This is a genomic window from Arthrobacter sp. FX8 (assembly GCF_026723805.1).
Taxonomy (GTDB): Bacteria; Actinomycetota; Actinomycetes; order Actinomycetales; family Micrococcaceae; genus Arthrobacter.
This window is the reverse complement of the sequence record NZ_CP113505.1, coordinates 3,899,878-4,546,882: the sequence shown is the minus strand read 5'-3', so window position 1 is coordinate 4,546,882 and position 647,005 is coordinate 3,899,878. Positions and strand designations below refer to the sequence as shown.

Below are 647,005 nucleotides of genomic sequence, written 5' to 3'. Positions count from 1 at the left end.
AATCCGCGGGCGACGTTCTCGTTGGCGACAGGGCGGACCTGGTTGGCGCCGGCCACGACGGGGGTGGGAGCGGTCACCGGCGCGGAGTCTGCGGGATGTACGGCGCGGAGCTGCCCGTATGAGTTGGGGTTGTATCCCTGCGGGGCGAAACCCTGGCCGGGGAAGCTGCTTCCGGGAGTGGAGGGAGCGAGTGCCGGGCGCGGGCCGAAACCGGGACGAAGGCCGGAGGGCTGGCCTGCCTTGGCGGCGTTACGGACTGAGATGTGGACGTATCCGGATGCAACTGACATGAAATGCTTACCTCAATGTGAAATGGCCGTTTTCGCGGCTCGAATGCTGGCTTCCCCGTCACAGGAACCGGGGATGGGCGCCCGACGCTGGGCTTGGGGGCGAATGCCTAAGAACTTCGTTGGGTGGGAAGGTCAGGCGTGCATTCGACAACAGCGCATGTCGGCAGCAGCGGATGTGCTGGGCCAATATTCTGCGGCTGCAGGTGCTGTTGAGTTCTTGTTCACATTGGAAGTGTGCAGCGTAACAATGCCAACTTGCAAGTAACAATGGACCAAATCGTCCGCATTGTGAGACGAAACGCAGAATTGTGCGGTAGATCACTATTTCGGAAGAGGGATTTATTTTTGATGCTTATCCGATGAAGGGCCTTCTATCTAGCCGTTTTGAGAACATTATTCGCTCGAATCAGATTTGACCGAATCTCTCTGAAATTCAACCGTTTGACATAGAATCGGCTGGACAGGCCCCTCTCCTGTCCAGCCGACATTCCCTCTCTTCCCGAATTTTTTTGCCGCGGGACCGTCGGGTGCCCGGCCCCACATGGTTTGCCCCGTTCGTCTTTGCGTGTCAGTTACTGCTTGCTCCGGAGCCCGGAGTGGTTGCCATGCCGGATGTTGCCAGCTGGATGGTCTGGGCGGTGTAGGTGTCCGAATCCTTCACGGCCGTCACCCGGACGCCCGCTCCCGTGGTCACGTTGGACATGCTGAGCGTGCTGCTGGTGGATGCACTGCCCCGCTGCCGCATTCCCTGCGTGACCTGCACGCCGGAACCGACCGCATAGGTGCGGGAGAAGCCGTCCCCGCTCTTGACGGTCAGGGAGGTCGCGGAAACCTCCGTGACCGTGCCTGTCTGGCCCGCCATGGTCACGTAGTTCGAATCCTGGAGGACCACGTATTCGGAGTGGACGGCAGCGTTCAGGCCGGCCGCTCCCATCCCCAGGCCACTGGGGCCGCCGTCCATGCCCATTCCGCCGTCCATGCCCATGCCGCCGTCCATGCCGCTTTGGCCGCCGGGGCCCATCATGCCGCCCTGTCCGGTCATGCCGCTTTGTCCTCCCGGGCCCAACTGGCCCGCGGCACCTGTGCCCTGGCCGTTGTTCGACGCCGCAGTGGCACCGTTTCCGGCAGCGTAGGCGCCGGCACCGGCCGCGGCGCCCACAACCACCGCCACGCCGCCTACCAACAGGCCTTTCTTCGCGGTCCAGTTTCCTTTCCCGGAACGGGAAGACGTGCCGGAGGCGTACGGCTGCGGCGCGCCCCACCCACCGCCGGCGTTTGGCACCTGGCCAGGTGCCGCCGTCGTACCCCAGCCTGCGGAAGGCGCAGCGGAAGCGGATGAACCCCAACCCTGCACAGGCTGCCCCTGGGGTGACCGGGCTGGCTCCCCGCGGCCGCTGGTACTGCCTGCGGGGACACCCCATCCTGTGGCTGCCCCGTCCCGGTCGGTGCCGTCGGCTGCCCCGCCCCAGACTGGAGCCGGCTGGGGCGTGCGTCCTGAGGAGCCGGGTTGCCCCGATGCCCCGGGGACGGCGCGGTCGTCTTGCTGATCCATGGCTTTCTCCAAGAAGTTGAAACTGATGGTGGTGATGCTGTTGTTCCAACAGGGTCTGCCGCCATGCTGTGCGGCGGCTGTGCGGCAGGCCAAGCCTGCCTGTGACCTTCGGGGCCGCATCCCCAGGGCAGAGCTTGCGTTGGGTTCAGGTGGCTAGGCTGGACCTCACAGCTGGAGCACAGCAACGGCAAAGCGTCGGCAAACCGACAGATCGGAGAGTTGTCCCATGGCATCCCCGCACTCCATGACCAACAACCTTCCCCAGCTCACCCACCCGGACGGGTCGCCGATCCGTGCCCTGGTGGTGGATGACGAGCCGAGCCTGTCCGAGCTCATGAGCATGGGCCTGCGCATGGCGGGCTGGTCTGTGGCCGTGGCAGCCGACGGTCCCACTGCCGTCAAGCTCGCCAAGGACTTCCACCCGGATGTCCTGGTGCTGGACGTCATGCTGCCGGGGTTCGACGGCGTGGAGCTGCTGGGCAGGATCCGCGCCTTTGCGCCGGAGGTGCCTGCGCTCTTCCTGACGGCCAAAGACGACGTCCAGGACCGCATTGTGGGACTGGCCGCCGGCGGGGACGACTACGTCACCAAGCCCTTCAGCATGGAGGAAGTCCTGCTGCGCCTGCACCGGCTGGTGCAGCGTTCCGGCGTGGCCGCCATGGACACTGCCGAACTGGTGGTCGGCGACCTGGTGCTCAATGTGGACACCCGTGAAGTCACCCGTGCCGGGGAAGGGATCCAGCTGACGGCAACACAGTTCGAGCTCCTCCGGTACCTGATGGAAAACCCCAAGCGCGTGGTCAGCAAGGCCCAGATCCTGGACCACGTCTGGGATTACGACTTCGGCGGCCAGGCGAACATCGTGGAACTGTACATTTCCTACCTGCGCAAGAAGATCGAAGCCAACCATCCGCCGATGATCCACACCGTGCGCGGAGCAGGCTACGTCATCAAGCCCGCAGACTAGCCAAAGGAAACGCGTGTCCCTTTCCGGTGTCCCCCGGCCCACCGGCCGGTCCTGGTTCAACCCGTCCACCTGGCACCTCCGCACCCGCCTGATCCTGCTCTCCATGGCGCTCCTGGTGGCCATCTCCAGCGCCATCGGCGTGGTCAGCTACGCCTCCATGGATGTGGTCCTGACCAACCAGCTGGACTCGCAGCTGATGCTGGCCTCCCGCGGACGGCCGCCGGAGGGCAACCCGTCCGGCCGACCGGACCCCTCGATGCCCGGGGCCAGAGTGTGGGGACGCTCAACGCACGGGTGGTGGGCGGCCAGGTCAGCCGGGAGGCGGGCTTCCTGTCTTCCGATGCCACCCGCACGGCGCTGACTTCCGCCGATGTGGCCACCCTGCAGGCGTTGCCCCGCAATGGCCTTCCCGTGGACCGCAAGCTGTCCAACGGCGATTACCGGCTGATGGCCACGGCCACCCCTTACGGCGACGTGGTGATCACCGGCCTGCCGCTGGCAACGAAACAAAGCACCGAGGCCTCGCTGGTGCTCACGATGGTGCTGGTGTCACTGGGCGGCCTGGTCGTGATCGGGCTTGCGGGCACTGCCTTGATCCGCCGGACCATGCGTCCGCTGGAACAGCTGTCCGACGTCGCCACCAAGGTCTCCAAACTGCCCCTCGACGCCGGCGAGGTGGCGCTTGCCGTGCGCGTACCGCCGTCCGCAGCGCATCCCACCACCGAGGTGGGCAGCGTGGGCCATGCCCTGAACCTGATGCTGGACAACGTCTCCAGCGCCCTGGAAGCCCGGCAGCGCAGCGAGATGAAGGTGCGCCAGTTCGTTGCGGACGCTTCCCATGAGCTCAGGACGCCCCTGACCGCCATCCGCGGGTACACCGAGCTGATGCGCATGACCGAGACCTTTACCGAGGACGGCCGGAAGTCACTGGGCCGCGTCCAAAGCCAGTCCGAGCGCATGACCGCGCTGGTGGAGGACCTGCTCCTGCTGGCCAGGCTTGATGAGGGCAAGGCAACCGAAACCACCGATGTGGACCTTACCCAGCTGGTGGTGGAAACCGTCAGCGATGAAAAGGTCATGGCCCCGGACCACACGTGGCAGCTGACGCTGCCCGACGAGCCCGTCACGGTCCGCGGGGATGCCACCCAGCTGCACCAGGTGCTGGCCAACCTGCTGTCCAACGCCCGGAAGCACACACCGGCCGGCACCACCGTAACCACCGGGTTGATGCGCTCGGCCGATGGGAGCGTGGTGGTGACGGTTACCGACGACGGGCCCGGCATCCCCGCCGAATTCCAGGGCAACATCTTTTCGCGCTTCACCCGGGCCGACGCCGCCCGCTCAGGCTCAGAAGGCTCGTCGGGCCTGGGCCTGTCCATCGTCGAATCCATCGTCATGGCCCACGGAGGCACGGTGGAACTGGTGTCCCGGCCAGGCAGGACCGAGTTTGCGGTCCGCCTTCCCGTGCCCGGACCCGCCGCCGCCTGACCGCCACACACGCACAGGGCGGTGGCCACTGAAGGCCAAGCCCGCGCCAACTGCACTGCGCCAACTGCACTGCGCCAGTTGCACAGCGCCGGTTGCACAGCGCCAGTTACACAGGCACATCACAGGTTGCGCCTAAAGCCCTCAAATCCGGCGGCGCCACTGTTGATCCATGACGCTCACCGACTCCACTTCAGGAACCCTGCCGGACGCCGCGGTGGCCCCGGCGGGCCTTCCTTCCCGCGGACATGCCGCGCGGCGCGCACCCGTGGACACCCGTACCACCGTCCCCGTCCTTGACGTGACCATTCCCGTTTTCAACGAGGAACGTGACCTTGAGGAATGCCTTCGCCGGCTCCACGGGCACCTGCTGGATACCTTTCCACACAGCTTCCGGATCACCGTGGCGGACAACGCCAGCACGGATGGAACCCTGAAGATCGCCGAGCGGCTGGCCCGGGAGTTCCCTGAGCTCGTGGCGGTCCACCTGGATGAGAAGGGCCGCGGCAACGCCCTGCGCAAAGTGTGGCTGGCCTCCCCGTCACCGGTGCTGGCCTACATGGACGTGGACCTTTCCACCGACCTCGCCGCCCTGCCGCCGCTGCTGGCGCCCCTGATTTCCGGGCATTCGGACCTCGCCATCGGCACCCGGCTGACCCGCAACTCCCGCGTCGTCCGCGGGCCCAAGCGGGAGTTCATCTCACGCAGCTACAACATGATGCTGCACTCGTTCATGGGCGCGCGGTTCAGCGACGCGCAGTGCGGGTTCAAAGCCATCCGCGCCGACGTCGCCCAGCAGATCCTGCCCTACACCGTGGACAACTCCTGGTTCTTCGACACCGAGCTTTTGGTCCTCGCCGAACGCTGCGGCCTGCGTGTCCATGAGGTCCCCGTTGACTGGATCGACGATCCCGATTCCAGCGTGGACGTGGTACGCACAGCACTGGCCGACGTGAGGGGAATGGCCCGGCTCACCCGCGACTTGGTCTACGGTCGCATCCCGGTCCCGGAACTGCGCGCAGCCCTGGCACGGGGTCCGATCCCGGCGTCCTCGCGGTCCGGTGAGCAGACACGCGGCAGCAGCCTTTTCGGCCAGCTGGTCCGGTTCGCCGCGATTGGCGCCGCCTCAACCCTGGCGTACCTCCTGATCTTCGTGTTCTGCCGGGGATTCATGGACCCGCAGTTGGCCAACTTCCTTGCACTGCTGATCACCGCCGTGGCCAACACTGGCGCCAACAGGCGCTTCACGTTCGGCATCCAGGGCGGCAACCCGGTCCGGCACCACTTCGAAGGGCTGATCGTGTTCGGCATCGGCCTGCTGCTCACCTCCGGAGCACTCGCCTTTGTACACCGGACGACGACGCCTGACCGGTGGGTGGAAGTCCTCACCGTTGTGGCGGCGAACCTGGCAGCCACGGCGGTCCGGTTCCTGCTGTTCCGGCTCTGGGTGTTCCGCGGCAACCACGGCAACCGGACCACCAAAGACGCCCCCACTTCGACAGAAACGGCAGCATCATGACCTCCACCATTTCGCCGGCGGACGCCGGCTCACCCGCCGGCCGGCAGCCGTCGCCATCCGGCCACGCTGCCTCCTCCCCCGGGGCGGCCGATACCGCACCCCGCTGGACCCGCTACGCCTTCGGTGCGCAGCCCCGCTGGGTGAGGCCTTCCGCCGTGGGGCTCCTGGCAGCCACGGCGGTCCTGTATCTGTGGAACCTGGCAGCAACCGGCTACGGAAACTCCTTCTATGCAGCCGCCATCCAGGCCGGCACCAAGGACTGGACGGCGTTCCTTTTCGGCTCGCTGGACGCAGGCAACGCCATCACGGTGGACAAGCCGCCGGCAGCACTCTGGATCCCCGCCCTCGCAGGGCGCATCTTCGGTTTTTCACCACTGAGCATGCTGGTGCCGGAAGCACTCATGGGGGTGGCCGCCGTCGGGTTCCTCTACTTGGCCGTCAAACGCGTCTCGGGACCTGCCGCAGGCCTGCTGGCCGGCGCTGCCCTGGCGCTGACGCCGGTGGCTGCGCTCATGTTCAAGTTCAACAACCCGGACGCCATGCTCACCCTGTGCCTGGTGCTTGCTGCCTACTTCACCACCCGCGCCATTGAGAGGGCGGGTTGGAAGTGGCTGGTGGCCGCCGGCGCCGTGGTTGGCCTGGCATTCCTGACCAAGATGCTGCAGGGCTTCCTGATTGTTCCCGCGCTGGGACTGGCCTATCTGTGGGCCGCACCCACGCCGGTGAGGCGCCGGCTGGTGCACCTGCTTGGCGCGCTGGGCGGAATCGTCGTGGTTGCCGGCAGCTACATCGCCCTGTTCCAGCTGACACCGGCCTCCGAGCGGCCGTACATGGCAGGGTCCAGCACCAACAGCTTCCTTGAACTGACGTTCGGCTACAACGGACTGGCCCGTCTCACCGGTTCCGGCGAGGGCATGCCCGGCGGGGCCGGGGGTGCTGCTGCCGGCGGTCCCGGAGGCGGCTTCGGCGGCGGCAACGCCGGATTCGGCGGGGCGGCCGGGCTGCTGCGGATGTTCGGGACCAGCTTTGGCGGTGAGGTCTCGTGGCTTCTGCCCGCCGCCCTGGTCCTGCTGGTGGCAGGCCTCTGGTTCACGCGCCGGGAAGTACGCACCTCCCCGGGCCGCGCGGCCCTGATCCTGTGGGGCGGCTGGCTCGTGGTCACCGGAGGTGTCTTCAGCTTCATGAGCGGCATTGTCCACCCCTACTACTCCGTGGCACTGGCGCCGGCGATCGCAGCGCTGGTGGGCATAGGCGCAGTGGAGCTCTGGCGTGGCCGCAGCTACTGGCCGGCCCGGATCGTCCTCGCCGTGACCGTCCTCGGCACCTCTGTGTGGTCGGCAGTCCTGCTGGGCCGCGACACGTCGTGGCTCCCCTGGCTGCGGGTCGCCATCATCGTGCTCGGCGTCCTCGCCGCCGCCGCAATCCTCCTCCGCCTCGACGCACTGGGCACCTCAAAACCGGGCACCTCGAAACTGGGCGCCTCCGGACGGTTCCGCCGGGCCGGTGCGGCCGCCGTCGTCGTCGTATCCCTCCTGGCCGGCGGTCTTGGGACAGCGGGGTGGACCCTCGCCACCGCTGCTTCCGCCCACTCCGGTTCCATTCCGACGTCGGGCCCGGCGGGTTCGTCCGCGGGTGGCTTCGGCAACCGTGCCGCTGGATTCGGCGGCGCACGGGCTGACGGCAGGGAGGCCGCCACTGACGCTGCCAACGGCGCGGGTGGACTCGATCCCTTCGGCGGCCTCGACGGCGCAGCCGGCCCCGGCGGTACCGGGGGCGCCGGCGGCGCCGGGGGCCCGGGCGAAGGATCCGCAGATGCGGCGGTGGCGGCACTCCTGAAGGCCACCACCACGAAGTGGTCCGCGATCGTCTCCGGCGCCAGCCAGGCAGCCAGCCTGGAACTCGCCACGAACACCAACGTCATTGCCCTGGGCGGTTGGAACGGCGGGGACCCCTACCCCACGCTCGCCCAGTTCCAGGACATGGTGGCCAAGGGCGAGATCGGCTACTTCATCCAAGGCGGTGGCATGGGAGGCGGCGGCATGGGTGGCCGCGGCAATTCAGAGGTGGCCGCCTGGGTCCAGGCCAACTTCCAGGCCCAGACCGTAGGCAACTCCACCGTGTACCAACTCACCAAGGACTCCATGGCCAGCCACTACCCAGCGTCCGTCCACACTGCGTCGGTCCACACCGGACACCCTGCCGGCGCTCCTGCCGCCGCGCATCATCCTGTCCCGGCCTGCTACCGGCCGGACCCGCGGGCGCTCCGGCGGCGGCTGGAACTGGCAGCGGTGCTGGCCGGGGCCGCCGTGCTGTACTTGTGGAACCTTGGAGCATCCGGCTGGGCCAACGCGTTCTATTCCGGCGCGGCCCAGGCCGGATCGCAGGACTGGGCGGCCTGGTTTTTCGGCTCCTCCGACGCCGCCAACGCCATCACGGTGGACAAGCCGCCGGCGTCGTTGTGGGTCATGGGGTTGTCCGTCCGGATCTTCGGCCTCAGTTCCTGGAGCATCCTGGTCCCCCAGGCGCTGATGGGCGTCGGCACCGCCTGGCTGCTCTACCTGGCCGTACGGCGGGCCGCGGCGCCTGCCACGGCCGATCCACGGCTGGCGCACCGCGCAGGACTGATCGCCGCAGCCGTCCTGGCCCTCACCCCCGTTGCCACGCTGATGTTCCGCTTCAACAACCCGGACGCCCTGCTGGTGCTGCTCATGACGGCAGCCGCCTACGCGGTCCTCCGTGCAGTCCAGGAGGACCGGTTGCGCTGGCTCCTGCTGGCCGGAGTGTTCCTGGGCTTCGGCTTCCTGGCCAAGCAGCTGCAGGTCCTGCTGGTGGTTCCGGGATTCGCCATCGCCTACGCGCTGGCAGGCCCGCACAGGCTCCCGCGGCGCCTGCTCCGGCTGGCCGCGGCGGGAGCGGCCATGGTGGCCTCCGCCGGGTGGTGGCTCCTGGCGGTGGAGCTGACACCGGCCGGCCTGCGTCCCTACATCGGCGGATCGCAAACCAACTCCATCCTGGAGCTCACGCTGGGTTACAACGGGCTGGGCCGGCTGACGGGCGACGAGACCGGCAGTGTGGGCGGCGGCAACGGCTGGGGAGATCCCGGGCTGCTCCGGATGTTCAACAGCGAGTTCGGCGGCCAGATCGCGTGGCTGCTGCCGTCCGCCCTGATCCTTGCGGCGGGCCTGCTGTGGTTGGGCCGGCGGGCCCCGCGGACGGATGCGGTCCGCGCCGCCGTCATCATCTGGGGCTCGTGGGTGCTGGTGACGGGCCTGGTCTTCAGCTTCATGGCCGGCATCATCCACCCTTACTACGCCGTGGCGCTGGCGCCGGGGATCGCCGGGCTTGCGGGGCTGGGCACGGTCCTCCTGTGGCAGCACCGGCAGCAGCCACCCGCCGCACTCCTGCTGGCCGCAGCGGTGGCCGCGGCCGCCCTGATGGCCTTCCAGCTGCTGGGCACCACCTCCGCCTACGGCGCGTGGCTGCGTTGGCTGGTCCTTTCCGGAGGCTTGGCGGCCGCAGCGGGCGTGGCGTTCGGCAGGTTCCTGCACTGGCGTGCCGTGCAGCGGACGACGGCGGCGCTCGCCATTGCGGCGTCGCTCACCGGGCCGCTGGCGTACTCCCTTTCCACGGCGTCGACAACGCACAGCGGGGCGATCGTCAGCGCCGGGCCGTCGTCGGGCTTCGGCCCTGGCGGGACGGGCCCTGGCCGGACCGGCCTTGGCGGGACCGGGACAGGCAGCACCAGGCAGCCAGCAACCCAGGGAAACACGGCCCGCCAGCAGGGCGCGCCCGGAGGAACACTTCCCGGCGGAACCGCTGCTGCCGGTGGTCGCGGAGGCGGGGCCTTGGGAGGCCTCTTGGGCGCCCCCACGCCGTCCGCGGAACTCGTGGCAGCACTCAGGAATGGCGCCTCGGGCTACACCTGGGCAGCGGCAGTGGTGGGTTCGAACAACGCTGCCGGTTACCAGTTGGCAACGGAACTGCCGGTCATGGCGGTGGGTGGGTTCAACGGCACAGATCCCGCCCCTACCCTGGCGGAGTTCCAGGATCTGGTGTCCCAGGGAAAGATCCACTACTTCATCACAAGCGGAACCATGCGGGCCAGTACCGGTTCGGACGCTGCCGCCCAGATCGCCCAGTGGGTGGCGAACAACTTCACGGCGCAGAGCATTGGCGGCACCACCGTCTACCTGTTGGCTGGGTAACGGAAACTGTAACGGTCTGCGCGCTGCGCTCATGAAATGGAGCGGCCATACCCCAGTGGGACCGAGGTAACGAACGGGGAATCCGGCAAATCAACGCGCTGAGGATCGTGACTTCCGTTACCTAAATGTGACTTTCGCGTGCACTTCCTGTAGCGTCGATTGGGTGCGGCCCCCGTTCGGGCCGCATATCCCGGGTCGACGCCAAGCTCTGCCGCTTCCCCGGATTCCGATTGAGCTACGGCAGAGGCGGGGGACCCACCGTCCCGGGCATTGAATGCCCTTGGGGTTAAGCCAGTACGTGATCTTTCCGTATGGCCGGATGCCCTCATCCGAACCCGACAGCTAACTCCGCAGGTGTGAGAGGCGATCAATCATGTCCAAAAACACGGCAGAAGCACGCCTGCTGCAGGCCAAGGCTAAACACAGGGCCGCGCAGCAGGCCAAGAAGACCACCCTGGGCCAGCGCGCCGCCGTCCTTGCAGCATCGTGCGCGGTGCTGGTGGGGGTAGGCGCGGCAGGACAGACCACCAGCAGCATGACTCCGGTGTCATCCACCGCGTCCAACCCTTCCACGTCGGCGTCCGACGCTCAAATGAGCATCGAGAAGAGCGAGATCCGCTCCAACCCGGCAGCAAGCCCCGCGCCCGCTGCCATCAGCGTGGCACCGCAGGCAGCGGAACCGGCCCCCGCAGCGGCACCGGCAGCACCCGCAGCGCCTGCCCCGGCGCCTGAGCCCGCCCCCGCACCTGAGCCGGCTCGCGCCGTCGCGGTTAACGATCCTGCAGGCGCCCAGGCGTACGCCGCCAGCCAGCTGGGGGCGTTTGGCTGGGGACCGGACCAGATGCAGTGCCTGCAGACGCTGTGGACCAAGGAGTCCGACTGGACCACCACGGCCACCAATTCCAGCAGCGGGGCATACGGCATCGTCCAGTCCCTGCCCGCTGAGAAGATGGCAAGCGCCGGCGCGGACTACCTCACCAACTACCGCACGCAGATCAACTGGGGCCTGGACTACATCAAGAAGAGCTACCAGTCGCCCTGTGGTGCCCTGAACTTCCACCTGGCCCACAACTGGTACTAGGCACTCCTCCCCCGGCGGCAGCGATGCCGGGGGAACTGCACCAAAGCGGCGGGCTGCATCATCATGATGCGGCCCGCCGCTTTGGTTAACCAGCGCCCGGTCCGGCGTCCTGTCCGGTGTTCCCGCCAGCGCCCTGCCCGGCGTTCCGCCACGGGATGTACTGGACAGCCCACTTGTTTCCGTCCGGATCGGCGAAGTACACAAAGTGGCCCCAGTCCTGGACATCCACATCGCTGACATCCACGCCGTTGCACTTGAGCTGGTCATGCGCCGCATTGATGTCGTCGACCACCATCTGCAGGTTGGAGCCCGTGCCGGGCGGGGCGTCAACGAGTCCTTCGCCGATGCAGATGGAGCAGGCCGAGCCCGGCGGCGTCAACTGCACAAAGCGGATGGAGTCCGACGGCCGCTCGTCGTAGTCGGCGTTAAAGCCCACTTTGTTGACGTAGAAGTCCTTGGCACGGTCAACGTCGGATACGGGGACAAAGACAAGCTCGAGTTTCCAGTCCATCCGCACAGGCTAGCGGCGGGACACCCGTTGGGAAAGAGCCCGTTCAAACAGGGCCGAAGTGCTACCCGGCGATGCCGTAGAGGCGGTCGCCGGCGTCGCCCAGCCCGGGGACAATGTAGGACTTCTCGTTGAGCTTCTCGTCGATGGAGGCCAGGACGATGTGCACGTTGGCCCCTGACAGTTCCTCCTCCAGCCGCGCCAGGCCCTCGGGGGCGGCCAGCAGGCAGATGCAGGTGACGTCGGAAGCGCCGCGCTTGAACAGGAACTTGATGGCTTCGCGCAGGGTTCCGCCCGTGGCCAGCATGGGGTCCAGGACGAAAACCTGGCGGCCGGTGAGGTCCTCCGGCAGGCGCTCCGCGTAGGTGATGATGTCCAGTGTCTCCTCGTCCCGGGCCATGCCCAGGAAACCCACTTCAGCGGTGGGAACCAGCTTGGTCATGCCTTCCAGCATTCCCAGGCCGGCGCGCAGGATGGGAACCACCAGCGGGGTGGGCTTGGTGAAGGCGGTGCCGACGGTGGTGCTGACGGGCGTCTCGATGGTGACGGGCTCGGTGCGGACCTCCCGAGTGGCTTCGTAGGCCAGCAGGGTCACCAGCTCTTCCGTCAGCTGGCGGAAGACCGGCGACGGCGTGTTCTTGTCCCTCAGGACAGTGAGCTTGTGGGCGACCAGGGGTGGTCAACAACGAGAGTGCGCATCCCCCAAAACTATCACTCGGCGCTGCCCTTACCGCGTCCGGAGTGTTCGCCGTCGTGCAGTTCGTCGGCCACCACGTCCCGGACGATGGGACGGTCGAACGACGGCGCTGCCCCTGCGTGCTCGCGCCTTCGGACCAGGTGGAACAGCCGGTGGGCCAGGATAACGATTGCCACCCAGGCCAGGCCCAGGATCCAGCCGGCCATAACGTCCGTGAGCCAGTGGTGGCCCAGGAAGACCCGGCTCAGGCCCATGGCGATGATGAAGATCGAGCCGGCGGTGATGGCGGTAACCCGGACCCGCATGGTGTGGAACTGAAGGCAGATGAGGTAGATCACCAGACTGATCACCACGGTGGTGTTCAGGGTGTGTCCGCTGGGGAAGGATGGCGAATCCTCGTAAGGGGGACGGCGTCCGCATGGTCGGGCCGGGTACGGCCCACCAGCTTCTTGCCGAACGTGGTGGCGGTGACGGACGCTGCCGCTGCACCGCCGATCAGGACCAGCGGACGCCAGTTCCGGCTCAGGAAGGTCAACCACGCGGTGAGGATGCTGGCCAGGATAGGCATCCCGATGCCGCCGCCGATGTTGGTGAAACCGGTGACAAAGGAGTCAAGGCCGGGGCTGCGGAGGCCTTCGGCAAAGGCAAGGGCAGGCTTGTCCAGGTTGGCCAGGCCAGCGGAGTCCACCACATCGTCGTAGACCTCTGCCCCAAGCAGCGCCAGGGACACGATGACCACACCGCCCACAAGGATGGTGAGGATCAACGCCGCATACGGTTTGAACCAAATACCCAATCGGTCCCGAAGAGTGTCCATGGTGCCTCCCGGCATCGGCAAGTAACCTGACTAACCCCGAAACTATCATTGAGCCATGCCCTTGCCCGAAAAGAAACACGAGGCCTGGATGGGCCTTGCCCTGGCGGAGGCCCGCCGTGCGCTCGACACGGAGGACGTGCCCATCGGCGCCGTAGTGATAGGGCCCGACGGCGACGTTCTGGGTTCGGGACGCAACCAGCGGGAGGAGCTGGGCGACCCCACAGCCCACGCCGAGGTGGTGGCCATCAGGGAGGCGGCCGGACGGCTGCAGGAACGGGCACGGCTCGGCGGCGGCCAGGGCGACGGGTGGCGCTTGTCCGACTGCACACTGGTGGTCACCCTGGAACCCTGCGCCATGTGTGCGGGCGCAATCGTCCTGGCGAGGATTCCCCGGGTTGTGTTCGGGGCCTGGGATGAGAAGGCCGGCGCTGCGGGATCGGTATTCGATATCCTCCGCGAGCGCCGGCTGAACCACTGGGTTGAGGTGTATCCCGGGGTCCGCGGGGAAGAGTGCGCTTTACTGCTGCGCGAATTTTTCGCCGCCCACCGGAGCAGCCTCTAGCCCTGCCGCTCCCCGTGTCCGCCGGGTCCCTCCAGGAGGGCCAGCACGTCCTGCGCTGTTTCGCTCCATCCCGGCAGCCTGGTCCGCGCATCAAGCGCAGCTGAACGCCATTTTTCCCGGGTCTTTCCATCCACCAGCCAACCCCGCAGGGCATTGGCCAGGCGGCCGGGACTCTCCTGTCCGCCGTCTGGAAGGGTAAGCACTGCCCCCGGAAGGCGGGGTTCGCCGTCGGCCGTTCCCAGCCCGCCCATGCCAAGCGCCTCCACCGCCCCGGTCCCGGCACGGACCAGAACAGGAATGCCGTGGGCCAGGGATTCGGTGACGGCCATGCCGAAAGCCTCCAGCCGCGACACCAGCAGGGTCAGGTCCGTCCGCGCCCATTCGGCCTCCAGGGCTTCGCCAATGAGCTCGCCGGTGAGCTGCACCCGCCGCTGGAGCCCGTGGGCAGTAATGGCAGCCCGGACCTCCCGTGCGTAGTCCGGGTCCGCCTGCTCGGAGCCCACGAACGACGCAGTCCACTCAAGGTCCTGGATCCGGGCCAGGGCATGCACGGACAGCAGCTGGTCCTTGTTGGGCAGCAGCGCGGCGATGACCGCCACGTGTGGCGGCCTGGATCCCTGGGCCAGGGGTGCGGGGTTGACGCCGGGAAGGACAACGGTGACCCGGGAAAGCCCCCTTTCCAGGAGGAGGGATGCAGACGACGTGCTGGTGCAGATCACGCCGGTTGCCGCACGGAGGGCTCTCGCTTCGCGTTCCAGGGCTGCAGCCCCGGAGCTTTCCTCAACGGGCATATGCACCAGGACCCATGTTTCCCCGCCCGCCTTCGCGGCGTATTCGAGTTCATCCGGGGCACCTACCGCCACCAGGCCGTCCACGATGGCCACTGCGTCCCCGTGGTGTGCCTCAGGTTCCCATGCTCCGAGGAGGGTGCCCAGCCGGCGTCGTTCCTTGGCGCCGGCGTCCGGCCAGTTGCCCTCCACGGCAACCACCTCCACCTCCGCGCCCCGTTCCTGCAGGCCCGCAACCAGGCGCGCGTTGTAGACGTTGCCGCCTGAGCTGTGGCGGATATTGCCGGGAACCAGCAGCCGGATGGGACGCATTGCTACGCGGTGAGGTCCAGGGAAAAGGTGGCCCAGGCGTCAGGATTCTCGCGCAGGGTGACCTCCAGTCCTGCGAGTTCACGGCCGTCGTCGTTGTCCTTGATCTCTGCGGCCACCTTCCGGGCGATGTACTCGGCGAGGGCTTCCGTGGTGCTGAGCTTGCCCTCGAAGTCCGGGTGCTCGTCCAGGTTGCGGTAGTTCAGGCCGGCGAGCACCTCCTCGATGATGGTCCCGGCGGCGCCGATGTCCAGGACGATCGCGTCGGCATTGAGGGCGCGACGGCGGAAGGCCACCTCGGCGACGAAGGTTGCACCGTGCAGGCCCTGGGCGGGGCCGAAAGCCTCACGGGGAAGGCTGTGGGCAATCATAAAGTGGCGGCGGATGGTCAGGCTGAACATTGTTACCTCAAGTCTTTGGGGGTGTGGGTGGCTGGGCTGGGCGCGGGACTGCCGGCAGGGTATTCGACGACGTGGCACAGGGCTTCCAGGCTGCCGTCCGCCAGGCTCTGGACCACGCCAGGAAGGTCCTCGAACCGGGACGATCCCGTCAGGAACGCGTCGAAGACGGGGTCCTTGAGCAGCGATACGGCCAGGTCCAGGCGGTCCGCATTGGTGCGCCTGTGGCGCCGGGAACGCGCCACCATGCCCACCTGGCTCGCCCTGATGGACAGCCGCCGGGCGTGGAAGTCCTCCCCCAGCGGCACAGTGACCTCACGGTTGGCATACCAGGACATTTCGATGATTTCGCCTTCATCGCCGGCGAGCTGCAGGCTGCGCTCCAGGCCTTCCTGCGAGGCCGAGCAGTGGAACACGATGTCGCAGTCCGCCAGGGCGTCATCGGGGTGTGCGAAGTCCACGCCCAGGGTGTCCGCGAGCTTTTTCCTGCCCGGATCGAGGTCCACCAACTGCAGGCGCTGCAACGGGAAGGTGCGCAGCAGCGTAGCCACCATGCCGCCCACCAGGCCGGCTCCGACAACGGCAATCCGGTCGCCCAGCCGAGGCCCGGCTTCCCACAGGGCGTTGACTGCGGTTTCCACCGTGCCGGTGAGGACCGCCCGGCGGGATGGAACGCTGTCGGGAACCCTGGTTAGAGAGGTCACCGGCACCACATAGAGGTCCTGATGCGGATTCAGGCAAAAGACGCGCCGGCCCTTCCACTCCTCAGGACCTTCCTCCACGACTCCCACCGAGAGGTAGCCGAATTTCACCGGCCCTGGAAACGTTCCCTCCTGGCGTGGGGCACGCATCTCTTCCGCGACACGTGGCGGCACGGCCCCGGCGTGGACCACCATTTCGGTGCCCTTGCTGATGCCGGAGTACAGGGCACGCACCAAAGCTTCGCCCGGCCCCGGCGCGGGCACTTCTTCGGCCCTGAGCTCGCCGTGTTCCTTGGCGGTGGTCCAGTAAGCGGTTGCGTGGATCGGAGTCTGTGAATTTGTCATCTTGCTGATGAATCTAACCGGACGCGCGGTGGCGGGGAAAGTCCGACGGCGGATGGCGGGGTTTGGTGCCGCGCGGCGGCGTCCGTGCCGGCATCAAGGCGGGGCGGGTGCGGAGGGTGGCGCCGGGACGTGGACCTGCCGCAACTTGTGCGGGCGGACCGGACTGAAGACGCGGCAGTGCAGCAGCTTCGGCTTAGACGCCGAGGTGTTTAAGCAGTGCCTCTTCGAGGAGGCTTCGTTCGCCGGGCAGGAACCCGGGTGGCCACTTTGGTGGTTCCCAGTCCTGGTGTTCGCTTGTGTAGTGGCGGCCTGTGGGTGAGGTCCAGCCGGGTGGTTCGTTCGTGCTGGCCGGGGTGGGTTTCCAGCCGGTGGTGTGCCGGAGCCTGTGGTGTTTCGGGCAGGGCTGTCCCAGGTTGCTGATTCCGGTGGTGCCGCCGTGGTGCCAGGCGAGGAGATGGTCGGCCTCCGTGTCCAGGGAGGTGTTGCTGCAGCCCGGGAACGGGCATTTCCCGTCCCGCATCCGCAGCCAGGCCCGCATGGCCCTGGGAACCCGGTAACTCTTCCGGCCGATCTCCAACGGCGCCCCGTCCCGGGGATCCACCAACACCCGGTAGAACGAGGCCGCCCCGTCCGCGACCAGTCGCCGCGCCATCGACGCCGGCACCGGACCATACCCGTCCAGCATCGCCGGTTCATCGGTCAGGCCCATCAGCGCGAACACCGGAACCGTAACCAGGACCTCGGCGCGGACCGATGGCGGCTGGTGGCCAGTTCCCGATGCGGCGCTGGTCCCGCTGCCGCTGGTGCTGCCGCCCCGGGTGTCGCCGCTGCCGAGGATCGCTGCGGTGAAATTGTCGGCCCGCAACTGGGGCATGGTCCTGTCCTCGGCCGGGCCCTGCAGGCCCCGTGCGGCAGCGGTGAGCCGGTTCCACCCAGCCTGGGCCTGATCCGCGGGCAGGTACGCGCCCAGCCACGCCATCCCGTCCCGGTCCGGCCGGAACTCCACCCGCCGCTCCGCCACACCCCTGGCATGCCGCTTCTCGATCGATTCGGCGTGGTGGCGTTCCCGCCAGGTCCGGGCCTTGACCCGGAACCGGTGCGCCGGCAGTTCCCCAACCGGGCACCCCCTGGCCGGGGGAAGGGCGTCCGGGTCCGGCGTATCGGGTGGCAGGAAATGCGCCTCCAACGCCGCCGCCCCCGCCGCATCAAGGGACGCCGTTTCGTCGGCCATCACCAGCGCGTGCTGCCACGACAGGGTCCCGGACTGCAGCGCCTCCAAAGTCCGCGGCAATGAAACAGTCAGGGCGTGGGAGGTGGCCAGGAACGACGCCGCCGCCCGCGGACCCAGGGCCAGCACGCACCCGATCTCCGCCGCGACCGCCATTTCCTGCGCCACCATTGGCACGTCCGGCCCCGCCACAGCATGCGCAGCCTCCGCATACGCCACCGCAGCCTTCGCCTTCACCCCCGCAACCCGCGCCTCGACCTCCCGGGCCCCGGCGAGGATGTCCAGGCACCCATCCGCCAAACCGCGCAACGGATCAGAAAACGAATCAGCATCCGAGAACGCCTCCAGACCCGCCCCATCCACCTCAGCCTGAAGCACAGCAAGGGCAGCGCGGATCTCCTCGAACGCCCTCACCACCGCCGCCTTCCCCATAAACCCATCATGGCAAGGGGGTCCGACAATTATGATCCTGCTCCAACGCCCATCCCCCAGGCAGCGCTGGGTTGGATGAAACCCGCAATAGGCACCCACTGTGCGTCCGTTTTGGGGATGCAGGCCATGCTCCGGTACCCTATTGAGGTTGGTGACGTGTCCGAGCGGCCGAAGGTGCAACACTCGAAATGTTGTTTGGTGTAAAAGCCAACGTGGGTTCAAATCCCACCGTCACCGCCATATAGGAAAAGGCCCTGGGCTCCCTTGTACATCAAGGAAACCAGGGCCTTTTGCTTTCCCCGGGCCATATGTCCTCAGCGGCCAAAGCGTCAGCGCGCGGGATCGATCATCGTCATGCCCGCGACCTTAACAGTGTCGAACTGCGGGAGCATGTCAGCGGCCTCGGTCAGCCCGATAACGCGTTCGATGAGCTTCTGCGGTTCCAGTGACCCCGACTCGATGAGGGCGAGCATCTGCGGGTAGTCGGCCGCAGCCATCCCGTGGCTTCCGAACACATCCAGTTCCCAGGCAATAACGCGCGCCATAGGCACGCGGGGGTGACCCTCTATGGGCGGGAGGAGGCCGATCTGGACGTGCCGTCCACGGCGACGAAGGCTCAGGAGCGCGTCGGCGCACGTCTGCTCACTACCGACAGCATCAATGGAGACCTGGGATCCTCCCGTGATCGCATGCACCTGTGCGGGGATGTCCGAGCCGTCCGCGACCAATACGTGGTCTGCGCCGAGGGAAGCGGCCACCTCCAGGGCGGCGGGGTTCCGGTCGACAGCCACAACCTTTCCGCCGAGCGCCTTCGCAACCATGACGGCGCTGAGCCCCACACCGCCTGCCCCGACGATGGTCACCCATTCATCGGCCGCAAGCCGGGCCCGGCCCGTGAGCGCCCGGTAGGCAGTGGCGAAGCGGCATCCCAGGCTGGCCGCTGCTTCGAAGCTGACCCCTTCGGGAATTGCCACGAGGTTGGTGTCGGCCGCATGGATCACAACTTGCTCGGCAAAGGAACCCCAATGGGTGAAGCCTGGCTGCTGCTGCTCCGGGCAGACCTGCGCGTTGCCGCCGAGGCACCATTCGCAGGCGCCGCAGCCTTCCACAAAGGGTGCGGTCACGCGGTCGCCAACCGTCCATCTGGTCACACCCGAACCAACCACGGCCACAACGCCGGCGAACTCATGGCCTGGAACGTGCGGCAGAGCGATGTCGTCGTGGCCTACCCATGCGTGCCAGTCACTGCGGCATAATCCGGTGGCCACGACGGTGATCACCACACCGCCGGCAGGCGCCTCCGGGGCGTCGACCTCGTGAACCGCCAGCGGCCCGGCAATGCTGTTCATGACAATCGCGCGCATAGTGTCCTCCAGGCATCGAATTCGTCCCGTCCTGTTCAGCCGGGAGTCCGGCGACATCTTCGCACGCGGCGATGGTGCATCGAAAACCCTCCCCTGTGTCCTGCCGCGAAGCCGCACATGCTGGCCAGCCACGGATGCTGCCGGGAGCATTGGCGTCACTGCCGGTCTCCGCAGGATTAGAGAATCCGCTGATACATCCGGTGGTCCTGCCACCTGCCGGCTATCCGGAGGTAGTCGGGGGCCGTGCCGTAGGCCACGAAGCCATTCTTTTCCAGCACTCTTTGCGACGCCGTGTTGTGCACCAGGGTTGCTGCCTCGAGTCGGTGAAGTCCCAATGCAGCCTGTGAAATATTGACGGCCGCCGCTACTGCCGCCGTCATAAGCCCTTTCCCTTGGGCTGTGCGGGAAATCCAGTAACCAACGTGCGCGTTCTGGAATGCGCCACGCACGATTGAGCTGAGGGTCAGCAGCCCGACGATACCGTCATGTTGTGCCAGCACCATGGGAAGTGCCGTGCCCGAATCGAGTTCAACAAGCCGCCGCTCAACCACGTCCCGCTGGCCCTGGACGGTGTAGAACTCCTCGGGCCGGACAGGCTCCCACGGGGCGAGATATGACCGGTTCTCCTGAAACGCCGCTGCCAGCGCCTCTGCGTCCGACGCCCGGACGGGACGGAGCACAACACCTTCGGCAATCACACAGGAAAAGTCCACTGCTTCACACTACGCCGAGCCCATATAGTCGCCCGCGTCCAGGACGGCGTCACTGCGGGGTCGGCAACGGCGGACGCCCCTGCGCTTCCGTCTCGACGCGCTTTTTGATGCCCAGGAGCATGGCGCGGTCCATGACCAGGTAGCCGGGCCGAAGAAGGAAGTCCGTCACACGAAGCCCGGCAGGGCGTCCCGGGCCCGTGCGCGTCCTAAGCAGCAGCCTGGTACCGGCAGCCCCGGCATCGTGGAGGACGAACTGCCAGGTTCCTGTCACCTTTTCGGGCGGGGCGCCAGGGCTTGAGTCCAGAACAAGGTGGCGGCCCTCCTCCAGCTCCACCACGCGCGGCCCGCGCCGGCCGCCCGGGTAACCTTCCGGCGTGAAGGCGATGATGTCCCCCACCTGCAGGTCCTGCCACTCCGGATGAATGCGGTCCGCGTTCGTGACACCCAGGTGCAGCAATCCGTTCTCCACCGCCGTGTAGGAATACAGCCCCGCCCGGTCCACACCCATTTGCACTATCCAGGGCCACACCTGGTCGGGACGGGCGGAGACAGTGACCGCCATGGTCTGGATGTCCTCGGGATCGGGAATCAATTCGTCCCCGGGAAGGGGCATTGTTCTTTCGGGCTCCGTGGTTCCCCATGTCCCCAGGGCACGCGGCACGAGGGCGTGCGTGAGAAACCCGGCAGCGGCCGCAGCACCAAGGAATCCGGAAAGCCGGCGACGGGAAGGGGTGGATGAATGATTCGTGCCTGTCTTCGGCCAAATGAAGGCCAGGACATTCGACGCCGTGCTGCTCATGGCACGCCTCCCTTTGGTTGAGGTGGTTCCGCGATGCCTTGCAGCCTACAAACCATCATCTGGGCGCCACAGAGTCCAAGGCCCCCTTGCGGCCGCCCTGCAACGACTGACGTCCCATTCAGGCAACTGCCTGGCAACCACCCATCACGAAGTCATCAGGCAGTGCGCCGAAGAACGTGGCGGTGTCCCGGAACCCAGGCCTGACCTTCCGGGCATGAAGGAGGCGCCACCGCTGTTGCGGCGCCTCCTTCTTCAGTACCTGCTCAAAGCCGGGTGTCGAACGACCCGCAAAATACGTTCTCGTTGAACGTTCCCTGGAACGCGGACTTGCCCTGGATCTTCTCTACCGCGGCACGGATGGCTTCCCGAGTCCCGGCATGCGCGTGGATTGCCGTCTTCACCATGGGCACGTCAATCAGGTGGTTCGGCTGGTTGAGGGACACGAACACCGTGGGCACCTCCGTGACGTACCACGGGATCTCGGCTGCCATCGGCGAGGACCACTTGATCCGGATGGCGGCCTCCTGGGCGAAGCCCTTGACGTTGGCAAAGACAAATGCGGCGTCGTACTTTTCCGCGTAGTCCCCGGTGGCTTCCTCGGAGATGACGGACATGAAGTTCACCCCGGTCTCCCCCGCCGCCTCGCGCTGTTCAGCCGTCCGGTACAAGAACACTTCGAAGCCGGCGGCCTCCAGTTCCTCCTTCACCACGTCCAGGTAGGCCAGCGGATCTGCCCGCGTGAAGTCGGCGCCGCCGGAAATGCCGTACAACCGGATCCGCGGATGAGTCCCGGGGGTGATGGGCAGGTTCCCTGCCGTGTCCTTGACCAGTGTGACGGTCTTGTCGGCGATCTCGGCCGCAATCGCCCGGTGCGGCTGACTGCCGATCACGGCCAGCGCCTCGGCCGGCGGCACCAACTGGTCAGCGGATTTCAGGTGCAGCCCCAAGGATGCCTTCAGTCCGAGGATCCGCCGCAGGGCGTCGTGCAGCCGCTGCTCGGTGATGACCCCGGACTTGTATCCGTCCAGCATGTACTGGAAGTCCTCGGCGGGGTTTCGGAAGAACAGGAACATGTCGCAGCCGGCCGCAATCGTTGCCGGAACCAGGTCCTTCCGCTTCATTGCCTGCGTCAGGCCCACCATCTGCGAGGCGTCGGTGAGGACCAGGCCATTGAAGCCCAGTTCGCCGCGCAGCAGGTCCTGCAGCAGTTCCGGGGACAACGTGGCCGGCAGGATCCCGGCATCAGGAAGACCCGGCCGGAAATGCCGCGAGACCTCCGGCGCCCCAATATGGCCCACCATGATGGACTGCACGCCGTGCGCAATCATCTCCCGGTACACGTGCCCGTAGGTCCGGTTCCATTCCTCGTACCCGAGGGTGTTGTAGGACGTGACCACATGCTGGTCCCGCTCGTCGATGCCGTCGCCCGGGAAGTGCTTCATGGCGCAGGCAGTGGGTGATTCGCTGATGCCGTCGAAGTACTCCTTGGCGCGCTCCACCACCACCTCCGGGGTATTGCCGAAGGACCGTGTGGAAATGACGGTGTTCCGCCAGTTGTAGTGGATGTCCACGATCGGCGCGAAGGCCCAATTGCAGCCCAGGGCAGCCGTCTCCACGCCTGCCACCTGCCCCATCTGCCGGGCGATGTTCCTGTCCGGGTGCGAGCCTGCCTGCAGGTGCGTGGATACGAACGTGCCGTCGTCGCAGCTGCCGGCCCCGCCCATCTCCGGGTTGGAGGCAATCAGCAAGGGAATCCGGGACTTGGACTGCGCGTAGCGGATATGTTCCTGGACGGCGGCGGACGGGCCGGGCCGGTACCGCATGCCGCCCACGTGGTAGTTTTCCAGCACCCCGTCGAGGTATCCGGGCGAGTAGTCGTTGTTGTGGTTGATGAACAGCTGCCCGATCTTTTCCTCGAGCGTCATGGCACCAATGGTGCCTTCCACCCAGGCGATCGCGCCGGCGTCGAGCATGAATGGCGCTGCCGCAAGGTCGACGTCGAACTGGCGCGGCCTGGTGCCCGCGGCCCCCTTGGCAGGAGGTACGACGGCGGCAATCCCCTTGAGTGCCTCCGCCACCACGTCCTGAACGGGTGCGGCGATGTCAACCACCACGCCGCGCTCGTCTTCCTGCAGAGGTTCCAGTGTGGCGAGTTGGGATTCCAGCAGCGCGGGAGGCATGAAGTGCCCGGTCCGTCCCTCGGTCCGCGCCTTCAGAACCTCCTTACTGCCGTCCAGGTGCAGGAAGACGGTGTCCGGGGCCTGTTCCCGGATGGCGTCCCGGTAGCTTCGGCGCAGGGCAGAACACGCCAGGACCAGCCCACCGTCGCCCGCAGCCGCCAGCTTGCTGCCCACCGTTGCGAGCCATGGCCAGCGGTCCTCGTCCGTCAGCGGTGTGCCCGCAGCCATTTTCGCGACGTTCTCCACGGGGTGGAGGGAATCGCCGTCAACGAACGGGACGCCCAGTTCGCGGGCGACGAGGTCACCGATGGTGGTCTTGCCGCAGCCGGAGACGCCCATGACGATAATGCGATGTTTGATCATTGTTTGGTCCTTGCCAGTCGTGGCGGTCTCACCAGTCGTGGACGGTGCCGTCGACGAGGCGGTTGTAGGGCAGGTAGGCCTGCTGGTAGGGGTAGGCCGCGGCGGCTTCTTCGTTGAATTCGACGCCGATGCCCGGTTTGTCGCCCGGGTGCAGGTACCCGTCCACGAACGTCATGGACTGCTCGAAGACCTCGTTGGTCTTGGCCGAGTGCTGCATGTACTCCTGGATCCCGTAGTTATGGATCGCCAACCCCACGTGCAGCTGCGCCGCGAAGCCCACCGGGGAAATATCGGTCGGACCGTGGAAACCGGACTTGATCTGGTACTGCGCCGCGAAATCCATCACCTTCTTCAACGGACTGATCCCACCGAAATGCGTGGACGCCGCCCGCACATAATCAATCAACTGCTCCTTGATCAGCGTCTGGAAGTCAAACACCGTATTGAAGATCTCCCCGATCGCCAACGGCGTGGTGGTGTGCTGCCGCACCAGGCGCAGCCCCTCCTGGTTCTCCGCCGGCGTGCAGTCCTCCAGCCAGAACAAGTCATACGGCTCCAGCGCCTTGCCCAGCTTCGCCGCCTGGATCGGCGTCATCCGGTGATGCCCGTCATGCAGCAACGGGATCTCCGGGCCGAACTCGTTCCGGACCGCCTCAAACACCGTGGGCAGGTGCCGCAGGTACGCCCGGGTATCCCAGTCCTCCTCCTGCGGGAACGCACCCCGCCCGGCCGGCTCATAGTCATACCGCTCCCCCGAAGCCTGCGCCTGCGCCGCAACGCCATACACGGCCTTGATCCCCGGGATCGCCGTCTGGATCCGGATCGACCTGTACCCCAACTCCAGATGCTCCCGCACCGAATCAAACAACGACTCAATATCCGCACCCGAAGCATGCCCATACGCCCGCAACCCGTTCCGCGACGCACCACCGAGCAACTGGTACACCGGCAACCCGGCCACCTTGCCCTTGATATCCCACAACGCCATATCCACCGCAGCGATCGCCGCCATCGTCACCGGACCCCGCCGCCAATACGCACTCCGGTACAGGAACTGCCACGTATCCTCAATCCGGTGCGGATCCTTGCCAATGAGCAACTGCGCCACATGTTCCTTCAGGTAGGCGGCCACAGCCAGCTCGCGGCCGTTCAGGGTGGCATCACCAATGCCCGTCACGCCCTCGTCCGTGGTGATCCGGAGGGTCACGAAGTTTCGGGTGGGGCTGGTAACGAACACTTCCGCGGCAATGATTTTCACAGCTGGTCCTTTCGGAGACGGTCGGTCGGAGGGGGCGTTGTGGCGGGAAGGAGTGTTTTCGGTGGTCAGTGGAGTTCCGCGTGGGTGGCGGCCTGCCGGCTTGTACCGGCGGCGGCTACAGCCTGGCGGGCTTTGATCTCGGCGACGATTTCCGCGTGGGCAGTGTCAGTGAGCCTGTAGAACTTCATGATGGCCATGCCCAGCCCACAGAGGACCAGGGGCACCAGTCCTGCGGCAAGCTGCAGCCCTTGGATGGTGGCCTCGCTTTGGCCGCTGTCCGACCGGACGTAGCCGGCGCTGGCAATGGCGTAGGCCATGACGGCTCCGCCCAGCGCCTGGCCCATCTTCCGGGTGAAGGAGAAGAGGGAGTACATGATGCCTTCGGTTCGGACACCCGTACGTGCTTCGCCGTACTCCACAGTGTCCGCCTCCAGTGCCCACACCACGATGTTCATCATCTGCACGCCCAGGAGGCTGATGACGAGCCCGGTGAAGGCCAGGTAGGTCAACGAGTGCGGGGCCAGCATGACCAACAGCGAACCGAGCACCACCAGGCCTCCGGCTGCCAGGTACAGGGCCTTCTTCCCCCAGCGCCGGACCATGGCCGGCGTGAGCACGATGACCACCACGGCCAGGACCACGTTGATGACGGCCATGGGCTGGGCAAGGCTGACATTCTGCAGCACGTCCCGCAGGTAGTAGACCTGGATGGTGGACAGCCCCGTGCTGGCGGTAAGCATCAGCAGGGATGAAATGCAGAGCATGAGCAGTGGACGGTTGCCCTTCAGGGTGGCCAGGGACTGCTTGAAGGTCACCTTGGGAACCTCGCGGTGGACCACTTCCCGGGTAGTGAAGACGGTCAGCAGGTAGAGCGCCAAGCCCACCACCACGAAGGCAATGGTCAGCGTGGTGAAGAGTGGCTGCAGCTGCGCGGCACCCTGTTTGGTGAGCGGCGTGATGAAGAACAGCAGGCCGGAACCCACAACGAGTGAACCGCAGGAGCGGGCAGCGCCCAGTTTGGCACGCTCCGCCGGCTGCTGCGTCATGGCGCCGGCCAGCGAGCCGTACGGGATATTGACCATGGAGTATGCCAGGCCCAGGCCGGCGTAGGTCAGGTAGGCATACGCAAGCTTGCCGTCATGGCTCCAGTCCGCCGGGACGGAGAAGGTCAGGGCACTCATGATCAGCAGGGGAAGGCCACCGAAGAGGATGAAGGGGCGGAACTTGCCCAGCTTCCTGTGGAAGGTGCGGTCAACGATCCGGCCCGCGAAGATGTCCGCAAAAGCATCAAAGACGCGCACCAGGAGGAAGAGGGTGCCTGCTGCCGCCGCTGAGATACCGGCGACGTCCGTGTAGTACAGCAGGAGGTAGGTGGTGGAGAGGGTGAATGCAAGATTGTTGGCAAGATCCCCCGCGCCATAGCCGAGGATGCTGAGCTTGGTCAGCCTGTTCATTCTGAGAGTCCTAACGCGTCATTGCGGTGGTGGCCAAGAGAAGAAGTGCGGGCCGCATGGGCGCGCCGGGTGTTGCTCCGGCAGTAATACTAACGAAACGGCAAACCCAGTGGCAACCGGTTGCCAAAAATTGCCATAATTTCGTTTCACACAAAAACTGCCCGGCACGCGCACGTGCCGGGCAGATCTGACTCATGATTATTCGGAAGCGGAACGCCCGGCAGCGGTGCCGCACAGGCTTTCCACCAGTCCCACCACACCGGCATCCCCTGCCAAGGCAGGGTCGACAACTGCCAGCAGCGCCTTGATTCGCTCAGTGCCTGGCAGCCGGTTGGCGGCTGTCACGGCCTGCTCCAGAGGGTCGTGGAACGGGGACGCGCTGGCACTGTAGTCCATCCATGCGGCAATCATCAGCGCCGCCGCGGCACCGGACCGTCCGGCGGCGCGTTCAGCCTGCAGCACCGGGACAGCGCGCATCCGAAGTTTGGTACTGCCGTCCATGGCAATCTGGGCCAGGTTATGGGCGATCCTCGCGTTGCTGAAACGGGCCAGGAGAGCCTGCCGGTACTCGGGTATCCGCAGGTCGGCGGGGCCGGCAAGGTTCGTTTCTGCTTCGTCCCAGAAAGCCTCCACTGCCCGCCTGCACCAGGGGTCGGCCAATGCCTCCGCGACGGTCGCATGGCCCCGCAACTGGCCCGCATAAGCCAGCAGTGAGTGTGCGCCGTTCAGCAGCCACAGTTTCCGGTTCTCGTAGGGTTCGATGTCCTGGACGAACAGGGCACCTGCGTCCTCCCATCGCGGGCGGCCCGCGGGGAAGTCCCCGCTGAGCACCCAGCTTGAAAAGGGTTCAGCCACCACCGGGGAATTGTCCACGTAACCGCAGGCTTCCCGGACGACGGCGAGGTCCCCTTCCGTGGTCCTGGGCGTGATCCGGTCCACGGATGTGCTCACGAAGCTGACATTGCCCGTGACCCACGCGGCGAATTCGGAATCCCAGGCCCCGGCAAACCCCGCCACTGCCTGCCGTGCCACCGTGCCGTTGTTGGACAGGTTGTCGCAGCAGACAATCGCGATCGGCCCGGAACCGGCTTCCCGGCGGGCGGCGAGCGCAAGCACCAGCCGTCCCAACGGCGTGGTGGGCCGTCCGCTGCCGGAACCCAGCAGCGCAAGGTCGGCGGCGACGTCGGGCGCCTTGGTGTCCAGCTTGCCGTCCGCACCCAACCCGTAGGCGGCCTCGGTGATGGTCAGCGTTACCAGGGCGGTCTCCGGTGCAGCCACGAGGGCGGCAAGCCGCTCGATGTCCGCACCGTCCAGGGCCTCCACGATGCTGCCCATGACAGTAAAGGAGTCGCCCTCGTCTGCGCGTTCCACCAGCGTGTAGAGACCATCCTGTTCAGCCAGGGCAAGGGCCGCATCCGGCCGGCGGCCAGTGAAGGCGGCGATCCCCCAGCCGGCGGAATCTGATGCCTGTTGGGTGTACCAGGCCTGGTGCGAGCGGTGGAAGGCGCCCAGCCCCAGGTGGACAATGCGGACCGGCGCCTTGGGCACCTGACGGAGCGTCCGGTTCAGCCGCGGAAGCTCCGCAGTGGGCGGCGTGGCCGACGGAGGGGACGTAAAGGGGGCACTCACAGCTTGAACACCCGGCGGGGTGAGGCGTCCACGATGTCCACGATCAGTTCGTGCGCCCGCTCTTCGGTGACCCGGTGCTCGGCCACGAGCCGCGCCAGGAAGGAGGCTTCGATCCGCCGGGCCGTGTCATGGCGGGCCGGGATGGAGCAAAAGGCCCGGGTGTCATCGATGAAGCCGGAGGACCGGGAGAAGCCCGCCGTCTCCGTCACGGCAGACCGGAAACGGAGCATGGCGTCCGGCGCATCCAGGAACCACCACGGCGCTCCCAGGTACACCGACGGGTAGAACCCGGCCAACGGGGCAAGTTCCCGGGAGAACACCGTCTCGTCGAGCGTGAAGAGGACCAGGTGGAAGTCCTTGGCGGTCCCGAAATCCTGCAGCAGGGGCCGGATGGCCTCGGTGTAGTTGACCGCCACAGGAATATCGTGGCCGGTATCCGCCCCGAACGCCTCGAACGTGGGGGCATGGTGGTTGCGGAAGGATCCGGGGTGGACGGTCATCACCAGGCCGTCCTCCACGGACATCCGCGCCATCTGGTAGATCATGTGCGCTTCGAAGGCTTCCCTGTCAGCTGCATCCGCCTGGCCGTTGCGCCCGCGCTCAAAAGCCGCTCCGCCTCGGCGTCGTCCAGCTTCAGGGTGGCAGGAGTGAAAACGCCGTGGTCGGCCGAGACGGCGCCCCGCTCCACGAAATGCCTGCGCCGGGCCTCAAGCGCCTTGATGTACCCGGCGTAACCCGAAGCGCCATCCCCCGCCGAAGCGATCAGGCGGTCCACGCTGTCCCGCCAGGCCGGGTGCGCCATGTTCAGGTACTGGTCGGGGCGGAAGGTGGGCAGGACACGCCCGGCAAAGGATGGGTCCGCGTGCAGCGCGGCGTGGCTGTCCAGTGAGTCCAGGGGATCATCCGTGGTGGCCAGCACCTCGATGTTGAATTCCTTGAACAGCTCGCGCGGCCGGAAGCCCGGCTCAGAGAGCTTGGCCTGCAGGGCGTCGTAAAGCCGGTCCGCGTTCTCCCGGGACGGTTCCTCCGCCAGGCCGAACACGTGGGCGAACTCCTGCCGGATCCAGTAACCGGATGCCGTTCCCTCAAAGGTGGGCCAGGCGGCACAGAAGTGGCGCCAGACCTCCCGTGACGCGGCGGGTTGGCTGCCCAGCCCCAGCTGGTCCATGGGCACCCCGCCGGCGTGGATCAGCCGGGTGACGTAGTGGTCCGGGGTGACCAGCAGGGCAGCCGGGTCCGGGAAAGGGGTATTCTGCTCGATGACCGCAGCGTCCACGTGCCCGTGCGGGGAGATGATGGGCAGCCCTTCCACAGTTGTGAACAGTGACCGTGCGATGCTCCGGACACCGGGATCAGCCGGCAGCAGCCGGTCGGGGTGTTCCGCAATCGGCGCTCCCACGGGTCATCGCCTCCCTGCGGGGACGGAAAGTCCCGCCAGCGCGGCCGCGGAGCGGAGGTAGTCAAGGTTATCTGCCGTCCGTTCAGCCAGCGGGAGTTCGGTGGAGAAGTCCTCCACCGTCACCCAGCCGTCATAGCCATGGGCCGCTAGTGCCTTGAAGTACTCCAGCACGCTGCCCTGGCCGGAACGCAGCGGGGCCCACTCGTTCCGGAAGATGGCGGCACCGGAGTCGTCGGTATTGCCGCTGTTGACCCAGACGGCGTTTTTGACGTGCACGTGGGCCAGGTAGTCGCCCAGGAGCTGGAACGCGGGGAGGTAGTCCTCCTGGCCTTCGATCAGCAGGTTGCCGAGGTCATGGATGACTCCCACGTGCCGCGGATCGAGTCCGTCCAGCAGCCGCAGCGCGGACGAGGCCGAAGCGGTGATGGTGCGGTGGTGCAGTTCCACGAGTGCCTTCACGCCGTGGTGGGCAGCCCGTTCGGCGATCCACTCGAAGTCACGGCGGGCACCGGCAAACAGCTCAGGGTACGGGGTACCGCTGGCCGGTTCGTTCCCCCAGACGGCCGTTCCCAACGGAGGGGTGGTCACCCGGACCTGCCCGGCGCCGAGCCTGGCAGTGGCGGCCAGCATCCGGTCAACGTCCGCATGGTTGTCGCACCGTGCATATCCCCCGATGCCGGAGAATTCCAGGCCCGCGCCGGATGTGAGGGCGGCAATCCGGTCCAGCTGGTCCTCCATGCCGGTGAGCGGGACGGTGGCCTTGTTGCCGGCCCAGAAGCCCGGCTCGGCAGCGTCGGCCTGGTCGGTGATCCGCCACTCAATGCCATCCCAGCCCTGCCGGGCCAGGTGCTGCACTGCTTCGTCGGGGGTCCATTCGGGGGTTGATGCGGTAAATACTGAAAACTTCATGGCTCAGGCGCTTTCTGCCGAAGTGCCGCCGGTGCGGACTTCGAGGTCGTTGTACTTGCCGGCCAGGACATCGTCGAAGAGGACGGGCTGGCCAAGCGTGGCCGAAACGTAGACGGAACGCACCGCGGCGAGTGCGTTGACGGCGTCGCTGACGGTGACGCCGGCCTGCCGCCCACCGGCGATGGCGCCCAGGATGTCCCGGTACTGCCGGACGTGGCCGGCCGGATACACGGTGGGGTCCGCGGCCTTGTAGTCCTCCTCGGGGTATTTGGCCAGTTCCTGTTCCGCCTGGTTGCCCCCGCCCTGAAGGCCCATGTCCGCGGACTCGCCGCCCGCGTCCTTGCTGTGGAAGTACTGCAGCCGGTCGTTGTCCACCACCGCCGAGCCCTCGGACCCCATGAGCTGGACGCGTACGGTCAGCCCCGGGTAGGCAGCGGTGGTGGCGTGCAGGACGGCCAGGCCGCCGTTTTCGAAGGTGATGGTGGCAACGGCGGTGTCTTCCACCTCGATGCGTTCGTGCGCAAGCCTGGCGGTGTGCGCATGGATCTCAACGGGGCGTCCCATGAACCACAGCAGCAGGTCCACCGTGTGGACGCCCTGGTTCATCAGCGCACCGCCGCCGTCCATGGCCCAGGTGCCGCGCCAGTCGCCGGAGTCGTAGTACCCCTGGCTGCGCCACCAAGCCACGGAAGCGATGGCGGACGTCAGCCGCCCGAAACGTCCTTTGGCCACAGCGTCGGCAACGGCGACGCTTGACTGGTCAAACCGGTGCTGGCTGATCACCGAGGCAACAATCCCCTTGCTGGCCGCTTCCTTGGCTGCGGCTTCGATTTCCTGGGCCCGGGTGAGGTCAACGTCGAGTGGCTTTTCGATCACCACGTGCTTACCGGCGGCCAGGACTTCCAGGCCCTGCTGGATGTGGAGGCCGCTGGGGGTGGCCAGGGACACAAGATCGATGTCCTCAGCCGCAAAGGCCTCCGCCTGCGTGCTGTACAGCGCCGGCCTCTGGCCGCCGCGCTGTTCGATAAAGTCCGCCAGGGCCTCGGCGGCGGCCGGGATGGCATCCACCAGTGCCACGATCCGTGCTTCCGGAAACGCCTCGAGGGCTACGGCGTGGGTGCGCCCGATGACGCCGCATCCGGTGATGGCTACGTTAAGGGTGCTCATGCGGTCTGGACTCCTGCTTCTGCGGTGACTTTTGCAAAGGCGCGTGCTGCGATGCCGAACGCGGTGGGGCCGGAGAAACCGCCCAGTCCGTGGGCACCGGCGAGGTGCGGCTCCAGGGAGGCGAAGCCCTGGTACCCGTCTGCCTTCAGGGCCTCCACGGTGCGGAGCACATCCCCGTCGCCTTCACCTGCCGGCACCACGTGGCCGTTTTCGAACAGTGCGTCCTTGACCTGCAGGTACTCAAGGTGCGGACGCAGTTTGGCGTATCCCTCATCGAAGGGCTTGACCCCCACCTGGACGAAGTTCGCGGCATCCCATGCCACCTTCAGCGCGGGCGAGTTGACCGTTTCGATGATGTCCAGGACGCGGTCTGGTACGTCGCCGAAAATGTCTTTCTCGTTCTCGTGCAGCAGGATCACGCCCGCTTCCTCAGCCAAATCGGCGAGCGCCCGCATGCGTTCGATGACGGCATCGCGGATGGACTCCACCTGTACGGACTCGCCGTAGTAGAAGGAGAAGATGCGGATGTACCTGGCGTCCAGGACCTTGGCGGCGTTGACCGCCCGGCGCAGCCGTTCCACTTCGTGCTCCACCGGCAGGCTGACGTCCACCTTGCCAATGGGGGAAGCGACGGCGGAGACCTTCATGCCCTTCTCCGCCAGCAGGGATGCCAGGGACTGGAGCTGTTCATTGCTCAGGTCCACGATGTTGGTGCCCCAGGCGCTGCGGACTTCAATGTGGTTGGCGCCGAGGGCCTGCAGCACTGCTATCTGGACCGCTGGGTCGTCGTCGATCTCGTCGCCGAAGCCTGACAGCTGCCACGTGACCTGGGTGGTCGAAACCATGGTTATTTAACTCCTCCGGCGGTGAGCCCGCCTACTAGGTAACGCTGGAAAATCAGGTAAAGAATGACCACAGGAGCGGCGCAAACCAATGCCGCCGCCATCATCTGGCCGTAGAACGGAATGGCGCCGCCTTCCTGCGAAGCACCAAAGATTTGGAGTGCGACGGCGGCCGTCTGGCTTTCCGGGCGGGTCATCACCGAGGCGAACAACACGTCATTCCAGCCCAGCAGGAAGGCGAAGATGCCCGAAACCACGATGCCGGGCCAGCTCAGCGGAAGGATGATCCGGAACAGGACGCCAAGGTGGGACGCGCCGTCGATCCGTGCTGCTTCTTCAAGTTCCTTGGGAAGCCCGCGAAGGTAGGTGACCATCACCCAGGTGGAGAACGGCATGGCGAAGGTGAGGTAGGTCACGAACAGGCCCCACTGGGTTCCGATCACCTGTATGCCGAGGTAGGTTGCCGCCGAGGAAAACAGGACGAAGACCGGCAGCACCATGAGGGTTCCGGGCACCGACTGCAGTGCCAGCAGCCCGCGGAGGATGGTCAGCCTGCCGCGGAAGCTGTAGCGGACCAGGACGAACGCAGTGGAGATGGACATCGCTGCGGAGACCACCGCGGTTGCTCCCGCCACCAGGACGCTGTTGGTGAGGCCGGTGGCCAGGCCAACGCTGGTCCAAATCTTCGAGTAGTTATCGAATGTGACTGAGGACGGCCAGAACTCGCCATTGGCCACCCCGATGTCCGAGTTCACCGAAGCCAGGAAGATGTACAGCACAGGGATCAGGACAAGTGCGCCGAGGAATACCAGGATGATGACCAGCAGGGGGCCCGGAAGGAGCCGGAGCACCTCATGTTGGCGGTGCGAGCCCGGACGGTCAACATCAACGGTTGACGCACTCCGCCGGGTGGCTGTCGTGGTGCTCATTTCTTCGCTCCTGGTGTTTCGGCGTCGTCAAGCTTGACGGCACGGAGGTAGACGAACAGCGGAATGGCGATCAGCACCAGGGAAATGAAGGCCATTGCGGCGCTGAGTCCAAAGCGGAAGCTCTGGAAGCTGGTGACGTAGGTCAGGATGGGGAGGACTTCGACGTCGGCCGGCGCAGGGACGCCGAACAGCACGAACGGGAGGGTGAAGTTGTTGATGTGGTGCAGCATCCCGATCAGGAAGGCCAGAGCCAGCGGGCCCTTCAAGTACGGGAACACCACGTACCGGAGCTTGTTCCACCACAGCGCACCGTCGAGTGCCGACGCTTCGTGCACCTCATGGTCCACCGACTGCAGGCCGGACAGGGCCAGCAGGTAGATGAACGGCCACGATGCCCAGATCTGGACCAGTACCAGCGTCCAAAAGGTCTGCGGGCCGTTGAGCCACAGCCCCACGTGGATCCCCACGGTGGCCAAGGCCTCGTCCACGATCCCGCCGGGCTGGAGCATGGTGCGCCAGACGGTGGCCACCACGAAGGATGGGAGGACGTACGGGATGAGGAAGACCGAGCGGATCACTGCCCGGCCCTTGAACGCGTTCTGCGTGGCCACCGCGGCGGCGATGCCCAGCGGCAGCGTCACCACCATGGCCAGCAGCGAGTAGCTGACACTGAGCCAGACGGCGTGCAGCAAGGGCGATGCCGTCACCGCTTCAACGAAGTTTTCGGCTCCGATGAGCGGCGCACTGATCCATTTCCGCAGGGTGTACTGGTCCAGGTTGAGGACGGACATGTAGATGCCCAGCAGCAGCGGGACCACGATGATGATGATCATCAGGACCCCACCCGGGATCAGCATCCAGAGCGGCCGGTTGCGTTCGCTCATTCCCTTGCGGCGCAGGCCGCCCTGGTGGCCGGGCTGTTGCCCGGCGTCGTGTGAATCGCGGGGCGCCCGGCCCGCGGCGGAATCCACCGCAGGCCGGACTTCATGAGAGGCGTCGGTTGACATCAGAACCTATCCTTTGGAGGCCCGGTCCAGGGAAGCCTGGCCCTTGTTCTGGGCGTCCTTGATCCTTTGTTCGAGTGCTGACTCGTCCACCTTGCCCGCGGCCAGGTCCGGGATCGACTGCACGGTGACGTTGAGGAGGCCGAGCTGGATATCGCCCCAGGCGCCAGTGAACGGTGTGGCCTTGGACTTGGCGGCGGCGTCAGCCACCGGCTTGAGCTTGGGGTCTGTCAGAGCGGCCAGGGCTTCGGCGTTTGCAGGCAGGTCGCCGAAGGTCTTCTGGTAGTTCAACTGCTCGTCCTTGGAAGTGATCAGTTTAATGTAGGAGAAGGCAAGGTCCTTCTGCTTGGAGTAATCAGCCACCACCAGGTTGTCGCCCGAGAGGATGCTGGCGGCCTCGCCATCGGACTTGGACTGCGTCTCGCCCGGTGCGACCGTGGGCATCAGGGCGTACTCGTACTTCCCGGCAACTGCGGACTTGTCCAGGGTGGGGATGGAGCTGGAAGTGGTCATCATCAGGTAGCCGGCCTTGCCGCTGGCGAAGGCCGCCACGGCGTTGCTGTTGCTCCAGCCGACGGAAGCAGGGTCAACGACCTTGTCCTGGGTCAACCAGCCGAAGTAGGTCTGGTAGGCCTTCTTGACGGTGGGGTCGTCCATCTTGAGCTTGTTACCATCGACCAAGGGGTTTCCGGCCTGGACGGACATGGCCCAGATGAACTTCCAGGGGTCATAGTTGTCCTTGTAGCCCGTGGCGATGCCATAGGTATCAGCCTTGGTCATCTTCTTGGCCTGGGCTGCGAGCTCGTCCCAGCTGGTTGCGGGCTTGTCAATGCCGGCCGCGGCGAGCAGGTCCTTGTTGTACGCCATCACGAACGGGCGGCTGACGAAGGGGATACCGGCCTGGTGGTCCTTGTCCGGGCCGGAAATACCGAGGGCAGCCTGGTTGAAGCGGTCCTTGCCGCCAACCTTCTTCCAGTCGTCATCCGAGAGGGTGACGAAGGCCTTGGTGGCATAGGCCGTGGGGGTGAAGGTCGTGCCGAGTCCGTAGACATCCGGCCCCTGGCCGGAGACCACGGAAGTCTGGATGCGGGTGAGCTCGTCGTTGGCCGAGGCGAAGGTTTCAAACTTCACGTCGGCCCCGGTTTCAGCCTTGAACTTGGCGGCAATATCGCTCTGCCACTGTTTCTGCTGCTCGGGGTATTGGCTGAGAACGCCAGTCAGGACGTTCAGCGTCTTGCCCGTCCCGTCCACTTTGCCGTCCGCATTCGTGGACCCTCCCCCGCCAGTCCCGGAACCCGAACCGCAACCGGTCAGGGCCAGTGCTGCAGCCGTAACAATCGCCGCAAGCCCAGTAGTCGATTTAAACCTCATTGTTTTTCTCCTCTAGGACACCCACATGGCCACATCCGTCCTGTGGCGGAAATCACTGCAGGCGACTCGAATGCCAGTCTAGGAAGGATGCAACAACTCCGGCAAGCGGTTGCCAAAAGTTGCCAAAAATGGTGGGATTAAGGCTACAGAGTCAGGGGCCTCGCCGGCGTTAATTGTCGACGGCGGTTCGTCCAGCCAGCGAGGAAAGGTCCAGCGTCATGGCTGATCTACCCGTCGAAGGCACCACACGTGGTGCGCTAGACCTTAACGCCAGTTCAAACCGGCCGCCCACCATCCGCGACGTGGCGGAACTGGCCGGAGTGGCCACCTCCACGGTGTCACGTGCCCTGTCGCGGCCGAACCGGGTCAATGCGAGGACCCGGCAGCGGATCGAAGAGGCAGCCGCGGAGCTGAACTACGTGCCGAGCTCCCAGGCGCGGGGACTCAGTTCGGGGCGCACCAACGCCGTGGCGGTGCTCGTGCCCGATATCACCAACCCGTTCTATTTCGACATCATCCGGGGCACGCAGCACCAGCTCAAGGCAGCCGGTTACACACAGCTGCTGGTGGACACTGAAGAATCCAACGAGGTGGAACTCGATGCATTGCACAAGATGCGCAAATCCGCCGACGGTTTCATTCTCGCTGCCTCCCGCCTGACGGACGCCCAGCTGGCGGAGGTCTCGCGGACGCAGCCCCTGGTCACCTTCAACCGCGCCTCCACCAGCGCTCCCACGGTCATGATCGATACGCCGTCGGCCATCATCCAGGCCCTGGAACACCTGGCCTCCCTGGGCCACCACAAGGTCTGCTACGTCGCCGGACCACCCACGTCGTGGTCAAACCAGATGCGGTGGAAGGTCTTCGAGGAGGACGCGAAACGGCGCGGTATGGAGGTCCACCGGATCGGGCCCTACACCCCGAAGACGACGTCGGGGGCTGCCGCGGCGGACGCGGCGGTCAGGACGGGTGCCACTGCCTGCATCGTCTTCAACGACCTGTTGGCCATCGGCATGCTCCAGCGCCTCCAGGCCCGCGGCATCCGCGTCCCGGAGGACATGAGCATCATCGGGTCCGATGACATCTTCGGCGCGGACTTCTGCAACCCGCCCCTGACCACCATTTCAAGTCCCATCGAGCAGGCCGGCCGGGTGGCGGTGTCCATGCTGCTGGCCCAGCTCAACCCGCTGGCGGGAAGAGCCGCCCGGCAGCTGGCGGTCATGCCCACCCACTTGACCATCCGGGAGTCCACAGGCCCTGCACGACTATAGGAAGGCGAGGCTCATTTCCCCCCGGACGTCCGCGGCGGGCGATGGCGTCAACGACTTCCTGCCTGGAATGGCCCCGCTGGCGCGGGTCCAGGTGGGGGCCGCTCCGGCGGGGGTACGACGGCGGCAGCCACCCGCCGTCGTACGCCCGCCCTGGAAAATCAGTGCTTAGGCTTCCACCAGCCTGGCCCCGGCCGGAACCCCGGCCGGAACCTCCGCGGGAACGCCCGGCTCACCGCGCCCGTACAGCCAGTCGTTGTACTGGAAGTTGTTGTCGCCGCGGCTCTTGAACAGCATGTTCCGCAGGATGCGTGCCACGCCGCCCACGTGCCAGGACTCGCCCCAGATCCGGGCGGTGCGCTGCACTCGGGCCGTCCGCGCGGCGCGGGCTTCGTTGAACTCGCGGAAGGCAGCTTCCCAGGCGTCGGCGTCGATGCCCTCGGGCGTGAAGACCTTTTCGCGGGCCACGTCCTGCAGGACTGCCGCGTCCTCCAGCGCCTGGCAGGCACCCTGGGCCAGGTACTGCAGCATCGGGTGGGCGGCGTCGCCGATGAGTGCCATGCGGCCGGAAACCCAGTTCTCGATGGGGTCGCGGTCGTACATGGGCCAGCGGATGCCGGTGGCCAGGTTCTTCAGGGCTTCCTGCACGGCGGGGACGCAGTCCTTATAGGCTGCCTCGAGCTCGTCCACGCCGCCGTACTGCTCTTCGCCGCGCTCGAAGGACGGGGACTTGAACACCGCCACGGTGTTGAGCAGCTGGCCCTTGCGCAGCGGGTACTGGACCAGGTGGCAGTCCGGTCCCAGGTAGACGATGACGTCCTCCAGGTCCGCGGCCGGGGTCTCCTCGGTGATGGGCACGGTTCCGCGGTACGCCACGTAGGCCGAATTCACCGGACCGTCATTGGCAACGGTGCCGCGCAAGGTGGACTTGAGCCCGTCCGCAGCCAGGATGGCGTCGGCTTCAAAGACCTCGCCCTTGGCGGCGTAAGCGCGGGCCCGGTCGCCGTCGGTTTCCACCTTCTGCACCAGGACGTCGTTCACCAGGGTGACGCCGGCTTCCTGGCAGGCTTCGAGCAGGATCCGGTGCAGGTCGCTGCGGTGGATGACGACGTAGGGGGCGCCGTAGCGCTCCTCGAACTCACCGCCCAGGGTCTGGCGGGTCAGCTCCTCGCCGGTGATGGCGTCGCGGAACACCAGGTGCTTGGGCTGGACGCCAATTTCCAGCGCCTTCTCCAGCAGGCCCCAGCGCTTCAGGACGCGGGATGCGTTGGGGGCCATCTGCAGGCCCGCACCCACTTCACCGAAGGCCGGTGCCACTTCAACCAGGGTGACGTCGGCGCCGTTTTCGCGAAGCGCCAGCGCTCCGGCAAGCCCGGCCATGCCGCCGCCCACCACGAGGACGTCGGTGGACGCTTTGACGTTAGACATTGGAAACTCCTACTGCTGTTGATTTCTTGATTTTGATGCCGACTGCTGCGAGCAGGACTGCTGCTGCGGCGGCTGCTCCGGCAAACGCCAGGAAGTTTGAGTTGACGCCCAGGCCCGCTGCGAGCAGGAGCCCGCCGGCCTGCGGTGCGGCCACTGCCCCGATGCGGCCCACGCCGAGTGCCCAGCCAAGGGCAGTACCGCGGAGGTGTGCCGGATAGTGGCTGGCCACGGCCGCGATAATCAGGCACTGGGTGCCGTGCGTTCCCACGCCGGCAAGCACCAGCATGAAATAGACGACGGCGACGGGCGGCCCGGACACCAGGACCACCAGGGCGACGGCGGCCACCGCCGCTGCCGCAATCGCAGTGGGAATGGGCCCGAACCTTGTGCCGGCCCAGGCGGTCAGTACCGAGCCAGCCACGGCGCCCAGGTTGAGCGCCAGCGCGAACGTCAGGGCGGAGCCAAGGTTGTACCCGGCCAGCTGCATCAGGTTGGGCAGCCAGGTGCCCAGCCCGTACCAGGCGAACAGGGTCACCAGGGTGCCGATGGCAAACAGCAGGCTGGTGCCGAGGTAAGGCGCCCGGAGCAGGGAGCCGAATCCCACGGACTCCTTCGCGGTGCTGCCGCCGGTTGTCTTGGGTGCCAGTGTTTCCGGCAGGTAGCGGAACCCCAGCGGGATCACTACCACCAGGGCGACGACGGCCACGAGGAACATGATGGGCCAGCCGAAGGCCGGAATCAGCGGAATGCCCACCAGCGCGGCGAGGGAGCCGCCGATGGGAACGCCGGACATCATCAGGGTGGCGATGGTTGACCGCCATTTTTCCGGCACGAGTTCGGCCACCAAAGCGTTGGCTGAGGGCACCAGGCCCCCAGTCCGATGCCGGCCAGCAGGCGGAGGCCGCCGAAGACCGGCGCATTGGGGGCAAAGGCGCAAAGGATGGTGAACGCGGAAAACACGATGGCGCAGCCGATGATGGTGCGCCGCCGGCCCCAGGTATCGGACATACGGCCGGCAAAGACCGCTCCAATCATCATGCCGACAAAGGCCATGGACCCGATGGTCCCGGCCGTGGCCTTGGTCAGGCCCCAGCCGGTGTCGCTGATGAGTGAGCCCTGGACGGTGCCGTAGACGATCAGGTCGTAGCCGTCGAAAACGACCAGCAGCCAGCACACCAGGACGGCAAGTACGGAACGCCGGGGGAACCCGGAGAGGCCTGCGCCCGAGGTGGGGGCGGCCGTGCGCTGCGGCGCTGCAGCGGAAGTTGTGTGATTCATCCCACCACTGTGCTGGTAGTCATACCAGCGCGCCCATATTATTCTGTCATGCAGAATCTTCCTGCCCGGCGGAAGCCCACCTACTCCATCGAAGCGGTGGATAACGCCCTGCAGCTCCTCCAGCTCCTGCGGGACGTCGGCAGCCTGCAGCTCAAGGACGCTGCGGCGGAGCTCGGCGTGGCGCCGTCCACGGCACACCGGCTCCTGGCCATGCTGGTGTACCGGGGCTTCGCGGTCCAGGATGAAACGCGCCGGTATGTGCCGGGCCCCGCGATGGGCGCGGGCCCGGCGGGCTTGAGCTGGACACGCCAGCTGCGGGACATCTCCCGGCCACACATGGAACTGCTGTGCGCACGCACCAACGAGACCGTCAACCTCATGATCCGGGTGGGCACCAAAGTCCGCTTTTTGGACACGGTGGAAAGCACCAACATCCTGCGCGTCGGGGACCGGCAGGGGACCCTGCTCCCCGCGCATAAAGCCTCGGGCGGGAAAGCCATCCTGGCGGAGCTCGATCCCGCCGTGCTGGAGCAGCTGTTCCGCAGCCCCAACGCGGAACTGGGCGGCGACTACATCCCGGACGCCGACTACCCCGCGTTCCTGCGCGAGCTTGAGTCCGTCCGCGCCAACGGATTTGCCGCCAACTTCGAGGGTACCGAGGAGGGCATCAGCGCCTTTGGGATGGCCCTGCACAACGGCAAGGGCATGGTGGTGGGCGCCCTGAGCGTGGCCACTCCCGTGGCACGGTTCCGGCCCCTGTTCGACGCCGGGCTGGTGGGCGTCATGATGGAGACCCGGCGCCAGCTGGAAATAGACATCGCGGCCAATCCGGCGGACGGGGCAGCCGGAAGCTGACCGGCAGGGCCGAAGGAATTCTGCATGCCAGAATATGCTGGGGATCACAGCAGATCTTCCCTAGGGTCGAATCCACGTCGCAGTCAGTCCGCACGCAAGGAGAAGGCCAGTGTCGATCAGCGCTGAAAACCAAACGCACGAATCCGTGGCGCAGGAACACCACGTTCCCGAGCCCACCCCGGAGGAGGCTGCGCAGCTTGAGCAGCTGTACCGGGATTTCGATAAGGAAAACCTGATTCCGTTGTGGACGGAGATCGCGGACCTGATGCCCATGGTCCCGTCCCCGAAAGCAGTGCCGCACGTCTGGCGCTGGAATGACCTGTACCCCCTGGCCGCCCGCGCCGGGGACCTGGTGCCCGTGGGCCGCGGCGGGGAACGGCGCGCCATTGCGCTGGCCAACCCGGGCCTGGCCGGCACGCCTTACGCCACCCCGACGTTGTGGGCGGCCATCCAGTACCTGGGCGGCCGTGAAACGGCCCCGGAGCACCGCCACTCGCAGAATGCGTTCCGGTTCGTCGTCGAGGGCGAGGGCGTGTGGACCGTGGTGAACGGGGACCCTGTCCGGATGTCCCGCGGCGACTTCCTGCTCACCCCGGGCTGGAACTTCCACGGCCACCACAACGACACCGACCAGCCCATGGCGTGGATCGACGGCCTGGACATCCCGTTCGTGCACTACGCAGACGCCGGCTTCTTCGAGTTCGGCACCGAGCGCGTCACCGACGAAGCCACCCCGGACGTCTCCCGCTCCGAGCGGCTCTGGGCCCACCCCGGACTGCGCCCGCTCTCGGGCCTCGATGACACCACCAACTCCCCCATCGCGGCCTACCGGTGGAAGTACACCGACGCCGCCCTGCGCGAACAGCTGCTCCTCGAGGACGAGGGCCACCCCGCCACCGTCTCCCAGGGCCACGCCGCCATCCGGTACACCAACCCGACCACGGGCGGGGACGTCATGCCCACCATCCGCGCCGAGTTCCACCGGCTGCGCGCCGGCGCCTGGACCGAGACCGTCCGCGAGGTGGGCTCCAGCGTCTGGCAGGTCTTCGAAGGCACCGGATCCGTGACCCTGAACGGCGAAACCAAGGTCCTGGCCAAGGGCGACCTGTTCGTCGTCCCGTCCTGGCAGCAATGGTCCCTGGAAGCCGGGACTGAGTTTGATCTGTTCCGGTTCAGCGACGCCCCCATCTTCGAGCGCCTGAACTTCAACCGCACCTACATCGAAGGACGCACCAAGTAATGAAACTCCTCACCCTCCGCACTCCCGACGGAACAAAGGCCGCTCGCCAGGACGGCGAGACCCTCACCGAAGTCCCGGGCTTTTCCGATGTCGGGGCACTCCTGCAGGACCCCAACTGGGAAACCATCGCCAAGGATGCCAACGGCGCAACACACGCGTTCGACGGCGCCGACCTCGCCGCCGTCGTGCCTTCCCCGGGCAAGATCATCTGCGTGGGCCACAACTACCGCAACCACATCAAGGAGATGGGCCGCGAGGTCCCCGAGTACCCCACCCTGTTCGCCAAGTACGCCGAGTCGCTGATCGGGCCCAACGATGACCTCGCGCTGCCGCAGGAATCGGACACCGTGGACTGGGAAGCCGAGCTCGCCGTCGTCATCGGCAAGGCCGGCCGGCGCATCCCGGAGGCAGAGGCTGCCGGGCACATCGCAGGGTACTCCGTGCTGAACGACATCAGCATGCGCGACTACCAGTTCCGCACCATCCAGTGGCTGCAGGGCAAGACCTGGGAGAAGTCCACCCCGTTCGGCCCGGCCCTGGTCACCAAGGACGAATTCACCCCCGGGCCGCTGATGACCTCGGCCGTGGATGGCGACGTCCAGCAGTCCACCCCCACCAGCGACCTGGTCTTCACCCCGGAATACCTGGTCTCCTACATCTCCACCATCATCACCCTGAACCCGGGCGACGTCATCGCCACCGGCACCCCCGGCGGCGTGGGCCACGCGCAGGACCCCAAGCGCTACCTGCAGGAGGGCCAGGTCCTGGTCACCACCATCGAGGGCCTGGGCCAGCTGACCAACCGCGTGGTCAAGGAAGCCTGATGGTTGCCCGGCACGACCAGGCCAGCGACCCCGTGCTGCTCGAGGGGCTGCTGCAGGCCCGGCGCGGCACCGCGTTCTTCGCCCGCAAGCTCAACGAGCTTCCCGACGCGGAACTGGACGGGGGCTCGCTGCTGCCCGGCTGGACCCGCCGCCACGTTGTAGCCCACGTGGGCTACAACGCCAGGGCCATCGCCCGTCTGGTCGAGTGGGCGGCCACCGGGGTGGAAACACCCATGTACCCTTCCGTTGAGGTCCGCAACCACGAGATCGACTTCGGGTCCACCCTCAGTCCCATCGCCCTGCGGAACCTGTTCGACCACTCCGCCGTGCACCTGAACGTCGAATGGCGCGACCTGCCCGCCGCCAACTGGCACCACAAGGTCAAAACCGTCCAGGGCAGGACCGTCCCGGCCGAAGAGACCGTGTGGATGCGCACCCGCGAAGTCTGGGTCCACGCCGTGGACCTGGACAACGGGGCCACCTTCAAGGACATCCCTGCACCCGTCCTGGAACGCCTGCTCAAGGACATCACCGGCGCCTGGCATGCGCGCGGCACCGACGCCGGGCTCCTCATCACAGTGGACGGCACCGGCTTGTCGTTTGGGGACACCGCCGCCCTGTCGCCCACCGTGGTGTCCGGTTCACTGGCCGCCATCGCCCAGTGGGCCGCGGGCCGCGGCACGGACGGAACCACGGCGAAGCGCGACGGCGAAGCAGCTACCCCGGCGCCGCCGGCACCGGCCTGGATCTGACAGGCCGCCGTGGCACCCGCCACAGCACCGCACCAGAGGCGGGCCAGCACCGGCTGGCCCGCCTTTCGGCGTTCCTGCCCGCATGTCCCGTCACGTGCGGTGCGTCGCCTCAGGCTGGAGCCTAAAAAGGATCCCCTGGACTTGGAGGAGGTTCCATAAAATCAGCCCAGGACGCTGGATAGCATGAGGTGACCGGACAGAGCCGTCCGGTGGGATCGACGCAAAAGGACAACCCATGGCCGCGGTTACGGTGGATGACATCCTCTCGGATCTTCCCCTCGGCTTCGCCAGCCTCATCCTTCGCCCGGCCCCCTCGGCGCCGGACATCGAACGGTTCCTGATCGTCGACGCCGACGATGAAGCAGCCCAGGCCGGCAAAGCCTTTGTCCTGCTCATCGGGGTCCGTGGCCGTTCGGCGCTGCCTGCCCTCCGGCGCCTCCTGAAGGACCCGCCCCCGGTGGTCGCCGTCAAGGGCCAGCGCGAAGACCTGGCGGAAGCGGAAGAACTCCTCCGCGCAGCCGGATCGGGACTGCTGCTGGTGGATCCGGCAGCAGACTGGGACCGCCTGCTCTCCATTGCCAAGGACCGGATCCAGCCGCGCAGCTACCAGAGCGAAGTGCTGACCCTGCTCGAGGAAGACCTGTTCGCGATCGCCCAGACCACAGCGCGGCTCACGTCCAGCCACGTGCTCATCGAGGATGCGGCCAACAAGGTCCTGGCCTACTCCACCGTCACCAATGACATCGACGAACTCCGCAAGGCTTCCATCCTGGCCCGGCGCGGCCCCCGCAAATACGAACTGCTGCTCAAGGATCTTGGCGCCTACCGCGAACTGCACCGCACCCGGCAGCCGGTCCGGGTACCCGCACGGCCCCAGGACGGGCTGCGGGAACGGGTGGCCATCGCGCTCTTTGCCGGCGAACGGATCATGGGCTACATCTGGCTCCAGGAAACCGGAGCCGGCTTCGGCCCGGACGTTGAGTATGTCCTCACGGGATCCGCGGCACGCGTCTCGGCCGAACTGATCCGGTACCGCAACCAGCAGTCCGTCCATATGCGGGAGGACCGGATTGTTCGGATCCTGTCAGGTCCCGCGGAGGCCGCCGCCAGCGCGCACAGCGGAAAAATCCCTTCGGAACGTCCCGCCGCCCTCATCCTCATCGGCATGTCCGACGCCGACTCGCGCGCCGACGACGCCGCACTCAAGCACGGGGAACTTGCCAATCTCGCCTCCATCCACGCGGCCGCGTACAAGCCCACCGCCGTCGTGGGCCAGTTCAAGGGTGACACCGCCATCATCGTGCCTGACCTGCAGTCCAGCACCGCGGAATCGGGGCTGCGTTCCCTTGCCGAGGCAATCGTCCGGGATGCCCGCAAGCACCTCGGCATCAGTCCATTCGCGGCCGTGGGCCCCTTGGTGCCGGACCTGTTGTCCCTCCATACGGTGACCGGGGTGACGGAGGCGCTGCTGGCCTGCGTGGGCACGGCAGAACCCGGCACGGTTGCCGCGGTGGGCGATTTCGAAGCGGAAATCCTCTACCGCGAGGCGGTGCGGAACTTCCACACCTCACCGTTCCGCCACCGCGGCCTGGCAGCGCTCCTCCAGGAGGACGCCGAACTCGCCGACACCCTCCGCACGTATTTCGATGCGTCCTTCGACGTCGCCGAATGCGCCAGGCGGATGAACCTGCACAAGAACACTGTCTACTACCGGGTGGCCAAAGCCACCCGGGTGACCGGCCTCGACTTCGGCAGCCCCAGGGATTCCCTGGTGGCGCTGCTCCACCTCCAGGAGTGGGCCTCCACTTCCTACGACACTTCAGGCAGGAAATGACCACAACACTCGGCGCACCACCCCTGGACATCCTCCTCGAGGACATCGTCCGGCGTCACCGTCCGCGGAAGGAAACGGGTGCAGTACCCCGCAACATCCCCTTCCTGGCCAAGGTCCCCTTCGACCGGTTTGGCATTGCCGTCGCCACCACGTCCGGTGACGTTTTTTGCTCCGGTGACGCCGATGTCCCCTTCTCCATCCAAAGCATCTCCAAGGTCTTCACCCTGGCCATGGCGCTGCAGGGCGGCCGGTCCGCCCGGCTGTGGTCTCGGGTGCTGCGCGAACCGTCCGGAACAGCCTTCAACTCCCTGGTTCAGCTCGAGGCCGAACATGGCATCCCGCGCAACCCCTTCATCAATGCCGGGGCGCTGGTGGTCACCGACCACCTGATGCAGGAGACGCCCGACGCCGCCGCGCACCTCCTGCGGTTCCTGACCGGACAAGCGGGTCACCAGGGACAGGCGGACAGCCGGGGACAGGGGCCGTTCATTGACGAGGCAGCTGCCGCCGGTGAACTGGCCGGCAGCAGCCGCAACCTTGCCCTGGCGCATTTCCTGAAGGACTTCGGGAACCTCACGCAGCCTGCGGAATCAGTGGTGGAGAATTACGTCCGCCAGTGTTCGATCATGATGACCTGCGCGGAGTTGGCCAAGGCCGGCCTGTTCCTTGCCAATGACGGACAGGGAGCCGCCGGCACCGTGTTGTCCCGGAGCGAGGCCAAGCGGATCGGCTCCATCATGCTGACGTGCGGCATGTATGACGCCGCCGGCGAATTCGCCTACCGCGTGGGCCTGCCCGGAAAGAGCGGGGTGGGCGGCGGAATACTGGTCATCGTGCCGGGCCAGTGCGCCATCTGCGTCTGGAGCCCGCGCCTGGATGCCAAGGGCAATTCCCTCGCCGGCACGGCAGCCCTTGCCGACCTCTCCGACCGCACCGGCTGGTCAGTTTTCTAGTTTTTCCCATCCAAGACAGATCTTCCCCGGATCGAAAGGAAATACCCATGCCCAACAACCCCAATGACGAGGTTGGCTTCGACCACATAATTGATGGTGGTCACGCGCATGCGTCCGAGACCTCCCTGCACGCGGAGGACAAGGGTTACCACAAGAACCTCAAGCCCCGGCAGATCCAGATGATCGCGATCGGCGGCGCGATCGGCACCGGCCTGTTCCTGGGCGCCGGCGGCCGGCTCAACGCCGCGGGCCCGTCCCTGGTCATCGCCTACGCGGTCTGCGGGTTCTTCGCGTTCCTGATCCTGCGCGCCCTGGGCGAACTGGTCCTGCACCGGCCCTCCTCGGGCTCGTTCGTCTCCTACGCCCGCGAATTCTTCGGCGAAAAAGCCGCGTTCGTCTCCGGCTGGTTCTACTGGATCAACTGGGCCACCACCACCATCGTGGACATCACCGCCGCCGCCCTCTACATGCACTTCTTCGGCAACTACATCCCCTGGATGGCCGACGTCCCCCAGTGGGCCTGGGCACTGACCGCCCTCATCGTCGTCCTGGCCCTGAACCTGGTCTCGGTCAAGGTCTTCGGCGAAATGGAATTCTGGTTCGCCCTGATCAAGGTCGCCGCCCTGGTCGCGTTCCTCATCATCGGCACCTACTTCGTCATCTTCGGCACCCCCGTGGACGGCCAACAGGTCGGCATCAGCCTCCTGTCCGACAACGGCGGGATCTTCCCCAACGGCCTGCTGCCCATGATCATCCTCATGCAAGGCGTCCTGTTCGCCTACGCCTCCATCGAACTCGTCGGCACCGCCGCCGGCGAAACCGAAAACCCCGAAAAAATCATGCCCAAGGCCATCAACTCCGTGGTCTTCCGCATCGCCGTGTTCTACGTCGGCTCCGTGATCCTCCTGGCCCTGCTGCTGCCCTTCACCTCCTACCAAAAAGGCGTCAGCCCCTTCGTGACCTTCTTCGGCTCCATCGGCGTCCAGGGCGTAGACGTCATCATGAACCTCGTCGTCCTCACCGCCGCCCTGTCCTCCCTGAACGCCGGACTCTACTCCACCGGCCGGATCCTGCGCTCCATGTCCGTCAACGGCTCCGCACCCCGCTTCGCCTCCCGCATGAACAAAGCAGGCGTCCCCTACGGCGGCATCGCCATCACCGCCACCGTCTCCCTCCTCGGCGTCCCCCTGAACTACCTCGTCCCCGCCGAAGCCTTCGAAATCGTCCTGAACATCGCCTCCGTCGGCATCATCATGACCTGGGCCACCATCGTCCTGTGCCAAATCCAACTCAAACGCTGGGCCGACAAAGGCTGGGTCACCCGCCCCTCCTTCCGCATGTTCGGCGCCCCCTACACCGGCTACCTCTCCCTGCTCTTCCTCATCGGCGTCCTCATCATGGTCTTCATCGACTCACCCCTGACCATGCTCGTCACCGCCATCGCCTCCATCCTCATGGTCGCCGGCTGGTACGCCTGCCGCACCCGCATCCGCCAAATCGCCGAAACCCGCGACGGCTACACCGGAAAGTCCCCCGTCATCGCCAACCGCACCCCCATCTCCTGACCCCATCCCTTCCGCCAACCTTCCGAGCCAAAGAAAGAACATGACACCAGAGCCGCAGCCCACCCTGACCTCCTCCCCCACCCGGCCCGCCGCCGTCGTCCATCACCAGGACACCGTGGCGCCCGCCCTGAAATCCGCGGGGCACGTGATCGTTGACTCGCTGGTGGCGCATGGCGTGGAACGCACCTATGTGGTTCCCGGCGAGAGCTTCCTGGATGTGCTGGACGGCCTGCACAACTCGAAGATCGAAACCATCGTCTGCCGCCATGAAGGCGGTGCCGCGTACATGGCGGAAGCCGACGGAAAGCTGAACCAGCGCCCGGGCGTGGCGATGGTGACCCGGGGGCCCGGCGCGGCCAACGCCCACGTAGGGCTGCACACCGCCTGGCAGGACTCCACGCCGATGCTGCTCTTCGTGGGCCTGATCCCGTTTGCCCACCGGGACCGCGAGGCGTTCCAGGAATTCGACATCAAGTCCTGGTTCGACACCGGCGCCAAGCGGGTGATGGTCCTTGACCACCCGGAACGGGCCTCCGAGATAGTGGCGGAGGCCATGTTTGCGGCAATGAGCGGCCGGCCCGGGCCCGTGGTGGTGGGCCTGCCCGAGGACGTCATCCGGCGGGAGGTCAGCCCTGCGCTGCATCCTGCGATTCCCGTGGCCGCAGGCGGGATGGGCAGCGCTGATGCGTCAGCCCTGGAAGCGGCGCTGGCGGAATCGTCCAAGCCGCTGTTCGTGACCGGCGGCAACGACTGGACGCAGGAGGCCGCGGACCAGCTCACCGCCTGGCTGGAACGGCACCACATCCCGGCGGCGGCGGAATGGCGGACGCAGGGAACAGTGCCCTTCGATTCGCCGTCCTACGTGGGACCGATCGGCTATGGCCGGCCGCGCCCCACTTACGACCTGCTGGAGGAGACCGACCTCCTGGTCTTCGTGGGAACGGTGCCGGGCGACGTCATTACGGACGGTTTCGTCTGCCGGCAGGACTGGAACAAGGAAAATTTCCTGGTCACCGTGGACCCGTCGCTGCGGGGAAGGTCCGGCCCGGTATCGCGGCAGATCCTGGCCAAACCGGAAGCGTTCGTGCGCGGCCTGGAGGGCATCAGCCTGCCCGTGAAGGAAGAGTGGAAGGCCTGGACGGCCAGGATGCGCGCCGAGCAGGAGCGCTTTGCCACGCTGCCTCCTGCTGCCCCGGCGGCCGGGCAGGCCCGGATGGACACCCTGATGGCCAACCTCGTCCCCCGGCTGCCCGACGATGCGGTGGTGACGTTCGGTGCAGGTGAACACACCAACTGGGCGCACCGGTATTTCCCCACCCGCCGCTACGCGTCCATGATCAGCGCGCGGAACGGGTCCATGGGCTACTCCGTCCCCTCGGCCATCGCAGCGTCCCTGGCCGAACCGAAGCGGCGCGTGGTCACCATCGCCGGGGACGGCGAATTCCTCATGAACGGGCAGGAGCTGGCCACGGCTGCCCAGTACGGGGCCACGCCGCTGGTGGTTGTCATGGACAACCAGGAGTACGGCACCATCCGCACGCACCAGGAGCGGCACTATCCCCGGCGCGTCTCCGGTACCCAGCTGAGGAACCCCGACTTTGCGCTGATGGCCAGGGCTTTCGGCGGATTCGGGGTCACGGTGACCGAGGACCGAGATGTCCCGGCAGCGCTGGATGCAGCCCTGGCAGCGATTGACCGGGACGGCGTATTCGCCCTCATCCATCTCGTGGTGGAGCAGCGGGTCAAGGCGTACTAGGCCAAGGGGAAGGCCGGCACGAAAGTGCCGGCCTTCTTCCTTGCTCTTGCTGCGGGCGGTTAGAGCCGGTCCGTCCGGTCCTCGCCACCCTTGTGGCCGGCCCCGCGGAGGTTTTCCTGGACTTTGCCGAACAGGTCCTTGATGGTGGATTCCGCGTTGGTGATGACGTCCACCGGCACAAAGACCTCATGGGTCAGCGGCAGGTCATATTCGTCCTTCAGGTGGGTGCCGTTTCCAACCCCCGTCAGCGACAGGTAGACCATGGCCTCAGTCCGGGCGATGCCCGCGAGCTTGCCGAACACAACCGTGAACTCGTTCGGCTTGAAGCTGATGGTCTGCCCGATGTGGCTGCGGCCCAGTTCCCCGGCGGTTACGGCCTTCTCCGACTGGCTTCCGGTGTAGTCCATGAACTTCTCCTTCGATCGCCAACACGTATGCAGGCAGTCTAACCCTGCCGCTCCATGCCGGCACAGGGTCCCTGCTGGAGGGATGCACAACAAGGGACCGGAACCCGTAGCCATTCCTCCATTGAGCCGCGCCGTGGCGCAGCGGTTTGATGGCATCACCGGGGCCGCAGCAGCCGCCCCGGCCAAGCCTCTTCAAAGGAATATCCGTGACTTCAATGACGAGCCGCGTAAAGAGCCCTGTCCGCTGGGACGCCGTCCAGGTCGGCGACAGCGTCGAACTCAGGAGGGATGGGCACACCGCCTTCAGCGGCCTGGTGGATGCCCGGACCGATGACGGCGACGTGGTGTGGGTGGCAGCCCCCGCGGGAGGCCGGCGCTTGTTCCATATCGCCGACGGCTACGACCTGGCAGGGGTGCCGGCATGACGGACTGCCCGGACGATTGCCCCTACTGCACCGGGCCGGAGACTGACTAAGGGGCCGGTAGAATCTTGAGGGTCCGGGCACCGGCTCCGGACCCGTAGGCGGAACCGGCCCTGCACCCTGCAGTGCCGGCGGACAGCAGGAGGAGCAGCCGTGCGTGGTTCCCTCCCGCAGGTCCCTTTCCACCTCCTCCGTGCCTCGACCCTGGCCGCCGGCACCCTGGCCCTCGCCGGCGGCGCCCACGTGGTTGGCGGAGGCCGCCTTCCGGCCCCGGGCATCCTCCTGGCCGTGCTGGCCCTGACAGCACTGGCCAGCACGGCCGCAACCCGCCTTCGGCTGGCGTTTCCGGCCATGGCCGCGCTCCTGGGCGGCGGCCAGCTGGCCCTGCACGAGCTTCTCACCGCCTTTTCCGCTCCCCTTGAGAGCGCAGCAGGTGCGCCGGCGGCGGCCCACCTGCACCAGGTCCCCCTGGCCGGGTTCGCAGCGTTCGCTCCCCTGGCGGAGCACCTGAGTCCCGCAAATCCCGCGCTGGCACCACTGATGCTCGCAGCGCACGCGGCGGCCACGCTGGGCTGCGCCCTCCTCCTCGCCAAAGGCGAAGCTGCCCTGTGGGCACTGGCCGACTGGCTGCGGCCCTTTGCCGGCCTTCCCGGGCCGGTGGCACCTGTCCCTGCCGTCCGCCTCAACGGACTGTTCGGGCACGTTCCCTTGCACCGCTCCCCCTGGCGCAACGTCCGCCAGGACAGCCGGCGCGGCCCGCCTTCCGCCGTCGTGCTTCCCTGCTAAAGCCCCGCACCGGCCTTCCGCACGGCGTCGGGGTACACATTTTGCACGCCCTGTATCAGTGGTGTGCGCCAGAAAGGCAACCCATGACAACCCCGTTTTTTCGCCGTGCCCTGACCGCATCCGCAGCCGCCGCAGGCTCAGCCGTTCTCCTGCTCGCCGTGGCGGGCGGCGCCTCAGCGCATGTTGGCGTGACCCCGGACAAGACCGGCGCCGGTTCCTATGCCCTGCTGACGTTCGGCATTCCGCACGGCTGCGGCACGTCCCCCACCACGAAGGTGGCCATCACGCTGCCCCCGGAATTGAATGACGCCCAACCCACGGTCAACCCCAACTGGACAGCGGAAAAGGTGACCGAACAGTTCGCCGAACCCCGGAAGCTCCCGGACGGAACCGCCATCACGCAGCGGACCAGCCAGATCGTCTATACGGCCAAGACGCCGCTGAGCCCCGAACTGCGCGACGCCCTGGTCCTTTCCGTGCACCTGCCGGACATGGCCGGGACAACCCTGAACTTCCCCACGCTGCAGACCTGCGAAAGCGGCCAGACCGACTGGTCCCAGGTCGCCGCTGACGGCCAGGACCCCCACGGGCTGAAAGCCCCCGCCCCCTCGCTCACCATCACGGCGGCGGACAGCGCGGACGCCCACGGCGCGGCAGGAGCTGCCCACGGCACCGGACAGGCGGCGGGGACGGACGGCGGCGCGGAGGCGCGCAGCTGGACCGGGCTTGCTGCCGGCGTGGGCGGACTGGTCCTGGGCGGGGCGGCACTGCTGCGGAGCAAGGGCAGGCTCCGCGCGCCGGGCAGCAACACTGCCGCCGGCACTGCCGGCCGGGAGCCGGCCGGCAAGCCCTAGGGTCGTAATTGGTGCCCGGATCATCACGATCCGGGCATCAAATTGCCCCTACTGCAGGTGGCATCGTTGACGCGGGCAACGGCTACCGCGAAGGTGGTCCCATGAGGTCTCAGAAAATTTCCCAGGGGTTTGCCATGACGACGGCGGCCGCAGCGGCAGCGCTGCTGCTCACCGCGTGCGGCCCAAGCCAGCCGCAGTCCCAGACTACGACGGCGCCCGCCACCGGGCAGGCCAGCCAGTCCCCCTCGCCGACCGCGTCAACGGCGCCTCCGGCGTCCTCGGCGCCGGCCACGTCGACGCCGGCTTCCCCGTCCCCCGTCAGCCCTGCCGGCACTCCGGGCCTGTGCAAGGCGGCCGGGCTCACGGCGGCCACGGATCCGTCCGGTGGCGGCGCTGCCGGCAGTGTCTACATGAAGCTCAACCTCACCAACAGCGGCTCCGAGCCGTGCATCCTCAGGGGCTTCCCGGGCGTCTCCCTGGTGGCAGACGCCGCCGGCGCCCCCATTGGCGCCCCCGCCACGCGGGATGAGTCCGCAGGTGTCGTGGACGTTCTGCTGGCCCCCGGCCAGACGGGCACTGCGGTGCTGCGCTACACGCAGGCAGGCAACTACATGGACTGCTCCCCCGTGGATGCTGCCGGCTACCGGATCTATCCGCCCGAGGACACCGATTCCCTGTTCCTCCCGCAACCTACCCGGGCCTGCGGCAACGCAAACATCACACTGCTCAGCATTGGAGCGTTCCAGCCCGCCTGACCCCGGGACCTGACCCAGGAGGGAACCGGGAATGGAGGGATGCACAAACTGGCCTGCGAGGGCCGTGGACCGTAGGCAGGTTGGACTGGCATGACGTCGATTTGGCTGGACCGCAGGGATCCCTTCATTTCTGATCCGTTTGAACCGGACACCAGGTATGACACGGTGGTGGCGGGGGCCGGCCTCACCGGCCTGGTCGCCGCACTGCTGCTGGCCCGCTCCGGGCAAAGCGTACTGGTACTGGAGGCCCGCCGGCCGGGGGCCGTGACCACCGGCAACACCACTGCAAAAGTAACGCTGCTGCAGGGCACGTTCCTGTCCCAGCTGGCCCGCCAGTATTCGCAGAAACAGGTGCAGGCGTACGTGGACGGAAACCGGGAGGGCCAGGCCTGGCTGCTGCGCTACCTGGAGGAGCACAACGTGCCCTTCCAGCGCCGCACCGCTTACACCTATGCTGCGTCAGCACAGGGAACGGAAAAGCTGCGGGAGGAGGTCAGCGCCGCCACCACTGCCGGGCTGGACGTGGATTACGTCCGCGACGCGGGTTTGCCGTTTCCCGTCCACGGGGCCGCCCGGCTGCGGGACCAGGCCCAGATCAACCCGATGGAGGTCCTCGACGCACTGGTGGCGGACATCCGCCGCCGTGGCGGCCGGATCGTCAGCGGCGTGCGCCTCCAGGACGTCACCGGCGATGCGCCCTCCGCCGTCAGGACCGACCGTGGCAGTGTCAGGGCGGACACGGTCGTCCTTGCCACCGGAATCCCCGTCCTGGACCGCGGCCTCTATTTCGCCAAGCTGAAGCCAAGCCGCTCCTACGCGGCGGCCCTTGCCCTGCAGGAGGACCAGGCACCTCCGCCGGGCATGTATATCTCCGTTGAGCAGCCCACGCACTCCCTTCGCGACTATGAGGTGGACGGCCGGAACCTGCTGCTTGTGGGCGGTCACGGCCATCACGTGGGGCGGACGGACTCAGAGAAAGCGCACCTCACCGGGCTGCTCGACTGGGCGGGCCGGCATTACCCCGGTGCGGTCACCACGCACACGTGGTCGGCACAGGACTACATGCCCACCAACCTCATGCCCTTCTTCGGAAAGCTCCCGCGCGGCAAGGGCCGGATCTACTTCGGCACCGGCTACAACAAGTGGGGAATGACCAACGCCGTCGCCGCCGCGCTGGGCATCTCGGCGGACATCCTGGGCGGCCAGGTGCCCTGGGCGGACACCATCCACCACCGCATTACATCGCCGGCAGGTGCGTTGTCCGCCGTGGCGCTCAACGCCGGCGTTGCCGCGAGGATGGCCTCCGACTGGGGGAAAGTGACCACTGAGGGCCGCAGGATTGACGGCCTCAAACGGGGAACCCGCGGACCCACCGTTCCCGCAGCGCCTGCCCCCGCAACACCTGATACCGCAGGCCCGGCCGCCGTCCCGGCCGAAGGCCAGGGCAAGGTCTACCGCGAGGGCAACCGGCCGGTGGCTGTATCCACCGTGGAAGGAACCACCTGCAGGCTCTCGGCGGTCTGCACGCACCTGGGCGGCATCCTGCACTGGAATGACAACGAACAGACGTGGGATTGCCCCCTGCACGGCTCCCGCTTCACGAACCAGGGAAGGTTGCTTGAAGGCCCGGCCACCAAGGACCTGCCGGAGTCCGAAACTGTTTGAACAGGAATTGATCAGCTATTGAACAGGGATTTGCCGGCCGAGGCCCTGCAGGGCTGCCGTCTGCCTTGGCCGAAATCCCGGGGTTGGACGGGGTGATGTTCGGCTTCGGGCGGAACCCCGGCCGCCCGGGAGTCGGGTGTCAGTGCCTTGCGGCATGATGGAGGCATGAACCAGGAACAGCGTCCTGCCGGCAGCAGTGTTTCCGGTGCGGCCGCCCCCATGGGCCAGTTCAGCCGGCCCACCAGGGACTGGTTCCTTGGCGCGTTTTCCGAGCCGACTCCTGCGCAGGCCGGGGCCTGGAACGCCATCTCCTCAGGATCGCATGCGCTGGTGGTGGCCCCCACCGGCTCCGGAAAGACCCTCGCGGCCTTCCTCTGGGCGCTGGACAGGCTGCTCGCCTCGGCGTCCCAGGCCCCTGATCCCGCCGCTGCCCAAGCGCCCGCAAAAGGCAAGCGGGCCCGGGCGCCAAAGCGCAAGACCCGTGTCCTCTACATTTCGCCCCTTAAGGCTTTGGGCGTTGACGTGGAACGGAACCTGCGGTCCCCGCTGATCGGCATCACCCAGACGGCAAAGCGGCTGGGACTTCCCGCCCCGCTGATCACGGTAGGGGTCCGGTCCGGGGACACTCCCGCTGCGGACCGCCGGACGCTGTTGACCAACCCGCCGGACATCCTCATCACCACCCCGGAGTCGTTGTTCCTCATGCTCACCTCCAAGGCCCGCGAAACCCTTGCCGAGGTGGACACCATCATCATTGACGAGGTCCACGCCGTGGCCGGGACCAAGCGCGGGGCCCACCTTGCCGTGTCCCTGGAGCGGCTGGACGCGCTGCTGCCCAAGCCTGCGCAGCGTATCGGGCTTTCCGCCACGGTGGAGCCGCGGGAGCTGGTGGCCCAGTTCCTGGCCGGTTCAGCCCCCGTGGAGATCGTCGCCCCGCCGGCCAGGAAGAACTGGGACCTCACCGTATCGGTGCCCGTGGAGGACATGTCGGACCTGCAGGGCGCGGCAGGGGCGTTCGACTCCGGCCCAGCTTCCGGCCTGCAGCCGCAGGCTTCCATCTCGCCGCATGTGGAGGAAAAGATCGTGGACCTGGTGCTGGCCAACCAGTCCACCATCGTCTTCGCCAACTCCCGGCGGCTTGCCGAACGCCTCACGGCGCGGCTCAACGAGATCTACGCCGAACGCCAGCTGATTGCCGTCGGCGGGGGCTGGGACGATCCCGGCCCGGAAGGGCAGGCCGGCGGGCCCGGCACGCCGGGGGGACCGCCGTCGGGCATTCCCGCTTCAACCGCCACCCCTGCGCACATGATGGCCCAGGCCGGCAGCTCCGCGGGCGCTGATCCGGTCCTGGCCCGCGCCCACCACGGTTCCGTGTCCAAGGACCAGCGCGCGCTCATCGAGGACGACCTCAAGTCCGGGCGGCTGCGCTGCGTTGTGGCTACGTCGTCCCTGGAACTGGGCATCGACATGGGTGCCGTGGACCTGGTGGTGCAGGTGGAGTCGCCACCGTCCGTGGCCAGCGGCCTGCAGCGGGTGGGACGCGCCGGGCACCAGGTGGGCGAGATTTCCCAGGGCGTCCTTTTCCCCAAGCACCGGGCAGACCTGGTCCACACAGCCATCACCGTGGAGCGGATGCTGGGTGGCAAGATCGAGCGGCTCAGCATCCCTGCCAATCCGCTGGACATCCTGGCCCAGCAGACCGTTGCCGCAACCGCCCTGGGCAGCATCGACGTGGAGGAGTGGTTCAGCACCGTCCGGCGCTCGGCGCCTTTTGCTTCCCTCCCCGGTCAGCGTTCGAGGCGACCCTCGACCTCCTGGCGGGGCGCTACCCGTCCGACGAATTCGCCGAGCTGCGGCCACGGATCATCTGGGACCGCAACGCCGGCACCATCGAGGGGCGGCCCGGAGCCCAACGCCTGGCCGTTACGTCCGGCGGCACCATCCCGGACCGCGGCCTGTTCGGCGTCTACATCATCGGCACCGAACAGGAAGGCTCTGCCTCCCCCTCCGGGGACGGCAAACCGGCGCGCGCACCAAAGGGCGGCCGGCGCGTGGGCGAGCTGGACGAGGAAATGGTCTACGAGTCCCGGGTGGGCGACGTCTTTGCCCTGGGCGCCACCAGCTGGAAGATCGAGGACATCACCCACGACCGCGTCCTGGTCTCCCCCGCGTTCGGGCAGCCCGGAAAGCTGCCGTTCTGGAAGGGCGATTCGCTGGGCCGGCCCGTGGACCTGGGCCGCGCACTTGGCGCCTTCGTCCGCGAACTGTCCGCGTCCGACGCCGGCCCTGCCACCGAGCGCTGCAAGGCCAGCGGCCTGGACGACTTCGCCGCCAACAACCTCATCCAGTACCTCAACGAGCAAAAGCAGGCCACCGAGGTGGTCCCCAGCGACACCACCCTGGTGGTGGAGCGGTTCCACGACGAACTGGGCGACTGGCGCGTGATCCTGCACAGCCCGTTCGGCATGCCGGTGCACGCGCCCTGGGCATTGGCTGTGGGGCAACGGCTGCACCAGCGCTACGGACTGGACGGCTCCGCCATGGCCGCCGACGACGGCATCGTGCTGCGGGTGCCCATGATGGAGGACGAGCCGCCCGGCGCCGAGCTGTTCCTCTTCGATCCCGAGGAACTCGAGCAGATCGTCACGGCAGAGGTGGGCGGCAGCGCCCTGTTTGCCTCGAGGTTCCGGGAGTGCGCTGCCCGTGCGCTGCTGCTGCCGCGCCAGACCCCGGGCAAGCGCCAGCCGCTCTGGCAGCAGCGCCAGCGGTCGGCCCAGCTGCTGGACGTGGCCAGGAAGTACCCCACGTTCCCCATCGTGCTGGAAACAGTCCGCGAATGCCTGCAGGACGTCTACGATCTGCCGGCGTTGAAGGACATCGCCGCGTCCGTGGAACGGCGTGAGCTGCGGATCCTGCAGACCACCACCCAACAGCCCTCGCCGTTCGCCAAGTCCCTCCTCTTCGGTTACGTGGCCCAGTTCCTCTATGAGGGCGATTCCCCGCTCGCCGAACGGCGGGCCGCCGCCCTGGCCCTGGACTCCACCCTCCTGAACGAGCTGCTGGGCCGGGTGGAACTGCGCGAACTCCTGGACGCCAAAGTCATCGAGGGCACCGAACGCGAGCTGCAGCGGCTGGCCCCTGACCGGCGTGCACGGGGCATGGAGGGCGTCGCGGACCTCCTGCGGTTGCTGGGCCCGCTGACGGCCGGGGAAACGGCGGCACGGCTCCAGGGTTCACAGCCGGCAGGGGACGCAGTCCAGGTCCTCGAGCCCGGTGACGCTCCGCCGGTCGACGCTGCCGCAACTGTGGAAGAGGCGGCAGCGCACCTGGCCGCGCTCCAGCGCGCCAACCGCGCCATCAAGGTCAACATCGGCGGGGTTGAACGCTTCGCCGCCGTGGAGGATGCAGCCCGACTCCGCGACGCCATTGGCGTTCCGCTGCCCATGGGCGTTCCGCTGGCCTTCATCGAGCCGGTGGCCGATCCCCTGGGCGACCTTGTCTCCCGGTATGCCCGGACCCATGGGCCCTTCACCGCTGCCGAAGCCGCTGCCCGGCTGGGCCTCGGTGTGGCTGTGGTGGGTACGGCCCTGAAACGCCTGGCAGCGGATGGACGCGTGGTGGAGGGGGAATTCCGGCCCCACGTCACCCCGTCCGAAACCGCGCCGCCGGAGGCCGGCGAACCTGCCGGACCACCGCCAGCCGATGAAGCCGCCAGCGCTCCCGTCCCCGACGTTGCGCACACTATCGCCAGCGAATGGTGCGACGCCGAGGTGTTGCGCAAGCTCCGCCGTCGTTCCCTGGCCGCGCTGCGTGCCGAAGTGGAGCCGGTGGACGCTGCCGCCTACGGACGCTTCCTGCCCGCGTGGCAGCATGTCAGGACTCCCGGCGGCGGCCGTGGCCAGCCCTCGCTGCGCGGCCTGGACGGCATCATCACCGCCATCGACCAGCTCTCAGGGGTGCCCGTCCCCGCGTCAGCCTGGGAGCCCCTGGTGCTGGCCACACGGGTATCCAATTACCAGCCCGCGATGCTGGATGAACTGATGGCTGCAGGTGAAGTCCTGTGGTCGGGGGCCGGGGCGCTCCCGGGAAACGATGGCTGGATCAGCCTTCACCTGGCGGACTCGGTGGAACTGACCCTCAACCCATCGCCCGAGTTTGAACCGGGGGACGCCGGCCAGCGGCTCCTGGACCACCTGCGGAACAACGGCGGCGGGTACTTCTTCCGCCAGCTGACCGAAGTGGCGGGCGGTATGGACGCCGTGCTGAGCGACCAGGAGGTGGTGGCTGCGCTGTGGGACCTCGCATGGGCCGGCAGGATCACCGGTGACACGTTCGCCCCGGTCCGGGCTATGATCGCGGGAGGCCACACGGCCCACCGCCAGGTGGCAAGGGCACCACGTGCCAGGGCGCCGCGGCTCAGCCGGCTGGGCCGCTCCCACGGCACCGGCCTGATGGGCTCCCCCGGGCTGGCCGGCGGCCGGTATGGAACGCAGGGTGCCGCCACTCCGCCCACCGCCGCCGGGCGGTGGTCGGCGCTTCCCGAGCCTGAACTCGATCCCACCATCCATGCCCGCGCCACGGCGGAACTCCTGCTGGACCGCTATGGCGTGGTCACCCGGGGCTCGGTCATGGCCGAACAGATCGTGGGTGGCTTCGGCCTGATGTACAAGGTCCTGGCCCGGCTGGAGGAGGCGGGCCGCTGCCGCCGGGGGTACTTCATCGAACATCTTGGTGCCGCCCAGTTCGCTGTTCCGGCCACCGTGGACCGGCTCCGCTCCTACTCGGAAGACACGCAGCTGGCGAAGGCCGAACCGGTGGCCCTGGCCCTCGCCGCCACCGATCCCGCCAACCCCTACGGTGCGGCCCTCCCCTGGCCCGCGCTGCAGGACGACGCCGGAACCGGCCACCGTCCCGGCCGGAAGGCCGGCGCGCTGGTGGTCCTGGTGGACGGTGCGCTGGTCCTGTACGTCGAGCGTGGCGGGAAGACCCTGCTGGCCTTCAGCGATGACGAGGCCGTCCTGGCGGCGGCGGGTGCCGCGCTGGTGGGGGTGGTCACCCGCGGTGCGGTGGACAAGCTGATCATGGAGAAAGTGAACGGGCACGGCATCCTGGACACCCCGGTGGCCGCTGCCCTCAGCTCCGCCGGGGCCTACTCCACCCCAAAGGGATTGAGGATCCGTGCCTGAGGGCGATTCGGTTTGGCGGGCCGCCCGCCAGCTGCACCAGGCTTTAGCCGGACAGACGCTGCTCGCCTCGGACTTCCGCGTGCCCCGGTTCGCCACCCTCAACCTGGCCGGCTGGACCGTTGCCGAGGTGGTTCCCAGGGGCAAGCACCTGCTGATGCGGGTGGTCAGCCCGGAGGACAAACGGCTGACCATTCACTCGCACCTGAAGATGGAAGGCGCCTGGCAGGTGTATCCGCCTGGCGGAAGGTGGCGGAAGCCGGGATTCACCGCCCGGTGCGTGCTCCGCACCGCCGTGGCAGACGCCGTCGGCTTTTCCCTTGGCATTGTGGAAGTGGTGGCCACAGCCAATGAGGACTCCATCGTGGGATTCCTCGGCCCGGACCTCCTGGGCCCGGACTGGGACCCGGACGAGGCGGAACGGCGCATCCGTTCGCGCCCTGAGGTGCCGGTGGGGGTTGCCCTGCTGGACCAGCGGAACCTCGCAGGCATCGGGAACATTTACCGCTGCGAAACGTGCTTCCTGTCCGGGGTGCATCCCGCCACGCCGGTTTCCGGGGTCACGGACGTGCGGACCCTGATGACCGATGCCAAACAGCTTCTGGAAGTGAACCTCGGGCCCGGCCGCCGCGTCACCATCCTGAATGCCCGCGGCATGCCGGTGGGCAGGATGGCAGGCAGGCCCGGCTACTGGGTGTACGGCCGGGAACGCCAGCCCTGCCTGAAATGCGGCACGCCCATCCAGCGCGGACTCCTGGGCAAGCCAAACGGTGAGGAGGAGCGGGACATCTACTTCTGCCCGAAATGCCAGCCCGTACCCAGTTGATCTTTAGGCGCGGGTGGTCCTGTCAGGCGCAGCCCTCCGGAGCCATAGCGGTCCGTGCCTTGCCGTCGGTCTTCGGAACGGCGGCAGGAACCATGAAGCGCGGCAGCAGCACGTGGACCAGCGGACCAATGGCCAGGGCGTAGACCACCGTGCCCACGCCCACCGAGCCTCCCAGCAGCCAGCCGATGGCCAGCACGGACACCTCAATCAGCGTGCGCGACAGCCGGACTGACCACCCGGTCCGGCGCGCCAGTCCCGTCATCAGCCCGTCGCGGGCACCCGGCCCGAACCCGGCCCCGATGTAGCAGGCTGAGGCGACGCCGTTCACCAGGACAGCCCCTGCAAGAAGCCCGGCCTGGCCGGCCACGTGGGGTACGGCAGGAATCAGGGCCAGGCCGACGTCCGCAAATACGCCCACCAGGACCGCATTGCAGAGAGTGCCGAAGCCGGGCATTTGCCGGAGCGGTATCCAGAGCAGCAGCACCAGGAAACTCACAGCGATGACCACCACACCGATGCTCAGACCCGTCCGGTTCGCCAGCCCCTGGTGGAACACGTCCCAGGGGTCCAGCCCCAGCCCGGCGCGGATGAACATGGCCAGGGAGATGCCGTACATGGCGAGGCCGGTGAAGAGCTGGAGGAGTCTGCGGGTCATCATGCAAACAACCATTCCATGCAACTGGCATTGGAATACATAGCCAGTTTGAGATACTGGCTACATGTCCACCACCTTGAGCGCCACCGCCCTGTCCCGCCTGCTTGGCACCTGGAACAACGGCACCGGCCCGGCCTACCGGGAACTGGCCGATGTGGTTCGGCTCCTGATCCTGGATGGCCGTGTGGCCCTGGACAGCGCGCTGCCCAGCGAACGGTCCCTTTCGGCAGCCCTCGGCATCAGCCGGACAACCGTTACCGCCGCCTACTCCAGCCTCCGGGAACAGGGCTTCCTCAGCAGCGGCCAGGGCAGCCGCGGCAAGACGCGCATCCCCGAACTCACGCCGTTCGGCCGGGCGCTTTACGGTCCGCAGCCGCGGCCGGCCGAACCGTTTACCGCACCTGGCCTCACCGCACCGGAAGGGTTGATCGACCTTGCCTATTCGGCCTTGCCTGCAAGCGGCGAGGTGGTGCACCGGGCCTTCGCCGCGGCATTGACGGAGCTTCCCGCCCTGCTGCCGGGATTCGGCTACGACGCCCTGGGATTAATGCCCCTGCGCCAGGCGATTGCGGACAGGTATTCGGCAGCCGGGGCGCCCACCCAGGCAGGCCAGATCATGGTGACGTCCGGCGCGCAGCATGCCCTGACCATCATCATCCGCACGTTGGCAGGCCGGCAGGACCGGGTCATGGTGGAACACCCCAGCTACCCGCACGCGCTGGATGCCATCCGGGCGGCCGGCTGCCGTGCCGTCCCGGCGGCTTTCACGAAGTCCGGTTGGGACCTGCCCGCCATGGAGTCGGCCATGGCCCAGCAAAAGCCAAAGCTCGCCTACCTTGTCCCCGACTTCCACAACCCCACGGGCATGATCATGCCGGACGCCCAGCGCCGGCGGCTGGTCCGCGCCGCCGCCGCTGCCGGAACCGTGCTGGTAGCGGACGAGACACTCCGTGAACTGAACCTGGACGGCGTCGCCACCACTCCACTGGCCGCCTTCGGCAGCACGGTGGTGTCCATCGGATCCCTCAGCAAGTCGCATTGGGGCGGCCTGCGCACCGGCTGGATCCGGGCCTCGGAAACGATGATCCAGCGGTTTGCCGCGGCACGCACCACCCTGGATCTGGGCGGACCCGTCATGGAACAGCTCGCCGCCGCCCACCTGGTGCGGGCCCTGGACGAACCGCTGCCCGCGCTGCTGGAGACCCTCCGCGGCAACCGGGCAGCACTTCTCGGCCTCCTGGCCGAACATCTGCCCACCTGGCGCACCACGCGTGCAGCCGGCGGCCTGTCCATCTGGTGCCGGCTTCCCACGCCCATCAGCACGGCATTGACAGTGCTCGCGCCGGACTTCGGGGTCAGGCTGGCGGCGGGACCCCGGTTCGGCATCGGCGGCGCGTTCGAACGCAACCTGCGGGTGCCGTTCGCCCTTCCACCGGACAAGCTCGAAACGGCGGTGCTGGCGCTGCGCGCCGCCCAGGACAAGCTGGACTCCGCTCCCCAGCTGCGGCGCTCGCTCACCCATGCCCCCGCCGTCGCCATCGCCTGACCCGGGCCCGGACTGACCGCCGTCGGAATCGCCGGAACGGTGCCAAATCGCCGGACCGGTGCCAAATCGCCGGAGAGGTACGGCGATCCCGCACCGTTCCGGCGATTTGGAGCGCCACACAGAACGTTAGGGGCAGTTACGCGTACACGCGCTCCAGGAAACCGCCCCAGGCCTTGGCCGTGGTCGCGGAATCGGCGGTGCCGCTGAAGTCGTGCACGGTCATGCCAACGGGGGCACCGAAAGCGTTGCGGCCGAAGAACCGGTAGAGGGCGTCCGGGGTGCGCACGCCCAGGAAGTGCTCATTGGAGAAGTCCACCTCGCCTGTCAGCCAGCCCACGCCGTCGAGCTCCACATCCACCGCAGCGCCCTGCCCGGCCGCGCCGGCACGCAGCGCTTCGCGAAGCCGGATGAAACCATCGGGGGCCTGGGATGCCGCCGGTGCCTGGACGTCCGTAAACACCACAGGCCTGCCGTCGAAGTACTGCAGATACTGGCCCAGCGTGTGCAGGTAGAACTCGGTGTGGCGGCTGGCGCCGTCGTACTGCTGGTCCCAGTTGTCCGCGAAGATGCCGCTGTGGACGTAGTGGAGCCGGGCCCGGCCGCCGTCCAGCGGTTCCAGCACATGTTCCAGCTGGTTGAACCAGCCGTCGGGCCCGTCCATCCGGGAGACCAGGTGGTGGGGGTACTCCTCCACCACCCTGACGTCCGGCCACTGGTCCGTGGGGAACATCCATGCGGGCGTTCCATTGGTCACCGCTTCCCACACCCGCTCGGGCGTGCCGGGGAGCTCCGTGTCGTGGACGATTTCGAAGTTGCGGTTGTCGGTCATTTGTCCTGCTCCTTGCCTGGATGGGATTCGTTGGTTGCCGTGGGGGCACCGGTTTCTTTAAGTGCCGGGTGCAGCGCCACGACGAGCCGGTGCCGCCGCCCCCGTGGTGACTGGGCGTCGTCGTGATACTTGTCCACCAGCCGGGTGACCTCGGTGCCGAGCTCCTCGGCGAAGGCTGCACGGTCCGCCGCGGTGCGGAACGTGATCTCGCCATCAATGGCGAACGTAGCCAGCTTTTGCCGGGCAACGGCGGCGCCGGCAATCAGCTTCCCCACCTCCTGGACCATCCGGCCCGCGAGCGCCAGCAGCCAAAAGGCGGAGAAGCGGTCTGCAAACCGTCGCGGGTCCGGGGACACTTCGTTCAGCGCCATGGGTGAGATGAGGTAGGACGCCGCCGTGGCCTGCAGGACCCGCTCGGTCACATTGCCCTTGCGGCGTTCCTCCACCAGTTCCACCAGCCCGTGCCGCTCCAGCGCCTTGAGGTGGTAGTTCACCTTCTGCCGGGGCAGGCCGACACGGACGGCCAGCTGCGTGGCGGAAGCCGGCTGGACCAGCTCGCGCAGGATCCGGGTGCGGATGGGGTCCAGGGATACCTCGGCCGTGGCCGGGTCCTCGATGACTGCGATGTCCTGCATGCCTAAACTATTGCAACCGACAACTTTTATTGTCAATAACTTTTATATCGTCGGTGGCGGCTGGACCCGGCCCCGGAGGGCCACGGCCGCCCCGGTAGAATGGGCAGGTGATGCAATCCCCCTTCCCGTGCGCGACGGCGTTAACGCCACCCGCCTGCGCCTTCCGGAAGAGGGTCCGTGGCACACCGCAATGGACTACATGATGCACCGCTGGGGACATATCGATCCGCAGGGCATCGAGGAGAGGTTCGACGCCGGCGAGATCGTTGGCGAGGGCGGCGTCCCCCTGGACCGCGCCACTCCGCTGCAGGACCATACCTTCATCTGGTACTACCGCACGCTGCCGCCGGAGACGCGGCTGCCCGTGGAAATCAGCATCCTCCACCAGGACAACCACCTACTGGTGGTGGACAAACCGCACTTCCTGCCCACCACCCCGGGCGGCACGTACATCCAGGAGTCGGCCCTGGTGCGCCTGCGCAACCAGTTGGACCTGCCGGACCTGATCCCCATGCACCGGCTGGACCGGATGACCGCCGGCGTCCTGCTCTTCTCCACCAACCCGCAGACCCGCGGCAGGTACCAGGTGCTTTTTGAGAAGCGGCAGGTGCAGAAGGAATACGAGTGCGTCTCGGCCGCTGAGCCCGCGCCGGGACATCCCGCCGTCGACTTCCCCGTGGTGGTCCGCAACCGGATGACCAAGTCGCGCAGCTACCTGCTGGCGGAGGTCATCGACGGCGAGCCGAACGCGGAAACCAGGATTGAGCGGCTGGAAACGTTCGACGGCGGCCCGGCGGCGGTTGCCGCGGGCACCGGTGCCGGCGGCAGGCCGCGCCTGGCCAGGTACCGGCTGGAACCGCACACCGGAAAGACCCACCAGCTGCGGGTGCACATGGCCTCACTGGGGCTGGGGATCGTGAACGACGCCTTCTACCCGGACCTGCTGGACAAAGCCCCGGACGACTACGCCAGACCGCTGCAGCTGCTGGCACGCGGCATACGGTTCGTGGATCCGATCTCCGGCCGGCCGGTGGAGTACCGCAGCAGCCTGGAACTCAGCGAAGCGGCCCCAACACGTCCCTGAACACCGCCTCCACGTCCGCGGTGTGCAGCACGAACTCCACCAGTTCCAGGCCGCTTGCCGGATGCGAGGCCCGGAAACCATCAACGGCCTCCAGCGCCGCCTGCGCCACCGCCGCAGCCGGCCACCCATAGGCTCCGGCCCCCACGGCCGGGAAGGCAAGCTCCCCGGCTTCCAACCTGTCGGCCAGCCGCAGGCTTTCGCTGAAGCAGGACACCAGGAGCGCACGGTTGGTCTGTCCGGCGCGGCGGTTGGGTCCCACCGTATGGATCACCCAGCGGGCCGGCAGCCGGAACGCCGGCGTGGCCACGGCGGCCCCGGTCTGCAGGCCGTGCGGCAGCGCCGTGACACGCAGCTCCCGGCACGATGCCAGCAATTCCGGCCCGGCGGCCCGGTGCAGCGCACCGTCCACTCCCCCGCCGCCCAGCAGCGAAGGGTCGGCGGCGTTCACCACCACGTCCACCCGCCGCTGCGTAATGTCGCCCTGCAGAACCGAGATCCGCATGCCGCCAGTTTCCCAAGTGCGGTACCTTGTGGCAATGGACTTCGGCGGCATTGACAGCTGGGGGGCGGCCCTTTATTTCTGGGTCATCCCGGTGGTGATCGGCGACGCCATTTTTCCGCCCATCCCGTCGGAGATGGTGGTGATTACCGGAGGCGCGCTGTCCGCCGACGGCCGGGCCAACGTGTTCCTGGTGCTTGTCCTGGCCGCCCTGGCCTCCTGGATGGGAGACATGGTGGTGTTCCAGCTCTTCCGGCGGCGGCTGAGCCATGTGCTGGACCGCTGGAAATGGGGCCGCCGCGTCCACGCCGGCATCCATGCCGGACTGGCCAAGGCGGGCCGTTCATCCACCTACGGCACCATCATCGGGGCCCGGTTCATCCCCGGCGGCAGGCTGGCCACATCGGCCGCCTCCGGGATCGCGAACGTCTCCGTGCGGGGCTTCAGCCTCTGCGCCGGGCTGGGGGCGGTCCTGTGGGCATGCTGGCTGGTGGGGCTGGGCTACTTCACCGGTTCGGCCACCAAGCTGCCGTTCTGGGCCAGCTCACTCATCGGCGTGGCCGTTGGCCTGGTGATCGGCGCCGTCGTGGGGATCATCGTCACCCGGCGGCGCGGTGACCGGTCGCCGGTGGAGGACGAGCCAATCCCCGACGCAGGCTAGACGGGCAGCCACTTGCCGCGGCTGCGCCGCAGCACGCTGAGCGAGCCTGTCAGCGCAACGCGTTCGACGGCGTCGCGCATCATGGCTGCCGACTCCACCGCCTGCCGGTTCTCGCCGCTGTACTCGCTGGCTTCGACGAGGAAGCGCAGGTTCAGCTGCGGCACGCCGCCGGCGAGCTGGAGCTGGTGCGCCTCCACGTGGTGGCGGGTGCCCAGCGCCTCCACGGCCGCGTCCATGACAGCCTCCGGCGGATTGCCCGGCCGCAGCCCGGTGATCTTGAGGCGGGTCTGGAAGGAAGGCATGCCTCCAACCCTATCCAAACCCCCGCTCACATCCTGCTCCTGGACCCGAAACGCCCGCCCACCTTCCGGGCGGGAGGTGGGCGGGCGTTCCATGGAAAGCCGCCAAACGTGAGCGGGCGTGTGCCTAGCCGGTGTTGCGGAGGCCCGCCGCCACGCCGTTGACGGTGATCAGCATGGCCCGCTGGAGGCGTTCGTCGATTTCCGCTCCGCTGATCCCGGCGTCGGTACGGATGCGGCGCAGGAGTTCCACCTGCAGGTAGCTGATGGGGTCCAGGTACTGGTCGCGGATTTCCAGCGAGCGCTTCAGCGTGGGCTGCGCGTCCAGGAGCAGGTTCTCGCCGGTCAGCTTCCGGACCTCGGCAACGGTGAGCTCATACTCGTCCCGGATGCTCCGGAACAGGTGGTGCAGCTCCTCCGGGACCAGGGTGGCCACGTAGTAGCCGGCGATGTCCATGTCCGTTTTGGCGAGCGTCATTTCCACGTTGGACAGCACCGAGCGGAAGAAGTGCCAGTGGTCCATCATCTCCACCAGCTGGGCGGAATGTCCGGCCTCGCGGGCGGCCTTGAGCCCGGAACCGACGCCGAACCAGCCGGGCACGATCTGGCGCGACTGGGTCCAGCCGAACACCCAGGGGATGGCGCGCAGGCCGCCCAGCCCGGCGCCGGAGTCAGGGCGCTTGGAGGGGCGGGAGCCGATGTTGAGGGAGCCCAGCTGTTCCACCGGAGTGGAGGCCATGAAGTAGGCGGGCAGGTCCGGGTGGTCGATCAGCTTGCGGTAGCGGTCGAAGGCGGCGTCGGAAATAGTCTCCATGACGTGCCCGTAACGCTCCCGCTGATCCGCCGAGGTCCGCGGATCGCGGTGCAGGGCCGAACCCTGCAGCACCGCGGCCAGGGACAGCTCCAGGTTTTCCCGGGCGAGTTCCGGCAGGGAGTACTTGTCGGAGATGACTTCGCCCTGTTCGGTGAACTTGATCTCACCTTCCAGGACGCCGTTCGGCTGGGCAAGGATGGCGTCGTAGGTGGGCCCGCCGCCGCGGCCCACGGAGCCGCCGCGGCCGTGGAACAGGCGGACGCGCACCCCGTGCTTGGCGGCCACGTCGCGCAGCTTGCGCTGGGTCTTGTGGATCTCCCACTGACTGGTCATCACGCCGGATTCCTTGTTGGAGTCCGAGTAGCCCAGCATCACTTCCTGGATGTCCCCGCGCAGCCGCACCAGTTCGCGGTAGGAGGGGTCGGACAGCAGCTGGTCCACGATCTCGGCCGAGGCGCGCAGCTCCTCGACGGTCTCCAGCAGCGGCGCGAAGCCGAGCTTGGCGTAGGGCTTGTCGCCAAAAGGTTCACCAGGCCGGCTTCGCGGGCCAGCACGGCGGCGGCCAGGACGTCGTCGGCGCCGCGGGTCATGGAGATGATGTAGGTCTCGATGACGTCCGGGCCGTACATGCGCAGGGCCCGGCGGATCTCGCGGAAGACGTCATAGGTTCCGTCCGCGGCGCCGTCGAGCTTGATCGGGTGGCCGGACAGCGGGCGGCGGGAGGCCAGCTCGGAGCCCAGCACCTCGAAGCGTTCCTCGCGGCTAAGTTCGGCGTAGCGGAGCCCCGGGCCGCCGATCCGGTCCATCAGCTGCCCCACGGCGTCGTGGTGGTGGTCTGCGTGTTCGCGGATGTCCAGGGTTGCCAGGTGCAGGCCGAAGGAGGCGATGGCCCGGCGGACGCGGGCCAGGGACCCGTCCGCGGCCAGGGCGGCGGAATGGTTGCGCAGCGACAGTTCCAGCAGCTGCAGGTCTGCCATGAGTTCATCGGTTGCGTTGTAGTCGCGGCCGTGCTCGTGGTTGGAGTTTGCGGCCACCCGCTTGCCGGTGTTGATGAGCTTGGCCTTGATGCAGGTGAGCTTCAGCCGGTACGGCTCCTGGGCGTTCAGCTCCAGGACCCGCTTGTCCAGGCCGGGCAGCCTCTTCAGGTCCTCATCGATGGACTTCAGCAATACCTCGTCCGCGCCTGCCAGTGCCGTGGAGTTGGACAGGATGGAAATCAGCTCATCGATCATGCCGATGCTGATCCGGATGGCGCTCTGGTTCTGGATCTGCAGGATTTCGCGGGTCACGGCGGCGGTGACATTCGGGTTGCCGTCGCGGTCGCCGCCGATCCAGGAGCCGAACCGGATGGGGGCGTCCTTGGACGCCAGGGTGACGCCGTGTTCGCCCAGGAGCTCGGAGAGCTCGGACAGCATCTCCGGCATGGCATCGGTGAGGATGCCGCCCAGGTAGTAGATGGCGTTCCGGGCCTCATCCACAGGGGTGGGCCGAACCTGGCGCAGCTCGTCGGTCTGCCACATCTGGTCAATGATCTCGGCCAGCTTCCGGTCCTGCCGGCGGCGTGCGGTGGACCCTTCGGCGGTGGGCTGGGCCAGGACGTCGGAGAGCTTGCGGATCTTGTCCAGGACGGAGCGGCGGGAGGCCTCGGTGGGGTGCGCCGTGAAAATGGGGCGCACGTCCAGCCCGTTGACCACTTCCTGCAGCACCCCGGGGCCGGCCTGGGTGGCGATCTCCGCCACGGTCTTGGCCAGCCAGCCGTCCTTCTCGGCCCGGGTCCGCAGGCCGCGAACGCGGTGGACCTGCTCGGCGGCGTTGGCCAGGTGGAAGTAGAACGCGAAGGCGCGCACCAGGTCGGTTGCCTGCTCGATGGGCAGGGAACCGAGCAGTTCACGGACCTGGGCAACGACGTCGTGCGCGCTCCAGGGGCCGGTGGCATGTGCACCGCCGCGGGCTGCTTCCTTGGATTCCTTGGTCAGGAGCCGGACCTGCTCCACCAGGTCCAGGAGTTCGGGTCCGTGCTGGCGGACCAGCGATTCCCCCAGAAGGGTGGAAACGCGGCGGACGTCCGCGCGCAGTTCGGAGGCGAGATCTGTTTCGGGCGCTGTTGCAGTGTGTGCCATTGAAGCAATCTTTCGAGGGTTATGGACTTGGCTCGTACACTGCGCTGGATACTGTGAGCCACGTTACTAGCTAAAGATGCTACCCCCGGTGCGGTGCAGCAGTGGAATCCGTCTCAAAAGATGTCGCGGTACCCCACATGGCGCTTCACGGCGTCCAGTTCCACGCGGAGCTGCTCCACCTCGCTGCGCCAGGCGGCATCGTCAGCCTTACGACGGCGGGCCCTCCCCGCCTGAACGGCGGCGGCCGCCAGCCCCACCGGCACCGAAACGGCCAGGGCCCAGCCGGCGGCTGCGAAGAAGTCCAGGGCCACAGGCAGCGCAGCGCGGAAGTCGATGAAGTCGTTGACCCCGCCGGCCATGCCCGCCAGGGCCCCGTCAAGCGGCTCCAGGAACCGGCCCACCACCGGGGTCCCGGAAAGCGGCGGCGGAACGAGCTTGGCTTGCGCGTCCCCGCCCCAGCGCCCGTCCGCCAGGTGGTTCAGGACGTAGATGCCGGCGCCAACATTGGCTGCCATGAAGACGACGACGGCGGCGAGCGCGGCGAGGTCGGCCCGCCTGCGTCGCCATGCCAGCACCATGGCGCCGGCAACCAGCGCCGCCAGCCACGTAAGCGCCGCCAGCCACTCCCGATTCACTCCGGCAAGGATGTCCACCCCTCCATTCAACCCCGGCGGACCACCGTGCAGCTGGAATCCGGGATGCCCAGCGGGTTGCCGGCGTCCGTCCGGCGGAATGAACCGTCCATGCCTGCGGTTGTAGCGCGGGCAACGCAACCGGAAGGAACCATGGCCACCACCCCCGCTAACGCCCCCGCCGCCATTCCCGCCGCCAAGGTCGAGCGCTGGCAGCGCTTCCGCACCAACCGGGACAAAGCCCTGGCAGCGCCGCACGGCTGGCTCACCCTCACCTCGTTCCAGTGGCTCGAAGACGCCCCCGCCGCCGTCGACCTGGCCCCGGGCCTGTGGTCCACGGACCCCGGAGGCACCGCGGCGTTCCTCACCGCTGCTCCGCCGGACGGGCTCACGCTGGTGGAGACGGGGGAAAAGGTGGACGGCACGGTGTCCGCCGTCCTGGCGGACGAGGAGTCGCTGATGTGGGTGCAGTTCGGCGGCCCCAATGGGGACCAGGTGGTGGTGGAACTGGCCATGCGCGGCGGGCGGTACGCCATCCGCACCCGGGACTCTGCATCTCCGGCCTTCACCGGGTTTGACGGCGTCCCCACCTACCCGTACAACCCGGACTGGGAGGTGGCGGGCCGGTTTGAGCCCTACCCGGCCCCGGTGGACGTGCCGATCAGCACCGCGAACCCCCTGGTGGACGGCGTGCACCGCAGCGTGGGGGAAGTGGTGTTCAAGCTGCCCGGCAGCAACCATGAGTTCCGGCTCCAGGCGGAGGAAGAGAAGCTCGGCGCCCTGACCGTCACGTTCCATGACGAGACCAACGGCGAAACCACCGACGAATGGCGGAAACTCTCCATGCCCAGGCCCCGGCACGATGCCTCGGGCAGGGCGACCGTGGTGCTGGACTTCAACCGGGCCATCAACTACCCCAGCGCCTTCACGCCCTACGGCACCTGCCCCATGCCGGTGAGGAACAACAGCCTGGACATCCGGGTGGAGGCAGGCGAGAAGCAGCCGTACCCTGCCTAGGAGATGGCGGAGATCCCGGTGATGGCCCGGCCCACGATCAGGGTGTTCACCTCGAACGATCCCTCGTAGGTGTAGATGGCCTCGGCGTCGGCGAAGATCTTGGCCATCCGGTAATCGGTGACGATGCCGTTTCCGCCCAGGATGGAACGGCCCAGCGCCACGGTTTCCCGCATCCTGGCACTCAGGTAGGACTTGGCCAGCGCCACCTGCGGCATGTCTGCAGCACCCTGGTCCTGCAGCCTGGCGATCCCGGCCATCATGGCCATGCTGGCCACGGCGTTGCCCAGCATGGTCACCAGCTGCTGCTGGATCAGCTGGAAGTGTGCCAGCGGGCGGCCGAACTGCTCGCGTTCCACGGCGTACTGCCGGGCGACGTCGAACGCCGCCAGCTGCTGGCCCACCGTCTGCCAGGCCACCATGATCCGCGAGCTGCGCAGCAGTTCCTTGGTGTCCTCGAAGCTGTTGATCCCGCTGAAGCGGTCCGCCTCCGGTACCCGGACGTCCCGGAACACGATGTCCGCATTCTGGACAGTGCGCAGCGCGATCTTGTTCTCGATCCTGCTCCGGCTTACCCCCGGCAGGGTGGCGTCCACGACGAAGCCCCGCACGGAACCGTCCCCCTCGTCCCGTGCCCACACCAGCATGTAGTCGCAGAATGTCCCGTTGCCGATCCACCGCTTGGCGCCGTTGAGCACCCAGGTGTCGCCGCCGTCGTCCGGCTCCCCGGTGCTGGACGATATCCGCCGTGCCCGCGTCTCCATGCCGCCCGCCACGTCGGACCCGTGCAGGGGTTCGGTGAGGGCGAAGGCGCCCGTGGTGCGCAGCTCCGAGGCGTCAGCCAGCAGCCGCTGCTTCTGGTCCTCGCTGCCGAAGGTGTGCAGGGACTCAACGAAGAGATCGTGGTGGACCAGGAAGAAGGTGGCGATGGAGGTGTCCACCCGGGTCATCTCCGCAATGACCAGCCCGGCGAACAGGTGGCTGTAGCCGCGGTGGGCGGGCGTGCTCAGTTCCAGCGCAGCCAGCTTGGGCAAAATGTGGGCGGGGAACTCGGCCTTGTTCCACCAGTCCCCGGCGTACGGCGCCACTTCGGCGGCCAAAAAGTCCCGCAGCTCGGCCAGCTTGTTCCTCTCGGCCTGGCCCAGCAGGGATTCGACGGCGAAGAAGTCCGCCGCGGGCAGCTGTGACACGTCAGGCGCGCTCATTTCGGCCCCATCCGGATGGCACCGTCAAGGCGGATGGTTTCGCCGTTCAGCATGGCGTTGTCCACGATGTGCGCCACCAGGCTGGCGTACTCCGCCGGCTTGCCCAGCCGGGACGGGTGCGGAACCTGGGCGCCCAGCGAGTCCTGGGCCTCCCGGGGCAGGCCGGCCATCATGGGGGTCTCGAAGATTCCCGGCGCAATGGTGACCACGCGGACCAGCGAGCGCGCCAGCTCCCGCGCGATGGGCAGCGTCATGGCGGCCACCGCCCCCTTGGACGCGGAATATGCAGGCTGGCCGATCTGCCCTTCAAAGGCCGCCACGGAGGCGGTGTTGATGATGACGCCGCGCTCCGGGCCGCCCAGCGCGGTGACGGCGGGCTCGGTGGCCACCATCGCCTCGGCCGCCAGCCGCAGGACGTTGAAGGTGCCGATCAGGTTCACCTGGATGACACGGCTGAACGTTTCCAGCGGCAGCACGCCGTCGCGTCCCAGGACCTTGCCGGGGGTGGCGATCCCGGCGCAGTTCACCACGATCCGGAGCGGGCCCATCCCTGCGGCGGTCCCGACGGCGGCCCGCACGTCCGCCTCGCTGGTCACGTCAGCGGGGGCGAAGACGGCGGACTGGCCGGCTTCGGCCCGGCCGTTGAGTTCGTCCGCGGCTGCCTGCCCGTTGGAGGACGGGAGGTCAACGAGCACTACGGAGGCCCCGCCGTCGAACAACCTCCGCGCCGTGGCAGCTCCCAGCCCGGAGGCACCGCCTGTCACCAGTGCGACGCAGCCCTTGATGTCCATACATCCTCCTTGATGCGTGTCCCCATGCCGCGGCGCGGCCTCGAGCAACAGTTAATGAATGTTAACTGAAATGCGCCACCGCCGCACGCGCCCGGGCTGCGTGTGCCCCGTTAGGGTGGACGGCATGACCTCCAGCAGCACCTCCTTGACCGCCTGGCAGGACAGGGCGAACCACGCGGCCCGGTCGGTGACCGCGCTGTTCGGCCGGAAACTGCTGTTGCTGCCCGGAACCCACCTGGGCGCCGTGCTGTGGCAGGGCAAGCACCCGGCGGGGCAGGACCAGCCTGCGGCGGAGCAGGGACAGGAGCCCGGCGTCCGGCGGCTGGGACGGTGGCTCGCGGCGCTCCGGCGCGTCCGGCCGGCCGCGGGCCTGGTCCTCCCGTGGCACTACTGGTGGCAGGCCCATTACGTGGACTGCCTGGTGGATACCGGCCGGCGGGAGCTGGGCGGCGGAGCCACCCCCGCGGCCCGGTTCAACGGCCCGGACCGGCCCAGCGCCGGACGCCTGGCCTCGCGCCTGGTCACCGGCATCAGGCTGCGCAACGCCCTGACCTTCGTGAACAGCTACTACGACGACATGGCGTGGCTGGCGCTGGCAACGCTGAGGCTGGACGGGCTGGCTGAGGAGACACGGCGTCCCGGCCGCCGCCGCAACGCCACGGTCCGCGCATCGCTGACGCTGCAGTTCGACGCCGCATGCACCGATGACCTGGGCGGCGGCACGTTCTGGAGCAAGAAGCGGGACTTCAAGAACACCCCTGCCACGGCCCCCGTGGCGTTGTTCTACGCCCGCACCGGGCAGCGCGGCAAGGCGCAGTCGCTGCTGGACTGGCTGGACGCCACCCTCTTCGACCTGGACCAGGGCCTGTACCTGGACGGTGTGCGCCCGGACCCCGCCGGCGGCGTGGTGGTGGAACGCGCCGTGTACACCTACAACCAGGGTCCCGTGCTGGGGGCCCTCCTGGAACTGGGCGGCGACGCCAACCTCGCCCGGGCGGCAGCCCTGGTGGACGCGGTAAACATGAAGCTCACGGCCGTGGACAGCCCAGTGCTCCGGTGCGAAGGAATGGGCGACGGCGGCCTCTTCACCGGGATCCTCTGCCGCTACCTGGCGCTCGCGGCAGGCGACACCCGGCTGCCCGCAGCCACCCGTGCCACGGCTGCCCGGCTGGTGACGGACACCGCGGAGGCGTTCTGGTCCGGCCGGCGCTCCGTCGGCGCCGGGGAGGCCAGGGCACGGCTTGAAGGCACCAGCATCTTCTCCATCCATGCCGCCCACCCGGCCGCTGAGGCGTATCCCCCGGGCGCCGCCGTCGAGCTTTCCACGCAGCTGCAGGCGTGGATGACGCTGGAGGCTGCCGCGGCAGTCACCGCGGCAAGTCCCGACGGCAGCGCGCCAACCGCTGGCTAACGGATGCCGGCCAGGGGCGTGACGGTGCCGGCCCCAAGCAGCACCCCGCCGTCGGCCGCCAGGCGGGCCTCCCTGGGGCCCGCGGGCGGAAACACCAGGGAGGTCAGGGACTGCCCGCCGACGAAGACCTCGATCGATGAGCGGTCCACGTATGCCGTGAGGTACACCGTGTCCCCCGTGGGCCGGACCTGGACGGAACGCGGCTGCCGGTACTCGGTGTCGGCTGCCGGGTCGGCGGCCTTCCGCTGGCCGCCTGCCACCGTGTCACCGTCGCGGGCCACATAGGCCCGCCCGGCAGTGAAGTCGTAGCCAATGGTGGCGTAGGTGCTCCCGCCGCTTTGCAGGAGCAGCCGGGCTTCACCGGTCCCGTTCCCGGGTTTCTCCAGTTCGACGTCGACCTTGAAGGCGCCGCCCTCGGGAACCGGCAGCGGCTGCCCGTCCCCGATGCTGCCGGCCTGCAGGTGCGCCGGGTCCCCCTCCAGCGACCGGAGCCCGGCGGTGGGCGATGACGCCAGCACCGGGCGGCCGCCCTCGGAGGTGAGGCTGATGTCCCGCACCACCGAGGCGGCCCCCTGCCAGTCCTTTGTGGGCAGCTGCCGGGCGTAGGCCCAGTTGTTCATCCAGCCGATGGCGTGCCGGGAGGCCTTCCGCCGGCCGTCGTCCAGGCGCGGATCCTCCCAGGTGACGGCCGCGTAGAAGTCCGGGCCGCCGTCGAGCCACTGATGGCTGCCCTCGGGGGTGAAGGCCTTGCCGTCAAAGCCGCCGGTCCAGTAGGCCAGCCCCGTGCTGCGGCCCTCGGCGGAGCCGTTGGCGCTCGCCGCCAGGACCCAGGTGCGCTTGGCGGGGTCGCCGTCGACATCCATCTGGAAGAAGTCCGGGCACTCCAGGATGCCCAGCCCGTCCTTCTGGAAACCCGACACATAGGTCCATTGCAACAGGTCCTTCGAGGTGTAAAAGCCGATCTTGGAACCCTCGGCAAGCAGCATCAGCCACTGGTTGTTGGCGTCGTCCCGGACGATGCGCGGATCCCGCCAGTGCTCGGCGCCGGGGTTCTCCATCACGGGGTTTTGCCCGTAGCTTTGAAAGCTGTAGCCCTTGTCCGTGGAGTAGAACAGGGACTGGCGCTGGACGCCGTCGTGCTGCTGGGTGAGGACGGCGACCACCGCCCCCTTGCCGAACCCGGCCGTCCCCTCGGTGTCCACCACCGCGGATCCGGTCTCGATGTCGCCCAGGCCATTGCGGAACTTCTGGATGGCCACGCCCTCGTTCTTCCAGTGCACCAAGTCCGTGCTGGTGGCGTGGAACCACTCGGTGCCGTTTCCGTCCGGGTAGTCAGCGTTGTAGAGGTAGTAATAGTGCCAGACGCCGTCCAGCAGGAAGGGCCGCTGGGGATCGTTCATCCAGCGCTGGTCCGGGCTGAGGTGGTAGGCGGGGCGGTAGCCGGGATCCTGAGCCGGAGAAGATTCCGTGGGTGCGGCCGTGGGCTGCCCGGCCGGCCGGCCGTCGTCACGCTGGGCATTTCCCACGAGTACCAGCGAACCGGCCAGGGCCAGGGCTGCAACCGCGGCCACCACGGACCACAGGAGAGGCCGCCGCCGAAGGGCTGCAAACGCGGTTCTGAAAAAGGTGGATGGCATGTTGTGTCGATCCGTCGCTGAACGCACAAGTGCCGTCCCCCGGGTTCGGGGAACGGCACCAGCGCAAGTGAACCGTCAATTTTACCGGCCCGGCGCCCGGGAACCGAATCCCGGAGCGTCATGAACTATTGCCGGTCCTGGCCGGCAGGGCGCTTCTTCTGCGGAAACGGGGTTTCGCCCCGGGCCAGCATCTCCACGAACCCCGCGATCCGGCGTTCCCGGGTGGCTGCCTGCTTGGCCGAATTGGTCCGGTACACCAGGGCGAACAGGTTGGTTTTAGTGAGGACGTCGAACATCGCCTGGGCCTCGGGGTTCGCGGCAATCGCGGCAGCCAGGTCTGCCGGAACCTTCACGTCGGCCTGCCCGCCGTACGCTGCGTCCCAGCGGCCGTCCGCCTTGGCCGCCTCCACCGCCGCCCTGCCGGCGTCGGTCATTTTCCCCTCCTCTTCCAGGCGCGCAACGTGCCCCACGTTCCGGGCGGACCAGACGCTCCGCGGACGCCGCGGCGTCATCCGCTGGAAGGAGCTTTCATCATCCCGGCGCCGCAGCTGCCCGTCGATCCAGCCAAAGCAGAGTGCCTCGTCCAGCGCCGCCGGGTAGTCCAGGCCGGTTACCGTGCCGCCCTTCTTGTGCAGGACCAGCCACACTCCCGGGCTGGTCCTGTGGTTTTCTTCCAGCCATGCACGCCAGGCGGCAGCGTCAGGTACCAGCAGTTCCTCGAGGTCATCGGCCATGGCCCCATTCTGCCCGGAGAATCCCAGGCCACAAGCCCTGTGTGCGCCGGCGCTTCCGGTGGCATCATGGCCATACCGCAGCCGTCACCCACGGCCGCCCGTCAACCAGCATCAAGGACAATGCCATGCTCCGAGTCCGTCCCGTCCACTTCACGTCCCGCATCGAGCCCTGGAAGCAGCTCCTCACCGCCCTGGGAATGGTCCAGACAGAGGACGACGGCGGGTGGCAGGTCTTCGACTCCGCGTCAGGCCGCCTGGCTTTGCACGGCGCCGAGGCAGGGTCCGGCCAGGACGGCCGCACCGTGTTTGGGGTGGAAGTGGGCGACGTGGCGGAGTTCGCCCGCCGCACCAACCTGTCCGCCCAGGAGGGCGGACCGCAGGCGGACGGAACGCAAGAGGAACCAACGCAGCCGGCCGAACTCGTCGCAACGGACCACGGTGAGGCCTGCCGGGTCACCGCGCCGGACGGATTCAGCTTCCTGGCAGACAAGGCCGTCCACGGCGCCCAGTGCGCCGATGCCGATCCCGCACTGGCCGTCGCCGGCGTCTGGTACACCCCGGACCCGGAGGCAGCCATCCGCACCCTGCTGCACGCCGGCGCGCGTCCCCGGCCGGTGCCGGACAACGACGAAACCGCCGATTTCACGGCCAAGAACGGCGGCGTCCTCCTGGTGCGCCCGGCGTCGGGGCCCCCGCGCTCAGGCCTGGGCTTCGAATACGACGGCGGGCTGGAACCATTGCGGGAGCGCCTCGCCGGTGCCGGTTTCTCGGCCAGCCTGACCGAGGAAGCCTTTGGGAGCACTCTCCACGTGGCCAATCCGGACGTGGGCAGCCCCAACGCGCCCGCCACGCTCTGGATCTCCCAGCACCGCCCCATGGGGTAGAACTTAACCATGAACGTGCGCACACCTGACCCGAATCCCGGCTGGCTCTCTGAAGAAGACCTCTTTGAGGCCCGCGGGCGGCTGCCCATGGTGTACGTGGAGGCCGTGCCGGTCAGGCTGGATCCGCTGGGGTACGTCAACGAGGTGGGCACGCTGCTGCAGGCCGATGCCGACGGGACAATGGTGCGGTCCCTGGTCTCCGGCCGGGTCATCTACCGCGAAACCATCCGCGCCGCCCTGCTGCGGCACATGGAGAAGGACCTGGGCCCCCTGGCGTTTCCGCAGCTGCCGCTCAGCCCCGTGCCGTTCACGGTGGCCGAATACTTCCCGGCACCGTCCCAGACGGGGTTCACCGACGAGCGGCAACACGCCGTGTCCCTGGCCTACATCATCCCGGTCACGGGCGAGTGCGAACCCCGCCAGGACGCCCTGGAACTGACATGGATGACCCCCGAGGAAGTCCTCAGCCCGGGCGTCCAGATGGAGTTCGCAGGAGGCCGCGGCGGCCTCATCCGGCAGGCCCTGGCGTTCGCAGGTGTGGGCTTCTGACATCCGCGCCGGGACCTGGGGGTCCCCGGTTTTAGGCGCCCGCCTTTGTAGACTGTAGGGCGGACCGCAAGAGAACTTAAGGACTCCCATGACCGAATCACCAGCCGCCAGGCACCACCGTGAACAGCAGGCTGGATCTCTGACCACCGGCACCCACATCCTCCTTCCGGACGGCCACCGCACCGCCGAAATCGACCAGGTGGAGCTTGAGCGGGACGATTTCGGCTCCCCGGCACTGGTGCTGGCAAGCCTCTCCGGCGGCGGGACGCTGCGGGTCGCCATAGGTGCCACCGTCACCGTTGTGGACGGAACGCACGACGACGTCACCCAGCTGCCGCTGCCGGCTGACCTCCCGGAAGCCACACCGCCGGTGGAAACCGCCGGGACCGGGCCCATCACCGTGGCGCCCGCCGTCGTCGTACCTCCCCTGCCGCCGGTACCGCCCGCGGCAACCGGACCCAGCGAGGAGGAACTCGCGCTCATCCCGGCGCCGGCCGGCACCCCTGAGTCCGTGGTGGAAGCCGCCGCCGAGGCCCACCCGGATGCCGAGGGCGTCCTGCTCCTGGCCGACCGGCTCTCCAAGGGCGTCAACTTCAAGTCCGGAAGCTGCCTGAAGGACCTTACCGACCTGGCGCACGAATTGTTCATCACGCTCAAGGATGCCGACGGGGCTCTGGCCGTGGCTGACCTCCTCACCGTGCTGCCCTACGACGGGAACCCCGGCCGGTGGACCTCGGTGGAGGCCTCCCTCGCCCTGGCCAGCTACATCTGCCGGCAGGACGGCCAGGACGAACGCGCCGAGGTCTACGAGAAGCTGATCCGCACCCCGGAAAACCAGGAAACGGATGCGTTCAAGGCACGCATGGCCGCCAAGGTGCGGCAGCGCTCACTCAACGAACCCAACCTGTACGACAAGGAAATCTTCCGCTCCATCGACAACTCCAACCACGATGCCGAGCGTGAATGGCGGTTGCTGCGGCTGGAAAGCCTGCTGTTCCTGCGGGCCCACGGCGGCTCGGAAACCATCGGGATGCCCGAGCTGGAACGCCGGATCAGCAATGAGCTGGAGGCTGTCCGGTCCTGACCGCAGGACCGGCTTCGGGGCGGGGGAAATTACCCCTACCCGGGGCGTAGCCGGAGTTGTACATTCGGGGCTATGACCAACAATCTCAGCGTAGTGATCAACGCCGACGCGCCGCAGGTCTGGACCATGCTGCGTGAACCGTCCAAGGTAGCCCAGTGGCACGGCTGGCAGGCCGAGGACCTGGAGTCCGAGATCAAGGAGATCTACTTTTCCAGCGACGTGGAGGAATCCGCGGACCATACCAGCCTCACCGTCCACGGCGGGGACACGTTCGAGCTTCACCCGGTGGCCGGCGGAACCCGGGTCAGCGTCACCCGCGGGGCCATGGATCACGACTCCGAGTGGGCTGCCTGGGACGAGGACATCACCCAGGGCTGGCTGACCTTCCTGCAGCAGCTCCGCTTTGCCCTGGAACGCCACCCGCACGGCAAGCGGCACACCCTGTTCCTGCACCTGACAGAGGGGAAGGGCTCCGCGATCGAGAAACTGGGGCTGGCCGACCTCCCTGCCCCGGGCGAGCCGTACCAAATCACCTTGGATACCGGAGAGAAAATCAGCGGCAAGGTCTGGTACCGGACCAGCCACCAGGTGGGACTCACCGTGCACGGCTACGCAGAGCATGGCGAGGGGCTGCTGGTGGTGGCCGACCATCCCGCCATCAAGGACGTCCGGGCAGAGGGTGAAGGGTCGCTGGTCATCGCCTCCACCTACGACCTGGGCGCCGGCAAGGTTGACGCCATCCGGTCCGCCTGGGATACGTGGCGCTCCAGGAACTACCCGGACTCGGAACCGGTCAGCTGACGGCGCCGGCTGGTTTATTGAGGCAGCGCCAATTGCTGGCACACTGGTACCGTGCCTGCCGATCCCGCCTTTGCCCTGCCTGATACCCGGTCACAGTTTTCCTTCACAGTGGGCACCCGCCTGGCGGAGACCTGTCCGCCCGCTGCCGCCCGGACGGCTGAAAACGGCGGGGAGTTCCTGGGCCGCACCGGCACCATCACCACGCCGCACGGTGAAATCCAGACGCCGGCGTTCATCGCCGTCGGGACCAAAGCTACGGTGAAGTCCGTACTGCCGGAATCCATGGCAGACCTGGGCGCCCAGGCACTGCTGGCCAACGCCTACCACCTGTACCTGCAGCCGGGGCCGGACATCCTGGACGAGGCCGGCGGCCTGGGTGCCTTCATGAACTGGCCGGGCCCCACCTTCACGGACTCCGGCGGATTCCAGGTGATGAGCCTGGGCTCCGGGTTCAAGAAGGTCATCGACATGAAGACTGTGGCCGCTGCGGGCGCGCCCGGACCGGACGATGCCGTGGCCCCCGGCAAGGAACGCCTGGCCCACATCGACGACGATGGCGTCTGGTTCAAGAGCCACCTCAACGGGGACCGCCACCGGTTCTCCCCCGAGATCTCCATGCAGGTCCAGCACCAGATCGGGGCGGACATCATGTTCGCGTTCGACGAGCTCACCACCCTGCAGAACTCACGCGGTTACCAGGAGGAGTCGCTGGAGCGCACGCGCCTGTGGGCGGAGCGGTGCCTCGAGGAGCACTTCCGCCTCACGGAGGCACGGGCCGGCAAGCCCTACCAGGCCCTGTTCGGCGTGATCCAGGGCGCCCAGTACGAGGACCTTCGCCGGAAGGCCTGCCGGGACCTGGGTGCCATGCCGTTCGACGGGTTCGGCATCGGCGGGGCGTTGGAGAAGGAGAACCTGGGCACCATCGTGCGGTGGTGCAACGAGGAACTGCCGGAGGACAAGCCACGCCACCTGCTGGGGATCTCCGAGCCGGATGACATTTTCACGGCCATCGAAAACGGTGCCGACACCTTCGACTGCGTCTCCCCCACCCGGGTGGCCCGGAATTCCGCGTTCTACACCCCGGACGGCCGGTTCAATCTCTCGGGCGCCAAGTACAAGCGCGATTTCGGGCCGCTGCAGGAAGGCTGCGACTGCTACGCCTGCGTCAACTACTCGCGGGCGTACATCCACCACCTGTTCAAGGCCAAGGAGATGCTGTCCGCCACCCTGATCTCCATCCACAACGAGCGGTTCGTGGTGAAGATGGTGGATGACGCCCGGCTGGCCATCGAGTCCGGCACCTTCTTCGATTTCAAGGCGGAAACCCTGGGCCGGTATTACTCCTAGGCACGTCCGCTAGGCTGGCCGGATGCTCATTCATATCCCTGCCGCGGAAGGTACTGCAGAGGCCTTGGTGGCCCGCCCGTCCACCGGAACCGGTCCTTTTCCCGGCGTCATCCTTTACATGGACGCCTTCGGCCTGCGCCCCCGCATCCAGGAGATGGCCCAGCGCATCGCCGACTGGGGCTATGTGGTGCTGGCCCCCAACGTTTTCTACCGGGACGGAACGGCCGCCGAACTCGCCCCCGCCACGGACATGACCACCCAGCAAGGCCGGGAAGCGGCGGGCAGGGCCGCCTTCCCGCGGATTGGCCGCCTGACTCCTGACAAGGCGCTGCCGGACATCGACGCGTGGATTTCGGCGCTGGCGGCACTGGACGGCGTCGCCCCCGGCCCCATCGGCACCGTGGGCTACTGCATGGGCGCCCGGCTGGCTGTGCGCACCGCCACCTCCCACCCTGAAGTGGTGGCTGCCTGCGGCGGCTTCCACGCCGGCGGACTGGCCACTGACGAGCCGGACAGCCCGCACCTTGGGCTCGGGAAGGCGCGGGCCCGGTTCGTGTTCGGCCACGCGGACCATGACCGGAGCATGGCTCCCGACGCCGTCGCCCGGCTGGGCAAGGCGCTCCAGACTGCGGGGCTCGAGGCGTCCAACGTCATCTATGAAGGGGCGCCCCACGGGTACACGATGGCGGACACGTCGGCCTTCCACCCTGATGCCACCGAACGCCATTTCCGTGAGCTGCGTGCCCTCCTGGACGGGACACTGAAGGGCTGACCCGGCCGGCCGCCGTCGAACTCGCCGGAAAGCTGCCGGATCGCCGGAACGTTGCGGCGAGCCGGACGGGTTCCGGCGATCCCGGGAGGCAGGACGGTCCCGGCAGGTTTTCCACATGACGACGGCGGCGCCTTCCTGAGCTGTCGCAGCGGCAGGATCCTGTCGGGATGACACCCCAGCCGCCAGTCCGCCTCCCCTCCCTTCCGAGCACCGGCAACCTGTGGCGGACGGGGCAGTTGCACGAGAGAGGCCTCAATTCCCGGGCCATCAAGGCATTGGTCCTCCACGGGAAGCTGGTACGTCTTCGCCACGGCTGCTACATCCGCGCTGAGCTGTGGGAGAAGCAGACAAGTCCCGTCCGCAGCAAGCAGTTGATTCGCGCCCACGCGCACGGGACGCTGACCAGGTCGGCGGGCGGCTATGTGTACAGCCATACCTCTGCCGCCCGGCTGCACGGTCTGCACTTGTGGGCAGTCGATGACACGATCCACCTTCTGCTGCCGGGGAACCCTTCCAGCGAGCGGCTCGGCAAGGATGTCCGGGGCCATACCCGGCCGTGGACAGCGTCGGAGGTGGTAACCCTCGGCGGCCTCAGGGCGACCTCGCTGGAGCGGACGGTAGTGGATTGCGCCATGATGCTGGGTTACCGGCAGGCCCTGGTGCTCACCGATCACGCCCTCCGGCTTGGGGCCGACAAAGCCCTCCTGGAAAGCATGGCCGAGGGCCTGGAGGGACGCCGCGGGGTCCGGACTCTCCGGCGCGCCCTTACCCACGCTGATCCACGTTCGGAGTCAGCTGGTGAAACACTAACCCGCGAACTCCTGACGCGGCTGAAACTTCCCCTGCCGGAGCCTCAAGTGTTGGTAGCAACACGTGCTGGCCGGTACCGGCTGGATTTCGCCTGGAAGGATAAGAAGGTGGCACTCGAATTCGACGGGAAAACGAAGTACTTCGACTACGGGCCAACGGCTGAGGTGCTGTTTCAGGAGCGGCAGCGCGAGAAGGCCCTCACCGAGAATGGCTGGACTTTCCTTCGCCTGACATGGGCCGACCTTTTCCGTGAACATGAGTTCAAAGCCCGTGTCCTTGCTGCGCTTGGGCGGTAGCCACGCCGCCGGCCGGAGCGCCAAATCGCCGGAACGGGACCAGGCCGCCGGTAATTTCCGGCGATCCGGCAGCTTTCCGGCGATCCCACGCGATCAGCAGTTGGAACGTACGACGCCGGGCGGCAGCTATGCGGCGTTTGTCACCGCTTCCGCGGCGTGGCCCGCGACGCCGTAACTGGGCTCGCGACGCTTGACCCAGTTGATGACCAGCGAGGTCACGGGGACGAAGAGGAACTCCACCACGGTCTTGTAGACGAAACCCACCAGCACGTAGTTCACGAAGCTGCCGGGGTCGGCGATGCCGATGACGGGTGCGGCGATGCTGCAGAAGATCAGCGTGTCCACAAACTCCCCGGCGCCCGAGGATCCCATGAGCCGCGCCCATAGGGACTTCTCCCCGGTGCGGGCCTTCATCCGGACCAGGATCCAGGAATTGATGGTCTGCCCCGCCAGGAATGCCAGCAGGGAGGCCAGGACGATTTGTGGCACGGGGCCAAGCGCCCCTTCCAGGGCGGACTGCTTGGCGGCACCGTACTCGTCGTCGAACCCGGGCAGCGCAATGACAACCCAGTAGCAGAGGGAAGCGAAGACGGACAGCGCAAATGTGGTGAAAATGGCTTTGCGGGCCACCTTGAAGCCGTAGACCTCACTGATCACGTCGCCGAGGATGTAAGCCAGCGGGAAGAGGAAGAAGCCGCCGTCGGTGACGATGGGGCCGAATGCCACCCCCTTGGACGCTCCGATGTTTGACAGGATCAGCACCACTGCCATGGCTGCCAGCATGATCCCGAAGTAGGGCGAACCAATGTCCGCGAATTTGGCGGCGGGACCTGCGGCAGTGGGTTGGACGGTTTGGGGCAGGGCACTGTGGCCGGGGGCGGAGGTCATCGAGGGATCCGTTCAGGAGTGGTTGGCCGGCCTGCCGTACTGGGCGGCCGGTTGTATTAGCACTCGTGCAATTCTCGCACCGGGCCGCGTGGCAAAGCTCCCCAAGGAGAAGGTTTGATTAGCACGGACAGTTTTTGAACCTGTTCAACTATTGTTGCACACTGCTTTTGAACATGTTCAAAGAATGGGGATGCCGATGGCAGCGAAGAGCGAACAGACCAGGCAGCGGGTGGCGGACACGGCGCTGCGCATGTTCCGAGATATCGGGTTCGAGAAGACCACCATGCGCGCCATCGCCGCCGGGGCAGGCGTCTCCGTCGGCAACGCCTATTACTACTTCGCGTCCAAGGATGACCTGGTCCACGAGCTGTACATCCAGGTGCAGGCAGAGCACGCGGCGCGGGCCTCGGAAGCGTTGGACGGGACCGCTTCCCTGACTGAGCGCCTGAAGGCCACGCTGCATGCCGGCCTTGACGTCATGGCCCCTTACCACCGGTTCGGTGCGGACTTCGTTGCCACCGCAATCCGGCCAACATCACCGGTGAACCCCTTCTCAGCACGGTCCACGCCTGCGCGCGAGGCCTCCCTGGACATCTTCAGGCGCACTGTGGATGGGGCCCGGCCCGGCGTACCGAAGAAACTGCGGACCGACCTGCCGGAGCTGCTGTGGCTCTGCTACATGGGCATCACCCTCTTCTGGGTCTATGACGCCTCGGAGAGCCAGAGGCGGACCAGGAGGCTGGTGGACGGCGCGGCCCCACTCATTGCCCGCGGTCTCGCTCTGGCCCGCATCCCGGGAGTCAGCAAGGTGTTGGACGACGTCCTGGACCTGGGCCGCAGCATCCGCGATTAGAGAAGAAACATTGGGGGAAAAGATGGGCTGCACAAAGACCGTTGTGGTGGCGGGGGCTTCCGGCTTCATCGGCACGTACCTGCGCCGTCGTTTCCAGGAAGACGGATGGACCGTGCGCACCATTGGACGCAAGGGAACCGGCAGTTCCGCGGCAGTATGGGCCGACGACGCCGGCATGGCCCGGGTGCTCAACGGCGCCGGGCTGGTGGTGAACCTCGCCGGACGGTCCGTCTCCTGCCGCTACAACCGGCGGAACAAGACGATCATCATGGACTCGCGCGTGGCCACCACCCAGGCGCTCGGGCGTGCCATCGCACAATGCCCGGAGCCGCCGTCGACCTGGTTGAATGCCAGCACCGGCACCATCTACCGCGATGCCAGGGACCGCCCCCAGCCTGAAACCGACGGCGAGCTTGGCTCCGGGTTCTCCGTGGACGTGGCCAAAGCGTGGGAGGCCGCCCTCGCGGCGGCCACCACGCCGGCCACCCGGAAGATCCCGCTGCGGATTGCCATCGTGCTGGGCCGCGGCGGCGGTGCGCTGGCGCCGTTCGCCAACCTGGCGCGGCTGGGCCTGGGCGGCCACATGGGCGACGGCAGGCAGAAGTTCAGCTGGATCCACGTGGAGGACCTGTACCGCAGCATCCGCTTCCTGCATATGCGGACCGACGTCACCGGACCTGTTAATGTGGCGTCGCCGGACGTGGTGAGCAACCGGGAAATGATGCGCCTGGTGCGGCGCGCCTACTGCGCCCGCTTCGGGCTCCCCACCCCTGCGTGGTTCCTCCGTGCAGGGGCCGTCCTGATCCGCACCGAAACCGAGCTTGTGCTCAAAAGCAGGTGGGTCCAGCCGCAGAAACTCCTCGACGCGGGCTTCGTCTACAGCCAGCCGGAGCTGGGCCGGGCACTGCTCCAGATCGCCAAGGGCCGGGAATGAGCCGCCCGCTCCGCGTCACCTTCGGTCCTGGCGCGTTCCTTCCCGGCGCGGGCCTTACGGTCCTGGTCTTCGGGTTCCCACTGGGGGTCCCCGGCTATCTCTACGGAACGCTCGCCGCACTGCTTCTGGGAATGCCCCTGGCGCTGGCTGCCGGGATTTGCATGCGGACCGTCCGCAACCAGCTGCTGCACGTCCTGGCCGTCGGCGTGGCAGGGCTGGCAACCGGGATGCTTACGCTCATGTTCATCACAGGCAGCCACTGGTCCGCGATGTGGGGCATGGTCCTATGGACGGGGTGCTGCGCGGCGCTGGGGCGGGCAGCTGTGTCCGGCCTCGTCACAATCCATGACGCGCCCGCGCGGGAACCCGTGGCTGCGCAGAAGCCCGGCCCACCGCTGGAACCCTGACCATATGACGTCCCGGCGCCCTGTACGGCACCACAGGGAAAGCGTCCGACGGCGGGTGGCAGGATGGGTGCATGACTTCCGCTACCCCTGACGCAACGCTGTCCGCCGCCGGCCCCGCCGTCGTCCTCACTATCGCCGGCTCCGAAGCCACCGGCGGCGCCGGCGCGCAGGCGGACCTGAAGACCTTCCAGGAACTGGGCGTCTTCGGCATCGCCAACCTGACCTGCATCGTGTCCTTCGACCCCAAGGACAGCTGGAACCACCGCTTCGTGCCGGTGGACCAACAGGTGATTGCCGACCAACTGGAGGCGACGACGGCGGCGTACGGTCCGGCGTCGGGCGCCCCTTCCGCCCTGGACACCGTGAAGATCGGCATGCTGGGCAGCCCCGCGACCATCAGCACGGTGGCGTCTGCCCTGCAGGAGAACAGCTTCGCCAACGTGGTCCTGGATCCGGTGCTGATCTGCAAGGGCCAGGAGCCCGGGCACGCGCTGGACACGGACCAGGCCCTGAAGGCGCAGATCCTGCCGCTGGCAACGTTCGTCACGCCCAACCACTTCGAGGCGGAGTCCCTGTCCGGCCTGGAAATCACCGACATCGAGTCGTTGAAGGCCGCCGCCGTCCGCATCCACGAACTCAGCGGCGCGGCAGTTCTTGCCAAGGGCGGGGTTCGGCTGGAAGGCCCGGACGCCGTCGACGTCTTCTACGACGGCGAAACCCTGGAAGTCCTCACCGCCCCGAAGGTGGGCGAAGTTGCCGTCTCCGGTGCCGGCTGCTCACTCGCCGCGGCCGTGACCGCGGAGCTGGCCAAGGGCGCCAGCCCGCTGGAGGCTGCACGGACCGCAAAGGACTTCGTCACCGCCGGCATCCGCAACCGCGTAGCCTCCGGCGCCCCGTTCGACGCCCTCTGGCAGGGCGGCGTCCGGTAGAACCGATCTCCCCGCGTCGGGTTCGCCGGAAACCCTCGAGATCGCCGGGAATTTGCGGCGAACCCGGCAGTTTCCGGCGAGCTCGACGTGTGGCTAGCGCCGGGGGATGTTGCGCAGGTTGCTGCGGGCCATGCTCACGGCCTCGCCCGCCCCGCGGTTCAGGACCACCTTGGACATGGCGGTGGCGAATCCGATCACCTGCGAGCCGGAAATCTTGGGCGGGATGGACAGCGCCTTGGGATCGGTGATCAGCTCCACCAGTGACGGGCCCGGGTGGGCGAAGGCCTCCCGGTACGCCGACTCGATCTGCGCAGGATCGGTCACCCGCACGGCATGGAAGCCCAGGGCTTTGGCCACGGCCGCATAGTTGGCGTCCGGCACGTCCACGCCGAAGTCGGGCAGCCCGTCCACCAGCATCTCCAGCTTGACCATGCCCAGGGTGGAGTTATTGAACAGCACCACGTTGACCGGCAGCTTGTACGCGGCCGCGGTGATCAGCTCGCCTAGCAGCATGGACAGCCCGCCGTCACCCGAAACCGAGATGACCTGGCGGCCCGGGTTGGCCAACTGGGCCCCGATGGCATGCGGGAGGGCGTTGGCCATGGAGCCATGCAGGAAGGACCCGATCAGCCGGCGGGTGCCCAGCGGGTTGATGTAGCGCGCGGTCCAGACGTTGCACATGCCGGTATCGGCCGTGAAAATGGCGTCCTCCGCCGCCACCTGGTCCAGCAGCGAGGCCGCGTACTCCGGGTGGATGGGCTGCTTCTTCTCCACTTTGCGGGTGTAGGCGCCCACCGCCTTGTTCATCAGCCGGTCGTGCTTCTTGAGCATCTGGTCCAGGAACCGGCGGCTCTTCTTCGCCTTCACCAGCGGCAGCAGTGCGCGCAGGGTGGGGAGCACCTCGCCGTGGACGGCGATGTCCACGTCCGTCCGGCGGCCCAGCCGGTGCGCCGCCCGGTCCACCTGCGCGGTCCTGGTGTCGGGCAGGAACTGGTCATACGGGAAATCCGTGCCGAGGAGGACCAGCAGGTCCGCGTCCTCGATCCCCTCCGCCGCGGCACCGTAGCCCAGCAGCCCGGTCATGCCGATATCGAACGGGTTGTTGTACTGGACAAAGTCCTTGCCGCGGAGCGAGTGCCCCACCGGCGCCTTCGCCAGCTCCGCGAGCGCCATCAGCTCGCTGTGGGCGCCTTCCACGCCGGCACCGGCGAAAATGGCCACCTTCCCGGCGTCGTTGATGGCGTCCGCCAGCGACTGGACGCTTGCCGGGTCCGGGACCAGGCTGGCCGGCCGGAACGTGGCGGGAAGCGGCGTGGGTGCCGTGGCTTCCAGGCCGGCGATGTCACCTGGAAGGGTCACGACGGCGACTCCGCCGAGTCCCAGCGCGTGCTGGATGGCGCTGTGCATCACGCGGGGCGCCTGCTCCGCGGTGCTGACCAGCTCCGAATACACCGAGCACTCGTTGAACAGCCGGTCCGGGTGGGTCTCCTGGAAGAAGCTGCTGCCGATCTGCTTGCTGGGAATGTGCGAGGCGATGGCCAGCACCGGCGCGCCGGACCGGTTGGCGTCGTAGAGGCCGTTGATCAGGTGCAGGTTCCCGGGGCCGCAGGATCCGGCACAGACCGCGAGCTTGCCGGTGAGTTGCGCCTCTGCAGCCGCGGCAAAGGCGGCCGCTTCCTCATGGCGGACGTGGATCCAGTCGATGCCGCCCTTCGCGGCGCCACCCGTCTGGCGGACGGCGTCCACGATCGGGTTGAGGCTGTCACCCACAATCCCGTAGATCCGCTGCACGCCGGCAGCCTGGAGTTGTTCGATGAGCTGGGTGGCAAGTTCCTTGGCCATGGGTGCAGACTCCCGCGTTTGTGGTGGTGGCTGACATGGCCCAATATAGTCCGCCCACCTGGGCTGGCACCTGACGGGCATGCAGAGGAGGCGTACGACGGCGGCCTGGCAGCCGCCGTCGTACGCCTCCTTGGGGAGCTGGCCCCCGGGTGCCGCTAAAGGCTACCGTCCGGCACCCACGCGCTCTTCGCCGTCGGCCGCGTTGGATGCCCATGCGTGGCCCTGTTCGGCGTCAAGGTGCGTGGCCTTCTTGTTCTTCAGGGCGAAGATGTAGACCACCAGCGAGATGGCGATCGCCACCGTGACGTACGTGAAGAAGAGGTCCTCCCGTCCGGACTTCTGGAAGGCGGCGCCGATCAACGGCACGGTTCCGCCGAAGAGGGAGTTGGCGATCGCGTAGCCCAGGCCCACCCCCAGGGCGCGGATGGAGGCCGGGAAAAGCTCGGCCTTCACCAGGGCGTTGATGGAGGTGTAACCGCCCACGATCAACAGGCCGCCCATCATCAGCAGGAACGCGGTGAACGGATCCTTGGTGCCGGCGAGCGTGGACAGCAGCGGCCAGGTGAACAGCACACCGGTGATGCCGAACCAGAGCAGCAGGGGCTTGCGGCCCACCTTGTCCGAGATGATGCCGTAGACGGGCTGCAGCAGCATGAAGATGAACAGGGCCCAGAAGTTGATCACGGAGGTGTCGGTCTTGGCGATGCCGGACGTATCGTTCATGAACTTCAGGATGAAGTTGGTGTAGGTGTAGAAGGCCACGGTGCCGCCAAGGGTGATGCCAATGCAGACCAGCAGCGGCTTCCAGTAGCCGGTGAACAGCAGCTTCATGGTGCCCGGCTGGGCCTGGCCGGCCACGGCGGGAGTCTTTGCGGCGTTGATCTGTTCGGCGGAGACGGTCTCCTCCATGGAGCGGCGCAGCCACAGGACGATAAGGGCCGCCACGCCGCCGATGGCAAGGGGATCCGCCAGCCCCACTCGTTCAGGTCGCCCTTGGGCATGGCGTTCTGCAGGATCACCAGGACCAGCAGGGCCAGCATCTGGCCACCGATCAGGGTGACGTACTGGAAGCTGGAGAAGAATCCGCGCCGCTTAGTGGTGGCCGCCTCTGACATGTAGGTGGCGCTGGTGCCGTATTCACCGCCCACCGAGAAGCCCTGGATCACCCTGATGAGCACCAGCAGGATCATGGCCCACAGGCCGATCACGTCCTGCGTCGGCAGCACCGCGATCGCGAATGAACCGGCGGACATCATGGTGACGCTGAGCGTGAGCGCCGCCTTGCGGCCCTTGCGGTCCGCGTACCGGCCGAAGAACCAGGCGCCGATGGGGCGCATGAGGAACGACGTCGAGAACACGGCCATCGCTTCGAGGCCGGCCTGGAGCTCGTCCTTGGAGTTGAAGAAGTGGGCCTGGAAGTAGGCGGCGAAGACGGTGTAGACGTAGAGGTCGTACCATTCCACAAGGTTGCCGGCGGAGCCCTTCAGGATATTGCCCACGGCCCGTCGGGTCTGGGCTGCCTCCGATGGGGGTGCGGTCTGTTGGGTGCTCATCGGCGAGTTCCTCCTTGTAGTGACGGCGGCCTCCGGCAGCGGAGGGCCTCATCCACGGTATGGGTGATCCACCGCACAACCAACATCGTGGGGCATTTCCTAACACTTCCTTAGGATTCGGCGCCCGGCTCCGCTGTTCTCCCCGCTGCAGCCGGGCAAATCGGGCCGGCACGCGGTAATCTCACCAAGCGGGGGTGAACCGGACCCCGCACTACAGCAAGGAAGATGGCCATGGACGTGCTGATCGTCGAGGACGACGACGCCATGGCCGGTGCCCTGACCGCCGCCGTCGAAAGCGCCGGCCATCACCCGCAGCGGCTGTCCCGGGGTGCGGACGCGCTGCTCTCGCACCGGAACTTCCAGGTGATCCTCCTGGACCTGGGGCTTCCGGACATGGACGGGCTGGAGGTGCTGCGCAAGCTGCGGCAGGTCACCGACGTGCCCATCCTGATCCTGACCGCCCGCGACGACGAACGCAGCGTGGTGCTCGGGCTCCGCTCCGGCGCCGACGACTACCTGGTCAAGCCCGTGAAGCTGGTGGAGCTGCTGGCCCGGATTGAAGCCGTGACGCGGCGGGCGGGACGGAGCCGCGGGACACCACAGGAGGACGTTATTGTCCTGGACGACCTTGCCATCGACCTCAACCGGCGCACCGCATCCAAGGGAGGTGACCCGCTCCCCCTCACTGCCACGGAATTCGAACTCCTCGCATTGCTGGCACGGCATGCCGGCTCTGTGGTCACGCGTGAGCAGATCCTGGACGCCCTGTGGGGCGATGCGTTCCTGGCCTCTTCCCGGTCCCTGGACGTGCACCTCACCGGGCTGCGGGCAAAACTGCAGAAACCCGGTTTCATCATCAATGTCCGCGGGGTGGGCTACCGGGTGGAGGCGGCCGGCGCATGAGGCTCCGGGTGCTGGGCGTCCTCAGCGTGCTCTGCCTGGTGGTGGTCTTCCTGATTTCGGGGACCATCCTGGGGTCTGCCTCCCGCGAGCTGACGCAGGAACTCCAGATCAACCGGGCGGCGTCCCTGAACCGGCTGGCGCAGGTCGCTTTTGATGCCGCAGGCGACGGCGACACCGTGCGGCTGCAGCGGGAGATGGACACCTATTCCGGGCTTTACGGGGAAGGAATCGTAGTACGGGTCCAGCAGGACATCCTGGCGTCCGGCGGCCTGGATGCAGGGCGGTCCGACGTGCAGGATGCCCTGTCCCTTGCCCGGCTGAACGTGAGCAACACATCCCTGGAACCGCTGGAGCCCTTCGGTTCCAGTTCCCGCGTCATCTTCAGGCCCTTCGGCAGTGCCAGCCAGGTCCTGGGCGCCGTGGTCCTTGACGTCCGCGCCGGCACGGCGCAGCAAAAGCTCCGGGAGCGGTGGCTCGCGGTGGGTATCGCTGCGCTTGCCTTGGCCGCCGTGCTGTTGGTGGGCGCCGCGCGGGTCACCGGCTGGGTGCTGCGGCCCGTCCTGCGGCTGGACTCAGCGGTACACGAGCTGGAGCGGACCGGGCGGGCCGGGCGCCTCCCGGACGACGGACCGCCCGAACTGCGGGAACTGAGCCGGTCCTTCACGGCGATGGCACGGACCGTGAGCGCCAGCATGGCGGCCCAGCGGCAGCTGATTGCGGACGCGTCGCACCAGCTGCGGAACCCAGTGGGGGCACTCCGGCTGCGGCTGGACCTGCTCCAGCTCGAGCTGAAGACCGCCCGCGAGCACGACGCCGCCGAGCGCGCCCTGACGGAGCTTGAGCGGGTGGAGGAGATCCTGGACGGGGTCCTGAAGCTCGCCGCCGCGGAGCACAGGGCATCCGAAGGGTACCTGCGGGCGTCCGGCACTCCCGCAGACCATGCGGCCGCCCAGCCCGTGGACCCGTTTCCCATCCTCCAGGGGAGCTGGAGCGGGCAGCACCGCTGGCGGAGCAGGCCGGTTGCCGGCTGGTCCTTGCCGCGGCGCCGCAGCCGGCGGCACTGGTTGCCTGCCACCCGGCAGAACTGGCGCAGATGGCTGGCGAACTGCTCAACAACGCCATCAAGTACGCCCCGGGTGCCACCGTCACCGCTGCCGTGCGGACGGAAAAGGACGCGGTGGTGGTGGAGATTTCCGACGACGGGCCGGGGCTTTCGGAGTCCGAGCGCGCCTCGGCTGCCACCAGGTTTTGGCGGTCTCCGAGGCACTCTTCGGTTCCGGGGACCGGACTGGGCATGACCATTGTGGGCGAGCTTGCCGCCGCGAACGGGGCCCGGCTGGTGCTGGCCGAAGCGGCCCCCACGGTCTCGCGGCCCGGATCCGGTTCCCCACCCCATCGGCGGCCCAGCTGGCAGTTGGGTCCGGCAGGGATGGTGCCCGTGCGTGAACCTGGCGCCCCGGGCGGTGCTGCCGCCCACCCGCGGCGGCGTTCCGTGCTCAAGTCAGCCCTCGCCGTCGGACTCTCCGCATGCCTGCCGCCTGCGCTCAGTGCCTGCACCGGCGGGGACCGGCCGGAGAGCCTCATTGTGGCGGGCGGCGAACCGGGCGGTTTCTACCTTGAGTTCGCAACCCTGCTGGCCGCTGCCCTGGAACGCCACGGATTGGCGCAGCACGCCAGGGCCGTGACCACCGGGGAAGCCTGGACAACATCGCGGAACTGCGGGCGGGACGGGCAGCGTTTGCTGTGGCCCTGGCGGATGCTGCGAACCAGGAGCCGGGCGCTGACGCCGCCGGGATCGCCGCGGTCGGCAAAGTGTATGAAAACTATGTCCACTGCGTGGTGCGGAAGGACAGCGGCATCCGGGAAATTTCCGGGTTGGCAGGACGCCGGGTCGCCGTGGGCCAGCCCGGCTCCGGCACGTCGCTGACCACGCCCCGGTTGTTCGAAGCGGCGGGGCTGGGTACCTCGGCAGGTGCCGCTGCGCCGCCAGCCGGAAGCGCCGCCGTCGAAAACCTTGGCCTGAATGACGGCATCGCCGCCCTCAAGGCAGGGGCCGTCGACGCCCTGTTCTGGTCCGGTGGCGTTCCCACTGCCGCCATCGCCGCGGCACAGCAGGAGGTGGCCCTGGGCCTTCTGGACCTGTCCGGCCTGCTGCCGGAACTACGGCGGCGGTACGGCGGCATCTACGACCGCGTGCTCATCCCGGAGGGCAGCTATCCCGGCGTGCCGGCGGTGTGGACGGTGGGCGCTCCCAACCTGCTCCTGTGCCGCCGGGACCTGGACAATGCCACCGTGGAGCGGACGGTTCAGCTGCTGGTGCATTCGGCCGCCGAGCTGATCCCGCAGTCCAGCCTGGGCGTGCAGTTCCTCAGCGCCGAGAGCCTCATCAACACCGCCGGGGTCCCCCTGCACCCGGCCGCGGCGGACGCGTACCGGGCGCTGCACGGCTAACCAAACGCCCGCTCACATTTGGCAGCACTTACGGCGACGCCCGCTCACGTTTGGCAGCACTTACGCCGACGCCCGCTCACTTTGGCCAAGAAAGTGAGCGGGCGTTCAGCGACAAGCTGCCAGAAGTGATGGGGCGTTGTTCAGCTCCCCGAGTGGGCCTGCAGGAAGCTGTACACCTCGGTTTCGTCCACGCCCGGGAAGGCTCCCGGAGGCATGGCGGCGAGCAGGTGCGAGTGCGCCCGCGCTGAGGGCCACGCGTTGCCGGCCCACTGCGTGGCCAGTTCGGCTGGTGGCCGCTTGCAGCAGGTGGGATCCGGGCAGTTGGATGTGGCCCGCGCAGTGGTCTCCCGGCCGCGGAACCACTTCACGTGCTGGTACGGGACCCCGATGCTCAGGGAGAACTCCCCGGCGGCCGAGCGCTCGGTACGGGCGGTGCACCAGTAGGTCCCGGACGGCGTATCAGTGTACTGGCTGTACGCGCTGAACTTGTCCGGCACGTCGAACACCGCACGTGACGTCCAGGCCTTGCACGACGGCTGGCCCTCAATGGCGCCGGTATGGTCCTGAGGGAAGTTCACGCCGTCGTTCTCATACGCCTTGTAGATGATGCCGCTCTGGTGTGTCTTCTGGAAATGCGTGGTGATGCCCAGGTGCTTGGTGGCCAGGTTGGTGAACCGGTGCGCGGCGGTCTCGTAGGATACAGCGAACGCGTCCCGGATGTCCTCGACGGCGATTTCCTTGGCCGCCTTGGCTTTTTGCAGAAATTCCACGGTGGCCTGCTCGGGCAGGAGCAGGGCGGCGGCGAAATAGTTGGTGGCCACCCGCTGGGCCAGGAAGTCGCCGTAGTTCCGGGGCGTTTCGTGGCCCAGGACGTAGTGGCCAAGAGCCTGGAGCAGCACGGAGCGGGGGTCGTGGTCCTGCCGCTGGCTCTGGGTCAGGTAAATTCTGCGGTTCTTCAAATCCGTCACTGAGCGGGTGGAATGCGGCAAATCACCCACGTGGTGCAGGGTGAAACCGAGGTGCGCGGCGATATCTGCGATGACGTGCTGGCTCAGCGGACCGGTGGTGTAGCCCACCTCCTTGAGGACCTTCTGGGCCTCGGCTTCGTACTCCGGAAAGTAGTTCCCACGTTCCCGCATCATGGCCCGCAGTTCCCCGTTGGCGCGGCGGGCTTCCTCGGGGGTGGCCACCTGCTCGTTCATCTTCCGTTCGAGCTCATGCAGCAGCCCCACCTGGGCCTCCAGCACATCCAGCGGCAGCCTTGAGCTGATGCGGATTTTCGGCAGGTCCAGGGATTCGTAGAGCGGACCGCGCTGGTACCGTTCCAGCTCGATTTCCAGGGCGGCGCGGCGGCTGGGCGGCTCGGCCCCCAGCAGCTGGTCGATGGTGACATTGAGCGCCCCCGCGAGGTGCTGGAGCAGGGTCAGCTTGGGTTCACGCTTGCCGTTTTCGATCAAACTGAGCTGGCTGGGAGCGGTGCCGACGGCGGCGCTCAGGTCATCGAGCGTGAGCCGGGCTTGTTTGCGCAGATGGCGGACGCGGCGACCCAGGGCAATGACGTCCAGTTCCGGGGCGGCGGTGGACGACGGCTGGGAAACGTCCCTGTTCCAGCTTGAAGGTGACATTTCTGAAGAATACGTGAAGAACTGCATTTCTTTCCACCCTTTTTCTCTAGAAAGGGGGCTGGAAGTGCTGAAAAGTAGTGGCTACGGAAAGAAACACCGCACCGGAAAAGCCGGTGGGAACCTCAACGGCGCGGTTCCCACCTACCCCATCCGGAGCTCAATCAAGGAGATCAACGATGACCGCAGCATTTGAGCCCACCCAGCAGACGCCCGAACAGCAGGCCGCCGCCCTGGAGCTCGAGTGGGCCGCCAACCCCCGCTGGGAAGGTGTGACCCGGGACTACTCAGCCTCCGACGTCGTCCGTCTCCGCGGCCGCGTCTCCGAAGAGCACACCCTGGCCCGCCGCGGTTCGGAGAAGCTGTGGAAGCAGCTCACCGAGGAGCACAAGACCGGCGGATACACCAACGCCCTCGGTGCCCTGACGGGCAACCAGGCCGTGCAGCAGGTCAAGGCAGGCCTGCGTGCCATCTACCTCTCCGGTTGGCAGGTGGCGGCCGACGCCAACAACTCCGGCCACACCTACCCGGACCAGTCGCTCTACCCGGCCAACTCCGTTCCCACGGTGGTCCGCCGCATCAACAACGCCCTGCTCCGGGCGGACCAGATCGAGTTCTCCGAGGGCATCCAGACGGTCGAGGACTGGATGGTGCCGATCGTCGCGGACGCCGAGGCCGGCTTCGGCGGTCCGCTGAACGCCTACGAACTCATGAAATCCATGATCCAGGCCGGCGCGGCCGGCGTTCACTGGGAGGACCAGCTCGCCTCGGAGAAGAAGTGCGGCCACCTCGGCGGCAAGGTGCTGATCCCCACCCAGCAGCACGTCCGCACCCTGAACGCCGCCCGCCTGGCAGCCGACGTCGCCGGCACCCCCACGGTCGTCATTGCCCGCACTGACGCCGAGGCGGCCACCCTGATCACCTCCGACGTCGACGAACGCGACCAGGAATTCATCACCGGCGAGCGCACCGCCGAGGGCTTCTACAAGGTCCGCAACGGGATCGAACCCTGCATTGCCCGCGCCAAGGCCTACGCCCCGTACTCCGACCTCATCTGGATGGAGACCGGCACGCCGGACCTGGAGCTGGCCCGCAAGTTCGCCGAATCCGTCAAGGCCGAGTTCCCGGACCAGATGCTCTCCTACAACTGCTCGCCGTCCTTCAACTGGCGCAAGCACTTGGACGATGCCACCATCGCCAAGTTCCAGCGCGAACTCGGCGCCATGGGCTTCACCTTCCAGTTCATCACCCTGGCCGGCTTCCACGCCCTGAACTACTCGATGTTCGACCTCGCCCACGGCTACGCCCGTGAAGGCATGAGCGCCTACGTCGAGCTCCAGGAAAAGGAATTCGCCTCCGAATCCCGCGGCTACACCGCCACCAAGCACCAGCGCGAAGTCGGCACCGGCTACTTCGACACCATCTCCACGGCGCTCAACCCCAACGCCTCCACCCTCGCCCTGGTCGGATCGACCGAAGAGGGCCAGTTCCACTAACGCTTACGACGGCGGCGCTTCCGTCCGGCCTTCGGACCGGCATCGCTCTGCCTGCTATTCCCCACGTCCGGCCTTGGGCTCGTAGAACTCGCCGAGGCCGGACGCAGGGCCCCTTTTACGCAGGCTGCCGCGACACCGGCTCCTCGGCCTCGTGCCTCAGTCGCCACCCTGCTGCTACCCGCCGTCGAACTTCCCTTTCGTCTTTAAGGAGACTGAAATGAACAGCTTTACTGACAGCTTCACGATCAATGGCATTACCTTGACCGCCCAGCCCATTTGCCGGCAGGACGAGGTGCTGACTCCGGACGCCCTCTCCTTCATTGCCAAGCTGCACCGGGCCACCGCTGAGCGGCGGCAGGAGCTGCTGCAGGCACGGCGGGCACGGCGGGCCGACATTGCCGCCGGGGCGGACCCCCGCTTCCTGCGGGAGACCGAGGAGATCCGGAATGATCCGTCCTGGCGGGTGGCTCCCCCGGCACCCGGGCTGGAGGACCGCCGTGTGGAGATCACCGGCCCGGTGGACAAGAAGATGACCATCAACGCCCTGAACTCGGGCGCGAAGGTGTGGCTCGCGGACATGGAGGACGCCTCCACCCCCACCTGGCGGAACGTCATCAAGGGCCAGCTGAACCTCACCGACGCCCTGGAACGCCGGATCGACTTCACCAGCGAAGAAGGCAAGGAATACAAGCTCCGCCCCGCCGGTGACCTGCCCACCATCGTGGTCCGCCCCCGCGGCTGGCACCTGCCGGAAAAGCACATGCTCATCGACGGCCAGCCCATCGCCGGCGGCATCGTGGACTTCGGCCTGTTCTTCTTCCACAACGCCCGCCGCCTCCTGGCGCTGGGCAAGGGCCCGTACTTCTACCTGCCCAAGATCGAGAACCACCTCGAAGCCCGGCTCTGGAACGACATCTTCATCCTGGCCCAGGACCTGCTCGGCATCCCGCAGGGCACCATCCGCGCCACGGTGCTCATCGAAACCATCACCGCGGCCTTCGAAATGGAGGAAATCCTCTACGAACTGCGCGACCACGCCTCGGGCCTGAACGCCGGCCGCTGGGACTACATCTTCTCCCTGATCAAGAACTTCCGCACCCGCGGCCCCCGCTTCGTCCTCCCGGACCGCGGCCAGGTCACCATGACGCAGCCGTTCATGCGCGCCTACACCGAACAGCTGGTCAGGGCCTGCCACAAGCGCGGCGCCATGGCCATTGGCGGCATGGCCGCGGCCGTTCCCAACCGCAAGGACCCGGAAGCCAACGCCAACGCCCTCGAAAAGGTCCGTGCGGACAAGACCCGCGAGGCCAACGACGGCTTCGACGGTTCCTGGGTAGCCCACCCGGACCTGGTGCCCGTCTGCCGCGAAGTGTTCGACGGCGTCCTCGGCAGCAAGCCCAACCAGCTGGACCGGCTCCGCGAGGACGTCACCCCCGATGACCGCGCCCTGATTAATGTGGCCGCCACCACCGGCACCATCACCGAGCAGGGCATCCGGAACAACATCGAAGTGGGCATCCGCTACATCGAGTCCTGGCTGCGCGGCAACGGCGCGGTGGCCATCCACAACCTGATGGAGGACGCCGCCACCGCCGAGATCTCCCGGTCCCAGCTCTGGCAGTGGATCTACGCCCGGGCCATCACGGACCACGGCGAGATCATCAGCCACGAATGGGTGGAGGAACTCCTGGACGAGGAATTCGCCCGGCTGGAGCGCTTCGACGGCGACCGCTTCGAGGACGCCCGGGACATCTTCGAAGAAGTAACGCTGGCCCGTGAGTTCCCGTCCTTCCTCACCCTCCCCGCCTACGCCCGCTACCTCACCGAGGCCCGCGAAAAGGCCACCGTCGAGGAACTGGCCGCAGCCTAGCCAGGGACCAGCACCACACACTTCCGTCCGCCGGGCCGGCACGCCCTCCGCAACAGGCCCCCCGAAATCCGGGGCGCCGGCCCGGCGACGGAGCAACCGCCACACCCCCGCTCACTTGGTGCGGGAAAACCAAGACGCCCGCTCACTTTCCCAAAGAAAGTGGGCGGGCGTTTGAGTGGCGGAACGTTCGACGGCGGACGCCCGCCTCAGCGCCCTTTCGGCACCTTCCGCACAGACAGGGTAGTGCTGACGAAGAAGGCCAGTACCGACACCAGGATGACCAGCAGTGCGGGAGTCCATGATCCCGAGCTGTCGTGGACGAAGCCCACCAGCGGCGGGGCCACTGCGGCGAGGCAGTAGCCCAGGCCCTGGACGGTGGCGGACATCCGGCCGGCGGAAGCCTGGTCGCGTGCCAGCTTGATGATGGCGATGAAGATCAGGGTAATGCCGCCGCCCTGCGCAATGCCGCCGGACGTGGACCACAGCCACCAGAGCTCAGGCAGCAAAAGCAGCCCGAGGGGAACCGCCAGCCACAACGTACCCAGGGTGACCGCCACCGCCGTCGTACTCATGTATTTGGCCGCGAAGGGCACGCCGAGGCCGCCCACGATGGCCAGGATCTGGAAGATCGAGGACGCGGCGCCCGCCTCGGACGTGGACATGGCGAGCTCGTCGTGGAGGTAGCTGGGCAACCATGCCGTGACGCCGTAGTAGGAGAACGCCTGGCCGCCGAAGCCGGCCGTGAGGCCGAAGGTGGTCCAGCCCGAACCGGCCGCCCGGGGCAGCGGCGCGTCCCCGGCGTCGTCCCCCGATACCAGGAACGCCGTCCGCGGTCCCACGGCCAGGACCCACACCACCACCGCGGCGACTGCCAGGACGGCGACGGCGGCCAGGGCCAGCCTCCACCCCGTCACGGCCGCCAGCGGGGCCATGGCCACCGAGGTCAGGAAGGACCCGATATTCAGGGCGGCGGTGTAGATTCCCATCGCTGTCCCCTGCCGGCGCGGCGCAAAATCACGGCGGATGATCAGCGGCACCGCGATGTTCCCCACGGTAATGGCCAACCCGATGACCACCGTGCCGGCCACCACCAGCACCGGGCCCCCGGCGGAGCGCACCAGCACGCCCGACAGTACGCCCAGGATGGTCAGCGTGACCGCGAACTCGGCCCCGAATTTCCGGGCGGCCAGGGACGCCAGCGGAGCCGCGAGCGAGAAGCAGAGCACCGGAATGCTGGTGAGCAGTCCCAGCAGGACCGGCGAAAAGTGCAGTTCCGCCTGCATGGGGTCCACCAGGGGCGCGACGGCGACGAAGGGGCCGCGGAGGTTCAGCGCCAGCAGGCCGATGCAGGCCAGCAGGACCCAGCTCTTCGGGACGCGGGAGAGGACGTGGCCGCTCACAGGGGCAAAATCGGGAATGGGCGTGGATTCATCACTCCCATTGCTATCATGCCCGGCGTGACGGGAGTTTTAGGCACCCTGCCATACGATGAACGTGACCCAAGGACGTAGGACACCGCGAAGGACAGCCATGACGCACCGCCTTGCCATCCTCGACGACTACCAGGACGTGGCCCACGGCTTCGCCGACTTCGCGGCCCTGGAGGCGAAGGGTGTCACCGTGACGTCCTACCGGGAGCCCTTCACATCCCCGGATGCGCTGGTGTCGGCGCTGGCAGACACCACCATGGTCATCGCGATGCGCGAACGGACGGCCTTCCCCCGTGAGGTGTTCGAAAAACTGCCGGCGCTTGAGCTGCTGGTCACCACCGGGATGGCGAACGCCTCCATCGACCTGGCGGCAGCTGCTGACCACGGGGTGACGGTGTGCGGTACGCCGGGTTCGCCCTCCGCTGCGCCGGAACTGACCTGGGCCCTGCTGCTGGCTATCGCCCGGCACCTGCCGGCGGAGGAAAACTCGCTCCGGGCGGGTACCTGGCAGTCGACGGTGGGGGTGGAGCTCGCCGGCAAAACCCTGGGCATCGTGGGTCTGGGGAAGATCGGCCGGCGGGTGGCCGCCTACGGGCAGGCGTTCGGCATGGACGTGGTGGCCTGGAGCCAGAACCTCACGGCTGAGGACGCCGCACAGGCCGGCGCCCGGCTGGTGTCCAAGGAGGAGCTCTTCACGGCAGCCGACGTCGCCACCCTCCACCTGCGGCTCTCCCCGCGGTCCGAGAACACCGTGGGCGAGGCCGAGCTGCGGCTGCTGGGCCCGGACGGCATCCTGGTGAACACCGCCCGCGGCCCGCTGGTTGACCAGGACGCGCTGGTCACGGCGCTGAACCAGGGGTGGATCCGCGGCGCCGCCCTGGACGTCTTCGACCAGGAGCCCCTTCAGGCCGGCCATCCGCTCCTGGCCGCGCCGAACACCGTGCTCTCCCCCACCTGGGCTACGTCACCCAGGAAAGCTACCGGCTGTTTTACGGCGGCGCCCTTGAGGACATCACCGCCTGGCTCGCCGGCGCCCCCATCCGGACCCTCACCGCCTGACCTGGAAGAAACGCATGACCCACACCATCCGCAGGGCAACAACGGACGACGCCGGCCCGCTCGCCGCCCTGGCTTCCGTCACCTTTCCGCTGGCCTGCCCGCCGTCGTCGTCACCTGCCGACATCGCCGCGCACCTGGCCAACACGCTCAGCGAGGAACACTTCAAGGGATACCTCGCGGACCCGGACACCACCATCCTGGTCATCGACGCGGACGGCCGGCTCAACGGCTACAGCCTGCTGGTGGACCGGCCAGCCGCGGATCCGGATGTGGCGTCCGTCCTGACCCTGCTGCCGTCCGTGGAAATCAGCAAATGCTACGTCCACCCGGACTACCACGGACTGGGCGCCGCCGCCGAACTCATGCATGCCAGCTTGGCGGCTGCCGCAGGGACCGGCGGCGCCGGGGCATGGCTGGGTGTCAACAGCCAGAATGCCCGCGCCATCCGCTTCTATGAAAAGTCCGGCTTCCGGAGGGTGGGTACCAAATCCTTCCGGCTGGGCAGCACAGTGGAGCATGATTTCGTGCTGGAGCGCGCACTGCCGTAGCGGTCCAGGTCCTTGATTAGCAGCGCCGCTGTCAGTGCAGCCTGCTGGCGTTCGCGCCGGCGCCCACCCTTTCCACCGGGTAGGCCAGCGGCGGACGCGGTTCGTCCAGGAGTTTCAGCCCCGGCGGGAGACCGTCGATGGTGCCGGTGGATCCGGCGGCGCTGATGGTCACCCGACTGCTGTCCAGCAGGACGTTTTCCGCCCGGAACGAGCCCACGGACTCCGGCAGGATCGGTGCCAGGTGCACCACCCCGCGGGTGAAGACGGGGTCGAACCGGAGCAGGATCCGGGCGAGCTGCACCGGCGCGGCCGCAGCCCAGGCTTGCGGTGAGCAAGCGGTGGGATACGGAACGGGGCCGGGAAATTCGCCGCGGTCAAAGCCGCAGAACAGTTCCGGCAGCCGGCCGTCAAAGTGCTCGGCAGCGTCGAGGATGCCCAAGGCCACCCGCCTGGCTTCGTCCACGAATCCGTAGCGCATCAGCCCGGTGGCCACCAGCGCGGTATCGTGTGGCCACACCGAGCCGTTGTGGTAGCTGACGGGGTTGTAGGCGCCCATGTCCGACGCCAGCGTGCGGATGCCCCAGCCCGTGAACATCTGCGGGGACATCAGGTTCTCCATGACGGACGTGGCTTTGTCCTCGTCCACCACCCCCGTCCATAGGCAATGGCCAATGTTGGAGGTCAGCGCATCAACATGCCGCTTGTCCTTGTCCAGTGCCACCGCGAAGTACCCCTTGTCCGGCAGCCAGAACTTCTTGTTGAACTCCTCCTTGAAAGCTGCCGCCTTTCCGGCCCAATGCTGTTCCAGCCCCGAATCGCCGCTCCAGTGGGCCAGCAAGGACCTGCCCAGGTAGGCGGAGTACACATAAGCCTGGACCTCGCAGAGGGCGATCGGCGCCTCCGCGATGGTCCCATCCGCGAAGTTGATCCCGTCCCAGGAGTCCTTCCAGCCCTGGTTCACCAGGCCATGGTCGTTGGGACGAAGGTATTCCACAAAGCCGTCGCCGTCGCGGTCGCCGTACTTTTCGATCCATTCCAGGGCCCGGTCCGCGTGCGCCAGCAAGGGCTGGATCGCATCCCGGGAGAGCCCCCACCGGCTCAACTCGCCCAGGGTGGAGACGAACAGGGGGGTTGCGTCGACGGTGCCGTAATACGCGGTGCCGCCCAACGACAGGCCGGCGGTGACACCAAGCCTGACCTCGTGCGGTATGCGGCCGGGTTCCTCCTCTGAGTCCGGGTCAACCTTCTTCCCCTGGATCCCGGCCAGGGTCTGCAGCGTGCCCAGCGCAAGGTTCGGGTTGACCATCAGGCTCATGTAGGAAGTCAGCAGCGAATCCCGTCCGAACAACGCCATGAACCAGGGCGCACCTGCGGCTACGGCCGCGCGGTCGGGGTGATGGGCGTCGAAGATCCGCAGGGCACCAAGATCGCTCTGGCTCCGGTTGAGCACGTTCTGGAAGCTTGCGTCCTCGACGCTGATCCGCGGGACGTTCTCTTCCCAGGCCAGATGCCGCCGCACACCTTCCCGGTGATGCGGAAGCTGCCCTTCCTTGAAGGGCTTTTCCGGCGCCTCCCCGTTCACCAGCGGCACCACAATCACGCTGGTGGCCCATTTGCCCCGGGCAGGGACGGTGATGTGAAAACGCAACCCGTCCGTGTCCACCTCTGCACCCCGTGCCCCGATGGCGGAGCCCCGCTGCTGGCCATGCCGTGATGCCTCGATGATGAGCTTTCCATCCACCACGGTGCGCGTTGTATCGTCCGGGCCGGTGGTCCGCCCGCCCTTAACGTCGAAGAGATCGGCCTGATCCGCATCCACGAGGAGTTCGATGTCGCACTCAACAGGCTCCGCCGCGTAATTCTCCAGGCTGATGTCATCCTGCAGGCCGGGCCCGATGTGGCGGACCTGACGGACCACCAACGGGCTGTCGAACCTGCCCCCGGGCCACGCGGCACGGCCAACGAACGTGGCCTCGAACGGATGCGGCCGCTGGGCAGACAGCGGCTCCCGCATCGAGCCGTTGATGCGCAGCACCCAGCGGGAGATGATCCGGGTGTCCTGGAAGAACGCGCCGTTCGTGCCGGCGTCTGGGCTGATGTCACCGGTTCCGGCCGATATGCAAAACGAAGAACCCTCCAGGACGGTGACGGCGCCGACGTCCGACCCGGAGGCCTCGTTGTCTTCGTTCCAGGCGGTCATGAAGGACTCCCTTCTCAGGCGATTTGCTGCCGGGGAGCCGGAAGGCCGCCCGCCCCCTTAACGATTTTGGTGCACGGGCGCGGCATCCGGAACCCCTCCGGGCAATCTGCCCGCCAGCAGTTCATCAAAGAGCCTCAGGTGCTGCGCCACCATCCGTTGGGCATTGAACCTCTCCTCCACTGATGCCCGGCACCGTTCCCTGCTCAAGCCGGCTGCTGCCTCAACGAAGCCGGGCAAATCCTCTGTCTGCCCCAGGAAGCCCGTCCGGCCATGCTCCACGATCTCGGGCGCTGAACCGATGCGCGTCCCGACGACGGGAGTGCCCGTGGCCAGCGCCTCGATCATCACCAGGCCGAACGGTTCGGACCACTGGATGGGGTTGAGGAAGGCCGTGGCCTCGCCCATCAGGCGGTACTTGGCGGCATCGTCCACTTCCCCCACGAAATCCTCGTTTGGGCCCAGCATGGGCTCGATGACCTCCCGGAAGTAGCGGACCTCGTCCTTCTCCCGCATCTTGACCGCTATCTTCAGGTGCATGCCCACCCTGCGGGCGATCGTGATGGCCTCAAGCAGCCCCTTGTCATGGCATGCGCGCCCCACGAAGCACAGGTAACCGCCGCGGCCGCTTCCCACCGGGACAGTGGAAACGTCCATGCCGTGATGGATCACCTGGGTGACGGGAACCTCGGGAGCGTGTGAAGCCTGGTCGCGGGAGATCGCCACGATTGCCACATCCGGCGCCATGGCCCGGTACAGGTCCTCTGCCTGCTTGTGGAGCGGGCCGTGGATGGTGGTGACCACCGGAACCTTGGCCGGACGGTGGGCGTAGAGCGGGCCGGCGAGCGTATGGTCGTGGATGATATCCACGTCCTGCAGCCCCTTGTAGGCCCGGATCACGTGGCTGAGTTCGGACATGGTTGAGCCAAGCTCGTCCCGGGACGCCGGCCGCATGCCCGGCACCAGCGGCACGGGGCATGTGCTTTCGGAAGGGGCGGCGAGCAGGACCTGGTGTCCGGCGGCCGCGAAGCCACGCGCCAGGGTGTCCACCACCCTTTCGATGCCGCCGTAAGTCAACGGAGGGATGGGAATCCAGGGTCCCGCAATCAGTCCAATTCGCATGTCTGGCCTCCAGGGAAGGGGCCCGAGCTCCCCAGCCGCCAGGCGCATCAACCCGCGGGACCGTTGGGGTCCCGTGGTGTTCTCATTTTGTTTGGCGTCTGCTTCACCTAACTCCGACTATTGCCCAGGATTGCCCCGGCCACAAGAGCGGATGTGTGCCATCTCATAAGGCGCCGGCGGAATGGCCGCAGGCGCGGCCCGGTTGTGCAAGGCATGAAGATTGAGATCTGGTCTGACGTTGCCTGCCCGTGGTGTTTCATCGGGAAGCGCCGGTTCGAGGCGGCCCTGGCAGCATTCCCCCACCGTGACGCCGTTGAGGTGGTGTGGCGGAGCTACCAGCTGGATCCCACCCTGCCGGAACACTACGACGGGACCGAGCTGGAGTACCTGAGCAGCCGCAAGGGCATGCCGTCACGGCAGGTCGCGCAGATGTTTGAGCACGTGGCGGAGCAGGCAAAAGGCGAAGGCCTGGACTACCGCTTCGACAAAGTGGTGGTGGCCAACAGCTTCACCGCGCACCGCCTGATCCACCTTGCAGCGGCGCACGGCCGGCAGGATGCGGCCAAGGAGCGCCTCCTGAGCGACCACTTCGAGCACGGCAAGGACATCGGCAGCCGGGACTACCTGTCCTCCCTCGGCAACGATCTTGGCCTGCCGTCCGATGAGGTGGAGGAGCTCTTCACCACGGACAAGTACACGGACGAGGTCCGGTTCGACGTCCAGGAGGCACAGGGCCTGGGCATCAGCGGCGTGCCGTTCTTCGTGATCGACCGCAAGTTCGGGCTGTCCGGAGCCCAGCCGGCGGAGACGTTCACCGCCGCCCTCACCCAGGCCTGGCAGGCTGCCAACCCGCTGGTCCTGGTCAACTCCTCCGACGGCGGCGCCTGCGGCCCCGACGGCTGCGCGGTGTAGCGCCTTTTACTGACACATCGCGGTAAAGTGTCTACATGCCCAGGATTTCAGCGGCCAGCAATGCCGAACAACGCGCGGACACCCAGCGGCGCATCCTCACCGCTTTTGGCGAACTCCTCTTCACCCATGGCCTCCCGGGGTTGACCATGACAGACGTGGCCAGGCATGCCGGGGTGGGCCGCACGGCCGTCTACAACTACTACGCAGACATCGAAGAACTCCTGATCTCCTACGCCCTGGATGAGACCGAGAAGTTCCTTTCCGACCTGCGTGAATCGCTGGCCCGGCTGGAGAACCCCGTGGAACGGCTGGCCCTGTACGTCCGCGCCCAGGTGGTTGACCTCAGCCGCCGCCACCTCCCGCCCGGACCTGCCATGGGGGCGGTGCTGTCGCCGTCGTCCTTTGCCAAGCTCTCGGACCATGTAGGCGAGCTAAGCGTCCTGTTGCAGGACATCCTGCGTGACGGCATGGAGCAGGGGTACCTGCCGGTGGCGGACGTGGGCCAGCAGTCCCAGCTGATCCTGGGCACCCTGTCCTCCAGTGCGGCCAGGGGCAGCGACGAGCCGGCCGAGCTGGAAGCCCGCGTGGCCAGGACGGTGCGCTTCATCCAGTTGGGTGCGGGTGCGCGGTTCGACGACGACGGGCGGCCCATCCGGGTGGCGCAGCTTCCGCCAGCGGCGCAGCTTCCGCCAGCGGCGCAGCTTTCCGCAGTGGCCGGCTAAGGACCGGCTGGCTGGAGGTCAGGCCGCGGGGGTAACAGGCAGTCTGTTGGTGTCCGCTATGCGCCGGCTTTCCCGGGGGCAGCTGAGCTTTCCCGGCGTCTGGTCCACCAGATCCGGCGGGACCAGTGCCTTGTAGTCCTGCGCCAGGATCACGTCCACGCTGGCGTCGGTCCTGCCGTCCTGGAAGTAGTCCGACCCCGGCACGTTGCGCTGCACGGTGAATGCCGCCGACTGTCCGCCCGCACCTGACACCACGGCCGCCACACCCCGGTAGCCGGCGTTGGTATTCGAGACGTTCCCCACCACGAACTTCCGCGCCAGGAACTCGTCCGCCACCGAGCGCGCCAGCCCGGCCCTGGTGGTGGAGTTGTAGACGTTGAGGTTGATCTTGTCGTTGGGTACGTAGTCGAACATGGAGGCCGGGCAGGAGGAAACCGGCGCCGGGGCGGGCTCAGCGGCGGGGATCTTCAACCGGCCGTTGATGATGGCCATGGCAACGATGATGCCTGCGGCGATCAGGCCTGCCAGGAGGACCAGCACCACCCCGTGCAGCACGCGGCGGCGGACCCGGGCGGTCTCATCGGCATCCGCGGCCGCTTCCATGGCGGCGCGCAGCTCAGGGCCGGAAACAACATGGTGGCCATGAAGGACACTCGGGTCCTTCGGCCGCCCCCTAGCCATCGAGCACCAGGACCCGGGCGTGGATCGCGGTGCGCTGGTGCAGGGCGGTCCGGACCGCGCGGTGCAGGCCGTCCTCGAGGTAGAGGGTCCCCTTGTACTGCACTACGTGCGGGAACAGGTCGCCGAAAAATGTGGAATCCTCCGCCAGCAGCGCTTCCAGGTCAAGGGTGCGCTTGGTGGTGACCAGTTCGTCCAGCCGGACCGGTCGCGGCGGCAGCGACGCCCACTGCTTGGGGGTGCTGTAACCATGGTCGGGGTAAGGGCGGCCCTCGCCCACAGCTTTGAATATCACCATGCCACAGTAGGCACCGCGCTGCCCCAGCGAAAGTGGCAGGGCGGACCGGCGCCAGGTTGTAGCCAAACAGTGACCATATGCCCTGCGCCCCGGCCGTAGGGCGGACACACAGCGGCAGCGCCTGCCGTGCTGACAGAATGGAACCATGACAGTATCCGAGTCCCCTGCCGCGCCCGTGCCCGGAATCCGCCAGCCGTCCGCGCCGCCGCTGGCGCTCCTGCTTGACGTGGACGGCCCCGTGGCCAGCCCGCTGACGCGGGACGTCAAACCGGACATCATCCTGGACCTGGTGGCGCTGGCCGCAGCCGGCATCCCCGTCATTTTCAACACCGGCCGTTCCGACGCCTTCATCCGCGAGCAGGTCATGGAACCGATGATCGCCGCCGGCATTCCAGCCGGAACTGTCATCCATGCCGTCTGCGAAAAGGGTGCGGTCTGGTTCAGCTACACCTCTGCCGGCCCCGGCCCCATCCACGTGGACCGGGAGCTTGCCGTTCCGGCGGCGTACGGCGACGACATCCGCCGGCTGGTGGCGGAGGACTATGCAGCCCACATGTTCTTCGACGAAACCAAGCGCGCCATGGTGTCCGTGGAGCAGCACATCGATGTGCCCAGCGCGGACTACCTGGCCGAGCAGAAGCTCTTCGACGCCGAGGCCATGGCGCTCATGGGGCGCCACGGGCTGGGCGTTGTCCGCCTGGACCACCACGCACCGAACTCCGACGACGAGGTGGACTACCGCGTGGACCCCACCATCATTTCCACGGACATCGAGTCGGTGCGGCTGGGGAAGGATCTTGGCGCCAGCCGGGCGGTGGAGCTGCTGGCGGCCCAGGGCATCACGCCGCAGGCGTGGCGGACGGTGGGCGATTCCCGCACCGACTACGCCATGGCGGACTGGCTGCACCATAACGACCACCCGGTGAAGCACGTGGATGTGCGGCCGGCGGACGGTGTGCCGGCCAAGCCCTATCCGGTGCTGACCGCAGCGGACCTCGGGCTGGAGGAAACAGTGATCCACGACGACGCCGGCGGGGCCTTCCTGCGCAGCTGGCGTGAGGCGCTGGACGCCTGAGCCCCCTGCCGGGCCGCCGTCGAAACGTCGCCAAGGGGCTTCAACCGGGCCCCGAAACCTTCCGTTACTCCAGCAGGACTATCATGCAGTTAAGAATGCCCACTTCCACCAGCTCGGAGACAACCATTACAGAAGCACCGGTCCAGGACGAGGTCTACTACGGCGGCCAGGCGTCCGTGGAGGAACAATTTCACGCCGAGATCACGTCTCCGGCGGCAGAGCAGCGGCTCAGGCACCGCCCCGATGTCATCCGGCACAAGGGCCGTTTTGCCCTGATCAATGACACCAGGACTCCGTACCAGGCCATGGTGGAGGACCTGCTGTTCCTCCGCAATGTCCTGGCGAACGCGGGCCTCAACTATCTGCTGGTCCGTGGCAACAACGACCGCCCTGTCCTGGCCCTGGACTGGAAGGACCGGAAGAAGCTCCGGGCCGCCCTGGTGGAGGCGTGCCGGGACGAGCCCTTCTATTCCATGACCGTGGACGCCAAGAAGAAGACGTCTGTCCTGGTGGCCGACGGGGAGCTCTCGCCCAACCGGCAGGGCCGCATCTTCCGCCTGTACCGGCCCCGGGTGGAGCCGGTGGGCGGCTTCGAGTTCGGCGCCTCTGCCGGGGTGCAGATCGAACTCTGGTCCTTCGAGGGCGAGGAACTCATCCTTCCCATCGAAAACTCGCTGACCCGCAGGACCCTGCTGCGCCAGGACGCCGTCCGCGGCACCGTGGAACGCTACGGCCACACCTGGCCCACCATCGAGAACATGTTCGCCGACCACGCAAGCGACATCAGCTTCGACATCGACCTCGTCTTCTCCTGGGTGGACGGAAGCTCCCCGGAATACATTGCTGCCCGCCGCGCGCAGCAGCAGGGCGTCGTCCTGGGCGAAGGTGACGACCACGAGGCCCGGTTCCGGCAGATCAATGAACTCAAGTACGCGCTGCGGTCCGTGTACATGTTCGCGCCGTGGATCCGCCGCATCTTCATCGCCACCGACTCCCCCGCGCCTGCCTGGCTGGCAGAGCACCCGTCGGTCACCATAGTCCGCAGCGAGGAGTTCTTCGCGGACCCCTCCGTGCTGCCCACCCACAACTCCCAGGCCGTGGAGTGCCAGCTGCACCACATCGAGGGGTTGTCCGAGCACTTCCTCTACTCCAATGACGACATGTTCTTTGGCCGCCCCGTGGGCCCTGACATGTTCTTCACGCCCGGCGGCATCACCAAGTTCATCGAGGCGGAAACCAGGATCGGCCTGGGTGAGAACGCCGCTGAGCGCAGCGGGTTTGAGAATGCCGCCAGGGTGAACCGCAAGCTCCTGTGGAACCGGTTCGGCCGGATTACCACCCGCCACCTGGAGCACACCGCCGCGCCGCTGCGGCGCAGCGTGGTGGCCCAGATGGAGGAGGAGTTCCCCGCGGAGTTCAGCAAGACGGCAGCCAGCCGCTTCCGCGCTGCGGACAACATCTCCGTGACCAACTCGTTCTACCACTACTACGCACTGCTCACCGGCCGGGCCGTTACACAGACAGCCGCCAAGGTCCGCTACGTTGACACCACCATGCGCTCAGGGCTGAAATACCTGCCCAAGCTGCTGGCCAAGCGGAACATGGACTTCTTCTGCCTGAACGACGGGAGCTTCCCGGAGATCAGCGCGGACGAGCGCGCCGAAGTGGTCACGGACTTCCTGGAAAGGTACTTCCCCATCAAGGCGCCCTGGGAGAAGTAGCCCGGTCCAGGCTGTAGTCACCGCCTGGTGGACGCTCCGAGCTTGGCGTTGCCGCGCTGCTTGGTGGTCTCCGGGATCCGGATCCCCGCAGCCTCCAGCCGCCGGGCCGTTTCCTCGGGTGACACGTACTCGCCCACCGTTGGTGAAGCGCCCAGCGGGACCACGGAGTGCACGATGGTGTGCTCGTAGACGTGCACCAGGTTGAAGGCCTGGCCGCCGTCCTGCCCGCGCGTGCCTCCTACCGGGACGTTCAGGTCCTGGGTGTAGCAGGAGGCGGAAGCGACCGAGACGGGGACGCCGGCGAAGCTGGCCGTAGTGGAGTAGTGCAGGTGGCCGGCCAGGATGGTGCGGACGTCCGAGTTGCGGACCACTGCCTCCAGCGAGGCCTGGTCGCGCAGTTCCACCAGCACGGAAAGGTCAAGCACGGACGGGACCGGAGGGTGGTGGAGGGCCAGGATGGTGCCGTCCGGGGCAGGGGTTTCCAGCTGCCGGGCCAGCCAGTCCAGCTGGGCGCCGCTCAGTTCGCCGTGGTGGAAGCCCGGCACAGTGGTGTCCAGCGTGATGACGCGCAGCCCATTGATGAAGTAGCTGTGGTCCACCGGCTCGTCGCTGCCGGGCTGGTCGAGCAGGCCCTTGCGGAAGTTGGCCCGGTCATCGTGGTTTCCCATGGCCCAGATGACCTGGGCGCCGAGCTCCTTGCAGGCAGGGTCCACAATGGCCCGCAGTTTCACGTAGGCCCGCGGATCGCCTTTGTCAGCGAGGTCGCCGGTGAAGATGACGGCTTCCGGCCTTGCGCCGGATGCTTTGACTTCGTCGAAGAGCTGGATGAGCCTGGCTTCGCTGTCGACAGTTCCGTAGAGGGGGTCTGGACCTCCCAACAGGTGGGGATCGCTCAGGTGGAGTAGGAAGTGGCGTGGCCGGGGGTGTTCGGCCTCGATGTGCTCCATTGCTACCTCTATGGTCGGTGGGAAGCCGTTCTTCCCTTGTACCCTTCAGTAATATTTATCCAATCAGACATTTGGCAAACTTGGGGTAAATCGCCGGAGCTGATGTGGAAAAAGTTGGAAGAACTGCGCTTTTGCAGACCCGGTTCGGCCAGACCGCGTTTATCCGAGCTCCTGCTCGACCGCGTCGATGACCTCGGCCGAGTCCGGTTCAACGGTGGGGGCAAAGCGGGCCACCACCTCGCCGTCGCGGTTAACCAGGAACTTCTCGAAATTCCACTTCACCAGCCCCGGCAGCAGCCCCGTTTTGAACTTGGTGAGCTCGGTGTAGAGCGGGTGCTGATTCCTGCCCCGGACATCGGCCTTGGCGGTGAGCGGGAACGTGACCCCGAAATTGCGTTCGCAGAACTCCGCGATGTCGCGGTCGGTTCCGGGCTCCTGCCCTGCGAACTGGTTGCACGGAACGCCCAGGACCTCGAATCCGCGGTCCCGGAACTTCTCGTAAAGGGCTTCCAGTCCGGCGTACTGGGGGGTGAAGCCGCAGTTGGAGGCCACGTTGACCACCAACACCACTTTTCCCTTGAACTGGCTGAAGTCCGTCCGGGTGCCGTCGTTGAGGACCAGCGGGATGGGATACAGCGGCGCATGCCGTCGGGTCTGCGGAAGGTTGCTCATATGGACAGTTCGTTGCCGACGTCCCACCGTACGGGTCCAAAGTGAAGATTTCCTAGGCCGGCAGGGTGGTGGCCGTCGCGCTTGGCGTCATGGTTGACGAGGTGGTTGCCGTGGGCTCGGGTTCTGCCGGCGGAGGCGCCAGGGTTGGGGTTGGCGTGGGGCTCGGGGTCGGGGTCGGGGTCGGGGTTGGGGTCGGTTCGAGGGTTGTCTGCGCCGGGCTCGGGGTTGGGGTCGGTTCGAGGGTTGTCTGCGCCGGGCTCGGGGTTGGGGTTGGCGTGGGGCTCGGGGTCGGAGTGGGGCTCGGGGTTGGGGTCAGGGCCGGGGCTGGCGTAGCGGCCGCTGGAGCGGTGGGCAATGGTTCAGTCGGCGTCGGAGTCGGACCAGGGTCACTGGGCGACGGCGACGGCGACGGCGTCGGGCTGGGTGAGGCCGTCGAAGTCGCCGTCGGAGTTGCCGGGTCGGTCGGCGACGGCGACGGGCCGGGCGCGGGGTCCGTGGGCGACGGCGACGCAGCACTCCCCGAAGGTTCAGCGGGTGGCGGGGCCGTCGTCGTCAATTGCGCGTCAGGGGGCGCAAGCACTACACCCGTCGCCTCCGAGGGCGCAGGTGCCGGTGCAAGCGGCAGGAGTGGCGGGAAGGGTGAAACCTGCAGCCCGGCAGCGGGGATTTCTCCGCCCGGATCCACCCGGAGGGGGATGGTCCAGCTGATCCTGCCGGCAGACAGCCCCTGGCCGGGCGCATAGGAGACCATGTCGGCAGGAAGGGCCCAGTTCAAAGTGCGGAGCTGCAGGAAGCTCCATCTGAGGGGGTTTGTATACCGCCCGTTCAGGATGGCCTCGAAATGCAGGTGGCAGCCCGTGGACCATCCGGTGGTACCAACGCGCGCGATGACTTGGCCTGCCTGCACTGTATCGCCCGTATGGACGCCGATGGACTCAAGGTGGTTGTAGGTGGTGATGAGGCCGTCGCCATGATCGATCTCCACACGGTTGCCGCCGCCCCAGGGATGCCATCCGGCCGCGCGTACAACACCGGCGTCGGCTGCGTGGACGGGCATGCCGCAGGCCGCTGCATAATCCTGCCCCAGATGGAAATCACCAGCAGTCCCGCTGATCGGGCTGACCCGGAAGCCGAACGGCGAACTCGGCTCGAGGAGCTGAAGCGGGGCCATCAAAAAGCCGGCTCCGGGCCTGCCCGTGCCCGCCGGCCCTACTGTCAGGGCCGCCGGGGCATCTGCGCCCGTACTTCCTATCGCCGTATGTGGGAAGGCCAGGGTGACCATAGGACTGGACAGGATGGCCGGCGGAAGGGCGCCGGCGCCGACCTGGTCCGACGCCGGCGGACCGGGTTCCCTTTGCGCTTCCTCGATGCTGTTCCCGCCGGATGTTCCGCCGGGGACTGCAGCACCCTCGGTCCCGGTGCCCGCAACTGATCCCGTCCACTGCACGGGCCCTGCCGGGCCGGCAGAAAGGTTGACGGCATAAACGGACGCCGCCAGCACCCCCGCCGCGGCGACGGCGCGTGCAACGGGGAAAGCTACGCTGGGCCGGCTTTCTGGTGCCGGGCGCTGGATTCTTGCCCAAGTGACTGACTCCACGTCGTGGCCTGCCGCCCGTTGTCTCGACGGTATGTCCCATGGGACCACAGCACCGCAGGGGTGGAAACCCCATGGGTGCACATTGCGGGTTTTTTGCGGGCGTTAGGGGTTGGGAGTTTCCGCTGCTCAGGAGGTTGGTCGCGGTGCCCCTGCAGAAATGGGCAACAATATCTCATGCGCAATGTCCTTCGTACATGGCAGGACGAAATCAAGAAGACCTTTTCAGGGAAGGCTGATGCACCACCGGACTGGTCGCTGCGGCTGGCGGAAGGCGACGACGCCGGCTACCACCTGCCCGGCTCGGCCGTCTGGGCAGTCCATGGCTCCATGACGCCGATCGTTGGCGGGATCCGGACACTGCTCATGCAGTCGCTGCACCCCGGTGCCCTGGCGGGAGTGCACGAACACTCCAACTTCCGGGAAGACCCCTTGCGCCGGCTGGCCAACACCATCCGGTGGATCTTCACGGTGACATACGGCTCAACGGCGGCCGCGGAGGAGGCAACACGGCGTGTCCGCCGGCTCCATGAGCCGGTCCAGGGCACCTACAAAGACAACGACGGCGGCACACGCACCTACAGTGCCAACGACTCCGGGCTGGCCGGCTGGATCCATATCGCCTTCACGGATGGCTTCCTGGCAGCCCATAAGATCTGGGGCGGACCCATTCCTGGCGGCCCGGACGCCTACGTCCGGGAGTGGGCCCAGGCCGGGCGGCTGGTGGGAGTGGACAACCCGCCGCTGACCGAGGCGGAGATGCGCGGCCAGCTGGACCAGTGGTACACGCAGGGCGTCCTGCGCGCGGACGACAGGGTGAAGGAAACGGTTCAGTTCATCCGCAACGCTCCGCTGCATCCCCTGCTGAAGCCCGGTTACCGGATCCTGTTTGCGGCCGCCGTCTACAGCTTGGAACCCCGGTACCGCCAGATGCTCGGGCTTTCCGTTCCACGGCTGGGCCCCTTCCCCCTGCCCGTGAGGCTGGGCACAAAGGTGGTGCTCGGCGTCGTCCATCTTGCCCTGGGCGGGCTTCGCCGGCGGATGGGTCCCAGCGAACTGGCTGCGAGGCAGCGCCTGAGGCGGCTGGGCGAGCCTTTGGCGGACATGGCCTAGGGGGTCCACGACCAGGAGCCCATGACGGCGGAAACGCAAGAACCCGGCCCCGGAATCACCGGGGCCGGGTTCTTAACCGGCGGAGAATGGGGGATTTGAACCCCCGAGGGCGTTAACCCAACACGCGTTCCAGGCGTGCGCCATAGGCCGCTAGGCGAATTCTCCAACTGCTTCTGAATCAAAAGCAGGTATTAGATTACCTGAACTTTTCCGCATCGCCCAATTGGGCTGTTCGGAGCAGGATTTCCGCGCTCCCCTGCCCGTGCCCGGAGACGCCTGCGCATCGCCCTTAAGCTGGAAATGGACGCCCCCAACGCGCCCATTCCCCGATGCACCGTTGAGCTGCCGGGTCCGTCCCGTTCAGCCAGGCCACGCAGCTCACAACCTTGAGATTGCCCCAATCGGTGTACATACCAATGATCGCGGCTGCCGGCGGGATAAGCAATGAAGACCGCCGTCTGAATAGCTTCCGGCACTGTGTTGTTCCCCAGAAGCGGGCTCCGGGCAGCAGGCGACGGCCGATTCGAGTCGAGCCGGATGTTCGGGTAAAGTAGCTCGCGGCCCCTCATGTGGCGTCATCCTGTTGAACTCCCCCAGGACCGGAAGGTAGCAAGGGTAGACGGGCTCTGGCGGGTGCATGGGGGGTCTTTACTATTCCCCCACAGGGCGGCATGATGTCGGCCCGGATTGGTAGGGTTTTCTCTGTGACAGTTACTACCGCCCTGTACCGCAGATACCGTCCCGACTCGTTCGCTGACGTTATCGGGCAGGAGCATGTCACCGAGCCGTTGATGACGGCTTTGCGGAAAAACCGGGTCAACCACGCCTACCTCTTTTCCGGCCCCAGAGGCTGCGGCAAGACCACGTCCGCCCGCATCCTGGCACGCTGCCTCAACTGCGCCCAGGGCCCTACGGACACCCCCTGCGGAACCTGCCCCAGCTGCGTTGAGCTGGCCCGCGGCGGTTCCGGTTCCCTTGACGTCATCGAGATTGACGCGGCGAGCCACGGCGGTGTTGACGACGCGCGGGACCTCCGCGAGCGCGCCACCTACGCCCCGGTGCGGGACCGCTACAAGATCTTCATCATCGACGAAGCCCACATGGTTACCTCCGCCGGGTTCAACGCCCTGCTGAAGATCGTCGAAGAGCCGCCGGAACACATCAAGTTCATCTTTGCCACCACAGAGCCGGACAAGGTCATCGGAACCATCCGCTCCCGGACCCACCACTACCCCTTCCGGTTGGTGCCGCCCGAGCCGCTGATGGCTTACCTTGAGCTCCTGTGCCGCCAGGAAAACGTTCCCGTCGCCCCCGGCGTCCTGTCACTGGTCATCCGCGCCGGCGGCGGCTCCGTCCGTGATTCGCTCTCCGTCCTGGACCAGCTCATGGCAGGCGCCGGACCCCATGGACTGGACTATGAGCTCGCCGTTGCACTGCTGGGCTACACCCATGCCTCGCTGCTGGACGACGTCGTGGAGGCCGTGGCCGCCTCCGACGCCGCCACAGTCTTCCGCGCCGTGGACCGGGTCATCCAGACCGGGCACGATCCCCGCCGGTTCGTGGAGGACCTGCTGGAGCGCTTCCGGGACCTGATCATTGTCCAGGCCATGCCCGAAAGTGCGCACGCCATCCTTAGGGGAATGCCCGCGGACCAGATCGCCCGCCTGCAGAACCAGGCCCACAACCTTGGCGCCGCCGAACTCTCGCGGGCCGCGGATGTCACCAACACGGCCCTGACCGAAATGACCGGAGCCACGTCCCCGCGGCTGCACCTTGAACTGCTGTGTGCCCGGATCCTGCTGCCCAGCTCGGAACAGAATGAGCGCGGCATGGCGGCCCGCATTGACCGGGTGGAGCGGCGGCTCAACTACACAGGGAACGACGTCACCGCTCCGGCGGCCCAGGCTGCTCCCGCAACGGCAGTGCCGGCAGCCGCACCTGCCGCCGCCACCCCGGGCACCTCCTCGCCCGAGCCCCTGCACCCAGCGGTGGCGGCCGGCCCTTCCGTTCAGGCGGCACCACAGCCACAGGCCCAAGCCGTCCCCACGCCATCCGAACCCACCCGGCCCGGCGCTGCCGAGTCCATTCCGGCCCAGGCCGCGCCCGCCCGGCCTGGCACTGACGCACCCCGGAGCCCGCTGACACCGCCGCGGGTAAGCACCAATGACTGGCCTGTCGAGGACCCGGCGCGCCTCGGGACACCGGAGCGCCCCGCCGCCGCACGCACCGGCCAGGCAGCGCCCCAAAGTAACGCAGCGCCCCAAAGCAATGCCGCGCCCCAAAGCAATGCCGTGCCGTCCAGCAGCGCAGCACCGCAAGCCAATGCCGCGCCGCCAAGCAACGCAGCAACGCCAGCCATTGCCGCATCCCGGTCTCCGGAGGACCGGCAGGCTTCCGCCCAGGCAGCGGTGCCGCCGCCGCACCAGGAGGCGCCCGCCAGGCCCGCCCCTGCGGCTCCCGCGGCCATGGGTGACGTGGAGGTCCTCCGCAGGGCGTGGCCGGATGTCCTGCAGGTACTGTCCAAAATCAAGCGCAGCACCTGGGCCCTCGTTGAGCCCAACGCGCAGGTCAGCGCCTTCGACGGCAGTGTTGTGACCTTGTCCTTCACCACGCCGGGACTCGCGGGCGCCTTTGGGAGGGCGGACCACTCGGACAACCTGCGCCAGGCCATCCACAAGACCGTCGGCATCGACTGCCAGATCAACGCGGTTTCCGGCGGCACCAGCCAAACGAGCTCTGAGCCAAACCCAAAAGTGCCGTCCAGCCCGGTGGTTCCGGCCACTTCAGCTGACGTTGCCTGGGGGCTTGCTCCTGCCCCCGCGCAGCCTGTCCCGCCGGCGCAGGCTCCCACAGCCGCCCCACCCGCGGCTCCGGCGGGCGGAAGCCCTGAGAGCCCCGCCGCGGCCCGGAACCCGGTGCCTGCCCAGGGTCCCGCTGTTGGCAGAAGCTCCGGGAGCACAGCTGTTGCCGCAAGCCCGGAAGCCGTACCGGAGGGGACTCCCGCTGTGGCCGGCTCTCCAGGCGCAGGTCCGGTGACCGACGCCGGCGTGCGCGGCCACGGGGACGCACAGCCCTCCCGTCCCGGCGCCCAGGGCCCGGGAACAGCCGCCGGCGCCTCTGGCCCGGACGCCGGCCAATCCCCCTACCCGTCGGCGGGTGGCGACTACTCCTACTCCGACGACGACTGGGGCCCGCCGCGGGATGAGGACGCTCCCCCGCTGGATGAGGAACCCCCGATGGACTGGGTGCCCGCCACGCCGTCCGGCAACCGGGCAACGCCACCACCCCCGAAGTGGGCGGCAGCCAGGAACCGTCAGGCTCCCGCGGTGATGCCGCTGCGCGCCCCGGGGGGCAGCAACCAATGGTTCCACCCCGGACACCGTTGCCCAGCCCGGCAGCACAGATGCGGGTCCGGCCCACGATCCCTGGACACGGGCTGTGGAACAGGCCCCCGGCGTCTGGGTTGTCGGAGACAAGAGCAACGTGGGTGCCAACCCCGCACCCGGCTCTGTACCCGATAACATCGGAACACAGGCCGACGTTCCGCATTACGCCCCTGCAACAGCCCAGGTACCGCCCTCCATCCCCGTTTCACCCGCGGCCGCGGCCCCTGCCCCTGCCCCTGTCGCAGCAGCGGGATGGGGTTCGGGCACGAGTACGGGTTCCACCGCAGGTTCCGCCCCGGGGGCAGTCTCCGGCCCCGGTCGCGGCGCGCCCGCCGCGGGATCCTACCCGGCGCAGTCCCCCGCCTCCGCTCCCGCGCCGGAATTCGCCATGGCCTCGGCGGCAGCCGCCCCGGTGGCCAAGGCAGCAGTTGCGCCCTCCCGTCCCCAGCCGGCGGCGGCTGCACCCGTGGCCGGACGGACTGAAACGCGGCAAAGCCTCTACCAGCGGCTGTCCAACAGCCCAGAGGCTGAGGCAGGACGGGCGAAGGCACCGGCCAGGGCCGCGTCCGCACCCAGCGCCTATGTCCAGGACGTGCCCAGCGCCGACGATGAAACCATCGAGGAGTCCGGCGTCTTCGGCCGGGCTGCCGTGGAACGCATCCTGGGCGGAAAATTGATCGAGGAGCGGTCGCTGGACGGAAGCCCGGTCACGCCACGCTATTGACGGCCGGCAAGGTCGACCGCCGGCGGGCAGCCCCGCAGCCATGACCAACTGAGTGTTCCACCCGCCATCCACACCAAACTAAAGAGGGAAACGTGTACGAAGGTGCTGTCCAGGAGCTGATCGACGAGCTCGGACGCCTTCCGGGGGTGGGCCCCAAGTCCGCACAGCGGCTGGCGTTCCACATCCTTGAAGCCGACCCCCAGGATATGAAGCGGCTGGTGGAAGCAATCACCACGGTCAAGGAGCGGGTCAAGTTTTGTACGGTCTGTGGCAATGTCACGGAGCAGGAACTGTGCAACATCTGCCGCGACCCGCGCCGTGATCCCGCGATCATCTGCGTGGTGGAGGAATCCAAGGATGTTCTGGCCGTGGAGCGCACCCGTTCGTTCCGTGGCAGGTACCACGTGCTGGGCGGTGCCATCAATCCCATCGCCGGCGTGGGACCGGAACAGCTGCGGATCCGCGAGCTGCTCACACGGTTGAACGACGGCGAAATCCAGGAAGTGATTATCGCCACCGATCCCAACCTTGAGGGCGAGGCAACGGCTACTTACCTGGCCCGCATGCTCAAGACGATCGGCATAGCCGTCACCCGTCTTGCCTCCGGCCTGCCCGTGGGCGGTGACTTGGAGTATGCGGACGAAGTCACCCTGGGCCGGGCCTTCGAGGGCCGGCGCAACGCCCTGGGCTGAGCGCAGGCGCCCGGTTTTTCCGAAGCACGCCCTTCAGGCCGGATCACCCCGTGCCCCGTCGCGGCGCCGCGCTGCGCGGTAACCTCCCGCCACGACGGCGCCGGCAATCGCCGCCTGGCCAAGGAGCCCCATCCCGGGCATGGGCGCCCGGGGCTCGTCCCGGCTGCGCGGTTGCCCCTGCACGCATGGCACTTGCATCCCGTCCGCAGCTTCCTGAATCGCTGCGGGCACCCATCCCAGGACCCGGCCGGCGCGGTCTGCCTCCGCCCCAGCCATCAGGAACAGGACGGGCGGGCTCAGCGCCGGGAGCCACATCAGACGCTCGGTGTGGTAAACCTCGCTGATGCCGGCCTCGATCTCGGAGCATCGGAAGGCCACGTGGGTTCCGTCGCGCGCCCGTTCGACATTCAGCGCCACCGTGACACGTTCCTCCGCCCGGACCAGGGGCAACAATCCGATGGCTGCGGCCGGGGCCCCTGCCACAAAGGCCAAGGCCAGCAACCCGCCGGCGGCATTCGCCAGGCGCGGACGTCCAGCCCATGCGGAGAGCCCAGCGCCCATGGCACCGAACACCACGCACTCCACCAGGACGACGCCCGCAGAAACGGCCGACACTGCCCCCGAAGCGCCCGCGATCCAGGCCTGCACCAGCAGTACACCGAGAACAACAGCTGCCAACACCAGTCCCCGCAAAGCCGTGGCCAGCAGTACCGCCAACAGGGCAAAACCTCCGGTACGCCCCCTCATGCCGCGGAACCTGCCCTCCGCTCGCACGCCCCAGGCAACAGCGGGCAAAGTGGCGGTCGCCGGCATCAGGGCTGACGCCAGCGAGTAGACCAGCAGGGGAAAGACTTCCGGACCGGCCCCGCCGCCCAGGGGCGCCAGCAGGACCACGGAGCCGGCAGCAGCCCACGTGCACAGGACCGCGGCCGCCACCGTAAACCAGAACCGGATGGTTGTCAGGCTGACCAGCCAGTCGGCCAGTCCCTTGACCAGGCTTGTCCTTGCGAAGCCCGGGCGTAGAGACCCGGAACGGCCGGTATCCAGGCCCTCGTTGGCGCTTTCCCCGCCGCGCTTATCCGCGTCCGGGCCGATCGGCTCAAAAAACGGCTCCTGGGGCATTCCTGCAGTTGGCTGCGGGTCGTCGGCCACTACGGATCCTCCATATCTCCAAAGGACCCCCGGCCCTGTGCCTGCCAAGGTCCGGGCTACGGCCCGTGAAGCCGGGTAACTGGTCCCATCGTGGTCCACCACCCCGGGCCTGTCCATAGGAACCGTCGTGGCCGGTATGTGGTCACAATTCAACGCCGCTCCGGGCGCGGCGATAAACTGTCGGAGGAAAGTCGCGCCGTCCCGGCGTCAGGCTGCCTGGTTTCCCAGAACTCCAATTGATCCAATGAAGGTACGCGCATGAGTACGCCCACTGCCGAAGTGCACAACGCAACCCAGCCCCAGGTGGCCCCGCCGCCGGCGCGGTGACGAAACAGCTCATCGTGCAGAAATTCGGCGGGTCCTCCGTTGCGGACGCCGACGGGATCAAGCGCGTGGCAAAGCGCGTCGTGGATGCCCAGGAAGCCGGCAACGAGGTAGTCGTAGTCGTCTCAGCCATGGGTGACACCACTGATGAACTCCTGGACCTCGCTGCCCAGGTGACCGACTCCGCCCCCGCCCGCGAAATGGACATGCTCCTCTCGGCCGGTGAACGCATCTCCATGGCCCTGCTGGCCATGGCCATCAACAAGCTCGGCGCCTCCGCCCAGTCCTTTACCGGATCGCAGGCAGGCATGATCACCGACGGAATCCACGGCAAGGCCCGGATTATCGACGTCGACCCGCACCGCATCCGCACCGCCCTGGACAAGGGCCACATCGCCATCGTGGCAGGCTTCCAGGGCATGAGCCGGGCCACGAACGAAATCACCACGTTGGGCCGCGGCGGCTCCGACACGACGGCGGTGGCTCTGGCGGCTGCCCTCGAAGCGGATGTCTGCGAGATCTACACCGACGTGGACGGAATCTTCACCGCCGATCCGCGCGTGGTCCCGTCGGCACAGAAGATCGACACCATTTCCAGCGAGGAGATGCTGGAGCTCGCCGCCTCGGGTGCCAAGATCCTCCACCTGCGCTGCGTGGAATACGCCCGCCGGTTCGGCGTCCCCCTGCACGTCCGTTCCTCATTCAGCCAGCATGAAGGCACCTGGGTCATCCCCAGCGCCGACGACAAGATCACCACTCAAGAGGGAGTTGCCTTGGAGCAGCCAATCATCTCCGGCGTTGCGCATGACCGTTCCGAAGCGAAGGTCACCGTGGTCGGCGTCCCCGACATCCCCGGCAAGGCCGCCGCAATCTTCCAGGTCATCGCCGACGCACACTCCAACATCGACATGATCGTCCAGAACGTGTCCACCCATGGCACGGGCAAGACCGACATCTCCTTCACCCTGCCCATCGTTGAAGGCGCGGACGCCCTGGCCGCACTTCACGCTGCCCAGGACCAGATCGGTTTTGAGGCCATTGAATACAACGAGCAGATCGGCAAGCTCTCCCTGATCGGTGCCGGCATGCGCTCCCACCCGGGCGTCTCCGCCACCTTCTTCAAGGCGCTTTCCGACGCCGGCATCAACATCAACATGATCTCCACCTCGGAAATCCGCATTTCCGTGGTGACCCACGCCGACCTGCTGGATGAGGCTGTCCGCGTGATCCACAAGGCGTTTGGGCTGGACACTGAAAGCGAAGCGACGGTTTACGGCGGCACCGGCCGCTAAGGACTCAACGAAAAAGCCGGGCTGCCTCTCCTCCCACGGGAAAGGCAGCCCGGCTTTTTGGTCTTACCGTGCGCCTGGACAGGTTTAGCTTTCGCGTTCCAGGTCTTCGCGGCGCACCGCGTAGTGGTGGCCGGTTGAATCGGTCTCGACCACGAAGTGCGAGAGTTCCTCTTCGGAGGCCTGTTCGAACTCATCATGCTTGTGCACTACAGGCGCATCGGCATCCAGCCGGGTGGCGGGACCAAAGACAAAGCGCAGCCTGTCAGTCAGGCTCATGAAACCGCTGAGGACATGTGCCACTGTTTTCCACCCCCTTCCCGGACCTCGGGCGAAAGTGCAGCAGGCTCCGGCAGGAGCCAGTGCCCTTATTTTAGACCCGGGGCAGGAAAAAGGCGCCTGTTCGCGGCGGAACGGGCTGCTAGCGCAGGGACCGGTCTTCGGGGTTCCGTGGCACCACGTAAGTGCTGCCGTCCGGCCTGGTGATGGTTTCCCACTGCTGGGTTTCCGCCTGGCGCTGGACCAGCAGCCGGCGGTTTTCTTCGGTCATGTCGTGCGCCAGCGCGGTGCGGCTGGCGGGACCGAAAACCGCCCGCAGCTTGCCTGTGGCGCGCATGAAGCGCTGGGAAGTATTGCCCTTGCCTGCGGACTTGTCCCTGCCCATGAAGAGGCTTCCTTCCACTCACTGTTCACCTCCAACAAATGTACACTAATGATTAGTGCACTAACAATGGAGGACGTATGACCGCCGCAGCAGAAGCGCAAACGGAAGAACACTCTGCAGAAGGGCCATCCGGGGTGCCGGAGGACGACCTGCTGCTGGAGCACCAGCTCTGCTTCGCCCTCACGGTGGCTGCCCGCAGTGTGGTGGGGGCCTATAAACCCGTGCTCGAGAAGCTCAACCTCACCCATCCGCAATACCTGGTGATGCTCTGCCTGTGGGAAGACAGCCCGCGGACAGTAAGGAACATCAGCGAGGCCCTTGCCCAGGAGCCGGCCACCATTTCCCCGCTCCTCCGGCGGCTGGAGGCAGCGGACCTGCTCACGCGGCACCGGGCGGACGGAAACGAGCGCGCCCTTGCCGTCGAACTCACGGCCAAGGGTGCCGCCCTGCGGCAGCAGGCGCTCAAGGTACCGGGGACCATGATGGAGCGGCTCGGGCTGACCCGGGAGCAGGTGACGGAACTGCACGCGTCCATGATGGGCCTGATCGCTGCGACGTCCCGTTAAGTGCCGGCAGGACCCGTCCCGGGCACGTCGGCAGGGCGTCAAGCGACTAGAATAACCAGACCAAGGAGAGGAAGCCTGATGCGTAGTTTCCGCATACTCGCAACGGTCCTGGCAGTTGGCGCCGGGCTGATCACCGGTTGCAGCGGCACTCCTGACAATGGCACGTCCGCCTCACCTGCGCCCTCCACCTCCGCAGCCGGAAGCTCATCCGCCGGCTCCCCTACTCCTTCCCCGGACACCGAAACGTCGGTACCGGCTCCCGCCCCCACCACGTCGCGGCCAAGTGCCGGCCCGGGGCAGGGAAACGCTGAACTCGCCATCACGGTGGTGCCGTCCCAGGGCGCGGATGAACTCGACTACACCCTGGTTTGTTCCGCCGGCACCCCTGCCGCGGAAAGCAGCCACCCCAACGCTGCCGCGGCCTGCGCAGCGCTGAAAGCCAACCCGGCCATCCTGTCCCCGGCGGCCCCGGGAACTTCCCAACCCTGTACCCAGCAGTACGGCGGCCCCCAGAAGGCAACCGTGACGGGCATGGTTGACGGTGTTGCCGTGGACTCCTCCTTTGCCCGGACCAACGGATGCGAAATCAGTGCGTGGGACGCTGCCAAGGACGTGCTGGGTGCCGCCGGTGGAGCCTCTTAAGCTCCTGGCGGCAGACAACGCCCAGGCGAGGGAAGAAGCCCACCTGCAGCGCGTGAGCCGCTACGCCGATCCCTACCTGGCCCGACGGTCCGCTGGCCAAAAACACCCGGTGGAGGACTTTCTCTTCACCTATTACACGCAGAAGCCGGGCCAGCTGAAGCGCTGGCACCCCGGCGCCGGAGCGGTCCTTACGGGCGCACAGGCAGCCACGCGGCTGGGGTGGAAGCATTACAGGATGCTCGACGACGGCGAGCTCGCCTCCCTGGGGCTGGCCGCGGGAAGCACCGCGGCCACCTTCGATCGGCGCGCCTTCCTGGCCGACCGCAAGGATGCCGTGGCCTTTGCCGGCATCATCCTCCGGGGGACGGCGGCCAGGCCGGCACAGTTCGGCTGTTTCGGCCTCCACGAGTGGGCCATGGTGTACCGCCAGGACAAATTCGACCTCCGGCATGAGTATCTGCAGCTGCGGCTGGGAGCGGCCGGTACCGACCGGGTGGTGGAGGAGAACAGGATCCGCTGCACCCATTTCGATGCGTTCCGCTTCTACACCCCCGACGCCATCCCGCTCAACGAACACTCCCCCAGCCGGGACACGCAGCGCCACATGGAACAGCCGGGCTGCCTGCACGCCAACATGGACCTTTACAAGTGGGCGTACAAGCTGCTGCCTGCGCTGTCCAGTGAACTGGTCATGGACTGCTTTGAACTGTCCTGGCGGATCCGGGCCATGGATATGCAGGCTTCCCCGTACGATCTGGCTGGCTGGGGCTATCCGGCCATCCCCATCGAGACGCCGCAGGGCAAGGCCGCCTATGTCGAGCACCAGCGTGCCTTCGCCACGGAAGCGGGGGCCCTGCGGGAACGGCTCGCCGCGGAAATCGGGGCCGTGTCGGACGGAGCGCCGCATTGATCGACCTGACCATCCAAATCCGCGAGGCCCCCGATGCGCCGGAGCATGTGTTCCGGCTGGTAGCCACGGATGGCGCCCCCGCAGCCGGGACCACGCTGCCCCGACCTGGAGCAGCCCTCGCCGCCGTGGAGCGGTTCGGTGAAGGCATCTTCTTCCCCAAACCTGGTCCTCCCAAGCTGTGCACCCAGCAGTACGGCGGCCCGCAGGTTGCCACGGTCACCGGAACTTTCCATGGGCGCCACGTCAACTCGACCTTTACCCGCACCGACGGCTGCGAGATCGCCCGCTGGAAGGCCATGGCACCTTTACTGGGCGGCACAGCCACTTAGCCTTCCGCTGCCTGGCCTTCCCGCCGGCAGGAACGTAAAGGTCCCGGGCGGCCTGATAGCCGCCCGGGACCTCCCCCATGCCTTCCGGATCACGTTGCGGGTACCGCCTGGGCCAGGTCAAGCCGGGGAGCGCCGGCCGGGGCGGGGGCAGCGCCCTGTCCCACCTGCACGTTCACCCAGGTTTTGATGCCGTTGCTGCCAAGGCTCAGCCGGGAGAGGTAGGAGCCCTCCTGGAGTCCGGTCCAGCTCAGGGTCGCCGAGGTGGCGGTTCCGTTCGGCGCCACGATGGGGTTCGGGTTCACCGTGAGGTTGCCCGCGTCACCGGCGAAGGTCACAGCCTGGACGGACGCGGTGGCCGGCCCATTGTCCGGCGTGGCGTAAAGGTTGGCCACCACATAGTAGGTGCCCGCCCGCGGCGACTCCAGGTCCAGGAATTCACTGGCCGAGGCAGTGGCCACCTGGGTGGCCGTCAACCCGCCCGACGCGCTCGGTGCGTAGACCACCATGTCCCAGTCGACGTCGTTCGACTGTGCCTGGATGCCCAGCCGCGCAAACGAGGCACCGGCCGGCACCTTCACCTGGAGCAGGGCGTTGTGCGCGTCATTCGTGGCCGCGTACTCGCCCGGGGTCTTGGTGATGGCGGTCTGGCTCAGTGGTGCCAGGCCCTCCACGCCGACGGCGATGGGGTTGTCGGAGCCGGATACGAGCTCCATCGTGCCGCTGCCGGTGCCCGTGGCCGAGCTGAAGGAGAACGACGGGGCAATCTGGGCATCAACAGGACGGATGGCAATAGGGGACGTAACCGTCCGCGGGCCCTTCCAGGTGAGGCTTCCAGTGCTGAACTTGCCAACCGGTCCGCTGACGTTCCGGATGGTGACGGTGACTTCACGGGTCTGGCCGGCCCTGGCGAAGTTCAGCGCCTTGGGTTCGACGTTGACGTTGAAGCCCGGCATGTTCACCTCGGGGTGGTACATGCCCGGGACCAGGGCGGTCAGCTTGCGCTTCACCTGGACTTCGCCCACCAGGCTGCCCAGCGCGATGGAGGGCAGGTTGAGGTCGCGGGCGGCAATGCTGCCGGCCTGCGGCGCTCCGGTGTCAACGCCCTGCCCGTTCAGGAAGCCGAGCCAGTCCTGGATCCCGGAGTCGTAGACCAGCCCGGGATCAAGGACGCGGGTGGAATCGATGTGGCCGGCGCCGCCCTGGAAGGGGTCGGTGTTGGGCGAACCGTCGGCATTGACCAGAGGGTAGGCGGTGGTCATCATGGCGGACTTAACCATTGCCGGGGTCCACTTCGGCTGCTTGCCCAGGACCAGGGCACCGAAACCGGCGATGTGCGGTGCGGCCATGGAGGTGCCGGACATGAACCCGAACTGGTCGCCGTCGTTACCGATCGTGGAGACACCGGCCAGGACGTTGACGCCCGGGGCGGAGATGTCCGGCTTGAGCAGGTCGCCGCCGGATGCCAGGGTGGGCCCGCGGGACGAGAAGCCCGCGATTTGGGGTGCCGCGGCTGGTGGCAGACCGGTCAGGTCGCCCTTGACCAGGCTGACGGTCAGCGCCGGATTGGCTTCCAGCTTGGACTTCAGCTCCAGGCTCTTGGGGGCATTGACGTGGACAGTTGGAACAACGTGGTTGTCTGCGTCCTCCGAGCTGCTGGTGAGGTTCACCAGGATCATGCCCACGCCGCCCTTGTCCAGGACCTCCTGGCTCTTGGCGGTGCGGTCCACCACGCCGCGGTCGCAGACCACAACCTTGCCGGCCACCTTGGAGCCGTCAAGGGTCCCCGGGCCGCAGAGGTTCGGGTTTGCCGCACCCGCGGCCGCGGCGGCCGCGGCAAGGACAACGGGCTTGTCCGCCACTTCCGACTTCATAATGGACGCTCCGCGGTACAGGGAGCCGTCGGACACCTTGACCGTTCCCAGCAGGTCGCTGGGGAAGGTGGAAGCAGCCACGGTGGTCAGCCACGGTGAGGCATGGTTCACGGTGGAGGCCGCAGGGCCGGAGTTGCCGGCCGAAGCCGAAACGAAGACACCTGCGGAAGCCGCATTCAGGAACGCCAGCGCCACGGGATCGGTGGTGCTGTTGTTATTGCCCGATATGGAGTAGTTCAGGACATCGACGCCGTCCTTGATGGCTGCGTCCACGGCCTCGACCGACGCCGAGGAGTAGCAGCCGCCCGTGTCCGGGTTGGTGTCCTCCCAGCAGACTTTGTACACCGAGACTTTGGCTGCGGGGGCCACTCCCGAGCTCTTGCCGAAGCTGGTTCCATCGATCACCTGCTCGACATTGGCATTGCCCGCCGCCGTGGTGGCGGTGTGGGTGCCGTGGCTGCCAACGTCCACCGGGGAAATCTGCTCTTCCGGGGCACGGTTTCCCGGCGCCACGTACTGCAGGAAGGAATCGGCGAAGTATCGGGCGCCGATGACCTTGGTATTGCAGAGCGAGCCGTCAAACCCGGCCCCGGTGCCCTCGCCTTTTTGGCATTCCCCTTCGAAGGTGGTGCCGTCCGCTTTGAGCATGGCAATCCTGCCATCGCCGGTGCGGTACGGGACGCCCACCTGCGGGTCACCCTGCAGTGGCTTCACGGGTTCGCCCTGCAGGAAGGGGTTGTCCGGTGCGTACCCCGAGTCGATGACACCCACCACAACGCCCTTGCCGGCGTTTGCCTGGCCGCCGAACTGTTGGGCCCATGCGCCGTCCGGGCCGGTGAGCTTGAGGAAGTCGGTGGTGGTGTAGTCAGGCTTGTTTTCGACATCGGGTGAAACCACCAGGACGCGGTTGTCCTTGGACAAGGCTGCCGCCTGCGTTGCGGTCAGCTCGGCAGTGAACCCGTTCAGTGCTGCGGTGTACTGCTTTGCGGGGCTGACACCCTGCGCCGCTGCGACTTCACGCTGCTGGTTGCGAAGGTGGGCGTCGTAGGCCTTGTAGTTGGGGCTGCCGGCGTCGAGCTTCCTGCCCTGCTGGGGCTTGGTGGCTCCCAGTCCGGCAACTCCCCCTTCGTACGCCGCGGCAGCCGGGCCGGCCAGCACCACGATGTACCGGCCGTCCTTGAATTGGCTGTCCTTCGCAGTGGAGGAGGCATTTTCCGTACCTTGGCCGCCGGGTGCCGCCGACGCGGGACCCACGGCCATGGAGCTAAGGAGAAGGGGCAACCCGACGGCCAGTGCGGCCGCTTTCCGGAGGCCCCCAGCCCGCGAGGGGCTCTTTCCAGTTGATTTCACGTGCAACCCTTTCACGATGTACCGCCCAGCCTTGGTGGGCAGCCCGAACGACTGGAACTGCAGAGGGAATTACAGGTTTTGTAATTTGCTGAGACCAGACTGTTCACAGAGTACAGACTGAGAGCACGATATGACATAGGGCACATTCGAGAATTTTCCGCTTGTCATACGGGGTGGGGCGTTGGCCCGCAGGACCCGGAAACAGGCATGGAAAAGGGCGCCCCGAAGGACGCCCTGGCAAACGAGAGACCGCAGGCGAAACTACTGGCGGGGAGTGCGCACCACGTCACTGATCCATTGCCTGGTTTTTTCATCCACAGGACCGGCTACCCGCGTCTCCCGGGCCAGGCGGTCCGCCTTCACTTTTGAAACACCATCCTGCCCAGGCCGGCGAACACGGCCGCGGCGACCATCGGCAACAGCACGGACTTCGAATTTTCTCCCATTCAGCAACTCTAGTGAACGCCCTCCGGCAACTCCATAACCCCGCCCAGGGGCGCCCCCGTCCCCGGTTCATTCCCCGCCGCCCGGCTGCCCAGGAGGCCGGATGCAAAGGGGTGCGCCCGGCCCGGTAGAATGGTAAGGCAAGCTCGCGGAGCGCCCGACCTCATGGTGAACCAACGCAGGTGACCAACAGTCCCCCCAACCCCGGTACGGCGTGAGACGGCACCACTCCGCTGCGCCCTTACCCAAGCTCACGCACAGGAGTTGCCGGATGCCCCGGATCGTTGTTGACGTCATGCCCAAGCCCGAGATTCTGGACCCGCAGGGGAAGGCGATCGTCGGCGCTCTCCCCCGGCTGGGCTTCACCAGCTTCAGCTCTGTCCGCCAGGGCAAGCGTTTCGAACTGACGGTCGACGGCGAGGTGACCGAAGAAATCCTGGCCCAGGCCCGCGACGCCGCCGAGACCCTCCTGTCCAACCCCGTGATCGAAGATGTCGTCAACGTCGAGGTCGTCGAGGCCTGACATGACTGAACTCCCCTGATCGGCGAAGCCGTCGCAGTCGCGGCGGAGCCGCGCCTCGCCGGCGCCCGCATCGGCGTCGTTACCTTCCCCGGCACCCTTGATGACCGCGACGCCGCCCGCGCCGTGCGCCTTGCGGGCGGCACCGCCGTCGAACTTTGGCATGGCGACAGCCAGCTCGGCGACGTGGATGCCGTGGTCATCCCCGGCGGCTTCTCTTACGGCGACTACCTCCGCGCCGGCGCCATTGCCCGCTTCGCGCCGTTGATGTCCAAAATCATCGACGCCGCCAACTCCGATGCCAAGCTGCCGGTCCTCGGCATCTGCAACGGCTTCCAGATCCTCACCGAGTCGCACCTGCTGCCCGGATCGATGATCAAGAACGACCACCTGAAGTTCCTCTGCCGCGACCAGGTGCTGCGTGTCGAGAACAGCAACACTGCGTGGACCCTGGACTACCAGGCGGGCCAGGAGATCACCATCCCGCTGAAGAACCAGGATGGCCAGTACATCGCGGACGAGAAGACCCTGGACGCCCTTGAGGCTGAGGGCCGCGTTGTCTTCCGCTATGTGGGCTTCAACCCGAACGGCTCCCGCCGCGACATCGCCGGCATCTCCAATGCCGCCGGCAACGTGGTGGGCCTCATGCCGCACCCCGAACACGCCGTGGAGCCGGGCTTCGGGCCCGAATCGCTGGACGGCATCGGCGGTTCCGACACCGACGGCCTGGGCTTCTTCACCTCCGTCCTGAACAAGATTGTGGGAGGCGACAAGTGACCACGGAAACCACCAAGAAGTTCAATATCGACACCGTCGAGCACGCCGCGAAGACTCCGGACACGGAACTGCCCTGGGCCGAACTCGGCCTTAAGCAGAACGAGTTCGACGAGATCGTCAAGGTCCTGGGCCGCCGCCCCACCGGCGCGGAACTGGCCATGTACTCCGTCATGTGGAGCGAGCACTGCTCCTACAAGTCCTCCAAGAACCACCTGCGCCAGTTCGGCCAGAAGGTCACCGAGGAAATGAAGAAGGACATGCTGGTGGGCATCGGCGAAAACGCCGGCGTGACCAACCTGGGGGACGGCTGGGCCGTGACCTTCAAGATTGAATCGCACAACTCGCCGTCGTTTGTTGAGCCCTACCAGGGCGCGGCCACCGGCATCGGCGGCATTGTCCGCGACATCATCTCCATGGGCGCCCGCCCCGTGGCCGTCATGGACCCGCTGCGCTTCGGCGCCATCGACCACCCGGACACCGCCCGCGTCATGCACGGTGCCGTTGCGGGCATCGGCGGGTACGGCAACTCCCTCGGCCTGCCGAACATCGGCGGCGAAATGGTGTTCGACTCCGTGTACCAGGGCAACCCGCTGGTCAACGCCCTGGCAGTCGGCGTCATGCGGCACGAGGACATCCGCCTGGCCAACGCCTCCGGCAAGGGCAACAAGGTGGTCCTGTTCGGTGCCCGCACCGGCGGCGACGGCATCGGCGGCGCCTCGGTGCTGGCCTCCGAGTCCTTCGACGACACCAAGCCCTCCAAGCGCCCCGCCGTCCAGGTGGGCGACCCGTTCGCCGAGAAGGTCCTCATCGAGTGCTGCCTGGAGCTCTTCAAGGGCTCGCTGGTGGAAGGCATCCAGGACCTTGGCGCCGCAGGCATCTCCTGCGCCACGTCCGAGCTGGCCTCCAACGGCGACGGCGGCATGCAGGTTGAGCTGACCTCCGTCCTGCTGCGCGACCCCACGCTGACCCCGGGCGAGATCCTGATGTCCGAGTCCCAGGAACGCATGATGGCCGTTGTCACCCCGGAGAACGTGGAAGCGTTCGAGGCCGTGATGGACAAATGGGCCGTGGAGTACTCCTGGCTGGGCGAGGTGACCGATACCGGCCGCCTGATCATCACCTGGGAAGGCGAGGTGATTGTCGACGTCGATCCCCGCACCGTGGCGCACGACGGCCCGGTCTACGACCGCCCGTTCGCCCGCCCCGAGTGGCAGGATGCCGTGCAGGCGGACACCTTCACCGGTTCCGTGCAGGACGCCGGCCGCCCGGCCGCCCCCGCTGAGCTGGCAAAGGCCGTCACCGAACTGGTGGCGTCACCGAACATGTGCTCCAAGTCCTGGATCACCAACCAGTACGACCGCTACGTGGGCGGCAACACCTCCATGGCGTTCCCCGACGACGCCGGCGTGGTGCGCGTGGACGAGGAAACCGGCCTGGGCGTTGCCCTGGCCACCGACGCCAACGGCCGCTACACCTACCTGGACCCGTACCACGGCGCGCAGCTGGCACTGGCCGAGGCCTACCGCAACGTAGCCACCGCAGGCGCCATCCCCATGGCCGTCAGCGACTGCCTGAACTTCGGCTCCCCCGAGGACCCGGACGTCATGTGGCAGCTCGCCGAAGCCATCCGCGGCCTGTCCGACGCCTGCATGGTGCTGGGCATCCCTGTCACCGGCGGCAACGTCTCGCTCTACAACCAGACCGGCACCACGCCCATCCACCCTTCCCCGGTGGTGGCAGTCCTGGGCAAGCTCGACGACGTTGCGCGCCGCACGCCGTCGGGCTGGCGTGAGGATGGCCAGGCGATCTACCTGCTGGGCACCACGGGCGCCGAGCTGGACGGTTCCGAATGGGCCAACATGCGCGGACACCTGGGCGGACAGCCGCCGAAGGTGGACCTCGAGGCCGAGCGCGCGCTGGGCGAGATCCTGATCAACGCGTCCCGCGACGGCATGATCGACTCCGCCCACGACCTCTCCGAAGGCGGCCTCGCGGCTGCCCTGGTGGAGTCCTCGCTGCGCTACGGCGTGGGTGCCCGGATCGCGCTGCAGGACGTCATGGACCGGGACGGCGTGGACCTGTTCACGGCCCTGTTCTCCGAGTCCCAGGGCCGTGCCGTTGTGGGCGTCCCCCGCTCCGAGGAAGTCCGCTTCACGGACATGTGCACCGCCCGCGGCTTCACCCACACCCGCATCGGCGTGGTGGACGCGGCCAGCGGCAAGCTGGAGATCAACGGCGTGGAGGGCCTGTCCCTGGACGCGCTCCGCGAAGCCCACGAAGGGACCCTGCCGAAGTACTTCGGCTAGGCCCCACAGAACGCGGACGGACACTCAAGCCCATAGAGAGGGCTTTGGGTGTCCGTCCGCATTTAAGGACCGGTTCAGTCCTCGCTGTGCAGCTCCCGCTGCCGTGCACTGAGCAGCTCGAACTCCGGCCGGGCTGCCACAAAACGTTCGACGGCGGCCAGCACCTCCACGAGATGGGCCCGGTCAGCTGCCACCAGGCCAACGCCGACCTGCGAGCGCCGGTACTGGGCATGGTCCCCGACTTCGGCGACTGACACCTCGAAGCGGCGTTTGAGCTCGGCAAGGAGCGGCCTGACGACGGAGCGCTTTTCCTTCAGGCTCTGCACGTCCCCAAGGAGGATGTCGAACTCGATCCAGCCGATCCACATGGCCGCCCCTGTCTTTACTCGATGGTGAGCTCACCCATCAGGTCCCAGCCTTCGCCGTCCAGCTGGCGGCTGATGATCCTGGGTGTTTCGGCGAGTGCCTGGGGCATGTCGGCCATGGCCTTCTTGAAGTGCCCGCTGTTGACATGGTCTCCCGCGGCGTCGTCCTTGAACGCTTCCACCAGGACGAACTCGTTGGGATCGTCCACACTTCGGGACCAGTCGAACCACAGGTTGCCCGGCTCCTCCCGGGTAGCCCGGGTGAAGTCTGCCACCAGATCGAGCCAGCGCCCGGACCAGTCGGGCTTGACCTTGAACTTGACGACGATAAAGATCACTGGGATGTTCCTTCCGCGGCGAGGGTGCGTGCCCCTTCAATGTACCGGGAAGTAACGTAGCGCTGTGCCGCGCGGGTGACCAGGCCGCCGGCGGCGTAGAACCAGTTGGCAGGCCTGCTGAAAGCACGGATCCGCAGCCACACCTCTCCGTGGCTGTTGATCTCCACCTCGAAGGATTCCTCGCCACGGGCGGGGTGGCCGGGCAGCGTCCCGTAGCCAAACCCGGCGGATTGGGGAACACCGTCCGGTGCCGGCTCCCGCGCCCACACCACCTGGCAGGGCGCGGGCAGGCGGAAGGGCCCGACGCCGAAACCGCTCACCACGTGTGCCCCGGGCACCGCCCTTGGCGAGTCTGCCCGCACCGTGAGGCCAGCCCTCCGCTGCAGTTCCCAGCCCAGGATGCCGTCCGCCACGCGCCGGTAGACGCCAAGGCCGGTACCCAGGCGGGCTTCCTCAAGGACGCGGTCGTACCCCACTGGCGCGACGCCGTGCTCCGTGCCGCCAATTCCCGGATAGCCAAGTCTTCCCGCGTCAATCATCGCCGCCTGCCCTTTCGAGGCGTGCCCACCCCAGTTGCTCCTGCTGCTTCCGGCTCAAGCCTGACACCACAAGGTCGTAGGAGTCCTCCACCATGTCCCGGATCATCCCGTCCGGCAGCGACCCGTCGATGCGCACACCATTCCAGTGGGTCTTGTTCATGTGCCACGCCCCGGTGATTGCCGGGTGTACCGCGCGCAGCTGCACGGCCAGGGCCGGCTCGCACTTCAAGTTCACGTAGAAATCGCGTTCGTCCATGGACGACAGGGCAAACAGTTTAGCCTCGTGCCGCGCTCCCCCGGCAGTCCCGGCACGGACCTTGAAGACCGAAGTCTCCGGTCCGAACGGATAATCCTCATAGGCTCCGGGAAACGAAAGGCAGATCTTCCGCAGCGCACTTGGGTCCATAAGGGAAGCCTATAAAGCAGACCTGCGTGGTGCTAGTCTGCGAACATGTCACGCGACCAGGGAGCCATACCTGTTCTGGACCTGCGTGCCGCCCGGCGGGCCGACGGCACATTCAGCCCGGAGTTCATCGACCAGCTGCGGCACGCCACCCACGACATCGGGTTCTTCCAGGTCACCGGTTATGGTGGCCGCCCGGGACAGGCCGAAGAGCTCCTGGACACTATTCAGCGCTTCTTCGACCTGCCCCTTGAGGAGCGGATGAAGCTGGACAACCGCCTCTCCCCCACTTCCGTGGTTACACGCGCATGGGCACCGAGGTGACCCAGGGCCGGGCCGACGCTCGGGAGCAGATCGACTATTCACCGGAGCGCGAGCCGGTGCGGGACTACCCGGACAGCCAGCCTTACTGGCTGCTGCAGGGTCCCAATCTCTGGCCCGATGAAACATTCCCCGAGCTGAAGCCTGCTGCCATGGAGTGGGCGGAGCTGATGTCCGGCGTGGGCATGGAACTGTTGAGGGCGATCGCCGTTTCGCTCCAGCTGCCGGAGGACTACTTCGACGGGCCCTTCCGGGATTCACCGGCATGGATGGGCAAGCTGGTCCACTACGTGGGCGGCGTGGTGGAAGCGGCCGGGGACCAGGGCGTTGGCTCGCACGCGGACTACGGCTTCGTAACCCTCCTGCTGCAGGACAACGTGGGCGGTCTGGAAGTGCTGCCGCCCGGAACCACCCAGTGGCTGCCTGTGGAGCCCCTGCCGGGGGCACTGGTGGTGAACCTTGGCGAGATGCTCGAAGTAGCCACGGAGGGATACCTGGCGGCGACCATCCACCGCGTCCAGGCACCGCCACCGGGCGTCGACCGGTACTCGGTGCCGTTCTTCTGGTCGCCGCGGCTCGACGCGGTCATCGAGCCCGTCCCCCTGGCACCCGAGCTAAAGGCGGCTGCCCGGGGTATCACGGACAATCCGGACAACCCGCTCCTGGCATCGTTCGGCCTCAACATGCTCAAGGGCCGGATGCGGGCACACCCGGACGTGACCGAACGGCACTATCCGGAGTTGATGAAGCGCTAAAGGTTGTACTTCCAGGCAAGCTGCGCCGGACACAGATTCATCACCACGTCCAGCCCCGCCGCCTTGGCACGTTCCGCCGCTGCCTCGTCGATGACCCCCAGCTGCAGCCACACGGCTTTCGCCCCGGCGGCAATGGCCTGGTCCACCACGCTGCCCACCTTCTGCGAGTTCACAAAGCAGTCCACGACGTCGATGGGCTGCTTATCCGCCGGGATGTCGCCGAGGGTGCGATAGCCGGGTTCGCCGTGGACAGTGTCGCCGTTCAGGTTGACGGGGATGATCTCCATGCCGAGCCGGTCGCGGATCATCAGCGAGACGTCGTAGGCGGAGCGCCACTCATTGGTGGTGAGTCCGACGATGGCCCACCGGCCCTTGGTTCGCAGAAGGCGTTCGATGACTGCGGGATCGTTCGTGTGGCCCATGGGATCAGCCTACGCTGCCCGTCCTGTCATGCTTCAGCTACTTCAGCGGGGTGGCGGCCTTGGGGCCTGTGCCCTGCGACTCTGAACCCTCTGCGCCCTGTGTCCCTGGTTCCTGCGTCCCTGGGTTTTGTGGCTGGCCTTGGCCCGGCACCCGGCCGGTGGTGGCAGCGGAACCGGCCGCCTTCTGCGCCGTCCCGGCCGGGTCCACGCCGCCTGCCACAGTAGCCGGTGCCGGCGCCCCGGCCTTGCCCGGTCCGGCCGCAGCCGGATCCGCCGGGGTTCCCGCCGGCACAGCCCGTCCGCTGCCATCCATGCCGCCGACGGCTCCACCCACTGCAGCAGCCCCGGGTTCGGCCCCGCAGTTCCCTGGACCTGTGCCGGCGTCGTGCTTGACGGGGCCGGCACACGCCGGCGTGCGGGTGCCGCCGAACAGGCCGGCAGGATCGCGCAGGAAACGGGACGCACGGTGTGACGCGTCCGCAGCCCCAGCCGGTGCGGCAGTTGCGCCGGACTGGGTGACTTCCCCTTCCGCGCCCACGTCTGGCCCGCCGTCGGTGGAGGAGACGGCCGACGCGGCGTCGGTCGTATGGTTCCACGGCATCCATTCCGTCAGCACGTGCTCAATGGGGCTGCCTCCGGGAGCGGTGGAGCTGGCGGCTACTCCGCCAACGCCCAGCCCCATTCCCGCCGCGAGGACCAGGCCCAGCGCGGTGGGGCGGTGCCGACGGCGGCGGCGCGCCAGTTCATCGCCCGGCGGGTCGTCAACCCATTGCTCACCATCCGGCTGCTCAACCCGCTGCTCACCCTCGAGTTTCCCGGAAGTGGCGTCTTCTGCCGGACCTCCCGCTGCCAGCATCGCGGCAAGCTCGCCGGTGGGCGCGGGTACGGGCAGTGAGGCCAGGGCGCCCAGTGCGACCAGGGTGTCACGGAGTTCCGCATCCTGGGCTGCACCGGCGTCCTGGAGCATGTCGTCGACGAGGGCGATGAGATTATCCGAAGCGGACGTCATGGCGTGAAATACTCCTTCACTGCCGCAAGTTCCCGAAGTTTCAGCAGCGCGCGCCGCTGGAGCTGTTTCACGGCACCGGCGCTCTTATCGATGGTTTCCGCGGTCTGTTCCACTGTCAGGCCACCCACCAGGCGAAGCGACAGCACGTCCCGCTGGTCCTGCGGCAGCCCGTCCAGCAGCCCGAGGACTTCCCGGGGTGAGATGCGCTCCAGCGCCAGCTTTTCCGCTGAGCTGTCCTGGCGCTGGTCAAGCTCTGGCTCGAACGGCAGTTTGAGCGGGCTTCGGCTTTGGCGGCGGTGGTCGTCCACCATCCGCGCATGGGCAACGGAGAAAATGAAGGTACGCAGCCCCGCATCCCCTCCGCGGACACTGTCGAGCCTGGGCAGGACGGAAAGAAACACTTCCTGCATGGCGGCCTCCGGATCCTCGACTCCCCGGGCGGTGAGATAGCCCAGCACCTGCGACGCGTACGTCTTGTAGACGAGGCTGAAGGCAGCGGTCCCGGGAGTTGGCTGGTCCGGAGCCTCGTCTGTCTGTGCATCGGTCACTGACGTAGTGCTTTCCGTCAAAGAGGGAGTTGGCAAGGTGAACGCTCAGTACATCCGGAACGCCGCCCCTACTTTACCCTTCAGTAACAACCGCTGCCGGAAGCGCCACGGCGCCGGGTAAGCGGGCCGTTGCGGGCTCCCGGCACGTGAAGCCGGCTGGGCGGAAAACAAAAGAGCCGGTCTGGAACGTGATGGGGGACAGGTTCCAGACCGGCACTTCATAGGGGTAATCGCTGCGCACCCCCAAAGGGTTACGCGATTTCAAAAACTTTTTGGCAGCCGTTCCGCGGCTGTCAGCGGGCAGCTGCCCTGGTCCACCGGGGCGGCGTCGCCTGCCTGCGCGATGCCTTGGCCAGCGCGAAAAAGTGCAGCCTGGCGGGCAGGCGCTCGTCGCTACAGACAGGTACGACGGCGGAGGGCAGCTCCGCGGGAACGGCGGCGGCTGCCGCTACGGGCACGGTTGCGGGACGGGATACGGCCCCGGCGGGACAGAGGTCGGTGACCAGGCCGGTGCCGGCGCACTCACGCACGGCAGCGATCCCTGCCGCCAGGGCCTGCTTGTCCTGGTACGGCCCGGAGACAGCCACCACTGCGCCATCCGGGGCCAGGAGCCGGAACCGGAACAACGAATCAGCGTCAATGAATGCTTCAAATTTTCCGGCCATGACGATCCTTCCTTGGGCACCAGGGGGTACTACCGAGTCTTGCCGGTACGCGTGCAACCTCACAAGACCGTGCGCGTTAAGCCTGTGTAAATTGCTTTTCCACCCGGGGCCGAACGTCCCGGGACGCACAAGCGGCAGGCCACCCGCAAAGGTGGCCTGCCGCCGTCGTCATGCTGCCCTGGGGAGTGTCAGTCGTTGATGAGGTCGTTCACCACGATGGTCTGGTCCCGGTCCGGGCCCACGCCGATGGCGGAGAACCGGGTTCCGGAGAGCTTCTCAAGGGCCAGCACGTAATTCCGGGCGTTCTCCGGCAGGTCCGCCAGGGTGCGTGCCCCGGTGATGTCCTCGGTCCAGCCGTCGAAGTACTCGAAGATGGGCTTGGCGTGGTGGAACTCGGTCTGCGTCATGGGCATTTCATCGTGCCGGACGCCGTCCACGTCGTAGGCCACGCACACGGGAATCTGTTCGATGCCGGTGAGCACGTCCAGCTTGGTGACGAAGTAGTCCGTGAAGCCGTTGACGCGGGAGGCATGCCGGGCCAGGACGGCGTCGTACCAGCCGCAGCGGCGCGGGCGTCCGGTGTTGACGCCGAATTCGCCGCCGGTCTTCTGCAGGTACATGCCCATCTCGTCGAAGAGTTCCGTGGGGAACGGGCCGGCGCCAACGCGGGTGGTGTAGGCCTTGATGATGCCGATGGAGCGCGAGATGCGGGTGGGCCCGATGCCGGAGCCAACCGACGCGCCGCCGGCGGTGGGGTTGGAGGAGGTCACGAACGGGTAGGTGCCGTGGTCCACGTCCAGGAACGTAGCCTGGCCGCCTTCCATCAGGACCACCTTGCCCTCGTCCAGCGCGGTGTTCAGGACCAGGGTGCTGTCGATGACCAGCGGACGGAGCCGCTCGGCGAAGGACAGGAAGTAGTCCACGATCTCGTCCACCACAACGCTGCGGCGGTTGTAGACCTTGACCAGGAGTTCGTTCTTCTGGCGCAGCGAGCCTTCCACCTTCTGGCGGAGGATGGATTCGTCAAAGACGTCCTGGACGCGGATGCCCAGCCGGGCCACCTTGTCCATGTAGGCGGGGCCGATGCCGCGGCCGGTGGTGCCGATGGCGCGGCTGCCCAGGAAGCGTTCGGTCACTTTGTCCAGGACCTGGTGGTACGGGGCCACCAGGTGGGCGTTGGCGGAAACCCGCAGCTTCGAAGTGTCCGCACCGCGGGCCTGGAGCCCGTCGATTTCCTGGAAGAGGGCTTCGAGGTTCACCACGCAGCCGTTGCCGATGATGGGAACAGCGTTGGGGCTGAGAATGCCTGCCGGCAGCAGCTTGAGTTCGTACTTTTCACCGCCTACGACGACGGTGTGCCCGGCATTGTTGCCGCCATTGGGCTTGACGACGTAGTCAACACGGCCGCCCAAAAGGTCGGTGGCCTTGCCTTTTCCTTCGTCGCCCCACTGGGCTCCTACGATAACAATTGCTGGCATGGGATCCTCCCCCATTCGTTCGGGCTGCCCGGGTCCAGCCACCTGGTGGCGGGCCCATGCAGCGCCGTTCATGAGAATGCCCCGAACATACCGGCCTTCGCACAGCCGCAGCACGGCACGGCGAAGCAAGAGTTCCGGGGCTCTTACCACCCAAGTTTAGCCGATGGGGCACTTTGTCCACTGTTGTGGCCCGCCGCGGCCCTTTCGCAAATATGGGCCGCGGCGGGCGCCGGGCCTCCTACTCGTCCTCGGCCTCCCCGCGGGCCGGGACGTCTGCTCGGCGAGCGTGTCCCAGAAGGAGGTGTCGGCGTCGGCAATGGATCCATCCGCGATGGCCGCGGCGGTGGACGCCAGCGTGGTGACCGTCTGCTTGATCAGGTAGCCATTGCTCCGCTGCCCCAGCGCGTAACCATCCAGGTAGTGGTCGGACATGCCGCGCATCTCGAAAAGCAGGGTGGCAATGCCGTATTCCACGGAGATGCCGTTGCGGCTGATGGTCTCGGCGCTGCCGCCCTGGTACCTGCCCAGGTGGCCCCAGCCGGTGGAGTCAACGTTGTTGAAGACAACGGCGCCGAGCCGCTTTGATTTCTCGACGACGGAGGGGTCGGCGTTCGGGGTGGTGGGGTACAGGATGGAGCCGGAAACCAGCTTGCCGTCGCGCTCGGCGCGGGTGCCCTGGTGGTGCAGGTCGATCATGTAGTCAATGCGGTACTTGCGCATCACGTTGTTGTGCAGCGCCTGGGTCTCCGGCTGGACCTTGGCCACATGGTCCCGGTTCAGGTCCACGCCCTCCGCGTTGTAGCGGGTGAGGTGGCGGTCCCCTTTGGCAAGGTAGTCGTCCAGGGAGAAGTTGACATCCCCCATGGCACCGTCCGCGTTGAGCATGGGCACGATGAGGATGTTCACGCCGTCCAGGATGCCTGCCGACTTGCCCGTGCCCAGGTGCTTGACGAACTCGAGGGCACCCTCGGTGGTGAGCTGTTCATTGCCGTGCTGCTGGGTCAAATACAGGATGGTGGGCTTGGCCGGGTCCGATATGTACTTGACCAGGTGGATGTCGCGGCCTTTGACGGTCTGGCCGATGACCTCCAGCTCCATGGCGGGCTGGCGCGCATCCTGGTCCTTCAGGAACGAGACCATCTGGTCGTAGGTGGCCAGCTTCGACGTGGTGATCTGGCCGTTGCCGTCGTAGGAAGGCCCTTCGCCTACGGCGCCGGCCAGGGGCGCCGGACCTGCTGCGACGACAGCGAGCGACAGGGCGCCTGCGGCGGCGAGGGCCTTGAAAGAAGACAGGGATATTTTCACGTGCGGTACCTCTTTCGAGTGCATTGAGTGGGTCCAGCCGCCATGTCCCCCATCGCGGACTGTGACAAAATCCAAGCAATAATGCGAAATTCTGTCAATTAATTTGACAGTCGTATTTAATATCGGAAGCACTTCAAAACAATGCCAGTAACGATTGATATGCCGAAAAAGTTCCCGCGCGGACAGCAAAATCACGAAGGCCGGTAATTTACCGGCCCAGCGGAAGAAGTGCCAAGCGAGAGACTCAGTGGTTCCGGATCATTAATCACGCCAATCCTTACAGCCGACACTTTGTATTCCCCTGCTTTGGCTGATACGTCAGCGGGTTTTACCCCGGCCCAGGGTTTGTCAGGTTGGACGTTTACGTGGACGGAGACGAGGGAGCTGATCGACGACAGCAGGTTGCCGACGACTGTTCCCGCATCAACGACCAGCGCATCGATGCCCGCCCCCACCTGCGGCACCAGGCCTGCTGTGAAGATCGTCGCTCGAAGGGCGTCCTGAATCACGCCATTGGCACCGTTGGTCAGAGTGCTGTGGATGATGTTCAGAAGGGTTCCGCCGATTCCGAGCCCCAGCAGCTTGGAGGTGACGAGGGGTGGAGGGGCCGTACCGGCCAGGAAGTCATTCAGCTTCAACGGGCCGGTAGCAACGACAATCTCGGCCACCGGCACGCCCAGGGTGCCCACCACAGTCACAACAGAGCGGGACTCGATTGTGGCCTCACGTATGGCCGCAGTCAAGGCATCCGCAACTCGAATCTCCCACTGGTTCAGGAGCTGGGTGACTTTGGCAGTGGCCTTCCCCGTCACGGTGCTGTCCAGGACCGTGTGGTTTGCCACTTGGCGGTTAAGTCCCAGCGTCCCATCGGTGAGCGCTGCAATGTCTATCCGGACGGTACCGGCCGCGAGGTCGACAGCGACCGTATTCTCATTGTCGACCAGCGTCTCTTCCATGAGGGCGCGCACTGCGCCAAGGCTGGGAGCTGACAAAGTGGCCGTTGTGGAGGCCGAACTGTCCAGCAGTCCCAGAACAGGATCAAGCAAGGAGTTCAGGCCGCTGGAGATTGCGGTGGTCAAGGCACCGGGGGCAACCAAAGCCGTCAATTGGTTCGACACATCGTCGAGCTGGGATTCTCCGCTCCTGCTGAGAGCCCCAATCGCAGGCACGCTGGTCCTTAGGTTGAGGCTGGCGATACCGTACTCCCGCGCAACGGCGGGAGTTGCAGCCAGCGTAGGCCAGCCGTTGATCAGGTCGCACGCTTGGACCGATGCGGAGGACGCCACGGCCCCGACGTCGAGGGTGACGCCGGCAAGCGACCCGGGCACGACGTTGCCCAGCGAGATCGTGGCAGCCTGCGGCGCAGTGTTGGCTCCGGTGGCCGTCCCGCCCACGTCCACAGCCCCGGACTGGTCAGTGACGAGCCCGGCGGCAGCGCGGGTTTGTCCGCTGTCCTGCGCCTGCGCCCACTGCGTATAGGTGCCCAGGCCACCAACCGGGAGCCCCAGCCCCAGGCCCGCCGTCACCGGATTAGCGCCAAGGGCCGTGACAGGCAGCTTGCTGATGAAGGCGTCCGGAACGCCTGTCACCGGAGTAGCCGTGAGAGGCAGCGGTGACACCGCACCGTCGACGTTGGTGACTGTGAGACCCTCAACTCCGGCTACGGAATTCAGGTCTGTGCCCAGCACGCTCCCCGTGAGCTGGGTGGCCGATGCCTCGCCGCTGAAGAGCGTGTTGGTGGCGCAGTCCCCCGGAGAGCCGACGCCTACGCTGCCGGCGGCCCATTCGTTGTCCACCCACGCCGCCGTGGTGACCGTAGTGGTTGCCGCCAGGCATACCGCAGCCGCCGCTGCTATCGCCAGGGAGGTGCGCGGGTTCCTGGCCGCGCGGTGGAGGAGGTTCCTGCGCGGAGATGTCATGATGTTCTCCCGGTCCGGGCCCTGGTTCGGCGGCCGGCAGCTACGGCCGCCGCGCCCAGCAGCAGGAGGCCGCAGCCCGCGAGCAGTCCCTGGAGCACCGCCGTCCCTGTGTTCGCCAGCGGTGCTGGCGGCCGCTGCCCCGGCGGGGTCACGGCGTCGTCAATGCCTGCAGCGGTGACCCCAATGCCCAAGGTCAGCGACGTGTCCGGTGGATCCTGCGAACCCGCGGGCCGGGAAAGGATGAAGCGGAGGTAAGGTGAGGGGCCGCCGCGCAGATCCCGCAAGGGAACCAGCACGTCCTGACGGTGTTCGGCCAGCGTCACCGGCGCTATGCGCGGCGTGGAACCGATGGGACAGCGCAAATCCCCGCCCAGGCCGCTGCTTCCCTGCCAGGCGACGTCGCATTCGTCCACGGAAACCAGGTAGGTCCCTGTGCCGGCAAGCCCACCGTCCGCAGTCACCTGCAGCGTCGACTCACCGCTGGGCTGGTCCACCGAAATGCCAATCTGCCAACTGAAGGACTCCCCTGCTTGAAGCGCAGGAAGGGCCAATGGATACATCGACGAAGAAAGGGACAGGAAGCCTGCCGCTCCTGTCTCCGGAACCGGAACCAATGGTTCGTCAGCCACCGCTGCGCCGGGCGCAGCGGTGGCCAGCAAAACTGCGATAACCCCCGCGGCTCTTGCGACGCGCCTGAAGCTGGCTCCCGCCATGTCATTTACGACCTTACTGTTGTGGTTTCGCCGGGGGTTCGTCGTCAACCTCCGCCTGGCCAGTTGCACCGTGTCTCGGCCAGTAGGCCCATGTCACCAGCACGGTCACAGCGAGCGTTGCTGCACCCAGGAACTCCGGCCCCCGTGAAGCCATGACCCAAGCTCCTAAGCCGGGAACGGTGACCAGCACCTTCTGCGCCGTGGCCACCTCGTAGGGCAACGGGTCATCCGAAGTGTTAGCGTCGCCGCGAAGCCTTAGCGACGCTGTGGCCCCCTTCACACTGGGCGGGTCAACTGCCACCACGCGGTGGGTCACCAGGGCGGTCGCCGCTTCCCGGCGGACCGACACGACGTCGCCCGGGACGAGATCCTTGGCGGTGACCTGCACGGTCAGGGACAGCGCACCGACTGGATAGAGCGGCTCCATCGATCCCGTACGGAAAACGACGAAGGACGCTTTGAAGAAAAGGCCGAGGACCAGGGAGAGGATGCATGCCAGTCCCAGCAGGGCAACGACGGAAAGCAATACCTCCCTGAACCCCCGGGCCACGCTTCCCACACCCGGCGGGAGCCGGGTTCCGGACGGCACGGCCGCCGCCCGGAACCCGGACTCACGCCTGGCGGACATCCGAAGCACGGGTGGCGGCTACGACTGGCCTATGGTGCTGCTGAAGGTCCACAAGGGGGTGGTCCGCAATCCCTGAAGATCAACGCTTGCATTCGAAGGGAGCGTCATTGCGAAGCAAAGACTCACAGGTGTGCCCGCAGCTGCGTCCGTAGCTCCGGCCGGAAGGTTGATCGGAGTGTCCGAACGGGTGTTCAGGGTCGAGCCAACAGGAACAAGATCAGTTCCATTGGAGGAGAAGTTGGTGGCGTTGCAAAGGTCCTTGTCCACATCCTTCTTCAGCTGGTACCGAAGAGCACCGTACAGCGCTGCAGAGTTGGTGGCTGAATCAGTTCCGTCGAGCCGGGCAGCCCCCGTCAGCGTGGCCACCAATGATTGGGACTTGTCGGAAGCCCGCAACTGCATCGGGGCGTAGACCGTCGACCCCGGCACGAGATCGTCAGCATTGACGCTGAATGTCAGGGCTCCACCGGGAGCAGTCGGCTCGTCAGCCCAAACCGCCTCGCTTGAAGTACCGGACCACGTGTTCTGCTGCATGTGGTAGACCTTGGTACCCGGGCCGCCGCCGTTCCCGCTCTGGCCGAAGACCCACTCGTTGTCCGTCCACGCAGCGAGAGTGAAGGCTGCGCCGATCCCCAAGACAAGGCCGCCGGCAAGAATAGCGCGGACTTTATTAGCCTTTTGCGAGCGCGGCTTAGCGCTGGTTGATTCAACCATGATTTCCCCCAAATTAGAATTAAACCCCGAACGGTAGGAACCGGGACACTGGTATGGGGGATTATCGGTATTTCCCCCAAAAGACCGATGTTTCTACATCATCATTACTTACTAATTAAAGTCAAGTCGGTGTATTAAATGTTATCAACTGTCGCTTTCTCCGGCGGAATCGTGCGGACGCGCTCCGACGGACGCTGCCGCGCCACATTATGAAACCGAGTTGCCCCGCCGCCACGCTGTCGCTTTAGGTGGGAGTGAACCATCCGGAGCGGCCGAGAGACCTGGCTCAATGACGCCGCAGCAACCACGTCCCGGCAGACTCCTGCCGGCCGAAGGTGCTACTGCCAGGACCGATGGAAAGGAAGATTCCAGCATGTCCCAGAACACCGACCATATCCGCGTGACCCACGCCGGTTCATTGCCCCGCACCCCTGAACTCATTGCGGCCAACGCCGCCAAGGAAGCCGACGGCATCACGCCGGAATTCCTGGAACTCCTCGAAGCCTCCGTAGTGGACGTGGTGCAGCGCCAGAAGGACCTTGGCATCGACATCCCCAACGACGGCGAGTACGGGCACACCATGTCCAGCTCGGTGGATTACGGGGCGTGGTGGAATTACTCCTTCGCCCGGCTCGGGGGCCTTGAGCCAACCACCGTGGACCGCTGGGCCGAGTCCGGCGTCCGCCGCTCGTCCCCCGGCAACGTTGTCCTGACCTCGTTCCCGGACCGGCGCGACCGGCAGGCCTTCAACGAGGCCTACAGCGATCCCGCATCCGGCATCCTCACCCACCGCAGGAGCGTTGCCCAGCCCAAGATCGCCGGACCGCTGACCTACACGGGCCAGGACCTGGTGGCCTCGGACATCCGGAACCTGAAGACCGGGCTCGCCGCCGCAGGCCTCACGGATGGCTTCGTGGCCTCCCTCTCCCCCGGCTCATGCGCGCGGGTAGCCAACGAGTACTACAAGAGCGACGAGGAACTCGTCTACGCCTGCGCTGATGCCATGCGGGAGGAATACAAGGCCATCATCGAGGCCGGCCTTACGGTGCAGCTCGATGATCCGTCCCTGGCCGAAAGCTGGGACCAGATCAATCCCGAGCCGTCCCTGGACGATTACCTGAAGTTCATCCAGCTGCGCGTCGAAGCGACCAACTGGGCGCTGCGCGGCCTGCCGCAGGAACAGATCCGGCTGCACGTGTGCTGGGGATCCTGGCACGGCCCACACACCACGGACATCCCGTTCGCCGACATCATCGGCTCTGTGCTTCAGGTCAACGCCGGCGGCTATTCCTTTGAAGCGGCAAACGTCCGCCACGAACACGAATGGCGGGTGTGGGAGGACACAAAGCTCCCCGAGGGCAAGGTGATCATCCCGGGCGTTGTTTCGCATGCCACCAATGTGGTGGAGCACCCGGACCTGGTGGCGGACCGGATCGTCCGCTTTGCGGACCTCGTGGGCCGCGGGAACGTCATTGCCTCCACCGACTGTGGCCTGGGCGGCAGGGTGCACCCGCAGATCGCCTTCGCCAAGCTGGAGGCACTGGGTGAGGGTGCCCGCCGCGCCTCGAAGCGCCTCTTCTAGCCGCTCCCGCACCGACGCGCCGGCTGTGCCTTCCATCACCGGAAGGAGCGGCCGGCGTTTCGCTTGCCTGGGCTTGCTAAACTGGAGTAGGCCGACCAGGAGTTGGTCCACCCCAATCAACCGCCACTGATGTGCCGTGCCGCCGTGCGCCCATGTCCGTGGCGGCAGCAACGCCAATCCCCGCAGGAGATCCAGCACTTCATGACAGCCCTGGCACCCGAAACATTCCACGAACAGCTCATGAGCCGCCGCTACGAACCCAGCGTTGCCGCCGTCAACGAACTGTGTGATTCCCTGCAGGAGGCCAAGCCCGGAACCGTGGTGCCCTACGTGGACCCCATGCACGACGTGGAGGAATGCCGCATTATCAGCCTGTTCTCCAACATCGGCGAGGTGGATCCGTCCGGGTTCATCACCCCCGGCGACCAGGACGCTGTTACCCGCATGCTGGGGATCCAGTGGAAGCTTGGCCTGCGCCCGGAGTTCGTCATGCCGTGGAACGTCCACCCTTGGCACGTCCCGGGCGAACCCAACGGCAAGTTCACTCCGGACCAGATCCAGTCAGGCCTGAAGCCCCTGCTGAAGTTCCTGGCCCTGGTCCCCCGCGCCTCGGTGATCGTGGCGCATGGCACCGAAGCCAACCGCCTGGCCAACCTGCTGTTGAAGACCGAGGTGCCCCTCCTCTGGCGCCGCGGCCTGAAGACCTACAAGGTCCGCTCGCTGAGCGGCCGCGCCTTCGCCGGTTCCCCGGCCCGCCAGGAGGAGTACCTGGAGGACATGCGCACTGCCTATGCAGACGCCATGGCCCGCACGGGTATTGCCAAACCTTAAGACCTGCGCCGCTCAGCCTGTGGCATCGGACTCGGTAAACGAAATTCCCGGTGCCGATTCGTCTTCGGCTTCAACCCAGGTGGTGAAGTCGGCGTACGACATCCACGAGTAGTAGTCACAGAACCTGAGACGCGATTTCTCCTGCTTTCCCACGCTTCGCGCAGCTCCTCCTTTCCTCCCCTGGCCCTTCGATTCTTTTAACCGAAATGAGGGACGGCGCATTCCAGGCCGGATACGACGGCGGGCGGTCACCTTCTCATTGAAAGGTGACCGCCCGCCGTCGTTCCCAGCCCGAACCCCTCCCTGGCAATCTGCACCAGGAAACAGTGCGGGCGTGGGCCCAGGGAGTTATTCGCCCTCGATGGCTGCCTTTGCCGTGGGGTCGGAATCGTTCAGGAACTTCTCGATCCGCTCCGGCTCTTCAGCCTCGCCGATGGCCGACGAGGCCCGGCCCAGGGAGTAGAGGGCCCGCAGGAACCCGCGGTTTGGCTCATGCTCCCAGGGGATGGGCCCCACGCCGCGCCAGCCGTTGCGGCGCAGCGCATCCAGTCCGCGGTGGTAACCCACCCGGGCATAGGCGTAGGAGTCGATGGTGCGGCCTTCCGTCCACGCCTCCTCAGCCAGGACGGCCCACAGGAGCGAGGACGTTGGGTGCTTCGCCACCAGGTCCAGGGCCTCCTGGCCGGCCTCAAGCTGCGCGTTCACCTCGGTTTCGGCAGGCAGGAGAGTGGGCTCCGGCCCCATCAGGTTCCGGCGGAACTCGTCCGACATCTAGAAGGTCTTTCCGGCCGAACCGAGCTGCTTGGTGGCTTCCACCACGCGGGCCGCCAGGCCGGCTTCGGCGGAGGCGCCCCAGACGCGGGGGTCGTAGGTCTTCTTGTTGCCCACTTCGCCGTCCACCTTCAGGACGCCGTCGTAGTTCTTGAACATGTGGTCAGCAACCGGACGCGTGTAGGCGTACTGGGTGTCGGTGTCGATGTTCATCTTGATCACGCCGTAGGAGACGGCGTCGGCGATTTCCTGGTCGGAGGAGCCGGAGCCGCCGTGGAACACGAGGTCGAACGGGTTGTCCTTGCCGATCTTCGCGCCCACCTGGGCCTGGATGTCCTTGAGGATCTCCGGGCGGAGCTTGACGCCGCCGGGCTTGTAGACGCCGTGGACGTTGCCGAAGGTCAGGGCCGTGATGTAGCGGCCGTTTTCACCGGAGCCCAGGGCATCGATGGTGGCCAGGGCGTCCTCAACGGTGGTGTACAGCTTGTCGTTGATGGCGTTTTCCACGCCGTCCTCCTCGCCGCCAACGGTGCCGATCTCCACTTCGAGGATCATCTTGGCGGCAGCAGTGCGGCCGAGCAGTTCGCGGGCGATGCGCAGGTTTTCCTGGAGGGTCTCGGCGGAGCCGTCCCACATGTGGGAGTTGAACAGCGGGTTCCGGCCGGCCTTGACCTCAGCCTCGGAAGCAGCCAGCAGGGGCAGGACGAAACCGTCCAGCTTGTCCTTGGGGCAGTGGTCCGTGTGCAGGGCGACGTTGACGCCGTAGTTCTTGGCTACTTCGCGGGCGAAGGCTGCGAAGCCCAGGGAACCGGCAACCATGTCCTTGGTGGATGCGCCGGACCAGTAGGCCGCACCGCCGGTGGAAACCTGGACGATGCCGTCGGACTCCGCCTCGGCGAAGCCGCGGAGCGCTGCGTTGAGCGTCTGCGAGGACGTGACGTTCACGGCCGGGTATGCGAAGCCGCCCGCCTTCGCGCGGTCGATCATTTCGGAGTAGATCTCTGGGGTTGCAATGGGCATGCTGGCTCCTCTGCTGAGTTTCGTCTGTGGGTGGAAGACCCTCAAGTAGACCGCTTACGGCTAGGCACCATCCTAGCCATTCCCGGACCACGAGGGTGTTTCGGGTCACCGCTCAGTAACACTCAGACGTGCTGGTTGAACACGTGCCGCCGGATCCAGGCGTGCATGGCGATGGCGGCTGCCGAGGCGGCGTTGATGGACCGGGTGGAGCCGAACTGCTCGATGGACAGGGTGGCGGCGGCGGCCTGGTGGACTTCGGGGTCAGGCCCGGGCCCTCCTGTCCGAAGACCAGCACGCAGTCGCGCGGCAGCTCGTAAGTCTCCAGGGGAACCGAGTCCGGGAAGATATCGATGCCGATGATCGCCAGCCCCTCCCCCTGCGCCCACTGGACGAAGTCCTCGACCGTGGGGTGGTGGCGGACGTGCTGGTAGCGGTCGGTGACCATGGCGCCGCGGCGGTTCCATCGCCGCCGGCCGATGATGTGCACCTCTTTGGCGAGGAAGGCGTTGGCGGTGCGCACCACCGTGCCGATGTTCAGGTCGTGCTGCCAGTTCTCGATGGCCACGTGGAAGTTGTGCCGCCGGGAATCGAGCTCCGCCACGATCGCTTCGTGCTTCCAGTAGCGGTACTTGTCCAGGACGTTGCGGCGGTCCCCGTCGGCAAGGAGGTCAGGGTCCCAGTGGTCGCCTTCGGGCAGTTCGCCTTCCCAGGGCCCGACGCCGACCTCCGCCTTTGCGGGCTCGGCCTCCCCGGGCTCGTGGCGGGGTTCGTCTGGCAGGCCGGGCGTTTGGTTCACCCCTCAACACTAGACTGGAGCACTGGAGCATTCATCACCGGTGGAGGTAAACGTGGCAGAAGAAGACCAGGTAGCAGCAAACCCCGCGGTTTACCGCAGCGGCCAGGAGATCGAGTGCTGGCTGACGGACATGGACGGCGTCCTGGTCCACGAGAACCAGCCGATCCCCGGCGCCGCGGAACTGATCCAGCGGTGGGTGGATACGTCCAAGCGCTTCCTGGTGCTGACCAACAACTCCATCTTCACCCCGCGCGACCTTGCCGCCCGCCTGCGTTCCTCCGGCCTGGAAATTCCGGAGGAAAACATCTGGACTTCGGCGCTGGCCACGGCGCAGTTCCTCAAGGACCAGGTGCGGGGCTCAGAGTCCGGCAACCGCGCCTACACGATCGGTGAGGCGGGGCTCACGACGGCGCTGCATGAGGCCGGCTTCATCCTCACCGACCAGAACCCGGACTTTGTGGTGCTTGGCGAGACGCGCACGTACTCTTTCGAAGCCATCACCATGGCCATCCGGCTGATCCTTGCAGGTGCCCGGTTCATCGCCACCAACCCGGATGCCACCGGCCCCTCCAAGGACGGCCCCATGCCCGCCACCGGTGCCATCGCGGCCCTGATCACCAAGGCCACCGGCCGCGAGCCGTACATTGTGGGCAAGCCGAATCCCATGATGTTCCGCTCCGCGATGAACCAGATCGATGCACACTCCGAGACCACCGCCATGATCGGTGACCGGATGGATACGGACATCATCGCCGGCATGGAAGCGGGCCTGCACACCGTCCTGGTCCTCAGCGGCATCACGCACAAGGATGACATTGCCGCGTATCCGTTCCGCCCCAACCAGGTGCTGAACTCCGTGGCGGACCTGAAGAACCAGATCTAGGACTAGAAGATGCTCACCCGGGAGCCGCCCCGGGGCAGCGGGAAGAACCCGTCCAGCAGTTCCGTCACCAGGGGCCGGTAGACCTGCGGATTCCAGCCGGGGCTGGCGTGGGCGGGTGCCGCCCCGGTGGTCTGCAGGTTGCTTGAGACCATGTTGTCCTTGAAGACCACGGCCCAGGTTTCCGCCGCGGTTTCGTAGTCGACCGTCCTGTCCTTGGGGTTCCCGATATAGGCCATCTTGGCCGTGCCCAGCTTCCCGGCGAACTGGCTTCCCTCGAAGTGGTAGATATACGCGGACTCGGTCTGGATCAGGACGCTGGAAGGTGCGATCGGGGACAGCTGCTCCAGGGTCTGGTCCAGGACCTGCCGCCAGCTCCGTTCGTCCTTGTGGATGATCCGTTCACCCAGCTCATACCCACCGCGCAGCGTGGACGGGAACCTGACGCCGCGCTCGTAAAGGAACACCACGCCGTCGAACCAGCTTTGGTCCAGCACGTCGTGCGCACTGTAGGGACTGGAGTCCAGGAGGATGAACTGCACCTGGACTCCCTGCAGGGCAAGGAGTCGGGCAGCCACCTGGGTGGCCAGCATCCCGCCGAAGCTGTGCCCGTAGAAGAAGAGCTTGGTGATCTTCTCTTCGGCAATGTAGTCGGTGATCGCGTTGACCACCTCCGTGATGTTCAGCCCCAGGTTGGAATATCCGACGGCGGCGAGCCGGGCGCGCTTGTTCAGCGCCCCGCGCAGGGTGTTGAGGATCCACTGTGCCTCTTCCCAGCTGGTCTTGTACCCCGGGAACAGGAACCAGCTGGCATCCGGGTAATAGGCGTCCGCGAAGTCGTCCGCAACGCTGAGGATCCTGGTGGTCCGGCGCTGCGACTGGACCTCGCGGGTCACCAGCATGTCGGCAGCCAGCAGCCCGGACGCCCCTGCACCCGCCAGGAACGTGCGCCGCGAAAAGCGTTTCAGCGCAGCCGCCTCCGCCAGCAGCCGGGCGTGGGAAACCCCGCGCCCGCCCTGCGGACTTACCTCCCCCTCATACGGCACACTCCTACCGTAAACCCACCCAAACGTACCGCCGCAACGGGCGGGGGTAACCGTTCGGTGACGCTGGGGTCAGCAGGCGGCCTGGCCCTCCGCGGCGGGGATTGGGGACGTGGGTTCCTGCCGGCGGCGATGGATCTCCAGGCCGATGTCGTTGTAGCGGCCCAGCAGGTCGGCACTGTCCTGGGTGTTTGGATTGTCGAGCAGCGCGAAGAGCGCGTCACTGGCCGCAAGGAGCTCCTCGTTGGAGTATTCCGTAAGGGGCGGCCCGTACAACTCCTCGATCCACATGACAGGAAGGTGTGGATACTCCCCGGCGAAGCGGCCTCCGGGGAACAGCTCACGGACGTCGCCGTCCAGGGGAAGTGGCTGCTCGCCGGATGGCCGGTTCAAGGAAGCATTGTGGGCAGCGGGTACCAGCTGCAGGGAAACGCCTGCACCACAGGCTCCCGGCAGCGCGTTGGCATCCAGCGCATTCAGGTCGCTGCGCAGGCCGGCCAGCGCGGTTGACTCCACCAGGTCCGCCATTGAGAGGTCAACGCAAATATGGCAGCGGATGCCCATTCGCCGGACACGGCGGATGATGTGGACCAGGTGGGGGCGGGAACCGCTGTCAAGGCTCCCCGGACTTCAATCCGGACGATGTCTGCAGGGACATCAAAATTAACAACTGCGTCTAATGCTCGGTCCATAGGTACTCCAAAAGAGGTCTATGGCCGACGGCTCAACCTCCGCAAGCCTAACCTCCGCGGGAGCCCCTGCACAACCCAACCCTTAGGAACGGGCCGCGCGGATTACCTTTCCCGGCTCCTCATAGTGCGTCCGGGCACCGGCTCCGCCCACTGAGTCCACCAGGGACTTGGCGATGTCCCGCAGCTTGGTGTTGCTGTTGCTGGATGCCTCGGTGAGGATTTCGACGGCAGCCGCCTGGCTGCAGCGGTTCTGGGCCATGACAATGCCCACGGCGATGTCGATGATGGTGCGGGACTCCAGCGTGGCCCGGAGGTTCGACGCGCTGTCCGCATGCAGGGAGAACCGGACGGCAAGGCGCAGGGCCTGCGAAATTTCACGGGTGAAGTCCCGGGCCCTTGCCGTGGCCCGTCCTTCGAACTTCCGGGGAACATCGGAATAGAGGTTCAGGGCCGCCTTGGCCTCGCCCTGCAGGGTGAACGGGAGGGAAAGCACCGAACGCAGGCCATGGGCGGCAACGGCCGTTGCGTAATCGGGACCCCACCGGTTCTCCTCCAGCAGATCGGGAACGTGGACTTCGCGTTCCTCCTCCGCAGCAGTCAGGCAGGGGCCCTGAGACAAGGAGTACTGGATTTCGTCCACTTCCCGCGCCGAATCGCTGCTCCACCCGATGGTGGCCGCCTTGCGGTCACGGAGCAGGGTGATGCCACACAGGGCGTCGTCACCGTCGCCTGCCATCTGGTGGGCGGAGAAACGGGCCAGTTCGTTGAGGAAGTCCTCAAAATCAGCGCTTTCCAGGATGAGGTTCTGGACCTGGTCGGTTGCGCTCAAAGGCTGTTCTGGGGGGAGCAAATGCATGATCTCCAAGCAACTGAAAAGTGTTAAAGGACATCATAAAGCAGCGCCAACAGCCCGGCCAACGGCCAGCATACTTGTTCCCAGGCGATTTCCCGGGTCCGCAGCAGGACCTAGGACAGCCCCAGCTCGTCCTTGCTGAACGCAAACAGGTATGGAACGCCGGTCTCGGCTTCGATTTTTTCCTTGGCACCGGTGTCACGGTCCACGATCACTGCCACCGCAACCACGTTGCCGCCGGCCTTCCGGACGCCTTCCACTGCCGTCAGCGCGGAACCGCCCGTGGTGGAGGTGTCCTCCAGGACCAGCACCTTGCGGCCTTCAACGGAGGGGCCCTCCACCTGGCGGCCCATGCCGTAGGACTTCTGGGCCTTGCGGACCACGAAAGCATCCACGGCACGGCCGGCATCAGCGGCAGCGTGCATCACTGCAGTGCCCACCGGGTCAGCACCCATGGTGAGGCCGCCGGCGCACTCAAAGTCGATCCCGGCGTCGTCCGCCAGGGCGAGCATGACCTGGCCCACCAGCTTGGAGGCCTCGTGGTGCAGGGTGATGCGGCGGAGGTCGATGTAGTAGTCAGCCTCGGCCCCACTCGAGAGGATCACCTTGCCGCGGACCACGGCGAGTTCCTTGATGAGTTCGAGCAGGCGGGCGCGGGCAGCTGCGGTGTCTACCGCAGTGTCAGAGGGCGAAGTCATGGGCTCAAGTTTAGTGGGTGGGCGGACGGTGAGTGGGCGGGCAAAGCCTGGCGCGTGCTCGGGGCGGGGCCCGAAGGCGATGACGCGCGGCAGGACACGCCTGACCACGGGGTTGTGGCGCAGGATGAAGAAGACCATCCGCGTGATGGAGAGCGTAGTCCGGGCACCATCGCCGGCCAGGGTCGCCCCGGACAATCTCCCGGCGAAGAGCGGAACAAAAACCACCCTGTGCAGGATGCGCTGCACGGTTTGGACCACCACTGTAGGCATGCGCCGGCGGCGCTGGATTGCCGCGAGGGTCCTGGCCCGCACGTGGCCCCGCCGCAGGTCCGGGGCCAACCGTTCGGCGGCCGCCACTGCATCCTGGATGGCCAGGTTGATGCCTACGCCGCCGGCCGGTGACATCGCGTGGGCTGCATCCCCGATGCACAGGAATCCGTCGGTGTACCAGCGCTGCAGGCGGTTCAGCTTAACGTCCAGCCAGTGAAGGTCGTCCAGGCTGCGAATGGAGTCGACGCGGTCGGCGAGATCCGGACGAAGTGCCGCCACGCGCTGCCGGAACCGTTCCACGCCGCCGGCCCTGATCCCGGCATCCGAGCCCTTGGGGGCGAGGTACCCCAGCTGGTAGTAGTCGGTGCGGTTCAGGGCAATCATGGCGTCCCCGTCACCCAGCGACGGCACCACACCCGCCACTTCGCCCTGCTCGGAAGCGTGGCGCGGGAGCCTGAACCACCAGGTGTCGAACGGCACCGGGTACTCCCTGGTGCGCATTCCCGCCGCCTCCCGCAGCACTGAATGGCGCCCGTCCGCGGCCACCACCACATCTGCATGCAGCACGTGTTCCGCCCCCGGCCCGGCCCCGCCCGTGGCCCTGTAGCGCACTCCGGTGACGCGGCCGCCGTCGAACTCCAGGCCGGTGGCCTCGCTCTCCATAAGCAGGCTGAACGTCGGTTCCGCAGCGGCCGCCGAGGCGAGGAAATCCAGGAAGTCCCACTGCGGCATCATGGCCACGTAGTTGTACGGGGGCTTCAAAGAGTCGAAGGCCGCCAGGGTGACCAGGCCGGCGCCGGGGACCGGAACAGCCACGTTGTTGAGCCTGCTTTGGGGCAGGCTGCGGAATCCCGCGCCCAGGCCAAGTTCGTCGATCAGGCGGATGGTGGAGGCATGCACCGTGTCGCCGCGGAAGTCGCGCAGGAAGTCGCGGTGCTTCTCCAGGACGGTCACCTGCACTCCGGCCCGGGCCAGCAGCAGTCCCAGCATCATTCCCGCGGGGCCTCCGCCCACCACGGCACACCCTGTCCGCTCCATGCAGTTACGCTACGCCGCGCAGAGGCCGCCCGGAACAGTTGAGGGTTGTTGACAGTGCTGGCTAGGCTGGACAACATGCGCGAACTCCAGGCCAAAATCATTGAAGAAATGGGCGTTCAGCCCCGGATCGATCCCGCGGGGGAGGTACGCAAACGCGTCACGTTCCTCAAGGAATACCTGAAGGCAACCCACACCAAGGGCTTTGTCCTGGGCATTTCCGGTGGCCTGGATTCATCCCTTGCGGGCAAGCTTGCGCAACTGGCGGTGGATGAGCTTGAGGCCGAAGGCGTGGAAGCCAATTTCGTGGCCGTCCGCCTTCCCTACGGAGTGCAGCACGACGAGGAAGATGCCCAGGCAGCCCTGGACTTCATCAAGGCCAAGACGGAATGGACGTTCAACATCTCCGCCGCCGTGGACGGTTTTGAAGACGAGTTCGAAAAGACCGTGGGCTCGGAGATCTCCGATTTCCACAAGGGCAACACCAAGGCCCGCACCCGGATGATCGCCCAGTATGCGCTGGCGGGCGAGCACAACTACCTGGTGGTTGGCACCGACCACGGCGCCGAGTCCGTCACCGGCTTCTTCACCAAGTACGGCGACGGCGGCGCGGACATCCTGCCCCTGTTCGGCCTCAACAAGCGGCAGAACCGCGCCCTGCTGGCTGAACTTGGAGCGCCGGCGCGCGTCTGGGAGAAGGTACCCACCGCCGACCTGCTCGATGACCGGCCAGGCCGAACCGATGAGGACGAACTGGGCCTCAGCTACGACCAGATCGACGACTACCTCGAAGGCCGCGAGGTTCCGGACGCCGTTGCCGATTCCATCGAACAGAAGTACCTCCGGACCCGCCACAAGCGCACCGTGCCGGTCACCATCTTTGACACGTGGTGGAAGGACCAGGGCCCCGAGGAGCCCCGCGTGGGCCTCTAGGCAGCCTCGGCGGACTTCCCCACCTTTGGGGAGCACGTCTTCGGGGAGAACGACGGCGGGCGGCACCGGAAGGTGCTGCCCGCCGTCGTCGTTCGCGGCCAGAGCCGGGGAGGCTCAGCGGGGCCGCCGCCCGGCGTCGCCGCCCACGCCAAGCTGCTGCGTAATCCGGTGCGCCTCCGCCATCAGGAGGCCGCCGAGTTCCTCCTGCCGTTCCGGCTTGAAGCGTGGTTCGATGCCCGTCAACGACAATGCCCAAGCCGGTTTCCCGGAGCGGTCAAACACCGCCGCACCCATCCCCCAGCTTCCCTCCAGGACCAGGCCGGGGTTCACCGAATAGCCGGCCAGCCGGGTGCGGGCCAGGTTCTTCCGCACCAGTTCGGGAGTATGGTTCCCGGCGAACTCGCCCGCGTGTTCGCTCCAGCGCCCCAGCATTTCCTCCTGCTCGCTTTCCGGCAGGAAGGCCATGATGGCCGTCCCGGCCGACGCGACGCCAAGGGGGAACCGGACACCCTCGTGCAGGACGAAGGAGCGGACCGGGAAGCTGCCTTCCTCACGCAGCAGGCAGACCGTCCCGGCGCCGCGGCGGATGGAGAAGAAGGCGCTCTCGCCCGTGGCCTGCGCCAGCCGGCGGAGGCTGGGCCGGGCGATGTCCTCCAGGGGAAACCGCGCCGAAGCCACCGAGCCCATCAGGAGGATCTCGGGGCCCAGCACCCAGTTCCCCGTCACGGGATCATGGTCCAGCAGGCCTTCCGCGGCCAGGGACGTCAGGAGCCTGTGGACCGTGGGACGGGTAAGGCCGGATTCCCGCACGAGGTCCACCAGGGGCATTCCCTCCGAGCTCCTGCCCACCAGCCGCAGCAGGCCGGCGATCCGCGTTACCACCTGCGCGCCCTGCACCTGCATGGCCATGAACCCTCCTTATGTCCACAATATGGATACACGCCATCGTACTGTCCACACTGTAAATAGGCCACGCCGTGGTCCTTGACAGGCGCAATAATGCGCCCGTAGTCTCCAGACTCAGATCCCCGGCATCCACTTAGTGGACACCACCGTGCTCAACGAGGAGACGACATGAAGAAACTCCAAGCTTCCGCCGCCAGCGCCCTGGAAGGGGCCCTGCAGGACGGCATCACCCTCGCCGTAGGAGGATTTGGCCTGAGCGGCATTCCGGCCGACCTGATCGAAGCTGTGCGTGATTCCGGCGTCCGGGACCTCACCGTGGTGTCCAACAACATGGGCGTGGACGGCAAGGGGCTGGGCATCCTGATCGAGGCGGGCCAGGTCCGCAAGGTCATCGCGTCCTACGTCGGCGAGAACAAGCTGTTTGCCGAGCAGTACCTTGCCGGCAGGCTGGAGGTGGAATTCACTCCGCAGGGCACCCTGGCCGAGCGGCTTCGCGCCGGCGGCGCCGGCATCCCTGCCTTCTACACCAAAACCGGCGTGGGCACCCTGGTTGCCGAAGGCAAACCGCACGAGGTGTTCGACGGCGAAACGTACGTCCAGGAGCGGGCCATCCGGGCCGATGTCGCGCTTGTCCATGCCCACACCGCTGACACGGACGGCAACCTCATCTACCGCTACACGGCCCGGAACTTCAACCCCGTAGTGGCCACAGCCGGCACACTGACCATCGCCGAGGCGGAAGTGATCGTGGAGCCCGGCCGGCTGGACCCGAACCACGTTGCGACCCCCGGCGTCTTCGTCCAGCGGCTGGTGCAGGCGTCGGACCGGGTCAAGGACATCGAGCAGCGGACCGTCCGGCAGCGCGCCGGCCTCGTCTCCGCCTGACCGGCCTCCGACGCCGGCCACCCCAACAACGGAAGAACATCACTCAATGGAGAGAAACACCGCCATGGCCACCAGCCAGCTCGACCAACCGGACGTCCGCCAGAAGGGCTTGGCCCTGATGGCTGAAAAGCTGGCCGGATGGACGCAGAAGTGGTTCCCGGACGCTTACATCTTCGCCCTGGCAGGCGTGCTGCTGGTGGCCATCGCAGCACTCGCCATCGGCGCCTCTCCCAAGGCAGTGGTGGACTCCTTCGGAAACGGCTTCTGGGACCTCACCGCCTTCACTTTGCAGATGGCCATGGTGGTGCTGACCGGCTACGTGGTGGCCACCTCGCCGCCCGTGGCCCGGTTGATTGACCGACTGGCGCAGGTGCCAAACTCCGCGCGCGCCGCCGTCAGCTTCGTTGCCGTGATGTCCATGTCGGTGTCGTTCGTGAACTGGGGTTTGAGCCTGATCTTCGGCGGCCTCCTGGCGCGTGCCGTGGCCCGCCGGGCGGATCTGCACGTCGACTACCGGGCGCTCGGGGCAGCGGCCTTCATGGGGCTGGGCGCCGTCTGGGCGTTGGGCATGTCCTCCTCCGCGGCCCAGCTCCAGGCCACAAAGGCCTCCATTCCCCCGGCGCTGCTGAAGATCACCGGCGTCCTGGACTTCGGCACCACCATCTTCACCTGGCAGTCCCTGCTGACCCTGGTCATCCTGATGCTGCTGACCACCGTCATTGCCCACTTCTCCGCCCCCGCGGGCGGCGCCGTCAAAACCGCGGCCGACCTCGGCGTCGACCTTGATGACCAGCCCGAACCGCCGGCCGAAAAGTCGCGCCCCGGCGAGTGGCTCGAATACAGCAGGGTCCTGCCTATCCTGGCGGGGGTGCTCACCCTCGGCTGGCTGGTGTCCCAGCTCCTGACCCTGCCCATCCTGAGCGTGGTCAGTTCACTGAACGGCTACCTGCTGGTCTTCCTGATGCTGGGGCTTGTGCTGCACGGAACCCCGCGCAAATTCCTCCAGTCCGTGACCAAGGCCGTGCCCGCAACCGCAGGCATTTTGGTCCAGTTCCCGCTCTATGCGGCGATGGCGGCCATCCTCACCAAGGCGACGGGCGCGGGCGGCCTCTCGGTGTCCGAGCATCTGGCCCATTTCTTCACCAGCATCGGCGGCAACGGGGCGTTCGCGGTCATCATCGCCCTTTACACGGCCTTCCTGGGGATGTTCGTCCCTTCCGGCGGAGGCAAGTGGCTGGTCGAGGCACCCTACGTCATGCAATCCGCGACGGACGTAAACATGAACCTTGGCTGGACCGTGCAGATCTACAACATGGCCGAGGCCCTGCCCAACCTCATCAACCCGTTCTTCATGCTGCCGCTGCTGGCCGTCTTGGGCCTGCGCGCCCGGGACCTGGTGGGCTTCACGTTCCAGCAGTTCCTGTTCCACCTGCCGGTTGTGCTGCTGTTGGCCTGGCTGCTGGGAATGACATTCGAATTCGTGCCGCCGGTAATACCCAACTGAATTACAGCCAAGACGACCAAAGGAGAAAACCCATGGGATGGACCAGGGATGAAATGGCTGCGATTGCGGCCGAGGAACTGAACGACGGCGACTACGTAAACCTGGGGATCGGCATCCCCACGCTGGTGGCGAACAACCTGCCCGAGGGCGTGCGGGTGGTGCTGCAGAGCGAGAACGGGCTGCTGGGCATGGGCCCGTTCCCGTACGAGGGCGAGGAGGACGCCGACCTCATCAACGCCGGCAAGCAGACCGTCACGGTCCTGCCGGGCGGCAGCATCTTCGACTCCGCCACCTCGTTCGGCATGATCCGGGGCGGGCACGTCAAGGTGGCCATCCTGGGCGCCATGCAGGTCTCCGGCAACGGCGACCTGGCCAACTGGACCATCCCCGGGAAGATGGTCAAAGGCATGGGCGGTGCCATGGATCTGGTGGCAGGAACACCGCGCGTGGTGGTCCTCACCGAACACAACGCCAAGGACGGCACCGCCAAAATCGTCCGCGAATGCACGCTGCCGCTGACCGGGCTCAGCTGCGTGGACCGGATCATCAGCGACCTCGCCGTCTTCGACCTTCACAAAAAGGACGACGGCGGGCGGCAGCTCACGCTGACCAGGCTGGCACCGGGGGTCACCGTGGAGGACATCCGGGAGAAGACCGAAGCCGGCTTTGAGGTCGCCCCCTCCCTCGATCCAGCCACCACCTTGGAAGGAGCCTCGGCATGAGCCTCAAAAAGCAGTTCGGCAAGGATGTCCTGATCACCGGCTGGGGTCACAGCAGGTTCGGGAAGCTCACCGACGACACCCTGGAATCCCTCATCGTCCAGGTGGCCACGGACGCCATCAGCAGCGCAGGGATTGAGCCGGCCCGGATCGATGAAATCTACGTGGGACAGTTCAACTCCGGAATGATGCCGCTGGCGTTTCCATCCTCCCTGGCGCTGCAGGTGTCACCGGACCTGGCCAACGTCCCGTCCACCCGCGTGGAGAACGCGTGCGCCTCGGGCTCGGCGGCCTTCCAGCAGGGCACCAAGGCACTGCTCGCCGGAACCGCCAAAACGGTCCTGGTGATCGGCGCCGAAAAGATGACCCACGCGGGAGCTGATGTGGTGGGCGCCGGGCTGCTGGGCGCCGACTACGACATGGCCGGCAGGCCCTCCACCACCGGGTTCACCGGACTCTTCGCGGAAGTGGCCAGGCACTACGCCAAACGCTACGACGCTGACGGGAAGCTGGGCGATGTCCTGGGTACCATCGCGGCCAAGAACCACCGCAACGGCGTGGACAACCCGTACGCCCAGCTCCGCAAGGACCTCGGCGAGGAGTTCTGCCAAACCGTCTCGGACAAGAACCCCATGGTGGCCGATCCCCTGCGCCGGACCGACTGTTCCCCCGTGTCCGACGGTGCCGCCGCAGTCGTGCTGTCCACTTCGCCAACCGGAGGCCTCACGGCACCGGTACGGCTCGCCGGATTTGGCCAGGCCAACGACTTCTTCCCCGCGGCGCGCAGGGACCCGACGGCGTTCGAAGCCACGCGGGTGTCCTGGCAGCGTGCCCTGGCGATGGCCGGCGTCGGGATTGAGGACCTGGACCTGGCCGAAGTCCATGACTGCTTCACCATCGCTGAGCTGCTCATGTACGAGGCCATGGGCCTGACCGAACCCGGCCAGGGCGCCCGGGCGCTCCAGGAAGGCTTGGTCTACAAGGACGGGAAACTTCCCATCAACCTCTCAGGAGGCCTCAAGTCCAAAGGCCACCCTGTGGGTGCCACCGGCGTGTCCCAGCACGTCCTGGCGGCCATGCAGCTCACGGGCACCGCGGGCGACATGCAGCTCCCGGCTCCGCGCCGGGCAGCCGTGCAGAACATGGGCGGCGTGGGCATCGCCAATTACGTCAGCATCCTGGAGGCCGTGTAGCTGTCCGGGGCCGGTCCGCCGTCGTGGGCTGCTTTCACGACGGCGGACCGCAGCCTATTTCGCAGTGCCTGCGATGGACTCGGCGCCGGCAGTGGCGCACGCTTCGTCAAGGGCGCCATCGGGCGCCCCGCCCACACCGATACCGGCCACGGAAACGCCGTTGACCTTCAGCGGGACTCCGCCTGCCAGGAACAGGGTGCCCGGCAAGTCTGCGATCGAGGGGCCATTGCCATTGATGCGCTTGGCCAGCTCGCTGGTGGGGGTGCCGAAAGCTGCTGCGGTGTAGGCCTTTTCCTTGGCGGCCTCAATGGTGTGCGCCGCGGCATTGTCTCCCCGCAGCAGTGCCTGGACGGTGCCGAAGCGGTCAACGAGCGCCACCGTGACGAACGGCAGTTTGTCCGCCTGGCACTTGGCGAGTGCCGCGGCGACGGCCTGGGCGGAGGCTGTGGCGGAGATGCGGTTCTGCTGCACGACAGTCTCCGGCGCCGGCTGCACGTCAACGGCGGGCACGACGGCGGGCGCTTCAGTGCCGCTGACGCGGCCGGTGCCGGCGTTGGCGGCTGCCGTGGCTCCGGCCGTGACCAGGATTGCTGCGGCTGCGGCGGCTGTGAGTGCCTTGTGGGATTTCTTCATGGTGCGTTCCTTGGGTTGGTAGGTGTGCTGTTGCCGGTTTCCATCCTTCTCGGCAGCGGTTGGCGTGGCATCGGGCCTTCGGCTGCCCCTTGCTGGCCCGAAAGGCCAGCCGTATCAGCCAAAAGGCTGAGGAACCCGGGAGGCGTGGAGCCCTAGCATGGAAGGCAGTGCTTCCCACCACGAGATCCGGATCCCGCATGCCTGCCAAAGATTCCACCCCGGCCACCGGCCCGGCGGCCGCCGTTGCCGCCGGGGGCGCCGGGGGCGCGTCCCGTCCGGTGCCGCCCACCCCCAAGGGCCGCCTGGGCAGCATTGAGGCCGCCGTCCATCTGGGCTTCGCGGTGCTCCTGGTGGCATCGGTGGTGCGCTATGTCATGCGGCATTCCCCTTCCGACAACGTCCTGGTCCTGGGACTCGCCGCCGCCGCCTGCCTGCTGTACGCCGTCGTGGCCCTGCTCTCGCTGCGGGACCGGCACAGCGCGCCGTGGATGGTCGCGTTGGTGGCTGTCTGGGCGGTCCTGGTGGTGGCAGCACCGAGCTTCGCCTGGTGTTCCTTCGCCCTCTTCTTCCTGTGCAGGAGTGCCCTGCGCGGTGCTGCGTCCTACGTCCTGGCGGGCGGCATCACCCTGGCAACCGCGGCCGGCCTGTTCCGGCTGGGCAACGGTACGGACCTTGCCATGCTGTTGGGGCCTGTGGCCGTAGGCGTCATGCTGACGCTCATCTATGACCGGATACAGCACGACGCCGAGGAGCAGCGCCGCCTGCATGCGGAGGTTACCCAGGCCCAAGGCCAGCTGGCGGCCAGTGAACGCCGTGCCGGCACCATCGCCGAACGGGAGCGGGTGTCCCGGGAAATCCACGACACCGTCACCCAGGGGCTCGCCAGCAGCCTGCTCCTGCTCGAAGCCGCGGGGCGTGGTTGGCCAAGTGGCGCCGCGCAGCAGGATCTCCACCAGGCCACCAGCCTGCTCCGCACCAACCTGGCGGAAACCCGGAGCCTGGTCCACGAGCTTGCTTCCCCCGGGCTGGAATCAACGCCGCTGCCGGAAGCGCTGCTGCTGGCCGCCCGGCAATACCTGCCGGAAGCCACCCTTGTGGTGACAGGAGCCCCCAGGCAAGTCTCACCGGACATCCGGCACGCACTGCTGCGGGTGGTGCAGAGTGCGGCCTCCAACACCGCGCTGCACGCTGCGGCTTCAGTCGCTGCCCTGACGGTGGGCTTCCTGCCGGACGCCGTCACCCTGGACATCTACGACGACGGCGCCGGTTTTGATCCGGCGGCGGCAGCTCCGCCGTCGACGGCCGGAGGTTACGGCCTGCGGGCCATGCGGCAGCGGGTGGAGCAGCTGGGTGGCATATTCTCGATCCAAAGTGCCCCCGGCGAGGGGACCATCGTGGCGGCCCAATTACCATTGGAGGGCGCATGAGCAGCATCACGGTCCTGCTGGTGGACGACCACCTTGTGGTCAGGAGCGGGCTGCGCGCGTTGCTGGGAACCCAGCCTGACCTGGAGGTTGTGGCGGAGGCATCCTCGGGAGAGGAAGCGTTGCAGCTGGTGCATGCGCACCTCCCGGCTGTGGTGGTGATGGACCTTGCCATGGGCCCTGGCATGGATGGAATCGAGGCCATCAGGCGGATCCGGGATCTCAACAGCGGGCAGGCAATCCTGGTTTTCACCACCTACGACTCGGATGCCGATATTGTCCGCGCAGTCGATTCCGGTGCCATGGGCTACCTGTTGAAGGACGCCGCACCGGAGGAAATCTTTGCCGCCATCCGCGGCGCGGTTCAGGGCAGGAGCGTGATGAGCCCGCCGGTGGCCTCGCGGTTGTTCCAGCAGCTGCGCAACCCCGAAGAAGTCCTCACCCCCGGGAGGCAGAATTGCTCAGTTTGCTCACTGAAGGCCTCAGTAACAGGGAACTCGGGCGGCGGCTTTTCATCTCCGAGGCCACCGTCAAAACCCACCTGGCGCACATCTACGCAAAGCTCGGAGTGGATACGCGGGCGGCCGCTATTGCCACCGCGATACGCCGTGAGGGCATGCGGTAACCGCGGTTTATGGCCCTTACCCTTGCACCCGGGCCCTGTGCCCCGTACGTTTGGGACTGCGGGGACTAACTCCCGCGCACTCCGGGACGATTCCCCGGGGAGAGAATCAGAGTCACATGAAGGAATGCAGCCATGGCAACAGGCACAGTTAAATGGTTCAACGCCGAAAAGGGTTTTGGCTTCATTGCCCCCGATGACGGGTCCGCTGACGTTTTCGCCCACTACTCGGCAATCGCCACCAGCGGCTACCGCTCACTGGACGAGAACCAGAAGGTCGAATTCGATGTGACCCAGGGCCCCAAGGGCCCGCAGGCAGAGAACATCCGCCCGCTCTAAGTCTTCGGCGGCCTCCGGCACCTGCCGGGACCCCATCCAGCGGCCTCTCCAGCTCAGGTTGGAGGGGCCGCTGCTTTTATGTGGGGGTTTTGTGGGGCACGTGTTCCCGGGGCCAGTCCTCCGGTTTCCCCTTTTGGGATAATTGATCCATGACCGGACAGGACCAGGACAGGGACAAGGATCCGTGGGAGGAGTTTGACGCTCTGGGGCCCGCTGCACCGGACCGCGTGCCGGGCCAGCCCGGCGGGGAGCCCTACGGTTTCGGCTTCCGCACCGGGGTACGCAGCGCCCGGGTGGCGGTCGGCTTTGCCGTTTACGCCCTGGCGCTGGGAACCATCCTGGCCCTGACCGGGTGCATTGTGTTCATCAGCCGGCAGCAGTGGCTGCTGGCGGGCCTCATGCTGGTGATCGAGGCAGTGTTTGTTTTCGCTTTCACGCGGCTGGTGGCCCAGGCCAGGCGCCGCCGGCAGGCGCGGTGACAATTTCAAACCTTGACCTTGACCTTGACGCAGCGTCAAACCCTAGGCTCGGAGCATGGAAGACATCCCCGACACCGGCACGGACTGGTCCATCCAGGACGTAGCCAGGATGACCGGCACCACCAGCCGCACGCTGCGCCACTACGATGACATCGGCCTGCTGAAGCCCAGCAGGGTGGGCAGCAACGGTTACCGCTATTACGACGGCGCCGCCCTCCTCCAACTGCAGCGCATTCTCCTGCTGCGGGAGCTGGGCCTGGGCCTGCCGGCCATCGCGGAGGTCTTCCACCAGCAGGCTGACCCGGTCACCGCGCTCACCCGTCATCTTGAGTGGCTCGGACAGGAGCAGCAGCGGCTGGCACGGCAAATGCAATCCGTGCGGCAAACCATTGAAACAGTAAAAGCAGGAGGCCAACTGATGGCAGAAGACATGTTCGACGGCTTCGACCACACCCAGTACAAGGATGAGGTGGAGGAACGGTGGGGCAAGGAGGCCTACGCAAAATCCGACGCGTGGTGGCGCGGCATAGCTTCGGACGAAAAGCAGGAGTGGATGTCCAAGGTGGAAACCCTTGGCAACGACTGGAAGGCTGCCGCCCGCTCCGGCGTTGCTGCGGACGGTCCCGAGGCCCGGGAACTGGCAACGCGGCACGTCGACTGGCTGAGGTCCATCCCCGGGACTCCGGCCGCCGGAAACAGCGGGAATATCAAGGGATACGTCCTGGGGCTGGCGGACATGTACGTGGAAGACCTGCGCTTCGCCGCCAATTACGGCGGAGTGGAGGGGGCGGGCTTCGTTCGGGCGGCCCTTCGCAGTTTTGCGGAGAAGTATCTGTAGGGCAGAGGCGGAAGGCAGCCTAGCGGCCGGTATTGGCGCGGCCGGCGCCCGCCCGATCAGCCTTGGCGCGCCGGGCCCGCCGGACCACCAGCAGCACCACGGCAATGGCCAATCCGGCGTAGACGGCATAGTTCAGGAAGCGTGAGTACTCCTCGATCAGCCTGTATTGGGTGCCAAGCAGGTAGCCCAGGCCGATGAGGGCGCCGTTCCACAGCCCGCTGCCGGCCAGGGTGAACAGGGTAAAGGTGGCAAAGGGCATGGCCGCCGCCCCCGCCGGAAGGGAGATGAGGCTGCGGACGCCGGGCAACAGGCGGCCGAAGAAGATGGATGACCTGCCGTGGCGGCGGAACCATCCTGCCGCGTGTTCGAAGTCTTCGCGGTCCACCAAGGGCAGTTTGGACAACCACCGGATGGACCGCTCCAGCCCCAGCTTGGCGCCGAGCCAGTAGAGAAACAGCGCCCCCAGATAAGCGCCAAGGGTGCTGGTGGCAAAAACGAGGAAAAGGTTCAGGGAGCCCTGCTTGGCCAGATATCCCGCCAGGGGGAGGATCACCTCACTGGGGATGGGAGGCACCACGGTTTCGGCGAGCGTAAAGCCCCCCACGCCCCACTCCCCCAAAGTGTCGATGGCCCTCGCCGCAAACCCGACGATTCCGGTGAGTCCCTCAGTGGGGCTGGCTGCACCGGTCAAGATTGTCCACATACGCCCGTCCCGTCCCCTGCGCCCGGGTTACCGGTGCTTGAATTCCGGCTGGCGCTTCTCGGCGAACGCCGCCATGCCTTCCTTTTGGTCCTCCGTGGCGAACAGGGAGTGGAAGAGCCGCCGTTCGAACAACACCCCCTGGGCCAGCCCGGTTTCAAAGGCGGCATTGACAGCTTCCTTGGCAGCCATCGCCGCGGGCTTGGACTTGGCGGCAATCACCGCTGCCACCTTGAGTGCCTCGGACACGACGTCCGCCGCCGGAACCACACGGGACACCAGCCCGCACCGGTCGGCTTCCTCCGCCTCGATGAACCTGCCGGTGAGGATCATGTCCATGGCCTTCGCCTTGCCCACGGCCCGGGTGAGCCGCTGCGAGCCGCCCATGCCGGGGAGTACGGCGAGGTTGATTTCCGGTTGGCCGAATCTGGCGTTGTCCCCGGCGAGGATGAGGTCGCACATCATGGCCAGTTCGCAGCCGCCGCCCAGGGCAAACCCGGACACCGCAGCGATGGTGGGAATCCGCAGCCGGGCAAAGTCCTCCCAGCCCCGGAACCAGTCGGCGGCATACATGTCCATGTAGCCCTGGTCCGCCATTTCCTTGATGTCGGCTCCGGCCGCGAACGCTTTGCCCGAGCCGGTGATCACCACGGCACCCACGCCGGGATCGGAATCCATGGCGGTAACGGCGGCCACCAACTCCTCCATGGTGGCCTTGTTCAGCGCATTCAACGCCGACGGCCTGTTGAGGATTACCAGCCCTACCCTGCCCTGCTGCTCCACCAGGATGTTGGCGTACTCCGTCATTCGGGGCTCCCGTCGTCGTGTGCTGTTGTGGTCCCTGGCCGGCCCGGCATTTCCGTGCCGGTGTTCTCCCCGCCGCCGGCTCTTGCTGCCTCGCTGCATGCTGCCCGGAGGCGTCGCGGATGTCGGTGATGATGGCCGAGAAGTCGCGGCCCGCGCCGCCTTCCGCGGCAAACCTATCGTAGATCCGGGCGGCGAGCGCTCCCATCTGTCCCGCCACCCCTGTGCTGTCCAGGGCGTTGACGGCGAGGTTGAGGTCCTTGGCCATGAGCGCTGCGGCAAAGCCCGGCTGGTAGTCCCTGTTGGCGGGGCTGGTGGGAACCGGTCCGGGCACCGGACAATTGGTGGTCAGCGCCCAGCACTGGCCGGACGCGGCGGAAGCGACGTCGAACAAGGCCTGGTGGGTCAGGCCCAGCTTTTCGCCGAGCACGAAGGCCTCGCTGACCGCAATCATCGAGACGCCCAGGATGAGGTTGTTGCAGATCTTGGCCGCCTGGCCGGCTCCGTGTCCGCCGCAGTGCACCACCCGCTTGCCCATGACCTCCAGGAGCGGCCGCACCGCCTCAAAGTCAGCCCCGTCGCCGCCGGCCATGAAGGTCAGGGTGCCTGCTTCGGCCCCCACCACGCCACCGGAAACAGGGGCGTCAACGGAGCGGTGGCCTGCTTCGATGGCCAGGCGGGCGGCGTCCCTGGCCTCGTCGACGTTGATGGTGGAGCAGTCCAGGAACATCGTCCCGGCCGGCGCCGCTGCCAGCAGCCCGGGTCCGTCTGCACCGCCCACGTAGGCGTCCAGGACGTGGCGGCCGCTGGGGAACATGGTGAGGACAACGTCGGCACCGGTCAGCGCCTCCACGGCGCTCCCTGCCACCGGTATGCCCTGTGCACGGGCCCACTGCCGGGCTGCAGGGACCACGTCGAAACCAGCAACCCGATAACCGGCGCGGACCAGGTTCAGGGCCATGGGACGCCCCATGTGTCCAAGGCCCAGGAAGGCCACACTGCTCTTGTCAGGCATGGTCCGTCTCCTTCATCTGCAGGTCGGGGTTGGAGTGCGGTTCAAGCCGGGGGTGCAGCTCAGGCGGGACATGGAGGTCCAGTTCCCCGCCGTCCAGGGGCTGGAAGAACCCCTCCACCTGGGCGGGAAGCACCTCGGCCAGCGTGGCAGGTTTCCACTGCGGGTTCCTGTCCTTGTCCACTACCTGGGCGCGGATTCCTTCGCGGAAGTCCGGTGCGGCCAGGAAGCGGATCCCGGCCCGGTACTCCTGGGCCAGGGCCTCATCCAGGGTCAGGCCGGCCGCGCGGCGCAGCGACGCCAAGGTGACCGTGACCGAGGTGGGTGACTTGGCTTCGATCGTGGCGGCGGCTTCCGCGGCATCGTCGCGTCCGGGCCCGGTCCACGCCCGGAGGCGCCGGACAATCTCTCCAGCATCGTCCGGGGCGTAGCAGGAGTCGATCCATTCCCGCTGCCCGGCCAGCATGGAGGCAGGGGGCTGCCCGGCATAACGGGCGACGGCGTCTTCCGGGCTTTCTTTCTCCAGCGCAGCCACGAGGCGCGGCAGCGCGTTCGACGGAACGTAGTGGTCGGCAAGGCCCAGGAACAGGGCATCCCCGGCTGCCAGGTGTGCTCCCGTAAGCGCCGCGTGGGTTCCCGCCTCGCCTGGTGCGTGTGAAAGCAGGAAGGTCCCGCCGACGTCGGGCGCGAAGCCAATGGTGGTCTCCGGCATCCCCATCCTGGTCCGCTCGGTGACCACCCGGACGTCCCCGTGCGCGGAGATGCCCACCCCGCCGCCCAGGACCAGGCCGTCCATGAGGGCGACGTACGGCTTGGGGTACCGGGCAATCAGCGAGTTCAGGCGGTACTCGGTCTGCCAGAAGTGGGCCGTCCTGTTCCCGCCGTGCAGCATGTCCCGGTATATGGCCACGATGTCCCCGCCCGCGCACAGGCCCCGCTCCCCGGCGCCCTGGACCAGGACGGTGGCCACGCCGTCGTCCCCTGCCCATGCGGTGAGCTGCCGCAGGAGCAGCTCCACCATTCCCGCGGTAAGTGCGTTGACGGCCCGGGGCCGGTTGAGGGTGATCACGCCCAGCCGGCCGCGGCGTTCAAAGAGTACGTCCGCGCTTCCGTCCCCTGCCGCGTTGTCCGTTGTGCTGTCCTTGGCTGCGGTCATCGGCTGGGTGCTCCTTCGCATGGTGGCCGGATGAGTGATCCAGGTCATTCTGTTGCGAATATACCCGCCCCTTCACGCCCGGAACCAACCACGGCCGATCGCGGACGCGGGGACGGCCAAGGCTTTACCCGCCCTGCGGCTGCCAAGGTAAGTTAGGAACCGTGAAGATAGCTACCTGGAATGTGAATTCGCTCCGTGCCCGCGCCGACCGTGTTGAAGCCTGGCTCCAGCGCAGCGACTGCGACGTCCTGGCCATCCAGGAGACCAAGTGCAAGGACGATAACTTCCCCTGGGAGCTCTTTGAACGGATGGGCTACGAGGTGGCCCACTTCGGGGTGAACCAGTGGAACGGCGTAGCCATCGCCTCCCGGGTGGGGCTTGAAGACGTGGAGCGGACGTTCCTGGACCAGCCCTCGTTCGGCAAGGCGGGCAAGGATCCCGTGCAGGAAGCCCGCGCCATGGCTGCCACCTGCGGCGGCATCCGGGTCTGGAGCCTTTACGTCCCCAACGGCCGTTCGCTGGACGACGAGCACATGCCGTACAAGCTCAAGTGGCTGGAAAGCCTCAAGACGCACGCCCAGGCCCTGGTCACGGACAACCCCCAGGCGCAGGTGGCCCTGATGGGTGACTGGAACATCGCGCCCTTTGATGACGACGTCTGGGACATCGACCTGTTCATCCGGAACCGCGCAACTCACGTCAGCCCGCCAGAACGGGAGGCGTTCCACGCGTTCGAAGCTGCCGGCTACACCGATGTGGTGCGCCCCTACACGCCGGGCCCCGGCGTCTACACCTACTGGGACTACACCCAGCTGCGGTTCCCCAAGAAGGAGGGCATGCGGATCGACTTCATCCTGGCCTCCCCCGCCCTGGCCGCGCGCGTCACCGGGGCTTCGATCGACCGCGAGGAACGCAAGGGCAAGGGCGCTTCGGACCACGCTCCCGTGCTGGTGGAACTGGCGGACTGATGACTGCATCCTGGACCCATTCAAGGAGACCGTAATGACGGGAAACCTCTATCGGGGCCAGGCCGGCCTGCCATTTTCCTCAACCCTGCGCGTCTACGAACCCCTGGAAGCCTTTCCGGAGGACCAGCGTCCGGCCATCAAGGCCGCGGGGGCCCGGGCGGTCCCGCGTGCCGCCGTCGAAAACGCTGAGCTGCTGGCCTCGCTGGGCCGCATCACCCGCTCCGGCGGGGACCCCTTCCCCACGGGGCGCACGGACCTGGTGCGCGTCACCACCGTGCCGGCCCCGGAGGGTGGAGCGCCCGACGACGGTGCTGACGCCGACGCCGAGCCCGTCCTCCTGTACTGCCCCAGCCAGCTTGTCCTGCGCGCCGGACTGGCGGCCAACGCCTTGATGGAGGGAATCCATGGCCCCCTGGCCGAGCTGCTGATCCCGGAGGAGCAGCGTGACCGGCACCAGGAACGGATCGACCAGGTGAAGGCCCGGGACGGATCCATCCGGGTACATACGCGGGCGTCAACCTGGGGAATCCCGTTCAGCTGGTTCTCGCTGTTCATGGAGTCGGACCGCAAGGATGTGGTGGAGGCCGCTGGGCGCATCCTCACCGTTCGGGTCTGGGCGCCCATCACCGATGCCCTGGAACGGGCCCGCTACGCGGTGGCCAACCTGGCCCTCGCCGCCCCGGACCTGGACATGCTTGACGACCTGGCGCAGCTGACGGAGTGGCTTGAACTGTTCCACGTCAACTCCATGGTGGAACTGGACTACGGCGCCGTGGCAGACAAGGTCTACCCGGACGAATCCCCCATGGATATCAGGCTGGGCATCGAGTGCCTGGCGGAGGGTGACATGACCGGGGCTGCGGCCGCCTACCGCAGGCTCGCGTCCCGCTGGATCCCCATCCGGCAGCTGGCCCGCGCGTCCTGACGCGTCAGTTCCTGGGGGGCGCTGTGGTGCGCCGGATGATGAGTTCATGGGGCGCGACGGCTGAGTGGACGGATCCGATCTCGCCGTCCAGTTCGTCCAGGAGCATCTTGGTGGCCAGCTCGGCCTGCTCGTCGGGGCGCTGCCCAACCGTGGTCAGGCCCATGGCATCGGCGAAATCATGGTTGTCGATGCCCACCACCGACAGTTCGCCGGGGACGTTGACGCCCAGGCGGTTGGCCTCGAAGATGACTCCCATGGCCATCTCGTCCGAGGCGCAGAAAATTGCCGTGGGCTTCTGTCCGGGACGGGACCACAGGCGGCGGAAGGCTTCCTGTCCGCTGCGGACCGTGAAGTCCCCCCATTCGTCCCATTCCGGCCGGGTGGGCAGGCCGGCCGCGGCCATCACGTCCTTGAAGGCCAGGATACGCACCCGGGGGACGTCGAAGTTCAGGTCGGTTTCGTCGTCGCCATGCAGCAGGGCAATATCCCGGTGGCCCAGGTCGATCAGGTGCCGGACCGCTGTTGAGGCGGCGGCGTAGTCGTCGATGCCGATGTAGGGGCATTCCTCCACGTGGCCACCCACCACTACCAGCGGAATGTCGATCTTCTGCAGGTGCTCGATCTCTTCGTGGCTGAGCGCCATACATAGAACCAGCAGGGCGTCGATCTGCTTGTAGACCATGGTCTTGCTGAAGAGCCGCTCACGGTTGCTGCCGTGGCCGCCGAGGTTGAACAGGGAGAGGTTGTAGTGCCGGGCATGCAGCTCGCGGTCCGCGCCCTCAATTGCTTTGGAGAAGAACCAGCGGCTGACGAACGGGGCCAGGACACCGATGGTCTTGGTCCGGCCCGTGGCCAGGCCGGAGGCGGAGGACGATGCAACGTAGCCCAGGTTTCCGGCCACCTCCAGGATTTTTTCCCGGGTGGCCGGCGAGACCCGGGGCAGGCCGCGTACAGCCCGGGAGACAGTTGCTGTTGAGACTCCGGCGGCTGCCGCCACGTCCTCGATGCTGACGCCGTTATGGCCGCCCCGCTGGGACCTTTCCGTTGTCCGTGCCACCGTGTCCCCTCTTTAACTCCTTTTCGGCGTAGGGCCGAAAGGCCCTGCGTTACGCCCGCCCTGTATTTTCGCATTCCACGGCGAGGCATTGATAACTATGGCGGGGAACCGACGCATGGGCTCCCTTACCTGCGGGCCGGCAGCTTTCGGCGCAGGCGAACCATTCCATACAGCGCCAGCAGTGTTGCCAGCAGGCCCAGGGCCCAGCCGAGGGCCGGTTGGGCTGTGACTTCCATCCACACGGTTACCACCAGGAGGACAAGGGCCCAAAATGCGAGGAAGCCGATAATGATGTCGAAGTCTTCGCCCGAACGGACCATACGGCTGCGGTTTCCCGCCCCCGGAGTGCGGGGGCGGGAACCGTTGGGCGTCACTTGACCGCACCAGCCGTAAGGCCGGCGACGATCTTGCGCTGGAACACCAGCACCAGGATCACCAGCGGGATGGTGACGATGGTGCCCGCGGCCATGATGGCCGTGTACGGGATCTGGTTGGGCTGTGCACCGGCGAAGTTGGCAATGGCCACCGTCACCGGCTGGGTTGCGTCGCTGGACAGCTGGCTGGCGATCAGGAACTCATTCCACGAGGAAATGAAGGCCAGGATCGCCGTGGTGAAGATTGCCGGCGCCGCCAGGGGCATGATGACCTTGCGGAAGGCCTGTCCCTGGGTACAGCCGTCAACGCGCGCCGATTCTTCCAACTCCCAGGGCATTTCCCGGAAGAACGAGGTCATGGTGTAGACCGTCAGCGGGAGCACGAAGGAGATGTTCGGGATGATCAGCGCCTGGTACGTGCCCATCCAGCCAATGTTGGTGAACAGCTGGAAGAGCGGGGTGATCAGGGCAACACCGGGGAACATGGAAGCTCCCAGGATGAAGCCGAGCACCAGGAACTTGCCCCGGAAGTTCAACCGGGCCAGCGCGTAGGCGGCGAACACGCCGATGAGCAGGGACACGAGCGTCACCACGCCACCAATGAACACACTGTTGAGCAGCGCCTGGCCGAACCTGTTGCCGAATGACGTATCAAAGGCGGTCCTGAAGTTGTCCAGGGTCACGTGCGTGGGAAGGATCGACGTGTCGTAGGTAAACCCGACCTCGCGGAAGGCGGTCACCACCATCCAGTAGGCCGGCGCCAGGCACCAGAGCAGCACGATGGCCGCGCTGATGTAAGTCCTGCCCTGCGCCCACTTTTCCCGGTTTTGCGCAGCCTTGCGGCCCTTGTCCTGCCTTGCCCGCAGCGCCGAGGCGTCTGCCGTTGCCGTGGTCATTTCTTCCCCTTTCCTGTGGCGCCGCTCTGTTCAACGACGTTTGCCCCGAGGAAGCGGACAAAGATGAAGGCCACAAGGAAGATGATGATGAAGGTGATGGTGGACAGTGCGGCTGCCGAGTTGAAGCCTTGCCTGATCTGGTTAATGACCAGGATGGACAAGGTGGTGGTGTTGTTGGCGCCGCCGGTGAGGATGTAGGGCAGGTCAAACATGCGCAGTGCATCCAGGGTACGGAACAGGATCGCCACCATGAGCGCCGGCTTAACCAGCGGCAGGGTGATCAGCCGGAACCGCTGCCATGCAGTGGTTCCATCCACCTTGGCGGCCTCATACACTTCAGCCGGGATCATCTGCAGGCCTGCCAGGATCAGCAAAGCCATGAACGGCGTGGTCTTCCAGACGTCAGCGATGACCACAGCCCACTTGGCCGGCCACTCGCTGCCCGTCCACAGGATGGTGGTGTTGAACAGCTTGTTGGCGATGCCCTCGAACGCGAAGATGAAGAACCAGAGCTTGGCCGTCACGGCGGTGGGGATGGCCCACGGCACCAGGACAGCTGCGCGGACCAGGCTGCGGCCGCGGAATTCGCGGGCCATGATCATGGCCATCCAGAAACCAAGCACCGTTTCGAACGCGACCGTGACGACGGTGAAGAAAAATGTTGTGGCGGTGGCGGACCAGAACTGGCCGCCCAGGGTGCCAGGCGGGCAGGCGACTGTTCCGCCTGTCGGCGCCGAACACTGCTGCGCGAGCCAGTTCACATAGTTCTGGATGCCTGCCGGGCCACCCGCGGTGAACAGGCCGGTGGCTGGGTCAAGGCCGGCGTCCTTCTGGAAGGACATGACGATGGCGCTGATGATGGGGTAAACAATGACAATGCCCAAGGCAATGATGGTGGGAGCGAGCAGCCAGGATGCCCAGCGTCCTTGGCTGGCGATCCTGTTGTCCTCCCCACACCCTTGGGCGCGTGATGGACGGGGGTACCGCCCGACGCCGGTGCTTTGACCGGCGTCGGGCCTAGTTCGGTTGCCATGGCAGAACTACGATCCCGCACCGGCGGATTCGATGGACTTCTGCATGTCAGAAAGTGCGGTTTCCACGGGCTTTTCTCCCTTAATTGCGGAGTATGCGTTGTCTTGGATTGCCTTTGTCACGGCCGGGTAGAACGGCGTCACGGGACGCGGCACGGCGTTCTCGATGGACGTCTTCAGGACCGGCAGGTAGGGCAGCTTGGCTACAAGTTCCTGGTCGGTGTACAGCGATCCAAGGACCGGAGCCAGCGAGCCCTGCGTAGCGTAGAACTTCTCGCTCTCGGCCGAGGTCAGGAACTTCACGAAGTCCAGTGCAGTGGCCTTGTGCTTGGAGTACACGCTGATTGCGGTGTTGTGGCCACCCAGTGATGATGCACCGGGGCCGCTCTTGCCCGGAAGGGCAGCCATGCCGAACTTGTCCTTCACAGCCGACGAGCCTTCAGTGCTCATGAGGCTGTAAACGTAGGGCCAGTTGCGCAGGAACAGGAGCTTGCCGCTCTGGAACGCCTGGCGGCTGTCCTCTTCCTTATAGGTGATTGCTTCCTTGGGGATGTTGCCGTCCGCGTAGGCCTTGGCGAGGTTCCCCAGGCCGGCCTTGGCTTCAGCGGTGTTCAGGCTGGGCTTGCCGTCCTTGTCCAGGACTGAGCCGCCGGCGGAGTTGATGGCTTCGGCCGCGTTGACCGTGAGGCCTTCATACTTGCTGAACTGTCCCGCGTAGCAGCCGATGTTGTTCTGCTTGGCGATGGAGCACATGCCCATCATCTCGTCCCAGGTCTTGGGCGGATTGGGTACCAGGTCCTTGCGGTAGAAGAGGATGCCGCCGTCGGAAGTGCGCGGTGCAGCGTAAAGAGTGCCCTTGTACGTGGCACTGTTCACGGTGGCCGGAAGCATGGCACTCGTGTCAACCGCCATCTTGTCCTTCAGCGGCTGCAGCCAGCCCTTGGCGGCAAACTCTGCCGTCCAGACGACGTCCACGTCGGTGACGTCGTAGTCGGACTGCTTGGCCTGGAAGTGCTGGACGAGGTCGTCGTGCTGCTGGTCTGCCTGGTCGGTCTGTTCCTTGAAGGTGACCTGCTCATCCTTGTGGGCCGCATTCCACTTATCGATGAGGGGACGGATCACATTGTTGTTGTCCTTGCCCTGGACGAAGGTGATCGGGCCGCGGGCATCGAGGTTGGCGTCAGCGTCACTGCCTCCACCGCCGCCCGTGGTACCCCCTCCACCTCCGCCGCCGCAGGCGGACAACGTAAGGGCCAGGATGCCGGCAGTGGCCGCCGGAAGCAGGAATCTCGGGGTTTTCATTAGCTTGAAGCTCCTCGCTGAGTGACAAGTAAGTCGACAGTGCGCTTGCTAGGTGAGGTTGATGTGGTGACCATCACACTAGTAAGGTGACTGTCGGGAATGCAAGCGTTTACATCAAAAAGTTATCAGAGGGGAACCAAATGCCCGACCCAACCGTTCCGGCGCCCCGCCAAATGCCCTCCTGGTGGACAGACGCCGTTGTCTACCAGATCTATCCCCGGTCGTTTGCCGACGGCAACGGCGACGGGATGGGCGACCTTCGCGGTGTCCTGGACCGGCTCCCTTATCTTGAAGGGCTGGGAGTGGACGCCATCTGGCTGTCCCCGTTCTACAAGTCGCCGCAGGCCGACGGCGGTTATGACGTAGCGGACTACCGGCAAGTGGACCGCTTTTCGGGTCGCTGGCCGACTTCGACGCCATGTTGCAGGAAGCTCACCGCCGCGGACTGAAGGTGATCGTGGACCTGGTTCCCAACCACACCTCCGATGAGCATGCGTGGTTTCGGGAAGCGCTGGCGGCGGAGCCGGGAAGCCCGGAAAGGGACCGGTACATCTTTCGGGACGGCAAGGATGAGGTGCCGGGGTCCGGGGATGGCGGACGGGCGCCCAACAACTGGAAGTCCGTCTTCGGCGGCCCGGCCTGGAGCCGCGTGGCCGAAGCCGACGGGTCACCCGGACAGTGGTACCTGCACCTCTTCGACGCCAAGCAGCCGGACCTGAACTGGGAGAACCCGGAAGTGCAGGAGGAAATGCGTTCGGTGCTGCGTTTCTGGCTGGACCGCGGCGCGGACGGCTTCCGGGTGGATGTTGCACACGGCCTGGTAAAGGAAGCGGGTCTTCCGGACTGGGATGGGGTGGCGGCGATGGTGGAAGGAACCTCCGCTCCGCGCCTGGAAAGCCACCTGCCGGGCGACGCCCCGCATGCCCACACCGATGCCGAGGAACCGCACCGGGCCGTCTCCCCGATGTACCCGCCGTCGCCGTTCTTCGACCAGGACGGGGTCCATGCCATCTACCGGGACTGGAACCGGGTCCTGGCCGAATACGGCGGTGACCGGATGATGGTGGCCGAGGCCTGGGTGGAACCTGCCGAGCGCCTGGCACGGTATGTCCGGCCCGATGAGATGCAGCAGGCCTTCAACTTCGATTTCCTGTTGGCCGGCTGGGACGCCGAACGCATGGCCGACGCCATCGACGCATCCCTGGCAGCGGCAGCATCCGTGGGTGCTCCGTGCACGTGGGTCCTCAGCAACCACGACACCGTGCGGCACAGCACCCGGTTTGGGCTCAAAGATCCCACTACTTTCCCCAAGGGCATCGGCGCCGCGGACGAACAGCCCGACGCAGCCCTGGGACTTGCCCGGGCCCGGGCCGCCTCACTGGTCGCGCTGGCGCTTCCGGGCTCGGCATACCTCTACCAGGGCGAGGAGCTGGGCCTCCCGGAGCACACTGCCCTTCCCGACTCGGCCAGGCAGGACCCTACCTTCTTCCGGACCGACGGTGCCGAGATCGGCCGGGACGGCTGCCGCGTCCCGCTGCCGTGGGCAGGGGATCAACCCGGCTTCGGTTTCTCCGGAGCACTGTCAGGGAAGCTCCCGAGCCCTGGCTCCCCCAGCCGGAAAGCTTCGGCCCCCTGGCCGCCGATCAGCAGGACGGCGAGGAGGGCTCAACGCTGGAGCTTTACCGTGCCGCCCTTGCATTCAGGTCAGCCCGGCACCTGGGCAGCGGCAGCGTGGAGTGGACGGACGAACACGCACCGGACAGTGGACTGTTGGCGTTCCGGAACGGGGAGGTGGTGGTCCTGTCCAACATGGGCTTCGCCTCGGCCCCCGTGCCCGAAGGCTATGCCGTAGTGCTCTCCAGCGGTCCCGAACCGGCCGACGACTGGACCGGGATGACAGAGGTTCCTGTGGACTGCACCGTGTACCTGCAACGGATATAGCTGCAAAGGATGAAGCGGGGCAGGTGCCGCTGCGCAACTGGCGCAGCGGCACCGCGGGCGCGGCAGCCTACGGTTGGCAATGGGTTCAGCGGACCCGCTCGGCCCGGCTGAAGCGGGTCCGCGCGCCCGCCCCGATGTGGATAAGGACAGGAATTTCCTTGCCCACCACAGCTTCCATCGCGTCAAGCAGCCCGGCGACCTCCACTGCCAGCAGGTGCGGTGCCACGCCCTGGCGCGGCAGGAGACGCACCTTCAACGCGGGAGAGCCCTTGACGTCGTAGGTGGTGACGGTGGCACCGGCCAGGTCCGGCCGTCCCTCGAGGGCGTGCCTCAGCGCTTGTTCCGCCACCCCGCCGCCGATCCGGACGTCGCCGGGCGTGTCGCCGGGATCGTATTCGGCGGCCAGAAGGTTTGACCGGCCCTTTCCTTGCTGGGCAATCCAGGCAACCATGAGGCCCATCAATGCCAGCAGCGCCAGTGCCACCACAATCCACAGCCAGCTTTCCGGCCGGCCGGGGAACCGGGTGGCGTCAAAGAGCCGGTTGATGCCGCTCCACACCCCGGCGGACCAGGAGTGCCACCAGGAGGCAACCGGAGGAACGGCCGCCAGCAGCAACAGCAGGACGCCCGCCCCCAGGAGGATCAGGCCCAGCAGGGTGAGCAGGATGCGGTTGAGCAGCGCCGGTGTGCTGTTCACGCTCCGATCACCCCCGAAGGAGTGACATTGACGCGGGGAACAGGCGCCGGTTCCAGCAGCATCTGGTCCAGCTCGTCGCGGACGGCTTCAAGCACCCTGTCCTGGTCCACAGGTACACCGGAGGTGGGCCGCACGTTCACCAGAACCTGCCGCTGGGAGACAATCACCATGACCTGTTCAGGCGTGACGTTGGCGGCCAGCCGTGCCCGGCGGGCGAGGGAGGAGGCGATGACTTCGTCGTCCACCACCACCGCCGGAAGCCCTTCCTCCCGTCCGCCGGCCAGCAGATGGCGGGCGCGCTTTCCCGGGAGGATGCCGCTGAGGAGGAAGATCAGCCCCGCCATGGCGAGCACGCCGCCGATCGCGGCAAGCAGCAGCGGCGAGGTTCCGGCGGGAAGATCCACGATCCGCTGCGCCGCCACCTGGGGCTCAATCAGCCACGCGGGCTGGCCCACGGCGTGCACTCCCGATTCGAGGACGCCGTAAGCGGCCAGCACAAGCACAAGGGCGGCGGCAACAACCGACACCACTGCCCGCGGGGAATGGGTCTCGCGGTACACCACCCTGCGCATGTCCGGTCCGTTGTTTCTGCGCGGTCCGCTGTTCACCGGGCGGTTTTCCACACTGCTGCTCACCGTACCCGCCCTTCTGTACTGATCCTTGCCCCGCTGATCCGGATGTCCACGCGGCTCAGCCGGGAACCGCTCAATTCCGAGACCGTTGCCAGGATGCTTTCCTTGGCCCTGACGGCGCGGTCCCAGATGGACCCGCCGAGTGCGTCCACCCGTGCAGGGTTGGACACCACGGACTGCAACGGCGGGACGCCGATAGGGGTGACGAGGGACAAAGCCAGCAGGCCGTCGTCGTCCGTCCAGTCCGCCCGCACGTCCTGGGCGTCGACGCCCAACGCCTGGGCCGCAGCAGCCTTGGCGAGGCTGGTCAAGGCCTGGGTGCTGATCCGGTTATGGCCGCTGAGCGCCTGCCCACGCACAACGGGCGCGGGCGAGCTCATGAGGACGAGCGCCGGCCGGTGATGGCATCGAACACCCCGCGCAGGTCCAGCTTCCCTTCGGCGGCACGGCCCAGGAGCGCTCCGATTGCCATGAAGAGCAGGGAGACGAGGAAACCCCACAGTCCGAACTGCAGGGACATGAACGCCACGAAGGCGCCGATGGCGGTGCCTGCAATCGTGAGGCTCACAGCAGCGCCTCCCGTTCGGGAGCAGACGGCGCGGTTGTTTTGACCGGCGGCGGAACGTAGACATCCGCGATCTCGACGTTCACCTCGATGACCTGCAGCCCCACCAGTTCCTCAACTGCGCGGTACACGGCGGCGCGGACATTATTGGCCAATGCATGCAGCGGTGTGCCGTAGCTTGCCACCAGGGTGATATCAACAGCTACCTGCGTTTCGCCCACTTCCGCGTGGACGCCCGCAGCGTGGTCAGAACTTCCGACGGCGTCGCGGATCGCGCCCAAGGCACGGGACGGGCCCGAACCCAGGGAGTAGACCCCGGGAACCGCCCGCGCGGCAATTCCCGCCACCTTTGCCACGGCAGTCTCGGAAATTATCGTCCGGCCCGGCCCCGGAGCCGGGCTTCCGGAAGGACGGTTTGGCACCACGGGTTGTGGGTTCTGGTATTCCATCAGGCACTCCCCCTTCTGTTGTTTCCACCCTATCCCCAGGGTGCGGCACATGCGCTGGAAACTCTGCGGCCCGCCGACCGGCCTGGACTTAAAGGACCCAGGCGGGAACGCCCCCAAGGACATTCCCGCCTGAGCGGTGCCGCCTGTGTCAGCGGCGGTGCGGCAGAAGCCGCGGTCTATTCAGGTGTGCAGGCTGTCCTACTTGTAGAGGCCTTCGCCGCCAACCCTGACGTTGGTGGGCAGGTAGCCGAACGGGCCGAGGCCGTTCTGGCCGAAGCTGCGGTCCACCTGGGTCACGCCGTTCCTGAAGTTGATCTTGACAGTGGGTGACAGCGATCCGCCACGCACGCCGTTGACGTTGTCGATGAACGACTGCACGAGTCCGCCAGGCTGCACGTAGTGCGAGTATGCCTGGAACTGGCGACCGTTCTGCTGCCCGGAGATGGTACCGCTTGGGTTGTTGGCCGGCAGGTTGAGGTCGGTGGGTGAACCGAGGGCCAGGCCGCTGTTGTTCACCGGCTGGTAGTCCGAGCGCACGCCGTCACCAACAAAGCCGTAGACGCCGTCGGGGCCGCGCATGCCGGCCGCGTAGGTGAACTGGTGGCTGATCGTGTACAGGTAGTACTTGTTCTTGCCGTTTTCATTCTGGATGAAGATCTGCGGACGTTCCGTCTGGTCGTTGACGCAGTTGGCCGAAAGGATCGGCGGCAGGAAGGACCACTTGGTGAGGTCCTTGTTGTCGGCTACAGCCAGGCCCACATTGGCGGTCTGGTAGTTTGCGCCGCTGTTCTGGACGTCGCCAACGCTTTCTGCCTGGGGGTCGCCCGGCTGGTAGCCGAGGTCCTCACCCTTGCACTGGTAATCGCCACGGGTGCCGGCGGTGTTGCCTTCGAAGACCATGAAGGTCTTTCCCGGGTGGGCGGGGTCGGCGAACGTGTACGGGTCCCGGAACGCGAAGCCCGGGTTCTGCGCCTTGGTCTGGTACATCTTTCCGTCCGGTTCCAGCAGCTTGGTGTGCTCGAAGCCGTCGAAGCTGACGCCGTTCTTGTCAGCGTGGATGTTGCCCAGGGCCTTGGCGATGGCAGCGTCAGGAGCGATCCCGCCGCCACCCGCGTTCCGCTCGGCCACGTCGTGGAAGGTGGTGGCGGTGTAGAAGACGTTGACGTGGTCGCCCTGCATGAGGCGGGTGGAGCCGGACCATTCGGTGTTGCCGATGGAGGTGTTGTCCAGGAAGAGGTGGCCACCGTAGTTCCACTTGTCCTTGGCGGGGTCGGCGTTGGTCTTGCGGAAGAAGTAGCCGATCCGGGCGTTCCAGTGGCGCTGGTCGAAGCCGTAGCCGGCGTGGCGGTCGGCAACAAGGGAGAAGATGACGTCCCAGCCCTTGTAGCTGATCTGGTTGGCGTTTTCATCCGTCAGGGACCAGGTGTCCCAGACCCAGACGTCGTCATTCATGGCGGGGAAATCCTGGGGGATCTCCGGCATGGTGACGTCGGGACTCATGGAGTTCTGGCCGGGAGCCACCGTGGGATCGCTCTGCGCCATGATCTGCTTGGCGTCTGCGCGGGTCCACTTGGAGGTGAAGTCCGACGCCGGGTCGAAGGCCTCCTGCGTGTGCTCGGTGGGGAGGGCGAAACCGGGAGTGGGGGCCGGCAGCTGCCCGACCGTCGGCGGGTCCGACGGCTCGTTGGCTTGGGCAGAGGGGACGGCCAGGAAGGCCGAGGCAGCAACGGCTGCGGCCAGTGCTGCGGCGGCAGGGCGCCACCGCAGCAGCCGGTGTTGGGGGTGCTTGTGCATTTCTTGCTCTTCTCGCGGAGTTGTAACTGTTCGTGGAAGACGGGCATGTGCCCATGACCCCGAAAACAACCGCGGCCCGGTAACACCTCAGGCGTCGCCGGGGACGCCGTTGTGCTGGGGGGATCAGGACCTGGGTGGGGCCCTGCGGCCGATGGAAAGCATGCTTTCCCTCCGCCGCGCTCCACGCTAGAACGGGCGCCGGATGCAGTTCAAACCCTGTTTCACAGCCCAAAAACGGCTACCGCCGAGTAGGGTGCAAGCGCTTACGCAAGCCAACGCGCGCGCGTGCCACATCGGTTTGGCAATAATCAAATGTTGCAGGGGGCTCGATTTTTTCCTGGCAAGACAAGCGATTTGTTGCGCAGGCCACGCCGCCGCAGGCCGCTCGTCCTGGTGGCGCCGGGCACGCACGATCCCTAAAGGCCGGCCCACCTGAGCATGACGCGCACATTCGCCGGCGCCGCCCATATTCCGTATCGATACGCAAATATGGGTTGCGCAGGCGACCAAGGGTGTCGGTTTCGATTTTGCGTGTCGATGCCGCGGTTGGTGCGCCGGAGGTGAGGCGGGCGCCGGACAGTTGCTCCGGGGCCATCCACCTGGACAAGGGCACGGAACGCACTTGAAGAGCGGCTGGCCAATGGCGGTAAATGAAGAAAAGCACCAGTTCCGAAGAACTGATGCTTCCCAGTGGTGGCTCCGACCGGCGTCGATCCGGTGACCTTTCGATTTTCAGTCGAACGCTCTACCAACTGAGCTACAGAGCCTAGGTGACTAGTCACCATGACAGCCGGAATTTCTTCCAACAATCAGAGCGACCCTGACGGGACTTGAACCCGCGACCTCCGCCGTGACAGGGCGGCGCGCTAACCAACTGCGCTACAGGGCCTTGCGTTTCTTGCTTTCGCAGTATCTCTACCGCTTTTTTCAAGGCTTCCAGCCTACCAGACTTTTTGCCTGTTTGACCAGTTCCTTGCGTACCCCCAACGGGATTCGAACCCGTGCCGCCGCCGTGAAAGGGCGGTGTCCTAGGCCGCTAGACGATGGGGGCCAGAACCCGTTCGGAACAAAATAAAAGGCGTCAAGCGAGGCTTTCCGTCTTTGTCCTTTGCGTTTCTCCGAACTGGACTCTAAAACTATAGGGCCTCCGCAGGAATTATCCAAAATCGGCGAAAAACCGCGCCGTTGGGCCGCCGCACGGGTCAAGATGGACGGATGGATGCCGTCGCAGCGCTCAATGAGATTGCTTTCTGGCTGGAGCGCGGACGCGCCGCCACCTTCAAGGTCCAGGCCTTCCGCAAAGCGGCGGCGGCCATCAGCCCCCTTGGCCCTGAGGAAGTAGCCACCCGGGCCCGGACCGGCCGGCTCAAGTCCATGAAGGGCATCGGCGACCGGACCTACGCGGTGATCCGGCAGGCGGTGGACGGCGAGGTTCCCGACTACCTGGCCGACCTCCGGGAGAAGGGCGCCCAGCCGCTGGCCTCCGGTGGGACGGAAATCCGTGGGGCATTGAGGGGCGACCTGCACAGCCACAGCGAATGGTCCGACGGCGGCTCCCCCATTGAGCTGATGGTGGCGGCAGCGGAGGTGCTGGGCCGGGAGTACCTGGCATTGACCGACCACTCCCCCAACCTCACCATCGCCAACGGGCTGTCGGCCGGGCGCCTGCTGGACCAGCTGGACGTGGTGGCAGCGATCAACAGCAACGGCGGGAACACCCGGCTGCTGACCGGGATCGAAGTGGACATCCTGGAGTCCGGCCAGCTGGACCAGGAGCCTGGGCTGCTGGACCGCCTGGACATTGTGGTGGCGAGCGTTCATTCGAAGCTGCGCGCGGACAGGAAGACCATGACCGCCCGGATGCTCGGCGGCATCCAGGACCCGCACACCAACGTCCTGGGCCACTGCACCGGGCGGCTGGTGGAGGGCACCCGCGGAACCCGGCCGCCGTCGGAATTCGACGCCGCGGAAGTGTTCGCCGCGTGCGCGGAGCACAACGTGGCCGTCGAGATCAATTCCCGCCCGGAACGGCAGGACCCGCCCGATGCGCTGATCCAGTTGGCGCTGGATGCAGGCTGCCTGTTCTCGATCGACAGCGACGCGCACGCACCAGGGCAGCTGGATTTCCTGCAGTACGGTGCCGAGCGGGCCGCCCGCAACAACGTGCCTGCCGAGCGGATCATCACCACCTGGCCGGCGGACAAACTGCTGGCCTGGGCCGGTTCGAAGTAGGCCCTGGAAGGCGCAGGCACGGTTACCACCGCTGCCGACATGGCCGATTTCCGCCAGCCCGGCGTCCGATCCGGCCGTAGATTTGTCCCATGCCGCCAACCAGCCCCGCCCATGAACCCCTGACGTCCGCCACTGCAGCAGGAAAGCCCGTGAAGGCCCTCGGCGTGGCGGCCATGGTGGTCACGGTGGTCCTGTGGGCCTCAGCGTTCGTGGGCATCCGGGCCATCGGCCCCCACTTCTCCCCGGCCCGCTGACCCTGGGCAGGCTGGCGATTGCCGCCGTCGTGCTGGCTTTCCTGGTGGTGCCGCAACTGCTCAGGAGCCGGATGCTGCCGCGGGGACGGGAATGGCTGCCCATCCTCGCCTATGGCGTGATGTGGTTTGGTGGCTATAACGTGGCGCTGAACGCCGCCGAGCACATCCTTGATGCCGGCACCAGCGCACTGCTGATCAACGTCAACCCCATCCTGGTGGCCATCATGGCCGGCATCTTCCTCAAGGAAGGCTTCCCGCGCTGGCTGCTCATCGGCAGCACCGTGGCTTTCGCCGGCGTCGCAATGATCGCCCTCGGCTCCGGACAGCCACGGACGGGGGAAAGTTCGACGGCGGACCTGGCCGGAGTGGCGCTTTGCCTCCTTGCCGCGGTGCTCGCCGCAGTCAGCGTCATCATCCAGAAGCCGGTGGTGCGGAAGTTCCCGGCGGCGCAGGCAACCTGGTTTGGCATCGTGGTGGGGGCAGTGTGCTGCCTGCCGTTCGCCGGGCAGTTGGTGTCCGAGGTGCAGGCGGCTCCGCCGCAGGCCACGCTGGGGCTGGTGTATCTGGGGGTGTTCCCCACCGCCATCGCCTTCACCACCTGGGCGTACGCATTGTCACTGGTGGACGCCGGGAAGCTGGCCGCCACCACATACCTGGTCCCCGGCACCACGGTCTTCATCTCCTGGCTGCTGCTTGGTGAAATCCCCTCGGCGTTGGGACTGGTGGGTGGGCTGGTATGCCTGGTGGGGGTGGGGCTCACCCGGGGGCGGAGCCGGGTCCACGGCGGCCCGCGGCCGCTTCGGCGCTAGAGTCGGGGTATGCCAGCCAGCCTTCCGCCGGGACTGCCCATCATTCCCGACGGCCCGCACGAACCGCCGGAATTCACCATGTCCCCTGACGAGTTCGAGGCAGCCGTCCAGGATGCCCTGGACAGCATTCCGGACAGGCTGGCCCGGGCCATGGACAACGTGGCCGTCTTCATCGACGACGACTACGTGCCGGGGCCGGGGGAAGATCCGGACACCGTGCTGCTGGGACTGTACGAAGGGGTTCCGCTGACGGAACGCGATTCCTGGTGGGACGCCAGTTCGCTGCCGGACCGGATCACGATTTTCCGCGAACCCATCCTGGAGATCTGCGGTTCCAGGGACGATGTGATCCACGAGGTGGCCGTAACGGTGGTGCATGAGATCGCCCACCACTTCGGGATTTCCGATGACCGGCTGCATGAGCTGGGCTGGGGCTAGCCTTGTAAGCATGGGACACGACCACAGCCACAGCCATGGGATTACCGCCACGGGGCGGCACCGGAAACGCCTTGTGGCCGTCCTGGGAATCACGCTTGGCGTGGTGGTCATCCAGATCATCGGGGCTGTGCTGTCCGGATCGCTGTCCCTGCTCGCCGATGCGGGACATATGCTCTCGGACGCGGCAGGTGTCACCATCGCGCTCCTGGCCTCCTGGATTGCGGGCCGCCCGGCGAGCAACCAGCGGACGTACGGCTACCAGCGCGCTGAGGTCCTGGCCGCCCTCGCCAATGCGCTGATCCTGATCGTGATCTCCGTGGTCATCTTCACGGAGGCGGTCCGCCGGTTCGGTGCCCCGCCGGAAGTGCAGACGGACATCATGCTTTTTGCGGCCGTCCTCGGTGCGGTGGCCAACCTGGTGTCGCTCGTGATCCTGCGCACGGCACAGGATGAGAGCCTGAACATCCGCGGCGCCTACCTGGAAGTCCTTGGCGACCTCCTTGGTTCCGTGGCCGTCATCATCGCGGCCGCAGTGATCATGCTGACCGGCTTCCAGGCGGCGGACACCATTGCCTCCGTCCTGATCGCGCTGATGATCCTGCCGCGGGCGTGGAGCCTGCTGCGCGATGTGGTGGACGTCCTCCTGGAAGCCAGTCCCAAAGGGGTGGAGGTGCAGATGATCCGCGAGCACATCCTTTCGGTGGCCGGTGTGACGGATGTGCATGACATCCACATTTGGACCATCACGTCCGGCGTCCCCGTCTTCTCGGCCCACGTTGTGGTGGAGGACGGAGTGCTCAATGCCCGCGGCGCCGACCAGTTGCTGGACAAGCTCATCACCTGCCTGGGCTCCCACTTCGATACCGACCACTGCACCTTCCAGCTGGAACCTGCCAGCCACTCCGAGCATGAGGCGCACCAGCACGCCTGACCCCGGCCGACCACGACACACCGGACAAAAACCGCCCCTAATGACACTGTTGTGGTTTATGTTATTGATGTGACTGCTGTTGCTAATGTGCAGGGGGTCACGTAACCTCGGACTGCTGGGGGCAGCTGAGGGGCATCGTCGTGCCACATCCAGAACCTCACTCCCGGCCTTAACGTTGCGAGGTCTCTGCAGATGGCTTTATCCGGATCCGGCCGCAGGACGGCCGTGCTGTGCGCCGCCGTCGTCCTTTTTGCATCCGCGGCAACGCCGGCAGCCGCTGTACCGGCGCCGTCCGCTCCACTGGCCGTTCCGGCGTCGCCTGACATCCCTTCGCCGGAGGACATTGCCGCGGCTAAGGCCAGTGAGGCCGCCACGGCGGACCAGGTCGGCGCCATCGAGCGCATCCTTGCCGACGCGTCCGCAGCCCAGCAGGCAGCCTTTGCCGTGGCCATGCAGGCCAACAACTCGTACAGCGAGGCACTGGTGGAGCTGCAGCAAAGGACCGAAGCGGCATCCGTTGCATCAGCCAAAGCCTCGTCCGCCCGTGAACAGCAGGACAAGACCCGGAAGCAGGTTGGGCAGCTTGCCGGGGACCTGTACCGCAACGGCGGCCTGAACCCGACCCTCGGAACCATTGCCAGCGGCAGCGAGAGCCTGCAGCAGGCAGCCACGCTCGAGGCCCTCTCGGCCAGCCGCAGCCGGGCCTTCGAAGCGGCGGACACCGCGGCCACCGCCTACCGGTCCCTGACGGCAGCTGCCGACGACGCCACCAAAGCCGCAGACGACGCAGCGAAGACCGCTGAACAACGGAAGTCCCAGGCGGAACAGGCCAATGCCGCGCAGGCCAAGGCCGTGGCCGACGCGAAAGCGCAGCGGACCATCCTGGTGGACCAGTTGGCGCAGCTCCGCAACACCACTGTGGCCCTTGAATCGGCCCGCGTGGATGCCCTGGAACGGCAGCGTGAAGAGGCGCGGCTTGCCGCCCTGTCCGCCGCCGCAGACAAGGCCGCCCAGGAAAAAGCTGCGCAGGACAACGCCGCCCAAAACCAGGCAGCACAGAATCAGGCAGCGAACCAGAACAGCCGCGGGCAGGAACTGGCCCCGGCGGCACCGGCAGCGCCTGCCCCGGCTGCTGCCGCCCCCGCCGCTCCTGCGCCTGCCCCGGCTGCACCCGCCCCCGTTCCTGCCCCGGCTGCACCCGCCCCCGTTCCTGCTCCGGTTGCCCCCGCACCCGCTGCACCGGCACCCGCACCCGCTGCGCCGGCACCTGCACCGGCGCCTGCCCCTGCCACCGGCTCGGGCACCTACGAGGCAGCCATCACCGTCGCTTTGGGAAAGGTGGGCGCGCCGTACTTCTACCAGTGGGGCGGTACCGGTCCCTACGGCTTTGACTGCTCCGGGCTGGTGCAGAACGCCTTCGCCGCAGCCGGCAAGTACCTCCCCCGCACAGCTTCACAGCAATATGCCGCCGCGCCGGTCCACGTCCCCATTTCGCAGGCCCGCCGCGGCGACCTGCTGGTCTGGGGTTCGGCACCGAACTTCTACCACGTGGCCATCTACCTCGGGAACGGCCAGGTGGTGCAGGCACTCAACCCGCAGGAAGGCATCACCGTGTCCACCATCAGCTCCATGGTGGGCATGGACCTCTACCCCTACGCGGCCCGCTACTAGGCGGCACGGATGAATTGTGCGGTTGAACGGTGCGGTTGACTTCCACGGATAGATTGCTTGACTGCCTCAGCTCAGGATGTCCTTGGTGACGAACCGGCCATAGGCGAGCGCCCCGAACACTGCCATATACCCGGCCTGCAGGAGCGCATTGCTGGCAAAGGAATCCCACACCAACGGCTGACGCAACATGTCACCGAAACCAAGCCAGTAGTGGCTAAAGAGCCAGGGGTGCAGCCACTCCAGCTGCGGAAGCTGGTCAAGGACCTGCGAGACCACCGAGACCACCACGGTGGCGGCCATCGCTCCCACCGGCACCACGGTCAGCGTGGACAGGAAAAGCCCGATCGCCGAAAGGCCGGCGAGTGACACCGCCAGGTAGGCAGCGATCAGCACGATGCGCAGGGCAGCTTCGGACGGCTGGACCACCCCGCCGGACAACAGTGTCACGGGACCCACCGGGAAAAGTGCCGCGCCAATGGCAGCGCCGGCAAGACCGACGGTCAACGGGGCCACGATACAGAAGGCCAGCGCGCCCGCGTACTTGACCAGGAGGAGCCTGACCCGCCCGGCCGGTGCCACCAACAGGTACCGGAGGGTGCCCAGGTTCGCCTCCCCGGCGATCGTATCCCCCGCCACCACACCTACCGCGAGCGGCATGAACAGCGGCACGGAAACCAGCATGGCGGTGAAGGCCACAAACAGGCCGTTCTGGGTGATCCGGTCAAGGAAGGCGGGTCCCCGCCCGGGCGGGACCGCGGAAGAGACCTTCACGGCAACGGCAATCAGGACCGGAATGGCAGCGAGCGCCAGGAGCAGCGCCCAGGTCCGCCGGCGCCCGAACAGGACCTTGAGCTCCGACCCCAACAGGGACAGCCCGGAACTGCGCGGCACTGCGGCCGGCCGGGCTGTTCCGGCAGCCTCCGGAAGATCCGCGGGAACACTACTGGGCAACGTCGAATCCTTCCCCCGTGAGGGCAACAAAGCGGTCCTCAAGGCTTTCACGCTCGACGGCGAATCCCCGGACCCGGACGCCGGCCTGGACCAGGTGCGCCACGACGTCCTCGGGAAGCACCGCGGGCGGCTGGGCACCGTCCACCATGGCCGCAACGATCGTCTCGCCGTCCGGCCGCGCCCGCGCGGGTTGAGCGGGTCGGGGTTCAGTGGGTCCGGGTTCAGTGGGTCCGGGTTCAGTGGGTCCGGGTTCAGCTTGTCGGGGTTCAGCGGGTCGGGGTTCAGCTTGTCCAGGTTCCGGTACCAGCCCCAGCCGCGCCAGGACCTGCCGGGCCGCACCGCCGTCGGGCGTTACCAGCCGGAGCCGGGTGCTGCCGGCCTGCCGCAACTCAGCCAGGGGCCCCTGTGCCACGAGCTTTCCTGCGCTCATGACGGCAGCGTGGGTGCACATCTGGTCCACCTCGGCCAGCAGGTGGCTGGACACGAAAACGGTGGTGCCCTCATGCGCCAGCGACCGCACCAGGTTCCGGACTTCCCGGGTGCCCTGCGGGTCCAGCCCGTTGGTGGGTTCGTCCAGTACCAGCAGGTCCCGTGGCGACAGCAAGGCGTTGGCGATGCCCAGCCGCTGCTTCATGCCCAGGGAGTACGCGTGCACCCGTTTGCCGGCGGCGTACTCCAGGCCCACGCGCTCCAGCGCCCGCTGCACCCTCGCTTTGCGTGTGGCGGGCACGGTGTGCGGGCCCGCGGCGTCGAGCCGGTGCAGGTTGGCGGCGCCGGACAGAAAAGGGTAGAAGGCGGGGCCTTCCACCAGGGCGCCCACGCGCGGCAACACATCATGGAGCTTGCCGGGCATCTCCTGGCCTAGCAGGTGAACCGTCCCCGCGGATGCGGCCGCCAGGCCGAGCAGCATCCGGATGGTGGTGGTCTTGCCGGAGCCGTTGGGCCCCAGGAAGCCGAAGACACTCCCGTGCGGGACGGCCAGGTCCACGCTGTCGACGGCGGCCTGCCGGCCAAAGTGCTTGCTGAGTCCCCGGGTCTCGATCACCAACCCCGCGCTCACCGGGCCGGCCCCCGTCCGGCCAACACTCCCCCGTCCACCCAACACTTATTGGGCCGCTGCTGCTGCGGCCTGCAGCCGCTCCGGCGGCACCATTCCTGCGAAGATCCGGCCGTCGTCCGTGACCAGGACGTTGAGCAGGGCGGTGGAGAGCAGCCGGCCGCCGGGGACGGCAACGGCGGCCTGGGACAGCAGCGGGTCCTGCAGCAGCGACTCGGCAGCGGCAGCAGACCCACGCGCCGTGACCACCACGGTCTCCCATCCGGCGCCGGTTACGGAAACGTCTTTGGTGGCACCGGGATGCATGGCGTCGGGGCTGTGCATGTCTGCGGGCTCATGGGGCTTGTCCGGAACGGGAAGTTCCTTGACCGTGCTGCCCGGAGGCGGGGTAAAGGTGAAGACGGACTGGTCAGGAGCCTCCAGCGAAAGGCTGGTGAACCCGGAACGGAACGCCGGGGTGTCCGCTCCGCGTGCGGTCACCTGCACGGACAGGGGCATGCCGTTTTCACCGTCGACGGCGATGGCCACCTTACCCACCAGGGTCGCGTCGGTGCGCGGCTCAATCAGCAGGTTGTAGGCAGCCCGTCCTGCAACGGAAACGTCCGGCCCCACCGAAACGGCCGTGGTCGGTTCAACCTTGGACAGGAAGCGTTGTGCCAGGTCGCCTGGCGTCGGCATCGCACCTGCCCACTGATGGTCCTTCGCCCGGGATGGATCCTGGGCATGCTCCGGCAGGGTCAAGTGTGCGGCTGTGTTGTCCTTCGACGAATAGAACCAGACGTCGCTGCCGTGGCGGACCACGTCACGTTCAGCCAGTTGGTCCATCACCTGCACGCGGGCGTTGTCCTTGCCGTCCAGGTAGACGCGCGCGGTGTGCTTGCCTGACAGCAACTCAATCACGGATGCGGCACTCCCCGCGGCCGCGGGACCGGATGGCTTCCCGGTGGCGGGCAGCTCCGGAAGCCCCAGGTCGGCGGACTGTTCCACTGTCCCTGAGAACGTGTGCACCTGGTGGCTTGCCGCCAACTCCAGGACCTGCGCCGGCGTCTTGGCCGGAAGTGGGTTGCTGGCACCGGCTGGAAGGGAGCCGGCCAAGGCGCCCGCAGCGATCGCCAGCGGAGCCGCGACGGCGGGCAGCCACCGCAGCCATGCCCGGCGGTTCATTGTGCTGTTTCGTTGCGACGGTCCGCTGGAATCCAGCGTGTTGGAGCCCATAGGTAAAGACTACGCCGGTGCAGGTGGATCGGTGTCACCCGCAGCGCCCCCATCCTGCTGCCGGCCGGGCCGTTCCGGCACTACGGTGCCCGCACCGCCGTCGACCGTTATTTGTTGGCCGGTCCTGATCAGCCCGGTAGCGTCCGCGACTCCGACCACCGCAGGTATCCCGTACTCCCGTGCCACAACTGCGCCGTGGGAATTGGCTCCGCCCATTTCCATCACCAGCCCGCCCGCAGTGAGGAACAGCGGCGTCCAGCCGGGGTCCGTGGAAGGGGCAACCAGGATTTCGCCCGGCTCAAGCCGGGCTCCCACGGGATCCAGGATGACGCGCGCGGCAGCGGTCACTGTTCCTGCCGAGGCTGCGCTGCCTGTCAGCATTCCTTCCATGGTGACGCCGACGGCGGTGCGCACCGCTTCGGGTTCGGTTCCATCCGAGAGCAGAACCCGGGGAATATGCCGGCGCCTGAGCTCCTGGGCGTAATCCTCGCGGCGGCCGGCCACGATTGCGCGAAAGTCCTGGACGGGCGCTCCGCCGTCGGCGTCCACGGACAAGGCCTGCCTGGTTTCAACCAAGTCCAGGAAGAACACGTCGTCCTGCTGTTCGATGACGCCCGCCCGGGCCAGCTCCCCGCCCACCAGCAGCAGTTGCCGGCGGACTTCCCCGAGGCCGGTCACCAGCTGGTACTTTGGCAGCTCGCGCAGGCCGGCGAACAGCCGTGCCCTGTGCAGCGCGGCACGCACCAGCCTTCCCCGGATCCTGCCGCGTGCGGCGGCGCGGGCAACGAGCCGGTCCACCTGCGTTTCCGCGTCCTCCACGGCCTTGCTGAACTGTGCGTCAGGCGCCAGGGCCGGGTCCTCTAGCCTGAGGTAATTGGCGAGGATGCCCAGGATGTGTGCCGGCTCTTCGGACCATCGCGGCAGGCCAACGTCGATTTCGCCCACTGCCCGGTGGCCGTACTCGTCCAGGAACCGGGTGAGGCCCGCATCGAGGCGTGCGGGCAGCTGTCCGGCCTGGAACGCGGCTGCCAGGACGGTGGGATCGCCGGCCATGAGTTCGGTTCGTGATTGAACGTCTTCCCGGATTTCCTTGGCAAGGTGCCATAGCTCCAGGTCCATTTCGGTGGTGATGTTGTTGGGCAGGCCACGGATCACGGGCTGCAGCTCAGCCCAGGCATTGCCACCCAGCAGTCTTCCCGCAACGCCGAGCATGGCGAACCCCAAGGCGGGAAGGGGAAGAATTGCCGGAACAATCGGGAACAGGCGCTGCCCAAGGAGGGATTCGGCGTGGTCAAGGCGTGCCGGCGCGCCGGCACCGTCTTCGGAGCCCAGGGATGCCTCGAAGTCGCGCGTGAAGCGGTCCAGCCGCCGGAGCGCTGCCCGGGGCCGGACCAGCGCCCGGAGAAGCGTGGCGGGAACCTTGGCGCGGGCTGCGACGGGAACGATGTGATGCAGCAGCCCGAAAGGCGTCCTCGTGGTCACCGAAAAGGCGGGATCGTCGAACAGTTGCCGCATGACCGTTGCTGTCCGGGCCTCCATGATGTCGAAGACGCGGGGTACAAGGCGCCGGCCCACGGTGCTGCGGATGGGAGTGGTGAAGTCGACGTAGATCCGCTGCCCGGCCTCGGCATAGGGCGACGGTCCGCCACGGGGGTCCGGAACAGGGAAGCCTGCAGCCTGGGCGATGGAGGAGGCGACGAGCCGCAGCGCCGCAAGGCCCATGGGCGTCAGCGGGCGGGTAAGCCCCTGGGCCAGGCTGAAACAGAGATACGCCCTGGTACCGCTTGCGGCGGGGCTGCCCTGGGGGACCCTGCCCGCGGCACCGTTGCTCTCCGGGACGGGGTAGAGGGTGGTGATCGGCCTGGACTGGGTGAGCCACAGGGCCCCGGTACGGTCGATGGCCCACTCGGTGTCCTGCGGGGCGCCGAAATGATCCTCGGCCTCCAGGCCAAGGCGCGCCAGTCCAGCCAGTTGGCTGTCCGTCAGGCAGGCTGCATTGCTGGTTGCGGGAACCTTCAGGGTCTGCGTCCCGCCACCGGGAAGGGGGCGTACCGCCACGCCCTTATCTCCCAGTTTCCGTTCCAGGACCCTTCCGGTCAGGGCGTCCACCACGAAGTGGTCCGGATTGACGGCGCCTGAGACGACGGCCTCGCCCAGGCCGGGACTGGCATCGATAACGATCTGCCGCCTGCGGCCGGTCAGGGGTTCGCCGTGAACATGACGCCGGCGGCGTCCGCGTCCACCATCCGCTGGACCACCACCGCGAGCGCAACGCCGGCCGGATCGATCCCCAGGCTTGCCCGGTATGCGGTTGCCCGGTCCGTCCACAGCGACGCCCAGCAGTTGCGGACGGCCTCAAGCAGGGCAGGCACTCCGACGACGTTGAGGTAGGTGTCCTGCTGCCCGGCGAAGCTGGCGAATGGCAGGTCTTCTGCGGTGGCCGAGGACCTGACCGCTACCGGAACATCGGGTCCCAGGGCCGCGTACGCCTGTTCCACCTCGCGGGAAACCGCCGCCGGAAGCGGAAGTGCCAGGATCGCGGCACGGGCTGTTTCAGCCAGCCCTGCCACGTCATGCGGTTCCGTAACGCCGGACCGGGCGGCGTCCCCCAGGGTGGCATAAACCCCGGCCAGCGCGGGAGGCAGGGAGTCGGGGGCGCCGGTTGCCTGCCGGTATGCAGCGGTAGTGAGGCAGAAACCCTCCGGGACCGGCAACCCTGCGGACAACAGCTCTCCAAGGTTGGCTGCCTTGCCACCCGCCAAGCCCAGCATTCCGGCGTCGAGCCGGCGCAGGTCCAGCACCAGCCCGGCGTCCGTGCTGGTGCCGACTTTTGACAGCCCTGGCTGCTCCATGTCCCAGATTCCTTATCCGAGCGGCGGTATTCCGGGGATGCCTTGCTGTTGGTCCGGTGCCGGCTAGGCGGCGTCGCCGAGGATCGGACCGAACCGCGCACGGTCCGCCAGGCGGGGGTCTTCCCGGTCCGGGACCACCATGACCGGGCCCTTTGCATGGTGCAGGACGCCATCGGACGTTGAGCCCAGAAGCATTCCGGTGAAGCCCCCGCGGCCGCGGGTACCCACCACCACCAGTTCCACGTGCCGGCTTTCCTCCACGAGCACGTCCACCGGCGAACCGTCCTTCAGCTCGTAGTCAGCCCGCAGGTGCGGGTAGTGGCTGCGGAGCCACGCCATGCCGGCCTCCAGGGTGACCCGGATATCGTCAAACAATGCCTTCCGGTCCATGGGTGCGGGAACCCAGGCCAGGGAACCGCTGTACTGGGGGACGGCACAGATCACGCGGAGCGAGGCACCCAGCCGTTCGGCCTGGTCGGCTGCTTCGAGGACGGCAACGCGTGCCTGCTCGGAGCCATCGACACCGACCACCACCACGTTCTCCACCAGCCGGTGGCCGGACTTGGCCTGCTCCGCCTTGACGCGGCGGTCCTCGGTGGTTTCACCGAGCCGGTCCGAACAGAACAAGGGGACCGTCACGGTGGGGCATTTTGCATGGGCAGGCAGGGCACTGCTGACCGATCCCAGGAGGCGGCCCACGAAGCCGCCGCGGCCGCGGGTGCCCACCACCAGGAGTTCCGCGGTTTCGGAGATTTCCAGCAGGACTCCTGCTGCGTCGCCGTTCTCTACGGAGGAACTGACATCAATGTCGTAAGCGGAAACCTTTTCAACAGCCTGCTTGGCGATGGCCTCGGCACCTTCACGGATGACGGAATCGTCCACCGTGGCATAGCCTCCGTCCAGTCCGGACGCGGCGAAGATCGGCACGGAATAGGCGGTGACGATATGGAGCGGACGACGGCGGCGCTGGGCTTCCCGCGCGGCCCACACCAAGGCGCACTGGCCATGGTCCGAACCGTCCACGCCCACCACGATGCCGTGGGGAGCGGGTGACGCACCACCACCGTCCCGGGCCTGGTCCGGGTGCAACTCTCGTGAGCCCATGGGGGCCGCCTCCTCGCGATACGCCTGATGTTGCGGCTATTCTGCCAGAAAACGGACCACTCCCCGTGCATCCCGGCCCCCAGCGGCACCGGCAGGAAAAGGGCCGTTCCCGATTCCCACTATTCTCCGTCCCCCAAGGCTTAGCAAGCCTGTTCAGGGGCGGGTAGGCCGGGTTATCCACAGGCCCTCCGGAGCGGCTGGGAAAGCGCCTTCATGTCATCAGAAACGTTTTCCTCATTGGGCTATCCACGGCCGCATTTGTTCTGTAGTCTTCAGGACATTGTTGGTCCGGGACGCCAACCGCAACTTCCTGCGCGCACTGTCCCGGGCCATGCGCTGCGGCCGTACTTGGGGGTAACGGGACGCGGGCCGGCGAGGACGCCGGCACCTGCCGAAAGCTTCGAAGGAGGGAAACTGTAGTGTCAAGCATGCCTGGGGATGCCCAGACCGAACAGACCACCACTGTCATCATTGGCACGGGCCTGTCCGGGCTTGCCGTGGCCGCAGAACTGCGCCGCCACCGCGTGGCCTCCATTGTGGTGGACGGGCTGGACATCCTCGGCGCCGGGCAACCCGCAAACACGTCATCGCTGCAGCGCTGCGACGCGGCGGACAGCGACACCCTCCGGGAGCGCAACGAGATCCTGCGCCATCTGCGCAATTACGCCACAAGCCACAGCGTGGACGTCCGGAACACAACCCGCGCGGTCCAGCTGACCATGCTCCAGGGACCCGGGCACGGCGCCGCTCCGCAATGGCAGGTGCACACCCCCACCGGCATCCTGGTGGCCGACCACATCGTCCTGACCAGGTGCGCCCACAGCCAGCTGCGGCGCATGCTCAACGACTTCGGGATCGCCGTAGGCCGGAACGTGGCAGCGGCCATGCGGGCCATTGGCATCTACCTGGTGGGAGTGGGTGAGCTGATCACGCCGTCGCCCAAGGAAGTACTGCGCCAGGCCAAGACGGTGGGCCAGGCCATCTCCGCCAAGGTCAATCCAGGCAGTGGCCACCCGTCCGGCGGCGCCTTCCCGGCAACGGGCAGCTTTGCGGTGCTGACCTGCTGACAGCCCTGCCCGCCGCCAGGCCGGAGCCGGCCGGCACCCCCGGGCCGGGCTACCCCCGGCCGTCCTCCCCGGCATCCATGCCGTCCCCGTCGCCTGTGAGCCGGCGCCGGGCCAGGACGCCGAGGGCCACCAGCAGCCCCACGGCAACGGCCGCAAAAATCACGATGCTCCACTGGAAGGGCTCGCCGGCATTGGCAGGCACGGACGGCTCCTCCGTAACCCCGGGCTGCGCTGTACCCATTCCCGGAACTGCACCCGCCGCCGTCGGACTGGCCGGGCCCGCCGTTGCGGACGGGTCGCCTGTGGCCGCGGTGAAAGTGAATGTGCCCTCAATGGGGTGCGAGTCCGAACTGACCACGCGCCATGCCACGGTGTACTTCCCCGCGGGGCCGCCTGGCCGAAGCTTTTGGGTGGCCACGTTGTCCACGATCTGCACGGACCCGTCAGCCCATTCGGTACCGCCGGCGTCCTTGACCGAGAACGACGAGCCGATGCCCAGCGGCTTGTTGCTGAAGGTCACCGAAACCTCGCCGGGCGGCGCCGGCAGCGCCGCACCCTGGGCCGGGCTGGTGGACTCTGCGGCATCGTGGGCGCTGGCCGGGGCCGCCAGGCCCAGCATCGCGGCGGCGAGGACAACGGAGAGGACGAAGAAACCGGGCACAAAGCCCAGCAGTCGGCGGCGGACGTGGCGCATGTTTGGGCTGCTCCTTGTGTTGGCTTCCTTACAGACTAGGCGCATTTGCCGGCCCATTCCCTGCCGCCCCCTTAGGATGCAGGTATCCCCACACACTTCCCCGGAGGACTAATGCTTAAGCAAGGCTCTGCCCTGGACCGGTATTTCAGGGTCACCGAGCGCGGTTCCAACCTTTCCCGCGAGATCCGCGGCGGGTTCGCCACCTTCTTCGCCATGAGCTACATCGTGGTGCTGAACCCGCTGATCCTGTCCGGTCCGGACTCGAACGGCACCACACTGGGCTTCACCGCCGTGGCCGCCGTGACCGCGTTCGTGGCAGGCATCCTGACCATCCTGATGGGCGCCTGGGGCCGGCACCCCTTCGCGCTGGCCACCGGCCTCGGCGTGAATGCCTTCGTGGCCGTCACCGTGGCCACAAACCCGGAACTCAGCTGGCCGGACATGATGGGCCTGGTGGTCCTCTCCGGCGTCACCATGCTGATCCTGGTCCTCACCGGCTTCCGGACCGCCGTCTTCAAGGCCGTGCCGGACGGCCTCAAGACGGCAATCGTGGTGGGCATCGGCCTGTTCATCGCCCTGATCGGGCTGGTCAACGCCGGATTCGTGCGGCGCATTCCGGACGTTGCAGGCACCACGGTGCCCGTTGGCCTTGGCTTCGAAGGCAAGCTGCTGGGCTGGCCCACGGCCGTGTTCGTTTTCGGCCTGATCCTGACCATCGCCCTTGTGGTGCGCAAGATCAAGGGCGCCATCCTGATCGGCATCATCACCTCCACCGTGCTGTCCGTGATCCTTGAGACAACCCTGCACATCGGACCCAGCTTCGACGGCAAGAACTTCAACCCCCAGGGCTGGTCCCTGGTGGCGCCGGCGTTCTCCGGCTGGGCCGCCCCTGACCTGTCCCTGATCGGCAAGGCCAATCCCTTCGGCGCCTTCGAACACCTCGGCTTCGTGGCCGCCACCCTGCTGGCCTTCGTCATCCTGCTCAGCATCTTCTTCGACGCCATGGGCACCATGGTGGGCCTGGCCAACGAGGCCGGAACGGTGGACGAGCACGGCAACATTCCCGACGTCGACCGCGTGCTCCAGGTGGACGCACTCGGCGCCATCATCGGCGGCGGCGCTTCCGTCTCCTCCAACCAGATCTATGTCGAGGCCGGCGCCGGCATCGGCGAAGGCGCCCGCACCGGTATCGCCTCGGTGGTCACCGGCCTGCTGTTCCTGGTGGCCATGTTCTTCACCCCGCTGATCAACCTGGTGCCGTTCGAGGCAGTGGCCCCGGCGCTGGTAGTGGTGGGCTTCATGATGGTGTCCCAGGTGGGCAAGATCGACTGGCAGGACTGGGGCATCGCCATCCCGGCGTTCCTGACGTTCACCCTGATGCCGTTCACCTACTCCATCGCCAACGGCCTGGGCGCAGGCTTCATCGCGTACGTCCTGATCCGCACCGTCCAGGGACGGGTCAAGGACATCCACCCGCTGATGTGGGCCGTGGCCGCGGCGTTCGCACTGTTCTTCGCCATCGGGCCCATCGAGGCCGCACTGGGCATGTAGCTACACCCTGTATAGCTGCACAGGCATGCAGCTATACAGGGGTGTTCGGCGCGAGTCCCTCGTCGCCGGACACCGCCAGCGCCTTCCTTTCGCGCAGCCGGTCCAGCCGGTTCATGAGGGGCGAGGTGGTGGCGCCATGGATCACGATGGACAGCGCCACCACCAGCCCGATGAAGGACCAGAGCCAGTGTGCCTGGTCCGTGAAGTGGCCTTCGCCCAGCGCAAAGGCCAGGTAGTACACCGACCCGATGCCGCGGATGCCAAAGAAGGAGAGCGCCACGCGTTCCCGCGGCCCGGTCTTGCCGCCCAGCAGGCCCAGCCAGCCGGCAAGCGGCCGGACCACCAGCAGGAATGCCAACGCCACCAGCACTTCCCCCAAGCCAATCCCTTCAAGCAGCCCACGGGCGATTGCACCGCCGAGCAGGACCAGGATCACCACCGTCAGGAGCCGTTCCAGCTGCTCCACGTAGGAGTGCAGCACCCGGTGGTAGCCGTGGGTGCGTTCAGCTGCGCGGATGGTCACGGCGCAGACGAAGACCGCGATGAATCCGTAGCCCGCCACCATTTGCGTCAGCCCATAGGCCAGGAACGTCGCCGCCAGGGCCACGAACCCCTCGGAGTGGTTGGACAGCCTGAAGCTCTCCGCATGGGCGGAGAAGAAGACCCTTGCCAGCAGCTTGCCGGTGAGGAAGCCCACCAGCAGCCCGATGGCCAGCCGCCACAGCACGTCCAGCCCGAACCATTCGCCAAACCAGGCAGTTGGGCTTGCCCCGGCGACGCTGATGGCAATGGCCAGGTACACGAACGGGAAAGCCAGCCCGTCGTTCAGCCCGGCTTCCGAGGTGAGTCCGAACCGGACCTCATCCTCCTTGTCGGTATGGCCATCCTGGTCCGCGGGCTCGCCCACCTGGACTTCGGACGCGAGGACCGGGTCCGTGGGGGCGAGGCTGGCGGCCACCAGCAGGGCCGCGCCCAGCCCCAGGCCCAGGAACCACATGCCCAGCAGCGTCAACCCCAGGATGCACAACGGCATGGCGATGCCCAGGAGCCGCCACGTGGTGGACCAGCGCTTGCGTCCCACCGGCCGGTCCAGGGCCAGTCCGGCGCCCATCAGCGAAATGATCACGCAGACCTCCGCAAGGTGCATGACAAAATCGCCGTGCTCCACCGGGTTGGGGTCCGGCAGCGATGGAATCAGCGCGAACGCCCCCATCCCGGCACCAAGGAAAACCATGGGCATGGACAGCGGCATGTCGCGCAGCAGCTTGGGCAGGACCGCGGCGATGAAGACGGCGATGCCTGCCGCGGCAAAGAGGATGTCTGGGGCTTCGAACATGGGGAAGGCTCTCCAGCCTGGAATGGTTGCGTGGATCCGGAAGCGGACACGCCACGCTTCGATGGGGCGGACTGCTCTCACCATAACCCCTGCACCCGGCATATCCCCGGCGCAGTAAGAAGTCCGGGTACCTGGAAGCCGGGTCCTGGCGTTAGGGGGTTCTTGGATCCCGGACAGGACGACGGCGGCGTTGCTGGTTTTCGTGCCCCGCATGCGGTGAGCTTGAGTCATGTCCCTCCAGCTCCCCGCCGTCGATGTCCCGCCCCAGCCCTGGACCGGGAGGTTCGACGGCGACGGTCCCGGCCACCGCCGATGGTGGCAGGCAGTTGACGCGCTGGACAGCACCACGGCGGGTGCGGGGGACCGGATGGGTGCGCCGGGTACGGGGGTACGGCGACCGGCAGGCCCGTGGCCCTGCTGGGCTTCGCCAGCGACGAGGGCGTGCGCCGGAACAAGGGGCGCACGGGAGCGTCCGCCGCCCCCGCAGCCTTGCGGAAGGCGCTGGGCCCGCTCGCTTTCCACCTCGACCGGACGGTGGCTGACCTCGGCGACGTGGCGGTGCCGGGGGAAGACCTGGAAGCCGGGCAGGAACGGCTTGGCCGCGCAGTGGCGGCCCTGCTGGACGCCGGCCACCAGACCGTTGTCCTGGGCGGCGGCCACGAAACCGCCTACGCGAGCTACCTCGGCGTCAGCGCCTCGTCGGCGGTCCGCAACGGGCAGCGGCTTGGTGTCCTGAACCTTGACGCCCACTTCGACCTCCGCGACGAGCCGGTGCCCAGTTCCGGGACCCCGTTCCTGCAGATGGCCCATGCGGAAGCGGACGCCGGGCGGGAATTCCGCTACGCCGTCGTGGGCATCTCGGAGCCGAACAACACCCGGGTCCTGTTCGACACCGCCCGGACGCTGGGCGTTCGGTACCTGCTGGACGAGGACTGCGACGCAGAGAGGGTGCGGGACTTTGTGGACGCCTTCCTGGCGGACATCGACGTGCTGTACCTGACCATCGACCTGGATGTGCTGCCCGCGGCCGTGGCGCCCGGGGTGAGCGCGCCCGCGGCCTACGGCGTGCCGCTGCCTGTTATTGCCGCCGTGTGCCGGCAGGTGGCGCGGAGCGGGAAGCTCCTGCACCTGGACGTTGCGGAGCTGAACCCGGCCTTCGATATCGACGGCCGGACCGCCAAAACCGCAGCGCGGCTGGTGGACACGCTGCTGCGCTGAAAGACGCCGCAGCCCGGAATCAGGCTCCCTTCAGGACGTACCGGCGCTCCGGCCGTCCCACGCCGTACTTGAGCCGCACCTCAAGGGTGCCTTCGTCGTGCAGGTATTCCAGGTAGCGGCGGGCGCTGACGCGGGAAGTGCCCAGTTCCTGGGCCACTTCTGCGGCTGACACGTCACCGGCGGCAGCGTTCAATGCCGCCTCCACCAGCTTCAGGGTCTCGATGCTGCAGCCCTTGGGGAGCGGACGTTCGGCGCGGTCCAGGCCGAACACCCGGTTGACGTCCGACTGCTCGGCCACGTCCTTGGACGCGTCAAGGCCTTGGTAGGCATTGCGGTAGTGCTCCAGCCGCTCCTGCAGGTCCGTCTGCGAAAAAGGCTTGATCAGGTAATGGACAATGCCGCCCCGGAGCGCCTTCCGCACGGTCTCCACCTCCCGTGCGGCACTGATGACCAGCACGTCCAGCTCCGGTGCCACCGCTCGCAGGCGCTGCATCAGGTCAAGGCCGTTGATGTCCGGAAGGTGGATGTCCAGCAGCACCAGGTCCGGCTGGAGCCGTTCGGTTTCCGCCACGGCCTGGGCCCCGGTGTGTGCCGCACCCACCACGGCGAAGCCCGGCGTGCGCTGGATGAAGCCGGCATGCACCTTGGCCACCATGAAGTCGTCATCGACGATCAGGACCTTGATCATGGCTGGGTACTCCCTCGTTTCAGCACGGCGGTAAAGACAGCCCCATTATCGTTGGCCACCGCCAGGTTCCCGCCACTGCGGCGGCACACCACCCGGGACAGCGCCAGCCCGAAACCGCGGCTGCCGGCCGGGCCCGGTTCCTTGGTAGTGAAGCCCTGGCGGAAGATGTGGTCCGTGGAGCTGCCGGGAACGCCGGGACCATTGTCCCGCACCGTCACCACGACGTCTTTCCCTGCCTTGCCCTCCACCCGCACCGTGACGGCTCCCTGCGGAAGCCCGGTGACGGCGTCGAACGCGTTGTCCACCAGGTTCCCCACCACGGTGGTGAGGTCCCGGGACAACTCGTCATCAACGGGGTCCAGCACGGAGTCGGGGTGCAGCTGCAGGGCCACGCCCCGTTCGGTGGCGAGGCTGGACTTGGCGATCAGCAGGGCAGCGAGCGCGGGATCCTTGATCCGGCCGGTCACTTCGTCATTGAGCCGGGTCCGGTCCACGGTGGCACCGTTGACGAACTGGACCACGGAGTCGTACTCGCCGATCTGGATCAGGCCGGAAATGACGTGCAGCTGGTTGGCGAACTCGTGCGCCTGGGCCCGCAGGGTGTCCGTGGCAGTGCGGGTGGTGCCGAGTTCCTGCTCCAGTTCGGAGAGTTCCGTGCGGTCGCGAAGGGTTGTCACCGAGCCGATGACCCGGCCGCGGGACTGGATGGGCACCCGGTTCATCACCACCAGCCGGTCCCCCACCAGCACCAGCTGGTCCGGCCCGGGCTGGTCCCGGGTGAGGACTTCCTTGAGGGCGGGTTCGACGGCGAGGCCCGCCACGCGTTTGCCCACGCAGTCGGGCGGGAGTCCGAGCAGGGCGCGGGCGCTGTGGTTGGCCACCGTGATCCGATCGTGCAGGTCCAGCGCAACCACACCCTCCTTGAGGCCGTGCAGCATGGCTTCGCGGTTCTCCACCAGGCTGGTGATTTCGCTGGGTTCCATGCCGAGAGTCTGCCGTTTGACCCGCCGCGAGAGCAGCAAGGAGCCGGCAATGCCCAGGACGCTGGCGACGCCCAGGTACGTGAGGAGGTTGGGGACGGCGTCGCCCAGCCGCTCGAGCACGGTGGGATAGTTGCGGCTGATGGAGGCGATCCCGATCATGCGGCCGGTATCGTCCAGGACCGGGACGTGGGCGGAGAGGAGCGGGGCCGGCGTGCCGCCCACCACTCCGGTCCAGGCCCTGCCTTCCATCACCCGGCTGGCGCCGAGCTCCAGCGGCTCGCCCAGCAGGCTGGGGTCCGAGGACGCCACCACGGTGCGGTCCAGTTTCGCGAGCGCGACCCGGGAGGAGCCCGAGACGATCCGGACGGATTCCGCCACCGACGGCAGGACGGCCCCGCCGCGCGGTTCGGCGTCCGGGAGGAGTTCGCGCACCACGGGGTTGCCGCCCAGGGCTTCCGCGGCCGACAGGGCACGCCTGCCTTCGATCCGTTCGAAGGCGGCCGCGGACTGGGCCAGGGAGATGGCCACCACGCCCACCAGGACGGCCAGGACAATGAGCAACTGCAGCAGAAGGTACTGCCCCGCGAGGGACATTCCTCGTCGTCGAGTCACAATGGTCTTCCTGGAGTTGCTGGTTGGGCCGGGAGTTGTCCGGCGGGTTTGGCTGGCCCCTTATGCGCGCAGCAGCGCGGGCCCAGGGCCGGGGTTGGTACCGGGAACTATATCCCAAAGCCCGCGGCCGGGCCGTTGTGGGGGTTTGGAAACGTGAACGCAATGAACACAACTTTCTCTGCGTACACAAGAGTGATCGGCGTCACGGCCGCCCCTAGCATCGGAACCACAAGGCATCGGAACCGCAAGGCAGCCGATGCCGGTCAGATTTGTTCGAGAGAAGAGGAACACATGCGCCAGATCCGCGCATTGCGAATTGCCGCCGTTGCCGCCGGCATCGCCCTGATGGCCACCGGTTGCGGTGCCACCAGCAAGAGCTCCACCGGTTCGGAAAGCTCCGGCGCCGCCGCCGGACCCATCACCGGCCTGCAGATCATGGTCCCCAACACCCCCGGCGGCGGTTACGACACCACCGCCCGCGCCGCCGCGAAGGTTCTCGACGACGAGAAGATCTCCACCAACACCGAGGTCTTCAACCTCGCAGGGGCCGGCGGCACGGTGGGCCTGGCCCGCGTGGTCAACGAGAAGGGCAACGGCGATCTTGCCATGCTCATGGGCCTGGGCGTTGTCGGCGCCAGCTACACCAACAAGTCCGAGTCCAAGCTGACCGACACCACCCCGCTGGCCCGGCTGATCGAAGAGCCCGGCGCCATCATGGTCAGCAAGGACTCCCCGTACAAGACCATCGATGACCTGGTGAAGGCCTGGAAAGCCGATCCCGGTTCCATCGCCGTGGGCGGCGGCTCCTCCCCGGCGGCCCGGACCACCTGCTGCCCATGCAGCTGGCCGGGGCCGTGGGCATCGACGCCACCAAGGTCAACTACGTTGCCTACGACGGCGGCGGCGACCTCCTGCCCGCAATCCTGGGCAACAAGCTGGGCTTCGCCGCTTCCGGCGCCGGCGAGTACCTGAAGCAGATCGAATCCGGCGAGGTCCGGGTCCTGGCCACCAGCGGCGAGAAGCGCCTGGACGGCGTGGACGCACCCACGCTCAAGGAATCCAACATCGACCTGGTGTTCACCAACTGGCGCGGCGTCGTGGCCCCTCCGGGAATCAGCGACAAGGACAAGGCATCCCTGATCGCAGCCCTGGAAAAGATGCACGGCACGGCCGGCTGGAAGGAAGCGCTGAAGACCCACAGCTGGACCGATGCCTTCATCACCGGTGACCAGTTCAAGACCTTCCTCACCGAGCAGGACAAGCGGGTGGCGGACGTCCTCACCAAGCTTGGGTTGGCGTGACCTCCCTGACCACAGGCCTCAAAGGCCGCTCCGAGCTGGGAGTTGCACTCCTGCTCGGGGCGGCCGGCGTCCTGGTCTTCCTGGATGCCAACGGCCTGGTAACCCCGTATTCGAAGTCCGACCCGGTGGGTCCCAAAACCGTTCCGTTCATCGTGGCCGGAATGCTGGTGGTCTGCGCCGTGCTGCTGGCCGTCAACGTCCTGCGCGGCGGCAAGGGCGAGGCTGAGGGCGGCGAGGACGTCGACCTCACGCACCCCGCCGACTGGAAGACCGTCCTGCCGCTGGCCGGCGCCTTCATCCTGAACATCCTGCTGATCGACTGGGCCGGCTGGGTGATCTCCGGAACCGTCCTGTTCTGGGGCAGCGTCCTGGCCCTCGGCAGCCGCCGCTACGTCCGGGACGGCGCGATCTCCGTGGCCCTGTCCCTGTTGACCTTCTACGGCTTCTACCTCGGCCTGGGCATCGCGCTGCCGGCCGGCCTCCTGGAAGGAATCCTCTAAATGGACGTCTGGTCCTCCCTGATGGACGGCTTCGCCACCGCCCTGACCCCCATGAATTTCCTGTACGCCGTCATCGGCGTCGTCCTGGGCACCGCCGTCGGTGTCCTCCCCGGCCTGGGCCCGGCCATGACCGTTGCCCTGCTGCTCCCCGTCACCTATGCCCTGGAACCCACCAGCGCCTTCATCATGTTCGCCGGCATCTACTACGGCGGCATGTACGGCGGTTCCACCACCTCGATCCTCCTCAACACTCCCGGCGAATCGTCCTCCGTGGTCACCGCCATCGAGGGCAACAAGATGGCCAAGGCGGGCAGGGCGGCGCAGGCGCTTGCGACGGCGGCCATCGGCTCGTTCGTCGCCGGCACCATCGGCACGGCGCTGCTGGCCGTCTGCGCGCCGATCGTGGTGAAGTTCGCAGTGAGCCTTGGTGCACCCAGCTACTTCGCCATCATGGTCTTGGCGCTGTTGGCGGTCACGGCCGTACTCGGTTCGTCGCGCTTGCGCGGCTTTGCTTCCCTGGGCCTGGGCCTGGCCATTGGTCTTGTGGGCATGGACTCCGTGACCGGCCAGCGCCGCCTCACCTTCGGCCAGCCGCTCCTGGCGGACGGCCTGGACATCGTGGTGGTGGCCGTGGCCATCTTCGCCGTGGGAGAGGCCCTCTGGGTGGCCGCGCACCTGCGCCGTACCCCCTGCATGCCATTCCCGTGGGCCAGCCCTGGATGGGCAAGTCCGACTGGAAGCGCTCCTGGAAGCCCTGGCTGCGCGGGACCGCCTTTGGCTTCCCGTTCGGCGCACTGCCGGCAGGCGGCGCCGAGATCCCAACCTTCCTCTCCTATGTCACGGAAAAGCGCCTCAGCAAACACCCCGAAGAGTTCGGCAAGGGTGCCATCGAGGGCGTTGCCGGTCCGGAAGCAGCCAACAACGCGGCGGCCGCCGGCACCCTGACCCCCATGCTGGCACTGGGCCTGCCCACCAACGCCACCGCCGCCGTCATGCTCGCCGCCTTCACCAGCTACGGCATCCAGCCGGGCCCGCAGCTTTTCGAAAGCCAAGGGCCCCTTGTGTGGGCGCTGATCGCCAGCCTCTTCATTGGCAACCTGCTGCTCCTGCTGATTAACCTCCCGCTGGCACCGATGTGGGCGAAACTCCTGCAGCTGCCCCGCCCCTACCTGTATGCCGGCATCCTGTTCTTCGCCACGCTGGGCGCCTACTCGGTGAACCTGCAGGCGTTCGACCTGGTGATCCTGCTGGTCCTGGGCGCACTGGGCTTCATGATGCGGCGCTTCGGGCTTCCCGTCCTGCCGCTGATCCTTGGCGTGATCCTGGGTCCGCGGATCGAAGGGCAGCTCCGCAAGACCCTGCAGCTGAGCGCGGGTGACCCGGCAGGGCTCTTCAGCGAGCCGATCGCCGTCGGGATCTATGTCATCATTGGCCTCATCCTGCTCTGGCCCTTTGCCTACAAGCTGTACCGGCGCAGCCGTCCGGACCGCAGGCCGCTGGTTCCCGCCAATTCGGGCGCAGCTGACTACAGCGACTGAGCAGGCCCGCCCCGTCGCCAGATCCCACTACCCGCATCGAGCAGAAAAGGAGACTCCATGACCGTCGTTGTGGGATACGTCCCCACCCCCGAGGGCGAAGCCGCCCTCACCCAGGCCATCACCGAGGCCAGGAAGAGCAACAGCACCCTGGTGCTGATCAACTCCTCAAAGGGCGAAGCACCGGTGGACAACCGCTTTGCGCAGGACGGCGACATCCAGGACATCGAGAAGCGGCTGGCCGGCCAGGGCATCGAGTACCTGATCAAGCGGCCCGTCCGCGGCCATGATGCCGCGGCCGAGGTGCTGGACGCCGCGGAGGAGCACAACGCCGAACTGATCGTGATCGGCCTGCGCCGCCGCACCCCGGTGGGCAAGCTGATCATGGGCAGCACATCCCAGCGCATCCTGCTGGAGGCGGACTGCCCGGTCCTGGCGGTAAAAGCGGGCCAGTAACCCTAGGCTCTGACGGCCGCCCGTGCCCGGAACAACTCCTGGCGCTGGCGGCCCAGGCCGTCCACCTCTACCTCCACCACGTCGCCCGGCTGGAGGTAGGGGAAACGGCCGCTGAGGGCCACACCCTGCGGCGTCCCGGTCAGGATCACGTCACCCGGTTCAAGCCGCATGTACTGGCTGCAGTGGTGGACCAGTGTGGGCGCATCAAAGATGAGCTCCGACGACGACGAATCCTGGCGCGGCTCACCATTCACCCAGCTGCGCAGCCGCAGGTTGCCGCCGTCGATCTCCCCCGCCGGAACCAGCCAGGGGCCCAGGGGCGTGGACCCGGGAAGGGATTTCCCCTTGGTCCATTGCCCCGCCGCTCCCGGCAACTGGTATTCCCGCTCGGAGAAGTCGTTGGCGGTCACATAGCCGGCAATGCACTTGGACGCCTCTTCGACGGACCCGAGGTAGCTGGCTTCGCTGCCGATCACGATGCCCAGTTCCACTTCCCAGTCATATTGGGTGGAGTGCGGCGGAAGCGGGGCGGGGTCGCAGGGTCCGGTGACGGTGTTGCTGGGCTTGAGGAAGACGACGGGAACCGTTGGCGGTTCGGCACCCGATTCGGCGGCATGGGCGGCGTAGTTCATCCCGACGCCCACCACCGAACCGGGCCGGGCCACGGGGGAACCAACCCGAAGCGCAGCGGCGCCCGCCAAAACCGGCAGTTCCCCGGCCTCCAGTGCATCCCGCACCCTGTCCAGTCCGCCCCCGGCAAGGAACTCCCCGTCCACGTCGGCGGTAAGGGGCAACAGGCTGAAATACCGGTCGATGCCGTCCGCCGGGGAAACCAGGACCGCAGGCTGCTCGCTGCCGCTTTCGCCCAGGCGCATGATCTTCATACCGAATTCTCCTCAAGCCGTATCGATCGGGTGCTTCCAGGGCCCCCGGGCCCCGAGATCCATGGTCGTTGATTCGCTGCGATCCCGCGAACAAAAGCCTTTGTGACTGCACATCCAGCGCCCGAAAGGACAGTCATCTGACATCTAGCCGGAGCAGTCGGTAGAATGGTTGAGCCATCTTGGCACGAAACACAGAAAGTGCAGTACATGACTACAGCCACATTGGAGCGGATCCCCACCGCCGCCAAGCCCACCGAAGGACCTGCTTTGCGGTCCATCAGCCTGGAGTTCTCCAGCGCCAGCGAGGTCCACGCAGGACTGGAAGAGGCGGTGGCCGAACTGATTGGGGTGGCAGCGAAGGATGCCGAGTGCGGCATCCGCGTCACCAGGCTGCACCCGGGAAGCTACACGGTAGCCCTGGACGCATCAGTACCTTTCGGCGAAACGTACGAGTCCTTCGCGGTCTGACCACGCCTACAAAAATCCCCGCACGCCATACGGCAGTGCGGGGATTTTTTATTGCTGCTTGCGGGACTGCTAGCCGCGGCGGACCTCCACGCCGTCGGACTTCAGGAAAAGCTGCTTCTCCGCGGGGCCTGACGGACCGGCCGGAACCAGCCAAAGGACGTTGCCGCTTTGGGACACCTCTTCCACCTCCCCGGCTGCCACCACATGCGCATGCTTGATGATCTCGACGCGGTCCCCGGCCTTGAGGGCCTTCCAGTTGGATACCGCGGCGGAATGGGCATTGCGCCTGGACAGGACTGCCCCACGTGCTTTCATTTGAACTTCTACCCCTTTGTATCGTTCTGCTGCCACAGCTTCTTTGATGTGACTTTCACTACATCTTCAGTTCTACTACACTCCCGGCGCCACGGTGGGCCGTGGCGCCGGAAATTCCACCTTTCGGACGGACGGTCAGTAGGCGCTGAAGATTCTTCGGTATCAGGCGAGCGGCCCGACGGCGGATTCGGCTGCCCGGAGCACGTCACCTGAGGCGACCAGGCGGTCAGCCGCTTCCAGTTCCGGCGACAGGAACCGGTCCGTCCCCGGCCCCTCCACCACCCCGCGGAGCGCGGCCACGACAGCGGTACCCGCGGGCCCCGGCGTCAGGACCCCGCCCGAGAGCTGCGAGCGGATGTCCAGCGCCCGCGCCGAGGTCACCAGTTCGATGGCCAGGACGCGGCGGAGGTTTTCCACCGCCTTGCGCAGCTTGCGTGCCGCATGCCAGCCCATGGAGACATGGTCCTCCTGCATGGCGGAGCTCGGAATCGAGTCCACGGAGGCCGGAACGGCAAGCCGCTTGTTGTCCGAAACCAGGCCGGCCTGGGTGTACTGGGCGATCATCAGCCCGGAGTCCACGCCGGGGTCAGCGGCGAGGAAGGCGGGCAGGCCATGCGACCGGGCAGGATCCAGCATGCGGTCGGTCCGGCGTTCAGCGATGGAGCTGAGGTCGGCGACGGCGATGGCCAGGTAGTCCAGGACGTATGCCACAGGCGCGCCGTGGAAGTTGCCGTTGGAGCTCACACGCCCGTCGGGAAGGACCACGGGGTTGTCGATGGCTGCCGCCAGCTCCCGGGTGGCCACCAATTCGGCGTGGTCAACGGTGTCCCGGACGGCACCGGCAACCTGGGGGGCGCAGCGCAGCGAGTAGGCGTCCTGCACCCGGGAGTCCCCCACCCGGTGCGACGCCACGATGGGAGAGTCCGACAGCACGCGGAGCATGTTGTCCGCGCTTGCCGCCTGGCCCGGGTGGGGCCGCAGCGCGGCGTGCAGTTCGGGCAGGAATACCTGGTCGGTGCCCAGCAGCGCCTCGACGCTGAGGGCGGCGGTGATGTCCGCCGTCGACAGCAATTGGCGAAGATCGGCGATGGCCATCAGGAGCATGCCCAGCATGCCCTCGGTGCCGTTGACCAGGGCCAGGCCCTCCTTTTCGGCGAGGGTGACGGGCTCGATGCCGTGTTCTGCCAGCAGCTCAGCGACAGGCCGCTCTCCCCGCCCGCCGTAAGTCACGCCGTCGGGCCCTTCCGCTTCCCCTTCGCCCATCAGGACCAGGGCGCAGTGGGACAGTGGCGCCAGGTCACCGGAGCAGCCCAGCGAGCCGAACTCGCGGACCACGGGGGTGATGCCGGCGTTGAGGACGTCCACCATGGTCTGCAGGACCACGGGGCGGACGCCGGTGCGGCCGGAGGCGAGGGTCTTGGCGCGCAGGAACATGATGCCGCGGACCACTTCCCGCTCCACGGCCGGCCCCATGCCCGCAGCGTGGCTCCGGATGAGGGACTTCTGCAGCTGGGTGCGCAGTTCATTCGGGATGTGGCGGTTGGCCAGGGCACCGAACCCGGTGGAGATGCCGTAGGCGGGGACGTCGCTGGCGGCGAGGTCATCGATGTGGGCGCGCACCTTGGCGACGGTTTCCAGGGCGTCCGGCGCGATGGTCACCTTCGCGCCGTGGCGTGCGACGGCGAGCAGATCCCCGGGCGTGACGCCGACGGACCCGAGGGTGACGGTCAGCGGTTCGTGTGTCGTAACAGTCATTTTCTACTTGCCTTCATTCATGGGGATGCGGACGCCGCGTTCCCTGGCGACGTCGAGGGCGCGTTCGTAGCCGGCGTCGGCGTGGCGGATGACGCCCATGCCGGGGTCGTTGGTGAGGAGGCGCTCGAGTTTCTGCGCGGCGAGGTCGGTGCCGTCGGCGACGGAAACCTGCCCGGCGTGGATGGAGCGACCGATGCCCACACCGCCGCCGTGGTGCAGGGACACCCAGGTGGCGCCGGAGGCAGTGTTGAGCAGGGCGTTCAGCATTGGCCAGTCGGCGATGGCATCGGAGCCGTCCGCCATGGCCTCCGTTTCGCGGTACGGGGAGGCGACGGAGCCCGAATCCAGGTGGTCGCGCCCGATCACGATGGGAGCCTTGACCTTGCCGTCCTTGACGAGCTGGTTGAAGAGCAGGCCGGCCTTGGCGCGTTCACCGTAGCCGAGCCAGCAGATGCGCGCCGGCAGGCCCTCGAACTCGACCCGTTCCTGGGCGGCGTCAATCCAGCGGTGCAGGTGCTTGTTCTCCGGGAAGAGCTCCTTGATGGCTTCGTCCGTCACCCGGATGTCTTCCGGGTCACCGGACAGGGCGACCCAGCGGAACGGGCCAAGCCCTTCGCAGAACAGGGGCCGGATGTAGGCGGGGACGAAGCCGGGGAACTCGAAGGCCCGGGCGTAACCACCCTTGCGGGCTTCGTCGCGGATGGAGTTGCCGTAGTCGAACACCTCGGCGCCGGCGTCCTGGAATTCCACCATGGCCTGGACGTGCCGGGCCATGGATGCCTGGGCCTTCTTGGTGAACCCTTCAGGATCAGCCTCTGCCTCGCGGTGCCACTCGTCCACGGAAATGCCTTCGGGCAGGTAGGACAGGGGATCGTGCGCGGAGGTCTGGTCGGTGACGATGTCCACGGTGAGTTCGCCGGCCTTGTGGCGGCGCAGGATCTCGGGGAAGACTTCGGCGGCGTTGCCCACGTAGCCCACGGACCAGCCGCGGCGTTCCTCCTTGGCCTTGAGCACCTTGGCGATGGCGGCGTCGAGGTCGGTTTCCACCTCGTCCAGGTAGCGTTTGCCGGCCCGCCTGCGCAGGCGGGTTTCGTCGACGTCGACAATCAGGCAGGCGCCCTCGTTCAGGGTGACGGCGAGCGGCTGGGCGCCGCCCATGCCGCCGCAGCCGCCGGTGAGGGTCAGCGTGCCGGCGAGCGTGCCGTTTTCGTCCCCTGTGAGTTTGCGGGCGATCGCGGCAAAGGTCTCGAAGGTGCCCTGCAGGATGCCCTGGGTGCCGATGTAGATCCATGAACCGGCCGTCATCTGGCCGTACATCATGAGGCCCTCGGCCTCGAGCCGGCGGAATTCGGGCCAGGTTGCCCAGTCGCCGACGAGGTTGGAGTTGGCCAGCAGCACGCGCGGGGCCCACTCGTTGGTACGGAAGACGCCCACCGGCTTTCCGGACTGGACCAGCAGGGTCTCGTCCTTTTCCATGGTCTCCAGGGTGCGGGTGATGGCATCGAACGCTGCCCAGGAGCGGACGGCGCGGCCAGTGCCGCCGTAGACCACCAGGTCGTCCGGGCGCTCGGCGACCTCGGGATCCAGGTTGTTCATCAGCATGCGCAGCGGCGCTTCGGTCTGCCAGGACTTGGCGGTGAGCTCGGTGCCGCGGGCTGCTTTGACCGGGCGGGCCCCGGTGGTGAAATCGGCGGGTGCCATGATGGGCTCCTTTTCTTGGTGTCTGAGGTTTCGAAGAAGTTCTGTATCAACTAAAGCCCTTTGAGGACGGGCTTCACAGCGGTTTTAGCGGGGTGCTGTCCGGTATTTCAGACCAGCCGTCAGTTGTTTGGCTGCGCTCATTTGACCGGGCGGCCGTGGATGCGGACCGAGAGTTCGTCGGCTACTTTCTGCACCCGGGCCGCCAGCACCGGCCACTCGTCAGCAGGCAGTTTGTCCTCCAGGAAGGTGACCGCGACGGCCGCGGTAGGCCACCCCAAATGGTCGGTGACCGCGGCGGCAATGGAGCCGAAGCCAGGGGTCACCTCGCCGTGTTCGGTGGCGTAGCCCCGCTGGCGGACCTGGTCCAGGTGCGAGGACAGGGCGGAGTACTTCATGATGGCCCCCTCCACCTCGTGCCGCGCAGTGAAGGCAGCAGCGTTGGGGTACAGGGCGCGCACCTGGGATTTGGGCAGGGCGGCAAGGATGGCCCGGCCGCTGGCAGTGAGGTGGCTGGGAAGCCTGACACCGACGTCGGTGACCAGGGACGGGCGGTTCTTGGCCCGCTCCTCCACGATGTACAGGACGTCGCGGCCGTGCAGGACGGCGAGGTGGGCGCTCTCGCCAATCGCGTCCACCAGCGAGGCAAGCAGTGGGCGGCCCAACCGGGACAGCGGCTCCTGGCGCGAGTACGCGGAGCTGAGCTCGAAAGCGCTGATGCCCAGCCCGTAGCGCTGTTCCTCGTGCAAATGGAGGACGAAGCCATTGGCCTCCATCACCCCCAGCAGGTGGTAGACGCTGGAGCGGGGCAGGTCCAGGCTGGACGCGATCTGCGACGCCGCCATGGGGCCACGCCGCGAAGCCAACAGCTTGAGGATGCGCAGGGTGTTTTCTGCGGCAGGAACTTTTGACGTTGCCTTGACGGATGCCCGGGGCGCCTGGTTCCCGGCGCCCCCCGTTTCGGCGCTTAGTGCAGTGCTCATCGGCTGGAAGGGTCTTTCTGGCTAGCTCTGTCCGGTATCCCGTACTTAAGCTTGCGCCCCTTGAGGTGGCACTGGAACCCCGTTCGGACTCACCGTGTCTGGAATACCGGACATTCGCTCCGTCGTACGCCTTATCGACACGCATATCCCTTTTCGCGCCCTAAATATCCGGCGCGAAAAGTAAGATGCGCAGCGCCAAATGATATCCGCAGCGAAAGGGCGCCGCGAACAGTCTGAAATGAAAGACAGCAACCCGCCGTGAGCCTCATCACGGTGCCTGCGAAAATGGTCTGCTGGTTAGCGGCTCCCCTCCCAATGACGAGAAGGTATTTGCATGCAACCAGCTCCAACCCCAACCCGGACCGAAACCGCGGCGGAAACGCACAAGCCAACTGCCGGCGTGGGGCATGTCCTCAACCGCGGGCTGAACGTCCGGCACATCCGCTTCATGGCGCTGGGCTCGGCGATCGGCACCGGCCTCTTCTATGGCTCAGCCTCCGCCATCCAGAAAGCCGGGCCGGCAGTTCTGCTGGCCTACATCATCGGCGGCGCAGCCGTGTTCATGGTGATGCGCGCCTTGGGCGAAATGGCCGTGCGGCACCCGGTATCGGGTTCCTTCAGCCAGTACGCGAGCCGGTACCTCGGCCCCCTCGCCGGCTTCGTGACCGGCTGGACGTACGTTTTCGAGATGGCCATCGTGGCGATCGCCGACGTCACGGCCTTCAGCATCTATATGGGCTTCTGGTTCCCGCAGGTGGACCGCTGGATCTGGATCCTGGCCGTCATCTGCTTCCTCGCCGCGCTGAACCTGCTCAGCGTCAAGGTCTTCGGAGAACTTGAGTTCTGGTTCTCGCTGATCAAGGTGGCGGCCATCATCGCCATGATCGCGGGCGGCGCTGCACTGATCGTGTTCGGCTTCCAGGGCGACGGCACTGCCGTGGCTCCGGGACTGGGCAACCTCGTTGACCATGGCGGATTGTTCCCCAACGGCTTCGAAGGCCTCCTGGCATCGTTCGCCGTGGTGATGTTCGCGTTCGGCGGCATCGAGACCCTGGGCATCACGGCCGGCGAGGCGGCTGACCCCAAAAAGGTCATCCCAAAGGCCGTGAACACTGTGCCCGTGCGCGTGCTGCTGTTCTACGTCCTCACGCTCGGAGTCCTGATGAGCCTCTTCCCGTGGGACCAGGTGGGCACCAGTGGCAGCCCGTTCGTGCAGATCTTCAGCGGCCTGGGCATCCCGGCGGCACCGCACATCCTGAACGCCGTGGTGATCACGGCCGCGCTTTCAGCCATCAACAGCGATATCTTCGGCGCCGGACGCATCCTTTTCGGGCTTTCCAGCCAGGGCCATGCACCGGCCGCCTTCGGCAAGGTCTCCCGGCACGGCGTCCCGTGGATGACCGTGGTCATGATGGCGGGAATCCTCCTGGTGGGAGTGGTCCTCAATGCCGTTATTCCGGAGGATGTGTTCCTGGTGATTGCCTCGATTGCCACCTTCGCCACCGTTTGGGTCTGGGTGATGATCCTCGCGTCCCATGTTGCAATGAAGCGGGAAATCGCCCGCGGGGGCCTGCCGGCGTCGGAATTCCCGTCGCCGTGGTGGCCCGCCGCCTCCGTCCTGACCATCGCTTTCATGGTGCTGGTGATCGCCATCCTGGGCGCGTTCGAGGACACCCGGATCGCCCTGTACGTGGGCGCGGCATGGCTGGGACTGCTGGTGATGGCCTACCGCCTGTGGATCAAGGGTGTCGGCCGACGCCGGGCCCACCTTGAGGACGAGACCTCGCCGCTGCCGGTGGTCGGGGCAGGCACGGGCAGCTAAGCCGGAAACAGCCGGCTGCGGACGCCCGTACCGGAGCTACAATCAGCCATGGTTCCAATGTCCAACCTGGTGGCATTCGCCCTGGCGTCCGTAATCCTGATCGCCGTCCCGGGCCCCAGCGTGCTGTTCGTCATTGGACGTTCCCTCGCGCTGGGGTGGCGCGGCGGCGTCCTTACCGTCCTGGGAAATGCCACGGGCCAGTTGGTCCAGGTCATCGCCGTGGCCCTTGGCGTGGGTGTGGTGGTGGCCGAGTCCGTGCTTCTTTTCAGCATCGTGAAGCTGGCAGGTGCCGCTTACCTGGTTTTCCTGGGGATCCGGACCATTGTCCGCCGGGGGCACGGTTCCCGGCGGCTTGCGCCGCCGCCGGCCTCCACTCCGTGGACGTTGGTGCGCCAGGGGGCGGTGGTGGGCGCCACGAACCCGAAGTCGGTGGTGTTCTTCGTGGCGATCCTGCCCCAGTTCGTGGACTACCCTGCCGGCAACATTCCGTTCCAGCTTGCACTGCTGGGTGCTGTCTTCCTGCTGATCGCGTTGGTCTCGGACAGCGTGTGGGCGATCGCGGCGGGGTGGGCGCGGCTGTGGTTCGTCCGCTCACCGCGGCGCGTCCCCGCGGTGGAGGCGGTCGGCGGGGCAATGATGATCGGCCTCGGCGGAACGCTGGCCCTAACCGGATCCAAAACCTAGGACTCCACCTGCCCTGGCAGCAGTACTGAAGCAAGAAGTGCCCGGTCCCCGAACGGACCGGGCACTTCCATGTTCTGCTCTGTAAGACCGGCGCCTGTCAGGCCACTGCCCCGTCAGTCCAATGCCTCGTTTGGCCGGCGCTCCCTAGCCCGCAGCAGCGGCGGCCCGTACCGCCTGGCCGAGGGACGTCGTCGGGCGCCCGATCAGCCTGCGCAGGTCGCCGGTGCTGACCAGGAGATCGCCGCGCGCAATGCCCAGGTCCGAATCAGCCAGGATCCCGGCAAAAGCCTCGGGAACACCCACACCGGTGAGCAGGCCAACGTAATCCTCGGTGGGCAGGTTGTTGTAGCGGACGGGTTTTCCGGTGGCTGCAGTGATCTCGGACGCCAGGTCCGCCATGCTGAAGGCCTCGTCGCCGCCCAGCTCGTAGACCTTGCCGGCCTGTTCATCGGCCACCAGGACCGCTGCTGCGGCGTGGGCGTAGTCCACCCGTGCGGCCCCGCTGACCTTGCCCTCCCCGGCGCTGCCCGCGAGCGCTCCCTGGGCCAGGGTGCCCGGCAGCTGTTCCGTGTAGTTCTCCAGGTACCAGCCGTTGCGCAGCAGGACGAAGGGGACGCCGGATTCGCGCAGCAGCGCCTCCGTGGCCTTATGCTCATCCGCCAGCAGCATGCCCGTGGTGTCCGCATTGGCGATGCTGGTGTAGGCCAGCAGCTCCACGCCTTCGGCCTTTGCGGCGTTGATCACGGTGCGGTGCTGTTCCACCCGCCGGCCCACTTCGCTGCCGGAAATCAGCAGCACCCGCCGGGCGCCCTTGAGTGCTTCGGCCACGGAACCAGGGTCGGCATAGTCCATGTGCTGCACGCGTACCCCGCGCGCGGAAAAGTCTGCGAGCTTCTCCACCGACCGGCCGGCGGCCACGATATCCGCGGCGGGTACGCCCCTCTCCAGGAGGGCTTCAAGAACGTGGCGGCCCAACTGTCCGGTGGCGCCTGTAACAACAATGCTCACGGTGGTTCCTTTCGGGAGTCTTTCTCTGTCAGAGGGCACAACCATGGCCAGTCGGCAGAACTTCCCAACAGAGAGTACGCACTTTGAAGTAAGGTACTAACTCAAAAGTTAGGTACCAGGCTTTGGGTAAGCTGGAGGCATGGAAACAGCACCTCACGCGTCGCCCCTCCCGCAGGCCTTTGCCGACGGCGTGTTCCCCGCCGGGTGCCCCAGCCGGACCCTGCTGGACCACATCACCAGCAAATGGGGAGTCCTGATCCTGCTTTCCCTGTCCGAGGGTGAGCAGCGCTGGAGTGACTTGCGGCGGCGGGCCGAGGGAATCAGCGAGAAGATGCTGGCCCAGACATTGAAGACCCTGGAGCGTGATGGCCTGGTCAGCAGGAACGCCCAGCCGGTCATTCCGCCCCGCGTGGATTACAGCCTCACGGAGCGGGGCTACGAATTGAGCGCTCTCCTGGTGCCTTTGGTTGCGTGGGCATTCGACAACGCCGAGGACATCATCAACGGAGCCGGCCCGGGCAGGTAATGCCCCCTCAGAACTTGAGTACCTGTTACTGATGTTGCTGATGTGATTAGCGCCTAGCGTGGGCGTACGGTGGCGGCCGGAATGGGAGGACCATCCTCCGCTGGGAGCGTTCGGCCAACCAGCACCGTTAGCGGGCGGCAGGCTGCCGCCTGGAGGAGTTGGTCACATGGCCAGGGACGACTACGCACAGGATTTTTCCCGCCTGGGCCAGCCCGTCAGCGTGGGTGAAGCGCTGGGACAGGTCCTGGGACTGATGCTGGAGGCCTTCAGTCCGCGGTCCCCTTACCGGGTGGGTGACACCGTCATAGGCGACGACCCCTTCAGCGGCAGGCGCGAAGGGGTCGTCGTGTGGCGGGACCGGCGTTCGGTGGGGGTGAAGACGACCTACGGCGTCTTCTTCTTCGACCACCGGCTGGTCAAACCCCTGGAATAGGAGGCGCGGGGCCGGACGGGTGCTACCGCGCGGACCAGCCCCCATCCATGGTGTAGCTGGCGCCGGTGACCATTCCGGCGTCCGCGGAAGCCAGCCAGGCCACCAGGGACGCCACTTCTTCCGGCTCCACCAGGCGCTTGATGGCCGCCTCGGTGAGCATCACCTTGGCCAGGACCTCGGATTCGGGGATGCCGTGAACCTTGGCCTGGTCGGCGATCTGCGACTCCACCAGGGGCGTGCGCACGTAGCCGGGGTTGATGCAGTTGGACGTGACCCCGTGAGCCCCGCCTTCCAGCGCCGTCACCTTGCTCAGCCCTTCCAGGCCATGCTTGGCGGAAACGTAGGCGCTCTTGAACGGGGAGGCCCGGATCCCGTGCACCGACGAGAGGTTGATGATGCGGCCGAAGTTGTTCGCGTACATGTGTGGCAGCGCCGCCCGGATCAGCAGGAAGGGCGCCTCCAGCATGAGGGTGATGAGCCGGCGGAAATCTGCCGGCTCAAAGTCCTCGATGGGGCTGATGCGCTGGATACCGGCATTGTTCACCAGGATGTCGCAGTCCAGGCTGAGGGTGGCCAGGGCGTCAACGTCCAGCAGGTCCACGCCCCACGCGGTGCCGCCCACCTCATCGGCGAGCGTCGCCGCCGCGGCGGCGTCGACGTCGGCCACCACCACTTTCGCTCCCCGCGCGGCAAGTGCGCGCACGCACGCCGCCCCGATTCCGCTGGCACCGCCGGTGACCAGCGCCTTGCGTCCATTCAACGTGTCCTCCATTGCAGTTCTCCTTTTGTGCGCCTAGGCGGTCCAGCGGGTTCCATCGGTCCAATCGTGGCCAGGTCAGCCGTGCGTGGGGCTGAGCAGTCCCTCGCGGGCGGCGTCTTCCTTGTCCACGTCTTCCAGGGCAATGCCCTTGGTTTCCTTCAGGCTCAGGACGGCCACGGTTGTGATGGCGCAGGCCACCACCAGGTAGATGGCGGTGGGCACCCATGAGCCGGTGTCCTTGAGCCACTGGGTGGCCAGCAGCGGCGCCAGGGAGCCGGCGAAGATGGACGTGACCTGGGAACCCAGGGAGGCTCCGGAGTACCGCATGCGGGTGGGGAACATCTCGGCCATGATGGCCGGCTGGCCGGCGTACATGAGGCCGTGCAGGCACAGTCCGATGGTCACCGCCAGGACAATCACCACGGCGTTCCGGGTGTCGAACATGGGGAAGGCGAAGAACGGCCAGGTGGCACCCAGGATGGCTCCGGCGAGGTAGACCGGCTTGCGGCCGATCCGGTCCGCCAGGCGGCCGTACTGCGGGATGATGGCGAAGTGGATGACGTGCGCGATCAGCAGTGCCAGCAGCAGTGATGACGTGTCGTACTTGTGCACGCTCTTGAGGTAGACAATCGCGAAGCTGACCACCAGGTAGTACATGATGTTCTCCGCGAACCGGAGGCCCATGGCCTGGAAGATGCCCTTGGGGTACTTGCGGACCACCTCGAACACGCCGTAGCTGACGGCCTGTTCCTTTTCCACCAGTTCCTTGGCTTCGAGGAAGATGGGGGATTCACTGACGTGGGTACGGATGTAGTAGCCCACGAAGACGATCACGGCCGAGAGCCAGAAGGCCACGCGCCAGCCCCAGCCAAGGAAGGCCTCGCTGCTGAGGGTGGTGGACATGATGTACAGCACCAGGGTGGCCAGCAGGTTGCCCACCGGGACGGCGGCCTGGGGCCAGCTGGACCAGAAGGCGCGGGTCTTGTTGGGGCTGTGTTCTGCCACGAGGAGGACTGCTCCGCCCCATTCGCCGCCCAGCGCGAAGCCCTGGATGAACCGCAGGGCCACCAGCAGTGCGGGGGCCAGGTACCCGATGTCGGCGAAGCCGGGGAGGCAGCCCATCAGGAACGTGGAGACGCCGATGATCACGATGGTGAGCTGCAGCGTGGGCTTGCGGCCCAGCTTGTCACCGATCTGGCCGAACACGATGCCGCCCAGCGGGCGTGCAATGAAGCCCACGGCGTAGGTGAGGAAGGCCTGGATGATCCCGTCGAGCTCGTTTCCGGTGGCGGGGAAGAAGTACTTGCCGAAGACCAGGGTGGCGGCGGTGGCGTAGAGGAAGAACTCGTACCACTCCACCACCGTCCCCACCATGGAGGCCGCGACGATCTTCTTCAGTCCTGATCCTTTGGGTGCATGCCCGGCCTCGTTGGCGGGGCGCTGCTCTACGCTCATGGTTTCTCCTAGTGTCCACATTGACACGCGCTGTGATCTCCAGCACAAGTGACTCAGATGAGTATTGCTGCACAAACCAGGCACTTCAATGCCCAAAGCGGCACGAAACGTGTGCACAATTGCAGATATGAATGCGAACCCCGATGACCTGCTGGTCCTCCTGGCAGTGTCCCGCTCGGCCAGGTTCACGACGGCGGCCCAGGCCCTGGGCTTGAACCACACCACGGTGTCCCGCAGGATCGCCGCCCTTGAGAAAGCGCTCGGCGGCCGGGTATTGTCCCGGGCAGCAGGCGGCTGGGAACTGACGGAGCTCGGCGAACGGGCCGTGCGGGCAGCGGAACAGGTGGAAGCGGTGCTGGGCACGCTGGGACCGGCAGGCCAGGCACCCGACCCGATTACCGGCGTAGTACGCATGACCGCCACCGATGGCTTCAGCGCCTACATTGCAGCCCCAGCGGTGGCGCGCCTGCGCCGGGACCATCCGGGCCTCAGCGTGGAAGTGGTGACCATGACGCGCCGTGCCCTGCAGCAGCGGTCCGGCCTGGACATCGAGGTGGTGGTGGGCGAGCCGCAGGTGCACCGGGCGGAGGCCATCCGGCTGGGTGAATACCGGCTGGGAATGTACGCGTCCCGCGCCTACCTGGCGGAGCACGGGACACCGGCCACCGTGGCTGAACTCAACGGGCACCCGCTGGTGTATTTCGTGGATTCAATGCTGCAGGTGGATGACCTTGACGCGCCGCGGCGGCTGGTTCCGGCCATGCGCGACGGCCTCACCTCCACCAACGTGTTCGTGCACGTGGAGGCAACCCGGGCCGGGGCGGGGGTCGGGTTCCTGCCGTGCTTCATGGCGGACCTGCACGATGACCTGGTCCGGCTGCTGCCCGACGAGATCGGCGAACTGCTCCCCTACTGGCTGGTCCTGCGCCCGGATTCGCTGCGCCGGCCCGCGGTTGCCGCGGTGGTGCAGGCCCTCCGGGAACGGATGGCGGATTACCGCGAAGCGCTCCTGGGCTGGGCTTAGGCTTCCGGGGGCGCCGGCGGGTCGTGGCGGACTGCCGCTCCGGCGGCGAACGCCCGGACCTGGGCGTCGTCCCAGAGGTGGGCCGGGACGGCTCCGCCCAGGAGCCTGCGCCGCAGCTGTGGGTCGTCCACGATGGGCGAGTCGCTGCCGGCCATCACCATGTTTCCGTAGCGCCGGCCCTTCAGCATGGCGGGGTCGGCAATGATCACCGTGTGCCGGAAGGCTGCCGCAATGGTGGCCGCGTCCTCCCGCGCATTCCGGAGGTCGGGGGCATCGCCGGAGTTGGCCACGTACAGGCCGCCCGGGGCCAGGACCCGTTTGACGTGCGCATTGAATTCGGCGGTGGTCAGCGGGCGCGGGGTGTGGGCGCCGGCGAAGACGTCGCGGATGATGAAGTCCCGGGTGCCGGCCGTCAGGGTCTCCGTCACGGCGCGGGCCTCCCCTACCCGGATCCGGAGCAAAGGCGCCTTGGGAAGGTCGAACCAGTTGCGGACATGCTCCGCGAGCTTGCCGTCCAGTTCCACCACCACCTGGCGGGCGTCCGGGTAGGCTGCGGCGAAGTAGCGGGCCATGGAGCAGGCGCCGCCGCCCAGGTGCAGCCCGCGCAGCTTTGCCGACGATGCGTCCGACGGCGGCCAGCGGGATTCAATGAGCGCCGCCATCCACCGCATGTACTCGAAGTCCAAAAACAGGGGATCGGCGAGGTCGATGTGCGAGCTCATGACCCCGTTGATCTTCAGGAGCCAGCCCGTGGAGTTGTCCTGGTCCGCCACCAGCTCGCAGTCACCGGTATCGATGTAGTAGACACCCTCCACCGGACCACTCTGGCGGGAGCCCGCAGGCACCTCCACCACGCCTGCAACCGCACGGATGCTGTTCCGGCCCCCTGACCTTCCGCGTTTTGCCATTACCCGTGCCACGCTTCAGTCATGCTTCAACCTTAGTTGGTAGGCACTGCGCCTTCACCGTCGCGGATCCGTTTCACCACGGCGGTGGTGGACCGTTCAGCCACGTAATCAAGAATGGCGATCCGGCCGCCGTACTCTTCCACCGCCGGGGTCTCCTCCAGCATTTCCGGCGTGTAGTCCCCGCCCTTGGCATAGACTTCGGGCCGGAGCCGGCGGATCAGCGGGGTGGCCGTGGGGGTATCGAACACTGTCACATAGTCCACGCAGCTCAGGGCCGCCACCACGGCTGCACGGTCCGCCATGGTGTTGATGGGCCTGCCGGGGCCCTTGAGCCGGCGCACCGAATCATCACTGTTCAGTGCCACCACCAGGATGTCGCCCAGCTGTTTCGCCTGGTTGAGGTACCTGGTGTGGCCGCTGTGCAGCACATCGAAGCAGCCGTTGGTCAGCACGATCCGCTGGCCCTGGGCGCGGTGTATTTCCATCTGCCGTTCCAGTTCGTCCGCACTCAGGGCGGTATCGGCGAAGGCCTCCAGGTACCGGCTGAGCTGGGCGGTGCTGCACACAGACGTGCCGGGCTGGTGGACCACCACGTCGGCGGCCGACTGGGCCAGGTCCAGGCTGGCGGTCAGCGGCAGCCCGGCGGCACGGGCAAGCGTCAGGGCCGCCACGAAGGTGTCCCCTGCCCCGGATGCCTGCTTCTCCGCGGCGGGCCGGGCCCACGTCCGGTGCCGCACGCCGTCGGGCATCAACAGCACGGTTCCGTCCCGGTCCAGGGTGACCACCACGGCCCGGGCGCCGGTTGCCTGAAGCAGGGCCGCGGACTCCGCGGACACCGCCTCCACCCGCGCCTGCCCTTCCGGCAGTTTCCGGTCCAGGAGCCGGGCGGTTTCCTGCGCGTTCGGGGTCACCAGGTGGGGCTGCAGGGCAGCCCAGGGGCGCGGATCATGGGCGTCGACCACCACAAGCGGACGGTTTTCGCCGGCGGTGTCAGGTCCCAGGACGCGCGCCAGTTCCGTGCGGACAGGGTCCGCCACCACGCCGGTCCCGTAGTCGCACACCAGCACGGCGTCCTGGCGTTCGACGGCGGCACGCACCGAGGCGGCGAGCGCGGCCAGGGCGTCGGCCGGGACAGCGCCGGCCGAGTCGTCGAGGCGCAGCATCACCTGGCCGCCGCTGCTGATCCGGATCTTGGTGGTGGTGACCATGTCCGGGTGGGTGTGCAGGTGCCGGACGTCGATGCCGGCGGCGGCAAGCTGCGCACGGAGGTCTTCGCCGGCGTCGTCAGAGCCGATGATTCCGGCTACCGAGACCTTTGCTCCCAGGGCGGCCAGGTTCATGGCGGTGTTGGCCGCGCCGCCCGGGACCGATTCGCGGGACTGGATGTCCACCACGGGGGCGGGCGCTTCCCGGCAGAGCCGTTCGATGCTGCCGCTCCACCAGCCGTCGAGCATCACGTCGCCGATGACCAGGATGGAGGGATGTTCCGCGGCGAGCCGGCCGGGGAGCCAGTCGGACAGTGCCCGCTGGGTGGACAGGTCGATGGATTCCGGGGACGCGTTCACGGCAGGTCCCGGTCGTCAGTGTTGATGATGGTATCCGGGCCGTCGCCGGAACCGGCCGCCGGCGGGGCCGCGATGTGCACCACCTTGACCTGGCTGAACTCGTCCAGGAGCTCTGGCCCGTAGCCGAACCCGGCCCCGCTCTCGCCGCGCGGCTGGGCTGCTCCGCCGGGGGCGCCGCCGAACACCTCGTTGACCTTCACCGTTCCCACGGGCAGCGCAGCCACCGCCTGCTGGATGTGCGCGATGTTGCTGCTTAGGACGGTGGCCGCCAATCCATACCTGCCGCTGCACGCCAGGCGCAGGCCGTCGTCGAACGTGTCCACCACCTGCACCGGAGCCACGGGGCCGAACGTTTCCTCCGCCATCACCTGCATGCTTTCGGTGCAGCCGAGCAGGACGGTGGCCGGGTAGAAGGAACCCGGGCCGGCCGGGAGGGCACCGCCCTCCACCGCGCGGGCGCCCTGGGCCAGGGCCTCGGCGACGTGGGCGTGGACGGCGTCGCGCATCCGCAGGTCCACCAGCGGCGCCACGCTGCCGCTGCTGTTCCGGAGCGCTGCCTCGGCCTCCAGGGCTTTGCAGAACTCGGCGGCAATGTCCCTATGGACGTAGATCCGTTCCACGGAGGTGCAGATCTGGCCGCTGTTGCTGAAGGCTCCGATGGCTGCCTGCTGGGCAGCCCACCCGGGATCCACGTCGCGGTCCACCAGCAGGGGGTCGTTGCCACCGTTTTCCCTGATGACGTGGGCGCCGGTAAGGGCTCCGGCCTGGGCAATGCGGGCGCCTGAGGCGCTGGATCCCACGTGGGCTATGACGTCCACGGCGGCCTGCGACAGCGCCGCTCCCACCCCTGCGCCACCGGAGAGGGTCTGGAATACCCCGGCAGGGAAGGCCGGCGCCAGCACTTCGCCCAGCGCCTCCCCAAGCCGCGGGCACCGCTCGCTGGGTTTGTGGATGACCGTGTTGCCCGTGGCCAGCGCGGCGCCGATCAGCCCGCAGGCAACGGCAACCGGATCGTTCCAGGGGGTCAGCAGGACGGCCACGCCGCGCGGTTCGGCCAGCGTGTAGTCGGAGGCGAGCCGGTTGCCGCGGAGGCTGTGGCCACGGTGGACCGGGCCAAGTTCCGCGTACTGCTCCAGGGTGGAAACCCCGGCGGCGATGCCGGCCAGGGCCTCATCCTCCGGCCGGCCGGTTTCGCTGGCGTTCAGCCCCGCGAGCTCCCGCGCAGCTGCATCAAGGGCTTTGGCGGCTGCCCGCAGCGCGGCGCCCCGTTCGGCCGGTGCGGTCGCGGCCCACGCTGCTGCACCGCTGCGGGCCACACCCACGGCGTGGTTGATGGCCTCGGGCGCCGCTTCGGGCACCGTCCAAAGCACTTCACCGGTTCGCGGGTCCTGGATGGTGATGCCGGAGCCCTGGACTGTCTCATGGCCTGCGGATGTTTCGGTGGCTGTGGTGGGCATGGTGTTCCTCCCGCCTTTCCGTGCTGGATGTGTCGGTGCTGGATATGTCGCTTGTGCAAACTGCGGATGGCAGCGTAGTTGTGGCCGGCGGCGGCTTAGGGCCAGGAGCCCTCTTCCTCGTGGCAGATCAGCATCTCGCGCACCTCGCAGCCGGTGGGCTGGTTGAGTGCGAACAGGATGGCCTGCGCGGTGTTGGCGGGGTCGTTGAGCCGGGAGTCGTCCTGCGGCTTGTACTGCTCGGTGCGGTCGTCGAAGAACCGGGTCTTCATGCCGCCGGGGATCATGGTGGTGACGCCGATTTCGCCGCCGGTTTCCGCGGCCAGTGCGTGGCTGAACCCCACCACGCCGAACTTCGAGGCGCAGTACGCGGTGGCATCAGCCACGGCGCGCTTGCCCAGGGTGGATGCCACGGTCACTACGCGGCCGTGGGTTTCCTTGAGGTAGGGCAGGGCGGCGCGGACCACGGAAACGGTGCCCATCAGGTTGACGCCGATGACCTTTTCCCACTCGTTGGCTTCGACGTCGGCGAGCTTGCCGCAGCGGTCGATTCCGGCGGCGGTGACCACGGCGTCCAGGCCGCCCAGGGTTTCGGCGGCTTCCAGGACAGCCTTCTCCACGGCAGCGCGGTCAGCGACGTCCACTTCGAACGCCTTCACCCCGGAGACGCTGCTGATGTCGCGGTCCAGGACCACCGGGGTGCCACCTGAGCGGAGGACGGCGTCGACGACGGCGGCCCCCAGTCCGGAGGCACCTCCAGTGACCAGGACGCGGCCGGGGTTGGTGGGTGCGGTTGCAGTTGGTTCTGCTGTCATGGTGTTCCTTTCAATGGGGAAAACAAGTCGATGGGCAGGGAGGTTCAGCTGACCTTGGCGAGTGCGTCCGCCAGGCCGGTGGTGGAGCGGGCCGGGTGGAAGGGGACGGTGAGGCAGCGGCCGCCCCAGCTTTCCACCAGGTCCGTCTCGGGCAGGCGGGCGCCCTTGTAGTCGCCGCCCTTGACCCAGATGTCCGGACGCAGACGGTCCAGGACGGCTTCCGGTGTGTCCTCGTCGAAGACCATCACGGCGTCCACGCATTCCATCGCCAGGAGCAGCTCGGCCCGGTCATGCTGGCCGATGATGGGACGCTCCGGCCCCTTGAGCCGGCGCACCGAATCGTCGGAGTTGAGGCACACGATCAGGCAGTCCCCCAGCTCCCGGGCTGCGGTGAGTGTTCGGACGTGGCCGGCGTGGATCAGGTCGAAGCAGCCGCCGGTGGCAACCACTTTTCCGCCGTTTTCACGGACCGAACGGGCCAGGAGCAGTGGTTCGGTGGTACGCCGGCCGGGCGCCTGCGCCGGCCCGCGATGTCCGGGGGCGGCATCTTCCCCACCGGCATCGGGCAGGGCCGACACTCCTCCGGCGGCCAGGAAATCGGCGGCATCGTGGACCGCCAGGGCCGCCGCATCCGGCAGGTCGCGGCCGGCCAGGAGGTGCACCGCCAGGCTGGCTGCCAGCCGGTCGCCTGCCCCGCAGGGATCGCCGGCCTCCACCCTCGGCGCGGGAACGGAACGGGCGGCGGTACCGCCCCGCTGCAGCAGCACGGCCCCTTCCTCGCCTTTGGTCACCAGCACCGCCTGGCTGCGCCAGCGTTCCAGCAGGACCCCTGCCACGGCTGCGGCTGGGTCTGCGGAATCCGCCTGGGCGGAGCCCTTCCCCGGACCGGACTGCACCGCCTTGGTGGCCTCGGAGATATTCGGGGTCACCACGGTTACGCCTGGCACCGGTTCGGGCCCCGAGGATGCGGGTCCCAGATGACCGGCACCCTGTCCGCGAGCCGGGCCAGCACGTCGCGCAGCTGCGGGTTGGCTGCCAGTCCCCGGCCGTAGTCCGCCACGATCACCACGCCGGCTTTTTCCACGGCGCGGAGCATGGCGGGGCTGACCTCCGGGACCGGCGTCTTTTCACAGCCCTGGTCGAAGCGGACCACCGGATGGGAACCCGCCCGGACCCGGGTCTTGACGGGCGAGGGATAGCTGCTGCTGCCCGCGACGAGCCGCACGCCGGCCAGCTGCGCACGCAACTGGCTGCCGGCGTCGTCGTTGCCAAGGACCGTCACCAGCGTGACGGGCCAGCCGTCCTGGGCCAGCATGCGCGCCACCAGGCCTGCGCCGCCGGCGCGGCGGCGGACAGCCGAAACGTCCACCACGGGAACAGGGGCGTCCGGGCTGAGCCGGGTGGCCTCACCGGAAAGGTCGACGTCCAGCATCACGTCTCCCACGACGACGATCCTCATGGCCGGCCACCTCTGGGGAACCCTGGGACCACTGACGGGGTGTGCCGGGCAACCTCAAGGTCGAAGGCCCGGCACACGGCATGCAGGGCGATCAGGTGCCCTTCCTGGGCGTTGGCGTTCAGGGCGTCGATCATGACGGCCTGGTCGCAGACGTCCGCCAGCGGGTTGGGGCCGGAGCCGGTGAGCGCCCAGGTGGTCACGTTGAGCCGGGAGGCCGCTTCCGCGGCGCGCAGCAGGTTGGGGCTCTTGCCGCTGGTGGACAGCAGCATCAGCACGTCACCGGAGCGGCCATGCGCGCGGACCTGCCGGGAAAAGACTTCGTCGTACCCGTAGTCGTTGGCGATGGCGGTGACCGCCGATGACTCCGCGTGCAGGGAAATGGCGGAGAACGGGACCCGCTCGCTGTCGAACCGGCCCACCAGTTCGGCGGTGAGGTGTTGCGCCTCCGCGGCTGAGCCGCCGTTGCCCGCGGCCAGGAGCCGCTGGCCGCGCAGCAGGCGCTGTGCCAGCTCCACGCCCCAGGCAGCCAGCCGGCCCGACTGGCTGCGGAGCGAATCAAGCGCCGGAATGACGTTGTCCAGGTGGGTGCGGACGGCCTCGGCGCTGGCGGCATCCACGAACGTGGCGCCCGGGAGCACAGCGGGCAGGGCCGGTGCTGCGGTCAGGGTACGGAGGTCTGCTTCACGCAGGGACGATTCAGCAGTCACAGGGCGGCTCCTTCCATCGGTACGATCCCGGCCGAAACGCTGGCCGGGGCACCGGCCATGGCCAGCTGGTATGCCTTTTCGGTTTCCGCTGCCACCCGGTCCCAGGAGTAACGGGTGCGCGCGCGCCGCTCCCCGGCCTGGCCGAGCTTCGTCCTGAGGGCGGGGTTTTCCAGCAGCAGTGACAGTGCCGAAGCAATGGCTTCAGGGTCCCGCGGCGGGACGTGCAGGCCGGTGGTGTGGTCAACCACCGTGTCCCGGAGGCCGCCAACCGCTGCTGCCACCACCGGAATGCCGCATGCCATGGCTTCCAGCGGCACGATGCCAAACGGTTCATACCAGGGTGCGCACACCACGGCATCGGCACTGCGGAAGATGCCGGGCATCTCCGCGCGGGACACCTGCCCCTGCAGGGTCACGTGTTCAGACACGCCCAGCCCGGCGGCGAGGTCCAGCAGGCGCCGGATTTCGGGGTCGGCGTGCATCACGTTCGTGTCGCCGCCCCCGCCCACGATCAGGAGTTCGACGTCGTCGAATCCCGCCGCCTTGAGGTACGGGAGCGCACGGATCACCAGGTCCACACCCTTGCGTGGCACCAGCCGCCCCACAGACAGGATCCGGTAGCGGCGCTTCCTGGCTGCCACCGGCCCCTCTGCAGAGAAGAAGCCCAGGTCCACGCCGCAGGGTGCAATGGAGATCTTGCCGGTGGCGATACCCATGGCCTTGAGCTCGAAAACTTCGTCTGAGCAGGTGGCGATGATCCGGTCGGCAGCTCGTCCCACGCCGGGTTCCAGCCAGCGGCGTGCCTCCGGGCTGGTGTCCTCCGCGCCCTGGTGCCTCCGCTTGACGGTGCCCAGCGCATGGAACGTTTGCAGCATGGGCACGCGGTAACCGGCATCGGGCCGCCTGGCCGCCTCCAGGGCTGCCAGGCCGGACATCCAGAAGTGGCCGTGCACCACATCCGGCGGCCGATGCCCCCAGTCCCTGGCCACGCCGTCCGCGAGGTCGCCCATGTAGGGCAGCAGCTGGTCCTTGGGCACGTGGCGGGCGGGCCCGGCGTCCACGTGGACCACTTCGAACCGGCGCCCCACCCGGACCCGTGCGGGAAGCTCCGTTGCGTCCCTGCGGGTGTAGACGGTGACGTGGTGGCCGCGCTTGGCAAGGGCCTCGGACAGCGCGGCAACGTGTACGTTCTGCCCGCCTGCATCCACCCCGCCCAGTGCCGCCAGCGGACTGGCGTGTTCAGAAATCATGGCGATCTTCATGGTGTCTTCCTCTCCCGCGCCGGAACGAGGATCCGCTCGTCCGTCCGCTCGTTAACGGGGTGCCGCGGACGGTTCCGCAGATCCGCCAGGAGCTCATCCCAGCGGTCCTGGAACTTGCCCAGGCCGTAACGCTCCAGCGCCGCCTCCCGGGCGGCAACTCCCCGCCGTCGGGCTTCATCCGGATTGGCCACCAGCCGCGCCGCGCAACGGAGCAGCTCGTCGACGTCGGCCGAGACCACGCCGGCTTCCTGCGGCACGGCACGTGGGGCCTCAGTGGTGGCAAGCACCACCACCGGCATGCCCAGGTGCATGGCTTCCAGGAGGGACAGCCCCAGCGAGGTCCAGCGCATGGGATGGACGTAGACCCGGCAGCGGGCAAGTTCCCGGTGCAGGTCCCGGGTCTTCAGGTCGCCCCGGGACGTCACGCGTGAAGCCTCGATTCCGGTGGCTGCCGCCAGGCCCTCTGTCTTCATGCCGAACACCTGCAGCGGCGCCACCGACGCGAAGGCCGGCAGCAGGTCGGTTCCTGTGACCCGGCCGCGGCGGACCGGTTCGTTGACCACTACCCCCAGTTCCGGCAGTTCACCGGTATAGAGCTGGCCAGGGTCCGGGATTCCGTGCTCGATCACCGTGGTGGGAGCGGAGCCGTTGTCCCAGGCCAGGCGGTTGAAGTGGGTGACGTGGACCACCGGGATGCTGGTTTGGTCCGCAAGCGGGTGGCTAATGTTCGGGAAGTTGCCTTTGGGCGTGTTGTGCTCCACGAACACGGCCGGAAGGTCGACGCCGGGCATCCGGCCCAGGGTTCGGACCACCTCATCGATCTCTTCCGGGCGTTGGAGGACGACGGCGTCCACGGCGTCAGGGTGGAGCGTCGCCAGGTCCACCTCCCGCACTGATTCCGGCCAGTCCCTGCCGGCGCGGCCCAGGCCCCATGCGCCGCCTCCGGGCAGGACGGGAAGCAGGTACTCGTGGCGGCCGCGGACAAAGGCGTCCGTCCAGGAACCGTGGACATGCCAGAGCAGGATTCTCATCTGTTGCGGGCCTTTCTACGGGTGCTGACATGGGTGCTGAAGGAGCTCACTCCGCTGATCAGGCGTTCCACCGCTGCCACCACTTCCTCCGGCGATACGGAGTCGAGGCAGGGGTGGCCCGGGACGGGGCAAAGCCGGGCGCGGGACATACGGCAGGGTGCGTTCTGGTCCCCGAGGAGTTCCAGGGGCACGCCATAGGGCGCCCACCGGATGGCCGGGACCACAGGGGAAAACAGGCACGCCACGGGTGTGCCCACCGAAGCTGCCAGGTGGGCCGGTCCGGTGTTCCCGCTGACCACCGCATCGGCTCCGGCCATGACGGCGGCCATGGTGGGCAGGTCGGTGCGCCCGCCGAGGTCCACCGCAGAGGGGCCGGCCACCGTGGCGGTCAGCGACTCCTCGCCGGGTCCGCCGGTCACCACCACCCGGTACCCGGCACCCTGGAGGAGTTCGACGGCGGCGGCATGGTGCAGCGGGGGCCACGCCCTGGCGGGAACAGCGGCTCCGGGGTGGACCACAACGTACGGTTCGTCACCCACCAGGCCCGTCACGTCCGGACCGGACTTCACGCGCAGCTTCCCGTCGTCGCCCGCGGGAAGCCGGAAACCTGCGGCCTCGGCAATGCCCAGTGCCCGCTCCGCCTCGGGCTGGTCTTCGGGGAAGTCCTCCCCCGGCTTGAGGCGGACATCCAGCAAGGAGCCGGCGTAGTCAGTGGAGGCGCCGGTGATGCGTTCCACTCCTGCCAGCCGCAGCAACAGGGCCAGCGGCAGCGGCGACTGGTGGAAGGACGTGAGGATGACTGCTTCGGTGATCCGGGAATTGCGGACATACTCGATCAGCCGGTCGGCGTGCGGCCCGGTCATCCCGGGCGCCGGGTTCATGATCCAGGGACTGTCCCAGCTGTACACCTCAGCGGCGCCAGGGAGCATCGCGGCCGCAGCTTCACCCTGCCTGCCGCACAGCATCACCACGTGGTTGGTGCTGCCGCCGTACTGGGCACGGCCGTTGGCTACCGCCCGCACGGCCGGACCTGCCAGCAACACATCGCCCATGCTGTCCAGCCGGGCCACCAGGACGCGCCCCATCAGGGCGTCCCCTGCAGCAGGCCGACGGCGGACGCCAGGTCGGAAGCAACCAGCCGCGCCGCAGCCACCTCCTCGGCACGGGTCACGGGGGTGGGAACCAGGACTCCGGTGGCGCCGGCCGCTTCGGCAGCACCGACGTCGGCGCCAATGTCCCCAATCAGGGCGGCCTCCGAGGCATGGATGCCAAGTTTGCGGCAGGCGCTGTGGACCATCCCCGGAGCGGGTTTCCGGCATGTACAGCCGTCCTGCTCCGCGTGGGGGCAGACTTCCCACACGTCAAAAGGTCCCAGCAGTTCTTCCACCCGGGCGTTGACTCTTGCCACGTCCCCGGCCGAGATCAGGCCGCGGGCAATGCCCGACTGGTTACTGATCACGCCGGTGGCGATACCCTCCGCCCGCAGGCTGTCCAGCACGGCCTTGGCGCCGGGCATTGGCCGTACTTTGCCGGGGTCCCCGTTGTAGGGCACATCGATCACCAAGGTTCCGTCCCGGTCGAACAGGACAGCGCGGAGCTTGGATCTTTCAGAGCTTCCCATGACCAAACAGTTCCCTCCTGCTGATGCTCCTAAACAGGGCCACGGCCTCTTTCAGCCGCAGGAGCGTGTTTCCTTTCGGCGGCTGAACAGGCAAGATAGGATGCCTGTTGCTGCAGGCACTCCCTCCGGGGCGCTTCGCAGCCCCTCCCGGCAGCCGGCGATGATGTGCTTCCGCGGCCGCCACCCGCCGTCGTCCGTTGACTGCGCGGGTCCGGTCGAAGGCCGGGCTTTACCTGGTCCCCGCACCGCCGAAGCGGCGGCCGGCACCTGCGCCGGTGTGCCCGTTCCGGGCACGGCGGAAAGCCGCGGGGTGGTTGGCTGTCCGGCCTGCCGGCACAACCCGGGATGAGGTCCCGTTGCCGGCGGCATCCTCCGGCGCGCCGAACTGGGCGCCGGCCTCCAGGCGCCGCTGCAGTTCCACCAGCACCTTGGCCAAACGGCGGGACACCTGCATCTGGGACATCCCCAACCGCTTCCCCAGCTGCACCTGCGTCTCCTCACAGAAGTAGCGCCGGTACAAAAGCTCCCGGTCCGAGTCATCCAGGTCCTGCATGGCGTCCCGCAGGCAGGCGAGTTCCTCAAGCCGTTCCAGGGGCGTCTCGGGGCTTGCCAGGACGTCGCCGATGGACGGGGCATCCGAGTTGGGGTTCACGGCGTCAAGGGAGTCCGGGTGCATGCTGCTGGATGCCGAGATGGCCTCCTGCACCTCAGCCGGGTCGCTTCCCAATTCGCTGGCCAGTTCGGCGACGCTGGGATTCCGGCCCAGGGATTGGGTCAGTTCCGGCTCTGCACGGAACAGCCGCGTCCTCAGGTCCTGGATGTGGCGTGGCGGGCGCACAACCCAGGTCCGGTCGCGGAGATACCTCTTGAGTTCGCCCGTGATGGTGGGCGCGGCGTAGGCCGGAAAGCTCTCGCCCTTGGCCTGGTCAAAGCCGCGGGCCGCTTTGACCAGGCCAAGGTAGGCCACCTGGTTCAGGTCTGCCCGCTCCCGGCCGCGGGCCTCAAAACGGGCGGCCAAAGCCTCGGCGAGGTCCAGGTACCGGAGGACCAGTTCGTTTTCAAACGTTTCCCGCAGCCGTCCTGAGGTTGCGGGAGGAGTGGGTTGTTGTGCCGGTTCGGGCTGTTGGCAGCGGACAGGGGCAGCGTCCACGGCAAATGCGGCAAAGGATTCGGGCATGAGTGTTGGTTTCCCTCGGTCTGGTTCCGAAAGCCTGCGGCAAGACTTAGAAGCAGCAAATCATAAGGTTGCTTATAAAACAATGCTTCTCCGCTGTAGGCTCGTCCTGAAGGGCCCGCAACCAGTCCAAGCGTGCAAAGGAGTCGTTGGCATGCGCATTGCCATCACCGGGGCCAGCGGAAACGCGGGAACAGCACTGCTGCGCAACCTGCAGGGCCACGTCGCCCGAAAGCCCGGGAGCCTGCAGTTGGTTGGCATCAGCCGGAGGGTGCCTGACACGTCCCGGGACCCCTACGGCGGCGTGCAGTGGCACAGCCTGGACGTGGGCCTGGAACAGGACAGGCCGCTGCTCGAGAAGGCGCTCGAAGGGGTTGATTCCGTCGTCCACCTGGCGTGGCAGATCCAGCCGAACCGCGATTTGCCCCTCCTGCACCGCACCAATGTCACAGGCACCAGGAATGTCCTCGACGCTGCCGGAAAGATGGGCGTCAAACAGGTTGTCTGCGCCTCGTCCGTCGGCGCCTACAGCAAGGCGGACAAAGACCGGCGCAGGGACGAGTCCTGGCCCGCCACCGGGATGGCCGGATCGCATTACAGCCGCCACAAAGCCGAGCAGGAAAAGCTCCTTGACCAGTTCGCCGCCGCTGAACCGGAGATTTCGGTCGCCAGGCTGCGGCCGGCCCTCATCTTCCAGGGAAACGCAGGGAGTGAAATTGGCAGGTACTTCCTGGGAAGGGTTCTTTCGCAGCTCGTACCCCGCAAACCCTGGGTTCCATTGCTGCCGGTCCCGGACAACCTGGTCTTCCAGGCCGTGCACGCGGACGACGTGGCAGAGGCCTACTGGCGGGTGGTGGACCAGCGGGCCAGCGGAGCCTTCAACATCGCCGCCGAGCCGGTTTTGACCCCGCAGGAACTGGGCCGCATCCTGGGCGCCAAGAGGATCCTCCCCATCCCCATGCGGCTGCTTCACGCCGTGGTGGACTTGACGTGGCGGGCACGTATCCAGCCCACGGATTCCGGATGGGTGGAGATGGCGGCGGGCGCGCCCATCATGGACACCAGCCGCGCACAACGGATCCTGGGGTGGGAACCACGGGTGTCATCAATAGACGCCGTCAAGGAAGTCCTCGCGGGCATGGGAACGGGGGAAGGCGTTGGCCCTTCCCCCGTCCTCAAGCCGCGGCGGCCCTAGCGCTTAAGACCCCGGGCTCAACCACTGCGGCCGCTTGCGGACCTTAGATACGCGGGTTTTCCCTGCCGCGCGCATCACGTCCCGTGGGGGTGTCTGGATTTTCCGAACTAGTTGGATTTTCCGAAGTGCCCGTATTTCCCGGGGTGCCAGTCTCATCGCGATGACGCCTCCGCTCGGATTCGGCGCCAGTCATGCCCGCCGGCATATCCGACTCGTTTCCGCCGTCAATCGTGCCGCGGCTGCCGCGGCCGTCATGTGGCAGGTCGGCATGGCGGCCCTCCACGTATCCCGCGTCCCCGCCCGTAGCCCGGCCGGCACCAGCGTCGGCAGGTCCACGCCCGTCATGGCCGGCATTCCCGTATTCCGCCTGGCGGCCGTCTGGGCCCGCCGCCTGGTCCCGCCGGCCATCCCGGCCGACGTCGGGATCGAGCTCGTCCGCCTTCCGGGTGTGGCTGGCTACGTCGCCACGCAGGGCCTGCGCCTCATGGGCCCGCTGCTCGGCTTCCTGCCGAAGGCGCGCCGCGTCGACCTGTGCCTGTTCGGCGTCGGCGCGTGCCCGGGTGGCCTTGGCTTCCCTCTCGCGGGCGTCGATTTCCATGTTCTCGGCTTCACGCCGGATCTCTGCCGCCTTTTCCCGGTGCTCCTGGTCCCGCTTCTGCTGGAGGGCCTTCCGGCGCTTTCCGCCGGCCAAAAGGAGCACCACGATCAGTGCAATGACAACGATGGCAACTATCACCCAAACCCATGGAGCTGTATCCATGTTTCCCACCACTTTCCACTTCGTTGTGACCGGGCAGGCCCTCGCCATTCCGGCTGACATTTTTGGAACGGTTATAACTCGCTTAGCAAGGGTACTTACTTTTTATTAGTAACCATGCTTATCATTTTACGGCCAGTATTGCTGGTTCTTGATCAACAACCGGCCTTCTTGGAAAGAGAGAGCGAAGATGACAGAGAACCAATGGACCGAGGACCCCGCTTACACGACTCCTCCGGGCAGCACAGGAATCCCCGGTGAACGGGAGGCCACCACCTTCCCGTCAACCGCCAGCCCATACGCGGGCGAAGCCGGAACCGGCTACCCCACCACCGGTGACACCTCTGCGTCCTCGCGCAAAGACGCTGCCAAGGAAGAAGCAGCCGATGTGGCCCGGACCGCTGCCGGATCCGCCCAGAATGTAGCGGAGACCGCCAAGGGCGAGGCCGCGAATGTGGCCCATGAGGCCAAGCTCAATGCCCAGGACCTGCTCCACCAGGCCAAGTCGGGCCTGACCACCCAGGCCGGCACGCAGCAGCAGAAGGCCGCCGAGGGCATCCGCAACATTTCCAGCCAACTGCACAGCATGGCCAGCGCCCCGGACCAGCAGGGCATGGCCAGCGACCTTGTCCGGCAGGCAGCCGAGCGGACCTCCTCCATCGCGTCCTGGCTGGAGAACCGGGAACCCGGTGACCTCCTGAACGAGGTCCAGCGGTTCGCCCGCAACAATCCCGGCACGTTCCTGCTCCTCGCCGCCGGCGCCGGTGTCCTTGCCGGACGCCTCACCCGCGGCCTCACCGCAGGCGCGCCCGACACTTCATCCACTTCTGCCGGCACCAGGACATCCGGCCTGTCCGGCCAGTACTCCGGCACCCCCTACGGTGGCCAGTACAACCAGACAAGCCCCGTTGCCGGCGGGACCGTTCCTCCGCCTCCGGTCCAGCTCCCCGGCCCGGCCACCACTACGGCCGGTTCCGACGGCGGTGCACCGGGCAGCAGCTATCCGGAGGCAGCGGGGCCGGCCAGCGGCCTGGACAGCCCGCAGCTGGTGGAAGAACCGTGGTCCGGAAACCAGCTCTCGGACGATCCGCTGCGTGACCGCGCACTCGCCGACGATCCCATGGCAAACGACCCCCTCACGCAGGACCGCACCCGGGGCGGCCAGACGGGTGGCCTGTAATGAGTAGCCAGATACCCGAGCCGCCGCCGAGTGCGGCGCATGTGAAAGCGGACAACGCGTCCCTGGGCGAGCTGCTGGGCGACGTAACCCGGGACCTGTCCACCCTGATGCGCCAGGAAGTGGAACTGGCCAAGGCCGAACTCAAACAATCCACCTCCCGCGCAGGGAAAGGCGCCGGCATGCTCGCCGGCGCCGGCGTCGGCGGACACTTCGTCCTGCTCTTCCTCTCCCTGGCCCTAATGTGGGCCCTGGGCGCCATCATGCCCCTGGGCTGGTCCGCACTGATCGTCGCCGTCATCTGGGCCATCATCGCCGCCGTCCTGGCCTCCATCGGCCGCAAGGAACTCAAGCAGATCAAAGGCCTGCCCCAAACCGGGGAAACCCTCTCAGAAATTCCCCCAACCCTAAAACCAGGTGAGGTAAACCGATGAGCGAAAACCCTGACGTCATCCGCGCAGACATAGAAGCCACCCGGGCACGCCTGGGCACCAACGTGGACGCCGTGGCAGACAAGGTCACCCCGTCCAACATCGTCCACCGCCAAACCGACAAGGTCAAAGACGCCGTCACCGGCGTCAAGGAGAAAATCATGGGCGCCGCAGACAACGCCACCACCAAGGTCCACGACACCACCGCCACCGGCGCCGGACACACCACCAACGCCATGCACACCGCCGGCGACAGCCTCCACCAGGCAGGCGACACCGTCTCAGCAAAACTCAGCGACGCCGGCCACGCCGTCTCCGCCGCCCCGGACCAGGTCAAAGCCAAAACCGCCGGCAACCCCCTCGCCGCCGGCCTGATCGCCTTCGGCGCCGGACTCCTGGTCTCCTCCCTGATCCCGGCAAGCCAGAAGGAACGCGAAGCCGCGGACCAGCTCAAAACCGCAGCCCAGCCCCTGGCAACCCAGGTCACCGACGCCGCCAAAACCATGGCCCAGGACCTCAAGGAACCAGCCCAGGAAGCCATGGAAAACGTCAAAGCCACCGCCACCGACGCCGCCCAAAACGTCAAACTCGAAGGCCAACAAGCCGCCACCGACGTCAAAGACCGCGCCACCGACGCCAAAGACCACGTCCAAAACACCTGATCAGTCCAGCACCGCACCGTAAGGCAATAGTTTCGTTCGGCAGGCCGGCACCGCCACTCCGCGGGCCGGCCTGTTCGTTTCGCCCCTGATTGAGAGGACACCCCATGGCCACTCACGACGATTCCGAGACCAGTACCGCCAAGGCGGGCCAGGCTCCGGATCCAAACGACGCAAGGAAACCCACCAGCCCGAGGGACCTGGACAAACCGTCCTGGAAATACATCACCAGGAAGACCCTCCGGGAGTTCAGCAAGGACCAGTGCCCCGACCTGGCAGCAGCCCTGACCTACTACGCGGTCCTGTCGCTGTTCCCCGCCCTGCTGGCACTGGTCTCACTTCTTGGCCTCTTTGGCGATCCCCAGAAGACCACTAATGCCTTGCTGGAAATCGTGCGCGGCTTCGCTCCTGCCGAGACCGTCAATACGATCAGCGGTCCCGTCTCGGAACTGACGAGTGCCCCGGCGGCCGGGCTCACCCTGGTGATCGGCCTTGCCACCGCCCTGTGGTCGGCATCCGGCTATGTTGGCGCCTTTGGGCGGGCGATGAACCGGGTTTACGAGGTGGATGAAGGGCGCGCCTTCGTGAAGCTCCGCGGCACCATGCTGGCCGTCACCCTCCTGGCCGTGGTCATCGTGGCACTGTTGGCCGGCATGCTGGTCCTCAGCGGGCCGGTCTCCGAGGCCGTGGGCGGGCTCATCGGCCTCAGCGGCCCGTTCCTCATGGTCTGGAACATCGCCAAGTGGCCCGTCATGATCGTCCTGATCATCGCCATCATTGCTGTCCTCTACTACGCCACGCCCAACGTCAAGCAGCCCAAGTTCCGCTGGATGAGCATGGGCTCCGGAATCGCGCTGGTCGTGTTCCTGATCGCCTCGCTGGGCTTCGGCTTCTACGTGGGTAACTTCGGCAACTACAACAAGACCTACGGCGCCCTGGGCAGCGTGATCATCATGCTGCTCTGGCTCTGGATCCTGAACATGTCCCTGCTCTTCGGTGCTGAGTTCGACGCCGAAGTGGAGCGGGGGCGCCAGCTCCAGGCCGGCATCAAGGCGGAGGAGACCATCCAGTTGCCCCCGCGGGATACCAAAAAGAGCGAAAAGATGCAGCAGCAGATCGAGGAAGACATCAAGCACGGCCGCGAACTCCGGGAGAAGTACTCCTCGGAGAACGGCGGTAACGGCTCCGCCGACAGCCAGGACGGGCAGCCTGCCGGCAATGGCCGGGACGGCGGCCACCACGGTGAGCGGCACCGCGACAGGGTCCGCGAGAAGGTACAGCACCGTGCTGGCAACGGGGAGTCCGACGACGGCGGCCGGCCAAGCGGGAAGGCGTAGCGGGCGCGGCCCGGCTACCGGAAGAGGGACTAGGCAGGACCTTCAAGATGGAGGAAAATTCATCTTGGAGGTCCTGTTGAGGTTTCCCGGGTGGCATGCGGCCCGGGGCAATGCGGGGCCGGCGGTGAGATGGCCTCTTCTGAGACCGAGGCCAGTCCCCCCAGTCGCCGTCGGCCCCCTCAGCCTCCCCCGGGGGTCAGGCCCTGACTGGACAAAGCGCAGTGAACTGCAATACTTTCTTGAATACCTCGCCGGGATCCTTTGGAGACCGGCAGGTCCGCTGAAGCAGACGGCGGCACCACGGTCAACCCTTATGAGCGGACATGCCTGCTACCCATTTTGAACAGTTTCTTTCCGAAGCAGTTGTCGCGGACAGGGAGCCAGGCCTGGGCCTGGGACGCGACGAGCTGTACGGCCTCTACACCAGCTGGTGCCTCCTGCACAAAGCTGAACTTCAGCCGCCGGCTGCGCTTTGGGAAGCCATGCACGATGCCGGGATCAACCCGGACAGCAACAACCTTTCCATGACCGGACCCGCCGCGGCGGACTACATCGTAGCCAGCGCTCCGGACTTGGTATAAGGCCTGCACGCGGAACCTGCGTCCGCACCGTAAAGGGCTGTTGCCGGAAGGCAGCAGCCCTTTCTGCATCCCATGCTGCCCCGCCGTTGAGGGTCCCGGCTATGGCTGGGCCAGTGCCAGGAGGTAGGCGGCAAACCCCCGCGGCGCCCGCCCCACGGTCCTTCCGGAGGTGAGAACCCGGGTTGTGTCCGTGGCAACCATGCTCGCCCCGCTGCTGCGAAGCCGGTCCACCAGAGCCCGGTCCTCATCGAAATCAACCCCGGGAAACCCGCCTGCCGCAAGGTAGGACGAGGCACGCACCCCAAGGTTGGCACCGTACACGTGGGGGTGGTTCTCCGTTGGAACATGCCGGGCATGCCATCGGGCAGCGAGGTGGTGGGGCATGCCGTGGCCATCAGGCTCCACAGATCCAAGGACGACGTCGGCACCCCCGGCGGCCAGTTCCAGTTGGCGCACCAGCCAGTTTTCCGGAACGCAGGAATCGGCATCCGTGTTGGCCAGCCAAACCTGCCGCAGCGAAGAACCTGCCGTGGATCCACCCGCAGGAGAACGCCTGGTTGCGTTCTCCAGCGCGGCTCCGGCCCCTGCCTGCCTGCTCTTGCCCACGCTCCGGAAGTCCACCGGCAGGACCATGTACCGCGGGTCCTCAGCAGCGAAGACCGCCGCCACCGCAGCGGAGCCATCCGTGCAGCTGTCCAGGACAACCACCACCTGCACGCGTACGCCGGTAAGTTCCGACTCGGCTTGGTCTGCCGCGTCACGGGCTGCGGTCAGCGCACGCTTAAGGTGCTGCTCCTCGTTGTGCGCGGGAATCACCACCGCAACCTGCCGGATGCTGTTGGCAGCGCTGCTTCCCCCTGAAGCCGTGACCGTCATGCCGACGCTTTGTGGCCGGGGGCCACCATGAGTTCCAATACGAAGTCCCGTTCCTGGTACAGTCCTGCGGTCCGCCAGCCCAGACGCTGCCGGGCCATCGCGTGGACGGTGTCGCCGTCGAGTTCCCAGCCTGCAATGGGATGCCGCCAGTGGCACAGGAGCAGGGTTCCGCCCGGGTTCAGGGACGCTTCGATCCGGTCCCACAGTTGGCCCAGCTCACCCGCGGACAGGTAGTAACCAACCTCCGAAACCACCACAAGGTCAAAAGTTCCGCCCGGCCATGCCCCGGGGACGACGCAGTGTTCAACCCGGACCCCGGGGCAGCCTGCAAGGTGCTGCCTGGCCCGGTGGACCGCGGTTCCACTGGCATCCACCGCCAACATCTTGCGGCACCGGGCAGCCAACCCGGCTGTCAACGTCCCGATGGAGCAGCCCACTTCCAGGCCGCTTTCATAGGATTCCTCCGGGAGGGCAGCAAGGGTGAGCGCCCGCTTGCGCCGCTCGTACCAGCTCCCGGTGTAGTTCCAGGGATCCGTGGAGCCACCATGCACGCCGTCGAAGACCAGTTCCGCGTCATCGCTTGAATGCGCCTGCGCGGATGCAGTGGGCGCCGGCGTCCAGGCGAAGACCTCAAAGGGGCGTGAGAAGTGCGCCAGGAAGTGCCCGCTGAGGAGTGTTTCGTCGCCGGGAAGCGGAGACAGGGGCTGCACCTGTGTTGCGTGCTCCGCCATGGCCCGTCTTTTAGCCGCCCGGGCCGGTTCATCCAGGTGGAATCGCAGCCATGACCGCCATTCCGGCACCTGGGGTGCGGCCCAGTGCCAAAACCAGATGGGGTATTCCAGCAGCGCGTGGCCGTCCTGCCGCGCAACTTCTGCCGCCGCCGCACCGAGCGCATCGTGGTCACCATGCCCGTCGGCCCGGTACGGTGCCACGAGGGCCAGCCGGTCGGGATCACCGGGAAGCCGGCGGGCGGCCTCCCGGACAGCCTTGGCGATGGTTTCGGCATGCTCTCCAAGTCCGCGGTCCGGCAGCCCGAGGAATGCCCAGCGGTCCGCCAGGCCCAGTGCGGCCAGGGCCGCTGAGAATTCAGCCAGCCGGGTGTGGGCCAGCTGTTCCGGGGAGGTGGTGGGCGAATCCGGGTGTGACCCCTCCCCTGCCGTGCACAGCAGGACGTCCACCTCGGCTCCCAGCGCCGCCAGGGACGCCATCAGCCCACCGGCCCCCAGTGTCTCGTCATCCGGATGCGCCGCCAGGACCACGAAGCGCATGCCGGCCAGTTCGGCGGGGTCAAGCGGCAGCTCGGGTGCTGCGTCCAGGCCGCTCACGGCCCAGGCGGCCTCGCCGGTTCCCTGGTCAGCGTGCGAAAAGGTCACCACGGGCAGTCCCCCTTGAGCGCAAGCCGGCCCAATTGGGCATCATCCCGTGCCCCGTGATGCTGCCGGACGTAGAGTGCCAGGTCGGCCATCCTCTTGGCGTACGGCCCGTCAAAGGCAAGCGGACCTGGACCCCGGTTGGAAGCCACCAGGGAAAGGACGCGTTCGACGGCGGCCGCAACAGTTCCGCGGACCCGCTGCGCTTCGCTCCACGCGCTGTGGTTGCCGGCGGAGCCGAGGGTGCCGGCATCGATGCCCGCTGCGGTCCGGGCAAGATACTGCAGGGCAGCCGAGAGCGTGCGGTCCACCTCTCCGAGCGCCGCAAGTGCCACCTGGTCGGGCTCCCGCCCCGCTTCGGCCCCTGCCAGCAAGCCGTTGCGGAAGTCCCGTGCCACGCCCACTGCTCCCCCCAGCCAGCAGGCAGCCACGCCTATCCCGCCCCAGGCGAAGCCAGGCCGGCTGTGGTACCAGCCGGTACCACCCAGGGGGCTCGCCGGGACCTGGTCGAAGTGAACTGTTCCGCTGGGGATTTCCTGGAGCCCGCGCGCGATCCACTCCGGTTCCTCACATGCCACGCCGGGATGGCGAAGATTGACCGCGAAGGCCGCCCTGCCGCCGTCGTCCGTGTGGGCGGTGACCACCGCGCAGTCCAGGGCCGCGGCGAGGGAACACCACGGCTTGGACCCGCTGAGGGTGGTGCCGGCACCTGCGGAATGCGCTTCGAGCCGGGCACCCGGCGCCTCTGCGGCGAAGACGCCCCATGCGGCATCCCTGCTCCCGTCCGGAAGCGGGTGTCCGGGCTCAGCTGCGTGGGCAGCCTGGGCAAGAATGGCGACGGCGTCGAGGTGCGGCTCAAGCACCCGGGCCGCGGCCACATCGGTGGCAGCCACGGAAGCCAGGAGCTCCCACAACACGGCGGTCCGCCCCTCACCGGGCTGCGGCCACGTCCGCCCGGCCTCGACGGCAAGGGCCAGCAGGGCAGGGACGTCACCCGTTGCGGCGCCGACGGATTCGACCAGCGGAACCCATGGCGAAAAATCTGCGGGCGTGGAGTCCAGGAGTACAGGAGCAGGTGCCGCGTGCAAAAGCCCTCCCTCTACGATGCCCGGCACTGCGCCGGACGCATCTCCACAGCTTACTTACTGTTTTTGCGGGAGGATGCGCGCCAGCGCGAACCCGTCCCACCCCTTGGAACCCACCGTCTGGATGACAGTGGCGTCCAGGCGCGGGTGGTTGCCGAGCAGCCGGAGTGCGTCGATGATTCCTGGCGCGTTCACCGGGTCCATGTCCGGGTCCAGGACGGCCCCTTCCCAGATCGTGTTGTCCAGGACCACCACCGCACCCGGCCTGCCCAGCTTGACGGCCCAGTCGAGGTAGCGGCTGTTGTTTTGCTTATCGGCGTCGATGAAGATGAAGTCGAACGGCTCCCTGTCCTCTTCCTCGAGGGCAGCCAGGGTTTCCAGCGCGGGGCCCAGCCGGATTTCCACCCTTTCACCCAGGCCGGCGGCGTCGATGTTGGCCCACGCCACTTCTGCATGCTGCGGCAGGTATTCGCAGGTGACGAGCTTGCCGTGGTGGGGAAGGCCGCGGCCCATCCAGATGGTGCTGTAACCCGCCAGGGTCCCGATCTCCAGGATGCGGTGGGCGCCGGACAACTGGACCAGGAGCTTCAGGAGCTTCCCGGCGTTTGGCGCCACCTCAATGGCCGGCATGCCGGCGTCAGCCGCAGTGCGGATGGCCTGCTGGACCGCCTCGTCCGGATGCACCACGGTGCGGGACAGGAACTCCTCGGTGGCAATCCATTCCGGCCGGGGTTTGTGCTCGAACATGGGCACAGTTTGGCACGCGGCGTTCCGACGGTCCAGACACTTTAGCCGGGCCCACGCCAGCCCCGGCGCGGAGGCTCAGGACAGGCTTAGGACTCCTGGGCCAGGGCGTTTTCGAGGCGGTCCACCTTTGCCGTCAACTCGCCGCTGTAACCGGGCCTGATGTCGGCCTTGATCACCAGTGAGACGCGGCTGCCGTAGCGTCCGACCGCCTCGGTGGCGCGCTTTACGACGTCGAACACTTCATCCCACTCACCCTCAATGGTGGTGAACATGGAATCGGTCTGGTTGGGCAGCCCGGATTCCCGGACGATCTTCACGGCGGCTGCAACGGCGTCGTGCACGGACGCATCGTTTGGCCGGGAACCTTCGCTGGGAACGCCTGACGGAGCAACAGAAAATGCAAGCAACATGCCTCCAAGTTTCGCACGCGGTCCCCGGACTGCCGCAGGCCCAAACGCGGGAGCGCGCCGTCACATAAGCTCCTACCCCGGAGTAACCATGGTGGCCGAAGACTCCGTTGCTACCCTTTTGGGCATGAGCCTCGCAGTCGCCCGTAAGCCCCTCCGCGCAGACGCAGCGCGGAACGTGGACAAAATCATCACGGCGGCGCGCCAGTGCTTCCGGGAGTTCGGCCCGGAAGTACCGCTCCAAACCATCGCATCCACCGCGGGCGTTGGCCCCGCAACCCTGTTCCGCAACTTCGCGGACAAGGAAGAACTGGTCCTGGCGGCACTGAACCGGCAGCTCCGGCTTACCGTGGATCCCGTCATGGACGGCGCCCTGGCCGATATCGATGCCGCTGCCGGGCTGCTGCGCGTGCTCGAGGCCCTGATGGCTGCGGCAAGCGACGACGCCAACCTGCTGTGCGCTGTGGCGGGCCGGCGCGAACTCCTCACCGGCATTACCGGGTCCCTCATGGAGTCGATCAGCATCCTTTTGGTGCGCGGGCAAGGCCAGGGAAGCCTGCGCACGGACATCACCATGACGGACATGTTCCGGCTGCTGGCCATGCTGATCGGCGTAGTGGACACCATGGAGCCGGGTTCCGATGCATGGCGCCGTCCGCTGGCACTGGTCGAGGACGCCATCCGTACGGTCCGCCCGCCACGCCCGCTTCCCGTGCTGGTGCCCGTCCCTGCTGCCGCAGTACCCGGCATCCCCGGGGGCACCATTGTCGGCACACAACACGTGCAATAAACTCAGAGCGGGGTTAGGCAGCCAGCCTCGAATAGTCCGAGATGGAGCGACCCATGGAACTTTTCCTGCGTATCCACCCTGCAACCGCCGCGCTGCGATGACCAGATCAAAACTCTTCCACTACCTCACTGACGCCCGCGGGCCGGAAGAAGTCCTCCCTGCGCTGACAACCGCGGAACTCGTCGAATTGCTTGACGCCCTGTACCAAAACCTTGATACCCCCGAGCCCGAGTTCGGCGCGCAGGTGTGGTACGAGATGGGCGTGGAAGAAAGCTGCCGCAGGTCCGTCTCGCCCGACGGCGCAGCCCACGGCGTGGCGTAGCTACCGCTGTATCGAGCCCCTGACAGCCGGCCGGCGCTGCCCGGCTGTCAGGAGTGTTTCCCCGGTATCGGGAGCGTTCCGTCAGGGATTTTCCCCGTTTTCTCCAGTGCCGGTTTCTCCGCCTTGGGTGCCGGGCCGGGGCTGTTCTGATGGCTGTCCTGGCTCAGGATGCCCGTGTGACTGGGGTTCGTGGTCATGGTGCTCATGGAACTCGTTGGGGATGTGGTGCTTCGCCTCCATCAGGTGCTGCTGGAGTTTCTCCTCGGCATCCCGGCGCCGCCGTGCAGTGTCCCGTAATTCACGCGTTGCCTCGGAGCCGCGGGGGTCCAGGTAGGCGGGCCGCAGCTTGCCGGTTTGCTCAGCGGCAGGAATTCCAGTGCTGCGCGCTTCCCCAGCCTTCCCTTCGGTGTCCTCTGTGCCCTGGCCGTCCTGCGGCTTATCAGGCCGTGACTGTTCGTCCATCTCGATTCCTCCTTTGGTGGCCGCCTGGTGTGGGCTGCATCTCCTCCAGTCCACCACACCTGGCCCCGCGATGCTGGCCCGCTAGGCGTTGCCCGCGTCTGCCCGCTTGCGGAGTTCCTGACGCACCAGGGCCTGCAGCGCTGGAACGGACGACGACGGGTCCAGGTCGAATGCCTCCCGGAGCCTTTGGGCGAGAATTTCCAGGTCCTCTTCCGGCACGTCCGAAAGGCGGGAAAAGCGCCTGAAGAAGCGTTTGGCTGGGAGGCCCGCCCGCCGTCGGGCGTCCTTGTGGCGGGGTCTGCCCGCCAAGCCGCCTGCGGGATACAGCTGATTTTCCATGGTCGCCGTTCGTAGGAATGCCATGGCCAACTGCATAAGCCGATTTCATAGTACAGCCGCCGCCGGGCCGGGCAAGTGACCCGCATCACTAATTTATGCAGACGCCTGCCAAACTAGCTCCAGCCCAATGCCCTCAGCAGGGCAGCGGTACCGGCCCCGGCGATGACCACCACCAGGAAGGGTGCGCGGAACGACAGCGCGAGTGCGGCCGCGGCAAGCGCCCCCAGCCTGGCGTCAGCCGCGAGTCCCTGGCCCGACACGACGGCGTTCACCACGGTAAGGGAGGCCAGCAGGCCGATGGTCATGGTGCCCGCAACCCGGGATGTGCGCGGGTCCTCGAGGAACCTGGCGGGCACGAAGTAGCCCACGATCTTCCAGGCGTACGCCAGCGCGCAGGCAAGAAGCAGCCAGATCCACAGGCTCATGCGCCTGCCCCCGGATCCGTGCCTTCGCTCCCCTGCGCACCCGGATACGGGCGGCTTGCGTCCTGCTGCCGGCCAGGGTGATGGTCACGGTGTCCGCCATAGGGCTCGACGTCCGGCTCAAGGCCCTCGTCGCGCCGGCCGTGGCTGAACCAGCCCACCAGCGCGGCCACCAGGGCGGCCACCAGGATGGGCACCCCCGCCGGCACAAAAGGAACGGCGACAACGGTGGCCACCGCACACACCACCGCGATGGCAATGGGTTCGCGGCCCTTGCCGCGGCCAGAGCAACGCCAGGAAGGCGGCCACCGCGGCGCCGTCGAGCCCCCATTGCTTGGGATCGCCCAGTCCGCTCCCGGCGAGCGCGCCCACGGCGGTGAAGAGGTTCCACAGCACGTAGACGCCGATCCCTGCAGTCCAGAATCCCCGCCGCTGCTCGGCCGGGTCCGTCTGGCCCGTGCTGGTGGCCGTTGATTCGTCGATGGTCAGCTGCGCGCCGACAAACTTACGCCAGCCGGTGGGCCGCAGCAGTGCGTTCAACTGCATGCCGTAGATGCCGTTGCGCATGCCCAACAGCGTTGCTGCGCTCATTGCGGCGATGCCCGAACCTCCACCTGCCACCACACCAATAAACGCGAACTGCGAACCACCGCTGAAGAGGAGCAGGCTCAGGGCCATGGTCTGCCACAGGTTGAGCCCGGAGGTCACTGCGAGCGCTCCGAAGGACACCCCGTAAAGGCCGGTGGCGATGCTGATGGAAATCCCCACCCTGACCGCCGGCGAGGCCAGGAGTTTCACACCCAGCCTCCAGGTTTGCGTGCCTTTTGGATGGGCTTCCGGAGGCTCCAGGCCCAGAGGATCAACGGTGCCTGGAGCGGCAACCGCACGGTGTGGATCTTCCGCCGGCGGGGCGTACCCTGCGGACCGTAAGCCTTCGCCAGTGCGTCAGCGTGTCCCGCCAGGAATGCGGTAAACATCGCTGTGAGGGCGGTGGCGGTCAGCTTCCGGGTGGGCGGGAGGAGGATTCCGACGGCGGCGGCCAGCTCCAGCAGTCCGCTCACGGCGATCCACTCATCCCGGGACAGGACGGCCAGGGGATGGTTGGGCACAGGATGGTTGGGCACCACAGTGTGGGCCGCACCGGGTTCCGGATCCGGTTCCGCGTCCCGGCGGCAGAGGTAGTCCGGAACGACGTCGCTGTAGAAGCCGGGATCCCTGAAGTGCTTGCCCGCACTGGCCAGCAGGAGGGCTCCCATGGCAGCCGCGGACAGGGTCTGAACGGCGGGGCCCTGAAGGGAAAAGTTCGGTACGGACAAGCCCCTGACTGCAGGACCGGACCAGGGAAGAGGCATGGAACCACTCAATCACAGCCACGGTGGCCGCCAGAAACCGGCCTGTGAGGCAAGGTCCCTCAATTCCAGGCGGGCGGAGAGCTTCCATACGGGGGCGGCGGGGACAGGTAGTCCACCGGCCGGCCCGCGTCCAGCAACGGTGGACCGACGTAGCGGAGCTGCCCGTAGGTGCTGTCCATGGAGTTGTGGCGGGGTCCGGGTAGCTCTGCCGGGCCGTCAGTGACCCCTGGTTCGGTGTCCCCTGCTTCGGTGCCCATTGGAAGGGAAAACAGTTCCTCGGCGGTGCGGGCAAGGGACAGGTGCGCACAGGCACCCATCCCAGCCGCCCGGCGTCGGTCCAGGAGGCGGACGGCCGCCGCAGCCACCCCGTATCCTGTGGCATGGTCCAGCGCCTGGACAGGCAGGGCACCCGGGCGCCACCCGCCGTCGTCATTGTCCTTCCCGTACACGTGCGCGATTCCGCAGGCGGCCTGGACAATGCTGTCAAAACCGCGCATACCGCTCCATGGCCCGGCGCTCCCCCAGCTGTTGAGGGTGACCACCACCAGCCCAGGGTGCGAGGCCAGCAGTTCCCGCGGGTTGAGCCCGAAACGGTCCAGGGCGCCGTGCCGGTAACCCGTGACCACGACGTCGGCGCGGGCCAGGAGCTGCTGGAGGCTGTGCTGGTTCTGCGGAAGCCCCAGATCGGCTTCCGCGCTGCGCTTGCCGAACGCGGTGTCCACGAACTGGTCTTCGATTTCCGGGAAGGCTGGCGGGTCGATCCGCAGGACGTCGGCTCCCAATGCTGCAAGCAGGCGGGTGGCCACCGGCCCTGCAATCACCCGGGTCAGGTCCAGGACCCGCAGCCCCTCCAGCGGCGGTTTGTGGCCGCCACCGATGCCCTCGCCGCCTGCCGTAGTAGCCGCCGCGGCAAAGTCCTGCAGTCCCAGACAGGCCGTGGTGCCGTCGGCATGCTCCACGGCAATCCAGGGTCCGGATCCCGCCGCCCGGCCCATGCCGGACGCAAGCCATTCGTCACGCGTCCTCACGGCCGCAGCGATCCCGCCGTGGCCCTGGATGGCGGCCTCAGCCTCAAGCGCCGCCATGGATCGAAGAGCCTGTTCCGCCCCTTCCGCGGAGGCGGCCCCCAGGGCGCGCAGCAGCCGCTGTTCGTGGTGCGGGTAGTTGGCGTGGAGCCGGATCCAGCCATCGCGGGTCTGCCGGAAGCCCGACAGGGGCGCGAAGCCCTGTGGCTTGCGTCCGGCAATCCGCAGGTGGCCGAAGGAATCGAAGGCAGCCGCGGTAAGCGCCGGCGTAGTGCTGAACCGGCCGGGCGTGCGCGCATACAGGTTCAGCGCTTCCGCCGCGGCTCCCACCGAGTACAGTGCCAGGCCTTCGACGTCGAGGGCGCCGGCCCACCAGCGTCGGGGCGAATACGGGAGCGGATTGACGTGGTGCGCGTCCACGTCCGCCCTACTTTCCCTGCGGAGAGGCTGCGTGGAGCTGGTCCAGGACGCGGGCCGGCACGTTGGTGGTGATCTCGTGGATGCCCAGCTCCTGGCAAAGTGCCACATCCTCCGGGGAGTCCACGGTCCACACCCGGAAGCGCCGCCCGGAGTCCAGCCATCGGCGGATTGTGGCCGGGCGCTCCCTGACGTAGTCGATGCCGGGGCCGGCCATTCCTACTTCCCGGTCGTCCAGGATCCGTTCACCCTCCAGCTGGGTGGCCTTCATGAGGTTGGCGACGGCGCTCCCCGTAATGAGGCCCAGGCCCAGCCCGCCGCGGATCTCATGGATGGTGAGGTCGTCCACCAGTTGGCAGATGTATTGCGGCGGGACGGACTGGAGCAGGTGGCGGACCGAGTCCGGGCTGAAGCTCATGAAGGTCACGGCCACGTTGTCCACGGTGGAGCTTTGCGGGTCCCAGCCCTCGCTGCGGAGCACCTCCAGCACGCGGTCCTCCAGTTTGAGCTGGTAGGGACTGGGATGCTTGAGCTCGATGGCGAGTTTCACCGGGCGGCCCGCCCCGCGGAGGATGTCCAGCAGCTCCGGGAGGGTCAGCAGCTGTTCCGAACGTGCTCCATACTCTTCGGGAATGCGGACCCCCTTCCAGGATGAGAAGTCCAGCTGGTGCAGCTCACGCAGGGTCCGTTCAGCCACCGGCCCGGTCCCGTCCGACGTCCGGTCCAGGTTGGCGTCATGGAGCAGGACCAGGTGCTGGTCCACGGTGAGGTGGACATCGCACTCCACCCCGTCGGCCCCGTCAGCCAATGCCTGCAGGTAGGCGGCCCGGGTGTGTTCGGCGTATGCGCCGCTGGAACCACGATGGGCAAAGACCAGCGGCCGCTGCGGCACTGACTCGTCAATTGTCATGGACACACGGTAGCCGACCGGCCCCCGCCTTCGGGGCTAGGCTTGGCACATGCAGGTGAACTCTGAGGCAACTACTGGGCCAACCACGCAGGATCCCCCGCCGAGGCCGCACAGCAGGTGCGCCCTGGCACTATGGCGGCAGGCGCCGTCGTAAGCCGCCAGCCCGGTGCCGGCGACGCCGAGAAAGCGGCAGCGCTGCGGAAGATGAAGCTGCTGGCGCTGAGCCTGCTGATCGCCATGGCCGTGATTTTTGTCTTTGCGTTCGCGCTGCAGAAGGACTACCCGTGGCTGCAGTATGTGCGCGCGGCGGCCGAGGGCGGAATGGTGGGCGCGCTGGCCGACTGGTTCGCCGTGACGGCCCTGTTCAAGTACCCCATGGGCATCAAGATTCCCCACACCGCCATCATTCCCCGCCGGAAGGACCAGATCGGGGCCTCGCTGGGCGAGTTCGTGGAGACCAATTTCCTCTCCGAGCAGGTGGTCCAGGAGAAGCTGGCCAGCGTCAACATCGCGCGCCGGGCCGGCGTTTGGCTGGCTGGCCCTGGTGGTGCCGAACGCGTGGCCAAGGAGGGAGCTGCCGTTATCCGCGGCGCCTTCAAGGTTTTGAATGACGACGACGTCCAGGCCGTCATCGAGGGCATGGTGCGCAAGCATCTGCTCACCCCGCCGTGGGGACCTCCCGTGGGCAGGCTGGCGGAGCGCATCTTCCATGACGGGCACCATCACACGCTGGTGGACCTGCTGGTGGACCGCGCGGCGGACTGGGTGGATGACAACCACGAAACCGTCACCCGCCTGGTGTCCGACCGCTCCCCCACGTGGGTTCCGCAGTTCGTGGACGGACTGGTGGGCGACAAGGTCTATATCGAGATCCTGAAGTTCGTCCGTGCCGTCCAGGCTGACCCCCGCCACCAGGTGCGGCAGTCAATCGACAAGTACCTCAACGACCTGGCACAGGACCTGCAGCATGACCCCGCGATGATTGCGCGCGCGGAAGACATCAAGGCGCAGGTCCTGGGCGACCCCGAAGTGCGCGAACTGGCCTCGCGGACCTGGGGAACGGTCAAGAACGCGCTGCTGGGCGCCGTGGATGATCCGGACAGCGAACTCACCATCAAGTTCAAGGCTGCGGTGCGCGATTTTGGGTCACGGCTCGTGGACGACCCCGAACTGGCCGGGAAGGTCAACGCATGGATCGGTGACGCCGCCGGGTACCTGGTCCGCACCTACCGTTCGGACATCGCAGGCGTTATTACGGACACCGTGGCGCGGTGGGATGCCGAGGAAACCTCGCAGAAGATCGAGCTCCAGGTGGGTAAGGACCTGCAGTTCATCCGCATCAACGGCACCGTGGTGGGGTCCCTGGCCGGGCTGGGGATTTTCACGGTGGCGCAGCTGGTCTTTGGGTAGTTTTCCGCTGCTGTAGGTCCCGGGTGGACTTGGCGCTGCGCATCTTCCTTTTCGCTCGGGATATTTGGGGTGCGAAAAGGAATGTGCGTGTCGATAAGGCGTACGACGGCGGCACGGAGGGCTGGAGTGACGCTGGAATTGTTGGAAAGAAGTCGGCCCGCCGTACGGCTGCAGGCTCCTACGCGAAGGACTCCAACCCGACGCCTGCATCCTGAAGTCCTGCCCTGATCCGGGCCGCCATTTCTACGGCGTCAGGGGTCCCGCCGTGAATGCACAGGGAGTCGGGCCGTACCGCAATTACGGATCCGTCCACGGCAACCACTTCGCCTTGCGTGGCCAGGCGGACGGCCCGTTCGACCACCGCATCGACGTCGTACAGGACGGCATCGTCCTCGGAGAGCGGCACCAGGCTGCCGTCGGCGAGGTAGGCACGGTCGGCGAAAGCCTCAACGAACACCGGGTGCCCGGCTTCCTTGGCCTGCTTCAGCAGCTCCGAGCCCGGGAAGCCCAGGAACGGAAGGCCTGGATCGTAGGCGTTGACCGCAGCCACTACGGCGGAGGCCTGCTCGGCGTCATGGATCGTGGTGTCGTACAGCGCTCCATGCGCCTTCACATAGTCCACGGAGGCGCCCACGGCATGCGCAACCCCGTCGAGCGCGCCCAGCTGGTACAGCACGTCCCCGAAGAGCTCGTCGAAGCTCATGCCAAGCATGCGGCGCCCGTAGCCGGCCAGGTCCCGGTAGCCCAGGTGCGCACCGACGGTGACATCAAGTTCGTACGCGGCCCTGCAGCTGTCGAGCATGGTGACGGGATCCCCCGCGTGGAGGCCACAGGCTACGTTGGCGCTGGTTGCCAGCTGGAGCATCGCCGGATCGCCTCCCGCGGTCCAGGAGCCGAATGATTGGCCTACGTCAGCGTTGAGATCCAATGATGTTGCCTTCCAGCGTCAGGTTGTCCGGCCCGGCAGCGGAAGTCAGCTCCCCGGGAATGGTGTCCGGCATCGGCCCGAACGCCTCCCGGGCATTCTTGGCCACCGCACGGCCCATCACGAGGTTACCGGCTCCGCCGACAACGGCCCCTATGCCGAACGGGAGGGCCCGCCCGAACAAGGCAGTCCCTTGGCGCTTGAGCAGGTTCTTGAGGAAGGCATGCTGGATCCTCTTCCGGACGCTGCCGAAACCCGGCACCACCATGGATTTGGACAGCGCGTTGCCCCAGGTGTTGGTGGCGCCGCCGGATGCCTGGCCGCTGAGCGTGCCCAGCAGGGCGGTGCCCTCCTCGCCGAGCATGATGGCCATGACCATGGTGCCGGCCTTTTCCGGGTTGGTCAGACGGATGCCGTGCAGTTCAGCCAGCGATGTTGCGTACAGGGCTGTGGCTTCCAGGAAGCCAACGGTGGCGGCTGCGGAAAGTCCCAGCGACGCCACGGTTCCAACGCCGGGGACGACGGCGGTGGCACCCACCAGGGCTCCCCCTCCGGCAACAGCCCGCAGGTAGTCGCGCTCTGCAATGTCCGCCAGCTGCGCGGCCGTCGCCCGCGGATGCCTCTTCTGGAGCCTGCGGATGTAGCCAACCACCAGGGGCCGCTGGATCTGCACTGCTTTCAGGAGCATGTTGTGGACGCCGGGCTTGGGCTTGCCCTCGGCGTCAAACATTGCGTTGTGGGCGGTTTCCTGTGCGATGCGTACTGCGGGGTTGCTGCGCCGGGCCATGGTCACCTTCATTCAAATCGACCTGCAGCGGCTAGGCTGCCGTGCCTTTCCATCCTATGTGGATAGACACTAAGCATGCTTAACTTCCGGGCCGTGGCTTCGTCCGGCGGGCTGCGGCGGCAGGATGCGGTACCTGCACCTCACCGCCGCCGCTGCAACCCGCCGTCGGACGTTACTTCCCGGCCTGCTGGACCTCGCGCCCCGCCGCCCCGGCGTCCTGGCCACCGCTGCGCGCGGCAGTGGCCTGGTCTGCCTGAAGCTCGGCACGGAAGACCTCGAAGCGGGCCAGGTGGGCGGGACGGCGCCGCAGGATGGCCCAAGCCACGCCCAGGATGACGAACCAGATGGGGGTTACCAGCAGTGCAACGAGAGTGTCGGGCTGGGTGGTCAGGGCCCAAAGGACGAAGGCGAAGAATGCGTACACCACCCACACGGCGGGAATGCCACCGGGCATCTTGAACTTCGACGCCGCATGCAGGTGCGGCCGGCGGCGCCGGAAGGAGATGTAGCTGGCGAGGATGATCGACCAGACGAAGACGAAGCAGACCGCAGACACGGTGGTCACCATTTCAAAGGCCATGCCAACATCCTGGCCGGCATACATGAGTACGACGCCGGACAGCAGCAGGACGCAGGACAGGAACAGCGCGTTGCTGGGCACCTTCCTCGTGGAGAGCCGGCTGAAGATACCGGGGGCGTCGCCTTCCTGGGCCAGGCCGAAGACCATGCGGGACGTGGAGTAGATGCCGGAGTTCGCGGAGGACATCGCCGAAGTCAGGACCACCAGGTTCACCACCGTGGCCGCGGCGCCGAGGCCGGCCAGGGAGAACATCCCGATAAAGGGGCTGTGGCCGGCGGCGAACTGGGTCCACGGGGTGACCGCCATCAGGATGACCAGCGCACCGACATAGAAGAGCAGCACGCGGACGGGGATGGCGTTGATGGCCTTGGGCAGCGTGCGCTCGGGGTTCTTGGCCTCGGCGGCGGTGGTTCCCACCAGTTCGATGCCTACGAAGGCGAAGACTGCGATCTGGAATCCGGCCACGAAGCCCATGAACTCATTGGGGAAGAACCCGCCATGGCTCCACAGGTTGGTGAAGCTTGCGGTGCCCGCGTCGCTCTGGAAACCGGTGAAGATCATGAAGAGTCCCACGATGATCAGGGCTGCGATGGCGACGATCTTGATGAGGGCGAACCAGAACTCGGTCTCGCCGAACGCCTTGACGGTGGCGAGGTTCAGCAGGAGCAGGATGCCCACCGTGGCCAGGCCCGGGATCCAAAGTGGCAGCGCCGGCCAAAGTTCCTTTGAGTACCCTGCGATGGCGATGACGTCGGCGATTCCGGTGATCACCCAGCAGAACCAGTACGTCCAGCCGGTGAAGAATCCGGCCCACGGCCCCAGGAGATCGGCGGCGAAATCACTGAAGGACTTGTAGTTCAGGTTGCTGAGCAGCAGTTCACCCATGGCCCGCATGACGAAGAAAAGCATGAAGCCGATGATCATGTATACGAAGATCACGGATGGGCCGGCCGCGGAGATGGTCTTGCCGGAACCCATGAACAGGCCTGTGCCGATCGCGCCGCCGATGGCGATGAGCTGGATATGCCGGTTGGTGAGCTGCCGCTCCAGGTGGGGAGGCTCGCTGCGGGCTGCCGTGGCAGCGCCCGGGGTGCGGGCTGGTTCGCCGTTGGACGTGGGGGGATGAATCGCCATGAGGAACTCCATCGATAAAGCGGCTTTTGGGTGCCGCAAAAGATTTGGTTCCTCCCCGCTCTGTAGTGGACCTGAGAGTTTCCGCAGCAAAAGCCGCTTGCACCGCCGGTGAGCCAGGGTCATGCCCGGCTGCTTTCCAGAGTTGCCTGTCCGCGGCGGTACGTGGGCCTGAGAGTTTCCTGGGGAGGGTTTGCTCCTACGGCGCCTGCTGGATGTACCCGGCAGGGCTCTCCCGCCGCAGGTCGAAGGCGTATTCAGTTGGAAGCCGCAGGCTTTTTGGGCCACGGCCGGTCATGCAATGGGACAGGCGCCGACTGGTGGGCTGCTCCGGATACGCTGAGCCAGCCACCGGCGGCGCCAATCCCGGGGTTCAGTGTGGTGTCCGTCACGATCGAATGTCAAACCCCTCCCGACACAAGCGGGGAAGAACGGCGTCACGTGCCCCTCGAGCCCCGCACGGAAGCCGCCCGATTTGCCACGGACGGGTCTATCCCGGTACCTTGTGAGCCGAATCACCCACATTTGAATAAGCCTTTCGAGCTGTGACGGGAGAGTCCTCCCGGCGAAACACCGGTCAGGCGCCGTAGGAGCAAATCCTCCCCAGGAATCTCTCAGGCCCCCGTACCGTCACGGCGAGGCGACTCTGGAAAGCAATCAGGCTTCTGCCTGGTTCACCGACGGTGCAAGCGGTCCCCTGCCAACAGCAGGCAACGCGGAATCTCTCAGGTCCAATACAGAGCGGGGAGGAACCCATCCCACGCCGTGCCACCTTCGGCCGGCCAGATCTGGAGTTCCTCATGACGATTCATTCGCATCCAACATCGTTTGTTGACCGCCATATCGGCGCGCGCCGCCAGGCCGACATCGACACCATGCTCAAGGCCATCGGCTACGACAGCCTGGATGGCCTGGTTGACGTGGCCGTCCCCGCGCCCATCCGCCAGGAAACTGCGCTCAAGCTGACCGACGCCCTCAGCGAGGTTGAAGTCCTCACGGAACTGCGGAAGCTTGCCGCCAAGAACAAGACGGCAGTCCAGATGATCGGCCAGGGCTACTACGACACCGTGACTCCGCCGGTGATCCGCCGCAACATCCTGGAATCCCCGGCCTGGTACACCGCCTACACGCCCTACCAGCCGGAGATTTCCCAGGGCCGGCTTGAGGCGCTGCTGAACTTCCAGACCATGGTGCAGGACCTGACGGCGCTCCCGGTAGCCAACGCTTCCTTGCTGGACGAGGCAACGGCGGTGGCCGAGGCCGTGCTGCTGATGCGCCGCGCCAACAAGTCCAAGGCAGCGAAGGACGGCAAGACGGTGCTCGACGCCGACTGCCTCCCCCAGACCATCGCCATCGTGCTGGGGCGGGCGGAGGCGCTCGGCTTCGAGGTGGAGGTCGCCGACCTGTCCAAGGGCCTGCCCGACGGCGACATCAACGGCGTCGTGCTGCAGCAGCCCGGGGTCTCCGGCCGCGTGTGGGACCAGTCCGCCGTGATCGCCGCTGCCAAGGACCGGGGCGCGCTGGTCACCGTGGCTGCGGACCTGCTGGCCCTGACACTGATCACACCTCCGGGCGAGCAGGGCGCGGACATTGCCGTCGGCTCCACCCAGCGTTTTGGCGTGCCGCTGTTCTTTGGGGGGCCGCACGCCGCCTACATGGCCGTCCAAAAGGGAATGGAACGTACCCTCCCGGGCAGGATCGTGGGCGTCTCCAAGGACAACGCCGGCACGCCTGCCTACCGGTTGGCCCTGCAGACCCGCGAGCAGCACATCCGCCGCGAGAAGGCCACGTCCAACATCTGCACCGCCCAGGCGCTGCTGGCCATCGTGTCCTCCTTCTACGCCGTTTACCACGGCCCCGACGGCCTGAAGGCAATCGCAGAGACCGTCCACGACAAGGCCAGGGTCCTGGCAACAGCACTCACGTCACTGGGCCGCGAACTGGTCACGGACTCCTTCTTCGACACCCTCACCGTCCGCGTTCCGGGCAAGGCCGCCAAGGTGATCACCGCCGCTGAAGCCCGCGGCATCAACCTGCGCTTCATCGATCCGGACACGGTGGGCGTCTCCGTTGATGAGACGACGACGGCGGCAACACTTTCCGCCGTCGCCGTCGCCTTTGGCGCCGGTCCGGTGGGTGACGCCCAGGGATTCGAACTGCCCGACACCATTGTGCGCACCTCGGCCTACCTGCAGCACCCGGTCTTCAACACGCACCGGTCTGAAACCCAGCTGCTGCGTTACATCCGCAAGCTCTCGGACCGCGACCTGGCGCTGGACCGCACCATGATCCCGCTGGGTTCATGCACCATGAAGCTGAACGCCACGGCCGAGATGGAAGCCATTTCCTGGCCGGAGTTCGCCTCGATCCACCCGTTCGCCCCGGACTCCCAGACCGAAGGCTGGCGCGAACTCATCGCCGGCCTGGAAGCGGACCTCGCCGAGATCACCGGGTATGACCAGGTGTCCATCCAGCCCAACGCGGGCTCGCAGGGCGAACTCGCCGGGCTGCTCGCGATCCGCGGCTACCACCATTCCCGGGGCGAGCAGCAGCGCAACGTCTGCCTGATCCCGGCCTCGGCGCACGGCACCAACGCCGCCTCCGCCGTGCTCGCGGGCATGAAGGTGGTGGTGGTGGCCACGGCTGCCGACGGCACCATCGACCACGACGACCTGACGGCCAAGATCGAGGCCAACAAGGACGTCCTCTCGGCCATCATGATCACGTACCCGTCCACGCACGGCGTGTACGACTCCGATGTCCGCGAAGTCTGTGACGCTGTGCATGCTGCGGGCGGCCAGGTCTACGTTGACGGCGCCAACCTCAACGCACTTGTAGGGCTGGCCCAGCCGGGCCAGTTCGGCGGGGACGTGTCCCACCTGAACCTGCACAAGACCTTCTGCATCCCGCACGGCGGCGGGGGACCCGGCGTCGGGCCCGTTGCCGCCAAGGCGCACCTGGCACCGTTCATGCCGGGCGATGCGAACAAGGCGGCGCACGAAGCCGGGCACGGTGTGGCGATCTCGGCGTCCCGGTTCGGTTCGGCCGGCGTGCTGCCGATTTCCTGGGCCTACGTGAAGCTGATGGGCGGTGAGGGCCTGACCGAGGCCACCAAGTCCGCGCTGCTGGCGGCCAACTACGTCGCGTCCCGCCTGAACGAATACTTCCCGGTCCTCTACACCGGTGAAGGCGGGCTGGTGGCGCACGAGTGCATCCTGGACCTGCGCGAACTCACGGCGAAGACGGGAGTCACGGCCGAGGACGTGGCCAAGCGGCTGATCGACTTCGGTTTCCACGCCCCCACCCTTTCGTTCCCTGTCGCGGGCACGCTGATGGTGGAGCCCACCGAGTCCGAGGACCTGGCCGAGATCGACCGCTTCATCGAGGCCATGATCACCATTCATGGCGAGATCCAGCAGGTGGCCAGCGGCGACATCACCCTGGAGGCATCCCCGGTGCGCAACGCACCCCACACGGCGGCCGCCGTCGTCAGCTCTGGCTGGGACCGCGCCTACCCGCGGGAGCAGGCCGCATTCCCCGTTGCCTCGCTCCGCCAGGACAAGTATTTCCCGCCCGTCGGCCGGATCGACGGCGCCGCCGGCGACCGGAACCTGGTCTGCTCCTGCCCGCCCCTCGAAGCGTTCGAGGACAGCACAGCCGAATTTGAGAACTGAGGACTTCCAATGACTGAGAACTACACCGCTCTTTTCGAGCAGCACAAGAAGGCCGGGGCCTCGTTCACGGACTTCGGCGGGTGGCAGATGCCGCTCAAGTACGAGTCTGAACTCGCGGAACACCATGCCGTGCGCAGGGCGGCCGGCCTGTTCGACCTCTCCCACATGGGCGAGGTCTGGGTGACCGGCCCCGACGCCGCCGCGTTCCTGGACTACGCCCTTGCCGGCAAACTGTCCGCGGTGGCCGTGGGCAAGGCAAAGTACTCGCTGATCTGCAACGCCGATGGCGGCATCATCGACGACCTCATCACCTACCGCCGGCCATCCCCCGAAGAGGGCGTGGACAGGTACCTGGTGGTGCCCAACGCGGGCAACGCCGCAGTGGTGGCCAAGGAACTGCTGGAACGCGCCGCCACCTTCGACGTCACTGTGGAGGACGCCTCCGCCGACACCTCGCTGATCGCCGTCCAGGGACCGAATTCCGAAGCGATCCTCCTGACGCTGGTCCCGGCCGAACAGCACGCACTGCTCACCGGGCTCAAGTACTACGCCGCCGTCGAGGTGGGCATCGCCGTCAACGGTACGGTCCAGGACCTGCTCGTGGCCCGGACCGGCTACACCGGCGAGGACGGCTTCGAGATCTACGTTCCCAACCTGGACGCCCCCGCACTGTGGGAGGCCCTGCTCCAGGCCGGCGAAGGCTCCGGCCTGGTTCCAGCCGGACTGGCCGCACGCGACTCGCTCCGCCTCGAAGCCGGGATGCCGCTCTACGGCAACGAACTCTCCCGCCACGTCAACGCCTACGCGGCCGGCCTGGGCCCCGTGGTGTCGCTGGCGAAGGAGAGCGGCTTCGTAGGCAAGGACGCCCTGGCCGCCGTCAAGGGCGCAGGAGTCGGTTCAAGCATCGGGCAGAAGCTGGTGGGCCTCAAGGGTGCCGGACGCCGCGCTGCCCGCGCCCATTACCCCGTCCTCAAGGACGGCACCCTGGTGGGCGAAGTAACCTCCGGCCAGCCCTCCCCCACCCTGGGATACCCCATCGCCATGGCCTACGTCGACGTCGAATTTGCTGAAGTCGGGACCGTCCTGGACATCGACCTCCGCGGCAAGCCCGAGCGCTTCGAAGTCGTCCCCCTCCCCTTTTACAAGCGCCAGAAGTAAATCGATTTCGCCCAACCACCACAGGTTTTGAAGAGAAGGAAAGTAGACAATGAGCAAAGTTGTTTCTGAACTGAAGTACTCCGCCGAGCACGAGTGGGTTGCTGTTGACGGATCCGGCCCAGCGGGGATCGGGATTTCCGCCGTTGCTGCCGACGCCCTGGGCGACATCGTGTACGTGGACCTCCCCGAGGTCGGCTCCACCGTGACGGCCGGCGAGACCTGCGGCGAGGTGGAATCCACCAAATCCGTCTCCGACCTCTACGCCCCCGTGACCGGTGAGGTCACCGAGATCAACGACGGCGTGGTCACGGACCCCGCCCTGATCAACAGCGATCCCTACGGTGCGGGCTGGCTCTTCAAGGTGGCCGTTACCGAGGAAGGCCCGCTCATGTCGGCAGAGGAATACGCAGCAGCAAACGGCGGCGAGCTGTGAGCGCCCCGGCAGAAGTGGGCGCCTTCGAGCAGGTGGCCTCCCCAAGCCTGAACGCCGACCTGTCCGTCCTGGACCCTGAGGTTGCCGCGAAGATTGACGACGAGCTTGGCCGCCAGCGCGACGGCCTGGAGATGATCGCGTCCGAGAACCACACGGCCGCTGCGGTCATGCAGGCCCAGGGCTCGGTCCTGACCAACAAGTACGCCGAAGGCTACCCCGGCAAGCGCTACTACGGCGGCTGCGAGCACGTGGACGTCATCGAGCAACTCGCCATCGACCGGGTCAAGGACCTCTTCGGCGCCGGGTTCGCCAACGTCCAACCACACTCCGGTGCACAGGCCAACGCCTCCGTCATGCACGCCCTGATCAAGCCCGGCGACACCATCATGGGCCTCAACCTGGCGCACGGCGGCCACCTGACCCACGGCATGCGGATCAACTTCTCCGGCAGGCTCTACAACGTGGTCCCGTACCAGGTCCGCGAGGACACCCACACCATCGACATGGCAGAGGTGGAACGGCTGGCCCAGGAGCACAAGCCTCCGCTGATCGTGGCCGGCTGGTCCGCTTACGCCCGCCAGCTGGACTTCGCAGAATTCCGCCGGATCGCCGACTCCGTGGGGGCCTACCTGATGGTGGATATGGCGCACTTCGCCGGACTGGTGGCGGCCGGGCTGCACCCGTCGCCGGTGCCGCACGCCCACGTCACCACGTCCACCACGCACAAGACCCTGGCCGGTCCGCGCGGCGGCATCATCCTGACCAACGACGCCGACATCGCCAAGAAGATCAACTCGGCTGTGTTTCCCGGTCAGCAGGGTGGCCCGCTGGAACACGTGATCGCCGGCAAGGCCGTGGCGTTCAAGATCGCAGCGTCCGAAGAGTTCCGCGAGCGGCAGGAGCGAGTCCTTGCCGGTGCCCGCCTCCTGGCGGAACGCCTGGTCCAGCCGGACGTCACCGCCAAGGGCATCAGCGTGATCTCGGGCGGCACCGACGTGCACCTGGTCCTCGTTGACCTGCGCAACTGCGACCTCGACGGGCAGCAGGCCGAAGACCGGCTCGCCGCCATTGACATCACCGTCAACCGCAACGCCGTTCCCTTCGACCCCCGCCCGCCGATGGTCACCTCAGGCCTGCGCATCGGCACGCCCGCACTGGCCACCCGCGGGTTCGGCGAGGACGCCTTCCGCGAGGTTGCGGACATCATCGCCCAAGCTTTGATCGCCGACGCCGACGCCGACCTCTCCGGTCTGCGTCACCGCGTCGAGGTCCTGGCTTCGGCGCACCCGCTCTACCCGGGCGTGGCACCTCTGTCCTGACCGTTTCTGGTCGCCTTTGGCCCGGTGGGAGCGGCATCCTCCGCGTGCTCGGTCGCGAAGACGCCCGCTGAGCGGACGTATCGCTCCCTTAGACGCACGCTTCCGGATACCGCTCCCACAGGGGCCGGGGGCAAGGCACCTTGGGCACGGACGCGAGTTCGCTGCCGCATACGGGTGGGAGCGGAGCGTGTTGTTTTTCTTCCGCCCATCCCGGGTCGCGGAGGCCGTCTCCTGCTTACCCTGTCGCTTTGGTGACGGACCCTTGGGTGGCTGGGGGATTCCGGAAGCGTGCGTCAGAGGCGAGGAACGAGCCAGCACGCGGAGGAATTCCGCTGGCGCCCACCCCAGCCCGGCCACACCAACCGAACCACAGTTTCAGTAAGGATTTAGTTATGGCAGTCGGAGTCTTTGACCTGTTTTCGATCGGGATTGGGCCTTCGTCTTCGCATACTGTGGGGCCGATGCGGGCTGCTGCGGTGTTCGCTGAGGAGCTCAAGGGCCTGGGTGTCCTGGGTGATGTGGCGGGGTTGCGGGTTGATTTGTATGGGTCGTTGGCGGCGACGGGTCATGGGCATGGGACGATGACCGCCGTTTTGTTGGGGTTGGAGGGGTTCCATCCGGAGTTGATCCTGCCCGCCGAGGTGGAGGAGCGGCTGGCCTCGATCGCGGGGACCGGGGTGCTGAACCTGGCCGGTGCTGTGGCCTTGCCGTACGGGGTGAAGGATATGGTGCTGCGGCCGTTGACGGTGTTGCCGCGGCACACGAACGGGATGACGTTCACGGTCACTGATGCGGCCGGGGAGGTGCTGCATGCGGCGACGTTTTTCTCGGTGGGTGGCGGGTTCATCGTCCGGGAGGGCGAGGAGGACGCGGCGCAGCAGGAACTGGACGCGTCCAAACAGGAGCTGCCGCTGCCGTTCCGGACCGCGGCGGAGCTGCTGGGGCACTGCGCGGTGACCGGGCTGGGCATCGCCGACGTGATGCTCGTGAACGAAAAAGTCTCCCGCGGTGAGGAGCAGATCCGGGCGGGGCTGCTGCAGATCTGGTCGGTGATGGAGGGCTGCGTGGCCGCCTCGTTGAGGCGGGAAGGGGTGCTGCCGGGCGGGTTGAAGGTCCGCCGCCGCGCCCCTGACTGGTACGACCGGTTGAAGAAGGAATCCGCGGGCGGCCCGGTCGAGGAGACGGATGCGGCGTGGGACGCGGGCCCGTTCGATGCCAGGTATTGGCAGGAGTGGGTTAATTTGGTGGCGTTGGCGGTGAACGAGGAGAACGCCTCCGGCGGGCGGGTGGTCACCGCCCCGACGAACGGGGCGGCCGGGATCATCCCCGCGGTGCTGTTCTACGCCCTGCATTTCGCCCCGGGCATGGACAAGGCCACCCAGGAGGACCGGGACGCTGTGGTGGTGCGGTTCCTGCTGGCCGCGGGCGCGGTGGGGGTGCTGTACAAGGAACAGGCCTCGATCTCCGGGGCCGAAGTCGGCTGCCAGGGCGAGGTGGGGTCGGCGTCCTCGATGGCGGCCGCGGGCCTGGCCGAGGTCATGGGCGGGACCCCGGCGCAGGTGGAGAACGCCGCGGAAATCGCGATGGAACACAACCTGGGCCTGACCTGCGACCCGATCGGCGGGCTGGTCCAGGTCCCCTGCATCGAACGGAACGCGATCGCGGCCGCGAAAGCGATCAACGCCGCGAAAATGGCGCTCTGGGGCGACGGCACCCACCGCGTGTCCCTGGACGAAGTCATCATCACCATGCGCGAAACCGGCAAGGACATGTCCTCAAAATACAAAGAAACCGCCATGGGCGGCCTCGCCGTCAACGTCGTCGAATGCTGACCGGCAACAACCTGCCGCGAATCCCCAAGCAAGCAAAGGAAACAACCATGACATTGGCACCTGAAGGCCGGAAGATGCTGCGGATTGAGCAGCGCAACGCTGCGGTCCCGGTGGAACGCAAACCGGAGTGGATCAAGGCCAAGGTCCAGATGGGCCCGGAATTCGTCCAACTCAAGAACCTGGTGAAAAAGGAAGGCCTGCACACCGTCTGCGAAGAGGCCGGCTGCCCCAACATCTTCGAGTGCTGGGAAGACAAGGAAGCCACCTTCCTGATCGGCGGCTCCGAATGCACCCGCCGCTGCGACTTCTGCCAGATCGACACCGGCAAACCCTCACCCCTGGACCGGTTCGAACCCACCAAGGTGGCCCGCTCCGTCCAATCCATGCAGCTGCGCTACGCCACCGTCACCGGCGTGGCCCGTGACGACCTGGAAGACGAAGGCGTCTGGCTCTACGCCGAAACCGTCCGCAAAATCCACGAGCTGAACCCCGGCACCGGCGTGGAACTGCTCATCCCGGACTTCTCCGGCAAACCCGAGCACATCAAGGCCATCTGCGACTCCGCCCCCGAGGTCTTCGCGCACAACGTCGAAACCGTGCCCCGGATCTTCAAGCGGATCCGCCCCGCGTTCCGCTACGACCGCTCCCTGGACGTCATCACCCAGGGCCGGAACCTGGGCATGGTCACCAAGTCCAACCTCATCCTGGGCATGGGCGAAACCCGCGAAGAAATCAGCGAAGCACTCCGCGACCTTCACGCCGCCGGCTGCGACCTGATCACCATCACCCAGTACCTGCGCCCCTCCGAACGGCACCTGCCCGTGGACCGCTGGGTCAAACCCCAGGAAATCGTGGACCTCCAGCACGAAGCCCAGGAAATCGGCTTCCTCGGCGTCATGTCCGGCCCCCTGGTCCGCTCCTCCTACCGCGCCGGCCGGCTCTGGGCCACCGCCATGCGCAAAAAAGGCCGCGACATCCCGGCCGAACTCGCCCACATCGCCGACGGCATCCAGGACTCCGGCACCACCCGCCAGGAAGCCGCCACCCTCCTGGCAGGCTAACGCGCCCCTGCACGCACCCGTGAACCTAGCTTCTGCCGCGCACCACGGGAATGCTCGCCGTCGGTGGTCCGCTCGGGAAGACCGTGGGCTCCGGCTCCGGGATGCGCTCCAGGTGCACCTGCACGGGCTGGCCCGTGACCATCAACCGCTGGCCGCGGACGTCCACCTCCAGCGGTTCGCCCTCCTGGACCGTGAGCGTAATGGCGTCGGCAGAAAGCCGGACCAGCAGCAAGCGGCCGCGGATCTTCAGGTGGAAGGCAAGCCCTTCCCACTGTCCAGGCAGGCGCGGATCGAAAAACGGGACCGGGCCCTGGTCGCGCAGTCCGGCGAAACCGCACACCAGGGAACTCCATACGCCGCCTGTGGACGCGATATGCACGCCGTCGATGGTGTTGCCGTGGGTGTCGTCGAGGTCGATGAACACGGCGTTGGTGAAGTGGTCCAGGGCCTCCTTGAAGTAGCCCACCTCGGCGGCCATGATGCCCTGGACGCAGGCGGACAGGGTGGAGTCGCCCGTAGTGATGGGATCGTAGAAGTCGAAGGCGCGCTGCTTTTCCTCCGCCGTGAAATCCTGCCACTGCAGGAACATGGCAAGCACCGTGTCGGCCTGCTTGAGGACCTGGTGACGGTAAATCACCAGCGGGTGGAAGTGCAGGAGCAGCGGATACTTGGACCGCGGCGTGGTCCAGTCCCAGGCCTCCAGGGTCATGAAGTCATTGTCCTGGGAGTGCACCTGCATCCGCTCGTCGAACGGAAGCTGCATCCGGCTGGCCGCGGCTTCCCACATCTGGCGCTCTTCGTTGGTGATTTCGGCATGCTCAAGCGCGGCGGCGGCACGCAGGTTGAAGCGGGCCATCACGTTTGTGTACAGGTTGTCGTTCACCACGGCCGTGTACTCATCAGGGCCGGTGACGCCGTGGATATGGAAGAGGCCGTCCTTGCCGAAGAAGCCCAGGGAGATCCACATCCGGGCGGTCTCGATCAGCAGCTCGGCACCCATTCCTTCCCGGAAGGCGGCGTCGCCGGTGGCCCAGAGGTACCTGTTGGTGGCAAAGGCGATGGCGGCCGCGATGTGGAACTGCGCAGTGCCGGCGGCGTAATAGGCGCTGGCCTCGAGCCCGTTGATAGTGCGCCACGGGAAGAGGGCGCCGTCAACGCTCAGCTCCTTGGCGCGGATCTTGGCTTCGGGCAGCATGCCGTGGCGGAACTCCAAACCTGCCGGGCGCCGTCGGGATTGGTGTAGGTGAGGTACGGCAACAGGTACACTTCCTGGTCCCAGAAGTAGTGCCCCTCGTAACCCGAGCCCGTCACGCCCTTGGCAGGGATGCCGGCAACATCGGCGCGCGCGGTGGCTTGCGCCAGCTGGAACAGGTTCCACCGGATAGCCTGCTGCAGGCCGGGCCCGCCGCCCTCAACCACAATGTCCGATGTGGCCCAGTAGCCGCGGAAATGGGCTTCGCTCTCGGCAAAGATGTCATTCACCGGGCGCAGCGCCTCTTCGGCCACTGCAGCTGCGTCGACGTCAGGGTCCTGCACCGTGCGGCCGGCGGCGTAGCTGACGCTCTTTTCCAGCCGGAACGGCTCGGCGGCATCCACTGCCAGGACGTACCGGACGCTGCTGTCGTCCTGGTCCACCAGAGTCTCAAACGGCTGGTGCCCGGGGGACGTCCAGTGGTCAACCGCGATCCCCACGCGCTGCTTTGATTCGGAGGCCTCCCAGGACAGGCGCAGGGAGCCATCGCCGCCGTCGAGCCGCACGGGCAAAAGCACGCGCCCGGCGTGGCGGCCGGCGCGGCGCGGATCATGCACGGAGTGGTCTTCCACCGGCTGGTCCTGCCGGTTGATGACGGAGGAGGTGACGTCCAGGGAGACCTGGCGGTCCGTGGCAACGTCAAGCGAAATACCAAGGCTGCCGCGGGAGGCGAAGCCAACGGCCCGCCGTTCCGTGGTGGTCACCACGGCGCCGGACCGGCATTGCCAGGTGATGCGGCATTCGTAGATGCCGGTGCAGAAGTCGATGCTGCGCCGGTAGTCGACGACCTCGGATTCGGCCAGGCTCAGGCTTTCCCCGTCCACCACCACCGTGAAGTTGTTGGCGTCCGGGATGTAGAGGATGCGCTGCCCCGTCCGGGCGAACCCAAACGCATTCTCGGCGTGCTTGATGTCCCAGATTTCGTGCAGCCCGTTGATGAAGCTGCCCGGGAGTTCGGCGTCGGCCGCAGCCCAATGGGCACCCCGGATGCCCAGGTGCCCGTTGCCCAGGGCAAACAGGGTCTCAAGCGTTCCCGCGTTTTCGGATTCATGGCGCGTTTCAACGAGCTGCCAGGGGGTGTCGGGGAACCGTTCGCGGTCCGCGGTGATCAGTGCCATGGTCGGGGTCCTTTTGGCGATGCCGTGCGGGCGGGCGGGCCGGCACGGAGTATTCGGGGGAATGCGGTATTCGAATTGGTGCTGCCGGGGAAGCAGCAGGGGTTGCCCCGGGGGAAGGCAACGGGGTTTCTGGCGGCGGGTTTAGGGAAGAAGTTCCTGGAGGTCATTGACCACCAGGGTGGCTCCGGCATCGAGCAGCGTCTGCCGCCCTGCGCCCCGGTCCACGCCAATGACCGAGTGGAACGATCCCGCGTGTCCGGCCTGCACACCGGACACGGCGTCTTCCACCACCACGCACCCGGAGCTGGACAGGTCCAGCAGCTTGGCTGCGTATTCGTAGGTGGCCGGGCTTGGCTTTCCGGGGAGGCCACGCTCTGCGGCCACCACCCCGTCCACTACGACGGCGAAATGGTGGCTGAGTCCGGCGGCCTTCAGGACGGCGGGGGCATTGCGGGAGGAGGAGACGACGGCGACCTTGAGTCCGCGCTCAAGCGCAGCCTGGAGGAAGCGCACCGAGCCTTCGAACGGTTCGACGCCGGCGCTCACGATGTCGTTGAAGATGGCGTTCTTCCGGTTGCCCAGGCCCTGGACCGTGTCGTTGGAAGGGTCGTCATCCAGCGGGCCTTCCGGCAGCGTGAGTCCCCGGGAGGCCAGGAAGTCGCGCACTCCGTCAAAGCGGGGCTTGCCGTCGATATGGTCGAAGTAGTCGCTTTCGCTGTAACCGGAGACCCCCGGCTGCGAGGCCAGGTATCCGTCGAACAGTTCCTGCCAGGCACGCTCATGCACAGTGGCCGTGGGCGTCAGCACCCCGTCCAGGTCAAACAGGATTGCTGCCGCGCCGGTCCAGGCGGCGGTATCAGCTGCAGTTTGTTGTGTCATCAGCAGTGCGGTGTCCTCTCGGGTTGCGGACTACCGGCCCTGCCGGGACAGCCTGAAGGAAGGTACTGCCGGCGCATTTGCGCACAGCATCGCTTCCTTGCCCGCCCACTGCAGGACCGATCATGGCCGTAGACGAGTGTAAGCGCTTGCAAATTTGACTTGCAAATGTTTTTTTAGCCGTTCACACAACTGCCCACGGCCATGCAGCGGCATAGGGGTCAGCGCAGCACGTAATGGCGCAGGAAGGCGCTGACGTCCACCATTTCCGCCTTGGACATGGCGTGCCCCATCCCCGGGTAGGTGCGGGCAGTCAACAGCGTGTTCTTTTCGAGCCATTCGGCGGTGTAGGCAACGGCGTCTTCGTTAATTACCAGGTCCGCCTTGTCCCGGCCCCAGAAGAACGGCGGCTTGGCCTCGAACGAATCCATCACGGAGAGGAGCTCGTTGTTGAGTACGAAGCCGGACAGCCCCACGACGGCCTTATAGTCTTCGGGATGCAGCCGCAGGAGGGTGCTGGCCATGGCCATGCCCTGGGAGTACCCCATGAGGCTGACGCTGCTGTGCCGGTCCTTGACGGAACTGATCCAGGCGTGCACCGCGTTGGCGGCCGAGATGACGTCCGCAAAGTCGTTGGCCAGGAAGTAGTCGAGCAGGAACCAGCCCCAGTGGTCGCCGATGGGCATGGGGGCCCGCAGCGCCGCGAAGGTGAACTCCTGCGGCAGGTACTCGAACAGGCGCACCATCCGCGACTCGTCCGTCCCGTATCCATGCATCATCACCAGTAAGGGAGTGCCGGCGCGTTGCCCTTCCGGCCTGGACCACACAACTGTTTCCACCGGACAAGCCTAGCCATGGAACCGCGCCGTCCCGGGCGGGTCGTTGAATCCGGAATCACAGGGAGGTAGCGTGACGCTTGACAGACAGCAGGCTTAGCTTTCGAAGTGTACGCACCACCTTTCCGTCAGGCCCTACCAGCGCCGCGCAGGACGCGGCCCTAAGGAGCAAGTCATGAGAATCGGCTCGTCAATCTTCCTCATCGCCCTCGGCGCCATCCTTGCCTGGGCCGTTGCTCCAGGGCTGATTCCATTCGTGGACCAGCAGCTGGTGGGCTACATCCTGATGGCCGTGGGCGTGATCGGACTGATCGCTTCGCTCATCCTCGCTTCCCCGGCCGCAGCCGCCGCGTGAGCGAGTCCCGCTCCGTCATTGACCCCAATACCGGCGAGCGCATCACCCGGCACGAAAGCCGCGACGGCGGCGTCTAAGCAAGGCGCAATTCGGGGCAGGTGCCCGGAGAGGCGTCGATGAAAACCCGGAAAGCCGGGCTGGACAGAACCTGTCCAGCCCGGCTTTCGCCATTCCCGGCAACGTCCCCCAAGAAACGCCAATATTGTTTCATGTTGGTTTCCATTGACAAACCAACAGAAGCAAAGATAAAGTCAAGTAACTCAACATCGATGTGATGCCAGTCACGTCGAAGTCGGGAACCCGCAAGGCAACAGAAACAGCAGGACCTACGCAACGGAGGGTACGTGTTCGCCGAGGAGCGCCAGCAAAAGATTGCCGAGCTTGTCGCCGGCAGCGGCCGGGTCAGTGTGACCCTGCTGGCTGAGCGCTTCAGTATCACCACCGAAACAGTCCGCCGGGACCTTGCAGCCCTGGAAAATGCCGGCACTGTCCGCCGAGTCCACGGCGGCGCGGTAGCGGCAGACCGCTTCAGCACCACCGAGGAAAGCGTTACCGACCGGGCCATCCAGCGGCCGGACCAAAAAATCCGGATTGCCGAAGCCGCCCTGGCCCTGATCCCCCGGAACTCGTCCGCCAGCGTCCTCATGGACGGCGGCACCACCACCGAGGTGCTGGCAGACATGCTGGCGCGGCGCACCGCCGTCGAACCTTCCGACGGGAACGGACCCCACCACGAACTGGTGGTCATCACCCACGCCGTCCCCATCGCCAGCAAGCTCTCCAACGTTCCCGGCGTTGCCCTGCAGATCCTGGGCGGCCGGGTCCGCGGAATCACCCAGGTGGCCGTGGGGCAGGCAACCGTGAACGCCGCCGCCCGCATCCGCCCCGACATAGCGTTCATCGGCACCAATGGCATCCACGCCACTTTTGGTGTCAGCACTCCCGATCCTGAAGAAGCAGCCGTCAAGGCAGCCTTCGTCCAGTCGGCACGCCGCATTGTGGTGCTGGCCGACTCCTCCAAGCTGGACACGGAAACCCTGGTCCAGTTCGCCTCCCTGAAAGATCTGGACACCTTGATCACAGACAGTGAACCCGGACCTGAGCTCGCAGCCGCCCTGGAAGATGCCGGCGTAGACGTGGTGGTCGCATGATTATCACCTTCACGGCCAACCCCAGCCTTGACCGGACCGTCGCCCTCCCGGGCCCGCTGGAAAGGGGTGAGGTGCAGCGCGCCGTCTCCGTCCGCCAGGAGTCCGGCGGTAAGGGCGTCAACGTCTCCCGTGCACTGGTGGCTTCCGGCCTGGAGTCGCTTGCCGTCCTCCCCGGGGCGGACAGCGATCCCGTCCTCGCCGGCCTGCGTGAAAGCGCAGTTCCCTTCGTCTCGCTCCCCATCGATGAGCCGCTGCGCACCAACGTGGCGCTCACCGAGCCCGGCGGCGTGACCACCAAGATCAACGAACCCGGCCCCGTCCTGGGCGCCGACCAGCAGGAAGCCCTCGTCAAGCTGCTGCTGGAAAGCTCCCGCGGTGCCAGCTGGGTGGTCCTGGCCGGCTCGCTGCCGCCTGGATTCCCGGACAACTTCTACGCCACGGTGGCCCGGCGGATCCGGGAGGCGGGCAACGGCACTGCGCCGCTGATCGCCGTCGACTCCTCCGGGGCGCCCCTGGCCGCCGCGTTGACTGGCAACGGCGCCTCTGACGCCGGAACCAGCGGCGGACCAGGCACCGGCGGCGGAACAACCACAGGTTCCGGGAAACCGGACCTCCTCAAGCCCAATGCCGAGGAACTGGCGGAGCTGGCCGCAGCCGCCGGCTTCGCCCCGGCCTCCGGTGACGAACTGGAAGCGGACCCGGCTGCTGCCGCGGCCGCCGCAGCCGCCGTCGTACGTTCCGGTGTGGGTGCTGTGCTGGCAACTCTCGGTTCCAAGGGAGCTGTCCTTGTTACGGCCGACGGCGCGTGGCTGGCCACGCACCCGCCGGTCGCCGCGGTCAGTACGGTAGGCGCGGGCGATTCCGCTCTTGCCGGCTACCTGCTTGCCCACGGCCGGGGCGCCGCCCCTGCCGACTGCCTTCGCCAGGCGGTGGCCCATGGTGCCGCCGCTGCCTCCCTGCCGGGTTCCACTGTTCCGGCAGTAAACCAAACCACCCCGGATGCCGTAACCATCACGGCCCTTCGAAAGGATTGACAGTGACCCAGCTCATCACCACGGAACTGGTCGAGCTCGACCAGAACCTGGGCAATGCCCCCGAAACGGTGATCCGGCATCTGGCAAGCAAGGTAGCTGCCGCCGGACGCGCCTCAGAAGTCGAAGGCCTGTTCGCAGACGCCTTCGCCCGCGAGCAGAAGACGGCCACCGGAATCCCCGGCGGCATCGCCATCCCGCACTGCCGCTCTGCAGCGGTCACCGTGCCCACCCTGGCCATGGCCCGGCTCAACCCGAAGGTGGACTTCGGCGCCAAGGACGGACCGGCAGACCTGGTGTTCTTCATTGCCGCTCCGGACGGCGCGGACCAGGAGCACCTGAAGCTGCTGTCCAAGCTGGCACGGTCCCTGATCAAGAAGGACTTCACCGCAGCCCTCCGCAACGCTTCATCGGAAACGGAGATTGTGGAACTGGTCGAAGGCGCACTGGCTGACAAGCCGGCCGCACACGCCGCACCCGCCCCCGCTGACGCAGTCCCGGTTGGCGCCGGCGTCGGTTCAACCGGTTCTCCGGCTGCTGCCGGTGCGCCCGCAGGGGCATCGGCAGGTTCCGCCGGCAAGGGCCCCAAGCGCCTCGTCGCCGTCACCGCATGCCCCACCGGCATCGCACACACCTACATGGCGGCCGATTCCCTCGTGGCAGCCGCCAGGGAAGCAGGCGTGGACCTGCAGGTGGAAACCCAGGGTTCCTCCGGCGCCAAGGCGCTGGACCCCGCCGTCATTGCCGCGGCGGACGCCGTGATCTTCGCCGTGGACGTTGACGTGCGCGGCAAGGAGCGCTTCGCCGGCAAGCCCGTTATCAACGCCCCCGTGAAGCGCGGCATCGACGAGCCGGACAAGATGGTCCAGGAAGCGCTCGCCGCAGCCGACAACCCCAATGCCCGGCGCGTCCCGCACTTCGGGGCTGAGGAGCAGGCCGAGCACGAGGCTGAGGAAAAGGGCGAGCACATCGGGCAGAAGCTCAAGAAGGCCCTGCTCACCGGTGTCAGCTACATGATTCCGTTCGTGGCAGGTGGTGGCCTCCTGATCGCCCTCGGCTTCCTCATGGGCGGCTACCTGATCACCAAGTACGCAGACAACATCGTGGTCCAGAACAGCCTCTTCAACCTGCCCACCGAGTTCCCTGACAACGCCTGGGGCCCGCTGGGCGCCTACCTGGGCGCGGTGCTGTTCAAGATCGGTGCGCTTTCACTGGGCTTCCTGGTCCCGGCGCTGGCCGGCTACATCGCCTACGCGATCGCTGACCGTCCGGGTATCGCCCCCGGCTTCGTTGCCGGTGCAGTGGCCGGATTCATGGGAGCCGGCTTCCTCGGCGGTATCGTCGGCGGCCTGCTCGCCGGTTACATCGCCCACGTGGTGGGCCGCCTGCAGGTGGCCCGGTGGCTGCGCGGCCTGATGCCGGTGGTCATCATCCCGCTGCTGGCATCCCTGGTGGCTTCCGGCCTCATGTTCGTCATCCTTGGCGGACCGATCGTGGCCATCACCAAGGGCCTGAACGCGTGGCTGTCGGGCCTGACCGGCGCCGGCGCCATCGCCCTGGGCGTAATCCTGGGCCTGATGATGTGCTTCGACCTCGGCGGACCGGTCAACAAGGTTGCCTACTCCTTCGCCGTCGCCGGCCTGGGTGCAGCAACCATGGACAACCAGGCACCGTGGCAGATCATGGCAGCCGTCATGGCGTCCGGCATGGTTCCCCCGCTGGCCATGGCACTGGCCTCCACCGTCCTGAACAAGAAGCTCTTCAGCCTGGCTGAGCAGGAAAACGGCAAGGCCGCCTGGCTGCTGGGGGCCTCCTTCATCTCCGAAGGTGCAATCCCCTTCGCCGCAGCCGACCCGCTGCGCGTCATCCCCGCCAGCATGCTGGGCGGGGCCGTGACCGGAGCCATCTCGATGGCGACGGGCGTCGGGTCCAAAGCACCCCACGGCGGACTCTTCGTGTTCTTCGCCATCGACAACTTCCTGATGTTCGTCGTCTCAATCGCCGTCGGCACGGTGATCACCGCGCTGTCGGTCATCGCCCTGAAGCGCTGGGCAGTCAAGAAGACCGTTGATACGGTTGAACCGGTTCCCGTAACCGTCTGAACCGGCTTAGCCGCATACCCCACCGGCCGCTGAACCCTCAGCACGCCGAAAGACTAAGGAGCAACAATGCCAGAACGCACCGCAACCGTCGCCAGCCGCGTGGGCCTGCACGCCCGCCCCGCCGCCATCTTTGCAGAGGCAGCCGGCGAGTACGACCTGGACATCACCATCGCCCGTGAAGGCGAGCCGGTCGACGAGGCGATGGACGCCGCCAGCATCCTGTCCCTTATGAGCCTGGGCGCGTCGCACGGCGACGTGGTGGTGCTCCGCGCCGAAGGTGCCGGTGCGGACGATGCGCTGGACCACCTGGTGCAGATCCTGGAAACGGACCACGACGCCTAGCAGCAGCCACGCTGCCTGAGGGCAGCACACAAGCCGGCGGCCGCCGTCGGATGTTCCCCCATTGGAAGAACATCCGACGGCGGCCGCTTGGCTTTAAGCGTTGGGCACCCCGGTTAAGCGTTGGTTCCAAGGGAGGGCGGGTCAGCGGCGTTCAGCGAGCGCCTTGACGTCGGCCAGGAGCTTGTCCCACATGGCTTTCGAGTGCGCGGCGGCTTCCTCGGTGGGGTTCCTGTCCTGGGCCAGTGTCAGCCGGGTGGCGCCGCCCTGGTCCTCGAGCGTCCATTCGAGTGTGTGGTAGTTGTCCGGCTCGTCCTCCTGGCCGGACAACGGGCTGAAATGGGTGTGGACCAGTTTCCGTCCCGGTTCAACCGCCAGGATTTCGCCTTTGTCCTGGTACGCCTTTCCTTCCCACTCGCCCTGCCAGGTGATGGGGCTTCCAACGTTCCAGTCGGTCTCCAGCGTGGTCCCGAACATGAACTCCTTTACGGCAGCCGGGTCCGTGATCACCTCCCACACCCGCCCAGGACTTGCGTTGATGGTGGTGGCGGACGTTGCCACATGGTTCTCCGCCATGGCTCAGGCTTTCCTGGCCGTGAAGAGCAGGTACTCCCATTCCATCTGGAAAGGCACATCACCGTGGGCGTCGCCGAACGAGTCCGCCAGCTCCGTGAGGGCCTGGTCCAGTGCCTTGACCTTGTCCTGGTCCTCGCCCAGTGATTTGTACACGGAGATCATGGGGCCGTAATGGGACTTGAAGTACCTGACGAAGTCCGCGGGCTGGTGGAAGCTCTTGACCGCCAGGTTCTGCTTGCGGGTATGGATTTCGGTAACCCTGTCGCCCAACAGTTCGCGGACATGCTCCTCGCTCCCCCACAGCGGCGCCGGCTGCGCACCCGGCGGGGGCGGTGGAGCGAACGGCTTCATCGCGGTAAACATCTGCCCGATGAACCCTTCCGGCGTCCAGCACAGCAGCCCTATGGACCCTCCCGGCTTGCACACCCGGAGCAACTCGTCGGCCGCCGCCTGGTGGTGCGGCGCGAACATGACGCCGATGCAGGACATCACAGCGTCGAACTCTGCATCGCCGAAGGGCAGGGCTTCGGCGTCGCCTTCCTGCCACTCCAGGCTGACGCCGCGGTTTGCGGCTTCCCGGCGCCCTGCCTCGAAAAGCTCGGGGGTGAGGTCGCTGGCCACCACTTTGGCACCCATCATGGCTGCGGGAATGGCTGCATTGCCGGTTCCTGCCGCCACGTCGAGGACCCGCTGGCGCGGCCTGATACCGGAGGCTTCGACGAGGACGGCGCCCAGTTCCAGGAGCATCTCATCGGCGAGGGCCGGGTAGTCACCTGACGCCCACATGGCCCGGTGCTTCTTCTTCAGCTCCCGGTCCGCGTCCATCACGTCGGTCTGGTTGTCCATGTCCGTGCCCCTCTACGTGTCCGTTCAAAATGGGCGACAGCACACTGTTGGCACAGCGGAGGCTGCGATGCGACTCATTGTGGACGCGATACAGGCCGCTGTAAAGGCAGGATTGCGGCTGGGCGCCCGGGTCAGGCAGGCTTGCGCGCCCTGGTGGCCTTGGCCGCAGGCTTTTCTGCGGTCTTGGTTCCAGTGGACTTGGTGTCCGTGGACTTGGCCGCTGATTTAGACGCTGTTGATTTGGAGGCGGTTGATTTGGCTGCACCCGATTTGGCGGCCGTTGACTTGGAAGCCGTCGATTTGGCTGCGCTCGACTTGGCGGCAGCGGTTTTCGGAGCCGGGGACTTCGCGGACGCTTTCCGCGCCGGTTTGGCGGGCTCGGCCTCCTCCTCCCCGGTATCTGCTTCGTCGTCGGAAGTCCCCGTGGCAGCGGCCTCGCCGCCGCCACGCTTCCTGTCCAGGCTCCGCTTGAGGGCCTCCATCAGGTCGATGACCTCGCCCTTGCCGCCCTCACCGGCTTCGACGCCGAAGGTCTCCTCCGTGTCCAGCGATTCACCCTGTTCGAGCTTGGCCTCGATGAGCTGGCGGAGCTGCACCTGGTACTCGTCGGTGAAGGACGTGGGGTCGAAATCGGCAGCCATGGACTCCACCAGCGCCGCGGACATGTCCCGTTCCTGGGCGGAGATCCTGATGTCGGCGTCCAAGGCGGGAAAGTTCGCCTCCCGTACCTCGTCGGGCCAGAGAAGGGACTGCAGCACCAGCACGTCGTTCTTGATCCGCAGGGCCCCCAGCCGGGTTTTCTCCCGCAGCGCGAACTGGACGATGGCCACCCGGTCCGTGTCCTCCAGGGCCCGGCGGAGCAGCACGTAGGCCTTGGGCGACTTGGAGTCCGGCTCCAGGTAATAGCTCTTCTCGAACATCATGGGTTCGAGCTGCTCAGACGGGACGAACTGCACCACCTCGATCTCGTGGCTGTTCTCCGCGGGAATGGACTTGAGTTCATCCTTGGACAGGACCACCGTGCGGCCGTCCTCCTCGAACGCCTTCTCGATGTCCGAGTAGTCCACCACCTCGCCGCACACTTCGCACCGGCGCTGGTAACGGATCCTGCCGCCGTCGGCATTGTGAACCTGGTGCAGACTGATGTCATGATCCTCAGTGGCGCTGTAGACCTTGACGGGCACGTTGACCAGCCCGAACGCGATGGCACCTTTCCAGATGGCTCTCATTCATACAGTCAACATCAGAGCGGGCCGGAGGTGAAGCCCCGTGGCCGGGAGTAGGGAACGTGTCCGGGTAGCGGGGCGCGAACTGACGCTGACCAACCTGGACAAAATCATCTATCCGGAGACCGGCACCACCAAGGCGGACGTGCTGGCCTACTACGCCGCGGTGGCCCACGTCCTGATCCCGGCGGCGGCCAACCGTCTCGCCACGCGCAAGCGGTGGGTCAACGGCGTGGGCACCGCGGACAAGCCGGGTGAGGTGTTTTTCCAGAAGGACCTGGAGGATTCAGCGCCGGGCTGGCTGCCACGGGCGGCGATCACCCACAAGGACCGGACCATCTACTACCCGTTGGTCAACGACGCCGCCACCCTGACCTGGTTCGGCCAGATCAACTCGATCGAAATCCACGTACCGCAGTGGCGGGTGGATTCGCATGGCAACCAACTCAACCCGGACCGGCTGGTGCTCGACCTGGACCCGGGCGAAGGGGCCGGGCTGCCCGAATGCCGCGAGGTGGCCCTCCTGGCGCGGTCCATCCTGCAGGATGTGGGCCTGGACCCGGTGCCGGTCACCAGCGGCAGCAAGGGCATCCACCTCTACGCGGCGCTGGACGGGACGCAGACCTCTGAGCAGATCTCCGCTTTCGCCCGGGAACTGGCCCGGGCCCTTGAAGCGGACCACCCGGACCTCGCCGTCAGCGACATGAAGAAGTCGCTCCGTGCGGGAAAGGTACTGGTGGACTGGAGCCAGAACAACGCCGCGAAGACCACCGTGGTCCCCTACTCACTGCGGGGCCGGCCCACGCCCCTGGTGGCCGCACCACGGACCTGGCGGGAAATCGAATCCCAGGGGCTCAAGCACCTGGACTACGAGGAGGTCCAGCGCCGGGTGCGCGACGGCAAGGACCCTTTCGCCGCCGTCGTCAATGCCGGGGCCCGTGCCGCAGCCGGCGCTGCGGAAGGCGCTGACGCCACTCCCGACGGCGGCCCCGGCCAGGGGAGGCATCCCACGACGGCGATCCCCGCCTGGGCAGGTACCGTTCCATGCGCGATCCCAAGGCAACGCCCGAGCCCTTCGCGGGCATCCCGGCCGGTGGCAACAGCTTTGTGATCCAGGAGCACCACGCCAGCCGGCTGCACTACGACCTCCGGCTGGAACACGAGGGTGTCCTGGTGTCGTGGGCCCTGCCCAAGGGCATTCCGGAGTCCGGGGCCAAGAACAACCTGGCGGTCCAGACCGAGGACCATCCCATGGACTACCTCACCTTCCACGGCACAATCCCCAAGGGACAGTACGGGGCGGGCGTCATGACCATCTGGGACACCGGCACGTACGAACTGCACAAGTGGATCAACGGAAAGGAAGTCATCGTCACCCTGACCGGGTCGGAGGGCGGCGGCCTTGGCGGGACCAGGAAGATCGCGCTTATCCATACGGGCCGCGGACAGGGCAAGGACGCCGAGAGCCAGTGGCTGGTCCACCTGATGGACCAGGAGCATCAAGGCGGACGACGGCGGCACGCGGCCCCGGCAGCGACGGAGCCGTCGCAGGAAGCAGGCGCAGTGGACCCTGCACCGGCCGCCGCGCCTGCTGAAACTGTGGACCCTGCCAACGGCGCTCCCGCAGACCCACTGGAATACCAGCCCATGATGGCCACCTCCGGGAACACCAGTGACCTGCAGGGCAGCGCATGGCAGTACGAGCTCAAATGGGACGGCGTCCGGGCCATCCTGGTGGCAGACCGGGAGAGGGTCCGGATCTTCTCCCGCAACGGCAACGACGTCAGCCGCACCTATCCCGAGTTCACGGACCGGGCCTGCTGGCCGGAGCACCCTTTCGTGGCGGACGGTGAGATCATCGCCGTCGGGCCCGGCGGGAAACCCGACTTCGGCCTGCTGCAGGGACGGATGAAGCTGACCCGGGCCGCCGACGTCGCCAAAGCCCGCACCACCATCCCGGTCCAGCTGATGCTGTTCGACCTGCTCTTCGACAACGGAGAAGACCTCCGGCGCAAGCCGCTCAGCACCCGGCGGCGCCGGCTGGAGGAATTCTTCCGCCCGTCCGGCTGCCCCGTGGAACTCTCCATGGTGCTGGACGAACCTGTGGACCTCCTCATGGAAAGCGCGCAGGAGCTTGGGCTGGAAGGAATCATGGCCAAGCGGACGGACAGCCGCTACGTGAGCGGCCAGCGGACCCGGACGTGGATCAAGCTCAAGACAGAACAGACCCAGGAAGTGGTGGTGGGCGGCTGGCGGCCGGGAAAGGGCGGACGCCAGGACACGGTGGGGTCGCTGCTGGTGGGAATTCCCGACGGCGACAAGCTGCAATACGTCGGCAGGGTGGGCAGCGGTTTCAGCATGCGCGAACTCACGGAACTGCGGCAGACGGTGGAGCGGCTTGGCCGGAAGACGTCGCCGTTCCATGACGTCCCCCGCCCCGACGCCGCCGACGCCCGCTGGGTCTCGCCGGAACTCGTGGGCGAGGTGACCTACGGCGAATGGACCGGGCCGGGCAGGCTGCGGCATCCCCGGTGGCGCGGCTGGCGCGTGGACAAGGACCCGGCCGAAGTGGTTCGGGAAGCCTGACCCGGGTTTTCGACGCGCCAACCACCCCACGACGCGCAAATTACCTGGCGCCCGCCAGATTTCGGGGGCGCCAGGTAATTTGCGGGTCGACGGCGGTTTTAGGTGCCGGTTACTTTAGGTGCCGGTTACGAGGAGTGCGGCATCTGCGGCCGGCCGGTGCGGTGGACGGCGGTCACGGCCGCCTCATGTCCCATCCGGCCATGGCCGGCAGCCCGGTCCTTGGGATGCCGGCGCTTCCCGTAGCCGTCCGGCCATCCACTTTGCTGCTCCATCGGGCCGGTGCCCATGACCGCAGGGCCCGGGGCCACCGGCGCATCCATGGCCGCCGCAAGGTGGTCCGCCACCTCGGGGTTGATATGGAACTGGTTGGACTGTTCACCCATTGTGGTTCTTCCCTTCTTTCCTTCGTTCTTCCTTGAAACGAAACGCCAACGAAAAGCGTCCGGGCGCGCGCGGACTGTTACCCGGAAAGAGGTGTGTTCATCGCTCTACCATAGGCATGCCACGGGGTCCTGTGAACCCCCTCCAAACGCCGTGGCCCCGGTCACTTTCGCGGCCGCCATCACCCAAAAATGGGACCTGAAACGGTTCCGGACGGAAAATTTTTGGTAACACCGCCGTTGATCAGCGTGCTTCCCAGTAATGGCGCGGGAAAACTCGGCACAAAAAATTGCGGAATCCACCCCTGGAGTGGCCCAAAAGGGCGCACTCTACGCCATTGAACTGCCGGCGCGCTACAGAAATCCCGTAAAATTGAAGGCCTGCCCAGAGCGGGGCAGCTACAAGTCGCAAGCAAATGACCTCCATAGGAGTTGCCCAAATGCCCACAGACCGAAGCAGGACCGACTCTCCAGCAGGCGCCAGGAACGCCAGCGGAACAGACCCGGCAGCCCCCGTGGCTGCCAAGAAGCCCAGGCTGCTGCCGCGCCGCCGGCTCAAGGAATCAGATGTCAACGTGGTGGACCAGCCCATGCTCAAAAAGGCACTCGGCGGAACCATTGTTGGCAACACCATGGAATGGTACGACGTAGGCGTCTTCGGCTACCTCATCACCACCATGGGGCCGGTATTCCTTCCCGAGTCCGACCCCACCACCCAGACGCTGTTCCTGCTGGGAACCTTCGCCGCCACCTTCATCGCCCGCCCCCTGGGCGGCGTCATCTTCGGCTGGCTGGGCGACAAGGTGGGCCGCCAAAAGATCCTGGCCACCACACTGATGATCATGGCGGCAAGCACCTTCGCCGTCGGCCTCCTGCCCGGGTACGCACAGATCGGGCTGTGGGCCGCCGCGCTGCTGGTGCTCCTTAAGGTCGTCCAGGGCTTTTCCACCGGCGGCGAGTATGCCGGTGCCACCACGTTCGTGAGCGAATACGCGGCCGACAAGCGCCGCGGCTTCTTCGCCAGCTTCCTGGACCTGGGCAGCTACCTCGGCTTCGCCATTGGCGCCGCCCTGGTTTCCGTCCTGCAGCTCACGCTTGGCCAGGACACCATGGAGGACTGGGGATGGCGCATCCCGTTCCTGGTGGCAGGTCCGCTGGGCCTGATCGCCGTCTATTTCCGGAGCAAGATCGAGGAATCGCCGCAGTTCCAGGCAACCCTTGATGCCCAGGAAGAAAACGCCAAGAATGCATCCGCCGGAGACACCGCGACGGCCAAGGGACCTGTGGGCATCGTCAAGGCCTACTGGCGCCCCATCATCGTTGCCATGGTGGTGGTGGCCGCTGCCAACACCGCCGGTTACGCCCTCACCTCCTACATGCCCACCTACCTGACGGAGTCCAAGGGCTACGACGAAGTCCACGGCACGCTGCTCACCATTCCGGTGCTGGTGGTCATGAGCCTGTGCATCCCGCTGACCGGCAAGCTGTCCGACCGGATCGGCCGCCGCCCGGTGCTATGGATCGGCGCCGTGAGCACCATCGTCCTGGCTGTTCCGGCATTCATGCTGATCGGCATTGGGCAGATCTGGTCCACCCTTGCAGGGCTTTCGCTGATTGCCTTCCCGGTGACCTTCTACGTGGCCAACCTGGCCTCGGCCCTGCCGGCACAGTTCCCCACGTCCAGCCGCTACGGAGCCATGGGCATTGCCTACAACTTCGCCGTGGCCATCTTCGGCGGGACAACGCCGTTCATCGTGGCAGCCCTGATCAGCGCCACGGGCAACGACATGATGCCTGCCTACTACCTCATGGCAACCTCCCTGGTGGGCGCCATCGCCATCTACTTCCTGAAGGAATCCGCCAACCGTCCCCTGCCGGGCTCCATGCCCAGCGTGGACACCCAGGCGGAGGCGAAGGAACTGGTGGCCACCCAGGATGAGAACCCGCTGATCGACCTGGACGAGCTGCCGTTTGAAACCCAGGACGGCATCGACGCCCAGGCTGGCCGGAAGGTTCCGGCGGGAGCATAATCCCGCCAGCCGCCCGGGCACTCTTGTAGCCCACGCTCACAGGCCCGTCCCGCGTGTTTCCTTGGGGGAAGCACGCCGGACGGGCCTTGGCGTTCCTGCCGGATGTCCAAGTGTGACTGCCGGCAATATGACTCCGGCCGGTGCCGGTGATACGTTCCCAAAGGCCCCCGGGCCGCTGCAGGACAACAGGACAGGACAGGTCGGGAAAATGAAGCGCGTCATGGAACAGGTCCGCGCGCTACACCGGCTTGAACCTGCCAACAACGACCATCTTGCCGCCCTGCGCGTGGCCCTCAGCGTGGCGGTCCCGTCGCTGCTCCTGCTGGCCGCGGGCCGGACCGACCTCATGATCTACGCCGTGTTCGGCGCATTGACCGGCATGTACGGCCGGTCAGAACCCCACCAGCTGCGGCTCCGGCATCAGGGCCAGGCCGCCCTGGTGCTGCTCACCGGGGTAGCCGTGGGGGTGACACTGTCCATCAACCACATCCACTCTTGGTGGCTGGTGGCGGTGGAAGCCACGCTGGCTGGAGTGGGCTCGGTGTACTCGGACCGGGTACACCTGAAACCGAACGGGCCCTTCTTCGGCATCCTTGCCCTGGGTGCCTGCGCCTCCGTTCCCACCACAGTCCCCTGGTACGCCGCCATACTCATCGCGGGCGGGTCCGCGCTCTTCTCCATACTGATCGGCTTCAGCGGCTGGATGCGCCGGAGGGCCTGGAAACCCGGCGCCACCAGGAGCGTGCCGGCCCGCTCATCGGCGGGACGGCGCGAGCTGGCCGTCCACGCTGCCAGGTACGTCCTGGCCGTCGGTGCTGCCGGGACCGTGGGGGTCATCAGCGGCAGCGGCCACCCGCACTGGGCCATGGCCGCAGCCGCCGTACCGCTCGCCGGCGCAGACCTGCCCAGCAGCGTCCGGCGCGGTGTCCACCGCATCGTGGGGACGTTCCTTGGCCTGGCGGTCACCGCCGTCGTCATTCTTCCGGGCCCCTGGGCGCTCGCTGCGCTCTACCCCGCCTTTGAGGAGCCGGTGCACCACGCCACGGTGCTGGCCCTGCTGGTCATCCTCTTCCAGTTCGCCACCGAGCTGTTCATGACCCGGCACTATGGCTTGGCGATGGTCTGGTTCACGCCGGTCATTCTGCTGATGACCCAGCTGGCCTTCCCTGCCGAACCGCAGGTCCTGATCCTTGAGCGTGCGGTGGAAACGCTGGTGGGCGCACTGCTGGGGATCCTGGTGGTGGTGGCTGTCCGCCGCCCCGGCGCCCGCACGCCTGCCGCGTTCCCGGCGCTACTTCGGTTTCCGCGCCGGCCCCGCCATTAGCCGCGCCGGAGCAACCTTGGCCACCGCTGCCACCATCTTGTAGCGCTTGGACGGGATGGACACGGCCTTGCCGCGCTCGTTGTCCGCCAGCCCTTCACGGACCACCCGATCCGCCCGCAGCCACGTCCAGGACGGGGCCACGGACTTGTCCATCCCCATCCGGTCGTGGAACTCGGTGTGGGTGAAGCCGGGGCAGACCGCCGTGACCTTGATGCCCCGGCTGCGGTAAGCCAGATTGGCCCACCGGCTGAAGCTCACCAGCCAGGCCTTGGCCGCCGAATACGTGCCGCGCGGCAGGAACGCCGCCACGCTGGCCACGTTGATGATCCTGCCCTGCCCGCGCTCCAGCATGCCTTTGAGCGCCGCATGTGTCAGCACCATGGCCGTTTCCGTGTGCAGCTTCAGGTGCTTCTTCTCCTCTGCCGCGTGGTTGTCCTCGAAGTTGTGCAGCAGGCCGATCCCTGCGTTGTTCACCAGGATTCCCACCGGGCGGCTGGTGTCTTCCAGGCGTTCGACGACGGCGGCAACGTCGTCATCGTCCGTCAGGTCTGCGGGAAGCACCTCAGCCGTGATTCCGTACCGGCGACGGAGGTCCTCTGCTGTTTCCGCCAGCCGGGACGCGTTGCGCGCCACCAGGACCAGGTCATGCCCCTGGGCGGCAAGCTGCCTGGCGAATTCGTGGCCGAGCCCGGCGCTGGCCCCGGTGACGAGTGCTGTGGTTCGGGAGGTGGTAGGCGTCATGCTGCAAGCCTAACCACGGGATGGACAACCACTGTATGGGCGGCCCTGACTTGTGCATTATTTAGTAAGCATGCTTTGCTTATGGCGTAGATGAACCTCCGCAAGCAGTTCGCGGCGGGGCTGCCAACGCCGGCGGTTCCGTGAAAGAAGCCCAAGGAAGAACATAATGACCACCGCACCGGAAAACCAGCTGACGGCGTTTGGGGAACGCAGCGAGGCAGCTGGGCAGCTCTTGGCCACCACCGTACCCGTGGACGCCGGGCTGCTCATGACCCTGAATTCCCGCATGCACTGCCGCATGCCGATGCAGCGCGTAGACCATGCGGAGATGCCGGTCCGGGAGCCCGTTTACGTCGACGGGAACTCCATCGTTGCCCTGCGGCCCGGGTCCGTCCCGGAGAGCGTAGTCACCTACCGGTGCGCCTGCGGCTTCACCATCGACGATCCCGGCGCCGCCATGCCCGTCACCGACCAGGCCCTGGCCAGCTAGTTCCGCTCAGCGCTCCGGCCAGTCGACGAATTGGCCGTAGCCTTCGTGCTTGCGGAGGTAGCTGGAGATGAACGGGCAGTGCGGAATGATGCGCTTCCCGGTGGCCACCACGTCGTCCAGGGCAAAATGCGCCAGGACCTTGCCAAGGCCCTGGCCTTCGAACTCCTCGCCGGTCTCGGTGTGGGTGAAGTCGATGTGCCCGGGAAGGTCGCGGAAGAAGGCCTTGACAGCCAGCCTTCCATCCACCAGAAGCTCATACCGGTGCTCGGCGTCATTGCGCTGCAGCGAGACATTGGCGGTGAAGGTGTCCTCCGTGGACGCGGTGTTCTCGGTCATGGTTCGACACTGGCACTACTTCACGCCGCTGGCAATGCCCCGTGGGCCCCTCTTCCCCGGACCCCGCTTCCGGCCCCCGGGGACGGCCCTCCGCCGCCGCAGCGGCAAACCGCCCAGCAGGAGGATCGCCACGGCGAAACACACGGTACCCGCTGCCAGCAGGCCCAGTGAGAGGCCGTTGAGGGCGGCGTCCGCCACGGGAATAAAGACCACCACGACGGCGGCCCCGGCGGCGGCGGGCCTGCAGCGGAAGGCCTGGGGCGCCGTCGTCCGTTCCTCCAGGCGGCCAAAGGCTGCGGTCGCCGGCAGGAGCAGGAGGACCAGCGCAAGGACCACCAGCGGGCGCGACCACCACCATCCAGCGGTACCGGACGACGGTTTGGGGACCGGCGTCAGGAGCAGCAACCCGGACATGGCGCCCAACAGGGGCAGGTGCCACAGGTAGACCGTCAGCGACCTGGCACCCGCCAACTGCAGGAGCCGGGCGATCCAGCGGATCCCGGCGAGGGGTGCCAGGACGGGCCGCGCCAGTTCCATCACCGCCAGCTGGGAAACGCCCAGGATCACCAGGGTCAGGTTGGGCGGGTTGAGGTTGACCAGCATGTTGCCGCGGTACAGGCCCAGCCCCGTCACGAGTCCCAGCAGCAGATGTGCCGCCACCGCGACGCCCACAAGTCCGGAGCGGGAGAGCGGGGCCAGGTAGCCATCGGCGGCCAGGAAACCCAGCTGCTGTACGGCGCACCACACGAACACCAGGTTGACATTGGCAAGGTCCGGCAACGCCCCCTGAAACAGTCCACGGCAACCACCAGGCCGGCCAGCAGCGCAAGGGTCAGCCAGGGCGCGCGGTGGTGGAGCGCCGCCAGGACTGGAATGTTCAACTGCGCCGCGAGGTAGGCTGCCAGGAACCACAATGGCATGCCCGCCCCGGTGGCCACGAGTTGGACCACCTGCCGGTCCACGCCCAGCGCGGCTGCCGCGGACAGGCCCGCCACCATGGTTGCCAGCAGCGCCGTGGCCGGGCGGACCAGCCGCAGGAGGCGCGCACGGATGAACTGGGCCGCCGTCCCGCCGCCTGCCTTGAGCCGGCGCCAGGATTGCAGGCCCGTGATGCCGCCGGTGACGAAGAACAGGGGCATCACCATGAAGATCCAGATGACGGGCTCAAACCAGTCCTGCTCGGCCAGGGTGTTCTCGGTGGTCACGGTCCCATCAGGGTGCAGGACCGGGCTGACCATCATGGAGTGCCCCACCACCACCAGGACCAGGCAGACCAGGCGGACAAGGTCGATGGCCGGATCACGGTCTGCCGTGTCCGTTCCGGTTACTGTCCTCCGCGTCCCGGCGCTTCCCATGGGGGCCTATAAGGACTTGACGCTGCCCATGCCACCATTGTGCCCCCGGCGGCCGCGCGGATTTAAGGACTTAAGCCGGTTGTGGATCCTTACTGCAGCGTTGCCAGGAGTCCCAGCACGACGGCGACCAACGGTGTGGTGCCCTGCGTCAGGGCGGCGCGGAGGTACTTTCGCCCGGTCAAGGCCAGGACGGCGGCCGCCAGCAGCATGGAGCCGCAGCAGCTGAAGATGAGCGTCCACCCTGCCACGTCCTGCGCCGATCCCGGGCCGCCAAGCGCCACGAGTCCTATGCCGATGAATGCCCCGATGGCCAGGAACAGGTTGTAGAAGCCCTGGTTGTAGGCCATGGGCCTGGTGGTCTCGGCATCGGACTGGGAGGCCAGGCCGAAACGTTTCCAGGTGGCAGGACGTGTCCAGGTAAGCGACTCCATGGTGAAGATGAAGACGTGCAGCGCGCCGGCGAGGAAGGCAAAGAAGGGAGGCCAGGACCATTGCTTGATCCTAGCCTCCCTGTGGGGTCCGCCAATCCAGCGGCGGCGCCTGCTGCGACGTCAGCGTGCCAGCGTGGCCAGCGTGGTGGCGGCAAAGCCCTTGGCCGACCGGTTCCAGGTGGCCAGCAGGCCCTGCAGGTTCTCGCCGTCCGCGCGGTGGGCGGGAAGCTGGTCCTGGAGGGTGGCCAGCACCCCGGTCCGGAGCTCGGTGTTGAAGTTGACCTTGCCCACGTTCATGGCCGCAGCCTTGACGAGCTCCCCGGAGGGGATGCCGGAGGCGCCGTGCAGGACCAGCGGAATGTGGACCCGCGCCGCGATGTCCTGCAGCACGTCCCAGCGCAGCCGCGGCTCACCCTTGTACTTGCCGTGGACATTTCCAACGGCCACTGCCAGCAGTTCCGCACCGGTGCGGGCTACGAAGTCCTCCACCTGCGCCGAGTCCGTCAGTCCTGCCACGTCCACGCCGGACTGGCCGGCCGGCTGCTCGGCCGAGAAGGCACGGTCCTCGTCGCCTGCAAGGCCGCCCAGTTCCGCTTCCAGCACCACGTCGGCGCCCAGCAGGGCCCGGGCCGCCCGGACAAGTGAGATGTTCTCCTCATACGGAAGGGATGAACCGTCGGCGAGGACGGAATCCGCCCCTGCCGCGACGGCGTCGGCCATGACCTTGAGGTCGGAGGCGTGGTCGAGCTGCACCACGACACGCACCGCGGCAGCGTCGGCCAGGCCGCGCAGCGCCGCGATGAGCCGGAGTCCGTTTGCGGTGGCGGCGGTTTTGGGTGCCACCAGCAGGATTACGCCCCGGCCGGATTCCTCGGCGGCGCCCACCACGGCCAGCGCGGTGGTGAAGTCGTAGCAGGTGAAAGCGGGTACCGCGGAACCCTGCTGCAGGGCGGAGGTGACCAGGTGGTCCAGTCGGGTCTGCATCAGGCGCCCAGTCCTCCCACCAGGATCCAGGCCACAAAGGTCAGCGCGAAGCCGGCCAGGCCCAGGACGGTGGTCAGCACGGTCCAGGTCTTCAGGCCGTCGGAAACGGTGAGCCCGTAGTAGCGGACCACAACCCAGAAGCCGGCGTCCGTCACGTGGGACAGGCCCAGGGCGCCGAAGCCGATGGCGATCACGATCACGGCGATCTGCGCCGGGCTGTAGCCGCCGTCGCTGACCGCTGCGGACAGCAGGCCGGTGGTGGTGACGATGGCCACCGTGGCTGAACCCTGGGCCGCACGCAGCGCCAGCGAAATGATGAAGCCAAGGAGCAGCAGGGGTACGCCCAGGGTGTCCAGGGTCTTGGAGAGCGCCGAACCGATACCTGAAACCTGCAGCACGTTGCCGAACACGCCGCCGGCGGCCACCACCATCAGGATGGAGGCGATGGGAGGCAGGGAGCCTTCGAAGATTTCGCCGGTTTCCTTGAAGGACCAGCCGCGGCGGACGGCCAGCAAGAAGAAGGACAGCGCTACTGCCACCAGCAGCGCCAGGAAGGGGTTGCCAACGAAGGCCGCCAGGCCATACAGGGGTGGGACTTGGGGAGGATGAGGGTGCCGGCGGTACCCAGGAGGATCTGCACGATGGGCGCGGCAATCAGGAAGATGATCAGGGCCGGCCGGGGAGGTGCGATGGCGGCGGCACCGGGGCCGTCGTGGCCCACCTTGACCAGCGAGTCGGAGCCGAACTCCTCCACCTGGGCCTTGACGGCGGGCAGCAGTTCGTAATCCTTGCGGTTCATGATGGCGGCAACCCAGTAGGACAGGAAGCCCAGCGGGATGCAGATCAGCAGGGAGATCAGGGCGATGAGTCCGATGTCGGCACCGAGCACGCCCGCACCGGCCACAATCCCGGGGTGCGGCGGGACTGCCACATGGATAGCGAGCATGATGCCGGCCATGGGCAGGCCGAACTTGACCGGGTGGACCTTGGCGATCTTCGCGAACGCGTACACGATGGGCACCAGCACGATGATGCCGACTTCGAAGAAGACGGGGATGGCCACCAGGAAGCCGACGGCGGTGAGCGCTACGGCCACCCGCCTGGCGCCCAGCTTGCGGGTGAAGTGGTCCGCGAGGGACTGGACGCCGCCGGACACCTCGATCATCCGGCCCAGCACGGCGCCAAGCGCAATCAGGATGGCCACCTTGCCCATGGTGCTGCCCACGCCGCCGGACACCACCGTGAAGATGTCCTGCAGCGGGATGGTGGCAGCCACGGCAACCAGGATGCTGACGGTAAGCAGGGCCACGAAGGCCTGGATCTTGAAGCGGATGATCATCACCAGCAGGATGGCAATGCCCACCGCCGCGATGGTGAGCAGTACCGGGGTGCCCAGCTCAACGGCGGGCTTGATGGCCGGGGCGTCGGCCGCCCGCTGTATCAGCGGGGTCATGAGGTGGTTCACGGGAAAATGTCTCCTTTGACGTGCCGTCCGGGGCAGACGGGCATCAGGTCTTACGGCGGGGATGGAACGCTGCGGAACAAAGCCGGCAGCGCTGGGAGGTACGACGACGGCGGAGGGGGACCGCCGTCGTCGCACCGTTTGGGGGCCTACTGCCGGGTAGGCCTACTTGGTGCGCTTTGTGGGCGCAACGACCTTGATGACGGCGGAGTCGTCGGCGGCGGCGAGGCCCTGGGCCTGGCCCAGGAGGTAGAGCTGCTCGGCGGCGGCGGCAACGGGGGCTGCCAGGCCGGCGGCACGGGTGGCCTTGCCCACGATGCCCATGTCCTTGACGAAGATGTCCAGGCGGGACAGGACCTCGGCGCCGTCCTCGTCGTAGGCCTCAAGGATGCGGGGGCCACGGTTGGAGAGCATGAAGGAACCTGCGGCGCCGGCCTCCAGGGCGGCGAGGGTCTTGGCCTGGTCCAGTCCCAGCGCGTCGGCCAGGGCCAGGGCCTCGGCCGCGGCGGCGATGTGGACGCCGCACAGGAGCTGGTTGACGGTCTTCAGGGCCTGGCCGTCGCCGGGGTTGTCGCCCACCACCGTGAGCGTGGAGGCCAGCAGGTCCAGGGCCGGGGCGGCCTTCTCGCGGGCTTCGGGGGAAGCGCCCACGACGATCAGCAGGTCACCTTCGCCGGCGCGCTTGGGTCCGCCGGACAGCGGGGCGTCCACCAGGTCCACGCCGTATTCGGCCAGCTTGGCCACGGTGGCGGGAATGGCGTCCGTGCCCACGGTGCTGCCGAGGATCACGACGGCGCCCGGCTCGAGCACTTTGGCCACGCCGTTCTCGCCGAAGAGGACGTCGTTGAGCTGTTCGCCGTTGCGGACGGCCAAGAGGACTGCGTTGGCGCCCTTGGCGGCTTCGCGTGCCGTGGTGAAGGTGGCGATGCCGGCTTCTTTCGCCAGCTTGAGGCGGGGCTCGGCGATGTCGAATCCGTGGACGGTCAGCTGGGATGCCAGGCGGTTGGCCATGGGCAGGCCCATGGCGCCAAGGCCCAGGACGGTGACGGTGTAATTGCTGGTCATGGTGTTCTCCATTGAATTCTTGCGGGAATCAGGGTTCGTGCCGGGTGGGGATCAGAAGGTGTTGCTGAGTTTGCGGGTGACCTGGGCCAGGGAGTCGTCGTCGCCAACGTTGCCGGCGAACACGATGTACGGGATGCCCTTGGCAGGTCCGTCCACCGGTTCCCAGAGGCTGACGATGCCGGGCAGCATGGGGCCGCGGACAATGGCGTGGCGGATTTCCAGGCCGTGGGCCGCGACGTCGGAGGAGGTGATGCCGCCCTTGGCGATGACGAACCGCGGCGGGAAGGTCTTCAGGGTCCGGTTGACCACGTCCACGACGGCGGCGGAGACGGTCCGGGCGATCCGCAGGCTCTCGGCGGGGTCGTCCGTCTTGATGAGCAGGCGGCTGGTGTGGACGATGACGTCACCGGCGCGGAGGGCGTCGACGACGGCGTCCACCGTCTGGTCCAGGTGCGCCTTGGCGTCCGGTTCGGCGCCGAGGAGCTTTTCGACGTCGATCTCGATGATGCGCGCGGAGCTGTGCTGGGCCGTGAGGACGTTCAGCTGCCGCGTGGTGAGGCCAACATGCGAGCCCACCACGATCAGGCCGCCCGCCTCTGACGGGGTGTTGCCGGCATAGGCCTCTTCGGCCGTGAGCGCGGTGCGGATTTCCTGGCCGATGCGGCCGCGGACGAATGGGGGGCCGACGCGGTAGAGGAGGTTCTTGCCGCGGCGTTCCGCTCTTCAAGGCCCAGGGCCAGTGCCCGGAAGTCGTTCTCGGTGACGATGTCGGCCACGATGGGCGTGGAGTCGGTGGCCGGCTCGATGGCATCGGCAATGGCCTTGGCGGAGATGGCCGGGTCCTGCGCGGCGGCGCCTGCACGGATGATGTTCAGGTCCAGGACGATCACGGAGTCTGCGGGGAACCTGCCCTGCGACTTTTCCGCCACGTAGTCGGCCATGACGGATGTGCTGAAGCCGAAGGAGGCGTCCCTGGCGAACTCGGTCTCGGAGACGGGGACCAGGGTGCCCTTGGCGTTGCCGGTGCCCCGCATGTAGTGGACGCCGCCGATGGTGAGCCGGCCGGCGTCGGGGAATGCGGGAACCAGGACAACGCCGTCGGTCTTTTCCCCGCTCACTGCGGCAACAGTGGCTGCGATGACGTCCGGTTCCAGCGGGTAGTGGCCCCGGAGGGTGGAGTCGCTGCGGCTGACGAAGCCTAGGCGCAGGCCGGAACCTGCTGCTGCCAGGGCGTTCCGGACCACTTCGCCGTTGCGGGCCGCGGCCTCTGCCGGGTCGAGGCTGCGGGTGTTTGTGAGGACGTAGACGGCGGGCTTGTCCTGGCCGAAGGCCCAGGTGAAGTCCTCCACGTCCCAGCGGGTGAGAACGGGCAGGTCCGCCACGGACTGCGTGCCGGTGGGGTCGTCGTCGAGCACTACCAGGACACGGGGAACCTCCGCGTTGGAAGCGGCCAGCGCGCCGGCAACCAGCCCGGCGGGGATCTCCATGTCAGCCGGGTAGGCGGCCAGAACGTCTGCTTCAAGCGTCACAGTGCACTCCGTTGTGTAGCGATCCGGGCGGGCGGATCCTGATGTAAGGGTAACTGTAAGATGTCTGACATCTTGCATTTGAATGTTAGTGTGGCACACGGCATAAGGACGCGCAAGTACACTTGTCTGACATATCCGCCAGGCGTCGGCCGGGCACAGGGATCGGGGGGCAACATGGCACGGAAGTCACTGGTAGGCGTGGTGGCGGACGAACTGCTGGACCGCATCATCGAAGGCGAGTTTCCACCCGGTTCCACCGTTCCCGGCGAGCACGAACTGAGTGCCCGCCACGAGGTCAGCCGAATGACCGTCCGCGAAGCCATGAAGACGCTGCAGGCCCAACGCATCCTGAGCGTGGAGCGCGGCCGGGGAACATTCGTCAACCCGTTGAGCCGCTGGGCTTCGCTGGAAGCCGTGCTCCGGGCCGCGTCCGAGGGCAAAAATGATGCAGACGCCTCCATCCAGCTCATCGAACTCCGCCGGATGCTCGAAACGGGAGCCTGCGAGCTTGCGGCCGGACGGATCGCCGAGGAGGACATCAAGGCCCTCTTCAACTACATCGCGGCAATGAAGGCCGCCCACAGCATCAACGACGTCGCGGCCTTCGTGGAGGCAGACCTGGCCTTCCATGACGTCATCCTGCACGCATCCGGGAACGTCTTCGTATCGGTCCTGTTCGAGCCGCTGCACCGCGTGCTGGAAAAGCGCCGGACTGAGACCTCTGCCGTTCCGGCAATCCAGGAGCACGCCATCGGCCATCACCAGAACATTGCCGAGGCCCTGGAGTCCCGCGATGCAGCCCGGTCACGCCAGGCCATGGACGCCCACATGCAGCAAACCCTCGACGACCTGAAGCAACTGGTGCTGGAAGCCAAGTAGCCGGCGCGCGGACAGGGTCTGTTCAACGCTCCCGCAGTCCCACTAGGCTTCAGGGACGCCCGCAACCGGGAGCAACGATGATCACGAGGAGCGAAGTTGTCCAACCACACGTACAGCATTTCTGAAATTGTCGGCACCTCCACCCAGGGCGTGGATGACGCCGTCCGCAACGGTATTGCCAAGGCATCCCAGACCCTGCGGAACCTTGACTGGTTTGAGGTCAAGGAGGTCCGCGGCCACCTGGAGGACGGGAAGATCGCAGACTGGCAGGTCACCATCAAGATTGGCTTCCGCCTGGAAGAGCACTGACTTAGCAACTGACCCGCAGCCATCGTCGCGAAACCTGGTTTCAACGACGGTGACTGCGGGTCAGTTCTGCTTAAGGCGCCCTAGTTCGCTGTGCCCTGGCTGCGCCGCCGCCAGACTGTTGGGACGCCGTCGAACGCGGGGAAAACGTGGCCCTCAAAGAAGGACAGGACCGTGTGCGGATCGAGGTCCGGGCTCCAAAGACCCGAAACCGGGCAGTGCGAACCGGTGGCGGTGGAAGCGGCGCCGGCGGACGCCTGGCGCTCCTTCAGCAGGGCGATGCGTTTCATCGTTGAGACCATCCTGGGTGTGAAGACTGGGCAGGGAAAACGTGTACTCCCACCCTAGGAAACGCCTGGTCAACGGCCAATGGGCGGCTGGCCAGAATCACCGCCCTTCGCTGGACGAATGTACAGGAGCACGGCGGCTTTCAGCCCGCTTCTCCGCCGCTTTCGCCCACCGCCGCGGGGTCGCGGCCCGGGCGGACGTCCGTCCCCGCGCCAAGGCTGCCCAGCAGGGCAAGGGCGTCCGACGACGGCGATCCCGGCCGCGCGGAGTACACCCGCAGCGTCTGGTCAGGATCCTCCGGCAGGACAAGGTTTTCGAAGTTCAGCTCCAGGTCCCCTACCGCGGGATGGTGCAGCCGGACGGTGCCGGCCGAGCGGGTGGCCACCCGGTGCCCGGCCCACCACTGGCGGAAGTGTTCACTGTGGACCGCGAGCTCGCCCACCAGGTGGCTGGCCTGGGGGTCGTTGGGGTGCCGTCCCACGTCCAGCCGAAGGGATCCCGTGGCCTCCGCCGCGACCGTCTTCCAGTCCCTGAACAGTTCCCGGGCTGCGGGGTCCAGGATGGTCCAGCGGGTGAGGTTCCGCTCCGCGGGCGGCAGTGCAGGGAAGTCCGTGAACAACAGGAAGGCCATCCGGTTGCCTGCAAGGACATCGCTGCGCCGGCCCAGCACCATCGCGGGCACCTCCCCCACGGCGTCCAGGAGCTGGCGCAGCGCCGGGCGGACACCCTGCGCAGTGTTCGCGCCGGGTTCGCGGGGAGCGCCGGCGCAGTTCTCCAGCAGGTCCAGCATGTGCGCGTGTTCGCTGCTGTCCAGGCGCAGCGCCCTGCCCACTGCATCCAGGACCGTCCGCGAGGGGTGGATGTTCCGCCCCTGCTCCAGCCGCACGTAATAGTCGGTGCTGACGCCGGCAAGCCGCGCCACCTCCTCCCGCCGCAGCCCCGGAACCCGTCGGGCCCCGGTGCTGGGACCCGTTCCGGCAACGTCCGGGCTCAACCGGGACCGCATGGCTTTGAGGAACTTTCCGAACTCCGCGCTTTGACCCATGCAGACCATTCTGCCTGCGATGACTGCCCTCCTCTACAACGAAGGTAGGACTGGCAGTCCTAGGAAAAACAGGAACAGCCTTGCCTGCTGACTTGATGGCGAAAAGTGCATAGGCTCGGGAGTGAGCCGGTGGAAACCGCTTTCTGGACGGCGTCATACCCCCGCACCACCCGGCCCTAAATCCCAGCACCAGACTTTCCAAGGAGCACACCATGTCAGAGCTGACCCCGAACCTGACCCTGAATAATGGCGTCACCATCCCGCAGCTTGGCTTCGGCGTCTTCCAGGTCCCTCCGGAGGACACCCAGCGGACCGTGGAGGACGCGCTGGAAGCGGGCTACCGCCACATTGACACCGCCGCGGCCTACCGCAACGAGGCAGGGGTGGGGGCGGCACTTGCCGCCACCGGGATAGCACGTGAGGACATCTTCGTCACCACCAAACTCCGCAACGGCGAGCAGGGCCGGGCGCAGGAAGCGTTCCAGAACAGCCGCAAGGCACTGGGCCTGGACTTCATCGACCTCTACCTCATCCACTGGCCGGTCCCCTCACAGGGGCTCTTCGTCCAGGCCTGGAAGGAGATGGAGCGGTTGTACGAGAACAAGGAAATCCGCGCCATCGGCATATCCAACTTCCTCTCCGACCACCTCGACACACTGCTGGAGTCGGCTGAAACCGTTCCGGCCGTCAACCAGATCGAACTGCACCCCAGCTACCAGCAGGCGGACCTCGCAGCCAAGTGCCGGGGCCTGGGCATCGCGGTGGAGGCCTACAGTCCGCTGGGGCAGGGCGGGGACCTGAACGGAAACGCCGTCACGGCAATCGCCAATGCCCACAACGCCACGGCAGCCCAGGTTGTGCTCGCCTGGCACCTTGCCGGCGGAAACATCGTCATTCCCAAGTCGGCGAACCCGGACAGGATCCGGGAAAACTTCGCAGCCTCGTCCCTGCGACTTTCCCAGGACGAAGTGGCCGCCATCACGGCACTGGAGTCCGGTGCCCGCATCGGGTCCGATCCCGCCGTCGCCGCCTTCACCCAGATGTAGCGTCCGGCAACCCAGCCGCCGGAACGCTCCGCCACCGAAAGGATTTTCCATGCAGTACACGCACCTTGGCCGCTCCGGCCTGAAAGTCTCCCGCCTCTGCCTGGGCACCATGAACTTCGGGCCTCAGACAGCGGAAGCGGACGCCCACAGCATCATGGACTCCGCGCACGGGTCCGGCATCAACTTCTTCGACACCGCCAATGTGTACGGCGGTGCAGACCACCGTGGCTGGACCGAGGAAATTATTGGGCGCTGGTTCGCCAAGGGCGGCGAGCGCCGCGAGCACACCGTCTTGGCCACCAAGCTCTACGGCACCATGACGGACCGGCCCAATGAATCCAAGCTCTCGGCACTGAACATCCGCAGGGCCCTGGATGCGAGCCTCAAGCGGCTGCAGACCGACTACATCGACGTGTACCAGTTCCACCACATTGACCGTGATACGCCATGGGACGAGATCTGGCAGGCCATCGAAGTTGCCGTCCAGCAGGGGAAGATCCTCTACTCGGGCAGCAGCAATTTTGCCGGCTGGCACATCGCCCAGGCCCAGGAAGCAGCCCGCCGGCGGAACTACACCGGCCTGGTCAGCGAGCAGTCCATCTACAACCTGTTCATGCGCCAGGTGGAACTTGAAGTCATCCCGGCGGCACAGCAATATGGCCTTGGCTTGATCCCCTGGTCGCCTCTGCAGGGCGGGCTGCTGGGCGGTGTACTGAAGAAGGAACGCCAGGGCGTGCGGCGGACCGAAGGACGGGCGGCCGAAACCCTGAAGAAGCACCAGGACCAGATCCGCCAGTACGAGGACTTCGCCGATGAACTGGGCCATGAGCCCGGCGACGTTGCCCTGGCGTGGCTCCTGCACCAGCCTGCCGTGACCGCCCCGATCGTCGGCCCGCGCACCCAGGAACAGCTGGACGCCGCCATCCGCGCCCTGGACGTCTCCCTCGATGACGACGCGCTCAAGCGGCTGGACGACATCTTCCCGGGACACCGCACGGCGCCGGAAGACTACGCGTGGTAACCCCGCCTGTTGCCGATACGGTGGCGCCGCGGAGCATCCTCTTCATCGGCGGCACCGGCGTCATCAGCACCGCGGCGGCGGAACGGGCCGTCGCGCTCGGCCACCGGCTGACCATCCTGAACCGGGGGCGGTCCACCCGGCCGGTCCCGGACGGGACCGAAGTGCTGCACGCGGACGTCCGGGATGCGGCGTCGGTCCGGGAGGTCCTGGGAGGCAGGGAGTTCGACGCCGTCGCGGACTTCATCTCCTACACCCCGGACCAGGCGCAAACAAGCATGGACCTGTTCCGGGAGCGGACCGGCCAGTTCGTCTTCATCAGTTCCGCCTCCGCGTACCAGAAGCCGCCCACCAGGCTGCCCATCCTGGAGTCGACGCCGTTGAAGAACCCCTTCTGGCAGTACTCCCGGGACAAGATCGCGTGCGAGGAACTGCTTTTCCGGGCCTACCGGGAGCAGGACTTCCCCTGACAGTCATCCGGCCGTCGCATACCTACGACCGCACCAAGATCGCCATGGTGGGCGCCTGGACGGACATCCACCGGATGCGCAGCGGCCTACCCGTCATGGTCCACGGCGACGGCACCTCGCTGTGGACGCTGACGCACAGCAAGGACTTCGCCAAGGCGTTCGTCGGGCTGCTCGGAAGGCCGCAAGCGGTGGGCGAGAGCTACACCATCACCTCTGACGAGTACCTGCCCTGGAACCAGATCTACCGGCTGTTCGCCCGGGCAGCTGGGGTCCGCGAGCCGGAACTGGTGCACGTGGCGTCCGAGACCATCGCCGCCCATGACCAGGAACTCGGTTCCAACCTCCTGGGCGACCGGTCCCATTCGGTGGTCTTTGACAACACCAAGATCAAGTCCCTGGTCCCGGACTACACCGCAACCATCCCGTTCGCGGACGGGGCCCGGGAAATTGTGGACTGGTACGACAGCCACCCGGAGCTGCAGCAGGTGGACGAAGCCTATATGCAGCTTTCGGACAAGCTCACCAGCTGGTCCCGCCAGGGCGCCTGAGCCTGCGTCGCCGGTATCGCTGGGGCCGCCGCATCCAGCGGCGGGCCAGCGATGCCTGCCGGCTGTGCTAATTTCGGCGCATGACGTTGCCCCCTTCCGAACAGCCCGTCGATAAGCCTGTCGCCGCCGCCATCGCGCTCCTGGCCTCGCAGGGTTTCGATGCAACGTCCGTTGAGGAGCTTGCCGAGGCCTCGGGCATGAGCCGGAGCACGTTCTTCCGACGCTTCGGGTCAAAGGAGGACGTGGTCTTCGCCGACCACGAACGGATCCTGCGCCAGGTGAATGACCGGCTCGCGGAATCCAGGCTCGAGCCCCTGGCCGCCGTCGCGGACGCGGCACTGCTGGTCTTCGAACACCATATGCGGAACCGCGATACGTCCCGGGCCCGGTATGGACTGCTGCAGGCGGTTCCGGCCCTCAGGGACCGCGAACTGGTCACGTCGCACCGGTACGAGCGGGCATTCCTGAAATACTTGAACGACAGGCTGCCGGAGGACCAGCGGAGCGGATACAAGGCCGTGGCCTTCGCCGCAGCCGTGGTGGCCGTGCACAACGCCTTCCTGCGGCAGTGGTTGCGCGCCTCGCCCGGCGCCGGGGAAACCGACGATGGGGACCGGGAAAGGGCTGCAGCCCTCGCGGCCGAACTTCGTGCCCTCTCAGAAACGTTCCGGCCTGCACTCCTTGGTGCCGCCGCCACCGCCCAACCCGCGCCGACCGTCGTCGTCACCGTTCTCCGGGGCCAGGCCGGCAGGGAGGCGATCGCCCAGGCCGTCCTCGACGCCCTTCCCTAGTCCGCTGCATCCCTCCGTGGTACCCAGTTTCTTGACGTGGAACTGAGTTTCAAGGCATTCTTAGTCGGTGTGGTGCAAGCCACATGCTTCCCGCCACTGATTCAAAGGATGCAGATTAATGACGACGACGTCGCCCACCGACGTGTCCGGCCGCACCGAAAGCCCCGCAGGCTTTCCTGCAGGCACCGTGGAGCCGGACTACTTTCTGACCGAGGCCCTCGGGACTGACCCCGCATCCGTTTTCACCCGCATTGGCGATGAGGACCGCGCGTACTGGGACCGGGCCCGCCGCTTCGTCCAGGACGAGGTCCTCCCCGTCATCGACGGCTACTGGGAGCGGGGCGAGTACCCCCTGCACCTCCTCCGGCGCCTTGGCGAACTGGACCTGCTGCGGGACGGCGTGCCGGTTGACGGTTTCGCGCCGATGAGCAGCATGGCCGCCGGGCTGGTGAACATGGAAATCAGCCGCGGGGACGGCTCCGTGGCCACGATGATCGCCGTCCAGGGCGGCCTGGCCCTGCGGTCCGTGGCGGAATGCGGATCAGCCGCGCAGCGGGAGCGCTGGCTCCCGCTGATCGCCAGGGGCAGCGAGTACGCCGCTTTTGCCCTGACGGAGCCCACCCACGGCTCCGACTCGGTGGCCCTGGAAAGCACGGCGACCCGTACCGACGGTGGTTTCCTGCTCAACGGCGAAAAGAAGTGGATCGGCAACGGCTCCGTAGGTGGCGTCACCGTTGCGTGGGCCCGCGGCGACGACGGCCAGGTCCACGGCTACCTGGTCCCGCAGGACTCCCCGGCTACACCGCCACCAAAATCGAGGGCAAGCTGGCCCTGCGCGCCATTTGGCAGGCCCATATCAGGCTGGAAAACGTCTTTGTCCCGGAAGGGAACGTCCTGCCGGGCGCCCGGACCTTCAAGGACACAGCCCGCGTCCTCCTGGCCACCCGCCTGGGCGTGGCCTGGTCCGCCGTCGGGCACGCCACCGCCTGCTACGAGACTGCCGTGCAGTACGCCAGGCAGCGCAAGCAGTTCGGGCGGCCGCTGGCCGCCTCCCAGATCGTGCAGGAACGGCTGGCCCGGATGCTCAGCGAACTGGCCACCATGCAACTGATGGTGGTGCAGATGACCCGGCTGGACGACGCCGGAGTACTCACGCCCGAGCAGGCGTCGCTGGCCAAGTACACCTGCACGCGGACCGCCCGGGGCATTGCTTCCAACGCCAGGGACCTGCTGGGCGGCAACGGCATCCTGCTGGAAAACCGCGTGGCCCGGCACCTGGCCGACATCGAAGCCATCCACACCTACGAAGGCACCGAGACCGTGCAGGCCCTGATCATCGGCCGGGGCATCACCGGCATGTCCGCCTTCGCCTAAGCTCCGCCCGTATCCACGAAAGGACTGTTCTTGAACCAGAACGCCAACATCCCCGTCATCCTGGGCGGCGCCCGCACCCCGTTCGGCAGGTTCCGCGGCGGCCTCACGCCCTTCTCCTCCAGCCAACTCGGCGCCCACGCCATCCGGGCGGCCCTCGAACGGACCGGCGTTGCCCCGGAGCAGATCGGCGCCGTCATCGTGGGGCAGGTCATCCAGGCCGGTGCCGGGCAAGGCCCAGCCCGCCAGGCCAGCCTGGCCGCCGGAATCGGCTGGGACGTTCCCACCATCACCATCAACAAGCTCTGCCTGTCCGGCCTCACGGCCGTGATCGACGCCGCCCGGATGATCCGCACCGGGGAAGCCGACTTCATTGTCGCCGCCGGCCAGGAGTCGATGACCAACGCACCGCACCTGGTCCCCGGGCTTCGCGCCGGCGTCGTCATCGGCGACGCTCCCATGCTCGACTCCCTGAACCACGACGGGCTGCAGGACCCCGTGAGCGGCAAGCTGATGGGCGAGGCCACCGACGCCGGCAACACCCTGCGCGGGATCACCCGTGCCGGGCAGGACGCAGTGGCCGTCCGCTCCCACCAGCGCGCCGAAGCGGCCCGGGCTGCCGGGGTGCTGGCCGAGGAAATCGCGCCAATCGAGGTACCGCAGCGGAAAGGACCTGCCGTGACGCTTGAACACGATGAGGGCATCCGTCCGGAAACCACGGCAGAATCACTGGCGCAGCTCCGGCCTGCGTTCTCCAAGGAGGAGACGGCCACCATCACCGCCGGCTCATCGTCTCCCCTCTCCGACGGCGCCGCAGCCCTGGTCATCGCCAGCAAGGGGGCCGCCATTGCCGCAGGGCTGGAGTGGATCGCCGAGATCGGAGCACACGGCCAGACGGCGGGACCGGACGGATCCCTGCACTCCCAGCCTGCCCGGGCCATCGAACGCGCCCTCAAGGACGAGGGGCTCACGGTCCAGGAACTGGACCTGGTGGAAATCAACGAGGCGTTCGCCTCGGTCCTCATCCAGTCCGCCAACGACCTGGGCATCGACCCCGAAGCCGTGAACGCCGAAGGCGGTGCCATCGCCCTGGGCCACCCCGTTGGCGCCTCGGGCGCACGCCTGGTGCTGCACCAGGCGCTGGCGCTGAAGCGCCGCGGCGGTGGCACCGGCGTCGTGGCCCTCTGCGGCGGCGGCGGACAGGGCGACGCCCTCATCCTCAAAGCATGACCCTCCCACCGAAGAAGCAGGCCATGACCAATACCCACTCCGCCGACGGCTTCGCCACCATCTCTGTCGCAGCCGTCCTGGCTGAATCAGCCAAAAGGACTCCGGACAGCATTGCCCTCGTCGTTGGGGAGGACCAGGTCAGCTACGCCGACCTCTGGAGCCAGACCCGGGCCTACGCCGGAGCCCTGCGGGCCCGCGGCATCGGCCCGGGAGACGCCGTCGCCGTCCTGATCCCCAACGTCCCGGACTTCGCCCGGGTGTACTACGCCATCCTGTCGCTCGGCGCCATCGTTGTCCCGGTGCATGCCCTGCTGAAGGCACGCGAAATCGAGTACGTCCTCCAGGACAGCGGTTCCAAGCTGCTGGTCTGCGCCGCTCCCCTGCTGGCGGAGGGGCCGCCGGCGCGGCGGCCAACGGCATTGACGTGCTGACCGTGATGGCTCCCGACGACGGCGGGTTCCCCCGCCTGGAAGCGGAGGCCGCCCGCACCGAGCCGATCCGGACGTATGAGCCGTGCCGCCCGTCGGATACAGCCACCATCCTGTACACCTCGGGCACCACCGGTAAACCGAAGGGCGCGCTGGGCACGCACTTCGCCCTGGTGGAACAGACCAGTGTCCTGCTGACCAGCGTGATGGACTTCCGGCCTGGCGACGTCCTCTTCGGCGGACTGCCGCTCTTCCACACCTTCGGACAGACCGTGGTCCTCAACACCGGACTGCGCGCCGGGGCCACCATCGTGCTTATGCCGCGCTTCAGCGGCGAGGACGCCCTGAAGCTGCTGGCACGGCACAACGTCAACATCTTCCTCGGCGTACCCACGATGTATGTGGCGCTCCTGGAAGCCGCCAAGACGGTGCCGGACCGGCCCACGGCGCTCCGCTACGGCATCTCCGGCGGAGCATCGCTTCCACTGGCCGTCATGGACAAGTTCCGCGACGTCTTCGGGGTGGAAATCCATGAGGGCTACGGCCTGACGGAGACCTCCCCGGTGGCGGCCTTCAACCATGTGGGCACGGTGCCGCGGCCCGGAACGATCGGGGTCCCGATCTGGGGCGTCGACATCGAAATCGCCCGCCCGGAGACGGTGGAGAGCATTGAGCTGCTGCCCAACGGGGAACTCGGTGAACTCGTCATCCGCGGGCACCTGCTGATGAAGGGGTACCTGAACCGGCCGGAGGCAACGGCGGAGGCGGTGGTGGACGGCTGGTTCCGCACCGGTGACCTGGGGACGAAGGACGACGACGGGTACCTCACCATCGTGGACCGCAAGAAGGACATGATCATCCGCAACGGATACAACGTCTATCCCAGGGAAGTGGAGGAAGTCCTGCTGACCCACCCGGCTGTGGTGAGTGCTGCCGTCTACGGCATCCCCGATGACGTCCACGGGCAGGAAATCGCAGCGGCGATCGTGCTGGATGCCGGGGCAACCGTCAGCGAAACGGAGCTGATGGATTTCGCCAGCAACCAGCTCGCGGCGTACAAGTACCCTCGGGTGATCAGGATTCTTTCCGAACTCCCGCTGGGGCCCAGCGGGAAGATTTTGAAGCGGAAGCTGGCTGAGGACCCCGCCTAGGGACAGGAACGGCCGTGGGAGGGCAGACTGATGGCATGACACTTGCACCCCTCCTCGACCTCAATGATGGCAACAGGATTCCGCAACTGGGGCTTGGCACCTGGCCGCTGGACGACGAACAGGTGGCTGCCGCCGTCGTACACGCCGTGGAAGCCGGCTACCGGCACATCGATACCGCCTTGAAGTACGGCAACGAACGCGGCGTGGGCAACGGCATCCGCGCCAGCGGAGTGGACCGGAGCGAACTCTTCATTACCACCAAGCTGGACGGGGAATTCCAGGGCCACGACCGCGCTGTGGCGGGCCTGGATGGATCCCTGAAGCGCCTGGGGCTGGATCATGTGGACCTGCTGCTGATCCACTGGCCGCTGCCGGGACGGGACCAGTATGTCTCCACGTGGCAGACGTTCGAACGGCTGCAGGCACAGGGGAAAGTCCGGTCCATCGGGGTGTCCAACTTCAAGCCCGCACACCTGGAACGGCTGATGGCGGAGACTGATGTGGTGCCGGCGGTAAACCAGATCCAGCTCAGCCCCGCAATCACCCGAACCGCAGAACGTGAATTCCACGCACGCCACGGGATTGTCACGGAATCCTACAGCCCGCTTGGCGGATCGGGCGCCGGCTTATTGGGTGCTCCCATCCTTACCCAGTTGGCCGAAAAGCATGGAAAAACACCCGGGCAACTGGTCCTTCGGTGGCACATACAAAACGGATTGGTAACGATTCCCAAGACCGCTTCCCCGGAGCGGATGGCAGAGAATTTGGACGTGTTCGATTTCGCCCTGGACCCGCAGGATCTAGCGGAATTATCGATCCTCGACGAGGGCCCCGGCGCGGGCAACGACTCAGACAAAACCGGGCACTAAAAGACTCCTGGTCTGCACCTTTTTCCAAAAACGGGGTTGGCAAATAGATAGTAAGCATGATTACTATTGGGGCAGAAGGATGAAGTGCCTCCGGAACCCGGAGGCCTCCTCTAAGCAGGAAGAGAGCAACAAATGGGATTTATTGCATTTCTGATTCTCGGACTTATTGCTGGTGCGATCGCTAAGGCGATCCTCCCGGGCAGGCAGGGTGGCGGCTGGGTCATCACCTTGATCCTGGGCGTCGTTGGCGCCTTCCTCGGTGGCTGGCTGGGTGGAATGATCTTCGGCAGCGGACTGCAGGAGTTCTTCTCGATCCAGACGTGGCTGCTGGCGATCGTCGGCTCGCTGATCGTCCTTGCCATCTACGGCATGGTCACCAAGCGAAGCGCCCGCGGATAACTGTACGGGCAAGCCAGGAAGCCGGCCTGGGGACACCATCCCCAGGCCGGCTTTCTTTTCTCCGGTAACGGGCGCCCGATACGCCGGCCGGGACTGACAACCTTCTCGCAGAGCAGGAGTTCATCGTGAAAAACAAGCTTCTTTTGGGTGTAGGCGTTGCTGTAGGTTATGTCCTCGGCTCGCGGTCAGGCCGTGCCGCCTATGACAAGCTCAAGGCCCGGGCAGCCGGCATCTGGGACAGCAAGCCGGTCCAGGACAAGGTATCCGTGGCCACCGAGGCCATCAAGGAAAAGGCTCCCGAGGTTGCGGACCAGTTGGGTGAAGCCGCACGCCGGGCAGGCACGGTCATTGGCTCTGCGATGCACCGGGAGGGCAGCTCCAGCGGAAGCCAGTCATCCGGGCCTTCCACAGGTGCTCCCACCACCTCTTCCGTGGGGAGCGATGCCAACAGCCTGGGCGAAGACCACATCCCTGCCCACAGCACGCACCCGGACACCACCAACCTTGGTACGTCCGACGGGACGGGCACAAAGGCCTGATTCCCGCTTCCGCCCTCATCATTACGCATGGAAGTGCGTATGACATGGGAAGATGCGGGCTTTGTGCTACAACTGAATCGCCTTGCCGGCCGTCGCGATCCTTGGGGGACGCGGCGGCCGGCAGCGTTTAACGCGGCCTGCATTGCCGCCCTGCCGGGTTTTCCACATAGGGGTTTTGGGGGCTCTTGATTGTCGGTGGTGGCTGGCAGAGTTGGGTTATGGAGGCCATTGGGGAGCAGCTGGATGGGTTGTTCGGTGGGTTATACGGTGGGTTGCTCGGCGGGAACGCTGACGACGCCGGCAGCCGGCGGACGAGTCCGGCCCGCCTTCGCGCCGTCCCCGGCGGGGAGGGATCCGGCCCTGCCATCCTCGGGGCACTTGCCGAAGAACTCGCCACCGCCGCCCTGGCCGCCCCGGACCTCCTGGCAGCAGCCACCTATGTCGAGGCCGCCGATTACGCCGCCCGGGTCGAGAACCTTGCCCGCACCGTGGAGTACCTGCAACTCATCTCAGCCCTGACTGTGGACCGGACCCGCACCCAAGCCATCACCCAGGCCGCGGCCAGGACCACCCACCCTGCCGCGCCCTCCCCTGCCGATGACGGCTGCCGCAACACCGCAGAGTTCCTCCGCCTCAGGCTCCGCATCCCCATCCGCGAAGCACGCCGCCGCCTCACCCTCGCCCAGCACACCCTGCCCCGCACCAGCCTCACCGGCGAACCACTCCCGCCAACCCGGCCCCACCTCGCCACCGCCCTCACACCCCACCCCGCCACGGACAGGACCCCGCAACCGCCCACCGGAACCCTCCAGGCACCGGCCGTGTCCTCCCACGCCGCGACCCTCATCACCGCCACCCTGGACCGGCTCCAACACCACACCACCCCCCACACCCTGTACCGGATCGAAAAGCACCTCACCACCGCAGCCACCACCACCGACCCCGACTTCCTCACCCGCCTGGCCCAACGCTGGACCGACACCATCGACGCCGACGGCACCGAACCCACCGAAGAAGCCCTCCGCCACACCCAAGGCGCCTTCATCCGCAAACCACGCCACGGCCTGCACCACCTCGAAATCTTCGCCACCACCGACCAATACGAACACCTCCTCACCGTCATGAACACCGCCACCAACCCCCGCACCACCACCCCAAACACCAGCACCGGCACTACCACCCCAACCACCGGCACCGAACACCACGGACGAACAGCCGAAACAGCAGCCGTGCCCGACCTGCCTGCCCAGCCGGCCCTGCCGGACCTGGACCGGCGCACCCGCGCCCAAAAACAACTCGACGGCATCATCACCGCCGCCAAAACCGCACTCGCCACCAACACCCTGCCCACCACCGGCGGCAACAAACCCCAAATCATCGCCACCATCCACTACCGGGACCTCTTCCCCACCCACACCACAGCAACAGCGACAGGAGAACGGCCGGGAATACCCGCACCACCAGGGACACAGACAGGCACAGGCGCAGGGGCCGGGGCCGGGGCTTTCGCGTTCACCGGCCCCGTCGCCGCCACCACCCTACGGAAAATCGCCTGCGACGCCGACATCATCCCCGCACTCCTGGGCACCAACAACGAAATCCTCGACCTCGGCCGCAAAACCCGCCTCTTCACCCCAGCCCAACGCACCGCCCTCACCACCCGCGACCAAGGCTGCGCCTTCCCCAACTGCACCATCCCCGCACCCTGGTGCGAAGCACACCACATCACCTACTGGACACACGGCGGACCCACCACCACCAACAACGGCGCCCTGCTCTGCAGCCACCACCACCACCTCATCCACAAAGAACAATGGACCATCACCACCACCAACCACACCCCAACCTTCATCCCCCCACCCCACATCGACCCCACCCAAAAACCCCAACAAAACCACTACTTCAAACCCCCACCACCACCCCACCAATACGAATAGGGAACGCAGTCTGGTAGGGAACGCAGCCTGGCGTACTGGGGTTTTCCGGACGGTTCAGAAGGACCGTTACGTGCGGTCCACGGCTGCTGGGCCTGGTTGGCTCGATCCTCCAGGCGGCAGGCAAGATATTGGGGAGCGGGAGGACGGGTTAGTGGGTCCCTGCCGCCACGCGCCCCACGACCACGGTGCCGTCCACTTCCTCCGAATGGACTGTCCGGGTGCCGAACCCGGCGGCGGCCAGGATCGCGGAGGTGCCGGATGCCTGCCGCTGGCTGGTTTCGATGATCAGGTGCCCGCCGGGAGCCAGCCATCCGATGCCCCCGGCGGCGACGCGTCGGTGGAAGTCCAGTCCATCAGGACCGCCATCGAGGGATGCCGCAGGTTCGTACAGCCGCGCTTCGGGGGCATGGTGCGGATTGCCTCCGTGGGCACGTAGGGAGCATTGACCACGAGCACCCGGACGCGGCCACGCAGTTCACGCGGCAGGGCATCGAACAGGTCCCCCGCGTGAACCTGGCCGCCCACGGGCCCGACGTTCCGCCTGGCGCACCGGACGGCCACAGGATCGATGTCCGCCGCATGCACCTCCGCCCATGGCGCCTCATGAGCAATGGCCGCTCCCACGGCTCCGGACCCGCAGCAGAGGTCCACTACAACAGCGGGCTTCCGCCGGGGCCCCTCCGGCCACGTCGCCGGCAGCAGGGCGAGGGCCTCATTTACCAGCAGCCCGGTACGGCGGCGCGGCACGAAGACACCGGGCTCCACCAGAATGCGCCGGCCCGCAAATTCGGCCCAGCCCAGGATGAGTTCCAAGGGGACGCCTTCCACCCTGCGCCGGACATTTCGCGCTAAGTCGCCGGGAAGTGAGGCCTCCGCCAGCAGCAGGAGGGCCTCTTCCTCCGCGAAAACGCAGCCGGCGGACCGCAATGCGGAGACAATGCCTTCGAAGACCGGCGACGGGGCAGGACTGCCGGCAGTCCGTGAGTCGAGAGGGGGCACAGCAACGCCTTTCGGTGGGAAGACGGGCGTCCCCATGGCGGCTAGGCCAAGCTCTCCGGACGGCACCGAACGGGAATACCCAAAACTGTGACTGCGGTAATGGGATCCACCTCCTTCGTCCGCTGCTGGAAATCCCATGCTAATAGGTGGCCTTGTGCTCGGGAATGGATGCCAACTCTTGGCAGGATGGGTTAATGACCACGGGAACAGCCAGCAACATTCTTTGGATCGGCACCTACACCCCCGACGGCGGCGGCCGCGCCAATGGCATCGGGGCCGTGCGGGAGCATCAGGACGGAAGCCTTGAATGGTTGGGCACGGCAGTCCAGGCACAGTCGCCGTCGTTCCTGGCCGTGCACCCGACGCTGCCGTTGGTTTACGCAGCGGCGGAGCAGCGCAAAATGGTTCAGGCCTACCGCCGACGGGGTGACTTTGCGCTGGAACTGTCCGGGGCACCGGAGCCTGCCGGAGAGGCCACCTGCCACGTCGCCGTGGACCCGGACGGCCGGTTTGTCACCGCTGCATGCTGGGGTGACGGGCAGGTCCTGCTCTACGAGTTGGATGACGACGGCGGCATGACGGCACGGTTCCCCGCGGCACCGTCGGTTGACCCCCACGCCGGCCTTTTCCCCGGCAGCCCCAGGCCGAGCCGCGCCCATGCCAGCCTGATGCTGCGCGACGGGCGCATCATGACGACCGATCTGGGCCACGACACCCTCCGCATTTGGACCTATGAGCCGGGCACCGGCCTGGTAGCCGACCACGAGGTGGTCCTCCCCTGCGGCACCGGTCCCCGGCACATGGTGGAGCACCCCACGGGCAACGTCTTCATTGTGTCGGAGTACTCCGTGGAGGTCTTCGTGGTCCGGCCCGAGGCCGGCACCTATGAGCTGATATTCCGCGGACCTGCAACTGCGGGCGGCAGCCAGGACGGTGATTCGGCCGCCGAAATCTGCCTTGGCCCGCAGGGGAACTTCGCCTACGCCGGCGTGCGTGGATCCAACCTCCTCAGCGTCCTGGAAGTAGCAGCCGGCGGCACCGAACTGATCCCCGTCAAGGACTTCGACAGCGGCGGGGACTGGCCGCGGCACCACATGGTCCGGGGCAGCTGGCTGCACGTGGCCCACGAAAGGTCGGACAACATTGCCACTTTTGAACTGGATCCCGTCACCGGGCTCCCGGGCCCCGTGCTTCATGATCTTCGCACCCCCTCTCCCACTGCCTTGGTGTCCGCCGGCTAACTGCGATGCCCGCTACGGCTTCCTCCCCTTACTCTTCCCCAGACGCTGGAGTAATTCAGTGCAAGCGCTTACAGTTGTGACTTGGTTCACAGGTCTGCATGCTGTCCTTAGAACCCTCCTGCCGCATCCCTTGTCAACGGCAAGCCTGTACAGCAGCGCTGCTTCCCAGGAAGGTCTCACCCTTGTTATTCCGCACCCCTCCCGGCGCGCCCCCACGCGCCCAACTGCAGGCAAAGCCCGCAGGAACACAGCACCCCACAACCCGCCGCCGGGCCCCGGGCCGGGCAATCACGGCGAGGTCGGCGGCCGGCCTCCTTGCCGCTGCGGTGGCCGTTTCCGCAGCAGTCCTCCCGGCCCATGCCGCGGTGGGCCTCAAGGATTCAGGCTCCAAGAATCCCGGCGCCCAGGGCCAGGGATCCTCCACCGCCCTGCATTCGCTCCGCGGTCCCGTGACGGACGAGAACTTCTACTTCGTCATGGCAGACCGGTTCAGCAACGCCAGCACCGCCAATGACCAGGGCGGCCTGGGGCCGGATCCCATGGTCTCCGGCTTCGATCCCACCAGGAAGGGCTTCTACAACGGCGGCGACCTGGCCGGCCTGCGCAGCAGGATCGACTACATCCAGGGCCTGGGCACCACATCCATCTGGCTGACCCCCAGCTTCAAGAACAAGGCGGTCCAGCCCGAGGACAAGTCGGCCGGCTACCACGGCTACTGGGTCACCGACTTCACCCAGATCGACCCCCACCTGGGCACCAACGGTGAGCTCAAGGCCCTGATCGACGAGGCCCACGCCCGCGGCATGAAGGTCTATTTCGACATCATCACCAACCACACTGCCGACGTCATCGGCTACCAGGAGGGCAACCGGAAAGGCTACATCTCAAAGGACGCAGTCCCTTACAAGACAGCCTCCGGCGAAGCGTTCGACGACCGCGACTACGCCGGTACCGGAACCTTCCCCGGCTGGACGCCAACACGTCATTCCCCTACAAGCCGGTCCTGGCACCGGGCGAAGAAAACCTCAAGGTTCCCGCCTGGCTGAACGACCCCACGCTGTACCACAACCGCGGCGACACCACCTTCACGGGTGAGGACTCCATGTACGGCGACTTCTTCGGCCTCGATGACCTCTTCACCGAAAACCCCGCCGTGGTGCACGGCATGGAGGACATCTATAAGTCCTGGATCGGCGACTTTGGCGTGGACGGTTTCCGGATCGACACCATGAAGCACGTGAACAACGAGTTCTGGCAGGAATTCGGCCCCAACGTCCTCAGCTACGCCAAGGAGCACGGCAAGGACGAGTTCTTCATGTTCGGCGAGGTCTTCGACACCACCAAGAGCTTCACGTCCCAGTTCACCACCCGCAACAAGATGCAGGCCGTGCTGGATTTCCCCTTCCAGGATGCCGCCCGCAACTTTGCCTCCAAGAGCCAGGACGCCAAGGCGCTCCAGGCATTCTTCGCCGGTGACGACTGGTACACCGACGCCGATTCCAACGTCTATGAGTTGCCCACGTTCCTGGGCAACCACGACATGGGCCGCATCGGCAGCTTTATCGCCCAGGACAACCCCGCCGCAGGCGATGCCGAGAAGGTGGCACGCGACGAGCTGGCCCACGAGCTGATGTACTTCTCCCGCGGCAACCCGGTGGTGTACTACGGCGACGAACAGGGCTTCACCGGCCCGGGCGGCGACCAGGATGCCCGCCAGACCCTCTTCGCCAGCAAAGTCCCGGACTACCTGGACGACGACCTGCTGGGCACGGACGCCACCCACGCCACGGACAACTTCAACCCAAGCCACCCGCTTTACGCCAAAATCCGGGAGCTTGCAGCCCTCACCAAGGAGCACCCGGCACTGCGGAATGGCGCACACCAGCACCGCTACGCCTCTGACGGGCCGGGCATCTACGCCTTCTCCCGCACCGATGCCAAGGACCAGCGCGAATACGTGGTGGCACTGAACAACAGCACCCAGACACAGACGGTGGAAGTCCCCACCTACATCGCCAAGCGCAGCTACATGCGCGTTTACGGCGAAGGCGCCGATGAAGCCAAAACCTCTGACGACGCCAAACTGACCGTGACCGTGCCGCCGCTTTCCGCCGTCGTCTACGAATCCTCGGGCCGCATTCCGCACTCCAAGGAGGCTCCCGCCGTCGCCCTCCGGCAGCCGGCCGCCGCGCCTGGTGACAACGGACGCATCAACGTAACGGCCGACGTCGACGGTGCTTCGTTCTACGAGGTCACCTTTGAAGCCCGGACGGCAGGCGGCGCGTGGCAGCCGATCGGCACGGACGACACCGCTCCGTACCAGGTTTTCCACGACGTCGCGGCGCTGGATGCCGGCACACCGCTGGAGTACCGCGCCACCGTTCTGGACAACGGCGGGCATGCCGCCACCAGCCAAAGCCGCTCCGCGGCCGTACCCGCGCCCGTGCTGACCCTGCAGAAGCCTGCGGAGGGCAGCAGCGTGGAAGGCAAGGTTGAGCTCAGCGCCACCGCTGACCCGGAGAAGGCCAGCCACGTGGTGTCCTTCGAGCGCAGTGTTGGCGGCGGGGTCTGGACCGCGGTGGGCACCGACTCGTCCTCGCCCGTCTACTCAGCAACCGACGACGTGACCGGGCTGGCTGATGGCACCAAGGTCCAATATCGGGCGGCCATGACCGGCACCGGCTACAACGTCACCAGCGAAACCAGGACTGTCACGGTGGGCCAGGCCCCGCAGCCCGACTCGGTCACGGTGGCCGGATCACTGAACCAGGCGATGGGCTGCAGCGCACAATGGGATCCAGGCTGCAGCCAGGCCCGGATGGTGTTGGACCCGGCGGACCGCATTTGGCGGCTGACCGTGGACCTGCCGGCCGGGAAGTACGAATACAAGGCAGCGCTCGACGGCGGCTGGGACGAAAACTACGGCGCCGACGGCCAGCTCAACGGGCAGAACATCGTGCTGGACCATCCCGGCGGCCCGGTGACTTTCCGTTATGACAACAGCACCCACCTGCTCAGCGCCGTCTACGCCTCGCAGCAGCCGGCCGCCGTGGCAGCAGCCGGAAGCATGGACAGCGAGCTGGGCTGCGCCTCGGACTGGGAGCCGTCCTGTAACCAGGCGCAGTTGGTGCTGGACCCGGCAGACCTCGTGTGGAAGCTGTCCGTTCCGGACCTTTTTGCGGGAAGCTACGAGTTCAAGGCGGCCCTGAACCGCAGCTGGGACATCAGTTATGGGGCCGGCGGCGCTTCCCCGGGTGCCAACATAGTGTTTGAGCACGACGGCGGCCCGGTCACCTTCCGGTACGACCACTTCACCCATGTGATCGCCGCTAACTAGTTCACCCGCCGAACAAGGCAAACCAGGCAAAGCAACTACGGCAACAGGCCCCGCCGCTTACAAAAGCGGCGGGGCCTGTTGCCTTGAGAACTGCTTAGGCCCGGTGCAGGGCTCCCTCCACCGCCGCGAGCAGCGAGTTGAACCGCTTGTTGGCGGGGAGGTCATCAAGGTAGACGGGTTTGCCGTCCGGCCCACCCAGGGGCACCTGCCAGTTGGGGTACAGGGCTTCTGTGGTTCCGGGCTGGTTCTGGACCCTCCGCTCCCCCACCGCATCCACCAGGGCCACGCCGAGCAGGACCGACGGCGCCTGGGCCAGCAGCAGGTGCAGCGCCTCGATGGTGTGCTCCTCGGACGGCTGCCCCTCCACGCCGCCGGCGGCGCCCTCGGAGAGGTACCCGCGCTCGCGCAGCAGGGCGAACATCTTCTCCAAAGACGCGTTGTGCTCCGCGCGCTCCTCCTGCTCGGACCGTTCCAGCAGCCCCAGCCGGCTCCGGAGCCCCACATGGTCCCCGGCAAGGTAGCCGGCGGTGGGTGGCAGGTCGTGGGTGTTGACGCTGGCGAGCGCCTGCGTGCGGTACTTTTCGGGCGCAAGGGGCGAATCGCCGTCGTACTCAAACCACAGGATGGACGTGCCCAGGATCCCCCGGGCCGCAAGGTAGTCACGCACCCAGGGCTCGAAAGTGCCCAGGTCCTCCCCGATCACCACGGCACCGGCGCGGTGCGCCTCGAGCGCGAGGATGCCGATCAGGGCCTCGTGGTCGTAGCGGACGTAGGCGCCATCCCCCGGAGCGTTCCCCATGGGGATCCACCACAGCCGGAAGAGTCCCAGGATGTGGTCCACGCGGATGCCGCCGGCATGCCTGAGCACGTTGGCCAGCATGTTGCGGAACGGTTCATATCCGGCCTCGGCCAGGCGTGCGGGGTGCCATGGGGGCTGGCCCCAGTCCTGCCCCTGCTGGTTGTACATGTCAGGAGGTGCGCCCACGCTGGTGTTCGGGGTCAGCACGCCGCGCAGCGTCCAGGCGTCGGCACTGCTGTGGTCCACGCCTACTGCAAGGTCGTGCACCACGCCCAGCCGCATCCCCGACCGGAGCGCGGCCCTCTGGGCGTTCTCGAGCTGCTCGTCGCAGATCCACTGCAGCCAGCGGTGGAACCCGATCCGGTCCGCCAGCTTCTCCCGGAGGGCTTCGGCTTCCGGTGTTCCGATGGCGCACTCCGGGTCTGTCCACAGGGGGTCGTCCGGCGCCAGGTCCTCGCGGATGGCTGACCAGAGCGCGAAGTCCTCCAGGCCGCGGCCGGAGCTGCGGCAGAACTCATCGAAGGCGGCCTGCCGGGCCGGTGAACGGCGCGTGTGATAAAGCATTTCCAGCGCCTGCAGCTTGGCCGCGTACACGGCATTGCGGTCGAGGCGGGTGCCTTCCCGGTTCAGCCATGCCACTTCCTCGTGCAGCTTTTCGAGCGCCGCACGTTTCCGCGGCCGGAGGTATGCCAGCTCGGGAATGGCCTCGATGCGGATGTACAGCGGATTGAAGAACCGGCGGGTGGACGGCGAGTAGGGCGACGGCTGGACCGGCGGTACCGGCTCGGCCGCGTGCAGCGGGTTGACCAGCACGTAGTCGGCGCCGCGCGCACCACTGATCGCGGCCAGGTCCGCCAGGTCCGCAAAGTCGCCGATGCCCCACGACCGCTTTGAGCGGACCGAATACAGCTGCGTGGCCAGCCCCCAGCCGCGGCGTTCCTCCAGCGGCTTTGCCGTGGCCAGCCGCGCAGGGGTTACCACCAGGGCGGCGCTGGCCATAGCGCCCTCCGACTCGACATGCAGCGTGTGCCAGCCCAAGGGCAGGTCCTGGGGAAGCGCGAAGGTGGCACGTCCCGTGGACACGCCGTCCACCTCCCGGGGCTGGACCCAGACATCCTGCTGGACCGCTTCGCGCTGTCCGGTTCCACCTTCCAGGGTGACGGTCAGGCGCGCGGTGGCGCCGTCGCGCACGTGGACCGGCACTTGGGCCGGTTCGCCCTGCTTAATGACGACGGCGGGCGGCAGCATCCGCCGCCACGGCGCCAGTTCGGCTTCGGCCAGGGCAGCCTCAATGTGACTGTTGGTGTGTGCCTCAACACCGAGGGCTGCCAGCACCTTGACCAGCGTCTCCTGGGCAACGGAATGCGGCAGCCCATCCCAGCCCTGGAAGGACGTACCCACACCATGCGCGTCGGCCAGCTGCTGCAGCAGGTGCGGATCGACTGGCCCGGCCGCAGCGGCGGGAGGGCCTGCTGGGATCGCTGGGCCTGGTGCGTGCTGCTGGTCTGAAGCCGTCATGGGTGTCCGCCTCGTCTGTGATGGTCCCGGAACTTACAGTGCTGTTGTACCGGGCGCTGACACCCCCGTGCACAACCGTTGGTTCAGATTATTGCAGGGCGGCGCGGAGGCGAAACCGGGACGGCATCCAGCCGGATCAGGACGGGTTCCGGAGGTGGACGTTACGGATCGAAGTGCGTGGTCACGGCTCCGTCGCTGACCCGGCCGATGACTCCCGCTGCAAGGTCCCGCAGCTTCTGGTTCCGGTGGCTGGACGCCTTGGTGAGCAGCGCCATGGCTTCATCCTGGCTGCACCGGTTCTGGGCCATGATCACCCCGCACGCCAGGTCGATCGTGGTGCGGTTGGCCATTGCGGCCCTCAGGTCGTCCGCCAGGTTCTGGGCGTCGGCGATCCGCAGTGCCAGCCTCAATGCGCGGCCCGCGAGGTCAGCAAACCCCTCAGCCCTGCGAACGACTTCGTCAGCAAAGACGTCCGGTTCCGAAGCGAAAAATTCAACGCGGCGGACTGGTGCCCGTCCAGGGCAAGCGGGACGCCCAGGACGCTGCGGCAGCCGTTCTCGGCCAGCAGCTTCTGGTACTTGGGCCAGCGGGTATCGGTCTCCACATTGGAAAGGATGACGGGCTTCATGGCCTCCAGCGCCGCAATGCACGGACCTTCACCCAGGACCTGCTCCAGCTTGTCCAGGACAACGGCGCGTTCACTGCTGCCCGCAATGGTGGCACTGCGTTTGCGGCGCTGGAGGGTCACGCCGCACTCGACGAACACGCCCGCGTCCTCGCTGACGGCGGAGGCTGCAACAGAGGACAGCTCAGTCAGGAAATCAGCAACATTGCCGCTGCCCATGATGATGTCATGCAACTGGACGAACTGGCCGTCACTATTGGAGGAGCCCATCCCTCAATATAGGCGCTATGGAGTGCCGCGTGCGCGCCACAAAACGTCATTTGCGGGGCGCCGGTTACTCCGTACGACGAAAAGAGAAGGACTAAGGCGGGAATCTGTGGCGGCCTGCCGAATCTGTGTAGCCTCGTGACGATCCAAGGCACGGCAACTGAATGGAGGAGGCCGCAGATGAGCCTGAGCGAACTGCGGGTGTTCGGACGGTCGGGAACCCCCATCAGTCCCCTCACCCTTGGCACCATGAACTTCGGCGAGGGGAACGGCAGCTCCCAGGGCGCCCCCACCGGCGCGGACGAGAGCATCCGGATCATCCATGAAGCCCTGGACGCCGGCATCACCGCAATCGACACCGCTGACGTCTACTCCCAGGGTGAGTCCGAACAGGTGGTGGGCCGGGCCCTCCGCGGCCGCCGGGACGATGTCTTCCTGGCCACCAAGTTCCACGGCCAGATGAGCCCCAACCCGGCGCACTCCGGGAACTCGCGGCGCTGGATCACCCAGGCCGTGGAGGGCAGCCTCCGGCGCCTGCAGACGGACCGCATCGACCTGTACCAGGCGCACCGGCCGGACTACAACACCGACGTCCTGGAGACCATCACCACCCTCAACGACCTGATCCGCCAGGGCAAGATCCTGTACTACGGGACCTCGGTGTTCACGCCGGCCCAGCTGGTGGAGGCCCAGTGGCTGGCCACCACAAACCATCTGATCCCGCCGCTGGGCAACCAGGTTCCGTACTCCATGCTGGTCCGCGGCAACGAGCGGGACGTCCTGCCCATCGCCCAGCAGTATGGCCTGGGCGTGCTGGCCTACGGCCCACTCGCGGGCGGTTGGCTGTCCGGCAGCTTCGTCCTCGAATCGGGCAAGCCGCCCACCCGGGTCCACACACTGCCCGGCCGGTACGACATCTCCGGGCCATCCAGCGAGCGGAAGCTGCTGGCCGCGGACTCGCTGGCCCGGCTGGCGGACAAGCTGGAAATGTCCCTGGTGGACCTGGCCGTGGGGTTTGCCCTGACCCATCCCGCCATCAGCAGCGTGATCATCGGCCCGCGCAGCGAGGAACACCTCCGGGCGTACCTGCGCGCGGCGGATGTCCAACTGGGCGAGACCGTACTGGATGCCATCGACGACCTGGTGCCGCCGGGAACCAACTTTGTGGAGCGGGACGCGGGCGCAATCGTGCCGTCCATCGAGTTCGCGGAATTACGACGCCGGTAGGCGGCTTCCAGCCCGGACCCCGGACTATTGACTAACCGGTAGAAGGCTCCTACGGTCGATACCGATACCGCCGCCCAAGGAAGCCGGGGCCTGCCATGCCAATGTCCGATGAGGAGCGACGCCTGCTCAAGGAGCTGGAACTGGGGCTGATCGCGGACGATCCCCACCTGGCCATGGAACTGCTGTCCGGCTATCCGGCACGCCGTCTCCCCGCAGGCCTGTTCCCGGGCATGGCGGCGGCACTGATTGGTGTGGTGCTCATTATCGCGGGGGCCGGGCTGCCGGCTCCCGGTGCGGTGGTGCTAGGGATTCTGTTGCTGGGGCTGGGCGCCTGCCTGCTGCTCGGTCCCACGGTGCTGGCCCGGAGCGGCGGCCGGCAGACCACCGGCTGATGGCCGTGGTGATGCACCTCCGCGGCCCCCGGGTGCCGCAGCAGTTTGCCGCCGCGGCGCCAGGATGAACATGCTTGCCAGGACGACGGCGGCGCCAAGCCAGGCAAGTGCTGGGAGCCGTTCTCCCACCACGAGCACGGCCAGGACGGCGGCCACCACGGTTTCGAGCAGCGAGATGCCGGTGGCCGTGCTCGCCCCTACCCGGGCCAGGCCCCACCCGAACAGCAGGTACCCGGCAAACATGGGGACCGCCGCCATGTAGGCGCCGACGCTGACGCTGGTCCAGGACTCCAGCAGCGGGCGTCCCGTTGCGGCAAGGACAGGCACCAGGAGGAGCCCGCCGAGTCCGAAAACGGCGCCCATGGCCGCCCGTGAAGAGATCCCGTCACCGGTCAGCCGGTGTGCCGCCCAGGAGTACAGAGCATAAGTAGTTCCGGCCAGCAGCCCCAGCAGGATTCCCGCCGTCGGCGCCAAGGAAGTCAAAGTCAAGGAAGTCGAGTTCCAGGAATCAGCCCCGGCGCCAGCAGCCCCATGTGCGGGTGCTGCCGGCGAGTGCCCGGCAAGGGACAGCAGGGCTGCGCCGCCAATTCCCAGCAGCGCCCCGAGAATCCAGCGTCGGCTCAGCGGCTTCCCGTCCGCGAAACGTTCGATCAGGGCGGCCGCTACCGGAGCTGAACCGATGGAAACCACCGTACCCACGGCCACTCCGGAGAGGCGCATGGAACTGTAGAAGGCCAGGGGGTAGACAGCAACCGCCACGGCACCGAGAGATACCAGGCGCCATCGCGCAAGCAGGCTGCCCGACTGAACGGCAATGTGCCGTGCGGCGTACAGTGCCTGCATCAGTCCGCCCAGCCCCATTGCCACCGCGCCGATGGCCAGTGGGCTCACGGCGGGCGCGAAGGTGGCCGCTGTTCCGGTGGTTCCCCAGAGGATGGATGCCGCCACTATGGAGAGCGCTCCCCAGGGCTGGGCCTGCTGATGGTTTGGCTTGTTGTTCACAAGGCGTCCAGCAGTTGCCCGGCGATGGCCCGGGCTTGCCGCAGCGGCACGTCGCCGCCCTCCAGGCCTGCCCTGGCCATGGCACCTTCGAGGAGGAAGGCCAAGTGGGCGGCAACGGCAGGCGCCTGCCCCTCCCTCCCGGGCAACAGTGCCGTGACGTGCCGGGCCAGGAGTTCCTGCACTTCCTCCTTGTGGAGCCGCACTGCAGTCCGCCCGGGGTCCCCTGCGGGCAGTTCAGCCGCCGCGTTGAGCAGCCCGCAGCCGCGGAATCCGTGCTGGTAGGCGGCATTTGCGTGGTCGAGGTAGGCGTCGAAGACCGCCAGTGCCTGCTCCGACGGGGTCCCGGCCTTTTCCAGCCGCGTCCGGTAAAGGCCGAGCCACTCCTCATGCCGTGCTTCCAGGTAGGCGGCCACGAGGTCCGCTTTGGACGTGAAGTTGTTGTAGAGGCTTTTTTGGCAACGCCCGCCGCGGCAGTGATGGTGTCGATTCCCGTGGCGGCCACCCCCTGGGCATAGAAAAGGCGCGCTGCCGCTTCAAGCAGCAGCACCCGGGCGGGGCGGCGGCTGGTCGCCGAAGCGCGTGACACAGGCATGGGGCTCCTTGCGGTGGTAGTAGGTAGGCCAGTCTACCTACTACCACCACAAGGGCGGAACACCCGTTTGTGAATCAGGCGGTGCGGACCGCCTTAGCGGACACGGCCTGGAGCTCCGTGGCCAGCCGTTCCACCAGGAGTTCCGGGGGCTCGGTGATATCGGCCAGGAGGTGGGCCTCGTCCTCGTCCAGTTCCTCCAAGGCTGCGAACTGGGATTCCAGCAGGGTCCGCGGCATGAACTCGTGGGCGCGGGCTTCCATCCGCGCGCCAATGGTGCCCGCGCTTCCGGTCAGGTGGATGAAGACAACATCCGGCGCTGCGCTGCGCAGCAGGTCCCGGTAGCGGCGCTTCAACGCTGAGCAGGCGACGATAGGCGGGACTGTTGTGACGCCGTCGGCCTTTCCTGCGAGCAGCTCCCCCAGCGTGCCAAGCCAGGGCTCCCTGTCAACGTCCGTGAGCGGTTTGCCGGCGCCCATTTTCTGCTTGTTGGCGGCCGGATGGAAATCGTCGCCATCGAAGAATGGCATGTCCAGGCGCAGGCCCAGCAGGGAGCCCATGGTGGATTTCCCCGAGCCGGACACGCCCATCACCACCAAGGGCGGCAACGGGGCGTTCACCGTTCCTCCCCGTTCCCGTCGAAGCTGAGGAGGACTTTGCCGGAACTGGTGGAGTCCTTGGCCACCTCGAAGGCGTGCAGGGCGTCCTCCACGGGGTATTGGTGGGTGATGACGGGGTCGATGTGCAGTGACCCGTCGGCAAGCGCCGCGATGACCTCGTCGATTTCGTCGTTGAAGCGGAAGGAGCCCTTGAGGTCCAGTTCGCGGGTGATGGCCAGCGAGATGGGTAGCGGCTGCATGCCGGTGGGCAGCAGCCCCACCATCACCACGGTCCCGCCCCGCACCGCGCCGCGGATGGCGGAGGCCAGTCCGTGGTGGTTGCCGGAGGATTCGATCACCACGTCCGCCTCCACGGCGGCGATCGCTTCCGTGTCTGCGGCGTTGATGACCTGGTCCGCGCCGACGGCCTTGGCGATCTCCAGCGGCTTGGGATGGAGGTCCACAGCGGTGATGTGCGCTGCACCGGCGCGTTTGAGGACCGCGACAGCGAGGGCACCGATGGGGCCGGACCCGATCACCAGCGCGGTCTTCCCGGCCACGTCCCCGGCGCGGGAGACCGCGTGCCAGGCCACGGACGCGGGTTCGACCAGGGCGGCCGTGCGCAGGTCGATGCCCTCGGGCAGGGCCCGCAGCATCCGGACGGGCAGGTTCACGTACCGGCTGAATGCGCCGTCGGTGTGCGGGTAGCGGGCGGCGCTGCCCAGGTAGGTGCAGCCGGGTGAGAGGTTGGGCCGGTCCGCGGGGTACCTGGCCGCGCCGGGTCCCGGGGTGGCGGGGTGGACGGCGACGGCGGTTCCGGGCTGCGGTCCCTGGCCGTTGGCGGCGGCGCGGACCACCAGGCCGGAGATTTCGTGGCCCAGGACCAGGGGTGCCTTCAGGATGGATTCCCCGGCCGCGCCGTGCAGCCAGTAATGCAGGTCCGAGCCGCAGATGCCGCCGTACAAGACCTCGACGACGGCCTGGTCATCCGCCGGCAGGGCCAGCGGGACCTCATCGATCCGGAGGTCCCCGGCGGCGTGGGCCACCACGGCCGGCCCGGAGGCGGGCAGCGTGTTGGGGCCTGGCTGGACGGGTGTGTTCGCGGGCATCAGACCACCACCGTCATTCCGCCGTCGATGAAAATGGTCTGGCCGTTCACGAAGTCCGACCCGTCCGAGGCCAGCCAGACCACGGGCCCGGCCAGGTCCTTCGGCGTGCCCCAGCGGTGGGCCGGGGTGCGGCCCAGGATCCAGGTATTGAACTGTTCGTCGTCCACCAGGTTCTGCGTCATCTCGGTGTGGATATACCCCGGCGCGATCCCGTTGACCTGCAGGCCGGAAGCGGCCCACTCGGCCGTCATGGCCCGGGTGAGGTTCCGCAGCCCGCCCTTGGCGGCAACATACGGGGCGATAGTGGGGCGGGCCAGGTCCGTCTGCACCGAGCAGATGTTGATGATCTTGCCCCGGCCGCGCGGAATCATGTGCCGGGCCGCCTCCCGCCCCACCAGGAACGCACTGGTCAGGTCCGTGGAAATGACCCGCTCCCAATCCGCCACCTCAAGGTCCAGCATCGGCACCCGGTGCTGGATCCCGGCGTTGTTCACCAGAATCTCCAACGGACCCACGTGCTCTTCGATCCACGCGATGCCGCGGGCTGCCGCCTCGCCGTCGGTGACGTCAAACGCGATGCTGGCGATGCGGCCGGCCGGGAAGTCGGCGGCGAGCGCGGCTTCGGCTTCCTTGAGCCGCTCCGGGTTGATGCCATTCAGCACAACCGTGGCACCGGCGTCGGCCAGTGCCCGGGCGAGTGACGAGCCGATGCCGCGGCTGGAGCCGGTGACCAATGCGACGCGGCCGGTGAGGTCAAACAGTGAGCTCATGCGAACGGTCCCTGCTGCACCAGGTTGACCGGGGTGTCGCCGGCGGCGAGGGCCTCAAGCTGCCGTTTCAGGAGTTTCAGGATCCGTGGTTCGAACGCTGAGGCGTTGCCGCCAACGTGGGGGGTGATGAGGGCGTTCTCCGACGACCAGAGCGGGTGGCCGGCGGGCAGCGGTTCGGGGTCGACAACGTCGATGGCGCAGTGCAGGCGGCCGGACACCACTTCAGCCGTTAGGGCGTCGGTGTCGATCACGGCGCCGCGGCCGACGTTGACCACCAGGGCGCCGTCCGGCAGGGCGGCCAGGACCTTGGCTCCCACCAGGTGGTGGGTCGCCTCGGTGAGGGGAAGGACGGAGACCAGGATGTCGTGGCCGGCGGCGAGCGCCACGAGTTCATCCGGACCGTGGACCTGGCCGTCCGCATCGGTCCGTGCGGCTCTTCCCACCCGGGTCAGTGTGACTTCGAAGGGCTCCAGGCGGCGGGCCAGCTCCTTCCCGATTCCGCCGATGCCCAGCAGCAGGACCTTCCGGTCGGCCAGCGACTGGCGGCGTTGCGGGTTCCAGCGTTCGGCCTGTTGATCGCGGGCGGCCTGGTCGATGCCGCGGAGCTTGGCGAGGATGAGGCCAACGGCCAGCTCCGCGGTGGCAGCTGCATGGACGCCCGAGGCGTTTGCCACGGCGGCGGCCGGACCCGCTGCCTCGCGGACGCCGTCGAACCCTGTTGACTGAGTTTGCACGAACTTCAGGTCCGGGACCTTGCCAAGGTTCGCCAGGACCGCACCGGCATTGAGGTACGGCAGGATGACCCCGTCGATGCTTCCGTGGGCCTCGTCAGGGGCCCCCTGCATGTCCCACACCACTCCCGTCAGTCCCTCCGGGAGCGGGGACAAATCGGCCAGGAGCTGGGGTTCGGGGAAACTGACGGTTTGCACGTGCTGCATCGTTGAAGGCCTATCGGTTGGTGGGAAGGTGCTGCGGGCGGATCGTTATGCGTCGCGGCGGTCGAAGGTCAGTCCGCCGGGGACCTGGAAGGTGGGCATGAGCTCGAGCATGCCCACATTCACGTGGCGCGGGGTTTCAATGGCGTAATCAAGGGCATTGACGATGTCGTCCGTGGTGAGCGACTCGTAGCCCTCGTAGTAGGTCTGCCAGGCTTCTTCCATGGCCTCGGGGCTGCCGCCCAGGTTGCGGCCGAAGATTTCGGTCTCCACCCGGCCGGGGCAGATTTCGGTGACGCGGATGCGCTTGCCGACCGTGTCGTTGCGCAACTGCCGGGAGATCTGGTGCACGGCGGCCTTGGTGGCGTGGTACGCGGTGTGGCCGTAGAAGTTGTAGAGCCCGGCGATCGAACTGATGTTGACCACGTGGCCCAGGTCCCGCTCCACCATGCCGGGCAGCACCAGCCGGGTGAGCTGCAGCAGGCCGCGGAGGTTGACGTCGATGAGTTCGTCGATGTCCTGCTCGGAGGAGTCCAGGATGTTGCCGGTCCGGGAGACCCCGGCGCAGTTCACCAGGACGTCCACCTTGAGGTCGCGGACGACGCCGGCCAGGCCGGCGGTGTCGGTCAGGTCCACCACATGCGGGACTGCTCCCGTGCGGTCGGCCAGTTCGGCGAGGCGTTCCTCGTTGCGGGCCACCGCGTGCACGGTCAATCCGCGCTTGGCGAGACGTTCGGCGATGGCCGCGCCCATGCCGGTGGACGCTCCGGTGACGAGGGCTGTGGTGTAGTCGGAAAAAGGCACAGGGACTCCAATAAGTGGTAAATGGCGGGGCTCTTAGGTCCGGCAATGGGCTGGGCGTAGTGGTTGGCAGGGGGTTAGGGATCGCGTAGCGGTTTGTGGGTGCGGTCCCGGGCGGTGGGACGGGCATTCATGATGTTCAGGCTCCTGACGCCGGGCTGAGTTCGTGCCAGCGCTGGCCGGCGCCGACCCCCAGGAGTCCAAAGACTGTGTTCACGGTGTTCCGGAGTCTGTCCAGCTCCAGGCAGGCTGTGCGGTGCATGGCTGTTGCTTCAGCCACGGTTGTCTTTCTGAAGGTGACGGTGTGTCCGGGCCTGGACTGTGCCAGGACATCCAGGGAGCGGCTTGTGACGACCCCCAGGACCGGATAGCCCGCCGTAACGCCGCGTCCCCGGTGCAGGACCAGCAGTTCGTCCCGGGACGGAACCTCGATGGCCCCCACCGGGACACCGCGGGAGAGGACCTCGGAGGTGAGTTGGCGTTCGGGCAGTGCGCCGCCGAGCCGGAGTCCGATGTGGTTGCTTCGGGGGCTCACGGTGTACTGCGTGGTGAAAAGCAGGTCTGCGGTGTCGCCGAATTCGGCTACGTCCGGCCCGTCGGTGACGTCGATGACCGGGTGGGTGGTGAATTCCGGCTTTGCCAGCCCCAGCCGGAACAGGGGCAGGCCGAAGTATGGCTGGGTGAGGGGCGCGGTGGTCTTTTGCGTTGCGAGCCGGGTGCCCTCAACAAGTTTCAGTCCGAAGCCCACCACCGTGTCCGGTGCGCAACTGCCCAGCAGCGTGGGGACAGTGAAGGATCCGCGGACGGCGATGTAGGCCCGGAGACCGGTGCGGATTCCGCGGACCGTCACTGTTTCGCCGGCCCGTACGGAGACGGGCTCCCACTGGGGGCAATCGCGGCCGCCCACCGAGAGGTCCAGCGGCGCGCCGGTCACGGCGATCAGCAGGTCCGTGGTGGCGCGCATCCTGAAGTCCAGGGCGGTTAGTTCCAGCAGCGGATCGTTGTCCCCGTTGCCGGCCAGGATGTTCGCGGCCTTGGCCGAAAACTGGTCCAGGGCGCCGTTGACGGGAAGTCCGAATGCAGGACCCTTCGTCCGGCCAAGGTCGGTGACGACGGAGTGTCCGGGCTGAAGGACGATAAGTGACCCGGTCATGGCCGGGCCTCCAGGAACTGCCCCTCGTACTTTCCGAAGTCCTCCGCGGGAATGCGGTAGAAGCGCAGTTCATCGCCGGGGACGTAGGGCACCAGGGGTTCGCGTGCTGCGTCCAGGACCGTAAGGGGGTCTGGCCGATGACGCACCAGCCTCCTGGTGCGACGGCGGGCGCGATCACGGCTTGGCGTCCGGCCACGGATACTGCACCGGCGGGTACGGACAGCCGCGGGTCTTTGAGCCTGGGGACGGGGACCGGGAAGTCTGGTCCGTCCATCATGGGCGAGCCTGCCGGCGCTCCGAGGCAGCGGATGACGTAGGTCTTGGCCGTGTGCCGGGCGATCACGTCCTGGACGTCCAGGCCCTGGTGCTCTGCCACGCTTTCCAGGTCCGGCCCGTAGCTGCCCCCGTACACGACCGGTACCTCGAAGCGGCGCGGCTCGCGCAGGGTGGTGCCAACAAAGTCCAGCTGGCGCATCCCCAGGAGGATGAACGCCCTGACCTGGCGGGCGGAGGTGAGGTAGGGGTCGAATTCGACCAGGACGGAGTCGTAGGTGGGAACGGCGCCATGGATGCCTTCGACGCCGGCGGTCGCCAGCCAGCCGGCCAGGGAGTGGACCGTGGCCCAGTTGGCTTCTGCGTCACCGGCCTGTGCCACCACACGCAGGGCGGCGTCGCCTGACTCGTAGATGTCCAGCATTGTCCGGCTGGTTGTCGTTGGGGCGGCCATGGTCAGGAAACCTTTTGCTTTGCGGCGAGCACTTGTGCCAACGGGGCAATGGTGACGCCTGCGGCGATCAGTTCGCTGCGAACCAGGCGGGCAAGTTCGACGGCGCCCGGATTGTCGCCGTGGAGCAGCACCGTGTCGGCATGGATGGCGATGTCGCTGCCGGAGACTGTTTCGATGAGTCCTTCGGTCACCATCCGCACAGTGCGCCGGACAATGACGGAGGGGTCGTGGATCACGGCGCCGGGCCGGCTGCGCGGCACCAGAGTCCCGTCATCCTGGTAGGCGCGGTCCGCGATGCCAACGATGGCCACCCGCAGGCCGCGCTCCGCCGCCGCAGTGGCGAGTTCACCGTCCTGCGCCAGGATGATCAGCTTCGGGTCCACCCGGGCGGCGGCATCTGCTACGGCTCGGGCGTAGTCCGCGCGGGTGGCCACCAGGTTGCCCAGGCGGCCGTGGGGAGCCAGGTGGGAGACGGTACCGCCGTGGTAGGCGGCAAACGCCGACAGGGCACCCAGCTGGTAGATCACATCGTTGCGGACTTCGTCAGCCGTGAGGTCCATGGCCCGGCGGCCGAAGCCGCGAAGATCCGGGAAGCTCGGGTGGGCGCCGATGCCGACTCCCGTCCTGACACATTCAGCCACGGTGGCGTCCATGATGTCAGGGTCCCCCGCGTGGAAGCCGCAGGCGATGTTGGCGCTGGAGACGATTTCCAGGAGGGCGTTGTCGTCGCCGATCGAGTAGGCGCCAAAACCTTCACCAAGATCCGCTACGAGATCAACTGTGGGCATTGCGGGCCTTCCTCTGCTGGTGCTGCGGGTGTAAATCAGTGTGGCATCGGGATTGGAGCCACACAAAGACGAATGCGGTATCACGCTATAGGGAACAGTTATGACCTTTAGGGGCGCTATTGGCGACCCCGAAAAATTCAAGCGGCCCTTATTTCGTAACAACAAGACTGGCTTTTCCAACAAATTTTTTCCTGCTTATGCACAAAACATATGCCGGCATCAAAACCGGCGATGGCTTGGGCCGGGATAGAATGATCTGGTCATTGGAAAAGTCATCTGCAATTAACCTATGCCCGAGACTCGGATCACACAAAGACGTATTGCCTGTCCCGCCATAGCGCCAACGTATGACCCCGCATGCTGTGCCGTCCCCGGCTGGAAAAGAGGAGCGCTATGGACACCCGGAAGCTGGCGTACTTCGTGAAGATCGTCGACTCAGGAAGCATCACCAAGGCGGCCGCCGCCCTCCACGTCGCCCAGCCGGCGCTGAGCCAGCAGGTGTCGGCCCTGGAAACGGAGCTGAAGCAGCGGCTCCTGATCCGGAGCAAGCAGGGCGTGGAGCCCACGGCGGCCGGCCATACCCTCTACCGGCACGCCCAAACCATCCTGCGCCAAGTGGAGCAGGCAAGGATCGATGTGGCAGCTTCAGGAGCGGCACCTTCCGGGCGCGTCTCCATAGCAATCGCTCCCTACAGCATGGCCTCAAGCCTTACCCCGCGGATTATCCGCGAAGTAGGGCGGCGCTACCCCGACATCGTGCTGCACCTGACGGAGATATACGGCGGCGTACTCAGCGAGGCCATCAAGAACGGGCGGCTGGACATGGCCCTCATCTATGAACCGGGGCCCATCCGGGGTGTGCAATTCACCACCCTCATCGTCGAGGACCTGTACCTGGTGGTCAACGCCGCGCGGGAGCTTCCGGTGGATCCCGGGGCCGGCACCATCGCCCTGGAAGCGGCGGCCACGCTGGGCCTGTTCCTGCCCGAACGGATCCACACCCTCCGCCAGGTGGTGGAGGCGGGCTTCGACAGCAAGGGCCTCACGCTGCACCTGGTGGGGGAAGTGGAATCGGTGCCGTCCCTGACCCGGCTGCTGCGCAGCGACCTGGGTGCGACCATCCTGCCAAAGTCGGCCGCGGATGCCCTGTTCCATGAGGAGGACTTCCGGGTCCTGCGGATCACCGGGCCTGCACTCCAGTGCAAGATCGCGCTGTGCACTCCGGACCACGAACCGCTCTCTGAGGCCGGTTCCGCCGTTCTGCTGGTGCTGAAGGAAATGCTCCAGGAAATGCTGCGCAGCAAATACCAGCCGCTTTCCAGCGGAACACCCTCCGCTGGCGCGGATGCATCATAAGCGGCCCTTATCAGGTCACGCTCCATTAGTCTTATCCATGGATTTTGCTGCGTCCTAGGATAAAAGCCATAAAGGTTCGCCAACGGCGTTTACCCGGCACAAATGATTCCCTTGGAGCCCAGCATGAAAAAGATCACCAGCCTGCAATACCGGAAATCCTCGGAACGAAGGATCCAGCTTAAGGCCAGCACCGGTTCGCATTGCCCCACCAATGGTTTCTGGCGGGCCGAGGACGGCGCTGCCTCGGATCCGGTGTTTGTCTTCGAGGGCAGCATGATGCCGCCGGGCAAGCGGGGATCCACCATGTGGTACCTGGACGACTCCCAGGTGGGGCCGCCTGCGTATCTTCTTCCCGGGATGAACTGAGGTGGCTTGAACCACCGCACCGCCGGCGGCCAACAGAAGGCCCGGAGTTCCAGAAGGAACTCCGGGCCTCTGTGGTTTAACCCCATCGGTGTGAAGCTACAGCGCAGGTTCCAATTCGGCGTCCTCCACCAGCAGCCCCTTGGCCTTCAGGACCTCGGTCAGCTTGCACAACTCGATGGTGGTGCCACCCTCCTTGTAGCGGCGGATGAGGTCGTCCTCAGCGTCCACGCGTGCCTGCGACAGCCTGATGACTTCCTCGATCTCATCCTTGCGGACCACCACCACACCGTCGGCATCACCCAGCAGGACATCGCCCGGGTAGACAATTTCGTCGCCGAACACCAGGGGATGGTTGATCGGGCCAATGGTTTCCTTGACGGTCCCCTTGATGCAGACACTGCCGGAGAACACCGGCAATCCGAGTTCAATCAGGTCCTTGGTGTCGCGGACGCCTGAATCCGTAACCATACCCGCCAGGCCTTTCGCCTTCATGGCGTTGCCCAGCACATCGCCGAATGTCCCGGCTTCCTCGTACTCACCGGCTGCCACCAGGACAACGTCGCCCTGCTTGGCGTAGTGAATGGCCACCTGAAGCATCAGGTTGTCCCGCGGTGCACAGACCACGGTGACGGCGGGGCCGCAGAAGGACATGCTGCGGTCAATCGGCTTGATCTTCGAACTCAGCGCACCTTTGCGGCCCTGGGCTTCATGCACTGTGGCAGATGAGAACTTGGAGAGCCGCTGAACGGCATCTTCGGAAGGGCGGTCGAATTTCGTTTTGACATGGATCATGAGGTGCTCCTGTTTTGTAGAAAGCGTGGGCAAAGCAGTGATTGGGTCAGGCCAGCGCCCTGACGGCCTTTTCGATGGCAGCGATGGAATCCTCGATCACCGGCAGGCCGGTGGCATAGGAAATCCGGAAGTAGGGGCTTAGTCCGTACGCCGAACCCTGGATGACGGCAACGGACGCCGCTTCCAGGAGATACAACGTGAAGTCCTCGTCGTTGCTGATCCGCCTGCCGTCGGGTGTCGTCTTGCCGATGACCCCGGCGCAGTTGACGTACGCGTAAAAGGCGCCTTCCGGCGTCGCGCACTGCAGGCCATTGACCGCGTTAAGCCCGGCGACTGCCGCATCACGCCGTTCGCGGTACACCTCCACGCTTTCGCGGACGAACGCATGGTCTCCCGTGAGCGCCGCGGCGGCAGCCGCCTGGCTGATCGAGGACGGGCAGGAGGACATTTGGGACTGCAGCTTGTTAATGGCAGCCACCAGGGGCGCCGGGCCGCCGGCGTAACCCAGCCGCCATCCGGTCATCGCGTAGGCCTTGGAGACCCCGTTGGTGACCAGCACACGGTCCTTAAGCTCAGGGGCAACGGCCACGAGACCCGTTATGGGCTCTTCGCCGAAGTGGATCTCGTCGTAGATCTCATCGGTGAGGACATAGACGTCAGGGTGGTCCTTGAGGACGGCGGCCAGGCCTGCCAGTTCTTGGCGGGAGTAGACCGCTCCGGTGGGGTTGGAGGGCGTGTTGAGGATGACCCACTTGGTGTGCTCCGTCAGTGCGCCTGCCAGTGCCTCGGGGGTTAGTTTGAAACCGGTGTCCTCACCACAGGAAACGATGACGGGGGTGCCTTCGTTGGCGAGCACCATGTCCGGGTAGGAGACCCAGTACGGCGCTGGAATGACAACTTCGTCGCCCGGATCGAGGGTGGCCATGAACGCGGTGAAGATGACCTGCTTGCCGCCTCCCCCGATGGTGATTTCGCCGGCGGTGTACTGCTGCCCTGTTTTGCGGTGCAGCGTCTGCAGGATGGCCTTTTGCAGTTCGGGCGTCCCGGTGACCGATGTGTACTTGGTTTCACCACGGTCGATGGCCGCGAAGGCAGCGTCCTTGATGTGCTGGGGCGTGTCGAAGTCCGGCTCGCCGACCGTCAGGTCCAGGATCCGGCGGCCCTCGGCCTTGAGCTCCCGGACACGGGCCGCCGCGGCAACGCTGGGTGAGGATTTGATACGGGTTACGCGTGATGCGGGCACGAATTCAGGCATGGTGTCTTCCAGGCTTCCGGTACGGATGGGGGTGGTTCATTTGAGCCTAGGGAAGGAGCCGCCCCCTTGGATAAGACCTAAAGTGCGTGGACAGATAAGCAGCCCTTATGACGGAGCACCTAGAACTTTCGCCTATTGCTCCAAGTACTTTCGGTATTGCCCTGCCGGTTTGACCGGGGCGTAACCTGCAGGGTGGATAACGGGCCCAATGAAGGCACACCGCCGGCCCCCGCGACGCCTCCACGTCCGACGGGCTGCACCGCAGGAGGTTTATGCCTGCCGGCGGGAAGCCGCGCGGGCAGGCGAACACCAACGGAGACAAGGAGCAGAGGTGCCCGGCAGAAAAATTCACGATCGGATACCTCCGCGTTCAGCCAGGACCGGCACGGGCGCGGCCGGCGTGGCAGCGTACCGGTACCGCGGCGTCCCGAAGCCGGACCCCGCCACGGCCCGAGCCCAACAAGTCCTGGCCATGCTGGCCCAGCTGAGGACGACCCTCGCACTTCGGTCCAGCAGGGTACGTGCCCTCACCGCCGAGTTGGGTGATTGCCTTGCCCAGGCCGTGTGCGATGGCGTGAAGGTTGCCGCCGTCGCGAAGGCCGCCGGACAGCCTGCAGCAAGTATCCGGTCTGCCGCGCTGGCACGCGGCGAGCTGTACCCGTCCGGCCAAACCCGGAGCGGGCATCTTCACCTCATTGCGGGATTGGCTTCGGAGCTGGCGGCAGCAGAAGGCGCCCGGAACGACGCGGAAGAACAACGAACGCAGGTTCTGGCCCTGGCCAGGAAATCCCGGCTCCTTGACGACTACCAACTGGCCGGGGCAAGCGGGCTTAAGTCCGACGAAATCCGCAAAATGACCAGGGGCGTCGGCTTGCGTGTGGCCCAGCCGCAGTAATCGTCCCACCTGATCCCCGGCCGGCGGGCCGGCGGGCCTTCCGCCCTCCCATCCCCGTCCCACGGCGAGCTTCCGTGTTGTCCAAGGTCTCCGGTCCTTCGACTCCAAGCCATAACAAATCGCTATGTAGGTACATAAAAGCCGACTTTGTGTGACCCATACCGCAAACGTTAACTTGATGTTTGAGGCCGGTCCGCAAAGCCGTAAACACGATTTGCGAGAGAGCTCACAGCAGGACCAACAGGACATTCCACTCAAGATCTCTTTCCGAGAGCCCAGGTTTAGCGGCAACCGGTGTTCACCCATCACCCACGGAGACGAAATGACAGAAACCACACTTCCCAGGAAGACCCCGGTCAAGGCCGCAATCGCGGCCTGGATCGGTACGACGTTGGAGTACTACGACTTCGCGGTGTACGGCACCTCGTCGGCGCTGGTTCTGAACGTGCTCTTCTTTTCACCCGAGCTGCCCCAGGGCCTCAGCGTACTGCTCGCCATGATCACCTTCGCGGTCGGCTACGCGGTGCGCCCCCTCGGCTCCCTCATCCTGGGGCCGCTGGGCGATCGTCGCGGCCGCAAGTTCGTCATGATGATCACACTGTTCGGCATCGGCGGCTGCACCTTCCTGATCGGGTGCCTCCCCACATACGCCCAAATCGGGCCTCTTGCTCCAGTCCTGCTCGTGCTGATCCGCGTCATCCAGGGACTGTGCCTTTCCGGCGAGCAGCCCAGTGCCATCACCATGAGCCTGGAGCATGCTTCCGAAGGCCGGCGCGGGTTCCTCGCGAGCTTCACCACCTTGGGTTCCTCCTCCGGCACGCTGCTTACCCTGCTGGTCTTCATCCCGATCGCCGCCATGCCCTCGGAGCAGTTGCTGAGCTGGGGTTGGCGGCTGCCGTTCTGGGCCTCCGCCCTCGTAGTCGTCGCTGCCTACCTGATCCGCCGCCACATCGAGGAGCCGCCGGAGTTCGTAAAGGCCCAGGCCGCCAAGGTAAACGTTGCTCCCCTCCGGCATCTTCTGCGCTTCCACTGGCGTGCGGTGCTGCGGATCGTGTTCTGCGCCCTCATCGCGGGCACGAGCTACATGATGCAGACCTTCTCGGTGGCATTCGGTACCGCCGGATACAAGCTGGATAAGCCGACCATGCTCCTGACGACTACCGTCTCGGCCGTGATCGCCCTCGGCATCACGCCCCTCGCAGGATTCCTTGTGGACAAGATCGGCCGCAAGACGATGTTCCTCATCGCAACGGGCGGCGTGGGCGTCACGATGGTCCCCTACCTGTGGTCAATCACGACCGGGAACTGGTCGCTGATCTTCCTGTTCGGCATCATCAACTACTCCCTCTTCTACTCAATGGTGAACGCGTCCTGGCCGTCATTCTTCGCGGAGATGTTCCCCGGCCGCCTGCGCGTCTCCGGACTCGCCCTTGGGACTCAGGTCGGCTTCGCCATCTCGGGCGTCATCGGCCCCGTTCTCTCGACAGCCCTCGCTGGCCCCGACCTGAAAGATTGGGTCGGACCGTCCATGGTCGCGCTCGGGTTCATGGTCCTGGCCGGAGCCTCAGCCCTGACCGCCAAGGAGACCAAAAAGTACACCCTCAAGGAGCTCGACGAGGTGCAGCAGAGCGAACGGGAAACGTCCGTCCTCACGGCCGCGGCCATGTCCCCAAGCTCAGCTGCCCGCGGCCTCGCCGGTTAGACCCAAAAGCTGGATGACGGGATATCTCCCTTGAGATGATCACGGACTCGCTGAACGTCCCACAACGTTGATTCAGTTGTGAACAAGTGAAGACCTCTTAGTGACGGCACCAACAGCCAACCACTAAGAGGTCTTCCTGTCGCCAGGGCCGCTCCGGCTGGCTGCAGCACGCCAACCAAAACTTCAACGGCCGCGGCTACCGGCCCGAAGCACGACGGGATCCGCAAGCTGACCAGGGGCATCGCTGCACCGTAACGGCCCGGGCACCTGAGTCCGGTCCGGAAGGCTCTGGCCAGATCTACCGGATAGTGCTGGGATAGTCCCGGAACACGGACTCGCTGGAGGCGATGGGCATGGCACGGTTGAACGGGCGTATTGCGTTGGTGACCGGTGCCACCGGTGGGATCGGGCGGGCAGTGGCTGCCGGCCTTGCCCGCGAAGGCGCAACTGTCGTGGTGGTGGGCCGGACCGTGGCGCGTGCCCAGGCGGCGATGGCCGATATCCGGACCCGCGTTCCGGGCGCGGAGCTTGAGCCGCTGGCCTGCGACCTGTCACTGCAGTCTTCGATCCGCTCTGCCGTGGACGGGTTCCGCTCCCGTCACGGCAGGCTGGATGTGCTGGTGAACGCGGCCGGCGTGTTCCGCAAGGAACGCCTTGAAACTGCCGAAGGGCTGGAGCTCACCTTCGCCACCAACGTGATGTCCTACTACCTGGTCACCGGGCTCCTGCTGGACGATCTCAGGAAGGGTGCGTCCGCCGCCCTGCCGTCGCGCGTCATCAACATCGCGTCCAAGTACGGCAATGTCCGGATCCCGTTCGATGACCTGCAGACGGCGAAGGGGAAATACAGCTTCCTCCGTTCCACGCCGCCCACCATGCTGGGCCGGGTCCTCCTGACCCAGGAATTCGCCGCCAGGCTGCGTGGAACAGGGGTGGTGGTCAACGCCGTCCATCCCGGACTGGTGAAGAACACGGGGCTGTTGCAGGACGTGGGCGGCCCGTTCCGGTGGATCACGAACACCCTGGGAAAGTCGGCAGAGAAGGCTGCCGACACGCCGCTCTGGCTGGCAACCTCACCCGAGACGGCGGTGCTGACCGGCAAGCTGTGGGCAGGCCGGAAAGAGCTTCCCACCCCCGGCATGGGTTCTGACCCGGAGGCGCGGCGGCGGCTGTGGGACGCCTGTGCCGGCCTGGCGGGGACTGACTTCCGGTGAGCGCCACCGTTCATGCCCGCCGCACGGGCCGCATGCCGGGGCGGCGCCGGATGCCGGGGCACGGGAATTTGTTGCCCGCGTCCGGCGTTGTCGATCTGTCCAGAACAATCTGGACATCAGCAGCTGGACAGGAGAACACACCACATGTCAGTTGACTACGACGCTCCACGGGTCACGCCCGAGGAAGAGCCGAACGTCGCCCTGGAGGAGCTGAAGTCCGATAAGTCCGGCCGCCGGGAGGCAGCTCCCGACATGGACGAAACGGACCTGGCGGACAGCTTCGAGCTGCCCGGCGCGGACCTCTCCAACGAGGAACTCCTCATTCAGGTGGTCCCGGTGCAGGCAGACGAATTCACCTGTATGTCCTGCTTCCTGGTCCACCACCGCAGCCAGTTGGCACGCGAGAAGGATGGCAAGAAGTACTGCAAGGAATGTGAGGGCTAGCAGGGGCACGACGGCCAACTGCGTTCGGTTTCCAACCATTGGAATCTGCACTCGTGGCCGGAGCGATGGACAGCCATGATGTAGGTCACGCTCCGGCAAAGGCCGGCCGACTGGAAAGAAGGAAACCATGTCCCTCAGCGTTGAGGAAATGAACAAGCAACTCCCGGCGGCCAACGTGCTGCCCGGAGAGGCAGTCCCGTATTACATGGCGTCGGGCGAGGGCGCGCGCTACGAAATCAACGGCCAGTTAGTAACGGTCATCGCCCGCGCCGCCGATACGGGCGGCATCTTCAGCGCGGCCTACATCTCCGGCGGAATGGGGGCCGAATCCCCCTTTGTCAGCCACAGCATCGAACACAAGACCCTCTACGTCTTCGACGGGATCCTGCACGTCTGGCTGCCCGGCGAGAGCAGGATCCTCACCCCCGGAGACTCGGTGGTCATCCCGCCGAACACCCCGCACGCCTACCGGATGGCAAGCCACTACACCCGGTTCCTGAACTGGATGACGCCCGGCGGCGGCGAAAAGTACTACGAGCGGGTGGGAACGCCCATCGATTCGCACATCCCGCCGGTGCGCGCCGGACACAAGGCCAGCCTGCAGGAGCAGGCCGAGGTGGGCGCCGAGTTCGGCATCACCTTCCCCGACTTCCAGCGCGTGGCGCCGTCGTTCAAGCACGACGCCGGCCTCCCGCCTGTGCAGAGCCCCTACTTCCTGAGTGCCGGGGAGGGTGAGCGACTGGTCAGCTACCAGACCATGTTCACCTACCTGTCCCGGCCGGCCAACACCGGTTCGAGCTACTTCGCCGTGCACACCAAGGGCGCCAAGTCCCCCTACATCCCGCTGCACTTCCACTCACAGCACACGGAAAACTTCCTGTGCACCGAGGGCCGGATGTGGCTGTACGCCAACGGCCGGGAAATGCTGCTGACCAAGGGGGACTTTGTGCACGCCCCCGCGGGAACCATCCACTCGTTCGCGTTTGATGCCCACAACACCCAGATGGTGGGGTTCCTGACGCCGTCCGTGTTCAACGGGTTCTTCGAGTACTTCAACCAGCCCACCGAGGACTACATGTACACCGAGGGCGGCGAACCCTACATGGACCTGGAAGGTTTCGGCCGCGCCCAGGCCGAAATGGACCTGACGGTGGTGGGGCCGCCCCAGCGCCGCGCGGCACTGGACATCCCCTAACCGCTGCTCCCAAGGCCAGGGCCCGGACTTCCGAAAGGAAATCCGGGCCCTGGCTTTGTCATCAATCCATTGCTCCGTAGCGGCCGTTCCGGACACTCAAAACGGCAGTTACGGAGCAGCCGATGGGTATTGCCTGACAAGTTCGCGGCCGTAGTCGTTGCCGTTGGGGGTGCGGACCACGGTGTGCATGTGGAACGGGGCAGGTTCGTCGTTGCTGAGGAACACGCCGGTGTGGTGGTCCAGTTCCAGCACCACCACAGGGCTTTGCAGGCGGAAGTAGAAGGCCTCCTCCCCCTCCCAGCCGCCGATCCAGCTGAAGAACGATTCACCGTAGTGCTGCTGGATCTCCCGGCGCCGCGCGGCGCGGGGCCCGTCCGGCAGGTAGGCGATGAAGTCATCCACCACCGCGTCCAGCAGTTCCCGGGCCTCCGGGGGCATATCCTGCACGGGGATGCCCTCACAGGGGATCACCCGGTTGTCCTGGAAGCACCCGCCAAGGTGCCGCTCGTCGCCCGGGTGGAGGCGGCCTTCGGGCATGGCCGGGTCCACCATCGACGCGTAGACGGTGGCGCCAGCCCGGAGCTGGGCGGGCAGCCCGCCCATCAGCTGCCGGGCCAGGGCGATGCGCTCCTTGAACACCTTCACGCCCCGGTGCGGGCCGGCGTCGATCATGTCCGGTTCGGCGCCCATGAACACCGGCGACACCACCAGCTGCGTCCCCGCCACCAGGCAGTTCAGCGCCGCGTGGTGGCCGAAGAGCTGCCACCCCCACGGTTCGGTCTCGGACGGTTCGCCGTAGAGGGCAAAGTTGTAGCTGAACTCGTTCATGAGCAGCGGCAGCTCCACCAGGTCGCCCAGGAACCCGTTGATGCGCATCAGGTTCCGCACCAGCTCAAACCCCTGCGGGCTCAGGCTTGCTTCCACCACGCCCAGGGCAGCGTCGCGGACCGGTGGTTCCAGCTCATCCAGGCGCAGCCCGGTATCGTGCTGCATGAATTCGGGGTTGGCCCAGCTTTGCCACTCGGGCGCATCCACGGCGTAGCTGAGCTTCCGCGCCTGGTCCGCAGTGACGGTGCCCAGCAGCTTGCGGGCCGCGGCCACCATCTCCGCGGCAGGCGCTTCCTCCCCGGGCCCGGCCGGTGCCAGCGGGTACAGGCCTTCCCGGCGCACGCCGTCGCTGGTGATGCCGGTGAAGGGCTGCGGGTACAGCTTCTGCCAGCCTTCGATCATGGGCCCGGCGAACGGGTCGGTCTTGGCAGCTTCTGCGTACTCGCGGGCGTTCAGGCCCCGGATGTCCGCCACGCGCGGGTGGTCCGGGGGAAACAGGTAATCACGGAATGACGGCGTCGACACGGTTGCTCCTGGTGTTCTCAAGGGAAGTGGGCGACCATCCGGCCGCCACGGATAGGGCTGCGCCCGCGGCGGGGGCGGAATTTCCGCGCCAGGCCACGTGCTGGTCCGGGCGGACCAGCACGGCGTTGGCGCCCCACACGTGGGAAAGGGGCCTGCCGTCGTCGGAAGGTCCGACGACTGCGACGGTCACCGGAACGCCCGTCCGGGCGGCGGCCGCCAGCACCGGCTGGGCGACTTCAGCCGCGGTCGCGCCTGCCGCACCGGCGTCCACCAGCAAGGTGAATCCGGTGCCCAGATGGCTGTACAGGGAGGTGCCGTCCGCCAGCCATGCGTGCGGCAGCAGGGCGCCCGGGCTGGCGGAAGGTACGTAGCGGATGGGGTCTTCGGCCGGGACTGGCAGGCCGTCGGGAACCACGAGGGCCGACTCCGCGTACGAGTAGCCCAGGACCAGGCCCAGGGAGTCGAACTCGCTCTGCTTCACGGCGAGCGCGTCGTGGGCAGCCCGGCGCGCAGCGTCACCACAGGTCCCGGCAAGCGCCAGGTGCGGGTCCGCAAAATGGTACGCCAGGGCCTTGCCGTTCTCCGCGGCGTCGCGGATGGTGCGGGCTGCCACGGGCCGGCGTTCTTCCCCGTAGCTGGGCAGGAGGCCGGGGCCTGCCCAGCCGTTGACGGCGGCGGCGAGCTTCCAAGCCAGGTTGGCGGCGTCGCCGATGCAGGTGTTGAAGCCGTGGCCGCCCCATGGCGGGTTGAGGTGGGCGGCGTCGCCCACCAGGAAGATGTTGCCGCGGCTGTACTCCGGGGCCAGCAGCATGCGGGCCGTCCAGGGGTCCGTGGCCACCACTTCGACGTCCACCTCAGTGCCTACCAGCGCCCGGACCATCGCGGCAGCATCGGCGGCGGTGACGGTCACGGCCGGATCCACGCCCTGGACAATCGCCCACCAGGTGTCGGTGAGGTCCATGGGCCCCACCATTCCCGAGGTCTCCGATCCCACCACCCAATACTGCACGGCAGGATCCAGCGAGACGGCGGAGGCCAGTGACCGTGAACGGAACAGGATGCTGATGTTGGACAGGGCTGCGGAGCCGCCCTCCAGGCGCATGCCCAGGCTGCGGCGCACCGCGGAGGATCCGCCGTCGGCGCCAATAACGTAGTTCGCGCGGATGGTGCGGCAGGTACCGGAAACATCGGCGATGACGACGGCGTACGGCGCCGTGGCTGCCACGCCTTCCGGATCAGCGGCATCTTCGGGAGCGGCGGCGTGGGAAAGTCCGGCGTGATGGCTGCCGCCTTCGTCTCCGCGGGCGCCCGGCCCCTGAACCTCCTGGACCTCCTGGACGGACCACCCGGTCACAAACGTGACCAGCGGGTTGTCCGCGACAGCCGCGCGGAGCACCTCTTCGAGGACCGGCTGCGGCACCTGCTGGCCGCACTCCGGCTGGGGCCCGTAGGTGCCGGGAACCAGCTGGAAGGCGTGCCGGAACCGGCGGAGTTCATGTGCGGAAGGCCCGGTGAGCGCGGTGCAGAAGATGACGTCCTGGGCGTAGTCCACCGGCAGCGGCGAAGCCTTCCGGAGCGCGTCGGCAAGGCCCAGCCGGCGCAGGTGCGTCATGGTGCGGGCATTGGTGGTCTTGGCCCGGGGGCGGCTGGGGTCCACGGCGGTCCGGGGATCGATGACGGTGCTGGGGATCCCGCGGGATGCCAGGTCCAGGGCCAGGAACAGCCCGCTGGGGCCGCCGCCGGAAACCAGGACCCGCGCCTCCTCCGGGATGTCCGCGGGGCCGGCGTTCTGGAACGTGCTCATCAGGCACGGCTCCGGAGGGAGGGATCGCCCACGGGCGTGGTCAGGGTGCCGAGCTTCTCGATCTCCACCTCGACGGTGTCACCGGGCTGCAGCAGCCACTGCGGGGTGCGGGCGTACCCCACGCCTTCCGGTGTTCCGGTGGCAATGACGTCGCCCGGGTGCAGGGTGAACGTTTGGCTGATGAGCGCGATGATGGCCGGGACGGAGAAGATCATGTCGCGGGTGTTGCCGTTTTGGGCTTCGATTCCGTTCACGCGTGTGCGCACCTGCAGCCCGTCCCGCAAGTCGCCCACCTCGTCGCGGCTGACCAGTGGACCAAGGGGTCCGCTGAAGTCGCCGTTCTTGCCCAGGGTCCACTGCGACGTCAGTTTCTGGGCCCTGCGGGAGGTGATGTCGTTGAAGGTGGAGTAGCCAAAGACGGCGCCGGCAGCTGTTACCTCATCCGCGGACTCGACGCGCCGGCCGATGTAGGCGGCCACTTCGCCCTCCCAGTCCAGTCCCGCCTCGCCGGCCGGGACGGGAACCGGGACGTTGCCCACGGACAGGGACGCCGTCCAGCGGGCAAACAGGGTGGGGTACGGCGGCAGTTCGTGGTCCTTGAAGCTGCCTTCCGCCACGTGCGCCTTGTAGTTCAGGCCCACGCAGATGACTCGTGCGGACGCCGGGACGAGCGGCACTTCGGTGACGGTGCCGCGCTCCAGCCAGGCGCCGGCGTCGGACGCGTCATGCTCTGCCGCGCCGGCAACCTGTGTTGCCGCTTTGTCCTGCCAGCCTTCCGCGTCGGTCCAGAAGCCGGCGACGGGTGCCAGCGGGAGGACGCGGGAACCGGCGAGCGCTGCTGCCCAGGGTTCGCCGTGGTGCGTGATGCCAATGAACTGCATGGAGGTGCCTTTCGGGTGTGTTCCGGGCGCATGGCGCACCGAAGGAAGTGGGGAAATCAGTGCTGCTTTGCCTGTCGGCAAAGGAAATCAATGGTGGCGGCGGTTGCCTGCCCGGCCGCCGAGCTGCCGCCGTCCGGCAGCTGCCACATGTGGTCCGCGTCTTCCAGCAGGAGAAGTTCGACGGCTGCACCGGCACCTTCCAGCGCTGCGGCGAGGCTGGTGGACTGCTCCACGGGGACGAACCGGTCCGCCGTTCCGTGGATCAGGAGGAAGGGAGGCACGCCTGGATGCACATAGGTGAGGGGGCTGGCCGCCCTGGCCTTGTCCGGGGCGTCGGCCGGCTGCGCTCCGATCAACAGCGCTTCACGGGAGCCGGGGTCATCGGCGCGGGCTATGGCATCCGTCCTGGCCTGTTCGCCCATGCGTTCCAGGTCCGTGGGCGGGTACCAGGCCACGACGGCGGCAACCTGGTCCCTGCCGTCGCGGTCCAGGGTGCCGGCGTCCAGGCTGCCGGCCGGTTGGGAGGATCCGCCAGTCAGGCCGAGGAGCGCGGCCAGGTGGCCGCCTGCCGAATCGCCCCAGGCGTAGATCCGGCGCGGATCCACGCCATAGTGGGCAGCGTGGGCGCGGAGCCAGCGGACCGCCGCCCTGGCGTCCAGCAGCTGGGCAGGGAAGGTGGCAACGTCCGTCAGGCGGTAGTCGGCGGAGGCCACCACGAACCCGGCGTCCACCAGCTGTTCGATGGGGCTGAGGCCGAAACCGTCCACCCCGGGCCCCAGCGAGGAGCGCTCACCCATCCGCCAGCCGCCCCCGTGGAAGTGGATCACGGCAGGGCGTCCGTCCTGGTCCGGGCCCTCCCCGGGAGTACCGGGAAGGTAGAGGTCCAGCAGCAGCGGGACTGCGTTTTGGGGCCGGGCGAACTCGATCCCCCGTTGGATCCGCAGTACCGTCATCGTTGACTCCATGTATGCCGCGCCGTTTCTGTCCTGTGTGCCTTTGAGCGGGCCAATCCCGGGCTCCGCGTTCATGGACTCAACTCTGGGCCATGGACGGCTCCGGACGCGCCGCCGGTTTCACTGAATGAAACCCCTTCGGCTGCACCTTCCTTCTGTTCGAGCAGCGCCTTCTGTTCAAGGAGCGCCGTCTGTTCAAGGAGCGCCGTCCCAGGACTTGAACCTGACGCGGCGTCAGGTCCTACCGTTGGCGGTATGGAACATCTGGATGAACCGCGCTGGAGCATTGGCGAACTGGCCGCGGCCACGGGGGTCACTGTCAGGGCGCTGCACCACTACGACAGCATCGGGCTGCTCCAGGCAAGCGCCCGGACCGCGGCAGGCCACCGCCGCTATACAGGCCAGGACCTCAGGCGCCTCTACAGCATCCGGGCCCTGCGGAGCCTGGGGGTGCCGCTGGGCGGGATCGCCGCCGTGCTGGACCGGTCGGGTGGCAGTCCGGAGTCCATGCGGGATCTCCTGCAGCGCCAACTGGACGCACTGGACGGGCAGGCTCTCCAGCTCGGGCAGCTCCAGCGGACCATCAGGGACCTGCTGGGCCGCATCAACCAGGGGGACGCCGCCCCTGCTTATTTCATGACCGTTTTGGAAAGGATGACGATGTTCGAGAACTACTTCACCGAGGACCAGCGCCGGGAGCTCGAGGAACAGCGCAAACGGCTGGGCCCGGAAGCCACTGAGGAATCCCGGACCGAATGGGCCGGGATGGTCAAGGAGGGCCTGCGCCAGGTGGACGCCGGTGTCCCTGCCAACAGCCCGGAGGCGAGGGAGCTGGTGCGCCGCTGGGATGAGCTGGGCTCCCGGTTCCACAGCAGCGAGGGCACCAAGGCGGCCGCCCGCGCCATGTGGAGCGACAACAGCGCCGAACTCAGCAAGGACCTGCCGTGGACGGTGCAGCAGATGCAGGCACTGGTGGCTCACCTGCAGGAAGCCCGTGAGGCGGGATAACCCGCTGACCAGGCCCCTCAGCTGACCGGGACCTCAGCTAACCCAGCCCCTCAGCTGACCAGGACCTGGGTGGCGGATTCCTTCAGCTTGCCGTTGGCCCACTTCATCTGGCGGATCGTCTGGGGATGGCACTTTTCGGCCAGGGCCAGCAGGTCCTTGTCCTTCATTCCCTGGGCAGCCTGGGCCAGCAGCTCCCAGTCGGCCGAGACCCCACACGCCATCAGGTACAGCTCCCGGAGGTCCCGCAGCAGCAGCATCCCGGTTTCCGGACGCCGGCCCACCATCTCACTGCCCTTCTCGCGAAGGGTCTCCATCAGCCCCGCTTCGCCGCGCGGCTCCGGGTCCAGGTCCTGGCCGTAGTTCCTGCCGATCTCCGCGATGTCCCGCACGTGCTGCTGGGACCAGCGCGCCAGGTCACGGGCCAGATGGTAGATCTCGTGGTCCACTTTGTGGCGCTCCGAGATGACCAGCAGGTGGTGTGCCAGGTCGTTCTCGGAGCGGTGCATTTCCTGAAGTACAAGCCCGAATTTCATCGTGCCCCTCCTGCCGTGCCGGTTTCTTCGTCAGCCAGGGCGGCGGCGGTCCCCTTGGTCCTGGCCTCTTCCGGGAAGTCGCCGACGGGAGCCGACGCCGTGGTGGTGGGCGCCAGGGACGGCCCGTCACCGCCGGAAACCCGGGTAATGCGCGCCGCCGCTGTCTTGAAGATGGGCTGCTTGGAGGCGGCGTCCCAGTCCGTGATGGTCAGCTCATTGGCCGCCCGGCCCGGGCCGTCCGGCCGGTGGCCGCCGTTGGTGTCCCAGTAGCCGTAGTGGAACGGCAGGAACAGCACCCCGTTCCGGATCCCGCTGATCCGCACCCTGGCACGGACTGAACCGCGGGGTGTCTCCACCTCTGCAAGGTCGCCCTCGGCAATCCCGTACGCGCCGGCGTCGTCCGCTGACAACTCCACCCAGACGTCCGGCGCGGCCGCCTGCAGCTCCGGCGCCCGGCCTGTCTTGGTGCGGGTGTGGAACTGGTAGAGCGTGCGGCCGGTGATGAGCTGGAGCGGGAAGTCCCGGCTGGGCAGCTCGTGCGGCGGCATGTACTCGGCGGCTTTGATGATGGCCTTGCCCTCCGGGTTGAGGGCCTTGTATTCGGACGGCTCCACGGGCGCCCCGGTGATCAGGTCGCGGCCGTACGTTTCGCAGTACTCCGGGTGGGCCCAGAACTTCCCGTCGGCATAGATGCGCTCCGTGCCGTCCGGGTTTTCCTCGTTGCACGGCCACTGGATGCCGGAGCCGCCGCGCAGCTTGTCATAGGTGATGCCGGTGTAGTCGCAGGGGCGGCCGCGGGTGCATTCCTTCCACGCTTCGAAGGCGGACTCTGGATCGTGCCACTTGATCAGCGGCTGCCCGTCCCTGTCCTGCAGGCCCATCCGGTGGGCGTAGTCGATGAAGATTTCCAGGTCGGGCCGGGCCTCACCGGGTGGGTCCACGGCCTTCTCCGACAGGTGGACGGTACGGTCCACGTTGGTGAAGGTGCCCGTCTTTTCGCCCCAGGTCGCAGCTGGAAGCACGACATCGGCCAGCTGGGCGGTCTCGGACAGGAAGATGTCCTGCACCACCAGGAACAGGCGGTCCTGTTCCAGGATGCTGCGGATCCGCTTCAGTTCGGGCAGCGAAACGGCGGGGTTGGTGCCGCTGACCCACAGCATCCGGATGGAGCCGTCCTCCGCGTACCGCATCATCTGCATGACGTGCGTTGGCGGTGAGTAGTGCGGGATGGACATGGGGTCGATGTTCCACACCCTGGCGAGGTCCTGGATGTGGGCGTCGTTGGACCAGTTGCGGAAGGCGGCCAGGTCGCCGTCGGCCCCGCATTCGCGGGTGTTCTCCGCGGTGGGCTGGCCGTTCATCTGCAGGATGCCGCAGCCTGGCTTGCCCAGCATGCCGCGGATGATGTTGATGTTGTTGACCTGGACAGCGGCGGCGGTGGCCTGGTTGGACTGGTAGAAACCCTGAAGCACCGTGGACAGCAGCCGCTCGGCGTGGCCGATGATACGGGCGGCTTCGGAGATCTGCTCCGCCGGGACGCCGCAGATCTCCGCCACCAGTGCGGGCGGGTAGTTCCTGACCTCTTTTTCGAGCTCCGGGAACCCCACCGTGTGGGCCTTGATGTACTCGTGGTCCACCCAGCCGTTGGCGATGATGTCGTGCAGGATCCCATTCATCAGGGCCACGTTGGTGCCCGGCCGTGGCGCCAGATGCAGGGTGGCCGCCTTGGCCACGGGGGTGAGGCGGGGATCCACGCAGATGATCTTGGGCGGGTTGGGTCCGGCCAGGCGGTCCAGCATCCTGGTCCAGAGGACGGTCTGGGTTTCCGCCACGTTGTGCCCGTAGAGGGCGATCACGTCCGCGTGGTCCACGTCCGTGTAGGAGCCGGGCTGGCCGTCGCAGCCGAATGATTCCTTCAGCGCCTCTCCGGCAGTGGCAGTGCACAGGCGGGTGTTTCCGTCCACGTGATTGGTGCCGATGCCGCCGTGCGCCAGGGTCCCCAAGGTGTAGTACTCCTCGGAAAAGAGCTGGCCCGTGGTGTAAAAGCCAATGGCGCTGGGGCCCTGTTCGGCCAGCAGCGCCTTGGAACGGTCCACCACGCGCTGCATGGCCGTGTCCCAGTCGGTTTCCACCAGCTTTCCGCCCTCGCGGATCAGGGGCGTGGTTAGCCGGTCGGCTGACGCGTTCGCCTGCCAGCCGTACAGGTCCTTCGGTCCCAACCGGCCGTGGTTGACGCGGTCCACAGCCCGGCCGCGCACCCCGACAATGCGGTTGTCCTTGACCGCGATGTCCATGGCGTCGCCGTTGGAGTGCAGGAGGGACGCCGTCTGGACCCACCTGTCCACGTCCTCCGGGGCCACCCCTTCGGCCAGGTGGGTGTCCACCCTGACCGGCCACTCACCGCCACTGCCGTACGGTGTCCTTGTCCCCCATGGTTCAGCTATTCGGTCAATCCGAGCCATCTGTCCATCTCCTGTCCGGAACCGGCAGGCAACATCGGGAACGACGTTGTCCCTACCCGGTCCTGTACCCACGAAGTACGGATGGAAACAGGCCGGCTTCCGGGCCGTGGAGCGTGACGGCGCTGGTCAGGCCTGCTTTTCCTGCAGCGGGCGCCGGGCGAGCCAGGCAGCCACGATGGCGCCGGAAATGTTGTGCCACAGGGAGAAGACGGCGGACGGGAGCGCCGCCAGCGGGCTGAAGTGGGCGGTGGCCAGGGTCGCCGCCAGGCCGGAGTTCTGCATGCCCACCTCGAAGGCGAGGGCTCGGCGCGCCTTGTCGTCCAGGCGTCCGATTTTGCCGGCGAGGTAGCCCAGGCCCAGGCCAAAGCCGTTGTGCAGCACCACGGCAAGGAACACAATGGCGCCGGCCCCGATGATCTTGCCGGCGCTGCCGGCCACCACGATGGCCACGATCAGGGAGATCACGACGGCGGACGCCCACGGCAGTGCGGGCAGCACCTTTGCGACGAGCTTCTTGAGGAAGAGCCGGGCGAGCAGGCCTGCCACCACCGGCAGCAGCACGGTCTTGACGATGTCCAGGACCATGCCGGCGGCGTCGATCTGAAGGTAGGAACCGGCCAGGAACAGGACCAGCAGCGGGGTGACGATCGGGGCGATTAGGGTGGAGACGGATGCCACCGCCACCGAGAGGGCAACGTCGCCCTTGGCCAGGAACGCCATCACGTTGGAGGCCGTACCGGAGGGTGCGCATCCCACCAGGATGACGCCGACGGCCAGCTCGGGCTCGAGGTTGAGGGCGCCGGCGATCAGCCAGCCGGCCCCGGGCATGATGATGTAGTGGGCAACGATGCCCAGTGCCACCGCCCACGGACGCTTGGCCACGGCGGCGAAGTCCGGCGGAGTCAGGGTCAGGCCCATGCAGAACATGATGATGCCCAGCAGGTAGGGCACGCTGGGCGCCATGGGTTTGAAGACCCCGGGGAGCAGGAAGCCGATGACACCTGCGGCCACCACCAGGATGGGGAACATCGTCACCGCGATGCGGGCGATCTTGCTCTCCGCTTGCAGCGCAGGGTTGACGGGTGTCCCGTCCGGGGAATTATGGGATTTAGTTGCCTCAAGCATCCAACCATGCTGTCACCGGCTGGTATGGTTCCGCCAATTGATGACCGTGAACGGTAACAACGGCGGAACCATACGGGCCAGCGGGCACCTGCCCCGTTTTGGTGCTCAGAGCTGCTTGCGGAGCTCCATCTTGCGGATCTTGCCGCTGGCCGTGCGGGGCATGTCCGCCACCACCACCAGCGACTTGGGAATCTTGTACCGGGCCAGCCGGCCGTCCAGGAAGCTGCGCAGCTGCTCCTCCGTCAGCGATTCGCCCTCCCGCAGGGTCACGATGGCCTGGGGAACCTCGCCCCATTTGTCATCGCTAACCCCGATGACCGCCACGCTGCTGACAGCCCTGTGCTCCGCGATCACGGCTTCCACCTCGGCCGGGTAGATGTTTTCCCCGCCGGAGATGATCATGTCCTTGAGCCGGTCCGAGACGAACAGGAAGCCTTCCTGGTCCCGGTAGCCCATGTCCCCGGAGCGGAACCAGGCCCCGTCCGCGTAGCTGGCGGCGGTGGCCTCCGGCCGGTTCCAGTACTCCTTGATCACATTGGGGCCGGAGATCTGGATCTCCCCACCCCGCCCGGGTCCACTGCACCGCCCATCGGGTCGGCGATCCGGACGTCCGTGAAGAAGTGCGGCAGGCCTGCCGAGCCCGCTTTGTCCCGGGACCTGTCGACTGGAAGCATGGTGGCGCCCGGCGCTGTTTCGGTCATGCCGTAGCAGCTGGTGAAGCCGATGCCGCGGTCCTCGTACGCATCCAGGACGCGGCGGGGGATGGCGGAGCCGCCGCAGGTGAGCTTGTCCAGGGAGCTGACGTCCGCCGCGGCCCATCCCGGATGCTCGCAGAGGAGCTGGAACGTGGTGGGCACGCCGTTAAGGGTGGTCACCTTGTGCTCCTGGATGAGTTCCAGGACCCTGGCGGGATCGAACTTCGCCTCAAGCACCACGGTGGCACCCTTCAGCAGCATCGGCAGCAGGCCCATGTCCAGCGACGCCACATGGAACAGCGGCGAGATCATCAGCGCCACATCGTTTCGGTTCAGGTCCATGTCCACGATGGTGTTGATGCAGTTCCACGTGATGTTCCCGTGGGTCAGCAGGGCACCCTTGGGCTTGCCCGTGGTGCCGGAGGTGTAGAGGATCATCGCCGCGTCATCGTGCCCCACCGGCACGTCGGCGGGATCCGGTGCCGCAGCCTGCAGCGCCTCCTCGTAGGGTGCCACCTCACAGGGAACGACGGCGGCGGGTGAGGTGCCGGCGGAAGGTTCAGTCCCGCCGTCGGCCGCTACAACCAGCCGGTGGGTGACGCCCGTACCTTCCAGGGCAGCAGCGGCAGACGCCCCCAGGGCGCCGGCGTTGACCAGGAGCCGGGCCCCGGAATCCTGCAGCTGGAACTGCAGTTCCGGCGGAGCCAGCCGGGTGTTGAGCGGCACGAAGATGGCACCGAGCAGACCGCAGGCAAAGAACGTTTCCACGAAGGAAGGGTGGTTCTCGCCCAGGTAGGCCACCCGGTCGCCCTTTGCCACTCCCCTGTCCCGGAGCGCGCTGGCCAGGCGGTCGGTCCTGTCGGCCAACTCTTCATAGCTCAGCGTGCGGGCTCCGGACAGGATGGCTGCCTTGGCGCCTGACTTCCGGCGGCGGCGGTGCAGCCAGGATCCAACTCCGTTGTTGTCCATGGTTCTCCTAACGGACCGTGGTGAGGTCGTTGTTCTTAGACTCGCGCGTCAGGGCGATGAAGACAATCGAGACGAGGGCCATGACGGACAGGAACACCACCACGGGAACGATGCTCTGGCCGGAGTCCTTGTAGAGCCCGGCCAGGATGCCGGGGGTGAAACCCGCCCCGATCAGGGTGGCCAGCTGGTAGCCGACCGCAGCGCCGGTGTAGCGGGACGTGGTGCCGAACTGTTCGGAGACGAAGGCTGCCAGCGGCCCGTACAGGGATGAGTGCAGGACCAGTGCCACGGTAAAGGCCACGAAGACAAGCCCGACGTTGCCGGAGCCCAGCATGCCGAACATGGGGAAAAGGTAGGCGATGAACAGGGCCAGTCCGGCAATCATCACGGGCCTGCGGCCGAAACGGTCGGACAGGCGGCCGCCCAGGAGGACGAAGATGATGGAGATGGCCGAGGCTCCGGCGAAGGCGTAGAGCACGCCCTGCTGCGGCGCCCCTTGGACACGGCATACGTCACTGAGAACGTGGGCAGTACCACCTGCAGGCCGAACCCGGCGGCGCCGGCAAACATGATCATGATCAGGGCCTTGGGGCGGCGCAGCACCTCAAGCAGCGGGATCTTGCGCTTGGTGGTTGCCTGGGCCTCTTCCTTGGCCACGGCCTCGGCGAAGATCGGGCTCTCCGAGACCCGCAGGCGGACGAACATGCCCACGATCAGCAGCACGAAGGACAGCAGGAACGGCACCCGCCACCCCCAGGCCAGGAACGCGTCCTGCGGCAATGCCGAGAAGATGCCCATCACCACGGTGCCCAGCACGGCGCCGGTGGGGGCGCCGGCGTTGACGAAGGAGGCGGCGAAACCGCGCCGCCTGGGGTCGGCGTGCTCCAGGGCCATGAGCGCGGCACCGCCCCATTCACCGCCGACGGCGATGCCCTGGCAGACGCGCAGGAGCACCAGGATCACGGCGCCCCACGGCCCGATGACGCCGGCGCCGGGAATCAGGCCGATGAGGGTGGAGGCGATGCCCATCATGGCCATGGAGATGATCAGCATTCCCTTGCGGCCCACCTTGTCACCGAAGTGGCCGAAGATCACCCCGCCCAGCGGGCGGGCCACGTAGCCGGCGGCGAAGGTGGCGTAGGCCGCCACCACGCCCACCCATTCGTCCGTGCCGGCGAAGAAGACCTTGGGGAAAGCTACTGCTGCGGCCGTGGCGTACAGCAGGAAGTCGTAGAACTCGATGGTGCTGCCCAGATAGCTGGACAGGATGACCGTGCGCGCTTCCTTGCGCTTGGCGGCCGTGCCCGCAGGTGCGAGCGTGGTGTGTCCGGACATGGCTGTTCCTAGGGTTTGGGGAATGGGGTACGGAGGGAAGGGGATTTTGGGGTTGCCTGAAGAGGCGGCGCCGTGTGGTGCCGCCGTCGTGGTGAAGGGGTTACTGCCGGTAGTGCGGCCTACTTGTAGAAGCGGGCGAGGAATTCGGCGACGACGGCGGGGCGTTCCTGGCCTTCGATTTCGATGGTGGCGTTGACCTTGATCTGGGCGCCGCCCTTGACCTCGGTGACCTCGGCGATGGTGGCCTGCATGCGGACCTTGGAGCCGACCGTCACCGGGGAGGTGAAGCGGACTTTGTCCAGGCCGTAGTTGACCTTGGTGGTGACGCCGTCCACGTCGAACAGCTCGCCCCAGAACGGGATGATCAGCGACAGCGTCAGGAAGCCATGGGCGATCGGGGCGCCGAACGGGCCGTCCTTGGCGCGTTCGGGATCGGTGTGGATCCACTGCTGATCGTCGGTGGCGTCGGCGAAGAGGTTGATTTGTTCCTGGGTGATCTGGCGGTAGTCGGTGGTGCCGAGGTCCTTGCCGGACAGGGTGAGCAGGGTGTCGAAATCGACGACGAGATTGGGCATCGTTGCCTCCTGGCAGTTGTTTCTTCGAGTGTGGAAGTTAGGTTCAGCGGGTGGGTGGTTCAGCGGGTAAAGGCGCTTTCGCCCGTGAGGGCGCGGCCGATGATGAGGGCGTTGATCTCGTGGGTGCCCTCGTAGGAGTAGACGGCTTCGGCGTCGGCGTGGAAGCGGGCCACATCCGTGGCCAGCGTGATGCCGTTGCCGCCCACCACCTCGCGGGCAAGGGCTACGGTGTCACGCATGAAAAGGGACGTCTGCATCTTTGCCAAAGCAGAGTCCTGGTCACGGTAGATGCCTTTGGCCTGCTGCTCGGTAAGCCGGACCACCAGGGACAGGGCGGCGTTGACGTTCCCCAGCATGCGGGCCAGTTTTTCCTGGACCAGCTGGAAGGAACCCAGGGTGCGTCCGAACTGCCGGCGTTCGTTGACGTAGGCCAGCGCGGCCTCGAACGCGCCGGCGGCGATGCCGGTGGCGATCCAGGCCACGTCCGAACGCATGGCCCGGAGCATCGCTGCGACGTCCCTGAAGGAGTTCACGTTCTGCAGGCGCATGGCCTCGGGAACGCGGACACCGGTGAGGGTGATGTGGGCGTTCTGCATCATCCTGAGCGACGTCTTTCCGTGGATCTTTTCCAGCGTGATTCCGTCCGCGGCACGGTCCACGAGGAAGGCCTTGACCTGCCCGTCCGCGGCGTCCCGGGCGAACACGGCCAGGACGTCCGCGGTGGCTGCGCCCCCGATCCAGCGCTTGGCGCCGTCAAGGACCCAGCTGCCGTCAGCCTGCCGCCGGGCGGTGGTGGACAGTCCGCCGGCGATGTCCGAACCGGACCCGGGTTCGGTCAGCGAGAAGACGCCCTTGAGCGAGAAGTCGATGACCTTGGGCATCCATTCGGCCTGCTGTTCCGCCGAGGCACCCACGCGGATGGCCGTCCGGAACAGGCCGGCCTGGGCGGTGTACCAGGTGGCCAGGGACGCGTCGGTGCGGGCAAGTTCAAAGATCCGGAAGCCCTGGTAGATGCCCCGTGCGGGTCCGTCCGCCGTGAGCCCGGCCGGTTCCATCAGGTCCAGGTCGATCAGCGGCCGCGCCAGCTGTTCGGGAAACTCGCCGCGTTCCCAGTACTCGGCCAGGAGCGGCCTGGCTTCCGCGTCCAGGAATGACCGCAGCCGGGACAGGGCCTGGCGCTCCTCGAGCGTGAGCAGGGACTCGGCGTCATACCAATCCGCTGCTTCGTAAAGCCGGGCACCCAGGGCGGCATCCGCCGTCGTCAGCGTGCCCATGTCAGCCGCCCAGCCCGAGCAGGCGGACCGCGTTGTCCTTGAGGATCTTGGGCCGGACCTCGTCCTTCAGCGGGAGGTCGGCGAACGCTCCCAGCCATTTCTGCGGGGTGATCAGCGGGAAGTCGGTGCCAAACAGCACCTTGTCCTGAAGGTAGGAGTTGGAGGCCTTGACCAGCGACTCCGGGAAGTACTTGGGCGACCAGCCGGAGAGGTCGATGAAGACGTTGGCCTTGTGCGTGGCGATGGAGTTTGCCTCGTCCTGCCACGGCACCGACGGGTGGGCCATGATGATCTGCAGGCCCGGGAAATCGGCGGCCACGGCGTCCAGCAGCAACGGGTTGGAGTAAGCGAGCTTGATGCCATACCCGCCGGGCAGGCCCGCTCCCATGCCGTTTTGGCCGGTATGGAAGATGGCGGGCAGGCCCAGTTCCTGGAGCGTCCCCCACAGGGGGTAGAAGCGCTCGTTCGAGGGGTCGAAGCCCTGGAGGGACGGATGGAACTTGAAGCCGCGGGCACCGAGCTCCACCGCCTGGTGCTTGGCCCCGGCGATGGCGTCCTCACCCGTGCGCGGGTCGACACTGCCGAACGGAATCAGTACGTCGTTGTTCCGGGCGGCGCCGGCGATGAGTTCGGGGATGCTGTTGGGCTCATGCTTGAGCTGGGTGCGGGCGTCCACGGTGAAGACGACGGCGGCCATGTTCAGTCCGCGGTAGACCTCGGCGATGCGGTCCAGGGACGGGGTGCGGTCTTCAGCCTTGAAGTACTTGGCCGATGCTTCGGTCAATGCCTCAGGCAGCGACCCGTGCCCGCAGCTGTCCACCTCGAGGTGTACGTGCATGTCGATCGCCTCGAGTTTGGCGGGGTGGATGCCCAGTTCGTATCGGTCTGCCATGATCAGCGCGCCTGGACCGGTTCGGGCTGCAGTTCTGCAGGCAGCGGCAGGAATTCCTCGCCGTAGCCCTGCAGCGTGTCCCGGTTGAACAGCTGGCCGGCGTTGTCCAGCAGGGCCTGATAGGTCCAGCCGCCGTCGCGGTATTCCGTGGTGGCCGCTTCCGGGTGGGTCCAGACCTGCAGACGGTCACCGCCGGCGCCGATGGCCTGGCCGGTGATGTTGGCTGCCTCGTCGGAGGCGAGGAAGGCAACCAGTCCGGAGACGTCGTCGGCCGTTCCAAAGCCGAGGTCATGGCGGAAGAATGACGGCATGGCCTCGCCACGCTCGTCCGCCTCCACTGCCTTCTGGAAGTACGGCACGGTCTTGGTCATGGCGGTGGCGGCCACCGGAATGACGCTGTTGACCGTCACGCCCGCCTTCTTCATTTCCAGCGCCCAGGTGCGGACCATGCCCACGATCCCGGCCTTCGCCGCAGCATAGTTGGTCTGGCCGAAGTTGCCGCGCTGGCCCGTGGGGGAACCGATGGTGATGATGCGTCCCTGCACGTTGTGTTCCTTGAAGTAGCCAAACGCCTCCCGGACGCAGGTGAAGGTGCCCTTGAGGTGCACGTTGATGACCAGGTCGAAGTCCTCGTCAGTCATCTTCAGCAGGGACTTGTCCCGCAGGATCCCGGCGTTGGTGACCAGGATGTCCAGCCGCCCGAACGCGTCGACGGCGCCGGCCACCAGGGCCTTGGCCGCGTCCGTGGTTCCCACCGGAACCACCACAGCGGTGGCCCGGCCGCCGTCGGCCTCGATCCGGGCCACGGCCTGCGCGGCGGTTTCAGCGTTGACGTCATTGATAACGACGGCGGCACCCTGGCGGGCCAGTTCTCTTGCGTAGGCGAGGCCGAGGCCCTGCCCGCTTCCGGTGACGATTGCAACTTTGCCGTTCAAGCTCATGGCCTGCTCCTTCGCATGCGCCGGCCGAAGCCGTTGGGGTGGTCCCACTGCGGTGTGAGATCCTTGTTGGATTCAATGAAATTACGGATCATTGAAAAAGTCAACGATTGTTTTTTACCAGTACCGGAGTTGTGATGGCCACCTTGGGCACAGACGTTCAGACCCCGCGCCTTGCGGCAGCCAGGATCGGCAGTGACGTGGGACTGCTGCTTGCGAAGCTGCATGCCGCAGGCTCGGTCCTGAACAACAGGGCACTGGCGGACTTCGGCCTGCGGGAGCGCTCCTTCTCAGTCCTGACACTGGCGTGCAGCGGGCTGGAGCCGACGCAGCGGGAGCTTGCCGACTTCCTCAGCCTGGACCCGAGCCAGGTGGTCACCCTCGTGGACGATCTGGAACGCCGCGGCCTGGTGGAACGGGCGCAGGGCAAGCAGGACCGGCGCGCCAAGATCATCGTCTCCACTGCCGAGGGGCGGAAGATGCACGCGAAGGCCCGCACCGCCATGGACGCGGCCGAACTGAACCAGCTGGCCGTGCTGTCCGGGGAGGAGTCGCAGGAACTGAAGCGGCTGCTCCGCAAGGCACTGTGGGGCGCGGCGGAGTAGGCAGCTGCCTGGATTTCTGTAATTCTCATCGTCCCGCTGTGGCTACCACGACCCCGACGTTTCTTCGACGAGGTTTCGGACGACTCAGAATCCCCTGACGCCTCCCGTCAAACGCCGGGTCCCCACGGCAGAGCCGCCTAGTCACCGCCTATGCAGTACACGTCATCCGAGCGTCCGCTGAAGGATCCTCCAAAGGGCACCCAGCGCGCTTTTGGAACCAAGAAATCGGGTTGGCCAGGCCCGCCTGACCACCGGCAGTATTTTGGTGACGAAGAAGGTTGGTTTCACCGTTCTAGCTGGTCAGGCTCAAAGGAGTTGCAGAGATGGATGATCGTCAGAAGCTGGCTGTTCCCGATCTGGTTGGGCAGCCTGTGCACATTGCCCAAGAGATGGCGGCGAACATTGGGTTTGGTCTCGCGTCCGGGGACCCTGACGGGCCGGGGCTCCGTTCGCGTACGTGGCCAGGGCTGTTCTGGGTGACTTCCCAAGATCCGTCTGCCGGGTCGTTCCTTGAGCGGGGGAGCCAAATTAGGATTACTTTCGTTCAGGACGGTCAAGCCCGAAGCGACGTGCCGGAGGAGACGGGCGGGCCGACCCCCTCACTTAAGAGTCATGCGGAGGCTGAGAAGGACGAGTGAGCGATGTTCGGTGAGGGATCGTCCACCGGACTCCTGGAAATACATTGACTAACCGCAAGATCATTGCAATCTGTTCCTAGAGAGGATCAGAAGACAAGGTTCTTCTTCCCGGCAAACGGATTCATCTCAATCGGCCGACAACTCTGCATGCCATAATCGGCGGATGACTGACCTTGGGGGAACAAGAGGCTATTACGCGAGTTTCGATCGGCGAGAGTGGGAGCGGCTAGAGACGCCCCAGGGCCGCATTGAGTTTGAACTCACCACTCACTTTCTAGCGAAGACAATGCCGGAATCGGGGCGTGTACTGGATATTGGCGGGGCCCTGGCCGCTACAGCCGCTGGCTATGCGACATGGGCTATCAAGCCACATTGGCAGACCTTTCGCCTAACCTCCTCGACATAGCGCGGGCGGAGTTCGGTGAAGATCGGATCCGGGAAATCGTTGAGGCGGATGTCCGCGATCTTTCCCGTTGGTCGGACAACACCTTTGATTCGACAATCGCTCTGGGCCCGTTCTATCACCTAACCTCTGCAGCCGACCGGCGGAAGGCTCTTGAGGAGCTCATGCGCGTCACCATGCCCGGGGGAACAATCGCCGTTGCTCTAATGTCCAAGTACGCCCTGCTACGCCGGACCCTCTCTATCCGGGATGAACGACACAGAATGGCCGAAGCGTCCTTCGTGGAAGCACTACTCAGCCGCGGCACCTACGACAATCCCATTCCTGGCCGCTTCACCGAAGGATACGGTGTGGAACCATCCAAGGCCGCAAAGTCCTTCGAGGAAGCAGGGCTGATAACAGAGATCGTCGCGTCCACCCATGGGTTCGCCACAGGGTTGGAAGACCAAATCGAAAACCTCAGAAGCGAAGACCCCGACGCCTACGTTTCGACACTCGAAGTCTTGAAGGCCACCGCAACGGACCCCAGCCTCCTCGGGACTGCGGGACATCTTCTCTATATCGGAAGAAATGCTCCTCGCTAGATCTCCGTTGTCGGAAAATCCAACTTGATGTCCATGAGCACCTCGCCGACCTTCTCACAATCGGGAAAGCGGTTGGAGGCGCCCGTTAGCCGGTCCTCCACCGACCGCCATTCAAGGCCCAATAGCCCGCGTCAAAATTCCCGGCGTTCAAGGGTTCCCAGATTCCCGTAAGACCCGCCCGCAAAACTGCCCGGTGGAGGTGCGGCGGATTCAAGTGGTCGACGCAACAACGGGCTACTTTCGGGCTCTGTCGCCCTGTGGTTGAAGTCTACGAGAGTACGAAGGGGAGCTATAGAACGGCCCCCTGGATAGGCTGCGCAAAGAGGTTATCCCTCATTAGAAAGATCGCCTGTAGATTCGGTACCGGGACGTCCAAAGAACACGTCCTTCCGCAATGAAGGGGGCGTTGTCGTGGGCCTTGATGGTTACAAGGGAAAACCAATCGTGGAGATAACTGAGCACTGGCGATCGCCCTTAGGTGCCAGCGCCGCCATCGAAGCCATTGCGGGATCGTTCGCTAAGTCACGCGCGAAGGTTGAAATCGACGGCGGAGCGGTACGTATCCGTGCTGGCTCTAATTGGTTTTATAGGATCCTCGGAAACCTCCTTTCAGGCGAGAAAGTTCTTCCAGTTGCCCTGGAGGTTACGGCGACAGCAATCGATGACGGGTGCAAGCTTCAGGCACGCGCTTTTGACACTTTCGGGTGGCGTTTGACGGACCGAACTTTTTCGGCGCAGAACAGTCTTTTAGGAATCGCCTTGAAGATCTACTGAAGAGTGCTGCCACTGCAGGCCACGTTGTGAACCGGAGGATAGGGGCAGACTGACGGGACGCGAGAGAGGCGTCGCCAGTCGGCAGCTGGAGGCTCTTGGCGCGGGAGCCTATCCGTCCGTCGAGAATTGAAAGATTGCTGCCGGAGTGAGGTAGCCGAGGCTTTTGCGTGGCCTGCTGTTCAGCTCGACGCAGACCTGTTTGACGTGGACCTCTGAATGGACGGAGAGATCCGTACCCTTTGGGAAGTATTGGCGCGCGAGGCCATTAAAGTTCTCATTCGCGCCGCGTTGCCAGGGGCTGGACCGCTCCGCGAAGTAGATCCGCAGTCCGGTAGCGGCCGCTAATTCCTGATGACGGGCCATTTCCACGCCTTGGTCCCAAGTCAGTGTCTGCTTCAGGTGAGCCGGCAAGCCTGAGAAGGCAGCGATGATCGCTTGGTTGGTCTGCGCTGCGGTGTGTCCGTGCGGAAGGTTGATGATGATTCCGTAGTGGGTCTTTCGTTCCCGTAAGGTGACCATAGCGGATGCGGAACCAACCCCCACGATGAGGTCACCTTCCCAGTGGCCGGCCTCTTCTTTGGCATCAACCTCTGGCGGTCTTTCGTGAATCATCGTCATGTTCTTCACGACGGAACCATGACCTGATCCTGTCCGCCAGCGGTGCTTACGAATCTTTCGCCCTGTGCGCAGGCGTGGCTTGCCAGCCGTTCTTAGCCCGCCATGATCGCCGAACAATAGTGCTTGGTAGATTGTCTCCGGACAGAGCCGCAGCGCTGGTTCAGCGGGAAATTCCAGCGCCAACCACCCGCAGATCTGCTCCGGCGACCAGTGACTGGTTAGCTTTGTTTGCACCAGTGCGTGCAGGCGTGGATTAGCGTGCAATTTCCGATCCCTCGGCCGACGTCGCTGGCTGCGCGCTTCGTGATCGGCGATATGGGGCAAGTAGCGCCCCCGGGGATCACGGTGCCGGTCAAGCTCCCGTTTGATGGTCGAGGCATGCCTCCCCAGCTCCCTGCCAATTTGCCGCAGAGAACATCCCAAGCGGAGCAGGTCCGCCATTTGAAGCCTCTCGCGCAGGCACAAGTACCTGCCCGATGGTGGTTTGAGGCTGGCCCGTGGCTGTTGCGCCCTCTGGTTCCGAAGCCTTGTCCCGATAACCCTGCTCACGCCCAACATCCTGCAGGCGGCAGCATTGGAAGCACCGGAGCCCACCAACTCCCAATATCGTGTCTCCCGTAACGCGCGTCGCTTTTGTGCTGGAGACAAAGGAGCTGCAACCCTCTCGGCAACGATCCTCGCGGTCCGAATCGCTTCCCGCTCGGCTTTCAGCAGACGTGCTTTTTCGGCTTCCAGTTCTTTTCTCCGTTGGGCTTCCCATCTAACGGTTGTCCCCGGGGACAGTCGTAACGCATCGACAACCTCTGCCAGCGGAAGTCCACTTCGCAGAGCGATGAAACGCCGGTAGACCCACCGGTACCCTGTCGTGTGCTTTACGCCTGCTGATGTTGCAGCAGCCAATACGCTCATGCCGGTGGAGTATGAGGACCAGAACGCTTCCTCAACAGCTGGGTCGACTTGGAAGTGATGGCGCCCGGAGCTTCTCAGGAAGCGTTCGTTCCATTTCTCGGCATTGCGTGACGTGAATCCCAGTTCGACCTGGGCAGCTACGTGGTCGAGGCCTTTGCTGCGGAATCGGAGGTACTCATCACGCAGCCACCGGTAACCCGTCTCCTTACCGACTCCGGTCACCCGTACTGATTCTCTGAAACTCTTGCCCTCCTTTATGAGAGCAAGAAACCTGACACCGGTGGGCGAATCGAACTGTTGATACATCGAAGGAACTCCCTGGATTGGGTGTTGCTTCGATCAACAGAATCAGGGGTGCCCTATACGCTACACACAAAGTTGCCTCGAAACCCTAGGGTTTCGAGGGACCGCACAAAGGCTGGAGCCCCGCACCACACGGCTACGAGTAAAGGCTGAAGGCCGCCGGAACCTATGAGACCCGGGCGCCAGAGCCCCGCACGCAAGTCACGGCCGCGAGCACACGAACATGACCGTCCGGATGCGCCGCTCGGCGAGGTTGGCCACCTGGTTGGCTGCCATCTGTGCGAAGCTGTCGCCAAGGAAGGTCGCGAAGGTCACCGGTGCTGGCCCTTCCCGCTGGATTTTGGCACGCATGTGCTGGAACCAGGAAAGGCTTTCGTCCGAGGAGTCGACCTCCGAGATGACGTCGAAACCTGCCGAAGGGAGGAGACGGCGCATGTCCTCCAGGGTCGCGGGAAAGCTCGTTGAGGGGTCAGCGGCCCACGGCACCGGGTAATGCACCTCCCCGCCTTCACCCTGCAGCACGTCGTAAACCACCAACCTGCCGCCCGGCCGCAGGACCCGGAAGGCCTCGGCATACAGCGCGTGCTTGTCCGGGATGTTCATCGCCACATGCACTGTCACCGCAGCATCCACAGACTCGTCCGGAAGGCCGGTGGCTGTGGCGTCCCCAACGTGGAAGCGGGTGCGGCCGGACAAGCCTGTCCACTCCGAAAGCGCCGTCGCTACCTGGCAGAACTCCGGTGTCAGGTCCACCCCTGTCACCGTGCACCCCGTCATCTCGGCGAGCGTCCGGGCGGGGCCGCCCAATCCGCTTCCGAGATCGAGCACTTGGGAATCTGCAGTAAGGCCGAGCGCTTCGATGATTTCCAGCGTCGCCCTGCGTCCACGGATATGGAATTCGTCGACAGCACCGAGGTCGGCCGGCCGCAGCGCCGAACGGTCCACGCCGGCCGCATCCAGGGCAGAACTGATGGCCGCCAAAAGCTGACCGGGGCCGGTATAAAAGGCCGAAACCTCATTCATGGCGCCATCCTCACACCGGGTGACGGCGGGGCCAACGGGAAGCCCTTGCCAGGTGGCGTGTTTAGTCCACACGCATCTGCCTGCCATCCCCGCCGGGGTGCATTCGGGAAACCGCTGTGGGGCGCGGAGCAGGAATGGAGCCCGGGGACGACAACCCTTCCGTAACGGCGTCAGCGGACGATGAAGACCGCGATCCGCACCGAATCCGGGTAGCGCTCACCAGTGCCCACGGCGATCACGTGATTGAGCCATGCCCACTCTTCGGAGGCCGTGGAGAACCGCAGGGAGCAACGGAAGTAGATGGCACCCGGGTCCACCTCCTCGCCGCGGTTCAGGCGTGCAATGTCCGCCGCTGAGCCGTGGCGGAGCGCGTTGTTGTGCACGTGGATCAATGCCCCGTCATCGGCTTGGATAATGTAGCGGGCATCGAGTTCGGTCAGTTCCGGGCTGTGGAGGACCTGGAAATCGGCACCGCCTGGCAGCACCGTGCCGTTAAGTGCGGGGCCAACCATCGTTCCGCCCGTGATTGGCACGATCCTCCGGTGGCCCGTGGGGGCAGGGCCACCATCTACAGGTGGATCCACCGCCACGTTGAGCTCGGTAAGGAATTCAAGGGGCGGCGGTGGCGGGGCCGTCACAGCACCCCCACCGTCAGGCGGCTGGGGTGGGAGGCGCCCACATGGATGCGCTGGTTGGCGGTTACGGCAACTCCCGATTCGTAGGCCAGTTTGCCGGTGTTGAGGTTGCGGTCCCAGCGCGGGTGGCAGCTCGACGTGACCTGGACGCGCAGGCGCTCCCCCGGGGCGAGAGTCAGAGCCGTCTCCCAAAGGCTGATGGTGTACTCGTAGACCTGGCCTGGCTCGATGGGAGACGGCGGATGCCCTTCCTCGAAGAGCCCGGTACCGGCGTACGCGTCGCGCCAGGACGCCCGGACGATCCCGTCGGCAATCCCCAGGGAAACCCCGTCCGCTGACACCCTGCAAAGCCGGACCACCCAGTCCGTGTCCACGGCACTGGAAGATGCAAACAAGGTGGCGGTGACGGCACCGAAGATGGTGGTGGTTTCGGTGAAGGGCTCCGTGGTGAAGACGGCGACGTCGGTGCGCGCCTCGACGGCGTCCTGCCGCGCCGGACCCGCGGGAAAGGCGCCGGCGAGCATGGTGGCCCCGCCCGTAGTGGGCACGGGATCCAGGGGGTCGTAGGCGTACTCAACGTTTCCGTCCACACCCGCCTGGTCCAGCAGGTCCCCCTCGGCGGAAAGGAACCACGACCTCTGCCCGGCGGGAACCGGCAGTTCATCAAAGCCGCGCCAGCGGTTCTCGCCCAGGAAATACAGCAGCACCTTGGGGACCGCGGCGATGGCCGCTCCGTCCTCCTTGAGGACGGCGTCGAACCAGGCCGTGTGGAGGGACGACAGATCTCCGCGGCCATCGACGATGCCGGAGGACGCGGCTGCGCCGAAGTGGATGTCCGGGTACCCGCCCGTGAGGTTGGTGTGTGTCCAGGGGCCAAGGATGAGGCGGGGTTCAATGCCGGGGAAGGTCTTGCTGAGGACCGCCTGGCGGCGGTACTGGTCCAGCGTGTTCGGGGCGAAGATATCGAACCAGCCGCCGATGTGCAGCGTTGGCAGCGGCACCGCCGCATCGGAAGCGGCATCCCACAACCGGCAGAAATCACTCCCCGGCCCCTCCCCGCGGACGGGGTGACCTCGTTGCGAAGGAAGGTGCCCAGCCTGGGTTCCAGGTCCCGCAGCGGGAGGACTCCGTAGCAGGAACCATCGGCAAATCCAGTGTCCAGGGCAAGCCATTCCTGGAGCTCCTTCGCGCGCCGCTCGGGATCGTCAGCATGTTCCCGCATCAGTTCATTCAGGGAAATCGAGGCGTGCCCCCAGGCCAGGCGGCTGCCCAGCTCATGGGCACCGCCCCTGTACAGCGCACCGTTGTTGGCGTTGCCGCCCGCCGAGACCCCCGGCGCCAGGGCCTTGAGCGCTGCCGGGGACTGCCGGGCGGCACGCCACTGGGTTTCCGCGAAGTAGGACCGGCCCCACATGCCCACCCTGCCGTTGGACCACGGAAGGCGCGCGGCCCACTCCACTGTTGTGGCGCCGTCGGACGCTTCATTGACCGAAGGCTCAAACCTGCCGTCCGAGCCGAACCTGCCGCGGCAGTCCTGCATCACCACCACGTACCCGGCCGCCGCAACGGTCAGCGGATTGAAGTACGCCGAGTTGACCGCCAGGTCCCGCCCGTAGGGCGTGCGCGTGAGCAGCACCGGGAAGGTTTCATCCGGCGCGTCCGGCCGGTAGACGGTGGACCGGAGGATGGTTCCGTCGGTCATGGTTGCTTCAACATCGCCGTCGACGACGACAAGGTAGCGCACGTGGGTGCCTTTCGTTTGGGTGGGGGTGCTAGGCCGCGGAGGCGGGTTGCTTGCCGAGGTCTTCGGTCCGGGTCCGGTAGGTCTCCTTGACCCACACGGCGGTCACGACGGCGGAGACGAGGCAGCAGGCGGCCGTGAAGAAGGCAACGGGCAGCCACCCGTCAGGGCCGGGCTGGACGATGGCGGCGGCAATGGCGGGAGCAAAGCCGGTGACGACGAGCCCCAGCTGGGAGGCAGTGGCAGCTCCGGTGTAGCGGATCCTGGTTTCGAACATTTCCGCGGTCATGGATGGGCCAAGCGGGTTGACCATGCCGTAGCCGACGGTCATGAAGAGGATGGCCGTGGCAAAGATCAGCGGGATGGAGCCGGCGCTGATCGACCAGAAGAACGCGAACACCGACGCCGCGCAGACGATGTTGCCGGTGATGAACACCGGTTTACGTCCGATCCGGTCGGCCAGGATGCCTGCGTACGGCTGGACGACGATGCCCAGGGCCGCGGTGACGATAGTGACGGTGAGCATGACGGCCGCGGGGACTCCGAGCTTGCCGGCGTAGGCAAGACCGAAGGCCGCGAACACCGAGGAAACGACGCTCCAGAGACCGAACAGGATCACCTTGAGGATGGTGGCCCAATGGTCGCGCAGGACCACCTTGATGGGCAGTTCCTGGGCGCCCGCAGATTCCTTTGCGGCCTCGAACACTTCCGATTCCGGAAGGCGGAGCCTGATGTACAGGCCCACCACGACAACCAGGATGCTGGCAAGGAACGGCAGGCGCCATCCCCATGCGAGCAAATCGTCCTGCGGCAGCAGCGATACCGCAAGGAACGCGAGCGACGCCAGCATGATGCCGGCCACCGCTCCCGTGTTGACCCAGCTGGCGTAGAAGGCCCTCCTGTGGGTAGGGGCGTGTTCCATGGTCATGGTCACGGCACCCACGGACTCGCCGGCGGCCGAAGCCCCTGCAGTGCGCGCAGGAGTACCAGCAGGATCGGGGCGGCGGCGCCGATCACCGACACGGGCGGAAGGCAGCCGATCAGGAACGTGGCCACGCCCATGAGGACCAGCGTCAGGACCAGCATCTGCCGGCGGCCGATGCGGTCACCAAAGTGGCCAATCACGCCGGCCGCCAGGGGCCGCACCACATAGCCGATGCCAATCGTGGCCATGGAAAGCACCATGCCCAGGGATGGGTCGATGCCGGGAAAGAAGATTTTGTTGAATATCAACGCCGAAGCAGAGCCGTAGATGAAGAAGTCGTAGTACTCGAGGGTGCTGCCAATAAAGCTTGCGGCAGCGGCACGGCGGGCGTTGGCGTTGCCCTTGGAAGCTGTGGCGGGGACGGAAACGGTGTCCGGTGACAACGGCGTCAGCGGACCGGGACCTGCGGTCATTGCGGATCTCCTGGAAAGTTTTGAAGCAGGGCCTGACTCGCTCCTGCGGCGGGAAAAGCTACCGGCGCGGGGTGTGGGCCGGATCACTTGGATAGATGTTATGCGCTTATTGCAACGGCCGTCAAGGAAACTGCAAGGTTCAATTTGCCGTTCCCTCTACGCCTGAGAAGATGGACCGTGACCAGCAACCTCCACGTCCACTCCGGCGACCCCGCCGCACACCGCGTTGCCGCCGAGCAGGTCAATTTTCCGCGGCCGTTGAAGGGATCCGCTTCCCAGCACCTGGTGGTGACGATGATGGCGGACTATTGGCGGGAGTACACCGGATGGCTGCCCTCACGACTGATCGTGGCCCTGGCGGGAGCACTGGGCATCAGCGCGTCGGCCGCCTCTACGGCGCTGAGCCGCCTGGCCGGACGAGGGGTGCTGGAACAGTCGAACGCGGGACGAACGTCCCGTTACCGCTTCACGCCGGAAGCCCAGGCCCGCCTCGACGTGGGTGTGGGCCAGGTCAGTGGTTTCGGTTCCAAGGACCGCCGGTGGGACAGAATGTGGACTGTCATGGCCTTCACCGTTCCCGAGAGCTCCAGGGAGGTGCGTGACCTGCTCCGCAGCCGGCTCAAGTGGCTTGGTTTCGCTCCGCTGTACGGCGCGGTCTGGGTTTCCGCGTGGGACACGGTGCAGGATCTGGAGGACTCCTGCCGGCATCTGGGCGTGGACAACTATGCGATCTTCCGCACGCCTGAGGAGGAACTACGCGGCCGGCCGTTGATCGAGGCCTGGGACCTGGACGAACTCCGCGGGCAGTACGCACCCTTTATCGATGCCTACCGTGGGAAGGCCCAGACACTTGACGCCCAGCGCCTGAGCGGGGAGGAGGCCTTCCGGCTGAGGACCGAGGTGATGGATGCGTGGCGCGCTTTCCCCTGGGAGGACCCGGGCTTACCTCCGGACCTGTTGCCCCACGATTTTCCACTGTTCGAGGCGCGCCGGATTTTCGTCACCCTCTACAACTCACTGATGGAGAGGGCTGCCTCCTACGCGGAGGAGACGGTAGCCCGGCTCGCCCCCGAACTCGCCGGGGAGAGCCGGGCCTTCCGGCTCAAGGGTTAGGGCGCCCCCCCCCCCCCCGCAAGCAGCGGCTTGCCCGGCCAGCCTCACGCGTCGTGGCGGTCCTTGCCAGTCGTGGCGGTCTCACCAGTCGTGGACGGTGCCGTCGACGAGGCGGTTGTAGGGCAGGTAGGCCTGCTGGTAGGGGTAGGCCGCGGCGGCTTCTTCGTTGAATTCGACGCCGATGCCCGGCTTGTCGCCCGGGTGCAGGTACCCGTCCACGAACGTCATGGACTGCTCGAAGACCTCGTTGGTCTTGGCCGAGTGCTGCATGTACTCCTGGATCCCGTAGTTATGGATCGCCAACCCCACGTGCAGCTGCGCCGCGAAGCCCACCGGGGAAATATCCGTCGGACCGTGGAAACCGGACTTGATCTGGTACTGCGCCGCGAAATCCATCACCTTCTTCAACGGACTGATCCCACCGAAATGCGTGGACGCCGCCCGCACATAATCAATCAACTGCTCCTTGATCAGCGTCTGGAAGTCAAACACCGTATTGAAGATCTCCCCGATCGCCAACGGCGTGGTGGTGTGCTGCCGCACCAGGCGCAGCCCCTCCTGGTTCTCCGCCGGCGTGCAGTCCTCCAACCAGAACAAGTCATACGGCTCCAACGCCTTGCCCAGCTTCGCCGCCTGGATCGGCGTCATCCGGTGATGCCCGTCATGCAGCAACGGGATCTCCGGGCCGAACTCGTTCCGGACCGCCTCAAACACCGTGGGCAGGTGCCGCAGGTACGCCCGGGTATCCCAGTCCTCCTCCTGCGGGAACGCACCCCGCCCGGCCGGCTCATAGTCATACCGCTCCCCCGAAGCCTGCGCCTGCGCCGCAACGCCATACACGGCCTTGATCCCCGGGATCGCCGTCTGGATCCGGATCGACCTGTACCCCAACTCCAGATGCTCCCGCACCGAATCAAACAACGACTCAATATCCGCACCCGAAGCATGCCCATACGCCCGCAACCCGTTCCGCGACGCACCACCGAGCAACTGGTACACCGGCAACCCGGCCACCTTGCCCTTGATATCCCACAACGCCATATCCACCGCAGCGATCGCCGCCATCGTCACCGGACCCCGCCGCCAATACGCACTCCGGTACAGGAACTGCCACGTATCCTCAATCCGGTGCGGATCCTTGCCAATGAGCAACTGCGCCACATGCTCCTTCAGGTAGGCGGCCACAGCCAGCTCGCGGCCGTTCAGGGTGGCATCACCAATGCCCGTCACGCCCTCGTCCGTGGTGATCCGGAGGGTCACGAAGTTTCGGGTGGGGCTGGTAACGAACACTTCCGCGGCAATAATCTTCACAGCTGGCTTTCGGGTAGGGGCTTTGGGTAGATGGGAATTTCCCGTTGGGGTGGGCAGTTTGTCAGCGCTGGGTGCTGCCCCTGGCGGAGTCGAGCAGGGCGAGTTCATCGCGGCGCGGCAGGCCCTCCCAATCGCCGCGCGTGCTGACGGCGAAGGCGCCGGCGAGGATGCCGCGCTTGAGGCGGCCGGCGACGTCTTCGCCGTCGAGCAGGGCGGAAAGGTAACCGGCGGTGAACGCGTCTCCGGCCCCCACGGTGTCCACGCACGTCACCGGGATGGCCGGAGCTTCAAGAAGGCCGTCGGCTGTATGGACCGCGGCCCCCGCGGCGCCGCGCTTCACCACCACCTCGCTGACCCCCAGCTCCAACAGGTGCGCGGCCGCACGGGCCTCATCGGCCGGGGACGTTGCCTCCCCGTTCCCATCCGGCGGGACGGCAACCAGGTCGAGTTCGTCGTCGGACGCTATGACGATGGTGGCGTGCCGGGCCAGGGGGCCGAGCACGGCTCCCGCCTGGTCCCGGGACCAAAGCTTGCTCCGGTAGTTCACGTCCAGGGAGACCACCACGCCTTCAGCCGCTGCCCGTTCCGCGGCGTACTCCACCGCGTCCCGCGCTTCCGGGCTGAGTGCCGGGGTGATGCCGGTCAGGTGCAGGATCCGTGTTCCGCCATCCAGGGCCGCAGCAACCTGGCCACGGGAGATGGTGGCTCCCGCCGATCCGGCGCGGTAGTAGAAGGCCCGGCTGAGGTCGGCGGTGCGCTGCTCCAGGAACATCACCCCGGTGCTCCGGTCCGCATGCACGGTGTGGTGCAGCTGGACGCCTTCGCCGCGCAGTTGCTTCAGGATGAACTCGCCGTGCGGGTCCGCGCCCACTGCCCCGGCCCAGGCAGCGCTGTGGCCAAGCCGTGCGACGCCGATGGCAACGTTCGATTCTGCCCCCGCCACCTGCATGTTCAGGGTGCCGCCGTTCGCCAGGGGGCCGCCGGCGCGGAGTGAGACCATGGACTCGCCGAAGGTCAGCAGGCAAACGCTCATGAAGGGGTCCCGGTTCCGGCACGGGCAGCAAATTCGGCCGCAAGGGCCAGGAAGCTGCGGGCACGTTCCCGCATTTCCGTGAGGTCGCCGCCGGAGGCTGCGCTGCCGAACAGCGGACCGCCCAGGCCGACGGCGATCGCCCCGGCTTCCCAGTACCCGGCCGCCTCGCCGAGGCCCACGCCGCCCACGGCGATGAAGGGGATGTCCGGGAAGGGATCGCGGACTGCCTTCAGGTAGCCGGGCCCGCCGATCGATGCCGGGAAAAGCTTGATGGCGGTGGCACCGCGTTCCATCGCCTCATAGGCCTCGCTGGGGGTCAGCGCGCCGGCCAGGACCGGGATGCCGGCACTGGCCGCCTCGCTGATGGAGGGGGCAAGGGAGGGGTGACGATGAACTGGCCGCCGGCAGCGGTGACGTGTTCGACGTCGGCCTCGCTCAGGACGGTGCCGGCGCCCACCAGGCAGCCGGCCGGCGCAGCCGCGCGGACCTCGCGGATTGCCTCCAGCGCGTTGGGCGTGGTGAGGGCGATCTCCACGTACCGGAAGCCTTCCTCCATGGCGGCCAGCGCCGCCTTGGCGGCAGCACCGCCGTCGTTCCCGCGGACAATGCCGACAAGCCGCGACTGCCGGATGCCGGCCAGCAGGCCGGCGGAGGTGACGGCTGGATTTTGGGATGTCATGGGATTCACCATTCTGCGAAGGATCCGTCGGAGTGGCGCCACACAGGTCCGCGCCAGGCATGGCCGCGCTTGTCCGCTGCCCGCACCACGGCCTCGTCGATTTCGACGCCCAGTCCGGGCCCGGTGAGACGCTCGATGTGGCCGTTTACGAACTTGAACGGCGTCTTGTCCACCACGTAGTCCAGGACTTCGGCGCCCTGGTTGTAGTGGATGCCGATGCTTTGTTCCTGGATGAGGAAGTTGGGCGTGGCGAAGCCCACCTGGAGGCAGGCGGCCAGCGCCAGCGGTCCCAGCGGGCAGTGCGGTGCCAGCTGGACTTCGTAGACCTCGGCCAGGGCCGCGATCTTCCGGACCTCGGTGATGCCGCCGGCATGGGAGAGGTCCGGCTGGGCCACCGCGATGCCCGCCTGCAGCGCCGGCAGGAACTCCTGCCGGCTGTACAGCCGCTCCCCCGTGGACACCGGGGTGGTGGTGGACGCGGTGAATTCCCGGAGCAGGTGGGTGTTTTCCGGCACCACGGGCTCTTCGAGGAAGAAGGGCCGGAAGGGTTCCAGCAAGGGGGCCACCCGCCTGGCGTTGGCCAGGCTGAACCGGCCATGGAAGTCGACGGCGACGTCCCGGTGGTCGCCCAGGACCTGCCGGGCCGCGGCAACACGGCGGATGACGCCGTCGATCTCTGCCACCGACGCCACCGGGCTCATCCGTCCGCTGGCGTTCATTTTGACGGCAGTGAGGCCCACGTCCAGCTGGGCGCTGATCTGGTCCGCCACCTCGTTCGGCTCGTCGCCGCCCACCCAGCCGTACATCCGGATGCGGTCGCGGACGTGGCCGCCCAGCAGCTGGTGCACCGGAGTGTTGAAGTGCTTGCCCGCGATGTCCCACAGCGCCTGGTCCAGGCCGGAGACGGCACTGGCAAGGATGGGTCCGCCCCGGTAGAAGGACCCCTTGGTCATCACCTGCCAGTGGTCTTCGATCCGGAGGGCGTCCCGTCCGATGAGCAGCTCCGAGAGTTGCCCGACGGCGGCGCGCACCGTCTCGCTGCGTCCCTCGCAGGTGGCCTCGCCCCACCCCACGATGCCGCTTTCGGTCTCGACCCGGACAAAGAGCCAGCGGGGTGGAACAAGGAATGTTTCGATCCGGCTGATGACGGTCACGCGGCGGTCCTAACCCTTGGTGGCGCCGGCGGTCAGGCCGGAGACGATGTACTTCTGCGTGAAGAGCGCAATGATCATGATGGGGATGGTGACAACAGTCGCCGCGGCCATCAGCCCGCCCCAGTCGATGCTGGCGTAGGAGACGAAGTCGAAGATCGCCACCGGCAGGGTCTTGGTCTTGGAGCCGGAGAGCACCAGCGCGAACATGAAGTTGTTCCAGGAGAAGATAAAGGACAGGATGCCGGCTGTGGCGATGCCGGACACCGCCAGCGGAAGCGTGATCAGCCGGAACGCACCGATCGGCGTAAGCCCGTCCACTTCGGCTGATTCCTCCAGCTCCAGGGGCAGCGAGTCGAAGTAGCTCATCATGATGTACACGATCAGCGGGAGGGCCACGAACATGTGGCTGAGGATCAGCACCTCGAACTTCCCCACCATGCGCAGGTTGGAGAAGACGTAGTACCAAGGCACCAGGAGCGAGACGCCGGGAATGACCCGGGCCATCAGGACCACCAGCGCCGAGCGGTGCATGGTGAACCGGCTCATGGCGTAGGCAGCCGGGACGCCGAGGACGATTGACAGCGCGGTGGAGACGAAGGCAACCCAGAAGCTGTTGAAGATGAACACGAAGTAGTTGTTGCGCTGCAGCACATTGGCGTAGTTCTCGATGGTGGGCGAGAACAGGAACGCCTTGCCGGTGTCGTAGATATCCACGTTGGTCTTCAGCGATGCCAGCAGCATCCAGAAGAGCGGCGCAAGCAGGAACAGCACCACAAGGATGAGGGCGACGACCCGGAACACCTTGTAGGCGCGCGTGGCCAGGGGCTTACGGCGGCGCGGGGGCCGGCGGTCCGCGGCGGTGGCGGCGGAATCTGTCATGACGGTCATTTGCTTACCGCTTTCTTGCGCATGGTGAGCAGCCACATGGAGCCGATGATGATCATGAAGAACAGGATCAGCACCGCCGAGGAAAGCCCGTACTGGTTGTAGTCGAAGCTGAGTCCGTAGGCGTAGACGTTCAGCGTCTCCACTTCGTGGAACGAGCCGCCGCCCTTGCCCTTGGTGGCGTAAAGGATGTCGAAGGTCTTCAGTGCATCGATGCCGCGCAGCAGGATGGCCACGATCACGGTGGGCATCATGAGGGGCAGCGTGATGTAGAAGAACCGCTGGAAGGCGTTGGCGCCGTCCACGCGGGCGGCCTCGTCCGGTTCGTCGGACAGCGAGGTCAGCCCGGCCAGCAGGATCAGGACCACCATGGGGGTCCACTGCCAGACGTCCATGAAGATGGTGGTGCCCAGGGCGGTGTCCTGGCCGGACAGCCACGGCTGGGGCGGAATGCCCACCATGCCCAGGAGCTGGTTGACGAAGCCGATGTTGGGATCGAAGATCAGCCGCCACATCATGCCGACCGCCACGGGCGTGGCCACGAGCGGCAGCAGGATGGCCACCCGGACCCACTTTTCACCCCGGAAGGGCCGCCACAGAAGCAGCGCCACGCCCATGCCCAGCACCACTTCGAAGGCCAGTGCGACGCCAGTGAAGGAAAGGGTGCGGCCCACGGCGGGCCAGAAACGCTCGGTATCGCTGAGGACCGTGATGTAGTTCTGCAGCCCGATGAACTCCGTTGCGGCCCGCACGGATCCCTGGGAGTCGGTGAGGCTGAGGTACACGGTCCAGGCCAGCGGAAAGATGATCAGGACGCCGACGAAGATCATTGCCGGTGCCGCGAAGAGCCACTTTCGGTGCCGGTTGGCCCAGGCGGAAAAGTTCCCCCGGCACCGGCGGGGCCACCGGGCCGGCGGGTGCGGGCGCTGCGGGGAGGGTTCAATACAGACATGGTTCACCTAAGGAGTTTGGGGGTGAAGTGGGCCGCGCCGGGACGGCCATGGGCCGTCCCGGCGGGATGTAGGTGCGCGATAGGCGCCCGGTGTCCTACTTCTTTTCGCTGTCCAGGAAGGTCTGGAAAGCAGTCTGGGCGTCGTTTGCCGCTGCGGCGGCGTCCCCGCCGGTGATGGTGGCGACAATCGGTGCACCCACGATTTCGCGTGCCTTGCCTACGGTGACAACCTCGGGCCGGTCGTGGCCCACACCGTTCTTGGCGCTGGCGGAGATCGCGTCGGCGAGGTCCTTCGGGTAGGTGGAGGTTCCGTCAGGGTTGGACCAGACGGAGGTGCGCGGGCCCGGGACGCCGGCCTTCTGGGCTGCCAGGGTGCGTTCCTTGCTGGTTGCCCACTGGATGAACTTCCAGGCGTTGTCCTGGTTGCTGGAGTTCTGGTTCACGCCCAGCGCCCAAGAGGGGATGTTGTACGGCTTGGAACCGGCGGGACCTGCAGGCAGCGCAGCGAATCCAACCTTGTCCGCAACCTTGGACTTGGCGGGGTCGGTGGCGTTCTTGTAGAGCGAATCTGCCTCCGTGTAGAAGGCGGCACCGCCCTGGGTGAAGATTGCCATCGCCTCCGGCCAGCTCATGTCCGTGCTGACGTTGGCGGGACCGTAGTTGCGGATCAGGCCGCCGTAGTAGGCGTAGGCCTTCTTGGCGGCGTCGGTGTTGACGGAGGCCTTGCCGCTGGAGTCCATGAAGTCGCCGCCAAAGCTGTACAGGAAGCTGGAGAACTGGGTCACCGCGGCGGACTTGCCGGTGCGGGCCACGAAGCCTGCGGTGTCAGGGGAGGACGCCTTGATGGCCTTGGCCGCCGCTTCCAGTTCCTCCATGGTCTTGGGGACCTGGAGGCCTGCGGCCTGCAGCAGGTCCTTGCGGTAGTACAGGACTTCGCGCTCGGTGATGATCGGAACACCAACCACCTTGCCGTCAACGGTGGTGGCCTTGACCGGGCCCTCCTGGTAATCCTTCCAGTCCCAGCCCGAGTCCGATGAGACGTTCTTGGTCAGGTCCGCAAGGTAAGCGTTCTTGGCAAAAGCCTTGCCTTCCTGCAGCGGGCGGTACATCATCACGTCGATCTCGTCGCTGCCTGCGTTGAGCTTGACGTTGTACTGGTCAGAGAGCTGGTCCTCGCCGAGCTGGGTCAGCTCCACCTTGAGCCCGCTGGACTTCTCGAATTCCGGAATCGCGGCCTTGATGCCCTCGGTCCACACGTGGTTGGCCAGGGTGACACGGACGGTGCCGGACTGCTTGGCCTGGTCGCTGCCGCCTCCGCCGCCGCTGCAGGCGGTCAGCCCCAGCGACATCGCTGCGGCAATTGCCGCGTACTTCACAATTGAATGCCGCTTCATTACGACTTCCTTTGCCTTCAGGCCCGCAGCTTCGCGGGCGGGTGACAGACGCCTCGTTACGTCTGTTGTGTTCAGCGAGCATAAACAAATAAGGCAGACATATACAAGACCTTGCCATGCCCCCATATGATTTATTCATGACCATCCCAAAGGCGGCGTTGTCCCCGGACCTGCATTCATCGCTGGTCGAGAACCTGGGGCTCGCCATTGCCGAGGGAACGCTGGCCCCGAATTCGATCCTGCGCTTGGATGAGCTGGAGGCGCAGCACAAGGTGTCCCGCTCCGTGATCCGGGAGGCCACCCGTGTCCTGTCGTCGATGGGCATGCTGGAATCGCGCCGCCGACTGGGAACGGTGGTTCAGCCGGAAGCCAGCTGGAACCTCTATGACCCCCAGGTGATCCGGTGGCGGCTGGCCTCGGCCAAGCGGCTGGAGCAGTTGCGGTCCCTGAATGAACTGCGCGGCGCCATTGAGCCGCAGGCCGCCCGGCTCGCGGCCGAGCGCGCTTCACTCGACCAGGCCAGCGACCTTGTTTCCATGGCAGCCCGGCTTTGGGCGGCCGGGCAGCGGGGAGACCAGGAAGATTTCCTGCGCCTGGACATCGAATTCCATGCCGCTGTCCTCAACGCCTCCGGCAACCTGATGTTTTCGCAGCTGCATAAACTCGTGGCGGAAGTGCTGGCGGGGCGGACCCAGCACGGCCTGATGCCCCATCTTCCGGACCATGAGGCACTGCAGATGCACGTGGATGTGGCCAGCGCCATCCAGCGGGGCCAGGCAGCCGCCGCGCATGCCGCCATGAGCCGGATTGTGGAGCAGTCCACCGAGGAGATGGGTGACATCTGGTCCAGCAGCCATGCTTCCGTCAACGACGGCGCGGCCAACCCCGGGTAAGCCAGGTGCCGGCAGCACCAGCGGACGCCGGAAGCGTTACGCCCGCCGGACTGCCAGCAGCTCACCCGCCAGGAAATCCAGGGCCGCCTGCCCTTCCGGCAGGCCGGCGGTGTGGTTGAGGTGGCCGTGGACCGCGCCCTGGGCGAGGAAGCAGGACACCGGAACCCCTGCGCGTTCCAGCTCAGCAGCAAACAGCTCGGTGGAGCCGCGGGCGTCGTCGTACTCGCAGGCGAGCAGGGCCGTGGGCGGCAGTCCGGCAGGGTCCGCGTAGCCGGGCATCGCATAGGACGATGCCATGCTGACGGGGCCGCCCACGTAGTTCTCGGCCGTCCGGATGCAGTCCTCTACGGTGAACCGCAGGTGCCGGGGCAGCCCGGCCATGACCCGCTGATCCAGTCCCCGGCCGGCGGCGGGAGTTCCGCGTGCAGGAAGGGGTAGGCCAGCAGGAGCTTGGCGGGCAGCGGCTTTCCGGCGTCAATCAGGTAGAGCGCGGCGCCCACCGCCAGGTTGCCACCGGCACCGGCACCGCCCAGGCAGAGCAGGTCCGGATCCAGCCCCAGGCTTTCGGCGTTCTTCCGGGCCCAAAACCAGCAGGCCAGGGCGTCGTCGTGCGGGATGGGGAAGGACACGCCGTCGCGGGCCAGCCGGTAGTCCACGGACAGCACCGGCGTGCCCTGGTTCGCGAGCACCCGCGCCAGGTAATCCGACTCCGGGCTATCCACGCTGCCGCTGACGAATCCGCCGCCGTGCAGCCACACGAGGGCGGGGCTGTCCGCGCCGGCCGGTTCCCCGTAGATCCGGATGGCCACCGGCCCGTGCCGGCCGTCGGCCGTCACGGCGCGGATGGGGACGTCCGGCCCGGGTGAGCGCAGGGCGTCCGGGTTTAGGAACTGCGGTCCTTCCGGGCTGGCCAGGTACTCAGCGAAACCGGCAGCGGCCTCCCCTGTGGGCCGGCCGGGGTGGCGTCGGGGGAAGCCACGTCTGGTTTTGTGCGGGGTGTCATGGTGTTCCCAACTTCCGTGAGAAGTAGTCAACGGCTGTGGCCAGGATGGTATCCAACTGGTCCTCGGCGCCGAAGAAGCAGTGGTCGCCGCCCGTGATGGTCATGACGTCATGTTCCACGCCGGCGCCCGCGAGCGCGGCGGCCAGAAGCTGGGTCTGCGAGTGCGGGACCAGTCCATCCGAATCGCCGTGGACCAGGAAGAACGGGGCGGCATCCGCCGATACGTAGCTGACGGGGCTGGCCGCGGCCAGCAGTTTCGGGTCGTCCGATCCGCCCACCAGCATCTGCTCGGGCTGCAGCGACATTCCCGGCGGGACAGCGGCAGTCAAGGACGGGGGAAAGAGCCCGTCCGGGGTGACTATTGGCGGGATGTCCACCAGCGAAGACACGCCGTAGAAGTCGACGACGGCGCTGACGCTGCTTGGGTGCCCCTGCGCACCGAGACCGCCCTCCAGGTCTTCGCGCTTGCCGGTGAGTCCCAGGAGCGCTACCAGGTGGCCGCCTGCTGATTCGCCCCAGGCGCCAAACCTGTCCGGGTCGATGCTGAGGTCCCCGGCGAACTCCCGGAGGTAGCGGACCGCGGCTTTGAGGTCGTGGAGCTGTGCCGGGAACGGCGCCTCCAGCGAGTGCCGGTAGTCTGCCGTGGCGCAGGCGATGCCTGCCTCGTTGAGCAGCCGGAACACGGAATCGGGGGCGAAGGTGGGCGGCAGTTCGCGGCGGTCGCCCAGCTGGAACGCTCCGCCGTGCACCCAGAGGACCATCGGCGTGGTCCCAAAGGCCTTGCGGGGCAGCCAGATGTCCATCTTCAGCGGCCGGAATCCGATGGCCCGGGCGTAGGTGACTTCACGGTGCACGGAGGATACGTCCGAGACCTGCTCCGCCGTGCCCGGGGCATCGAAGACAGGGAACGGCGGAACCTTCCTGCCTCCGGGACGGGAGGTGTCGGGACGGGATATGTCAGAACGCGACATGTCGGAAGGGGACAGGTCGAGTACCCCGGTAGCGTCATCCACTGTCATAGTGTGCTCCTCATCAGCGTAGGTTGTGCAGTGCCCCGGCCGGTGGCGCCAGGGAAAGTGTGGTGTCCCGGCCCGACGACGGCGGCCGGCGCGCCGGGCAGCCGCACCTCCGCGGTGGTGCCGGAGGGAATCGTGGCTGTGAGCGTCAGCACGCCGCCGTCCTTTGCTCCTTCCGCCGCAGTCCAGGCCACCTGGATCAGGCCCCGTGGCCCCGTGTGTGAGGTGGAGGCGGATGCCAGGCCGGCGCCGGGGCGGGGCTCGATGATGATGCGCTCCCAGCCTGCGCTTCCGGGCGCCTGCCGCAGGCCGGCGGTGTAGCGGTGCAGGAAGGAGACCACGGCACCCTTGCTGTAGTGGTTGAGCGACTGGTGCGGCGTGCCGTTGGCATCGAGGCCGTTCCACAACTCCCACACGGTGGTGGCGCCGCGGTCCACCATGGTCAGCCAGGACGGTTCCGAGTCCTGCATCAGGAGTTCATAGGCCAGGTCCAGTTGTCCGTTGTCCGCCAGGACCGGGAGCAGGTAGGGCGTGGCCAGGAAGCCGGTGCCCAGGTGGGTGCCGGCGTTCCGGATCAGGGCGGCCAGCTGCGAGGTGACCGTGGGGCGGTGTTCGGGGCTGACAAGGTCGAAGGCCAGGGCGCGGACGCAGTTGGCCTGCGTGGCTTGGATTACGCTGCCGGAAAAATCAAGGTATTCCGTCTCCCACGCGTCCCGGATCAGGTGTGAAAGGTCCGCGAGCTCGGCGGCCTCTGTATCCAGGCCCAGGACAGCAGCGATTCGTGCCATCACGTCCGTGGTGTGCCGGTAGTAGGCCGTGGCCACGATCCCGTGGTCGGCGCTGCGGGCGGCGAACAGGTCAGGTTCGGGGCCGTCCGGTTCCATCCATTCACCAAAGTGGAAGCCGGTGTCCCACAGGTACCGCTCGTGCGGCGCGGGTGCTGCGCTTGCGGCGGCGCGCGCGGCGTGCCGCTCCGTTTCGGCGGTAGCCTGCACAAAGTGAAGCCACCGCTGCATGGCCTCCCAGTTTTCGGCGAGGATCCCGGCGTCCCCTGACGCCAGGTAGACCTCCCAGGGCACCATCACCACCGCATCGCCCCAGCCGGCGGACCCGTTGGTGAAGCCCATGAACTCCGCCGAGGTGGCCGCGGGCCCGGGGGACGGCGAGATGTTGGTGATGACGCCGTTCTCCCATTGGTCTGCACGGACGTCGCGCAGCCACTTGCGGGAGAAGCCTGTGACGTCGAAAAGGTAGGCGGCAGTGGGGACAAACAGCTGCCAGTCCCCGGTCCAGCCGGCTTTCTCGCGCTGAGGGCAGTCGGTGGGGACCTCGCAGGAGTTGCCCAGGAAGCTCCATTCCACGATGTCATGCAGTGTGTTCAGGCGCGCATCGCTGCAGCTGAAGGTGCCAATACGTTCCAGGTCCGTCCGCACCAGGCAGCCGGTGATGTCTCCCGGCTGGAGGCCCGCGGCGAGGCCCTGGACCGAGACGTACCGGAAGCCGTGGGTGGTGTGCCGGGGTTCGAAGACTTCCCCGGGGGCACCCGAGGCGATGACGGTGTCCACCTGGCCTGCGTCCCGGAAGGCTCCCGGCGCCCGGAAGTCGAGGGGGCGCAGATGGTCCCGGTTGACGTCACCGTCCGCTCCGAGCGCTTCGCCGTATTCCAGGGTGACGGTTTCGCCCGGTGCGCCGAGCCTGGTGAGCCGGACCCAGCCGTGGATGTTCTGGCCAAAGTCCACCACCTGGCTGCCGTTGGCCAGCCGCGTGATGGACGCCGGAACAGTTCCTGCGCCTCCCGGGTGGGCGGCGCAAGGGGTCCGGCCAGTGCGGTGAAACTGCCGGGACGGACGACGGCGGAACACGGCCGGGGTGCGCGGGCAACCGGGGCGCCGTTGCCCGCCTTAGGTGCGCTGCCGCCGTCGGCCTTCCTGAAGTCCACGCCCTGGCCCGCCATAAGGTCGGCGCTGAGGATCTCCGTGGCGGACACCAGCCACGAGCTGTCGGTGCCGATGACCTGCCTGCCGGCCCGTGACTCCAGTTCGAGCTGCGCCAGGAAGGCCGTGTGCGTTCCGTACATGTCGGCGTCGCGCGTGTATTCGAACGTGCCGCGGTACCAGCCGTCGGTGAGGACGGCGCGCACGGTGTTGCTGCCTTCACGGATCAGGGCGGTGACGTCGTGGGCCTGGACCTGGAGCGTGGTGTTGTAGCTGGTGGAGCCTGGGGTGAGTTGCTGGTCGCCCACGCGGTGGCCGTTGATGAATAGCTCATAGATGCCGTGCGCGGTGGCGTAGGCGCGGGCCTTCTGCGGGGCCGCCGGCAGGGTGAAGGTCTTGGTGAGGGCGTAGCCGGGCCGGTCTCCTGGCGCCGGAACTTGGGGCTCGTCTGGCCCGATCCACTGCGCCGTCCAGTCCTCGGCATGCATCAGCCCCAGCTCCACCGGCATGGGGCTGGACCAGCCGCTTGGTGTTTCGGTGCCTTTTTCGTCCCTGTCCCAGGTGCGGACGCGCCACTCGAACCGGTCCCGCGAGCGCAGCGCCGGCCCGCCGTACGGGATGCCGCTGCAGGCGGCCGACTCGACCTTCCCCGTGTCCCAGCCGTTGCTTGCGGTGATGCGGTATGCCGCCTGGCTTGTGGTTCCGCCGGGAGGCGTCCAGCTGAGCCTGGGCTCCCGGATGGTCAGGCCCATCGCTTCTAACAGGTGCTCGGCCCGAAGCCGGGTGGGGGCGGTCATGCGGCAGGGCTCCTGGGGTGCGGGTGCTGGGAGTTCCAGCTTGGTTGGCGTGCTCCTGTCCCCCACACAGCGTTTTCATTGGTCGAAATAGTATTGTGGGGCAGCTCACCAATGCATCAGCGCTAGGAACCACCGCCATGACTGTCATTCCGGACCCGGACACCCCGCCTGCCCGCGGAAAGCGGCCCAAACAGGGCGAACCCGTCATCGACCGCGCGCTGAGCCTGCTCGCCGTCTTCTCCGACCGGCGGCGGGCACTGACGCTCTCGGAACTCGCCCGGTATGCGGACATGCCCGCGCCCACCGCACTGCGGCTGATCGCCCGGCTGGTGGCATGGGGTGCGCTTGAAAGACTCGACGACGGCCGGTATGTCGTGGGGGTCAGGCTGTGGGAAGTGGCGTCGCTGTCGCCCCGCGGGCACGGGGTGCGGGAAATTGCCCTTCCCTACCTGGAAGACCTGTTCGAAGTCACCCGGCACCACGTGCTGCTGGCGGTGCGGGACAACGAGCAGGCGGTGCTGATCGAGCGGCTGTCCGCGAAGGATGCCACGGAGGTGGCGTACCGCGTGGGTGGCCGGGCGCCCCTGCGGTCCACGGCGATCGGGCTGGTGCTGCTGGCGGGCGCGGACCAGCAGTTCCAGGAGACCATCCTGAAGCGGCCGCCGGAAAACGAGCCCGGAGTGCCGGAGATGCCGGAGGGCCAGCTGCGCAGGACCCTTTCGGATGTGCGGCGCACCGGGATTGCGATGATCCGCCGTACCGTCCCGTCCCGGACCGTCTCCGTGGCGTCCCCCATCTTCGACGCCCAGGGCTCCGTGGTGGCGTCACTGTCCATCGTGGTCCCGGACGGGTCCACTCCCCCGAACGTACTGGCCCCCGCTGTCCGCGCGGCCGCCCGCGCCGTCTCCAGGAACCTGGGGCACCAGGCTGCCGTCAGCGCCGGCACCCGGACGCACTCGCAGGGGTAGCGGCCCTACGCGGCCGAGGCCGGGGTGTTCCGTGCAAAGGTGTGGGCCGCGCGTGAGCCTGCTGCCGCGCTGGCCCCGATGGTGATGAGTGCGCCGAGGATCATCGCCGAGGCTTCTCCGGGCACCAGGAGATCCAGTTGGGAGCCGATGGTGGCAGCGGCAACCGGCACGCCCAGCTGGGATGCCGAGAGCATCGCGAGCGGCAGCGGGTGGCCGAGCAGGCGCAGGCTTCCGTGGACCAGCAGGGCACCCAGTCCCAGGCAGAATCCGAGGAGAACCATCGTGGGACTGCCGGCGAGGGCGCTCAGGTCAAGTGATGCGCCCAGCCAGACGAAGAACACGGGCCCCAGGAAGCCGTCGCTCACGGCGAAAAGCTGGTGTGCCAGCCGCCTCGGTTCACCCACCGCCGCCACAACCAATCCGAAGGAGAATCCGGCGAGCATGACGGATACGTGACCTGCCACGGCAAGGCCGGAGAGCGCGAAAAGCAAGGCAAGCTGGATCCGCAGTTCCAGGGCGAACTTCCGGTCCTCGGACACGTCGTGGACGCGTTTGCGGGTGCCACTATCCTCCAGCCAGCGAAGCACGAAGAACAACACCACGGAACACGCAGCGACGCCGGCCGCCCCGATTGCTGCCCTGGGAGCATTGGGCGGGTCGACGGCGAGCGGAAGCGCCACGATGCAGGCGATGTCCGCCACGGCCACCTGCGCCGTCATCGTGAGGACCTTGGGGCCCGTCAACCGCAGGGAATCGACAATTGGCAGGACCAGGGCCGCTGAGGACGATGCGAGCAGGACGATGTAGAGCGGAGCATGGCCGGTCCCAAAGGCGAACGCTGTGACGGTTCCGACGGCGGCCGCGAGCATTGCGGCGATGGCGGCGCTCAGCGCGCCGCCGGCCAGTGCGGGGCGGAGGGCACGGTCCCGCACTGGCACATGCGTTCCGGCGACGAACATGATGAGGGCGAACCCCACGTCGGCAACGAACGTGTACGTCGGATCTGAGGAATCCACCAGCCCCAGGCCGGTGCGTCCGATGGCGATGCCGGCCAGCAGTTGCCCGAGCACCGTGGGAAGGTGCCATGTCCGGGGGAATGCCAGCAAAGGTCCGAGGAGCGCGACGGCGGCGATCAGCGAAAGCTGGAAGAACGACATCTTCCTCCTTTTGCCGGCGCGCCCGGACCGTTACCCGCCCCAGGCATCGGCGGCCGGCCGATGTGGCGGACGGATAGTGCGCCCACAGTACTCACGCCCATGCACGCGGTCAACGGCACGGGCAGTGGGCCGGTACGGGCGCCGACCGCGTGTCAAACGCCGCGGCTGATTCCCGCAGGAGCCGCGCCACGGTATCCACGGGAGTGCACACCGGGCACATCGGTCCCTGACGCGCCGCCCGTACAACTTCCCGGTGCCGTGGCGGCTTAGCGGTCAGTCCCCGCCGCGGTAGGACAGGCGGCGGACCAAGACCTCGCCGTCCACCGCGAAGACGCCAAAAGCCCTGCCGGTGAAGGCCTTGGCAGTTTCAAAGGCCCAGTGCCGTCCATCCAGTTCCGTGAGCAGCTCCCCTTCAGCGCTGCCGCCCGGCCGTGCGCCGCGGACCAGCAGGCGGATCCTGTCGCCGCCCACGGCGCCGGCGCGGAAGTCCGACGGCGGCGGGCTGGCCACGACTGCCAGCTCAACGTCACCGGGCGGAACAGTTGCTTCCCAGGTGCGGTCAAAGCCCGCGACGACGGCACGCGCCGTGATCCTGACGGCGTCGCCGTCCTGGCGGGCCTCGATGCCGAACCAGTTGTCCTCGGCGTTCCGCACGGCGATGCCGCCCGTACCGGAGCCGATGTCCAGCAAAGCCCTGAATTCCATCCCGAGGTGGCGCTGGCGTTGGGCGACGAAACAAGGCCTGGGCGCTCCCATGGTGTTGCCTTCGCCCCTAAGCAAAAGCCCTTTGGAGGTGGGTGCCGAGAAGTCAGCGGGCGTCCGGCGGACACCGATCCATCGCGGATCGTCCAGCCCGGCACCGTTGCTGAAGTCGTACTCAAGCTGTTCCGGCGGCGTCGCACCGAGCTGGGGCATCCGGGCGTGCGGCCAGCCGTCGATCCAGTCCACGGCGGCCAGGAACGTCTCACGGCCCAGCGGTGAGAACGAATTCGCCAGACCCACCGGACGGACTCCCAGCAGGACCATGGCTGTTCCGCCGTCGGAAAGCTCAACGAGGTCTGCGTGCCCGGTGTTCTGGACGGGCGAACCGGTTCCCGCGGCGGTAAGGAGGGGATTGTGCGGAGCGGATTCGAACGGCCCGTCCGGCCGCCGCGACCGTGCCACGGTCACAGCGTGGCCTCTGTCCGTGCCGCCCTCGGCCGCCAGCAAGTACCACCAGTCACCGCGCCGGTAAAGGTGCGGGCCTTCGGGCGAATACAGCCCGCTGCCGGACCACAGCGGCCGCGGCTTCTCGAGCGCTTCTCCGGTTGCGAGGTCCACCCGCACCTGCTGGATCGCGTCCGGGTGGCGGGCAAAGGTCACGTACGCAGTTCCGTCGTCGTCCCAGGCGAGGTCCGGGTCGATGCCGTCCACCGCCCCGATGACCGTCCCGTCGCTCCATGGCCCGGCGGGATCGGCGGCCGTGAAAACAACGCAACCGCGCCCACCGAGGAACACGGAGACGATCAGGTAGAACACGCCGTCCCGGTAGCGGAGGGTCGGCGCCCAGACGCCGCCGGGCGTGGGGACATGGGCAATCCGGACTTGCTCCTCCCGCGTGGCCACATGGCCCACCAGCTGCCAGCTTTCCAGATCCGGGCTGTGATGGACCGGCAGGCCCGGCAGGTATTCGAAGGACGATGTGACCAGGTAATAGCCGTCCGGCGCGCGGACGATGCTCGGGTCAGGGTTGAAGCCGGCAAGGATGGGGTTGGCGTGCATCCAGCCATCCTGCCCTCCGGCGGCACCTGCAGCGGGGCCGGTTTCAATGGTTGGAACGCGTTCTTCGGCGCTCCCGCCTAGTAATGGCCCTTGATCACGAAGTAGGAGCCACGGATGGTGCCCGCAAGCTTGGACTTCTGGCGGGCGAACTTGAAGCTGGACGCCAGCTCTTCCGGAACGTCCATGCCGTCCGAGAGCTTGAATCCGACCGCCCGCTTGCCCCCATCCTCGAGGGCATACATGACGTTGATGGACAGCCCTGACTCGTAGAACACGTACGCCATTCGCAACCCGTCCACTTCGAAGGAGGACACCTCAAGGGGTTTGGAGGCAATCACCAGGTTGCGCTCGGCGGACAGGATGTTGTTCACATAGTCCAGCACTTCCGGCGCTTCCCCGGCAGGGACCACCGTGAAGTCGTGGTCGTATTTATTCTTGTAGTAGCGGGCCTCGTTGGCGCGCAGCCCGGCCAACGCCTCCGCTACCAGTGACGATTCCAGACCGGCGGTGGACACGTTCTTGAAATCCACGGTGTACGGCATGAGTCCTCCCTGGGAATGATCTTTTGCCACATCGTTGCAGATCAGCGCCTCCGCTGCACCTCATCGAAGGACGCGGATGCTGTTCCCGTCGATTTCCACGCCAGTGATCCTGACCCTTTCGTTGGGTGTGTCGTTCGGCCCGTGAAAGACCAGATAGTCACGCCCGCCGGATGTGCGGAGGACCATTCCATGCCCGCCATTGCTGGACCACACAGGGTCCGCCTGCTGGATCCAGGGCCCCTTGATGGTTCCGCTTTTCGACTCGGCGATGCCCATTGCATACCCGGCCTCGCCGTGGCTTGACCACAGCATCAGCAAAGACCCTTCCGGCGAACGGACAACAAACGGTCCATCGGTGAACAGGGGATCTGCGGCAAGGTTCAGGTCCTTTGGGGGTTCCACCCCCTCCGGGAACCGCAGCGGCCGGGTCCAGGCCGCCGCGGATGCCTTGAACAGGAGAGCAGGCTCACCGGCTGCCGTGCGCAGGTCCGGCGCCAGGCGGACGGCACGCATCTCGCCGTCAGTGATCCCTGGTGCATCAGCGGTTCCCTCCGTCCCCCGGCTGTAGACGAGCCAGCGGGTGGAATCCTCGTCGATATACAGCGTCCCGTCGAGGCACGGTTCGGCCGCCGGCGTCACGGCTCCGTCACTCCAGGGCTGGTACGGGCCCGTGGCCAGATCCGAGGCAAGAACCGCGACGCCCCGGGGGCGGTTGCCCGTTGACGTCGCAAAGGTGCCGAACATGAAGAACCGTCCGTCAAGGGCGTACACCTCCGGAGCCCAGAACTGCGCGTCCGCCCAAAAATCCGCTGGCGGCCGGAAGGCCGCAAAGGGGCCTTCCCAGTGTTCAAGGTCATTGCTGGTATAGCAGTCAAAGCCGGTGGCGGGGCCACTCCACACGTTCCTGTCGCTGGTCCCGAACAGGACAAACTCCCCGGAACCGGTTCCAGGATGAAAGGGTCCCGCATCCGGATTTCATCGAGGCGCAGGTACTGAACCGTCTCTTGCTTGCCCATCAGCGGCTTGCCTCCAAATCGAGTATGGGGGCAACGCGCCCTTCGAAAGAGTGGGTGCCGCCCTCAACGGTGCGCTGCGCACCGTCGGGAAGGACGACGTCGGCCGCCACCCCGTCAGGGACGGTCGCCTCGAGGCGGAACGCACCGCCGTCGAGCGTCCATTCAACCCGGACCTCACCGTGCGGAGTCTTCAGGGAGGTCCTGGCCCAGTCGATTCCTTGGCCCGGCTGCGGGGCGATGAGGACGCGCGCGTAGCCCGGTTCCAGCGGTCGGATGCCGCCGATGGCTTTGTGCATCCAGTCGGCAACGGCGCCCAGGGCGTAGTGGTTGAAGCTGGTCATTTCGCCGGGGTTGATGGTGCCGTCGGGGAGCATGGAGTCCCAGCGTTCCCAGACCGTGGTGGCTCCCATCGTCACGGGGTACAGCCAGGACGGGCAGTCCTTCTCCAGCAGCAGCCGGTAGGCCTCGTCCATGTGGCCGGTGTCCGTCAGCGCGTGCGTGATGAACGGGGTGCCCGCGAATCCGGTGGACACGCGGTAGCCGTTGTCCCGGACCAGCTCGGCCAGGCGGGTCCCGGCGAACTCCCGCAGCTCCGGGGTGGCCAGGATGTCGAAGGCGATAGCCAGCGCGTAGACCGTGGTGCAGTCGCTGCGGATGGTGCCGTCGGCAGCGACGTAGTTCTCGGCGAAGGCGGTACGCACCCGGGCGGCGAGCGCCTCGAAGTGGGCCTCGTCGTCGTGCCTGCCCAGCAGCCCGGCAGCCTGGGCGGTTAGGCGCGCGGTGCGGTACATGCAGGCGGTGGCCACCACGCCGGTGTCTGCCTTGGCCGCCCATGGCTGGTCCGGCGCGGCGTCGGGGTCCAGCCAGTCGCCGAACTGGAAGCCGGAGTCCCACAGGCCGGTGGGCGAGAGCAGCCCCTCCACCCGGCGGGTGTGCGAGGCCATCGACTCGTACTGGTTCCGCAGCACGCTGAGGTCCCCGTAGGCCTCCCAGAGTGCCCATGGCACCCACACGGAGGCTTCACTCCACAGGGCGGACGATTCCGGAGCCGGGAATTCGGGCGGCTGCGGGCAGAATTTCAGGGCATCGGGCACGGTGATGGGCACCAGACCGTTCGCGGCCTTCTGCTCGGCGGCCAGGTCCAGCAGCCAGTCCTGCAGGAACCCTTTGACGTCGTACAGGTAGGCAGCAGTGGGGGCGAAGACCGCGATGTCGCCGGTCCAGCCCAGCCGCTCGTCGCGCTGCGGGCAGTCGGTGGGCAGGTCCAGGAAGTTCCCGCGGAGGCCCCAGACGATGTTGCGGTGCAGCTGGTTGACGAGTTCGTTGGAACATTCGAAGGTGCCGGTGCGCTCGAGGTCGGAGTGGACCACCACGGCTTCCAAGTCACCATCGGTGAGGTCGCCCGGCCAGCCGGTGATCTCGGCGTAGCGGAAGCCGTGGAAGGTCTTGGTGGGTTCAAAGTCGTCTTTCCCGCCGGAGAGGATGAACGTGTCCGTGGCCTTGGCCGACCGCAGGGGCCGGACGCCGAGTTCGCCGTCTTCCAGGACCTCGGCGTGCCGCACGGTAATGGCCTGCCCGGCCTCGCCCCGCACCGTGAAGCGGAGCCAGCCCACCAGGTTCTGGCCGAAGTCCACCAGCGTCCGGCCGGTGGGTGAGGTGCGGATTTCCACGGGATGCACGACGCCGGCACGCACCACGGGCGGGCCCACCGGCTCAGCCAGCCGGCCGCCGTCGAACGCCAGCCCACGCACACCCGTCCAGTCAGCGCCGGGGACAAAGCCGGGCTCCGCCCAGCCCGTCTGAGAGCGGCGGGCGTCGATGGTCTGCCCGTCGTAGAGGTCGTTGAAGGTGGTGGCGGAGGGGCCTGCCTGCCAGGAGGTGTCAGAGGCGACCGACTGGACATGTCCGTCCTCGAACTCGATGTCCAGCTGGCCGAGGAACCCCAGCTCACTGCCGTACAGGTTGGACATCCCGTGCCAGGCCAGCCGGCCGCGGTACCAGCCGTTGCCCAGTTCCACCCCCAGCACACTGGTTGGCGCCAGCAGGGAGGTGACGTCGTAGCTGCGGTAGCGCAGCCGCCACTCGTAGGAGCTCCAGCCGGGGCCCAGGACGTCCGGCCCCACCGGTGAGCCGTTGATGAACGCCTCATAGACGCCGAAGGCGGTGGCCCGCAGCGTCGCCCTCGCCACGCCGCCGTGGCCCGCCTCGAGCGTAAATTCCTTGCGGAGCAGCGGGGCGCCGTCGAAGTCCTGCTCGGGCGAAATCATGGCAGCGAGCCAGGGCGTGGAAGTCATGGAAGGAGGGGTCCGTTCTGTGTAGCGGGTTGCAGGTGTGCAGACAGTGACAGCCTGGCGGTGGGCTAGAGGGGTATAACGTCCAGTGCATTCGGGGCGATGATCTCTCCCTCGTAGCCGACGGCTTCGGCCGCTGGAACCGCCATCGCAAGCCAGGTGGACGGCGGTTGCGCAACAGGCGTGTAGTGGCTGAAGACCAGCTTCTTGGCTCGCGCCGCATGGGCGACAGCAGGCAGGTCGAGGACGCTGGAGTGTGCCTCGAAGAGATGCTTTTTCAGCTGCTCTCCACGGGGGTGGGGAAGCCCGGCTGCGATGCGCTCAATGGCGCTGTTGTCCTGCGTTTCATGGACGAGCACATCACACCCCTTGGCGATGGCGGCAAGATTATCGTCAGGGGCGGCCGTGTCACCCGAAAAGACCACCACCTTGCCTGTGCTCTTCACCGTAAACCGGTAGGCATAGGCGTTCGCCACTTCCGGACCGTGGAACACCCGGGTGGCATCAACACGGACGTTGGCGTCTTCCGTGACAGGGACGATGCTCCCGTCCAGGGGGATCTCTACGTCATGGCCATCAGGTGCCGTGAAGGCACCGAAGCCGCCGCCGGACTCGAACAGAGCGATGTCGTCCTCAAAGCCGGCGAGGAGGTTCGTTGCTTTTTGCTTGGTCCCTGGTGGGCCCCAGATATTCACGGCGGGCAGGGGTGGCCGTGCTGTCCAGCCGTGCAGCAGGAGCCCAGGCAGTCCGGACGTGTGGTCCAGGTGGTGGTGCGTGATGAACACGTCGCGAATGCCGGCGAATCCCAAACCGGCCTTGGCGAGCTGACGCGACGTATCAAGCCCGCAGTCAACAAGGTACACGGCGTCATTGACCACCAGTGCCAAAGCAGGTTTGGCTTCGTCAGGACCCACGACGGGACCGCCGTTGACTCCCAGCATGACAATCCTGTCGCTGGATCGACCCGGCCGCTGTCGTTGCGCTGTCATCAGGGCTCCACTTCTGTATTGAAGGTTGTCTTTGCAGCGAGGGGTGGCGTCCCCTTCGGTGACTGGAGGTTCAGGCGTAGTGGCAGGCCACATCGGCGGCGCCCACACGCCGCAGGGCCGGCCGTTCGGTGGCGCACAGGTCCGTGGCCAGGGGGCAGCGGAGCCGGAAGGGGCATCCGCCGGGCCCGGGGACCGCGGCCGCCCCCGTACGGACGCCCAGTGATTCGCGGGCCTCCCGGCGCGCCGCCTGCTCCGCCGGACGCGGCACCGGGGACGCTGCCACGAGGGCCTGGGTGAAGGGGTGCCTGGGGTTCCCGGTGACGGCCGCGGCAGGTCCGCTTTCCATGACCTGCCCGCGGTACAGCACCACCACGCGCTGGGCCAGGAACTGGACCACGGCGATGTCATGGGCGATGAACAGGTAGCTCAGGCCCCGCTCGTCGCGGAGGTCGGCCAGGAGGTTGAGCACCTGCGCCTGGGTGGAGAGGTCAAGGGCGCTGACGGCTTCGTCGCAGACCACCAGTTGGGGATCGCAGATGAGGGCACGCGCCACGGAAATGCGCTGGCGCTGGCCGCCGGAGAACTGGCTGGGGTAGCGGTCCACGGCTTCCCTCGGCAGGCCCACGCGTTCGAGCATGTCCCCGGCCTTGGCGCGTGCCTCTGCCGCTGAAACCCCTCGCAGGCGCAGCGGTTCGGCCAGGGACGTGCCGATGGTGTTCCGCGGGTTCAGCGATGAGTTGGGGTCCTGGAAGACGGCACGCAGTTCCCCGCCCAGGGCCCGGCGCTCCGCGGCGCTGGCGGAGGTGATGTCCTTGCCCTGATAGGTGATGGTGCCGCCGGAGACCTTTTGCAGGCCCAGGATTGCCTTGCCAATGGTGGACTTTCCGGATCCGGACTCCCCCACCAGTCCCACAGTCTCCCCGGGTGCGATGCTGAAGCTGACATGGTCGACGGCGGCCGGTGCGGCGGCTGCCTTCCGGCCCCGTCCATAGCGGACCACCAGGGCCTTGATCTCAAGCATGGGGGTGGCGGCGGAGGAAGCCGCGGAATCTTGGCGCTCGGTCACTGCGGTGCTCATGCCGGGTCCTTTTCAACGATCGGGTTTTGCTTGGGGGTGACCTCCAAAACGCGGGAGGCGGGCACGTCCGTGGCCAGCCAGTCCATGCCTTCGACGGCCAGCTGGTCCGCTTTGACACACCGCACCAGCCCTTCGCCGGCGCCGGAGCGCAGCAGCTGAACGGGTTCCATGCAGGCTGAGCCGGCGAACTGGCAGCGGGCCGCGAACCGGCAGCCGGTGGGCCAGTCCTTGGGCTGCGGCACCTGTCCGCTGATGGTGGCAAGGCGCTCCGGCATGTCGTCTGCGTGGTTGGCGTGTGGGTCGGCGGCCAGGAGCGCCAGGGTGTAAGGGTGGCGGGGGTGGTCCAGGACGGCCTGGGTTGTGCCGTTCTCCACCATCTGGCCGGCGTACATGACGGCCACCTGGTCGCAGATGTCCGCCACCACACCAAGGTCGTGGGTCACCATCACCACGGACATGCCTGTGTCCTTCACCAGGGTCCGGAGCAGGGACAGGATTTCGGCCTGCACCGTGACGTCCAGGGCCGTGGTGGGCTCGTCCGCCACCAGCAGCTTCGGCTGCCCGGCCAGTGCCAAGGCAATCGCCACGCGCTGGGCCATGCCGCCGCTGATCTGGTGCGGATAGGTCTTCAGGATCCGCGCCGCGTCCACGATGCCCACCTTTTCCAGCAGGGTCTGCGCCTCCTGGCGGGCCTCGGTCCTGCCCATGCCGCGGAGCCGGCGGATGGTCGCGGTGAGCTGGTACCCCACGGTGAACATCGGGTCCAGGGCGCGCATGGGTTCCTGGCTGATCAGCGCGATCTCCCGGCCGCGCACTGCTTCCATGTCCCTCTCCGCCACCGCTGCCAGGTTTCTTCCGTTCCAGAGGATCTGGCCGCCGGTGACACTTACGCCCGAGGGAAGCAGGCCCAACAAGGACAGCGCGGTCATGGTCTTGCCACAGCCGGACTCCCCCACCAAACCCAGGACGGTGCCGGGCTGGACGTCGAACGAGACATCGGTGACCAGGCGGACGCCGGTGCCTGTACCTGCGCTGTCGACGCCGACGGACAGGTTACGGACGCTGAGCGTCCCCTTATCGGCAGAGGCGCCGTCCAATGCGGCCAAGTCCTCCGATCCGGGCGCCTCCGCCGCGATGGCGGCGACGGCCTTGGCGCGCTGCCGGCGTGCCGCGGCGGAGGGCAGGTGCGGTGCGGCCGCGTTGGGGGCCTTGCCCAGGGCATTGCCGATGGCATTGGCGGAGAGGACGGTGAGCGCCAGCACGGCACCGGTGGGCACCATCATCCAGGGGGCGTCATAGACGTGCTGTGAGGCGCCCTGGATCATGCCGCCCCAGCTGGGCTGCGGGATGGGCGGGCCGAAGCCGATGAACGCGAGGCCGGCCTGGATGAGCATGCCCACAGCGAAGATCAGCGCGGACTGGACCACGATGGTGTTCGCCAGGCCGGGCAGGACGTGCCGGAGGCTGATCCGCAGTGGGTTGACGCCGTCCACCTTGGCCGCATCCACGTAGAGCTGGGACTGCAGGGACTTGGCCTGGCCCAGGATCACGCGGTAGATGCCGGCGGACATCAGGATGCCCAGGATGGCCATAACCACTGGGATGTTGGTTCCCACCGCGCCGATGACGGCCAGGATGATCACGGTTCCCGGCAGGGACATCATGATCTCGGTAACCCTGCTGATCACGGCCTCCACGCGTTCGCCGGTGCCGGCAGCAAGCATGGCCAGGATGGTGCCGAGCCCGACGCCGACAATCACCGTGAGCATGGACGTCCCCAGGGTGCCGGCTGCGGCGGCGAAGATCCGGCTGAGGATGTCGCGGCCCAGTTCGTCCGTTCCCAGCCAGTGGGCGGCGGTGGGGCCGGAGAGGACTGAGGTGAAATCCTGGTCCTCTGTCTTGAAGGGCAGCCACAGCGGCGCTGTCAGCGACGCGGTGACAAGCGCCGCAAGCCAGGCCAGGCCGGCCACGGCGCCCGGCGAAGTGAACAGCCGGTGCCGGGATACCTTGGTGATGGCCGCCCTGCCGGCGTTGCGCGCGGGGCTGCTGCCGGCGTCGTACTTCCTGCCTGGTCCGCGTCCGCGGGGGCCGGGGTAACTGTTGGGATCATGAGGCACGCAACTTCGGGTCGAGGAACTTGGTGGCCAGCTCCAGCACCAGGTTGACGGCAACCACCACCACGGTGGCGATCACCACCACGCCCTGGACGGCGGGGGCATCATGGGTGCTGACGGAGGTCTGGACGGCCTGGCCCAGGCCGGGCATGGCGAACAGCTGCTCGGCGATGACGGAGCCGCCGAACAGGCCGATGAACTGCAGGGCGATCCCGGCCACGATGGGCAGGCTCGCGTAGCGCAGGGCGTGGACGTAGAGGATCTTCCAGGTGGGGGTGGCCGTGGCGCGCAGCGTGCGGATGTGTTCCTGCTGCAGCGCCTCCAGCATGGAGGCCCTGGTCTGGCGGGCTATGAAGGCCGCGCCGCCCACGGCGAGGGTGATCACCGGCAGCGCCAGGGACAGGGCCCAGTCCTGCGGTGAGGCCTCGAACGGCACGTAGCCGGTGGCCGGGAAGATGGAGGACTGGACGGCGAACAGGTACACGAAGAGGACGCCCACCCAGAACGCCGGCAGGGCGACCAGGAGTCCAACGAAGCCGCCGATCACCTGGTCCAGGAGGCCGCCGCGGACCGCTGCGGTGACGCCCAGGGCGATGCCCAGGACCGCGCTGAGGACGGTGGCGCCGGCGGCAAGCGAGGCGGTGACGGGGAGGCGGCTGGCGAGGTCGGCGCTGACGGAGCGGCCGTCGATGAGCGAGACGCCCAGGTCGCCCTGGACGGCGGAACCGAGCCAGGTGAAGAACTGTGTGAACAGCGGATCGTTCCAGCCCATCCTCTGGTTGACCTCGTCGATGGCTTCCTGGGAGGCGCCTGCGCCGAGGGAGACGGCTCCCGGGCTGCCGGGCATTGCGTGCACCAGCAGGAATGCCAGCACCGCAACCACCAGGACGGTGGCCAGCGCCATCAGCAGGCGCTTAGTGATGAATAGTGCCATGGTGACCTCCATCGGTCAGGCCCTGCCCGGCCGGGCCCTCCTGTTTGGGGAGGGCCCGGCGGGAAGGTGCGGGTATTAGCTGGCCGGCGTGTAGGACGAGAGGAGCGGGTAGGCGTTGGTGCCGGCGAACTTCACCTGGGCCACCTTCTTGGTGTTGTAGCCCTGGTTGGTCAGCGCCTCATACAGCGGGATCATCCAGCCTGACTCCACCAGGCGGGTGTTCAGCTTGGTGGCGGCTGCCTTGACGGCGGCGTCGTCTTTGGCCGCGGCCAGCTCGCCGGTAGCGGCGCTGAGCTTGTCATCGGTGGCCTTTTGCACGTTGGTGAAGCCGTTCAGGATGGCTCCGTACATCACGCCGACGGGGTTGTCCCAGTTCAGGGGAGCGTAGCCAAGGGGTGTGGTGGCGACGGCGGCGAACGCTTCGTCGGTGGAGGCTGCCATCTTGACTTTCATGGTGATGCCCACGGCGGCGAGGTCCTTCTGGACGGCCTGCAGGTCCGTCTGGGTCTGCGCGCTTGCGATGATGGTGAACTCGAAGCCGTTGGGGTAGCCGGCCTCGGCCAGCAGGCTCTTGGCCTTGTCCGGGTTGTACGCGAATGTGGTTTCCAGGTCCTTGGTGAAGCCGGCCGAATCCTTGGGCAGGGCGTTCCATGCAGGGATGTCGCCCTTGTGCAGGGCATCCACCAGGGCCTGGCGGTTGATGGCGTACTGGATGGCCTGGCGGACCTTCTCCTGGGCGAACGCCGGTGCGGTCTTGCCGATCTTGTCGAAGGAGATCATGGTGTTCACGGTGCCGCCGATCTGCGAAACGCCAACGCCCTTGGACTTGGCGAAGTCCACCGTGGAGGACGTCAGCATGGCAACGTCGGCCTGGCCGGAGACCAGGGCGTTGGCGCGGGCCTGCGGGTCCTGGACCACGCTGAAGACCACCTTCTTGTAGGCGTACTTGGAGGCGTCCGCGCTCTTGTCGTTCTTCACCAGGACGTATTTGTTGCCCTTCACGGTGGAGGGGTCAAGGGTGTACGGTCCGGAGCCGTCAGGGGTTGCAGCGAGGCTGGACGTGTCCGTGACGCCGTTCCTGCCCACGATCATGCCCGTGGTGGAGGCCAGGTTTTTCTCGAATCCGGGCTGCGGCTTGGCGAAGGTCAGGGCCACCTGGGTGGGGCTGACCACGTCAACGGACGCGATTTCCTGGGCGCCGCCCTTGGCGACGGCCGAGTAGGCGCTCAGGGCGGGGTCGGACCGTCGGTCAAGGTTGGCCTTGACCAGTGCGGCGTCCAGCGTGGAGCCATCCGTGAAGGTCACGCCGTCCTTCAGGGTCAGCGTCAGGACGGTGTTGTCCGCGTTGTAGCTGAATTCCTTGGCCAGGCCGGGGCCGGTGGAACCGTCGGGCTGGAGCGTCATCAGGCTGTCGTAGAGGCCCTCGAAGAACTGGCGCTGCGCTGCCGAGACGCGCAGCGGATCAAAGCCGAAGGAGGCCGAGTCGCTGTCGATGGCAAGGGTCAGGCTGCTGGTGTCAGCCTTGGCGGCTGCCTGGCTGGACCCGCCGCCGCAGGCGGCCAGGGAGCCCACCAACAGGGCACCGGTCAGGACGGCAGCGCTGCCGCGTGCGGTGGTGGTCAGGAATTTCATGTGGTGCGCCTTCGCATTCTTCTATGACTGCAACGGAAAGAAAAACAGTGGGGCCGGATGTCCGGCTCCTTCAAGAATCAGCCGGGGCCACAGGCGCCAAACATGACAATGTCATTGATTGAAAAGGTATTGTGGCGGCGGTCACGCCGGGCGGAAGGATGGAAGGCAACGAAGCCTCGGACGCCTGCACGCGTCCATCACGAAAGGAACCCCATGACCAACCCGTTCCCCCGCGACTTCCTTTGGGGCGTGGCCACCGCCGGCCACCAGGTGGAAGGCAACAACGTCAACAGCGATACCTGGTTCCTGGAGCACCTTCCCGGAACGATCTTCGCGGAGCCGTCCGGGGACGCCGTGGACCACTACCACCGCTACCGCGAGGACATCGCACTGATCGCCGGCCTCGGTTTTAACAGCTACCGGTTCTCCATGGAATGGGCCCGGATCGAACCGGAGGAAGGCCAGTTCTCGGTGGCTGCGCTGGACCACTACAAGCGGGTGCTGGAAGCCTGCCACGAACATGGACTCACCCCGGTGGTCACGTTCCACCACTTCACGTCACCGCTGTGGCTCCTCCGGATCGGCGGCTGGGAGGGCAGCCGGACGCCCGAACTCTTCGCACGCTACTGCGACCGGGTCATGGCCCACCTGGGTGACCTGATCGGCGTCGCCTGCACCCTGAACGAGCCGAACCTCCCTTGGCTGCTGGAGTCATTCGGCATCGGCGGGGAAGCCCCGGAGAACCGCGGTTCGGTGCCCATCTGGGCGGCCGCCGCCCAGCGCCTGGGCGTGGATGCCAGCACTGTTGCCCCGTTCCAGTTCTGCTCCACGGAGGCGGGGTTCCAGGTCAAGGTGGCGGCGCACCGGGCCGCCACCAAGGCCATCAAAGCCCATCGCCCGGACCTCCAGGTGGGGTGGACCCTCGCAAACTCCGATATCCAGGCGCTGCCCGGTGGCGAAGGGATTGCAGACCGGGTGCGCCGGGACGTCAACGAACGCTTCCTCAAAGCCTCCCGGGGTGACGACTTCGTGGGCATCCAGACTTACGGGCGCACCGTGTACGGCCCCGATGGCCATGCGCCCGCACCGGAGGGCGTGCCCACCAACCAGATGGGCGAGGAAATCTATCCCCAGGCACTGGAGTCCACCATCCGCGAGGCCCAGCGGATCGCCGGGATCCCCGTGATCGTCACGGAGAACGGCCTGGCCACCGAGGATGACACGCAGCGGGTGGCGTACCTGCGGACGGCCGTCGACGGGGTTGCTTCCTGCCTTGCGGACGGCATCGATGTCCGCGGGTACATCGCCTGGACCGCGTTCGACAACTTCGAGTGGATCTTCGGCTACGGGCCCAAGTTTGGCCTGATCGCCGTGGACCGCTCCACCCAGGAACGGACTCCCAAGGAGAGCGCGCGCTGGCTGGGGAACCTGGCCAGGGAGCACGCCGGGGCCGGGGCACCGCAACCCGCTTAAGCGTGGTTCATAATGGCCCGGACTTCCCATGGAAGTCCGGGCCATTCCTCTGCCGCAGGCCTTTTGCCCTTGTCTACGGCCGCCGGGCGTGCAGGTGCAGCTTCGCAAAGAAGTCCGCAAGAACCAACCGGCTGTCCACACCCGTATAAATCCGGCGGGACGGCCTCGCGGACGTTTCGGTGAACACCGAGGTGACGTCATCCAGCCCGGTGACCACCAGGGGTGCACTGTCTCCAAGGCACCACACCGGCCCGAATTTCACGAAGTCCGGCACCTCAAGACTGTTGAAGTGCTCCCACAGCCACTCGCCGGCCGGGCCGGCAACCCTGAAGGCATGATCGAGTTCCGCGACGGACGCCACCATCTGCCGGTACGTTTCGGCGGGGAACTGCCAGACTGCGAGCTCCTGGTTCGCCAGCACGAAGTCCGCAGCGGCGGGGTCCGTGAAGTAGTTGTACTCGTCGTCGTTCCGGGCGGCTCCGCCGACCCAGGCAAGCGTCAGCAACCGGGCGATGCCCGGCTCCAGCAGGAGCGCGTCCGCAACATTGGTGAGCGGACCGGCGCACACCAGAATCAAGGGCAGGTCATCCGCGGTCATTGCGGTTTCAATGATCGCGCCCGCCGCAGCGGAGCTCCGTGGTTGGCCGGTAAAAGGGCTGTCCGGTCCGGGATGCACCGCCGCCGGTTCGGGGCGCTCGAGCACCCGGAGCAGTTCCCCGGCCAGGCAGGCGCCCCGCTGGGATCTGCCCTCCGGCAGCCCGAACATCGGATTCGTCAGGGAACTTGTGACGGCTGCGATCCTGTTTGCCGGGGACAGGGCATGGTGGGCCAGTCCAAGCAGGCCGTCGGGGTCGCCGGCCCAGTCGTTGTCGACAATCACGCGGCACCGGGGTTCAATCCGAATCATGTCCATCCTGCAAGCCTTGCAGCGCAGGCAGCATCACACGACGACACTTTCCATTCACCGAAAGGTGGAAGGTCCGTCCTAATCTGCGGCAGGCTCGCGGATGACCAGTACCGGGCAGTGCGCATGGTGGATGGTCTGGTGGGATACAGAGCCGAGCAGCATGCCGGTAAATCCGCCATGGCCCCGGGAGCCGACGACAACCAGGTCGGCATCGCGGGAGGCGTCAATGAGTGCCGCTGCCGGGTTGCCTTCCACGACCCGTCCTGTGATCGTCACGCCCTGGTCCTTGATGCGTTCAAGCTCCGCCTCCAGGATCGCTTGGGCGTCCTTCTGGAAGATCTCGTAGTCCCAGGCGGTGCCCAGGGCATCGCTGACATAAGGGAAGCTCCAGGCGGTCAACGCCTGGACCTCACCTTTGCGCAGCCTGGACTCCTCGATGGCCCAGTCCATTGCCGACCGGGACTGGTCGGAACCGTCCACGCCCACCACGATCCTGAAGCTTCCGTTACCGGGCACGGCTTCCCTTTTCCTGTTGCGGTGGTGCCGGCGGGACTAGGCCTGGCCCGCTGATGCACCGTGTGCCGGAACGGCCACCGTGGAGTGCTCAGGTTTGGCGGCCTGGTGGGGATTCCCTGCTTCCTTGGCACAGTGCAGGCAGCAGTAGATGCCTGCTTGGCTTTCCACGGGGTGGCCCAGGATCCGGCAACCGCAGTGCTCACATGCGGGAGCCATCATGTGGATGGCGCATTCGAAGCTGTCGAACGTGCCTGTCTGGTTCCCCATATTGACGGTGAACATGCGGCCCTCGCTGCTGCCGCAGACATCACATGCGCCCATGGTCTCTGCCTCCTGTTGTGCTCGCCGGGTGTACTCGCCGGCTCCGGACACTCCAGTTGACTGCTTCCGGGAGTTGCCTGCCTAGGGGCAAAGGTCCCACGGCCTGCCTGGGTCAATTCCCCTTGTGGATTTTCCTGGATCATTTCCCATCCACGGTGCCGCCGGTTCCGAATCCCAACCGTAGGAGTGCAACCAAAGGCAAGGACGTGACGATGGATGCCGTGGACCAGCAGGCCCTGACCGGCGCTCTGATAAAGGAGTACCGGCTGGATCTGGCACAGCTGTGGCTGGAGTTCGTTGGGCTGGGCGGGGACGCCTCTGAACAGCTCATCCGGGACTACTGCGCAGGCGAAGCCGCCCTTTCAACGAAGGAACGCGACGCACTGGCGCAGGCTGTCAACGAACACTGCGCTTCCGAAGGCCTGCCGCTACGGGCTCCGCTCAGCGGTTCCGCCCTTTCCACCCTGCAGCCGGAACACCGTGACCCGGAACGGAAGGATCCCTACTCGTCGAAGTAGGTGAAGGTGTCCGCGGCGCCGGCGACTGACGCGACGACGGCGGCCGCAACATCCCGGAGTTTCATGTTCCGCGTGCTGGACGCGTCCCGCAGCAGCTTGAAGGCCGCAGCCTGGCTGCACCGGTTCTGCGCCATGATGGCCCCGGTTGCCAGGTCGATCACGGTACGCGTCTGCATGGCGGCGCTCATGCCGTCCCTGGTCTCTTCCAGCTTCAGCATCCGCAGGGCAAGTGTCAGCCCCTTGGAGGCCTGCCGGACAAACGCTTCCGCGGCACCGATGCCATGGCTGCCAAAGACGAGGGGCTGTGAACAGTGGAACGTAATCACGCCCTGGGAATCGCCTTCCAGCAGCGCGGGGATACTCAATACCGAGCGGAAGCCCTGCTCCTGGACAGCGTGGACGTACTCCGGCCAGCGGTCTTCGCGCCGGAGGTCGGAAACCAGCACTGTCTTTCCTGCCCGCATGGCCGTGGCGCCGGGACCATCGCCAAGCGTGGCCTCCAGCTGGCAGAGGAGTTGTGCACTGCGGTGGCTGCTGGCACATGCCGCGGGTTTTTGGGCCGCAGCACCACGATTTCGCAGGAGCACACGTGCCCCTCCCCGCCAAGCCGGGCCGCCGCGTAGGCTGCAAGATCCTGGAGAAATGCCTCAACTTCAGGGTTCTGCAGGAAGGACTCCTGGAGATGCAGGGCAACGTCTGCAAAATCCTCGTCTTCAGGCACGCCGGCATGGAGCACGCGTCTTACCTCCCGGACATTGGTTAAAAGCCACACCTCTGTGGCCGCCCACTGCCGAACGGTGATGCCAGCCTACCTTCGCCCGTGTCGTAACCTGTCAACCATGACGCCCCTCTCCACTCCGGACGGATCCGTCCTGGGCAATTCATTTGAGACTGACGGGACCACCGTCCACCGGTTCCTTGGCATCCCCTACGCGGAGCCGCCGTCGGGAAGCAACCGATTCCGCCCGCCGGTACCGGTATCGCCATGGAGCGGGGTGCTTGATTGCACCGCACCTGGCCCCGCCGCGCCCCAGAATCCCGAGTCCCATGCCCCTCCCGGCACTACGCCGCGCACCTGGAGCGAAGAGGCTTGCCTCAACCTGAACATCTGGACGCCGGCAACGGAAGGCCCGGCCAGGCCCGTAATGGTATGGATCCATGGCGGCGCCTACCTCATGGGCGCCAACAGTGACGCAATGTACGACGGCGCCCGGCTGGCGGCTGCGGCGGGCGTGGTGCTGGTATCCATCAACTACCGCCTGGGCGCGCTGGGTTTCCTGCACCTGGCGGACCTGCTGGGGCCCGGTTACGCCGATTCGTCCAACCTCGCCCTGCTGGACCAGCTGGAGGCCCTGCGCTGGATCCGCCGCAACATCGGCGCCTTCGGCGGCGACCCGCACAACGTGACCATCTTCGGGGAGTCCGCAGGCGCCGCAGCCATCGGCACCCTGCTGGGCATGCCGGCGTCGGAAGGGCTCTTCCGCCGGGCCATCATGCAAAGCGGCACGGCCGAGCGCTGCCGCCGGCCGGAGGACTCGGCGCGGATCAGCGCCACATTCCTTGAGTTGTGTGGTCTGGATGCCTCCTCCGCCAACCAACTGCTGACCCTCCCTGTGGAGCGGCTGCTGGAAGCGCAGGCCGCCCTGGAACAGCGTGCTGCGGCGGAGTCCTTCGCGGTTCCATTGCCATTCCAGCCCACGGTGGGCACGCCGTCGCTTCCGTTGCCACCGCTGGAAAGTATCGGCAACGGGGTCAACTTCGGGGTGGACCTGCTGATCGGCACCAACCTGAACGAGGGCTCATTCGCCGTCGAGATGCGCCCGGACACGGGGTCGGACCCGGGCTACCCGGACCGTGCGGCCGCCGTGCTGTGCGGAGCGGGGTGCCGCCGGCGCTTGCCCCCGGCTATACGGAGGCGCTCACCAGGGTGCTGGGCAGGGAACCGTCAGGCAAGGAACTCCTGGAAGCCGCCATCGCGGATTCCCTTTACCGCCAGCCCAGCAACCGGCTGCTGGACGCGAGGCAGGCGGCTGCCGCAGGCCGGTTGGCCCACGGAGCGACCGGTGAAGGAGCCGCCGGGAAGGACTTCGCCTACCTGTTCACATGGCGCAGCCCGGCCATGGGCGGGAAACTGGGTGCCTGCCACGCCCTGGACATCCCATTCGTCTTCCGGCACCTGGACGCGCCGGAGGCCGCCTTCCTCACACGGGGCAAGGCACCGGTGTCCCTCAGCGACGCCATGAGCCGGGCCTGGGCGGCCTTCGCCGGAACCGGGACACCTGGCACGGAACGCCTTCCGTGGCCGGGAGTTGGAGGGCAGCGGCGCACCATGGTGCTCGACGGCGAGTCCCGGCTTGAAGCCGACCCCCGCCATGAGATCAGGGAGTTTTTCGAAGCCGTCAGGCTGCTGCCAGCGCGTTGAGGGTGTCCCGGATGCCGTTCAGCGCCGGATCCCGCAGCGACATGAAGGCGGGCTTCAGGAGGGGCTGGATGATCTTGGCCGGTCCCTTGATGCTGAACTCGGCCGTGTACTTCACCACCGAACCGGTCCCGTTGGGGGTGACGTCGATGGAATCGAAGGAAGTCACGGTTTTGTTCTCGCCGCGCAGCTTGATGTGGTTGTCGGTCAGCTCGATGACCTCGTAGACCAGGGTCTGGCGCTTCCCCCGGAACTCGGACTCGGCATGGTACTTGTGCCCCACGGCCACCGGCCCCGGGGTGGTTTTGTCCATGACGGGCGTGTTGGGGTCCCACTTGGGGGTGTTCTCGAACTCACTCATGAAGGCAAAGGCCTTCTCCGCGGACAGGTTGGTTTCCACACTTCCGGTGACTGTGATCATCACCCCAGTCTAGGAAGGGGGATCACGTAAGCCCAGCCCCCGCGCGGCGGGGGCTGGGGCAAAACCCCTGGGGCAAAATCCGCCGCCGCTAGCCGGCGACGCCCACGGAACAGTGCTGCAGCAGGCCGTTCACCACAGTGGCCAGCACGTGACCCTGCGCCAGCTCATCAGGGGCCGTTGACAGTGGATCAACGTCGAAAACGGTGAAATCAGCGCGCTTGCCCACCGTTACCGAGCCCGATACCGTCCGCTCCCCTGCAGCTTCGGCCGCGTGCGAGGTGTAGCCTTCCAGCGCCTGGCGTGCTGTGAGCGCCTGGCCCGGCACAATCGGCTGTTCATCCGGGTGGCCCGACCGCCGCCGAAGTTGCGCGTCTGCGAGGATCGGAAGGGGCGGAAAGGGGGCGACAGGCCAATCGGAGCCAAGCGCGAGCGTTACGCCTGCGGACCGGAGGTCAGCGGACCGCCATCCACGGTCCGCCCGTTCTTTTCCCAACCGCCTTGACCAGTTGTCCGTCTGGTCCGCGCGCGAATAGTGGGTGCAGTGGCTGGGCTGCATGCTGGCGATCAGGCCGGAACCGGCGAACCTTTGGATGAGTCCGTCCGGGACCGTTTCAAGGTGCTCGATCCGGTGCGGAGCCCGGGGCAGGTCCGCCGGAAGATCCTCGAACGCTGCCAGCACTGCCGCCACGCCGGCGTCACCGATGGCATGGGTTGCGGTGGGAATGCCCTGGCTTGCGAAGAACCTGATGGCCCGGTTGTACTCCTCCGGGCTTGGCCAAAAGGGTGCGACGGACTGGCCGTGGCTGTCGGGCTCAAAAAGCCAGGCCGTGCCGTTGTCCACCGTGCCGTCCACGAACAGCTTGATTCCGGCCACTTCCCACCGGGAGCCCCGAGCAGTCCTGACCTGCTCCACCAGCCGCCGCCAGTCGGCCTCCCCGCTTCCCGGCATGCACCATGGCGAAACCCGCACGCGCACCGGCAGGCCCCTGCCGCATCCGGCCAAATCGTTCTCAAGGGCGGCAAGGAGCTCCAGGGTTCCCTCCCCGCAGTCCATGACATGGATGCCTGTCAGGCCTGCCCGGGAGAACGAATCAAAGAGCTCACCCAGCCGGCGCTTCCGTTCCTGGAAAGTCTCCTGGGGCATATGTTTCAGGACCAGGTCCAAAGCCGCGGCTTCGAGCAGGAGACCGGTGGGGTTCCCCCTGCCGTCGCAGACCACTTCGGCTGCCTGGTCGAAGTGCCGTGGCCCGGTGATGCCGGCGGTCTCCAGCGCCGCCGTGCTCGCCAGGGCGGAATGGGCATCGAACAGCCGGATCACGGCCGGGCGGCCGGCCACGACGTCGTCGATCAGCTCCCGGTGCGGCGGCGCTGACCCGAAGGCATTTGGGTCGAGTCCCCAGCCGCGGACCCATTCGCCCGCCGGCGTTGCCGCCGCCTCTGCCCGCAGCAAGGCGCGCACGGCGGCAAGGTCCGTGATGCCGGAGAGGTCGCGGCCGCGTGTCATGTCCAGGCCCATGACGGGGTGGACGTGGCAGTCGACCAACCCCGGGGTAAGGACGGCGTCACCGAAATCGATGACCTCGGCCGGACCCCAGGACTGCGCGTCGTGCCGCGTTCCAACCGCCTGGATGTGCCCGTCCCGGACCGCTACAGCCTGAGGCGCAGGTCCGTTGGGTGTCCCGTCCATGGTGTGGACTGTGCCGGCAAGGATAATGAGGTCAGGATTCATGTCATTCATGTCATTCATGTGCTTCGAAGCTTCCAATGCGGTCAAAGGTGGCAGGACGACGGCGGCGCAGCCACCGGGTGGCCAGCAGGCCCCCGGCGAACACCACAGGCGTAACCAGGATCAGGATGGTGTTGGTCAGGGCGTCGGCCGCGGTAAGGAGTTCGATGTTCAGTGCGATGAGGATGACGACGCCGAAGAGCAGGACCGCTGATACGAGGCTGAGCGGGGCGAGGAGTTTGTTGCGGGCAGCAGCAGGGTTCCGGCGGAGGTACAGGAATGCTGCCACGGACACCAGCCCCTGGAGGCCCACGATGCCGAAGATGCCCGGGGTGTTCACCCAGATCAGGAGCTGCTGGTACGGGTCCGCGTTCAGGATGGCGCAGACAGTGATGACCACCGCTGCTAACAGGGTCTGCAGCTGCCCGGCACGGTGCGGTGACCTGAACCGGTGGTGCGTGCGGCCGAGGAACGCCGGCAGGACCCCGTCCCTGGCCAGCATGTAGACATAGCGGTTGATGGCGTTGTGGAACGCCAGTTGTGATGCGTAGACGCTGGTGACGATCAGGACGTACATGGCAGTTTCAGCCCAGGGTCCCACATACTGCCCTATGGTCTGGAAGAACATCCCGCCGGACAGTTCGCCAGCGGCTTCCACCACCTGGTCGTCGCCAAAGGCCTGGATGACGGCCCAGACGATGAAGGCATAGAACACGGACATGAAGCCCACCGCGATGTACATGGCGCGGGGAACTGACTGATCCGGGTTGCGGGCTTCGGAGCGGTACAACACCGTGGATTCAAAGCCCATGAAGGCGGCGAAGCAGATGCCCAGGATTGCCAGGACGCCAGGTCCAAAGGCCTGCCCGGGGCTGAAGGAGCCCAGGCTGATACCGTGTGCGCCACCGCTGCTGAGGATGCCCACGCCCATCACGCCGAGAATGCCTGTTTCCGCGACCAGGAGGACGCCGAGGACTTTGGCGCCCACGTCGATCCCCCGGTATCCCAGGAACCAGACGGCCGCGACGGCGATGAGGGCAATGGCGGGCCACGGAACCTCAAGCCCAAAGAGGACCTGCAGCATGTCATGCGTCTGGACGGCGAAGAGCCCGTAGACGCCGATCTGGAGGCAGTTGTAGGAGATGATCGCAAGGATGGCGGACGCCAGCCCCACGGTCTTTCCCAAAGAAATCGAGATGTAAGTGTAGAAGCCGCCGGAGGCTTTGACGTGGCGCGTCATCGCCATGAAACCGATGGCGAAGAGGGTCAGGACGATGCCCGCCAGGAGGTAACCGGCAGGGGCGCCGATGCCCGCTACTCCGATCGCCACCGGGGCCACGCCCGCCATCACTGTCAGGGTGCCGCAGCCGAGATCACCAGGAAGGCTATGCCTCCGGTGCCCAGGGCATTGCGCTTGAGTGCGCCATCCACGGACGGCGCAATTGGTTTTGTTTTGGTCTCGGGCACAGCTCTGTCCTTTCCTTGAAGCCCACTTAAACGAAAGGCTTTCGTTTAGTATGGGACCAAGTGGTCCAGAGCACAATAGTTTTGCCGGCACGGGCGGATATGTGTCAGCCCGCTAGGCTGGAGCCGATGTCCAAGAGCTGCAGTGAGGAGAACCGATGGGCCGCCCGCCCCTCCCATTGATTTCCGTGGAGGCCCTCACGACGGCCGCACTTGAACTGGTGGACCAGAGCGGGGATTTCAGCTTTCCCAAACTCGCCAGGAAGATCGGCGTGAGTCAGTCCTCGATCTACAACCACGTCTCGGGACGGGACCAGATCCTGGAACTGCTCAGGCACCGCATCATCACCGAGGAGCCGTATCCGCCGGTGGACCATGAGGACTGGGAAGGTGCCCTGCGGATCCTGATCCGCGCCTACCGGGACGCCTTTGCCCGCCATCCGCGGCTGGCACCCCTGATGGTGCTCCAGTCCATTACCGACCCCGAGGTCATCGGGCTTTACGAGGACCTCGCGCTTGCCTTGGAGGCTGCCGGTTTCCGTGGCCGGGACGTGGTGTCGGCGATTTCCACGATTGACAGCTTTGCGTTGGGCGCGGCCCTGGATCTGGCCGCGCCGGACGTCGTCTGGGATCCGCCGGCGGAGGGCTATCCCACGCTCAAGCGCGCCGTCAGCCATGCCGGCCCTCCGGCGGAGCGCGGCAACCATGCGTTCGACTTCGGGCTCGACGTCATCATCGGAGGGCTCCGCGCGAAGCTGGACGGGTAAGCCCGCCCAGCTTCAGCGCCAGCGCTAGCAGCCCTCAAAGTCGGTGAGGACCTTGACCTTCCCGGCGGAGGCCGACGTCGGATCGAACGTGTAGCCGATCCATTCCTTCGCAAGCCGCCGTGCGAGCTCGATGCCCACCACGCGCTGGCCCATGGTGAGCACCTGGCAGTCGTTGGACAGGATGGAGCGTTCCACGGAGAAGGAGTCGTGGGCAGCGGTGGCGCGGATGCCGTCCACTTTGTTCGCAGCGATCGCCACGCCGATTCCGGTGCCGCAGAAGAGGATGGCCCGGTCAGCGGCACCGTCCCGGATCATCTCGCCGGCTGTGATGCCCACGTAGGGGTAGGGCCTGGTGAAGTCGTCCGGGGCGTCGCTTCGGTTGACGCCGATGTCGAGGACCTCGCTGACCCGGGGGTCGGTGCGCAGGTCCGCCAGGATCTTGTCCTTGTAATCGACGCCGGCCTCGTCCGCGCCGACAATGAGCCGCAGCCCCATGGTGTTTCCTTTCGTTGCCATTACTTCGCTGACGCCTGCACAGTGGCAGCGGTTGCGCGGGTGAAGTGCGGCCCCACCACGGCGAAGACCATCGCCAGGGAGGTTGCACCGGGGTCCGGCGTGCCCAGGCTCTTCTCGGCCAGCGGGCGGGCACGGCCCTTGAGCGGAAGGAGGTCCGCGGTGGCTTCCGCCGCAGCAGCGGACTCCTGCGCGGCCTCCTGCCATGCACGGCCCGTTTCCACGCCCTCGGCCACTGCGCGGCTAAAGGCGGAAGCGAAGGGCAGCAGGGCATCCACCATGGTCTTGTCGCCTGTTTCGGCCTTGCCCAACTGGATGATCCGGTCAGCGAATGCGGTCACGGCTGCCGCAAGGGCACCGGGTTCGGGCGCCGAGGAGTTGCCCAGCGTCTCGCCAAATGCACGCAGCGCCGCTCCCCACAGGACGCCGGAGGTGCCTCCGGCCTTGTCCGCCCAGGCATCACCGGCAGCGGCAAGCACATCCCCGGCGCCGGCCCCGCCGGCCAGGGCATCCGACGCTGCGGCGGCTGCCGCATCCACGCCGCGCACCATTCCACGTCCGTGGTCGCCGTCGCCGGCAATAGCATCCATGCGGCCCAGCCGCTCTTCGGCGTCGTGCAGCGACGAACGGGCGGCGTCAATGGCCGCTACGCAGGCGGCGGCGTACTCGCGGGAGGCGTCCGTGGCGACGAACGAAGCGGCGGCCGCGCCGCCGTCGGACGTTTCCTCGACGCCACGGGTCCCGGACTCCAGGGCCGCGTTGCCACGGCGGTAGGCGGGCGTCTCCGCAGGGGCAACCCACAGCCGCTCAAGTTCCTCATCCAGCCAGGTGACCGTGAGCGAGACGCCGGCCATGTCCAGGCTGGTCACCAACTCGCCCACCTCGGGCATCACCAGCGTGTAGCCGGCCGCGCGGAGCAGCGGCGCCACGGCTCCCCAGAGGACAAAGAGCTCCTCATGCTTCGTGGAGCCGAGGCCGTTGAGGATGACGGCGATGCGCTTGCCGGCGTGAGGTGGCGTTTCAGAGAGCACCCGGGACACCAGTTCCTGCCCGAGGTCCTTCGCCGAAGGCAGGTCCGTGTCGTGCAGGCCGGGCTCGCCGTGGATGCCCAGGCCCAGGCCCATCTGCCCTTCGGGCAGCGTGAACAGCGGTGAGTCGGCGCCCGGGAAGGTGCAGCCGGCAAACGCGCTGCCGATGGTCCGCGTCAGGTCGTTGGCCTTGCGGCCCAGCCGCACCACCTCCGCGAGGTCCGCGCCGTTGTCCGCCGCCGCCCCCATTACCTTGAACACGGTGAAGTCACCGGCGATGCCACGGCGCTTAGCGGATTCCGACGGCGGGGCGCTGGCGATGTCGTCCGTCACCAGGACGTTCTCCACGGGGATGCCCTCGGCGGCCAGGCGTTCGCTGGCCATGCCGAAGTTCATCACGTCGCCGGCGTAGTTGCCGTAGGTGAAGACGACGCCGGCGCCGGACTCGGCGGCCTTGGCCACCGAGTAGGCCTGCTGGGCGGAGGGCGAGGTGAAGATGTTTCCCACCACCGCGCCGTCGGCGAAGCCGGCGCCGACCAGCCCGGCGAAGGCGGGGTAGTGCCCCGAGCCGCCGCCGGCCAGGACGGCGACTTTGGGCTGCGCCGGCCGGTACCGGCGGACAGCGCCACCGGGAACCTGCCGAACCAGGTCGGAGTGGACGTCGCAGAAGCCTGCCAGGGCCTCCTCGGCAAACTCTGAGGGGTCATTGAAGATTTTGGTCATGGGGGTTCTCCGGCATCCGGGGTGGTCTGGGAGCTGTTGCTGCTAGTGGATGTGGCTGCCGCCGTTGATGTCGATGGTGGTGCCGGTGAGGTAGGCGGAGTCCTCGGAGGACAGGAAGGTGATGACGGAGGCCACTTCTTCCGTGGTGGCGTTCCGGCCCAGCGGGATGCCCGCGTTGATGGCGGCTTCCTGCTCCTCGGTGCTGCCCACGCGGATGTTGGTGTCCACGGCACCCGGGGTGATGGCGTTGACGGTGACGCCGGTGGCGCCCAGTTCGCGGGCCAGGGCCTTGGTGAATCCCAGGATGGCTGCCTTGGCGGCGGAGTAGGGGACCTTGCCAAAGACGCCGCCGCCGCGCTGGGCGGAGACGGAGGACATGTTCACGATCCGGCCCCAGCCGTTCTCGATCATTTCCGGCAGGAACGCCTTGGTCACCAGGTAGGTGCCGGTGGCGTTGACGTCCATGACCTTGTGCCACAGCTCAAGGGTGGTCTCCAGGAACGGAACCGGGGAGGTGATGCCGGCGATGTTGGCCAAGGCACCGACGGGCGGGAGGTTGCCGGCGGCCACCTCTGCGGCGACGGCGGCCTTGGCTGCGCTGACGGAGGCTTCGTTGGCGACGTCGATCTCGTGGCCGAAGGCGGGAACGTTGAATTCATTGCCGATTTCGGCTGCGACCTTGGCGGACTTCTCGCCGTCAAGGTCCAGGATGACGATGCCCCAGCCCTCACGGGCGTAGCGGCGGGCGGTGGTGATGCCGATGCCCCGGTCCGAAGTTGCTCCGGTGAGGACGGCGGTGCGCTGGATGGCGGTCATGGTGGTGCTCCTTGGGTTGTTCAGTTCAGATGAGGTCGGTGATGAAGCTTGCAGCCTTGGCGGCGGCGGCCGGGCGTTCGTCATGGGTGACGTCCCGGGTCTCCAGTTCCAGGGAGAAGTGGCCCGTGTAGCCGTCCGCGGCCAGCCGCTTCAGGCCGCCGGCGAAGTCGGCCTCGCCGTTGCCGATGCTGAGGTTGATGTTCCCCGGCACGGCGTCGCGCAGGTGGACATGGCTGATGCGGCCGGGGTGCCGGTCAAGATACGCCTGGACGTCCTCGCCGGCGGCGGTGATGTGGCTGAAGTCCATGACGATTCCGACGCCGGATCCGGCCAGCCGGTCGGCCAGCAGTCCCGCACGTTCCAGGTTCCAGCAGAACCGCAGGAAGTGCAGGGATTCGGTCCAGAGTTCGACGCCGAACTCTGCAGCGCGCCGGCCAGCAGCAGCGAGCTGCGCGGCAATGAGGTCCAGGTCTCCTCGACGCTCCGGACCGGGTTGCGGTCCAGGGCGCCGCAGGGCAGCACCAGGGCTTTGGCCCCGATGTTGGCCGTGAGGGTGAGCAGGGCGTCCAGGTGGCGCCGCCTGGCGTCCTGCCCATCGGCGTCGAGGACTGCGTTCAGGTCCCCGATGTCGCCATTCACTGAACGGACCCGCACACCGGAGGCGACGACTTCCTGCGACACCGCCGCCACGGCGGCCCCGTCAAGTTCGTACGGCACGTGGTCGCAGACCCCGGGCAGGGCGCCCAGATCGATCTCCTCGAAACCAAGACCCTTCATGGTGCCCAGGGCAGTGCCCAGGTCCTGGTGCCGGAAGCTGATGGATGAGCACCCAAGTCTGGAATGGAACATCATTGATCCTTTGAATCGTGCCGAGCGGTAGTGATGGACACCACAGTAGTGGCGTTAACTGTCAACAGTCAACTCTGAAAGTCGACTGTTGACAGTGTAGATGATGTGCGTCACACTGGGTCGTACCAGTTTGTTAACAGTCGACAGCGGCGGACTTCTTCAGCCGCTTTTCGAAAGGGAACCACCATGAGCAAAGATGCTCTGACCATGCGCGGCCCGGTGCACGGCACCAAGGACGCCCGCCGAGTTGCCATCGGATCCGGCGTTGGGGCCGTCATCGAGACGTATGACTTCATCGGCTTCGGCACCGCTGCCGCACTGTACTTCGGCACCGCGTTCTTCCCCGGCAGCGATCCCGTCACCGGCACGCTTGCCTCCTTCGCCACCTTGGGCGTCGGCTTTGCGGCCCGTCCGCTGGGCGGCATCATCGGCGGCCACCTTGGTGACAAGGTGGGCCGCAAGCCCGTCCTGGTTGCCTCGCTGATCCTGATGGGCCTGGCCACGTTCGCCATCGGCCTGCTCCCCACCTACGCAGCGGTGGGGCTGCTTGCCCCCGCACTGCTCGTCTTCGTCCGCATCGTCCAGGGCCTGGCCTTCGGTGCGGAGTGGGGCGGCGCCATCCTGATGAGCTACGAGCACGCCCCCTGGAAATCAAAGGGCAAGTACACCGGGATCGTCCAGGCCGGCTTCCCCGTGGGCCTGCTGCTGGCCAACCTGACCTTCCTCTTCAGCGTCCAGCTCGGCAACGAACTCGCCTGGCGCATCCCGTTCCTCGCCAGCATCCTGCTGGTGATCGTGGGCCTCATCATCCGTTCCAAGGTTCCCGAGTCCCCGGTCTTCGATGAAGTCAAGGACAGCGGCACCATCGTCAAGGCCCCGATCGTCGAGGTCATCAAGACTGACTGGCGCAACATCGTCAAGGGCATCGGCCTGCGCATCGCCGAGACCGCCGGCTACGCCGTCTCCATCACCTACATGATTTCCTACATCAACAGCCAGCACCTGGCGGACAAGAGCCAGACCCTGATCGCCCTCTGCATCGCGTCGGCCATCGGCATCTTCGCCACCCAGGCCTGGGCAGCACTGACGGACCGCATCGGGCGCCGCCCCCTGTACGTCTGGTCCACCGCCTTTGCCGCACTGTTCGCCATCCCGATGTTCCTGCTGGTCAACACCGGCCTGTTCATTGCCATCATCATCACCATCGTGATCTCGTACGCTGTCTGCCAGAACTCGCTCGCCGGTGCCCAGGGCTCGTGGTTCCCCGAGCTCTTCCAGGCCCGCACCCGCGCCTCCGGCGCCAGCCTGGCCTACCAGATCTCCGCCATGGTCTCCGGCTTCACCCCGTTCATCACCACCCTGCTGTTCGTCAGCTTCGGCTGGATGGGCCCGGCACTGCTCTTCGGCGCCTACGCCCTGATCGGCCTCTGGGCCGCCATCGCCACCCGGGAAACCTGGGGCAAGCGCGAACGGGAGCTCGCCGACGAAGCCACCAAAAGCACCCCCAACACCGTCAACGCCTGAATGACCCGCACGCACCAAACGATCACGGAGCCAGTAATGCCTACAGATACAGTCCAGGACAACGCACTGCAGACCGCAGTGACCCCGGAACGTGTGGACAGGATCAGCGCCGCCGCCTACCGGATCCGGCACCACGCCCTGAACATGGGCGAGGTGCAGGGCCAGGGGTACGTGGGCCAGGCACTGGGCGCCGCGGACATGCTCGCCGCCGTCTACGGGGACCAGCTGAAATTCCGCGCGGATGACCCGCACTGGGAGGGCCGGGACCGGTTCCTGCTCTCCACCGGGCACTACGCCATCGGCCACTACGCCGCCCTGGCGGAGGCCGGCATCGTCCCGGTCGAGGAGCTGGAAACCTACGGCTCGGACGACTCGCGGCTGCCCATGTCCGGGATGTCCACCTACACCCCCGGCATGGAAATTTCCGGCGGCTCCCTGGGGCACGGCCTGACCATCGCCGTCGGCATGGCTTTGGGCCTGCGCTACCAGGGCTCAAGCGCCCGGGTGTTCAACTTCCTCTCCGATGGCGAGCTGGACGAGGGCTCCACCTGGGAAGCGGCCATGGGCGCGCACCACCACCAGCTGGGCAACCTCACCGCCATGGTGGACATCAACGCCCTGCAGGCCGACGGCAAGACCGACACCGTGCTCCGGACTGAGCCGGTCACCGAAAAGTGGGAATCGTTCGGCTGGTACACGCAGCGGGTGGACGGGAACGACGTCGGCGCGCTGCTGGCAGCGTTCGACAACGCAGCCGCCCAGGCCGCCGCCGTCGGACGTCCCTCCGTGATCCTGTGCGACACCAAGGTGGGCCGCGGCGTCCCCCTGCTCGAGGACCGCGAAAAGGCGCACTTCATGCGCATCGAAGAAAACGAATGGCAGACCTGCCGCGAGCAGCTCACCGCCGGATATGAAGGAAAGGCTTCAGCATGAGCACCACCACCGAGGCTCCCGATACCGCAGCCGCGGCCAAGCCGAAGCTGAAGACCTCGGCGATGATCGCATCCTTCGCGGACCCGGGACAGAAGACGTCCTCCGCGCCGTTCGGTCACGCCCTGGTCAAGGCCGCGCAGGAGAACGACAGGATCGTGGGCCTGACCGCGGACCTGGGCAAGTACACGGACATGCACATCTTCGCCAAGGCCTTCCCGGAGCGGTTCTTCCAGATGGGCATGGCCGAGCAGCTGCTCTTCGGCGCCGCCGCGGGCCTGGCCGAAACCGGCCTCGTCCCGTTCGCGTCCACCTACTCGGTGTTCGCCGCCCGCCGCGCCTACGACTTCCTCTGCCTGGACGCGGCCGAACCGAACCTGAACGTCAACATCGTGGGCGGCCTGCCCGGCCTGACCACCGGTTACGGCCCAAGCCACCAGGCCACGGAGGACATGGCGATCTTCCGCGGCATGCCCAACCTGACCATCGTGGACCCCTGCGACTCGATCGACATCGAACAGGCAGTGCCGCAGCTCGCCGCCTCCGAAGGACCCACCTACCTGCGCCTGCTGCGCGGCAACGTGCCCACCGTCCTGGACGAGTACGACTACACGTTCGAACTCGGCAAGGCCAAGGTGCTGCGCGGCGGCAACGACGTCGTCTTCATCTCCTCCGGCCTGATGACCATGCGTGCGCTGCAGGCAGCCAAGGCGCTGGCGGCACACAACGTGGACGTCGCCGTCGTGCACACCCCCACCATCAAGCCGTTCGACGCCGAAACCGTCCTCAAGGAGATCAACACCGACCGGCTCGCCGTCACCCTGGAAAACCACTCCGTGGTGGGCGGACTGTTCGAAACCGTCGCCTCCGCCGTCGTCACCGCGGGCCTGGGCAAGCGGGTGGTGCCCGTGGCGCTCCCCGACCAGTTCCTGGACGCCGGCGCCCTGCCCACCCTGCACGAGCGCTACGGGCTGGCCACAGACCGCATCGTCGCCAAGGTCCTGGCCGAACTCGGCTAAAGGCCAGGCACCAGATGGAAAATGCACGGCACCGGTCCTAAGCCGGTGCCGTGCATTCTGCCGTACTATCGAAACTACTACCGACTGTAAACAGTCGACTTATGACATTGAGGACAGAAGCCATGGCCGGACTGACCGCCCCCTTGCTGGGACTGGAAAAGAAGAGCCTGCGCGAGCAGGCGCTCTCGGCGCTGAGGACCGCCATCACCAGCGGAGAACTGGAACCCGGCCGCCACCTGGTGGAAACCGAGCTGTCCGAGATGCTGCAGATCAGCCGCGGCACCCTTCGCGAAGCCCTCCGCCAACTGGAGCAGGAGGGCCTGCTGTCCGCCGGCCCCCGCGGCAGGCTGTCCGTCCGGCACCTGGACGAAAAGGAAATCCGGGACATTTACTCCGTCCGCGCCGCCCTGGAGTCCCTGGCTGCCCGGACCCTGTGCGAACTGCCGGACCGGCAGCAGGTCACCGAATCACTGCACAAGGCCATTGACGCCATGGAGGCCGCGGCCAGCGGCAGCCTTGAGGCGCGGATCGAATCCGATCTCGAATTCCACCGCACGCTGTGCCGGCTCACCGGCAACGAAACACTGCTCCACTCCTGGGAATCCCTGGAGGGCTCCATCCGGATGTCCATCATGTTCGCCGGCCTGGAAAAAGGCGTCAGCAACATGAGCGTGGACCGGCACAAGGACATCGTCGCCGCCATCGACACCGGGGATGCCACCCTGGCCCGCAAGACCATCCTGGAACACATGGACACCGCGGCAGCCAACCTGGTGGCGTAGCTTTCGGCCATCTTTCACATTCCCGTTCGGGAATCCCACGGCACTCCCAGCCGTTAACCTACTGCGCGGTAAATAACCGCGGCGTTAACGAGGGATGGTATGACCGCAAAGTTTGTGTCAGTTGAGGACGACGCCGGCAAGGTCACCCGGTATGCCCGCCACGACAACGGCGGCGGCCTCATTGCACCTGGAGCCATCGTGGCCGACAGCGCCAGGATCGGCTCCATGAGCTATGTGGAACACGGGGCCAGGGTGGGTGCAGGCTGCCGGATTGGACACGGCAGCTGGATCGACCGCGACGCGACGATCGGTGACCGGACGGTGATCGGCGATGGCGTGCGCATTGGCCGGGGCACGGTGATCGGCAACCGGGTCCACATTGGCAGCCACTCAAGGATTGGTTCCAGCGTCCTGATCGAACACGGCGCCCACCTGGACAGCGACAGCACGGTGCCTGACGGCAGCGAGGTCCTCGCCGGGGCCCACTCACGCCTGGCACCGGCCCGGCACCGGCAGCACCGGAAAGTCAAAGGCGGGATAGCCGCCTAACCCGGGGCTGTAGGCTCGCGGGTTACTGGGTGACTGGGTTAATGGGTCACGGGGCGGTGCTCCCGCGCACCACCAGTTCCGCCGGATAGATGACCGGTTCCGATGCCTCTCCGGGATTTCCGATGGCGCTGACCAGAAGCTTTCCTGCCGCAGCAGCCATCTCCACCATGGGATGGGCCACCGTTGTCAGTCCCAGGCCGTTCGCCGCCTGGATGGAATGGTTATCGAAGCCGACAACCGCCACGTCGCCGGGCACACCGCGGCCCGCACTTCGAAGAGTGTCCACGACGCCAAGCGCCATGAGGTCGGACGCAGCGAATATCCCGTCCACCTCAGGCGCCGTGGACAGCAGGTGCTCCGTAGCCTCCGCACCTCCCGCCGTCGTGAAGTCCCCGTGGATGACGGGCCCGGGCTGGAGGCCGGCTTCCCGCAATCCCTGCAGCCAACCTTCCAGGCGGTCGACGGCGGCTGTCATGTCCGTAGGGCCGGCAACAGTTCCGAGCCTGGTGCGGCCGATGCCGGCCAGGTGCCGGGCTGCCAACCGGCCGCCCTCGAAGTTGTCCAGGTCCACGTAGGGAATCCCGGATGCCGTGTCCCACGGCCTGCCGATGAAGACGGTTGGCAGCCCGGTGGCTCCCAGGGTCTCCACCCAGTCGTCCGCCCGGTGATGGGACACCACGATCGCGCCGTCAACGTGACCGCCGCGCAGGTAGCGGATGGTCCGTGCAGAATCGTCCCCTGCCCGGGACATCAGCAGGACCAGCTGCAGGTCCGTATCGCGCAGTGCCTCGTTGACTCCCGTGATCACCGCAGCAAAATAAGGGTCCATCATGACCCTGGCATCAGGTTCAGGGATCACCAGGGCCACCGAACCCGCACGCCGGGTAACCAGGCTCCGCGCAGCACGGTTGGGCGTGTAGCCCAAAGCGACGATCGCGGCGTCGACGGCCGCTTTGGCTTCGGGACTCACCTTCAATCCGCCGTTGATGGCACGGGAGGCAGTAGAGCGGGACACGCCGGCGGCCGACGCCAGGTCCTCCAGCGTTGGACTTGGCCGCCCCGCCCCTGCCGGGGCCGGGCGGCTGGAGTTTGCGTTCATTACACCGACAATACGACACCTTGACCTGTTGCCGGCACGAGGTTGCTGGCCGCCGTCATGGCGTTGCCGGATGCCACCGCCGCGTACCACAAACCGCTCGCTTTCGGGACACGATTCTGGGTTGGATAGTCCACCCGGACCAGGCCGAAGCGCTGATGGTAGCCAAAGGACCATTCAAAGTTGTCCAGCAGGGACCATGCGAGATAGCCGCGGACATCCACGCCGTCTTCGATGGCCCCGTGGACGGCCTGGAGATGGGCTGCGAAGAACCCTAACCGGTCCTGGTCGTCCACGAACCCCGCTTCATTGGGAACATCATTGTAGGCGGCCCCGTTTTCGGTGATGTAGATGGGGATCCCGGCGGGGCCGGTGTAGTCTCCATGCAGCCGGTTGAGCAGGCGCCGCAGCCCCTCCGGCTGGACCTCCCAGCCCATGCCCGTTCTTGGCAGGCCCCTTGGAACCGACCGCGCCCCGTCGGCCGCCACGAAAGGGGAGGACACCGGGCGCGCTGCCTGCCCGGGGACCGACGTCGTCTCCTGCCCCGCCTGTTCCCCGGGGTCCGCCGGGTCCTTCGTGAGGGATTCACCGTGATAGTAGTTGACGCCCAGCAGGTCCAGCGGCGTGGAAATAAGATCCAGGTCACCGTCATGCACCAGGTCAGCCATTCCCAGGTGTGCGACGTCTGCCAGGAGATCGTCCGGATACTCGCCGCGGAACAACGGGTCAAGGAAAATCCTGTTGAACTGCCCGTCGATCCGCCTGGCAGCGTCCCGGTCGCCGGCGCTGCCGGGGTCCCTGGGATCGGCGACCGTCAGGTTCAGGGTGATGCCCAGGGACGTTGAAGCGTCTCGGCGCCGGAGTTCCCGGACCGCCAGGCCGTGGCCCAGCAAAAGGTGGTGTGCCGCAGCAAGGGCTGAACGGGGTTCCTGACGCCCCGGGGCATGGATGCCGGCAGCGTAGCCAAGGAAAGCCGAACACCACGGCTCGTTAAGGGTCGTCCAGATGCGGACCCGGTCCCCCAGCACGCTGTGCATCAGGGCCGCGTACTCGGCGAAACGGTATGCGGTGTCCCGGTTGGCCCAGCCGCCTTTCTCTTCAAGTGCCTGTGGCAGGTCCCAGTGGTAGAGGGTCAGCCATGGCGTGATCCCGGCGGCCAGCAGTTCATCCACCAGGCGGGAGTAGAAGGCGATCCCTTCCGGGTTGGGTGTGACGCCGTCGGGCACGCAGCGCGCCCAGGACGTGGAGAACCGGTACGCCTTCATGTGCAGCTTGCCCATGAGCGCCACGTCCTGCTTGTAGAGCCGGTAGTGGTCGCAGGCCACGTCACCGTTGTGGCCGTCCGCGACGGCACCGGGCAGCCGGGCGAACACATCCCAGATGGAGTCCTCTCGGCCGCCGGTGTGTGCTGCGCCTTCGATCTGATAGGCAGCTGTTGCCGCGCCCCAGAGGAAACCCTCCGGAAATTCAAGTCGGGTGGGACTCATCCTTTGACTGCTCCTTGCATAATTCCAGATACGAGTTGCCGGCCTGCAGCGATAAAGAGGAGCAGGAGCGGGATGGTGGCCAGGACTGCGCCAGCCAGGACCACGGAGTAGTCCACGAAGTGGGCCGCCTGGAGCAGCTGCAGGGCCACCGGAAGGGTGGGGTTCGAAGGGTCAAGGACAATGAATGGCCAGAAGAAGTTCGTCCAGGTGGCCACGAAAGTGAACAACGCGAGCATGGCGGCAGCAGGCCTTGCCGCCGGGAATCCGACGTGCCAGAACGCCTGGATCATGGAAGCACCGTCCATCCTCACAGCTTCAATCAGTTCATCCGGGAGGGCGTCGCGCAGGTACTGGGTCATCCAGAAGACGCCGAATGCGGTAACAACGCCGGGGATGATGACGGCCCAGAGGGATCCGGTCCATCCCAGTTTGGACATCAGGATAAACAGCGGGACTACGCCGAGCTGGGTGGGAACGGCCATGGTTGCGATGACAAACACCAGCAGCGCCTTGCTGCCGCGGAAGCGGAGCTTGGCGAAGGCGAATCCGGCAAGGGTGGAGAACACGACGACGGATGCCGCCGTCACGCAGGAGACCATAAGGCTGTTGCCCATTGCCTTCCAGAACGGAATGCTGTCAAAGACTTTGGCGGCGTTGGCCAGGAAGTTCCCGCCAGGCAGCAGCGGCATGCCGCGGCTCAGTACGGTGTTGTCGTGGCTGCCCACCAGGAAGGACCAATAGAGCGGAAAGAGGGACGCCAGGAGGACAGCGCCCAGGAAGCCGTAGGTGAGGAAGCCGGGCCGGCGGTCACTTCCGTGGCCCGACCTTTGTTTCCGGGTACCTGGCCCGCGCCGCGCTGCTGCCTTGGCCGCCCCTTTCCCGGCGGACTGTTCGATCATGGGAATGGAGCTCACTTGCGGCCTCCGTTGCTTGCGATGCGTTTGGTGATGAGGAAGTTGAGCAGGGCGATCAGCACGATGATCAGGAAGAGCAGCCAGGCCACGGCAGATGCCCTGCCGAAGTTGCGCTGGCCCCAGCCGAGTTCCCAGATGTACATGGTCAGCGTCTGCCACTGCCTGTCCGCTCCGCCCAGGCCGGACTGGTCGAAAACCCGCGGTTCGTCGAAAATCTGAAGACCACCGATGGTGGATGTGATCACCACGAAGATCACCGTTGGCCGCAGCATGGGAACGGTCACGGAAAAGAACTGCCGCAGCCTGCCCGCGCCGTCGATTGTTGCCGCCTCGAACACATCCCGGGGTATGGCCTGCATTGCTGCGAGGAAGATCAGCGCGTTGTAGCCGGTCCAGCGGAAGTTCACCATGGTGGCAATAGCCAGGTGGCTCGCAACGGACTCTGAATGCCACCGGACCGGGTCCAGCCCTGCCGCCGTCAACATCCCGTTAACCAGCCCAAACTGGTCCGCAAAGAGATTGTTGAAGATCAGGCCTACTGCCACCGGCGCCACGACGAAGGGGACCAGGACCCCCATCCGCCAGAACGTCCTCGCCCTCAGGTTCGCGTCCAGCACCGCCGCTATCACCAGGGCGATAACAACCTGGGGAACGGAGGACAGGATGAAGATGCTGAAGGTGTTGCCCACGGCGTTCCAGAAGTAGGGCTGGGCCACGATGAAGGCGTAGTTTTCCAGGCCCGTGAACTTCCCCTGGCCGCCGATGAGGTTCCAGTTGTGCAGGGAAACCCATGCCGTGTATACCAGCGGGAACAGACCGGTGACGGCGAACAGGATAAAGAACGGCGAGATGTAGAGGTAGGGGGACAGCTTTACGTCCCACCTGGAGACCTGCTGCGAGAAGGCCAGGCGCCGGACACTCTTCGCCCCCGCCGGGCGCGGGGACTGTCCCCCGGCGCTTTGGGGCTTGACCCGGTCGGTGACAGTCATGCCTAGAGGGCTTTCACCGCGGCGGCGAACTTCTCCCAGGAGGAGGCGGCGTCGTCGGATTTGTCCACATCCACCCGGGTGAGGGCCTGCTGCATGGCGTCGTTGATGGCAAAGAACTTGGTTCCCTTGAAAGGCGTCACGTCAACGGCCTTGGCGCGTTCGGCGAAGATCCGGCCGGTGGGCGCACCGTTGAAGAACCCGTTCGTCTGGTCCAACAGTTCACTGCTTTCCAGGGCCTTCTTCTGGCTGGGGAAGGTGCCCTTGGCAGTGAATGCCTTGATCTGCTGTTCGGGTGCGGTCAGCCAGCCTGCCAGCTTCTTCGCCTCGGCCTGGTGCGCGCCCTGGGTGGGGACCGTCAGGTAGGACCCGCCCCAGTTTCCGCCGCCGCCGGGGAAGACGTTGGCCACGTCCCAGCCGGCGACCCCCGCCGCGTTGCCCTCGATGACACCGAGCATCCAGCCCGGGCAAAGGGTGGTGGCGAAGGCGCCGGTCTGGAAACCGGAAGCCCAGTCATCGCTCCACTGCTTGAGATGAGCTGACAGCCCGTCCTCGGTGGAGGCTTTGAGGACCTGGTTGTAGGTGTCCCTGACCTTCTGGTTCTCCGTGGCGATGACGGTGCCGTCTTCCTCCTCGTAGACCTTGTCAAGCTGGTTGCTCATGCCCTGGTAGATAGCCCCGGCGGAGTCGAACCAGGCGGACTCCGGCCTGGCGGCCTTGAATGCCTTCCCGGCTTGGAAGTAGCTGTCCCACGTGGTGCCCAGCAGTTTGGCAACTTCCTCACGCTGGGTGGGCAGGCCGGCCTTTTTGAACTGCTCAGCGTTGTAGCAGACGGCCTCAGGGCCGGAGTCGGTCCCGTAGCCAAGAAGCTTGCCGTCGGCGGTTGTGGCGGCCTCGGCCTTCCAGTCCAGCCAGCGACCTTCAACAGCGGGGTCGCTCAGGTCCGCGAAGCGGTCCGGATACTGCAGGAGTTCCGGGAGCCAATCCACCTCTACGGCCTCGATATCGGACAAGCCTGAGCCGGCAGCCAGGCGCGTCGTGAGGTTGTCCCGTGCTTCATTCGTGGTTGCCGCCTTCTTGTGCACGATGGTCACGTTCGGATTCAGGGCTTTGTATTCCTCAAAGAGCGCCTCGTAGCCGAATTCGTTGAACGTGCCGACCGTGAGCGTTACGGGTTCGGATCCCGTTGCACCGTTGACTCCTGCCTTCTCGGGCGATGAGGAACCGCACGCGGTCAACGACAGGGCAAGGCACGCGGCGGCAGCCGAAAGCACGGAGAACTTGCTGGGGTTTTTCACAGGGGAAGACTCCTTCGTCAGAAATGCCCCATTGGTCCGATGGACGGTGGGGCTGGGGAGCGGTGGGGACGGGTCGGAGGCCGATCCGTGGTGGGAGCGCTCTCACCAAATGGTGTCCCAACTCACAGATGGTTGTCAAGGCGAGGTAGGAGCGCTCCCATATGCCCTTGTCGACACCCCGTTGCGGTGTTAGGCTTCCCCGACGAGAGCGCTCCCACGGCCGCGTCTTTTCGCCGCCCACATCCGTCTCGACGAATCCCACCGACGAACAGGACCAGCAATGCCGCTAGCCCACCTGCCCCAACCGCCGCGCGCCGAAAGGCCCAACGGCCCGCAACCGCGGCGAATGAAAAGCCCCCTCAGACACGTCACCGGCACGGCGGTCCTCCTGGCCGGCCTGATAGGCAGCGGAGGAGGAATGGCCGTCGCGTCGCCCGCCGCACCACAGGCATGGGCCCCGACCCAGGCAGCCGCGCCCCAGGCCCCCTGCCGGCCGCGATCCCGGCTCCTCCACAGGCGACGCAACACCCCTTCGGACCCAATGTGTACGTCTTCGACCCCAGCATGCCGGTGGCCCGGATCCAGGCAACGGTGGACTCCATCGCGGCGCAGCAGGTGGACGACGAAATGGGGACCAAACGCTATTCCCTGTTGTTCAAACCCGGCACCTATGGAACCCCGGAGCAGCCGCTGATTGTCCAGGTGGGCTACTCCACGGAGGTTGCGGGGCTGGGTGCTGCACCCACCGACGTCACCATCAACGGGCACGTGGACGTCTACAACCGCTGCCTGTCCGCGGACAACTGCATCGCGCTGAACAACTTCTGGCGTTCGCTGTCCAACCTCACCATCAACGTCACCGGACTTGAAGGCTGCCGCAGCTCGGCGAACTTCTGGGCGGCTTCGCAGGCCTCACCCATGCGGCGGATCAACATCACCGGCGGCAACCTTTCCCTCATGGACTACTGCACGGCAGGGCCGCAGTACGCCAGTGGCGGCTTCATCGCGGATTCAAAGACGGGCGCCGTCATCAACGGCTCACAGCAGCAGTACCTGGTCCGCAACAGCAGCATCGGCAGCTGGTCCAACGGAGTGTGGAACCAGGTGTTCTCGGGCGTAAACGGGGCGCCTCCGCAGTCCTTCCCGAACCCGCCGTACACCACCCTGGCCGCCACGCCGATCAGCCGCGAGAAGCCGTACCTGACGTTGGATCAGGCCGGCCAGTACAACGTGTTCCTGCCCGCCGTCCGCCAGGACTCTGCCGGGACCACGTGGGAAAACGGTCCCACAGAGGGCCGCAGCATCCCCTTGGCCGACTTCTATGTCGCGAAGCCCGGCGATTCAGTGCAGGCCATCAACTCCCAGCTGGCCAGGGGAAAGCACCTCCTCCTGACCCCGGGGGTGTACGACGTTGACCAAAGCATCGAGGTCAAGCGGGCAGGAACCGTCGTTCTCGGGCTGGGCATGGCAACCCTCACCGCCGTCAACGGAGCGGTCCCCTTGACGGTGGCGGATGTCCCTGGTGTCGACGTCGCCGCCGTCACCATAGATGCCGGAGAGATGGAGTCACCTGCCCTGATGCGCGTCGGCAAGGCCCGCCAGGGCGCAGGGAGCGGGCCGGCCAACTCCGCCGCCCTCAGTGATCCGGCCAACCCCACCACGCTCCATGACGTGTTCTTCCGCATCGGCGGCCCGCATGTTGGCAAGGCTTCGGTCAGCCTGGAAGTCAACAGCGACAACGTCCTCCTGGACCACATCTGGGCCTGGCGCGCCGACCATGGGAACGGCGTCGGCTGGACCACCAACACCGGCGCGAACGGCGTGATCGTCAACGGCAACAACGTCACCGCCACGGGCCTGTTCGTGGAGCACTACCAGCAGTACAACGTCATCTGGAACGGCGACGGCGGCAAGACCGTCTGCTTCCAGAATGAGCTCCCCTACGACGCGCCCAACCAGGCAGCGTGGCAGCACGACGGCGTCCTGGGCTGGGCAGGTTACAAGGTGGCAGATTCCGTCAAAACCCACGAGCTGTGGGGCGGCGGCAGCTACGTGTACAACAACGTGGATCCAACCATCCACGCCACCCGTGGCTTTGAGGTTCCGGTAACGCCGGGTGTGAGGCTGCACAGCCTTTTGACGGTGAACCTCGGCGCGGGAACGCTGGACCACGTGGTCAATGACACCGGCGCACCGGTGTCAACCGACGCCGTCGGAGTTCCCAGCTACGTAGCCGACTTCGGCTAAAGAACCCCCTCAGGACCACCGCAGGGCGCGGTGCGGCAGTCAAGGCCGCACCGCGCCCTGCTACGTGTTTCGAAGTGCCTTCCCTCTCAGCCCGGCCCCGCCCCATACGGCCAGGAGCAGCGCCACCAGCAGCAGGCCGGCGTCGCCCAGGTCGACGGAGGCCAGCCACGCGGTCAGCGGATCCTCAGGGGCAAAGGCCGCGTGGAAGAACCCGGCCAAGGTAATCACCGAGATGAACAGCGCCGAGACCGCGGAAATGCCCGTGACCAGCGCGTTGAAGCCGAGCTTCCGCCGGGGATCATCCAACGCGGAGCGGTACATCCGCATCATGGCCATGCCGTTCAGCGAGTCGCACAGGGTCATCGCGGCAGCGAAGGCAAGCGGCAGCGCAAGCAAGGCGAAGGGCGGCACCCCGGCCAGCGAGGCCGCCGTCGCCATCATCAGCAGCCCGATGGTGGTGGCAGTATCAAAGCCCAGGCCGAACAGGAAGCCGATCACATAGATGCTCCCCGGCCGGCGCACCCGGGACAGCGGACGGGCGAGCAGCCGCGCCACCAGCCCCTGCGGCGCCAGGTCCCGGTGGCCAATGGTGGCGCCATCACGGGCGCGCCGGTAGGCAGAAAGTGAGCGGGTGAACGCGGAGCCGTTGAACAGTCCCATGGCCAGCAGGAACAGGCCGGACACACCACTGCCAATCAGGCCCAGGACCAGGTTTCCGGCCGTACCGTCCTGCATCAGTCCGCCCACCACGGACGCGCCGGCGATCACCAGCACGCCTGCCAGGGTCACCACTGAGCTGTGGCCCAGGCTGAAGGCGAAGCCCACGCTCACCGGGTCCTGCCCCTGGGCAACGAACCTGCGGGTGGAGTTGTCGATCGCTGCGAGGTGGTCCCAGTCGTAGCTGTGCTTCACGCCTGCGAGGTAAGCGGTGAGCACCAGCCCCGAGGACAGCGGCCGGCTTCCTGCGCCGAAGGTCCCGGCTAGCAAAAGGACGACGGCGGCGGCATGGAGCGCGGCTACCGCACCGAAAGTGAACAGCACCCGGGTCCGGAGCGGCAGCAGGTCCCGGTCACGGTAGAGGATGCCGATGCTGGTCATCAGTGCTTCCTCAGGTTTAGCGGGGCCTGGCCGTACCAGAGTCCGCGGAGCAGGTCCGTGCAGGAACGGAGCAGCAGGTTCAGTTCGTCGGTGCTGTGGGAGAGGCTCCGCAGCACCAGTCCGGTTGTGCCTGCCACGGTGCGGGTCAGGGAGATGCCGGTCAGCGATTCCCGGCCGGCGGTGAGGCCGTGGAGTTGGTCGGCGAGCGCCTGGTCCACCCGTGCGTCCACCACCACCAGCGACCCCAGGTGGCTGTATCCCTCCATGAAGCCGAGTCCGGTGACGTCGTGGAGTGGCGGCCGGATCAGCAGGTTGTCCAGTGCCAGCAGCTGCGGGTCACCATCAGCGGCCTCAATATGGATGTCGTTGCGCAGCCGGACTTCCTGGTACCGGAAGGCGGCTCCGTCGGGCGACCAGCCGGGGGTTACTACCTCGGCCATGACCAGGCTCGACGACGGCCGCAGGGTCACGGAGGTCCGCTGCCGGTAACTGGCCTGGCGGTAGGCGATGAGCTGGTCGGGCATGAGCTCCAGCCGCGCCCCCTCCCCCAGCCGCACAGTCATCCGCTGCTCTGCAAAGGACCCGGGAGTCCGGTAAACCTTCGTGGCGGACTGGGTGGTCAGGAGAAGGTCGGCCCCATCCTGGACCTCAACATCAACAAGGAAGAGGTCAGCGCCAAGATACGCCCCGCCAGGGTTCACCACGACATAACAAACCTGCCCGGAGTCATCAAGATAGTGAGGGCGGAGTACCCGAAGGGCCCCCTCATGGAACTGATGTGAGGCAAGGGACCGGCGGCCCCGCAAAGTGACGCCCAGCTCAAGCCGCCCCATAGGTGACTGTCCGTGGCTGGATCCGGCGGCTACGTCACCTTCGGGCAAGTCCACGACTGCCATGTCTAGTGCGCCAGGTCGAGCATCAGGACGTCGTGCCGGAGCCAGTCGATGACCTTGTCCAGGCCCTCGTCAGTTTTCAGGTTGGTGAAGCAGAACGGTTTGTTGCCTCGGAATACCTTGGAATCCCGCTCCATGACGGCCAGGTCAGCCCCGACGTGCGGCGCGAGGTCGGTTTTGTTGATGATGAAGAGGTCGGACTTGATCATGCCCTGGCCGGCTTTGCGGGGGATCTTTTCGCCCTGGGCCACGTCGATGATGTAGATGGAGAAGTCCACGAGTTCGGGGCTGAAGGTGGCGGAGAGGTTGTCGCCGCCGGATTCAACGAAGATGACCTGCAGGTCGGGGTGGCGGGCTTTGAGTTCCTCGATGGCGGCGGTGTTCATGGAGGTGTCTTCGCGGATGGCGGTGTGGGGGCAGCCGCCGGTTTCGACGCCGATGATCCGGTCCACGGGGAGGATGCCGTTGGCGGCGAGGATCTTGGCGTCCTCGATGGTGTAGATGTCGTTGGTGATGGCGGCCATGGAGATCCCGCCGCTCATGTGCCGGGTGAGCCGCTCCACGAGCTGGGTCTTGCCGGCTCCCACGGGGCCGCCGATGCCGATCTTGATGGGTTCAGACATATGTCCTCCTTTGACTCAAAAGCACAGTATTTACAAGCACGGTCAGCTCATGAACATCCGGGCACGTTGGCGTTCGTGCCGCATTTGCGAGATTTCCAACCCCGGACTGACGGCGCCGAAGTCGTCCAGCGTCAGGCGGGCGATGCTGTCGATGGCGGCAGCAACGTCGTCGTGCGCTTTCCGCAGCACCCGCTGCCCGGCGTTCTGCCCCAGGGGGATGGCGCGGACGGCATTCTGCGTCAGGGAGGTGGCGGTGGCAAAGAGGTAGGCGGCGAGCGCCTCCTGGAGCGGCACGCCCAGGGAGCGGGCGACGACGGCGAACGCCAGCGGCTGGTGCCCGGCGGCCCGGCCCGTGGTCACCAGGTCCCGGTACAGTTCCAGCGCAGGCGACGGAAACACCTCCGCCCCGATCTCCAGCAACCGAAGCCCCATTTTGATGCCCGCCTCCCGCACCTGCCGGGGCAGCAGGGACGCAGAGAGCAAAGTATCCAGCTCCCCCACATCAACACCCCCGTAGAGAAAGCGGATGGCGAGCCCGTCAGAGTATGTCAGCTGCTGCCCGATGAACGCGCCGAGCCAGATACCGAAGGACTCTTCATCAGATACGAGCTCCCGCTCGATGTATGTCTCGAACCCAAGGGAGTGCGCAAACGCCCCGGTAGGCAAAGCGGAATCGACAAGCTGCTGAAGCGCCAGCTGATAGTTAGTGGCTGTGCTCAGCATGGCGGAAAGGTACAGGCATGACGCGTTCCTGGCGGGTGTAGGGGACGGCATTGTGGCGGAGGTAGTCCTCGACGGTGTGGTCGTAGGCGCACACCATGACGTCCGCCCCGTATTCGGAAGCGGCGTCGAAGAACTGGGCCTGGAGGTGGCGGTTGCCGAGGGAGTGCGCGGTGACGCCCATTTCGGAGATGGTGCGGGGTGCGATGACCAGGACGTCGGTGGGCAGCACGGACACCACGATCATGTTGGCCTCTTCCACGTGGAGGATGTCGCCGTCGCGGAGGTCCCCGGAGCCGGAGGGGAGGCGGATGCCGATTTCCTTTCCGTGGTCGGTGGTGGCGCGCTGGATGCGTTTGACCAGCTGGGAGCTGGGAAGCACCACCTTTTCCCGGTGCAGCCCGGCGTAGGTTTCGGGGTCCGGAAGGTCGTGCAGGTTGCCGAGGACTTTGTCGATGATCACGTGGGGGCTCCGGTGGGGTCTAGAACAGGAAATAACGCTGGGCCATGGGCAGGACGTCCGCGGGTTCGCAGGTGACGTCCTCGCCGTCGACGGTTACCTGGTACGTTTCCGGGTCCACCTGGATGTCGGGGGTGGCGTCGTTGTACTTGAGGTCGGCCTTGGTGAGGGTCCGGATGCCGGAGACGGCCCGGATGACCTTTTCCAGCCCCAGTTCCTGGGGTACCCCGGCGTCGATCGCGGCCTGGGACAGGAAGGTGATGGAGGACTGCTGCATGGCTTTGCCGAACGTGGCGAACATGGGCCGCATGGTGCGGGGCTGGGGAGTGGGGATGGAGGCGTTCGCGTCCCCCATCAGTGCGTAGGCGATCTGCCCGCCCTTGAGCACCAGCTCCGGTTTGACGCCGAAGAAGGCCGGGTCCCAGAGGACCAGGTCCGCAAACTTGCCAACCTCCAGCGACCCCACGGAGTCGGCGATGCCCTGGGCGATGGCGGGGTTGATGGTGTATTTCGCCACGTAGCGCTTGAGCCGGAAGTTGTCGCTGCCCGCGCTGCCATGGATTCCGGCGGCGGAATCTTCCAACACCCCGCGCTGCTTCTTCATCTTGTCCGCCACCTGCCACGTGCGGGTGATCACCTCGCCCACCCGGCCCATCGCCTGGGAGTCGGAGGAGGTGATGGAGAAGATGCCCAGGTCCTGCAGGACGTCCTCGGCGGCAATGGTTTCGGCCCGGATCCGGGAATCGGCGAAGGCCACGTCCTCGGGGATGTCCGGGTTGAGGTGGTGGCACACCATGAGCATGTCCAGGTGCTCTTCGATGGTGTTCCGCGTATAGGGCAGCGTGGGGTTGGTGGAGGCCGGCAGGACATTGGGCATGCCGGCAATCTTGATGATGTCCGGGGCGTGGCCGCCGCCGGCACCCTCCGTGTGGAACGTGTGGATAACGCGGCCGTCGATGGCGCGGATGGTGTCCTCCACGAATCCGCACTCATTCAACGTGTCCGTGTGGATGGCCACCTGGACGTCGTACTCGTCCGCCACCTTCAGGGAGGTGTCGATGGAGGAGGTGGTGGACCCCCAGTCCTCGTGGACTTTCAGCCCGATGGCACCGGCGCGGACCTGCTCGGCCAAAGGTTCGACGGCGGACGCGTGGCCTTTCCCGAACAGCCCGATGTTGATGGGCAGCCCCTCAGCCGCCTGTAGCATCCGCTGGATGTGCCACTTTCCGGGTGTGACGGTGGTGGCCTTGGTGCCTTCGGCAGGGCCGGTGCCGCCGCCGATCAGGGTGGTCACCCCGCTGGCCAGGGCCGTGGGCACCTGGTCCGGGGAGATGAAGTGGATGTGGGTGTCGATTCCGCCGGCAGTGAGGATCTTCCGTTCGCCGGCGATGATTTCGGTGCCGGCCCCGATGACGATGTCCACGCCGTCGGTGATCTGCGGGTTCCCGGCTTTGCCGATGCGGAAGATATGCCCGTCCTTGAGTGCCACGTCCGCTTTGTAGATGCCGGTGTAGTCCAGGACCACCGCGTTGGTGATGACGGTGTCGGGAATGTCCTCGTCGCGGGTGGCCTGGCCGTTCTGGCCCATGCCGTCGCGGATTACCTTGCCGCCACCGAACACTACTTCCTCACCGTAGACGGTGAGGTCCTGTTCGATCTCGAGGAACAGGTCGGTGTCCGCCAGGCGGATCCTGTCACCGGCGGTGGGCCCGTACAGGTCCGCATACTGCCGGCGCGGGATCTCGAAGCTCACTGGACGTCCCCTTCCTGGCGGGTGCCGCCGTCGAGCTTTCCGTTGACCGCGTTGCTGAGCCCGAACACCTCGCGGCGCCCGGCCAGTTCGATCAGCCGCACGCTCCGGGAGTCGCCCGGCTCAAACCGCGCAGCCGTTCCCGCAGGAATGTCCAGGCGCCGGCCGTAGGCGGCGTCCCGGTCGAAGGACAAGGCAGCGTTGGCCTCAGCGAAGTGGAAGTGGGAACCCACCTGGACGGGCCGGTCGCCGGTGTTGGTCACGGCCACCTCGATCGCGTCCCTGCCCGCGTTCGCGGTCACGGGCTCCGGCCGGAGAACGTACTCGCCTGGGATCATTGCGGCTCTCCTTAGCGGATGGGGTTGTGGACGGTGACGAGCTTGGTGCCGTCGGGGAAGGTGGCCTCGATCTGCACGTCGTGGATCATTTCCGGCACGCCCTCCATGACGTCCTCGCGGCTGAGGAGGGTGGTGCCGTAGCTCATGAGATCGGCAACGGTCCTGCCGTCCCTGGCGCCCTCGATCAGTTCATAGCTGATGATGGCCACGGCCTCCGGGTAATTAAGTTTCAGGCCGCGGGACTGCCGGCGCCGGGCCAGGTCCGCGGCCACCACGATCATGAGCTTTTCCTGCTCACGCGGCATCAGATGCATGGATTTCCCTTCGACGGCCAACGGCGTGGGCTCCAGCGTAGACCCGGCACGTTTCCGCCAGGTTTCAGCAGCATCAGGCCGGTCTATCCGGAGCCTGTTTGCTGACCGGTGGGGCCTACTTGCTGAGCCCGGAAAGGATCTCCCCGCTGGACTGGACGGGCTGGCGGTAGGTAGCGGAAAGGATGCGGAGCATGTCGGCGGCGTCCTGGTCGGCTTCGGAGGCCATGGCGTCCCTGGCATACGTCACGCGGATGTTGTGCGCGAATGCATCGGCGGCGGTCTGGGCAATGCAGTTGTGGGTTGAGACGCCCGCGAGCACCACCTGGTCGGCTCCCCAGTTCCGCAGCCGGGCCAGCAGGTTGGTGCCCACGAAGGCGCTGTCGCGGGTCTTGTTCAGCTGGGGCAGGTCTTCGGTGATGAGCCCCGGCACGGACTGGGCCTGTTCACTGCCGCGGAAGATGAACCCCTGGTCGTCGTCGAGCATGCTGAGGGTCCAGGTGGATTTGTCCCGCTCGTGTTCGGTGCCCACCAGCAGCGCCTTGTGGCCGGCGGCCTTGAACCCTTCCAGCAGCCGGTTGCACTCGCTGACCACCCGTTCCCGCTGGGCTGCCAGTTCGGGGGTTTCGAAGAAAGCGTTCTGCATGTCGATGACCAGGAGGGCAATCATGGCGGCACCTTTCCGTCTCTTGAACCGGTGGCATAGGCGTACCCGCTTGCGGAGCAGGCGAAACCTGGCCGCCCGGAACTACGGCGCGGACTCGCGGATCTTTAGTTCGAACCCGGCCTCCACGTGCACGCCCGCCCCGGATGTCTCGCGCCCGGCGATCCGGTCCAGCAGCAGGCCGATGGACCGTTCCGCGATCTCGTCCATGCCCGGCGAGACGGTGGTCAGGGACGGGGACGCGAACCGGGCTTCGTCGATGTCGTCAAAGCCTGCCACGGCCACGTCCTGGGGCACCTTAACCCCGCGGATCAGGAGTTCGTGCAATGCGCCGAGTGCCAGCACGTCGTTCAGCCCGAAGACGGCGTCGAACTCCACGCCGGATGCCAGGAGGCCGGCCACGGCGGCGGCGCCGGTGTCGCGGCGCCACTCCGCAGGCACCACCAGGGCAGGGTCGAACGCGATGCCGGCTGCCTCCAGCGCCTTCCGGTATCCGTTCAGGCGCAGGCCCCCGCTGCCGGAGGTCTCCCCGGCGTTCGCCCCGATCACGGCAATGCGGCGGCGGCCGCCGGCCAGCAGGTGCGCCGTGAGCGCCGCCGCGGCTTCCCCGTTCTTCATCGTGACCAGGTCGAAGCGGGGATCCATGATGTGCTCGCCGAGCATCACCAGCGGCTTGCTGCCGGCACGCGCGGAAATGGCCTCCGCGTCAACCATCAGCGGCGTGAACAGCAGGCCGTCGGTGAGCTGCCGGAACGTCCCCTGCAGGGCGCCCAGTTCAGCGGCCGCTTCCGCGTCGGACTGCTCCACCAGCACCCGGTAACCCCGGCGGGAAGCGGCCTTCATCAGCCTGGACGCCAGCTCGGCGTAGTACGGGGCGGAGAGGTCGGACAGGACCAGCCCCAGCATGGAAGTCTTGCCGGACCGGAGGCTGCGCGCCGTGAGGTTGGCTTCGTAGCCCAGCTCCGCAATGGCATCCTGCACCCGCTGCTTGGTGGCCGGACGGATGAATTCGTAGTCGTTCAGGACGTTGGAAACGGTCTTGAGGGAAACGCCCGCCGCCCGTGCGACGTCGTTCATGGTGACTGCCATTAACGTTCTTTTCCTGCTTTCGCCGCTGCTTTGGCGGCCTGCTTGCTGGCGCGCACTTTTGCCAGGGATTCCGGGTCCACGATGTCTGCCACTGACAGGTAGCTGCCGTCCTCACCATAGTGTCCCGCGGCTTCACGCCATCCCGGCGCATTCAGGCCGCGCTGCTTGCCCAGGAGGGCCAGGAAGATTTTCGCCTTCTGCTCGCCGAATCCGGGCAGGGCCTTGAGGCGGCGCAGCACCTCGGCCCCGTCCGGTGACCCTTTGGTCCAGATGGCCGCGGCGTCCCCGTCCCACTCGCTCTGGACGGCCTCGGCCAACGCCTGCACCCGGGCGGCCATGGAACCGGGGAAGCGGTGTACGGCGGGCCGTTCCTTGAACATCTCCACAAACGCCTGGGGGTCCTGCGCGGCGATGGCCTCCGGCTTAAGCGACCCGATCCGGCTGCGGATCTTCTCGGGCCCGGCAAAGGCCGATTCCATCGTCACCTGCTGGTCCAGCAGCATGCCGGTCAGCAGGGCGAAGTCGTCCTCGCTCAACAACTTGTCCGCGGCGGGATCGCCCGTGATGTGCAGTTCCATGCCGTCCATCCTCCCACCTGCGGCCCGCCGTCGTCATAAGGGCGCCCCTGCCCTCCCGCCCCCGGGGGGTCAGCTGTCCACGGACAGCCGGATCATGGACCAGGACACGGCGGGGAGTTCGGCGGTGAGCCTCCCGCCGTCCACCTTCACGGTGCCGTTTTCCGATGGCAGGACGGAGGTGGAATCGTCGGCGCTGGCCTGCCAGTACGGGTCCTTGTTGGCGTAGGTCACCGCCTCCAGCAACCGGACATCGCCCAGCCCGGCCACGGCTGCGTCAAGCGTCAGTGCCTGGCCGGCGGACCGGTTGACGGCGAACACCACGGCTTCGCCCTTGTCCGCGTCATACGTGGCGACGGCGGACAGGGCGGCGACGTCAGTTGTCGTGCCGCCGCTGACCAGTGGGGATTCGACGGCGAGTTGCACGACGGTGCCGGAGGCGTGCCGTGAGGTCAGGGCGAAGGGGTGGAAGGTGGTCTGCTTCCAGGCGCGGCCGCCCGGCTCGGTCATGATGGGGGCGATGACGTTCACCAGCTGCGCCAGGCTGGCGGAGTGGACGCGGTCCGTGTTGCGGAGCAGCGTGACCAGCAGGTCCCCCACGACGACGGCGTCCGCCACCGTGTAGGTGTCCTCCAGCAGGACGGGGGCCACGGGCCAGTCCTTGCCGGTGGGCACCTTGGACTCGTCGCGGCTCATGTGCCAGACGTTCCACTCGTCGAAGGAGATGTTCACCTGCTTGGAAGATTTCTTGACCGACTTCACATGGTCGATGTGGCTGACGAGGTCGCGGATGAAGGCCTCCATCTTGTGTCCCGCGGCGAGGTGTTCCTGCAGGTCGCCGAAGTCCTCGAAGTACTGGTGCGCCGAGATCAGGTCCACCAGCTCGTAGGTCTCCGTCAAAACCACGCGTTCCCACTCACCGAAAGTCGGCATGGTGGGCCCTGAACTGCCGCAGGCCACCAACTCCACGTCCGGCTGCATCATGCGCATGGCACGGGCAGTGTCGGCGGCCAGGCGGCCGTATTCCAGCGCGTTCTTGTGGCCGATCTGCCAGGGGCCATCCATTTCGTTGCCCAGGCACCACATCCTGATGCCATAGCCGTCCCGGGCACCGTTCGCCTGGCGCTGGCCGGCCAGCGCCGTGCCGGCGTCGATGTTGCAATACTCCAGGAGGTCCAGCGCCTCCTGGACCCCGCGGGTGCCCAGGTTCACCGCCATCATGGGTTCAACGCCGGCCTTGGCGGACCACGTGGCGAACTCGTCCACGCCCACCGTGTTGGGATCGGTGGAGTGCCAGGCCAGGTCCAGGCGCACTGGCCGCTGGTCAACCGGGCCCACCCCGTCCTCCCAGCGGTAGCCGGACACAAAGTTGCCGCCGGGGTAGCGGACGGTGGATACCCCCAGTTCGCGGGTGAGCGCGAGGACGTCCCTCCGGAACCCGTCGTCGTCGGCATCCGGGTGGTCCGGTTCAAAAATGCCGGTGTAGACGCACCGGCCAAGGTGCTCAACAAAGGCACCGAACGTACGACGGCGGACCGGCCCCACGGTGAACGACGGGTCGACGGTGATTTTTGCTGCGGCGGGTTCTGGCTGGGTCACGAAGGCATCCTCGGCTTGGTTTCTACAACGTTATAGAAACTATTGTTGGGGGGCCCGCCTCGGGAGTCAAGTGCTCCGTTGACCGGGCGGCAGCGCGGCCTCACCCCTGGGTCGCCAAGCGACCCGCTTCCCACCTGCGGCAACACGCCTGAGGGGTTTCCGCAGGGCGCGCCCAAGTACTCCCTAATCGGAAAAACAGGTACTGGTTACGCATCCACTGGGGGCTGGACGGCCATTAGGTTTTTCACAGAGACAAGACCTGTTCTGCTTTCCGGTACTTGGCTCACTAGGGGGTGTGAGACTGGCAATGCATGCACGACAGGTAAACCCAGGCTTCCCGGTTCATAGGACCCGGGTACTAAGCGGGGCCGGCGACGAGGAGTCCTTTGAGACCAAGGGCTCTCCCCCAGCCGTCGCCGGCCCTCTTTCCGCAGCGAACGCCCGCAGGACGCGCGTGCCCCATCCGGAGCCGCGCGGCCGTGAACGCGGTGCACCCCGAAACCCCGCCCTCGTGCTGGACCTGGTCAACGACGCCCAGACCCTCTCCGATTCCCTTAGGCTGCTGGTGGCCGCCTCGGCTGACCATGTGGCCGCCACCGCCGGGATTGACGTGGGCTGCGGCCTGGTGCTGCACCAGGCCAAGCGGACTCCTGCCATAACGGGCACCACCGGTGAAGTAGTGCGGATGCTGGACTGGGAACGGGAAATGGACGAGGGGCCGGTAACTGACGTCATGTCAGGCGGGCACCCCGTCGCGGTGCTCCAGCGGAACGGGGATTTCCGGTGGCAGCACTATTCGTCGCAGTTGCAGTTATCAGGGTTCGGCAGTGCCCTTGCCGTACGGCTCCGTCTGGAAGCGGACCCCGCGGAAGATGACCAAACGATCGGCAGCAGTGGCCCCGGCCGGACCGCCGCCGCACTTGCCTTCTTCGCGCACGACTCGAAGGCTTTCCCGCTGCAGGCCATCGCCGAGGCACGCACCTTTGCCGCCCTGGCAGCCAAGAGCCTGCAGATGGCCATCAACCTGCACTCCGCCCGCTCGCTGGCCACCGACCTCCGTTCGGCCCTGGACAGCCGCACCTCCATCAACGTTGCCTGCGGCGTGATCATGGCCCAGAACAGGTGCTCGTACCAGGAGGCCTTCTCCATCCTTGCCAAGGCTTCCAGCCACCGGAACATCAAGCTGCGCAAGGTGGCGGAGGAACTGCTGGAGCGGTTGCCGGAAGGTGCCCCGCACTCACACTTCGGCGGCTGACCGCGTCAGGATGACAGGGTGCCCCTGGCGATACTCACGCTGGAGTGCGCAGGATTGCCGTCCATCGGTTCGTCGGAAACATCCACCACCGGGTACTGGGAGAGGTCCAGGCCGCTGGGCACCTGGAACGTTCCGGATGTGGAGTTCATGACGCCCAGGCTGACCAGCCGGGAAAGGTCCGGCGCAATCAGCCACACCTCCTGGTAACCCTTGGCTTCATCCTTGTCCAGGCTGATTTCCAGGTTGCGGGAACCGTCGGGCGCCGTCACCACCTTGGCCGATCCTGCGGCGGAGTGCTGCGCCAGCGGCGCCAGCTGGGCAGAGGCCAGCTGCTGGGGCTGGGGCGGACGGGTCAAGGTCAACACCGCACCAACCACCACCAGGACGGCTGCGGCTGCAGCTGCCACCCACGTACCGGGGCGCTGCCACCAGGCACCTTTGGTCCGCCGGCGGACAGGGATGACGTTCGACGGCGGCGCGTCCGCAGGTGCGGCCGCCGGACCCGCGCTGTTTCCCTTGGCGGCGTCCGCCGCCAGCGGATCCTCCCGCACGGACCCCGAAAGGCCCAGTTCCCGGTGGATTCCAGCCCATACCTGTGGCCCGGGCACGGCCAGGCGGCTGGTGTCCGGTGCGGTCTTCACCGCGTCCACCGTGCGGCGCAGGGCAGCAAAATCGGCGGCGCACTCGGGGCAGGCAGCCAGGTGCTCCCGGGCACCCGGGTCCTCCCAGCCGTCGTAAAGTGCCAGGAGGCTCAACTGTTCCGGATCAAGATGCGGCATGGTCTACCTCCAATCTGCTTCGCAGGTGCGACAGGCTCCGGCGGATGTGGCTCTTGACCGTACCAAGGGGAAGGCCCAGTTTGCGTGAAATCTGCTCGTGCGTCAGGTCCTCGTAAAAGGCGAGCTTCATGATGGACCCCTGGGGCTCGCCCAGCCTCTCCAGTTCGCCGTCCAGGAGCAGCCTGTCCGCCAGCATTTCCGCCGCCTCTGTTCCCGTTCCGGCGTCTTCGCCCATACCGGCTCCGGCCGCGGCGAAGGCCTTGCGTGCTTCCCGGGCTGCCGCCGAATGGGCATCGGTGATGGCGTTCCGGGTGATTCCCACGATCCACGCCGGCAGCCTGGCCACTTGCGGGTTGAAGGTACTCCGCGAACGCCAGGCCCGGATGAAGACCTCCTGGGTCACGTCGTCCGCCGCTGCCCTGTCCGGCAGGGAACGCAGGGCAAGGGTGTGCACCAGGGGCGCGAACTCACGGTAGGCCGCTGCCAGGGCGTGCTCATCCCCGGCCAGGAAGGAGTCGGTCAGTGCGTCATCCCATCCGCGGAAAGCGTGCCCGGGAAGCGTCACAGGCAACTCCTTCCCGGCGTCGGCGCACGAGTTACATGGCTGGCCACCGGTGATGCAGAAACCAGGTTCATGCAGGAACTGCGGTGACAATGACATTGTCGCTGTAGTCCATCCGCTCGTCCAGCCATCGGCCGCCGCAGGTGACCAGCTTGAGTTCGTGCGGGCCGGACCGGCGGAACAGGGCGCCGCCGTCGAACTTGTCCTTTGCCATCAGTTCCACTCCCACCACCCGGTAGGCGAGCGGCCCGGCCCCATCCCTGCCCACGCGGATGAGGGTTCCCGGCGAGAGGGACTTCAATGCCGAGAACGGTGCCCGGTCGGACGTGGTGTCGATATGGCCGGCGATGACGGCGGTTCCCTCGGCTGCTCCCGGGGCCGGACCGAATTTGTACCAGGCCGCCCGGTCGAAGGCGTCAGGGATTTCCATCGCTCCCCCGCCGGAAACTCCCCCGGGCACCACCGGCATGTCGATGGCAGTGCCCGCCACGGTCAGTGATGTTGGTGCCGGCACCACCGCCGCGGCGGTTGGAGCCGCGGGCCGGACCGGGATGGCCCCGGTGGGAGGTACAGCGGAGCCGGCAGGGGCCGGCGCCCCCGGCGAGGGCGCCGGCTCGTGAGAGCCGGTTGCCGCGGCAACCGTGGAGGGGGCCGGCTGCCCGGCAGAACCGGTGGGACCCGCAGAACCAGTGTGACCGGGGGAACCAGTGGGACCGGCAGGACCGCAGCCGGACAAAACCAACGCGGCAGCCACCATCGCTGCCGCCGCGCCGCCTGCCGGATGGCGACGGCGGTACCCGGGTGCCGGCGTCGTGCCTGCCATCATGCCTGCCGCCTCCCTTCCATGTATGCCGGCCATTGGCGGGGCCGGTGCAGGGGCCCGTCCGTTGCCGGCCGGGCCCCTGCGGTGTGGTCCTTCAGCGGGCGTCTGGCCCGGTTACAGTTCCGCCCGCCGTGCGCGGACCGCGCGGGCTGCGCCCACCGCCCCCGCGAGGAGGGCCAGCGCTGCCAGGCCAAACCCGGCGGTGGCAACGGCAGGGCCCGCTCCACCGGCATCCGCGGACCCGTCAAGGGCACCCGGCACAGAGGCCGGTGCGGAATGCAGGCCCTCGATGGTCTGGACTGCAAGCTTCAGGTTCTGGTCGGCCAGGCTGCCCCAGGCGTAGACGATGGTGTGGGTACCTTCAGCCACCGCCACGTCGGCCGGGCCGATCACCGGGGTGGTGGTGCCTGCGGCAGCCACCGCGGCCGGGACGGTGCCGGGATCCAGGGTCAGGGTCTTTTCGTTCGGGTTGGCCAGGTTGGTGACAACGGCGGTGCCGCCTGCCAGGACATCGACGGCTGGGGCTGCGGCTGCGTGCCGGACCGTCAGTTTGCCCTTCCCGGCGGGAATTTGGGACACGTCGTTGGTGAACAGGCTGGCGGTGGGCTTGCCATCGGCGCCGAGGTGGGCTGCGGCCGTGTAGTTTCCGTTGGCGGCAAGGGTGACGCTCACCGGACCAATGGCCGGCGCGGAGGCGTTGGCGGCATCGGCTGCCGTGATGGCGATTTCGTAGGTGCCGGCCGGAAGGGCCAGTGGCCCTGCAAGGGTTCCGGGGGCAAAGTCATCCAGGGTGCGGTCACCGTTGACCCAAACGTCCACGGTCAGTCCGGGAACGCCATGCAGCACGGACAGCTGGGCATCCCCGTCTGCTGCGTGGGCGGGACCGGCCAGAGCGATTGCGGCTGCAATGGCTGCTGCACCGGCACCTGCGGTGAAGATTTTGTTGCGCATGTCCATCTCCTTGAACGGCCCGGCTGACGGGCGTTTTTTGCTGACACTCCTACTACCGGCGCAGCCCCGGATTTGGATGCAGAATCATGGAGATTTTTTGGCGCTTGGTGCCGCCCGCCTAGGCGCGCGCTGGAGCGGCGGTGCTGGCACGCAGGACCAGCTCCGGCGGGACCACAGTGGAACTCACCGCGGCACCCGACTCGATTTCCTTCAGCATGATGTCCATGCAGCGGCGTCCCAGCTCCTCGAAGTCCTGGCGGACGGTGGTCAGCGGCGGCGTGAAGTACCCCGCCTCCGGCTGGTCGTCGAAGCCCACCACGGAGACGTCGTCGGGCACCCTGACCCCCGCCTCGGTGAACGCGCGCAGCAGGCCCAGGGCCATCTGGTCGTTTCCAACGAAGATGGCCGTGGCCCTGAGCCCGGAGGCCAGCTTGCGGCCGATCGCGTAACCGCTGCCCGCGCTCCAGTCCCCCTCAACCAGCAGGGAATCATCCAGGCCGGCATCCCGGAGGGCAGCACGCCACCCCTCAGCGCGCTCAGCGCCGTCCGTCCAGTCAGGCGGGCCGGCGATGTGCCCGATCTGGCGGTGCCCCTCACTGATGAGATGTTCGACGGCGAGCCTGGCGCCTGCACGCTGGTCCACCATCGCACCGCTGACGGAAGCGCTGCCGGCCGAGCCCACTGCCACCACGGGCACGGGAAGATTCATCTGCTCCAGCACTGCGAGGGTGTCCGAGTGCGGCACGAGCACGGCGATCCCGTCCACGGCCTGGTCCATGAAGTGGCCCACGGCGTTGGAGATGGCATCCCGGCTGATTTCCCGCAGGGCCGCGATACTGACAAAGTAACCGGCGTTGCGGGCGGCATGTTCAACCCCCAGCAGGGTGTTGGCCGGGCCGTACTGCGAAAGCTCGCTTGCCAGCACGCCAATGGTCTGCGAGCGCCGGGTGACCAGGCTCCGGGCCGCGGTGTTGCGCCGGTACCCCAGTTCGGCAATGGCGGCCTCCACCTTTTCCCGGGTCGCCTTGCTGACGTTGGGATGGTTGTTCACCACCCGGGAGACGGTCTGGTGGGAGACCCCCGCCACCTTGGCCACGTCTTCCAGGCGCGGCATCCGGCCCTTGCTGGTATTTGCCATGAGCCTATTGTGCCTGTTGCGGCCCCCGCGGCGGCGTCCCCGGGCGCCGGCACAGCGCGCCTGAATCCTTGCGCGGCAGCGAAGCGATGGGAAGGATGAAGCTGATCGACTTGCCAACGAAGGAGCCGTGAGAATGACCAAATACCTGATCTCGTTTCCCAGCGGCGCCATGGACATCCCGGATGGTGGCCTGCAGGCCGTAGCGGACGCCGCGCATGCCGTGGTCCAGGAGGCGAAGGACGCCGGCGTCTGGGTGTTCGGCGGCGGCATCGACGAGAGCGTTCCGCCCGTGATGGTCGACGGCGACGGTACGGTGAGCGAAGGCACCTACCCCCAGACGGCGCAGATCGAAGGCGGCTACACGGTGCTGGAACTGCCCGGCTACGAAGCCGCACTGCACTGGGCCGCGAAGATCGCCGCGGCCTGCCGCTGCGCACAGGAAGTGCGCGCCTTCCAGTACGATCCCGCCAGCTGACCCATCAAGCCCCGCCAAACCATGCCTGCGGCGACCCCTGCGGACCTGGAGTATCCGTTCACCGGCCCCTGGCTGGTGCAGAATTCTCCCGCCAACCGGATCCCCAGCCACGGGACGCGGCTTTTCGCCACGAGCCACGCCATCGACTTCACCCCGCTGGACCGGAACGGGCGGTCTGCGCCGGTCACCCTGGCGTCGCTGTTCCGGCCCGAGCCGCCGGAGCAGTTCGTGGGGTTTGGCAGGGCTGTGACAGCCCCGGCCTCCGGTATTGTCCTCGCCGCCCATGACGGGGAGCCGGACCATGCCGCCTTCCGCGGCTTTCCATCCATTCGTTACGCCGCTTCGCAGGCCAGGCGGGCGCGGGAGGGATGGCCGGGCCTTGCAGGCAACCACGTGATCATCGGGAGCGGCGCGGTGTTCATCGCCCTGTGCCATCTGCAGCGCGGGAGCGTCTGCGTCCGGCCCGGCAAGCCGGTTGAGTGCGGGGAGATGGTGGGCCGCTGCGGCAACTCCGGCAACAGCACGGAACCGCATCTGCATGTGCAGGCCATGGATTCCGCCGATCCAGCCCGGGCTTCCGGCGTTCCCCTCTCGTTCCCCGGCGGACTGCCGCGCAACGGGACCATCGTGCATGCCTGAGGCGGGGGTTACCAAGGGCCGGAGCAATGGATGGGACCGGTCAGGGCCCGGCGGTGTCGGATCCCTTGCCCGCACACGTGCTACACGAGCAGGATGGACGCATCGAACGGTTGGGAAAAGGCGGGGGTCATGCGCTTGGTTCAGGTCGCTCAACACGCCAGTGATCTGCAGCGGGCAGCGGAATTTTACAGCGCCTTGCTTTCGGCAAGATACACGGCCGTGTTCGATCCGCCCGGGCTGCTGTTCTTCGACCTTGACGGCGTACGGCTGTTGCTGGAGCAGGGCGCGCCGAGTTCGCTGCTCTATCTTGGCGTTCCCGATGTGAAGCGCACTGTGGAGCAACTCAAGGGCCGGGAAGTGGAAATAGTGGCCGAACCGCGGGTGATCTTCAGCCACGACGACGGCCTGCTGGGGCCCGCCGGCACGGAGGAGTGGATGGCATTCATCCGGGACAGCGAGGGAAACACCCTGGGGCTGGTCAGCCAGATTCCCCCGGCATCGCCATCCCGGCCGTGAGGCACCCAAACGCTTGCAGGCCGGGCCCGCGGACGCCCGCGCAATAGTTGGCCACGGCCCTGAAACCACCGGCAGGCCAGAGGCTGGATGCCTCTGGCCTGCGTAAACGGTGGGCCCTGTGGGGCTCGAACCCACGACCCACGGATTAAAAGTCCGATGCTCTACCAACTGAGCTAAAGGCCCCTGCCGGCCAGCCAAACACGCTGTGTCTGCCCATCCGGCCCAATCCATTTCTGGACGTTAATACTCTAACCCATGGTTCCGGCGGCTTCGCACATGGCCCAGGCGCCGTCGTCGGACGCTTTCATCCTCCTTTTGACGCCTCTTCCCGCAGGTGAAGCCGGGCGCCGCAGACGCTCGATTTCCGCCGCGGCACAGGAGTAGCGTGGGGGCATGAGCGAGCAAGCAGGAACCAGTCCTTACGGCGGCAGCAACCGGCACCACAAGCCCAAGCCCTTCGCCCCGATGGATTTCGAGCCCTTCGCCGGCGGGGCCGATCCCGCCCGCGTCTCGGAGGCCGCCCACCTCGCCGCGCAGGCCCTGGTCCGCCACGGCCGGGACAGCGATGATCCGGTGGTCACCGAACGCCTCGTGAAGCTTGCCGACGAACAGGGCCTGGAGGCCATCGCCGAGATGTGGGCCGAGAGCCCGGCCCGCTCCCTTCCCGGCGCCCTATGGCGGCTTTACGCGCTGCGCGCTGCGACGGTCCAGGATCCGGAACGCATCTCCGTGTATTTCCGCGCGGGCCGGGACACCGCGCAGGTCTCCAACGTGGTGGCCGGCGCGGCTGAACCACCCGGCGCGGAGGAAATGCGCACCATGGCCGACGCCATCCTTTCCGGCGCGTTCGACGGCGATTTCGACGTCGCGCTGGAACGGTCCGCCGCCTTCTGCCGGGTGGTGGCGCTGGGCCAGGCCACCCTTGCCGACGGCGCCGAACACGCCAACGAGGCACACGCCAGCAAGCTGACCCGCAACTCCCACCAGTTGGTCAAGACCGCCGAGGACCTGGAGCACGCCGCCAACGCGTGGCGCCTGGGCGAACTGGACTGAGTGGCCGCCGGGACCCGGTAACCGGCCGTACAGGGCTGGTTGCTCGAGCCTGCCCGGCACCCTCTGGCCCTTATTTCCGGGACGAACAAGGGCGCCGCTGTCAAGATTGACTTGGGCCGGGTGAAGTAGAAGACTGAAACCGGTGCCGAGCCGCGAAACCCCCGGGCTTCAACAATTAGCCGCCTAGAGCGGCCTACCGCCGAGAGGCGTATCCGGTTCGGCACCATTTTTCTGCCCTCTTCCGGGTGGACAATTCAGAGGTGCTCTTTCGGGCCGGTAGAGTAGGCGACAGTTGCGCGCCGGAGTCAAGTCACACGGCAGCGACCCCCGCCTTGATAAGTCCCCGGAGACCGGTAAACACGTGAAGCTGCGCCTTTTCCCCCAGGAGCCCGCAGGGCTGAACCTGCTCTCGCAGATGGCACAACAGATCGTGCTGGCCACCGCCACCCTGGCCGAAATCCTTGGCGTACCCGCGGACGAGCACGGCAACCTCGTGGAGGACATGCACAACCTCGAGGCCAAGTCCGCCGAACTGCATTTCGCCCTGCTGACCCACATGCGCACCAGCTTCGTGAACCCGCTCCCCCGCGAGGACATGTACGCCCTCTCCCGGTACCTCAACGAGGCCATGGAGAAAATGGATGCCGCCGCGGAACTGGTGGCGCTGTACAAGCTGGACCGCCTGCCCAAGCGCGCCGCGGACCAGCTGGAGATCATCAGCCGGCAGGCCGAGCTGACGGTCGACGCCATGTGCAGGCTCAACAACCTGGATGACCTTGAGGACTACTGGATCGAGATCCTGCGCCTGGCCAAGCGTGCCGAGCGGACCCACCGGGTTTGGGTGGCGGACATGATCGCGGACATGAAATGGGCGCAGTACTCGCGCAACCGGGACATCGCCAACCAGCTGGTGGAGGTCACCAAGGACATGCGGCGGGTGGCCACCCAGGTAGGCAGCATCATCGTCAAGGAATCCTGAGGTGGCGGCAGTCATCTTCGCGGCGGTGGTCCTGCTGGCGGCGGCGTTTGCCTTCCTCAACGGCTTCCGCGATGCGTCCACCTCAGTGGCCCTTGCCGTCCGGAACCGGGCCCTCACCCCCAGCGTGGGCGTGCTCCTTGCCGCGTTCTTCAACTTTGTCGGCGCCCTGGTGAGCGCCCTGCTTGCCGTCGCCGCCAGCCAGACCTGGATCCATCTTCCCGCCGGGGCCGACGGGCTCACCATCCTGGTGGCCGGCCTGGCCAGCGCCTGCGCCTGGGGGCTGCTGATGTGGCGGCGGGGCATCCCCGCGTCCTCCACCCACGCCCTTGTGGGTGGTCTTGCCGGCGCAGGCCTTGCCAGCCTTGCCATCGGCGGCCCGGGGGTTGCCGGGGTGGACCAGTCGCTGCTGTTCCAAGTGGTGCTGCCCCTGGTGCTGTCCCCGCTTGTGGCCTACAGCGGTTCCTTCCTGCTGGTGTATCCGGCCACGTGGGTGGCCCGGTACACGCAGCCCAATGTGGTGAACCAGCGCTTTCGCAGGGGCCAGGCCGTTGCCGCCGGCGCGGTGGCCTTTGGCCACGGCCTGCAGGACGGCCAGCGCGTCAGCGCGGTACTGCTGCTGGCCCTCCTGGCGGCAGGCTATTCCGACGGCGGCATCCCCATGTGGGTGGCAGGACTCTCCGCGGTAATGATGACCGCCGGGACGCTCTTCGGCGGTTGGCGGATCTCGCACACCATCGGCTACAAGCTCACCAGGATCGACCCCCTGCGCGGATCGGTGGCCCAGACCTTCAGCGCACTGATGCTCTTTGTGGGCGCCATCGGGCTCCACTGGCCGCTCTCCACCACCCATACCGTCACCGCCGGGGCCCTGGGCGCCGGGGAGAACCAGAATTTTTCGGTAACGAACCGGAAGCTGGTGATCAGGATCCTGTGGCTCTGGGCCCTGACGCCCCTGGCCACCTGCGCCCTGGCCTTCGTGCTGGCCCTGGCCCTGTCCCCCGTTTCTGCCTAGCCCACCCCTGTCGAATCCACCCCCGGTGGGCCCTGGCAGCGGAGGGTGGAGCTCCCCTGTACAGGGGCACCCCCGTGACGTAGATTCGAAAAAAGCGCCCCGGGCCAAAGGTGCGGGGACCGGCGTCCGGGCCGCGTGCAGGGCCGCGGACGGGCAACCGCTGCAGCAACACGGCGGCTTGGATGCACACAGCGGAAAAGAGCAGGCGTCATGTCTTCCCCGTATTTCCGGCGCCCCCTGCCACAGCCACGGCAACTTCAGTGCGAGGCCTGCGGAACCGGGCACCAGCTGACCATTCATGCCATCACGTCCATCGGCGCCGCCGGCGGGGACCTTGTCACGGTTTCCTACACCTGCAACGACTGCAACCTGTTCCAGGAACACAGTGCCTTCGCTGCCGACGTGGCGGCCGCCCTGAACCAGGTCCGCTGGATGGCGAAAGTGATCCTCTTCGGGGACGAGTACATCCACTGCGGCTGCCCCATGGAGGAAGCGGAACACGAGGTTGAGCGGCTCTGCTATCGCAGCAGCAACACGGGCAGTGGCCTCAACGCGGTGTCCCTGCCCACCCGGGTCCTGCGCTGCCATTGCGGATTCCAGCTGGAAGTTCCGGAATAAGCCCGCCCGGGCCCGGGCGGGCGCCGGTCAGAGCTGGATGGCGGCCGGGCCATCGGTTTCGGCCATCAGGACGGCCGCGAGCTCCTCGGCGGTCAGGTTCGCCGCGGTGCAGAGTTCGTGGTGTGCCACTCCGGCCGCGGAGGCGTTGCGGACCGCCTGGTGCAGGGACTGCAGGGCGTTGTCCAGTTCCCACTGCATGCTTTCGAGGTGGGAGCTGGTGCGCCACACCTCCGACAGGACATCGCCCTCTTCCTCAAGGCCGGCCGCAGCCAGCCCGAGGTGTGGTTGAAGCTCAGGGGCCAGGGGGCCGGCGGCAAGGGGTCCTGCCAGGCCGGCGGCTGCGGCAAAGCCCTCCACGGGCAGCACGGCATCCCGGGCCGGTGCGCCCGGCCCGGGGACGGACACCGTAAGCTGTGGGCCCAGGGCGTTGCTGGCCGTCTGCGTCATGGCGAAACTCCTTTAGCTGACTTACTACTAGATTCAAAAGTATCTAGATGAGCGTACTAAACCGGCCAGTAGATCGCCAACGCTGGAGTGCCCTATCCGAAGCGGCCGGACACGTAGTCCTCAGTAGCCTTCTGGACGGGGTTGCTGAAGATCGTGTGGGTGTCGCCGTATTCGATCAGCTTGCCCGGCTTGCCGGTGCCCGCGATGTTGAAGAACGCCGTCCGGTCGGAAACCCGCGCGGCCTGCTGCATGTTGTGGGTAACGATCACCACCGTGTACTGGTCCTTGAGCTCATTGATGAGGTCCTCAATGGCCAGCGTGGAAATGGGGTCCAGGGCGGAGCACGGCTCGTCCATGAGGATCACCTGCGGCTCCACGGCGATGGCGCGGGCAATGCAGAGCCGCTGCTGCTGGCCGCCCGAAAGGCCGGAACCGGGCTTCTCCAGCCGGTCCTTGACCTCGTTCCAGAGGTTGGCGCCCTTGAGCGAGCGCTCCACCAGGACGTCGGCCTCACCCTTGGAGATCTTCTTGTTGTTCAGCTTGACGCCGGCCAGCACATTGTCGCGGATGGACATGGTGGGGAACGGGTTGGGGCGCTGGAAGACCATGCCGATCTGGGAGCGCACGGTGACGGGGTCCACGCCGGGGCCGTAGAGGTTGTCGCCGTCCAGCAGGACCTCACCCTCGACGCGCGCGCCGGGGATGACCTCGTGCATGCGGTTCAGGGTGCGGAGGAAGGTGGACTTTCCGCAGCCGGAGGGGCCAATGAACGCGGTGACGGACTTGGCCTCGATGTTGATGCTGACGTCCTCCACGGCAAGGAAATCGCCGTAGTACACGTTCAGGTCCTTGACGTCGATGCGCTTAGACATGGAGTTCCTTCACTTACTGGGTATGGATTGAAGTCTAGGATCCGCCGCGGTATGGCGGAAGGGAGGGCCTGGTTACCGGCCGGCTTTGGGGGCGAAGATCCTGGCGATCAGGCGGGCCACCAGGTTCAGGACCATCACCAGGATGATCAGCACCAGCGCCGCGCCCCAGGCCCGCTGCGAGGACGGGTCCGGGTTGGAGGGCGAGGTGGGGTTGAGGATCTGGGTGTAGATGAACGTGGGCAGCGATGCCATCCAGCCGCCAAAGACGTTCGAGTTGATGCTGGTGGCAAAACCGGCGGTGACCAGGATGGGCGCCGTCTCGCCGATGACCCGGGCAATCGCCAGGGTGACGCCGGACGCGATGCCTGAAATCGCCGTCGGAATAACCACCTTGAGGATGGTGCGCCACTTGCGCACGCCCAGGGCGTAGGCGGCCTCGCGGAGTTCGTTGGGGACGATCTTGAGCATTTCCTCGCTGGAGCGGACCACCACGGGGATCATCAGCACCGACAGCGCGACGGCGGCCACCGCACCGGTCTTGGTGCCCGGGCCCACCACCACGAAGAAGAACGCGGCAGCGAACAGGCCCGCCACGATGGAGGGGATGCCGGTCATGACGTCCACGAAGAACGTGATGGCCCTGGCCAGGCGGCCGTCGTGGCCGTACTCCACCAGGTAGATGGCGGTGAGCAGCCCCACCGGAACGGAAATCATGGTGGCAAGCAAGGTGATCTGCACCGTGCCCAGGAGGGCGTGGTAGATGCCGCCCATCACCGGGCCGCCGCTTTCCACGGCCTTGTTGTCATAGGCGCCCGTGACGCCGTTCATGGAGGTGGTGAGGAACCCGGGGTCCATAAGACCCGGGATGCCGTTCACCAGCACCGTCCAGATCACCGAAACCAGGGGCAGGAGGGCCACCAGGAACGAGCCCACCACCAGGCAGGTGGCCAGCTTGTCCTTGGCCTTGCGGGACCCTTCCACCACTGCGCTCCAGGACACCAGGCCGATGGCGAACAGGATCGCGGAGACCAGTCCCCAGCCGAACGCATTGAAGCCGACCAGGGCCAGGATGGCGGCGCCAACAATCAGGGCCGCAGCCAGGACGGCGTAGGGGGCATACTTGGGCAGCTGGCCCTTGGTGAGCGCCGACCGCTTGCTGCGGACGGGGGTAAGCGTGGAGGTCATTTAGTTGGCTCCCGAGAATTCTTTGTGCCGGGTGATGACCCAGCGGGCGATCATGTTCACGGCCAGGGTGATGACGAACAGGACCAGGCCGGCGGCGATCAGCGTGCTGACCCTGATGCCGCTGGCTTCCGGGAAGTTCAGGGCGATCTCGGCAGCGATGGTTTGGTTGCCGGACTGGATCAGGCTGGCCGTCAAAGCGCCGGAGGACAGGACCAGGGCAACGGCCATGGTTTCGCCCAGCGCGCGGCCCAGGCCCAGCATGACGGCGCTGATGATGCCCGGCCTGCCGAAGGGCAGCACTGCCATCTTGATCATTTCCCAGCGGGTAGCGCCCAGGGCCAACGCGGCTTCTTCATGCAGCTTGGGGGTCTGCAGGAAAATCTCGCGCGACAGCGAGGTGATGATCGGCAGGACCATGACCGCCAGGACGATGCCTGCGGTGAGGATTGTCTTGCCGGTGGTGGATGCCGGACCCTGGAAGATGGGAAGCCAGCCCATGTTGGCCGCCAGCCAGACGTACGCCGGAGAGATTTCCTTTGCCAGGAACGCTGCACCCCAGGCACCGTAGACCACGGACGGAATGGCGGCGAGCAGGTCAACCACATAGCCCAGTCCGGAGGCAAGGCGGCGCGGTGCGAAGTGTGAGATGAACAGCGCCACGCCAATGGCGATGGGGGTGGCGATGACCAGTGCGATGACGGCCGCGATGAGAGTGCCGATCACGATGGGCCAGATGTAGGCGAAAAAGCCCTGGCCGCCCTGGATCTTGTCGGCGGGCGCGGTCAGGGCGGGAACTGCCTGGACAACCAGGAACAGTGCGACGCCGAAGAGGACGGCAAGGATCAGGCACCCGGCTGCCAGCGTGGCGCCGGAAAAGACTTTATCCCCGGCGCGTCCGGCGCCTTGGGTACTTGTCAGGGGGTGGCGGTCATTCGACGGCCCTTCGAGTCGTTGCTGGATTGGGAATGCAGGGTGCAAAGCCAAGTTCCCCGCACTGCCTTCCGGCAGGCGGGGAACCCGGTTTCGCAGCGATGGCTAGGACTTGGCCTTGATCGAGTCGATCGCCTTGACAGCCTTGGCTGCGAGGTCCGAGGACAGCGGAGCGGACTTGGCCGAGTCTGCTGCGGCCTTCTGGCCTTCAGCGGAAACTACGTAGTGCTCGAAGGCCTTGACCAGGTCCACGGTCTCCTGCTTGTCGTACGTGGTGCACAGGACGTGGAAGGACACCAGGACGATCGGGTAGGCGCCTTCGATGGTGGTCTTGCGGTCCAGCTTGATGGACAGGTCGTTGGCGGCGCGGCCTTCAACCGGCTTGCCGGCGTCCACTGCCTTGGCGGCAGCATCGGCGGAGATCTTGGTGAAGGACTCGCCCACCTTGATCTGGGCCACGCCCAGCTTGCCGCTCACGGCGGAGTCGTCGGCGTAGGTCACGGCACCGGGGGTGTCCGTCACGGTCTTGACCACGCCGGAGGTTCCCTTGGCGTTCTCACCCTGCAGGCTGGCAGGCCAGACGCCGGCGGCCTTGTCGGTCCAGACGTCGGACGCAGCGGCGGCCAGGTAGTCGGTGAAGTTCTGGGTGGTGCCCGAGTCGTCGGAGCGGTTCACCGGGGTGACCTTGAGGTCGGGCAGGGAGACGCCGGCGTTCAGGGCGGCGATGGCGGGGTCGTTCCACTTGGTGATCTGGCCGCGGAAGATCTTGGCCACGGTGGTGGCGTCAAGCTTCAGGTCCGTGACGCCGGGAACGTTGAAGGCCACAGCGATCGGGGAGATGTAGACCGGGACGTTGATGGCGCCGTCGGGGCCGCAGACGGACTTGGAGGAGGCGTATTCGTCATCCTTCAGGTACGCGTCGGAGCCGGCGAACTGGGCCGAGCCGTCCAGGATGGCTTTGCGGCCTGCTCCGGAGCCGTCCGGGGAGTACTGCACGGTGGCGCCGGAGTTGGCGGAGGCAAAGTTGGTCTTCCAGGCGTCCATGGCGGCGCCCTGGGCGGAGGAGCCGATGCCGGTCAGCGTGCCGGTGACCTTGGTGCCGCCGGCGGACTGGCTGCCGGCAGGAGCGGTGCCCGTGGCATTGTCTGAACCGCAGGCGCTGAGCGCGAGTGCGCCGGCTGCGATGACAGCGATAGCCGCGTGGCGGCCGAAGCGGAGTGCCTTCACTTAGATGTACCCCTTCCAGGGTTATTCAGGTGCGGGACAGGGCCGGAGAACCCTGCTGCGCGATGCGTACGGTGTGTACCTTTCAGTAAGTTATGGGCTGCAGGTAACGGGATGGGCTGTCCAAAGTGAACGGAGGATTAACGACGGCGGGATATTGGCTGACAAATGCCGGGTCACCATTGCGCGGATCACAGGTCCGGCCGTAGTGGCCTGCCCGGGTGCTCCACCGCCACTGAATAGACTTGAACCCATGGCAATCGAAGCAGGACTCTCGGCAACCCAACGGTTCCTGCGCAGCCGCGTCCGGACCGGCCTGATCCGGAGCCGCAACTCGTTCGTCCCTGCCATCCAGATGACCGTCTGCGCGGTGGGCGCCTACGCCTTCGCGGAATACGTCCTGGGCCACTCCGGCCCGCTGTTTGCCGCCACCTCCTCGCTGATCGCGCTCGGGTTTTCGCGGGAACCGCGGCTGCGGCGCGTGATGGAAGTGGGCCTGGGCTGCACCATCGGGATCGCCGTTGGCGACCTGCTCCTGCACTGGCTGGGCGGGGAAATCTGGGTGGCCGCCGTCGTTCTTCTCTTCTCCATCCTGCTGGCGCGGTTCCTTGACAGCGGGAACATCTTCACCACCCAGCTGGCCCTGCAGTCGCTGCTGGTGGTGCTGCTTCCGGCGCCGTCGGGCGGACCGTTCACCCGGAGCATCGATGCGGTGGTGGGCGGCCTGTGCGCCCTGCTGGTGACCATCCTCATGCCCAAGGACCCACGGCGGGAACCACGCCGCGACGTCCAGAAACTGCTGCACGAACTGGCGGAAGTGCTGCGGGAATGCGCCTCCGCGCTGGCCAACAGCGACTCGACCCAAGCGTGGCATGCGCTGATCCGCGGCAGGAACTGCCAGCCCCTGGTCGATGCCATGCGGCAGTCGCTGCGGGCCTCCGGGGAAGTTGCCACGCTGGCGCCCGCCTACCGCCGGCACCGGGATGAACTGGACCGGCTCAAGCAGTCGCTGGACTTCATCGACCTGGCCCTGCGCAACAGCCGAGTCTTTGCGCGGCGGCTCACCAGCGCCATCAACCACGCCGCCCTCTCGGACGAGGCCACGGACAGCATCGCGGAGGTGCTGCAGGAGACCGCTGCCGCGATTGATGAGCTTTCGCTGGGCCTTGCGGAATCGCACGACGGCGTCCGCCGCGCCCATCTGCGTACGGCCCGGCGCGACCTGAGCGAAATCGCCCTTCGCCTGCACCCCAAACTCCTGGAGGTGCAGCGGCTGGAGGGCGAAACGGTGGTGATGCTGTTCCGGCCACTGATGGTGGATCTGCTGGAGGCCACGGGCATGGACGCGGACGAGGCCAGGGACGTACTGCCCGCACTGTAGGCGGGATGGGCCGGGCCCAGCGCGGGGTGGGCCCGATGTCGGTGCCCGCCACTAGGGTTGGACGCATGGCAACAAAGACTTCCCGGGCCTCCAAGGCGCCCGCATACAAATGCGCCGAATGCGGCTGGACCACCGTGAAGTGGGTGGGCCGCTGCGGCGAGTGCCAGGCGTGGGGCACGGTTGAGGAAACAGGCACGGCGGTGGCGCGGACCACCGCGGCCACAACAGTCGTGGAGCCGGCGCGGCGGATCGCGGACGTGGACGCCACCACCGCGGCGTTCCTGCCAACAGGGGTGGATGAACTGGACAGGGTGCTGGGCGGCGGACTGGTTCCCGGCGCCGTCATCCTGCTGGCGGGTGAGCCCGGGGTCGGCAAGTCCACCCTGCTGCTGGACGTTGCCGCCAAGTTCGCGCGGACAGCCCAGGACGTCCTGTATGTCACCGGCGAAGAGTCGGCCGCCCAGGTGAAGCTGCGGGCGGAGCGGATCGACGCCGTCGCCGAATCCCTCTACCTGTCCGCGGAGACGGACCTTGGGCAGGCGCTGGGGCAGGTGGAGAAGATCGAACCGCGGCTGCTGATCGTGGACTCGGTGCAGACGCTCAGCAGCGCGGACGTGGACGGCAGTGCCGGTGGCGTGTCCCAGGTCCGGGAAGTGGCGGCTTCCATCATTGCCGCAGCCAAGCGGCGGAACATGACAACCCTGCTGGTGGGCCACGTCACGAAGGACGGTTCCATTGCCGGACCGCGGCTGCTGGAACACCTGGTGGACGTGGTGTGCCAGTTCGAAGGTGAGCGGCACTCCCGGCTGCGGCTGCTCCGTGCCGTGAAGAACCGGTACGGGCCCACGGATGACGTGGGCTGCTTCGACCTGAATGAAAACGGCATCGAGGGCCTGGCCGATCCCAGCGGGCTGTTCGTCAGCCGCACCAAGGATCCGGTTTCCGGGACCTGCATCACCGTCACCATGGAGGGGCGCCGCCCCTGCTGGCGGAGGTGCAGTCGCTGCTGGCGGAAAGCCCCAACTCTCAGCCGCGGCGGGCCACCAGCGGGCTGGACAGTTCCCGGGTGTCCATGCTCCTGGCCGTGCTGCAGCAGCGCGCAGGGACCCAGCTGCACAAGGACGATTCGTACGTTGCCACCGTGGGCGGGGTGAAGCTCAGCGAACCGGCAACGGACCTTGCGGTGGCCCTCGCCGTGGCGTCGGCCAAGGCCCGCAAGCCCCTGCCTGTCCGGCTGATCGCCTTCGGCGAGGTGGGGCTGGCCGGTGAAGTCCGGCCAGTACCAGGCATCAACCAGCGCATCCAGGAGGCGCACCGGCTGGGATTCACCCACGCCGTGGTCCCGGCCAGCCACACCGGCCCGGGCCCTGTGCCTGCAGGGTTTTCGGTCCGGGAAGTGGAACACCTCACGGAAGCGCTCAGCCTCCTGATCGGGTAGCGGCAGGAGATTGCCGGCGCCCACGGAACGCCCTGCCCTGGTTTCTGCAGGGCTTTCGGCGGGTACTGTTGGTGCAAAACCTTCTTGCAGACGGAGGCTTTTGGTTTCTGCGCTGGGGGAAGCATGGCAATCAAGGAACAGCAGGGCACCGCGGACCGTGCGGGCCGTGCACGCATGGCGCCTGTGCAGCCGGTTGTGTCGGACCGGATTGACGGGCTGCTCGAAGGCCTGAGCATCCGGAAGCGCGTGGCCGCAAGCCAGCTGCCGGTCACGGCCACGGTTGCACTCGTGGTGATCGCCACTGCAATCTTCAGCCCGGAGACGTTCGACGACAACCTGTTCGTGGCGGCGCTGCTCTTCCACCTGGCAATCGCCGCGGCGTGCTTTGCAACACCGTGGGGCCGGCTCCCTGCAGGTGCGTTCGCCGTCATCCCACTGCTCGACTGCCTGGCCATCGGGTTCACCCGTGAGGCGGGAGGCCCGCCCTTCAACGTCCTCAGCATCATGCTGGTGTTCCCCGTCATCTGGCTCTCCGTCCACGACCGGCCGTACATGCCTGTCCTGGCCATGGCCGGGGCAGTCCTCAGTACCGTGGTTCCGTCTGTTGTCCAGGGCTCCCCGGTGCTGGGGGGATCGATGATCAGGACCCTGATCCTTCCCCTGGTCCTGTCAGTCATAGCGGTGACCGCGCATGTGATGGCCACAACCATCCGGCGCCAGCGGATCAAGCTCATGGAAAACGAACTGCACCTGGGCCGAACACTCGGTGAAAGCGTCCGCCGGCAGGCCCTGCTCGACGCAGTGCTCAGGGCGGTTGGCTTGGGCGTTTGGGTGGTGGACGCCAAAGGGAACACGGTGCTGGCAAACAGGGCAATGCACGCGGACCCTGCCCTTGCCGGCGTCATCAGCCCGGCAGGGGGCCAGGCACCCCTGATGTCCGCCGACCGCTCCACTCCAGTGCCGGCAAACCTGCTTCCCGCTGCCCGCGCCGCAGCGGGAGAAGCCTTCATTGACGAGCTGTACTGGGCCGGCCCGGCGGACCGGCAGCGCGCCTATTCCGTGAGCTCGCACGGGTTTCCTCCGGCGGGCGGGCAGGAAGGCGGCGCCGTCATCACGTTTGTGGACGTCACCAGCCTGATCGGTGCGCTGGCGGCCAAGGACAACTTCGTTGCCACGGTTTCGCACGAGCTGCGGACCCCCTGACATCCATCCTCGGCTACCTGGAACTGGTCCTGGACGAACCCGGGCATGAGGACATCCGCGACGAGCTCCTGGTGGTGCGCCGGAATGCCGAACACCTGCTGGGACTCGTCAACGACCTCATTGCGGTCGCCTCGGAACGCGTGGACCTCGCGCTGGAGCAGGCGGACCTTGCCCGGCTGGTGGCCCGGGAGGTGGACGCAGCTTCGCCCACGGCTGCCGGCAACGGACTGCAGCTGGTGCTCGATGTGGAGCAGCCGCTTCATGCCAGGATGGATCCGGCACGGATCGGCCAGGTGATCCGGAACCTGCTTTCGAACGCCATCAAGTACTCCCCCAACGGCGGCCTGATAACCGCCCGGGCCTTCCGGACCCGGGAGGGCCTGGCCTGCTCCATCACGGACACCGGCTTGGGGATGACCGGGGAGGAGCAGGAGCAGGCCTTCAGCAAGTTCTTCCGTTCGGCCCGGTCGCGTGAAACCGCCATTCCCGGCGCCGGCCTGGGCCTGCCGGTGAGCAAGACCATTGTTGAGGGCCACGGCGGATCAATCAGCCTGGAGAGTGAACCCGGCCGGGGTACCAGGGCAACATTCATCCTGCCGGAATCCTGACCCGCCATCGCAGGGAGCTCCCGTTCTGCCCCTCAGGAGGAACCGCGCCGTCGGCAGGCGACGTGGGTCAGGAACCCGTGCCGGCCAGCCAGTTGGAAACGTCGCTGCGCAGCACGAGAAGGGGGCCCCCGGTGGCGCTCACGTTGCCGTTCACCACGTAATAGCCGCGGCCCGATCCGGCTCCCCCGGCGGCACGGTCCAGGGCATCCACCAGATGCCGCGGCAGGTGGCCCTGCGGCCCAAGGCTGCGGAGTTCATCGACTTCTTCGGGCGTAAGCCGCCCCAAAACCTCGGCAATGTTGGCCATGAGTGGTCCCGTCCCTTTCGACCAGAGTGCCTGGCAGAGTGCCTGAAGGAATAACCTAAAGCAGGGCCGTGAACTCCACGTTAACGGCGGACGGCAACTTCCTTTCCTGTTCCCAGCGGCTTTCTTGGAGGATCAATGCCCATTCGAAGCGCCGGCATCCTGCTGTACCGGCAGGACCCGGCCATGCCCGCCGGCGCCCGGGAGGGCCTGCAGGTGTGGATCGCCCACATGGGCGGCCCGTTCTGGGCCCGCAAGGACGCGCATGCCTGGTCGATTCCGAAAGGCGAATACAGCGAGGGCGAAGACCCACGCGCTGCCGCGCTGCGCGAGTTCGCCGAGGAAATGGGCACCGCGGCCCCGGACGCCGAGTACCGGCTTCTGGGCGATTTCCGGCAACCGTCCGGAAAGCTCATCACGGTCTTCGCGGCCCAGGCCGACTTCGCCCCGGCCGTGATCAGCAGCAACACGTTTCCGCTGGAATGGCCCAAGGGGTCCGGCAGGATCCAGCATTACCCCGAAATCGACGACGCCCGCTGGTTCCCCGAGCAGGAGGCGCGGCTCAAGCTCGTGAAGGGCCAGCTGCCCATCCTTAGTGCCCTGGTCAGCGACGCCGCGCTGGCGTGAAGCCCCGACCCATTAAGAACGCACCCCTGCCTTCACGGCCAGCACCGGCCGGTCCGCCTGCATCAGGATCTGCTGGGCGTGGCTGCCGAGGATGAACTTGCCCACCTGGGTGCGGTGGCGGAGGCCGATCACGATCAGCGAAGCATCAACTTCCCTGGCCACGTCCAGGAACTCGTCCGCCAGGTCGTGCTCGTACGGCGGCTGAATGACGGTGGCATTGACTCCGGCGTCGGCCGCCTTTTTCGCGGCCTGGGCCAGGACGTCCTCCGGGGCCACGGACTTGTCCACCAGCGCCCCCTGGCCGGCGGAGTTCACGATGTACAGGTCCTTTTGCCGGAGCCGCGCTTCGGCGATCCCGGCGGCGAGGGCTGCCTCGCCGGCAGGCGTGGGGACGAACCCAACGATGATGCTCATACCTTCTCCTTGATGTTGTTGGTGCTGTCCGTGGCGGAGGCGACTGCCGCCGTCGTGCCCTTGCGCTTGGCCAGCATGCTGCGGAGGCCCGGCAGCACGGCCACCAGCACGAAGACCACCAGCAGTGTTGCCGAGATGGGGCGGGTGAAGAAGCCGGTGGCGTCGCCGCCGAAGACCAGCAGGGAGCGGCGCAGTGAGCTTTCCAGCAGCTCGCCGAGGACGAAGGCCAGAACCAGCGGACCGGGCTCGAAGCCGAACTTCTTCATCAGGTAGCCCACCACGCCGAAGAACACCACCAGGGTCACGTCGAACATGCTGTTGTTGATGGTGTAGGCCCCCAGCAGGGTGATCAGGGCGGTGACCGGCGCCAGGATGGCTGCCCGGACGCGGAGGATGCGGACGAAGATCCCCACCAGGGGCAGGCTCATGATCAGCAGCAGGATGTTGCCGATGTACATGGAGTTGACCACGCCCCAGAAGAGCTCCGGGTTCTGTTCCACCAGCTGCGGGCCAGGCGTCACACCCTGGATCAGCAGCGCGCCGAACATCAGCGCCATGGTGGCGTTGGCGGGAATGCCAAGGGTCAGCAGCGGGATGAACGACGACGTTGCCGCCGCGTTGTTCGCGGTTTCCGGGCCGGCCACGCCTTCCGGTGCGCCCTTGCCGAACCGCTCCGGCTGCTTGGCCCGTTTCTTCTCCATGGCATACGAGGCCATGGAAGCGATGGTGGCGCCGCCGCCGGGCAGAATGCCCAGGAAGAAGCCCAGGACCGAGCCGCGGGTAATGGCTCCCGATGCCTGCTTGAGGTCGGACCTGGAGGGCCAGACATTCGAGACCTTCGACGGCGCCTTGGCAGCCCGGTGCCGCTCCTCGAGGTTGTAGAGGATCTCGCCCAGTCCGAAGAGGCCCATGGCGATGGGCACGAAGTCGATCCCGTCCGCGAGCTGCAGGCTGCCGAAGGTGAAGCGGCTTTCGCCGGTAAAGATATCGCGGCCGACGGTAGCGAGCAGGAGTCCGACGGCGGCCGCGATGAGTGCCTTGGCCTTGGCGCCTCCGCTGATGGTTGCCACCAGCAGGATGCCCAGCAGCGCCAGCGCGGAGTACTCCGCGGGTCCGAAGTCGAGCGCGAAGCCCGCCACCACGGGAGCCAGGAAGGTCAGGCCGATAATCGAGGCGGTTCCGCCGATGAAGGACCCAATGGCCGCCAGGCCCAGGGCCGTGCCGGCCTTGCCCTGCCTGGCCATCTGGTACCCGTCGAAGACGGTGACCACGGAGGATGCCTCACCGGGAAGCCGGAGCAGGACGGACGTGATGGTGCCACCGTACTGGGCGCCGTAGAAGATGCCGGCGAGCATGATGATGGCGGTGACCGGCTCCACGCTGTAGGTCAGCGGAAGCAGGATGGCGATGGTGGCGGCCGGGCCCAGCCCGGGCAGCACGCCGATCAGCATGCCGATCACCACGCCAATCAGGCAGTAGAGAAGGTTCATTGGTTCCAGGACGACGGAAAAACCGTTGATCACAGGATTGAGGAAATCCACGGCGGTCTCCTAGAAGAGGTGGGGGATGGAAGTGCCCAGCGCCAGCACGAAGATCCCGTAGAAGGACGCGACGACGATGGCACTGATCACGAGGGTGGAACGCCAGGTCTCGCTGCCCAGGAACTTCATCCAGATGATGCACAGGATGAGGGCGGGAATCTCGAACCCGATCAACGGCATCAGCGCCACCATGGCGGCCAGCGTGGCCAGGCCAGTGAGGGGCGCGAAGGACATCCGGGTGAACTTCTCCGCGTCCCGGTTGTGCCGGCCCCACACCAGCTGGAAGGTGGCCAGGGCCACCATCACGCAGCTGGTCAGGAAGGGCCACAGCCCCGGTTCGGGCTTCTCCGGAGTGCCAAGGCCCATGGAAACTGACAGCGCCAGGGCGGCGGTTCCGACGGCGAGCACCACCAGGGATGAGGCCGCGTTGGCGAGCGGGCCTGCAGCGGGAGGCTTTTCCTCCTCCCACTGCGCAGCCAGCTCTTCGGGGGTCAGGGCCTCGGGCAGGTCTTCCGGGCCGTCACTGCCGGGCGGAAGGGCGGAGCTGCCGCCCCGCCCGGCAGCCACTGCTGGAGTAGTCCCCATGGCCGTTACTTGTTCCCGTTGAGGCTGATGCCGTACTTCTCCACCAGGGACTTGTACTTCGCGGCATAGTCCTTCCACTGCGTTACCACTTCCTCGCCGGAGATCTCCTTGGGCGTCAGGAGGTTCTTCTTGTTGAACTCCTGGTAGGCGTCGGTCTTGAACGTGTCCTTGAATGCCGCGGCGAGCTTGTCCTTGACCTCCTGGGGAGTGCCCTTGGGAGCCGCGACCGCACGGTACTGTGCCACGGGAACGTCGTAGCCGGCTTCCTTGGCGGATGGAACGTCAGGCAGGAAGCTGTTGCGCCCTTCGGAGAAGACCAGCAGAGGGGTGACTTTTCCGGCCTGGATCTGTGCCATGGCTTCGCCCAGCTGGACAGTGGCCAGCTCCACCTGGTTGCCCAGGACGGCGGTCAGTGCCGGCTTACCACTGTCGAACGGCACATCGGTGCCCTGCACGTTGGCCTGCTTGAACAGGACGGTCTGGGCCAGCTGGCTGCCCGTGCCCACGCCGGTGGTCCCGAACGTGACGTTCCGGCCGGCGGCGGTGACGTCCTTGAAGCTCCTGAACCCGGAGCCCTGGCTGGCCACCAGCACGTAGTCGTCCTGCGAAAGTCCAGTGATGATGTCCAGGTCGTCGAGGTTCACTGCCTCGTCCTTGCTCACGGCAAGGGGGTGATGGTGACCAGGGAGGCTGTGAGGAGTACCAGCTCCTGGCCGTCGGCCGTCTTGCCGGCAACTTCCTTGGTGGCGAGGGCGCCGTTGGCGCCCGGCTTGTTCACCACGGGCATCGGGGCTCCGAGGGTCTTGGCGGCGCCGTCTGCAAGCGCCCTGGCGATCAGGTCCGTGCTGCCGCCGGCGGCCTGTCCCACGGTCATTGTTACGGGCCCGGCCGGGTACTTGGACGGGTTGCCGGCTGCGGCTCCGCCGGCAACGTTGCCGCCGCAGGCTGTCAGTGCCAGCAGGGTGAAGGCCGACGCCGTTCCGAGAACGGCGCGGCGGGACGGGAAGTGCATCATTGGGACTCCTAGGTGCAAGCGCAGGTGCGGGCTGGGACGCCCGGTACATCTGTGAAGCGGGTCACCCCCGCCTCGCTGTGTTGAGTGTAGGGAGCAGTTATGATGCCTGTCTAAGCCCATATCTGCATCATTTGATACCCGGAAGGCATCATGTTCACTTTCGACCAACTGGCCGGATTCATCGCCGTAGCGGAGGAACTCCACTTCGGCAGGGCGGCAGAACGCCTGAATATGACGCAGCCGCCACTGAGCCGGCAAATCCAGAAACTCGAAAAGGCCGTGGGCGCCGAACTGCTGGAGCGGGACAACAGGAAAGTGGAGCTGACATCTGCCGGCCGGACGTTCCTGGACGAGGCCCGCCGGCTCATGGCACTCGCGGAGCGGGCACCTGTCACCGCACGCCGCATCGCTTCCGGCAAATCCGGCGTCCTGCGGATAGGCTTCACCGCGGCCAGCGGCTTCAGCATCCTGGGTCCGCTGCTGGAGGAACTCGCGGGCATCATCCCCGATGTGGACATCGAGCTGCAGGAACTGGTGACCGGAGACCAGTTGGCCGGGCTGCTGACGGGCGAACTGGACCTGGGGCTGGCACGGCCGCCGTTCGACCGGGAGACCTTTGACTCGCATCTCCTCTACCGCGAGTCCATGATGCTGGCCGTCCCCGAGGGGCACCCGCTGACGAAGCTGGAGCGGAGCATTGCCGCGGACGATTTCAGCGATGAGCCCCTGATCATGCACTCGGCCACCCAGGCCCGCTACTTCTATGACCTGTTGGTGCGCATGCTCCCCATCCGCCACACCAACGTGGTGCACACGGTGAGCCAGATCCTCACCATGGTGTCGCTGGTGGCGGCCAAGCGCGGGCTGGCCTTCGTGCCCCACTCGGCCACCATGCTAGGTATCCGCGGCGTTGAATTCCTCCCACTGGAGGGTGGCGACCACGAACAGGTGGAGCTGCATGCGCTGTGGAACCGGAGGATCACCAATCCTGCGCTGTCGCGCCTCCTTCGGGACCTTGAGTTCGCCATGGAGTAACCGGCGCCCCTCCGGTCAGTAATGCAGCAAAGGTATCAACGCATACAAAAAGGAACTTAGACAGGCATCGACGGCGCTCCTACTGTGGGAAAGGAAACATCAGCCTGCCGCCCGCGGCGCACACACCCGGAGGACCCACACCGTGGCAAAGTACACACCCCAGGAACTGGCGGACACGCTCAAGGAAGGCCTGCTGTCCTTTCCCGTGACCCCGTTCGATGCCCAGCTCCAGGTCGATGAGGAGAACTACCGCAAGCACCTGGCGTGGCAGGCGAGCTTTCCGGTGGCGGGCCTGTTCGCGGCCGGCGGCACCGGCGAAGGGTTCTCCCTGACTCCTGCCGAGTCGGAGCACGTGGTACGGACAGCCGTCGAGGAGGTGGGCAGCCGCATCCCCGTCCTTGCCTCCGCCGGTGGCTCCACGGCGCAGGCCATCGAAAATGCGAAGGCTGCCGAGGCTGCCGGCGCAGAAGGCATCCTCCTCCTGCCCCCGTACCTCACGGAGGCAGACCAGGACGGGCTCGTGGAACACGTCAGCGCGGTCTGCCGGGCCACCTCCCTGGGCGTCATCATCTACAACCGGGCCAACGCCATCTACCGGGACACCACGGTGGCAACCCTCGCCGAGCGGCACCAGAACCTGATCGGCTTCAAGGACGGTGTGGGCGACCTGGAACACGATGCCCGCGTTTACGCCAAGCTCGGCGACCGCCTCTTCTACCTGGGCGGCCTCCCGACCGCCGAGACCTTCGCCCTTCCCCTCCTGCAGCTCGGCATGAGCACGTACTCCAGCGCCATGTACAACTTCGTCCCCCAGTTCGCACTGGACTTCTACCAGGACGTCCGCAACCAGGACCGGGCCGCGGTGAACAGGAAGCTCAACGACTTCGTCATCCCCTACCTGGACATCCGCGACCGCGTGAAGGGCTACTCTGTTTCCATCGTCAAGGCCGGCCTTGATGCCGTGGGCCGTCCCGCCGGCCCGGTGCGGCCGCCGCTGCAGAACCTCAACGAGCAGGACTTCGCGGACCTCAAAGCCCTGATCGCCACCGTTTCATAGCCGTCGCTGCAGACACAGGAGCCCCACCATGACCCTCAACGGACATTCACTCATCGCCGGCCGGCCCGTTACCGGCGAAGGCAAAACCACCAGCGGGTTCAACCCGGCCACCAACCAGGCCCTGGAGCCCGCCTACTCGCTGATCACGGAAGAACAGTTGAAAGCCGCCACGGCAGCGGCCGCCGAGGCCTTCCCGTCCTTCAGCACCCTTGACCCGGAAACCCACGCGTCCTTCCTCGAAGCGATCGCGGACAACATCGACGCCCTGGGCGAGGAACTGATCATCCGCGCCGGCCAGGAAACAGGGCTCCCGGCGGCGCGGCTCACCGGTGAGCGGGCCCGCACCACCGGCCAGCTTCGCCTCTTCGCGGACGTGGTGCGGCAAGGCGACTTCCGCGGCGTCCGCATCGACCCCGCCCTCCCGGACCGGAACCCGCTCCCCCGGGCTGACATCCGGCAGCGGCAGCTCCCCCTGGGTCCCGTCGCCGTGTTCGGCGCCAGCAACTTCCCGCTGGCGTTCTCGACGGCGGGCGGAGACACCGCCTCGGCCCTCGCCGCAGGCTGCCCGGTGGTCTTCAAGGCCCACAACGCCCACCCCGGCACCAGCGAACTGGTGGGCCAGGCGGTGACCCAGGCCGTCAAGGACGCAGGGCTGCACCCCGGCGTGTTCTCCCTGATCTACGGTCCCGGTTCCAGCATCGGCCAGGCCCTCGTGGCGGACCCCGCCATCAAGGCGGTCGGCTTCACCGGCTCCCAGGCTGCAGGCATCGCCCTGATGAAAACCGCGGCCGCCCGCCCCGAGCCGATTCCCGTGTACGCGGAGATGTCGTCACTGAACCCGGTCTTTGTCTTCGAGGGCGCCCTCGAGGGCGACGTCGACGCCCTTGCACAGCAGTACGTCACCGCCGTCACCGGAAGTTCCGGCCAGCTCTGCACCTCCCCCGGACTCCTGTTCGCCCCCGAAGGCGAGGCAGGGGACAAACTCGCTGCCGCCGTCGGACGTGCCGTGTCCGCCTGCGCCGGTCAGACCATGCTCACCGAAGGCATTGCCAAGTCCTGGAACGCCGGGACGGAAAACCTTGGCGCGGCAGCCGGCGTCGAACTCATCGGCCAGGGCACTCCCGGCCCCACCGAGAACGCCCCGGCGCCCACCATCTTCGGCACGGGCGTCACCGAATTCACCAGCAACCACGTCCTGCATGAGGAAATCTTCGGCGCCGCGTCCCTGGTGATCCGCTACAGCTCCATCCAGGACCTCCTCCAGGCAGCCGGCCGGATGGAAGGCCAGCTCACCGCGTCCCTGCAGCTCACCGAGCAGGACTATCCAACAGCGGCGCCGCTTATCCCCGTCCTGGAGCAAAAAGTGGGACGTATCATTGTCAACGGCTGGCCCACCGGCGTCGAAGTCGGCCACGCCATGGTCCACGGCGGCCCCTTCCCCGCCACCTCGGACTCGCGCACCACCTCCGTTGGAACCCTGGCGATCAACCGCTTCCTGCGTCCCGTGGCCTACCAGAACCTCCCCCAGGAACTGCTCCCGGCAGCCCTGCAGGACGCCAACCCCTGGCACCTCAACCGGCGCATCGACGGCGAAGTGGTTTCCGCCGCAGAGAAAGCAGAGAGCAACGCATGAGCAACCAGCCCACCATTGCCGCCATCGAAGTTGTACCGGTAGCCGGCTACGACAGCATGCTGATGAACCTCAGCGGCGCCCACGGCCCGTTCTTCACCCGCAATGTGGTGATCATTACCGACTCGGACGGCCGCACCGGCCTCGGTGAGGTTCCCGGCGGCGAAAAAATCCGCAGCACCATCCAGGAAGCCGGCGTCCTGATCAAGGGCAAGCCCGTGGCCCGGTACCGCTCCCTGCTGCGGGAAATCGCCGCGGGATTCGCGGACCGGGACGCCGGCGGGCGCGGGCTGCAGACGTTCGACCTGCGCACCACCGTCCACGCCGTCACCGCCGTCGAGTCCGCCCTGCTGGACCTGCACGGCCAGTTCCTCGGCGTTCCCGTCGCGGAACTGCTCGGCGACGGGCAGCAGCGGACGTCCGTGCCGATGCTCGGGTACCTGTTCTTCATCGGCGACCACACGCGAACCGACCTGCCGTACCTGGTGGAGGAGTCGCCGTCGGACCGCTGGGAAATACTCCGGCGCCAGGAGGCCATGACTCCGGAAGCCGTCGTTGCGCTGGCCGAAGCCGCCCAGGAACGTTATGGCTTCTCCGACTTCAAGCTCAAGGGCGGCGTGCTGTCCGGCGACGACGAAGTGGACGTGGTCACGGCACTCGCCAAGCGGTTCCCGGAGGCCAGGGTCACGCTCGACCCGAACGGCGGCTGGCTGCTGGAGGAGGCAATCCGGTTGGGCAAGCGGATGCAGGGCGTGGTGGCGTATGCAGAGGACCCCTGCGGCGCCGAAGGTCGGTTCTCCGGCCGCGAAGTGATGGCCGAGTTCCGCCGGGCCACCGGACTGAAGACCGCCACCAACATGATCGCGACGGACTGGCGCGAAATGTCGCATGCCATCCGCAGCAACGCCGTGGACATCCCACTGGCCGATCCGCACTTCTGGACCATGCACGGCTCGGTCCGGGTGGCCCAGCTGTGCAACGAGTTCGGCCTCACCTGGGGCTCGCACTCCAACAACCACTTCGACATCTCGCTGGCCATGTTCACCCACACCGGAGCCGCCGCCCCCGGTGGGATCACGGCACTGGACACGCACTGGATCTGGCAGGACGGACAGGGCATCACCAAGGAGCCGCTGCAGATCAAGGGCGGCGCCATCGAAGTCCCGGCGACTCCCGGCCTGGGGATCGAGCTGGACCGGGACGCGCTGGACAAAGCGCACCAGCTGTACCTTGAGCACGGCCTGGATGCCCGTGACGACAGCATCGGCATGCAGTACTACATCGACGGCTGGTCCTTCGACCCCAAGCGGCCGTGCCTGGTCAGGTAATGGGCCAGGCCACGACAGCAGGTAACGAAAGCCGGCAACCGCAAGTCCGGTAAGTTTCTCCAAGGCCCCCGCCTTGCCAACACCCCTCCCAAAGGAAACATTCAATGAAGTCTGTGGACAACGCCGTCCTGGACCTGGCATCTGCCACCAGGAAATTCTTCAAGCGCGTGCTCCCGGTCATGCTGGTCATGCTGGTCTGCAACCAGCTGAACCGCTCAAACATCGGCTACGCCCAGGACCACCTCCAGGCTGACGTGGGAATCGGCGCCGCCGCTTATGGTTTCGGTGCCGGCCTGTTCTTTATCGCCTATGCCATCTTTGAGCTCCCCAGCAACGTGATGATGGAAAAATACGGCGCCAAGGTCTGGTTGACCAGGATCATGGTCAGCTGGGGCATCGTCTCCTTCCTGATGGCGTTCGTGCAGAACGAGACCATGTTCTACGTCCTGCGGTTCCTCCTGGGCGCCGCAGAGGCCGGCTTCTTCCCGGCCGTCATCTTCTACTTCGCCCGCTGGGTTCCTGCCGGCCAGCGCGGAAAGGCAACGGCGGTCTTCATCGCCGGTTCCTCGGTTGCCGCGGCGATTTCCGGCCCCATCGCCGGCATGCTGCTGAGCCTCAACGGCGCCCTGGGAATGCGCGGCTGGCAGTGGCTCTTCGGGTTCGAAGGCATTCTGTCCGTCCTGGTGGGCGTCACTGTGTTCTTCCTGCTGGACGCGAAAATCGCCGACGCCAGGTGGCTCTCCCCCGCCGAAAAGGACGCGCTGTCCCAGGCCATCGATGCGGAGGACGCCGGGCACGCCAAGGCGGAGAGTGGAAAGGTCAACCGCTGGAAGATGCTGCTGAACCCGCAGATCCTGCTCCTGTGCGGCATCTACTTCGCCATCCAGCTGTCCATCTACGCCAACACCTTCTGGCTGCCAAGCATCATCAAGCGGATCCCCGGGACCACCGACCTCTCCGCAGGTTTCCTCTCCTCCATCCCCTGGATCTGCGCCGTGTTCGCGATGTACTTCGCGGCGAAGTGGCAGGACAAGGCCAGGTCCAGGAAGCCCCTGCTGGTGGTCGCGCTCCTGGTGGCAGCCATCGGTACCTACGCGGCGGCCGTGGCCTCGCCCGTGCTGGCGCTGGTGTTCCTGGCCGTAGCAGCCATGGGGTTCAAGAGCGCCTCACCGCTGTTCTGGACCATTCCGCAGTCCGGACTGCACCCGCTGGTGCTGGCTCCGGCCATCGCCATCATCAACTCGCTGGGCAACCTGGGCGGGTTCGTGGCACCGTTCGGTTTCGGCATCATCAAGGAGCAGACCGGCAGCGTCATCCCGGGACTATTCGCCCTGGCTGCGGCTTCGGCGGCGGCAGCCGGCCTGGTCTACTTCCTGAAGGAACGCCGCAGCGGGGCTGAGGCGTCGCCCGAGACGCCGGAACTGCCCAACACGGCGCCGCTCCCCAGCAGGGCCTAACCCGCGGTAAGCACCAGCGCCACGCTGTGGCCGCCAAAACCGAAGGCATTCACCAGCCCGGCCGGGGCATAACCCGGCGGAAGCTGGTGGGTGCCTTCGGTGAGGACGTTAAGGTCCACTTCCGGGTCCAGCGCTTCCACGTTCAGCGTCCCGGGGACCTTCCCGGTCCGCAGGGCTTCGAGGACCACGACGGCGGCCAGGGAACCGGCGCCGCCCAGCAGGTGGCCGGTATGCCCTTTGGTGGAAGTGACCGGCACGTCAGCGCCGAAGACGGCGTTGATCGCCTGGCCCTCCAGCCGGTCCCCCACAGGGGTGGAGGTGGCGTGCGCGTGGACGAATCCGATATCAGCCGGCCGCATGCCCGCCGAGTCCAGCGCCTTCTGCATGACCCGCCGCTGCATGGCGGGGTCCGCGGCCACGATGTCGTTCGCGTCGGAGGTCACGGCTCCGCCTGCCACAGCACCAAGGACGGCGGCGCCGCGGGCACGGGCGTGCTCCTCGCTCTCCAGCACCACCACGCCGGCGCCCTCTGCCAGCACAAACCCGTCGCGGCCGCCGTCGAACGGGCGCGAGGCCAGCTTGGGGTCATCCGACCGCGTGGACAGGGCACGGATCTGGGAGAAGCCGGTGATCACAAGGTCGTTGACGGAGGCGTCCACGCCGCCGGCAATCACGACGTCGGCAGCACCGGAGCGGATCATCTCGGCTGCCTGGACAATCGCCTCAGCCCCGGAGGCGCAGGCGCTGACAGGCGTCCGGGCGCCGCCACGGGCGCCAAGGTCGATGGACACCCACGCGGCCGGACCGTTGACCATGAGGCGGGTGAGGGTATGCGGCGAAACCTTCCGGGGGCCCGATTCGGCCAGCACCCGGTCCTGCTCGATGGTGGAACCGAGCCCGCCGTAAGCGGAGCCGATCACCACGGCGAACCGCTCCGGATCCACCTCGGGGGCGCCGGCCTGCGCCCATGCCTCGCGCGCCGCGATCAGCGCCAACTGGCCGCACCGGTCCATCCGCTTCATCTCGCGGGTACTGAGGTGCTCCGAAAGGTCTGCGGTGACCTGCCCTGCGATTTTGACGGGCAACTGCCCTGCCCAGTCCTGCTCCAGCGGCCCGATCCCGGACCGGCCCTCAAGCAGGGCCTCCCAGGTTTCCTTGACGCTGGAACCCAGCGGGTTGATGGTGCCGGCGCCGGTGACCAGCGCGCGTGGTTGTACTGCCGTCATGGTTGGCTACTTTGCGGGGTTATGGGTGCCGATGGGCACGAGCGTCAGGTCGGGGTGGTTCTTCTCGATCCGCCGGAGCGCCCAGACGTCGTTGAACAGGGCGAGGTATTCGCCGTCGGACCGCAGCAGCACCTCCGCGCCCGGGACGTTTGCCAGCGCGGGCATGGCATCCGCAGTCGAAATCCTGGCCAGGGAGTAGGGCAGGCGTTCCAGGCGCATGGGTGCGCTGAAGTCGTGCGCCATGCGGTCCTCCACCACTTCGAACTGCATGGGCCCGACCGCGGCAAGCACCGGAGCCTGGTCACCGCGGACGTCGGAGCGGAGCACCTGGATGACGCCCTCGTGTTCCAGCTGCTCAATGCCGCGGCGGAACTGCTTGAACTTGCTGGGGTCCTTGGACCGGGCCACCTGGAAGTGCTCGGGGGCAAACAGCGGGATGGCCGGGTATTCCACCGGGTTCTCAAGGAACAGGCTGTCGCCCACGCGCAGCGAGGACGCGTTGACCAGGCCCACCACGTCACCGGGGTAGGCCTCGTCAATGACTTCGCGTTCGCGTCCGAACACCTGCTGTGCGTACTTGGTGGCGAAGGACTTGCCGGTGCGGGTCTGGGTGACCACCATGCCGCGCTCGAAGACGCCCGAGCAGACGCGGATGAAGGCCACGTGGTCGCGGTGCGCCTTGTTCATGCCGGCCTGGACCTTGAAGACGAACCCGGAGAACGGGGATTCCACAGGACGGGGATTTCCGTCCACGTCGGGGCGGGGCGCTGCCGGCGGGGCGAAGTCCACCAGCGCGTCCAGCAGTTCCTTGACGCCGAAGTTCAGCGCAGCGGAACTGAACAGGATGGGGGTTGCCCTGCCGGCATGGAAGGCGTCGACGTCGAACTCCAGGTTGGACTCAATCACCAGCCCGGCCTCGTCCACCGCATCAGACCAGTTGCTGCCCTGGTTTTCCGCCGCTTCCTCGGGAGTGAAGTACTCGGTGATGGCGATCTGCGCTCCGGCGTTGTTGCGCTGGAACCGGGCGAAGCGGTCGTTGCGGAGGTCCCAGACGCCGCGGAAGTCACCGGAGATGCCCACGGCCCAGGTCAGCGGCATGGGCTGCAGCCCGGTGCGCTCGGTGATCTCGTCCATCAATGCCAGGGCGTCCAGGCCCGGGCGGTCCCACTTGTTGATGACCGTGATGATGGGCAGGTTGCGCTGCTTGCAGACCTCGAAGAGTTTCATGGTCTGGGTTTCCAGGCCCTTGGCGGCGTCCACCAGCATCACGGCGCAGTCGACGGCGGCGAGCACGCGGTAGGTGTCCTCGGAGAAGTCGGCGTGGCCGGGGGTGTCCAGAAGGTTGATGACGGTGTCCCGGTAGGAGAACTGCAGGGCCGCGGAGCTGATGGAGATGCCGCGGTCCTTTTCCATCTGCATCCAGTCCGAGACTGTTTCCTTGCGGTTGGCCTTGCCACTGGAAGCGCCCGCGGTGCCGATCACCTTTGCGTGCAGCGCCAGCGCTTCGGTGAGCGTTGACTTGCCCGCGTCAGGGTGGGAGATGACAGCGAAGGTCCTGCGGCGGCCAGCCTCTTTGTGGATACCGGAGATCCGGGCGGGGGTCAGGACATCTTGGGACACGGTGCTACTTTCGCTGCGGTTGTGGCTGCCCAGGTGTCTTTCGGGTACTGCGCTGCGACTCGAGGGCGGGGAAGGTGATTGGCAAACGGCCAAAGTACAGTTTATCGCAGGGCTGCAAACCGGACGGGTTCCGCTTAACGCGGGCGAAACCGGACGTTCAAGGCGGCGAAATGCGGGGCAGTTAGCTTGGGCGCATGATGCATGGCGCCACTTTCACCGGCAACCTTTTTCGACCCCCTGGCCACCAACCTGGGCGCCAACGCGGGTGCGGTCCTTGGCACCGCCGCGGCCCAGCCGCCGGGTTCGGCCCTTCCTACCGGCCCGTCCCGGAAACGGGGAGTGCAAACAGCGGCTGAACACAAAGCACTCCGTGCCGCTTCACTGTCGAAAGTCAGCCGGGATTTGGAGCGGATGCTCAGGGACCGGAAGCGCTGACGTCCCCGCGGCGGCAAAACCTGGCAGGCATGGGGGTGCCCGGCAACGGATACCCGGCAACGGCATGATGGGTTCATGCGCAGCATCGAGTTGGTCTTTGACGGCCCCACCGAATCCCTGGTCAGGGCTGACTGGGCGCGGCTCGCGGCCGCCGGCCTCCCCAGCCTGGCAGGGCATACCTCCCCCAGCAACAGCCCGCACATCACCCTTGCGGCAGGCACGGACCTGGTTGCCGCCCGGGAAGGTCCCTGGGAGGTGCTGCCCGTGGATGTCACCTTCTCCGGAGCGGTCGTCTTTCCCGCCGGCGCAGGAAAATATGTCCTTGCCCGCGCCGTGCTGCCGACTGCTCCCCTGCTGGACCTGCACGGAATCCTGCACCAGGGCCTGTCAGGGGCGCTGCCGCTGACGTGTCCGGGGGCCTGGACACCGCACGTCACCATCTCCCGGCGTATTCCCGGCCATCAACTCGGAACGGCGGTGGACCTGCTGGACCTGCGCCTCGAGGGCCGCTGCACGGGAGCGCGGCTCTGGGACAGCAGCACCAGAACAGTCACACCCCTGGGAGCCTCCGCCTGAGCAACCCGCTGAAAGGCAGAGCTAAGGCCGGGCAGGGTCAAAGCCGGGGCAGGGTTGAAAATGGCGGGGGTCCAAAGCGGCGAAAGTGGCCGCCCCGCAATGCCCCCAACCAGCGTTTTTGCCGCCGTTCCGGGCACCCCCTAATGGGGCACTTTGGGGCTTGCCCGTGCGGAAGTTGGGTTTCTTACCCCTATCATTGAGCTTGCGGGAATCAGTGCACTTTTTGATCCTGCCGGCAAACTGCGGACGCCGGCATTCCTGCGGGTGGCGGTCCGCACCTTTGAAGGGAAAAACCTATGGCGCGGAGCCCCGAAGAATCGCTGAGGGCCACTCTGGGCAGGGTTGCACCCGGAACGCCCCTCCGCGACGGCCTGGAACGGATCCTCCGCGGACGCACCGGCGCACTGATCGTCCTCGGCTCCGACCGCACCATCGATTCCATCTGCTCCGGCGGATTCGATATCGGCATCGAATTCTCGCCCACCCGGCTGCGCGAACTGGCCAAGATGGACGGCGCCATCATCTGCGACAAGGATGCCGGCAACATCCTGCGTGCCGCGGTCCAGCTGGTCCCGGACTCAAGCATCGAAACGCAGGAATCGGGCACCCGCCACCGCACGGCGGAACGGGTGGCCAAGCAGACCGGGGTCCCGGTCATATCCGTGAGCCAGTCCATGCAGATCATCGCCCTGTACGTCAACGGGTTGCGGCACGTCCTGGAGGGCTCGGAAAACGTCCTTGCCCGCGCCAACCAGGCCCTGGCCACCCTGGAGCGCTATGTTGCCCGCCTGGACCAGGTCACCAGTTCGCTCTCGGCCCTGGAAATCGAGGCAATGGTGACGGTGCGCGATGTGGCCGTGACCCTGCAGCGGCAGGAGATGGTGCGCCGCATCTCGGAGGAAATCTCGCAGTACGTCCTGGAACTTGGCGAAGACGGCCGGCTCCTCTCGCTCCAGCTCGACGAGCTCACCGTGGGCCGTGGACCGGGCAGCGACGTGATCATCCGCGACTACGCCAGCCCCAACGCCTCCGCGGAGGACATCGAAAAGGCCGTCAACGAACTGGTCAGCCTGGGCCCGACAGAGCTGATCGATCTCGGCAAGATCTCCGCGATCGTGGGGTTCGCGGGCGGCGAGGCAAACCTCGATGCCGTCGTCCAGCCCCGCGGATACCGGCTCCTGTCCGGCCTGAAGGCGGTTCCCAAGGCGGTAGCGGACCGGCTGGTGGACCATTTCGGTGGCCTGCAGTTCCTCATGGCGGCCACCATTGACGACCTCATGACCGTTGACGGCATCGGCGACCAGCGCGCCCGCACCGTGCGTGAGGGGCTCAGCCGGATGGCCGAAGCAAGCCTCCTGGACCGCTTCCTGTAACCCCAAGCCCCAACCCCACGGCCCGCTCCCACCATGCCGGCGGGATGCGTCAGTTCAGCTGGAAGACGGCCTTTGGACTGGCCCGCGAGCCAAGCTTGGCGGTGAAGATGTAGTAAGCGCCACCGCCGCCGGGTGCCGCCGCCACGGCCTTGCAGCCATCGGCACTGCGGGTCCGGTTCCATGGAAAGTTCGCGGTTTCGCTGGCGCCGGGCGCGATCACCTTCACCAGGTCCTCGCTGGACGCCTGGCAGTCCTTGGACGAGAAGATCCGGTCGGAACCGCTGGTCACCAGGAATTCCATTTGCGAGGTACCGATGTTGACCTCACAGGGGACGGTGCCGCCGTTGGTCACCTTCAGGGTAAGCATCGGGTTTTCCCCCGGCCCATAGGCGGGCTTGTCAGTGGACGCCGAAACAGCCACCAGGTTCTGGTTGCAGGAGGGGGCAGCGGAGGCAGTGGCCGACGGCGTGGCGGACGGGGTTGCCGACGCGGACGCAGAGGGACTGGCGGCAGCAGACGGGGAAGCCTGGGAGGTGGCCGGATCGGCGGAAGACGGCTGCGTGGAGGACGCCTGCTGCGAGCCGCCCTTGAAGGCACCGGCCAGGGCGAAACCACTGATCACAAGCGCAATCACCAGCAGGAGCGCGCCGCCAACAACCAGGCGGCGGCGGCGGTACACGGCGGCGCTGGGCTTCCGGACGCTGCTGGAACCGGATGCCGTGCCGCGTGCTGGTGAATCGCCTTGCCTGCCCATCCTCCTAGGCTAGGGAACGCCGCCGGATCTGCACTGCCACCACGCCGCCGCAGGCCCATCGCACTGGTCACACCCCGGTTTTCAGCCCGCCCGAACCTATCCACTACAGTGTTGGCATCGACACTGAAACCTCCACCGCCGCCCGCGCCGCGGTCGCTCCCACCGGCCCTGCAGACCTGGAGTTGCTCCATCACCGGATCAACTCCTGGTTCGCCGGAATCGCCCGGGACCTGCCCTGGCGCGAACCTGGCTGCTCGCCGTGGGGTGTGCTGGTCAGCGAGATCATGCTGCAGCAGACCCCCGTGGTCCGGGTCCTCCCGGTCTGGCACGAGTGGCTCAAGCGGTGGCCCACGCCGGCCGGCCTGGCCGGCGAACCGGCAGGTGAAGCGGTCCGTTCATGGGGCCGGCTGGGCTACCCCCGGCGTGCCCTTCGCCTGCACGCCGCAGCCACAGCAATCGTCGAGGACCACGGCGGCCATGTCCCCGGCACCTACACGGAACTGCTGGCCTTGCCCGGAGTGGGCAGCTACACGGCCGCCGCGGTGGCCGCCTTCGCATATGGCCGCCGCGAGACTGTGGTGGACACCAACATCCGGCGGGTGCACGCCCGCCTGGTGTCCGGCGTCGCGCTCCCCGCGCCTGCACTGACCGCTGCGGAGATGCGGTTGGCCGCCGCCCTGTTGCCGGACGACGACGAAACCTCCGTGCGCTGGAACGCTGCGGTCATGGAACTGGGGGCGCTGGTGTGCACGGCCCGGGCACCCAAGTGCGCTGCCTGCCCGGTGAAAGACTCCTGTGCGTGGCTCGCCGCGGGTGAGCCCCCGCCGTCGTACGTTCCCAAAGGCCAGGCGTGGCACGGCACTGACCGCCAGGTCCGCGGTGCGGTGCTGGCCGTGCTGCGGCTGGCGGAAACTCCCGTGCCGGCCGACATGTTCCAGCGCGAGCCCGCCGACCTTGGGTTCACCGCCGAGGGCATCGGCGTGCCCCTCGCCGCGCTGCACCGGCTCAACTCCGCCCCCGAGCAGCTGGAGCGGGCGCTGGCGGGACTGCTGGCGGACGGCCTCGCCGAGATCCACGACGGCGGCTACCGGCTCCCCGCCTGACCTGCTGGACCCTCAAGGGCCAGGCCGGGATGGCATACTTCTTGGTGACCGGAACCGGGGGAGCCATGAAAACCATTCTGTACATCGTGTGGGCATTGTTCGTTGCCGCCGCGATATTTTCGCTGGTCCGTGCGGCCCGCAGGACCAAGCGCCAGGAACAGCAGATGGCGGCCTGGCCCAAGGTACAGGCGACCGTCACCGGCAGCACCACCGGCTGGACCAGCGGCATGGGCGGCGCCAACCGGAACCTCCGCCACTACCCCACCTACCAGTTCACCGATCCGCAGGGCACCCTCTTCATGGGCAAGTCGGAGATCTCCGGGGTGGAGCAGCCTGTGCCGGGAGCCCTCATCGAGGTGGCCTACAACCCGCAGAACCCCAACGAATCCCTGCAGGTTTCCTCGGAGCCGCGCACCGCCATGGGCTGCCTGATCGCGTTTTTCTCAATCTTTGCCATCGCGCTGTTCTGGTTCATCGGCATCTTCCCGCTGGGTTAGGCCGTGGAGGCATAACAATGCTGCCTCCAATTGACGCCGATCCGGCCCTGCGCGGGCCCGCCCGACGTAGCCTGAAAGCATGCACAAGCCCGGACTGCTCCTGGCATTGACGACCGCGCTCATCTCCGCCCTTATCTCCGCCTGCGGGCCTGCCGGCAGCGCCTGCCCCGCGATCGCGCAGGCCACCGCCGTTTCCATCACCGTCAGCGCCGGCTACTCGCCGAAGGTGGCGGCGCTGCACGTCCGCGCCTGCCAGGACGGCACCTGCAAGGAGTCCGACGTCGAACTCCGCCCGGGCAGCACTTCCGTGGACGCGGGGTGCAGCCGCGAGGGCGCCTGTTCGGCCACTGCCTCGCCCGATGGCACCAAGACCGCTGTGCTGATGCTGGATACCCTGACCGAATCGCCCATGACGGTGACCGTGTCCGGTGCAGCGCCGGAGGGAACCGCACTGCCGGTACGCACCCTGGAATTCAGGCCGCAGGTGGCCTACCCCTTCGGTGAACAATGCGGCAAGGTCCTGTCTGCGTCCGTCGTCCTGGACGACGCCGGACTGCACCAGCAGCCTGCATCCCGGTAACTGGACCGGGCGGCACCGGACTAGAACAGCACGGGCTGGGTGAAGGTTTCGCCTTCGGCGGTTCCGGCCGCCGGACCGCCACCCACGGGCTGGGCGCTCCAATCGAAGCCGAGTTCGGCGAGCAGTTCCTCCACGGAGATTTGGCCGTCCAGCACTTCGATTTCCTGGGGGTTCTCTGCAAGCGGCCGTTCCATGCCATCGAGCTTATTCGCAGGAACCCGCCATCGGGCTTAGGGCTCGCCGAAGCCGGCCTGCACCAGGCCGCCGACGTACTCCACTGCCCGTTCCGCATCCGTCCCCCACGCTTCCACGTGCAGCACGGTGCCCTTGCCGGCGCCGAGGGTCATCAACCCCGTCATGGACGCGCCATCCACCCCGTTGATGGTGACCTCGGCATCCAGCGAGGCCAGGCCCCCTGCCACTTTCGCGGCCGGCCGGGCGTGCATCCCGGCCTGGTTCACAAGTTCAAAGTCGCCGGTGGAATCCGGTGCGGCGCTGCTGACAGGTCCCTGCCCCGCTCCCCCGGCCCGTGCGGGTTCGGGCCGGCGGGCCGGACCGCCTGCCGCTTCAGCCGCCGCCCGGACCGCCTGCACATCTGCTCCGCCCTGGGCGGCAACCGCAGCGGCCACCAGCCCTTCCACCAGCGGCGCGTCGGCGAGCAGGACGCCGGCGGCATCCTCCAGGAACTCCAGCGCCGCTTCGGCCGTCATCACCGCTGATCCAAGGTCCGTCAGGATTACCGTGCCGTTCCCGCCGGGCTGCACTCCGGGCTGTTCCGCGCCGGCCTCTTGTGCATTGCGCTGTTTATCGCTGGCCTGTTCAAGGGCTGCGAGCACTTTCTCCAGGCTGGTGCCGATCCTGCCGTCGTCGGTGCCGCCGGCGGGCAGGATCACCACGTCGGGAGCCATCTGGGCGGCAAGCTCCACGGCGCCGTCGGCGATCTTTTCGCTGTGGGACACCACCACGATGCTTACGGTCACGCAGCCGCCCCAACGGCCGCACGCAGGATCAGCGCACTGGACACAGCGCCGGGGTCCCGGTGGCCGGCGCTGCGTTCGCCAAGGTAGCTGGCCCGGCCTTTCCTTGCGATGAGGGGATCGGTGGCCACTGCCCCGGCCTCGGCGGCTTCCGCGGCTGCCACCAGGACGCCAAGGACGTCCGTGCCGTCGCCGTCAGCCGCAGCCCGGGCCGCATCAACTGCCGGCGTCCACGCATCCACCATGGTCTTGTCGCCGCTCTCCGCCTTCCCGCGCGCCACGATCCCGTCCCGGGCAGCCTCCAGGGCAGAGGCCAGCCCTGCCGGATCAATCTCGGGCGCGTCGCCGAAGGCGGTGGCGGCGCGAAGGAACGCGGTGCCGTAGAGGGGACCGGCGGCTCCGCCCACCTTGGACATCAGGGTCATGGCCGTCATCTTCAACGCCGCCCCGGGCGTCTCCGGCGTGGATTCGCCCAGCTTGGCCAGGACGGCCTGGAAGCCGCGGTCCATGTTCTCACCGTGGTCCGAGTCCCCGATGGCACGGTCCAGTTCGATCAGTTCAACGCGGTGTTCAGCCATGGCCTGCGCGCACAGGGTCAGCCATTTCACGGCCCAATTGGCGTCCAGGACCACGGTCACACGCCCCAGCGGAGGGCGGCGGTGTGCACGGGTGCATCCCACAGTTCCGTGAGCTCGTCGTCCAGCCGGAGGACCGAAATGGAGCAGCCCTGCATCTCCAGGGCCGTGATGTAGTTGCCCACCAGCGACCGTTCCACCGTGGCACCTGCTTCGGCGAGCACCTGCACGGCCCGCCGGTACACGATGTACAGCTCGCTCAGCGGTGTGCCGCCCATGCCGTTGACGAACAGCAGCACCCTGTCCCCCGAACTGATCTTCAAATCAGCCAGGACCGGTTCCAGCAGGCGGTTGGTGATGCTGTCCGCGTTTTCCATGGGGATGCGGTGCCTGCCCGGCTCGCCGTGGATGCCAATGCCGATCTCGATCTCGTCCTCTGCGAGGTCGAAACTGGGCGTGCCCGCGTGGGGTACGGTGCAGGCGGACAGGGCCACGCCCATGGTCCTGACATTGGCGTTGACCCGTTCGCCGATGGCAGCGACGGCGTCCAGATCGTCCCCGCGCTCGGCGGCGGCTCCTGCGATCTTCTCCACCAGCACTGTGCCGCCCACCCCGCGGCGGCCGGCCGTGTACAGGGAGTCCTCCACGGCGACGTCGTCATTGACCAGGACGGTGCGGACGCTCACGCCCTCCGCCTCGGCCAGTTCGGCCGCCGTCTCAAAATTCAGGACGTCGCCGGTGTAATTCTTGACGATGTGCACGACGCCGGCACCTGAGTCGACTGCCAGGGTGGCGGGAAGGATCTGGTCCGGCGTGGGTGAGGTGAACACCGCCCCCGGCACCGCGGCGTCGAGCATTCCCTTCCCCACGTAGCCGGCATGCAGCGGCTCGTGGCCGCTTCCGCCGCCGGAAACCAGCCCCACCTTGCCGGCCACCGGCGCGTCCTTGCGCGTGATGTAGATGGGGTCTTCGCTGACCGTCACCAGTCCGGCGTAAGCCATGCCGAAGCCCTGGACAGCTTCCTGGACAACGGATTTTGGATCGTTGATGAGTTTCTTCACGGCGTTGCTCCTGGCTGTGCTCCTGAAGGGTGTGTTTTCCGACCCTACTACCGTCATCGCAGGTGGCGGTAGGTTCTTCCTGCCCGGGTTTGCCGCCCGCTTCCCGGAACCGCCGGCCCGGGACGCAGCAAAGGGACAGCCCCCAATGACTGTCCCTTTCCTGAGGCCCCCCACATACCGGCCTGCAGTAGTTTATCCATCAATTCGAGTAAAGCCGATACGGCAGTCCCCCGTGCTCCCGCGGTGGCTTTGAAGGGTGCGGAACAGCGTCAGAGGGTGCGGATCATCCGGGTGTTGCCCAGGGTGTTGGGCTTGACCCGGGCCAGGTCCAGGAACTCCGCCACGCCTTCGTCATGGGAGCGCAGCAGCTCGGAGTACACTTCCGGGTCCACCGCCGACTGGTCCGCCATCACTTCGAAGCCGTGGCGCTTGAAGAAGTCCACTTCGAAGGTGAGGCAGAAGACCCGGGAGACACCGAGGGCACGGGCCTCCTCCAGCAGGCTTTCCACCAGGACGTGCCCCACCCCTTTGCCGCGCCATTCGCCCGAAGCCGCGAGGGTGCGGATTTCCGCAAGGTCCTCCCACATCACGTGCAGGGCGCCACAGCCGATCATTTCGCCGTCGCTGGACTCGGCAATGCGGAACTCCTGGAGGCTCTCGTAGTACGCCACCGTCTCCTTTGCCATCAGGATGCGCTCCTCTGCCAGGGGCGCCACCAGCTTCTTGATGGCAGGGACGTCGCTGGTGCGTGCTGGGCGGATGTGGAAGGAGTCGGTCACAGAGCTATCCTACGAGGCGAAGGAGGCTGGGACATTTGCGTAGCTTGCGTCAAAGCTGGGCCCACGCTGGTGAGGGTCCCCGGCCGAGCTTGCGAGGCAGGGGGCCAGCGGGGAGGAACGAGCAGCAAGCGGCAAATGCCCCAGCCTCCGAGCCGGAGTATCCAACAGCTTAGAGGCCGAGTTCTGCCGGCAGTTCGATGTCCTTGCCCAGGACGTTCCGTGCCAGGAACCACTCCACCACCTGGTACCAGACCTTGGCGTGCTGCGGCTGGAGGACCCAGTGGTTTTCGTCCGGGAAGTACAGGAACCGGTGCGGGGTCTGCCCGTCCTGGTCCGCCGCGAGCCGGGACTTGGACAGCAGCTCGTACCAAAGCCGCAGGCCCTCGCCGATGGGCACCCTGTAGTCCTTGTCCCCATGGATCACCAGCATGGGCGTGCCGATGTTCTCCGCATGCAGGTGCGGCGAGTTCTCGAGTGCCATCTCCTCGGTCATTTCCTTCAGCCAGTACTGGGAGGCGTCCGTGGTGGGCCCGAACTGGTCCAGGGCCCACAGGCTGGCATGGGTGACAACTGCCTTGAACCGGTCCGTGTTGCCTGCAACCCAGTTGGCCATGTACCCGCCAAAGGAGCCGCCCATCGCCGCGGTCCGGGACTCATCGACGTCGGGCCGTTCCACCGCCGCATCGGTCACGGCCATCAGGTCGGTGAAGGGCGCCTTCCCCCATGAGCCCCAGCCCCGCTGGATGTACGACTGCCCGTATCCCGTGGACAACGCGGGATCCGGCAGCAGCACCGCATATCCCCGGGCAGCCAGAAGCCACGGGTTCCAGCGCCACGTCCAGGCGTTCCAGGATCCCAGCGGACCGCCGTGGATCCACAGGAGCAGCGGCGCCGGCTCACTTGCGGAGGCGCCCTCCGGCAGGGCCAGGTAGGCAGGCACCCGGGACCCATCGGCCGCGGCGGCCGCGATGCGTTCCAGCCGCCCCGGGAGGCTGGGACGTTCCGCAGGAGCCGGGAGGCGGGTTGTTTCCCCTGTGGCCAGGTCGATCCGGACGGCTTCGGCCGGAAATCCGTAGGAGCTGCGCAGGGCATACGCGCTCCGCCCCTCTGGAGAAATGACGACGTCGGAATATGCCGCGGCGTCCTGCGTCACCCGGGTGACGCCAACCTCAGCGGCAGCCGACGGAATGCTGACCCGGAAAACCGGCGACGCGCCGTCGTCGTCCGCTGTGACCAGGAGGGCAGAGCCATCGGGGAGCCACGCTGCAGGCTTGGGCCAACGGTCCCAGTCGTGGGCCAGGGGCTGCAGGCCCGCGGCGTTCCCGGCGGCCCCGCCGGAGACGTCCAGGAGGTGCATCTTGATGTCGGGGGCCTGCTGCGGGGTGGAGTCGCTTTCGCTGACCACCACCAGGGTCCGGCCGTCGGGGCTGACCGGACCCGGGAAGTAGCTCATTCCCTCCTGGTCCAACAGCACCTTGAGCCCGCCGGATGCCACATCCACCGCCACCAGGACGGACCTGCTGTCCGCCTTGGCCAGTGGTTTGGTGTAACTGCTGTAGATGGTCTTGCCGTCAGGGCTGACCACGGTCTCCGCTTCCCGCAGCCGGGGCCCGGCGTCCGGCGTCAGGTTACGCAGGACCAGCGGGGCGGCGGCGTCAACCGTTGCCGGTTTGCCGGGCGCCTTGTCCTCCCCCGCTTCCACCGCAAAGATCCGCGGCTGGCCCGGCCCCAGGTCCGCGTCCCAGTAGCGGACCGGATATTCGCTGTGCAGGATGGCAGAGACTTTCCGGTCCTTGCGCGTCTTGCGCCGGTCGGCGTCGTCTTCCTCGTCCGTTGACCCTGCCAGGACCTCGGCGGTGACGAACGCTGCGTCCGCGCCCCTGGCCGTCAGCACTTTGCTGATGCCGCCGGGCCGGCTGAGGGCCACCCTGGCTTCCCCGCCGTCCGCCGGAAGCACCCACAGGGCGTTCACCGGCTCCTCGTCGGGGCTGTCCGGGTCGGGACGCGCGGACGTGAAGTAGACGTCGCCGTTGGCCGAGAAAGCGGCACCGGCTTCGCCCTTGGTACTGCGCGTAATTCGCCGCGCATGCTTCTGCCCGGCCGGGTCCAGCTCCCACAGTGCAGTGGCGAACTCGGTGCCTTTGCCGTTCAGGGTGCTGACGGTGGTGACCAGCCGCGAGCCGTCCGGGCTCAGGGCCAGGCCGCTTACCCGCGGGATGGACAGGTAGTGGTCGAGGTCGTGGAAAGGGGTCAGTGGTTGCTCATCCGGGATCGCCGGTTCCAAGTTAGCCATGCCCCCGATTCAACACGTTTTGTGTCCTGGAGCACAGCCGCCACGCACTGCCCGGCTGCGCGCCCGGGTGCGTTTTCCGTGGCTGGGTTCGCTCCGGCCCCGGCGCCATTTGCCGCTTGCTGCGCCGGGGAATCTCTGATGTCCGGCGCCGGACCCAGCCAGGGATGAAAGCACCGGACCCAGCCGGCGGAGGGGTGGTTAACAAGCGGAAGCCCCGCCGCTCCTTGCGGAGTGGCGGGGCTTTGGCTGTGGAGACTAGACGCTCGGGGCGATCTCCGGGATGCGCGGCTTGGCGTTGCCGGCGAAGGTGAACTTCGCGTCGTCGCCTTCGCCTTCGACATCCACCACGACGATGTCGCCGGGGTGGATCTCGCCGAAGAGGATCTTCTCGGAGAGCTGGTCCTCGATCTCGCGCTGGATGGTGCGGCGCAGGGGCCGGGCACCCATGGCGGGATCGTAGCCGCGGGTTGCGAGGAGCACCTTTGCGGCCTTGGTGAGCTCGATGCCCATGTCCTTGTCCTTGAGGCGCTTCTCCAGGCGGGTGACGAACAGGTCCACGATCTCGATGATCTCGTCCTGGGTCAGCTGCGGGAACACCACGACGTCGTCAACACGGTTCAGGAACTCGGGACGGAAGTGCTGCTTGAGCTCCTCCGTCACACGGGCACGCATGCGGTTGTAGCCGGTCTGCGTGTCGGTGCCGGACTGGAAGCCGGTGGCAACGCTCTTGGAGATGTCCCGGGTACCCAGGTTGGTGGTCATGATGATCACGGTGTTCTTGAAGTCCACCACGCGGCCCTGGGAGTCCGTGAGGCGGCCGTCTTCCAGGATCTGCAGCAGCGAGTTGAAGAGGTCCGCGTGGGCCTTTTCCACTTCGTCGAACAGCACCACGGAGAACGGACGGCGGCGGACCTTCTCGGTCAGCTGGCCACCCTCTTCGTAGCCGACGTAGCCCGGAGGGGCACCGAAGAGCCGCGAGACGGTGTGCTTCTCGGAGTACTCGGACATGTCCAGGGTGATGAGGGCGTCCTCTTCACCGAACAGGAACTCCGCGAGTGCCTTTGCGAGCTCGGTCTTGCCGACGCCGGTGGGGCCGGCGAAGATGAACGAGCCACCGGGGCGCTTGGGGTCCTTGAGCCCTGCACGGGTACGGCGGATGGCCTGCGACAGTGCCTTGATGGCCTCGTCCTGGCCCACCACGCGCTTGTGCAGTTCGTCTTCCATCTTGAGCAGCCGCGAGGACTCTTCCTCGGTCAGCTTGAAGACGGGGATGCCGGTGGAGTTGGCCAGCACCTCGGCGATGAGATCCTCATCCACCTCGGAGATGTCGTCCATGCCGCCGGACTTCCAGTGGCGTTCCTTCTCCGCGCGCTCGGAAATCATCTTCTGTTCCTTGTCGCGGAGCGAAGCGGCGCCTTCGAAGTCCTGCGCGTCGATGGCGGATTCCTTCTCCATCTTCAGCTTGGCGATGCGCTCGTCCATGGCCTTGAGCTCCGGCGGAGCGGTCATGCGGCGGATGCGCAGCCGGGCGCCGGCTTCGTCGATCAGGTCGATCGCCTTGTCCGGCAGGAAGCGGTCCGAGATGTAGCGCTCGGCCAGGCTTGCAGCGGAGGCCAGGGCGCCGTCGGTGATGGTGACCCGGTGGTGCGCCTCGTAGCGGTCGCGCAGGCCCTTGAGGATCTCAATGGCGTGCGCCACGGAGGGTTCCTTGACCTGGATCGGCTGGAAGCGGCGCTCCAGGGCGGCGTCCTTCTCGATGTGCTTGCGGTACTCATCCAGAGTGGTGGCGCCGATGGTCTGCAGCTCGCCGCGGGCCAGCATGGGCTTCAGGATCGAGGCTGCGTCGATGGCGCCTTCGGCGGCACCGGCACCCACCAGCGTGTGGATCTCATCGATGAACAGGATGATGTCGCCGCGCGTGCGGATCTCCTTGAGGACCTTCTTCAGGCGCTCTTCAAAGTCACCGCGGTAACGGGAACCTGCCACCAGGGAACCGAGGTCCAGGGTGTACAGCTGCTTGTCCCGGATGGTCTCCGGAACGTCGCCGCGGACAATCGCCTGGGCCAGGCCTTCGACGACGGCCGTCTTGCCGACGCCGGGCTCACCGATGAGGACCGGGTTGTTCTTGGTGCGGCGGGAAAGGACCTGCATGACGCGTTCCATTTCCTGCTCGCGGCCGATGACGGGGTCCAGCTTGTTCTCGCGCGCAGCCTGGGTCAGGTTGCGGCCGAACTGGTCCAGGACCACGGAACCGGCGGGTGCGCCTTCGGGCTGTCCGCCGCCGACGCCTGCGCCGGTGGTTTCCTTGCCCTGGTAGCCGGAGAGGAGCTGGATGACCTGCTGGCGGACCCGGTTGAGGTCGGCGCCGAGCTTGACCAGCACCTGGGCGGCGACGCCTTCACCCTCGCGGATCAGGCCGAGCAGGATGTGCTCCGTGCCGATGTAGTTGTGGCCCAGCTGCAGGGCTTCGCGCAGCGAGAGCTCCAGCACCTTCTTGGCGCGGGGGTGAAGGGGATGTGGCCGGAGGGGCCTGCTGGCCCTGCCCGATGATCTCCTGCACCTGCTCGCGCACGCCGTCGAGCGAAATGCTCAAGGACTCAAGAGCTTTGGCGGCAACGCCCTCACCCTCATGGATCAGACCCAAGAGGATGTGTTCGGTACCGATGTAATTGTGGTTCAGCATGCGTGCCTCTTCTTGGGCAAGCACAACTACGCGACGGGCACGGTCCGTAAATCGCTCAAACATTTCGCCACACTCCTAGCTACGACGTACTTTGATGCTACGTGGCCGGTCCCAAGTTGTGGAGCGTGTTCGCCACAGGGGAAACATGGGTCTTCCGGGAATATTGCCGCGCCCCCTTCCACGGACTTCGGCCGCCGGGCAGCAGCGGGCAAAGGAGCCCTCCAAGAAGCCCTTGTCCCGCGCCGGGTGATGGGCCATTCTTGGCCCTAACGAGGGCCCTGGCCGCTCCAGCGGGAGCAACATGGGCAGCGTGAATCAGCGGGGAGGGCGGGAACATGTCGCAGGTGGACCTGGAACGCGTAAGGCGCCCGGCGGGGGTTGCCCTCGCCGCCGGCGCGGTTTGGCTGGCCGGCATCAGCCCGGTGCCGGGGGTCTACCTGGAGCCCGACGCTGCGCGGCGGCTGGACATGCTCCGGAAAGGGCAGCGCTGGTGGGTGGCCGGACAGCATGTGGCCGCGGCGGGGACGGCTGCCATGCCCGCGGCGTTTGCCCGGCTGGCCCTGGCCCTCCCGCCCGGAAGGAGCAGGGCACTCGCCGGCACAGCGGCCGTCGCACTTGCCGCCGGGGCGCCGTTATTTGTGTCCGAACTCGCAATGCGTGCGTCGGACCTGGAGCGCTTCGCGGCGCGCCGCTTCCCGGCGTGGCTGTTCCACGCCTATGCGTGGCTGCATGTGCTCGCGCTCGGGTCCCTGTCCGGCACCCTGGCAACCTTGCCGCACCGGAAAAAGGAAGCGGCAGCGCTGGCCCTCGCCAGTGCCGGGTCTGGAGTGGCACTGGCGAAAACAGGCGATATTCCGCCTTTCGTGTTCTATGTCGCCGAACAGTTTGCTGCCGGCAGCCTGCTGCGCCGTGAATCGCACAGCGGTGAATCCCCGGCTGCGGCGCGGGAGTAATTACGCCCGTACCGCTAAATACCTGGACCCAGCCAAAAAGCCCTGCCTCCCGAAGGTGGGAAGCAGGGCTTTTTAGTCAGGCCACGCGCGTACCTAGGAATTTGCCTTTTGGTAGGCTTCCTGGATTTCAGCCTGAATTCGGCCGCGGCTGTTAACGGTGTAGCCGTTATCCCGGGCCCATTGCCGGATTTGTGCCGAATCGTGGCTGCGGCCACCGGCCGGAGCCTTCGCCCGCTGGGCGGTGCGGCCTCCGGAAGCCTTGCGTGCAGCGTTGATGAACCTCTCCAGTGAAGACCGAAGTTCAGCGGCATTGGCTGCTGACAGGTCAATCTCGTAGTTGACCCCATCGAGGCCGAACTTAACATTCTCGTCTGCGGATCCCCCATCCAGATCATCAACGAGGATGATGTTTACTTTCTGTGCCATTAAAGGTCTTCCTCTTGGGTTTTCAGAAAAGCAGGATGTTTCCCAAAAAAATTATGACTCTTATCTTGGCAACGCGTCAAAGCGCCTATTGGTTCCTTGGGGATAAAACCGGAAAGAAGGGGTTTATCTATTTGGATTCGGGGCCCGGGCGGTCCGTGGGCTGCACCGGCAGGGAATCCGCCTCGGCCTGCGCACGGGCCTCCGCCTGGCGCTCGGCCTTGTCCGCGTTGAAGATTGCCTTCATGGCGAACCAGAACAGCAGGCCCACCACCAGGGAGGGCAGGATAACCGCTACGTATTCCATGATCAGTGCCCTTCGGGCTTCAGCAGGGGGAACAGGATGGTTTCGCGGATGCCGGCGCCCGTGAAGAGCATGACCAGCCGGTCGATGCCCAGGCCGATGCCGCCCATGGGAGGGGCGCCGTATTCCAGGGCGCGCAGGAAGTCCTCGTCCAGCTGCATTGCCTCCACGTCACCGGCGGCTGCGTGCAGGGACTGCTCGGTGAGCCGTTCGCGCTGGATGACGGGGTCGATCAGCTCGGAGAAGGCGGTGCCGCGCTCCATGCCGCCGATGATCAGGTCCCAGGCCTCGATCAGGCGGCCGTCCTCGCGGTGCGGGCGGGCCAGCGGCTGGGCGGAGGGCGGGTAGTCGTAGACGAAGGTGGGGTTCAGCAGGGTGGGCTCCACGATTTCGCCGAAGAGTTCCACCGCCAGCTTTTCGGCGTCCCACTTGGGGTCCGCCTTGACGTCGTGCTTTTCCGCGATCTCCCGAAGCACCTCAACGGGCGTCTCCGGCGTGATCTCCTGCCCCACGGCGTCGGAAAGTCCGGGGTAGACGGCCAGCCAGGCCCACTCGCCGTCGAGGTTGATCTCCCCCGCCTCGGTCTGAAGGACGCGTCCGGCACCCACGGCGTCGGCGGCGTCGAGGATGATCTCCTTGATCCGCTCTGCCATCACGAACTGGTCCGCCCAGGCCTCGTAGCACTCAAGGGTGGTGAATTCGGGGCTGTGGGTGGAGTCCACGCCCTCGTTGCGGAACACGCGGCCCATGTCATACACGCGGTCGATGCCGCCAACGACGGCGCGCTTGAGGTACAGCTCGGTGGCGATGCGCAGCGTCATCTTCTGGTCGAAGGCGTTCATGTGGGTTTCGAACGGCCGGGCGAGGGCGCCGCCGTGGATCAGGTTCAGGATGGGGGTTTCCACTTCCACGTAGCGGTGCCGGAACAGCGTTTCGCGGATGGAGCGGGTGATGGCGGCACGGGTGTAGACCATTTCGCGGGCTTCGTCGCGGACCATCAGGTCGACGTAGCGCTGGCGGACGCGGGTTTCCTCGTTCAGGTCCGCGTGCAGGACCGGAAGCGGGCGCAGGGCCTTGGAGGCCATGGACCAGGAGTCCGCCATGATCGACAGCTCGCCGCGGCGGGAGGAGATGACCTCGCCCTTGATGAACACGTGGTCGCCGAGGTCAACCAGGGCCTTCCAGTCGGCGAGCGCCTCCTCACCCACGTTGGCCAGGCTCAGCATGGCCTGCAGGCGGGTGGCTTTGCCGTCGGTGCCGCCTTCCTGCAGGGTGGCGAAGCAGAGCTTGCCGGTGTTGCGGATAAAGACAACGCGGCCGGTGACGCCCACGGTGTCGCCGGTGGTGTCGTCGGCCTCGAGGTGGGCGTACTTTTCCCGGATCTCGGCGAGCGAATGCGTCCGCTCCACCCCCACGGGGTACGCCTCCGTGCCGCGCTCAAGAAGTTTGGCGCGCTTTTCCATGCGGATCCGCATCTGCTCGCTGGCATCAACGGGCTCCGGGGCGTTCTTGGGCGAGGGGGTGTTTTGGGAAGTCACAATCATCAAGTTTACCGGGCATTGGGTGCCAGGACTTGCAGCTGGCCCGCAGGCTCACACCCTGGGATGGACGGGTGAAAGAACGGGTACTTCCAGCGCACGACGGCGGCAGGCTGGCTTTGTACAGCTACGGCACCGAAGACGCGCCCGGGCAAAAGCGGGTGCTGCTGATCGGCGGCGCGTTCCTCACGGCCCTGATCTACCGCCAGTTCTCCATCGCCCTGGCGAAAGGCCTGGGAGAGGGCTGGGCGGAGCGGTGGCGCTGAACGCCGTGCAGGAGTTCAGCGGAACCGTAAAGGTCCCGGACAGGCTTGCGGTGTACGACGCAGCGGTGAACATCGACGGCAACATCGACACCGCGTGGCTGGACGGGTTCGAGGACGCCGTCAACGGCGGCAAGGTGGGCCACGCCCTGGCGCACATGAAGAAGGCCACCAGCCCGGGCTACAAGGAAACGGCGGAGCGGCTGCACCAGGCAGTTCCAGGCAGCACTTACCAGCTCTCCCCCAAGTGCTTCCACGGGTCCATTCCGGCGGCCGTCAAGGAGCTTGTGACCGACATCGCAGCGTATTTCACGGGCGGGCATCCGGACGGCGGAACCCGCCCGGATGCTGCCGGCACTATCCCCGCTCGCCGCGGCTGAACCCGGCCAGGGCCGCCTCCCCCAGGTCCCGCCACACGGTCCGCGGCTTCGGTTCCACGCTCCGGTCCGCCAGCCAGTCACCCCAGGCCGTGATGTCCTTCCCGCCCGCAGCGGCAACCGCATCACAGGCGAACCCGACGGCGCTGGAGCCGTCCGAAAGCTCCACGGATCCCAGGAGCATGGGTTCCGGGAGGGCGGCCAGGAACGTCCCCAGGGCCGCAGGGGACAGCAGCCACCGCTCCCCCACCAGTTCCGCGCCGTCGTCGGACCGGTAGACGCCCGGCTTTGCCGGCACCGTGTCCAGCGCCACCATGCGGTAGCGTGCGGCGGTCCGGACCGGACCATCCCACGAGGCCCCGAGTTCCTCCAGCTGCGGTGCCAGCGGCTGGCCCTTGCGGTGCGCACCCACCACCACCAGCGGCACGGCCGTTGCGCCCGCCGCCAAAGGCCAGGGCGTGGACGACGACGGGTGGGCGCCGGTGCGGCCAACTTCCGCTGCTGCGCCCGGAGCGAAGAGGGCGGGAGCGTCCGGGGTTAGCTCCAGGCGGCGGGCGATATCGGCCGCCACGGCATCGTCGAAGGTCCGGCCGACCACCGTGAGGCCGAACTGCGCGCCGTCCACTTCCCCGGCAGGGACAGCCACGGCACAGAGGTCGAACAGGTTACAGAAATTGGTGTAGGTGCCCATCAGCGAATTCACGCCTACCGGGTCCGCGGCCACCTCAGCCAGCGTGGGGTGGAAGGGCGCCGTGGGAACCAGGAGGGCATCGAAGCCGGCGATCCGGGCCAGCGCCCTGGTCCGCAGTTCCTCCAGCCGGGCGGTATCGGCAACGTACCGGGAGGCGGAAACGGTACCGGCCGCCCGGATGATGCCCGCCACGGTGGGATCGATGCCCGCCTGGCCGTCAGTGCCGGCGTCGTGCTTTGCCAGGAAGGCCCCCACCGCAGCGTGGCGTTCGGCCACCAGCGCGCCCTCGTACAGCAGCCGTGCTGCCTGCAGGAAGTCGTCGAATTCGATTGCTTCGGCATCCACCCCGCTGGACCGCAGGCGGTCAACCTGCCGCTGGAATTCCGCGGCCCACTCAGGGGGCAATGCGGGCAGGCTGGCGGGAAATGCCACGCGGGGACGTGCCGGCGCGGCCAGTTTGATGTCCGCAGGCCAGGACCGGGAGTTGCCGGCCATGAAGCCCATGGCCAGCTCGGCGGTGGACAGGTGCCGGGCAAAGATGGTGACGGCGTCCCAGGACCGGCAGGCGGGCACCACCCCCTCCGTGGAGACGGCGTTCAGTGTTGCCTTGATGCCCACGATGCCCTGCAGCCCGGCGGGCACCCGGCCGGAGCCCGCCGTGTCCGTGCCGATCGCGATGTCCACCAGTCCCAGTGCCACCGCCACCGCGGAGCCGGAGCTGGAACCGCCGGAAATGTACTCCGGCCGGCGCGAATCCCGGACGGCGCCGTAGGGGCTGCGCGTCCCCACCAGCCCGGTGGCGAACTGGTCCAGGTTGGTGGCGCCCAGGACCAGGGCACCGGCGGCGCGGAGGCGGGCCACCGCTTCCGCATCCTTTTCCGGCGTGTAGGCAAAGCCAGGGCAGGCTGCCGTGGTGGGGATGCCCGCCACGTCAACATTGTTCTTGACGGCCAAAAGCAGCCCGGCCAACGGCAGATCCGCGCCACCTGCCACGGCGGCGTCGATCGCGGCAGCCTCCGCCAGGAGGTCCTCGCCGCTGCGGACCGTGATCCAGATTTCAGGCCGGTTCACTGATTCCAGCGCCGCGAGTGCCGCCTTGGCGCGACTGGTGGCACTGCTGTTGGTTGCCGAGCTCATACTGCTGCCTCTTCCAGTTCCTGGGCGTCGTCTGCCAGTTCAAGGCCCAAGTCGGCGCCGAGGACCACTACCGCCTCGCCGGCCACCACCTGGGAGCCGGCGGCCGGCAGGACGCGGAGCACCACGCCCTCGCACGGCGCTTCGAGGACCGTTTCCATCTTCATTGCTTCCAGCGAGACCAGCGGCTGGCCCTTGGCGACACGGTCGCCGGCCTTGACGTCCACCTTCCAGACGCTGGCGGCGAACGGTGCGGAGATGAGCGATCCGCCGTCGGGAACCACCACGTCGTCAACAGCGGGGGCCACGACGGCGGCGAGCGCGTCCGCCCGGTCGAACTCGCCGGCGTCGGCCCAGGCCTGCCGTTCCACCGCGAACGCTGCGCCCTGCTTCTCCCGGAACGCGTCGATGGACCGGCTGTTGTCGGCAAGGAACTGTTCGTGCTCGGCGAGGGAGAACGTGCCCTCCTCGATCTCCACGCCGCGGCCGCGTCCTGCTGCCATGTCCGCGCGCAGGTCCAGGAGTTCCTCGGGGCTGACGGGGTACCAGGAGATGCGGTCGAAGAACCGGAGCAGCCAGGGCGAACCGGGTTCGAACGGGGCCGAACCGGCGTACCGCGACCAGACCTGGGTGGTGCGGCCAACGAACTGGTAGCCGCCGGGGCCCTCCATGCCGTAGATGCACATGTAGGCGCCGCCGATGCCCACCGCGTTCTCGGGCGTCCAGGTCCGGGCGGGGTTGTACTTGGTGGTGACCAGGCGGTGGCGGGGGTCCAGCGGGGTGGCCACGGGGGCGCCGAGGTAGACGTCGCCCAGGCCCAGGACCAGGTACTCTGCGTTGAAGACGGTGTCGAAGACGTCGCTGATGGAGTCCAGGCCGTTGATCCGCCGAATGAATTCGATGTTCCACGGGCACCAAGGGGCGTCGTCGCGGACGCCTGCCATGTAGCGTTCGATTGCTTCGCGGGTGGCCGGATCGTCCCAGGACAGCGGCAGCCGGACGGTGCGGCTGGGGACCACCAGTTCTGAGCTGGCGGGCAGGGCGGCCTCGATTTCCTGGATCAGGTCCAGCAGCCGCCCGGTGGGGAGGACGGACGGGTCCACCTTGATCTGCAGCGACCGGATACCCGGGGTGAGGTCCACGATGCCGGGTACCCGGAGCGCTTCGATGTGCTGGTGCAGGGCGTGGACCCGGGCGCGCAGGCCCAGGTCCAGCACCATCTCGCCGTATTCCACCAGCAGGTTGTCGTCTCCGGAGCGGCGGTACGTGACCGCGGGCCGGCCGGAACCTTCCGGCACCCGGCCCAGCACGCCGTCGTCGCCGTCGCCGCGTACCGTGCGTGCGGGACGGCCGGCTGCCGGGCTCACCGCCGGGAGGTGCGCTGAAAGATTGCCGGACCAGCCGGCGTCGCCCGGGAGCACCAGCTGGCGGCCGGGTCCCAGGTCCCTGGCCGACGGCGCCTGGCTGGCTTTGATGGGCACGAAGCGGACTTTGTCCCCCGGGCGCAGCTGGCCGAGCTTCCAGCGTTCGGCCGTCACCACGGTGACGGGGCAGACGAAACCGCCCAGGCTGGGGCCGTCCGGGCCGAGCAGGATGGGGGTGTCGCCGGTGAAGTCCAGGGCACCCACCGAGTAGGCGGTGTCGTGGATGTTGGAGGGGTGCAGGCCTGCTTCGCCGCCGTCGGTGCGTGCCCAGCGGGGCTTGGGGCCGGTGAGGCGCACGCCGGTGCGGGCGGAGTTGAAGTGGACCTCGTACTCCGCGCTGTACAGTTCCTCGATGTCCTCACGCTGGAAGAATTCCGGGGCGCCGTGCGGGCCCTCGGCCACGGCCAGTTCCCAGGTGGAGGTGAGGGCGGGACGGCTGTCGAGGGGCACCGCTGCCGCGGCGGCTTCCTCGGGTGCGCCGGCGGCAGGCTTGACCGTCCGCAGCACATCGCCCGCGCGCAGGACCCGTCCGGCGTGGCCACCGAACTGGCCAAGGGTGAAGGTGGAGGCGCTGCCCAGGTACTCGGGAATGTCCAGGCCGCCCTGGAACAGGATGTAGCCGCGCAGGCCCTTGCCGGCTGCGGTGCCGGCGTCGAGCGTTCCGCCTGCCGGGACCGTCACGGGCGTCCAGGCGGGCACCTCCGTTCCGTCAACTGTCACAGCCACTTCGGCGCCGGTAACGCAGACGGTGGTGGCGTGGGTGAAGGTCAGGCTGGGGCCGGTCATGGTGAACTCGAGGCCCGGGGCGCCTTCGGGGTTGCCCAGCGCGGTGTTGCCAAGCCGGAATGAGAGATCGTCCATGGGGCCGCTGGGCGGAACGCCGATCTGCCAGAGGCCGGTGCGGCCGGGCCAGTCCTGCACGCTGGTCTGCAGGCCGGGCCGGCCCACGGTGATGCGCGGCTCCGGGTCCCCCACGTTGTCCAGGGTGCTGGTGGAGTGCTGAACGCTGCGCACCACCTCCAGGCCGGTGGCGGCGCGGAGCAGCCCTAAGTTGGTCTCGATGCCGTCAATCCGGGTGTTGCCCAGCGCTGCGGCGAGGAGGTCGAAAGCTTCGGTGCGGTCAGTGCCGGAGGTGATGATCTTGCCCAGGAGGGGGTCGTAGTTGGTGGAAACGTCGGTGCCGGTTTCCACCCAGGCGTCCACGCGTGCTTCTGCCGCCGTGGGGTAGGCGGCGTTGGTGACGGTTCCGGCGCTGGGCTGGAAGCCCCGGGCCGGATCCTCGGCGTAAACGCGGGCCTCCACGGCGTGGCCGGTCACGGGCAGGCTGTCCGGCACGTCCGCAAGGACTGCCTGGGCCTGGCTGCCGCCCTGGGCCAGGCGGAGCATCCATGCCACCAGGTCCACCCCGGTGACGGCTTCGGTGACGGGGTGCTCCACCTGGAGCCGGGCGTTGACTTCCAGGAAGGAGGCTTCCTTGCGGGCGGAGTCGTAGACGAACTCGACGGTGCCGGCGGAGCGGTAGTTAAGGGAGGCGCAGAGGGCCCGGGAGCTGCGGTGCAGTTCTTCCCGCAGTTCGTCCGGAAGGTCGGGTGCGGGTGCCTCTTCGAGGACTTTCTGGTGGCGGCGCTGCAGGGAGCAGTCGCGGTCCCCCAGGCTGACCACGCGGCCTTCGCCATCGCCAAAGATCTGTACCTCGACGTGCCGGGCGTTCTCCACGTACCGCTCGGCGAAAACCCCTGCGGTGCCGAAGCTGGCGCCTGCCAGGCGGGCCACGCGGGGGAAGCTGTCCACAAGCTCGGCCTCGTTGCGGCAGACCGTCATGCCGATCCCGCCGCCACCGCCGGTGGCCTTGAGCATCAGCGGGAAGCCAATCGCGGTGCTGGCCGCAACGGCGTCGTCCACGTCCCCAAGCAGCCCTGAACCGGCGATCATCGGCACCCCGGCTGCCCGGGCGGCGTCGCGCGCTGTGTGCTTGGTGCCGAAGATGCGCAGTTGCTCGGCGGTGGGGCCCACGAAGACCAGTCCCGCCGCTTCCACGGCCTCGGCGAAGGCCGCATCCTCGGAGAGGAAGCCGTAGCCGGGGTGGATGGCGCCGGCGCCGGTTTCCTTTGCCGCCGCCAGGATTGCGTCCACCCGGAGGTAGGATTCCTTGGCCGGCGCAGGCCCCAGCAGTACAGCCTCGTCGGCGAGCCGGACGTGCTTGGCGCCGCGGTCCGCCTCGGAGAAGACGGCAACGGTGCGCAGGCCCAACCTGCGGGCGGACTCAATGATGCGGCACGCGATCTCGCCGCGGTTGGCGATCAACAGTGTGTCGAAGGTGTTCGGCGTGTCAAAGGGGTTCACAGCGCAGCCTCCGGCCGGGTGACGATCATGCGGACGGGGGTGGGGTTGAAGCCGTTGCACGGGTTGTTGATCTGCGGGCAGTTGGAGACCAGGACCAGGGTGTCCACCTCCGCCTTCAGTGCCACGCGCTTTCCCGCGGCGGACAGGCCGTCAACGATGCCCAAGGCGCCGTCCGGGTCCACCGGGACGTTCATGAACCAGTTGATGTTGGACACCAGGTCCCGTTTGCCCAGGCCCCAGCGCGAGCCCTCGATCAGGAAGTTCTCCACGCAGGCGTGCTGTTCGCGGGTGTGCTGGCCGTAGCGGAGGGTATTGGATTCCTGTGAGCAGGCGCCCCCGATGGTGTCGTGCACGCCCACTTCGTCTGCAACGACAGTCATCAGGGCAGCGCCGGTGTCGGCGCGCAGGACCGAACCGGTGGTGAGGACGATGGACTGCTGTGCGGCGATGGTGGCTGCCGCCGAGTAGCGCACGGTGGTGTCCGCCGCGGCGTACAGCAGGCAGTCAACCGCCTGGTTGCCTTCCAGGTCCACGATGGTCAGCACGTCGCCTGCTGCCACCACGGCAGACCAGGGGCCGCGGGCTTCGACGAACTCATCAAGTACAACGGCGCCAGGGGCCAGCGCGGTGGCGGCGGCGTCCGGGATGGGCGTGGTGTCAACGGCAGTGTTCATCGGGCGTTCCTTGCGGCGAGGTCGTGTTCGGTGTTGCGGAGGGCCTGCAGGTGTTCCGGGGCCAATGGTCCGGCCAGGTGGCCGGCCTCCAGTGCTGCCAGGTCCTGCGGCGCGTGCCAGGCGACGATGTCGACGGCCGTCCCCGCAAAGTCAGCGCGCGGGTCCAGGGGGTGGGCGGTGTTGGCCAGTACCAGCACGGTGTCCAGCTGGAGCAGGAGTTCGACGGCGGCACCGGGCCCGGCGCTTCCGGTAAAGGTGATGCTGCCGGCAGGGTCGACGGTGATGCCTTTGAAGAAGGAAATGGACGGCGCCACGTCGCGGGTGCCCAGGCCGTTCTTGAGGGCGCCCAGGGTGAGCAGTTCGCGTGCTGCCGGGGAGGGGCTGTGGGCGGTTCCGGCGCCGTACTTGGCGGTGTTGCCGGCGAGGGTGGTGGCGCCGGTGAGTGCGTCATGCCGGGACGACGTGTCCGCCACGATCGTTGCCATCAGGCGGCCGGCGTCGGACAGCAGCGGGTGCCCGGCGGCGGGGTAGGCCTGCCACGGGACCTTGACGGTGTCGGCGACGTTCAGTCGTTCGTGGGTGGCCCCGGCGCGGTACAGGAGTGCGTGCACGCAGGCGTCGCCTGCCGTGTCGGTGAGCCGGACCCGGGTGCCGCGCGCCAGGGACATGGTGGTGTAGCGGCCAAAGGCGACGGATTCCGCCCATGTGGGGGACGCGGCGTCGGCCCCGTCCACTCCGGGCAGTCCGGCCAGAAGGTGCGCGGGCGCGGACGCTGCCGGTACGTGGCGCATGGTCTCAGCGGTCCTGCCGTGCTGTTCCCGGGCGTGGGCGCGGGCACCGGCCGTGGTGGCCGTCCCGGCGGCTGGCGTTTCGATGGTCTGTGTCATGTCAGTCCTGTAGGTCTTGGAAGCGTGGCTTGCGGAAGCGTGGTTTTTGGGTGCGGGGCCGCGGGTCAGGCCTTGGCGGCCAGGTTCCTGCTTCGGACCCAGATGCCCAGGAGCAGCACCGCGGTGACCATCAGCGGCGCGGACCAGAGAAGGATGCCGTTCTCGCCTGTGGGGTCGTACACCTCGGGCCGGGGCCATGCCAGGTTGACCACCATGACGCCGCCGTAGAGGACGGCGAGGATGTTGACTGGAAGGCCCCAGCGGCCCAGGGAGAAGAGGCCTGCCGGCATGGTCTGCCCCACCCGGTTCCAGTCGCCGCGGAGGCGGTTGACCAGCTGCGGGACGGTGACCAGGAGGTAGGCGAGGTAGACCATCACGATGCAGACGCTGCACAGGGTGGTGAACAGGGCGGCGTTGCCGACGTTGATGGCCAGCACGGCGACTGCAAGGGCGCCGATCACGATGGAGGGCCACATGGGGGTGCCGCGGGTGGGGTGCACGGAGGAGAGCAGGGCCGACGCCGGGAGCTTGCCGTCGCGGGCCATGGAGAAGACCAGGCGGGAACCGGCGGTCTGGATCGCCAGGGTGCAGACGAAGATGGCGATGGCGACATCCACCAGCAGGACCTTGCCCCAGAAGGTGCCCAGGACCGCGGTGAGGACGTAGGGCAGGCCTTCGGTGGCGAGGCGGCCGTCGTCGAGGCTGGGCGCTGCCATGAGGGCGGTGATGATCATCAGCGCCCCGCCGATGCCGGAGATGAGGAGGGCGGAAAGGATGGTCCGGGGTGCGGTGCGGCGCGGGTCCTTGGTTTCCTCGGACAGTTCACCGGCGGAGTTGAAGCCCACCATGACGTAGGCGGCCATCAGCCCCGAGACCAGGAAGGCTCCCACGGCGCCCAGGTCCGATCCCTGCAGCACGGTGGTGTCCGCAACCACGTCGGGTCCGCGCTGGGCGGCACTGACGAGGGCCAGGATGACGGCAGCGACGCCCACGATCTCGCAGGTGACACCCACGGAGTTGACGTGGGCCATCAGCTTCACGCCCAGGGAGTTGATGATGGTGGTGGCGACCAGGAGGACGGCGCCGAGGACCACGGCGTTGGAAGCGCCGGTCACCGTGTTGAGCGCGGAGTCGCCGCCCACCACCTGGAAACCGTCCCAGAGCTGGGGCAGGACCACCTGCAGGGCGATTGCGGCAGCAGCTGCGGTGACCACCTGTGCGATCGCCATGAACCAGCCGGCGAACCAGCCTACGCCTTCCCCGCCCACGCGCCGCGCCCACTGGTAGACGGCACCGGACAAGGGGTAGCGGGCCGCAAGTTCGGCGAAGTTCAGGGCCACGAGCAGCTGGCCCACCAGCACTACGGGCCAGGTCCAGAAGAAGGCCGGCCCGGCGAAGGAGTAGCCGAACGCGAAGAGCTGGAAGATGGTGGTGAGGATGGAAACGAACGAGAAGCCTGCGGCAAACGAAGCGTAGCGGCCGAGCTTCCGGTGGAGGGTGGGCTGGTAGCCAAGGGACGTCAGGTCTGCGTCGTCCTGGTGGACGGTAGGGAGAACGGTTGATGTCATCGGGAATCTCCGGGGCTGGAAAGGGATCTTGGGGGCGAAGCCTCCCGGCACTGCAGCGCTCGGCCGAAGGCTGCGGATTACCGGTCACTTGATAGTTTTCCAGCGGGATGTCCCCAAACAGTTTCGCCTCTGTAAAAGGCGGATAGACATCCTGTTTCCGGCAGATTTCCGTCCCCTCACAACGTCCGGGCGTCATTTCCGCCGCGCCCGGCAATGCAAGAATGGGGCCGTGACTTCAGCCGGACCGGGACGCCCCCGCCACCAGCAGCCCTCGCGGCCAGGTGCCACCGCCCGCGATGAAATCCTGGACGCCGCGGCGGAGCTTTTCACCACCCACGGCTTTGCCAGCACCTCCACCCGGTCCATCGCGGACGCGGTGGGCATCCGGCAGTCGTCCCTGTACCACCACTTCAAGACCAAGGACGACATCCTCGAGGACCTCCTCGAGGGGACGGTGTCCGGTGGGCTGACGTTCGCACGCTCGGTGGCCGCGCTTCCTGCCGACGCACCTGGAACCGAAAGTCCGGCTGGAAGCCGGCTGCACGCCGTCGCGCTTTATGACGGCACCCAACTGTGCAGCGCCCGGTGGAACCTTGGCGTGCTGTACCACCTGCCCGAGGTCCGGAGCACCCGCTTTGCCCGGTTCCTCAACAACCGCCAGGAACTCAGGCGGCTCTACGGGGAACTGGGCGCCGGGTTGTCAGCCTCCCCGCACGGACCCGACGGCGGCGACTTCACCTTCCGCCTGGTCGAATCCCTGATCTACCTCCGCGCGGACGGCGCGGCCAACGCCGAATCGGCATTGCAGGCCGCCGACGCCGGGCTGATCCTGTGCGGGCTCGGGGACCGGCTGCCGGCCATCCGCGCCGCGAGCCAGGCCATCATCGACCGCCTTGCCTGACCTCCGGGCCGCCGGTGGCCGGGATGCCCCGCCCGGCTTGCTCGGCTAGGCTCGGAACATGACGCGAGAGAACATCAGGACCCCCGACGGCGGCACTGTGGAGCTCTTCTCCACCGGCGCTGAGCTTGCTTCTGCCGGTTCGGGCGTGGTGGTTGTGCCGCCTTCCATGGTGACCGCCGCGGATTACACCAAGTTCGCCCAGAAACTGAGCGCCTCCCTGGGCCGGCCCGTACACACCTTCAACCGGCGCGGCCGCGGATCCTCGTCACCGCAGCCCGAGGACTACACGCTGGACGTGGACATCCGGGACCTGGACACGGTCATGAAGCACACCTCCAGCACCGACGTCTTTGGGCACAGTTTCGGCGGCGCCGTCGCACTGCACGCGGCCCGGACCCTTCCGGTGGAGCGGCTGGCCGTCTACGACCCCGCGGTCTCGGTGAACGGCAGCGTCACGGCCGACTGGATCGTGGAGTACGAGCGTGCCATCGCCGCAGGAGACCATGACCGCGCCCTCGCCGTGATCCAGCGCGGGCTGGAAGCCGGCGGCTCCTTCTCATCGCGCATGCCGCTGTCCATGCTGACCCTGGCCAACAAACTGACCGCCGGCACCACCGAGGGCAAGCAGCAGCGCGAGCTGATGCGCACCGGAGTCCGCGAGATCAAAGCCATCATTGCCGCCGACATGCCGGCCGAACCGTTCCAGGCGCTCCCCCTGGAGACGCTGATCGTGGTGGGCGAAAAGAGCCCCGCCTACTTCGGCATCGCCTGCGGCCAGATCCACGACGTGCTTTCCGGCTCCAGCTACACCATCCTGCCCGGGCTGGGCCACGACGGCGCCATCAAGGCCCCGGACAGGCTGATCAAGGAACTGAGCGACTTCTTCGCCGGCTAGCGCGGCCTGGGCTAATGTCCTGCGCCGTGGCCCGCGCCGGCGCCTTCGGTCTTGCGCATCATCGCTGAAAGCACGACGGCGGCAAGGGCTATGACGGTTGCCGTCAGGAAGGCGGCGCTCATCCCGGCGACGAGTCCCGACGTCGCGCTCACAACCGCGAAGATTGACACCAGCAGCGCCGTGCCAGCGGCACCGGCCACCTGCTGGGTGGTGCTCATGATCGCGGAGCCGTGCGAGTAAAGGTGCGGCGGGAGCGGGTTGAGCCCGGTGGTGAAGGCGGGGGTAAACAGCAGCGCGAGGCCGAAACTCAGCCCAACGTGCAAGGTGACGATCCACCACACCGCTGTTCCGGCGTCGAGCATTGAAAACTGCCAGAGGGTCACCACCATCAGGACGGACCCGGTAATGGTGAGCGGCAGCGGACCCACCTTGTCGAACGCCCGGCCGATGACCGGGCCCAGCAGGCCCATGGCCAGGCCGCCGGGGAGCAATGCCAGGCCGGTTTCCAGCGAACCCAGGCCCCGGACCTGCTGGAGGTAGAGCGGCAGCAGGATGACGCCGCCGAACAGGGCCATCATGGCCACCACCATCAACAGGACGGAGACGGTGAACATCCGGAACTTGAAGGCGCGCAGGTCCAGCAGCGGCGCGGCTGCTTTCTGGAGGCGCACCTGGCGGAGGACGAAAACCGTCAGGGCGGCCACGCCGATGACCAGGGCTGCGATGGCGCCGGCACTGGGGCCGGCCTGGCCGCCATGCCCGCCGCCGATCTGGCTGAGCCCGTAGACCAGGCCGCCAAAGGCCGGGACGGTAAGGATGACGGACAGCACATCCAGCCTGGCCTTTTCAGGCTTCCCCACGTTGGTGAGGTATTTGGCGCCGATGGCCAGCGCCGCCAGGGCAACCGGCAGCACGAAGACGAACATGAAGCGCCAGGTGAAATGCTCCAGGATCAGGCCGGACACTGTGGGACCCATTGCGGGTGCCACAGAGATGGCAATGCTCACGTTGCCCATGACGGCGCCGCGCTTGGCCAGCGGGACCAGGGTGAGGATGGTGGTCATCAGCAGCGGCAGCATGATGGCGGTGCCGCCGGCCTGGACAATGCGCGCCAGGAGCAGGACCTCGAACCCGGGAGCCACCGCCGCAAGCGCCGTTCCACCCGCGAACAGGCCCATGGCCAGCATGAAGACGGCGCGCGTGGACAGGCTCTGGAGGATGAAGCCGGTAGTGGGGATCACCACCGCCATGGTTAGCATGAACCCCGTGGATAGCCACTGGACCGTGGGAGCGTCCACGCGAAGGTCCACCATGAGCCGCTGCAGGGCGACGTTCATGATGGTCTCGTTGAGGATCACCACGAATGTCGCCACCAGCAGCGTGCTGATGATGGTTACCGATTCACGGGACATCTTCTCCGGCGCTGCGGACTGGGTTCCTTCGCGGGTTTCAGCGCGTATTCCTTCGCCCTGAACGGGCTTGCCGCTGGCGTTCGGAGAGACTTCGGTAGACATGGGTGTTCCCTCAGGGGTTTTTGGAAGTGATGCACGGCCGGCGCCGCTGCAGATGCAAACACTCTACCCGCTGGAGTAATTCCTCCATACGGGTTTTTCAACCCTGAGGGAACATTGGGGGTCAGGCGGTCTGGCCCGCGTGCTGGCCTTCGGAGATCTCTTCCACCAGCTTGTTGTTGAACGCCGGGAGGTCGTCCGGGTTCCGGCTGGTCACCAGGCCCTGGTCCACCACCACTTCCTGGTCCGTCCAGTTGGCGCCGGCGTTCTTCAGGTCGGTTTCAAGCGTGAAGTAGGACGTGACGTTCCGGCCCCTGATGACTCCCGCGTCGATCAGCAGCCAGGGTCCGTGGCAGATGGATGCCACGGGCTTGTGCTGTTCAAAGAAGCTGCGCGTGAAGCTCTGGGCATCCTTGTCCACCCGCAGGTGGTCCGCGTTGACGACGCCCCCGGGAAGCACCAGGGCGTCAAAGTCCGTGGCATTCGCCTCTGCCACGGTGAGGTCGACGTCGAAGGTGTCGCCCTTCTCGGTGCCGTTGTAGCCCTGCAGCTTGCCGCTCTTGGGTGCCACCAGGGTGGGCTCGCCGCCGGCATCCTTCACTGCCTGCCAGGGGCTGGTGAGCTCCACCTGCTCCACGCCGTCAGTGAGCAGGAATGCCACCTTCTTGCCTGCGATGCTGTGCTCTGACATTGATCCTCCTCATGCTTGCGGTTGCACGCTTTTGGCGCACAGGTCCCGCTTCGAGAGTTGTTTGCCTGACGCTTTCCAGCCTAGGAAAGTTGAAAGTCATAAGCAAGCTGACTATTTACTTTCCGGGGTACGTGCTTTGTTCGGTACGGCGGCTGCGGGCCGGCAAGGACGACGGCGGCACGGGGCTGCACGCTGACGGGTTGTCTGCGGGCCTTTCGGGTTCCTTCTGCGCACGGCAAAGGGAGCTGCGAGTCCTGCGGATTGTGCCTCGGCGCCCTTTTCGCTGCGGATATCTTTTGGCGCTGCGCATCTTCCCTTTCGCGCGGCATATTTGGGGTGCGAAAAGGAATGTGCGTGTCGACAAGGCGTACGACGGCGGCACGGGGCTGGCACGCTCGCGGCACCTTGGCTGCGGCTGACGTTGGGGTACGGGCAGGAGCCTGGGGGCAGGGCTGGTCGGCAGGTCTGATTGTCAGTGCCTCGCTGGATGATGTTTCCATGGGAATCGGCACGGGTGTTGGGGTGGTTTTGGAGGGTGTTTCTGCCTCTGTTGCTGCCCTCGGTGCGCTGGACCGTGAGGATCATTTCCTTGCCGCCGGGTCCGGTGTTGGCGCTGATGTCGATGAGCTGCAGCGGCGGTATGAGCTCCGGCTGGAACGGCTGGAGGCAGTCTCCCGGGTCGAGGCTCAGCTCGCGGCGGTGAAGGCCCGTGACGCGGCAGAAGCGGTCGAGATCCAGCAGGCACTGCTTGCCCCCGACGCCCCGGTGGATGAGCGCATGTTTTCGGAGATGTCAACGGTGGAGGAGATCGCCGGTGTCCTGACCGTCAGTTCCGCGGCCGCGGGTGCTTTGGTGGAACAGTCCCGCCGGGTGTGTTCCCTGCCGCCGATGATGGCTGCCCTGTCAGCCGGTGACCTGTCGTGGCAGCATGCCAGGATTGTCGCCGATGAAACCGAGGGGCTCACCCCTGACGGGGCTGCTGCCTTGGTGGCGCACTTCTTCGACCCCGACGCGCCCAACCCCGCCCGCGGCGCCGCGCCCGGTGAACTTGTCCCTGCCCGGTTCCGCGCCAAGGTCCGCGCCTGGCGGGAACGCCACCACCCCGAAACCCTCGAAAAACGCCACGCCAAAGGTGTGGCGGACCGGCGGATGGAATACACCCCCGACCGCGACGGCATGGCCTGGCTCTCGCTCTACCTCCCCGGCGACACCGCCTGCGCCAGCTGGAACCGCACCACCGCCACCGCCCGCGGCCTGCAGGGCCCTAACGAGCCCCGCACCCTCACCCAACTCCGCCCCGACATCGCAGCATCACTCCTCCTCGGCGCCGGAACCACCACGGCCACGGGTGAGGCTGCTCCGGGTGGGGCTGCACGGGCTACAGGTGATACGGCGGCCGCAGGCAGCGTTTCCGGCACAGGGAGCACTGGTGATGTTGGCAAGGTCCCCACCCCTCGGGCCGATGTCCTGGTCACCGTCCCGGTCTTCGCCCTGCTCGGACTGACCGATGAGCCGGCCGTGCTGGACGGCCTTGGCCCGATCCCGGCGTCGATGGCGCGGAGGCTTGTCGCGGACGGGGCGGAGTCGTTCTACCGCGTCCTGGTCGACCCCCGCGACGGGGCACCCCTGGAGATCGGACGCACCCGCTACCGGCTCCCCGAAACCATCAAACAATGGATCCGCATGCGGGACGGAAAATGCACCTTCCCCGGCTGCAGCAACCACACCCCCGACAACCACACCGACCACCTCACCGCCTGGGAACACGGCGGCAGAACAGCCGTCCGGAACCTGGCCCAGCTATGCCCAAAACATCACCGTTTGAAGCACGCCCGCACCTGGACCCCCGACCCCGCCACCAACAACGGACCGCCCGGCTGGACCTCACCCACAGGCCGCCACTACAACCCCGAACACCAAGACCCCGAACCAACCCACTGGCCACAATGGCCCATGCCCGCTGCTGCAACCCCGGGTGGAGATCCCGGCCCGGAGCACCCACAGTGGGAACCAGACGACGACACCTTCATAGACCTCAACGATCTGTCACCGGAAGACCCCCTCTGGGCAGACTTCTACACCACGCCATTCGCGCCCTTTCCGGACCGCGTTGGCGCCGGGCAGTAGTAACTGTGGCGCCGGAGCAATGCATCGCGTCGTACCTTATGCCTCGCCTCGGACGCCTATCTGGCGTCGGGCGCTATGCCCGGTGGTGCTCGATGAGCCAGCGCGCCATCTGTTGGGCGCGCTGGGCGGCCTGGAGGTCACCCTCGGTGGCTGAAGTTATGGAGCCCTTCATCAGGATGTGCCAGGAACGCGAAAATTCCTCCGGTCGGGCCAAACCGGCTTCCTCCGCCAGCCCCCGGACGTGCCCGCGGACCTTCGCCAGGTAGTCGATGCTCGCCTGGCCCAGGGGGTGGGAGGGCCCCATCTCCAGCAGGACATTGATAAAGGCACTGCCTTCGAAATCGTCCTGCTGGAACCAGTCGCCCAGGACGTCGAAGATCGCCAATAGTTGCTCAACGGGAGTGCTTCCCTTGCCGCGGGCCTTGGAAATGATGCTGTCCTCCGTCCACTGCTTATCCCGCCGTTCCAGGAAGGCCAGGACCAGCGAATCCTTGGATGGGAAATGCCGGTAGAAAGTCGCCTTCGCTACACCCGAACGCTCGATGAGCTCGTTGACGCCCACAGCCCGGATCCCCCGGCGCGAGAAGAGCTCGTACGCCACGGACAGGATCCGTTCCTCCGGGCTCGACTGGCCGCTCGGTGAAGCCGGCGCCGCTGGGGGTGGCACTGGCGATTCCGGCCCTGACGATGCTGGGGACGATGAATTTTCGGGCTCCGGATTCGTCACGTCCATGGGGTAATTCTGTCATGAGACAGACTTGTCTTCCCCGTTGTAGTGTTTGTCCTACGTGCAGTGCATTCGAACGTCGCGGTGGTTCCCCGGCCACTGCAGCTTGATGCAAGGAGGCCACTATGACCGTAGAGCGGTCGGTCCAAGGCGTGCCGTCGGCTCCCGAGCCGTGGATCCCCAGTGATACTCCTGTGGAGATCCGCCAGTTCGCCATCGAATCCCTGCGCTGGCAGGCGCAGGAGATTATCGACGAACAGCTTTCCAGCACGGATCCGGCCGAAGAACTCTCCAGGGCACGGCTTCGACAGTTCGTTGCACGCAACCCCGGCCGTCCGGAAAAAGCACTCCTGGAACAGCTGATGGCCAGCGAGGACGGGCTTGCCCCTTAACCCGCCATCCTCGTTCCCGGCGCTTCAGCCCGGCTGGAGGCCAGTGAAACAAGAAGTCAGGAACTGAGCGGCATATTGTCGATCAGCCGCACCGGGCCAACCTTGGCGGCGATGAGCGCCAGGGCCTCACCCCGGAAGGGAGTCTCGCGGCAGTTCTCGGCCAACGGTTCAAGGGTTCCCGGATCCACTACCTCGAAGTAGTCCAGTTCCACCAGTGGCTGGGACCTCACAAGCGCCAGCGCGGAGTCCAGGTCCAGCGGCTCATGCGCGTTTGCCCGCTCCTCCAGCAGCCGCAGGGCCCTGGACAGAACAAGCGCGGCCTCCCGCTCGGCGTCGGACAGGAAGCGGTTGCGGCTGGACAACGCCAAGCCGTCCTCCGCCCTGACCGTGGGCACGCCGACGATCTCGACCGGAAAGTTCAGGTCGAGAGCCATCCGCCGGACCAGGGCCAGCTGTTGTGCGTCCTTCTGCCCAAAGTAGGCCCGGTACGCCGGCAGGCCGCCTGCTTGTGAAGCCCCGTCAGTGGAACCGGAAGGAAGGCCCGCTGCCGGCATTCCGTAGTGCAGCAGTTTCGCCACGACGGTCAGGGCGCCGTCGAAGTGTCCGGGCCGGGAAGCGCCCTCCCACTTCTCCCCCAGGCGGCCGGAGGTAATCCGGACCAACGGCTCCCCACCGGGGTAAACCTCCTCCACGGACGGCGCGAACACCAGGTCAACACCCTGTTCCTCCAGCAGCGCAAGGTCGGCGTCCAGCGTCCTGGGATAGCGGTCCAGGTCCACAGCGTCGCCGAACTGCAGGGGGTTGACGAAGATGCTGGCCACCACAACGTCGTTGTGCTCGACGGCGGTGCGCGCCAGAGCGGCATGGCCTTCGTGGAGTGCGCCCATGGTGGGCACCAGGCCCTGCGAGGTCCCGCGCCTGGCGCCAAGGAGCCTGGCGCTTTCCGCGTGCAGTTCGTGAACGGTTTTGACGAGTTGAATGGACATTCAGTCCTCCTTTGGATCGAGGGCCTCGTGCAGCCCCTTCAGCTGGTCAGGTTTCAGCAGTCCACGTCCTTCTGCCCTGAGGGCAGTGGCCCGCGCCATCGCAAGGTAGGCCTCAAGCACATCACCGTGCCCGCCGCCGTCGAACTCCCGCAGAGCCTCAGCATGGGCACGGACCGTCCCCACGTCCCCGCGGGCCACCGGGCCGGTCAGCGCAGACTCCCCTGAGGCCAGCGCGTTTTCCAGCGTGGCCCTCAGCAGCGGACCAAGCATGCGTTCGGGCGCCTCCACGCCAACCTCCCGCAGGAGCTGCGACGCCTGCGCCACCAGGGTCACCAAATGGTTGGAGCCGTGCGCCAGGGCAGCGTGGTAAAGCGTCCGGTCCGCCTCGGCGATTGCAACCGGTTCCGCCCCCATCTCCACTACCAGCGCCTGGGCGATGGGCAGCATGGCGGCATCGGCCGTCACCCCGAAGGTGCAGTCCAGCAGCCGGGTGAGGTCCAGGCTCATTCCGGTGAAAGTCATGGCCGGGTGCAGCGCCAATGGAATGGCACCGGCGGCGCGGACGGGATGCAGCACGCCGACGCCGAACCGACCGGAAGTGTGTGCCACAAGCTGGCCGGGCTGCCATGCCCCAAGCTTCGCCAGGCCCTCCACCAGGCCCGGGAGGGCGTCATCCGGCACTGCCAGCAACACCAGTTCCGCGCGCTCAACGATGTCCTGCACTTCCAGGATGGGCACGCCGGGCAGCAGCGCTTCAGCCCGTTCCCGGCTTGCGTCGGACACCGCCGACACCCCGACGACGGCGTGCTCGGCTGCGCGCAAAGCCGCGCCAAGCACGGCTCCCACCTTGCCGGCGCCGATGATTCCGACGCCGAGGCGTCCGGGCTTAGCCATGCTGCTGGCCTTCCTTTTGGTGGTGGGTGCGGGTTTCGCCGGCCGCCGCCTGGGACATCGGCGCGGCAGGGGTCGGCCCGGCAGGCAATTGCACGCCCAATTGCATGCCACCCGGCAGCGTGGGCGCAACTGCCGGAACAACCTGCAGCAACCATTGTTCGGTGGTTTGCCGCTTCCGGGCCAGCCGTGCGCGTGCTGACTGGTCGTCGAAGAGTTGCCTGGCTTCGTCCAGCCCGGCCTGCCTCAGGCGCGGCACAACCGGCCCGGCGGTTGTATGCAGGACCAGGTCCGCCACCCGGAACCGGCGGGCCAGGGGCCCCTGGTGCAGGGCCAGAGACTGGGTCCGCTGATGGGGAACCAGCACCAGCTCACGCCACCACCGCCCGGAACGGATCAGGAGGGCAGTGTCCGTTGACGTGAACCCGTTCCGGCGCCACGCGAGGGGCGCCAGCAGCCGGGCCCGGCGCGGCGTGGTGACGAATCCGCCGTCGGAATCCCTGCCTGCAAGCCCGGCGGTGAACACCAGCTCCGGCCGGTCCGTCCCGGGGTCCGGCAGGACCAGCGACAGCATTGCCATGACGTCGGCAAGCTTGCCGACGGGCAGGAGGATGGTCCTGGTGTTGCCCTCGACGGCGTTGCCGGAAACCCCGTAGCCGGCCGCATTCACCTGCATCCGATACCAGCCGAACGGCCGCCACAGCGGAGGCTGGGCGATTTTCACCGCCTGGATCCGGCCGGGCGGAAGCGTCTGCGCCTGGGTGTCCAGCAGCCCGTACCGCAGCCGGATGCCGTCGGGCGAAACCGCTGCGGTGAAGTTGAATCCCTTGTTGAAATAGTTCCAGTAGCCGGCGGCAAGGCCCAGGGCCGCCGGCACCAGGTAGAAGTAGAACGCGCGGTTGTCCGTCAGTGCCGACAGAACCACCGACGCAATGCCGCCCACCACAATGAAGACGCTTTGCTCGCTGAGGATCAGCGATCCGAGAAGGCGCGACGGCGGCACGGCGAGGACAGTGATTTCCGGCGCCTCGGGTGCGGGTTGGGGAAAGCGTCCCGGCCCCTTACTATCCCCGGAAAAACCATCCGGGGCGGAACCAGCGCCGGCACCGGTATGGGAACCGGCGCCGGAGACTGCTCCGGAAGCCTGCGCCAGGATGGTGGCACGAAGCTGGCGGGCGTCATCGATCTTCAGGTAGGCCAGGCGCACCGCTGATTCGCCGGCGTCGGCCACCTCGAATTTGAGTTCGGCCAGTCCGAAGATCCGGGCCAGCAGGGGCTGCACGATGTCAATGGCCTGCACCCGGTCCAGCCGTGCCTGCCGGTGCTGGCGGAAGATGAGCCCGCTGTTGACCCGGACGTAGCCACCGGATACCTGGTACTTGGTGAAGTACCAGGTAAGCACGAATCCCAGCACCGCCACGGCCAGCACCACGGCCCCGCCGCCCAGCAGCCATGGGGCGCGCCTGGCGAACCCCTCCTCGAACACGGGCTGGCCCTGCAGTGTCCGCTCGAAGAGGTCCCGGCCGAAGAAGAACGTGATGGCTGCCAGGGCAACCCAGCCGCGGACGAACGGCGAGGCGGGATGTACGCGCAGCCATTCGCCGTCGGGCGTTCCGTTGGTTTGCGGCCCGGCCGCAGCAGGCGGAACCGCTGCCTGCCCGGGCAGCTGGCCGTCAGTGGTCACAGCCCTGCCAGCCTGGCTTCGCCGCGGGCGGCCAGCTGTTCCCGGAGCCGTGCGCCCTCCGCTGCCGGCAGGCCGGGGATGCGTGCGTTCGTTCCGGGTGACGCGGTGTGCAGCTTCACGGTGCACAGGCCCAGCGCGCGTTCCACGGGTCCGACGCCGATGTCCACGAACTGCATGCGGCCGTAGGGGACGGCCATGGTGCGCTGGAAGAAGATCCCGCCCCGGATCAGCAGGTCCTCGTCGCGCTCGGCGTAGCCGATGGCCCTGACCTGCCGCGGAATGAGCACCAGCCGCCACAGGGCAGCCAGGAGCGTGGCAGACGGAACAGTGATGGCGAGCCACAGCGGCGGCCACCGCCACCAGCCCAGGAGGACAAACAGCAGCGGAGCGGCCAGGACCACTACGGTGACAAGGTTGGCCACAGCCCATTCCACCAGGCGGACTGTGATGTATTTCGGTGAAACCCGCTGCCAGGCGATACCCGGCGGGTCAATCGCCTCGGTATGCATATTCGCCTTCCCCGGCGGCTTCCCCGCGGGCAGGGCGGCCCTTCTTCCCGTCGAGGCTGTTGGCGTCGCCGTCCTCCGGGGGATCTTGCAGAAACGCTCCACGAGGAGCCCCACCACGATCATCACCAGGCCGCCGCCGGCCATGGCCAGGGCCAGCCAGGTGATGCCCTGGTCGCTGCGCAGGCTCCAGATCCGCAGCTGGTCCAGGAAGATGCCCACGTGCCAGCCCAGGAGCACCGTTCCAGCGTAGGCGCACGCCTGTGCCAGAATCAGCGTCCGCGCGGCCAGAAGGGGGTCCAGCTGAGTCTTCGTGGCCGTGCTGTTGGGCTTGAGGCTGTTGCGCCACCGCAGCACCCGGATACCCAGAATCAGCGTGATGGCAACGATGACGCCCATGGTGGCCAGCGCTGTGGCGGGCAGGACAGGCGTGGCCATGCTGTACCGGCTGGTGACTACCGTGGCTGACCAGCCCGCCACGGCGAGGATCACGCAGATCAGCAGGAGGCGCAGCGGGTTGATCGGCTTCATCGCTCCTCCACCGCTCCCGCCGTGGGCATGCCGTCAAAGTCGCCGAACCCGTCGAACGGCGACAGGTCCTTGAAATCCTCTGCCCGGGCTGCCAGGGCGCTGATCCGTTCGCCGTCCAGCGTAGCGGCTGGTTCGATAAGCGACCAGGGGTAGAGGACGAAAGCCCGCGACGCGGCGCGCGGGTGCGGCAGGGTCAGCGCGGGATCATCGCTGCGGTGGTCGCCGTAGGTGATGATGTCGACGTCGAGCGTCCGCGGCCCCCAGTGGACCTCGCGGACGCGGTGGTGCTTGTTCTCCACCGCCTGGCAGTGTTCCAGCAGTTCCTGCGGGCTCAGGCTGGTTTCCACCGTGATGACCATGTTCAGGAAGTCCGGCTGCCCGGCCGGGCCGCCCACGGCTTTGGTCTGGACTATGGGTGAAACGGCAAGGAGCCGGACCTCCGGCGGATCCACCAGGTCCCCCACAGCCTCGGTCAAGGTCTCGTTCCGTTCACCAAGGTTGCTGCCCAGGGCCAGCACGGCCTTGGTATAGGTCCCGTTCACGTCTGCACCCCGGCCAAGGCATGGCCAGCGGGGACCAGTGCCCGGTGGACGGTGACAGCCACGTCCCCGAAAGGAACCGCGATGGGAGCCTGCGGCTTGTGCACGGTGATGTCCACGGCCTGGAGCTTGAATTCGGACAGGAGGCTGTCGGCGATCCGCACTGCGAGTGCCTCGATGAGGTTGAGTGGTTCGCCGGTGATCCAGTCGGTGATACGCTGCGCCACCTCGCCGTAGTGCGCGGTGTCCCGCACATCGTCGGACTTTGCCGCTTCGGTGAAGTCCAGGTGGAGCACTGCGTCCACCACGAAAGGCTGGCCCTCCCGGCGTTCGAAATCAAAGACGCCGTGATGGCCGACGGCGGTCACTCCGGTCAGCGTAATCCTGTCCATGGGTCCCCCGGCCCTATTGGTTTTTGGGTACGGCTTGTGCCGTGGATGCTGCGGCCATGCGTGCAGCCACCTTGACGGCGTCAAGGCTGGACCCCACCTCGTGCACACGGACGGCCCAGGCCCCGCGGTAGGCGCTGATGGCTGTGATCGCCGCTGTGGCCCCGTCCCGTTCCTCCGGGGCGGCGGACTTGCCGGCCACCGTCAGCAGGGTGCCGAGGAAGCGCTTGCGGGAAGCGCCCACCAGGACCTTGTGGCCCAGGCTGTCCAGCTGGTCCAGGTTCTGCAGCAGTTCCCAGTTCTGGGCATCATTCTTGGCGAACCCCAGGCCGGGGTCGATGATGATCTGTTCCTGGCTGACACCGGCGGCGTAGAGCTTGTCGCGGACTCCTGCCAGCTCGGCCACCACTTCACCGGCAACGTCCGTGTACTCGGCGAGGGAGTTCATGGTACGGGCGTCCCCACGGCGGTGGGTGAGGACGTACGGCACCTTGGAGGCCGCCACGAACTCGGCCATTTCGGGCTCGATGCTCAGGCCGGAGATGTCGTTGATGATAGCTGCGCCGGCTTTTACCGCCGCTGCCGCCGTCGAGGCATGCGTTGTGTCGATGCTGACCAGTGCGCCGGCCTTCACCAGGGCCTCGATCACCGGCAGGACGCGGCGCTGTTCTTCTTCCGGGCTGACGTCGTCAGCGCCGGGCCGGGTGGATTCGCCGCCGACGTCGATGATGTCCGCACCCGCGTAAAACATCCGCAGGCCGGCGGCGATGGCGGTGTCCGCCGTGGCGTGCTTCCCGCCGTCGCTGAAGGAATCGGGGGTGACGTTGAGGATTCCCATGACCAGGGTGCGGTCGGTGGGCAGGCCTTCGAAGCGCGCGGCCGGGCGGGGCTTGCGCAGGATGGGCAGCGGGGAGGTTGCGGGCCCCGTTCCAGGGGCTGCAGCGAGTGAATCCATGGTCTGTAGTTACCTTCCGAGGATGAGGCTCATGGCTTCGGCACGGGTGGCCGGGTCATGAAGCTGCCCGCGGACCGCACTGGTGACGGTCTTCGCTCCGGGCTTGCGGATACCGCGCATCGACATGCACATGTGTTCGCATTCAACGACCACGATGGCGCCACGGGGCTTGAGGTAGCGGACCATCGCTTCGACGATTTCAGTGGTGAGGCGCTCCTGCACCTGCGGGCGGCGGGCGTAGATGTCCACCAGGCGGGCCAGCTTGCTCAGCCCGGTGACCTTGCCGTCGTGGGACGGAATGTACCCCACGTGGGCCACCCCGTGGAACGGCACCAGGTGGTGCTCGCAGGTGGAGTAGAACGGGATGTCCTTGACCAGGACCAGTTCCTCATGGTCCAGGTCGAAGGTGGTGGACAGCACGTCAGCAGGATCGTGGTGCAGTCCCGCGAAGACCTCGGCGTACGCCTTCGCAACCCGCTTCGGGGTGTCGCGCAGGCCGCCGCGGTCCGGGTCCTCGCCAATGGCAAGGAGGATCTCGCGGACGGCCGCCTCGATCCTCGGCCGGTCCACCTTTTCGCGTTTCGAATGGTGGGATCCGTCCTCCGCCAGGTGTACGGCGGAGGCGGGAACGTCGTCGTCGTCGAAAGAAGTCACAGGGAAAGCTTAGCCGCGAAGGGTGTCAGGCCCCGAGTCGGAGGTGCCTCCGTGAAACGGAGCGTCCTCCGGAACGCCCTGCGAGTGCGGCGGCTGGGCGTCCAAAGGCTCGTCCAGCCGGGCCTTCTTTGCCTCTTCCTGCGCCTCGCGTTCCGCCCTTTCCTGGCGGGACTCCACGGGGCCTGCCATCTGGACAGGACGGGTTTCCTTGGACAGCCACACTTCGCGGAAGTCGCGCTTGCGCACGTCGCGGAAGATGTCGGCAATCTCGGACTGGTTGAGGGTTTCGCGCTCCAGCAGCTCAAGGGCCAGGATGTCCAGGATGTCGCGGTTCTCGGTAAGGATCTCGTAAGCCTCGTCGTGGGCCTGCTCGATCAGCCGGCGCACTTCCTCGTCCACCACGTAGGCGATCTGGTCCGAGTAGTTGCGCTCGTGGCCGGCGTCGCGGCCCAGGAAGGGTTCGCCGCCGCCCTGGCCCAGGCGGACAGCGCCGACGCGTTCGCTCATGCCGTACTCGGTGACCATCTTGCGGGCGGTGCCGGTGGCCTTCTCGATGTCGTTGGAGGCGCCGGTGGAGGGGTCGTGGAACACGATCTCCTCGGCAACGCGCCCGCCCATGGCGTAGGCCATCTGGTCGAGGAGTTCGTTGCGGGTGATGGAGTATTTGTCGTTTTCGGGGACCACCATGGTGTAGCCCAGGGCCCGGCCGCGCGGAAGGATGGTGATCTTGGTGACCGGAGCCGAGTTCCGCAGGGCTGCCGCCACCAGGGCGTGGCCGCCTTCGTGGTAGGCGGTGATCTTGCGCTCGTGTTCCTTCATGACGCGGCTGCGCTTCTGCGGGCCGGCCATGACTCGGTCAATGGCCTCGTCCAGGGCGCGGTCGTCAATCAGGTTGGCGTTGGAGCGCGCGGTGAGCAGTGCGGCCTCGTTGAGGACGTTGGCGAGGTCTGCGCCGGTGTAGCCGGGCGTCTTCTTCGCCACACCCTTCAGGTCGACGCCGGGCGCCATCGGTTTGCCCTTGGCGTGCACCTGCAGGATCTGGTCGCGGCCAATGAGGTCCGGCGCCTCCACCGAAACCTGGCGGTCGAAACGGCCGGGGCGCAGCAGTGCCGGGTCCAGGACGTCGGGCCGGTTGGTGGCGGCGATGAGGATCACGTTGGTTTTGACGTCGAAGCCGTCCATCTCCACCAGCAACTGGTTGAGGGTCTGCTCGCGTTCGTCGTTGCCGCCGCCGATGCCTGCACCGCGGTGGCGGCCAACGGCGTCGATCTCGTCCACGAAGATGATGGCGGGCGAGTTGGCCTTGGCCTGTTCAAAGAGGTCGCGGACGCGGGATGCGCCGACGCCGACGAACATTTCCACGAAGTCCGAGCCCGAGATGGAGAAGAAGGGCACGCCGGCCTCACCGGCCACTGCGCGGGCCAGCAGCGTCTTGCCGGTGCCGGGCGGGCCGTACAGCAGCACGCCCTTGGGGATCTTGGCGCCAACGGCCTGGAACTTGGCAGGCTCCTGCAGGAATTCCTTGATCTCCTGCAGTTCCTCGACGGCCTCGTCCGCGCCTGCGACGTCGGCGAAGGTCACCTGCGGCATGTCCTTGCTGACCATCTTGGCCTTGGACTTGCCGAACTGCATGATCTTGGAGCCGCCGCCCTGCATCCGGGTCATCAGGAACCAGAAGAGGGCACCCAGCAGGATGACGGGGATCAGGAGGGAGAGCAGGCCGGAGAACCAGTTGCTTTCAATCGGCTGGTCGGTGAAGCCCTGGGCCGGCTTGGCGTCGGTGACAGCCTTCACCACGTCCTGTGCGCGGGCGTCAACGAAGAAGAACTGGACGCTCTTGCCTTTGTCCTGCCCGTCCACCTGCAGGTTGTCCTTCAGCGTGAGGTCAACGCGGTTCTCGCCGTCGAAGATCTTGGCCTGCTCCACCTTGTTGCCGGAGAGCAGTTCCAGGCCCTTGTCCGTATCGATGCGGGCGGCACCGCCGGGGGCGAGCGTTGCAAAGGCCACCAGGAGCAGACCGACCACAACGACGATCCAGATGCCCGGGCCTTTGAAGAAGTTCTTAGCTTTCATCTGTTCGGGGGCTGGCCCCGTCCCTTCCGGTAGTGCTTCACGGCGAGTAGTCTGCGCGCGTGATGGTGCTGCGTCAGCTTCTAGCTATACACCGTCCGGAGTACATCACGCATAGCGAAAAGCAAAAGTTCCCTGTGGGCGTAGCAGTGCCGGGACAGCCCAGGAGTTGCCCACATGGCGCGGTTTTACCGGAGTACGGCGGCGGAGTGTGCGGCGCCGCTTACTCGTAGACGTGCGGGGCCAGGGTGCCCACGAAGTCAAGGTTGCGGTACTTTTCGGCGTAGTCCAGGCCGTAACCCACCACGAACTCGTTGGGGATGTCATAACCGACGTACTTGACGTCGATTTCCACCTTGGCGGCTGTGGGTTTGCGGAACGCCGTGCAGATCTCCACGGACGCGGTGCCGCGGGACTCCAGATTGGTCTTGAGCCAGGACAGGGTGAGGCCGGAGTCGATGATGTCCTCGACGATCAGCACGTCCTTGCCCATCAGGTCGGTGTCCAGATCCTTCAGGATGCGTACCACGCCGGAGGACTGGGTGCCCGAACCGTAGGAGGACACTGCCATCCAGTCCATGGAGATGTGGCTGTGGAGTGCGCGGGCAAGGTCAGCCATGACCATGACGGCGCCCTTGAGCACGCCCACCAGGAGGATCTCGCGCCCTTCGTAGTCCTTGTCGATCTGCGCAGCGAGCTCGGTGATCCGCTGCTGGATCTGCTCCTTGGTGTAGAGAACGTGCTTGAGATCTGCCTGGACGTCGTTTGAATCCACCAATGGCTCCTGTTTAGATGCGGGGTGCGACTATTTTGCGGGCGGTTTTGGGACCGGAATACTAGCTTCCCACAGCGCGCCCGTTCGCGGGGAACAGAACCGGGGCCGCCCTGGGCACCCGGCACGCCGGCGTCCTTTGATCCCTCCAGCTGTGCCAGCGACAGCCGGTACACGCTGACGCCGCCGGGAAGCTCCACCGGACCCGCCGAACCCTGGCGCCGCAGCAGCGCTTCCGCCGCCAAAAGGCGCTGGTAGCTGGGCTGCTGGCCGCCGACGTCGGCCGCTGCCTTGGCGATCACACGGAACCTGATGGCCGGGGCCAGGGCACGCAACGCCTCCTCGGGCAGCGCCAGTGTGCCGCCGTCCCGCTCCACCAGGGAGGCGAAGGTGCTTTCCGCCACAGCCTCCAGGTAGTCGGCGTCAAGCTGCAGGATGGCGGCAGTCCGGGCCAGGGATTCGGCAACCCCGGGGCCCAGGTTCTCCTCGAGGTGCGGAAGGACCTCCACGCGGGTCCGGGAGCGTGCAAAGGCGGGATCGGCGTTGGTGGGATCGTGCCAGGGATCCAGGTCCTCCACCGCGCAGATCTCCTCGGTGTCCGCCCTGCGCAGGCCGAGGAACGGGCGCAGCAGGACACTGTTTCCGGCGCCTGCCCGGGACGGCCGCATGCCCGCGAGCGAGCGGGAGCCGGAGCCCCGGGCCAGGCCCAGCAGTACCTGCTCCGCCTGGTCGTCGAGCGTGTGGCCCAGCAGGATGGCGCCGGCGCCCTGTCCCGCCGCGGCGGCTTCGAGCGCGGCGTGCCGGGCTTCGCGTGCGGCGGCCTCTGGGCCCATACCGGCACCAGCCACCGTGACCGTGCGGATCTCAACCGGTGAAAGGCCCAGCTCCTCCAGGGTCTTGGCGGTGCGCGCGGCAATGTCGCCGGACCCCTCCTGCAGCTGGTGGTCCACCACCACGGCTCCCACGGTCAGCGGGCGTCCGTCCACATGCCCGCGCCGGGCAAAGTACGCAGCGACGGCGGCCAGCGCCAGGGAATCGGGGCCTCCGCTGCACGCCACGACGACGTGGCCGGGATATCCGGCATCGGCGAGCGCGTTTTGCAGCATCCTGCGCGCAGTCCCGACGACGGGCGCGAGCCTTCCGGGCCGGCGCCGTCCGCTGCGTGGCCCGGCGGTGCCGGCAGGCCACTCAGTCCCGGGTACAGGTGTGTCCGTCAATCAGTGACCCATCCGCTCAAGCCACAGCTTGGCGTCGTGGATTTCGGGCTCGGTAGGCAGGTGGTCCACGGACTCCCAGACTTTGTTGAAGCCGTCCATTCCGGCCACGTCCACCACGGCCCGGACGAAGCGGGCGCCGTCGGAGTACTGGCGCATCTTGGCGTCCAGGCCCAGGAGGCTGCGGATGAACTTCTCGATCACGCCCCGGTCCTTGCCGCGGTCGTTGAACCGCTGCCGGATGGTCTTCACGGACGGGACGATGCTGGCGTCGACGGCGTCCATCACCACGTTGGCGTGCCCTTCGAGGAGGCTCATGACGGCGGTGAGGTGCGAGATGGCGGCCTTTTCCTCCGGATCCTGCAGCAGGTCCAGAATGGCGCCGCGGCCGGGAGTGTTTCCGGTGGCGGAGCGGTCCTTCAGGGAGCGGGCAGCAGCGGTGGCGCGCTCCATGAGGGTGTCGACGTTGCCCAGCAGGTGGCCGCTGAGTTCGTCGATTTGTTCCAGCATGTGGTGCCGCAGCCAGGGGGCGGCCGCGAACTGGACACGGTGGGTTTGCTCGTGCAGGCAGACCCAGAGCCGGAAGTCCTCGGGCGTGACGGTGAGTTCCCGTTCCACCGACACGATGTTGGGGGCCACCAGCAGGAGCCGGCCGGCCGCGGGAGCCGTGGAGTTTTCTGCCAGCGCCGCGAAGGGATCGTACTGGCCCAGGACCTTGCTGGACAGGAAGGCAAGCACGGCGCCCAACTGGCTGCCGGTGATGGCGCCGCTGACCTGGGCGGCAGCGGGGCTGAGGCTTCCGCGGCGGCTGTCCAGCATCTTCTGCATTGCGGGTTTGAGCATCACCGCGAAACTCTGCGTGTTGGCTTTGGCCCAGGACGCTCGGTCCACCACCAGCACCGAGGAATCGCGAAGGTCGCGCGCCGCCTCCAGGCCGGTGATGTCGTGCACGTGCGGAACGGAAGCGTCCGCCAGCCGTCGAAGGCTGTCCACCGCTTCCCCGATGGCCTTTTCATCGAGCTCCGGCCCGGCGGGAGCCAGCCGCGCTGCGGCAGACGCAGCGAGGTCCCAGTTGATCAGGGACTGGGCTGTTGGGGACAACGTCGATGCGGATTCGCGCGCAGTGGACTCCATGGTTCCCATCAGAACACAGCAGGCTGTGGATCGTCCTTAAGTTCGCTGACCGGCGAACTTGCACAGCCCCGGCACAGGAGGCCAGAAGCGCCGTCCCAGTCCAGGCCGGCACGTTGGAAGTGCAGGAAGAATCCCCCTCATGGAGTACCAATGGCAGCCGTGCTAGCGGCAGCCGCAGCCCGCCAGCGCCGTGGCGGCCCGGTCCAGGGCTTCCTTGTTGCCGGGCGCGCCCGGGGTCAGGCCGTTGCCGATGAAGGAGAAGACCAGGAGCCGCCCGTCGGAGTCCACCACATATCCGCTCAGCGCCAGAACGGTGTTCAGTGTCCCGGTCTTGGCGCGAACCAGGCCGGCACCGCCGGACGTGGTGGCATCCCCGTAGCGGGTGTCCAGGGTTCCTGACAGGCCACCAACCGGAAAGCCGTCCAGGGCGGCCCGCAGCCTGGTGTCGGCGCCGGTAGTGATGGCCCGCACCACGTCAGTGAACTGGCGGGCCGCAACCTGGTTGCCCATGGCCAGCCCGCACACATCCACCAGCTTCACGGCATCAGAGGGGATGCCCACTGCCGCGAGTTCGGCCGCGACCACGGCCGTGGCACCGTCATTGCTTCCGGTCCGGCCGGTGGCCAACGCGGCCATCCGGCCCATGGTTTCGGCAAGGTAGTTGTCAGATACCTGCAGCATCAGGTTCACCTGCTCAGACACGGTGGCCGATTGGACGGCCGCCAGGGCTGGGGCGGCGGCTTGGGACGCGCCTGGTGAACGTTCGACGCCGGCCGCCACCGTGAGGCCGGCCCCGGCACCTGCCGCACGGAGCCGGGCCGCGAACTCCTCCGCGGCGGTTATGGCGGAATCCTGGGGCCGGGGGCCGGTGGTGACGGCGGGGTCGAAGCGTGCAGAGTTGAGGGCCAGGGGGTACAGCGGCGCTATTTCGCCCGCTTCCACGTCGCCGCTCTGCCAGGCCGGATTCAACGCCGCGCCGGTGAAGAGGGAGTCATCCACCACTACCTTGATGTCTCCCGTGGTTCCGGCGGCCTGCAGGGCCTGCACCGTAAGGGCGGCAAGGGTGGCAAGGCCGGCGTGGCCCATAACCTGGCCCGGCCTCGACTCCCCGGCGGCCAGGAGGACGTCGCCGCCGCCCACCAGCACCACCTGCCCGGCGGCGGGGCCCGGCACCACCTTGGTGGCGAAGCGGTGGTCCGGCCCCAGGGTGCGCAGTGCGGCCACCGCCGTCAGCAGTTTAAGGTTCGACGCCGGCACCCGGCTTTCCGCGCCGCCCCGGTCAAAGAGGACCTGGCCCGTGAGCGCGTCCTGCACCATGCCGGTGAAGGTACCGCCGCCGTCGGCCTTCAATGCCGGGTCCACCTGGGCTGCCACCGCTGACGGAAGGGGCACTGGGGCCGACTGCTGAAGCGGGGCGAGCGCCTGAGGGGCGGACAGGGTGGCGGGGGCCTGCTGCCAGGCTGGAGGCGCCGGGGCGGGCTGGGGAGCCGCACCAAAGACCCCGGCGCCAGAGACCCCGGGGCCCAGGAATCCGGGAGCCACCAGCAGGGCTCCCGGGAGGGCCAGGACAAGCAGGATCAAGGCCGCCAGGGCCAGGGGCCAGGGCTTGCGCGGCCCTTTCGCGGGGGTCCGGCCAAGGCTGCCGGCGCGCGCGGACCGGTGCGCGCGCAACGGTTCCTGGCCGGTTGTTTTGGTCATGCTGGTGCTGGTCCTCAAGTCCTGAAATTTCCCCACAAGTTCCTGATTCCAGGGCCTCTCGCTATATCCTCAATAGTAGTCGGCGGCACCGACACTCTTTTTGTGGGCCCGTCAAGTGTGCCGCGCACCCCCTGCAATTGCCGAGGAGCATTCCATGAAGCACGACGTGACCATCGAGATCCCCAAGGGATCGCGCGTCAAGTACGAAGTTGACCACGAGACTGGCCGTGTCCGCCTGGACCGCGTCCTCTTCACCTCAATGCAGTACCCCACGCACTACGGGTACTTCGAAAACACCCTCGGCGAGGACGGCGACCCGCTGGACGCGCTGGTGCTCCTGCAGGACTTCGACCTGCACCCCGGCGTCATCGTCGAGTCCCGCCCCATCGGTGTCTTCAACATGACGGACGACGGCGGCGGGGACGCCAAGATCCTCTGCGTCCCCGTGGATGCCCGCTTTGACCACATCCAGGAAGTCAGCGACGTCAACGAATTCCTGATCAAGGAGATCGAGCACTTCTTCACCCGCTACAAGGACCTGGAGCCCGGCAAGTGGGTCAAGGCCGAGGGCTGGGGCGACCGCGCCGCGGCCGAAGCCGAGCTGGAAGCCTCCATCAAGCGTTACGTGCCCGCGTCGCACTAGTTCCACCGTCGCACTGGTTCCACCGGCGCACTGGTTCCACCGGGCCACCGCCTTAGGGCGGCCAGGCCCTGAATCCCCGTCTGCCGGACAAGTCCCCGCTTCATGCAAGGGGGATAGGTCCGGGAGGCGGGGATTTGTCGTTGTCCCCACAAAGGTAAATCTGTGGAATCGTGGGGCTGTGAGTTCTGAGCCAGCACTGACTTCCCAGCTCTTGTTCCATCCGCCCTGCGGCCCTGTCGCCGGCTGGCGGGACGGCGAAGTTATCCGCGCCACAGGGATCCCGTACGCCGAGGCCGCCCGGTTCCAGCCGCCCGTGCAGGTCCCGGACTGGACCTCCGAGCTGTCCGCCACGTCCCTCTCCCCTGCCTGCCCCCAGGCGCCCGTGCCGTTCCTCGACGACGTCCTGGGCACCAGATACGGGGAGCTTCCGGGGAGCGAGGACTGCCAGAACCTTTCCATCACCATGCCCGGCGACGTCAGGCCGGACGAAAAACTGCCCGTCATGGTCTGGATCCACGGCGGCTCCTACACCACCGGCTCCGGGGACCTGGCCATCTTCGACCCCGCCCGGCTGGTGGCCGAGAACCGCGTCATCGTGGTCTCCGTGACGTACCGGCTGGGGCTGTTCGGGTTCCTGGCCACACCCGCGGGACGTCCCGGCAACCTGGGGCTCCTGGACCAATTGGAGGCATTCCGGTGGGTGAAGCGGAATATCCAGGCCTTTGGCGGCGACCCCCGCCGGGTCACCGCATTCGGCCAGTCCGCCGGTGGTGATGCGATCGCCCACCTGATGGCCACACCCGAGGCGCCTACACTCTTCCAGCGCGCCATCATCCAAAGTGCACCGCTGGGCATCACCCGCGGGCGGGCCAAAATGAACCACGCCATGGGCATCGCCGCCGAATCGGTCACCGAACAGACACCGGCCATGGACGTGGTGGCGGTCGAGGAACAGGTCGCCCAAGTGGCCAAAAAGTTCGGCATGCTGGCTGCCATGCCCTTTGGCACACAGTACGGGCACGATCCACTCCCGGAGGAAGCCGGGATCGAAGCGGCGTGGGACCGGACGGCGCCCGCCATCGAGGTGCTGATCGGCCATACCTCGGAGGAGGCGCGCCTGTTCCTTCCCCGCAGCCCCCGACTGATGCGGCTGGCCGGGATCCCCTTGGTGGGTCAGCACGCCGTGCGTGCCATCGACTGGGTGGTCACCGAAACCGTGTACGGCCGGGCAACGCGCCGGTTCGCCCGGCGCCACGCCAAAGCGGGGGAAAAGCCCACCGGTACCTCCTGACCTGGCATGCCCCCGGCAACATCTTTGGCGCGGCCCACACCGTGGACCTGCCCCTGCTGCTCGGCACCAGGGAAACATGGGACGGGGTGGGACTGATCGCCGGCGCCCGCTGGGAGGACGTGGAGGCGGCTGGCCGGAAGGTGCGGGCCCTGTGGGCCGGTTTCGCCGGCGGCGCCGACCTTGGGAAGTCCGGCGGCATCACCGGAGTCCTGCAGTATCAGGCAGCCTGAGAGCGTGAAAACGCTGGGCGTGGACCTGGCGGCGGCCACCAGGAAGACCGCCGTCGCGGTGATCGAGTGGGAGCCAGATGCGGCCCGGCTCACCCACCTGGCCCTGGACGTGGACGACCAGGACATCGTGGAGCTGTTCGGCTCCTGCGACATGACCGGCGTCGACTGTCCGGTGGGCTGGCCCGACGCGCTGATCCCGTTCCTTACCGGCCACCTGAACTTCGACGCCAATCCCGTCCTCGAGTACGACGGAATTGCCGGCCGGAGGCTGCTCGCCTACCGGGACACCGACCGCTTCGTCACGCGCGAAACCGGGCTGATCCCGCTCAGCGTCTCCGCCGACCGGCTGGCCCATCCTGCCATGCGCTGCGCCGTGATCCAGGCAAAGATCGCCGCGCTGCACGGCCCACAGGCGCGTGACGGCTCAGGACGCCTGGCCGAGGTCTACCCGGCAGCATCCCTGAAGATCTGGGGCCTGAACGGGCGCGGCTACAAGGGCCGGGGCGTCCCGGAAGCCGAACGCCTCGGCCTCCTGCTGGCGGCCCTCGAAGAGCAGGCGCCATGGCTGGACCTGGGCGGGCACCGGGGCGCCCTGGCCGGCTCGGACGATCTCTTCGACGCCGTCATCGCTTCCCTGACCGCCCGGGCCGCCGCCCGTCGTCGTACGCTCTTGCCGGACGGTTCCCATGCGCGGGCAGCGCGCAGCGAGGGCTGGATCCACCTGCCCTCCTGCACGCTGGACGAACTCCGCAACTAGGTGGGGGTCAGCCGCCCAGCTTCCAGTTCCGGATCTCCTCCGGGTCCTCGCCGTGGGTGCGGGTGTGCTCGCGCGCCCGGTTGCGGCGGTCCTGCAGGTCCTGGCGCAGGAGCGAGTGCTTCTCAGCCAGGCCGGGTACCCGGTCGATCGCGTCGATAGCCAGGGTGAACCGGTCGATTCCGTTGAGCATGGCCATGTCGAACGGTGTGGTGGTGGTCCCCTCTTCTTTATAGCCGTGCACGTGGAGGCCCTGCTGGTTGGTCCGCCGGTAGGCGAGCCGGTGGATCAGCGCCGGGTAGCCGTGGTACGCGAAGATGACCGGCTTGTCGGCGGTGAAAATCCCGTCGAAGTCATGAGCGGGGAGGCCGTGCGGGTGCTCGCTGTCGTCCTGCAGCCGCATCAGGTCCACCACGTTCACCACCCGCACCTTGAGTCCGGGCGCGCCCTTCCGGAGCAGTTCGGCGGCCGCCACGGTCTCCACGGTGGGGACGTCACCGGCGCAGGCCAGGACGACGTCGGGCTCCTCGCCGGGCACCTCGGAACCGGCAAACGTCCAGATCCCCAGGCCGCGGCGGCAATGGTTGGCGGCATCGGCCGGACCGAGCCAGGTGGGTGAGGGCTGCTTCCCACTCACCACGATGTTCACGTAGTCCGTGGAGGCCAGGCAGTGCTCCATGACGGAGAGCAGGGTGTTGGTGTCCGGCGGCAGGTAGACCCGGATGACCTCGGCCTTCTTGTTCACGGCGTGGTCGATGAAGCCGGGGTCCTGGTGCGAGAAGCCGTTGTGGTCCTGCTGCCACACGTGCGACGACAGCAGGTAGTTCAGGGATGGCACCGGCTGGCGCCAGTGCAGCTTCCGGGAGACCTTCAGCCATTTGGCGTGCTGGTTGAACATGGAGTCGACAATGTGGACGAAGGCCTCGTAGCAGTTGAAGACGCCGTGCCGGCCGGTGAGGAGGTACCCCTCCAGCCAGCCCTGGCACAGGTGCTCGCTCAGCACCTCCAGGACCCGGCCGGAGCGCGCAAGGTGCTCGTCGACGTCATCGATCCTGTACTGCCACACCTTGTCGGTGACCTCATAGACGTTCTGCAGCCGGTTGGAGGCCGTCTCGTCCGGGCCGAACAGCCGGAAGTTATCCATGTTCTGCGCAATCACGTCCCGCATCCAGGATCCGAGCGTAACCATGGGGCTGACCCGCTCGGTGCCCGGGCTGGGAACCTCCACGGCGTGGTCGCGGTAGGCGGGCAGCTTCAGCGCGCGCCTCAACAATCCGCCGTTGGCATGCGGTGTGGCACTCATGCGGAAGTCGCCCGTGGGCGCACCTTCGGCGACGTCGGGCCGGAGCCGGCCGTCGCCGTCGAACAGTTCCGCCGGCCGGTAGGACTGCAGCCACTCCTCCAGCTGCTTCAGGTGCTCGCCGTTGGTGCGGACCTCGGACAGCGGCACCTGGTGGGCCCGCCAGGTGCCTTCCACCTGCAGCCCGTCAACCATGCGGGGTCCGGTCCAGCCCTTGGGCGAGCGCAGCACGATCAGGGGCCAGCGGTGTCCGCCCTCCCCCGCCTCTTCACCGGAAGCGTCCTGCCGGTGGGCATTCTGGATGGCCTTGATATCCGCCAGGCACCGGTCCAGGACGCCGGCGAAATCGCGGTGCGCCTTTTCGGTGTCGTCCGGGTCCGCCACCGTGACGAAGTACGGTTGGTGCCCGTATCCGCGCAGCAGCTGCTCCAGCTGGTCCTGGGGCATCCGGGCCAGGATGGTGGGGTTGGCGATCTTGTAGCCGTTTAGGTGCAGGATGGGCAGGACGGCACCATCCACGGCGGGGTCAAGGAAGTTGTGGGAATGCCAGCTGGCGGCCAGCGGACCGGTTTCCGCCTCGCCGTCGCCAATCACCACGGCGGTCACCAGCTGCGGGTTGTCGAACACCGATCCGTACGCGTGGGCCAGGGAGTACCCCAGCTCCCCGCCTTCGCTGATGGAGCCGGGGGTTTCCGGGGCCGCGTGGCTGGGGATTCCGCCGGGGTAGGAGAACTGCCGGAAGAGTTCGGCCAGGCCTGCCTCGTCATTGCCCACGTGGGCATAGATTTCGGAGTAGGTCCCCTCCATCCAGGCATTGGCGACGACGGCGGGACCGCCATGGCCGGGACCGGCGACGAAGAGCATCTCCAGGGAGTCGCGGCGGATCACGCGGTTCAGGTGGGCGTAGACGAAGTTGAGTCCGGGGGTGGTGCCCCAGTGCCCCAGCAGGCGGGACTTGGTGTCCTCTGCCTGCAGCGGTTCCCGCAGCAGGGGGTTGGACCGGAGGTAGATCTGCCCCACGGAAAGATAGTTGGCGGCCCGCCACCATTTGTCGACGAGGCCCAGGTCTTCCTGCCCCGGCCCCTCCTGCCGTGCGGCGCCCTGCTGCACGTCGTCCTGCTGCATCTCATCCTGCCCAGTGCTGCCGGCCATAACCATCCTCACGTCGGGTGTGCCGCTGCAGGCGGCCGTTCCCCCATGGCAACAGATGGAGGGGCAGGCAGGCAAGCCCCGCCGTCGGGCTTTCCGCTCTTGCCACCCAGCGCCAGCCGGCATGGGCTCGCCCGGGCCGGGAAAATCTCCTGCCCCAACCGGCAACCGGGCCCTGCAATCGGCCGTTCCGTAGTTCCTACTTCCGGGTAGTGTGGATCCAGAAATGTTCACGTTGACCATCAATCAGACGGACAGCCGGCGCGACGGCGACCAGGTGCCGCAGCTGCTCAAGGCGCTGCGGCACATCCCTGCGCGCCTGGACTTCGACCGGTCGGTGGAGGACGAAGTCCAGGGAATCGTCGACTGCCCGCACCAGGCCGTGGATGCCGCACTGATCGCACTTCGCAGCGGGCACTGGTACGTGGGGATCGGCGCGGGGCCGGTAAATGAGCCGCTGCCCAACCAGATCAAGGACGCCTCCGGCCACGGTCTGGTGTACGCGCGCCGGGCCGTGGACAGGCTCCGCAGCAGCAAGGAGCGGATCCCGGTGGCGGTGGAAGGGCCGCTGGCCGATGTCGCCCACGACGCCGAGGCCATCCTCAGGCTGCTGGGCCATATCGTGCGTGACCGTTCCGATGCTGAATGGCGGGTGCTGGACCTGCTGACCCCCGGGGTCCGGGGGCAGCAAAAAGCCGTGGCGCAGGAACTGGGCATCACCACCCAGGCCGTCAGTAAAGCGGTGGCCCGGGCGCAGTGGAATGAGGAGCACGGCGCCCGGCCCGCAGCTGCCAGGTTGCTGGCACTGATCCTCGAAGCCCGGTAGCCAGCTGACTGTCCTGCCAGCTCTCTTTAGCTACCTTCCGGGCCGGCCGGCCTAGTTGCCGGCGGCTGCCATCACGGGCTCGCCGTTGAAGTACTCCAGTTTCCAGCCGTCCACCGCGTGGTGGTGCGCCAGGTTCAGCACCGCGTTGTCCACGCTCGCCAGGGTCTGGCCAATGGCCCGGCTGAGGCTCACGCGCAGCAGGGTGCCGTGGGTGACCACCAGCAGCCGCTGGCCGCGGAACTCCTCCGCCAGCGCCTCAAGTGCGGCAAGGCCGCGGCCGGCGGCCTCGTCTTCACTTTCCGCGCCCTTGAAGCCGCCCGGAATGCGCAGCGCGTCCAGTTCGGGTCCGGCCTGCATCCCTTCGGCCGGGCCGAAACTGCGCTCCGTGAGTTCCGGAACGCGCCGGGAAACCGCCAGCCCGAGCCCTTCGGCAATCAGGTCTGCGGTTTCCGCGGCACGGCTGAGGGGCGACGAAACGATTGCGTCCCATTCGTACGGGGCAAGGACGGCGACGGCGTCCCTCGCCTGGCCGCGTCCGACGTCGTTCAAGGGGATGTCGGTGGCTCCCTGCAACCGGCGCTCGGCATTCCAGTCGGTCTGGCCATGGCGGACGAGGGCGAACGTCGTAAGGGTCATGCTTCTATTCTGCCTTGACCCAGGACGCGGTCCGGAATCGGGACGGACGGAAGTACCCCGGCCTAGAGGAGGCTGCGCAGCACGTGGGCGGCGCCGTCGTCGTGCACTGAATGGGTGACCTCATCAGCGGCGGCCACCACCTCCGCCGGAGCCTGGCCCATGGCTACACCCCGGCCGGCCCAGGTGAGCATCTCGATGTCGTTCCGGCCGTCACCGACGGCGACGGTGAGGTGCTCTTCAAAACCAAGGCGGACCCGAAGGTTTTCCAGGGCGCTGGCCTTGGTCACCCCTGCGGCAGCGATATCCAGCCACGCAGTCCATCCCACCGAATAGGTCACTCCCGCCAGGCCCACGTGGTTGATGGCCTCGTTGAACTCCTCCGGCGTGTTTTCGGTGCTGAAGACCACCACGCGGACGGCGGTGGCTTCCAGCATGGTGTGGAAGTCCACGCCCACGGCCTCCACCCCGAAGCTGGCGTCCTGGAACCGCTCGGTGGAGAGGAAATTGCCGTCGGCATCCTCGAGTGCGTACTTGGCGGACGGGAGGCGCTCCCGGAGCGCACGCAGGGCCGGAGCGGGATCGAACGTGGCCTTGTGGATCACTTCGTAGCCGTTTTCGAGTTCCGGGTGGAGCCGGAGCGTTACGCCGCCGTTGCAGCAGACGGCGTATCCGCGCTCGATTCCGATCTTCTCGATGATGGGAAGGGTCGCGTTCAGGGAGCGGCCGGTGGCGATCATCACCTCGTGCCCCGCTGCAACCACGGCCTGGGCGGCTTCCCGCACACCTGGGGACATGTGGCCGTCGTGGTTCACCAGGGTGCCGTCCACGTCCAGGGCGACCATGAACTTCTGGTCCACAGCGGCGAAGCCGAGGGTGTTGGTGTTGGTGTTGTTGTTCGGATTGTTGTCTCGCCGGTCATCGTTGCCGGCGACTGAGGTTTCAGTCAGCGTTGTCATCCACATAGTGAACCAGACGTAACTGACACGCGCTAGGACGCAGGACACAGGTTTATTGAACTGTTGGTAAACACGGCGGATTCCCACATCCCGGCGGTCCCTCGCGCAGCAGATCCCCCTGGGCGGACGAGTCCCCGTCTTCCCTGGACCAACAGTCCTCACCTCGTTCGCACATCCGTGCCTTCACGGTTCTGATTAGCGAACCAGCTTCTGATTCGCGGGCGAGGACGTGCCGCAGCCCGGGCGGAGTCCGGCTGCCAGGAGCTTGCACCGCAGCCGGCTGGGGTCCGTGAGGTCAGCCCATCGCCAGCGAACAAAGCCGTGGCCCAGCGCCCGGATCCGGTCCTCGCGGAGCTTCTCCCGATATACGGCCTCGTCAGCTGTGATCCCGTCACGCAGGGCGGCCTGGACATACTTCCCCTTGCCGTCGAACTCACCCACCACCCCCTGGGAAGGCCACCAGAAATCGCTCCTGCCGATGAAGCCGTTGCCGTCCTTAAAGACGTGTTGAAGTTCGGGCTGTTCGAAACCAAGGAACTCAAAGATGGCCCGGCTGTACGACTCCCCAACGGACTCCGGCTGGGGGCTCGCCAGGGCAGCGACCCGCTCCGCGCGGCGCCGGGCAGCCGCAGACGGAAGAGCCGCTATGCCGGCGGCAATGCCCGGCACGGACAGAAGGCTGGCACCACGATCCACAACGCCGTCGGCCAGGAGTCTGCGGGCGGCCCCGTCTGCGAGTACGAGTGCCTGGCTCAGGTTCGTGGAGGAAATGACATCAACGGTGGTCTCCATGAGTCCTGTGCAGAGGAACTCCCCATGGCGGACAGGTTCCAGCACGCTCTTGAGCCGGTACCTAAGCGGATAGGAACGCGTGCGGCGCACGTCTTGGGCCGTTCCGTCCCCGCCCAGGACCAACAGCGGCGATTTCCAGATGCCGCTTCGGCCGGGCAAGGCAGTCGCCAACTCCACGCACGGTGGCGTTCCCAGCGTCGGCAGACCGCTCGCCACCGCTGCCGTTTGCCCGCACAAAACGGCACCTTTGACCGATCTGGCGAGTGACGTCGTCGTCCATGCGAAGCGCTGGGACGGCAGCGCGTTGAGCCAGTCCTCGGTGGAGACGTAGAAGCCGCGCCGAATCCGCACCAGTTGCCCTGCCTTGAAGGCGCGGTGCACGCCGTCGGTGCCGGCGCCCGTGCGGAGAATGGCGGCAGTATCAATCAGTCCGGGCGGCATATCCATTCAAACAGGATGTTGGACCATGGAAGCGCGGTCACCGGTCCGCTGCCTGTATGTGGACAAGCGTCCGTCAGGCCTAAGCATGTTCGCGGATCAGAACCATGAAGGTCCTGATCCGCGAACAAGCTTATGAAAGCTCCCTTAGAGAACCGGCAGGACCTCGAGGCCGCCCAGGTACTTCTGCAGCGCCTTGGGCACGTTGACGGAGCCGTCCGGGTTCTGGTGGTGCTCCAGCAGCGCCACGATCCAGCGCGTGGTGGCCAGGGTGCCGTTCAGGGTGGCCACTGCCCGGGTGCCCTTGGCGACACCCTCGGAGTTCACCACGCGCTCACGGATATTCAGGCGGCGCGCCTGGAAGGTGGTGCAGTTGGAGGTGGAGGTCAGCTCGCGGTAGGCGCCCTGCGTGGGAACCCAGGCTTCGCAGTCGTACTTGCGTGCGGCGGAGGTGCCGAGGTCACCGGCAGCGGTGTCAATCACGCGGTACGGCAGCTCGCACTTGGCCAGCATTTCCTCTTCCCATGCCAGGAGGCGCTGGTGCTCGGCGGCGGCCTCTTCAACAGTGGTGTAGATGAACATCTCCACCTTGTTGAACTGGTGGACGCGGATAATGCCGCGGGTGTCCTTGCCGTGCGAGCCGGCCTCGCGGCGGTAGCAGGAGCTCTGGCCGGCGTAGCGGATGGGGCCCTTGGAGAAGTCCAGGATCTCGTCTGCGTGGTACCCGGCCAGGGCAACCTCGGAGGTGCCCACCAGGTAAAGGTCGTCTTCGGCGAGTCGGTAGATCTCGGCGTCGTGCTTCACATCGAAGCCGGTCCCCTGCATGGTCTCGGGACGCACCAGCGTGGGGGTGATCATCGGGACGAACCCTGCCTCGATGGCCTGGTCCATGGCCATCTGCAGCAGGGCCATCTCCAGCCGGGCACCCACACCGCGCAGGAAGTAGAACCGGGCACCGGAGACCTTGGCACCGCGTTCCATATCTATGGCACCGATCAGCTCGCCAATCTCCAAGTGGTCGCGCGGCTCGAAGTCCGGGAATTCACGGGGGGTGCCGACGGTCTTGACCACCACGTAGTCGTCCTCGCCGCCCTCGGGCACGCCGTCCTCAATAAGGTTGGGGATGGTGCGCAGGAGTTCTTCCTGCTTGGTCTGCGCGGCATCGGCCTCGGCAGACGCAGCCTTAACCGAGTTGGCGAGCTCCTTGACCTCTGCCAGCAACGCCTGCTTCTCTTCACCCTTGGCCTGCGCCACCTTCTTGCCGAACACGTTCTGCTCGGCGCGGAGGTTTTCAAAGCGGATCAGGGCAGCGCGGCGGGCGGAATCCGCGGAGATGATCGCGTCCACCACTGATTCGTCCGCGCCACGGGCACGCTGGCTGGCACGGTATTTCTCCGGGTTTTCGCTGAGGTCTTTTACGTCGATCACCACACAAGGGTATCCAATACCGCGCACGACGGCGGGCGGCAGGGTGCGTGCCCCCACGCGCCGCCCGCACGGCTACTGTTGAAGCACCATGAGCGACTGGATTCTCTACCTGCTGATTGCGGTGGCGCTTGCCTTCGCCACGTCCAGCTGGTGGGGGTGCGCCGCCTCAAAGCACTGCATATGCGCAGCACCGTGGCGGGGGAAGTTTACGACTCCGGGCTGGCGCAGCAGCGGGTGGCCGTGGTCCTGAATCCAATCAAGGCGCGGGCCGGGGAAGCGAGGGAAATCATCCAGCGCGCCTGCCTGGCAGCCGGGTGGGAGGAGCCTGTCTTCTTCGAGACGACCGCGGAGGACCCCGGCTTTTCCCAGATGCAGGCCGTCCTGGCCGGCAAGCCGGACGTCGTCCTTGCGGGCGGCGGCGACGGTACCGTCCGGGTGGTGGCCGAGGCCCTGGCGCACACGGACATTGCCATGGGTTTGATTCCACTGGGTACCGGCAACCTGCTGGCGCGGAACGTGGACCTGGATGTTAACGACCTTCACGGCAACGTCCAGACAGCACTGTTCGGCCGCCAGCGCTACATCGACACCGCACGGATGGCCATCGAGAACTCCCGGACCGGCCACTACTCCGAGCACATCTTCCTGGTGATCGCCGGGATAGGCATGGATGCCGAGGTCCTGGCCGACACCAATGACGGGTTGAAGAAGGCGGTGGGCTGGCTCGCGTACACGGAGGCGGGCGTACGCCACCTGCCGGGCCGGCGAAAGAAGGTTTCCATTGCGCTGGACGGAAACCCGGAGCAGGTAAGGAATATCCGCAGTGTGCTTTTCGCCAATTGCGGCCTTGTCCCCGGCGGCATCGACCTGATCCCGCAGGCCATGATCGACGACGGCATGCTCGACGTTGTGGTGATGAGCCCCCGCAGCGCGCTGGGGTGGCTGCTGATGTACGTGAAAATCATGTTCAAGCACAGCGGCAAGCTGCCCATCATGACCGTTTACCGGTCAGGCAGGGTGGTGATCAAGTGCCCCGAACCCATGCCCACACAGCTCGACGGCGACACCTCGGGTGAAGCCACGCAGCTCACCGTCCAGGTTCTGCCGCGGTCACTCCTGGTCCGGGTCAAGCGGGACGTCCATGGCAGCAGTGCCACGGCGGTGCGTTAGCAAAGGTGCGTTGACAAAAGAGCGCTGACAGCGCTGTTACGTGACAAAAGCAAGAGTGCTGCGCGGCTCAGGCGCTGGCCTGCTTCTTTGCATCGGCGGCCGCCTTGGCGGCAGCGTGGGCTTCAGACTGCTCGCGGATCATGGCCTGCTCTTCCTCGAAGCGCAGGCGGTCGGCGCGGTCAGCGTCATCCCCGTCCCAGTCCTGGTTGTCAGCGGCCGGCTTGGGGTTGACGATCATCCCCTGGCCGTCGTTCTCAGTGCTGCTGGTCATGACCCTCTCCCTTCGTCAGGGGCCATACCCCGTGTGGATCAAGCAAGCATACGCATTGTCCGCAGCCCGCGGAAGTAGTTCCCAAGCCATTTGCCTACGCTCTGGGCGAAGCTGCGGAACCGGTTTCACCTGCGAAGGATTCTGCATCGAGTATGGATTCAACCCATGATTGGGCCGCAGAGAACGCCGCGTCGGAGACATAGGCCGGGACCGGCGTCTGCTGCTTGTCTGCCCGGGCGTACGAGCCAAGGAAACGCGTCCCCGGGCTGATGCGGTGCAGCCCCGCCAGCGCGTCGGCCACCCTCGCCTCGCCTGCGTGGCCGTCGGCATCAATGCTGAAGAAATAGTGTCCCAGGTACTGCCCCGTGGGCCGGGACTCGATCCGGCTGAGGTTGACGCCGCGGCTGGCGAACTGGTCCAGGATCTCCATCAGGGCTCCGGGACGGTCCTCCGGAAGCGGCACCACAACCGTGGTTTTGTCCGCACCGGTCCGCGCCGGCAGGGCCCCTGGCAGGCTCACCAGGATGAAGCGGGTGACCGCACCCGGGTTGTCACCGATATCCTCCGCCAGCACGGACAGTCCGGCATGTTCGCTGGCCACCAGCGGCGCGCAGATGGCCGCGTCGTAGTGGCAGTCCGCCGCCAGCAACCCCACGGCCGCGGCGGCGGTCGAGGAGCCGGGAACGTATTCCGCATCGGGTATGTTCTTGTCCATCCACAGCCTGCACTGGGCCCAGGCGTGGCCGTGCGTGGAAACGCGCCGGACATCTTCCAACCGCGCACCGGGACGGGTTACCAGGACAAAGCTGATGGGAATCAGGACCTCGCGGATGATCCGCAGTTCCTGGCCGGTGGCGATGGCGTCCAGCGTGGCAGTGACACCGCCCTCCACCGAGTTCTCGATGGGGACCATGGCGGCGTCGGCCGCACCTTCACGGACCTTCCCAAGGGCGGAGTTGACGTTCGACGCCGGGATCCTCACCGCCTCAAGGGCATCGGGTACCTGGAGGAGGGCAGCCTCGGTGAAGGTGCCTTCCGGACCCAGGAACGTGTAGGTGCGGGAAGTACCGGCCACTAAAGCACCAACGGCTTGAGTCCGTTGTCCGAAACCAAAGGTTTGCCGGCCTCCAGCCACTGGTCCATCCCGCCCGAGACGTTGATGGCGGAATATCCCTGCCCCGTGAGCCATTGGGCAACGCGGAAGGAGCGGCCGCCCGTACGGCAGATGACATAGAGGTCCTCGTCCGGATCGAGCTCACCCAGCCGGGCCGGGATCTGGTCCATGGGGATGTGGAGTGCGCCGTCAGCGTGGCCGGCGACCCATTCGTAGTCCTCCCGGACGTCCAGGATCACCGCGTCAGCGGGAATGTCATGCACGGGGACGGTATCGAAGTCACTCATCGGAGTCCTGTCTTGGCGGATCAGATTCAGGTTTAAGCCTAGCTCTTCCGCCCCCTTCCACCGTGAACAGGTATGCAAAGAGCCCCGGGTTAGGCTGGTGAAGCCCAAGGAGGTTTTCATGTCCCAACAGCCCGCCGCCCTCCCCGCACCCCCGGCTCCGGCCGCCCGCACGGAACGGCCTGCCGGTGCGCAAACGGAGTCCCGGTTCCGTGACTGAACTCCATGAGCTTTCGGCACTGGCCCTGCGGGACCTCCTGCGGAGTGGAGCAGTGTCCGCCGCGGAGGCCGCCGCCCATTTCCTGGCCCGGACCGGCCAGCGGAACGCCCTTCTCGGCGCCTTCATCACCGTGACCGCGGAACAGGCCATGGACCAGGCCAAGGCGGCCGATGCCCTGCATGCCCGCGCCGACGCCGATGACCTGCCTGTGCTGCACGGCATGCCCCTTGCCTTCAAGGACCTGACGGACGTGGCCGGGGTGGTGACCACGCACGGCAGTGCCGCCCTTGACCACAAACCCGCCCCCGCCGACGCTCCGCTGGTGTCCCTCTTCAAGGATGCCGGCGTGGTTTCGCTGGGCAAGACACAGGTACCTGAATTCGGACTGACGGCCTACAGCGAAAACCGCATCGCACCGCCGTCGCGCAATCCCCATGCACCCAGCAGGAGTTCGGGAGGTTCGTCCGGCGGCAGTGCAGCGGCCGTGGCAGCGGGGCTGCTGCCTTTCGCTCCGGGGACCGACGGCGGCGGGTCAGTCCGCATCCCCGCGGCAGCATGCGGCCTGGTGGGCCTGAAGCCGGGCCGGGGGCTGGTGGCAGCCGGGGAAAGTGCCGGCGATCCCGCGCGGCTGGTGGTGCCCGGTCCCCTTGCCCACAGCACGGAGGACGCGGCGCTGATGATGGACGTCATGGTCCCGGGAAACCACTACCTCCGGGCAGTGCAACAAGACGAGCCGCCGCGGCTGCGGATCGGCGTCACCCTGGACAGCCCGTGGTCCGGCACGTTTCCCTTCACGCCCGAACAGGAAGCCCTGGACGCGCTCCGTGCCGGTGAGGCCCTCCTGGAACACGCCGGCCACAGCCTGGGTGATGCATCCGTCCGCTACGACAACCGTTACCCGGATGCCTTCACGACGGCGTGGACCGCCGGGGTGGGCGCAGCCAGGATCAGTCCGACGCGTGAAGCTCTGCTGGCCCCCTTGACGCGGACCTTCCGCCGTCGGGCACAGCAGCGCAGCCCCGCCAAGCTCGCGGAGGCACTGGCATTCCTGAGGCAGTTCCAGCATGACACGGTGGCGCAGTACGGGCAGTGGGACCTGATGCTGATGCCGGCCCTGGCGCAGACGCCGCGGCCGGTGGGATGGTTCACCGGCACGGCGCATGGCGGGGAGCGCTGGCCGTCGGCGCAGTGGCCCGGGGACGCCGACGGCGACTACCGGAAGCAGTGCGAATACGCCCCGTGGTCCTCCATGGTGAATGTGTGCGGCCTGCCGGCCATCACCGTTCCCGTGCACTGGACCGGGGGTAGCGCCGGCAGTGGACTTCCCATGGGAATCCAACTTGTTGGCCCCATGGGCTCCGAAGCCCTCCTCCTGCAGGTGGCCCACCAGCTGGGCTACTAGGGAAACTTCGGGAAGCTTCGCCGGAGGGCAGATGTTGACCTGCTCCTAACACCGGCTTAATCCGCTGGTAACCCTGGCGGCGCACACTTGAAGGAGCACCTTTCAGCACCCTCCATTCGCCCTCCGCCCGATGAGGAGTTGCCCCACCATGAACGTTGAACACCCTGCCCCAGGCACCGAAGCCACCATGACGGCAGACGACGGACGTCCAGACATGAGCAACTCGAACGTCAGGGAAGACCTGGCGATGACCGGCCGGTGCGCGCTGGTCCACCTGCCCACGGGACGGACCTGCCTCCTCCCCTCCGGCATCAGGGGCCCTGCGAGTTCCACCGCCCGCAGGAGGCACAGGACGTGGTTGACGGCGCCTGACAATCGCGGACATTACTCCTGCCGCAGCGGAGGCCTCTGGTGCATTCGTTGCCCCTGGACTGCGTTGGCATATCGACTCCCCCGCCAATCAGGAGGACGATTAAAGGGCAGTCACCATGAGGAGGTCTGTGATGTGCTACGCATCGAACAAGGACTTCGGGTGGGGCGCCAGGAAAGAAACCAAGCGCCGGCCTGAAGCCGAAACGGAAGCCCCTGCGGAAACTCCGGAGGAGCCGGTCAAGGCACCGGACTTCACGTTCTGGGCCTTCCCCAACTGGCGCAGGATGCCTGCGCCCCGCACCCCCTCCGCCGAACGGAGCAAGGAGAGGGTCTGACCCGGGCGGTGAGACCCGGGCCGGGCTGACCGGACCGGACCGAAAATGGTCCGGCCAGACTGCCGGAAGGAGGGGTTCTCACGTGAGGGCCCCTCCTGGCCGACAGCTCCCCCGCACCCTTTTCCTGCGCAGGTCATTGCGCCGGTCATGACGCAATTCCTAACGCAGGACGCGGTACCGGTCGTTGTGCCGCGTCAACCGGGGCGTCTATGGTTAGACAATAAGCATGCTTAGCATTTTGGGAAAGGGGACGGACATGAGCGCAGGACAGTACACGCCAGGGCCGGAAGGCCGGCAGGAACCGGATGCCACCACGCCGTCGAACGCAGCGCAGCCATCGGGAGACCGGGCCGCAACCTACGGCGGCGCGCCGTCCTACGCACCGGACGCAGGGGGAACAGTCGGAACAACGGGGACACCGGCCACCGGGACAGCGGCGACGGGCCGTGGAGTCCCTGAACGCAAGGTCACCCGCGCCGGAGTCATCTGGGCAGGTGTCGTGGCATCCTTGGTGCTCCTGATCCTGCTGATCGTCTTCATCCTGCAGAACCAGGACCAGGCCCTGGTCCGGTTCCTTGGTTTTGAGGGGTCCGTCCCGCTGGGGATGGCACTGTTCATCGCTGCCGTATCAGGCGGCGTCTTGGTGGCCGTGGCAGGCGGAGCGCGCATCCTGCAGCTGCGCAGGAACGCCCACCGGACCAGACTCCAGTCCAGGAGGTAGTCCCTTGGCAGCGGGTGCCGCCCGCCGCCGCGGGCGCTTCCCGCCACGGAAAGGCTGACCGCAGTGGGCAAGGTCGTGGTGATGAACCATGTGACGCTCGATGGCGTCATGCAGGGACCGGGGCGCCCGGACGAAGATCCCCGGGGAGGATTCACCGGCGGCGGCTGGGCCGTTCCGCGTGCCGACCAGGCGACAGTCCAGAAGATGGGCGGGCGCATGGGCGCCGGCCACGCCTTCCTCTTTGGACGGCGCACCTACGTGCAGCTCCTGTCGTCATGGAACGCCCAGGGCGGTCCATTCAAGGACGCCCTGAACAACACGCCCAAGTACGTCGCTTCCGGTGACCCCGCCTTGAAGCTTGAGTGGCCAAACTCAACGCTCCTTCGCGGGGACGTTCCGGCGGCTGTGAAGGAGCTCCGGGAAACCTTCCCCGGGAACCTCGTGATCATGGGCAGCGGAGTGCTGATCCGCAGCCTTATGGCGGCAGATCAAATCGACGAGTACCTGCTCATGATCCATCCCCTGGTGCTGGGCAACGGTCACCAGCTTTTCACCGGGGCAACAAAAACGCCGCTGCGGCTCCTCGAAGCCGAACACACCGCCACGGGCGTCATTATGGCCCTCTACGTGCCGGACCAGCCGTAGGAAGCGCCGGAACCGATACTCCGGCGCCTCCCGGGCCTGCCCCCCACGGCCAAGTGGCAACCGTCAGCTGCCGCCGAGGGATGCGAACTTCCGCGCCCGGGCAGCCACGAGTTCCGGCACGGGAACGCCGGCCACCGAGCCCAGCTCAAACTCAATCGCCCGGGCCATCCGGGTGCAGAATTCGCGCGGCTCCAGAGAAGCATCGTCCCGCTCATCCACAATGTGGTCCACCAGGCCGTTCGCGTACAGCGCGGCCACGTTCACTCCCTGCGCCTGGGCCATGGCCGGGGCGAACGCGGTGGTCCGGTGCACGATGGCGCTGGCACCTTCCGGAGGAAGCGGTGAAAGCCAGCTGTGCTGGGCCGCGATGGTCCTGTCCGCGGGCAGCAGTGCCAGCGCACCTCCCCCGGCGCCCTGGCCAAGCAGCACGGACACCGACGGCGATTCCAGACCGATCAGTTCGTGCAGCGAGCGCGCAATTTCGCCGGCAAGTCCGCCCTCCTCCGCCTCCTGCGACAAAGCAGCGCCGGCGGTGTCGATCACGGTGAGCAGCGGCAGCCGCAGTTCCTCCGCCAGCTTCATGCCGCGGCGCGCCTCCCGCAAGGAACCCGGTCCCATCCCGGCGGCGTCCTTCCGAAGCGGGCGGGCGTGGCCCAGGACGATGCAGGACTGGGTGCCAAAACGCGCCAGTGCCAGCAGCAACCCGGGGTCCTTCTCCCCTGTCCGGTTCCGTTCAGGGGAGAGCGTCGGTGGCGCCGACCCTCAGCAGCTGGCGCAGGTCCGGCCGCCGGGGAAGCCGGGAGATCCCGATGGACGTCCAGGCGTCAACTGTTGAAGGCCGGACGTTGAGGGTCTCGGGAGGGGCAGGGCGCGCAGCCACCGGGCCCCCGGGAGAGAGGATGTCCAGTGCCCGGCCCACCAGGTCTGCAAGATCGCCGGGTTCCACCACGCCGTCGATCAGTCCCTTGTGGAAGAGGTTCTCCGCCACCTGCACGTTCTCCGGGAACGCCTCGCCGTACAGCGCCTCGTACACCCGGGGACCCAGGAAGCCCAGCAGGGACCCAGGTTCCGCCACATTGATGTGGCCCAAGGAACCCCACGATGCCATGACGCCACCGGTGGTGGGGTGCCGCAGGTAGACCAGGTACGGCAGCCCGGCCTGGCGGTGCGCCCGGACGGCGCCGGTGATTTTCACCATGGACAGGAACGCGAGCGTCCCTTCCTGCATCCGGGTTCCCCCGGACGCAGGCCCGGCCAGCAGCGGCAGCCCCTCCGCGGTGGCGCGTTCGACGGCGGCAACGATCCGTTGCGCCGCCGCGTGGCCGATGGAGCCGGCCAGGAAGGAGAATTCGCTGACGATCAGCGCAACGCGGCGGCCGCGGATGAGGCCGGCGCCGGTGACCACCGATTCATCGGCGCCGCTGCGTTCGCGCGCTTTTACCAGGTCGCGGGCGTACTCGTTAGAGACGTCCGGCTGTTCCGGTTCGGTGTCCCAGGAGACGAACGAGCCCTGGTCCACCACGGCGTCCAGCAGTTCGGTTGCGTTCAGGTGCCGCACCTTTTCCCTCGCCGGCATGCTATTTGGCCCCCGCCGTTGCAGAAGCCAGGCCCAGCCACTCGCGGATTGCCGGCCCGTCCTCGTCCAGCAGCGGCGGTGCATCGTGCTGGGTGGGGGTGGTTTCGGCCGCATCCCCGGGAGCGAAGAACCGCAGCGGCGGGCCGGGCAGGCTCACTTTTCCGAGCAGCGGGTGGTCCACATCCACCACCAGCCCCTGGGATGCCACCTGCTCCCAGGCGTACACCTCGTCCAGCGAGCGGACCTTCCCTGCCGGGATCCCGGCGTCGTTCAGTTTCGCCAGCAGTTCCGTCGCACCGTAGCCGGCAAAGGCGCGTTCGACGGCGGCAATCACCCCCGCACGGTTCCGCACCCTTTCGGCATTGCTGGCAAAGCCGGGGGCACCCGGCTCCAGGCCAAAGGCCGCAGCAAAGGACGCCCACAGCTTCTCGCTGCCGACGCTGATCTGTACGCTGCCGTCCTTGCAGTTGAACAGGCCGTAGGGGGCGATGGACGGGTGGTGGTTGCCCTGGGCCTGGGGAACTTCGCCTGCAACGGTGGTCCTGGTGCCCTGGAAGGCATGGACGCCGATCAGCGATGCCAGCAGCGACGTGCGTACCACCTTGCCCTGGCCGGTCCGGGTCCGCTCCACCAGCGCCGCGAGCACGCCGAAGGCGCCGTTCATCCCGGAAAGCAGGTCGGCAATTGGAACGCCGACGCGCTGGGGGTCGTCCGGCCCTGACCCGGTGAGGGACATGAGTCCGGCCTCGCCCTGCAGGATCTGGTCGTAGCCGCTGCGCTGGGACTCGGGCCCGTCGTGGCCAAAGCCTGTGATGGACAGGATCACCAGCCGCGGGTTGAGCTCGTGCATCGCCGCGGTGGAGAAGCCCAGCCGGTCCATGACCCCGGGCCGGAAATTCTCGATCACCACGTCCGCACGCTCCAGCAGGCCGCGGAGCACCGCCTGCCCGTCGCCGCTCTTCAGGTCCAGGCTGATGGACTCCTTGTTGCGGTTGCAGGACATGAAGTAGGTGGACTGGAGGTCGTCTTCGGGGCCGACGAAGGGCGGCCCCCAGCCGCGGGTGTCGTCACCGGTTCCGGGGTTCTCCACCTTGATGACGCGGGCGCCGAGGTCCGCCAGCATCATGCCTGCGTGGGGCCCGGCCAGTGCGCGGCTGAGGTCGACGACGGTGTGCCCGGCCAGGGGGCCTTGGCGGTTCTCGGTGCTCATGGTTTGGGTTTCCTTTCTGGAACGGGTGGCGGACGGCCGCCGGTGTGGGGCAGCGGCGGCTAGAGCCAGCCGGGCACCACCAGCGCCAGCCATGCCAGGACGGGGCCGGCCACGATCACGATGCCGCTGTAGCCGAGGATCCGCTTGTAGAACTGGTCCTTGTCCACGCCTTCCGGGGCATTGGCCAGAACCAGCGCGCCGTTGGTGGAGAACGGTGAGACGTCCACGATGGTGGCGGACACTGCGAGGGCGCAGATGACGCCGACGGCGCCGATCTCGCCGGTGGAGAGGAACGGAACCGCGAGCGGGATGAGCGCTGCAAGGATGGCGGTGGAGGAGGCAAAGGCGGATACCACGGCACCGATGAAGCAGATGATGAGGGCGGCCAGGAGCGGCATTCCCATTCCGGCAACGCCGCTGGAAACGAACTTGATGGTTCCAGCTTCCTCCAGCACTCCGACGAACGTCAGCATGCCGCAGATCAGCAGCACGGTGGACCAGCTGATCTTGTTGATGGCCCCCTTCTGGGCTGCGGGTGACACCAGGGCCAGCACAATGGCGATGGTGATGGAGACGAAGCCGACGTCCATCTTGAAGCCAAGGGCCACGACGGCCAGCACGATCAGGCCTGCAATGGTGACCAGCTGCGGAATCCGCTCTTTGCGCTCCTTGGTGGCCGCGACGCCGTCGCCTGCGGGGTCCCTGGGACCGTACATGCCGGAGCCGAAGCCCTTGAAGGGGACGTCGGCGCCGGCTTTGGCGCCGACGCTGACGGCCATCCGTGCCTCAGCTGCCTGCTCCACGAACTGTCCCACCTTGGAGGACATGAGGTTCCTGCCGCCGAGGACCACGAAGAGCACCAGTGCGATGACCAGGTTGAAGATGAAGCTGGACAGGAACAGCGCGGTGGGGCTGAAGGCAAGGTCCGTCTTGGCCAGGATGCCGTTGACGGTGACACCGTAGACGGCGATGGGCGAGAAGCCGCCCGCCTGCGCGCCGTGGATCACCATCATGCCCATGAGCAGCGGGCTGATCTTGTACTTGCCGGCGAAGCTCAGGGCGATGGGGGCAATGATGGCGACGGCGGCGGGAGACAGGGCGCCCACGGCGGTGATGACGGCGGTGATGGCGAACATGACCCACGGGATGAGGGCAACGCGGCTGCCCACCAGGCGGACTGCGCCGCGGACCAGCAGGTCGATGGTTCCGTTGTTCTGCGCTATGGCGAACAGGTAGGTGACGCCGACGATGGTGAGGAAGAGGCCGCCGGGAAAGTTGGCCAGGATCTCGTTGGTGGACATGCCCAGCACCAGGGCGCCGAGCAGGAACGCGCCGACGAAGGCGAGCGCGCCCATGTTGAGGGGCAGGACGGTGGCGAGCAGGAACATCGCCGCGAGGATGATGATCGATAAGACAGGAGCGGACATCGTTGGTCCTCCGTTGGGGGAAAGAAAGAATGTGACGTGAGTTACTGGCTCACTGGACTAGCCTCTTAGACAGTGAGTCTATCTGTCAATAGACGAAGGAGGTATTCTGGTCCCTACGACCCCGAGGGAGGGCTTTGTGGAGAAGACAGCACGGCTGGGCCTGGAACGCGTCACCCGGCCCCGGCTGTACGAGCAGCTGGTGGAGCAGATCCTCGCCTACATCGAGTCCGCCCAGCTCCGGCCGGGCGATCTCCTGCCGGCGGAGCGCGACCTTGCCGAACGGCTTGGGGTTTCCCGCGCCACGCTGGCGCAGGCGCTGGTGGCCCTGGAAGTGCTTGGCGTCATCGACGTGCAGCACGGCACCGGCGCAGTCCTGGCCCGGCGGCCCAGCGTAGCCTCGGTCATCAAGGGCCTGCGCGAGCACCAAAGCCGGCTGCCCGAAATCGTGGAGGCGCGCAGCACCCTGGAAGTGAAGCTTGCCGCCCTCGCCGCCGAACGCCGGACCGACCAGGACCTTGCCGCCATCGACGATGCCCTGGACGTCATGGCCAGGGAAATCAACGACGGCGACCGCGGCACCCACGGCGACGAACTGTTCCACCAGGCCATCACCGCGGCAGCACACTCGTCCGTCCTGGCACAGCTGATGGCCTTCATCGCCGAGATGATCCTGGAAACGCGGATGGAGTCGCTGGGGCAGCCCGGCCGGCCCGAACAGTCCCTGGCGTCGCATCGGAAAATCGCCGATGCCGTCCGGGCCCAGGATGCGGAGGCGGCCGCGGACGCCATGCTGGCGCACATCGAGCTTGTCTCGGACGTGGAGCTGCTCCGCTAGCCAGGCCGCGCGACACGCGGAGGCGTCTGGTTTCCCGGACAGCAGGACCCGGTTGCGGGTGTTGGCCGGCCGCCAAACCCGGTGTGATGGACCCTACGTTTCCATCACTGAGGAGTTAGGCCATGGCCGGAGGCAGTACCGCCGTTGAGGCACGATCGATCGACATGATCCCACCGGGCGAGCGGCACGGACACCCGCGCGGCCAGTTCACCCTGTGGTTTGGTGCCAATGCCCAGATCACCGCCATCGTGGACGGCGCCCTGGCCGTGGTGTTCGGCGCGGACGCCTTCTGGGCAATAGTGGGCCTGCTGGTGGGAAATGTGCTGGGCGGCGCGGTCATGGCCCTCCACTCAGCCCAGGGTCCCAAGCTGGGCTTGCCGCAGATGATCTCCAGCCGCGCCCAGTTCGGCGTCTACGGGGCCGTGATTCCGCTGGTGCTGGTCATCCTCATGTACGTCGGGTTCGCCTCAACAGGCACCGTCCTCTCGGGGCAGGCGATAAACCTCATGCTGGGAGTGGACGCGCCCGCCGTCGGAATCCTGGTCTTCGGTGCCGCAACGGCCCTGCTGGCCATCCTGGGGTACAAGTACATCCACGCGCTGGGCCGCATCGCCACCGTACTGGGCCTGGCAGGCTTCCTGTACCTGACCCTGGCGGTTGCCACCAAGTTCGACATCACCCAGGTGATGATGGTCAAGGGCTTTGAATGGCCCACGTTCCTCACCGCCGTTGCCCTGGGTGCCGGCTGGCAGCTCACCTTCGGCCCATACGTTGCCGACTACTCCCGCTACCTTCCCGCGGACACCTCGGAACGGAAGACCTTTTGGTACACCTTCGCCGGCTCGGTGGGCGGGGCGCAGTGGGCCATGACCCTGGGCGCCCTGGCCGGCGGACTCTCCGCCGCCAAGCTGGGCGGGGACTTCCTGAAGAACCAGGTGGGCTACATGGGCGATCTCGCCGGCGGCGGGCTGATCGCCATCTTCATCTACCTGATGATCGTCACCGGCAAGCTGACGGTTAACTGCCTGAATGCCTACGGCGCCTTCATGTGCGGCGTGACCATCAGCACCGCCGTCAACCGGAGGGATACCGTCTCCAAAGTCGTGCGAATTGCCTTCATCGTGGCGGTAATCGGCGCCAGCGTGCTCATCGCACTGTTCGCCAGCAAGGATTTCCTGAACCTGTTCAAGAACTTCGTCCTCCTGCTGCTCATGGTCTTCACGCCCTGGTCCGTGATCAACCTGGTGGACTACTACAAGGTCTCCCGGGACCGGCTGGACATCCCCGCCCTCTACAACCCGGACGGCCGCTACGGCCGCTGGAACGTGGCCGCCCTGGTTTCCTATGGAATCGGCGTCGTCATCCAGGTCCCGTTCCTGGCGCAGGCGCTGTACACGGGCCCCGTCACCAAGCTGCTGGGCGGCGCGGACATTTCCTGGCTGGTGGGAATCGTTGCCACCCTGGCCGTCTACTACCCCTGGGCCAAGGCCACCAACCGCGCGCCGGCGGAGACCATTTACCCCGGGTATCCGGTAGAGGTGCCCGCCACCGCAGCAGTCAAGGGGTAAGGCACGACGGCGGCAGAAGGCACGACGGCGGCACGGGCGCAGGTGCCCGGCCGCCGTCGCCGTGCTTTCCCAGCCGGCCAGGGCTAGAAGGTGCCCGTATTGGAACCGGCGGTGCCGGCGATCGCCAGGCCGATGATGAGCAGCAGCCAAAGGGCGCCGTAGCCCAGGAGGCACAGGTAGCCCAGCACCAGGCCGGTGATGGACATCCCCCTGCCGGAGGGTTCGCGCCGGAGGGCCAGGTGGCCGGTGATGATGGCGGCAAACTGCGGAAGCAACAGCCAACCCGTGATGACCGAGGCGATGCCGCAGACCATGCTTGCGATGCTCAGGGTCTTCGCTTCCACCGGCCGGCCATAGTAGGACGGCTGGCCGAAATACTGCGGCTGGCCGTACTGGCCCTGGTTGTAGGAGCCCGGGTTGTACTGGGGCTGGCCGTACTGTCCCTGCCCGTACTGTCCCCGTCCGTACTCGGCCGGCGGCCGGTAGCTGGGCCACGGCGAACCGTCACGCTGGTAGTCAGGCCCCTGGGATGGCTGGTTACTCATGGTTTCTCCCCTGCGGATCTCGGCTCCAGCCTACTTCAGTGCAGGACCAGGCGGATGGCCAGGGCCAGCATCAGCACACCGATGGCAGCATCAATCCAGCGCCACGTTCGCGGGCTGCCGAGCACTCCAGCCAGCGCGCGTGCCCCATACCCCAGGGCGGAGAACCACAGCACGCTTCCGGTGACTGCGCCTGCGGCAAAGACCCAGCGCAGATCGGCTCCCTGCTGGTTGGCGAGGCTGCCCAGCAGCACCACGGTGTCCAGGTAGACGTGCGGGTTCAGGAAGGTCAGGGCGGCCGTGGTGGCGATGACCGAGTTCTTCGACTTGGGCGCCTGCTCCGCCAGGGTGGAGGGTTTAACCGCCGCCATGAAGGACCGCGCGGCGAACCACAGCAGGTACGCGGCGCCGGCCCAGCGCAGGACTTCCAGCGCCTCGGGGAACCGGGTGACCAACGCCCCGATGCCGGCCGTGCCAGCGACGATGAGCAAGGCGTCGCCGGCCATGCAGACGGCCACTACCGCCCCGATGTGCTCGCGCCGGATGCCCTGGCGCAGCACGAAGGCGTTCTGGGCGCCGATCGCCACGATCAGCGCCATCCCGGTGAGCATTCCCGTTATTCCAGCAGTCCACATACCTACTGACGGTAGGATCCGCATGACATACAGGCAAATTAATGATTCTTGGTATTCATTAGGATGTCTTCATGAATTCTGAGCACCTGAAGGCCCTGGTGGCTGTCATCGACGAAGGAACGTTCGAGGCAGCGGCCGATCTGCTCCGGATCACGCCGTCCGCCGTGAGCCAGCGGATCAAGGCACTGGAAGCGTCGATAGGCCAGGTCCTGGTCCGCCGAAGGCTGCCCTGCACGGCCACCGACGCCGGCGCGCTGCTGCTGCGGATGGCCCGCCAGGTGCAGGTGCTGGAAGCGGAGACGGCGGCGGCACTGGGCGCAGGGTCGCCGGCCCGGGCCCAGCTGCCGGTGGCCGTCAACGCGGACTCACTGGCCACGTGGTTCGTCCCCGTCCTGCATCAGGCCGCCGCGTGGGAGGACTCAGCCCTCGATCTCCACGTTGAGGACCAGGGCTACAGCAGCCAGCTGCTCCGCGAGGGCGAGGTCATGGGAGCGGTGACGTCGGACCCTGTCCCGGTGAGCGGGTGCAGGGTGGAACTGCTGGGCTCCATGCGGTACGTTCCGGTGGCCACCCCCGGGCTGCGCCGGCGGTTTTCCGTGTCCGGCGGCGTGGATTGGGCGGCAATGCCGGTCCTGAAATTCAACAGGAAAGACAACCTGCAGGAGCAGCTGCTCACGGCCAGGAGCCTGCGGCAGCTTCCTCCAACGCACACCGTCCCTTCGTCCCAGGGATTCCTCGCGGCAGTCAAAGCCGGTTTGGGCTGGGGGATGATTCCGGAGCTCCAGCTCACGGACGAGCTGGAGTCCGGCGCCCTGGTGCGGCTCGAGGACGGCCCCCACCAGGACGTGGCCCTGTACTGGCAGGCCTGGACCCTGGACTCGGAACGGCTCAACCGGATGACCGGAGCAGTCCGCGCGGCCGCCAAAGACCGGCTGCTGCCAGGAGATGCGCCGGAGGCTAGCGGCCCAAGTAGGGCAGGATATAGACGGCAAAAATGACGAAGGCCGCCAGCAGGGCAAGCTTCCCTCCACTGGTGCCGCCATGCTGCTGCGCTTTGCCGTTCCTGCCGCGGCGCGCCGATCCCGCCGACGCCCCGGTCCGCGTTCCGGCCGGCGCTCCCGCCCTGTGCCCTGTGGGTTGTCCTGCCTTCGTTCCGCGCGGGGAGGGCCCGCCCTGCGGGGTGCCGGGATGCGCTTTGGCTGCGGCCCGTTTCGTCCGGGGAGCCGGGCTTCCCGCGGGGATTTGCTGCGGGGCCGGCCGGGGGCAATGCTCCCGCCGGGCGCACCACGGTTCCCGGCCGCACGCTGCGAAAAGCGGTGATGCCTGGTTCCTGTTCATGGGTGAGCTGCTGGCCCAGGTGCGCGTACAGGCCCACCACTGTTTGCTGGTCGAGCACGGCCGGCAGCGCTTCGATGGCTCCCACCACCCGATGGGAACCGGCCACGGCAACGTCGGATTCAGTCACCCCGAAAAGGTCGGGCTGCGCGGACATGCAGATGAGTGGACGCACCAGGCGGCGGTGCGGCGGAGTCAGCACCGAGGCCACGGCAGCACACTGGGCCAGGGCCCCTTCCACTGCCTGGGTCCGCGCAAAGCGGCCCTGCCACAGCACCCCGGAAGCCACCCGCACCTCACCGGTCCAGTTCTTCGAGTCGATCACCACCACGCCGCCGGGGCCCACCAGGACGTGGTCAAGGTTCGCTTTGGGCCGGCCGGGCCAGTGGACATCGTGGAGGACGTACCAGCCGCGCGGGACCAGTTCGCTGAGCTTGTCGGCCACCACCCGCTCCCCTGCGGCGCCGGCATCCCACGCCTTCGTGGAACGTTCGGCCTGGTCGAGTTGGCGCTTCAGCCTCGCAACGCGCTCGGCAGCCAGCCTGGACTGCTCCGCTGCCCCGTCTCCTGCCCCCATTGGACGTCCCCGTTTCCTAGCCGGACAGGACTCCGGCGGCGGCCCGCCGTCGTCCGTCCCTTTCCCTTGTTTCCTGGAATTTTTTGAAAGGTAGCAGGGCGTCAAAGGGCCGGTATATAGGTACTTTCCGGGCCGGGTACTCAGGTGGACTACTTGGTTTGACGAGCACATTGCGCGTCACAGGGTCCGGATTATGGGCGGGTCGTTTGGACTCCTGCCAGGTTCTGGCATGCTGGAGCCATGGCTAGCCGCGCGGGTACAGTTGCCCAACCCCAGGACCTTGTTGACATCACTGCGCTTCTTGACGCGTATTACGACGTTGCGCCGGACCTGGGTGATCCCGGCCAGCGCGTCGTCTTTGGCACCTCCGGGCACCGGGGCTCCAGCCTCAAGGCCTCGTTCAATGAACAGCACATCGTTGCCATCACGCAGGCAATCGTGGAATACCGGGCTGCGCAGGGCGTCACCGGCCCGCTGTTCCTGGCCAAGGACACCCACGCACTGAGCGAGCCCGCGCAGAACTCCGCGCTGGAGGTGCTCGCCGCGAACGGCGTCCAGGTCCTCGTCGACGCCAGGCACGGCTACACCCCCACCCCGGCGCTGAGCCACGCCATCCTGACCTACAACCGGAAAGCCGCACCGGGCGCCCCGCAGGCCGACGGCATCGTGGTGACCCCCAGCCACAACCCGCCCGGCGACGGCGGCTTCAAGTACAACCCCCGCACGGCGGCCCGGCGGACTCGGATGCCACCGGCTGGATCGCCAACCGCGCCAACGAGCTGCTGGAGAACGGGCTGCGCGGCGTGAAGCGGATCCCGCTGGCGGACGCCCAGGCCGCAGACACCACCGGCAAGTTCGACTTCCTGAGCAGCTACGTGGACGACCTTCCGTCCGTCCTGAACCTGGATGCCATCCGCAATGCCGGAGTCCGGATCGGTGCCGATCCCATGGGCGGCGCGTCCGTGGACTACTGGGGCGAGATCGGCGAGCGCCACCACCTGGACCTGACCGTGGTAAACCCCACGGTGGACCCGCAGTGGGCCTTCATGACCCTGGACTGGGACGAGAAGATCCGCATGGACTGCTCTTCGCCGTCGGCCATGGCGTCGCTGATCCAGCGGATGTCCGACGCCGCCGCCTCCGGCCAGCCCGCATTCGACGTGGCCACGGGCAACGACGCCGACGCCGACCGCCATGGCATCGTCACCCCGGACGGCGGGCTGATGAACCCCAACCACTACCTGGCCGTCGCTATCGACTACCTCTACCGCAACCGCAGCGGCTGGAACCCCGCCTCGGTGATCGGCAAGACGCTGGTGTCCTCCTCCATCATCGACCGCGTGGCCGAGAGCCTGGGCCGCAAGCTCGTTGAGGTGCCTGTTGGCTTCAAGTGGTTCGTTCCCGGCCTGCTCTCGGGTGAAGGGGCGTTCGGTGGCGAGGAATCCGCCGGTGCCTCCTTCAACAAGCTGGACGGCAGCGTCTGGACCACGGACAAGGACGGCATCCTGCTGGCACTGCTGGCCTCGGAGATCACCGCGGTCACCGGCAGCTCCCCGTCCCAGCTGTACAAGGGGCTGACGGACCAGTTCGGCGCCCCCGTCTACGCCCGGATCGACGCCGCCGCCACCCGCGAGCAGAAGGCTGCACTCGGCAAGCTGTCGCCGTCGGACGTTACCGCCACGGAACTGGCGGGCGAGACGATCACCGCCAAGCTCACCGAGGCGCCAGGGAACGGCGCACCCATCGGCGGTCTGAAGGTGGTCACCGAAAACGCCTGGTTCGCTGCCCGCCCGTCCGGCACGGAGGACGTGTACAAGATCTACGCCGAGTCCTTCAAGGGCGAGGAACACCTGAAGCAGGTGCAGGCGGAGGCCAAGGCGCTGGTGGACAGCGTCATCGCCTAGTACTGCGAAGGTTCCTGGCTCCACAACCGGAGGATGCGCCTGATGGCGTGGTCGCCGCCGGGCGCCATGTCCACCAAAGCCACGCGGTCAAGCACGACGGCGTCGCCCCGGTGGAGGCGCTTGGCGTCCGGGCCTGGGGTGGCCTGGTGGGAGACGTGCGGCCGGTAGCCGGACAACGTGTGGCGCGGCGTGAGGATCCTGCCGCCCGCGTCCACCACCACCTGCACCAGCCGCTCATGCAGCTCCTGCAGGGCGGGGTGCGGCTCCACCAGGTTGACGGGGACGGACCCGTTGCGGCCAAAGGCGGCGTCCTCCCCCACGGTCAGCTCCGCGCCAAGCGCTGCGTTGGCCGGCCCATCTGCAAGCGCGGCGATGCTTTGGGCGGCGTCGGCACCGTCCGTGGCGGCGGCGTCGAACCTCACCAGGGTGACGTGCAGCGGCCACTCCGTCCGCAGAAAAACCTGGCCGTCCGCCACCGGTTCCACGAAGGCCACAAAAATGAGGTTCCGCATCGGCATACGCCCAGTCTCCCACCGGCCCACCTCCACGCCTCTAAACGCCCCATCACATCCCGCCCAAAAACCCAAACGCCCCATCACCAGGTGATGGGGCGTTTGGAGAAAAGACGCAGGAAGTGATGGGGCGTCAGACGGTGCGGACAGCCTCGTCGTAGGAGAATTTGGGCTTTGCCTCGCCCCAGGCGTCCTCGCCCGGCTGGCCGATGTTGACCACCAGGAAGCTCTTCTGGTCGCCGGCCGGGAAGAAGGCGGCGTCGATGGCGTTGAAGTCAGCGCCGGTCATGGGGCCGGCGGCGAAACCGAGCGAACGGACGGCCAGGATGAAGTAGCCGGCCTGCAGGTGGGCATTGTTGTTGCCCGTGGCTGCGGCGAGCTGCGGGTCGGCGTCGTACATGGCCTTGGGGGCGTTGTAGCCGGGGAGGAAGTCGTCCCACTTGCCGGCCCAGTCGGTGTCGTAGCTGAGGATGGCCACCAGCGGGGCGGAAGCCGTCTTGGCCTGGTTGCCGCGGGACAGGGCATCCACCAGGGTGGCGCGGGCCTCGGGCGAGCGGACATAGGTGACGCGCAGCGGCTGGGAGTTGAACGCGGTGGGGCCGAACTTGGTGAGCTCGTAGATGGCCTGGGCCTGCTCCTCGGTCACCTCGCCGGTGAAGGAGTTGGCGGTGCGGGCCTGGGCGAAGATGGCGTCCACGGCTGCCGAATCGATAACCGCTTCTTCGTGGGCAATGGTCATTGGCTTACCTTTCGCTGCGCCGCCCGCCTGCCGGGGTGGCCTCTGATGCTTTCCATAGTTGCAACTTCAACTGCTTTCCTCCTCTTCCCGTGACGCCGGGTGACCTTGGCCACAGCGGGCCCGCACAAACACTTGGCGGTATTCTGGAGCGAGTTGATCTTCGCCCCCTCGCGGCACCCCCTGAAAGGCTTTCCTTCCCATGAGCATGCTCGGAATCAAATGGAAGCTGCACGGCACCGGCAAAACCATCAAGCCCGGCCAGGTGGTGGCCCCGGATGAGCGGCTGGCGTGGCCCCTGACCATCGGCGTGGGCATGCAGCACGTGGTGGCCATGTTCGGCGCCACCTTCCTGGTTCCCATCATCACCGGGATGCCGCCCGCCACCACGCTGTTCTTTTCGGGGATCGGCACGCTGCTGTTCCTGGTGGTCACCAAGGGCCGGGTGCCCAGCTACCTGGGTTCAAGCTTTGCCTTCATTGCACCCATCACCGCCTCGCAGGCGCAGTTCGGCATCCCCGGCGCCCTGGGCGGCGTGGTGCTTGCCGGCGTCACCCTGGCCCTGGTGGGGGCCGTGGTGCAGAAGTTCGGCGCCGGCTGGATCAACCGGTTGATGCCGCCCATCGTCACGGGTGCCATCGTGGCACTGATCGGCCTGAACCTTGCCCCCGCCGCCAAGCAGAACTTCGACGCCGCCCCGATTACGGCCCTCATCACACTGGTTACCATCATCCTGGTCAGCGTCCTGTTCCGCGGAATCCTGGGCCGGCTCAGCATCCTGGTTGGCGTTGTGGTGGGCTACCTGGTGGCCATGCTCCGCGGCGAGGTGAAGTACGACAAGATGGACGCCGCAGCCTGGGTTGGGCTGCCGCATTTCCAGACCCCCGAGTTCCACATCGGCGTCCTGGGCCTGTTCGTCCCGGTGGTCCTGGTGCTGGTGGCAGAGAACATCGGCCACGTGAAGTCCGTTGCCGCCATGACAGGACAGAACCTCGACGGCGTCTCCGGACGCGCGCTGATGGCAGATGGTGCTGCCACCGTGCTGGCCGGCCTGGGCGGCGGATCGGGCACCACCACGTACGCGGAGAACATCGGCGTCATGGCGGCCACCAAGGTGTATTCGACGGCGGCCTACTGGGTAGCGGGCATGTTCGCCATCCTGCTCAGCTTCTCGCCGAAGTTCGGCGAACTGATCGCCACCGTCCCGGCAGGCGTGCTGGGCGGCGCCGCCACGATGCTGTACGGCATGATCGGCATCCTGGGCGTGAAGATCTGGGTCCAGAACAAGGTGAACTTCTCCAACCCGGTCAACCTGACCACTGCCGCAGTGGCCCTGATCATCGGCATCGCGGACTACACCTGGACCATTGGCGACCTGAAGTTCACCGGCATCGCCCTGGGTTCTGCTGCCGCCCTGGTGATCTACCACGGCATGAAGGCCGTCGCGAAGGCGCGCGGAACGGTGGCCGAACCCGAAACCGAGCAGGGCGTACTGCCTCCGGCAGCGAAGGCCGCGATGAAGGCCGCGGCCAAGCGCTCCCCCAGGAAGCGCTAAGCCACCCTGCCGGTTTCCACCCCGGGGTCCACTCCAGGCTGTCCGTCATAACCCGGTCCGGAGGTCCTGGCCGCGGGATGTCCGGGCGGGAAGGGACCGGGACGGCCAAGGCCGAACACCGGGACCGGCTGCGGCCGCTTGGCCGCCAACCCGCTGACCTGGTGGGGCCGCATCCGCTTCAGCACCCACGGCACAAAGTACTGCCTGGCCCAGACCAGGTCTTCGGCCCGGGCCTGCGTCCAGCCGTGCGCGGGAAGCGGCCGCGGCTGCAGCGGCCTGAGCGTATGCGGTACGCCCAGGGCGTTGAGGGTGGCCACCGCTACGGAATGGTGGCCCAGCGGGGACAGGTGCAGCCGGTCCGGGTCCCACATCAGAGCATGCTGCAGCTCCGGCAGGCACCAAAGGTCAACCATGATGGCGTGGTGCCGGGCACCGATCCTGTGGAGGTGTTCGTTGTAGACCGCCACGCGGCCGCGGATCTTGCCGAAGACCGGCGTGTTCCCCCAATCGGGACCTGCATACAGCAGGATGGTGGCGCCCGTGTCAGCCAGGATACCCACGGCCTCGTCGATCTTTTCCGCCAGCTTGTCCGGGTCGCCGTGGCGGAACACGATGTCGTTGCCACCGCCGGACATGGCAATCAGGTCGGGCTTCAACGCCAGGGCCGGTGCCAGCTGCCCGTCGAGGATTTGCCGCAGCAGCATGCCGCGGATGGCCAGGTTGGCATAGGCGAAGTCCGGCTGGCTGTCCGCCAGTTCCTCCGCCACGCGGTCAGCCCAGCCCCGGAGGCCGCCCAGGCTGTGCGGCTCGGGATCGCCGATCCCTTCGGTGTAAGAGTCCCCCAGGGCGACGAACCGGTGCCAGGGGTGCCTGCCCGGTCCTTCCGTGATGGAGCGCAGTTCCTGTTTCCCGATAGTCATGCCGTCCTCCCTTCCGCAGCAGGCGGGGGTTCCGTCCCCGCCGCAGCGTCCTTGCGGGCCGACCTTCCGGTTGGAAAGTCCCGCCCCGCCGGCGACGGCCGCGGGAGCTCCGCCACGCCGTCGTACGTTTCCTGCCGCAGCCCCGACGGCTGCCCAACCCCGAGGTCCATCCCTGCGGGGGCCACAACGTTCAATGCCACGTCCCGGAGATCCAGCTCGTGGTGCAGCGCCTGCGTCTGCAGGAACCGCAGCGCACCCTCCCGGGTGAGTCCGTATTCGTTCATCAGGCTGCGCACGGCGAGGTCCACCAGGACCAGGGAGCTTTGGACGACGGCGAGACCCGCCGTCGTTTCCGCGCGTTCGGCCACCCGGACCACAACATGCATGGCCCGCGCCACCTCACGGGCATAGCTTTGGCTGCGCACCAGGTCATCGCTGGTGAAGGCGTGCGGGAAAGGCGCGTAAAGATTGATGGCGGCACTGGTCCCGCCTTCGGTGAGGATGGGGACGGAGAGCAGGGACTGCACCCCATGGGCCGCGGCAGCGCTGGAATACCCCGGCCAGCGGCGGTCCCGGCTCAGGTCCGACACCAGGACGAATTCTGCGGTGCGCATGGCTTCCATGACCGGTCCGTCAGCGAACGAGCATTGCTCCCGGTCCGCTTCGCGTGCCTGCTCCGTACTGGCTGCGATGGTCCGCGCCGTGCCCAGGCGGAAGAGGGTGGCCGCCCAGCTGATGCTGCGGCGCTCACCTTTGATACCCGCCATGAAGTCGCGGGTGACGTCCCGGAGGTAGTCTTCAACGTCCTTGCTGTCGAAAACCGGCTCCGGGGTAACTGGAAGCGGTCCCCAGCCAACCTGCCCCGTGGGTTCAGCGGCCATGCTCCAGCCCTGCTATCAGCGCACCGGGCCCACTGCAAAACCTTGCTCTAAGAATACGACCGCTGGCCGCCATAGTGGGCAAAGTTGGCGAAACAAGGGGGTTTCGTCTGGTTGGGGACGGACGGCACGCCGGCGTCCCCTCCACCGGCTCCGCTGAGCAGTAGCATCGGGAGAGGGAACGCCGAATACTCCCTGTTGCCCGGGGTACGTTTCCTTGGGCAAGGGGTCTTGGAGCATCCATGCCAGCACGGAAACGAGCAATGGAAAGAGGAGCTTATGCCTGAGCCGGGCACCAGCGGGAACACTTCGGAAGCGGATGCAGCCGCCCCCATCGGGGAAGTGGAAGCGGGCGCTGCGGAGCCGTCAACGGAACTGGACGTCAATTTCGACGAGCAGTTCTTCGCGGCCAGGCCAAAGGCGCTGCGGCCCATCGCGCGCCGGCGCCAGTTCGTCGGCAGCAGGCCGTCCTTTGAGTTCGACGGGCGGAACGCGGCGTACGTGGACTGGCTCCGCAACCAGGCGATGCTCGGGGACGCGAACACGCTGGCCCGGCAGCTGTCCGGCCAGGCCAGCATGTGGCAGAACTCGTACGCCCATCCCAACCCGCGGGCCGCCGTCGAACGCGCCTCCGTGTGGTTCACCGCCTACCCGCTGTCCTTCATCACCCCGTCCGGCCAGTCATTCCTTTCGGCGCTGGGCGATCCGGCCATGTGGAAGGCGTTCCGCGAAATCGGTATCCGCGGAATCCACACCGGGCCCGTGAAGCTCGCCGGCGGCATCAGCGGCTGGTCCCACACGCCCAGCGTGGACGGGCACTTCGACCGCATCAGCATGGCGATCGACCCTGTTTTCGGCACCGAGGATGAGTTCCGGCGGATGTGCGAGGTGGCCGCCGAGCACGACGGCACCGTCATCGACGACATCGTCCCGGGCCACACCGGCAAGGGCGCGGACTTCCGCCTGGCCGAAATGAACTTCCGGGACTACCCCGGCATCTACCACATGATCGATATTCCGGAGGAGGACTGGAACCTGCTCCCGGACGTCCCGGAGGGGGCGGACTCGGTCAACCTCAGCCCCGACTCCGAGCAGGCGCTGCAGAAGGCCGGCTACATCATCGGCAGGCTGCAGCGGGTCATCTTCTACGAACCCGGGGTGAAGGAAACCAACTGGAGCGCCACGCGGCCCATCGTGGATACCACCGGCAAGACCCGCCGCTGGGTCTACCTGCACTACTTCAAGGCCGGCCAGCCCTCCATCAACTGGCTGGACCCCACCTTCGCCGGAATGCGCCTGGTGGTGGGCGATGCCCTGCATTCGCTGGTGGACCTGGGCACGGGGGCGCTGCGCCTGGACGCCAACGGCTTCCTGGGCGTGGAGAAGAGCGCCGAAGAACAACCCGGCTGGTCCGAGGGGCACCCACTGTCCGAGGCAGCCAACCAGCTCATCGGCTCCATGATCCGGAAGGTGGGCGGGTTCTCCTTCCAGGAACTGAACCTGACCATCGACGACATCAAGGCAACCTCCGATGCCGGCCCCGACCTGTCCTACGACTTCATCACCCGGCCTGCGTACCACTACTCCCTGGTCACGGCCGACACCGAGTTCCTGCGGCTGACCCTCCGGCTGTCGCTGGAAATCGGCGTGGACCAGGCGTCGCTGGTGCATGCCCTGCAGAACCATGACGAACTCACTTACGAGCTCCTGCACTTCGCCGCCGGGCACCGGGACGAGATGTTCGAGCTCAACGGCGAGGAACTCACCGGGGCGCAGCTGGCTGAACAGATCCAGCAGACCCTGCGGGAACGGCTCACCGGCGAAAACGGGCCCTACAACGCCGTCTTCACCACCAACGGCATTGCCTGCACCTCGGTGAGCTTCATCATGGCGGCCCTGGGCATCAAGGACCCGTCCACCACCACCCCGGAGCAGGAAGCCCAGATCCGGGACGTCCACCTGCTCCTGGCCATGTACAACGCCCTGCAGCCGGGCGTCTTTGCCCTTTCCGGCTGGGACCTCACGGGCATCCTGGCCCTGGACCGGAGCAGCGTCCGCGAGCTCACCTCGCAGGGCGATACCCGCTGGATCAACCGCGGCGCCCACGACCTCATGGGAACCAGTCCGGACGCCACCACCTCGTCGGCCGGGATGCCCCGGGCCCGCAGCCTGTACGGGCCGCTGCCCGAACAGCTCAAGGACCCCGACTCGTTCGCGCGCCGGCTGCAGCGGATCCTCGCCGTGCGGGAAGAGAACGGGATCGCCACCGGCACCCTGCTCGACGTCCCGGACGTTTCCAACCGCAGCGCACTGGTGCTGGTCAACCGGCTGAAGGACGGCAGCCTGCAGGTCACGGCGCTCAACTTCTCCGGGCAGGACATCGCCGGCAGCATCCAGTCCAACGAGCTGCCGTCCGGCGCCAACGTCAAGGATCTGTTCAGCGGCGAGACGGTGGGGCAGGTGGATGACCTGCACAGCTTCTTCCTGGAGCTGCCCGCGTACGGCGGCACGGCACTGATCCTGGCCGAAGCGCCCGAGCCGGAGGCGGAGGCGTAGAGCCCACGCCGGGTAGGCCGGGGATTCCCGGCTTTACCCGGCGATGGCGCCTGCCAGCGTGGCTTCGATGACGGCCGGCGAGAGGACGTACTGGGTGACCAGTTTGCTTGCGCCAAGGACTGCCGCCTGGCTCCCGGCGCGGGAGCCGTTGATGCGCAGGTGCGAGGTGGCCAGCGGCGGGGAGCGCCGGTACACCACCTCGCGGATGCCGGCCACCAGGTGCTCGCCCGTCTCGCCAACGCTGCCGCCCACCACAATCACGGACGGATTGAGCAGGTTCACCACGGTGGCCAGCACCTCGCCGATGTCCCGGCCGGCCTGGCGCAGCGCCTGGATGGCCTGCAGGTTGCCGTCGGCGGCGAGCCGGAGCACGTCCGAGCCCTTTGCCACGTCCAGTCCCTGGTCCCGGAGGGAGCGCACGACGGCGGGACCGGACGCCAGCGCCTCCAGGCACCCATAGTTTCCACAGGCACACAGGACATCCGCGCCGCGGGCCACCTGGACGTGGCCCAGGTCGCCTGCCGTGCCGTTCGCGCCACGCTGCAGTTCCCCGTTGCTGATGATGCCGGAGCCGATGCCGGTGGCCACCTTCACGAAGAAGAAGTTGTTGTGTTCGGGCCAGTGCGCGGACTGCTCCCCCAGCGCCATGATGTTCACGTCATTGTCCACCAGCACGTGGACGGGCAGGGACCGCTGGACGTAGCTGACCACGTCGAACCCGTCCCAGCCCGGCATGATGGGCGGCTTGACGGGCTTGCCGGTGTCATGTTCCACGGGCCCGGGCAGCCCGATGCCGATCCCGGCCAGTTCCGCAACGGTCCGTCCGGTGGACGCCAGCAGTTCCTTGCCCTGCGCCACCACCTGGTCCAGCACGGCTTCCGGCCCGTCGGCCACCTGCTGCGCCAGCCGGTGTTCGGCCAGGATGTTTCCGCCGAGATCCGTCACCGCAACGATGACGTGCGTGGCGCCCACGTCCACGGCCAGCACCAGGCGGGCTGACGGGTTGAAGGCAAAGCGCGACGGCGGCCTGCCGCCGCTGGAGAGCGCCTCACCCGCGGGACCCACCAGGCCGGACAGCATCAGCGCATCGATCCGCGAGGCGACGGTTGAGCGGGCCAGACCCGTGCTCAGCGCAAGCTCGGCGCGGGTGCGGGCCCTGCCGTCACGCAGCAGCTGGAAGAGGTCCCCGGCGCGCGACAGGCTGCCGACATCGGACTCTTTTCCGGCCTGCTTACCTGTCACTGAAGTCATGTCTAAGTCATAACACTCTTACTTTCTGCTGTCACCAATCAGAAGAATGACGCGCAACAAACAACTTTTGCTTGACGTGCGTCAAAAGTAGTTCTACGTTGTGACTCAAGGCACATTCGCGGATCCGATGGTGAACATCAGCCGCACTGATTCCGGCACCGTAATCCGCTTACACCCCCAGAGTCCGCTTACAAAGAGGTAACTGACCTTGTCCCAGCAAGCAGCGTCCCAGCACGCAGCGCCGGCAGACCGGCCGCTCCTCGGCGTCGGCATCCTCGGCGCCGGGCCCGTCACGCAGGCCATCCACCTCCCGGCACTGGCCCGCCTCCAGGACATCCTGGAAGTACGGCACATCATGGATGTGGATGCCGCCGTGGCCTCGTCGGTGGCGGCCCGCGTTGGCGCCACGGCCGGCACCAGCATGGCTGCCCTGCTGGACGATCCCGCCGTGGACGTCGTGGCAATCTGCAGCCCCCACCAGTTCCACGCCGACCAGGTCATCGCCGCCTGCAGGGCCGGCAAGAAGGCCGTCCTCTGCGAAAAGCCTTTCGCCATGAACGCCGAGGAAGCCGCCCGCATCTCGGCCGTCAGCTCCGAAACCGGGGTCCCAATCGTCGTCGGGGCCATGCACACCTTCGACCCCGGCTGGCTCGCGACCGAACAGAACTGGGGCGACCTTCCCGGGCAGGTCCACACCATCCGTTCCTCCATCGTCCTGCCGCCCAATGCCCGGTTCGAGGACTTCGCCACCGAGATCGTCACGCGGCCGGCCGCAGGCCAGCCCGACTACTCGGACCCGGACGTCATCAAGAGCGCACTCCGGGGCGGGATCATGGGCCTGGCCATCCACGACCTGCCGCTGGTCCGCCGGTTCACCCCGGACTTCACGGACCTCGAAGTCCTCCAGGTGTTCCACGTCCGCCCGTTCGGCTATGCCGTTTCGCTGCGCACCCCAACCCGCGTCATCGAACTGCGTGCCGTTATGAACGGCACCTGGAAGCCCGAGTGGACCTTCGAGGCCATCGGGGACGATGCGGCCCTTCACATCGACTTCACACCGTCGTATGTCCAGGCCGGCTCCGCAGTGGCCACCCTCACCCGCGGCCACGGCAGCGATACCCGCACGTTCGGCCCGTACGGCCACAACGGTTATGAGGGCGAATGGCGTGAACTTGCCGGGCTTGCCCGGGGAACCCGCCAGGCACCCGCCGCACAAACCCTGATCGACGACCTCACCTTTGCCCTCGCCATCGCCGACGCCTCGGCAGCAAGCGCCGGGGCGGGGCATGCCGGTGCCGCGGAAAAAGCAGGAGTTACGCCATGAGCGGCCAGTACACGGTCTCGGCATCACCTGCCGCGCGGGAAGAGGGCGCGGTTACCCAAACGGTGGCCTCACTGCCTGCAACCTTCGGCCCGGCTCCGGAGAGCCGGCAGGGCACGGCCGACGTCCTGGTGGTCGCAGGCGGACCCGGCTGGACCACCGAAGCCCTTCACGCCGTTGCCGCCGGCGCCCGCGGCGTTGTGGTGGCCAACCCGGCACCCGAGGACACCACGGAACTGGCCGCCGCGGTTGACGCCGCAGGAACCGCCGTCGTCCTGGACCTCCGCTGGGCCTCCAACCCCGCCCTGGTGGCGGAAGGCAGCACCCCGGACGCCCGCAACGCAGTGCGCAGTGCCCTGGGCAGCGCGTCCCTGCTGGACAGCGTTGCGACGGCGGCCCCCGGCACCGACCCGCAGCGGCTCCTGGGCGAACACCTCGCCGCGCTGCTGGCCGTCAGCGGACCGCTCGACGGCGTAAGCCTCCTCCGCAGCGACGCCACGGGATACACGGTGGCCGGCAGGCTGGCCAACGGCGCGCCCTTCACCGCCCAGGGCGTGCTGACCGCTGCCCGCCCGGCCGCCGTCGACATCCGCCTCTACACCGCCGACGGCGGGGTGTCCGTCCAGGTCCCGGATCCGGACGCCGCCTGGCCGGCCGAAGTCCGGGTCACCGGAGCCCATGGCGAACTTTTGCTTCCCACGCTTTACGAATCCGCCCACCGGTCAGCGTGGCGGCGCCTGAAGGACCATCTTGGCGCCGGCACCCGGCCGGACGATCTGGCCGGGTTCGCCCGGCTGACCGACCTCTACGCAACCCTCGCTGCCACGTAACCAGACCCACCGATACGCAACCTGAACAGCAGTCCAGTCCCACCTCCACTCTCGACGATGAGCAGGACCGCACCAACGGCGCACTGCGCCGGCCGGTCCCGAAAGGACACATCATGAACGCAACTTCCGAACAGCGCCGCCCCTTCTCCCGGCGCGGTTTCCTGGGCCTGACGGCTGCCGCCGCCGCAGCACCCTCCTCGCCGCCTGCGGCGGGGGCTCGGCATCGCAGGGCGGCGGAGGCGGCGCGGGCGGAACGGTCAAGTTCTGGGACATGCCGTGGGCAACGCCCGCCTACAACGACGCCGCCAAGGGCATCGCGGAAGGTTTCTCCGGAGCCAACGGCGCCAAGGCCTCGTACCAGATCATCCAGTGGAACAACTTCTACCAGACCTTCTCCTCCGCGATCGCCTCGAAGACGGGCCCGGCTGTCTCCACCGGCGGGGGCTTCCAAGCCTTCCAGTTCGAGCAGCAGGGCCAGATCGCGTACGCGGACAAGGTGATCGAGAAGCTGAAGGCCAATGGCCAGTTCAACGACTTCCTGCCCGGCGTGCTGGACCCCTTCAAGTCGGACAAGGGCTACGTGGCGGTCCCGTGGCAGCTGGACATGCGCGTCTTCTGGTACCGCAAGTCGCTGTTCGAGAAGGCAAACGTTGCCCTCCCCACGGACTGGCCGTCCCTGCTGGAAGCAGGCAAGGCCCTGAAGAAGGTGGGCGCATTCGGCTTCACCACCGGCGCAGGCGCGGGCAACAACTACGCCAACCACTCCATGATCATGATGATGGTCAACAACGGCGGCGGTGTCTGGAACAAGGACGGCGAGCTGGACCTGATGAACGACCGCAACGTGGAGGCCATGGAGTTCGTCCTGGAACTCGTGTCCAACGGCATCGTCGACCCCGCCGCTGTCAGCTACACCACGGACAACATGTCCGCGCAGTGGAAGGACGGCAAGGCAGGCTACGGCCTGTTCCAGGTCAACGTTCCGCAGCGTGTGGGCGATACCTCGGGCGACCTGCTGGTGGCTGACCCCATCAAGGGTCCGCACGGCGACAAGGCAACGATCGTCTTCCCGAACAACATCATGATGTACACCAACACCCCGTCCCAGGAGGCGTCGGAGGAGTTCCTGGTGTACTACCTGGGCCAGCTCAAGCAGCTGTGGCAGAAGAAGCTGATGTCCGCCCTTCCGGTCTTCAAGTCGATCACGGAGATTCCCGAGTTCGCCAACGACCCCAACAACGTCAAGATCGTCAAGGACTGGCAGCCCATCGCCAAGACCTTCGCCGCCCAGGGCAGCAGGCTCAACGCCAACCTCGCCGCACTCGACGGCGGCCAGGCACTGAACCAGTTCAGCCAGACCATCATCACCGGAAAGGCCGACGCCAAGACTGCCCTGCAGACCTTCCAGTCCGGCCTCGAATCAGTCCTGAAGAAGTAGGACGGACCGCCCATGTCCAGCACCACCACCCAGTCCGGCCTGGCCCGGGCCCGCCGCGGGATTGCCCCCGGCGGGTCCGGGACCGCCCCCGGCAAGCGCAAGAGCAAGCTCTCCGCCCAGGCGACCAGGACCTTCTTTTGGCTCCTGCTTCCCTCTGTGGTCCTCCTTGTCCTGATCCACGGCTACCCGCTGATCTATGCGGCCATCCAGGCCACGCATGACGGGGACCTGCTCCAGACCGGCAACTTCGTGGGCGCGCAGAACTTCGCCACCGTCCTGACGTCGCCGGCCTTCTGGAAGGCAGCACAGTTCACGCTGTGGTTCACCATTGTGGGCGTCTTCGGGTCATGGCTCGTGGGCCTGGGCCTTGCCCTGCTCCTGCGGACCAGGATTCCGGCCGGCGGCACCTTCAAGGTCCTGCTGCTCCTGCCGTGGGTGGTGCCCATCGTAGTCTCCTCCACCGCATGGAACTGGCTGGTGGCCACCCCGGACAGCCTGATCCCGTCGCTGTTCCGGAACCTGGGCATGGGCACCCCGCTCTTCCTGGCCGACCCCTCCCTTGCTTCCATCACGGTGATGGTGTTCAAGGTCTGGGTCAGCTTCCCGTTCATGATGATGATGATCTCGGCCGCGCTGGCCTCCGTGGACACCACCGTTTACGAGGCAGCCAGCATGGACGGCGCCAGCCGCTGGCAGCAGTTCACGCAGATCACCCTGCCGCTGATTGCCCGCTCCACCTACATCAGCTGGATCCTGATGACCATCTTCTGCGTCAACGACTTCCCCACCATCTACCTGCTCACCGGCGGCGGCCCGGTCAACGCCACCACCTCCCTGGTGGTCCTGGCGTACCGGACCGTGTTCCAGGACTTCGCCACCGGCCCAGGCGTGGCCATCGCCTTCCTCATGACCATGACCCTGGTGGTCATCTCGGTTATCCTGTACCGCCAGATCCGAAAGTCGAGCGTCGAATAATGAGCGCAGTACTCCACGCCCATCCCGAATCCGGCCCCACGCTCGGCGTCGATGCCGGCAAACGCCGCAGGGTCCTCTCCGAGGCGGGACAGCGCGGCCGCTGGTGGCGGTTCGCCGCGATCCTCATCATCACGGGGATCGTGCTGGTGCCCATCATGGTCACCATCCTCCTGGCCTTCACGCCCGGGCCGAACAGCACGGCCACCGGCCTGACCTTTGAAAACCTCGGCAACGTCTTCTCCAAGACCCTGGCCGCCACCTGGCTGAAGAACAGCCTGATCACCACCCTTTCCACGGTGGTGGTGTCCGTGGCCGTGGCCGCACCTGCCGGCTACGTCCTCTCCCGGGGCCGCAGCAAGGCGGTTTCCGGATATTCGCTGCTCCTGTTCGTTATGCAGTCGCTGCCCATCATCACCTCCGTGGTGCCGCTGTTCATCCTGTTCGCCGGCATGGGCCTGGTGGACAACCTCCTGGGCCTGACCATCATCTACGTCGGCTCCACCATGACGGTTGCCACCTGGATGATGGCCGCCTACTTCGATTCCATCCCGATCAGCCTGGAGGAGGCGTCCTGGATCGACGGGTGCTCCGTTTTCGGCTCCTTTACCAAGGTGGTCCTGCGGAACTCCCTGCCCGGCGTCCTTTCCACCGCGATCTTCGCCTTCCTCCTGGCCTGGAACGACTACCTGGTGGCCATCGTGTTCCTGCGCTCGAATGAAATCTTCACCCTTCCCATGGGCGTGCAGTCCTTCTTCCAGCAGAATGCAACGGACTGGACCTCGGTCATGGCCCTGGCCGTGGTCATGATGCTCCCGCCCGTCATCGTCTTCGCCACCTTGAACAAGTACTTCAGCGTGGGCGGCATCGGCGGCTCGCTCGCCGGCCGCTGACCCCAACCCCAACGACCTCTACAGAACCGCTAAGGAAACCCATGTCTTACTCACTGCAGCTTTACACGCTCCGCAACGCCATTTCCGAGGATCTTCCGGGGACCATCAGGAAGGTGGCGGAGATCGGCTTCACCCAGGTTGAGCCGTACAACTTCGTGGCCACCGCCAGGGAACTCGGCGCCGCCCTGAAGGAGAACGGCCTCACCGCGCCGTCCGGCCACGCGCCCCTGATGAGCCAGGACCAGGACGAAATCTTCGCGGCGGCCAAGGAACTGGGCATCACCACCGTCATTGATCCTTTCCTTCCCGCCGAGCACTGGCAAAAGGCCGAAGACATCCAGGCCACCGCCGAAAAGCTCAACGCGGCCGCCAAAAAGGGTGCTGAATACGGCATCCGCGTGGGCTACCACAACCACGCCTGGGAACTGGAGTCCACCATCGAGGGCCGCACGGCCCTGGAGTACTTCGCATCCCTGCTGGACCCGGAACTGGTCCTGGAGGTGGACACCTACTGGGCAGCCGTGGGCGGCCAGGACCCCGTGGAACTCCTGGCCAGGCTGGGCGACCGGGTGAAGTTCATCCACATCAAGGACGGCCCCCTGAACAAGGACAATAAGGCCCAGCAGCCCGCAGGCCAGGGCAAAGTGCCCGTGATGGAGGTCATCGCCGCAGCAAAGTCGCTGGAGGTGGGCGTGGTGGAGTTCGATGACTATGCCGGCGACATTTTCGATGGCATCGCCCAGAGCCTTGCCTTCCTGAACAGCGACACCGACAGCAACACCGCAGCCGAAGGAGCCAACGCGTGAGCACCCCCGCAAGCAAGCCGGCCCGCACCGGGCCGGTGGGCGTTGGCGTCATCGGCGCCGGCGTGATCAGCAAGCAGTACCTGGACAACCTGACCGCGTTCCCGGACCTCAAGGTCCACGTGATCGCCGACCTCTTCGAGGAAGCCGCCGAGGCCCGGGCCAAGGAGTACGGCGTCCCAGAGTGGGGCGGCGTGGACAAGGCCCTGAACCACCCCGACGTCGAGATCATCGTCAACCTCACCATTCCCGCCGCCCACGTGGAGGTGGCCACCGCCGCCGTCAACGCCGGCAAGCACGTCTGGACGGAAAAGCCGTTCTCCCTGGACCGCGAATCCGGGCTGGGCCTGCTCAAGACCGCCGACGCCGCCGGGATCCGCCTTGGCTGCGCCCCGGACACCTTCCTCGGGGCCGGCATCCAGACGGCCCTGCGCCTGATCCAGCGCGGCGACATCGGAACGCCGCTGACGGCGATGACCACGTTCCAGACGCCCGGCCCGGAATCCTGGCACCCCAACCCCGCGTTCCTCTTCCAGCACGGCGCCGGCCCGCTGTTCGACATGGGCCCGTACTACCTCACCACCCTGGTCCAGGCCTTCGGCTCCATCCGCAAGGTGGCCGCCGTCGGGTCCAAGGCCAAGGATGTGCGCGTGATCGGTTCCGGGCCCAAAGCCGGCGAGGAGTTCACCGTCGAGGTGCCCACCCACGTCTCCGCGATGGCGCAGTTCGAATCCGGCGCCTCCTCACACAGCGTCTTCTCCTTCGAGTCCCCCCGGACCCGGATGGGATTCGTGGAAATCACCGGGACCGAAGCCACCATCTCGCTGCCGGATCCCAACTACTTCACGGGCGACATCAAGCTCTGGCGCGCCGGCGACGAGGACTGGACCACCGTTCCGGCCACCGGGCCCGCCAACGGCCGCGGCATGGGCGTGCTGGACATGGCACGCTCGCTGCGGGCAGGAACAGCCCACAGGGCCACCGGCGAACTGGCGTACCACGTCCTGGACACCATGGTCTCGATCTCCGAGTCCATCGATGCGGGCACATTCGTGAACGTCGAAAGCTCGGCCCCGGTATCCCCCGCCCTCCCCGAGGACTGGGCACCGGAAACCGCCACCCTCTAAATCCAGCACGTAGTCCAGCCAGCAGGAAGCACGCAGGAACGCATCATGACCACACCCGCACACCCGTCCGAACCTTCGGCCTCCCAACCGGCTCCCCGCCCGCTGGGTGTAGCCGCGATCGGTTACGCCTTCATGGGCAAGGCCCACTCCAACGCGTGGCGGAACGTGGCCAGCTTCTTCGACGTCCCGGCCTTCGAGCAGAAGGTCCTCGTGGGCCGGGACGCCGGCGCCGTCGCCGAGGCGGCGGCCAAGTACGGCTGGGCAGAATCAGCCACCGACTGGCGCACGGTGATCACCCGGGACGACATCGACATCGTCGACATCTGCGCCCCGGGGTGGATGCACGCCGAGATCGCCATCGCCGCCCTGGAAGCAGGCAAGCATGTCCTGGTGGAAAAACCCCTGGCAAACACCCTCGCGGAGGCCGAGCTCATGACCGCCGCCGCGGCCAAGGCCCGGGCCAAGGGCGTGCAGTCGATGACCGGCTTCAACTACCGGCGCGTCCCGGCACTGGCACTGGCGAAGGAGCTCATCGCCGAAGGCCGCCTGGGCACGGTCCGGCACGTCCGCGCCGCGTACCTGCAGGACTGGCTCGCCGACGCGCAGGCCCCCATGACCTGGCGGCTGCGGAAGGAAACCGCCGGATCCGGCGCGCTGGGGGACATCGCCAGCCACGCCATCGACCAGGTCCTGTTCCTCCTGGGCGACCAGGTCACCGAGGTCAGCGGCCGGCTGAACACCTTCGTGGGCCGCCGCCCCGGCACGGAAGGCATCGAGGACGTCACGGTCGACGACGCCGCCTGGGCCACGCTGTCCCTCACCTCCGGGGCGGTCGCCTCAGTCGAGGTCTCCCGGGTGGCCACCGGCAGGAAGAACTCGCTGCAGATCGAGGTGTACGGGGACAAGGGCAGCCTCCTGTTCGACCTGGAAAACCTCAACGAACTCGGCTTCCTGGATGCCACCGTCCCGGTCCGCGAACAGGGCTTCCGCCGGATCCTGGTCAACGAGCCGGAGCACCCGTACCTGGACGCGTGGTGGCCGCAGGGCCATATCATCGGCTGGGAACACACCTTCACGCACCAGGTCCGCGACTTCCTGCTGGCCATCCGGGACGGAAACCAGCCCTCGCCGTCGTTCGAAGAAGGACTGAACGTCCAGTACGTCCTGGACGCTGTGGAGGAATCCGCCGCCAACAAGAGCACCCTCACCGTCGTCCGCCACTAGCACCCCCGTCTTCCAAGGAGCCCTGCATGCCCCGCCCGTTCACCCTGTTCACCGGCCAGTGGGCCGACCTGCCCTTCGAAGAAGTCGCCCGCCTGGCCTCCGGCTGGGGCTACGACGGCCTGGAAATCGCCGTCTCCGGCGACCACCTGGACGCCTGGCGCTGGGACGAACCCGGCTACGTCGAGTCCAAACTCGAAATCCTGGACAAGTACAACCTCAAGGTCTGGGCCATCTCCAACCACCTCAAAGGCCAGGCCGTCTGCGATGACCCCATCGACTTCCGCCACCAGGCCATCGTCGGCTCCAAAGTCTGGGGCGACGGCGACCCCGAAGGCGTCCGCCAACGCGCCGCCGAGGAAATGAAACACACAGCCCGGCTGGCCAAAGCCCTCGGCGTGGACACGGTCGTCGGGTTCACCGGCTCCTCCATCTGGCAATACGTGGCCATGTTCCCGCCCGTCCCGGAAAAAGTCATCGACGCCGGCTACCAGGACTTCGCCGACCGCTGGAACCCCATCCTGGACGTCTTCGACGAATGCGGCGTCCGCTTCGCCCACGAAGTCCACCCCTCCGAGATCGCCTACGACTACTGGACCACCGTCCGCACCCTCGAAGCGATCGGGCACCGGGCAGCGTTCGGCCTGAACTGGGATCCCTCGCACATGATGTGGCAGGGCATCGATCCCGTCTCCTTCATCTGGGACTTCAAGGACCGGATCTACCATGTGGACTGCAAGGACACCAAGATCCGCCAGACCGGCCGCAACACCGTCCTGGGCTCCCACCTGCCCTGGGGCGACCCCCGCCGCGGCTGGGACTTCGTCTCCGCCGGACGCGGTGACGTCCCCTGGGAAGCCTCCTTCCGCGCCCTCGCCGCCATCGGCTACACCGGGCCCATCAGCATCGAATGGGAGGACGCCGGCATGGACCGCCTGCACGGCGCCCCCGAAGCCCTCGCGGCCCTGAAAAAGTACGACTTCCCCGCCTCCCAAACCAGCTTCGACGCCGCCTTCAGCAGCAAGGACTAGGACGAACTGACGTGGTCCGCACCCTTCAACCAGGCCAGCGCTGCGAGGTGTGGACCGCGTCGGTCACCGGCGAATCCTCGCTGGTGTTCCGCACCGGGGACATGCTGCTCGAGGCGCCCAACTGGACCCTCGACGGCCGGGCGCTGATCCTTAACGGAAACGGGGAACTGTGGCGGCTCAACCTAGCGGCCGGTTCGCTGGAGCCCCTCCCGCTGACCGGCGCCCCGGACCTCAACAATGACCACGTCCTGGACCCTGACGGCAGCAGCATCTTCCTCTCGGGCGAGGACGGCCACATCTACCGCGCACGACTGGCAGGCGGGCGGGCCACCAGGATCACGGACGACGACGGATCCTTCCACTTCCTCCACGGCGTCAGTCCGTATGGGCGCAGGCTGGCGTACGTGGACATTGCGGCGGGAGACTTCACGCGGCCCGGCCGGCTGCGCACCATCCCCGCTGGCGGAGGCCCGCCCTGGGACGTGGAGGTGGGCGGGGGACACTGCGACGGGCCCGAGTATTCACCCGATGGCGACTGGCTGTACCTCAACACGGAGTCGTTCACCACGGCACCCGGCCATGCCCAGCTTGCCCGGGTCCGCCCGGACGGCAGCCAGTTCGAGCGGCTCGTCAGCAGTGACACCGTCGACTGGTTCCCGCACCTGTCCCCCGACGGGCGCCTGGCCAGCTATGTGCGCTTTCCCGCTGGAACCCGGGGCCACCCCGCAGACCTGCCGGTCGACGTCGTCCTTGTCTCCACCGGCGACTGGACCGCGCCGCTGCACACCTGGCCGCTGTTCGGCAGCCAGGGCACGCTCAACGTCAACAGCTGGGCGCCGGATTCGAAGCGGTTCGCGTATGTGGCCTACCCGCTGGACGCCGCGCAGGGCCACTAGGGCCTGGTCACACAGCGTCCTCGTTCAGGACCACGTCGTACGCCTCTACCCGCCGGTCCGTCACGGTCGTGGGCGATTCAAGGTGGACCGCGCCGGACGGCAGGATCCCGGCCCCGCCGTACCGTTCCATCACCTGCCACTGCGCCACCACGTCCTCCCCGGCGTGGTCTGCAGGGAGCGTGCTCCAGAAACGGAACCCGCCGGCGTCGTCCAGCGCCTCCCTGCGGTAGAGCACACAGCCGCCCAGCCAGGCCACGTGGTAGGGCACCCACTCGCCGGGCTGCAGCGACAGTTCCGCGCAGACGTGGCTGAGGTTGGCGGCGCTGTGCAGCGGCCAGCGTTCAAAACCCGGGGCACCCGGACGGATGCGCTCCGGAGCCACCGGTCCGTCCCAGGCTTGGAAGGAGGCCGTCTGTTCCGGCCTGCGGTCGTCCAGGAAGGACAGGCCCTGCGGTGCCATCCCGACGAAACCGCACTGGAGCTGGTCCAGTGCCTTGCTCAGCCGTTCCACGGCACCGGGCTCCAGCCAGACGTCGTCGTCCAGGAAGAGGCACTGATCCGCGGTGGACTGGTCCAGCAGGAACTGGCGGTGTTCGGCCAGTCCGCGCCGCGGAAGGTGCCGCAGCAGCGTGACGGGCCGGCCCTGCGCCTGCAGCACCCGCACCATGGCGGCGGCAGCGGGATGGTCCCAGGCCGGCTGTCCGGCTGACTGGTCGCTGATGACGACGGCGAACGCGGGCTCGGACTGTGCGGCCAGTCCCGCGAGGGTGACGGCGAGTTCGGCAGGCCGGTTGCAGGTGGGCACCAGGACGTCCACCGCCACCTTGTCCGGCCGGTCCTGCGGCCGCGCCCACTGTTCGGAAGATCTCCTGCCCACACTCCACCTTCCTGGCGTTGACGTTGGTGCCGGCGGCAGCGCAGGCTGCTTGCTGCTGCCTGCCGACGGGATGGGGTTCCGCGTGTTCCGTACCCCGAGGGACGGGATGTATTCGCCTTGGCGAAACCGCAAAGGCCCCCGCTTCCACTGCCCGGGGGCAGCGGAAACGGGGGCCTTTGGTCAGGAGGCTTTATCCGGCGTCGAAGCTCTCGTCGTCGTCATTGGGCGACTCTTCCTTCGGAAGGTCGTTTCCGCTGCCGTCCGGAAGGCCCGTCGCTTCCTGGCCCGACTCCGAGGACACCGGCGCCGACCCCTGGGAATCGTCATTGGACTCGTCGATCTCGGCCGCGCTGGACGGAAGATCCATGTCGTGCGGGACGGGAGCCTGGCCCGCGCCCGACTGCGGTTCGTTCGTGTCCGCGCCGGCCGTGGACGCGCCGCCGCCGGACTGCTGGCCACCCTGCGTGCCTGCCGCCTCCTGCTCGGCCGTGGGGGTGCCGTAGCCGCCCGGAGCCGTCTCGGGTTCAGCCTGCTGGTTTTCCTGCGTCATGCTTCCTCCTGTTGTTCGTTGCCGATATTGCTGGTCTGGTGATGCCGGCCCGGATGCCCCAGCGGGTGGGACCCCCATTAAAGCCCCTTGCCGCCCGTGACCGGGAGGACTGCACCGGAAATGTAGGACCCGTCCTCGGATGCGAGCAGCACGTACGCCGCGGCAAGCTCGGCCGGCTGCCCCGCGCGCCCCAGCGGCGTGTCCTGCCCGAAGGAGGGGAGCTTGTCCGGCCATTCGGTGGCCGGGATCAGCGGTGTCCAGATGGGGCCCGGAGCTACGGCATTGACGCGGATCCCCTTGGGACCCAATTCTTGGGCCAGGGCCTTGGTGAACGCCACCTGCGCCGCTTTGGTCATGGCGTAGTCGATGAGCCCGGGTGACGGGTTGAAGGCCTGGATGGAGGCCGTGGTGATGATCGAGGCACCCGCCTTCAGGTGCGGCACGGCCGCCCGCGCGGACCACAGCAGCGAGTAGAGGTTGGTGCGGAAGACCCTGTCGAACTCCTCGGTGGGGAGCGTCTCGAGGCTCTCGCGGTTCTTCTGGTACGCGGCGTTCAGGACCAGGATGTCGAGGCGGCCGAATCCGGAGACCGTCTCCTCCACGATGCGGGTGCTGAACTCCTCCTCACGTCCGTCACCGGGAAGCAGGAGCGCGCGGCGGCCGGTTTTCCGGATCCATTCCGCCGTATCCTGCGCGTCGTCTTCCTCCTCAGGCAGGTACGAGATCGCGACGTCGGCCCCTTCCCGGGCGAAGGCGATGGCGGCAGCCTTGCCGATGCCCGAGTCCCCGCCCGTGATGAGGGCTGCCTTGCCGTCGAGCTTGCCGTGCCCCTCGTAGCTGCGCTCCCCGTGGTCGGGTTTGGGGTCCATGGGGCCGGTCAGCCCGGGCTGCTTCTGTTCCTGCTCGGGAAACGGGTCCGAGTGGTAGCCGCCGCGCGGATCCTTCGGCTGGTCTGTCTGCTTGTCGGTCTCGCTCATAGTCCGCCTGCCTGTGTCGGTTGACCTGTGTCGGTGCGAAGGGCCCGCCGTGCTCCGGCCCTTCGAAGCTATCCCGGGCGGAGGACCAAGTCCACCGCCCAAGACTAATAATCAGTAAACTTATCAAATGTAGGAGCACGCGCAACGGCCTGCCTTGTTTCTGGGTACGGGAGGAGTAGAAAGAAAGCCTGGGCCGCGGCCGGAGAGGAAGGAGGGCCGATGTCTGAGGTTGAGGACTACACGGGCCGGACGGGACGCAATGAAACCCGCGAGGAGCAGCTTGACCGCAACTGGGCGGAACTCCTGCAGGAGCTCCGCGTACTTCAGACCGGGGTGCAGATCCTGGCCGGCTTCCTGCTGACGCTGCCGTTCCAGCAGCGGTTCGAAAAGCTGGACGGCTGGGAGGTTGGCCTGTATCTCGTCAACGTCGTCATCGCCGCGCTCACCACGGCCTTCATCCTCCTCCCGGTCAGTGTGCACCGCCGGCTTTTCCGCAAGCGGCTCAAGGAAACACTGGTCTCCAGCGCCGACAGCATCACCAAGATCGCACTGGGCGGCATCGCCCTGCTGAGCGCCGGAACAGCCGCCCTGGTGTTCGATGTTGCCGCCGGGCGGTCTGCCGGCGTCACGGCCGGGGGTGCACTGCTGGGCGTCATGGTGGTCATGCTGGTTTTCGTTCCGCTCCGCCTGAACAAGCGGGCTACAGGCAGGATCCTCCCGCCACCATCGGACAAGGAGTAAGACATGCGCAAATGGGCAAGGGAACATGGCCTGCTGCTGGCCAACCTGGGCTGCTTCCTGGCGTTCTTCGTGGGCATGATCCTCTCCGGAGCCGCTTCCTACAGTGAAGACCAGCAGGCCCACGGGGAGCCCGCCGTCTCGGTCCTGGAGTTCCTGGGCACGGGCGCCTTCGTCGAGGCCACCTTCGAGAACTGGGAATCGGAGTTCCTGCAGATGGCCATGTACGTGGTCCTCACCGTGTTCCTGTTCCAGAAAGGCTCATCCGAATCCAAGCCAATGGGCAAGGAGGCGCCGCAGGATGAAGATCCCCGCCAGGCGGCCCTGCGGAAGGCCACGCCCTGGCCGGTGCGGCGGGGCGGAGTGGTGCTCAAGGTGTACGAGCATTCACTGTCGATCCTGCTGTTCTCCCTGTTCCTTGGCTCGTTCTTCCTGCACGCCGCCGGCGGTGTGGACGAGTACAACCAGGACCAGCAAAGCCATGGCCAGCCCGCCATCACGTACCTGCAGTACCTGGGCACCAGCCGCTTCTGGTTTGAGTCCTTCCAAAACTGGCAAAGCGAGTTCCTGGCCGTCGCGGTCCTGGTGGGCGCGTCGGTCTACCTCCGGGAGAAGGGGTCCCCGGAATCGAAGCCCGTTGCCGAACCCCACTACGAGACCGGGACCTGAAGGCCCGGCCCACCTGGCCGATCCAACACCCGGCCCAATCCAGCCGGCAATCCAACCAGCCCCACCCAAGTGGCCGTGGGCTAGGCCCCTTCGAGTACCTGGCTTGTTGCCCAGGCCAGGTACTTGCCGGCGTTCGCCACAGCGTCCTGTGGGCTGGATGCGACGTCCAGCAGCTGCGCCGCGGATACCACGCCGTGCCCGGCAAGGTCCTCAAGGGTCACCAGGATCCTGCCGGCCACCACGATGACGGGAATTCCGCGTTCCCGGGCTGCGTCCGCGAGCGCGATCGGCGCCTTGCCGGTGAGTGACTGGGAATCCATGGATCCCTCACCGGTGATCACCAGGTCTGCCTGGTCCAGCTGCGCGGCCAGGCCGGTCAGTCCGGCCACCAGTGCGAAGCCGCCTTCCAGCGTGGCGTCGGTGAAGGCAAGGAACGACGCCGGGAAGCCGCCGGCGGCGCCGGCGCCTGGGACGTTCACGTCCCGGCCCGTTGCTTCCCGCAGCACTGACGCCCAGTTGCGCAGCCCGGCGTCGAGCATTTCCACGCTGTCCTGGTCCGCGCCCTTTTGGGGGCCGAAAACGTGCGCGGCGCCGGACGGCCCGTACAGCGGGTTGCGGACGTCGACGGCGATGCGGAACGTGGTTGCAGACAGCCGCGGGTCCAGCCCGGTGGTGTCCAGGGCGACGATGTCCGCCAGGGAACCGCCGCCCAGGGGCACCACGTTCCCCGCGGCGTCCAGGGGCTTCAGGCCGAGGGCGCGCAGGGCGCCGCTGCCGCCGTCGGTCATGGCCGAGCCGCCCAGGCCCAGGACGATCTCGGTGGCGCCCGCATCCAGTGCGGCAGCAATGAGCTGGCCGCAGCCATAGCTGTGGGCACGCAGGGCGTTGGCGGGCGTTGGTTCCATGTCCGCCAAACCGGAGGCCTGGGCCGTTTCGATCACTGCCGTAACCTTGCCGTCCCCGGCCTTGTGGATGGCCCAGGCAGCGCCGAGCGGGGCAAGGATGGGCCCCACCACGGCGTTCAGCCGCTCTTCGTAGCCTGCGGCCACGGCCGCCTCAAGGGTGCCCTCGCCACCGTCGGCAATGGGGAACTGCGTGACGACGGCGTCCGGGTACACCCGCAAGGCGCCTTCCGCGATGGCAGCGGCAGCCTCGGCCGCCGTCAGGGACCCCTTGAACTTGTCCGGAGCGATAAGAATGTGCATGCGCTCCATCATGCCAGCAAGCCACCGGAAAGCGCTTGCCAGATCCGCGATATGGACTCTGTGACTGCCCCACGCTCAGGAGAACAGCCAGCGACAGCCAGCGACAGGCACAAGGGGCCTACGCTTCGCGCCAGTCGTTGCTGGTGATGTGCGATCCCGCCTGCGGACCCATCTGGAGCATCCCGCCGTCGACCACCCACGCCGCACCGGTCACGTAGCTGGAGGCAGGCGAGGCGAGGAAGGCGATGACGTCGGCGATCTCCCGGGCATGCCCGGGCCGGCCCAGCGGCACCCCGGGGCGCTTCGTCGTCGTCGGATCCTGGTCCTCTTGCCCCGTCATTGGCGTGGCAATCTCCCCCGGCGCCACCGTGTTGGCCGTGATGCCGTACTGGCCCAGCTCCAGGGCGAGCGTCTTCATCAGGCCGCCCAGGCCGTGCTTGGACGCATCATAGGCGGACGATCCGACGCGCGGCTGGAACTCGTGCACGCTGGACACCGCCACCAGCCGGCCGCCCTTCCCGGCCTTGACCATGCGCCTTGCTGCCGCTTGCAGGCAGACGAATGCGCCGTTGAGGTTCGTGTCCAGGATCCTCATCCAGTCATCGATCCCCATGTCCAGGAACTTTGTGCTCGCACCCGTCCCGGCATTGTTCACGAAGACATCCAGGCCGCCCAGCTCCCCGGCGAGTTCATCGATCGCGCCGGCAGCGGCGTGGAGCTCGGTGGTGTCCAGTTGCCGGACCACGGCCTTGCGCCCCAGGCCGCGGATTTCTTCGGCGGTGCCCTCGGCGCCTGCCTTATTCGAATGCCAGGTGACACCCACGTCCATGCCGGCGCGGGCGAGCGCCACGGCGGTGGCCTTGCCGATTCCTGAGTCTGAAGCGGTGACGATGGCGGTGGTGGGCGTGAAGTTGCTGGTATCCGGCATGGCGGGGCCTTTCGTCAGGTCTGGCGGGTCTTGTCAGGGCGGGTCTGGTTCGGGCAGGCCGGCTCTGTTCAGGCGGGGCGGCTCGGTTCAGGCCGGGCGGCGGAGATCGGGCTGGTAGGACTCGTCGGCGGCGGTGGCCGGGCTGCCGCCGGCTTCCCGGGGCTCCGGCTGTGGTTCGGGCACGGCCATCAACGGAACCGCGAAGGTCACCACCGGCCGGGCACCGCCGTCGTCCGCCGACCTGATGGTCAGGCTCCTGGTGCCGGGCGGCACCGACGGGGTAAACACCTGCAGGTTGCGGGAACCGACTGTGGCCGATTCCTGCAGGGTGTATTCCGTGCCGAAGTGGTCCTCCACGATGAGGTGCGGTTCAGCCGCGTCATCCGAGGGAAGGTGGATGTTGACCACCAGGCCGGATGCCCAAACCTCCACTGAGAGGATGGTGAACTCCGTGGCGGAGGTGACGTGCCGCCCATAGGTGGGGGAAGGAGCATCCGGCGCAGGGCGCCGGATGGAATGAAGTTGCTCATGATGGTTCCTGTAGGTCTTGCGCCGGCGGTCGGGGTGGCGGCGCCGGAGGGTGATCCGGTGGCGGCCGAACGGGGTGGCGCGGGTGCGGCTTAGGCGTCTTCGCGGTCCGCAGCATCCGCATCGCGGATCCGGTTGCCTTTATCTCCTGCCATGGCAGTCTTCCCTCCATCCCCAGCTAACTAGTAAGTCTACTTACCATGGAGCCTCCGGATCCGGCCCCTGTCAAGGGGATGGAAGGCAGCCTGCGGCCGGACTGCGGGGATATGCGTGAAGTCTGCGGAACAGTTCGAACACCCCGTTGCCAGGGCTACCGGCGGGGGCGGACCACCGCGTAATACCCGGGCACCCTGTCCTGGCCCGGCACGCCGGTTACCGGGTTGGTTTCGATGGCCACATGGCCATCCTCAAGGAGTTCCCAGTCCGACGCCGGGAACGCACGTTCGCGCTCTTCCGGCCCGAAGTGCCCCGGCATGGGAAGCCCGCGGATGGCCAGCTCCAACGGCGCCGGAATGCCATGCGTGCTTGCCCCAAGATGGGTGACGTACTCCAGCGGGTTTCCCTGGAAGTTGGTTTCCGCCATGAAGACCGTCCCGCGGCCGCCCACCAGGATCCGCAGGTTGTCGACCATCGCCGTTTGGTGGGCCGGATCGAGGACATGCAGCACGCCGCGGATAAAGACGTTGGCGCCGTCAGGGCCCAACTGGAAGGACTCCGCCAGTTGCCCGGCAGCACCCTCCGCCGTCATGTCCCTGGCTTCAAAGGCGGCGTTTCCGATTCCTGCGGACTCCGCCCGCGCCCGGGCAACAGCATGGGGTGAGACGTCCACGCCGATGACCCGTGGAAAGATCCCGGCGAGCGCGCGGGTGAAGCTGCCGTGCCCACAGCCGGTGTCCACAACGGGAAGCGCAGGGTCCAGGTTACGAAGGAGGCTGTCCTGGTAGCCCTGGAACTCATGGTTGCTCCCCGAGTCCCAGAGGACCTCGCCGCCCGGACCGGTGGAAGTAATGCCGGCCCAGTACCGGTCCCACGCCTTATGCCGGTCCTTGGGGGCGCTGCGTGAGAGCCTGATGAGCTTGGGGATCATCAGGTACTTCTGCCAGGTGGACCGTGGCGACTTTGTTGGAGACACGGCTCAAATATATGGTCCTGCCCGTCCCGGTGGCGGACCTTCGGCAACATTACGGCGTGCCACAACTCCCTGGCAGCGCGGAAAGCGGGGGTAAGGGTGCGCACGCCGTGGACCCGCTTCGCCCGCATCCCCCTAGAATGTAGTCAACTGGGAGGGAAGGGAGCACTGTGACGGCTGTCCCGAGTGACGCGCGCCTGCCCCGCACGGCCGTCGTGGCCGATCCCGACGCAGGCCGGAGGGCCCGTAACGCACAGGCGCTGCGCGACGCCGGATACACCGTCCTCGAAGCCACCGACGCCGGCAGCCTCGCCGCGGTGCTGGACGGCGGTGAACCGTCAGTCGTCGTCGCCGATGCCTTCCTCTCCGGCGTCCTGTCCACCACCACGTCCGCCGCCCCGGTCCTGGTGATGGTGGACCTGGACAGCCCCGCGGAGATCGCAGCTGCCAACCCGCCAGGTGTCCACGACTGCATCACCAAGCCGCCTGCACCCCAGGAGCTGGTGCACCGCGCGTCCGTCCTCATCGACCAGGTATCCCGCCGCCGCGCCTCCAGGCAGGAAGCCGAAGCGCTCCGGGAGCAGTTGCGTGAAGTCTCTGCCGCGGTGCGCGCCACCAACGACCCCCAGGAAATCGCAAACCACGTCGTCGCGGGATTCGGCCGCACCTTCAAGGCCGACCACGTTGTCCTGGCAACCTTCGAGGATCACCGCGTCCCCGTCATCACGGCCGGGTGGCACAGGCGGGGCCTCGCGGAGCTGCCCGCTGACGCCCTTCCACGCGAGGAAGACGCCCGTGCCACGGCGGACATGCTCTGGGCCGGGACCGAGACGCTCTCCGCCGACGGAAACGAACCGGCCGCCCGCAGCGAGGCGAGGCCCGGCCCCGGTCCCGCCATCGCTGGAGCCGCCTCAACCCTGGCGGTGCCCATCGGCGAAGGGAATTCCTCCCTGGGCATCATCTGGATCGCCATGATGGACCGGCCCCGGACCTGGTCCAGCGCTGAACTGGGGCTGATCCAGCACGTGGCCGGCAACGCCGCCTACGGCCTCATCCAAAGCCACCTGATCAGCAGCCAGCAGCAGGTGGTCAAGCAGCTGAGGGAACTCGACAAGGCCAAGACTGACTTCCTGGCAACGGTGAACCACGAGCTGCGGACGCCGCTGACCTCGATCATGGCTTACCTGGACATGATCCAGGAAAGCACCGAGCATCCGGTGTCCCGGGAGGTCCACCAGATGCTGGACATCGTGGTCCGCAACACCGAACGCCTCCGCACGCTCATCGAGGACATGCTCAGCGTCTCCCGCGGCGGGCTGGACAACGCCGCGATGCAGCTGGCACCCGTGCGGCTGGGTCAGACCCTGGATCTGGTGGCCGCGGCGCTCCGTCCGCTGGCCACGCTGCAGAACGTCACCATCGACGTGGACCCCGTTCCGGAGGATCCGGAGATACTCGCGGACGAAGTGCAGCTGCAACAGGTCTTCACCAACCTGGTGTCCAATGCCATCAAGTTCACGCCCAGTGGTGGACGGATCGAGGTGGGCAGCGAGTCCCATGCCGCCGCGGACGGCTCCAAATGGGCCACCGTGCGCATCGCCGACACCGGCATCGGCATCTCGAGCGATGAAATCAACCACGTATTCACCAGGTTCTACCGCGCCTCCAACGCGATGAACGGCGCCATCCCGGGAACAGGCCTGGGCCTTGCCATCTCCAAGGACATCGTGGACCGCCACGGCGGCCGGATCGACGTCGCCTCCACCCTGGGCTCCGGGACCACCGTCACCGTCAGCCTTCCCCTCGGCACCGACAACGTCCAGGCCAACTAGGCGCCGAAGGAGGACCTGCCATGTTTGCCGACGACGATCCCCGGCTTTCGCAGCTGCTGGAAGGCATTGTCCGGCTGGCTTCCGGCGACCTCAGCTCCCGGATCGAGGTCTCACCCGCCCGGGATGAACTGGACGCGATCATCATGGGCACCAATCTCCTGGCCGAGGACCTGCAGATCATCTACGAGGAGCTTGAGCAGCGGGTGCAGGTCCGGACCCAGCTGCTGCACGAGGCGCACCTTGAGATGCAGAAGATGGCAATGCAGGACCCGCTGACCGGCCTGGCCAACCGGTCCGCACTGATCGAAGCGCTGCGCACCGCCCTGGAAGCCCGCACCGCGGCCGGCGGCGAGCCGGCGGATGAAGGCCCCGCCATCTTGCTGATGGACCTGGACGCGTTCAAATCCATCAATGACAGCCTGGGACACACGGCCGGCGACCAGGTCCTGGTGACTGTGGGCGAAAGGCTCCGGACCGCGGTCCGCGCGGCGGACGTCGTCGCCAGGCTGGGTGGTGACGAGTTCGCGATCGTCATGCCGTCGGCGTCGGCAGACCAGGCCGCCATCGTGGCGCACCGCATCCTGGCCGCGCTCACCGAACCCATCGAACTGCCCGGCCGCAGCGTGCGTTGCGGTGCCAGCATCGGGCTCAGCGTGGGCAGTGAAGGCCACAGCCCGGAGGACATGCTGATGGAGGCCGACGTCGCCATGTATGCCTCCAAGGCCGAAGGACAGAACAGGCTGCACCGGTTCGAGCCGGCCCTGCTGCTGATGCGGCGGCTCCGCAGCCAGCTGGTGGACGACCTGCGGGCCGCCATCAAGGATGACGCGCTGACGCTTTACTACCAGCCCGTGGTGGAGCTCGCCACGGGACGGATCGAGGGCGTGGAGGCACTGGTCCGCTGGAACCACCCCACCCGCGGCTTCATCATGCCGGACGAGTTCATTCCCCTTGCCGAGGAGGCGGGACTGATCTCGGAACTGGGCCTGTGGGTGCTCAGGACGGCTGTGAGGCAGCTCCGGGCCTGGATCGACGCATGCCTGCTGGACAGTACGTTTTCCGTGCGCGTCAATATCTCCGCCACGGACCTGCAGAGCCTGCAGTTCATCGAGGACGTGCGGAACGTGCTCCAGGAGACCGGGGTCAGGCCCGACCAGGTGGTCCTCGAATTGACCGAAGTGGCAATCGTCAAGGGCAATGAACTGGACCGGTACTCGCTGGGCGGCCTGCGCGGCCTGGGCGTGGGCATCGAAATTGACGATTTTGGCACCGGCTACTCCTCCATCAGCTACCTCCGCCGGCTGCCCGTGGACCGGGTCAAAGTGGACAGAACGCTGATTACCGGGCTGGAGACCGATCCCAGCCAGCCTGCCCTGGTGGCCGCCGTGCTGCAGCTGGTACGGGCGTGCGGGCTGGAAGCCGTATGGGAAGGCGTGGAAACCGCTGAGCAGGCGGAAATCCTGCGCGGGCTTGGCTGCCGCAGCGCGCAGGGCTACTACTTCAGCCGTCCGGTTCCGCCGGACCAGATACCCCAACTGCTGGCTGACCAGCAGGAAAGCGCTAACCAGTAACGCAAAACTACTGCGCTTTTGTGGCCGCCGTTATACGATCAGCGTGCGGTGTCTGGTTTTTCGCCGCCGCGAAATTCAGGTCTGGCAACACCGTACTTTTATAAGGCGTTTGGAAATTTGAACATTATTGGGCCATCGGGTCATTACTTCGTCAACTGGGGGCGTTGCTAATGTCGGTTCGGGTACAGGCATGGGGAATTATCGCTGCCGTGCTGGCGGATACGGATCCTGCGGGAGCCGCTGTCCGGCAACGGCTGAGCAGGAGCCTCGACGAGAATCCTGGCGTGCCGGAACGCGCTTTGCTGGAGTATCTCCTGGAGACCCGGCGCAGCGATGCCAACACCGTGGAAACACTGGAAGCGGCCAGGGACATGCGCCTCACAGCGCCCACCCTGCCGCCGCAGTTCGCTGAGCAGCTGGACGCCATCCGCAGCATCTCACGGATCAGCGCCCTGCTCGAGTACCAAATGCTGATGACCGCATTCCAGCCCATTTACGGACTGGAAGGAAAAACCGTGGTCGGCGCGGAAGCCCTCTCGCGCTTCGTCAGCGATGACGGTGCCGCTGCGGAACTGTGGTTCGCCGAGGCCGCGGCCGTGGGCCTGGGCGCAAACCTGGAGTTCTCGGCTTTGGGATCCGCCGCGGCGGCAGCCCGCGACCTGCCGGACAACCTTTATGTGTCCCTCAATATTTCGCCCACCTCCTGCATGGACCCGCGGCTGCCGGAACTGTTCGACCATATTGAACTCCCCATCGACCGCATAGTGCTCGAATTGACCGAGGACATTCCGGAAGAGGAATATCTGCAGTTCATTTCCGCGATCAATCCACTGCGGGAAAAGGGCCTGCGGATTGCCGTCGATGACACCCACACCGGGGCCGGCGCCCTCAGCCGCATGATCCACCTGCGTCCAGACTTCCTCAAGGTGGGACGCAACGTGATTGGCGACGTCGACAAGGACGGCCTCCAGCGGGCACTGTCGGCCTGCCTGGTGGACTTCACCGACCAGATCGGCACCATCCTGGTGGCTGAGGGGATTGAAACGGTGGGCGAACTCAAGGTCCTCACCGAACTTGGCATCAGCGCCGGCCAGGGTTACCTGCTGGGGCGGCCGTCAGTGCGGCCCCAGGATTGGGCCAACTGGAACACGCGGCTGGACGTGGACGGCCTGGAGCGCCATTTGGCGGGACCAGGGGAGTCGCGGGGCCGCCATGGCAAAGAGACTTCCTGACACACACCACGCTCACACCTAAGGCGAGCAGCGCGGCGCATGGCATGACGCCAGGCGCCGCGCCTGCCATTTAACCGCTATTCGGAGTGGCCCTGGTCCCGGCTCATCTGGTCCTCTGCCGGCGGCGTCTCTCCCGGGGGCACTCCCCCGCCCGGTTCCAGCCCGGTGACATTGCCCTCTGCCGGGTCGGGGTTTGGCGAACCGGCCGCCTCCCTGCTGCGCTGCTCCGCCAGGTGCGGCTGGGCGGAGCCAACGTCTTCCTTCCCCGGGCGGTCGGGGTTCGCGGGGTCATTCTCCGGATGGTAAGTGCTCATGCTGGTCTTCCTTCCTCTCCGGCTGCGGTCCGATTCCCCAGCACTGGACTAATTGTAAGCATGCTGATAATTCTGGAGGAGTAGGGCCGGTATGCCGCTGGGCGCCGGCACGCAATGTCGGAAGGAGCAGTCAGATGGGAATCGGCGACAGCATCGGCAAGGCAGCAGAAAACGCCATGGAGGACCCGGCCGGAACATCCAAGCCGACGGAGAAGATGGATGTTCCCGACCCCACGAACCCCAATGACGGCGTGGAAGTCCACTCGTCCCTGAGTGAAGGTTCAAATGCCATGGAGGCGGAGAAGCAGAAGGCGCCCGGCCTCAAGACAGGGGCTGCCCCGGCACCGGTCTCCAACCGTCCCCTGGGCGGTGACACCGACGAAACTGACCCTGGCCAGGCGGACCGCGACGGCCTTACCGGCGACGCCACCGCGCCGTCCGGGGGCTAGGAACCCGGCGCAGGCGGGTGGCCCTGCGGCCACTCCCCGCGCTCCATGAGCACTTCGCGAAGCAGGTCCGCGCGGTCCGTGACGATGCCGTCCGCGCCCAGGTCGAGGAGGCGGTGCATTTCCGTGGCATCGTTGATGGTCCAGACGTGCACCGCCAGGCCAAGGGCGTGGGCGCGGCGGATGAACCCGGCGGTGACCACAGGGATCCGTCCATAGCGGACGGGGACCTGCAGCGCATGGACGTCCCTGAGCACCCGGCGCATGAGCCGGTGGAACACCGGGCGTGGAAGCACGGGGCCCAGCAGGGTGAAGAGGGCATTGGAGGACACGCCGGCGGAGGAGGCAACCGGCCGGCTGAGCAGTTTCAGCACCGCCCGCCGTCGACGGTCCGAAAAACTGGTGACCAGCACCCGCTGGTGCACTTGGTGCCGCTCGATGGCGGCGGCCGTGCTGTGGACGGAGCCCCAGTCCTTGACGTCCAGGTTCAGCCGGGCGTGTGGCAGCTGGGTCACCAATTCATCGAACGTGGGGATGGGCTCGCGGCCGTTGATCCTGGCCTTGGCGACGTCCGCGGCCGGCAGGTCCGCCACGCGGCCGCTGCCGTCGGTCAGGCGGTCCAGGGCTTCATCGTGGAAGAGCAGCAGCACGCCGTCGGCCGTGGTGTGCACGTCCGTTTCCAGGTACCGGAAGCCCAGTTCGACGCCGGAGCGGAACGCGGCCATCGAGTTTTCCAGCCCCTCAGCCGAGAACCCGCGGTGGGCCATGGCGATGGGTAGCTGCCGCCCGGCGTCGTCCTTGTGCTCGAAAAAGGGCAGGGTCACAATGTGAGCGTACCCGAGCCGCGCGGGGTTGGGGCCGGCGGGTCAGTCAGCGCAGTCGGTTTCCCCGCATGGCACAATGTCCACCCCGTCGCCGCAGTGCAGGAGCGTCCGGCCGCGGCCGCCGTCCAGGTGGACCCAGACTGCCGTGTGGTCGGCGGTGATGGTGTCCACCACGCCGCCTGCCTCAAAACCGGGCGAAAGCAGGACGCGGACCCGGTCGCCCTGGCGCAGCTGCTTCCAGTGCGGAGCCGGGGTTGCTGGCCGGTGCGGCCCGTCGGCCATGTGCTGTTTGACGTTCCTTGCCATGGTTGCCCCCTATGAGCCGGCGTAAGTAGTGCCTGCTTTCCATGGTTCACGCTAGGGGGCGAAGGTAAACGCCAGGTGAGCGGCAGCTGTGAATACGGGGGGCTGCTGCGGTCAGGAAAACTGGACGCCCAGGGAGGCGAGCCGCGCCTCCAAAACCTGGGCCACGCCGTCGTCGTCAAAATGCGGTGCCCGCTGCCCCGCCGCGCGGATGGCCTCCGGATGGCCGCTGGCCATGGCATAGCCGTGACCCGCCCACCGGAGCATCTCGATGTCATTGGGCATGTCGCCGAAGGCCACCACATCCGCGGCGTCAATGCCCAGCCCCGAAGCGTACTCGGCCAGGGTAACGGCCTTGTTGACCCCCGGCAGGGAGAGTTCCAGCATGGCAACGCCGGGCGAGGAGTGGGTCGTCGCGGCCAGGTGCTCGACGGCGGGTGCCACCTCGGCGAGGAAATCATCGGGTGTGCCGTCGCGGACGATGGCAAGGAATTTGACCACCGAATCGTCACTGGTGAGCGTGTCCTTCAGCGGGGCCGGGGTGAATTCGGCCAGCAGCTCGCTGGATTCGTTTTCGATGAAGCCCGGTTCCAGATGGAATCCGGTGAGCGTTTCCGCTGCGAACAGGGCCGCGGGGCGGAGCGCCTTGATGATGCCGCGGACCTCCAGGACGGTGTGGATCGCCAGGGTGCGGGCGGAGACCAGGCGGTCCGTCTCCAGGTCCCAGACCACGGCACCGTTGGAGCAGATCACCCGTCCCGTGTGGCCCAGCTGCTCCTCGAGGGGGTGCAGCCAGCGCGGCGGACGGCCCGTGACAAACACGAGCTCGACGCCGGCATCGCGGCAGGCGTGGAAGGCGCGGATGGTGCGGGGGCTGATTTTTCCGTCGTGCCCAAGGATCGTTCCGTCAATATCGCTTGCTACCAGCCGCATGATGCCAGTCTACGTGGGGGTTTGCGCACCGTCGCCGCCGGGGCGGCCGCTTCGGGTCCGCGGGCTGTCCAGGGACGGCCGGGGTGGTGCCGTTGTCAGCCTCCGGGTCTACACTGAAACTATCGAACATATATTCGAATAAGGGTGTGTTGTGGGCGTTATTATCGGTCCCCGCGTGATAGATGCGGGCGCCTCGTTGTTCTCGGTGCTGATCTCCCCCGTGGCGGTGGCGGCAGGGTTTCCGTCTCCTGCGCAGGACTACTTTGACGGGCGGATCGACTTGAACGCGCACCTCATCAAGGACATCACCAGCACCTTCGTGGTCCGGGTCACCGGGGACTCCATGGAGGGCGCCGGCATCAGCGACGGTGACGAACTGATCGTGAACCGGGCACTGGAGCCGAAGGACGGGTGTGTGGTGATTGCGGTGCTGGACGGGGAGCTGACGGTTAAGCGCCTCCGCATCACCGGCACCGGCGTGGTGCTGCAGGCGGAGAACCCCAAATATCCGGATATCCACGTCCCCGCCCTGTCCGAGCTGACCATCTGGGGTGTCGCCACCAGGTGCCTGCACCATGTCTGAGATATTCCACGTTTGAGGAGCAGCATGCCTAAGCCGGTGCTCATGCGGCGGATGCCGCAGATCGCCCACGTGGATGTCAACTGCTTCTACGCCTCCGCGGAGCGCGCCTTCGACCCCTCCCTGGAGGGCCGCCCGCTGGTGGTGCTGTCCAACAATGACGGCTGCGCTGTGACGCGCTCCCCCGAGGCGAAGGCCCTGGGCATCGCCACCGGCGAGCCCTGGTTCAAGCTCGCGCCGCGGGCCAAGGAGTGGGGCCTGGTGGCGAAGTCCAGCAACTATGAGCTCTACGGGGACATCAGCTCCCGGGTGATGGAGCTGCTGGGCAGGTACTCGGCGTGGCTGGAGGTTTACAGCATCGACGAAGCGTTCCTGGGCGTGAAGGGAAAACCCGACGAGCTGCTGGCCCTGGGCCGCAGGATGAAAGAGGCCGTGCGGCGGCACGTGGGGGTGCCGGTCTGCGTGGGCATCGCCCCCACCAAGACCCTGGCAAAGCTCTGCAACAAGTGGGCCAAGAACAACGCCGCTTTTGGCGGGGTCTGCCTCTGGGAGTCGGTCCCGGCCGACGTTCGCGAGGCCCTCATGGGCCGGTTGCCGGTGGACGAGGTGTGGGGCATTGCCGGGCGGCTGATGAAGCGGCTCAACGTGTTGGGCATCTTCACCGTGCTGGACCTGGTCCGGGCGGATCCGGTGGCGATCAGGGACAAGTTTTCGGTGGTGCTGATGCGCACCGTCCTGGAACTGCGCGGCACCCCGTGCATTCCCATGGAGGAGGAGCGCGTCGGCCGCGACCAGCTGATATTTTCCCGTTCCTTCGCCACTCCCGTGACCACCGCCGCCGGCCTGCGCGAGGTTCTGAGCATCTACGGGCAGCAGGCGAGCGCCAGGCTGTCCAAGCACGGACTGCAGGCGAAAGTGCTGACGGCCTTCGCTGCCACGTCCCCCTTCAGGGATTACGAACAGGCCTACCCTTCGGTCTGCGTCTCCTTGCCCATGCCCACCGCGGACCCACTCCTGCTCACCAAAGCCGCCCACGCGCTGCTGCCCAATATCCGGGATGGACTGAAATATGCCAAAGCGGGCCTGATGCTCACCGACCTGCGGCCCACGGGAAACCAGCCCCCGCTCGAACTGTTCGAGAACCGGCACGAGGAACGCGGCATCGGGCCATTGCTTGAGGATGTGAGCCGCCGGTTTGGACGGGGGTCCATCGGGCTGGGGCATGCGGGCATCAAGTCGGGCCTGGACTGGACCATGAAGCGGGACATGCGTTCGCCCCGTTACACCACGCACTGGGACGAGCTCCCCCTGGTGAAGGCCGCGTAGGGGCACCAGGAGGGCCGAATCAAGACGCTCCGCGACGATTTTTAACGCCCTGCTACGCCGCATTGAGGCTTCGCGTCTCCCCGTGAACCACTGCGACACGAATGATTGTGGGGCCGCCGGGCGCTCCGTAATCTCGTCTCAGCATCAGCCCCAGCAAAGGATTTCCCATGGCAAACCCGCAGGACAAGAGTCCGCAAAACCAGCAAGCATCCACCCGCATCGTCGCCGGCGGGTCAGCCAAGCCCCAGCGCCCGCTCGGCCTCAAAATCGGCATCGCGGCAGCCGCGCTGGCCCTGATCGGCGGGGGTGCCGCCGTCGCCTCCGCCGTCAACAACGGCACCGCTGCACCGGCAGCCGACGTGGCGCCCGCCGGCAACCCGGCGGCCGAGCTGAAGCTTGGCTACTTCGGCAACGTCACCCACGCCCCCGCCCTGGTAGGGGTCAGCAAGGGCTTCATCGCCGATGAACTGGGCAGCACCAAGCTCAGCACCCAGGTGTTCAACGCCGGCCCCGCAGCCATCGAAGCGCTGAACGCCGGCGCCATCGACGCCACCTACATCGGCCCGAACCCGGCCATCAACTCCTTCGTGAAGAGCCAGGGCGAATCCGTCAACATCATCGCCGGTGCCGCGGCCGGCGGCGCACAGCTGGTGGTCAAGCCGGAAATCGGCTCCGCTGCAGACCTGAAGGGCAGGACGCTCGCGTCGCCGCAGCTCGGCGGCACGCAGGACGTCGCCCTCCGGGCCTGGCTTGCCACCCAGGGCTACAAGACCAACGTGGACGGCAGCGGGGACGTGGCCATCAATCCCACCGAGAACGCCCAGACCCTAAAGCTGTTCCAGGACGGCAAGCTCGACGGCGCGTGGTTGCCTGAACCGTGGGCGTCACGGCTGGTGCTGACGGCCGGAGCGAAGGTCCTGGTCGATGAAAAGGACCTGTGGGATGGCACACTGTCCGGCAAGCCGGGCGAGTTCCCCACCACCATCCTGATCGTGAACCGGAAGTTCGCCGCCGACCACCCGGACACCGTCAAGGCGCTCCTGAAGGGGCATGTGAAGTCGGTCGAGTGGCTGAACGCGGCACCGGCCAACGAAAAGGCAACTGCCATCAACGCCGCGCTCAAGGAAGCCGCCGGGGCCGAACTGAAGGCCGACGTCATCGACCGTTCACTGAAGAACATCGTCTTCACCGTGGACCCGCTCGCCGGAACCTACCAGAAGCTCCTGGCCGACGGCGTGACTGCCGGCACCACCAAGCAGGCGGACATCAACGGCATCTTCGATCTGCGGGCCCTCAACAGCGTCTCGGACGGGAAGACCTCGGCAGCGGGGCTTGGCAAGGAGTAGGCCCTCCCTCCATCGGTTGCTCCGCAGGTGTCCTTTTGAGTACTCAGAACGGCACTTGCGGAGCAGCCGATTCGACTCTTAGCCCTCTTCGGCCGTTCCCAGCCGGTCCATCTCAGCCCGCGTCGGCGGGTTGGCGCCGGGCCGCGACACCGTGACAGCCGCTGCACGGGCAGCATGCGCAAGGAGTTCGGCCAGCCCTTCGGCAGGCAGGTCGCGCAGCGCCCCGCGGTTCTGCGCGCCGTCCAGGTCCCGGTCCACCAGGCCGGACAGCAGCGCCGCCATGAAGGAATCCCCAGCCCCCACGGTGTCCGCCACGTCAACTTTCGGTGCGGGAACGGACGCTTCGCCGGCGCGGCACACTCCCCACGGCCCATCCGCGCCCCGGGTCACCACCACAAGCGCCGGCCCCTCCGAGCCTCCCAGGGCCAGCCACTTCCGCGCCGAGTCCAGGACGTCCTGCCCCGGATAAAGCCATTCCAGGTCCTCGTCGGAGGCCTTGACCACGTCCGCCAGGGTGACGAACTTCTCCGCCTGCCGCCGCGCAAAGTCCACGTCGGTGATGATGCTGGGCCGGCAGTTGGGATCGAAACTGATGGTGGCCGAGGGGTGGGCGTACTCGACGGCGGCCAGGACTTCGGTGGCACCAGGCATCAGCATCGTGGCTATCGAACCCGTGTGCAGCAGCGTGGTGCCCTGCAGCATGAAGCCGAGCCGGTCCGCGAGGCCCGGGAGCTCCCAGGTGAGGTCGAACGTGTAGGTGGCGGCGCCGTCGTCGTCAATCAACGCGGTGGCCACGCTGGTGGGCAACTCATCCGGCGGTACCGGCAGCATGACGGAACTGGCGCGCAGGTGGGCAGCCACCGAATCGCCGTACGCGTCCCGGCCGTAGCGGCCAATGAACTGCACCGGATGGTCCAGCCGGGCCAGGCCCACCGCAACGTTCAGCGGGCTGCCGCCCACATGGGCCTCAATTCCGGAGGCGCGCTGGACAACGTCAACAAGGCCTTCGCCGATCACTGTGAGCATGGTCATACTCTGCCAGAAAGCGGACCGGTCAGCAGGTCGTGTCAGCGGAGCAGCCCGCCCACCAGTTCCCGGCACGTGAGATACGCCTCCGCCGTGACGTCGATCAGGGCGAAGTGGTCCCCCGGCACCCTGACCAGCTGTGCCGGCACGGGTCCGGCCTGGCTGGCCTCAACATAGGTGGTGGACATGCTGAGGGGGACGTCGTCGTCCCCCAGCGCGTGGACGGCATAGACGGGAACGTCCAGCGGCAGCGCGGCCATGGGGTCGGCCATGCGGTGGCGTCCGGGAAATTCCGACGACGGCCCGGCCAGCAGGTTTGCCACCGCACCATCGCTGAGGCTGAGCCGCTCGGCCCCGCCCAGGTTGAGGACCCCCGACTGGCTCACCACCCCGGTGAGGCGGACGCCGTCCGTGCTGTTTTCCACCTGGCTGCCCTCTGCGGGTCCGAGCCCGTCCAGCCTGTTCCTGCCTGCCGCCCACACCGCCAGGTGCCCGCCGGCGGAATGGCCCAGCGCCACTACTCTGCCCAGGTCCAGCGCGTGCGGTGCTGCCAGGTCGGCCAGCTTGTCGATGCCGGCCAGGATGTCCTGGAAGGTGCCCGGCCAGCCGCCGCCGTTGCCGGCACGCCGGTACTCGAGGTTCCAGGCCGCCATGCCGTGTTCCGCCAGGTCCTTGGCCAGCGGCTCCCCCAGTTCGGCCCCGTAAGTGGAGCGCCAGTACCCGCCGTGGATGACCACCACCACGCCCCGGTGCCTCCCGCCAACCGGAAGATCGGGAAGGAAGAGTTCGCCCCACTGGCTGGGGTCGTCGCCGTAGTCATGGCGGTAGCGTCGCGTCACACTGGCCCACTTTAGCGGCCCGGATCGCCGGAAGAGCCCCGTGTTTCCGCGGCCAGGCCCATCAAAACTGGGCCAGAAGCGCGCGGTGCCGCCGTGCCCTGCCGTTTAGCCCCTCACTTTTCTGGGCACGGTCCCTGGCATGGAGGAACCTGTAGTGACCACCCAAGGGTCAACGGTGGAAGAGTGGACGCGCGCGCTGGCGGAATCCACAGGCTCACCCGGCGGAGGGGCGGGGACAGGGCTGATGCTCGCCGTCGCCGCCTCGCTGACGTCCATGGTGGCCGGCTACAGCGGGGACGACGGCGGGGAGCCGGCCCGGATACGCGCCCGGGCGCACGCACTGCGCCAGGAAGCCCTGCGGCTGGCAGATGACGACGCGTCCGCTTCCAAGGCGTTCGGCGCCGCCTTCCGGCTGGAGCCGGGCCAGGAGCGGGAGGAGGCGATCCGTTCCGCGTCGCTGGAAGCCGCGGCGTCCTCCGCCCTCCTGGGCGAACGGGCCATCGGGGCCATCGACGACCTGGGCTGGCTGGCAACAAACGGCAACCGGTCGCTCGTGGCCGATGTCGTCGTCGCGTTCGGCGCCCTTCGGGCTGCCGTTGCCGGGGCACGCACCAACGTCAGTTTTGACCTCGGGTCACTGCGGTCCGCCGGTGCAACCCTGGATCAGGTCCGGGAACAGCATCCGGACCTGTGGGCCGCCGTCGAGAAACTCAACGGAGCCATGGAGCGCATCGACGAACTGACGGCTGCGATTGACCACCGCGCGGCCCCCACCGACGCCGTCTGACGCCGGGATACTGGTACAACACCGGGAACAAGGGAGGGCCGCGCATGGCACGCGTTTTCATCACCGGATCCACCGACGGGCTTGGCCTGGCCGCGGCGGAGACGCTGCTGCAGGACGGCCACGACGTGATCGTGCATGCGCGGTCCTCCCGGCGCGTCCCCGCGGTGCAGCACCTGCTGGACCGCGGGGCGCACTGCGTCACCGGTGACCTCGCGGTTGCACAGGAAGTCCGGCAGATCGCGGACCAGGCCAACGCGATCGGCGGCATCGAAGCGGTCATCCACAACGCGGGCGTACTCAACGGTGCGGCCCTGCTCCCGGTGAACGTGGTGGCCCCGTACCTGCTCACCGCCCTCATTCCCGGCCCGCGCCGGCTCATCTACCTCAGCAGCGGCATGCACCGCGGCGGCAGCACCGGCCTGGACGGCCTGGACTGGGCAGGACGGACGACGACGGCCTCCTACTCCACAACGAAGCTGCACGTCACTGCGTTGTCGGCAGCGCTGGCCCGCCTTGTCCCGCATGTCGCCAGCAACGCCGTCGACCCCGGCTGGGTACCCACGCGGATGGGCGGCCGGTCAGCTCCGGATGACCTGGAACTGGGGCACCGGACCCAGGAGTGGCTGGCCACCAGTGATGATCCCGGGGCCCTGGCCAGCGGGGGCCACTGGTACCACCAGCACCGGCAAACGCCGCATCCGGCGGCCACCGACCCCCGCTTCCAGGACGCCCTCCTGGCTCGCCTTGCGGACCACACCGGGGTCACCCTCGACGCGCTGGCCTAGCCCTTCACGCGGGGGCCGCCAGTTCCCGGATGGTGATGCCGGAAAAGATGGCCCGGCCGCCGTCGGTGTACAGCGAGATGCCGGTATCGCCGTCCGCAAAGTGCACCTGCTGCGACAGCACAGTGTGGCCGGCGTTAACGAACACTTCCACGCTCTGGGTATCCACCAGGACGCGCAGGTGGACGGACTTGGCGTTGGGGTCGATGGGCGCCGCCGCCCGTGTGTAGGGCACCAGCGAGTAGCCGGGGAGGTCCGAGGGCGCCCGGTCAACGTACAGTTCGGCCCCATACTTGCCGATGTTCGTGTGGCGGGTCCCGTCCGCCGAGCGGCCAACGGAGACCCCCACATTCGTGGCCGCCTCCCATGAGATGTCGAGCTCCAGCTCGTAGGCGCGGCCGTTCCAGGGCAGGACGGCACTCCCCTCCACGGTCCGGTCCGGGAGCCCGGTGGTGGCCGTGGCATAGCCGGCGAGCGCCCTGACGGGGCTGCTCAGCAGGCTGTACCAGCCCCCTGCCTGGCGCTCCAGGCGCAGTTCGCGCACCACCGAGTTCTGTCCGTTGTACCCGTCCGTGGCATCGGTGGGGACATCCCGGGCGGCGTACTTCCAGTTGTTCATCCAGGCAACGGCGTAGCGGCGCGTCTCCGGTGCTTCGGCCGCAGGCCAGGTCACCGCCGCGTACCAGTCCCAGCCCCAGTCCAGCCATTGCGGATTGTCCACGTCGTCGGCAAGGAACTGGTTACCGTCCCAGGTTCCCGTCCAGTAGGCGTAGGTCATGGGCAGCCCGATGCTGTACGCATCCATGCTGGCGCCAAGCACCCAATGCCAGGTCCCGTCGTCGGCCTTCATCTGGAACAGGTCCGGACACTCGATGCCGCCCAGCGCGTGGTTGGGGTAGTCGAAGTTGCGCTTCAGCTGCCAGTCCCGCAGGTTCACCGACGTGTAGAAGGCAGCGTAGCGCGCCCGGCCAATCACGCACACCCACTCCCCGCGGGCTGCGTCCCAGTGGATCTTCGGGTCGCGGAACCATTCCGCATTTTCAATTTCCGCCTGGGTAACGGCCGTACGCCCGTCGGTGTTGGCAATGACCGGTTCGGGCAGGGAGGTGAAGGTGTAGCCGCCGTCCGTTGACCAGTAGAGGTACTGCTCCTGGTACTTGCGGATGCCGCCCGTGGGCTGCGTTGCCAGCACAACGACGGCACCGGTTCCGAAGCCTGCGGTATTGCCCGTATCCACCACTGCGGAGCCGGACCAGACAGGAAAGTCCGGCTGCAGCGGAAGGGCAACCCCGTGGTGCGTGAAGGCCACACCGTCCGCGGTGGTGGCGTGGTCCCAGCCGCCGGGGCCGTTGTTCTGCGCGGAACGCAGGTAGTAGAGGTGGTAGGTGCCGTCCAGGTGAACCGGACGCTGCGGGTCGCAGAGCCAGCCCGACGGCGGAGTCATGTGGTAGGCGGCCCGCAGTGAGGTTTGGGCGCGCGCGGGGACGGTGAGTCCGTTGCCCAGGAACAGGGCGAGCGCGCCTGCTCCTGAACCTTGCAGGACGTGGCGGCGGGACAGGGCGTGGGTCATCGTTGACTTCCTCTCATGGCCGGCGTCATCGCCGGGGCGCTCGACGGCGCCGGGACCCTCGTCAGCCCAGGACTCACCGCCGTGCTTAAGCGCTTTAGCAGGAGAGGGTAATGTCCATCCATTCGACTGGTCAAGCGTTCCAGCAAAATGGCGCCCGTCACAATGCGGCCGAAAACGACAGGGGAAAGTATTTTTGCTAAAACGCTTGATCAAGTGGCGCATTCCACGCTACCTTCGTGGTGATCAAACGCTTTAGCAGAAATGGACATCACCGCTGATGAGCTATCCCGTCTTCTTCCAGCCCGCCGATGCCTGGGTTGGAGACCTTATCCCCTTCCAGAAGGACGGCGAGTTCTGGCTGTTCTACCTTCACGAAGTCCGGGCCGAACCCAAGCCGGGCACCGCCTGGAACCTGGTGACCACCAAGGACCTCACCCAGTTCCAGGACCACGGGGTGGCCCTCCCCCACGGAACAACGGAGGAGCCGGACTTCAACTGCTACACCGGCAGCATCGTGGCCGACGGGTCCGGGGTGCACCACCTGTTCTACACCGGACAGAACCCCGCCAACCTCGGCACCGACGGGCTGCCCCTGCAGCTGGTCATGCACGCCACCAGCACGGACGGCATGGACACCTGGACCAAGCACCCCGGGCTCACCTTCGGGGCACCCACCGGGTATGAATCCGCTGACTGGCGGGACCCCTTCGTCTTCCGCGACGAAGCCGCCGGCCTGTGGCGGATGCTGCTCGCCGCCCGCCACTCCGACGGGCCCGAGCGGCGCCGCGGCGTCATCGCCCAGTGCGTCTCCACCGACCTGATGACCTGGACGCACACGGACCCGTTCTGGGACCCCCGCCGCTACATCACCCACGAGTGCCCGGACGTCTTTGAATGGAACGGCTGGTGGTACATGGTCTACTCGGAATTCTCCGAAACCTTCACCACCAGGTACCGCATGGCCAAGAGCCCCACCGGCCCGTGGACCGTCCCCGCCCTGGACAGCGTGGACGGCCGCGCCTTCTACGCCTCCAAGACGGCAGAGCGGGACGGCCGGCGGTTCTTCTTCGGCTGGATTGCCAGCAAGGAAGGGAATTCCGACGACGGCGCCTGGCAGTGGGCGGGCACCATGGCGGTCTTGGAGGCGCGGCAGAACCCGGACGGGACTTTGGCGTTCGGGTTCGCCGACGAGCTGGTGGACAGCTTCTGGGACGACGTGCCGCTGGAGCTTGAATCCGGGCTGCCCCTCCGGCTGGACGTGCCGGACGGCTACGGCGCCGCCGTCGCCACCAGCAACCTGCCCGCCCAGTTCCATGCCAGGGCGGTGTTCGATATCCAGGCCGGAACCACCGAATGCGGAATGCTGCTCCGCTCCAGCCCGGACGGTGACCGCTCCTACGTCCTCCGCCTCGAACCGAAGCGCGGGCGCCTGGTGTTCGACCGCTGGCCCCGGACCATCACCGGCGACGCCCAGTGGCACGTGTCCGGCGATGTTCCCTTCGCCATCGAACTCGAACGCCCCTGCAACCTTCCACCCGGCCGGCACACGCTGGAAGTGGTGGTGGACGGGGACCTCTGCGTCGCCGTCGTGGACCGCCAGGTGGCGCTCAGCACCCGGATCTACGACCTTCCCGCCGGCGCAATCGGCGTGTTCGCCGGCGAAGGATGCGTTACCGTCACCGACCTCGAAGTACGCAAGCGCACCGACAACTGAATACCACTCCTCCGTTCCACCCGACCCGTTCCACATGATCCACTCCAATCAAGGGAGATTGCCGCAATGAAGAACCTGTTCCGCGCTGCCGCCGTCGCAGCAGTCACCGCCCTGGCCCTGACCGGCTGCGGGGGCGGAAGCTCCACCAGTTCCACCAACGTCGCCCCCACCGGCGAGATCAAGCCCCGCGAAATTTCGTGGCTGCTGTCCCGCCCGGCCGACGGCGCGGTCATCAACATCATGAAGAAGCTGGCCGACGACTACGGCAAGGACCACCCGGGCTTCAAGCTGAACCTGATCACCACCCCGGACCGCCCCTCCTACATCCAGAAACTCGAAACCCTGGCGGCGGCCAACAAGCTGCCCGAACTGTTCGACACCGACGCCACTCCGTTCGCGCAGCAGCTGGCGAAGCAGGGCAAGATGCTGGACGCCGAGAAGCTGCTGAAGACACTGGACATCTACGACAAATACCGCCCCGGGGCCCTGGACTACCAGCGGTTCGACGACGGATCCCTGTACATGATCCCGTTCCAGTACGAGCTGGAATACATCTGGTACAACAAGGCGCTGCTGGCAAAGGCCGGGGTGGCCGTGCCCAAGTCCCTGGACGACATTCCCGCCATGTGCACCGCCCTCCGCGGCGCCGGCATCACGCCGATTGCCATCGACGGCCAGGACCAGTGGCCGCTGGAACGGTACGCCGCCTACCAGCCCTTCCGGGCAGCCGGACCGGAGTTCGTCCAGAAACTGAAGAAGGGCGAGGCCAAGTTCACCGACCCCGCAGGACAGAAGACCGTCAACTGGCTGGCGGAACTGGGCAAGGCCAAGTGCTTCCAGGACGGGTTCTCCGCGCAGGGCTATTCAGACGCGCAGAACCAGTTCACCTCCGGCCAGGCCGCCATGTACAACATCGGCACCTGGGAATTGCCCAGCCTGGCCACGGACAAGCTCAACCCTGCCGTGCGCGACGACATCGACTTCTTCACCCTGCCCACCACAGCCGGCTCGGTGACGGCGGCCAACGAGTTCGTGTCCCCGTCGGGCATCGGCATGGCGGTCAACGCCAAGACCTACGATCCGCTGGTAAGCGACTTCCTTAAGTTCGCCCTGCAGAAGTACCCCGCTGAATACGCCGCCACCGGGGCACTCTCCCCCACCACCGACGTCGAAACCGCCATTCCTGCCAACGCCACGCCGCTGTACCGGAAGGCGCTGGACCAGGCCAAGGACCTGGGCGCCAAGCAGGCCATGCCCTGGGACACCCAGCTGGACCCCACCACCAACGGGCGGCTGCAGCAGGAGCTCGTCCTGCTGGTGCAGGGCGAAATCACGCCCCAGCAGTTCACGGAGACCATGGACAGCACCATCGCCCAGAACGCCCCCAAGTTCTTCAAGTAAAGGCCAGCCATGCTCCCCAACAGGATGCTTCCCAACAGATCGAGGACCTCAGTCCTGGTCTTCCTGCTCCCGCCGCTGCTGCTGTACGGCGCGGCCGTCCTCTTCCCCATCCTCCAGTCCCTGTTCCTGAGCTTCTTCTCCTGGAACGGCATCAGCGACATGGAATTCGTGGGACTGGAGAACTACCTCCGCATGTTCACCGCGGACGACATCTTCTGGCGGGCGTTCCTGAACGCCCTCCTCTACCTGGCCATCTGCCTGGTCCTGCAGCTGGGCGGCGCCCTGGTGGTGGCCAGCCTCCTCACCTCCCTCCGCCGCGGACGGGAGCTCATCAAGACCCTGTACCTGCTGCCTGCCGTGATCTCCACCGTGGCCATCGCCTTCCTCGTCGTGCGGATCTACTCGCTGGAGCCGGTGGGCCTGCTCAACCAGCTCCTGCACTGGATCGGGCTGGGCAGCCTGGAACGGCCCTGGCTCTCGGACGTCAATACCGTCCTGGCGGCGGTGTCCGCGCCGGAAGGCTGGCGCTTCACCGGGCTGTACATGCTCATCATCTACGCGGCGCTGCTGGCGGTGCCCAAGGAGCTGGAGGAAGCCGCGGTCCTTGACGGCGCCTCCCGCTGGACCCTGTTCACCAGGATCCGTTTCCCGTACATCCGCCCGGTGTGGATCACCACCACGATCATGGCCACCACCTACGGGCTGCGCGGCTTCGACATCCCCTACCTGATGACCAACGGCGGTCCGGGCCAGTCCTCGGAACTGCTCACCACCTACATGTACAAGACCGCGTTCACCAGCACGGACTTCGGCTACGCCAGCACCATCTCGGTGTTCATCGTGGTGGAGTGCCTCGTGGCCGTCGGCCTCATCCTGTTCCTGCTCAAGCGGAAGGCAGACGCATGATCACCCAGGCAGCCCCGCCCACCCGGCCCGCCGCCGTCGTCCCTCCCACGCCGGCCGCACCACGCCGCAGGCGCCGGCCGGACCTGTTCCGGACCCTGTCCCGCGTGCTGATCATGCTGATCGTGATCGTGCAGGTCTACCCGCTCGCGTGGCTGTTCCTCACCAGCCTGCGCACCGAACACGACTTCGCCACCGGCGACCCCTTCGCCCTGCCCGGCGCCCTGACGTGGGACAACTACGCCAGGGCATTCGAAACAGGCGACCTGGGCCGGAACATCCTCAACAGCTTCGTGGTGACCATGGGCGCCAACATCCTCATCGTCCTGCTGGGCATGATGGCCGCCTACGCCATCCAGGTGCTGGGCTTCCGGCTCAGCAAACTGGTCCGCGGGCTGTTCCTGATCGGCATCATCGTGCCGGTCCAGATCGCCCTGGTCCCCCTGTTCATCGACTACTCCACGGTGAACCTGCTGGACACGTACCAGTCCATGATCATCCCGCTGGCCGGGTTTTCCCTGCCCATGTCCGTGTACCTGTTCTGCTCGTTCTACGAGTACATCCCCAAGGAAACCTATGAGGCAGCCTCCCTGGACGGCGCCGGGCCCTACCGGATCTTCGGGCTGATCACCCTGCCGCTGTCCCTGAACACCGTGGTCACGGTGGTCTTGGTCAACAGCATCTTCATCTGGAACGACTTCATCTTCGCCAACACGTTCGTCCTGTCCGAGGAGCTGAAGACCATTCCGCTGGGCCTGCAGAACTACATCGGCGCCATGGGCAAGGTGGACTGGACGGCAACCTTCGCCGCCGTGTGCGTCACCATTACGCCGCTGCTGCTGGTGTTCCTGGTGCTCAACAAGGCCATGATCCAGGGCCTCGAAAGCGGGGCGACCAAGGGATGACCGCCACGGCAGGCAGATATACTCCAGACGGAGGCCAGAAGATGTCAACGGAGAACAAGCCAGGCGGGCCGGCGCCCACCGCCCAACCGCCGCGGATGCCAGAACGCGCCCATCCGGTGACCCTCCGCGAAGTGGCCGAAGCCGCCGGAGTCTCCACGGCCACCGTCTCCCTGGTGGTCAACAAGAAGAAGAGCGCCAGGATCGCCGAGGAGACCCGGCAACGCGTCAAGGACGCCATCCGCACCCTCGGGTACCGGCCCAACGCCATGGCCAAGACGCTGGTCAGCGGGACTTCGAAGTTCATCGGGCTCGTGGCCGACGGCGTGGCCACCACCCCCTTCGCGGGCCAGATCATCCACGGCGCCCAGGACGAGGCATGGAAGCACGGGTACGCCCTGCTCATCGCCAACACCGAGGGCAACGGCGAACTGGAACAGGACGCCATCAAGATGATGCTCGAGTACAAGGTGCGCGGCATCCTGTACTCCACCTGGTTCCACCGGCAGACCGAGATCCCGGAGCCCCTGCGCGAAGCCGAGTTCGTCCTGGTCAACTGCTTCTCCGACGAGCCCGGCACCCGCGCCGTGGTTCCGGACGAGGTCCAGGGCGGCCGCTCCGCCACCGAAATCCTGCTCCGGAACGGCCACCGCCGCATCGCCTTCATCAACGCCACCATTCCCGCTCCGGCCAAGGACGGACGCCTGGCCGGCTACCGCGAAGCCCTCGAGGAGGCCGGGGTGGCGTTCGATCCCGGGCTGGTGATGGAGGCCTATCCGGACCAGGAGGGCGGCTACGGGGCAACCGCGGAACTCCTCAAGCGCGACGTGACGGCGGTGTACTGCTACAACGACCGGATGGCCATGGGCCTGTACGACGGCCTGCGGGAGCGGGGCCTGTCCATCCCGGACGACATGGCGGTGGTGGGCTTCGACAACCAGGAGGTCATCGCCGCCCACCTTCGCCCGCCGCTGTCCACCGTGTCCCTGCCGCACTATGAGCTGGGCGCGGCCGGTGTGCGGACCCTCCTGGGCATCGACGCCGCCACTGACGGGGCCGCCAAGATCCACTGCCCGCCAGTGGAGCGGGCCTCGGTCCGGGCCCAGGCGCGGGCCTAGCCTCACCGGCCGGCCCCGCCGGCGGCGTCAGGACGCGCGGAGGCGGCGTTCGACGTCGGCCGTGTCCGGGTACGCTGCCTGGGTCCCTTTGCGGGTGGTTGCCAGGGCCGCGGCAACGGAGGCGAAGGCGGCGGCATCGGCGAGCGCATCCCCCGCCGCAAGCCGCACGGCAACTGCTCCCGTGAACGCGTCCCCGGCACCGGTGGTGTCCACCGCGTGCACCTGGGTGGGTTGAACGGACGTCACGCGGGAGCCGGGAGACGCCAGCGAGTCCAGCACCACGGAGCCCTGCGAACCGAGCGTCACCAGCACCTGCTGGATGCCCCGGGCGGCAAACCGCTCCCGCGCCGCTTCCCACTCGTCGGCTGGCGCGCCGGCACCCGGCACGGAAACACCAAGGAACAGCGCGGCCTCGTGGGCGTTGACCAGCAATACGTCAGCCAATCCGGCCAGGGCTGACGGAATCTCCGCGTAAGGCGAGAGGTTCAGCAGGACCGTTGCGCCGGCGTCGTGCCCTGCCCGGGCTGCGGCCAGCACCGTGTCCATGCCGACCTCAAGGCAGAGGCTCACCACGGCGGCCTCCTCCAGCACGTCCCCGGCGTCCGCGACGTCGGCCGGGGACAGAGTGCCGTTGGCCCCGGCGGAGATGATGATGTTGTTCTCGCCACGGGCGTCCACGGCGATGACCGCGACGCCGGTGGGCTCAGTGGAGGTCCGCACGTGCCCCACATCCACGCCGGCCCCTGCCACCGAGGCCTCGAGCATGGCTCCGTTGGCGTCCTTTCCCACGGCACCCACCAGGCTGACGTGGCCGCCCAGTCGGCCGGCGGCCACCGCCTGGTTGGCGCTCTTGCCGCCCGGGTTCACGGCAAATCCGTTGCCCTGGACGGTTTCGCCCGGCTGCGGCAGGCGTTCGCAGTAGATGGTGAGGTCGGCGTTGAGGGAGCCGACGACGACGATCCGGCCCGTGCTGCCGGCCGCGGTACTCATTCAGTCACCTCAGCCTCAACCGGCTGGGGGATCAGCAGGGACGCGGCGAAGGCGGCGACGGTCAGTGCCAGGCCGACGACCACGACGGTGAGGTAGGAGGCCTTAGCGTCGCCAAGTGCCGACGTCGCCACCAGCACGGCCGGCAGGATCAGGAAGCTGAGGCCTGCGCCCAGGTTGAACGCGCCCGCGTTCATGCCGGGCAGGAAGCCGGGGTTTCCGGCGGGCGAGAGGACAACACCGAGTCCGTTGAGCATGATGTTGACCGTACCGGCGTACATGATGCCCAGCAAGACCGTGCCGGCGATCATCAGGGGCAGGCTGTCCAGGCCCAGGAAGGCAATCAGCGCCAGCGCGGCGATGCTGCCCAGGAGGCCGATCCGGAGCACCCTGGTGTAGCCAAGGACCGGAGCCAGTTTTCCGCTGATCGGGCCCACCAGCCAGCCCAGCAGGGCGTACGGGGTGAGGATGATCAGCGACATTTCGGTGGGGCCCACGCCGAACCCGGGGTTGGCGGCCTGGACGTAGGCCGGAACGATGCCGTTGATGACGGCGAAGATGCCGGTCATGGTCAGCGTGGTGGTGAGCAGCGGAGCCCAGGTGGAGCGCTGGCGCAGGTGCACGGTTTCCACCATGGGCTGCGCGGCGCGCTGTTCGGTGCGCCAAAAGGCGAAGAACGCGACGGCGGACACCAGTACCAGCGCCAGGCTCAGCATCAGCGTTGTGGCGGAGAAGCCGCCCACCAGCTTGGAGGCCTCGTTCAGTGCGGTCAGCAGGGCGCCGACGGCCACCACGATGAAGAACACGCCCAGCCAGTCCATCCGGGTGCCGGCGGCAGGCTTGCTTTCCGCCGCGAGGACCATGATCAGGGCGGTGGCGGCGGCGGCCAGCACCACCATGAGCCAGAAGATGCTGCGGAAGCCGAAGTGCTCCGCGAAGTAACCGCCCACGAAGGAGTCCACGCCGGCCACGCCGCCGTTGACCGCGGTGATGAGGCCCATCAGGGTGCCGTATTTCCGCGGGTTGCTGACCGCAGAACGCAGCATGATCAGGCACAGCGGCACGGTGGGTCCGCTGACGCCCTGGATGATGCGGCCCACGAAGAGCCACGTGACGTCCGGGGCGAGCGCCGCGATGACGGACCCCGCGGCCATCAGCACCATCATGCCTACCAGGACCTTCTTGCGGCCCACGATGTCGCTGAGCCGGGGCAGGAACAGGGAGAAGAGGGCGGCGGCGGTGAAGAACCAGGTCTGGGAGAGGCCGATGACGGCCTGGTCGGTGTTGAGCTCCTCGCCCATGGTGACCAGGGCGGGGCTGAGCATGGAGGCGTTGAGCTGGAAGGCCACGCAGGCTGCCAGCAGTGCGGTCATGAGGGCGGCGACGTTGCCGCGGCCGGTCTTGGTTTCGGTCATCGTGGCAGTCATTTACTTGACCCCTCCGGCGGTGAGGGAGGCACTGGCGTGGCGTTCGACGTCGGACGCGTTGCCTTTGGTGATTGGCTCGCCGATGCGTTCCAGCGCGTCGGTGACCAGGTCCCAGAAGCGCGCGTGGTCCAGGTCCACGGCCACGCTGGTGTGGCAGTCGGCGGGGGCGGGGGCGCGGAAGTCCGCCACGGTCATGCCGAGCGTGAGGGCGCCCTGCAGTTCGATGTTGACCGGCACCTTGCGGGTGCTGACGATGCTGGGGTCGATCACGTAGGCCACGGCGCACGGATCATGGACCGGCGGGTGATCGAAGCCCTGCGCGTCCTTGTAGGTGTGGGCGAAGAAGTCCATCAGTTCGGTGACGAATTTGGCCGGGCTGGTGCCGATGGCGGCGATCTTTTCCACGACCTCGGGGGTGGCGAGCGCCTGGTGGGTGAGGTCAAGACCCACCATCACCACCGGCCATTTCTCGTTGAAGACGATGTGCGCGGCCTCGGGGTCGATGATGATGTTGAACTCCGCCACGGCGCTCCAGTTGCCCACGTGGTAGCCGCCGCCCATGAGGACCACTTCCCGGACGCGTTCCACGATGCGCGGTTCCTTGCGGGCGGCCATGGCGATGTTGGTCAGGCCGGCAGTGGGGACCAGGGTGACGGTGCCGGGCTCGTGCGCCATGACAGTGTCGATGATGAGGTCGACGGCGTGGCGCGGGTCCAGTTCGATGGTGGACTCCGGCAGTGCGGGGCCGTCCATGCCGCTTTCACCGTGGATGTCCGGCGCGGTTTCGATGCTGCGGACCAGGGGCCGCGGGCAGCCGGCGGCGAAGGGGACCCCGGTGATCCCGGCGATGGTGCCGACGGCCAGGGCGTTGCGGGTGACCTTTTCAAGGGTCTGGTTGCCCACCACCGTGGTGACGGCCAGCAGTTCGATGTTCGGGCTGCCGTGCGCCAGCAGCAGGGCCACGGCGTCATCATGGCCGGGGTCGCAGTCCAGGATGATCTTCCGGGGCTTTGGGTGGCTGTCTACGGGCCGGGGATCTAGTTCCACGATGGTTCTCCACGTCATTGGGGCCTGCCGGGGAGGCAGGGATTCAGTCTTCCGGGAGTGATCATGGCAGGCTTTTGCGGCTGACGTCAAACGCTTAACGCTGGGGAGGTATTGCCGCACGTCAAACGCTTGATGCGTTGCTGCCCCTGGTGTTCCCTGCGGCGGATAGGATCGAAGTATGGATTCCGGGGAACAGGTGCAGCAGCGGGCGCGGCCCCGGCGGGTGACGGCAGCCATGGTGGCGGCGCGGGCCGGCGTCTCCGTGGCCACGGTGTCATTGGTGGCCAACGGCAAGACGGCGGGCCGGGTGTCCGAGGACAACATTTCCCGGGTGCGGGAGGCCATCGCCGAGCTGGGGTACGTGGTGGACGGCATCGGGAGCTCGCTGGCCAAGGGCGTCAGTTCCATCGTGATCCTGGTGGCCCCGGACATCTCCAACCCGTTCTTCGCCAAGGTGATCGGCGGGGTGCGGGAATCCCTGGGGCCCAACTACCAGCTGCTGCTCTCCGTCACCGATTCGGGCGAATTCCCCAAGGCCGACGACGTCCGGAAGCTGATGTCCCTGCGGCCGGCAGGGCTCCTGGTTGACGCACCGAACGCGGACTTCCTGGCCGATCTGTCCGTGGCCGGGCCCCTGGTCCTGCTGGACGCTCCCGGCCTGGAATCGGTTGCTCCCGCGGTCAATCTGGACGTCGCGCAGGGCGCCCGGGAGTTGGCCGCCCACCTCGCCGGGGCCGGGCACCGGCGCGTGGCCTACCTGGACAGCGTGACCGGAACCGAAACTTTTGCCATCCGCCGCGAGGCGTTCCTGGCCGAAGCGGCCGCCCGGGGCATGGCGGTGGATCCGCAGCATATCCCTGCCACCACCATCGACGTTGGCGAGGCCGCGGCGGCCTTTGCCGCAGCGTGGCCGGACTGGCAGCGCCAGGGGTGACCGCCGTCGTCTGTGCCACGGACACCCACGCCTACGGTGTGCTGCAGGAAGCCCGGGTGGAAGGGGTCCGGATTCCGGAGGAGTTGGCGGTTGCCGGCTTCGACGACCTGCCGTACTCCGCTACCAGCAGCCCGGGCCTGACCAGCGTGCACCTGCCCGCGGCGCTGCTGGGCCTGAAGGCCGGGGAGCAGCTCCGCCGCCTGATGGAAGGCCGGCCGCTGGAGCAGGAGGAACTCATCCTCGAGAGCTCCCTGGTGGTGCGCGGGTCCACGTCGGCCGCCGAAACGTAGGGGGCCCAAAGGCTTCCTGTCGGACCCCCGCCGTAAGCTGGGACCATGCCGAGTAACTGGGAAAACCTGGACGAGCCGCTGCGTGAGTCGGTGCAGCACAACGTGGAGATCTATGAGCGCGTCCGGCCTGCCCTGAAGCTGGTTACCCGGGACGTTTTGCTGGTTCTGCGGGACATGCTGAAGGACAGCGAGGTCACGCCGCTGTTTGTCACCGGCCGCACCAAGACGGTGGAATCGTTCAAGGAGAAGATCTCCCGCACGGAGGAGCCGCTGGAACCCGGCGGCCGGCGGCTCCTGAAGTTCCCGGACCCCTTCCGCACCCTCAATGACATGGTGGGCATCCGGGTGATCACCAAGCTGCCGGCCGAGAACGCCGCCGTAGCCAACATCATCAAGCGCCAACGGCAGCTGTTTGACTGCCGCGGCGACCGCGAGAAGGACATCGGCTCCATCGAGAGCGGCACATACGGGTATTCCAGCCGCCACCTCATCCTGCGCACCATCCAGAACGAGGCCGTCAAGGAATACCAGCAGGCCTTCAACCCGGACCTGCAGCCCAACGGCAGCTACTTCTTCGAGTGCCAGATCCGCACCATCTTCGCCCACGCATGGAGCGAGATCGAGCACGACATCCGGTTCAAGGCCGAGGACCCTCGCGCCTGGACCCCGCACTTCGACCGGCAGTTCACCGCCACCGCGGCCATGCTGGAAACCGTGGAGACGGCCTTCGCCGACCTGCACGAACGGTATGAGGAAGTCCGCAGCTTCTGGGACGTGGACGGCGAAGGGGCCGCCCCGCTCACGCCCAACCGGATCCGGGACGTCTGGCGCACGCTGCTCCCCCACGTTGACCGCAAGGTGGACGACGACTGGGGCTGGGCCGCCGAACTCCTCGCCGCGCACGGCCTGAACCAGACCATGCAGCTGGCCGGGCTGCTCAGTGCCAACCGCATCACGGAGGTCCGCAAGGCCCTGGACCACCGCTACTCCCCCGGACCGGACCGGCTCCTGGACGACCTCCTCCTGTGGCAGTACGGCACCAAGCACATCGACCTCACCGCGGAAGGGCCCGACGCCGTCCCGCACCCGCGGCGCGACAGCCTCCTGCGGCGGCTGCGGCAGATCGAACGGTATCGGATGACGAAGAAGTAGGGGTATGTACCTTTACGGCCCGTTTATATGGATCGAACCCGCGACCTGAACCAGATTGGGGAGGTTATTGGGGAGGCACGGCAGCTGATCCGAGAACTCGACAGCACTCCTCTGGTCCACCTGACGCCGCTCTTTTACCAGCACGCATATGAGGAGCTGAGGATGACCACCCTTGACCTTCTTCGTATGTTGGGACAAGAGGGCGACGGACGCAGCTGACTCTCATCAAGGCCTTGGACCTTATGTAAAGCTGGCGCTGAAAGGGGTCCCCGCGCCCCTCCCCGGCGGTTCAGGAAAGGCTGTGGATTGCCCCGGCCCAGCGGGGGCCCGAGACGGCCCGGCGGACCGCCCTGGCGCGGGTGTGGAAGTCGATTTTTGGCATGCGCGGGGAATCGTCAGTTTGACTGCCGGGGTCAGTCCAGGTGGCTGGCGGCGCCGCATTTGTGGTTGTTGTGCTGTGGTCGGTGATCAGTCCCATGCCGGCATATTCGCGCACGGCGGCGATGCCGGCAACGGCGTCGGTCTTCGTATCGAAGGGCTTGGACACTGCCATGACAGTTCCATCGGGTGCTGTGAGCCGGAACCTGAACGCAGATTCGGTGTCGATAAATAGTTCGAACATTCCTGCCATTGCGATCCTTTCGTCTGCGGGATCTTGTGGCGGCATCTTTGCCGCCAAACAGGAGCGGCGGCATCGTTGCCTCCGTTTTCCCTGGTATCCCGCCGTCCAAATTTTCATCAATTCAGCGCGCGTTCCTCGAGTTTCTCGTGGGACCGCTTGCCGGCGCAAGATGTCGCCCGGCATCCAGTAGAAGTGATCACCTGCTCTCGGGTGTCCAGTCCACGCGCACTTTCCTCGTGGGTTCACGAGGCAGCCTCAGTGCTCGGCGGGTCGTCAACATATGTTGACCCACCCCTGGCGTCAACTAATGTTGACGCATGGAGGTGGATCGGATGAAGACTTTGGTTGCATCCATGGACGGGAAAGGACCGGCTGAAGCCCTGCAGGCGGTCGCCCAGCTGCAGAAGGAAGGCGGGCTAACAGAAGCGTCACTGGTCAGGAAGGCCCGGCAGGCCGGCCTTTCCTGGGAAGCCATCGCGCTGTGCCTCGGCGTGAGCAAGCAAGCCGTCCACCGTAAATACGGAAAGCGCTAGGTGCTGCTTCCGATCCTGGGCTGCGACCGCCCAGGATCGGAAGGCAGCCACCCCTGCCATGGCTAAGAAAACGTCCCTGACCGATAGCCGACGTTATGTCAAGTTGAAGTGATCCGATTGCAGAATCTGCGGAATAGGACCCGGTGATACGGCTCCCCCTTTCCGATGCCTGGACATTTGAAATCCGCGCCGTTACCGGGATTCAGGCCTGTTCGACGATGCGCCGGTAATCAGTCTGGCGCTGGAGCGGTCGACGGGTTCCAGGAGTCGCGAAGGCTGATAATTCCGCGTATTTTCGGGGTTTCCTTGACATCGATTCGCATTTTATGCATTCTGAGAGCATTATTTGCAGACGCATCGGAGGCGTGATGGACCCCTTGGAGGGTCGGCTGATCAGGCTTCCGCAGCGGCAGGGAGCACCTTCCGCGGACGCGGTGTTCGAGGACATGCTCACGGGCTGGAAGCAGCAGCAGCTAGCACGGAACTTCACGGCAGGCCCGATCCGTGGACGTGAGAGCCTGGTCCGCCGGTTCGTGGACCACACGGGACATTTTCCTTGGGACTGGACCGTCGGTGATGCCGATGAGTTCTTCGCCCATGAGCGCTCGATCCTGAATCTGGCGTTCGCCACCATCCGTGCCTACCAAACTCATTTGAAGGTGTTCTGCGACTTCCTGACTGACCCGGTCTATGAGTGGGACCGGATCTGCAGTCAGGGGTTCGGCCGCTCCCCCGCCCAGATCATCACCGAATTCAATCGGGCCCGCCACGCCCAAAACAACGAACAGGCACCGACGAAGAGGCCTTTCACCCGGGCCGAGTTGCAGGGTTTCTTCGACCTTGCTGACCTCGAAGTTGAACGGGTCCTGGCCTCGGGGCGCAAGGGCGCGGTCGCCGCCTACCGGGACGCCACCGTGTTCAAAACGGCCTACGCTGGGGACTACGGGCGAACGAGGTCACGCACTTGCAGACCGTGGACTTCTCCCGAAACCGACGGGCGCCCCAGTTCGGCGAGTTCGGCGTCCTGCAGGTCAGATACGGCAAGGCGCAGCGCGGCTCACCACCGAAGAGACGTTCCGTGCTGACGGTCTTCGACTGGTCTCCCGCTGTCCTGGAGACGTGGATCCGGAGCGGCCTGCCTTGGCTGGCCCCGGCCGTCTCGGAAATCTTCCCCACTGCCAACGGCCTGCCGGTTCCCAAGTCCAACCTGCATCGACGCTTCCGCGACTATATCGATGAACTCGGCTATCCGCCGGGTTTGGACATCCATTCGCTGCGGCGGTCGTACGTCACGCATCTCTTCGAGCACTTCGGCTTCGACCACACCTTCGTCCAGCGGCAGGTCGGCCACGAACACGCCTCCACCACGTCTCTATACACCTTAGTTTCCAGCGATTACCAGACCAGCGAGCTCAACCGCGTGCTCGAGGACATGATTGAGAAGGCCGTCCGGCCCAAGGAGGAAAGAGAATGAAACGGGACATCGAATACCGGTGGCGGGCCCGGGAACTCATGGCACGGCACGGCATGCGCAACACCCGCGAACTCGTAGAACCCCTGCGGGAACGCGGGATCACCCTCTCCGAGTCGCAGATCTACCGCATGGTCAGCCAAAACCCCGAACGGATCTCCTTCCAGCTCCTGGCCGCCCTCTGCGACATCTTCGGCGTCGAAGCGAACGAGCTGTTCACCTTCACGGCCGCCGATGCAAGGTCCAAACGCCAGAAGCAGGCCGCCGCCTCCGGGGAGAACGTCGTCCGGTTCGCTGACGCCTACAAACCCGTCAGAGCCCGAATCCTTGACGACGACTAGAGCCGGCACCCGCGGCCGACCCCGGTCCGAGGGCGGCCACCGGTGCGACCGGTGTGGTCGGATGGCCGCGAAGATCCGCGTAACCTGGCCCGACGGGGCCATCTGCGGGATCTGCTTCACCACTGCCCTCCGCACCCGAGGATCCTGCCCTGGCTGCGGCGAAGAACGGCTCCTCCCCGGCAAAGCCACCGACGGCACCGACATCTGCAGGGACTGCGCGGGCATCACCACCAACATGACCTGCGAGGGCTGCGGGACAGAAACCGAAAGATTCCGCGCCGGCAACTGCATCCGCTGCGTCCTCCGGACCGACCTTGATGGGCTGCTCCACCCCCATGCTCCCCCGGACTTGAGCCTCAAACGCCTGATCGGAGTTCTCGCCGGCACAGGCAGGCCGGAGAGTGTCTACACCTGGATGCGCGGGGCCAACACCAACGAACTCCTCACCGGGCTCGGCACCCGCAGCATCGCGCTCACCCACGAGTCCTTTGATGCTCTTCCCGCCTCACGGTCAGTGGAATACCTCCGGGAAATGCTCATCCATCACGGCATGCTGCCGGACCGAAACCGCCAACTTGCAGCGTTCGAACAATGGCTGGCCACCCGCATCCAGGACCTCGCCGAAACACCGAATATCCAGGCACCAATCGAACGCTTCGCCCGCTGGCACCACCTCAAACGCCTCCGCCAAATGTCCAGCCCTGGAAAGTCGCTGAACACCGCCGTCCGCTCCGCCAAACAGGAAATCACCGAAACGGGGAAGTTCCTTAAGTGGCTTTACGCGGAGCACGGGCTCGCAATGCAAGGCCTTAGGCAGGCGCACCTGAACCAATATCTGGGCGAACGGCCCACGACCCGATACGCCATCCGCACATTCCTCGTCTGGCAGATCAAGAACAAGGAGATCGGCAGGCTGGAGATACCGCATCGCTACGCCGCCACCAAGCCGCTCATCACCCAACAACAACGCCTCGACCTCATACGCCAGTGCATCGAATCCACAGGAGCCCCACTGACGTTTCGGGTCGCAGGGCTCATCCTGCTGCTCTTCGGCCAGCCGGTCGGCAAGATCGCCGCCCTGCAGTGCGTTGACCTGCAGGCCCTGCCCGAGGGGCTACACCTAAGCCTGGGGAACATCCCCGTCTTGGTTCCGGCCCAGATCGCCCCTATGTTCTGGGACCACTTACACGACCGGCCCAACCAACAGACTGGCAATAAGAGGAGCCGGTGGCTCTTCCCCGGGACCCTGCCCGGCCAACACATCCACACCGACGCCATGATGGGCCAGCTCCGCGCCCTTGGTATCAACCTCGGCGGCGCAAGGAACACCGCCCTGCGCAGCCTCGTCGAAGAACTGCCGCCAACCTTGGTCGCAAACGCACTCGGTTACAGCTATCAAGTCATCCACAAACACGCCGCAGATGCAGGCGTCCCCATGGCCGGCTATGCAGGGAGAGGCTCGCTGCCCCGGTGAGTCGTGTTCACCAAGCTACAAGGCACGCCGGTGGTGTCCTCGAGCTACGTCAGGAACGCGTTCAAAAGCACTATCGCAAGGCCAGCTAGAACGAGAAGAGAGCAGAACAGCAGTCCCACGGTCCCCAATCCGCGGACCTGTTCACCGCGCAAAGGACCGTGAAGCCTCAGCATCCGCTCGATAATGACCGCCTGACGCTCGGCAATGCGCTTGCGAAAAACAAACCAGCCCAGACCGACGACCATCAGCACCACGCCCAGCTGCATCCCCGCTCCTCCGAAGCCACCACCAATAGCCCAAGACTAGTGGCCCAGGCTCGACGCGTTGGGAGCCCCAATGGCGGAGAACGCCGCGGAATAGGACTCATACTGATAAGTGCCATTCCCGCTTGGTTTAGTTGAAGCTTCAAGGGGGTCCCTTTTCACACTATCATCTGCTGGCTCCTGAGTCCCGGCGCCCATCGGGAGACTCTCTGATCCTGTGGCGAAATATGCAGCTAGTGCGGTTCACTAAACGCCTCCGATCGGCTTGAACCCTGCCTGGCCATTGCACCTCCCAGGAAGTGCCTGTCTAGGGCCAGCCTCAAGACAGGGTCAAGACTTGATCAAAATCGTGACACCGCTGACGAATGTCGCATTTGCGTCCAAATCTAAAGTTATAGTTGGTGCTTCGGGTTTTTTCTAAATTTGGGGAGATGTGCTAAATGGAAATGATTGAAGTTGGGACGTGGGCGGAAGAAGCCTTCGCTGAAGCGGCACGCGACCTTTCTCTGCTCGTACCTCGAGCTATCCGAGCCGCCCATGCTGCCGCTTTGACTGCTCATGTGTCTGCGGAGATGACTTCCCACGACACCTACGGTCACACCCTCAAAGTAAAGCAGTATGAAATTCTCGTCGACTACATCCGTGACGTTCCCGGGGTGACAACTCGAAAACCGGCAGGAATGCGATTTGAGCTGGCCGTGATTCCGCAAACTAACGTGGCCATTCTCCCCCTTCGCTATACGACTGATCCGAAAGAGAAGCGGGAAGACAGCAGGCTGCCCTCCCCCGTGTCCGACCTGCGCAAGTCTCTGCTGGGCCTCAACTCATCTGCCGCACCCCGGCAGCTCACTATTGAGCACGCGTTCGAGGACGATGACACGTTGGCGGTCAGCCTGGACGAGCTCGAAGACGTGGATAAGCAGTTACGAAAGTTCGGCCGGATAGTTGTGGTTGGATACGCGAGCAACCCCACTACCGGGGTATGGGGCATCGGTTGGGGTGATTTAGAGATCGAAGACCAAGCCACTGGCGAGGTTCTTTGGAAGCACTGGGAATCGCTTCTGGACGATGCGACTCTCCCCTCCCTCCAGGACGTATCTGCCCGACCGGTTGCCTCTGTGGTCGAGGCGCCAACAAGGTTTGATAGCACGCTCGACGAAGATGACTTCAATTTGGCCCCGCGAGTTTACGGAAGTGAAACTCCCTTGAGTGAACCAGAGAGCGAACCTAAGGCGACCGGAAATGAGGCGAAGGAATAATGTCAGGGCTCACTCTTGTCGGACACCCAGAGGAGCAAGTCACGGCCCAGCAAGCCGCCCAGATATCTGCAGCTTTCGATCCCGGACGACTGGTTCAGGCCCGTCGTCTTGCGGGTCTAACAAAAAGTGCCGTTGCGAAGGAAGTAGGTGTTTCTGCCGTCGCTTTGGGTAATTGGGAAGCTGGGACTCATTTGCCGCGTCCGGACCATGTACTGAGGCTGTCAGAAGCTTTAGACGTTCTGATTCCCTTTTTTGCCGCGGGGCGCCCGTATGCTCGGCTCGGCGACGCGGACGCTCACTTTCGTAGTTTGCGTCGAACTCCAGCCCATCAGAGGTCTAAGGCCATAGCGTTCACTGAGCAGGTCTGGGAGTTAACGTACGCCTTGGAAAAGCGTGTGCAACTTCCTCCGGTCCGCTTGCCCGGGTTCACAGCCGGTGAGTTGATTCCTCGGGTTCAAGCGACTGACCCTGCCGCCGCTGCGCGGATGCTAAGGGCTGAGTGGGGGCTGGGAAAAGGCAAAATCCCACGCATGGTTCGCATCATGGAGCAACACGGCCTCATTGTGACTCTCGTTCCCTTCGCTGGCGCGGCCACACCAATGGTTGATGCTTTTTCCACATCCCGATTGCCCAGACCTGTCGTGGTGCTGACACCCGACCGGGCGGAGGACGTCAACAGGCACAGGTTCACTGCAGCGCATGAGCTTGGGCATCTGATCATGCATCCTGACACGGCACCCGGGGACCCCCAACTCGAAAAAGAGGCAGATCAGTTCGCCGCAGAATTTCTAACGCCGGCTGAGACTATAACGCCCCTCTTGCCAAACAGACTGGACCTTCACCTTCTAGATCGGCTCAGCAAGGAGTGGGGCGTCTCCATCGAATCCCTCATCTATCGATGCCATGAATTGGGAACGGTTTCGGAAGCTGCCTATCGCCGCGCCTTTCAAAGGTTTAATCAGTTGAGAAAGGTTGGGCTTTTCAACCACGAGTCCGTGGACGGTTACGCAGGAGAAATCCCGGCGTTGCTTCCCAAAGCCTTCGCTGTTGCAGAATCAAATGGCCTTACGCTCACAGCCCTGGCACGGGAAATATCGTGCAAACCTGCCAGAGTCCGGATGCTCTTGGGCGAGCGGAATGCCCGACCCGAGCTCCGGTTGGTCTAAGTCTCGCCATGCATGAGGGACTGCTAGTGGGGTTACCCGGACTGGACCCAACCCCCTCACTTCGTGGCCCGGCGTAGTTCCGATCAGATTGGAGTGCACCAAGCTGACGATTTCGCGGCTAGTCTTGACTTCTTTCTGAGAGAAGCCTAGAACTCAACCTGACGGGTTCAAGGTTGGAGGCAATCAGTGGCCGGACAGCGGATCGGGTACGTGCGAGTCAGCACATTGGACCAGAACGAGAAACGCCAGCTCGAAGGCCAGGCTCTGGACCGGGTCTTCACGGATAAGGCCTCCGGCAGGGATACCGCCAGGCCAGAGCTCACGGAGTTGCTGCGGTTCGCCCGTGATGGGGACACAGTGGTTGTGCACAGCATGGACCGGCTCGCCCGGAACCTTGATGACCTGCGCGCTCTTGTCCAGGGACTAACCCGCAAAGGTGTGCGGGTGGAGTTCGTCAAAGAGAGCCTGGTCTTCACCGGCGAGGACTCCCCCATGGCCAACCTAATGCTCTCCGTCATGGGTGCCTTTGCCGAATTTGAGCGCTCCCTCATCAGGGAACGCCAGCGGGAAGGCATCGCCCTGGCCAAGCAGCGCGGCGCCTACAAAGGACGGAAAAGGACCCTCACTCCGGAACGGGCCGCCGAACTCGTCCAACGCGCCGGCACCGGCGTTTCAAAGGCCCTCCTTGCCCGTGACTACGGGATCAGCCGCGAGACCGTCTACCAGTACCTCCGGCACGCAAAGCTGGAATGAGCTCCCCTCCGGCGCCGTCGTTATGTCCTATGGAAACAGCGCTAGCTTTACAGAATATCAACTATCGGCTCTTTGAAAACAGGCGGGGGAGTGCCTGCAGAAGGGCTGTCAGCCAGCGCTGCGCGTCCTCACCTCAGCGAAAGACTTCCGTTCCCCGTCGACCCTTTGTCGGACAGCGCGGGTTACTGTCACTGCACGCTATAGATAGGCGACCAACTTTTAGGTTCAGGAAGCCTGATGGAATCCTGCTGGGCTGCTGATCACCCTGTCACGTCCGGCGAGCACACCCATCACGGCGAGGACCGCCATCATGCCCGCGGTGAGGAGCAGCGGAAGTGCCCAGTCTCCGCTTAGGTCGCGAAGACCACCGAAAATGACTGGGCCCGCCGCACCTAGTCCGTAGCCCACGGATTGCGCCATGCCCGATAGTGACGCTGCCTGCGGATAGTTCACGGTTCGCAGGCTGAAGAGAGACAGGGCGATGACAATAAGGCTCCCGCACCCGATGGCCCCCAGTAGGACCCACAGCAATATGAGGTCCGGCGCGAGTGCGAGCCCGAGAAACGTTGCGAACGTGAGCGAAGCACTCGTGAAGGATACGAGCCGCTGATCCGAACCCCGGTGAAGGATAGTTCCTGTGGCAAGGCTGGCAAAGACGCTGATGAGTAGGAAAACGGAGAGGTGAATGCCAGCGGTGGTGGCGGGGACCCCGCGGCTTTGTTCGATGGTTGGAAGCCATGCCATCAGGACGTAGAAGGCGACCGATTGCAGTCCCATGAAGATCGTCACTTGCCAGCCCAAGGCTGAGGCCCAGGGCGACCGGTAGGAGGCGGCGTCTGTCGCGGTGCCATGCGTGGTGCCTGTTCCGTGCCGGCGCAGCCATGGCATGAGCACGGCCATGGCGATGAGGACCAGACCCACCCAAATTCCGAGGGCAAGCCGCCAACCTGCCGGGGACGTTTGTGCAACCGGAACGACGACGGCGGCCCCCACAGCGGCAAAGGCGGCCTGTGTGGCCGTATAGCATCCAGTGACCCGGCTGACACGCGTTGGAAAGTCACGCTTTACGAGCGAGGGGACCAGGACATTGAGAAACGCGATAGCAAGGCCGATCAGTGCTGTGCCCGCCCAAATGAAGCCGGGCACGGGTAGGGAGCGGAGCACGATGCCCAAGGCGAGGATCAACAGGGACATCCACAGCGCGCGGTCCAAACCCAGACGGGAAGCGAAACGGGGCGCCACAGGTGAGGAGACCGCGAAAGCAATGAGCGGAAGACCTGTGAGGAATCCTGCTGCCGCGCTGGACAGGCCCAAGTCAATACTGATGTTCGCGAGGACCGGTCCCACGCTGACAAAAGACACCCGAAGGTTGACTGCAACGAGAAGAACGCCAATGAAGGCGAAGCCGATGCTGGCGGTGCGGTCCGATGCGTTCCGAGTAACAGCGCGCATCGTACGTTCTTCCTCCTTCGGGAGTCGAGGAGTCTAGTCTTCGTCGACCCCTCCGCTCCGATTACCAACTAGAGCAGGCCATGACTAAGCATGTCGCTTTGCCGACAACTTACCCTAATAATCCCGGCTGGGAGCAGTGAAAGATGCACAGGCCACCGGTCTCGTACGTGGAAGGTCGAGGTCACCAGCCCGTCCTTGAGGGGTTTCCGACGGTTGCCGGAAAAGGCGACTGCAGCGATCGTGGAATTCGTCACCGGCGTCCTGGCCGATAATCCTTACCGGCTGAGTAAACCCTTGACGAACGAACTCCTCGGCCAGCGCACTGCACGCCGCGGTGCCTACAGGGTGTTGTTCACCCTCGACGTCGAAGACCGAATCCTTTACGTCCACAGCATCAAACACCGATCCGGCGTCTCAAGCCGCGTTAGCCGATCTTCAAGGAAAGATGTGCCAGCTGGGAGCCTCTCCCCCAGATCAGGAGTACCCCGAGAAGGGGTCTTCGAGGCTGTTGCAGTCGTCGAGGCGCGGCGATTTGTCGGTGGCTTCCAGGCCACTCCCCAACCTCGACGCTCTTTACACGGGTGGGCTAACTCCATACGGACCGGGTCAGGCTCGCCCACCGCCGGGCGATTATGACCACCGTCGTCAGAGCGTGGGGCCGCCGTCAACAGTTGCGAGCTCTTCGAAGCTCTCGAACTCTTGGCTCCTCGCTCATCACATCTCCCAGTGCAGCCCTCACCTAGGGCGGTCCTTCAGGGCTCCTGCCAGACTGAACTGCAGGCAAACCTGACAGCCGGGGGTGATTCTTCGCCCGACCGTGAAGTTTAGGCAACCGACGCCCCCAGCCGGTCAGCCAATTTCTGTTGGCAGCATGCGTTCGCCTGCTTGACCCATTCTTCGTAACCGTTCGACGCTTACTCCGTCTCGGGATCGAAGAGCCATGCCGTCAAGAATGGCGTTCAGGGCATCGGCCAGGGCAAGAAGGTTGGTTTCGTCGGAGAGTTGCCCATCCTTCACGGCATCCTTGAGTCGGCCGTGAATATGCCCCACTCCGTCAGCGCGAACTTTGTCCAGTGCCTTGGCCACGTCGGCTGAGGCCGGAGACATACCTACGGCTGACAGCGTGACAAGGCACCCCTGCCTTCCGTCTTGGGCGGACATGATCGTCGCGCCAGTATCGAAAAGTTGGGAGAAGGCCCGCCGGACATCAGGCTCTTGCTTCAACTCGCGCCAGACGGGATCCCAGTAGGTTCGCTCGTAGCGGTCAACTGCCTCGAGGAAGAGCTGGGCTTTATTTCCGAAAGCCGCATAGAGACTTGGAGGACGAATCGACATAGCGTCGCAAAGATCACTGATGGAAGTGGATTCATATCCACGTTGCCAGAACAAATCGAGTGCGGCGTCCAGGGCCGCGGCCCTGTCGAATCCGCGAGGACGACCTGGTGACTTCACGGCATGCGCCGACGAATGCTCCACGTCAGAACCTTCCCTTCTTCTAGTTTGACCAGTTCTATAGTAGCCACTACAGTTTAATTTTGTAGTGCCCAGTACAGATCATTTTTCCGTTTGCTCTTTCAAGGTGGTGGCCAGCGTCCACGCGCAGAGGGCAGAGGGCAGAGAAAGGAGTAGCGCATGAAAGTCTTCCAGATCGGTGCTGCCGGTGGCGTCGGCCAGTGCCTGATGAAGCGGCTCACGGCCCCGGGGGATGCGGCAACTGGGATGCATCGCGCTCCACAGCAGGCGCAGAAGATTATCGGATTTGGCGGTACCCCCGTCCGCGGAGATCTCATTACAGATTCTGTCGATGAGCTCTCGGCGAGGATGGAGGGCCATGACGCAATCGTATTCTCGGCCGGCGCGCACGGAACCGGCCAAGACAAAACCACGCTCATTGACGGCAAGGGACTCGAGAAAGCTGCTGAGGCGGCCTCTCGGGTTGGAGTTCGACGGTTTGTACTCGTATCCGCCTTTCCGGAATCGGAACGGTCCGGGGGCGGGGTGAGGGCTTTGAACACTACATGCGTGTAAAGAAGTCTGCAGATGTTTATCTTGCGCGCACAGCACTGGATTGGGTCATCGTGCGGCCTGGGCTTCTTACCGATGAGCCCGGCAACGACCTCGTCACTGCCGGGCCAGCCATCGAGTACGGCCCCGTCCGCCGGGACAATGTTGCCGCCTTCATTGATGCTGTACTTCACCGACCGGCCCTAAACAGGACCATCATCGAGCTCACGGACGGTACTACCCCCGCATCCGAAGCCGCCGCGGATTTAGCTTCCTTTGGCAAGAGCCGCAGCTAACCAGGAGTAGCAAGCGCATCATTCGGCTGACGCTTTTGGTTACCTCCATGGCATCGCCGCGTCCTTCCGACAATGCTGAAGCGCGGGAAGGACAGATTCTTAATATGGATTCCGTCGCTGGACACCACGTCGACGCCGCAGCGGGAGTGTACTCCTCCACCAACTTCTTTGTGCAGGCCATGATTGAGTCGATGCGGAGAGAACTCGGCGTCAATCATGGTATCCGCGTCAATACACTGAGCCCGGGCGTTATCAACACCGGGTGGGCTGAAAAAGTCACCGCCCCGAAGGGCCGTGCAGCCGCCGAAGAACTGAACAAGTTCGCCATCACATCTGAAGATGTCGCCCGGGCAGTTCTCTTCTCGTTGAACCAGCCAGAGGATGTAACGCTCAACGACATGAGTATCTCTCCGACCCGGCAGCACTGGTAACTGTCCGGGCCTGAGCATGTACTTTGTCCCTCTTCCACGGTGCACTTGGCAGCGCAGCAACTCACCCCAATCTGAATAATCATGGTTCCCCTACCAGCAGGGCGCTGACCCCGAGGGGAACCATCGAAAGGAAAAATGCACTATGACTAACCCATTTGCCGCCCTGGAACTTCGTAGTCTCCGCATACCGAACAGGCTCTGGATGTCGCCAATGTGCACGTACAGTGCAGCGCCGGAGGGGAAGCTCGTAGGGGCCCCCACTGATTTTCATCTTGCCCACTACGCGGCCCGAGCTGCCGGTGGTGCGGGCCTTGTGATGGTAGAAGCCACCGGGGTCAGTCCTGTGGGTCGCATCTCCGCGTGGGATCTGGGCCTGTGGAACGATGACCAGGCACAAGTATTTGGTCGGCTGACCTCCGCAATCACGGAAGCTGGAGCCGTCCCGGCAATCCAACTCGCACATGCTGGCCGGAAAGCGTCCGTCGACAAACCGTGGCTGGGCGGTGAACAACTTACAGAAGACCGCCACGGCTGGCCGACACAAGGGCCAAGCACAGTTGCTTTCCCGGGTTACAGTGCTCCCAGTGAAATGAGCAAGGAAGATATCGCTTCGGTTGTGCAGGACTTCGCATCAGCCGCCAAGCGTGCCCTTACGGCAGGATTTAAGGTTGTTGAAATTCATGCCGCCCACGGTTACTTGCTCCACTCATTCCTATCTCCATTGTCGAACCGGCGCACCGACTCCTATGGCGGAGACCTGGCTGGGCGATCGCGGATTGTCATCGAGGTTATCGATGCCGTGAGGTCCGTGTGGCCCCCAAGCCTCCCTGTCTTCCTCCGTGTGTCGACAACAGACTGGATAGATGAAAATCCCGACCTTCAAGACGCGTCATGGACGATCCGGGACACCATCGAACTTTCCCGTGCAGCTACCAAACACGGCGTAGATCTAATCGACGCATCCAGTGGCGGCTTGGTCCCCACGCCCATCCCACGGGACCGGGATTACCAAACGCGTTACGCACAGCAACTACGCTCCAACGTTGATGCTCCGGTTGCTGCAGTCGGTCGGATTGATGATCCGTCATGGGCTGCCGAGCTCCTTGAGCACGGTCACGCTGACGCACTTTTCATAGGCAGGGCCCTCCTCCGGGATGCGTCTTGGCCAAATAACGCAGCATCGGCGCTTGGCTCTGATGCGCGCTATCTTGAGCAATACTCCTACGCGGTCTAGCCTCCCGCTAGGCCGAAAGTTGGTGACGTGAGTGCCCACGAGGCGCTGACTCCATGCCTGCCACCTCACCGTAGGCATGTGCGAAAGAACGGGAGCGGTTCCCAGGAATCGCTTCCGTTTGATTGCCGCCGAGCACTGTCCGTCGCTGGTAGGAGCGGGGGCAGCGACGCAACGAAGGCAACCCGTGCGGGAAGGGGCATCAAGTCCCGGCGGAACCATGGAATTTCTGGTGTCATCACCTCAATCGGCCCAGTTGTCCTGGTTGGCGCCTTCCCGCCAAGAAGAGATGTTGTGGCCCCTTCGAACCTAGATCGGGAGAGATTTCCTCCACCCGATAGCAAAAACGCAGGCGGTGAGGGGTCGCAGGGGCGTGCAAAACAGCAACCTTGGCAGGCATGACGGGACATGGCCTGCATCACGTACTTACGTGACCGTTGACACTATGAAACACGAGACCGTAGTATTGTCACTAAGTCGGATTGTCCGACAAACATCGATGGGGATGGACGGAGAATACAGATAATGTCTGAATACGATCTGGTTGTAATTGGCAGCGGATTCGCCGGTGCGTCAGCTGCGTTGAGCTACTGCGAGAAGGCTGCCGAAGAAGGCAGGTCAGGCCGTGTAGCCGTGGTGGAAGTCGGCGCCGAGGACGAACGCTCAGGCGGGTCGCGCTGGACGATGGCTTGGCTTCGAGTTTACGAAGACGGCCGCCTCGATGAGTCCTGGAAGGACCGGGTCCAGGAAACGTCCAAAGGCCTGGCCGACCGGGAATACTGCCTGGCTCTTGAGCGCGAGGTCCCGGGCACCATCAAGTACCTGGAAAGCCACGGCGTTGAGCTGTATCAGCACTGGGAAAACGACGTCGCACTTGAATACGAAACCGACAAGAGCATCAAGTGGCCCGTCGGTGGCGGTCTGCAGATCGTGAACAACCTCCTCACCCACTTCCAGTCCTTCGATAACGCCGAAATTCTGTGGGAAACCGAGGCAGTCAAGCTGAGCATTTCGGATGATGGCCGAGTAAACGGCGTCGTCGTCCGAGGGAAGGATGGCCTGCTGCGTACACTCACCTCCCATGCCGTTGTCATCGCTTCCGGCGGCTTCGAGGGCAATCCCGAGATGCTGACCCAATACCTGGGCAACAACGCCGTTGACATCAAGCCGATCGTTCCAGGCCTGCATCGTAACAAGGGTGCCGGTATCCGCATGGCAATGGACCTCGGAGCGGATACGGCCGGTCAGTTCGACATGTTCCACTCAGAGGTTGTCGACTCCCGGACCAGCCGACCGGACGCCGTGATCTGGGGCCACAACTACGGCATTTGCGTCAACCAGGAAGGTAAGCGCTTCTTTGATGAAGGTGAGGACTATCTCTTCGCCCACTTCGAGCTGTTGGCGTACGAAGTCTGGAAGAACCAGAATCAGAAGGCTTACTTCATCACCGACAAACCTGTCATGGAGCGGATGCGTCCGGGCTGGGTCTACGAAACCACGGACTTGGAGCCCGAGGAGGGTGCGACCCTTGCCGAGCTCGCCACGAAGCTTGGCTTGGATCCGGCGGCCGTTGAGGCAACAGTTCAGGAATTCAATAACTCAACTCCGGGCGGACCCTTCCAGCCAGAGATTCTCGACGGGTTGGGCACCCAGGGCATCACTCCACCGAAGTCGAATTGGGCGAACAAAATCGAATCCGGCCCGTTTTACGGCTACCCGCTCGAGGCCCGCATTACCTTCACATACGGCGGGCTCAAGGTCGATACCGATGCCCGCGTCATCTCGCGTGGCGGTGCCGTTATCCCGGGCCTCTACGCAGCCGGCGAAATTACGGGTCTGTTCTATCACGAGTACCCGCCGGCCACGTCCTCGATCCGCTCCATGACTTTCGGCCGCGTCGCAGGCGCCAACGCCGTTAAGTACCTGACCGAAATCGGAGCACCCGACAGTGCCGCCCCGGCACCGCAGGTTCCCTCCACTACACAGGTCGATGAATCCGCCCTCCCCTCCGTCCCGGAGTCAGAGGCTGCGTCAAAGGCCGCCGAGGCAGCAGGAAGCAGGCGCTGACCTCAACCGCCAGGTTTCCATCAGGGACCAACGCAATAATCTCCTGCCCGTGCAGGGGCAAGGAACATCATGTATAGGAATCGGCACGTCCCACTTTGTCGGGGCGTGCCGATTCCAGTTTGGAGGAAAGTATGAGCCAGCCACGCATCTTCGAGATGCCCCGCATTGAAAGAGTTATCGAGGGCCGGGGCGCCCTGAAACAGATTCCTGCCGAGCTCAACAGGCGCGGCTTGAACCGTGCACTCCTGCTCACCGGCAGGACATTAGGAGCCAGTCCACAGTTTGCTGAGCTCGTCAGCTCAATGGGTGAAAGGGTCGCAGCAGTTCATACCCAGGTGGAAGCACACAACCCGGTCAAAGGGCTTGCAGAGCTGGTGGATCTAGCTCAGAGTGTGAACGCGGACGTCATAATTGGAATCGGCGGCGGCTCAGCGATCGACGCCGCAAAACTCACCGCCTTGGGTGTAGGAGAGGGAATCACCGACCCCCAAGACTTTCTTCGGTACAGTATCTCCCACGGCCTTCCGGACCTCACCGGAACCCCAGTGCCGGTCATTGCCGTGCCCACCACGCTTTCGGCAGCGGAGTGGAACGGCGTCGCGGCATTCGTGGATGACGTGACCGACACGAAAGAGCTCACCAGGTACCTGGCCCTGACGCCCAATACCGTTGTCCTTGACCCGGACCTTGCTGCTCTGACGCCGCGCAGCCTTTGGACCACCACCGGTGTCAGGGCAATCGATCATGCGGTGGAAATCGCCTACGCCACCAACGCCCACCCATTCACAACGGCCCTGTGCACTGCCGCTCTGCGCGCCTTGGCTGAAGATCTACCGAAAACAGCGAAAAACCCCTTGGACCACGAGGCCACCCTGCGGTGCCAGCAGGCAGCCTGGATGTCGCTGGTCGGAGTCCACAACGTCCCTGTCGGGCTCTCACATGCGATCGGACACCAGCTGGGTGCAGCAGGTGTCCCCCATGGCGTCACCTCCTGCATTACCTTGCCGCACGTCATGCGCTTCTTCCAAGAAGCCACCGCCGCCCAACAGGAGGTGATGGCGAAGGTGCTTGCGGAGGCCAGAGGAGCATCGGTGCCGCTGTCGGCACCGGACGAGATGGCGAAGCTGTTTGATGAGCTTGAGGTGCCGCGGAGCATCCGCGACTTCGATATTTCCCCCGAGGCCCTGGAGAACGTAGTGCGCGCCACGATGGGTGAAGCGGAGGCGGTACTGCGCCAGGCCCCCCGGCCGGTAACCGCCGATGATGTCCGCGCCCTGCTGCAAAAGGCCTACTGACAACGAATCCCGCCACAGTACGGACAGCCGTCCGTGCACCAGAGCCCAGCAGCCCCCGTCCTGAAGGTTATCCAGCACCTGGACGGGGGCTGCTGTTCTGCGTTCTGCTTGCCGGAGACGTGCGTGCGCCCGGGACACGGCCCAGTTACTGTCTGGATGACGGCTGCTGGGCCGGCAGTAGGGACTGCAGCAGGATTAGGAATAGCGGAGGATGACATTCCTTGTCGGGCGCCCAGGCGGAACACCGAGGAGCATCGGATATGGCCGGGCATCTCCGGCACTGCACCAGAAGTGGCTAATCTTCCCCAGCGCGGCGCAGCGCACAGGAAAGCCGCCGCCCACTGGGTGTCCGCTGGGCGGCGGCTTTGGAAGGGTTTTTAGTCCGGAAGACCGGCGGAGTGGCCTTGTCGGTCGGCGTACGAGACCACGACGCACTTGAGGTGGCTGTAGTGGTTAAGTGCTTCAATGCCCTTCTCCCGTCCATAGCCGCTGTACTTGTGGCCTCCGAAGGGAGTCTGGACTGCGCCGGTGGACCAGGTGTTAATAAAGACCTGGCCTGCTTCAATTTCCTCGGTCACCCTGAAGGCACGGGAGATGTCCTTGGTCCATACGGCGGCCACCAGTCCATAGTCTGAGCTGTTGGCGATCCTGATGGCGTCTTCTTCGGTGTCGAACGGGATGGCCACGAGGACCGGGCCAAAGACTTCTTCCTGTGCCAGTCTCGCCGAGTTGTCTACGTTGGAGTACACCGTGGGGTTGACGTAGAAGCCCCCTTGGAGTTTCTCATCGGCCGGCAGGTCCCCGCCCACCTCGGTTTGAAGTCCTTCTTCCTTCGCAACGTCAAAGTATTTTTGAACCTGCTGGTATTGGTCGCGGGTGATCATGGGGCCAAGGTCCTGGCCGGGGCGGAGCGTGCTGACAACCTCGGACACAGCTCTAACGAACTTGTCGTGGATGGACCTCTGAACCAGGAGCCGTGTTCCCGCAGAGCAGATCTGTCCTGCGTTGGTCGTGAACGCCCTCACCGCTTCCTTCGCTGCAAAGTCCAGGTCAGCGTCTTCGAACACGATGTTCGCAGATTTCCCGCCCAGTTCCAGGGTCAAGGGGATGACCCTGTCCGCGGCAAGGTGGCCGATCGTCTGGCCCACCGCGACAGAGCCGGTGAAGGCGACCTTGCGGACCGACGGGTGGCGGACGAGGTCCGTTCCGACCTCGGATCCTTTACCCAGGACCACGTTGAACGTGCCGTTGGGAAAACCGACTTCGGTGGCCATTTGTGCCAAAGCGACCGTCGTTTGTGAGGACGCTTCCGCTGGTTTGACGACGACTACGTTGCCGGCCGCCAACGCGGGTGCGCAGGCCCGGGCGGCCTGGTTCAAGGGGACATTCCAGGGAGTGATCACGCCTATTACCCCGAAGGGTTCCCGACGCGTGTAGATGTGCTGGTCGGGCTCGACATCGAGGGTGTCACCGACAGGGAAATTTACCAGCCCCGCGTAAAACTCGAAGTAGGCTGCAGAGTTCTCAACTTCACTCAGTGCCACTGCCAGTGGCTTGCCCGTATCCTGGATTTCCAGTTCGGCCAGCTCCTGGCTTCTCTCACGCATCGTCCGCGCCAGGTTGCCCAGCAGCCGTCCGCGCTGGGCCGATGGAAAGCGCCGCCAAGACCGGGCGGCGTTCTCTGCCGAGGCGACAGCTGCTTTGACGTCATCAACGTTGCCCTGTGCTACTTCAACACCTCCCCCGCCGGTCGCCGGGTTAACGCCCTCCCGGTAGGAGTTGTTGGAGGGAACGGCTGATCGGCCATCGATCCAATGATTGAGCTTCGGTGCCATGATTTTCCTTTTATGAATTTTGACCCTGGACGTCGGTCCGGTCGTTTTGGTGACAGCAACTGGAGGGCGTGCCTCGGTCCGGAGGTAGGTAGCTTGCCTGAAACTGCGCTCTGGCTACGGCCGTCAGGCCTCAGCTACTTACAGGGCTCCGGCCGCGGCCGACTCTGCGTCGAGTACCTTCTGAGCGACCCGCATTGCAGCCAGCCCGGCAGGCGCTCCACAATAGGCTGTTGCATGAATGATGGACTCTACAATTTCTTCCCGGGTCAGTCCGTTGCGGAGTCCTCCCCGGAGATGAATGGCAAGTTCATGATGCTGATTGAGGGCCACGAGCATCCCGATGTTCAGCAGGCTTCGGCTTCGTCTGTCCAGTCCGGGCCTAGTCCACACAGCCCCCCAGACCGTTTCAGTAATGTGGGCCTGGAGGGCCTCACTTTCGGTACCGGCTGAGCGCTCCAGAGATTCGGTGACATAGGTATCCCCCAGCACCTCACGTCGTACTTTTATCCCGTCCTGCCACTGGCTGGTTTGCTGGGTCTGGGTTGCCGCATCGTTGCTGTCCATCGTTCTTCCTTTGTAGTCCTTAAGGCTGATTGCCCGCATCCGCTGCCTCAATTTATGCCGCTGGTTCTTCTTCATTGGCTTGCGTGATCTTCAGGCCTACCAGCGTGTGTGAGGCTTTAGATTTGCTGGCGTATGTGAGGGTTTCGGGCGTAGAAGCCGACCAGCGGAACGATGAGCAGCCCAAGAACGAACTGCTGGGCGTTGTTGTTGAGCCCGTATCCGACCAGCAGTGAGGTCAAAGCGATGAGCACCAGAACCCCGAGCAACGTACTGCCGTATCCGCCCCGGCCGCCCAGGAGGGATGTACCTCCGACTGCCACCGCGGCCACGGTGAGGAAAAGATACGGGTCTCCGACCCGTACAAAGGCCCCGCCAGTGAAGCCCAGAAGCAGAACACCGGTAATGGCTGAGAACAACCCGCTCATGGCATAGACGGTGACCCACCGACGGGGTTCGGAGATCAGCATCAGGCGGGCTGCCGACCGGTTACCGCCCAGGGCGTAGGTACTGCGCCCGAACCAGGTCCTTCGCATGACCAGCACCAGGCCGGCCGCAAGAATGATCCAGATGATCACGATGGGAGGTATTGGCAGGCCGAAAGTCTCGCCGTTGAGGGAGGAGATGTTCGCCAGCCATTCCGGGACAACGCCGCTGGTACCGCCTGCATTTGAGGCACCCATGCTCGTCAGGACCTGCGTTGCCCCCACGGTGGCGAATCCGACACCGAGGGTCACGATGAGTGCTTGATTTTGTAGCCGCATACTCAACAGGCCATTCAGTATGCCCACCACAAGGCCGGCGGCGAGGACCAGGAAGATGGCCAGGCCGGCCGGTACCCCGGCGCTGATGAGGTAAAGGGTTCCGATGTTGGCCGACCCAATCAGGTAGGGAATGGAGAGGTCAAGCCCTCCGAGAAGGGCACACATGGTCTGGCCTACGGAAGCCAATCCAAGGAACGCACCCAGGAGGAGCATCGAGCGAATATTCGGTGCGGACAGGAACCCCTGCACGGTGGTGGCACCCACGATCATTAGGCCGGCGAGCATGACCAGTCCAAGGACAATGTTCTTTTGTCCGGAAACTCTGCCCATCAGCGGACTTGATTTGCCAATTGCGGGGGTTTTGATGGTCGTCATGATGCTTTAACCTCCTGGCGTTTCCGCCATAGGGTGGGGGCGACCACGCTGACCAGGAGTGCCAGCACCAGGATGAGTCCGTAGGCCAGTTGAACCACGAACGATGCCAGCGATCCGAGCGAGAAGGTCGTCAGGGTAAATGAGATCAGCGTTACGGCGATGGCACCCGGGATGGACCCCAGAACCCCGCCGCGGCCCCCGGCGAGGCTGATGCCGCCCAGGACAAGGGCGGTGATGGCGGCGAGGGTGTAGGTTCCGCCCTGGGTCGGGTTCCCGGAGGCAATCTGCCCGGTGTAGGCGAGGCCCCCAGCTCCGATAAGGAGTCCTGAGATGCCATGGGCGATGATCCGGATCAGGGTCACAGGGACTCCGCTGACGAAGGCTGTGCGCTGATTGGACCCGACCAGCCGGAGGTTGGTGAACAGGGGCGTCCGGGTGAAGGCCCACCAGCTGAGGATGGCGACGATCAGCACTATCGTCATCGGGGCGAGGATGGATCGTCCCGATCCCCATTCAGCCAGCCATCGGGGAGCCTGTCCCTGAGGCTGGGCGAGAATCACCAGGTTGATGCCCGACAGAGCCAGGAATGCGCTGAGCGTCACGATGACCGGTTCGATGCGTGCCACGGTGATGACAACTGCCTGAATGACCTGGATGAGAATGCCGATGCCCAGCGCCCAAGCGAAAATCAGTGCGGGGGTCCCGATCTGGTTATCGAAAAAGAACCGTACGAGCGTGACGTTGATGAAAATCATCATCGGCCCCACGGACAAGTCGACTCCGCTGCCGACCAGTGCCGTGACGGTAAGGCCCATGACGATCAGAATGAGCGGCACGGCGGAAACCAGAAGCCCGCCGATTCCACTGGCGCTGAACAGGTAGGGTGCCCGGACTGCGCAGACGACGAGCAGGATCAGGAGGAGGCCCCAGGCTGCAAAAGCATAGGACGAGCTGTTCGCCAGCCGGGCAAAGGAACTTTGTGGCTTCATGATTGTTCGACCAGGGCTTTCTCAACATCGAAATTGGACTCCAGATGGCCGAACATCCCTGACAGGACCCGGTCGGAGGTTATTTGCTCTCCTGAAAGCCACCCCAGCAGGGCGCCGTCGCGAAAGACTGCCACCCGGTCGCAGAGACCGATCAGCTCGTCTATTTCGGTAGAAAGGTAGATGACACCGGCACCTGTTCCTGCCAGCGTGTCCAGTTGGGAGTACAACTCGCGTTTGGTGCCGATATCGACTCCGCGGGCAGGATCGTTCAGTGCCACTACCCGGGGTCCCTGGGCAAGAACGCGGCCGATCAGCACTTTTTGCTGGTTCCCACCGCTTAGCGAGGTGATGGGATTGGATGAAGCGCCGGCCCGTAGCTTCAGCATCGAGGACATGTCTTTGAAGCGGCTGCTGATGGCTTTGCGGTCAATGAACATGCCGCGCCGATGCTTCTGGTAGAGGGGCATTCCGAAGTTCTCAAGGATGCTCAGATTGGGGAAGATACCTTCCTTCCTCCGGTCCCCCGAGATGTACTCGACCTTCGACTCGATGGCCTTCGCCAGGGAGGTGATGGGTGCCGGCCGGCCGTCCCCGTCCAGGGCAGTGACCTCGCCGGAGATGGCAGGCCTGACGCCGGTCAGGGCCTGCAGGAATTCCGCCTGCCCCTGTCCGTCCAGTCCCGCGAAGCCGACAATCTCTCCGCCACGAAGTTCGAAGTCGGACGGGCGGGCTCCAGGAGTGGCCACCAGTCCGTCGGCCTTGAGGGCCACATTCTCCCTGGAGAGGTTGCGGACGCGCTGATGATGGGTGCCGCCAGCCAGACCCTTTTCGGAAGCCACCCCGGTCATCAGCTCTATCAGCCTGTTCTCGGTGATCTCGTCGCCGCTGAGAACGCCCACGTTGATGCCATCACGAAGGACCGTGGCCCGGTCAGCGAACGTCGTGAGCTCGGCGATACGGTGCGTAACGATGATCACGCATGCACCGACCGAACGCAGCCGTTCCATCTCCGAATACAACCGGGCAGCGCCCGGAAGGTCCAAGGCAGCGGTTGACTCATCGAAGATGACTACTTTCGGCGAGCGGATGAGCGCACGGGCTATCGTGACCCATTGACGGTCCGCCAGGGACAACGTGTCCACCAGGGCTAAGGGGTTCACCGGGTGGCCCATCAGAGTCTCCAGCAGCTCTGCCGAGCGCCTGTTCTGCTCCTTACGGGAGATCCGGGAGCGCCAGAGCCCTTGTATGCCGATGAAAACGTTATCGGCGATGCTGGCACCTTCGGCGACGAGCACTTCCTGAAAAACGGTGGCGATGCCCGTGCTGAGTGCCTCGGAGGGGTTCCTCACGGTACGGCCGTTGATGAGGATGGTGCCTTCGTCAGGAAGCACGATGCCTGACATGATTTTTGCGAGCGTGCTCTTGCCGCTGCCGTTCTCACCCACGATGGCGTGGATTTCCCCGGCGGCCGCCGAGAAGTTGGCTCCCCGTAGTGCCCTGGTTTCCCCGAACGACTTCGCTGCGCCCTTGATTTCTACACTGATTTCCTGCTTCTCCGTCTCAGCCTTTAGTGACTGAGACGGAGAGGGCAGTGTGGCCTTGGCCATGCTGGTGCTCCTACTGCTTGCGGGGTCAGGTGCCGTTTTAGGGCTTCCAGGCCATGGGGTCGGAGGGGTTTTTGAAGAACTTGTCGAGATGCTCACCGGATAGCCATGTACCTGTTGGCGGCTCGAGCCAGCCGTCGGCGTTCACGTCGCAGTTGGTACCGAGCTTTTCCTTGGCGTAGTCATAGCTGAACTCGGAGGGGGTCCTCACAATGGACCGGATCAGTGGGCCCTGTCCTTCCAGAGTCCGTACGGCAGTTTCGACGCCAAGGGCGATTTCCTCACCTGGGGGCCAGATGTTGAAACCGGTGGTGGCGAATTGAGGGTTCTTGACCCAGTAGCAGGCGGCGCCTGTCTCCCCGCCAATATTGATCGGCACGATTGGCCGGCCCGACTGTTGAAGCGCCTGCAGGGCGCCGGTGGCTGAAGCCGGCTGAACGACGATTCCGTTAATTTCTCCGGTGTTAGTCGCCAGGAATTTTTGAACTTCGGTCTTCGTAACTGGAGCAGACCACTGGCCGGTCACCGTGCCGACGATCTTTACGTCAGGATGCTTTGCAACGGCGGCTTGAACGCCTGCTTCGAAATCGGCCGCGTTGGCCGCACCGGGGACCCCGAGCACGTCCAGCAAGTTGCCCTTGCCCCCCATCTTCGTGATTACCGATTCGGCGGAAACCCTTCCAGCCTCGAAGTAGTTGGTCAAAGCGCTGATGGAGTATGGGGAATCAACGTGTCCACTGAAGTTTACGAAGGGAACGCCCTTGTCATGGGCGTACTGGATGGACTGATTGAGCGCTGTGGCCGATGAGCAGCAGGCGATCAGGATGTCCACGCCCTGATCCACCAGTTGGCGGATTTGTTGGTTCTGCACCGTGTCATCCGAATTGGACTGGGTCACGACCACTTCATCGACAAGGCCCGCCTTCTTGTAGGCAGGGATGACATCGTCCATGAGGTGCGTCATGGCCCGGGTCTGCCAGGAGTTGCCCGAATACGGGCTGGCGTACCCGATGGTCCAAGGTGGCGGGCCCTTGGGCTTCCAGTTCTCAAGGTAGGGAGTTGGACCGGTGGGGACCTTGAAGTTCTCGTAGTCGTCCTGCAGGTCTTTCGGGAGCGAGGTAAGCACGCTGTCCTCGGATCCTCCAGTGGCGCCCTGCCCCGTGGGGCCAAAATCTGAGCCACCTCCGGAACAGGCAGTCAGCAGCAGAGACACGGCGACGGCGAGGACAGCGGCGGGGCGCCACCGAGATCCTTTGTCACGCAGGCGGCGCGACGAGCCGGTATTGAGGTCTTCGTTGACCATCTTTCTTGTCCTCCAGGGTGAGTACTACCCGGTGCGGGCCGGATTGACCACGCACTTATCTGGTGGCCGCCCCCGCAGCCACCGCGCACAACTGCCATATTGTCCCAATGACTTTTTGTCGTACAATAATGCAGCGCATTTTCCGAGTATAGGAGGCGCTGGGTGTCTGCGCAATAGATTTTGTGAAATAAGCCACGCCGGGAGTGCCGGGTACAGGTACCAGGCCTGCCAGCTCAAGAGGGTGCACCAAAGTATGATTGTCGGACATTATGGCGTGTGCCCGCGATCCGTAGTAAATTGGAGCGGACATCATTGCACTGGAGGTACACGATGGAGACGCCGGACGGGTTACTACTGGGGCGCGAGGACATGTCGCTGCGCAAGCGGGCTGAGAACGTCCTGCGCGATGCCATCATTTACGGTTCCTTCGAGCCCGGCCAGAAACTCGTGGAACGCGATCTCTGCGCGAAGCTCGGCGTAAGCCGGACCCTTTTGAGGGAGGCGCTCCAGCAACTGCAGGCCGAAGGACTGATTACCAACGTCGTCCATAAAGGGATTTCCGTGGCAGTCATCACCGAGGAAGATGCCCGGGAGATCTATGAGGCCCGGCAACTTATTGAAGGGCACGTAGCGCATGGCTTCACCATGCGGGCAACGGAAGACGAAATAACAGCCCTCAGCGCAGCCGTCCAAGCACTTCGCGCAGCAGGCGCCGACAGTAGCCCGGCGGAGGTTTTGCAGGCCAAGAATGTCTTCTACGAGGTGCTTCTGGCCAATTGCGGCAACAAAGTGCTCGCCCAAATGCACCATCAGCTCAACAATAGGGTGACGATTCTCCGCCGACGGACTCTCAGCACACCTGGCCGCTTTGAGCAGACCGTGAACGAGCTGGAGGAAATCGTCGATGCCATCCGGCGACGGGATGCAGATGAAGCATGCCGGCTTTGCCGCGCGCATGTAGAACGCGCAGGAAAAATCGCCTTGGACAGCTTTGCTTCCGGCCCGGCATCCACGGCAGGGACGGACGTCCTGGCTAACCAGACGGCCTGACCAGCCACAGCGCAGTACCGACAAACCAGCGAAACCGCCCGATTCCGTCCCCGCTCGCGCCTTTTTCCTACAGTGATTGGTTTACCGAAATGACGACATTTAGCGTGACTGCGCGGTACGAAGTAGCACCCGAAAACTTTCCCAAAGTCGTGGAACTGCTTGAATCGGTGAGGTCCCGATCCCTGCAGGAACCGGGTTGCAGGATGTACGAATTCCACCTTTCGGCCGATGACCCTTCCGTGATCTTTATCCTTGAGCAATATGAGGCAGCAGAGGACTTCGACCGCCACTGCTCTACTCCGCATTTCATCGAAATCGTGAAGGCGCAGATTGTTCCGCTGCTCCGCAGCCGAACAGTGACCAAAGGCTCCCCACTTTTCTAGGGTTTTACACCGGGTGCACTGACACCTCTCCCGAAGACGGTGTCCATTTGTGGCCCGAGAGGTTAATGTCAAAGGCCCTGGTGTTTGCGGTTCTCCGCTACACCAGGGCCTTTGAACTGCCGGCATGCACTAGGGCTCACGAGGCCGGCGCCACGGTCACCACCATCACATGGAGCGCAGTGCAGGTGTCATCGGGTTTTTTGGCGCAACCATTTGACGATTTCGGTGTGGTCCGCCCCCTCGGGAAGTTCATTTTGGGCCTGTCGCCAAAGCGCTGTGGCGCACTCGCCAAGCTGGTTTGATACGCCCAGGGATTCGGCCAAGGACACCGCGATCCCCATGTCCTTGACCATGAGTGAGAGGTTGAAACCGGAGTTGAAGGTGCCGGGCAGGATAAAATTGGGCCATTTGTTCTCTGTTGAACCGCTGCGGCCACTGGAGCCGTTGACGGCATCAAGCATGACGGCGGGTTCAATCCCAAACTTCTCCCCAGCGAGAATCGCTTCACTGGAGATGAGAAGGTGCGTGGCTGACATCAGGTTATTGAGGGCTTTGAGTGCGTGCCCTGCCCCAACAGGCCCGATCCGGGTGGTGTAGCCGAGTTTTTCCAGCACCGGGAGCACCTCTTGGAGGTGCGCCTGGTCACCGCCGGCCATGATGGTGAGATTTCCGCTTTCGGCTCCTCGGACACCGCCCGACACGGGCGCGTCCAGAAGGATGTGTCCTCTATCGTGCAGGGTGGCGGCAAGTTTGACCGTCCGGCCAGGCTCGGACGAGCTCATGTCGATGATTACTGCCCCTGGTTGCAGCGCCGCCAGCACTTCATCGTCGAGGATAACTTTCTCCACAACTGCTGAGGACGGGAGCATCAGGATAACTGCGTCCGCGGACGCCACTGCCGCTGACGGTGTCTCGTGCGCCTCCCCGCCGGCGTCCGAGAGGCGTTGCCGGGCTTCAGGGGAAAGATCAAAGCCGTGTACCTTGAAACCTCGTCCTGCGAGCCGTGAAGCCATGGGTCCGCCCATGTTTCCCAGCCCGATGAAGGCAACACTCGTGATGTATCGCTTTTCAGACATTGGTTCGCACCTCATTTAGTGTATTTTCAGCGACTCTGAACGATTCGAGTGCCGCGGGCACTCCCACGTATATTGCTGCCTGCATCAGGACCTCCTGGATCTCCTCGTCGGTACAGCCGTTATTGACCGCGCCGCGAACATGCACCGCCAGTTCGTGTGACCGGTTAAGCGCGGTCAGCATGGCCAGGTTGATCAGGCTCCTGGTCTTACGTTCCAGACCTGGCCGGCTCCAGACGGTTCCCCAGCAGTATTCAGTGACGAGTTCCTGGATGGGGCGGGCGAATTCCGTGGCGCTGTTCAATGATCGCTCCACATGCGCGTCCCCAAGGACCTCCTTCCGGATGGCCAGGCCCTGCTCGTAAACTTCGTTGTACATTGTGTCCTCCGTAGATTGCTTTGCTTAGTGGCTGGGGGTAGGTCGGCGTGAGCCGTAAAGGGTAGCGTCCGCGGCGCTGGTGTCCCATGCGCCTGCCCCGCCCGATGGGCGGACGGTGTTGACGATGGTGGCACCCCCGTCAGCTGAGATGACCTGACCTGTGATGTAGGCGGAGTCGGTAGAGAGCAGGAACGCAACGGCACCGGCGATCTCGTCCGCAGTCCCGGCCCTGCGCAGCGGCGTGGTTGACGCCCGCTGCTCCATATCGTTGGCACCACCGACCTGGGTCCCGGCGGCGGCAAACAAATCGGTGGGCACAATTCCCGGCGCAACAGCATTTACCCTGACGCCCAGTGGTCCGCCGTAAACCGCGGCGCCGTGCACGAGGCCCACGACAGCGTGCTTGGAGGTCTGGTAAGGAAGCAGGTCAGCGCTTCCAGTCAGGCTGGCTATTGATGCGGTAACAGCGATTGCCCCACCTGTCTGCTGCTGCTGGAACTGCCGGAATGCTCCCCTGATACCCAGGAAAGTGCCAGCGACGTTGACGTCCATGACCTTCTGAAAGTCCTGGATGGAAATCTCGGGCAGGGTATCGAAGGAACCGAAAATGCCGGCATTCAGGTGGTGCAGATCGATCCGGCCGAAAGCGGTATGGGCCTCCCGGATGTACCGCTCCACGTCGTTTTCCTTGCTGATGTCAGCCTGGACAGCAATCGATTCGACGGGCAAGGACCCCGCCACCTCAGCAGCCGCAACGACGTCGATGTCAACGACGACAACTCGGCATCCCTCACGGGCAAGCCGCTCAGCCGAAGCGCGGCCGAGCCCATGTCCGGCACCGGTAACGACCGCGACTTTTCCGTGCAGATCGTCGTGATTCATATTCAATCTCTTTCTCTATCAATCCGGCCGACGCGGGACGCCAGCCCGGCCAGCGGACCCTCGGCATCAGGCGCGAAGCGCTTCTGTACTTGGGGGTCATGGCCGGCAACGATGAGGGAAGGATGGTTTGTTGCCAGTTCCATGACCCTGTCGAAGGCCCGGTAGGTTCCCGGCACGTCCGCGACCAAGGTGAAGGGCATGTCCGCCTCGAGTTCCTCGTAGTAGTGCACTGCGTCGGAGGCTAGGGTCACCTCGCCTTCGCTCGTGCGGACGGTTACGACTGTTTGGCCGGGGGTGTGTCCTCCGACCTGGTGCAGCGTTAGGCCGGGGGCCAGCTGCAACGTGTCGGAGAACAGTCGCAGCCGGCCCTGGTCTGCCAACGCCTTGAGGTCCGCCACGTTTTCCGCGTCGGTGGAGAAGCGGAACTGGGGGCGCCTAATCATCCCGCTGGTGACAAAGTCGTATTCGGCTTGGGCCATCACGATTTCGGCGTTCGGAAAGTCCTTCACGTTCCCGGCATGGTCGTAGTGACCGTGGGTGATGACCACTGTTTCTACCTCTGTTGGGCTGATGCCGAGGTGGGACAATGCCTGGGCGGGTTCGATCAGCATGGTTCTACCCCGCTTTGCGCCCGCCTCTGTCGAAAAGCCCGTGTCAACGACAGTGACGTTGTCCGCACTGCGGACGACCCAGAAGTAGTAATCCATCCCAACCGGCCCATCGGGTCGGTTGTAGTAGGGAAAGTTCAGGTAAACCTCGCTCTTGAGGCATTCCCGCATACCGAACTTGACGATGATGACTTCGGCTTCGCCGTTCTGTGCTGCGTCGCGTCCCCCGGCCATGGCTGGGCTACTGACCGCTCAGGGGCAGGGACAGATCCACCATCTGCCGGACGGCGCTGCCGTCCGCGAGCCTGTCCATGCCGGTGTTGATGGCATCCAGCCCGAGCGTGCCGGTGAGGAGCTTGTCAACCGGGAGCTGTCCTGCCTGGTACATGGCGATGTACTTTGGGACGTCGCGTTTAGGTACTGCCGATCCCATGTATGAGCCGCGGACTGTCCTCTCGTCGGCCACGAGGCTGATCGCGGGGACGGTGAACTGGCGGTCGGGGTGGGGCAGGCCAACGGCAACGGTTGTCCCGCCCCGCCCTGTGGCGGCGTAGGCCTGGGCCAGCACCTTTTCATTGCCGACGCTTTCGACGACGGTGTCGGCTCCGCCGCCAGTAATGTCGCGGATGGCTTCGACGGCATCGGTTTCGGTCGGGTTCACGATGTGCGTCGCGCCGAGGGTCTTGGCGAGCTGGAGTTTGCTCTCCACGATGTCCACGGCGATGACAGGGTTCGCTCCGGCTGCCCGTGCGCCCATGATCGCGCTGAGGCCGACGCCGCCAAGGCCGAACACGGCAAGGGAGGAACCGGGACGGGCCTGGGCTGAGTTGAACACGGCGCCCACGCCGGTGATGACGGCACAGCCAAAGAGCGCAGCTTCCTGGAGTGGAAGCCCGGCATCAACAACGATCAGGGATTCCTCGGCCGCCACGACATACTGCGAGAAGGCGGACACGCCGCTGTGGTGGTTCAGTGCCTGCCCTCCGGCGTCGGTGAACCTGCGGCTCCCGGACAGGAGGGTTCCTGCACCGTTGGCCTCGTTACCCGGCCGGCACAGTGCCGGCCGGCCGGCGATGCAAGGCGGGCAGGAGCCGCACGGCGGGACAAAGGAGAACACGACGTGGTCACCTTCGTTCAGGCGCCGTACGTTGCTGCCTGTTTCCACGATGACGCCGCTTGCTTCGTGGCCCATCACCAGCGGAAGGCCCCTGAGCCGGGTCCCGTTGATGACCGAGAGGTCGGAATGGCAGATTCCGGCGTGGGAGATCTTCACGAGCACTTCACCCGGGCCTACCGGCCCGACTTCCAGCTCCTCGATTTCCAGAGGCTGGCTCGTTGCATAGGGGGTGGGTCGTCCGGCTTCCCGGAGTACTGCCGCTAGTGTTTTCACAACTCAATCACTTTCTGGTTTCTGCATAACGTTGCACGCGTGGCCGCGGCCTCAGACGTGGCTGGTTGCCTTTTTTACGGTCTCATTCATGGTGGACTTGTAGGTCTCCTTGGTGGTGAGCAGTGCGATCACGGTAATGACGGCCAGGCCGACCATGTACCAGGCCACTGCCGGCCAGCCGAAGGCGGCGAGCAGCGCGGTGGCGATCAACGGGGAGAGGCCTCCGGCGAGCACCGAGGAAAGCTGGGTTCCCAGGGACGCTCCGGTGTAGCGGACCTCGGTGCCGAAAAGTTCTGCGAAGTACGCTGCCTGCGGCCCGTACATGGCGCTGTGGCCCAGGACCATGGCCAGGACCACGGCCACACCCACGAGGATAGGCGATCCGGTGTTCAGGAGGAGGAAGAAGGGGAAGGTGAAGACCAGGACGAAAAGCGCGCCGAACATGTACACCTTGCGCCGGCCGACGCGGTCCGAGAGCGTTGCCCAGATCAGCAGGGCAGGGATGGACAGGGCTGAACCGATCAGGACACCGATTTGTGCGTTGCTGCTGGGCATCTTCAGCTGGGAGGCGACATAGGTGAGCACGAATGTGCTGATGATATAGAAGGCACCGTTCTCAGCCATGCGCATGCCAACGGCCTGGAAGATTTCCTTCGGGTACTGCTTGAACACCTGAACGATGGGAAGCTTCGCCTCGACTCCGGCTTCCTTCATCTCGACGAACTTCGGGGACTCGTGGATCCGCAACCGGATCCACAGGCCAAGGGCGACCAGGACGATGCTGAAGAGGAACGGCAGGCGCCATCCCCAGGCCAGGAGGTCTTCGCTGGACAAGCTTAGGCTCACGGCCAGGAACACGCCGTTGGCGATCAGGGTGCCTGCCGGGACTCCGACCTGGGCCCAGCTGCCGTAGAACCCGCGCTTTCCCTCCGGGGCGTTCTCGGTGGCCATCAGGACGGCCCCGCCCCACTCACCGCCGTTGGAGAAGCCCTGGATCAGGCGCATCGCCAGCAACAGCAAGGGTGCCGCCGCGCCAACCTGATCGTAGGTCGGCAGCAACCCGACGCCGAAGGTGGAGGCACCCATCAGCAGCAGGGTCAGGACCAGCATCTTCTTGCGGCCGACTTTATCGCCGAAGTGACCGGCGACGATCCCGCCCAGAGGCCGGGCGATGAAGCCAACGGCATAGGTGCCGAAGGCAAGGAGGGTGCCGGTCAGCGGGTCAGCCTGAGGGAAGAACAGCTTGCCGAAAACCAGAGCAGCGGCAGTTCCGTAAATGAAGAAATCGTAAAGCTCAATGGTGTTGCCGATCAGGCTGGCGAACGCCACCTTGCGGCTGTAACGCCGGGCAGCCCGTGCGTCGGTTTCCGTCAGAGTCATCATCGTCTCCCGCTAATCGTGAGATGCGCTCTTCTACGCATCGTACGCGTGTCGTACAATCATACTGTACTGCAATCCAGAAAGCACGGGTCTTTGCTTTCATACGAGGATCGACAGCTTCACCGCAGCGGCCGCTGCAGCAAAGTCAAAGGAGACGCTTCATGACCGTGACATTGAATGCCGAGCAAGAGTTGTTGCCCTCGGTTCCTACCGGCCTGCTGATCAATGGTGCGTGGCGGGATGCCGCTTCGGGTAAGACGTTCGACGTCGAGGACCCGGCCACGGGCAAGGTGCTGTTGAGCATTGCCGACGCCGGAGCCGAGGATGGTGCCGCGGCCTTGGACGCGGCCGCCGCTGCGCAGGAATCCTGGGCAAAGGTCCCGCCCCGCGAACGCGGCGAAATCCTGCGCCGCGCCTTTGAGCTCGTGACCGAGCGAGCCGAGGACTTCGCGCTCCTGATGACCATGGAGATGGGCAAGCCGCTGGCGGAAGCCCGCGGCGAAGTTACCTATGGCGCGGAGTTCCTGCGCTGGTTCTCGGAGGAAGCCGTCCGCGCCTTTGGCCGTTACTCGGTCTCTCCGGACGGCAAATCCCGGCTGCTGGTGACCAAGAAGCCGGTGGGACCCTGCCTGCTGATCACCCCGTGGAACTTCCCGCTGGCGATGGCCACCAGGAAGATCGCCCCGGCCGTCGCCGCCGGCTGCACGATGGTGCTCAAGCCCGCAAAACTTACCCCGCTGACCTCCCAGCTGTTCGCAGCGGTCATGATGGAGGCCGGCTTACCCGCCGGGGTCCTGAATGTCATTGCCTCCTCGAGTGCCGGCGCGACTACGGGTCCGCTGATCAAGGACCCCCGGCTCCGTAAGCTCTCCTTCACAGGCTCCACCGAAGTCGGGCGCCGCCTGCTCGCCGATGCCTCCGAGACCGTTCTGCGGACCTCCATGGAGCTCGGCGGCAACGCCCCGTTCCTGGTCTTCGAGGACGCAGACCTGGACGCCGCCGTCGCCGGAGCTATGCTCGCGAAGCTGCGGAACATGGGCGAAGCCTGCACAGCAGCCAACCGCTTCATCGTCCACGAATCCGTCGCCGCTGAGTTCGCGGAGAAGTTCGCCGCGAAGATGAAGGAGATGACCACCGCCCGCGGCACCGAGCCCGAGTCCAAGGTGGGCCCGCTGATCGACGCCAAGAGCCGGGACAAAGTCCACGAACTGGTCTCCGACGCCGTCGCCTCCGGCGCCAAGGCCGTCCTGGGCGGCGCCCCCGTGGAAGGACCGGGCTACTTCTACCAGCCCACCATCCTCTCCGGCGTCACCGAAGGCACCCGCATCCTGTCCGAGGAAATCTTTGGCCCCGTCGCACCCATCATCACCTTCACCAACGAAGACGACGCCGTCCGCCTGGCCAACAACACCGAATACGGCCTCGTGGCATACGTCTTCACCAAGGACCTCAACCGCGGCATCCGGATGGGCGAAAAACTCGAAACCGGCATGCTCGGCCTGAACGCCGGCGTCATCTCCAACGCCGCCGCACCCTTCGGCGGCATCAAGCAGTCCGGCCTCGGGCGCGAAGGCGGCCTCGAAGGCATCGAGGAATACCTCTACACCCAGTACATCGGCATCGCCGACCCCCACGCCAGCTAATCCACACGGCTAAGGACCAACCAAGGGATAGGCCTCATCCGCAAATAACTGGCTCTTTCAAGGACGAAAGGCAGATCAATGCACGACTTCGCACAGGTGCTGCACACCGCGACTAAGGACTTCGAGTTCAACCGCGAGATGCGCCATTACACCGGTAAACTCCACGTCACCATCGGCAAGAAGGCCTGGCTCGCCACCTACGACGACGGAAAGCTCCTTTCGGTCGAACCATCGGATACCGACCCGCAGGATGCCGCCATCTGGATCAAAGGCACCGACGAGCAGTGGAAGGACATGACAGCCCAATGCCCGCGCCCGTTCTTCCAGTCTCTGCAAAGCTCCTCCGCTAAGCACGGCGTCCAGCTCAGCAACACCCACCAGCTCTACGCCTACCTGCCGGCCCTGAACCGGCTCATGCAAATTTTCAGCCAGATCAACCGCGAAGGAGCCTAAGTCATGGCAAAGTTCGAACCGATCAAGGGCGGTTACGTCTACCTCACCGTTGAAGACGTCGAATACCGGGTCTACTACGAGGAAGCCGGTCAGGGCATCCCGCTGATCGTCGGACACACCGCAGGCTCCGACGGACGCCAGTACCGCCACCTTCTCAACGACGCCGAGGTCACCTCCCGCTACCGGGTCATCGCCTTCGACCTGCCCTTCCACGGCAAGTCCCTGCCCCCGCACGGGGAAAAATGGTGGACCACGGAATACAACATGACCAAATCCCGGATGATGGCCTTCCCCAACGCCCTCTCCGAAGCACTGGAACTGGTCCGTCCCGTCTACCTGGGCAGCTCCATGGGCGGACACCTTGCCATTGACCTGGCTTCAAACTTCAACGACCGCTACCGCGCCACGATCTCCGTAGAAGGTGCCCTGCGCTCGGCAGCAGAGTACTTGGAAGTCGGCATGGACGGCATCCGCCGCGAATTCGACAACCCCAACGTCTCACGCACCTCCACCGGAGCAGCGATGCTCCTGAACATCTCCCCGTACTCCCCCGAGGAGAACGTCCGGGAGATCCAGTGGGAGTACCAGTCCGGCGGACCCGGCGTCTTCGCCGGCGACCTGTACTACTACTACTACGACCACAACGTCACTCCGGAAGAGGCAGCCGCCATCGACACAAGCAAGTGCATGCTCTACTTCCTGACCGGTGAGTACGATCCCAACACTTCACCGGCGGACACGAAGGAAGCGGCGAACCTGGTCAAGGGCTCGAAGTTCTGGGAAATGCCCAAGCTAGGCCATTTCCCCGTTACCGAGAACTACACCGAATTCCGCAAGTTCCTCTTGCCGATCCTCACGGAAATTGAAGCCAAGTCCAGGTAAAGCCGACTATCGACGGGTCGAACGAGGCCACAAATACTTTGTCGGCGCCCCTCGTGACGCCCAATCCCGACACTCCATGAATCCGGCGTGAAAGATAGCCCGTGCATCCCAGGCAAATTCCTACCATCTCCCACCGGTCCTGCGCCCCACACCTGAAACCGACTTGCCATGGATTGCGGGGGCAGATGAAGGACCAAAAGGGCCCGTTGCGTCTCGGCCACAGAGCCCGAGGCGCGTCGAAAGGACAGTTCGTGTCAGAGCAGCAACAGTGTGACCCAGCAGCAGGAGAGCATCACAAGGAAGTGAAGAAACACCCTCTGTCGATTTGGACCAGCCTCGTTCCCGGCGATGTCGTGGCAATTCTTGCTCTTGAAGGTGCCGAATGTGTTGGAACCGTCGAATCCAAGACGAACGATGGCCTTATTATCTGGATTCGGGATGCCCTCAATGAGAGAAAACTCTTCCATTCTCGGGAATGCGACTCTGTGCGCGTCATCCAAGGTACCGGCAATACGACCAGGTGAATAGGATCCGTCACCAGCGTGGCTCAAGGCGCCCCCCGTTGCATTTCGCCGTGGCGGATGGTCCCGCTCTTGGTCCGCTCCTACCACCGCTGCCCCTGCTCAGCTCTTTACGGTCTGGTCGAGGTCGGACCGTTGATGCCGCCCTTGCTGATCAGGAACAAGCGTTCCTTCCCAGCCGCGCCGGCGGCTTCCACAGCTTGGTGGTCTGCGCCGATGCCGAACGATTGCCTTCAGGTAAACAGCTTGCCTTAGTCGGCCTTAGCGGCATTGCGGATTCACCGGTTCAACAAAAGCTATCTGTGGGCATTCTGTCCCGTTATCGGCAGCTAACGGAAGTTCTTTAAACCGATTCGTTAAGGGGTCAACCTTGCCATTTCCACATCGTCTTCGACGTGGATTAGCCGCCGATGGCCGTTAAACGGAATGATCCAAACAATCGTCCCGTCCTCCGTCTTGTCATCAACCCTTCCCTCGAAGAGCGTCTGGCCACCGCTGCTGACCCTGACCAATTCATCATGGTCGTACTGCCGCCAAGAACGTGCGGATGAATGCTTCTTCTTAGCCATTTCCCTGTCTTTCTGCAGAGGTAACGGAGGATGATTCAGAGGGGCGTGTCGCGAGGTTGAGCGCGAGAAGGGCAACAGCGCCAACGACCGACGTAGCGCAGCTGAGCGCCTGAACCGCGTCGTCCACCTCAAGCTGCAGCACCAGTCCTGGCACGAGGCCTCCGAGGACCGCGCCGGTGATTGCCGTGCTTAGAACCTCAGGCGCACTGGTATGGCGACGCAAGGCATCAAAGCATAAAAGCAACGCCGACACGGCAACCCCAATACCGCTAAAGACAGCCACCGAGCTCATACCCCGGGCCCTACATGCTGACTTGTGTTTGAGGGATCAGGGCGAAATTCTCGGCCTCATGCAAGGTCCAGTCCGAAGGCCCGTTGTTGGTCGCCGGGAAGATTGCACCTTTGGCGATGAACCGCGTACCACCGGACTGGTCCCGCCAGACGCCGCTTGACGGGCAGTGAGCTCCGGTACGGTGCTGTCTGGTGGCCGTCGCTGAGTGGGAAGCTTTCCGGGCAAGTAGGTTCTTGTTTTTCAAGAGAGGTCCTAAGGCGAGTCAGACTACAATTTGTAGGAATGTTAACATTGTGGGTAAATGGCGAACTCGTGTCAAGGAGTACTTACGCCATCTTGGGCCCGTTCTGCCTTTGAGCACCTCATGCACGGCACCGGTGGCAGGTCGGTTGCCGGCCAGACCGTCGATTTTAGGGAACCCGTCCCAAACGGCCGATGTCCCGCTCGCCGTGGGTGCAGTGCATTCCTGGCGGGCGGCAGCCGGGCACGGGCCCATCCATGAAAGCGCTGCATCTGCGCTTGCTCAGATGCCTTAGTCGGCAGTAGCGGCCAGCTGTTCAGCCTTCATGTCTGCCTTAATTCTCTCGAAGGCGGATTGTATGTGGTCCTGCACCAGCTGTTCAGCCTTTGCCGTGTCACGGTCCTTGATCACCCGGTACATCTCCCAGTGCTCCGCACTGATTAGATTGCGGTATTCGTCGTTGCCGCGCTGCCTGTTCAATAAGAGCAAGGCAATTTGGGAGCGCAGCCCGAGCCACACCTGTTCCAGCCTTTCGTGCCGGGCACATGCGTAGATGGCGTCGTGGAAGGCAATGTCCGCTTGAAGCATCTGTTGCGGGTCGCCGATTTCAACGGCGCGATCGATCGCCTCAGTCCGGGTTTTGATGATCTCCAGATCCCGCTCAGAACGACTGGCAGTCAGGCGCTTCACGGCAAGGACCTCGATCGCGTACCGCAGGGAGTAAATCTCCTCGAGGTCTGCGTTCGTGAACACTGTGACCCGTGAACCTCTGTGCCAGTCACCCTGGAGCAGCCCCTCCTGCCTCAGCAGCACGATGGCGTCGCGCACGGGACCCCTGCTGACCGACAATGAGGCCGCCATTTCCACTTCATTGATCCGCATCCCTGGCGCGATCTCTCCGGACAGGATTGCTTCCCGGATCCTGGCTGCAACATCTTGCGCCATACCCCGTCGTTTAAGGGGTGCACGAAGTGATTCGCTCTTGACAATTTCATCCATGTCAGATTTCATAATGTTAACATTCTTACATTGAGTGGCAGTGGTTCAAATTACTAATCACCCTATCCCAGCTCGGAAGACACGGGACGGCAGCCGGCGGCCGGGATGAGGTCTGCTGTGGAGTTGGAAACGCTGTCCACCACTGCTCAGGAGAACCACGCCTGCAGGTGCAGGCCCATCCGGCGTCCCGCCTCCCGATTAATGGAGATCAGCCTTATGAGTACCCAAACAGTTACCCGTTTTTCACGTCCTGCTGGGCGGTTAGAGCACATTAAGCCCTCACCGATTCGGGCGATTTTTGATAAGGCCGCTGCAATGGAGTCGGCAGGTGAGAAGATCTATCACTTTGAGATCGGCCGGCCTGATTTTGATACTCCGCAGGTGGCCAAGGATGCTGCGGCTGCGTCTCTGGGGCGCGGGGAGGTCCATTACGGCCCGAACGCGGGGACCATGGATCTGCGCACCGCTATTGCTGAGTATCTTCAGGACCGGCGCGGGACTTCTTATGACCCGCTGTCCGAAGTCATCGTCACGATCGGGGCGAATGAGGCTGTTTTCCTTGCGCTGATGGCGTTTTGCGGGCCCGGTGATGAGGTGATCGTACCGGTCCCGGCGTGGGCGCATTACCAGTCCTGTATCCGGCTTGCCGGTGCGACGCCAGTACCGGTGATGCTGGATGCTGCCGATAATTTCCGCCTGGACCTCGAGGCTATCGGGGCGGCGATCACTGAGCGGACGAAGATGGTGATCATCTGCACTCCGAACAACCCCACCGGCGGTGTAGCCACGGCTGAAGAGATCAACCAGCTTGCTGCGGTGCTGGAACCGACTGACGCGTTGCTGATGTCCGATGAGATCTACGCCGACCTGGTCTACGAAGATGCCCGGCACCAGTCTCCGGCGGCGGTTTCTTCGCTGCGCGAGCGGACCTTGGTGATTGGGGGCTTCGCCAAGGCTTTCGCGATGGACGGGTGGCGTCTGGGGTGGCTGGCGGGGCCGCGGGAACTAATCACTCCAGCCCTGCGGGTGCGCCAGTACACCACCGTCTGCGCTCCGACGTTCCTGCAGCCCGGAGCTGCGGCCGCGCTCCGTGAAGCCCGCGGGGACGCCGAAGCGATGCGCCGTGAGTTCGAAGTCCGGCGGCAGGCCGGCCTTCAAATCCTCCACGGCATCCCGGGCGTGACCGTCAGCCAGCCCGACGGCGCGTTCTACTTCTACCTGACCTATAGCCCCGAGATCGCAGAACCCGCCGAGCAGCTGGCACTAAGGCTGCTGGAGGAACAGCACGTCGCCGTCGTCCCAGGCACAGCTTTCGACCCTGACGGTGGAACCCACGCCATCCGGATCTCCTACGCGTGCCACATCGATGACCTGATTGAAGGCCTGAATCGCGTAGTTCACACCTTCACCAAAACAACTACTAAGGAAGCCTGATCCCTATGTCAACGACCATTACCCAGGACCGTCACGCCGAGGTGGTGAACGCGATCGTCGGGCTTGCCCCGGACGGTGTCGCGTACGTACCGTCAGCGAGTATCGCCCCGATTATCAACGGAGTCCTCGCCGCCCAGACCAATGGGGACCTGCCCCTGGTCTACCCCGTCTCACGCGAGGAAGAAGCCATCGGCGTCGTGGGCGCCTACCCGTTCGCCGGCAAATTCGGCGTGGTCATCATGCAGGACAACGGTTTTGGTAACGCCTTGACTGCCTTGACGACGTTCGCCGTGTCGTATCACCTGCCGCTGCTGATCGTTGCCAACACCCGCGGCGGTTTGGGCGAGTACAACTCGATGATTCATTCAATTTCCGCGCCCGTCCCGGCCCTGCTGGCCTCCACAAACATCCCCGTGTTCCAGGTCGACCGGCGCAACAGCGCCACCGACTGGGGCGCGACCGTCGCCGAGGCCGGCAATCACGCACGGATGACTTTCCGACCTGTCGTTGTACTCATGGAGTTCTTCGACCCTAAAGACGCAAAGGCAAAAGCATGAAACGCATCGAAGCGCTCCGCACCATCGTTGATTCCACCCCGGACGTCCCGGTCGTGGCGACCTGCGCCGCAACCTCCCGGGAGCTGGCGTCCGTCGCGGACCGGCCCAACCACCTCTACCTCCTTGACGCCATGGGCCTGGCGATCTCTGTCGGCACCGGCCTGGCCCAGGCCGTCAAGGACACCAACGTCTCCCGGGCTGTGGTCATCGAAGGCGACGGGTCGCTGCTGATGAACCCCGGATCGGCGATCACCGCGGGCTACCTCGCCCCGGAAAACCTCGTGATCGTGCTGCTGGACAACGGCGTCTACGCCTCCACCGCCTCGATCCCGACCCAGGCCGTGTCCATCGACCTGGGCCGGTTCGCCGAGTCGGTCGACCTGAAGGTCCTCCGCGCCGAAAACACCGAAGAACTCGCCCTGGCCCTGAAACAAACCCTCACCGAAGACGGGCCCTGGTTCATCCATGCCCGCACCGAACCGGGCAACGAACCTGGCACTCCCCTGCTCCTGATCGACCCCGTCGTCCACGGGGCGCGCTTCCAGAACTGGCTCACCCCACAACTGGGATAACGCAGCACATTTGGCAGCGGCGCGTAGATTGTCCCGGCCCAAAGAGCCGGGACAATCTACGCCCGCGCGATAAGGAATGAGACCACCCATGGAAAGCATTTTGACTACTCATCCAACCCCGGTTCCGGGCTTTCCGGAACCACTGATGCCGATCGGCGGGCGCTGGGTCCCGGCCTCGGGCGGCGGGACGATCACGGTGGCCAACCCCGCCACCGAAGCACCCTTGGCCCAGGTCCCCGCGGCCACAATCGAGGATGGCCTGGCCGCCTTGGACGCCGCCTGCAGGGCGCAGGAGGCGTGGGCTGCGACCCCGGCCCGGGAACGCGCGGACATACTAGACCGCACCTATCACTCAATCCGGAACCGTCGCGACGAATTCGCCGCCCTGATCACCGCGGAAATGGGCAAACCACTCACTGAGGCACAAGCCGAAGTCGATTATGGAGCCGGATTCTTCCGCTGGTTCGCCGAATCAGCTAACCGCTCGCACATTGACGGCCAGTACGGCGTCGAACCGGGCGGACAGTACCGTTTCGCGGTCTCTAAACGCCCCGTCGGACCATCCTTGCTCATCACACCCTGGAACTTCCCGCTTGCCATGGGTGCCCGGAAAATCGCCCCCGCGTTGGCAGCCGGGTGCACCACTATCCTTAAACCGGCCGAAGCAACACCCCTGACCAGCCTCCTGCTGGCCAAAGTCATGGAAGAAGCGGGTCTGCCCGCCGGCGTGCTGAACGTCATCACCACCAACAACTCCCGCGGCGTGATTGCCGCGGTCATGGCAGACCCCAGACTCCGGAAAATCTCCTTCACCGGCTCCACCCAGGTAGGCAGCGCCCTGCTCGCCCAGGCAGCGCCGAACGTGCTCAACACTTCCATGGAACTCGGCGGCAACGCACCGCTGATCGTGTTCGACGACGCGGACCTCGACCAAGCTGTTGACGGTGCCATGGTCGCCAAACTCCGCAACGGCGGCCAGTCCTGCGTCGGCGCGAACCGCATCTACGTCCAGGACGGCATCGCAGCCGAATTCACCCGCCGCTTCACCAAACGCATGGCGACTACCCGGGTGGGCGACGGAACCGACCCCGCCACCGAACTCGGCCCCCTTATAGACAGCAAACAAGTCGCTACTGTCTCCGCCCTGGTCCAGGACGCTCTGGCCAAAGGCGCCACCTGCCTCACCGGCGGCACGACCCCCAACAGGCCCGGATCCTTTTACCCCGCGACCGTCCTGACCAACATCCCGGACAACGCCGACATCCGTACCGAAGAGATCTTCGGCCCCGTCGCCGCGATCTACACTTTCACCACCGAAGACGAGGTGATCGCCGAAGCCAACAACACCCCGTACGGCCTCGCCTCTTATGTCTTCACCCAAAACCTCGCCAAAGGCCTGCGCGTCGCAGACGCCATCGACGCCGGCATGACCGGCATCAACCGGGGTGTCGTCTCCAACCCGGCAGCACCCTTCGGCGGAACGAAGCAGTCCGGCCTCAGCCGCGAAGGCGGCACAGAAGGGCTGCACGCCTATCAAGAAACCAAGTACACCGGCATCCAACTCTGAAGCACCCCGAGGGGTCCCGGCGAACAAGGTCAGCGCCGGGACCCCTCTTTGTTTATGAGTGCGACTGGAGCAGCTCACCTCCCACCCAGAGACCCTTCAACTTGTGTAAGAATGTTAACATTAGTATTGTAATTAGCGTCACATAGGAGCGGGAGTACCAGCTTCTGTCGCCTGCTTCCCCGCACATGGTCGTAAACCACACAGGCTGCGGGGAGTGTCCTCCTACCACGAATGGCAAACATGGAACTGCAAGAAGCTACTGACAGCGTCGATAAAGGGGCTGTTAATGACAAGACTCCGATGATTTCGCTGCGCGGCATCAACAAGCACTTCGGTCCGCTGCATGTCCTTCGGGACGTCAATCTTGAGGTCCAGCAAGGGCAAGTCGTTGTCGTCCTAGGCCCTTCGGGTTCCGGCAAGTCAACGTTATGCCGCACCATCAACAGGCTGGAAACCGTCGGCACCGGAACCATCGCCGTCGATGGGCAACCGCTGCCGCAGGAAGGCAAGGCGCTCACCAAGTACCGCGCCGACGTCGGGATGGTTTTCCAATCCTTCAACCTTTTTGCGCACAAAACGATCCTCGAAAACGTCATGCTGGCTCCGCTGAAAGTCCGCAAGATCTCAAAGGCGCAGGCCCGATCCAAGGCAATGTCCCTGCTGGAGCGCGTAGGCATCGCCAATCAGGCGGATAAACTGCCTGCCCAGCTTTCCGGCGGGCAGCAGCAGCGCGTTGCCATCGCCCGGGCCCTGGCCATGGAACCGAAGGTCATGCTCTTCGACGAACCAACGTCGGCTTTGGACCCCGAGATGGTTACCGAGGTGCTCGAAGTCATGACGTCACTGGCCAAGGGTGGCATGACCATGCTCGTGGTGACCCATGAGATGGGCTTTGCGCGCAGGGCAGCTGACCGCGTGGTGTTCATGGCTGACGGCCAAATCCTCGAAGACACCACCCCTGATCAGTTCTTTGCCGCTCCCTCTACCGATCGTGCCCGGGACTTCCTGGGCAAAATCCTCAGCCACTGACAGAAATTAAGAAAGTAGCCACCATGAAGCTGAAATTCCTCGCAGTAACGGCCGCCGCCATCATCGTCGCTGGTTCCGCCGCCGGTTGCTCTGGCGCCGGCGGGAGCGCGGACGCAAAGACCGTGCAGGCGAAGGCCGAAGCCGGCAAACTCACCATCGGCATCTCCTTTGACCGTCCGGGGCTGGGACTGAAGAACCCGGATGGTTCCTACAAGGGGTTTGACGTCGACGTCGCAAAGTACGTCGCCAACAAGCTCGGAGTCCAGGAATCCGCCATTACGTGGAAGGAAGCCACCCCTGCCCAGCGCGAGAACCTGATTCAGAATGGACAGGTTGACTACGTCGTGAACACGTACAGCATCAACGATGCCCGCAAAGAAAAGGTTGCCTTCGCCGGGCCGTACTTCCTTGCTGGCCAGTCGCTTCTCGTGCGTCAGGACAACACTGACATCACCGGTCCGGAATCGCTGAACGGCGGCAAGAAGCTTTGCTCTGTCACAGGATCCACCCCGGCGCAGAACATCAAAAAGAACTACAGCAAAGACGCTCAGCTGCAGGAGTACGACACCCCATCGGCCTGCGTGGAGGCGCTCAAGAGCGGCGCCGTGGACGCCATGACAACCGATGACATCCAGCTGGCCGGCTACGCGGCAGTGAACCAGGGCAAGTTGAAGGTCGTTGGAACGCCGTTTAGCAAGGAAAACTATGGCATTGGGCTGAAGAAGGAAGATACAGCCAGCAGGGCAAAAATCAATGACGCCGTCCAGTCCATGATCGATGACGGTTCGTGGGCCAAGGCCTTTGAGAACAACCTCGGTGCCTCCGGCTACCCGATGCCGGCGCCGCCGACCATAGACCGCTACTAAGATCCGCCACTCCAGGCAGAACTGGACATATCTCAATGAATATCCTCACTGAGTACGGGGATCAGATCTTTACGGCATTCCTAAGGACGATCGAGCTGACAGTTCTCTCGGCTATCGGATCTTTGATCCTGGGCACCGTGCTGACCGCCATGCGGGTATCTCCCGTCTGGGCACTGCGGACGGTCGCCACAGGATACGTGAACGTGGTCAGGAACACGCCGCTTACCCTGGTGGTACTTTTCGCCTCATTCGGCCTGGCTCAGCAACTGGGCATCACCCTCGCAGATCCGAAGTCTCCCACTTCCATCACCGACAGTTCCTTCAGGCTCGCTGTCTTGGCATTCAGTGTCTACACAGCAACCTTCGTCTCCGAAGCCCTCCGGTCAGGGGTCAATACGGTGCCGACTGGACAGTCAGAGGCCGCGCGCTCTCTTGGCCTTGGTTTTATGCAGGGGCTTCGTCACGTGGTTCTCCCCCAAGCATTCCGCGCGGTCATCGCGCCGCTGGGAAGCGTCCTCATAGCGCTGACCAAAAACACCACGGTGGCTTCCGTCATCGGCGTCGCTGAAGCTGCGCTTTTGATGAAGGAGATGATCGAAAATACCTCAGCGCTTATCGTCGTGGGCTTGATCTTCGGTTTGGGATTCATGATTCTGACTATCCCAACGGGTGCTGCTTTCGGCTGGTTGAGCAAGAAATATGAGGTGAAGCGATGAGCAGCTCCGGGTCTCCCGAGAGGAACCTGTACGACGTCCCAGGGCCGCGGGGCAAAATGGCGAACGTGGTCATCAGTGTCCTCTGCCTCGCCGGCCTGCTGGGCGGACTGTGGTGGGTCCTGTCGGCACTGGCAGAAAAGGGGCAGTTGTCTCCTGAGAAGTGGCAGCCATTCCTGACCCGGGAGATGTGGCAGACTTACCTCCTGCCGGGCATCCAAGGGACTCTCCAGGCTGCGGCAATGGCTATTGTCCTCGCCATCATCCTCGGGATCCTGCTGGGAATAGGCAGGCTTTCGGAGAATCGCCTCATCAGGTACGGCAGCGGCGCCGTCGTTGAATTCTTCCGTGCGATTCCGCTCCTTATCCTCATGATCTTCTGCTTCCAGATGTTTGCCGACTACTCGCTGTTCCCGTCAACTGAACTGGCGGTCGCGGCAGTCGTTACTGGCCTAGCTCTCAGTAACGGAGCCGTCATCGCGGAGATTGTCAGGGCGGGTATCCGTTCCCTTCCCCGCGGTCAGAGTGAGGCAGCTGTTGCTCTGGGCCTGGGTAATGGCCAGACCCTGCGGATGGTGCTTTTGCCACAGGCCATCACCGCAATGCTGCCGGCCCTCGTCGCCCAGCTTGTCGTGGCACTGAAAGACACTGCCCTTGGCTACCAAATCACCTATGTTGAGGCCGTCAGGCAGGGTATACAGGCAGGTTCGGCTTACTCGAACTACGTTCCTGCCCTGCTGGTAATAGCCATGGTGATGATCGCCATCAACTTGCTGCTTTCCAAACTTGCCACCGTTTTGGAGAATCGGCTGCGCCGCGGAAAGAAAGCCGTGGCAAAACCGGTCACTCAAAAGGTCCTAGTGGAAAACGCCTAAATTCACCCCGGGGCCAGATCCTCAAGAAAGCCACCACAACTGGCAGCAAAGTTCTTCCGGGAAACAGGTGAAAAGCGGCTGGAACATAATCGTTCCAGCCGCTTTTCTTAAGATTTCAATGACAAAGCGGCCCACGCCGGGCCACCCATGAAGGACATATTGGACGAATCACCCAGTGCCACAGACAACTTAGCCACCCTTGACGTAATCATTACCGGCTACGGAACTATCGGCCGCCACGTGGCAGAAATGCTCCATGCCCGCCGGCCCCGATATGTAGAGCAGTATGGTCGCGATGTGAGGATCACAGGGGTTTGCAACTCCACATCGGGCCTTGTTGGACCCGGAGGGCTGGCGCCGCTACAGCTCGCTGATCGCGCAAGCTTCACTCCGGGACTGAACGGTAGCCGGTTTATGGCAGCTGCGCCCGCCCATGTACTCATTGAAGCCGGACCAAGCAACTACGACACGGGCGGAGAAGCCCTTATGTACCTCCGTAGCGCTCTGGCACGCCGCACACACGCAATAGCCGTTTCCAAAGGCGCCCTTGTCGTTGATATGCGAAACCTTCGGGACCTAGCCACCCGAAATAGAGCCTCGCTTAGATTTAGCGGTGCTGCAGCCTCGGCCCTCCCAACTGTTGATCTCATTGAACACAGCCTCGCAGGGGTAACCATACTTGGGATGGAAGCCGTGTTGACCGGCACAACAAACTTCGTTTTGAACCAGATGTTTCACAATGGGCTGGAGCGCAACGATGCCCTTCGCCTGGCCCAGGAGAAGGGTATTGCCGAACCCGACCCCGCTTTCGACATAGACGGCTGGGACACAGCAAGCAAACTAGTCATACTTGCGAACTCGGTCCTAGGGATGGATCTGCGCCTCGATGCCCTGCCGAGAGAAGGCATTCGAAACCTCCCCGGCAGCGCGCTCAAACAGTGGAAGGCAGCCGGCCTTACGCCCCGTTTGGTCGGTTTCATTGAGAAACACGAAGAAAACGTCAGTGCAGGCGTAGAGCTCCGGGCATATCCCCAATCTCATCCTTTTGGCGGACTGGACGGCAGCATGAAAGCGCTGGCTGTCCACACCGATGAGATGGGGGACTTGACCATCCTTGGCGGGGCCTCCAACCCTACTGCTACCGCCGCAGCAGTCCTGAAGGATCTGGAACACGTCCTTCGAGACGAGACAGGGTGCGCCCAAAGACAGCCGTGATGACCCCCACCAATTTCGCCCTGTACCAAATCGCGGTCACCATCGAAGCAGGCTCGCTGCCGACTCCGCTCACCGCGTCCTGCGTCTCCCAACTCTAAGGAACCGGATTATCGGCCAGGCGGATAGTTGATATCGGAAATCCCGCCTTCCCCAAATATATGAAGTGTCTCACAGTAGTTACAGGACCTGCACCAACCGACGGCAGCCAGTAACCAGAAGGACTTCAACGTGGAAACTCCCCTCTCCCATCTTGCCCACCTCGAGATCACCAGCCCGGACGTCGAAGCGTCCGCACGGTTCTACGAGGAAAAGTTCGGCATGCGCATCATCGACCGCGTGGACGGTAACGTCTACCTCCGCTGCTGGGGCGACTACTACCGGTACAGCCTGGTGGTCACCGAAGGACCGGAAGCATCGCTGGGCCGGATGGCATGGCGCACCAATTCGCAGGCAGGCCTGGAAGCAGCAGTCCAGCGCATCGAAGCGACTGGCGTGCAGGGAACCTGGACCGCCGGCGGCCATGGCTACGGCAAGGCCTACGAATTCACCGGCCCGTACGGCCACCACATGCGCCTCTTCTACGAGGTGGACAAGTTCGTGGCGGAGCCCGGCTTCGAATCCACTTACCCGGACCGGCCCGAGCGCCGCAGCAGCCACGCCGCAGCACCCCGGTTCCTGGACCATGTCACCGTTGCCGCGTCTGATGTCCGCGGCTTCGCCAAGTGGTACAACGAGGCCCTGGGCTTCCGTGTCATGGCCTTCGTGGACCTGGACGAAGCCCCCATCACCGTGTTCTCCGTGCTGACCACCAATGAAAAGTCCCACGACCTGGGCGTGGTGGCCGATACCTCCAACCGCCCGGGCCGCGTCAACCACATCGCGTTCTGGGTGGATGCTACCGAGGACCTGCTCCGCACCGCTGACGTCATGATGGAAAACGGCACCCCGATGGAATACGGACCCTCCATCCACGGCGTGGGCGAGCAGAACTTCCTCTACTTCCGCGAACCGTCCGGCCTGCGCGTCGAGCTCAACTCCGGCGGCTACCGCAACTACGTGCCGGACTGGGAGGCCAACACCTGGAAGCCGTCCGAAGGGTCCAACAACTTCTACAAGAACGGCGCCATGCCGCACTCCATGACCGAATCCTTCCCACCGGCCGAAGGCTTCACCGCCACCGAGGAAGGCGCGTCCCCGGAAATGAAGGAAGCGCTCCTGAACCCTTACGCCAAGCACGGACGGGGCTAACGGCACCATGGCCGAAGCACAGTACGCACTCATCCGGTTCCAGGAGGCCGGTGACGGCAAGCCCCGCGCGGGCCTGCTGGTTGATGACAGGGTCCTGCCCCTGGACGGGGATATCAACTCGCTGATCGAGCATTGGGACACCACCGAAGGACAGCTGGACGCCCTGGCCGCCACGGCAGGTAAGGCCACCGGCCTGGCGCTTGCCGACGTCGACATCCTCGCCCCGGTGGAGCCCGCCCAGGTGCTGCAGACGGGCGCCAACTACCGCAAGCACGTCATCGACCTCGCCGCGGCGCACCGCGAACCCGGCGAGGACGAGGAGGAAGTGCGCGCCAAGACGGCCGCGATGATGGACAAGCGCGCAGGCCAGGGCACGCCGTACTTCTTCATCGGACTTCCGACGGCGGTCGCGTCCGCCACGGACGATCTCACCTTGCCTGCGTATTCCAAGTCCCACGACTGGGAGCTGGAACTGGCCGCGGTGATCGGCAGGACGGCGTTCCGGGTCACCCCGGAGGAGGCCCTCGAGTACGTGTTCGGCTACACCATGGTCAACGACATCACCACGCGTGAGTATGTCTTCCGCAAGGACATGCCCGCCATCGGCTCCGACTGGTACCGCGCCAAGAACGCCCCGGGCTTCCTGCCCACCGGGCCGCTGCTGGTGCCCGCCAAGTTCTTCGGTGACCCGCAGGACGTCCAGGTGACGCTGAAGCTCAACGGCAAGCCCATGCAGGACGAATCCACGCAGGACATGATCTTCGGTGTAGCCAAGCTGGTCAGCGAAGCCTCCCAGATCATGCCGCTGCGCCCGGGCGACCTGGTGCTCACGGGCAGCCCGGCCGGCAACGGCCAGCACTGGGGCCGGCTGCTGCAGGACGGGGACGTCATGGAAGGCACCATCACGGGCCTGGGCACCCAGCTCATCCACTGCAAGGACGAAGTGACAATGGAAAGCAGCAGGCAGTGACCACGCAGGACACAGCACCAGTCACCGCCACCGGGGAATCCGCGGATTCCCCGGTCATCCGGCGTGACGATCCACTCGGCAGCATCCGTGCCATGGCACGGGCACACAACAACTGGGGAAGGTGGGGCCAGGACGACGTCCTGGGCACCCTGAACTTCATTGACGCCGCCAAGCGCATCGAAGCAGCGGCCCTGGTGAAGACCGGCGAGGCCTTCTCGCTGTCCCAGCCCTTCGACACCAACGGCCCGCAGAAGGGCTGGCGCCGCCGCACCAACCCCGTGCACACCATGACGGACACCGGGGTGGACGCCGAACGCGGCAACCAGGGTTTCCCGCACGGCTTCGGCGGCGCTGATGACGTGATCGCCATGCCGCTGCAGTGCTCCACGCAGTGGGACGGCCTGGGCCACATCTTCGACCAGGGCAAGGCCTGGAACGGGCGCGCCGCAGGTGACGTGGTCACCTCCGAGGGTGACCTGGTGACCGGCATCGAAACCGCCGCCGCCAAGATCGTCACCCGCGGCGTCCTGCTCGACGTCGGCCGGGCGCTGGGCCCCGGGCTGGGACGGAACGACGGCGAACTGCCGGACGGTTTCGCCATCACTCCGGAACACCTCCAGCGGACCATCGAACTCCAAGGGCCCAGCTCAACAGTGGGCCGGGGCGATATTGTTGTGATCCGCACCGGGCAGTACACCCGGGTGAGCCGCGACGGCTGGGGCGACTATGCCGGCGGCTCCGCCCCCGGGCTGTCCTTCAGCACGGCACCCTGGCTGCACCGCAGCGAGATCGCCGGGATCGCCACGGACACCTGGGGTTTCGAGGTCCGGCCCAACGAGTTCGACGGCGCATTCCAGCCACTCCACCAGATCGCCATCCCCAACCTGGGCCTGTTCCTGGGCGAGATGTGGGACCCCGACGCATTGGCGGAGGCATGCGCGGCGGACGGCAGGTACGACTTCCTGCTGACCGCAGCACCGCTCCCCATCACCGGGGCCGTCGGATCACCGGTCAACCCGATCGCCGTCCGGTAGCTTTCACTACAACAAACCACCAGCAGTAACGCCGTCAATACAAAGGAGTCAGCGATGGCAGCAGTACAGAACGTCGGAATCGTGGGGGCGGGAGCCGCGGGGCTGGCCGCCGCCATCCTCCTGGCCGACGCCGGAATCCAGGTGGAAGTCCTCGAGAAGGCAGACGCCCCGCAGACCCTCGGGTCCGGCATCACGCTGCAGGGGAACGCCCTGCGCGTCCTCCGCCACCTCGGCGTCTGGGACCAGGTGGAGGCCAAGGGCTACGCCTTCAGCACGCTCGGCCTGCGCGCCCCGAACCCGGCCGGCACGGTGCTCGCCGTCCTGGAGGATATCCGCACCGGAGGTGACGACCTCCCCGCCACCATGGGCATGTACCGGCCGGACCTCACGGCCATCCTCCGTGAACGGGCGGAACAGGCGGGGGCCCGGATCAGCTACGGCCGGACGGTCACCAGCATCACGGACGACGGCGGCTCGGTCACCGTGGGCACCGCCGACGGCGGCACAGCCACCTACGACCTCCTGATCGGCGCCGACGGCCTGCACTCGGCCGTACGCAAGGCCATCGGCATCGACGTCGAACCCCGGCCCACCGGCATGGGCATCTGGCGTGCCTTCGTGGAACGGCCCGAAGAGGTGGTCCGCACCGACCTGACCTACGGCGGCCCCTGCTTCATCGCCGGCTACTGCCCCACCGGCCCGGACACCATCTACGCCTACCTGGTGGAGAAGGCCCAGGAGCGCAAGCACGAGGACGGGCCCCGCATCATGGCCGAACTCGCCGCTGCCTACGGAGGCCCGTGGAAGGAAATCCGCGCCAACCTGGACCACAGCGCGCGCATCAACTACACGTGGTTCACCACCCACCTGGTGGACGGCCCGTGGAACCGAGGCCGCACCGTGATCATCGGCGACGCCGCCCACAGCTGCCCGCCCACGGTGGCGCAGGGTGCAGCCATGGCGCTGGAAGATGCGGCTGTGCTGGCCGAGCTGCTGATCAGGGCCGACGACGTCACCGAAACCCTGTTCAAGGAGTTCAGCGACCGCCGGCTGGACCGGGCCAAGGCAGTGGTGACCGCCTCGGTCCAGCTGGGCCAGTGGATGCTCGACGGCGTCCGCGATGCCGATGTGCCCGGGCTGATGCACGGCCTGTCCGTCATGCTGAAGGAGCCGGCATGAGCACCCGTCCCCACACGAACCCCACGGTGGATGTCCACGCCCATATCCTGCTGCCGGCCCTGCAACAGATGGTGGCGGACGCGGATCCTGACGGCTTCGGCGCCCAGCAGGCCCTGGAGGTGCGGCGCAACGGCCCGGAGTCCATGGCCGCATCGGGCCGGATGATCAAGGAGCGCTGGCCGCAGCTGACGGACCTGGACCGCCGGCTGGCGGACATGGACGCCCAGGGCGTGGACGTCCAGCTGGTCTCACCGTCGCCGTCGCACTTCTACTACTTCGCCGGGGAGGATCTGGCCCTTCAGCTCGCCCGGGCCGCAAACCAGGCGGTGCGCGAGTTCGTGGACCGCGCGCCGGGGAGGCTGAACGGGCTGGGCCTGGTCCCGCTCCAGCACCCGGGCCTGATGGTGGATGCCCTGGAACACGCCGTCTTGGAGTGCGGGCTGCTGGGAGTCGAAATCGGGTCCTTCGCCGCCACTCCGGGTGACCCGGAACGAGGCACCATTGAACTCTCGGACCCCCGGCTGGAACCGTTCTGGACCCGCGCCGAAGAGCTGGACGCCCTGGTGTTCCTGCATCCGTTCGGCTGCTCGCTGGATGAGCGGCTGGACCGCTTCTACCTCGCCAACACGGTGTCCCAGCCGGCCGAGAACGCGGTGGCCCTGTCCCACCTGGTCTTCAGCGGCGTCCTGGACCGGCACCCCGCCTTGAAGGTCCTGGCGGCGCACGGGGGCGGCTACCTGCCCACTACGCTGGGCCGGTCGGACCATGCCTGGAAGGTGCGGCCGGAGGCACATGGGTGCGCCGCGCCACCGTCGTCCTACCTGCGGAAGCTGTACTTCGACTCGCTGGTCCACAGCCCGGCTGAACTGCGGGCCCTTGTTGCCGCTGCAGGGCCCGGGCAGGTGCTGCTCGGCTCGGACTACCCATTCGACATGGGGTCCGACCTGCCGGTGGACGAAGTGGAGGCTGCCGCACTCCCGGCCGACGACGAGGCCCGGGTCTTGGGCGGCAACGCACGGGCCCTGGGCATCACCGCGGCCGCTGCCCTGGCCACCCGCCCCAATGCGTAAGGAACACTCACATGGTCAAGATTGCCCGTTGGAACCACGATGGCGGGACGCGGTCCGGCTTCGTGGACGGCGAACACTGCTATGCGCTGCCGGCAGGCCAGTCCGTGCAGACACTGTTGGAGGCCGGGCTCCAGGAGACCTTGGCACTGTACCGTCACGTCATTTGTTCCGCTGCTGCTGTTCCGCTGTCGGATGTGCAGCTGCTCGCCCCGCTGGCGCCCGCCACCATCCGGGACTTCGTGGCGTTCGAGGAGCACGTGGAGGGCGTCCGCAAGAGCATCGACGGCGTGGCCGGCGTAGTGCCCGAATGGTACGAAGCACCCACGTTCTACTTCACCAACCCGCACACGGTGACGGGCACCGGCGAGGTGATCGGTATTCCCGCAGGCTGCACGGACCTGGACTTTGAAACGGAAGTGGCAGCCGTCGTCGGGCGCGTCCCCGGCAGCGACGGCCGCAACCTGACGGCGGAGGAGGCGCACCGGCACATCTTTGGTTACACCGTCCTCAACGACTGGTCTGCGCGGGACTTGCAGCGCCGGGAGATGAAGGTCAGCCTGGGGCCGTGCAAGGGCAAGGACTTTGCCAACACCCTGGGGCCTTGGATTGTCACGGCGGACGAGTTCGAGGACCGCCACGACGCAGACGGGTTCCTGTCGATCTCCATGGCTGTGGAAGTCAACGGGCGGCTGATTGGGCAGGACCTGCTCTCCAACATGGGCTGGCCGTTCGCCGAACTGGTGGCCTATGCCTCGCAGGATTCCGTGGTCCGGCCGGGCGATGTGCTGGGCTCCGGCACGTGCGGCAGCGGCTGCCTGGCCGAACTGTGGGGCCGGAACGGGGCACAGACTCCCCGCCGCTGAAAACCGGTGACGTGGTCCGGATGACCGTGGAAGGCATCGGAACCATCGAGAACACCGTGGGCTCCCGGCGCGAAGCCGCGACCCGGGTTCCGGCCCGGAACCGGCCGCGGAACCGTGTTGCCGCTGCTGCTCCTTCCGGAATCTAGGGTGGTTTCCCTTCAGCCCGAGGGCTGGACAGTGGTGGTCACCCCCATCCCAACCAGGTAGCGCCAGATGTCGTTTTGTAGCGCCAGAACGACACCTGGCGCTACCCAGTTGGGGAACGAGATGGGAAATTAGCCCTCTGCTGCGGCCGTCCCGTCGGCCGGAGCCGCAGCGTCGGCGGCGAGGGCCTGCTCCCGACGGTAAATCTGAACCGCGATAGCGGTGGGGATCATCGCCAGCGCGGTAATCCGCATCCAGGGCCGGTCCAGGACATGACCGGTGAGGGCATCCAGGGAGAACGGGCCGGAGCCGCCGATAGTGAAGGCCGCGGCTGCCAGGCCCAGCACGGCTGGGTACTCGAGGCCGCCCTCTTGGGCGAAGAAGCCGTTCGGGGCATGGACGCTGGCTGCTACGCCCATGGTGGTTGCGGCAGCGGCGCCGGCGGCAGGAGTGGCCATGCCCAGGGCCAAGGCCAGGCCGGCTCCTGCTTCACCTACGCCCGCAAGGACGGCACTGGGTTTTGCGGGCCGGAAGCCCATGGCGTGCATGCCCTTGCTCGTGCCGTCGACGCCTCCCCCGCCGAACCAGCCGAAGAGTTTTTGGGTTCCGTGGGCCGCCAGCACTCCTCCCAACGCCACCCGGAACAGGGTCTGTGCGGCGGCCGCGGCCTCGGGGCTGGTGGTTACATTGCTCATAACAGTCCTCCGTGGGTTGCATGAGTCGCTGCGCGGCTCGCTTCAGCACGAGCCTACGAGTGCGCAACCTGCCGGTCACGGGAGGAAGGCCACGCAGGGTACCCCCTCCGGCTGTGGGACCAAGCCGTGTCCTATAGGGTATTCCGCGCGTGGACGGCCACGGGATGGGCGTTGACGGGGAAGAGCTCGTGGAGCCGGGCGCAGGAGCGCTGGACCACGGACCGCAGCCACACGTTGGCCGGGTCCTCCGCTTGGGACGGGTGCCAGTACATGGCCTCCACGAGTGACGCTTCGCCTTCTCCGGAGAACTCCAGCACGACGATGTCCGCGCCGCGCTGGGCGCGTCCGGCCAGCATCCGGGGGACGAGTGCCACAAGGTCGGTGCCTTCGACCAGGAGCGGGAGGGACAGGAAGCCGGACACCACGGCTGCCACCCGGCGTTGGATGCCCCGGGACTCGAACAGCTTGTCTGCCGGGGTGCTGATGCCCTCGCCGAAATAGCCGACGGCGTGCGGCACCGCGGTCAGGTCTTCGAGGGTCAGGCGGGGCTGCTGGAGCAGGGGGTTGCCGGCGTCGGCCACGGCCACGAAGCTGTCACGGAAGAGCTGCTTGCTGGCTCCCTGCATCTGGTATCCCGTTGGTCCCACCAGCAGGTCGATCTTGGAGTAATCAGCCATCTGGCCCTGGATCCCCGAGCCGGCGGTGGGAACGAAATCCACCGACACACCAGGCGCTTCGTCCCGAAGGATCCCGCGCAGCGGTCCCACAATCAGCGCGGCCGCATAGTCCGAGGCAGCAATCACGAACTCCCGTTCGCTGGTGGCGGCGTCGAACCCGGACCGCACGCGCGTGGCCCGCTGGATGTGGAGCATTGCTTCATCAACCAGCGGGACCAAGGACTGGGCAAAGGGCGTGAGGTCATACGTGCGGCCGTTGCGGACTAGGAGCTCGTCGTCGAAATGGCGCCGGAGCCGGGCCATCGCCGCACTGGTGGCCGGCTGACTGAGCTGGAGCCGCTCCGCTGCCCGGGTGATGTTCCGGAGTTCCAGCAGGACCTGCAGGTGGGGCAGCAGGTTCAGGTCCAGGTTCTTCATGCCTACAGGTTATCCATGCCCCGGGTTCTCCTCTTCCGACCGCCGCCTGCTGCGGTTCCCCAGGTCAGGAACCCAGCTCCCCGGCAACCTTCCGGGCGCCGCGAACAGCGATGGCCACACTCATCAGCGTCGGGTTCATGGCTGTCGCCGTCGGAATCAGTGCGTTGCCGCCCACCAGCAGGTTCTCGTAGCCCCACACCCTCGACCACGGATCCGCCACGGAGGTGCCGTCGTCGGCAGCTCCCATCCGCATGGTGCCCTGGTAGTGCAGGCTGGAGCCGTTCGGCATCAGCCTGGGCTCGGCCACGAAGACGCCCAGCGCCTTGCCCGCACGCCGCAGCCGCTCGGTGGCCTGGGCAATCTCGGCTCCTTCCCGGTCTGTGAGCGCATACTCGATGGTCATGTTGGGGAAGCCGCGGTAGTCCGACTCGTTGTCATCGAACGTGACGGCGTCCTCGAAGCGGGGGTGCTTTCGCATGCCGTAGCCCATGTTGACGTAGCCCCAGCGGTTCTCCGAGTAGGGGGTGCCTGGCTCCATAGGGAATGGCGTGGTTTCCGTGTACATCACCTGCACGGAGAACGGGTGCTCGGGCTCGGAGAAGGGGATGCGGTTCACCGCCGCCACCGGATCCGCGGGGTTGAGCGAGCGCCGGGCCAGTTCGGCTGTCAGGTCCTTCTCCGTGGCATAGCGCTGCATCTTTTCTGCGTCGAGCGCCACCGTGGAGATCACCACGGGGTGCTCGGTCAGGTAGTGGCCCAGGGCTTTCGGCCGGACGCCGGAGGCCCACAAAAGCTGCGGCGAGCGGAAGGCGTCGGCGGCCACTACCACGATGTCAGCCGCCACAAAGGAAATCTCCCCCGTGCGCAGGTCCTCCACCGTGACGCCCGTGACACGCCGTCCGTCCAGCTCCACCCGGCGGACCAGGGTGAGGTCGCGGAGTTCGAACTGCTGCGAGAGCGGGCTGTCCTTGTCGATCAGCGGTCCGAGGACGACGTCGGCCCCCGCCCAGCGCACGGACCCGTCCGGCTGCGGGTCCCCGGCCACCGGAAGCGTATCCACACCGTAGCCCTCCGGCAGCTCCGCGCCGAACTCTTCGTCAAGGAGGGACCGAATGGCTTCGCCCACCTTGGAGTCCGCAAACGCGGCGCTGTGGACGTGCAGGAGCTGCTTGGCGTCCTCAACCAGGCCGTCCCACTCGTCGTCGGCGATGAAGGGGATCTTTTCGCTGAAGGCGGGCGACGGCGTCGCGCAGGTCCAGTGGGCGCCCTGGCCGCCCACGTTGGTGGCCGCAGCCGCGGCCGGGAAGGAGGGGGCGTGGGCGGAGCCCGCGCCCCCGAAGTCGAGGAGGTGGGTGCCCTGCCGGGCGGTGAACATGCCCTCGGTGACGGTAGCTGCCGGAATGCCGAGCGATTCCCGGTACTCACCGGCCTGCGGCCCCTGGGACATCTCCCGGGCACGCGCCTTCTCGGCATGATCGGGGATGTTGCGGACGCTCTCGCCGGGGACGTCGGTGAGCTGCGGCCCGGCTTCGAACATCACCACCCGCGCGTTCGGGACCTGCTCCAGGAGCACCCGGGCGTAAGTGGAACCAATGGGTCCGCTGCCGACGACGGCGATAGTGGGGTTGGACATGATGTCTCCTTTGAAATCAGGCCGAGAGGGATTCGGAAGTGGTGGTGGAAGCGGGAACGGGTTCGTCGGAGAGGCGTCCATGCGGAAGCAGGACCGCCGCGACAATCCCCACCGCGTAGGTGGCCGCCAGGGTAATGAAGATGGGTGTGAAGACTGAGCTGTAGATCTGCGCAACGGTGGCCTGGACGGCCGGCGCCGCCCCGTGGACCAGCTGCGGCGTCAGGGTGGAAGCATCAAGGCCTGCCGGCAGGAGATCTGCAACGCCGAAGCCAATCACTCCGCCGATGACCGCCGTCGCCACCGTGGATCCCACCTGCCGCACCAGGTTGATGGTGGCCGTGATGGTGCCGGTTTGGCTGGCGGGCACGGCGCCCTGAACTACTGCCACAATCAGGCTCATAAACGCCCCGGTGCCCATCCCCACCACAGCCATCACCATCATGGGAACCCACAGCGGAAGGCCCGCGGACAGCATGGCCATCACCAAAAGCCCGGCGGCCCCCATCGAGGTTCCCAGGATCGGGAAAATCCGGTATTGCCCTGTCCGGCTGGCCAGCCATCCGGTCAGCAGGTTGCTGATCAGCATGCCGAACACGGTGGCGATGGGGACCAGCCCGGACACGGTGGCGGTGGTCTGGTATGCCATTTGGAAGTACGTGGGCAGGTAGGCGGTGATGGAGAAGAGGCCGACGCCGATAATCGCCGAGAGTGCCGTGCCTGCAGCGATGGTCCGGTTGGCAAAGAAGTGGAGCGGCACGATGGGTTCGGATGCACGCCGCTCGATGAAGAAGAAGGCAGCAAAGCCGGCGAGACTCACAGCGAGCGCGGCGGCAGTGGCGGAGCCTGCGCTGCGTTCGGCGGCCCAGGTAACGGCGAGTACGAGCGCCACCAGGGCGGTGGTGAAGACGGCAGCCCCGGCAACATCAAAGTGGCGGGGCATGGGGCCGGGCTCCAGGTGCGGCACAGCGATGAGGGCAAGGCCGAGGGCCGCTGCACCCACGGGGATGTTGATCCAGAAGACCCACTGCCAGCCCCAGTAGTCGGTGATGGCACCACCCAGGACGGGGCCCACCAGGATGGCGATGGGGAAGGCCGCGCCGATAATGGCCATGTAGCGGGGCCGTTCCCGCTGCGTGGTGACGCGCGCAATGATGGTCTGGGACATCAACTGCAGGCCTGCGGAGCTCATGCCCTGCAGGACACGCGCGGCAATTAGCCAGGCCATGTCCGTGGCGAAGCCGCAGGCCAGTGAGGCGGCCAGGAACATCACCAGCGAGAAGATGAAGATGCGGCGGGCGCCCAGCACGTCACCCAGTTTGCCGAGTACCGGCAGCAGCACGGTGCTCGCGAGGGTGTAGCCCACAACTACCCAGCTCATCAGCGTCAGTGCGCCCAGTTGACCGGAAATGGTGGCGAGGGAAGTGGACACGACGGTGTGGTCCAGGGCCCCGAGGAAGGAGACCGAAAGCAGGGAGACAACAAGGAGGCGGAGTCTTAGAGGCGAAA

565 protein-coding genes, 6 tRNA genes, 1 other RNA gene, 62 pseudogenes and 5 riboswitches (1 of these 639 cut by a window edge) are annotated in these 647,005 nt (G+C 66.5%); of the genes and pseudogenes, 278 read left to right on the top strand and 356 right to left on the bottom strand.

Going from position 1 to position 647,005, the window contains the following annotated elements; genetic code table 11:
• Positions 1 to 2 precede the first annotated feature (2 nt).
• Positions 3 to 290 (bottom strand): annotated as a pseudogene (locus tag OUO20_RS21415) (winged helix-turn-helix domain-containing protein); the annotation flags it as partial.
• 568 nt (positions 291 to 858) lie between these two features.
• Positions 859 to 1,842, bottom strand: coding sequence for a hypothetical protein (locus OUO20_RS21410; RefSeq protein ID WP_155845630.1), 984 nt, complete (start codon positions 1,840 to 1,842; stop codon positions 859 to 861).
• Between the two features lie 226 nt (positions 1,843 to 2,068).
• Between OUO20_RS21410 and OUO20_RS21405 the strand changes: the two genes are divergently transcribed.
• The 5 genes and pseudogenes from OUO20_RS21405 (at position 2,069) to OUO20_RS21385 (ending at position 11,099) form a co-directional block, all read left to right on the top strand.
• Positions 2,069 to 2,809: a response regulator transcription factor gene (locus OUO20_RS21405; protein ID WP_018771234.1), complete on the top strand. Its 741-nt coding sequence runs from the start codon at positions 2,069 to 2,071 to the stop codon at positions 2,807 to 2,809.
• A gap of 13 nt (positions 2,810 to 2,822) precedes the next feature.
• A pseudogene (locus tag OUO20_RS21400) lies at positions 2,823 to 4,297 on the top strand (HAMP domain-containing sensor histidine kinase).
• Between the two features lie 169 nt (positions 4,298 to 4,466).
• A complete protein-coding gene (locus OUO20_RS21395) occupies positions 4,467 to 5,813 on the top strand; it encodes a bifunctional glycosyltransferase family 2/GtrA family protein (RefSeq protein WP_018771236.1) in 1,347 nt (448 codons plus the stop codon).
• On the top strand, positions 5,810 to 10,018 hold the full coding sequence (locus OUO20_RS21390) for a glycosyltransferase family 39 protein (protein WP_268002592.1): 4,209 nt from the start codon (positions 5,810 to 5,812) through the stop codon (positions 10,016 to 10,018). Before OUO20_RS21395 ends, OUO20_RS21390 begins: the two co-directional genes overlap by 4 nt.
• Positions 10,019 to 10,225: 207 nt before the next feature.
• A riboswitch (cyclic di-AMP (ydaO/yuaA leader) is annotated at positions 10,226 to 10,386 on the top strand.
• 5 nt (positions 10,387 to 10,391) lie between these two features.
• Positions 10,392 to 11,099 carry a hypothetical protein gene (locus OUO20_RS21385; protein WP_268002591.1) on the top strand — a complete coding sequence of 236 codons (708 nt, stop codon included), beginning with the start codon at positions 10,392 to 10,394 and terminating at the stop codon, positions 11,097 to 11,099.
• A gap of 85 nt (positions 11,100 to 11,184) precedes the next feature.
• Here OUO20_RS21385 and OUO20_RS21380 read toward each other — a convergent pair whose 3' ends face one another.
• The 4 genes and pseudogenes from OUO20_RS21380 to OUO20_RS21795 all read right to left on the bottom strand — a co-directional run bounded on the left by OUO20_RS21380 (position 11,185) and on the right by OUO20_RS21795 (position 13,121).
• Complete coding sequence (locus tag OUO20_RS21380) at positions 11,185 to 11,610, bottom strand: VOC family protein (protein ID WP_268002590.1); 426 nt, start codon at positions 11,608 to 11,610, stop codon at positions 11,185 to 11,187.
• Positions 11,611 to 11,671: 61 nt separating this feature from the next.
• Positions 11,672 to 12,306, bottom strand: a pseudogene (gene upp / locus OUO20_RS21375) (uracil phosphoribosyltransferase).
• A gap of 12 nt (positions 12,307 to 12,318) precedes the next feature.
• Complete coding sequence (locus tag OUO20_RS21800) at positions 12,319 to 12,657, bottom strand: phosphatase PAP2 family protein (protein ID WP_442781106.1); 339 nt, start codon at positions 12,655 to 12,657, stop codon at positions 12,319 to 12,321.
• Positions 12,658 to 12,665: 8 nt separating this feature from the next.
• A complete protein-coding gene (locus tag OUO20_RS21795) occupies positions 12,666 to 13,121 on the bottom strand; it encodes a hypothetical protein (protein ID WP_442781105.1) in 456 nt (151 codons plus the stop codon).
• A gap of 55 nt (positions 13,122 to 13,176) precedes the next feature.
• Between OUO20_RS21795 and tadA the strand changes: the two genes are divergently transcribed.
• On the top strand, positions 13,177 to 13,683 hold the full coding sequence (gene tadA / locus OUO20_RS21365) for a tRNA adenosine(34) deaminase TadA (protein WP_144600265.1): 507 nt from the start codon (positions 13,177 to 13,179) through the stop codon (positions 13,681 to 13,683).
• On the opposite strand, the gene OUO20_RS21360 is transcribed toward tadA, so the two are convergent.
• The 4 genes from OUO20_RS21360 to OUO20_RS21345 form a co-directional block, all read right to left on the bottom strand.
• The gene (locus OUO20_RS21360; RefSeq protein ID WP_018771244.1) at positions 13,680 to 14,783 is read right to left on the bottom strand and encodes a glycosyltransferase family 4 protein; all 1,104 of its coding nucleotides are present in this window, start codon (positions 14,781 to 14,783) and stop codon (positions 13,680 to 13,682) included. The genes tadA and OUO20_RS21360 overlap by 4 nt on opposite strands.
• A 2-nt stretch (positions 14,784 to 14,785) precedes the next feature.
• Positions 14,786 to 15,181 (bottom strand): 6-pyruvoyl trahydropterin synthase family protein, encoded by a 396-nt coding sequence (locus tag OUO20_RS21355; RefSeq protein ID WP_018771245.1) that lies wholly within the window; start codon positions 15,179 to 15,181, stop codon positions 14,786 to 14,788.
• A gap of 2 nt (positions 15,182 to 15,183) precedes the next feature.
• Positions 15,184 to 16,224, bottom strand: a complete 1,041-nt coding sequence (locus OUO20_RS21350; protein ID WP_056389314.1) for a zinc-dependent alcohol dehydrogenase — start codon at positions 16,222 to 16,224, stop codon at positions 15,184 to 15,186.
• A 193-nt stretch (positions 16,225 to 16,417) separates the two neighbouring features.
• On the bottom strand, positions 16,418 to 17,884 hold the full coding sequence (locus tag OUO20_RS21345) for an HNH endonuclease signature motif containing protein (RefSeq protein ID WP_268002589.1): 1,467 nt from the start codon (positions 17,882 to 17,884) through the stop codon (positions 16,418 to 16,420).
• 150 nt (positions 17,885 to 18,034) lie between these two features.
• Here OUO20_RS21345 and OUO20_RS21340 point away from each other — a divergent pair.
• Positions 18,035 to 18,124: transfer RNA gene (locus OUO20_RS21340), tRNA-Ser, on the top strand.
• 89 nt (positions 18,125 to 18,213) lie between these two features.
• On the opposite strand, the gene OUO20_RS21335 is transcribed toward OUO20_RS21340, so the two are convergent.
• The 14 genes and pseudogenes from OUO20_RS21335 to OUO20_RS21270 all read right to left on the bottom strand — a co-directional run bounded on the left by OUO20_RS21335 (position 18,214) and on the right by OUO20_RS21270 (position 35,265).
• Positions 18,214 to 19,248, bottom strand: coding sequence for a zinc-binding dehydrogenase (locus OUO20_RS21335; RefSeq protein WP_134165858.1), 1,035 nt, complete (start codon positions 19,246 to 19,248; stop codon positions 18,214 to 18,216).
• A gap of 176 nt (positions 19,249 to 19,424) precedes the next feature.
• The gene (locus OUO20_RS21330; RefSeq protein ID WP_056392116.1) at positions 19,425 to 19,961 is read right to left on the bottom strand and encodes a GNAT family N-acetyltransferase; all 537 of its coding nucleotides are present in this window, start codon (positions 19,959 to 19,961) and stop codon (positions 19,425 to 19,427) included.
• A gap of 49 nt (positions 19,962 to 20,010) precedes the next feature.
• Positions 20,011 to 20,760 carry a hypothetical protein gene (locus OUO20_RS21325; RefSeq protein ID WP_268002588.1) on the bottom strand — a complete coding sequence of 250 codons (750 nt, stop codon included), beginning with the start codon at positions 20,758 to 20,760 and terminating at the stop codon, positions 20,011 to 20,013.
• Positions 20,761 to 21,023: 263 nt separating this feature from the next.
• A complete protein-coding gene (locus tag OUO20_RS21320; RefSeq protein ID WP_018772249.1) occupies positions 21,024 to 23,303 on the bottom strand; it encodes a gluconokinase, GntK/IdnK-type in 2,280 nt (759 codons plus the stop codon).
• Between the two features lie 28 nt (positions 23,304 to 23,331).
• Positions 23,332 to 24,561: a D-mannonate dehydratase ManD gene (manD, locus tag OUO20_RS21315; protein WP_268002478.1), complete on the bottom strand. Its 1,230-nt coding sequence runs from the start codon at positions 24,559 to 24,561 to the stop codon at positions 23,332 to 23,334.
• Positions 24,562 to 24,626: 65 nt separating this feature from the next.
• Complete coding sequence (gene uidB / locus OUO20_RS21310) at positions 24,627 to 26,015, bottom strand: glucuronide transporter (protein ID WP_268002587.1); 1,389 nt, start codon at positions 26,013 to 26,015, stop codon at positions 24,627 to 24,629.
• 198 nt (positions 26,016 to 26,213) lie between these two features.
• The gene (locus tag OUO20_RS21305; RefSeq protein WP_268003484.1) at positions 26,214 to 27,563 is read right to left on the bottom strand and encodes a mannitol dehydrogenase family protein; all 1,350 of its coding nucleotides are present in this window, start codon (positions 27,561 to 27,563) and stop codon (positions 26,214 to 26,216) included.
• Between the two features lie 77 nt (positions 27,564 to 27,640).
• Positions 27,641 to 29,043, bottom strand: a pseudogene (gene uxaC, locus OUO20_RS21300) (glucuronate isomerase).
• A gap of 3 nt (positions 29,044 to 29,046) precedes the next feature.
• On the bottom strand, positions 29,047 to 29,952 hold the full coding sequence (locus OUO20_RS21295; RefSeq protein WP_018772182.1) for a sugar phosphate isomerase/epimerase family protein: 906 nt from the start codon (positions 29,950 to 29,952) through the stop codon (positions 29,047 to 29,049).
• A gap of 3 nt (positions 29,953 to 29,955) precedes the next feature.
• Positions 29,956 to 31,119 carry a Gfo/Idh/MocA family protein gene (locus OUO20_RS21290; RefSeq protein ID WP_134165124.1) on the bottom strand — a complete coding sequence of 388 codons (1,164 nt, stop codon included), beginning with the start codon at positions 31,117 to 31,119 and terminating at the stop codon, positions 29,956 to 29,958.
• Complete coding sequence (locus tag OUO20_RS21285) at positions 31,116 to 31,964, bottom strand: sugar phosphate isomerase/epimerase family protein (protein WP_268002586.1); 849 nt, start codon at positions 31,962 to 31,964, stop codon at positions 31,116 to 31,118. The genes OUO20_RS21290 and OUO20_RS21285 overlap by 4 nt, the downstream gene beginning before the upstream one ends.
• Before the next feature lie 2 nt (positions 31,965 to 31,966).
• On the bottom strand, positions 31,967 to 32,890 hold the full coding sequence (locus OUO20_RS21280; protein ID WP_018772179.1) for a carbohydrate ABC transporter permease: 924 nt from the start codon (positions 32,888 to 32,890) through the stop codon (positions 31,967 to 31,969).
• Positions 32,887 to 33,897, bottom strand: a complete 1,011-nt coding sequence (locus OUO20_RS21275) for a carbohydrate ABC transporter permease (protein WP_018772178.1) — start codon at positions 33,895 to 33,897, stop codon at positions 32,887 to 32,889. The genes OUO20_RS21280 and OUO20_RS21275 overlap by 4 nt, the downstream gene beginning before the upstream one ends.
• 6 nt (positions 33,898 to 33,903) lie before the next feature.
• Positions 33,904 to 35,265 (bottom strand): ABC transporter substrate-binding protein, encoded by a 1,362-nt coding sequence (locus OUO20_RS21270; protein ID WP_268002585.1) that lies wholly within the window; start codon positions 35,263 to 35,265, stop codon positions 33,904 to 33,906.
• Between the two features lie 218 nt (positions 35,266 to 35,483).
• Between OUO20_RS21270 and OUO20_RS21265 the strand changes: the two genes are divergently transcribed.
• Positions 35,484 to 36,536, top strand: coding sequence for a LacI family DNA-binding transcriptional regulator (locus tag OUO20_RS21265; RefSeq protein ID WP_268002584.1), 1,053 nt, complete (start codon positions 35,484 to 35,486; stop codon positions 36,534 to 36,536).
• A gap of 165 nt (positions 36,537 to 36,701) precedes the next feature.
• Here the strand turns inward: OUO20_RS21265 and OUO20_RS21260 are convergent, their stop codons facing one another.
• Both OUO20_RS21260 and OUO20_RS21255 read right to left on the bottom strand, forming a co-directional pair.
• Complete coding sequence (locus OUO20_RS21260) at positions 36,702 to 37,961, bottom strand: FAD-dependent oxidoreductase (protein ID WP_268002583.1); 1,260 nt, start codon at positions 37,959 to 37,961, stop codon at positions 36,702 to 36,704.
• Positions 37,954 to 39,239: pseudogene (locus OUO20_RS21255) on the bottom strand (MFS transporter). The gene OUO20_RS21260 and the pseudogene OUO20_RS21255 overlap by 8 nt, the downstream one beginning before the upstream one ends.
• A gap of 48 nt (positions 39,240 to 39,287) precedes the next feature.
• Here OUO20_RS21255 and OUO20_RS21250 point away from each other — a divergent pair.
• The 8 genes from OUO20_RS21250 (at position 39,288) to OUO20_RS21215 (ending at position 49,018) form a co-directional block, all read left to right on the top strand.
• Positions 39,288 to 40,094, top strand: a complete 807-nt coding sequence (locus OUO20_RS21250; RefSeq protein ID WP_268002582.1) for an IclR family transcriptional regulator — start codon at positions 39,288 to 39,290, stop codon at positions 40,092 to 40,094.
• Positions 40,095 to 40,203: 109 nt separating this feature from the next.
• Entirely contained in the window at positions 40,204 to 41,334 is a 1,131-nt protein-coding gene (locus OUO20_RS21245; RefSeq protein WP_268002581.1) for a cupin domain-containing protein, read from the top strand.
• Positions 41,334 to 42,158, top strand: a complete 825-nt coding sequence (locus tag OUO20_RS21240) for a fumarylacetoacetate hydrolase family protein (protein ID WP_223993791.1) — start codon at positions 41,334 to 41,336, stop codon at positions 42,156 to 42,158. The genes OUO20_RS21245 and OUO20_RS21240 overlap by 1 nt, the downstream gene beginning before the upstream one ends.
• Positions 42,158 to 42,910 carry a maleylpyruvate isomerase family mycothiol-dependent enzyme gene (locus OUO20_RS21235; protein WP_223993785.1) on the top strand — a complete coding sequence of 251 codons (753 nt, stop codon included), beginning with the start codon at positions 42,158 to 42,160 and terminating at the stop codon, positions 42,908 to 42,910. Before OUO20_RS21240 ends, OUO20_RS21235 begins: the two co-directional genes overlap by 1 nt.
• Before the next feature lie 235 nt (positions 42,911 to 43,145).
• Complete coding sequence (locus OUO20_RS21230) at positions 43,146 to 44,744, top strand: PucR family transcriptional regulator (protein ID WP_018772169.1); 1,599 nt, start codon at positions 43,146 to 43,148, stop codon at positions 44,742 to 44,744.
• A complete protein-coding gene (locus tag OUO20_RS21225) occupies positions 44,741 to 45,697 on the top strand; it encodes a glutaminase (protein WP_018772168.1) in 957 nt (318 codons plus the stop codon). The genes OUO20_RS21230 and OUO20_RS21225 overlap by 4 nt, the downstream gene beginning before the upstream one ends.
• Before the next feature lie 47 nt (positions 45,698 to 45,744).
• On the top strand, positions 45,745 to 47,262 hold the full coding sequence (locus OUO20_RS21220; protein ID WP_224084268.1) for an amino acid permease: 1,518 nt from the start codon (positions 45,745 to 45,747) through the stop codon (positions 47,260 to 47,262).
• Between the two features lie 40 nt (positions 47,263 to 47,302).
• Positions 47,303 to 49,018, top strand: coding sequence for a thiamine pyrophosphate-dependent enzyme (locus OUO20_RS21215; protein WP_268002580.1), 1,716 nt, complete (start codon positions 47,303 to 47,305; stop codon positions 49,016 to 49,018).
• 59 nt (positions 49,019 to 49,077) lie between these two features.
• Here OUO20_RS21215 and OUO20_RS21210 read toward each other — a convergent pair whose 3' ends face one another.
• Complete coding sequence (locus OUO20_RS21210; protein WP_018770854.1) at positions 49,078 to 49,425, bottom strand: hypothetical protein; 348 nt, start codon at positions 49,423 to 49,425, stop codon at positions 49,078 to 49,080.
• Between the two features lie 215 nt (positions 49,426 to 49,640).
• On the opposite strand from OUO20_RS21210, the gene OUO20_RS21205 reads away from it, so the two are divergent.
• The 7 genes and pseudogenes from OUO20_RS21205 (at position 49,641) to OUO20_RS21175 (ending at position 59,916) form a co-directional block, all read left to right on the top strand.
• Entirely contained in the window at positions 49,641 to 49,850 is a 210-nt protein-coding gene (locus tag OUO20_RS21205; RefSeq protein WP_018770853.1) for a hypothetical protein, read from the top strand.
• Positions 49,851 to 50,000: 150 nt separating this feature from the next.
• Positions 50,001 to 50,633: a hypothetical protein gene (locus tag OUO20_RS21200; protein WP_134165133.1), complete on the top strand. Its 633-nt coding sequence runs from the start codon at positions 50,001 to 50,003 to the stop codon at positions 50,631 to 50,633.
• Between the two features lie 83 nt (positions 50,634 to 50,716).
• Positions 50,717 to 51,487, top strand: a complete 771-nt coding sequence (locus OUO20_RS21195) for a YcnI family copper-binding membrane protein (RefSeq protein ID WP_268002579.1) — start codon at positions 50,717 to 50,719, stop codon at positions 51,485 to 51,487.
• Positions 51,488 to 51,588: 101 nt separating this feature from the next.
• Positions 51,589 to 52,242 (top strand): DUF4232 domain-containing protein, encoded by a 654-nt coding sequence (locus tag OUO20_RS21190; RefSeq protein ID WP_026266006.1) that lies wholly within the window; start codon positions 51,589 to 51,591, stop codon positions 52,240 to 52,242.
• Between the two features lie 90 nt (positions 52,243 to 52,332).
• Complete coding sequence (locus OUO20_RS21185; protein ID WP_134165135.1) at positions 52,333 to 53,907, top strand: FAD-dependent oxidoreductase; 1,575 nt, start codon at positions 52,333 to 52,335, stop codon at positions 53,905 to 53,907.
• A gap of 165 nt (positions 53,908 to 54,072) precedes the next feature.
• Positions 54,073 to 59,093 (top strand): annotated as a pseudogene (locus OUO20_RS21180) (ATP-dependent helicase).
• Positions 59,086 to 59,916: an Fpg/Nei family DNA glycosylase gene (locus OUO20_RS21175; RefSeq protein WP_134165137.1), complete on the top strand. Its 831-nt coding sequence runs from the start codon at positions 59,086 to 59,088 to the stop codon at positions 59,914 to 59,916. The pseudogene OUO20_RS21180 and the gene OUO20_RS21175 overlap by 8 nt, the downstream one beginning before the upstream one ends.
• Before the next feature lie 22 nt (positions 59,917 to 59,938).
• On the opposite strand, the gene yczE is transcribed toward OUO20_RS21175, so the two are convergent.
• On the bottom strand, positions 59,939 to 60,574 hold the full coding sequence (gene yczE / locus OUO20_RS21170) for a membrane protein YczE (RefSeq protein ID WP_018770845.1): 636 nt from the start codon (positions 60,572 to 60,574) through the stop codon (positions 59,939 to 59,941).
• Positions 60,575 to 60,635: 61 nt separating this feature from the next.
• Here yczE and yczR point away from each other — a divergent pair, with 61 nt between their 5' ends.
• On the top strand, positions 60,636 to 62,117 hold the full coding sequence (gene yczR, locus OUO20_RS21165) for a MocR-like transcription factor YczR (protein ID WP_268002578.1): 1,482 nt from the start codon (positions 60,636 to 60,638) through the stop codon (positions 62,115 to 62,117).
• A 136-nt stretch (positions 62,118 to 62,253) separates the two neighbouring features.
• Here yczR and OUO20_RS21160 read toward each other — a convergent pair whose 3' ends face one another.
• Together OUO20_RS21160 and OUO20_RS21155 are read right to left on the bottom strand one after the other, a co-directional pair.
• Positions 62,254 to 62,946: an SRPBCC family protein gene (locus OUO20_RS21160; protein ID WP_268002577.1), complete on the bottom strand. Its 693-nt coding sequence runs from the start codon at positions 62,944 to 62,946 to the stop codon at positions 62,254 to 62,256.
• Positions 62,943 to 63,581, bottom strand: a complete 639-nt coding sequence (locus tag OUO20_RS21155) for a helix-turn-helix domain-containing protein (protein WP_268002576.1) — start codon at positions 63,579 to 63,581, stop codon at positions 62,943 to 62,945. The genes OUO20_RS21160 and OUO20_RS21155 overlap by 4 nt, the downstream gene beginning before the upstream one ends.
• A 127-nt stretch (positions 63,582 to 63,708) precedes the next feature.
• Between OUO20_RS21155 and OUO20_RS21150 the strand changes: the two genes are divergently transcribed.
• Positions 63,709 to 64,665, top strand: a complete 957-nt coding sequence (locus OUO20_RS21150) for an RluA family pseudouridine synthase (RefSeq protein WP_268002575.1) — start codon at positions 63,709 to 63,711, stop codon at positions 64,663 to 64,665.
• Here OUO20_RS21150 and OUO20_RS21145 read toward each other — a convergent pair.
• Complete coding sequence (locus OUO20_RS21145) at positions 64,637 to 65,167, bottom strand: O-acetyl-ADP-ribose deacetylase (protein ID WP_056392153.1); 531 nt, start codon at positions 65,165 to 65,167, stop codon at positions 64,637 to 64,639. The two genes, OUO20_RS21150 and OUO20_RS21145, sit on opposite strands and share 29 nt — an antisense overlap.
• A 34-nt stretch (positions 65,168 to 65,201) precedes the next feature.
• Here OUO20_RS21145 and OUO20_RS21140 point away from each other — a divergent pair, with 34 nt between their 5' ends.
• A complete protein-coding gene (locus OUO20_RS21140) occupies positions 65,202 to 65,825 on the top strand; it encodes a DedA family protein (RefSeq protein ID WP_043425249.1) in 624 nt (207 codons plus the stop codon).
• Here the strand turns inward: OUO20_RS21140 and OUO20_RS21135 are convergent.
• From OUO20_RS21135 to OUO20_RS21120, 4 genes and pseudogenes are all read right to left on the bottom strand, one after another.
• Positions 65,822 to 66,127, bottom strand: a complete 306-nt coding sequence (locus OUO20_RS21135) for a hypothetical protein (protein WP_018770838.1) — start codon at positions 66,125 to 66,127, stop codon at positions 65,822 to 65,824. The two genes, OUO20_RS21140 and OUO20_RS21135, sit on opposite strands and share 4 nt — an antisense overlap.
• 124 nt (positions 66,128 to 66,251) lie before the next feature.
• Positions 66,252 to 69,058 (bottom strand): annotated as a pseudogene (gene ppc / locus OUO20_RS21130) (phosphoenolpyruvate carboxylase).
• 113 nt (positions 69,059 to 69,171) lie between these two features.
• The gene (locus tag OUO20_RS21125) at positions 69,172 to 69,711 is read right to left on the bottom strand and encodes a hypothetical protein (RefSeq protein WP_018770836.1); all 540 of its coding nucleotides are present in this window, start codon (positions 69,709 to 69,711) and stop codon (positions 69,172 to 69,174) included.
• 8 nt (positions 69,712 to 69,719) lie between these two features.
• Positions 69,720 to 69,845 (bottom strand): hypothetical protein, encoded by a 126-nt coding sequence (locus OUO20_RS21120; RefSeq protein ID WP_268002574.1) that lies wholly within the window; start codon positions 69,843 to 69,845, stop codon positions 69,720 to 69,722.
• Here OUO20_RS21120 and OUO20_RS21115 point away from each other — a divergent pair.
• Entirely contained in the window at positions 69,844 to 70,707 is an 864-nt protein-coding gene (locus OUO20_RS21115) for a DUF1684 domain-containing protein (RefSeq protein ID WP_268002573.1), read from the top strand. The two genes, OUO20_RS21120 and OUO20_RS21115, sit on opposite strands and share 2 nt — an antisense overlap.
• Here OUO20_RS21115 and OUO20_RS21110 read toward each other — a convergent pair.
• Complete coding sequence (locus OUO20_RS21110; RefSeq protein WP_056392159.1) at positions 70,704 to 71,909, bottom strand: acyl-CoA dehydrogenase family protein; 1,206 nt, start codon at positions 71,907 to 71,909, stop codon at positions 70,704 to 70,706. The genes OUO20_RS21115 and OUO20_RS21110 overlap by 4 nt on opposite strands.
• Entirely contained in the window at positions 71,906 to 72,700 is a 795-nt protein-coding gene (locus tag OUO20_RS21105; RefSeq protein WP_056392160.1) for an SDR family NAD(P)-dependent oxidoreductase, read from the bottom strand. Before OUO20_RS21105 ends, OUO20_RS21110 begins: the two co-directional genes overlap by 4 nt.
• Before the next feature lie 124 nt (positions 72,701 to 72,824).
• On the opposite strand from OUO20_RS21105, the gene OUO20_RS21100 reads away from it, so the two are divergent.
• On the top strand, positions 72,825 to 74,111 hold the full coding sequence (locus OUO20_RS21100; RefSeq protein WP_268002572.1) for a glycoside hydrolase family 76 protein: 1,287 nt from the start codon (positions 72,825 to 72,827) through the stop codon (positions 74,109 to 74,111).
• Here OUO20_RS21100 and OUO20_RS21095 read toward each other — a convergent pair.
• Positions 74,108 to 75,748 (bottom strand): glycoside hydrolase family 32 protein, encoded by a 1,641-nt coding sequence (locus tag OUO20_RS21095; protein ID WP_268002571.1) that lies wholly within the window; start codon positions 75,746 to 75,748, stop codon positions 74,108 to 74,110. The two genes, OUO20_RS21100 and OUO20_RS21095, sit on opposite strands and share 4 nt — an antisense overlap.
• A gap of 125 nt (positions 75,749 to 75,873) precedes the next feature.
• Positions 75,874 to 76,482, bottom strand: a complete 609-nt coding sequence (locus OUO20_RS21090; protein WP_056392165.1) for a YdeI/OmpD-associated family protein — start codon at positions 76,480 to 76,482, stop codon at positions 75,874 to 75,876.
• Positions 76,483 to 76,607: 125 nt separating this feature from the next.
• Here OUO20_RS21090 and OUO20_RS21085 point away from each other — a divergent pair, with 125 nt between their 5' ends.
• The 7 genes from OUO20_RS21085 to OUO20_RS21055 all read left to right on the top strand — a co-directional run bounded on the left by OUO20_RS21085 (position 76,608) and on the right by OUO20_RS21055 (position 83,025).
• Complete coding sequence (locus OUO20_RS21085) at positions 76,608 to 77,366, top strand: VOC family protein (protein ID WP_268002570.1); 759 nt, start codon at positions 76,608 to 76,610, stop codon at positions 77,364 to 77,366.
• 9 nt (positions 77,367 to 77,375) lie between these two features.
• The gene (locus OUO20_RS21080) at positions 77,376 to 77,915 is read left to right on the top strand and encodes an NUDIX hydrolase family protein (RefSeq protein ID WP_018770827.1); all 540 of its coding nucleotides are present in this window, start codon (positions 77,376 to 77,378) and stop codon (positions 77,913 to 77,915) included.
• 88 nt (positions 77,916 to 78,003) lie between these two features.
• Complete coding sequence (locus OUO20_RS21075; protein ID WP_018770826.1) at positions 78,004 to 78,999, top strand: DUF6707 family protein; 996 nt, start codon at positions 78,004 to 78,006, stop codon at positions 78,997 to 78,999.
• 72 nt (positions 79,000 to 79,071) lie between these two features.
• Positions 79,072 to 79,800 (top strand): SRPBCC family protein, encoded by a 729-nt coding sequence (locus OUO20_RS21070; RefSeq protein WP_268002569.1) that lies wholly within the window; start codon positions 79,072 to 79,074, stop codon positions 79,798 to 79,800.
• 51 nt (positions 79,801 to 79,851) lie between these two features.
• The gene (gene tgt / locus OUO20_RS21065; protein WP_268002568.1) at positions 79,852 to 81,147 is read left to right on the top strand and encodes a tRNA guanosine(34) transglycosylase Tgt; all 1,296 of its coding nucleotides are present in this window, start codon (positions 79,852 to 79,854) and stop codon (positions 81,145 to 81,147) included.
• 22 nt (positions 81,148 to 81,169) lie between these two features.
• Entirely contained in the window at positions 81,170 to 81,919 is a 750-nt protein-coding gene (locus tag OUO20_RS21060; protein ID WP_268002567.1) for a dienelactone hydrolase family protein, read from the top strand.
• Between the two features lie 167 nt (positions 81,920 to 82,086).
• Complete coding sequence (locus OUO20_RS21055) at positions 82,087 to 83,025, top strand: type IV toxin-antitoxin system AbiEi family antitoxin domain-containing protein (RefSeq protein WP_268002566.1); 939 nt, start codon at positions 82,087 to 82,089, stop codon at positions 83,023 to 83,025.
• A gap of 126 nt (positions 83,026 to 83,151) precedes the next feature.
• Here the strand turns inward: OUO20_RS21055 and OUO20_RS21050 are convergent, their stop codons facing one another.
• Positions 83,152 to 83,913 carry a queuosine precursor transporter gene (locus OUO20_RS21050; protein WP_268002564.1) on the bottom strand — a complete coding sequence of 254 codons (762 nt, stop codon included), beginning with the start codon at positions 83,911 to 83,913 and terminating at the stop codon, positions 83,152 to 83,154.
• A 196-nt stretch (positions 83,914 to 84,109) separates the two neighbouring features.
• Here OUO20_RS21050 and OUO20_RS21045 point away from each other — a divergent pair, with 196 nt between their 5' ends.
• The 4 genes from OUO20_RS21045 to OUO20_RS21030 all read left to right on the top strand — a co-directional run bounded on the left by OUO20_RS21045 (position 84,110) and on the right by OUO20_RS21030 (position 87,036).
• Positions 84,110 to 84,766, top strand: a complete 657-nt coding sequence (locus tag OUO20_RS21045) for a TetR/AcrR family transcriptional regulator (protein ID WP_268003483.1) — start codon at positions 84,110 to 84,112, stop codon at positions 84,764 to 84,766.
• A gap of 22 nt (positions 84,767 to 84,788) precedes the next feature.
• The gene (locus OUO20_RS21040) at positions 84,789 to 85,700 is read left to right on the top strand and encodes a TIGR01777 family oxidoreductase (protein WP_268002563.1); all 912 of its coding nucleotides are present in this window, start codon (positions 84,789 to 84,791) and stop codon (positions 85,698 to 85,700) included.
• A complete protein-coding gene (locus OUO20_RS21035) occupies positions 85,697 to 86,107 on the top strand; it encodes a hypothetical protein (RefSeq protein WP_018770818.1) in 411 nt (136 codons plus the stop codon). The genes OUO20_RS21040 and OUO20_RS21035 overlap by 4 nt, the downstream gene beginning before the upstream one ends.
• Before the next feature lie 71 nt (positions 86,108 to 86,178).
• Complete coding sequence (locus tag OUO20_RS21030; protein WP_268002562.1) at positions 86,179 to 87,036, top strand: hydroxymethylpyrimidine/phosphomethylpyrimidine kinase; 858 nt, start codon at positions 86,179 to 86,181, stop codon at positions 87,034 to 87,036.
• 93 nt (positions 87,037 to 87,129) lie between these two features.
• Here OUO20_RS21030 and OUO20_RS21025 read toward each other — a convergent pair whose 3' ends face one another.
• Positions 87,130 to 88,878 carry a pyruvate dehydrogenase gene (locus OUO20_RS21025; RefSeq protein WP_268002561.1) on the bottom strand — a complete coding sequence of 583 codons (1,749 nt, stop codon included), beginning with the start codon at positions 88,876 to 88,878 and terminating at the stop codon, positions 87,130 to 87,132.
• Positions 88,879 to 89,040: 162 nt separating this feature from the next.
• A pseudogene (locus OUO20_RS21020) lies at positions 89,041 to 90,431 on the bottom strand (MFS transporter).
• Positions 90,432 to 90,662: 231 nt separating this feature from the next.
• Between OUO20_RS21020 and OUO20_RS21015 the strand changes: the two are divergent.
• The 3 genes and pseudogenes from OUO20_RS21015 (at position 90,663) to OUO20_RS21005 (ending at position 93,785) form a co-directional block, all read left to right on the top strand.
• Entirely contained in the window at positions 90,663 to 91,334 is a 672-nt protein-coding gene (locus tag OUO20_RS21015) for a response regulator transcription factor (protein WP_026266003.1), read from the top strand.
• Positions 91,331 to 92,780, top strand: a pseudogene (locus OUO20_RS21010) (sensor histidine kinase). The gene OUO20_RS21015 and the pseudogene OUO20_RS21010 overlap by 4 nt, the downstream one beginning before the upstream one ends.
• Positions 92,764 to 93,785 (top strand): annotated as a pseudogene (locus tag OUO20_RS21005) (TAXI family TRAP transporter solute-binding subunit). The pseudogenes OUO20_RS21010 and OUO20_RS21005 overlap by 17 nt, the downstream one beginning before the upstream one ends.
• 140 nt (positions 93,786 to 93,925) lie before the next feature.
• Here OUO20_RS21005 and OUO20_RS21000 read toward each other — a convergent pair.
• A complete protein-coding gene (locus tag OUO20_RS21000; protein ID WP_056392189.1) occupies positions 93,926 to 95,437 on the bottom strand; it encodes a helix-turn-helix transcriptional regulator in 1,512 nt (503 codons plus the stop codon).
• Between the two features lie 37 nt (positions 95,438 to 95,474).
• Between OUO20_RS21000 and OUO20_RS20995 the strand changes: the two genes are divergently transcribed.
• The 3 genes from OUO20_RS20995 (at position 95,475) to aceB (ending at position 98,773) form a co-directional block, all read left to right on the top strand.
• A complete protein-coding gene (locus OUO20_RS20995) occupies positions 95,475 to 95,603 on the top strand; it encodes a hypothetical protein (protein ID WP_261377443.1) in 129 nt (42 codons plus the stop codon).
• Positions 95,587 to 96,903 (top strand): isocitrate lyase, encoded by a 1,317-nt coding sequence (gene aceA, locus OUO20_RS20990; protein WP_018770809.1) that lies wholly within the window; start codon positions 95,587 to 95,589, stop codon positions 96,901 to 96,903. The genes OUO20_RS20995 and aceA overlap by 17 nt, the downstream gene beginning before the upstream one ends.
• A 217-nt stretch (positions 96,904 to 97,120) precedes the next feature.
• Positions 97,121 to 98,773 carry a malate synthase A gene (gene aceB / locus OUO20_RS20985; protein WP_268002560.1) on the top strand — a complete coding sequence of 551 codons (1,653 nt, stop codon included), beginning with the start codon at positions 97,121 to 97,123 and terminating at the stop codon, positions 98,771 to 98,773.
• Positions 98,774 to 98,979: 206 nt separating this feature from the next.
• Here the strand turns inward: aceB and OUO20_RS20980 are convergent, their stop codons facing one another.
• A complete protein-coding gene (locus OUO20_RS20980; protein ID WP_268002559.1) occupies positions 98,980 to 100,173 on the bottom strand; it encodes an MFS transporter in 1,194 nt (397 codons plus the stop codon).
• 130 nt (positions 100,174 to 100,303) lie between these two features.
• Between OUO20_RS20980 and OUO20_RS20975 the strand changes: the two are divergent.
• Both OUO20_RS20975 and OUO20_RS20970 read left to right on the top strand, forming a co-directional pair.
• Positions 100,304 to 101,262, top strand: a pseudogene (locus OUO20_RS20975) (D-2-hydroxyacid dehydrogenase family protein).
• A gap of 14 nt (positions 101,263 to 101,276) precedes the next feature.
• Entirely contained in the window at positions 101,277 to 101,810 is a 534-nt protein-coding gene (locus OUO20_RS20970) for a GNAT family N-acetyltransferase (RefSeq protein ID WP_144601221.1), read from the top strand.
• Positions 101,811 to 101,841: 31 nt separating this feature from the next.
• Here OUO20_RS20970 and OUO20_RS20965 read toward each other — a convergent pair whose 3' ends face one another.
• Positions 101,842 to 104,010, bottom strand: a complete 2,169-nt coding sequence (locus OUO20_RS20965) for an amylo-alpha-1,6-glucosidase (protein WP_056392194.1) — start codon at positions 104,008 to 104,010, stop codon at positions 101,842 to 101,844.
• A gap of 57 nt (positions 104,011 to 104,067) precedes the next feature.
• The gene (locus tag OUO20_RS20960; RefSeq protein WP_056392196.1) at positions 104,068 to 105,129 is read right to left on the bottom strand and encodes a glycosyltransferase family 4 protein; all 1,062 of its coding nucleotides are present in this window, start codon (positions 105,127 to 105,129) and stop codon (positions 104,068 to 104,070) included.
• Between the two features lie 213 nt (positions 105,130 to 105,342).
• Between OUO20_RS20960 and OUO20_RS20955 the strand changes: the two genes are divergently transcribed.
• Together OUO20_RS20955 and OUO20_RS20950 are read left to right on the top strand one after the other, a co-directional pair.
• The gene (locus OUO20_RS20955) at positions 105,343 to 106,041 is read left to right on the top strand and encodes a DsbA family oxidoreductase (RefSeq protein ID WP_144601219.1); all 699 of its coding nucleotides are present in this window, start codon (positions 105,343 to 105,345) and stop codon (positions 106,039 to 106,041) included.
• Between the two features lie 35 nt (positions 106,042 to 106,076).
• On the top strand, positions 106,077 to 106,763 hold the full coding sequence (locus OUO20_RS20950; RefSeq protein WP_268002558.1) for a TetR/AcrR family transcriptional regulator: 687 nt from the start codon (positions 106,077 to 106,079) through the stop codon (positions 106,761 to 106,763).
• Between the two features lie 18 nt (positions 106,764 to 106,781).
• On the opposite strand, the gene OUO20_RS20945 is transcribed toward OUO20_RS20950, so the two are convergent.
• Positions 106,782 to 107,444: a LytR C-terminal domain-containing protein gene (locus OUO20_RS20945; RefSeq protein ID WP_026266166.1), complete on the bottom strand. Its 663-nt coding sequence runs from the start codon at positions 107,442 to 107,444 to the stop codon at positions 106,782 to 106,784.
• Positions 107,437 to 107,736 carry a type II toxin-antitoxin system VapB family antitoxin gene (locus OUO20_RS20940; protein WP_026266165.1) on the bottom strand — a complete coding sequence of 100 codons (300 nt, stop codon included), beginning with the start codon at positions 107,734 to 107,736 and terminating at the stop codon, positions 107,437 to 107,439. Before OUO20_RS20940 ends, OUO20_RS20945 begins: the two co-directional genes overlap by 8 nt.
• Before the next feature lie 148 nt (positions 107,737 to 107,884).
• Between OUO20_RS20940 and OUO20_RS20935 the strand changes: the two genes are divergently transcribed.
• Both OUO20_RS20935 and OUO20_RS20930 read left to right on the top strand, forming a co-directional pair.
• Positions 107,885 to 108,814, top strand: coding sequence for a hypothetical protein (locus OUO20_RS20935; RefSeq protein WP_018771866.1), 930 nt, complete (start codon positions 107,885 to 107,887; stop codon positions 108,812 to 108,814).
• Between the two features lie 95 nt (positions 108,815 to 108,909).
• Positions 108,910 to 110,535: a stealth family protein gene (locus OUO20_RS20930; protein WP_018771865.1), complete on the top strand. Its 1,626-nt coding sequence runs from the start codon at positions 108,910 to 108,912 to the stop codon at positions 110,533 to 110,535.
• Positions 110,536 to 110,552: 17 nt separating this feature from the next.
• Here the strand turns inward: OUO20_RS20930 and OUO20_RS20925 are convergent, their stop codons facing one another.
• Together OUO20_RS20925 and OUO20_RS20920 are read right to left on the bottom strand one after the other, a co-directional pair.
• The gene (locus OUO20_RS20925; protein ID WP_018771864.1) at positions 110,553 to 111,482 is read right to left on the bottom strand and encodes a phosphodiesterase; all 930 of its coding nucleotides are present in this window, start codon (positions 111,480 to 111,482) and stop codon (positions 110,553 to 110,555) included.
• Between the two features lie 159 nt (positions 111,483 to 111,641).
• Positions 111,642 to 112,154 carry a glutathione peroxidase gene (locus OUO20_RS20920; protein ID WP_018771863.1) on the bottom strand — a complete coding sequence of 171 codons (513 nt, stop codon included), beginning with the start codon at positions 112,152 to 112,154 and terminating at the stop codon, positions 111,642 to 111,644.
• A gap of 347 nt (positions 112,155 to 112,501) precedes the next feature.
• Between OUO20_RS20920 and OUO20_RS20915 the strand changes: the two genes are divergently transcribed.
• Positions 112,502 to 112,897 carry a hypothetical protein gene (locus tag OUO20_RS20915; protein WP_056392201.1) on the top strand — a complete coding sequence of 132 codons (396 nt, stop codon included), beginning with the start codon at positions 112,502 to 112,504 and terminating at the stop codon, positions 112,895 to 112,897.
• A gap of 74 nt (positions 112,898 to 112,971) precedes the next feature.
• Here OUO20_RS20915 and OUO20_RS21790 read toward each other — a convergent pair.
• A pseudogene (locus OUO20_RS21790) lies at positions 112,972 to 113,325 on the bottom strand (M23 family metallopeptidase); the annotation flags it as partial.
• A gap of 600 nt (positions 113,326 to 113,925) precedes the next feature.
• On the opposite strand from OUO20_RS21790, the gene OUO20_RS20905 reads away from it, so the two are divergent.
• Positions 113,926 to 114,861 carry an oxygenase MpaB family protein gene (locus OUO20_RS20905; RefSeq protein WP_018771861.1) on the top strand — a complete coding sequence of 312 codons (936 nt, stop codon included), beginning with the start codon at positions 113,926 to 113,928 and terminating at the stop codon, positions 114,859 to 114,861.
• A gap of 80 nt (positions 114,862 to 114,941) precedes the next feature.
• Here OUO20_RS20905 and OUO20_RS20900 read toward each other — a convergent pair.
• Positions 114,942 to 115,026 (bottom strand) — tRNA-Ser (locus OUO20_RS20900).
• A 391-nt stretch (positions 115,027 to 115,417) separates the two neighbouring features.
• On the opposite strand from OUO20_RS20900, the gene ffs reads away from it, so the two are divergent.
• The 4 genes from ffs (at position 115,418) to recR (ending at position 119,663) form a co-directional block, all read left to right on the top strand.
• Positions 115,418 to 115,514: signal recognition particle sRNA small type (gene ffs, locus OUO20_RS20895), an RNA gene on the top strand.
• Between the two features lie 51 nt (positions 115,515 to 115,565).
• Entirely contained in the window at positions 115,566 to 118,382 is a 2,817-nt protein-coding gene (locus OUO20_RS20890) for a DNA polymerase III subunit gamma and tau (RefSeq protein ID WP_268002557.1), read from the top strand.
• Entirely contained in the window at positions 118,300 to 118,971 is a 672-nt protein-coding gene (locus tag OUO20_RS20885) for a hypothetical protein (protein ID WP_268002556.1), read from the top strand. Before OUO20_RS20890 ends, OUO20_RS20885 begins: the two co-directional genes overlap by 83 nt.
• Positions 118,972 to 119,063: 92 nt before the next feature.
• Positions 119,064 to 119,663, top strand: coding sequence for a recombination mediator RecR (recR, locus tag OUO20_RS20880; RefSeq protein WP_018771859.1), 600 nt, complete (start codon positions 119,064 to 119,066; stop codon positions 119,661 to 119,663).
• Positions 119,664 to 119,696: 33 nt separating this feature from the next.
• Here recR and OUO20_RS20875 read toward each other — a convergent pair whose 3' ends face one another.
• Positions 119,697 to 120,815 carry a hypothetical protein gene (locus OUO20_RS20875; protein ID WP_268002555.1) on the bottom strand — a complete coding sequence of 373 codons (1,119 nt, stop codon included), beginning with the start codon at positions 120,813 to 120,815 and terminating at the stop codon, positions 119,697 to 119,699.
• Between the two features lie 323 nt (positions 120,816 to 121,138).
• On the opposite strand from OUO20_RS20875, the gene OUO20_RS20870 reads away from it, so the two are divergent.
• Positions 121,139 to 122,431, top strand: coding sequence for an aspartate kinase (locus OUO20_RS20870; protein ID WP_268002554.1), 1,293 nt, complete (start codon positions 121,139 to 121,141; stop codon positions 122,429 to 122,431).
• Between the two features lie 84 nt (positions 122,432 to 122,515).
• Here the strand turns inward: OUO20_RS20870 and OUO20_RS20865 are convergent, their stop codons facing one another.
• Positions 122,516 to 122,731, bottom strand: a complete 216-nt coding sequence (locus OUO20_RS20865; RefSeq protein WP_018771856.1) for a hypothetical protein — start codon at positions 122,729 to 122,731, stop codon at positions 122,516 to 122,518.
• Between the two features lie 118 nt (positions 122,732 to 122,849).
• Positions 122,850 to 123,092: a hypothetical protein gene (locus OUO20_RS20860; protein WP_268002553.1), complete on the bottom strand. Its 243-nt coding sequence runs from the start codon at positions 123,090 to 123,092 to the stop codon at positions 122,850 to 122,852.
• Between the two features lie 77 nt (positions 123,093 to 123,169).
• On the opposite strand from OUO20_RS20860, the gene OUO20_RS20855 reads away from it, so the two are divergent.
• From OUO20_RS20855 to OUO20_RS20840, 4 genes are all read left to right on the top strand, one after another.
• A complete protein-coding gene (locus OUO20_RS20855) occupies positions 123,170 to 123,658 on the top strand; it encodes a MarR family winged helix-turn-helix transcriptional regulator (protein WP_268002552.1) in 489 nt (162 codons plus the stop codon).
• Positions 123,659 to 123,736: 78 nt separating this feature from the next.
• Complete coding sequence (locus tag OUO20_RS20850; protein ID WP_018771853.1) at positions 123,737 to 124,300, top strand: SSI family serine proteinase inhibitor; 564 nt, start codon at positions 123,737 to 123,739, stop codon at positions 124,298 to 124,300.
• Positions 124,278 to 125,210: a hypothetical protein gene (locus OUO20_RS20845; protein WP_018771852.1), complete on the top strand. Its 933-nt coding sequence runs from the start codon at positions 124,278 to 124,280 to the stop codon at positions 125,208 to 125,210. Before OUO20_RS20850 ends, OUO20_RS20845 begins: the two co-directional genes overlap by 23 nt.
• Positions 125,207 to 125,539 carry a serine protease inhibitor gene (locus OUO20_RS20840; RefSeq protein WP_268002551.1) on the top strand — a complete coding sequence of 111 codons (333 nt, stop codon included), beginning with the start codon at positions 125,207 to 125,209 and terminating at the stop codon, positions 125,537 to 125,539. Before OUO20_RS20845 ends, OUO20_RS20840 begins: the two co-directional genes overlap by 4 nt.
• A gap of 89 nt (positions 125,540 to 125,628) precedes the next feature.
• Here the strand turns inward: OUO20_RS20840 and OUO20_RS20835 are convergent, their stop codons facing one another.
• Positions 125,629 to 128,760, bottom strand: a complete 3,132-nt coding sequence (locus tag OUO20_RS20835) for a S8 family serine peptidase (protein ID WP_442781104.1) — start codon at positions 128,758 to 128,760, stop codon at positions 125,629 to 125,631.
• Positions 128,761 to 129,021: 261 nt separating this feature from the next.
• Positions 129,022 to 129,206, bottom strand: a pseudogene (locus OUO20_RS20830) (hypothetical protein).
• 269 nt (positions 129,207 to 129,475) lie between these two features.
• On the opposite strand from OUO20_RS20830, the gene purS reads away from it, so the two are divergent.
• The 3 genes from purS to purL are packed head-to-tail and all read left to right on the top strand — an operon-like array spanning position 129,476 to position 132,807.
• A complete protein-coding gene (gene purS, locus OUO20_RS20825) occupies positions 129,476 to 129,727 on the top strand; it encodes a phosphoribosylformylglycinamidine synthase subunit PurS (protein ID WP_015935902.1) in 252 nt (83 codons plus the stop codon).
• A gap of 15 nt (positions 129,728 to 129,742) precedes the next feature.
• Positions 129,743 to 130,501 carry a phosphoribosylformylglycinamidine synthase subunit PurQ gene (purQ, locus tag OUO20_RS20820; protein WP_326498099.1) on the top strand — a complete coding sequence of 253 codons (759 nt, stop codon included), beginning with the start codon at positions 129,743 to 129,745 and terminating at the stop codon, positions 130,499 to 130,501.
• Entirely contained in the window at positions 130,498 to 132,807 is a 2,310-nt protein-coding gene (purL, locus tag OUO20_RS20815) for a phosphoribosylformylglycinamidine synthase subunit PurL (RefSeq protein ID WP_268002550.1), read from the top strand. The genes purQ and purL overlap by 4 nt, the downstream gene beginning before the upstream one ends.
• A 74-nt stretch (positions 132,808 to 132,881) precedes the next feature.
• Here the strand turns inward: purL and OUO20_RS20810 are convergent, their stop codons facing one another.
• From OUO20_RS20810 to OUO20_RS20795, 4 genes are read right to left on the bottom strand one after another with little or no spacing between them, the layout of a single operon-like run.
• Positions 132,882 to 133,175, bottom strand: coding sequence for a DUF503 domain-containing protein (locus OUO20_RS20810; RefSeq protein ID WP_018771846.1), 294 nt, complete (start codon positions 133,173 to 133,175; stop codon positions 132,882 to 132,884).
• 14 nt (positions 133,176 to 133,189) lie between these two features.
• A complete protein-coding gene (locus tag OUO20_RS20805; RefSeq protein WP_018771845.1) occupies positions 133,190 to 133,510 on the bottom strand; it encodes a putative quinol monooxygenase in 321 nt (106 codons plus the stop codon).
• A complete protein-coding gene (locus OUO20_RS20800) occupies positions 133,507 to 134,049 on the bottom strand; it encodes a DUF1990 family protein (protein ID WP_268002549.1) in 543 nt (180 codons plus the stop codon). Before OUO20_RS20800 ends, OUO20_RS20805 begins: the two co-directional genes overlap by 4 nt.
• On the bottom strand, positions 134,042 to 134,455 hold the full coding sequence (locus tag OUO20_RS20795; RefSeq protein WP_268002548.1) for an MmcQ/YjbR family DNA-binding protein: 414 nt from the start codon (positions 134,453 to 134,455) through the stop codon (positions 134,042 to 134,044). The genes OUO20_RS20800 and OUO20_RS20795 overlap by 8 nt, the downstream gene beginning before the upstream one ends.
• A gap of 45 nt (positions 134,456 to 134,500) precedes the next feature.
• Between OUO20_RS20795 and OUO20_RS20790 the strand changes: the two are divergent.
• Positions 134,501 to 135,528: pseudogene (locus tag OUO20_RS20790) on the top strand (isopenicillin N synthase family dioxygenase).
• Here the strand turns inward: OUO20_RS20790 and OUO20_RS20785 are convergent.
• From OUO20_RS20785 to OUO20_RS20740, 10 genes are all read right to left on the bottom strand, one after another.
• A complete protein-coding gene (locus OUO20_RS20785) occupies positions 135,525 to 135,950 on the bottom strand; it encodes a CoA-binding protein (RefSeq protein WP_018771841.1) in 426 nt (141 codons plus the stop codon). The pseudogene OUO20_RS20790 and the gene OUO20_RS20785 sit on opposite strands and share 4 nt — an antisense overlap.
• Before the next feature lie 37 nt (positions 135,951 to 135,987).
• Positions 135,988 to 136,959: a hypothetical protein gene (locus OUO20_RS20780; RefSeq protein WP_134165174.1), complete on the bottom strand. Its 972-nt coding sequence runs from the start codon at positions 136,957 to 136,959 to the stop codon at positions 135,988 to 135,990.
• On the bottom strand, positions 136,956 to 137,507 hold the full coding sequence (locus OUO20_RS20775; protein WP_056392220.1) for an RNA polymerase sigma factor: 552 nt from the start codon (positions 137,505 to 137,507) through the stop codon (positions 136,956 to 136,958). Before OUO20_RS20775 ends, OUO20_RS20780 begins: the two co-directional genes overlap by 4 nt.
• Before the next feature lie 293 nt (positions 137,508 to 137,800).
• Complete coding sequence (locus OUO20_RS20770; protein ID WP_018771838.1) at positions 137,801 to 138,172, bottom strand: YegP family protein; 372 nt, start codon at positions 138,170 to 138,172, stop codon at positions 137,801 to 137,803.
• Between the two features lie 188 nt (positions 138,173 to 138,360).
• On the bottom strand, positions 138,361 to 139,650 hold the full coding sequence (locus OUO20_RS20765) for an adenylosuccinate synthase (RefSeq protein ID WP_026266160.1): 1,290 nt from the start codon (positions 139,648 to 139,650) through the stop codon (positions 138,361 to 138,363).
• Between the two features lie 156 nt (positions 139,651 to 139,806).
• Positions 139,807 to 140,955 carry a M14 family zinc carboxypeptidase gene (locus OUO20_RS20760; protein WP_442781103.1) on the bottom strand — a complete coding sequence of 383 codons (1,149 nt, stop codon included), beginning with the start codon at positions 140,953 to 140,955 and terminating at the stop codon, positions 139,807 to 139,809.
• A gap of 191 nt (positions 140,956 to 141,146) precedes the next feature.
• Entirely contained in the window at positions 141,147 to 142,874 is a 1,728-nt protein-coding gene (locus OUO20_RS20755; RefSeq protein WP_268002546.1) for a choice-of-anchor G family protein, read from the bottom strand.
• Positions 142,871 to 143,368 (bottom strand): hypothetical protein, encoded by a 498-nt coding sequence (locus OUO20_RS20750; protein WP_268002545.1) that lies wholly within the window; start codon positions 143,366 to 143,368, stop codon positions 142,871 to 142,873. Before OUO20_RS20750 ends, OUO20_RS20755 begins: the two co-directional genes overlap by 4 nt.
• 232 nt (positions 143,369 to 143,600) lie before the next feature.
• Entirely contained in the window at positions 143,601 to 144,215 is a 615-nt protein-coding gene (locus OUO20_RS20745; protein ID WP_268003480.1) for a S26 family signal peptidase, read from the bottom strand.
• A gap of 18 nt (positions 144,216 to 144,233) precedes the next feature.
• Complete coding sequence (locus tag OUO20_RS20740) at positions 144,234 to 144,929, bottom strand: SipW-dependent-type signal peptide-containing protein (RefSeq protein ID WP_268002544.1); 696 nt, start codon at positions 144,927 to 144,929, stop codon at positions 144,234 to 144,236.
• A 256-nt stretch (positions 144,930 to 145,185) separates the two neighbouring features.
• Positions 145,186 to 145,289, top strand: a riboswitch (SAM riboswitch).
• A gap of 13 nt (positions 145,290 to 145,302) precedes the next feature.
• Here OUO20_RS20740 and OUO20_RS20735 point away from each other — a divergent pair.
• On the top strand, positions 145,303 to 146,511 hold the full coding sequence (locus tag OUO20_RS20735) for a cobalamin-independent methionine synthase II family protein (RefSeq protein WP_268002543.1): 1,209 nt from the start codon (positions 145,303 to 145,305) through the stop codon (positions 146,509 to 146,511).
• A gap of 201 nt (positions 146,512 to 146,712) precedes the next feature.
• Positions 146,713 to 147,342, top strand: coding sequence for a uracil-DNA glycosylase (locus tag OUO20_RS20730; protein WP_134165181.1), 630 nt, complete (start codon positions 146,713 to 146,715; stop codon positions 147,340 to 147,342).
• 12 nt (positions 147,343 to 147,354) lie between these two features.
• Here OUO20_RS20730 and OUO20_RS20725 read toward each other — a convergent pair whose 3' ends face one another.
• The 4 genes and pseudogenes from OUO20_RS20725 to OUO20_RS20710 all read right to left on the bottom strand — a co-directional run bounded on the left by OUO20_RS20725 (position 147,355) and on the right by OUO20_RS20710 (position 149,929).
• Positions 147,355 to 147,495, bottom strand: coding sequence for a hypothetical protein (locus OUO20_RS20725; protein ID WP_018771833.1), 141 nt, complete (start codon positions 147,493 to 147,495; stop codon positions 147,355 to 147,357).
• Positions 147,496 to 147,690: 195 nt separating this feature from the next.
• Positions 147,691 to 148,113 (bottom strand): DUF3151 domain-containing protein, encoded by a 423-nt coding sequence (locus tag OUO20_RS20720; RefSeq protein WP_018772228.1) that lies wholly within the window; start codon positions 148,111 to 148,113, stop codon positions 147,691 to 147,693.
• Positions 148,114 to 149,133 (bottom strand): class II fructose-bisphosphate aldolase, encoded by a 1,020-nt coding sequence (gene fbaA / locus OUO20_RS20715; protein ID WP_018772229.1) that lies wholly within the window; start codon positions 149,131 to 149,133, stop codon positions 148,114 to 148,116.
• A gap of 122 nt (positions 149,134 to 149,255) precedes the next feature.
• Positions 149,256 to 149,929 (bottom strand): annotated as a pseudogene (locus OUO20_RS20710) (TrmH family RNA methyltransferase).
• 40 nt (positions 149,930 to 149,969) lie between these two features.
• On the opposite strand from OUO20_RS20710, the gene OUO20_RS20705 reads away from it, so the two are divergent.
• Positions 149,970 to 150,812, top strand: coding sequence for an HAD-IIA family hydrolase (locus OUO20_RS20705; protein ID WP_018772231.1), 843 nt, complete (start codon positions 149,970 to 149,972; stop codon positions 150,810 to 150,812).
• Between the two features lie 2 nt (positions 150,813 to 150,814).
• On the opposite strand, the gene OUO20_RS20700 is transcribed toward OUO20_RS20705, so the two are convergent.
• The 5 genes and pseudogenes from OUO20_RS20700 to OUO20_RS20680 all read right to left on the bottom strand — a co-directional run.
• Entirely contained in the window at positions 150,815 to 151,855 is a 1,041-nt protein-coding gene (locus tag OUO20_RS20700) for a thioesterase domain-containing protein (protein WP_018772232.1), read from the bottom strand.
• Between the two features lie 69 nt (positions 151,856 to 151,924).
• Positions 151,925 to 152,368: a hypothetical protein gene (locus tag OUO20_RS20695; protein WP_268002542.1), complete on the bottom strand. Its 444-nt coding sequence runs from the start codon at positions 152,366 to 152,368 to the stop codon at positions 151,925 to 151,927.
• A 258-nt stretch (positions 152,369 to 152,626) separates the two neighbouring features.
• On the bottom strand, positions 152,627 to 153,400 hold the full coding sequence (locus tag OUO20_RS20690; RefSeq protein ID WP_056392235.1) for a GAF and ANTAR domain-containing protein: 774 nt from the start codon (positions 153,398 to 153,400) through the stop codon (positions 152,627 to 152,629).
• A gap of 110 nt (positions 153,401 to 153,510) precedes the next feature.
• A complete protein-coding gene (gene pyrE, locus OUO20_RS20685) occupies positions 153,511 to 154,095 on the bottom strand; it encodes an orotate phosphoribosyltransferase (RefSeq protein ID WP_196804802.1) in 585 nt (194 codons plus the stop codon).
• A 48-nt stretch (positions 154,096 to 154,143) separates the two neighbouring features.
• Positions 154,144 to 155,403: pseudogene (locus OUO20_RS20680) on the bottom strand (FAD-dependent oxidoreductase); the annotation flags it as partial.
• A 75-nt stretch (positions 155,404 to 155,478) separates the two neighbouring features.
• Between OUO20_RS20680 and nadE the strand changes: the two are divergent.
• Entirely contained in the window at positions 155,479 to 156,333 is an 855-nt protein-coding gene (nadE, locus tag OUO20_RS20675; RefSeq protein ID WP_018772237.1) for an ammonia-dependent NAD(+) synthetase, read from the top strand.
• Between the two features lie 114 nt (positions 156,334 to 156,447).
• On the opposite strand, the gene OUO20_RS20670 is transcribed toward nadE, so the two are convergent.
• The gene (locus tag OUO20_RS20670; protein ID WP_018771679.1) at positions 156,448 to 157,242 is read right to left on the bottom strand and encodes an IclR family transcriptional regulator; all 795 of its coding nucleotides are present in this window, start codon (positions 157,240 to 157,242) and stop codon (positions 156,448 to 156,450) included.
• 165 nt (positions 157,243 to 157,407) lie between these two features.
• Between OUO20_RS20670 and OUO20_RS20665 the strand changes: the two genes are divergently transcribed.
• Genes OUO20_RS20665 through OUO20_RS20650 form a run of 4 tightly spaced genes read left to right on the top strand, consistent with a single transcriptional unit; the run spans position 157,408 to position 161,540 of the window.
• The gene (locus OUO20_RS20665; RefSeq protein WP_018771680.1) at positions 157,408 to 158,124 is read left to right on the top strand and encodes a CoA transferase subunit A; all 717 of its coding nucleotides are present in this window, start codon (positions 157,408 to 157,410) and stop codon (positions 158,122 to 158,124) included.
• 46 nt (positions 158,125 to 158,170) lie between these two features.
• Positions 158,171 to 159,628, top strand: a complete 1,458-nt coding sequence (locus tag OUO20_RS20660; protein ID WP_268002541.1) for a short-chain fatty acid transporter — start codon at positions 158,171 to 158,173, stop codon at positions 159,626 to 159,628.
• A 32-nt stretch (positions 159,629 to 159,660) separates the two neighbouring features.
• Positions 159,661 to 160,350: a CoA transferase subunit B gene (locus OUO20_RS20655; RefSeq protein WP_134165185.1), complete on the top strand. Its 690-nt coding sequence runs from the start codon at positions 159,661 to 159,663 to the stop codon at positions 160,348 to 160,350.
• The gene (locus OUO20_RS20650) at positions 160,347 to 161,540 is read left to right on the top strand and encodes an acetyl-CoA acetyltransferase (RefSeq protein ID WP_268002540.1); all 1,194 of its coding nucleotides are present in this window, start codon (positions 160,347 to 160,349) and stop codon (positions 161,538 to 161,540) included. The genes OUO20_RS20655 and OUO20_RS20650 overlap by 4 nt, the downstream gene beginning before the upstream one ends.
• Before the next feature lie 54 nt (positions 161,541 to 161,594).
• Here the strand turns inward: OUO20_RS20650 and OUO20_RS20645 are convergent, their stop codons facing one another.
• On the bottom strand, positions 161,595 to 162,173 hold the full coding sequence (locus tag OUO20_RS20645) for a GlcG/HbpS family heme-binding protein (protein WP_018771684.1): 579 nt from the start codon (positions 162,171 to 162,173) through the stop codon (positions 161,595 to 161,597).
• A 197-nt stretch (positions 162,174 to 162,370) separates the two neighbouring features.
• On the opposite strand from OUO20_RS20645, the gene OUO20_RS20640 reads away from it, so the two are divergent.
• From OUO20_RS20640 to OUO20_RS20620, 5 genes and pseudogenes are all read left to right on the top strand, one after another.
• Complete coding sequence (locus OUO20_RS20640; protein WP_268002539.1) at positions 162,371 to 163,600, top strand: sensor histidine kinase; 1,230 nt, start codon at positions 162,371 to 162,373, stop codon at positions 163,598 to 163,600.
• A pseudogene (locus OUO20_RS20635) lies at positions 163,597 to 164,222 on the top strand (response regulator). Before OUO20_RS20640 ends, OUO20_RS20635 begins: the two are co-directional and overlap by 4 nt.
• A 132-nt stretch (positions 164,223 to 164,354) precedes the next feature.
• Entirely contained in the window at positions 164,355 to 164,558 is a 204-nt protein-coding gene (locus tag OUO20_RS20630) for a cold-shock protein (RefSeq protein WP_009357211.1), read from the top strand.
• 149 nt (positions 164,559 to 164,707) lie between these two features.
• Positions 164,708 to 165,037 (top strand): hypothetical protein, encoded by a 330-nt coding sequence (locus tag OUO20_RS20625; protein ID WP_018771687.1) that lies wholly within the window; start codon positions 164,708 to 164,710, stop codon positions 165,035 to 165,037.
• 55 nt (positions 165,038 to 165,092) lie between these two features.
• Entirely contained in the window at positions 165,093 to 165,875 is a 783-nt protein-coding gene (locus tag OUO20_RS20620) for a MerR family transcriptional regulator (protein WP_268002538.1), read from the top strand.
• Between the two features lie 19 nt (positions 165,876 to 165,894).
• On the opposite strand, the gene OUO20_RS20615 is transcribed toward OUO20_RS20620, so the two are convergent.
• The 4 genes and pseudogenes from OUO20_RS20615 to OUO20_RS20600 all read right to left on the bottom strand — a co-directional run bounded on the left by OUO20_RS20615 (position 165,895) and on the right by OUO20_RS20600 (position 169,547).
• Positions 165,895 to 166,578 (bottom strand): DedA family protein, encoded by a 684-nt coding sequence (locus OUO20_RS20615; RefSeq protein ID WP_056392248.1) that lies wholly within the window; start codon positions 166,576 to 166,578, stop codon positions 165,895 to 165,897.
• Positions 166,579 to 166,605: 27 nt separating this feature from the next.
• The gene (locus OUO20_RS20610) at positions 166,606 to 167,382 is read right to left on the bottom strand and encodes an enoyl-CoA hydratase (RefSeq protein ID WP_268002537.1); all 777 of its coding nucleotides are present in this window, start codon (positions 167,380 to 167,382) and stop codon (positions 166,606 to 166,608) included.
• 106 nt (positions 167,383 to 167,488) lie between these two features.
• Positions 167,489 to 168,394 (bottom strand): annotated as a pseudogene (mmsB, locus tag OUO20_RS20605) (3-hydroxyisobutyrate dehydrogenase); the annotation flags it as partial.
• Positions 168,387 to 169,547 carry an enoyl-CoA hydratase/isomerase family protein gene (locus OUO20_RS20600; RefSeq protein ID WP_268003479.1) on the bottom strand — a complete coding sequence of 387 codons (1,161 nt, stop codon included), beginning with the start codon at positions 169,545 to 169,547 and terminating at the stop codon, positions 168,387 to 168,389. The pseudogene mmsB and the gene OUO20_RS20600, both read right to left, overlap by 8 nt.
• A 161-nt stretch (positions 169,548 to 169,708) precedes the next feature.
• On the opposite strand from OUO20_RS20600, the gene OUO20_RS20595 reads away from it, so the two are divergent.
• Both OUO20_RS20595 and OUO20_RS20590 read left to right on the top strand, forming a co-directional pair.
• Positions 169,709 to 170,515: an exodeoxyribonuclease III gene (locus OUO20_RS20595; RefSeq protein WP_142069132.1), complete on the top strand. Its 807-nt coding sequence runs from the start codon at positions 169,709 to 169,711 to the stop codon at positions 170,513 to 170,515.
• Positions 170,516 to 170,549: 34 nt separating this feature from the next.
• Positions 170,550 to 171,440: a hypothetical protein gene (locus OUO20_RS20590; protein WP_018771694.1), complete on the top strand. Its 891-nt coding sequence runs from the start codon at positions 170,550 to 170,552 to the stop codon at positions 171,438 to 171,440.
• Between the two features lie 4 nt (positions 171,441 to 171,444).
• Here OUO20_RS20590 and OUO20_RS20585 read toward each other — a convergent pair whose 3' ends face one another.
• From OUO20_RS20585 to OUO20_RS20565, 5 genes are all read right to left on the bottom strand, one after another.
• Complete coding sequence (locus OUO20_RS20585; RefSeq protein WP_018771695.1) at positions 171,445 to 172,497, bottom strand: LacI family DNA-binding transcriptional regulator; 1,053 nt, start codon at positions 172,495 to 172,497, stop codon at positions 171,445 to 171,447.
• Positions 172,498 to 172,622: 125 nt separating this feature from the next.
• A complete protein-coding gene (locus OUO20_RS20580; RefSeq protein ID WP_026266133.1) occupies positions 172,623 to 172,871 on the bottom strand; it encodes a hypothetical protein in 249 nt (82 codons plus the stop codon).
• The gene (locus tag OUO20_RS20575) at positions 172,868 to 173,767 is read right to left on the bottom strand and encodes a carbohydrate ABC transporter permease (RefSeq protein ID WP_018771697.1); all 900 of its coding nucleotides are present in this window, start codon (positions 173,765 to 173,767) and stop codon (positions 172,868 to 172,870) included. The genes OUO20_RS20580 and OUO20_RS20575 overlap by 4 nt, the downstream gene beginning before the upstream one ends.
• Positions 173,764 to 174,651: a carbohydrate ABC transporter permease gene (locus OUO20_RS20570; protein WP_442781102.1), complete on the bottom strand. Its 888-nt coding sequence runs from the start codon at positions 174,649 to 174,651 to the stop codon at positions 173,764 to 173,766. The genes OUO20_RS20575 and OUO20_RS20570 overlap by 4 nt, the downstream gene beginning before the upstream one ends.
• Positions 174,652 to 174,807: 156 nt before the next feature.
• On the bottom strand, positions 174,808 to 176,100 hold the full coding sequence (locus OUO20_RS20565; protein ID WP_018771699.1) for an ABC transporter substrate-binding protein: 1,293 nt from the start codon (positions 176,098 to 176,100) through the stop codon (positions 174,808 to 174,810).
• Between the two features lie 140 nt (positions 176,101 to 176,240).
• On the opposite strand from OUO20_RS20565, the pseudogene OUO20_RS20560 reads away from it, so the two are divergent.
• A pseudogene (locus OUO20_RS20560) lies at positions 176,241 to 178,041 on the top strand (glycoside hydrolase family 13 protein).
• A gap of 85 nt (positions 178,042 to 178,126) precedes the next feature.
• Here the strand turns inward: OUO20_RS20560 and OUO20_RS20555 are convergent.
• The 9 genes from OUO20_RS20555 to OUO20_RS20515 all read right to left on the bottom strand — a co-directional run bounded on the left by OUO20_RS20555 (position 178,127) and on the right by OUO20_RS20515 (position 183,229).
• Positions 178,127 to 178,738 (bottom strand): hypothetical protein, encoded by a 612-nt coding sequence (locus OUO20_RS20555; RefSeq protein ID WP_018771701.1) that lies wholly within the window; start codon positions 178,736 to 178,738, stop codon positions 178,127 to 178,129.
• Positions 178,735 to 179,373, bottom strand: coding sequence for a hypothetical protein (locus OUO20_RS20550; protein ID WP_268002536.1), 639 nt, complete (start codon positions 179,371 to 179,373; stop codon positions 178,735 to 178,737). The genes OUO20_RS20555 and OUO20_RS20550 overlap by 4 nt, the downstream gene beginning before the upstream one ends.
• Positions 179,370 to 179,750 carry a hypothetical protein gene (locus tag OUO20_RS20545; protein ID WP_268002535.1) on the bottom strand — a complete coding sequence of 127 codons (381 nt, stop codon included), beginning with the start codon at positions 179,748 to 179,750 and terminating at the stop codon, positions 179,370 to 179,372. The genes OUO20_RS20550 and OUO20_RS20545 overlap by 4 nt, the downstream gene beginning before the upstream one ends.
• Complete coding sequence (locus OUO20_RS20540) at positions 179,747 to 179,938, bottom strand: membrane protein (protein ID WP_018771704.1); 192 nt, start codon at positions 179,936 to 179,938, stop codon at positions 179,747 to 179,749. Before OUO20_RS20540 ends, OUO20_RS20545 begins: the two co-directional genes overlap by 4 nt.
• Positions 179,935 to 180,384: an Asp23/Gls24 family envelope stress response protein gene (locus OUO20_RS20535; protein WP_026266136.1), complete on the bottom strand. Its 450-nt coding sequence runs from the start codon at positions 180,382 to 180,384 to the stop codon at positions 179,935 to 179,937. Before OUO20_RS20535 ends, OUO20_RS20540 begins: the two co-directional genes overlap by 4 nt.
• 198 nt (positions 180,385 to 180,582) lie before the next feature.
• Entirely contained in the window at positions 180,583 to 182,178 is a 1,596-nt protein-coding gene (locus OUO20_RS20530; RefSeq protein WP_018771706.1) for a glycoside hydrolase family 68 protein, read from the bottom strand.
• Between the two features lie 691 nt (positions 182,179 to 182,869).
• Positions 182,870 to 182,945, bottom strand: a tRNA-Phe gene (locus OUO20_RS20525).
• Between the two features lie 48 nt (positions 182,946 to 182,993).
• Positions 182,994 to 183,067: transfer RNA gene (locus OUO20_RS20520), tRNA-Asp, on the bottom strand.
• An 89-nt stretch (positions 183,068 to 183,156) separates the two neighbouring features.
• Positions 183,157 to 183,229 (bottom strand) — tRNA-Glu (locus OUO20_RS20515).
• A 164-nt stretch (positions 183,230 to 183,393) separates the two neighbouring features.
• Between OUO20_RS20515 and OUO20_RS20510 the strand changes: the two genes are divergently transcribed.
• The 5 genes and pseudogenes from OUO20_RS20510 (at position 183,394) to OUO20_RS20490 (ending at position 188,513) form a co-directional block, all read left to right on the top strand.
• Positions 183,394 to 184,410, top strand: coding sequence for a PHP domain-containing protein (locus OUO20_RS20510; protein ID WP_018771707.1), 1,017 nt, complete (start codon positions 183,394 to 183,396; stop codon positions 184,408 to 184,410).
• Positions 184,411 to 184,583: 173 nt separating this feature from the next.
• Positions 184,584 to 185,473 (top strand): annotated as a pseudogene (locus tag OUO20_RS20505) (DMT family transporter).
• Positions 185,474 to 185,482: 9 nt separating this feature from the next.
• Positions 185,483 to 185,911: a metallopeptidase family protein gene (locus tag OUO20_RS20500; RefSeq protein ID WP_268002534.1), complete on the top strand. Its 429-nt coding sequence runs from the start codon at positions 185,483 to 185,485 to the stop codon at positions 185,909 to 185,911.
• 10 nt (positions 185,912 to 185,921) lie between these two features.
• Complete coding sequence (locus OUO20_RS20495) at positions 185,922 to 186,842, top strand: cation diffusion facilitator family transporter (protein ID WP_134165195.1); 921 nt, start codon at positions 185,922 to 185,924, stop codon at positions 186,840 to 186,842.
• Between the two features lie 192 nt (positions 186,843 to 187,034).
• Complete coding sequence (locus tag OUO20_RS20490; RefSeq protein WP_268002533.1) at positions 187,035 to 188,513, top strand: C40 family peptidase; 1,479 nt, start codon at positions 187,035 to 187,037, stop codon at positions 188,511 to 188,513.
• Positions 188,514 to 188,579: 66 nt separating this feature from the next.
• On the opposite strand, the gene OUO20_RS20485 is transcribed toward OUO20_RS20490, so the two are convergent.
• From OUO20_RS20485 to OUO20_RS20465, 5 genes and pseudogenes are all read right to left on the bottom strand, one after another.
• Positions 188,580 to 189,464 carry an ABC transporter permease gene (locus OUO20_RS20485; RefSeq protein ID WP_056392266.1) on the bottom strand — a complete coding sequence of 295 codons (885 nt, stop codon included), beginning with the start codon at positions 189,462 to 189,464 and terminating at the stop codon, positions 188,580 to 188,582.
• On the bottom strand, positions 189,454 to 190,524 hold the full coding sequence (locus tag OUO20_RS20480) for an ABC transporter ATP-binding protein (protein ID WP_268002532.1): 1,071 nt from the start codon (positions 190,522 to 190,524) through the stop codon (positions 189,454 to 189,456). Before OUO20_RS20480 ends, OUO20_RS20485 begins: the two co-directional genes overlap by 11 nt.
• Before the next feature lie 45 nt (positions 190,525 to 190,569).
• A complete protein-coding gene (locus OUO20_RS20475; RefSeq protein ID WP_268003477.1) occupies positions 190,570 to 191,685 on the bottom strand; it encodes a LolA family protein in 1,116 nt (371 codons plus the stop codon).
• 60 nt (positions 191,686 to 191,745) lie between these two features.
• A pseudogene (locus tag OUO20_RS20470) lies at positions 191,746 to 194,588 on the bottom strand (PEP/pyruvate-binding domain-containing protein).
• Between the two features lie 63 nt (positions 194,589 to 194,651).
• The gene (locus OUO20_RS20465; protein ID WP_056392273.1) at positions 194,652 to 195,692 is read right to left on the bottom strand and encodes a universal stress protein; all 1,041 of its coding nucleotides are present in this window, start codon (positions 195,690 to 195,692) and stop codon (positions 194,652 to 194,654) included.
• A gap of 428 nt (positions 195,693 to 196,120) precedes the next feature.
• Here OUO20_RS20465 and OUO20_RS20460 point away from each other — a divergent pair, with 428 nt between their 5' ends.
• Entirely contained in the window at positions 196,121 to 196,759 is a 639-nt protein-coding gene (locus tag OUO20_RS20460) for an NAD(P)-binding protein (RefSeq protein ID WP_018771717.1), read from the top strand.
• A 49-nt stretch (positions 196,760 to 196,808) separates the two neighbouring features.
• On the opposite strand, the gene OUO20_RS20455 is transcribed toward OUO20_RS20460, so the two are convergent.
• Entirely contained in the window at positions 196,809 to 197,453 is a 645-nt protein-coding gene (locus tag OUO20_RS20455) for a copper resistance CopC family protein (protein ID WP_268002531.1), read from the bottom strand.
• 111 nt (positions 197,454 to 197,564) lie between these two features.
• Here OUO20_RS20455 and OUO20_RS20450 point away from each other — a divergent pair, with 111 nt between their 5' ends.
• Positions 197,565 to 199,004 (top strand): NCS2 family permease, encoded by a 1,440-nt coding sequence (locus OUO20_RS20450; RefSeq protein WP_056392274.1) that lies wholly within the window; start codon positions 197,565 to 197,567, stop codon positions 199,002 to 199,004.
• A 31-nt stretch (positions 199,005 to 199,035) separates the two neighbouring features.
• Here the strand turns inward: OUO20_RS20450 and OUO20_RS20445 are convergent, their stop codons facing one another.
• Entirely contained in the window at positions 199,036 to 200,340 is a 1,305-nt protein-coding gene (locus OUO20_RS20445) for a cation:proton antiporter (RefSeq protein WP_056392276.1), read from the bottom strand.
• A gap of 229 nt (positions 200,341 to 200,569) precedes the next feature.
• Between OUO20_RS20445 and hutG the strand changes: the two are divergent.
• Positions 200,570 to 201,558: pseudogene (gene hutG, locus OUO20_RS20440) on the top strand (formimidoylglutamase).
• 19 nt (positions 201,559 to 201,577) lie between these two features.
• On the opposite strand, the gene OUO20_RS20435 reads toward hutG, so the two are convergent.
• Positions 201,578 to 202,246: a response regulator gene (locus OUO20_RS20435; RefSeq protein WP_018771722.1), complete on the bottom strand. Its 669-nt coding sequence runs from the start codon at positions 202,244 to 202,246 to the stop codon at positions 201,578 to 201,580.
• A complete protein-coding gene (locus OUO20_RS20430) occupies positions 202,243 to 203,823 on the bottom strand; it encodes a sensor histidine kinase (RefSeq protein ID WP_018771723.1) in 1,581 nt (526 codons plus the stop codon). Before OUO20_RS20430 ends, OUO20_RS20435 begins: the two co-directional genes overlap by 4 nt.
• 309 nt (positions 203,824 to 204,132) lie before the next feature.
• Here OUO20_RS20430 and OUO20_RS20425 point away from each other — a divergent pair.
• The 4 genes and pseudogenes from OUO20_RS20425 to OUO20_RS20410 all read left to right on the top strand — a co-directional run bounded on the left by OUO20_RS20425 (position 204,133) and on the right by OUO20_RS20410 (position 207,633).
• A pseudogene (locus OUO20_RS20425) lies at positions 204,133 to 205,142 on the top strand (Bug family tripartite tricarboxylate transporter substrate binding protein).
• Positions 205,139 to 205,642: a tripartite tricarboxylate transporter TctB family protein gene (locus OUO20_RS20420; RefSeq protein ID WP_018771725.1), complete on the top strand. Its 504-nt coding sequence runs from the start codon at positions 205,139 to 205,141 to the stop codon at positions 205,640 to 205,642. Before OUO20_RS20425 ends, OUO20_RS20420 begins: the two are co-directional and overlap by 4 nt.
• A pseudogene (locus tag OUO20_RS20415) lies at positions 205,643 to 207,180 on the top strand (tripartite tricarboxylate transporter permease). It abuts the gene before it with no gap.
• A 57-nt stretch (positions 207,181 to 207,237) separates the two neighbouring features.
• Positions 207,238 to 207,633, top strand: a complete 396-nt coding sequence (locus tag OUO20_RS20410) for a universal stress protein (RefSeq protein WP_018771727.1) — start codon at positions 207,238 to 207,240, stop codon at positions 207,631 to 207,633.
• 2 nt (positions 207,634 to 207,635) lie between these two features.
• Here the strand turns inward: OUO20_RS20410 and OUO20_RS20405 are convergent, their stop codons facing one another.
• Positions 207,636 to 208,517, bottom strand: coding sequence for a fumarylacetoacetate hydrolase family protein (locus OUO20_RS20405; protein WP_144601201.1), 882 nt, complete (start codon positions 208,515 to 208,517; stop codon positions 207,636 to 207,638).
• Between the two features lie 207 nt (positions 208,518 to 208,724).
• Between OUO20_RS20405 and OUO20_RS20400 the strand changes: the two genes are divergently transcribed.
• Positions 208,725 to 208,985, top strand: a complete 261-nt coding sequence (locus tag OUO20_RS20400; protein WP_144601200.1) for a hypothetical protein — start codon at positions 208,725 to 208,727, stop codon at positions 208,983 to 208,985.
• 69 nt (positions 208,986 to 209,054) lie between these two features.
• Here the strand turns inward: OUO20_RS20400 and OUO20_RS20395 are convergent, their stop codons facing one another.
• From OUO20_RS20395 to OUO20_RS20380, 4 genes are all read right to left on the bottom strand, one after another.
• Entirely contained in the window at positions 209,055 to 209,300 is a 246-nt protein-coding gene (locus OUO20_RS20395) for a hypothetical protein (RefSeq protein WP_018771730.1), read from the bottom strand.
• A 162-nt stretch (positions 209,301 to 209,462) separates the two neighbouring features.
• A complete protein-coding gene (gene hutH, locus OUO20_RS20390; protein ID WP_056392285.1) occupies positions 209,463 to 211,055 on the bottom strand; it encodes a histidine ammonia-lyase in 1,593 nt (530 codons plus the stop codon).
• A 3-nt stretch (positions 211,056 to 211,058) separates the two neighbouring features.
• Complete coding sequence (gene hutU, locus OUO20_RS20385; protein WP_223993619.1) at positions 211,059 to 212,756, bottom strand: urocanate hydratase; 1,698 nt, start codon at positions 212,754 to 212,756, stop codon at positions 211,059 to 211,061.
• A gap of 137 nt (positions 212,757 to 212,893) precedes the next feature.
• Positions 212,894 to 213,736 (bottom strand): IclR family transcriptional regulator, encoded by an 843-nt coding sequence (locus OUO20_RS20380; protein ID WP_018771733.1) that lies wholly within the window; start codon positions 213,734 to 213,736, stop codon positions 212,894 to 212,896.
• A 334-nt stretch (positions 213,737 to 214,070) separates the two neighbouring features.
• Between OUO20_RS20380 and OUO20_RS20375 the strand changes: the two genes are divergently transcribed.
• Both OUO20_RS20375 and OUO20_RS20370 read left to right on the top strand, forming a co-directional pair.
• Positions 214,071 to 215,558 carry an amino acid permease gene (locus tag OUO20_RS20375; RefSeq protein ID WP_186447830.1) on the top strand — a complete coding sequence of 496 codons (1,488 nt, stop codon included), beginning with the start codon at positions 214,071 to 214,073 and terminating at the stop codon, positions 215,556 to 215,558.
• Positions 215,559 to 215,606: 48 nt separating this feature from the next.
• Positions 215,607 to 216,242: a LysE family translocator gene (locus tag OUO20_RS20370; RefSeq protein WP_026266143.1), complete on the top strand. Its 636-nt coding sequence runs from the start codon at positions 215,607 to 215,609 to the stop codon at positions 216,240 to 216,242.
• 144 nt (positions 216,243 to 216,386) lie between these two features.
• On the opposite strand, the gene OUO20_RS20365 is transcribed toward OUO20_RS20370, so the two are convergent.
• Positions 216,387 to 217,250 (bottom strand): SDR family oxidoreductase, encoded by an 864-nt coding sequence (locus OUO20_RS20365; RefSeq protein ID WP_268002530.1) that lies wholly within the window; start codon positions 217,248 to 217,250, stop codon positions 216,387 to 216,389.
• Between the two features lie 139 nt (positions 217,251 to 217,389).
• On the opposite strand from OUO20_RS20365, the gene OUO20_RS20360 reads away from it, so the two are divergent.
• Both OUO20_RS20360 and OUO20_RS20355 read left to right on the top strand, forming a co-directional pair.
• Positions 217,390 to 217,776, top strand: coding sequence for a winged helix-turn-helix transcriptional regulator (locus tag OUO20_RS20360; protein ID WP_268002529.1), 387 nt, complete (start codon positions 217,390 to 217,392; stop codon positions 217,774 to 217,776).
• A gap of 166 nt (positions 217,777 to 217,942) precedes the next feature.
• Positions 217,943 to 218,209, top strand: coding sequence for a hypothetical protein (locus OUO20_RS20355; RefSeq protein WP_018772205.1), 267 nt, complete (start codon positions 217,943 to 217,945; stop codon positions 218,207 to 218,209).
• Between the two features lie 22 nt (positions 218,210 to 218,231).
• On the opposite strand, the gene OUO20_RS20350 is transcribed toward OUO20_RS20355, so the two are convergent.
• Both OUO20_RS20350 and OUO20_RS20345 read right to left on the bottom strand, forming a co-directional pair.
• Positions 218,232 to 218,981, bottom strand: a complete 750-nt coding sequence (locus OUO20_RS20350) for a 3-hydroxybutyrate dehydrogenase (RefSeq protein ID WP_018772204.1) — start codon at positions 218,979 to 218,981, stop codon at positions 218,232 to 218,234.
• Between the two features lie 63 nt (positions 218,982 to 219,044).
• Complete coding sequence (locus tag OUO20_RS20345; protein ID WP_018772203.1) at positions 219,045 to 220,424, bottom strand: MFS transporter; 1,380 nt, start codon at positions 220,422 to 220,424, stop codon at positions 219,045 to 219,047.
• A gap of 127 nt (positions 220,425 to 220,551) precedes the next feature.
• Here OUO20_RS20345 and OUO20_RS20340 point away from each other — a divergent pair, with 127 nt between their 5' ends.
• Complete coding sequence (locus tag OUO20_RS20340) at positions 220,552 to 221,448, top strand: LysR family transcriptional regulator (RefSeq protein WP_268002528.1); 897 nt, start codon at positions 220,552 to 220,554, stop codon at positions 221,446 to 221,448.
• On the opposite strand, the gene OUO20_RS20335 is transcribed toward OUO20_RS20340, so the two are convergent.
• From OUO20_RS20335 to OUO20_RS20285, 11 genes and pseudogenes are all read right to left on the bottom strand, one after another.
• Positions 221,445 to 222,356 carry a spermidine synthase gene (locus OUO20_RS20335; RefSeq protein ID WP_018772201.1) on the bottom strand — a complete coding sequence of 304 codons (912 nt, stop codon included), beginning with the start codon at positions 222,354 to 222,356 and terminating at the stop codon, positions 221,445 to 221,447. The genes OUO20_RS20340 and OUO20_RS20335 overlap by 4 nt on opposite strands.
• Before the next feature lie 32 nt (positions 222,357 to 222,388).
• Entirely contained in the window at positions 222,389 to 223,921 is a 1,533-nt protein-coding gene (rfaE2, locus tag OUO20_RS20330) for a D-glycero-beta-D-manno-heptose 1-phosphate adenylyltransferase (protein ID WP_018772200.1), read from the bottom strand.
• Positions 223,918 to 225,378, bottom strand: a complete 1,461-nt coding sequence (locus tag OUO20_RS20325; RefSeq protein WP_018772199.1) for an aldehyde dehydrogenase family protein — start codon at positions 225,376 to 225,378, stop codon at positions 223,918 to 223,920. Before OUO20_RS20325 ends, rfaE2 (OUO20_RS20330) begins: the two co-directional genes overlap by 4 nt.
• A 95-nt stretch (positions 225,379 to 225,473) precedes the next feature.
• Positions 225,474 to 226,190, bottom strand: coding sequence for an SDR family oxidoreductase (locus OUO20_RS20320; RefSeq protein ID WP_018772198.1), 717 nt, complete (start codon positions 226,188 to 226,190; stop codon positions 225,474 to 225,476).
• 44 nt (positions 226,191 to 226,234) lie between these two features.
• A pseudogene (gene rfaE2, locus OUO20_RS20315) lies at positions 226,235 to 227,649 on the bottom strand (D-glycero-beta-D-manno-heptose 1-phosphate adenylyltransferase).
• A complete protein-coding gene (locus OUO20_RS20310; RefSeq protein WP_018772196.1) occupies positions 227,646 to 228,356 on the bottom strand; it encodes a D-sedoheptulose-7-phosphate isomerase in 711 nt (236 codons plus the stop codon). Before OUO20_RS20310 ends, rfaE2 (OUO20_RS20315) begins: the two are co-directional and overlap by 4 nt.
• Entirely contained in the window at positions 228,353 to 229,618 is a 1,266-nt protein-coding gene (locus OUO20_RS20305) for a glycosyltransferase (protein WP_018772195.1), read from the bottom strand. Before OUO20_RS20305 ends, OUO20_RS20310 begins: the two co-directional genes overlap by 4 nt.
• A complete protein-coding gene (locus tag OUO20_RS20300) occupies positions 229,615 to 230,649 on the bottom strand; it encodes a glycosyltransferase (RefSeq protein ID WP_268002527.1) in 1,035 nt (344 codons plus the stop codon). Before OUO20_RS20300 ends, OUO20_RS20305 begins: the two co-directional genes overlap by 4 nt.
• On the bottom strand, positions 230,646 to 231,734 hold the full coding sequence (locus OUO20_RS20295) for a glycosyltransferase family 9 protein (protein ID WP_018772193.1): 1,089 nt from the start codon (positions 231,732 to 231,734) through the stop codon (positions 230,646 to 230,648). The genes OUO20_RS20300 and OUO20_RS20295 overlap by 4 nt, the downstream gene beginning before the upstream one ends.
• Entirely contained in the window at positions 231,734 to 232,270 is a 537-nt protein-coding gene (locus OUO20_RS20290; protein ID WP_018772192.1) for a D-glycero-alpha-D-manno-heptose-1,7-bisphosphate 7-phosphatase, read from the bottom strand. Before OUO20_RS20290 ends, OUO20_RS20295 begins: the two co-directional genes overlap by 1 nt.
• Before the next feature lie 229 nt (positions 232,271 to 232,499).
• On the bottom strand, positions 232,500 to 233,447 hold the full coding sequence (locus OUO20_RS20285; RefSeq protein WP_134165214.1) for a sigma-70 family RNA polymerase sigma factor: 948 nt from the start codon (positions 233,445 to 233,447) through the stop codon (positions 232,500 to 232,502).
• Between the two features lie 151 nt (positions 233,448 to 233,598).
• On the opposite strand from OUO20_RS20285, the gene OUO20_RS20280 reads away from it, so the two are divergent.
• Positions 233,599 to 234,639 carry an NAD-dependent epimerase/dehydratase family protein gene (locus tag OUO20_RS20280; RefSeq protein ID WP_134165215.1) on the top strand — a complete coding sequence of 347 codons (1,041 nt, stop codon included), beginning with the start codon at positions 233,599 to 233,601 and terminating at the stop codon, positions 234,637 to 234,639.
• Positions 234,640 to 234,682: 43 nt separating this feature from the next.
• On the opposite strand, the gene OUO20_RS20275 is transcribed toward OUO20_RS20280, so the two are convergent.
• Positions 234,683 to 235,399, bottom strand: coding sequence for a hypothetical protein (locus OUO20_RS20275; RefSeq protein WP_268002526.1), 717 nt, complete (start codon positions 235,397 to 235,399; stop codon positions 234,683 to 234,685).
• A gap of 187 nt (positions 235,400 to 235,586) precedes the next feature.
• Here OUO20_RS20275 and OUO20_RS20270 point away from each other — a divergent pair, with 187 nt between their 5' ends.
• The 5 genes from OUO20_RS20270 to OUO20_RS20250 all read left to right on the top strand — a co-directional run bounded on the left by OUO20_RS20270 (position 235,587) and on the right by OUO20_RS20250 (position 239,581).
• Positions 235,587 to 236,576 carry a hypothetical protein gene (locus OUO20_RS20270; protein WP_268002525.1) on the top strand — a complete coding sequence of 330 codons (990 nt, stop codon included), beginning with the start codon at positions 235,587 to 235,589 and terminating at the stop codon, positions 236,574 to 236,576.
• Positions 236,576 to 237,007: a phage holin family protein gene (locus OUO20_RS20265; protein ID WP_268002524.1), complete on the top strand. Its 432-nt coding sequence runs from the start codon at positions 236,576 to 236,578 to the stop codon at positions 237,005 to 237,007. Before OUO20_RS20270 ends, OUO20_RS20265 begins: the two co-directional genes overlap by 1 nt.
• Positions 237,004 to 237,666 carry a DUF3618 domain-containing protein gene (locus OUO20_RS20260; RefSeq protein ID WP_224084236.1) on the top strand — a complete coding sequence of 221 codons (663 nt, stop codon included), beginning with the start codon at positions 237,004 to 237,006 and terminating at the stop codon, positions 237,664 to 237,666. The genes OUO20_RS20265 and OUO20_RS20260 overlap by 4 nt, the downstream gene beginning before the upstream one ends.
• A 104-nt stretch (positions 237,667 to 237,770) precedes the next feature.
• Positions 237,771 to 239,000 carry a YihY/virulence factor BrkB family protein gene (locus OUO20_RS20255; RefSeq protein WP_268002523.1) on the top strand — a complete coding sequence of 410 codons (1,230 nt, stop codon included), beginning with the start codon at positions 237,771 to 237,773 and terminating at the stop codon, positions 238,998 to 239,000.
• A 323-nt stretch (positions 239,001 to 239,323) separates the two neighbouring features.
• A complete protein-coding gene (locus OUO20_RS20250; RefSeq protein WP_018772209.1) occupies positions 239,324 to 239,581 on the top strand; it encodes a hypothetical protein in 258 nt (85 codons plus the stop codon).
• A 99-nt stretch (positions 239,582 to 239,680) separates the two neighbouring features.
• On the opposite strand, the gene OUO20_RS20245 is transcribed toward OUO20_RS20250, so the two are convergent.
• From OUO20_RS20245 to OUO20_RS20225, 5 genes are all read right to left on the bottom strand, one after another.
• A complete protein-coding gene (locus tag OUO20_RS20245) occupies positions 239,681 to 240,457 on the bottom strand; it encodes a glycosyltransferase (RefSeq protein ID WP_268002522.1) in 777 nt (258 codons plus the stop codon).
• Entirely contained in the window at positions 240,454 to 241,833 is a 1,380-nt protein-coding gene (locus OUO20_RS20240) for a bifunctional PIG-L family deacetylase/class I SAM-dependent methyltransferase (protein ID WP_268002521.1), read from the bottom strand. Before OUO20_RS20240 ends, OUO20_RS20245 begins: the two co-directional genes overlap by 4 nt.
• On the bottom strand, positions 241,827 to 242,915 hold the full coding sequence (locus tag OUO20_RS20235) for a hypothetical protein (protein ID WP_268002520.1): 1,089 nt from the start codon (positions 242,913 to 242,915) through the stop codon (positions 241,827 to 241,829). Before OUO20_RS20235 ends, OUO20_RS20240 begins: the two co-directional genes overlap by 7 nt.
• 54 nt (positions 242,916 to 242,969) lie before the next feature.
• A complete protein-coding gene (locus tag OUO20_RS20230; protein ID WP_056389630.1) occupies positions 242,970 to 243,659 on the bottom strand; it encodes an O-methyltransferase in 690 nt (229 codons plus the stop codon).
• An 86-nt stretch (positions 243,660 to 243,745) separates the two neighbouring features.
• Complete coding sequence (locus OUO20_RS20225) at positions 243,746 to 244,069, bottom strand: thiamine-binding protein (protein ID WP_018772214.1); 324 nt, start codon at positions 244,067 to 244,069, stop codon at positions 243,746 to 243,748.
• Positions 244,070 to 244,193: 124 nt separating this feature from the next.
• Between OUO20_RS20225 and OUO20_RS20220 the strand changes: the two genes are divergently transcribed.
• Both OUO20_RS20220 and OUO20_RS20215 read left to right on the top strand, forming a co-directional pair.
• Positions 244,194 to 244,856 (top strand): TetR/AcrR family transcriptional regulator, encoded by a 663-nt coding sequence (locus OUO20_RS20220; RefSeq protein ID WP_051081466.1) that lies wholly within the window; start codon positions 244,194 to 244,196, stop codon positions 244,854 to 244,856.
• Positions 244,857 to 244,953: 97 nt separating this feature from the next.
• Positions 244,954 to 245,178 carry a hypothetical protein gene (locus OUO20_RS20215; protein WP_018772216.1) on the top strand — a complete coding sequence of 75 codons (225 nt, stop codon included), beginning with the start codon at positions 244,954 to 244,956 and terminating at the stop codon, positions 245,176 to 245,178.
• 81 nt (positions 245,179 to 245,259) lie between these two features.
• On the opposite strand, the gene OUO20_RS20210 is transcribed toward OUO20_RS20215, so the two are convergent.
• From OUO20_RS20210 to OUO20_RS20180, 7 genes and pseudogenes are all read right to left on the bottom strand, one after another.
• Positions 245,260 to 245,640 (bottom strand): hypothetical protein, encoded by a 381-nt coding sequence (locus OUO20_RS20210; protein ID WP_056389632.1) that lies wholly within the window; start codon positions 245,638 to 245,640, stop codon positions 245,260 to 245,262.
• A gap of 81 nt (positions 245,641 to 245,721) precedes the next feature.
• Entirely contained in the window at positions 245,722 to 245,859 is a 138-nt protein-coding gene (locus OUO20_RS20205) for a hypothetical protein (protein ID WP_223993586.1), read from the bottom strand.
• Positions 245,860 to 246,092: 233 nt separating this feature from the next.
• Positions 246,093 to 246,404, bottom strand: coding sequence for an AzlD domain-containing protein (locus tag OUO20_RS20200; RefSeq protein ID WP_268002519.1), 312 nt, complete (start codon positions 246,402 to 246,404; stop codon positions 246,093 to 246,095).
• Positions 246,401 to 247,199 (bottom strand): annotated as a pseudogene (locus OUO20_RS20195) (AzlC family ABC transporter permease). The gene OUO20_RS20200 and the pseudogene OUO20_RS20195 overlap by 4 nt, the downstream one beginning before the upstream one ends.
• Entirely contained in the window at positions 247,196 to 247,753 is a 558-nt protein-coding gene (locus tag OUO20_RS20190) for a DoxX family protein (RefSeq protein WP_442781101.1), read from the bottom strand. The pseudogene OUO20_RS20195 and the gene OUO20_RS20190 overlap by 4 nt, the downstream one beginning before the upstream one ends.
• Before the next feature lie 59 nt (positions 247,754 to 247,812).
• Positions 247,813 to 249,198: a CoA transferase gene (locus tag OUO20_RS20185; protein WP_268002518.1), complete on the bottom strand. Its 1,386-nt coding sequence runs from the start codon at positions 249,196 to 249,198 to the stop codon at positions 247,813 to 247,815.
• A 7-nt stretch (positions 249,199 to 249,205) separates the two neighbouring features.
• Positions 249,206 to 250,105, bottom strand: a complete 900-nt coding sequence (locus OUO20_RS20180; RefSeq protein WP_268002517.1) for a glycerophosphodiester phosphodiesterase — start codon at positions 250,103 to 250,105, stop codon at positions 249,206 to 249,208.
• Between the two features lie 132 nt (positions 250,106 to 250,237).
• On the opposite strand from OUO20_RS20180, the gene OUO20_RS20175 reads away from it, so the two are divergent.
• Entirely contained in the window at positions 250,238 to 251,515 is a 1,278-nt protein-coding gene (locus OUO20_RS20175) for a DUF445 domain-containing protein (protein ID WP_268003475.1), read from the top strand.
• Positions 251,516 to 251,693: 178 nt separating this feature from the next.
• On the opposite strand, the gene OUO20_RS20170 is transcribed toward OUO20_RS20175, so the two are convergent.
• The 3 genes from OUO20_RS20170 to cycA form a co-directional block, all read right to left on the bottom strand.
• A complete protein-coding gene (locus OUO20_RS20170) occupies positions 251,694 to 252,443 on the bottom strand; it encodes a LamB/YcsF family protein (RefSeq protein WP_144601437.1) in 750 nt (249 codons plus the stop codon).
• Positions 252,427 to 253,227: a hypothetical protein gene (locus tag OUO20_RS20165; protein ID WP_026266216.1), complete on the bottom strand. Its 801-nt coding sequence runs from the start codon at positions 253,225 to 253,227 to the stop codon at positions 252,427 to 252,429. Before OUO20_RS20165 ends, OUO20_RS20170 begins: the two co-directional genes overlap by 17 nt.
• A gap of 172 nt (positions 253,228 to 253,399) precedes the next feature.
• Positions 253,400 to 254,941 carry a D-serine/D-alanine/glycine transporter gene (cycA, locus tag OUO20_RS20160; protein WP_268002516.1) on the bottom strand — a complete coding sequence of 514 codons (1,542 nt, stop codon included), beginning with the start codon at positions 254,939 to 254,941 and terminating at the stop codon, positions 253,400 to 253,402.
• Between the two features lie 50 nt (positions 254,942 to 254,991).
• A riboswitch (glycine riboswitch) is annotated at positions 254,992 to 255,087 on the bottom strand.
• A riboswitch (glycine riboswitch) is annotated at positions 255,088 to 255,186 on the bottom strand.
• Positions 255,187 to 255,477: 291 nt separating this feature from the next.
• Positions 255,478 to 255,578: riboswitch (glycine riboswitch) on the top strand.
• A gap of 160 nt (positions 255,579 to 255,738) precedes the next feature.
• On the opposite strand from cycA, the gene gcvP reads away from it, so the two are divergent.
• From gcvP to lipA, 6 genes are all read left to right on the top strand, one after another.
• On the top strand, positions 255,739 to 258,612 hold the full coding sequence (gene gcvP / locus OUO20_RS20155; RefSeq protein ID WP_268002515.1) for an aminomethyl-transferring glycine dehydrogenase: 2,874 nt from the start codon (positions 255,739 to 255,741) through the stop codon (positions 258,610 to 258,612).
• Positions 258,613 to 258,621: 9 nt separating this feature from the next.
• Positions 258,622 to 259,770 (top strand): glycine cleavage system aminomethyltransferase GcvT, encoded by a 1,149-nt coding sequence (gcvT, locus tag OUO20_RS20150; RefSeq protein ID WP_268002514.1) that lies wholly within the window; start codon positions 258,622 to 258,624, stop codon positions 259,768 to 259,770.
• Positions 259,771 to 259,819: 49 nt separating this feature from the next.
• Positions 259,820 to 260,203 carry a glycine cleavage system protein GcvH gene (gene gcvH / locus OUO20_RS20145; protein WP_018772259.1) on the top strand — a complete coding sequence of 128 codons (384 nt, stop codon included), beginning with the start codon at positions 259,820 to 259,822 and terminating at the stop codon, positions 260,201 to 260,203.
• Complete coding sequence (gene glyA / locus OUO20_RS20140; protein WP_326498060.1) at positions 260,200 to 261,522, top strand: serine hydroxymethyltransferase; 1,323 nt, start codon at positions 260,200 to 260,202, stop codon at positions 261,520 to 261,522. The genes gcvH and glyA overlap by 4 nt, the downstream gene beginning before the upstream one ends.
• A 392-nt stretch (positions 261,523 to 261,914) precedes the next feature.
• Positions 261,915 to 263,354, top strand: a complete 1,440-nt coding sequence (locus tag OUO20_RS20135) for an L-serine ammonia-lyase (protein WP_268002513.1) — start codon at positions 261,915 to 261,917, stop codon at positions 263,352 to 263,354.
• A 47-nt stretch (positions 263,355 to 263,401) separates the two neighbouring features.
• Positions 263,402 to 264,415 (top strand): lipoyl synthase, encoded by a 1,014-nt coding sequence (gene lipA / locus OUO20_RS20130; RefSeq protein WP_268002512.1) that lies wholly within the window; start codon positions 263,402 to 263,404, stop codon positions 264,413 to 264,415.
• A gap of 25 nt (positions 264,416 to 264,440) precedes the next feature.
• Here the strand turns inward: lipA and OUO20_RS20125 are convergent.
• From OUO20_RS20125 to OUO20_RS20115, 3 genes and pseudogenes are all read right to left on the bottom strand, one after another.
• Positions 264,441 to 266,785, bottom strand: a pseudogene (locus OUO20_RS20125) (glycoside hydrolase family 65 protein).
• 141 nt (positions 266,786 to 266,926) lie between these two features.
• Positions 266,927 to 267,664 (bottom strand): HAD family hydrolase, encoded by a 738-nt coding sequence (locus tag OUO20_RS20120; RefSeq protein WP_223993567.1) that lies wholly within the window; start codon positions 267,662 to 267,664, stop codon positions 266,927 to 266,929.
• A 218-nt stretch (positions 267,665 to 267,882) separates the two neighbouring features.
• Complete coding sequence (locus OUO20_RS20115; protein ID WP_056391027.1) at positions 267,883 to 268,500, bottom strand: alpha/beta hydrolase; 618 nt, start codon at positions 268,498 to 268,500, stop codon at positions 267,883 to 267,885.
• A gap of 172 nt (positions 268,501 to 268,672) precedes the next feature.
• On the opposite strand from OUO20_RS20115, the pseudogene OUO20_RS20110 reads away from it, so the two are divergent.
• From OUO20_RS20110 to OUO20_RS20090, 5 genes and pseudogenes are all read left to right on the top strand, one after another.
• Positions 268,673 to 268,929: pseudogene (locus OUO20_RS20110) on the top strand (DUF6458 family protein).
• Positions 268,930 to 269,196: 267 nt separating this feature from the next.
• The gene (locus OUO20_RS20105) at positions 269,197 to 270,003 is read left to right on the top strand and encodes a DeoR/GlpR family DNA-binding transcription regulator (protein ID WP_056391029.1); all 807 of its coding nucleotides are present in this window, start codon (positions 269,197 to 269,199) and stop codon (positions 270,001 to 270,003) included.
• Positions 270,000 to 271,037 (top strand): 1-phosphofructokinase family hexose kinase, encoded by a 1,038-nt coding sequence (locus OUO20_RS20100; RefSeq protein ID WP_018769658.1) that lies wholly within the window; start codon positions 270,000 to 270,002, stop codon positions 271,035 to 271,037. The genes OUO20_RS20105 and OUO20_RS20100 overlap by 4 nt, the downstream gene beginning before the upstream one ends.
• A 2-nt stretch (positions 271,038 to 271,039) precedes the next feature.
• Positions 271,040 to 273,136 (top strand): PTS fructose transporter subunit IIABC, encoded by a 2,097-nt coding sequence (locus tag OUO20_RS20095; RefSeq protein ID WP_268002511.1) that lies wholly within the window; start codon positions 271,040 to 271,042, stop codon positions 273,134 to 273,136.
• A 66-nt stretch (positions 273,137 to 273,202) separates the two neighbouring features.
• On the top strand, positions 273,203 to 273,478 hold the full coding sequence (locus OUO20_RS20090; RefSeq protein WP_018769656.1) for an HPr family phosphocarrier protein: 276 nt from the start codon (positions 273,203 to 273,205) through the stop codon (positions 273,476 to 273,478).
• 141 nt (positions 273,479 to 273,619) lie between these two features.
• On the opposite strand, the gene OUO20_RS20085 is transcribed toward OUO20_RS20090, so the two are convergent.
• The 3 genes from OUO20_RS20085 to ku all read right to left on the bottom strand — a co-directional run bounded on the left by OUO20_RS20085 (position 273,620) and on the right by ku (position 276,126).
• Complete coding sequence (locus OUO20_RS20085) at positions 273,620 to 274,051, bottom strand: SRPBCC domain-containing protein (RefSeq protein ID WP_056391037.1); 432 nt, start codon at positions 274,049 to 274,051, stop codon at positions 273,620 to 273,622.
• A 3-nt stretch (positions 274,052 to 274,054) separates the two neighbouring features.
• Positions 274,055 to 274,897 (bottom strand): class I SAM-dependent methyltransferase, encoded by an 843-nt coding sequence (locus OUO20_RS20080; RefSeq protein ID WP_018769654.1) that lies wholly within the window; start codon positions 274,895 to 274,897, stop codon positions 274,055 to 274,057.
• 131 nt (positions 274,898 to 275,028) lie between these two features.
• The gene (ku, locus tag OUO20_RS20075) at positions 275,029 to 276,126 is read right to left on the bottom strand and encodes a non-homologous end joining protein Ku (RefSeq protein WP_018769653.1); all 1,098 of its coding nucleotides are present in this window, start codon (positions 276,124 to 276,126) and stop codon (positions 275,029 to 275,031) included.
• Positions 276,127 to 276,166: 40 nt separating this feature from the next.
• On the opposite strand from ku, the pseudogene OUO20_RS21785 reads away from it, so the two are divergent.
• A pseudogene (locus OUO20_RS21785) lies at positions 276,167 to 278,709 on the top strand (ATP-dependent DNA ligase).
• Between the two features lie 125 nt (positions 278,710 to 278,834).
• On the opposite strand, the gene OUO20_RS20060 reads toward OUO20_RS21785, so the two are convergent.
• On the bottom strand, positions 278,835 to 279,092 hold the full coding sequence (locus OUO20_RS20060; protein WP_018769651.1) for a hypothetical protein: 258 nt from the start codon (positions 279,090 to 279,092) through the stop codon (positions 278,835 to 278,837).
• Between the two features lie 437 nt (positions 279,093 to 279,529).
• Between OUO20_RS20060 and OUO20_RS20055 the strand changes: the two genes are divergently transcribed.
• On the top strand, positions 279,530 to 281,119 hold the full coding sequence (locus OUO20_RS20055; RefSeq protein ID WP_223993553.1) for an MFS transporter: 1,590 nt from the start codon (positions 279,530 to 279,532) through the stop codon (positions 281,117 to 281,119).
• A gap of 208 nt (positions 281,120 to 281,327) precedes the next feature.
• Positions 281,328 to 282,443, top strand: a complete 1,116-nt coding sequence (locus OUO20_RS20050; protein WP_223993549.1) for an FUSC family protein — start codon at positions 281,328 to 281,330, stop codon at positions 282,441 to 282,443.
• Here OUO20_RS20050 and OUO20_RS20045 read toward each other — a convergent pair.
• Positions 282,411 to 283,184, bottom strand: coding sequence for an SDR family NAD(P)-dependent oxidoreductase (locus OUO20_RS20045; protein ID WP_268002508.1), 774 nt, complete (start codon positions 283,182 to 283,184; stop codon positions 282,411 to 282,413). The two genes, OUO20_RS20050 and OUO20_RS20045, sit on opposite strands and share 33 nt — an antisense overlap.
• A gap of 166 nt (positions 283,185 to 283,350) precedes the next feature.
• On the opposite strand from OUO20_RS20045, the gene OUO20_RS20040 reads away from it, so the two are divergent.
• Complete coding sequence (locus OUO20_RS20040; protein ID WP_018769647.1) at positions 283,351 to 283,674, top strand: hypothetical protein; 324 nt, start codon at positions 283,351 to 283,353, stop codon at positions 283,672 to 283,674.
• Between the two features lie 6 nt (positions 283,675 to 283,680).
• Here the strand turns inward: OUO20_RS20040 and OUO20_RS20035 are convergent, their stop codons facing one another.
• The 7 genes and pseudogenes from OUO20_RS20035 to OUO20_RS20005 all read right to left on the bottom strand — a co-directional run bounded on the left by OUO20_RS20035 (position 283,681) and on the right by OUO20_RS20005 (position 290,836).
• The gene (locus OUO20_RS20035; protein ID WP_018769646.1) at positions 283,681 to 284,010 is read right to left on the bottom strand and encodes a GNAT family N-acetyltransferase; all 330 of its coding nucleotides are present in this window, start codon (positions 284,008 to 284,010) and stop codon (positions 283,681 to 283,683) included.
• Between the two features lie 15 nt (positions 284,011 to 284,025).
• Positions 284,026 to 285,365: pseudogene (locus OUO20_RS20030) on the bottom strand (acyltransferase family protein).
• An 89-nt stretch (positions 285,366 to 285,454) separates the two neighbouring features.
• A pseudogene (locus OUO20_RS20025) lies at positions 285,455 to 285,857 on the bottom strand (DUF1304 domain-containing protein).
• A gap of 59 nt (positions 285,858 to 285,916) precedes the next feature.
• Entirely contained in the window at positions 285,917 to 286,780 is an 864-nt protein-coding gene (locus OUO20_RS20020) for a class II fructose-bisphosphate aldolase (RefSeq protein WP_268002507.1), read from the bottom strand.
• Positions 286,780 to 288,233 (bottom strand): annotated as a pseudogene (locus OUO20_RS20015) (GntP family transporter). The gene OUO20_RS20020 and the pseudogene OUO20_RS20015 overlap by 1 nt, the downstream one beginning before the upstream one ends.
• A 174-nt stretch (positions 288,234 to 288,407) precedes the next feature.
• On the bottom strand, positions 288,408 to 289,307 hold the full coding sequence (locus tag OUO20_RS20010; RefSeq protein WP_268002506.1) for an NAD(P)-dependent oxidoreductase: 900 nt from the start codon (positions 289,305 to 289,307) through the stop codon (positions 288,408 to 288,410).
• Positions 289,308 to 289,358: 51 nt separating this feature from the next.
• A pseudogene (locus tag OUO20_RS20005) lies at positions 289,359 to 290,836 on the bottom strand (four-carbon acid sugar kinase family protein).
• Between the two features lie 174 nt (positions 290,837 to 291,010).
• Between OUO20_RS20005 and OUO20_RS20000 the strand changes: the two are divergent.
• Complete coding sequence (locus tag OUO20_RS20000; protein WP_018769639.1) at positions 291,011 to 291,715, top strand: FadR/GntR family transcriptional regulator; 705 nt, start codon at positions 291,011 to 291,013, stop codon at positions 291,713 to 291,715.
• Between the two features lie 96 nt (positions 291,716 to 291,811).
• On the top strand, positions 291,812 to 292,024 hold the full coding sequence (locus OUO20_RS19995; RefSeq protein ID WP_018769638.1) for a dodecin: 213 nt from the start codon (positions 291,812 to 291,814) through the stop codon (positions 292,022 to 292,024).
• Between the two features lie 80 nt (positions 292,025 to 292,104).
• On the opposite strand, the gene OUO20_RS19990 is transcribed toward OUO20_RS19995, so the two are convergent.
• Both OUO20_RS19990 and OUO20_RS19985 read right to left on the bottom strand, forming a co-directional pair.
• On the bottom strand, positions 292,105 to 292,311 hold the full coding sequence (locus OUO20_RS19990; protein WP_018769637.1) for a hypothetical protein: 207 nt from the start codon (positions 292,309 to 292,311) through the stop codon (positions 292,105 to 292,107).
• 140 nt (positions 292,312 to 292,451) lie between these two features.
• Entirely contained in the window at positions 292,452 to 293,354 is a 903-nt protein-coding gene (locus OUO20_RS19985; protein WP_268002505.1) for a helix-turn-helix transcriptional regulator, read from the bottom strand.
• A gap of 212 nt (positions 293,355 to 293,566) precedes the next feature.
• On the opposite strand from OUO20_RS19985, the gene OUO20_RS19980 reads away from it, so the two are divergent.
• The 11 genes and pseudogenes from OUO20_RS19980 (at position 293,567) to OUO20_RS19930 (ending at position 305,151) form a co-directional block, all read left to right on the top strand.
• Positions 293,567 to 294,400: an aldo/keto reductase gene (locus tag OUO20_RS19980; protein WP_268002504.1), complete on the top strand. Its 834-nt coding sequence runs from the start codon at positions 293,567 to 293,569 to the stop codon at positions 294,398 to 294,400.
• 49 nt (positions 294,401 to 294,449) lie between these two features.
• Positions 294,450 to 295,421, top strand: a complete 972-nt coding sequence (locus OUO20_RS19975) for an aldo/keto reductase (RefSeq protein WP_268002503.1) — start codon at positions 294,450 to 294,452, stop codon at positions 295,419 to 295,421.
• Positions 295,415 to 296,436: pseudogene (locus OUO20_RS19970) on the top strand (SDR family oxidoreductase). The gene OUO20_RS19975 and the pseudogene OUO20_RS19970 overlap by 7 nt, the downstream one beginning before the upstream one ends.
• An 80-nt stretch (positions 296,437 to 296,516) precedes the next feature.
• Positions 296,517 to 297,227: a TetR/AcrR family transcriptional regulator gene (locus OUO20_RS19965; RefSeq protein WP_268002502.1), complete on the top strand. Its 711-nt coding sequence runs from the start codon at positions 296,517 to 296,519 to the stop codon at positions 297,225 to 297,227.
• Between the two features lie 118 nt (positions 297,228 to 297,345).
• Positions 297,346 to 298,601, top strand: a pseudogene (locus OUO20_RS19960) (acyl-CoA dehydrogenase family protein).
• Positions 298,602 to 298,631: 30 nt separating this feature from the next.
• Positions 298,632 to 299,828 carry an acetyl-CoA C-acetyltransferase gene (locus OUO20_RS19955; protein ID WP_268002501.1) on the top strand — a complete coding sequence of 399 codons (1,197 nt, stop codon included), beginning with the start codon at positions 298,632 to 298,634 and terminating at the stop codon, positions 299,826 to 299,828.
• A gap of 23 nt (positions 299,829 to 299,851) precedes the next feature.
• Positions 299,852 to 301,407, top strand: a pseudogene (locus tag OUO20_RS19950) (long-chain-fatty-acid--CoA ligase).
• Positions 301,408 to 301,442: 35 nt separating this feature from the next.
• Positions 301,443 to 302,276: an aldo/keto reductase gene (locus tag OUO20_RS19945; RefSeq protein WP_268002500.1), complete on the top strand. Its 834-nt coding sequence runs from the start codon at positions 301,443 to 301,445 to the stop codon at positions 302,274 to 302,276.
• A 132-nt stretch (positions 302,277 to 302,408) separates the two neighbouring features.
• Positions 302,409 to 302,675 (top strand): GlsB/YeaQ/YmgE family stress response membrane protein, encoded by a 267-nt coding sequence (locus OUO20_RS19940; protein ID WP_018769627.1) that lies wholly within the window; start codon positions 302,409 to 302,411, stop codon positions 302,673 to 302,675.
• Positions 302,676 to 302,800: 125 nt separating this feature from the next.
• Positions 302,801 to 303,214 (top strand): YtxH domain-containing protein, encoded by a 414-nt coding sequence (locus OUO20_RS19935; RefSeq protein ID WP_268002499.1) that lies wholly within the window; start codon positions 302,801 to 302,803, stop codon positions 303,212 to 303,214.
• A 218-nt stretch (positions 303,215 to 303,432) separates the two neighbouring features.
• Positions 303,433 to 305,151, top strand: a complete 1,719-nt coding sequence (locus OUO20_RS19930; RefSeq protein ID WP_268002498.1) for an HNH endonuclease signature motif containing protein — start codon at positions 303,433 to 303,435, stop codon at positions 305,149 to 305,151.
• Between the two features lie 148 nt (positions 305,152 to 305,299).
• On the opposite strand, the pseudogene OUO20_RS19925 reads toward OUO20_RS19930, so the two are convergent.
• Positions 305,300 to 306,078: pseudogene (locus tag OUO20_RS19925) on the bottom strand (putative protein N(5)-glutamine methyltransferase).
• A 266-nt stretch (positions 306,079 to 306,344) separates the two neighbouring features.
• On the opposite strand from OUO20_RS19925, the gene OUO20_RS19920 reads away from it, so the two are divergent.
• Both OUO20_RS19920 and OUO20_RS19915 read left to right on the top strand, forming a co-directional pair.
• Entirely contained in the window at positions 306,345 to 307,391 is a 1,047-nt protein-coding gene (locus tag OUO20_RS19920; protein ID WP_018772081.1) for a lactonase family protein, read from the top strand.
• 182 nt (positions 307,392 to 307,573) lie between these two features.
• A pseudogene (locus tag OUO20_RS19915) lies at positions 307,574 to 310,728 on the top strand (alpha-amylase family glycosyl hydrolase).
• 94 nt (positions 310,729 to 310,822) lie between these two features.
• Here the strand turns inward: OUO20_RS19915 and malQ are convergent.
• The 3 genes from malQ to OUO20_RS19905 all read right to left on the bottom strand — a co-directional run bounded on the left by malQ (position 310,823) and on the right by OUO20_RS19905 (position 313,940).
• Positions 310,823 to 313,045, bottom strand: coding sequence for a 4-alpha-glucanotransferase (malQ, locus tag OUO20_RS19910; RefSeq protein WP_134166014.1), 2,223 nt, complete (start codon positions 313,043 to 313,045; stop codon positions 310,823 to 310,825).
• 161 nt (positions 313,046 to 313,206) lie between these two features.
• A complete protein-coding gene (locus tag OUO20_RS21620) occupies positions 313,207 to 313,455 on the bottom strand; it encodes an ANTAR domain-containing protein (RefSeq protein ID WP_326498059.1) in 249 nt (82 codons plus the stop codon).
• Positions 313,452 to 313,940, bottom strand: coding sequence for a GAF domain-containing protein (locus tag OUO20_RS19905; RefSeq protein WP_326498058.1), 489 nt, complete (start codon positions 313,938 to 313,940; stop codon positions 313,452 to 313,454). Before OUO20_RS19905 ends, OUO20_RS21620 begins: the two co-directional genes overlap by 4 nt.
• A 177-nt stretch (positions 313,941 to 314,117) precedes the next feature.
• Here OUO20_RS19905 and OUO20_RS19900 point away from each other — a divergent pair, with 177 nt between their 5' ends.
• Together OUO20_RS19900 and OUO20_RS19895 are read left to right on the top strand one after the other, a co-directional pair.
• Positions 314,118 to 315,164 (top strand): aldo/keto reductase, encoded by a 1,047-nt coding sequence (locus OUO20_RS19900; protein ID WP_056388212.1) that lies wholly within the window; start codon positions 314,118 to 314,120, stop codon positions 315,162 to 315,164.
• 95 nt (positions 315,165 to 315,259) lie between these two features.
• Positions 315,260 to 315,556: a DUF3040 domain-containing protein gene (locus OUO20_RS19895; RefSeq protein ID WP_224084219.1), complete on the top strand. Its 297-nt coding sequence runs from the start codon at positions 315,260 to 315,262 to the stop codon at positions 315,554 to 315,556.
• Here OUO20_RS19895 and OUO20_RS19890 read toward each other — a convergent pair.
• The 10 genes and pseudogenes from OUO20_RS19890 to OUO20_RS19840 form a co-directional block, all read right to left on the bottom strand.
• Positions 315,467 to 316,558, bottom strand: coding sequence for a DMT family transporter (locus tag OUO20_RS19890; protein WP_268002497.1), 1,092 nt, complete (start codon positions 316,556 to 316,558; stop codon positions 315,467 to 315,469). The genes OUO20_RS19895 and OUO20_RS19890 overlap by 90 nt on opposite strands.
• A pseudogene (locus tag OUO20_RS19885) lies at positions 316,555 to 317,150 on the bottom strand (TetR/AcrR family transcriptional regulator). Before OUO20_RS19885 ends, OUO20_RS19890 begins: the two are co-directional and overlap by 4 nt.
• A gap of 74 nt (positions 317,151 to 317,224) precedes the next feature.
• Positions 317,225 to 317,767 (bottom strand): gluconokinase, encoded by a 543-nt coding sequence (locus OUO20_RS19880; RefSeq protein ID WP_018772089.1) that lies wholly within the window; start codon positions 317,765 to 317,767, stop codon positions 317,225 to 317,227.
• Entirely contained in the window at positions 317,764 to 318,855 is a 1,092-nt protein-coding gene (locus OUO20_RS19875; protein ID WP_223993513.1) for an L-idonate 5-dehydrogenase, read from the bottom strand. Before OUO20_RS19875 ends, OUO20_RS19880 begins: the two co-directional genes overlap by 4 nt.
• Positions 318,855 to 319,625 (bottom strand): SDR family oxidoreductase, encoded by a 771-nt coding sequence (locus OUO20_RS19870; protein WP_268002496.1) that lies wholly within the window; start codon positions 319,623 to 319,625, stop codon positions 318,855 to 318,857. The genes OUO20_RS19875 and OUO20_RS19870 overlap by 1 nt, the downstream gene beginning before the upstream one ends.
• Complete coding sequence (locus OUO20_RS19865) at positions 319,622 to 320,563, bottom strand: 2-hydroxyacid dehydrogenase (RefSeq protein WP_268002495.1); 942 nt, start codon at positions 320,561 to 320,563, stop codon at positions 319,622 to 319,624. The genes OUO20_RS19870 and OUO20_RS19865 overlap by 4 nt, the downstream gene beginning before the upstream one ends.
• A 45-nt stretch (positions 320,564 to 320,608) precedes the next feature.
• On the bottom strand, positions 320,609 to 321,364 hold the full coding sequence (locus OUO20_RS19860; protein WP_056388221.1) for an SDR family oxidoreductase: 756 nt from the start codon (positions 321,362 to 321,364) through the stop codon (positions 320,609 to 320,611).
• 136 nt (positions 321,365 to 321,500) lie between these two features.
• Positions 321,501 to 322,514 (bottom strand): biotin-dependent carboxyltransferase family protein, encoded by a 1,014-nt coding sequence (locus OUO20_RS19855; RefSeq protein ID WP_268002494.1) that lies wholly within the window; start codon positions 322,512 to 322,514, stop codon positions 321,501 to 321,503.
• Positions 322,511 to 323,241 (bottom strand): annotated as a pseudogene (locus OUO20_RS19845) (5-oxoprolinase subunit B family protein). The gene OUO20_RS19855 and the pseudogene OUO20_RS19845 overlap by 4 nt, the downstream one beginning before the upstream one ends.
• Positions 323,242 to 323,243: 2 nt before the next feature.
• Positions 323,244 to 324,029, bottom strand: coding sequence for a LamB/YcsF family protein (locus OUO20_RS19840; RefSeq protein WP_056388227.1), 786 nt, complete (start codon positions 324,027 to 324,029; stop codon positions 323,244 to 323,246).
• Between the two features lie 393 nt (positions 324,030 to 324,422).
• Here OUO20_RS19840 and nac point away from each other — a divergent pair, with 393 nt between their 5' ends.
• Complete coding sequence (gene nac / locus OUO20_RS19835; RefSeq protein ID WP_056388229.1) at positions 324,423 to 325,385, top strand: nitrogen assimilation transcriptional regulator NAC; 963 nt, start codon at positions 324,423 to 324,425, stop codon at positions 325,383 to 325,385.
• 123 nt (positions 325,386 to 325,508) lie between these two features.
• Complete coding sequence (locus OUO20_RS19830; RefSeq protein WP_056388231.1) at positions 325,509 to 325,751, top strand: hypothetical protein; 243 nt, start codon at positions 325,509 to 325,511, stop codon at positions 325,749 to 325,751.
• A gap of 96 nt (positions 325,752 to 325,847) precedes the next feature.
• Here the strand turns inward: OUO20_RS19830 and OUO20_RS19825 are convergent, their stop codons facing one another.
• Positions 325,848 to 326,543, bottom strand: a complete 696-nt coding sequence (locus OUO20_RS19825; protein ID WP_223993509.1) for a 4-carboxy-4-hydroxy-2-oxoadipate aldolase/oxaloacetate decarboxylase — start codon at positions 326,541 to 326,543, stop codon at positions 325,848 to 325,850.
• Positions 326,544 to 326,589: 46 nt separating this feature from the next.
• Entirely contained in the window at positions 326,590 to 327,798 is a 1,209-nt protein-coding gene (locus OUO20_RS19820) for an aspartate transaminase (RefSeq protein ID WP_056388235.1), read from the bottom strand.
• A gap of 331 nt (positions 327,799 to 328,129) precedes the next feature.
• On the opposite strand from OUO20_RS19820, the gene OUO20_RS19815 reads away from it, so the two are divergent.
• From OUO20_RS19815 to OUO20_RS19795, 5 genes are all read left to right on the top strand, one after another.
• Positions 328,130 to 328,693 (top strand): hypothetical protein, encoded by a 564-nt coding sequence (locus tag OUO20_RS19815; RefSeq protein WP_261377410.1) that lies wholly within the window; start codon positions 328,130 to 328,132, stop codon positions 328,691 to 328,693.
• A gap of 322 nt (positions 328,694 to 329,015) precedes the next feature.
• The gene (locus OUO20_RS19810) at positions 329,016 to 330,395 is read left to right on the top strand and encodes an MFS transporter (protein ID WP_056388237.1); all 1,380 of its coding nucleotides are present in this window, start codon (positions 329,016 to 329,018) and stop codon (positions 330,393 to 330,395) included.
• A gap of 353 nt (positions 330,396 to 330,748) precedes the next feature.
• A complete protein-coding gene (locus tag OUO20_RS19805; protein ID WP_235509714.1) occupies positions 330,749 to 331,609 on the top strand; it encodes an SDR family NAD(P)-dependent oxidoreductase in 861 nt (286 codons plus the stop codon).
• A gap of 144 nt (positions 331,610 to 331,753) precedes the next feature.
• Entirely contained in the window at positions 331,754 to 332,053 is a 300-nt protein-coding gene (locus tag OUO20_RS19800; RefSeq protein WP_018772148.1) for a DUF4193 domain-containing protein, read from the top strand.
• Positions 332,054 to 332,180: 127 nt separating this feature from the next.
• Positions 332,181 to 333,248, top strand: coding sequence for a quercetin 2,3-dioxygenase (locus OUO20_RS19795; RefSeq protein WP_268002492.1), 1,068 nt, complete (start codon positions 332,181 to 332,183; stop codon positions 333,246 to 333,248).
• A 108-nt stretch (positions 333,249 to 333,356) separates the two neighbouring features.
• Here OUO20_RS19795 and OUO20_RS19790 read toward each other — a convergent pair whose 3' ends face one another.
• From OUO20_RS19790 to OUO20_RS19775, 4 genes are read right to left on the bottom strand one after another with little or no spacing between them, the layout of a single operon-like run.
• Entirely contained in the window at positions 333,357 to 334,601 is a 1,245-nt protein-coding gene (locus OUO20_RS19790; RefSeq protein WP_134165994.1) for a DUF3500 domain-containing protein, read from the bottom strand.
• Positions 334,579 to 336,405 (bottom strand): FAD-dependent monooxygenase, encoded by a 1,827-nt coding sequence (locus tag OUO20_RS19785; RefSeq protein WP_268002491.1) that lies wholly within the window; start codon positions 336,403 to 336,405, stop codon positions 334,579 to 334,581. The genes OUO20_RS19790 and OUO20_RS19785 overlap by 23 nt, the downstream gene beginning before the upstream one ends.
• A complete protein-coding gene (locus OUO20_RS19780) occupies positions 336,405 to 337,286 on the bottom strand; it encodes a fumarylacetoacetate hydrolase family protein (protein ID WP_268002490.1) in 882 nt (293 codons plus the stop codon). Before OUO20_RS19780 ends, OUO20_RS19785 begins: the two co-directional genes overlap by 1 nt.
• 56 nt (positions 337,287 to 337,342) lie before the next feature.
• Positions 337,343 to 338,239, bottom strand: a complete 897-nt coding sequence (locus OUO20_RS19775) for an alpha/beta hydrolase (protein WP_018772153.1) — start codon at positions 338,237 to 338,239, stop codon at positions 337,343 to 337,345.
• Positions 338,240 to 338,494: 255 nt separating this feature from the next.
• Here OUO20_RS19775 and OUO20_RS19770 point away from each other — a divergent pair, with 255 nt between their 5' ends.
• On the top strand, positions 338,495 to 339,247 hold the full coding sequence (locus OUO20_RS19770) for a MerR family transcriptional regulator (RefSeq protein WP_018772154.1): 753 nt from the start codon (positions 338,495 to 338,497) through the stop codon (positions 339,245 to 339,247).
• Positions 339,248 to 339,297: 50 nt separating this feature from the next.
• Here OUO20_RS19770 and OUO20_RS19765 read toward each other — a convergent pair whose 3' ends face one another.
• The 9 genes and pseudogenes from OUO20_RS19765 to OUO20_RS19725 all read right to left on the bottom strand — a co-directional run bounded on the left by OUO20_RS19765 (position 339,298) and on the right by OUO20_RS19725 (position 350,048).
• Positions 339,298 to 339,780 carry a hypothetical protein gene (locus OUO20_RS19765; protein ID WP_018772155.1) on the bottom strand — a complete coding sequence of 161 codons (483 nt, stop codon included), beginning with the start codon at positions 339,778 to 339,780 and terminating at the stop codon, positions 339,298 to 339,300.
• Positions 339,777 to 342,242 (bottom strand): molybdopterin oxidoreductase family protein, encoded by a 2,466-nt coding sequence (locus OUO20_RS19760; RefSeq protein WP_043425691.1) that lies wholly within the window; start codon positions 342,240 to 342,242, stop codon positions 339,777 to 339,779. Before OUO20_RS19760 ends, OUO20_RS19765 begins: the two co-directional genes overlap by 4 nt.
• A gap of 126 nt (positions 342,243 to 342,368) precedes the next feature.
• The gene (locus OUO20_RS19755; protein ID WP_018772157.1) at positions 342,369 to 343,367 is read right to left on the bottom strand and encodes a bile acid:sodium symporter family protein; all 999 of its coding nucleotides are present in this window, start codon (positions 343,365 to 343,367) and stop codon (positions 342,369 to 342,371) included.
• 105 nt (positions 343,368 to 343,472) lie between these two features.
• Positions 343,473 to 345,031, bottom strand: a pseudogene (locus OUO20_RS19750) (acyl-CoA synthetase).
• A 7-nt stretch (positions 345,032 to 345,038) separates the two neighbouring features.
• Positions 345,039 to 346,366, bottom strand: a pseudogene (locus OUO20_RS19745) (MFS transporter).
• Between the two features lie 119 nt (positions 346,367 to 346,485).
• The gene (locus OUO20_RS19740) at positions 346,486 to 346,941 is read right to left on the bottom strand and encodes a MaoC family dehydratase (protein WP_018772160.1); all 456 of its coding nucleotides are present in this window, start codon (positions 346,939 to 346,941) and stop codon (positions 346,486 to 346,488) included.
• Between the two features lie 59 nt (positions 346,942 to 347,000).
• The gene (locus OUO20_RS19735) at positions 347,001 to 348,215 is read right to left on the bottom strand and encodes an acyl-CoA dehydrogenase family protein (protein WP_268002489.1); all 1,215 of its coding nucleotides are present in this window, start codon (positions 348,213 to 348,215) and stop codon (positions 347,001 to 347,003) included.
• Between the two features lies 1 nt (position 348,216).
• Positions 348,217 to 349,107 (bottom strand): amidohydrolase family protein, encoded by an 891-nt coding sequence (locus OUO20_RS19730; protein ID WP_268002488.1) that lies wholly within the window; start codon positions 349,105 to 349,107, stop codon positions 348,217 to 348,219.
• Positions 349,108 to 349,109: 2 nt separating this feature from the next.
• Positions 349,110 to 350,048 (bottom strand): SDR family NAD(P)-dependent oxidoreductase, encoded by a 939-nt coding sequence (locus OUO20_RS19725; RefSeq protein WP_268002487.1) that lies wholly within the window; start codon positions 350,046 to 350,048, stop codon positions 349,110 to 349,112.
• A 134-nt stretch (positions 350,049 to 350,182) separates the two neighbouring features.
• On the opposite strand from OUO20_RS19725, the gene OUO20_RS19720 reads away from it, so the two are divergent.
• The 4 genes from OUO20_RS19720 (at position 350,183) to OUO20_RS19705 (ending at position 353,049) form a co-directional block, all read left to right on the top strand.
• Positions 350,183 to 350,650 carry a MarR family winged helix-turn-helix transcriptional regulator gene (locus OUO20_RS19720; RefSeq protein ID WP_056388259.1) on the top strand — a complete coding sequence of 156 codons (468 nt, stop codon included), beginning with the start codon at positions 350,183 to 350,185 and terminating at the stop codon, positions 350,648 to 350,650.
• 323 nt (positions 350,651 to 350,973) lie between these two features.
• Positions 350,974 to 351,288: a PASTA domain-containing protein gene (locus OUO20_RS21780; protein WP_018772165.1), complete on the top strand. Its 315-nt coding sequence runs from the start codon at positions 350,974 to 350,976 to the stop codon at positions 351,286 to 351,288.
• A 294-nt stretch (positions 351,289 to 351,582) separates the two neighbouring features.
• Positions 351,583 to 352,275, top strand: coding sequence for a class I SAM-dependent methyltransferase (locus OUO20_RS19710; protein ID WP_442781149.1), 693 nt, complete (start codon positions 351,583 to 351,585; stop codon positions 352,273 to 352,275).
• 411 nt (positions 352,276 to 352,686) lie between these two features.
• Positions 352,687 to 353,049, top strand: a complete 363-nt coding sequence (locus OUO20_RS19705) for a hypothetical protein (protein WP_268002485.1) — start codon at positions 352,687 to 352,689, stop codon at positions 353,047 to 353,049.
• Positions 353,050 to 353,157: 108 nt separating this feature from the next.
• On the opposite strand, the gene OUO20_RS19700 is transcribed toward OUO20_RS19705, so the two are convergent.
• The 7 genes and pseudogenes from OUO20_RS19700 to OUO20_RS19670 all read right to left on the bottom strand — a co-directional run.
• The gene (locus OUO20_RS19700; protein WP_134166168.1) at positions 353,158 to 354,882 is read right to left on the bottom strand and encodes an IS30 family transposase; all 1,725 of its coding nucleotides are present in this window, start codon (positions 354,880 to 354,882) and stop codon (positions 353,158 to 353,160) included.
• A 198-nt stretch (positions 354,883 to 355,080) separates the two neighbouring features.
• On the bottom strand, positions 355,081 to 355,902 hold the full coding sequence (locus tag OUO20_RS19695; protein WP_268002484.1) for a class I SAM-dependent methyltransferase: 822 nt from the start codon (positions 355,900 to 355,902) through the stop codon (positions 355,081 to 355,083).
• A 170-nt stretch (positions 355,903 to 356,072) separates the two neighbouring features.
• Positions 356,073 to 356,540, bottom strand: a complete 468-nt coding sequence (locus OUO20_RS19690; RefSeq protein ID WP_268002483.1) for a DUF3237 domain-containing protein — start codon at positions 356,538 to 356,540, stop codon at positions 356,073 to 356,075.
• Positions 356,537 to 357,538 (bottom strand): CocE/NonD family hydrolase, encoded by a 1,002-nt coding sequence (locus tag OUO20_RS19685; protein WP_268002482.1) that lies wholly within the window; start codon positions 357,536 to 357,538, stop codon positions 356,537 to 356,539. The genes OUO20_RS19690 and OUO20_RS19685 overlap by 4 nt, the downstream gene beginning before the upstream one ends.
• Positions 357,539 to 357,777: 239 nt before the next feature.
• Positions 357,778 to 358,239 (bottom strand): annotated as a pseudogene (locus OUO20_RS19680) (CocE/NonD family hydrolase); the annotation flags it as partial.
• 70 nt (positions 358,240 to 358,309) lie between these two features.
• On the bottom strand, positions 358,310 to 358,804 hold the full coding sequence (locus OUO20_RS21615) for an MFS transporter (protein ID WP_326498098.1): 495 nt from the start codon (positions 358,802 to 358,804) through the stop codon (positions 358,310 to 358,312).
• A 219-nt stretch (positions 358,805 to 359,023) separates the two neighbouring features.
• Positions 359,024 to 359,676, bottom strand: a pseudogene (locus OUO20_RS19670) (MFS transporter); the annotation flags it as partial.
• Positions 359,677 to 359,853: 177 nt separating this feature from the next.
• On the opposite strand from OUO20_RS19670, the gene OUO20_RS19665 reads away from it, so the two are divergent.
• Positions 359,854 to 360,789: a PaaX family transcriptional regulator gene (locus OUO20_RS19665; RefSeq protein ID WP_268002479.1), complete on the top strand. Its 936-nt coding sequence runs from the start codon at positions 359,854 to 359,856 to the stop codon at positions 360,787 to 360,789.
• 81 nt (positions 360,790 to 360,870) lie between these two features.
• On the opposite strand, the gene manD (OUO20_RS19660) is transcribed toward OUO20_RS19665, so the two are convergent.
• The 7 genes and pseudogenes from manD (OUO20_RS19660) to OUO20_RS19630 form a co-directional block, all read right to left on the bottom strand.
• Positions 360,871 to 362,100, bottom strand: coding sequence for a D-mannonate dehydratase ManD (manD, locus tag OUO20_RS19660; protein WP_268002478.1), 1,230 nt, complete (start codon positions 362,098 to 362,100; stop codon positions 360,871 to 360,873).
• A gap of 61 nt (positions 362,101 to 362,161) precedes the next feature.
• The gene (locus OUO20_RS19655) at positions 362,162 to 363,133 is read right to left on the bottom strand and encodes a sugar kinase (RefSeq protein WP_268002477.1); all 972 of its coding nucleotides are present in this window, start codon (positions 363,131 to 363,133) and stop codon (positions 362,162 to 362,164) included.
• Positions 363,130 to 363,812, bottom strand: a pseudogene (locus tag OUO20_RS19650) (bifunctional 4-hydroxy-2-oxoglutarate aldolase/2-dehydro-3-deoxy-phosphogluconate aldolase). Before OUO20_RS19650 ends, OUO20_RS19655 begins: the two are co-directional and overlap by 4 nt.
• Positions 363,813 to 363,817: 5 nt before the next feature.
• Complete coding sequence (gene dgoD / locus OUO20_RS19645; protein WP_268002476.1) at positions 363,818 to 364,966, bottom strand: galactonate dehydratase; 1,149 nt, start codon at positions 364,964 to 364,966, stop codon at positions 363,818 to 363,820.
• 9 nt (positions 364,967 to 364,975) lie between these two features.
• Entirely contained in the window at positions 364,976 to 365,854 is an 879-nt protein-coding gene (locus tag OUO20_RS19640) for a carbohydrate ABC transporter permease (RefSeq protein ID WP_018770860.1), read from the bottom strand.
• Positions 365,851 to 366,810 carry a carbohydrate ABC transporter permease gene (locus tag OUO20_RS19635; RefSeq protein WP_268002475.1) on the bottom strand — a complete coding sequence of 320 codons (960 nt, stop codon included), beginning with the start codon at positions 366,808 to 366,810 and terminating at the stop codon, positions 365,851 to 365,853. Before OUO20_RS19635 ends, OUO20_RS19640 begins: the two co-directional genes overlap by 4 nt.
• A gap of 88 nt (positions 366,811 to 366,898) precedes the next feature.
• Positions 366,899 to 368,197: an ABC transporter substrate-binding protein gene (locus tag OUO20_RS19630; protein WP_134165247.1), complete on the bottom strand. Its 1,299-nt coding sequence runs from the start codon at positions 368,195 to 368,197 to the stop codon at positions 366,899 to 366,901.
• A 137-nt stretch (positions 368,198 to 368,334) separates the two neighbouring features.
• Between OUO20_RS19630 and OUO20_RS19625 the strand changes: the two genes are divergently transcribed.
• Positions 368,335 to 369,090 (top strand): FadR/GntR family transcriptional regulator, encoded by a 756-nt coding sequence (locus tag OUO20_RS19625; protein WP_018770863.1) that lies wholly within the window; start codon positions 368,335 to 368,337, stop codon positions 369,088 to 369,090.
• Between the two features lie 36 nt (positions 369,091 to 369,126).
• Here the strand turns inward: OUO20_RS19625 and OUO20_RS19620 are convergent, their stop codons facing one another.
• The 5 genes and pseudogenes from OUO20_RS19620 to OUO20_RS21775 all read right to left on the bottom strand — a co-directional run.
• A complete protein-coding gene (locus tag OUO20_RS19620; RefSeq protein WP_268002474.1) occupies positions 369,127 to 369,471 on the bottom strand; it encodes an alpha/beta hydrolase in 345 nt (114 codons plus the stop codon).
• A complete protein-coding gene (locus OUO20_RS19615) occupies positions 369,435 to 370,124 on the bottom strand; it encodes an alpha/beta hydrolase (protein ID WP_268002473.1) in 690 nt (229 codons plus the stop codon). Before OUO20_RS19615 ends, OUO20_RS19620 begins: the two co-directional genes overlap by 37 nt.
• Positions 370,090 to 371,112 carry an alpha/beta hydrolase gene (locus tag OUO20_RS19610; RefSeq protein WP_268002472.1) on the bottom strand — a complete coding sequence of 341 codons (1,023 nt, stop codon included), beginning with the start codon at positions 371,110 to 371,112 and terminating at the stop codon, positions 370,090 to 370,092. The genes OUO20_RS19615 and OUO20_RS19610 overlap by 35 nt, the downstream gene beginning before the upstream one ends.
• Entirely contained in the window at positions 371,109 to 372,848 is a 1,740-nt protein-coding gene (locus tag OUO20_RS19605; protein ID WP_268003473.1) for a family 78 glycoside hydrolase catalytic domain, read from the bottom strand. The genes OUO20_RS19610 and OUO20_RS19605 overlap by 4 nt, the downstream gene beginning before the upstream one ends.
• A gap of 236 nt (positions 372,849 to 373,084) precedes the next feature.
• Positions 373,085 to 373,795, bottom strand: a pseudogene (locus OUO20_RS21775) (alpha-L-rhamnosidase N-terminal domain-containing protein); the annotation flags it as partial.
• A 182-nt stretch (positions 373,796 to 373,977) separates the two neighbouring features.
• On the opposite strand from OUO20_RS21775, the gene OUO20_RS19595 reads away from it, so the two are divergent.
• Entirely contained in the window at positions 373,978 to 374,808 is an 831-nt protein-coding gene (locus OUO20_RS19595) for an IclR family transcriptional regulator (RefSeq protein ID WP_134165251.1), read from the top strand.
• A 5-nt stretch (positions 374,809 to 374,813) separates the two neighbouring features.
• Here the strand turns inward: OUO20_RS19595 and OUO20_RS19590 are convergent, their stop codons facing one another.
• From OUO20_RS19590 to OUO20_RS19545, 10 genes are all read right to left on the bottom strand, one after another.
• Positions 374,814 to 375,965: a cation:proton antiporter gene (locus OUO20_RS19590; RefSeq protein ID WP_268002471.1), complete on the bottom strand. Its 1,152-nt coding sequence runs from the start codon at positions 375,963 to 375,965 to the stop codon at positions 374,814 to 374,816.
• A 273-nt stretch (positions 375,966 to 376,238) separates the two neighbouring features.
• Positions 376,239 to 377,726 carry a glycoside hydrolase family 43 protein gene (locus tag OUO20_RS19585; RefSeq protein WP_268002470.1) on the bottom strand — a complete coding sequence of 496 codons (1,488 nt, stop codon included), beginning with the start codon at positions 377,724 to 377,726 and terminating at the stop codon, positions 376,239 to 376,241.
• Between the two features lie 77 nt (positions 377,727 to 377,803).
• Entirely contained in the window at positions 377,804 to 378,268 is a 465-nt protein-coding gene (locus OUO20_RS19580; RefSeq protein ID WP_268002469.1) for a phage tail protein, read from the bottom strand.
• Between the two features lie 60 nt (positions 378,269 to 378,328).
• Complete coding sequence (locus OUO20_RS19575; RefSeq protein WP_268002468.1) at positions 378,329 to 379,168, bottom strand: glycoside hydrolase family 43 protein; 840 nt, start codon at positions 379,166 to 379,168, stop codon at positions 378,329 to 378,331.
• 115 nt (positions 379,169 to 379,283) lie between these two features.
• Entirely contained in the window at positions 379,284 to 381,578 is a 2,295-nt protein-coding gene (locus OUO20_RS19570) for a family 78 glycoside hydrolase catalytic domain (RefSeq protein WP_268002467.1), read from the bottom strand.
• Between the two features lie 65 nt (positions 381,579 to 381,643).
• Positions 381,644 to 382,564, bottom strand: a complete 921-nt coding sequence (locus OUO20_RS19565; protein ID WP_268002466.1) for an MBL fold metallo-hydrolase — start codon at positions 382,562 to 382,564, stop codon at positions 381,644 to 381,646.
• Between the two features lie 70 nt (positions 382,565 to 382,634).
• Positions 382,635 to 383,642: an oligopeptide/dipeptide ABC transporter ATP-binding protein gene (locus tag OUO20_RS19560; RefSeq protein WP_268002465.1), complete on the bottom strand. Its 1,008-nt coding sequence runs from the start codon at positions 383,640 to 383,642 to the stop codon at positions 382,635 to 382,637.
• Positions 383,639 to 385,759 (bottom strand): dipeptide/oligopeptide/nickel ABC transporter permease/ATP-binding protein, encoded by a 2,121-nt coding sequence (locus OUO20_RS19555; RefSeq protein WP_268002464.1) that lies wholly within the window; start codon positions 385,757 to 385,759, stop codon positions 383,639 to 383,641. The genes OUO20_RS19560 and OUO20_RS19555 overlap by 4 nt, the downstream gene beginning before the upstream one ends.
• Positions 385,749 to 386,702, bottom strand: coding sequence for an ABC transporter permease (locus OUO20_RS19550; protein ID WP_142069420.1), 954 nt, complete (start codon positions 386,700 to 386,702; stop codon positions 385,749 to 385,751). The genes OUO20_RS19555 and OUO20_RS19550 overlap by 11 nt, the downstream gene beginning before the upstream one ends.
• 63 nt (positions 386,703 to 386,765) lie before the next feature.
• Entirely contained in the window at positions 386,766 to 388,322 is a 1,557-nt protein-coding gene (locus OUO20_RS19545) for an ABC transporter substrate-binding protein (RefSeq protein WP_268002462.1), read from the bottom strand.
• A gap of 213 nt (positions 388,323 to 388,535) precedes the next feature.
• On the opposite strand from OUO20_RS19545, the gene OUO20_RS19540 reads away from it, so the two are divergent.
• Positions 388,536 to 389,795, top strand: a complete 1,260-nt coding sequence (locus tag OUO20_RS19540) for a glycoside hydrolase family 1 protein (RefSeq protein ID WP_056388290.1) — start codon at positions 388,536 to 388,538, stop codon at positions 389,793 to 389,795.
• Positions 389,796 to 389,868: 73 nt separating this feature from the next.
• On the opposite strand, the gene OUO20_RS19535 is transcribed toward OUO20_RS19540, so the two are convergent.
• From OUO20_RS19535 to OUO20_RS19525, 3 genes are all read right to left on the bottom strand, one after another.
• The gene (locus OUO20_RS19535; protein WP_268002461.1) at positions 389,869 to 390,702 is read right to left on the bottom strand and encodes a nucleoside hydrolase; all 834 of its coding nucleotides are present in this window, start codon (positions 390,700 to 390,702) and stop codon (positions 389,869 to 389,871) included.
• Between the two features lie 78 nt (positions 390,703 to 390,780).
• Complete coding sequence (locus tag OUO20_RS19530) at positions 390,781 to 391,218, bottom strand: universal stress protein (RefSeq protein ID WP_268002460.1); 438 nt, start codon at positions 391,216 to 391,218, stop codon at positions 390,781 to 390,783.
• A 36-nt stretch (positions 391,219 to 391,254) separates the two neighbouring features.
• Entirely contained in the window at positions 391,255 to 391,539 is a 285-nt protein-coding gene (locus OUO20_RS19525) for a hypothetical protein (protein ID WP_144600947.1), read from the bottom strand.
• 212 nt (positions 391,540 to 391,751) lie between these two features.
• Here OUO20_RS19525 and OUO20_RS19520 point away from each other — a divergent pair, with 212 nt between their 5' ends.
• Positions 391,752 to 392,057 (top strand): hypothetical protein, encoded by a 306-nt coding sequence (locus tag OUO20_RS19520; RefSeq protein ID WP_018770879.1) that lies wholly within the window; start codon positions 391,752 to 391,754, stop codon positions 392,055 to 392,057.
• Here the strand turns inward: OUO20_RS19520 and OUO20_RS19515 are convergent.
• Entirely contained in the window at positions 392,042 to 392,644 is a 603-nt protein-coding gene (locus OUO20_RS19515) for a GAF and ANTAR domain-containing protein (RefSeq protein WP_268002459.1), read from the bottom strand. The genes OUO20_RS19520 and OUO20_RS19515 overlap by 16 nt on opposite strands.
• A gap of 2 nt (positions 392,645 to 392,646) precedes the next feature.
• Here OUO20_RS19515 and OUO20_RS19510 point away from each other — a divergent pair, with 2 nt between their 5' ends.
• The 3 genes from OUO20_RS19510 to OUO20_RS21610 all read left to right on the top strand — a co-directional run bounded on the left by OUO20_RS19510 (position 392,647) and on the right by OUO20_RS21610 (position 394,479).
• Positions 392,647 to 392,820 carry a hypothetical protein gene (locus tag OUO20_RS19510; RefSeq protein ID WP_268002458.1) on the top strand — a complete coding sequence of 58 codons (174 nt, stop codon included), beginning with the start codon at positions 392,647 to 392,649 and terminating at the stop codon, positions 392,818 to 392,820.
• A 76-nt stretch (positions 392,821 to 392,896) separates the two neighbouring features.
• A complete protein-coding gene (locus tag OUO20_RS19505; RefSeq protein WP_326498057.1) occupies positions 392,897 to 394,300 on the top strand; it encodes a carboxylesterase/lipase family protein in 1,404 nt (467 codons plus the stop codon).
• Positions 394,279 to 394,479, top strand: coding sequence for a hypothetical protein (locus OUO20_RS21610; RefSeq protein ID WP_326498056.1), 201 nt, complete (start codon positions 394,279 to 394,281; stop codon positions 394,477 to 394,479). Before OUO20_RS19505 ends, OUO20_RS21610 begins: the two co-directional genes overlap by 22 nt.
• Here the strand turns inward: OUO20_RS21610 and OUO20_RS19495 are convergent.
• The 3 genes from OUO20_RS19495 to OUO20_RS19485 form a co-directional block, all read right to left on the bottom strand.
• A complete protein-coding gene (locus OUO20_RS19495) occupies positions 394,457 to 394,897 on the bottom strand; it encodes an SRPBCC family protein (RefSeq protein ID WP_018770882.1) in 441 nt (146 codons plus the stop codon). The genes OUO20_RS21610 and OUO20_RS19495 overlap by 23 nt on opposite strands.
• An 88-nt stretch (positions 394,898 to 394,985) precedes the next feature.
• On the bottom strand, positions 394,986 to 396,635 hold the full coding sequence (locus OUO20_RS19490) for an amidohydrolase (RefSeq protein ID WP_268003472.1): 1,650 nt from the start codon (positions 396,633 to 396,635) through the stop codon (positions 394,986 to 394,988).
• A 1-nt stretch (position 396,636) separates the two neighbouring features.
• Positions 396,637 to 397,971 (bottom strand): APC family permease, encoded by a 1,335-nt coding sequence (locus OUO20_RS19485; RefSeq protein ID WP_268002456.1) that lies wholly within the window; start codon positions 397,969 to 397,971, stop codon positions 396,637 to 396,639.
• 274 nt (positions 397,972 to 398,245) lie between these two features.
• Between OUO20_RS19485 and OUO20_RS19480 the strand changes: the two genes are divergently transcribed.
• Positions 398,246 to 398,854, top strand: coding sequence for a TetR/AcrR family transcriptional regulator (locus tag OUO20_RS19480; protein ID WP_018770885.1), 609 nt, complete (start codon positions 398,246 to 398,248; stop codon positions 398,852 to 398,854).
• 24 nt (positions 398,855 to 398,878) lie between these two features.
• On the opposite strand, the gene OUO20_RS19475 is transcribed toward OUO20_RS19480, so the two are convergent.
• From OUO20_RS19475 to OUO20_RS19460, 4 genes and pseudogenes are all read right to left on the bottom strand, one after another.
• Positions 398,879 to 399,370, bottom strand: a complete 492-nt coding sequence (locus OUO20_RS19475) for an RpiB/LacA/LacB family sugar-phosphate isomerase (RefSeq protein ID WP_026266011.1) — start codon at positions 399,368 to 399,370, stop codon at positions 398,879 to 398,881.
• A complete protein-coding gene (locus tag OUO20_RS19470; RefSeq protein WP_268002455.1) occupies positions 399,370 to 401,118 on the bottom strand; it encodes a dihydroxyacetone kinase family protein in 1,749 nt (582 codons plus the stop codon). The genes OUO20_RS19475 and OUO20_RS19470 overlap by 1 nt, the downstream gene beginning before the upstream one ends.
• Before the next feature lie 42 nt (positions 401,119 to 401,160).
• Positions 401,161 to 401,934, bottom strand: a complete 774-nt coding sequence (locus OUO20_RS19465; RefSeq protein WP_268002454.1) for an SDR family NAD(P)-dependent oxidoreductase — start codon at positions 401,932 to 401,934, stop codon at positions 401,161 to 401,163.
• Positions 401,935 to 401,959: 25 nt separating this feature from the next.
• Positions 401,960 to 402,783 (bottom strand): annotated as a pseudogene (locus OUO20_RS19460) (sugar phosphate isomerase/epimerase family protein).
• Positions 402,784 to 402,969: 186 nt separating this feature from the next.
• Between OUO20_RS19460 and OUO20_RS19455 the strand changes: the two are divergent.
• The 5 genes from OUO20_RS19455 (at position 402,970) to OUO20_RS19435 (ending at position 407,587) form a co-directional block, all read left to right on the top strand.
• Positions 402,970 to 404,307: an MFS transporter gene (locus tag OUO20_RS19455; protein WP_018770890.1), complete on the top strand. Its 1,338-nt coding sequence runs from the start codon at positions 402,970 to 402,972 to the stop codon at positions 404,305 to 404,307.
• A gap of 36 nt (positions 404,308 to 404,343) precedes the next feature.
• Entirely contained in the window at positions 404,344 to 405,240 is an 897-nt protein-coding gene (locus tag OUO20_RS19450; protein WP_134165267.1) for a transketolase, read from the top strand.
• A complete protein-coding gene (locus OUO20_RS19445) occupies positions 405,237 to 406,256 on the top strand; it encodes a transketolase family protein (RefSeq protein ID WP_018770892.1) in 1,020 nt (339 codons plus the stop codon). The genes OUO20_RS19450 and OUO20_RS19445 overlap by 4 nt, the downstream gene beginning before the upstream one ends.
• Positions 406,257 to 406,378: 122 nt before the next feature.
• Entirely contained in the window at positions 406,379 to 407,038 is a 660-nt protein-coding gene (locus OUO20_RS19440; protein WP_018770893.1) for a GntR family transcriptional regulator, read from the top strand.
• A gap of 99 nt (positions 407,039 to 407,137) precedes the next feature.
• A complete protein-coding gene (locus tag OUO20_RS19435) occupies positions 407,138 to 407,587 on the top strand; it encodes a DapH/DapD/GlmU-related protein (RefSeq protein ID WP_144600956.1) in 450 nt (149 codons plus the stop codon).
• A 46-nt stretch (positions 407,588 to 407,633) separates the two neighbouring features.
• On the opposite strand, the gene OUO20_RS19430 is transcribed toward OUO20_RS19435, so the two are convergent.
• From OUO20_RS19430 to OUO20_RS19410, 5 genes are read right to left on the bottom strand one after another with little or no spacing between them, the layout of a single operon-like run.
• Positions 407,634 to 408,686, bottom strand: a complete 1,053-nt coding sequence (locus OUO20_RS19430; protein WP_268002453.1) for a LacI family DNA-binding transcriptional regulator — start codon at positions 408,684 to 408,686, stop codon at positions 407,634 to 407,636.
• Positions 408,686 to 410,170 carry a glycoside hydrolase family 1 protein gene (locus tag OUO20_RS19425; protein WP_268002452.1) on the bottom strand — a complete coding sequence of 495 codons (1,485 nt, stop codon included), beginning with the start codon at positions 410,168 to 410,170 and terminating at the stop codon, positions 408,686 to 408,688. Before OUO20_RS19425 ends, OUO20_RS19430 begins: the two co-directional genes overlap by 1 nt.
• Positions 410,167 to 411,084 carry a carbohydrate ABC transporter permease gene (locus tag OUO20_RS19420; protein WP_268002451.1) on the bottom strand — a complete coding sequence of 306 codons (918 nt, stop codon included), beginning with the start codon at positions 411,082 to 411,084 and terminating at the stop codon, positions 410,167 to 410,169. The genes OUO20_RS19425 and OUO20_RS19420 overlap by 4 nt, the downstream gene beginning before the upstream one ends.
• On the bottom strand, positions 411,081 to 412,073 hold the full coding sequence (locus OUO20_RS19415) for a carbohydrate ABC transporter permease (protein ID WP_056388319.1): 993 nt from the start codon (positions 412,071 to 412,073) through the stop codon (positions 411,081 to 411,083). Before OUO20_RS19415 ends, OUO20_RS19420 begins: the two co-directional genes overlap by 4 nt.
• A gap of 2 nt (positions 412,074 to 412,075) precedes the next feature.
• The gene (locus OUO20_RS19410) at positions 412,076 to 413,368 is read right to left on the bottom strand and encodes an ABC transporter substrate-binding protein (protein ID WP_018770899.1); all 1,293 of its coding nucleotides are present in this window, start codon (positions 413,366 to 413,368) and stop codon (positions 412,076 to 412,078) included.
• Between the two features lie 543 nt (positions 413,369 to 413,911).
• Between OUO20_RS19410 and OUO20_RS19405 the strand changes: the two genes are divergently transcribed.
• Complete coding sequence (locus OUO20_RS19405; RefSeq protein WP_442781100.1) at positions 413,912 to 415,615, top strand: adenylyl cyclase; 1,704 nt, start codon at positions 413,912 to 413,914, stop codon at positions 415,613 to 415,615.
• A gap of 60 nt (positions 415,616 to 415,675) precedes the next feature.
• On the opposite strand, the gene OUO20_RS19400 is transcribed toward OUO20_RS19405, so the two are convergent.
• The 12 genes from OUO20_RS19400 to arfA form a co-directional block, all read right to left on the bottom strand.
• Positions 415,676 to 416,713, bottom strand: coding sequence for a HoxN/HupN/NixA family nickel/cobalt transporter (locus OUO20_RS19400; RefSeq protein ID WP_268002450.1), 1,038 nt, complete (start codon positions 416,711 to 416,713; stop codon positions 415,676 to 415,678).
• Positions 416,713 to 417,414, bottom strand: coding sequence for an urease accessory protein UreD (locus OUO20_RS19395; protein ID WP_442781148.1), 702 nt, complete (start codon positions 417,412 to 417,414; stop codon positions 416,713 to 416,715). The genes OUO20_RS19400 and OUO20_RS19395 overlap by 1 nt, the downstream gene beginning before the upstream one ends.
• Before the next feature lie 197 nt (positions 417,415 to 417,611).
• A complete protein-coding gene (gene ureG, locus OUO20_RS19390) occupies positions 417,612 to 418,229 on the bottom strand; it encodes an urease accessory protein UreG (RefSeq protein WP_268002448.1) in 618 nt (205 codons plus the stop codon).
• Between the two features lie 42 nt (positions 418,230 to 418,271).
• Positions 418,272 to 418,952 carry an urease accessory protein UreF gene (locus OUO20_RS19385; RefSeq protein WP_018770904.1) on the bottom strand — a complete coding sequence of 227 codons (681 nt, stop codon included), beginning with the start codon at positions 418,950 to 418,952 and terminating at the stop codon, positions 418,272 to 418,274.
• Complete coding sequence (gene ureE / locus OUO20_RS19380; RefSeq protein ID WP_018770905.1) at positions 418,933 to 419,412, bottom strand: urease accessory protein UreE; 480 nt, start codon at positions 419,410 to 419,412, stop codon at positions 418,933 to 418,935. Before ureE ends, OUO20_RS19385 begins: the two co-directional genes overlap by 20 nt.
• 19 nt (positions 419,413 to 419,431) lie before the next feature.
• A complete protein-coding gene (gene ureC, locus OUO20_RS19375) occupies positions 419,432 to 421,162 on the bottom strand; it encodes an urease subunit alpha (RefSeq protein WP_268002447.1) in 1,731 nt (576 codons plus the stop codon).
• Positions 421,159 to 421,497 (bottom strand): urease subunit beta, encoded by a 339-nt coding sequence (locus OUO20_RS19370; RefSeq protein WP_018770907.1) that lies wholly within the window; start codon positions 421,495 to 421,497, stop codon positions 421,159 to 421,161. Before OUO20_RS19370 ends, ureC begins: the two co-directional genes overlap by 4 nt.
• Positions 421,498 to 421,508: 11 nt before the next feature.
• Positions 421,509 to 421,811: an urease subunit gamma gene (locus OUO20_RS19365; protein ID WP_026266013.1), complete on the bottom strand. Its 303-nt coding sequence runs from the start codon at positions 421,809 to 421,811 to the stop codon at positions 421,509 to 421,511.
• 115 nt (positions 421,812 to 421,926) lie between these two features.
• On the bottom strand, positions 421,927 to 422,478 hold the full coding sequence (locus tag OUO20_RS19360) for a cysteine hydrolase family protein (protein ID WP_018770909.1): 552 nt from the start codon (positions 422,476 to 422,478) through the stop codon (positions 421,927 to 421,929).
• A gap of 78 nt (positions 422,479 to 422,556) precedes the next feature.
• Positions 422,557 to 423,561 (bottom strand): LacI family DNA-binding transcriptional regulator, encoded by a 1,005-nt coding sequence (locus tag OUO20_RS19355; RefSeq protein ID WP_018770910.1) that lies wholly within the window; start codon positions 423,559 to 423,561, stop codon positions 422,557 to 422,559.
• Positions 423,561 to 424,148 (bottom strand): HhH-GPD-type base excision DNA repair protein, encoded by a 588-nt coding sequence (locus OUO20_RS19350; RefSeq protein WP_018770911.1) that lies wholly within the window; start codon positions 424,146 to 424,148, stop codon positions 423,561 to 423,563. Before OUO20_RS19350 ends, OUO20_RS19355 begins: the two co-directional genes overlap by 1 nt.
• Positions 424,149 to 424,208: 60 nt before the next feature.
• Entirely contained in the window at positions 424,209 to 425,735 is a 1,527-nt protein-coding gene (arfA, locus tag OUO20_RS19345; protein WP_268002445.1) for an arabinosylfuranosidase ArfA, read from the bottom strand.
• Between the two features lie 454 nt (positions 425,736 to 426,189).
• On the opposite strand from arfA, the gene OUO20_RS19340 reads away from it, so the two are divergent.
• The gene (locus OUO20_RS19340) at positions 426,190 to 426,990 is read left to right on the top strand and encodes an ANTAR domain-containing protein (protein WP_018770913.1); all 801 of its coding nucleotides are present in this window, start codon (positions 426,190 to 426,192) and stop codon (positions 426,988 to 426,990) included.
• A gap of 5 nt (positions 426,991 to 426,995) precedes the next feature.
• Here OUO20_RS19340 and OUO20_RS19335 read toward each other — a convergent pair whose 3' ends face one another.
• The 5 genes from OUO20_RS19335 to OUO20_RS19315 form a co-directional block, all read right to left on the bottom strand.
• A complete protein-coding gene (locus tag OUO20_RS19335; RefSeq protein WP_268002444.1) occupies positions 426,996 to 427,769 on the bottom strand; it encodes an anti-sigma factor in 774 nt (257 codons plus the stop codon).
• On the bottom strand, positions 427,756 to 428,334 hold the full coding sequence (locus OUO20_RS19330) for an RNA polymerase sigma factor (protein WP_018770915.1): 579 nt from the start codon (positions 428,332 to 428,334) through the stop codon (positions 427,756 to 427,758). Before OUO20_RS19330 ends, OUO20_RS19335 begins: the two co-directional genes overlap by 14 nt.
• Before the next feature lie 67 nt (positions 428,335 to 428,401).
• Positions 428,402 to 429,157 carry a class F sortase gene (locus OUO20_RS19325; RefSeq protein ID WP_268002443.1) on the bottom strand — a complete coding sequence of 252 codons (756 nt, stop codon included), beginning with the start codon at positions 429,155 to 429,157 and terminating at the stop codon, positions 428,402 to 428,404.
• A gap of 111 nt (positions 429,158 to 429,268) precedes the next feature.
• Positions 429,269 to 430,105 carry a DUF4397 domain-containing protein gene (locus OUO20_RS19320; protein ID WP_056388339.1) on the bottom strand — a complete coding sequence of 279 codons (837 nt, stop codon included), beginning with the start codon at positions 430,103 to 430,105 and terminating at the stop codon, positions 429,269 to 429,271.
• A gap of 118 nt (positions 430,106 to 430,223) precedes the next feature.
• Positions 430,224 to 431,243, bottom strand: coding sequence for a LacI family DNA-binding transcriptional regulator (locus OUO20_RS19315; RefSeq protein ID WP_018770918.1), 1,020 nt, complete (start codon positions 431,241 to 431,243; stop codon positions 430,224 to 430,226).
• Between the two features lie 133 nt (positions 431,244 to 431,376).
• On the opposite strand from OUO20_RS19315, the gene OUO20_RS19310 reads away from it, so the two are divergent.
• From OUO20_RS19310 to OUO20_RS19300, 3 genes are all read left to right on the top strand, one after another.
• The gene (locus OUO20_RS19310; RefSeq protein WP_056388341.1) at positions 431,377 to 431,718 is read left to right on the top strand and encodes a YciI family protein; all 342 of its coding nucleotides are present in this window, start codon (positions 431,377 to 431,379) and stop codon (positions 431,716 to 431,718) included.
• A gap of 21 nt (positions 431,719 to 431,739) precedes the next feature.
• Positions 431,740 to 432,357 (top strand): M23 family metallopeptidase, encoded by a 618-nt coding sequence (locus OUO20_RS19305; protein WP_268002442.1) that lies wholly within the window; start codon positions 431,740 to 431,742, stop codon positions 432,355 to 432,357.
• Between the two features lie 129 nt (positions 432,358 to 432,486).
• On the top strand, positions 432,487 to 432,873 hold the full coding sequence (locus OUO20_RS19300; protein WP_268003471.1) for a VOC family protein: 387 nt from the start codon (positions 432,487 to 432,489) through the stop codon (positions 432,871 to 432,873).
• A gap of 110 nt (positions 432,874 to 432,983) precedes the next feature.
• Here the strand turns inward: OUO20_RS19300 and OUO20_RS19295 are convergent.
• A tRNA-Lys gene (locus OUO20_RS19295) sits at positions 432,984 to 433,056 on the bottom strand.
• A 210-nt stretch (positions 433,057 to 433,266) separates the two neighbouring features.
• On the opposite strand from OUO20_RS19295, the gene OUO20_RS19290 reads away from it, so the two are divergent.
• The 4 genes from OUO20_RS19290 (at position 433,267) to OUO20_RS19275 (ending at position 436,535) form a co-directional block, all read left to right on the top strand.
• Positions 433,267 to 433,926, top strand: coding sequence for a hypothetical protein (locus OUO20_RS19290; RefSeq protein WP_018770922.1), 660 nt, complete (start codon positions 433,267 to 433,269; stop codon positions 433,924 to 433,926).
• A 361-nt stretch (positions 433,927 to 434,287) separates the two neighbouring features.
• A complete protein-coding gene (locus OUO20_RS19285; protein WP_018770923.1) occupies positions 434,288 to 434,905 on the top strand; it encodes a DUF47 domain-containing protein in 618 nt (205 codons plus the stop codon).
• A 1-nt stretch (position 434,906) separates the two neighbouring features.
• On the top strand, positions 434,907 to 435,917 hold the full coding sequence (locus OUO20_RS19280; RefSeq protein ID WP_142069482.1) for an inorganic phosphate transporter: 1,011 nt from the start codon (positions 434,907 to 434,909) through the stop codon (positions 435,915 to 435,917).
• A gap of 210 nt (positions 435,918 to 436,127) precedes the next feature.
• The gene (locus OUO20_RS19275; protein WP_056388345.1) at positions 436,128 to 436,535 is read left to right on the top strand and encodes a hypothetical protein; all 408 of its coding nucleotides are present in this window, start codon (positions 436,128 to 436,130) and stop codon (positions 436,533 to 436,535) included.
• A 27-nt stretch (positions 436,536 to 436,562) separates the two neighbouring features.
• Here the strand turns inward: OUO20_RS19275 and OUO20_RS19270 are convergent, their stop codons facing one another.
• From OUO20_RS19270 to pstS, 5 genes are all read right to left on the bottom strand, one after another.
• Positions 436,563 to 436,982, bottom strand: a complete 420-nt coding sequence (locus tag OUO20_RS19270; RefSeq protein ID WP_018770926.1) for a hypothetical protein — start codon at positions 436,980 to 436,982, stop codon at positions 436,563 to 436,565.
• A 92-nt stretch (positions 436,983 to 437,074) separates the two neighbouring features.
• Positions 437,075 to 437,854 (bottom strand): phosphate ABC transporter ATP-binding protein PstB, encoded by a 780-nt coding sequence (pstB, locus tag OUO20_RS19265; protein ID WP_018770927.1) that lies wholly within the window; start codon positions 437,852 to 437,854, stop codon positions 437,075 to 437,077.
• A gap of 72 nt (positions 437,855 to 437,926) precedes the next feature.
• Positions 437,927 to 439,039 carry a phosphate ABC transporter permease PstA gene (pstA, locus tag OUO20_RS19260; protein WP_018770928.1) on the bottom strand — a complete coding sequence of 371 codons (1,113 nt, stop codon included), beginning with the start codon at positions 439,037 to 439,039 and terminating at the stop codon, positions 437,927 to 437,929.
• On the bottom strand, positions 439,040 to 439,957 hold the full coding sequence (gene pstC / locus OUO20_RS19255; protein WP_268003470.1) for a phosphate ABC transporter permease subunit PstC: 918 nt from the start codon (positions 439,955 to 439,957) through the stop codon (positions 439,040 to 439,042).
• A gap of 117 nt (positions 439,958 to 440,074) precedes the next feature.
• Entirely contained in the window at positions 440,075 to 441,196 is a 1,122-nt protein-coding gene (gene pstS / locus OUO20_RS19250; protein WP_018770930.1) for a phosphate ABC transporter substrate-binding protein PstS, read from the bottom strand.
• A 250-nt stretch (positions 441,197 to 441,446) separates the two neighbouring features.
• Here pstS and OUO20_RS19245 point away from each other — a divergent pair, with 250 nt between their 5' ends.
• The 5 genes and pseudogenes from OUO20_RS19245 (at position 441,447) to OUO20_RS19230 (ending at position 445,823) form a co-directional block, all read left to right on the top strand.
• Positions 441,447 to 442,574 (top strand): FUSC family protein, encoded by a 1,128-nt coding sequence (locus OUO20_RS19245; RefSeq protein WP_018770931.1) that lies wholly within the window; start codon positions 441,447 to 441,449, stop codon positions 442,572 to 442,574.
• A gap of 65 nt (positions 442,575 to 442,639) precedes the next feature.
• A pseudogene (gene radA, locus OUO20_RS19240) lies at positions 442,640 to 444,012 on the top strand (DNA repair protein RadA).
• Between the two features lie 123 nt (positions 444,013 to 444,135).
• A complete protein-coding gene (locus tag OUO20_RS19235) occupies positions 444,136 to 445,215 on the top strand; it encodes a hypothetical protein (protein ID WP_268002441.1) in 1,080 nt (359 codons plus the stop codon).
• Positions 445,212 to 445,286 (top strand): annotated as a pseudogene (locus OUO20_RS21605) (hypothetical protein); the annotation flags it as partial. The gene OUO20_RS19235 and the pseudogene OUO20_RS21605, both read left to right, overlap by 4 nt.
• The gene (locus OUO20_RS19230) at positions 445,287 to 445,823 is read left to right on the top strand and encodes a sensor histidine kinase (protein ID WP_268002440.1); all 537 of its coding nucleotides are present in this window, start codon (positions 445,287 to 445,289) and stop codon (positions 445,821 to 445,823) included. It abuts the pseudogene before it with no gap.
• A 67-nt stretch (positions 445,824 to 445,890) separates the two neighbouring features.
• Here OUO20_RS19230 and OUO20_RS19225 read toward each other — a convergent pair whose 3' ends face one another.
• On the bottom strand, positions 445,891 to 446,130 hold the full coding sequence (locus OUO20_RS19225) for a hypothetical protein (RefSeq protein ID WP_056388356.1): 240 nt from the start codon (positions 446,128 to 446,130) through the stop codon (positions 445,891 to 445,893).
• Positions 446,131 to 446,265: 135 nt separating this feature from the next.
• On the opposite strand from OUO20_RS19225, the gene OUO20_RS19220 reads away from it, so the two are divergent.
• Positions 446,266 to 446,754: an NUDIX domain-containing protein gene (locus OUO20_RS19220; RefSeq protein ID WP_018770935.1), complete on the top strand. Its 489-nt coding sequence runs from the start codon at positions 446,266 to 446,268 to the stop codon at positions 446,752 to 446,754.
• A 12-nt stretch (positions 446,755 to 446,766) separates the two neighbouring features.
• Here OUO20_RS19220 and OUO20_RS19215 read toward each other — a convergent pair whose 3' ends face one another.
• The 4 genes and pseudogenes from OUO20_RS19215 to OUO20_RS19200 all read right to left on the bottom strand — a co-directional run bounded on the left by OUO20_RS19215 (position 446,767) and on the right by OUO20_RS19200 (position 450,309).
• Positions 446,767 to 447,168: a universal stress protein gene (locus tag OUO20_RS19215; RefSeq protein WP_134165287.1), complete on the bottom strand. Its 402-nt coding sequence runs from the start codon at positions 447,166 to 447,168 to the stop codon at positions 446,767 to 446,769.
• Positions 447,165 to 448,709 (bottom strand): tripartite tricarboxylate transporter permease, encoded by a 1,545-nt coding sequence (locus OUO20_RS19210; protein WP_018770937.1) that lies wholly within the window; start codon positions 448,707 to 448,709, stop codon positions 447,165 to 447,167. Before OUO20_RS19210 ends, OUO20_RS19215 begins: the two co-directional genes overlap by 4 nt.
• Before the next feature lie 9 nt (positions 448,710 to 448,718).
• Positions 448,719 to 449,294, bottom strand: a complete 576-nt coding sequence (locus OUO20_RS19205) for a tripartite tricarboxylate transporter TctB family protein (protein ID WP_134165288.1) — start codon at positions 449,292 to 449,294, stop codon at positions 448,719 to 448,721.
• 5 nt (positions 449,295 to 449,299) lie between these two features.
• Positions 449,300 to 450,309, bottom strand: a pseudogene (locus OUO20_RS19200) (tripartite tricarboxylate transporter substrate binding protein).
• Positions 450,310 to 450,459: 150 nt separating this feature from the next.
• Here OUO20_RS19200 and OUO20_RS19195 point away from each other — a divergent pair.
• The 5 genes from OUO20_RS19195 (at position 450,460) to OUO20_RS19175 (ending at position 456,816) form a co-directional block, all read left to right on the top strand.
• Positions 450,460 to 451,344: a LysR family transcriptional regulator gene (locus OUO20_RS19195; protein ID WP_134165289.1), complete on the top strand. Its 885-nt coding sequence runs from the start codon at positions 450,460 to 450,462 to the stop codon at positions 451,342 to 451,344.
• A 142-nt stretch (positions 451,345 to 451,486) separates the two neighbouring features.
• Positions 451,487 to 452,401, top strand: a complete 915-nt coding sequence (gene kdgD, locus OUO20_RS19190; RefSeq protein ID WP_134165290.1) for a 5-dehydro-4-deoxyglucarate dehydratase — start codon at positions 451,487 to 451,489, stop codon at positions 452,399 to 452,401.
• A 28-nt stretch (positions 452,402 to 452,429) separates the two neighbouring features.
• A complete protein-coding gene (locus OUO20_RS19185; RefSeq protein ID WP_268002439.1) occupies positions 452,430 to 454,034 on the top strand; it encodes an aldehyde dehydrogenase (NADP(+)) in 1,605 nt (534 codons plus the stop codon).
• Positions 454,031 to 455,359: an enolase C-terminal domain-like protein gene (locus OUO20_RS19180; RefSeq protein WP_268002438.1), complete on the top strand. Its 1,329-nt coding sequence runs from the start codon at positions 454,031 to 454,033 to the stop codon at positions 455,357 to 455,359. The genes OUO20_RS19185 and OUO20_RS19180 overlap by 4 nt, the downstream gene beginning before the upstream one ends.
• Positions 455,360 to 455,463: 104 nt before the next feature.
• Positions 455,464 to 456,816 (top strand): MFS transporter, encoded by a 1,353-nt coding sequence (locus tag OUO20_RS19175; RefSeq protein ID WP_018770944.1) that lies wholly within the window; start codon positions 455,464 to 455,466, stop codon positions 456,814 to 456,816.
• On the opposite strand, the gene OUO20_RS19170 is transcribed toward OUO20_RS19175, so the two are convergent.
• The gene (locus OUO20_RS19170; RefSeq protein WP_018770945.1) at positions 456,813 to 458,042 is read right to left on the bottom strand and encodes a beta-ketoacyl-[acyl-carrier-protein] synthase family protein; all 1,230 of its coding nucleotides are present in this window, start codon (positions 458,040 to 458,042) and stop codon (positions 456,813 to 456,815) included. The genes OUO20_RS19175 and OUO20_RS19170 overlap by 4 nt on opposite strands.
• A gap of 6 nt (positions 458,043 to 458,048) precedes the next feature.
• Positions 458,049 to 459,662, bottom strand: a complete 1,614-nt coding sequence (locus OUO20_RS19165) for a peptide chain release factor 3 (protein ID WP_134165294.1) — start codon at positions 459,660 to 459,662, stop codon at positions 458,049 to 458,051.
• A 201-nt stretch (positions 459,663 to 459,863) separates the two neighbouring features.
• Here OUO20_RS19165 and OUO20_RS19160 point away from each other — a divergent pair, with 201 nt between their 5' ends.
• The 3 genes from OUO20_RS19160 to disA all read left to right on the top strand — a co-directional run bounded on the left by OUO20_RS19160 (position 459,864) and on the right by disA (position 462,046).
• Entirely contained in the window at positions 459,864 to 460,097 is a 234-nt protein-coding gene (locus OUO20_RS19160; RefSeq protein WP_268002437.1) for a hypothetical protein, read from the top strand.
• 75 nt (positions 460,098 to 460,172) lie between these two features.
• Positions 460,173 to 460,673 carry a 2'-5' RNA ligase family protein gene (locus tag OUO20_RS19155; RefSeq protein ID WP_018770948.1) on the top strand — a complete coding sequence of 167 codons (501 nt, stop codon included), beginning with the start codon at positions 460,173 to 460,175 and terminating at the stop codon, positions 460,671 to 460,673.
• A gap of 296 nt (positions 460,674 to 460,969) precedes the next feature.
• A complete protein-coding gene (disA, locus tag OUO20_RS19150) occupies positions 460,970 to 462,046 on the top strand; it encodes a DNA integrity scanning diadenylate cyclase DisA (RefSeq protein ID WP_018770949.1) in 1,077 nt (358 codons plus the stop codon).
• Positions 462,047 to 462,095: 49 nt separating this feature from the next.
• Here disA and OUO20_RS19145 read toward each other — a convergent pair whose 3' ends face one another.
• Positions 462,096 to 462,800, bottom strand: a complete 705-nt coding sequence (locus OUO20_RS19145) for a hypothetical protein (RefSeq protein WP_018770950.1) — start codon at positions 462,798 to 462,800, stop codon at positions 462,096 to 462,098.
• 176 nt (positions 462,801 to 462,976) lie between these two features.
• Here OUO20_RS19145 and OUO20_RS19140 point away from each other — a divergent pair, with 176 nt between their 5' ends.
• From OUO20_RS19140 to OUO20_RS19130, 3 genes are all read left to right on the top strand, one after another.
• Positions 462,977 to 463,903 carry an A/G-specific adenine glycosylase gene (locus tag OUO20_RS19140; RefSeq protein WP_043425267.1) on the top strand — a complete coding sequence of 309 codons (927 nt, stop codon included), beginning with the start codon at positions 462,977 to 462,979 and terminating at the stop codon, positions 463,901 to 463,903.
• A 65-nt stretch (positions 463,904 to 463,968) separates the two neighbouring features.
• Entirely contained in the window at positions 463,969 to 464,400 is a 432-nt protein-coding gene (locus OUO20_RS19135) for a DUF3592 domain-containing protein (RefSeq protein WP_268002435.1), read from the top strand.
• A gap of 79 nt (positions 464,401 to 464,479) precedes the next feature.
• A complete protein-coding gene (locus OUO20_RS19130; protein ID WP_056388378.1) occupies positions 464,480 to 464,980 on the top strand; it encodes a hypothetical protein in 501 nt (166 codons plus the stop codon).
• 20 nt (positions 464,981 to 465,000) lie between these two features.
• Here the strand turns inward: OUO20_RS19130 and OUO20_RS19125 are convergent, their stop codons facing one another.
• The 7 genes and pseudogenes from OUO20_RS19125 to OUO20_RS19095 form a co-directional block, all read right to left on the bottom strand.
• Positions 465,001 to 465,174 carry a hypothetical protein gene (locus OUO20_RS19125; RefSeq protein ID WP_018770954.1) on the bottom strand — a complete coding sequence of 58 codons (174 nt, stop codon included), beginning with the start codon at positions 465,172 to 465,174 and terminating at the stop codon, positions 465,001 to 465,003.
• Between the two features lie 36 nt (positions 465,175 to 465,210).
• Positions 465,211 to 465,960 (bottom strand): HPr family phosphocarrier protein, encoded by a 750-nt coding sequence (locus tag OUO20_RS19120; protein ID WP_268002434.1) that lies wholly within the window; start codon positions 465,958 to 465,960, stop codon positions 465,211 to 465,213.
• Entirely contained in the window at positions 465,957 to 466,589 is a 633-nt protein-coding gene (gene dhaL, locus OUO20_RS19115) for a dihydroxyacetone kinase subunit DhaL (protein ID WP_026266016.1), read from the bottom strand. The genes OUO20_RS19120 and dhaL overlap by 4 nt, the downstream gene beginning before the upstream one ends.
• A gap of 2 nt (positions 466,590 to 466,591) precedes the next feature.
• On the bottom strand, positions 466,592 to 467,593 hold the full coding sequence (gene dhaK / locus OUO20_RS19110; protein WP_223993402.1) for a dihydroxyacetone kinase subunit DhaK: 1,002 nt from the start codon (positions 467,591 to 467,593) through the stop codon (positions 466,592 to 466,594).
• Positions 467,594 to 467,862: 269 nt separating this feature from the next.
• Positions 467,863 to 468,372 (bottom strand): amino-acid N-acetyltransferase, encoded by a 510-nt coding sequence (locus OUO20_RS19105; protein WP_018770958.1) that lies wholly within the window; start codon positions 468,370 to 468,372, stop codon positions 467,863 to 467,865.
• Positions 468,373 to 468,541: 169 nt separating this feature from the next.
• A complete protein-coding gene (locus OUO20_RS19100) occupies positions 468,542 to 470,665 on the bottom strand; it encodes a S9 family peptidase (protein ID WP_268002433.1) in 2,124 nt (707 codons plus the stop codon).
• Positions 470,666 to 470,920: 255 nt separating this feature from the next.
• Positions 470,921 to 473,411 (bottom strand): annotated as a pseudogene (locus tag OUO20_RS19095) (ATP-dependent Clp protease ATP-binding subunit).
• A 272-nt stretch (positions 473,412 to 473,683) separates the two neighbouring features.
• On the opposite strand from OUO20_RS19095, the gene OUO20_RS19090 reads away from it, so the two are divergent.
• Positions 473,684 to 474,301 carry a hypothetical protein gene (locus tag OUO20_RS19090; protein WP_268002432.1) on the top strand — a complete coding sequence of 206 codons (618 nt, stop codon included), beginning with the start codon at positions 473,684 to 473,686 and terminating at the stop codon, positions 474,299 to 474,301.
• A gap of 93 nt (positions 474,302 to 474,394) precedes the next feature.
• Here OUO20_RS19090 and OUO20_RS19085 read toward each other — a convergent pair whose 3' ends face one another.
• From OUO20_RS19085 to lysS, 3 genes are all read right to left on the bottom strand, one after another.
• The gene (locus OUO20_RS19085) at positions 474,395 to 474,727 is read right to left on the bottom strand and encodes a histone-like nucleoid-structuring protein Lsr2 (RefSeq protein WP_018770962.1); all 333 of its coding nucleotides are present in this window, start codon (positions 474,725 to 474,727) and stop codon (positions 474,395 to 474,397) included.
• A gap of 127 nt (positions 474,728 to 474,854) precedes the next feature.
• Positions 474,855 to 475,031, bottom strand: coding sequence for a hypothetical protein (locus OUO20_RS19080; RefSeq protein WP_018770963.1), 177 nt, complete (start codon positions 475,029 to 475,031; stop codon positions 474,855 to 474,857).
• Between the two features lie 2 nt (positions 475,032 to 475,033).
• Positions 475,034 to 476,572 (bottom strand): lysine--tRNA ligase, encoded by a 1,539-nt coding sequence (gene lysS / locus OUO20_RS19075; protein ID WP_268002431.1) that lies wholly within the window; start codon positions 476,570 to 476,572, stop codon positions 475,034 to 475,036.
• 68 nt (positions 476,573 to 476,640) lie between these two features.
• Between lysS and OUO20_RS21600 the strand changes: the two are divergent.
• Positions 476,641 to 477,209, top strand: a pseudogene (locus tag OUO20_RS21600) (hypothetical protein).
• Here the strand turns inward: OUO20_RS21600 and atzF are convergent.
• From atzF to OUO20_RS19040, 5 genes are all read right to left on the bottom strand, one after another.
• A complete protein-coding gene (gene atzF / locus OUO20_RS19060; protein ID WP_268002429.1) occupies positions 477,187 to 479,034 on the bottom strand; it encodes an allophanate hydrolase in 1,848 nt (615 codons plus the stop codon). The pseudogene OUO20_RS21600 and the gene atzF overlap by 23 nt on opposite strands.
• Positions 479,031 to 482,798, bottom strand: coding sequence for an urea carboxylase (uca, locus tag OUO20_RS19055; RefSeq protein WP_268002428.1), 3,768 nt, complete (start codon positions 482,796 to 482,798; stop codon positions 479,031 to 479,033). Before uca ends, atzF begins: the two co-directional genes overlap by 4 nt.
• Positions 482,795 to 483,472, bottom strand: a complete 678-nt coding sequence (locus OUO20_RS19050; protein ID WP_056388391.1) for an urea amidolyase associated protein UAAP2 — start codon at positions 483,470 to 483,472, stop codon at positions 482,795 to 482,797. The genes uca and OUO20_RS19050 overlap by 4 nt, the downstream gene beginning before the upstream one ends.
• Positions 483,469 to 484,359: an urea amidolyase associated protein UAAP1 gene (locus tag OUO20_RS19045; RefSeq protein ID WP_268002426.1), complete on the bottom strand. Its 891-nt coding sequence runs from the start codon at positions 484,357 to 484,359 to the stop codon at positions 483,469 to 483,471. The genes OUO20_RS19050 and OUO20_RS19045 overlap by 4 nt, the downstream gene beginning before the upstream one ends.
• Positions 484,360 to 484,424: 65 nt before the next feature.
• Complete coding sequence (locus OUO20_RS19040; RefSeq protein ID WP_056388394.1) at positions 484,425 to 485,927, bottom strand: amino acid permease; 1,503 nt, start codon at positions 485,925 to 485,927, stop codon at positions 484,425 to 484,427.
• A 229-nt stretch (positions 485,928 to 486,156) separates the two neighbouring features.
• On the opposite strand from OUO20_RS19040, the gene OUO20_RS19035 reads away from it, so the two are divergent.
• Positions 486,157 to 486,828, top strand: a complete 672-nt coding sequence (locus tag OUO20_RS19035; protein WP_056388396.1) for a TetR/AcrR family transcriptional regulator — start codon at positions 486,157 to 486,159, stop codon at positions 486,826 to 486,828.
• Positions 486,829 to 486,886: 58 nt separating this feature from the next.
• Complete coding sequence (locus OUO20_RS19030; RefSeq protein WP_018770971.1) at positions 486,887 to 487,723, top strand: alpha/beta fold hydrolase; 837 nt, start codon at positions 486,887 to 486,889, stop codon at positions 487,721 to 487,723.
• 11 nt (positions 487,724 to 487,734) lie between these two features.
• On the opposite strand, the gene OUO20_RS19025 is transcribed toward OUO20_RS19030, so the two are convergent.
• Entirely contained in the window at positions 487,735 to 489,237 is a 1,503-nt protein-coding gene (locus OUO20_RS19025; RefSeq protein WP_056388398.1) for an MDR family MFS transporter, read from the bottom strand.
• 121 nt (positions 489,238 to 489,358) lie between these two features.
• Positions 489,359 to 489,925, bottom strand: a complete 567-nt coding sequence (locus OUO20_RS19020; RefSeq protein WP_018770973.1) for a type 1 glutamine amidotransferase domain-containing protein — start codon at positions 489,923 to 489,925, stop codon at positions 489,359 to 489,361.
• 498 nt (positions 489,926 to 490,423) lie between these two features.
• Here OUO20_RS19020 and OUO20_RS19015 point away from each other — a divergent pair, with 498 nt between their 5' ends.
• A complete protein-coding gene (locus tag OUO20_RS19015) occupies positions 490,424 to 492,052 on the top strand; it encodes an HNH endonuclease signature motif containing protein (protein WP_268003469.1) in 1,629 nt (542 codons plus the stop codon).
• A 73-nt stretch (positions 492,053 to 492,125) separates the two neighbouring features.
• On the opposite strand, the gene OUO20_RS19010 is transcribed toward OUO20_RS19015, so the two are convergent.
• Positions 492,126 to 492,719 (bottom strand): TetR/AcrR family transcriptional regulator, encoded by a 594-nt coding sequence (locus OUO20_RS19010; RefSeq protein ID WP_268002425.1) that lies wholly within the window; start codon positions 492,717 to 492,719, stop codon positions 492,126 to 492,128.
• Between the two features lie 185 nt (positions 492,720 to 492,904).
• Here OUO20_RS19010 and OUO20_RS19005 point away from each other — a divergent pair, with 185 nt between their 5' ends.
• Positions 492,905 to 493,171 (top strand): hypothetical protein, encoded by a 267-nt coding sequence (locus OUO20_RS19005; protein ID WP_018770249.1) that lies wholly within the window; start codon positions 492,905 to 492,907, stop codon positions 493,169 to 493,171.
• Positions 493,172 to 493,227: 56 nt separating this feature from the next.
• Here the strand turns inward: OUO20_RS19005 and OUO20_RS19000 are convergent, their stop codons facing one another.
• From OUO20_RS19000 to dacB, 14 genes and pseudogenes are all read right to left on the bottom strand, one after another.
• Positions 493,228 to 494,157, bottom strand: a complete 930-nt coding sequence (locus OUO20_RS19000; protein ID WP_268002424.1) for a 4-phosphopantoate--beta-alanine ligase — start codon at positions 494,155 to 494,157, stop codon at positions 493,228 to 493,230.
• Positions 494,158 to 495,051, bottom strand: coding sequence for a Rossmann-like and DUF2520 domain-containing protein (locus tag OUO20_RS18995; protein WP_018770251.1), 894 nt, complete (start codon positions 495,049 to 495,051; stop codon positions 494,158 to 494,160).
• Entirely contained in the window at positions 495,044 to 496,732 is a 1,689-nt protein-coding gene (locus tag OUO20_RS18990; RefSeq protein ID WP_442781099.1) for a PH domain-containing protein, read from the bottom strand. Before OUO20_RS18990 ends, OUO20_RS18995 begins: the two co-directional genes overlap by 8 nt.
• Entirely contained in the window at positions 496,729 to 497,241 is a 513-nt protein-coding gene (locus OUO20_RS18985; protein WP_268002423.1) for a PH domain-containing protein, read from the bottom strand. Before OUO20_RS18985 ends, OUO20_RS18990 begins: the two co-directional genes overlap by 4 nt.
• Positions 497,222 to 497,769: pseudogene (locus OUO20_RS18980) on the bottom strand (DUF3180 domain-containing protein). The gene OUO20_RS18985 and the pseudogene OUO20_RS18980 overlap by 20 nt, the downstream one beginning before the upstream one ends.
• Positions 497,766 to 498,311 (bottom strand): 2-amino-4-hydroxy-6-hydroxymethyldihydropteridine diphosphokinase, encoded by a 546-nt coding sequence (gene folK / locus OUO20_RS18975; RefSeq protein WP_144600989.1) that lies wholly within the window; start codon positions 498,309 to 498,311, stop codon positions 497,766 to 497,768. The pseudogene OUO20_RS18980 and the gene folK overlap by 4 nt, the downstream one beginning before the upstream one ends.
• A complete protein-coding gene (gene folB, locus OUO20_RS18970) occupies positions 498,308 to 498,700 on the bottom strand; it encodes a dihydroneopterin aldolase (protein WP_056388411.1) in 393 nt (130 codons plus the stop codon). The genes folK and folB overlap by 4 nt, the downstream gene beginning before the upstream one ends.
• A 13-nt stretch (positions 498,701 to 498,713) precedes the next feature.
• Positions 498,714 to 499,652, bottom strand: coding sequence for a dihydropteroate synthase (gene folP, locus OUO20_RS18965; RefSeq protein ID WP_018770257.1), 939 nt, complete (start codon positions 499,650 to 499,652; stop codon positions 498,714 to 498,716).
• A 9-nt stretch (positions 499,653 to 499,661) separates the two neighbouring features.
• Positions 499,662 to 500,306 (bottom strand): GTP cyclohydrolase I FolE, encoded by a 645-nt coding sequence (gene folE, locus OUO20_RS18960; protein WP_018770258.1) that lies wholly within the window; start codon positions 500,304 to 500,306, stop codon positions 499,662 to 499,664.
• A 9-nt stretch (positions 500,307 to 500,315) separates the two neighbouring features.
• Positions 500,316 to 502,379, bottom strand: a complete 2,064-nt coding sequence (gene ftsH / locus OUO20_RS18955; RefSeq protein WP_018770259.1) for an ATP-dependent zinc metalloprotease FtsH — start codon at positions 502,377 to 502,379, stop codon at positions 500,316 to 500,318.
• A gap of 220 nt (positions 502,380 to 502,599) precedes the next feature.
• A complete protein-coding gene (hpt, locus tag OUO20_RS18950) occupies positions 502,600 to 503,151 on the bottom strand; it encodes a hypoxanthine phosphoribosyltransferase (protein WP_018770260.1) in 552 nt (183 codons plus the stop codon).
• 35 nt (positions 503,152 to 503,186) lie between these two features.
• Positions 503,187 to 504,254: pseudogene (tilS, locus tag OUO20_RS18945) on the bottom strand (tRNA lysidine(34) synthetase TilS); the annotation flags it as partial.
• Positions 504,255 to 504,365: 111 nt separating this feature from the next.
• Positions 504,366 to 505,496: a zinc-dependent metalloprotease gene (locus tag OUO20_RS18940; protein WP_268003467.1), complete on the bottom strand. Its 1,131-nt coding sequence runs from the start codon at positions 505,494 to 505,496 to the stop codon at positions 504,366 to 504,368.
• Between the two features lie 162 nt (positions 505,497 to 505,658).
• Positions 505,659 to 507,194, bottom strand: a complete 1,536-nt coding sequence (dacB, locus tag OUO20_RS18935; protein ID WP_268002422.1) for a D-alanyl-D-alanine carboxypeptidase/D-alanyl-D-alanine endopeptidase — start codon at positions 507,192 to 507,194, stop codon at positions 505,659 to 505,661.
• 154 nt (positions 507,195 to 507,348) lie between these two features.
• On the opposite strand from dacB, the gene OUO20_RS18930 reads away from it, so the two are divergent.
• The 3 genes and pseudogenes from OUO20_RS18930 (at position 507,349) to OUO20_RS18920 (ending at position 510,115) form a co-directional block, all read left to right on the top strand.
• The gene (locus OUO20_RS18930; RefSeq protein ID WP_018770264.1) at positions 507,349 to 507,837 is read left to right on the top strand and encodes an inorganic diphosphatase; all 489 of its coding nucleotides are present in this window, start codon (positions 507,349 to 507,351) and stop codon (positions 507,835 to 507,837) included.
• Positions 507,838 to 508,015: 178 nt separating this feature from the next.
• A pseudogene (locus tag OUO20_RS18925) lies at positions 508,016 to 509,358 on the top strand (carboxylesterase family protein).
• 4 nt (positions 509,359 to 509,362) lie between these two features.
• Positions 509,363 to 510,115 (top strand): DUF429 domain-containing protein, encoded by a 753-nt coding sequence (locus tag OUO20_RS18920; RefSeq protein WP_268002421.1) that lies wholly within the window; start codon positions 509,363 to 509,365, stop codon positions 510,113 to 510,115.
• Positions 510,116 to 510,122: 7 nt separating this feature from the next.
• On the opposite strand, the gene OUO20_RS18915 is transcribed toward OUO20_RS18920, so the two are convergent.
• On the bottom strand, positions 510,123 to 512,564 hold the full coding sequence (locus OUO20_RS18915) for a phosphoketolase family protein (RefSeq protein WP_268002419.1): 2,442 nt from the start codon (positions 512,562 to 512,564) through the stop codon (positions 510,123 to 510,125).
• A gap of 223 nt (positions 512,565 to 512,787) precedes the next feature.
• Here OUO20_RS18915 and OUO20_RS18910 point away from each other — a divergent pair, with 223 nt between their 5' ends.
• Positions 512,788 to 513,387: a hypothetical protein gene (locus tag OUO20_RS18910; protein WP_056388417.1), complete on the top strand. Its 600-nt coding sequence runs from the start codon at positions 512,788 to 512,790 to the stop codon at positions 513,385 to 513,387.
• Between the two features lie 51 nt (positions 513,388 to 513,438).
• Here OUO20_RS18910 and OUO20_RS18905 read toward each other — a convergent pair whose 3' ends face one another.
• From OUO20_RS18905 to serS, 4 genes are all read right to left on the bottom strand, one after another.
• Positions 513,439 to 514,023, bottom strand: a complete 585-nt coding sequence (locus OUO20_RS18905) for a histidine phosphatase family protein (protein ID WP_018770269.1) — start codon at positions 514,021 to 514,023, stop codon at positions 513,439 to 513,441.
• Between the two features lie 62 nt (positions 514,024 to 514,085).
• Positions 514,086 to 514,979, bottom strand: a complete 894-nt coding sequence (locus OUO20_RS18900) for an HAD family hydrolase (protein ID WP_268002418.1) — start codon at positions 514,977 to 514,979, stop codon at positions 514,086 to 514,088.
• A gap of 195 nt (positions 514,980 to 515,174) precedes the next feature.
• A complete protein-coding gene (locus OUO20_RS18895) occupies positions 515,175 to 516,218 on the bottom strand; it encodes a hypothetical protein (RefSeq protein WP_268002417.1) in 1,044 nt (347 codons plus the stop codon).
• 138 nt (positions 516,219 to 516,356) lie between these two features.
• Positions 516,357 to 517,637, bottom strand: coding sequence for a serine--tRNA ligase (gene serS, locus OUO20_RS18890; RefSeq protein ID WP_026265933.1), 1,281 nt, complete (start codon positions 517,635 to 517,637; stop codon positions 516,357 to 516,359).
• An 88-nt stretch (positions 517,638 to 517,725) separates the two neighbouring features.
• Here serS and OUO20_RS18885 point away from each other — a divergent pair.
• A pseudogene (locus OUO20_RS18885) lies at positions 517,726 to 518,807 on the top strand (diacylglycerol/lipid kinase family protein).
• Between the two features lie 67 nt (positions 518,808 to 518,874).
• On the opposite strand, the gene OUO20_RS18880 reads toward OUO20_RS18885, so the two are convergent.
• The 3 genes from OUO20_RS18880 to OUO20_RS18870 all read right to left on the bottom strand — a co-directional run bounded on the left by OUO20_RS18880 (position 518,875) and on the right by OUO20_RS18870 (position 520,479).
• On the bottom strand, positions 518,875 to 519,078 hold the full coding sequence (locus tag OUO20_RS18880; RefSeq protein WP_018770274.1) for a hypothetical protein: 204 nt from the start codon (positions 519,076 to 519,078) through the stop codon (positions 518,875 to 518,877).
• Between the two features lie 94 nt (positions 519,079 to 519,172).
• Complete coding sequence (gene pheA / locus OUO20_RS18875; RefSeq protein WP_018770275.1) at positions 519,173 to 520,153, bottom strand: prephenate dehydratase; 981 nt, start codon at positions 520,151 to 520,153, stop codon at positions 519,173 to 519,175.
• Positions 520,153 to 520,479: a rhodanese-like domain-containing protein gene (locus tag OUO20_RS18870; RefSeq protein WP_056388424.1), complete on the bottom strand. Its 327-nt coding sequence runs from the start codon at positions 520,477 to 520,479 to the stop codon at positions 520,153 to 520,155. The genes pheA and OUO20_RS18870 overlap by 1 nt, the downstream gene beginning before the upstream one ends.
• Positions 520,480 to 520,688: 209 nt before the next feature.
• Here OUO20_RS18870 and OUO20_RS18865 point away from each other — a divergent pair, with 209 nt between their 5' ends.
• The 4 genes from OUO20_RS18865 (at position 520,689) to OUO20_RS18850 (ending at position 524,171) form a co-directional block, all read left to right on the top strand.
• A complete protein-coding gene (locus tag OUO20_RS18865; RefSeq protein ID WP_134165319.1) occupies positions 520,689 to 522,098 on the top strand; it encodes an amidase in 1,410 nt (469 codons plus the stop codon).
• A 503-nt stretch (positions 522,099 to 522,601) separates the two neighbouring features.
• A complete protein-coding gene (locus OUO20_RS18860; protein WP_018770279.1) occupies positions 522,602 to 522,805 on the top strand; it encodes a hypothetical protein in 204 nt (67 codons plus the stop codon).
• A 256-nt stretch (positions 522,806 to 523,061) separates the two neighbouring features.
• Positions 523,062 to 523,526 (top strand): LapA family protein, encoded by a 465-nt coding sequence (locus tag OUO20_RS18855; protein WP_134165320.1) that lies wholly within the window; start codon positions 523,062 to 523,064, stop codon positions 523,524 to 523,526.
• Between the two features lie 63 nt (positions 523,527 to 523,589).
• Positions 523,590 to 524,171, top strand: coding sequence for a dihydrofolate reductase family protein (locus OUO20_RS18850; protein ID WP_134165321.1), 582 nt, complete (start codon positions 523,590 to 523,592; stop codon positions 524,169 to 524,171).
• Positions 524,172 to 524,234: 63 nt separating this feature from the next.
• Here the strand turns inward: OUO20_RS18850 and OUO20_RS18845 are convergent.
• From OUO20_RS18845 to OUO20_RS18835, 3 genes and pseudogenes are all read right to left on the bottom strand, one after another.
• Positions 524,235 to 525,747 (bottom strand): annotated as a pseudogene (locus tag OUO20_RS18845) (carboxyl transferase domain-containing protein).
• 1 nt (position 525,748) lies between these two features.
• Positions 525,749 to 526,957, bottom strand: a complete 1,209-nt coding sequence (locus OUO20_RS18840; protein ID WP_268002416.1) for a CaiB/BaiF CoA transferase family protein — start codon at positions 526,955 to 526,957, stop codon at positions 525,749 to 525,751.
• A gap of 59 nt (positions 526,958 to 527,016) precedes the next feature.
• Positions 527,017 to 528,384, bottom strand: a complete 1,368-nt coding sequence (locus OUO20_RS18835; RefSeq protein ID WP_018770284.1) for an SLC13 family permease — start codon at positions 528,382 to 528,384, stop codon at positions 527,017 to 527,019.
• Positions 528,385 to 528,520: 136 nt separating this feature from the next.
• Here OUO20_RS18835 and OUO20_RS18830 point away from each other — a divergent pair, with 136 nt between their 5' ends.
• Positions 528,521 to 529,219, top strand: coding sequence for a FadR/GntR family transcriptional regulator (locus OUO20_RS18830; RefSeq protein WP_144601001.1), 699 nt, complete (start codon positions 528,521 to 528,523; stop codon positions 529,217 to 529,219).
• A gap of 122 nt (positions 529,220 to 529,341) precedes the next feature.
• A complete protein-coding gene (locus OUO20_RS18825) occupies positions 529,342 to 530,787 on the top strand; it encodes a purine-cytosine permease family protein (protein WP_223993365.1) in 1,446 nt (481 codons plus the stop codon).
• Positions 530,788 to 530,870: 83 nt separating this feature from the next.
• Here OUO20_RS18825 and OUO20_RS18820 read toward each other — a convergent pair whose 3' ends face one another.
• Positions 530,871 to 531,332 carry a DUF4190 domain-containing protein gene (locus OUO20_RS18820; RefSeq protein WP_056388438.1) on the bottom strand — a complete coding sequence of 154 codons (462 nt, stop codon included), beginning with the start codon at positions 531,330 to 531,332 and terminating at the stop codon, positions 530,871 to 530,873.
• A 35-nt stretch (positions 531,333 to 531,367) separates the two neighbouring features.
• Positions 531,368 to 531,940, bottom strand: coding sequence for a LysE/ArgO family amino acid transporter (locus OUO20_RS18815; RefSeq protein WP_268002415.1), 573 nt, complete (start codon positions 531,938 to 531,940; stop codon positions 531,368 to 531,370).
• A gap of 95 nt (positions 531,941 to 532,035) precedes the next feature.
• Here OUO20_RS18815 and OUO20_RS18810 point away from each other — a divergent pair, with 95 nt between their 5' ends.
• Complete coding sequence (locus OUO20_RS18810) at positions 532,036 to 532,962, top strand: LysR family transcriptional regulator ArgP (RefSeq protein WP_268002414.1); 927 nt, start codon at positions 532,036 to 532,038, stop codon at positions 532,960 to 532,962.
• Positions 532,963 to 533,513: 551 nt separating this feature from the next.
• On the opposite strand, the pseudogene OUO20_RS18805 reads toward OUO20_RS18810, so the two are convergent.
• Positions 533,514 to 533,876, bottom strand: a pseudogene (locus OUO20_RS18805) (nuclease-related domain-containing protein); the annotation flags it as partial.
• A gap of 240 nt (positions 533,877 to 534,116) precedes the next feature.
• Here OUO20_RS18805 and pgm point away from each other — a divergent pair.
• A pseudogene (gene pgm / locus OUO20_RS18800) lies at positions 534,117 to 535,780 on the top strand (phosphoglucomutase (alpha-D-glucose-1,6-bisphosphate-dependent)).
• Here the strand turns inward: pgm and OUO20_RS18795 are convergent.
• Both OUO20_RS18795 and OUO20_RS18790 read right to left on the bottom strand, forming a co-directional pair.
• Complete coding sequence (locus OUO20_RS18795) at positions 535,777 to 536,292, bottom strand: 2'-5' RNA ligase family protein (RefSeq protein ID WP_223995344.1); 516 nt, start codon at positions 536,290 to 536,292, stop codon at positions 535,777 to 535,779. The pseudogene pgm and the gene OUO20_RS18795 overlap by 4 nt on opposite strands.
• A 133-nt stretch (positions 536,293 to 536,425) precedes the next feature.
• Entirely contained in the window at positions 536,426 to 537,031 is a 606-nt protein-coding gene (locus tag OUO20_RS18790; RefSeq protein WP_223993360.1) for a malonic semialdehyde reductase, read from the bottom strand.
• A 199-nt stretch (positions 537,032 to 537,230) separates the two neighbouring features.
• On the opposite strand from OUO20_RS18790, the gene OUO20_RS18785 reads away from it, so the two are divergent.
• Complete coding sequence (locus OUO20_RS18785) at positions 537,231 to 538,583, top strand: uracil-xanthine permease family protein (protein WP_056388450.1); 1,353 nt, start codon at positions 537,231 to 537,233, stop codon at positions 538,581 to 538,583.
• On the opposite strand, the gene OUO20_RS18780 is transcribed toward OUO20_RS18785, so the two are convergent.
• Together OUO20_RS18780 and OUO20_RS18775 are read right to left on the bottom strand one after the other, a co-directional pair.
• Positions 538,580 to 539,503: an SGNH/GDSL hydrolase family protein gene (locus OUO20_RS18780; protein WP_268002413.1), complete on the bottom strand. Its 924-nt coding sequence runs from the start codon at positions 539,501 to 539,503 to the stop codon at positions 538,580 to 538,582. The genes OUO20_RS18785 and OUO20_RS18780 overlap by 4 nt on opposite strands.
• Positions 539,500 to 540,384 carry a GAF domain-containing protein gene (locus OUO20_RS18775; protein WP_018770296.1) on the bottom strand — a complete coding sequence of 295 codons (885 nt, stop codon included), beginning with the start codon at positions 540,382 to 540,384 and terminating at the stop codon, positions 539,500 to 539,502. The genes OUO20_RS18780 and OUO20_RS18775 overlap by 4 nt, the downstream gene beginning before the upstream one ends.
• A 276-nt stretch (positions 540,385 to 540,660) precedes the next feature.
• Between OUO20_RS18775 and treS the strand changes: the two genes are divergently transcribed.
• Complete coding sequence (gene treS, locus OUO20_RS18770) at positions 540,661 to 542,937, top strand: maltose alpha-D-glucosyltransferase (protein WP_268002412.1); 2,277 nt, start codon at positions 540,661 to 540,663, stop codon at positions 542,935 to 542,937.
• Between the two features lie 33 nt (positions 542,938 to 542,970).
• Here the strand turns inward: treS and OUO20_RS18765 are convergent, their stop codons facing one another.
• Entirely contained in the window at positions 542,971 to 544,188 is a 1,218-nt protein-coding gene (locus OUO20_RS18765; RefSeq protein WP_018770298.1) for an ROK family transcriptional regulator, read from the bottom strand.
• Between the two features lie 208 nt (positions 544,189 to 544,396).
• On the opposite strand from OUO20_RS18765, the gene OUO20_RS18760 reads away from it, so the two are divergent.
• The 10 genes from OUO20_RS18760 (at position 544,397) to OUO20_RS18715 (ending at position 554,720) form a co-directional block, all read left to right on the top strand.
• Positions 544,397 to 545,512, top strand: coding sequence for a Gfo/Idh/MocA family protein (locus OUO20_RS18760; protein WP_268002411.1), 1,116 nt, complete (start codon positions 544,397 to 544,399; stop codon positions 545,510 to 545,512).
• Positions 545,509 to 546,339 (top strand): hypothetical protein, encoded by an 831-nt coding sequence (locus tag OUO20_RS18755; RefSeq protein ID WP_268002410.1) that lies wholly within the window; start codon positions 545,509 to 545,511, stop codon positions 546,337 to 546,339. The genes OUO20_RS18760 and OUO20_RS18755 overlap by 4 nt, the downstream gene beginning before the upstream one ends.
• A 271-nt stretch (positions 546,340 to 546,610) precedes the next feature.
• Entirely contained in the window at positions 546,611 to 547,777 is a 1,167-nt protein-coding gene (locus OUO20_RS18750) for an ABC transporter substrate-binding protein (RefSeq protein WP_268002409.1), read from the top strand.
• 12 nt (positions 547,778 to 547,789) lie between these two features.
• Complete coding sequence (locus OUO20_RS18745) at positions 547,790 to 548,752, top strand: carbohydrate ABC transporter permease (protein WP_018770302.1); 963 nt, start codon at positions 547,790 to 547,792, stop codon at positions 548,750 to 548,752.
• Complete coding sequence (locus OUO20_RS18740; protein ID WP_018770303.1) at positions 548,752 to 549,642, top strand: carbohydrate ABC transporter permease; 891 nt, start codon at positions 548,752 to 548,754, stop codon at positions 549,640 to 549,642. Before OUO20_RS18745 ends, OUO20_RS18740 begins: the two co-directional genes overlap by 1 nt.
• Before the next feature lie 41 nt (positions 549,643 to 549,683).
• Positions 549,684 to 550,448 carry a sugar phosphate isomerase/epimerase family protein gene (locus tag OUO20_RS18735; RefSeq protein WP_056388462.1) on the top strand — a complete coding sequence of 255 codons (765 nt, stop codon included), beginning with the start codon at positions 549,684 to 549,686 and terminating at the stop codon, positions 550,446 to 550,448.
• Positions 550,445 to 551,572: a Gfo/Idh/MocA family protein gene (locus OUO20_RS18730; protein WP_018770305.1), complete on the top strand. Its 1,128-nt coding sequence runs from the start codon at positions 550,445 to 550,447 to the stop codon at positions 551,570 to 551,572. The genes OUO20_RS18735 and OUO20_RS18730 overlap by 4 nt, the downstream gene beginning before the upstream one ends.
• Positions 551,573 to 551,617: 45 nt before the next feature.
• On the top strand, positions 551,618 to 552,796 hold the full coding sequence (locus OUO20_RS18725) for a Gfo/Idh/MocA family protein (protein WP_268002408.1): 1,179 nt from the start codon (positions 551,618 to 551,620) through the stop codon (positions 552,794 to 552,796).
• Positions 552,797 to 552,822: 26 nt separating this feature from the next.
• Entirely contained in the window at positions 552,823 to 553,824 is a 1,002-nt protein-coding gene (locus tag OUO20_RS18720; protein ID WP_268002407.1) for a sugar phosphate isomerase/epimerase family protein, read from the top strand.
• 11 nt (positions 553,825 to 553,835) lie between these two features.
• The gene (locus tag OUO20_RS18715) at positions 553,836 to 554,720 is read left to right on the top strand and encodes a TolB family protein (protein ID WP_268002406.1); all 885 of its coding nucleotides are present in this window, start codon (positions 553,836 to 553,838) and stop codon (positions 554,718 to 554,720) included.
• Between the two features lie 7 nt (positions 554,721 to 554,727).
• On the opposite strand, the gene OUO20_RS18710 is transcribed toward OUO20_RS18715, so the two are convergent.
• From OUO20_RS18710 to OUO20_RS18700, 3 genes are all read right to left on the bottom strand, one after another.
• Positions 554,728 to 555,597: a glycosyltransferase gene (locus OUO20_RS18710; RefSeq protein ID WP_223993348.1), complete on the bottom strand. Its 870-nt coding sequence runs from the start codon at positions 555,595 to 555,597 to the stop codon at positions 554,728 to 554,730.
• 190 nt (positions 555,598 to 555,787) lie between these two features.
• On the bottom strand, positions 555,788 to 556,147 hold the full coding sequence (locus OUO20_RS18705; RefSeq protein ID WP_056388472.1) for a hypothetical protein: 360 nt from the start codon (positions 556,145 to 556,147) through the stop codon (positions 555,788 to 555,790).
• A 77-nt stretch (positions 556,148 to 556,224) separates the two neighbouring features.
• Positions 556,225 to 557,124 (bottom strand): SDR family oxidoreductase, encoded by a 900-nt coding sequence (locus tag OUO20_RS18700; RefSeq protein ID WP_056388474.1) that lies wholly within the window; start codon positions 557,122 to 557,124, stop codon positions 556,225 to 556,227.
• A 219-nt stretch (positions 557,125 to 557,343) separates the two neighbouring features.
• Between OUO20_RS18700 and OUO20_RS18695 the strand changes: the two genes are divergently transcribed.
• A complete protein-coding gene (locus OUO20_RS18695) occupies positions 557,344 to 557,865 on the top strand; it encodes a DUF6328 family protein (RefSeq protein ID WP_056388476.1) in 522 nt (173 codons plus the stop codon).
• Between the two features lie 3 nt (positions 557,866 to 557,868).
• Positions 557,869 to 558,531 (top strand): DUF6766 family protein, encoded by a 663-nt coding sequence (locus OUO20_RS18690; protein WP_134165340.1) that lies wholly within the window; start codon positions 557,869 to 557,871, stop codon positions 558,529 to 558,531.
• An 80-nt stretch (positions 558,532 to 558,611) separates the two neighbouring features.
• Here OUO20_RS18690 and OUO20_RS18685 read toward each other — a convergent pair whose 3' ends face one another.
• From OUO20_RS18685 to OUO20_RS18670, 4 genes are all read right to left on the bottom strand, one after another.
• Positions 558,612 to 559,736: a glycerate kinase gene (locus tag OUO20_RS18685; RefSeq protein ID WP_268002404.1), complete on the bottom strand. Its 1,125-nt coding sequence runs from the start codon at positions 559,734 to 559,736 to the stop codon at positions 558,612 to 558,614.
• A 118-nt stretch (positions 559,737 to 559,854) separates the two neighbouring features.
• Positions 559,855 to 560,664, bottom strand: coding sequence for an SDR family oxidoreductase (locus tag OUO20_RS18680; RefSeq protein WP_268002403.1), 810 nt, complete (start codon positions 560,662 to 560,664; stop codon positions 559,855 to 559,857).
• Between the two features lie 87 nt (positions 560,665 to 560,751).
• Complete coding sequence (locus OUO20_RS18675; protein WP_268002402.1) at positions 560,752 to 561,096, bottom strand: hypothetical protein; 345 nt, start codon at positions 561,094 to 561,096, stop codon at positions 560,752 to 560,754.
• A gap of 406 nt (positions 561,097 to 561,502) precedes the next feature.
• Positions 561,503 to 562,279, bottom strand: coding sequence for a class I SAM-dependent methyltransferase (locus tag OUO20_RS18670; RefSeq protein WP_134164939.1), 777 nt, complete (start codon positions 562,277 to 562,279; stop codon positions 561,503 to 561,505).
• A gap of 212 nt (positions 562,280 to 562,491) precedes the next feature.
• On the opposite strand from OUO20_RS18670, the gene OUO20_RS18665 reads away from it, so the two are divergent.
• The 3 genes from OUO20_RS18665 to OUO20_RS18655 all read left to right on the top strand — a co-directional run bounded on the left by OUO20_RS18665 (position 562,492) and on the right by OUO20_RS18655 (position 566,956).
• Positions 562,492 to 564,153 carry an ATP-binding protein gene (locus OUO20_RS18665; RefSeq protein WP_268002401.1) on the top strand — a complete coding sequence of 554 codons (1,662 nt, stop codon included), beginning with the start codon at positions 562,492 to 562,494 and terminating at the stop codon, positions 564,151 to 564,153.
• A 20-nt stretch (positions 564,154 to 564,173) separates the two neighbouring features.
• A complete protein-coding gene (locus OUO20_RS18660; protein ID WP_056388484.1) occupies positions 564,174 to 565,724 on the top strand; it encodes a putative bifunctional diguanylate cyclase/phosphodiesterase in 1,551 nt (516 codons plus the stop codon).
• A 170-nt stretch (positions 565,725 to 565,894) separates the two neighbouring features.
• Positions 565,895 to 566,956, top strand: a complete 1,062-nt coding sequence (locus OUO20_RS18655; protein ID WP_268002400.1) for an EAL domain-containing protein — start codon at positions 565,895 to 565,897, stop codon at positions 566,954 to 566,956.
• A 77-nt stretch (positions 566,957 to 567,033) separates the two neighbouring features.
• Here OUO20_RS18655 and OUO20_RS18650 read toward each other — a convergent pair whose 3' ends face one another.
• Positions 567,034 to 567,270, bottom strand: coding sequence for a DUF6480 family protein (locus OUO20_RS18650; protein WP_268002399.1), 237 nt, complete (start codon positions 567,268 to 567,270; stop codon positions 567,034 to 567,036).
• A 134-nt stretch (positions 567,271 to 567,404) separates the two neighbouring features.
• Here OUO20_RS18650 and OUO20_RS18645 point away from each other — a divergent pair, with 134 nt between their 5' ends.
• Complete coding sequence (locus OUO20_RS18645) at positions 567,405 to 567,719, top strand: hypothetical protein (protein ID WP_268002398.1); 315 nt, start codon at positions 567,405 to 567,407, stop codon at positions 567,717 to 567,719.
• On the opposite strand, the gene OUO20_RS18640 is transcribed toward OUO20_RS18645, so the two are convergent.
• The 3 genes from OUO20_RS18640 to OUO20_RS18630 form a co-directional block, all read right to left on the bottom strand.
• Entirely contained in the window at positions 567,716 to 568,540 is an 825-nt protein-coding gene (locus OUO20_RS18640) for a glycerophosphodiester phosphodiesterase (protein ID WP_268002397.1), read from the bottom strand. The two genes, OUO20_RS18645 and OUO20_RS18640, sit on opposite strands and share 4 nt — an antisense overlap.
• 42 nt (positions 568,541 to 568,582) lie before the next feature.
• On the bottom strand, positions 568,583 to 568,846 hold the full coding sequence (locus OUO20_RS18635) for a hypothetical protein (protein ID WP_018770324.1): 264 nt from the start codon (positions 568,844 to 568,846) through the stop codon (positions 568,583 to 568,585).
• A 111-nt stretch (positions 568,847 to 568,957) separates the two neighbouring features.
• On the bottom strand, positions 568,958 to 569,776 hold the full coding sequence (locus OUO20_RS18630) for an HAD family hydrolase (protein WP_268002396.1): 819 nt from the start codon (positions 569,774 to 569,776) through the stop codon (positions 568,958 to 568,960).
• A 151-nt stretch (positions 569,777 to 569,927) separates the two neighbouring features.
• On the opposite strand from OUO20_RS18630, the gene OUO20_RS18625 reads away from it, so the two are divergent.
• The 3 genes from OUO20_RS18625 (at position 569,928) to OUO20_RS18615 (ending at position 573,028) form a co-directional block, all read left to right on the top strand.
• Complete coding sequence (locus OUO20_RS18625; protein ID WP_018770326.1) at positions 569,928 to 570,359, top strand: LexA family protein; 432 nt, start codon at positions 569,928 to 569,930, stop codon at positions 570,357 to 570,359.
• 24 nt (positions 570,360 to 570,383) lie between these two features.
• Positions 570,384 to 571,682, top strand: a complete 1,299-nt coding sequence (locus OUO20_RS18620) for a Y-family DNA polymerase (protein ID WP_186447809.1) — start codon at positions 570,384 to 570,386, stop codon at positions 571,680 to 571,682.
• Positions 571,683 to 571,849: 167 nt separating this feature from the next.
• Complete coding sequence (locus tag OUO20_RS18615) at positions 571,850 to 573,028, top strand: ABC transporter substrate-binding protein (RefSeq protein WP_056388496.1); 1,179 nt, start codon at positions 571,850 to 571,852, stop codon at positions 573,026 to 573,028.
• Positions 573,029 to 573,106: 78 nt separating this feature from the next.
• On the opposite strand, the gene OUO20_RS18610 is transcribed toward OUO20_RS18615, so the two are convergent.
• Both OUO20_RS18610 and OUO20_RS18605 read right to left on the bottom strand, forming a co-directional pair.
• Positions 573,107 to 574,054 (bottom strand): carbohydrate kinase family protein, encoded by a 948-nt coding sequence (locus tag OUO20_RS18610; RefSeq protein WP_056388619.1) that lies wholly within the window; start codon positions 574,052 to 574,054, stop codon positions 573,107 to 573,109.
• Positions 574,055 to 574,095: 41 nt separating this feature from the next.
• Complete coding sequence (locus OUO20_RS18605; protein WP_018770330.1) at positions 574,096 to 574,893, bottom strand: alpha/beta hydrolase; 798 nt, start codon at positions 574,891 to 574,893, stop codon at positions 574,096 to 574,098.
• Between the two features lie 139 nt (positions 574,894 to 575,032).
• Between OUO20_RS18605 and OUO20_RS18600 the strand changes: the two genes are divergently transcribed.
• On the top strand, positions 575,033 to 575,680 hold the full coding sequence (locus OUO20_RS18600; RefSeq protein WP_043425110.1) for a cyclodeaminase/cyclohydrolase family protein: 648 nt from the start codon (positions 575,033 to 575,035) through the stop codon (positions 575,678 to 575,680).
• A 44-nt stretch (positions 575,681 to 575,724) separates the two neighbouring features.
• On the top strand, positions 575,725 to 576,465 hold the full coding sequence (locus tag OUO20_RS18595; protein WP_018770332.1) for an SDR family NAD(P)-dependent oxidoreductase: 741 nt from the start codon (positions 575,725 to 575,727) through the stop codon (positions 576,463 to 576,465).
• A 4-nt stretch (positions 576,466 to 576,469) separates the two neighbouring features.
• Here OUO20_RS18595 and OUO20_RS18590 read toward each other — a convergent pair whose 3' ends face one another.
• Entirely contained in the window at positions 576,470 to 578,032 is a 1,563-nt protein-coding gene (locus OUO20_RS18590; RefSeq protein ID WP_018770333.1) for a glycoside hydrolase family 32 protein, read from the bottom strand.
• Positions 578,033 to 578,309: 277 nt separating this feature from the next.
• Between OUO20_RS18590 and OUO20_RS18585 the strand changes: the two genes are divergently transcribed.
• The 5 genes from OUO20_RS18585 to OUO20_RS18565 all read left to right on the top strand — a co-directional run bounded on the left by OUO20_RS18585 (position 578,310) and on the right by OUO20_RS18565 (position 584,070).
• Positions 578,310 to 579,746 carry a glycoside hydrolase family 32 protein gene (locus OUO20_RS18585; protein ID WP_268002395.1) on the top strand — a complete coding sequence of 479 codons (1,437 nt, stop codon included), beginning with the start codon at positions 578,310 to 578,312 and terminating at the stop codon, positions 579,744 to 579,746.
• Between the two features lie 66 nt (positions 579,747 to 579,812).
• Positions 579,813 to 581,147, top strand: coding sequence for an ABC transporter substrate-binding protein (locus OUO20_RS18580; protein ID WP_018770335.1), 1,335 nt, complete (start codon positions 579,813 to 579,815; stop codon positions 581,145 to 581,147).
• 24 nt (positions 581,148 to 581,171) lie between these two features.
• On the top strand, positions 581,172 to 582,053 hold the full coding sequence (locus OUO20_RS18575; RefSeq protein ID WP_268003466.1) for a carbohydrate ABC transporter permease: 882 nt from the start codon (positions 581,172 to 581,174) through the stop codon (positions 582,051 to 582,053).
• Positions 582,050 to 582,955 carry a carbohydrate ABC transporter permease gene (locus OUO20_RS18570; RefSeq protein WP_018770337.1) on the top strand — a complete coding sequence of 302 codons (906 nt, stop codon included), beginning with the start codon at positions 582,050 to 582,052 and terminating at the stop codon, positions 582,953 to 582,955. Before OUO20_RS18575 ends, OUO20_RS18570 begins: the two co-directional genes overlap by 4 nt.
• Positions 582,956 to 583,050: 95 nt before the next feature.
• A complete protein-coding gene (locus tag OUO20_RS18565) occupies positions 583,051 to 584,070 on the top strand; it encodes a LacI family DNA-binding transcriptional regulator (protein ID WP_268002394.1) in 1,020 nt (339 codons plus the stop codon).
• A gap of 27 nt (positions 584,071 to 584,097) precedes the next feature.
• Here the strand turns inward: OUO20_RS18565 and OUO20_RS18560 are convergent, their stop codons facing one another.
• Genes OUO20_RS18560 through uriH form a run of 3 tightly spaced genes read right to left on the bottom strand, consistent with a single transcriptional unit; the run spans position 584,098 to position 587,549 of the window.
• Positions 584,098 to 585,060 carry a ribokinase gene (locus OUO20_RS18560; RefSeq protein WP_018770339.1) on the bottom strand — a complete coding sequence of 321 codons (963 nt, stop codon included), beginning with the start codon at positions 585,058 to 585,060 and terminating at the stop codon, positions 584,098 to 584,100.
• A complete protein-coding gene (gene uriT / locus OUO20_RS18555) occupies positions 585,057 to 586,484 on the bottom strand; it encodes a uridine transporter UriT (RefSeq protein WP_268002393.1) in 1,428 nt (475 codons plus the stop codon). Before uriT ends, OUO20_RS18560 begins: the two co-directional genes overlap by 4 nt.
• Positions 586,485 to 587,549 carry a uridine-preferring nucleoside hydrolase UriH gene (uriH, locus tag OUO20_RS18550; RefSeq protein ID WP_144601452.1) on the bottom strand — a complete coding sequence of 355 codons (1,065 nt, stop codon included), beginning with the start codon at positions 587,547 to 587,549 and terminating at the stop codon, positions 586,485 to 586,487.
• 217 nt (positions 587,550 to 587,766) lie between these two features.
• On the opposite strand from uriH, the pseudogene OUO20_RS18545 reads away from it, so the two are divergent.
• Together OUO20_RS18545 and OUO20_RS18540 are read left to right on the top strand one after the other, a co-directional pair.
• Positions 587,767 to 588,755 (top strand): annotated as a pseudogene (locus tag OUO20_RS18545) (LacI family DNA-binding transcriptional regulator).
• A gap of 45 nt (positions 588,756 to 588,800) precedes the next feature.
• Positions 588,801 to 589,907, top strand: a complete 1,107-nt coding sequence (locus OUO20_RS18540) for a GTP pyrophosphokinase (protein ID WP_268002392.1) — start codon at positions 588,801 to 588,803, stop codon at positions 589,905 to 589,907.
• Between the two features lie 289 nt (positions 589,908 to 590,196).
• On the opposite strand, the gene OUO20_RS18535 is transcribed toward OUO20_RS18540, so the two are convergent.
• Positions 590,197 to 590,538, bottom strand: coding sequence for a YegP family protein (locus tag OUO20_RS18535; RefSeq protein WP_144601453.1), 342 nt, complete (start codon positions 590,536 to 590,538; stop codon positions 590,197 to 590,199).
• Between the two features lie 308 nt (positions 590,539 to 590,846).
• Here OUO20_RS18535 and OUO20_RS18530 point away from each other — a divergent pair, with 308 nt between their 5' ends.
• From OUO20_RS18530 to OUO20_RS18510, 5 genes are all read left to right on the top strand, one after another.
• Entirely contained in the window at positions 590,847 to 591,062 is a 216-nt protein-coding gene (locus tag OUO20_RS18530; protein WP_268002391.1) for an AsnC family protein, read from the top strand.
• Positions 591,063 to 591,496: 434 nt separating this feature from the next.
• A complete protein-coding gene (locus OUO20_RS18525; RefSeq protein ID WP_268003486.1) occupies positions 591,497 to 592,147 on the top strand; it encodes a hypothetical protein in 651 nt (216 codons plus the stop codon).
• Positions 592,141 to 592,536, top strand: coding sequence for a tyrosine-type recombinase/integrase (locus OUO20_RS18520; protein WP_442781098.1), 396 nt, complete (start codon positions 592,141 to 592,143; stop codon positions 592,534 to 592,536). Before OUO20_RS18525 ends, OUO20_RS18520 begins: the two co-directional genes overlap by 7 nt.
• The gene (locus OUO20_RS18515; RefSeq protein WP_268002389.1) at positions 592,533 to 592,874 is read left to right on the top strand and encodes a helix-turn-helix domain-containing protein; all 342 of its coding nucleotides are present in this window, start codon (positions 592,533 to 592,535) and stop codon (positions 592,872 to 592,874) included. The genes OUO20_RS18520 and OUO20_RS18515 overlap by 4 nt, the downstream gene beginning before the upstream one ends.
• 61 nt (positions 592,875 to 592,935) lie before the next feature.
• On the top strand, positions 592,936 to 594,348 hold the full coding sequence (locus OUO20_RS18510; RefSeq protein WP_268002388.1) for a site-specific recombinase: 1,413 nt from the start codon (positions 592,936 to 592,938) through the stop codon (positions 594,346 to 594,348).
• Between the two features lie 44 nt (positions 594,349 to 594,392).
• On the opposite strand, the gene OUO20_RS18505 is transcribed toward OUO20_RS18510, so the two are convergent.
• Positions 594,393 to 594,614: a hypothetical protein gene (locus OUO20_RS18505; protein WP_268002387.1), complete on the bottom strand. Its 222-nt coding sequence runs from the start codon at positions 594,612 to 594,614 to the stop codon at positions 594,393 to 594,395.
• A 437-nt stretch (positions 594,615 to 595,051) separates the two neighbouring features.
• Here OUO20_RS18505 and OUO20_RS18500 point away from each other — a divergent pair, with 437 nt between their 5' ends.
• The 4 genes and pseudogenes from OUO20_RS18500 (at position 595,052) to OUO20_RS18490 (ending at position 597,789) form a co-directional block, all read left to right on the top strand.
• Positions 595,052 to 595,870 carry a hypothetical protein gene (locus tag OUO20_RS18500; RefSeq protein ID WP_268002386.1) on the top strand — a complete coding sequence of 273 codons (819 nt, stop codon included), beginning with the start codon at positions 595,052 to 595,054 and terminating at the stop codon, positions 595,868 to 595,870.
• Positions 595,870 to 596,097: pseudogene (locus OUO20_RS21770) on the top strand (helix-turn-helix domain-containing protein); the annotation flags it as partial. The gene OUO20_RS18500 and the pseudogene OUO20_RS21770, both read left to right, overlap by 1 nt.
• A gap of 303 nt (positions 596,098 to 596,400) precedes the next feature.
• On the top strand, positions 596,401 to 597,036 hold the full coding sequence (locus OUO20_RS18495) for an ImmA/IrrE family metallo-endopeptidase (protein ID WP_268002385.1): 636 nt from the start codon (positions 596,401 to 596,403) through the stop codon (positions 597,034 to 597,036).
• A 186-nt stretch (positions 597,037 to 597,222) separates the two neighbouring features.
• Positions 597,223 to 597,789: a recombinase family protein gene (locus tag OUO20_RS18490; RefSeq protein ID WP_268002384.1), complete on the top strand. Its 567-nt coding sequence runs from the start codon at positions 597,223 to 597,225 to the stop codon at positions 597,787 to 597,789.
• A gap of 225 nt (positions 597,790 to 598,014) precedes the next feature.
• On the opposite strand, the gene OUO20_RS18485 is transcribed toward OUO20_RS18490, so the two are convergent.
• Both OUO20_RS18485 and OUO20_RS18480 read right to left on the bottom strand, forming a co-directional pair.
• Positions 598,015 to 599,241, bottom strand: coding sequence for an MFS transporter (locus OUO20_RS18485; protein ID WP_268002383.1), 1,227 nt, complete (start codon positions 599,239 to 599,241; stop codon positions 598,015 to 598,017).
• An 849-nt stretch (positions 599,242 to 600,090) separates the two neighbouring features.
• Positions 600,091 to 600,717 (bottom strand): TetR/AcrR family transcriptional regulator, encoded by a 627-nt coding sequence (locus tag OUO20_RS18480; RefSeq protein ID WP_268002382.1) that lies wholly within the window; start codon positions 600,715 to 600,717, stop codon positions 600,091 to 600,093.
• A gap of 156 nt (positions 600,718 to 600,873) precedes the next feature.
• Here OUO20_RS18480 and OUO20_RS21765 point away from each other — a divergent pair, with 156 nt between their 5' ends.
• The 6 genes from OUO20_RS21765 to OUO20_RS18450 all read left to right on the top strand — a co-directional run bounded on the left by OUO20_RS21765 (position 600,874) and on the right by OUO20_RS18450 (position 606,565).
• Entirely contained in the window at positions 600,874 to 601,269 is a 396-nt protein-coding gene (locus OUO20_RS21765; RefSeq protein WP_442781097.1) for an NAD(P)H-binding protein, read from the top strand.
• The gene (locus tag OUO20_RS18470; protein WP_442781147.1) at positions 601,203 to 601,541 is read left to right on the top strand and encodes an NAD(P)H-binding protein; all 339 of its coding nucleotides are present in this window, start codon (positions 601,203 to 601,205) and stop codon (positions 601,539 to 601,541) included. Before OUO20_RS21765 ends, OUO20_RS18470 begins: the two co-directional genes overlap by 67 nt.
• A 47-nt stretch (positions 601,542 to 601,588) precedes the next feature.
• Positions 601,589 to 601,972 (top strand): SDR family oxidoreductase, encoded by a 384-nt coding sequence (locus tag OUO20_RS18465; protein WP_268002379.1) that lies wholly within the window; start codon positions 601,589 to 601,591, stop codon positions 601,970 to 601,972.
• A 142-nt stretch (positions 601,973 to 602,114) separates the two neighbouring features.
• On the top strand, positions 602,115 to 603,206 hold the full coding sequence (locus OUO20_RS18460; protein ID WP_326498054.1) for an NADH:flavin oxidoreductase/NADH oxidase: 1,092 nt from the start codon (positions 602,115 to 602,117) through the stop codon (positions 603,204 to 603,206).
• 522 nt (positions 603,207 to 603,728) lie between these two features.
• Positions 603,729 to 605,270, top strand: coding sequence for an FAD-binding protein (locus OUO20_RS18455; RefSeq protein ID WP_268002378.1), 1,542 nt, complete (start codon positions 603,729 to 603,731; stop codon positions 605,268 to 605,270).
• A 131-nt stretch (positions 605,271 to 605,401) separates the two neighbouring features.
• Complete coding sequence (locus tag OUO20_RS18450; RefSeq protein ID WP_268002377.1) at positions 605,402 to 606,565, top strand: iron-containing alcohol dehydrogenase; 1,164 nt, start codon at positions 605,402 to 605,404, stop codon at positions 606,563 to 606,565.
• Between the two features lie 377 nt (positions 606,566 to 606,942).
• On the opposite strand, the gene OUO20_RS18445 is transcribed toward OUO20_RS18450, so the two are convergent.
• From OUO20_RS18445 to OUO20_RS18420, 6 genes are all read right to left on the bottom strand, one after another.
• Entirely contained in the window at positions 606,943 to 608,400 is a 1,458-nt protein-coding gene (locus OUO20_RS18445; RefSeq protein WP_268002376.1) for an aldehyde dehydrogenase family protein, read from the bottom strand.
• 138 nt (positions 608,401 to 608,538) lie between these two features.
• The gene (locus OUO20_RS18440) at positions 608,539 to 609,039 is read right to left on the bottom strand and encodes a carboxymuconolactone decarboxylase family protein (protein WP_268002375.1); all 501 of its coding nucleotides are present in this window, start codon (positions 609,037 to 609,039) and stop codon (positions 608,539 to 608,541) included.
• 41 nt (positions 609,040 to 609,080) lie between these two features.
• Positions 609,081 to 610,100 (bottom strand): ABC transporter permease, encoded by a 1,020-nt coding sequence (locus tag OUO20_RS18435; RefSeq protein WP_268002374.1) that lies wholly within the window; start codon positions 610,098 to 610,100, stop codon positions 609,081 to 609,083.
• Positions 610,097 to 611,089 carry an ABC transporter permease gene (locus OUO20_RS18430; RefSeq protein WP_268002373.1) on the bottom strand — a complete coding sequence of 331 codons (993 nt, stop codon included), beginning with the start codon at positions 611,087 to 611,089 and terminating at the stop codon, positions 610,097 to 610,099. The genes OUO20_RS18435 and OUO20_RS18430 overlap by 4 nt, the downstream gene beginning before the upstream one ends.
• Entirely contained in the window at positions 611,086 to 612,696 is a 1,611-nt protein-coding gene (locus OUO20_RS18425; RefSeq protein ID WP_268002372.1) for a sugar ABC transporter ATP-binding protein, read from the bottom strand. The genes OUO20_RS18430 and OUO20_RS18425 overlap by 4 nt, the downstream gene beginning before the upstream one ends.
• Positions 612,697 to 612,733: 37 nt before the next feature.
• Positions 612,734 to 613,996 (bottom strand): ABC transporter substrate-binding protein, encoded by a 1,263-nt coding sequence (locus tag OUO20_RS18420; protein ID WP_268002371.1) that lies wholly within the window; start codon positions 613,994 to 613,996, stop codon positions 612,734 to 612,736.
• A 330-nt stretch (positions 613,997 to 614,326) separates the two neighbouring features.
• Between OUO20_RS18420 and OUO20_RS18415 the strand changes: the two genes are divergently transcribed.
• Entirely contained in the window at positions 614,327 to 615,046 is a 720-nt protein-coding gene (locus OUO20_RS18415; RefSeq protein ID WP_268002370.1) for a GntR family transcriptional regulator, read from the top strand.
• A gap of 89 nt (positions 615,047 to 615,135) precedes the next feature.
• A complete protein-coding gene (locus tag OUO20_RS18410) occupies positions 615,136 to 615,429 on the top strand; it encodes a putative quinol monooxygenase (RefSeq protein ID WP_268002369.1) in 294 nt (97 codons plus the stop codon).
• Between the two features lie 188 nt (positions 615,430 to 615,617).
• Here OUO20_RS18410 and OUO20_RS18405 read toward each other — a convergent pair whose 3' ends face one another.
• The 6 genes from OUO20_RS18405 to OUO20_RS18380 are packed head-to-tail and all read right to left on the bottom strand — an operon-like array spanning position 615,618 to position 621,144.
• Positions 615,618 to 616,505 (bottom strand): NAD(P)-dependent oxidoreductase, encoded by an 888-nt coding sequence (locus OUO20_RS18405; protein WP_268002368.1) that lies wholly within the window; start codon positions 616,503 to 616,505, stop codon positions 615,618 to 615,620.
• A complete protein-coding gene (gene pcaC, locus OUO20_RS18400) occupies positions 616,498 to 616,881 on the bottom strand; it encodes a 4-carboxymuconolactone decarboxylase (RefSeq protein ID WP_268002367.1) in 384 nt (127 codons plus the stop codon). Before pcaC ends, OUO20_RS18405 begins: the two co-directional genes overlap by 8 nt.
• Positions 616,882 to 616,905: 24 nt before the next feature.
• A complete protein-coding gene (locus OUO20_RS18395; RefSeq protein ID WP_268002366.1) occupies positions 616,906 to 617,763 on the bottom strand; it encodes an SDR family NAD(P)-dependent oxidoreductase in 858 nt (285 codons plus the stop codon).
• A 2-nt stretch (positions 617,764 to 617,765) separates the two neighbouring features.
• Positions 617,766 to 618,605: an N-acyl homoserine lactonase family protein gene (locus OUO20_RS18390; RefSeq protein ID WP_268002365.1), complete on the bottom strand. Its 840-nt coding sequence runs from the start codon at positions 618,603 to 618,605 to the stop codon at positions 617,766 to 617,768.
• 7 nt (positions 618,606 to 618,612) lie between these two features.
• Entirely contained in the window at positions 618,613 to 619,761 is a 1,149-nt protein-coding gene (locus OUO20_RS18385) for a zinc-dependent alcohol dehydrogenase family protein (protein WP_268002364.1), read from the bottom strand.
• Between the two features lie 51 nt (positions 619,762 to 619,812).
• On the bottom strand, positions 619,813 to 621,144 hold the full coding sequence (locus OUO20_RS18380) for an MFS transporter (protein ID WP_268002363.1): 1,332 nt from the start codon (positions 621,142 to 621,144) through the stop codon (positions 619,813 to 619,815).
• A 158-nt stretch (positions 621,145 to 621,302) separates the two neighbouring features.
• On the opposite strand from OUO20_RS18380, the gene OUO20_RS18375 reads away from it, so the two are divergent.
• The 4 genes from OUO20_RS18375 (at position 621,303) to OUO20_RS18360 (ending at position 624,643) form a co-directional block, all read left to right on the top strand.
• Positions 621,303 to 622,784, top strand: a complete 1,482-nt coding sequence (locus OUO20_RS18375) for an NAD-dependent succinate-semialdehyde dehydrogenase (RefSeq protein ID WP_268002362.1) — start codon at positions 621,303 to 621,305, stop codon at positions 622,782 to 622,784.
• 78 nt (positions 622,785 to 622,862) lie between these two features.
• Entirely contained in the window at positions 622,863 to 623,237 is a 375-nt protein-coding gene (locus tag OUO20_RS18370) for a hypothetical protein (protein ID WP_268002361.1), read from the top strand.
• Between the two features lie 3 nt (positions 623,238 to 623,240).
• A complete protein-coding gene (locus tag OUO20_RS18365) occupies positions 623,241 to 624,119 on the top strand; it encodes an alpha/beta fold hydrolase (RefSeq protein ID WP_268002360.1) in 879 nt (292 codons plus the stop codon).
• 251 nt (positions 624,120 to 624,370) lie between these two features.
• Complete coding sequence (locus tag OUO20_RS18360) at positions 624,371 to 624,643, top strand: hypothetical protein (RefSeq protein ID WP_268002359.1); 273 nt, start codon at positions 624,371 to 624,373, stop codon at positions 624,641 to 624,643.
• A gap of 353 nt (positions 624,644 to 624,996) precedes the next feature.
• Here OUO20_RS18360 and OUO20_RS18355 read toward each other — a convergent pair whose 3' ends face one another.
• Positions 624,997 to 625,209, bottom strand: a complete 213-nt coding sequence (locus OUO20_RS18355; protein WP_268002358.1) for a hypothetical protein — start codon at positions 625,207 to 625,209, stop codon at positions 624,997 to 624,999.
• Positions 625,210 to 626,033: 824 nt separating this feature from the next.
• Positions 626,034 to 626,741 (bottom strand): GntR family transcriptional regulator, encoded by a 708-nt coding sequence (locus OUO20_RS18350; RefSeq protein WP_268002357.1) that lies wholly within the window; start codon positions 626,739 to 626,741, stop codon positions 626,034 to 626,036.
• A gap of 216 nt (positions 626,742 to 626,957) precedes the next feature.
• Between OUO20_RS18350 and OUO20_RS18345 the strand changes: the two genes are divergently transcribed.
• The 15 genes and pseudogenes from OUO20_RS18345 (at position 626,958) to OUO20_RS18275 (ending at position 642,079) form a co-directional block, all read left to right on the top strand.
• Positions 626,958 to 628,175 (top strand): pyridoxal phosphate-dependent aminotransferase, encoded by a 1,218-nt coding sequence (locus OUO20_RS18345; RefSeq protein WP_268002356.1) that lies wholly within the window; start codon positions 626,958 to 626,960, stop codon positions 628,173 to 628,175.
• Positions 628,176 to 628,180: 5 nt separating this feature from the next.
• Positions 628,181 to 628,732: a thiamine pyrophosphate-binding protein gene (locus tag OUO20_RS18340; RefSeq protein WP_268002355.1), complete on the top strand. Its 552-nt coding sequence runs from the start codon at positions 628,181 to 628,183 to the stop codon at positions 628,730 to 628,732.
• Positions 628,729 to 629,304, top strand: coding sequence for a thiamine pyrophosphate-dependent enzyme (locus OUO20_RS18335; RefSeq protein WP_268002354.1), 576 nt, complete (start codon positions 628,729 to 628,731; stop codon positions 629,302 to 629,304). Before OUO20_RS18340 ends, OUO20_RS18335 begins: the two co-directional genes overlap by 4 nt.
• A gap of 145 nt (positions 629,305 to 629,449) precedes the next feature.
• Positions 629,450 to 630,871, top strand: a complete 1,422-nt coding sequence (locus tag OUO20_RS18330; protein WP_268003464.1) for an NAD-dependent succinate-semialdehyde dehydrogenase — start codon at positions 629,450 to 629,452, stop codon at positions 630,869 to 630,871.
• 300 nt (positions 630,872 to 631,171) lie between these two features.
• Complete coding sequence (locus OUO20_RS18325) at positions 631,172 to 631,900, top strand: amino acid ABC transporter ATP-binding protein (protein WP_268003463.1); 729 nt, start codon at positions 631,172 to 631,174, stop codon at positions 631,898 to 631,900.
• Between the two features lie 23 nt (positions 631,901 to 631,923).
• Positions 631,924 to 632,766 (top strand): glutamate ABC transporter substrate-binding protein, encoded by an 843-nt coding sequence (locus tag OUO20_RS18320; RefSeq protein WP_268002353.1) that lies wholly within the window; start codon positions 631,924 to 631,926, stop codon positions 632,764 to 632,766.
• Between the two features lie 35 nt (positions 632,767 to 632,801).
• Positions 632,802 to 633,482: an amino acid ABC transporter permease gene (locus OUO20_RS18315; RefSeq protein ID WP_268002352.1), complete on the top strand. Its 681-nt coding sequence runs from the start codon at positions 632,802 to 632,804 to the stop codon at positions 633,480 to 633,482.
• A 65-nt stretch (positions 633,483 to 633,547) separates the two neighbouring features.
• Complete coding sequence (locus tag OUO20_RS18310) at positions 633,548 to 634,354, top strand: amino acid ABC transporter permease (RefSeq protein ID WP_268002351.1); 807 nt, start codon at positions 633,548 to 633,550, stop codon at positions 634,352 to 634,354.
• A gap of 159 nt (positions 634,355 to 634,513) precedes the next feature.
• On the top strand, positions 634,514 to 635,569 hold the full coding sequence (locus OUO20_RS18305; RefSeq protein WP_268002350.1) for a homoserine dehydrogenase: 1,056 nt from the start codon (positions 634,514 to 634,516) through the stop codon (positions 635,567 to 635,569).
• 228 nt (positions 635,570 to 635,797) lie between these two features.
• Positions 635,798 to 636,817 (top strand): VOC family protein, encoded by a 1,020-nt coding sequence (locus OUO20_RS18300; RefSeq protein ID WP_268002349.1) that lies wholly within the window; start codon positions 635,798 to 635,800, stop codon positions 636,815 to 636,817.
• A gap of 7 nt (positions 636,818 to 636,824) precedes the next feature.
• The gene (locus OUO20_RS18295; protein WP_223993327.1) at positions 636,825 to 637,787 is read left to right on the top strand and encodes a fumarylacetoacetate hydrolase family protein; all 963 of its coding nucleotides are present in this window, start codon (positions 636,825 to 636,827) and stop codon (positions 637,785 to 637,787) included.
• Positions 637,784 to 638,821, top strand: a complete 1,038-nt coding sequence (locus OUO20_RS18290; protein ID WP_268002348.1) for a cyclase family protein — start codon at positions 637,784 to 637,786, stop codon at positions 638,819 to 638,821. Before OUO20_RS18295 ends, OUO20_RS18290 begins: the two co-directional genes overlap by 4 nt.
• Before the next feature lie 54 nt (positions 638,822 to 638,875).
• Positions 638,876 to 640,000 (top strand): FAD-dependent monooxygenase, encoded by a 1,125-nt coding sequence (locus OUO20_RS18285; RefSeq protein WP_268002347.1) that lies wholly within the window; start codon positions 638,876 to 638,878, stop codon positions 639,998 to 640,000.
• The gene (locus OUO20_RS18280; protein WP_268002346.1) at positions 639,997 to 641,070 is read left to right on the top strand and encodes an amidohydrolase family protein; all 1,074 of its coding nucleotides are present in this window, start codon (positions 639,997 to 639,999) and stop codon (positions 641,068 to 641,070) included. Before OUO20_RS18285 ends, OUO20_RS18280 begins: the two co-directional genes overlap by 4 nt.
• Positions 641,071 to 641,081: 11 nt before the next feature.
• Positions 641,082 to 642,079 (top strand): annotated as a pseudogene (locus OUO20_RS18275) (fumarylacetoacetate hydrolase family protein).
• A gap of 129 nt (positions 642,080 to 642,208) precedes the next feature.
• Here OUO20_RS18275 and OUO20_RS18270 read toward each other — a convergent pair.
• From OUO20_RS18270 to OUO20_RS18255, 4 genes are all read right to left on the bottom strand, one after another.
• The gene (locus OUO20_RS18270) at positions 642,209 to 642,772 is read right to left on the bottom strand and encodes a DoxX family protein (protein WP_268002345.1); all 564 of its coding nucleotides are present in this window, start codon (positions 642,770 to 642,772) and stop codon (positions 642,209 to 642,211) included.
• 131 nt (positions 642,773 to 642,903) lie between these two features.
• Positions 642,904 to 643,866 carry a LysR family transcriptional regulator gene (locus OUO20_RS18265; protein ID WP_268002344.1) on the bottom strand — a complete coding sequence of 321 codons (963 nt, stop codon included), beginning with the start codon at positions 643,864 to 643,866 and terminating at the stop codon, positions 642,904 to 642,906.
• 64 nt (positions 643,867 to 643,930) lie between these two features.
• Positions 643,931 to 645,499, bottom strand: coding sequence for a GMC oxidoreductase (locus OUO20_RS18260; protein ID WP_268002343.1), 1,569 nt, complete (start codon positions 645,497 to 645,499; stop codon positions 643,931 to 643,933).
• Positions 645,500 to 645,515: 16 nt separating this feature from the next.
• Positions 645,516 to 647,005 carry the 3' portion of an MFS transporter gene (locus OUO20_RS18255; RefSeq protein ID WP_268002342.1) on the bottom strand. It continues 7 nt past the right edge of the window, so only the last 1,490 of its 1,497 coding nucleotides appear in the window; its start codon lies off the right edge, out of view; its stop codon occupies positions 645,516 to 645,518.

Excerpts from the sequence above, each read along its gene's own strand:
- OUO20_RS20630 (WP_009357211.1), top strand. The coding sequence starts at position 164,355 with ATGGCAACAGGCACAGTTAAATGGTTCAACGCCGAAAAGGGTTTTGGC.
- OUO20_RS19965 (WP_268002502.1), top strand. The coding sequence starts at position 296,517 with ATGACGTTGCCCCCTTCCGAACAGCCCGTCGATAAGCCTGTCGCCGCC.
- OUO20_RS18350 (WP_268002357.1), bottom strand. The coding sequence starts at position 626,741 with ATGGATGAAATTGTCAAGAGCGAATCACTTCGTGCACCCCTTAAACGA.
- OUO20_RS19130 (WP_056388378.1), top strand. The coding sequence starts at position 464,480 with ATGCACAAGCCCGGACTGCTCCTGGCATTGACGACCGCGCTCATCTCC.
- OUO20_RS19785 (WP_268002491.1), bottom strand. The coding sequence starts at position 336,405 with ATGAGCACGTTCCAGAACGCCGGCCCCGCGGACATCCCGGAGGAGGCG.
- OUO20_RS20285 (WP_134165214.1), bottom strand. The coding sequence starts at position 233,447 with ATGCCCGAATCCTTTGCCGCATTTGCCGTGGACGCTGCCCCTGTCCGC.
- OUO20_RS20435 (WP_018771722.1), bottom strand. The coding sequence starts at position 202,246 with ATGATCAAGGTCCTGATCGTCGATGACGACTTCATGGTGGCCAAGGTG.
- OUO20_RS19125 (WP_018770954.1), bottom strand. The coding sequence starts at position 465,174 with ATGGAACGGCCGCTTGCAGAGAACCCCCAGGAAATCGAAGTGCTGGAC.
- OUO20_RS20225 (WP_018772214.1), bottom strand. The coding sequence starts at position 244,069 with ATGTTGCTTGCATTTTCTGTTGCTCCGTCAGGCGTTCCCAGCGAAGGT.
- OUO20_RS18450 (WP_268002377.1), top strand. The coding sequence starts at position 605,402 with ATGAGCCAGCCACGCATCTTCGAGATGCCCCGCATTGAAAGAGTTATC.
- OUO20_RS18280 (WP_268002346.1), top strand. The coding sequence starts at position 639,997 with ATGAGCACCCGTCCCCACACGAACCCCACGGTGGATGTCCACGCCCAT.
- OUO20_RS19580 (WP_268002469.1), bottom strand. The coding sequence starts at position 378,268 with ATGCCGTACACCGTGGATTTCAAGAACGTGTCCACCGCCGGTCTGGAA.
- OUO20_RS20335 (WP_018772201.1), bottom strand. The coding sequence starts at position 222,356 with ATGGCAAAACGCGGAAGGTCAGGGGGCCGGAACAGCATCCGTGCGGTT.
- OUO20_RS18265 (WP_268002344.1), bottom strand. The coding sequence starts at position 643,866 with ATGAAGAACCTGGACCTGAACCTGCTGCCCCACCTGCAGGTCCTGCTG.
- OUO20_RS18465 (WP_268002379.1), top strand. The coding sequence starts at position 601,589 with ATGGCATCGCCGCGTCCTTCCGACAATGCTGAAGCGCGGGAAGGACAG.
- OUO20_RS19385 (WP_018770904.1), bottom strand. The coding sequence starts at position 418,952 with ATGCTGAGCACAGCCACTAACTATCAGCTGGCGCTTCAGCAGCTTGTC.
- OUO20_RS20655 (WP_134165185.1), top strand. The coding sequence starts at position 159,661 with ATGGGATGGACCAGGGATGAAATGGCTGCGATTGCGGCCGAGGAACTG.
- OUO20_RS20020 (WP_268002507.1), bottom strand. The coding sequence starts at position 286,780 with ATGCAGACCCGACTGGACCACCTGGTCACCTCCGCCCTGCAGCAGGGT.
- OUO20_RS19470 (WP_268002455.1), bottom strand. The coding sequence starts at position 401,118 with ATGACCAAAATCTTCAATGACCCCTCAGAGTTTGCCGAGGAGGCCCTG.
- OUO20_RS20935 (WP_018771866.1), top strand. The coding sequence starts at position 107,885 with ATGACAGTATCCGAGTCCCCTGCCGCGCCCGTGCCCGGAATCCGCCAG.
- OUO20_RS18540 (WP_268002392.1), top strand. The coding sequence starts at position 588,801 with ATGCCGAGTAACTGGGAAAACCTGGACGAGCCGCTGCGTGAGTCGGTG.
- OUO20_RS18855 (WP_134165320.1), top strand. The coding sequence starts at position 523,062 with ATGAGCGCAGGACAGTACACGCCAGGGCCGGAAGGCCGGCAGGAACCG.
- malQ (WP_134166014.1), bottom strand. The coding sequence starts at position 313,045 with ATGACGGCTTCAGACCAGCAGCACGCACCAGGCCCAGCGATCCCAGCA.
- OUO20_RS18895 (WP_268002417.1), bottom strand. The coding sequence starts at position 516,218 with ATGGATATGCCGCCCGGACTGATTGATACTGCCGCCATTCTCCGCACG.
- OUO20_RS19830 (WP_056388231.1), top strand. The coding sequence starts at position 325,509 with ATGAAAAAGATCACCAGCCTGCAATACCGGAAATCCTCGGAACGAAGG.
- hutU (WP_223993619.1), bottom strand. The coding sequence starts at position 212,756 with ATGGCACCCGCCGATTTCACCACCGGGGCCCGCCCGGTCAAAGCAGCC.
- OUO20_RS20510 (WP_018771707.1), top strand. The coding sequence starts at position 183,394 with ATGGATGCCGTCGCAGCGCTCAATGAGATTGCTTTCTGGCTGGAGCGC.
- OUO20_RS19015 (WP_268003469.1), top strand. The coding sequence starts at position 490,424 with ATGGGAATCGGCACGGGTGTTGGGGTGGTTTTGGAGGGTGTTTCTGCC.
- OUO20_RS18315 (WP_268002352.1), top strand. The coding sequence starts at position 632,802 with ATGAATATCCTCACTGAGTACGGGGATCAGATCTTTACGGCATTCCTA.
- OUO20_RS21040 (WP_268002563.1), top strand. The coding sequence starts at position 84,789 with ATGGGCTGCACAAAGACCGTTGTGGTGGCGGGGGCTTCCGGCTTCATC.
- OUO20_RS21160 (WP_268002577.1), bottom strand. The coding sequence starts at position 62,946 with ATGACCGACAACCGCAACTTCGAAATCGTCCACGACACGGAGCTCCCC.
- OUO20_RS18420 (WP_268002371.1), bottom strand. The coding sequence starts at position 613,996 with ATGGTCAACGAAGACCTCAATACCGGCTCGTCGCGCCGCCTGCGTGAC.
- OUO20_RS19920 (WP_018772081.1), top strand. The coding sequence starts at position 306,345 with ATGACCACGGGAACAGCCAGCAACATTCTTTGGATCGGCACCTACACC.
- disA (WP_018770949.1), top strand. The coding sequence starts at position 460,970 with ATGGCGCGGAGCCCCGAAGAATCGCTGAGGGCCACTCTGGGCAGGGTT.
- OUO20_RS20100 (WP_018769658.1), top strand. The coding sequence starts at position 270,000 with ATGATTATCACCTTCACGGCCAACCCCAGCCTTGACCGGACCGTCGCC.
- OUO20_RS20375 (WP_186447830.1), top strand. The coding sequence starts at position 214,071 with ATGCAACCAGCTCCAACCCCAACCCGGACCGAAACCGCGGCGGAAACG.
- OUO20_RS18530 (WP_268002391.1), top strand. The coding sequence starts at position 590,847 with ATGGAGGTGGATCGGATGAAGACTTTGGTTGCATCCATGGACGGGAAA.
- OUO20_RS20745 (WP_268003480.1), bottom strand. The coding sequence starts at position 144,215 with ATGTCCGCCAGGCGTGAGTCCGGGTTCCGGGCGGCGGCCGTGCCGTCC.
- OUO20_RS18720 (WP_268002407.1), top strand. The coding sequence starts at position 552,823 with ATGCCCCGCCCGTTCACCCTGTTCACCGGCCAGTGGGCCGACCTGCCC.
- OUO20_RS19560 (WP_268002465.1), bottom strand. The coding sequence starts at position 383,642 with ATGAGCACCGCAGTGACCGAGCGCCAAGATTCCGCGGCTTCCTCCGCC.
- OUO20_RS21000 (WP_056392189.1), bottom strand. The coding sequence starts at position 95,437 with ATGCAGTTCTTCACGTATTCTTCAGAAATGTCACCTTCAAGCTGGAAC.
- OUO20_RS19270 (WP_018770926.1), bottom strand. The coding sequence starts at position 436,982 with ATGACGCAGACGGCCAGCAACGCCCTGGGCCCACAGCTTACGGTGTCC.
- OUO20_RS19225 (WP_056388356.1), bottom strand. The coding sequence starts at position 446,130 with ATGGCCAACATTGCCGAGGTTTTGGGGCGGCTTACGCCCGAAGAAGTC.
- OUO20_RS20795 (WP_268002548.1), bottom strand. The coding sequence starts at position 134,455 with ATGGACCCAAGTGCGCTGCGGAAGATCTGCCTTTCGTTTCCCGGAGCC.
- OUO20_RS20930 (WP_018771865.1), top strand. The coding sequence starts at position 108,910 with ATGCCCACTTCCACCAGCTCGGAGACAACCATTACAGAAGCACCGGTC.
- atzF (WP_268002429.1), bottom strand. The coding sequence starts at position 479,034 with ATGAGCTCGGCAACCAACAGCAGTGCCACCAGTCGCGCCAAGGCGGCA.
- OUO20_RS20040 (WP_018769647.1), top strand. The coding sequence starts at position 283,351 with ATGACCACCGCACCGGAAAACCAGCTGACGGCGTTTGGGGAACGCAGC.
- OUO20_RS19215 (WP_134165287.1), bottom strand. The coding sequence starts at position 447,168 with ATGAGCATCATCGTTGGGTTCGTCCCCACGCCTGCCGGCGAGGCAGCC.
- OUO20_RS19290 (WP_018770922.1), top strand. The coding sequence starts at position 433,267 with ATGAGCGAGCAAGCAGGAACCAGTCCTTACGGCGGCAGCAACCGGCAC.
- OUO20_RS21280 (WP_018772179.1), bottom strand. The coding sequence starts at position 32,890 with ATGAGCACCACGACAGCCACCCGGCGGAGTGCGTCAACCGTTGATGTT.
- ku (WP_018769653.1), bottom strand. The coding sequence starts at position 276,126 with ATGAGAGCCATCTGGAAAGGTGCCATCGCGTTCGGGCTGGTCAACGTG.
- OUO20_RS21325 (WP_268002588.1), bottom strand. The coding sequence starts at position 20,760 with ATGAGCAGCACGGCGTCGAATGTCCTGGCCTTCATTTGGCCGAAGACA.
- OUO20_RS20810 (WP_018771846.1), bottom strand. The coding sequence starts at position 133,175 with ATGTGGATCGGCTGGATCGAGTTCGACATCCTCCTTGGGGACGTGCAG.
- OUO20_RS20395 (WP_018771730.1), bottom strand. The coding sequence starts at position 209,300 with ATGAAAGCACGTGGGGCAGTCCTGTCCAGGCGCAATGCCCATTCCGCC.
- OUO20_RS19030 (WP_018770971.1), top strand. The coding sequence starts at position 486,887 with ATGACGCGAGAGAACATCAGGACCCCCGACGGCGGCACTGTGGAGCTC.
- dacB (WP_268002422.1), bottom strand. The coding sequence starts at position 507,194 with ATGACCAAAACAACCGGCCAGGAACCGTTGCGCGCGCACCGGTCCGCG.
- OUO20_RS21345 (WP_268002589.1), bottom strand. The coding sequence starts at position 17,884 with ATGGGGAAGGCGGCGGTGGTGAGGGCGTTCGAGGAGATCCGCGCTGCC.
- OUO20_RS20780 (WP_134165174.1), bottom strand. The coding sequence starts at position 136,959 with ATGACGTCCGCTTCGGATAATCTCATCGCCCTCGTCGACGACATGCTC.
- OUO20_RS19855 (WP_268002494.1), bottom strand. The coding sequence starts at position 322,514 with ATGACCGGGTCACTTATCGTCCTTCAGCCCGGACACTCCGTCGTCACC.
- OUO20_RS20855 (WP_268002552.1), top strand. The coding sequence starts at position 123,170 with ATGACCGCCGCAGCAGAAGCGCAAACGGAAGAACACTCTGCAGAAGGG.
- OUO20_RS20615 (WP_056392248.1), bottom strand. The coding sequence starts at position 166,578 with ATGTGGACAATCTTGACCGGTGCAGCCAGCCCCACTGAGGGACTCACC.
- OUO20_RS20010 (WP_268002506.1), bottom strand. The coding sequence starts at position 289,307 with ATGACCAGCAATTACACCGTCACCGTCCTGGGCCTTGGCGCCATGGGC.
- OUO20_RS20650 (WP_268002540.1), top strand. The coding sequence starts at position 160,347 with ATGAGCCTCAAAAAGCAGTTCGGCAAGGATGTCCTGATCACCGGCTGG.
- OUO20_RS19565 (WP_268002466.1), bottom strand. The coding sequence starts at position 382,564 with ATGACAGCGCAACGACAGCGGCCGGGTCGATCCAGCGACAGGATTGTC.
- OUO20_RS18645 (WP_268002398.1), top strand. The coding sequence starts at position 567,405 with ATGGGAATCGGCGACAGCATCGGCAAGGCAGCAGAAAACGCCATGGAG.
- OUO20_RS19505 (WP_326498057.1), top strand. The coding sequence starts at position 392,897 with ATGACGCCCCTCTCCACTCCGGACGGATCCGTCCTGGGCAATTCATTT.
- OUO20_RS20295 (WP_018772193.1), bottom strand. The coding sequence starts at position 231,734 with ATGGGGCGCGTCCTGGTGGCCCGGCTGGACAGCATGGGCGATGTGTTG.
- OUO20_RS21320 (WP_018772249.1), bottom strand. The coding sequence starts at position 23,303 with ATGATCAAACATCGCATTATCGTCATGGGCGTCTCCGGCTGCGGCAAG.
- OUO20_RS18500 (WP_268002386.1), top strand. The coding sequence starts at position 595,052 with ATGGAAATGATTGAAGTTGGGACGTGGGCGGAAGAAGCCTTCGCTGAA.
- OUO20_RS21615 (WP_326498098.1), bottom strand. The coding sequence starts at position 358,804 with ATGCTCACCGTCACTATCGTCACCGCGGCCCTGGGCATCGTCGTCCAG.
- OUO20_RS20320 (WP_018772198.1), bottom strand. The coding sequence starts at position 226,190 with ATGACAGCAGAACCAACTGCAACCGCACCCACCAACCCCGGCCGCGTC.
- OUO20_RS20625 (WP_018771687.1), top strand. The coding sequence starts at position 164,708 with ATGACCGGACAGGACCAGGACAGGGACAAGGATCCGTGGGAGGAGTTT.
- OUO20_RS20920 (WP_018771863.1), bottom strand. The coding sequence starts at position 112,154 with ATGAGCAACCTTCCGCAGACCCGACGGCATGCGCCGCTGTATCCCATC.
- OUO20_RS21225 (WP_018772168.1), top strand. The coding sequence starts at position 44,741 with ATGACCACAACACTCGGCGCACCACCCCTGGACATCCTCCTCGAGGAC.
- OUO20_RS20430 (WP_018771723.1), bottom strand. The coding sequence starts at position 203,823 with ATGTCCCTCGCGGGGCAGTACCTTCTGCTGCAGTTGCTCATTGTCCTG.
- OUO20_RS21360 (WP_018771244.1), bottom strand. The coding sequence starts at position 14,783 with ATGCGTCCCATCCGGCTGCTGGTTCCCGGCAATATCCGCCACAGCTCA.
- OUO20_RS19050 (WP_056388391.1), bottom strand. The coding sequence starts at position 483,472 with ATGAACACTGCCGTTGACACCACGCCCATCCCGGACGCCGCCGCCACC.
- OUO20_RS18700 (WP_056388474.1), bottom strand. The coding sequence starts at position 557,124 with ATGAGCGAGACCGACAAGCAGACAGACCAGCCGAAGGATCCGCGCGGC.
- OUO20_RS19335 (WP_268002444.1), bottom strand. The coding sequence starts at position 427,769 with ATGCCGCATCTTGATCCGGAACAGTTGAGCCTCCTGGCACTTTACGAC.
- OUO20_RS20215 (WP_018772216.1), top strand. The coding sequence starts at position 244,954 with ATGACCAGATCAAAACTCTTCCACTACCTCACTGACGCCCGCGGGCCG.
- OUO20_RS20090 (WP_018769656.1), top strand. The coding sequence starts at position 273,203 with ATGCCAGAACGCACCGCAACCGTCGCCAGCCGCGTGGGCCTGCACGCC.
- OUO20_RS19700 (WP_134166168.1), bottom strand. The coding sequence starts at position 354,882 with ATGTATCAACAGTTCGATTCGCCCACCGGTGTCAGGTTTCTTGCTCTC.
- OUO20_RS20200 (WP_268002519.1), bottom strand. The coding sequence starts at position 246,404 with ATGAGCCTGTGGATCTGGCTGCTTCTTGCCTGCGCGCTGGCGTACGCC.
- OUO20_RS18355 (WP_268002358.1), bottom strand. The coding sequence starts at position 625,209 with ATGGCTAAGAAGAAGCATTCATCCGCACGTTCTTGGCGGCAGTACGAC.
- OUO20_RS20955 (WP_144601219.1), top strand. The coding sequence starts at position 105,343 with ATGAAGATTGAGATCTGGTCTGACGTTGCCTGCCCGTGGTGTTTCATC.
- OUO20_RS19610 (WP_268002472.1), bottom strand. The coding sequence starts at position 371,112 with ATGACAGTGGATGACGCTACCGGGGTACTCGACCTGTCCCCTTCCGAC.
- OUO20_RS19275 (WP_056388345.1), top strand. The coding sequence starts at position 436,128 with ATGTCTTCCCCGTATTTCCGGCGCCCCCTGCCACAGCCACGGCAACTT.
- OUO20_RS21135 (WP_018770838.1), bottom strand. The coding sequence starts at position 66,127 with ATGCCTTCCTTCCAGACCCGCCTCAAGATCACCGGGCTGCGGCCGGGC.
- OUO20_RS20350 (WP_018772204.1), bottom strand. The coding sequence starts at position 218,981 with ATGGAGGACACGTTGAATGGACGCAAGGCGCTGGTCACCGGCGGTGCC.
- OUO20_RS19930 (WP_268002498.1), top strand. The coding sequence starts at position 303,433 with ATGGAGGCCATTGGGGAGCAGCTGGATGGGTTGTTCGGTGGGTTATAC.
- OUO20_RS21050 (WP_268002564.1), bottom strand. The coding sequence starts at position 83,913 with ATGACCTCCGCCCCCGGCCACAGTGCCCTGCCCCAAACCGTCCAACCC.
- OUO20_RS19595 (WP_134165251.1), top strand. The coding sequence starts at position 373,978 with ATGACTGTCATTCCGGACCCGGACACCCCGCCTGCCCGCGGAAAGCGG.
- OUO20_RS18745 (WP_018770302.1), top strand. The coding sequence starts at position 547,790 with ATGTCCAGCACCACCACCCAGTCCGGCCTGGCCCGGGCCCGCCGCGGG.
- OUO20_RS19235 (WP_268002441.1), top strand. The coding sequence starts at position 444,136 with ATGGCAATCAAGGAACAGCAGGGCACCGCGGACCGTGCGGGCCGTGCA.
- OUO20_RS20245 (WP_268002522.1), bottom strand. The coding sequence starts at position 240,457 with ATGACGGTCACGGCTTCAGGGGGAAGCAGCGCTGCCAACAGCATCCGG.
- OUO20_RS18790 (WP_223993360.1), bottom strand. The coding sequence starts at position 537,031 with ATGACCATTGCCCACGAAGAAGCGGTTATCGATTCGGCAGCCGTGGAC.
- OUO20_RS19775 (WP_018772153.1), bottom strand. The coding sequence starts at position 338,239 with ATGACGGTACTGCGGATCCAACGGGGGATCGAGTTCGCCCGGCCCCAA.
- OUO20_RS21215 (WP_268002580.1), top strand. The coding sequence starts at position 47,303 with ATGACACCAGAGCCGCAGCCCACCCTGACCTCCTCCCCCACCCGGCCC.
- OUO20_RS21395 (WP_018771236.1), top strand. The coding sequence starts at position 4,467 with ATGACGCTCACCGACTCCACTTCAGGAACCCTGCCGGACGCCGCGGTG.
- OUO20_RS19300 (WP_268003471.1), top strand. The coding sequence starts at position 432,487 with ATGCGCTTGGTTCAGGTCGCTCAACACGCCAGTGATCTGCAGCGGGCA.
- OUO20_RS19525 (WP_144600947.1), bottom strand. The coding sequence starts at position 391,539 with ATGGGCGCATGTGATGTCTGCGGCAGCAGCGAGGGCCGCATGTTCACC.
- OUO20_RS18430 (WP_268002373.1), bottom strand. The coding sequence starts at position 611,089 with ATGAAGCCACAAAGTTCCTTTGCCCGGCTGGCGAACAGCTCGTCCTAT.
- nadE (WP_018772237.1), top strand. The coding sequence starts at position 155,479 with ATGCGCGAACTCCAGGCCAAAATCATTGAAGAAATGGGCGTTCAGCCC.
- OUO20_RS18565 (WP_268002394.1), top strand. The coding sequence starts at position 583,051 with ATGCCAGAACGCGCCCATCCGGTGACCCTCCGCGAAGTGGCCGAAGCC.
- OUO20_RS21045 (WP_268003483.1), top strand. The coding sequence starts at position 84,110 with ATGGCAGCGAAGAGCGAACAGACCAGGCAGCGGGTGGCGGACACGGCG.
- OUO20_RS19570 (WP_268002467.1), bottom strand. The coding sequence starts at position 381,578 with ATGACTTCCACGCCCTGGCTCGCTGCCATGATTTCGCCCGAGCAGGAC.
- OUO20_RS19550 (WP_142069420.1), bottom strand. The coding sequence starts at position 386,702 with ATGGAGGTCACCATGGCACTATTCATCACTAAGCGCCTGCTGATGGCG.
- OUO20_RS20280 (WP_134165215.1), top strand. The coding sequence starts at position 233,599 with ATGCGCATTGCCATCACCGGGGCCAGCGGAAACGCGGGAACAGCACTG.
- OUO20_RS20965 (WP_056392194.1), bottom strand. The coding sequence starts at position 104,010 with ATGACCGCCTGGAACGAAGACAACGAGGCCTCCGGGTCGGACGTCGGC.
- OUO20_RS19720 (WP_056388259.1), top strand. The coding sequence starts at position 350,183 with ATGGCCACCTTGGGCACAGACGTTCAGACCCCGCGCCTTGCGGCAGCC.
- OUO20_RS19100 (WP_268002433.1), bottom strand. The coding sequence starts at position 470,665 with ATGGCTAACTTGGAACCGGCGATCCCGGATGAGCAACCACTGACCCCT.
- OUO20_RS18870 (WP_056388424.1), bottom strand. The coding sequence starts at position 520,479 with ATGAGTGACTTCGATACCGTCCCCGTGCATGACATTCCCGCTGACGCG.
- OUO20_RS19805 (WP_235509714.1), top strand. The coding sequence starts at position 330,749 with ATGGCACGGTTGAACGGGCGTATTGCGTTGGTGACCGGTGCCACCGGT.
- OUO20_RS19045 (WP_268002426.1), bottom strand. The coding sequence starts at position 484,359 with ATGACACAGACCATCGAAACGCCAGCCGCCGGGACGGCCACCACGGCC.
- OUO20_RS19585 (WP_268002470.1), bottom strand. The coding sequence starts at position 377,726 with ATGCACGCCAACCCCATCCTTGCCGGCTTCAACCCTGACCCGAGCATC.
- tadA (WP_144600265.1), top strand. The coding sequence starts at position 13,177 with ATGCCCTTGCCCGAAAAGAAACACGAGGCCTGGATGGGCCTTGCCCTG.
- OUO20_RS21155 (WP_268002576.1), bottom strand. The coding sequence starts at position 63,581 with ATGCAGGACATCGCAGTCATCGAGGACCCGGCCACGGCCGAGGTATCC.
- OUO20_RS21030 (WP_268002562.1), top strand. The coding sequence starts at position 86,179 with ATGACTTCCGCTACCCCTGACGCAACGCTGTCCGCCGCCGGCCCCGCC.
- OUO20_RS19540 (WP_056388290.1), top strand. The coding sequence starts at position 388,536 with ATGACCAACCCGTTCCCCCGCGACTTCCTTTGGGGCGTGGCCACCGCC.
- OUO20_RS18930 (WP_018770264.1), top strand. The coding sequence starts at position 507,349 with ATGAAGCACGACGTGACCATCGAGATCCCCAAGGGATCGCGCGTCAAG.
- OUO20_RS18390 (WP_268002365.1), bottom strand. The coding sequence starts at position 618,605 with ATGGCCGGGGGACGCGACGCAGCACAGAACGGCGAAGCCGAAGTCATC.
- OUO20_RS18345 (WP_268002356.1), top strand. The coding sequence starts at position 626,958 with ATGAGTACCCAAACAGTTACCCGTTTTTCACGTCCTGCTGGGCGGTTA.
- OUO20_RS18670 (WP_134164939.1), bottom strand. The coding sequence starts at position 562,279 with ATGATCCCCAAGCTCATCAGGCTCTCACGCAGCGCCCCCAAGGACCGG.
- OUO20_RS20575 (WP_018771697.1), bottom strand. The coding sequence starts at position 173,767 with ATGACCACGGCAACGGCAGACGCCTCGGCGCTGCGGGCAAGGCAGGAC.
- OUO20_RS18380 (WP_268002363.1), bottom strand. The coding sequence starts at position 621,144 with ATGATGACTCTGACGGAAACCGACGCACGGGCTGCCCGGCGTTACAGC.
- OUO20_RS19735 (WP_268002489.1), bottom strand. The coding sequence starts at position 348,215 with ATGGGCACGCTGACGACGGCGGATGCCGCCCTGGGTGCCCGGCTTTAC.
- lysS (WP_268002431.1), bottom strand. The coding sequence starts at position 476,572 with ATGATTGTGACTTCCCAAAACACCCCCTCGCCCAAGAACGCCCCGGAG.
- OUO20_RS21220 (WP_224084268.1), top strand. The coding sequence starts at position 45,745 with ATGCCCAACAACCCCAATGACGAGGTTGGCTTCGACCACATAATTGAT.
- OUO20_RS19730 (WP_268002488.1), bottom strand. The coding sequence starts at position 349,107 with ATGGCAGACCGATACGAACTGGGCATCCACCCCGCCAAACTCGAGGCG.
- OUO20_RS18620 (WP_186447809.1), top strand. The coding sequence starts at position 570,384 with ATGCCTAAGCCGGTGCTCATGCGGCGGATGCCGCAGATCGCCCACGTG.
- OUO20_RS21295 (WP_018772182.1), bottom strand. The coding sequence starts at position 29,952 with ATGAAGTTTTCAGTATTTACCGCATCAACCCCCGAATGGACCCCCGAC.
- OUO20_RS18910 (WP_056388417.1), top strand. The coding sequence starts at position 512,788 with ATGTTCACGTTGACCATCAATCAGACGGACAGCCGGCGCGACGGCGAC.
- OUO20_RS21110 (WP_056392159.1), bottom strand. The coding sequence starts at position 71,909 with ATGAGCGCGCCTGACGTGTCACAGCTGCCCGCGGCGGACTTCTTCGCC.
- OUO20_RS20925 (WP_018771864.1), bottom strand. The coding sequence starts at position 111,482 with ATGGAGCACATCGAGGCCGAACACCCCCGGCCACGCCACTTCCTACTC.
- OUO20_RS18445 (WP_268002376.1), bottom strand. The coding sequence starts at position 608,400 with ATGGCACCGAAGCTCAATCATTGGATCGATGGCCGATCAGCCGTTCCC.
- OUO20_RS21015 (WP_026266003.1), top strand. The coding sequence starts at position 90,663 with ATGGACGTGCTGATCGTCGAGGACGACGACGCCATGGCCGGTGCCCTG.
- OUO20_RS21780 (WP_018772165.1), top strand. The coding sequence starts at position 350,974 with ATGGATGATCGTCAGAAGCTGGCTGTTCCCGATCTGGTTGGGCAGCCT.
- gcvH (WP_018772259.1), top strand. The coding sequence starts at position 259,820 with ATGAGCAAAGTTGTTTCTGAACTGAAGTACTCCGCCGAGCACGAGTGG.
- OUO20_RS21230 (WP_018772169.1), top strand. The coding sequence starts at position 43,146 with ATGGCCGCGGTTACGGTGGATGACATCCTCTCGGATCTTCCCCTCGGC.
- OUO20_RS20740 (WP_268002544.1), bottom strand. The coding sequence starts at position 144,929 with ATGGTTGAATCAACCAGCGCTAAGCCGCGCTCGCAAAAGGCTAATAAA.
- OUO20_RS19630 (WP_134165247.1), bottom strand. The coding sequence starts at position 368,197 with ATGAAGCGGCATTCAATTGTGAAGTACGCGGCAATTGCCGCAGCGATG.
- gcvP (WP_268002515.1), top strand. The coding sequence starts at position 255,739 with ATGACGATTCATTCGCATCCAACATCGTTTGTTGACCGCCATATCGGC.
- OUO20_RS19760 (WP_043425691.1), bottom strand. The coding sequence starts at position 342,242 with ATGGCTCGGATTGACCGAATAGCTGAACCATGGGGGACAAGGACACCG.
- OUO20_RS18915 (WP_268002419.1), bottom strand. The coding sequence starts at position 512,564 with ATGGCCGGCAGCACTGGGCAGGATGAGATGCAGCAGGACGACGTGCAG.
- OUO20_RS21335 (WP_134165858.1), bottom strand. The coding sequence starts at position 19,248 with ATGCGCGCGATTGTCATGAACAGCATTGCCGGGCCGCTGGCGGTTCAC.
- OUO20_RS21235 (WP_223993785.1), top strand. The coding sequence starts at position 42,158 with ATGGTTGCCCGGCACGACCAGGCCAGCGACCCCGTGCTGCTCGAGGGG.
- OUO20_RS19400 (WP_268002450.1), bottom strand. The coding sequence starts at position 416,713 with ATGACCAGCATCGGCATCCTCTACCGTGACCGGGACCTGCTGCCGCTC.
- OUO20_RS20800 (WP_268002549.1), bottom strand. The coding sequence starts at position 134,049 with ATGATTGACGCGGGAAGACTTGGCTATCCGGGAATTGGCGGCACGGAG.
- OUO20_RS20765 (WP_026266160.1), bottom strand. The coding sequence starts at position 139,650 with ATGCCAGCAATTGTTATCGTAGGAGCCCAGTGGGGCGACGAAGGAAAA.
- OUO20_RS20400 (WP_144601200.1), top strand. The coding sequence starts at position 208,725 with ATGACTACAGCCACATTGGAGCGGATCCCCACCGCCGCCAAGCCCACC.
- OUO20_RS18815 (WP_268002415.1), bottom strand. The coding sequence starts at position 531,940 with ATGCTCACCGGGATGGCGCTGATCGTGGCGATCGGCGCCCAGAACGCC.
- OUO20_RS19175 (WP_018770944.1), top strand. The coding sequence starts at position 455,464 with ATGAAGTCTGTGGACAACGCCGTCCTGGACCTGGCATCTGCCACCAGG.
- OUO20_RS18810 (WP_268002414.1), top strand. The coding sequence starts at position 532,036 with ATGAATTCTGAGCACCTGAAGGCCCTGGTGGCTGTCATCGACGAAGGA.
- OUO20_RS18785 (WP_056388450.1), top strand. The coding sequence starts at position 537,231 with ATGAGCATGCTCGGAATCAAATGGAAGCTGCACGGCACCGGCAAAACC.
- OUO20_RS18485 (WP_268002383.1), bottom strand. The coding sequence starts at position 599,241 with ATGCGCGCTGTTACTCGGAACGCATCGGACCGCACCGCCAGCATCGGC.
- OUO20_RS18900 (WP_268002418.1), bottom strand. The coding sequence starts at position 514,979 with ATGACAACGCTGACTGAAACCTCAGTCGCCGGCAACGATGACCGGCGA.
- OUO20_RS19360 (WP_018770909.1), bottom strand. The coding sequence starts at position 422,478 with ATGATTGCCCTCCTGGTCATCGACATGCAGAACGCTTTCTTCGAAACC.
- OUO20_RS19025 (WP_056388398.1), bottom strand. The coding sequence starts at position 489,237 with ATGTCTACCGAAGTCTCTCCGAACGCCAGCGGCAAGCCCGTTCAGGGC.
- OUO20_RS18750 (WP_268002409.1), top strand. The coding sequence starts at position 546,611 with ATGCCGTGGGCAACGCCCGCCTACAACGACGCCGCCAAGGGCATCGCG.
- OUO20_RS19000 (WP_268002424.1), bottom strand. The coding sequence starts at position 494,157 with ATGTCCATTCAACTCGTCAAAACCGTTCACGAACTGCACGCGGAAAGC.
- OUO20_RS20735 (WP_268002543.1), top strand. The coding sequence starts at position 145,303 with ATGTCCCAGAACACCGACCATATCCGCGTGACCCACGCCGGTTCATTG.
- OUO20_RS19005 (WP_018770249.1), top strand. The coding sequence starts at position 492,905 with ATGACCGTAGAGCGGTCGGTCCAAGGCGTGCCGTCGGCTCCCGAGCCG.
- OUO20_RS21060 (WP_268002567.1), top strand. The coding sequence starts at position 81,170 with ATGCTCATTCATATCCCTGCCGCGGAAGGTACTGCAGAGGCCTTGGTG.
- OUO20_RS18740 (WP_018770303.1), top strand. The coding sequence starts at position 548,752 with ATGAGCGCAGTACTCCACGCCCATCCCGAATCCGGCCCCACGCTCGGC.
- OUO20_RS19485 (WP_268002456.1), bottom strand. The coding sequence starts at position 397,971 with ATGGCGGGCGTGGCCCCGGTGGCGATCGGAGTAGCGGGCATCGGCGCC.
- OUO20_RS20360 (WP_268002529.1), top strand. The coding sequence starts at position 217,390 with ATGGAAACAGCACCTCACGCGTCGCCCCTCCCGCAGGCCTTTGCCGAC.
- OUO20_RS19155 (WP_018770948.1), top strand. The coding sequence starts at position 460,173 with ATGCGCAGCATCGAGTTGGTCTTTGACGGCCCCACCGAATCCCTGGTC.
- OUO20_RS20050 (WP_223993549.1), top strand. The coding sequence starts at position 281,328 with ATGAAGCGCGTCATGGAACAGGTCCGCGCGCTACACCGGCTTGAACCT.
- OUO20_RS19620 (WP_268002474.1), bottom strand. The coding sequence starts at position 369,471 with ATGGCCGGGCTGCCCCGGCACCTGCGGTTCACCGTAGAGGACTGCATC.
- OUO20_RS20220 (WP_051081466.1), top strand. The coding sequence starts at position 244,194 with ATGAGCCTCGCAGTCGCCCGTAAGCCCCTCCGCGCAGACGCAGCGCGG.
- OUO20_RS18825 (WP_223993365.1), top strand. The coding sequence starts at position 529,342 with ATGGCCGGAGGCAGTACCGCCGTTGAGGCACGATCGATCGACATGATC.
- OUO20_RS19795 (WP_268002492.1), top strand. The coding sequence starts at position 332,181 with ATGTCCCTCAGCGTTGAGGAAATGAACAAGCAACTCCCGGCGGCCAAC.
- folP (WP_018770257.1), bottom strand. The coding sequence starts at position 499,652 with ATGGATTCACTCGCTGCAGCCCCTGGAACGGGGCCCGCAACCTCCCCG.
- OUO20_RS20370 (WP_026266143.1), top strand. The coding sequence starts at position 215,607 with ATGGTTCCAATGTCCAACCTGGTGGCATTCGCCCTGGCGTCCGTAATC.
- OUO20_RS18585 (WP_268002395.1), top strand. The coding sequence starts at position 578,310 with ATGAGCTATCCCGTCTTCTTCCAGCCCGCCGATGCCTGGGTTGGAGAC.
- OUO20_RS19180 (WP_268002438.1), top strand. The coding sequence starts at position 454,031 with ATGAGCAACCAGCCCACCATTGCCGCCATCGAAGTTGTACCGGTAGCC.
- OUO20_RS19655 (WP_268002477.1), bottom strand. The coding sequence starts at position 363,133 with ATGAGCGTTTGCCTGCTGACCTTCGGCGAGTCCATGGTCTCACTCCGC.
- OUO20_RS20970 (WP_144601221.1), top strand. The coding sequence starts at position 101,277 with ATGACCCACACCATCCGCAGGGCAACAACGGACGACGCCGGCCCGCTC.
- OUO20_RS19475 (WP_026266011.1), bottom strand. The coding sequence starts at position 399,370 with ATGGCAACGAAAGGAAACACCATGGGGCTGCGGCTCATTGTCGGCGCG.
- OUO20_RS20770 (WP_018771838.1), bottom strand. The coding sequence starts at position 138,172 with ATGGCCGGAAAATTTGAAGCATTCATTGACGCTGATTCGTTGTTCCGG.
- OUO20_RS19440 (WP_018770893.1), top strand. The coding sequence starts at position 406,379 with ATGGCCGGACTGACCGCCCCCTTGCTGGGACTGGAAAAGAAGAGCCTG.
- OUO20_RS21115 (WP_268002573.1), top strand. The coding sequence starts at position 69,844 with ATGGCCACCACCCCCGCTAACGCCCCCGCCGCCATTCCCGCCGCCAAG.
- purS (WP_015935902.1), top strand. The coding sequence starts at position 129,476 with ATGCCCCGGATCGTTGTTGACGTCATGCCCAAGCCCGAGATTCTGGAC.
- OUO20_RS18615 (WP_056388496.1), top strand. The coding sequence starts at position 571,850 with ATGGCAAACCCGCAGGACAAGAGTCCGCAAAACCAGCAAGCATCCACC.
- OUO20_RS19825 (WP_223993509.1), bottom strand. The coding sequence starts at position 326,543 with ATGATCCATGTCAAAACGAAATTCGACCGCCCTTCCGAAGATGCCGTT.
- OUO20_RS19520 (WP_018770879.1), top strand. The coding sequence starts at position 391,752 with ATGGATGCCGTGGACCAGCAGGCCCTGACCGGCGCTCTGATAAAGGAG.
- pcaC (WP_268002367.1), bottom strand. The coding sequence starts at position 616,881 with ATGTACAACGAAGTTTACGAGCAGGGCCTGGCCATCCGGAAGGAGGTC.
- OUO20_RS18365 (WP_268002360.1), top strand. The coding sequence starts at position 623,241 with ATGGCAAAGTTCGAACCGATCAAGGGCGGTTACGTCTACCTCACCGTT.
- OUO20_RS20085 (WP_056391037.1), bottom strand. The coding sequence starts at position 274,051 with ATGGCGGAGAACCATGTGGCAACGTCCGCCACCACCATCAACGCAAGT.
- OUO20_RS20055 (WP_223993553.1), top strand. The coding sequence starts at position 279,530 with ATGCCCACAGACCGAAGCAGGACCGACTCTCCAGCAGGCGCCAGGAAC.
- OUO20_RS20290 (WP_018772192.1), bottom strand. The coding sequence starts at position 232,270 with ATGGGAAGCTCTGAAAGATCCAAGCTCCGCGCTGTCCTGTTCGACCGG.
- OUO20_RS19800 (WP_018772148.1), top strand. The coding sequence starts at position 331,754 with ATGTCAGTTGACTACGACGCTCCACGGGTCACGCCCGAGGAAGAGCCG.
- OUO20_RS18775 (WP_018770296.1), bottom strand. The coding sequence starts at position 540,384 with ATGGCCGCTGAACCCACGGGGCAGGTTGGCTGGGGACCGCTTCCAGTT.
- OUO20_RS19450 (WP_134165267.1), top strand. The coding sequence starts at position 404,344 with ATGCCTACAGATACAGTCCAGGACAACGCACTGCAGACCGCAGTGACC.
- OUO20_RS19370 (WP_018770907.1), bottom strand. The coding sequence starts at position 421,497 with ATGATCCCAGGCGAGTACGTTCTCCGGCCGGAGCCCGTGACCGCGAAC.
- OUO20_RS18725 (WP_268002408.1), top strand. The coding sequence starts at position 551,618 with ATGACCACACCCGCACACCCGTCCGAACCTTCGGCCTCCCAACCGGCT.
- OUO20_RS20445 (WP_056392276.1), bottom strand. The coding sequence starts at position 200,340 with ATGTTCGAAGCCCCAGACATCCTCTTTGCCGCGGCAGGCATCGCCGTC.
- OUO20_RS19865 (WP_268002495.1), bottom strand. The coding sequence starts at position 320,563 with ATGCAGCACGTGCAAACCGTCAGTTTCCCCGAACCCCAGCTCCTGGCC.
- OUO20_RS20340 (WP_268002528.1), top strand. The coding sequence starts at position 220,552 with ATGAATGCGAACCCCGATGACCTGCTGGTCCTCCTGGCAGTGTCCCGC.
- OUO20_RS19355 (WP_018770910.1), bottom strand. The coding sequence starts at position 423,561 with ATGGCAGTCACCATGAACGACGTCGCACGGGCGGCGGGCGTTTCCCTC.
- OUO20_RS20355 (WP_018772205.1), top strand. The coding sequence starts at position 217,943 with ATGGCCAGGGACGACTACGCACAGGATTTTTCCCGCCTGGGCCAGCCC.
- OUO20_RS18860 (WP_018770279.1), top strand. The coding sequence starts at position 522,602 with ATGTGCTACGCATCGAACAAGGACTTCGGGTGGGGCGCCAGGAAAGAA.
- OUO20_RS20490 (WP_268002533.1), top strand. The coding sequence starts at position 187,035 with ATGGCTTTATCCGGATCCGGCCGCAGGACGGCCGTGCTGTGCGCCGCC.
- OUO20_RS20000 (WP_018769639.1), top strand. The coding sequence starts at position 291,011 with ATGGCACGGAAGTCACTGGTAGGCGTGGTGGCGGACGAACTGCTGGAC.
- OUO20_RS18580 (WP_018770335.1), top strand. The coding sequence starts at position 579,813 with ATGAAGAACCTGTTCCGCGCTGCCGCCGTCGCAGCAGTCACCGCCCTG.
- OUO20_RS20690 (WP_056392235.1), bottom strand. The coding sequence starts at position 153,400 with ATGCATTTGCTCCCCCCAGAACAGCCTTTGAGCGCAACCGACCAGGTC.
- OUO20_RS19870 (WP_268002496.1), bottom strand. The coding sequence starts at position 319,625 with ATGAGCTCACTGTTTGACCTCACCGGCCGCGTCGCATTGGTCACCGGC.
- OUO20_RS20640 (WP_268002539.1), top strand. The coding sequence starts at position 162,371 with ATGCCTGCCAAAGATTCCACCCCGGCCACCGGCCCGGCGGCCGCCGTT.
- OUO20_RS21120 (WP_268002574.1), bottom strand. The coding sequence starts at position 69,845 with ATGGTTCCTTCCGGTTGCGTTGCCCGCGCTACAACCGCAGGCATGGAC.
- OUO20_RS18835 (WP_018770284.1), bottom strand. The coding sequence starts at position 528,384 with ATGTCCGCTCCTGTCTTATCGATCATCATCCTCGCGGCGATGTTCCTG.
- OUO20_RS20210 (WP_056389632.1), bottom strand. The coding sequence starts at position 245,640 with ATGGACGAACAGTCACGGCCTGATAAGCCGCAGGACGGCCAGGGCACA.
- OUO20_RS20135 (WP_268002513.1), top strand. The coding sequence starts at position 261,915 with ATGGCAGTCGGAGTCTTTGACCTGTTTTCGATCGGGATTGGGCCTTCG.
- OUO20_RS21075 (WP_018770826.1), top strand. The coding sequence starts at position 78,004 with ATGACCGAATCACCAGCCGCCAGGCACCACCGTGAACAGCAGGCTGGA.
- OUO20_RS19975 (WP_268002503.1), top strand. The coding sequence starts at position 294,450 with ATGCAGTACACGCACCTTGGCCGCTCCGGCCTGAAAGTCTCCCGCCTC.
- OUO20_RS18455 (WP_268002378.1), top strand. The coding sequence starts at position 603,729 with ATGTCTGAATACGATCTGGTTGTAATTGGCAGCGGATTCGCCGGTGCG.
- hutH (WP_056392285.1), bottom strand. The coding sequence starts at position 211,055 with ATGACTGTTACGACACACGAACCGCTGACCGTCACCCTCGGGTCCGTC.
- uriH (WP_144601452.1), bottom strand. The coding sequence starts at position 587,549 with ATGACGTGGAGAACCATCGTGGAACTAGATCCCCGGCCCGTAGACAGC.
- OUO20_RS20665 (WP_018771680.1), top strand. The coding sequence starts at position 157,408 with ATGAAGAAACTCCAAGCTTCCGCCGCCAGCGCCCTGGAAGGGGCCCTG.
- OUO20_RS18285 (WP_268002347.1), top strand. The coding sequence starts at position 638,876 with ATGGCAGCAGTACAGAACGTCGGAATCGTGGGGGCGGGAGCCGCGGGG.
- OUO20_RS20060 (WP_018769651.1), bottom strand. The coding sequence starts at position 279,092 with ATGGGTGAACAGTCCAACCAGTTCCATATCAACCCCGAGGTGGCGGAC.
- OUO20_RS19465 (WP_268002454.1), bottom strand. The coding sequence starts at position 401,934 with ATGACCGCCATCCAGCGCACCGCCGTCCTCACCGGAGCAACTTCGGAC.
- OUO20_RS21035 (WP_018770818.1), top strand. The coding sequence starts at position 85,697 with ATGAGCCGCCCGCTCCGCGTCACCTTCGGTCCTGGCGCGTTCCTTCCC.
- OUO20_RS19625 (WP_018770863.1), top strand. The coding sequence starts at position 368,335 with ATGACCATCCCAAAGGCGGCGTTGTCCCCGGACCTGCATTCATCGCTG.
- OUO20_RS19085 (WP_018770962.1), bottom strand. The coding sequence starts at position 474,727 with ATGGCACAGAAAGTAAACATCATCCTCGTTGATGATCTGGATGGGGGA.
- OUO20_RS21240 (WP_223993791.1), top strand. The coding sequence starts at position 41,334 with ATGAAACTCCTCACCCTCCGCACTCCCGACGGAACAAAGGCCGCTCGC.
- pstA (WP_018770928.1), bottom strand. The coding sequence starts at position 439,039 with ATGACCTCCACGCTTACCCCCGTCCGCAGCAAGCGGTCGGCGCTCACC.
- OUO20_RS19220 (WP_018770935.1), top strand. The coding sequence starts at position 446,266 with ATGCCCATTCGAAGCGCCGGCATCCTGCTGTACCGGCAGGACCCGGCC.
- OUO20_RS19435 (WP_144600956.1), top strand. The coding sequence starts at position 407,138 with ATGACCGCAAAGTTTGTGTCAGTTGAGGACGACGCCGGCAAGGTCACC.
- OUO20_RS20410 (WP_018771727.1), top strand. The coding sequence starts at position 207,238 with ATGACCGTCGTTGTGGGATACGTCCCCACCCCCGAGGGCGAAGCCGCC.
- OUO20_RS19810 (WP_056388237.1), top strand. The coding sequence starts at position 329,016 with ATGACAGAAACCACACTTCCCAGGAAGACCCCGGTCAAGGCCGCAATC.
- OUO20_RS19545 (WP_268002462.1), bottom strand. The coding sequence starts at position 388,322 with ATGAAATTCCTGACCACCACCGCACGCGGCAGCGCTGCCGTCCTGACC.
- OUO20_RS18260 (WP_268002343.1), bottom strand. The coding sequence starts at position 645,499 with ATGTCCAACCCCACTATCGCCGTCGTCGGCAGCGGACCCATTGGTTCC.
- OUO20_RS20270 (WP_268002525.1), top strand. The coding sequence starts at position 235,587 with ATGACAGAGAACCAATGGACCGAGGACCCCGCTTACACGACTCCTCCG.
- OUO20_RS19695 (WP_268002484.1), bottom strand. The coding sequence starts at position 355,902 with ATGAATGAGGTTTCGGCCTTTTATACCGGCCCCGGTCAGCTTTTGGCG.
- OUO20_RS20405 (WP_144601201.1), bottom strand. The coding sequence starts at position 208,517 with ATGAAGATCATGCGCCTGGGCGAAAGCGGCAGCGAGCAGCCTGCGGTC.
- OUO20_RS18505 (WP_268002387.1), bottom strand. The coding sequence starts at position 594,614 with ATGCAGCTGGGCGTGGTGCTGATGGTCGTCGGTCTGGGCTGGTTTGTT.
- OUO20_RS19740 (WP_018772160.1), bottom strand. The coding sequence starts at position 346,941 with ATGCCCAATCTCGTCGTCGATTTCGACACCCTGCTCACCCTGTCCGGC.
- OUO20_RS21210 (WP_018770854.1), bottom strand. The coding sequence starts at position 49,425 with ATGGACTACACCGGAAGCCAGTCGGAGAAGGCCGTAACCGCCGGGGAA.
- OUO20_RS21195 (WP_268002579.1), top strand. The coding sequence starts at position 50,717 with ATGACAACCCCGTTTTTTCGCCGTGCCCTGACCGCATCCGCAGCCGCC.
- OUO20_RS19770 (WP_018772154.1), top strand. The coding sequence starts at position 338,495 with ATGGAACATCTGGATGAACCGCGCTGGAGCATTGGCGAACTGGCCGCG.
- OUO20_RS19490 (WP_268003472.1), bottom strand. The coding sequence starts at position 396,635 with ATGAATGACATGAATCCTGACCTCATTATCCTTGCCGGCACAGTCCAC.
- OUO20_RS20905 (WP_018771861.1), top strand. The coding sequence starts at position 113,926 with ATGCGCAATGTCCTTCGTACATGGCAGGACGAAATCAAGAAGACCTTT.
- OUO20_RS19080 (WP_018770963.1), bottom strand. The coding sequence starts at position 475,031 with ATGGAATACGTAGCGGTTATCCTGCCCTCCCTGGTGGTGGGCCTGCTG.
- OUO20_RS18340 (WP_268002355.1), top strand. The coding sequence starts at position 628,181 with ATGTCAACGACCATTACCCAGGACCGTCACGCCGAGGTGGTGAACGCG.
- OUO20_RS19840 (WP_056388227.1), bottom strand. The coding sequence starts at position 324,029 with ATGCCCACAGTTGATCTCGTAGCGGATCTTGGTGAAGGTTTTGGCGCC.
- OUO20_RS21385 (WP_268002591.1), top strand. The coding sequence starts at position 10,392 with ATGTCCAAAAACACGGCAGAAGCACGCCTGCTGCAGGCCAAGGCTAAA.
- OUO20_RS18295 (WP_223993327.1), top strand. The coding sequence starts at position 636,825 with ATGGCCGAAGCACAGTACGCACTCATCCGGTTCCAGGAGGCCGGTGAC.
- OUO20_RS20720 (WP_018772228.1), bottom strand. The coding sequence starts at position 148,113 with ATGTCGGACGAGTTCCGCCGGAACCTGATGGGGCCGGAGCCCACTCTC.
- OUO20_RS19990 (WP_018769637.1), bottom strand. The coding sequence starts at position 292,311 with ATGAAACGCATCGCCCTGCTGAAGGAGCGCCAGGCGTCCGCCGGCGCC.
- OUO20_RS19535 (WP_268002461.1), bottom strand. The coding sequence starts at position 390,702 with ATGATTCGGATTGAACCCCGGTGCCGCGTGATTGTCGACAACGACTGG.
- OUO20_RS19090 (WP_268002432.1), top strand. The coding sequence starts at position 473,684 with ATGTCGCAGGTGGACCTGGAACGCGTAAGGCGCCCGGCGGGGGTTGCC.
- OUO20_RS18695 (WP_056388476.1), top strand. The coding sequence starts at position 557,344 with ATGTCTGAGGTTGAGGACTACACGGGCCGGACGGGACGCAATGAAACC.
- OUO20_RS19170 (WP_018770945.1), bottom strand. The coding sequence starts at position 458,042 with ATGACGGCAGTACAACCACGCGCGCTGGTCACCGGCGCCGGCACCATC.
- treS (WP_268002412.1), top strand. The coding sequence starts at position 540,661 with ATGCCTGAGCCGGGCACCAGCGGGAACACTTCGGAAGCGGATGCAGCC.
- OUO20_RS18765 (WP_018770298.1), bottom strand. The coding sequence starts at position 544,188 with ATGACTTCAGTGACAGGTAAGCAGGCCGGAAAAGAGTCCGATGTCGGC.
- OUO20_RS18410 (WP_268002369.1), top strand. The coding sequence starts at position 615,136 with ATGACGACATTTAGCGTGACTGCGCGGTACGAAGTAGCACCCGAAAAC.
- OUO20_RS19900 (WP_056388212.1), top strand. The coding sequence starts at position 314,118 with ATGAGCCTGAGCGAACTGCGGGTGTTCGGACGGTCGGGAACCCCCATC.
- OUO20_RS20475 (WP_268003477.1), bottom strand. The coding sequence starts at position 191,685 with ATGAACCGCCGGGCATGGCTGCGGTGGCTGCCCGCCGTCGCGGCTCCG.
- OUO20_RS20565 (WP_018771699.1), bottom strand. The coding sequence starts at position 176,100 with ATGAAAACCCCGAGATTCCTGCTTCCGGCGGCCACTGCCGGCATCCTG.
- OUO20_RS18630 (WP_268002396.1), bottom strand. The coding sequence starts at position 569,776 with ATGCGGCTGGTAGCAAGCGATATTGACGGAACGATCCTTGGGCACGAC.
- OUO20_RS20730 (WP_134165181.1), top strand. The coding sequence starts at position 146,713 with ATGACAGCCCTGGCACCCGAAACATTCCACGAACAGCTCATGAGCCGC.
- OUO20_RS18600 (WP_043425110.1), top strand. The coding sequence starts at position 575,033 with ATGGAGGAACCTGTAGTGACCACCCAAGGGTCAACGGTGGAAGAGTGG.
- OUO20_RS19365 (WP_026266013.1), bottom strand. The coding sequence starts at position 421,811 with ATGCATCTGATGCCGCGTGAGCAGGAAAAGCTCATGATCGTGGTGGCC.
- OUO20_RS18575 (WP_268003466.1), top strand. The coding sequence starts at position 581,172 with ATGCTTCCCAACAGATCGAGGACCTCAGTCCTGGTCTTCCTGCTCCCG.
- OUO20_RS20035 (WP_018769646.1), bottom strand. The coding sequence starts at position 284,010 with ATGACCGAGAACACCGCGTCCACGGAGGACACCTTCACCGCCAATGTC.
- OUO20_RS18375 (WP_268002362.1), top strand. The coding sequence starts at position 621,303 with ATGACCGTGACATTGAATGCCGAGCAAGAGTTGTTGCCCTCGGTTCCT.
- OUO20_RS18650 (WP_268002399.1), bottom strand. The coding sequence starts at position 567,270 with ATGAGCACTTACCATCCGGAGAATGACCCCGCGAACCCCGACCGCCCG.
- OUO20_RS21145 (WP_056392153.1), bottom strand. The coding sequence starts at position 65,167 with ATGCGGATCTCGGTTCTGCAGGGCGACATTACGCAGCGGCGGGTGGAC.
- OUO20_RS18755 (WP_268002410.1), top strand. The coding sequence starts at position 545,509 with ATGAGCGGCCAGTACACGGTCTCGGCATCACCTGCCGCGCGGGAAGAG.
- OUO20_RS18460 (WP_326498054.1), top strand. The coding sequence starts at position 602,115 with ATGACTAACCCATTTGCCGCCCTGGAACTTCGTAGTCTCCGCATACCG.
- ureG (WP_268002448.1), bottom strand. The coding sequence starts at position 418,229 with ATGTCTGAACCCATCAAGATCGGCATCGGCGGCCCCGTGGGAGCCGGC.
- OUO20_RS19350 (WP_018770911.1), bottom strand. The coding sequence starts at position 424,148 with ATGGACGGCATGGAACTGCACATCACGGGCGATCCCGCCGCGGACAAG.
- cycA (WP_268002516.1), bottom strand. The coding sequence starts at position 254,941 with ATGGCGATTCATCCCCCCACGTCCAACGGCGAACCAGCCCGCACCCCG.
- OUO20_RS18510 (WP_268002388.1), top strand. The coding sequence starts at position 592,936 with ATGGCCGCGAAGATCCGCGTAACCTGGCCCGACGGGGCCATCTGCGGG.
- OUO20_RS18985 (WP_268002423.1), bottom strand. The coding sequence starts at position 497,241 with ATGCATACCGAGGCGATTGACCCGCCGGGTATCGCCTGGCAGCGGGTT.
- OUO20_RS20455 (WP_268002531.1), bottom strand. The coding sequence starts at position 197,453 with ATGCGCCACGTCCGCCGCCGACTGCTGGGCTTTGTGCCCGGTTTCTTC.
- OUO20_RS18795 (WP_223995344.1), bottom strand. The coding sequence starts at position 536,292 with ATGCGGAACCTCATTTTTGTGGCCTTCGTGGAACCGGTGGCGGACGGC.
- OUO20_RS18690 (WP_134165340.1), top strand. The coding sequence starts at position 557,869 with ATGCGCAAATGGGCAAGGGAACATGGCCTGCTGCTGGCCAACCTGGGC.
- OUO20_RS21390 (WP_268002592.1), top strand. The coding sequence starts at position 5,810 with ATGACCTCCACCATTTCGCCGGCGGACGCCGGCTCACCCGCCGGCCGG.
- OUO20_RS19985 (WP_268002505.1), bottom strand. The coding sequence starts at position 293,354 with ATGGGTCAAAGCGCGGAGTTCGGAAAGTTCCTCAAAGCCATGCGGTCC.
- OUO20_RS21410 (WP_155845630.1), bottom strand. The coding sequence starts at position 1,842 with ATGGATCAGCAAGACGACCGCGCCGTCCCCGGGGCATCGGGGCAACCC.
- OUO20_RS19205 (WP_134165288.1), bottom strand. The coding sequence starts at position 449,294 with ATGGGGACTACTCCAGCAGTGGCTGCCGGGCGGGGCGGCAGCTCCGCC.
- OUO20_RS19480 (WP_018770885.1), top strand. The coding sequence starts at position 398,246 with ATGGGCCGCCCGCCCCTCCCATTGATTTCCGTGGAGGCCCTCACGACG.
- OUO20_RS21350 (WP_056389314.1), bottom strand. The coding sequence starts at position 16,224 with ATGACAAATTCACAGACTCCGATCCACGCAACCGCTTACTGGACCACC.
- OUO20_RS21765 (WP_442781097.1), top strand. The coding sequence starts at position 600,874 with ATGAAAGTCTTCCAGATCGGTGCTGCCGGTGGCGTCGGCCAGTGCCTG.
- OUO20_RS18660 (WP_056388484.1), top strand. The coding sequence starts at position 564,174 with ATGTTTGCCGACGACGATCCCCGGCTTTCGCAGCTGCTGGAAGGCATT.
- OUO20_RS19895 (WP_224084219.1), top strand. The coding sequence starts at position 315,260 with ATGCCAATGTCCGATGAGGAGCGACGCCTGCTCAAGGAGCTGGAACTG.
- OUO20_RS19755 (WP_018772157.1), bottom strand. The coding sequence starts at position 343,367 with ATGCTTGAGGCAACTAAATCCCATAATTCCCCGGACGGGACACCCGTC.
- OUO20_RS20080 (WP_018769654.1), bottom strand. The coding sequence starts at position 274,897 with ATGGACAACCAGACCGACGTGATGGACGCGGACCGGGAGCTGAAGAAG.
- OUO20_RS20325 (WP_018772199.1), bottom strand. The coding sequence starts at position 225,378 with ATGCCCACCACAGCCACCGAAACATCCGCAGGCCATGAGACAGTCCAG.
- OUO20_RS18685 (WP_268002404.1), bottom strand. The coding sequence starts at position 559,736 with ATGCACATTCTTATCGCTCCGGACAAGTTCAAGGGGTCCCTGACGGCG.
- OUO20_RS18425 (WP_268002372.1), bottom strand. The coding sequence starts at position 612,696 with ATGGCCAAGGCCACACTGCCCTCTCCGTCTCAGTCACTAAAGGCTGAG.
- OUO20_RS19820 (WP_056388235.1), bottom strand. The coding sequence starts at position 327,798 with ATGCCTGAATTCGTGCCCGCATCACGCGTAACCCGTATCAAATCCTCA.
- OUO20_RS21070 (WP_268002569.1), top strand. The coding sequence starts at position 79,072 with ATGACCAACAATCTCAGCGTAGTGATCAACGCCGACGCGCCGCAGGTC.
- OUO20_RS19040 (WP_056388394.1), bottom strand. The coding sequence starts at position 485,927 with ATGACATCAACCGTTCTCCCTACCGTCCACCAGGACGACGCAGACCTG.
- OUO20_RS21095 (WP_268002571.1), bottom strand. The coding sequence starts at position 75,748 with ATGCCATCCACCTTTTTCAGAACCGCGTTTGCAGCCCTTCGGCGGCGG.
- OUO20_RS18735 (WP_056388462.1), top strand. The coding sequence starts at position 549,684 with ATGTCTTACTCACTGCAGCTTTACACGCTCCGCAACGCCATTTCCGAG.
- OUO20_RS18435 (WP_268002374.1), bottom strand. The coding sequence starts at position 610,100 with ATGACGACCATCAAAACCCCCGCAATTGGCAAATCAAGTCCGCTGATG.
- OUO20_RS20465 (WP_056392273.1), bottom strand. The coding sequence starts at position 195,692 with ATGGGCTCACGAGAGTTGCACCCGGACCAGGCCCGGGACGGTGGTGGT.
- OUO20_RS20600 (WP_268003479.1), bottom strand. The coding sequence starts at position 169,547 with ATGACCGCAGCCAAGGACAGCACAACGGACAACGCGGCAGGGGACGGA.
- OUO20_RS20260 (WP_224084236.1), top strand. The coding sequence starts at position 237,004 with ATGAGCGAAAACCCTGACGTCATCCGCGCAGACATAGAAGCCACCCGG.
- OUO20_RS21405 (WP_018771234.1), top strand. The coding sequence starts at position 2,069 with ATGGCATCCCCGCACTCCATGACCAACAACCTTCCCCAGCTCACCCAC.
- OUO20_RS19135 (WP_268002435.1), top strand. The coding sequence starts at position 463,969 with ATGAAAACCATTCTGTACATCGTGTGGGCATTGTTCGTTGCCGCCGCG.
- OUO20_RS18405 (WP_268002368.1), bottom strand. The coding sequence starts at position 616,505 with ATGTCTGAAAAGCGATACATCACGAGTGTTGCCTTCATCGGGCTGGGA.
- OUO20_RS19245 (WP_018770931.1), top strand. The coding sequence starts at position 441,447 with ATGGCAATCGAAGCAGGACTCTCGGCAACCCAACGGTTCCTGCGCAGC.
- OUO20_RS19725 (WP_268002487.1), bottom strand. The coding sequence starts at position 350,048 with ATGAGCTTGAACGGCAAAGTTGCAATCGTCACCGGAAGCGGGCAGGGC.
- OUO20_RS18515 (WP_268002389.1), top strand. The coding sequence starts at position 592,533 with ATGAAACGGGACATCGAATACCGGTGGCGGGCCCGGGAACTCATGGCA.
- OUO20_RS20255 (WP_268002523.1), top strand. The coding sequence starts at position 237,771 with ATGGCCACTCACGACGATTCCGAGACCAGTACCGCCAAGGCGGGCCAG.
- OUO20_RS20250 (WP_018772209.1), top strand. The coding sequence starts at position 239,324 with ATGCCTGCTACCCATTTTGAACAGTTTCTTTCCGAAGCAGTTGTCGCG.
- OUO20_RS19315 (WP_018770918.1), bottom strand. The coding sequence starts at position 431,243 with ATGGCAAATACCAGCAAGGGCCGGATGCCGCGCCTGGAAGACGTGGCC.
- OUO20_RS20645 (WP_018771684.1), bottom strand. The coding sequence starts at position 162,173 with ATGAAGAAATCCCACAAGGCACTCACAGCCGCCGCAGCCGCAGCAATC.
- OUO20_RS20530 (WP_018771706.1), bottom strand. The coding sequence starts at position 182,178 with ATGCACAAGCACCCCCAACACCGGCTGCTGCGGTGGCGCCCTGCCGCC.
- nac (WP_056388229.1), top strand. The coding sequence starts at position 324,423 with ATGGACACCCGGAAGCTGGCGTACTTCGTGAAGATCGTCGACTCAGGA.
- pyrE (WP_196804802.1), bottom strand. The coding sequence starts at position 154,095 with ATGACTTCGCCCTCTGACACTGCGGTAGACACCGCAGCTGCCCGCGCC.
- OUO20_RS19145 (WP_018770950.1), bottom strand. The coding sequence starts at position 462,800 with ATGGGCAGGCAAGGCGATTCACCAGCACGCGGCACGGCATCCGGTTCC.
- OUO20_RS18905 (WP_018770269.1), bottom strand. The coding sequence starts at position 514,023 with ATGACCCTTACGACGTTCGCCCTCGTCCGCCATGGCCAGACCGACTGG.
- OUO20_RS19980 (WP_268002504.1), top strand. The coding sequence starts at position 293,567 with ATGTCAGAGCTGACCCCGAACCTGACCCTGAATAATGGCGTCACCATC.
- aceA (WP_018770809.1), top strand. The coding sequence starts at position 95,587 with ATGACCGCAGCATTTGAGCCCACCCAGCAGACGCCCGAACAGCAGGCC.
- OUO20_RS19320 (WP_056388339.1), bottom strand. The coding sequence starts at position 430,105 with ATGCGCAACAAAATCTTCACCGCAGGTGCCGGTGCAGCAGCCATTGCA.
- OUO20_RS20175 (WP_268003475.1), top strand. The coding sequence starts at position 250,238 with ATGGCGGCAGGCGCCGTCGTAAGCCGCCAGCCCGGTGCCGGCGACGCC.
- OUO20_RS21380 (WP_268002590.1), bottom strand. The coding sequence starts at position 11,610 with ATGGACTGGAAACTCGAGCTTGTCTTTGTCCCCGTATCCGACGTTGAC.
- OUO20_RS21260 (WP_268002583.1), bottom strand. The coding sequence starts at position 37,961 with ATGTCTAACGTCAAAGCGTCCACCGACGTCCTCGTGGTGGGCGGCGGC.
- OUO20_RS20950 (WP_268002558.1), top strand. The coding sequence starts at position 106,077 with ATGCCCAGGATTTCAGCGGCCAGCAATGCCGAACAACGCGCGGACACC.
- pstB (WP_018770927.1), bottom strand. The coding sequence starts at position 437,854 with ATGTCTAAGCGCATCGACGTCAAGGACCTGAACGTGTACTACGGCGAT.
- OUO20_RS20300 (WP_268002527.1), bottom strand. The coding sequence starts at position 230,649 with ATGAGAATCCTGCTCTGGCATGTCCACGGTTCCTGGACGGACGCCTTT.
- OUO20_RS21190 (WP_026266006.1), top strand. The coding sequence starts at position 51,589 with ATGAGGTCTCAGAAAATTTCCCAGGGGTTTGCCATGACGACGGCGGCC.
- OUO20_RS20495 (WP_134165195.1), top strand. The coding sequence starts at position 185,922 with ATGGGACACGACCACAGCCACAGCCATGGGATTACCGCCACGGGGCGG.
- OUO20_RS19455 (WP_018770890.1), top strand. The coding sequence starts at position 402,970 with ATGAGCAAAGATGCTCTGACCATGCGCGGCCCGGTGCACGGCACCAAG.
- OUO20_RS19875 (WP_223993513.1), bottom strand. The coding sequence starts at position 318,855 with ATGCCCGCGAACACACCCGTCCAGCCAGGCCCCAACACGCTGCCCGCC.
- OUO20_RS18820 (WP_056388438.1), bottom strand. The coding sequence starts at position 531,332 with ATGAGTAACCAGCCATCCCAGGGGCCTGACTACCAGCGTGACGGTTCG.
- OUO20_RS20500 (WP_268002534.1), top strand. The coding sequence starts at position 185,483 with ATGCCAGCCAGCCTTCCGCCGGGACTGCCCATCATTCCCGACGGCCCG.
- OUO20_RS21185 (WP_134165135.1), top strand. The coding sequence starts at position 52,333 with ATGACGTCGATTTGGCTGGACCGCAGGGATCCCTTCATTTCTGATCCG.
- OUO20_RS21085 (WP_268002570.1), top strand. The coding sequence starts at position 76,608 with ATGCTCCGAGTCCGTCCCGTCCACTTCACGTCCCGCATCGAGCCCTGG.
- OUO20_RS21355 (WP_018771245.1), bottom strand. The coding sequence starts at position 15,181 with ATGTTCAGCCTGACCATCCGCCGCCACTTTATGATTGCCCACAGCCTT.
- OUO20_RS19495 (WP_018770882.1), bottom strand. The coding sequence starts at position 394,897 with ATGATCACAGTCACCGGAAGTGTGGAAACCAACCTGTCCGCGGAGAAG.
- OUO20_RS19185 (WP_268002439.1), top strand. The coding sequence starts at position 452,430 with ATGACCCTCAACGGACATTCACTCATCGCCGGCCGGCCCGTTACCGGC.
- folB (WP_056388411.1), bottom strand. The coding sequence starts at position 498,700 with ATGGACAGGATTACGCTGACCGGAGTGACCGCCGTCGGCCATCACGGC.
- OUO20_RS19305 (WP_268002442.1), top strand. The coding sequence starts at position 431,740 with ATGCCTGCGGCGACCCCTGCGGACCTGGAGTATCCGTTCACCGGCCCC.
- OUO20_RS18320 (WP_268002353.1), top strand. The coding sequence starts at position 631,924 with ATGAAGCTGAAATTCCTCGCAGTAACGGCCGCCGCCATCATCGTCGCT.
- OUO20_RS20850 (WP_018771853.1), top strand. The coding sequence starts at position 123,737 with ATGCGTAGTTTCCGCATACTCGCAACGGTCCTGGCAGTTGGCGCCGGG.
- OUO20_RS21080 (WP_018770827.1), top strand. The coding sequence starts at position 77,376 with ATGAACGTGCGCACACCTGACCCGAATCCCGGCTGGCTCTCTGAAGAA.
- OUO20_RS20265 (WP_268002524.1), top strand. The coding sequence starts at position 236,576 with ATGAGTAGCCAGATACCCGAGCCGCCGCCGAGTGCGGCGCATGTGAAA.
- OUO20_RS18840 (WP_268002416.1), bottom strand. The coding sequence starts at position 526,957 with ATGAGCACCGAGAACCGCCAAGGCCCCCTGGCCGGGCACACCGTCGTC.
- OUO20_RS19945 (WP_268002500.1), top strand. The coding sequence starts at position 301,443 with ATGACACTTGCACCCCTCCTCGACCTCAATGATGGCAACAGGATTCCG.
- uriT (WP_268002393.1), bottom strand. The coding sequence starts at position 586,484 with ATGACTGCCACGATGACCGAAACCAAGACCGGCCGCGGCAACGTCGCC.
- OUO20_RS21205 (WP_018770853.1), top strand. The coding sequence starts at position 49,641 with ATGACGAGCCGCGTAAAGAGCCCTGTCCGCTGGGACGCCGTCCAGGTC.
- OUO20_RS18370 (WP_268002361.1), top strand. The coding sequence starts at position 622,863 with ATGCACGACTTCGCACAGGTGCTGCACACCGCGACTAAGGACTTCGAG.
- OUO20_RS19160 (WP_268002437.1), top strand. The coding sequence starts at position 459,864 with ATGGCGCCACTTTCACCGGCAACCTTTTTCGACCCCCTGGCCACCAAC.
- OUO20_RS21250 (WP_268002582.1), top strand. The coding sequence starts at position 39,288 with ATGCAGAATCTTCCTGCCCGGCGGAAGCCCACCTACTCCATCGAAGCG.
- OUO20_RS21275 (WP_018772178.1), bottom strand. The coding sequence starts at position 33,897 with ATGTCAACCGACGCCTCTCATGAAGTCCGGCCTGCGGTGGATTCCGCC.
- OUO20_RS21265 (WP_268002584.1), top strand. The coding sequence starts at position 35,484 with ATGGCTGATCTACCCGTCGAAGGCACCACACGTGGTGCGCTAGACCTT.
- OUO20_RS19430 (WP_268002453.1), bottom strand. The coding sequence starts at position 408,686 with ATGAACGCAAACTCCAGCCGCCCGGCCCCGGCAGGGGCGGGGCGGCCA.
- OUO20_RS18780 (WP_268002413.1), bottom strand. The coding sequence starts at position 539,503 with ATGACTATCGGGAAACAGGAACTGCGCTCCATCACGGAAGGACCGGGC.
- OUO20_RS18560 (WP_018770339.1), bottom strand. The coding sequence starts at position 585,060 with ATGAGTACCGCGGCCGGCAGCACGGGCCGGATCGTCGTCGTCGGCTCC.
- OUO20_RS20590 (WP_018771694.1), top strand. The coding sequence starts at position 170,550 with ATGACGGGAAACCTCTATCGGGGCCAGGCCGGCCTGCCATTTTCCTCA.
- OUO20_RS20785 (WP_018771841.1), bottom strand. The coding sequence starts at position 135,950 with ATGGGCCACACGAACGATCCCGCAGTCATCGAACGCCTTCTGCGAACC.
- OUO20_RS20610 (WP_268002537.1), bottom strand. The coding sequence starts at position 167,382 with ATGACGGAGTACGCCAACATCCTGGTGGAGCAGCAGGGCAGGGTAGGG.
- OUO20_RS20960 (WP_056392196.1), bottom strand. The coding sequence starts at position 105,129 with ATGCGAATTGGACTGATTGCGGGACCCTGGATTCCCATCCCTCCGTTG.
- yczE (WP_018770845.1), bottom strand. The coding sequence starts at position 60,574 with ATGATGACCCGCAGACTCCTCCAGCTCTTCACCGGCCTCGCCATGTAC.
- OUO20_RS19445 (WP_018770892.1), top strand. The coding sequence starts at position 405,237 with ATGAGCACCACCACCGAGGCTCCCGATACCGCAGCCGCGGCCAAGCCG.
- OUO20_RS19020 (WP_018770973.1), bottom strand. The coding sequence starts at position 489,925 with ATGTCAGAGCACAGCATCGCAGGCAAGAAGGTGGCATTCCTGCTCACT.
- yczR (WP_268002578.1), top strand. The coding sequence starts at position 60,636 with ATGTCCACCACCTTGAGCGCCACCGCCCTGTCCCGCCTGCTTGGCACC.
- OUO20_RS19940 (WP_018769627.1), top strand. The coding sequence starts at position 302,409 with ATGGGATTTATTGCATTTCTGATTCTCGGACTTATTGCTGGTGCGATC.
- OUO20_RS18680 (WP_268002403.1), bottom strand. The coding sequence starts at position 560,664 with ATGCCGGATACCAGCAACTTCACGCCCACCACCGCCATCGTCACCGCT.
- OUO20_RS18655 (WP_268002400.1), top strand. The coding sequence starts at position 565,895 with ATGTCGGTTCGGGTACAGGCATGGGGAATTATCGCTGCCGTGCTGGCG.
- OUO20_RS18595 (WP_018770332.1), top strand. The coding sequence starts at position 575,725 with ATGGCACGCGTTTTCATCACCGGATCCACCGACGGGCTTGGCCTGGCC.
- OUO20_RS18335 (WP_268002354.1), top strand. The coding sequence starts at position 628,729 with ATGAAACGCATCGAAGCGCTCCGCACCATCGTTGATTCCACCCCGGAC.
- OUO20_RS18415 (WP_268002370.1), top strand. The coding sequence starts at position 614,327 with ATGGAGACGCCGGACGGGTTACTACTGGGGCGCGAGGACATGTCGCTG.
- OUO20_RS18880 (WP_018770274.1), bottom strand. The coding sequence starts at position 519,078 with ATGACCAGCAGCACTGAGAACGACGGCCAGGGGATGATCGTCAACCCC.
- OUO20_RS18940 (WP_268003467.1), bottom strand. The coding sequence starts at position 505,496 with ATGGAGTCCACTGCGCGCGAATCCGCATCGACGTTGTCCCCAACAGCC.
- gcvT (WP_268002514.1), top strand. The coding sequence starts at position 258,622 with ATGACTGAGAACTACACCGCTCTTTTCGAGCAGCACAAGAAGGCCGGG.
- OUO20_RS18635 (WP_018770324.1), bottom strand. The coding sequence starts at position 568,846 with ATGGCAAGGAACGTCAAACAGCACATGGCCGACGGGCCGCACCGGCCA.
- OUO20_RS18325 (WP_268003463.1), top strand. The coding sequence starts at position 631,172 with ATGATTTCGCTGCGCGGCATCAACAAGCACTTCGGTCCGCTGCATGTC.
- OUO20_RS21270 (WP_268002585.1), bottom strand. The coding sequence starts at position 35,265 with ATGAGGTTTAAATCGACTACTGGGCTTGCGGCGATTGTTACGGCTGCA.
- OUO20_RS20345 (WP_018772203.1), bottom strand. The coding sequence starts at position 220,424 with ATGAGCGTAGAGCAGCGCCCCGCCAACGAGGCCGGGCATGCACCCAAA.
- OUO20_RS19310 (WP_056388341.1), top strand. The coding sequence starts at position 431,377 with ATGACCAAATACCTGATCTCGTTTCCCAGCGGCGCCATGGACATCCCG.
- OUO20_RS20275 (WP_268002526.1), bottom strand. The coding sequence starts at position 235,399 with ATGGATACAGCTCCATGGGTTTGGGTGATAGTTGCCATCGTTGTCATT.
- OUO20_RS18705 (WP_056388472.1), bottom strand. The coding sequence starts at position 556,147 with ATGACGCAGGAAAACCAGCAGGCTGAACCCGAGACGGCTCCGGGCGGC.
- OUO20_RS21285 (WP_268002586.1), bottom strand. The coding sequence starts at position 31,964 with ATGGTTTCGACCACCCAGGTCACGTGGCAGCTGTCAGGCTTCGGCGAC.
- OUO20_RS19640 (WP_018770860.1), bottom strand. The coding sequence starts at position 365,854 with ATGACCGTCATGACAGATTCCGCCGCCACCGCCGCGGACCGCCGGCCC.
- OUO20_RS19415 (WP_056388319.1), bottom strand. The coding sequence starts at position 412,073 with ATGACTGTCACCGACCGGGTCAAGCCCCAAAGCGCCGGGGGACAGTCC.
- OUO20_RS19905 (WP_326498058.1), bottom strand. The coding sequence starts at position 313,940 with ATGGGCTCCTCCAATAGTGACGGCCAGTTCGTCCAGTTGCATGACATC.
- OUO20_RS20230 (WP_056389630.1), bottom strand. The coding sequence starts at position 243,659 with ATGTTCGAGCACAAACCCCGGCCGGAATGGATTGCCACCGAGGAGTTC.
- OUO20_RS21290 (WP_134165124.1), bottom strand. The coding sequence starts at position 31,119 with ATGAGCACCCTTAACGTAGCCATCACCGGATGCGGCGTCATCGGGCGC.
- OUO20_RS19590 (WP_268002471.1), bottom strand. The coding sequence starts at position 375,965 with ATGTCGTTCTTCCAGCTTTCGCTGATCGCCGCCGTCGCGCTCCTCGGA.
- OUO20_RS20045 (WP_268002508.1), bottom strand. The coding sequence starts at position 283,184 with ATGACGCCTACCACCTCCCGAACCACAGCACTCGTCACCGGGGCCAGC.
- OUO20_RS19425 (WP_268002452.1), bottom strand. The coding sequence starts at position 410,170 with ATGAGTCCCACCCGACTTGAATTTCCGGAGGGTTTCCTCTGGGGCGCG.
- OUO20_RS18535 (WP_144601453.1), bottom strand. The coding sequence starts at position 590,538 with ATGGCAGGAATGTTCGAACTATTTATCGACACCGAATCTGCGTTCAGG.
- OUO20_RS19765 (WP_018772155.1), bottom strand. The coding sequence starts at position 339,780 with ATGAAATTCGGGCTTGTACTTCAGGAAATGCACCGCTCCGAGAACGAC.
- OUO20_RS20545 (WP_268002535.1), bottom strand. The coding sequence starts at position 179,750 with ATGAGCTCGCCCGCGCCCGTTGTGCGTGGGCAGGCGCTCAGCGGCCAT.
- OUO20_RS21105 (WP_056392160.1), bottom strand. The coding sequence starts at position 72,700 with ATGGACATCAAGGGCTGCGTCGCACTGGTGACAGGCGGTGCCTCCGGG.
- OUO20_RS18270 (WP_268002345.1), bottom strand. The coding sequence starts at position 642,772 with ATGAGCAATGTAACCACCAGCCCCGAGGCCGCGGCCGCCGCACAGACC.
- OUO20_RS20460 (WP_018771717.1), top strand. The coding sequence starts at position 196,121 with ATGCCTGGGGATGCCCAGACCGAACAGACCACCACTGTCATCATTGGC.
- OUO20_RS21055 (WP_268002566.1), top strand. The coding sequence starts at position 82,087 with ATGACACCCCAGCCGCCAGTCCGCCTCCCCTCCCTTCCGAGCACCGGC.
- OUO20_RS20120 (WP_223993567.1), bottom strand. The coding sequence starts at position 267,664 with ATGACACAACAAACTGCAGCTGATACCGCCGCCTGGACCGGCGCGGCA.
- OUO20_RS20670 (WP_018771679.1), bottom strand. The coding sequence starts at position 157,242 with ATGGCCATGCAGGTGCAGGGCGCGCAGGTGGTAACGCGGATCGCCGGC.
- OUO20_RS20755 (WP_268002546.1), bottom strand. The coding sequence starts at position 142,874 with ATGACATCTCCGCGCAGGAACCTCCTCCACCGCGCGGCCAGGAACCCG.
- OUO20_RS20660 (WP_268002541.1), top strand. The coding sequence starts at position 158,171 with ATGGAGAGAAACACCGCCATGGCCACCAGCCAGCTCGACCAACCGGAC.
- OUO20_RS20380 (WP_018771733.1), bottom strand. The coding sequence starts at position 213,736 with ATGAGCACTGCACTAAGCGCCGAAACGGGGGGCGCCGGGAACCAGGCG.
- OUO20_RS20945 (WP_026266166.1), bottom strand. The coding sequence starts at position 107,444 with ATGGCTAGGGGGCGGCCGAAGGACCCGAGTGTCCTTCATGGCCACCAT.
- OUO20_RS20535 (WP_026266136.1), bottom strand. The coding sequence starts at position 180,384 with ATGGAATACCAGAACCCACAACCCGTGGTGCCAAACCGTCCTTCCGGA.
- uidB (WP_268002587.1), bottom strand. The coding sequence starts at position 26,015 with ATGAACAGGCTGACCAAGCTCAGCATCCTCGGCTATGGCGCGGGGGAT.
- OUO20_RS18610 (WP_056388619.1), bottom strand. The coding sequence starts at position 574,054 with ATGCTCACAGTGATCGGCGAAGGCCTTGTTGACGTTGTCCAGCGCGCC.
- OUO20_RS20165 (WP_026266216.1), bottom strand. The coding sequence starts at position 253,227 with ATGGCCCGGCGCAGCAACCCCGCAGTACGCATCGCACAGGAAACCGCC.
- lipA (WP_268002512.1), top strand. The coding sequence starts at position 263,402 with ATGACATTGGCACCTGAAGGCCGGAAGATGCTGCGGATTGAGCAGCGC.
- aceB (WP_268002560.1), top strand. The coding sequence starts at position 97,121 with ATGAACAGCTTTACTGACAGCTTCACGATCAATGGCATTACCTTGACC.
- OUO20_RS20190 (WP_442781101.1), bottom strand. The coding sequence starts at position 247,753 with ATGCCTCTTCCCTGGTCCGGTCCTGCAGTCAGGGGCTTGTCCGTACCG.
- OUO20_RS18495 (WP_268002385.1), top strand. The coding sequence starts at position 596,401 with ATGGTTCGCATCATGGAGCAACACGGCCTCATTGTGACTCTCGTTCCC.
- OUO20_RS18330 (WP_268003464.1), top strand. The coding sequence starts at position 629,450 with ATGCCGATCGGCGGGCGCTGGGTCCCGGCCTCGGGCGGCGGGACGATC.
- OUO20_RS18395 (WP_268002366.1), bottom strand. The coding sequence starts at position 617,763 with ATGAATCACGACGATCTGCACGGAAAAGTCGCGGTCGTTACCGGTGCC.
- ftsH (WP_018770259.1), bottom strand. The coding sequence starts at position 502,379 with ATGAAAGCTAAGAACTTCTTCAAAGGCCCGGGCATCTGGATCGTCGTT.
- OUO20_RS19325 (WP_268002443.1), bottom strand. The coding sequence starts at position 429,157 with ATGATGGCAGGCACGACGCCGGCACCCGGGTACCGCCGTCGCCATCCG.
- OUO20_RS21795 (WP_442781105.1), bottom strand. The coding sequence starts at position 13,121 with ATGGACACTCTTCGGGACCGATTGGGTATTTGGTTCAAACCGTATGCG.
- OUO20_RS21100 (WP_268002572.1), top strand. The coding sequence starts at position 72,825 with ATGACCTCCAGCAGCACCTCCTTGACCGCCTGGCAGGACAGGGCGAAC.
- OUO20_RS20180 (WP_268002517.1), bottom strand. The coding sequence starts at position 250,105 with ATGACAATTGACGAGTCAGTGCCGCAGCGGCCGCTGGTCTTTGCCCAT.
- OUO20_RS21025 (WP_268002561.1), bottom strand. The coding sequence starts at position 88,878 with ATGGCCAAGGAACTTGCCACCCAGCTCATCGAACAACTCCAGGCTGCC.
- OUO20_RS21090 (WP_056392165.1), bottom strand. The coding sequence starts at position 76,482 with ATGGCCGATGACCTCGAGGAACTGCTGGTACCTGACGCTGCCGCCTGG.
- OUO20_RS20450 (WP_056392274.1), top strand. The coding sequence starts at position 197,565 with ATGCTTAAGCAAGGCTCTGCCCTGGACCGGTATTTCAGGGTCACCGAG.
- OUO20_RS19780 (WP_268002490.1), bottom strand. The coding sequence starts at position 337,286 with ATGCAGTTCATTGGCATCACGCACCACGGCGAACCCTGGGCAGCAGCG.
- OUO20_RS20305 (WP_018772195.1), bottom strand. The coding sequence starts at position 229,618 with ATGAAGATCGCCATGATTTCTGAACACGCCAGTCCGCTGGCGGCACTG.
- OUO20_RS18440 (WP_268002375.1), bottom strand. The coding sequence starts at position 609,039 with ATGAAGAAGAACCAGCGGCATAAATTGAGGCAGCGGATGCGGGCAATC.
- OUO20_RS19195 (WP_134165289.1), top strand. The coding sequence starts at position 450,460 with ATGTTCACTTTCGACCAACTGGCCGGATTCATCGCCGTAGCGGAGGAA.
- OUO20_RS18590 (WP_018770333.1), bottom strand. The coding sequence starts at position 578,032 with ATGACCCACGCCCTGTCCCGCCGCCACGTCCTGCAAGGTTCAGGAGCA.
- OUO20_RS18995 (WP_018770251.1), bottom strand. The coding sequence starts at position 495,051 with ATGGCTAAGCCCGGACGCCTCGGCGTCGGAATCATCGGCGCCGGCAAG.
- OUO20_RS20620 (WP_268002538.1), top strand. The coding sequence starts at position 165,093 with ATGGAAGACATCCCCGACACCGGCACGGACTGGTCCATCCAGGACGTA.
- fbaA (WP_018772229.1), bottom strand. The coding sequence starts at position 149,133 with ATGCCCATTGCAACCCCAGAGATCTACTCCGAAATGATCGACCGCGCG.
- OUO20_RS21140 (WP_043425249.1), top strand. The coding sequence starts at position 65,202 with ATGGACTTCGGCGGCATTGACAGCTGGGGGGCGGCCCTTTATTTCTGG.
- OUO20_RS18570 (WP_018770337.1), top strand. The coding sequence starts at position 582,050 with ATGATCACCCAGGCAGCCCCGCCCACCCGGCCCGCCGCCGTCGTCCCT.
- OUO20_RS20860 (WP_268002553.1), bottom strand. The coding sequence starts at position 123,092 with ATGGGCAGGGACAAGTCCGCAGGCAAGGGCAATACTTCCCAGCGCTTC.